The organism is Peribacillus sp. BM1 (assembly GCF_056679975.1).
Window position 1 is genome coordinate 3,229,607 of the sequence record NZ_CM155259.1, and the last position, 922,746, is coordinate 4,152,352.

Consider the following 922,746-nt stretch of genomic DNA (forward strand, 5'->3'; position numbering starts at 1 on the left):
TGGTTCTTCATCTTGATCCCCGACACCATATGAAACAGATAATGGTTTTTGTTTTGTAAAAACAGCTGTTCCGGAGTAGCCTTTTTTCCATGCATAATTCCAGTATTGATAGTAGCCATCAAGCTCCAAATCGATTTGCCCTTCTTGCAGCTTTGTTTCCTGCAAACAAAAGATATCTGCGTCTACTTCGTGAAAATAATCAAGAAAACCTTTTTTAACACAGGCCCGAATTCCATTTACATTCCAAGAAACTAATCTCATTTTTCTACTCTCCCTAATACATTTGCTAATTATCTTTTTTCTACTATACAATGTTCACGATCATATTCCTATTAAAGAACATCTGAAAACAAGCGACTAAATGCTTCCTTCGATTTCACAACAAAGCCTCGCTTACGATAAAAGTCCATCTCTACTTTTTCACTCTCTAGAATGTCTCCTTCATAATTCTCCACAAGTTCATTAATAGATTGTGTTCCAAGTAAAAAAACATTTACTTCGAAATTCAAATGAAAACTGCGTTTGTCCATATTGGCTGTTCCGATTGTCGCCATATCATGATCGACAATAATAACTTTCTGATGTAAAAACCCCTTTTTATACAAATAAATCTCTACATTGCACTCAAGTAGCTCATTGAAATAGGAGCGACTTGCATATTGAGTCAAAAACCCATCATTTACTTCTGGAATCATTAAACGTACTTGAACACCTTTTTGAGCAGCGGATTTCATAGCTGCACGGATTGCCTCATCCGGAACAAAGTAGGGGGTCGCAATCCAAATCGATTTCGTTGCACATGAAATAAGCGAATAATAAAAATCACTCATAATGCCTTGCTGGGTATCTGGACCGCTCGCTACAATTTGGACAGCACCGTCACCCGGTTTGTCAGTCCGTTTCATTTTCGGTCTTTCAGAAAGAACCTGCTCCCCGCTCACATACTCCCAATCCATTAAAAACACCGTATGTAACGTATAGACTGCCTCACCCTCTACTTCCAAATGAGTATCTCTCCAGAACCCGATTTTTTTATTTTTACCTAAGTATTCTTCCCCAACATTCAAACCCCCAACGAAACCTGTTTGTCCATCAATAACAATGATTTTCCTATGATTTCTGAAATTGAATTTTTGATTAAAAAAACCACTTTTCAATGGTGAAAATGGTTGGACCTTCACTCCAGCAGAAATCATATCCTTAATATCAGATTTGGCTAGACTAAAGCTACCTGCCGCATCAAAAATAAATAATACTTCCACCCCTTCTTTAGCCTTCTCCATCAAAATATGTATGATCTCTTTTCCAAGCCGGTCTGACCTAAAAATATAATATTCGATATGAATAAATTGCTTTGCTTCTTTTAGTTTCTTAATAATTTCACTAAATGTTTCTTTTCCATTTTTTAAAACATACGTATTAGAGTTCGTGCTGAATGTAGTTTGTGAAGCATTGCTAGCAAACGTTGAAAAGACTCGTTGATGATCGTTTAGAAAGGATAAATCAGGCGATGTCGCTTGATTTACTAGTTTTCTCCATTCTTCACGGTTACTCTGACGCTTCGTTCTAAATAAATATCCTTTTAAATAGAGCTGTCCTGAATATAGGTAAAACATATAGCCAAACACAGGGATAAACAACAAAACATACATCCAGAGCAACGTGTGATGGGAAGATCGGTATTCCAACATCAAGGAATACGTCGTAATGAGGATAATGAGAACGTATAATCCAATCGAAAAAAGCTTCAGGTTTAAACTAAAACTACTAAAAAGAACGATATAAACGGATAACATTAAGACAAATAAAAATATAAATTCCATTCTTCGTCTTTTCATAAGACTCATCCTCATCTAATTAAATTATTCTCTCTCTTCTTTATACCCGATTCGGAGTATAAAGAAAACCTTGCAATAATCATGACTATACATATAATGAAAGAAAGCATGATATCTTTTTTAAAGGGAGTGACAACACTTGGCTAAATCAAGAGCAATGAAGATTAGAGAAAAACATTTAAGAGAAGGTAACAGAGATGTTTCAATAAGCAGAGGAACATGGGGTGATCTGAAGCCAATTAGTCGAATGACAAAAACAAAGCAAGCAACTTTAGCAAAATTTGAAAAGAAGCATAAAAGGAATCAATCTCAGGACAGATATGAGATTGATTCCTTTTTACATTTTACTACCTAATGGATTTGCACTATTTACTAGCAGGAGTTTATCAAAAGGTAAAAAGCACTCCCACTGTTTCATGGAAGTGCTACTTTTTTTATACTAACATTTCATATAATTCTTTGTATTCCTTAGAAGACTTATCCCAGCTGTAATCAATACTCATCGCTCGTTCAACGAGATTTTTCCATTTCTTCGGTTGATAGCGATAAAACCAAACCGCCCGTTCAATTGTGTATAACATATCATGAGCATTGTAATTTGAGAAGCTAAATCCATTCCCTTGATCGTTCAGCTCATTATACGGAACGACGGTATCTTTAAGACCTCCAGTTTCTCTTACAAGTGGAAGTGTACCATAGCGCAGTGCAAGTAGCTGCCCGATACCACAAGGCTCAAAATGTGAAGGCATCAAGAATAGATCAGAACCTGCATAGATTCTCCGAGATAATCCTTCATCGAAATAGATTTGTGCTGAAACTTGTTCAGGGTAGCGATGTGCTAAATCTTTAAAGGCCCATTCATAATGTTCTTCGCCTGTTCCAAGTACGATCACCTGAACATTTTGTTTGATAATATCTTCCATTACACGAAGAACTAAATCGATCCCTTTTTGATCAACTAGCCTTGTTACCATTGAAATAACTGGAATTTCTTCATTCACAGGTAGTCCTAATTGTTCCTGGAGCATTCGTTTATTCTCCATTTTGCCTTCATAAGACTTATAGCCTGTAAAAAGGGCTTGATCTAATGCTGGATTATATGTGTCAAGATCAATTCCATTGACGATTCCACGAAGATTTCCACTCCGTTTTCGCAAGAATCCATCTAAATTTTCTCCATAATAAGACATTTGAATTTCATTTGCATAGGTCGGACTAACCGTCGTCAAATAATCAGCATATGCCAGTCCTGCTTTCATATAACTAACATTTCCGCGAAATTCCAGACCATCCATATGGAAATATAGCTCACTTAAATCAAGTAGCTCTGATAAAACACTCTTAGAAAACACGCCTTGATATCGCAAATTATGGATCGTGAATACAGTTTTTATCCCCTGATAAAATGGATGATTGCGATAATGGGCTTTTAATAGAACAGGGATAGGCCCTGTCTGCCAATCATGGCAATGGATAATGTCAGGCTTTTTATCAAGATGGGGAATTGCTTCAAGCACTGCCCGCGAAAAGAAGGCAAACCGTTCCCCATCATCATAATATCCATAACTCCCATACCGTTTGAAGTAGTACTCATTATCAAGAAAATAGATAGTTATTCCTTCATGTTCGAGTTTTTCAATTCCACAATATTGTTCTCTCCAACCGACAGGTACATCAATAATTTTAACGAGTTCTAATTGGTCCTTATATTCTACTGCAAGGTCACTGTATTTAGGTAAAATAACTGTTACCTCGACACCTTGTTGTTGCAGAGCTTTTGGTAATGCACCGATTACATCCCCGAGCCCTCCGGTTTTGATGAACGGGGCACACTCGGATGCAGCATATAAAATATTCATTACAAATCCTCCGTTACACGACTTCTGCTTTTTTTACGATCCGCGGGATAGAATCACCTATGACAACTTGTTCTGATGTGATTTTTACTTGTTTATCCGTTATCACATTTTCGATATACGTTCCTTCGTTGATTTCCCCTTTTTGCATGATAATGCTATTTTTTACAACGGCTCCCTTTCGAATTTTCACGCCGCGGAATATAATGCTATTTTCAACCGTTCCTTCAATTTCACAGCCATTCGCAACTAAAGAATTAGATACTTTAGAAGAAATAGAATATTTCACTGGTGCTTCGTGCTTGATCTTTGTATAGATGTCCCAAGTATCATAAAAGAAATCTTGTGCAAGCTCCGGATTTAGGAAATCCATATTGCTTTTATAGAAACTAGAAATAGAATGAATGAATGGAAAATACCCTTTGTAATGATAGCTATTAACTTTTAGATGATGTAAATTGGCCTTTACGCCATCTTTTAAGAAATCATATTCTCCATTTTCACAACAAGTTTTAATAATTTCAATAAGCAAGTCCTTTTTGATGACAAATGTCTCAAGCCCTACTGATTCACCCTGCTCAGGTGATGTATAGAGTTCAATATTCTTAACTCTTCCATCGTTCCGAATCGCATATTTATGATAAATCGGTTTGTCTACAGGTTCCCCATCAAAATCTTTATAGACAACGGTTATATCAGCATTGCTGTTTTGGTGATGTTCAACGATTTCTTGAAAATCCATTTTACAAACATGATGCCCTGGTGAGATAACAACTGTATCTTCAGGTGAACGGTGAAAAAACTCGATGTGATCGTGCAATTGCTGTAAATCACCTTTAATAAGTTCATCTGGATGAGTGGGAGGCAGTATGAACAGCCCACCATTGCGTCTATCTAAATCCCATTCCTTCCCTGAGCCAAGATGATCCATGATTGATCGGTATTTTTCTTTCGTAAACACGGCCACTTTCGTAATATCTGCATGAATAAAGTTCGACATGGTGAAATCAATTAGTCGATATCTTCCGCCAAAAGGAACAGCCGAAAGACAGCGATGTAATGTTAATTCTTTTAAATATTGTTTTTCATTCACAAGATTAATAACTCCAATTACGTTCTTCAAGTACACCGGCTCCCCTATATGCATATTCTTATTTAACACTACTTTTCCCGTTTGTTGCAACATATGAAATATTCTGGGCATCCCCTATTAATGTAATTTCTGCAGCCGGTGAAGATGAGCCAATTTCTGCACCATCTTCAACGCAAATGTCGCTCGCAATGATTGCATTATTAATCGTAACATTGTTGCCGATTTTTACATTCGGCATTATAACCGAATCTTTAATGGTCGTGTTTTTTCCTACTTGAACATTAAAGGAAAGGACGGAATGTTCAATATTACCGTGAACAACACAGCCTTCATTGACTAGCGACTGAGAGATATGCGCTTCTTTTGAAATATATTGTGGCGGATGATTTGCATTACCGGCATAAAACTTCCAATGTGGATCATTTAAATCGAATCCAGGAATATCATCCAAAAGATCCATATGAGCTTCCCATAAACTTTCGACTGTTCCTACATCCTTCCAATAGCCTTCAAAGCGATAGGCATATAAACTCTTTCCATCGCTAAGAATTTTCGGGATAATGTCCTTCCCAAAATCTTTCGTGGAAAATGGATCAAGCTCATCTTCGACTAAATACTTTTTTAATAATTTCCAATCAAATAAATAAACACCCATTGACGCTAAGTTGCTTTTCGGTTTTGCTGGTTTTTCTTCAAATTCGGAAATTTTATTTTCTTCGTCTGTATTCATCAGCCCGAACCGACTTGCTTCTGACCAGGGTACTTCAATGACTGCTATAGTCGCTTGTGCACCCTTTTCAACATGATACTTAAGCATTTTGCTATAGTCCATTTTGTAAATATGATCACCTGATAAAACAACTACATATTCTGGATCGTAATGGTCAATATATTGAATATTTTGATAGACGGCATTTGCTGTACCCGCGTACCACTCACCACCATCTTTTCCTTGATAAGGTGGAAGAACGGAAACACCTCCAAAATTTCTGTCCAAATCCCATGGTCTACCATTTCCAACATAATGATTTAAGACAAGCGGTTGATATTGTGTTAACACTCCAACTGTATCGATTCCAGAATGAGTACAGTTACTTAGGGGGAAATCGATGATACGGTATTTTCCGCCAAACGGAACAGCCGGTTTTGCAAGTCCAGTCGTTAATTCGCCAAGTCTTGATCCTTGCCCTCCTGCTAATAACATTGCGATCCATTTTTTAGATTTCATTATGAATTACTCTCCCCTGCCGCTTTTTTGTTTGTTTCATAAAGATTGTTATGCCAAGTGGCGGAACTTTAATGTTCATGCTGTATGGCTGGTTATGATGAGGCTGCTTGTCTACTGTAATTGCATTTTTATTAAGCTGCCCTGAACCTCCGAAAGCTTCCTCATCGCTGTTTAATACCTCGATGTATTTTCCAGTAGAAGGCACTCCAATTCGATAATCATGATAAACATCTGTTGAAAAATTACAAACAATAATGCAATAATCTCCTTTCCGTTTTCCATGCCTCATGAAGGTAATGACACTTTGGTCCCGATTATCGGCGTCAATCCATTCAAAACCTTCCTGCTCATGATCTAATCTCCATAAACTGGATGTGTTTTTATAGAAATGCTGAATCGTTGTAATATAGTGATTCAGTTTAGCATGAGACTCATAATCGAGAAGAAGCCAGTCTAGCTCCTCTAATTCTTTCCATTCGGCAAATTGGCCAAATTCTGCTCCCATGAATACGAGCTTTTTACCCGGATGTGTCATGAAGTAGCCATAAAGTAATCGATAATTGGCGAATTTTTGCCAATAATCACCTGGCATTTTATTCAATAACGATAGTTTCCCATGAACCACTTCGTCATGTGAAAAAGGAAGAATAAAATTTTCCGAAAATGCATAGAAAAATGAAAACGTTAAAAGATTATGATGATAGCGTCGTTCAGATGGATCAAGCTTCATATATTTAAGAAGATCATTAGCCCATCCCATATTCCATTTGTAATTAAAGCCCAAACCCCCAATGGAAGTTGGTGCACTTACCAATGGATGATCTGTTGCCTCTTCTGCCATCATCAGAACTCCAGGGTATTTCGCGAATACTGCTTCATTCATTTTTTTCAAGAATGAAATGGCTTCAATATTCTCCTCGCCACCGAATTGATTCGTTAACTTCTCTGATTGAGGATTATCGTGATTCAGATAAATCATTGAGGAGACCGCATCTGCACGGAACCCGTCAATATGGTAGACCTCCATCCAAAACATTATGTTAGAGATTAGAAAACTATGAATCTCGGGTTTGCCAAAATCAAAACTATAGGTACCCCAGAGAGGCCGATCAGCTTTACGTGCATCATGAGGTTCATAAAGTGGCGTACCATCGAATTTCCCTAAACCATGTTCATCTCTGCAAAAATGGGCCGGTACCCAATCAAGGAGGACCCCTACCCCTTTTTGATGGCACTGATCAACGAAATACATAAATTCTTCTGGTGTTCCATGTCTACTCGTTACCGAATAGAATCCGGTAAGCTGATAGCCCCAGGACAAATCTAATGGGTGTTCCATTACCGGCATTAATTCAATATGTGTAAATCCATGCTCGACCACATAATCGATAAGTTCATCAGCAAGCTCACGATAGGAATACAAATCTCCATTTTCTTTTTTTCTCCAAGATGCCATATGTAATTCATAAACAAGAAGCGGTTTATGATAAGATTCTTCTTTATTCCGCTGTTGTAGCCACTTTTTATCCTTCCATTCATATTGGTCCAAACGCTTTACAACAGAAGCTGTGTTAGGTCGTAATTCCGAGAAAAACGCGTAGGGATCTGCTTTTAATTTCTTCTCCCCATTCGCTGTTTCTATCTCGTACTTATAAATTTCCCCTTCCTCGAGATCCGGGATAAAGGAAACCCATATTCCAGATTGATTCACTTGTTGCATTGCGTGCTGAGCACCATTCCAGTTATTAAAATTGCCGACGACAGCCACTTGTTTAGCATGCGGAGCCCAAACGGAAAAGCGGACACCATCATTCCCTTTATATGTACTGACATGCGCACCTAACATCTTATAACTTTCAAAGAGTGTTCCTTCATGAAATAAATACATTTCTAATTCACTAGGAAAAATATCTAAATTTTGACTCGCTATGCTGTTCACACGGTACACCTCCAATTTTTTAAAGTAATAGATACTAACATAGTTCTATAATTTAGATTCGCTATTAAAAGCATTATTCCTTTAGCGAAAAATGTTTTTTAATGTCGAATTATAGGAAAATTCAAAAAAAGAATAATATTTTACAAACAAAAGAGATTTTTCCATAAAGGGAAACGCTTTCAATAAAAAGGTGTTCATTTCCTTTTGACTAATGATTTTTTTACATTTAATTGATAATTTTCTCATTTTGATTTTCAACTTATTTTTCATACCAATATATTATTATTGAATAATGGTGTTTCCTTGTATCCAGTTTCTTCAGCATAATCCATACACAAAAAAGAGGCTGTTTGAGCAGCCTCATTTCAATGATCTATGTTGCTTTTTCATCGCTTACTTTTTCGATCCGATTGATAAACAGATAAGATAACGCAACTGACCAGGCAAGCGGCGTATTGCCATTAGGAATGTTTGTGCCACCGATATATAATTCTGGTACTTCCCAATTTTCAGGAATAATTGCTTCTGTTTTTTCTAAATAACCAATCGCCTTATTAAAGAGACCTAATTCTAAATAACAAAGACCAAGCCACGGAAGTCCAAAGCACCATTCAGCCTCACTGCCTTGATTATAATACTGGTCATTTTCGTAACGAATCACGCCATATTTACGTTCTAATTTGTTCGATACATTTTCAACAACTTTCAGTGCGGTTTTACGATCCAGTATTCGATATGGATAGACAAGAGAGAGCAATGCTAAATCCGTGTCCTTTGATTCACTTTCTCTAGGAAGAAGAAATCTTAATGTTTCTTCGCCTTTTTTAATGGTTTCTTCTTTCACATTCACGAGCATTTTCACTGCATGCAATCCTGCTATACAGGCCCCAATACTTGAAGTGTGGAGCTCCATATTCTCTTCCCACATTCCATTGTCTTTTGCTTGCCAATATTGTAGACAGTCTAGATAATCAACAAGCTTTTGAACAATTTCTAAATCTTTTTCATCGCGAATCACTTTTTGCCCTAAACGGAAGCCTTCACCTACTCCCCATAAGAATGCACCAATCGCATCATTTTGGGCATGCCCCCATTCAACAGGTATTTCCTTTAGATCTGTTGAATAGCGTGAGTGAATATACTCAAACAAATATACCGGACGCTTTTGTCGATGGATATCAATTTTCCATTCGTATGTTTTAAATAGATCGAATAAGGCATGATATGCTTTTTCATAACGTTCTGATGGTTTTTGCATAAAAGGAAGAACCGTATAAACGATATCCCGAATCCATACAAAACTGTAATCTTGTGACAAACTTGCCGTATAAGCTCCATTCGATAAACGCATCCGATCTAGAACTTTAATGGCTTCATTCGTATTCATTTAATAACACCCCCATAGCTATTTGCTTTCCTCTCCATTGTTGACAGAGTTACAATTTCTAAACATATGAAGGCAAGGATTCTAAGACAAGCCCCCGAAAGATAACGCTTACAATTGTTGTTACTTATACTTTATGTTGAAATATGTGATTTGATTATCAACATCTAAAATTCAGCATCTGCCTAAGTAAATAATGTTATATATTGGCTATCCCAACTCTTATAAAAAAAGAGGATTTATCATTCTTTCTTACTAAATATATTGATTAAAGTATGGAAAATTCAAAAAAACCCAAAATTATTGGGTTTTCATCTAAACGATTATAGTACGTGTTCAAAAGGAGGATAAAAAAAGAGCCGAGAAGTTCTAGGAATCCATACCTCAAACCTTTCGCGTATACAATAGTACGTGAAGACCGGACTCGGGCAGGATGTGCTGACCTTTGTGTTACGTACAGGACATGCGCGATTTTAATAGAAGGTCATTAATGAGTGACAATGAAATTCGGCAGCACTTTTTATCGGACTTTTTGAACAACCTCTTAAAACGATTAAAGTAAAAATCTTAATATCATAAGCGTCATAACTCCTACAAGGACTGTGCCGAGTAAACTCCTTGTGTAAATAGCTACTAGTAACGTTGGAATTGCAGACAATAGGTTTAAAGTGTTTTCTTGAAAAGAAACTTTATTATCAAGTAAAAGTAATTCGGATGCCAATAAAGCAGCCATTACAGCCACGGGTACATGCTTGAGCCAATTTATTCCCCATTCTGGTATTTCAAGTTTACTTAGGACAATCAGAGGTAATACTCTAGGTATAAATGTAACAATGGCAGATCCAATAATGACGCTCATAATATACCAATTTATCTCCATTTTGAAATCACCAACCCGATTGTAGCTGAAAGTATTGTCGCCAAAATGACTCCAGCACTTCCTGATACGAAAAAGCTTGCCGCTACGACAATAATACCTGAGCTTACTGCAACGATTATATCTGTGAAGTACTTTTTCTGGCTAAGAATTTGTAGAACTAGTAGACCGATAAACATGGCTGGCAAAGCGAAATCTAATCCAAATCGTTCGGGGTCTGGTATCCATTGACCGAAAATACCTCCAGCAATTGTAGCCAGTACCCAATTTAAATAGGCAGCTATATTTAAACCGAGCATCCATTTATAATCTAATTGTTTTTTTGAGTGGGCATGGGTAATAGCTACTCCAAATGTTTCATCTGTTAGTAATGCACCTGTGATAAGATTTTTTGATGTCGTATTTCCCCTAAAATATGGAGCAATTGCTGCACTTAATAGTAGATGTCGACTATTGATGAAGAAAATGGTGACGATAATCGCAGATATAGGATGACTTGCTGCAATCATTCCTGCTGCAATAAACTGACCTGAGCCAGCATAAAGAAGCAGGCTCATTAGTGCAATTTCAATCATGCTCAAGCCTGCAGTCTTTTCAACAACTCCTGCTGCGAACCCAATACTGAGGTAGCCTAATAATGTAGGAATACAATCTTTGACTCCTTGCCAAAAGTTATCTCCCTCTTCCATTACGTTTTTGTTCAAATCTGGACTTAGTTCACTCATTTGTTCTGCTCCTGTTCTGCATGGACTTGTTCACTATTCAACGATGATCATTTTTTGTTTCTTCTATAATAGAAGGTAGCTTGCTGTATATTCTTATGACATCGTCTATTTTCATTCTGACCAGTCCACTTGAAGAAGGAGCAACAAATTCAATCGTTTCTGGAATGACTCTTTCGTCTTGTACACCCCAAAGTATATCTCTTTTTTTGCTGTATTTCTGATACACTCCCTTGCCTACAAAGCAAACTACCTTTGGCTTAAAAGTTATAATTTTTTGCTTCAATTCTTGCCTACCTTGTATGTATTCCTCTTTCGTAATTTCATTAGCCGCTTTAGTGGGCCGTGAAACAATGTTCGTAAATCCATAGCCTAATTCTAATAGTGAGTGATCTTCAATCGGCTGATATTTTCTTGGTGTTAATCCCGCTTCATGGATAATCCGCCAAAAGCGATTGTTCGGATTTGCATAATGATGACCGGTTTCACCAGAGCGGACGCTAGGGTTAAAGCCGACAAAAAGCAGATCCAAATCTACCTTAAGATGATCTAAGATGCTTTCCATTGTACTCCCTCTTTTCATTTCTTATATATCTATTTTACATCCACGTAAGGAATTTCCTACCCGTTTCACAGTATTTATCCTCCAATGGATGATAAATACTGTGAAACTTTTACTTCTATAAAATAAAGCCAAAGGTATTATATCCTCTAGCCTTGTTTTCTTAATCCATCCATCATAAACCGAATTAAGGTTTCAATTTCTACATCTTCATCTAAATCCAAATTATCTTGTTGTAAGACATACCGTGATACGAAATAACCGCCTATCATGGTAAAAATCATTCTTTGAATTGTGTTGCTTGGGATGTCGATAAGCTCACCACGTTCTTTATACATATTAATCACTTTGATAATTCTGTCTAAGATGTTTTCAGCAAAAAAAGGCAGTAACTCTTTCCTTAATTCATCACTATATAAAAGTTCTTTGACAACAATTTGAAATATTTCTTTATTTTCATTAATAAAGTCGATTCGATTTTTTAGTAAAGCTCTCAAAAAGTCCTCAAAACATCCAATGTTTTTTGACATAATTTCACTAAAAACCTCTTCAGCCATCGTAGGGATGGAATCCTTTATAAACGGAAGAATAACAGATAGTAATAAATTATCCTTCGTTCCATAATGGCGAAAAATGGTTCCTTCAGCAACCATCGCTGCTTTTGCTATTTCACTTGTTGAAGTGTTTGCATACCCTTTTTCGGCAAACAGTTTTATAGCAGTTTCAACTATTTTTTGTTGTTTATCTGTTTGTTTCTTTGTTAATTTAGTTTGGGCTATGATTGCATCCAATAGATTGTCTTTAGACAATGAAGACCACTTCCTTTAAACTCTGGACTACTTATAACTTACGGTACTTTTTCAATGCCAATATATTCAGTATAATAAAGATTGTCGCAAATACAACCAATGCGAATAGATCCCCACTTATGTCCTTCAAACCTAGTCCTTTATACATGACACCTTTCAAAGCGTCAGCTGCATAATAGATTGGCATGATTTTACCAATGGATTGTAACCAATTCGCCATTCCTTCAAGCGGGAAAATCCCGGCAAAGAATACTTGTGGAATAACAGCGATTGGAATAAATTGTACCATTTGGAATTCTGAAGCGGCAAAGGTGGATAACAGTGTTCCTAACGACAGAGCGACTAACGCTAGCAGTAAATTAATAAGGATAACATTCCAAACGGAACCTACCATAACCATATCTAATACATTTATTGAATATATTACGATAATAACTGTTTGAATTACAGCAAATATACCAAAACCAACCAAATATGCGGTTACGATTTCTCCTCTGCGAATTGGTGTCGACATTAACCGTTCCAACGTACCAGTCGTTCGCTCCTTTAATAATCCAATTCCTGAGATGAGAAATACAAAAAAGAATACAAAAAAACCAACTAAGACAGGACTTAATACATCAAAAAATGCTGCTTCACTGTTTCCGTATACATATTGTGTATCTATTTCTTTTTTCTGTATTACCACTGGTGCAGCATTTGAATTTAAAATTTTTGATTGAGCTTGCAAGGATACTGATTGGTTTACTTTCATCTGCAAGACTTTCGCTATTGATGGGTCGCTATTTTCTAATGTTAGTACCAGTTTTTCATCCTTTACTTCCAATAAACCATCAAGATCTTCTTCTACGATTGTTTCCTTATCTGCTTGTTCATAATGCTTCAAGTCAATATTTGCTTCGACTAATATTTTTTCGAGGTTATTTTCAACATTCACTACGCCCAATTTAGGGTCGACAGTATTTCCGTTAAATAAGAAATACATTAAGGTTAAAATGATTAATGGTGCAATAAACAGCAATGCTAATGTTCTTTTGTCCCGTAGCATCTCCTGACAAATTCTTTTGATTAATGCCACTGTTCTCATGAATCTTTCCTCCCCGCTTTTAAGAATACCTCCTCTAAATTATCAACCTGGTATTGCGCCTTTAATTCTTTTGGTGTACCCCTAGTTAAGATGACGCCATCTCTTACCATCGCTACAAAATCACATCTTTCCGCTTCATCCATAACATGTGTAGTCACAATGATTGTTTTTCCTTCCTCATTTTTCAAGCGTAACAATTCCTTCCAAATGCTTAATCGCAATTCAGGATCGATTCCTACAGTTGGTTCGTCTAATATTAAGATTTTTGGATTTTGGATTAAAGCGATCGCAAGAGATAATCTCCGTTTCATTCCACCGGAGTATGCCGATACTCTTTTATTTAACTCGTTTGTTAAATTGACTAAATTTTCTGTATAAGTGATACGTTCCTTCATCTCTGTTTTATTCAATTTGTAAAGTGAAGCAAAGAATTTAAGGTTTTCCTTACCTGTTAACTCGGTATACAGGGCATCAGATTGTGCCATGTAACCAATCTCTTGGAGTAATCCTAAATTGGGCATTTTTTCATTTAATACGTGAATCATTCCAGTATCTGGGGTATCCATACCAACAATCATTTTTACTAATGTTGTCTTTCCAGCGCCTGAAGGACCAATAAACCCGTAAATTTTACCTTCTTCAATTGTAAATTCAATTTGATTTAAAACTACTTTTTTGCCAAAGCTTTTGCTCACTTGGTTAATAGCAATACTGACATTCATTTACATTACCTCCTCTAAATAATAAGTGAGTAATTACTCACTTATTATTTCCCTTCTTCATTCTTATGTCAATAAAAAGTGAGTGATTACTTCTTATTTTTAAGGGGCTGGTCCCAAAAGAAAAAGGTCAGACCCGTAACAACTAAATACAGTTTAAGATAAGTGTATAGAACACTACCTACTGATTTAGAGTGCGAGGGCTGATCCTTATGAGTTATCCTATTTCGTTGAATTAGTTTAGCACTTCTTATGCTGTTCCTAATACTACCCCTAATTTCTTTAAATACTGACGATACGCAATACTTACCCGATCACTCTTAAGTGATAGTTCCACTTGCAAATCCAATGGTAAGTCTTCAGGTTTTTGGTTTTCTACGATTGGTTTGTCTTGAGCAAATATCATATCCTGAAACTCAATTATTTCCTGATCTGATTGTCCTGAATCATAATTGAATAACATGACACCAAATGCAACGGACTTCTTCTCTTCAACAGGTAATACCGTTAAAAGAATCACCATCTCTTGCTTTGTTTCATGATCTTTTTTCGTAAAACGAACTGTTAATGGACGAAGGATTTCGTACGTATAGTATACATGCTTCGGTTGCCCTGAACCATCTGGATCTGGTTGATAGATCGCAATCTCACCGGAACGAATACTTTCATCCTCCCAATGTATATCATAATCACCAATAACCGAATGCTCTGGGACACCGAGAAAGCCTCCATGTAAAATAGATAAATGACCAACGTCAAGAAAATTTTCCACAATTCTAGGCGGATTTGCTAATGCTTCAACAGGTCCCCATATCACGCTACGAAAGTTCTCATCATTATATTCAGGAAGATTAAATAACTCTGTACCAGAGTTTTCAAGGTTTACCCAAATTAGTCCATATTTTTCGATACAGCCATATTTAAAAGCCTTTGCTTTCTTTGGAATCGCTCGACCTTCAGGAAGCTGAGGGATGTGAGTACATTCCCCATTCGATTCGTATTCCCAGCCGTGATATGGACATACCAACTTTCCATCTTTCACGCATCCTAATGACAAAGCTGCTCCTCGATGTATACATAAATCTTTAAAAGCATGAACACCTTCTTCATTGCGGAAAAGGACCAGACGCTCACCCATTACTATAACTTGAACAGGTTCTTCTTTAATATCTATCGACCTACTAGCAACGATCCAATCATTTCGTAAAACATCATCTTGTATTAACAACATAGTTCCCCCTCTAGCCAGTTCACTTCAGTTATAATTTTAGAAATATATTAAGAAATTGTCAACAGAAGCCGAATGTTTTTTTAAATAATTAAAAAAATGTTCGTTTTTTTATTTACGAAACGGATTTTTTCTCCTATAATAACGTTTATAACTTTCACAAACATATTTCCGAGGGGGAAAGTATCAGGTGGAACACCAAAAGAGTAATTCAGAAGTATTAGTAGGAATTGATGAAAAAATCAGTGTTGGGAGATCGATTTTGCTTGGATTGCAACATGTACTAGCTATGGATCTCTATATTGCACCAATCATCATCGCCGGCTTATTGGCGCTTGATACGAGTAATACAACGTTCTTTGTACAAATGTGTTTTTTAACAGCTGGTGTTGCGACAATCATCCAAACCGGATTTGGAATTAAACTTCCAGTCGTACAAGGACCATCCTATGTTCCGATCGGTGCTCTTGCGGCAATTGGGGGGAAGCTAGGACTTGGAGCTATTTACGGAAGCTTGATTCCCGGAGCAATTTTAATCGCGTTGCTTGGATACCCATTGAAAGTTTTTGCGAAAACGGTTGTGAAAATAATCCCACCACTCGTTGGTGGAACTGTAATTGTAATTGTTGGAATTTCTTTAATGCCAAATGCATTTAATAGCATTTACACAAGCCCCGGCAACTTAGGTCACAATGTCATTGTTGCAGCTGTATCAGCTGGTGTATTAGTTGCCTGTATGATTCTTGGTAAGCAAGCAAAACACTTTGGGACCTTTTTCAGACTTGTCTCAGTTATTCTTGCAATCATAGCTGGTACAATCACAGCTCGCCTTTTTGGTAAAATTGACTTTTCAGCTGTTTCCGATGCAGCTTGGTTTTCCCTACCTAAGCTATTTCCTTTCGGAGCACCTATATTCGATATGAGTGCTATTTTAACAATCCTCTTTATTTATCTAATTATATTAATTGAAACAACTGGCACATGGTTTGTTGTCTCTAAAGTGACGGATAGTGATTTAACGGAAGAAAGGTTGAATAAAGCTTCATTTGGTGAAGGACTTGGTTGTTTCGTTAGCTCGGTATTCGGCGGAACTCCAATGACAGGATATTCGTCAAATGCCGGAATTATTGCCATCACTGGTGTTGCTAGTCGAATGGCGATTCTCGCAGCCGGTGCGATCTTGATTGCTTTAGGACTTATGCCGAAACTTTCCGCTTTAATTATTTCTATTCCTGAGCCTGTAATCAACGGAATTTTCGGAATCGTCTGTGTCGCTATTGTTATGAATGGATTTAAAGTTATTCAACATGTCGTGGTAGATGATCGTAACATGATGGTGATTGGTATACCTATTCTATTGGCAATCGGTGTAACCGTACTTCCAAAGGACATACTCTATTCTTTACCTGATTTTGCAAACTATCTACTTTCTTCTGGAACTGGTATAGGTGCCATTTCCGCTGTTGTGTTAAATCTGATTATTCCGCACGAAAAACCTAAACAAGGTTTGCAGGATGCTCAGTAAAACCTGGAAAAATCCTTACGTTATAAACGTAAGGATTTTTGTTTTAACAGTGAATTCTGTGATTAGTGGATGATACTTTGTAAAGGACAATAGTTAGATTAGCCTGTTTATCCCCTACCTATTCTTTTTCTTAATTCTCTAAACAAAGTATTGTAGCCTGTTAACCGGGATAAACAAGCTGGTTGGTTTGTTTGGCTTTAGTTATTTCAAAAAAAGGGACAAGACTTAATTGGTTACTTCTTGTACCTTTACAGGCCGATTTAATGGGTTTATGTTTCCCAGCTCATCAAATCTTTGTACTAAATAGTTTTCTATATCGTTATCTAATGATAATTGTTCAGATGAGAATGGGTTTAACTGTGCACTTTCACCAATCAGAACTGAATACTTTGCATGTTGAAACATTGTAATATCATTTGCATCATCGCCAAATGCAATATACTCCCCTTCTTTCACACCTAATTTCTGTAACCCACTCCATTTATCTACTCCTTGTGGGCTTATATCTAAGATTCCTTCATTTCCATGAATGTGAACTACTACTTCCATTTTGCTAAGCTGTTCTGATACTTCTCCCATGTTATTTGAAGTAAGTATCAAGATTTTTACAATTGACTGTAATTTATCCAGTTCAACATTTTTAGCACGTTTTTGTGGGTCAAGGTTATTTAAAATGGGATGAATAGCTGGCCCCGTATAAGCGTAATTCCAATCGCTATCTATTAAGTAAGAAACATTATACGTCTCTAGTAATTGAACAATATCGGTGAGTGTTTCTTCAGCAAAGAAATGGCAAATTTACTTGGCACGACATATCGCCATCTAAATCGAGTTATTCATTCTCTTACTCAAAAGAACATTATTGAAAGAGACAAAAATTCTATTCGTATATTAAATTGGGATGATTTAGATACAGCATCCAATGGAATTAGATATAAGTAAAGATGAATAACACTGATTTCTTCATGGGTTATCCATAAATGTTTACATCCAAATCATCTTTGCATAGTGTATTTAACCAGTTTCTTAAGTATTATTCCACAATCTTTAGTCGTGTAACTTTATTACCACTAAGCAGTTCCTTAATCTACCTTTCAGTTGAGATTTTCTTTTCTCTTTTCATTACAAAAACACCCCTTTTGATAAACAGATCCAAAGGGGTGAAACATCGCAACTTTATTTGAAACCCGTAACAAAATTTAAACTTTTATAAAATATCAAGAGACAAATATGATTTCGAATACCATAAAAAAAAAGTCTCCCCAACTTATTAGATTACATTTTGGGGAGACTTTTTTTCATTAAACACCAGCTTTTAGAGTTTCTTCGACCATGTCAATAAATTGTTCCAATATACGTATATCATTCGTCAACTCTGGATGAAAAGCGCTGACAAGAATATTTTTTTGTCTTGCAGCAACGATTTTCCCTTCATAGTATGCAAGTACTTCAACGTCTTTGCTAGCTCTCTCTCCATATGGTGCACGAATGAAAATCGCTTTAAAAGGCTGATCCAAATTTTTTATATCTATGTTCACTTCAAAGCTCTCACGCTGACGGCCAAACCCATTCCGCCAAACTTCGATATCAATTAATTGTAAATGAGCGGTGTCAGATCCACTTACTTTTTTCGCGAGTAAAACCATACCAGCACATGTTCCAAAGATTGGCTTGCCTTGTTTTGAAAATTGCAGAATCGGTTCCATAAAGCCATAACGATCCATTAGCTTCCGCATCGTTGTGCTTTCGCCACCGGGAAGAATTAAGCCATCGAGCTCTGCTAGTTGGTCAGCTCGCTTTACAATTACAGCTTTTTGTCCAGTTGCTTCTATTTGTTTCACATGTTCACTAATGGCACCTTGTAAACCTAAAACACCAATCGTTGCCATTACCAGCCACGCTCCTGCATTCTTTCTGCTTGCGGTAATCTCGAAATATCAATGCCTTTCATAGCAGTTCCTAATTCTTTGGATAGCTTCCCAATTAAATCATAATCAGTGAAATAAGTTGTTGCTTGAACGATAGCATTCGCGAATTTCTCTGGATCTTCTGATTTGAATATTCCAGAACCGACAAATACGCCATCTGCTCCAAGCTCCATCATTAATGCTGCATCAGCAGGTGTTGCAACACCACCAGCTGCAAAGTTCACGACCGGTAATTTGCCAGCTTCTTTAATTTGTTTCAAAATCTCATAAGGAGCGCCAAGAATTTTTGCTTCAGTCATGATTTCGTCATCGTTCATTAAAGTAAGTTTACGAACCTGTGCTTGCACTTTTCGCATATGACGAACTGCTTCTACAATATTCCCTGTACCAGGTTCCCCTTTTGTCCGTAACATCGATGCTCCTTCACCAATTCGGCGTGCTGCTTCCCCTAGATCACGACATCCACAAACAAATGGAATTGTAAAGCTACTTTTTAATAGATGAAACTCTTCATCAGCAGGTGTCAATACTTCACTTTCATCAATATAGTCCACACCCATGGCTTCTAGCACTCTCGCTTCAACAATATGGCCTATTCTAGCTTTCGCCATGACCGGAATCGTTACAGCATTCATAACTTCTTCTACAATTCGCGGATCTGCCATTCTAGCAACTCCACCTGCTGCGCGAATATCAGAAGGTACTCGCTCAAGTGCCATGACCGCAACAGCTCCTGCTGCTTCCGCAATTCTTGCTTGTTCCGCATTGACAACGTCCATGATGACGCCGCCCTTTTGCATTTGAGCCATTCCTCTTTTAACTGCATCTGTTGCTACTAATTTTTCCATTCTTAATCCCCCTAAAAAAATATTTGCAATTTTCATTTATATTCCTTAGTATAAAAAGAAAGTGGCATCATTAAAAGTGTCAGTTTTCCATTAAACAACGGTGTCAGAGGAGTGATTATTAATTATGAATATGCTTTCATGTGTATTAAATCGGGAAATTACTGTCCCATTATATGAGCAATTATATGAATATATTAAAACAGAAATCATTGAAGGTCGCCTAGAATTCCAGACAAAGCTGCCGTCAAAACGCAAATTGGCGCAGCATTTACATATAAGCGGGAACACAGTAGAGACGGCTTATGAACAGCTAGCAGCTGAAGGGTACTTAGAGGTCAAAGCTAGGAAAGGTTATTATGTCATGGACTTGGAGGATTTAGAATATGCAGGCGCAAAAAGTGATATTTTGCCATTGTATGAATCTAAAAAAACATATGACTATCACTTTCATCCGAGTCAAATTGATACCGAACATTTTCCTTTTGCACAATGGAGAAAGTATGCGAAAAACACGATGGATTTAGCCAATCAAGAGTTGCTATTACTAGGTGATGCCCAGGGAGAATATTCTCTTCGCCGTGAAATTGCTACATATCTATACCACGCACGCGGGGTAATTTGTGAACCAGAACAAATTATCGTTGGTGCAGGCATTGAGATACTACTTCAGCAGCTTGTGTTGTTATTTGAGAGGAATTCAGTTTACGGTGTGGAAGATCCCGGATATCATTTATTTCAAAAAATTATCCAAAGCTATGGTAATCCAACATTCCCACTTGAAGTGGATGAAGATGGCATAAAAGTGGAAAGCATTGAAAAGCACAAGATTAATGTTGTCTATGTGACACCATCACATCATTTTCCTTATGGATCTGTACTTTCCATTAATCGAAGAACTAAGTTACTCAACTGGGCATCGAGCTCTGAGCATCGTTATATTATTGAAGATGATTATGATAGTGAATTTCGTTATACAGGAAAATCGATTCCTTCTTTGCAAAGTATGGATCAATTTGAAAAAGTGATCTACTTAGGTTCGTTTTCAAAATCACTCATCCCATCGCTTAGAATCAGCTATATGGTGCTCCCTAAACCGCTCATGAATCGGTATACGGAGGAGCTTTCGTTTTATCATTCAACCGTATCTCGAATCGACCAGCAAATTTTGACTAAGTTTATAATTCAGGGAGACTTTGAAAAACATTTAAACAAAATGCGGAAGCTATATCGACGCAAATTGGACATTGTTTTGACACTATTTAAGCCCTATCAAAACAAAATCTCAATAATTGGCGAGAGATCCGGTTTGCATATTGTGTTAGTCGTCAATAACGGGATGGATGAAACGGCCCTTATCAATCAAGCTGCAAAAGCAAGTATAAAAATCTATCCGATGTCTGCGTATTCAATTGAGAAGAAAATTGATGCACTTCCGGAGCTTATTCTTGGTTTTGCTGGTATTCCTGAAGCGAAATTAGATGATGCGATTCAACTATTATTGCATGCCTGGGGATTTTCCAGTTAAATGATTAGGAGGAATGTTTTTCGAGGTGGGATACTTCTGTGAAAAAAATCAAAGTGATCCTTACACAACTGGTAAGAACGTTCATAAAATGAATGAACGTTCTTTACTTACTATCAATTCATATAGATAATTGTAGAAATCTTGATATCCTTCTTCTACAGTTGTTTATTCCACCACCATTTGTTATTAAGATACCATTGAATAGTTTGTGTTAATCCTATTTCAAATGAATAGTTCGGTATCCAACCTAATTTCTCTAATTTTGTTGGGTTGATTGCATACCGTTTATCATGTCCTTTACGATCTTCTACAAACTCTAACAAGCTTTCTGATTTTCCAAGTTTATGAATAATCGTTTTTACAACCTCTAATGTTGTTCGTTCGTTATGTCCGCCAACATTGTATATTTCCCCGTTTACACCTTCATGCATAACCAAATCGATGGCTGAACAGTGATCGAACACATGTAGCCAATCCCGAATATTCTTACCATCCCCATAAACTGGAACTTTCTGCTTATGCTCCACTCGTGAAATAGTGAGTGGGATGAGCTTTTCCGGAAACTGAAATGGTCCATAATTATTGGAACATCGTGTAATATTTATGGGCAATCCAAAGGTTTCATGGTACGCACGAACAAGTAAATCTGATGAAGCCTTACTTGCGCTATAAGGGCTATTTGGCAATAGTTTCGACTCTTCCGTGAAATAGGTTGTAGAATCAAAATCAAGTTCTCCATATACCTCGTCCGTTGAAACGTGCACAAACTTTGATAATTTATTTTGATGCGCAGCATGTAATAATATTTGTGTACCTAAAACGTTAGTTCGAACAAAAATTTCAGGATCTGTAATCGATCGATCAACATGGCTCTCTGCGGCAAAATGAACGGCAAAATCAAACTTCTCTTTTGCAAATAAAGCCATAATTGCCTTGCGATCTGTAATATCCATTTTAATAAAGTGGTAATTTTCTCTTTTCTCTACATTCTTATGTTTAGATAGATCCCCTGCATATGTTAACAAATCTAAATTATAAATATGATAATCTGGATATCTATTCATCATTCGTTGAACAAAATGACCACCGATAAATCCCGCCCCACCTGTCACAAGAACTTTCTTTTTCATTTACTTCTCCTTTTTTACTAACATACTTAAATAACGTTCTAAGGCATCTTGCCAAGTTGGTAATGATTTGAAACCGTTACTTTTAAGCTTTTCCTTTGACAGTCGAGCATTTTTGGGCCTTACAGCATTCACAGGATAATCTTCAGATGAAACTACACGTACTTGTACATTGCAATTTGCTTGTTTGAATATTTCCTCAGCAAACTCAGCCCAACTGCAAAAACCTTCATTCGTAGCATGATAGATGCCATATTTATCTGTTTGGACCATACTTATTAACAATCTCGCTAAGTCATGCGTATACGTAGGGGAGCCAATTTGATCACCTACTATCTCTACCTCCTCACGGGATTTCGCAAGATGAAGCATTTTTTTTGTAAAATTATTGCCATTCATCCCAAAAACCCATGAAGTACGTACAATAAAATATTCTTGTAATATATTTTGTACCGCTCTTTCACCTGCATATTTTGTTAAGCCATAGTAACTTCTTGGCCATGGTGAATCTGTCTCCACAAGCGATTTTTCGCCTATTCCATCAAACACATAATCAGTACTAACATACATAAATTTTATATTAAGTTCTTTAGCTACATTCACTAAATATTTTGTACCTTCCACATTAACATCCCAGCAAGTCTTTTTGTCACTTTCAGCTAGATCAACCGCTGTGTAGGCAGCACAATGAATAATTACATCTGGTTTCAAATATCTAATATAATGATACACTTCTTGCTCTTTCGTTATATCTAAATCCCTTCTCCTGGTTCCGTGTACATCTAATCCTTGCTGCATCCCTAGCTTAACAACATCGTAGCCAAGCTGCCCACCGAAACCAGTCACTAATAGTTTCAATTCCTCACTTCCCAAATACAAAATTATGTTCAGCATCTTTTAAAAGTGGTGCTTTCTGGTCTTTAGCTGATACTATAGGTTCATTATGAATCGGCCATTTTATATTGATCGTCGGGTCATCCCAGCGTATTCCTCGATCAAAGTCCCATGCATATTCAGTATCAACTTTATATTGGACTTCAACATTATCTGTTAGCGTCAAAAAACCATGAGCAAAGCCTTTGGGAATGTATAATTGCTTTTTATTTTTCGCATTTAATTCGATGCCCACCCATTTCCCGTAGCTTGGACTTCCTTTGCGTATATCCACCGCCACATCAAAAATTGCCCCATTTGTACAACGGACGAGTTTGACTTGCGCTTTAGGATGTAATTGGTAATGTAAACCTCGTAAAGTCCCCCTTTCTGTAGATAAGGAGTGATTATCTTGAACAAAAACCACCTCTACTCCTAATGTCTTTAATGTTGTTTGGCTATATGATTCAATAAACCAGCCACGTCGATCATGTAATACAGCTGGTTCAAAAGTTAGGACCCCTTTTAACTTGGTTTTAGTAATCTTCATTACGCCACCATACTTTCCTAGAGTAATAATTTTACAGGAATTCAAAACTTTGTAATTTTTATCGCTATTTATCTATCCACTATACGAGTAAGATATTTTCCATAGTCACTTTTTTCTAGTGGTTTAGCTAACGCTAGTAACTGTTCCCTAGAAATATAGCCTTTCCGAAAGGCAATTTCTTCTAAACAAGCTATTCTAAGACTCTGCCGATCCTCAATCATCTCCACGAATAATGAGGCCTGCAATAATGATTTAGGAGTACCAGTATCTAACCACGCAAACCCTCTACCCAAAAGCTCCACATTAAGCTCTCCTTTATTTAGATAGTATTCATTGATGGTCGTAATTTCAAATTCTCCTCGAGGTGATCGTTTAATACTTTTAGCAATGTTAATGACTTGATTGTCGTAAAAATACAAGCCGGTAACAGCATACGTAGACTTAGGTTGAATAGGCTTCTCTTCTAATGATAAGACCTTTCCATTTTGATCAAATTCAATGACTCCAAACCTCTCCGGATCTTTAACAGGATAACCAAATATAGTTGCTCCTGATTTAATAGCTGCCACTCGTTCCAGCATTTTTGTAAAATTATGACCATGGAAAATATTATCCCCAAGTATAAGCGCTACGGAATCTTCCCCTATAAATGGTTCTCCAATAATAAATGCCTGTGCAATTCCCTCAGGCTTTTCTTGAATCATATAAGTAAGTGTAATTCCTATTTGCGAACCATCGCCAAGTAAGGATTGATAACGTGGTTGATCTTCGTCGGTTGTTATAATTAGAATTTCTCTAATACCCGCAAGCATTAAAACCGATAGTGGATAATAAATTAAAGGCTTGTCGTAAACAGGCATTAACTGTTTGGAAACAGCTTTTGTTAAAGGATATAGCCTGGTACCAGTTCCGCCTGCTAGTACGATACCTTTCATATTCAGTCACATCCTTCATAAGACTTTTGTCGATTGTCTAGCAAGATTGAAACATGAAATTACGATTCATCTAATTTATTTTAGTTACTCCCCCCATTTACAATTGGTATGTGTCATTTCATCTACTATGTATGATTTCTACTTCAAATTATCACTTTTCACGACATTAACGTTATACTGCTTTTTTAGTTCAAACAAAATTTATTTCTTGTAAAATATTAGTTCACAAGTACATATATATTTTATTGAATGGAAATCTGGAAGGATGGAGATCGAATTGAAAAAAACAAGTGTAATTATTCTTACCTACAATCAGTTACCTCTAACCATAAGATGTGTGAATAGCATTCAAAAGCACACTGTAATGGAGGAAATTGAAATAATTGTCGTTGATAACGGCTCGACAGATGGTACTGTTGATTATCTTAAAGGTTTACCTTTTATCAAAACTTGTTTTAATCCCAGCAATGTAGGATTCGCGAAGGGTTGTAATCAAGGATTAAAGCTTGCAACTGGTGATTATATTTTATTCATAAATAATGATGTCATTGTGACGGAGAATTGGTTAGATCCAATGATTGAACTACTAGACAAGGAGAATGTAGGGATGGTCGGGCCTGTTAGTAATTATGTCAGCGGGTTACAGCAGATTTCTGTCGATTATCAAGATATTGAGCAGATAGACGACTTTGCTTCTAGATACTGTGAACAGCAACGTGGAAAATCCAGACGCGTACTACGTTTAGTAGGATTTTGTTTATTAACAAAACAAGAGATTTTGGAAAAAATCGGTGGCTTTGATGAAAGATTTGCATATGGCTCATTTGAGGATGATGATCTATGTCTTCGTGCTATACAAGAGGGATACCAGCTACATATCGCTTTAGATTCTTTTATCCACCATCATGGTCATGCAACTTTTAGCGGAAATCAAGATATCGACATTCATTACTTATATCATGAAAATCGTCGAAGATTTATAGATAAATGGCAAATTGATTTAACTTATTTCACTCATCCTCGGCCAGAAATTATTGATTTAGTACCTATTGAATCTGGAAATATATTGGATGTAGGCTGTGGAGCCGGGGCAACCGGGTTAGAACTTTTAAATCGACAGCCTTGTCAATTATATGGGATTGAATTAAATGCATTGGTAAGTTCCATTGCAAAAGCGCATTATGAAACTGTAGATCATACAGATGTTGAAGCACTAGAACTCTCTTACCCACTTAATTACTTCGATACTATTATATTTGCTGACATCCTAGAACACCTAAAAGATCCTTGGAAAGTTATTCAAAATCTGTCTAAATATCTAAAACCTAATGGCTCCATCATATGTAGTATTCCTAATATATCTCATGCTGAGGCACTTATCCCTTTATTACAAGGTAATTGGCATTATACCGATGCGGGAATTTTAGATCGAACCCATTTAAGATTTTTCACCCCTCAAACCGTTCACACATTATTCCCATCTTCCCAATTTGAAATCATCGAACAACGGTATCAGCAAATTGCCGTAGAAACCAATGTAGAGCTTTTCCTAAATGAAGTCATTCATTTAGCGGAGAATTTCGGGTTTAATATGGATCAAGTAGCAAACTACAGTAGGGTTTATCAAATTCTTATCCATGTAACAAAAAGCGGAACGGATGAATAGAAGATCCGATAACGCAGCCACCTTGAACACAGAGAGGAACGGCTAGACCTCAGTCCCGTTCCTCTTGATCTAGCTGCATCTCATTTTAAGGCATAAGCGTATTTATTGGATAAGGAAATATTTACAATAATCACCAGATAAAAAAGCCGACACAAAACGGAAATCATATTCCATTTTCGGTCAACCCATCAAAATATTCTTTGTTGGCTAACATTCTCGGATCGTTTGGCCTATATAGTAGTGCTGATTCATTATGTTTGGAGGCTAGTTGATACTGCCCTAATCGGTCATAGCAAACAGCTAGTTGAAGATGGGGTAGCCATGATGAGCATGCGTTGTTTTGAAAACTTAATTTGTCTGTTTCTTTATTTTCCAGGCTTTTTTCATACCAATAAATAGCTGATTGGATTTCATTCTTTTCTAAAAATAAAAAACCTAATCTACAACATGTTTCCGGCTGAGGGATTCCATAAGAGAGCGCTTTTAATGCCCAATGTGCTTCTTGTTCTTTAAGGTTGAATTGATGGTAGCAATCTGCTAATTTGTTACATGCACGAATATTATCTTCCACCCACCCTTTTTTGGTTCTTAGAAAACGAAGATAATATTCAATCGCTTTTTTATATTCTCCATGATCAAGTAGTTCATTTGCATAGTAAAATAAATCTCGCGGAGAGAATTCTTTTTCTTCAGATAGCATTTTTTCATATATACCTAAGTTACGATTGGCATCGTGAGTAAGCGGCAAATGTGTCACTACGATACTACTATCATGTATAATCCCATGAACAGCTAAATATTCATGTACCGACCCAATCCAAAGGAAGTGGTTTTCCCTTTTAACTAAGCGATTTCTTCTTATACTTGTCGTTACATTTTGTTCTTCATCAAAAGCGAGGTGATAGTTCATAGAAACTGAATCTATGTTTTGATTCAAAGTTTCTTTAAGGTGAAGTAGTTTCCTTTGATCAGGTTCTTGAATGACATCATCTGCATCCAACCATAATATATAGTCTTTTGTCGCTTGATTAAATGAATAGTTTCGGGCAGCTGCAAAATCATTAACCCAAGAAAAATCAAAAATCCGATTTGTATAAGAGCTCACAATATTTTTTGTGCGATCAGTAGAACCGGTATCAACAATATTTATTTCATCTACGATATCACAGACAGTTTCTAAACAGCGACCAATAACATCTTCTTCATTTTTCACAATCATACATAAACTAATAGTAATCAATAACTCCCCCCCTATTCCTTTCATAAATGTATGCAAAATTAATATTTTATTTCCAATATAATTAGGAATAGTGGGAGTATTCTTCGATGAGGGAACATCCACCTTAATCTAAGGATACTAGTTTATTAATTAAATTCTGATATTGTTTCTGATTTCAAAACTAATCACACAAAAACCAAACTGGAAATAAGGTTTTTGTGTAACAATATAATTAATTTAGGTCAAACTTCCCCCTAAGATATCATAGCTAATATAGACAATTAATTGATTGTAATCCCCGCACTTGCATAACCTGCAACAGTAGTAAGAAGAGTAATACCTGTTCCTGTTACAGAAAATACCATCAATAGTCGATCTCTTGCAGCTACTGGAATGGTCAATCCTGTAGTAAGCCCTTGACTAATAGCACCAATTGCAATTACTCCATTTAGAGATGGTGTTAACGTTACTGATGCTCCAGGAATTGCAGTAAATGTGTTGTTAGCCGTTGGTCCAGCTGATTTAAAGAGTTGGGCAGTAACAGTTACTGATGATGTTAAGAGACTTAATGCCACTGTAGTACTGAAGAATCCGGATATTGAAGTAATCGTACCACTTCGTGGAACTGTAAATGCCATATTAAGAAGTGTTCCTGCAGCGCCTGTTAGATCAATGGTTGTTCCTCCTACAAGAACAGCAGGAGCAGAATTCCCAAATCCGATTAGACCTGTCGTCCCAGCTAATCCACTTACAAGCACAGTCATTACAACTGGAATCCCTGATGCATATGGGATTATAGCACTAGAACCCGTGACTCCTGTTACTCCTGTCGCTCCCGTACTTCCGGTTACACCGGTTGCCCCCGTGCCTCCCGTACTTCCGGTTACACCGGTTGCCCCCGTGCCTCCCGTACTTCCGGTTACACCCGTCGCTCCCGTGACTCCTGTACTTCCGGTTACTCCGGTTGCTCCGGTACCTCCTGTACTTCCGGTTACTCCGGTTGCTCCCGTGCTTCCTGTACCTCCGGTTACACCCGTCGCTCCCGTGACTCCTGTACTTCCGGTTGAGCCTGTTGCTCCCGTGCTTCCTGTACCTCCGGTTACACCCGTCGCTCCTATGCCTCCCGTACTTCCAGTTGAGCCTGTCGCCCCCGTATCACCTGTACTTCCAGTTACTCCGGTCGCCCCCGTACCACCTATACTTCCGGTTACTCCGATCGCTCCCGTATCACCTGTACTTCCGGTTACTCCGGTCGCCCCCGTACCACCTATACTTCCGGTTACTCCGGTCGCTCCCGTATCACCTGTACTTCCGGTTACTCCTGTACTTCCAGTTACACCCGTACTTCCGGTGGCTCCTGTACTTCCGGTTACTCCGGTCGCCCCCGTACCACCTATACTTCCGGTTACTCCGGTCGCTCCCGTATCACCTGTACTTCCGGTTACTCCTGTACTTCCGGTTACTCCTGTACTTCCGGTTACTCCTGTACTTCCAGTTACACCCGTACTTCCGGTGGCTCCTGTATTTCCGGTTACACCGGTCTCTCCTGTACCACCTGTACTTCCGGTTACTCCTGTTGCCCCCGTGCCTCCCGTACCTCCGGTTACTCCGGTCGCCCCCATGCTTCCTGTACCTCCAGTTACACCCGTCGCTCCCGTGCTTCCTGTACCACCTGTACTTCCAGTTACTCCTGTTGCCCCCGTTGCCCCCGTGCCTCCCGTACTTCCAGTTACACCCGTCGCTCCCGTGCCTCCTGTACTTCCGGTTACTCCTGTCGCTCCCGTGCCTCCCGTACCTCCGGTTACTCCGGTCGCCCCCGTGCCTCCCGTACTTCCAGTTACACCCGTCGCTCCCGTGCCTCCTGTACTTCCGGTTACTCCTGTCGCTCCCGTGCCTCCTGTACCTCCGGTTACTCCTGTTGCTCCCGTGCCTCCTGTACTTCCGGTTACTCCTGTCGCTCCCGTGCCTCCTGTACCTCCGGTTACTCCTGTTGCTCCCGTGCCTCCTATTGAACTGGGTACATTTACATTAACCTCGACTTTTTGTTCTATATTCCCGTTACGATTCTTTTCTCCATAGTCTGGATATTTTTTATTTTTACAGTTACAGTCACTTGACCCACAATTTGAACAATACATATATGAACTCATATATATACCTCCTCGCGACACTGAGGTATCATATGAATCAAAAATTAAATCTGAATAGGACTAATGCCCATTTTTTCTGTTTTTAAGAACACAAAAGGCCTAAGGGCACCGAAGATGAAATTTGATTCAAAAAAATCATACCTTTTTTCCTATCAATAAGTTAAATCGTCTAATGACAATAAAGTTGTCCCTCTTGAGAAGGTTATATCATCATTAACTTTACTATTCTATTTACGTTTACAAAAATTTCTTTTGGTAAAATTTCAAAGTGGTAAAGCTTTTAGCTTCCTATTTAATAGCTACTCAGCCTCTATATAAAAATTCAAGATAAAGGAGGTAACGGGTGCGAAGAGTTACCTCTCTTTGGTTATATGACATACATCTATTGTTCCCGTTTCCATCAACTCTTGCAGGGTGTGGAAAATAGACTTTCCTTGTTTTTTTAAGGTACTGATGATACTTCTGACTCGTAGAAAATTGTCAGCTCCATAATCGCTGTGAAATGAACCATTCACTTTTTGATGGACTTTAATTGAACGGATATCCCATTCCGCCTGATTGTTGTCAAACGGAATAGTTGGATGGAACAGAAAAGCAAGTACGGCATCTTGATGATTCCGAAGACGATCAAGGAGATTACGTGCTGGGCTTTGTTTAGGTCGTCCACGCGATGATTTTTCCTTTTCGATGAAGGGATGAAGTTGTTCTAGGTTTTGCCGGTATTCCTGAAACAAAATTAGATAAAGCTATTCAGTTATTATTGCAAGCTTGGGGTTTCCAAGTTAAATGATTAGGAGGAATGTTTTAAAAAGGTTATCATCATGAAAAATATTAAGCTGAATTAAATAGGTTGAAATACAAAAAACTGAGTGTGGATTGCGCACTCAGTTTTTTGTACTCTATAAAATTCACGAATATCGATGGATCATTTCAAGCAGTTTATTTTTTAAATTAGGGATATCAACAGTTGTAACCGTTAAACGAAGATTTGTTTCATCCATGGACAGTCTCTCTGCTAAAAAGCTACCTAAGCCTCTTGCCTGTCTGTCGATTTGGATCATGATATCTACCGAATTTGTCTGTTGTTGTGAAAATACAATTTCAAGTTCGTCAAGTTTGCCTCGGAACAAGCCACTAATTGGTACGAATTCAAATTCTTGAACAAATGGCAATCTTCCTCTTAATCTACTTGGTGCAGCTTCACATTCAACTTCACGGAGACGGAAGCCGAGATCCTGAACAGCACTGATAACTTCATGCATAAGTTTTGAAGGCCGAATATCAATAAAATCCTTATCGGACGGATCCATGGAATTTTTAATATCAAGCCCAGTTTCTATCCATACCTTCGTTTTTCCACCAGTAATCGGCGAATCCATTGGTACTGTAATTGATAAAGGAAATTCTTTCACTTCATTTGGTGCAATTGTAAACTTCTCAGAAATACGATATTTGCCGATTACGCCTTGTTGGGTATATTTTTTATCATCTGATTCCTTTACATATGTAGTGATCAGTGATACATAAATATCAGCAATTTCCTGTCCGATGTTGCCGCCTCTTATTTCAACAATTCCAGTAATCTGTTCCCCCACTATGACCTGGCTATTATATAATTTTGTATCAACTTTAGCCGCACCGATTCCCACACTCGCTAAAATTTTATTAAACAACGACATAGTCATTCCCCCTTTGAAATGTACCTTCATATTTATGAAAGGTTAACTTTTAGTATGCAATTGAATTTTTATAAAAGATTCACTTTTACCCATCCTCTGACACTATTAATGAACCAAATCTCATTAGCTGACTTAAGTTCTGTAATATGAACAACTCTTTCATTCACTGTTCCATTTTGTATTAATTCTTCACGGAATGTACCAGCAAGAAGTCCAGAATATAGAACAGGTGTTACAAGCTCTTCGTCGATTTTCAAGACTACATTACCGTTTGTAAATTCAGTTATTTCTTCCCTTTCATTCCAAAGTAAAACATCAAAATAAGTAGGACATTGGTCTTTATGTATTTGATAAATTGTACGATTTGTTGTTTTGTGGTATAAAAACAAATCATTGCTTGAAACAGACTTCTTAGCCAATGCAACATTACATATTTTATCTGGATAGGGGAGCAAATCTTCAACTTCAATTGTAAATTTTCCTGTGTTCGAAACAAGTAAACGTACTTTTTTAGAGCTGGTTTCGTGTTGATTTGCAAATTGTTCAAGAGCAGCCTCAATAGTTGGAATAGAAAGGCTGATACCAAAATATTTTGCAGAATTTGAAAGTCGTTTCAAATGGTTTTCAAGCAAAACATATTGACCATTCTCAAGCTTTAGCGATTCAAGCAATTCAAAGTCAGGTGTTTCAGTCGTAAGCAATGCAGCTTTCAAGAAGGCCTCATCATACTCTTCTGTAAAACTCGAATCCCAGGTTATACCACCGCCAACCCCGTATTGGGCAGTCCCTTCCTGCGAATCAATTACAACGGTTCGAATCGGTACATTAAAAGCAGCTTCATGATTAGGAGAAATATAGCCAATGGCTCCACAATATACTTCACGTGGCGCTCCTTCCAACTCTGAAATTATTTTCATCGTACTTATCTTCGGAGCACCTGTAATTGAACCGCACGGAAACAATGCTTTGAAAAGATCAATTATTGTAGTTCCCGGTTTTGTTTTTCCCGAAATGGTCGAGGTCATCTGCCATACTGTTGGATATTGTTCGATTTCAAATAAGCGATCAACAAAAACACTTCCTGCTTCTGCAATTTGCCCCAAATCATTTCGCAAAAGATCAACAATCATTAAGTTTTCCGCACGATTTTTCTCAGAATCTTGTAGCCATTGTTGCCGTTCCAAATCCTGTTCAATGGAATTTCCTCTTTTCACTGTTCCTTTCATCGGTCGAGTTGTCAGGGTATCCTGTCTCCAATCAAAAAAAAGTTCAGGTGAAGCAGATAATATTTTATATCTACCAGTATGTAAATAAGCACTATAATTGGAACTTTGCGCTTTAGCTAACTGACGATAAAAGGAAAACTCATCACCGATAAATGAGGAATTCAATCTCAGCGTATAATTGACTTGATATGTATTGCCCTCTTCAATTTGCTGTTTAATCGTTTGAATTGATTCCTTATATGTTTTATAAGTTGTCTTGGATTGCCAATCGGTAAGAGTGAAATCAGTTAGTGTTTCAGTTAATTGCTGATTTTCGAATTTTTCAAAAATCCCAAACCAAAGCAATGGCATTTTATTTCCTTCTGCCACTTGATAGGCAGAGTCAAACGCAGGAGCTGCTTCGTATGACAGATACCCGGCTGCGTAAAAACCTGCATTCACTTCTTTTTGGATATTTTCTAAGGCTGTTAACACTTCTTCTATTGTATGTGCTTCAATAATTTTGATTGGATTTTGAAAGTACATGCTTTCTTTATTGAATTCTAATAGCAGACAGATGTCTTCATCTTTATTATTCATGATATTTACCTCGTTTACATAACGTATTTATCGTCCATTAATAAAGTTACCAATTAACGTATGACCATGTTCCGTTAATATTGATTCAGGATGGAACTGTAGTCCTTCGATTTGATATTTTGTGTGTCGAAGTCCCATAACGACATTGTCTTTCGTTCTTGCACTTACCTTGATACAATCAGGAAGTGATAACTCATTGACAATTAAAGAATGATAGCGGGTAACCAAAAATGAAACAGGAATTCCTTTAAAGACCCCTATTCCATCATGGGTGATCATCGATGTTTTCCCATGCATCGGCTGTTCGGCTTTTTCCACCTGACCTCCAAATGCTTGGGCAATTATTTGATGCCCGAGACAAATCCCCAGAATGGGTATGCTTTGATGAAATTCCCTTACAACCTTTAGACATATCCCAGCTCCATTAGGATTTCCGGGTCCTGGTGAGAGAATGATGGATTCAGGGTTCATTTCTCTAATCGCTTCCAACGAAATTTCGTTGTTACGAAGGACTGTGACCTCTTTACCTGCTTGGAGGATATATTGATATAAATTGTAAGTAAAAGAATCATAATTATCGATTAGTAAAATCATTGTTGTTCTCCATTTTTTTGATTTGATCATACATTAGTCGGAAATAAAAATAGCAACAGATAGAAGCCATATTCCGATCTTTTATATTCCGATGTACTTTATTTTAGCAAAAATAGCTTCAAAATGCTTGTTAGATATTATTTTCAACTATGATAGAGTTCGTCAATTTATAGGTATTCTTGTTGTGAAATGTACTTTATACATATTTGATCAGGTTCTTTTTAAGATTTTAAGATTTTCATAAGTCTTATCTAAAAAAAGCCCCTGAAATTTCATTCAGAGGCTGTATGTTATGCTCTTTTCATATGAAGGTCATGGGGACGGGGCTTCGCGACTTACTCATATAGCTAATCTACTTAGCGGGTATACTTATATAATCTTAGAAAGCATCCGAAAGTCCAGCTCCGCATCGCCACCTTCATCAGGTTATACAATTTGAGAACCTAAACTTTTTTCATCGCTTTAGTTTTAGAGCAGACGCTCATGAATGTTTTTTATCAGCGATTTCAGCAATGATTTCATAGGAGCGAAGTCGAGGCTCATGATGAAACATGCCTGAGTTAATAATCATTTCATCGGCTCCTGTTTTATCAAGGAATGCTTGTAGCTTTTCTTTAACTTGTTCAGGGTCACCAATTACACTGGCATCCAGCTTACTTTGGATCGATGCTTTTTCATAAGGTGTCCAAAGGCCATCCATTGAGTCTACTGGAGGCTGAAGCTGATTTGGTGTATTGCGAATCAGACTCAAGAATTGCTGTTGATAAGAAGTGGCTAAATAAGCAGCCTCAGTTTCTGTGTCTGCTGCATAGACGTTAATTCCAACCATTGCATATGGTTCAGATAATACATCTGATGGCTGGAAGTTGCTGCGGTATATCTCTAAGGCAGCTAATGTATTTTCTGGAGCAAAGTGACTCGCAAATGAAAATGGCAAGCCAAGTCTTCCAGCCAGCTTTGCACTGAAACCGCTTGAACCAAGTAACCATATCGGGACGTTTAAGCCTTCACCAGGGATTGCACGAACTCTGTTATGGCGAGATTCAGCATCAAAATATGTCCGAAGCTGCTCTAGTTGTTCAGGGAAGTCATCGCCGGTATTTCTGATATCACGACGAAGTGCCATAGCTGTAAATTGATCACTACCAGGTGCACGTCCAAGACCTAAATCAATACGGCCTGGGTACATAGATTCAAGTGTACCGAATTGCTCAGCAATTACAAGTGGAGAATGGTTCGGTAACATGATGCCGCCAGATCCTACCTTGAGTGTAGACGTTCCAGCTGCAACATAGCCAATGACAACAGATGTTGCGGAGCTAGCAATACCTGGCATACTATGATGTTCCGCTAACCAAAAACGATTAAAGCCCCATTTTTCTACATGCTGTGCTAGATCTAGTGTATGTTTAAATGATTCAGCCGGTGTACTTCCTTCAGTAATGTTTGCAAGATCAAGCACGGATAAAGGAATTTCACTCAGCTGTTTTTTTGATTGTGACATGTATTCAACTTCTTTCTATAATCATTTGTTATCTGGTTACTTACAGCCATCATATAAAAGAATCCATAAAATTGCACATAGTATGCTTAGAGATTTAATCCAAATATTTTAGTATGATTGTGTTCTCCACAAAAATAGACAATCAATAATTTGATTGCCTATCATTCGATCATTATATAGCTAAAATTAGATTTAGAGACTCGCACGAATCGGCGATAATACCACAACAATATATCTAGTTAACAAGTTACAGACTAGTTGCTGGAAAAAGTCTTTTACGATATTGTCTTCCATGATGGTGATCCGGCAAATAATCACTGCCAAATAGGTTGTTTCGGAAGGTTCCTTCTTCGTATTCTTTTCTGACTAAACCTCGCTCTTGTAAAATTGGAATCACATATTCGACAAATTCTTCAAAAGTACCAGGTGTAACCGCATAAGCAATATTAAAACCATCCACTCCTGTAACATCGATCCATTCCTCTAAAGAATTTGCCACTTGTTCAGGCGAACCAACAACAACAGGTCCCATGCCTCCTACTCCAATAAATTCGGCGACTTCTTCAACAGTAAAATCGGACATCGATTTTAATGTTGATTGGATGGCATCATTCTTTACATATTGAATTTTTTCCTTAGGGTCCACCCCTTCCATATCCACACCAGTCCAGCCACCGAATAATGCAAGTGATCCCTCATAACTGGCATGCTTTTTATAATCCAAATATTTAGCTTCAGCCTCTTCTTGAGTCGCACCTACAATTGGCGTAATCAATGTAAGAATCTTGATTTCATCTGCTTTCCGACCTGCCTTCACTGCCTCTTCTCTAAAAGAGGTAACAGTGTTTTTTGTACGTTCCATCGATGTTGAACCAATGAAAACAAGTTCTGCATGCTTTGCTGCAAATTTCGTTCCTTTTGGTGATGCCCCAGCTTGGAATATTACAGGAGTACGTTGTGGTGAAGGTTCACATAGGTGAGCTCCTGGAACTTTATAAAATTCACCATCATGATCGATATCATGAACTTTTTCTGGATCTGCATAAATCCCTTTTTCCTTATCCACTACGACTGCATCATCTTCCCAACTAGCTTCCCATAGTTTATAGACAACATCTAAGTATTCATCAGCTATATCGTAACGATTATCATGATTAATTTGTTGATCTAAGCCAAGATTGCGTGCAGCACTATTTAAATAAGATGTTACGATATTCCAACCGATTCTCCCTTTTGTTAAATGATCCAATGTCGAAATTCGTCGAGCAAATAGATAGGGATGTTCATAGCTTGTCGACGCAGTTAAGCCAAATCCTAAGTGCTTTGTAACTTGCGCCATGATCGGAACAACAAATGCGGGATCATTGACTGGAACTTGAGCACCCTGACGAACTGCTGCATCGCGAGAACCTTGGTATACATCATATGTTCCAAGGACATCGGCAAGGAATATGGCATCGAATCTCCCTTTTTCCAGTACTTTTGCAAGATGCGTCCAGTATTCTGCATCTTTGTACGTAGATGATTGATCGTCTGGATGTGTCCAAAGCCCAGGGGATTGATGCCCTGCGCAGTTCATATCAAATGCATTTAAATAAATTCTTTTTTTTGTCATAATCATTACCACCCATTCGTTTTTTAATGATGTAAATTGGTGCTAAATGTAGTCTTAAGCGATTATTGGTTTAGTTTGTTTAATGGTTTGGAGAAACTCCTCTAAATTGTTATTAAGTCGAGTTTGAATATCTTGATCAGTAATAGGCTGTAAACTATTTTCTTTATCAATTTGATTATCTATAATATAAGTCCCTTGAGTGGCTCTTCCTTTTAAAGTAGTTATAAGCGGTTTTAAGGCAAAATCGATTGCTAATAAATGCGCTTTACTCCCACCGACCATTAGCGGTAACACTGGAATTCCTTTAAACGCACTTTCTGGTAATAAATCGATTAGAGATTTTAAAATACCTGTATAAGAAGCTTTGTACACAGGTGAACCAATAATCACCCCATCCGCTTCCTCGATTGATTTTGCTATTTGTTTAATTCCAGTGCTATTATAGCGTGCATAAAGCAAATCCTCAGCAGAAATATCTAAAACGGAAATATACTTTACCGTTATATTCTCCTTTTCTAACAACGATTGAACAAATTTTAAAACTACATCAGTCCTAGATGTTGCTGAAGGGCTTCCAGATAAAATCACTACATTGGGCATTTGTTGACCTTCTCTCTTAGTAAATTAGTTATGATCCTTTGTACGGTCTACATTCAAAGGGTTTAATCTATATTAAACGCATAAAGTCCTCTTTCCTGATAGAAAGAGGACTTTATGCGTAGTCACCCTTATCTGACAAGCCAATGCTTGCAGGAATTAGCACCTTTCTACTAGTTGTAGAGGTTGCTGAAGCTTCATCGGGCCATTCCCTCGGCTTCTCTTGATAAGAAGTATTAAGTTAATTTTATCATAATATTCTAATAACTGATTGTCAAGATTAAATCATATATTTTTCATCGGAATTGTTTGAATAATATTTATTCACACATTGTAATACTGGGATAATTAAGAAGGGGGATGTCCTCAAAGAAAGGTCTGACCCCGCAACAACTAAATACAGTATAGGATAAGTGATAGATACACTACATACTGATTTAGAGTGCGAGGTCAGACCTTTTGAGATATGCCCCTTATAGTTTCTTCTATTCTACGCTAGGTAGTTGTGTAAGAAAATATTCAACAACCGCAACTGAATCAAGTCGTGCAGCCACATAAGGTGGGGAAAGTCTACTTGCTGCTTCAAGCGGCATTCCTAGCCAGAGATATTGCTTATCAATGATGACAAATGGAAAAGCAATATTTGTTTCAATCTGTTCTTGCACGGCCAAACCTGGAAGCGGACGAATGGAAATAAGCGTGATTTTAACATGTTTTTGTTTACAATTCAGCATATTCAACCAATCTTCTGTAACTATTCCTTTATCAGGTATAGACAAGATAATTGAGTGACATGCTTTTTTAATATCCTCACTTAGAGCATCCAACTTACGCGCATGCATCCACTGAAGCTTAGGATGATGATTTTGAATCCACTTGCCAATGTCCCTGGTTGCAACTGTATGTCCAAAGGTTGTTTGATGATCCACAAGCTTACGTAATGTTTTACCTTTATAAACGTTTTTTCGAATATAGTCCGTATCGCTTACTTGGATGAATTTTCCTTTCGTTCTCGTAATTGCGACATTAATGAGCCGCTCACTATTCTTTCCAGTCAAAAGCATCCCAGCACGTGTTTCAGGATAACTGTCGACTGTGTCAAATATCATTACATCACGTTCACTTCCCTGAAATCGATGAACAGTTGCTGCAATAATATCAGCTTGTTCAAGCTCTTTCGCATATACTTCTTGTAATAATAGATCCATAAGACGAGATTGAGTTCGATACGGTGTCACATATCCGATGGAACGTGCACCGTTTGAATACGCTTCATGAAGAAGTTGGAACGACAAGAACAGCTGCCAAAGATTCATCCTCGATTTCGATGTTCGCTCCGCTATACAATGTTCACCAGTTCCACTCGTTTCTAACAGCATTAAGGCACGATTAGGAAATGGTCTTCTCTTAGCAATTTTTGCACGGCTTGCTTGTACACTTTCATGATCACAAACTCGGGAATGATAAATATGTTTATTCGTGAAGGCCGAAATATCTGGATGCATTCTGCGTTGTTCTTTTAACAGAAACAAATGTGGATGGAGCTTCCCTTCATTCACTACATTCGCAACTCCTGAACAATGAAAAATATCTTCTTTTAACCATTTATTCACTGATTCATCACGAGCTGAAGCAATTGGCGGCAATTGTTTAAAATCACCACAGACAATGATATTCTTGCCTAACGATGCAGCAAATGCAACTTGTGGGACATAAGCCATACTCGCTTCATCAAGAATGACTAAATCATATTCCTGTTCATAAAGTGTGCTGTCGCTTGCTGTTTTTGCCAGTGTGCTACCAACGATTTTAGCTTCTTTGACAAGCTCCATTTCCTTACGACGAAATTTTTCTATAACTTTGCCAAGTGTTTTTTCCAATTCAATTAATCGATCTGTATCTCGCTTGCTAAATGAACCTGATAAATCTTGTTTTAAGAGCCGCTTCTCTTCAGTTAGTTTTTCCTTGTCTTCAACTAAATCAGGTTCATGCTTTTCTAACAACTGACTTGAGATGATATCAGGATGACTCGCTAAGCTTTCTCCTGTTTGCGAACTGTACCTTAAAATATCTCCTTCTTTAAAGCGGTTTTTCTTTTTTGTAAATGTAGCGATTTCTGCCATTAGTACATCCACGGCTTGGTTGCTATGAGACAGAACTAAAAGTTTTTTTCCTTTTAAATAATGATTCGCTGCAATCCGCGCCAATGTATATGTTTTTCCAGTTCCCGGGGGTCCCCAAACGTATGTAATTGGATTAAAATTAGAGCGTAAAAAAAGCTCCTTAACATTACTATGTTTCTGATCTATCGGATGCCTGCTCTCCATCGAAGGGTCCATCAACCGTTTGACTCGAAGCCGCTTTTTCTTACTTTTTTTCACTTCGTCTAAGCGCTCAATTAATTGCTCCAAAAGCTCCCATGGGTCATGGTAAAGAAAAGCCTCGGAAATCAAATCTCCAAGTGTTTTTTCAAAAGATAATATGATGCTTTTGCCTTCAGACGAGAGCACTAATCCTTCCTGCTTGATTCCTCCCCATTCCAGTCGAACGAATGATCCGACTGGAATCCTCAGCGATCCAATCGTTTCGAAATAATAAGTAAATCCATCTACCTGATCTATCAAATGACCATTCAAAACGTGATATTTTGTACTTCCGTATTTTTTTAAATGGCGGATTTCATTTTCTAATGCTACTTGCCATTCTTTTATATAGCTTACCGTTGAGTTCATTTTATCTTCCTTAAATTTTTTAATTAATGTTCTTCTACAATAGTACGCTTTTCACAAAGATTGTCAAAGTAGCATGATTTATTGATTTTAAAAAAGGCTATCTCAGTAAAGGATTAGACCTTTAGAGATTAGCCTCTTTTAAAATATTACTTCTCCAACAATTCGCCAAATTCCTTCACTAGTCCACTAAATATCTTCAACGCATTTTCAATCGGCTCTGGTTTAGTAAGATCGACTCCAGTTTTCTTTAGCAATTCAAGCGGATATTCCGAGCTGCCACTTTTTAAAAATGTTAAATACTGTTCAAGTGTACCTTCATCACCTGATAATATCCGGTCAGCGATATCAATAGCTGACGCATACCCCGTCGCATATTTATACACATAAAACGGTCGATAAAAGTGTGGGATTCTAGACCAGCCGAATTTCACTTCATCGTCAAAAACAATGTCTTCCCCATTATACGCACGGTATATCGTTTCATATACAGTATTAAAGACTTCTGCATTCAAAGGCTCATCATTTTCTGCTTTTTCGTGTGTAATTTTTTCGAATTCCCCAAACATGACTTGCGTAAAGAAAGTTCCTTTAAAGCTGTCAATAAAATGGTTAAGCAGATGCTTCTTTTTATTCAAGTCTGTTGTCGTGTTCAATAAGTAACGAATCAATAGGATTTCGTTCACGGTTGATGCGACTTCAGCAACAAAGATCGAATATCCAGCACTGATTTGTGGCTGATATTTTGAACTAAAATACGAATGCATCGCATGACCAGATTCATGTGCTAACGTAAATAAACTGTCCAAATCATCCTGATGGTTTAGTAAAACGAATGGATGAACTCCATATAAACCTAGGTTATAAGCGCCAGATCGTTTTCCTGGCGTTTCCCTTACATCATAATAACGATTTTCTTTGAAGTTCAAAAGAGTCGATACATACTCTTCGCCAAGTGGCCTCAATGCTTGCAACATGATGTCAAATGCTTCATCATACGGAATCTCTTCCTTTGCCTCTTGTACAAGCGGAATAGTTAAATCATACGCACGCAATTCATCAACACCCAAATGCTTTTTGCGCAATTTTATATAGTCATACATCGATTTAATATTCGCTTTCGTCGCCGAAATAAGATTTTCATACACTTCTGTCGGAACCCGATCTGAAAATAATGATTTTTCAAGAGCTGAAGGGTAGTTCCTTGTTTTCGCCATCGTCGTATTGTTTCGTATGGCTGATGAAAGTGTGCTCGCGATAGTATTTTGCAACTGAAGATACGGTTGATAGTAGGCCTTGTATGCCTCTTTTCGTTTTTTACGGTCCTGATTTTCAATCAATTTACTGTACATACCTCGTGTTAAAACGACCTTTTCTCCATCGTCTTTTGTCACTTCTCCAAATTTAATATCAGCATTGTTAATCATGCCAAATGTTTTTTGCGGAGAAGAAAGAGCATCACCAAGCTGCGAAAGAATTGCTTCTTGATCTTTGTTCAGTACATGTGCTTTATAGCGATAAGAATCAAGCAAATCATCTTCAAAATAACGTAGTCCTTCTACCTCTTTTATGTACGCTTTTAACGCACTTTCTTCAAGGCTTAATAAAAATGGCATAAAAAATGAAGTAGCGGCACTAATTTTTTGCCCTAATTGACTGGCACGATCAAGTAAACCCTGTGCAGCGGGCACTCTTGTGTCTAAGTCCACCTGAAGCATGGCATATACATAAAGCTTTTTATATGTATACCCTAATTCCTCACTCAGGGATAAGTATCGAAACAGTGCCTCTGCATCTCCAATTTTCCCGTCAAATGCCTTTAACTTCTCCACCCTATTCAAGATCGTTTGATAATCCTGTTCCCACTTTTCCTCGTTTTCATAAATATCTTCCAATCTCCACGTTTCTTCTACTTTAACATCAGCTCTAGTCGAATATGCAGTCATAGTTGATCCCCCTTTTTATATTATTTTTCCCATTATATCGAAAATGTATGATTCTGTATAACTAGCCGTTTTTTCGTAAATGTCGAGCATCTTTCATAATATGGTATAATATAGGACGGTATAGCCGCATTTTTCCAGAAGGAGGCGAGACTAATTTTCAAGAATCGATATTTCGCTATCTTAATCTATTCGATAATATTTGTATATTCTTTATTATACTTTCAATCTCAGCTTACAAATCCGATAGTAGAAGATAAAGGCCGCCTCTTACCTGTTAAGATGAAAGCGGTGAAATCAGGTGATGATGAAAACAAGCTGAAACAGATCGTATTAGACGCAAACATTGATCATGATCCTATATCCATTGCCGGTATGCAGCACAGTCAAGGAGGCCAGACGCTTTATCCAAATGGAATCCTACTTGATATGAAACAATATAATAAAATTCTAAAATTAGATGAAAATAAAAAACAAATTACCGTTCAAAGCGGTACGACCTGGGCAGATATTCAAAAGTTCATCAATCCTTATGGTCTTGCTTTAAAAGTAAGCCAGTCGCAAAATATTTTTACAGTAGGCGGTTCATTAAGTGTGAATGTGCATGGTCGTGACATACGCCATCACGCCTTGATTGAAACGGTTGAATCATTTCGTCTATTAAACGCACAGGGTAACATTATGACTGTAAGCCGTGATGCAAATTCAGAGTTATTCCATGCAGTAATTGGTGGATATGGATTATTCGGAGTGATTCTTGATGTTACTTTACATTTGACAGACGATGAACTCTATCAAATTCAAACAAAATCACTAGCTTATTATGATTATAGCTCGTATTTTACCCGTGAAATCCTTCAAAACGACGCCGTTAAAATGCATCTCGCTCGAATCTCGGTTGCACCTGACAGCTACTTGAAAGAAATGTATGTAACCGATTATTACGAAACAGATGACCGATCTCAGTTAGAGAGGTATAGCTCTTTAAAACGAGAAACAATCATTGCGATACCCAAATTCTTTCTTGGACTTGCTCGCTTGAATAATTGGGGGAAAAATATGTTTTGGACCACTCAAAATGCATACAATGAGAATATTAATGGTTCATACATTTCTAGAAATAATGCCATGCGTTCCGATTCCACATTTATGGAGTATGATAGTTTTAACAAAACAGAAGTATTACAGGAATATTTTGTTCCAGTTGAACACTTCACTGCCTATATTGATGACCTAAGGGAAACGCTTAAAAGTGAAAAAGATTTTAACCTATTGAATATCACCGTCCGTTATGTGGAGAAAAATGAAGAAACTGTTATGAGTTATGCAAAAGATGATATGTTTGCCCTCGTTATGCTTATTAACCAAGGGACAAGTAAAGATCGTATTGAAGAAACGGAGCGAGTGATCCGAAACATGATAGATATAACCTTAGATCACGAGGGTAGTTACTATCTTCCATATTATCATTATCCGACGAGAGAGCAGTTAGTAAAAGCGTATCCACGGACAGATGAATTCTTTGCTATGAAAAAAGCCTATGATCCTAAAGGACGATTCTTGAATCTTTTCTATGAGGAGTATCACAAATGAATTATAGACGATTTTTTATTTATCAAGGGACTGTCGGTATGGCAGTTAGCATGATTTTTCCGTTTTATGTTTTGCTTTTGAAAAATGCTGGTAGCAGCTATTCTCAGTTTGGCTGGGCTTATGGTTTATTCGCATTAACAGCAGCACTGAGTTATTCTGCAATTGGAAAATTCGCCGATCGTGTTGGGGATAAGGCATTGTTGGTCCTTTATTCTTGGGGTATGGCACTGGTTTTGCTCGCTTTTCCACTCGCTTATGAAATTTGGCATGTTTATCTATTACAGATTGTAATGGGATTACTAGGTGCCGTACAAAAAAACTCAGAAAAAACCGTTCTCGCTCGTACAGTAAAAAAAGAAACAGCAGGGAAGGAAATCGGCCGCTATCATATTTGGACATCGATTGGTGCTGCAATTGCTGTTATTGTTACAGGTTATTTAGTTGATTTTTTGACAATCGGTAGTATCTTTTATCTTGCATCGATTGTATTTGCATGGAGCGGATTTTATATAATGAAACGGAATACAGCTGAAGCCTTGTATGAATCAAATTTTTAGTATATAAAGTGAAACTTCAATCAGTGGGAGGGTGGCTACCTGTTAATGCGGGATAAACCCTTTATGCTTTGGTTGATCTTTCAATTGAGATTTTAGCTTATCTCTTTTCCGAAAAGTCTACTTGGAACACATCGAATATTTCAATTGATACGTCTTCTGGTATGTCTTTTCATGCCTGAATCAGAGGCTTTAACAAACAATGCTTTAATTGATTCGTTCCTATATATAGTATCTAAACTCGTACTCATTTTGAGATAGACAATGTAAGTAAGTGAAGCCCAGAAAGTGTTATAGACAATCATTAGAACTCAAAAAAATCATTTTTCTCACAATCGATCTTTATGATGAAACGGACATTTTCCTAGTATGGGTTCAATATCATCACCAATAAAAAATTGCTTCCATTCATTATGTTTTGGGTCTCCGTAATGACTAATATCAGGATGTTTAGGTAGGTTATCCCATTTTTCAACACGTTCTCTTACTTTTTCTCTAGACATAATCCCGCCTTTTTCTGTTCCTTCAAGTCCGTTGAAAATCATTCTCGGCTGAATGCCAAGCACAAGTCCCCTCCCTAAGTCACGAGTTTTTCGCTGTTTATAGGCAGGTGCGTTACCAAATATGAAAAAAGGTTCGCCAGCAAAATGAAAATCCCAAAGATGATGTTCAGGATCCTTCGGTTTTTCTTGGGGCCATTCTTTTGGATCATGGTCATGTAAATATTGCAGAACATTCCAAAAATAATTTCGATAATGCGCAATATCCCCCTCTTCTTTCTCTGGTTCGACAAAAACAAATAACCCATGCCTTATATATGGTGGCTCTTGAAATAATTCTAGGAATTCTTCAATCGCTTTCGGTAGATTGGACCAATCATCTTTAGTAATGTACGCATAGCGAAGTTCACCCTTGTTTTCAGCTTTCATTCCAAAATAGCAAGGAAACGTCTTATCAGTAACAAGTTTATGAAAGGTTTGGTACTCCTGAATTAACCACGGAGGTACTTTCTCAGGATTTTGCATATCTTCTTTCGTTAATAAACTCGGAGAAGTAGTTTGCATGATTTCAACCCCCATATCATTATTTGTCTTGTACTTCTTAGCTACCCAGCTAAAAAGAAATAAAACGTTAAGATGCTTTAGTAAGCTAAAAAAGAGCAAGCTTCTGGATTTTCCATTAGCTTGCTCTTTTTTTATTTTTGTGTGACCTTTTCTTCAACATGCATGATCCACCCTAACTGATCTTCTTCTTTACCAGTTTGGATTCTTGTAATTGTATTGTATAATTTCGTTGATAATTCACCCGTTTTTCCTTCATTGAGGACAAGCTTTTCGTCATTCCAGAAAAACTCACCAATTGGTGAAATGACAGCAGCCGTACCAGTACCAAATGCTTCTTCCAATTTCCCTTCTTGATGAGCTTGATATACCTCATCCATAGAAATCTTCCGTTGTGAAACAGGGATGTTCCAATGTTCAAGCATTTCGATAATCGATGATCTTGTTACACCGTCAAGAATACTTCCATTCAGTGCAGGAGTTACTACTTCTCCATCAATCTTGAAAAATACATTCATACTTCCAACTTCTTCAATATATTTCTTTTCAACTCCATCAAGCCAAAGTACTTGGGAATAACCATTTTCTTCAGATACTTTTTGCGCTTTTAAACTAGAAGCATAATTGCCACCTGTTTTCGCTGTACCAGTCCCGCCTACAACTGCACGGACAAACTCTTTTTCAACAGCAATCTTTACAGGATGTATTCCTTCTTTATAATATGAACCTACAGGCGACATTATGATGATAAATTTATATCGCGAGGAAGGAGATACGCCTAGGTAGGGCTCAGTTGAAATAATAAATGGCCGTATATAGAGTGATGTTCCCTCTGCGTCTGGAATCCATTCTTTATCAATAACAATTAATTTTTTCAAAGCTGCCAATGCAAAATCGATATCTACCTCAGGTATGCAAAGACGATCATTCGATTTATTTAACCGTTGGAAGTTCTTCTCCGGGCGAAATAAAACGATATCTTTGTTATCTGTATAGTATGCTTTCATCCCTTCAAATACGGATTGTCCATAATGAAAAATCATTGCAGAGGGTTCGAGTGTAATCGATTGATAAGGAACGATTCGTGGATCATGCCAACCACTTCCTTCAGTATAATCCATAATAAACATATGATCAGTAAACACTTTTCCAAATTCTAGTTGGTCAGATTTCGGTTTTTCTTTCTCCGTTGTTGTTAGTGTGATCTCCATGTCATGTTCCTTCATTACCAAGACTCCCTTGTGGATATAATTTATTATAAAAATTCTATATTTCATTGTACTACCTTATACTATCAAAGTTCAAGCTTTAATCACCTAATTTTCCGAATCTTTTAATAAACCTCCGGAATTTTTTGGTATACAAATAAGTGGATGTCCCAAAAGGTTTAGACCTTTTTGGGACATCCGTGTTCGTATGAATTACTTGTTCCCTTTCACCTCTTGGCGTTTTTCTCTTAACCAACTCGTCAATTTAGCTAAAGACCCTTTTTCTTTTAATTTGGTGATTTTTAAATTCGAAACTTTCTTTTCTAGAAAAATCTCTTCTTTATCAATCGCATACTCAAACGCCAATACAAGTCCAATGTCAGTATTATAATCTTTATTGATCACCATTTTATAAGGTATTTTGTTAACTTGAGCTGCTTCAATATATTTTTTTAGAGAAGAGTATTCCATATTTCCGTTCGCAAATAGCAGTGCCTGCGGATGCTTTTTCATCAAATTTATAAATTCTTGATAAACCTCTTTGTCCCTCACTTGCGGCTGTGTCAATACAGCAATAATTCGTTCTCGAATTGTACCGAGGTACCTTTTTCTTTCTTCGGGTTTTAATTCCTTCTGTCCGTGTATTCCTTGTTGAATGATTTCATCTACGTTTTTGCCAGACAAATAGGCTCCCTCCTTGTTTTGATCATCTTAAATAGTGTATTTAGTAGCACTTTATTTGTGCTGAAATTCTGATACAGATTTGATGAATGAAAGAAGTACCAATATTTTTTTCAATTTACATTGATAAAAAACTCTGCTTGGCAAGAAGGATGCTCATTGTACCTCATGATTGATTCCAGATCGCAATATTAATCTTCGCAAGCTTCCTCACTTTCAGCAACCAAATAGAATCTGGTTTAGTTGCTCTAATGATTTACCAATTCAGACTTTCGAAAAGATATACTTCATTCAATCATTCATTCTCCATTATCTAATTACTACAAAATAGTCTTCTCACTTCTATCCTTTTTATCATCCAATCACAATTCTAACCATATAATGTTCTGATTGTATTGAAAATAATATGAAAAGGATGGAAAAGGATGAAAAAATGTTTAACCGTATTCATCATAACATGCTGTTTGTTTTTGGGAGTTGAAACTGCATCAGCTGCGAAATCACAACTGATTATTATTAATAAAAACACGAATCAGCTTGCCTATTATGAAAATAATCAGTTAAAAAAGTCATTTATTGTCGCCACTGGTAGCAAGACATCATATACACCTGAAGGAACCTTCAAAATTGTAAATAAGATAGTAAATCGTCCCTATTATAAGGGAAATATCCCTGGAGGATCTCCAAAAAATCCTTTAGGTAATCGTTGGCTCGGTTTAAACGCTAGACAAACACAAGGAACGACCTATGCTATTCATGGCAATAATAATCCAGCTTCTATTGGTAATTACGTGAGCGCTGGTTGCATTCGCATGTATAATAATGAAGTACAGTGGCTGTTTGAAACAGTATCAATAAATACTCCTGTCGTTATAACAAGTTCTTCAAAAAACTTTGAATCCATTGCGGCCAGTAGTGGATTTAAGGTAAATGGGAATCCAACTGCCACTCCCGTAACAACGGCAATTACTTTAAAACGTGGAAGTAAGGGTGCAGAGGTTTCTAAATTACAGAAACAGCTCACATCATTAGGCTTTTCGACAAATGGGAACGATGGTGTATTTGGTCCAGCGACGGAAAAGGCCGTTAAAGAATTTCAAAAAGCGAGAAAGCTAAAAGCAGATGGAATAGTAGGTGCGATGACGAAAAAAGCGTTAGGTATGATTTAATAAGTAACATGTATGTATTAAAAGGATGACCTCTGACCCCAAATACTTTAAGTTCGTGTTCAAAAAGGAAGATAAAAAGAGCCGAGAAGTTCGAGGAACGGAGGGACAGAGCTTTGATGCAATTCGACAGCTACTTTTACCGGACTTTTTGAACAACCTCTTTAATTAGTGTTTAATCAAATGTAACTTATAATGGATTAGGGATTGGATGGTTTGAATTTTTTCTTTTAAGGCAGCCTCGTTTTCAATCCAATCCTAATTGTTCCATTTTTGGTTTTATTTTTGTTGAATATGGTATAATTCAATCATATGTTTCTTTTAAATAAAGAACAAGGGGGTTAGTGTAATGGATGAACTTTTATTATGGATCATCAAAATTGTATTTATAGTAGGAACGATTGGGATGTTCTTTCTTTTAGGCGTAATTCGTAATGAAGAGTAAGTTTATTTTACATACACACTTCGACTACCAACTACTCTACCTTTTTTAGTAGCCGGTCGACTTGTAGACGCTTTCACGTGTTTTCATTACATTAAGGTGCATCTCATGTTAGTATATAAACGACACGTCCTTATGCCCTTCTTCAATTTATTGAAGAAGGGCATATTGGTGTACGTCATCATATTGCGATGTATTTGATCGTTATTTTTTTAGTATTTTACGCCTTATGTTATCTAGGACACTCGATGTAAAATTGCTTAGTGATTGCAGTGACGATTTATCCCGCATTAACGGGCAGTCCCCCCCCACCCCAAGGCTTGAAGAATCGAAGAAGCGTAGGTGGGGGATGAAGCCTCCCCACTGATTGAAGTTTCACTTTATTTGCACTGACTATATAACTATGTATCTGGCTAAAGATGAAACATCTTTTAGCCAAAAACTTCAGCAATCTTTTATAAATAATGCATTAAGATGTCCTTTCCATAATATAGGACAACGAGAGTCAATCCTGTTAATACGATAGATTCTAAGGCCCCTCCCGTTTTCATCGTTAATGGTAATCGGAATGTTATATCCAAAGGATACAATAATTTGATTCCATTTTTTGTGGCTGCATCCAGTAGTAAATGACTTGCCATTCCAATCAAGATACCAATCCGAATTGATTCAAAAGGGATAAATAAAAGGAGTAGGCCATTAATAATGATTAAAAATAATATACTGTGAGTTAAGGTACGATGACCGAATACTCCATTAATTAATTTCGATAGCCACGGTAGTTTTCTGCCAATTTTACTTCCCCCATGACAAATATCTGGAATCATTCCACCAAGTGCTCCGGCTGCAATCATTATTGCAGGATCATAGTTCGTTGTTTGGGCAAAAGCAGCAGTAGCCGCAATACCGCCCATAATATGTGTTTTTCCAGTCAAACTCTTTCCACCTTCTCTTTTTCAACATTTGCATAGAACCCCATTATACTCCATTTTTGGATGATGTCATAGAGTACTATTGAAAGAGCATGATTTTAGGTTAAACGCCAAAAAGACTCAGCGAACAACTAAGCCTTTTATTACGGAACTATGAGAGAAATAGGTTCATTACCAATCTTCTGTAATCTCAAGTAATACATCAATATCAATTTTATTCATAGGGAAAGAAACTACTCCTTCTGCGTACTCTTCGGTTGCTGCTAACAAATAATCAATATCGATCGTAACCACAGTGGACGCCTCCCCTTTTTTCTACATTTACATAAATATATTAATCTGTACCCTCTATTTTACCAAGTTAAACCTTTTAACTAAATTTTCAAACGAGAAAATAGCCTTAATTGTAAAAACACGCCGCTATCATGCATGACTTAAATCAAATTCTACATATAGTCATCTTAAATCAAGAGCAAATTACCTTATCTACTTTGTTTATCATGATCATAAAAATTCTCGCTACAAAGTACCCACATAATCCGCCCATTGTGTTCAGTATGATATCATCTACATCAAAACTGCCAATCCGAAAACTTAGTTGCAAACTTTCAACGAGTAGTGATGCCATAGATGACGAGATTACTGTTTTTACTATGTAAAAGCGTTTAAATAGTAACGGAACAAAAAAACCAAAAGGCATAAAAGCTAGAATATTTCCGCAAAAATTTGTGAACCAAGCATGATAATAGCCTGTGGCTAATAATTTAAAATATAAATCAATGGTGTTGAACGGGACAAGGTTATAATCCAAGATGATGACAGATTGTCGATAATATGCAAAGAATAATAGGTAACTGAGAAATAACAGATATGAGATGAAAATTAAACTCCCTACTACAAAAAGAACTCTTTTTAACAAAAGGTTTTGAAGTTGCACAATCATGTATACCTCCATTGCCAGGTTCAGTATCATTCTGTTCTTTGGATAAACTATAGCATATCAACGATTGTGTTGTGGAGAAAATAAAAATGATTCGTGCCGGTCCATGTGAATACGCTCAAGAAAACGTAAATTAATGAGTTGGAGACATTTAGCTCTTAAATGTATGCTAGAAATACAGATTACAGTTTTTGTATCGTTTTTCCTTAAAGACCTTTTTATTATAGATATATCTATTATTATCGTGAGTTTGATTTTTATATTCTGACGAGGTTTTTATTGAAATATACAAATGGCGGTTGTTTTACAGTAGTAATAAGGAGATCTTACGTTCCTTTCATGACTTTTATTTGTACAAAATGGTACTACATCTGATTTCGACTGCTTGGTTTATAATTGAAGTAAAAATTAAAACGTAAGAATGTGATTAATCGAATCAAGAGTAAAGAAATACCAGAATATCTTTAGTAGTCAGCATCTGTGCATGACTAACTAAAATCTAGACAATACTAGCCGAAATTGAAAAAGGTGCTAAAATGAGTTTTTTAATTAAAAAAATATCGTTTTTGTTTATGAAGCAACAAGTGACTCCTATAATATATTCTACCGATATTATTATTGAAATAAATGTAATTAAATATACGATCCGCTATTCTCCACATAAAACAAACCGCCATTATTAAATATGGCGGTTTGTTTTACAAAAATACATAAATAATTGTTCAATATACTCTGAGGAACCATCCCTTACATAATCCTTCATAGAATCCACTGATTTTGGACGTTCTGTTTCAAAAAGAATGGTTTCTTCTTTTTGTTTCTCTAATGAATCCATGGTTTTCCACCTCAACCTATCTTATTCAAGATAGAGCTTGGCTTGTGACAATAAATGATTAATAATCTAATTTACTGGAATTTTTGAACAACCTTCTAAACATCTATTTCTTCGAAGTTAACATAATATTATTATGTAATCAATTAGGAACCATTTAATACTTTGGATAAACATTGAAATAGACTGTTCCGAAACATAAGGATCAGAACACCACATTCACTATAATGTCGTTTATATTATGTATAAATGTCATAATAAACGATGTATAGAGTGTGTCGTCAGACCCTTTTAGGACAACCGCTTTTATCCCGCGCTTTAACGAGCAGTAAAAAAAACCACTGATTGAAGTTTCACTTTATGTTCGTTTTACTTCTAAACGGCGCGACAGTATGGATAATGTATAGTTCACGACGAAATACATGAGAGCAACTACCAATAAGGTTGGCTCTAGGTATCCGCTTTTTTGTCCGTATACAATTTGGGCTTGATGTGTCAGTTCCGGAACGGAAATTACGACCGCAAGTGACGTATCTTTTAATAAAGAAATAAACTGGCTAACTGTCGGCGGTACCATTCTTCGTAATGCTTGTGGTAATATTATATGCCATAATGCTTGAAAGTAACTTAAGCCTGACGAACGTGCCGCTTCCATTTGACCTCTATCAATTGAATTTAATCCACTTCGAATAATTTCAGATAACATCGCTGCTTCAAAAATAGTTAAGGCAATAATAGCTGCTGGAACTTCCTTGAATTTAATCCCAATTTCCGGTAACGCAAAAAATGTAAAGAAAATAATTAATAATAAGGGTAAATTTCTAATAACCTCGACAATCCCTGCAAGTACTTGTGATAGGACAGGTATTTTGGCAAAACGAAGCGTTCCCACAACTCCACCAAGTATGAAGCTTAAAATAATAGCAATAAAAGCCATTTTAAGCGTCAGCCAAAAACCATTTACTAGAAATGTCAGATTATCAGCTGAATATGCACCAATAAAATCCATCGATATCCCTCCTTCAATTACTCTTAGCCAGGCGTTTCTCTAAATACCCTACGCCAAGACTTAAAGGAATGGTTAATATTAAATAAAACATAGCAACTAAGATATACGTATCCATCACTTTAAAGGTTCTTGCTGAAATAAGATCAGCTTGATACATCAAATCACCGCCGGCTATGACAGCTACTAAAGAAGAGTTCTTTACCAGATTAATAAATTGATTGCCGAGTGGAGGTATTACCACCTTAATTGCTTGAGGTAAAATAATAATTCTCATTGCCTGACTATATGTAAGACCTGAGGAACGTGCCGCTTCCATTTGACCTTTGGGAATCGAAAGTATACCAGCGCGAATTGCCTCTGCAATGAAAGCTGTTGTATAAATGGTTAAAGCAATTGTTCCAGCCGTAAGCCCTTTGAAATTAAATACTAAATAAACGAATAGCATAATGATTAACAGTGGAATGTTGCGGAAGAATTCAACATATGTAGTGCCAAGCCAATTCAATGGCTTGTATGGAGCAATTCTTAATACAGCAATAAATGCTCCAAGCAATAAACTTGCAATAAGTGCAGTGATACTTGCAATTATAGTAACCTTGAATCCTTCAAGAAACATGTCCATATTATCCGTTAATATCGAGAAATTCAATTTAACAACAACTCCTCTAACTAATCAGGATGAGCAAGCGCGCCCATCCCGAAAAATTATAACTAAAATCCATTAATCTTTCTTTATCCCGTATTAACGGAAAATCAAGACCCCACTACAAGGTTTAGAGGAATCAAAGAAGCGGTAGACGGGATAAACTTGCCCGTAAAAGCCCGATTGGTGAGATATAGTGGAACTTATCTTTGTGGTCTTCAAAGGTATAGTCGAGGCCCACAGGATGTGGGTCACACAGACGAAGACATGAGGACGCGGTGTACTTAGTCTGTGATTCATTAAACCTTAGTTCGTAGTGTCGCTTTACCTACGCTGCGTGAAGGTATTAGCGACACTTGAATGGGACTAACAATCAGTGGTGGATGAAGCCCCCCACTGATTGAAGTTTCACTTTATCCATTTATTATGGATTTCATCGTATTTACCGGAATCTTTAAGAGCCTTCAATGCTTCGTTTAATTTTTCAACAAAATCTTCATTACCCTTCTTCACGGCAATACCATAAGGTTCTTCTGTAAATGTCCCTCCGACTAATTCAAAGCTCGGATCTTCATCAGCCATGCCATAAAGGATGGAGTCATCCGTAGTTAAGGCGTCACCTTTGCCTTGTTTAAGAGCGGCAAATGCTTCTGAGTAGTTTTCAAATTCTAACACTTCTGCATCAGGTGCTTTTTCACGTATATTTATTGTAGAGGTCGATCCTTTTACAGCCAGTACTGTTTTGCCAGCAAGACTTTCAATACCTGTCACATCACTACCTTTTTTCACTAACAACGATTGCCCTGCATCAAAGTATACATCTGTAAAGTCTACTTCTTTTTTACGTTCTTCTGAAATGGTCATCGTTGCGATAATCGCATCGATATCCCCATTTTTCAAAAGTTGAATTCTAGTCTTTGAGGTAACCTCCTTAAACTCCACTTTAGATTCATCGCCAAGGATTTCACCAGCGAGCGCTTTTGCGATATCAATATCAAAGCCTTCCACTTCTCCTGTGCTTGGATTTTTAAGACCGAACAGCCGTGTATCATTTTTAACGCCGAACACAATTTTGTCGTTTTTTTCAACCTTTGCCAATACTCCAGCTTTCTCACTATTGTCTGATCCTGAGCTTGAATCACTGTTTCCACAACCTGCTAGCATCATCGCTACCATTAGTGGCAGAGCTGCCATTTTGAAAAACTTCTTTGGATTCACCATTTGTATTCCCCCTCTTATTTGTTAATGATTTAGTATACGGCTGAGAAATAGTTGAGCCCTTTCTTCTTTTGGATTCTCGTAAAACTCTGCCGGAGTTGCTTCTTCTAAAATTTGACCTTGGTCCATGAATACGATCCGGTCAGCCACTTCTCGGGCAAACCCCATCTCGTGAGTGACAACGACCATCGTCATTCCCTCATGTGCCAAAGTCTTCATAACATCAAGCACCTCCCCAATCATTTCAGGGTCTAGTGCTGAAGTCGGTTCGTCAAATAACATAATTTCTGGGCTCATCGCGAGTCCTCTTGCTATGGCAACACGTTGCTGCTGTCCACCAGAAAGTTGTGATGGGTATGATTGCGCTTTATCAGCAATTCCTACTTTTTCTAAATATTTAAGAGCGATTTCTTTTGCCTGTGATTCGGTTTGTCCTAATACTTTCATAGGTGCCAGGATAATATTTTGAAGAACGGTTTTATGAGGATATAGGTGAAAATGCTGAAAAACCATGCCGATTTCACGGCGAAGCTTATTAATGTTTGTTTTCTTATCACTTACCGAAATCCCATTCACTGTTAACATACCTTCAGTTATCGACTCCAAATGGTTGATACATCGTAGCAATGTACTTTTACCAGAACCAGAAGGCCCTATAACAACAACTACCTCCCCTTTATTGATGGTTAGATTAATAGTCTTCAGTACATGAAAATCCCCATAATACTTATTTACTTTGTCAAAAACAATCATTCTGTCTCCCCCCGTAACTAGTAACTATTATGTAAGATTTAGACAGGTAATACTAATTTTATCTGTTTTTTTAAAATATTCTAAATTTTATTTCTATACAGAAATTATATTCACAAACTACTAGTTTAGTCAAATCTAATTATAAACTCACCAAAAAATAGTATCCCGGTATAGTTGATCTTCCTTAGAATTTCAGCAATAGTTACATCCATCAATTCTGATCAGAACACTTTTGTAACCGCACACATTATTCAAGATATTTTTAGTGTATTTTCTGGAATATTCTTTTAATCAGACCGTTTCATTTGAATATTAGTCATTCTGTATATTTTATCCATTTACTTTGATATACTCCTATTAATTTAGTTGGGTTTATAGGAGGAGTGCCGTTTTGAGATTATTTATTGAAAGTTTATCCCTTTAATTAGCAATATGTTCTTTTAGACAAAAAAACTTCATTTAGAGGGCGCAATATCTTGTTTGTAACGATTGTTTTCCCTCTTTTTTAACCCTTTTATTTCCGGTTCAAATAGCGGATGGTTTGGAATTCGATATGAAATTCATTTCCATTTATATCGCTTACTTTTACCTGGGATCCTTATTTGGTATTCTGACAATTGCTGCTTTAATCATGGTCAAAGCCATAATGTACCCTGCTCAATTAGGCATACTAATCATTAATTATTCCCTAATGGCCTTTTTATTTTATTGGAGTGCTAAATATTACAAGCGTTTTTCTTACAAACAAAAGCTGTTGCAAGCAATAAGCTTTTATTCCATGATCACAATTACCCACTTTATCTTTATGACTTACACAAATAACCAAGAATATTATCTCCATTTATTAATTTTCACTGCTGTTTCTTCACTTGCACTCTATTGCATTATCTATCTATTAGAAACTAGTAGACTACAAGAGTCGATGTTGGATCAATTAAAAAATGCAGAGAAGTTAAATGCAATCAGCCAATTAGCTGCATCAGTAGCCCATGAAATACGGAACCCAATGACAACAATCAACGGTTTTTTGTAGATGTTGAAGGATGAAGAAAGCTTGACTAAAGATCAAAAAATGTATATTTCTATTTCACTTACCGAGCTCGATAGAACGCACCATATTATCAATAATTTTCTCTCACTTTCCAGACCTGGCAATATACATACCGAAATATTCTCTGTTAGCACTTCTTTAATCGAAAACGCCGATTTTATGAGGCCGTATTCTGCATATTCAAACGTAGAAATTATTGTACATACAGATGAAAATTTAACGATGATTGGAAATTAGAACGAGTTTAAGAAGCAACTGATCTTAAATTTCTTAAAAAATGGAATTGAATCAATCGATCAAAAAGGTGGAAAACTTCATTTCAACCAAAACAAAAGGTACGGGACTTGGTCTAATGATTTCCTTTGATATAATCAAAAGAACGCATGGGAAACATGAAGTTTATAGTAAATTAGATGAAGGTACTTGCTTTATCCTTCAATTTCCCTATGTGATGAAATCCTGAATTTGTCCCCAATAAAAAAACCGACAATTGTCGGTTTTTTACATCTATTTAATCAGTCCGTGCATCTTCAAACGGGGCATAAAACAATCCCTTAGGAGCCAGCATATCTGTTTCAGATCCCCGTTTCTCACCATTCACAATATATAATCCAGCTGGGTAGAAATCGAAAAACCCGCTTTCTTTATGAAGTTCAAGAAAATATTCAAATAAATCATCCATAAGTTGCTGATGTAGCTTACGGTCGATAACATCGCCACACTCATCTGTTTCAAAGTTCTTATTAATGGCCTCTTGAAGACCTTCATGATGTGAGGCTGCAATATATAAATCAACATCACCACATTCCATACACAGCAGCAATCCTTCTTCCCGCACTTCTTCATACTCAGCTTTAACTATTTCTTTTAATATACCTTCGATTTCTTCACGATTTATAAGTTCTATAGTCGTTTGCAACATATGATTTCCCCCATTATCATCTTTTTTCAGCAACTAGGATCATATAGTACTTTCTATATTAAGTCGTGGTGTTTAAAAAAGCTCGTCTCACGATTCAATTTGGAGATTTTTCGATATCGTTCGCTATTAATCGTATTATTCCGAAAAAATAATTGCTATTTTCAAAAAAATTGTAAAATCTTGCGCTTTCCCGAGAAATAATTTCATTTCTTAATGATTGGTTGAATGAATTAAGTTTATGCGTTACTTATTTTACTATTCCTCTTTTTTCAATTGATATCTGGCCTAACCCTACTGGATATCAGCTAATGCGAAGTTCAATTTTGGGTTAAATCACAATAAAGAATACGACTGGCAGCGTTATTAAACTTAACACTGTACTTATAAATGTCGCACTTGATACAAATTCGGGATCTGTATTATACTGCAATGCGTACATCGTTGTATTCGCCGCAGTCGGCATCGCAGCCATAATAATCATAATTTGTTTAACAAGATCATCTACTGGTAAGAATAATGAGATACAAAACGCGATAATTGGGGATATGGCCAGTTTAAGAATTAGTGATAATGACAATTTATTGATAGCTACATTTTTTATAGAAATATTAGCAAGTTGCATCCCAAGCGTTATCATTATAGTTGGGATCGCTGCATCCGCAACAAGACTGACTGCTGCTAGCATCGGATCAGTTAAAGAGATTCCCATATATTTAAATAAAATGCCGGCGATTGCCCCATAAACGATTGGCATTCTGCTTACGGCACGGAGCGCTGATTTGATCCCATTTCCTTCAGGACTTCCTTTAGCAGCATAATACACCCCCACTGTGCACATAACCATTTGCTGAATCACCATCAAAACAATCGCGTACTTAAGACCTGCTGCGCCGAACAATAGAAAAACAACTGGCGTTCCATAATTCCCACTATTCATGAACGAAGATGCTAAAATCATCGCGCATGTTTCTCTAATATCATATTTTCGAAAGAATGCCACAACGTATACAAGAAGAATTAGAGCTAAGCAAAGGCTAAATGCATAGAGAATCAGATATAAATAGTCTTTATCAAATTCTGTTGTATAGAATGTCCGAAAGACTAGAAACGGACTCATTAAATAAAGTGCCATTGTCGAAATGACTTTTGTATCAAAGTGAAACTTCTTTTGACCAATAAACCCTAAAATAAATATCGCAAAAATCGGCAGTAATACTCCTAAAAATCCCATTTGACTCACCTTCATCAATGTTATGTACTGATAAGAGTACCACTTTTCTAGCAAAATCAAAATACTTACCCTCTTAAAAAACATCCATAAGCATCTGATTTCAACTGAAACGATGAAAAATGTTCAGGTTCGCAAATTGTATCACCTTATGAAGTTGGCTTTGCTGGGCTGATTTTGCGAAGCCACACCCTTTTTCCGCGGAAAATGCCATTATACTTTTAAAGATTTATAATTTGGTATAATAAGGATAATCTATATTAGAGGTGTATGCGATTATATGGACTATTTTTATTTTATTATTCCGCTAATTACTGTGGCTGTATTTTTAAATGCAACGACCCTATTAAAAAGAATTGTTAAAAATGAAGACATCCGTAATGAAAGAATTGTTGGATCTATGCTTATTGTTCTTTTAGTTTTAACCGTGATGATCTGGATCACTTCATTCTCTTAAATGTGACATATCGTTTGATTGAGCATAGACTTGTCTGAATAAAGAGAGTTTATGGTAAGATATATTTGAAGAAATAAATGGAGGCTGAAAAAAATGACAGTTTTTAGAGGGTATATTGGTACATATACAAAAGGCGACAGTAAAGGAATCTATACATTTACACTTGATACTGAGAAAAAAGAATTAAGTACTCCAACTCTAGCTGCAGAGCTGGAAAATCCAACCTATATAACGGTCACAGCAGATAGTCAAACATTGTATGCAGTCGGGAAAGAAGGTGAGTTTGGCGGATTATCTTCTTACAAAATATCAGAAGAAAATGGTAAACTTACTCTATTGAATTCTGAAGTTTCTCCTGGTTCATCGCCTTGTCACGTTAGTGTGAACCATACGAATGAAAAGGTCCTAACTGGGTATTATCATCGCGGTACGGCCGAATTATATAATACGGATGGAGGGAAAGTGGCTCCAGTTTCAGCTTTCGTTCAACATACAGGGTCTGGGCCAAATGTAGAGCGTCAAGAGAAGTCACATGTTCATTTTTCAGGTTTTACTCCTGATGAGAAATATGCTGTCGTGGTCGATCTTGGCATTGATAAAATCGTAACGTATAGCATTGAAAATAACTCACTTGAAATCAAAAATAGCTTATCTGTCAAACCAGGCAGTGGGCCAAGACATATCGCCTTTCATCCTAATGGCAAATTTGCTTATGTAATGACAGAGCTCAGCAATGAAGTTATCGTCATGTCCTATAATAGTGAAGATGCGAAGTTTACTGAAGTTCAATATATTTCTGCTATTCCAGCAGATTTCACAGAAAATAGTCAAGGAGGTGCCATTCATTTATCGTCTGACGGTCGTTTTGTATATGTCGGGAATCGTGGACATAACAGCATTGCCCTGTTCAGCGTAAATAACGAAACAGGAGAATTGACCTTCATTGAGCATACTTTTACTGAGGGCAATTGGCCGCGTGATTTCGTATTAGATCCAACTGAAAAATTCTTGGTTGCTTCTAATGAACAGTCAGGCAACCTTGTTCTCTATTCTCGTAATACAGAAACTGGAAAACTAACATTAGAACAATCCAATGTTGCTGTTCCATATCCAGTATGTGTGAAATTTTTACCAAATTAATCAATTTGGGAGAAGCAGAGATTTTTTTATGATCTCTGCTTTTATTTATCCACAATCGTTTCAAATTCAACTACTTGGAATTATTTAGATCCTTGTGTTTTCTATATTAAACGGATCATTTGAAACAAGGTAATTCATCCCATTGTGATTCTCACATTTTTGTACTATATTATGAAATGTGTTTATCTCACTTTTACGGACAGCATGCCCACTACTGAATGCAGCTATGAAATTAGAAATTCTAAGTGGGACACCTGCCCTTATTAGCCCGATTGGTGAGATACAATGAAACGTACCGATGCGAAAGTAAAAGTATAGTTTAATCCCGCAAAATGTGGGTCACACAGACGAAGAACTGAAGGAAGCTGTGCAACTTAGTCTGTGTTCATTGAATCGGGCTCTTAGTGTCGCTTTAACAAAGCGTGAAGATTTAGCGACGAACGGCACTAACCATCAGTGGGGGAAGTAAGTCCCCTTACTAATGGACGTTTCACTTTAACGATATATCCCGAGGTGGTCATGATGAAAGAAATTCTACTCATTTTATTATTGCAATTAGCTTATGTTCCGCTGCTTACTCTAAGAACGATCTTCTTAGTCAAAGGAGTCACATCTCTCGCGTCTGTCATTGGGATTTTGGAAATGTTAATTTATGTGTTTGGACTTTCCCTCGTTTTCGGTGGCGATCAAAATTTAATCGCGATGATTGTTTATGCAGTCGGTTTTGGACTAGGTATTATTTTAGGTACAAAAATTGAACGAAAATTAGCAATTGGGTATATTAATGTTGTTGCAAATACACAACAAAAAAACAATGAATTAATTGAAACACTTCGTACGCTCGGTTTTGGTGTGACGCTTCATATCGGCGAAGGACGCGACGGAAATCGTTATCGCATAGATATTTTAACGAAACGAAATCGAGAAAATGAGCTGTATGCGACAATCGAAAAATTCGAACCTAAGGCATTCATAATTTCTTATGAACCTACTAGATTTAAAGGCGGCTTTATGCTGGCCAGAATGAAAATGAATAAGAGATTTTAGTCCAATAGATGTAGAGTAGTGATCAATCCAATTTGATTGCTGCTCTTTTTATTTAGATCGCATTAGCTAGTAGTTAAATCCTCACACAGTATCTAAGGGAGACACGCACCGTAAAGTCAAAAGAGCACAGGCTTGCCTCCCAAAGTCAGTCATTCTTGACATTCCCTCCTACTTTCTATGACTTTTTTAGGATTTTGTATAAAAATTCTTGTAAAAGTACGTCTGTATTCAGGTAGATTCTACTATAAAGTGAAACTTCAATCAGTGTAGGTTTTACTGCCCGTTAAAGCGGGATAAACCAATTGATACGTCTAAACATCTTGTTAGATTTTGGAATATCTCTTATCATAAATGGCTATATGAATAACAGGTACTAAATCCATTTTGTGTAGAGTAGTAGCTATGGAATTTTTAAAAATACGACTTTAAAATAATATTTTTCCACTCAACTAATGTAAATCATTCCTTTTTGTGATAAATTTAAGAATATTCAGTAAGAAATTAATGTAATTGAGGTAGGGGAAAATGGAATGAATCAGGTACATGTAAGTTTAGATACACCAAAAATCCCAAGTAAATCAAAACGTTTATGGCTTGCTTTAATACTGGGTACATTGTCCGCGTTTGGACCTTTGTCTCTTGATATGTACTTGCCGGCTTTACCAGTACTCGCGGATGATTTGAATACAACCACATCATACGCGCAGCTCAGCTTGACTGCATGTATGGTCGGACTTGCCATTGGGCAAATCTTCGCTGGGCCACTAAGTGATGTTAGGGGGCGCCAAAAACCGTTACTTGCTGGACTATTGCTCTACATTTTATCATCATTGCTATGTATCATCGCCCCCTCTATCGGAATATTTGTTATTTTGCGGTTCATTCAAGGTGTAGCAGGAGCTGTTGGTATAGTCATTTCGAGAGCGATTGTGAGAGATCTATACTCTGGGACTGAGCTCACTAAGTTTTTTGCACTGTTAATGCTCGTAAATGGAGCCGCACCGATTTTAGCTCCGATTGCTGGTGGTCAGTTGCTAGAGTTTACCTCTTGGAGAGGGATATTTTTTGTCCTTAGTTTAATTGGCATGATTACATTGTTTTTTGTTATTTCAGGTTTAGGTGAAACGCTCCCTTCAGAACGTCGCTCCAAAGGTGGACTGAAGCAAACCTTCCTAACATTTAGAAAGATTATTGGTAATCGTTTATTTATGGGCTACGCACTTTCTCAAGGATTAATTGGGGCAGGGCTGTTCGCATATATTGCTGGTTCCCCATTTGTTCTACAAAATATTTATCAGCTTTCACCACAAATGTTCAGTTTATGCTTTGCAGTTAATGGGGTCGGAATTATTATCGTTACTCAACTAACTGGAAAATTGGCTGCACGCTTTGGTGAAACAAGACTTCTAATTATTGGTCTTGGACTTAGTGCAGGAGCAGGGATCAGCTTGTTTATTATGATTTTATTAAACGCAGGATTATTCGGCATTCTTATTCCTTTGTTCATTCTGGTATCCTGTGTCGGTATGATCAATACATCTACCTTCTCACTTGCAATGAAAGATCAGGCAAATTCTGCAGGAAGCGCCTCCGCTTTAATTGGACTGATGACGTTTCTATTTGGGGGAATTGTTGCTCCTTTTGTTGGTATAGGTGGAGAAAATACCGCTTTACCTATGGGAATAATTATTGCTATTGCCGACGTGGGAGCGTTAGTGATTTATTTTGTACTGGTAGGGAGATTTAAGCAAACCAAGCAAGGAACCAATTAATATTCCATGTAAAAGCTGATCAACAATTGATCAGCTTTTACATGGTGTTATCCGAAGTTTGAAAAATTGTGCTTGATGAATACGTTCAAAATGGCAAATCGTCAATTACTTTACCAAAATAGATGACACGCTACAAAATGACCCGGTTTTTGTTCCTTCCATTCTGGAACAGCTGATGAACAAATTTCCATCGCATTTGGACAGCGAGTACGGAATACACAGCCACTAGGCGGATTAATTGGACTAGGCACATCCCCGCTCAACACGATACGTTCTCTTTTCATTGTAGGGTCTGGAATGGGTACAGCCGAAAGTAATGCTTTAGTGTACGGGTGAAGCGGTTCGTTGCATAATGTTTCACTGTCTGAAAACTCCATCATTTTACCAAGATACATGACAAGGATCCGATCGGAAATATATTTCACCATCGACAAATCATGTGCGATGAAAAGATACGTTAAACCCATTTCTTTCTGTAATTCTTTTAGTAGATTCACTACTTGAGCCTGAATCGATACATCCAAAGCAGAAATTGGTTCATCACAGACGATAAATTTAGGATTTAAAGCAAGTGCCCGTGCAATGCCAATTCTTTGACGCTGCCCTCCGCTGAATTCATGTGGGTATCGATTAATATGCTCAGGACTAAGCCCAACAAGTTTTAATAATTCTTCAACCCGCTTCTTTTTCTCTTTCCCTTTCACGACACCATGGATGGTTAGTGGCTCGCCGATAATCTCTTCAACTGTCATTCTAGGGTTTAAAGATGCATAAGGATCTTGAAAAATCAGCTGAATATCTCTACGTATTTTTGCCATTTTCTTTTCAGAATGGTCATAAATATTATTTCCCTGAAACAAAACTTCTCCATCTGTTGGTTCATATAAACGGATCATCGTTCTTCCTGCAGTGGATTTGCCACAGCCTGATTCTCCTACAAGACCAACTGTTTCCCCTTCATAAATATCAAAATTCAAGCCATCCACCGCTTTTAGCTTCTGTTTTCCTACTGGAAAGTATTTCCGTAAATTTTTCACCTGAACAAGGGGAACTTTCTTCTTTGAATCCTCATCTAGTTCTACGTTTTTTACGAACAGTGTCATGGATTCATCCCCCCTCCCACATTTGTTGCTGTATTTGTATTCATTGCTTTTGCCATTGGATGTTGTAGCCAACAAGCAGTGATTTGACCATTTCCTACATCTTCAAGCTCCGGGTCATGGTCTTTACATATTTTCATCGCGTAATCACATCTTGGATAGAAGGAGCAACCTTTAGGAGGTGAAAATAAATCTGGTGGTGAACCAATAATGGGCGATAACGGAACAGACTTATCCATATCGAAGCGAGGTACAGATTTCAACAACCCTTTAGTATACGGATGCTCTGGATTTTGAAAAATCTCTAAAACAGTTCCTGATTCGACTACTTTCCCCGCATACATGACAACGACCCGATCACATATTTCCGCAACTACTCCTAAATCATGGGTAATTAAAATAATGGCTGTTTCTGATTGCTTTTGAATATCTTTCATTAACTCAAGTATTTGGGCTTGAATCGTAACGTCCAATGCTGTTGTCGGTTCATCTGCTATTAATAGTTTAGGCTGACAAACCAATGCCATCGCAATCATCGCTCTTTGTCTCATTCCTCCAGAAAACTCATGTGGGTACTGCTCCATTCGCTTTTCAGGCTGAGGTATGCCAACAAGCTTTAACGTTTCTAACGCATGGTTATACGCTTTCTTCCCGGAAATTTGATTATGCTTTACAATAGACTCCATGATTTGTACGCCAACTTTGCTCGTTGGGTTTAAGGACGTCATTGGATCTTGAAAAATCATACTAATCTCATTACCTCGAATTCTCTCCATTTCTCGTTCCGATGCTTCAATTAAATTTTTTCCATTAAATGTGATAGACCCTTCTTTATATCGAGCAGGCGGCGCGGCTAAGAGTTTCATAATTGCTTTTGCTGTCACACTTTTACCGCATCCAGACTCACCCACTATACCGATTGTTTCCCCTTGCTTAACTTCAAAATTGACGCCTCTAACCGCATGAACTTCACCGCCATATGTTTTAAAGTCAATTCGTAAATTCTTCACTTCTAATAACTTCCCCATTCTCGGTCCTCCTTTTCTACTCACGAAGTTTTGGATCCAATGCATCCTGCAATCCATCCCCCAAAACATTAAACGCAAACATCGTTAATGAAATCAATAATGCAGGAATAGCTAGCTGATAGAAATTGCCGATTAATATACTTCCAAGTGCATCATTTGTTAAGCTTCCCCAACTAGCTTGCGGCGGTTGAATTCCAAGCCCAAGGAAACTCAAGGTTGCTTCAGCAAAAATGGCAGTCGGTATCGTTAAGGTGACGTTTACCAGAATGGGTCCCATCGAATTCGGTATTAAATGTTTTCTCAGTGTCCAGCTTAATTTTGCACCCGCAACTTTAGCCGCCTGAACATATTCATTCTCCTTTAATTGCAGCACTTGCCCACGGACAAGACGTGCCATCGGAATCCACCCGGTAATCGTCATAGCAATAATGATTGGAAAAATACCAGGCTTTAGTACGACCATGATTAGAATCACCATGAGTAAATATGGAATTGAGTAAATTACCTCGGCAATACGCATCATGATATTATCCGTTCTCCCGCCCCTGATTGCCGAAATCCCTCCATAGATAACTCCCAACATGAAGTCTATCAGGGCAGCCATTAAACCAATAAATAATGAAATTCGCGCTCCGTACCAAGCTCTCGTAAATAAATCTCTTCCCGAAGCGTCAGTTCCAAACCAGTGCTCCGCATTTGGCCCTAAGTTCTTCTTCGTAAAATCCTGTTCATAATAGGTAAAGCCGTTCATATATGGACCAAAAATCGCCATCAAGCATAACAGTATAATCAGTACCAGTCCTGTCATAGCTAGCTTATTTGCGCGCAGTCGCCGCCATACATCACTCCAATAGGAGATCGTTGGTCTGGATATCCGATCAGCCTCTTGAAAATTATTTTCTGCCGGTATAAACATTTCTTCGGTTACTTCTATTTTCCCTGCCATTATTTGCTCGCCCCCGTCACTTTAATTCTAGGATCAATCCATGTGTAAACCACATCGACGATAAAAATTAAAAAGATGAGAATCGCGCTGTAAAAAACAGTTGATCCAAGAATGACTGGATAATCACGGTTCATAATCCCTTTTACAAACATTTCCCCAATCCCTGGAATTCCAAATATATGTTCAATAACGAAACTTCCCGTTACAACATTCGCCGTTAATATACCTAAAATCGTAACGACTGGCATCAAAGCATTACGAATTGCATGTTTAATGATCACTGCATTCTTTCGTAACCCTTTTGCTTTAGCCGTTAAAATATAATCCTGATTTAAGACTTCAATCATGCTTGTTCTCATCAATCTCGCGATATAAGCAAGCGGCATCATCGCAAGTGCAATGGATGGTAATACTGTATGGCTCCAAGATTTCCATGTCGCTACTGGAAAAAAGGACCATTTAACTGCCAAGAAATTAATGAGTAACGTGGCCAACACAAAACTTGGAACAGATATTCCAATAATTGCAATAATCATCGATGTATAATCTGGCCAACGATTTCGATACAATGAAGCGATGACTCCTAATATTAAGCCAAAGAAAACAGCAATAATCATAGCTTGAGCACCTAGATGAAAGGAAACCGGGAAACCTTTTTCAATGTAATCATTTACTGTTAATGTCTTAGATTTCAATGATGGACCAAAATCTAATAGAGCCACTTGTTTGAGATAAAAGAAATACTGGATAATTTTTGGTTTGTCCAAATTATAATGACGCTGTAAATTTTCGTATACTGATTCAGGCATTGTACCTTCTTTTGCAAATGGGTCACCTGGAATACTATGCATAATAATAAAGGTAATCGTAATGGTTGCCCATAAAGTAATAATCGCCCACATAAAGCGATGTAAGACATATTTCAACATAATCAATCACCCCAATCCTCTTTATCCTACGCTTAACGGGCAGTAAGCCCCCCCACGGATGGAAATTCCCGCTTTATTGAAGACCTTTTTTGATTGTGAATATTGCAATGGAAAAAGAGGGCATGCCCAATAACAGGACACGCCTCCGATTTTCCATAGCAATTATTCTTTAGCATCCATATCAACATCTGCATAAATAAATTGAGGATATCTGTTGATTGGTGTATAAACGCCCGTCACATATTCTTTAACCGTATGTGGCTTCGTATAAAAATAGATTGGGATAATCGGCATTTCATCCATTAGCAGTTTTTCAGCTTTATGCATATTATCCATACGAACTTGTTGATCCATTGTCTGTTTTGCTTCAGCTATCCATTTATCGTATTCAGCATTTTTCCAATTCGCATCATTGTATGCACTTTCAGAAGTCCATAAATCCATAAATGTCATCGGATCTACATAGTCGCCAATCCATCCAGCACGAGAAACTTGATATTCACCGGCTTTTTCACGGTCAAGTTTCACTTGGAATTCGGTATTTTCAAGCGTTACAGTTACTCCAAGGTTCTTGCGCCACATCTCTTGCACAGCTTCAGCAATTTTTTGGTGACCTTCAGAAGTATTGAATAAAATAGAGAATTCAGGAAGTTTATCCATTCCTTCCTCTGCTAATCCTTCTGCCAGTAATTTCTTTGCTTCTTCAATACCTTCTGAGAAAAGGTCTCCTGTATTATCTTGGTAGTCACCATTCACATCAGGAATACCTGGAGGTACTACTGAATATGCTGGCTGTTGACCACCTTGGGCGACATTTTCCGTAATCGTTTTTCGGTCAATCGCCATACTTAATGCCCTTCTAACTTTTACGTTATTGAATGGTTTTACATCGTTATTTAAATTGTAATAATAAACAGATAAATCTGGTCCATTATGGAATTCTTTATCATCAGATTGTGCTAGTTGTCCTTGAACATCTTGTGGTAGGGGATACGCTAAATCCAATTCACCGGATTTATACATTTGCCATGCTGTGTTTTCATCTTCAAGAATGATAAAGTTGACAACATCTAAATTAATTTTATCTTTCTCATAATAATTTTCATTTTTCTCTAACTTAACACTTTCTTTATGTTTCCACTCTGTTAACTTAAATGGTCCATTTGAAACATAGCTCGTTGCTTCTGTGAACCATTTCGGATTTTCTTCTTGAACTTTTTTATTAATCGGATAATACGTATAGAAAGAAGTTAAATCAAGGAAGTATGGAGTAGCTTGAGCAAGCTTCACTTCAAGTGTTACATCGTCTTTCGCTTTTACGCCAACTTGATCGACTGTCCCTTCCCCCCCATTGTAAGCTTCTGCCCCTTCAAGATAAAACAGTTGATAGGCATAGTCAGAAGCTGTTTCAGGAGCAAGTGCATATTTCCAAGCAAATTCAAAATCATGTGCTGTTACGGGGTCTCCATTTGACCATTTCATGTCTTCTTTAATTTTAAAGGTCCAATTGATTCCATCATCGCTTGTCGGAACAGACGCCATTCCATCAATGATTTCACCTTCGGGCGTTTTCTTTGTCAATCCTTCAAAAGCATGTTCCAAAATCCATGAATCATGTGTACCTTGAGCTGTGCCTGGGTGCAACGATCCTGGTTCAGAGCTATTATTTAGATTCAAAACCTTTTCTACTACTTCTTTTTTTCCATCACTTTTCCCCGAGTCTTTAGTCGTTGTTTTTTCCGATTCTCCAAAACTATTACATCCTGAAATCACTACCATTAACGCCAAAGCAAGAGCAAACAATGAATATTTATTTCGTTTCAAACAAATCCCTCCTTTTTTCATCATATTTGAAATAGACGAGTTGCCTTTCAATGCAAACCTATTACGAAAACTACAATTGAATATCAATTATTTATTTTATTTCCAATATTGATATGTGAAGCGTGTCCCCCCATTCTCACAAAAGCCATTGTCAGCCATTTAAAAAGTAGGATCACCCTTTCCTTTTTAATTGTCACAATATTACAAATTCGACAACTGTTTTATTTCCCCTTTAATAAATACTAATATTTTACTTATATTTGACCACTCCCACCGCTAAAGGAGGCCACTGAAAAAGTCCTTTTAAAGAGAAAAAGAAGCTAACGACCTACTATATATAGATTGTTAGCTTCTTCTATTGTCTGTATATCGATGAAAATCTTTGCTACTTTCAAAATGAGTTACTTTTTTAGTGCCTTCCAGCTAAAGCAGCGGGATTCTTTTTCGCAAACATTTCACTTACACACTCCCAAAGGAAGTCGCAGAGGCAAAACTTAGACGAACAACTCTCAATAGAAAAACAGTCCATCGAAAGGGCAAGGTCTGTGCCTACTACGCCGTCCGTCCGGCGATACTTTTCTCTTTTTTCGGTTGATCGTTTGGATGTTTTACTTTTTGTCTTTCTTCTATGGACAAAAAACGCTTATGCCAAACCGGTTGCTTATATAAAACCGAAAGGAGTGGTTTCGTTTCCATGTGATATTTCTTGCGCACAATATTTTGCGTTCCATTCACATCACGATGGATTTCTGTTTTATGAACAGAACATATGAAGTTTCTTCCTTTTGCTTGGTGTCGCCCCCCACAAAACGGACAATCTTGGGAGGTATAGCTTTCTTTTGTTTCTTCCAGACTGATCCCTTTTAATTGGGCTTTGTATGTCAGCTTTTGTTTGACTTTCCCCTGATTTCATAACGATAATTGTTGTCGTCTTTTTTTATTGGTTTTCCGTTTCTTTTCCCTATTTTTATTTGTATTTTTTTCAATACCGGATACGTTTCCGATGACAAAGTTCGTTACTTTTTCTTCTTCTAAAAAAGAAAGAACTTCTTTTGTTGTCTTATGTTCCAACTCTTCCAGCTGATTTTTTGTCTTTTGTCGAATTCGTTCTCTTGCCTGTTTATATTTTTTCCATTGACGAGAGCCCTTTTTACACCGAGACATTTTCTTACTCAAATCGGCTACTACCTTTGCACGGAATTAAGAAATACTACGCATCGCTCGACCCGAAACGACGAATGCTCGATCCTCGGTCGCTACCGTTACGGAGTGAATTTCACCTAAATCTCCACCCGCCGCTTTAAAAGCATACGATGACGTGTCTTTTTCTGGTACCGATACAGAATAACAAAACCAGTAGGCTCCGTTTCTCCAAACGATCTCCGCGTAGTTACAGGTTTTTAAATCTTCTTTTGAACGATTAGGAAGGGGGACACATTTGTTTTTCTTAGGTACCTTTTCATTCCAATTTTTCGTTTTCTTTTTGGTTAAGAGGTCTGACAGTTTGAATCCATATTCCACTTTTTTAATCGTGATGATTTCTTTAGAAACATCCATGGACGCTTTTTTTAATGGAATACAATAATAGGATTTTCTTTGCCACGGATATTTTGCTTTTTTGTCCGTTACTCGTAGCTGACGAATGGTTTCACGATTGGCCGCATATTTATCTGCAATAGCTTGAACAGTTTGAGAATGAAGATGATACGTTTGTTTCCGAATCGCTTGGATTTCCGTTTTACTTAACCACTTTTTAAAAGAAAAATAATAAGAAGTGGCTTCTCTGACTATATCGTTCCAAACGGAAGCTGCTTCTCGCTGCATGATCCTTAACTCCGAATACAATTTTTTATCATACGATATTTTAAATGAATGAGTCACAAACACGGTGTTTCCTCCTTTCTAATTATTCGAATAATTAAATAATTAAACCATACAGAACGTATGCTCTAATTACAAATGATACGTTCACTTAAATCACAAAAAATCGAAACAGGCATGTCTAAGACATGCCTGTTTCGACCTCACTACCATCCCAACTCTGAAGAAGCGGGATTGATAATTCTGAAAATTCCGTAAATCACCCTTTGTTTTTCAGGTTTTAAGTCCTGATTTATAATTTTTTTCGCCATAAAAAAGAAAGTCTAACAAAATTCTGTCAGACCTTCTTTTTTTATGATTTTAATACCCATTTTTCAATTGCTTTGGCGACACCACTTTCTTCATTTGTTGCTGTAATCCAGTCCGCTGTCTCCTTCACGATATCCTGTGCATTTCCCATCGCAATGCCAAGACCCGCTTCCTTAATCATCATAATATCATTCAAACTATCGCCAACCGCCATTACCTCGTTCATGCTGATCCCAAGGCGGTTACAGACGACTTCAATCGCTTTAGCTTTATTAATGCCAAGAGCGTTCACTTCAATATTCGTTGGACTAGAATTACTGATTTCAAGCTGACCATTTTCTTTAAGCAGCTGGATAATTTCTTCACGTGCTTTATCATCATGCGTATTAAATCCAAATTTCAACCACTCTGATGCGAAAAGGTCTCCAGGTATATCTTCTCGATACACTCGATCACAGCTGACAGCCCAGAAGTCTGTTCCATATTGCTTACTTAAATCAAGCATCCATTTTACAAAATCTGTTTGGACAATATTTCTCTCTACAAGTTTTCCCTGCTCGTTATAAATTTCACTGCCATTCACTGTGACTAGATACGAAGATAGTTCTAATGATTTCGCATAATCACTGCAGGTTGCATAAGTACGACCGGTACTTAGTACAACACGAACTCCTTGTTCCTCAGCCGCTCTAATGGCATGACGATTCTCTTGTGTCACTTTATTGTCTGGATCTAAGAGTGTTCCGTCCATATCCAAAGCAATTAATTTTATTTCATTTCTCAATATATATTCTGACATTTTGATTTCATCCTTTCGAGCGTATCAGTTGAATTTCATTCGCTTTTTCATTTTTATACTTAATCTCCAGCTGAAGAGGAAATATAGCTTGTTATTTTTAATTTGCCCACACCTCTTGCAGCGTGTCTCTAAATAGCAGATTTAAGTCTGTTGTTGGATCAGTAACTTCCTTATGTAAAGATTTTGCATATTGTTCAAGACGAGGGATTTCACTTTCGATAAATTGATTGATTATCTGTATTCTTGGCTCATAATCTAATTCATCACCTGCTATTTTTCTCTCTAGCAAAGTTGTAATTTCGTCCTTCAATTTTCCATCAGGAACTAATACTGCTAATAGAACTTGAAATTCAATTGGCGGGACTTCATTGTATGTTTCAATCCACTTTGCAGCTAGTAACGGACGTAAAACGTAAAAATATTTCTTGATTTTCACAGAATTCTTCTGTAAGTAGTCCCGATAATTGCCTTTGGCCATATGTAAATAATGATACATGCAGGAGATAGGGGTAAACATACTATTCTCCAAGTTACGCATTTGCTGGATCGTAGAATAGGCCGTGTAATACTCAATGCTTGAATGCATCCATTCTAAAAGAGGTGGATTGGATTTGCGGAACAATCGTAACGCTTTTGTGATTTCCCATCCATTTATGTCAAGTAAATCATTAATTGGAATTTCAATCACGTCTCGCTTATTGTTATCAATCGATAAATACCATTCTGGTTTGTGGACGTAAATAAAACGAACATCATAGTCACTGTCTTTAGAAGGGAAACCCCATGCCCTACTTCCAGATTCACATGCATAAACAATCGTTACATCAAATTCTTGTTCAATTCGCTTCAATTCTTGACGTATAATGGATTTCATTTTCTCCCTCCTTACACTTGAATTCCCCAGCTACCTTTAAACCATAATAGAAATTGCGAATTTTCACAACAAAAAGGCCTGACATAATGAAGATAGGCAGGCTTTTTTTGTTAGATCCGTTTTCTATTATTTTTCATCAGAGACATTTGGTTCTGCAGAACTTTCCTTCCATGTCTGAACCCCATCATCTTCATCGAATTCGACCATGACGTCCGTGACACCTCTTTCCTTGCTGATCGCTTCAACTAACCGATCTTTTATATCATCAGCTTCAGCTATCGTAATCGATGCATCCAGTTCCACTTCTAGTTCGACATGTAGATGCTCCCCTTCTTTTAATACGGTGATTTCTTGAATATCTTTCACGTCTGGATCCTGAATGACCATATTGCCAATTTTATTTCGGATTTCTATATCAGATTCTCCGAGTACACCAGCTGCATTATCTAAGAAGACTCTACCTACTACAAAGAACATCATCCCCCCAATCATGACAGAAGCAATCCCTTCTGCTTGAGCAAACGCAGTGTAATGTGACAATAAAATAGCCACAATAGCGAGAACTCCTCCAGCTGTAGCAACGAAGTCTTCTAAAAACACCAGTTTTGTTGCTGGTTTCGCTTTTTTATAAGCACCAAAGCTTTTCGTAACAATCGCAAATCCTTTTGCTTCTATTCCTGTTTCATGAAGTACTTCTTTCATCGCTTTAAATAATACATACGTTTCAAGAAGTACTGCTACAATAAGAACAGCAAGATTGATGGCGATCCCAGTAGATTGAGCTGGATGAATGATATGGTGAATCCCTTCTTTAATTGTTTCATACGACATGATTCCTACGATAAGTACAGCTCCCAATAATACGAGGTTAACAAGTCGACCAAAGCCTTCTGGAAAACGGTCTGTAGGTGCTTTTTTACTTAGAGCTGAGCCAACAAATACGAAGAATTGATTGGCCGCATCTCCTATACTATGTAACATTTCGGCAAACATCGCGACATTTCCGGTCATGAAATAAGCGACTGCTTTTAAGATAGCAATAATTGCGTTAACACAAGCAGCGATAATCGCTGATTTATTACCTTGCTTCAGTAATTTAAGTAATTCACTCATAGGCAGGTTCCTCTTTCTTATGTAATAGTTAAAGACTAAAATTGGGCGATAGCAGTAGTCTTCCTTTTTTACCTTATATTAAGAAATGTACCCATTTCTGCTTCTCCACTAAACATGTCCTTCTGCTCATTTGGATCATTCCACTTTAGTAAATTACCTCTTATGTTTCGAAATTATTCCACCTTATTTATCATAATTCCTATTTCGTTTAAAGATTTAGTAAGGTTTTTGTTAAAAAAATCAATTTAGTGAATTTACATTGTTAGTCCACTTCTTTTTTTAATTTTGACGGGTTATTTATCTTATACAGGATTTCTTTATTAAATTTTTTATCAACGATTTTACCGTCAAATTCAAGCTGGTCTTGTTCTTCTAACTCAAGTTTTTTTAACGTCTTGCTATAGGCACACCACGCATCGCCAATAAATAACTCTGATTCTCCGGTAATCTGAACGTTTTCCAACAGAATCACTTCATCTTCCTCACCAGTGAAATGATTCATTTTTGCGGTAAATTCTTTGATTTTGGCGGTGAAGTGAACTTTATCTTCAGGTAGCGCTAATTTAGGCTTCTTTTCTTTTTTTGGTTTTTTTTCTTTAGGCTTCGATTCTTTTTCAGGTACAAGTTCTTCGACTAACGCTTCAATGGTGTCATTCGTAACCTCAATTGCTGTTTCTTCAGCCGGACCGCTCAATAATTCCTTGCCAAAGCTGTTACTTTGCATTTCCTTCAAATAAGCTGGATGAATACAGCTTAGTGAACCATCTTCAAATTCTACAACAATCGTGTTAAAGCCATTCGAGTAAACCTGGAAACCTGCAAGCTTTACTTTCCCTTGATAATGGGGCGTTTTAAACCATACTTCATCTTTAACCGATCTGGCGGTAAACAAACTCCATTCTAAACCTTTCTCAATGTATTCTTCCCTATTTTCGAAAGTTAAAAACTCGCCTACAGGCGGGATTTTATATACAGCATTCACCAAACAAAACACTCCTCTGAATCTTCTTTTTATCAGTTTATCAAAATCTCAGGATATTTAACAACAGTGAGTAACATGAGATAAGAAAATGTGCTGTGGATTTAAAGTTTCTTATACATAAAAAATAAGGACGACCCATAAGAAAAGGGTTAGACTCCGCAACTATTACATACAATTCACATGAAATGTACGTAAGTTTAGTACTGAGTCTGAGCCTTTTGGGGCGTCCTCACTCTATGTTCTATCTTTGAAACTGTACGCGATGCAAGTTCGCGAATATTCCACCCTGATCAATCAACTCATCATGCTTCCCTTGCTCTGCAATTCCTTCTTCAGTAACAACTACTATCCGGTCAGCGTTACGAATCGTTGCTAGCCTGTGGGCAATAACTAAAGTCGTTCTGTTCACAGCAAGCTCCGATAATGCTTCTTGAATAATCATCTCTGTCTCTGTATCCAATGCCGATGTGGCTTCATCGAGGATTAAGATTGGCGGATTTTTCAAGAACATCCGCGCAATGGCGATCCGCTGTTTCTGTCCGCCAGATAATTTTAGACCACGCTCACCAATTTGGGTTTCGTAACCATCTGGAAGTCCAGCAACAAAGCTTTCAAGATGTGCCTTTTTTGCGGCATCATGAATTTGTTCGTCTGTTGCACATAGCATTCCATAAGCTATGTTTTCTTTCAAAGTTCCAGTAAACAAAAACACATCTTGCTGCACAATACCAATTTGTGATCGTAGTGATTGCTTTGTCATCTCTCGAATATCAATCCCGTCGATTTTAATGCTACCTTTTGTAACATCGTAGAATCTTGGAATCAACGAGCAGATTGTAGTTTTTCCAGCACCAGATGGACCGACAAAGGCAACTGTTTCACCAGCTTGAATGGTCAAATCAATCTCGTTTAATACCGTTCTTTTATCATCATAACCAAAGCTGACATTTGAAAATGAGATGTCACCGTGTAACGACGCAACAACCTCAGCACCCGGCTTATCTTGTACATCTGGATTGACATCAAGAAGCTCGGTAAATCGCTTAAAGCCAGCCATCCCTTTTGGATACAACTCCATCAAGGCGCTGATTTTATCTACAGGTTTAAATAACACATTCACATATAAGACAAACCCTACCATTTGACCGTACGATAGACGGTTTTCGTATACTAACCAAGCACCAACTACCAATACGGCAAGAGTCATGAAGCGAGTCATCATGTATATTCCCGATGAGCTGAAGGACATCACTTTATAGCCGCGTAGCTTTGCTCTTCTGAATTTCTTGTTATTGACAGCGAATCGGTCCATTTCATACTTTTCATTTGTAAAAGATTGGACTACACGTACGCCTGATACACTGTCTTCCACACGTGCATTCACATCCGCCACTTCCGTGTACATCTGCTTCCAGGCTTTGTTCATTTTCATATTACTGAATACAATAAGCACAACAAGAAACGGTATAATACAAACTGTCACAAGAGCAAGTTGGATATTGATCGTCATCATGATCCAAAAAGCACCGAAGAATGTCATAACGGCAATGAATAAATCCTCTGGTCCATGATGGGCAAGCTCGCCAATATCAAATAAATCATTGGTAATTCTACTCATAATATGACCTGTTTTCGTATTATCAAAAAATTTAAAAGATTGCTTTTGTACATGTTGAAACAGCTGCTGACGCATGTCTGTTTCTATATTGATTCCGAGCATATGTCCCCAATAGTTCACGATATACTGCAATAACGTACTGATTATGTATAGCACTAACAAACCAACACTTACGGTTACGATTGTTGGCCAATCCTCACCTGGAAGCAAGCTATCAATGAACCATTGCACAGCTAGCGGAAAGGCCAATTCAAGTAAAGCCACGATAACTGCACAGCTAAAGTCAATCACAAACAAACGCCGGTGTGGCTTATAATAAGAATAAAATCGTCGAATCATTAATCGTATCCCCTTTCCTATAATACTAGAATTATAGGACCAGCAAAGAAAATAAACAAGTGCTCTAAAATAAGGAATACCCCCTTACTCCGAATGAAGTCTTGGAGTACTTGAAATTTGAGCATTTTTATTTCTGAATATTCTTTTTACGCACACAATTTCATGTAGAAGGTTTGCTGAAATTGTGGTAAAATACCCCTAACTTATATCCCATTATTCTGGAACATAAACGATATCTCAAAAGGAGCGAAAAACATGTAGGAATCCATTCGTAACCACTAAACAGCTTACCAATATCATCTAAAGGAATGAGACGATGAAAAATAAATCATTTCGATTTCTTTGGGTTGGGCAAGTGTTTGCGAATTTGGGGGATATTTTCTATGTGGTCGGGTTAATTTCTCTTATTTATGCTTTAACCGGATCTGCTTTTTATATGAGCTTGCTGCCATTTACGACAACGATGTTTCGCTTTATTAGCAACCTTTTTGCCCCCCTGGTTATTGATCGATTTCCACTTAAACAAATACTTGTACAATCTCAATGGTTAAAAACGTTATTGCTTATCTTACTCGTTTGTTATCTATTTATCTTTGAGCAGCCAATGATTCTCTTGATTTCTATATGTATAGCCTTAATCTCACTCTTGGATGGTGTTGCAGCTCCCGTCAGCAGCTCGCTTACTCCGCTTTTAGTACCTAAAGAAGACTGGATTAAGGCCAATGGTTTTCTGAATGTCTTGACACAGGGGGTATCTATAACCGGCTGGTCGCTTGGTGCTATTCTGTTAGCAATCACTGATAGCAGCTTTATCATTTTATTAACGGTCATTTTGTACGCTCTTTCTGCTGTATGTATGATGCATATCAATCTAGCTATTGAAAAAGACAGTGAAGAATCTGTTCAATCAACGAGGTGGAATTCGTTTAAATCAGGCTGGGTTGCCATTTATTATGCACCTCCGATTCGCCTCGTTATAGTCTCAGATTTTATAACGAGCATTGCTTCAGGTATTTGGATCGCAGCTGTTTTATATGTGTATGTGGAAGACCAGTTACATCGTGGTGAAGAATGGTGGGGCTATTTAAATACAGGTCATTTTTTAGGAATGATTGGTGGCGGTATCCTTACAATACGTTTCGCCACTCAACTGGAAAAGCATTCAAAGACCTATATCATATTTGGACTTTTCGTAGACGCGCTGCTTACCTTTTTATTTGGAGTAACGAGCCTCCCACTACTCTCTTTATTGATTACAGTAATACATGGCTTCCCTCAGCAAATCCGGGAAATAGCTTTTACTAAAGTCATTCAGGATCATGCTACTGAAAAAATGTTAGCTAAAGTCTATTCCTCTTGGAATGTTGTAATTAACTTTACATTTGCTCTTTCCGTTTTGCTTTTAGGCTACATTACTGAAGCTTATGGCGTGAAAACTACTTTCACCTTTGCTTCCCTGCTTATTTTTATCGCATTTAGTTTGTTCTTGGTCAGAAAAAATGATCTAGTTTCATTACCGTTTGTTAGAAATAATGATGTAGATTAATAAAGTGAATCTTCCATCAGTGGGGGGTCTTTATCCCCCACTTATTCTTTCTCGATTCCTCAAAGTCTTTTTCGTTAAGGGTCTTACTGACCGTTAATCTGCAGTAAAAATGTCCCTAAGAAGCTTATACCTCTTAGGGACATTTTTTCAGTTTCAGCCTGCTACTATTTAAAAACCGTTCACATAAAATTCTACAGTTTCTAATTCTTCATCACTCAATGCTCTGGCAAGTACTTGCGAAAGTTCTTGTTCAATGTTTTGTTTATTTCCTTTATGTTTTTTAGTAAGCTGTGCTGAAAGCTTCATGAAGGACAACTGTTTTTGGAATTCTTCCTTTGTTAATGGAGATTGATGATGGGAGAGAAAAATGGTCTCTGCATCAAAGGTTTCTAATTTCTGCACGAGTTGTAATGATTTTTCCACTGTATAATTCCATTTTTCCGCATATAGATTAGCATATAAACAATCACCTAGAAATAAAATCTTTTCTTCAGGCAGATAGATAATCGTCGAATCATCAGCATGATCTCCACCGACATGCTCGATCATACATGTAACACCACCAAGATTAATTTGCAACGTTTTTTCAAAAATAAGTTGAGGTATTGGAATGACGATATCTCGTTCACTGCCTAATTCTAGCTTTATTGCATCTGCACAAAATGGAATTTCAGTTCCAGCTTCCACTCGCTCGTCCAAGGATGAATCTTCCCAAGATAAAGTTTGCATCTGTTTAAGATTTTCTGCTGTTTTTTGTTGCGCGATGACCGGGCTCTTGATTTCATTTAAACCAAAAACATGATCCCAATCTGAATGGGTAAGAACAAGATAATCACCTTTTACGCCGTGGTTTGCTAATTGTTCTTGAAACAATTTTGTATGATTCACGGAATTTCCCGCATCAATCAGCAGCGTTTGATCATCTCCTACAACCGCAGCCAATACCGGGCGGTCTGTTTTTTGAACAGGTGTTAAATAAAGAAATCGTTCCGAAAGTTTAACTAATTTTTGCATGTTGTTCACTCCTTGTTGTAAAAAAGCCATAGTACTTAGTGATATATTGAGAGATATTCAATTTATCTTAAAAAGAATGGGTTCATTCACACCTATTCTTAATGACACTGCCCACGAAAGGGTCAGATACCCCAGGTGTATATAGTGTGACGTTATAGCCCCTTTAGGAACTATCTTATTACTCTCTCACTTATTAAAAATGCCCTATTTATTGTACAACAACTAAAGGCGGGATTAATATGAATTTCAAGAAAAATGATACATTCTTTTTAAACTTATTGATAAAATTGCTTCTAAATTTTATATTTCCCCACTTTCACCGATAAAAAAACAGAGATCTTTTAATAAGGCCGTTTTCGCATACTTTGTTGCTATTTACCAAGTAGTGCGGATTCGTTGATTTCCGCTCCAGTTGCTCGCTTTCCGCGGGGTGGGCGGTAAGCCTCCTCGACGCAAACGCCTGGGTGGGGTCTCACCTGTCCCGCTTCTCCCACAGGAGTCTCACACTTCCGCTCCAATCAACCTTCAACAGTTGTCGTTTTAAAAGTAACAATCTCTTAGAAAAGGGCCTTTAATAAAAAGGTGTTCTTATCGTTTAAATCATCACTCTTCCATTTTTACATATTATTGAAATTCATTTAGATTGATTCAAAACCCATATTTGGTATTAAGCAGCCGACAATACTAATAAAAATATGGAAGGACTTAAATTTTTCAAAAATAAAGCTGACCCATAACTAAAGATCCAGACCCTTTTGGACTATTTCTATTTTAAAACAAGTATATTATTATTCATGTACACCCAATTCTGCGGAAATGACAATCCGATATGCCAAAAAGTTGTTCCAGCTAAGCGATAGCCGTCAATCATCTCATATTTAGCTGTTATACTCCGAATATCTTCAAACCAGACAGTATGCTGATTGCCACCTTCCAAATAAGTGTACCACGGGGAAGCTGCCGCTTGATTGTACTTAATTTCGCTCCATTTAACAATGGCTTGATTTTGGGCATTTTTTACTGAAGTAGCCGTGGTGACATTACTTGGAACAATCCAGTCATACGCATACAACGGGATAGCAGCTTGGAGCTTCATTGATGGGATATTGGCAAGTCCATACCGCAATACTTGAGCCATCCACCATAGTGGAGAAACAGGGTTTGGCGGACCTGTTGGATAGCCATAATCAATTGTCATAATCGCAACAAGATCAGCTACTTCCCCAATTGCACGATAATCGTGTCCTCCAACAATTCGATTTGAAAAATTATCTTCCGTTTTTGAATGAACATTAACATGAAGGATACGTGCACCGAGTGCAGCTTTCAATTCTCTAAGTAATAATACATAATCTTCACGCCTTGCTGGCGGGATAAATTCAAGATCCATGCTTACACCGCTATACCCCTTTTCCTCTATGAAATTCATCATGCTTCTTACTAAATTGGTACGATAGATTGGATTTGCTAACACAGTCCCAACCAATTCAACATTAAAATCGCCATCTTGAAAATTCCGGATCATCAAAAGCGGTTTAACTCCGACTTGTTTACATTTCGCAACAAGTGCATCGTCATCTCCATCGACATAGGCATTGCCTTCATTGGTAAAGGAGTATGCAACAATCGCCAAATATGTAAGTTGATAGGCATGCTGTTCAAGATTGGTAAAAACCAATCCTCCGCTAACTGGAAATGAAAAACCAAGTGTGATCAGCCTGTTTTTATAAGGAGAAGGAATTCTAATCCTTCGATTAATTTGAAGGTTAGACGGTTCGATGCCCGGATTTGCTTGCGTGATAGCTTGCACACTCGTTCCGTAAACTTTCGCTATTTCATATAATGTATCTCTCGGTTTAATATAATACAGCCGATTCCTTAATGTAGTTTCTGGGATGTAAAGCGCAAGACCAGGTACGATTGCTGTGCTTAAGACCAAACCATTTATATTCATAAGAATGGTTATATCAATCTTATACATGAGGGAAATTGACCATAGTGTGTCACCTTTTTTCACCACATGGATTGCCATTACGCCACCTCATTTCTATTTTCCCCCGTTTAATTACTCTAACCATACAGACTAAATGCGTCACATCCTTTGTCCCATCAATAGCTTGACCACGTTTTGTATAGGTCACGCTTACAGATCATGTGAAACTTCCATCATTGGGCGTTCTTTTCATCCCTCACTGATGGTTAGTTAAACTGGGATAAAAATTTTACTTAATACTAGTTTATGGGTTTCCTTGGTCTTGTTATGTCTTTTTTAAAAAAATTATGTTTTTTTGAAACCTATTCCTGGAATAAAACGTCTATTATAAAGGGAGTAATTTTTTATTAGGAGGATAAGTATGCGTAATTTGAAGATTATAAGCTTAGCTTTTCTGCTTTCGGCTTGCTTTATAGCTTCTTTCCATGCAACGTCGCAGTTAAACAAAGGGGAATTATACACTAGCAATGAATCCGTAACAACACCGTCCATGGAATCTGTCTTGGGTAACAAAGATAGCTATGACAAATGCGTTGTTCCTCATAGCATTTCATGTATAAGTAAAGAGAATACAATCGAGCATTCGATTGATTTGTACGATGTAAATACATACAGAGAAATCCAAACTCTCCATTCACTCATCATGGAATATGAAAAATGAATGAATGGTTTGGACACTGTTTTTGATAGGGATGAATTATTCATATTTCTTGGTAGTTATTTTATTAACTCTTTTATATCGTAAAATTTCCCATTATCCAATTCTTCTTCATCTAGTAACTCAAGTAAGATATTTGCAACAAAATCAGGTGTCCGTAGTATTCCTTTCTCCTTATAATCATGAAATTTCGCAGAATCAGCAAAATCAGCCTCATTTGCAGAACGGATCACTTTTTGCATATTTGTATCCATCACACCAGGAGAAAATGATATCACGTATGCGGGATTTTCCTCTCTCAATTGTTCAGCTCCAGCAACTCTCGTATACATTTCAAGACCCGCTTTCGAACTGCAATACGCACCCCAGCCTTCATAAGAATTCTTTGCTGCCCCACTTGAGATATTGACAACCACTTTCTTATTCTTGTACCCTTTTGTTCTTCTTAAAAATGAATCCATTAGAATCGCCGGAGCCAAATAATTCAATTTTGCATGTAAAATAAATGCTTCTGGATCTAGTTCTCCAATCCGTTTTATTGGTTCAACCATACCGGCGTTATTAATGAAATACAACTCATCTTCATCATTGTTAAAATGAGAAATAATTTCATCCATGACCCTTTCTAATTGGTCTGTTTCAGTTAAATCTGCGCTAACAAATGCAAGATTCCCACTCTTTTGCAAGGTTTTATGATTCGTTCTTGCGACTAGTATACATCGGAATCCCTGATTAAGACATATTTCTGCCAATGCAGCACCGAGTCCCTTAGAAGCTCCTGTTATAATAATTGTTTTCATATTATCCCGCCTTTTACTTAAATTGTACGAAAATATGGATCATCTCTACATGTTTATGATCTATCTAAAAAAAACACCTGGAATTCAGCACGAAAACCAGGCGTTTTAAAAAGTCATTCAATGATAGGCGGTGCTGAATCTGGATTTTCAATTTCAGAACGTCTTTTTAAACGAATGAATTTAACAATATTTAGCACAATCGTCTTGATGACAGAATATGTAGGAATAGCAAGAATCATCCCTAAAATTCCAGCCAGATTACCAGCTACGAGCAATACGAAGATAATCGTCAATGGGTGTGTATTTAATTTCTTCCCTATAACAAGCGGAGAGATAAGATTACTATCAAGCTGCTGAACAATAACAACAACGATTATAACAATACCCGCTTGAATGGGTGAATCTATCAATCCAACAATGACGGCCGGTGCTGCTCCCAAAAACGGGCCAACATAAGGAATAATGTTAGTAAGTGCCCCGATTAAGGCCAAGACTATGGCATATGGAAGATCAATGATTAAATAGCCGATAAATGTTGCTACCCCGACAAACAGACAAACTAAGAACTGGCCTTGAATATAAGTGGACAATGTTGTTGCTGTTTCTCCTAATAAAGTAATCCCTTCACGTCGATAATGAGCAGGAATGAATTTGGCAATCGCATGGGGGAATTTGTGTCCATCCTTCAGCATATAAAATAGAACGAAAGGTACCGTAACGATTGTTAATGTAATGTTCGTTACTACGCTGAATACAGAAGATAAACTAGTGGTTAAGTAACTAGGTAATTCTTTTACAAAATTTATGAGCGATGATTCTATCTTATCCAATGATACATAATTTTGATTCAACAGCCATTGATATTGCTTAGAAGCTAGGAAATCATCGAAAAATTCTCTACCTTGAACAATATACTCTGGTAAATTATTCACCAAGTCCGTGATTTGTTTAGTTAACGCTGGTCCAATTAAACTGCCGAGGATGGCAATGACCCCCACAAATAAGACAAAAATCAATAGGATTGCTAAGCCTTTTGGAACTCTTTGATTCGTCAAAAAAATGACAACTGGATTGAAAATAAAGTAAAGAAAGCCTGCGATTAATATTGGGAAAAATAATGTAGTAGTAAAGATTACGATCGGCTCAAACAAAAAAGAGATTTTTGTAGAAACGAATATCAAAAGAGCCATTAATAATAACTGTAAAGTCCAAAACTGTAATTTTGACTTCGTTTTAAACAAGTGATTTCCTCCACTCCGAAATGATAATTTTTTTTAGTTAATCATTTTTTTAATGAGTTTTTGTTACTAAGTGTACATAAATGCCACACTTAGGGCTAAAAAGACGTAACTTAATTCAAGGGGGCATGAATGTATTTGTGTTGTAATACTCACTCTAATAGAAATTTCATTTTATAATATAGGTGCCAATAACCTTGATATCGATTCTTTAAAACGAAGCCATAATGAGCGCTTATGATAGTCTTCAAGAGTAAGTTGCTTTGAAACTTTGATGTCTTCAAAAAAAGCATTTGTAAGTGCATTGGCGAATTTACCATCGTAAATAAAGGCGTTTACTTCGAAATTTAATTTGAAGCTTCGCATATCAATATTCGACGTTCCTACTGAAGCTGTTTCATTGTCTACAATAATCGTCTTCGCATGTAAAAAGCCATTATCATAAATATAAATCGCTGCGCCTGCCTCAAGCAACTCACCAATATAAGAATAGGTAGCCCAATATACGAACATATGGTCAGGCTTATTTGGTATCATTAGGCTGACTTTAATACCAGATAATGCCGCAATACGGAGGGCATCCAGTAAGCTTGCATCAGGCACAAAATAAGGAGTTTGAATTAAAATGGAGTCTTTAGCCGACATGATTAACTTAATATACCCATTTTTTATTTGCTCCCATTTGGAATCTGGACCACTTGTTACAATCTGCATTCCGATGGAATCATGAGGAGCATGTATTTCAGGAAAATGTTTCGGAACAAAGCCAATATCATGGTGTTTAGACGCCTCATTCCAATCGAGAATAAACACCGTTTGAATCGTGTAAACAGCTGAACCTTGAATTCGCAGATGGGTATCACGCCAATAACCGAATTTTGGATTTAATCCTAAATATTCATCACCAACATTAAAGCCGCCGATATAACCGATCCTCCCATCAATAATAACTAGCTTGCGGTGATTACGAAAGTTAAGCCGCAAATTAATAAAGGGCAATCGACTTGGGAAGAATACTTCGACTAAACCTCCAGCTTTCCGAAACTCCTTAAAAAAACGCTTCGTTAGTCCACGGGAACCTAGTTCATCATAGAGTACACGTACTGTGATACCTTCTTCTGCTTTCGAGGTCAACAGGTCAATGAATTTTTTGCCTAGCTCGTCTTTTTTAAGAATATAATACTGAATATGTATATGATCTTTCGCCGCTCTAATATCTTCAAACAGCTGTGCAAACTTTTCATTGCCATCTGTGAAGATTTCAACAGAATTGTCTTCTGTTAATACTGCATCATTCGTTCGCAAATGCATATAAATCAAGTCTTTATTCTCTTCGGTTATCTGATTCCTGAAATCAAATTGATTTAAATTCAATTGCTCCTGTTGATTTTTCAGAATAGCATCAATCCCGATTTTCTCGCGACCTTCCCATTCAAAGTGATGAGCACGTCGCAATGTCCGTCCTAAAATTAAATATAAGATAAAACCAGCCACCGGAAAAAAGAATAGCACAAGTAGCCAAGCCCAAGAAGCGCCTGCATCCCTTCTTTCCCAAAAAACAACAAATAAAGCAAAAAGAATATTTAGTCCCAGCACAAAATTAAACAATATAGAAGTGATTTGCGCCTCTATCTCAATCAACACCTTCGAATATTTCTTAGTAATATTAACAATACCACGCAAATACGGATAAGAAAAGTGTATCTGCTCGTACCTTAAATGTAAGGGGATAGTAGTATATACGATGATCATCTATAATAAGTTTCATTATTTTATTCTGTTAAGACTGTTTTCTCATTTAGAAAGTGTTCATCATTATGTAAGAAATAAAGACGGAGCTCTGTACACTTTAACAGGAGGTACAGAGCTTCGCCATCAATACAGATTGCTTTCCCTTTTCTGATCATATTTCCTTCCGACCATTTTGAACACGCACTACTATTTTAGTATAAGTGAATGGTATCTTATCCTGCTACATGATAAATTTCTAGTAACTTGCCTGCAACCGCATCTGAAAGTGCTTTTGCAGTTTCAGGGACATTTGATTTTAACAACGAATTAGCCATAGGTGCTTTCATTCCTTTTGCTGTTATATCCAGTTGGCCAGTCATTTTCGTTTGGTCCTTATCAATCATTTCAGCTCTGAAATAACCACTACCTAAGAAATTTTCATTCATTCCTGTTAGGCGAAATGTGACGATCTCTGGTCCCGACCATTCTGTAATATCCACAAGCAGTTTTACCTTTTTCTTAAACAGCCCAAAATCACTTATGAATTCCCAGGTTGACTGGTTCTTTGTCATCACCGTATGTGAAATGTATCCTGGTACTAGCGGAGCCCAATTATCAATCACACTAACAAAATCCCATACCTTTTCAATAGATAATGGTATGATTACACTATGTTCACCACTCGCCATTTTGCTCATCTCCTCACAACTCTCTCTCATTACTGTATATACACAGACAGTCAAAATAGAACTAAAACCCTCAAATAGAAGCTATTTCTACTTATCATTTCTAACAAATAAAGTTCCATCATAGTGGTCTTACTTCCCGTTAAGAGGCGGATAAAAAAGGTCGGATTTGTTAAGAGGATGATTGATTTGTGAGCAAAATCAACAAAGAAACTTGATGGCAACGTTTGATAACATTAAAGAAAGGATGACTTGCATAAAGATCGAATGATATTGCCTAATAACCAGATCCATTTATGGAATCAACTAATATCAATCTTTCATTATAAGAAAAAGAAGATGTTCCGCAACGAAAGGAACACCCAATTTTTCACGACCTATATTTTTATCATGTCATAAAGCAGTTTTTGTTTATCTTATTTCGGACGTTCGATCGAAAATTGTTCACCTAGCTTCGAATAATTAGTACCAGCAAGTCTTGCCACTGGGCTTAATCCCAGGGCATCTATCCGGCCTTCTTGATAGAGTGATTCGTCGATATGATAGTGAACTACTCTTCCAATCAATAAGTCACAACCCACTTCTAAATTATTGCCACCTAATGGAATCGCCTGTTCAAGCCTACATTCAAAACGGATTTTTGCTTCTCTAATTCCAGGGACAGTAATCCGTTCACTTTCAACAAGGGTAAAATTCGTTCTTTCCAATTCACTTTTTTCCGGTGGTAGTTCAGCTGCTGTTTCATTTGCTTCTGCTACAATATTCTCATCGGTAATGTGAATAACAAATTCTCCTTTTTCGATAGCATTCCGTGCCGTATCTTTTTGAATACCTGCTTTACGCTGGATCGACACAGAAAGCAACGACGGATTTGAACTAACAATATTAAAATAGCTGAACGGGGCTGCATTGACGACACCCTCATTCGATAGTGTTGTCACTAAGGCAATCGGTCTCGGAATAATACTCCCAACCAAAATTTTATAATTATCCCGTTCACTTATCGTTTCTGGATTCAAAGAAATCATCTGATCACCCTTTTAGCCAAAATGTTTTTGAAACCAAACTCCTGCCTCTTCTACTTCAGATCGTGTCAGCTGGTGGCCAAAGTTTTCCCATTTCACTTCAACCGATGCACCAGCCGATTGAAGCAGTTGGCTTAAATCTTCCGTTTCCTTTGCCGGGCATAATGGATCATTCACCCCTGCTGCAATAAAGACTGGGTTGCCACTATTATTCGGTAAATCAATACCGCGTCTTGGTACCATCGGATGATGAAGAATGGCCCCTTTCAACGCACCCTCATAATGGAACAGCAAACTTGCAGCAATATTGGCACCATTTGAATAGCCAAGCGCTACGATGTTTTTACGATCGAACCCGTATTCTTTTGCTGCATGATCAAGAAATTCATTCAATTCCTGTGTGCGAAACACCAAATCTTCTTCATCAAATATTCCTTCTGCAAGTCGGCGGAAGAAACGAGGCATTCCTCTTTCTAACACATTTCCACGAACACTTAAAACGGAGGATTCAGGGGATACCATCTCAGCTATTCCCAGTAAATCGGTTTCCGTTCCTCCTGTACCATGTAAAAGCAATAAAACAGGTGCCTCTAAATTACTTCCCTTTTGAAAAATATGTTTCATCATTACTTATCTTCCTCCAATACTCTTGGGATTGCCGGTAATAAAGTTGTTTCAATAGATTCTCGTTTCTCTTCCAACCATGACGGGAGCATTAACTTACTTCCCATCGTCTCATATGATTCATCATAAGCAAATCCTGGTGGATCAGTGGCAATTTCAAACAATATGCCACCGTCTTCCCGAAAGTAAATCGCATCGAAATATTGTCGATCCTTAAACGGAGTTACACCATAGCCAAAGCGACTTACATGCTCACGCCATTCTTTATGGTCATTTGAGTCATTCGCACGCCAAGCAATATGATGAACCGTTCCTACACCTATTTGGCCCATTGGTAAAGCGATTTTCTTTACATCAATCATATTTCCAATATCTGAAGTTGATTGAAACCGTACAAAATCTCCTTCTTCAGCCATTTTTTTTAAACCCATAACTTCTTCTAACGTTTTCATTGTTTTTTCTGGAGAGGCCGATAGAAGAACAGCACCGCCAAATCCTTTAATAGCTTTATCAGTAGGTACGCCACCAAACGACCACCTACTGTTTTCCCCAGCTTTTCGGGCAACAAGTTCCACGTTTAAGCCATGTGGATCATGAAGTTCGAGATATTCCTCTCCAAATCGTCTATGTTTTTCAAAGGTAATCTTGAATTTCGTTAAACGTTCCTCCCAGAATCCCAATGTTTTTTCTGGTACTACATAGGATGTGATTCCAACTTGTCCGGAACCTAAACGACCTTGATAAGCATTTGGCCAAGGGAAAAAAGTAATAATTGACCCTGGCGAACCTGCGTCATCCCCAAAATATAAATGATAGGTGCCTGGATCATCGAAGTTTACAGTTTTCTTGACCATTCTTAAGCCGAGGACACCTGCATAAAAATCGACGTTTTCCTGTGGATTGCCGACAATAGCCGTAATATGGTGAATTCCAGTTGTTTGCTTTTGCATAGTGATTCTACCTTTACTCGTTAATTTATTTTCGTGTTCAATGGTTTTAATTTCGCCTCAATTTGTTCCCGTTTTGATTCCAAGAAGGGCGGTAATGCTAAAATTTCTCCTAAATGTGCTAGCTCTTCATCTGTTGCAAATCCTGGACCATCTGTCGCAAGCTCAAATAAAACTCCGTTTGGTTCTCTGAAATATAATGATCTAAAGTAATATCGATCTACAAATCCTGAATTTGGCATTCTATTTTCATTTATTTTTGCAATCCATTGCTTCATTTCCTCTTCATTATCCACGCGGAAAGCAACATGATGGACACCTCCATGCCCTAGACGTTCACGTGGTAGATCATTACGTGTTACAACATGCACTTCTGCACCTGTTCCACCTTCACCTGTTTCATAGACGATTGTCTCTAATTGCCCTTCGACTTCTGACGGATAGCTTCCTGCCTTCCTAAATCCCATAATGTCAACTAATACTTTTTTCGTTGGCTCACTATTTGGTACAGTCAATGAGACTGGTCCTAATCCAAGAATCGCGAATTCAACTGGAATCGGACTTCTTTTCCAAGGCTTCCCACCAGCTACACCTTGATTATACTCATCGGAAACTAGCACAAATCTCTGCCCTTCAAAATCTTTGAATGGAAGAACAAGACGTGTGTATCTTTTAGTGATTTCCCCGTGCCAAACTCCCTCTTCTTCAAAACGTTTCTTCCAGAAATTTAACGCATCGTCATTTGCAACACGCAGTGATAACTCAGAAATACTGTTATTACCTTCATGTACTTTTCCTGCGTTCGGAATTTCAAAAAACGTTAATTCCGTTCCAGGATTCCCCACTTCATCACCGTAAAATAAATGATACACACCAATATCATCTTGATTCACTGTTTTCTTGATTAAACGCAGACCTAATGTTTTAGTATAAAAATCAAAATTCTCTCCTGCTCTTGCAGTAATCGCTGATACATGGTGAATTCCTTTAAGTTCCATATTATCCAGCTCCTTTTTAAATATTTCTTTAATTAAAATTGGATTTTATATTCTATTTTTATCTTATTTTCGAGATATATGACGAAATCATTCATAATCACCTTTGTTCAGATATCTTGAATTAAAGATAACTTTTTTTTTAGCAATTGTCAATACAACCTCTACTTTTTGCAGATTGCAAGAGATTTCATCCCCTCTGTTCCAAAGCAAAACACAAGGAATTACCTGCAATTTGCTATACAATAGTAGTACATACTAAACAAGGAGGCTATTTATATGGCAGAACACCAGTTTCATTTACAGGCAATTTGGGAAGGTGGACGAAACGATACTGGGACAATAGAGTCTGGAAATCTGAAAACACAAATAAGCATTCCCCCTGAAATGAATGGACCAGGTATTGGGACAAATCCAGATGAAATGCTACTTGGAGCAGCAGCAACTTGCTATATTATTACTTTAGCGGCGATGATGGAAAGAAGTAAGCTGGAAAAAGAAAGAATTACTCTTCATTCAGAAGGCATTGTAGATGTAACGGATGGGGTATTTACTTATAAGAAAATCATCCATCGGCCTAAAGTCGTTCTCAAACAAGAGGCGAATGAAAGTGATCATCGTTTAGCAAGAAAACTTGCCGAAAAAGCCGAGACATCGTGTATGATTTCACGAGCCCTAAAAGGGAATGTAGAAATCTCTTTAGAAGTAGAGATCATATCTGCACACTAGAGAAAGAAAAGCAAATAGCCATTTTACATTCCTATTTAGAAACTTTGTCTCCACTCTGGAAACCATTCTTCGTCTTGTATAGTTTCTCACCTGTTAGCAAAAAGTAATGTTGGAGGTGAACATAATGAGTAAAATTAAAAAGGATCATTCCAAAGCAAGCCTACGTTCTTCACAAGTAGAAGGTCAAGGAACTACCACTCATGAAACAGGTTCCATTCAAGTACCTTCATCAAACAAGAAACAAAAGCGCAGTTAATTTCTCTCATTCTTCTTTAATGTGTCGAAAGAACAAATTTGAAAATAGCGGCTGATATATGACTAAAGAAACGTATTCAAAACATAATGTAAGACTTTATGTAGAACCTTCAGACTGTCCCAAACTTTTGATCCAAACGAATTTGGATCAAAATACCGCTGAATAAAATCCATATTTAGCACATAAAGAATAAATTAGAAAGCAAGAAATTGAAACGTTTTTTAATCAATAAACGTATCGGACGACTCAAATGAGTCGTCCTTTTATATGAATGACCAAGCTAAATCTCCACGTAAATTACTTCTTTATCCCTCATTAACGGGCAGTAAAACCCCCACTGATTGAAGTTTCACTTTATACCTCTAGCTGAAAAATTCTAAATAAAGACTCCATATTATTCATATCATCAAGAATCATTTTTTCATGATTACTTTATGACACTATATACTAAACTGTTATGTTGTTACATTATGCGTAAAGAGTTATACTACTATTATGGGGTGATATTAAATGAATAAAACTGAAGATTTGTTATGCCCTCGCTTTGAAAAGGGCACACAGATACTCGGAAAACGCTGGACGGTTCTAATCGTCAATCAATTATTGAATGGACCTCAACGATTTTGTCAAATAGAATCTGCCTTTCCAATTAGCGGTCGTATTTTATCGGAACGGCTTAAGGACCTTGAGCAAATAGGCATCATTAAACGTGAAGTCTTCGCCGAAACACCGGTACGGATTGAATATTCCTTAACTGAAAAAGGGAGTGCCCTTGCACCTGCTGTCAGAGAAATCCAGAAATGGTCACAAGAATGGATCGAAAATAGTAGTGAAGAAAAATGAGGATATATGACAATAAAAAGTAATCCAATACATATAAGTTGGGTTGCTTTTTTATTTATCACGGTTTCACAGGCTGTATTTTTGTTTAGAGTATCATGGAAAGATAGTAGAGAATGAAGAAAACCCCACTGATTGAAGTTTCACTTTCTGGGGATAGTTACAGATTAATATGGGTATATTTTTTAAAGCTAGGAACTATTATTTGATTTCTTTTTACGGGTGGTGAAGGATATGGAGACAGTTGACTGCATCATTATTGGGGGTGGAATTGCTGGGTTACAGGCTGCCATTCAACTAGGCCGATATAATCATTCTGTTCTTGTAATCGATTCGAATCAAGGCCGGTCCACAATTACAAGGGGATATCATAATATTCTCGGCTGGCCGGATGGAATTAGCGGACCAGAATTAAGAAACCTCGGCAAGCAACAGGCTGAGAAATACGGTGTTTCTTTTATTGATGATAAAGTGACTTCTCTTGAAAAATCTGACAATACATTTACCGTACGCACCTTACTAAAGCAAATATATGTAACAAATACCGTGTTCTTAGCAACAGGATTAACAGATTATTTACCAGACTTGCCTAATCTTCAACAGTGCCTTGGGGCTTCAATCTTTATTTGCCCTGACTGTGATGGCTATGAAATAACTGGTAAGAAGACCATAGTATTTGGGAGTGGAAATACTGTAGCAAATATGGCAATGACTCTTACATATTGGTCAAATGAACTAACCGTCATCAATCATGATAATAAAGTAATCAGTGAAGAGAACCTCTTGAAATTAAAATCGCTTGGGATTCAGATTATTGAAGAACCCATTAGCGAGATCGTAGTGGATGCAAAAAAACAGCTTATTGGCTTATTGCTTGAAAATGGTGAATTGATTAAAGCCGAGCGCGGATTTACCGGCTTTAGCGGCAATCAATTAAACAATCATTTAGCTAAACAAGTTGGTGTCCAATTAAATGAAAGTAAGCACGTTGTCGTTAATCCGCGCACAAAGGAAACGAATATAATTGGGATTTGGGCAGGCGGCGACCTGATTTCACATTCCGAACAAGTGACCATTTCAATGGGAGACGGCTCCCAAGCAGCGATATGGATGCATAAGCGTTTGCTTGGCGAACCTCGCCCAGAATAAGAAAAGAAGGGTTTCAAAAAAGAGGGGTTGTAAGTTTGACCCTTTGAGTATTGGATACTCTCAACAGTTACACATAATATCCATTCATTTTCCTTTATCTCAACAAGAATCTATCTCCCCATTTAATGTGTATATAGAACGGATATACTCTATTTCCTTTGCAATCCCCTCCCTCAAGGAAATTTCAGGATTGTAGTTCAGCAATTTTTTTGCTTTTGAGATATCTGCCCATGTATGAGTTGGCTCTCCAAGTAGTTTTGGTAAATAATCGATCGTTGCTTTTTTCCCTGTAAGCGCTTCTATAATTGCAAGGATTTCATTAATCGAGGCCCGTTCTTTTCCTCCAATATTAATGGTCTCACCAATCACATGGTTTTTGTAAATAATCGACGCAATAGCTTCAACACAATCCGTTACATAGGTAAAATCTCTTGTCTGTGTCCCATCACCAAATATGGAAAGCGTTTCTTCTTTCAAAACTTGTGTGATGAAACGATGAAATGCCATATCCGGTCTCTGCCTTGGCCCATAAACAGTGAAAAACCTTACAGTTACAATCGGGATGTTGAAGCTTTTATGATAAACATTACATAAATGTTCACCTGTTAATTTTGTAATTCCATATGGAGAAAGCGGAGATAGATATGCACCTTCTGTCACTTTCCCATCTACTTCTCCATAAACAGAGGATGTGGAGGCATATATAAACTTAACTATTTTTTTATTCTTAACGGCTTCTAAAAGACGCTGTGTGACAGATATATTGTTACTCACATATGGATCAAAGTCCACCCCCCAGCTCGAACGTACACCAGGTATACCAGCTAAATGATAAATAACATCTATATCCTCTAGTAATTTTTCTAAGTTAGCTGTCAATAAATCCGTTTCAATTAACCTAAATCGCGCATTTTTGAGCAAATTGCCTAGATTCACACTCTTCAGGTTTTTAGGTGTTGGACCAGTAAATTTGTCAACCCCAACTATTTCGTTTTTCTCGTCTGTTAAAAGCTTCTCACAAAGATGTGAACCAATAAATCCCGCTGCCCCTGTGACCAATATCTTCATGGACGGGCAACTCCGATATACGTTAAGCCAGTATCTCTAACTGCTTGTGGATCAATACAGTTACGTGCATCCAAAATGTGTTCACCTTTCATTAACTCTTTTATTTTCAGCCAATTCAACTGTTTAAATTCTTCCCAATCTGTTGCGATAATCACACAATCAGCATTCATAATTGCCTGCTCTAACTTGGAATGCTGACTGACCGTTTCCATCATTGCGAAAGGTAGTTGAGCTTTCGGATCATACGTTTGTACTAAGCATCCTAGCGAACTTAATTTTTCAATTAATGAAACGGCTGGAGAATACCTTGTATCATCCGTATTTGGCTTAAAGGCAACTCCTAATATTGCAATCGTTTTCTCTGAAAAATCATCGATGAAGGCACTTAGCTTATCAATATACAGATTAACTTGTGAATGATTGACCGCTTGAACAGCTTGTAACAACTGTGGCGTTATATTTTTGTCTAAGGCACTGTGTTCTAATGAACGAACATCCTTTGGAAAGCAGGAACCACCATATCCAATACCCGCTGAAAGAAAATGGGGACTGATTCTTGGATCGGTGCCTATTCCCTTTGAAACATCCTCAATATTCACATTATACTTATCACAGATTCTAGCTATTTCATTGATAAACGATATTTTTGTAGCTAAAAAAGCATTAGATGTATATTTAATCATTTCAGCACCGTTGAGACTTGTAATGATGAAGGGTGCTTTAATTTTTACATATATTTCTTTTAAGATGGAAAGGGATTTTTGATCTTCTTGTTGTTTACCCACGACAATTTTGTCTGGTTTTATCATATCTGAGATGGCAGAACCCTCTCTTAGAAATTCAGGATTGGAGACAACATTGAAAAGCTGTGGGTCTACTCCTTTTTCTTTTATCATTCTATATATATTTTCATTAGTTCCCGGCGGTACCGTACTTTTTGTAATAATCGTTTTATAAGATCTTATGGCTTTTGCAATTTCATCTACTACTGATTGAATATAAGTCAAATCCGTTCTTCCATCTGCTAAAGATGGAGTGCCAACAGCGATGAAAATAACCGCTGCTTTTTGAATATTTTCAACAATCATCGAACTAAAGGTTAATTGGTCTTTATTTTTACTTATTAATTCAGTTAAACCTGGTTCATAGATTGGAATTTCCCCGCGTTTTATTTGTTTTATTTTTTCAATATTTGTGTCTACACAGCAAATAGTGTGTCCGAGATCGGCCAGAACCGCTGCAGTCGTTAAGCCAACATATCCCGCACCTATCACACAGATTTCCATACGACATTGTCCCCTCTCTAATAATCTAAAGTTCTATATCATATTAGTGGACAATCTACAATGATTTAACATCTGCCTATATACAATGAAAGTTTCTTTTATTTCGACCTCATCCTCTCTTTAAATAAAGAATAATCACATGTTGTTCTCAGCTTCTTTTAACCGAAACACCATTATTCAATTATTTTAATAAAACACTTAGAAATTAGACTATTGCACTGCCAATAAGGACCACAAAATCATTTAATATTAAAGTTAACAAAATTTTAACATTGTCATAAAACCCCACTTTTTCATAGAATAATCAATAGCATTCGAGGTGAATTAAGAAATGATCAAAAAGGCAATTATCCCTGCAGCTGGATATGGAACGAGAGGTTTACCGATAACTAAAGTTGTTCCGAAAGAATTATTTCCGATTGGTGTAAAACCTGCTATTCATTATGTCGTAGAAGAAGCCCTGGCCTCAGGGATTGAGGAGATCTTATTTATAGTGTCACAATCAAAAAATCTGATTGCTGACTATTTTGATCGATCACTTGAACTTGAAGCATTTCTTGAAAAAAAACAATCCACTCATTTATTAGAAAAAAACAAAATTCCCGATATTCATATCCAATATATTCGACAACCATATGCTAAAGGGCTTGGTGATGCAATCCTCCTAGGGAAAAATTTTGTTGGTAATGAACCATTTGCTGTTTTGTTACCAGATGAAATTATTTTTGATAAAGAGACAACAGGATTAAATCAATTAATAAAAGTTTATGAAAAGCATAAAAAAAGTGTACTTGGTCTATATGAAGTGGAAAAACACTTATTGTCAAACTATGGCGTAGTTAAAAGTGAGAAAATTAAAAATGAGATAAGTAAAGTTATTAGCATCGTTGAGAAACCTGCAAAAAATCCACCTTCAAATTTAGCCGTCATCGGTAGATATGTCTTTAACCCTGAAATTTTTTCCTATCTAGAAAGAATAACACCTGGAGTAGGATACGAAATTCAATTAACAGATGCCATTAACGAAATGATGAAGACGGAAAATTTCTTTGGTACAACACTTCTTGGAAAGCGCTTTGATATTAGCAGATTTGAAGAATTTTTAGCTGCCAATCAATACATCCAACCATTTATGGAGTAACCCCCTATAATTGATGGCTGGAACATTGTATATTCGATTTTAACATTCTAACAGAAGCACTTAAGTGAGTGAAATTAGTACGATTGGTTTAAAACCAGCAAGACCCAATTTTCAATGAAAGGGCGTGTTCCCAATAGAAATCGCATTGATTTGTACAGAGATGCTTACCGTTCCTTCAATTAGAGGGGGTGCTATTCAAGTTTTAATCGATGGAATAACACCTCATCTTAGTAAAAACCATCATTTAACAATCTATTGTATTACAGACCCTGATCTTCCTGACATGGAAGTAGTGAACGAGGTTAAATACATTCGTTTTCCTCGTGAGAATTACGCCTTTCATGTCGGCAAAAAGCTAGCAGAAAAAACGGCAAGCATGGAATATTACGATGTAATTCATGTATTCAACCGACCTCGTGATCTCCTGATCTATAAAAATGCTATGCCAATGAGTCGTTTTGTGTTGAGTCTCCATAATGAAATGTTTCGGGACGGAAAAATCTCTACTGAAATGGGGAATCTGGTCATTAGAGCTGTGGATAGGATCATGACCATCAGCGAATATATCGGACAAACGATCATATCTCGTTTTCCTTTAGCCAAAAGTAAAGTTAAGGCTATTTATTCAGGAGTCGATTTGCAAAGATATAAACCGATTTGGGAACAAAATGCACAATCGCGAAGGAACGAACTTCGGAAAAAGTATGGCGTAGAAGATAAGAAAGTCGTCTTATTCGTAGGACGATTGAGTACCGTAAAAGGACCCGATATACTTCTAGAAGCCATGGAGCAAGTCATCAAAAATCATCCTGATGCAGTATTAGTTATTGTAGGTAGTAAATGGTTTAGTGACGATAGAATTGACGAGTTTGGACTAAGCTTGCGAAAGCTCGCTGAAGTGTTAGGTAAGAACAAAGTTGTATTTACCGGTTTTGTACCACCAAGCGAAATTCCTTCTCATTTCCTTATAGGGGATCTATTCGTATGCAGCTCCCAATGGCAAGAACCCCTTGCTCGAGTACATTATGAAGCGATGGGTGCTGGATTACCGATCATTACTACGAACCGAGGCGGAAATGCGGAAATTATTAAACATCTAGAAAACGGTATCGTCATTGATGATTATACAAATTCAGAAGCTTTTGCAGACGCGATTGCCTTTTTATTATCTAATAAGCAAGTAGCCAACTCGATTGCGAGAACAGGCCGGATTTTCGTTGAATCAAATTTTGGATTTGAGCATGTAACAAAACGGATGGAAGGACTTTATGTAGCTTCCATGCAAAGAAAGAAACCTTAGAGAGGAGTCTGAGTGGAAACGGTATTCGTAGTAGATGCAAAAAACAGAATCGCTCACTATCCACTAGCAGTGAAGACGATTTATTTAATATCGTTTTAAAGTAAAAAAGCAGTATGTCAATTGAAGCAGATTTTGGTGGAGTCATGATGAAAAGGATTCATTTAATAAGACCATATTATCTTTATAATTCACGCAATACATTATTTGAAAAATATCAAGATTCATACCTCGGTTGTATTCAAAACTGATTTAGGCGAGGTTCTGTAAATGTTGATAGCAAATACTTTTTAGTCTTTAAAGCGATCTATGGAAGATTTCCGGAAAATGAGTATCTAAATGAACTGCTGAAATTCATGAAGGAGTGAGTATCCTTTCATCAAACTTCAAAAGTAATTGGATTCCCAGCAGAAACACTGCCGTCTTTTCAATTAACAGAATGGAAATCAGATTTGAAAAAAGATAGGTGTGGATAGTCAACTTGAAATAACGAAGATCACTAGTAACTGTTCAAATTAAATTTGAACTGCTATTTTTTCACATGTAGATACTTTATTAAAGAGATACCAGACTTCTATCACCATGCTCATTAATCTGGTTTTTGATTCATGACCAGAAGAAATAAAGATGAACAAGTCATTATGCCACCAGGATTTTGCCTCAAGTATGATTGTGATTGACAGTGACGGAATTTTTATCTATAAAATGGATTCTCTCACTGTCGATCGCCCAATTTCCGATATGAGTGAAATATTAAACAAAGATGATGAAAACTTATCACGTTGTTCATCTTTGAACGAAGGCTCATTATCTTATTCTTTAGACATGCTATTCCCTCTTTATTTTATGGTCTAATATCCATAAACTACACAAAGCGCGAAGCAAAATGGATACTTCAAAACATATCTCCCGATTCAACATTTGATGACTACGTTTTATTCTCACTTTTAAATGTTTAACATGAAAGTCATGCAAAGAGGAGATTTTAAAACTATTTGGAAAATAGAACCTTCAAAAGGCACGGTTTGTTTAAAACTGATTAGGATATCAATACATATTGCGGAGTTCACAACTGTTACTCTAGACTTTCTTTTTTCAAAAGGATCTCTTATTGCTGGAACTATTCCGACAGAAAGATGAGCTTTTTTTCACGAATATGAATTCGCATTGTACCGTTTGATTGATGGATGTGATCTGGACAAGGATATTGGGTAGAGGTTGATCAGATGCCTCCCCTAAGGCAAATGCTGAGTATAAACGAATAGTCGAGGTGAAACAATATGCGACTTGAAGAAGAATTTATAGGTAGAAGAATGCAATATACCGAATTGTTAAATAAAGTAGTGGTTCAGGCCGATAATCTGTTAGTTAGAGGTTAAAAAATCTATTTTCCTGACGAGGATATAAAATTAATAATTGGTGCCACAAAAATGATTTCTCTTGAGTATATTGACTTGTACCCTTAATTATAATTAAGTGGATCAAGTTCAATCTATTAAAAGGCCATTTTACTCCACTCCCTCTTCTAAGTTCCAAGAGGTTGTCCAATATACAAATGCTCAGATCTATTCCTTAATATATAGCTTGTAGGTATATTGGGTGTATAGAGTCAAATCTATTTAAGACATCCGAAATAAATTTTTACGATGATAAGCCCCGTTTCTACTTTGAAACGGGGCTTATCATTATCATGATGCAGCCTTACTCACTTATTCAATGTTTCTTCTTCTTTTCAACTCCCTAATTAAGTTGCTAATCGAATCTTCAGTTGAAACTTCATTCGAATCGATAATCATCTGTTCTATGATCGTCTTTCTAACCGATTCCCTAAGCGACTCCTTAATCATATCTCTAACAGAATGAGTTTTCGATTTATCTTTTATTCCCTGATTTTCAATTTCTTTTTCTGGTTTATTATCTAATTCTATTATAGGTTCTTGTTTAACTTCAGCTTCAACTTTTTTCTCTAATGTAGACTTTTGCTTATAGTTGGATTTAGTATCAGTAGGCTTCGCTTCAACTTTTTTCTCTAATGTAGACTTTTGCTTATAGTTGGGTTTAGTATCAGTAGGCTTCGCTTCAACTTTTTTCTCTAATGTAGACTTTTGCTTATAGTTGGGTTTAGTATCAGTAGGCTTCGCTTCAATAGAATCTGCGCTTACCAAATCTTTTATGATTTCTTGTTCAACATAAATATCGGTTAAAGTTTCTGGTACTGATGAAGATGAAGATGACGTATGAATTGCATCGCCCCATACTCCAAGTATTTCGGAAGCAACTCTGTCCCACTTATAAAGAGATACAGCAAGTTCTCTCCCTTTAATCCCCATGTTTTTCATTTTAGATTTGTCTGATAGGATTTCTGTAATTTTTTCTACAAAACCAATCGGATTTTCTGGATTTTCTACAACAAGACCATTTTCATTGAGTTGAATGACTTCTGGATTTCCTCCTCTTGCTGTCGTTAATATAGGTAGTCCCGCTGCCATCGCTTCATAATGTACCCGTGCCAATGGCTCGTTCCATTGAGATGTGCATACAAATAAATCAGCCGCTGCAAACCAGTTTTGTATGACACTTGGTGAAACAAAACCTGTTGTTACTACTGGTATTGTCAATTTCTTTGTCATTGCTCTAACATAGGCAACATAATCAGTTACATTATCTTCGCTAAACCAACTACTTCCAACTACTACTACTGCTAAATCTTTAAATTTTTTTGATAGCTCCGGCAACGCCCTAATTAACCGATCTACTCCTTTATTATTAGAAAGTCTACCTGCAAACATGATAACTGTTTTGTTTTCTAAGCCATGTTCTTGACGAATTTCATTACGTATCTTTTGCATCTTTGGATGGTATCCAGGTAAGAACTGCTCAGTATCTACTCCAGAATAAATCGTAGTTATTTTCGCTGTTGCTTGTGGATAAAGATTTCGTATTACATTACCAACATAATCACTTACCGTTACAATATTAGATACTTCTTCTAATGCAGCAGTTGCTTCTTCTGGACTTATTTTTTCAGGATTGAACATATCATTATGCATGCTTAAAGTAATTTTTGCTTCAGGAGCAACTTTCCGAACTGGAAGGACCAAACGCGGTCGGTTGAAAATATGAATAAGGTCAAAGGAAGTCGATTCTAGATACTTGATGACTCCTTCTCGATAGATCTCTAATATTTGACCAGGTACCCGTACATAATGAACGCCATCTATTGTTTCCTGATTTGGAAGTGATGGTTCACTAATCCCTAAAACCGTGATTTCATGAAATTTGGATAAATAAGGGAGGTTCCCAGAAATATACGTTTGAATCGCTCCACCTAACACAGGAGGCACTGGTAGTTTTTCAGTACAGATCATTAATATTTTCATAGTTATTCCCTCCCCCTCCAATCATCTTCAATTTCTTTAAGAACTGGCCATTTAGTCTGATCTGTATCAACAATCGTTTGAATTAATTGGGTTGTTTGATCATTTAAAAATAATTCAGGTTCATATACAACTTCTTTAATATTTTTATAAAATTCATTTGGGAGTGACAAATCAATCATTAAAATCTCATATAGTTCAGCTGTAAGGGGATTAGATTCATGATAAGACTGAATCATCTCCCGAACCCAATTCACATCCCATCTATACAAATCTGCCATTGTACCACTAATTAGCTTTCTTAAATCACGAAGCGGAAGATCAAAGGCAACCCCATCAAGGTCAATAATCCACATTCCATTACTACCCATTTGACCATTTGACCAGCCATAATCCTGATGAACAAGTCCCCAAAAAGCATTTCCTTTTTTTATCAGTTCGGAATAACTTGATTGATTAAGCCTTGTCAAACTATTTCTAGCTTGCTCTTCAAACCTATCAACTACATTCAATAAATGTGTACTTGCTGGTAATTCAGGATATGCGTTAGCAATATTTCGGAACCAATCCATTTTGATGATCATCTTTTCATAACTAGATGGCCATTTATGCAGTCTTGAAGCTACTTCAGATTGTTGCGGTGGCTCATAGCCCTTACTTAAACGATGAAATTCACCGAGCGCATAACATAAATGTTTCGCACCTTCTAAATCTTTTGTAACAGGTTCTAATGGTTCTATCCACTCTGCAACGAACCATAACTTTCCTCCTGCTTCAACATAATCCTTTTCATCCTTTGTTTTTACAATCGCGGGCACTCTTGCATCTTGGACTTTAACTAAATATTCCTGAGCTCCCAAGCTAAACATACTTCTTGTTGGTCTTCTGTGTAACAATTTTAAACTTTTTGGACCAGAAGTTGTTTCAAGTTTCCAAATCGCACCGCCTTTATCTGGCTTAGTTGTTATGACCTGTATACTATTAACAGAAAGGTCGTAACTTTCAAGAACATCTTGTGCTATTCGTTCAATATAATCAGGTACATAAAATTCATGAGTTAAATCATCGCTTTCCCATGGCTCAATTATTGGGTGATCCATCATATCCCTCCTATGAGTTAAATCGTAATTTCCGCAAGAGTAAAGCGCTGTCAATTATTACTTTTATTTGAGTTCATCCTTGTTTTTGTCAGCGCTTTCCAAAACAGATTTCTTCATTTCCCCCTATAATTTACTCGAAGAATTATCTCCATAGATCCTCAAAGAAACAGGTAATAGATGATGATTTTCCAAGATATTAATTTAAGTAGTCTAAAAGGATGTACCTATTTTTCGGACCAATCTGCAGGATTAAATACTCTTAGCTATGTTATGCTCTGATAAAATATTTGTATAGGATAGTTGCTTAGAAACAGAAGGTAATTTTGAATAATTCATCGATCATTGAAACGATTGGCAATTCTTATTTGTTTAACAAGTTATGAAATGACTAACTAGCATGAACACTTGGCCATTTTGAAGCAAAAAATTTTTTTTTTGTTGAGCAATATACTAAGAACATTAAATATTCATCTTACTTAGGGTATTACAATCTGTTTAACCAGGATAAAAATTAAGTAATGGGATCACCTTAAGATGATCCCACCGAAATTAGAATTATTTTTTCTTCGTCTTAGTCGCCGCTCTCGTCTGGACTTTCATCCCCCAACTCGTCTGGACTTTCATCCCCCAACTCGTCTGGACTTTCATCCCCACTCTCGTCTGGACTTTCATCCCCCAACTCGTCTGGACTTTCATCCCCACTCTCGTCTGGACTTTCATCCCCCAACTCGTCTGGACTTTCATCCCCACTCTCGTCTGGACTTTCATCCCCCAACTCGTCTGGACTTTCATCCCCACTCTCGTCTGGGCTTTCATCCCCACTCTCGTCTGGGCTTTCATCCCCACTCTCGTCTGGACTTTCATCCCCCAACTCGTCTGGACTTTCATTCCCACTCTCGTCTGGACTTTCATCCCCCAGCTCGTCTGGGCTTTCATCCCCCAGCTCGTCTGGGCTTTCATCCCTCAGCTCGTCTGGACTTTCATCCCCGCTCTCGTCTGGGCTTTCATCCCCCAGCTCGTCTGGACTTTCATCCCCACTCTCGTCTGGACTTTCATCCCCCAGCTCGTCTGGACTTTCATCCCCACTCTCGTCTGGACTTTCATCCCCCAGCTCGTCTGGACTTTCATCCCCACTCTCGTCTGGGCTTTCATCCCCACTCTCGTCTGGGCTTTCATCCCCACTCTCGTCTGGGCTTTCATCCCCACTCTCGTCTGGGCTTTCATCCCCGAGCTCGCCTAAATTTTCATCCCCACTCTCGTCTGAGCCTTCATCCCCACTCTCGTCTGAGCCTTCATCCCCACTCTCGTCTGAGCCTTCATCCCCACTCTCGTCTGAGCCTTCATCCCCACTCTCGTCTGAGCCTTCATCCCCACTCTCGTCTGAGCCTTCATCCCCACTCTCGTCTGAGTCTTCATCCCCACTCTCGTTTGAGCTTAAATCTAGGACTTCGTCTTCACTTTGCTCTAGATCTACATCTTCAGATTCATAATTTTCTGTTTTATTTTTAAACATATTTATAAGTTGCGAAAGTGCTTCTTCATTAACAAAATTATTATCTAAAGTAAACCTTTGTTCGAGAAATCTTTTTATTACTTCTTTTCGTTCAGCATTCATGCTCATCCCTCCTTCTGTATTACAAGATATTCAAGTTGGAGCTACTTGGCATAATGAATTAGTGGATATTTAAAAAGTTATTAGCTAACTGATCTGTCATACATGTTCCTTTTTTCATAGTTTATTTTTTTATGTATTACCTTGTTACTAACAATTATGATCACTACAGTCGTAAATAAGAAATCAATCAATCTGGTCACTATCTCAATTACCACTCATACATTTATACCGCAAGTTGCTGATGATTCCTTGTCCACATTAAAGTCTTCCTCGTTAAGATTTACTTTAAGTGCAATCCCCTTTTACTTATTCTTACATCTATTCAGGAGACAAGCATTTCCTATAAATTCTTCAGTTATTTTATATACATGCATAATTTGGTTCCAATATTAAAAAACTAACAGCATCTTAAATTTTTTAGAAAGGGTATTAAAGCATTTTTCACAAAAAGATAATAACAAAAGGAGATTGTATCATGAATAAATTACTTATTGCCTTGCTGACAATTAGTTTCGTAACTAGTAACTTCGAGATCACGGCATTTGCTGAGAAAGATAACCAAGAAAGCGAAGTTAAACAAGAACAACAAATAGAGTTTACCCAAAAACAACAAGACGAACTTGCAGTATTGCATAAGGAAATGCTGGCTAAGAAAATAGAAATTGTGCATAAATATGTAGAATTCGGTGCAATTTCTAAAGAAAAAGCTGCAATGATTGTGAAACATATGGAAAAGCATTATCAAAAGGTAGTAGAAAACGGATTTCAACCACACCACACTCATCACCACAAAAGACCAGCAGAATAATACAATTGCTTCATAAAAAGTCTTGCCTCTTTTAGAGTATTATCTCTAATAAATTGGCAAGACTTTTTTCAAACTTTTCTGCTTAACATTTTTCCGTTGATGAAGGATTTATATTTCCATTCACTAAATGATTTAGGGGAAGTTTCCATGGTATTTGTCGAATCAACAATCACTTGATAGAATTAGTTTCATAGTGCATAAAGAAAGGATGAATATAATGAGTAATAAAGGAATTTTAGCAGAAGATTTATTTGACTTAAAATCTGTCACCGATCCACAGCTTTCGCCAGATGGCAGTAGGGTCGCCTATATCGAGACTTCTGTTGCTAAGGATGATGAGAAATATATTTCGAATATATATGTATATAGTTTTTTAACGAAACAAACCGTTCAATGGACATATGGACTTCATCGTCAGTCTTCACCAAGATGGTCTCCTGATGGACTCCATCTTGCTTTTTTATCAAATCGGTCTGGAAAAAACCAAGTATACATAATAAATACATTTGGTGGAGAAGCTAGTCAGCTGACAGAATTTCACCTGGGAGCTACTACGCCTATATGGTCTCCTGATTCAAGGAAAATCCTAACCTCAACACGAATAAAAGCTGGATACACTATACATGAGAAAGAAAAAGAACCAGAAAAGGAACGCAAAGAAGCGATCGTATACGATCGAATTAAATATAAAACAGATGGAAATGGCTATTTTGATTGTTCATTTTCTCAACTCATACTAGTCGATGTACCTACAGGTAAAGCAGAACAATTGACCTCAGGGGAACACTCCTTTACACCGTCCTCATGGGCGCCAAACGGAAAAGAGTTTGCATATGTAAGCAACGACACAGATGATGCTGATTATAACCTCGCTTCTAATGTGTTTATTTTCCATTTAGAAGATCGATCTTGTAGAAAAATAACGGCAACCAACGGGCGTTTTTATTTTCCTAGATGGTCACCTGATGGTAATTATTTAACATTAATTGGGCATGAACGAGAATATGAAGGAGCGACAATATCTAAAATCTGGTTATATACACTAGCTACTGAATCACTCTCATGCCTAACTACAGATTGGGATGTTGAAGTCGGTGATTTAGCAGCAGGAGATTTTCATATTGAAACGGTCAATCCAGGCCTTCTTTGGACGAATGACAGTCAAGGCTTTTATTTTTTAATTAGTGACCACGGAAACACAGGCGTATATTACGGAACCATTGAAGGTGCAATGTATCCTTCTCTTCTCGAAAAGCAGCATGTTTATGGATTAACCATTAATCCCGAAACACATAAAGCTGTTGTAGCAATCAGCACACCTACTCACCCTGGTGACTTATACTCCTTTGATTTAACAAATGGTGAAATTGAGCAAATTACATTTGTTAATGATGAATTGCTAAAAGATAAAAAACTTTCGGAAGCTGAATCCATTACTTTTTCTGCTAAAGACGGTCTCGAATTACACGGGTGGATTATGAAACCGACTAATTTCGAACAAGGGAAAAAATATCCATTGATTCTAGAAATTCATGGCGGACCGCATGTCATGTATGCGAATACGTATGTTCATGAGTTTCAAACCCTTGTTGCACAAGGATATACGGTCCTATTCACAAACCCACGAGGCAGTGCTGGCTACGGTCAAGAATTCGTTAATGCAAACAGAGGCGATTATGGAGGCATGGATTATGAAGATTTAATGGTCGCCGTAGATTACGTACTTGCAGAGTATAATTTCCTTGATGAACACCAGTTAGGTGTAACAGGTGGAAGCTACGGTGGATTTATGACGAATTGGATCATTGGGCATACAGATCGATTTAAAGTAGCCGTTACCCAGCGCTGTATTTCTAATTGGCTCAGTTTCTATGGAGTGAGCGATATTGGCTATTCTTTCACTGAATCGGAATTAGGCGGTGACGTGATTGAGTCTCCTGAACAACTATGGGAACACTCTCCTTTGAAATATGTAGGTAAGGTTACAACCCCTCTGTTATTGTTACATGGCGATAAAGATTATCGCTGTCCAATTGAACAAGCAGAGCAATTCTTCGTTGCGTTAAAACGTCAAAAAAAAGAAGCGGTACTTGTGGCCTTTCCAGAACAGACCCATGAAGTATCAAGAAGTGGAGCCCCAAGATTACGCTTGCAGCACACCGAGCATATTCGCGATTGGTTTAATAAACATATTAATTAAGAAAAGCGCAATAAGGGGATGTCCCAAAAAGGTTTGACTTTCACTCTATCCACCGTTTATTGTGTCATGTAAACGCTATATAAGAGATGTGGTGTCTTACCCTTTCGTTATGGGACGGCCCCTTTTTTCATTAAAAATATTTTTTTAATAAGTTTTGCTTTCTAATCTTACATTCGCATTTATTTCAATGTTGAATATGCTGATTTTCCGAAATTTCTGTGAGTACGTGTGCTGCTGCCATGTTGGTGCCTTTATGAATAGCAAAATCACCTAACGAAACAATACCTATGAGGGATTCCTGTTCGACAATGAATAAACGACGGATTTGTTTCTCTGCCATTAATTCTTCCGCTTCCATGATTGAAGTTTCTGGTGATATCGTAATTGGTTCCTTCGTCATGACATCGGTAATTTTTGTCGAACCTGGTTTCTTCCCAGCAACACAACGGATTGCAATATCGCGATCTGTCAGAACACCCACTAATTTTCCATCCTCACAAACTGGGATAGCTCCTACGTCCCCTTCCGCCATTTTTACAGCTGCTTCGTACACATTATCAAGGGTTGTGCAGTAATCTACATTAGATGTCATGATTTCTCTAATAGACTTCAAAACAATCCCCCTTATTCCGTTTTGTTTTCTTGATTATTTATCATTTGATCTACCGTACCTTCAAAAAAATGGTCACTGACTTGTTCATGAGTTTCAGCAAAGCCAGATGAAATTTGGTCTTTCTTCTCAAAATCTTCAGTCTGATAATGTCTACCTGCAATTTCTGCTTGATTTTTATTTTCTTTTGTCATAATGTGTATCCTCCCCATCTACAAATTTTCCAGAATTAAGATTTGTAACCGATTTGAAACATAAGACTTTATACGCTTTAAAAACACATTTTGAAAAGAACCATCATCCAAGCTAAACACTTCTATTTCCTAGTATTTACATCACACTATGAATTATGCCCACCAAATGTCGATCTTGTTTTTACTCCATTTATATCCCCAGCATCAAAAAAATCCAACAAGCAAGCTCGCTGGAAGTGAATCGGAATTCTATTAATAAACATCCTGTCGTGTAAAGACAAAGAACGATAAGGCTAACGCCGCCGCCCACCATACCAGGAGAACCGACATGGAAGAAAACAAAGTCATCCCTGTAATCGGCGGTGCCACCCCATTTAAGTAATTAGTCAATTTCAAGTTCACCATAAACAGATATTTGGCCGATTCCCAAGACGACACCATATTATTTAAAATAGCTCCTGATATAAGCCCAGCAAGCATAACACCCATACTTGCCGCCGTACTTCTTATTAAAACAGAGAGCATAAACGCTAATGTTCCAACTACAACAGCCACAAACCAAACAAGTCCAAAATCCATCAACAAAAATTTCCATTGACTAATAAGCCTGATGCTACTCGTATCTACATTGCCTCCATCTACAACAAAGCCCGTAATAATCGGTGCATTCCAGCCATGATATCCGAAGACAATCCCTGACAATCCATACGATAGCAGTCCGGTCATCGCAACAATTAACGAAGTTGCCATCAATAACGTTATATATTTGCTTAAAAGAATCCGCCATCGCTTTACAGGCCTTGTTAATAGTAATTTGATAGACCCAAGAGTATGCTCAGAAGAAACAAGGTCGCTCGCAACAATCATGATTAGTAATGGAATAAATAAATCACTGGAGTTTTCAATGAACATTCTAACAAATGTAACGGCCCCTGGTTCGCTTGGGTTAATATCTTGATCTAAATAGAATTGCAATTGCTGAACGCTAACTTGAATCTGCTCACGCCAATCATCTGAGATTCGGCTTGATCCAAGCCTGTTTTGCATATCAATAATTTGCTGTTGAAGAGACGCTCGCCAATCATCTGAACCTAGCTTTTCCCGCTGTGTTTGTACTTCCTTATACTGTGCAAAGGTAAACAGGATCACCAAGATTCCCACAATCGCCCCAATCACCAACAAACGCTTCCTTGCCACAAGCTTCATCATTTCGTTCGAGATTAGATTATTCAATATGGGCGCCTCCTGTATCCGTCAATTGTAGAAATAGATCCTCCAATACAGGGATCTTTCTATTCAGTTGTAGTACTTGTACTCCTGCATGAACCAAAGCAGCATTCCACTTAGGAATCTGGGTAGAATCATAAGGAGTGACCATATAACCATCATCAAGTGTAGTTACCTCAGTTAGACTTTCCAATATTTCTCTTCCTTTGACAGATGGATCGAGTTGCCAAATGGCTTGCTCCTGACTCGAGAGCAAAGACTCTACTGTATCAACAGTTATGATGTTTCCTTTTGTAATAATAGCCACTCGATCACATAATAACTGAATTTCACTTAATAAATGACTAGATACAAGCACACTTAAACCTTCCTTTTCAGCAAGCTCACGAATGAAAACCCTCATCTGACGAATTCCCGCAGGATCCAGCCCGTTTGTCGGTTCATCTAAAATCAGTACTTTTGGTCGATTTAGTAAGGCTTGAGCAATACCTAGCCTTTGTCTCATGCCGAGCGAATAGGTCTTCACTTTATCGTCTATTCTTTCTGTTAACTTAACCATATCAACAACTTCCGCAATTCGTTTAGCATCTACTGCTGGAAGCATTCTCGCAAAATGAAGTAAATTATCAGTGCCGCTTAAATAAGGATATAACTCAGGATTTTCAACAATACAGCCAAGATTCGCCATTGCTTTTGTAAAATTTTTCTTTACATCATAGCCACAAATTTCAATGGTTCCAGAAGTCGGTCTAATTAGGCCAACAAGCATTCGAATCGTCGTAGTTTTACCCGCACCATTTGGACCGAGAAAGCCAAAAACTTCTCCTTCCTTTAATTCAAAGCTGATTCCTTTAATGACTTTGTGCTTTTTTATCGTCTTCGTTAAATTTCTCACAGAAAGAGTCGTCGCACTCATTTTCTTTCCCCCTCCCATTTAATTAACGGAGCAATTCTGTCTGCTATTAATCGGTAGCCCTGTTGATTTGGATGAAATTTATCTGTAAATAAATAATCATTTACAGACAACTGGAATATATCATAGGTAGGAACGAAGACAATCCTCGGGATTGTTGAACTCACTTCCTCAGCTGTACGGTTCCAGTCACGGACGGTTGGACTAGTTACCCCTGTTTCATCAACTTCAATAAAAGGATTATAGAGCCCAACAAAAAAGATAGAAGCATCCGGATTCGCCTTACGAATATCGGTGAAAATCGTAGTTAGATTTTCAATAAAAGCATCTTCGATGGTTTTAATGGTAGCTAAATCAAAATTTTCCAATGTTCTTCCTTGCTGAAATAAATCATTCGCACCAATCGTAAGTAAAATAATATCAGCGTCAGCAAGTTGTCTTTGAATATTCGGTTGCTTCACCTGTTTTTTCAGCTGGCTAGAAACTTGACCATTAATGCCCAGATTTTGAACAACAACGTTTCCATTAAATCGCTCTTTCAACTCATCCGCCACATAGCCAACATAGCCTTTTCCAGAATCGTCACCCGTCCCTCTTGTCAATGAATCACCTAAGGCAACTACTGTAAACATATGATTTTTTTTCACTGTTTTTTGGGAACTGTCCTGTTTTTTAACCACATCGTCTGTTGCACCTGCATAATAATCCTGAATGGCCCAACTAAAACTTAGCAGCCAAAGAATTGATAAAGTCGCAGCAATAATCGTTATGTAACGTACACTTTTCTTCCCCAGCACACTCACCCTCTCCTTTGCTTCTTTCCCTCTATTAAATCACACTGTTTGTGCTTTATAAAATTCGAGGTTCCAATATAAAGCAATAACTTAATTTACATCAGAATACAAAAAAGCTCAGTTTCTCTAGAAGCGAGAAGCCGAGCATTCATTGTTAATATCTAAGAAGGCGTTATTTCTGCAACGATGAAGAGTTATACTGTCATTAGAACACTGATTAAAGATAAAATACCGAAAGTAAATACACGTTAAAAACCCTTCCTTTATCAACAAGTCTCCCCGTACTGAATGTACTTATCATTAATGCTCAATTAAATTTTTTAAACCGTGACAGTGGGTAGCTTAATGATGAAAGTTGAGCCTTCATTCACTTCACTAACCACCTCAATTCTCCCTTTATGACCTTCAATAATTTTATAGCTCACCATCAATCCCAACCCATTTCCCTGTTCTTTCGTAGTGAAAAATGGTTCGCCTAACTTATTCAACTTTTCAGAAGGAATCCCAACTCCCGTATCTCGAATATGGATCATCACTTTCCCTCCTTGCTGCAAAGCATTTACATACAAGTCTCCTCCAGAAGGCATCGCTTCTATTCCGTTTTTCGCGAAGTTTAATAACACTTGCTTCAAACGATTCTCATCACAATTCACAAGGATTTCTTGATTATGACTTTCAAAATGAACATGTACGTTTTTGTTTTTCGCTTCAAATGCAATCAAAGTAAGTACGTCTTGTACGATTAAGACGATGTTTTTCAACTCAAGATGAACGATCTGCGGTTTTGCTAGTACCATAAACTCTTCGACAATCGTATTCACTCGTTCTATTTCATCCAAAATAATATCGAAGTATTCCAATCTTTCTGGCTTCGACTCATCCATTTGCAGAAATTCAGCATATCCTCTCATGGATGTTAGCGGGTTACGAATTTCATGGGCGACTCCTGCAGCTAATTGACCAACAGCAGCCAGTTTATCCTGTCGATGAAGGAGCTCCTCAGATTGTTTTCGTTCAGTAATATCATTTCGAATCGAGACAAATTGGTACGGCATTCCCTTCTTATTTAGAAATGGGACAATCGTCGTTGAAACCCAATATAGACTACCATCCTTCGCTTGATTGCAAATTTCACCATTCCATGTCTTGCCTTTTAGGATGGTATCCCACAAATCCTGAAAAAACTCCTTAGAATGATAGCCAGAATTGATGATTGAATGAGTCTTCCCAAGTAATTCCTCTTCCCTATATTGCGAGATTTCCGTAAACTTCTCATTCACATAAATGATTTTTCCTTTGGAATCCGTGACTGCCACAATCGAAGCTTGATCAAGCGCATATCGATAGTCTTGCAAATATTTATCACTATTCTGCAGGCGTTTTGTGATGAAGGAGCTTGAAGTAATCAGCCCACCAACGATTAATAAAAAAACAAACAACACAAGAAACGGTACAAAAGAAGTATCATGGACAAGTTCATTCACATTATCAACCGATTGTTTAACAGGTAGCGCACGCACTAACATGAAATGGCCTTGGATAATCGCAGCAGAGACGATAAATGTACTCGTCGGCTTCAACCATATTTGGTTTTCTTTTTGGCGATAATTCGAATAAAAAAATAATAAAAATGCGACAACAAAAATAATTAACGTGATCATCACTGTTAGGATTAACAAAACTGTATGGATTTTAATAGAAAGATTCAAGGCATATAAGCCAATAATATAGTTAGATAACAAAGAAACGGTCAATAATGTACCACAATGAACAATGTTTATGAATGAGAGTTTCTTAATGGTTAATGCCAGAAACCCCATTGATGCAAGTGCCACGCCAAGAACGAGTGAAAGCACCATCACTGATAAATTGTAAGTAACTACGCTGTTCTTCTCAAAAGCCAAGATTCCAAAAAAATTAAACGTCCATATCGCAATTCCCATTGAAAAGCTTCCGCCGAATAACAAAAACTTCTTATGGTCAGCAGAGCTTCTCAGTAATGTAAGTAAATCCAAACTCGTATATGCCGCCATAAATGTCAATATTAATGCGACTAATAAGAGAATCGGATTGGATGATACAAAATATTGCTCCAATTCATGCACTTCCTTATCTAAGAAATAATCGTCTCCATGAGGGATGTTTTTATTATCAGTGTATAGTAATCAGCCCATTCAGAAAAGACAAATCTTAATTTCACATCGTTTTTAGGTACCGAAAAAAAGAATGAGAATCGGAGACAACGGCTAGAATAATTTGATACCACTATCTGCTTTAGCAGAAAACAGCTGGTTAAAATACATAATTTTGAAAGATTGAATGCAAATAAATATTTTTATGAATAGTAAAACTGTATAATAATTTAAGAAGTATTTATTTTCCAAGTTTCTTTTCCACGTATAAAGACAGAGAGAGAGGGTATCTATATGTCAAATGCATCAGATTTAACGACAGTAGAAGCAATGATTAAAAAAGCGAAACACAAGAAACTCACCGCAAGGCAAATTCTTCAAAGGGGGATATTAATTACAATCGGAGCGATTTTAATGAGTATCGGTCTTGAAGTATTCCTTGTCCCTAATAATGTCATCGATGGCGGAATAACAGGGATATCAATCATGCTTTCTTACATAACTGACTGGAAATTAGGAGTATTTCTCTTCGTTCTCAATCTTCCGTTTTTCTTCATAGGTTATAAACAGATTGGTAAAACATTTGCATTATCCACCCTTTATGGAATTGTTGTACTTTCCATAGCTTCCATTTTCCTTCACCATGTACCAGCGTTTACTCAAGATATCTTACTCGCTTCAATCTTTGGCGGAATGATTGTCGGCGTTGGAGTCGGAATCGTTATTCGTTATGGAGGTTCTCTTGATGGAACAGAAATCCTAGCGATACTTGCAAGCAAGAAGCTTCCATTCTCTGTAGGGGAAATTATCATGTTTTTTAACTTATTCATCTTTGCATGTGCCGGATTCGTCTATTCATGGGACCGTGCAATGTACTCCATCCTCGCGTATTATGTGGCATTTAAAACAATGGATATTGTCATCGCAGGATTGGATGAATCGAAATTTGTTTGGATCATCAGTGATGAATTTCGCGAAATTGGGGATGCTATTCTGCATCGATTGGGTCGCGGTGTTACTTACTTAAGTGGAGAAGGAGCTTTCTCCGGAGACGACAAGAAGGTCATTTTCTGTGTAATCAACCGACTTGAAGAAGCAAAGCTTAAGGAAATTGTGAAGGACTTTGATTCATCGGCTTTCTTAGCAATCGGAGATATTGCTGAAGTTCGCGGCGGCCAGTTTAAAAAGAGAGACATTCACTAACAAATCGAATATGGCGTTAAAACGCCATCACTTACCACATGTAGCACGCTCCACTTGCCTAATCACAATGGTGGCGGTAAAGAGTCCGAATTTGGATAACTTTAGTAAACCAGCTAAGTAGAGGGCTTATTAGTAAGTCACGAAGCCCGGTTCCCATGTCCTTCAAACAAAAAAAGAACTAGCCATCAGTGAGGTTATGAGTAACCTTCTAATGGGTAGTTCTTTTTCATAAAGTGAAACTTCAATCTGTGATTTTCTTCATCCCCACCTACACCTACGCTTCCTCTAAGCCTTGAGGGGGTACTGCCCGTTAATACGAGATAAAAAGAATGTTAATAATTGCAGTCTTTATATTTATTGCAAAAAATAATACACATTGGCAGTGTGCATTGTTTGTCGTTCTTATTTATGCCTTGGATTATCAATCGCTTGAAGCATTTTTGTCGTAGCAACCATTTCACTACCGCATAAAGGACAGCTAGGCTGTTCACTCATTGTAAAATTCGCTCGAACCCATCCCTTACAAGTCGGAGATGCACAATCCCAAATCTTTGTTTCTTCCGGTTCCACTTCTTCTGTATTATTACGTCTATACAAAATAGCTCACTCCTTTGATTAAAATGGTTCGGTGCGTATTTTTCAAAAAACTTGCCTGTAAATAATCGTTCTCTTTCATTATACCATAAGAACAGCCTAAGCGCTTTGCAAAAGGAAAACTATCGTCGGATCATAGTTAGATCTTTCCCGTTTTGACTCTTATCTTTTGGCTGTTTTCGCATACTTTGTTGCTTTTGAATGATATTTACACGACTATTCTGGGTTGATTTCCGTTTCAGGTACTTGCTTTCCGCGGGCGGTCTCAGGAGCCTCGCACCTTCCACTACAATCAACATCTGCTCGAATTTGTTACTTGCAAAAACAACAATCTTTACGAAAAGAGCCTATCTTTTTAAGAATTTAGAGCTAGCAAGGAGAATAGCCTGTAGATTAAGAAATAATTTCAAAAAATAAAAAGCTGCTCTTTCTCATAAGAGCAACTTTAGTTAGTCTATCAATGATGACCAGCTTTTCAAACTAACTTCGAAAAGCATGAGAGTAATTTCTGTTCCAAACCTAAAACAATGAAAGCCCTGCCTCTCTCCCATCTCTACGGTTCCTAGACCGCGCCAGTGAGAATCAGATTTGACTGTAAGCACATGTTTATTAAAGGTAACTGTCGGAAATCCCTAGACACAAGGGTTCATAATCCAATGGAAAGAAAGAATAGAAGTGTGTTTACTTGAAGAATAAAAAAACTTGTGAGGAAAAAACAAATGGGTTTCTTTACTTAATAGGCCATAAGGCTTCATAACATACACGTTGTCGTACTTCTATGCTGCTAAAACAAAACTGTTTTACCATGCTTTAATAAAAATGTTCTATATAAAATTACCCTCTGTGTTATTCATAAGAAAAACACCAAGATAACCATCATACCATTGTTTAATAAAGAGGTCAAGTTCTCTTTTCATGAACAAAGGGATTACCATTCAGGCAACCCCCTTCACTTCTTAACGATAAGCATTATACTCGTTCGAAATTTTCGGTAACTCCCTTACTTCTTCAACTAGATTGCTCCCACACATTGGACAAGTATTTTCTGCACTTGCAAAATCTTTTCTCATCCAGCCATTACAAGCCTCAGATTCACATGAATAGACGTCTGTATCGACCATTTCAACAACGGGTTCCTCTGCATTCTTTTTACCAAAGTACATAAGAGTAACCTCCTTTATGGATAGTATACTCATAATTACCAGGATTTATTTATCAAAAAAATAGTCGGATTTTATTTATCCCGCATTAACGAGCAGTGAAACCCCGCTGATTGAAATTTCACTTTATCTAATTAAGCGGACATTCAAAAAATAGTCAACACTCAAGTCTGCTGATACATAAAAAAATCCTCTTCCATCTTCTCTCTAATTCAATGGCTATGTTAAACAATTTTAGGCTCATTCATGTGAAACCACAGTTACAAATGAATGGTCCAGATAATCAAAACCGTGTCTAGCATAGATTATTCAATAAGTATTCGCTGTAATGCCAACCAATACTAAAAAAAACACGAGAACAATAAGGTACAGTCCGATAATAATGGCTATTAGAATCAATTGTGCCTTAGCAAAATTCCGCCTGTTCAAATTGGTGTCACCACCGAATGCCCAAACAAACAACAAGATAATATTAACAACTGGAATGATTAACAATGCTAAAGTACCCAACCAACTTTTGACTGAAACTACATCCGTATTACTTGGGGTATACGCCTGCTCTTGAATTGGTGTATCACGATTCTCTTCCATCTGTCCCCTCCAAAAATCAAATGTAAAACTAATAAAACTACAATCATTCACTTTACTTAGCCACGATAAAAAACAGTCATTTTAGATGTTCAATTCTTTTTTTGATACTCATCTAACATTAACAATGAAACAGAATACTAACCTCTGAAATTAGTATACTCATAAAAATTGAATTTATTTATCCAAATCATCCATTGGTTTGTCCCATTTTCAATAATGCTAATTTTATCATGAAGTAGGAAATATCCTCTGGTACATTTTCCTTAATCGGCTTGAGCTTCTCAGCACCTGTGCTTTCAATAGCTTGATAGATCAACTCCAGTTTCTCCTTCGGTAGCAACGTTTCCCACTCTAAATCAAAACCGCCTTCCGCACATGTTACAAGATGATTTTCAATGGTTATTCTACTTAAACCACGAGTGCTGGCTATTTCACTCATACTATTTCCCTCTTTGTACAAACGATAAGTTTCTAGATGCGTGGCTTCTTTTTTAGTTTGTTTTTTCACTTCAGCATGAGCCACAAGAGGTTTCTCCAATTCAGCATCGGGATTGTCAGCTAGATATTCAGCAATTGTTTGAAGAAATTGTTCCCCGTATCGTTCTTGTTTCTGTGCCCCAACACCTTTAACCATAAGTATCTCCGAAACTGTAACCGGCAATTTGGCTGCCATGTCTTTTAACGCAGCATCGGAAAAAATAATAAAAGGTGGAACTTTTTCATTCTGAGCAATTTCCTTTCGAGTTTGGCGAAGCATTTCGAACAAGCCGCTGTCGATATTTGTAATAGTCTGTACCTGTTTTAATTCTTTTTGCATTACCTTCCGTTTTCCTAGTAAAACTTCTTTACCCGTATCACTTACCTTTAGCACTGGAAACTGCCCGCCGGTAATTTCTATGAATTGTTGTGCAGTTAAATAGTCGATAAAATCCGCAACATGCTTGGCTGATTTCGCTGAAAGAATGCCATAAGTCGATAACTTTTGGAAGCCAAACTCTTCTATCTTTTTCACCTTTGAACCCGTTAACACCTGACTAATTAATGTTTTCCCAAAACGTTCATCCATTCGGATCATGCAAGACAAAACCATTTGTGATTCTGTCGTTACATCCATTTCAGCACGATTATCTTTACAATTTTCACAGCGCCCGCAATCATCAGGGTTTTCTTCTCCAAAATAGCGAAGGATGAAGGCTTGCAGGCACCCTTCTGTGAAACAATAATCCTTCATTTGATTCAGCTTCTGTAACTCCTGATGCTTCCATTCATCTGTTCCTTGCGATTGATCAATGAAAAACCGTTGAATATGTAAATCCTGGGGCGAATAAAGAAGGATGCATTCACTTTCAAGTCCATCTCGACCAGCACGTCCCGCTTCTTGATAATAACTTTCCATATTTTTCGGTGTTTGATAATGTACAACAAACCGCACATTCGATTTATCAATCCCCATTCCAAAGGCAGAAGTAGCCACCATTACCGTTATATCGTCCTTTAAAAAAGCGTCCTGTTGACGTGTACGCTCCTCCTCATTCATCCCAGCATGGTATCTGCCTGCTTTAATCCCAGTATTCGTAAGCTTTTGTGAGATCCGGTCCACATCTTTTCTTGTTGATGCGTAAATAATCCCTGACTCACTATGATTTTTTTCCAAATATCTCATTAAAAACTGCGCTCTATTTTCATCCTTCATAACGGAAAAGGTAAGATTACTTCGTGCAAATCCTGTGGAGAATTGATGGTCTAAATCGATATCTAGAGTCCGACAAATATCTTCCTTGACGATTGGCGTAGCAGTGGCTGTAAGGGCGAGGACAACCGGGTTCTGCGGAATTTCTTGTAGAAGTGTATTGATTTTCAAATAACTCGGACGGAAATCATGCCCCCATTGTGATATACAGTGTGCCTCGTCAATAGCAACAAACGAAATATCCAGTTCACTTAATTGATGCAAAAAATGAGGAAGTTCTAATCTTTCCGGAGCAATGTACACCAGTTTATGCATTCCTGCTTTAATCTCAGCAAGTCGTTCTGCCGCTTCACTAGCACTAAGGGAACTATTTAGAAACGTAGCTGAAATGCCATTTTGGTGTAAAGCATCCACCTGATCCTTCATTAATGAGATAAGGGGGGAAATGACAAGCGTAATTCCGGGAAAAATAAGTGCGGGGATTTGATAACAAATTGATTTCCCTCCACCAGTCGGCATAATTCCAGCCGTACGGTATCCTGCTAGAACAGATTCGATAATTTCTTCCTGTCCTGATCGAAAGGAATCATATCCGAAATAGGTTTGAAGCAGTTGTTGATGCTCACTTTTCAACACATTCACCCTTTCCATCCATTTTCATAGATTGTATAAGCTCTTTCATTATACGAAAAGATAGATATGATGACAAATTGAATGATAATGTGAAACTTCAATCAATGGAGGTCTTACTGTCAGCTAAGCGTGGGATAAAAAAGAAAAGAGTCTGACCTCACTACACTATATACCGTTTATTGTGTCATTTACACATAATATAAACAATATATAGTAGATGTGGGTTCAGACCCTTTTGTTATGGGATAACCATCTGTTTATTATCTGACCTTTAGTTTAAAACTTTAACTTTCACATTTTTTCTTCCCCATTTTTTTGCATCTTGCAAGTTAGGAACAAAGACATCGATTTTATTCCCTTTAATCGCTCCGCCGGTATCCCCTGCTACTGCGTATCCATATCCTTCAACATAGACTTTCGAACCTAATGGAATGACAGACGGATCGACTGATATTACCTTCGTATCAGGGTTGTTTTTTAAATTAATTCCAGTTGCCGTGATTCCGCTGCAGCCATTACAACTTGCCGTATAAGCTGTTGCAGTAACGCTTATTTCCTTTGCGACGTTTTCCGTGCTAGTTGCAGTTTTTGCAGTCTGTTTAACGACTGGTTCTGCTGGTGCTGTTGATACTGGCTGCTTTGTAGACTCTGTCTTTGGAGCTTCAACAGGTCTTGATTTTTGAACAGACGCAGACTGAACGGGTGCCTGACTTGTACGATCCAAAATAACAACCTGATTGCCAGGGTAGATTAAATCACTTTCGATTCCGTTCCATTCTTTAATTTCATCGACTGTTACGCCATTTGTTTTCGCAATACTCCATAATGTATCGCCAGATTTAATCGTATAATATTCTTCATTTGAAATCTTTAATATATCGTCCGTATGTATTCGAGCCGTTTCCAACCCGTTCCATGTCATAATGTCTTCTACAGATACCTGATGTGTTTGAGAAAGTCCCCATATTGTATCTCCATCTTTCACTTTCACATCCTGCGCATTTGCTTGTGACCCTAGACTAACGGACAATACCGCAACCGCAGCTAATGATAAGATTGATTTTTTCATATAATAGTTCCCTCCCCGTTATGCTTGTTCAAGCTAACAATATTCATGTTAACACAGAATCTCCCCCTGCAAAGAACAAGCAGATAAAGATCTAGTAACAAACATAACAGAAAGATGACAACGAGATAACAATGAAACAGAATAGTCAATTTATTATCAGTACAAAAAGGATGATGAAATTTCCCACTAAATCACAGTGGAAAATTTCATCATCCCTAAGCTTTATTTTCGATTTGATGAATAGGTCCAGCCATCTTCCTGATAGACCTTGTCTTCTTTCATTAGTTTACCTAGTGCACGTTTGAACGCACCTTTGCTTAAGCCAAAATGGAAATTCACATCTTCTGGCAATGTTTTATCGCCATATGGCATTGCACCGCCACGATTTAATAAATATTTATAAATAACCGCTGCGTCTTCTTCCATTTTATCTTGTTTGAAAGGTAAAAGGGAAACATTTAACGTACCATCCTCTTTCCGATCAATAACTCGTCCTTCCACAAGCTCACCAAGACGAGGTTCCTCAACCCGTTCCGTTTCATGGATAAAGCATCGATATCCTTCTTGGGAGATGAAAAAAGAGCCAACCATTAATAATCGGTAAACGTTTCCTTTAACAGAATCGTTACGAATTCCTTTTAATGGGGCTTCGACTGACATTTCCTGCATTACATCTTCTGACGCAAGTTTTCCTAATAACCTTTCATGACGATCTGATTTTAGTGAAATATATAAGGCATCTCCCACTTTCGGCCATAGATGACGCAGGTTCGGCAAATCATCAACTGAAACTAGGATATCTTTACTTAAGCCAATGTTTACGAATACACCCATTTCCTTTTTCACGCTGACAACCTCTGCCCAGCCATAGCTATCGAAGCGCACTTCAGGGATTTTCGTCGTTGCAGTCAAGCGACCCGTTTTATCTAGATAGACAAAAACCTTCACTTTATCACCAATTGAAATCTGTGAATCAGATTGGATTTCACTGTTCGGTAGAAGGATACTATCCATCCCGTCACCAATAAAATAACCAAACTCAGCTTCTCGTTCCACTTCTAATTTAATGGCCATTCCAGCCTGAATCTTACTCATCTTTATACCTCCTGAAGCATTTCGCTACATCTACTTCTAATATTGTACCCGTTTTTTATCGTTTAGCGTATTAAAAACGGATAATAGTTGTCTTTAACTATATTCGTCTGTCCGCATCCAGCGCTAGCAGCCACGTTTCTATTCTGATTACCATATTTGAATTTATCATTTTTCGAAAGAGTTGTATATGTTTAATTTAAAAAAGCGCGGAGTTACTGCAAGTAACTCACTGCACCTTTTCCATCAATCTTTACATTATAAGAAAGTTGATTGAGCTTTGATATAATCGCTTGGTTATAGTTTTCGTCCATGAATTGTGGTTGTCCTTTGACAATTTTCGCAGGTTTGAGCGAAGAAGAAATTTCTCCATTATCTAAAGTAACTTGGACAATCAGCGTTTCTGAACCTTTTGGCGAAGCCGATTCTGTGAAGATGAAATTACCAAGGCTATAATAAATGGGACAGCCTTTGTACTCCTCGATCCCCATTAATGAGTGACTGTGAGAGCCAATAACGGCTGAAGCACCTGCATCAATGAAAGCTTTCCCCATTTCTCTAGCATAGCTTTCGGGGTAATCTTGTCTTTCTCTATTCCAATGAATCATTATCATTAGATAATCAGACTGGTCAGCTGCTTTCTTTATATAGGTCATCATCGGTTCATTTTGATAGCCACTTGCAATACCAGGTTGATCCTCTTTTGCAACCCAAGATACCTCAGGTAAAACCCTACTTATTCCAATGATCGCAATTTTCTTACCGTTCACTTCCTTATAAAAGGCAGAAAAAGCCTCTTCCTCGTTATTCCCTGCACCTGTATAGGCAATATTATACGATTTCAAATGATCAAATGTATCACGTAGTGCGTCGAGTCCATAATCTAGTGTATGATTATTTGCCAAGGAAACGACATCAACACCTGAGTTGACTAGACCTTGCAATGTCTTTGGTTCCGATCGAAAGGTAAATTGCTTATCAGATGGAATGCCACGTGTTGAGACTGATGTTTCAAGATTAATTGCCGTAATATCAGAGTTCTGAAGCCTTTCACCAACTTGTATAAATGGATAATCTACTCCATTTGCATCTATTAATTGCCCGACACTTCGATCTAACAAAACATCTCCGGTAAACGTTACTGTGATTGGATTATGTGTTTGCGACTGCTCATGCTTATGTACGTCCGTTTTTTTCTCTAGAAAAGAAGATTCTGGAACTTTCTTAACAGCCACTTTTGGAACCTGATTTTCTTTTTCAGAAAAAGCTGGTACGGCCTGTTTTTCCATCGATTGCAGTTGAAAAAGATAAAATGCGACACTAATAATCAAACAGACAAATAATAGTAACGTCGTTTGAATAAGTAGTTTCCTTGTTCTTCGCGGTTTTCTCCCCATATACCTTCTCCGTTCCTATTTTATAGACTTTATCTGTCTATTATACCAACACTGGTAATTCTGTTAAACTCATCCAGCTATTCTTCCTAAAGATTTCAACATCCCTAACACCAATCCCAATAATTGTAAATTATTTATTCAGGCACTAAGATTTGACCTTGTTTCCCATTGCTTAACAGAGTGTGCATAATCACTTTTGAAAGTTGGCTTGGCTGATAAGGCTTTACTAGATATTCTTGAGCACCTAAAGAAAAACCTTGTTCTTTTTCATCTAGAGCTGTTGAAACAAAGATGGGTATATGTTTGAATCGTTCATTTCCCTTTAATTCTTTCATAACACTCCAGCCATCCATTTCATCTTCTTCAAGAAGAATATCTAGAACAATGGCGTCTGGGGCAGCTGTTTTCATTTGTTCCAACGCTTGGCTTCCACTGCTAAAGTAACTTACATGGAATCCGCTATCAAGTAATTCAAGTTTTAAAAGTTCAGCTAAACTTAAATCATCTTCAATGACTATGATATTGTAATTCAAATCTGATGAGATTCCTTCCGTTTGTTTCGTTAGCTCCCTTGTTATCACCCTTGGAAATTCAAGCTTGAAGACACTTCCCTTTCCATATTCAGATTCGACGGTTATTTTTCCACCGCTAGCTTTAACAATCTCTTCAACAATTGCTAGTCCAAGGCCAGTTCCGCCAATTCTTCTGTGATCCGAATTGTCAACTCGATAAAACTTTTGGAATAAATGTGGAATGGCGTCATTAGGAATACCTAATCCTTCGTCCTCAATTTCGATGAATACAGATTCAGGGTTCTCATTTATCCTAACTGTAACATTTCCTCCATTTGGCGAGTATTTTATTGAATTGCTAAGAAGATTCGTAAACACTTGTTCAAGCTTAGATTTATCTCCAAAAATAATGGACTGATGAACACCCGATTTAAACGCAAAATGATGAAGGGTCGTATTCACTTTTTGGTGTTCGATTGTAGTTTCAATAATTGGATATAGATCCACATATTTCTTCTCATACGTTTGCTTACCTGATTCCATTCTTTGAACATCAAGGAAATCATTAATTAATAGAGTTAACCGATTTGCTTCATTATAAATCGTCTGTAAATATTTCACTTTTCTTTCAGGCTTTAATTTTTTATTTAATAGAAGTTCCGTAAAACCCAGGACACTTGCTAGAGGAGTCCGTAATTCATGACTCACTGTGCTTACAAATTCAGATTTCATTTGATCAACTTCGTATTCCTTCGTTATATCACGATGAACAAGGATTGTTCTTAGAGAATCATCCCCATGATAAATCGTTTTCGCATACACCTTCATTATTTGTTTTGTATCCTTTTTACAATAAACAAATGATTGCTCTTCTTCTGCATTTACAGCAGATTCAATAGTTTTTTTCAAATTGACAAGGAATTTATCCCCTTCTATTTGCTCAGCCATAAGCGAGCTCCATTCAGTCCATGACAATCCTATCAATCCATTTATTAATTGTTTTTGATTAAAGATGGAATTTAGACGCTGATTTACTTGAATCATTTTACCATTTTGATCAATCAACTGAATCCCTTCTTGGACTGCATTTAAAATATCTTGATTTAAATTACGATTACTCTCCGTTTCTTCATACATCTTGATTTTTTCAAGAGAAATTGCAATTTGTCTCGCTAATGCTTCATATTCACTCAAATCCTTGTCTGAGAAATTGTTACCGTATCGGCTGAACACCATGATAGCTTCAACTTTATGCGAAGATGATAGAACGGGTAAATACAAATCATAACTATAGTTTATATTCTCATGATATCCTTTTTCTGCAATTTCTTGTTCCCGTTTCAAGGTAAATGCTTGCTTTGTCTCAAATAGACGCTGTACCAACCCTATATCCATAAAACGAATAAATCGATCGATACCTATTTGAGTTAGACCAAAAGCGGCATAAGCGTCTTCTTCTACTAGTTTAATGATTCCTCGATCTGCACCAATCAGTTTACACATGTTTTGAACAACACTTTGAAGAACTTCTTTTTTATTTAAGGTATTAGAAATACTATGAATTAATTCATTTCTTCTAGTGAGTTTTTGCTCATGTAATCTGAGATTTTCTAACGTGACTTCAAGTTCATGCTGCTGTGCATGTAATTCATCTTGTTGGGCTATTAACTCTTCATTTTGCGCAACTAATCCCTGTTCTTTTTCCTGAATGCTTTCAACCATCTTCTGGAAAGCAACAGATAGCATACCTAATTCGTCTTTTCTCTTAGGATCTACATGAATAACCGCTTCTCTACCAGCGGCAATTTCATTTGCGGCAAATGAGAAGTCAATCAGTGGTTTACCAATATTTCTAAAAATCATTCGAATAATATATTGGACGAGCAATAAGAATAGAACAATAAAACCGATAAAGATTAGCTGTAAATTTGATTGATTTTTACTAAGTTCGACTACATTCTTCGCTAACTGATTATCAAGCGCTGAGCTTTTGGCCTTCGTATCTTTTAGAAACCGTTCCACTTTCATGGTAGTCTCTGTATTTGCTATATCAAGAATTTCAGTATGATTACCATTTTCATAATTAGTGATAATATTTGGCAACACATCACCAAAGTAATAATCAGAAAACTCAACCATTTCTCGGTAATCGGATATTTCAGAAATAGTCACACTATCTCGTTCTAGTACTGAGATTAACGCTCTTATACCCTTTTCTTTCCCTCTTGCACGCTCCATCAATTGTGGGTTATTCGATGCAACATATCCTCTAATATCTAAAAAAACAGCGTTATATTCATCATAAATCGTATTAATCGTTTTCCGTTCTTCAACGAGCACTTTGCGATTCTCGATATATTGATGATTTAAGTTTTGTTGAAGAAAAAACAAAATGGCAGTACCAAAAAGACCAAATATTAAACAAGCACTGATGAGTAAAATAACCTGTCTGGACAGGCTGTTCCGAAAATAATTCCTAAGCCTCATTTACAATTTCCTCAATTTTTTCTAAAAGTTTAAGAGGACTGAATGGTTTTTCCATAAAGTAGTCAGCACCTGCTAACAGAATTCTTTCTTGTTCATAGGCTTGGCTTTTTGCTGAAAGCATCAAAATTTTCGAATGTCCCAGTGTTTCTCCTGCCTTAATTTTTTCAATAAGCTCAAGACCTGTATATACCGGCATCATATAATCAAGAATTACAAGATCATATTTTTCCAATTTCAAATAATCAAGTGCTTCTTGGCCATCAGCCGCTTCGTCAACGATAAAATCTTCATCCTCAAGCGTGTCAACAATTAACATCCGTAACACTGCTTCATCTTCTGCCAATAAAATCCGTTTCATGTTTTTCCTCCTTGAATAAAATGAGTAGAAATCGAAAATAGCTGAATCACCCACATTATTTTTCTATCATACTCATACTTGTAAGTGATCTTCTAATAACACCCATTCTATATAGATCGGATTTTTTGTCATTTTTTCTAGCTTATCTGCATTATTTTTCTCGTTTTAGTAAACGTTCAATTCGCGCCTGTAGTTCAGGCATTGAGAATGGCTTTGTAACATAATCATCTGCACCAAGCTTTAATGCTTGAGCAATATTTTCTTTGCTCTTTCGTCCAGTCAGCATTAATACCGAGAATTGGTTTGCATAAGGACCAGTTTTCACTTTTTGTAGGACCTCAAGTCCATCCATGATTGGCATGACCCCATCAACAATCAAAAAATGATCCCGACCGTCATCTGCCCTTCCTGATTCAAAAAATAAAGGCCCGTTTTCAAAGACGGCAATATTTAGTTCTATATGACCCATGTCAATCGATTCGATTATTTTATAAAGCATGGTCCGAATAATGATATCATCGTCAATGACTGACACATTAAGTACATTCTTTTTGTAACAAAGGGCTTTTCCAGCAGTTTCAACTCTCGCTCTACCTAATCGCTTTGCCGCATATAAGGCATGATCTGCACACTTAAACGCTTCGTCAGGAGTTACGAATTCATCATCAACCGTAAACAATCCAGCAGAGAATGTGACTGTAAAACTCTTCTCTTTATAAATAAACACTTTTTGGGAAAATGCATGAATAAGTTCCGTCAGCCTTTGTCGAGCATCTGTATTCTTGGTTCCTGGAAATATAATGACAAACTCTTCTCCCCCATACCTGAAAATTAGGTCGGAACTTCTAATGGATCTCTTAATAAATTGGGCAAATTCATTTAACACTATATCCCCATACAAATGTCCATATGTATCATTCACGTGCTTAAAGTAATCAATATCTACCACGCTGATTGAGAAAGCCTGTTTCGACCGTTTAAATTCTTGAAAATATCGTGGAAGCGTTTCTTCCAAAAATCTTCTATTATAGATTTGAGTTAATTCATCTATTAAGACCGATTGATCAAACATTTTCTTCCTTTGTAAATGTCGTTCTATCTTCACGATGAACTCTTCTATATCAATTGGCTTACCGATAAAATCATCTGCACCAGATTGATAAGCTTTTATTCTTGTTTGCTTGTCATTTTGTATACTTATTATCATTTTGGGAATGAAATACTTTTCATTATGAGTCTGTATATCCTCTAATACGTGAAAGCCGTCTTTCGTCGGTAAATGTATATCTAGAATTAAAAGATCAGGCTGCATTTCGAAATATTGATTAACCGCTTTTTCAGGATCTGTATTTGTTATGACCATCCAACCTTTTTCTTCAAGTACATCTTTAAGCAGAATTAACATGGACACATCATCATCAATTATCTGAATAAGCGGTGCATTCGAAGGTCGGATTGTACTAGTTTTTATTGTTACATGTTCAAAATTTTCATATTCATAGGTTAACTCCATTAAATCAAATAAAAAATTTCTTAGCTCATCAAGCTCCCAAACTTTTTTACTATTTTCATCCAGTTCCAAAAGCAAGCGATCAGATACTTGCATCAGGCCCCCAAGCTGAATGGTTCCAGCAGTTCCTTTAATCGAATGAAGAAAACGATAGACTTCTCTTTGAGGAATCCTTTCATTTTCTTTAGATTCAAACCAATCCATTAAAATTTTTTTTGTATTTTGTATTAAATGATTTTTATATTTTTCCAGATTCACAAATATCCCCCTATTACTAACATACCTTCATCATAATACAATAATAAACATGCCTTACAAATAGATTTTTTCATTTTGGATCACATTTTTCAAAGGTTCTTACAATTCATATTATAAACTTAAGAAGTTAGTCAACCTCAAAAATAAACTATTCGTTTATTCATAATTATCCATTCAATATTGCATGATATAATGACGATATTTGGTTCAGGAGGAGAAAGTAATGACAACAAAATTATATTATGAAGATACTTCAATAACAGCTTGGGATTCTGAAATTCTAACAGCTACTGAAAATGACGGCCATTTCTACGTAACATTGCTTGAAACGGCATTCTATCCAGAAGGTGGTGGTCAGCCAGCTGATCGTGGAAGGATTGGTGGAATTGAGGTATTAGATGTGCAAGTAAAAAATGAGGCAATTGTTCATGTTTTAGCCAGTAAGCCAGAATTAGGTAAGGTTCATTGTGAACTCGACTGGAAGCGTCGTTTTGACCATATGCAACATCACAGTGGCCAACATCTACTATCTGCTGTATGCCTTGAGTTATTTAATGCCAACACATTAAGCTTTCACTTAGGCATAGATTATGTGACGATAGATGTGGACATGAAAGATTTTTCTCAAGATCAAATTAAAACGATGGAACAACTTGCGAATCAATATATTTTCGAAAATAGAAAGCTGCACACCTATTTCATTACTTCTGAACAGCTTAAAGAATTGCCAGTCGTGAAGCTACCTAAGGTTACAGAAAATATTCGTATTGTTGAAATGGAAGGAATCGAATATAACCCATGCGGTGGAACACATGTCCGGCAAACAGGTGAAATCGGGATAATTAAACTGTTGAAAATAGAAAAACAAAAAAGCTTCTCTCGCATTTATTTCAAATGTGGATTTCGGGCGTTACGAGATTTCTCGGAAAGCTTAGCAATACTCACAAGATTATCCAGTAAATACAGCGCAGGACGAGATGACATTCTTGACCGTGTGAATAAGTCTGAGCAAAACCAAATGCATCTACTTGAGGAAAACGAAAAATTAAAAGAAGAATTGGCATTAATTGAAATGAAAGAAATCTTGTCTGAGAACAACGGGGTACTTATCACTCGCGAATTTTCCAATAAATCATTAAAAGAACTACAGCTACTTGCCGCGAAAATTACCTCTAAACGAGATGCTGTTGTCCTTTTCGGCTCTGTTCTAGAAAATAAAGCAGTGCTTTATCAAAATGGGGTAATAGAGGTGAATTGCGGACAATTTTTCAAACAGAACTTAGGAGTGTATGGTGGAAAAGGTGGTGGAAATGACAAATCAGCTCAAGCTGGATTTCCCAATTCTGAATCATTAGCCGGTTTTTTAACCTTTGCGGAATTGGAACTAAAGAAATTGACAGTGAACTAACAAGAGTTATTTTGTAATGATTAAAATACTGAAATAACAGTCTGAACCCTTCTTCATTAAGAGAGTTGGTTCAGACTTATTATTACATCGACGGTTCACTTTATTAAAAAATCCGCTTCTGAGTTTCCGATAAAATACAAGCGATGTAGCGGTCTTGTCATAACCACATAGAGCAATTTAATGTCTAGTTCACGTTCTCGCTCATATCGTTCGTTCAAGGAAATCGCAAACACGCAATCAAACTCAAGTCCTTTAGCAAGATATGAAGGCAAGATGACCAAACGCTCCTTAGGTATGGAAGCTTGTTCTTCTAGCAAGCAAACGGTTGAATCGATCTTACTCAAAATGTTATAAACTTCACGGCAATCAGCCATTGTTTTTGCAATCACAGCAAATGTCCGTAATCCTTGCTCTTTCATTTTAGTTGCCCGCTCAAGTAGTTCTTTGCCCCATCTATCATCCTCTATTTTTATAAATAACGGTTTCTCACCATGTCGAACAACAGGCTCTACTTGAGGAAAACGATAAGGCAATAGATCCAATAGTTTATTTGCTTCATTCATAATTTCTACTGTTGTTCGATAGCTTTTCTTAAGTTCAGTGTAGGTAGCCCTTGGAAATATGCTCCGATGGACTTCATCCCATTCCTCTAATCCACGATACGAATAAATACCTTGAGCAAGATCTCCAACAAGCGTAAACATGTCAGTGTCCGAAGCCGTTTTTAACGCCTGCAGCTGCATAAAGCTGTAATCTTGAGCTTCATCGATGACAATATTCTTCGCTCGCTTTTCTTTATCCACCCCAAAAAGGTGGGAATAGAGATAAAGAATTGCTCCTAAATCCTCAAGCTCATATTGCTTTCTTTTAAAAAACTGAGTTTGATGTACACAAAGACGCTCTGCTTCATGTATAGATAGAGACTCTTCGCTATATGTAACTAGTATTTCTGGATCAGAGAACAACTCCTGATAATACTCAAAAATCGTTTTTCGTTCAAATGGTTTAAAATAGTTTTTAACAGAATTGCGCACTTCTTTCTTAATCTCTTCCTGGCGTTCTGCTTTCTTATCAAGACATTTTGTCACATATTCTCGTCGGATAATAGGGTCAATATTTTTATATAAAGCTTTCTCAATTCGAGCGTCATAGAACTTCTCCACTCGCTCGAGCATCGCTTTTTTCTTAGATTTCACTAGACTTTGCAAAATTTGTTTTAATTTATCAACGCGAGTATATACCGGCATATACCAATATTCTTCCACTAATAGCTTTTTGAATTTTTTAGCAGAATACAAGCGATACTTATCACAATAAAAATCTTCCTTTGGAGCAAATCGATTCATAATGTCCATGATAAATTGATCAAGAATTCGTTTAAATTGCGAAGAACCTTTGATACTAGATACCCAGATGGACTCCAATGTCTCCTCATCATTTCTTTCAAGCAAATTGGTTAGTTTCTTATCAGGAACAAGCTTCAATTCGCGTTCAATTGCCACTTGTACATATTCAGAAAAGGTAAATTGCTTCGCTTTCTCGACTCCTAATTCAGGCAGCGCCTCCGAAATATAATCAATAAACAGACGACTAGGAGCAAGAATCATCAACTGCCTTGGATCAAACAAATCTTTGTAGTGATAGATGAAGTAAGAAATCCTATGCAGTGCGATCGTGGTCTTCCCACTTCCAGCTGCCCCTTGAACGATGATTGGTTTATTTAAGTCTGCTCGAATAATCTTGTTCTGCTCTTCTTGAATCGTTGAGACAATTTCTGTTAGACGATTACTCGAACTCTTGGAAAGCGATTCTTGAAGAAGTTCATCAGTTGTCGTTAAATCAATGTCTCGGATCTCTTCTAATTCTCCTCCATCAATCATTAATTGCCGTTTCAACGTAATATCTCCCGAAAAGTTCTCCCCTTCTGCTTCATATGTAACCGGTCCGATTCTTCCTTCGTAGTAAAGGTTCGCAATCGGCGAACGCCAATCCACGATAATTTGCTCCTGATTTTCCCGCTGATAAAGGGATGCCTTTCCAAAATAAAGAACTTCCTTTAGCTCGTTTTCATCACGTGAAAAATCGACCCGAGCAAAATATGGTTTACTTTTTGCTTTTCTTAAGTTTTCCAACTCAGCCTTCGACATATCAAAAAAGTTGGCCGTCGTTAGCAATTCTGAATACCTTCCCGACTCTTGCCAATCTTCATCTCCAAATGTCTCTTGCATAATTTTCTTAAATTGATCTTTACTCGTTGCAGCAGTCTTAACAACCACATCGATATAACGCTTCGTAAATTCCAATCTCTCTTGTTCATGTTTCAGATCCGGATGCTGCTTCGATGTCATTGTGTTCTCCTTTCATCCCTTGAAATAAACATCTTGCCCATCGTTTGCAACGGTGAAATGGATAATAACATTATCAAAAAACTCCGTCGAATGCAAGAAGAAAAACTATTTCAAAAGGAAAACAATGACGTTTATCCCGACCCGATGTCTTTGTCGTCCTGACTCCAGCTAGTTATCAACCACACATAGTCAAGTTGTTATGAAGCTAGTACTTACGGAGACTTTTCTTTTCTGTGGAAAAGGGGCGAGGCTTCGCAAAATCAGCACAGCAAAGCCACCTTCATAAGGTGTTGCAATTGGAGAACCTGAACCTTTTTCATCGTTGGATTGCGTGTAGACGCTCATAGATGTTTATTATGATAATTTCATCGAGTTATCATTTTCGAAATAGTGCATTTGATACATTATGCTTCCAAAGTTCAATCTTTATTCAATTCTTCTCTAAAACGGATTTAACCGCCTTTTCGATTTCAGCATAGCCTGTGCAGCGGCAAATATTTGATTCTAGCCACTCTTTTATAGTTGCATCATCAGCATCTGGATGCTTTAGGATGAGCGAATGACAGTTCATAATAAAACCAGGCGTACAGTAACCACACTGAAACGCAAAGTTCTCAATAAAAGCCTGCTGAATAGGTGTGTTTTTCAAACCTTCTATGGTCGTTACATTTCTCCCAACGGCTTCGATCGCGAGCATCAAACACGATTTCATTGGCCAACCGTCAACATTCACCGTACATGCCCCACAGTCGCCATTCAAGCATCCCGGTTTTGCCCCAGTCAAACCTAGCTTTCCTCTTATTGCATATAATAACGTATCTGCCGACCTGACCGTCACTGTGCGAAGATTCCCGTTTACATGTAAATCAATGATTTGCGTTTTCATACTTATTGCTCCTCTCATAAAGTGAAACTTCCCTCAGTGGGGGTTTTTTTCATCCCCCTCTGAGAGTTAGTTGAACCAATCGGGGATTTACAGGCTGTAATACCGAAATAAAACGAGTTAGCGATTAGAAACAGGCTAGCTGTGTTCTCCCCAACCAATTGATTACTTGGTCCTAAAGGGAGACCGCTTTTGCTAGACAGTAAACTTATCGATATAATAGATGAATTTCTGTCAAAATGGGTTGAGGATTCGTAAAAACAGGAAACTCAAAAACTAGCATCCAATCCCGTTAAAACATCATGCAATAAATTCCGCAACACAAAGAGTCTGTAATCTGAAGAACCTTCAACATCGTTTAAGATCGGTCTTGGTAATTCTGCTAAAGCAGCGTCAACTCGATCATTAATCGGCCATTCCCGGTTATTTAACGAGTCCTCCACCTTTTTGGACCGAAACGGAAATGGACAGAGTCCACTCAAGGCAACACGCACTTCTTCCCCCATTTTTAAAGCGGCGACTGTGATCAATGGATAGCCAGTATCCCATTGCTGACGCCGTTTTATGCTGACAAATGGTGCACGAATAAATTTCTTTTCTGTTGCAAGTTGAACTAGGAACTCACCACTTTTCAATTGAAGTTGTTCGTGAAAAAGATCATTGATCGGTATCACTTTTACCCCATCGGGACCGACAATCATCACTTGGCTGTCTGCTAATAAAAATGGCAGTACAGTCTCGCGATAAAAAATTTGCGCACAGATATTGCCACCAAGAGTAATTTTCCCACGGGAAGTATGATCGGCCACTTCACTCGCCGTTTTTGTTAATAGTGGAAAAAGATTGGTTTCTTCAACTTTTGTAAGGGTTAATGTGCTTCCGAAGACAAGATAATCCCCTTCAAACTGCATGACCTTGCATTCGACAATATCTTTCAAATCAATAACCGCTTCAGTATGAACAAGATTAATTCTTCCTAGAGTGATTAATTCCGTACCACCCGAAATAAACATCGGCTTTTTCCTATTTTTTTCTTTAGATTGGTAAAGGTCGATCGCTTCTTTCAATGATGCTGGCTTATAATAATCAAAATCAAACGGTAACATTAGCTTTTCGCCTCCTTTGTTTTCCAGATCAACTCTGGAATTAGAGGTAAATGATGAAGTGAAACACCAGCAGCGACAGACAAGGCATTCCCTAGGGCACCAGGCATCCCAAGAAGTCCATGCTCGCCAACCCCACGTGCCCCATATGGTGCTTCAAGATCAGGAGTATGAACAAAATCCACGAGATATTCAGGATTTTCTCCATAATGGAGCGGGCGGTAAGTACGTAGCTGTGGATTCAAAACCCGACCGTACTCATCAAAATAAAACGTTTCTCGTCCAGCAAACGCTAATCCCATACTCATTGCCCCCATCACCTGACCCAACGCTGCTTTTTTATTTAACACAGTACCAATATCAACAACCGTCACCGCCTTCATTAATCGGTATGTATAATCACGGCGATCAAACTCCAATTCAACCCCATACGCAGCAACTGTCCATTCTGGTCCAGGCTTTCCTGCCCCTGTTTCAGGATCCAAATGGGTAAGATGGCGCATAATAAAATTTCCTTTCCCGATAATTTGGCCACCAATTGAGTTTCCATTCGGATATTGATATCCATAGCAAATATCTTTATAATGGAGCCCCATTAAAGGATTGTCGCGTAAAAATACCCGGCTATCGGCCAATTCGAGATCTTCTTTTGGTGCCCTTAGTACAATTGAAGCTATCTCCCTCAACTGATTGATGACATCCTCTGCAGCTTCTAATAAGGCTCTTCCCGCCATGTAGATGCCCCTACTCGCGACAGTCTTCCAATGTTCTGGTGTTGTTTGTGTATCTACTTCCATCCTGACATGAATGTTGTCCACATTCATCTTCAGCCTTTCTGCAAGAATTTGAGCAAGAACGGTTTTTGTCCCCGTACCTATTTCAACGACTCCTGACATTATATTTATACTTCCATCCCTATTAAACGTTAAAATCACACCTGAGGGGGCGTTTGGATCAATTGTTGAAGTTTTCCAGCTACAACTAATTCCTTTCACTCTGACCAAGCGGTTATTAATCTCCTTGATCTGTCCCTCATCCCAACGGATTAATTCTTTCAATCTCACAATACATTTCTGCAAGTTTCCAACATTACTTTGATTCAAAAGCACTCTTGTTGGTGTTGTATGACCTTGCTTAATGGCATTTCGATAACGTAGCTCAAGTGGATCAATTTGGAGCTTTTGCGCTAATAAATCCATCGTTCTTTCAATGGCAAATGAGAGTTCCGAATGACTAAAACCGCGGAATGGTGAAGCATATGGATGATTCGTGTACATACAGTACGAATCACACCATAGGTTTTCAATATTATAGGGACCTGTGCAGTCAACAGCCCCAGCTCTCGTTAAATCAATCGCTTTATCCGAGTAAGCTCCACCATCCCATAAATAACGAATTTCAGCTACTTTGATGATCCCAAGGTGGTCAGCTCCGAATTTTATTTTTGCATCCAAGCCGATATGGCATGGGGACATTAAAATATCTTCTTCTCTAGTATTTAATATTTTCACCGGCAACCCGCCAACTGCTTTCGACCCTAAATAGGCAAGGATTTCAAGCTGCACGGATGCTTTGCCGCCAAATGCACCTCCAACGAGTGGCGTTTCCACAATTATTTTTCCAATATCTTCATTAAAGTATTCCGCGATTAATTGTTTAACCATAAATGGGGCTTGCGATGATGTCATGATTTTGATGGTTCCATCGGGCAATATCTCTGCAATGGAACATCTAGTCTCCATCGCAACATGATCGGATGGTGGAAATGAAAAGTCTGCTTCGACAGTCGTTACACTTTCATTCCAGCCTTTTTCCATATTGCCTTTTCGGATTTTGATATGTGTTGCTATGTTTGTTCCTGGAACAGGGGAGGTATGTTTTTCTTTTATATATTCTCCTAAGCGCTCATGCACTAATGGGGCGTCCTTTTGAAACGCTTGTATCGGTGAATGAACTACAGGCAGTAATTCATACTGGATCTTAATCCGGTCGGCTGCCTTTTTTGCCTGGCCTGGTGTATCAGCAATAACAAGCGCAATCGCTTCTCCATGGTAGCGTACCTTATCGACAGCGAGCGGCGGTCTATCACGAATATCTTCACCAGTAAGCGGAAAATGTTCGCCAGCGAGTATCGCTCTAACGCCCGGCATTTTCCTCGCTTCTATTGTGTCGATTTTAACAATCTTAGCATGGCCGTACGGACTAATAACGATTTTCCCCGAGAGCATAGTATTTGAGTGATGATCATGTGTGTATCTCGCTCTTCCGGTCACTTTATCCTGAGCCTCTTTACGAATGATACTTTTTCCGATAACATCCAATTTCACCACTCCGATTTCTTCAAAGTTTGTATTTTTCTAAGTTTCGACGTGTAAGTTTTAGCCGTCCGCATTGTCAGAGGTTATCTGTCAATTTTAAAGATTTTTCTATAAAGCTACTTATTTTACTTTTTTCGCATCTGTTGCATTAAAAGTCGATATTCCTCCTCTGTATCAATATCAAAAAAATGAAGATCACTATTTAATTCAATTTGTTTTCCTTGTTCTCTCATTTCCTCACGAATAACAGTTCGAGCTCCTTGATCACCTGTTAATTCAAATAACATTGGAAAGAAACTCTTTGCAAAAAGGACTGGTGGCTTTATCATTCCTTCATGCGAAAAAGAAATATAAGAACCCATTTGCGAGATTTTAAATTCATCAACTAAGCGATTTATCATCTCGCTCGTTATAAAGGGCTGATCTGCAAGTAAAACAACCACGCCAGTAGCACCCATATCGGCCGCCATCCTTACACCTGCTTTAAGTGAAGCACTTTGGCCGCGGTCAGCTTTTGGGCATTCCAAATAAATCCAACCCTTGTTTTTCGAAAAAGGAGCCAACCACTCAAGAGAATCTCCCTCCCGAGTAACAGCGATAGTGCAATCAAGTTTTGACTCAAGCGCCGCCCTGAAAGCCATACTTCCTAAGAATTGATTACCAACTGGTAAATTAAGCTTAGCTCTACCCATTCTGCTACTTTTACCTGCTGCTAGATAAATTCCCACTATACTAGAATGATTCATACAAATTCCACTCTTTTACGAACAGGTTTTCTCCATACTTCAATCATTTCAGCTAAAACACTGACCGCAATTTCAAAAGGGCCTTTAGCCCCAATCGGTAAGCCAATTGGCGAATGAATCCAATCTGGAACGTTTTCACACTTAAGAAGCCGTTTTGTCCTTTCTTTTGGACCTAAAATACCTAAGTACCTTATCTTTTTATCTATTAATGACAAAAGAATTTGTTGGTCCCGTTGAAAATGATGCGACATAATAACAACAAAGTCATCGGAAGAAATCGAGATTTTTTTCATAAGTTCAGTTGGAAAGCCCACAAAAAGCTGATCTGCATCCGGAAAATTCTCCTTCTGACAGAACTCTTCCCGCCAATCACACACAGTTATAGAAAAACCAGTTTCTGCTGCAAGAGAAACGAGCGGTTTAGCATCAGGACCTGCACCGAACACAATTAAATGTGGTTTCGGCTGATAAGTATGTTGAAAAATCGGCTGATTTGTCATTACTCCGCTTTTTACATCAAAATTTATTTCAGGCGTTTGACCTGACCACCTTCCAAATGCCTGATCTTCACTTGGGATAAAGATATACTCCCCTGCTTCTGAATAATTTTTCAACAATACTACTTTTTGATTGGAAGTTAGCAATTTCTTTACTAAAATGAAATCTTCCTGAACTTTTCTATTGACTGGCTCAAGCAATATATCAATTATTCCATTACAGCCAGCTCCTTGGCCCCACGCTAAATCAGTTTCTTCGCTCATATCGTACTGAAGCAAAATAGCTATTTGTTTTTTCAACACTTCTTGTGTTTGAATCACCAAATCCCTTTCTAAGCAACCAGCACTTAGCATGCCTATTTGCGTTCCGTCTTCAAAGATAAGCATCTGAGAACCTTCTTTTTTATAGGCTGATCCTACAACCCGAATAACGGTCGCTAATGCTTTTTTCCTTGTATCGTCAATCATTTCTAATATTCGGTAAATATCTTCCATGTAATTCCCCCCAACACAAAACTCCTATGGAGCTAAACGTCACCATTTACTTTGAAGGATCCATCCTTGCAGCACACTACACTCGCCTAATCACAATGGTTGCGGTGCGGAGCCGAATTTTGAAGTACTTTCTTAATAAAATACGTATACCTACATAGTAGATTGGCTAGATTAGTAAGTCGCGAAGCCTAAGTCCCTATGTCCTTCATACAAAACCGCTATGGCGGCGAAAATCGCGCCGCCACCATCTTGCCATGAAAAAATGGCAAGTTGGGGCATTTTGTATAGTGCTAATACAGATTGGGTACACTAAGTAATTTGCTTTATGCCCAAAACAGCTTTTTTCATACAAAAATGTTCTATCCTATTTATATTCACGGTCACCCTATTCCTAGAATGGATAGTTTTTTTCTTAACCAAGACATATACATAGTAAAAAGACTTTGTAAGGGGCGGTTAAATCATGAACTTGAGAAAATTTATGGATCCTCTGCCTATTCCGCCTGTATTAAAGCCGACTTTTCGCTCAGAGAATTATACGTATTATGAAGTGATCATGAAGGAAACAAAGCAAGCTTTGCATCACGACATGCCGGAAACAACCATTTGGGGCTATGACGGCATATATCCAGGACCAACGATTGAAGTCGTACAAGGTGAAAAGGTTTTTGTTAAGTGGATGAATGATTTGCCGGAACACCATTTGTTTCCAATTGATCACACCGTACATGGAGCAGAAAAGGAAATACCTGATGTAAGAACAGTTGTCCACCTTCATGGTGGTCGAACAGAGCCAGAAAGTGACGGTTATCCGGATGCTTGGTTCTCAAAAGGATTCGACAAATTCGGATCGTTTTTTCAAAAAAGTGTGTACGAATATGATAATCAGCAAAGTTCCCGTGCACTTTGGTATCATGATCATGCAATCGGGCTAACACGATTAAATATTTATGCTGGTTTGGCAGGATTTTATCTAATCCGCGATTGTCACGAGCAATCGTTAAATCTGCCAAGTGGCAAGTATGAAATTCCTTTATTACTTCAGGATCGTTCATTTAGGGAGGATGGCTCCTTAGCCTATCCAGAGCAGCCTAAGGAAAATGTTTCTGGGATAATCCCTTCGATAGTCCCTTCTTTTTTTGGTGATACAATTGTTGTAAATGGGAAGGTTTGGCCATATCTTAACGTTGCGCCACGCAAGTATCGCTTTCGTTTATTAAATGCAGCGAACGCGCGTTTCTTTCGCTTAACATTGGATTCCGATCAGTTATTTTACCAAATTGGCACGGATAGTGGCTTTCTTGAGAAACCGATTGGGGTGAAATCGCTGTTACTCGCACCTGCAGAGCGGTTAGATGTGATTATTGATTTTTCAAATTTGGGCGGTAAAATGATTACACTAAAAAATAATGCTCCCACTCATTTTCCTATTGGAGATCCTGTTGATCCAGATACAACGGGGATTATTATGCAATTTCGAGTTGCAAAACCGCTTTCCAATATCGATACAAGCGTTATACCGGCCTCTATGGGTTCTATTGAATGGCCAGCTGAATATACAGCAAGAAATCATAGATATCTACAATTAAGTGAGGAGAAGGACCAGTACGGGAGACCTTTATTTCTTCTTGATCAAAAAAAATGGGATGATCCGATTACTGAACATCCACATGTTGGTTCGACTGAGATTTGGAATTTCATTAATACGGACGGGGATGACCACCCCATCCACATCCACCTTGTTCAATTTCAACTTCTTGACCGATGCTCTTTCGATGTAGATTATTATAAGCAAACAAAGCAAATCAAATACACGAGTCGTCCTATTCCACCACATCTCGGGGAACGAGGCTGGAAAGATACAATTCGTTGTCCAACTGGTCAGATTCCCCGAGTTATCATTCCATTTTTCCCTTACACAGGCCAATATGTGTGGCATTGCCATATGCTCGAGCATGAAGATTATGAAATGATGCGGCCCTACCGCGTTCTGCCACCGAGTTAACCTTTGTCGCTAGGTAGCTGACCCAGCTTTTTCAATAAACTTCTCGTTTCGTAAAATAAAGAAATATGAAATTGCTGTTCTTCAAGATCAGTAGGAATGACAACCTTTAATGCATCACCCGATAGACGAAACACTATCGGGTTTTCTTTTGTCTGAAATAAGGGGGTTAATGCTTTGATCTGATTAGACCATAAAGTTTGTTGAATTGGAGTTATTGTTCCCGCTTCAGACCAAGCGGTTAGTATCCCGACAATATTTGAAAGATAAGAATAGCTTTGAGTAAGGTAATGTATCCTTTGTTGAAAACTTTGCAGATCCTTCTTACTTTTTTTCGCAAATGGATTATATGAAAGGCTATCTGCGGTATCTTTCATAAGATTCTTAGTTTGGTGAAGCTCTTGGAGTACTCGATTTGTCTCTGTTTGTAAGGTGTAGCCGATGTGTTTCTCAAGACCAGACTTGGTCCACTCTGATACTTTACTAAAGGTTGTTATTAAATGATCAGCGAAATGATCGATATTTTTTGAAACCTGTCTTGTGAAATTCGGTGGGTATATGAGCATATGTAATATAACAGCAACAAGCGCACCAATTAACGTATCACGGAAACGATCGATCGGATAATTACCGGATTTATGCCCTAAAACAAAAACGAGAAGCACCGTTAGTGCGACTTGATGGATAGCCGTTTCATCAGTTTTTAACCATTTAGCGACAAAACAAGCGATAAGAATGAGTGCTCCAATTGTCCAACCATTTACTTTTAAGTGGGGGGCAAAAAGCACGACAATTGAAATGCCAATAATCGTCCCGATCATTCGATGATAGGAAAAGCGAATGGACCGTTTAATCGTCGTTTGTAAACAAAGAATGACGGACATAGGTGCTAAATAAGGATGATGTGACCCAGCTAATTTAGCAATCTCCCAAGACAGAGCGGAAGCAAGAGCCATTTTCAAAATAAGAAGCGCCTTATTTTCCAATTATTTTTTTACTTGTCCATTATTTTTCATTAGAAATATGACCCCATTTTTCATAAAAATAGATGATTTGTTATAAAGGATACCCATTCAGCCAGTTCTTTATTTTTTTTATGAATTTGAATGAAAACCCATTTTGCGTGATTTTGAATTTTATGAACAAATACAGCTTTATTTAACATATAGGAAAATGCTACGTACACACAGGGGAAAATTATTAAAAGGAGATATACGGTATTATGACTTACACAATTACAAATGTGATAGGCATCATTTTTTTAACTTAGCATATATAAACATTGTAAGCGTATAAGGAGGCTGTCTCATGTCAAACGAATTTAAACAAGAAGCGCAAGACATTATCAACTGTAAAGTTATAACAGTTAGTGATTCCAGAACAATTGATACGGATTATAGCGGTCGGTTAATGAAAGAAATGCTTTTAAAATACGATCATAATTTGACAGCTTATGAACTTGTTGCAGATGAAAAAGCGGAAATCGTACAGGCGTTTCATTCCGGATGCATTGATCATAAAGTAGATGTAATTTTACTGAACGGTGGAACGGGACTTGCTAAAAGAGATGTAACGATTGAAAGTATTCAACCTTTATTAGATAAAGAAATGATCGGATTTGGTGAGATTTTCCGTATGATTAGCTATCTGGAAGATATCGGTTCTGCTGCTATCCTTTCACGGGCAATTGCTGGAGTCTCAAGCGATACAGCGATTTTTTGCACCCCTGGATCAATAGGTGCAGTTAAACTTGCAATGGAAAAGTTAATTCTTCCAGAACTCAGGCATGTGGTTCGTGAAATTAGAAAAGATTTATACACTTTCTAAAATGGGGCTGATCTATTGAACATTTACCTAAAGCTAGTTTACATACTTTCGTTCATAATGGTTCTACTCTTTACCAGTGGATGTACCGAGAAACAAAATCAAGTCGAACTGACCATTTCGGCGGCTGCCAGTTTAAAAGATAGTATGGAAGTTATTAAGAAAGATTTCGAAAAGGAAAATCGAGGCATATCTCTTACATTTAATTATGGTGGATCAGGAATGCTGCAAAAACAAATCGAGCAAGGCGCTCCAGTAGACCTATTTCTTTCTGCCTCAGAACAAAATTACCAAGCGCTTATCAAACAAAACAAGCTGATTCCGGATGTTGGTGGAGTTTTTCTAAGAAACTCTCTTGTCGTTGTTGTTCCAGAAAGTAAAAATTATTCAAATTTATCGGATTTATTAGTAAGAGGAAACAAAATAGCAATCGGCATCCCTGAAATTGTTCCCGCAGGCGCTTATGCAAAAGAAGTTTTACAAAAAACAGGTGCATGGGAAAATGCTCAAGAAAAATTATTGTTAGCAAAAGATGTCCGTCATGTATTAACGCTTGTGGAGCAACAAAATGTGGATGGTGGTATCGTTTACCTTTCGGATGCAATGAGTTCAAATCATTTAAAAACTATTGAAAAAATCGACCCTGCCCTTCATTCAGAAATTCAATATTACGGAGGGATAGTCGAAAACAGTACGAATAAGAAAGAGGCAGAACTATTTATCAAATTTCTGTATAATTCAGATGTACAAAATATTTTTTCACAGAACGGGTTTATGTCGATCACTTCAAAATAAAGTTTAAAAATTGAAGGTGGAAGTTTATGGACCAGCATTACTTTTTTCCCATTCAATTATCGTTAATCGTTTCATTTTCAGCAGCTCTTGCTGTTTTTATCAGTGGAGTATTAGTAGGTAAGTTGTTCACTGTAAAATCATTTAAAGGAAAAATCATACTTGAAACAATACTAATGCTACCACTCGTTTTACCACCTTCTGTAATTGGTTTTTCATTAATTTTAATCTTTGGAGCAAACTCAGCTATTGGCCAATTTTTTGAAACTTGGACAGGAAGTACCATCCTGTTCACCCCCTTTGCTGCAATAATAGCTGCAAGCGTCATCGCATTTCCGCTCATGTTTCAATCAGCCAAGGCAGGGTTCACAATAGTTAATAAAGATATCGAAAATGCCGCTAAAGTAGATGGGGCTTCTAATTGGATCGTTTTCACGAAAATTTCAATTCCTTTAGCTAGTAAATCTATTGTTGCCGGCGGCGTTTTGAGCTTTACCCGTGCACTCGGCGAATTTGGAGCAACACTTATGTTCGCCGGCAATCTTCCCGGTAAAACGCAAACAATTCCTACCGCGATTTATATTGCCGTAGAGTCCGGCGACACCAAGCTTGCCTCCAGCTATGTTTTGGTTAGCATCACATTAGCTTTTATTTTACTTGGACTACTTCAAGTACTGAACAAACGAAATGATTCATACTAGCGCCTATCCAATACAAAACGCTTAGCAATAATTAGCTAAGCGTTTTTTAACTAAAGGGGCGGACCTTCACAGGTTATTAATTTTGCCAATCTACTAAGCAGAAAATCTACTTTTATCGAGATAGTATCCAAAATCCAATTTTCGCAAAATGTTCATTATGAAAAGGCAAGTGTAGCGCGCTTCATGATAGATCCTTCATAGTAAGTAATATTTCCCGTTATACAGACTTTGTATATTCATTTCTACTATAATCACCACTCTCACCGCCTGTTTTACTAACTAAAAATGTCGGTCCGATGATGATTCCTTTGTGAATAGATTTACACATGTCATATACGGTTAAGGCACAAACGGAAGCTGCAGTGAGCGCCTCCATTTCAACACCCGTGCTCCCCTTCGTTTTTGCAGAACATTTAATATTTAATCGGTAAGCATCTTCCGTCCTTTCCCAGTGAAAAACTATATCGATGCTAGTTAAAGTAATCGGGTGGCACATCGGGATAATATGGCTCGTTTGTTTCGCTGCCATAATTCCTGCAACTTGGGCAACAGCAAGAACGTCTCCTTTTTCCATCGAACCATTCGCAATTTTTATATATATTTCATCTGTTAATAGAAGACTGGATTGGGCTATGGCTGTTCGACTCGTTTCATGTTTTTTAGTAATATCGACCATTCTAGCACGACCCTGTTCATTGAAATGCGTAAATTCTATCATTTCACACTCCCTTTTTTCAATAAGGTCCAACACCCATGTATTCAGCCACCAATATAAGACATACCGATTTTCTTACTACTTATTGCCTGAAGATCTGTCCGTTCGTCTGAATAGCGATCTGTCCGGTTAGTCCATACTTGCCAAATTGCATTAGACAGTTCGTCACTTGTCGCATTTTCCCGAAGAAGTTTCCGCAAATCATAACCGTTTGACGCAAATAAACACGTATACAATTTTCCGTCCGATGATAAACGTGCCCGTGTACAAGATGAGCAAAAGGATTTAGAGACAGACGGTATAAAGCCGATTTCTGCTTCACTATTTTCATAACGATAGCGCTCAGCCACCTCACCGAAATAATCAGCATCCACAGGAATCAATTGATATTGATTGAGCAATTCACTTAAAATATCTTTTTTCGAAACTACTTTCTGAAAACTCCAGTCGTTATCATTGCCAACATCCATGAATTCAATAAACCGAAGCGTAATATTTTTCTCTTTAAAATAAGCGCTCATCGGAATAATTTCTTGTTCATTGACACCTCTTTGGACGACCATATTAACTTTTACTGAAAAACCGAGATTTGTGGCATACTCGATATTCTCAAGGATTAGAGCTGGATTGATGCCACGACCGTTCATTTTGCTGAATATTTCTTTGGATAATGCATCAAGGCTAATATTCAAGCGCCGCAGTCCTGCCTCATAAAGAGCTTTTCCGTATTTATTCAAAAGCAATCCATTCGTTGTCAAACCAATATCCTTTAGCCCTTCTAAATCCTTGAGCATCTTGATGAATTCCGGCAAATCGTTACGTAGCAATGGTTCACCACCAGTCAGCCGAATTTTTTTTACACCCATTTGAACAAAGACCGAAGCAAGTCTTGTCATTTCTTCAAAGGATAATAATTCACCTTTTGGTAAAAACACATACTTATCACCAAACACTTCTTTCGGCATGCAGTACGTGCAACGAAAATTGCAGCGGTCAGTTACTGAAATGCGTAAATCGCGCAAAGGCCTGTTTAAGGTATCTGTAAGCGGTTGTTTCATCATATCAGTCCTTTACGATTCTGATTCATTTTACCCACCACTTACCGGAGGAATGAAAGCGACAATATCACCCGGATTTATTTGTTCTGTTTCTAATACATATTCTTCATTTACTGCGACTTGCCATGAATAGTCTGTAAATCCTGGATAAGTCTCATCCGCCCATTTGACAAGCTGTGCGACAGTCCCATCTGCCCATAAAATCGTTTCTTCTTTTTTTTGAGTCAATTCTTTGATTTGTGCAAAATAATAAAGATGAATCATCGTTCCCCACCTCACAACGGTTTATACGTTTGCCCACCCACCCACTTTTCACCATCTTCCCAAATTTCTTTTTTCCAAATTGGGACGAGTTTTTTAATTTGTTCAATTGCAAATTCATTAGCTTTATATGCTATTTGTCGGTGCGGCGAAGATACAGCTATGATTACCGCAGTTTCAGAAATTTGCAATTTTCCGATTCGATGGGCAATTGCGATACGAGTTCCCGGCCACTTCCTTTGAATGTCAGCTCCAATTTCGGTAAGTATTTTCTCAGCCATTGGTACATAAGCTTCATATTCTAAAAATAGCGTTCGTTTTCCATTCGTCCACTCTCTGACAATACCGGAAAACAGCGTCACTGCACCTACTTCTGCATGTGTCACGTATTGTAAATAACGATTGGGACATAGCACTTCTGGTGTAACTTCAAATGGGTTCATATTTTCCTCCGTCTAAAGACTTTTGGGATGGACAGTCCGGAAATTTAACTGCTTCTTACTCCTGTATGACCCAGTTTTCTCCGCCTTCATCCACGCCAAGTAACAAGACGTCTACTATTTCCCCTTTCTTATATCCGTGTGTTCCGCCTGGAAGAACTATGAACGAATTGCCTCGTGCGATCGAAGTAACAGAGTTCGATTTATTAAAACCGGCAGGATTAATGATTGCGCCTGTTGGACTTGATTCGTAGACAGCCCGGATAAATTGCGTAAACGGATTTTCTTGTAAATCTTCCTGTAAAACTGCTTTACTATAAGGTAAATATGGCTTATTTGAACCGCTCATAGCAAAAAGCGCTGGTCTGGCAAACAATTCAAATCCGACAAAACTGGAACTAGGATTTCCAGACAAGCCAAATAATAAAACATGATCAGTATGTGCAACAGTTGTCACACTACCTGGACGCATTTTTACTTTATTAAATAGGACTTCCGCCCCCATCCTTTCATAAACAGCTGGTAAGTAATCATAGTCACCTACCGACACGCCCCCTGTTGTAATTACCGCATCGCAATCTTTTGCCGCTTGCTTAACTGATAAATAACAGGCCTCTACATCATCATTCAATACACCTAGCCATCTGGGCTCCACACCCAGTCTCTTGAGCTGGGCTATTATCATCGGACCGTTAGAATTTCGAATTTTTCCTGGTTTAAGCTGAGTTGACACATCCAGTAATTCAGAGCCAGTAACAAGCAAACCAACAACGGGTCGTTTCGCCACTTTCACATGCGTATAGCCAAACGTCGCCAAAACAGCAATCACGCCTGGAGTAATATGGGACCCTTTTTCAATAATGACTTCACCTTTTTTTGCATCTTCTCCTTTTAAGGATACATTTTCAAGTTGAGTAAACGTCTTGCGAATTGTAAATGAATGTTCACCACTAACTGTTTGCTCAAGCATAACCACCGCATCCGATTCTTTCGGTAGTTCAGCACCCGTCATGATACGGGCTGCTTTATTTTTGCCAAGCAGTGCGGTCGACACATCGCCTGCAGCAATACGATCAATCACTGTAAAAGCAATTGGCGAATAACTGGATGCTCCTGTTGTATCTACAGAACGAACCGCAAAACCGTCATAGATAGAACGGTTAAATGGCGGGACATCATGGCTCGCCAATACAGGTTCTGCTAAAATACGCCCTGCCGCTTCAGATAGAGGAATCGTTTCACTTTGGATTTTATCTACTTTTTTCATAATTCTTGAGATCGCTTCTTTTACTGTGATCGGATTCCTGTTTTCAAAAATGGCCAATGACCTCCTCTCGAGAGAAAAGTGTATATGTTCGGTAAGTAATAACCACTCCCTGTTAGATATTAGATTCGGTGCGAAATAATCATAAAAACGCACCCTTTAGTCAGGTAGGGCATTTTAAAATTTCAACTATTTTACTTATATTCGGACATGTATTACAAAATGCCCCCATATTAAATGATGTAGTTTCAACCGAATAATTGATGATACAACGATTTTGCTTCGTTCACATCTTGAATTCCATGTAAGAGTAAACGACCATTGGCAAATATCATTACACGACAACCTTTATATTCTATTTGAACGAAGTAAGGAGTTCGTTTTGACGGGAGTCTTTGTTTTTTTGCTACATTTTCACCATCATCAAGTGTGAGTGTTCGCCCATTAGCAGGAATAATTTGCACTGAATCACGGCCACAAAATGAAGCGAACTTTGTTTGAGTTGATCGTTGAAGCGCAGGGTACATACGTTCCTCGCCACATGAAGGGCAATCAGAACGCTTCATTTTTTCTATTCCAAATTGATGCTGTTGATTAGTCCAGACATCAAGCCATACCAGCTTTTTTTTCATATTATCTTTATCACCGCAAAGATATTTGAACACCTCAGCACATTGGAAAGCAGCTGTCATAAAAACCGCTGGAGCAATCACTCCAACCGTAGCACATGTATCATTAGTAGCTGGTAAAACGGGCAATAAACAGCGAAAACAGGCAGATAAATCTGAATAAAAAGACTTTACAACGCTCGTACTTCCCACACACGCACCGTAAATCCACGGTATTTGATGCTTCAGACTGGCGTCATTAACGATCAGCCTTGTTTCAAAATTATCAGTGCCATCGACAATAATATCGCTTCGTTTAGTAAAATGTTCAATCAGTTCAGCATCTGCATGATCAAATACCGTTTTAACTGAAACATGTTGATTTACTTGATTGAGTCGTCTTTTTGCGGCTTCTACTTTGGGAAGCATCTCAATAGCATCTTGTTCAGTGTACAGCGTTTGACGGTGTAAATTAGAAATTTCAACATAATCTCGATCTACTAGAATTAATGTTCCAATACCAGCACGGGCGAGAATATCTGCTACCGCACATCCGAGCGCTCCGCAGCCAATAATAGTCACGCAAGCTTCTTGAAGCTTGCGCTGGCCTTCTGTACCAAGCATTTGAAATCGCTTCTGCTGTATAAATCGATCGTCCATTCCCCTACACTCCCTACTTTCGATTCCTTTTATCAAAATTATCATGAAGCTTCCAAGGTTATGAAATGTCAAAAACCACCCAGATATTATCCTTTCTTCATTATGACCTGATTCCAGTTTTCGCAATTAGAATCGAACCATATTGCACAATTACCATCAACATTTTTACGCTAAAAAAATGGCTCGTATCATGTTTATGAGCAAGTATTAAAGGAAGCAAAAAACTGACCACTTTATATTCTTATACTTTTCTAAGGAAACTTTAACCTTCTTTTTCTTTTTCTATAAATTCCATTGGTTATGATAAAAATAAAGATATAAAAAATTATGGAGGTCAAAAACCATGCATATCATAACAAAGCTAGTAACCGGTGCTATAGTCATAGGTGGGATCGGAGCGAGTGCTTATGCGATGACAAGTAATAAACTTACTACACTACAGACAAATGAAACTTCACCGAAAAGTGTAATATCACAAAAGATTACTGAACAAAAAGCAAATGAACTTGCACTGAATGAAACAAAAGGTGGTATTGTAACGAATACTCATTTAGACGAAGATAGAGAGGGTAAAAAATACGAAGTTATTATCGTAAAACAAGATATAAAATACGAAATAGATATTGATGCCTTAACAGGCAAAGTTTTAGAAGTCGATCAAAACATATTAGGAAAAAACGATCTCAAGATTGAGGTAAATGAACTTCAAAACGTTTCGACAAATATATCTTTAGTAGATGCAAAACAAATAGCTTTAGATAAAGTAAGAGGGACGATAACCGAAGCGGATTTGGATTACTTTAACAATCGTATAGTCTATAATTTCGAAATAAGCACAGCCGACCATCGTGAAACAGGAGTGATCATTGATGCAAACAATGGACAAGTATTAAAAGTTGAAGAATACAAATAAATAGTCTGCCCAGGACGTGAATTCAAATTGATAAGTGAACACAATTGATTATCGTTTTAACTTAGTAAGCTGTAATCTAGCTTTTACTTACCACACTAAAAATGGTCGAACTATTTAGTTCCTTTTGGAGGAATAGTTCGACCATTTTATTCTTTTTGGTTGCCCTCCAATTTTTTATGCATTCCTGCATTATGCTCTCTATAATTTTTGCATGCATCCCTGAAACATGTTATTTTTATCCCCTTAGGAAGCTCATCTTTATATTTTTCATAACAATAGCATTTACCCATGAATAACAACCTTTCTGCAAAACCTCTAAGTTGCTTACGGAAGGAGCCTTCGTATTAAAACATTAAAAAACGTCTGCTTTTGGGACATTTCTTTTAGTTACAACAGTAATATTTAATGTTATTAGAAAGGGATGGCCCATCGCCCTCCCTTAATTATAAAGGATATTATAAGATCTCCTCTGTTACATTATTAATTTTCCAGCCATTTTTCTGATGCACAACTTCAACTGATAGGTGCTTTGCTTTCACTTTATTGTCATCAGAAAAAACCTCATATACGAAAATCGCTTTTTCAGAATTAATCTCATGCTCTTTCAACTTCAGATAATCATTAGATTGACTGAAGCTATACCTCAAATATTTTCCATTATCGAATGTAATGCCTGTTGACTCGATACTAACATCTTCTGCCACTCTATTCTTCAACTCAACTAGATCCTTTGTTTCGACAGCTTCCATAAAACGGGAAATACCTTCGTTAATACTAAAAGCAATTTGGTGATTCTTTTCAAGCATTGATATATATTCCTCTAATTCCGCTACTTTATCTTTTAATTGTAAGTTTTCATCTATAATCTTCATTTCCCGAAGTTTTGCATCTTCCGTGCTGCTAACAGAAAAATAACTGCAGGAACTTAATAGAATGATCGTGCTACATATTCCACCCAATATTATATTTCTTACCACGAGCACTCACCCCCACAAGAATTTTGCCTCTCTCTATTATTAAACGTATTCAATATCAAAAAAGTTTCAAATTTTTGATATTATTTTGACAAATATCAACTTTTCTCCCAAATATCATTCATTTTTATGAATAACCGCTTGAATCGATGATTAATAGCAGTAATTTGTAGATAAATTCACAGTTTAACTGAAAACATTTCTCCACGACGGCAATACATGGTATACTTTTATAGATATTGTCATTGGAGGTATGTAAGTAAATGATTACTGTTAATAATGTCGGCCTGCGCTATGGTGACCGTAAGTTATTTGATGAAGTTAATATAAAATTCAATCCGGGCAACTGTTACGGTTTGATCGGAGCAAATGGAGCTGGAAAATCTACATTTCTAAAAATCCTTTCTGGTGAAATAGAAGCACAAACAGGCGACGTTCACATGGGACCTGGTGAACGTCTTGCTATTTTGAAACAAAACCATTTTGAATTCGAAGAACATGAAGTACTTAAAGTTGTTATTATGGGCCATGAAAAACTGTACCAAGTGATGCAGGAAAAAGATGCCATCTATATGAAAGAAGATTTCACGGACGAGGACGGCATGAAAGCAGCTGAACTTGAAGGTGAATTTGCAGATATGAATGGATGGGAAGCAGAATCTGAAGCGGCTATCCTTCTTAAAGGTCTAGGAATTGGTGAAGATCTTCATACAAAGAAAATGGCTGAATTATCAGGTGGAGAGAAAGTAAAAGTATTACTTGCTCAAGCCCTATTCGGTAAACCGGACGTTCTTCTTCTAGATGAGCCTACCAACCACCTTGACTTAAAAGCCATTAAATGGTTAGAAGAATTCTTAATCAACTTTGAAAACACGGTCATTGTTGTTTCACATGATCGTTACTTCCTAAATAAAGTTTGTACGCATATTGCTGATCTTGATTTCGGTAAAATCAAAGTATACGTCGGAAACTATGATTTCTGGTATGAATCAAGCCAACTTGCTCTTAAATTGGCTCAAGATGCTAACAAGAAAAAGGAAGAAAAAATTAAAGAATTACAAGCCTTCGTGGCAAGGTTTAGTGCCAACGCTTCTAAATCAAGTCAAGCAACTTCGCGTAAAAAGTCTCTTGAGAAAATCACTTTAGATGATATTCAACCATCATCTCGTCGTTATCCATATGTTGCGTTCACACCGGAACGTGAAATTGGCAATGATTTATTACGTGTTGAAGACATCTCAAAAACAATTGACGGTGTTAAAGTATTAGACAATGTAAGCTTCATTATGAATAAAGACGACAAAATTGCTTTTGTTGGGAAAGACGAAATTGCTAAAACAACATTGTTTAAAATTCTAGCAGGCGAAATGGAACCAGATAGTGGTTCATTCAAATGGGGTATAACAACCACTCAAGCCTATTTCCCGAAAGACAATGCTGAATACTTTGAAGGAATTGACACTACATTAGTCGATTGGTTACGTCAATACTCACCAAACGATCAAACAGAAAACTTCCTGCGTGGTTTCTTAGGAAGAATGCTCTTCTCTGGTGAAGAAGTACTGAAGAAACCTAGTGTTCTATCTGGTGGAGAAAAGGTTCGTTGCATGTTATCAAAAATGATGTTGAGTGGTTCAAATGTTCTAATGCTTGATGAACCAACATCTCACCTTGATTTAGAATCCATCACTGCTTTGAATAACGGCCTTATTAATTTTAAAGGCTCATTGATTTTTGCATCACACGATCATCAGTTTACTCAAACAATCGCTAACCGTATTATTGAAATAACTCCAAGTGGTACGGTAGATAAACAAGTAACATATGATGAATATCTTGAAAATGGCGAACTTCAAAAACAAATTGCTGCGATGTATTAATAGGTTGAATCCATGGGTGACTCAAAATGAGTCACCTTTTCTTTATATGGTTAAAACTTAGAACCCTGGATACTTTATTTAATTCATTTATGGCATTAGCATATTTTATTATATTCTGACGAGGAAATTGTTGAAATTCATATTTTTCTTAGATCTACTTCATTTTTAAATTTCTCCAGTTATTTTACCGAGGTTTATGTTGGAGTCATTTTGGCATAATGGAAATAAGGAGTGATGATTCATGAATGAAAGTGAGAGCAAGGAACTTTTTGAAGAAGCAGGCCTTTTGTTTTTGTTTGAAAAATTCCAATATCAGTTTTATGTGACAGACTTACTTGGAAAAATAAAACCAGAAATATTGGAGAGTTTTTTAAATTGCTACGAATTTCAACAAAATGAACCACTTTTTTTTGATGAATTCGCTTTTCATTTTAGAATTTTTCAAAATATCTCCCTTAAAAATAATTGGGTCAATTGATAAACGGTATACTTTTGATTTAAAATCCAACATACTAGAACCATTGAAATATTACTTTTTGAATGGTCTGTTTAAGTATGACAAAACAGATGAAAAAACAAAAAAAGAAGCGATTCGAAAAAATAAAGGAGTTCTTCGGAGAGTTAATTGGAGAAGGTATATTTCATCTGATTTTTCAAGTATTAAGTTTACCTTTCCGCGCTGTCTGGTGGTTAATTACGAAGATATTTGACCGATTTGATTGGAATTGATTCTATGACAAAGTAATGCAGATATCCCAATACATAGTTTTAGACCTCGTAAATACTAAACACTGGATACGTGCATAGATAACAAGGTCTAATTGGAATACATTCGTTATTACGCCATCAGTATACCGGATATCCCCCATTATAAGGATACTGATAGGGATAAGGGTACGATGGGTACGGGTATGGTCTCGGTCTGACACCATAGCCTCCAAAACTCCCGCCTAATAAAGCGCCCGCAGCAAGCCCACCGAGCAAACCGCCAGCCAATCCTCCACCAAATCCTCCAAAGCCAACGCCACCGAATCCTCCAAAGCCAACGCCACCGAATCCTGGCCGACCACCATATACAGGTCTTCTTAGATCATAACCATGATAGAAATAAGGATATTCTTGGTTCATTATAACCCTCCTCGATTTCTTCTAAATTCCTATTCCTAATAGGTGTATGTTCTATAATCTTGTTTGCATAGACATTCGTCTTAGTTTTGTTAAATTAGCTATACAAATCTATTTATTATGTAAACCCTCAAACAGTAAAAGGCAACTCCATATCACACGGTTTATTAAGATTGGGACAAGTTTAGTCATCCGCATTCTTTTCCTTTACTTCATCAAAAATAAAAGGTCCGACACCGAAACTAGTAAATCCAGTATGTAGTGTAATTACACTACATACTGGATTTAAAGTACGTGGTCAGACCCTTTGATATCCTTATTTCTCTTGCATTTCTTTACTTGCAGCCATTGTTAGGTTCGTTTCAACGAGTTCAGTTTCAGCACGATTTCGATCTAATTGTGGGTTTCTTTTTCCTGCGAAACTTTCTAATAAATCCTTTACATCAATTCCTGAAGAAGCCTTCAGTGATTCCTGTAAAGTTGACATGAGATTAGTCGCATAACTGGTTACTTTATTGGCACCGCTGTTTGGGCCATTGCTACCAGTATCTACTACTGTAATCTTATCGATATTACCTAATGGAGCTGCCACTTGCTTCGCATATTCAGGAAGCATTTTCAAAATCATGTCCATAACAGCCGCTTGACCGAACTGTTCAAATGCCTCGGCGATTTTTTGCTTCGCTTCTGCTTCGGCAACCCCTTTTAATCGAATGATTTCAGCTTCTGTTGTTCCTTGAGCTTTCTGTGCCTCTGCTTTTGCCAGACCATCCACTCTAATTTTTTCTGCCTCTGCTTTCGCCATTGCTTCTACGCGATATTTATTCGCATCTGTCTCAGCAATATCTTTCATTTTATTTGCTGAAGCAGCTTGCTCAACAGCATAGCGATCTGCATCTGCTTTTTTCTTCACTTCAGAATCATATTGTTTCTCACGGCGCAGAATCTCTTTTTCCTCAAGTTCAATTTGCTTTTGCCGTTCAATGATTTTAATTTGCATTTCCTGTTCTGTTACTTCCTGTTTCGAACGAGCAGTCTCTAGGTCGTATGCTTGGTCAGCTCGAGCTTTTGCGATATCTTGTTCTCTGCGGAATTCTGCAACTTTCAGTTTATTAATTTTTTCTGCTTCAGCAATTTCTGTTGCTCGCTCTAGTTCCGCTTGCTGTGCTTCTTTCGATGCTTCAGCCCGTTTGATTCTTGTTTCTTTATCAGCTTCAGCTGTAGCAATATCAGCATCCCGTTTCACTTGAGCGATTCGAGGTTTACCAAGTGAATCAAGATAGCCATTCTTATCACGAACATCTTTAATAGTGAATGATACGATCACCAAACCCATTTTCGCAAGATCCTGAGAAGCCACACGTTGAACTTCTTGTGAAAATTTCTCACGGTTTTTATAGATCTCTTCTACTGTCATGGAACCAAGGATGGAACGCAAATGTCCTTCAAGCACTTCACGCGCCTCTTGTTCGCGATCTTCCTTCGCTTTTCCTAAAAATTGTTCAGCAGCAGTCGCAATCTCGTTGATTGTACTACCAATTTTAATGATGGAAACACCGTCTGCCATTACTGGAACACCTTGCTCTGTATAAACTTCCGGAGTGGAAACTTCCAATTTACTAGATAACAAGCTTAGTGGTTCTGCTTGTTGAAAAACTGGCAGTACAAATGCTCCGCCTCCACGGACGATTTTAATTTTATTTCCCGATTCATCTGTGTGTACATTTTTGTTGCCTAAGTAACTTCCTGTAATAATTAAAGCCTCATCAGGTCCTGCAGTCCGATATTTCGTGATAAATACCCCAACAAGAACTAATAATAATACAACGACTACTCCAATAATCCATAAATATTCTAGCATCTAAAATATCCCCCTATCCAATTTCTATCTGTTGATGTGGTAAAACATGTAATACGCCATTTTTCACTTCAATTACTAATACGATCGATGCTGCTGGAATTGCTTCATTATTAAAGCTTACTGCAGGCTTCGCAATCGAGCCACTCGCACCTTCAATCAGCACTTCCCCAAAACCATCCACTGGAACGGATGTTAGCACTTTGCCGATTCTTCCTTTCAAGTCCGATTCGGAAATGGATAGTGATTCTTCCGCAGTTGATAATGGTATAAGAATGAAAATATTCAACAAGCTGACAATCAGGAGCGCAATGCATCCAGATATGACTGCGGATAAACCACTATGCAAGTTTGTTACCTTTTCAAAAAGATAACCAGAAGCACCGAAAACGGTGAGAAAAGCGAGGATTAATACCGGATTTAAGTAATCGGGAGCTTCCAAGCCGGAAAGGATATCATTGAATAAAATAAAAATAAGAGTCAATGCACCAGAAATAATTAAAGTATATAAGTAAATTGTTTCAAGTGGGAATCCAAATACCTCCATCGTCCTCATCCTTTATTCTCAATTTTTAAATCTGGTCATACATCTCATTTACATGACTGGTAAACACTCCTCTCTTTCTTTTTTGTTGCTTACCTACTATACGAATTTGTTTTGCGAAGGTTTCACCTTTTTTTAAAATCTCTAGAATCATTCTTATTTTCACATTATTTCAAAAAAGTTAAAAAATAATAGATTGACAGTCAACATCATCACGATTAAAATTGAATTGTAAACCAAATATATTTATAAGTTAACAAAAGGAGTGGAAATCTTGCAAACTAAAAGTCAAACTCGGCTAGTCAATCTTATTATTATTGCTTTATTTGCAGCAATCATTGGAATCCTCTCACAAGTCATGATTCCAATTCCACCTGTTCCATTTACAGGGCAAACATTAGCAGTTGGCTTAGCTGCAACAATATTAGGCGCAAAAAGAGGAACGTATTCTGTACTTCTTTACTTATTACTTGGTGCAGTCGGAATCCCTGTGTTTGCAGAAATGACAAGTGGAATTTCACGAATTGTTGGACCTACTGGTGGCTATTTAATCGGCTTTATTCCAGCTGCTTTTTTCATTGGCTTTTATCTTGAAAAAACGAAGTACACTGTGTTTCATGCAATCATTGCGAACATCATTTCCATGTTCTTTCCATTACTAATTGGTACAGCTTGGCTTAAGATTGTAGCATCAATGTCTTGGACAGCTGCATTTGTTGGGGGTTTTCTCCCTTTCATCCTTGTCGGTATTGCAAAAGCAATCCTTGCTGGCTGGTTAGGTATTCTTCTTCGCTCCAGGTTAGAGACAGCCAAAGTACTTCCAAAGAACACTACAGCTTGATTAGCAACCAACAAAAAAGGAACAGCGTCGCTGCTCCTTTTGTTTATTTGTTATTCTTATATTCTTTTTTTGTACCATCATTAAAATGAATGTCTAATTCAAACTCCTGATAATTTTCATCAAGGTTAAACACTTGCAGTACTTCTTTAATAACTTCATTATCTGAAGTATCTTTTGTAAAAGTTAGTTGATCGAATTTAGTGTTTAATTGACTCATCGCATCATCACCATACATATGCTCTCCATTCATTTCATCTTCAATAGACGCTTCCATATCACCTAATGTATCATAATCAACACTATACTCTTTATCGCCCGCATACTCCACGCCAAGTTCAAATTCCTTAAATTTACCTTTAGCAGCTAATTCTGTGTTCTGAATTTGATCCTGCTCTACATTAGCATTCCCGCTATTTGTTTGTCCGGCCTTTTCTTCCACTGGCGGATTATCAACCTCGTTTTTGTTTCCACAAGCAGCTAACAAAAGTATGGCTGCAAATGAGACAAATAATACTTGTAATGACTTTTTCACAAAATGAGACCTCCTTGTACTTATTAGTTTATCTATTTCCCGAATAAAGAAATTTAAACCTTGCAAAAGTAATCTTCAACTAAAACCACCAACTTATTCATATTTGGTTGACTTTTGTTTTTTAATTCAATATCGCATTAGTTAAAAATCAACAAGAATAGAGCCTTGAATGAACGTTCCTTTTTTAATCAATTTGTCCCGTTATAACAACTGAATCGGGATTATATACAGTAATACAGCAAAAAAGTGTGCAGCAGATCCGCCTAATACAAATAAATGCCATACTGCATGATGAAATGGAAACCCACGCCACACATAGAATATCGCTCCAACTGTGTAAAGTAAGCCGCCTATCATTAATAATTGGACACCCGTTGCCGGCAAGTTTGCGGATATTGGTCCCCATGCTATGACAATCATCCACCCCATTGCAATATACAAAAGGGTCGAGAGAAATAGGAACTTTTTCACAAAGAATGCTTTAAAAACAGTCCCTACTATTGCTACTGCCCAAACAATACTAAGAAGAGTCCAACCTAACGTACCATGAACCGCAATAAGCATAATCGGCGTATATGTACCGGCAATGAAAAAATAGATGGCTGAGTGATCAAAAATCTCAAAAACATCTTTCGCTTTTCCTTCTGGAAAGCTATGCACCAAAGTTGATGCTACGAACAAGGTGAGCATCGAAACTCCATAAATTGTAGCAGCTACCACATGCCAGGCATTTCCTTGCTGCACTGAAAAAATAATTAAAAATACTAAAGCTGCGATACTAAGCAATACACCGATACCATGCGTGATTGCATTAGCAACTTCTTCCTTCTTAGTATAAACATGAGTATTTGCCATTCACTCAGCTCCAAATTTCCGGCCAATCTTCTTCCCTATTTCAGGAATTCCAGCCTTTTATGATTCATTTCATTTAGTATACTCCACTTCTTTGCTGTATTAAAGAAAAAGGGATGAAGAAGCGTATACCTTCTTCATCCCTTAATATGTTTTAAATGGCAAAATGATGTGCACCGATTATTTTCGTCACGTTTAGCGTTCTCATCCATTTACTGCTTGATATGCTCGGATTATAAAAATATAATTGATCAAACGTATAACCTTGAATGGCGAGTGCTTCATTAACAGCTTTTTTCGAATCTTCATCAGCAGGTTCTTTGATACTACCGTCATCTACCGGTGAAAATTGGTTGTCCTGATAAATGACTTCAGAAATTGTATCCGGAAAAGCATGATCATGAACGCGATTCAAAACAACAGCTGCAACTGCAACCTTGCCATCATATGGTTCACCTTTCGCCTCAGCATGAACCAATCTGCTTAACAGCTCTTTATCACTGTCACTAATACTAGTAGGTATGATAAATGTTTCACCAGGAATCACGACATTATTATCATTATCATTAACTTCCTTTAACTGTTGAATTGGCACACCATATTGCTTTGCGATATCCCAAATCGTTTCCCCTTGTTTTGTAAGATGCTGTTTCTGTGCAGCATATACCTTTGATGTATTTACAGGTAAATTATACCCAATAGAAATTATACAAAAAGTGATCATACATATCACGATACTTAAAAGTTTCATCCTGTAACCTCCTTGTTAAGCACTTCACAAGGATAACAAGCATTCAAGTGTTTTTCAGTGTTCAATTTTTCCCAAGGAAATTGAGGAAAAGAATAGTAATTTTATTGATTGCTTCATAAAATTGCGTATACACGCATCATATCAGCGTTTATACGCAATTTCTTTTTACTTTACATAATTTAGCCATTGAATAACATGGAAGCTGTGCATGAACTTACATTAGAATTGATTTCACTTTATGGTATTTATTTGATAAACAATCATTACATTCATGACTTATACCTCCTCGTGAAAGAATTATTCAAGCTGCTTTTGCTCGTTCATTCATTCTTACCATGTCAATAATAGTGGCTCATCTCGTTCTTTTAAGAATTTTTTTGATTTCCATATAAAAAAGATGACCAATGAAGGGCTTAAATGAGCTCCATTGATCATTTTTTCAAAATTTGTTATACCGTTTTCTTTTTCCAAAGCCCAAGAATAATCCCAGTGATTAATGAGCCGATTAAGATCGCTAAAATATAGAGGAATGGGTGATTGACAAGGGGAATAACAAAAATCCCACCATGTGGCGCTGGCAAAGTTACGTTAAATAACATAGATAAACCACCAGCTGTTGCTGCACCTATTACACTGCTTATGATCACACGTATTGGATCAGCTGCTGCGAATGGAATAGCTCCTTCTGTTATGAAAGATGCTCCCATGAAAATATTCGTAACCCCTGATTTCTTTTCTGTATCAGAAAATTTGCGCTTAAACATAATTGTAGCAAGGGCAATTCCAAGCGGTGGAACCATACCACCTGCCATTACGGCTGCGTGTGGGCCAAAGCTCGAAGCTTCGATTGCCGCTATACCAAATGTAAAGGCTGCTTTATTAATAGGGCCTCCCATATCAACAGCCATCATCCCACCTAGCAATATACCAAGTAAGACTGCATTCGTACCTGACAAGCTTTGTAGCCAATTCGTAAGACCGCTATTAATCGATGAAACGGGTCCGTTTATAACAAACATCATAATAAGTCCGGTAATTAAAATACCAAATACAGGGTAAAGTAAAACGGGTTTAATCCCTTCCAATGTTGCAGGGAGCATATTAAATAGTTTTTTCAAGCCTAATACTACATAACCGGCAAGGAATCCGGCAATCAAACCGCCTAGAAATCCAGCACCTGCTTCTGCAGCTAAGTAACCACCGACAATACCTGGGGCAAATCCCGGTCGATCAGCAATACTGCTCGCGATGAAACCTGCAAGGATTGGCACCAGGAAGAAGAAGGCACCGCCTCCACCAATATCATTTAAAGCCTTTGCAATTGGATTATAGGTTGGATCAGCAGGATTATTTGCATGAATGCCAAACATAAAGGATAGTGCAATCAGAATACCGCCACCAACGACGAACGGAAGCATGTTACTTACACCACTCATTAAATGTTTATAAATACCATTCCCGCCTTTTTCCTTGCTTTCTGCTTTGCTGGCATCACCTTTATAAACAGGGGCATCACCCTTTATTGCTCGCGTAATCAACTCTTCCGGTTTTCGCACCCCTTGTGCAACAGGGACGATCACGACTTTTTTCCCAGCGAATCGATTCATTTCAACTTGTTTATCTGCCGCAACAATAATCCCATCCGCTTCTTCAATTTCCGAAGCTGTTAAGCCATTTTTAATCCCTGTCGAACCATTCGTTTCAACTTTAATATCAACACCCATTTCTTTCGCTTTTGCTTTAAGCGCATCAGCAGCCATATATGTGTGTGCAATACCTGTTGGGCAAGCGGTAACAGCCAAGATTTTTTTATTTCCCGTAGAAGATACAGGTTCATTTTTTTCTACTTCTTCTTCCTCTGCGTTTTCTTGTTCTTTTTTGTCAATCAATGAAATGATTTCTAATTCTGATTGCGCCGATAACAATTGATCCCGGAAACTAGCATCCATCAATAAAGAAGATAATCTTGATAAGGTTTCTAAATGAGCATTGTTCGCACCTTCACTTGCAGCGATCATAAAGAGTAAATGTGCCGGCTGACCATCAAGAGATTCATAATCTACACCTTGCGTGGATCGTGCAAACGCAATGCTGGGCGTTTTTACTGCAGCTGTTTTTGCATGCGGGATCGCGATTCCTTCGCCTATCCCTGTCGTGCTTTGTGCTTCACGTGCTAAAATGGCTTTTTTATATGCTTCTTTATCATTCAAACGATCTGCACCTGATAATTTCTCAACCAATTCATCAATGGCATCTTGCTTAGTCGTTGCTTTAAAATCTATAATCACTGTTTCTCTCTTTAATAAATCGGTGATTTTCATCCTTTTATCCCCCTGTAATCTCACTAACTTCAATCTGCGATACTAAATGTTCGATATCGACTTTTTGACAAAGGTCGGCTGAAAACGCAGTGGCACTTCCCGAAGCAATACTAAATTTAAATGCTTCAAGTAGATTTCCTGTTTTTTTATACGTCCCGATAAAACCCGCTACTAGTGAATCACCTGCTCCAACCGAATTCACGACGTTTCCTTTAGGTACGTTCGCTGTATATATTTTGTCAGATGTACATAAGACTGCACCATCACCAGCCATGGAAACAATAACATGTTTCGCGCCTAAAGCAACAAGTTTCTTCCCATATGTAGCAGCATCCTCGATCGTATGAATCTCCGTTTCAAAAATCTCTCCAAGTTCATGATGGTTCGGTTTAATTAAAAACGGTTTATATTTCAGTACATTCAACAAAGAAGGGCCGCTTGTATCAACAATTACGTCAATTCCTTTATGCTCGCATTCCATCGCAACCGTTTCATAAAAGTCTGCAGGCATATTTGGAGCTACGTTACCAGCTAATATAATCGTATCTCCATTTTTTAATAGTTTGATTTTCTCCAAAATTTGCTCATATTGAAATCTAGAAATACTCGGCCCCAAGCCATTGATTTCCGTCTCATAATCACTTTTTAATTTAACATTGATCCTCGTATCCTCAGACACCTCAATAAAGTCCGTTTGAATTTGTTCATCCTGTAAAAAATCGCGAATGAATGAACCAGTAAATCCTCCTAAAAACCCCAAAGCAATAGAATCCATATTAATTGTCTTTAGAACACGTGACACGTTTATTCCTTTGCCTCCAGGGAATTTCGTATCCCGCTTCGTTCGATTTAATTGATTCTCTTTGAACTGATCAACTTCCACTATATAATCGATGGAAGGGTTAAGCGTTACCGTATATATCATGGTGTCACAACCTTTACATTTGAATGTTTTCGTAATAAAAGTACTGCCTCTTCATCATTTTCATCTGTTATTATCGTAACCTCTTCAATTGAGCCAACTCTGGCAAATGTGGTTTCAAATAGTTTCGAATGATCTGCAAGAACATACGATTTATTCGATAATTGAATCGCTCTCATTTTTAACAGTGCTTCGTCGGGATCTGGTGTTGTCAGCCCATAATCCGGATGGATTCCGTTCATACCTAAAAAACATTTATCAAAACGATAATCGGAAAGGAACTGAACGGCTTGAGTACCTACAATCGCGTTCGTTGCAATTTTCAATTTTCCTCCAACAAGAAATGTTTTTATGTCGGCCTCCATAAGTAATGGAAGATGCATAAGTCCATTTGTAAGGACCGTAACGTTCTTTTCCTTCATATAAGGGATCATTTCAAGTATGGTTGTTCCTGCATCAAGATAAACACAATCCCCATTATCGATGTAGGAAGCAGCTAGTTTGCCAATTTGTTGTTTTTCTACATGATTTGCATGTTTTTTTTCATTTATTGAAGGTTCGAGTCCTTTTTGCTTGAATAATGCAGCACCGCCATGCACCCTTTTTAACGCTTTCATTTCTTCCAATTGAACTAAATCTCGTCTAATGGTTGACTCAGAAGCATTCATCTGCTCAACAAGGTCCTGAAGCTTGATTGTTCCTTGCTCTTTCAGCAAAGCTAAAATCAATTGATGCCTCTCAGTTGTTAACAAAACCATTACCTCCCTCGCTATATCTGTATAATAAATGATTATCCGCAAAATTTCAATCAAAACCATTCAAATTCATTCACTTTCTATTACTTTTGTCCAAAATCATTCACCCGAAATAAGATTGCACCATTAATTACCAAGTTAAAATACCCTTGAACGTCTGCTCCCAATCCAACAATGAAAAAGATTCAGGTTCGCAATTTGTATCACCTTATGAAGTGTGGTACGAGGCCGATTTTTTAGAAGCCCTATCCCTTTTCCACTGAAAAGAAAAAATCCCCAATCTGATCTGACCCAATAAAGTTAGACAAATATTTTAGGCAACTTTTAAGATCCGAGTTCGGTATTCTACCGGGCTCAGGTCTTTTAATTTTGCCTTCATTCTTTTGTGATTGTAGTACTCAATGTACTCTTTTAATTCTCTTTCAAAATGAGCCATACTTTCAAATTCTTGCAGGTACAGCAATTCAGACTTTAATAAGCCGAAGAAATTCTCGATAACGGCATTATCTAAGCAGTTACCCTTACGAGACATGCTTTGTGTAATTCGGTGCTCTTGTAATGTTTTCTGATACTTCTTCATTTGATAATGCCAGCCTTGATCGGAATGAAGAATGACTTTGTCTTCCGGTTTAAGACGTTTTATTGCTTCATCTAACATATTGCCCACGAGTTGATAGACAGGGCGGCTCATGACTTTGTACGCAATAATTTCGCCATTACATAAATCGAGGACAGGCGACAGATAACGTTTTTCCCCGAAAAGATGGAATTCGGTCACATCTGTTACCCATTTTTGATTCATTTTATCTGCGTTAAAATCACGTTGTAATACGTTCGGCGCGATTTTACCCACGTTCCCTTTGTAAGAACGATACTTCTTCATACGGACCATGCATTTTAAGCCAAGCTCATTCATTAAACGATTGATGGTCTTCGGATCATGAATAAAACCATATTTCTTTAGCTCTTTTGTGATGCGACGATACCCATAGCGACCTTTATGTTCATGATAAATCTTCTTAATTGCCTCTTTTATATCGGCGTATTTGTCCACTCGGTCTAATCGTTTCTCCCAATAATAATAAGTGCTGCGTGGAATGTCTGCGACTTCAACTAGATCCACAACGCCATACGGATCCTTTAGTTCAAAAATTACTTGCGCTTTGATTTGGTTTGTAATTTTTCCTGCATTTGAACTAAAGTATTCAACTTTTTTAAGTAAGCATTCTCCACTTCTAAACGCTCGATTTTCGCTTGTAACGCTTCTACTGAGCCCTCAGCTGGTGTCGTTTTAATTGTTTTCTTCTTCATAGATGAACGCCCCTTTTTCTTTGGTTCTAGCGCGTCCAATCCCTTTGTTTTCAGCAACTGATCCCATTGATAAATGGTACTGGGAGCAGAAATATTAAATGTGCTTGCCGTTTCTCGAAAAGACGCGCCCGTTTCGTTCATAAAATTGAGTACGTCTAGTTTAAACTGACTGGAGTAACTTGTATAGCCCTTCTGAAAACCTTCTGCCCCTTGCGCTTCAAATAATTTAACCCAAGTAATGACTAGTGATTTCACTGTACCAATGCTTTCTGCAATGGTTTTATAGCCTTCCTTTCCAGTTAAATAACGTTCTACCGCTTTTAACTTATCCTCTACTGTATATTTAGACATAAAAACACCCCGTAAATGTTAGTTTGGTGTCTAACATTTACGGGGCAGTTCAATCAGTTTGAATCTGATCGGGGACTTTTTTTTAGCCTTGTAGTAATAATTGTTCTGGATCTTCTAGCAATTCCTTAACTGTTACAAGGAAGCCAACTGCCTCTTTCCCATCGACGATACGATGATCATAAGAAAGAGCTAGATACATCATTGGTCTGTTTTCAAAATTATCGTTATCAATGGCTACAGGTCTTACTTGGATTTTGTGCATTCCAAGAATTCCGACTTGTGGTGCATTAAGAATTGGCGTAGATAGCAATGATCCAAATGTTCCACCGTTTGTAATAGTGAACGTTCCACCTGAAAGATCTGCAAGTGCTAATTTATTGTTTCTTGCTTTAACAGCGAGATCACTAATCGATTGTTCAATTTCAGCAAAGCTTTTACGGTCTGCATCACGAACGACTGGCACAACTAAACCGTCATCTGTCGATACAGCAACACCAATGTCATAGAATTTTTTCTTAAGAATTTCGTTCCCGTTAATTTCTGCATTAAGTAATGGATATTTCTTAAGTGCACCAATCACAGCTTTTGTGAAGAATGACATGAAACCAAGCTTCACATCGTTTTGTTTTACAAATGCATCTTTATGACGTTTCCGTAAATCCATAACAGCCGTCATGTCTACTTCGTTAAATGTTGTCAACATTGCTGCTTCGTGTTGAACTTCTACTAAACGTTTCGCTATTGTTTGACGACGACGAGACATTTTCACGACTTCTACTCGATCATCATGTTCTGATTGCGCTGCAGGTGCGGGTTTAGCTGGTGCCGGTTCTTGTGCACTTGTTTGTACCGGTGCTTTTGCTGCTACTACATCTTGGATTCTTACACGGCCAAGTGGATCTACAGCAGGTACTTGGGATAAATCAATCCCTTTTTCACGTGCAAGTTTACGAGCGGCAGGTGAAGCGATCGTTCTTTGAGCAGTTGGTACAGAATTAACTTCTTCTGCCTTTAATTCCTCTACAACAGGTACCTCTGCTTTAGATGAAGGTCCTTCATTTGTTCCGCCTTCACTAACTACAGCTATAGCTTGTCCAACTTGAACGGTATCTCCTTCTGCTGCTAGTAATTCAGAGACTGTACCACCATAATCAGAGATAATTTCAACATTTACTTTATCTGTTTCAAGTTCTAAAAGATATTCTCCCTTTTCAACCGTTTCCCCAGGTTGTTTTAACCATTGTGCAATCGTTCCTTCTGAGATTGATTCTGCTAGTTCAGGCACTTTTACTTCAGCCATTTTACTTCTCCCCCTCTTTAGTACGCGTAATTGATTCAGTCATAATACGGTGCTGTTCCTGCTTGTGAACAAGTGGATCCCCTTCTGATGGACTCGATCTCCGTTTTCTGCCAATGTAAGAGACAGAAACTCCATTTGGAGCTGTTTCATATAATCGTGGCTCAACGAATGTCCATGCTCCCATGTTCTTCGGCTCTTCTTGGAGCCATACTATTTCTTTCAAATTTGGATGTTTTGCGAAAGCTTCCTTTACTCCCTTTAGTGGGAATGGATAGATTTCTTCAAGGCTGATGATTTGAAGCCAGTCAGTATCTGTAACACTGGCAATCTTTTCACGTATCTCTACTGCTATTTTACCTGTGCAAAGTACAATCCTTTCAACCATATTAGGATTTTGACCCAAAGTTTGCGTTTCAATAAATGACTGGAATTCTCCTTCAGTAAATTCAGCAACGGTAGAGGCCATCACTTGATTACGCAGCATACTCTTCGGAGCCATAATCACTAACGGACGAACTTGTTCCATTTCAAGAATTTTTGCTTGTCTTCTTAACACATGGAAATATTGAGCTGCAGAGCTTAAATTGGCAACTGTCCAGTTGTTTTCCGCTGCAAGGGAAAGGAATCGTTCCAGACGTGCACTAGAATGTTCTGGTCCTTGTCCTTCATATCCATGTGGTAATAGCATAACGAGTCCAGATTTCTGACCCCATTTAGCGCGACCTGCAGAAATAAACTGGTCGAAGATTACTTGAGCTGTATTAGCAAAATCACCAAATTGTGCTTCCCAAAGCACAAGTGTTTCAGGTGCAAAAACATTATATCCGTATTCAAATGCAAGAACTGCGGTTTCCGTTAACGGGCTATTGTGCACAGCAAAAGATGCTTTAGCAGTCTTTAATGTATGTAGCGGTGAATATGTTTTGCCATTTTCACTATCATGTAATACGATATTTCTCTGTGCAAATGTTCCACGTTCAGAGTCCTGTCCAGTTAATCGAATCGGCGTACCATCTGAAAGTATTGAAGCAAATGCTAATGTTTCTGCATGAGCCCAATCAATTTTTCCTTCATCTCCAAATGAATCGAGACGACGGGATAGAATACGACCTAACTTCTTATTAATCTGGAATCCTTCTGGCCATTCCACAAGACTTTCATTCATGCGAATTAAATCTTCTGAAGTTACAGTAGTATCAAGTTTTGGAAATCCCTTTTCAACGGTTTGGGGTGGATCTAGTTCACATACAGCTTCTGGTTTGTTGCCAGAAATTCTGTCATAAGCGTTTTTCAATTTTTCCTCAACTTGTTCTGACAAAGCATCCAGTTCTTCAATACTGATTGAACTCGCTTCAAGCAATTTTTTTCCGTATAATTCTTTAACGGTTGGATGTTTTTGAATCAAGCCATACATTCCTGGTTGGGTAACTAACGGCTCATCCATTTCGTTATGACCAAATCTTCTATAGCCAATTAAATCTATCAAGAAATCTTTCTTGAACTTTTCACGATATTGAAAAGCAAGTGTAACAGCAGCAAGGCACGCTTCTGGATCATCTGCATTCACGTGTACAATCGGTACTTCAAAGCCTTTTGCAGGGTCACTTGCATATTTAGTAGAACGAGAGTCTTCGCTTTCAGTTGTAAATCCAATCATATTGTTCGCGATAATATGAATCGTGCCACCTGTTTGGTACCCTTTTAAACGACTTAAATTAAGCGTTTCGGGAACAATACCTTCCCCTGGAAATGCTGCATCACCATGAATAAGAATCGCCATTGAACGAGAAATATCTTGTATTGGGAAGCCCGCTTCTGTCCGATTTTCTTGTGCAGCACGGGAATATCCTTCAACGATTGGACCAACGACCTCTAAGTGGGATGGATTATTAGCTAGTGTAATTCTTGCTTTTTGTATATTTCCATTTGTGATAAGTGTATCCAATCCTAAATGATATTTAACGTCACCTGTCCAGCCGTAATTAATCCCTATTGACCCTTCTGATGGGACTAAATCCTTATTAGGACTATGCTGGAATTCAGAGAAAATGATTTCATATGGTTTACCAAGGACGTGCGCTAACACATTCAAACGGCCGCGGTGTGCCATGGCGATATTTACGTTGGATGTGCCATTTTGAACAGTTTGAGAAATTAAATGATCAAGAACGAGAACAAGCATATCAAGGCCTTCAATTGAAAAGCGTTTTTGTCCAACATACGTACGATGAAGGAATTTCTCAAATCCTTCAACTTCCGCTAATCGTTTATATAAAATGGCTTTTTTCTCATTTGTAACTTCAGGAAAAATACTACCTGATTCAACTGCATCAATTAGCCATTGTCTTTCATCCAAATCATTCACTTGCGAAAATTCAAAAGCAATTGTTTTTGTATAAAGCTCCTTTAAATAACGAAATGCTTCATAGCCATCTTTGACGGTTTCAGGTGATTCTGGGCAAATAAAGTCAGCCGGAATTTTTCGCAAATCGTCAGCTGTTAATTCATATTTCTCCAATTGAAGAAGTTCGTTATCTAACGCCACTTCGTTCAACGGATTAATATTCGCTGCTAAATGACCATATGAACGAATATTTTCTGTAAGTTTAACAGCAGATGTGATTTTCTTCATTGAAAGTACATCACCTGATGAAACCACTGCCGTTTGATTTTCGACGATTATTTTTTGACTTGGTAAAGTGTTTACTGTAGGTGGTCCGAAAATTTTAAAATAGTTTTTTAGCTCTGGATCGACTGAATCCGGATCTTGTTGAAATAGGTCGTATTGCTCCAAGACGTACCCAAGGTTTGGACCAGAAAAAGCTTTCCATGGGTCATATGCCTTAGCTTCCTTGATGGTCATTTTTTTAAACCCCCAAATTTAACGAATAATTTTTATTTCGTTTTACCCATCCCCCACGATATTAGCTAACTTTTTTATTAAAAAACTCCTAAAAAAGTTATATTTTTATACTATTATCAATATTTAAAGGATAAAACGTTTTCAATAATTATACTACCATGTTTTTAACAAATATCCAAAGGTTAAACCTAGAAAAATAGAGAAAAAAACATAATTATGCTAACGCATTGCAATACTTTATGTTTAAGATTCTCAATAGCCAGCTTTTATCTTCCTTTTCTTTTCTATAACTCTAGTATTTGATTAAATAAGATTGTATTTTGTATATTTGAATGAAGGTCATGTTTTGGTAATTTGTTGAATTATTTTGCACAATTTCAGCATATTCTCATTTGAATTTCGACTGTTCTTTTAAAATAGCCAGATAATGATCCATATTAATCGTGTTATCTTCATAAAAGGTAAAAATTTTACAACAATAATATTCTCAAACGTAATATGGAATAGAGTAAAGGTGTCTCATAAGGGTTAAATCGCCTTTATACACAGTTTATAGTCGTTCATATACGTCACATAAACTGCATGTATTTGTAAGTATTAACCCTTTCGTTCTCGGAAACACGCTCGTTTTTTAACACATAAAAATACACTTATTTACTCCTTAGTTCATACAATTCAAATTTTCTTTCAGGTGGCAAACTGTTGCACGTTCATTATTCATGGAAATTGCACTTTTCCATTGTCTTCCGTAATCATTTCAAATTCGAAACCCTGTTTTTTAAGTCCGATAATGATATCAGGTAATGCTCTAACTGTGTTTTTCATATCATCGATGTCATGCAGCAAAATTACTGCTTGCTTATGCTTCTTAGCTCCGGTTAAAACAGATTGTGTAATTGTTTGTTGACTAATCATCGGGCTAATGCCGTCCTTTGAATCTACATTCCAGTCGAAATACGTATAGCCCCTTCGTTTAAGTTCTGAAATAATATCTGTACGAATCGATTTCTTTTCACTCCTTTGAATAAGCATATTATTGGAACCACCTGGAAAGCGAATTAACTTTGTATTTATGGCATATTTATGATCCAGCAGCGATTCTAATTTTCCCATATCTTTAAAAAAATCATCTTTCGATCTGTAAATTATTCGATAATCATGAGTATTCGAATGTAAAGCAATTGTATGGCCGCGTCTAACCATTTCTTCATAAGCCTGTTTAGCATAGCTTTGTCGATTTGCCATAACAAAAAAAGTCGCCTTAATTTGGTATTTATCTAATATATCGAGAATTGGAATTGTATTATGAGACGGACCATCATCAAAGGTTAAATAAGCAACCTTACGTTCTGCGAATTCTGATGTGTTGGTTAATGGAACTAACTCATCAGGAATGGGTATTGCATAAATAGTTAAGCCAATAGTGAATGAATATAGTGTGACGATTAAAAAGCTAAGGAATACTCTCATCATATGTCCAACCTTTCCTTTTTATCCCGGTTTAATTAACCATCCATGTGGGATGAAGAAAACCTCCACTAATAGAAGTTTCACTTTGTTCTTAAGTTGCTCGTCCTAGGTTTTTTTATGTTATGAATCGCCTTAAGTTTGTAAACCTTTTTATAAAAAAGATGGGTTTTTGCTACATAAAAAAGCTGACAAGTAGGAAGTATTCATCCTGGTTGTCAGCTTTTTTGTTTCCATTACTCTTCGGGATGCTGTGCTGCATATAATTGCTCTTCTAAAGCAATTGTATATTTCTGCTTTTCCGTTTCTGTCCATTGGAAGGTATCACTCATACAGTCAATAACTCCATCTTTCCAGGATTTTGCCCCTTGGATATTAAACAGGATCGCTCCTGTCCGTCTCATAAGGAAGTCAACAGGCGTTACGGTGCTTTCAAATTGAATCGCATATACGAGCATGCCGTAAACATCTAAAGGCAGATTATATTTCATGGCATCACTACGTTTACCTTTAATAAGAGCAAAAACATCAGATGCATTGGAACCATACATTTGAGCAATAGCCAAAGCTTGTTTAGAGTCAAGTCCAACTGCTTCTCCTTTTACTTTTTGAGATTCAACATATGCATGAAAGTTTTTCGATCCACCTACTTCACCACCAGAGATGCGAATTTCCTTAGTTTGGCATCTATCAAATTTAATTCCATAATCTGTTTCGAAGCTTATCGCCACTTTATCAAGCACTTGTTGGGACATTTTGCGATAACCAGTTAATTTACCTCCTGCGATTGTAACTAATCCAGAATCAGATACCCAAATTTCATCTTTCCGAGAAATTTCCGATGGATCTTTTCCTTCTTCGTGAATAAGTGGGCGAACACCAGCCCAGCTAGATTCAACGTCATCGTTGGTAATGTCCACATCTGGAAACATGAATTTAATTGCTTTGAGAATATAGTCACGGTCTGCTAAAGTCATTTTAGGATTCATTGGATCCTTTTCATAAAATGTATCCGTTGTACCTACATATGCTTTGCCTGCGCGAGGAATCGCGAAAACCATCCGTCCGTCTGGCGTGTCGAAATAAACCGCCTGTTTCAGAGGAAAACGAGATTGGTCGATTACGATATGTACACCTTTTGTTAAATGAAGTGTTTTCCCTTTTTTTGAACCATCTTTTTGTAGAAGGGTTTCCACCCATGGCCCTGAAGCATTAATGACTTTTTTCGTTTTAATGGTAAATGACTGTTTTGTCAATACATTTTCTACGACCGCTCCTGTCACTTTTCCATTTTCATAAGTAAAGTCAACTACTTTTGTATAATTTAGTAATTCAGCACCTAGTTCTGATGCCCTCTTTGCCACTTCAATCGTTAATCGAGCATCATCTGTACGGTACTCTACATAATACCCTCCGCCCATTAAGTTTTTTCGTTTTACAAGAGGTTCTTTCTTGAGCGTTTCCTCTACTGTTTGCATGGTTCTTCGTTCTTTTCTTTTTACACCAGCTAAGTAGTCATAAACCCGTAAACCAATTGATGTTGTAAATTTACCAAATGTTCCGCCTGAGTAAAATGGAAGTAACATCCATTCCGGTGTTGTTACATGTGGACCATTTTCATAAACAATCGCGCGTTCTTTACCAACTTCAGCAACCATCCCAACTTCAAACTGTTTTAAATAACGAAGACCACCGTGAACAAGCTTTGTTGAGCGGCTTGAAGTACCTGCTGCAAAATCTTGCATTTCCACTAATACTGTTTTCATCCCACGGGTGGTCGCATCAAGGGCAATACCTGAACCTGTGATGCCACCACCGATTACTAATAAATCAAATGCTTGTTCTTGGACTTTATGTATCCTCTCATTTCTATCTAAGCTTGAAAAACTCATTGCTTTGTTCCTCCTTTATCTGAGTTTATTTGAAACAAAAAGAGACCACAACGTACACAGCAATTGCTATGCATTTGTGATCTCACGAATTTCCTAACTGATTATTAACTTGACTTTATTATACAATATCTTCCTCATTTTAGAAAGAAAAATGCATGAATAGCATAATCCCGTTTCCCTCAAATCAAATGCGTCTGATCCCCTTCATTTCCCATCGAAAAGAGGAGGATCTCACTTTTAGTTCGTGTTTAAAAAGGAGGATAAAAAGAGCCGAGAAGTTCTGCAAGCGACCATCTGTAGACTTACACATATACAGTAATACGTGAGAATTGGAGAAACAGAGATTTGGTGCCATTTCACAGCTATTTTTATCGAACTTTTTACAACAACATAAAAAAGGAGCCCTCATAAGTATAGATGGCAAGACCCTATACTCCACATACAGTTTAAATATCATGTAAGTAACACTATACGTTGTGTGGTGAGGGTAAGGTCAGACTCTTTTGGGACATCCTCTGCCATTTTTACATGAACGTTTTAAGATATTCCTGAATTTCACTTTGAAAAGCTGTATACAAAGCCGTTTCTTTGTCAAAACGCACTTCATGAAACAGCTTGAAATCTTCGCAATTTTCAAGTTCTAACGCAATGGATGCTTTATATTCATAGGTGCCATTTCCAATCAAATCAATCCAATTCTTCTCGAAACTTTCATAATAATGAACCACACATTTTACTTGCCCACCATTATTATAAACGGAAATTTCCCTTTCCGTCTCATTGAAGCCATTCAAACAGGTCACTAGGCTTGCGGCTGACATCGCTGTGCCGCAGGCATTCGTAAATCCTACCCCACGTTCATACGTCCGTACAAAGATCGCCCCAGGCTCTATTAGCTTTACAAAACTGACATTAACCCCATCTGGAAATAATTCATTCGGACTATTCACAGATAGCGATATTTTTTCCTGAACATCGGAATTGAGCTCATCTTGCTCAACAATCGTGACCAAATGAGGATTCGGGACCGCCAATGCTGTGAATTTTAGTGAATTGGATAGCTGCACTAGTGGTTCATTGATAAGCGTCTTTTTATTAATGGTAAGCGGCAATGATTCCACATTAAAAAGAACTGGTGAAATCTCAACTTTAAACGTAGGAATTCCCTGATATATATCGCCTGTTTTTTCAACTGATAAATCAGCTTTCATTGTTTCAATTACAAGTTGTTCCTTACCAAGTGTCTCACAAACAAATCGCGCTACACAACGTAATCCATTGCCACACATACTTGCTTCCGATCCATCTGCGTTAAATACACGCATTCTTGCGTCTACTTTCTCACTTTTAAGTACATAAAGAATCCCATCTGCTCCAAGCAAACTCTCTCGCTTGCATAATGCTTGTGCCAGCCTTTTTCTATCATCTTCCGTAAACCGATAATCTTTCGTTAATTCATCAATCAATAAAAAATCATTACCAGAACCATGGCATTTTAAAACATCAATGATCATCGGTACACTCCTTTCAAATTCATGAAAATTTCTATATACGATGCTTACTTTAATTCTGATTTAAAAATATTCAGTCAATTAGCAAAATGGAAGCTGACAAAACAACAAAGGCGGCTAGACTCCACATTATAATATCAACAGATATTTACGTGGAAGTCAGCCTCCTAAAGAGTTGCCTACTTTTTTAACTGATTACCCCAATAACAAAGTAAGTAAGAAATAACAATGCGATGAAATACATTGGCTTTGATACATGATTAGCTTTACCTGCAGCAATCTTTAGTATCGGATATAAAATAAATCCAGCAGCCATACCATCAGGAATACTAAGTGTGTATGGTATCATGACAATAATCATAATTGCTGGGATACTTTCTGAGAAATCATCGAAATCAAGATACTTAATATTCAAGAGCATTAAAATACCGATGATGATAAGTATCGGAGCGATTGCACTGTTTGGAATCACTTTAATGACAGGAACGAACAAAAACGAGAAAAGGAATAGAATTCCTGTTACCACCGATGTAAATCCAGTACGTCCTCCTGATGCAATGCCCGCAGCCGTTTCTGCAGTCGCAACTGGTGGACTTGACCCTAATATTCCGGATAGGAGCACAGATATTCCGGTTGCTTGAAACGCCTTCTGATAGCGCTCAGGCTTACCAATACTATTCACATATCCATGAACGAGCCCGATATTTTCGAATACAAGCACCATGGTCATTGAAAATACAGCAATCCAAAATTCAAGACGATTAATTTCGACAAAAGTAAGGGCATTGAACACTTCTTTGTACTCACTAACCTCTGGAACTGTGAAAGCAATGTCTGTAAGATTGATTGTCCCACAAATGCATGCAATTACGGTTCCGGCAATGATTGTTAAAAGAAAATTGCCCGGAACATTGCGAATAAAAAGTACAAAAGCAAGAATCATTGTCAAAATCGTCGCAATTACTTCGGCATTGCCAAAGTCGCCCACTTGAAGAAGTGTAGAGGATCCGGCTGTAATAAGCCCTCCTTTTTCCAATCCGAGAAAAAGAAGGAACAACCCAAGTCCAATTGAAATTGCTTCTTTCAAAGAATGTGGGATACTTGCATTGATGACATTTAAATAGCGTGAAAAGGCAATAGCAACAAAAATGAGGCCTGATACAAACACAGCTGCAAGCGCTGTTTGCCAAGATAGGCCCATTCCTTGCACCATTGTGTATGCGAACATTGCATTAATTCCCATACCAGGCACAAGGATGATCGGCACATTTGCATACAGGCCCATGAAAATACAACCTACTGCAGAAATCAAGATTGTTGCGAGAATTGCTCCATTGAGAGGAATTCCGGCTTCTGAAAGAATCATCGAATTGACAATGATGATATACACAATGGTGAAATAGCTAACAAAACCTGCTAGTACTTCCCGTTTTCCAGTTGTGCCACTCTCTGCAAACTTGTAGTAAGATTCTAAGTTCGTCTTTTTCATTTTACTTCCCTTTAGTTTTATCCCTCTCCCACCCGTTTGTAGATGTGACAAACCACGCACTGTGAGTTTATCAAACATTCACTAAGATGCAAGTCTTCTAATTTAGACTCTAATAATCAGAATCTTTTTCACAATGATACATGCACTCCCTAGAAAGCTGTAAACCATTTCTTCATTTATGTAAATCTATGTATCCATCCACAACTACATCCAACTTACCCGTATCAGGAGCGATTACAAGACCATGTACCGCAATACCTGTTGGCATTAACGGATGGTTTTTAATAACTTCGACGCTGTTTTTTACACTTTCACTTACATCATTAAATCCGCGTAACCATTTCTTAACATCAATTCCTGAGTTTTCAATTGTACTAAGTGTTTCAGAAGTAATGTCGCGTTCCTTCATTTCTTCAATCATGACATCTGCATTTATCGCAGCCATGCCGCAATCATGATGTCCAACAACAAAAATTTCATCTGTTTTCAGTTGATAAACAGCTACAAGCATACTACGCATTACACTTCCAAATGGATGGGAAACAGTTGCGCCTGCTGTTTTAACGAATTTCACATCGCCATTTTTTAAGTTCATCGATTTTGGCAATAACTCGACAAGTCGAGTGTCCATACAGCTAAGTACAAGCAATTTTTTGTTAGGAAATTTGTCTGTTGCATATTTTACATATTCTTCTTCTTCGACAAATTTTTCATTAAAGGTGATTATTTCTTCTAATAAACTCATCATTTCCACCACTTTTTCTTTAGAATTCTTAAATTATAACAAAACATTTGATAATTCGCTTAAATAAACGTCTCGTTTTTACATTTTTTTTAGTTTTCTCTTCAATTAGAGACATGATGGAAGATTGCAGATAAGAAACCGAGCGTCACGAGTTTTACTTCTAAATCTGTTTTTTCATGAAAAGTTAGGATGGGCATATTAGGGTTTTTAAACAGTTTCCCCCATTCCCGAGGCATCCATCCTGTTTGAAACGAAGCAAGTTTTTTGCCATTCAGCTCATCCAATTGAAATGAGTTTAATCCTCCAATTTTGATAGGAATCCAGTCTGTACCATCCGGTTTTGAAATCATCCCTGTTGTTTTGACAAATGCCTTCTTCCCATTTTCTTTATAACGTCCAAGTTCATTTCCTTCATGATCCTTTACAATCATATTACTCCACAGCCCTACCCCTGACTGAAACTGTGCAAGTCGATTTCCAGAACAATCAAATAATCCGTACCGCTTTGGCATAAGCATAGATACAGCATTTGGCAGCAACCATTTGTACCAAGACATATCTTGATCCCTAATTTCCCCTACGACAGCTCCATCTTTATTAAAAAACTGCATCCTCAAGCTTGGAGCTGGCAAAAAGGCAATTAACAAATGCTCTGCATCAAGAAGCTGCATGCTTTCGGACTGGACATTTATTGGTGTATCATTCATACGTTTCTCATACAAACGAAAACGTATATAATAATTCAGACTAAGGATTATAAATGGTAAGGTTAGCCAGAGAATATTCCCAGCCATTCTCCCTAATAAATGTAGCACAACAAAGAGAATCGCAATAATTAGTGAGATCATGGCTGCATAAAAGGAAATTTTCGCTGTTTTTTCGTAATACTTCTGAATATCCATCTTCTCTCTCCCCCAAGAGCCCAGTTCTTAATTGAAAAACGGCAACTTTTAAAAAAGTAACATTATCTGCTTGTCCAATTAGTTTATTCAAAAAACTGCCTATTAGAATGAAAACTTTGACTAAAGAAAGAAGTAAAATCATAAAAAATTGTCTTAGACTTGATTATCCTAGTCGCTAGCATAAGACGAGCAAGGAATATGGAGAGTGAGTTTAAATCGTCTGTTTGCTATGGGTACGGAAAGACAAAATAAATGAACTACATGAAAAGTTTGGCATAATCACTAAAATATCAATAAAGGGTCAAGCCTTGTAGCTACTAAATACAGAAAAGATAAGTGTATTCAACACTATACTGTAATAGAGTACGAGGTCTGACCCTTAACGACTTGGCTTATAACAAACGAAAAATAAATGGAATCTTATACTCGGTCCCTTCATACGCCTTCACAGCGCCGATAATCGTAAAGATAAATGCCGCAATAGCTACAACCGGTACCAGAACGAAGCCGATTACTATGAGAAATGTGAGCGATGCAACAAATGTATAGATGGTGTAAGAAATAAGGAAATTCAAATATTCCCTTCCATGGTAATCTATAAATTTGGAAGAATCCTTTTTTATTAACCATATGATTAAAGGGCCTAAAAAAACGGTAAAAAAGCTAAGTAAATAAATTAACATTGCTAAAAATTTTTCATCTTGATTCGGCATCAAAATCCCCTCCTCTTTTATTCCTTCTCTATTCTATACGAATTTTTCAGAAAAAGTTTCACTTTGAATAAAAAATTTTATGAACATGTTCAATTTAGACAAGCATACATATGAAAGTGATGATTGCCTTAAATGAACAAAACGAATATGGTGTTAAAACGCCACCATTTACCAATCCTGTAGCCCGCTACACTCACCTAATCACAATGGTGGATGCGGAGCAGGAATGTCGGATGCTTTTTCGGTAAGATCAGTTATACCCGCTAAGTAGATTGTCTTAATTAGTAAGTCGCAAAGCCCTGTCCCCATATTCTTCATACAAAAAAGAGAGGTGAAGCTCCTTGTTAAACGAACTTCAAGCCTTTATTCTCGGACTTATACAAGGTCTAACAGAATTTCTTCCAATCTCAAGTACTGGTCATTTGTACTTAGGAAGACATTTATTCCATTTAGACGAAGCTGGAATCTACCTTGATACGATGCTGCATATCGGCACTCTTCTAGCTCTCCTCGTTGTCTATAAAGGCGAGCTTGGTCACTTAATAAAAAAACCCTTTTCAAAATTAACTGCATTGCTTATCGTCGGTACGATTCCAGCAGTAGCTGCAGGGTTACTTCTTAGTGACTGGTTTGATGAATTGTCAAAAACGGGTGTGACGATCGGGTGGGAATTTCTTGCTACAGGATTCATTTTATGGATGGCTGACAATTCTCGACGGGGCACAAAAACCCTAGACGAAATTTCCCTTCAAGATGCCTTTATTATTGGAAGCTTCCAAGCTTGTGCCATCATGCCCGCCCTCTCTCGTTCCGGCTTAACGATAGCAGCAGGTCTATTATGTAAGCTTGACCGTGCAACAGCAGCTTATTTTTCTTTTTTATTATCAATACCAGCGATTAGCGGCGGAATTATCTTTCAATTAAAACCAGTCATAACAGGAGCGATTGAACCCCTGCCGTTTTCAACACTTTTTATCGGGACACTTTCCTCCGCGCTTTTCGGCTATTTAGCCGTTATGTGGATGATCAATTTTTTAAAGAAAAAATCACTGAAAATCTTTTCCGTTTATGTGTGGGCATTAGGTGGAATCATTTTATTTCTTCAATACACTGGAAATTTTTAACCATTTCCTCAAAACCTTTAAACAGACTGATTTTCCGATGATTCACATCTATATTTTTAAGGAAAGACCATTCTAGAAATAGTAAAATAATAGGTCCATTAAATTGTTGAAATTTGTTGAAAAAAAAACCGCAAATACCTATTTTCTTTTTAAACTTTTTTTAGTATTATCTTTTTAGGATCTTTTGTTTTTTTGATATTGCTGGAAAATAAAAATAGGGAAGGCAAATGGTGCGCCACCGGTTTCCGGTTCTAGTGGGTTCGATTCCCACCCCGAAATTTTTTGATGAATGACTAAAAAATTTCGAGGGTGAGAGCAGGTATACACTAGGACTGCCCTCAAACGGAGGGACGGAAATGTTAAAAAAGAGAGACTTTTCTGATTGCAATACTCTTTATGAAATTATGACGCATCCAGATGTCTTCCCTTTCGTGCGCCATAAAGTAGATTCCTATGAAGAGTATCTATTCGTCACGAAACAAACAATGGAAGCAGAAGAAAAAGGCGAATTGATTTCAAGAACAATTACCGATGAATGGGGTACACCTATTGGTACCATTTCATTATTTGATATTGAAAATCAAGCTGGCTTTCTTGGAACATGGTTAGGGAAACCTTATCACGGTAAAGGCTATAATTCCATGGCAAAAGAAGCTTTCTTTAATGAGGTTTTTTTCGAGCTAGGTATCGAAACGGTTTTCATGAGAATAAGAAAGCAAAATATCCGATCTATTAAAGCTGCAGAAAAACTACCTTATGTCTTGTTAGCCAATGAATCCCGCAAATATTTGTATGAACAATTAAATAAGCACAGTGAAATATATGATCTTTATGAAATACCGAAAGATCTTTATAATCTTCATGTTCTCCGTCAAGACGAAGATGAAACGCAACATTTATTAGAAGCTTAATTGAAAGATAAAAAAGGCAACGAAATGAGTTTATTCAATTAGCGGGTGGGGCGTCTTCATCCTCCACCTTCGATTCCTCTAAGCCTTTTAGTTTGCCCCGTTAATGCGGGATAAATTACTGCATAGACCTTTAAAATGAATTACGAAGAACATTCAATTTTTCAAACTATAAAAAAACAAGCATAGAATCAAATCCATGCTTGTTTTTTCTATTTTATTACTTCTTGATAGAGATTTTCAATGGTTTACGTTTTATACGTAGAAAAAGAATTATTTTTGAAGCTGTATAAGCAACTCATACATCTCTGTACCAGTTTTAAACGGACGTTTTTGTTGCATTTTCGCTTTATATTGTGGTGATTCATCCACCAAATGATCAAGCGTATCAGAAAAAGCCTGATATGTTAAATTTTCCTCTTGAATAACCTTGCTAAAACCTTGACTTTCAAAGCTCGCTGCATTTAAGATTTGATCTCCTCTTGAAGCGTTGGCACTCAGTGGAATAAGTAGCATCGGTATTTCAAGACCAAGAAATTCATAAATAGAATTCGATCCTGCACGAGACACAACTACATCGGCACAGGCTAACATATCGAATAGTTCCTCATGAACATATTCAAATGGCTGATATCCTTTCCTTCGTAATTTTTCTTGAATATTTCCTTTTCCGCATATGTGAATAATCTGGTAGAAAGCTAATAGGTCATCAAGATTTTCCGTTATTAGGTTATTTATTCTGACCGCACCTAGGCTCCCACCCATCACAAGCAAAACAGGTTTACTTTTATCAAAACCATATCTCTCTCTACCTTTGTCAGCATCCCCCTTAAATATTCCGTCTCTGAGAACTGCACCAATATAAATAGACTTTGATTTGGCGACATGTTTTTCCGTTTCTACAAATGTCGTAAATATTTTTGAAGCAAATGGCATTGCAAGTTTATTCGCAAGACCAGGGGTATAATCGGATTCATGAATAAACACAGGAATTCGTAACATTTTTGCTGCCAATACGACAGGTACTGAAACGAAACCACCTTTTGAAAAAACAAATTCAGGCTGGATTTGTTTGAGGATTTTCCGTGCATCGAAAATTCCTTTTATAACACGAAACGGATCCTTTAAATTCTCCAATGACATATATCTTCGCAATTTCCCAACTGAAACCGTTTGATAGCTGACGGTCGGAAATTCTTTTTCAATGATTTCTCTTTCGATTCCTTTTTCAGAGCCTATATATGTAACTTCCCAATTATTTTTCAAAAATTCAGGGATGATTGCTGTATTAACAGAAACATGACCAGCAGATCCTCCACCTGTAAACACAATCTTCTTTTTCAATTAATTCACCTTCCAAAGCCAAAAATTTCTACCCCTCATCATACCACATTTCCAGCTGATACATAGAGAAAACCTTATCAATCTGCATAAAACAGGACAACAGACCCAAAATTTAGTATGTAACATCAACATTTAATCACTTATTAACTGGCTGGCACTGCAACTTATGATATAATTCTACCATTGTGCAAAAATTAATAAATCGAGGTAATATTATGCAAAAGACCTATACAAAACGTGGAAAAATCCGCCAATTACTCATTATTTTATTCCCGCTTCTTATCACTCAACTTAGTTTATATGCGATGACCTTCTTTGATATTATGATGTCAGGAAGGTACAGCACCGCTGATGTTGCAGGGGTTTCAATCGGCAGCTCCTTGTGGATGCCCATTTATTCAGGTTTGGGTGGTATACTGCTCGCCATTCCTCCAATTATTTCTCAACTAATCGGAGCAAAAGATACAAAAAAGGTTCCTTTCAATATCATTCAGGCGATATATTTGGCTCTCGCTATGGGAGTTGGTATTACAATAATCGGCGCCATCTTTCTTAACCCTATTTTAAATATGATGAATCTAGAACCAGCTGTGGAACAAATTGCTCATTCCTTTTTAGTAGGACTTGGTTTCGGAATTCTGCCGCTTTTTGTATTTAATGTTCTCCGTTCGTTCATGGATGGTCTTGGCCAAACGAGAATTTCAATGCTCATCACACTATCCGCATTACCTATCAATATCATTTTTAATTATTTATTAATTTATGGTAAACTTGGTTTCCCTGAATTAGGAGGAGTTGGTTCTGGTTATGCTACAGCCATCACCTATTGGCTAATTTTTATCATTGCCACATTAGTAGTGATGAAGGCAGAACCCTTTGCCTCCTATCGAATTTTCAAAAGATTTTATCGAGTATCATTAAAAAATTGGAAAACCCTCCTTGTCATCGGACTACCAATTGGTTTTTCAATCTTTTTTGAAACAAGTATCTTTGCAGCTGTCACTTTGTTAATGAGTAGTTATGATACGATCACAATTGCTTCTCACCAAATTGCGATGAACTTTGCTTCATTTCTTTATATGGCACCGTTAAGTATCTCGATGGGATTAACCATTGTTATTGCTTTTGAAGTTGGCGCAAAACGGTACAGTGACGCACTTGAATACAGCAAAATTGGAATATCCATTGCAGTCTTGATGTCCTTAATTTTCTCTCTTGTTATCTTTTTTTTACGAGAGCAAGTTGCTGCAATTTACACAGATGATCAGGTTGTCCTAAAATTGACAACACACTTTTTAATCTATGCAATCTTCTTCCAAATTTCAGATGCTTTCCAAGCCCCGATCCAAGGAATTCTTCGCGGGTATAAAGATGTGAATTTTACGTTCTTCATGTCATTAGTTTCTTACTGGATTATCGGGCTTCCGTTTGGATATATACTTGCAAACTTAACGGATTTAGGTCCGTTCGGATATTGGATTGGTCTTATCTCAGGCCTTGCACTAGGCGCAATTGGCTTATTGGCTCGACTGCTATTCTTGCAGCGAGTGAAGTATTCATCGGTGAAAGAAAATTAAACACAATGATGATTTTAAAAGGTCTGTCTTCGTATTCTATATACAGTTTATCGTTATATTTGTATTTAATTTGAACTGTATCAGTAGTTATTCGAGGCGGACTTTTTTGTTGTGCATCCACAAATTTAGGATCTAATCGAGAATTCATCACGATTCCTGATCTATTAACAGGAATGTTTTATTCCTAACTTGGATGACACATCACAGATTTATTTCATGTTCCTTACATACCACATTGCCTATAACCCACTGCATAAGAATTGTTTCACTATTTTTGCATATCGGATGCTCTTCCCTATTCGTTACCCTATAGAGACCTTTCGCATATTATATTGTAAATAAATTGATTTAAAGCCTTGTACGGCCCTTACCGGATAAGAAATGAGGTGTACAGAATGTTTCCGTGGAGTTCTCTTTTCTCCTTTCAGAAAAATAGTTCTGATAAAATCAAGCATATGAATCCAAATGATATTCAATCGTTCATGAATCAAATTTTTTCACAAGCGATGCCTGATCAGATGCAACAGTTCATGAATCAACAAAACCCAAACTCAAGTTCACACACACAACAAAACACCTCTTCAGATGGAAAACTACAAGCTGCTGTATTTGAAACGCATTCAGATGTTTATGTTCGCATCCTAATTAAAGATTCAACATGTATTAGACATTTAAAAATCTACCATACTTCCAATCAACTTTTAATAGATGGCATTCCTGGATATGAAGAAAAATTTGTTACTACCCTACCATGCATCGTGAAGAAAAAAGGAACGACGGCGCAATATAAAAATGAAACACTGGAAATTCGTCTTTCAAAGCAGCAAGATATTCAGTTTTCTGAAATAGACGTCTCGGAAATTTAATAAGACGTCTATTTTTGTTTTCAAAAATAGCGGCGTCAAATTTCCTTTTCAATACAAAAAAAGACCTCCACCCCGTTATATGCTGGGTGGAAGCCTATTCTTAACAAATTAATCTAGATTATTTTCCGATGAACATTTGTGTCCAATAGTTTCCTGATTGTACATAGCCAACTCCGATATGAGTGTAGCTTGCTTTTAAAATATTAGCGCGGTGTCCTTCACTGTTCATCCAAGCTTGTACAACTTGTTGAGGAGTGGTTTGACCTTGTGCAATATTTTCACCAGCAGAAGAATAGTTGATACCAAATTGTTTCATCATATCAAATGGTGAACCATATGTTGGGCTAGTGTGATCAAAGTAGTTACGATCTTTCATATCTTGAGATTTTGCACGTGCAACTTTGCTTAACTCTGTATCAATTGTAAGAGCTGTTAAACCGGATTTTGCACGCTCAGCATTTGTCAGCTCAACCACTTCTTTTTCAAATTGACTGACTGAAGAACTTGTTGGAGTTCCAGAATTAGTCGGTTTTGAGGCAGGTGGTGTTTGAGTTTGTGTTGGAGCAGTCGGTGTTTTAACTGGTTCCTGAACTGGTTGCTTGCTTGGTTCTTTTACTGGTTTTTCAGTTGGCTGTGCAACTGGTGTTTGTACAGGCTGTTTCGCAGGTGCTTGTGTCGGTTGCTGAACTGGAGCGGTTGGTTTTGCCGTATATTGTTTAGTTATTGCACCATACTGCTTTTGAATGCTAACTTTATAGTTTACTGGGATATTATATTTTGCAAGATATTGATCTAGTACTGTTTGTAAGTCTTCTTGGCTATTAACCTTAAATGCTACTGTTTGAATGTTTGCATTTTTTATTGTAGAAGCATCAGCTTCTTTCGCTCCAACTCCTGTGAAAATTAGGGCCGCTGCAGCCGCTGCTGTAAATAGTGATTTTTTGTTCATTATTAATTCCTCCCTGAAATTCAATGGTGTTTTCTTTCTGCCAAAATCATAACACGGCTTTTTTTGTAACATTCGTACCATGAATTACCTTTGGGGGAAATTAAGAAATGAACAGCTAGTCAGAGTAGTAATATTCTATCACTTTTTCAAAGAAAACCTATAGATTAATAGTTTTCTAACGTATTTCTAACTAGATTCAATTTCTTTCTTTTTATCGCTGTCAATGGTAGGTACACGCTTAACTACCAAATAAAACTAGTAATTTAGGATTGACAACTTTTTTATAGTCTTTTCATGTAACATTCTTTACTTTTATATTACAAAAATAATTATTTGTCATATGTAAAAATTTGAATATTATGAATTTTACTAAAAATTAAAGAGTCAGACCACTTCTACTATATATCGTTAAAAAACGTGTGTTTGACACGATAAACGAAATATATAGTGTTGAGGTCTGACCCTTTCTAAGACAATATCTCTTTACTATTATTTATGGTGATCGTTATATTGACTATCCCCATTCATCGATTGACTTGCACTTTTTTCTTCCGGTTCACTAGCAGTCCCTATCACAAATTCCTCTTTGGGCATATTATGTAAGTCTCTTGCTTGTACATGAGCATAAATATAATAAGTACCTTCTTCAGAAAAAGATTGCTCCAGTTGATATACCCCATCTTTTGAATGTTTTACTTCAATCGTTTCATGGTTTTCGCTTTGTGAACGCCATATTTCGAATTTCACTTCATCAGCATCTTTTACTGCTTCATCACCATGTGTAACTTTTGCTTCAAAAGTAACGACATCATTCACTTGGGCATGCTCAGGATTAATTGTCAGCTCTACGTTTAGATTTTTTAGTTCAGTATCTTGCTCCTGATTGTTTGAACAAGCAGTAAGAACGATCATTGAAATCATTAATAACATGCTTCCTACTTTTTTTCTCATCATTTTTCCCCTTTAATTACTATATTTATAACAAGATATCATGAATTGAGAGTTAAATCAGTAAACAATGTGACAAACTCCTGATAATCACAATGGTGTCTGTGCTAATTTCTCCATTTCTTCCATATAAACTGAAATAATCATACTCTTCTCTTCGCGGCTTAATTGGGAATGATGAACTCTTTGAAGACATAAATAAAATTTCTCATACCTATTTTTCCTCACTCTTGGATGACTGTTTTCATCAAGCAGTTCTCCTTTTACTTTTTCGCGAAGAAATTCGGCGGCTTTATCGCCTTGCTCCTCTACTATTCGATTCTTCCATAATTTCGAATAGATTTGCAATAGATTTTTGGCGTTTTCTTCATTCATTTTACTCCCCCTTTGATTTACATAATTCCCTTTATAAAGGTAATCCTAATAATAGATCAATCTACTTTCCTATATGACGTTATTGTCCGATCAAAGCAAAACTAAAATCGTTTTAGCCAACTGTATAAAGGAGTGATTCTATTGGCACAAGTTTACCGCTGCCCAAATTGCCGAACAAATAAATCAAGATTCAACCTTATTCAACAAGTTGCAACTTCTGTAAAAAAAGATCCTCAATCTGGTGAAGTTGTTCAAGAATTCTCCAGCGATAATTTAGAACCATTTCACCTTCCTTACCGTGGACCAGAGGTGAGAGTACAATGTGCAGCATGCGGTTTAATCGAAGACGAAAAAACCTTTGCAGCATTTGGAGAACGAAGCATGTAGTTTTCGTACAAATTGTACTAGTTCAAAACTAATTACAAACAAAGAAGCTGACTTTTTACTCTTCATAGCCAGCTTCTTGCTATGTCTACTCTTTTTTGTCCAAGATGGCTTATACCTTAACTTCTATCTGCCCCAATAGATTTCAAGAAAAACTGATCGAAAACTATTTTTCTTCCAATGCTGTTAGTTGATACCGGATCTCTTCTTCATTAAGTTTTTCACCAATAATAACAAGATTGAGCGGCATTTTAATAAATTCATTCATATAGATTGGCATACCGTAAGAATACTGAAATAAGTATGGCTGCTCAGCGTTTGTAAAGGACAAATAGCCCTTCATTCGATAAACCGTATCCGGGAGACCGCGAAGCCACTCTTCGAAGGAGGTTTGATCTATAGACTTTTTGAAGGAATGGACGATAGCCTGCAAATGTAAATGACTATAGACATCCAATTGGCTATGCGCTTTTTTTTGCTTCATTTTCATATTTTGTAAAGAAGAAAGGGAGACTTTAGCTTGTGTAGTAAGTAAGCTTATTGCCTCAGGATTTATTGCCTGAATTGAGTATACAAGCTGTCCTGCCTCTAACTCACTCACCAAATCCTGTTTGTTTAAGAGGATAAAGTCTGCATGCTGCACCTGCTCAATTAAAAGCTGACGCAGCTGAGGTGACAGCTCGTTCCGATTTCTGAAACGAAGTAAATCCACTACAGTAATAATCCCGTGATAATTTAGCTTTTTAGCAAATAATGGACTCATGATGCTATCCAATACCTCAACCGGATGAGCAGCTCCAGTTGTTTCTATATAAATCGCATCAAGTTCATGCTCAGATAGCAAACTATGTAGCTGCACTTCCACCTTATCTTGAATGGTGCAGCAAATACAGCCACCTAGTAGCTCTTTGAAAGGAACCTCATCCCCTAGCCTTGCCGTATCAACGGAAACACTGCCAAGTTCATTCAATAAAATTGCTGCTTTACGCCCTGCTTCATTTTCCTGTTGAATAATTTCCTGCAATAATGTCGTCTTCCCACTGCCTAGAAAACCACTTAATATGTATACCTCTGTCATTTTTTCCATTCTAAATAAACTCCTGTTTCAAATCAATTTACTTTCACTAGCAGTGTACCACAAGTTAACGTGACTTAACATGTATCTTGCTGCGTTACAAAGCTCGTCGCATGAAAATTCAACAAAAAAACCAGCAAAGTGTCCTTTTAGAGAAACTTTGCTGGTTTGATTATTTGCTAGTATTTAACTGACTTTCAAGTACTTCCGATGCTTTTTTTAACTGTGTATCATTTGCAAGGATCTTTTCTCGCAGAACTTGCATAAGCTTTGTCGTAGATTCACCAGTAAGAATTCCCGTTACCTTGATACTTTGGTCTTTTTGGAATTGTGATACCGCTTTTTGAGTTTCATTGTCGAAGAAACCATCAATCTTGCCAGGTTTATACCCTGCGACTTCTAACATTTTCTCTGCCGTTTTCACTTCCACACCTGATTCAGATACTTTCAGTGCTTTTTCAGGTGAAATATAAGTAAGACTTGCATAATCTGGAAGTTTAACTAAAACATCCGGTTCGATTCCTTTAGAATGTATCCAGCTTCCATTAGGAGTCAGCCATTTTGCCGCTGTAAATTTAAAGTTAGAGCCATCTTTAAAATCAGTTGCTGTTTGTACGGTTCCTTTACCAAATGATTTTTCTCCGATAAGCTGAATACCGGCTGATTCTTTGACTGCAGCAGCTACGATTTCCGAAGCACTTGCACTACCGCCATCGATCAACACGACTACAGGTTTTTCAAACACACCATTATTTTTTGCGTTAGCCACCTGTTTCTCGCCTGTCCGATTTTCCACTTGTAAAATAGGTTTGCCATTTGGTACAAAGATGCTAGCAATTTCTTCGGCTTGATCAAGAAGTCCACCTGGATTACCACGTAAATCCAGAATCATCCCCTTCATCCCCTGCTTATCCATTTCTGCAATAGCCTGCTTTAATTCATTAGAAGTATCAATTGAAAAGCTAGTTACTTGAATTTTAGCAATATGATTGTCCAGCATTTCGGCATAAACTGTTTCAATTGGAATGGTATCACGTGTGATTGTAATATCAATTGGCTTTTCAGAGCCTTCTCGAGAAATTTCTAAGTCAACTTTAGTTCCTTTTTTTCCCCTTATCTTCATGACAGCTTCAGTTGAGTTTACGCCTTCCAAACTGTCACCGTTCACGCTTAGAATTAAGTCATTAGGCTTAATTCCAGCTTTCTCTGCTGGAGAACCCTTAATCGGAGAAACGACCTTAATAAATGAATTTTCCTGTTGAATTTCTGCACCGATTCCTTCAAAAGAAGCGGAAATACTTTCTTGAAAGCTCTTTGCTTCTTCTTGATTCATATAGGTAGAATATGGATCATCAAGTGCTTTAATCATACCATCAATGGCACCGTTCACAAGGTCCGTTTCATTTACATCTTGATAAAATTGATTCTTTAATGTGTCATAAGTAGAATAAAGTTTGGCGAATTCAGGATGTTCACCGGAAGACATTTGAGAAGGTAAAGATGATTCGACTTTATCTGTTCCAAAAGTCAGCGCAATCGTAGTAATTCCTGCCGTTAAAAAAACAAGTAAAAATATCCCCATAATAAACGGAAATCTTCTCATTTTAACATATCGGGTCTTTTCTGGAGAATCTGTTTGTTTATTTTCTTCTTCCAATGCGTGTTCACCACTTTCAATTTGTACCTTCAATTTTCACTCATATTCATTTAGGGAAACTACGGAATCTTACTGCCCGTTTATGCAAATAAATGTAACATTAGTTTGTATGTAAAATTATTTTACCAGATTTATGTCTTTACTAAAAATATAAATGTTTAGGTTAAGTAAAAAAAGGATCATGAAAGTGTTATGGGATAGTTAGCCAAATTTCTTCAATCAGCAAACTATCCCATAATTGAACGTTTCATTTTATTCTTGAATCGCTGCCTCTAAAGCAACTTCAACCATATCATTAAATGTAGTTTGACGTTCTTCTGAAGTTGTTTCTTCCCCTGTAAGAATATGATCGCTAATTGTCAGGATAGACAGAGCTTTCCGACCAAACTTGGCAGCAAGCGTGTAAAGTGCTGCAGACTCCATTTCTATGGCAAGGATTTGGTATCTCGCCAATTTTTCTAAATCACTGTTTTCATTGTAAAAATGATCTGCTGTAAAGACATTACCAGCTTTTAATTGCAAACCTTTTGAAAGACCTGCTTCATATGCTTTTCTTAATAAATCGAAATCTGCTGTTGGTGCGTAGTCAATACCGCCGAATGTTAAACGGTTTATTTGTGAGTCTGTTGAAGCACTCATTGCAAGAATAACGTCACGTACCTTTACGTCTTTTTGAATGGCTCCAGCTGTACCAACACGAATGAGGTTTTGAACATTATAGCTATTAATCAATTCATTAACATAAATAGATATCGAAGGTACACCCATTCCTGTACCCTGAACAGAAATTCTTTTTCCTTTATATGTGCCCGTGTAGCCAAACATGTTTCTGACTTCATTGTAAAGTGTAGCGTTTTCTAAAAATGTTTCTGCTATATATTTTGCCCGTAGTGGATCTCCAGGTAACAAGACCGTTTCAGCAATTTCATTTTCTTTTGCTCCAATATGTACACTCACTTTTGTGTCCTCCTCTAAAGCTTGAATAATAAATACCGCAAATAACTATACCATAGCACCTGCCTAAAATGGAAATGTGCACGGAATCTTCATTATAATTGATTTTTGTTAAAAATGCATGCTATTCAATACCGTTGTTATCTCATCTATATCAGTTCCTTTGGAAGATTTTAAAAACTTCGTGTAAAAACAAGGGGAACTCTATTTTTCAGTTTATACCGTTAGGCTAAGCAAAAAAAAGCATTGCTGAGGAGAAACAATGCTTTGGTGCGCCATGTATGTTTTTTGACATAGTCACTATGTTGATCACACAGTAAGCCTAACCTTTTTAAAGAAGTGAGGGGTTATCCGCTAAAGTGAGTTAAACCGATGTGGGAAAGTGTAAATTCCACCCAAGTTAGTCCTCAGTATCTTCATCGATAATACATTTATCAAGCAAATAATCGAATGTGATGTCTGCAAGATCTTCTAGCTCCTCTTCAGTCGGTATATAGCCCCGTTTCATTAACTCCTGAAAGAAGAATTCCGCAATTTCTTCTGTATCAATGAATACCTCAATTTCTCGCATGTCATCGCCCCCTTATTAAAGATGTATGAGCCTCCAAGACGAATTATGACTGCTTGATTTTATTCCTTCAATTCTTTAATTTTCCATCACCTGCCGTATCTTCCACTGTCTTTTTTATTTTTAATAGGGCTATTTTCATTACATGGAAATAATCTTCATCCCCAAACCATTTATAAAGCAATTGATAATCATTATAAAGATCGAGCAAACCATCTATAAACTCCTTTTTATCACCATCTTGAACGTTCGAGATTGGTTCTGTTTTTAGCCCATTTTTTTTCAAGGAATCAGCAACTTTGGATGTTTTTTGCTGGTCCTCAATAAGACCTAATTTAGACATAATACTTTCAGCTCGTTCTGCATCAGCAATTAACGTAATTTCCTCCTCATGGGCTTCGAGCCATTCTCCGTCGGAAATTCTAGAAAGTTCATAGACAATATCTTCCCAGGCATCTTCTTTATAACGCCATATCTCGGTTCTAAAGCCAAGTATTTTAAAATAATCACGCTCATATCCATCAACTTGAACGAGGTCACCGAAGGTAAATTTATATTCAATATCAATATGCTCTGAATCAGACACTAACTCGCCTTCATATTCTTCGACACTTTGAAGTGTGTTTTCTAAATAAAGACCTTGACTGTAATTCACTTCGTAAACAAAAGATTCATCCATAAATTTAACATCTGTGATTTTCCCTACTGTCCCATACATTGTAATAACCACTGTATCGCCTTTCTGGAATTTCGGCTGTTTCTTTTTCCCCATAAGAGACATCCCCTTATAAATCGGTCCTATATGTTTGATTAATATAAAGTATATGCAGAATATATTCACTGCGTTAATCTGAATTCTCTGATGCCATTGTATTATTTCCTTTATAACCGCATACAAAAAAGCCAGTCCTTTTTCAGTCGTAAAAAAAGGACTAGCTCTCAATTCTTGTTTACACTATTCAGTAAATCTGATTACTCATTAGTAGCTGTAATTTCACAATATCCAACCCTTTAGTGTAGCCATTACTAATAAGCCGATTAGCAATTGGCTTTGAACAAACATCCATATATACCTCATTTGATTTATGAATGTATCATTTCTTCTCGTTCAACATATACACATCCCAAGCTTCATCAAAAATAGACATACTGCGTAGATAATGCCCATTCATTTCTAAATACCGGCTGAGTTCATCATAATTATTAGCTTGCTTCGGAAATGTATGATCATTAAATGCTTCATTCGCAAATTTCGTCATTTCATCCACTTCTTTCGGCTGGCGATATTTCATTAAAAAAGTGTAAAAAGACTTCATTATAACCCTCCAAAATAAATTAAATCTGACATAAATATAATGGAGATTTGTCTTGCCGTCAAAAAAGAACATCCAGATAGAAGCCGGATGTTCTCTATCATTACTACCATTGTTTCAACAGAATGGTTACATTTTCGCTTATTCGTCCTACTGCTACAATTTTATTATCGAATAAATATAGAGGTGAATAAATTGTATTTACGAAAAATCAAAATAGTTTCGCTTAAGCAGTCGCTTCATCTTCATCAATTCTTGAAAATCAACCGTTTTATTTAAATTCGCCGTAGAGATTAAGAATAATTGGTCTTCAATTTGTTTCACCGTTTCGTCATTTTGATACACAGCCCCACAGCTTTCACAGGAATAGGTGGGAGTATTTAAGATTTCAATCGCTTTTGTACCATCTGGAAGCTCCCAATAGACCGATCCAGCACCAAGTACAACCCCAGTGGCTTCACACCAGCTGCATTTATCCATTTTGATCCCCCTTATCTTGATCACTCTTTGCAGATGACATTTTCTTTAGTTGTGCCTGATATTTTTTTTCTTTTAAGATGTCACGCTTTTCACGTTGATCTTTTAATGTACTATGTTCAGGATTATTTTCATATTTTTCACGACGATATAAACGTTCAAGTCCTTCAGGGACCAAATTGAACTTACTTTCATTCAGCAAACCAGCAATGCCAATATCTGAGCGTTTATTTCCAGCGTGCGGGTAAATGCTCTCAAAGTAATCATCTGCCCGCCCTGGTGTGTAATTTTCTGGTTCGGGATACGTTGAAATAACACCTTCAAAGTTGCGAAGAACTGTTTTCTCTGGTGATTGCGAAATAATGTAATTAGGCTGAAGAGTAATTTTTCCTCCGCCACCAGGAGCGTCGACGACAAAAGTTGGAATGGCATAACCTGAAGTGTGTCCCCGCAATCCTTCTATGATCTCAATTCCTTTTGAAATCGGTGCCCTAAAATGACCGATTCCTTCAGACAGATCACATTGGTAAATATAATAAGGTCTGACGCGGATTTTCACGAGATCATGCATTAATTTTTTCATAATCGGTACGCTGTCATTAATTCCTGCGAGAATAACAGCCTGATTGCCTACAGGAACACCAGCATCAGCAAGCATTTCGCACGCTTTCTTTGCTTCTTCTGTTATTTCAATGGATGTATTAAAATGTGTATTGAGCCATACTGGGTGATATTTTTTTAAAATTGCACATAAATTTTCGGTGATCCGATGCGGAAAAACAACAGGCGCACGTGTCCCAATCCTGATAATTTCCACATGTGGGATGTCACGCAAATTCTTCAATATATATTCCAGAATCGTATCGTTAATCAAAAGTCCGTCGCCACCAGATAAAAGAACATCACGAACAGCTGGCGTTTCCCTAATATATTGAATCGCTGCATCCAGTTGTTTCTTTGGAACCCCCATTCCAATCTGCCCGGAAAATCTTCTTCGTGTACAATACCTGCAATACATAGAGCATTGATTCGTCACTAAAAACAGGACCCGGTCCGGATAACGATGGGTTAAGCCTGGCACTGGAGAATCTTCGTCTTCATGAAGTGGATCTTCCATATCGTATTTCGTTTTATGCATTTCACTTGAAATCGGGACACTTTGCATTCGTATTGGACATCGTGGATCATCAGGATTCATTAATGAGGCATAATAGGGCGTAATATTAAGTGGAATCGTTTTTGTCGATATTCGAACACCTTCTTCTTCATCCGGTGTAAGATTAATCACTTTTTTTAAATCATCTAATGTTCGAATTGTATTCGTAAGCTGCCAAATCCAATCATTCCACTTCTCATCTGTAACATCTTTCCACAGCTCAATATTTTTCCAGTGTCGATCAGGTTTATATAAATCGAATAACATCATGGTTCCCCCTTGCATCTTGATAGTAATAGTTAATGCAAGAATCATGACAATATAGACAAAAATCATGTATTTTATAAAAAAATATTTATCATCATATCCGATGATTATATTTTACTAAGCTTATACTGAAGCGTTTGACGGGGTATTTGGAGCAATTTTGCTGCTTGTAAAACATTCCCTTTTGTTTTTGTTAAAGCATTAGATATCAGCTCTTCTTCTGCTTGCTTCAAAGCCTTTCTTAACGGCTGAATGTCTCGTACATTAGTACCCTTTAATGCTTTCAAGTTGGAGTAATCTTTGGCAATTTCGATGGCTCCAATCAGCTCTCCATTTACATGTAGCGGCAAGGTCGTATTGATGGTTTCAATCATTTTTCCGTATATATTCATATAAGACTGTTGCTTATCTTTAATTGGTACTCCTCGCTCAATAACCTTAAGCAGAGTTGAAGAATGGTGATTGAGAGACGGAAAGGATTGTATGAGTGGCACCCCTAACACTTCTTCCACCTTCATTCGATCCCTTTCCGCTGCTACTTTATTATAAAAAATTGTATAACCTTTCGTATCGATAACATGAATACCTTCATCAATACTCGTTAAAATCGCTTCTAACACTTCTCTAGTCGTGTAAAATTCCTGATTCACCTATATTCACTCCTTTAAGCCTTGTCTATTAAACTATATGAAGGAGTGCCGGAATCTTGTCAGTTTACTGCTGATTTTTCAGCATTTATGAAAAATTTTTCACCCAGATATTCATGTCTTCTAGTTTATCAAAAATAAAACAGTTATTCGCTAATCTTCCACGATACGTGTAATTAAGAGAATGAAAGGCCGCATTCATGCCAAATGACAGAGCTCTTGCAATGGAATACATACAAAAGATTTGTTGTTCGGCTAGGTATTTTTCTAGCTCCTTAATTAGAAGCTTCATTAAACCAAATTGTCGATGCTCCGGCAGTGTCGCACAATCGGTTATTTCAGCATTATGATAGTGACTGTTCATTTCTGCTGACGCGGCGCTTACAATTCTCTCGTTAAAGAGACAAACATAAAACACAGTATCGTTTTCGATACATTTTTTCACATATTCTGGGTCATTCATCGGAACCGGATAAATTTCAAAAACCTGTTTATATAAACGTGCCAATGCTTTTGCATCAGCACTATTCGCTTTTCTTATTGTATAACCTAAAGGAAGCTGTTTTCTTTGTTCAATAGCGCTAAGGGATAATACCCGAGTTAAAATTTCGTCTTCTTCTTGCCAATTTCTACTGTTTCGACGCTCATTCTGATAATATTTTGCAAAAAAACAACAATCACTGCCAAAAAAATACTTATCAATACTTGCTTCGAAGACAAAACCTGCTAAGATAAGCTCTTTGAAATTTTCCTCACGCGCTTTCACAATCAGTTTCTCCGCACCGATTTCTAAGACGGCTTCTTCCGCTGTTGTTAAACAATGTGTAATATTCCCTAAATAATCATCCATTCTAACCCGTTTATTAAAAGGATCGATTACAAGTTTCACATAAAAACTATTTCCATTTATCTCTTTTTCCAAAGGTATATGATTCATTAGCCTTCCCCTTTTACTTTATTTTGTATTTAGTGTACCCAAAAATATGGGAAGGGTCAGACCTCACACCTTCTCTCTCTTGTATATTTGGTTGAATTTATTTCTTATGCCTGGTCTAACCCCGATGAACTACTCTCGCTGTTTTCATTATTCGGTAACTTCACACCAATCAAGAATTGTTAACGCAATAATTTGAGCCACTTCAATCATTTTTTCTATTTCAATATATTCATTAGCATCATGGGCTAATTCCGTTTTGCCTGGTCCAAACACAATGGTCGGGATTCCGCCAACTCCAGATAAATAGCCACCATCCGTTGCCCATGGCGATGCTTCTAACTTTGCTTCTTGGTTCGTTTTTTCTTTATAAGCAGCTTGCACGGTTCGAAGAAATGGATGCTCTAAGTCGATATGACCAGGCAACCAACGTGCACCGAAAAATTCAAGTTCAACCGGTTTGTTCCTAAACCAGTCAGATGAGGAGTTTAGTTCTAAAATACATGCTACTAAGCTGTCTTTGGCTTCATCTACTGTTTCAAAAGGTGCGACTCCAAGACGTCCTTCCAAAACGACTGTATCAGGAACAGAAGATGGCCATTCACCGCCATGGATTTTTCCAAGATTGATCGGAATCGGGATGGGGATATTTTCGTACAGTGGATGAGTGAGTGCTGCGTTTCTTTTATTCTCTAAGCCTCGGATGGCTTCCATCACAATGACGGATTGCTCAATAGCACTCACACCCTCATATCGAGTGCCAGCGTGAGCTGATTTTCCTTTTACAGTAAGTCGAAACCACATCGAACCTTGTTGGAGCGGAAAGATTTTCATACTCGTAGGTTCAGGGATAATCGCCCCATCTGCACGGTAGCCTCGCAGTACCGCTGCAAGTGTTCCTGCCCCACCGCTTTCCTCTTCAATTACACTTTGAAAAATCATATCTCCTTTTAGCTTGATTCCACTTGCCATAATTGCCTCAATCGCCAACAGCAACGAAACATTGCCACCTTTCATATCAGTAGACCCTCTGCCATACACTTTACCATTCATACATTTCCCGCTAAAAGGATCCGTTTCCCAATCATTTTGATTCCCTTCTGGTACAACATCGATATGTCCATTCAAAAGAATAGATTTGCCAAATCCTTCCCCTCTTTTTATCGCCACAAGATTTGGATTTCCTGTAAAATCACTACGGTCACAGTGAAATTGTGGGTGACTTTTTAATACATCATCGCCAATCTCCCAAATATCCAATTCTAATCCGAGTTCGCGGCATTTTTCAATGATAATCGCTTGTGCACCACCCTCATTGCCCCGCTTACTTGGTTCTTGAATTAGCTTTTGCAATAATTTGACGCCTTTAGTATAGTTCTCATGAATCCAATCTATCACTCTTTGCTTTTTATCCATCACAATCTCTACCTTTCTTTTATAATGTGAATATGTTTGGCCTGCTTTACTTCCGCATCTGTTTTCGCTACAACATCGTCAAATGTATAAGGTTCGAACATGTCCGTTAACTCAAGCCCTTCAGAAGTAACGGAAAAAACACCGAGCTCTGTAATGATCATATGTACACAGTTAGGGGCTGTTAAGGGCAATGTACATGCTTTGACTAGCTTCGAAGCGCCACTTTTGTCAAAATGATTCATTACAACGATGACCTTCTTTGCTTTGGCTGCTAAATCCATAGCCCCACCCATCCCAGGAATTCGCTTCCCTGGCACTATCCAATTCGCAAGATCACCTTTTCCACTAACTTGTAAAGCTCCTAAAATGGTTAAATCGATACGTTCTGACCGTATGATCCCGAATGCCGTGGCACTATCGCAATACGAACCTCCTGTCTGCAATGTGACAGGATACCCCCCGGCGTTACAAAGATTTTCGTCTTCTTTTCCAGGTTTAGGGGAAGATCCCATTCCAACAATTCCATTTTCAGTATGAAACATGACTGGAAAATTTTCCGGCAAAAAATCAGGTACCAGAGAAGGAATCCCAATACCCAGATTAACTAGCATCCCTTCCTTAATTTCTTGTGCTGCTCGCTTTGCTAGTATCTTTCTTATTTCTGTTCCCATGCCCATTGCCAATTCACTCCTTTCGATTGCACGATATAATCGACAAATACCCCTGGAGTAATAATTTCTTCTGGGTTCAAGGAACCAATGGGGACAATTTCTAATGCCTCTACAATCGTTGTTTTTCCTGCCATAGCCACATAAGGGTTTGAGTTTCTGGCACTTTTATCAAAAACCAAATTTCCATAATAATCAGCTTTTTTTGCATAAACAATGGCAACATCGCTCGTTATAGCTGGTTCAATTAAATATTCTTTTTCTGCAACTGTCACTTTTTCTTTATTTTGGTTTACAATTTCCGCCTCAATACCAATGTCAGATAATATACCACCAAGGCCCATCCCGCCTGCTCGAATTCGTTCAATCAATGTTCCTTGTGGACTAAATTCAATTTCAAGCTCACCAGCGTTCATATAAATCCCTGCAGTAGGATTGGATCCAATATGGGAAACAATTAATCTTTTTGCTCGTTTTTTTGTAATGATTTTCCCGATTCCAATCGTAGGAAATCCAGCGTCTGTGCCGATTAATGTTAGATTCTTAATACCTGTTTCTATAATAAGGTCGACCAATCCCGGCGGTGTACCTACTCCTCCAAAACCACCGAATAAGATGCTCATTCCATCTTTAAAAAGTGGGGCCAAACTGTCACCGTTCGTTACTTTTTTATACGTATTTTCAGTCATATTCCTCACCTCCTGTTACATTTCTGCATGCACGTTCGGTAAATGTTTTTCAGTCCATTCTACAAAAACAGCTTCTAATCGATTCACTAATTCATCCAATTCTTTGTCCATGATCGTTAGCGGTGGGGCGACAATAATCGCTGCACCTGTGACTCCTTCTTCTCCTGCTGCTGCAGGATATAAAAGCAAACCATGCTTCATCCCAAGCCTAATAATTGTACTTGTTATAGATGCGGCTAGTGGAAAAGGTTCTTTCGTTTCTTTATTTTGGACAAATTCAATACCAAGAAGGAGACCTTTCCCTCGAATATCACCTATAAAGGAATACTTCTGTTCCAATGAGTTCAACTTGTTTTTCAAATAAACACCGGCAGCGACGGCATGATTAGCTACATCATGCTTGGTGAGATAATTGAGTACAGCAAGTGAAATAGCGCAAGATAATGGATTTGCACTAAAAGTATGACCACCCATAATTACTTTTGAACCGTGTAGGATCGGTTGAATGATCGAATCCGAAACGAGCGTCGCTGCGATCGGCGTGTAGCCCCCACTCATTCCTTTACCAAGTGTCACAATATCAGGCTTTACCCCCCAATGTTCCGAAGCAAGTAATTTCCCCGTACGCCCCATTCCTGTCATCACTTCATCGGCAATAAATAAGACATCGTACTTCTCGCAAATTTGCTTCAACCTTTGAAAATAGCCATCAGGTGGTGTTATCGCTGCTCCCGCTGCACCAATAACTGGTTCAGCAATGAAGGCGGCCACATGATCCGCTCCAATTCTTCTAATTGCTGCTTCAAGTTCATTCGCACAAGCAAGCCCGCATGATTTGCTTTCCAGATGTAATGGACAACGATAACAATAGGGAGCAGAGATTGCCGGATACGATTCAAGAATTTCCGTAAATCGTTCACGGCGTACTGGATGCCCAGACATAGACAAGGCTCCAAGCGTGATCCCGTGATAGCTCATCCATCTCGAGATGATTCGGTTCTTTTGTGGCTTTCCTTTTTCCTGCCAATACTGAATCGCTAGCTTCATGGCTGTCTCCGTTGCTTCAGAGCCACTGTTCACAAAAAAACTCCAAGGATAGTCGCCATTCGTTAAATCTGAAAGTTTTAAAGCAAGCTGTTCTGCCGCTTCACTCGTAAACTGGGAACGATATACAAACGAAACCTTCTCAGCTTGTTCCACCATAGCTTTTGTAACTTCTTCCACACCATGGCCGATATTCGCTGTCACTGCTCCAGAGCATCCGTCAAGATACTCTTTTCCAAAAGCATCGTAAAGAAATACCCCTTTCCCATGACTAATGATCGGGTATTCTATGTCGAGTACTGGTTTAATTAACGACGATTTCCCCATTTTTACAGCACTCCTTTTCGCTTATCTTACGAACCTTATAATCTAGTGTATGTCTTGAATGTCGCAATCTTTCTTCCCGTAAATAAAATGTTGTTACTAACAAATCTACTCGTTTTTAACACGTTCAGAAGATCACATTAGGAAAAGGTCTGACTTTATACTAATTCTTGCGACATGTTCTAAAAGATTGCTACACCCATCAAAAATGTTGAAGATAAATTGTATTACTATTTTTTGGTCAACAACATAAAAACCGACCTTATTATAAGGTCGGTTACTATTTTTCTCTTCGTTAACAGCAGAAAGATGCACCAATGATGATTAATAGGATAAACAGCACCACAATTAGGGCAAAACCGCCACCGGAGCCACCACATCCGCCACCATATCCGTAGCCACCACATCCGCCACCGTATCCTCCACCGTATCCTCCAAATCCGTACATTACATTCACTCCTTTTTTGATATCTCTTACATTTTTACAATATGCAGATGCGCCCGATTCGGTCTGTGCATTTGCCTATTTTTTTACGACTGCTCCATTTATCTAAGGACAATATCCTATAGATAAGGTGGTTTTCGACCATTAAATTGAGAGGTTATTTAAAGAATAGGATATAATATAAGCAGGTTTTAAAAAAGGCAGAGGCGTATTGAAGTAAGCCGCCAAATTCCGCTACAAACCAACTTATATAAAAAAGAAAAGGTCGGAAAAATATTGAAGAGAAGAATGATCAAGACGTTAATTGCTTTATTCCTATTCATGAGCATACTGTTTGTTTTTTTCCTAAATCAGAAAACCTATGGGAACGATACTCATCTAAATGTTTACGATAAGATAAAAACCAACAAACCCATTCGCTATTTAGTAATCGGTGATAGCATAGGCAGAGGTTCAGGAGCAGAAACGCCGGAAGAACGCTGGTTTGTCCGTTTAGAGAATATGATGAAACAAAAAGAGAATAGTAAGATATCTGGGGATTATATTGTTCAAAGTGGTGCCACAGCCTTTGAAGGGCTCTATAATTTTTCTCAAACTAATTTAAAAGAACCCCCTGATCTTGTCTTTATTGTTTTTGGAGAAAACGACCGAAAATACATGTCTTCAGATGATTTTGGAGAAATTTATGAAGCTCTAGTGAGAAAGGTAAAAATACGTTTTCCGAATGCTGAGATTTTTACCATAACAGAAAGTTCCCTCACTTATTACGACTTTGCTGACCAAATCAAGAAAATTTCTCGTCACTATGGGACCGCCCACCAAGACATGCGCCCAGTCTTTGCGAAATCCGGCTTAAGCACAGAGCAACTTACAAAAGATCTTATTCACCCGAACGGAACAGGTTATCAGCTTTATGCTAATGAGATATACTCGCAGTTACTTCGTCATACTATTGAAGATAAAGTCATCGCCTCTTTGTCTACACCTCTATATAGGCAAAAGGACTTGAACCTTATTAAAGTAAATCAGCCTAGCCATTTATATGGTTTTAGTCATTCCTCTTTAGGCTTTGTCAGTGAAATAAAAGGCAATTATATCGAGTATGATTTTACTGGAACTACTCTAGGGGGGATTTTCTTAAGAACACCTGAAGGCGGGAAACTAGATGTATTTATCGATGGAAAATATACGACTACACTCGACACTTGGTGGCCTTTTTCAAAAGTACGATATCTCTATATCGGAAATGGTTTAGCTGACGGATTACATAAGGTTCGTTTTGAGACAAGTGGAACAAAATCATTAATGAATCGTTCGGGTAAAGCCGATGTTCATATCTTCGGTATTATTACAAATAAATAAAAGGTCAGACCTCACATCGTATATGTCGTTTACACGATATATAGTAGATGCGGGGTCTGACCTTTGTTGATATGGGACAACCTCGTTATTTAACTGTTACTGTTAAAAAGTGAGTTTCTCCTCTAGTTAACGATGTCTCAGTCGTTTTCACAATAGACTCTATTTCATCGCTATTCGTAATAATAATTGGAATAAGTGTACTTTTTGCTTTTTCTTTAATAATCGTTTGATCAAAGGAAATGAGTTTATCCCCCATTTTCACTTTGTCACCAGCACTGACAAAGGCTTCAAAGCCTTCACCATTTAATGCTACTGTTTCGAGGCCAATATGAATCAGAATTTCTGCTCCGTTTGCAGCCTTAATCCCAACCGCATGCTTTGTCGGAAAAACTTGCACGATCTCACCATCTACAGGTGAATACACTGTATTATCTTCTGGTTCGATAGCAAGGCCATCTCCCATCATTTTCTCTGCAAATACCGGATCAGGAACATCCTCCAAAGCTACCACGCTTCCATTCATTGGCGCAAATAATACGATATCTTTTGCTACGGGCTCCTCCGTTTTTTTCCCAAATAATTTCTTAAACATAAAAATCCCCTTCCCTATCTTACATGATGTAACATTTTTCTATAATAGCACAAAAACTTTGTACCTTCTAAGTGATTAACGAAATAGGTCTTTATATTGTGCATAGCCTTCTTTATCTAGGTTAGCAACTGGAATGAATCTGAGGGAAGCAGAATTGATGCAATATCTTAATCCTTCAGGCCCCGGCCCGTCATCAAATACATGACCAAGATGAGAATCTCCAGTTTTACTTCTTACTTCCGTTCGTCGCATCCCATAGCTCGTATCAACCTTCTCAATAATTTCCTGACCTTCCAGCGGCTTTGTAAAGCTTGGCCAGCCACAGCCTGCATCATATTTTTCTTTTGAAGTAAATAAAGGTTTACCAGAGACGATATCTACATATAAACCCTCTTCTTTATTATCCCAATACTCATTTCTAAAAGCTGGCTCTGTTCCACTATTTTGTGTTACTTCATATTGTATAGGTGTTAATTTTTGTTTTAAATCATGATTTTGATTAGTCATTATGACTCCCCCAATTCTGTTCGATAAATGTTTGTCGCCCTGATCCGATTCGGTACCGATTATAATGAGCTGGGTTTTTCTTATAATAATCCTGATGATATTCTTCGGCAAGGTAAAACGGTTTAGCCGGTATAATAGGTGTGACAATTGGATGTTTGAATCTTCCGCTGTTTTGTAATGTTTCCTTTGAGGCTTCGGCCATTTGCTTCTGTTCAGCTGTGTGATAAAAAATTGCGGTTTGGTAGGATCCACCGCGGTCGTAGAATTGTCCGCCAGCGTCTGTCGGATCAATTTGCTGCCAAAATAATTCGACTAATCGTTCATATGGAAACACATTGGGATCATATGTAATCTGTACAGCCTCATAATGCCCGGTTGTTTCAGAACAAACTTCTTTATAAGTTGGATTTTCTTTGTTACCGCCCGTGTAACCGGATAGCACAGATTCAATCCCCGGCTGCTCATCAAATGGTTTTACCATACACCAAAAGCATCCTCCTGCAAATGTTGCTTTTTCTAAATTGCGAGTCACAACTATTCAACCTCCAATTTCCGAATATATGGCTAATGATCGAGTATTATCTGTTCGTTAGCATAAGGTGATCCTTCCATCAGTGGGGGTCTTACTCCCCGTTAATGAGGGATAAAAATCATATTGTATGAATTTTACCGCTTTTTACATGCAGTGTAAAATAATACGCTGTTCTACCCCTAATCCATTTCATATTCGTTTCTAGCCATTTTTAATGAACAATGAAAAAGGAATCTTCTCTTTACTGTGACACCAGCCTACTTCGGTTTGCATATGCTGTTTACGAAAGCTTTGAAGATAGGAGCGAAACGCATGTCGAATTCTATGAATAGTCGAAAAAATTATTTTAAAAAAGCACAAAAGTATGATTTATTAGCTAGCTATTATAAATACATGGACCCAAAACTGCATGTTCATTATTATCACAAACATTTAACGGCTTTGAATAAAGCTTTTGAAGTGATGCGTTCAGAAGAAGTATTTAGAAAGAGTCCTAGCAGGGTAAGAATCCTCCATGCAGCACCAAAAACAGGAAATGTCGATGTGTATGTGAATGAAACAAGAATTTTGCAAAACAGTCCATATAAAACAATTAGTGACTATTTACCATTAATTTCTGGAAAATATCAAATAGATGTCTATCCAACTGGGCAGCTCTCTTCAACCATTCTCAGTCAGAAGATTCAGGTTGAACCAGGAAAGCTTTATACATTAGCTGTAAGCGGCCTGGATAAACAGACACGACTCGTCGTCCATGAAGACCTACCTACTGTTCCTAACGGTGAATCCAAAGTTCGGTTGATCCATTTGGCTGCAGATAGCCCAGCGATTGATCTAGCTGTGAAAAATGGCGATGTAGTATTTCGAAATGTACCGTACAGAACAGCAACAAATTCTCTGGGGATTACGCCAATGAGCATTGACCTTGAAGCAAGAGTTACTGGTACGAAACAAGACGTGCTCTCAATGCCACACGCTGAATTCAGAGCAGATATGGCCTATACCATCTATATAATCGGTTTACAGGATGCAGAGCCTGAGTTGGAAGCATTATTCGTTTCTCCTTAACAAGGATATACAGAAATTTTCGTTGCCTGCTCGATAATAAAAGGGTCAGATCCCACATCTACTATATATCGTTAACTAGACGGGTAAATGTCACGACAATCGATGTGTAGAATGTGAGATATGACCTTTTTATGGCTGTAAAGAGGGCACTGTTAATACAAATGAAATTTTATCATTTTTTAAATCGAATTCTTTTGCTTTCACATGTACATCACTTTTCAATTCCATATTTTGCAATGATACGTATATTTGCTCTTTATCTGGCTGTATCGTGACCCATTCTGGTGTTTTATATTGACGATTAATGAAATTCAATACATAGGAGACAGGTAAATTGAGTTGGCCAACTGAAATCGACTCTTGTTTTAACACAACATCTCCATTGTTTTGAGCTTCAGGAACAAACGTGAGTTTTAATTCAATATCTCTTCCGAAAAAAGGCATTGTTCCGTAAAGTTCAACGACATCTGATAAATGAACATCATAATGGACAGGTCCAGCCAATCCCTCTTTCTCAATATATTGAGAAATTAACATATTTAAATCATCTCGATTCGTATTTATGACGAATGAAACACCTTGATCTTGACGATCTATTTTTGCAACTTCCTCATCTTTCGCAGGTAAATTAATCAATATAATAAGTGTAACTAGCACAATAATATTTATTGCCATTAATCCTAGAAATAAGTATTTCCAACTTGCTTTAGACATTAATTATTCTTCATCCCCTTTTGTACTCGCCTCTATTGGATCTCTTCCTAATGTTTCAATATTCATTTCTTGATAGATTCTGTCTGCAATCAACTCATACCCTCTATTATTTGGATGGAAATGGTCCTCGGTAAATAATAAATTCTCTGCTGTATTTTCAAATAAATCGCCAATTTCAATGAAATACGCATTATCATATCCCTCAACAATTGTTTGTCCGCTGCGATTCCATTGGTCCATAATAATATCCAATTCTTGAAAGGCACTTAAAACTTTGGTAAATGGATTGTATACACCGACTAAATAAATTTGTGCATGCTCATTGTTTGAGCGAACTCTTTTTAATATTTGTTCCAATCTTTTTTCGTACCCTATTCTTGCTTTCTCAAATTGTGCCATTTTCAAATCGACTATATTTTGGCGGAATACCCGCATGACATCATTGCCACCAATCGTAATCACAACTGCATCTGCCTTTGTAATATTAGCAATCACCTTATCTTCTTTCATACGCTTCAATAACTGGTCAGTTCGATTGCCTTTTACGCCATGATTGACAACATTCACAGACGTAATCGTTGGTTCTTTTTCTAGCAGTTGTCGCAAATAGGGTATATAACCACCTTTGTCAGTCGTATCCCCTACGCCTTGTGTCAAAGAATCACCTAACGAAACGATTTCGATCGGATCAGGAAAAAAAGTAGCAGGGATCGCATCCTTTTTTTTTAACTCAAGCTCGTTTTCTTGTTGTAAAGCATAATTTGAAACTGTTCGAATGTTTGAACATGAAGTGAGGATCAACAGTCCAATCAATAGACAGGATATTTTTTTCTTCATAGGTGTCACCGTCCTAAAAAAGGTCTTTCACTATTATATCACGTACGATTAATAAAATCGCAAACCATGAAGTTTGATGACATAATCAGCTTTCAAAACGCAAGGCAATAAAAAAGAATGTCCCATAGCAAAAGCCCCAAACCCTTCGAATACTATAAACTATGTATAGGGTTCGTGGTCAGTTCTTTTAGGGACATCCACATCATTTTTGTAAAATTTTAATATCATTCAGCATTTCTTCAAACGGTACATCCATATAGCCTGAATAATCTTTAACAATTTCTCCAGCTTTATTAACTAAATAAAACTTAGTACCATGGATAACTTGGTCAGTATTGGCTGGTTTTTGAACAATCGTTTTAAAATTCTTTTTAGCAAACTCTTCAATTTCCTTCTGAGTATAACCCGTTAGGAAATGCCAAGAGGATAAATCAGCATTGAATCGTTGTGAATATTCCTTCAACGCAGCTGGTGTATCCAATTCAGGATCTACAGAGAATGAAACAATTTCTACATTTGAAATGTCATTATCTTTAAGCATCGTTTGAAATTCAGCCAAATTACTCGTCATTGGTAAACAAACCGTTGTGCAGTTTGTAAACACAAAATCAGCAAGCCAAACCTTCCCCTTTAAGTCACTTTTCGAAAATTCTTTGTTGTTATGATCCGTGAAAGTAAACTCTTCAAGATCCGAATTATATCCGTTTTTAATCCCTTGTGAACCGCATGCCGATAATAACAAAACAACCATAATTCCAATGAACAATATTATACTTTGCCGCCTTTTCATTGTTTTACCGCCTTTATTTGCATATTATGATTATATTATTTTACCAGAGGGTGTAAGCTGTTTAAAGAAATTTGCATTCAAGCTAAAAATTTTATGACCATTTCACAAAAAGTGACATCTATTAGCTTTCATAGGTTTTTCATGCTTCTATTCCCAATGATACATAACTGCCATAGCACCTTCTCCCGTGTGAGTGCTTACTACAGGAGACGTACCTTCAATTTTTATATTGGATAAGCCGCTGATTTCAGCTAATGCTGTTCTAATCTTTGAAGCGATTTCATATCCATTCACATGAACAATACCAATTCCTGTGATTTGCTTATCCTTCAAATCTTCTTTATATTTATTCACGACAAATTTAACAATTTGCGATTGACTTCTTGCTTTTGAGACAGGATGAAGTACTCCATCTTCTAAGATCGCAATTGGTTTAATGTTTAGTAACGAACCAATCATGGCAGACACTTTACCAATTCGTCCGCCTTTCACTAAATTCTCTAACGTATCAATGGAAATAATCAATCTTGATTGGGATTGAATATCTTTGATCCTCTCCAGAATTTCAGCAACACTTTTGCCTTCCTTCGCCATTTTGGCAGCTTCAATTACTTGAAATGATAATGCCTTTGAAATGTATTTAGAATCAAACACCGTGACATTGGATTCAGTCATTTTCGCTGCACTCTCTGCAGATTGAACAGTACCACTCATTCCACCAGTCATATGAATAGAAATAATCTCGCTTCCATCTTCTCCAAGTCTGTCAAAAACGTCTAAGAAAGTGCCTGTCGATGGCTGAGAGCTTTTCGGAAGCTCCTTAGCATTCTTCATTTTCATCAAAAATTCTTCTTGTTCTATTTCGATCTTATCTAAATAAATCATGTCGTCTATTGAAACCGATAAGGGTACCATTTCAATACCATATCGCTTGATTTCCTCTTGCGTCATATCAACAGTCGAATCTGTTACAATTTTCACATTTCCCATCATTCCACTTCCCAACCTTAACAATTCCCTTAATTATACCTTGTTAATACGATCATTCAATCTTAATATCCAATATTTCGAGCTATTTTGACAAAGTTTGAAAGTTCGACACATTTCTTCCGCTTTTTATAATTTTCCAACAAAAAAACGGAATTTCCAAATGAAAAAACAATAAAAAATGCTGTCCTTGATCGAATTGAAGAAGTAGGCAAATTCCTCCTCTACTTCTTCATTCAATACTTCAGACAGCATCGTATAATTTTATGCGTTTCTTTGTGAATGGCCCGCCATATGAAAGCTATTTATTAATCTAGGCCTTCTTCTTCTTGCACCTCTTCTTGAATGTGTGCATCTCGTTTTTGCTTCCGTTTGTACACAAATTTTGACAACGAAATACTGATTTCATATAACAGCAGCAACGGTATAGTTACGAGAAAGTCTGATACAAAATCTGGTGGGGTAATACATATCGCTATGACGACCAAGACAAAGTACGCGTATTTTCTAAGCTTTTGCAACACATATGGATTAACGATCCCAATTGATGTTAAAAACATCGTCACAACAGGAAGCTCGAAAAGAATCCCAAACGGCAATGTCATATTAAGAAGAAACTGGAAATATTTATCTGCTGTAAAATTGGTCACAAACATTCCACTGCTTAATCCAAGTAGGAAATCCAGTACCATTGGGAAAATAATGAAGTATCCAAATGCTAAACCACCAACAAATAAAAGAAAAAGTGCTGGAATATAAGATAGGGTTGTTTTTATCTCCCTCGGTAGCAACGCTGGTTTCACAAATAACCATAATTGAAACGCAAACACCGGAATTGTAGCTGCTACCGAAACAACCGTTGCAAGCATGAAATAAATCCAGAGGATATCACTTGGTCCTAGCACCATTAGTTTTTCATCAAAATCTTTAACAAGCCACTGATATATCTCTTCAACATAGATAAAACCAACAATAAAAAAGAGGATAAATGCAATTACCGTAATAATTAAACGTTTACGCAGCTCCTCTAAATGGGCAATTACGTTTTGTTCTTGATCTGCCAAATCTATCACGCTCTCTATTAAAAATACGAATATTACCGAATTTTCTTCATTATTCCGGCATGTAGCGGGTAACTTATACCAATGGTAATAATGCCCACATATTCATCTTTACTTCCAAAAAACTACAGTCCTTTATGTATCAATTCATTATAAGGTAAAGTTAAATCTACTTGGATGAAGAAGAACGAATCTCGTATATCCACTTTGTGTAGCGACTCAAAGAAGTTTGGAAGTTATTTGACCTTTAAGACTGTACTTCATTTGCTTGTCACTAAACACATCGACATAACTAGGGGCCCTTATCTTACAAGTTAAAAGGAGGATGTCCCAATAGGGTCTTGACCTCACTTTCGATACACAGTTTATAATGTTATATACACATTATTTCAACTATATATTGTAATTGTGGGGCCTGACACTTTCGTTATGGGACAACCTCCTCTTTGACACAGTACTTATTTTACTGAATTATTCTTTTTTTCATCTTTTTCTTCAAAGACATCCTGTGTTAACTCACGAGTTGAACTTTTAAATTCACGTAAAGTTTGACCGAATGCCCGTCCAATTTCGGGTAATTTCTTTGGTCCGAAAATGATGAGTGCAAGCACTAAAATCAAAATTAATCCTGGTACCCCTATATTTGAAAACATGATAACACCCCTCCTGTTACTTTCTTACATAAAATAATACATTTGCTAAATAATATCTCACTTTTAAATTGACATAGCTTGATTAGAATACTTTTAAAATGTGCAATAAACGACGATTTATACCTTATTATTTTACCCTATACCAGTAATTAATTCCAGTTTTATTAAAATTAGCGGGTATCCCATAAAGTGAAACTTCCCTCAGTGGGGTTTTTTTCATCCCCCACTGAGGGCTAGTCCCGTTCTACTGTCGCTAAATCTTCGATCAAGCGACAGTACGAACCCGATTGGTTCAACTAAACCGCTGAAGAGCACAGCGGTAGCTTCACTGTATCTCACCAATCGGGGATTTACAGGCTGTTTATCCCCCACCTATTTATTTCTTGATTCTCTCGCCAAAATTGAGTGGGGGTATTACAGCCTGTTAAACCGAGATAAATAAAGGGTCAAAACCCAGTAACTACTACATACAGTTTAAATGAAGTGTAAGTAACACGATAAACTGTGTGGCGAGTACTAGGTCAGACCCTTTTGGAGCATCCCATTCTTTTAACCTTAAATCAATAAAGAAAATAAATTACTATCTTTATTTACTTCGACATATGGAAACCCTTTTTTGCTCATACGCTCAATCAAAGGTCCATAATCTTGTCTATTTTTCAGCTCAATGCCAACTAAAGCAGGCCCCTGTTCTTTGTTATTTTTTTTCGTATATTCAAATCTTGAAATATCATCATTAGGTCCGAGTACTTCATCAAGGAATTCACGTAAAGCCCCTGCCCGCTGAGGAAAATTGACAATGAAGTAATAAAGTAGTCCTTCATATAAAAGTGATTTTTCTTTTATCTCTTGCATACGGCCAATATCATTATTGCCCCCACTAATTACACAAACGACGGTTTTCCCTTTGATTTCATCCCGATAAAAATCAAGTGCCGCAACAGACAACGCTCCTGCAGGCTCTGCTATGATCGCATGTTCATTGTATAAGTCTAGTATGGTTGTGCAGACCTTTCCTTCAGGGACCTTAATGATATCATCCATATATTCCTGACAGAGATCAAACGTTTTTTGTCCTACACATTTAACTGCTGCACCATCTACAAACGTGTCAATGTCCTGTAAAGCCTCTACTTCACCTTTCATTAAAGATTGTTTCATTGAAGCAGCACCTTCTGGTTCGACTCCGATACAAGATGTTTCAGGTGAGACCGATTTAAAATATGTAGAGATACCTGACACTAGGCCCCCTCCGCCAATTCCCGCAAGGACATAATCGATTTTTTCATCACAATCATTTAATATTTCAATAGCTACTGTTCCTTGACCAGCGATGACAAGTTCGTCATCAAACGGATGAATAAACGTTCTTTTTTCTGTTTCCTGGCATTTCTCTGCTTCAAGAAAGGCATCATCAAACGAATCGCCTACTAAAACAATTTCAATTTTGTCTTTACCAAATAGCTGAACCTGGTCAACTTTTTGCCGAGGAGTTGTCGCAGGCATGTAGATTTTCCCTGAAATCCCCAACTGACTACACGCAAACGCAACCCCTTGTGCATGATTGCCCGCGCTCGCACAGACAACTCCATTTCTTGTTTCATCTGCAGTCAGCTTTTTCATTTTATAATATGCTCCCCTAAGCTTAAAAGAGCGCACATGCTGTAAATCTTCTCGTTTTAAGTAAACATTACACTCGTACTTCTCGGATAATCTTTCGTTTCTTTGCAGTGGCGTGTGCGCAACGATATCTTTAAGCTCCTGATAAGCAACTAAGATATCTTCAACTTGGACCCATTTTCTTGTTGATGTTATTTGGCTCATGTAATACCCTCTTTTCACATCTCTAGATAATTTGTAAATTATATCACAAATCGAAAATAAATCAACAGATTTTTCAGACATTTCACCATATTTGCACCTGCTAGAAAACTCTAACAAGTTCAGCTAACATGTCTCAATATTAAATAAGACAGCGAGTACTTCATTTGTGGAATTAAATGTAGTACTCCCATTCTCTCTAGTTCTCAATTCGTTCTAATACAATAAATTCATGAGGATACTTGTTCTTTTCATCCACGATACCAGTCGTTTTAGATACCGTCTGCCATTTTGACATATTTAATTCCGGGAAATACGTGTCACCCTCAAATGAATGATGGATTTGCGTTATGTATAGACGCTTGCAATCAGAAATTAATTGCTGAAAGATTTCTGCTCCACCAATCACAAATACCTCTTCATCCAAGGCGTCCGCATATGCCACGGCTTCTTTCATATCTGAGATCACTGTTATGCCCTCTTGTTGGTATTCTGTATTCCGAGTTAAGATGATATTCTCTCTACCCGGCAAAGGTTTACCAATGGACTCATACGTTTTTCTCCCCATCAGAATAGGGTGACCCATGGTCACTTTTTTAAAATACTGGAGATCCGCTGGTAAATACCAAGGCAAGGTATTATCCTTGCCGATTATTCGATTCTCATCCATTGCGAACATGAAAGAAATCATACACTCACTTCTCCTTTAATGTGCGGATGCGCTTCATAGTTTTCCAGTACAAAATCTTCATATTTAAAATTGAAAATACTTTTTACATCTGGATTAATTTTCATAACTGGTAATTGATACGGTTCCCGAGTTAATTGGAGTTTGATTTGCTCAATGTGATTGTTATAAATATGAACATCCCCAAATGTATGAATAAAGTCTCCATACTCCAAGTCACAGACTTGTGCAATCATCATTGTCAGCAAGGCATATGAAGCGATATTAAATGGCACACCTAAAAATACATCAGCGGATCGTTGATAGAGCTGACAAGACAGTTTTCCCTCCCGAACATAAAACTGGAACATCGCATGGCAGGGAGGTAAAGCCATTTCTTCTAACTCACCGACATTCCAAGCATTAATAATCAAACGGCGTGAATCAGGATTAGTTTTAATCTGCTCAATCAATTGAGTAATTTGATCAATTTGTCTGCCATCAGCTGTTCCCCACGAACGCCATTGATGGCCATAAATAGGACCAAGCTCACCATTTTCATTTGCCCATTCATTCCAAATGCGTACTCCATTATCCTGTAGGTACAAAACATTCGTGTCGCCTTGCAGAAACCACAATAATTCATGAATGATTGCCTTTAAGCTTAGTTTTTTTGTCGTAAGAACTGGAAAGCCTTCTTGCAGATTAAATCTCATCTGATAGCCAAAAGTACTGATTGTACCTGTTCCTGTTCTGTCACTTTTTTTTGTACCATTTTCAAGCACATGCTTACATAAATCCAAATATTGCTTCATTAAATAAACCACCTTTTTTTCAAATACACACTATTATTGTAGCCTAGTTCTGGTTTCAACACCAAAACCTTTTTGAATATTGGATTAGGAGGACCATTTAAAATGCAGTGATAATCAAAATATCTGTTCTCTTCGCAAAGTAATATTCCAGCGAAGACACTTACATTAATCCCTATTTTAATTTAACTGTTTAATATATAAATACGTGTGCGGTGCCTTCTCTTTCAGTACTTTATTAGAAGCGGCATTCGCAAAGAACATCGCATATGTTTCGGCAAAGTATTCTTCTGGATATGTAGAATAATAGGCTTTGTCAGGAAAAAGACGGCTTACTTCTTGTTCCCAAGCTCCCAAAAATACTCCATCATCACGAATTCCGTCATATGCATATGTATCAATCGTATGGGCTAATTCATGAAGCTCAAGATTAATCGAACTGTGCCCGTTTCCTGGTTCACTTGCACCAATTTTCACAAGGACAATTCGATCTCCTCCCATTCCTGGAACATCATCCCAAGTCGTCTGTTCATTTTTATATCCTCTTGGCTTACTTCCTTTTAAATGCTCAGCAAATGGATCATCAGTTAAACGACCTGTGAACAGTTTAATTTTCACATTTTTATCAACTAACTTCTGAATTGTAGCAGGAGGTAGCACACTAATTTGTTCAACAATCTGAACAGCTTCGTCCACATTAAAGGAATGTTCAGGAAATAAAAAAAGTCTGCCTAGTTTTGTATTTTCCTTCCATACTTTCGTTAATTTTAGACGATGATCTTCTGCAAAAGCACCAACACTTATACCATCCGTTTCAACAAATGAGAATGAAGATAGAATGAAGAAAAGAAGGAGGCATAAGACTAAAGATAATATTCTTCTCATATATAGAACCACCAATTCATTAAACTAGCAATATAAAGTGAAACTTCAATCAGTAAGGGGTTTTATCCCCCACTAATTGTTAGTCCGTTCTAGCGTCGCTAAAGCGCAAGCTATCGCTTCGATAAAGCGACACTACAAACCCGAATTCAACGAACTCAGGCTAAATACGCCGCATCCTGTGGGCCTCAACTAAACCTTCTACTCACGCATCAGTAAGTTTCACTGTATCTCACTAAACGGGCTTTTACGGGCAGTTCTTCCTTGGTTCCTCTAACTTGGGGTGGGGGCTTACTGTCTGTTAATACGAGATAAACTACTACTTTCATATTATTGAAGTATAACATATTATGAAACCATTAAACTTTCGAAAATATTGGGAAAATAAGATGAGATCACTAATGGCAACAGAAGAATTTCAATGAATTTATCCCCGTTTAACTAACCATCAGCGGGCGATAAAAAACCTCATCGATAGAAGTTCCACTTTATGAGTAACGCTTCGGTAGGTTTGAACATATACAAGAAGTAACTGGATGAATGCTAGGTGATTATATTGAGACGTGTTAATAAACAGGAGCTATTAAGACTTCACCCTGAACTTGCAGATGAAGTGCTTGATGTATTTAATTTAGAGGTTTTCATTTATCTTGACCTTTTCATATTTTCGCTCTTTTTAGGTCTTCTTTTACACCCTTTAATTAACTCAGTTCTATGGTCCATTTTTATTCCATTATGCTTCTTCATCTTCTTTTCCATAGTGTTTCAGTTCATCAAACGCAAATTTCCGGATAATTAAATGTATACCTACTCCATTTCCATCAGAACGCAGAAAAGAGTCTACCCCATAACGAAAGGGTCAGAGCACACATCTACTATATATCGGTTATGTGACGGATAAATGACACAATAAACGATGTATAGTGTGTGAGGTCTGACCCTTTTGGGTAACACTTTTTTCACTTATTCTTTTAGATGACGTAAATTGCGGAAATGGACAACAAAGGTAATTGCAAACGTGATGACAATCAATAGGAAAAACATTGTATGTGAAATCTCAATATGAACAACAGAAAGGTACATTTTAACTGAAATAATCGCAATCAATACGTATGCAGCCGTCTCAAGTTCAGACACTTTGTCGATTAGTTTAAGGAAGACACCTGCTATGCCACGCATCATTAGCACACCAAGCATACCACCAATCAACAATACCCATACTTTTTCACTAACACCAAATGCAGCAAGTACACTGTCGACCGAAAACGCAATATCCATTAATTCAACAGCAACCACTGTTCCCCATAGATTACCGAACATTCTAATCAGGAAACTTTCCTTTGACAATCCTTTTGTTTCCTCTTCACCTTCACCTTGTTTCGTTTTATCAATAAAATACTTAATGGCAAGCCACGCAAGATATGTTGCTCCAAATACTTTTACCCACCATAGCTTAATTAAATATACACCAATCCCAATTGCAATGAATCGGAATGCATAAGCACCAAGTAGCCCATAGAAGAGTGCTTTTTTTCGTTGTTTCATAGGTAAATGACGAACCATGACCGCAAGAACCAGTGCATTATCCGCTGAAAGTAAACCTTCAAGTAAAATCAGTGTTCCAATTAACCCCCAGCTTACTGGATCTGACAATACTTCAACCCACATCCCCCAATCAAAAAATTGAGCATATGTGTCCATAATGCTTGTTAACATATTATCCCGGCTTTCTTGTAAAATAAAATGATCCTTTTATTAGAAAATCGTAAGTGCCTATACAGGAACTTCGAAACCAAACTGAATAGCAAGCGGTTTTTTCAAATCAGAATGATCGGCTTAGGACTAGATAGACTACGTTCGCTAGATCAACACTTCCTAAAACCGTATACATTATTCTTTATAAAACGAAAAATGCGCTAATAGCAGCGCATTTAGTTTGGCTCTATTAATAGCATACGCCTATTGGATTTATGTTTCAAATGTTAACTTCAATTTCCGGCAAAAATAAAGCATTTTCAAGAAAAATAAGTTTGCTCCGACCATTTTGGAGGTGTATTCTTATTCCAATAAATTTTGCCTAAAGCATAATGTGTAGCGAATTCATCATGATACGTATGGTAGTGAAAATTGAACCAATATCCTTCTTGGGGCGGATTCTCTTGTCTAACATGAAAACGAATGATATCTTTTCCGGTATTTTCATTAAAAATATGAAAAATTTTCTCACTGCGACCTGAAGAAGGACCTTTAGATATGGTTAACTGGACAAGCTCTTCATCAGGAAATTTTACTGCCATTTGAGTAATAGCTTCTTCAATTTTTGGTAAAACAGAAAATTTAAATTCATCCTCAATCTTCGGACCAATCTTTGCACCGAATTTCGTAAAGGCATGTTCCTGGGCCTTTGCCATCATTGATTCAATAAACTCACTTCGGTCAAATATTGTTGTTGAAATCGGATCATCAGCTGATTCCAATAAAGAATAGCTTGTACTTTCTGCTTCTTCAAAGATGTCCTTCTTCGCGTGTTTATCGGAATGTGCTTGTGCAAGCCAAGATATATCGGAAGGAGAAACCATACCGAATGTTAAAACAGATACTAATACAACGAGGCTTTTCTTCAACCATCTCGATTTCTGCATGATGTTTTCTCTCCTCCTTAATCATTTTAGTTTCCAAATTTCGGTTCACATATTAATCTTTATTTGGAAAATTTCCGTTCCATTATACATAACTAGTCATTTCTATTAACTTCAGGCAAGAGTACCCCTTCCTCAAGGAATGTGAAGGGCGTAGCCCAATGAGTAGGGAGGGGGTACTCTTGCCTTTTCGCGTAGCAAAACACTTGTTCTTATGGTACAATATTCCTGAACATATGAGGTTCGTACGAGAAAAGCTTCGTACCGTAAAATGTTCAAGCTAAAGCTAACAGCCGAGGCACACAATTGTGTGAACCCACTAAGCTGAAAAAAGAAGTTCCAACGGCAAGACCAATGGGATAGAGGGGTTGGGTGTTTATAGCACACCACTGTGTCAACTCCACTAACGTTAAGCGTTCAGAAATGTTCGATACGTTAGAAACCCCCACTTCAAATTTTTGTTAGAAAATTAAGTGGCGGGAGTATTCATCTTCTAGTTTCTAGTATACTGAATTTCTCAGGAAATTACGAAAAAAATGTATATGCGGTTCATTATGAGAAAAGGCTTACTTGCATATAATAAAGAAATACCATTTTTCCCTCTCATTCTTATTTACATATGCAAATAAGAATGAAGGATTATCCTTATCTGATGTAGAATTATTAATAGTAACCCATTGTTTTGTAAAGGAGGAATTCATCTATGGGATCGTCAGCTATTTTGATTCTTGTCGTTATTTCACTTGTTTATTTCATTTATGAAGCGATTGCCGATTAATCACTTGTATTGCCATGGATGGACCTACTTCATTTCTTCGCTTGTTTCTAATCAGAAAAAGAAGTGGCTTTTCATTTTAATAGCCTTAACTAGTCTTGCCATTAACAGATGGCAAGGCTTCTTTTTTCCTTCTTTGATTTTTTCATTATAGATCGATTAAAATTCAAACGCGAATAAACCCGTCGAAAAAAAGAGACGAGTTTCGTTTATAATTGAATATAGCCATAATGAAATAAAGAAGTTTTCCTTTTGATTGTTGTGAATCCCAATTGCTCGAAACGTTTACTTTGAAAATGATCCTTTAGCACGACTCGATTTCTAGCAACCCGCTTTGCCTGCACTATCGTTTCTAGTTGTAAATCTTCATGTGATGCAAATTGTGCCAACCCTTTCATACCTTCTGATTCTTCAATACGTTCTTCAAACATCGGATCAAAGTACACCACATCGAAACTATTATCCGTAAGCGTCTTTAACACCTCAAGATGATTGCCTGTTTGAATATGGATTCTTTTCATCGCGGCATCCATAAGTTCAATGCCACTTTCCCACTGCAACAGTCCTTGTTCCACAATAAAAGAGACGATCGGATTTTCTTCAATTGCTCTAATTTCCCCACAAGGACCTGATACATAGCTCGCGATGATAGCATCTGCTCCTAGGCCTAGTGTACAGTCAAGTATAGAGGACCCTCTTTCAATTTTAGCAGCCGCTATATACGGATCTTCTTCCCCATTCATCAATCGTTTAGTACGAACCATTGCAATATTCGGATGAAAGAAGAAAGGCATAGTTCCAGAAATTTTATGAAGTTCCAGTTTGTTTTTTCCTACTACTAGGCAATCCATTCTATAGTCTTGATGCATTCTAGCTATAGAACGTTTATTCCTCTGGTAAAATGGAAGTGAAAATTGAGCGGCAATACTTTTAGCTTGTTCAATATGTATATCATCGGTGCGACCAGCTGTTGTGACAAACATGATAGCTCTGCTACTAAAAATGTGTATAAATATACGTATCCAGAGTTTTCTTGCTTCAACGAATCCTGTTTCGCTACTTTCTCGCTACCGCAGTGGGTTTGATTCTCCACAAGCGTCAATTCCCGACTAGCCATCGGTACATATATGTTGTTTAGTTAAGTTAAGACAACATATTTGGTTGCTTGTTTTAGATTTAAACTAGCGTTATGATCTCGATCTAATTCAACTTTACAGTTCTCACACTTGTAAATTCGATCCGATAAAGAAAGATTAACTTTCTTGTGTCCGCAACATGAACACAATTTAGAAGAAGGATAAAACGTATCGACTTCTCTAAGCTCAATTCCAAACTTTTTGCAAGAATGAAGTAAGCGCTGTTTAAAATCATAAAACCCTTGATTGGCAACACTTTTTGCTAGATGTCGATTCTTCATCATGCCTTTAACGTTGAGCTTTTCGATCGTAATAAATGATGGTTTGGTTTTCACCATCATAGATACTACATGTTGTCGATACGCTTCACGAATAGTTAAAAGCCGTTGATAAAGTTTCTGAACTCTGAGTATATTTTTATTGAGGTTCCGCCTCTCTTTAGCAGCAGATTTCCCACCTTTCTTTTTGTAAAATTCGTATTTTCGACTAAGAGATCCCTGTTCTCTTTTTAATTTCTTCTCAAACTTTCTTACTCTTGATGTTTTGTTGATATTTCTAAACGAATGACCATTGCTTGCAAACGCAAATTCTTTGATTCCTAGATCAATACCTATACCTTCAGATTTCTGTTGATTATTTGAATAAGGAAAATCACACTCAAGGAGTGCCGAAATATAGTATCTTCCTGCTTTTTGTGTAATCGTACTATTTTTTGCCTGTTGTTTGACAGGAAGATACCCTTTTTCCTTCAATCGAACCCAACCAAGAAAAGGAACTTTGATTCGATGGCGTTCGATAAGAAGATCGCCTTTGTTGTTTCTCGGTGCGTGGAAAGAGACATCTTGATTCCTTTTCTTTTTAAATCTAGGGAATTTAGATAATCCCTTAAAAAACCTCTTAAAGGCGTTTTCCGCATTCATAATGGATTTCTTGCGAGCTTTTCCATAGGCTTTTTTAATCCACTCAAATCCTTCTTGGACAGATAGTTCGTTATTAACATACTTATCAAAGTCCATACCACTTACAAATTTTCCTTCTTTCTCATATACTTCCTTATTATAAGAAATAAACTGATTATAAAGGAATCTACAGACACCAATCGTTTGGTTTAATTTAATAATTTGCTCTTGAGTTGGATAAATCTCTGTTTTATAAGTTTTCATCCAACTCACCATCCTTTTTAATTGTATTCTTATATCTTCTTAATCCGTAGATTCGACATGAGAAGACATGAATAATAGAAATCAAATCTTGAACCAATTCTTGTTGTGGAGACAATTTTTCGTTATTCACAACAATTAATTTTGTACCGTGACTCAAAAGGAATCGCTCAAACCAGTCATAACCAAAACGAATAAAGCGATCTTTATGTGAAATATAAATCTCTGATACGTTATTTTCTTGCACATCCTTCAAAAGCAAGTTCCACTTTTTTCGGTTATAATTTAACCCACTCCCGGTGTCTTTCACCACTTCATCAACATTAATACCTTTTGTATTTACAAATTGTTGAAGAAATTCAATTTGTAAATGCAAATCGTCTCTCTGACCTGAGTTAGATACTCTAGTGTAAATAACTACTTTTCTCTTATTTTCATTTTTCGATGCAGCGCCTATATACTCTAGGTATTGAGTGTGAGTATAATATCTTCTTCCTGTCGGTGTTCGAAAAGCGGTGGTCAATACACCTTCTCTATCCCATTTTTGAAGTGTTTTGACTGATCGATTAATAAGTGTTCCAAATTCATTAGGCTTGTAATGTTTTTCCATAAACATATTGTGTCACATATCTACACATATTTGCATATTTTTAGTAACTGTTTCTGTTCTCCTTTTTATTCAACTAAAAAGCTGTAGAGACTTATCTAAAAGGTCAGGCCCCAAGAGATAAGTCTCTACATACTCCAATACTAAATTATTTCTTTTGTGCAAACGCTGTAAGAAGGTTTTCCATTACCGCTTCCATCGGAAACCCTTCAATATCATGGCGTGGAATGAAGTGGATCACTTCTTTTCCCTTTAATAAAGCCATCGATGGTGAGGATGGTTCATAACCTGTGAAATATTCACGCATTTTTGCCGTAGCTTCTTTATCTTGGCCGGCGAACACGGTCACGATATGATCTGGTTTGTTTTCCGAATTTAACACCGCTTGAGTTGCTGCTGGTCTGGCAAGCCCTGCTGCACATCCGCATACTGAATTCACAACAACAAGAGTTGTTTCTTCATTTACTGTATTCATGAAATTTTCTACCTCTTCAGGAGTAGTAAACTCCGTAAAACCCGCTTGAACAAGTTCGGCACGCATTGGTTTTACCACTTGTTTCATATATTCTTCATATGCCATTGACATAAGTAAATGCCTCCTTTATTTTCCGATATACCATAAGAATACTATACATATTAACTATTATGCAAAAAAGTAAATCGTCTATAATACGTTTAAGTTAGATAATCCGCTCATTTTTTCAAAATAGTTAACCGACTACTCCACTACTTCTTGAATAGGTCTGAAGTTTACAATTCCAAATTAAAGAAAGCCAGGCCCAACTCTTATTAGAGAATTCGTGTATAAACACTTTCTTCTAATTTAGAGTGTGAACTCCAGCCCTTCTTTAACAAGCTTCTGTATAGATTAACTTCTCATTTGCTTAGATTTTCATTACGCCACCTGTGTTAGCACTTGTAACAAGCTTAGAATAACGTGCCAAATAGCCCGTTTTTACTTTTGGCTCAAAGCCTTTCCAGTTTGCTTTACGTTTTTCAAATTCTTCGTCAGAAACTTCTAATTGGATCGTACGATTATTCAAGTCAAGTTCGATGATATCACCATTTTCTACAAATGCAATTGGACCGCCCTCTGCTGCTTCTGGAGAAATATGTCCAATTGAAATACCTCTCGACGCACCTGAGAAACGTCCATCTGTAATCAAACCAACTTTGGCTCCAAGACCTCTACCAACGATTTGAGAAGTAGGCGCAAGCATTTCTGGCATACCAGGTCCCCCTTTAGGACCTTCATAGCGGATGACTACAACATCGCCTTCTTTTACTTTCCCAGTGATAATTCCAGAAAGTGCGTCTTCTTGAGAATCGAAGCAGATTGCAGGACCTCTATGGTAACCGCCAACTGCTGGATCAACAGCTCCAACTTTAATAACCGAACCATCTGGCGCTAGGTTACCGAATAATACAGCAAGGCCGCCTCGCTCAGAATGAGGATTGTCTAATGGACGAATAACATTTTTGTCCAAGATTTCCGCCCCAGCAACATTTTCACGTAATGTTTTACCAGTTACAGTTAGGCAATCACCATTGATTGCACCCGGCTTTTTAAGAATCTCATTGATGATGGCACTAACGCCTCCTGCGTTATGAACATCTTCAATGTGATAATCTGATGCCGGAGCGATTTTTGCAAGATGAGGTACACGACTTGCAATATCATTGATACGTTCTAATGAATACTCAATTCCAGCTTCATGTGCTAATGCAAGTGTATGAAGTACTGTGTTTGTTGAACCACCCATCGCCATGTCCAACGCAAACGCATTGTCAATTGCATCGATTGTTACGATATCACGTGGTTTAATATCCTTTTTGATAAGCTCCATTAATTGCGTAGCTGAGCGTTTAACAAACTCTTTACGTTCGGGAGCTACAGCTAAAATTGTACCATTACCAGGTAGGGCGAGACCAAGACCTTCTGCCAAGCAGTTCATTGAGTTTGCAGTAAACATACCAGAACAAGAACCACATGTAGGACAAGCAAATTGCTCAATCTCTTGTAATTTTGCTTCATCAATTTTACCAGCTTGGTAAGCTCCAACCCCTTCAAAAACAGAGTTTAAGTTAAGTGGGTTACCTTCTTTATCCACACCCGCTTTCATTGGTCCACCACTAACGAACATTGTTGGAATATTGACACGAAGAGCCGCCATCATCATCCCTGGCGTAATTTTGTCACAGTTTGGAATACAAATCATTCCATCGAACCAATGCGCTGAAACAACAGTTTCAATTGAATCGGCAATAATTTCACGGCTTGGCAAGGAGTAGCGCATACCGATGTGACCCATGGCGATTCCATCGTCAACTCCGATTGTATTAAATTCAAAAGGCACACCACCCGCTTCGCGAATCGCTTCCTTTACAATTTTTCCAAATTCCTGCAAATGTACATGTCCTGGAACGATATCAATATAAGAGTTACAAACGGCGATAAACGGTTTGCCGAAATCTTCTTCTTTAACGCCGGCTGCACGCAACAAACTACGGTGTGGAGCACGGTCGATTCCTTGTGTAATCATGTCACTTCTCATTTTTGGCGTAGACATTTGTTGAAAACCCCCAATATATTAAGTTAAATAATAAATAGCATTATTTAGTATTCTCTAAAAATTCTAACACAATTAAATCTAATTGAACACATGATATGTCAAAATAATAATAAAAGTCTCTCTCTTTTTTATACGTTAGTATAAAAAAAGAGAGAGACTTTTTCTATTTATCTATGCAACATATTATTCTTCTGCCTGTCTCGCTTCTGTCATTTGCTTCCAAACAGAACCTTTTGCTTCTTCTCCATTTTCAATCCGATCAATCGCCATTTTTATTTGCAAAGCCACTTCGAATTCAGAATCTTTTTCAGCCTCTTTTAAAGCAGATAACACGCTTTTATCGCCAGATTCATAGAGAAACATTGCAGCACGCCATCTAACAATCTTACTTTTATCTTTTAAGGCAGATGCCATTTCCGTCATCGCTTCTGCAAATCCGAGATCAGATAAGCAATCACCAGCCGTTCTTCTCACTGCTGGATTTTTATCATTTAAGCCAAGATAAAGAGCAGGTAATACTTTTCGATCTTCAATCATTCCTAGTAATACGACTGCTTCTCTACGTACGGATACTTTACTGTCTGACAGAGCTTTTTTTAGCAATGGAATATCATCTATAGTTGGATCCTCCATTTGCTCAAGTGCTTGATAGCGTTTTTCCCAGTTTTCATCCTCAAGCATCTCTGCAGTAAGCTTGATTTTAGTCCGTTTTACTAGTTCTTTTTTGTTGTCGTTCTCTTGCTTCGCTTGAGCTACAAGTTCATTTATCCGCTCTGGTGGATACGCAGCAATAAGCTCTTCAGATACTTCTGCACCAATTACATCCATATCTCCGTATCTGACGCCATAGTCTTTCCATTTTCTTTGCAAAACAACATTATCATCTTGTTTTTGCGCTGCTTGAACAGCCTGAGCAAAGTTTTCCGGAAGGGCATAACGCTTTTCACTATTTCCATCATTAAGCTTAATTTGATATGGCAATCCTTTAAACTGCAAAATCGAAACATTGACTTCTCCATAATGATCGAGAATTATCTGTCCCGCTTCTTCATCGCTAGTATCTTCACCGAATACTTGGCGAACTTTAATCAAAATTTCTTGCCAATCATATTTACCATTTCGCTCAACGGCTAAGAAATCAGCAACATGATAAACGCCCTTAACACCATCGATATTTAAGATTTCGCGGATCAATTGCGGCGCTTTTTCGGCTTCCTCTTTTTTATAATTATTGCTTCTACCAGTTGGAAGCTCTTCGGTTAAGTTAATTTTCATCGTATTTGGGCTTGGTGTAGGTTCAATCGATATAATATTCATACGTTCGCTCCTTTGCACATATTTTTAGAATATATGACCATAGTTTATCATAATCTAGGGTTTAGACGCTTTTAGTGTGAATGATTAGTCATACCTAACCTACTTATTCCTCTAATTTCTCCGCTAAATATTCCCATCGTTCAAGCATATAATCAAGCTCTTCTTTAACTTTCGTCTCCTCTTCCATTAAGAGGCGAAGTTTATCAAAGTCACTGCCTGCTGTTGCCATTTCCGCGGTAATACTCGTTAAACGTTCTTCGGCTTTCTCCATCTTCTCTTCAATTTCTTCCCATTCCTTCGTCTCGGCGTAGGTCAATTTCTTTTTCTTTTTCTCAGAACGCTGTTGCTGTAATTGAACAACTGGCTTCTCAACAGGCTCCACTGCTATTTTTTCTTCTAAAAACTCAGAATAGCTACCGTAATAATGACTGACAACAGCATTTCCTTTGAAAACAAACAGCTGGGAGCATGCTTTATCAAGAAAATAACGGTCATGTGAAACAGTGACGACTACGCCAGGGAATGTCTCCAAATAATCTTCAAGTACGGTTAATGTCTGAGTATCGAGATCATTGGTCGGCTCATCCAAAAGCAAGACATTCGGTGCCGACATTAGTATCTTCAATAAATAAAGTCTTCGTTTTTCTCCGCCTGAAAGCTTTCGGATTGGTGTACCGTGAGTGTGTAGTGGAAAAAGAAATCGCTCGAGCATTTGAGCAGCAGATATATAGGTTCCATCCTTCAAGGCAATCGATTCGGCTGTCTCGCGAATATATTCAATCATCCGCTTACTATCGTCCATATCTTCACTTTCCTGTGTATAGTAGCCGATTTTCACAGTTTGCCCTGTTTCAATCACACCAGAATCTATGTTTACTCTACCTGCCAAAATATTAAGCAACGTCGACTTTCCTGTTCCATTTTGACCGACGATGCCAATTCTATCTCCTCGTTTAAATAAATAGGAGAAGTTATGTAGGATCGTGTGATTGCCGTATGACTTCGAGATGGACTCAAGCTCCAACACTTTTTTCCCTAAGCGTGCCCCGCTTAATTCGATATCAAGAGACTCTTGCTGCGATTTATTTTGCACATCCGATTCGAGGGTTTCAAAGCGTTGAATTCTTGCTTTTTGCTTCGTTGTTCTCGCTTTTGCGCCTTTTCTTATCCAAGCCAGTTCCTTTTTGAATAAGCTTTCCTTTTTGCTTCGTTCAATGCCTTCATTTTCTTCTCGGATTGCTTTTGCTTCTAGAAAATCTCCATAATTTCCTGTGTATTCAAATAGGCTGCCACCGCTAAGCTCCCAGATTTTATCCGCTACCGTATCAAGGAAATAACGATCATGGGTTACAAAGAGAGCGGCACGCTTCGATTTCATTAAATATTCCTGTAACCATTTAATGCTATCGTAGTCAAGGTGGTTCGTTGGTTCATCAAGAATAAGCATATCGGTTGTTTCAATTAACGTTTTCGCTAAAGCTGCCCGTTTTTTTTGCCCACCTGACAGCTCATCTAATTTCCTTGAAAAATCAGGGAGTCCGAGCTTTGTTAAAATCGTTCTAGCGTCAGCACTTGTATCCCATGCGTTTAATGCATCCATTTCCTGTTGTTGCTTTAATAACCTGTTCTGTAGCTCGGTATTATCCGAATCATTTTGCAATTTTTGTAGCGTGTTTTCATAGTCTTTAATGACTTTAAAAACAGGGTAGTCACTTTCATAAAGGAAATCCATAATGGTAACACCGCTAGGAAAATCTGGATCCTGAGATAAGTATGAAATGGAGTAGTCGTTAGGGTGATCCTTTTTCCCAGTGTCAGGTTCCTCAAGTCCAGCGATGATATTTAAAAGTGTTGATTTTCCTGTTCCATTTACACCGATAATACCAATTTTATTGCCTTCAGAAATTGAAAAAGAAAGGTCTTCAAAGACTAATTTTTCACCTTGCATTTTTGTTACGTTTTCCATTGCAAAAACTTTCATATTTGTACATCCCATTCTATATAAAATTGCTGTAAAAATTCCTGCATATACTGATTTCGCTTTTTTGCCAATTCTTTTGCTGTGTTTGTATGTAATTGATCCGCTATCTTCAATAATTTATCATAAAAATGCTGGATCGTTGATTGCTTTGCCTCGATTGTATCTAAATCTGGATGATGGATTGGATTGCCTACACTTCCACCATACGCAAATGTTCTTGCTATTCCAATTGCACCAATTGCGTCCAACCGATCGGCATCTTGCACAATTTTTGCTTCAATGGAAGGTAGTCTGGATTGTCCTTTACTATACGAAATAGAATCAATGATGGCCGTTACCTCGTTGATGGTCTGCTTCTCAATTTTGGAATGAAGAAACCAATCATTTAATATGCGCCAGCCATCTCCTTCAGATTCATTTAATTTACGATCAGGTATATCATGTAATAATGCAGCTAATTCAATTGTAGGTACATGACCCCTTTGCTCTTCAAATGCAATATGCAAGGCCATTTTTCGTACCCTGTCTGTATGGAACCAATCATGTCCTGTTGTGTCATTTCCAAACCTATTCTTCACAAAGATTTCAGCCAATTCAATTAGATCTTTATTCATCGTGCACTCCCTGGTCTTTTTCTTTCATATTGTATCATGCTGGAACGCTTTGGTCATTCTTCATTAAACCAAGATAATCCAAGAGTCTTTGGACCTGCATGAACACCAACGGCGCTGCCTATTGGGGAGACATGGATGATAATGCTTGAATCGATATCATGAATGACGTCACGCCATTTGTCAGTCTGCGAAGGCGATGCACCAAATAATAAACAGCATTCCTTCAGTTTTTTGGAGTTATACGCTTTTTTAAATAGATCAAAAATCCGCGCTTCTGCTTTTTTCTCGCTTCTCACTTTTGCTATCGTCGCAAGCATGCCATTTTCAATCGAAATAATTGGTTTGAAGTTCAACATACTGCCGAGCAGATATTGAGTACCAGAAAGCCTACCACTTCTATGAAGCTGGTCGAGTGATCCTATTAATACATACGTCTCATTGCTCTCACTATATTTCTCAGCTTCCCGTAATGCATCACTGACCTCCATTCCGTTTTCGATATTACTCATGATTTTTCTCAACACCATTGTCAATGGATAAGAAATGACAAGTGAATCGAATACATAAACAGGAATTGAAACCATTTCAGCTGCTTGCCTACTTGCAGCAACCGTTCCACTTAAGCTTCCCGATAAATGAACGGAAATGACACAATCATACCTCTCTTCAAGTGACTGATACAATTCCATAAAGGTTCCAATAGAAGGCTGAGACGTTGTCACTACCACCTTTTCTTCTTCCATCACACGATAAAGTTCTTTTGGTACAATATCAATTCCATCTCGATACTCTTTTCCCTTCATTATGACAACCATCGGGACGATATAGATATCATCATTTTTCTGTAATTCGTCATCCAAGTAACCAGTACTGTCCATCACCCAGGCTATACGTTTAGTCATTCTGAATGCCCTCCACATGTATGTAATCGTTTTCTAATTATATGATGGAACAGGAATGAACATTTGCTTTTATCGAAAATAGGCCATTCCCCTAAAGTGAAACTTCAATCAGTAGGGGATTCTTCCCATCCCCCACTGGTTGTTAGTACCGTTCTAGTATCGCTAATACCTCCGCACATCATAGGTAAAGCGACGCTGCGGGATAAAAAGCCTAATTCTCAGAAATCTCAATCAACGTATTGATCAGATGGATTGGGAATCAGGCTATTTTAAATTTCCTATTTACTCGGTTTCAATAGAGAAGTGTCTTTATTTCGTCTTCTAGTACCTTAGGCTTTGTTTGTGGAGCGTATCTGCTGATAATATTTCCATTACGGTCTAGTAAAAATTTTGTGAAATTCCACTTGATACCCTTTGAACCGAGCATACCAGGAGCATGTTCGGTTAAATATTGAAACATAGGATGGGCATTTTTACCGTTCACATCAATTTTAGCAAACATCGGGAATGTGATGCCATGATTTAATTTACAGTACGAATCAATTTGAAGATTATCGCCAGGCTCTTGTGAGAGAAATTGATTACATGGGAAACCGAGTATGACCAAGCCGTCATCATGATATTGCTCGTATAACGCCTGTAGTTCATCGTATTGCGGCGCAAAACCGCATTTACTTGCCGTATTAACAATGATGACTACTTTCCCTTCGAATTCCCCCATTGATATATGTTCACCATTTATTTTTTTAACATCAAATTGATAAATAGACATACAAGGTCACTCCTTTGACTAGTAGATATATTGTATATCATTTCATGCTAACTTTCCCATTTTTACGTTTTACTTGAATATAGGTTCTAATTGCTCCAACGTTTCAATTACATAATCGACAATTTCCACAAGATCATCTATCTGTTCTTCTTTAATTAGCCTTCCAAAAGAAATGGTACATTTCGTTGTATAGAGAATTTGCTTTTCTAGATTATTTTTCGTTTCGGATTCCGTTTTTTCAATGAGACGAGTTTCACCCCAAATACGGGTAAGGACATTCATTAATTGTTGAGTTTGAATTTCATCCAGCTTATCTTGGATTGCGACCATAACTTTTAGGATTGACCCTGAAGCAGATTCATGATTGGATTGGGGCAGCAATTCAGCACTAAGGTTTTCTAATTTCGAAATCAACTTTATTCCAGCGAGGACCTTTTTTCTTGTATGTACATGTTTTAACTCCATCTCCATACTGAACTCTCGTGACAAATCTGCAAGGTTCACTAAATCTTTTCGATTCGTCACAAGGATATCACCGTCTAAATCTCGGTCATATACCGCTCCTTCAACTATAACTTTCATATTATCAAATGCAGTAGGATCAAATACCATAACACACCTCTTGATTAATTTTTTTCTTAGCTTCATATTTTACCATAGGACACGTTTGTCCCAAAAGCGAATGGCCTCACACTCTATCCCCCGTTTATCGTGTCATATACACGTCTTTAAAGTGAAACATCAATCAGTGAGGATTTTAAACAATATATAGCCGATCCTTTCGTAATGGGTGTTATTTTAACACTTCATACAGGCGATGTTCCCATCATTATGCAATCATTAGGTTCATTTTAGACAAAAAATGGTGCCTTATTACTGAAACTTCTATATAATAAGTTTTATTAGAATTTTCTAATTCTAATAAAACCGTGAAGGAGGATATGAATTGCCTATAAAAATTCCGGGTTTATTACCCGCCAAACAAATTCTCGAGCAGGAGAATATTTTTGTAATGGAAGATGAACTGGCAACCAAGCAGGACATTCGTCCATTAAATATACTTATCTTGAATTTAATGCCGGAGAAAGAAAAAACGGAAGCTCAAATTCTTCGTTTTTTGGGAAACACACCGATTCAAGTGAATGTTTCATTTTTACGATTAATCTCGCATGAAGCAAAAAACACAAGTAAGCTTCATTTAGATCAATTTTATAAGCCTTTTTCGGAGGTGAAAAACAATAAATTTGACGGGATGATTATTACGGGTGCACCCGTTGAAAAGTTGGAATTTGAGGAAGTAGATTATTGGGAAGAGCTTCAAGAAATTATGGATTGGACAACCAAACATGTTACGTCAACCTTACATATATGCTGGGGTGCACAATCAGCCCTATATCATCATTATGGAATTAACAAACACGAGTTACCAAAGAAATGTTTTGGTATTTTTCCACATCATGTTCTTCAGCCTAACGAGCGGCTTGTTCGCGGCTTTGATGATCAATTCTTGGCTCCACATTCCAGGTACACGGACATTAATCTTGATCAATTGTTGACTCAAGAAGAGCTGATCGTACTTGCCCAATCAGACCAAGCGGGGATCTTGCTGCTCGCATCAAAAGATGGTAGAAGAATTATGATTACAGGACATCTTGAATATGATGCCGACACATTAGGACAAGAATATACACGTGATAAGGCAAAAGGTCTTCTAACGGATCTCCCTGAGAATTATTATCCAGACGACAATCCCGAAAAGACCCCACTTCATCGCTGGAAAAGCCATAGCAGTCTTTTATTTTCAAATTGGCTCAATTATTATGTATACCAAGAAACACCTTATGAATGGGATTAAGGTAATAATACCTCATTAATCTCATGCTAAAAGAGACCAACTCGTTTAAAAGTTGGTCTCCTATCCATTACATCATATTTTTGTAAGTTCTTCCTCAAAGTAAAAAGTTGACGGCTTTTCTTTGATTACATACGTATACTTTTTCATATTTGGAACATATTGCCACTTCATAATTGTTACTTCTTCACCAGTTTCTCCAAGGTTGACAACTTCGCCTGGTTGGAATTTATTCTTATTGGACACCGTCCACACTCCCTCTCTAAACTCATTATACCATAGAAAGAGGAAAGATAGTCTTATACCTTCTATTAGCTTTGTTGCGAAAGATATACTTCCTCAAAAGGCTGTACGACAACGAAGCCATTTCCTTGAAATTTCATTTGAATCGATTCACCACTTGCTCGCCCAAAAAATGATTTAAGTGAAACATCTGTGACAAACTCTGGCTCGAGGTGCCCAGACCAAGCAACAGTTGCATTTGGATCTGTATACACTGGATTTCCTGGTTCAACTAGTAGAGTAAGAGGTTCATAATGAGACGTGAAGGCTACCATTCCGGTACCTTTCAACGTAACGTTAAAAAGACCGCCTGCCATCAAACCAGCAACCTTACGCATTAGCTTAATATCCCAGTCAATACTAGGTTCAAATGCAAGTAAGTCATTACCATTCACAGTAACTGATTCATTATATAAATTCAAAATAGAGATTTTCTTACCTTGATCGGCAACATATAGTTTACCCTGCCCTGTAGCTTTCATAAGCGGAGCCCCTTCGCCCGTAAATGCCTTCTTAAAGAGCTTGCCAATCCCATGTTCAAGAATGCCTTCACGTTCAAACTTTATGTTACCTCGATAGGAAATCATCGATCCCATCTTTGCCCAAATTTGGCTTTCAAGGTTAATTTCAAGAATTCTTGGTGTTTCCAATTCAAACAAACCCTGCCCTTTATCTTCTTGTTTCGTTTGATTAATGAATTGATCTATTCTGTATTTTTCCATACTAATCAGCTCCATTATTTTTTTCTAAACATAAATACCCATATGAATGAAAGCGATTGCTGTGAATCTTTTTCTAAGTAATCAAGTTTTGTAAAGTCCACTCCACGCTTCGGAATTCCTTTTTCCGCTATGATTTCCCAACCGTTTTCCGTAGCTAATTTTTCCAGATCCCATGATTGCAAAGTATTTATAATTACGTCTTCCCCAAGGATTTTAGGATAGCTATGCTTCTTTCTTGGCATAGCAGTTGGTCCCAATATACCTATACAGCCGTAACCGCCTTGCTTTACAACACGATGCATTTCTTTTAGGGCAAGTACTGGATTTTCGGTCCATTCTAGCGAGTTTATCGCCATAATGGCATCATATTCTTGATTCAAGAATGGAAGCTTTGCTAAGTCACCTTGAACAAATGATATATGTTCAATTCCAAGTATCTTTGATTGAGCGATTTCAATCATTTCAGAGGATAAATCAAGACCAGTAACATGAAAAGCCTGACTTGCAAGTTTAAACGATCCATACCCATCTCCACAACCTAAATCAGCTACTTTTGCCCCAAATGGAACATGTTCTTTAAAGAAAGGTATGATGGTCTGCCTACTTCCCGTTTCCCACATTTCTTGTGATTTTTTTGACCAATCAAGTGCAAATTGATTCCATTGTTTCTCGGCATCTAAAAGCCAATTATGTATAGTCATGTTTCACACCTCATCTCTTTAACTGTATCTAAGTATTTTGCTGAATTTATTGCACGTCTGCAAATGAAATTAGCTATTTATATTTACGATAATGGTTGAAAAAGGTTTCAGTATATTCTATTATTTATTTATAAAAACATCCATGAGCGTCTGCTCTAAAGCGGTTCAGGTTCTCAAATTGTATCACCTTATGAAGATGGCGGTGTGCAGCTGATTTTTTAGAAGCCCCGCCCCTTTTCCACGGAAAGACGGTTTAAGCACAAAAAACCTGACTTCGCAATTACGATTACAGCATAAGTTTTGTAGTAAACTTAAATATACTATGTGTAAAGTGCGAGGTCAGGCCCTCTAAACCATTCTTATTTTTCTACGTCTTCATTTTTCTTTTGTATGGCTCTTAGTTGCTCTATTCGTTCTGGAACTTCTTGAAAATATTCGACTAGATCACCAATTCGATCGATGGAATCCCAACTTAAATGATGTTCAATTCCTTCAACATCTTGATAAATATTTTCTTCTTTTACCCCAATAATCTGCAACAATTGTTCTAGCAGATCATGGCGAAACACAAGCCGTTTCCCTACTTTTTTTCCATTAGCGGTTAGCACAAGCCCGCGATATTTTTCATAAACTAGATATTTTTCTTGGTCAAGTTTTTGTACCATTTTCGTAACTGAGGAAGGATGAACAGACAGGTTTTCTGCAATATCAGAAACCCGAGCATATCCTTTTTCTTCTATTAATAAATAGATTTGCTCAATATAATCCTCCATACTCGGTGTAGGCATTTATTAATCCTCCCATTCATAAGAAAAGCGCCAAATAAAGAACTTCGACTAAGTTCCACCTCATGCTGTGGCGATCGCCGAAGTTCGTACGTCCTATGTAACCCTAATCGAGATAGTAGGATGCTTTCGCCAAAACTCATTGAAAAACCTTATACTTTCTTATCCATCAAGAAAAACGGTCACAGGTCCTCGGCACAAAAAGCTAGTTATTCTACCATAACTTATAAGCCAAGAAAACACGCACCCGACGATAGCGAGTGTGACATGTATAAGGTTAGACTCTAAAATGTATGAAAAATTTTATCCCGCATTAACGGACAGTTCCCCCACCTCAAGGCTTAAGAGGAATCGAAGAAGCCTAGGTGGGGGATAACTGCCCGTAAAAGCCCGATTGGTGAGATACAGTGAAAAAACTTACCGCTGTGGTGATCTTCAGTGTTTAGTTGAGGCCCACAGGATGTGGGTCACACAGACGAAGACATGAGGACGCGGCGTACTTAGTCTGTGATTCATTGAATCGGGTTCATACTGTCTGCGATCTTAGCGACAGTAGAATAGGACTAACAATCAGCGGGAGATAAAGACCCCCACTGATTGAAGTTTCGCTTTATACATATACAAAAAATTCTACTATATTAAACTTACTTAAACAAGTACAAAGCAAAAGACTTTACTCGTATACATTCGTTTCTTTCGGAAACTTCCAGTTGATTTTCTTTGACTGTTCATCCCAAACCAAGGCTGCATGAAATGTTTTGTCCCCTTTTTCAAATCCTTCAATCACATCCGTTTCCCCTGATTTTAATAATCTTTTCAAGGTTACCTGCGTAATGTTTTTATTAAGGATTTTTTTCGAAACGGTAAATGTGCACTTCGTTGTCGAATAATTTGTGCAACCGTAGAAATTACCTTTATCGACTACTTTTCCATCGCATAATTTACATGGGCCAAGTGATGCAGAACCCTTTCGTTTCGAAGACTTTCGTTGAATCGATTCTGTGTCAAATTGAGAGAAATCCCATTCATTTGAAGCTTCTATTGCGTCAGTAATGATTTTCGATGATAATTTCTTTACAGCTTCCATAAATGTTCCTGCAGATGCTTTGCCTTCGCCTATTTCTCTGAGACGTTGTTCCCATTTCGCTGTCATTTCTGGTGATGCAAGAATTTTTTCACCGATTGCTTCAATTAACACTTTCCCTTTATCTGTCGCAAAGACTTGGTTTTTTTGAACCGTAATATACTTTCGATCCTTTAGCATCGTAATAATCCCAGCTCTTGTTGCCTCTGTTCCAAGGCCTTCTGTTTTCATTAATACTTTTTCAAGCTGCTCATTGTCAAGATGCTTTCCTGCAGTTTTCATAAGCGTAATCAGCTGACCCTCGGTATAACGCTTAGGTGGCTGTGTTTTTCCTTCTTTCACCTTACATTTCACTACTTTGCCTGTATCTTCTTTTTCAACATTCGGAAGCAATACATCCTCGTCTTCTTTCTCATTATGAAAAATGACCTTCCGCCAACCTTCTTGAATTTTCTGCTTCCCCTTGGAGACAAATTCAGCCCGTTGATCAACCATTGTCGTTATCGTCGTATAATCAAAAATTGCTTTATCATAATGAGCAGCGATTAATCTTTTAACAACTAAATCGTACATTTTTCTTTCGTCATCAGACAAACGGGCAGGATCTGTCACTTGTTCTGTTGGAATAATAGCATAATGATCGGTCACTTTTTTTTCATTGACAAAGCGCTTGTTATGGAGAATTGATGACTGTGGCAGTGGAAAGTATGGCGAATAGTCGGCAAACGTACTCAATTTAGCCATGATATCTGGAAAGGTTTCCGCTTCTCCCTTTGTTACATAATTGGAGTCTGATCTAGGATAGGATACGATGCCTTTCTGATAAAGGCTTTGTAAAACATCAAGCGTTTTTTTTGGTGGGAATTTATACATTTTATTGGCAGTTGCCTGTAATGCAGACAAATTGAATAGTAGCGGTGGCAGAAATTCTTTGCGTTCTGTTACCATATCCGTGATTTTCGCATCTTTTCCCTTACAAAATGCTGCAATTTTCTCAGCCATTTCCTTATCGTCTATACGAGTCTCTTGATTCTTATGCCATTTCCCCTGATAGTTTCGGCCTTCCATATTAAAATCAGCAAGCACTTCCCAAAAAGGCTTTGAGACAAATTGTTCAATTTCGTTTTCCCTTTTCACAATTAAAGCAAGCGTTGGCGTTTGCACTTGTATAACCTTTTTCGGGTAAATTTCTATTCTATTTTAATAAATAGACGCTAAACATACTAGATATAAATATTTTGCTAGTTATAATATTATACCCAAAATTAACTTTATTGGGTTATAATGTAAAAGTAATAACATTTATTAAATACCTTTCAAGTTAAATTATAACTCATTTACTGGACAGTTTGGGAAATTAGACAGTATGAAAGAAAGAAGGAGTTTTTTATGGATATATATGTTGTTAGGGAATTCAAAATTTATAAAACCAGTGGAGGAATTGAAGAAGACATAACAACAATTGGAATCGGAATGAGAAGTCATAAAACTAAGAACATTATTCCATCTCCTATAACCAATTTCATTAAAACAATGTATCGAAATAAAGGCAAGTCTTTAAGTAGCCAACGAAATAGCGCCTATGCAGTTACAAGGTTTTTAAACTACATAATAAGTCAGATAAAAAATGAAAACAGTCATTTTATGCATTTAGAAAATAAGGGGATAAGTGGGTTAGGATTAATACATGGCTCGCAATACATATCTAGTTTATCTTTACGAGCAAGAACTGGAGAACTATCTCCAGAATATGTTAACGATCAAATGAGATATATAATTAAATTTTATTATTGGCTAAAGCTACAAAATATTATCATTGAGGATTTTGAAGTAGCGTACACATCTATTAAACGTGGCCGACATAAGCAATTAGTTGAGGTTAACCCTTTTGATGATATAGAGCTAGAGACTATTTTCGCAGGAAAGGATGAAAGAGTAAAAAGTATGTTATCTGATTTTGGGGTGAATAGGTATTACCTTACAGTAAAATTTATTAATATTGCAAGAAGTATTGCACCAGACATTGTATTGGGAATCTGTTTTCAGTTCTTTGGCGGACTTAGACGATCAGAAGTTGTTAATTTAACACGGCAAAGTGTCATAGATCAAGGTAATGGACTGACCTTAGAGATAAGGGATAATCAAAAAGAACTCTTCCCTAACATAAAAAACACATCCCACATTCAGGTGAAGACCCAAAGAAATCAATCTCTATTAATGAATAACCTAATGGTGAACATTTACAAAGAACACCTCAATAAACTAGAAAGCATAGAAGAAACAGGAGTCCTTCTAAATCCACATTCCTTATTCGTATCCGACCGTACTGGATTGCCTATAACAGGAAAGCAATATCACACGAAATTTATGAAAGTGAAAAAAGCCTTTTTAAAAACCTTAAGTACTGAGGAAAATATAAATGACTACCTACTTTTAGCCAAGAATAATTGGTCTACTCATATCGGTAGAGGGGTATTCACTAACTTTCTGTTGGATCTTGGACTTAATACCACCCAAATAGCGATTGCACGAGGGGATAAAGATATCAATTCTGCCCTAGCCTATGTTGACGAAAAAACAGCTATTGAAAATATGAAAGTTGCCATAAACAATATTCGTGATGCTTATGATAATAGAACCTCAATAATTGATACACCTTATTTAGATAAATGGAAAGAGGTGAACACCGAAGGTTATGAATAAGAAATTATATCCAAGATATGAAATATCCCGATTACTAGATATTTCTTACATGAAAAAAATAGTAAAAATATTGGACGAAAATAATATTCGTCCAGTTTTAAAAGATGCCCAAAACATTGAGTATTACAAGGCAACTGACGTTGAATTCCTGCTCGCAAAACAAATTGAGCTTTATCAACATTATGAAGCCAACTACCTTCTTTACGAAGAAGCTAAAGAGCTTGGAGCTAGCATCCATGACCTAAGTCTGTCTGATCCAACAGAATTGCCAGTCCTCATTAGGATAAAAAAATTTTATAAAAGAAAAATGGTTTATTTACAAAGTTCACTTAATAAAAGAATTGAAAAAAGAGAATTAATTAAGGTAGCACATTGCTATACCTCAAATGAAGTTATACAACTATTCCAAATCAGAACTAGTGATGTCAAAAGTTTCTTAAAGAAACATGATATTGAACCGATCGTAAATAATGTTGATGGAAAAGGCTCACGATGGAGTAAGGCTAAAATTGACTCTTTACTTAAAAAACGTGAAAATCTTTATAGCTATTATGATCAAAACTACATGACCTATAAAGAAGCTAGTAAATTATTGAATGTTAAAATGATTAGCAGTCATACGATAAAGAAGTACAATTTGGTTATTGAAGCACTCCCTTCTCTTATTAAGTTCAAACGTTTTAAAAAAACACACGTAGTTTTTTCAAAAAAAGTGGTTTATGACTACATCAGAATTAAACATGATAAAGAAAACATGATGAATGAGAAAACGGAAAAAGTGCTGAAAGAAAGAAAAAATGAAGTCAACATAAAAAAAGAAATTCCCTCAGAAGAGAACCTAATTAGAAATTATACTTCCCTACAAGATATAAGAATGCTTTTAAGATTATCCAATACACAAGTGCACACAGTCCTGCATGAAAACAATATAACACCAAAATATACTTTAAATAATGTTAAATGGTATGTAAAAAAAGAAATTAACCAACTTAAAGAATTCCAAGACCAGCTTTATTATACATTTGAGAAAGATTATATAACCTTCAAAGAGTTACGTGACTACGAAATAAGTGTAAATTCTATTACCAAATTAACCTCCACAGCTGTTCCTAGAATCATAAAAAAAGAAAAATTCAAATATTTAAATGTCGTATACCATAGGAAAGTGATTGAACCTTATCTAACTCAACGAAAAAGAGAGCAACTCAAAACCGATTTAACTACTGACGTTACTATCCCATTTCCTATTTTTGAACGCTTGGTCTCAGAATTAAACATCACCATTTCGGAAAAGGCTCCCTTAACACAAAAATATTGGGTCTCTTTTGTTCGGCAAACTTTAAATAAAACTAAGGGGAATAAACAAAGTGTTAAGAAACAAATTATTCGTTTTGTGGCAATAACTGAATTATTAGCTAATGTAACTAGAACAAAGGAAATATTCGCTTACACTGCAAAAGAATTAAGTTTATTGTTATTTAATCGAGAAATATATCAGGAGTATCAAATTACTTTTTATACATTTTTTAATACCATTAACAATGAAATGCCTTTTAATATAATTGACTTAAACAAAATTAAAAACCCAAATGAAGAAAAAAGAAAAAAGAAGGTTAGTAATAAGGAAGTGTACTCCCCTACTCAGTTTATCGATTTACTAGATTATGTAGGTAATGTTGACCTACATAAGCACAAAGCCATTAAAGATATACATGTTGGCCTTTGTGACCTAAAAAAATATAAAAAATACGATTCTGCTTGGTTATACGTTTTACTTCACATGAATAACGGATGGCGGTCAGCCGATTTCGCTTATAAAATTCCACGACTTGAATTACCAGATAATATTTTAACTACCTCAGATTTGGAGAAAAATGATTTAAGCATGGACGATGCAAAGTATATAGTTGTTCAACTTTCAAGTAAATTGCAGGCTTTAAAGCATTCCAAAAACCAGAAAACAAATTACTTTTTTTGTTCAGAAGAACTATTATATCCACTAGCTAACGCACTAATATTAAGTGAATTAAGAACAAGAATGTTTAAATCACATAAACAATACTTGATTGACTTTAAGAATGAAAGAAATGAAATGCTTAAGGGTACACATGATTCATTTTTTGAAAATTATAAAGAAAACTTCAAATTTAGTTCATTGAAGATGAATCGCACCTTAATTGGACTAATGAGCGATGTAATAAAGAAAAAAACAAATAGAAATCCATTAGAAATTTCAAAGTTTATTCGTAATCACTCAGATCTTGATACAACTAATTCCTACATCAATATACCACAAGAACATTTAGATTATATTGCAAGCCAGCTATTTAATAAAGGCTACTTCGGATATACTTATGACTTATTTACAAAAGCCTTACTTGAGACACCTAGTAAAAATACAGATAATATAATGAAAAAAACAGCCATAATAAAAAAGGTGTTTGGGGATATTTATAAAATAGAAAACTTAGCTAGGTATATTAATATTCTTGATCAAGAAGATGAAGATCTACTTCATTATCTAAATGAACATTCTGAGAAAGAACTTCAGGAAAAAATGCTTTTATTAAATCTTGGACAGCTTCCTGCCAAAGAAGCAAATTATCAATGCATATTTGGAAAATGTGTATTTTTAGAACGAGATTGCAACCGGTGTCCTTTTGCTGTTCCACATTTTTACGCGTTAACCCAAATTGGAGGAAACATGTTGAAGCGAATTAAGGAGTACCAGGAAATACACAATAATTCTATGTATCAGGGAGAAAAAGTAAGAATTTCAAATTTGTTGATCTCCGACCTACTAATTTTAAGCAATGCTAAGCAGAAGTTTGGTGAGGAAATATTAAGTGCTTTTATTAAGATAGACTATGAGGATTTAAAAGAACAAATCAGATCATTACCTAGTCCGTATGAATTCATGACAATAAAAGGAGGTTGAAAAATGCTAAACATAAAAAGTGAAGATTTTGAACAACTTGAAGTCTATGCAAACGAAGATTTTAACCTAACGCATTCAATTATCCATACAAAACAGATTTTATCAAGTTACTCTAATGAAAATCAATTTAATTATTGTAAATTTAACGAAGATACTTGGGTCTTATATGACGAATCACAAAAAAATAATCGCAAAATCCACTTTGATTGTTTGTCAAAAATCATGTTAACAAGAAACTTTGATGATTTGAAAACTATTGTAAAGTGTTGGGCAGCTACTTTAGTGGATAAAGGGTTAGTCCCACGAACAATTTCTGTAAACGTAAATAATCTTTTAAAGGTAGTGACAATATCAAATGGTTTCTCACAGGATTTTTTTGTAGAAACTATAAAATATATACAAAATAGATGTGCTAGAACTCGTATATCCGTTTGCAATGCTGTTTTAAACTTTTTTGATTATTACCCATTAGTAGATGAAGATGGGGTTTTCACAGAAAAAATTTGGGAAATTAAATCAAAAACTGAAACTAAAATTGGAATAAGAGAAATACCTAGTTCTCAAGATATTTTAAAATTTTCAATGGTTGTTGAGGATTTTTTTAAGTTAAATCTGTCGGATCAACATTATCGAAAATACTTTTGTATTTATCTTTGGTGGAATCTAACCACTATCATCCCTTTAAGAATTTCGGAATTCTGTGATATTAAAAGAGATAGTTTAACTAAAGGTGATGAAGGATTTTTTTTGAAACTACCCAGAAAAAAACAAAACAATCGTAGGATACAAGTAATCGATTCCATTTTAATCCCCAAAGGGTTAGCCTCGGCAATAAAAAATTATATAAATTCAACTGATAAATACGGTGAATCTACTACTCTCATTTCATATTTATCTTTACCTATTGATACGTACTATATAAATCAAAGAATTGATTCCAAGTCATTCCATTCTAGAGCAATGTTAAGCATATTAAACGACTTCTATAAAAATATTGTCTGTAAAAAATACGGCTTTCAGATTATGGAGCAGGAAAAAGTAAAGGCTGTTGAAAAGGGTATAACTCTAAACAAAATTATTAACAGAAAAATCAGACCAAATGATACAAGACATTTTGCATTTTTAAATCTTATGACACAAGGCTATCATCCAGTTGAAATTGCTAGGTTAGGAGGTCATGTCTCCATCTATTCCCAATATCACTATCATCAACACTTAGAATATTGGGTCGATTCGGAGGTGATGGAGTTAATGCTTAAGTTTAATCTAAATAGGAATATTGGACAGCAAACAAAGGATATTTTTGATGAAAAAGAATTTAAAGAAAGATTTATTCTTAGACCTTCTGAAAGCAAAGAAGTCAATATCCCTTTGAGTATTGGCTATTGTACCGATCCTAATCAAAACTGCAAGGTGGACGATCATTTTTTCTGCGATGCATGGCGCATCTCCTTTGAAGAATATAAGGAAAAAGCAGATACCATAAAGAAAAAGATTAATGAAAAAGAAAATAATACTAAACAATTAATCAATAACTTAAAAAATCTTTATTATATAGCTATTAAAGGATTTAAAAGTGACCTAAACTCTGAAAAAAATGTCTTGTTTAACCGAGAGTTAATAGAGACCTCCAAACAGTTAAAACATTCATTATATCAGCTAGCAATGTTAAGAGAGAAGGTAACTACTAATGAGTAAAAAAGGCCGGAAACCTCAAATATATCCTCAAGAAAATATTGATAACATCATATATCAATATCTTCAACTTAATAAAAATAGTGGCCTACTTAAATATATGAATCTATATCGTTTTTCAAAAGAATTATATGAAAAAGGAGAAACATCACATCACTTTAGCGAGGATTTTTGGAGGAAAGCAGGAAGACAAGGAAAAGAAGCTATCGATAGCGCCAATGAAGTATTGGAGCACACTGTTTCTCTTTCTAAACAAGCAGATGAAAAAGTTGTAGATTCTATTGACGCAATTAACAAGTTCTTTCAGGGTAAAGAAGCCAATAAAGAAAAACTTATTGGCGCTCTTCTGATTAATGAAAGTAAACTAAAAAAATATATACAAAGAAATAAAAAGCTTACTACTGATCTTGAAAGCCGAGACAATAAGAACAACTTATTAAATGAAGAAAATCAAATTCTTAAACAAAGATTAACTGAATACGAAGAACTCTTTTTTCAGTGGCTTGATGCTAGCAGCCATGAAGATACCCCACTTGTTAATATTATTACAACAGGTAAAACTAGGAATAAGGTTGTCCAACAATTATTTGAAACCATGTTTACTGAAAATCCTGTTAAAGGTTATGAAAAGTTTGAAGATTATAGAAAGAATTTAAGACAAGAGAAAGAGTACAATATTAATTCTAATACCAGAGTTGTAAAGTTTAAAGATAAAAAAGAAAACACATTGATAGAAGATTTAAACTTATAACTATTGTATTTGGCAAGCAAAAAATGTATTAAACGGCAATCAAAAATGTATCCACTTGCCAACGTTTTATTAGTTCGGAGTTACTGATTCTTTATAGCGATAGCTATCGCCATTAAATACGATTAAATGTGAATGGTGAATGAGCCGGTCAATGACTGCCTCCGTTAAAATTGGATCCCCAAAGACATGATTCCATTGGCCAAACTGTAGGTTCGTTGTAATAATTATACTTTTGGTCTCATAACACATAGAAATGACTTGAAATAATAATTCTGCCCCTTGTTTATGTAAGGGAATATATCCAAGTTCATCCAAAATCAATAAATCTAGCTTTTCAATTTGCTTGAACAACTTATTGAGTGTCCCTTTTTCATTTGCCTCTAATAATCGATTGACCAATGATGCTACTGTATAGAATTTAACGGACTTGCCAAATTTCTGTATGGCATTCAACCCAATAAGCGCGGCTAGATACGTTTTACCTGTTCCGACTCCTCCGTAAAAAATGAGGTTTTCCTGCTGTTCCATGAACGTACCGTTCATTAGGTCATCTTTGTTAAGCCCTTGAGTAAGGACTATATCTTTCCAGTCAAAAGGGTTTCCTTTTACTTTAGGAAACGTTGCTTGTGTAAGGAGTAGATTGACCTTACGTTCTTCCCGTTGCTCAATTTCCTTTTCAAAGAGCTTAAGTAGGTAAGCTTCATTCGTTGTTGCTTCTATTTCATGGTAATGCTCTCTTATCCAGCTTAATTTCAAGCGCTTGGCAAATTCCTGAATCTGTCCATTCAATTCAAGTCAGCTCCTTTTAAAAGCTGATCATAATGCTGGAGACCTCTTTCAGCCTTCGGCATAGTTGGTAATGGTATCTTTGGCTGTATGTCTGCTCGAATTCCCCTGCCGTTTATAAGCTGATAGAATACCTGTTGAATAGACTCAACCGAAGGGTGACCATGCTCAGAAGCAATGGTTAGTGCTTCTGTCACTCTTTTAAAATCGTGTTCTTTTAAAACAGTTGCCAATAACCTAAGTGCTTCTGGTTTTTCTGAAGCTGTACAAGAATTAAAATACGTTTGCCATTCAGTTGGAAGCTGTTCATAGAAGCTCGTATACTTGAGTGCCAAAGGACGTTTGGCCATTAAGTTTAAATATGGCTGCCACTTCATGGACTTTCTATACTGACCGTAGAGGCGTGAATGGCTAACTACTAGTTGATTGTCATCCGTTAGTACTTCAACTGTTTTGTATGAAATTTTTACTAAAACCTTACTTAGGGCATACCTCGGAGAAGTAGAGTACAGATTTTTCTCTACCTTTATATATCCATACTTATCAGCTTTTACTGTTTCGTATCTTACACAGTGGTATTCCTTGCTTGGCAGAACTAAACAGACTCTCTGATCCTCTTTAAATAACTGTGAAATAAGAATTTCTTTTTCATAGTGTTTTCGCGCTCGATCCTTCTCGGCCTTGTCCCATAATAGCTTGTTAAGTTCGTCTAAATCAAACACATGAAGGCTGGGAAGTAAGTAGTTATTCCTCACATATTTCACCATTTCCTCTACATGGCCTTTTTCATTCCCACTATTTGGATTACAAAATTCACTCTCAAATCCGTAGTGAAGAACGAAGTTTTGAAATGCTTCTGTTAACTGCCGTTCACCATTTGGCAATACCTTTTTAACGGCAGCCGAAAGGTTATCAAACCTTATCGTTTTTGGAACTCCACCCATATGATGAAAGATACGTTTTAACCCTTCCAGAAAGCACTCTCGATTTTGAGAAGGGAATACTTGAAAATAAAAGGCATTGCTGTAAGGGAAAGATAGAACCAAATACGGCAATGTGATTTCTTCGCCTTGATAGTTGAATGGAGCTTCCCCAAAGTCCACTTGTGCCGAACCAGCTTTTGATTCAAGTGGTAAAGCTGCTTGATTTGCTTCACTTAATAGTTCTTTCTTACGGTTTGATACATAGTTTCGGACAGTCCGATCAGAACCTTCAAAATCAAACTTTTCTCTTAATTGTTCCCATATTCTCTTGGCTGTCCTACGAAACTTTCTCTTTTGTTTAAAATCCTCCAGGATCCATTCATCAACGATATGCTTCACTGGATCCATTACAGGAGAGGGTCTATCTTGTTTAGACTTGACCTCTGGGCTGAAATCCTCCTGCTCGGCATATTTCTTTACTGTTCTAGAATCTCTCCCTAATCTTTGTGCGATCTCTGAATAGTTGCTATCTTTTTTATTTGCTTCATGTCTGATATAATTAATTTCGGCCACTGCCAACATCTCCTTAATACCTCCTGCGCTCTTTGTCCCAACAGGAAGTGTATGTGTATTTCGGAATGTTGACAAGTGGTTTTTTTAATTTGTGCAGCGCCTACGGCACTGCACAAATTAAATGCCATAACCTACATTTTTATGATGCCATAAACAACTATTCACCGGTATTAAGTTCGATTGTTCCCTAAAAACACTGCCATATTGTTGTGGTTTATAAAAAATTTAATCAAAGAATGTTTTATGAAGTTGATTTTTTTATATAAAAGAAGCAAAAGAACCTGTTTTGAAAAAAATAGGTTCTTTTGTGAATGCGAGTATGCCGATTTTGGTCTAACTTTTTTACAAAAAGCTATGCTACTTTTCAAACTCCATCTTCCAGCTAAAATAATTGTTTTCTACATTTTTCTCGTACCTTAATAACGCATCAAACTTATTCCCCTTTTTACTTGTTAAACCCTTAACCGTTGCAACACCATTTTTCAATAGAGATTTCACCATCGTCTTAGTTGGCTTTTTCTTCATCGTCGCTAAGAACTTGTCATTTTTCCAAATAACAAATTTACAACCATTTTTCCAATTGCTGCAGCCAAAACCTTTTTGTCCTTCAATTACAGCATGTCCACAAAGAGGACATTTACCCATTACTTCATTTGTCTTATGTTCAGTAGTTATCTCATTAATCGTTATTTCTTTTTCACCTTTGATTTTCTCTACTGATTTTGAAGTGAAATCAAAGATTAGCTCTAAAAACTCCTTTTTACTAAAGTTTCTTTTTTCAATATCAAACAATGACTTTTCGAGGCGACCTGTAAACTCTAGATTGAATAAATCTTTTATAGGAAATGTTTCCACAAGCTTTCTACCTAGTTCTGTACATAACAGGTTTTTATTTTGCATCGAAATATAGCCTACATCCTTCAACTTTTTGATTGTTTCTGCACGTGTAGCAGGAGTACCAATACTGAACCCACTTAAGATAGAATTCAGATCTTCTTCACTTTCACTATTATTGTCATAGTTTTTCCCACATGTCTCCATTACTCTAAGTAACGTTCTTTCAGTGTGATACTTTGGCGGTTTAGTTACATGGGATGTAATTTCATGCTTTATTAAGCCTACCTGATCGTTAACATGGACGAGTGGTAAAATGGTATCTTTAGATTGAACCTTCTCGACCTTTTTCCAACCCTCTATAAGTTGTACTTTTCCTTTAGAAATAAATAAGCCTTTTAAATTTATGTTTTTAATTTTTGTTTCAATTCTTGTTTCTTCGTACTCGGCAACAGGCATAAACTGCATAATAAATCTGTTTTTTATTGCCTGATACACTTGCTCTTCATCTATAGTTAACTTTTTAGGTTTCAAATAAGTAGGAACAATAGCACTATGGCTTTCTACTTTCGAGTTATCAAATATCCTTTTAGACTTAACAAACTTGATTTCATCTTTATAAGGTAGGTCTTCCGTTAATGTTTCCAATACCTTTGCAGTTTTACCCACAAGACTTTCTTCCAAGGCTATACTAGCTGTACGGGGATAGGTAATAAACTTTTTCTCATACAAAGATTGAGCTACTTTCAATACCTTATCCGATGTCCATCCTTTATATTTATTAGTAATATACCCCTGCAAATTAGACAGATTAAATAAAAATGGTGGATACTCGTTTTTCTTCTGTACTTGCTTATCACTAACAATTGCTGATTTATTTAACATTGCCTGCTGAATCGCTTCTAAGGTGTCTTTATTTTTAAACTTCTCTTCTTTTCCCTCGACGTATATTCCTTCATATTCCTCTTCATCTTTTGTTTTAAAAGTAGCTTGAAGTTTAAAATAATTTTCTGGAATAAAGTTCTCAATTTCTTTATCTCTATCATAGATAATCTTTAACGTTGGTAATAGAACTCGGCCAATATTCAAGGCTTTCCCCTTACCTTTTTGATATTTAAGGGTAGCAACTGATGTTAAGTTTATTCCAATTGCCCAATCTGCCCATTGGCGACTAACGCCTGCATCCTGTAAAGGCTTGAGTTCAGAATTCAGTTTAATATTTTCCAAACCTTTCATAACCTCAGTCGGTGTCCATTCGTTTAATAATAAACGGTAAACATCTTTATTTGTCCCAATGTTATATATGATACTATCCCCTATTACTTGACCTTCTCGATCATAGTCACATGCTGAAATAATAGCCTCTACATCAGGCCTTCTCATCAAACTTTTAATAATCTTTAATTGCTTTTGGGCTCCTCTGTCTGGCTTCTCTCTATTTCTTGGATCACCTTTTACTTTATATTTAAAGGTTGGAGGAATAAATGGAAAGTTCTCCATTTTCCATTTTGACATTTTATCATCATAATCTTTTGCGTCATAAAGTTGAAGCAAATGTCCAAACGCCCATGTAACTATATAGCCATTTCCCTCTAAGTAGCCATCTTGTCTACCCTTTATTTTCAAAGCATCTGCAATATTCTTAGATACCGAGGGTTTTTCTGCAATAATTAACTTCATTTTATTTATCACCTTACATCTGAATTTTCCAAATCAAAGTTGATCAGTTTAATTATTTTATCACATTAATCATTTATTGCTATTTACGGGTGACAAAATAAAAAATCTAGGTTAGAAATTTTAAAAGACAAAGTTCAAACCTAGATGTTTAATTATTTATAAGTATCAAATATGTTCCTTATTATTGAGTTTATCATTTTTATTTCTTTTTCAGATTTTTCTAGCAACAAAGAGTCTATTAATGTAATCATTTCTTTTTTGCTTTGATAATCTTCGGTGAGTTCAATATTTGAAAAAATAAAGAGATTTTTTGGTTCTTCATTTAATCCATCAATTATTTTTTCTAATGTTTGTATAGTAATATTTCTTTCCCCTCTTTCAACACCAGCTAAAAAGGATGTTTGCAAACCACACTTTTCTGATAATTCCTCTTGAGTCAAATTTTTTTGTTTTCGTATATTTTTTATTTTTTTCCCAACTAGGACCATTAATGTGGACACTATAAATCACCTCACCTATAAGCGTAGGTAATTAAAATATGTGTTCACAGATTCATATGATATAACTTCCATTGATTTTTGTACTTATAAGTACTATTATCTAAATATAAAAAGTTCAAGGAGTTTGATAAATAAATGATGGACAATACATTACATCAAATTATTGCAATTGAAAATGTTTTACAATTTAAGATGAGAGGGAGAGTTGCGTATCAAGGTGTTGTCTCTTCTAATCTAGCCCTTAACTTCTCATATTCAAAACCATTTAATGACCCAACCGGTAAAGGGTATCAACGCCCTATTAATAAACAAAGAACGAAAGACTTCGCTAAATTCCTTTCAAGTGGAGATGATTCACTTTTCACTCCAATATTACTTAATGCCGGAGGTGAGTGGGATTTTCAGGCTTATGATAAAATCCGTCCAAATATAGGCAGATTAATATGCAAAAATAAAGCTTCACTAATGGATGGTCAGCATAGATTAGGGGGAATCGGAGTATATACAAAAGAAACAAGTGCAATGTTAAATGTGCCCTTCCTAGCTTTTCACTGTTTAGATGAAGATGAAGAAATTAAATTTTTTGATATTATTAATACAAAAGCTAAAGGAATTGGATCTTCATTAAGCAGATATTTGAAGAGAAACAACGATAATCTTAGTTGGATTGCAACCCAACTTATTATAAATCCTGATAGCCCTTTTTACAGCATCGGGACTCTTATTGGTAAGAGAAATAAAGAAAAGCATATCACACTACAAAACATCCATAATTTTTTAATATTATTGACAAGAAAGTCAGATTTAGCTGAATTACCCAAAGAAAAAATTTTATATATTTCACTCTATTACTTTAATGAAATAAAAAATATATTGCCTAATCAATGGATCGATTACAAAAAATATAGATTAACTCATATAGTTTGTTTAAATGCTCTATCTATTGCTGGAAACACTATTATTTCAGAGAACTATAATTTTTCATCTAATCAATTAAACAATACTGTAATTTCTAAGAGTTTAACCAATATTCAAAATATTGATTGGTCAAGTGAGGGAAGTTTAAAATATTTAAAAGGAGTAAGTGGCTCTAATCTTCTGGCAGCAGATTTAATTACCTCATTTAAAAATTAAATGATAAAGGGTTTGTTTGATATCTAACAATGAAGATATAAAAAGAAATTTTATATGTTTATAAGGACTTGAGTCAATATTTTGAATACATAAAGGTTAAGTCTTAAGCTTATTCCTAATACGAATCATCCATAGTTTGTGTTATTTGATAGCCCAAGCTACTGTGATTTATAATGAATGAACTATGGCTCGCGTGAAGGCAGTCCGAGCACTGCCAGTCCGGGGGAAGTCGTAAAGATTAATCAGCAAAAGTTGACTCAGGCTATTGCCTTGTAACATTTTCAAAGTATGACAGTAAAAAAATTCAAGAAGCCATTGGAGTTTCTGCCCAGATTATATCGAGCACTAAAAGAAGAGCAAACCTGTAAAACAGTTTACTCCCGGTTTTTAAATCTATGGGGTTCTAAAAGTCGAAACTTTGTTTAGAAAATGAATTGTGCAACAAAGGTATAGTTCATATTAACCTCCTATTTACATTTATTATCCTATATCTACCATAAAATTAAATCTAATTTAAACTTAAATAATTAATATCTTAACATTACTCAAAACTATTAAACTTTTTTTCCAATTCTATCGAGGTTAAGGTTTTTATATCGAGCAAATACTCGCCAACTTTACTTTAAGTGTCTTTTTTCTACTATTGTATGGTTATCATTTACATAACCATGAATTTTATTTGTATCATCCCCTCAACTCCCGGGTGATCATATCCCTTTCTTTTTCAGTTACTTTGTACATGTCTAATACTTTACGTTCAATGCTCTTATTTAAATCAATAAGTTTTTTCTGAAGTGGTGCTACTTCTTCTTTCTGCGCCCGGACAAACTTTAAGATTTCAAATAACTCTTGTTGAGCTGCTTTTGGCTTTGCTAATTTTATCCCCTCAAATACTGCCTCTTCTGATGATTCTATCCAAAACTCAATTAACGAATTTCTTTTTATCTTGTAATTTAATGAAAGAAACGATAGGAGGTCTTCTCGTGTTCGCTCAACATCGGTAGATAAATTAGAACGGTGCTTAATTAATGTTTTCAACTCATTATCAGTTTTTACGTTCGGCATTGGTAAACGATTCATGAATACCGACTTAAAACGGAAGAAACCACCTCTCGCTACTGTTGAAATGAGTGTAAACATAAAATTAAATAATATAGAATTTAAAACTGCTAGATCCCGCGTGATATTCTTACTCTCTACCCAGAATAATGTGACGTCCAGAACCATTCCTCTAACAGGAGCAAAGTTACTTCTAGCTGAAATATCCGGGTAGGTAATATATGTTTTGTCGAAGGAGAAACTTTTATTTATTTGCTGATACTGATACCATACAGTTTTACCATTCTCTAAACCGTCTTTAATAATTGCCCGGTCTTTCAAGTTTGTTTCAAATTGTTTTAGGTGGGTTTCTATATCCGGATACTCCTCAATGTCTACTAAATTCAGAGTTGTTCCTTCATTATTAGGGATGTATGGGAAAATGATGTAGGCGCTCGCTACTGTTCGGTAGGCTTTTACATCTTCACCCTTCAAATATGGTCGGATAATCTCTTTATTCTTTTCATTCTGCATGAATGCTTCTGCTTCCTTTTGGGAGATAATGTACGCCCGATTAAAGCCTGTCTTAACACCCACATTGACACGGCCTAATACATCTGGCAAGAACTGATGCCGTTTTTTCATACGATCAAAAAAGGCCCTTACTTCCGGCTTTAAAAAATTCCAACCATCCTTCGACAACTCTTGTTGTGCATATACTTGTTGCTTCTCTTTGAATACCATTTCAATCGCTTCATCTAACTCATCAAAAAACGCATAGTGGAAGAAATGTTTCTTTGTTGGTAACTTTTTCTCGGTAATGATGATTGATGGATATGCTATAATACCTTTGAAAACATCTAAATCCGCAAAGTCGAGGAAATACCGTAGTGATGTATGCTTTAACATATACTCTCTCAATGGTGCGCCATAGGTCGTGGTCGTATACTTGCTCGAACAGATATAACCCATTCTTCCGCCTTCTTTTAAGAGCGTAAGCCCTTTTTCAAAGAAATAAATGTACAGATCTCCTCTACCATGATAGACTTCATAGTTTCCTTTTTTACTGAAATGTTCTTTATCCTTTACAATTGTTTCTTGTCTTACATACGGCGGGTTGCCAAGGACAATGTCGAAACCACCATCTTTTAAGATCTCTCCGAAATTATTAGTCCAATCAAAGGCATTACCTGTATGTGCCTTATCGTCAATTACCGAATTTCCGCATAGAATGTTCTTATCTAATGAAGTAAGAGGATCTTGCTTATTTGCCGTCTTCAACCATAATGACAGTTTTGTAATCTCTATACTTTCTTTGGAAATATCAACTCCATACAAATTATTCTTCAAAATATGTTTGTCCAAATTAAAAAACTGTATTTGTCCTTCAGAAGCTTCAAGTAAATTACGGTTTGCTTCCATACCCTTTATATAAAGATAGTCAAACGCTGCATTTAAAAACGCACCACTCCCGCATGCAGGGTCGATCACCTTTATATTGAATAACAACTGAGAATAACTCCGCCAAAACTCGATGTTTCGATTTACTGCTTTGGTTCGATTTGCTCTATCTGCTGGTGTTGCAGTTATTGATAAAGGCGGTGGAATTTCTGGTAAACTGTCTTCGCCAAGCTCTCTCCGTTTCTCGTCTAACCACTCTCCAATTGTTTTCTCTACAATGAATTTTGTTACGAAAGCAGGCGTATAATATACCCCACCCGTTTTTCGTTTACTTTTTGCCGCGTCTACTTCTTCACCCATTAGTGAAGCCTTAATTTCTTCTATGTCACCAATACTTTGTTCAAAGATGTGACCGAGTATATTTACATCTAAATCTGTACTGAAATCATATGACGTAATTTTCTCAAAGTATGGAAAAATATCATCCTGAATTACAAGATTATCTAGTATAGCATCATCTTTGAATAACCCACCATTATAACGATTAATGTTCATTGGGGGATTTCCTTTGTCAATACTATGGAAAAGACCTTTCAGCTCTTTCCAAATTTTTAAATCAGAAAAAGTAAAACTTGCTTTTGAAGCTTCTATTACCTTACGAAAAATATTCTCTGGTAATAATCCCGTGCCTTCACAAAAACGCACAAAAATGAATCTATCTAATATTTTTTGCGTTTTTTCAAAGATAACTAATTCGTCTACCTTAGGATTTTCCTCTATAAGATGCTCGAAAAGCTTTTCACGAACTGTTTTATAATCCTCATAAAAGAGTTCACTAATTCGATCCTGCTCTTTTTCATTTTGATCATACAATTGTTCAAGAGGGGAAGATCCAATCTTTCTAATCAACTGCTCTCTTGAAAGGAAAAAGTAAAAAAGTTTGAACTTTTCAATGTCTTCTGCCATTTCAGTAATATAAAATACTTCATACTCAGTTGCAGTTGTGGAACGATATAGACGGACCTCACTAAAGTTCGAAACAATAACCCACTTGCATTCACGCATCTTAAATTGATAACTAAATGCTTGTTCGACTGGTGTTTGGTTATTTTGTCTTCTTTGTTTTTTGTCCAAATCTGTTTTAGCATCTTTTAACTCGATTACTGCTCGAATATCTTCATAATCCTTCGAGAAGAATCCTAAAGATCCATCTGCTTTTGTACCATCCATCTCCGTTTTTTGCTCTTGGTTAATGTTCCACGAATCTACCCCAATTCGGTTTTTGTAACCTAGAATTTTGGTGAAAATCTCCTCAAGAAATAAACCTTGAACGGCTTCCTCTTTTGTCTTATTAAGATCTGATTTATGAAGCGAATGCGCCCAGTTGACGACACCCGCATGTAATGCTTCTATTTCTTTTGGAAATGTAAATGATTCCAAATATTTTTTTAAATGTTTACGATTAAAAATAGTATCTACCATCACTAACTCCTTATGTGCTTGATATTTCCAGTATACAACAAAATACCTACAAACCGAGTGACACTATACCCACACTAAAAAATATGTTCTCGTTTAAATTATCGAAATAATTGGTGTAGCTGCTGCTAAGTTAGAGAAACCCATTTAATACATGATCGAAACGCAATACCTATTGTGAAAATATTAGTGGATAAAGCATATGATTATACCTATTTAAATTTGTTTGATGTTGTTTAGTCATATTTATCAGTTAGCAGTTATAAGGCAAATTGGTATAATGCGGGGTAGTTCAAATTAGAAAAAATATATTAGTACAATCTTTTATATAATATCGAACGAATACTTCTAGCTTTATGTAATTTTCTGTTTCACCAAAAGCTAGTAATTACCATCAGTTTCAACAAACAGCAAGTTGATCATATGTAAATCCTTTTGCCAGAAAGGTTCCCGATGTAGCTTTGAAATAAATTTTGATTAAAAATATCGAGTAAACCTTCATTTTACAACAAATAAAAAGAATCCACATTGAGAAAAGTTTGATCAAAATGGATTCTTTTATTAGAAATCAGAATTTAGTTTTTATAAAAAGATTGTTCACTTTTCATTCCTTCTTCCACTAACTCACACTTAAGTGCAATAAGAGAAGTAATACCCTGAACTGATTTGGGTTTGAACAAACATTATTTAAAATCAAAAACTGATACGATATGACTGTAGCATATGCAACAAGGTAGCTACATATATAACAAGACTAATATGCACACTTTAGGATTTGTTTATAGTTATCCCAGTTAATATAAGATTTACCTTTTTAGATATAAAGATAAGTATTAATTATTATTTGCAACTTTACCTTGAGCATCAAGTTGTATAAATTTTGAGTTACAGTAATTAGGATCTATTTTCTGTTCAATTAACTTAAAAAGACTTTCATTATGGGTTGTAATAACAATCTGCCTGTCTAAATCGGAAGTCAATGTTCTTAACAAATCAATAAAAGAAAGTACGTTTATACTATCCATGTGGTGTACAGGATCATCCATAAAGATTGTATTTAAGACAGGTTCCTGTTCCATTAATGCCTTTGCTAGGAAGATACTTAGTGATAATATATCTAGTTGAGCAGAGCTGAAAAATAATACCGGATTATCTTTACGTCCATCATTCATAGGTGAATATATTTCTAATGAAGGTTTATCATCTATAAATGTTGGAACAATTTTTATATACCTTAATTCTGGATGCGGTTCAATCCTGCCGTAAATTCTATTTATTGCCTCAAGATTAAATGCTTTATTGATTTTTTTTATTATTAACTCCTGGCTATATTTTAATGTTTCACCTAACTTTAGTTTAACTTCATTTAAACGTTTTAGTTGGGATATAATATCGTTTTTTTCCTTAATTTTAATAGACTCTTCAAAAACCTCGTTAGTGTACTGTAGTTTTTCATTTATTAGGTCAAAGTGACCTATTAATTCCTTATTGGTATCTAAAACTTTTTTTAACTTATCTAGTGCCTTTATTATGGTCTGTTCATTAATTTCATCTGTTTTAAGATAGCTTTTATAATTAATAGAATAGCTTATTAAAGTTTCATTACACATTTCCCTTTTATTTCTAGTACTCTTTAATAATTCTTCTAGTTCATTTAAATCATTATTCTTTAAATCAATTTCAATTTTTTGATAACCTTGTGTTACTTTTTTCATTTCATCACGAAGGTTATTCAGTATTGTTGTTAAATTAGTTTCTTTCTCTAATATTAATTTCTTATCAAAAGAGATTTTTAATATGTCTAGATAGCTAGAAACTGTTTTATAATCCTCTTGTGATATTATGTTTTTCTTTTCTTCTTCATGCTCGAAATTTTTCCTTTCATAATTAAGAATTAAATTTTTATTCTCCTTTAATTCCTTTTCGAGTTCTTTTAGCTGTTTCTCATTCTCTACCATTAATTCTTTTTTCTCATTTATTAACTTCGAGAATTTACTCTTAATAATTTGCAAATCTTTATCAAAGCATTCTTTACCAAATTCAGAATAATAATTTAAAAAATAAGTATTTAATTCCTTTAATTTTTCCCAAATGCCAATTCTTTGGTTAGCTGTTTTTTCTTTAATAAGGTTTATTCTTTGGAATTTTTGATGTTCAAGTTTTTCAGTCTCTTGGACATTTTTTAAATTTGCTCTTAATTTTTCTTTTAAGAAGATAAGTAACTTTTCACAACTTGATTCTTGTTCTTGAATATCTTTTTCTAACGACTTAATCTCATCATCAATAATTTCTAACTCAAAGATATCTTCTATTTTTCTATCTACACGGCTTAGTAACTCTTCTAGATTGGAAAACGGAGTTGAGCATAATGGGCAATCAGGTGATTCAGTGGATTGAATAACCTGCCTACCAATTTTTATTATTTTATTCAAATCCTCATTCAACTTTCCGAACTTTACATATTCCAGCTGTTTCTTTTTCTGTTGTTCTTTTAAAAACTTAATGTTGGAGGTAAATCGATTGAGAGAACTAATAATTTCTTTATAGCTATTATTCTTAAATTCATAATCAATTAATGAATTAAATTCCATTTTTAATAGGTGTTTTAACTCAATTATCTTATTGTTAGATTTTTCCAGGTTTGCTGTCCTATTCTTAATAATCTTATTTAGTCTAATTAGTCGATTATCTAACTTTATTTGATTCGCTGTAAGTTCTTTATGTAAATGAGCCTTTTGAATAGTATTTTTATTATCTTCAAAATAAAAATTATATGCTTTTTTATTTTCATCATACTCGTATTCTAATTTGAGGGAATTAGGTAATATTTTGTGATTTACTTCTTTCAATTCTTTAATAATTCTATTATTCTCAATAACTTCTTGATTAGTAGCTTTTATATTATCTCTTGCTCTTTGGAATAATACCTCTTTTTCTTTTATTGTGCTTATCATTTCTAAGTATTTGCTGATAACTTTTAATTTTTCACTTATTTCCGTTTCCTTTTTACTCAAATTTTCCTTTAAGGCATATTGGTTAATCTTGCTTTGTATATTCTTCAGCTTATTGTCAAATTCTAAAATCAAATTAAGGTTATTTTTATAATCACCTAATAGGCTAAAAAGTTGATCAATATTTCTTATATTATTTTGTATTTCCCTTAACTCTGTTATTTTTCTAGATTTCTGGATAATTATTTCGCTCACTAAATTCTGTAGGTCTTGCTGCGTGAAGTTAGTGGAAACACTATTGATATTTATGCCTTCTATCGATTTGTTAATTTTATTTATGTGCTCGTTAAGGTCATCTATTGGTAAATAAAAGTCTTTTATATCCTTCGTTAATCTCTTTATAGATTTATTCTTATCAATTATTTCCTTTCTTATCTGATTATATATCTGATGAATAGCTTTATAGTTTTCCGTGTCATAAGAATAATCCCAAAATTTAGCTAAAGCTTCATACCTATCTTTTCCTGACGAAAATAACAAGAAAGAATCTATCTTATCATGCGAGAGAATGTTGTCCTTTGCTGAGCCTGAATTCCTTACAAATTTAAGAGCCGAAGAAGATTCAAATTCTTCACCTTCATTGTAATCAGTTAAATGAATTCTCCCTTTAATCTTGGTATTTACTACCAAAACTTCATCTTTATCATCTTTAAACATAACCATTCCATTAGGGTTATCGCTATCCCTATTTTTAAGAATAATACCTTTTTCTAATTTAGCTACTTTCTTTAATACTTCATTATTTGAAAATCGATTGATTTCTTTATTAAGTCCCCACTCAATAGCATCAAGCAGAGAAGTTTTACCAAATCCGTTTGGGGCAAAAATTACAACTAAGTTTGCAATATCCCCTCTTTTGTTTGTAAAATCAAATTGCTGTCTATCTTTATATGCTCGAAATGATTCTAATTCAATTCTTTTCAATTTAATATTCATTTATATCACTCCAAATATAAATCTAATAACTTTTCTGGCTTCACTTTGGAATTACTTTTTGCATACTTGATAATCTGAAATAGTTTTGCATCTGTTGCTCTAATCATATCTTCTATATTTGGTAAATCCATGGATTTACCATTTTCTACTTTTAATTGTGATAATTGAAAGCCAAACAACTTATTGTCTAGAAGACTTTGAATTTGTAAAGAAATGGAAGTATCGACTTCTATATTAAACTCATCACAGACTAGTTTTCTTGATGAGTATTTATCTTGTTCTATCTCATATTTTACTTCCTTATCAACTTGTCCCTGAATTAAAAAAACTACATATATATTCCATCTTTCTATATTTTTTTCTAATTCACTTTGATAATGCACAGCTATACTGTTAGTTATTGTCTCCCAACAATCTTTTAGTTGTTTCCTATTCTCTAACATAACGGTAAAGATACTAATTTCATATCCCTCTTGTGGATTTATCCAGGCTGTTACATTATATTGCTTAAATATATTACTCATCTCATTTAATTCATCTATGATTTCACTTCTTTGAAATAAGTTAAAACTATTCATTGTTTAGCACCTCAGAAATACTGATTCTTAGATTTTCCTCTAACTCCTCATAGTCATCAATTTCTACATGTTCTCTAAATTTATCAGTAAAACAATCAACATGTATTAATGAAATATTTTTTGTGACCATATGTTGATCTATTCTTGGAATATTATGATCAAACAGTAATTGACTTACTCCAATATCAGTAACGATTTTATCCATCTTTTTTCTACTCAGTTTCAGGATTTCTCCTGGTCCTCCTTCATGATTAACTATTAAACAGTCATCTGATTGGAGATCACGGTAAACTTTACTATCCTGTATAATTATCTTAAATATGTCTTCCAACCTCTTGTTATGAGTATAGAATAGTTTAACATTATGCTTTTGCCCTTGCTGATTATCCCTAATAAGTATTGATTTAAGATCATTTCTACCAGATTCAATATATAAATATGTTAGTAAGGTTATCCAACCTACCCATATGTTCTTCTCACTCAAGTTTAATTTCCCGTATGGTAAAATAAGTTTCTCCTTTAAAAGTTCCTTAACCATTAGAGGTGTAATTTTTTCTAAGCCTTCTGCTCTCCTACTTAAAAGTCGTGCAATATTCTCTGAACGGGCCTCGAATGCCATATATATATACTCTTTAAAGCTAGATAAATAACTAGGGATTAATTTAGAACGACCACTTTTTTCTAATATCTCATTGAATTCCTCTGTTTTTATAACTTCTAAAGAACTATATGTAGCTTCAGGTAATTTAGTAGCTGGAAAAATACCAACTAAGACCGGATTACCGTCATTTATGTTAAATACACCCGATCCTGATAAACCTTCTAACAGTGCATTTTCACTATTTCCGTAATTTATTAATTGGCTATCTGTTACTATTATTTCAAAGTTAGGCTTTCTTTGAGAGCATTCGTGGACCCTACAAGTTAAACTCTTACGCTCTCCATTTGCTATATCGGGGAAACCATTCAGAGTAACAAAACTAAACGGCTCGGGCTCCCCACTTAAATATTGTGGTAAGTCATGTATATATTGAATAATAATGATTGCTATATCTAAAGTCTTATGTAATAAATAGTCATGAACTTCAATTGGATGACCATTTAATCCCATGACTTTTATATTATCTACAACAAACCCAGCTTCGTCTCCAGGTTTTCCTGTTAAACAATGTTTAGCTGTCAATACATAGGTATACTCATTGGTACTAGGTTGGTATAAACAACCACTGCCTATATTTCCATTACAATGAACTCGAACAGCAGTTTTTTCATAAAATTCTGAGATATCCATATAATCATTCACCTAATTCGTAAATATATCCATTTTGTGATAAGTATGTACAATCAAAATTATATGTTCCATAATCACTTTCTAAAAAGATATTATTTAAGTTATAGTTAAAATAAAAGCTTGTCCATTCTTCACTTTTACGAGCGAACAAAATTCTTGCAAGGCATTCCTTATTAGGTAAACCATGTCTTCTTCCATCTGTACTGATTATAAAATTTTCACAATCAATTATCTCTAACAATGACTCACTCGTATTATACTTACTTCCATGGTGTGAAACTTTTGTTACATCTACTTTTACTTTATTCTTAGCCGAATATCCCAATTCTCTTAGTGATTCTTCAACTACACTGGGATGTGCGTCTCCCAGCATCAAAATCTGGTATTTCTTATAGCTTAAAAGAAGGGCAATACTGCTTCCATTAACTTTCCCTCCGTCCTCTTCAAATTGATTCCTTATCAATTCTTCTATAGGAAAAGAATAATCTGTTTGAGTTGAGGATTTTTCTTTTACTTTATTTGCTTCAACTTCCCAAGCCTTGTTCAACTTTTCTAATTTTTTAAGATTTGGTGATAGAACAGTAAGCTCAGCTTTTCCTATATTTGTATGTAAAAGGGACATAACCAAAGTTTTACTCCAACAGTTTAACTTTTCTAACTCTTTTTCAAGTGTAATACCTTGTTTTCTACTTTTTTCTCTTGAATTATTAATGATTAAAGGAATTTCTCTTTCCATTTCTTCAAGTTGGGTTTCTAGTCTATCGGCTATAAGTTTACCGGAGTTAAACCAAACTTCTTTGATAATATCTTTATCTATCTGGTCATCTTGAAAAATATCAATAATTCCTTTGATATGGTCATCATCACAGTGTGTAACTATTAATAAATCTATAAATTGATTATTATTCTTAATATTATGAAATTCTTCTTTTAGCTGGCGATAACTTTGCCTCCCTGTCCCACCATCAATTAGGATATTTCTAACAATCCCATCGTCTTCAAAGTTTATTATAAATGAATCACCATGATTAGCAGGGAATACCTTTAATTTAATTGTCACTATAAACACCCTTCAGACAGTTTTAGTTTCTTAATATTTGAATTGCGGAATATCAAAAGAAATTAAATTTATTTAATTAAACACAATTCTTTTTGTATAAAAATTTAATTTTTCTAACCCATAAACGAAATACACCCAGAAAAACCGGGTGTATTTCGTACAAGCTACATATACCAATGGTATTGGAATTACACCCAAATAATTTAGGGATACAACTGCACCCGGCCTGCTGAAAATACATCGCTGATTCCTTTTTTCTTCAGGAGTATACTATAAACTCTTGAAGCATTCATTCCAACAGTCCAATCTGCACATGCTCTTGTATATGCTTCATGGAACAATGGTCTCGTCTCTTGTTCCGCTAATAAATGCTGGAACCCTTCATAGATCGATTTTGGTGTAAGAGATGAAATCCAAAGCCGCTTCATTGGTTTTTTTGAACCGCTTAGCTGGATGATATTGCGAACGATTAGTTCCCCTTCCCGACCAGCATCTCCGGCGTGAATGATTTCCTTTACTTCTGCTTTTCTCAGTAATGATTTGACTACTTGAAATTGCTTATATTTCGATTTCGTCACTTCATATTGAAATTTTTCCGGAATCATTGGTAACGTATCAAGCGACCATTTTTTCCATTCGGGCTTATATTTTTCCGGTGAAATCAGCTCTGTTAGATGGCCAATTGCCCATGATACATAGGCCCCATCTGGGAAAAGCTCATTTGGTAAAATCTCTATGTACCCTTGATTTTTTTTCATTTTAAATTGCTTGGCCAATGTTGCCCCTTGATCAGGCTTCTCGGCGATAATTAACACGGATGGCAACGTTAGTGCACCCTCCTTTTTGAACAAGTTCCTTATACTAATAACCTTACAGCAAAATTCGCTTTTCGTATATGGATGAATCGTAGAATTATCCATCCGTTCAATGGAGATCAATCTGTATATTATATTTATTTTATTAAAGTAAATCCAATATAAATAGCTGTTCCCCTCATAATAGAAGGCGGTTTTTATATTTGGCTTTCTATTCAGAAACAAATTTCAATCCGAAAATTGTTTGAAAAAGCCTTGAATGAAGGGATTTTATTAAATCCTGGAAATGTATACGATCGAAACGATCAACAGCATCTTCGGTTGTCTTATTGTTATGCATCGCCCGGCCAACTAAAAAAAGGATTAATAAGACTTTCAGAACTAATTCAGGAGCTTTCTAAATAAGTGTAGTTATTCGATTCTTTTTATGTACTTAACTCAATATAAGTAATGGCAAATGAGGTTTCTAGCTGCCAGAAACCTCATTTACTTAGTTCTGGCAGCTTAATCTTCTCCATTATATATACTTTTTCAGCATTTCCTTTGTCTCTAAATCTGCAAAGCATGCTTCAACACTATTAAAATAAATGTGTTTATAATCTTCAAAACTCATATTAAATTCGTTAAATATTAAATTGCATTCATTCAGCATATTTGTAGCTGATACCGTTCTATTATCCGTATTAATCGTTACTTTTATTCCATCTTTGTGAAAATTATAGATTGGATGTTCACGAAAATTATTCACTGCTTTTGTTTGGACATTACTTGTCAGGCACATTTCCAGCACAACTTGTTGTTCCTTCACTATTCGATATGCTTCATCACAATCTTTAATAAATACTCCATGTCCAATCCTTTCAGCGCCCAAAAGTTTAACTGCCTCTAGTACATTTTTGCCTATACCAGTTTCACCAGCATGAATCGTTACTCGATAGCCATATTCTTTCGCTAATCGTATCGGTGCTTCGAAGATTCCACAAAACCCTCCCTCCTCAGATGCACATAAATCGATAGCAACAACTCCCTTTCCAAGGAAGCTTTTACCCTTTTCTACGACCTCAAAAGCACGATCTACCGACATCGTTCTCATACATGAAAGTATTAAGTTTCCTTTTATATCGTATTGATCTTCAGCGTCCTTCATTCCTGCTAAGACGCTTTGTATGATTTCTTCTACATCTAATCCTTTTTTAGTGTGAAGTAAAGGAGCAAATCGAACCTCCATATATTTTACATTTTCCTGTGCAGCATCTTCCAAAAGCTCAAAGGCAATTCTTCTTAGATTTTCTTTTGACTGCATAACTAAATTCGGGATTGCGAATTTTCTCAAATATTCATCAAGAGATTCACATTCTATTGGAGCCGTGAGTTCTATCTGAATTTCTTCAAGATCAAAAGAAGGGATACCGATGTCTTCTCTCTTTGCTATATCAATGATCGTTTTAGGTCTAAGACTACCATCTAAATGGCAATGAAGTTCAATTTTAGGTAACTCTGCGAAATTCATAATAACCTCCTAATTTTATGTTATTTGAAAAGTGGAAAGGGAAAAAATTCCTAATCACGAAGAAAATACACTTATTTGTACCTTCTTTGTAATCAGGAATTATCGGTTCCTGGTAGAGACCTCCAAACCATATCATTAGAGTTATACAAACTTTTTTCATCACTTTTGTAAAAGAATAATAAAGTGAAACTTCAATCAGGGGGGTCTTCATCCTCCACTGATTGTTAGTGCCTTTACGGGCAGTTATCCTCCACCTAGGTTTTACTGCCCGTTAATCTGCGATAAAAAAGAATTGAATAAGAAAATATCGTCCATCTAGCATTTCCATCCTTATCATAACAGGGAAATTTTAAGAAAAAAAGAGACATGATCTTTATTGAAAACATGTCCCTTTTCTAGCTACCTATCAAAGCGACGTTGATACCTCAATACTCGCCCTTGTTGAACGTTCTTTCTTACCATGCATGAAATAGTAAAGAACGGTAGTTGCCAAGATTACAACACCCATAATAACATACAGAGTACTATAACCGGTTAATGGAATGATAAATCCAAGTAGATAGGGACCGAAGCCGAGCCCACCATCAAGAAATATAAAGAAAGTAGACGTTGCTAGACCCATTCGATGTGGAGGAGTCAATTTGACTGCGATTGCCTGCGTGCTTGACTGCATATTACCAAAGCCGAAGCCAATCAGGATTCCTGATAATAATAAAATTATGCTATTGCTCGCTAAACTTAGAAGTAGCATCCCAGCAGCAAAAATAATAAAAGCTGGATACATTATAAAGTTCGCGCCTTTTGTGTCCATTAAGCGACCTGTGAATGGCCGCGATACCAATACTGCTACTGCATACACTATGAAGAAGAAGCTTGCTGTATCAACCAAGTCGATTTCAATTGCATAAAAGTTAATGTAAGAAAGGACACTAGAGTAACAGAAGGCTACGACTAGAGTAATAAATGCGATCGGCAGTGCCTTTGGCTCAACAAATTGGGAAAGCTTGAATCCTTTGATCTCAGGAGTTTTTGTTGATACTGGTAGTGTTGGCACATACACAAAGAATGCAGTTATCAAACCAATTACCCCTAAAGCAAGGCAGACACTAAAAATTACTTGGAAACTTGTATGTTGGCTCATATATAGTCCGATGAATGGCCCGATTGCTGTAGCCAGTGTCGCACTCATACTATAATAGCCGATCCCTTCCCCTTTTCGTGTTGAAGGGATCGTCTGAGCAACGATCGTTCCTGTCGCTGTGCTCGCTATACCAAGTGCAAGACCATGAATAAAGCGGGTAATAAGAAGAAAGGGGATGCCTAAATTTACAAAATATAAAAGTGTCGTCAAAATAAAAAAGATTAAACCAATGAATAACGTTCTCTTACGGCCAATCGAATCAATAAAACGACCGATAAACAGCCGACCAATTAACGTTCCGATAATAAAAATCCCCGTTACAAGTCCAGCCTGACTTGTTGAAGCATCAAATTTTTCTACTGCATAGACAGCGATTGTTACCATTAATAAATAAAAGACTAACGTTAAGAAAAAATTGACGGAGGAAACAATGATAAAATCCTTCGTCCACAATTTAGGTTTATTCATTTTTGTTACTCTCCTTATTCATAATATTATCCTGTATTTTAGGCAGTGTTTGGAACGTAGCGAATCGCTCTTCTTTAGGAATACCTTCCATAACGCTATATTCCAAGTTTGTTATCATTTTACGACATTCTTGGTAAATCTCTTCCCCTGATTCCGTTAACTGAATGATTTTTTCACGCCTATCCTTACCAGGAATTTGCCTGACGATTTGGAGTTCTTCCAAGCGGTGAACCCTCCTCGTAATGGTTGGCTTTTCCACATTATAGTGATTTGAAATATCTACAAGCGTCGAAGGTCCATTGTTTTTTACAAACATAATAACCTGCCATAAAGAGTAAGAAAGGTCATATGCGCTTAAGTGCTCATTCAATGTAGTGATAAGTGGTCTATATAGACTTAAAAAATGTCGAAAAAAACCTTCCAATTTATTCACCTCTCAAAAGTTACCATGAGTAACTATTACTAAAGGTAACTATACTCTTACTTTTTTAAATGTCAAGGAAAGATCACAAAATAAGAAAAGCGCTAGAGTCCTTAATTATCGCCGAATAGGACGAAACTAAACCGATACGATATACAAAATTCAAAAAAGCAATATGTTCTTGACTTACAACACGGGCCTATTTTCTAAAATGAAATGCCGCTTGATCTAACCGTTATGTATCAATCTTGAGGTATTGAAAATTAAAAATTGGCTACCAAGCTGATAGCTCGATAGCCAGAATTTTTATTGTAATCCGATTAATTGCGATTCACATTCTCTATCACTAAAGTTTTCCTTTTTCATATCATATTGATTAGTTACTGTGTAATTTTAATTAGGATCTAATTTGTCCTTGGCCATAAATGAAATACTTCGTGGACGTGAGTGCTGGTAGTCCCATTGGCCCTCTAGCATGAAGCTTTTGGGTGCTAATGCCAATTTCAGCACCATAGCCAAATTCGAATCCATCTGTAAAGCGAGTAGATGCATTATGATAAACAGCCGCCGCATCAACATTTGTTAAAAAGAACTTCGCTGCGACCTTATCATTTGTAAGAATTGCTTCTGAGTGCTTTGTTCCATAAGTATTGATATGATGGACAGCTTCTAATACATTGGCAACTGTTTTAACACTTAGTGATAAATCTAAGTATTCTGTAGACCAATCCTCTTCTGTCGCTTCGTTTACTTCAGGAAACTGTGCTAGAACTTTGTTATCGCCGAATAGGTTTATACCAGTTTCATGTAGCAATTCCAACAAATCTTTCCCATGAATCTCCAACCATTTTTCTTGAATAACAAGGCTTTCCACAGCATTACATACCGAAGGACGCTGAGTTTTTGCATTTACAATAATATCTGTTGCCATTGCAAAATCTGCACTTTCATCAAGATAAATATGACAGTTTCCTGCGCCTGTTTCGAGAACGGGAACCGTAGATTCTCTTACAACTGTGTCTATTAGATTTTTACTACCCCTTGGTATTAACACATCTAAATATTCACTTGCATGGAAAAGCTCTTTCGCTGTCTCTCTGCTAGTATCTTCAATTAATTGAACAGCATCAACCGGTAGTTTCGTATTTTTCAATGCCTGATGAACGACCTTTATTATTGCTTGGTTAGAATGCTGTGCTGAAGAACTTCCACGTAAAATGACCGCATTTCCCGTTTTTAAAGAAAGAGTTGCAGCATCAATCGTTACATTCGGTCTAGCTTCATAGATCATCCCGATAACGCCAAGAGGAACTCGCTCTTTTTTGATTAAAAGACCATTCTCTTTTTCTATCGTTTCTAATGTTTCGCCGATTGGGTCAGGAAGCTCGATCAATAATTGAATCGCCTCTGCCATTGCAGTAATGCGCTTTTCATCTAACATAATTCGGTCAAGCACCGCAGTAGTTAAGCCATTTTCACTACCTGCTACCAAATCTTTTTTGTTCTCCATCATTAAATAGGCTTGTTCAGCGATTAACTGTTCAGCAATCTTTTTTAATGCTTCGTTTTTCTCAATTGTTGAAACATTGACCATTTGATAACTTGCAGCTTTGGCTCGAATTCCTTTTTCAGCTATTTCACTCATTATTTTTCCTCCTTAATTTTTACCCACTTATCTCGATGAATCACTTCAATTGCTGGAAAAACAATCTCATCACTTCTTTTGCCCATGACCGATTTTAGTTCGTTTTCCGAATAGAGTACTTCTCCCTTTCCAAGTAGGCCTAATGATCCATATACCTCAACTACATCTCCTTTATCAAAGCTACCAATCATTTTATAAATACCAGCTGGAAGCAAACTGCTACCTTTTTTCACTAACGCTTCTTCGGCGCCTTCATCAACAAATAAGGCACCTGACACATGTGAATGAAGCGATATCCACTGTTTGTTTCTGGCAATGGTCGGGAGGGCATCTTTCCCAATATAGGTGCCGTCACCTTTTCCAGACATAATTTCTTTGAGTTTTTTACTTCCATCGCCAGTTCCGATAAAGACCTTTACCCCTAATGCTAAAGCAGTTTTAGCAGCATAAAGCTTGGACTTCATTCCACCAGTCCCAACCTTCGAGTCAGAATCTCCTCCAAGCTTCATGAGATCATCGGTCACCATTTCTATATAATCAATTCGTTTCGCATCATGCTGTTTATTCGGATTCGCGTCATATAACCCATTTATATCGGTCAAAATGATAAGCTGATCCGCATGTACAAGTCCGCTTACTAAAGCAGATAGCATATCATTATCTCCAAAGGTTAGTTCTTCGATAGAAACCGTGTCATTTTCATTAATAATTGGCAGGATCCCTCGACTAAGCAATTCCGTCAATGTTTCATGTGCATTTCGATACCTATTTTTATTGGAAAAATCCGTTCTTGTTAATAAAATTTGTGCAGGAATGATTCCATATTCACTAAACTGCTCATTATACGACTGAATAAGTACACTTTGACCGACAGCTGCAGCAGCTTGCTTTCCTTTTAAGGTGACGGGACGTGAAGAATAGCCTAATTTCCGAAAACCAGCCGCAACGGCCCCGGAAGATACTAATAGTACCTCATGCCCAGCATCCTTCAACTTGGCAATGGCTGCTACATGATCCGATATTTTTTCCTGATCAATTTGCCCCTTACTATTCGTTAAAGAGCTACTTCCTATTTTCACGACGATCCGTTTCTTTTGCATGAATATTTCCTCCATAAATCATCATTTATGTATAAAAAAACCCTTCTCATCCTCTAAAAAAAGGACGAAAAGGGTAAGTTTCCGTGGTACCACCTTTGTTGAATGCATTATTTTGCATCCCACTTTTCTTGTTAACGCCAAGGATACGCCCGGTTTTCTCCCAGGACTCCAGAAGCAGGTTCAATGGTTCATTGTGACGGGTTCTCAGCAATCCCCCGCTCTCTGACACAATGAATGACATTTACTATTCTTCTATCTTCGTTCAAGTTTTTATTAAGTATGCAAAAAAATTAGAAAATTGTCAATAGGTAATGAGGAAGTAGTATCACATCTTTTATTTAATAAGTTTTTTTCCTACTGTTCGTAGTTGCTCTCCGACAGTGCACTGCGAAATACAAAATTTATGGGCAAACCGTCTGCCTTTTTCTTTTTTAAATTGTTTATGAACAAAGCACCCTTTGCACTGAAGCTCTAAAATTTCTTGTACTTCATTATACCATTCATTCCTGCTCATCTTTTCTACTCCTTCTTTACTTTTTAAAACGATAAATCCTTTCATTTAACCTGAAGTTGACTAAAAATTTCTTCTCCTCGGAGAGCTTGTGAAGCAAGTTGATCTGCTTCAGCGTTCCTTTTCCGGGTTATAGGATCGTAAATCGGCGTGATGCCAAGTTTTTTCAGCTTTTCCTCGATTCGATCCCCCCATGCATTCAATACCTTTTCAAAACAAGGCCATTCTCCTGATAATTGGTTTAGGACAACTTGGGAATCTCCGTGGAATGTAACGATTTGGTGATGTACACCAAGTATCTCTAGCTGATTCATTGCTTCATAAAAAGCAGCATATTCAGCTTCATTATTCGATTCAAGCTCCTTTAATAAACCGTTTAGACGAATTCTAAAGCTTTCCCTGCCTTGTTTATAATAAATAACTACACCGATGCCGGTCATATTTGAATCCTTATGATAGCCACCATCAAAGTAGACCGTTACATCCTGAGGTTCATGCTCGATTTCAGTTAATAATTTTTTCATTTCCTTCTTTGTCCAAGAGGTTCCTCTTTCATCTTTGAACTCTATGTCCTTCAAACGTCCTGTTTTTTCAAGATCGTCTGCAATAATCAACGCTTCTTTTGCAGAAATCCAATCAGAGGTAAACATAGCGGAGGGTTTCTTAGCCTGATGATACTGCCAATGCATGGTGACCTTCAATTCATTACCCCCTAATAAACTTTTTCAAATATTTATACAAAATTCATTCATTAAAGACTATAATAACTGTTGTGTCTTCATACTAAACGATATTATTTTCTCATATTTTACGCAGAAATACATGGATTCATGCTTATTATTGAATGTAAGAAATATCAGATATATTACTTAAGGATTTTACTAAACATTATCAAATTATTCTTTAAGGAAGTGTTTATCATCATGATTGAGGTACATATCGATGGTGCTAGTGCAGGAAATCCTGGACCGAGCGGCGCTGGCATTTTTATAAATAATAATGGAACCGTCGAACGGCATTCCATTCCACTTGGAATTATGGAAAATCATGAAGCGGAGTACTGGGCATTGATTAAGGCTCTGGAAATTTGTCTGAGTCATCAATTTAAGATTGTTTCATTTCGTACAGATTCACAACTTATTAATCAAGCAGTTGAAAAAGGATTTGTGAAAAATAAAAAGTATTCTACATTATTAGATCAGGTCCTCGATTTGTCTAGTAAATTGGACTTGTTTTTTCTAAAATGGATTCCAAGTAGCGAGAATAAGTCCGCCGATGAGCTAGCAAGGAGAGCGGTTCGAATGAATAATAGAGGTACAGAGTCATGAAGAAAGCGACAGTAGCTGATTTAACCTTATTATTTGTCGTTTTCATTTGGGGTTCAACATTCGTTATGGTTCAAAATGCGATCGGTTTCTTAGAGCCACATCTATTTAATGCGATCCGTTTTTTTATCGCGGCTTTTTTACTAATTATTGGTTATCGAATTTTTTATTCCCAAAAAAACGATGTGATTTGGACAAGATCTTTACTTTTTTCTGGAATTAAAATCGGCATCTGGTTATTTTTGGGCTATGCCTTTCAAACAGTTGGTTTATTAACGACAACGCCTGCAAAAGCAGGTTTTATCACCGGCTTAAGTGTAGTACTCGTCCCGCTATTTTCTTTGCTGTTATTGAAGCAAAAATTACGACTGCCAACCATTCTAGGCGTGCTATTCGCGACTTTTGGATTATATTTTTTAACAGCTGCAAAAGGTTCTACGATCGTATTTGGCGATGTGCTCGTGTTTTTCTGTGCCATCAGTTTTGCGATGCAGATCATTATGACCGCAAAATATGCGAAAGCACATCCAGCCTTGCCTTTAACGATTATCCAAGTCTTGTCGGTTGCCATTCTTTCTTTCGTGTCGGCTCTTTTATTCGAAGATTTCTCTGTGCTAATGAACCCAGACGTTATGCTAAAGCCAGATGTTTGGAGCGCTTTACTTGTTACTGCTTTTTTTGCGACAGCTTTTGCGTTCTTTGCCCAAACCTATTTTCAAAGCTATACCTCCCCAACGAGAGTTGCGTTGATTTTTGCAATGGAACCTGTATTTGCGGCACTAACATCTTTTGTTTTAATCGGCGAAAGTCTTACAACCGTATCACTTATTGGCTGTTTATTTATTCTGACAGGCATGATTTGTGCCGAGTTACCTTTTCCGAAAAAATTAGCCGCCCAACTTGAATAGGGCGGCTTAGCTAACAATTCAAGCAGCTTTCATTTCACCATTCTATCTAATTTAACAATCCCTGTTCACGAGCAAATCGTTCAGCTTTAGAACGACTGGCTATCTTATTTCTCTTCATCGTTTCTAGTAAAGAAATATAAAAGCTACCATCGAAGTTTTTTTGTGCTTTTAACGTTAATTCTATGGCTGTATTAACAAGGAAATCGCTCGCTTTTGTATAACGCTGGCCGAAATAAATAAAGCCAATGGCATCTTCTCCAAAAGTGAAGCCTTTTTCTTCTAGAAAACAAACATATTCCTCCACTGTTTTCTCCACAAACATTCACTCCATCCTTTTCCATTCTACATATTACCTTAAATCACCCTATTTGACTATCCATTTTTCGACAAAAGTTTCCATATTATTTTTGAACTTTAAGGAAATAGTAGAGCTAGGAGGTGTTTTCATTGAGCAAAAATCGCAACCGTGGCAATGATGCATTTAGCGGGGTAAATCCTCAAGGATATTCAGGTGGAGGCAAAGGCAACACAAGTCCTAAATCGCAATTAGAACAAAAAGCCAAGAAAGAAAATCATAAATAAAGTGAAGCTTCCATCAGTGGGATTCCTCATTCCACTGATGGTTAGTTGAACCAATCGGACCTTTATGGGCAGTTTGATCCCCCACCTATCTTCATTTTTCATTCTCAAAATCTTGAGGTGGGTATTTGCCCGTTAAGAGTGGGATAATAGTTAAACGAACAATAACATAAAAGGCATAAGCAGTCTCAATCAGCGTGGATTCTCCCCATCAAAATTGGCATATATTAAAGGTTTTTCTGCTAGTAGACCGACTTCCCAAGTGATCCAATTATATCTTTCGTAAAATTTACTGTGGGAAAAACCGCATTCCGGATCATAGGACCTTAGGATGCGGTTTTTTATTAGATGATTCGTTGAATCGTTTTGAATTCATGGTCTTCTGCTAGCTTTCTAACCTTTTCCTGGTCATAGCGATAAACGCTCGTTTCAAGTGGACATGAAATAGGAACATCACATTTAATTTCTGCGAGCTGTCTTGATAAATGAAGCATGTCAACGGCATCTTGGATTTTTGTTTGCTGAGTTTTTGTAAGTGATGCAAGATTATTGAGAATACCTTCAATATTTTCATGTTGAATGAGCAACTTTAACGCGGTCTTCTCTCCTATCCCTTTTACTCCCGGATAATTATCCGCAGTATCACCCATCAGTGCTTTTAAATCAATCATTTGCTTTGGTGTAATACCCTTCCACTCAAAAAAGCTTTCGCCATTATGGACTTCATAGTTTCCATATCCTTTTTTAAGCAGTACAACAGAAATGCGATCATCAATCAATTGCAGCATGTCCTGATCACCTGTCAATATTGATACATGACTTTCATTCATAGCTGTTTTGGCAATGGTTCCCATGCAATCATCTGCTTCATATCCAATAACACCAATGTTAGGAATGTTAAATGCTTCAACAGCTTCCTTTGCCAATTCAAACTGAGGTCTCATCTCAACCGGTGCTTCCGATCGATTTGCCTTATATTCCGGGAATAAATCGTTACGAAAGGTTTTACTTCCCATATCCCAACAAACGGCAACATGACTTGGTGAAAAATGATCAATAGCCATGAGCATATGTTTAAGAAAACCTTGAACTGCATTCGTTGGAACACCTTTTGAATTAATCATAAATTGTCCGGTTACTGCTGTTGCATAAAATGCTCTAAATAAAAGTGCCATTCCATCAACAAGTAAAAAGGATGGCAGCTGTTCTTTTTCTTTTACATCCAAAACAATCACCTCATACACTACTCTACTATTATTTCAGGATAATTACTAGTTTCATACTAATAAAGTCCATTATGCTTAGCAACCTCATTCTCCTCATAAGAAATCCAATCACTAAAGCTTCCCACATATAGCTTAACTTGTTCAAATCCTGCTTCTTTTAGTGCAATATAATTCGGAGCGGCTGTGACACCTGAGCCACAATACACGATCACTGATTGAGTATTGCTTAATTCAGCAAATCTTTCTCGTTGTTTTTCAGTAGATAAAAATGAGCCGTCTTTTATTCCATCCATCCATCGTTTGTTAATCGCACCAGGAATATGTCCTGCCACCTTATCAATTGGCTCTTCCATTCCTAAATAACGTCTTTCTTCCCGAGAATCAAGCAGAGTAGCTTCATTCGGCTTGCGATTCACATATTCTTTCACTTCAGCATATGTAGCAAGAATGGTAGAATCGGTCACAACTTCGAAAGTTTGTTTATTGTGATGAGATACCTCTCCGTCCACTCTTCCCTCTGCTCGTTTCCATGCAGGGTAGCCGCCATTTAGAATTTGAACATGCTTATGCCCTAGGTAGGATAGCATCCAAACAAATCTTGAGGCAAAGGCTCCTTCTCCACCATCATAAGCGACTACTCTTGTGTTATTTCCAATTCCCGCTTCTTCAAGCTTTTGTTTAAATTCAGCAAGATTAGGCAGCGGGTGTCTGCCACCATGGGTACCCACCGATCCTGACATATCTTCTTCAAGATGGAAATACACAGCTCCAGAAATATGTTCTTTGTTATAAAGTTCTCTGCCGTATGAAGGTTCACTAAGCTTAAATCGGCAATCGACAATTCTAATTTCTTCAGCTTTCATTGCTTCCAATAATTCATATGTTCCAATCAGATATGACATTTTTTTGTTTGCTCCTTTAATTAGAGTTGTTTCAAGGGCCCCCGCATTTTTTTCTTTACTTTTGATTTAAACGTTTAACTTCTTCTACAATTTGTTCATAGCGGGGGATATCAATCGTTTCTTCAAGAGCAGCTTGTAAGCCTACAAAAATTTCAGTGAGTTCTGCTTCATTATTTTTTTGCAACAAAATAAATTGTTGCAAAAAATGCTCTTGATAGCTTTCATTTAATTGCTCCCTTTTTGCATTTACATAATCAAGTGCTGGTTTATCCAACTTTTCTTTTAGTGCATCATGCATTTTGACTTTTTCATTTTTCTCAAAGAATGCTTTCGGGCTCTTAAATAAGGCAAGTTCTTTTTTAAATTCATTCGCTGTTAGCCCAATAAACGCACGCTTGAATTCAATAATTGGGCCACTTTGTGATTCATACGGTTTTAGGGCAATGTTCTTCTTTACCTTTTGAATTTGCTCCATCATCGATTTTTGCTTTTCTAAAACGAGCTTATTTACATATAATTCAGCCCTTAAAGCGGTTGCTCGCATTTCTTGAGCAAAGTCAAACCCTAATGCTTCTAATAAACTGATTAACGATTGTTTCAAGACTACTTTCATATCCTGGCCATCATCTTTTAATACAGCTGGATTAAAGGATTCTTTGAAAAAATCAGCAAATCGAAAAAACACTCGCTGTTTGCTATAAAAGATCAGCTCATCGATTTCTTTTTTCAAGCGTTGCTTATCGGTTTCACCGCTCATTTCCTGCACAATTTGTGTCATTTTTTGAAAATCTACTTTTTGCTTGAGCAATGCTTTTCGCTTCGTTTCTTTATCTTGCTTAGATGTGATAATAACATCCATCAATAACTCCTCAGCCCGAATCATGGTAGCTTTTGCTGATTTTAAAGCAAGATCCATTAGGTCGTGCTCGATAAATGCATGAAACTGGGCTTCAAATTTGGCAATACCACTGTCTGGAAGAAAAGGATGGGAAAACGAGCCTTGTTTCTGCTTTTCTCCTAAAGCACCTTTACTGCTTAGCGCAAATAGCTTCGGAAAACGGATACCAAAACCAGCCAACTCCTCTTCTACATACTCTTTGACCTCAATGATCTCATCTTGTGATTCTGCTAAATCAGCGGCATTGACAATGAAGAACATTTTATCCATCGCAAAGGAGTCTTTCACTCGGCCAAGTTGGATGAGAAATTCACGGTCTGCTTTTGAAAATGGATGATTATAGTAGGTTACGAAAAGAACCGCATCAGAGTTCTTAATGTATTCAAATGCGGCACCGGTATGTCGAGCATTAATCGAATCTGCCCCAGGTGTATCGACTAATACCATGCCTTGCCTCGTCCATTCGCAGTCGTAATATAATTCAATTAAATCAACCAGACAGGACTTCATCTCTTCGGCAGCAAACTGACGGAATCCAGCCAAATTAACAGTCAAAGTCATACCAAGCTCGCTTTTGTATTGCGGCAACCCTGCGTGAAAAGCACGTAAAAATGACAATTGTGTTTTACCCGTTTCAGTTTGGCTGTTTTTTTCGATAATGACTTTAGAAAGATGATGCGCTTCATCTAGATTTGCTGCTTTTTCTGCAAAAACAGCGAGCGCTACATTCACATCTTCAAGGAGCATGGCTTCCGTTTTAAGCTTGACGGATGCAGTCCCATGCTTATGGGCTTGATCTACTGCCATAATTTTATTGATTGCCGCTGTTGTCGGGTTTGGTGAAACAGGGAGTACGCTTTCTCCCATCAATGCGTTGGCAAAGGAAGATTTCCCTGCACTGAAAGCACCAAATAAAGCAACAGTAAACGTTTGATTTTCAAGTCGCTTAGATTTTTCCTTTAATTCTTTATATAAAGATTGAAATCCTTTTAAAGGTGAAATCAAATTGGCGACTCCTGACAAACTAACAGCTGTTTGGTGTAGTTTATCTTTCGAACTGATTCGCTTGGTTGCTACTTGCGATTCTACTCGATCTAAAGGAACTTCTTCCTTTTTCTTCTTCTTTTCAACCTTATTCTGCTGTTGAATTTCCTCTTGAACAGTTATTTTTCTTTCTGCTTCATTTTCTTCTTTCAGCCAAGCTGCCAATATTTGTTCTACTTGAGGCTGTCGGTTTCCATTACCTGCAAGTATTTCAGCAATCTGGTCTTTTTCTCCTTGGAGTTCTTTTTCCATCGCATTGACCAAAATTAACGCATATTGGTACGATGAAAACCGCTTCAATTCAACATCTAATTCCTGAGTGCGCCGCTCATTCTTTTCCAGCATTTTTTGAGAAAGTTGATCCATGAATTGTTCACACGATTTTCTTGCTTCTCTTTTAATTGCTTCAGAAAGCTCATTTGTATAATTTAATACATATTCTCCCGTAATTTGCACTTGCCCCTTAAGTAAACTAGTTACTAAGGATTCCGTAATCTCTACGTGTAGGCTCTGTGCAGTTTGTTCCATACGTGCATCATGGACGCCAGACGCAGCCACCGTTTGGACAGCTTGCTCTTTAATATGCCATTCTAACTGTGTTTTAACTTTTTCCTGTATATCTGTTAGAAACACTTGTCTTCGTTCTTGACGTTCTTGTTCTGTTTTTTTCTTTGTGAAAAACAGACCCGTTTTGAAGTCTTTCTGCGTGGAATCTAGGAATTGATTGGCCAATTCGCGGGTTCCTGCAGGCATGAGTATGGCATTTTTTATGATAGATTGTGTCCCTTGAGCAAAATTTTCTTTCACCAGTTCTATATTACGAACTAATTCATGTTTTTCCTGAAGAAGTAGATTCACATTTTCTGTTATCACGGATCTTTCAGTATCAGGAAGGCTATATAATGACTCAAGTTCTTCTGAATGTGCCTCCTCATATTTATCCTTTAACCAACTAAGATGCTGATTGATTACCCTTTTCGTAGAAACAATTAGAGTATGCTCACGATTTGTTTCTTTATTTTGAACTAAAGTGTCAATAAATTGCCGGACGGTTTCAACATCATTATGAGAATTCGTCAAATCACGGATGGATGTGAAAAACATACCATCGGGAATGACACCCCAAGCCGCAAAAGCATCACGAGCGGATTGTTTAAATGTTTCAAAACTTAGTTCCTTTTCATCATGTTTATCAATCATATTGACAATTAGATAGAGAGACTTGCCCGCTTCTGTCAGTTCCCTCGTAAAAAGAAAGTTCACTTCTGATTGAACATGATTATAATCCATCACATAAAAAACGACATCGGCTAAATGAAGGGCGGACTCAGTTGAAATTCGGTGAGCGTCATCTGTTGAATCGATGCCAGGTGTATCCATAATCACACAAGTATCAGGTAGAGGAAAATCCTTCGAGCTAATTGTAATAGAGGATACGGTATCACCATCTTTCGCAAAATTCTTAACAGCAGCGTAATCATATGGAGCAGGAAATATTACAGGTTTCCGGTTACGATAATAGACCTTTGCAAAGCCTTCACCTTTTTGAACTTTCACCGTATTCGCACTTGTCGGGATTGGACTCGATGGAAGCAATTGTTTATTTAATAAGAAATTAATCATACTTGATTTTCCTGCTGAGAAGTGCCCGCAGAACGCTATCATATATTCTTCTTTCTGAGATTTTAGCAATAGCTCTTTTATTTTCTCTGCATTCGTTTGATCTCCCTCTGCAGAAAGTTTTTCGTATAAGGACATTAAATCAGTGAAGTTGTAAGTTAGTGTTGGATCAGTGTAAACCATTCATCTCTTCCCCTTAAATATCGTTGTATAATTACGATTTATCATATGTATTATCAAATGGAAAATTCAATACAAGCTTGTCTCTTAATTGTAAACGATTTCGTTAATTATTCATATGTTTGGAAATGAATTAAAGAAAAGAATAAAAAAACAACCAAGTATGTTACCTGGTTGTCGGTGTCGGGATGTATGTTTGGTTATTTTTCGTTATGTTTTGTTTCATTGCCGGACCTTTTTGTGCTTTCTTAGAGCTTGCAATATGGCTTAACACATATTTCATCACAAAGCTATATGTAACAACTGTTAGTAAAACAAAAAACCAGACCATTTTATACACCATCCTTATATAAGTTAATTTATAGTTGTCTCAATTGATAATCATTTTCATCTTATATAAAGATCTTATCACGAACGATAATCATTTTCAATACGATTTTTTTATTTTTTATTTTTGAGGAACACGGTGGAATAGCTTGTTAAATTCTTCAACGCTCTTTCTTCAATTGGAATTCGAACTGACATAACCCATGCATTTAGACATGTGAACAATGTTGCTGTGATAAAGGCATTATATAGGAATGATATGACTAGGATCTCTGTTGCAACAATGATATAGTTCGGATGCTTCACATATTTATAGGGCCCTTTGGCAATAACCTCTGCATCTGGCAGAACGATAATTTTCGTATTCCAATACGGTCCAAGTGATGCAATGACCCAGACTCTTCCAATCTGTACTAGTAAAAATATACTTAGCCAAAAAGGCCATATTGCCGAGACATTTTTATCAAGAAAGTTGACCTCTGCAATGAATGACGAAAAGAATCCAAGATGCATAAGGACAATCCATGGATAATGGGAGCTACCGAACTCAAGCCCCCCTTTCGCCTTTAAACGATCTTCGTTATATCTCGCCAATACAAGTTCGCTTAGTCGCTGTACCGCGAGCAGAGTAATAAATAGTAGCAATGTCATTCTTCCCACCTCATTAATAGTAATTCTGAACTGAAGCCAGGTCCAAGCGCAGCCGCAAGACCATATTCTCCTTCGTTTATATCTTGTTCCATAAATTTCTCTAGCACATAAAGAATGGTAGCAGAAGACATATTACCATACTCTCTTAACACTTCCATCGAGATCTTCACCATTTCCTCATGAAAACCTAATGATTCACAATACGCATCAATTACTTTCTTACCACCTGGATGGGCAATGAAATGGCGAATATCTTGTTGGTTCATATCGTTTTTCTCGAGAAAAACGTCTACATTCGGACTCAACCAATTGCTAATAATCGTCGGTATATCTTTTGAAAAAATAACATGAAGGCCTTCATTTTTTACGTCCCATCCCATGACATCTAATGAATCTGACATTAAAGTGGACTGTGTAGACAGTATTTTAGGGACTCGTTTTACTTGACTTATTTTTTCACGTGCAACATCATCACCACAAATAAGAGCGCATGCAGCTCCATCTGAAAACAAAGATGAGCCGATTAAGTTACTTTTCGACCGATCATTCCTTTGAAAAGACAGGCTACATAGCTCGACAGATAGAACAAGCACTTTTGCTTCTGGAAATGCCTTGCAATACTCGAAGGCTCGAGACAACCCTGACGCACCTCCTGCACAACCTAAACCCCATAGCGGTATTCTCTTTGTATGAGGGGAGAAAGGGAGAATATTCATAATTCGTGCATCAATGGTTGGCGTCGCTATGCCTGAACTTGTTACGAAAAAAATCGCTTCAATTTCTTGTAATGCTACTTCTTGTTTCAAAAAAGTGTCATTAGATAGACAGCTTTGAATGGCTTTAGTTCCATATGTCACGGCACCCTCAATAAAAGCATTGTTTCGTTCTTCGAATGTGTGATCTTGTTTAAACCAATCAAGATCTTTAATAAAATAACGCGTATCCACTTGTCCATTTTTAAAAGCTCTCAATAATCGATCAATGTCTTTAAAAGAAGAACCAAATATTTCACGTGAAAATTCCATTAATTTTTCTTGAGCAAATAAATAAGGAAGTTGGATATGTGATGTTGATAGAATATATGGCAATATTTCCACCTCCAGGGATAATGATGGTTATCATTCCCAAAAACACGTTCTTTATTCATAGCTATGATTACCATTGCTTGAGCAAAAATCAGTCTGCAAACCAATAAACGACATTATTCCTGTTTTTTTAACAAAATTTTCGTTTTTTTCTAAAATTACCAGTCCTAAATACCCAATAAAGTGGTATGATTAATTATATTGTTTTATGGAGGTAATAGAATGAGTGTTACCACACAGATTTCGGGCGTTTTAAACGGGACCATTCAAGCAATAAAGACGATTATTCCCCTCAATCTCGAAATGAGCAAACCATTATTAATTAATGAACCATTTCTACAAAACGGTATTGGGGTCTTAATAGGTATGACTGGCGATGTCCGTGGAAGGTTACTAATCGAAGGTAATCCAGACGCAATTGGCAGGATTGGTGAAACGATGTTCGGCATGACGTTAGAAGGAGAAATGCTAGAATCCTTTGCCGCAGAGCTTGGGAATATGATTGCTGGAAATTTAGCTACCCAACTTACGGTTGACAATATCGTAATGGATATCTCCCCGCCAACAGTGTTAGTCGGCGAAACTAAACTATATGGATTTGAAAAAGCCGTACATTTGTCCATAACGATTGAGGCTAATCAAGAAATCCACATTCTATTAATGATTGAATCATAATGTCATTTCGTAAATAGAATGAATGATTACAGACGAATATTGATTTCGTCTGTTTTTTTTTACAAAACAGATATGGCGTTAAAACGCCGTCATTTACTATGAAGGACGTATTATGAAGCACGCTACACTCACCTAATCTCAATGGTGGCGGTGCGAAGCCGGATTTTGGATGTTTTCTAAGGTAAAATCAGTAAACCTGATAAATAGATTGGTTATATCTGTAAGTAGCGAAGCCCCGTCCCCATGTCCCTCATACAAAAAAAGCAAGTAACGGTCGAAGTCACTCACTTGTGCAAACTATCATTCATGCATGTCTAAAGCTGATTTTCCGAGTTAAATCTACGAGATTGCTTTTGAACTTCAATAATGATATCTTGAAATTCATTTCTTCCACAATGATCGCAAATTGGTTCTACGGTTAACAATGTTCTGCAGTGTTTGCAATATTTCTTTTCCACATACTCCACTCTCTTTCGTATACTTATTCTTATAAGATATGAATGAGGTGGTTAACTGTTTCCATTTCACTTTATTTTATTGCCAATAAAATAGGCTGTTTCAATGGTAAACCCCATTGAAACAGCCTCTTCTTCATTATTTACCCTGTGGGTCAAGATGCCTTCTGCTCAAAAACCATAGGATTATTAATACTTCGTTTAGAAGGAATCATGTTAAATAAGATATTAAGGAAAATGGCCGATATACTTCCTGCTACGATTCCATTGCTTGTAAGGATCTGCAAGCTTTCCGGTAATTTCAAGAAAACGTCTGGGACGACAGTAACCCCAAGCCCCAAGCCCACGGAGCAAGCAATAACCAATAAATTCTCCTGCCTTGCAAAGTCAACTTGGCTCAGCATTTTTATGCCAGCAGCGATCACCATTCCAAACATAGCAATCATGGCACCGCCAAGTACTGATGTAGGAATTACTGTTGTTAGAGCTCCCATTTTCGGAACTAGCCCGATCACAACTAACATAGCCCCTACAGTATAGATTACATTCTTACTTTTCACACCTGATAATTGAACAAGCCCTACATTTTGGGAGAAAGCTGTATAAGGAAAAGCGTTGAAAAGTCCGCCTAACACAATCGCTAGCCCTTCAGCACGATATCCTTTCGCTAAATCATCTTGACTGATTTTACGATTAGTAATATCACCCAATGCATAATAAACACCGGTTGACTCAACTAAACTGACAATCGCGACTAGTATCATTGTTAAAATAGCTGGTATATTAAAAGTTGGCATCCCGAAATAAAATAAATGTGGCATATGAAAAATTGATGCATCTGCAACTGGTGAAAAATCAACTTTTCCGAAAAACGAAGCAGCTACTGTTCCAACCAGCAAACCGATTAATATAGAAATAGATCGTATGAATCCAGTAAAAAATTTATACAAAATGATAATCAATAGAAGTGTACCAAATCCAAGTAGCACATTTTCTAACGACCCGAAATCTTTAGCTCCTTGTCCCCCACCTAGGTTATTCATCGCTACAGGTATAAGTGTGATTCCAATAATCAAAACGACAGAGCCAGTCACAAGCGGCGGAAAGAAACGAGCAAGTTTTCCGAATGATTTCCCTATTAGCATCACGACAAGCCCCGAAACAAGAATCGATCCATAGATGGACGTGATACCATATTGTCCACCGATTTCGATCATCGGGCCAACTGCGGTAAAGGTACAGCCGAGTACTACAGGCAGGCCGATTCCAAAAAAGCGATTTGTCCAAACTTGTAAAATGGTCGCAATTCCACACATGAAGATATCAATCGATACAAGATAGGTTAATTGTTCTACGCTTAATCCTAATGCGCCACCAACGATCAGAGGTACGATAATCGCACCTGCATACATAGCTAATACATGCTGAATTCCTAGCGACGCCGTTTTAAGCGGATGATTACTCATGGATTGCACCCTCCCGCTCTTCTACAAATGTAATTTCTCCAAGACTAAGTGCTTCGATCTTTGCAAGGGACTCAACACGTACGCCTTGTTTTCGTAATTTTTCACCACCATCTTGAAAGGCTTTTTCAATCACAATTCCGATTCCTACTACAGTCGCATTCACTTTATGACAAATTTCCATTAATCCTAAAGCCGCCTGGCCATTCGCAAGGAAATCGTCAATGATTAACACTCTGTCCCCGTTACCAATAAACTTATTGGATACGGCGATTTCATTTGCCTCTTTTTTTGTAAAAGAATATACATTAGCTGTAATGAGATCATCAGTTAACGTCACCGATTTGCGTTTTCTAGCGAAAATCATTGGAACACCAAACTCAAGAGCAGCCATCACACCAGGACCAATCCCAGATGATTCGATGGTAAGGACAACATCTATCTTTTCATCTTGAAATCTACGTTTAAATTCTTTCCCCATTTCGTGCATTAGAACGGGATCCATTCTATGGTTTAAAAAAGAATCGACTTTCAGTATGCTCTCGGATAATGCTTGTCCTTCTTTTAGGATTTTCGTTTTCAATAGTTGCATGTGTATACTCCCTCAATTCATCATGATCTTTTCACTCATTACCCTTGTTATTTTAGAATATAAAAAAACCCAAGGATCATTATCTGACTCTGAATAGTAGAGTGAGACAATCATCCTTGGGCATTACATGGGCAGGTAAACATACAAATAGTACCGGCCTGCATGATTAGCATCAAGTATATATATGACTCACTCATAGTCAGATCATTTACGGTAATCCGGTAGAAACTTGCAGGCCATATCCCTGCTATTATATGAGTGTAACTGAATATTATTATTGTACTAAAATTATATCAGGTGTAATTCGATTTGAACAGAACTATTTTTCTTCTTTTTGTTAGTGATTGAATACTGCAAAACCTTCACATTTCATCTATAAAATCTCCGAAAGATATTTGCGCACAATCGTTTATCCCGCATTAACGGGCAGTAAAACCCCCACCTCAAGGCTTAAAGGAATCGAGGAAGCGTAGGTGGGGGATAACTGCCCGTAAAAGCCCGATTGGTGAGATACAGTGAAACTCACCGCTGTGTTCTTCTGCGGTTTAGTTGAACCAATCGGGTTCGTAGTGTCGCTTTATCGAAGATTTAGCGACACTAGAACGGGACTAACAATCAATGGGGGATGAAGAAAACCCCCACTGATTGAAGTTTCACTTTATCATTTGAACAATCATCTGTTACCATATTCGTTTTGTACGATTATTCACTTTAATGATGTTGGTAAAACAGCGATGACTTTATCAAGAGTTGATCTTGAAAGACTTTTCTCAGTAAGGATATGGACAGTACCTGAATCTTCGCTTGTACGAATTAATCGGCCCATGCCTTGTCTCAAGCGTAAAAGCATATACGGTAAGTCTACTTGTTCAAAAGGATTAGCACAAACATCGCGTTTCGCCTGAAATACAGGATCATGTGGCGGGAACGGTAGCGAAAAGATAATGACATTCTTTAATGAATCTCCTGGTACATCTAAGCCTTCCCACAAATGGTAAGAGAACAGAACAGAAGTTTCCTCCTCTTGAAATTTCTTTACCAGCTCGCTAATTTCTACATCCCCTTCAAAATAGAAAGAATAAGGAGAGGATACAGCCTGTCTTTTAAACCACTGAAGCTCTTCTTTTGATTGGAAAAGGACTAATGTCCTACCTTCTGTTTCTTTGATACTGTTAAGAGTATAAGTTAGCTTGGCATCAGCGTCATCTGTTGAAAAAACAGGCAACTTAATATCCATCACTTCATCATATTCAAATGGGGAAGAAACTGAAAAATGACTAGAATCTTTAATCCCTAAACTGTCTGCAATATAATCAAATGAACCGTCATTTGATAGGGTTGCTGAAGAGAAAATATAAGGAATTTTCTTCGTGAACACTTCTTCAGACAGAATTTCTTGAACAAGCCTTGGCATGATGACCAATGTTTTACTATTTTCAGTTTGCTCAAACCATGTGATCGCTTGTTCATTTTTGACAAATAATGAAAGGGAATAGTTCAATTGCTCTAAATACTCTTCCGTCACCTTCAAATCATATTCATTAATTGTATAAAGCTCTGCTTCAAATACGAGACTTTCTTCAAGTTCTTCTACTTTCTTATGAAGCTTAACGGCTAATGAATGAATTTCGTTCGATGCTGGTATTTCAGAGCGGTTTGAACCGGTAACAGGGACCGATTGTTCATGTAGGACCGCAAAGAAATTTTCACTCATATCGATTAAATCTTCTATCATATAAAGCGTTTCTTCGCGAACTTCATTCGCAACTAGGGACTCTAGAACGGTAGCTAAAGTCGCTTCACCTATTTTATATGTGAGTGCTTTTTGAGCAGAGTACTCCAATAAATGTCCTTCATCAAATACGACACAGCTGTATTCAGGTAATAACGGTAGCTGTCCTTCACGCTTTCGCTTTTCTTTTGTCCAAATATGCTCCATAAAGAAATCATGGGAACAAATAATTAAATCGCTTGATTTACGATAATGGTCACGTGAAAGCGTCTGACCACAGCGATGTCTCACATCACAGGTAAAACAATTTTGCAGCTGATCCCAGCCTACCTGTGACCATTCTTCATCATTTAGGTATGGGTATTGCTTTCGATCGCCATATGCCGTATATGCAGACATTGACTCATTACCATGTACGAATTTAGGCAGGGAGTCATAAACCTGATCAATTCCTTCTGAATCCACTGTATTAACAGCATGTTCCAACTTTTTAAGACATAGGTATTGATCATGATATTTCGCTAAGCGAACATCAACTGTTAATCCAAGGGATTCTTTAATTTTCTGTATATCCCCTTCTTCTTTCACCAATTGCTCGATGAGTGTTTCATCAGCACAAGAAATGATCGCCGGTTTATTCGTATAGCGCGCATAACAGATTGCATAAAGCAAGTAAGCTAGTGTCTTTCCAGTCCCTACTCCTGCTTCAGCGAACATCACTTGTTTTTCTTTAAAAGCTTTTTCTAATTGAAAAGCCATAAAAATTTGTTCATCTCTTAATTCAAAGCCTTTTTCTGGTAAGATGTCATAAAAAACATCCCCTATCCACTCGGAAAGCTTATCGTAAAATGAATCTTCTTTCGTTATCGGAAAAGGCAGCGACTGGATCATCAATTTCCTCCTAATAAGAAAAGCGCAAGCACCTTGGTCAAGGTGCCATAGCTAGACATTTTATGTTTATATTTAAGAATAATCTTCATCTATTCGTTCCATGTTCATGATGGTTGAAGTTTTCATTTGTGAAATTTCTGTTCATTTATCCCGCTTTAACGGGCAGTAAGACCCCTACTTCAAGGCTTAGAGGAATCGAAGAAGCGTCGGTGGGAGGATGAAGCCCCCACTAATTGAAGTTTCACTTTATATGATTCGTCACGAAAAGGGTGATAAACCTGTCATTACTTTTATCCTAATTTAACGAACCAACGGGGGATTCTACGTACATCATGGTGGTTAAAATTTACTTTATCAGCAAAATTATATTATCCTTTATTTCTCGTTGACCGTCAAGATATTACTAAGGCAGCAGGGTAGGATTTCAGCTAAAAAGATAGTTCGTTCCAGATGAAAACAGGCCCCCAGAAAGGGAGCCTGTTTATATATGTTTAATCTTATTATGCTTTGTTTACGTTAGTAGCTTGGGGTCCACGTTGACCTTGTTCTACTTCGAAAGTAACTTCTTGACCTTCATCAAGAGATTTGAATCCTTCTCCTTGAATAGCTGAGAAATGTACGAATACGTCGTCTCCGCCTTCACGTTCGATAAATCCAAAACCTTTTTCTGCGTTAAACCATTTTACTTTACCTTGTTCCATTGTTGTTGCCTCCTAGTGTGATAGCACACAGTGTATTACTATCCTTGCCCTGATGATAATGAAGATAATGTGTCATACAACAGCTATTTCTTTCATATCGAACAAAAATAATTCTTTATTAGAATAACAGATAGTCCTATTAAAAGCAAGCATAAGCAGAAAATAAGTACTCGTTCACCAGAATCAAATTCCTTTTGATAATCTTAAAAAGCCTTTGTACAATTCTAATCGTTCTTTCATATTCGTAATAGCTTTTGCTACACTTACAGGAAGATCAATATGGAAGCTATATTTATCACAGTTTAACTAACCATTAGCATTGAATAAAAAAAGCCCGCTGATGGAAGCTCCACTTTATTTGTTTTTAGCAACAAAGGTCACAGATTCAGGTTATACTTACTTAAAAAACTTCTAAGTGACCGTTTCTTTCGTTTGTTCAATCGCTGACATAACTGAGCCTACTGTTTGAATCCAACTTCCTGCAATGCCTAGAGTCTCACCTTTATCATCTTTATTTTGAAGTTCCTCTATTCCTCCCAATTCTTGAAGAGAATTCCCTATTCCCTGCAAAATATTCGCAACCACATTTATAGATTCATCTGGGTCATTTAGATTTTCAAACCCATCCCCAATTGCAGTAAATCCTCTAACGCCTGCAACCAGTTTCCCTTAATTATCAATTGTTTTTTTGTTGTATCTTCGAAATCCAAAGGCATTCCACTAACTACTGTTGGATTTCTTATTGCTTGCAATTCATTTCCGATTTTTTCTAGTGTCTGATCTCCCAGTGTGTCCGCCAACAAAGCATCTCCCACTGCCTGTAGTATATTCCCAATTAAACTCAAATCAGTTAGTTGTTCTTTTGATAAGATAGGAGATGGGGTGGGACCTACAGCAGCAATGAATGTTCCAATCACCTGAACCCAACTTCCAATAAGCGCCTTAATCTGGTCATCCACTTAGACCACATCTCTCGCCCATTTATAAATAGTATTCAATCAATATAGAGAACGTCATCACTATTAACAAAAGCTCTTTAGAAAGCTTTAAATTCATTTATGAAGCAAAAAAAAGCCCACAGGCATTAGCCTGCAGACTATTCATAATAAACCTATGCTACACATCCTCAGATCGAAAGTAATGTGGTCAAGACAAATAGCACTCCATTATTTGCTGTACTGCTTATTGTTATCTGATTAACATCAATCTTTACGAGGTGGGCGTTTCCCCCAGTATTGATAATAATCGGTTCGTATAAAGCCATTAAACAACTTGCGTTTTTTCGTTGCTTGTTTTCCGTAGTACGTTTCGAATTCCGGATGAGAAGTAATCATATAGATGGACCATGTATCAAGCTTTTTAAACGCTTGACCCATTCCTCTGTAAATTTCTTCAACCTGTTCTTTTTCACCCAGACGTTCTCCATATGGAGGGTTTCCGACAATCACTCCATATTCCTTGCGCGTTGTTAGATCACTTACTTGCATTTGTTTAAAAGAAATTATATCACCAAAGCCAGCTTCAAAGCTATTAGCCTGGGCTATTTCAATCATACGGTGATCAATATCATATCCTTCTATATCAAGCGGTTGATCGTATTTCGCAAGATCCTCCGCTTCCACTCTTGCTGCATCCCACACTTTTTGATCAAACCAATTCCAGCTTTCTGAAACAAAGTCCCGATTGAAGCCTGGAGCGATATTTTGACCGATTAAAGCCGCTTCGATCGGAATGGTTCCAGAACCACAAAACGGGTCAATAAACGGCTTGTCAGGATACCAATTAGTCAGCATCACGAGCGCCGCAGCAAGTGTTTCCTTCAATGGTGCTTCACCTTGGTCTGTCCGGTATCCTCGTCGATGCAGTCCAGGACCGCTCGTATCCATACTTAGCGTAACGATATCTTTCAGGATTGATACTTCAATTTTAAACAGTGCACCATTTTCCTCAAACCATGTTGTTTTTTTATAATGCTTTTTCATTCGATCAACAATTGCTTTTTTTACAATTGCTTGACAATCTGACACACTAAACAAAGTGGATTTAACAGATTTTCCGCTTACAGGAAATTCTGCATCTTCAGGGAGATAATCTTCCCAGTTCAACGCTTTTGTTTTTTCAAATAATTGATCAAAAGTGGTCGCCTTAAATTCGCCAATTTTAATTTTGATGCGATCTGCACTTCGGAGCCATAAGTTCGATCTTGCAATCGCAGACGCATCACCTTTGTACATAATTTTTCCATTCTCAACTTCACACTCATAACCGAGGGAGCGGACTTCCTTTGCTACAACAGCCTCAAGCCCCATTGCCGAAGTGGCAATAATATCAAATTGTTTCATCTTCACACCAGCTTTCCTATTAACAACTCAAGATCCAACTTTCTGATAAATCTTTCAATCCACCTAGAAGAATTGACCTTGAGATATAATATCTTTGAATTATCGTACATTTTTCTTATTTTACACATTCATCAATCATATTACATTAAGGCTATGTTTATCATAAGAATGTGTTTACAGCAGAGGTATCATCGCGATACATATGTAAATGACAGATGAATCTTTGGTCCCTTCTCAACATGTCAATCGGAAGCGACTTAAAGAGATTAACGACGAATACCCTTTTCCCAAAGTCATCAATAGTTAGTTTAATGCCTACTTGTTTCAATGTCACTAATTTACGAGTAGTTTCTTTCCATTTTGATATCCTTAAGCAATGTTCCCCTATTAGTTCCACCAAACGGAGATCATCCGATTCCTACACTTGTCGTTGTGAAAATATCTTGATTGTAAAAAAAAGAGCCCCTTACCACTTTTATCAATTCACTAGCAAAGTATACAGCATCTCATGGATGTTTGATATTAGAACATACAAAAACGAATTTCATTTCCATGAGTTACAAGTCATTCAGTTTAGATTGTAACAATTAAACATGAATTGAATAACTTTCAAAAAAGAGCAGCCTAGACAAAACAAAACTCTCCTCATTAAATAAGGAGAGTTTTGTTTTGTATGATAACGTCCTGTAAGCCATGTTTTGTACCGTAGTACTGCAAGCGATTATTCATCTCGTACTTAGGTGGTAATCATCTATCTACAGAGACAACAGCCTCTGTCCTTCTCCTCGTTCATTTCCAAGGAAGAAAGCGCCCCTACCATTAATTTGGGTTTCTCGCTCGTGGGGTTTACCGCGTTCCACCCTTTTCATTTCTGAAAAGGCTACGTCACTGTGGCACTTTTATAGGTATTCATGCCATATCCTAAAAAGGACTTAGGCATTTTCCCGGCCGTCAGCAGGATACACCTGCTGCCGTGGCTTATTTTTTCGCCAGGCACGAACACTACAAACATCTCAGTCTGTGCGAGCATGGACTTTCCTCTACAGTTTTAAAAACTGCAGCAATTACCCGAACGTCATTACACAAGAATTTATTATACATGAATCTTTTCTAGATAGCAAGTAGAATTATTACTCTTGTTGGGTAATGATACAAAATGGGGATGTTATATTGTTTTTCCGACCTTACTCAAGCTCCAAATCTTAAAAAACTGACTTTCACAAAATAGAGCCAACAAGCAAAATTAACAGCATTTTAATCAATCATATAGTTTGCTGCCGAATACATGCTTTTCCAAGTTCGATAATCTTTTAAGAATATCGAAGTTCGTTGTTCCCGGCATAGGCCCAGTGTTTGTTTGACTCTGGCGCTTAACTTGCTCTTCAGATTGTTTTCGCAGTTTTAGATTTTCTTGTTTTAAATCTTCAATTTCCTGATAGAATGCTTCATAATCCTTAATGACAACATCTAAGAACTGATCCACATCTTCAGGTTTATATCCGCGCATTGCCGTTTTGAAATCTTTTTCTAAAATCTCTTTTCCAGTCAATTTTATCTTATCAGATAGCATAAGACTCACCTCTACACTTTCTTCATACATCGACTTTTCATTTATTTTTTCAAAAAAAACTTAATTTGTCAATGAAACTTTATAAAGTGAAACTTCAATCAGTGGGGCACTTCCCGTTAATGTGGGATAAAAAAGCTACAGGCATTAATCAGACCACTGCTCTTCCGTAGCTACTTGTTCGAGATCATCAAATGTGATGGGGAAGATCGAATAATCATAGTCTAGCCTATACTTCTTCGCTTCAGCCATTGCAAACTTAGGGGATCCCTCTTTTTCTTCATCATAAATTATCATCATACCATCACTTTTGCGAACCATAAAGACATTTTTCATTTTTAATTGACTTGGACCTTCATATGGGCTTTTATAAATGGATTCGACCAGATCAGCTTTCGCTAAAATTGATTGATAAAATTCACGGTTTTCTTCGTTCCATGACTCTTCTTGGTTTAAGTATGGCGTAATCACCGCAAGCTTTACAGCATATTCCTGCTGACATTCAAAAACGACCTCTGCTGCCCAAAGCTCTGTTCCAAGCTGCCCAGAAATAATGACCCATTCCAATCCTTCTTCAATGAATGATGTTAATCGCTGCTTTAGTACTTTCTTTATATATTTTATACCTGGATGATCTTTTTTGAAAATACCATATTCATAGGCCTTATAGCCTGTTATGTATAGAACTTTCATTTTATTCTCCCCATTATTGATACTATTATTTAGTATACCATCTTTCTTGTTCTCAGCACTCATCTTCCTTATTATATTAAAAAGAAACAAGGGCAAGTATAGGCCCTTGTTCTTATTTGTTAAAAACCGAATGGTCTTGGTCTTGGTCCACAACATGGATTACATGGCGGCATCGGTGGCGGTCCACTACAAATTGATTGCTGATTATAGCATTCATTGACTACTGAATTGGTATGAGGAAAATAATGTTGATGCTGAAATACATGTTTGTTAACCGTTGTATTATGAGACGGGTGGATATGAGGTACAATCGTCTTCATTACATTGGTATTAACCGTGTTTGTTGTTGGTGATATTTGAGCTGGCGCAACATTTGTCGGCATTGTTGGACCTCCTCCATATCCAGGAGCTGGATAACCCGGTCCCATCTGTTGACCTCCAACATAAGGATAAGGTGCTGGTGCTGGGCCAACTCCAGCACCCATAACTGCGGGAGAGTATGCTGGACCTGTATGTGCGCCCATTACATTGTGACCACATCCGTGTTTTGCACCTACCACTGTTTTATGATAGTTGATTTGCTTATTAGAATATTCCATCGTTTTTTATGTCCCCTTTCATCAAAGTATCGCTTTCAATTACAGACTATGATAAAAAGGGGGTTCATGTACTAGTCAAAAACCTAATTTATAATAAAAAGGTATAGAACGTATCTCCAAAAGTAGAAAATAAAAATGCAGTTAAACATAAGACAACGAAAAACAAAAATAAAATTGCTTTGTACATTACCCGTACGACCTCATTTATTATATTTTAGGACTTATCATCCGCATTCAATATTACATGTTTTAACAGGTTGCCACAATTATTTCTTATCATATAAAAGCAGGAAATTTTTATCACTTTCCGCTTTAAAGAATATTCGAATCAACCTGTAATTTCCTCTGCAGTCGTAACAGACGCTTCGTCAACTCATTGACGATCAAAGAATCTTTATCTTTAGATAAATCTGTAAGTGTATCCATCGCATCTTCTGTATATTTTTTTGCTTGTTCATAATCCTTAAATTGGTGTTCTAGCAATTTCGCACATTCAATACCAGCTTCAACTTTCAACATGCCATTCCCTTTCTCAAAAACCTCTTTCCATATCAAATACGCTTCATTAAAATTTTTATTTTTCTTTTTTGCAAAGCCGAGTGCCTGTTTGGCAAATAGTATTTCATCCTCAGAACCTTCTTTGACTACCAGTTCAAATGCTGTATTTGCCGCCTCTTTTTTCCCAAGATACTGGAGCCAACGCGCGATCTCGAGTGACTCATCCCCATATCCATCAACTTGGAGAATTTGCCGTGAAAGATGAATATACAAAGTGATTAAAGAAAGGACATCCCATTCATTATGCTTTAGGACACCAAATAATATTTCTGGATCTTGGCGTTCGACATAATCAAAATAAATCATCGGTGCTAAATAGCCTGGGATATCATTTTCTCTCTTAAACTTTAGAATTTCAGTTTCGACAATCGATAGTTTCACTCTTTCTAATTTGCGTTTCCAAAGTCTTCTTGAGGCGTGATATAAGTCAAAATGTCCGAATTCTGGTAAGTTCGGTACATGTTGTTGGATTAGCCTATGTCTTGTTTTCAATTGAGGCCAATCAAATGATTTGCCATTATACGTAACAAGCGTTTCATAATTCACCTTTTCTAAGAAACTCTGATACAGCGGGATCTCAGCGCCAGGCTGGGGCAAAATATGTTGCCGAACTACAACTTCATCTTTTTCAAAGCTTGCATACCCCAGGATGAAAATGGTATTCCCAACTCCACCACCAAGGCCCGTTGTTTCTGTATCAAAGAAAAACAAATCCTCTATTCCGATTCCTGAAGCAGTTAACGGGTGACTCAATCCACTTTTCTTCCACAAATCCATGACTGTGTGCAAGTCTGCAAATGAATATTGACCATGTTTCATCTCAATGGGATATCGAACCTCTCTTATCCAACAATAAGAGCCATCAAACTTATATGGTACCGTATCGAATTGCCGCCATTTTTCAGCAAACGGTAGCTCTAGATGACCATTACTTTTTTCATGAAGCTGCTTTTTAGTGACTTCAACTGAACTTGCTTTTTTCTCGGAAACCTGTAAATCCATATGTGTCTTCATGCGATTTAATTTATTTTTTAATGACAATTAAAAGCACCTCTATTTACAACATTTAAATGCGTATTCAAAAATAAGGATAAAAAGAGCCGAGAAGTTCTGCGAGCGCATCTCGAGGACCTTTCGCGTATACACTAACGTTTGGGACCAGACTTGCACAGGACATGCGCGATCTTAACAGAAGGTCAAAAATGCGCGATGACACAATTCGCAAGCTTTTTTACCGGACTTTTTGAACAACCTCTTTAACGGAATATTTTCAACACATTCACAGCATCTCTTTTAGCAGAGGATGATGCCGTGTCTGTTCCGATGCATGATGGGCAGCCATTTTCACAAAGGCAACGTTCAATCATCTCTTGTGTTTCTTTAAGGATCGTCTCGGCATTTTGATAGACCTTGTCACTTAAACCGACACCACCAGGGTATTTATCATAGATAAAAATGGTCGGTTTTTCATTATGGGCTGCTTTTACTTGTGGATATACGTGAATATCATTGGGGTCGCACATGACAAATAGCGGGACCATAAAATTTAATGCGTGTGATGCGCCAATTAGGCCTTGTTCCATTCGATTTTCATCCCAGCCAAATGCATCATGATCGATCGATAACATGGCACCATTTGTATGCAGTTCAGATTCTGGTAGCGTAATTGGCCCTGAGCCAATGTTTTCATGCGTTTCAAATTTAATCTTTTTGAAAATGGTTGCCATCGCTCTGACTGATACATCACCATAAGTCGCTTCTGTTTGTGCAAACGACTTTTGCTTATCAATTTCCAATACTGAAAGCTGTACAGCGAGATTGGCATCTGTATAATAATCAACATTCACTTCACGTACATATGCCTTCTTTTCCTCCCAATCAAGTTTTTCCACCTGATATTGAGTACCCTGGTGTAAATAAATCGCTTCATCATGAAGCAATGTCATAGCACTAAACGTATCCATTTCACCAATGACTTGAGATTTTAGAGATTCTGTTTGATCAATGATGACTACATTTTCTTGTGAAGCAGATCGTAGACTAATATTGTGAGCTGGAAAAACATCATTCATCCAATACCATTTGTCGCCGTTTTGATGAAGCACTCTCTCTTCCGTTAAAAATTCCAACACATCCAAAACGTCATTCTTACCAAATAAGTCTCCTTTTTTAAATGGAAGTTCATACGCGGCACATTTCAAATGATCAACAAGAATGACGAGATTATCAGGATTAATACGTGCCGTTTCGGGGTTTCTCGTGAAAAAGTACTCGGGATGTTGAACGATATACTGGTCAAGGGCGTTTGAGCTTGCAACCATGATGATCAGTGCTTCACCGTGTCGTCTTCCTGCCCTCCCCGCTTGTTGCCAGGCACTTGCAATCGAACCAGGATAACCGTTCATAATACACACTTGTAATTGTCCAATATCCACTCCAAGTTCTAATGCATTTGTACTGACAACTCCGTAAATGGATCCGTCTCGCAGCCCTCTTTCTATCTCTCGTCGCTGCTTTGGTAGATAGCCGCCGCGATATCCACGAATCGATTTTGGTCCTAGCTGTTTCGCCACTAGCTCTTGCAAATAGGTTAATAAAATCTCTACTCGGACACGGCTTTTTGCAAACACGATTGTTTGTATTTTATTCGAAAGGAACTCAAGAGCAAGCGTTCTCGCTTCAAGTACCACACTTCTTCTAATATTTAATGGTTTATTGACAACTGGAGGATTATAAAAAACAAAATGCTTTCTTCCGCTCGGAGCCCCATTATTATCGACGAGCTTCATTTCTTTTCCCGTCAATTCCTCGGCAAGTTCAAGTGGGTTGGCAATGGTCGCCGACGTACAAATAAACAAAGGATCACTGCCATAAAATGCACAGATTCGCTTTAGTCTTCGAATCACATTCGCCATATGACTGCCAAAAACACCGCGATATATATGCAATTCATCGATGATGACATATTTCAAATTTTCAAACAGAGATACCCACTTTGTATGGTGCGGCAATATCCCAGAATGCAGCATATCAGGATTCGTAATAACAATATGCCCTGCTTGCCGGATTTTTTGACGGATGTTTGAAGGTGTATCCCCATCATACGTATAGCTATTAATTGCTACATCCATTTCGTTAATCATTTCATGGAGTTCACTCTTTTGATCATAACTAAGTGCCTTCGTTGGAAAAATATAAAGCGCACGAGTTTTTTCATTTTCAAGAATAGATTGCAAAACAGGCAGATTGTAACAAAGTGTTTTACCAGAAGCGGTAGGAGTGATAGCGACTAAGCTTCCCCCTTCAACCGCTACATCAAAAGCTGTTGCTTGGTGTGTATACAGACTTTGAATTCCTCGTTTTACTAATGCAGCTTGCAGCAATTCATGCATACGAGCTGGAAATGGTGCTGATTTTGCTAATTTCGCCTCAATCGTATGCCAGTGGGCAATATTATGCTTATATTCTTCACTGCTTTTTAATTCAGCCATGATTTCTTGTAAATTTTTTCTCAGTTTCATAAAAACCACCCCATCCTTCTATATTACTGAATAAGCGTTCTATACAAAAGGAAAATCTCATTCCCTTTAAATGGAATGAGATTTCAAACGGCGACTTAATTAGGTAAAATCAAGAATATTGGAGGATAATGTAACCAGATCTTCAAACATTCCCATATGACCGCTATTCTTAAGTAACATTTCCTTTGTTAGGCAGTTGAAAGCTTGCTTGCTTTCTTCATGTTCATCCCGAATTTCTTCCCTTTTCAGCTTTCACTAAACCATAATATACAAAGTTCTGTCACATAATTAGGCCGAGATACATAGGCTAATACACCACAGATTCTTTGCATAAAAAATAATTATTATGAACCTAATTGACCTTATTTTTTTTGCTCAGCAAGTGGACGATAGGCCACGATAATTCATTTTCAATTGTTACTTTTTCACCTTTTCAAGAAAAACGATTCCTTATTCCATGAATGAATTTGAAAGGAGTATGAACCATGACTGACTCTGAAAAAAGGAAAAAAACATTTCCTCATGAAGGTGTTCACGATTTCTTCAATAAAATGGATCGACTTTTTGGTGATAAACCAGCAAAGGGAATGCTCCAATCGATGAATGAATTTTTCGGCTCTGTTTCTTCTGGAAGCTTTCCGGTAGATGTGGAAGAAACAGAAAATGATTATTTCGTCAGCGCTTCCTTGCCAGGAATCCGTAGAAACGATATTGATATAGAAATCCTACCTCAGACTATCACGATTCGAATTCTCAAAAACAAACAGCAATCCGTTGAAAAAAAAGACTTTCTTTCAGCACAAAACAGACAATCAACCTCCCTTACAAGGACAATTAGCTTGTCCAAACCTATCGATGAACAAAGAGTGACCGCTCACCATCGAGATGGAATCCTGCGTCTAACCATACCGAAAATTAGAGGAAAATCAATTAAAGTTGATGACTAACTTATTTTGTTTTTTTCTGTGGAAAAGGGGCGGGGCTTCGCAAAATCAGCTCCGCACCACCGCCTTCATAAGGTGATACAAATTGAGAACCTGAACCTTTTCATTGTTGGTTTTATATCAGACGCTCATGGACGTTTTTTATAACATTAAAGGGCCGGATTTTACCAGCAAAGTCGATAATCGGTAGAATCTGACCCTTATTAATTATGCTTTGAAAATACCGCCGACCCCTTTAATCATCGACGAAACTTGATTTACCGTATTCATCATCTGTCCTGCTGTATTCACCATTTTATTTAAATCCATTGATCCATCTTGTGTTTTAAATTGGTTGAGCATCGATTGAACGCCTGTCGGTTGCTGCTTTTGCGTAAATTGCTGTTTAGGGTAAGGATTGGAACCTGCCTGAGCATTATTCATTTGCCCATTCTTTGTTTTTGTTTTAGATAATGGGTTTTCAAATGGATTAATCCCCTGTACCGGCTGTTGGTAGAACTGCATCGGATGCTGTCCATAAAACCCCGATACCGGTTCGCTTGGCTGGGGATGTTGCATAAAAGGATGATAGGCACCCACTTGATATGGGTGCTGACCGTGCTGAGACATATGTCCAGTCGCGTGCTGCCCTGGTACCTGCACGTATTGAGGATGAGGCTGGTAGGAAGGTTGCTGCATATGATACCCATTCACATACCCGCTCATCTCATTAAAGTAGGCTCCATTATTTCTGTGATCCCATTCATAGGACCCCCACGTATTCATGTATACTCCCCCCATTAAGTCATTAGCTGATCTATTATATGTGTCGGAAGTGTTTTTGGTGAGAAGCCGATCAATCCGTTACAATTTATGTTGAATCTCTGTTAAAACATTTTGCAGAATAAAACGTACCGATTGAATATGACTTTTAAATCGTTTATAGCTTGTTTTTGGAAAGAAGGCTTGTACAACTACATCAGCAAGATTGTTTGCTGTTTGCTCAATTTGTTGTGGGAACAAGTGGGTAAAGTCTTCCACTTTCATCCATTCTCTCATGCTAGGTGTCCATAATTTTAAGACAGCGTCCACTTCATCAACAAATGGTTTCACCTCTTGATAAAAATCCCTTTCCTTTCCTTCTTCCCTAACTGCTTCATATATTTCATCCGATTTTTCAGTGAACTGTAATAATTGAATGGTAAGTTTTTCTACATATTTCTTATCCAGCATATAATCCCCCATTTTTATGTATAAGTGTGTATTCAAAAAGGAACAAGTATTTCGTGGAATAATCGAATCTATGATCTGCACCCGTTCAGGTAATCCGTAATAAATTAAGAGATAGTTCTTTTTTTTAAACCAATCATTATTCCCCTTAATTTTTTGAACATCCTCTATAACCAAATTATAAAACATTTTTGCAAAAAAAGAACCCGTACAGCTTAGCTGCCGGATTTGTTACTTTCATTCGTAATTTAAAACCCTAGTCTCGGATTCATTGAAAGAATCTCCTTCCGATTCTTATCCGTATCACGTAGAACTGTATGTTCATTTTGCATCAACAACCATTTAGCTTCTGCTTCGTTTACTTTCATACTTGCGGAATCGATCATGTGATGCTCGTTAGTCCATAACTTGTTGCGTTCCGTGGCAAAGGAAACAGATAACGTTGTTTCTAAAGTTTCTAAATGCTCATTGATTTCTTCCATTAACCCAAGAATTTCTTCTACATCCACATGTTTGATTCCCATTAAAACCCCTCCCTAATCTCTTTATAAAGAATATTCTTTATTTTTATCAAAAGCCCTTCATGTCTGACAAAACTAGAAGTAAATCGTCAAAAAAAGTGAAATAAAGGGGGATTTTTTAAGCTTTCGACAAATCTTATGAATGAGTGGACAATTTGAGATAAAACTAGTAGGAGGAGGTGTTAAATCATGACGACAAATCAGAGTAAAGAACAACAAAAAAAGAAAAATGAAAAGAACTTGAACACGAAAGCAGCAATCGGAAACCCGAAATTAACCGGTCCTGATCGTCCCGCTACCTAAGCAAGCCCAATAAGTTTGTAAAAGCGGCTGTCCTAAACTGATCTGCCCCTAACACGACTTTCCAGTTTATACTGGTATATACACTCATTTTGAACTGTATATAGTGTTGCTAGGAGCTGAACCTTTAGTTTAGGACACCTGCTTATTTACATACTAGGCCAACATCACCGTTTAATCTTTCAACCACTTCTTGATTGCTCCTTGTCTACTCCTAAAAACGACTTCAAATTAATTACATTGATTCCAAACGAGAATTCTTATATCTATTCTTAATTCTGTTTTATTGTATATGAAAGCATAAATCAGTAAACCATCCCCTCGTTCATTACCCAATTACACCTAAATGTGATAAAATACATAGTTAGATTGAAAAGAAAAAGATCATTTTATTCACTACTTCACATTTTTTTTTGCTATTATATGATAAGTGAAAAACAAGGGGGAATTCACGTGGCTTTTCATTACCCCAATGGGCGTAAATACGTCTCTAAAAGCTCGGAAGCCGTTCAACGTTCCATCAAAAAAAGCAGCTTTGGCAATCGAGGAAAAACGTTGGAGGATGATTTAAACGATACGAACGAATATTATGTAGCAAATGGGATCGCTGTCGTCCATAAGAAGCCTACCCCTATTCAAATTGTCGATGTTCATTATCCGAAACGGAGTGCAGCCGTGATAAAAGAAGCCTATTTCAAACAAGCATCTACTACGGATTATAATGGAGTGTACAAGGGTAAGCATTTAGATTTTGAAGCGAAGGAAACACAAAATCCAACTTCGTTCCCACTTAAGAATTTTCACGAACACCAAATCCAGCATATGAAAAGCATCGATCAGCAAGGTGGAATCGCGTTCGTCATTATCCGATTTTCTACAACTGATGAAATTTACTTAATGGAATTAGGACATTTAACAAAATTCTGGAACCGTATGAATGAAGGCGGAAGAAAATCAATTACAAAAACAGAGGTGGAATCTTGTTCGAAACGAATTCCTCTTGGCTTTCATCCAAGGATTGACTATATTAAAGTAGTAGATTCCATCTTGGGGTGATTTCCCGATGGTTCATTATGAAAGGCAGGTAAGCTGCAATGGCTGAAAAATATAATACAAGAGAGGAACGCCGCAAGCAGGCAAACTCTAATAAAACAGGCAAGAGTAAGAAAAAGCCAAAAGGAATATTTAAAAAGATTTTTCTCGTTCTAGTAACGCTCGGAATTATTGGAGTCGTTGCGGGTGGGGCAACATTTGCCTATTTCATTAGCGATGCACCCAAAATCGACGAATCTCTTTTAAAAGACCCCCTTTCCTCAAAGTTTTTTGATAAAGAGGGTAAATTACTTACCGAAGAAGGTATAGAAAAGCGGGAGTATGTAGCCTACGCGGACATTCCTGAAGTTATTAAAAATGCCGTTTTGGCTACGGAAGATGTTCGATTCTTTAAGCATGGTGGAGTCGACATTCTGCGCCTAGGTAGTGCCGTAATCGGCAATGTAACGAATGGCTTTGGTTCACAAGGTGCCAGTACACTAACTCAACAAGTCGTCAAGCGGACATTTTTAACCGACGAAAAGACAATAAAACGAAAAGTTCAAGAAGCATGGCTGGCCATTAAACTGGAACAAAGATACACGAAAGAAGAAATTTTTGAAATGTATGTGAACAAAATTTGGTATGCCAACCATGCATTTGGCATCGCAACTGCTGCAGATACGTATTACGGAAAAGATCTTAAAGACCTTACACTCGAAGAAGTAGCCATGCTCGTCGGGTTACCGCAAAGTCCGAGCAGATATAATCCTTTTAAATATCCTGAACGCGCAGAAGAAAGACGAAATATTGTGCTTCACTTAATGAATCGTCACGGATTTATTACGGAAGCAGAAATGAAAAATGCACAAAGCATACCCGTAACCAAAACGTTACAAGCACAGGATACGAGTAAAGTTGATACAACACCATATGATGCTTTTATTGACCAAGTAATTGAAGAAGTCCAAAGTATGGGAGATTACAATCCATATACAGATGGACTGGAGATTTATACAACCATTGATAAAGATGCACAAAAACATGTCTATGACATGCTAAATACCGAGGATATTATTCAATATCCAAGTAAATCATTGCAAGCAGGGATTTCCTTAATTGATACGAAAACCGGTGAAATAAGGGCGATCGGTGGTGGTAGAAATATTCAAGGTAAACGTGTGTTTAACTACGCTACTGAAGCAAAACGTTCACCAGGATCTACGATTAAGCCGATCATGGATTATGCTCCCGCAATTGACAAGTTAAATTGGGATACTTATCATCAACTAACCGATGAACCATATCAATATTCGAATGGCACACCGATTAAAAATGCAGGTGGGCGTTATCGCGGTGATGTGAGTATGCGTGAAGCTCTAGAACGATCCCTTAATATCCCGGCACTTAAGGCTCTTCAAGAGGTTGGCGTTGAAGAAGGATATGCCTTTGCGCAAGAATTAGGTATTCCTATCCCTAAAAATAATTATGAGTCTGGCGCAATCGGAGGCACTCAATCCGTATCGTCTATGCAAATCGCTGGTGCATACAGTGCTTTCGGTAATGGTGGGATCTATAATCAGCCTCATACTGTCACAAAAATAGTTTTACGTGATAAGACAGAAATCGAAAACAAATTCACATCAAAAGCTGTCATGAAAGAATCGACTGCTTTTATGATCTCTGACATGTTAAAAGGTGTCATAGATGAAAGCTACGGAACTGGACGATTAGCGAGAGTCTCTGGTTTGCCAATGGCTGGTAAAACTGGGTCCTCCAATTTTGATGCAGCTGATAAAAGGAAATATAATATTCCATCAGAAGGAGTTCCAGACAGTTGGATGACAGCTTATACGACCGAATATTCGGTAGCTGCTTGGATTGGATATGATAAAAATAGCGAATACCTTGGAAAAGAATCGCAAAAAATTCCAAAAAAGATGGTTAAAAACCTGATGGAATATGTTCATAAAGGCGTTAAAACTGAAGACTTTAAACAGCCGAAAAACGTTGTAAAGCGTGGCATTCTTAAAGGATCGAACCCTGCAGTAAAAGCAAGTGATTATACACCTAAAGATCAGGTTACTTATGAATATTTCCTAAAAGGACATGAACCAACAAAAGTAACTAAGCAATATGATAAGACATCTGCACCTGTTGGAGTCAACGCAAACTATGATGAAGCAAGCAATTCCATTAATCTTCAATGGAACTACCCTCAAACAGATAGTAGTAAAACACCAGAATTTGAGGTTAAAGTGTCGATTGATGGAGGCGCCTCTCAAGTACTGGCACGTTCGGGTACGATGGGATTAACAATCCAACAGCCTAACCCTGGTTCAACTTATACATTCACTGTCACAGCGATCGTTAACGGTCAGAAAAGTGCATCAGCTTCAGCCAGTGTTAAAGTCACTGCAATTCAGGAAGAACCGATCGAGCCTGAACCTGACTTAAATAACCCTGACGAAACAGATGACACTGGACAGAATGATCAAGGGCAAGATAATTCGAATGACGACAATAGTGATGACGGTACTAACAACGGAAACACTAATAATCCAAGCAACGGAAACAATAATGGTAATACTACTAATCCAGGCAATGGAAACAATGATGGTAATACTAATAATCCAGGTAATGGAAACAATGATGGTAATACTACTAATCCAGGTAATGGTAATAGCAACGGAAATGGTAATGGTTCTGAAAATAGCACTGGCGGCAATGGCGGAACTACTGAACCACCACAACCACCTATTGATGCTGAAAACACGGTACCACCTGCTGAAGGAGACACCCCTTAATGTCTCCAATAAAGAAGAGGATGTCCCTTTGGGACATCCTCTTACTTTTGCTGATTTCGTTTTTTCATTGCTAAGGTTTTATAAAATTGTTTTTCAGCTTCAAGAAACAATTCTGTTAGCTGGATAAAAGAAGCATAATGGGCGGGAGACATGTCAACAAATGAAAGTCTTTCCGCAACATTTATCGGCTTTATCGAAAGCCTGTTAATTTGCTCATGCCAATTATGCAGAACTACTGGTTGTTCATTCATCCAAAACACCACTTGAAAAAAAAGGGCCATTCCTTTTTTCATGAACATCTCAGCTTCATTCTGCCTTCGTTCAGCAAATATGATTCTGCAAGAGTCAGCTAATTCCTTCCATTTTTCAAAAAGGACAGGTATTGTTATAAAGCCCTGCCGCCATGGTTGAAATCCTTGTCCCCCATTCCAATACAACATGTCATATATAAAAAGTGTTGGATTAAAATCCGGATTCCATTTCTCAGTGATAAAATTTTCAATTTCAATCCTATCACTGAAAAAGAACTTTTCATGTACAAGTTCTTGTGGTAATTGTACAATCATTTCACAGCTTCCTTTTTCATTCGTTTCTTCCCTTCGCGACATACATCAAGTAGAGGACAAACAGGGCATTGTGGATTTTGAGCTTTGCAATGGTATCTACCGAAGAAAATCAAGCGATGATGAGTAACGGACCATTCTTCTTTTGGTATTTTGTTCATTAAAGTTTTTTCCACCTCAAGAACACTGTCTTTATAGCGACATATTCCAAGGCGTTTACTTACTCGCTCAACATGAGTATCAACCGCAATGGCTGGAACACCATATGCAACTGAAACAACAACATTTGCCGTCTTCCTACCAACACCTGGTAAATTCGTTAATTCATCTCGGTCTCTAGGAACTTCTCTGCCATATTCTTCAATCAGCATTTTTGAAAGCTTTTGGATGTTCTTCGCTTTATTGCGATACAATCCAATCGAACGAATATCCTGTTCAAGCTCATCAATGGGAACATTTAGGTAATCCTCAGGAATTTTGTATTTTTGAAATAATGTTTTCGTAACTTTGTTTACGAGAACATCTGTGCATTGGGCGGAGAGTGCAACCGCAATGACGAGTTCAAACGGATTAGAATGATTCAATTCACAATGCGCATCTGGAAACATTTCACCCATCGTATCCAAACAATAGCGTATCTGGGTTTTATTCAGCATAATTGACTCCTTTTACCTAGAACTATTCAGAACTATTGCTCCAACCAATTATAAAACGGCACATCTTTAATTGGAGTTTGTGTTGCCTGCTTCTTCTCGTGCTTTTGATGCATTCTGAATTGCTGACCACGATTCTTTGCTTGATCAATTGTCTTAATGCCATTCTTCTTCCATTCAAATAAAATGCGATCAACATAACGAAAATTTAATTTACCGGAAATTACAGCTTCACGCAATGCGGCTTTTATGATTGAAGGTGAATGATCATCATCCATCCATAAGGCAAGCGTTTCACACTCATATGGCGATAGCGGCCGTCCAAATTCCTGTTCAAATATTGTATAGAGGCTTTCTCCTTCATTTAGGGCCTGCTCCGCTTTCTCTTGTTTCTGTGCCTGCAAGAAGCAATCAATCAATCTCTCATATAAAGGATCAAGTGAATATCTTTCATCACCTATTGCTTGCCCTTTATCTTCCTCTAACTTAATATACCCTCGTTGAATTAAACGCTGTATTAAAAACAAACACTCTGTTTCCTGAAGTGTCATTCGTTCTGCTAACTGTGATGGAGCGGGAAAATCATTTCCAGATTCAATAAATTGTTGGAGTTGAAGCAATAACATAACTTCCTGCTCATTTAAGCCAATCTTTTTATAATGAGTAAATAAAAATGAAGGAATCGTCATCGACCCTTCTTTAAACCATGCATATAAGTTGTTTTTCATATCTTTGACACCTCATTATTAGTATAACATGAAACAAGGTTCGACAATACCTACAATACATTTTGGAAATTAATTGCCGAAAATAGCGTAACATTTTTTAATAATTCTTTTTTACGGCTTATAAAAACATTCATGAGCATCTGCTCTAAAGCCCAAAGATGAAAAAAGGTCTGTCCCCATAACTACGGATAACACTTTGCTACCGTTGTAGAATACGTGGTCAGACCCTTTTTATGATACTCTCATTTAATTATGGATATAGTCTATTTAATAAACGTGGGAATGGTATCGTCTCACGAACATGCTCGACACCACTGATCCAAGCGACAGTACGCTCAAGCCCAAGTCCGAAACCAGAGTGAGGAACAGAACCATATTTACGTAATTCGAGATACCAGTTATAAGCATCTTTACTTAATTTATGTTCTTCAATTCGTTGTTCAAGCAAATCGTAATCATAGATACGTTCTGATCCACCAATAATTTCGCCATATCCTTCCGGAGCGATTAAATCGGCACATAATACCACTTCTTCTCGCTCTGGATCTGGTTGCATATAAAATGGTTTTAATGAAGTTGGGTAATGCGTGATGAAAACAGGCAATGCATAACTTTCGGCAATCGCCGTTTCATGCGGTGCACCAAAATCATCTCCCCACTGAACATCGTCAAATCCCTTTTCATGAAGGAATTCAAGTGCATCATCATAGGTAATTCGTGGGAACGGCGCTTTAATTTTTTCAAGTTTTTCTACATCACGGCCTAGCGTGTTCAATTCTAACTTACAATTTTGCAAAACAGATTGAACGATATAAGACACGTAATCTTCTTGTACTTTTAAACTGTCTTCATGTTGGTAAAAGGCCATTTCTGGTTCAATCATCCAGAACTCAATTAGATGGCGACGGGTTTTCGACTTCTCTGCACGGAATGTTGGACCGAAAGAAAATACTTTTCCAAGTGCCATTGCACAAGCTTCCATATACAGCTGTCCGCTTTGTGATAGAAATGCATCTTCATCAAAGTATTTTGTTGCAAATAATTCTGAAGTTCCTTCTGGTGCACTTCCGGTCAAAATCGGTGGATCCACCTTCACAAAGCCTTCATGATTGAAAAATTCATATGTAGCACGAATGATTTCATTACGGATTTTCATAACCGCATGTTGTCGTTTCGAACGTAACCATAGATGGCGGTTATCCATCAAAAATTCTGTTCCGTGTGATTTAGGTGTAATTGGATAGTCTACTGATTCATGGATGACCTCAACATTCTTCACTTGCAGCTCATAGCCAAATGGAGAACGCTCATCAGTTTGCACAATTCCTGTTACATATAGAGATGACTCTTGTGTAATTGATTTCGCACGTGCAAAAATCTCTTCCCCAACTTCTTCTTTGACAACAACACCTTGAATAAACCCTGAACCATCGCGCAATTGTAAAAATGCAATCTTACCGCTTGATCGTTTATTAGCTAACCAACCACCGATTGTCACTTCTTGATCAACATATTTACTTACCTGTGCTATCGTAATTTTCACGATACATTCCCTCCAAATCATAAGAAAAGCGCAAGCACCTTTTAGCAACCTCGTTAAGCATAAGACGAACAAGTTATATCGAAAGTAGTTTTCACTTGATATAACTTGATTGGCTAAACCCTAGAGAGGTTAGGCTGCTTACGCTAGACACTAAAACTCATTAATAAATCTTATACTTATATAACATTTTCATTATACATGTACTTGATTGTAGTGGCAAACCTGATAAAAATTACTCTGTTTTCTACTATAAAGATAGCGATTTAGGCCATCTTTGATTCTACAAATGAGCGAATGCGTTCAACAGCTTTTTCCAGCTGATCTAAGGATGTTGCATAGGATAAACGAATATAATCATCTGCTCCAAATCCAGAACCAGGAATAACAGCTACTAGTGCTTCTTCAAGTAGGGCTCCAGCAAATGCGTCTACATTACCATAGCCTGTAAGTTCAGCAGCTTTCCTTGCGTTCGGGAAAAGGTAGAATGCCCCTTGGGGTTTCAGGCAAGTGATTCCAGGAATAGTAGTCAATTTATCGTAAATGATATTCAAACGGTCCTCGAATGCAACTCGCATCTCTTCTACTTTATCTTGGGGCCCTGACAGTGCCGCAATAGCTCCGTATTGCGCTGTTGTTGTTGGATTTGATGTGCTATGGCTCGCTAAATTAGTCATAGCTTTAATAATCTGAGTGTTTCCAGCTGCATAGCCAATTCTCCAGCCTGTCATGGAATAGGATTTGGATACTCCATTCACGACAATGGTTTGTTCTTTCAATTCTGGAGAAATAGAAGCGATGGAAATGTGCTGTGCACCATCGTAAATAAGTTTTTCATAAATTTCATCAGAAACGATTAATACATCGTGATCCAAACATACTTGCCCAAGTTCGCGTAATTCTTCTTCAGAATATAACATGCCTGTAGGGTTACTAGGTGAATTGATTAGAAATGCTTTTGTTTTATCTGTAATTGCTTCTTTAAGCTGCTCTTTTGTAATTTTGAACGACTGTTCTTCTGTTCCATTCACATATACTGGAGTACCGCCAGCTAATTTAACTTGTTCAGGATAGCTAACCCAATACGGAATAGGAATAATTACTTCATCGCCTTCATCCAGAATCGCTTGAAATAATGTATAAAGCACATGTTTCGCACCTGAGCCAACGATAATTTCATTTGGTTGGTATAAGAGACCGTTCTCTTTTGAAAGCTTATTGATGATTTCTTCTTTCAGCTTTGGCAAACCGGCTGAAGGGGTATATTTTGTATGGCCTTCATTCATTGATTTAAAAGCTGCATCGATAATATGCTGTGGAGTATTAAAGTCTGGTTCGCCTGCTCCAAGTCCAATAACATCTTGTCCTTGAGCCTTAAGCTCTTTAGCCTTAGCTGTAATTGCTAATGTAGAAGACGGTGTTAATGCCTGTACGCGATTTGCTAACTTTTTCATAAAAAACCCTCCATTTTCTGTCTAAATACCTCGATAGTAATCAATCATTTCGCCTGTCTTAAAATCATAATATTCATAATTATAATGTTTTGTAGCGTCCAGAGAAGTTACTTCCCAAAGTGGAACATTGTTTTCCATCCCTAGTTTTACTGAAATAATCTTCTTTGATTTTGATCGTTCCTTGGCAATCTGCGTGATTTCTTTCTTTGTCTTACCATTTTTATATTGAGCTGTTACTATATCTAAATCTTTGTTCTCAGGAATCCAAACAACTAGTTTCTCGCCAGCCGCGGTCTTTCCGATAACAACAGAATAAGATTCGAGTCCATGATAAAGATAAAATTCATCAAGTGTAACTAGGTCACTCTCCTGCCGAGCCTTTGCATAAGCGATGTCAGATGCTTCTTGCCTCGGCCCCAACGCTTTAATGTATGTCCCCGACACAAAGCCGATTAAACAAAGTATAAAAACAGAAGATATAATCAGCCATTTTTTCAAATACAGTCACTCTTTCTATGTACGATAAATCGTGAATATCGCTTTTTCCTGATTCTCTGAATCCAGCGCAAGCCCAAACATTAAATTTCTTTCCTTTAAATTACGGTTTAGAGAATCGACAATTTTATATAAATCTGGGGAATGCTGCAATTTTACGGTTGAAATCACTTCTATTTTGCTTTCCATTTTCAAGCACCCCCTTAATAACAAATTTTCTCATAAATCCTTGGAATAACAAGGATTTATGTGTATGACTTCTTCTCACATTATACCAGTTTGTTTCGAATTTCCATATCAATTTTTTTGCTATTCTTAGAATTTATTCGTTTGTATGAAACAACAGCGGATTGAGCTTTGTGAACGTAAACAGCATGATCAAATAAATTGAAAGATAAACTAGGATTGGGTGAAATTCTAATAGTTTTTGGCTACGCTCCGCCACCTTAAGTAAGCCGGTTTTCCCCTTTTAAATAAGTCTCTCAATTCGTTAAAACATGACGTTTTAGTGCACTGTTGCATCATGAACATTCCATTTATAGCAAGTCGTTTAAATCCATTCCTCAATTGCATTAACTAGTTCATTTTTTGAAACTTGCAGCCAATTAACTGAAGGAATGGCTTGTCTAAAGGCCTCTCCGTATACAGTTGTCATGATTCTTCGATCAAGAACGATGAGCACACCTCTATCTGTGCTTGTACGAATTAATCGGCCAAATCCTTGTCGGAACCTCAATATTGCCTCCGGAAGTGAATAGAATGAGAATGGATTCTTGCCATGATTTCTAATTACGTTGCATCTCGCTTCCGTAATTGGATCATCAGGAGGTGAAAATGGCAACCTAACAATAACCAGACAAGAAAGGTCCTCCCCAGGTACGTCCACCCCTTCCCAGAAACTAGTCGTACCTAACAGGATTGCTTTGTCAAAGCTTTGAAAGTTTTTCAGAAGCCGGGTTTTACTGCCACTCGTTATCCCTTGTCCAAATAGTGTATACTCTTGCAACATTTGAGATTCTTTAAGTAAATAATAGGTAGCTCTTAACATCTCATGAGAGGTAAATAAAATCATCATCCTCCCTTTTGCAGCTTCAGCAGCGAGAATAATATGTTCAGCTGCGTGAAGGACGAATTCTTCTTGTGCGACGCTTTGAATATCTGGAATGTCCTTTGGTACAAGTATTCGAACTTGTTCATGATAGCAAAATGGCGAAGAATAGCTAAATGTTTTTACTGGAACATCCTGCATCCCGAGCTGATTCATAAAGAACTGAAACGAACTTTTAACAGTAAGAGTTGCCGATGTCATAACAATACTTTTTTGTCTCGAAAAAAATGTATTCCATAACAACTTGCTTCCTGTAATCGGCTGTGAAGCTAAAGATATCCCTTGTTGTGGATTGGCTTTTGTATAGTCCATCCAATAGATAAAATCGGTATTTTGTGTGACAAAAAAATCTGCAAGAGTTTTCTTAAGCTCATTGATTTGATAACGCATCAGTTCAAAATCATTCAAATAAAACTGGGCATTTTTACTTAAAGTTTCAACACTACTTAGTAAAGAAATTCTGTCGTCTAATCCAGACAGAATCACCTGAAGCTGATCGACCAATCTTTCGGCAAGCATTGTCGTCATTTTCCATTGTTCATCAATTAAGCGAATGGATATCTGCTTTGGACCACTAGACCTTCCTTGTTTATTCGCAAGTGCCCCTAATTGAAAAAATAATTGGTCAAATTCATAGAAAAAATCAAGTAATGTACGGTCAATATTTGCTGACTTTGTAACAGGAGTAAGCGAATATTGATGCAGTAGTTTCTCCAATCGAAATAACAATTGTTTTTGATCAGAATGGCCTAAACGATTTAAGAGGGTTTTTGCCGAAACATAATCGAGTCTTCGTCCAAGATGCTTGCTTGCAGCACGTTCAAGATGATGTGCTTCATCGAGAATTAAGAAACCGTCTCTCGGAATTAAACGATCAGGTGATACTAAATCAGCCATTAAAAACGCATGGTTTGTAATAATGATATCTGCTTTTAGCGCTACAGCTTTGGCTCTTTCATAAAAATCGACAGCTTGCCAAGGCTTTTGTAATCCCGTTTTAGTAAATGAATTGCTTTGAAGCCTCTCCCAGAATAACTCTCCTCCACTCGTTAAATTTAATTCATCCTTGTCTCCCGTTTCTGTTTCTGTTAACCAAACTAGTATTTGCATTTTCGTAAGTGCGGTTTCATAGTTGTCTTCTTTTTCCCTAATAGCTCTCTCAAACTTTGCAAGACTAAGATAATTACTTCGCCCTTTCAATAGCACGACAGAAAACGGAAAGTGGAGGATCCGCTTTAATTTTGGCACCTCAGACTGAAGCAGCTGTTCTTGAAGCTGAAGCGTATACGTCGAGATAACCACGGGTTTTCCTTGTTGCACGGAAAAATAGGCAGCTGGTAGTAAATAAGCTAAGCTCTTACCAATGCCTGTTCCAGCTTCAATAATCGTATGATGTTCATTTTCAAACGAATCATATACCCGATCCATCATCTCAAGCTGCCCTTCTCTGCTTTCAAATTGGGATAATGATTCACGAATCAGCTTTAATTTCGCTTGGCTATCACTCGGATAATCCGTTTTCCACGTATTCTGAGCATAATCTCTACTCATTTTCTTAAAAGCTAAGCCCTGAAATGCTTCAATCGTTGTATCGTAATCACTTGGCAGAGAAAGCTTTTCTGCTATACATTCTTGAATGAGCTCCGAAATTTCACTTTTCAAAGAGTATGAAAGTCGGTATAACTGTTTCATGGTTAGAAGTGGCAGCTGGTAAAGTTTCTTTTTCAGTTCAAGAAAAAGCTGGGCCGTGACATATGCATCACTATCAGCTCGATGTGGCCTAGAGTGATTAAGCTTCTCTTGCTTAGCAAGCTGATTTAATTTATATCCATCAGAAGTTGGTTTCATGATTTTAGCAAGTTCGACAGTATCAATTGTAGAGCCATAGAAAGCTTCCATTCCACAGCGTTCTAACTCTTCTTTTAAAAAATTCAAATCAAATAATACATTATGCGCTACAAAAACAGCGTCCTTTAACAAAGCCGAAATACGCTCGGCCACTTCTTCAAAAAGAGGTGCCTCTTTCACCATATCATTGTCAATACCTGTCAGTTCTTCTATAAACATCGAGATATCCTGCTCAGGATGGATAAAGGTAGAATATTCAGCGATGATTTGATCTTCTTCAATCACAACTGCTGCGAATTGAATAATACGCTCCCCTTTTTTCGGAGAATTTCCTGTTGTTTCTAAATCGACTACTACATAGCGTTGCGCCATTAATTAAAACACCTCTAAATCCCATTCACACAAGTATGTTCGTTTGTTGTTCTTCCTTGTTTATACCACATTTAATCCAATAAGGAAAATGAACGTGATTCTAAATTAACTAAAGAAAAAGCCACTCATATAGAGAAATTGTCATTCCTTATGAGGAATTACCTTTTCAATGATGAGCAGCTTTATAGAATTAAGTGAAACTTCAATTAGTGGGGGTTTTACTGCCCGTTAATCCAGGATAAATAGTTGCCTCTGGTTCATAAGATATCATTTCAATAATTTCATTGTTTTCATTCATAAGTGCCACCTTAGGCTTATGAATACGAACAGATTCTTCAGCAATCATGACATACGAAATAATAATGACAATATCCCCAGGCTGTACAAGTCTTGCTGCTGCTCCGTTTAAGCAAACAACACCGCTACCTCTTTTACCAGCAATGGTATACGTTTCAAGCCTTGCACCATTATTATTATTAACAATGGCTACTTTCTCATTTGGAAGGATTCCGACTGCATCAAGTATGTCTTCATCTATTGTTATACTACCAACATAGTTTAAATTAGCCTCTGTCACAGTAGCTCTGTGTATCTTCCCATTCATCATTGTGCGAAACATACAAGCTCCTCCTAGTTAGTTCGTTTCATTAATGAACCAAAAATGTTACATTATCAATTAATCTAGCAGTTGTAAACTGGACAGCCAAAGCAATAATGACGTTTCCTGTCACTTTTTCGATTGGCCTTAGTTCAGGATAGGAATATACTTCAATATAGTCGATGTTTCCATTTGTATAGTTCATAATATGATTTGAAAGGAGTGAAACTAATTTTTCTGGATTGTCTTCACCATGTTGTGCTGCTTCTCGCGCAAGATTCAAACCTTTATACAATTCATGAGCACAGGCACGCTCTTCTTCAAGTAAATAAACATTCCGAGAACTTTTTGCCAACCCGTCTTCTTCACGAATCGTTTCGACCGGAACCATTTCAATATCGAAATTAAAGTCTGTAATTAACCCATCCACAACAGCCACTTGCTGAGCATCTTTCATGCCAAAATATACCTTATCCGGGTTAATCATATTGAAAAACTTCGTTAGGACAGTTGCTACTCCGTCAAAATGACCTGGTCTTTTTCTCCCGCAAAGCACATTCGTTCGACTTTGAACGGTTACTTTTACGGACACTTCATCCGGGTACATTTCTTTAATGGATGGATAAAATAAATAGTCTACTAAAGCCGATTGTGCGACTTTTTCATCATGTTCAATGTCACGAGGATAGCTCTCAAAATCTTCGTTTGGTCCGAATTGAAGCGGGTTTACAAAGATTGTTAAAACAACGATGTCATTTTCTTGATGTGCTTTTTTCAGTAAACTTACATGACCTTCATGTAAAAACCCCATTGTCGGGACGTACCCTATCGATTTGCCATTCTTTTTTTCTTCAGCTATTTGTTGCTGTATCTCTTTTGCTATTGTAAGGATTTTCATGCTTTACCCCCGTATAACGCAGCTACTTCTTCTTCTTTCATCGTAAAGCTATGCTCTAATGTAGGGAATTGCTGTTCTCTTACTTCACTTACGTATTTTGATAATGCTCCGCTTATTAATTCATTAGCATTTGCGTATGTTTTGACAAACTTAGCCACGCGATCGACGCCATAATTCACGACGTCATGATAGACAAGTACTTGACCATCTACATCTTTCCCAGCACCAATACCGATTGTTGGAATGCTAAGGTGTTGGGTAATCATTTCTGCTACTTGATATGGCACACATTCAAGTACAACAGCTATCGCACCACAAGCTTCACATTGCTTTGCTTCATCTAATAGCTGCTCGGCGGCATTTGCACTTTTCCCTTGAACCTTATAGCCTCCAAGTACCCCTACCGACTGTGGTGTTAATCCTAAGTGAGCAATAACTGGAACTCCAGCCTTTGTTAAGGCAGCAATCTTTTCAGTTACTTGGCCTGCTCCTTCAAGTTTTAAAGCATCTGCACGCCCTTCTTGAATCATGCGTGCAGCGGTTTTAAGTGTTTCGTCCACTGAAAGATGATAGCTCATGAATGGCATGTCAGTAACAACAAACGTATTAGGTGCTCCGCGTTTCACTGCTTTTGTATGATGAATCATATCATCAACTGTTACTCGGAGTGTCGATTCATAACCTAGAACAACCATGCCGAGGGAGTCTCCTACAAGAATCATGTCAACATCAGCAAGTTCTGCAAGCTTTGCGCTTGGATAATCATACGCAGTAAGCATGACAATTTTCTTATCATTTTTTTTCATTTTCAGAAACTGTCCGGAAAGTTTCATTCAAATATCCTCCTTTTATTAGAGGAGATGAATAATCTTTCTTGATAGGCATATAACAAAAAAGAGACGAGCTTTAAAGGAAATAGGACCCATTGTCCAGCCAACTTTGCATATGGCAGTTTTCCCTATATAAAAGTTCGTCTCTTTAAATTTATCAGAAGATTCATCCCTCCGTCCCCGTCCACTACTGGATCAAGGCAGAAATTTTAGTTTTTTACTTCGGTCGTGCAGGTGCAGTTCGAAAGATACTGCCCAAAAGCATTATATCAACTTTATCAAATATATTCTATAGTAACGTGCGACCACTTATTGATGCGGAATTGTAACATCTGCTGAATAAATATGATGAACCTTCCCGAATTTGTCTTCTAAAAGCAAAACACCACTATCAGTAATCCCAAGCGCTTTACCAATAATCGTTTCATTCACAGTTGTCGCTTTTAGTTCTTTCCCAAGTGAAACTGCATAGCTTTCCCATAGAAGTTTCACTGGGTTAAATCCATGTTTCAAATATGTAGAATACAGTTTTTCCATATTACGAAGGATTTGCTGAATTAAAGTTGATCGCGAGATACTTTTTCCTGATTCAATAAACAAAGATGTCGCAGTATTCTGTAGTTCCTCAGGAAAATCACTGAGCTTCTGATTTACATTTACTCCGATGCCAACAATGACAGAATGAATACGATCAGATTCCGCCTGAAGCTCTGTTAATATTCCCGTCACCTTTTTCCCTCTAATCAATAAATCATTCGGCCATTTGATCTCTGGCGAGAGATCGGTGACATCCTCGATCGCTTGAGCCACTGCAACTGCCGCAAGCAAGGTCAATTGTGGAGCTTCATGAAAAGGGATTTTTGGCCTTAGAATCAAGCTCATCCAGATTCCAGTAAATTTTGGCGAATGCCAATTGCGAGATAATCGACCTTTCCCTAAGGTTTGTTCTTCAGCAATCACAATTGTTCCTTCTACCGCCCCCTCGTTAGCAAGACGATTGGCGATTTTTTGAGTAGAATCGACGCTCTCTTCATAATGAATGTTTTGGCCAAATGTAGTTGTTTGCAGGCCAATTTGAATTTCGTTGCTCGTTACATTTCCAGGTGCAGAAATGATTCGGTAACCTTTATTCCGAATTGCTTCAAGTACGTAGCCTTCATTTCTCAATTCCTCGATATGCTTCCACACTGCTGTCCGAGAACAACCGACATAATCAGCAATTTCTTGGCCAGAAACAAAGCTACCAAATGCATTTGAGAAAGCATCAATTATTTTTTTCCTCACATCAGATTGCACGTGTTAAGCCACTCCTTTATTGCTACTTTGTCGTTAGCCACTTTCCCCGTCAGTACCATTTGCAAAGCACCATCCATAGCTTCCTTCACCCATGGTCCGGGTTTTCTGTCAGATGACCAAGCGAGTAGATCATGTCCTGTCAAAGCAAGCTCAGACATCGATTTAATTATTAGGTCCTTATACGTTTCTTTCACAGTATTTATCGCATTTTGTACATTTGTATTTTCCAGAACAGCTCTTACTGAAGCTGCCGATACGGCCGCTTTTTCACCCTCTTTAAAAAGAAGGAACTTATCTTGCAGAAAAGAGGGATCTTGTTTTACCAGTCTGACGACAGATTGAATAAAACGAATATTTTTCATTGGCATTTTCCAGTTTCTTAAAAATGACTCTATGTTTTCTATGTCTAATAGAACGAGTAGGATTCCCCATAATTCTTCTATATTTTTAAGCTCCTCGATAGAGTACGTCCCAACTCGCTCTAATTGACTTTTATAAGATTTAAATCCTGGCAGATAGTCATACAAGCAAGAATCCACGACCAACTCTATGCTTTTCTTTCGCTCCACACCTAATAATAGCTTTTCAAATTCAACAAGAATCCGTTCCACTGAAATATGTTCCATTAGATGAACATGTTTCTTTAATGATACATATGTATCAAGATTTAATTTGAAGCTAAGCTGACTTACAAATCGGATTGCTCTCATCATCCTAAGCCCATCTTCAGTAAACCGTTCATCAGGATTCCCGACCGTTACAACTTCCTGTTTTTGAATCGCTTCTTTACCACCAAACGGGTCAATTAATTTTCCTTTACGGTCCATCGCGATCGCATTCATCGTAAAATCTCGCCGTTGCAAATCCTCTCTTAATGAACGGACAAAGTTCACCTCGTCAGGTCGGCGAAAATCAGAATATCCGCTTTCTGTTCTAAAGGTCGTCACTTCGTAATTTCCTGATTCATGTAAGACAAGAATCGTACCATGCGCAATTCCTACATCTACTGTTTTTGGGAAAATAGCTTTTACTTCGTTGGGAGTGGCAGAGGTTGCTATATCCACATCATTACTCAATCTTCCTGTTAGCGAATCGCGCACAGATCCTCCAACAAAATAGGCTTCATATCCAGCTTCTTCTATAGCAGCGATAACTGGAATCGCCTCTGTAAATAATTGATCCAAAGTTCATTGTCACCCCTACCGATTTAACAGTTTTCTGTAAATCGCTTCATATTGTTTAGTGATCGTATTGGAATGGAATTTCGTTTCGACTGCCATGATTCCGGCTCTGCTAAATTGATTGTGAAGCTGGCCATCTTGTAAAAGTAAAACCGCCTTCTCCGCAATCGCTTCAATATCACCTACACGACATATAAAGCCAGTTTCTCCATCAACAATTACTTCAGGAATGCCACCTACATTCGTTCCGATGGCGGGAACACCACAAGCCATACCTTCAAGTAGAACAAGTCCAAAGCTCTCTTTTTCTGAAAGCAAAAGGTTGAGATCGCTGATCGAATATAACTCGTTAAGATTATCTTGTTTCCCAAGCAAGAGAACATCAGCATCTAGTCCCAAACGTTTAATCAATTTGGTGATTTCTGATATTTCAGGACCATCCCCTACAAGCATTAGCTTGGCGGAAATTTGTTTTCTAATTAGAGCAAATGCTTGAACAACATCCTTTACCCGTTTTACTGCCCTGAAATTGGACACATGGATGATTACTTTTTCGTAATCTCTTATTTTATATTCATGACGGAGATTAGAAGAATCCGTTTTACGGTACACTCGTTCATCAATAAAATTATAAACCGTGCTTATTTCTTTATCTGGAGCTAGTAATTCGTTTGTTTGTAACGCTAATGAGTTTGATACAGCCGTTACTACATCCGATTTTTCAATTCCGAATTTAATTAGCTCCGTTAATGAAGGGTCATTCCCTAAAACGGTTATGTCTGTTCCATGCAATGTTGTGACAATCTTCACATCATGACACGCCATTTGTTTGGCAAGTATCGCACATACAGCATGAGGTATCGCATAATGGACGTGTAAAACATCTAATTTTTCTCGCGTAATGACTTCTGCCATCTTGCTTGCCAAAGCTAAATCATAAGGCGGATATTGAAAAACGGAATATGAATTCACTTCAACTTGATGATAATAAATATTGTGATACATTCTATTTAACCGGAAAGGAAGACTCGATGAAATGAAATGAATTTCATGCCCTTTCTCAGCAAGGAGTTTGCCAAGCTCAGTAGCTACAACTCCAGACCCACCGACTGTTGGGTAACATGTAATACCAATTTTCAACTTCATGTTATCCTCCTATTAGGTCTTGTGAAAGTAATAATGGTTTTTTCGAGAGAAATCCTTCCGCATACGTAACGCCTACTTCTTTTCCAAAGAGACGCTCTCTTGCCTCCACCGTTTCGATATACCCATTTACAAGTGGCGTATCAATAGCTGTATCCGTCTGTTGGAATTGACTTGCATATGTCCGTAAACTCTCAAGCTTTGTATCCATCGTTTCCGTTACATCAACGACAAAATCGGGCTTATGAAAGCCATTAATCATATAAAAATAAAGAGAAGCAATCTTATGGGCAGTCTGACCTGATTCTTCCATATATTTTCTGATACCTGCTGAAAAAGCAGCTTCCTCTACTAGTTGTGCACAATTGCCGTGGTCAGGGTGACGGTCTTCTCGATAAGGTGCAAATACCAAACTTGGTCGATATTTGCGGATAATACTTGTAATTTCTTGTATGTATTCTTCTTTCAACTGTAAACCTCGATCTGGGAGGTCTAGCGAAATTCGCTTAACACCAAGGATTTTTGCTGCATTTTGCGCTTCTTGCTGACGTAACTCTACTGTCCCATTTGAAGACAATTCCGCTTTTGTTAAGTCGCAAATGACAATCTTCTTCCCTAGCTTTGCGAATTTAGCAAGCGTGGCTCCCATGCCAATTTCAACATCATCTGCATGGGCACCAAAAGCTAATATATCTATTTTCTTTTCCATTTTACTCACCTTTTGTTTCGTCTAGTTTTCTCCAGTCTAAATAGCCGTGTTTTAGACCTCTAATAATTACTTCTGCAGTCCCCATATTCGTTGCGAGTGGTACCTGATATACATCACAAAGTCTGATTAAGGCATTCACATCAGGTTCGTGTGGCTGAGATGTTAGTGGATCACGAAAGAATAGAATCATATCCATTTCATTACGTGATACAAGTGCACCAATTTCTTGATCACCCCCAAGCGGTCCCGAGTTAAAGCAATGAACCGGAAGAGATACCTCCTGGGTAATTCTTCTACCAGTTGTACCAGTTGCAAACAATTCATGTTGCTCAAAAATGTCTCTATACGCCGTTACAAATCGAATCATATCTTCTTTCTTATTATCATGGGCAATTAATGAAATTTTCATCGGTATTCTCCCCCTCTTTTATTCAATAATATTCTCTAAACCATAAACAAGCACATCCAGTTTCATAACAGAATCCACTGCAAGCTTAACACCAGACATGAAAGATACGCGATCGAATGAGTCATGACGAATGGTCAGCATTTGACCTTTTTCACCGAACATCACTTGTTGATGAGCAATCAACCCGGGTAAGCGTACGCTATGTACACGCATGCCATCTATATTCGCACCACGAGCCCCTTGCATCGTTTCCTTTTCTTCAGGGTGACCTTGTACTTTTGGTTCACGAACTGCTTTGATCATCTCCGCTGTTTTTACGCCTGTACCTGACGGGGCATCAAGCTTTTTGTCATGATGCATTTCAATAATTTCCACGTCTGAGAAGTATTTAGCAGCCATTTGTGAAAATTTCATCATCAATACTGCACCTACCGCAAAGTTCGGAGCAATAATACAACCTAAGCCTTTTTCAGTTGTTAGGTCTTCCAATTCAGCTAAATCTTCTGTACTAAAACCAGTCGTCCCAACTACCGGACGAATCCCATGGTTTAAAGCAGCAACCGTATGCAACATCCCAACTTCAGGTGTAGTTAAATCGATTAATACATCCGCTTTGACTGAGGAAAAACATTTCTCAATATCTGAATATATCGGTGCATCGATTCCCTGGAACCCGTCAAGATTTCCTAAATTATCCCCATCATGTTTACGGTCAATGACTGCCACTAATTCAAAGCCCGCCGTTTCTAAAACAAGCTTGACTGCTTCACTTCCCATTCTTCCACGTGGTCCTGCCACAATGATTCGAGTTGTTTCCATAGCCTTTATTCTCCTTTTTTCTCTTCATCAATTTTTGTCCATCTGTCTTTGTCACGTGTTTTAAATTTATGCATGACAAGATCATGAGCTTTTGCTAAATCAATATTCAAAGAATTAGCAAAGCAAATGATAACAAATAGGAGATCTCCCAATTCTTCTTCAACTGTATTTTCCTTTTCAGTCGTTTTCTTAGGCTTTTCACCATAATAATGATTGACTTCTCGAGAAAGCTCGCCTAGTTCCTCGGTCATTCTCGCAAGCATGGCTAAAGGACTAAAATAGCCTTCCTTAAATTGACTTATGTATTGATCTACTTCGTTTTGAAGATCTTGCATGGTTTTTTTCTGTTCCATGCCCTCACCCTTTCTAACTAGTTTAGATTAATCTGCGCTATAAGAGGAGGCTAAAAAAGGACAAGAAACTGTAGTCAAAGAGGACGGTAGTGGGGCATATAACACGTTTTGTCCTAAACATCAACTTTAGTTATGACCGCACAAGGAAAAAATTTTCTTTCTGCGGTGAATTTCCCTGGACTTTTTGTACAACCTCTATAGTGAATCTCTTCCCCATGTTAGCCAAAAATCACTTATATGACAAGATTTTCGTTTATCCCGCATTAACAGGCAGTAAGCCCCTACTGGTTGGATTTCCACTTGATTTTCCATTGTTTGTAACTAGTATTAGAATTCGATATAATAAAGAACATTCTCGTTTACCCTGATTTCATAGAATTTAAGATGTCACCTAAGTGGGGTTCACTCTATCCCGGTTTAACAGACTGTATTAATTATCATCAAATATACTCTTGCGAAAGATTAAAATTGCTAGCTTTTGAAAAACAGCCTGTAAAACCCCGATTGGTTCAACTAATCATTAGCGAAAGGTCACTGCTAACGGAAGTTTCACTTTATTATAATTGATATTGGAGGTCAAACGCTTGATATACGGTTTGAGATTTAAAAATATTTTGTTCATTTTATTTGGCGCAGCTATTTTTGGTTTTGGTCTTGTACACTTTAATATGCAAAACCACTTAGCAGAAGGCGGTTTCACTGGCCTTACCTTGATTATATATCAATTAGCTGGAATTAACCCAGCTTATACGAACCTTATTCTAAATATTCCTTTATTTTTCATCGGCTGGAAGTTCCTTGGTCGAACCACGTTTCTATATACCATTATCGGGACAGTTGGCGTTTCCTTTTGGCTTTGGATTTTTGAACGAAATGAAATTAAATTAACTCTCGGAAATGACTTAATGCTTGTTGCTTTATTTGCAGGGGTTTTTATCGGTGTAGGACTCGGTATCATCTTTCGTTATGGAGGTACAACTGGAGGCGTTGATATTATCGCAAGGCTTGCCAATCGATATTGGGGACATAATATGGGTAGAACAATGTTTTTATTTGATGCGGTCGTTATCTTAATTTCCATTATTACCTATCTTGAATATCGTGAAGCAATGTACACGCTCGTTGCAGTCTTTATCGCTGCTCGCGTTATTGACTTCATGCAGGAAGGCGCATATTCTGCTCGTGGCGCGATGATCATTAGTCGCAATAACGAAGCAATTGCAAAAAAAATTATGAAGGAAATGGAACGGGGGATTACCGTTCTAAAGGGGTATGGTTCATTTACAAAGGAAGATCGGGAAGTGCTATACTGTGTCGTTGGAAAAACGGAAATTGTCCGTTTAAAGAACATTATCACTTCTGTAGATCCACATGCTTTCGTATCTGTCAGTGAAGTTCACGATGTACTTGGAGAAGGGTTTACATTAGATGAGAATAAAAATCCAATCGAACGGTAAATATACCCATTGATCCACTCAGAATTCCCAATCCAAATTTAACAGCAGTCATTCTATGGATGAAGGTGGAGCATCTATAAAACTCTCTAAAAATATGCCCTCACTTCAAAATCAGTATTTTCATCCAAACATTCATTAACTTAATCATCAAGTGGAACCATACTGCAAAGGGTAAGAAACTTTCGGCGGATTCAGACAGACTAATTAAGTGATCCACAAAAGTAATTGCGTATAATTACGCTTAGCAATGAAAAAAAGCAGGTCCTAAGGAGCTGCTTTTTTTCTAATCGTCACTTCTAGTCATACCCGTGTATATTAAAACTAAACGGAGTAATTCAAGTACAGCTACAAGGGCTGCCGCAACATATGTTAATGCTGCTGCATTCAATACTTTTTTCGTTTCACGCTCTTCATCATTACGAATAACACCTAGAGTAACAACCTGATTCATCGCACGGGATGAAGCATTAAATTCTACCGGGAGCGTCACAAGTTGGAATACAACAGCAGCTGCCATAAAAACAATTCCAAGTAAGACAAAATTACTCATCTGGGCTATCATACCGATAATGATCAAGATCCATGAAAAATTCGAACCAATATTGGCCACTGGTACTAATGTGTGACGTAAACGAAGCGGTGAGTAATTCTGTTGATCCTGAATGGCATGACCTACCTCATGGGCCGCAATGGCAACGCCTGCCACAGAATGACCGTGATAATTATCTGAGGATAAGCGAACTATTTTAGATCGCGGATCATAGTGATCACTCAGAACCCCTCGAGTTTCTTCTACCGTAACATGATACAAACCATTTGAATCTAGAATTCTTCTTGCCACCTCTGCTCCCGACATTCTGGATGAAGCAGGTACTTTAGAATATTTTTTGTAGGCGCTTTTCACTTTCATTTGAGCGAATAGCGGGACTAAGATGATAATCGCAAAGTAAAGTAAAAACATTGTTTCCTCCTAAAAGAATGATTAGTTCAATTGTAAAAGTAGCGATCATCTCTGTCAAACATTGTGATCTTTCCGTGACTTTTCTGCCTTCTCATTGCCTTTGTATTTTCTCCAGCCTACATAAGATAATGTCAGGATAATAATGCTTCCTGTTGAAATAATTACCCACCATAACGATGGATCTGCTTCATCCTCATTGGGCTCATCAAATATAGACTTTAAATCCTGTTCCAATGCATCCCATTCCTGTTCGTTTGACTCCATCATTAACATAACCGGACGATATTGATCCATATAAGTTACACGAGCATCAAGCTGTTGAAGCCTCTCAGATGACACTGAAACTTTTAAACTTGGATATATGAGATTGTACTGTGATAACAAATCATTCAACCCATCATTGAACCCTTCTGAATCTCCTGCTTTAACTGCTTCTTTTGCTTCATTAAAGGCCTCCATGATTGGATCTTCTAAAGCCATCCACAATGGCTGGTTATTCGAATTGACGGCATCCAGTACTAATCGAAACTTCGTCACAGCATTTATTTTTTCAGAATCTGTTTTTTCTAAGGTTTGAACGACTTCCAGTGCATCATCATAAGCAGCAGTAACAACTCTTAATTCAGCCATGCTAAAAAGCTCTTTTTCTTTTGTTGAAAGCAGATAACGTGCTGAAAACTTTTGAAGAATCTTCTCTGTTTCTTTATATCGTTTCATTTCTACAAGTCTTAGTGCTTCGTCGGAGATGGAATCCAACTGCCCCATACTTTTAGAAGGCTCAGCACGAACTTGATAAAAAGAAACGGTGATTACTAGCAGCAGTGCAAGCACCAGGATTTTTTTCACCATACTCCTTGTCCCTCCTTATTTCTCTATTAATCAATATGAGAATGGAAGATGGAGTAGACCACCGTTTCACAAAAATTTCAAAGGGATAATGTAAATCTTTTTTCTCTATACCCAAAATAGTAGGCAATAAATATCGAAAGCAAGCTGAGCCAAAATGTAAAATAGCCTATTTCATTCATATGTACAAGTAAATCTCGATAAACCGGCATCATATCAAAAACATAATCAATCACGTCATTATGTAAAGTCCAAATTCCTGCGACAATAAAATGCCATGGCTTAATTCGATAAAATGGTGAATATAAGATTCCTTGAATCGCCATTCCTAAGTGAGAAGCTATCAGCATATATCCTTGCCAAGCAAGTTCTCCTGTCGTATATAATGTCAATACATTCATCACCACTGCCCACATTCCATATTTAAAAAGGGTCATGATCGCAAGTGCTTCCATTAGTCCCCAGCTTTTTTTCAATAGAAATGCAAGTAAAACAAATACAAAAAACAAAGATGCAGTTGGGCTATCTGGAACGAATGGGAGAAAAATGGTAGGAGTAGCAGTAAGTTGGCTTCCATACCAAATGTAACCATACAATGTTCCGAATATATTAATCAATAGCAACATCATGATAAACCTCTTATTTGCCAGAATCGGATAGATCAGATTCATATATATACCTCTTTCTTTCAAGATATTCATGTAAATGAAATGACAAAAAAGAGGATGTCCCAAAGGATCTGACCAGGCTACCACCACACAGTTGATAGTGTTACTTACACTTCCTAAAAAACTGTTTGTAGTGGTTGCAGGGTCTGACCCTTACTTATGGGATGTCCTCTTTCTTCACACATTATTTAGCCGATAAATTCACAAGAAAATCAGCAAGAGCTTCTAGTTCTTCATCAGAACCTTTAAATATACCAGCAGGCATTCCACCAGTACCGTTTTTGGCAATGTCTTTAATTTCATCAGCAGTATGTCCAGTATCGATAAGTGCTGGACCAGCTCCACCCGTCAATTCAGCGCCATGGCATGAAAGACAAGTATTTGCTTCAAGGGCTTTGTATCCATCAGCCTCTTTATCAATTGCCACACCTTCAACAATCTTCCCTTGTGAAGCTGCTTTATCCCAATCATGGTAATAAACTGATTGCCAAGTCAAGAACACAACCCCAGCAATAGCTAAAAGCATGAAGCCAGTTGCGAATGGACGTTTCGTTGGACGACGCTCTGGACCACGGTCAAGAAACGGCGCAAGCAACAATCCTCCAAATGCAAGTGTAGGAATAATGATAGCACCTACAATATTAAATGGACCTGAAGCATACGCATACTTCAGCAACTGGTAAAGAAATAAGAAATACCAGTCAGGAAGTGGAATATATGCAGTATCTGTCGGGTCGGCAATTCTTTCAAGCGGCGACGGGTGCGCTGCCGTTAAGCAAAGAAAACCAACAAGGAATACGGCTCCAACTAGCCATTCTTTCAATAGGAAATTCGGCCAAAACGCTTCAGTTTTACCTGGATATTCCGAATAGTCTTTCGGAACAAACGGTTTACTATCCGCTGAGATTCGAGAATCTCCTACAAATTTCATACCTTTTCCACGATGCATGAACAATCCCCCTCCTTTATGAAAAGGTTATTATTTAGGTTACTAGATAAATTTCTTTTATATCCCAAGCAAACAGTCTACCTACTTGAGTCAGACGCTTGTCCAATTGCAGTAACTTAATTTCTAATCAAAGCGCTTTTGCATTTCTTACAATGGTCCTGATATACCTTGTCTTCTGATCATTATGAAGTGAGCAGCGATTAACCCTAAAAGTGCAGCCGGTAAGAAGAAGACATGTATCGCAAAGAAACGAGTTAACGTCTGTGCTCCAACAATCGTCGGATCTCCAGCAATTAATGTTTTAATAGCTGGACCAATCAATGGAACAGAGTCAGCGATTGTTAATGTAACTTTTGTAGCAAAAACCGCTTTCATATCCCATGGTAATAAATAACCTGTCAAACCTAAAGCTAACATGACAAAGAAAATGAGTACTCCAACAACCCAGTTAAGCTCACGTGGTTTTTTATAAGCTCCCTGAAAGAAAACCCGAAGAGTATGTAAGAACATCATCACAATAACTAGACTTGCTCCCCAGTGATGCATACCTCGTACAATTTGTCCAAATGCCACTTCGTTTTGTAAGTAGTAAACAGACTCCCATGCATTTACGATATCAGGTACATAATACATGGTTAAGAACATACCTGAAAGAATTTGGATGACTGTAATGAAGAAGGTCAAGCCCCCAAAACAATAAACAAATGCTGAAAAATGGTGTGCAGGGTTTACGTGTTCAGGAACCTCATGGTCAGCAATATCCCGCCATATGGGCGCAATGTCTAAACGTTCGTCAACCCAATCATAAATCTTGTTTAACAATGATTACGCCCCCTCATGCGGTTTTAGTAACCCTAAATAAAGAATTCCGTCTTTTTCCTGCGTTTCATAAACATCTAGCGGTTTGATCGGTGGAGTTCCTGGTACGTTTACCCCACTTTTTTCGTATCTCCCCATGTGACAAGGGCAGAAAAATTGTTCTGGATGTTCTTTGTCTGTATTCCAAGCAACAGTACATCCTAAGTGCTTACATACAGGTGATAGAGCAACGATTTTACCATCATCTGCTTTATATACCCATGCCGTATTCGTCACTTGGGACTCGTACCAACCATCGATTTGATCAAATGTGTAATCAACTCGGATTGGTTCCGCTGTCAATTCCGAAACTTTCTGACTCGTTGGGATAAATCCTCCTGATGCACTTGCTTTCAACACTGGATCAATCGCGAATCGAACCATTGGCATTAATATTCCTGCAGCCATGAAACCGCCTACACCTGTAAGAGTGTAATTAAGGAACTGACGTCGTGAAACATTACGCTTACTCATGCTTTTCCCCCCCTCTATTACTATTCTGAACCAATTAACCAATAAATAGCAACACTATAAAACTAGGACATTACAATGATATCTCAATATTCCGTCAAGGTCAATATATGTCGGCCCTAAATGATGGCAATATTGTGGTATATTACCTTTGTATCCAATGCTATTTATTCCAGCTTTGCGTAAGCATATCGAGCATTTGGTGCACTTGATCGTTCATCATCTGCCTTGCTTGTCCTTCTTCTAATTGTTCAAGCCTAATGGAAGGAATCCATAGGAGTGAACCTGGAAGCTCATCTTCATATCTTTTCCACTCACTGTCAGATGTAATCCAAAAAACGTGCTTGAAATCAGTTTCCGCCAATTTCACTTTCCATATTTCTATGAGATCTGCTTTGTCCTGACCTTCTGACCAGTACGTTAACTCCGGCATTAACAGAAGTCTTCCTTTTAATTGCTTCTCGACTTCCATCGTTAATATTCCCATAAATTCATGCATGGACGAAAAATGTTTCATCTGTACTCCGAATGAAATCGGATTCATTGGAATGATTAGACTGTCCACATATTCCTTCGACTCTTGATACAACCCAACTTCCTTATAATTCCACTTCAATTTACTCACTCCTTGCAGTTATCAATCATCTCCTAACATTTTATCATGATTAAGTCTTGTTTCATATATCATTACCAGTAATCCTTCATTTTAACAAAATACTCATTAATTAGTATCAGATACAAATTTGGCTTAATAACGCCTAATTCTATTTTTACAAATTAAACTATTATCATGTTTAGTAGATGGCGCGCTCGAGATCTCATTTGAACTAAATTTAAAGTCTGAAAAGTTATTTGTAGCGTTTTCGCAGAAATTAAAAAATAAGGTTGTCCCATAAAAAAAGGACCAGACGCCACAGCTACTATATCTCGTCTATATGCGTGTATATGACGCAATAAACGGTGTATAGAGTGTCAGGATCTGATCCTTCTTTTAGACAACCTTTTTCGTTTTAATTGAAGGCTATGTTATCCATAATTGATAATGATTTTAAACTAATTGGTGTAATACCGTGATTTCACACGTCTCCCCGTTAGGTAGCAAATCAACATCACGATAAACATAACTTAATTGAAACATCCCTTTACAGCTTATTCAGTTCTTTTGTTAATGAATAAAAAGTTTCTTTATCATTCAGGTCAAGTGCATTATCGATCGCTTTTAATATCCGCTCTTTCTGGAATGTCGCCAACGAATTTTCTAGAAACTTCTCTGCCATAAGCTTATCTCTCTCATTACTCCCTGTGCTTTTTGGCATAAATGGATTTTCTTCTAAAACCGCGGCATAGTGATAGGATGAGTAGGCCGATTTAAAATTTAATTGGATGTAGATGTCTTCATCCCGATTAAGGCGGATATCATGAAACGACTTCTCTGCGTCAGTTGTCATGATATTGGATTTATAAAATCGGAAAGGCGCCTCATCCACACAATGCGTTGACATAATCAAGCCTCGTGGGCAGTATTGAGCACTTTCCACAAAATGAACCTTTTTCATTAACTGATCATGGCTCATTAAATAATTCAAAATCCATACACATTCCCTGCGCTTCAACTGATAATGATTTAAAAACCAGCGAATAAAGTCTTTCTTTTCGTTAACAGATACAGGGGCTGCCACCATGAGTTCCCTCCTCTGTACAGATATTGTATCAATCAGCATCCTTACCCTTTTTTATTCTTCAGCTAATCGATCCAAAATCAGCACATATTCATCATTTGCCGGATCCAGTTCGAGAAGCTTATTAAATATTTCTCTAGAGGTAGCTAGTACTCCTTCTTCAATTAAAAAGAATCCGTAATCTTCTAAAAAATCTTGGTTATTCGCAAAAAATTCATAAGCCTTTTGGAAGCTTATTAATGCTTCTTTGTAACGCTCGGTTTTTTGTAGGCTCACAGCAAGCATCCATTCAAATTGCGGATCATCTTCCCCGTATTTCCTAACACTTTCAATCGTTTCAATGATATCCTCATACTTTTCTTCATGCATGAACAGCTTAAGTAATGTAAGTGTAGCCTCCAAATAGCCCGGATCAATGGCAAGTGCTTCTCTGAAAAACAATTCTGCCTCATTAGTCAGACCCTTTTTCAAAGCAATTTTACCCCCAAAAAGATTCAGCTCTTTGTTGAATTCATCCTTGTGAATCCCCTCTCTTACCGTTTCTAGAGCTTCATCCAGACGCTCTAGACTTTCATAAGACTTCGCAAGATACAAATAAAGGGAATGATACTCTGGATCTAACTCCTTGAGCTCGGTAAACCTTTGAATCGCCGTTTCAAACATGGCTGCTTGGTATGCCGTTAATGCATATTCAAATAATGTGTTGATTTCGAGTTTGTCTTCTAACGCCTTTTCAAAAAAAGGAATGGCTTCTTCAAACTCACCCAAATTACTTAAGGTCTGCGCTAATCGCTGGTTAATACTTACACCGCCAATTTCTTTTTGCTGCTTAAGTACCTCTTTATAATTCGCAACAGCAGCATGATCCTTCCCTTGCTGGTAATACAGTTCCGCTAACGCAAAGTCAATCAATGGTTCGTTTGGTAGCAATTCCTTTGCTTGTTTAAGCTTTCGCTCACTGACCTCATCCATTCCCTGCATTTGATATAAATCCGCTAAAAGGAGCAGAGCGCTTGGATACATGTCATCCGACATGCTAATTTTTTCAAGCAACAAGAATGCCTCATCTTCTTGGTCCAGATCAACGAGAATTTCAGCAAGTGTGACGATTAGCTCTCCTTCATTAGGGAAGAGCTTAAGTAAATGTTCGTATAAATCCTTTGCTTGCTCCATAAATCCCAGCTGTAATAATTCTTCAGCTAAAAGGAGCATTTCTTCAATTGCTTCAGATGATTTTATTCGATTTATATGTAGAAATGCTTCTTCTAATTCGCCTTTTTTTAGATTGCTGAGCACTTTTTCAATTGTGTTCATTATAAAAACCTTCCCCCTGCATACAATTTCTTCATATTAAAAATCCAGGAATTCTGATTTTTATTTCAGATCCTTTTTTATCGGAAAAGGATAGTGTCGACCCTGCCCTCACAACCTCCCCATTTAACACGGTGACAACCAGTTTATCATATTCCGCTTCTGAAATTCCATTGAAGTCACTTGTATCGTGCGAAGAATAAAATAAGTTATAGCTTAATTCTCCATTATTACGCAAATATCCTTTTATCGGATACAAACCAATTTTTTTTAATGTTGGAATAGAGATAGGAGCACCTTCAATAAGGGACTCTTTACTATGTGAAAGTTTGGCATCAGTCATAATTTTATTCCAAATTGTCTTCCCTTTGTCATTTGCAGTTTCTTGTCTGAATATAGGGATAAAAGTCGGATTATATGGAAAGGAAAATTGGCGAATCCAGCTCCATGGAAGCCGTTTTAATTCATCTAAATCCGTAATTTCCACAAATACAGCGGGGATACGTTCTTTAATACAGCGTTGCATGAGCTTTGGGGAGATCGTATTTTGGGCAACTTTAATGGCAAGTAGATAATCAAGTGGTGATTCTTTCATACGTTTTCGTATTTCTTCTAGACAGGGTGTGAGGAGATATACGTAAGCAACTTTTACAGGAATTAAAATCATCCCAACACCTTTTAACACACGCTGTTTATACAGTGACTGGGAGGCAGGTAGTTTCGATTCATTTAAGACTGTCGTTATAACAGGACTCATAATAAAGTTTTCCAGATTTTGTTTCATCATTTTCAGTTGATTGACAGGGTTGTGAATAGAATCCACTTGATCATCTTTCACTACAATGAACTTCTTTGACGTCTTGCCATCTTGCCGTACCATTACTTTATCAATGATATAATTCGACATATAACTCCTCCCTAGCCTTGTCTTATGACCAGCTTATGAAAAAGAACCAAGAGATATGTTCATTTATAAAAAAACATCCTTTGGCATCTGATCCCAAGCCAGCGATAAAAAAGGTTCAGGTTCTTAAATTGTATCGCCTTATAAAGGTGGCGGTGCCGAGCTGATTTTGCGAAGCCCCGCCCCTTTTCCACAGAAAATGATGATTCAACCTAATTTAAGACCTTCCCCATTCGAAAGGTTAATTTGGTTGAATCATCACAATTATCTTATTTTATTAATGTTGTCAAATGGTCAAAAAACTGAGGATATGAAACTTCTATCGCCTTTGAATCAGTGAGGATTATTTCATCACTCGCAACTAATCCTGCAATTGCTAGCATCATACCAATGCGGTGATCTCCATGACTTGAAACTTCACCACCATGTATTGGTGAACCTCCTGTAATGACTAAACCATCTTCAGTTGGCTTGATTTTAGCTCCTAGACGTGTTAGTTCATCTGCAACTGTATCAATCCGGTTCGTTTCTTTCACTTTCAATTCTGCTGCATCCTTAATGACGGTCGTTCCTTCTGCTCTAACAGCTAACAGAGCGATAACAGGAATTTCATCGATTAAACGTGGGATTAAATCTCCTTCAATCGTAATGGCATGAAGTTTGGAGGAACGTACTGTGATATGACCGTACGGCTCGCCTTTTTCATGGACTGGTTCAATCTCGATATCTGCACCCATTCGTTCTAGCACGTCAATAATTCCGGTACGGGTAGGATTTAAGCCTACGTTTAATAGCTTAACTTCACTATTAGGTGTAATCGCAGCGGCCACCATGAAAAAGGCTGCTGAAGATATATCTCCAGGAACATAAACGGAAGTGCCTTGAAAACTTTGGCCACCTTCAACACTAATTTCATTTCCCTTTCTTTCCACTTTCCCACCAAATTGGACAATCATTCGCTCAGTGTGGTCACGTGTTTTTTCAGGTTCAACAATAGTTGTCGTACCTTTAGCTTGAAGACCAGCTAAGATGATCGCAGACTTCACCTGTGCGCTTGCTACGGGAAGCTCATACCGAATTCCTTTAAGTTCAGTTCCATTAACCAAAAGTGGTGTAAATTCACCGTTATTCCTACCTTCAATATCCGCTCCCATTTGCTTCAAAGGATTCACCACTCGTGTCATTGGACGTTTCCCAATTGAATCATCGCCAATCAACTCCGCCTGAAAAGCCTGTCCTGCCAAGATTCCGAGCATAAGCCGAATCGTTGTACCAGAATTACCTACATCAAGAACTTCACTTGGTGCTTTTAACCCTGAAAAACCCTTGCCGATTACTTCGACACGGTCGCCATTCTGCTGAATGCTGACACCTAATTTAGAAAAGCAATCGATCGTACTTATACAATCCGCTCCTGGAAGAAAGTTTTCAATTTTGGTAACCCCTTCCGCCAAAGCACCAAACATGATCGAACGATGTGAAATGGATTTATCCCCTGGTATAGATAAAGTTCCTTTTAGTGATGCAATGTTTGTTTGTAATGTTTGTGTAGCCATCTACTGATCTCCTTTATAATTATTCCGACATTATACGAGAATGGTATCGAAACTTGTATATTTTTTTATACATGCAGCGGCTTTTGTCCGATCTACATCTGTTTGAAAGCTAACAACTAAGACTCCAAATATATCTTCTCTTGTCTCGACAATTCGAATATTGGTAATGCTTATCTCTTCTTTTGCAAAGTATCCCGTAATTTCCGAAATCACACCAGGATAATCCGGAACATCAATATATAAATCGTAATAAGCAGGTATCGCTCCTTTTCCATGGACAGGAAGATCATCACGAAACTCTTTGGCTTCCTGAAAAAAACGATAAATACCGTCACGATCCTCAGACGTGATCAAATCTTTCACTTGAACCATTTCTTCGATCCAGTTATCCATTAATTCAACTAATACTGATTTATTATGAATAAGAATATCCCGCCACATTTCTGGACTGCTTGACGCGATTCTTGTGATATCCCGGAATCCTCCTGCTGCCAAACGCGAGACGAGCGGATTTCTAATACTGTAATGTTCTGCTTGTTTGACGAGCCCTGAAGCAATAATATGTGGAAAATGGCTGATGACACCCGTTAATAAATCATGATTATCCGGTGTTACGAGTAAGAAGTTAGCTTTTGTTCCTTTTAACCATGCTTTGAGTCTATCGATGTCTGAATCAAGAGTTCCCTCTGCTGGGGTTAATAAATAAAAAGCATTCTCGAATAATTGAAGCTTAGCAGCACCAGCACCACTTTTATGGGAGCCTGCCATTGGATGTCCTCCAATGAACGTAATTCCTTTATCTAGTAATCTTGATGCCGCTCTTGCAACTGAACCTTTTGTGCTACTGGCATCAGTCACGATGCAGTCCTTTTTTAAGTTCATGTTTGCCAACTCGGCGATAATTCGCTCTGTTTCATTGACTGGTACGGCTAGAATAATAAGGTCAGCTTCTTGTACACCCCATTCAATTGATGGAGTCATTTCATCAATAATTCCAAGAATTTTTGCCAAATGAGCGTTGTTATCATCCCGGTCAAACCCTACAATGTTTACCTCCGGATGTTCATGTTTAATCGCCATCGAAAGCGATCCACCTATTAAACCAAGACCGATTACACATACATTTCCGTTCATTCATGCCACCTGCTTCATTCTTTAAAATCCTAACGATCCATTCTAAAAGCATCTTTTAAAAAGGGTGAGCAACTTACCATCATTTTCGTTATGGCACAGCGCCCACCTTTATAATCATTCATTTCAATGGTTCTCTTAATTATTCTTGCTGAGAACGGCTGCTTGTTGTGCCGTGAATTCTTTTAGAACAGCAATCATTCCTTCATTCTGTTCCTTAGTGCCGACTGTAATTCTTAGGCTAGTAGGGAAGCCAAGGAATTTACCAGAACGCACGATATAACCACGCTCTAATAAATGTTGAAATAGTTGGTCAGCGTCTACTTTAAAATCAATCAAAATAAAGTTCGTTTGTGACGGATAATAAAATAAGTTTTCAGATTCACAAAAACTAACATATTGGGCAAGTCCCTGTCGATTTTCAATACTACAATGCGCAATAAAATCTTGATCAGAAATAGCGGCAATAGCAGCTGCTTGACCTAGTGTGTTTGCGTTAAATGGCTGTCTTGCAGGATCCAGCTTTTGAATCACTTCTTCATCCGCTATTCCGTAGCCAATCCTCATACTCGCTAAACCATACGCCTTTGAAAAAGTACGTAAAATGATTAAGTTTTTGTATGTAGTAGGCCATGAATTCGTCTGCGGATAATCTTCTGCCACAACATACTCTGCATATGCTTCATCGAGGACAACGAGAACATCTTCTGGAACTTTCTCAAGAAATTCACGAAGCTGCTTTTCACCGATATATGTACCAGTCGGGTTATTAGGTGTACACACCCATACGACTGCTGTATTTTCGTCAATAGCATTTAGCATTCCTTCTAAATCATGATCCCCATCAATTAATGGAATTTCGCGAATTTCAGCATGTTCCAAAATGGCGTTATGCTTGTATTGGGAAAAAGTTGGTGTCGCCATAACCGTATTCTTTCCTTCACTTAACAAACTCCGAGAAATGATTTGAATATTTTCATCTGAACCATTCCCAAAAATAAGCTGTGTTTCCTTCACACCTGTGTGTTTAGCCACCGCTTCTCGAAGTGTAGTCGCATAACCATCCGGATATATCGCTAATGAAGAAGCGAATTCTGATAGGACTTGTTTTACTTGTTCTGAACAGCCAAATGGATTTTCGTTGGAAGCAAGCTTCACAATTTCATCCAGACCATACTCTCTTCTTACTGCATCCGTTGATTTTCCTGGTTGATACGGTTTTAATGATAATACTGATTGATTCCACTTCATTTTCTTACACCTCATTTTTTTATATAGAAATTCTTAGCCTTCTATTATTTTAATTCTTTAGATCAGGTCGTAATGCAACTGCTTCACCATGGTATACATGTTGAATTTCTTGCTGCGTTTTATCAGTATTAAGATGCAACATGATTCTAATACAGAAAGGAAGCGATCCTTTAACTGGTATTTCCTGCATGCAAACAACCGGAACATATTTCCATCCCTCGATATTTCTAAGTGCTTTTGACGGAAAAGTTGATTGTAATTCTTCAGTAACTGAAACGAAAACCGATGCTACCTTTTCAGGATGAATCTCATTTTCCTGAATCATTTCAACTAGAAGTGTTTCTACCGCTTGTATAACTTCTTGTTCTTCATCATGCAGAACTGTCGTAGCTCCCCTAACTCCTCTTATCATTGTCATTCACTCTCCAGCCTTTTATATTTCTTTTATTAATTTTAGAATATCAATTCTAACTGCTTCTGAATGATCTCATCATTGATTTCTGCTAATATTGGAGATCCTATCTCGTTCAGCAAAACAAATGTAATCGTATCGGAAATTGTTTTTTTATCTTTTTTCATTTTCTGGATTAATGATGTGTGATCAAGTTGCTTCGGAATATTGGTAGAGTATCCTAATGATTGCACCCACTCCATAAATTCCACTAAATCAAAATTTAGTCCTTCTTTGTATTGACTTAGTTTCAATGCGTACACACAGCCAATTAAAACAGCTTCGCCATGTGTGAAATTGCCGTAGCCCATTAATCCTTCCACTGCATGACCTAATGTATGCCCGAAATTCAAATAAGCACGCACTCCATTTTCCTTCTCATCTTCTTTGACAATCGAAGCTTTAATTTCAATACCTCTTTTGATCATGTAAAGATATTGTTCATCTGTGATAGCTTGTAAATCTTGAATTTCTGTAAGAAGCCATTTGTAAAAATCCGGATCTTGAATAAGCGCATGTTTAATGACCTCAGCGAAACCTGATCGTAGTTCCTTTATCGGTAACGTATGTAAAAAAGATAACTCATAGAAAACCGCTTCCGGCTGATGAAAAGCGCCAATCATATTTTTTCCTTCTGGATGATTGATCGCAACTTTCCCACCCACTGCACTATCATGAGCAAGCAATGTCGTAGGCAGCTGAATAAATGGGATCCCTCTCATAAATGTCGCTGCAACGAATCCAGCAACATCGCCGACAGCTCCACCACCCAAAGCCAGAATCATCGATTTTCTGTTTAACCCATTCGCAAGGGCAAAGCTTTGACATTGATAAAACACATCAAATGTCTTTGCATGTTCCCCTTCTGGAACTATATATTCCAATACTTGTTTTCCTGTTTTTTCTGCCAATTCTTTCACTGTACGTAAATGAATGCTCGCTACCTTTTCATCACTAATAATCAATATTTTCGTAATATCCGAATGATTTTTTTCTAAAAATAACGGAAGTTGCTCCATTACATGATTTCCTAAAAAAACAGGGTACTCTTTGGAAGGAGTTTTAATATCGATTGATTCCATCGCTTAAAACTCCTTTACTTCTTGACGGTATTGCTCGATATATTCGGATAATTGACTATATCGGTCAGATGGGAACTGTTCAACGATTGCACATGCTAATTCCCATGCTATTGCTGCTTCTGCGACTACTGCTGCTGCTGGAACTGCACAGCTGTCAGAACGCTCCACGCTTGCTGCAAACTCTTCCTTCGTATCAATGTCAACACTTTTTAACGGTTTATATAAAGTTGGAATTGGTTTCATGACACCACGTACAACAATCGGCATGCCCGTTGTCATTCCACCTTCAAAACCGCCTAAACGATTTGTTTTTCTATAATAACCTTGTTCCGCATCCCATGCGATCTCGTCATGAACCTGACTGCCAAATAAATGAGCTGCTTCAAAGCCAATTCCAATCTCTGCACCTTTAAACGCATTAATACTTACGATTGCTCCAGCTAGTTTAGCATCCAATTTACGATCGTAATGTACGTAGCTGCCAACGCCCACCGGCATTCCTTCGACAATTACTTCGACAACTCCACCGATAGAATCGCCATTTTTCTTCGCTTGATCAATGGCATCCATCATGCTCTGTTCCACTTCTTTATCCAAACAGCGAACAGGGGAATCTTCCGAGATTTGCTGTAATTCTTTAATCGAAGAATACGGAGTCGGATTTGCTTTGATTCCGCCAATTTCAATCACATGTGATGCAACTTCAATCCCTAGCAAAGAAAGGAGTTTTTTTGCAACTGCTCCCGCTGCCACTCTGACTGTCGTTTCCCTTGCTGACGATCGCTCAAGTACATTTCGTAAATCTCTGTGACCATATTTAATCCCACCATTTAAATCTGCATGTCCTGGTCGTGGTCTTGTGATTTTTCGTTTGACCTCTTCCGCTTCTTCAGCAGAGATGGGTTCGCTACCCATAATTTTTGTCCAATGCTTCCAATCATTATTTTCAACAACAAGAGCCACTGGAGAGCCAAGCGTATAGCCATGTCTGATTCCAGATGCGATAAAGGCTTCATCTTTCTCAATTTGCATCCTTCTTCCGCGACCATGCCCTTTTTGTCGACGCGCTAGCTCATTATTAATATCTTCGGCTGTAATCGGCATTCCTGCTGGAAGTCCTTCAATAATTGTCGTTAACTGTGGACCATGCGATTCGCCTGCTGTTAAATATCTCATTTTCTCTGCCCCCATTTAAACCGTTAAAGGATTTTGATTTAAGTAACAATATACCACAATTTTATGAAAAATGGGAATTTGATTTCAAGAAAAACACTACTGTTCTATCCAAGTTAACGATTCATCCATCTTTTTTCAGGAAAAATCAAATAATTATATGAAATGTATCGTCTAAACAAAAAAAGATTATCTAACAAAACGGAAGATTCCGCTACTGCTAAATAACTCTTTTAGCTGTCACTTTTGTAGACTTAGATTTTTGTGTGAAGGACATGGGGACGGGGCTTCGCGACTTACTCATATAGCTAATCTACTTAGCTAGTATACTTATATGACCTTAGTAAGTATCCGGAAATCTGGCTCCACACCGCCACCATTATGGTTAGGCGAGTGTAACGTGCTTAATGATCGATCCTTCATATTAACTGGTGGAGTTTTAACGCCATTCAGGTTTTCTGTGGAAAAGGGGCGGGGCTTCGCACCGCCACCTTCATAAAGTGATACTATTTTTAGATCCTGAACCTTTTCAATGTTTTAGTTTTAGAGTAGACGCTCATGGTAGTTTTTTATAAAAAAAAGTTTCTTCCGTCTCAAAGCCATATTGGTTGGGGTTGAAAATCTGTTCGGTACTTCCAACGAAAAACACGCCGTCGGTTTTTAAAGCTTGACTGAATTTTGTATAGAGGAGGTGCTTAGCCTCTTCAGTAAAATAAATTAACACGTTTCGACAAACAATTAAATCATAGTTTGAGTCAAATTTTTCAGATAATAAATTTTGTTTTTTAAATGTAACAGTTCTCTTAATTTCATCCGCCATATGATAAAAGTTTCCTTCTTTTATGAAAAATTTCTTTTTCACCTCAAGCGGCACTTCATTTAATGACCTTTCCGGGTACACACCAAGCTTTGCTCTTGCAATAACGTTTTCATCAATATCTGTCGCATGTACTTCTATCTGCTGCAGCGGAAGAAAGGATGCAAGCACCATAGCAATCGTATACGGTTCTTCCCCTGTCGAACAAGCAGCACTCCAAATTTTCAACTTTCGTTTAGATAAAAGCAGCCGAGGTAAAATTTTCTCCGCTAACACTTCCCAGCGCTTTGCATTTCGAAAAAATTCTGACACGTTAATCGTCATTCGATCAAGAAATTCTTCTCGTTGCTTTGTGTCTTGTTGTATTGCTTGAAAATAAGCATCGAATGATCGATACCCTTTTTTTTCATAGAGGGAAGTCAAACGCCGTTTCATTTGCGCTTCTTTATATAATGATAAATCTATGCCAGTTAGTTTTTTTATCTTCAAAATAAATTGTTCATACTCTTGTACCATGTTAACGACTCCCCGCACTATTTGCATATTTTGTTTGTACAATCTATTATTCTTATCGGAAGAGAATGGTACTTTTCAACCTGATTCCGAAAAATTAAAGCGTTACTTTCATCCTTTTTTCCTTCCCTCCACTTATTTATTCTTAACTTATTACTCAACGTTCAAGCGAGGTTATATAGTTTATTAAACCATTAGCAAAAAGCCTGGATGAAGAGCAAATTCACTCATCATCCAGGCTTTTTGAATCAGTATATTGCAAAGAATTAATAAACCCACTCATTGATTAGTTTTTTGCTAGCAACCAATTCTTCTTCTTTGAAGAAGTATGCCACTTCACGCTCTGCGCTGGCAAGTGAGTCGGAACCATGAATAATGTTTTTTTCGACCGTCATAGCGAAATCGCCGCGAATTGTGGCAACTGCTGCGTCTTTAGGGTTTGTCGTGCCCATCATTTGACGTGCTGCTGCAATTACGTTTTCACCTTCCCAAACCATTGCAAATACAGGACCTGAAGTGATGAAATCTACTAACTCGCCAAAAAAAGGACGTTCTTTATGTTCAGCATAATGCTGTTCGGCAAGTTCTTGTGAGATTACCATTAATTTAGCACCGACAAGTTGAAAGCCTTTTCTTTCGAAACGACCGACAATTTCGCCGATTAAACTACGTTGAACACCATCTGGCTTGACCATTAAAAATGTTTGTTCCATTTCTCCCACTCCCGTAAGTATCATCTGTTTGTCTATTCGAACTATTCACCGAAATATTACCACTTTTCTAAAAATATAGCAATCCTTTTTTGCAAACGCATACATTTTTGAAAAATATAGGGAGCATTATGAACAGAGTTTCCTACAACTCACTCTTGTTTAGAGCTGAGCCAGATCATCCACGATGTGAATCATCCCGACTCAGCTTTATGTAATCATTAGAATTTACGTTTACCGATATTTTTCGCAATTTGAGATAAAGTTTTTCTCGCTTGGTTGGAGGGAAGTCCTTCAAGCTCCGCAAACGCTTTTTTTAGATAAAGATTGCTAATCTCTGCAGCTTTTTCAATCGCCCCTGAAGCTTTTATCGCCTTGATAATGATATCCATTTCTTCATTTGAAATCGTTTCATGGACTGTTTCAATTAATGTTCTAAGTTTTGGATCTTCCCTTGCAATTAGTACAGGTAAAGTAATATTCCCTTGCCGAAGATCTCCACCTGCTGGCTTGCCTAATTCTTCTTCAGAGCTCGTAAAATCTAGAATATCATCCGTGATTTGATAAGACATCCCAACATAATACCCGAACTTATAAAGCTTCTGACACACTTCTTTGTCACTACCCGAAACAATCGCACCTAATTGACAACTTGAAGCGATTAACAAAGCTGTCTTTCGTTTAATTCGTCTGAAATAAGTTCGCCAATTTTGTTCAAAATTGAACTTATCTTTAATTTGTTCAATTTCCCCTAAACACAATTCAACCATTGTCTTAGCAAGGATTTGATGGGCAGATGGATTATTTATGTGAGACATGACTTCAAGTGCACGCGCAAAAATGTAGTCGCCTGTATACATGGCGACACGATTATCCCATTTTGATTTTATTGTGGCTGCACCTCTTCGTAGATCAGCATCATCTACAACATCATCATGGACAAGAGATGCTGTATGAATAAGCTCAAGAGCTACGGCTACATGTTTAATAACATGAATATCATAATTGCCAAATTTAGAAGCCAATAATACAAAGACTGGGCGAATGCGTTTCCCTCCGGATTGAAGTAAGTGCAGCGATGCTTGTCTAAGTACAGGAGATTCTGCCTGGATAGCAGCTTCCAATTCTTTCTCAATTAATTGAAGATCCGTATTCAAAAAAGAATACAACATTTTAAATTTCATACATTCCACCCAGTTTTGTAGTCACTAACCCTTTCTATTGTTCAAGCTTGTAGCCGAAATGAGTGGCAGCTACTCCACCAGTATGTGCTTTATAGCTTACATTAGCGAAACCAGCCTGACTAAACATTCTTTCAAGCTCCTTCATTCCTGGAAAATCACGGGCCGAGTCTTGTAGCCAAGAATATTCTTTAAAGCTTTTTGCAAACACTTTTCCAAACATCGGCATAATAAAACGAAAATATAAATTAAAACCTTGTTTGAATCCAAACATTGTCGGATGTGATGTTTCTAGACAAACTGCCATTCCACCTGGTTTCAACACACGATACATTTCTCTAAGTACTTGCATATAGTCAGGAACATTACGAAGGCCAAAGCCGATTGTGACATAGTCAAAGGTATTGTCTTCAAAAGGTAATTCCATGGCATTCCCATGAAGAAGAGTGATTTGCTTTACATTCTTTACTTTTTCTTCACCGATTTTTAACATGTTTTTGCTAAAATCGAGGCCTGTTACTTCCCCTTCGCTACCCGTCTTTTCTGCCAAGGCTATGGTCCAGTCTGCGGTGCCGCAACAGACATCCAGTGCCTTAGAGCCTGGTTTTACATTCATATGATCCATCGTCACTTTACGCCATTTAATATGTTGTTTAAAACTAATGACAGAGTTCATCTTGTCATAGTTCCCATAAATTTTTTCAAAAACATGGTGAACTTTTTGTTCTTTAGATTGTTCCATGTTCACCCTTCTTCCACAAATGTATTAGTATGGGCAGCTGTTACTTCCAAAATGTGATGAATTCTCTCGTTGACCCATTTATTTCGGGGAGCAAACTTCAGGATTATATGTTCTACAGACCTATGAGCTTGTAAAATATGCTGATCAATGACTACTTGTATCCGATTTGATTCCCCTTCATGAAAGGTATGCCGATCGATGTTTCGAGCGTCTATTGAATCAATGGCTGCAATTACGATGGATTCGCCATTCTTTAGATAGCTCAACTTTTCTGAATGAAGCCTTTTTAACAAAAGTAACGCACCTGACATTTCTTTCCAAAATGGCATATTTAAATAATCGGCCACTTTACCAATTAAAGAAGATTCAATTACTTGCGTACTCCTAATTACTTCAACTTCATTGTTGATAGTTTTTTGATAAAGCATGATTTTATGTTCATTTATATCTTTAATTGCATTCGATAAAACGCTAATCAATTCGATATTATTTGAATTAGCTAATAACTGGTAATAGAGACCGCTATAATAGTCACCTGCAAGCACAGTTAATTGTCGATCCTTAAGCAAACGGCCACTTTTGCTCTTCTCATTGTCATGGGTATTTGTTACTAATTCATGTGTATCTAAAGCACTCTGAACAAGTAAGGTAGCCAAAATATACGTATTTCGTTCTTGTATTGGGATATCCAGTTCATTAAACATTCCCCAAAGCAAGAGTACTTTATCAAAATCTATATTGGGCTTATCAAGATACTTAAGTAAGTATGGATGATAAGCTTTTGATTCGGTTGATTCTTTCAGTTCAATCAAAAGATCGTCTATGTTTAACAATTGAGATCACCCTTGTATCCCGTAAGATAATATTGACACTCTATACCTTCTTTAAATCGGTTTAGAAGCACATATTATTATAACATAAAAATAATAGGAAATATCCTTGTATGCTTTATTTTTGTAACAATACTTGTAGAGGTTGTTCATAACATAATAGCAACATTTGATTTAAAACTTCTTTTCAAATATGGATACAGGCTGGTTTCGTTTATCCTTTTTTCGATTCGCTCTCAATTTCGCCGTATGGGGTATAAATCTTAGCATTGCCTCTGATCTTTATCGCAGAAGTATGCTCAGTAAACTGCGCAATCATAACCTCTCCTGCATCGAGCTTTTCAGAATGGTGAAATTTCGTATCTGACCCTCTCGTTAACCCAATGACATTAACGCTATCTCCCATTGCTTTTATCACAAGATAATCTTTAAAAGTTTTCTCATCCATCCCATTCCCTCCCCAATCCTATCAATTTTTAATAAACGATAAAACTTCTGCTCTTGTACTGTGATTTTCAGCAAAAACACCTCTTACTGCAGATGTGACTGTTTTGGCCCCGGGTTTCTTCACACCACGCATCGTCATACACATATGCTCCGCCTCCAAAACAACCATTACACCGTGAGGGTCCAGTTTCTCCATGATTGATGTCGCAATCGTAGACGTAATTCGTTCTTGAAGCTGAGGACGTTTTGAAATGGCTTCAACCGCTCGGGCAAGTTTACTTAAACCCGTAACTTTTCCGTTCCTCGGAATATATGCAACATGTGCCATACCGTAAAAGGGGACAAGATGATGCTCACATACTGAATAAAATGGGATATCTTTCACTAATACAAGCTCTTCATGATCTTCTCCAAATACTGTTTCGAAATACTCTTTTGGATCCTGATTTAACCCTGAAAATATTTCTTCGTACATTCTTGCCACTCGTTTCGGTGTATCCAACAATCCTTCACGCTCTGGATCTTCACCAACGGCTTCTAAAATCATCCGTACAGCTTCTTCAATTTTTGCATGGTTCACATTTGTCATTTCTTTACCTCCTCAGATGTAGTAAAAATCAATCTATGTAAGTCATTATTTCTAATAATAACATTTGTAAAAAGATTGGCTTAAGATAAGCATAACGTCCTCAATTGTATCATATTCGTAAAAAGATAGGCAAAAGAGGATGTCCCGAAAGGTCCTGATCCAGAACTCACCATACAGTTAATAGTGTTAGTTACACTTCATTTAAACTGTATAGTAGTTGCAGGGTCTGACCCTTTACTTATGGGACATCCTCTTTTCTTATGCTCAAATACCGTTATGTAATTACTTAACAGCGTCTTTAAGAGCTTTACCAGGTTTGAAAGCTGGTACTTTGCTTGCTGCGATTTCGATTTCTTCGCCGGTTTGCGGGTTGCGCCCTTTACGAGCAGCTCGCTCACGAACTTCAAAGTTACCGAATCCGATTAGTTGTACTTTATCTCCACTTTTCAAAGCGTCTAAGATTGTATCAAAAACAGCATCAACAGCTTTCGTAGCGTCTTTCTTAGAAAGCTCACCTGTTTCAGCAACTGCGTTAATTAATTCCGTTTTGTTCATGCCATTCACCTCCTCCCAAAAGGATCTTTATAAAAAATCATTATTACAAACTATAATAGTGATTTGTTACCTAGTTGAAAAATTCACAGCTTCGATCTTCTTCTTAAAGAGGTTGTTCAAAAAGTCCGGTAAAAAAGCTTACGAATTGCTTCAAAGCTCATGAATGACCTTCTGTTAAAATCGCGCACGTCCTGTGCACAACACAGAAGTCAACACATCCTGTGCAAGTCCAGTCCTCACGTATTACTTTATACGCTCTGGTCCTCTCGAGATGCGCTCCTCGAACTTCTCGGCTCTTTTTATCCTCTTTTTTGAACACGTACATAAAAATACCTCAAGGAATTCCGGATGGATTTGCAAGCTCACCGGAACGTTTTAGAAAAGGTCCCTAAACCTGCAAGAATGGCTTTACAATGCGTTTTCTTAATGTAGATTATCACAATTCCTATTCAGATAGCAAGGAATTTCATAAAATAATGGGAATCTTTTCATGAGAAAATGCATATAATATAAATTTGACCTCATACCATTCATCATTACCCTTATTTACACATTATAAACACTGGATGTGTTGCAAGAGTAAGGCCTGCTTTAGAACTAACTTTTCATACTCTACTCCATCCTCAATAAATATGCAAATATTAGGTATAAAAACGAATATGTCATTTATCAAGGGGTAAAAAGTACAATCTTCCTGCATACGAAGATGTGAACGAACGTATTCAGGCGTTTTCAAATTCCAAAAAGGCCATTCTCTAGGAATGACCTTTTCCATTTTATAAAATAATCGCAATGAGACCTCCAGAGCCTTCATTGATGATTCGCTCTAATGTTTCCTTCAGTTTATACCTTGCATTTTCAGGCATTAGCGAGAGTTTGGCTTGTATTCCTTCTCGGACAATTGAACTTAGGTTCCTACCGAATATTTCCGATTTCCAGATTGACATCGGGTTGTCCTCGAAATCCTGCATTAAATAGCGGACCAGTTCTTCACTTTGCTTTTCTGTGCCGATGATTGGCGCAAATTCGGATTCCACATCCACTTTTATCATATGGATTGATGGGGCTACTGCCTTTAGACGTACGCCGAATCGGGACCCTTGACGGATAATTTCCGGCTCATCTATGCTCATATCGTGTAATGATGGTGCAGCCACCCCGTACCCCGTTTGCTTCACCATTTTTAATGCATCAGACACTTGATCATATTCAGCTTTGGCATGAGCAAAATCTTGCATCAGCGCGAGTAGATGATCTTTCCCACGGATTTCAACACCTACAATTTCTTTCAGAATATCATCATATAATGCATCAGGCGCGTATAAATCAATTTCTGCTACCCCCTGACCCATTTCGATTCCAGCAAGACTTGCGCGATCAATAAATTCGAAATCATTAAAGTGACCGACGACACGATCCACATCTCTGAGCCTTTTAATATCTTTGACCGTCTCTCTTACGGCATCTTGATAACTCTCTCTTAGCCAATGGTTTTCTTTTAAAACCATTACCCAGCTAGGTAGATTCACATTTACCTCAAGCACTGGAAATTCATATAACGCTTCACGTAGAACGCTTAGTACATCAGATTCTCTCATTCCTTCTACACTCATCGTCAATACAGGAATATCATATTTCTCTTGTAGATTTTCCCTTAAAACCGCAGTATCAGGATGATGTGGCTGTACAGAATTTATGATCATGATAAAAGGTTTGCCTACTTCTTTCAACTCTTCAATCACTCGTTCTTCTGCTTCAACATAATCACTGCGTGGAATTTCTCCAATGGAACCATCGGTTGTAACGACCACACCTAGAGTGGAATGGTCTTGAATGACTTTTCTCGTACCAATTTCTGCCGCTTCATGGAACGGTATCGGTTCTTCGTACCAAGGTGTGTGAATCATTCGGGGACCATTTTCATCTTCATACCCTTTTGCCCCTGGTACGGTATAGCCGACACAATCGACTAGCCGGATATTCACATCAAGACCTTCTGCAACATGAATGGAAGCAGCTTGATTCGGAACAAATTTCGGCTCTGTCGTCATAATCGTTTTTCCCGCTGCGCTTTGAGGAAGTTCATCCTGCGCCCGTGCCCGATCTGATTCAGTTCCGATATTCGGGATAACCACAAGCTCCATGAACTTCTTAATAAATGTAGACTTTCCTGTCCTTACTGCACCGACGACACCTAAATAAATGTCTCCGCCAGTACGTTCAGCAATATCTTTAAAAATGTTTACCTTTTCCAAGGTATCCCCTCCTGAATTGAAGTCATTGGGATAAACTTCATCCGTTTTTATTTCTAGGACAATATAAATGTATGATGTTGTCCTAAAAGAATATACCTGTTTTTTTTACTCTATAAGGGCAGGCATTTATGTTTGTGGATAATAGAGGAAAATAAAATAACCCTTCCCCTACAATATATTTTGTAGGGGAAGGGTTATGACTATTTTGTTAAGAAAATTGGAACCTTTGATTTAGCGTCATACGTGTATGGTAATGAAAATGCTGGGACAAACTCGCTATTTTTCACTAGGAGATTACGAATATCTTCTCCAGGCTTGTAATTTTCTGCATCAGTTTGTAAGACGTCGTATAAATCAGGCGTATAATCGACAAACAGCTCACCATTTGTATCAATAACAATTTGAAGCGGTTTCTGACTATATGGGCTTGTCACTGTAGGCGCTTCCTTCATGCCTAACTTCTCATAATTCAATGCATACACATAGTCCGAAATCCTCTCTCCAAATGGCGGGTATCCATTACTTTGACGATAAAGGGTTATCCTTATCATCAAATCTTGAATTTGTTGAGCCATACGAACGTCGATCAATTTCACAGTTGGATCATCTTCAACATCGACTAGTACGTATTGAAACACGCCTCCTGCCTCGTAGGAGTTTCCTGGCGCTTCAGCCATATATCTTGGCGCTATTTTCCTAAAGTCAATCACGTATTTCTGATAAATAGGCGTATCATTCTCTTTCGTTAAAATCGGCAAAACAGCTTGGTCACTTTGAAATTGATCTACTGCGCTTTGCACAGACTGAATTTGCTCTTTATAAGGTGTCTGATTCTCCACTTTTTTTTCAACTGGATATAAACAACCTGATAATAGGAGGGGAATTGTGCAAATACTTAAGAACCTTTTTATCGATTTCATGTCGGTACCCTCTTTAATTCGTCGGCCCGCTGACAACTACTACAAAAATAATCAGACCGGCCAAAATCATTAGTATGTATGCAATTATTGCGGTTAATGTACGCCAAATTCCTTTTAATTTATAACGACTAAAATAAATCGAAAAAATGGAGATTGCCATAAATCCCATGGCAACAAACGAAATCCACATTTTCTGTAGTGCTGGTGTCATTAAAATCCTCTCCTTTTTCCGAATCATTATATCATATGAATTTCCAGTAATGGGAGAGAATTATCGATTCCTGTAGAAATATTTGAAAAAGGATCAGGTCCTCAGGCAAAGCTGACCTTCAAATTGTTATAAATAATTTGGTTATGTTATTTAGCGATGGTGACTTTTGACTCATTTTAGCTCTAGGTCTATTTGTTTTATTAACATATTAGTTAACATAGTCCATTATAAAAAAGACAGAAGATAAAGAAGTCCTTTATCTTCTGCCATTTGACTAAATCCACCTAAAACCAAGGCATGTTGCTAGTTTACTGTCGTAGCATTGTATGCAGATGTGCATAGACTCGAACCATCTATCGCCTATTTTAAGATAAATATTTATCCCTCATTAACGAGTAGTAACCTATAAAGGCTTAAAAGAATCACAAAAGCTCAGGCGGAGGGGTCCCCACTGATTGAAGTTTCACATTATGTTACAGCTTTTGTTTTTCTCCCCAAGCATTAAACAAATCTTCAATTTCGTTTCTTTTCACTCGCGTCATCAATGAATCGACCGAATCCTTCACGTTCTGTTCATTGAACAAAACACCATATAAGGCATTCGTAATCGGCATATCAACTCCGACCTTTTGAGCAAGTTGATAGGCGGCTTTCGTTGTTCGTACACCCTCTACAACCATGCCCATATTCGCAAGTACTTCTTCAAGGTTAATTCCTTTGCCAAGCATATTACCTGCACGCCAATTTCTGGAATGAATACTAGTACAAGTAACAATTAAATCACCAATTCCAGTGATTCCGGAAAATGTCAGTGGATTTGCTCCCATCGCGGTCCCTAATCTAGATATTTCAGCAAGCCCTCGTGTGATCAACGCTGCTTTTGCATTGTCGCCATATCCTAACCCATTCGTGATACCAGCGGCCAAAGCGATGATATTTTTCAGCGCACCACCAATTTCAACCCCCACGATGTCTGGATTTGTATAGACACGAAAGTTTTGATTCATAAATAAATCCTGGATGTTCTCAGCAGCTTTCATGTTTTTTGATGAAACCGTTACGATCGTTGGCTGACGCAAACTGACTTCCTCAGCATGACTTGGCCCTGATAAAACAACGACTGATTGAAGCTTCGATGCCGGAACCTCTTCTTCAATCATTTCCGATATGCGCAAAAGTGAATCAGGCTCGATACCCTTGGATACATGAACAATAGTCATAGGTCGGCTTACTAATGGAACAATATCCTTCAGCACGTCTCTGATAGCCTTTGTTGGTATCGCCATGATCATCATCTCAATACCTTCCACGGCATGTTCAAGTGAATGGTATCCAACAATATTTGTAGGTAATTCGATATTAGGCAAATACTTTGAGTTTGTGTGCTGTGTATTAATTTCCGTGATTTGCGCTTCATTATGGCCCCATAGACGGACTTGGTGCTGATTGTCGGCTAAAACCATGGCAAGAGCTGTTCCCCAGCTTCCAGCGCCAATCACTGCAATTTTCTGTTTAATTTCTGACATACTTACACCGCCTCCGTTATTTTCTTTGGCGACCGAACATCCTGATCGGACTTCCTTCGAAGCCAAAGGCGTCTCGAATTCGATTTTCTAAAAATCTTTGATATGAAAAATGAAGAAGTTCTGGATCATTCACAAAAACAATGAACGTTGGCGGTTTAATGGCAACTTGAGTTGTATAATACACTTTCAAACGAGTACCATTATGTGTTGGTGTTGGATTCATAGCAATCGCATCCATTAGCACCTCATTCAAGGTATTTGTTTGAACTCTTAATGCGTGACTTTCACTGACTTGATCAATGATTGGCATGACCGTATGAATCCGTTTTTTCGTCAATGCAGATAAATAAACGATTGGTGCATAGTCCATGAATAAAAAGTGCGCCCGGATACTTTCTTCGAATTCCTTCATGGTCTTTTCATTTTTTTCAATCGCATCCCATTTATTGACAACGATGATTATACCACGGCCCGCTTCATGAGCATATCCAGCGATTTTCTTATCCTGCTCACGAATTCCTTCTTCCGCGTTTAAGACGACAAGAACAACATCAGAACGTTCAATCGCTCGTAAAGCTCTTAGTACACTATATTTCTCGGTACTTTCATATACTTTCCCTTTTTTCCGCATGCCTGCCGTATCAATGATGACATATTCTTTGCCATCAAATTTATAAGGGGAGTCAATTGCATCTCTTGTTGTTCCTTCAATATCGCTGACAATCACTCGGTCCTCACCTAATAGGGCGTTTACAAGTGATGATTTTCCGACATTTGGACGTCCAATCAAACTGAACTTAATGACACCTTCATCATAATCACTGCCATCGAATTGCGGGAAATGCTTAGCAACTTCATCAAGCAAATCACCAAGTCCTAGACCGTGTGATCCAGAGATCGGATAGGGTTCCCCAAAACCAAGTGAGTAAAAATCATAAATTTGACTTCTCATTTCAGGATTGTCCACTTTGTTCACAGCTAAAACGACTGGTTTTTTTGATTTATAAAGGATTTTCGCTACTTCCTCATCTGCAGAAGTAACTCCTTCACGTCCATTTGTCATAAAAATAATGACATCTGCTTCATCAATAGCAATTTCAGCTTGTTGACGAATTTGTTCGAGGAATGGCTCATCTCCGATATCAATTCCACCTGTATCAATAATATTAAAATCATATGTCAGCCATTCTCCTGAACTATATATTCTATCTCTCGTAACACCAGGAACATCTTCTACAATCGAAACTCTCTCTCCGACAATTCGATTGAAGATGGTTGATTTCCCAACGTTCGGGCGGCCAACTATGGCAACTACCGGTTTTGGCATGTTGTTTGTCATCCTCTCTTTTAACATGTATCGCTTCCATCATTACATTCATGAATGCATTCCATTTATCCCGCATTAACGGGCAGTGAGACCCACTGATCGAAGTTTCACTTTACCGTATTAAACCCTGACTTTTTTAGATAATCAAATATATTTTAATGAAAAGAGTCCACAAACTTTCATAAAATATTGACAGGTTCCTTAAAGAAGACAACCTTCTTAGCATACGCTCTAATTGTTCTTCATTCGTTATCTGCAAAGCTTTCAGCAGCCTTCACTAACTATCATATAGTATCAAATTTTTCAACAATCAACAATATAGAAAAACTATAACCATAGCTCAACTATAATAATCTATACAATTGAATCCGTTTTAGCAAGCCAAATAGATGCTCAGAAATGGCGAAGTTTCTTTTTCAGAGGAAACTAAGCACCGGAGCTAATCAGTGAATTGTGTAGGACAAACACTAATTGAAATCCTAGTTTTATAAGAAGTCCGACGCTTAAGTATGTCAGTTAAATACGCTTCTTTGCAATTTATCCGTCATTTCCCTGAGCATCTCGAACAACCGCTATAATTGTTTTTGTCCTGTATGAAATTTACTTTGCATATAGTTCATTGCAAAAACACTTAACCATTCAAGACCTGACCAAAAAAGACTTGCACTGACTGAAATGGTCATCATATCAAGCAATATGTAAGATACAGCGGTATAAGAAAGTGAATTGTGTACCATCGTAACCATATAAATCCCATCACCTAAAATCATGCCGACAAGAATGCTACTTATTCGCTGTTTCCAGCTTTTATATAAAAATAATGTTAAAAAATGAAGCAAAAGCGCAGCTAACCATGTAGGATTGACAAAGACCCAAAGCGGATCGAGCAGTGCAAATAACTGAAAAGAAGCATAGCCTAATGCAATTATCAGACAAGAAAGCATGAAATAGGCCAACTGATACACTGAAAGTCTACGATGATAGATGAGAACGACAAATAATAAATAAATTCCAGCGAACCCAATTGAGTACCTTCCGATATGAAGAATATATCCGGCAATTCCCATTACGGCTAATAGGTGAACTAATAATGGAAAACGAAAGACCTGTGTCTTTGAAAAAAAGAACATGACAACGACCCACGCAATCCAAGTAATCCAATAAAAAAGTAACCCTTCCATCTTCAACACTCCCCTTAATAACGCATGTTCAAAAGGAGGATAAAAAGAGCCGAGAAGTTCGAGGAGTGCATCTCGAGAGGACCCAAACGTATACAGTAATACGTGAGGACCGGACTTGCACAGGATGTGCTGGCTTCTGTGTTGCGCACAGGACGTGCGTGGTTTTAACAGAAGGTCAACAATGAGCGACGAAGCAATTCGACAGCTATTTTTACCGGACTTTTTGAACAACCTCTTATAAAACAGTATGTCTGCTTTAATCAGAGGTTAAACCTTGGCATCACTTGTTTTTCATAATTCATACGGATTCTGTGAATAAATAAAGGGACCTTTAGTTAGGTTAAAAGAAGGAGGTGTTAATAATGGGAAAAGATCGACAAGAGAAAAAATTAAAGATGAGCCACAGCGTGGAGTCAGACCGTGATCAGTCTCTTAAATATTCTGGTGCAACGAAGATGGAAGGACCTGAAGAGGCGAGAAGAAGAAATAAACAGTAAAATATAATTAGAAGTTACTTTTTTGTAAAATAACGAATCTTTTCTAAAAAAATGAGTCAGACCTCACACTCTATACACCGTTTATTATATCGTATAAACGAATATAGTAGGTCTGGGGTCTGACTCATTCATAATATGACAGGCTTATCATTATTTTAATTTTTTAAATGCATCGCCAAGAATTTCACCTAATTGAAACCCTTTTGACTCTTCAGGCAATTCATATTCCCCATAAGGTGAAGAGTCTTGCTCCTGCAAATCTTTAACGCTTAAGGACAAACGTTGATCCTCTTCATTCACCTCAAGCACCTTCACCGTAACAGGTTGACCTTCCTGCAAAACTTCGTGAGGCGTGCCAATGTGCTTATGCGAGATTTGCGAAATATGCACGAGACCCTCTACTCCAGGGAAAATTTCAACAAACGCTCCAAATGAAACGAGACGCTTAACTGTCCCTTCCAGCACCGATCCTTTTGCAGCTTTTTTTGCAATACCTTCCCAAGGTCCAGGTAGTGTTTCTTTAATGGATAAAGAGATTCTTTCATTATCACGATCAACGGAAAGAACTTTCACTTTTACTTGATCACCTTCTGAGACGATATCAGCTGCTTTTTCAACATGATCATGAGAAAGCTGTGAGATATGAACAAGACCGTCTACACCGCCGATATCTACGAATGCTCCGAAATCTGTCAGTCTTTGAACGATTCCTTCAATCACTTGTCCGCTTTCGATTTTATCAAGAATATTTGATTTGTGTTTTTTCTTTTCATCTTGAACGACCGCTCGATGTGATAGAATTAAACGATTTTTCTCTTTGTCAAGCTCAACGATTTTAAATGTTAATGATTTGTTTTTATAATCTGAGAAATCTTCTACAAAATAGTCTTCAACTAGAGAAGCAGGAACAAATCCTCTTACTCCCAAATCAACGACAAGACCGCCTTTCACGACGTCCCGAACTTCCGCTTCAAATACTTCCTGAGTCTCGAACATTCGTTCAAGTTGATCCCAAGCCTTTAAAGCATCTATTTTTCTTTTTGATAGAATAAGAGCTTCTTCCTCTACCTTGATTACTTCAAGTTCAAGTATATCGCCTTGTGCTACTGCGTCAGATGCTTTTTCGATGTGTAAGCTTGATAATTCACTTATGGGGATAATGCCATCGGCTTTCACGTTTTCCACAGCTACAATGACTTGTTTTTCCTCTACCTTGGAAACCGTTGCATTCACCTTGTCTCCCACTACATAATTGTTTACTTCAATTTGGTTCATGTCTTCTGTCATTACGAACTCCTCCTTAACCCATGACTGCACTGCAGAATTTCTATTCCAGGCTTTTTCCTGATCTAAGAATATGTTAGCTTGCCTGTCTAAGAGTGAATAAAGATTTTATATTAATTCATAATTCGGAATTAATCCCCTATTTATATAAACTCTAATAAAAACGATAAATTGTCAAGCAAGATGAATTATTTATGCTCATTAATCAAAGTTTGAATTTCATTCATGATAGCCTTCGTTGCGACATCTGCTGAAACTTTCTCTTCGCGCAATCTTTCAAAATCCATCGGTTTTCCAAAGACAATTTTTACAGGTCTAAACATTTTATATGGACCAATAATTGCACATGGGAGGACTGTTGCTTTTGATCGGAGAGCGAAAAATCCTGCTCCCGCTAATCCCTCACCTAATTGACCATCCTTACTTCGTGTTCCTTCTGGGAAAAGCCCTAATACTTGCCCATCTTTAAGTATCGCTAGTCCTTTTCGCAGCGCTTCCCTGTCACTCAATCCACGTTTTACTGGAAATGCATGAACTTTAGGTAATACGCCCTTCAAAATAGGAATCTGAAACAATTCTTCTTTAGCCATAAAGTGAATGTCTCTTTTCGTTGCAATTCCAACCATTGGCGGATCTAGGTTGTTAATATGGTTGGTACAGATTAGGACGCCACCCCCTCCCGGGATATTTTCCTTTCCTATCACTTTAGCCCTATAGAATGGCAATAGAACAATTTTTACAACGTTTTTTGCAAATGTGTAAAAATTCAAATTCATCTTATCCTTTCTTCTATGAGCGAAATAATTTTCTTTGCTACCTGTTCGATCGACATCGAGGTAGTATCTAGTTCTAAGGCATCTTTCGCCTTTCTTAATGGTGATACTTCCCGTTCCGAGTCCAGCTTATCACGTAAAGCAATCTCTTCTTTTAATTTCTCTATATCTGCTGAAAATCCTTTTTGTGAATTTTCCTGATATCTACGGTGTGCGCGTTCTTCTACTGAAGCAATTAAGAACACTTTTACTTCCGCATCTGGAAGGACATGTGTGCCGATATCCCGTCCATCCATGACAACACCGCCGCCTTTTGCTAGCTGTTGCTGTCTTGTGACCATTTCTTCTCGAATCGAACGATGCTTAGATACTTCAGATACAGCAGCTGTCACTTCGTTATTCCTTATTTGTGCTGTGACATTTTCACCATCAAGAAACACAAGTTGTCCATGTTCACTTGGCATTAATTCGATTTCCGTTTGTGTCAGCAAAGAAAAAAGTTCTTGCTCTTCTGTCGGATTGATTCGTTCACTAAAAGCTTTATATGTTAATGCACGGTACATTGCACCTGTATCCACATAAATGTACTTAAAATTTTCTGCCACTATTTTTGCCACGGTACTCTTCCCCGCTGCTGCAGGTCCATCGATGGCAACAGATATTTTTTTTATCATAAATCCTCCTAAAATCCTATCTAACGCTGTAATATCTTTTCCTCTTTATTTTATCACATTCACTTAAGGAAACAGAAATACTTTTGCCTAACAAATAAGATTTCACCTCCTTAGGTAACATACTATTAAGAGGTTGTTCTAACGTTTTTAGCTCATTCATGTATAATAGCGGTGCCATACGAAAAAAATTAAATGAGCTTTTTAAACCTCTAAGAGGATGTTCAAAAAGTCCGGTAAAAAAGCTCGCGAATTGCATCAAATCTCTGTCTCTCTGGTCCTCGCGTATTGTTGTATACGTGCAGGTCTCTCGAGATACGCTTCTCGAACTTCTCGGCTCTTTTTAAACACGCACTCTAAGGTTACTTCAACAAAAAAAAGCGAAAAAATCCGCTTTCTTTTAGTCTTGCAAATCATCAAACGTTTCAATGACTTTCGTATAATTATTGCTATTGACCCCTTCATACCGAGCAAGTTTTTTAAATTGAACAAACGTTTCTTCACGATTCAAAAAAAGCTGAAAGGCAAGCAAGAAAATCAATTGAATCCAAATCAATTTAATAATAAATCGTTCTACTGTTTTCAAAATTGTTCAAATCCTCCATCCGCGATCAAGCCTTTCTAACAGTATGGAGTAATGATATGTTATTCATTCAATTTCTTTACGAAATAATGATATATAATACTTGTTAACTAAACTATATGTTTAGCATAAGTAGTCTAACATTTTTTAGATAATTCCCCGCTTCTTTAACTCCAGCTGTTTTTCAAAAATAAAACGCATGAATAATTTAATATCGGTATCCGTTGCATCAATAAATTGAATCGAAAGGATATTTTTTCCTTTTTGTTCATCGTTTAAGCGAGTGATTCTTCCCTTCATGCTTAGATAATGAATTTCTCCTGACTTCAAGGGCAAAACGAGCCATAATTTTACGTTGGTAGCTTCTTTTATATCCACATTTTTCGGTAGCCTTATCGCTACTCCACCGGCGCTTATATCTTCCGTAATGGTTTTAAAAGGTGAAAATTCATTTTTTTGTGGATGGATAGCTGCATCCACTGAGACCTCCAGTCTTACATATTGTCGTCTCTGAATTCGAATGAAAGTATTCTCCGGAGGTAATAATAATTGAATCATTGGAATTCTTACTCTAATCCTACCTAGCACCTCAGATTCAAAAATATGAACAGCTTGATCTGAATCAGTAATTGTAATCTCCAATTGCATACCATCTGGCAAAAAAGCAATCTTCCCAGTCTCAACATTCACCGGATAATCAATAAATAAACCACCATTCTCTAGCTCTACTACCATTGCTTTATACACTTCTTCAGTCGTAGAAAACCTTGGCTTTATTAATATAGCGTCCCCGATATTAATCATCATTTCACACTTCCCTATAATAACTTGTTCAACACGAGGCTTTCTTTCTCCAAATTTGACAGTAGAAATGAATGCTTCATGTTTTTTTGAACATCGGCTTTTCTATCTCTATTTCCATTATTATTACATGAAAACAAAAAAAGGAAAAGCACATACGTACTCTTCCTTTTTTTATATGAATAATATGCTACAAAAACAATCTATGTGTTTGTATGAACCAAAATGTGAGGGAGACCCCTCTATCGTATACGAGTTATTTAGATCATTCTCCATACAAAATATCACGTCTTAATGCTACATTCGTTTCTTACAATAGATTTTCATAAACCGGCTCAGAATTTTTCAATTTTTCCACTTTTTCTTCTCTGCCCGAATTAGCATTGATAAAAATCCGATACGTATCTTGATTAATGGTTCCTAAAAATTCATAACAAAGGACTTCTTGATCAAGATCATTGACTATTAACGCTTTTCTTTCCTCCATAATAGTTACTTTCTGATTGATTTTTGTTTTTGCTTCTTCAACAGATAGTGTGGCTTTGGGAATATCACGTTTTTTATGTGATTGAAAGAAGTCATCAGCTGAAAAGCCGAGCACCGATCCATCATCAAGTGCAATCTTAATTTTCACTGAATCAGGATAGATTCTTATACCATCTTGTAAAGTAACGAAATTAAATAATCCGATATGATCATATTGAGCACTTTCAAACAAATCCAGTGATTCAAAATCATTTTCTTTTAGGAATTGAACCGCTTTTTGACTCGCTTTATTTAAATCCAATTTACTGCTCTGAATATCACGATTGTTAATATACCAGACTGGATATCCGCCTTTTTTAGTTATATCCATATCTACTTCGGTATTGGTACCTGTTTCCAGGAGACTTATACTATAGAATCCATATTTCGCACCTTTTCCATTTTCTTCAACCTTCACCTCGATCGGCTCTTTCATTTTTGCATATTTTTCCGCTTTTTGAACCGCCTCTTTTTTGGAAATAATCTCACCGTTTAAGTTTTGATAGTTTTTATTTTCTTGCTTACTACTCGTATAAGTGGGATCTCCTGTTTGGGATTCAGAGTAACCCGACACTGTTTTTTCAACCGTTTCGAAACCATCAATAATCGTGTTGTCCGTATTCTCTTTCCCTGACGCTAAAGCCATTTCAACGTCCATCCAACGAAGATTATTCTTAATAACAAGATGTTGGACCTTTCTTAGTTCCTTTTGAATTTCTCCAGCTTGGCCGTAAAGTGTTTCAAGTCTAGTGTACTCCTTATCATTAAGCGGTTCTTTTTCCAAATCTCTAACAGCAGTTCGATAGCTAAAATCACCGATATCTGACAAGAACTCTTCTGTTTTATTAAACGGAAGTAATGTCAATGGAAGTTGACCTACATCATTTTGTGCTTCAGATGTGATTCTCCAAACATCTGTAAGGGCAGGACTAAGAGATGTCCGTGAATTCATTGCTAATGTATTACCAATCTTATCTTGCAAAATATCTACCTGATACGATAAATCATGAAATGCACGTTGATACGTATTTTCAGCATTAATCAAGATTGCGTTTTTTTCCTTATGTTCTTGATAGCCCCAAAATCCAGTACCTGCTACAGCTAATACTAATACACCAATCACTACGTTTCTAATCAATTCGTTTCACCTCTCAATGACAGAAAATATGTTTGCCGATTTGTTTAATTTGGGGTCTTGTCCAAATCCATTTACTTGTTGCTGTTTGTGGGTTAAAGTAATACTCAGCATTTCCACTTGGGTCCCAACCATTGATTGCGTCAATAACTGCTTCTTTTGCTCTTTCATTGGGAGTCAGCCAGATTTGGCCATCCGCTACAGCCGTAAACGCTCCAGGCTCAAAAATAACCCCAGATATCGTATTTGGAAACGAAGGACTATCCAGACGATTTAAGATTACAGCAGCAACTGCAACCTGCCCTATATAAGGTTCACCTCTAGATTCACCGTACACTGCATTCGCTAATAATTGAATATCATTCTGTGAATACCCGGCTGGAAGATTCGAAGCAGTATTCGTTTTTTGATTGCTTTTGGTAGCTTGTTTCGTACTAGTATTCGTTTTCCCCGCCGCGTTCGTATTCTTCTTATTTGTATTCGGCTTAATTTGCTTTTCAATATCTACGCCACCATAATACGTAAACTCGTTGCCTTTTTGAATTTGTTCATGGACAAATTTCGCATTAAAATTCGATGCATCTGCAAGCTTTTTTTTCGTTGTAAAGCCAGCTAAACCATCAATAGGTAGCCCAAAGCTTTGTTGAAAATTTCGCAAAGCCCAATACGTTCCCCACCCATATACCCCGTCGATTTTCCCATGATAATAGCCGATATTTTGCAAACGAGCTTGAAGCTCAATGACATCGTCTCCGACCGCACCTTTTTGGATAACTTGGCTCGTAAAGGCCGAAGCATCATAGTCAGAAAATGCTAAGCAACAAACAGCTAAAACTGTCGCTATTGCACCTTTCCATTTTGACGAAATTCCTTTCATCAACTACACACCCTCTTTTTCTTATGATGTAATGTATACCTATTTTCTTCTTAAGGGCCGTTTTTATTCCAAGATAAGTAGAAAAAACCTTAATAGCAAAAAGAGGAAAACCAATTGGTCTCCCTCTTTACTCTCTTTTAAATGATTTGAGCTGAAAAATCGATATTAGGATTGCCTATTAAAGGTTGTTCAAAAAGTTCGGTAAAAATAGCTTTCGAATTTCTCGGCTCTTTTTATCCTCCTTTTGAACACGCACTATTATTTAAAAACTTGTTGAATCATGAAATTCAGATAGACGTCGTGCAGTTTTTACTTTTTTCAAAGCTAACCACCAAAGAAAAATCATAAATGGCAAAATCAAATAAACCCAAAACCGATCTATTAAGAGAATGAAGTCATACAATCCATGAAGAAACACCGATATTCCTAGAGATAAGAACAAGAATAGTTTTTTATGTGTCTTGGAGAATTTGGCTTTACCTAAATAGTACCCCATGATTACACCGAATAATGCATGACTAGACACAGGAAGTATCGCTCTTCCTAATGCATGTTCAACTCCATTCGCAATTAAATATAAAATATTCTCCATCGTCGCAAACCCTAGTGAAACAGAAACACCATAAACAATTCCATCGTACGGTTCATCAAATACAGCGAACGGATAAATAATGTACAGAAGAAAAAACCACTTCATGAATTCCTCCAGCAGTGAAGCTTTTAGAAATGCTTCGCCAAATTGGGATGTGAAGACATTTTCCGTTTGCATCACATATTGGAGAAACATAATTGGAAGCACTAGAGAAACGCCATATAAAAACGTCTTAAACACAGCAGAAACCGGTTCAGAGTCATATTGATCTTTCAAATAAAAGTAACTCAGCAATGCTAAACCAGGTGCAATGCCTGCAGTTAAAATGACCAGCATGGCTGACCCCTTTTCTTATCTTTTATTTAATCGTATCATGGAATGAGGAAAAAGAAAATGACAGCTTAATTTCTGTAATTGGCTTTTTTAATGAACCTGGAGGTGACGAATTATGAAAAAAAATGTGTTAATTATTCATACAGGTGGGACGATCTCTATGATGGAGGATTCGGCTGGCGCTGTAAAATTAGCCAATGAAAACCCAATTAAAATAACGTCTGAGACGATTCACGATATGGCAAATTTAATCATCAAAGAGCCTTTTAACTTGCCTTCGCCACATATCACTGCTACAGAAATGCTTTCGATTAAGAAGCTAATAGAGGAATCAATCCAAGATGCGCCAATCGACGGAGTTGTGATCACCCACGGTACAGACACTCTTGAAGAAACAGCCTATTTTCTTGACTTGACGATACAGACGAGTATCCCTATCGTTGTCACAGGTGCTATGCGCTCAAGCAATGAAATCGGCTCTGATGGATTATACAATTTCATTTCATCCATTAAGGTTGCAATCTGTGATCAAGCGGTTGGAAAAGGCGTCCTCATCGTCTTAAATGATGAAATTCATACAGCCGCCAACGCTACTAAAACGCATACTAGCAATGTTTCCACTTTTCAAAGTCCACAATACGGTCCAATAGGGATTGTGACAAAGCGTACTGTTTTTTTTCATCATCATCCTGAGCATCAAGAAAATTATCCGATGGAAACCGTTTCAAAACGAGTAACCTTGCTTAAAGCACACGCTGGAATGGACTCTGCCTTATTTTATGCATTAAAGGAGATGAATATTGATGGTTTAGTCATTGAAGCTCTAGGCCAAGGCAATATGCCTCCCGAAACGCTGAAAGGGATCGAGGCCCTATTAGCGGCAAATATTCCTGTTGTGATCGTCTCTCGCTGCTTTAATGGAATCGTACAAGATGTGTATGGATATAACGGAGGTGGGAAGCAGTTGAAAGATATGGGGATCATTTTCTCAAACGGTCTCAACGGTCAGAAAGCACGGATCAAATTATTGATTGCCCTACATAACACAGAATCTCAAATAGAAATCCAGCGAATGTTTTCTCTGTAAATTTAAATGGATGACTCGTCTCAAAGTAAAATAACCATAGATTAAAACAATAATTTGGCAAACCAAAGGGATAAAAGTGCAAAAGGAATTTGTAAAATAAAACCTAAACATAGAAACCACATAAATTTTTTCATCGTTATTAATTTCTCTTTGAACAAGTATTTAAGAGTAAAAAAAGAATATGGATAGATGACAAGTATCGATGTAATGATACCTGGAACATAGTCTTTTATACTAATGAATTGAATGACGTGACTTACACCGTTGGCTAAAAAGAGACCTGGTACTAAAAATGAAAAGAAAGTAAGTGGCTCCATTCCTAAGAATACTTCCTTCTTTAAAGCTTGATAGCATCCAATTACTGATATGATCCATAATAGTAAAAGGGCAAATGTAAACTGCCTTGTTGTTAGACTGAAAGAAATCGTATCGGAATGATTAATAAGGAATGTCTCTACAGTCAAATTTCTTCCAAATCGTGAATGAAATAAAAGAGCGGAAATAGCCAAATTAATCGATTGAATTTCGCGAAATTTACTACTTGAGACTTTATATAAATCACCCCTAATGAATCTAGAATATATTTACGTATGTATGGTATATCTAAATAAAGTGCTCAATCGAATTTTGGTTTAGCACTCTATTTAGATTGGCATATGCGAATTAGAGAATTTTAGAAGCAATATGTGCAGCAATCATTCCACCATGGAAACGACCATTTTCAATAAAGATTTCATTTGCATTATTTCCAGCAGCAATAACCCCAGCAATGTATATTCCAGATACATTCGTTTCCATTGTTTCATGGTTAAATATTGGTCTGCCATTTTCTTCTTGAATGTGAATCCCCATTCTTTCTAAAAAGGAATAATCCGGATGATAGCCTGTCATAGCAAACACATAATCGCTTTTAATTGCTTCGACACGCTCAGCCGTATGATAGATTACTTGGTTTTCGGTGATTTCATCAATATGGGCACCAAATTCCATTGTGATTGTCCCATTTTTAACTAGTGATTCGAACTCTGGTAATATCCACGGTTTAATGCTTGGAGAATATTCCATACCTCGATAAAGAACGGTAACCCTTGAACCGGCCTTTACGAGCTCCAATGCAGCATCAATACTTGAATTTTTTCCACCAATCACGGTTACATCTTTATCAAAGAATGGGTGACCTTCCTTAAAATAATGCGATACATGCCGAAAATTTTCACCTGGAATATTTAGATAATTCGGGTGGTCATAATACCCAGTTGCGACAATAATGGCTTTCGCAAAATAGGTTGCTTTAGAAGTACTAACGACAAAGGTACCATTCTCTTCTTTTTCAACACTAGTTACATTTTCAAATGATGAAATTCGTAATTGTTTTCTCTTCACTACTTCTCGATAGTAGGCTAGCGCCTGATTCCGGACTGGTTTTCTATTTTCTGTAATAAAAGCAACATCGCCAATCTCAAGTTTTTCACTCGTGCTAAAAAACGTCTGATGAGTGGGGTAGTTATAGATAGAATTCACAATATTACCTTTTTCGATAACAAGTGCCTGAATTCCTTCATTCTCTAAAGCAATGGCTGCAGCGAGGCCACATGGTCCCCCGCCAATAATAATCACTTCTTCTTGAATCATGTTTTACCCTCTTTCTTGTATCAAAGCACAAGTCGTCCTCTTATCGGCTTTTGATCTTGAGCCGATGGCGCATGGTGCCTGTTTGTAGATGCGATTCCTTATATTTCAAGAAACTTTTCAAAAAAAAAATCTCCTTTTCATTAAGAATAGGAGATTTTGTCACTTTCATCAATTAATTAAGCTTAAGACTTAAATCCAACCGCGGAAACGTGAAGCCTCTGCCATTTTTCTTACCCCTACCATATAGGCAGCCAAGCGCATATCAACACGTCTTGTTTGTGCAGTGTCATAAATATTATTGAACGCTTTAATCAAGATTTTTTCTAGTTTCTCTTCTACTTCTTCTTCGCCCCAGTAGTACCCTTGGTTATTCTGAACCCATTCAAAATAAGAAACGGTAACTCCACCGGAAGAAGCAAGTACGTCTGGTACAAGTAGGATGCCGCGGTCAGTTAAGATTTGTGTAGCTTCCATCGTTGTCGGACCATTAGCTGCCTCGACAACAATCTTCGCCTGTATATTGTGAGCATTATCTTCTGTTATTTGGTTTTCAATAGCTGCTGGCACAAGAATATCACATTCAAGTTCTAACAACTCTTTATTTGTAATCGTATTCTTAAATAACTTGGTAACCGTTCCAAAACTATCACGGCGATCAAGTAAATAATCAATATCCAGTCCATCCGGATCATAAAGGGCACCATAAGCATCAGAAATCCCTACGACCTTCGCACCTGCATCATGCATAAATTTCGCAAGATAGCTTCCAGCATTACCGAATCCTTGAACAACGACGCGCGCACCTTTTACATCGATGCCTTTTTTCTTAGCTGCTTCATGAATAACAATTGTAACCCCTTTCGCCGTAGCTGAATCACGACCATGTGAACCACCTAAAACAAGCGGTTTACCCGTAATGAAACCAGGGGAGTTGAATTCATCCATTCGGCTATATTCATCCATCATCCAAGCCATGATTTGTGAGTTGGTAAATACATCCGGAGCAGGGATATCCTTCGTTGGTCCAACGATTTGACTAATCGCACGCACATAACCGCGGCTTAATCTTTCTAGCTCACGGAACGACATATTACGAGGGTCACAAACGATTCCGCCTTTTCCTCCTCCATATGGTAAATCAACAATTCCACATTTTAAGCTCATCCAAATAGATAATGCCTTCACTTCTTTTTCAGTCACATCTGGATGAAAACGAATTCCACCCTTAGTAGGACCTACCGCATCATTATGTTGAGCACGATATCCAGTGAATATTTTTACTGATCCATCATCCATTCTTACTGGAATCTTCACTGTTAACAAACGCAATGGTTCTTTAAGCAGCTCATAAACTTCCTCAGGATAACCAAGCTTGTCCAATGCTTTATGTATTACAGTCTGAGTAGACTTCAGCACATCATATTCTTGTTCTTGGTTAGTATGGTCAGTACCTTTCTCGGCTACCATCTGTATACCTCCTAGAATCTTCAGTAATTACTTTGAGTCATCTTTCATACAAAACCTAAAATGGCTTTAAAACGCCTCTAGTTACAATGAAGGATAGATCATTAAGCACGCTACACTCGCTAAAATCACAATGGTGGCGGTGCAAAGCCGGAATATCGAATGCTTTCTCGTTAATAAATATAAGTATACCGTTAAATGGATTAGCTATATGAGTAAGTCGCGAAGCCCTGTCCTCGTGTCCTTCATTCAAAAGTATACACCTTTGTATCACTTCTGCAAAGCATTAAAATTGGAAAAAGTAGAATAATCACAAACTTCTTGAAAGCGGCATCATTCATCTTACTCTATCCTACGTAACAAAACAGTTAGACCTTGGATTTACAAAGTAGGAAAGAGCAATTGAACGTTGTTTTTCTTGCCATTGCTCTTCACCTTTCCATATCATAATTATTTAGAAAAATACTTCGTAAGTATGAAATGAGCGTTTTCAGGTATAATACAATTTCCATATTCCTTTAATCTAGATATAGTCAACGTAGACGCATACCCATATTCAGCAGAAAGCGAAATAATCGTATCATACGACTCTTCCGGCACCTTTTCAATCAGAAAATAATATTGACTCTCAAATTCATAAAGGGTTATGCAAACATTCATTTGTTTTACACAATGCGCGAGTTGAATAACTGCTTCAATATCTGCAAACGTATAAAGTATATAAGGATGTTCACCAATCCGAACATCTAAATCCAGGTATTCATCTTCATCAGTCAACATGTCTTCCTCGCTCTTAGAAACAACAATAATTACCCCTTGTGCCTGTAAGGAAAAAATCTCAACCGCAATTGATCCGCTCATTTTAAAGTTCATTTCCTCACATGCTTCTTCCACCATTTCCTGAAAAAGTTTGTGAATCTTGAGTGAATTAGCTTTAATATCTTCTATGGTTATTCCTCGATCAAACAAGTCATCGAATGTTAAAAATATTTTAATCTTGTTATTCGTCAGTCGCTCAAGCTTCATAAAAAAATGCCCCCTGAATAACCATTTTCATACATCATATGAAAACGATTTTTCACGGTGCATATCCATTTTCGCTTCTAATTAACTCTTCATTCTCACCATCGATTCCGACAATTATATCAGGGTCTGTATGTTTCACTTTTTCCCTCAACTTAAAGATGTCTGTTATATGTTCAGACAATACAAAAGATCATTATACTAAATCTGGTTTAACATTTTCTAATAGTAGCATTAAATCCTCTCAATCAACATTTAAAATAAGGTAATTCAAAGAATAAAAACTCGTAAATTGACATTTGTCCAAGCTACAGTTCAATGATTTTTGATTTATATTCCGTGTCCTTTCCATTTTGAAGCGTCAGTAAATGGGTCTCTGGTTTTGCCCCCAGCCGTAATGGTATCGTACTTGTTCCATACCCATTACTCGTTAAAAAAAGCGATTTTTCAGTTTTAGTTATTCCTCCATGCTCATATGGTCCGATTCCAAAAATCCTAATTTGTCCGCCATGAGTATGACCGGATAAAACAAGATGAATATTATGGCTTCTTTTTACCTTATTGACAATAAGTGGGTTGTGGCTAATTAAAATTCTAAAATCAGTCTCTGCAGCATCTTTACGAGCTAAATCATACCTCGCCTTTTTTTCACTTATATCCTCGATACCAATTAACGTAATCTTTTGATTTTCTGATACTGTAAGCCTCGTCGATTTATTATTAAGGACTGTCACATTTTGCCTCTCGAGTATATTCAATAATTCTTGCTCATTTTGTTCATAATCATTATTTCCCCATACGAAATAGACGGGGCCTATTTCTTTTAGTTTTTTAATATTCGCAGTCACCCGATTCCACGGAACTCCGCCTTCTCTTAAATCACCACCAATGATGACGATATCCGCTTTATTATGGACATAATCGATTAGCTTAGATGATACCTTTCGCCTATGTATGTCAGATATAAAAAATAAAGAAATAGGATGTGCTGATTCCGAAAAATCTTCAAAGTTCAAGGATTGCACTAAAACTCTATTTAAAAATGCCATTCGCCACATATAACCGATCAGGACTATAATTATGACGAGACCTATAATTATTCCGTTTTGAATCATCTATTGACAGCCTTCCTTCTCATCACTTACCATTTGATTTTAAATAAAAATTGTATGGGATAAAACGCCACCATTTTCCATGAAGGATCAATCATGTAACACGTTGCACTCGCCTAATCTCAATGACGGCTGTGCGGAACCGGAATTTCGGACGCTTTCTTGATTACCTAAGTATACTTGCTAAGTAGATTGACTATATGAATAAGTCGCGAAGACTAAGTCCCCATGTCCTTCATACAAAAATAGGCTGACCCAAAGTCAAAGAGTCATGCCCCTGATGAAACAATTTACATGTCATGTTGGAAAAGCACGTTTATTATAGCTCTATTTACTTTCATGATACAGATTTATATCATAATTTTTCTTCATCATTTCAAACACCTTGTGCCGATTTTCCCATTTCATCTCAGGTTTCCACAGCTCTTTGCTTTTATGAATGATTTCTTTTCTCATTGTATGGTATTCCAGCTCTGCTTTATCAGCCTTTTTCTTCATGATACCCATGTAGCCATACAAGCCCACTGTCATTAGTAAAAATAGCATATGCGTAAACTGATCAACAAACGCAGAAAACATCGTGAAAAAAGAATAAGAATAGGGAATAATTATAGCAGTATATAGGTAGGCAAACAATGAGCCTGCGGAAATAATTGTTGCCCACACCGTCATGATATGCTTTTTTTTCAATGCCTCAAATTTTCTTTTTCGCTCTACTACATGCTGCAACATTTGTTTCGTCGCCTGATCAGTATTATCGTCCAATAATAGGATGGCTGACTCCATTTACTTCCCCCCCAATGCGTCTACACCATCACTATATGTGCATGTCCCAAAACTATGACTGAAAACTCTTATTCATTTTCCTTTAAAGGGATTTTTAAAACTTGACCTACCTGTATTTCATCTCCATTTAAATGATTCCATTCTTTAATCTGTTCGATACCAGCAGCAGATTTATAATAGTTCGTTGCAATAATAAACAAACTTTCATTTGGCGAAACGGTATGGTAAACAATTTGATACCCATCTTTCGTGTCCTTTTTTTTGTCTTTCTTCTCTTTCGTTTCTGAAACAGATACTAAAGATTTCTCCACAGGTTGTTCAATTTCTTCAGGTAGGTTAGAAACAACAGGGGTTGCTTCCTTATCATTCGTTTTTTCTTGCTCTGAACCTATCGTTTCGTTTGATTCTACATCGTTTATGCGCTTTGTAACTTCTACTGTTTCAAATCCACTTGTTTTCCTTTGCTGAGTTAATGAAATTGGCTTTTGTTTTTCTAAGTATGGTAATAAAAAATATATCGCAATGGGCATAGCAATAAAGAAAGCAGCTAATATCTTAATTAATGGAAACTTATTCTTCCGCTTTTTTTTCTTTTTCGCTCGAAGTTCGCTCCTGGTTGGTAAAGGTTTCGCGTTTTTTCTTACATTATTTTTTTGAAACTCATTTGGTGTATTATCGGGATGCATCATTCTTCCCTCTTTCTATCAAGGTTCTTTCCTTTTGTCATTTTAATTATTAGCCCTAAAATGAAATCAATCGTGAAATGCATACTAATCGTCACATATAAATTACCTGTCATTTCAAAAATGAAACCAATAAAAAAGCTTAATAAAATAATATTGACGAATAAAAATGGATGAAACAAATAGCGATAATGAACAAAGGCAAAGAGAACACTTGTCCATATTAATCCAATATGGGTTTGTAAAACGCCTCTGAACAGAACTTCCTCACTTATTGCAACCGATAATGCGACCACGGCAATCATCGGATATGACAAACTCGTGAAGATTCTTTCATTGATTCCTCCATCATTGTGATACGCTTCTGGCAAGAGTTTCATCATCACTAAATCGAGCAACACAACAGTGATTCCTGCACTAACTCCAATATAAATTATTTTCCATTCCATTCGAAAAATTTTCGTGAATGATGAAAAGTAATCAAATAGAATGAACCCAAGTATAGCAGAAATAACCAAAAGCAGAATCTGTGTTAAAAATAATTGCTTATGTAGCTCTTGATTGGAAAGCCGTCCAATGAGCTCAGCTTGTTTGTTCTTCATTGGTTTTTGCTTCTCCTATCAAAATGGCAGCCAATTCCTGCTTCCATGTTTTTTTCAACTCTTTAACTATTAGGTCATTATATGGTAAGGATGCTAAAAGCTCATCTGTCACCACTTTGCAACGGTCACAGCAAGTTTGGTTTTTTTCTGTCAGCGCCACATCAAAGTAAGACAGAATATTTACCCGTCTGCAGCCAGAAACGGAAACCCAACGAAAGAAACGCTCAAGTTTGTTTTGATTTTCAATCCTTCTCTCATTAGCAATTTTCTTTAACTTCTTAGTTATCATAAACGGATCTTCATGTTCAAATTCTTTTACAAAATGCGTAATCCATCTCCACTGCACATCTGTCAATGCATGCATTTCTTTTAATTCTATTTCTTTCCTTGGTTCAATATTCCAAATATCTACTTTAAGTTTATGAAGAGAGGCACAAGTCTCTTCAATTTGATAAAGTGTAGGCAACTGCTGCTCTGCTAGATGGAGTGGTAAACCTTCATCACCGTCACAATACAATAGAATGGCTGCACTTTGCTTCCCGTCACGGCCTGCTCTGCCTATTTCCTGTAAATAAGCTTCCATCCCTCCTGGCAAATGAAAATGAATAACGACTCTTACATTATTTTTATTCACACCCATACCAAATGCAGAAGTCGCACAAATGATACGTAATTGTCCATGAAGAAACTGCTGTTGAATCAACATCCTTTGCTCTTGTTCCATCCCTCCGTGGTAATAATCAATATCCTTAACACCATTTTCTTGTAAAAAGTTCGTAACAGATTCTGCCGCTTTCTTACTTGAAAAATAAATAATTCCCGATCCATCAAAGCTGTTTACTAATTCCTTGAGCCTTGCAAGCTTTTGGGCATACGAAGAGAGCTCCTCAACAATATAAGCAATATTACTGCGATCCACAGAAGTAATGACTTCCTTTGGTTTTTTGAGTTTCAGCTTCTCTTTAATATCTGCTTGAACCATTTTTGTAGCAGTTGCCGTCAATGCCAACGTAAGAGGATTGTTCAATTTACTCCTTACATCTCCTAAGTTCAAGTAATCCGTTCTGAAATCATACCCCCATTGTGAAATACAATGCGCTTCATCAATAACGAACAATCCAATTTCAAGTTTCTGCAATCGTTCGATAATACGAGGAACGGCAAGCATTTCTGGCGATAAGTAAATAAAGCGATACGAGTCTAAACGCTCAATCGCTTCCCTTTTTTGAACCGATGTCAAAAATGAATTCAGTGTAATTACACTTTTTTCGCCTCGCATTTTTAGCTGCTCCGCTTGGTCCTGCATAAGAGACAGTAAAGGTGATACAATTATAACTGCTTTATTTAATACATAGGCTGGAAGCTGATAGCATAATGATTTCCCAGAACCAGTCGGTAACATTGCCAAAGTATGATTGCCCTCAAGTAGAGATTCGATGACTTCTTTTTGACCTGGACGAAACGTATTATAACCGAATTGTTTGACTAAAATTTCTTCTATATTCACTTATCATCACCTGCTTTTGCCAGGACAAGGCGGATTTGAAAATAGCTGATTTCATCATTGTCCACGATTTCTTTAACAGCACGTAATTGTTTCGTTCGGCTCGTTTTAGCAGCTATTCTTATTGCTTCTTCAATTTTTGGAGACATAAAGCGCGAAATATTAAACCGTGGATCAGAGTAGGCGAGCTCCACAATATGATCTTCAATTGTACTTCGCTTTAATCTTCGAATAAAGGCAATCTCTTCTAACGATTTCCCAGCATATAAATACTTTAAAGTCCTTTGCGTCGAGTTAGTTAACTGAGTGTGCGAATTGCCTTGAACATCTTTAATAATGCTGTATAAATAAGGATACTGCACTGATGAGTCATCTATTTGCTGTAACATAAAATGAATCGTTCCGAGAAATAAGTACCGCATATACCACTCGTCATCATGTAATTCTTTGGCAATTTGCGAATAAGTTCTTCCTATACGATGAATACCTGTTAATCTTTTTACAAAAACGTCTCGTTCCTTTTCCGGTCTTTTTTCCAGAAGAGTAGATAATTCGTCAAATAAATGACGCCCAATTTCCACTCTACTTTGCCGATTTTGGGCTAAATACCGTTTGACCCATGTTTGTGTTTGGAAATTCCTTTGAATCGGATAGAAACGATTTTGCTTGTGAATAATATGTGATATAGTTTGAATCAAGAGGCTTAATCTGCTCCAATACGATTGGGTACGATTTTGAAATCTGAATCCATTCAACGTTTCTGGGAATGGATACTTTTTCAGATGCTGTTGCAGTAGTTCTTGACTGTTCGAGGTTAACAGATAATAGCCATTTTGAGGTAAAGCAATAAGTAGCCCTGATTGAAGCAGATTATCCACAGTTATTTCAAGCTGTCTTCTCGAAATATCAGGTAATGTACCTAACAGATTCGTCAGTCCAAACAGATGAATATCTTGAATCGTTTGAGACGATTTTTTCCCCTTTAGCATATGTAAAATAGCATAAACGGAGCGTTCTCCATTAAATATACGAATACAATATAGGACGATCATTTCAAAGTAATTTTGCATTTTTTACATTCACAACCTTGTTATAATCTCTACCTTCTATCATTGTACCAAAACATTGAAGTCTATTGGTTATGAAACCTGATTGATTTAAAAAAACTGGCCGTTTTTTTAATATCAACATTAAATTTGTCACAAAATCATATCGTTTCGTGTGACAAATCCTGATACAAAAAGTGTTTTCATTACATTTATATTGAAAATTTCTACATTCAGTTTTACAATAAGGAAGTATGCAAAGGCATGAACCAATTTAAAAGCAGAAAAGTGCGGATTTACCGGGAGGAGTTTTGTAATGGCTAAATATACAATCGTTGACAAGGATACATGCATCGCTTGTGGTGCTTGTGGAGCTGCAGCGCCTGACATTTATGATTATGATGATGAAGGCATCGCCTTCGTAATACTAGATGATAATGAAGGAACTGTTGAAGTTCCTGATGTTCTTTTAGATGATATGATGGATGCTTTCGAAGGCTGTCCAACAGATTCCATCAAAATTGCGGATGAATCATTTGATGGAGACGCTACTAAATTTGAGTAAGTACAAATAAAAGCGAACAACTTTGAAAAACTCCACCTTACATATGTAAGGTGGAGTTTTTCAAAGTAAATATTAATCAATTTTGTTAATAAAAAAGAGGTTGCCGCAATAGGTCAGACCCTGTTGTGACATCCTCTTATCATCTATTCGCTTCAAGCATTATGAGATAATGCTTGTTTATCAATCCAAGTTTTCATTCTAATATAAATCAGCGTAAATACGATTGTAATCAATCCACCCTTCAAAATGTTGAATGGAAGGATTGCAGTCGTAACAAATTGTCTTGTTTCCTGAGATGACATGGTATCCCAGTTCATAAATAGCGTATACGCTGGAAGAATCACATAATAATTTAGCACACTCATTAATAAAGACATGATAATCGTACCCGCAACTAAAGCAATTGTCATTCCATGTTTTGAATTTAATACTTTAAAAATGTAATAGGTTGGCAAAACAAATAGAACTCCAGCTATAAAATTAGCAATATGCCCTACAGGCACACCCGTCGGACTTCCAATCATGACAAAATCCAATACATTTTTCAGCAATTCAACGATAATCCCTGCAACAGGACCGAAAATCAGCGCAGCTATTATGGCCGGAATATCACTGAAATCAATCTTTAAAAACGGTGGTAAACCAGGGAATGGAAAATTTAATACCATTAACACATAAGAAATACTCCCCAACATTGCCAAAATAACCAGTTTCTTTACATTGTACACCTTCATAGATCTCTCTCCTTCTTTTTTGTGATCTACCCCACGAAAAAGAGGATTGGTTCCATCAAAATTATTTGCGCCCATTCAAATACCCTTTAATTCATAGAACTAAAGGGAGCTTTAAAGGTATCGTCAAATAAACGTTCAATTCAAGTAAAATTGAACATTTCGAAAGAAACCTCCATCTTCTCCCATCCAGACTATACTGTCGGCTTTGGATTCTCACCAAATCAACCCGAAGGCTCGCGGGCTTTGAAGGTGTCCCTTCATCACCGCCGGTGGGGAATTACGCCCCGCCCCGAAGATAGACCTATTCGATTTTTTCCATTTCTGAAAACGTGTTCCAAGTAGTAGAATACAAGAAATATTATATGCGACCAGATTAGCCTCTGTTACCTATCTCTTAAGATGGAGAACGAACTGCTACTAATCTATTACACATACATTTTCAAATATCCATACCATCTTGATTGGTTTTAATTTATCATCGAATGAAAAAAAAAGCAAGGATTTAAATTTGCACTATGATCGAATGAGTGTTAAATGATGAAATCTTCCTCGTTTTTAACATGTGAAACTTTCTAAAATTGACACTTGTATATCCATCCTGTAAAATTAACTGAAATTTAAGTGAATTATTTTAGAGGGGGTGTTTTGTTTTGTATCAGATTTTAGTGGCAGACGCAATTAAACCAGAGGGACTAGGGCCATTATTAGTAGCACCTATGGTAAAGCTAATTGAAAAAACAGTAGAAGAAGCAAAAAATGAACTTCATGAAATAGATGCGATCCTCGTTAGAAGCGCAACGACTGTAACTGAAGAACTAATTTCGTCTATGCCAAATCTTAAAATCATTGCTCGTGCTGGAGTCGGAATCGATAATATCGATGTCCCTGCTGCTACTAAACGCGGAATCGTCGTTGTCAATGCACCAGACGGGAATACAATATCTACAGCTGAGCACACTTTTGCTATGATGGCTTCTCTAATGCGTCATATTCCTCAAGCTCATGCCTCACTTAAGAATGGGGAATGGAAACGATCTTCTTTTACAGGTACAGAGCTGTATGGGAAAAGTCTAGGGATTGTCGGAATGGGCAGAATCGGCAGTGAAATCGCGAAACGTGCAAAAGTTTTCGGTATGGATGTGCTCGTCTATGATCCATTCTTAACGACGGACCGGGCGAAGAAAATGGGGGTTACTCCGCTTGAGCTGGCAAAACTATTAACCTTGGCTGATATTATCACAGTGCATACCCCTCTTACACCAGAAACAAGAGGCCTAATAAATAAAGAAAATTTATTAACATGCAAAAAAGGTGTTTATCTATTAAATTGTGCTAGAGGCGGTATTATTAATGAAGATGATTTGTACGAATTGATTGTCATGGGACATATTGCTGGTGCTGCCATTGATGTTTTTGCAGAAGAACCACCATTGGGACATAAGTTACTCGAACTTGATTCAGTTATTGCAACGCCTCATCTTGGGGCATCGACCAAAGAAGCCCAATTAAATGTAGCGACTCAAGTTGCCCAGGAAGTCCTATCTTTCCTTACTGGCAAACCTGTCACGAATTCGATCAATCTTCCGGCGATATCCAAAGAAGTGTTTGCTAAGGTTCAACCTTTTTATGAACTAGTAAAACAGATGGGATCGATTATCAGTCAAAGTATGCCTGAAGGAATTCATGAAATCTCGGTGAATTATGCAGGTGAAGCTTTGGATTTTGATACAAGTATTTTAACAAAAAGCTTGCTATCTGGGTTCTTCAAGTCCAGATTAGATGTGCCCGTCAATGAAGTCAATGCTCTTTTGATTGCTAAAGAACGCGGTCTGACAATTGGCGAAAAGATTTCCCATGATACGTTTGGGTATAGTAACTTAATTACCGTTACAGCCAAGGGAGATAACAAACAACTCGGCATTAGTGGAACATATGTGGAAAACTATGGTTCACGCATTGTTCGTTTGAATGATTTCACAATAGATTTCCATCCCGAAGGAAATCTATTATATGTACAGCATATGGATCGCCCCGGGGTCATTGGCCGTGTTGGTAAAATAATCGGTGACCATGGTGAGAACATTGCGACCATGCAAGTCGGTCGTAAACAAGCTGGTGGGGAAGCCATCATGGTTCTCTCTTTTGATAATCCATTAAGTGATGACATGCAAGAGAAACTAAAACAACTTGAAGATATTACATTCTTATATCGAATCACGTTATAATAAAGTAACTAAATATCGCCTAATGAACAAAGAGGCTGTCCCATAACAAAATGGTCAGAACCCACATTTACTATATATCGTTTACATGACAGATTAAACAGTGTATAGAGTATGAGGTCTGACCATTTTGAGATTTCCTCTTTTGCCAATTCATGAATCATATCGTGTCGTTACTTATCGTCAGAAACACAAAATTCACATGAAGTATCCGTATTTATCTTTCACATTTTCGTTAAGATTTCTTGTAATGAATCCTTCGTCTACTTCATGCTTACCTTTCCCACCAATAAACATCAAACTGATACAAATTCCAAAAATCAATACAATCAATAAACGTTTTCCATAATCTAGCATATCTATCCCCTCACATAAATTTCATCAACTCTCTATTTGTATGAGAAATGATTGATATGTAGACCACTTCGTTCATTTTTTATTCCGGATAACAGGCTGTAATCCCCCACCTTCGCTTCTTCAATTCCTCTAAGCCTTAAATTAAAGGGTTCCTGCCCGTTAATGCGGGTTAAAATTATGATGAGGATTCATGCTGTTTTCATAGACAAATAGAGGATAGCATGAACCGCCTCCTCTAATGCCTTACTCGTTTGTATAGCAGTGGACCGTATAACTTAAAAACTGTTACCCATTACATCGAATAGTAAACTAGATTTCTTATGAACATCTACTATTATGTTGCTCCGATCCGCCACCTAATTGAAGTCAGTTTCTCTGTTTGCAATCAATCTACCTTAATCCTAGGCAAAGGTGTTTTAACGCCATGAAAGTTTCTTATGAAACAAGATTTTCCGGCAAGCTTTTCGTGTTTTATTCATTTTCTTTCATTTTTCGAGGCAAACTAAAAGTAAAAGTGGTTCCAACTCCAATCAAGCTATTCACCGATATTTTCCCATCATGTGCATTGATAATATTTTTAGCGATAGAAAGCCCCAGACCTGTACCTGAACTCCCTCTAGTTCTTGCTTTGTCTGCTTTATAAAAGCGTTCGAACACAAAGGCTAAATCCTCTTTTGGAATTCCAGAACCTGAATCTTTCACTTCTATCATCAATCCATGGCGTTCATCTAGTCGTTGAATGATTTCAACTCTTCCACCAATCGGCGTATGACGAATCGCATTATCAATTAAATTCGTCAATACCTGTTCAATCCGGTCAGGATCGAACGTCCATTCAAGATTTAGATTTCTCAATGAAGTTATCAAAATAATTTCTTTTTCCTTAGCAAGTCCCGTAAATTTATAGGCGATTCTTTCTAAGTAATCTTCCATTTGGATCCAATCACAACAAAGTTGCATATTTTCCGATTCTAATCTGGCTAAATCAAGCAAGTCGTTAACGAGCCGTCCCATTCTGAGCGATTCATCATAAATAACCTTTGCCATTTCCTTTTTGTCTTCTTCATTTTCAGCAATATCATCAATGATTGCTTCACTATACCCTTGAAGCATACTAATCGGTGTTCGCAATTCGTGGGAGACATTCGCAATGAAGTCAGTACGGAGTTTATCCATTTTTCTTTCATCCGTCATATCACGGATAATCGCAACTGCACCTCGGATGCTCTCACTTCCATATAAAGGACTGACGATCAACACCCAATCATGACCTTGCAAAGAAATTTCACCAACTTGTTCTTTGTCAAGTAGCTCCGAGCGATCAAATAAATTCATGAGTACAGACGGAACCATTCCATTATTCTCAAGTTTTTCGAAAATCCAGCTATGCAAAAAACGCTCTGCAGGCGGGTTTGTTTGCAAAATGGTTCCATCTCTATTAAACGTAATGACTCCATCTGCCATACTTCTTAAAATGCTAGCTAGATGCTCTTTTTCTTGGTTTAAGGCACTCATGTTATTCTTCAACTGTTTGCCCATTTGGTTAAAAGCAATCGCCAATTCACCAATCTCATCATCTGTTACAATTGGTACTTTTGTATCAAATTTCCCCTTAGCCACTTCAAATGCTACTTCCCGCATTTTCGTTAATGGAGCATTGATCCTCGTTGATAAAAAGAACGCAAAGATTGTTGTGAGGATAATTGCGACTCCAGCTGCAAGCAAAATGAACTTTGTAGTAGATGTAATGGCTTCTTCCATTGTTTCTAACGATTGAAAGAGAAAGACTTCATCTTGTTGACCATTTAAATCAAGCGGAACCCCAACAACAATGGCTGAAATCTTTTGATTACCAACTTTCAGTGGGAGCAGCAGTTCTTTCTTCACCATTTCCCTTTTTGTGAAAACCTTGATTAGATTAGGGTCATTTTTTAGAAATTCTGGATTAACACCGTATTTCTCCATTGCTTCTGAGCTAAAAATAATGTTCTCATCATTCAAAACGAGCATTTTGGTTTCTATACCGATCATTTCCGATGCAATCTGTAAAACTTCATCTGTATCAGCATGGGTATTGGTTATCTCGACAATACGTTTTGCAGTCTTCATTAAATTATTTTCAACTTCATCAATTTGAAAATTCCCAAAAAACTCGACGAGTAAAATCGTTAAAATGATTAAAACGAGGGATACCAATAATAAAATGGTCGCCCATAACTTGCCAACTACACTTCTCCATAGCTTCATTCTTGTATAACTTCGAACTTATACCCAACACCCCATACGGTTGTTATCATCTTAGCTGCATTTTCCGATATGCGATTCAACTTTTCACGCAGTCGTTTTACATGGGTATCTACAGTTCGAAGGTCTCCAAAAAATTCATAATGCCACACTTCTTTTAGTAATTGCTCACGATCAAACACTTTGTCGGGAGACTTGGCCAAGAAATATAATAATTCATATTCTTTTGGAGTCAATGATACTTCTACCCCATCAGCGGTTACACGATGTGCATCATGATCAATTGTTAAATGAGGAAAAACAATAACATCCTTCGTAGCAGTATCAGGTTGTACATATGTCGTACTTGAAGCGGTACGGCGCAACAATGCTTTTATCCGTAGAACAACTTCTCTAGGGCTAAATGGCTTCACAATATAGTCGTCTGTCCCTACTTCAAAGCCCTGCACTCGATTAACCTCTTCTCCTTTTGCCGTAAGCATGATAATAGGTGTCGCTTTTTTTTCTCTTAATTCTCGGCACACTTCGATTCCATCTTTACCAGGCATCATAATATCTAGAAGAATTAAATCATAATCAATTGCGATTGCCTTCGTGAGCGCAATATCCCCATTTTCCGCCTCATCAATTTCATAGTTTTCCCTTTCAAGATACATTCGTAATAAGCGACGAATTCTATCTTCATCATCTACAACTAAAATTTTAATCGGATTTCCCATGTATGTTTGCACCCTTTCTTACCTCTATTCTACAAAATGAAAGCGGGCATTTCTATTCTCTTTCTGCTTTTGTACGAATGAATATTGTGTTTGTCACAAATCTTTCACTTATTCAGGCTTTCATGTCCTATTCTACTACGAGTACAACAATCTTTTTTTAATACTATTAAAAAGAGATTATTGGCCTATTTGTATCAAATCAAAGTTTCGCAGGTCTTTTAGTAAAGCCTATAATAAAGTAAACCTTTCATAGTTAGATTAGGTTGCTTATCCCTTACCTATTTTTTCTTGATTCCCGTAAAAAAATTGAAGTAGGATATTAGCGGGTTAACAGGTTTTCCGCACCAACCTAGCCTATCATATAAAAAAGAGGCGATCCTTTCTGATGAATGGAAGCGCCTCTTGATTTAGTTATGCATATGAATGAAGTCCAGCTAAAATCAAGTTCACGACGATTAGATTAAACATAATGATGGCAAAACCTACTACCGCAAGCCATGCTGATTTTTCTCCATGCCAGCCCTTTGAAAGGCGTAAGTGAAGAAACGCTGCATAAAACAGCCAGGTAATTAAAGCCCATACTTCTTTAGGATCCCATCCCCAGAAACGTGTCCAGGCAATTTGTGCCCAAATCATCGCAAAAATTAAAGCGCCAAGAGTGAAAATGGGAAAGCCGATTAATATCGATCGATAGCTGATTTCATCGACTAAATCTAAGTTTACGTTCTTAACCAACGGCTTGAAAATGGCCGCCACCCTTTTACGAAAAATCAAGCGAATTAAACCGTATAAAATTATTCCAGAAAAAAGCGACCACACAACAGTATTTGCTTTATTTGCGTCGATAATCGCCGGCATTTTTACGAATGGTTCCAGTTTCCCTTCTGTCATTAATACCCCTTCATGAGGGCCAATCAACGCAGGCAAATGATATTCAAACACATCTTCTTTATCATATTTATTCGTCCATGTGAAGTTTGCTTTATAATCCATTGCAGAAAAAGTCGATGTGATGATGATAAAACCTAGTGTTGCTACCATTGTGAACATGATTACTTCAAGCCAAGCGGTCTTCTTGCTCCTTTGCGTTTGATCAACAGATTTTACAAGATACAATATAGCAGCAACAAAGCTAATAGCTAGTACTGCCTGTCCAGTCGCCGCCGTCGTTACATGAATATGCAACCAATCACTCTGAAGTGCCGGAATGAGTGGTGCTATTTCCCGAGGGAACATACTTGCATAAGCAATGATAAGAAGGGCGATCGGTAAAGCGAATAGTCCTAACGCAGGTGTTCTGTAGATAAAATAAATCAAAATAAATGCAGCAATAAGCATCATGCCAAAAAAGGTTGTAAATTCAAATAAATTACTTACCGGAGCATGTCCACTTGCTATCCATCTTGTAATAAAATAGCCAAGTTGTGACACAAACCCCAATACCGTTAAACAAATGGCAATCATCGCCCATTTATTTTGTTGTTTTTCTAATGCTCCTTTTTTTTCCTTTATAGCGCCACCAAAGAAAAATGTACCGACTAAATAAAGGACAAAAGAAGCATATAACAAGTTAGCGCTTAATTCTGCCACGTATACCCCACCTTATTTCTCTTTTTCTCCAACATGTTTGGCTTCCAACTGATCTTCTGGCTCGTTTAGATTCGTGCCTTCAAGAATCATAGATATATCGCGTTTTAATCCATGCCAGTTTTTGTTTGTATGTCCTGCCAGCCAAATTTCCCCGTCTTTTCTTTGAATCCAAATACGTCGATGATTCCAATAAGCACCTTGAATAACACCGATCATGAATATGCCACCGCCAACGAAGAAGATCCATAGAGTTAGATCCTTTCTGACAGTAAGCGCTGTAACATTTCGTGTATCAACTCCCGCAAAAGCCATCTTATATGTATTTTCTCCTAGTGGCTCAAGCGTTTGTTGAATAGCAACAAAACTGACTTCACCTTTTGGTTTATCTGGTGTCTTCATGTTAAATATGAAAGCTGGATTGTTTGGAATTCTTGATTTAGTAACAGGTTCCTGATTTTCATCAAATTCAAAATCAGGAAAATAGCTCATTAACTCAACTGAATAGCCATCCTTCAACTCATACATAGTTTTGGGGTCGTCCAACGAAATAGTCATCGTTCCAAACATTTCTTTCGTGCTTTTATTCATTAGATTAAATGACATTTCACTTAATTCATCAAGTTTATAATCGACTTGATAGAGTGCATAATGATCGTGTTTTAATGGAAAATTAACTTTGATCGCATGGTCTTTGATCTTTTTTAATGTTGCATCTTCCCCAGGAAGAGGATTGCCTTCTTTTTCATAAAGTGTTACATCAGCTTGATAATTTTTTACGATTGTTCCCACTTTATCAATGGCAGCATTGAATGTTTGGTCTTCCTCGTTTTCTTTATCGTACACTTCTACTTTGAATTGATTGTTTTTCAGGGCGTATTGCCCCTCCGTTCCGGGGATTTCTTTCGTTTCGCCTTCACGCAGCCAAAGTACCTCATCGACATACATTCCTGGTAAAAATCGAAGCATTCCACCAATCAAAAAGATGATGAGACCAGCATGGTTGACATATGGACCCCATCTAGAGAATCGTCCTTTTTCCGCGAGTAAGTTGCCGTTTTCTTCTTTGACTTTATATCTTCTAGATTCTAAACTTCTCTTGATTTCTTCAAAATCGCTGGCCTGTTTGTCTGTATTCGTTATCCCAAAGATTCGCTGCTTCTTTAAAAAACCTTCATGCCTCGCGGTTTTCTGTTTTTTCAGTGATCGATAAAGAGGAACAACGCGGTCAATACTTGCAATCAGAAGAGAAGTCCCAAGCATCGCGATACAAATTAAATACCACCACGAACTGTATAAGTTATGAAATCCTAATAAATAGTACAACTTGCCTAAATAGCCGTACTCTGCTTCGTAAAAAACTTCAGGTAATTCTGTGGGAGGTATGTATTGTTCTTGAGGAAAAATCGTTCCCACAGATGATGCGATGAGTAAGATCACGATCAAACTGACGCCTACCTTTACAGAAGAAAAGAAATTCCAAATCTTATCAATCATCGATTTATTATAGGTTTGTGATCGACGTGCGCTCCCCTCATAACGCATATCAATCATCTTTGAGTTTTTTTGTGTTTCGTCTAGTACCCGACCGCAAGATTCACACAAAATAGTGCCATGCGGATTCACATGGCCACACTCACATTTCACCACTTCTTTCATGTCAAAAACTCCCCAATGTTATGGTTTAATTCTCTCCATATGTTTTTGAATGCTCTCTTCACTTAAACTGCCAGTTAATGTGTCCACAATTCTTCCATCTCTATCTATTAAAAAGGTAACAGGCAGCGGATCTACTTTATAAGCCGTTTGCACTTGATTGTTGTTATCAATCATAATAGGAAATGTTAATTGATGCTTCTCAGCAAATTTTTTGACAGAATAATCGGATTCTCCAACGTTAACTGCAAGAATTTGCACACCTTGATCTTTATATTTCTGATATTGGTTATCCATAAACGGCATTTCATATTCACACGGCTTACACCATGTACCCCAAAAATTCAAGAACACTCCCTGCCCCTTATAATCAGAAAGCTTATGCCGATTCCCATCCATATCGGTTAACACAAAATCCCGAGCCATGTCACCCTTTTGAACGGCTGCTACTTTGTCTTTTGTAAAATTCGCATACAATGAAAAGACTAAAGCTGCACCTAAAAGAACAAGAATTGATGTTCTCATAATCAGCCGGCGCTGTTTTTTATCCATATCCATCCCCCTACACGCTTCTTACATCATTTCAATATTGTAAGTTAAATCCGTTGAAATTTAGACAAATTTAAAAGACTGTAATACCCCTATTTTAAGTTTTCTTTATTTTAGTCTGTTGCTTTTCCCATCAGTGGTTGCTAATGCTCTTAGTTGTTTCACTTCATGAGGCGTCAATTCACGGGCATCCCCTGTAGTAAGGCCCTGTAATGTTAAAAATCCATAACGCTCTCTTTTCAATTTCTGAACCGGATGACCGATTGCATCAAACATCCTTCTTACTTGACGGTTTCTTCCTTCATGGATCGTTATTTCAATGATTGAATTCTGTTTTTTCTTGTCACTGGAGAGAAACTTCACTTTCGCAGGTGCTGTTTTTCCATCTTCTAATACGATGCCTTTTTCGAGCTTCTTCAGACTTTCACGCAGTGGAATTCCTTTTACCTTTGCAACATATACTTTATCTACCTCATGCTTCGGATGCATTAAGACGTTAGCAAAGTCTCCATCATTCGTCATCAACAGCAAGCCGGATGTATCATAATCAAGGCGTCCCACAGGATAAATCCGCTCCTCAATTTCGTAAAAGTAATCTGTTACGACCTTTCTGTTCTTATCATCCGACACAGCAGAGATGACACCACGTGGTTTATAAAACAGGAAATAAACAGGTTTTTCTTTTTCAAGCGGGACACCATTTACCTCTACTTTATCATTCGGTCCTACTTTGATTCCTAATTCTTTCACGACTGTACCGTTTACTTTTACTCTTCCTTCTTGAATCCACTCTTCCGCTTTTCTTCTTGAGCTCATACCAGCATGTGCAATAACTTTTTGTAATCTCTCCATCTATCTTCCACCTCATCAAATGTTGTTTTAACATGTTTGTAGTAGTAACGTAATCATACAATTATTACACATTGTACCGAAAAAAAGAAGGTGAATGAAATTTTTTAAAGAAAAGAAATGATTTATCTTTAAAAATGAGCAGTTACCAACCAGCGTTATGTTTCAAACAAAGACGATTTTTTGACAGTTTTTTCATTAAAAACATCCATGAGCGTCTGCTCTAAAATCCAACGTTGAAAAAGGTTCAGGTGCTAAAAATTGTATCAACTTATGAAGGTGGCTTTGCTGTGCTGATTTTGCGAAGCCTCGCCCTTTTTCCACAGTAATATGGAGAAATATTCAATATGAGTTTACCACAGACATCTGGTGCTTAGCCAAAAAAAGGTGACGATATTCCGACAAATTGCCAAGATTTCGAAAACACTTTTATTTATTATGGTTTTACTAGTTTTTCAGAAAAAAAAGAGACGGAATCATCCATCCCCACCCAATCATTATTTACCTCCAAAAACAAGAGTCACTACTACGATTGCGGCAATAAGGCCGACTAAATCTGCCAGCAATCCAACTTTCAACGCATCACCCATTTTCTTAATCCCAACAGCACCAAAGTAAACCGTTAACACATACAACGTCGTATCCGTACTTCCTTGTATCGTTGCTGCAAGTCTGCCGATAAAAGAATCTGGTCCATAAACGGATATTAAATCGCTTGTCATCCCAAGGGCAGCCGTACCTGAAATTGGGCGGATGATGGCAAGTGGAACGATTTCAGCTGGAACATGGAGAAATTCAAGCAAAGGTCTCAGAAATTGAACAAAAAATTCAAGGGCCCCAGAAGCACGAAACACAGAAATAGCAACAAGCATACCAACTAAAAAAGGAATGATTGAAAAGGACATCTGGATTCCTTCTTTTCCTCCTTCTACAAACGTCTCATAGGTGGGAACTTTTTTAAACGTTCCATACAACAAGATGCCGCAAATTAAAAATGGAATCATCCAGATGGATATAACGGTCATCCAATGCATACAAGCTACCTCCTCCCATTCCGGACTCGTTTTCTATGAAAATAACGATCAATAAGGATTGCCCCTACAGCAGAAATCGCCGTTGCAATGATGGTAGGAAATACAATATCAGTTGGTGAGGCTGAATCATACGTCATACGAATCGCGATGACTGTTGTCGGAACGAGGGTAATGCTTGACGTATTAATAGCCAGAAAGGTAATCATGGATCTACTCGCTGAGTCCTTGCCGCCGTTTAATATTTTCAATTGCTCCATCGCTTTTATTCCGAGCGGAGTCGCGGCATTGCCCAACCCAAAGAAATTAGCCATCATATTAGATAAGATATAGCCCAACGCAGGATGATTTGCTGGTACTTCCGGAAATAACAATCTAATAAAAGGACGGAATAATGCAGATAACTTGTCCAGCAAGCCTGAATCCTGTGCAATCTTCATCAAGCCAAGCCAAAACACGAGAATACTCATCAACCCTAAACAAAGGGTAACAGCTTCCTTCGCCCCTTTAAACAATGCTTCATTAACAGCATCCATTGTCCCATTTACCATGGCAAATATGACACCAATCAAAGTCATGCCTACCCATATATAATTAATCATGGTGACCAATCCCTACAAAAAATTGTATGAAATCCGTCCAAATCTTGCTCAAGTTTTGTTCACTAAACGTTTCTTGAGGTTCCCCATAAAAGATTGACCGAGATCCAACTCGCTCATCGTCATAAAATATTTCTGCTTTTCCGACAATCTCTGGTGTATTCCGTTCGTCTTTCCATTCTTTCTTTGGCTTAATTAGTTTGAATTTTACTTCCACATTTTTTTCTTCTTCATCCAAAAGCGGATAGGTAAAGGCGTGCTTCACATAGATTTTCCCTTTATATTGCTTAATCCCTACATCCTTAACAGGTCCTGCTTGTAACAATTCAATTGGTTTAAAATCTGAAAAGGCATGTTCATACATGTAAATATGATCGTTCCAGTCATCTGGACCATTTAATGTGACAGCGATCAAGTTTAGATCATCTTTAGTGGCTGTTGAAACTAAGGTCCGCTTTGCAAGCTTTGTAAAGCCTGTCTTGCCTCCTGTTGTGTATTCATACAGCCCAGTAAGCAAGCGATTTTTATTTTTCCAAACATAGTCCCAGTCTTCTTCGGAATTCGAAGCTCGATGCTTTTTCGTGCCTGAAATCACCCTGTATGTCTCATTTTTCATGGCATAACGTGTTAATAGTGCCATATCATAAGCAGTCGAGTAATGGTTCTCCGTGCTATCGAGTCCATGCGGATTTGAAAAATGACTATCTGTCATGCCGATTTCCTCTGCCTTTTGGTTCATCATCCAGACAAACCCGTCCAAACTGCCGCCTACCTCTTCTGAGATAGCTACAGCTGCATCATTTCCGGAACGTAGCATTAACCCATAGACTAAGTTTTCCAGCGTGATTTTTTCGCCTTTTTTCAAATAAAGAGAAGATCCTTCCGTCCCAACAGCATTCGAGCTTATTGTTACCGTACTTTCTAATTTACCGGATTCTATTGCTAAGATTGCTGTCATGATTTTTGTTATGCTAGCAATGCGGCTTTTTTCATGGGCATTCTCCTCATACATAACTCGTCCGCTGTCCTGATCCATTAGAATTGCACTATGGGCACTTACAGGAAGGCTGGCTTTGGCTTTGGCTGGAAAGAATGTAAAAACGATCATCACCATGCATATGCATGGCAAAACTCGATATCGAAAACGCATGCAGTCCCCTCGTCCCTTTATGGTTTTGTACAAGTTTATGCATAAAATCAAAGGATATGATAAGAAAAGCACAAGGTGCTCGTCTTATGTTCTCTGGGGTCTGAACTAACCAAGATTCATTAAAATCGCAAAAAAACCAAGCATAATATGAACCAACTTGGTTTTTACAATTGTTCTTTTCAATGTTTTATTATTGAGTTTTCCATGTAAGTTGACTTGCTTTGTCAAATCTATATTGCACCTCAGGCCAGTTCACAATTCTCCACCAGTTATCCACATAGCCTACTCGATTTGTTTTATACTGCAAATAGTAGGCATGTTCCCAAACATCCAAAACAAGTAAGGGAATCGTATCCCATTGCGTCAAAATCATATGTCGTTCCGACTGAAGAATTTCTAACTTCTTCGCCCTAGGTGCCCATACTAATAGCGCCCACCCAATCCCTTCAACTGCTTTTGCCGCTTCACTAAAATGTTTTTTAAAGGCTTCAAAGCTGCCAAAGTCATGCTCGATTTGCTTTAGCAAACTCCCTTTGGGTTTCCCGCCGCCTTTGGGACTCATAATTTCCCAAAACAAGGTGTGTAAGTAATGTCCTGATCCATGAAAAGCAGCTTCTCTTTCCCAGTGTTTAATTAAGGAAAAATCATTGGTTTCACGTGCTTTTTGCATCATAAGTTCGGCTTTGTTAAGTCCATCTACATAGGCTTGATGGTGCTTATCATGATGAAGTTTCATAATTTCTTCTGATATGACCGGTTCTAATGCATTGTAGGCGTATGGGAGCGGTGGAAGTGTGTGTTTTCCTATCGGCACTGATTTATTTAAGTTTGGCTCCTGATCCTTTTGTGAAAGTTTGGTTACGTTATGATGGAGAATATGGATACGTTGCTGAAGTTGCTCGATATCAGTTGCAGACAGTTCCTCTTCGTTTATTCCAGATGTCCATTCTAAAAGTTGATCCAGTTCATCACTTAAATCACCAGTACCATCCTGTCTTTTGTCAAGATAGTCCGCAACACCCCGAAGCCATTCTTCAACATCTTCCAAATACTGCTTATTCATCGTTTGAGTTCTCCTCCAATATCACGGGAATCTTCCTTTTTTGACGGATTAAAATTTGAGTCAACCATGATCAACATCGCCCATTCTGAACTATCCTATGAAACGATTACAGTTGTGTGAAGAATATTCCGAGTAAACAAAAAGCCGACTTGCAAGTGGATCCTACACAAATCGGCTTTTCTTTTATAATCAGTTCGACTTCATCATTTTAGTTCGATAATCGCTTTCGTAAAATTCCAGCTCTTCACGTATTCTTTGAAAGCTGCCTTCAAGATTTTTTAACAACCTGTCTACACTACCAGGAGCTTCCTTTTGGAATCTAATTGCATGTGCACCTGTATAGGCAGAACGACTGTCTTCATACCAAACATCTGATCTGGGGGTAAAGAATTCTTCCACACATCCATGAAAAATTTGATATAACGTTTTCTCAGCTGCCGCTTTATGAAATGGGGTGTTCTTTAGGATAATCTGACATTCCTCCAAACAATGTTCACTGTTCACCAACAAGCGGCGAATGGTCGATAAAATCCCTTTGTAATACGTTTCATCCCCTGGTTTTTCTTGTTTCAACTCATGCATGGTCGTTTCATTAAGATATGTCTCAAGCTCACTTATCGTTATCTCTAAAAAGTTTTGTACATTTATTAGCTGAGACTGAATCATTGTATTATCCAACAGCGAAACCTCCTTAAGGAAATTTCATCCGCCAATCCACTTTAGTCTTCAACGATCTATTATGGTCTGGCTAAGATGATATTGTTAGTATATTACCACAATTATGATAATAATGTCATTCAAGTGTTTCTTGGAATTTTTCAAAAAATAAATCAGCTTCACCTTGTTCAAAGTTTTCCTCGGTAGAGGCACCAAGCGCGGGTAATTCCTCAAGTGTTTTCAGTCCAAAATAATCGAGAAACTCTTTCGTTGTGCCGTATAAATAGGCCCTACCAGCTCCCTCGGCTCTACCTACTTCTTTGACTAACGCTTTAGACATAAGCGTCTGCAAAGGCCGCTCAGTTTTCACACCACGAACTTCCTCAATCTCAGCCCTCGTTATTGGCTGTTTGTATGCAATGATGGCCAGTGTTTCTAGAGAAGCTTGAGACAATCCGCCTGAACCGGACGATTCTACAAGCTTCTTAATATAATCTGAATGTTCCTTTTTAGTAGCCAATTGATAAACGCCTGCTATTTCAACTAGCTGAAGGCCTCGTTTGGAATCTTCATAGTATTCCTTAAGATCTTTTAGAACTTCTTTTGTCTGAAGTTCAGCCAGTTCGAGCACTGAAGTTAATTGCTTCAGAGATAATCCTTCATCCCCAGCTGCAAACAACAGAGCTTCAACGATACCTTTCCAATTAATCACTTCCAATTGTTCTTACACCATCCTTAGTTGCAACGAATATTTCTGCAAAGTTATGCTCTTGTTCGAGAAAGATTTCATTTCGTTTCACTAACTCTAATATTGCTAAAAAAGTAATCACAATCTGCTCTTTTTCTGGCTCTGGGAATAATTCAAAAAAGCTTGTTCTACCCTGAATAGCTTGTAGATCTGTCATGATTTGATTCATCCGTTTTTCTATCGATACTTCCTGTCTCGTCACTTTTGTATACATCGGTTTCTGAAGCTTTTTCCTGCGAAGCAATTTTTGCAAAGCGCCAAGCATATCATACAAGCTTATATTCAAATTTGGATGATTCATTTCGGCTTCTTTTGCAAACTCTCCTAAATCACTTGGAGGCTTCATGAACATTAAACTTCTGTCCTCTTCAAGCATTTTTAATTCATTCGCTGCAAGTTTATATTTCTTGTATTCAATCAATTTCTCTACAAGCTCATCACGAGGATCTTCTTCATATTCTATGCCTTCTTCATCGTATATGCGTTCCTCTTCATGTTTTGGTACTAGCATTTTGCTTTTGATGGCAAGCAGCGAGGCAGCCATTACTAAATATTCACTCGCCACATCCAATTCTAGATGTTTCATTGTATGAATATAACTAAGATACTGTTCTGTTATGTCAGCCATTGGAATATCATAAATATCTATTTCGAGCCGATTGATTAAATGAAGCAGTAAATCCATCGGCCCTTCAAAAGCGTCAATTTTAATATTATAAGCCATTTCAAAACCCCATTACATCATTTTCGGTAGCAAATCCTAAGGCAAACCGAATTAAGATTCGTTCTTTTTCTACCTTGTTCACAATATGCCACACTATAGTATAGTGGATTATCGGCCGTTATCCAACAGTGTATCAAACAAATATCGCGTTAAAACGTCACCATTTACCATAAATAAAGGATAAATCATTTAGCACAGGACACTTGTTAGCGGTGCAAAGCCGCATTTCGAGGTACTTTCTTAATAAAATAAGGACATCTGTAAAGTAGATTGGCTGGTAGTAAGTCGCAAAGCCCCAGCCCCATGCCCTGAAACAAAGAGGACATCTTTTTCTAGGAACATTTTTCTAAATTGGGTTTCTGCCCAAACACTTTTCTTAAAAAGTGCATACTCTGACACTGTAAAGAAATTAGAATTAAAGGAGGTACTAACATGGGCGATGGAGGATTTGGTCACGGCGGAGGATTCGCTTTGATTGTCGTATTATTCATTTTGTTAATTATCGTAGGTGCATCTTGGTTTTAATTTCTAGTTCATAAACCTTGTTAAAAAGGCGACTAGGAGTTCCAAAATAACGGTACTAAACACTAATTAATAAAACAACTTGAAATGCTTGGCCTAGTCAACAGGACTCAGAACATTTTACAAAAGGGGTTTGACGAAAAGTCAAATCCTCTTTTTTCATTGCTTGGCGTACTCTATAAAATGATTTATCCTGGTTTAACAGGTGTAATACCCAAGACTCTCCACATTGCTTGCCCGCCCCATACAAGCCTCTAGGTTGAACAAGGCTCTTTGCTTTTCTTATTTCTTGACGACTGTGCGATTCACTTCTAAACAGAGCTTATGCTACAATCACAGTAACGATTGAATAAAGGAGTGAACAAAATGGGCTACCCCAAAGAGTATGTGTCTTATTTAGTTCATTTCCATGCTAGCAGGGATTACTTCGAATGCCACGAAATTCTAGAAGAATATTGGAAAGAGGTATCACCTCGGGAAAGAGACTCCTATTGGGTAGGATTCATCCAAATAGCCGTAGCACTCTATCATTACCGTAGGGGAAATCTTATTGGCGCAAGAAAGACCATTCGAAAAGCAGGTAATATTCTTCAATTGAAACCTGCACAAATCAGCAAGCTTGGTATAGATTACGATGAATTAATGAAAGTCATCCATGAGCTAACTGAAAGAATTACCTTAGAAAAGCCTTATCAAAGTGTAAATTTGCCAATTTCTGACGAAAAATTAACCGAAGCCTGTCTTACTGATTGCCGTGAAGCTGGCTATCACTGGATGAAAGAAAGCGACATTAATGATTCTCTACTTATTAACAGACATGTATTACGCGATCGTTCAGAGGTCATTCTGGAACGTAACAAACAGCTGCAAATTCGAAAAACGAAAAGTGACTGATTCTTCCAAGGAAAAGAAATAGTTTATCGTGAAAGTGATTCAAGCTTTTTGTCCAAAAGAAAAAGACTGATTTCTCGTCAGCCTTTACTCATAGATTTTTGATTATCCCAATAAGGTATAAAAACGAGGGTTACCCAGAACAAGGTCAGACCCTGCAACCACAATATACAGTTCAATATAAGCCTCATTACCATTATGAACTGTGTATAGCGTGCTTGGTCAGACCTTTTTGGGATACCCTCGTTTTTAACCATTATTTATTTACATGAGTACTGATCTCTTGCATTGTTCTTATTATTCAACTTCTTTGATCATATCGCATTTTTCAAAGAAGGATACGGTATTTTCGTTCGGCTTAGTTTCTTTATTAGGAAAAAGCTCTTGAATTTCTTTTATCATGGTCTTTCCAATCCCTTGTTGGCGAAAAGAAGGGTTAACAGAAATATGCTTAATGATAATCACGTCAGAAAGTGAAAGGTCGATTCCAATCGCACCGACGATTTCCTCATTCTTCCAAAGATACAATTGCAGATTATCATTGATTTCGTATTCTTTAATCGTGTTTTGTAATTTTTTAATATCCTTTTCCTCAGGCATAAACGACAATAGACCCATAGCAAATTTTTCGTATGCTTTTTTATATTTGATTAACATAATATCCCTCGTTACTAAAAGAACGTTGTATTTTAATAATTGAACTGATATTCATCATACATAAAAACTTCTTTTGTTTCAACATTCGCTAAAATTCCTTTTTATCCTAGTTTAACAAAAAATTTGACCCATACTGATGAAAGTTTCACTTTATACGATCCATATCCAATATACGATTCCCCAAGTAAGCCCAAGTGCAATCAATATGAAGATTAGAGCTAGATTAGTTTTTCTCATTCATGAACTCCCTTATCAACCATCAATCGTTTGTACAGAAATATAATTAAATTTTCGGCATAGGTAGCCGCTCTCTATTTGTCTATGCCCTCATTTTACTACAACCTTTACTTTCTGACAACATTCTTTCAATTTTTTACCATAAAAACAGATATTTTACCACTTTTATTTTGAAACTTCGCTACAATCTGCTTATACTATAAAAGTGAAACTTCTATCGGTGGGGTCCCGCCCCCACTACTGATGGTAAGTCCCGTTCTACTGTTGCCTAGATCTTCGCTTTCACTTCGATCAAACGGCAGTATGAACCCGCCAATGAATCATAGACTAAGTACGCCGCGTCCTCATGTCTTAGTCTGTAACCCACATCCTGTGGGCGCAAGCTTTACCGCTGAAGAGCACAGCGGTAAGTTTCACTGTATCTCACCTATCGGGTGTAGTTCTCTATAGCCAATGACCGGTAATGGGTTCTCTCATACTATGAAACTTTTTCTAAAAACGTTCGTCTACTAATTGAAGGGGGAAATACAATGAAAAGAATGATGAAATGGGGAATATTTGCCCTGATACTCTGTATGTTCGTACCAATTCGCGCATTTGCGGATGCCGTGGTAGGCGACATGATTATTACACTTGGTGAAAATCTCACAGCAGAACAAAAACAGATGCTACTTGCAGAAATGGGTGCACCTGCTGACGCTGAGATTCTAACAGTTACCAATAAAGAAGAACACGATTATTTAGGAAATTATATTGCAAGCCGATTAATCGGAACGAAAGCAATCTCTTCTTCTTCCATCACATTGGAAAAAGCGGGTACAGGATTGAAAGTAGAATCAAAGAATATTAACTGGGTTACAGAAGAGATGTATGTCAATGCACTTGCTACTGCTGGTGTCAAAGATGCAACCATTCATGTAACGGCCCCAATTCCTGTTTCAGGGACGGCAGCTTTGACTGGTGTGATTAAAGCCTATGAACTTTCATCAGATAAAGCAATACCTGAAGAAGTAAAACAAGCGGCAAATGAAGAGATGGTGAAAACAGCTCAACTCGGTGATCAGGTTGGCACAGACGAAGCCGCCGCACTTATGACAAAGATAAAAGAAAAAATGGCAATAGATCCTCCGAAAACGGAAGCGGACGTTCGAACTATCATTGAGTCTGCTGCAAAAGAACTAGGAATTACCTTAAACGAGCAACAAATCCAAAGCCTTATTGACTTGTTTAATAAGTTGAAGGAGTTAAATATTGACTGGAATGCTGTAGGCAATCAATTGACAGAAGCTAAAGAAAAATTATCTACCTACCTCCAATCAGAAGAAGGCCAATCTTTCCTCGATAAGCTTAAAAGCTTTTTTGCTAGCCTGATTGATGCGATAAAATCCTTCTTCTCTTAAGCTTTAATAAAATTGCTTGTCTAATAGAGGATGTTCAAAAAGTAAAGGGTCTGACCACACTCTTGAGTGCAAGGTCTGACCCTTTACTTTTTTTAGTTCGTTTTTACAATTTCCTTTAATTCTAAATCCAAACGGACTAAATCTTCATACGTTTCTCGTTTAATCACTTGCTTTGCCTCTCCATTTTCCACAAAGACTACTGCTGGACGTGGAATCCGATTATAATTATTCGCCATCGAATATCCGTATGCTCCTGTACAAAATACCGCTAGAAGATCTCCGCGGCCAGACTTTGGCAAAGGTAAATCCCAAATAAGCATATCGCCGCTTTCACAGCACTTGCCAGCAATAGAAACCGTCTCTTCTACTTCATCCAATGGTCGATTCGCAAGAACGGCCTCATATTTTGCTTCATACAGTGCAGGACGAATATTGTCACTCATTCCTCCGTCAACCGCTACGTATTTACGAACTTGTGGAACTTCTTTTTCAGAACCGACTTTATATAAAGTAATCCCTGCATCCCCTACAAGGGAACGCCCTGGTTCAATCCAAATTTCAGGCATTGGAATGTCCGTTCCTTGAAGCTCATTTTGAACTTCACGAACGATTTCCTCTACATATTGAGAAGCAGGAATAGGTGTATCTTCTTTTGTATACCGAATCCCAAAGCCACCGCCTAAATTTAGCACAGGGGGTTGATACCCGAATTCTTCATTCCATTTCTTTAATTGTCCAATTATCTTTTTTGCCGCTAGTACAAAACCGGTCGTTTGAAAAATCTGTGAACCGATATGGCAATGAAGTCCTTGTACGTTCATCCACTTACTTTTTAAAGCTTGCTTTAACGCTTGCTCTGCTTGGCCATTTAGCAAATCGAAGCCAAATTTCGAATCTTCTTGCCCTGTCAGAATATAGTCATGCGTATGGGCTTCAATCCCAGGTGTTACCCTAAGTAAAATATTTACCTTCTGCTCTTTAAACACACACAGCTCTTCTAATAATTCCAATTCGGAAAAATTATCTACGACAATACAGCCGATATGATGCTCTAATGCCATCATTAGTTCTTCTTCGCTCTTGTTATTGCCATGGAAATGAATTCGTTCTACTGGAAATTCAGCCTTTAATGCTGTATAAAGCTCTCCTCCAGAAACAACATCAAGTGAAAGTCCTTCTTCTTTCACTAGTTGAATCATGGCGATTGATGAAAATGCTTTGCTTGCATATGCGACTTGAGCAGAGATTCCCAGATTTTCAAATGTTTGCTTGAATCCTCTCGCTCTTTCTCTAATTAATTCGATATCATACACGTATAGAGGTGTTCCGTATTCAGCAGCAAGCTGTACAGTATCTACTCCGCCTATTTCAAGATGTCTTGCATCATTTACTTTTCCTGTTCCATAAAAGTGCATATATGCCTCTCCCTTTCCCGTCTTTGGAGCTAATTCCCGGAGTTCTTTTGAGGGATGTCCCCAAAAGGGTCTGACCATACACACTATCACCGTTTATTGTGTCATGTCTATGTCATATAAACAATATATAGGAGATTGAGATCTGAACCCTTTCATTATGAGACAGCCTCTTCCATGTGGAATTTTTTTCTTTCCACTAGCTATTCAAAGATTTACTATTGATTTTAGAATAAAGTTAAATTACCACAACTTTTCGACAACAGCAATACTTATGTGAAACTTCTTTTTATAAGGCTACATATACAACGCTGTTGATTTTTGGATCATTTTAGCTATTGCTGCCCTTTTAGCATAGCTAACAGTATGTGAAACCGCAGTTTCACATGAATGAACTAACAATTTGGTTTAACTTTCTCCATTTATTAAAGGTATCTTCGTTTTTTCACTTATCTCACATTAACGGGTAGTAAAACCCGACTGATTGAAGTTTCACTTTATTTCGGTTGTCGATATCGATCCTGTGGATGTACAATACTTGGTCGGATTCTCGAACCTGGATAAGGTCTTCTTAACAAAATATGCGACAGTGCTTTTGGACGAAACGGGATAAGAGGCCATAAGTATGGCGTATTCAATGTTTTCACACTAGCTAGCAAAATGATGTACAACGTTATGCCAATGATTAAGCCAGGCAACTTAAATACCGCAACGCCTATTAAAAGAATTAGCCGTGAGACTTTATTCGCCACTCCAAGTTCCAAACTTGGTGTAACGAATGTTCCAACTGTAGCAACAGAAGCGTAGAGTATGACTTCTGGTACGAAAAATCCAACATCGATAGCTATCTGACCAATTAAGACGGCAGCAATTAGTCCCATTGCTGTTGAGAGTGGGGTTGGCGTATGGATGGCTGCCATCCTCAAAAATTCAATTCCAATGTCCGCTATAATGATTTGCAAGATAATCGGAATATTCGTTGATTCATTTGGTCCTACGAATGCTAGTTTTTCTGGCAATAAGGATGGATCCAAACAAAATAAGAACCAAACTGGCAATAGTAAAACAGAAGCAAAAATTCCTAAAAATCGAACCCATCTTTCAAGTGTACCAATGGCTGGGGCCTGACGATATTCCTCTGCATGCTGCATATGATGAAAAATCGTTGCAGGAGTAATGATGACACTTGGAGAAGTATCCACGAAAATGACGACATGCCCTTCCATTAAATGGGTCGCCGCAACATCCGCCCGTTCCGTATATCGAATCAGTGGATATGGATTGTACCCTTGTTTTACGAGAAATTCTTCTACTGTTTTATCAGCCATCGTCAATCCGTCCACTTTAATATTGCTTAATTCTTTCCGTACAATATCTATCAAGTCTGGATCAGCCAACCCTTTTATGTAGCCGATAGCAATATCCGTTTTTGACCGTTCTCCAACCTGCATGATTTCAAATCTAAGCCGTTCATCTCGGATTCTCCTACGAGTCAGTGCTGTATTGATGATAATATTTTCTACATAGCCATCTCTCGAACCGCGTACCACCTTTTCTGTATCTGGTTCCACTGGTGTTCTTCCTGGATAGCTTCTTACATCGACAACGAGTCCGATTGGCGTCCCATCTACAAGTACTACAATTAAACCAGAGAGTACTTGATCGACTAATTCATCAAGTGTCTTAATTTCGTCGACTGATTGATGTACTAAATTATTATGGACTTTTTCAAACACCTTTTGAGTATGTCTCTCTGTATCATTCTGGTCTACGAGCTGATCCAAGATATCGATAATAAATGCTGTATCTGTCAGACCGTTGACATAATACACATGAACCTGTTTTTTAAGAATAATTAGCTTTCTAACACCTAAATCAAAACTTTCTCCCAGGCCGACCTTCTCTTTCATAAAAGCTTCTGTTTCTTCTACGCTTTCAGGAATCGGTCGCATTTTGTGCTCTTTTTTGTTCGTCACTATACCCGCTCCTTTCTAAAATAAGTTCGACTGCAAGCTTGGTGATGGGAGCACCTTTTTCATAATCATCTTTTTTTGACATCTTTCCGATATCACCAATTCCTACGACAATCGGTGCATGTAACTGATCGATACAGTAAACGGTATCTCCGGTAATCTTTCCTGGTTCAAATTCTTCTGCCCCAAACTTATCTACGCCATTTCCTGTTAAATTACCATCTCGATCAATACTAACATCTACTGTCGTCCATTCTTCATGCCGTGTTCTTGAAGCAACAGCAATGATGCCAAGTACTTCAATGTCCTCATGAGTAGCCACATAGCGCATAGCAGTCTCTCCTGCACCTTCTCCTACAATCCCGCTATCATCAAACATCACTAATACAGGGTCTTTGGGTGCTTTTTTTATTAATTCAACAATGGCCTTGCCTGAAAGAGTCGTAGGGTTCCCCCAAGACATGGAGATGCAGCGACCGTCAATTTCCTTGGCTACAATCTCAACAACCCTTCTTGCATATTCGTCACCATCGGTTATGAGGATTACTTTTCGTTTGTTAACCATTAAAAGTATCCTTTCTATATTAAAATGAAATTTCCATCAGTGGTTTTTGCCTCACCTATTTTTCTCGATTCTCTCGCCAAAATTGAATCGGGGTATTGCAGCCTGTTAAACCGAGATGAACAGAATAAAGGTTTAGGGTTAAATTCTTGCATAAACCATTTTCCACATGTTCATCTCCCTTCACAAGTTTACGAAATAAATCCATTGAAACAATGATCCAATCACCTTTCCAAATACTACGGCCATGATTAGATAAACCATTTTATCTTGTATTCCAATCCGTTTGGATAAAATGGGAAACACATTTAGCACTTCCGTTAATGCAGCTGCTAGCATTCCATTGAATACGCCATTTGCCACACCAATGATCGGCAATACGTATTGATTCCAATGCAAGATATTTCCTTGCAGGCTAAGCCATCCTCCAGCAAGCACGCCAAATACTACGGCCCATTCATAATAATGAATCATTTTCATCGTTTTTGTCAGTTGAGTTAGCCTTGGTAGTAGTCCGAGAACAGTTAAGAAGGCGACAAATCCAGCGCCAACAGAAAGTCCGCCTGCAAAACCGAGAACGGCAACTAAAATCAAATTACCTGTCATCAATTTGACGGATACTTTCCTTATTTTCATTCATAATCACATATTGGTCTAAATCTTGTTGGTAATTGAACATCTCTACTTCAAGCGGACTTGGCTCTTCATTAAATCGTTTTTTAAAAAAGTGATTAAAAAACAGGACCATCCCTAGTCCCAAGCCAAAACTATAAGGAATTTGAATCAATAACGGGCTCTTGTCTTCCCTACCTGTAATAAGCTTAAATAATTTTTGATGGACTTCTTGCATACTCACATCGACATGATAGTTCATAATCGTGATTCCTGTACCAATAAACAAAAGCATCCACACTCCGATGAAAAATAAAAATGAGAATTTTCTTTTTTCATAGACTACTTCTACGATGGTTTGAGCAGGACCAAACGTTTGTACTTCAAGTTCACCGTCCATTCTTCCTATTTCTTGGATAACTTGAACTAGATCAATAATGATGATATTTTTGTCCTCTTTTTTTACTTCCAACAAGGTAATGTCCTCAAGCTTTCTCACTATATCCTCAGGACCAATTACTTTTACTACATCTTTAACCTTCACTTCCTGATTTAATTTGACGTGTACGCGGTTTCGCATTCGTACATATATTAGTTCCATATCACTCACCCCGCACTGTTTTTCCCTTATATTTGTAGTATGGATTGGAAATCAAAGGAACATACGGGAGAATCACAATGACTAAAAATTACCATTCAACTCAACTGTTATCTTTTCTTTCTACGGAAAAGGTGCGAAGCTTTTAAAAAGTCAGCTCCGCACCACTACCTTCATAAGGTAGTGCAGTTTTTAGATCCTGAACCTTTTTCATCGCCTAAGTTGGGAGTAGACTCTCATAGATGTTTTTTACACACAAAAAGACCATATGAATCACTGATTCATATGGTCTTTCATTTGTTGAAGGATTTTCTTTTCCAAACGAGATACTTGCACTTGCGATATGCCTAAACGCACGGCCACCTCTGATTGAGTTTGATCTTTATAATAACGCAAATAGACAATTAATCGCTCTCGTTCGTCCAATCCATGAATTGCTTCTTTTAAGGCAATCTTATCAAACCATTTTGTTTCATTCGTATCTGCAATTTGGTCAAGTAGGGTGATAGGGTCCCCATCATTTTCATATACGGTTTCATGAATGGATGATGGACTGCGGCTTGCTTCCTGTGCAAGGACAATTTCTTCTGGAGTCAGCTCCAAGTGCTCGGCAAGTTCCGTCAATGTTGGGACTCGCCCATATGTCTTCGAAAGTTCTTCCTTAGCACGCCGGACCTTATGCGCCATTTCCTTTAACGATCGACTTACTTTTACGGTTCCATCATCACGTATGAAACGTTGAATTTCACCGATAATCATCGGAACCGCGTACGTGGAAAATTTCACTTCAAACGATAGATCGAACTTGTCAACAGATTTCAGAAGACCGATACAGCCAATTTGATATAAATCATCAGGCTCATAGCCTCGATTCAAAAATCTCTGCACGACCGACCAGACTAATCTTAGATTACTATTTACAATCTTGTCCCTAGCTTCTTGGTCCCCACTCTGGCTGCGTCGGATTAGCATCCGTAATTCGTCATCTTTTAAATGGACCTGGTTCTTCTTGTTTTTAACCTCCACATCCATAGGCGTGTCTCCCTTAATTGCACAAAGCTTTGGTTTTAGTTAAGTGCTTTTTTAGTCGAATGATGGTTCCTTCGCCTTTATGGGAAATGACATGCATTTCGTCCATGAAATTTTCCATAATCGTAAAGCCCATTCCCGATCTTTCGAGTTCTGGCTTTGTCGTATAAAGCGGTTGCAGTGCTTCGTCTAAGTCTTCGATTCCAAGGCCCTCATCACGAATTTCCAATTCAACCATATCTTCTTCAAGGACAACAGAAATATAAACAACACCAGTTGGGTCATTTTCATAGCCATGAATGATGGAGTTCGTCACCCCTTCAGATATGACAGTCTTAATCTCTGTTAATTCATCCAGTGTCGGATCTAATTGTGCGATAAATGATGCGACAGACACCCTCGCAAACGATTCGTTTTGGCTGAGTGCCGAGAATGTCAATTCCATTTTATTTTTCATATTAGGCAACCCCCAATCTTTGTAAAGCATTTTCTTCAGAAATATCAAGCTTGATAATTTTAAACAATCCTGACATATCAAACAAGCGCTTTACAGATGGCGAGATTGCACAGACAACCATTTCACCTTCGTTTTTCTTAATTTGGTTATAGCGTCCAAGAATGACGCCCAGCCCTGAGCTATCCATAAATGTTAACTCTTCAAGGTTAAGCACGATATGTTTAATCTCCTGTTTCTCCAGTACGGATTCAGCCTGTTGTTTTAGCTTTGCAGCTGTATGGTGATCCAATTCTCCTTTTAGACGGATACATAAGACTCGATTTTTAGTTTCCATTTCAATTATCAGACTCAAACTTCATGCCTCCCTATCTGTCGTATAAGGAGTGAATTTCTACTTTTAGAGGGTCAATTCCTTCTTATTGGCAAAACTAGTGGGTTTTCGGCTAAAAAAGAAAAATTTGGCTTGATTTTGACACAAAACGCTACTCTGTTTTTATAAACATGCCGAAAGATCGTTTATATAGATCCCACCAGCTTGCTTTCTTCACTGTATTTTTCGCTACGACGGGTGAGCTCGTCACTTTTTTTCCATCTTTTAAGATTTCAATTGTGCCAATTTTTTCACCCTTCTCGATCGGTGCTTTTATATGTTTGTCGAGTTTGATATTTTTTGTAAAATCTTTCGCTGAACCGCCTTTTGCGGTTAATACAGAAATCGGCTCACTCGTTACACCCGTAACAGTTTTCTTATTCCCTTTACTTACAGAAACCGTATCAAGATCGACACCTCGCTTATATAGCGGGTGGGTCATAAATTGTGAAAATGCATAATCCAGCATTTTCGTCACCTGTGCATTCCGTTCTTTCGGTGTCGGGGCCCCCATTACGACCGCAATGACCCGCATATCGCCTTTTTTCGCAGTCGCTGTTAAGCAATATTTCGCTTCATTTGTAAATCCAGTTTTCAATCCATCAACACCTGGATAAAATCTAACAAGTTTATTTGTATTAACAAGCCAGAATTTCTTGTCGGTATCTTCACGAAGGTATGCTTCGTATGTCCCTGTAAATTTGGTAATTAAGTCATATTTCAATAATTCCTTGGCCATAATCGCCATATCATGCGCTGTACTGTAATGATCAGGCTCTGGGAGTCCTGTGGCATTTTGGAACTTCGTTTGATTTGCACCTAGTTCCTTCGCTCTCTTATTCATTTTGTTGACAAATGCTTCTTCAGAACCTTCCAGTCTTTCAGCCATTGCAACCGATGCATCGTTTCCTGAACCAATCGCAATTCCTTTCAACATTTGTTCAACCGTCATAACTTCTCCAGGTTCTAGAAAGATTTGCGATCCTCCCATTGAGGCGGCATATTCGCTTGTGCTAATCTTTTCATTTAACTTTAATTCACCTTTATCAAGCGCCTCCATGATGAGTAGCATAGTCATAATTTTTGTCATACTAGCAGGTGGCAGCTGCTCTTCTGCGTTTTTGTCATATAAAACTGTTCCGGTATCTCTTTCAATTAAAATGGCCGATTTCGCCTGTTCTGCCAATTCAACGCCATTTTTCTCAGCAGCAAAACTATGTGGAATGCTCATGCTTGTTAGTAGTAGAATGGCTGCGCATATACTTACTATCCGCTTCATCTGCAAACCCCTCCTATTCTTGATAGCTTTATTTTTTCCAAAATAATCATTAATATACAGACCTTGTTAATTAAAAAGGAAAATGAAGGAAGAGACCTATCAGTATTTGCTTTTATTTCGATTCGACTCATATTTTTTGATTTCGACGCATTAATAAATTATTTCATCTAATTTCTACTAAATTAAGCGGTCTTCGTTGCAAATGGAGTGGTTTCATTCAAATATTGGCCTAATTTACAGATATCAGCTATTCCCCACAATATACCGGCCAATTTGCAACTTATATCAGCTGTGAGCTAAACTCCTATTCCTTAAATACGAAAAAAAGCCGTCCCATGAGAAAGAGGCCGCTGAAAAAGTAATTCTTTATACAAGTTTTGAAAATTTCCATCAATATACAGATAATAAAATAGACTTTTTCAGTGACCCACCATGAAAAAGGGTCAGAACCCACATCTACTATATATCGTTTAAGGCATGAACAGAACACAATAAACGGTGTATAGAGTGTGAGACCTGACCCTTTAGGACAACTTTATTTTCATCAAAATTATTCCGTAATTTGTTTGTATATAAGCTTTGGTTTTTCGACTTTTTCAGAAGAAATTGTAATATTAGCATACAGTTTTTCTTCGACAGCAGAAACGTCTTCAAAGTTACTGTAAATTGTCACAAGGGACTCCCCTTTGGCGACGCGATCGCCAATCTTCTTATTTAGCATAAGGCCCACAGCTAAATCAATCTCAGATTCTTTTGTAGCCCGTCCTGCTCCTAGAAGCATTGCAGCAGTTCCTATTTCGTCTGCTACGATTGTAGAAACATATCCATCTTCTTTCGCCATAAGCTCAAATATGTATTGGGCTTGTGGAAGCTTCTCTGGATGATCAACAATCGTTCCGTCTCCTCCTTGTGCTTCAAGGAAAGTTTTGAAAGAAGCAAGTGCTGAGCCGTCCTTGATTGCTTCTGTAAGCATCGTTCTTGCACTTTCAATAGATTCCGCCTTCTTCGCTAAATACACCATATAACTACCAAGCGTTAAGGAAAGTTCCGTTAGATCTTCCGGTCCCTCTCCTTTTAATGTATCAATCGCTTCTTTTACTTCTAATGCATTTCCGATGGCAAAGCCAAGTGGTTGGCTCATGTCTGAAATTATCGCCATTGTATTACGGCCTACGTTATTCCCGATACTTACCATTGCCTTAGCCAACTGTTCAGAATCCTCCACCGTTTTCATAAATGCACCCGCGCCTGTTTTCACATCCAAAACGATAGCGTCCGCACCAGCGGCAATTTTCTTACTCATAATCGAGCTTGCGATCAATGCGATATTGTCAACTGTTGCTGTAACATCACGTAAGGCATAAAGCTTTTTATCGGCTGGAGTCAGGTTCCCGCTTTGGCCAATTACAGCGAGTTTATTTTTATTGACCAGATGGATAAACTCTTCATTTTCGATTTCTACATGGAAGCCTTCAACTGCTTCTAGTTTGTCAATTGTTCCACCAGTATGACCAAGACCGCGGCCTGACATTTTCGCAACAGGTACACCGACAGCAGCAACAAGCGGCCCTAGCACAAGTGTTGTCGTATCACCCACACCACCGGTGCTATGCTTATCCACTTTAATTCCTTCTATCGCTGATAGATCAATCGTATCTCCCGAGTTGACCATCGCCATCGTTAAGTCAGCACGTTCTTTTTCACCCATGCCTTTAAAGTAAATAGCCATGGCGAACGCACTCATCTGGTAATCAGGAATCGATCCCTTTGTGTAACCGTCAATAATAAAGTTAATTTCCTCTGTTGATAGTTCAAAGCCATCCCGTTTTTTTGCAATTAAATCAACCATTCTCACCTGAAATCACCTTTTCTTAAAAAATTTTTAATTTACATTTGATTAACAATTTCTTTTACAAAGCTTAAGAAGCTGCTTTTTACTTTCTCCGTCGTTTCAATTACTTCTTCATGCGATAGTGGCTGACCCAAGATGCCAGCTGCCATATTCGTGATACAAGAGATACCTAGCACTTCAATCCCTGAATGACGAGCTATGATAACCTCTGGCACAGTTGACATCCCTACTGCGTCTCCGCCCATAACCCTTGCAAGACGGATTTCTGCTGGTGTTTCATAAGTTGGACCGCTAAATCCTAAGTAGACGCCCTCTTTTGTATCAAGTTGAAGTGAAGTAGCAATCTCCTTCGCTTTTGCACGAAGCTGCTTACTGTATGCTTCAGACATATCCGGGAAGCGTGGACCAAAGCGCTCATCGTTCGGTCCAATCAAAGGATTTGTCCCTGTGTAATTTATATGATCTGTAATGAGCATTAAATCACCTGGAACAAAACTTTCATTCACGCTGCCGGCAGCGTTCGTCACAATCATTTTCTCCACACCAAGAAGTTTCATAACACGAACTGGGAACGTGACCAATTCCATAGGATAGCCCTCATAATAGTGGAAACGGCCTTGCATAGCGACAACCTTTTTCCCGCTTAGTTCGCCAAGTACCAGCTGCCCTGCATGCCCTTCAACGGTTGACACTGGGAACTCTGGAATCTCACTGTACGGAATTTTCACTGCATTTTCAATTTCGTCCGCTAATACACCTAGACCTGATCCTAAAATTAAGCCAATTTCTGGTGTTGCATTAAATTTTTCTTTAATAAACGATGCTGCTTTTTCAATTTTTTCGTACATTCCGCAATTCTCCCTTTATTCTTTTTATTGTTCGTGAGCAATATCAACATCAACAATCTTTTAACGAAGATATCCTAACAAACTTTTTCCAAACTCCGGCATTTTCACCTTAAAATTATCTGCTACTGTTGCGCCGAGATCAGCAAATGTTTGACTAATTGGCAATTGTTTCCCATTTGTAAAGCGTTTTGAGTAGATAAGTAATGGTACGTATTCACGTGTATGGTCTGTTCCTGCGTGAACGGGATCATTCCCATGGTCTGCAGTAATGATTAATAAATCATCTTCTCCCAGTTTACTAAACACTTCTGGCATACGTGCGTCGAATTCCTCTAACGCTTTTCCGTATCCGATTGGATCGCGGCGATGTCCGAATAATGCATCAAAGTCAACTAAATTTAAGAAACTTAAGCCTGTAAAGTCCATATCTAGCGTCTGCAATAACTTATCCATTCCATCCATATTGGAAACCGTTCGCAATGACTTAGTTACACCTTCCCCATCAAAAATATCAGAAATTTTCCCGATGGCCAGAACGTCCAAACCTTCATCTTTTAATTCATTCATAACGGTTCGATCGAACGGTTTTAATGCATAGTCATGGCGATTCGACGTTCTTTGGAAATGGCCTGATTCCCCGATAAACGGTCTAGCAATGACACGGCCGATTTTATATTCATCAGCCCATGTCAATTCACGAGCAATTTCACAAATTTTATATAATTCATCTAGCGGAACCACTTCTTCATGCGCGGCAATCTGAAGAACAGAATCAGCGGATGTATAAACAATCAGCGCCCCTGTTTTCATATGCTCTTCACCAAGTTGGTCGAGAATTTCTGTTCCACTTGCTGGAATATTTCCGATGATTGAGCGACCTGTTCTTGCTTCTAATTCGTGAATGAGCAACTCTGGGAACCCATCAGGAAAGACGCGGAAAGGCTTTGTGATATTCAAACCCATAATTTCCCAATGACCAGTCATTGTATCTTTTCCCGTTGATGCTTCTTGCATTTTAGAGAAAAATCCTAGTGGTTGTTCCGCTTTATCCACACCTTGAATTTCTCGAATATTACTTAGCCCCAATTTTCCTAAATTCGGCATTTTTAATCCGTTCATCTTCTCTGCGATATGACCAAGTGTATCCGCACCCTTATCACCAAATAATTCAGCATCCGGCGCCTCGCCGATCCCAACTGAATCCATCACAACTAAGAAAATTCGTTTATATTTAGATGCTTCTTTCATGTTCATTCCTCCTTGCTTTTTACCTCTATCTTTTATACTACCCGTAACAATATTGATTAAATCCCGTTTTAAAATGTAAGCGTTCTTCGAGGTCAGAAGTCTGACAACCTTATTGTAAACGAATGACTATCCTTTTTTCAATGATTATATATTTTAAAAACCTCACAACCACTACTGACAGTCTAATTAAAGTCCTTTAAATCGATAAAGTGAAACCTCAATCAGTGGGGTTTTCTTCATCCCCCACTGATTGTTAGTTGAACTAATCGGGCCTTTACGGGCAGTTATCCCCCACCTAGGTTTTCTCGTTTTGACTCATAACCTTGAGGTGGGGGTTTTACTGCCCGTTAATCTGCGATAAACAATGTGTAGTGTGCGAGGTCTAAACCTTTTGGTACGTTCCTATCCATCTATTAAGCTCTTGGATGGAACTTCGAATACACATCTTTCAAACGAACGTTTGTCACATGTGTGTATATTTGCGTGGTTGAAATATCGGCGTGCCCGAGCATTTCCTGCACCGCTCTTAAATCGGCTCCATTCATTAATAAGTGCGTGGCGAACGAATGGCGTAATGTATGTGGTGTTAGGTCTTTTTCAATGTTTGCTTCTTTCGCAAGCTTCTTTAAAATTTTCCAAAAGCCTTGCCGAGTCAAGCGATTCCCATGATGATTCAGAAATAGTGAATCGGTTTTATAATTTTTACTAACAAATTTGCCGCGAGCTTGAACTAGATACTGGTCAATGGCGAAAAGTGCTGTTTTTCCAATCGGAATAATTCTTTCTTTATTCCCTTTGCCGACACAACGCACAAAGCCCATTGTCGAGTGAACATCAGATACATTGAGATTAATCAATTCACTCACCCGCATACCTGTTGCATATAAGAGCTCAAGCATCGCCTTATCCCTAAATCCATATGGCTCGATAAGCTTTGGTGATTCAAGTAATGATTCAACTTCTTCCATACTTAACACTTTCGGAAGACTTCTTTCTGGCTGTGGTGATTCAATATGTACAGATGGATCTTGGTCTGTCACTTTTTCACGGATGAGAAATTGGTGAAAGGACCGGATCGAAGCAATATGTCTAGCAATTGTTTTCGAGGATTTCCCTTGATCTTTCAAGTGTGCAAGAAAATGGATAATGTTCGTCCTGCGTGAATCGTTCCAACTAGCCAGTTGACTGACATTTTTCAAGTAGGTCTGATACGATTTCAAGTCTCGCTCATAAGAAACAAGAGTGTTCTTAGCAAGCCCCTTCTCCACGGTCAAAAAGTGAATATAATCTCTTATTTGATCTTCCATGTGCATTACTCCCCATTTAAATAAAACAGCATAAGCCTGCTAAACCAAGTCTCTTCTTCTGGATGTTCCGCTGTTGTTACTTTAATTGCAGTTCCTTTCGGTTCATCATAGCGATGATACCCTTCAAACTCTTGATTTAACCATACCATGCCGCTATAAAAAAGAACAGTAAAGCTCACGAAGAGCAGCAATACCTTTGCAGTATGAAGTAACATGGATAATGATGTCTTCATTTCTTCCCTCCGTCCCCTGACTAACCATCTGTGAGATGAAAAACTCTCACTGATGGAAGTTTCACTTTATTCGAGTCTGCACTCTTTGGTTCACAGTTCGAATAACTTGTCTTACTTCAATCTATGCCAAGTCAGACAGGTTTTATACGGATTTTTGCTTTAAATAAGGGAAATATGCAAAAAACCTTCTCCTTGTGTAGGAAAAGGCTGCGTAACTCATTCAGTTGCTTCATCATCTTCTGTTTTATCATGGCATCTGTGGCAAATTCCGTGGAAGGTCAATCTATGATCCTTTATTTTAAAATTCCAATCACGTTCAACGATTACTTCTACATCTTCAAGCAAATCTTCCTGAATTTCGTCCACTGCACCACATTCCACACATACAAGATGATGATGAAAATGCGCTGCGCCTTCCTGTCTTAAATCGTATCGGGACACTCCGTCACCAAAGTTAATCTTATCAACTATTTTTAATTCAGTAAGCAATTCAAGCGTACGATATACTGTTGCCAAACCTATCTCCGGCGACTTCTCTTTGACAAGGAGGTAAACGTCTTCAGCGCTTAAATGATCCTCTTCATGTTCAAGTAAAACGCGGACGGTCGCTTCTCGTTGAGGCGTCAATTTATAGCTGGACGAGTGCAACTGCTTTTTTATTCGATCGATTCTAGTCTCCATACCTTTTCCCTCCCGCGCCGTATCGTTTCTATTATATCAAAAGAGGGAAAACTGTCAAAAAAGAAAATCTCCATCTGCTTATTTTTCTGCGAAAAAGGTACGGAGCTTCATATAGGTGATACAATTTATCGCGCATTAACGGGCAGCAGCCCCACCTCAAAGCTTAGAAGAATCGAGGAAGCATAGGTGGTGGGATAACTACCCGTAAAAGCCCGATTGGTGAGATACAGTGAACTTACCGCAATGCTCTTCAGTGGTAAAGTTTGCGCCCTCAGGATGTGGGTCACACAGACGCAAGACTAAAAGAAGCGGCGTACTTAGTCTGTAATTCATTGAAGCTTAGTTCGCACTGCCGATTGATCGAAGCGAAAGCGAAGAACTTAGCGACAGGAGAACGGGACTAAATAATCAGTGGGGATGAAGCCCCCACTGATTGAAATTTCACTTTATAGAACCTGGACCTTTTTCATCGCTTTAGTTTTAGAGCAGGCGCTCATGGATGTTTTATCTATTTAATAAACTAACAACATTTTTCATTAGAGAAGGAGATACATAGGCTTCAATTGCACCAGCGCAGGCTAAAAATACAACCGATACGGTCAATGCAAATATATAACGCATGATAATCGGCTTTAACGGCTCGCGAATTTGTTTCATGAGAATTCTTTGTATCATTTTCGTCGATAACGAAACGGATATGACGGCGATGATGATAAATACAGGAACGATAATAATATTTTGCGGTAGAATCGAAACAAAAGAAAGCAAGAAGCCCCCCCACCCCATTTGGCTAACCAAGAAACCAACTGTAAATCCAACTACTATTCCTTTTAAAAACAGTAAAACCAAAATTACAGGCAGACCGATTACTGACACTCCTAATATCCACATAACCGCTATATATTTTACATTATGAGAAAAGCTTTGGGTAAACATGTCCCAATCAGCCGTAACTTTCGCCTCGGATACTTGTCCAAAAAATTGCGATAGATAATAAAATAAGTCATCACTCTGAGTAAAGCTCAAACTATTGACAAGAATGGCCCCAAAGATGACCCCCATTAAAAATAGTACGGTAATAAACACATACAATGAGGAATGTTCGTTGATATGATTAATTGCTGCGTTTGGTACGACGGATTTTTTCTTCATCTTTTTTCCTCCCGACTATTACTTACTAAATTGTATGATGAATCGTGTCCATTATGACTCAGAATTTTTTTCAACATAAGAAGTTGTTTGTTTTTTTCAGACAACAGATATGTTTCGTGATATACTTTTCCAAACTTATTTTCAAATGTAGGAGGTATTTTAAAGAAATTTTGGTGTCTAGCTCCAGAGGCATCTTACCTTTTCATATAGGAGGCGATGAAATGAAGGCGATACTAAAAAAATCGAAACAGAGTTTATATGAGGCCGGCGCGTATTCACGCGATCAGTTAAAAGAATGGCTTCCTTTTGCGATCCATGAGCCTGTTTTGGAAAATACGGAAGAAAATATCCGCCGTTCTTGTGCTGAATTTCTTTTAAAGGAAGATATTCGGCTACATATTTACCGAAAAGAGGACGATGTTTTCGTCGGGTCAACTGGTCTTCACAGAATTAACTGGAATGTTCCTAAATTTGAAATCGGCTATTATTGGATTGATACTCACCCAATCAAGCAAGGATATATAACAGAGGCGATTGAAGCTTTAACCCATTTCACATTCGACTATTATGGAGCAAAGCGAGTAGAAATTCGATGCGATCCGAATAATGTTAGCAGTAGACGGATTCCCGGAAAATTGGGCTTGGTTCTTGAGGCAATTCTTCGAAATGATAGTGTGAGTGTGGATGGCAAATCGGTGCAGGATACTTGCGTGTTTTCGAAAATTATAAAATAAGAAAAGCCTGCTGTGATTTCAGCGGGCTTTTCTTTGCAGCTATATCTCCTTATTCTCTGTTCACTGTTTTAACATTTCGACTCTTCTAACACTCATTGTGGCGAGTGAGTAAATTCTTCAATGAGATTCCTTTTCATTTGCCTTCACCTTGCCATACCTTCCGCCGCCACCTGTCTCAATCACCAATTGCCCTTTACGTGCCAAATCAATATAGTGTGCAATTTTTTCAGGGACGACCTGCTTTAATTGTTCAAAGGTTGCTTCATGCAAAATATTCATTTCCGTACCGAAATAGTCCAGAAGTTTGTCCATTGTTTTCGGTCCAAGTCCTGGAATGAAATCGAGTGGAATTTGGTGAATATACGGTGGCCGTTCGCGATAGTTATGGGTGTGATTGATTTCCGCAAGCTCTGCAATCCGTAATGCAACACCTTTGACGATTGCTTTTGCTCCACAATTCAAGCACACTTTCGTATTTGGTTCAGCCGGTGCAAAGCATTTTGCACAGACAGTAGTATGATATTTGCCTAGCTTCGGATTCAGTCCATAATTCGTGGCAACCCTTCTGCCACCAGTTTCTTGAAATGCCATGTGAAGCTCTGAAAAGCTCGGTTCTTTGAGCTCCAGTTTTTGATATTCCCTAGCAATTTTTCCGAGTGAATGAGCATCAGAGTTCGTAATAAATACATAATCGTTCAGCTCATTCATCTCTTTGGCCATACTTGTGTCAGAGCTTAATCCAAGTTCTATCGCATCAATTAGTTTCGGGTCAAATACTTCCGTTAAACTTTTACTGACCCCTTTTCCGTACAAGCTTTTGAAAGGAGTAAACACATGGGCTGGAATAAACAGACCTCCTAGCTCCTTCACTTTTAGTTGCAACGTTTTTCCTTCGCAATAAATCCGTTGCGAGCTTAGTTGAATATTTGTCACATGCTGCGCCATCCAGTTTGAGAAAAGCCTCATCTTATCTAATGTCGGAAAATACGCTAGTACATGGACTGGACCCTTACACTGGCTATCATAGACTTCGATTTCTGAACCAGGAATAAGGGTCGTTTTGCCAAATCGTAAACCGCCTCCCTCTATTTCAGTTACGCTCCCCCGCTTCATCAACTCGTCTATTTCTTCGATGACCTCTGGTGAATGGCAATCAATGACACCAATCATATCCAGCCCTTTACGTTCACTTGATATCTTTAACACTTCAGATAACGTTAAGGATTTGGCACCAGTGATTTTAACTGCTTTACCCGTCCATGTCCGTCCGATGTGAATATGCAGATCTGCATAATATTCATTCATTTATTTACCAATCGCCTGTTGTAATTGTAAATACTGAACTGCATACGCCGTTTTCGCATCCTTGATCTTTCCTTCTAATTCATACTGGACAGCTTCTTCTAAAGTTAATTCCATCAGTTCCACAAATTCATCATCATCTGTCCCGGCTGGCTGCTCTATCTTGCGTAAACCATGAGCCACATACATATGCACGATTTCATCAGCGAACCCAGGTGATGTGTAGAAAGACGTAAGATGCTCCATTTTCGCACATCCATACCCTGTTTCTTCTTCTAATTCACGTGCAGCCGAATGAGCAGGATCTTCCCCTGGTTCAAGCTTACCAGCAGGAATTTCAATGAGACTTCTTTCCATAGCTTTCCGATACTGTTCGACCATAATGATCTTCCCTTCATCGGTTACCGCAATGACAGCCACTGCCCCTGGATGTTTAATAATTTCTCTTTTGCTCGTATTTCCGTCTGGCAATTCGACCTCATCCACCTGTAGGCTAATGATTTTTCCTTTAAATATAGATTGAGACGTAATCGTTTTTTCTTCAAACTTTTTCATTTTATCCACTCCTTGTTCTACTTCTCGCATGATCGTTCATATATTTTACCATAATAATGCTGGAGAGTGATTTTTATGAAACTGTATGTATTGGAAAAAGGGATTGTTCTTACGGGAAAGAGCTGGGAAATTAAACAAAAGCTTAAAGAATTCCAAGAAAAATATGAGTTTGTTAACGATTGGATTAACGACATTCACTCATCGAAAAAAGAACGATTTTTAACACGTATCAAGTGAAAGACAGACTGCTTCTTGATTATTTTAAAGAGAACCACCACTTTCTATTCAGATAATGTTAATTCATTGAGTAAGTCGCCTTCCTCCTTTACAATTGATTTATATTAAATTTTATAATGAAACAGTCATGATGAGGAGTGAAAGCGTTGGAAAAGCGAAAGTTAGGGAATTCTGATTTACAAATTTCTAAGATTGGTCTCGGCTGTATGTCGCTTGGGACGGATGAAAACCAAGCAAAGGAAATCATTAAAGCGGCACTTGACGAAGGTATCAATTACTTTGATACAGCAGATTTATATCATTTTGGTCAAAATGAAAAGATTGTTGGGGAATCGCTTCAATCGGTCCGCGATGATGTAGTGATTGCCACAAAGGTTGGAAATCGCTGGAATGAGAGTCTCGACAGCTGGAGCTGGGATCCTTCCGCAGACTATATAAAAAAAGCGGTAAAAGATAGCCTGCACCGTCTTGGGACGGACTATATCGATCTCTACCAGCTCCACGGAGGCACGATTGCAGATCATATTGAGGAAACAATTGATGCTTTCGAGGAATTAAAAAAAGAAGGATACATCCGCTATTATGGGATTTCCTCGATTCGCCCAAATGTCATTAAAGAATTTGCTGCAAAATCCAACATCGAATCCGTGATGATGCAGTATAGCCTGCTTGATCGTCGACCTGAAGAATGGTTACCGCTGCTTTCCGAAAATAAAATCAGCGTAATTGCCCGAGGACCTGTTGCGAAAGGGCTTTTAAGCGAAAAAATGCTTGAGAAAGCTTCTGAAAAAATAAAGCAGAATGGATACTTAGATTATAGCTTTACAGAATTAGAAGCCATTCTGCCACAGATAAAAGAAAAACTAACTCCACGCAATCTGAACGAAACGGCACTACAATATGTTCTGTCACATCCAGAGGTCGGTGCAGTTATTCCAGGAGCAAGCTCCGTCCAGCAGCTTCGTGAAAACTGCCGTGCTGCTTTATGCACTCCACTTTCCGAAGAAGAAATTCTTTTCCTAAAACAACTGACGAAAGCAGGGATTTACGACAGCCACCGTGATTAAAACTAAGAAGGGTCAGACCTCGCAAGTTTTATATACAGCTCAAATTAAGCGTAAGTAACGCTTTAAACTGTTGTTCATAAAGTGCGAGTCAGACCTTTTTCGTGTTTATTTATAATTTTTCCAATTTAGATCACTTTCACCAAGCAGCTCTTCAAACGACTTGTTTTTCTCGCGTAATCTTCGTTCTTCTTTCTTTTTCGCTTCTTCCGCTGCTGTGTTCGCCGCTTGGGCTTCAGTCAGCTCTTTTTGTTTGCTTTTAAGCTGCGCCATAATATCCCCGCCGATTAAATCTCCAAGCTTTAACGAATCGTCTTTCTCTCTTTTCGGATGTTGTTGCTTCGTTTGCTTTTTCTTCATAGTAAAAAACCTCCACTAAATTCGTACCTATTAGTATATCACGATTGCTTCATAATTTGGATTCATTTGTCATCTGATTCTGCCAGCTATATAATGATAGTATTTCATGGAAATCGAGGGATGTAAGATGAAAAAGTGGTTTTTTGCGTTAGCCGGGGTGCTGATTTACATAATCGGAATCGGCATCTATTTTTCCAATCGAGTAATGTTTATGAAGAAAAAAGAAGATGAATTTATTAAAAAACGTGAAATTACAGCAAAGCGATTGAATCCACAGGATTTTGCGGCGCTGCCGAAAATGGAAAGCTGGGTTGTTTCGCCTTCAGGCTATCGATTGAAATGTTTATTTATTGAACCGCATGATACGAATAAATGGGTAATTATTTGTCATGGAGTGACGGAAAATAAGGTAAATTCGATTAAATATAGTTCGATTTTTCTTGAACGTGGCTTCAATACTGTGATTTATGACCACCGCCGCCACGGGGAATCTGGTGGTAAAACGAGCAGCTATGGTCATTATGAGAAATTCGATTTACAGGCGGTAATCGCTGGGTTAAAGAAACAAAAAGGTGACGACCTTCTGATTGGCATTCATGGCGAATCCATGGGTGCGGCAACTTTACTTTTATATGCTGGTATGATTGAAGATGGAGCTGATTTTTATATCGCCGATTGCTCGTTTTCTAATTTTGAAGAGCAATTACAGCATCAGATTACGAAGGAGATTCCTTTACCTACCTGGACTGTCCTTCCAATTGGACGCGCCTTCATCAGGCTTCGCGACCATTATTGGACGAGTGCAATCTCCCCGATTGACTTTGTGCAAAATATTAAGAAACCGGTTCTGTTCATTCATAGTCAAAATGACTCGTTCATTCCAGCTTCGATGACCGTTGATTTATTCGAAAAAAAACAAGGGCCCAAGCAGCTATATTTAGCGGTTAATGGCGCACATGCTCAAAGCTACAATGAAAATCGCGAAGAGTATGAGCAGGCAATTGATGAATTTCTCCATAAATATGTATTAGCCAATAACGCAAAAGCCGCTTTGTAGGAGTTCTCCTGCAAAACGGCTTTTTTTTATACTACTTTATTATGATAGCTTAATCGCGGATTCAGCATGCCATTTGGACTTTTTAGCTGAAAACTGTTCACTTCGGGAACAAAATCAATTTTCATTACTTCGTCGAGAAAAATGGCCTTTGTACGTTCTATATATATAGGCATTAGATTCGTGTCAATCTGCACGTCATCTGCCTCAGGTTTAGCCACTAGCCATAATGCCGTTACACCGCTCATCACACAGCCGCAGCCCTCTGTATCATACTTTAACTTCATATAGCCATCCCGGCCATTAAGTATTTCCTTCATTTTCTGTTGAGCCATCTCTGTCCATTCAATTTTCATGCTTTCCACTCCTTATCGAGACCTATTATACCGAATCTCTCCTATTGCGTTAATTATTTTGCTTATAAGCCGATCTACAAGCCAATTGACCTGTAATGGATCGAAAGCACATATTTACTTATAGCTCGGTAGGGTTCTTTCCCTTTACAATTAAAAATACTACAATAGTGGGAAGGAATAACTGGGGATTTTTGCTCTGAAATCGATAATTCCCCCTATTTATTTCAAGTTACTAAGCCCTAAGGAAAAAGAGAAAGGTGATTAAGATGAATGTATTAGCAGTTATGATTGGTGGCTTTTTCGGTGCTGTATGTAGGTATGCTTTGGGAGTATGGATACCTACAAATCATGGATTTCCTTTGGGTACCTTACTAATAAATCTGATTGGCTGCCTCTTCCTCGGTTGGTTTCTAACATTTATGGGCCAAAAGAAAAGAATAAGACCCGAATTTACGTTAATTATTGGAACAGGTTTTATCGGTTCATTTACAACCTTTTCAACCTTTTCAGTGGAGACTATTCATTTATTCCAAGAAGGTCTTATTTTTCTAGCACTACTCTATGTTTTAACAACCACAATACTAGGCTTACTATTAGCTTATTTAGGTCGTAAATTGGCATTAACATATAAAGAAAAAGGAGATGTAGTATGATTTGGTTAATCGGACTAGGCGGTTCATTAGGTGCTACTGCTAGATTTTTATTAGGCAGTTTTATTACGAACAAAGCTCAAAGAGTGCATCCATTCCCAATCGGTACTTGGATTATTAATATTACAGGCTCATTTTTTCTTGGAGTTCTTGCCGGTCTTCATCAGACAAATCAAATCAGTGATTGGGTATGGGCTTTTTTGGGGGTTGGTTTCTGTGGTGCATATACAACCTTTTCTACCTTTGGACATGAAACCATAACTTTAATACAATCTGATAAAATAAAATTAGCCATTCTTTATGTAATAACTTCAGTCATAATAGGTGGTATTTCAGCATTGGCTGGTCTAATTATTTAAAGAAAGCAACGTATCTATTAGGATTCACTAAACCAGCTGTATAGTGACAGTAAAGTTATTTAATTTTAAAACCCCAAACACGAATAACTCCGTTCTGATTTTAGGTCGGGGTTAAAATAAAGTTGGTTAATTTTTAAATGTAAAATCTTCACTGCGCTTAATCATCTAACAATAAAATCATATAAATCTAAGTGTTCTTCAAACTTATTCAAGAAAAGCACCATGTTCGCTCAACAAGTAGTCTCCGCACATGACCAGTCTCTTGCATGTTTCAAAGTAATGTCGATAAACATGGATAAAGCTGGGGAAACCCACTTGTTTTTGTGATAAGCGACTTGGGAAAATATCTGTTTAAAGCCACCAACGCAGGGAATTACTTTTAACCTTCCTTCCTTGATTTCATCATTTACTGTCATTAAAGGTAAACAAGCAATACCAAGCCCACTCATGACACAACGTTTCATCGCTTCTATACTCCAAAGCTCCATCGTGTGGGAAGGTACAGTCCCCCGTTCTTCAAGGTATTCTTCAAACATCGTTCGATAACTGCATTCTTTCTCGTTCGCAATCAAACACTCGCTTATCTTTTGATTTTCGTAGCTTTTATCTAGATTATTCAGCGAACAGTCAGGACTTCCAACAAGGACAATCGGTTCGTCTAATAACGAATGGACGATTAAATCTGAATCCTGCAACTGTGGTAACATGACAAATGCAATATCTGCACTACCATTAAGTATTGCTCTCTTGTTATCTCCACAGGTGGCGTTACTTAAACTGATGCTTACATGAGGAAACTTCTTTCTATATTCTCTTAATATTGGTTCTAGGCGATATACCGTTAGTGATTCCGGAGCCGCAATCTTTAACTCCCCTCTCATATCCTCTCCATCACTGGTAACGCTTTCGATCTTTCCATAGGTATCTAAAATCTCTTGAGTATAGGGCAACAACTTCTTGCCAATATCAGTCAATCTTATCTTTCGGCCCATCCGATCAAACAGAGGTGCGCCTAAATGTTCTTCAAGCGCCTGAATATGAGAAGTCACCGTGGATTGAGTGTAACCTAAATGTTCTGCTGCTTGTGTGAAGCTACCCGTTTCAATGACCTTGTTAAACGTAATAAAATGGCGTATTTCCATCGTTTCACCAACCTTTATTTTACTCTTACTTCTATAGTATCAAAAAAATCAATGGATAACTTCATAAACTTCATTTTTACTAATAATCAGTTACAAGTTAATGTTAAGAAAAATAGAAATCAGGAAGATAAATATTGGATACCCTTAGAATCGAAATTGTTAAAGTGTCAAATGAGAAGGTAGTCGCCCGATGCCCGTTCATGATGCAACCAGACGACACTTTGGACAGCTTCATGGAGGAGCTTCAGTAGTGAAACTGTAGGAAGTTGGAATCTCTTGGATATGGGGAATGAATATGCAATTGAATTGGAGATTAGCGCCAATCACATTCGTGGAGAGAGTGAAGGAACTGTAAAAGCTACTGGTTTTCCCATCCACAAAACAACCATGGTTTGGGAAATTCAAATTACAGATGAGAAGAATAAGCCTATCTGTTTTTCTAGATGTACAACGGCTGCAAAAAAAAAGATAGAGAAAAATAATTCATACATAGTTCAACTAGTAATACAACAACTTTAAACCAATATTTTAAGTTGATCCGCACTCTGTTAAACATTGTTGTTGATTTCAGTAGGTAAAGTAGATAAATTCAATATTTCCATTACAAAAATATAAATAGTATATCTTTTTATAAACACAATTGGGGGAGTTAATAAATGATTACGGTTTGCGATGATAAGTATAAAGAAGATGTCATTAAATTAATATTGCATGTACAGAATGTGGAGTATGAATTGGGTATTAGTGTCGAAGAACAACCAGATATTCTAGACATTCAATCGAATTATATAAATGACGGTGGTAACTTTTGGATAGCGTTAAATAATAACGGAAAGGTTGTAGGTTCTATTGGTTTGCAGAAGATAACCAATGAGGTTGCAGTATTAAAGAAATTTTTCGTTTATAAAGATTATCGTGGTAAAGAGGTTGGGATAGGAACAGGTCTTTACGAAACATTACTTGTTTTTGCGAAGAAACAAGGGTTTACTAAGGTGATTTTAGATACTCCATCTAAAGCTACTAGGTCACATGGTTTCTATAAAAAAGTTGGATTTAAGGAGATTGCCAAAGAGGATTTGCCCATTAAATATGACTACCCTGATAGAGATTCACTTATTTTTAAATTAGACCTATCTAAGAAAAAATATTGAACTTTTGAGAATATGTAGTTAGAAACGATTAAATAGCCACCGTGCATCTAAAAAGTCAGGATAATATTTTAAGTAACTCCTTGGGAATTAGAATGCATCTTACACCAAGAATGTAGAATATGATGAAAAATATCCATAGAATGAGGGTGGAGTTTTGAAACGTATACACTATAGCTGGTTTATTCTTACCGTAACATTTTTCTCCATTATTGTAGCTGGAATTGTCATGTCATCATCAGGGGTTTTCATAAATCCTTTCGAAAATGAATTTGGCTGGGATCGATCTGTTATTGCACTAGCTTTTGCCATTAGTATGTTTTTATATGGTATATCAGGTCCGTTTATGGCAGCATTACTTGATGTGATTGGCTTAAAGAAAATGATGATAATTTCTATGGCAACTTTGCTGACGGGTATCATACTAACCGTCATAATGAATCAATCATGGCAGCTGATTATCATTTGGGGCTTTATTATTGGGCTAGGATCAAGTCTTTTTTTAACGGTATTAAGTCCATATGTAGCGAATCATTGGTTTGAGAAACGAAGAGGTCTTGCAGTAGGAATATTAACGGCAAGTACAGCGACAGGCCAGTTAATTCTACTTCCTGTCTTAGCGGCTATTATAGAGAATTTTTCGTGGCGCCCAGCGATCGGTTTAATGATGATCCTTAGTTTCATTATGCTTATCATAATCTTTTTATTTATGAAAAACACACCAAAAGATGTTGGTATTCTTCCATATGGACTTGAAGAGGAAATACAAAAGAACAATGAAGGACAAAAGGAAAATCCTATTGTTATCGCCTTCAATGGTCTATTCGAAGCTGTGAAAGTGAAGGAATTTTGGTTATTAGCTGGTAGTTTCTTTATTTGCGGGCTTTCAACGAGTGGTTTAATTGGTACACATTTTGTTTCTTACTGTATTAGTTTTGGAGTACCTTTAGTTACAGCAGCTTCGATTCTTTCGTTTATGGGAATTTTTAATCTAGTAGGAACAACTCTATCCGGTTGGCTGTCGGATCGATTCGATAATCGATGGCTATTATTTTGGTACTACGGTTTAAGAGGGGTTTCTCTTGTATTCCTTCCCTATGCATTAAATGAAGGTTCCATTAATATGCTAGTTATCTTTACTGTGTTTTATGGATTAGATTGGATTGCAACTGTTCCACCAACGATTAGTATCTCAAGACAAATCTTCGGCATCAATAAAAGTGGAATAGTTTATGGTTGGATTTATGCATTCCATCAGGCAGGTGCAGCAGCTGCCGCTTATGGAGGGGGGCTGATCTATAAATTTTTCAACACTTACACTTGGGCATTCTTCTTGGCAGGAGTTTTCTGTTTATTAGCAAGCTTATTTGTCATTATTATTAAAAAACAGCATTCAAGTCAATTAACAAAAGAAGGATTAATGAATATATAGCAATGCATAGAAAGCTAAAATTGATGTATTTACTTTACTCTCACCGCACAGGATTGACAAAGTTTTTATAGATTCTGGCAAGCAGTCTGTATTCAAGAGAATCTATATTTTAATTACTAAAAGGTGCTGCTCTGGAGTAACTAAAGCCTAATTCCCAGATGCTAGAAGCCAGAAATCAGGCATTTATATTTGGATTTCCTTAATGTTGTATATCTGCATTTTCCTAACGCTATCTTAATTATCTTTTTCCTTCTTTTACTAACCTGCGTCATTAATTTAAGTTCATTTCTTCACATTCTATTATAATTGACTTGGAAAGAGCACTTATAACATATACAAATAGTTCCATATTGTAAATATAACGATTTTATTTGTAATTAAATAACTTTATTGTCGCCTAACATTTCTGTTATAAATCATTTTTCATATTTGACAGTGTTCAGGGGAAATTAAGTAAAGATGGTGTTAGCAAGGAGGGAAAGGTTAGTGAAAAAACTATGTTATACAATCCTATCTGTATGGATTGGACTAATAGCCGCAAACTCATACGTCAGTGCTGAGGAGCTAACGGGATCCAGACAGACTCAGCCTGTTGTAAAAATAGGGAAACCTGCACCGAATTTTGAATTAACGACGTTATCAGGAGAGCAAATAAAGCTTTCGGATTATCGAGGCAAAGTAGTAATTCTAAACTTGTGGGCGACATGGTGTCCGCCTTGCAAAGCAGAGATGCCGGAAATGCAAAGTTTTTATGAAAAAAGTCGTAATTCGGATATTACTCTGTTGTCAGTAAATTTAACAGCTCAAGAAAAAAATGAAAAAGCGGTCGCTGATTTCGTTGCAAACTATCAATTAACATTCCCGATTTTGTTAGACAAAACAGACACTGTTGGAAAGCTGTACAAAACCATTTCCATCCCAACAAGCTACATTATCGATCGCGAGGGCATCATTAGAGAAAAGGTCATTGGGCCGATGGATGAAGAGAAAATGGCTATTTTAGCACACGAGGCGAGCTGAAAAATCTGAAAGCAGTACAAAGAATTTTTTCATTGTTTCGCTGTGGATAAAGACTACTCGCTGATTTTTCCATATCTTTTGTTCCGACTTCGAAGCAGAATGCCTTCGTATCCTATGTGGAAGAAAAAAACACCTACCTTCACAGGTCATTCATTAGACCACTGAAGGCGGGTGTTGCATACGAACGATAAAACGATTTTGCCATGTAATTTTCGATTCTGGATCGAAAATTGCTCATTCCCGCGCGTAAATCTTGATTCCAACTCGTAATCTTAATCAACTGGACTGGGCTTCCCTACTTTTCCTGGTGAGAAGGCCGGATTTGAATGCGTTTTTTCCTATTACCCTGATTTTTACTTTGACTTTACATAGCTTTCGAAATAAAAGAGGGAATTCAATCGTTCAATTTATAGCTAACAGTTATTCACTCGCCATCTTAATAGTCGTCCGGTACAACAGTTCCGTTCCTAGCGATATGTCCTCAATGGTAGAAAACTCTTTCGGATTATGGCTAATACCATCCTTGCAGCGCACGAAGATCATTCCATATTCACAAACGTACGACATCGCAAGAGAATCATGAAATGGTCCGCTCATTAAATCAATTGGATTTAAACCGATTTGCTCACTTTCTTCTCTCATGACATTCATAATTCTTTCGGAACAATAGCGTGGCTCACTATTGGTATCTTCTGTGATTTTACAAATTAATTGATGCTCCTCTGTGATTTCCGTAATTCTTGTTCTTAATTGCTTTTCAATTCTATGTCGTCGGTCGATATCAATATCTCTTAAATCGACTGTAAAACTCACCTTCTCTGGGATGATGTTCCGTGAGTCTGGAAAAATATTCATACTTCCTACAGTACCAACTGTAGGAGCCGAACAATCTGCGCTGGTTAGTTCATTTAGTGCTACAATGATCTTCGCTGCTCCAACAAGGGCATCCTTTCGCATTGGCATTGGCACTGAGCCAGCATGACCAGCAAAGCCCTCTAATTCTACCGTTAACCATAATGGTCCCGAAATACCCGTAACAATTCCAACAGGTGTATCCTTCGCTTCTAGAACAGGTCCTTGTTCAATATGCATCTCAAGAAACGCCGCTATCTTTCCTTCTGGATATTCCGACTCCTTTAATTTAGTAGGGTCACATCCGAAATGAATTAATGCCTCTTTTCTTGTGATTCCATTTTTGTCAGTCCGTTCTAATTCACCATCTTCTAGTTTCCCAAGTATCCCTCTGACCCCAAATAACCCCTTATTAAAACGACAACCTTCTTCATCCGAAAACGCTACGACTTCAATGGGCATACTTGGTACGATGTTTTGCTCTTGCATAGTTTGAACGACTTCAAGTGCACCGAGTACCCCGATGACACCATCAAATCTTCCGCCATATGGCTGTGAATCGATGTGTGAACCTAGCATCAAAAAAGGGGCTTGTGGATTTTCTCCTTCTAGTCGGGCAATTAGATTTCCGAAATGATCGATTCTTGCCGTTAGTCCAGCATCTTCCATCCATTGTTTCACTGTTAGAACCGCCTGTTTATCCTCGTCTGACAGTGTAAGCCGACACACTCCTGTCTCAGCAATTTTTCCAATTTCCGAGAGGTCTTTGATGTTTTGCTCTAAGCGGTTTTTGTTTATTGTTAAAGTTTGCATAACGTTGTACGTCCCACCTCCACCACAGATCAACATTTTAAATAGCTTTTAACTCTTCTATTAAAATTTTAATCATAAATTCTAAATCTTCTTCTGCAATATTTAATGGTGGAGCTAGCGTAATCACATTGTTATATCCTGCAACTGTGGCTCCATTTTTTCCGATAATGAGACCTTTTTGTTTACAGCCTGCAATGACTTTATTGACTAACCCGGCTTCCAACGGTTCTTTCGTTACCCTATCTTTGACAAGTTCAATCCCTACTAACAAACCTTTGCCTCTTACATCGCCGACAAATGGATGCTCTTCTGTAAGTGTTGATAAGCAACGTAGTAAATATCCTCCTAATTTTTTGGATCGATCAAATAATTTTTCATCATCCATAATTTCAAGGTTCTTTATAGCAAGAGCACATGCAGCCGGATTCCCACCAAATGTATTAATATGGCGGAAATAATCATATTCTTCTGAGCCTTTAAACGCCTCATAAATTTCTTTTTTCACAGCGGTTGCCGATAAAGGGAGGTAGGCACTTGTAATCCCTTTGGCCATTGTAATAATATCCGGTTTAACTCCGTAATTCATGAAGCCAAAAGGTTTCCCTGTACGGCCAAAGCCGCAGATTACTTCATCTACAATTAGTAGAGCTCCGTGCTTTTCACAGACTTCTTTGACTCCTGCCATATAGCCGTCAGGTGGAACTAAAATGCCGCCTCCTGTAATAATCGGTTCCATGATGACACCAGCGATCGTTTCGCTTAACTCCCATGTCATCACTCGATCAATATCTTTCACGGACTCCAATTCTGTAGGCGGACAGTCAGCATGATCATTAGAGCGATATAAATCTGGTGGTGCCACATGAATGAATCCAGGAGCCAATGGTTCATATTTATATTTACGCTGTGCTTGACCCGTTGCCGCTAAAGAGCCCATTGAATTCCCATGATAGGCTCGATACCTGGAAATAAATTTGTAACGGGCATAATCGCCTTTTTGTTGGTGGTACTGTCTCGCTAGCTTAAATGCTGTTTCATTTGCTTCTGAGCCACTATTGGAAAAGAATATGACATATTCGCCGCCTAGCATTTCGTTTAACTTTTCTGCTAGTTTAATGGCGGGAGTATGACTTTGGGTAAGTGGAAAATAAGCCATTTCTTTTAACTGTTCATAAGCGGCGTCAGCCAATTCTGTTCTTCCATAGCCAACATTTACACACCATAAACCAGACATGGCATCTAAATAGCGCTTGCCCGTATGATCGGTTACCCAAGATCCTTCCGCCTTTTCAATAACCATTGTAGAGCCAGGGCTATATGGCTTCATCGAATGCCAAACATACTCTTGATCTAACGCATGGATATCGCCGCTTTGCTTAATCTTCGCCATTTCATTCCACCTCTCACATTTAATCGGCATATCTCGACGTAATCATCTTTTTCATTCATACCCAGGTGTCCATAAAAGGAATCCTTCCACCCAGATAATGAGGAATGATCCTATTGGTCTATAAATGTTGACTATATGTTTTCTGTTTGTTGTTTGATCAAAATAACGGAAAAATACTTACGTGCTTCAGGTGTTATAATGTGTAACGTTTCATTATTACTTTCGCCTTCATGATTTTTCCTTTTTTCAAATTCTACAAAAGCACCACTCAAGTTTTCCGTAATATGTTTGATTTTAAACCCCTTTTGTAGGAGGTTATCGATTCGATCTCGCTCTTGTAAGAACTGTTGGTACTCGGACATTTTCTTTCTCTCCTTTTTCAAAAATATATTCAAAAAAAGGCGGACAAAGACCAAAAATGATTATAATTGTGAATCAACACTTTCAGGAACAACGGCCGTTTCTTCCCCTATATCAATGACCCAATCACGGCCAACTGTAATACCCAAATATTTTTCATCACTTGGATCCGTAATTTCTGCTTGTCGATATTTCTTAAACCACCAATATTTTGCCAAAAAGTAATAAATCACTGCACCAACCACAAAACCGACTAGAAAGGAATAAGCGGGTAGCCAATAGGCAGCAAAACCACCAATCACCCAAGCAATCATTCCCGCCATATTAAATCCATTCATATATTTAAATTGGCCATGGTCTTCATAGAGTTCATGCACATTCACTCGTCTCTTACGAAGTGCATAATAGTCCGTAAATAAAATTCCTACAATCGCAGACAAGATTCCCCCAATAATAAGGAGAGCTGGGATGATAACATCAAATAAATTCCATGGTTGTACGATGATCCCAATGATACCCGCTATAATAACTCCTGCCCAAAACGGTACTTTTGGTCCTCCTACATTGGAGAAAATCGTAGCGGCTGGGACTACATTGGCAGACGTATTTGTAGACCATTGCGCAAACACAATCATCAATAAAAGAATTCCTAAAATAAAGCCACTTGCAGCTTCTTGGAGTGCAGCAACAGGATCAAAATTAGATACTGCGATATATGAAACGGCACCGATAATGATCATAAATGTGTTGACAATCGGCATGACAATAATACTTCCTACAATTTGCGATTTATTTCGTTTAAACCAATTCCGTTCGTTTTTTGGAGCTTTAAAAAATCTGGATAAAGAAGGCATATCAGCTGCCATCGTTGCCCAAAAGCCCATATTACTCATAACAACAACCATAAAAGCTGTTAGAGCAGCTCCCCCTGCAACAGGACTTTCCACCCATGACCAAATCCCTCTTCCTTGTTCCATTGCTTGGTCAGAAAGGGATGTGTACATCCATGCAGAAATAAGAATAATGATTGGTGCCGCTAAATCGGCAAAGCGCTCAATTGCCTTAATTCCGAGGGCCGTATTGACTAATTGAACAGCTGCAAATAATAAGAAGCACACAAACCAATTATCAAATTCAAAGAGAATGTTTAAGATTCCATTCATGGCCGTTGCTCCGAAAAACGTATTGAGACCGAACCAACAAGCAGCCGTTACGCCACGTACTAAGGAAGGGATATGCGTACCGATGGTTCCAAATGGCGCCCTCATATAAACAGGAAAGGAAAGGCCATGTTCAATGCCAATATCACCAATAATGGTCATGAACATCCCAATTGCAACAGACCCAATAAGTGTTGCAACAATCACCCATCCTAACGGTAAACTTTGAACGCCTGCACCACCTATTGCAAATGCGGCTAAAACCACCGCCATCCCTACCCAAATCACTGCAAAACCTTTCGTTCCTATCTTTCTATCATCATGTGAAATCGGCAGTAAATCTGGAGACTTGAGATAATTCCCACTCTTTTTCATTGAAGCACCACTTCTCTCTGTTGTTTTTTGTAATATTCCGGGCAATTGTCACATAAGACACGTTAGCCATGCTGTGAGAAAAGAAAGGAGAGGTTACTAAACATTTGCTCCTCCAACTATAAAAATTGATCTTTATATAATGGAAAAGGGAACGGGCTTCACTAATATAAACATTATTACCGATGGAAAGTTAAACTAGATTTGTTGTTTCTGATTGATCGTTTGTACCATACTGCTTTCGTTTCAAATACTGGCCAGCGCCTAATTTTCCGACAAATTTCTTATCTCGGATGACAAATTCTCCTCGAGATAATACCGAAATAGGCTCTCCTGTCACTTTCATGCCTTCAAACGGATTGTAATCAACCGCCATATGGTGTGTTTCTGCAGAAATCGTTCTCTCAACGGTTGGATCAAAAATGACAATGTCCGCATCCCCCCCAACAGCAATCGTGCCTTTTCTTGGATATAGGCCGAACAATTTAGCCGATCTTGTTGATATAAGGTCAACGAACTGATTGAGTGATATTCTGCCTTTTTTTACCCCCTCTGAGAAAAGGATGCTCACCCGCTCCTCAATAATTGGCCCCCCGTTCGGAATTTTTGAAAAATCACCTTTGCCAAGATCTTTTTGTCCATTGAAGTCAAAAGAGCATTGATCAGAACCTACTGTTTGCAGTTGCCCCGTTTTTAAAGCATTCCACAACACGTCTTGATTCCATTTTTCGCGTAAAGGCGGGGACCAAACGAATTTTGCCCCTTCGAAATTCGGTTTTTCTAAGTAGGACTGATCCAACACTAAATACTGCGGGCAAGTTTCACCCCAAATGTCAATTCCATTATTTCTTGCTTCGGCAATTTTTCTAGCCGCATCCGCACAAGACACATGAACAACATAAAGTTGCGAGTTGGCTAACCCAGTTAAGATTGCTGCTCTTCCGGTCGCTTCCCCCTCCACTTCAGAAGGTCTTGTTAAAGCATGATAAATTGGATCGGTATGGCCTTGTTCCAATGCTTTTTTCACTAAATAATCAATGACATCGCCATTTTCTGCATGTACCATGACGAGCGCTCCAAGTTCTTTTGCCGAAATGAGTGTACGGAAGAGTGTTTCATCATCGGCTTGCATCACATTTTTATAAGCCATAAATACTTTAAAAGATGTAATCCCCTCCTGTTCGATCACTTTAGGAAGTTCATGTAACACATCTTCATTCATTTCGACAATCTGCAGGTGAAAACCGTAATCAATCACCGCTTTCTGATTTGACTTTGCATGCCAAGTTTCGATCGCACTTTGTAATGTTTCACCTTTATTCGTTAAACAAAAATCAATGACCGTTGTCGTACCACCAAAGGCTGCAGCAATTGTACCGGTTTCAAAATCATCTTTTGTTACCGTCCCGCCAAACGGCATTTCTAAGTGAGTATGCGGATCAATGCCACCTGGGAACACATAACATCCTTTTGCATCAATGATCTCTGCATCATCAGATGAAAAATGCTTGCCAATTTGACTGATTACCCCATTCTCAATGAATAAATCTGCATGATACGTATCCGTCGCCGTGACAATCGTGCCGTTTTTTATTACTTTTTTCATAAGTATCCTCCAATTTATAATAATTTGAATATCCAGTTTTATTTAGTCGATTCACATGAAACTACACCCAGCGCTGCTTGGCGTTCATTCCAGGTCATTGGTGGAAGTCCACTTGGTATTTCAATCATGTCAATTGCACCATCCACTGGACATACGATTGAACATAAATTACAGCCAACACAGTCCTCTTCTCTAACTTTTAATAGGCTGTTTCCCGAGGGATCTTTCAACATGTCGATACATTGATGTGACGTATCTTCACAAGCAATATGACATTTATTACAATTAATACATATATCATTGTTAATTTTTGCAACGACTTTATAGTTCAGATCGAGATCGCCCCAATTTGAATATTTCTCTACAGACTTTCCTACCAAATCCATTACTGAGGCAATTCCTCTTTCATCTAAGTAGTGATCCAATCCTTCAATCATATCTTCTACGATTCTAAAACCATGGTGCATAGCCGCTGTACAAACTTGCACACTAGTTGCACCCATTAACAGAAATTCAACAGCATTTTGCCAGTTAGAAATTCCTCCTATTCCAGATATCGGGATATTAATTCGAGGATTTCTCGCACATTCGCCAACCATATGAAGGGCAATCGGTTTGACAGCAGGTCCACAATAACCACCATGCGCTCCTATTCCGCCAACATGTGGGATGGTATTCCAAGAATCAATATCAACCCCTGCTAAACTGTTAATCGTATTGATCATGCTAATCGCATCAGCGCCACCTTTTACAGCGGCTTCGGCCGTAACCGTAATATCTGTTATATTCGGTGTCAGCTTAACGATTACAGGGGTTTTTGCGGCCTCCTTCGCCCAATACGTTTGTTTTTCCACTAATTCTGGTACCTGACCTGAAGCAGAACCCATCCCTCTTTCAGCCATGCCATGAGGACAGCCAAAGTTCAGCTCTAACCCATCTACTCCCACGTCTTCTACCCTTTTTACAATTTCATGCCATTTTTCTTGGCTAGGTTCTACCATCAGCGATGCAATGATCGTATGATTAGGAAACCGCTTTTTTGTTTCATATATTTCCTTTAGGTTTACTTCCAGCGGTCGATCGGTGATTAATTCGATATTATTAAAACCCGCTACTTTTTGGCCATTGAAGCTAACCGCTGCAAAACGCGATGTAACATTTAATATCGGATCACCCAATGTCTTCCATACGGCTCCTCCCCAACCAGCTTCAAATGCACGTTGGACTTGATACCCTGAATTGGTTGGAGGAGCAGAGGCTAACCAAAATGGATTGGGGGATTCAATGCCTGCTAGATTAATACGTAAATCAGCCATGATTTTACCTCCTTATTAGTAAGATGTGTTTTGGATTATGATGTTTCTGTAACAGAATGAAACAATAATTTATGAATGGCATGGGCTGTTTCTTTTCCTTGCTGCGCAGCTGATACAACCATTGCTTCGCCCTGCCCTTTTCCAAAAATCACATCGCCACATGCAAACACCTTCTCATTAGATGTCTGAAAGGTGTTTTGATCAATTTTGATAACTCCACCATTATGCTCTAACGCAAATTCTTCAATTAGGTCTACATATCTTGATTGTCCAATTGCTTTGATAACCGCATCGACTTCAAGTGTGAATTCAGAACCTTCAATTGGAACTGGACGGCGGCGACCATCTTCTCCAGGCTCACCTAATTCCATCTTGATACATTCGATTCCCTTTACATGCCCTTGCCCGTCGCCAATGATCCGTTTTGGAGCAGTAAGCCATCTAAATTCAACACCATCTTGTTTCGCAAATTCATATTCAAACTTGTAAGCTGTCATTTCTTCGATTGTCCGTCTGTATAAAACTTTTACATTTGCAGCACCAAGACGAACGGAACAAGTTGCTCCATCAATCGCTGTATTGCCTGCTCCGATCACAACGACTCGTTTTTTGAGAAACTGGTTGGAAATAGGTTTTGTTTTCGTTTCTTTTACAAATTCAATCGCATCATACACACCAGCTAATTCTTCCCCGCTAACCCCTATATCTGAAACACTAGACATGCCAATTGCTAGAATAACAATGTCATAGTTTTCAAGGATTTCTTCTACTGATATATCTTTACCTACTCGCGTATTTGTACGAATAGTCACTTGTAAGCTTTCTACTTGCTTTACTTCCCAATAAGAGATTTCTTTAGGGAGTCTGAATGAAACAATGCCATACGTGTTTAATCCACCCGCTTTTTCTTCTGCTTCAAAAATAGTAACTTCATAGCCTAATCGTCCAAGCTCCCGGGCACTAGCCAAGCCAGCTGGACCTCCGCCAATAATGGCGACTGTTTTACCGTTCTTCTTACCTGGTTGGAACAAAATCTGCTCATTTTGTATCGCCCAGTCTGTTGCATAGCGCTGTAAGTTGCCAATCATGATTGGTTTTGTGGTATGGTTTAGTACACAAGCACCTTCACATAATTCTTCAGTCGGACATACACGAGCACAGCTTGCCCCAATCGGGTTCGCCGTCATAATCGTTTTGGCCGACCCTAACACATTCCCTGACGCAATTTTTTTAATGAATGTCGGAATATCAATTCCTGTTGGGCAAGCAGTAATACACGGAGCATCGTAACAATAGAGACAACGATTCGATTCTTCCATTGCTTCCTGTTTTGTTAACCCAGGATGAGCTTCTTGAAAATTCCTACTTAAATCTTCAACTGAAATTCTTACTTGATTTACGTTACTCACAATAACAACCTCCCTTTAGAGAAGATCCTTACCCCCTACTTTTCCCCCTCATAATAGAAAGGGTTTTACTACCTATATGATGTAAAGCTCCCATTTGAAAATTCATTTATTAAGGTAATAACTCGGACATTTCTTGATACGTTTCCGGTCTTCGATCTCGGTAAAATTGCCATGTATCACGAACTTCTCGTATCATTTTTTTATTCATTTCACCAATGATTACTTCATCACAGTCGCGACTTCCCATTGCGACAAAGTTCCCTCTTGGATCAACAAGATAAGATTGTCCGTAAAATTCCCCCATATTCCATGGCCCTTCTGTTCCTACTCTATTAATGGCACCAAGATAATAGCCATTCGCTACAGCATGTGCAGGTTGTTCAAGCTTCCATAAATATTCAGAAAGTCCAGCTACTGTCGCAGATGGATTTAACACAATCTCCGCACCTTTTAGTCCTAGTATTCTCGCACCTTCTGGAAAATGACGATCATAGCAAATATAAACTCCTACTTTTGCAAACGCAGTGTCAAACACCGGATAGCCCAAGTTTCCTGGTTTAAAATAGAACTTTTCCCAGAACCCATAGCCTCCGTTTCCAACTCCTACATGTGGGATATGTTGTTTTCGATATTTCCCTAAATAAGCTCCATCTGCATCTATGACGGCTGCGGTATTATAGTATGTTGCAATTCCTTCTCTCTCATAGATTGGTAAAACAATAACTACACTTAATTCTTCTGCTAAAACCTGAAAAAGTTTTGTCGTTGGGCCGTTCGGAATTTCTTCCGCTGCATCATACCATTTCGTATTTTGCTCAGAACAAAAATAGGGACCATAAAAAATCTCTTGTAAACAGATGATTTGTGCACCCTTTTCTTTTGCTTCCCTGACAAGCTTTATATGCTTTTCAATCGCTTGCTGCTTGTGAACCTCCACAGGTTGGTTTCCATCCATATCATTCGAAGCTTGAATAAGACCAATTTTCACGTTATCTGCCATAAGTAATCCCTCCTCAAATATGTTATGCATGTACACTATAAATATATGAATAATTTTTCTACGCTTGATGAAAACGCTCTCAAAAAAAGATAGCTAAATTAGCAGATCACGATCTATCTAAATGTGATGGCATTATGCATTTTGTTAAATCAGGTAATCTGTTAGTCATTCATGATGTAACATACAAGAGCATGAAAAAAAACATCTCCATATATACCACTGAAAGAAACTTTACCACGGTTCAACAGGCTGTAATCCCCCACTGATGGAAGTATGACTTTTTTCATAAAATACTTAATCATGCATCTCAATTCCTACATGAGCGATATTAGGATACTAGTTGCGATCTTTCGTCATATGTCCCAAGCTACATTCACTTAACACACCTTGATTTCATCGACATTTTTAAAGGTCTGACCCTGTGGGGGAAATTTTCTTTCGTTTTATACATATAAGACTAGATCATGGTTGTACAAAAATACATAAATTGTAATAAATTGAAACTTCAATCAGTGTTGAAGGGAAGATCTAACGCATGAAGAAAATGAAAAGAAGAAGCATACGAAAGGGAAGAGTGCTAGATGGATTTTTTAACGATCTATATTCGGAATGACGCATTGATTTTGATTCCCGTCTTGTATTTTATTGGACTATTTTTGCGTCAAACACCATTTATTCCAGCATGGAGTTATGCTTGGATTCAGGTTAGTTTTGCCATAATGTCTTGTCTGCTTTATTATGGATTTGCGATCACGTCTGTTGTACAAGGAATCCTTGTAACAGGTGCAGCGGTGGTATTTCGGGATTTAATCCATAACACACTCTACGGAATTAACGAAAAGAAATCCGGGAAGCAATGGGACCCATATAAAGGAGGATTTGTACCTAAAAATGAAGTGAATAAAGAAGATAAGACCAGTGAATAGTCAAACTGGTCTTATCTTCTTTCAACCATTACTTTTTAAAAAACGCATTTTTCCCAAGCGTTTCTACCGTATTAGGAAAAAGTGTATGAATCTTACTAATCGCATTCATGAAGCGTGGTAAATTGATCTCGCGTTTTTTCGTAAGCATCGCTGACACGATTTTATCCGCCACATATTCTGGCTGTAGGATAAATTTTTCGATATTCTTCACATATGTTCCGCTTTCATCGGCAATGTCGAAGAAGTTTGTTGCAATCGGTCCTGGATTAACGGTTGTCACATGAATTCCATCACGCATTCCTTCCAGACGCAACGCATTGGAATAGCCAATCACTGCAAATTTAGTTGAAGAATATAGAGTAGACTTTGGCGTTGCAATCTTTCCTGCCATGGAAGCAACATTGATGATATGACCGGATTTCCGCCTTTTCATCGCAGGAACGACCATTTTCGTACAAGCCATCAAGCCGATTACATTTACTCGGAACATGGCTTGAATTTCGTCAGTATCTGTTTCGTCGACTTCTTTAAAAGTGCCATACCCAGCATTATTCACGAGAACATCGATTTCTCCAACGTTTGCATAAATCTCTGTAAACACTTCAACAATCTTTTTCATATCTGAAACGTCTAAGGTATACGAATATGCCACATCTCCATACTGGCTGTTTAGCTCATTCCTTAGCTCCTCTAATTTATCCGTATTTCGTGCAAGCAGAACGACACGTGCTCCCTGATCTGCCGCCTTCTTCGCTATTTCTTTGCCAATTCCACCTGAAGCGCCAGTAATGACGACGCATTTATTAAGTAATCTACTCATTGTCTACCTCTCGATTCACTTATTTATTGAATATATAGATGTCCCGAATTGATTTTCCTTTTTAATTTCTCCTAATGCCTCTAAATAGTCAAGTTGACCGACTGTTTCAGAAATCGTTAAGCCAAGCTCTCTGCGATATACTCTCGGAAAAAGCTGTTTACAAATCTCAAACCCCGTTTGCGGCTTAGCTTCGATCATTCGTTTGACTTGCATAGCACGCCCATGCTGTCGAGCTAAATTATGGTTGATTAATGCATGCGTATCGGAAATATCCCTACCATGTCCTGAATGGGTGAGTGAAATGGGAAGCTCGAGCCACTTCCTAAGAGAGTTATTGTATTGATTTAATGGCTCGGGACGACTTTCATTAGATGAAATCGGTGGTTCTAATATAGGATTTGGTGAGATTTTATCCAGCAGATGATCCCCACCAATCATAATCCCATCACTTTCCCGATAAAGCGAAATGTGACTTTGGGCATGCCCAGGCGTTTCAATAACGCGAAAGCCAGAAAGACCAGGGATTTCATCTCCTTCTTGCAAAAATGATTGCACCGTACGCTTACTAATATACCTTCCCGAACCGCGATAATTGTTCATCGAAGTGATCATCTCTTCGGATACACCTAGTTCCTTTCCAATATTCAAGTAAAACAAGTCAAGTGTCTCTTTGAATTCTTCTGTCAGTTCAAGCCATCTTTGATTGTAAGCATGTCCAAATACCGTTGCCTGTTCAGGAAAAAAATCAATGCCACCAGCATGATCAGGGTGATGATGAGTGAGCACGATTTGATCAAAATCACTTATCAAGTGCCCTAAATCACGAAGACTTTTTTCTAAAACTTCTTTTCCTTCACGAGTTCCCGGTCCTGCATCTACAAGTGTAAGTGTATCCCCTTTGATTACATAAACATTTACATCGCCAACAGAATAAGGAGTCGGGATCGATAGTTTTTCAATTTCCGCATCTAATCTTGTCATATGAATTCCACCTTTACTATTAAAAATAAAAAATTATATGTAAAATTTCAATGCGAATCGTTTTTTAATTAGGATATCGTTTATATTTTACATCTCGTTTATATAATTGTCATTATTTTCACATAATAATTCATAAAATTATCGTCATGTCTATTGACAATAGATTGAGACTTCCATCATAATTTATAAAGTGAAACTTCAAGCAGTGGGGCTTTCTTCATCCTCCACTGCTTGTTAGTTAAACCAATCGGGCTTTTACGGGCTGTTTCCTCCATCTACACTCTTCGATTCTTCTAAGCATCGAGGTGGAGGTATTGACTTTCCGTTAATGCGGGATAAATAGTACCGGGACTGTTTCCTAGTAAAGGAATACAGAACAGCTAAATTCTATGCACATCCCAATATGTAAATAGTAGGCGATGAATAAGACCAGTACATAAATTATGGTGCAAGAGAGTGAGGCTCATCAGGCTGCAAGGCTTCACCACCCGCTGTTTATCGAACCTCCCTTATGAGCCATCAGGTAAACCTGACGTCGGTCCGGCGATAACGGACTGTGAGCTGCATCTTTCAAAAAGAAAGATGAACGAAGGTGGTACCACGGAAGTTATGTCTTTCGTCCTTTATTGGATGAAAGGCTTTTTTATTTATTCAAAAAAAGGAGCGAATGAAATGAACAAAATCACATGTATCGGCATCGGTTCAATGGCAGAAGCGATTATATCAGGCATGATCGCAAGAGGTGGAGTCAATCCTACACAAATTAAAGTAGCAAATAAATCAAATCAAGAACGGTTAGCTTATGTAAAACAACAATATGGGGTACATGGTCACACATCTCTTGAAGCTGCTCTAACTGATGCAGATGTAGTACTTCTTGCGGTGAAGCCTAAAGACGTACTTGCTGCGTTAACAGCCGCCCGCCCCTATTTAACTGAAAATATGTTGCTCATTTCCGTAGCGGCAGGTGTTAATCTAGCAAGCCTTGAAGAAATTATTGAAACGAAAATGGCGATTGTCCGGGCCATGCCAAACACCTCGGCTGCTGTCGGCTTATCGGCTACTGCTCTTTCCGCTAATTCACTAGCAGGAAACGCACAGCTTCAAATAGCCATTGAACTATTCAAATCCATCGGCACTGTGTCCGTTGTCGAGGAAAACAAATTAGATGCCGTAACTGGTCTTTCAGGCAGTGGCCCTGCCTATATTTACTACGTAGTGGAGGCAATGGAAAAATCTGCCCAAGAAATCGGCCTTGATCCTGTGACCGCCAAACAGTTGATTATCCAAACCATTCAAGGAGCAGCAGAAATGCTGAATCAATCACCAAAAACACCAGCAACGCTCCGTAAAGAAGTAACCTCACCTGGAGGTACGACAGAAGCCGGACTTAAAGTATTAGAAAACTTTCATGTCCAGAATGCTTTTATCGCTTGTATTGAAGAAGCAACCGAACAAGCAAAACGGATGGGTGATGAAATCTCTAAAGAAATAAAAAAGGAGATTTCCAGTCTTAATTTCTAACGGATAATCAAATTTTTGGCAGAATCAAAATGAAATTGATATACTAGCGATAACTTAATCCAAGGAGTTGAACAAAATGAGCGCTAAACTATTTTCACCTTATACAATTAAGAATATTACCTTAAAAAACAGAATTGTGATGTCGCCAATGTGCATGTATTCCTGTCCTGCTGAAGATGGAATTGTGCAAAACTGGCATAAAACCCACTATACAAGCCGTGCAGTCGGAGGTGTAGGCTTAATTATCGTTGAAGCCACAGCCGTGACAGAACAAGGAAGAATCTCTCCGAATGATCTTGGTATTTGGAGTGATGAGCATGTATCAGGACTATCGGAACTTGTTTCACTCATAAAAGAACAAGGAGCGAAAACCGGGATACAAATCGCTCATGCCGGTCGTAAAGCTGAACTGAAAGAAGAAATTATCGCGCCTTCAGCCATTGCGTTTAATGATCGTTATCAAACTCCAAAAGAAATGACCAAAGAAAATATTCAAGAAACGGTTGTTGCTTTTCAAAAAGGAGCAGAACGCGCCAAAAAAGCAGGCTTTGAAGTGATTGAACTTCACGGCGCCCACGGCTATTTACTCAATCAATTTCTATCACCGATCAGCAACAAACGAACGGACGAATACGGCGGCTCTGCCGAAAATCGTTATCGGATTGTAAAAGAAACCATTACTGCTGTAAAAGAAGTTTGGGATGGGCCATTATTCATCCGAATCTCAGCCAATGACTATTTAGAAGGCGGCATGACTCCCGAGCAGTATATCGAAATTGTAAAATGGATGAAGGAAGATGGCGTCGATTTAATCGACGTAAGCTCTGGCGCAGTAGCACCTGCCCGCATTCATACATTTCCAGGCTACCAGGTTTCTTTCAGTGAAACCATTAAACATGGTGCAGAGATTGCGACAGGCGCAGTCGGCTTAATCACTTCTAGCATTCATGCAGAGGAAATCCTGCAAAATGACCGCGCAGACTTAATTTTTCTTGCACGTGAGCTGCTCAGGAACCCATACTGGCCACGAACAGCCGCACAAGAATTGAATGCTGAAATCACACCACCCGCACAGTATGAGAGAGGCTGGTAAAACAGCAACACAAGCGTCTTGTTCTTAACAACAGGCTACAATAAGCCAAGCAAGAAATATGAGAGGTCGTTTCCTCTACATATTTCTTGCTTGTTTATGATTTCCTAGATTTAATCTACTTTATCTAGAAACAAGAATTCATTATTAAGGAATGCTCCCTGGTTCTTGCCACCAAGTAAATTTTACAACCATTGCAAAAATAAGAGCCTAAAAAAACTTGGTATGATCAACCAAGTTTTTGTCGATATTTATAAACATAAATCTTTTCCGCAAAAAAACTTACAACCAAACCTATTATTAAAGGAACGAATGAGCCAGTTGAAATGATGAAGCCATTTGCGTTATCTATATACTCGTGGTGAAACATTAACCACGGGATAGAAAACAAATGACCAATTAAGAAAAGTACAACTGTCGTTAATACAAGCGATAAGAAGGTAACAATAAAACTCTTTAATTTCATCATAACACCTCCTAAAACTATTTAAACAGCATTCTGTTTTGTTGTTAATATTATACATTCAATTATTTGTTTAGCCACAATCTTTTAGAAAAGAGCCTTTAAAATAGACTTACTCTTAAAGGCAGCCCCGTTTCCAATCTCACTTTCGTTTCTTTCAAATGGGAAAGATCCCCTTTTTAGTTTCTAGATACTTGAGCTTTCGTGATACAACCTTTAGACGTTTTCTAAAACAACAGCGATTCCTTGTCCACCACCAATACAAAGGCTTGCGATTCCAAAATGTCCACCCCGCCGTTTGAGCTCGTACGCTAGTGATAATAGAATTCGCGCTCCACTCGCACCGACTGGATGACCTAGTGCAATCGCACCACCATGGACATTCGTTTTATCACGGTCAAGCCCTAGCTCCTTCTCAACTGATAAATATTGCGCAGCAAATGCTTCATTTATTTCGACTACATCCATGTCAGCAATCGTCAATCCAACCTTATCCAATGCTTGACGGATTGCTGGGGCGGGGCCTATTCCCATAATTGAAGGGTCTACACCAGCCACTCCCCATGACACAATTCGCGCGAGTGGTTGTACACCTCTTTCGCCCACAGCTCTTTTACTTGCAACAATAACAGAAGCTGCACCGTCATTAATCCCACTCGCATTTCCTGGTGTCACGGTTCCATCTGTTTTAAATGAAGGTTTTAATGACGCCAATTTCTCTGCTGTTACATCCCCTTTTATATGTTCATCCACGGAAATAGACTTGGTGCCTTTCCGATGTGGAACTCCAACAGGAACAATTTCTTTCGCAAAAACACCGGTGTCTCTCGCTTTGGCTGCACGTTGTTGACTTAACAAAGCGAACGAATCCTGTTCTTCTCGGGAAATCGAGTAGATGGATGCCAATTTTTCCGCTGTCATGCCCATTCCACTGCCTGCATACTCATCCGTTAATGTACTTTGCAACATATCGTCAAAAACAAGCGTCCCGTATTTCGAGCCACCAAAACGCGCGTTGAAATTCGCAAAAGGTGACATTGACATATTCTCCGCACCACCAGCAAGCACGATTTGAGCCTCGCCTAATAAAATATGCTGTGCAGCAGATACAATCGACTGTGCACCTGAACCACATAAACGATTCACAGCGTATGCGGGAACCTCAAAAGGCACATCCGCCTTTAAGCCGATATGTCTCGCCAAATAGGATGCATTCGTATAGGAATGAATAACATTCCCATAAATGACATGATCTACATCTGTTGGCTGTATGTTTGCTCTTCTTAAAGCTTCCCGTGCTGTCGCTGCCCCTAAATCAGCTGCCGAAACTTGAGCAAAGGATCCTCCAAAACTCGTAAATGCCGTTCGAGCCCCTTCTATTACATACACATCACTCATGCATCTACCTCCTCCTCAACCAAGTATCAGAATATTCAATATATAGTAGAATTATAACCGTTTAGTTTTTTAAGTCTAGATTTTTCTGAACAACCTCTATAATTCAAAGTGTTTTTATTCCTCAAAATTTCCTCTTCTCACACTTTATTCTGCATTAACGGGCAGTAAGACCCCCACCTCAAGGCTTAGAGAATCGAAGAAGCGTAGGTGGGGGACCACTGCCCAATCTAGTTGCGGCTCCTAGCCCCTCCGAGGTCATAAGATGAAATACTCTGTGGCAAACTACGCCACGCCGTATTTCATCTTATGCTTGTCAGGGCTGGGCAGTCGCCTCACTTTTTATGTAAAATCCCGATTGGTGAGATACAGTGAAACTTAATTTTGTGGTTTTCAAAGGCATAGTTGAGGCCCACAGGATGTGGGTCACACAGACGTTGCCGCAGGATGCGGCGTACTTAGTCTGTGATTCATTGATTCGGGTTCGTACTGTCGATTGGTCGAAGCGAAAGCGAAGATCTTAGCGACAATAGAACGGGACTAACAATCAGTGGGGGATGAAGAAAACCCCACTGATTGAAGTTTCACTTTATATAGATTTCCTCATTCATAGGAGAGTTGAATTCTTCAAAGCGAAATCGACATCTGTTAAAAAATAAGGGGCAAATCCACTTTCTTTGCCGAATCTAAACTTGTTTTGTCAGAGGGAAAGGAAATCAGCGAAAGAGGAAGAATTGTATAGTCATTAGGAGGGATTTTTAATGAAAAATTCAGGGTCAGTAGCAAATGAATTAGGAATTTCTCAAAGTACGGTACAGCGTTGGGTCACAGCATGCAATATGGAGATTGAGCGTAATTCACATGGTCACTACTTATTTACGGACGAAAACATACAGCAATTGAAACAAATCCAGCAGCAATTAAACGCTGGATTAGTTCTCCAGCAAGTTGAACTGGGAGAGAAAAAGAGTAGAAAAGGAGCAGTCAAGCCAACTGTTCAACCTCCTGAAAATCAGATTGTCATAGAAAAACTTCTGACAACCGTTCAGGAGTTAGAAAGACGACTCGATGATAAAGCCGATAGCGTAGCATCTTACCAACTCCTTCAACATCGTCGAGAAATTGAAGATCTAAACAAACAGATTGAAAGCATGGCTAAACGGATTGAAGCGCTTGAGACTGGAAAAAACAATGAAAAAGGGATGTCATTATCTAGTAATCCACTTGTCTTTGACGGAAAAAAAGCACCAAAAAAGCAAAAACGACGGCATATTTTCCAACTTTTATTCGGCTAATCAAGCTCCGGGCAGAATCTTCTGCTCTTTTTTTATACCTTCACTGTGAAGGTAAGTCGTGCTCTCGAGACAAAGTCATAGAAATAAAACAAACAGTGCAATTTTCAGTATTGATCGCCTACTATCCCCATTCAGTCAAAGCTTATTTGCATATCAATCTGCAACGTTTAGATAATCATCAAACATTCCTATTTTTCATAAAAGATTGACAATCAAAAAATTCATGATACTATTTAGACAAATGACAATTAAATAAACAATTTTTACCACTAGGGGTGCCTCTTGAATGGGAAATGGAAAGCTGACAAAGATATTTGAAGCTTCTTATGACCGAAAAGGCTGAGATTAAAGTGAGACTTTAAGACCCTTAGAACCTGATCTGGATTATACCAGCGTAGGGAAGTGGGGGCGTCTATACTGAGGACACCTATTTTGTAACCAATCAAAACCACTTTCTTATGCTAAAAAGGAAGTGGTTTTTTATTTTTTAAAAGAAGATACTGGGCAATTTCATATATCTATCTGTGTCTCACTTACTACTAATAGAAAAAATGGAGGGCAAATCACATGACATTTTCAAAGGAAATTCGTAAAGAAGTTGATCATATCTGGGAAGCAAGCTTTCACCACCCGTTTGTTAAAGGAGTTGGAGATGGGACACTCCCACTCGCCTGTTTTCGCTACTATGTGATGCAAGATGCTTATTATTTATCTCATTTTGCTAGAGTACAAGCTTTAGGGGCAGTAAAAGCAACAGATTTATACACAACGAGTCGACTTGCCAGCCATGCACAAGGAACGTATGAAGCTGAGCTATCGCTCCATGACAATTTCTCTAAACGATTAGGCATTACTGAAGAGGAAAAGAAGAACTTTAAACCTGCACCTACTGCTTATGCATATACGTCACATATGTATCGTGCTTCCTATTCAGGACATTTAGGTGACGTAATTGCGGCAATCCTGCCATGTTACTGGTTATATTATGAAATCGGTGAAAGACTAAAAGGTTGTACACCAGAAGAACCGATTTATCAAGAATGGATTGCTGCATATGGCGGCGATTGGTTCCGGACATTGGTAGACGAACAGATTAAGAGAATCGATGAGATTGCTAACAAAGTGACTGAGGAAGATAAACTACGAATGAAAGAGCATTTCATCCTTAGTAGTCAATATGAATACTCTTTTTGGGAAATGGCGTATCAGTTAGAAACGTGGCCGGTTCAAAAAAAAGTACTAGAAGTATAATAATCCAATTCTAAAAAAGGAGATTCATAACATGACAAAAGGGTTAAAATTGACAGACATATTAGTGACGATTGTAATTGCCATTGCATTTGGCATTGTCTATATTCTTTGGGGTTCCGTATATTATGCTCTAAAACCAATCGGCTTACATGCCGACCAATTTATGTATGGCATGTGGTTTATTGCGGCTAATGTTGCCTTTTTTATCATCCGTAAACCAGGTGTTGCATTGCTTGCCGAAATTGCAGCGGCGTCCGGTGAATTTCTTTTAGGTTCCCCATGGGGGCTAACCGTGCTTCTGTATGGCGTTGTCCAAGGTTTGTTTGCAGAGCTTGTCTTTATGGCTTTCAAATATAAACGATTTCATATTTCCGTAGCGATATTGTCGGCTATCGCTGCATGCTTAGGATCGGTCCTAATGGATTTCGCCTATGGAGAAATCGGTGATCTTGCTGCTTGGAATTTAACATTATTTATGTTTGCTAGATTTCTCGGGTCTATTCTCTTTGCAGGTGTGTTTGCTTACTATTTAGTGAGAGTTTTAGAAGCGACAGGCGTAACAAATCTTGTTCGTCCAGCATCAAGTAAAGATTATGCTGAACTGGATCAAAAGTAAGGGTGGATAACTATGGAACGAATTGCACATGTTGAAAAGTTACGATTGAAATTCCCTGGAGATGCGTCCTTATTATTTAAGGACTTCTCTTCTACCTTTTACAAAGGGGAAAAAGTTCTCCTTCTCGGGCCATCAGGTTGTGGAAAATCGACGCTTTTACAAGTTTTAAGCGGCTTAATTCCTCATTCGATTGACGTTCCCATGAAAGCTGAGGCACTTTTATGTCCCTCTTCATGGGGGTATGTTTTTCAAGATCCTGATAGTCAGTTTTGCATGCCTTTTGTTGATGAAGAAATTGCATTCGTTCTTGAAAATATGAACGTTCCAAAACAACAAATGATTGAGCGAATCCATCATCACTTACAGCAGGTCGGTTTATCTCTACCAGATATTCATACTAACATTCAAACACTATCTGGAGGCATGAAACAACGCTTAGCGATAGCATCGATCTTGGCCCTAAAACCAGACGTATTATTTTTAGATGAACCAACAGCGATGCTTGACCCTAAAGGAACGAAAGAGATTTGGAATGTATTAAAAGAAGTCGGCCAAGAAAAAACATTGATTATTGTAGAACATAAAATTGATCATGTCCTAGAATTCATTGAACGAATCATTCTTTTTAATGAAGAAGGACAGATTATAGCCGATGGACCAAAAGAAGAAATCTTATCAACGTATCAAAATGAAATGAGGGAACAAGGAATCTGGTTTCCAGGTATTTGGGAAGAGTATCTAGAAACTACCTCCCTCTTACGTTCGAGGACGCCCTTTGAAAAAAAGGAGAAAGTATTAGATGTGCAAAGCTTTAAAGGATTTAGGCAAAAGGAAGAAAAAATCCGGGTAGATCATTTGCAAGCTTATTCAGGTGAATGGATTGTTATAAAAGGCGAAAATGGAGCCGGCAAGAGCACTCTTTTACATGCTTTCATGCAATTTATCAAAACAACAGGACATTGTGAATTAGTAGGAAGCCCGATAAAAAAAGGAAAAAAACATGCGGATCTCGTGACATTTGTGTTTCAAAATCCCGAATTTCAATTTGTCGCAAATGCAGTCTATGAAGAAATCGCCTACTCATTAAAGATAGACAAAAAGGATACCCGAGAAATAGAAGGTAAAGTCGAAGAACTTCTAGAACGGTTCTGGCTAGTAGACCATCGTAATAAACACCCATATCAATTATCGATGGGACAAAAACGTCGTTTAAGTGTAGCTGCATCGATTGTAAAGGAACAAAAGCTAATTCTTTTAGACGAACCTACTTTTGGCCAAGATTCCAAAAACACCTTTGCGTTACTTGAATGGATGGAAGAACTCAGACAAAAAGGTACGACGATTATCATGATTACCCATGATGAACAGATTACAAACAACTTCGCAACAAGAATCTGGACAATTGATGCTGGGAAAGTGATCAGCGATGAAATGCAAAGTATGAACATGAAGACTGAATTAGTATCCGTGTAATGGAGGAGCGTCATGCAATTAGATTTTTCAAGTAAAGAAACATGGCTACATCGGATTAATCCTAGCCTTAAGTTATTCGTATTAATGATGTTGTGTATCGTTGTGTTATCGGTTCATGATTTACTATTTATGATGAACTTTACAGTTATCGTCTTGATTTTATTTTTGTGTTTTACAGGACAGCCGCTCAAACGAATTTTATTACTTTTCATTCCTTTTTTTGTTGTATTTTTATCGACTTCTTCTTCGATGATTTTATTTGGACAAGGAAACACCACTTGGTTTAAGTGGGGGCTTATTCATATTACCGAAGAAAGCTTTTTTAGAGGACTTCTTGTTGGTTTTCGTGCATTACTATTTGCAGTACTAGGACTAACCTTTGCCTTAACTACGAGACCCGTCTATCTGTTCTATTCTTTAATGCAACAAGTCAAACTCAAACCTAAATATGCTTATAGCTTTATGGCAGCCTTGAGATTAATTCCGATCATGCTGGAAGAATTTCAAACGATTCAAAATGCTATGAGAGTGCGAGGAGTGGTCAGACAAACAGGGATACAATCCGTTTTTTTTAAAATGAAAGCTTATGCCATCCCGATGTTATCAGGGAGTATCCGACGTGCACACCGGATCGCTGTGGCCATGGAAGCAAAGCGTTTTTCCGATACGAAGAACCGAACGTATTATTACGAAATCGGTTTTTCTAAGCATGATCTTGTATTCATTTTATATTTTGTCATCTTACTTTTGGCAGGGTATTATGGAGCGGTTAAGGGGATTTGATGTTTTTGATATACCAACGATCTTTTTTAAAGGATGTTGAATGGTTGAACTTATAGATCGCATACATACATCGACTTAAGATATTCGACCCACATCTCCATAAAAAAAGCAGTGAGATTTCAAAAATATCTCACTGCTTCTATATTCATCATAATAACATTTTCCTTTTTTAAATCAATACCGCTCGATCATTCAGCATTTTTTCACCTTTGATTCGTTGGAATTCATGAAGAAGCTTCTCTACGGTTAACTTTTGCTTTTCTTCGCCTCTTGCTTCAAAGATAATTTGACCTTTATCCATCATAATTAAAGAAGTACCAAGATCAAGGGCTTGTTGCATATTATGCGTAACCATTAATGTCGTTAGATTGTTTTGACTAACAATCTCCTTTGTTAGGTTAGTAACAAGGTCGGCACGTGATGGATCGAGTGCTGCTGTATGTTCATCAAGAAGCAATATTTTCGGATTCGTGAAGGTCGCCATCAATAGTGACAATGCCTGCCGTTCACCGCCTGAAAGCATACCCACTTTCGCATTCATTCGGTTTTCCAATCCGAGGTGTAGCGTCTCGAGCTTTTCTTTATAAAAGCTGCGACGACTTTTCGTGACGCCAAATTGCAAGCCTCTTTTATTCGTTCTGCCATAAGCGATTGCCAAGTTTTCTTCAATCGTCATATGTGGCGCAGTTCCAGCCATCGGGTCTTGGAAAACACGACCAATCATTTTGCTTCGCACATACTCATCAACCGGCGAAACATCTTTACCATCTATGATCACTGAACCTGCATCAGGGATCAGCTTTCCGGAAATCATATTCATTAGTGTCGACTTACCGGCACCATTGCTACCGATGACGGTCACAAATTCACCTTTTGCAAGGGTAAGCTCGAGAGATTTTAGCGCTAGCTTTTCATCTGGAGTTCCTTGGTTAAACACTTTATATATCTGATTTAGCTGTAGCAACCTCTTTTGCCCCCTTCACCAATGTTTGCTGCAATTGCAGTTCTTTCAAGCGTTTCTTCTTCATGCTTTTTTCTTTCTGCTTATCCTTTAACTGCGGAATGATTAGGGCACCGATGACAATCGCTGCGGTGATTAATTTTACATCCCCTGTTTGTAAGAATTGAACTTGAAGCGCGAGTGCAACGACAAGTCGGTATACAATCGCACCGCCAATCACAGCAAGCGTAGCTCGTGCAATCGTTTTTGCTCCAAAGATCGCTTCACCGATAATAACAGAAGCAAGGCCAATGACAATCATGCCAATCCCCATGCCAATATCGCTAAAGCCATTGTATTGGGCGATGAGAGAACCAGAGAAAGCGACTAGTGCATTACTAATTGCAAGTCCAAGCACTTTCATGTTATCAGTATTGGTGGAAAAGCTTTTCACCATCGATTGGTTATCACCAGTAGCGCGGATAGCAAGCCCAATTTCTGTTTTTAAGAATAGCGATAAGGCAAATTTTATGACTAGTGAAATGACGAGCATAATAAATATAATCGCCCATGTGCTCGGAACAGAATTTCCAAGTCCTAGCAGTTCCATTCCTTTATTAAAGAAGGCATCCAATCCTGTTTTTGCCCAAATTTCCTTAACACTCGTAATGATCGTTGATTCCGAAAATAACGGAATATTAGATTTGCCCATAATTCGTAAATTAATCGAGTATAAGGCAATCATCATCAAGATCCCAGAAAGTAGCGGATTGATTTTCCCCTTTGTATGCAAGAGACCTGTAATCGAACCAGCTGCAAAACCCGCTAGTATGGCTGCTACCGTTGAGATAATTGGTGAGTAGCCATTTACAAGCATAATTGCCGTGACAGCTGCTCCCGTCACAAAGCTACCATCAACTGTTAAATCTGGAAAATCAAGAATCCGAAATGTCAAATATACGCCGAGAGCCATGATTGCATAAATCAGTCCCGATTCAAATGAACTAAAGATTGCTGTAGGCATCCTTTCATCCCTTTCTTAGAAGCTTATACTTAGATGTTTTTAATTTTTATTTAATAAATTCAGCTTCTGATTTCCATTCTTTCTTCAATTCGACTCCCATTTCCTTCGCTGCCTTTTCATTTATGACAAGTTTAAGATTTTGCGGATATTGAACCGGAAGCTCGGAAGGTTTTTTTCCGTTTAATAGAATGTCTGCAGCCATTTCCCCTGCTTCATACCCGATATCGTGGTAACTGAAACCATATGCCGCAAATCCACCGCGTCCAACAGAATCCAATTCTCCAACAAACAGCGGAATATCTTTTTCATTAGCAACCATAATAACCGATTCAAGCGCTGCTACAACCGTGTTATCGGTTATGATAAAGAAGGCATCTGCTTTGCCAACGAGTGATTCAGTGGCTTGCTTCACATCAGCAGACGTCGCAGCTGATGCTTCAACTACTTTAACTCCATGTTTGTCTGCTTCCGCCTTTAACATATTAATCTGAACGATTGAATTTTGTTCTCCGGAATTATAGACTGTTCCAATCGTTTTCGCACCAAGCTCTTCTGCCATAAACTTCACAGAATTAGCAATCGCATCAGGATGCGCATCTGTTGTTCCAGTAATGTTTCCTCCAGGTGCTTCAAGAGATTCAACTAGTTCAGCTGCTACTGGGTCAGTTACAGAAGTAAAGACAATTGGGATGTCCTTGTTACTGTCCTTTGTTGCAGTTAATGCTCCCATAGCACTTGGCGTAGAATTAGCAAATATCAAATCTACATTTTTGCCTACGAAATTTTGCGAAATCGTTAACGTGTTATTTTGATCTCCCTGTGCATTTTGTGGGTCATATTTTGCATTGATTCCTTTATCTTTCAATGCTTCCTGAAACCCTTTATAGGCTTCATCAAGTGAAGCATGCTGCACAAATTGAGACACACCAATTTGATAGGTTTTTTCCTTAGACGTTTCTCCAGAATCGCCAGAACTGCTAGTATCACTTCCACACCCTACTAACAATACACTTGCCGCTAAACCGACCGCCGTTGTTTTAAGCCATGTGTTTCTCATAAATATATCCCCCTATTTCCTTTATTGCTTTTATGCTTTGTTGAAATAAATTATACCCAAATACCTAGACTAATTACAATACAATTCTAATTTTTCCGATAATATTTTAAAATAACAAATAAAAAAACCGTTCAAGATAGTGAAAAACACTATCTTGAACGGTTCGATAATCATTAGCTACCAATAATTTTCGTTACAATGTCGGTAACAGTTTCGCGATTGATTTTTTCTTTGCCATCCTTTAACGCTGTGACAGTAGCGTGGGCAAATGCTAATGGGATTTCACAAAAATGGCGGATGGATGTTGTTTGAATATCTGCCAAATATAAATTAGCGCGCTTTAAATTCTGTTCAGTGAACTGAAGCATATCTTCGAACTCCCAACCATCTGGGAAAAAGTTCACGCCTCTTTCTGCGTCTTCAGCTTTATTTCTAAGAATATTCACGGTTTGAAGTCCACGACCAAAGGCTATGGCAAGTTCTTTGTCTGTTTCTGTACCATCATGCCATTTCCAAAGATCCGATAACATCGTTCCAACAAGACCAGCCACATAATAGGTATATTCATTCAAATCCGCTTCATTTTGAATCTGCCAGTCCAACTCGACCCATTTAGCCATTCCTTCTGCCATTTCTGCCGTCGCATCAAGTACTTTGTCTACGACCGTTTCAGGACAAAGCGTAATCCAATCATTTAGAAATAACGTAACGTCCGGTAGGGAAGCTTCATAAGGAAGGAGAATTTTCAGCAGGTTCTCACGATTGTATCCATTTCTCAACAACTTGCTGATTTCTATTAATAATTTACTTTTTATCTCAGCAGGGAGCTGAGGGTGGTCCTCAATTTCATCGATTGCACGCATGCATAAATACGCTGCGCCCACCGTTTCCTGTAGTCCAGAAGGAAGCTGGCTAATTGGAATGACAAAGGTTCGGCTCGTTTGCACTAAAAAATCATGGGCCTTCTTTTGTAAATCTTTTTCTTCGCTCATATTAAAGCTCCTTTTTATGTACAACTTTCGTTTTCTAAATTTATTATCCCAGTTTAACGGCTGTAATACTTAGCATATCGTGTAGAATCAAGTGGATGTTAACAGCCTGTATATCCTCGATTGGTGAGATACAGTGAAACTTACCTAGAGTTGCGCAGAGGTTTAGTTGAACCAATCGGGTTCGTAGTGTCGCTTTATCGAAGATTTAGCGACACTAGAACGGGACTAACCATCGGTGGTGAAAAAAAGACCCTACTGATGGAAGTTTCACTTTATCCCGGTTTAACAGTCTGTAATACTCACCTTATCGTATGGAATCGTGTTAGTGTTAAACAGCTTGTAAAACCCCGATTGGTTCAACTAACCATAAGTGGGGAACTACACCCCACTTATGGAAGTTTCACTTTATCATACCACACAAAGAGGGCTATTCAAGAATAGACTCCCCTTGTTTTTCTACATACAAAGGTATCTTTATCTGGAGTAAATCTTCTGCAATTACCGTGTTTTGAAAAATTTCACACGCTTCGTTTTGCAGTACTGCGATGTCTTCCCCCATATATCTGGCACTAATATGTGTCAAAATTAAATGACGGGCACCCGCTAGTTTTGCTGTTTTTGCAGCTTGGGCAGTCGTGCTGTGAAAATAATCAAATGCCATCTCCCCTTCATCCGCCGAAAAAGTTGCTTCATGAACAAGATAGTCCGCATTTTCCGCAAGCAAAATAGACTGTTCACATGTCCTCGTATCGCCAAGGATCGTAAGGATTCTTCCTTTATTCGGTTCACTAAGATAATCAGTTCCATATAAAACGCGTCCATCTTCTAGTGTAACATTTTCCCCGTTTTTAATAGCTTTAAAGATGGGGCCAGGTGCTACACCTTCATCTCTCAGCTTATCGGCAAGCAAGGTCCCAGGTCTGTCCTTTTCTACAATCCGATACCCGTAAGAAAGAATTCCATGATCAAGCGCTAAGGCCGAAACCGTAAATTGATCATCCTCAAAGACGATGCCTTCTTCTATCTCTACAACAGAAAGAGCATATTTAAGATGGGTGCCGCTTACGGAAAGACTTGTTTGAATATAATCTGCAATCCCTTTCGGACCATATACAGTTAAGTCATCAGTCCCTCCTTGGAAAGAACGGCTGCTAAGCAGTCCAGGCAAACCGAATATGTGGTCACCATGTAAATGCGTAATAAAAATTTTCTCAATTCGGCGTGGTTTAACAGATGTTTTTAATATTTGGTGCTGGGTAGCTTCCCCACAATCGAACAACCAAACCACCCCTCGCTCTTCCAGTAATTCAAGCGCGATTGCCGACACATTTCTAGCCTTGGCAGGAACACCTGCACCTGTCCCTAAAAAAACAAAATCCAAAATATTACCTCCGATGCATCTTTTTCCTTCATATATTATAACATAAACTGACTACTCCCACCTCTAAAGAAGTGGGGTCCTCATGTACTTAATAGAAGCCTTACAAAGGTCTCCACAGTCACCTTCATACATCTAGGAAAGGCATTGCCTTTCTTTTTTACGAAAATGGATCTCTGTGTACAACATCTTTGATTACTCTTCTGTTCCATGGGACTTTATGTTCCACACAACCATTATTGTGTTAGCGAACACTTTTAACGAAGGCGGGTAGCTCCACCTACGAAGAATCGATTCCTTACCTACCTTTTTTGATTCCGATACTACTTGGCAATTTTTCTTTATTTTGTTTTAATCGTTCCATTTCTTGATTGTGTAACGCTACAAATCTTCCAAAGGTTTGAAAGCATAATTCTCGGTTGATTTGTTGTCCGTTCATTTCGCTATTCATCAATAAAAAGGCACTATACAAATCTCGCTGAACGAGATGATTTCCGATCCATGTCCATCGTTGATGAAGTTTTTTCTTTTGATAGCTGTCTGTTACATGATTATATTGACTTGCTTTAAAGGTTCTGGTGTTGATTTTATGAATTGGATTATGGGTGTATGTTAATTTTTGATGGACGATGTCAACAAGCATCGCAGGAGCATAGGAGCCAACGCTTTTGCCAAATCTCTTTTTTCGTTGGAATTTACCATCCTTGTTTTTCTTTGTCTCTTTAGCTCGTTTAGCTAACGCTTTAAAGTTCATGGTTTCTATATAAACTTCATCTCCACATGCCAAAATACGATTGGCTATAGAAGAATGCTGTTCTTTTACATAATCCGTTCTCTTTCGGTACAGTTCTTTTAATTGGTAAAGGGTTTTTAGGTAGTGATGACTGCGGGTCCATGTTAATTGTATCCCTCTTTTTACTGTTCCATCAGGATGGAAGTTGGTTGGGTTGTTGCTTTGGCGACTGCGATCCAATTTTCGTAGTAATCGTCTCTTTTCTTTATCCATTTGCGGAATCTTTGGGGCGAGTGGTTGAATCCATACTTCTGTTTCAGAAGACACCGCAACAGTCGATGTACCAATATCCATTCCTACACGATTTGGAGGTGTTTCTTTATGGCGATAGGCTCCTTGCCTGAGTTGATCCTTTTTACAGGAGGAATTCCATCCATGACCAATTGTACATAGTAGGTATCTTTGCCACGAATCATCTTTTTAACAAGACGGCAATACTTAATTTTGTGGCAAGCAAGGGATTCTTCTACAAACAGATCCTTCTTTCGAATGAGTCCAGGAAGAACGAGTTCATTCCAATGTATTTCGTTATTTTTAAAGCGAATGCCGGATTTATTGGTTTTCCCTTCAAGAGAAGTCACGGATCCATACTTTTTAAAATGAGCTGTTTTTCCTTGAAAGAGTACGGTTTTCATCGCTTTCCAGACGGTAGAGGCAATTTTTTGAGAGGTATTGCTGTCTATGTGTTTGTTGACATTTTGTTGATGTTTTTTTATAGACGCATGAAGCCCTTATTCCGTTAAACCGTATGATTGACGGATATCATTCAATATTTTTGCGTAAGAATCTACTTCTTTTTTTAAAAGACAACTCTTTTCTTTATGAGTGATACACTCTACTTTTAATTTTGTTTCTCGATACAAACGTAGCTGTTTGCGATATTTCTTTGATTCTTTCATCAATTGGTACTGCTTAAGGCATAAGAAAGAGTGGTGTTGTAGAGTTTTCGAGCCAACTCAAATCGTGTTTGCCAAATAGGATGTTGCCAGTCTAATACGGCACATTTCAATTCTAAAACAAAAGAATCTTTTGTTGACTTTGCGATGACACAACGCTCCCTTCTCGTTATGTCTTTATACTACATCACAGAACGTATATTCGACAATAAAAAAGCACTCCATTCCTCCCGACGCCTAAAGGAGTGGGCTTCTTGGAGCTAACTTCTGTGAAACTTCCATCAGTGGTTTTTTTCACTGATGGTTAGCCCCGTTCTAGTGTCGCTATATTTCACCAATCGGAGTTTTACAGGCTGTTTAACACTCATTTGATTTATTACAATAAGATAAGTATTACAGCCTGTTTAACTGGGATAAATACTACAGTTAAGTTATGGGTATCCTTTAGGTGAAAGAATAAATTCAGTTGGTGCAATTCTGAATTTTCCCTATTAAAAAAATTGAATATTTGTGCAATTAAATTGCGTTCACTTACATGTATCTTTATAGTTGAATATATAAATTATCAAAACAACATTTTTACTGTTGTTACTAGAAAAGTGAGGTTATGCAAGTGATTCCAACTAATAAACCGACCGCATTAATCATCCTTTTTGGAGCCACCGGAGATTTGGCCAAACGAAAACTATTTCCATCTATTTATCGATTGTTTCAAAAAGAAAATATGGAGAAATTTGCTGTTGTTGGTGTAGCCCGAAGACCATTAACAAATGCTCAATTTCAAGAAAATGTTAAAGATTCTGTTATGACCTTTGCTGACAGCCATGAAAACGTCGATGAATTTGTCTCACACTTTTACTATCATTCCCATGATGTGAGTAGTTCAGAATCCTACATCGAATTAAAAAGCATAGCGGATAAGCTGAATGAACAATATGATTTGGAAGGAAATCGAATTTTCTATTTAGCAATGGCTCCAGAATTCTTTGGTACAATTGCTGAGCAAGTGAAAGGACAGGGCTTGACAGATACGCCAGGCTACAAACGACTCGTGATTGAAAAACCATTCGGGACTAGCTTTGAATCTGCTCAAGCACTTAATGAACAAATTCGCACAGCCTTCTCTGAAGATGAGATATACCGAATTGATCATTATCTCGGCAAAGAAATGGTCCAAAATATTGAAGTGATTCGCTTTGCGAACGCAATGTTTGAACCGCTTTGGAACAACCGGTACATATCCAATATCCAAGTGACTTCTAGCGAGACGCTTGGGGTTGAGGAACGAGGTCGTTACTATGAAACCAGTGGAGCGCTTCGTGATATGGTCCAAAATCATCTTATGCAGATGGTTGCCCTACTTGCTATGGAACCGCCAATCAAATTGACGGACGAAGAAATTCGTAGCGAGAAGGCACGTGCATTGCGTTCACTACGTCCAATGAAGAAAGAAGAAGTTGAAACTTTCTTTGTCCGTGGTCAATATGGTGAGGGTGCTGTTTTAGATTCCTTACTTCCTGGCTACCGAAATGAGTCGTCGGTCGACTCTGAATCCAATACCGAAACGTATGTGGCGGGTAAATTACTCATTGATAATTTCCGATGGGCAGGAGTACCATTCTATATTCGAACTGGAAAACGCATGGATGTGAAATCAACGAAAATTGTTGTTCAATTCAAAGATATTCCAATGAATTTATACTATAGCAAGGAACCAGAAGAAAATGTCCATCCTAACTTACTTGTCATCCATATCCAGCCAGAGGAAGGAATTACATTACTCTTAAACGCTAAGAAAAACGGTAACCAAATGAAAACGAAACCTGTAAGACTATCCTTCTCCAATACGAGCATTGACCGAATGAATACTCCTGAAGCCTATGAGAAGTTATTATTCGACAGTATGCGTGGTGATGCCACCAATTTCACCCACTGGGATGAAGTGGCTCTATCTTGGAAATTCGTTGACATCATTTCAGAAGTATGGGAAAACACGAAAGATGAAACCTTCCCGAATTATGTTGCCGGAAGCGTAGGACCCAAATGTGCCGATGAACTGCTGGAAAAAGACGGGCATTTCTGGTGGCCGGTTGAAAATCTAGAAATCGATAATTAAAATGAAGAAAAAACAAGAGCCTGTCCCATAACGAAAAGGTCAGACCCATAATCTTTGCATATGCAGGGTTAGACCTTTTCGGGACACCCTCTTGTTATTCATGTTGTTCCCCATCTACATACCTAGCTTTTTCTAAGTTAATCCAATAAGATATTCCTGATTCCAAGGCAATAAAAAATAAAAACACCGCTCCAGTAATCCAGATAGCGTTCATCCTATTAGGCTCCCTCCTTGTTGTGTCTATATTGCACCTTCTGCTTCGCTACTAAATCCCCTATATTGATTACATTATCTGATATACACCAAAATTTTCAAATCCCAAAATCCCTATTTCACACTAGGTACTTAATCCTATTTTCACATGATTAGTCACTATCAAAAAGGTAACGCTATTGATGATAGAAGTAATATGAAATTTTCCTTGTGATCTATATAATTATGAGGCCTGACCCTTTCGCTCTGGGTCAGCCTCTTTTACCGTTGACACGAAACCAATGGGTGTTATATAATTTTAAAAACAAAACCATTTGGTTTCATATTTATGCAAAAAGGAGAATTATATTGATAGAAAATAATCAGGTTACACTACAAGATATTAAGCAAACAGTCGTTTTTGATGCGCCTATTCAAAAAGTATGGGATACGGTTTCAACTTCAGAAGGGATTGCCTCATGGTTCATGCCCAATGATTTTCAGCCGATCATCGGACATGAATTCCATTTACAATCACCATTCGGCCCATCCCCCTGCAAAGTCATTGAATTAGATTCGCCAAATCGACTTTCTTTTACATGGGATGAAGATGGATGGGTCGTTTCATTTATTTTAAAAGAAGTCGAAGATAAGACAGAGTTTACACTTATTCACGGGGGATGGAAAAACCCTGATTATATCCTTCCGAAAGCGAACGAGAAAAGTTCCGTTATACATGACAGGATGAGTCAAGGTTGGACAGGCATTCTTAATAAGTTAAGAAAAATTGTTCAGAACTAGTGTCTGCATCCGTACAAAAGCATGATGTATTTCAAGCTATTGCTGACCCAACACGGCGAGATATTCTTAGATTACTCGCAGAAAAAGAATTATCTATTTTAGAAATCACCGGGCATTTCCCTATGAGTCGGACAGCTATCGCTAAACATCTTCATATTCTTTCAGAAGCAGAACTAGTCAGTGGACGAAAAATAGGTAGAGAAAAACGTTTTCGCTTACAACCAGAATCATTTGATGAATTGAAACAATGGCTTTCATATTTTGAACAATTTTGGAATAATAAATTATCCATGCTTAAACATATTGTTGAAAACCAGAATGGGACGGATTTAAAAGTCATTAAAACAGATCCAGATAAACAGTAGGAAAGCTAGTTAATATCTGTTTCACAATAAAGTTAACGGGGTGTCAAAAGCAAAGGGTCAGACCCCGCACCAACTAAATACAGGATAAGATAAGTGTATATAACACTACTTACTGATTTAGAGTGCGAAGTCAGACCCTTATGACTCCCTTGTATTGATCGTTAGGCATCCTTTATCCGCTCCTCTATTCCTTTAAGCGCAAGTTATCGAGAAAATCCTTGCTAAAACTTGTCTCAGCTTGCCCTTTCTTTTCAGCTGCTTCGACCCCTTTTTTAATGATTCCCTTGCCGTATTTACTTTTCAGCTTTTCGATAGCTTGGAAAAGTGGCTCTTCTTCTGCATCTTTTTCATAGGAAAATAAATCTAGTTGTTTATAGGCAGCTTCTTTGTCCATTACATCGAAAGCCGTCACCCCAAGTAGACGAACTTTCTCTCCATTCCAATGCTTTTTAAACAGCTCGACTGCAAGCCGATGGATATCAGCTTTCTCGAAAAAAGGGTTCTCGACAATCCTGCTTCTCGTTACCGTCCGGCGATCTTTATAGCGAATGGTCACGCCAATCTTTTGCCCAACTAATTTTTTATTTTTCAACCGAAGTGCTACCTTTGTTGAAAGTTGCTCTAATATATCGATTAATTCTTTCTGATTCGTTAGATCCTTTGGTAAAGTCATCGAATTGCCAATGCTTTTATTGTCAAATATGGATTCAGGGTCAACTGCACGCCCGTCTATTCCAGTAGCCCGTTCCTTTAATTTTAGTCCATTAATACCAAGAGCATGCCTGAGTGTTACATCATGCGCTTTAGCAAGATCACCGATTGTTTTGATCCCGACATCATTAAGCTTCTCTGCCGTTTTCTTGCCGATTCCGTGCATTTCACCAACATTGAGAGGCCAAAGTTTCAACGGAACATCTCGTTTTCTCAGAATTGTAATGCCCATCGGCTTCTTCATATCTGAAGCCGTTTTAGCTAGAAATTTATTCGGGGCGATGCCGATACTACAAGGCAAATCCATCGTCTCAAAAATCCGCTTTTGAATACTTTCAGCGATTTCAACAGGCGAGCCAAGGTCCGAGCAACCTGTAATATCCAGATACCCTTCATCAATTGAAACCGGTTCTACCAGTTCTGTATATTGTCTCATCAGTTCAAAGATTGCGATGGAAGTTTTCCGATATCGATCAAAGTTTGGCTCCAATACAAGAAGCTCAGGGCATAGCTTTTTCCCTTGCCAAATCGGCATCGTCGTTTTCACACCAAATTTCCTTGCTTCATAGCTACACGTGATTATAATCCCACGGCGCTCCTCAACATTCCCAGCGATTGCAAGGGGCTTACCCTTAAGCCCTGCATCATACGCCATCTCTACTGATGCAAAAAAACTATTCATATCAACATGAAGGATTACTTTTCCTTTTTTCGGATACATCCCTTCCATTCAACTGTCACTTCCTTACACACAGCAAGTATACCTATTGTAGCATAATAAGGGGTCAGACCCCATTTCCCAGATTATTTCCCATCAAAAAAACTGGAATTTGAGGGTTGCCTCAGATTCCAGTCATATTTTCGTTCGATTATTCTCCTGCTACTTCTTCGATAATAGCTAGGACCATTTCCGTTAATTTTGTTAATTCTTCAACCGGAATTCTTTCATTGGTTGTGTGGATATCTTCATAGCCGACAGCAAGGTTTACTGTTGGAATGCCGAAGCCAGCAATGACGTTTGCATCGCTACCACCACCGCTTTGAAGAAGCTTTGATGGGCGGTTGATTTTAGCTGCGGCTTTCTTGGCTACTTCAACAACATGATCGCCATCGCCATATTTAAAGCCAGGGTACATAACCGTTACTTCAACTTCAGCTTTTCCACCCATTTCAGATGCAACAGATTCAAACGCTTGTTTCATTTTCTCAACTTGAGCTTCCATTTTTTCTGGGATTAAAGAGCGAGCCTCGGCTAAAATTTCCACAAAGTCACAAACGATATTTGTTTGCTGTCCACCTCTGAAATAGCCGATATTCGCAGTTGTTTCTTCATCGATTCTTCCAAGCGGCATTTTCGCAATCGCTTTTGCTGCCATCGTAATGGCGGAAATTCCTTTTTCAGGGGCAACGCCAGCGTGAGCTGTTTTCCCGTACATTTTGGCAAAGATCTTTGCTTGAGTGGGAGCAGCTACAATAATATTCCCAACTTTTTCATCGCTATCTAGTGCATACCCGTATTTAGCTGTAACAAGTGAACGGTCTAAAGCTTTCGCACCGACTAGTCCAGATTCCTCGCCTACCGTGATGATAAATTCAATCGTACCATGCGGAATGTTTTCCTCTTTTAATACACGAAGAGTTTCAAGCATCGCCGCAAGACCTGCTTTATCATCTGCTCCAAGAATCGTTGTACCATCAGAGACGATATAGCCATCTTTAATGGACGGTTTAATTCCATTCCCAGGAACGACCGTATCCATATGTGAAGTGAAATAAATTGTATCCACTCCTTCTTTCGTTCCTTTCAACGTGCATATCAAGTTGCCAGCTCCATGACCGGTAACAGCGGTAGTATCATCCTCAAAAACATCCACACCTAGAGCCGTGAATTTTTCTTTTAAAACTTTGGCAATTTCCGTTTCAAACTTCGTTTCTGAATCGATTTGGACCAATTCAAAAAATTCCTTTACAATGCGTTCTTCATTCACCATTTCAACAAAACCTCCTATATGTATATACCTGATCAAACCCATTTCTCAATCGGAAAAATTCTAATGAGGGACCTTCACTTTATTACAGGTAACGGAAAAGTCCCTATTGATGAAGTGTAACTACTTCAACATTCCTAGTATATCGCTAATGGTTCGGTACCCGCAAGATATCGTGTTTCATTTAGCGATATTCACCTTTATAAAGGGATATTCCCATGTTTTTTAAAGGGTCTAGATTCTTTTTTGTTACGCAGCATTTCTAGGGATTGAAGTAACTTAATCCGTGTTTCTCGTGGATCAATGACATCATCGACCATTCCTTGACTCGCTGCCACATATGGATTCGCGAATTTATCGCGATATTCTGCAATTTTCTGTGCGCGTGTCTGCTCTGGGGTATCACTGTTTTGAATTTCTTTTGCAAAAATAATATTCGCGGCTCCTTGAGGTCCCATGACAGCGATTTCAGCATTTGGCCAGGCGAATACAAGATCTGCACCAATTGATTTACTATTTAACGCTACATACGCCCCACCATATGCTTTACGAAGAATAACCGTCAGCTTTGGAACAGTCGCTTCTGAATAGGCATAAAGGATTTTTGCACCATGGCGAATAATTCCTCCATGTTCCTGCTTAACTCCTGGAAAAAATCCAGACACATCTTCGAAGGTAATCAGTGGAATATTGAACGAATCGCAAAAACGAATAAACCGGGCTGCTTTGTCTGAAGAATCGATATCAAGTCCGCCGGCCAAAACTTTAGGTTGATTGCAGACAAGTCCGACGACTTCGCCCTTCATTCTCGCTAATCCGATGACAATATTTTTCGCAAAATCTTTTTGAACTTCCATGAATGAATCTGTATCAACGATTTCTTCAATTACTTTACGGACATCATAGGGACGTAAACCATTAAATGGAATAATATCCGTAAGCTTTTCCCGGTAATCCTCTTTGTCGCAGGCTTTCATGCTTGGTGGTTTTTCTTCATTATTTTGCGGCAAATACAACAGTAACTGACGCACCATTTCCAGCACTTCTTTTTCTGTTTTCCCTTGAAAATGGGCATTCCCGCTAATGCTGTTATGTACAGTTGCACCGCCAAGATCTTCAGAACTAATCTTTTCTCCGGTCACAGTTTCAATCACTTTTGGTCCGGTGATGAACATTTGGCTTGTTTCCTCTACCATAAAAACAAAATCAGTAATAGCTGGTGAATAAACCGCTCCCCCGGCACACGGTCCCATCATAACCGAGATTTGCGGAATAACCCCCGAATAAATCGCATTTCGGTAAAAGATCTGTCCGTAGCCATCTAGTGAGACAACTCCTTCTTGAATTCGAGCTCCGCCAGAGTCATTCAGTCCAACAAACGGTGCGCCATTTTTCGCAGCTAGATCCATTACATTCGCTATTTTTTTTGCATGCATTTCACCGAGTGCACCGCCGAACACTGTGAAATCTTGAGAAAACAAATATATCGGACGTCCATTCACTTTCCCATAACCCGTTACAACGCCATCTCCAGGTCCTTTGATTTTATCTAGGCCAAAATCGACACTGCGGTGCTCGATAAATGGATTAAGTTCAACGAAACTCCCTTTGTCGACCAGAAGATGAATTCGTTCTCTTGCGGTTAACTTGCCTTTCTCATGCTGTTTGATAATGCGCTCATCTCCACCGCCAAGCTCTACTTCCCGCCTCCGATCATACAATTCATTGATTTTTTCATAGATGTCTGTCATTTTTTCTCCCCCTCGTAATTCTCACACAACTCGTAAAGAACCCCGCCGCCTGATTTTGGGTGAAGGAAAGCAACCTGAGCATTATGAGCACCAATCCTTACCGTTTCATCAATCATGCGCAGGCCGCCATTTTTGATCTCCTCAATTCGTGTTACAATATTCTCCACATCAAAAGCTATATGATGAATGCCTTCGCCTCGTTTTTCAATAAACCGGGCTATAGGACTATCTTCAGATAACGCTTCCAATAATTCCAACTTTGTATTGCCTGCGTTTACAAATGCTACTTTGACTCCTTGATTCTCTATGATTTCAATCCCTTCCAGCTTCAAGTTAAATACCTCCGTATAAAGCGGTAATGCCTCAGCTAATGATGTTACAGCTATACCTATATGGTCAATCTTATTGATCATAAGCAGCCCCCTGTTTACTATTATTGAATAATGATACTATTCAACAAATTCCTGAAAATCCCTGCTTATATTTGTTAAGTTGGTTACCAACCAAATATCCTTGAGATTCTACTATGGACAAGGTAAACTATACATATATACGGATGCTGTAAAGAATTCTATGCTCTTTACAATGAGGAGAGATTAATATGAAAAACAAGAAAACGAGAAAAATTGTTGTTTATTTAATGATTATTTCCATGTTATTGACAAGTCTACTTTCTGGCGTTGCATTCTTCCTACAATAAAGTGAAACTTCAATCAGTGGGGTTTTCTTCATCCCCCACTGATTGTTTGTTGAACCAATCGGGCTTTTACGGACAGTAAGACCCGCATCTACGCTTCTTCTATTCCTCTAAGCCTCAAGTTTGGGGTCATACTGCCCGTTAATGCGGGATAAAAATGAGATCGTCCAAAAAGGGTCAACCCCACACTCTATATTCCGTTTATTAGTCGTTATACGTCTATAAACGGAATATAATTGATGTGGGGTTAACCCTTTAGTTAAAGGACAGCCTCTTTATTGACGGATCTTTACGCTTTTCTTATTTAATGGCTCCTTGCTCTTTAGCCAATGTTGTAAAGTCTTTTGATGAATGGGTGACTAAAACTTTAGTACCGATTGGCACATGCTCGTATAAATGTTCGATATCAGCTTTTCTCAAACGGACACATCCATTTGAGATATATTTCCCAACAGAAGTTTGATTATTTGTACCGTGAAGTCCATAAATTCTCCCATCTGTTCCCAATGCATCAAAGCCAATCCACCTTGATCCTAGTGGATTTCTAGGATCACCACCAGGAATATTCTTTTTTCGGAAATACGGGTTAACAGCCTTCACTTTAACGGTAAATAATCCTTCTGGTGTGAGCTCCTTGCTTCTCCCTGTACCAGCTGGGTAAACATTCTGAACTTTATTATCATCAATGAATGCCACCTTGTTCGTTGCTTTATTCACGATGACAAAGGGTTCTCCAACAACAGCTGAAGCGGGCATTGGCACAACTGCCAACAAGATGCTTGTAAAGATTAAGGAAAGTAACATCTTCATTTGATCAAACCTTCCATTCATTTTCCGTTAGTTTTCACCCATCTTCAGCTTTTCATGCTGTTTTTTTGGTTCTGGTAGACCTTTAAATGAATGTTTAAGCTGCAAATACTGCTCGATTTCCTTCATTAACTGTAATAACGCTGCTCTCGATTCAAACTCTTCTCGGGTCACAGGAAGCTCCATTTTTTTAAAAACCTGTTCCATCTCATCAAGCTTTTGCAAATAAATAATTGCGGTATTTTGCGGATGAACGTTGTTGCTTAGTTCAATGAGAAATTCCCCCAACATCTTGCTTTGCTTAACTTTTGACGGAATATTCGTAGCTAGTGGCAAGATGCGCTCTATAATTTCAAATTGCTTTTCCCTCATTTTAAAATAATGATAATAAACGTCATCTTCACGCAAAAAATGATTCTCTACATCGCGAAATGCCAATGTCTTTGCTTCAGCTAATAATTTTGTTGTCTCAGTAATTTCTTTCCCATCCCAGTCACTTTTGTTGGTATGCAAATAATTTACTAGCTCCATAAGAATTTTGCTGAAATTCTCTTCAACTTTTTTCTGGTAATCGATTAATTTATTTTCGAGACTTGGCATATACCAGTTCATTAATAAAGCTGAACCAATTCCAATTATAATGAGTCCTAATTCATTCAGCCAGAGATCAAGCGTGATATGTTCAGCCGTATATAGATGTAGGATAATAACACCGCTTGTTACGATGCCTTCATTTACTTTCAAAGCAACCGTTGTCGGTATTAAAAGTAATAAAATAATGCCAATGATAACTGGATTATAGCCAAATAGTTCAAACAGTATGGTGGAATAGATCATCGCAATTAAACAGGCTATGAACCGTGAATAGGCGGCCCCAAGAGATTTCTTTTTCGTTACCTTCGTACATAGGATTGTAATAATTCCTGCAGATGGAAAACTATCTAATCCCGCTAATTGTGCTAGAAAAATGGCTAGCGTCGTACCAACTGCCGTTTTCAATGTCCGATATCCAATTTTAAACATAACGATATCACCTAGTTTTCTTATGATAGTACCCATCTTACCAACAAATGTAGCCAATTTATAGTGAAAGTGCTGTTGACTACCATAATTCTAGTATTCACATTTTTCCGCCAAAAAAAAAGACAACTATTCGTTGTCTTTTTTAGTCTTATAAAACCTTTTCCAAAAATTCTTGCGCACGCTGACTTTTCGGGCTCGAGAAGAACTCACTTGGCGGTGCATCTTCAACAAGGTTCCCACCATCAAGGAAGAGAATTCGATCAGCTACTTCACGTGCAAAGCCCATTTCATGAGTGACAATGACCATTGTCATTCCCGTATGAACAAGATCTTTCATAACAGCTAACACTTCTTTGACCATTTCTGGATCAAGTGCAGAAGTAGGCTCATCAAATAGCATAACATCAGGGTTCATTGCAAGTGCTCTAGCGATGGCAACACGCTGTTTTTGCCCCCCGGATAATTTATTCGGATACTGCTTTTCTTTATCTGCTAGACCCACTTTTTTTAGTAGTTCCCGTCCTTGTTTTTGTGCCTCTTGTTTGGAAAGACCTTTCACCTTCATCGGTGCATAGGTTAAATTATCCAGAACTGTTTTATGTGGGAACAAATGAAAATGTTGAAACACCATTCCAACATTTTCTCGGACCTTCATGATGTTTGCTTTCTTATCGGTAATATCCGTTTCTTTTATCCAAATTTGCCCATAAGTTGGCTGTTCGAGTAAATTCAAACAGCGAAGAAATGTGGATTTCCCTGACCCTGAAGGACCAATAACTGCGACTACTTCGCCTTCTTTAATACTTGTGTTGATTCCTTTAAGGACGTCCAGCTTTCCATAACTTTTGTGGAGGTTGTCTACTTTAATCACTGCGTTTCATTCTCCCTTCAACCAATTTGCCAATCACAGTTAAAATCATGACCATCACATAATATATCAACCCAGCAAATAAAATCGGCTCGAAGAATTTATATGTTTCGCCACCGACAATATAGGAACGGCGCATAATATCTGCTAGTCCAATTGTTGTGACAATTGCTGATTCTTTTGTTAACGTAATAAATTCATTCATTAAGGCTGGTAAAATATTTTTGAATGCCTGAGGCAGAATAATGCTTAACATCATACTCGAATAGGGAACACCTAGGGCAAGTGCCGCCTCTCTTTGTCCCTTATCAACAGCATTAATTCCACCGCGAATCACTTCTGAAATATAAGCAGCTGAATTTAAACCGAATGACAAGAAGGCTGCTTCAAAAGCATCAATTTGCACGCCGAACAATTGTGGAGATCCAAAATAAATTAACATGAGTTGGAGCACAAGCGGTGTGCCACGGAAAATAGAAGTATAAAAGTCCGCAATCCATTTCAATGGCTTCATGCGGCTGATTTTCATTAACGACAACACAATTCCCAAAACAATCCCGATTACCGCTGCTACAGCAACGACTTTTAACGTCATTGGAATTCCCTCTAAAATATAAGGAAGGGAAGGCATAATTCTTTCAAAATCCAAGTTCAAACCATTCATCCTCTCATTGGTCAGTAAACAGGAAAGCGCGGAAAAACGTTCAAAAGAGAACACGCACCCTTTTGAACGTTTTCTTCAATTATTTATTTAGCTGTTTCGCCACTAAACCATTTTACTATAAGTTTTTCCATTTCACCGTTTTCCATCATTTTTTTCAGCTCAGTATTAAATTTTTCAGTTAGTTCACTATCTTTTTGGAATGCAATCGCTGAACCTGCTTCTTCTGTTTTTGTTTTTCCGTCAATTACATATCCCGCAAGATCTGAATTGTCAGCTAAATAGCCTTTTGCGACTGTATCTTCAATAATAGCTGCATCAAAACGGCCAGCTTTGATTTCTTGAACGATATCTGGAATTCGATTACGGTTTTCAACCGTAAGATCTATGCCGTCTTTTTTAAGATCCTTGGCAATTCCTTCTTGGATGGACGCTAATTGAACACCTACTGTAGCACCATTAAGATCTTCAACACTTTTGATTTTCCCGTCTGCTTTCGTTACAATCATATGGTTCGATTTGTAATAAATATCACTGAAATCCACTGTCTTTTTACGTTCTGCAGTAGGAGACATTCCCGAAAGAACAAAATCCACTGTCCCGTTTTCTAAAGAAGGCACAAGTCCATTAAAGTCGATATCCTTCACTTCGAATTCATAGCCTAGTTTTTCAGTAATTGCTCTAGCCACATCTATGTCAAAGCCGATGATTTCCTCACTCTTTGCCGTCTCAACATATTCAAATGGCGGATAATCCGCAGAAGTTCCCATCATCATTAATACTTTTTTTCCATCACCATTTGCTGATTCTTTATTGTTTGCTGAATCATCATTATTGGATGTCCCACATGCAGCTAAAATGCCGATCATCATAATCATGGCAAACATAAGCATAAGTTGTTTACTACTCTTCATTCTATACTCCTCCATACCTAATGAATTAATTTTTCCCTATCAACATTTGATACATTCATTATAGGAAAATATAATTATAGTTTTTAATATTCATGCACTTTAATGTATTTTAACACATTTTTATAATTATGCAATAATATTTATAATAATAAATTCATGTTTACATTCGGATAAATGATTTTACCATTCTCCCCTTCATCATGGAAAAGAGTCGGGGCTTCGCAAAATCAGCTCCGCACCATCACCTTCATAAGGTGAAACAATTTGAGAACCTGAACCTTATTCATTGTTTTAGTTGGGAATCAGATGCTTATGGTTGTTTTTATTATTTCAATATATATTATCTCTCCTACATTCATATTCAATACAAAAAACTGAACAAATATCGCCCTGTACACTGAAATACTATTGCATGATTGGATGCTTTGTATTGCGAAAATTTTTGAATGTAAAAAACTTCGCTATACGAAACTTTTTACGTGAAAGTGTTCGAGACCTGTGGTAGAATTTATTAAAGAGATGACCAGTTGGTCAATTCAAAAACCAGTTGGTTAATGGAGGTGCGGAATGAACGAAAAGAAACGAAAAATATTAATCGCTGCTATGAAACTTTTTTCGAAAACAAGCTTCCATCAAACGTCCATGCAGCAAATTGCTGATGTATGTGGAGTCTCAAAAGGAAGCTTATATACCCATTTCAAATCGAAAGAAGAACTCTTATCCGATATTTTTTCGTATTATTATCAAATGCTGAACCAACAAATGGCTGCAGCAGAAACGAACGATGATTCAGTCGAGGAGGCCTTTATCCGTGGAATTGCTATTCGCCTCCGTCATTATTGTGAATTTCACGAGTTTTTTCAAATGCAAATGAATGAGGTCAGAGGACTTGAGGACCCATCTCTCAATCAATTCGTGCATCAACAACATACCAAACTGCTTCAGAAAACAGAAAAAGGAATCGTGTCAGTTTTTGGGCAAGAAGTAGCAGCATATGCGACAGATTTAACGGCTACGTTAAAAGGCATGTTAATTACCTACGTACGCGGCATTATTGAAGAGGGAAAAGCGTGTGACCCTAATGAACTTGCTCGTTTTCTATTTCTACAGCTTAAAACAATCGCACACACATTCATTGAGGAAAAACCTAATCCGTTTTTTATGACTTCTCCTTTGCAAGCACACCCACATGAAACCACTCATCCTCTTTACATCGTGCGGAAAATGAAAGAAACGCTTGTCTCATTAAGTATGCATGCAGAAGATATTATTATCGAATCTGTGGAAATTCTGGAAAAGGAACTATTAGAAATAAAACCTCGTGTAGCCGTTTTATCAGGCATGATCCACAATTTAAAAGAAAGCAATGCTTTTGTGGAACTAGCGTCGGAATTGGAAGAAACGATAAAACAAATGCCTGTCACCACACTTATTAAATAAAGTGAACCTTTCATCAATGGGGGTCTTGCTGCCCATTAAGAGTGGGATAAAATTAGAGCGTATAAAGAAAGCAGGTTAATAAATGTCAAGAAAAAATATTCAACAGTTTCCCCTTCTCATATTAATGGCCAATATGTTTATCGTCATGACCGGGATTGGGCTCGTCATTCCAATCATGCCGACGATTATTCATGATTTTGGAGCTGGAGGGAAAACCTTTGGCTTACTCATTGCTACATTCGCTTTGGCACAATTTATTTTTTCACCAATTGCCGGGGATTTGTCTGACCGGTTTGGTCGAAAGAAAATCATTGTGTTCGGTTTAATTCTTTTTTCATTATCACAGTTTATCTTTGCTTTTTCTCAACAGCTCGTACTGCTCTTTATTTCACGGGCGATTGGCGGGATGGGTGCGGCCTTTTTAATTCCATCCATGATGGCCTTCGTAGCAGATATTACAACGGTAGAGAACCGAGCAAAAGGAATGGGGCGTCTCGGAGCTTCAATGTCATTAGGGTTTGTGGTCGGACCTGGTATCGGCGGCTTTTTAGCGGCTTTTGGCGTGAAAGCACCGTTTTATATAGCAGGGTCTGTTGCTGCTATAGCCGTTATTTTATCGATCTTTTTCTTGAAAGAGCCAGCCCGTTCTGCCGTATCCGTAGAACCAACAAAACGATCTTCTCTAATCAACCAATTGGCCGTTTCTGTAAAAAAACCGTATTTCATCCTTCTACTCATGATGTTTACTCTTTCATTCGGTTTGTCGAATTATCAGTCAACCATCAGCTTATTTACAGATGTAAAGTTTGGGTTCAGTCCATTTGATATCTCTATGTTAATGGTCGTTGGCGGCTTAATCGGGGTCATCGTACAGGCGTTTGTACTCGATCGTGTGCTTAATCGATTTGGTGAAGTGCGCGTTATGAATTCGATGCTTGTCGTGACGGCGATTTCCTTAATCAGTCTTTTGTTTGCAACTGGTTTTGTCTCTGTATTAATTGTATCCACCTTTTTCTTTATCGCGACTTCCTTGGTTCGGCCTGCCATCAATACGACCATATCAAAAATGGCTGGAAGCGAACAAGGTTTTGCGGCTGGCATGAACAATGCATATATGAGTATCGGCAACATGGTCGGCCCTGCACTTGCTGGCGCATTGTTTGATGTAAACATGGGACTACCGTATATATTTGGTGCAGCCATCATCTTCGTAACCTTGCTTATTTGCATCAAATGGGCAAAAGGTGAAAAAGCGAAACAACGGCTAAGAACAGTCGAAAATGCTAGCTCAACTAGATAAGAGTATCTCTTTTCATAAAAAAATCACCGAAGTCACTGCCAATGGCTAGAGATTTGGGTGATTTTTTTAATAGCTAAAAAGATTTTGCTCTATAATTTACAAATCGACCTTTATTTTATAAAAATGAAATTTTGTCAATATCTGTAGGTATATGAACATAAAAATATGATAGTATGATATATTTTTCTTAACGACATTCAGAGGAGATCATACGGTATGAATCAACAATTTCTGTACATAATAGTCATCATATGCATTGGATATCTATTAAAACGTATTAATTTATTACAAGAAAAAGACGGAGAAACTATTTCTAGAATTATTTTTAATATTACCCTACCAGCTCTAGTTATCGTTTCTCTTGATTCTGTTAAAATTGAGCCTTCATTAATCATGTTACCTGTACTAGCCTTTATGATTGGGTTTATTTCTATTTTCCTCGCTTTTTTTGTATTTAAAAATGAAGAGAGGGTGCTTAAAGGGACCCTTATGATGATGGCTACTGGATATAATGTAGGGTTATTTGCCTTTCCACTCGTTGAAGCGATTTGGGGTCCGATCGGTCTAATTTATTTCGGAATGTTTGATATAGGAAATTCCTTAATTGTCTTTGGACTTTCTTATATAGCGGGAAGCTATTATTCAGAGAAGGGACTAGTCCTTAAACCGCTTGGAATAGTAAAAAAGCTCAGCAAATCGGTTCCTTTAATGACATACATCATTGCGGGCATTTTAAGTTTCAGCAATATCCATTTGCCGGGTGGAATCATTGATATAGCCACGATTATATCTAAAGCTAACTTACCCTTATCTTTACTATTATTGGGGTTATATTTAAACTTTAATTTTGAAAAACAATATTTGAGACCGACCATTAAGTACGTCCTTTTCCGGTATGGTTTCGGGCTTATATTTGGCTTAGCTTTTTACTTTTTACTTCCTTTCGATCAAATGTTTAGATATACCATCCTAATTGGATTATTACTACCGGTTGGTCTCTCTGTTTTGCCATTTGCTCATGAATTTAAATATCCTACTCATCGCTTAATTGGCACATTATCAAATATTTGTATTGTAATTAGTATTATCATATTATATGTCTTCGCTAACTTTATTCTTTAAGTTGAAAACGATGAGGATATTTTTATCATTCTAATATTATTCGGGGTTAACAAGCTAGAATCCCAATAAAATTTAATAGATACAGTCTAAATTTAAGGCGACAAATCTTAGAAAGCATTCCAAGGTTTGTTGCCTTACTATACGAAATAGATCCCCGATCGTGATCTACTATCAAATCATAGACTACATCTTAATTTAATAACTAATCCCTTTAAATAATAAGTTCACGTTTGATTTTTTATCGATTTTCTTCTTTCTTTGCAACTCCTTAGCCTTCATAAATGCATCCATCATTCCACTAGCTTCTATAATTATTTCTTCTGCTTCTATTTGATTATCCAAGATAAAAATATAATCTTTCATGATGTAGCCTCCTTAGATGTCTAGTTTATTAATAAAGTTTTAATTACGCTCTAAAAGTTTATGTTATTTTCATAAAGAAAATGTATGCGTTTACAACAATTAACAAAGATACTTTGTCTCCCCTTCTAAAAGGGGAACTTTTTCTTTTTTCTAATAGATCAAAGTAAAAAGTTATATCGATATCTTAATTATGATATAAGCGCTTACAAAAGGCTATGAACAATTTGTGAAATTTATTGCCAAATAGATTGCTCTCAACTAAAAAAGCTGTTGATGTATAGATCAACAGCTTTTCAAATGACTAATTAGTTTTATTCAAATGCAGGTAAAGCCGTTTCTGCGTAATCTTCCTCTAAAAATTTCTTGATTTCAGGTCCAGTCAATTTTTCAGCTAATGTCTGGATGGCTTCTGATTCCGCATTGTCAGAACGGGCGATTAATGAGATCGCAAACTCTGAGTCCACAGTTTCTGTCAATAACGCATCTTTACTTGGCGTTAAGCCAAGCGGGGCGGCATAGGACGGGTATAAGGTAACGAGATCAGCATCATCCATCATCCTAGCAAGCATGAGCAAGTCCACTTCTTCAAATTTGTAGTTTTTCTCATTTTCCACTATATCGGCTTGGGTCGCTTTAAGCCCTACGCCTTCTTTCAACTTAATAATTCCTTGATGGGCAAACATAATGAGTGAACGAGCAGTATTTATCGGATCATTCGGAATAGCGATTGTTGCACCTTCTGGCAGCTCTTCCATGTTTTTATAACGTTTTGAATAAGCCCCAAAAATGGCATGATAAATGGGCTTTACAAGAACTAAATCCGTGTCATTGCTTTCATTGTACTGTTCCATAAAGGGAACATGCTGGAAAAAGTTTACGTCGACTTCCTTGTTAGCAAGAGCATTATTCGGTTGCACATTATCACCAAGAACCACGATGTCTAGATTAATTCCTTCTTCTTTCATCAAAGGTTTTACAATTTCCAACATATCCGTCATAGGCGGAATCAATGTAGCTACTTTTAAATTCACTACTTTCTGTTCTCCTGGAGCAGGCTCAGCTTTGTCACTACAGCCGGCCAATACAAACATGGTTAGTACTAAAAGCGTGATGATTTTTTTCATAATTGATTACCTCTCAATCTGTTATTTTATCCCGGTTCAAATAACCATCAGTCGGGATGAAAAGAATCCCCGCTGATGGAAGTTTCACTTATCGTTTGTCCAATTTTTTGGCGATGGTCGTTCCTGTAAACTGAATCGTTTGTACTAAGAAAATCATAATGATAATCATATAAATCATTAACTCGGTTTCAAAGCGCTGATAGCCATATCGAATCGCAAAATCACCAACTCCGCCCCCGCCAACAATGCCCATTACGGTTGAATAGGATATAAAACTAATCGTTGACGTTGTTAATCCGAGTATAAGACCTGAACGTGCTTCCAAGAACAAAAACTTAAAGATAATTTCTGGGACTGAAGCTCCCATTGAAACAGCTGATTCAATGATACCACGCGGAACTTCGAGGATAGCCTGTTCCACTAATCTTGAGTAATAGGCGATAGCCATTATAGAGAGTGGGATGGTCGCGGCCATTGTACCGATTGCCGTTCCAACAATAAACCTTGTAAAAGGAATTAAAAAGACGACGAGTAATAAAAACGGGAACGAACGAACAATATTGACAAATACGTTCAAACTGGAATATAAGGCTCGATTTTCAAGCAATTGTCCTTTTCGACAAATATAGAGCAATGTTCCAATCGGTAATCCAATCAAAAGAGCAGCAATGATGGATATCCCAACCATGACAAACGTTTCTCCAATCGACTGCCAGATTTCAGCTTGGTACTTTAAAATGATTTCAGGCATTCGAATTCCTCTCTTTTTCTGTTAGTTGCTGCAGAAACCATTTTGGATCATTTTTAGGAATGATATACGCTTGGGGTTCAATTGAAACAGTTTCAAGTATTTCTCCACTTTCCATAACCGTGACTTTATCGCAAATACTTTTCACGACATCCATTTCATGGCTGACAATGACAATCGTTACACCCAATTCTTTGTTTACTGTCTGCAATACGTCCAGAATCCCCGCTGTTGTCTGTGGATCCAAGGCAGAAGTAGGTTCATCGCATAACAAAACAGCTGGTCGGTTCGCAAGAGCTCTTGCGATCGCCACCCGCTGCTTTTGTCCACCGCTTAACTGTGCTGGATATTGATGGGCTTTATCCCGAAGCCCGACAAATTCCAAACATTCTTTTACTCGTTCTACCTTGGACTTTTTTGAATAGCTAGCTAATTCAAGTGGGACTGCAACATTATCAAATACTGTCTTATTTGCAACAAGATTAAAATGCTGAAAAATCATGCCAATCGATCGCCTTGCTTCACGAAGTTTACGGTTTGATAGTGTCGTTAACGTTTGATTATTGACCACAACCGTTCCTTGGTCAGGTGCCTCAAGGACATTCATTAAACGAAGCAGTGTTGATTTACCAGCACCACTCGCACCAATCACACCATGAATTTCGCCTTTATCAATATTTAGCGAAACCGAGTTCACTGCTTGCAAAATTGATTGGTGCTGCTGATAGCTTTTACTTACATTATGTAAAGATATCACCGTGCACGTTCCTTTCTATCCATCTACCTTGTTTTCTCTATATATGGTTTCTATCCAAATTATTATTATAGCCTTTGTTAGGTAAGATGTCACTCCCAACATATCTCCTCTGGCATCCCTCTACAAAATGGGAATTTTATATATAAAAAAACCATTCCTTTTTCCTCTCCAAAAAGAGGTTATCCAAAAGGCTTAATCCACTTTGGACTCTTGGAACAGTACAAACCACAGATTTTAGGAAGCAAATAATCCAAGCCTCTCTACGAACATAGAAGACTTGGATTATTTTAATGTGGCCGAGAATACGTTTACTTGTTTTAGATTTGATAAGATCGTTTGGTGTTTTTCCGAGACATTTTCATAGCAAATGAATACATATCTGATCGAAATAACCCTTTATAATATTCCACCATGTTTCCATAAGCCATTTTCATCTTAGGTTAAATGGTTGGAACTTTGGAATGCAGCTTTGAATATAAAGACAGCAGTTCTCAATTATTCCTGACAAAAAAAGACCCGATAAACGAGTCCTTTTTTGAATGAAATTATACTTCTTCACAATATTGATCAAAGTAGCTTTGCAGCTTATTCACGACTGACATTGGATCATGTCCTTCAATTTCATGACGTTCTACCATTGTAAGGAGTTCGCCGTCTTTCAAAATTGCAAAAGAAGGAGATGATGGTGGATAGCCTTCAAAATAATCACGTGCTTTTTCCGTTGCATCTTTATCTTGTCCGGCAAAAACGGTAACAAGATGGTCTGGACGTTTGTCATAGTGAACCGAATGAGCAGCTGCCGGTCTTGCAATTCCTCCTGCACATCCGCAAACTGAGTTAATCATGACTAACGTCGTCCCCTTTTTAGCAAACGCATCTTCCACCTCTTCAGGTGATTTTAGTTCTGTATATCCAGCAGCCTTGATTTCAGTACGCGCCTGGCTGACAACATCATTCATAAAAAAGTTAAAATCCATGCTCATGTTTCATTCCCCTTCCATTATTCATCTTCTCTTCCATCATAACAAGTGCAAGGTAGTGTTTCAATCTTTTTACCTAGCGCAAATGAAAAGCGCAAGCGCCTCGGATCAACCCTAAAGGTTAGCAAAAGACAAGCAAAACTGTATGGGGTGTGCCCTTTCCCCCTTGTCATGGGATTAGGCTGCATATCCTAGACATCTAAACTCGTAGATACATCATAAACTTTCTTTATGATAAAAAAAATAGTTTCAAACTCTTGCGGACCGGGAATATTAAACGCGATCTAGATTCATCACCCAACTCCCTATTTGGATAGCAGTCCTCCTGCTATCCATTTTTTATTGTGAAGAAGACCTACTGCCTTCCATAAAAGCATAAAACGCTTCTTGAACCGCTTTTGTTACCGTTTTGTCTCCAGCGATTACTTGATTTTCTAACATTGGCAATAGGCTTTTTATTTTAGGATTCCCATAAAATAGCAGTCGGAGTTGATCATTCATTAACGAATGTAGCCATTCCCTCGCTTGGAGCCTCCGCCTTTCCTGAAATACGCCTGATTTTTTCGTGAGTTCTTCAAATTGTTGCATCACGTTCCACAATTCTTGAATCCCTTCTCCAGTTATTGACGAACAGGTATAGGCCTTTGCTTCCCAGCCCTTTGTGGCTGGTAGCATAAAGTGAAGAATTCTGCCGTATTCCAATTTGGTCTTTTGTGCAAGAGATTTATTAGATCCATCCGCTTTATTAACTATAATCCCATCAACAAGCTCTAAGATTCCTTTCTTCATTCCCTGCAATTCATCGCCAGCTCCCGTTAAAACAAGGAGCATGAAATAATCGACCATTCCTCGAACTATTGCTTCACTTTGGCCAACACCTACTGTCTCGATGAGAATAATGTCAAAACCAGCAGCCTCACAGAGCAACATTGTCTCACGTGTTTTACGATGGACGCCTCCAAGCGCCCCTTGAGACGGAGAGGGACGGATGAATGCTCGTGGATTCCTGGCTAACTCTTCCATCCTTGTCTTGTCGCCCAGAATGCTGCCACCATTGACCGAAGAACTCGGATCAACTGCAAGTACAGCAATTTTATATCCGAGATTGCAAAGATACGTTCCAAAAGCTTCGATAAACGTACTTTTCCCTGCACCAGGAACTCCCGAGATTCCCAGACGGATAGCATTTCCGGTATGGGGTAAAACATTCTTTAGCAGCTCCTGTGCAGGTTCGAAATGCTTAGGTGCATTGCTCTCAACTAGTGTGATTGCTTTGGCAAGATTTGCTCTGTCACCTTGCACTAACAAATTTTGAATCTTTGTAATGTCTATCGTCCCGGCTGCTTTTTTGATGAATTTATTTTTTCGTGCTGTTTGATGATGAGCAATCATTTCAATGCCTTCTTTTAATGATGTAGCAAAATCGTCGCTTGTATTTTCGTCAAACCATTCAGGTTTTTTTTCTTCAGCCATTATTCAGCCACTTCCTCATAACCAAGGCGACGGTAAATTTCTTGAAGCACGATTTTTGCTGACTGAGGAATGACTGTACCCGGTCCGAAAATAGCAGAAGCGCCATTAGTAAGCAAAAATTCATAGTCCTGCGCTGGGATGACTCCGCCAACAATGATAACTATATCATCTCTACCAAGCTTCTTTAATTCTGCCACAAGCTGAGGAAGCAATGTTTTATGTCCCGCTGCAAGGGAACTCATCCCGATTGCATGCACATCATTCTCGACTGCCTGTAAGGCCGTTTCTTCAGGTGTTTGAAATAACGGACCAATATCGACATCGTAGCCTAAATCGGCAAATGCGGTAGAGACCACTTTAGCGCCGCGATCATGACCGTCCTGACCCATTTTCGCCATAAGTAAGCGCGGTCTTCTTCCTTCATTTTCAAGAAATTCGTCCGTCATAGCCTTTACCTCGGTAATTTCAGCTGCTCCAGAATAAAAAGAACTGTACACACCGCTTATCGAACGTATCATCGCTTTATGGCGACCACTCGCTTCTTCGATTGCATCCGAGATCTCACCAAGTGTTGCTCTGACTCTCGCCGCACAAACCGCAAGCTCAAGTAAATTTCCCTCGCCGTCTTTAGCCGCTTCCGTAAGAGTACGAAGCGCTTCCTCAACTTTTACTTGGTCACGTGCTTCTCTTACGTCTTTTAACTTTTTTAACTGGCTTTCTCTTACCAGAGTATTATCAATCTCAAGAATTTCAATTGGATCTTCTTTTTCTAGCCTGTATTTATTCACACCGACAATTGTCTCTGCCTTAGAATCGATTTTAGCTTGGCGTTTTGCAGCCGCTTCTTCAATTCTCATTTTAGGAAGTCCTGTTTCAATTGCCTTTGCCATCCCACCGAGATTTTCAATCTCATCAATATGCTCCCAGGCGCGGTTAATTAATTCATTTGTCAGTGCTTCCACATAAAAAGAACCTGCCCACGGATCAATTACATTAGTTATGCCAGTCTCTTCTTGCAAATATAATTGTGTATTTCTAGCAATTCGTGCGGAAAAATCGGTAGGTAGTGCAATCGCTTCATCCAATGCGTTTGTATGCAAGGATTGAGTGTGTCCCAGTGCAGCTGCATGTGCTTCGAGCAATGTACGAACAACATTATTAAAGGGGTCTTGTTCAGATAAACTCCAGCCTGAAGTTTGGGAATGTGTACGCAGAGCCATTGCTTTAGCATTCTTCGGTTCAAACTGCTTCATTAATTTTGCCCAAATAAAACGTGCCGCTCTCATTTTGGCAATTTCCATAAAATAATTCATACCAATTGCCCAGAAAAAAGACAATCTTGGCGCAAACTTATCAACATCAATGCCCGCTTCTAACCCTGTACGAACATATTCAAGACCATCAGCAAGCGTATAGGCAAGCTCAATATCAGCTGGTGCACCTGCCTCTTGCATATGATAGCCTGAAATACTAATACTGTTGAACTTCGGCATATATTTGGACGTGTACTCAAAGATGTCTGCGATAATTTTCATCGACATGTCAGGCGGATAAATATATGTGTTTCGGACCATGTATTCTTTTAAAATATCATTTTGGATCGTGCCAGAAAGTTTATCCTGTGTTACACCTTGTTCTTCTGCGGTGACAATATAAAACGCCATAATTGGTAAGACTGCACCATTCATCGTCATTGATACCGACATTTGATCAAGGGGGATTCCTTCGAAGAGTTGTTTCATATCAAGAATCGAGTCGATGGCAACGCCAGCTTTCCCTACATCACCGACAACTCTAGGATGGTCAGAGTCGTATCCTCGATGGGTCGCCAGATCAAATGCTACCGACAGTCCTTTTTGTCCCATTGCCAAGTTGCGCCGATAGAAGGCATTGGATTCCTCAGCTGTTGAAAACCCTGCATATTGCCGTACTGTCCAAGGACGATTCACATACATTGATGGATAAGGTCCTCTCGTGTATGGAGCCAACCCAGGTAGACTTTTCATATGTTCAAGATTTTCGCAATCATTTTGTGTATAAAGCAGCCGAGTCATAATCCCTTCATTTGTTTCAAAAAGCAAATCATCGATGGATTGCTGAACAGCAGCAGATGCTTTTACTTTCCAGGCATCTTCTGTTCCTACCTTTTTAGCTTTTGCAGGATTGATTTGATGAAAGTTAGGCTTAATCATGTTTTATTACCCCCAACTCCAATTGAAGCTGCGCTAATATTTCCAGAACATTCGTTTCCACTGTAATAAAATCCTGCACACCTTCACTTTTTAATCGTTCGCTTATTTCAGAAGATTGCTGGCCAGCTATATAAAGAATCGTGTCAGGATGTTTTCGTTTGATTTCTGTAACTATTTTTCCAGCATACCGCTCATAATCATCATTGCTACCACACAAACAAAATACACGGAGCCCACTTTGTTCAACAAATTGAATCGCATCTTGTTCTACTACGAGTCCTTGACTATCCCGTGTTTCTATCCCACCTGTTGCAAGCACGCCTTTGATGAAATCAGTCCGCAATTTATAAGATTTCATTTCTCTAAGATTAAGTAAGCCAATTTTTAGACTAGTACCTATACTATTTTTATAAGCTTCACTGCGGGTTCTTATCCGTTCAAATGGCTCTGCCAGACGACACAATGATACGGGAGGAATAGGAATCGGATCATGTATTGTTAGATGTGAATTCGTTACCGTACTTTCTGATTGCTTCAACACATCAGCTGGATTTGGATAAACATTGGTCCCGATCATGCTATCTTTTCTTAGGGCTACATTTCGCTCTTTTTTCTTATAAACGGCTTCGATTTGTTCTTGAATCCTTCCTTCTTTCAATGAAGCAAGAATCCCCCCTGCTTCATCCAGTTCCAGAAAAGCGGTCCATGCCTTTTTAGCTAATTCATTCGTCAACTGCTCGACATAAAACGATCCGCCTGCTGGATCTACTACACTCGCTAATTGAGATTCTTCACTCAAAATGACATGCATATTACGAGCTATTCGATCCGCTAATGGATCTTCTCTTCCTGATGCGTGTGAAAACGGGTGAATCTCTAAATATTGAATGCCTCCAATCGTGGCAGCAAAAGCTTGATTAGCTGTGCGTAACAAATTCACATGCTCGTCATACTTCGTTTCTGTAACTCGTGAAGTCACAGCATGGATGTTCATCTTAAAACTTTCAGAATTGGCCCCATATGCCTCTGCCATCCCAGCCCAAAGTCTACGAGCAGCCCGAATCTTGGCAATCCCCATAAAATAGGTTGAGTCCAACGCAAAAGAAAAGACAATTTTTTCCGCAAAATCCTGAACTTCCAATCCCTGCTTTTGGGCTTCTTCAATATAATAAACTGCAATCGATAAGCCAATCGCAATCTCTTGAACCGCATTAGCGCCAGCGTTATGAAAAACCGGGGTCTTAATCAAAACCGTTTTCATTTGAGTGGACTTTTCTTGATATTTTTTGATTTCTTTAAACCATTGAGAAAAAAAAGCATTCGTTTGGGAAGGAATCTTCCCTGCTTGTGCCCATTCTGAAATCGGGTCTTCTGCACAAACTCCCCTCGAGGTCACGCCTTGTTTTTTGCAGGCATTGATTAATCCTTTAAGAACTTTACTTTGCAAACCTTTCGTATCGATAAATAATGGAAACGCATCCAGGTCCAGCCCTTCAAACAAAGAACTGATATTACTTTCTTCATTAAATAAATCTGGTGTGTACGTTACAACATTTTGGCCGCGTTTTAATGCAGCCTTCATTTTTTTATTCGCATCAACGGCATTCTTGCCTGTGATTGGTTGTACAATAAGCCATGGCTGCTCTAAATAACCTGCTGAGCAGATCCCCCTAGTATATGGAAATAAACCAGGATACTCACTTGACAGCACATCATCTGTGTAAAGTGGGTTTAATTGGATTCCTTCATATGTATTCGTTTTTAGACTTTCAACACTTTTCCCTTTTAAACTGGATTCAACGACTGCCTTCCACTCCTCATACAAAGGCCGAGGAAAGGTTAACTCTTTTACGTCCAGTAATTTCATGTAATCGCTTTCTTAACGATCCCAAGTGTCACCATTTCCCCTGTATACGATTAAGAAAGCTGCCTCCCTTCAAAGATAACTGAATAATAATAACATTCTAACATATCTATCTTAGGAAAAGAATATGTTGATTAAGAATCATAACTGAATTACACAGTTCTAAACTTTTACACAAAAACCCCTATATTTATTCAAAATTGATCTATTTCAATTAATTTAGTCTTTACTCTTTTCATATTATATTGGGATTTTGAGTGTTATCTCTACTCTCTAAATAAAAAACGGTTTATTCTAAAACTCCAGCCACGCTATAATAAATAACACCTTGAAAGGTATTAAGCCAATCAAGGTGTTAAAATATGTTTATAACTGAACAATATAGCTCGGTAGTTTTGCTCCATTATGTAAGGCGAAATATCCAAAATCAGCTCTAGTATTAACATTAGCTCCGTTGTCTAATAAAATTGATATGATTTCGTACAATCCGGAAAGCCGAGTGAGTTAATGGTGTTCTTCCACCTTCATCAACGGGGTCAATGTTTTCCCTAAAGAAATTACCTCTCGGAACTAGCATTGAAGATATTAGTCGATATTTAGATTGCCTACTTTTTGATTTAGATAGTTCATGCTCGCAAAGAAATCGAAAAAGTGATATAAGCACTTTACGGATGAGAAACAATCATTTCCGCTGATCCTTTTATGTGGAATTTCCCTAAGCCATTTGGTAAAATAAAATGACTTCCCTTCTCGAATGAGTAGCTACCCTCTTCTGTCATGATTTCACCCGTTCCAGATATAACGCTTGCTATTAAAAAGGGTTTATCTTGTGTAAAAGTAGCTACTGTCTCAATATCCCATTTGTAGACAGAGAAATACTCACTCTGAACGAATGTTGTAATTGTGCCACCAGTGATTTCTTCTGTAATAGGTTTGACAGAAATATCACGATGCGGGATAGTTGTGACATCAATTGACTTATTAATATGTAAGTCTCTCTTGTTACCTTGTTTGTCAACACGCTCATAGTCATATACACGGTATGTTGTGTCTGAGCTCTGCTGTGTCTCTAAAATAAGTACGCCTGAGCATAATGCATGGATTGTTCCACTTGGTACATAGAAGAAATCACCTGGTTTTACTTTTGTACGACGCAGTAGGTTATCCCATTCTCCGTTATTAATCAACCCAACAAACTGCTCTGTTGAAGTCGCTCTATGCCCAAAGATTATTTCAGCATTTTCTTCACAGTTAATTACATACCAACATTCCGTTTTACCTAGTTCTCCACTTTCATTTTTATTGGCATATTCATCATTAGGATGCACTTGAACAGAAAGGTCATTATTTGCATCTAAAATCTTAGTTAGTAATGGAAATACTTCACCTTTGAGACTCCCGAATAATTCTCGATTTTCTGACCAAAGTTTACTAAGAGACTTCCCTTTATAAGATCCATCACTTACTATGCTTTGACCATTAGGATGTGCGGAGACTGCCCAGCACTCTCCAGTCAGTTCAGATTCGATATCATATTGAAATTCTGTTTTAAGCTTTTTTCCACCCCAAATTCTTTCTTGAAATACTGGAAGTAAAAAAATAGGTTGCTTCAATTAAGCCACTTCCTTCATTATCTAATTGTTCTTAAATACAAATCCATACATTTTTACCTAAAAATGGAAGTTCATGTGTACACGAATGGTCTTTCTTATATAAAATTCTACCGATCTATAAACCTATCACTATATAAAGTAATAGATTATTCCTATAGAAACTTTCATTGCTTCATATTAATTTTACTGAATATTCAGAAAATTATATAAGGCACCAACTTGCCCTGCAAGATTTCTAAATTTACATACATCAATCTTAGTAATTTCAACGATTTCCGGACGAATTTTCTTTAGACGTTTGTTGATATGATTTGTGAATCCTGATTGTTCACTGATTCCGCCCCCATACAAAACCTTTTCAGGTGCCAATGTATGGATTAAATTAGCAGTTCCTATTGCTATTGCATCAAAAAATGCTTCTACTTCTTCTTGTACACTATGGTCTTTTTTATTATAGCGATCGATTAATTCTTCACCGGTCAGCTTTTCACCTGTTTTAAGACATACTCGATTTAGTAAATTCCAAGTGGATCCTAATCTACTAAACGTACTCGTTTCAACAATAGTATCTAATGATTGGGTTGGACTCATGATCATGAGTCCAACTTCTCCAGCCATCCCCATTCTTCCACGTCTCAATTTTCCATCTAGGAATATTCCTCCACCTATGCCAGTTCCTATTGTCATACATATGAAACTATTACAATCTTGGGCATTTCCTTTCCACTTTTCGGCTAAAGTTGCACAATTTGCATCATTTTCTAGCTCAATGGGTAAGTCTATATCAACTAGTTCTTCCTTAAGACTTCTTCCGATAAAATCCGTTACTTGACCAGCATAATGAACATAACCGGTCTTTACATCAACTGCAGCTGGTACACTTAATGCAACTCCGCTAAGATCCCATTTATTTTTATACTTTTTCGTCGTATCAATGATAAATTTATATATTTGTCCGTCTCCTTGGGGAGGCGTTGGGCTTGAAGAGCTCTCTAAAACATTAGCATGTTCATCCATAACTGAATATTTTACTAATGTTCCACCAACGTCATAAACTAGATACTTTTTCATAACATACTCCTCATTTCAAAACCCATTGTTATCCACTAACTTCTTGAACCATTTACCACTTTTCTTAATTGTTCGCTTATAGTCATTCTGTAAGTCGACTGATATTAAACCATACCGATTTTTATAGCTGTTTAGCCAAGACCAATTATCCGTAAAGGTCCATACATGAAATCCTTTTACATTGGCACCTTCGTTTAATGCTTTATGTACCCACTTTAAATGATCCTCGTAAAAGGTAATTCGGTAATCATCCTGAATCAGTCCATTCGCATCCTTAAAGCGTTCTTCTGATTCTACTCCCATACCATTTTCCGAAATGAAGCATTCAATATTTCCATAGTTTTCTTGAATATTTTTTAAAATATCGTAAATACCCTTTTCATAAATCTCCCAGCCTCTGTATGGGTTCAACTTTTTCCCTGGCATATCATAATGATCAAAGTACCGCTCTGGCATAAATGGAGCATTTGGATTTGGCATATTTTCTTTCGCCTTAACTCTTCGCGGTTGATAGTAATTAATCCCTAATAGGTCAACGGTATTTTCACGGATTATGTCCAAATCTTCTGCTTTATACTTAGGTAAAAAGTTTTCTACCCGTAACATGTCAATTAACTTTTCCGGAAACGTGCCTTTGACTGATGGATCTAAAAAAGAACGGTTAAATAGCAAATCAGCTTTTTCTGCAGCATCTAAGTCAGCAGGGTGATTGCTCCTTGGATAGGAGGGAGTAACATTCAATATAATTCCAATTTTTCCTCCAAGCTCTTTATCATGGTATACCTTAATTGCTTTTGCGGAGGCTAATACAGAATGGAATCCAACTTGAACAGCCTTTTCAAAATCACAAAGTGCTGGATAATGATGCCCATATAAATAACCGCATTCTACAGGTACGATTGGCTCATTATGTGTGAACCATTTCATTACACGATCTCCAAAATGCTCAAAACAAGTAGATGCATATTCCACATACGCCTCAACTACAGTGCGACTTTCCCAACCACCTTCATCTTGCATAGCCATTGGCATGTCAAAATGATAGAGATTCACAAAAGGCTCAATCTCATTTTCTAGTAAAGTGTCAATAACAGTTTTATAAAAGTCAATCGCCTTCTGATTTATGTCTCCACGCCCCATTGGAAACATACGGGACCATGAAATAGAAAAGCGAAAGCTTTTATGTCCCGTTTCTTTCATGAGCTGAATATCGTCAATAAATTTCGTATAAAATAGTGAAGTGTTATTAGGTCCGATTCCCTGATAAAAACGATTCGGCTCTGTTTCATACCAGTAATCCCATATATTCTTTCCTTTTCCCTCTGCTCCTGAAAATCCTTCCATCTGTGTTGCAGATGATGCAGATCCCCACCAAAAGTCTTTCGGAAACATGTATTTATTCTTTTCTACATCTGTACTCATTTTAATAACCTGCCTTCCATTAAAAGAAAGCAAGTCGGAAAATAAAGCTTCCGACTTTGTCCCCTTTGTTAGTTGTACGGAATCTTTTAATTATTTTTCTTCCACTGATCATATTGTTTTTGAATTTCTTTAAGTACTTTATCTAATCCTGCATCTTTAAACTTCTTATTAGCCTTTGGTAGATATACCTCAGGGTCAACACTACCTGTTAATAGAGCAGGTGCAAATTCACTTGCAACGTTTGAAATTGCAGCGATTTCTGTACGAACAGGATTCGTATCAAAATAGAAACCTAAGGTTGGTGCTTCTACAGAAGCATCATTGAATTTTTTGAACGCATCCCATTTATCTTCAGGATCATTTTCATATAACTTAAGAATGAAATGGTTTCCTAGAGAGTACGTTGGCATGTTATAGTTTTCAACACGAGCTGGAAGGTCTTTAATTTTACCATTATCATCCTCTTCATAATGCACGCCTTCAATACCACGATCAACTAAGTTACGAAGATATGAATCTGTATTTAATAGATTTAAGAACTCCATAGCTTTCTCTGGATTTTTTGAAGTTGCTGAGATAGCTTGGATAGCTCCTGTTACAGAGTTGTTAAATGTAATCGGATCATGCATTGGTTGAACTGCTACATCATAACCTGCTGAACGAGACCATATTAGTTCCGCATATGGCTGGTACATTTCTTTACGTAAGAACCAGTTTTGTACTTCTAACGGCCATGGATCTGTACTTGTTGCAGCATCGGCTTTTATATAACCAGCTTTATAGAATTTGTGCATTGTTTTTAACGTTTCCATCATAATATCTGATTCAAAGATATTAACTACCTTATTTTTATTTCCTTCTAAAGGCATCGCAAACGGCAGTTCATCTTCTAATATATAATCAAATGGTAAATATGGTTTAAAAGTGGCAAGCGGTGTAAAATCTGGCTCATTCTTTTTAACTGTTTTCAATAACGGTTCTAAATCTTCTAACGAGTTAACGCTTGAAATATCCATTTTGTATTTATCGACTAAATTCTTATTAAAAACGTACACACTTTGCTGTCCAACTTCTTTGTTAGATGGAATACCATAAAGCTTTCCATCAATTTTAGCTCCTTCTATGAACGCTGGATCAAGTGTGGCTTTTAATTCTTTTCCATGTGTATCAAGAAGTTCATTTAGGTCTTTAAATGCTCCTTTTTGTGCATTTAACACATAGTTTCCACCACCGGTATAGGCAATATCAAATGATTCACCTGAAGAAATCATCAATTGCATTTTTTGATCATAATCACCCCAGTCGATTTGTTTCAATTTAACGGTTGCGTTAATTTTCTCTTTTGTGTATTTATTTACTTCTTCCATTACTTTATCAACATCTTTTTGGGGTGTACCAATCGTGTACCACATAATTTCATACGGTTTATTTTTATCGGATTTACCGCTTCCACTCGTATTAGCTGATTTATCTCCACCACATGCAGCTAACAATGCTGATAAACTGAATAATAGTACAATCATAAAAGCAAACTTCTTATTAATGGTAATTCCTCCCTTTTGGTAATTTATTTCAAATAGGATTTATTCCTTAACGCCACCAATTGTCAATCCACTAACAAAATATTTTTGGAAAAATGGATAGGCAATCGCTATTGGTAAAGTGGAAATAACAACCATTGCCATTTTTGCAGCATCTTGAGGGATTGCGCTTAATAAATCATTTTGCGCTCCACCTGCTAATGAATTTTGTCTTAAAAATTCTATGTTGTTTTCAATTTTCATCAACATAGACTGCAGTGGAACCAAGTTCGGTTCATCAATAAACAACAGGGCATTAAACCAATCATTCCAGTAACCCAATGTACTAAAAAGGGCAATAGTTGCAAGACCTGGTAACGAAAGTGGAACAACAATTTTGACAAAAATTCGTAATTCACTTGCTCCATCAATCCTAGCAGATTCCAAAATCGATTCAGGTACAGACCTTTGGAAAAAGGTTCTCATGATTAAAATGTAGAATGCGTTCATTGCAAGTGGTAAGATCAAAGCCCAGATAGAGTTTCGTAAATGTAAAAACTGTGTTGCTACGATATAGAAAGGAATTAGTCCTCCACTAAAGAGCATTGTAAAGAATGCAATAAAAGTGAAGAAACCGCGGTATTTGAATTGCTTTCTAGAAATAGCATAGGCAAATAATGCAATCATAACTACACTGAAGACCGTACCAAGCACTGTTACGACTATCGTAATCGTGTAAGATTGAAGCAATTGATCCTTCATTTGCCACAAGTATCGGTATGCTTCAAAACTCCAAATTTCAGGTAAAATCTGATAACCATTTCGCGCTAAGGTTTTCTCATCCGTTAAAGAGATGATGATTACATATAGAAATGGAAAGATACACATTAAAGCAAATGATCCTAACAATATATTCATCAAAAGATTAGGAAACCCACTTAGTCCATGTACTGTGTACTTTTTCTTACGCTTACTTTTTTTGTTCGGTTGATTCAGTTGGTTTTGTACATTCCCTTTATGTAACGGAGTAGGCGGGGAGCTATTTTGATTGATTTTCATTGTATTTTGCCACAAAACTGTGGCCGCCCTCCTTTCTCTCTCGATTTTTTAAAATAGAGCATATTCTTTATCAACCTTCTGAGCTAGATAATTTGTCAGCATGACTAATGCAAAACCTACAAGTGATTGGTAAAGACCAGCAGCAGTACTCATACTAATGTCACCCATTGTCGTTAACCCTCGGTATACATACGTATCAATTACATTCGTTACTGAATATAACGTACCGGAATCACGAGGCACTTGGTAAAACAGACCAAAGTCTGCGCTGAAAATTCTACCAACGTTTAAAATGGTTAAAATAACAATAAGCGGTGTTATCATCGGAATTGTAATATTGCGGATTTGCTGCCACTTATTTGCACCATCAATCATAGCAGCTTCATAATAGTTTTTATCAATCCCAACTATGGCAGCTAGATAAACAATGCTGCCGTATCCAATACCTTTCCACATGCTTGTTAGAACGATAATGAATGGCCAATATTTTGCTTCGTTATACCACGAAATAGGGTCGTCTACTCCAAACCAGCCAAGTATATTATTCAGAAGACCTCTATCCACGCTTAGAAACGTGAATACGAAATAACTAACAACAATCCATGATAAAAAGTGTGGAAACAGCATTCCTGTTTGGTATATTTTAGACAGCTTCTTATTTGCGAGTTCACTTAAAACAATTGCTACAAACACTGCTAAAATAAGCCCTAATACGATAAATACTAAATTGTATAGTATCGTATTTCTTGTAATGATCCAGGCGTCATTTGTATTAAATAAAAACGCGAAGTTTTCAAAACCAACCCACTCACTATTTTGGATACTTGCAAAAAAACCATTCGGATCATAATGAAAATTTTTAAAAGCAATGACCGTTCCAAACATCGGAAGATATGCAAATAACAATAGCCAAATCGTTCCTGGTAAAACCATGAGAAGCCACACACGATTTTTATAAACATCTTGGAAAAAACTCTTGATACGATTCACGAAGCCCCTCCTCTCTTATAATGAAAACCTTTACATCTTTATAATAAAGAAAAGTCAAAAATGTATATAGTTAACAATATTAAGATTTACTGTACTTATTAAACATTCGGTAGTTCATCCACCACTTTTACTATTTGTTGATTCTTTTGGGCCGAGATATGGCCCTCTACAACAGAAAAAATCCCGAATAACGGGATATCATGACTGGATATTCATCGTTCTCCAAGCTGATGGAGTAATCCCCACCACCTTCTTAAACTGTTTATAAAAATAAGCAGAATCCGAATAACCCACTTGTTTTCCAATTATTCCAGCTTTTAAATGTGTGCCTCTTAACAATTGCTTAGCTTTTTCCAGTCTTAAATGGTTCATATACTCAGAAAATACTAAGCCAGTTTCTTTCTGGAAAAGTTGGCCTAAATAAATGGAGTTTATATGAAATTTATAGCTTAAAGTTTTCAAAGAAAGTTCTTCATGAAAATGTTCTTGAATATATTGCACTACGCTTTGAATAATAGGACTTCCATGCTGTGTTTTTTGCTCTAATGTTCTAAAAACCCCTTCAATAAAATCAATAAGAATGTCAACTAAAAGTTCCATTGAATAGGCCTCTAAGATACGCTTTACAATACCTACTGTTTGATCATTTGCATGTGACGATACATCTTTTTGGATGGACGTAACTATATCGATAGCGAATCCTCTAATAATAGTAGGAGCAACCTTTTTAGTAGATTTATTAATTACAGCAAAGGCACCTTTGATCCACAAAAACGCTTTTTCTTGTTCTAATCCGACAATAGATCTCTTTAGATCATCCAGTTCATACGAAGTAGAAAAGCTTGCGTGGGTATACTGCATGATTAATTCATCTGTTATCAGTCCACTTTCTTTGAGTACTAATCGAAAGCTAGATAACTCTTTTGCACGTTGGTAGCTCTTATATAATTCACTTGTGGAGCAAACAAATGATCCAACACTAATATGATACTTACAAGAAACATATCCAACAAATAGCTCGTTCAATTCATCTAGTTTTTTCTTAAGTTCCTTTTCACATGTAGACGAAACTAAAAGGATAAGTTCGCCATCTGGATTAATAATACAGACAGACTGAAATAATACCTCTACCCTTTTTCTAAAAAAGGATATGTTATCATGCTCAATCTCATCTGATACTTGCATTAAAACAACAGCTAGCTTATGACCACCAAACTTCAAATTATATAAGTCTACTCTTTCCCGCCATTCTTTAGCATCGATGTCTTGATTAAGACATCGCCAAATCGTATTATCTCTTAAAATCGTGTATGCCTCTTCATTATTTGTAGACTTTTCAAGTTTCTCTATACTATTTTCCAATGTTGAAATGAGTTCTTGCTCATTGACTGGCTTCAAAAGGTAATTTTCAATTCCTAGCTTCATTCCCTTTTTCACATATTCAAATTCTTCGTATCCAGATAAAACGATAAATTTGGTATGGGGTTGACGTTCTTTCAATATACTAATTAATTCTAATCCGTCTATTAAGGGCATCATGATATCAGTTAATAATAGATCAACATGACATGTTTCTAACTTTTTTAAAGCTTCACTTCCATTAGAAGCATCACCAACGACTTTAAGTCCATAATCTTCCCAAGGTACCAAGGCTTTCATACCTTCAATAATAAATGGTTCGTCATCTACTAAAAAGACATTATACATATTGCAATTATTCACTCCTAGCTGCTGGAATTCTAACCTCTACAATCGTTCCTTCTCCTTCAATACTACTAATTTGAATGCCATAGTCTTGTCCATATTTTAATCGTATTCTTTGATGAACATTACTTAACCCTATTGAACCCTCAGAGGTGGTAGTTCCTGCTAATAATTTAGTATGTATAGCCAATAATTTATCTTGAGAAATACCTTTCCCGTTGTCTTCTATTATAATTTCAATATCCCAATGAATTCTTTGAACTTTTATTCGTAATTCATTATGTATTGTTTCTTTTCGAAAGCCATGAATCAAATAATTTTCAATAAGTGGCTGAAGGGTAAATTTGAGCATTTTTTCGTCTAAACAAGTTTCTGGAATCTCGTAGGTTACGTTTATACGATTAGGATATCTAATCTGATTTAGACCTATATACTCCTTAACATGTTGGATTTCATCAGAAATTTGAACGATTTCCCTACTACTTAAAGAATAACGAAATAATTGCCCTAAGCTATAAATCATATTACTAGCTGGTTTAGATCCGTCAGCTATAGCTTTCATGCGAATAGCTTCTAATGTATTATATAGAAAATGTGGTTGTATCTTTGACTGAAGCGCTTCCATTTCAGCCTCTCTTTGGCGAATATTTAAAACGTATACGTCCTTAATATACATGTTTAAATCATCTAACATATCATTGAAACTTTCTGATATGGTTGTTAACTCATCTTTTTCTCTACTATCTGGGATTCTAATTTGTAAGTTTCCATTTCGAACTTCGTGAATGGCCTTTTCTATTTTATGAATTCTTCTAGAATAAGATCTCATGGCAAAATAGGTTACAGCAATTGCTATACCGGAAAGTATAAATGTAGATAATAACATATACCTATGTACAATTGTTACTTTCTTAATATCATTCTCAGGGATGAATCCTACATACAAGTAACCCATCTGTTCATCAGCTAAAGTATTAATATAATAATTTTTTCCATCCCACTTTATTTTCTTAAAGCTCGTTCTAAATGATAGATCTTTCAATGGTTCTGGAATATTACTATTGTCTGACGAGTATAGATAATCCCCATCACGTTGAAATATATAGACTTTTCCTTTAAATTGGGATTTACGTAATCGAATCAAATCTTGAATTCCTGATGTATCATAAAAAACTGTAAGATCTCCTAATTTCTTAAGGGTAGCGGGATCATTAATAGAACGAGATATTTGAATATTGTTGAAGATACTTCGTTCTTGCTTCCACTCAACATTCTGAAGTTGTAAGTCTTCGGGATGAAGAATTTTGCCTTCCAAATTTCCTTGCTTAGTCATATATTTATTCCACCGATAGTGGTTATAAATATATACATACTCTGTACCAGGGCTTGCACTTTTTAAACTCACTGCATTGATATCAGGGTCTTGGCTAAAATATGCCTGGAAAAATGTATTAAGATTATTCGGAACAAATGAAGAGTTCTCACTGTACTTATCTAGTCGATACGATAGATATGTATCATAATCATGTTGCAACGCAAAGGCAATATCATTAAAAATCAGATCTGTTTTTAAATATAAGTCTTGCATAACATTTTGAGTATACTCATCTTTTCGCTGGAGATACGATTCAACCCGTTCTAGTGTTCGTGTACTTGCATCCATTTCTTTCTGGATAATAACTTCTGTATAATAACGTGATAATACAAGTAGTAATAGAAACATCGTAAGAAGGATTATTGCGGAATAAGTGATTAATATCTTGCTAAACACCTTATTCGTTAGCCGCTTCTTCATTTTACTCAAGAACATTCCTTAGATCCTCCCATGCAAACGTACTTACCCAACTACTATTCTACTATATTTTCTGTTGGAAAAGTGAATTACTTCCACTTTTCCAACAGCTGGATAAATTATTTATCATGTATGATCTTATTTCATCAAGAAAAATAGACTAGTATAGTTTTAATTTCATATGGTTTTATTTCAAAATCAATACTTTGAGTTTGTTCCTTGCTATCAGCCTGTTCCATCAAATTTGTTTCATACCATTTTTTTACGTTTCTCGGGAATTCAATCAAGACATTTCCCCGTTGCCCTTCATACTCATGTAAGCGAATAATGACTGCATCTTCATCTTCTTTTTTCTTAATCGCATCGACCTTAACATGATCGTTAGTTAGATTCATAAATGAGCTTTCTTCTGGTAAAAATCCACCCTTTACTACTTTCAATGGATTATTTAAAAACCAAGCTTGCTTGACTGTTTGTCCAACTCGCCAATCTCCCTGATGAGGTAGCAATGAATACGTAAACTCGTGTTCTCCTTGATCTGCAGTTGGATCAGGGTAGATTGCAGCTTTTAACAAGGATAAACGAATCGTTTGGTCTTTAATGTCATACCCATATTTGCAATCATTTAACAAACTCACTCCGTATCCAGTTTCAGACAGGTCTGCCCATTGGTGTCCAACTGTTTCGAAGCGCGCCATATCCCAGCTCGTATTCCAATGTGTCGGTCTCTTCACATTACCAAATTGTATATCATACGTTGCTTCGATTGAACGAATATCAACTGGGAATGCTACTTTCATTAACTTACGTTGCTCATGCCAATCCACTTTTGTTTTATAATCAATACGTCTATTTTGAGCATAGAAAATCATATCTTGTTCAACCAAAGAACTTTGATACTTCCATTTCGTCCGAATGACTATACGAAGCGGACCGTTTTCAACAACTTCACTAGATACTACTTCACGGATTTCCTCCATTTTTTCTTGGTAATACAAATCAATATCCCAGGCATCGTGTGCCAAAGGTTTATCTTCAAAAATCTGAAGAATATTCCCCTTTTCCTGTTGTGCTAGTACTTCACGATTAACTTCCTTATCAAATAAACGCGTCAATTGAAGGGAGTCATTCCATTCGACTAGATAAAAAGGTGTTTCTAGCAACTTTTCATTAATAACAAACGGTGTATTATTTTCTACGATAGGATCTTGTTTAAATTGGATTTCTACTGCACCAAATTGTTTAGTCTTATCTAATTCTACTAACCAACCATTTTCAGTTCGTTGATAATTTAGATTTTCACCTGAATCTGAAATCCATCCTCCAGCTACATCATTCGTTTGATCATATGGGATGAATACATTTTGTGCATCTTGCCAATTAGTTGCATTGAAGACTGTATACGTTCCATACTTAGGTTCAATAAACTCATTGAAATTATTTTGATCAATTTCAAGTTGGATATCTTCTGCTTGTTTATACTCCACTGCTGCATCTTCATATACTTCCTTAATCGATGAACCAGGAATAATATCATGGAATTGATTTCGTAAAATAATCTTCCATCCTTCATCAAGCTGTTGCTTCGGATATTTCACCCATGAAGATAATAGAGAGTTCCATACAGACAACCATTCTGATTCTCTATAACTCAACTCGAGTTTTCGATTCATTCGTTTTGTATATGCTTGACTTGTATAGGTTCCTCTATGATATTCAAGGTACAATTCTCCATCCCAAGTGTGGACATATTCATTTGTATTTTCAATATTTTCGTGTAATTTCCGGAAGTAATCTCCAGCTTTTGTCGTTTGTACTTTTGGTAATCCTGGCATATTTTCGAACCTGCGACGAAGCTCAATCATCTCTCGATTGACTCCTCCACCACCATCACCATAGCCATAAGAAAGCAGTAAATCTTGGTTAACATCTTTATTTCGGTATGAATTCCATGCACCGTTTACAGTCTTTGCTGTAATCAGCCCATTATATGTATAAAACCATGAATCATCCGAATTCCAAGGTTCTGGAGTGGTTACAAAATGAGTTAGGATTTCAGTCCCATCAATTCCACGCCATTGGAACGTATCATTTGGCATACGATTATACTGATTCCAGCTAATTTTTGTAGTCATAAATGTATCGATTCCTGATTTTTTCAAGATTTGTGGAAGTGCCCAGCTATAGCCAAATACATCTGGTAGCCATAAATATTGGCAATCTACATCAAATTCCCTCTTGAAAAATTCTTTTCCGTACAAAATTTGCCTTACTAGTGATTCCCCACTAGGAATATTACAATCTGCTTCTAACCACATTCCACCTTCAGTTTCCCAACGACCCTCTTTTACACGTTTCTTAATCGATTCATAGATTTCTGGATAGTCTTCTTTAATATATTCATATAACTGTGGCTGTGTTTGTAGGAATAAATATTCAGGATATTGTTCCATTAATCTTAAAACAGTAGAAAAAGATCGAGCAGCCTTTTCACGTGTATGTTTTAAGCGCCATAGCCAAGCAACATCAATATGTGTATGTCCAACACAATGAATGGTTACAGGATGATGTTTTTCGATTTCGTTAAGACTTTTATTCAATTCCTCACTAGCAATCTCACAACTACTATAAAATACGTCATCACCCGGTTTACTCCAATTGATTTGCATAAAAGCTTGATTCAATGCTTTTACAATTGCATGCTTTTCTGGTCGGTCATCACTAAGTTCTTTAATTGTTTGCCACGCTGCTAAAGATGTATAATATAAATCATCGCAAGCCTCGTCTAACCAAGCCACTTTGGCCACCTCAAGTGTATATGTTTGCTCCTTTGGCTCTCCACCGCCTTCAAGTCCAGACCAAAGTCTGAAATCTAATTGAACAGTGCTTCCTATTTCGGTTGGTGGGAAAAATACTTCCTGATGGTTAGAATCAACACCTTGGTATGGATTTCCATTTAAGAATAATAATGATTCGAAGCCAGAATTGTTTCCTCCGCCAGTTCGTCCAAAGTCGAATAAACCAACTACTTTTCTACCAGTCCATTCTGCCGGAAGATGAACATCTGCACTTAGCCAAAGGTACCGGTCTCGCCCCGTCCATTGGTCTCTTAGTTGCAAAGTTGATTCACCCTTTTCAATAGGTGGATATGTACCTACTTTACCTTCATCCTCAATTGTAAGAAACTGACCAATCTCCATGCCATCTCGATAACGGAACTGCGCCAATTCTTGTATTCTTGCTTCTAGCTTTCTTTCTACTAAAAACATATAAATCCCCCGTTCGTATATTAATTTACGCTTTCCTTGAACTTCATTTGTTTATTTACTTGTGATTGCTGCCGTTCTAGAGTATTAAATCTATTTATACAAACATTCATAACCCAATATGCAGGTAGTACACCTGAAATAAATGGTAGAAGTCCCAGCATATTCGTGATTAAATAGCCAATAAAAAACAAACCAATACCTATCAATATTGTGGAAAAAGGACTAATAAGTGAAATAATAAAGGATTGTTTGATGTACTCCCTTATTGAGTAATGATAATGTACATAGACAGGGAAAAAGTGAATAATAGTATTCAAATATAAAAGAATGATAAAGCTAATAAAAACATAAAGAATAACGGAAAACGTTCCTTCCATGTTTTCAGCAATTCTTAAATCGACATATAAGAAAAAGCCAATCGCCGCATAAATCAACCCAATACAATTTGAACGGACAAACTCTTTTTTAAAGGTTTCTTTATATATCTTCAATATGGAAACGTCTAGCTCTTTCATCTTCCACTTTCGTGTCACAGCAAATAAAGCAACAGTAGCTGGCATAATACCAAAAACACCTAGTCCAGCCACAATAAATACAAACCAAAGAATATTCGTCCAAACTAACCTAACAATCCATTCACTTACTTCTTGTAACATTCTCCCCATGTTTTTCATCCCCTACTATTATGGTAAGAAACATCCTTGAGCGTCTGATCCCAACCCAACGATGAAAAAGGTTCTCAGGTTCTAAAAACTGTATTACCTAATGAAAGTGGCGGTGCGGAGCTGATTTTGCGAAGCCCCGCCACTTTTTCACAAAAAGGGGAAATAATCCCCTTTCCGATTATCATACTTAATATCCATATGCCTCGACTTCAAATATTCTTGTCGCTTGGTCCCCACCTTGTGTTGGTTGTTGGACAGATAAGCGAATATATTGAGCTTTTGTCGTTGTAATGGGATGTTCTGAAATAGCAGCTGTATTATTTGTGATATTTACGGCTTTCGTCCAATTTTCCCCATCAAGACTTATCTCAACTGTGAATGCCCTTGTATTAAAGGCTGCTGGCTCTCCGCCTGCTTCTGCATGTTTGACAACAAATTTTGATAAATTAAACGCCTCACCGAAATCAACTTTTAACCAATGATTTGTACCAATGGCACACCATTTACTATTATTGGTTACATTCCCATCAATCGCGTACTTTGGTCCTTCAGAAGGAGAGCATTGTCCACTAGCAGTTGCAGTTTTATTCAGTGCAACGTTCGTAATGTTTTTTGCATCTTTTGAAACTGTAATAAAGCCTTCTTTTGTAAGAACGTCCTCTCCCTCGCTATTTTTAGCGATCAGGGTAACGGAGTACACTCCTTCTTCTTCATACGTTACAACTGGATTATGCTCAGTACTTACTGTAGGTGTGCCACCTTCAATCTGCCATTGAACTTCCTCTGTCGCTTCCGATGAATTGTTAAAGAATTGGATTTTTTCACCTGGTGCTACAACTGTTTGATTTACTTTAAAGTCTGCCTTTGGTTGTGGGTATTCAGGCCATTTAAACTTGACCTTCGCAGCTTCACCTCGAACAAAATCAGTCGTTACAGCTACAATTTCTAGGGAAGTCGCTGTTTCCTTACCACTTCTTCGTAAGTTCGAAATATAGTAAGCATTATTTGGAACTGCCCCGATAAATTCCTTTTCTTTATTAGGAAGAGTGCGATAAATTTCATAATGCTGAATATCACCCTCCACAGACTCCCATGATAATTCTAAATCCGTATATAGTCCTTCATTGAAAGTTGGATTTTTCATCTGGGCTTTCTTTGGTACATCTGGGATTTCTTTATCGCTATGTTTATTTGTAACTTTAATTTCTCCGATGTTCATTTGATAATCTTCAATTGCTTTATCACTCTCGAAGAATAGAGAAATCGTCGCAATTCGTTTTCCCTTATACTTGTTTAATTTAACTGTTTCTTTCATCCATTGATTTCGACTCTTTTTCTTAACATCAAAAAACACAAAATCATCAGGCTGATTTACAAAGCTTACACCAAGTTTCATATTAGGCTTTTTCATATCAGTTTTGTAAGTTACCGAGATCTCAGTATCTTTTTCAACTAGGAGATTCGTTTTATAAAGCTTCACATGTGTGGCATTTTCTTTCGTTAAGTTTCCAGAAACATTCAAAGAACTTCCACCGTAAAGCGCTGTATCCCAATCGAAGTCAACATCTAGAGGTTCTCCTTCGCTATCCTTTAACCAGCGCCATGTAGGTAAAATATCTTGTAAACTACGATTATTCCATTCTTCTTTACTTTGTATAGCACCATCTACTGCAAAGAATTTCCCACTACCTGTATTAAAGTGGGTCACAAACGGAAGCTCTTGAATGGCCGTTTTTGCATCAAAATAGTGAGCCATCCCTTTCCAGTCTCCATTTTCACCAGTCTTGCGAGGATCCCCAGCTTTTCCAGTCCAGAATTCCTGTTCTTTTTGATAGAACGCTTCCATTGTTTCAGTTGTTTTAAAAGCCCAGTCTGGACGGTAAATCCCTAATGAAGTCAATGGTTTTTGTTCTTCTGGGAAAATGCCTTTCCATGGAATGTTTGTGTTCGTTCCATTTGCCTCGACATCAATGCCAGTATATAGTTCATATGGACTTCTACCAATTTCTAGTGCCTTATCATGAGATGATTGTTGATTCGTCCACCAGAAATTTAAAAACATACTGTCAGAAATTTTGTCATTACCATCTTGTAAAAACATTTTATTACGATCTGTTAAATGATTTTGCCAACTAATTGCTCCGCTTTCAACCATTGAGTCATACCACATAATTTGCATATTTTTTGGCTTATTATCTTGAAGATATTTTAAAAACTGTTTTGTTTTTTGAGCAGTTTCTCTATTTCCACCTGCTGTTTCTTGGTTGACAAACCAGCCATCAAATCCGTAATATTCAGCAACCTCTAACAGTTTGTCAGCAGCAGGAAATGATTCATCCTCACGCTGTACAAGCATTTGGTCTACCCATTGTGCTTGTCCCCCGTAAGCTGTTGGGGGAAAGAAAACATTCCCTAAGATTGGAACGCCATTTTTATGAGAAGCATCAATTACATCAGCACTTGGAGGAGTAATAATTCCTTCTCCAGCAGAACCCGCCCAATACACCATTAAATCAACATACTGCCAGTAGCTAAAAGTATTGGCAAAAAATTCATTTCCACCTTGAGATGGAACCCCACTCGTGTTGGGATTTAATGCCGATAATGCAACCAATTTTGCTTCTGACTGTGACGTTTCATTTACACTGAAAACAACTTCTCTATCAGCTAATGGAATAGTACTTTTGTTATATACAGCGTCAGGATCACTTTTTGGACTCCATTTTAATAATGTTCCAGGATACCAATAAGATGATTCCGGCTGTTTTGCAAAACCGGTAATCGGAAGTACACAAACTATAAGCAAACTTAAGAACGCAGTGATAAGACCATATCTAATTTTCAACAAATTCCCACTCCTGTTATTAAGATTATTTTTTCCAACCTCTGTAACAACCAAGATGCGGTAATGTTTCTTAACTTATATGCTGTTTTCTTGTAGCTTTTTATAAAGCGGACTTCCTTTAACTGCAAAACCACATAAACTTAATACAAATTCACTAAACATCGAATTTGCCCATGAGAACCACTCTCTCGTAAATTCTTCTGGTTGATCCGCATTAAAGCCCTCATGCATAAATCCAGTTCCGCCATCTGACTGCTTCATCATCTCCAAAATTCTCTTTTTATCAGAAACATCTGTAGATGTCATCCCCTCAATTGCTAATGAAATATGCCAAATATAATGATCCGGTGTATGGGGACTTCCAATTCCATTGGCCACTTTTCCTTCATAAAAGTATGGATTATCCCTACTTAATAAAAAGTTACGAGTATTCTGATAGGTTTTATCATCAAATTGGCACCAGCCAAGATATGGAGCTGCTAGTAAACTAGGAACGTTCGCATCATCCATAAGATGATACCTACCCATTCCATCTGTTTCATAGACATATAAATCTCCATAAATCGGATGTTCTAACACGGCAAATTTTTCTATTCCTTCTTTGATCTCAGAAGCTAGTTGCTCACATTGCTTTGCAAGACTTTCATCTTTTAAAACTTCTTTACAAATCTCTGACGCATAACCTAGTACTACTACCGCAAACATATTTGCAGGTACTAAATAACCATATAAACAAGCATCATCACTTGGTCTAAATCCACTCCAAGTCATTCCTGTTCTCACAGTTTTAGATCCTTTTCCATCTCTGTTCAGAGTATCTGATTGTCTTACATCCATTCTTTCAAAGCTATATGTTGATTCATCCTCATGATTTTGTTCAACTTTCCAAACATGCAAAATCTGGTTTAATGCTTTTATAAATGTGCCATCAAAGTAGGATGTTCTTCCAGTTGACTTCCATAAAAGATAAGCAAGTTGAATCGGATAGCAAAGTGAGTCAATTTCATATTTACGTTCCCATGTCATTGAGGACATATCCGTTTTATCCTCTTGATGGCCTTTTCCATTAGCAATTACATTGAATGCATTTGCATATGGGTCATGAACGATATAGTTCATTTGACGGCGGACAACACCTTCAATTAGTTTCGCCATTTCTTCGTCCTCTTCAGCAGCAAGTAGATATGGGCGTACTTGGGCAGCAGAATCTCTTAACCACATTGCTGGTATATCACCTGTAATAACAAATGTTGTTCCATCTTCTTGTGGCTTTAATGTTGTTTCATACGTATTCACAAAGCATTGTTCAAACATTTCCTGAAGCTTTTTATCTTCAGGAAAATGCTCCTTCACCTTATCAATTAATTGTGTTAGTGATTGTGGGATTGTAGTCTCAGTAATCATTTCCTTCACTCCTTCACTTGCCAACCAAGGCTAATAATTTCAAACGGTTTTACTTTTTCTTGAATTTGCGTATTTTCATACTGCTCTTTCACACTTTCAATGATCGTACTCTTATAACTAGTTGTACCTTGCATTGGTTGAGCAATGACCATTGTGTCTTTTTCAGATGTGTTAAACCATCGAGCAATTACGTCATCTCTTTCCTCCGCTAACTTGATAGATGAGATTGCTAACGATTTACCTTCCCAAGTGAAAAATGTCTTTTCGATTGGAAGTATCCCCTCATGCACATCTGTTTGCACAACAATCACAGGCACTTGGAAGTCATAGGCCTCTTTGAATGCCTCTGATTCAACCACTGTCCCTTTATGAGGGATAACCATCCACTCCGCTTGGTACGTTCCGATACATTGAGCCTCTGGTGTCGGAAACAGACCCCAATCGCCTAATTCAGAAGTTGAACGCAGAATCGTAACGGCTATAGTTTGTTGTTCCTCAAGGATTTCATACTCATGTAATCCTTTGTTCGCAATTGTCATCCCATGCTCTCCGTCTGTTACACTTACAAAAGCCTGTTGATGATGATCAAAGCTAGGGTTCTCCCACTCTCTTTCAGGTGTATTAGGACGTTTTACTACTTCAAAAATACTATCCGCATAATGTTCATTCGTAGCCAGATCAGTAGGGAATAGCACACGTAAACGATGATCCTTTGCTTGGTTTTCAATTGTAACCTTAACAGAAGGTCCCTTTGCTTTTTGATCTAACTGAATATGTGTAATTAAACGAATGGTTACATTTTCAGAAGATCGACCTGATTGTCTGTCCTTATGCCAAACTAATCGTTCTTTTTCTTGTTGAAATTGTTCATCGGCTTCTTTTGGAATCTCCCACTCATGAACAAGTTCTATAACGGAGCGTAATGAATGGTCTTCAACTACTCTTATCTGTGCTTTCAAATCTTTCGTAGTAAGAGGAACTTCACCATTCGGTTTCCTAAACATATATTCGTTACCGATGTCCCCGCTATTTTCATAGATTCCTAGATTTTCGAATACTTTCCCAGTCTCTTTGTCAGTCAACGTATACGAACCATTTTCATGAATCAATAAATGGACATATTCATTCTCCATTTCATGAGCACTTCGCTTAATCGATGGCTGTTCATTCAAGTTCGTTTCCGTGGCAAGTTTAATATAATATGTTTTATACCCATAGCCCGGAAGAGATTCAGCTAGGAATGTTAATTTGATCGTTCTTGCATAATATGGACGTCGGAAACCATCCTCAGGTAGGTCATATCCAAACCGAATACCAAGATCCTCTGTTTTACAGACATGTTCTGTGCCATTCTTATCAACCAAATGAATACTAGGTAAATCCTTCGAACGAAGAAAATCTGGAATCTCTGAAAAAGGCATCTCTGAAAAATAGACTTTTTCTAGTTGAACTTCCTTTTCGATAACCACATCTCGTGTATTTCCTGATGTGTTAAAAACGACAACTGGAATCATATCCTCATCAACACCACTTTGTTTCGTTGAAATATGAGATACAACTTCATTGGCTTTTTCCTCGATAATAGCTTCTGCAGTCTGCTGAACCCTCTCAAAACGAGTTACCATTTCTCGATGTACTTCATCTACACTACAACCGCAAATACTGTCATGTGGATGATTTTCCATCAAAGTTTTCCATGCATAACGCAAATAATCACGTGGATATTCATGACCAAGTAAATATGAAAACACAGATAGTGGCTCAGCCACTTTTTCTAATAGTGTTTGACTCTCTTGATTCATCTGCTTTAAATAAATTCGAGCAGAAGCTGTATTTACAAGCGTTGACCATCCATCTGTCAGTTGATTTCGCAATTCACCTAAAATCGTCTGGAGTTGTTCTGGTAAGGAGCGCTGAAGTACTTCTAAATATTCATCAAAACTAGAATGTATAAACGTAGTATCTGGGAAAAGTTCTTTAGCCACTTTGATTGCTTCACCTATATCCGCTTGAACTGGTTGATGATCACACCCATTCATGAAAAGAAGATGTGGTGTTGAAGAATATTTCTTAGCATCAGCTAGCTTTGTTTCCCAATACGTTTTCGCACTCTCTTTATCTACAGGTACTTCATTGCCGTTTGAATACCAATTGGCAAACAATACTCCAAGCACAGCCGAACCATCTGGCGACTCCCACTTAAGTTCTGAATATGGCGATTCAAATGTTTTCGTATCGCTCACCATATTATTAAAGCCTGTTGGTTTTACACCTCTCCCAAACGCAGCAGTTTTAATATCAGCTTGCAGAAGCAATTGAGGTGCTTGTCCGTAAATACCAAATGTATCCGGGAAGTACCCTAACTTTGACACAGCACCGTATTCCTTCGCATCTTGTAAACCGTACAACATATTTCTGACATTCGCTTCTGAGCTTGTTAAAAATGCGTCTTGTAACACATACCAAGGACCAATATGAAGCTTTTTTTCTTGTATTAACTTCTTAACTATTTCCTTTTTATCAGGACGAATTTGGAAATAATCTTCCAAGATAATCGTTTGTCCATCTAAATGAAAACTCTGAAAATCTTCTCCTTTTTCAAACAAATCGATTAGTGTATCCATTAACTTTACTAAGTAGTAACGATGCTTTTCAAAAGACATATACCATTCCCGATCCCAGTGAGAGTGAGAAATAATATGCGCAGTATTCTTAGATTCCATTTTGTTTCCCTCCTATATCTCAATCCTTCGACAGGATCGTAGCCGCAGCTCCTTTTACTCCTGCTAGTGCACCATGACTGGCTTTTTCTATCTTTAGTAATTGACTATGTTGGTCTAAAAGGTAATTTGGTAGTTTTTCACTAACCATTTTATAAAATACGGGCTGTCCGATGATAACTCCACCACCTAATATGAGTAGCTCAGGATTCAGTGCTTGCATTGCTTGGCTGAGCCCCAATGCTAAATGAGTGGAAGCTTCCTCAATAACCAATTGGGCAATATGGTCATTTTCATGGAATTGAGCAAAAAGATCTTTGCTGTTCCAATTAGGATCTACTGGCTTTCCTTCTGCTGCCATTCTATCTTTCCAAATACGGGTCAGAGCAGTCCCAGATGCAAGTGTCTCCAAACATCCTTGTTTGCCACAGCCACAAACGAGACCTTCAGGCTGGATTACGCTATGCCCAATTTCACCAGCACCAGATAGGGCACCTTCATATAACGACTCATTTATTATGATTCCCCCACCAATTCCAGTGCTAACTGTTACATAGAGTACATGTTTATATGTATCTCTATAAGTAAAAAAGTACTCTCCAAACGCGGCTGCATCGGCATCATTCAAAATTCTTACCGGCAATCCGAAAACGCTATCAATTTTATGTACTATTGGATAACCATGCCACGATTTTAGATTGGGTGGATTTAGTACGATTCCTTGTTTCGAGTCTAGCGGACCCGGAGCACCTATACCTATTCCTCTAATGGCTGGGAATTGTTGCATGAATTCTTTCACACACGAAATAATCAAGTCTGTAGCGTAATCTGGACCATATTCAACCTTGGTCGGAAATTCATGTGTTGTTAGGACGTTTCCATCCTCTTGTACAACGCCAATCGCTATTTTCGTTCCTCCAATATCAATGCCAATAGCAGTTTTCATGTACAATCTCCTTCTTCTAATTTTTCTTCCCATTAACGATATGTTTCAGCAAGTTAATAGTCAACAATCCTGGAGATAGTGATAAGCTTTTTCCATATAATCTAAAATTTATCCATAATTTCTAGGTTGGTGGATTTTTAGATTATGACTTGTTCAATGTGGAAAGTAAAAATGAGCCGAGCAGATCCATGCGATGAAATTTCGAATAATCGAACGTATGCTATAAAATACGGTGAGTAACGGAGAATCGAGTCAACTTAGTGATGTGAAAGACATCTTTACTGGCTTTTTAGACACTTATTATAGAATTAATTTCTAACTTTTGTGAGAGGTATAATACTCGCTAATGTTGATGAGCATAGGTTATGTATGTGGGAAATTTCGAAAACGATAGCTTTTTTAGAAAAGTCGTTAGCCTAGTTGTCAAATAGAAAAGATATGTTACTGATAGAGGAACTATTCTACATGTTTCTGTAGATAGCTAAAGTTACTGCCTTCGGATTTTTAGAACGTATCTTCAAAGTTCGTAATTTAACGTTTTTTCGACAAAAAACGCAAATCAACAAATACTTTGGACGTAATTTTATAAGCATTTTCTAATAAAGATCGTTAAAACCAAGAAACGATTCATGGTATTACCCTTGCTTTTTGGCTAATGGTTCGTATATCCGACAGCTTATAGCCAACACTCACATCGAGTTGATAACTATATCCTGCGCACAAAAAAAGTCGGTTCAAGTATTTCTTGAACCGACTTTAATCATTAATAAATAGTTGTATTTTCCGGAGTCGTTGTTTCGATAATTTCCTTCACCCGTGCAAGGAACCTTCCGCTAACGAGGCCATCGAGAATGCGATGATCTAACGATAAACAAAGGTTAACCATATCGCGAACGGCAATCATTCCATCAATAATAACAGGTCGTTTTACGATTGATTCGACTTGAAGGATGGCTGCTTGTGGATGGTTAATAATCCCCATTGACTGTATTGAGCCGAATGAACCAGTATTATTGACCGTGAACGTACCACCTTGCATTTCATCGGATGTAATCTTGCCAGATCTAACTTTTTGAGCAAGCTCTGTGATTTCCCGGGCAATCCCTTTGATTGTTTTTTCATCAGCATGTTTAATAACGGGTACGAATAAAGCCGTATCTGTCGCAACAGCTATGGAGATATTAATATCCTTTTTCTGGATAATTTTATCTCCTGCCCACATCGAGTTGATTTCAGGGAATTCCTTCAAGCTTTGCGCTACAGCTTTTACGAAGAATGCGAAATAGGTTAAATTATAGCCTTCTCTTTGCTTAAACTCCTGCTTTATTGATTCACGATAGCGAACTAGATTTGTTGCATCCACTTCTACCATCATCCAGGCATGTGGTATCTCGTGTTTACTTTTTTGCATATTTGCTGCAATTGCTTTCCGAACACCATTGACAGGAATTTCAATGTCTCCCACTGCAGTGTGAATAGCAGGAGCTTGTGTAGTAGTTTGAAGCGGCCCTTGCTTTAGTTCAGGTACAGAGACTGACGGTTGATTTAAAGTCGGTTTAGGTATATTGCCTGATTCAATCAGCTTTAACAGGTCCTTCCTCGTAATACGACCTTCTTTTCCAGTTCCTTTAACCTGATGCAAATCAATGCCATTTTCCTGTGATATTTTTAATACTGCTGGAGAATATCTGGCTTTTAAAATACTTACATCACCAGCAACTACTTGTGTTGTGCCCTCATTTTTATCTTCACTATGGATGGTTTCGTTTGCTTGTGTTTCGCTACCTTCAACTTCAATTGAACAAATCACTTCGCCAACCGCTAATATTTCATCTTCTGCAGCCTTTAATTCTTTAATCACACCTGTAAAAGAAGATGGGATTTCCGCGTTCACTTTATCAGTCATCACTTCAGCAATTGCCTCATATTTGTTTACAGAATCACCCGGTTTAACTAGCCATTTACTGATTGTGCCTTCTGTCACACTTTCACCAAGCTGAGGCATTTTCATTTGTTCGATTGTCATAATCCTTACCCTCCTTACTGATGTCCCTTAATATTCAGCAAGCTCTCTCATCGCTTTTTCTACTTTATCCGGATTGACCATAAAATATTTTTCCATTGTTGGAGCATATGGCATTGCTGGAACATCTGGACCTGCGAGTCGCATAATTGGTGCATCAAGGTCAAATAAACAGTTTTCTGCAATAATCGCACTCACTTCACTCATGATGCTTCCTTCTTTCGTGTCCTCTGTAATCAGCAATACCTTCCCTGTTTTCGCTGCTGCTTCTATAATTGCTTCTTGATCTAATGGATAAACCGTTCGTAAGTCTAGTACATGTACGGAGATTCCATCACTTGCTAATTTTTCAGCAGCTTGCAGGGCAAAATGAACGCAAAGTCCGTATGTAATCACTGTAATATCTTCACCTTGCCGTTTCACATCTGCTTTTCCAATTGGCAATACATAATCATCATCAGGGACTTCACCTTTGATCAGACGGTACGCACGTTTATGTTCAAAGAAAAGCACTGGGTCATTATCCCTGATTGCTGCTTTTAATAATCCTTTCACATCATAAGGCGTTGATGGCATAACAATTTTCAATCCAGGCTGATTGGCAAAAATGGCCTCAACCGATTGCGAATGATAAAGTGCCCCGTGAACACCACCGCCATAAGGGGCACGGATTACGATTGGGCAATCCCAATCATTATTCGAACGATAGCGAATTTTTGCCGCCTCGGAAATGATTTGATTGACTGCAGGCAAAATGAAATCAGCAAACTGCATTTCGGCAATCGGTCGCATCCCGTACATAGCCGCACCAATTCCGACACCTGCTATAGCCGATTCAGCAAGTGGAGTATCAATTACTCGTTCTTCACCAAATTGATCATATAAACCATGTGTTGCTTTAAACACGCCGCCTTTTTTCCCAACATCTTCTCCCAAGACGAATACGCGTGAATCACGCTCCATCTCTTCACGTATTGCTGTTGTTACAGCATCAATATATGAAATTACCGGCATCCCATTTCCCCCTTACTTTTCGTATACGTAGTCTAGTGTACTTTCTGCTTTTGCATATGGTGCATTTTCCGCATAGTCCGTTGCTTCGTTGATCGTTTTCATAATGTCATCATTCATTTGCTTTTCAAGTTCGTCATTTAATAGGCCAATTTCCTTTAAATAAGCACCAAATGTGATGATTGCATCTTTCGTTTTGGCTTGGGCCACTTCATCTGAAGTACGGTAACTGCTATCATCATCGTCACTTGAATGCGGAGTTAACCGATACGAAACCGTCTCAACAAGGGTCGGTCCTTCTCCTCTATGGCAACGATCTGCTGCTTCTTTAACGGCACGATATACCGCTAATGGGTCATTTCCGTCGACGGTAACCCCTGGCATTCCATAGCCAATCGCACGGTCTGAGACATTTTCACATGCGAGCTGCTTTTCAATCGGCACGGAAATGGCATACTTATTGTTTTCACACATGAAAATAACTGGAAGTTTATGTACACCTGCAAAGTTCGCTCCTTCATGGAAATCACCTTGATTGGAAGAGCCTTCGCCAAAAGTTGTAAACGTAACGAAATCTTTACCTTCCATCTTGCCAGCTAAAGCAATTCCAACGGCATGTGGAACCTGGGTTGTAACAGGTGATGAACCCGTTACAATTCGATTTTTCTTCTGTCCAAAATGCCCTGGCATTTGTCGTCCGGCCGAGTTTGGATCTTCTGCCTTAGCAAAGGCTGATAACATCAACTCTCTTGCTGTCATTCCGAATGTTAAGACCACACCTACATCTCGATAATAGGGTAAGATATAGTCTTTTTCACGATCGAGAGCAAAGGCTGCACCCACTTGGGCCGCTTCTTGTCCTTGACATGACACAACAAATGGAATTTTACCAGAACGATTTAAAAGCCACATCCGCTCATCAATACGCCGTGATAACAACATTACCTTATACATTTCAAGTACCTTCTCATCACTAATCCCTAACTCTTTATGACGATTTTTAACCATTTTTTTACCTCCTCTTTAGAAAAGCTAAAAGCGCCTTGAATAACCTAAATATTAGCATATGACAAACAGGCCGAATGGGTGGTAGTCACCCTTCTCATCCAATTGTTTGGCTTGTAATCTCGTAGGTTTTGGCTACTTTAGCTAGACATTAAAACTCATATTTAAAGATTTATTTTATTTCACCAAACTACTTATAAGTGAAGTGCTAAGCCATCTACCGCTAAAGCTGCTTCGCCAATTGCCTCTGACAACGTCGGATGTGGATGAATCGTTTTCGCGACTTCCCAAGGTGTCGCATCAAGTACTCGGGCTAATCCAGCTTCAGTGATCATATCTGTTACATGTGGCCCAATCATATGCACACCAAGAATATCATTCGTTGCTTTGTCTGCAATGATTTTGACAAATCCATCCGATTGTCCGTATACAAGCGCCTTGCCAATTGCTTTAAAAGGAAATTTACCAACCTTTACTTCGTATCCGTTTTCCTTTGCAAAAGCTTCCGTATAGCCGACACTAGCAGCCTCTGGACTTGAATAGATACACTTGGGTACAAGGGAATAGTCAATCGGCGCTGGATGATCTCCCTTGATATGTTCTACCGCTGTTATTCCCTCATGACTAGCTACATGGGCAAGTTGTAAGCCGCCGATACAATCACCAATCGCATAAATATGTGATTCCTTTGTTTGATAATATGAGTTCGTTTTAATGAAGCCTTTTTCCACGATAATTTCTGTATTCTCTATTCCAATCCCGGAAACATTTGCTGATCTACCTACGGACACTAGGATTTTTTCAGCTGAAAATTCCTTCGTTTCACCATTAATTTCTGCAGAAATGGATGCTGTCTCTGATTTATTTAACGTTTCTGGTAACACTTTTGCTCCTGTAATGATCTTTACACCTTTCTTCTTTAACAGACGCTGCATTTCTTTAGAAACATCATCATCTTCAGTTGGGATAATTCGATTAGCATATTCAATCACTGTAACATCAGCACCGAAATCGCAAAGCATTGAAGCCCATTCGATTCCAATCACTCCACCGCCTACAATAATAATAGATTGAGGGATTTGTTCGAGTTGAAGTGCTTCATCAGAAGTAAGGACAAATTGCCCGTCGATCTCAAGACTTGGGAGTGTTCTAGGTCTTGAACCGGTCGCGATTATCACATTTTTGGGAAGTAGCATCTCGTTCTCCGAGCCATCATTCATTTCTACAGAAATCGTTCCTGGTATCGGTGAAAAAATAGAGGGGCCTAGAATACGGCCGATTCCTTCATATATATCAATTTTCCCTTGTTTCATTAAATGTTGCACGCCACTGTATAACTGATCGACAATTTTTGTTTTTCGTTCTTGAACTTTCAAGAAATCTAGTTTCACTTCACCAGTCATTATTCCGTATTCTTCACTTTTTTTCGCGACTGTAAATACTTCCGCACTTCGTAATAATGCCTTAGAAGGTATACATCCCTTGTGAAGGCAGGTACCGCCAAGCTTTCCTTTTTCAACAACAGCTGTTTTTAAGCCTAGCTGTGTTGCACGAATTGCTGCGACGTAACCTCCAGTACCGCCTCCTAGGATGACGAGATCATACTCTTTGGCCATAATAGCCCTCCTTCATTTCATCTGTACACATTAACAGCGTTTAGCTGCTTTCCTAAATACTCCTTCGCTGTCTCTCGACCATCAAGTACTCTTAATGCACCTTCTGCTAACGCTTGTAATTCATTTTCTCCCGGATGAACAGTCACATCTGCAATCCAGCTGATTTTTTGGGAAATGCCGTTAACAAAACGTCTACTATAGGCAAGACCCCCAGTTAAAACAATACAATCCACTTTTCCGGAAAGCACGGTCGCAGCTGAACCAATTTCCTTTGCTATCTGATAAGCCATGGCTTCATAGACTAGCTCTGCATGCTTATCACCTTGTTCTATCTTTTTTTCTACGATCATGGCATTATTGGTGCCAAGATACCCAACAAGTCCGCTTTGTCCTACTAATTTCCCCATTACTTCTTCACGGAAATAATCGCCTGAGAAACAAAGTCGCACAAGATCGCCCATTGGTACGGTCCCAGCACGCGCTGGGCTAAAAGGTCCATCACCATCAAGCCCGTTGTTAACATCTATCACTTTGCCACCTTTATGAACACCTATTGTGATTCCACCGCCCATATGGACAACAATGGCATTTAATTCTTCATAGCCTTTTCCTAATTCAGCAGCCGCTTTTCTTGCTGCCGCTTTCTGATTTAGTGCGTGGAATATACTTTTACGTTCAATCAAAGGTGATCCTGATATTCTCGCAATCGGTTCGAGCTCATCCACTACGACCGGATCGACAATAAAGCTAGGGATATTTAAACCACTGGCTATTGCATAGGCAAGGATACCACCCAAATTAGAGACGTGCTGACCATTATAGCCGTTTCTTAAATCTTCAAGCATCTCTTTATTGACCGTATAGGTGCCACCTTCGATTGGCCGTAATAATCCACCTCTTCCACACACTGCATCTATTTTTGAAAGATTAATTTCTTCTTTATCTAAGGCAGCAAGTATCATCTGTTTTCTAAAATGATCTTGCTCATTAATTGATTTAAATTCAGCGATTATTTCTTTATCATGCGCAATCGTTCGTTCCATTACAGGCAGATTATTTTCATATACGCCAAATTTCGTCGATGTAACAGCAGGATTAATAACAAGAATTCGATATCTAGATACTTGCAAAATCATGAACCTCCTAAGAAAAGCGCAAATACCTTATTAACCTAAAGGCTAACATGCGGCAAACAAACTGTATGGAGAGTGCTTTTTTTCTCCCCATCAAATTGCTTAGCTCATGAATAGAGTGGTAGGCTGCTTTCACTAGTCACAAAAACTGATTGAAAAAACTTGTACGTTCTTACATGTTAAAAAAATCATCTCCGGTCTTTGGTTACAAGCAAACACTTTATATTAATCCAAGAACTGTGGAGAGATGAAGCAGTCATACATCACCTATTTTTTTTTGATTCAAATTGAGATGTATGAACTTCAAGAAACATATCGCAGTTTATTTTCTACGATTTAATATATGCTTCTCATTTTGAAGAAATTGACTTCTAGAATTACTCATTCTCTTAATTCGTTCTTCAGCCATGCGGTCTGCAGCAAGGTAAGTCGGAATATTATCACGTTTTGCGATTTCAATGACCTTCTCGATGGTGTTATAGACGCCTTCTACCTTTTTCATGGCACGCTCGCGGTTGTAGCCGTATAATTCATCAGCAACGTTTATGACTCCACCTGCATTGATCACGTAGTCCGGTGCATAAACGATTCCCAATTCGTGAATTTGATCACCATGACGTGGATCTTTCAATTGGTTATTTGCAGATCCAGCAATTACTTTTGCTTTCATTTGTGAAATCGTTTGATCATTGATAACAGCACCAAGCGCACATGGTGCATAAATATCACATTCTACTCCATAAATTTCATCTGGATTGACAGCACGAGCACCAAATTTCTCAACTGCACGCTGTACTGCATCTTTATTAATATCCGTTACGATCAGTTTCGCGCCTTCTTCATGTAAATATTGCAGTAAAGTATAGGCTACATTTCCAACACCCTGCACAGCAACTGTTTTTCCTTCCAATGAATCTGTGCCAAAGGCTTCCTTCGCCGCTGCTTTCATGCCTTGATAAACACCGAAAGCCGTTACTGGCGAAGGATTTCCTGAGGATCCGAACGCTGGTGAAATACCCGTTACAAAATCGGTTTCTTCATGAATCAAGTCCATGTCAGCCACTGTCGTTCCTACATCTTCAGCTGTAATGTAACGACCATTTAATCCTTGAATATAACGACCAAACGCTCTGAACATTTCATCGTTTTTATCTTTCTTTGGATCGCCGATAATAACGGTCTTACCACCGCCGAGGTTTAATCCTGCCGCAGCATTTTTGTAAGTCATTCCTTTAGCAAGTCTCAGTGCATCCTCAATGGCTGCTTCCTCTGACTCATACGTCCACATTCTTGTACCGCCAAGAGCAGGTCCAAGCGTTGTATCGTGAATCGCAATGATTGCTTTCAATCCCGATTGTTTATCCTGACAGAATAAAAGTTGTTCGTAGTCATATTTCTCTAGGTAAGTAAAAATCTCCATGAAAATTCCTCCTAAATAAAGTGAAACTTCAATCAATGGGCGTATTACAGCCTGTTAAACCGGGATAAAGGAAGCAAGTTTAACATTTCCCACTTCACCAAATCCCGGCCCCAACCACCTTCTTGATTTTCAACACATTAAGTAGATATGCAAGATGCATGCCAATTTTGTATGGCCGCTACAATCTAATTTGGATAACGATCTTTTAAAAATAATATGCAAATATTTGCACATCATGAAATTTATTGCGTGTCAACATTTTCAAGTCCATGCTTTTCCATCTTATAATAGAGGTTACGAACTGAAACGCCTAACATTTTTGCCGTATTTGTTTTATTTCCTGAGTTTTTCATTAGAGCTTGTTTAATAATCTGATATTCATAACGATCCATCTGTTCACTAAGGGGCTCATTCTCTGACTGTAAGTGATTTTTTTTAAATGGTGAGTCTTTACAGCCTTGATTATAGGATTCGATAAAATCAGGAATATGATGCTCTTCGATAATTGTTTCATTTAATTTCATAAAGATAATCGTCCGTCCAAGAATGTTTTCTAGCTCTCTTACATTCCCGGGCCAATCGTGTTGTTTTAATCGTTCAATTGCGAGATCACTAATCCCTTCAATCATTCGACCATATTCTTGATTGATTTTTTGAATTAAATGGAGAGCTAGCTCTTTCATATCTTTCTTCCGGTTCCTTAAAGGCGAAATACGAATCGGCATCTGGTTCATTCTAAAGTACAAATCCTCGCGAAAGCTACCATCAGAAATTGCTTTTTCCAAATTAATATTTGTCGCTGCAATCACACGGATATTTATTGGGATCGGAGTTGTTCCTCCCACCCTAACAATTTCATTCTCCTGCAGCACTCGTAATAATTTTGCTTGCATATTTCCTTTCAATTCACCAATTTCATCGAGAAAAATACTGCCATTATTCGCTTCTTCAAAATAGCCTTTTTTCCCACCGCGTTTAGCTCCAGTAAACGCCCCTTCATCATAGCCAAATAACTCACTTTCAAGAAGCGTTTCTGAAATCGTTGCACAGTTTACTCGAACGAACTTGTTATACTTTCTGTCGCTTGCATTATGTATCGCATGCGCAAACAATTCTTTTCCTGTTCCGGATTCACCACGAAGGAGTACTGTCGCCGGCGTTTTCGCACAAAGCTTTGCCTGTTCAATTGGTAAACTCATTTCCTCTGATTTTCCAATAATATCAGCAAAGTTATATTTCGCTTCCAAGGTTCTGATTATTTGCCTAGCTCGAGTTAATTCAGCCGTTAACTGCTGAATTTCTGTGACATCATGAACGACACCGACACTTCCTTTCAGACGTCCATCAACAATGACTGGCGCAACATTGACAATCACATCTTTCCGATTAGGGCCCAATCTCATATTAATGCCTCTGACAGGTCTTCTCGTTTGTAAGACTCGCATATGCATGCTGTCTCCTTCATAAATATCCGCAGTTGCAGGTTTACCAATAATTTCTTTACGGCTTAAGCCAGTAATTCTCGTATATGCGGGATTGATAATCAGCCCCCGCCCTTTCTCATCCACGACGGATATGGCATCATTACTTGACTGGATAATTGCCTCAAGCAATGTCTGCACTTCCTTAAGGTCCGTTATTTGCTCCGCTAAATCAACAGCTTCGGTAATATCCTTGAAAACTGCAAACGCCCCGATTATTTCGTTTTGTTCATCAAGCAACGGTATTCGTGTCGTAATGATTTTCAGGCCATTTTCAAGCACTTGTTCTTTATTTACTTCGGTTCGATTCGTCTGAAGAATTTTTGGGAGCCTGCTATTATGGATTACCTCATGAATATGCATACCCATTACGTCTTCCCGTACCTTTTCTGTCATTCGTTCTGCACTACGGTTAAACAACATGATATAGCCACGCTTATCAATAACAATCATCCCATCATTTGTCGTATTGAAAATGAGGTCATGCTTATACAATTGTTTTTTAAGCGTTTCGATTAGTAATTTTTTTTCTTGAAAAAGCTCAGATATGAGATATGCGACATTACCAGGAATCAACAAAAAGTTCCCCTGCCCTGCTTTCCTGATCTCTTGAAATACCTGTTCATATCCTGTTGCTTCGATAATCACATCAATCGATTCCATATTTACAGATGTCCAATCAGTAGTGGTTGGAATAGACAGTTTTTTTGCATACACCATCCCTTCTGCATTTTCATTGATATCAACAACAAAAGATACTAAAAACAGCGGACTTTCATGTAGCATTCGCAAAATTGCTGTTCCACATGGTCCTGCCCCAACGATCATTACTTGCTGCATGAATACCACCTCGGCTATATCTGCAATTTTCTTCACAATATGTCCATTAATAAACGCAATTTTTTTCAACAATACCCCTATTTTAATGAATTAGTTGTCACTTGACAAATCTAAAGCTTCCCTTATCATATAAAATAAGACATCCTATCATAATAAGGCACAATACTTAGTTCCAAATTTCTCAATTTGAGGGGTTTTTATTTATGAAACGAGCTATCGCTTTTCTTATCCTTTTCATACCCGGTGCACTTGCCGCCTACGGAATTAAAATAATGCGAGACATGGTGTTTGGGATCTCGCAATTTCCCTTCCCAGCCCTTTGGGTTCAATTTTTAGTTGGTTTGCTTCTAACCATTGGCGGGATTGGGTTTATCGCAGGATTTGTGCTTCATCGCGACCGAAAGAAAGAAAAGGTACAAACAAGATTTAAAGTATAAAAAAGAGGCTGTCCTAAAAAAAGGAGCTGACCCAACTATAAGCTTACAGTTTATCATGATATTCACACTTCATTTAAACTGTGTACACTAGTTGCTGGTCTGATCCTTTATTTTTTAAGACATCCTCTTTTTTGTATGAAGGACATAGGGGCGAGGCTTCGCGATTTATTAATATAGCCAATCTATCTGGCAGGTATACTTCTTTTATCGAGAAAGCATCCAAAATCCAGTTTCACACCGCCACCGTTGTGATTAGGCGAGTGCAGCATGTACAGGGTGAATTCTTCAGAGTAAATGGTCGCATTTTAACGCCATTTTTGTTTTGTTCTTTTTCAATTATTGTGCTTCTATCGTATTTCGTAATTTTACTGCTCGCTCTGGAAAATCAGTTATAAATGCGCTGATGCCCATTTCGAAAAGATGTCTCATTTTATCTTCTTTATTAATCGTATAAGGACGGACTGCTACACCTTCTTTCATTGACGCTGCAACGACTGCATCAGGTGCCGCGTGAATAGAAGGGTGAATCGCTTTCGCCCCAATTGATGTAGCATATATCCATGGCATATATAAGCCATCCCGATAAAGTGGCGCTGTTTCAATCTCTGGGGCAAGTCGGTATGCGTGCACAAGACTATAATGATTAAAAGAAGACAAAATGACCCGCTTTTCCATGGAGTACGTCCGCACTAAAGCGATAACTTTCTCTTCAAGACCTAAGTATGGATAAACGCTATTTTTCAGTTCAATATTTAAAATCATATTCGTCCCTTGAATCCAAGCAAGCACTTCCTCTAGGTTAGGAATCGTAGCGTCCGCGAACTGCTTCCGAAACTTATATCCCGCCCCTAATACTTGCAGATCATTCCACATATAATCTTTCACATTTCCTTTACCTGTCGTTGTGCGGTCCAATAATTCATCGTGAATCACAACCACTTCACCATCTTTGGAAAGTTGTACATCTAACTCAATTCCATCAGCTCCTACTCTGTAAGCCTCGTAAAAGGAAACCATTGTATTCTCTGGGTGCGTTCCGGCGGCTCCCCTATGAGCAAATATTTGAGTCATGCCTAATTCCTCCCAAGTTAAATTCATTTAAAATGCAAGTATTTGTTCCACTTAAGCAAGCCTCTTTTACCATCTTGTTCAACTGGTTTTATATGTTTCTAACCATATTTTCTCAGCCAGCCAAATTTTCAGACTACATACCGGTTACCACTACAGCTTCATAAAGCGAAACCTCAATCAGTGAGGCTTTTCTTCATTCCCCACCTTACGCTTCTTTGCTTCCTTTAAGCCCTGAGGTGGGGTCTTACTGCCCGTTAAAGCGGGATAAAAATATTGATATGCTCTTTTAGCCAGAATCTCGGCGACAAAACGGAGGGTATTCACAAAAGGAGACAATCTTCCGTATATCAGCTACGGATGAGGCTAATATGTTATGAGAGACCATTCTTTAATTTTTCCCAACCCATTCCGCAATCGCTTTCTTTTATAAAAGTCATTTTTCATTGCTTAATCCTTTCACAACCAATTGAATACATGATCTATTCGATTGTATGAAGTTTTTAGAACGAGTCGTAACGGTTCACCTAGTACCCATAAAAAAAGCAGCTTCGCCCATATCGGATAAACCCGATAACTCGAAAGTGCCTATAATTATCAGGATTACTTCTTAATGGCAAGAATATCTAAATTCTAACCCTCTCAAGAAGCCTTATGTTCTAACCGCAATTTATCCGCTACCATGGCGATGAATTCCGAATTTGTTGGTTTTGCTTTGGACATGGAAACTGTATAGCCAAATAAGGAAGAAATGGATTCAATATTGCCCCGACTCCAAGCAACTTCAATGGCGTGACGAATTGCGCGTTCCACTCTACTTGCCGTTGTATTATATTTCTTAGCAATATCAGGATATAGAACTTTTGTGATAGACCCTAGTAACTCAATATCATTATAGACCATTGAAATCGCTTCCCTTAAATACATATAGCCTTTAATATGAGCAGGAACACCAATTTCGTGGATAATACTGGTGATGTTAGCATCAAGATTTCTTGGTTTGGATTCAACTGGGCGATATCCTAGTTGTGAAGATTTATTCGTCATTTGATTACTTTTTCCACTTACCTGGCGAATATGCCCCCCTAAGTTTTCCATATCAAATGGTTTAAGGATGAAATACGCAGCTCCAAGATCAACCGCTTTCTTTGTTACGTCTTCTTGACCAAAAGCAGTTAACATAATGACATTCGGCATAGAACCACGTTTCATTTCCCTTAATTTTTCCAAAACCGCAAGGCCATCTAAATGCGGCATGATAATATCTAATATAAGTATATCAGGTTCGATATTTTCTAGAAGATTTAAACAGTCCTGTCCGTTATAAGATACACCAATTACTTCCATATCTTCCTGAGATGAAATATATTCATCCAATAAGGAAACCAGTTCTTTATTATCATCCACAATACATACCTTAATTTTCTTCACTATTGAATTCCTCCTCAACTACAATTGGTCATTTTTTCTATTATTTCTAAAAACATTGTAATTGAAATTTTCGACATAGGAAACTAAATTCCTTTTAATTTTATAAAATTTATAAAAAATCAATATTTTTCTCATAAATTCACTTGTTTTCGACCCTGTTCGCTAAACAATATAGGCTTTGTCGAATATTCTTTATTTCTTATTTTATTCTACCATAATAAAGGAATAAAACGGATTGATATGCATAAAATATTTGACAATCCTTTTTGTGAACAGGAAAAGGAGCCCAGACTGGAGGCTCCTTTGTTCAACTTGCTTTCTCTTTAGGACTAGATTTTTCATATATATCAATGCCGGCCTCGTTTAGCATCCATTCAATATGGACACCATACCCACTCGTTGGATCATTGACGAAAACATGGGTCACAGCACCGACTAATTTTCCATTTTGAATAATAGGACTACCACTCATTCCTTGAACAATCCCACCAGTTTTCTCTAGTAACTTTTTATCAGTTACCTTTAAAACAATCCCTTTAATAGCTGGGAATTTCTGTGGTATCGTACTGACAATTTCAATATCGAATTCCTCTACTTTTGAACCGTCTAGTACGGTTAGTATCTTTGCTGGTCCTTCTTTTACTTCATGGGATAAAGTAATTGGCAGAGGTTTATCTGCAATCCCATTTCCGACTTCCTTTTTCATTTGCCCAAAAATTCCAAATGGGCTATTTCTGTTAATATTACCGATTACTTCTTTATTTGACGAGAATCGAGCTAATTTTTCACCCGGATCTCCGTTGCTTCCTTTTTCAATGGATGTTACAGTTGATTGAACAATTTGTCCGTCTTTTACAACAATTGGTTTTTTCGTATCCATATCTGAAATAACATGGCCGAGTGCCCCATATTTTTTTGTTTCAGGATGGTAAAATGTCATCGTGCCAATTCCAGCGGCTGAGTCGCGAATATAAAGTCCAAGCTTGTACGTGCCTTCATTTTCATCTTTTAATGGTAAAAGAGTTGTCTTAAAGCTTTCTTTCTCACGTGATATCACAAGTTGAAGGGGTTCACCTTTTTCACCTGCTTGTTGTACATAAGGGGTTACATCAGACATTTTTTTGATTGTCTGGCCATTTATTTTGGTAATAATATCACCTATCATGACATGTGCTGCTTCACCAGGTGATTTCTTGCCTTCACCTGTTGCCACTAGATGGTGTCCAACTACTAATACTCCGAGCGTATTTAATTTCACACCAATCGACTGTCCTCCAGGAGTCACCTTGAAATCCTTTAATACATGAACATCCACTTTCTTGACTGGGAATCCAGCAACATTCAGAAGCAGTTCGCTCGTTCCAGGTTTATCTGCGTCAAGTGTCAGCAAACCTGTTTCATCTTGAACAGTTACCCCTTCTTCATTTGAATGAGTTGTCGCATGAACAGCCAAATTATTACGGATGCTATATTGTTCACCTTCGAAAAGGACAATTTTTTTAGGAATTGAAAAATACTCGCGAAATGGTTGATACAATCCTAATGTCAATAGCGAAACAAGGAGAATTCCACCGATAATTCTTTTGATCCATTGTTTGTACAATCTTTTTCACTCCCCTCGCTTTTGCTTCAAATCCTAAATGGCTACACCTTTAATGTAGCCCTCACAGCAAGCATTTATAACTCTGGGCAAAAATAAAAGCTATCCGTTTTTGGATAGCTTTTCAATGAAAAATATTGTGAAATTACGAATAAAGTGAAACTTCCATAAGCGATGACCTTCCGCTAATGGTTAGTTGAACCAATCGGGGTTTTACAGGCTGTTAAATCGGGATAAGAGACTATACCCCAGCAGTCTGTTTAATTTTCTCCGTCTGTTGTAAAAGTTCTTCAGCATGTTGTTTGGTTAAATCGGTAATCTCAACACCAGAAATCATTCGACCAATTTCCTTTACCTTGTCGGAATACTTTAATGGATGAACAGATGTATTCGTCCTGCCTGCCTTAATATTTTTTGCTATATAAAGGTGCGTATCTGCCATTGCAGCGACTTGTGGTAAGTGAGAAATACAAAGTACTTGTGAATCAATGGCCACTTTATAGATTTTTTCAGCAATGGATTGGGCTACTCTACCACTGACCCCTGTGTCCACTTCATCAAAAATAATCGATGTAATCCCTTGATGTTTGGAAAAAATACTTTTTAATGCAAGCATAATACGCGATAATTCTCCGCCTGAAGCAATTTTAGACAATGGCTTTAGTGGTTCTCCAGGATTCGTGCTAATATAAAACTCCATCTCATCCAATCCGTTGCGTCCAATTGTAGAGGAGTCCCCTTCACTAAACGAAAAGGCTGTGTGATGGAAATGAGCTTCAAATACCGTTTTTTGCATATGAAGTTCTTTTAATTCCTGTTGTATTTTCTTTGTCAGTTGTCTGGCATATTTTTCACGTAGTTCACTTACGTTTTTGGCTTCTAATAACAAATCAGCCTTTACCGATTTTATTTGTGACTCAAGCTTAAAAATATGAGTTTCACGATTCAAAAGTGTTTCAATTTCTTCTTCAATTGCGGCACCGTATACAACAATCTCTTCAATCGTGCCCCCATATTTCCGTTTCAGCTGATTAATTTCATTCAAGCGACTTTCAATAAGATCTAGACGTTCTGAGTCATATTCAAGAGCATCAAGCTGTTCACGAATAGAAGAAATTGCATCTTCAAGAACGTAATAACTATTCGAGACTGGCTCTGTAATGGTTTTAACCGTCTCATCAAGATCTGCAGCCTCTTCAAGATTATTCATCGCAACAGATAGCCAATCAAGCCCTCTTTGCTCCCCCGATAATGCTAAATAGCTTGTTTGTAGGGCTTCATGAATTTTTTCAAAGTTATTGATTTTCTTTCTTTCTTCAGACAGCTCTTCATCCTCATTTAACTTTAAATTCGCCCGCTGAATTTCATCAAATTGAAATTGAATTAAATCCAAACGATGAACCATTTGTTGTTCGTTTTGGCTTAATTTCTGTAGTTGTTTCATCGCATGATCATATTCTTTATAGAGCTTTTGGTATTCCCCTAGTGCCTTGGCAATTCTTTCTCCGCCAAATTGATCGAGCAGTTGCAGATGAAGACGTTCATCCATCAGTTCTTGATGTTCATGCTGGCCATGAATATCGATCAGCGTTCTACCAATTTCACGTAGCAGTGCTATCGTCACAAGCTTGCCATTTACCCTGCAGACACTTTTACCATTTGTCGACATATCTCGGCGCAACACGAGCATTCCATCGCTAATCTCGATCCCTAATTCCGAAGCTTTTTGATAAACCGGATGGAGTTCGTCGTCAATTTGAAATAGCCCTTCAATTTCCGCTTTTTTTTCCCCATGTCTAATAAACTCTGCAGATCCTCTACCGCCAACTAACAGGTGAATCGCATCGATAATGATCGATTTACCAGCACCCGTTTCTCCTGTTAAAACAGTCAAGCCCTTCTCTAACGAAACTGAAAGGGCTTCAATAATTGCAAAGTTTCTTATTGAAAGTTCTGTTAACAAACTCTCATCACCTCTTTTGTCTTCATTAGAGCATGTCTAAAAATCGATTAGAAATTTCCTCAGTATCTTCTGGAGTACGACAAATGATTAAGCATGTATCATCGCCACAAATCGTCCCTAATATTTCTTCCCAATCTAAATGATCAATTAAGGCACCTATTGCCTGAGCATTACCTGGCAAGGTTTTTAATACGAGAAAATGGCTCGCCGAATCAATCTTGACAAATGCATCTATCAGCATTCGTTTTAATTTCTGAAGCGGATTAAAGCGCTGGTCTGCAGGTAGACTGTATTTGTATCTACCATCCATTAGCGGTACTTTCACGAGATGCAGTTCCTTAATATCTCTTGAAATCGTCGCTTGCGTGATAGAAAAGCCAGCATTTTTCAACGCATCCACTAAATCATCTTGCGTTTCTATATCATTATTCGTGATGATATCTCGAATCCTTATATGTCGTTGACCTTTGTTCATCTATTTAAAGCACCTCTAAGTTAGCAGTTCAATTCACTTGGACTGCGAATATTTATTATATAAATAATGTTAGCGGATTTAGTTGGATTTGTACAATTTTTTCTTGTATTCGAAAGCATTTATTTGAATAAGTATCTGTAAAAAAAGCTCCGTCAACAGTTTTACTGCATCGGGAGCTCTCCTACTCATTCATCATTTTTCGTTTGCTTTAATTCTTGATGAGCATTTTGAACAATTTCTTCAACCGACTGCTTCAAGTAATTCTCACCTTGATCTTTTTCGCCTTGCCACTTAAGATGCAAAAGGAATTCGATATTCCCTTCGCCACCTTTAATCGGAGAAAAAGAAGCGTCATGAATATCATATCCCTCACCTTGAGCGAAATGAATAATTTTATCCATAACCTCACGATGAATTTTTACATCACGAACAATTCCTTTTTTACCTACTTGATCCTTGCCTGCCTCAAATTGAGGTTTAACAAGGGCGACAACATCACTATTAGCCACCAATAATGTTTTCAAGACAGGTAAGATCAATGTAAGCGAGATAAATGAAACATCAATGCTCGCAAAATTAGGCATTTCCCCATCAAGGTCAGCAGGTGTGACGTAGCGGAAATTTGTTCTTTCCATTACCTTCACTCGCTCATCTTGCCTTAGCTTCCAGGCGAGCTGATTGTAACCCACATCAAGCGCGTAAGACATTTGCGCTCCATTTTGTAGGGCACAGTCAGTGAATCCTCCTGTTGAAGCTCCAATATCAAGCAGTACTTTTCCTTCAACAGATAAATCAAACTGTTTCAATGCTTTCTCTAGCTTTAGCCCACCTCTAGATACATAAGGCATGACCTTCCCTTTGATAGTAAGTACTAAATCAGTTGAAACCTTTTCACCCGGTTTCTCTAATCTTTCCTCATTTCCATAAACAAGGCCCGCCATAATCATTCGTTTTGCTTTTTCCCGAGTCTCTGCCAACCCAGATTCAACAAGTAAAATATCAAGTCTTTCTTTTTTCAGTTTCATTCATTCAAGCCCTTTTTTGCTTTTTCGGTGTAATTCGTTTGATGTTCCGCACCGTTTCTTCTACTGTCATGCCGATTTCTGCAAGTAATTGATCCACACTGCCATGTTCAATGAAACGGTCAGGAATACCCATTCGGTCAATAATTGCTCCATGATATCCATGCTCATGAGCAAATTCAATCACCGCACTACCAAATCCGCCTTGAAGAACGGCTTCTTCAATGGTTAAAATCGGCATCTTCTGCTCAAGTAATTGATGCATCATGTCATTGTCCAGTGGCTTAATAAATCGTGCGTTCACGACCTTAACGGAATACCCTTGTTTCTCTAACAACTCCGCTGCTTCCATTGCCATTGGAATCGTTGTACCAAATGTTAACACGCAAGCATCTCTACCCTCTTTTAACACATCCCAAGTTCCAATCGGGATTTCTTGTAAAGAATCGTCCATCGGAATACCATACCCATTTCCGCGTGGAAATCTCATTGCAATCGGACCATCATCATATTTCATTGCTGTATTAACCATATGCTGGCCTTCATTTTCATCCTTGGGCATCATCAAGACCATATTCGGAATATGACGCATAAAGGCGATATCAAACACACCTTGATGTGTTTCCCCGTCTGCTCCAACTAAACCTGCTCGATCGATTCCAAAAAAGACGTTCAGGTTTTGCCGGCAAATATCGTGAACCACTTGATCGTAGGCACGCTGTAGGAAAGTAGAATAAATCGCAAGAAACGGTTTCATTTTTTGAGTTGCAAGTCCTGCTGCAAAGGTTGCCGCATGTTGTTCAGCAATGCCCACATCATACATTCGTTCCGGAAATTCACTTGCGAAGCCTTCTAATTTAGAACCGACCGGCATAGCCGGTGTAATCGCAACAATTCGTTCGTCTGTACGAGCGAGTTTCCTTACCGTTTCACTAACAAGTGAACTCCATGCAGGAGCTGTTGTCGCTGTTTTAACAAAATCGCCCGTTTCAATTTTATAAGGTCCTGTTCCATGCCAGTTTCCGATTGTATCAGATTCAGCAGGAGAATATCCTTTCCCTTTTTTCGTAATCACGTGTAAAAGGACAGGGCCTTTTGTTTTTTTAGCATAACGAAAATTCTCGAATAATTCATCAAAGTTATGACCATCCACAGGCCCCAAGTAAGTAAATCCTAACTCTTCAAAAAATACTCCTGAAACTAATAGATACTTTAGGCTATCTTTAATACGCTCAGCTGTAGCAGCGACTTTCCCACCGACTGCTGGTATTTTCTTAAGTAATAATTCCAGCTCATCCTTCGCCCAATTATATTTTCCAGCCGTACGCAGCCTTCCCAGTACGGAATGCAAGGCGCCAACGTTTGGGGCAATCGACATTTCATTATCGTTTAAGATGACAATCATATCTTTCTTTTCATGGCCGATATGATTAAGTGCTTCAAGTGCCATCCCACCTGTTAATGCACCGTCACCGATGATAGGCAACACAAAATTTTTTTCTTTTTTTAAATCGCGCGCTGCGGCCATTCCCATTGCTCCAGAAAGAGATGTTGAGCTATGACCTGTTTCCCAAACATCATGCTCACTTTCGTTCATTTTCGGGAAGCCGCAAAGTCCTTTGTATTTTTTTAATGTATCAAACTGACAAGCTCGTCCTGTTAGGATTTTATGAACATAAGACTGGTGGCCAACATCAAACAAAAATTTATCTTGTGGACTGTTGAACTCCTTATGTAACGCAATGGTCAGTTCAACCACGCCAAGATTCGGACCTAGGTGTCCACCGGTAATCGATAATTTCTCTATTAAAAACTTTCTAATATCGGCACTTAATTCTTTTAACTCTTCATTATTCATCGCTTTTAAAAAAGATGGGTCTTTTATAGATAGAAGATCCAAATTGGATCACTCACTTTCTGTTATTTCCAGGTCTTATCAAAGACCTATCGCTGGAAAATTCTAATTTAATTACTAAAGGAGGATGTTCAAAAGGTCCGGTAAAAAAGCTTGAAAATTGCTTCAAAGCTCATGAATGACCTTCTGTTAAAACCGCGCATGTCCTGTGCACAACACAGAAGTCAGCACGTCCTGTGCAAGTCCGGTCTCACGTATTACTCCATACGCGAAAGGTTCTCGAAATGCGCTCATCGAACTTCTCGGCTCTTTTTATCCTCCTTTTTAAACACGCACTATAACAGCTGTCATTATTCAGCAAATTTCCGCAAATTTCTTCAAAAATAGCCGCCGATACCCTCTGATTTCGGCGGCTGTTAATTCCATCTATTATACCGATTTTCAATAAGATACGCCAGTTAAACAACAAAAGTATAACACAAATAGAATTTCCTAACAATTGTTGTCGTCTTAAGATTTACGCTTTGCAATCATATCCGTTATTTCATTAAGAAGAGATGTATCCAATTGCGTTTTTCCCAACTCTTCATGCGCCATTTTGATATGTTCTGCGAGCCTTACCTTTGCTCCTTCTAAAGTAAGCAATGAAGGGTACGTGCTCTTGTTGTTCGCTGAATCACTGCCAACAGGTTTACCAATTTCTCCTTCAGAGCCCTCAATATCTAAAATATCATCTCGGATTTGAAAAGCCAGCCCTAAATGATAGGAAAACCGTTTAAGTGCAAGAAGCTGTTCGATACTTGCACTAGATAAAATCGCTCCTGAAAGGACAGATGCCATTAACAACTTGCCTGTTTTATGTTCATGAATATACTGGAGTTCTTCTAGTGATAGCTGTTTGTTTTCGCCTTCCATATCAGCTACTTGACCGCCAACCATCCCCTCAGCTCCCGCCGCTTTAGCGATTTCAAGGATTAAATTGAGCTTCATGTCTGATGTCACGCAAGGATGCTCCGTGTTCGCAATAAGTTGAAAGCTATATGTAAGTAATGCATCACCTGCAAGAATTGCCGTCGCTTCACCAAAAACTTTATGATTGGTCGGTTTACCGCGACGTAAATCATCATCGTCCATCGCTGGCAGATCATCATGGATTAAAGAATAGGTATGAATCATTTCAATCGCAGCTGCAGCCGGGACTCCAGCTTTCACATCCTTCGCAAATGCATCTAATACGGCCAAAACAAGTAAAGGACGTATTCTTTTCCCGCCTGCTTTCAAAGAATAAGCCATTGCTGCTTTTAAGTTATCAGGCGCTTTTAACTCTTCAACATATTTAATCACCTTCGTTTCAATGAATTGTTTGTATGTTTCTGAAAACGTATGAAATGACGTTGCATTCATGCCTATTCCTCCTCTACTGCGAATTCTTCAAGTTCGCCATCTTCCCTAAGTATTTGCGTCAATTGTTCTTCAACAGATTTCAATTTTGTATGACAAAGTCTAGATAGGTCCATTCCTTTTTTATAGATGGAGATTGCTTCTTCAAGAGGTACGTCCCCTTCTTCTAATTTTTCAACAACTTGTTCAAGTTCTTCCATTGCCTGCTCAAAAGTCAACTCTTTTTCTTTACTCATTATCTTTTCGCTCCTCTATTTTTTCTACTTTACAATGCAAAGTTCCGTCGGTTATCTTCACATCGATATGATCTCCGACCACTACTTGTGATCTGCTTTTAACAAGTGTTTCTTCTTCTGTAAAAATCAAACCATAGCCCCGTTCCATAATTTTAAGCGGACTTAAGACAGATAATGTTGCAGCAACTGAGACAAATCTTTGGGTGTGCCCTTTTAAAACTGTTTGCATAAGCCGATTCAACATTTTTTCGCTATTGGTTAACCGATCCGCTGCAACCGCTAACTGTTGGTTTGGATGCTGTTTTATTAATTGGGCTAATGTATTTTCGAGCATCTCGTTTTTCTTTTGAAAATATTTGGTGCTCTCGCGTTTTAATCGTTCCGACGCCCGGTCCAATTGTTCGACTTTTTGCTCGTACATTTTTTTAGGATAACGAAAAGCATAAGATTTTGCCAGTCGCGACAGCTTTGTTTGTTCAACATTCACTTGTTCATGAATCGTCCTTGTCAGCCTATTCTTTTGGTTCCAGAGCCGTTCGTAAATTTCTTGAAGATGTGGAACAGCCATTTCAGCAGCTCCAGTTGGTGTTGGTGCACGCAAGTCTGCTACAAAATCCGCAATCGTAAAATCCGTTTCGTGTCCAACAGCCGAAATAATCGGAATATCAGAGTCATAAATCGATTCTGCGACAATTTCTTCATTAAATGCCCAGAGCTCTTCAATGGAGCCTCCTCCCCTCCCCACAATAAGAACTTCAACCTCTTTACGTGAATTCGCTTCGGAAATCGCTTTAGCGACGGATTTAGGTGCATTCGTTCCTTGAACAAGCGCCGGGTATATGATGATTTTAGCAATTGGATATCTTCTTTTAATCGTAGTCAAAATATCCCGTAAAGCGGCCCCAGTTGGTGAAGTAATAACACCGACTGCATGAGGGTATTTCGGAAGTGGTTGCTTATGCTGAGAAGAAAATAATCCTGCCGTTTCGAGTTTCTTCTTCAGCTGCTCATAGGCTAAATATAAATCACCTACTCCATCAGGTGACATGCTCTTGACATACAACTGGTATTGCCCGCTTTGTTCGAATACAGAAATATCGCCTCTCACCAAGATTTTCATCCCATTTTCCGGAATAAACTTCATATTCTTATTATGGGCAGAAAACATCACTGCAAGTACTCTTGCTTTCTCATCCTTAATCGTAAAATACATATGTCCGCTTGAATGCTGCTTAAAATTCGATATTTCTCCTTTTATGTATACATTTTGTAAATGAGGATCCGCATCAAATTTACGCTTAATATATTTCGTCACAGCCGAAACACTTAAATATCTTTGCTCTTCCATCATTTTCTCCTTATCTAAAAAAGTGCACGCGCTCTGTTATGTTTTTTTGTCGTTCATGCCCTCTACTTACTATTTTTAGCGCTTACCCTCAGAATTAATTATCCTATACTTTTATTATAAAACAAAAAAGCTATCATTTGCCATTATAGAGCAAGTGACAGCTTCTTCATAAAGTGAAACTTCCATTAGCAAAGGTTTTGCGCTAATGGTTAGTCCCGTTCTAGTGTCGCTAATATCTCCTCTTACGCATCGGTAAGTTTCACTGTATCTCACCAATCGGGGTTTTACAGGCTGTTTATCACTAGCTAGCTATTTTACTCTCGTGTAAGAATTAGTGTAGGGATATTACAGCCTGTTAAACCGGGATATCAGTGAAAATTCCATCAGTGGGATAGTTTTCACCACTGATGGAATTTTTTATTTATGCATCTTATAGGGTAATCGATTTCTTAGCAGATTTAACGGTATTTTCCAAAAGCATAGCAATCGTCATTGGACCAACGCCTTTTGGAACCGGGGTAATATATGAGGCAACTTCTCTTACTTCGTTAAAAGAAACGTCGCCGCATAGCTTGCCTTCTTCATTCCGATTCATACCAACATCAATAACAACTGCACCATCCTTAACATGAGCAGCCGTGATGGTATCTCTCTTACCGACAGCAACGACCAGTATATCAGCTTGCCTTGTATGATAGGCAAGATCTTTCGTTTTTGAATGGCAATACGTAACCGTCGCACTTTTATTCAGAAACAATTGACCTGCCGGCTTTCCGACGATATTACTTCTTCCTACAACAACGACATGCTTACCTGCAATTTCACAGCCGATATGCTCAAGCATCACCATAACTCCATATGGTGTGCAAGGTAAAAACGCATCCTGACCAGTCATCATTCGTCCGATGTTAATAGGATGGAACCCATCAACATCCTTTTCAGGTGAAATGGCTTCAATGATATCTTTTTCTTGGATATGGGCTGGAAGAGGTAGTTGTACTAAAATTCCATGAACGGTATCATCATGATTCAACTCATCAATTTTAGTAAGTAATTCTTGTTGAGTCAATGTCGCTGGACATTCAACTAAAACAGAATGTATGCCAATTTCAGCACAAGCTTTTTGCTTATTCGCTACATACGTTTTCGAAGCTTGATTATCACCAACAAGTATAACTGCAAGACCTGGAATTGTTCCTTTACTACGAAGCTGGTCCACTTCCTCACGAAGCGTATTTCTTACAGATTGAGCAATTTCTTTTCCATCAATAATTCTCCCTGACACATTCATCACCCTCCAAAGTTAGCTTAAGAAATCGACTGTCTTAAGGTGAGAATGATTTTAGCCGCTTGACCCGAAAATAAATAGTCTTCCCTAGCATGTATGCGATGCACTGGTTATTTATTAAGCTGAGTTTTAACTTTTGACAGAACTGCATTTACAAAGCGGCTTGATTGATCATCACCGAAGACTTTTGCGATTTCAATTGCTTCATCCATAGCAACATTGACTGGAACCTGATCACTGTAAATCATTTCGTACACAGCGATGCGGAGCAAGTTCCGATCAATATTCGCCAATCGTTCAATCTTCCAATTGTCGAGATTAGCACAAATTGTTTCATCAATCTCTTCTTTGTTTTCTTGTGTTCCTTTTACTAACATTTCAAGATAGTCATCACTCGGACTTCCGTCCAAAACACTATTTAGAGCATCTTGAATTTCTCCCTTACCAATTTCAAGTTGGTATATGGCCTGTAAGGCTTTTTCACGGGCAGTTCTTCTTTTCATAAAATTGACTCCTTCTATATCGACTATTATATATGAAAATTACAGCACATACGAACATTAATTAACTAAATCACCATAAACATTAAGTTTTTTCTTCAAAAAGAAATGTATCTGACCTTTATGGCGGAACTTGTGCTAATTTTTATCATAAAAAATCACATATGTAACACTCTAACAGAAAATAAGATTGAGTTAAAGTGAAACTTCCCTCAATGGTGGGTTTCCACTGAGCGTTAGTCCCGTTCTACTGTCGCAAATATCTCCGCTAACGCTTGATAAAAGCAACACTATGAACCGGAATCAATGAACGCAGACTAAGTACGCCCCGTCCCGCGGCAACGTCTGTGTGACCCACATCCTGTGGGCGCAAACTTTACCTCCGCTTACACATCGGTAAGTTTCACTGCATCTCACCAATCAGGGTTTTACAGGCTGTTTATTCTCAAGGTTGCTATTTTAATCTTTCACAAGAATAAGTGTGGGGATTTACAGGCTGTTTTAACCGAGGTAAAGTGAACCTTCTATTCTTTGTATGTCTCAACTTTTAAAGATTTAAACTCATTCGTGTAAAAAGAGTTCTTTTCACACAAAAACCCGGCTAAATGCCGGGCTCTCTTTATCCTTACATTTCTTGCTCAATTTCACTTTCTTGTTTTGATGCAGTTTCAAATTGAATACCGACAACATGAATATTCACTTCGGAAGTTTCGAGGGCTGTCATGTTCAGTAGAGCTTGACGAATATTATCTTGAACTTCCTGCGCGATCTTTGGAATGGATACGCCAAACTTCATGACACAATATAAGTCTACCTTAATGCCATCGTCTGCAAGATCTACCTTAACACCTTTTCCGTGGCTTTTCTTCCCGAGCATTTCGACAACACCAGTGGTGAAGTTCCCGCGCATATGCGCAACACCTTCAACCTCACTAGCAGCAATACCGGCAATGACTTCAATAACATCAGGAGAAATTTCCACTTTACCTAATCCATTGTAGGTATCGTTCACTTCAAGCATTTGTTCCATTTCACTCATTTTCAAAGCACCTCCTGTATTTTTCCATTATGAATCCATTACCTCATATAATTCAAGGAATTTTGTGTTAAACTCTCCAGAAACAAATTGTTCATGTTGCATAAGCTTGCTGTGGAAAGGGATAGTTGTGTGAATTCCTTCTATCACAAATTCCTCTAACGCACGTCTCATCTTGTCAACGGCCTCAGCGCGTGTAGGAGCATGAACAATTAACTTCGCGATCATTGAATCATAATATGGTGGAATCACATATCCTGGGTACGCAGCTGAATCAATTCGTACGCCATTTCCGCCTGGCGGAAGATACATTTGAATTTTCCCAGCAGAAGGCATAAAATTCTTTTCAGGATTTTCAGCATTAATCCGGCATTCGATTGCCCAGCCGTTAAATTGCACATCTTCTTGAGATAATGACAATTTCTCCCCCGATGCTACTAGAATTTGTTCTTTGATTAAATCAACACCAGTTACCATTTCTGTCACCGGATGTTCCACCTGAATTCTAGTATTCATTTCCATAAAGTAGAAGTTACGGTTATTGTAATCATAAATGAACTCAACCGTACCTGCTCCGGAGTAATTAACAGCAAGAGCAGCTTTTACTGCCGCTGTTCCCATTTCTTCGCGCATCTCTGAGTCAACTGCAGGAGATGGAGTTTCTTCTACTAGCTTTTGGAGACGTCTTTGGATCGAACAGTCTCGTTCACCAAAGTGAATAGCATTGCCATGTGTATCTCCCATCACCTGAATTTCAACATGCCGGAAATCTTCAATAAATTTTTCAATATATACGCCAGAATTTCCGAATGCTGTCAATGCTTCTTGCTGGGTGATTCTGATCCCATTCAATAAATCTTCTTCTGTTCTAGCGACCCGAATCCCTTTTCCGCCACCACCTGCTGTCGCTTTAATGATGACTGGATACCCAATTTTTTCAGCAAGGGCAATCGCTTCATCCGAGTCTTTAATAATTCCTGTAGATCCCGGCACGATTGGTACGCCCGCTATTCGCATCGTTTCCCTCGCTACATCCTTCGTCCCCATTTTCGAAATGGCTTCAGGGGATGGTCCGATGAAGATGACATTGCATTCACGGCAAAGCTCTGCAAAATTAGCATTTTCCGCTAAAAATCCATAACCAGGGTGAATAGCGTCACAACCCGTTTTCTTTGCAACGCTAATAATATTCGTAACGTTTAAATAGCTATCCTTTGAAGCCGTCGGGCCAATGCAGTATGATTCGTCTGCAAGCTGGACATGAAGAGCTTCACGGTCTGCTTCTGAGAAAACTGAAACGGTTTCGATACCCATTTCCTTGCATGCCCGAATAATCCGAACAGCAATTTCTCCTCGATTTGCAATTAATACTTTTTCAATCATTGAAAACAGCTCCTTATTCCGGCTTTACTAAAAATAACGGTTGACCGTATTCCACTAATTGGCCGTCTTGGACAAGAATTTCGACGATCTCACCGCTCACTTCCGCTTCGATTTCATTAAAGAGCTTCATTGCTTCAACGATACATACAATGGAGTCATTGCCTACTTTTGATCCAATTTTCACATATGGCCCTTCTTCTGGTGATGGCGAAGCATAAAATGAGCCAACCATCGGTGATGTAATTTTATGTAAGTTTTCTTGATTGCTTGCTTGTGTGTCAGTTACACGTTCAGCTTGTTTTGGTGCTTCTTGTGCAACCTCTGCCGCTTGCATAGCTGCAACAGGTGCAGCTTGATAAACAACTGGTGTAGATTGTTCCTGTGTAGTCTTTTTCAATTTAATTTTCGTTCCTTCTTGTTCAAAAACAAATTCATTAATGCTAGATTGATCGACCAATTTAATAATCTCTCGAATTTCTTGTACCTTCAACATCTTGGCACCCCTTGTCTTATTTTATTGTAATAGTTAAGTTTTTTGAATGATTATAAAGTGAAACTTCAATCAGTGGGGGCTTACTGCCCGGTAATGCGGGATAAAAAGCAAAGCCTTCTGAAATAAATACCCAAATACCTACCGGCTTATCCCACGCTTTCCATTGCTGTACCAAAAAAATCATTATGACCAACTACTAATATCATACGATAATTCGTAGTGTGAATTCAATAAATGTTTTAGTGATGCTTACGACTTTTCTTTTGGCGTTCTTCTATCTTACATCTTATCACAATAAATGTGAAATTTTTTTCATTCTAAAGAAAGCGTTTTATCATTGATTACCCTTGATTTTATTGGTTAACATATAAGAAAAAGAGGAAGTCCGATTAAAGACTCCCTCTTTCCACTATTTTCCTTCATTTAATTTAAATTCAACCGCCACATCTTCTACATCATCGATTTCTGTGTTTACGATATCCATGATGTCTGCCACTTCTAATGCTGTCAATTTTTCGTCTGTTTTAACTGTGACGTCCACTTTGCTTCCATCAATGCGTACTAAAGCTGCCGGGTAATTCAGCTGCATAATTTCATATTCTAACACTTGTTCTGTAGTTGCTGTTTCACTAATTTTATTATTAGCTTCGACAGCCTGATTTTTTTCTTCCGCTGAAAGACTTGTGTCACCCATTTTATTTGTGAGATCTTCTCTTATTTTACTTCGCTCATCTTGAATATTAAGACGTAATGCCTCGAACTCATCATCTGATGAAGAGATGGCGACCTTTGGCACTTCCTTGTCAGAAACTTTAGCTGTTTCCGCTTTTGGTTTTGTTGTTTCAGTACTCTGTTTGTCCTTTTCTTCCTGTGAAATTGCTACATTAGATCCATTCTGATCTGGACCAGTCAAATAATACACCGAAAGTACAACGACCAAACTTAACATAGTTAACAGCCAAACAGTTTGTTTTTTTAATAACATGGTAAGAATCCCCCTTATTTTTTAGGCATAACCGAAACTCGGTGGCTCGGTACATCCAATGCTCTTGTAACAGCTTCAATGATCCATTTCTTAATTTGGATATTTTCAGCACCTTTGGCAACGACGAGCACTCCGCTTACGTTCGGTTTCTTCGTCTCGACAACGATTGGCCCCTCTTTATCGCCGCTTTTGAGAATAACGAGCTGATTGTCAGTGGATGTGTCTTCGACCTCTCGCTTACCACCTTCCTGGTCCGTCTCCACAGTCACTTGTTTTTGCGTTACTTTATTTTCTTGAAACACTTTTTTCTCAGAAGCATCGACATAGATCACAACCTTAACATCTGAAACACCCGCTATTGATTCAAGTGCTCCTTTCATTTCGTTCTGCAAGTATTTTTCGTAGTCGTTTACAGAAGTAAACTGATTTTCAGCCTTTCCAAACGTCTCTACCTCTTTGCCTTGGGAGTTTGTTTGATTAAATGTTGTGACAGCATCATTTTTCGACTCTTTATTTGTAAGCAAGCTACTCACCATCATGATGCCGACTCCTAATAAAAGAACAGTCAATACATAGGCATACTTGGAAGGTTTCTTCTCTTTATTTTCCTCTTCACCATTCGTTTGCTTAAAAAGGTTTTTCAGCCATGATAACGGGCCTTTATCACTTTTCAATTTGTTAGCCACCCCTTTCTCCGGCAAATTCGATGATTTCTTCGTCTACCGCCCACTTTGCAGCAAGGAACCCTCTAATATGATCCAAGTCGCTGGACGATTTCTGCGATGATTGTTTCGTGTCTATGTCTACTTTAGCAACCACTTCAACCGATGCTGTCTGATCTTTTGTCTGCTGCAAGACGATTGAAATTTTTTGTAAATCATCCGGAAGGCTAGGCTGATCTTTGTTTTTTACTTCGAGATTCATTGACTGAATTTCCATTTTATATTGATCCATCAACTCCTCTTCCACCCCTGTCCTCATATCGACAGCCATTTGTTTTAAAATATATGCATCCTGTACGGCTTGTATTTCTTTTTTCTTCAATTCTGTTAAATTTTCTACCTGATGATTTGTTTTTTCATCAATTGAACTCGTCGCAATCTTCAATAGATCATCAAAGTCTGATTGAAATAGCTTTAGAATCGGCGAGATAATCACAGCAATCAGCAGTAAACCGATAACCATCTTTGCATACTTTTGCATGGCCGAATTCGGAAGTAGCATATCAATGACAGTCGCAAGGAGGACAAACACGATAATATTGGTAACCCAGCTCGTAATAAATTCCATAGATTCCCCTCCCTACCGAACCATCAAAGTAATATTACCAGCAGCAATGATTACGGTAACGCTGAGGAAAAACATCATCGATACAATAGCAAGTGCTGCAAAAATATAAATCATGCTCTTACTAATAATATCCAAACATTTAATAACAGGACCTCCGCCAAGCGGCTGTAATAATGCTGCTGCTAATTTATAAATAAAAGAAAGCATTAATATCTTTAATGCTGGAAATGTGATGATGAAGAGCAATATAATAACGCCTGCCATGCCAACTGTATTTTTCAAGAGCACTGACGCATTAATAACCGTGTCAGCCGCATCTGTGAACATCCTACCGATAACCGGAATAAAGTTGCCTGTCACGAATTTCGCTGTCCGAATGCTCACGCCATCTGCAACGGCCGTCGTAACGCCTTGTACGGAAATAACGCCAAGAAAGATAGTCATAAAAGCGCCTAATAGACCAATTGCCCAATTTCGCAATAACTGTGCAAGTTGTGTTACTTTGTATTGTTCGGTCATCGTACTGACTACACTTAAAACAGCAGATAGGTAAAGCAGCGGTAATACAACATATTGAATTAATACGCCGCTTGAATTCATTAAAAATAGAAGAATGGGATGGAAAAATCCTGCTGATAGTACCCCGCCAGAACTAGCAATCAAAGCAAGGAGTAGCGGCAGCAGTGCCATTAGAAAAGCAATCATCGTATCAATCGTTTCTTGGGTATATTGAATGGCTACATGAAAGCTATTCAGCGCAAGGATAATTAACACTAAATAGACAATGGAATAGGCTACCTTGCTAATCGTGCTTTGTTCAAACGCATTTTGGAGTGTTTGTAAAAACATGCTGAATACGGTTAACAAGATGAGCGATCCGAGCAGCTTACCATTCACTAGAAGCTCATGAAAAACAAATTTCCCAATCCCTTTCATCCATTCTGCAAAGGAAAATTTCTTCTCACCGCTGACAAAATCCATAAAACTCCCTTTTTGACTTTCCGGCAAAAAACCGCCATATTCCGTAACAATACTATCCCAAAACCCCTGCAGCTCTTCGACACCGAGCCGATCCATCTGAGCTTGTACCAAATCGGATTGAAGAACATCCATTTCCTGACTAGTTTCTGAGGCAAGTACCGCATCACTATGCATAAAAAAGAGAGCGATTAACAAGAAGGAAAAGTAGAAAGTTCGCTGCTTCATAGATTCACCTCATAATTGCCGCAGGTGTCTACCTGTCAGCTCGGTATCAATTGAATGATTGTTTCGATGATGACTGTCAAAATCGGGATAGCCATAGCTAGAATTAGAATTTTTCCGCTTAGCTCAATCTTTGAGGCGATTGAACCAAGGCCGGCATCTTTTGTAATCTGGGCAGCAAATTCAGCGATATAGGCGATCCCGATAATTTTTAAAATAGTTTCTAAATACACCATATTGACATTTGCATTTACGGCGAGCTTCTCGAGCATCGTAATTATTTCGTATATTTTGTCAACGAGAACGAGAAAAATGGCACAGCCAGTAAAAACAACTAGTAAAAAGGCAAAATTCGGTTTTTGTTCTTTTACAATAAGTGCTAAAAAAGTGGCGATAAGTGAGATCCCGACAATTTTTAAGATTTCAATGGCCGATCCCTCCTACTGGAAAAGAAACACAGATTTAATTTTTTGAAATAAATTTTCAACGATGCTGGCCACCATAAACAAAATATAGATAAAACCAAAAAGAGTAACCCACTGCGCATATTCCTTTTTCCCGACTTGATCCAAAATGGTATGGAGAAATGCAACGACTATGCCAACACCTGCAATTTTAAATATGATATCTACATCTAAGCCCATTTAAGGCCCTCCATTCCTGCTACAACAGCAATATGATTATCAACACACCCGATAAAAAGCCGAAGCTCTTCATCATCTTTTCATACTTATTTTGACGGTCTGTGGCATCACTTTCTTCTCTTTCCAAATGAATCATGGCCAATTGAATCTGTTTCTGCTGAGAAAGACGATCATGCTGACCAAGCGTCTCACCGAATTGGACAAGTATTTCGTATTCACCTTGCTTAAGGGCAAGTTGTTTCCATACTCGTTTTAAACTCGTTTCCCAAGCAGTCTTTACTGTCGTTTCACCACCTGACAGCTTGTCAGCAAAGCTTTCAAAAAAATGGGATAGAGGCTTTGGCAATTGCTTAGAAAGTTTAAAAGCAGCTTCCGTTAAAGGTGTTTGTCCATACATGATTTCCGCTTCCAGCGACTGAAGCGCTGACTTAAGCTGTCGTAATTCTCTTGGTCTTTGTCTTAACACACGGGCTAATTCAAACCCAACCCAGGTTGTAGCAAGTACGATGAGCGCTGCACCAATGAACTTAATCATTCTTTGACACTTCCAATGTCGGGACAGCATTTCCTGTCTCATCAAGGACCTTACAGCCCCAGCCAGATTTATCTCTTCTATTTAATTCGATATAGCGTTCAAATATGTGTTGATTAAGGATTTGTGCCATATACGGACGTTTTTTTAAATCAGCCAATGTTCGTCCATGTGCAGTGATCACGAGCTTAATTCCTGCATTGACCGCCTCCAACACCGCAGCCGTGTCCTCAGGGCGACCGATTTCGTCAACGATTAACACATCTGGCGACATGGAACGAATGAGCATCATCATTCCTTCAACCTTTGGACATCCGTCAAGCACGTCCACCCGCGGTCCAAAATCAAGCTGGGGCACCCCCCGAACTGACCCGGCGATTTCAGAACGCTCGTCAACGATACCGACTTTCTTAGGTGGGATATTTCTGCTTTCACATCCAGTTGAAATAATTCTTGCTATATCACGTAAAAGCGTCGTCTTTCCTGTTTGAGGAGCACCGATGATGATCGTATGATGCCATTCGTCAGTGTATAGACTTGGAATCAATTTCTCTGCCGTCCCAATTTTCTGTCTCGCAATTCGAATATTAAAGGACGACACATCTCTTATCGCTTTTACCGCTCCATTTTCAAGAATAACCTTACCCGCAAGTCCAATTCGATGACCACCACTTACTGTGATATACCCTCGCTTTAATTCCTCCTCTAAAGCATATAAAGAAAATTTGCTAATATGATGAAGCAGCTGCTTAGCATCTTCATCATGAACCAAATATGGTAAAAAGGTTGGTCTACCTTCGATAATCACTTCAAGAGGTCGTCCAATTCGAATCCGTAGTTCTTCAACTTTATTTGCCATTGACAGTGGAATTTGCCTAAATTGCTCCTCCAATTTCTTCGGCAATAGGGTATACACCGTATCCATGCCTGAAACCTCCTATTTACAGCTAATCATTTGTTAAAATGTATGTTTGATTCATAAATTTATGACAATAATAGGAGATGACTCTTATTAACTTACGCCACACTTTTAAAAAAATTAAAAAGATATTCCATAAAGTGAAACTTCAATCAGTGGGGGTTTTACTGCCCGTTAATGCGGGATAACAAAAAGGGTCAGACCCCGCGACACAATATACAGTTCAATGAACTGTATATTGTGTCGCGGGGTCTGACCCTTTTAAGACACCCATATTAAGCCTTATGCACGAGATACATAAGATCCTTCAGTTGTATTAATAATTAACTTGTCGCCTTGGTTAATGAAAAATGGCACTTGTACAGTTAGACCCGTTTCAAGTGTAGCTGATTTCGTTCCACCAGAAGATGTATCACCTTTAATTCCTGGTTCTGTTTCCGCTACTTCAAGCGTTACGTTTTTTGGAAGCTCAACACCAAGCGTTTCTGTTCCAAAAGTCATAACATGTACTTCCATGTTTTCTGTTAAGTATTTAAGCTCATATTCGATATTTGTTTCTGGAAGCTCAATTTGTTCATACGATTCGTTGTCCATGAAAACATGAACATCTCCACTTGCATAAAGATATTGCATTTTACGGTTTTCAATATGTGCTTTTGCTACTTTTTCGCCAGCACGGAATGTTTTTTCTTGAACAGCTCCAGAACGAAGATTACGAAGCTTAGAGCGAACAAATGCAGCACCTTTACCTGGTTTAACGTGTTGAAATTCCATAACTTGCCAAATACCATTATCTACTTCAATGGTTAAACCTGTTTTAAAATCATTAACTGAGATCATTTTTTTCCTCCTGCTTGCTTATAAAATAATTAATTCTTTTGTTGAATGTGTTAATGCTTCATTACCTTCCACTGTAATGATCGTATCATCTTCAATACGAACACCGCCTAAACCAGGCACATATATTCCCGGCTCACAAGTTACAACCATTCCTGGTTCAAGAATTGTTTCGGATTTGAGAGAAAGCGAAGGACCTTCATGCACTTCAAGCCCAATGCCGTGCCCCGTTGAATGGCCAAAATACTCACCAAAGCCTTTCTCAACTATGAGGTTTCGAGTAAGGGCATCCGCTTCTTTTCCAGACATGCCTGATTTAATTCCAGCCATACCCCGTAACTGTGCTTCTAAAACAATATCATAGATTTTTTTTAGCTCTGCAGCTGGTTCTCCAACTGCAAGTGTGCGCGTAATATCTGATACATACCCGTTATAATAAGCACCGTAATCAAGCGTGACAAAATCACCGTTTTCAATGATTTTATCTGTTGCAACACCATGTGGCAGAGCCGATCTTTTCCCAGAAGCCACGATGATATCAAAGGATGAAGAAGTGGCACCTTGTTTTCTCATAAAGAATTCAAGTTCATTTGAAACGTCCAGCTCGGAAATCCCAGGACGAATAAATTCAACAATATGTGTAAATGCAGCATCTGCAATCGCAGCAGCATCCTTTAATATATTAATCTCTGAAGAAGTCTTTATCAAGCGTAAATTCTCGATCATCCCTGATACAGGTACAAGTTGGGCATTTACTAAAGCTTCATATGCTTTAAATGTCGCAAATGTCATATGGTCTTGCTCGAAACCAAGTTGTTTAATCCCCATCTTCTTCGCTTGATTAGCCACTTCCTCGATGATCGTCCCTTTGTGCTGAACAACCTCGTACCCAGTCGCTTGATTACCTGCTTGCTCCACATAGCGGAAGTCTGTAATAAATTTCGCTTCATTTGCTGATATCAAAGCAAGACCTGCCGTTCCAGTAAAGTTCGTCATATGGCGCAAATTGTATGTACTCGTAATTAAAAAGCCATCCACGCCTTTTTTAGCCATTTGTGAGCGGAATCTCTCTAGTTTTTCCATAACTATCTCTCCTTTATCCCGCTTTAACGGGCGGTAAGCCCCCACCTCAAGCTTATGAGAAACAAATGAAGGCAGGTGGGGAACAACTCTGCCCGTAAAAGCCCGATTGGTTCAACTAACCCCTCAGTAGGGACCCCCACTGAGGGTAGTTTCACTTTATTATCGTTTCGATGGCTCTTAAGGCAAGTAGATAGCCTTCGACACCTAAACCGACAATTTGTCCAGCTGTGACTGGGGCTGTTACAGAAACATGACGGAAACTTTCCCGTGCATGGATATTAGATATATGTATTTCGATAACGGGAACATCAATTCCTGCTATTGCATCACGAATTGCATAGCTATAATGTGTAAATGCTCCAGGATTGATAATAATCCCTGCAAAACCAGCATCCTCTGCCCAGTGTAGTTTATCGATAATATCCCCTTCATGATTAGACTGATAACAGCTTAGTTCAAGCTTCAACTCATCAGCCAAGTCCGCAACACTCTTCTCTACATCACGTAATGTCACTTTTCCATAATGCTTAGGTTCCCGTTTCCCCAGCCTATTTAGATTAGGTCCATTTATTAACAAAATTTTCCCCATGTTCCACTCCCCCCTTAACTCCAACTACCTTTTAGTGCTCCCCGAAAAAATGTTCACCATCAATATTCTATCATAATTGCGAATTATCTTACTACCTTTTACAAATTTCAGCTCGTCCCCTCCTCAGATTTATCCCTATTTAATGCCCTTTGTAATTCCCCATATTCATAAGATATTGAATACCCTACAAATACCCCATATAAGATAAATAAACATATACTTGTAATCCCTGTATCTGCTGTCATTTTTGAAAAAGAAGGCAGGTCAGGAAAGATCGGTTGAAGGATCAGGATAAAAATAAGCCATAAAAGAGCTCCGTACACGATCCCAGCAGAAATATGATTCACTTTACGAAAAAGGGCATAGTACAGGTACGCAAAAACAATGGATACAATACTATAAATAATGAGAGTCACCACTGCCCCAAGCCAAGTATGAATCCAAGCAGCATTTGACCAAGATGTAAAAATAAACTTTGGACTAACATCCATAAAATGAAAAAAAGCAGCAACAAGTCCTACCGCACACCAAAGGAAACCTCCATATACGCCAATAACAAAAACATCCCTTAAGATTGATTCATGGTATACGACGCCGTTCACTTGTTTCGGTCTATTCGACATACACATAACACCTCCGCTACTAGTATGTCCCATAAGCGATGGAATCATTTCCGCATTTTTAATTCGCAGGCTCAAAATGGATTTTTTCCATCTGGTGCATATCAGCCTATGCGTGAAGGTATCATATTGGACTTGGATTGGAAATGACCGATTTTAGCAGGGGTTTGTTGTTAAGCGCCCATTTAATGCCACCGTTATTTTTCAGGGTATTGACCAAGCATTTTTTTCTTTCATTATAAGTACGTCGTGATTGCAAAAAACTGGTTAGTTTTGTATGATTAAGAGAACATCAAAATGCGAGGAGTTTCTTCTTAGAAGGATGTTTGATCTTATCAATCAATAACAGGTTTATTTACCATATTACTTCATAAATAGAGCGACCTGTTCATACATGAATAAGAGAGTAACACTAGATGAAAAACCAGTAAATATAAGGATAAGTTGGTGTCTACAATGTCTGATACAAAAAAACCTGCATATGGCGGGCAGGCCGTTGTTGAAGGGGTTATGTTTGGCGGCAAACATCATACCGTAACAGCCGTACGTCGGAAAGATTCAACCATTGACTACTATCACCTGCCGCGACAAAGCAAGCCCCTCCTGCAACGTTTAAAAAAAATTCCGTTTCTGCGCGGTATTGTGGCGATTATTGACTCGAGCGCTACCGGATCTAAACACTTAAATTTTTCAACCGAGCAATTTGAAGAAGACGCACCAAAAGAACCCGGAAAAGTAAATGAGTCAAAAAAAGAATCTAAGCTTGCAATGTGGCTAGGTGTCGCTGCCATCGGAATCATCTCCTTTCTGTTTGGTAAGTTTGTTTTCACGCTAGTTCCCATGTTTTTAGCTGAGCTAACTCGACCGATTTTCCAAAGTCATACTTCCCAAATTTTAGTGGAAGGAGCTTTCAAACTACTTCTATTACTTGTCTATATTTATTTTGTATCCTTAACGCCGCTGATCAAGAGAGTATTTCAGTATCACGGTGCAGAGCATAAAGTGATCAACTGCTTCGAAAGTGGTAAGCCTCTAACTGTTGAAAACGTTCAAGCTTCTTCTCGGCTTCATTACCGTTGTGGCAGTAGCTTCATTCTTTTCACAGTCGTTGTTGGCATCTTTGTTTATATGTTTGTACCAACTGAACCACTTTGGTCAAGAGTCGTCAGTCGAATTGCTTTAATTCCAGTCGTCCTCGGAATATCTTTCGAAGTTCTTCAGATTACGAATAAATTAAGAGATGTACCTGTGCTTCGTTATTTAGGGTACCCTGGATTATGGTTGCAATTGCTGACAACGAAAGAGCCTGATGACACACAAGTTGAAGTAGCACTTGCTTCCTTTAACGAGTTGATGAAATTGGAAAGTCGTACTGAACAAGATTTAAAAAACGAAGATATCGTGTAAAGTTTAAGAGAATATCCCATTTCAGGAAAATTAATTTTCCTTCGGGCGTTTAAAATGACTTAGATTTGCTCATGATGCTCTTAAGGAGGTGTCTTTGTTGAATCGTTCATTGTCTTATATAATTTACGGAATCATCGCCTTGGGAATTTTCGGGTTATTTGCCAAAGTCGTAAATGATCCAGTTGGTTTTTTTCGAAATATCATCGTCATGATCGTTATTGCTTGCGCTATCTTTTTCATATATCGCATGATTACACAAGACAAACATGGGAATGCCGGGCAAAGAGCTTTTAAGAAAGCTGCCAGAAAGACAAAGAAAAGAACAAAGAGTAAAAGCAATATCACTAGTTTTTCAAAAGCTGCAAACTCAACAAAGAAAAATCGAATCAGAAAGAAATCTGATATCCATTTGACCGTGATTGAAGGTAAAAAAAATAAAAAGAAAAATCGGGCGCATTTTTAAGCAGTCCGATTTTTCTTTTTCTATGGAAAAGGTGCGGGGCCTCGCAAAATCAGCTCCGCACCGTCCTTCATAGTGATTCAACTTGAAAATCTGAACCTTTTTTATCGCTTTAGTTGGGAACAGATTCTCTTTGAGTTTTATAGGATGTTCAAATAGTTCGGTAAAAAAGCTTGCGCATTGCTGCAAAGCTCATGAATGACCTTCTGTTAAAACCGTGCATGTCCTGTGCACAACACAGAAGTCAGCACATCCTGTGCAAGTCCCTCCTTTTTGAACACACATTATAGAGAATTAATACGTCCAGTTTTTTAAAAAAGTCTCTGCACACTTTCTCCCTCGCTCAACTAACATCTCTTTATTGTCTTCCGTTAAATGAAAATCAGTAGCCGATATCCCCGTCATCGGAATAAACAAGATATTTTGGGCTACTTTTTTCGATATATATCGAGAATCATGTGCATCTCTCATTGTTTTAAAAAGTGCTGCAAACATTTCCACAGCATTATTGATTTCATCTGCTTTTTTGCCAAGCCCATCCCCTCTTAGATTCATTCCGATAACTGGACGCGTTTTCTTACCTTCTTTAGTTTCAAATAGCCACATTGGAAAATTACTTAAAATCCCGCCATCTACAAATAAACTGCTCGACTGACGCCATTTTAATTTAACTGGCTCAAAAAAATAAGGAATGCTACAACTCATCCTCACAGCTTTTGCAACTGGAAACTCAAGCGGATTTACGCCATACTTATCAAGATCATCTGGCAATACCGCTAACTGTCCATTCGTAATATCACTTACGATAATCCGCAATGATTGGTATGGAAGATCTCCAAACGTAACAATGCCGCGCTTAGCAAGCTTAGCTGCAATCCATTTTTCAAGTGCATCGCCTTTAAATAATCCCATTTTCCGATACAACATCAGCCATTTTACAAATGGTATAGGTAAGATTCTCCGTGGATCCAATAGCTCTTTAATATTCGTTTCATTCAGAATTTCTTTCATTTCCTCACCCGTATACCCAGCTATCAGTAAAGCCGCAATGATTGACCCTGCACTCGTTCCTGCAGATTGTTTAAAGACAAAACCTTGTTCCTCCATCACCTGAACGGCTCCAACTAAAGCAAACCCCTTAATTCCACCACCGGAAAATACCCCATCAATAATCATTGAAGTCCTCCTCCATCATCCGGTCTTGTTACATTTTTAATCCGGAGCTGAGGATTTTATTACTGTTTCTTTTGATTAATGATGGATTCGTACATCCGACTCACAATAATACGAACATACATTCCGATGATTATAAAATAAAGGCTGTCTCACAACGAGAGGATTAGCTTCTTTTTCAGGAAACCTCGCTTTTATACTGGCGAAGATCCTATTTCTTTCTCTGGTTTACTCTTGATAAACTTAAGTACTAAAAAAAGAATGCAAATACTTAAGACTCCTGTAACAATATACGTCATATTCAAATAATCCTTCATAAGCAATGACATCACCGGGGGGCCAGCCGCAACTCCGATAAAGCGAGCGGAGCTATAGAACGACGAGATCGTTCCTCGCTCATCTTTCGCAATATTTTCGGTAATCATCGCATCCAGTGCTGGAAGAATCGCTCCGATTGCTCCCCCTAAGACACTTGTAATAACGAGAAGCAAGAATAGTTTTTCATGTGTATAGCCTACAAAAACGACGCTAATAGCTAAGAGAAATAGACTAACCATTACGATTTTCCGCATCATAGCAATATTCCCTTTGATTGCTCTTCCTGTCACAAATGAGGAAATGCAAAGTAGAGAAAGTGGAATCGCTAACACGAAGCCTTTTCGCACACCTTTTATGTGGTGAATTTTTTCTAGATTTTCTGAAAGAAAGAATAAGACACCAAATAACACGAGCATAACAAACGCACCAATGATAAAAATGGTACATAGCCATTTTCCTTCAATTTTAAAGGTTTGCTTTGTCTTTCGCATAAACTCTTTAAATTTTCTTGGCTCTTTTTTCTCCTTTGGACTTTTAATAAAGAAAAAAACGAGCACAATCGAAATGAAGCTAAAAAAGGAAATCGAGAAAAAAGGCAGAAACCACAGAAAAACTGCAAATAGTGAGCCTAATATCGGACTTAGTACTTTTCCGAATGTGTTTGAGGTTTCAATGATTCCTAAACAGGAGCTAGTCTTTTCATCATCTGCTTGATATAAATCCCCTACTAAAGGCAGAACAATCGGCATGGCTCCTGATGCACCGATTCCTTGAAGGATCCGGCCGATAATAATCACCATATATGGATTCTCCAATTTCCATGAAGCAAAACCAGCAATCAGCCCACCAATCAACGCTAAAATCAAACTTGGCACTATCACTTTTTTTCGGCCGATTCTATCAGACAAATAACCGGCAACTGGAATAAGAAAAATCGACGCAACTGAATAACTTGTAATAATCATGCTCGATTGAAACGAAGTAATTCCTACCTTTTCCTCAAAAATGGGCAACACCGGAATGAGCATTGAGTTTCCTAATGTCATCACAAGCGGAATCGATGCCATACTAACAATACACCAAGTGCTAACTTTATAATCACTGAACTCCTGGTTTTCCATCAATTAAAGACACCTCTTCTTAAGCAAACAATATTTCTATTCTGTCCGAAATCCCAGAAGAGTCTCATGGGAAAAAGAAACAAAATAAAAATCTGCTTAAGAAGTTCCATTGTTAGATCATAAAAAGACAAATTATCTGACAGATTATATCGAAAACTGATTCCTAAATGAATTCACAGTGAACCTTATTTAAACTAGTAACATGTCGCCTAGCCTAGCTATGCACAGCTGGTTCTCCTTTAGTAAATCGTCTAACATAATTAAAATATTTTGTACAAAGACTTGATTACTTTTGTCAAAGTTTGTAAAACTGATGAATTAGTCCAATATCAAAATAAGAAATGATTCATACTCTATATTATTATTCAGTTGATGTGGGAGGAAAAAGCAAAAATGGGGAATGCTAACAAAAAAACAAATAAGAATATATTTATACACAATGAGGTAGTAAAAAAGCCAGCGATTGGAAACACGAAGCTAATAAAAGAACAACAAATTGCATATAAGCCGTTAGGAAATAGACAAATAGTTGATAACAAGCAATTAGTAAAAAGACGACAAGTTGAAATCGGAACGCTAGAAAATAGGCAGCAAGTTGAAATCGAGACGCTAGAAAATAATCAGCAGCTTGAAATCGAGACACTAGAAAATAATCAGCAGTTTGAAATCGAGACGCTAGAAAATAATCAGCAGTTTGAAATCGAGACGCTAGAAAATAATCAGCAGCTTGAAATCGAGACGCTAGAAAATAATCAGCAGCTTGAAATCGAGACGCTAGAAAATAATCAGCATTTTGAAATCGAGACGCTAGAAAATAATCAGCAGCTTGAGAACGAGCCACTAGATATTAGCCAGCAAGTTGAGATCAAGTCACTAAATAATAGCCAGCAAGTTGAGAACTACGAATTAATTGTCAAAAATAAAGAACTGAATAACATAAAAGTAAGTATTATTATGCCTTCATTTAATAAATATGAATATGTTTCATTGTCGCTTTATTGCTTGTTAAAACAAACCTTTGATTTCTCTGGATTCGAGGTAATCTTAATAGACGATTGTTCCAATGACCAAACGGCTAGAATTCCTAATGAATTTGATCCTCCTTTTAAATTTAAATATGTTCGACCTTTCATAAATCAAGGTCGATCGCGTGCCCGTAACTTAGGGATCAAACTTTCAGAGGGAGAAGTCATTATCTTCCTCGATGGAGAAATGCTAACAGAACCTGATTTCGTTGAAAATCATTATAAACACCACGTACATGATAAAAATGTAGTAGTAACTGGTGCCATGCACTATCGAGGGATCTATACTTTTTTAACTTCTAACTTCAATAGGCAGCAATGGGAACATATTGATGACTTTGTTCCACGCGATCCTTATTTTATTTTTCCCTATAAGGAATATAAAAAAAATCATCACACTTCCAACATGTCATTCCCTCTTATCACCAAAAAAGACATTGATGAAAATCGCTTTAAAAATTTATCCTTTTCAAACTGGTATTTTACTCAGGTGCTAACGAATGGATTAGATCAATTTGGAATGGATTTAAGTGATTATACACTACCTTATATTGCCTTTTTAACAGGAGATGTATCAGTCAGCAAAGAACAGCTTGATAAAGTTGGGTATTTTGATGAATCATTTCTTGGTTATGGGGCAGAGGATTGGGAACTTGGCTATCGTTTTTATAAAGATGGTGCTCGCTTCATAATTGATCCTTCAACATTTTGCTATCATCAGGAGCACCCAACATCTTCAAATAATTTTCCTGAGGCAATGGGTAATTTATATAAATTCATGGAAAAATCCCCTAACTTTGATGTGCTGGCATTAGCATTAGAACATAAGCCCCTTAATTTCGTCCAAATTCATTATGTGGTCTCACAATATAATGAATTATGTGAAAAACATCCACAAAAATATAGAGAATTTAAAGAAACCTACCAGAAGATGCTATTTAAGATAGTCGAAAACCTAAAAAATAGTAAACCACTAACAAAATTCCATGTGAGCGACAGTATGTTGTCAAAAAGAATTACGGAACAATTAAATGAAATAAAAGCACAGCATTGGTACGCTCTTGCCGATTCTTTCGAAGAACTTTATAGTCATTAATGAGAATCTAAAAAAGCTCAAAACCTGAGAGATAGAACAGATTTGGATCAAATAAGTAAGCCCTTGTTCACGTACAACTGGTAATAAATAATGAGAGACCAAAAGGGTCAGACTACGCACTCTATACACAGTTCATAGTGGTACTTACGTTTAATGTGAACTGTATATTGTGGTTGCGGGGCTGACCTTTCGTTATAGAAAACCCACATTATCAATGTGAATCCTATGGAGAAGTCATTGATTGAAAATATTGCGAGTAAACTGGTGACAAACCATAGGCCATTTTTTTAATCCGATGTTTCGTCTTATCTCATAAAGTTCCATTCATCTGCTTCATATTTATCTTGCGCTAAGTTAGTTACTTCTTTTTCTTGGTCTTTTGTTAGGATGAGAGGCTCAAGATTAATATTCAAACCAGTAGCAAACCCTTTGTGAAAAGCATCCTTTGCCTCATCTAAGCTTATTTTTCTTGTGTGTAAGTCATTGATGGCAACAGCTTTATTTTTAAAGCTTTTCATCATCCGTTCCTTCACTCGTTCATTTGGAAAATTAAAAAGACTAAACAGTTTCTCATCATCCATATCGAGCAAGATCGATCCGTGCTGCAAGATGACTCCCTTTTGTCTCGTCTGGGCACTTCCCGCTACTTTCCTGCCTTCAACGACAAGCTCATACCAGCTTGGTGCATCAAAGCAAACCGAAGTTCTAGGTTCCTTCAATGCTGCTTTTTCCTTTTCAGTAGACGGTACGGCAAAATAGGCATCTAGTCCAAGATTTCTGAAACCCATTAGAATCCCTTCTGAGATTACTCGATATGCTTCTGTCACATTTTTGGGCATGTCTGGATATTCTTCGCTCACAATTACACTATATGTAAGTTCATGTTCGTGTAAAACAGCCCTGCCCCCTGTAGGTCTGCGTATAAAGCCTAGTCCTTGTCTCTTTACCTCTGCTATGTTTATTTCTTTTTCCGCTCTTTGGAAATAGCCGATCGATAAAGTTGCCGGATTCCAACCGTAAAACCTTACGACTGGTGGAATCTCCCCATTACTATGCCAATTCAACAGCGCTTCATCCAATGCCATATTAAACGCTGGTGTGCTGTTTCCTGAATCAATAAATGCCCACGTTTGCTTTCCCATAAAATCCTCCCATAGTACATCTGTCATTCTCTATTGAATAATAGGAAAGACATATAATAGAATGCTCATCCATACCGTATGATTGTATCAAAATTTACCAAATATCAAAAGAAATTCAACTTTAACAAACATTCCTGCCATTTCAGGAAAAATCTTTTGATTAAGTCTCGTTTCAATTATATAATAAGTAATGTCTATATGTGCGTGTTCAAAAAGGAGGATAAAAAGAGCCGAGAAGTTCAAGGAGCACATCTCGAGAGGACCTGCGCGTATACAGTACTGCGTGAGGACTGGAGAGACAGAGCTTTGAAGCACTTCGCAAGCTTTTTTACCGGACTTTTTGAATAACCTCTATATGTTGCTTAGTCTAGAAAGGAGTTTTACCGTGAGTTGGATTATATCACTCGTTATACTTATTGCACTTCTTGCTTACGCACTCTTCAATTTTTTCAGTCAGCGTCGTGCGGTTAAACCGCTTAGCCAGGAAGAATTTATTGAAGGATATCGTAAAGCACAACTTTTTGACGTTCGCGAACCGAATGAATACGAGGGCGGTCATATACTAGGTGCAAGAAACATCCCTTTAACACAAGTTAAGACGCGCCTTACAGAATTACGTAAAGACAAGCCTATTTATTTATACTGCCAAAACAGTATGCGTAGCGGAAAAGCTGCTCAAATATTACGCAAAAAAGGGTACACGGACATCTACCAATTAAAAGGCGGATTTAAACAGTGGACTGGAAAAATTAGAACAGGCAAATAAGAATCCATCTTGTATGGGTTCTTTTTTTAATTAGGAAAAACTGATGTATTCCTGATGATATGACATTTCGAGTAGATATGAGGGGAATTTAACAAATAACTATCGGCAACTTACCTTTCAATTTGAACTTTAGCTGGTTTATTAAAGTGGTCTTGTAAAGAGCGAGGCAAGAAAAAAGGGGGATGATTTTTATTAAATCATCCCCCTTTTTCCTGACGGTAGTTCAGTTTTCACTTATAGTTTCGTTAAGACATTCCTTTCAATCCAGCTTTATAATATGCTTTATTGAGGTAAAGGCAATAAGGTAGATTAGACAACGAAAGTAAAGAAAAATATTGAAACAACATCACAATCATTTTTCACTTTACATAACTCAACTTATCCCGCATTAACGGACAGTAAAACCTTCATTTTAAGATTTTATATAGAAAAAATTGAAGAATTTGAATAATAACACTGTCCGTAAATGCCCGATTGGTTCAACTAACCGTTAGCAAAAGCCCATCGCTAACGGAAGTTTCACTTTATCTTCCCATCCAACCGCCGTCAACTACTAATAAATGACCGTGAATGTAATTCGATGCATCAGATGCCAAGAAGACTACAGATCCCATAAAATCCTCTGCCTGTCCCCATCGACCTGCTGGAATTCGCTCTAGAATTTGGCGATTTCTTGTTTCATCTTGTAATAATGCTTCATTCATATCTGTCGCAATATAGCCAGGAACAATGGCATTGACATTGACATTTTCTTTCGCCCATTCATTGGCTAATGCTTTCGTTAATTGTGCCACTCCGCCTTTCGCTGCAGCATAGGCAGGAACGGTTAAACCTCCTTGAAAGGATAATAAAGAAGCCATATTAATAATCTTCCCTTTACCTTGAGGTACCATGAATTTACCGGCTTCCTGACATAACAGCCATACACATTTTAAATTCACGTTGATTACGTCATCCCAATCTGTTTCAGAGAATGAAACAGAAGGAGATCTTCGTTGAATACCTGCATTATTGACTAGAATATCAATTTGACCAAGTTCCTTGACAACAGTCGGAATCGCCGCTTTCACTTGTGCCTGATTTCCCAAATCACACGGGATGATGACACTTTTTTGTCCCAATGCTTCAATCTCTTTTTGTACAGTATCATCACTCGTATTCCTTTGAAGTAAGGCTACTGTAGCTCCTGCTTCTGCTAAAGCTAAAGCCATTTTTCTACCTATCCCTCTTGTGGCACCTGTAATCGCGGCAACTTTACCATCTAATCGAAACATGTTCTTTTCCCTCCATTATTATGCATGTGGTCGAAATAATACTTTTAATGAATCTTCTGGGTTAGTCATTAATTCAAATCCTTTTTCAATTTCCTCTAATGGCAGTTCGTGTGAAATCAGCGGCGTCACATCAATTTGTCCGCTTGCCATCATACTTACAGCCATGGCAAAATCTGCTGAACTGTAACATCTAGTCGTTGTCAAAGATAATTCGCGGAAATGCATCGCTGCTAGATCAACTGTTGGCGGCTGTTTAAAGACACTTACGACGACAATTTGTCCTTGTGTACGACAAACATGAAGCATTTGTTCAACCGTTACGCTTGTGCCGGCTACTTCAAAAACGACATCTGCACCTACACCATTCGTAGCCTCTTTCACGTGCTCGACTACATCTACTTTTTTACCGTCAAGAGCGATAAATCCCATTTCTTCGGCCTTACCTAATCGGTATGGACTAATATCAGAAATAAATATTTTACCTGCTCCAGCCAATTTCGCCGTTAGAGCAATTAATAAACCAATTGGACCTGCCCCTAATACAACTACAGTATCCCCCACTTTAACGTTAGAACGTCGGACAGTATGGATGCCTACCGCAACTGGTTCTGCTAATGCCGCATGTATATCGGATAACGAATTCGGTACTTTATGTAAACGGTGTAGCGGTACAGCCACGTATTCGGCAAACCCTCCATGTGAATCAATCCCGATTAATTGTAACGTTCTACAAACATGTGAATTCCCTGATAAACAAGCGTCACATTTCCCACAGCTGATCGTCGGTTCGATGACAACGCGATCACCGATATTAAACGGAGTTTCGCCATTGATCTCTTCGATCATTCCACTAAATTCATGCCCCATTGCGAGTGGAGCTTTTGCCCGTGGGTGTTTACCTGAATAAATCATCATATCTGTTCCACAAATACCAGCATAAGCTACTTTAATAAGAGCTTCATTTTCCTTAATAACAGGTTTTGCTAATTCTCCAATGCTTACTTTTTTTTCAGATAGATACAAACCAGCTTTCATACTTAATCGACTCTCCCCTATTAAGCGTTCTTATTTTCTGTGGAAAGGGGCGGGGCTTCGCAAAATCAGCTCCGCACCACCACCTTCATAAAGGTGATGCAATTTTTAGAACCTGTACTTTTTTCACCGTTGGGCTTTAAATCAGATGCTCAAGGAGTTTTTTATTATTGTAAATCATCTTTCATTCATTAAAGAATCATAGACCGTTGTTCTCGTATCTTGGAAATGTTCGAGTAATGTCTGTTCGATTAAATGATCATCCTGTGAAAGGAGCGCATCAATCATTAATCTATGCTTGTCTATTAATAATTGGATCTCATCAAAATCCTTTTCAAATCGCTTTGTTGTCGCAACGAGTAGCGCTGTCAAAACTACCGGCTTTAAACTATACCAGACTCTCAATAATCGTTTATGCTTTGATTCAATGACGATTAATTCATGAAAATATAAGTCCTGATAAGAAAAGTCAATCGAATTTCGATGTTCCATCGCCAAAGTCATCTTGTCTATCACTTTTGTTAGTTCCAGACTTAAATTCGTTGGATCTGTTTTACTTAAAGCTTTAAGTAAATATGTCTCAATTAAAATCCGAACATCATACAACTCTTCCATATCCTTTTTACTTAAGCCTAATACAACCGCCCCCATTCTTTCCAAGCGGATCAGACCTTCATTCGCAAGTACGCGTAATGCGTCTCTCACTGGTGAGCGACTAGCACTAAATTCTTGTGCCAAGTGATTTTCAGACAAAACTGATCCTACAACAATATCTCCCCTAATAATTTTTAGTCGCACTTCACAGGCTATCTTCTCGCCAATCGACACGCCCGTTAACCAAGATGTAGGATAATTCATTATATATAGATCACTCTCCTATGAAAATAAGTTGTGTACTTGTATACAAGTACATTTTATTATAAATATTGCCAATTGTAAACAGTTTCATTTTGACATTTAACTATTTTCTGAATTATATAATCGATTCGCAAAAAACGATTTGGCACTAGAAGTCAGCCAAACTTGTCCAATTCTATCAAGAGAATGAAATATTTTATAGAAAACAACCATGAGCGTCTGACCCAAACCCTACGATGAAAAAGGTTCAGGATCTCAAACTGTATCACCTGATGAAGGTGGCGGTGCGGAGCTGATTTTGCGAAGCTCCGCCCCTTTTCCACAGAAAAAAGGTCAGACCTCACACTCTATATACCGTTTATCGTGTTAACGACACTTCATTAAACGATAGTATAGTAGATATGTGGTCTGACCCTAAAACCCTTTTTCAACTGATGAAGTTTATGAAAAAATTAGATTCTCACTTTTAAACAACTAGTACTATATATTTAATTCCTTTATTCATCATCGAACAAAATCCCCATCCACTTTTGTTTCCGCTGTTTGAAACGCCCTTCTCCATTTACTTGTTCATATGTAGGTACTCCCCACTGTACCTTCATGAAACTGTGCGTAAACAGTCATCGTCATCCATAATACTATTTTACATACCATTTATGATTACATGATAAGAGTCGTCACTATTCCTACTATTCGCTAATTTAAGCGCTATCCTTTTTGCTCAATAAACCGATTACACTTTGTAAAAAAGGACGTCTTACCTTAAACAAATAAACTAAGAAGTAAAACAAATACAAGACCACATACAGAAATTAGTGTTTCAAGTACTGTCCAAGTAGCGAATGTCTCTTTCATTGTTAAGCCAAAGGACTCCTTAACAATCCAGAAACCAGTATCATTTACGTGTGAAGCAATGATACTACCTGCACCTGTTGCTAGCACCATTAATTCCAAGTTAACATCTGTACCTGCCATCATCGGAATAACCAGTCCAGCTGTCGTTAACGCTGCTACTGTCGCAGATCCTTGGGCAAGTCTAATTACAGCAGCAATCAGCCAAGCCAATATGATTGGTGATATTGTACTACCATCAAACAGGACAGCAACATAATCACCAACGCCACCATCGATTAAAACTTGCTTAAGGGAACCACCAGCACCTAGAATAAGTAACATCATACCGATGGATGCAATCGAAGCTTCTGCAGATTGCATCAGTTGTTTCATTGAAATTTTTCGTGCTACACCCATCGTATAGATTGCAAGTAATACAGAAAGTAACATAACTGTAGTTGGTGCACCAATCATTTTGACGATATCAATAAATAATGTTGGTAAATTCAACGCATCTTGAAATAACGTAACGATCGTTGAAAATGCCATCAAAATAACTGGGAATAACGCTGTGAAAGCACTGATACCAAACCCTGGTGTATCTTCTATTTTAAATTGCTTTGCGTTACCAATGGAAGCCATACTTCCTGTAGGTTCTTTTTCAAAAGCCGATGGTACAAATTTTCTTGCGAATTTTGTAAATAAAGGACCAGCTATAATTACTGTTGGAATCGCAATAATGAAACCGTAAACTAATACTAGTCCTACGTTCGCTCCAAATTCTTGAGCAATAACAGTCGGACCTGGGTGTGGTGGTAAGAATGCATGGGTTACTGATAATGCAGTCGCCATTGGCATCCCTAACCATAAAAACGATATTTTTAAATGTTTCGAAATTTGATAAACAATTGGAATTAATAAGACGAGACCTACTTCAAAGAATAAAGCAATACCTAGAATGAATCCAGCTGCTACAACAGCCCATTGAATTTTCTTCTCGCCAAACTTATCAATTAATGTCATGGCAATACGTTGGGCTCCCCCAGCATCTGCAATGAATTTACCAAGGATCGCTCCTAGCCCAAAGACTAAGGCGATACCACCTAAAGTGTTCCCCAACCCGTGTTGAACGGATGCAACAATCTCACTGATTGGCATACCTAGAGCTAAAGCAATTAAGAATGAAACAACAACTAATGAAATAAAAGTATTCATATTGAATTTCATAATTAATACTAGTAAAACAATAATCCCCAATGCGACAATGACTAATGGCATATCTCTTTCTCCCTACTAACTATGTTATTTTTACTAATACAAGACTTATTAAAACTCTCCATCTATGCTTCTTTGATACATGGCAATTTGCTCATATTCTTTTTCTAATGTACGAGCAACATTAATAAAAATAGGCATTAATTTACGATATTCCTTCACATGATCAGGATTAGGTTTATGTTCATGTGTTTGTCCAATTAATTGTTCGACCACATCAAAATCTTCAATTTTACCAAGTCCATATAAACCTAAGATACAAGCACCTAAACAAGAAGACTCATAACTTTCTGGTATGATAACTTTTTGATCAAAAATATCAGCCATCATTTGACGCCAAACATCCGATCTGGCAAATCCACCTGTTGCTTTAATACTTGTAACAGGCTCATCCATTGCCTCTACTAAAGCTAAATATACAGAATAGAGATTAAAAATAACGCCTTCTAGAGCTGCTCTAACCATATGTTCCTTTTTATGACTTAAAGTTAACCCGAAGAAGGAACCACGAACATCTGAATTCCATAATGGTGCACGTTCCCCCGATAAAAACGGATGAAATAAAAGACCATTGGCTCCAGGTCTAACTCGACTTGCAATACGTGTTAGTACTTCATATGGGTCAATCCCTAATCGTTTCGCCGTTTCAACTTCACTTGCAGCAAATTCATCTCTTATCCAACGTAAGATCATCCCACCGTTATTGACTGGACCACCAATTACCCAGTGGTTTTCAGTTAAAGCATAGCAAAAAATCCGGCCTTTTGGATCGGTCTGTGGTTTCGGAATCACCGTACGAATTGCCCCACTCGTTCCAATAGTTATTGCTACTTCACCCCCTTTTATTGCATTGACGCCAATATTAGATAAAACACCATCACTTGCTCCGAGAACAAAAGGTGTCGTTTCTAAAATGCCCAGCTCTTGAGCTAGATTTTGATGACAACCAGTCATAACTTTAGTAGTAGAAACGAGAGTTGATAATTTATCGGCTGTAATCCCCGCTACTTCTAACGCTTCTTCATCCCAGTCTAGTTTTTTAAGATTTAATAATCCCATTGATGAGGCAAGCGAATGATCGACTACATATTCGCCGAAAAACTTGTGAAATAAGTATTCTTTAATCCCTATGTATTTTTTTGTTTTGCTTGCAATTTCCGGGCGATCATGTGTTAACCAGGCAATTTTACTTAAAGGAGACATTGGATGAATCGGTGTCCCAGTTCGTAAATAAATTTCATGACCGTTAAGTTCACGTTTTATTTTCTTTGCCCACTCTTCACTTTGATTATCTGCCCATGTTATGCAACGTGTTAAAGGTTTATCAAATTCGTCCATCGCGATAACCCCATGCATAGCAGTACTAAAAGAAAGAAATGATAAATCTTTAGGATCAATTTTTGATTTCTGCATGACATTCCGAATAGACCGTACGACCGCATCAAAAATCTCTTCTGGATCTTGCTCTGCTGTTGAAACATTTGGCGTGTATAATTGATAGCCATTGTTTTCTTGAGCGATAATTTCACCTGTTTCACGAAACAAAACTGCTTTCGTACTCGTTGTTCCTACATCTACACCAAGCATATACTTGTTATTGTCCATTTTTATTCTCGCCTTTCCTAACAATCCTTGTGATTTATTATTTTTAATAAAGTGAAAATTTTCGAATAACTAATTCACTATTTTTCTGATAATTGCTTCTTGATAAAATTCTTCTTAGTTCATCAATAAACCGTCGTCTCATTAATAGATTTATGCATGCCAGCATCAGCTGTCATTTTGACCACATGTTTAGTAATCTATTATGTTTGATTACATAGACGATTAATACTTGATCTGTAATCTTTGCTCTACATCATTTTCATTATTCTAAAATATGGTGACGCTACCAAAGTAAACAGAAATAATATTCAGCTTTACCACTTTTGGCAATTAACTCTTTTAAAACGATTTCATTTCCAAACTCACTTGTATACAAGTATACTATAATACATTTTTGTTAATGTAAACCCTTTATTTCATATTTTTTCACATGTGATCAGCTGTAAAAATCAGCCAATATTTTAAAAGACCTTGAACGAAGTATGGATCGATTTTTGATAAACTACTTCCACTTGTGCACATTTTCACATGTACACAGTGATAAACGATAGGTAAAAAAATAGAAGCCGCCGAGGGGTTCTCGACAGCTAGAGAAGGTTACCCTTCCTCATTTCTTAGTCAAAAATAATGACAGCTTTTCTAACTTTCTCAGGGTTTTTTTCTACAAATTCAAATGCTTCTTTTGCTTCACTGATATGAAATTTATGCGTAATTAAACCATCATGCGTTAATTTCTTTTCATTGATCAATTTTACAACTTTTCCAAATTGATTGGTTTGAAGTCTAGAACCCGTAATCGTTAATTCTTTTTTCGTAATCGGCAATAGAGCGATAGAAGACGGTTTCTCATTGAAACCTAATGTAACCACATTACCAGCAGCAGAAGCTACATTAACACTTAATTCAAATGTTTGTGGTGTACCCACTGCATCAATAACAATATTTGCCCCTTCGTTGTTGGTAATTTCATAGATTTTACTTTCTAAGTCAACTTCAGTAGGATTGATCGTGTAGTCTGCACCATTTTCTTTAGCAAATTCCAATCGTTTATTCGTAATATCTGAAATAATGACGGTTGCTCCATTTAGCTTAGCCATTTTTAAAACACAAATACCGATTGGCCCTGCACCTTGAATAAATACAGTATTTCCTTCTTTCACATTCCCTCTCCATGTAGCTTGGGCGCCAATTGTATATGGTTCAGCCATTACTGCTTCATCCCAAGCGATTTCTGGATCAACTTTGTGTAATTGTTTTTCTGGCAGGACTACAATTTCTCTCATACCACCATCTTCATGAACACCGAAAACCGATACCTCTTTACAAACATTCGGTCTTCCACTTCTACATGCATAACATGTACCACAATAGCTAATTGGTTCAATAACAACATGGTCACCGACTGCTAATCCATTAACAGTAGAACCAATTTCGATAACTTCACCAGTCACTTCATGTCCGACAATCCGTGGGTATGTAGCAAGAGGATTCGTACCGTGGTAAATATGCATATCTGAACCACAGATACCTACTCGTTTAATTTTCACTAGGACCTCATTGCCTTGTTTAATTTCTGGTTGAGGTACATCCAACACTTCAATTTTATGTGCTTCTGGAATCATTACAGCTTTCATTATCTTCTCTCCTACTAAAAAAAATTTTATAAATGCTAGAAACATTAATCGTGCATGAACAAAAATATGAATGATCTCTTAAAATTTCCTTCTCAAGTTGATAGCCCTTTCAAAAGTCATTTCATTTAATTTGTTTAATAAACAAATTATTCTTTTACACAATATCATTTAAGTTTTTCCTCGTCAATTGATAATTATTACTTCATGGAAACCTTATTTAATAAAAGAATGTTGGAGAAATTATGAAGAAGAACTATACGGTAAAGTTTTTATTCCTAATAGTGAGTGTTCAAAAAAGAGGATCAAAAGAGCCGAGAAGTTCGAGGAGCGCATCTCGCGAGACCTTTCGCGTATGGAGTAATACGTGAGGACCGGACTTGCACAGGACGTGCGCAGTTTTAACAGAAGGTCATTAATGAGCTTTGAAGTTTTTTACCGGATTTTTTGAACAACCTCTTAAGAGACTATTCAATGATTATTTGAATTAGGGTAAGAACCATCTTTTCTATTCTGCTCGCTATTTACCGTATTGTCTAGGTTTATTTCCTTCCATTTTCCTGTTTCAAGTAAAGTAATGAGCAGAGATACCTATACCTCTAGAAAACAGAAAAAGATGGTATTCAAAACGGAAAGGGTCAGATCCCACATCTACTATATATCGTTTAAACTGTGAATATGACACGATAAACGGTGTATAGAGTGTGAGGTCAGACCCTCCTAATTAACTGCTACGATTGATAACGCAATATTGGTTTGCGGGCTGCTAGTGTTTCATCCAGACGTTTGATTACTGTCGTATGTGGTGCTTCTTGAACGATTTCTGGATTTTCTTCTGTTTCCTTGGCAATTTGGATCATCGCCTCAATGAATGAATCTAAGGTTTCTTTTGATTCTGTTTCAGTTGGTTCGATCATCATACATTCCTCAACATTCAATGGGAAATAGATGGTCGGCGGATGATAGCCGAAATCCAACAATCTTTTGGCAATATCGAGCGTACGCACGCCTAGTTTCTTTTGGCGTCTGCCGCTTAATACGAATTCATGTTTGCAATGCTTATCGTATGGCAGGTCATAGTACTCAGCGAGCCTTCTCATCATATAGTTTGCATTTAGAACCGCATTCTCTGTCACGGCCTTCAAGCCATCCGGCCCCATTGAGCGGATATATGTGTACGCTCTAACATTAATGCCGAAGTTACCGTAAAATGGCTTAACACGGCCGATCGATTGAGGTACGTCATATTCAAACGTATATTGACCATCTTTTTTAATAAGCACAGGTTTAGGCAAATACGGGATTAAGTCTTGCTTGACGCCAACTGGTCCAGAACCTGGGCCGCCGCCGCCATGTGGACCGGTAAACGTTTTGTGCAGATTTAAATGCACAACATCGAAGCCCATATCACCAGGACGCGCTTTGGAAAGTACAGCATTTAAGTTCGCACCATCATAATACAGTTTCCCACCTGCTTCATGGACAACTTTAGCCATTTCTAAAATATTCTCTTCAAACAATCCTAATGTATTTGGATTCGTTAGCATGAGTGCTGCTGTATCATCACCTACTACGCGTTTTAAATCCTCAAGATCAACCAAACCGAATTCATCCGATTTGACTGTGATCGTTTCAAACCCAGCAACAGTTGCAGAAGCTGGATTTGTTCCATGGGCAGAATCTGGGACAATGACTTTCGTACGTTTCGTATCTCCGTTTGCTTCATGGTACGCGCGAATCATCATTAATCCAGTCCACTCACCGTGCGCCCCTGCAGCTGGTTGTAGTGTGACTTGATCCATTCCCGTAATTTCCACAAGATGTTCTTGAAGATCATACATGAGCTCAAGCGCACCTTGCACAGTGCTGGCATCTTGAAGCGGGTGAATATGGGCGAAACCGGCAATTCGAGCTACATTTTCGTTAATTTTCGGATTATATTTCATCGTACAAGAACCGAGTGGATAAAAACCTGAATCCACACCATGATTGCGATGTGAAAGTGCCGTGTAATGGCGCATAATATCAAGCTCAGATACTTCTGGCAATTCCGCTTCCTCAACGCGAATATAGTCAGTTGGAAGCAGTTCTTCAAGTGAGATAGCTTCTATGTCCATTTCTGGTAGACTATAACCGATACGTCCTTCGGTACTCATTTCAAAAACTAATGGTTGATCCTGATTATTCATGGCTATCCCCCAATTCTTGTACAAATGCATCAATTTCTTCTTTTGTTCTCAACTCTGTCACGGCTACAAGCATGTGATCTTGAAGTTCTGGGTACGTTAAACCTAGATGATAGCCGCCAATTATGTCTTTGGCAAACAATTGATCATTGATTTCACGATACGATGCTGGAAGCTTAATCACGAATTCGTTAAACGAAGGACCTTCGAACACGACTTCGATTCCTTTAGCTTGCAAAGCTTTTTTCGCATAATGAGCTTTTTGGATGTTTTGTACAGCCATTTCCTTTACACCCTTTTTCCCGAGTGCTGTCATAGCTACGGAAGCAGCGAGAGCATTCAGTGCCTGGTTCGAACAAATATTAGAAGTTGCTTTATCACGACGAATATGCTGTTCCCGAGCTTGAAGCGTTAATACAAAGCCACGCTTGCCATCTTCATCAACGGTCTGCCCGACAAGTCTACCTGGTACTTTACGCAATAATTTATTCGTTACTGCAAAATACCCGCAATGTGGTCCACCAAATGCTGCAGGAATTCCAAATGGTTGAGCATCTCCAGCAACAATATCTGCGCCTAGTTTTCCAGGTGGGGTTAGGGCGCCTAACGCTAAGGGATTACTTGAGACAATAAACATCGCTTTTTGTTCATGAACGATTTTTTCAATCTCCTTTAAAGGCTCAATACGCCCAAAGAAATTTGGATATTGAACGATGACTCCTGCAATATCGTCGCTGATTAATTCTTGCAGTGCAGCCAAATCGGTTACACCATCACGATATGGAATTTCCACTACTTCAACACGCTGTCCCAACGCATACGACTTTACAACATCACGAGACTCAGGATGAACCGTACTAGAAATCAAGATTTTCTTACGTTTTGTATGCCCGCTACTTAGCATCGCTGCCTCAGCAAGAGCAGTTCCACCATCATACATAGAAGAATTAGCAACATCCATACCAGTCAATTCACAAATCATCGTTTGAAATTCAAAGATTGCTTGAAGCTCTCCTTGAGATATTTCCGGCTGATAAGGGGTATACGCTGTATAAAACTCAGAACGAGAAATCACATGGTCAACGATAATTGGTTGATAATGATCGTATACACCAGCACCTAGAAAAGAAGCATAGCGCTTTGCATCGGCGTTTTTCCCAGCCAATTTAGTAAGCTCTTTTAAAAGAGCTGGTTCTGATTTAGCAGGTTTAATCTTGTATTCACCTTGGAAACGTACGCTCTGTGGAATATCACTGAATAGCTCATCTATAGTAGAAACTCCAATTGCGGCTAACATTTCCTTTTGATCTTGGTCAGTCATCGGTAAATAGCGATGTTTAGTCATGAATTTCTCCCCCTCATCCTCTTGGTCGTTTATAAAATGGTGTCTTAGCCACTATGGCTTTCACGCGTTTGGAACGGATTTCAACTTCAACTTCTGTTCCAATCCCTGTAAACTCTTTTTTCAATAAGGCAAGACCGACGTTTTTCTTCAATGTCGGCGATTGTGTCCCAGTTGTCACTTCGCCAATCAATTCAGAACCATAGTAAACAGAATAACCATGACGTGGTATGCCGCGTTCGATCATTTCGATACCGACAAGCTTGCGCGGTGCACCATGTTCTTTTTGCTCGGCAAGAACAGACTTGCCGATGAAATCAGCCTCTTTGTCAACTTTAACCGCAAAACCAATTCCTGCTTCAATTGGCGAAATATCAGGTGTTAACTCTTGACCGTATAACGGAAGCTTCGCCTCGAACCGGAGGGTATCACGAGCACCTAGACCAATTGGTTGAACGCCTTCATCCTTACCTGCTTTGAGAATTTCTTTCCAGAGAGTTTTTGCGTCTTCGTTATTACAATACATTTCAAAGCCATCTTCCCCTGTATAACCTGTGCGTGATACGACGAGAGCCGTGACTCCATTAAGTTCCACATTTTCTTTGAAAGCAAAAAAGTCAATCTCACTCAAACTCGTGTTTACAGCTAATTTCTGAAGGACTTTTTCAGCAGCCGGACCTTGAAGAGCAAGCAAAGCAACTTCATTTGAGATATTTGTCAGTTCAACATTTTCAATCAAGTGATCATGCAACCAATTGAAATCCTTCTCAATATTGCCAGCATTCACGACTAATAAATAGTCATTTTTCGCTTTCTTGTAAATAATTAAATCATCGACAACTCCACCATTTTCATAGCACAATGCGGCATATTGCGCATGCCCTACTTCAAGCTTGAGAATATCGTTCGTAATCATTCTTTGTAAAAAGTCCGTGCTTCCTTCACCTTTTACAACAAACTCCCCCATATGAGAGACATCGAACAAGCCTGCTTTTGTACGTACTGCTTCATGTTCTTCTTTAATACTAGAAAACTGGACTGGTAGCTCCCAGCCACCAAAGTCAATCGTTTTACCACCATAATCGGCGTAAATCGTAAATAATGGTGTTCTTTTTAATTCAGTCATACTACGCCTCCTCATATTCTTAGAGCATAAAAACATCCATGAGCGCCTGCTCTAAAACTAAATCGATGGAAAAGGTTCAGGTTCTCAAATTGTATCACCTTATGAAGGTGACGGTGCGCAGCTGATTTTTTAGAAGCCCCGCCCCTTTTCCATAGAAAAAAGGACAGAGAAGCTCCTCCTGAGCTATTTCTCTGTCCTGAAACCTGAAAGTTTACCTTTAAAAGGCTTTCCCCTTTGGTGGTCTTAAAAGCTTCTGCTTTTAGACACTCTCCAGAGTTGCGTCCAACAAGGGTTCTTTTGCCTGAGAGATTCGCTGCTAAGCTTGCTCCTTCGGCGCTACAAAAGTAGTCTCTCCCCCAGCCTTCATCCGCATATAATATTGTCTTTTTTGAACATACTATGTAAATAAGGGTTGAACAACTAAGACGGACTTTGCCAACTTTACACAATCTTTATTTCACAGAAAAAGAGGCTACTTTCGCCAAACACCTAGAATTCTGTTACTACTATAGTAATTCAAACAGTGGAAGTCTTTCAAATAAAAATCATATTTATTAATAGAAAATTTCAAAATTTATTTATTACGTTCATACTACCATTAATAATGCTTGAATCGCAATAATTTTCTCGTAAAAACCAAACTTTTTTTTACATTTACCATATTAATGTTCGTATATTAGGTTTGTATATTTAGAAAGGAGCAATATTTATGCAAATTCGAATCAAATTTGACGATGAATGGTCAGAAGAATTTTTAGATAAAGTGGAGAATGACGGCCCTTGGGCGAATTGGGAGCTGTATAAACTTGCAGTTCAAGCGGAAAAGCATCTGGCCATTCCAGAATTTGAAGGGTTACAAGCACCTCATCATCTTAATCAGCTAACACCACTTCCTCATCAGCTCGAAGCTGCCCGACAAGTTGTTGAAAATATGAATGGCAAAGCGATTTTGGCTGATGAAGTAGGTCTTGGGAAAACAATCGAAGCTGGTTTAATCATTAAAGAATATATGATTCGGGGTCTCGTGAAAAAAGTACTGATTCTCGTTCCTGCTTCACTTGTTTCCCAATGGGCGTTTGAGTTAAATACAAAGTTTCATATCCCCGCTGTTGTTCAGAGAAAAAGCTATGTATGGGATTCATGTGATTGTATCGTATCATCCATAGATACAGCGAAGCGCAATCCACATAGAGACATCATTTTTAAGCAAGAATACGATTTAATCATTATTGACGAGGCTCATAAATTAAAAAATAATAAAACAAAAAACTACGAATTTGTTCAAAGTTTGAAAAAGAAATTCTGCCTTCTCTTAACTGCCACACCTATTCAAAATAAGGTAGAAGAAATCTTTCATCTTGTTTCCCTTCTTAAACCTGGACATTTAGGAAATGCAGCTCTTTTTTCTGAAAAGTATAAAGGAAAAGGCCGTACCATCTATGAAGATGAGCATCTTAAGGAGCTTGTTAATACGGTTATGATTCGAAACCGCCGTGCCGATACTGGAATCGAGTGGACGAAACGTCATGTTGAAACAATTATAATTAAATTCTCACCTACTGAGCAGGCATTATATGACGCTGTAGCTGCGTTCCGATCGCAATCTGAAGGAGCGGGAAGTGCATTTTCAAGCCTAACCCTCCAAAGAGAAGCATGTAGCAGCAAAGAAGCAGTCTTTACCACTTTAAAAAACATGTCTCAAAAACATGAAAATCCTGCACCTGAATTCATAGAAAAGTTGAATAATCTCTTTGAAACAGCAAAGCAAGTTGAGCGCAATTCAAAGGCAGAGAAGGCGTTGGAATTAATCCAGAAAATCAACGATAAAGTCATTATTTTCACGGAGTACCGAGCTACACAACTTTATTTGCAATGGTTTTTACAGCAAAACGGCATAAGCTCAGTACCTTTTCGTGGCGGGTTTAAGCGCGGTAAAAAAGATTGGATGAAAGAGCTATTTCAAAATAAGATTCAAGTGCTAATTGCTACAGAAGCTGGCGGTGAAGGTATCAACTTACAATTTTGTCATCATTTAATTAACTTTGATTTGCCATGGAATCCGATGCGGCTGGAGCAGCGAATTGGCAGGATTCATCGGCTCGGTCAAACCAAAGATGTCATGATTTATAATTTCGCGACGGAAAATACAGTAGAAGAACATATCTTGAAACTTCTCTATGAAAAGATTCAGTTATTTGAAAAGGTGATTGGCGAGTTAGATGATATTTTAACAAAATTAGATATCGGCAATATTGAAGATTATTTAGTGGATGTAGTAGATGGGTCAAAATCAGAAGGTGAAATGAAAATTAAAATGGATAATCTTTCTTCCATGATTCAATTCGCCCAAGAAATGAAGGAGGGAAATCTTCATGAAGCAACAGGAAATTCATGATTTCTTGCTCACCTATTTCAAAGCGAATCATTGTGAAATTATAGAAAATCACCCTGCTTATTTAACGATTCAATTAACGATTGAACTCGATAAGGAATTGATGAACCGTCCCTTTTACTGGCACTACCTTGAAAAAACCGGTGGCGTTCCCAAGCCATCTCAGCTTACCCTTATAACAGATCCACAACAGGCACCAGCTGACATCAAAGGGGAACTGATCCATTTCGGATCACAACGACTACATCAAATTTTTGCCTCTACGAAAAAGCTTGCCGGATTTATCCGCTTATACGAGGAGATTATCCAGCAGGACCATACGCAGAATCCCTTATATCCATGGCTTTCTATCAATGCAAAAATTTCCTATCAAAGTGATCGCAAGAAAGATATTCTGTTGTCTGCAGGCTTAAATTTAATAACCGGAGAAATCGTCGAACAGTTTCATGAAAGGCTTTTACAAATACAAGTAACTCCAAAAATTCCAGACTACTCATTTACCTTATCGCCGCTCATCAAACCAAAAAGCGGTCTGCTCAGGCTTGACTCATATATTAGGCGAACTTTCGAAGGTGACGATCATACTTGGGCTGAAAGAGCGATCGAGCGATGGGAAGATGATTTACGGTTACTTGAAAACTTTTATCAAGATATGGAAGACAAAGCTGAGAGCTACTATACAGAAAAAGAAGCATTACAAAATCGCTATGAACCGAATATTACTATTTCTATTGTTAATGGCGGATTATTTTATTTGTCCAATCAAGCGATTTAGTTTTCTAGAAACAAAAAGGGTCAAGACCCCAACACTCTCTAAACACTATTTATATGATGTGTACATGACACAATAAACAGTGTAAAGAGTGTGAGGTCTGACCCTATTTGGACAATCTCTCTCGTTTATCCGGGTTTAACTAACCATCAGTGGAAAAAAACACTGATGGAAGTTTCACTTTATTTTCTTTTTAAAAGCATGCTAATTGCGAAAGGTACAATTCCAAACCATTGACTTAGAAATGTTGGTCTATTTTCTTTTTTATGTTTGCGTTGTTCTTTTCGAACGTTTTTTGGAACTTCAAAGTATTTTACTAGTTGCTGCGTTAAATATTTAATATAATCATTCGTAGACATAGACATCACCTACTATTTAGTATGGACAAAATCAGCTTACTTATTCATATGATCGTTTAGAGTATATACTTTCCCCCACTTTACCAACTCCCCCTCCTCTATATCGTAAAGGACATTCACTTTCCTACTCAGACCTTGCGTTGTTAATGCAGATAATTCCATCGAAAAATAGCGCTCTTCGCTGCTTATCATTGCATACTCAACAGTCCCGTTGGGAAAGTAAAGAACTCCTTCATCACCATACGTATCATGAGCGACTATATTCTGTAATTCATGCGAGGCCAACAACAAAAGATGATCAAGTACTAAAACATTTTCAACATTTTTGTAAAACATTTTTTCAAGATTGAATTTCTCTATGCTGTAAAAAGTGAACACAATCAAAATCGAGGCTACAACCATTGTGACAGGCAATACAGCCCCTTTTTCATTCTTGTACATTTTCAAACCCACTTGTCACGAAGGGTCTCAGCACCCTTGTAAACGTATTTCCTGCCAAATCTTTTACGGATATAACTATCTTATTTTCTTCCATTCTACAATGAAAGCTAGAAACGTTTTGAAGCATAATTTGGTGTCCCGTACCATTCACCCGCCTTCGTAAAATATGATCATATTTTTCAATGCTTATAATATTTTCCCCTACAACCATATACATGCTGTCATTTAATATAGTCTGGCTGCTAGATAGCCAAAGTTCTCCTTTAATTTGTTGTAGAAAAATTTCCCACTCCATTTGATTGAGCCGTTTTTCCTGATAAAGTTCTTTCCCTACTACTACATAAAGCTGAACAATCATTCCAGCAATCAAAATAAAGATCGACAAGGACAGCAACATCTCAACGAGTGTGAACCCTCGATTATTCAACTGCGTCACAAATCGTTTCATATGAACCTTCTGAATTTTCATATTCAATACATCCCATTACCTTTGCCGATTCGTCTTCAATCGTCCAAGTGAAACGGTACTCGTCCGATAATTCTGTTGACAATCTTCCATCACCGTCAAGATAAGCGGCCAATGTTTCATAAAGTAGGTGCAGGGCAACGGATCTAATTTTTATATTTGCACGATCAATTTTGACTTCATGGACGATAGTCAAAATCGTACTCACAATAAATAAGCAGATGACAAAAGCAATCATAGTCTCTAGAAATATATATCCGTTAGAGTTTCTCAATTTTCATCCTTCCTGCCCCTAAATAAATGGTGAGTTTATTTACTGAATTTTTCGTCCGAATCAACCAAGTGCCTGACATTTTAGGTACTCCTTCTTGGTAAAAGGTAAGTTCCAAATTCAGGCTCCCTTTATCAATTTTTATGTCATTTGGAATCGATCGTTGAACAAGTATTTTCTCTTTAAAATCGGTGAATCCATAGTATTTTTTGTTTTTCGTATCAATCGAAACAATCGTCTTCATATTATGAGTCATTGCATAATGCTGTATATAATGCAAATCATCAATCATTTGATCCATGAAGAGCTGTTTCTCCATGCTTTTTGAAAAGCCTGGTAGAAAGCCGACACTTAGAGAAACAATTAACATAAAAATAGACAGCACAAGCAACATCTCAGAAAGTGTATAGCCTTGTTCGTCACTAGTAATTGTTATCTCATTATTCATCCTTACTCTCCTTCACTAAGCTGACTTCTCCATCTGCGCTCAGAATAATATCTCCTTCCTTCTGGCAGTAGGTTTCTTTAAGATATTCCTTATCTTTCAATTCAGCTAGGCTCTCTGGTAATGCATGATGATCGATTTGATAAGCCTGTACTTGACTTTGAGCCATTTTCACATAGGCATCACAACCCTTTGACTGAATTGAATTTTGGTTTTTCAAAATGTTAGGGATCGTAATAATTAACAGGATAGAAATGACAAACAAAACAATGAGCATTTCAATGAGTGTAAACCCTTTTTCATTCATTTTTTTCCTCCTTAAAGTCCTTTCATAAGCGAAAACATTGGTAACAGAACAGCCAAATAAATGGAAACAATCACAAGACCAATTAGCGAAAATAAGGCTGGCTGAATAATCTGCATCATAAACTTCATCTTCTCTTCGGCTTGATCCAAAATAAAACGGCTATACATATATAATTCTTGCTCAAGCCTTCCTGATTTCTGACCGTTTGCTGTAATGACACTTAACCTTTTCTCGAAATAGGGCAGATCTCGAAATATGGCGTCAAGCGGCTTCCCTTCCGTTAATTCATTTCTTATTAATTGACAAACATCATGATAAAACGGCTGAACCCCACTCTTTTCAAATAGGGTGATACTTTCGTTAATAGATAATCCTCCTACTAAAAGGCCGCTTAATTGGCTTGCAAAAAAATGGGTTTCGTACAATTTTATAAAGGTGCCAAGGAGGGGGATTCTTAAAAGCAAGCTTTGGCGTTTAAAAGGAGAGAGTTTCTTCAAATAAAATGAGTGGAGTAGCAGATATACGATAATCGCAAAAATGAGGAGGTAAGGAAGCAAATCCAATAAAGTTACGAATGAAACAATGATTTGTAATAACAACGTTTCTTCAGCATTCATCGTTTGAAAAAGAGATTGAATTTTAGGTAGAAGCACAGTTTTCATCATATAAAATACAATTGTTACAAAGAAAATGAGGAAAAGAGGGTACAGAAAGATCTTTTTTAATTTCTCGATATCATCATTTCTTTGCCCCCAATACAGTCCTGCTTCCTGAAGTGCTTTAGGTAGGTTGCCGTATGCTTCTGAAAAGTAAATAAAGTGGACCAATTGAGGATGAAAATTCAGCATAGTTAAGACGCTATGAAAGGGATTTCCGCTTCGCAGCTCTGAAATCGAACGTTGTAAATCCACTTCTTTCTTTTTAGTATGCTGAAGCATAAGAAATCGGATGGCCTCGGCAAGCGGGTAGCCAAATTCTAAAAGCTCTCCTAATTTGAGAAGAAATTGTGATTGCTCCTTCATATTCCAATTACTTCGTTTCATGTTCATACACCAATCTTGTAAATTCCTCTTGATTTACATACCCAAATGCAACTGCTTTGCCGATTTCATTCCTTAATTTTCGATAATATACGTCATTCCCTTCACCTTTGGCCGATTGCAATACTGCTGACAACTCTTTACCTGTAATAAGTTCGTATGCACTTGCTCGTTTTCTTCTCTTTTTAATACCACACTCGCCATCACATTCATTTCTCTTGCAGATTGGACACTGAAGTTCTAGTAATCTTTGAGCCGTCACAGCTAGTAAGGTTTGTTGAATTTCAATCCAATTGATTCCGAATTCGAGCAACCGGTATACGGCGCCTTTGGCATCCCTTGTATGCATCGTTGTGAGTATGAGATGCCCCGTCATGGCCGCTCTCACAGCGATTTCCGCCGTTTCTGCATCACGAATTTCTCCTACCATAATCACATCGGGATCGTGTCGCAAAATGGCTTTTAAGCCTACTGAATACGTAATACCTGCCTTTTCATTAATTTGGACTTGAAGAACTTGTTCTGATTCGTTTTCAATGGGGTCTTCTAAGGTAATAACATTGCGGTTAGTCATGTCTTTTGCGTGGTGAAGCAACGAGTATAAGGTAGTGGTTTTTCCGCTTCCGGTCGGTCCGGTTAGGATCAGTAATCCATGAGAATGTTTTAACAGAGCTGATAGTTTATCCGCTGTATTCTTAAAAATGGAAAGCTGCTCGACGGGAAGAATGTTTTGCTTGGGAATGAGACGAATCACAAGGCTTTCGGAAAAAGCGGTGGGTAGCGTAGATAATCTTAGACCAATAATTTTGTTGTCCAACTCAAGGGTAATGGCTCCGCTTTGCGGCCGTCTTTTTTCACCAATGTCCATCGAAGCAAGAAATTTCAAATGAGAAATGAGGCGATCACTTTGGTCTTTCGTTAACACTTCCTGGGGATGTAGCTTACTTTCAATGCGGAACTGGATGAGAGGACCATCTTTTCTAGGAACGATATGAATATCAGATGCTCCTAGACGGACAGCGCGCGAAAGGATATCGTCAGCTGTCTTTTCAATCGATTTCACTTACAATTCACCTCCTATTTTGGTTAATTATACATTTCGACGCTTTTTGGCAAAATCCTTTTAAAAAAATAAAATTATTTAAAATATTTTTTTGAGTGAAAAATAGTATGACCGTCCATAATAATGCTACAAATATTTTTCTAACCGGCTTTAGATTATTGGGCTTGTTTGGATTACATGACTTACTGATTCTTTCACTGCCATAAGAATTTCCATATATAATAATGGGCATAGTAAATAAGACTTAAAGTGCGTGTTCAAAAAGGAGGATAAAAAGAGCCAAAAAGTTCTACGAGCGCATCTTTGGAACCTTTCGCGTATGCAGTAACGTTGAGTACCAGACTTGCATAGGACGTGCGCGATTTTAACAGAAGGTCAAAAATGTGCTTTGATGCAATTCGCAAGCTTTTTTACCGGGCTTTTTGAACAATCTCTATCTGTTTTAAAACTTGTCACCCTGCACATATTTGGTATTGCTTACAAACTAGACTTTACAGTTCGTGAGCAACTATTCTATAATTACGTTAGATGTAACCATCAATGGGAATTAAAGGGGGTATTAGAGTGGATCGTATGTATCGCGTTCTAGGTTTTTGGACAGCCATTATGGCAATCTTTTTCTACCTTGGAGACATGTATGCATTATCTTTACTTTTCTTCGGGCAAACTGGTTTTTTTGTACTTTTAAGTTATCTTCGTCTTTCAGAGCGTATGTATATCTATGTGTTTGGCGCTTATTTAACCGTTTTCTTTGTCGGATACAGCTACTACACAGTATTTTTACTGCCTGCGGGCGGGGCAGCGCATTAATTGCTACATAGTAAAAAGGGGCTAAGGAGGGGCTGACCTCACACTCTATAGATCGTTTATAATGTCCTTCACACGACAAATAAACGATCTATAGTAGATGTGGGATCTGACCCTTTCTTTTTTTTGGAAACCCTCTTTTTTCATATTTTTTATCTTAAAATCCATTCAGAAACGGGTTTTGATCCATTTCATCAGCAATGTTCGTAATCGGACCATGTCCAGGTAAGACAATCGTATCTTCTGGCAAGGTTAATAGCTTATCGTGAATGCTTTTCAGCAATTGCTGTTCATTGCCACCTCTTAAATCTGTGCGGCCTACGCTTTGTTGGAAAAGTACATCACCTGCGAAAATCATGCCTTCATCTCGTAAATAATAGGAAACACTTCCTGGTGAATGTCCTGGAGTTTCCAATACAGTAAAATGGAATTCGCCAAGCACCAAGTCAAATTCTGTTGTAATGGTTTGATCTGCAGGCTTTATTTCGATTGGGTTCCCCGGGGTAAATGATTGTGAGCCATTTAGATTTGCGTCTGCAAGCCACTTTGCTTCCTTTTCATGTAAGTATACGGGAATCTGGTAATAATCTCGAATAACATCCACAGCTCCGATATGGTCAAAATGAGCGTGTGTTAATAAAATCGCCATGGGCTGCCATTTTTTAGTCTGAATATACTGAATTAATTTATTACCTTCTCCGCCTGGATCGACAATTACACACTTTTCTGCTTTCTCTATGACGTAGCAATTTGTTTGTAACGGTCCTAAAGGAATCTGGTTCCACTTCAACATCTTCCACTCCTATTCTTAATTGCAAAACGGTTTATGATCATTTCACACAACTTCTAAGACATGATGTTTCATATTAGATTCGCGAGAAACATATAACGGTTTAAACCTATCATTTTTGAAAAAATAAAACCATTCATTTAACTTACAAAAAGAATATAGCGTAATAACGCCATCATTTACCATGAAGCATCAATCTAATTACAAAACCTGAATGGTGTTAAAACGCCACCAGTTATTATGAAGGATAGTTCATTAAACACGCTACACTCGCCTAATCATAATGGTGGCGGTGTGGAACCGGAATTTCAGCTGCTTTCTCAATAATATAAATGTACCCGCTAAGTAAGCTGGCTACATTAGTAAGCCGCGGAGACCCGTCCCCATGCCCTTCATACAAAAAGGTTCATTTTTAAACCTCGACAAACATCCAAAAAAACATTAAAATGTTAATATATGCAATCAAAATTACATATTCTAAAGTTCGTTATCAAATCTTTGGGTACATTATAAGTAAGCAAAGATTGAGAACAAAGGGGGCAAAAACATGGGATTAGTAATTATTTTCGCTCTAGTCGCAATATTGGGACTAGCTGCTACACTACGTGCATTTAAAGATAAAAACATTCTAGCGATTTTGTTTGCTGGAGGAAGTACAGTCGTATTTGGCTGGTTTGCCATTATGACTGTCATTAACAACGGCTTTCCAACACTGGTACACTAATTACTTAAAGCGCTAAGAATAAAGAGGCTGCCAATCGGCGGCCTCTTTATTCTTAGCTAATTTCAAATAAATGATTTACTGTTTTATTCTTCAAGTTAATAATTTTTTCAAATTGATTCCCATAAAGGCACCAAATACCATTCGGTGAACAGCTTAATGGTTCGTTTTCCGCTTTGGTAAGAATCACTTCTTCTTTTCCTGTCTTCCAGTTGAATACCTGTAAGGAAAATCCCCCAGCATATTGACTAACATTCGCCGCTTTTTCTGGTATGAAAGAGATAAATTGAGAAGTTTCTTCTCTCATGTCGAAGTAAGGAATTAGCCAATTTGAATAGTTTTTTAAATGTGGTGCTGAAAAACTTGTAATACGCTTGTTTTTATCAGTAAAAAAGCTATACGTAGCTTTATCATAGTTCTCACTTTGATCTTGAATCGTCATTAATATATGCTCTGTTCGAGTAAAGTAAATAACGTCAAGCATCATACTTTCCCGCTGATTCGAATGAAGATTCTTCTTCATAAGTGGCGCTTTTAAATTAGGCTCATCTTCATTCCAGTCTAGATACAGCAGGTCTTCCTTACTTCCCCACTTCACAAAGGGTTGTGGAAATTCTATCGTTTCAATCTTTTGTTCTTTCGTATTTATGATGTATGTTCGATATGACCAATCTTCAAAAAAACTAGAAAGAAACAACACACCTTGATCATGTATATTCCATTCATAAGCTAACTCAATTGATGGAACAGAAGCAGAAAAAGCCATTGTGCCATCATGGTTCAAAACTTCAATCACTGCTTCATTAGCCACTGGAGCTAAATGAACGAGCACGTACGATCGATCTGGACTAATACTGACATCCACAATATCTTCGGTTGGTTGATAAAAAACGCTTTTTTTCTGCGTCTGAAAATTCCAGCTCATCACCTGTAATTGATTATTTTCGCCGAGTTTTGCCGAATAAATAATGGTGGAGGAATCCAACCAGCCATACACTTGTACAATCTGTTCGTGTTTGTCGATTAGAAATTCAGGTATCTCATACTTGTCGTCAACGACAACGGGGTTTTCTAATTCTTTTTCTGGTTTCAGTGTTTCTTCATTCTTCGTGGCCTCACAAGCCGTTAGGAGAAGGAATATGGAGATGGTACATAATACAAAACAATTGTTTAAACGAATTGCCGGCAGTCCCGGTCGCAGTAATAGATGAACTACTGCCCTAAAAAATTTTTCAACCCCCACACCTCCTTTTTTACTAATGCTTTAGATATTCATTATAAAACAAAAAATCAACGAAAGCCCCCAAAAACTGTCACAAAATATTTTTTATTAATAAATGCAAAAAAAGAATGTCCCATAACGAAAGGGTCACACCCTTTCTTGGAACATTCTCTCATTGTGATGATTTATCAAAATCCATTAATTAGCGAAATGTTTTTTCACAAGCCATGCAGCTCCGATGACTCCTGCATCATTTCCAAGTGTAGCCATGCTAATTGTTGTTGATTTGCGAACCCGCTTAAATGCGTAGAGTTCAAAATAATCCCGAACTGGTTTAAGCAGTAAATCACCCGCTTTAGAGACCCCTCCGCCAATGACGATTTTTTCCGGATTCAAGATATTACCTGCCTGTGCTAAAGCAAGGCCTAAGTACTTGCTAACTTGCTGAATAACCTTTAGAGATATAACATCTCCTTCTTGTGCACATGTGAATAGGAGTTTCGATGATAAGCTTTCCCCATCATCTATTTTTTCTTGGAGCAAGGAAGGTTCGTTTGTTTTTTCCAAAGCTTCTTTTGCCAAACGAACGATTCCTGTCGCGGAAGCTACCGTTTCAAGACAGCCGGTTTTGCCGCAGTTACAAGGAGCACCTGCCTCTGGTACGACTGTGATATGACCTAATTCTCCACCTGCACCGCTTACCCCATGAACCATTAATCCGTTAGCAATGACCCCGCCACCGACTCCAGTTCCAAGTGTCACGCAAACGATATCCTTTGCCCCATTCCCTGCACCCTTCCACATTTCTCCAAGTGCTGCTATATTCGCATCATTATCAATGACAGCTGGTAGTAAAGTTTCCGTTTCCAGTAAATCCTTTAACGGGTAGTTGTTCCAGCCAAGATTAATAGCTTCATAGATTGAACCATTTACAGCATTTACAGGGCCTGGTGCCCCCATTCCGACCCCAAGTAACTTACTTTTAGACTCTCCTAATTCCGCCAATTTATCATCAATCGCTTTGGCAATATTGGTCGTGATGCGCTGACCATTATCTGAAATATCAGTTGAAATTTCCCATTTATGGAGAATTTCACCGTACATATTAATAATTGCGAGTTTCGTTGTGGTTCCACCCAAATCTACGCCCATTAGCCATTTATCCATTTATGTCACCTTCTACTTTTTTATTGAATGTTTATATACATCAACCCGATTACTTCTCATTCCGAAGCCTGAATCTCTTGTCTTAACAACAAAATAGCCATCTGGAATTCTTTAGTGTCCATTATACCTAACTTGTAGATTTCTCGAATCTCTACTTCCATCAGTTCAAGATCTGCGATTCTGTCACCTGTATAAATGAACGTTCCAAATCTTCTTAAGTATGTTTTAATATCATAAATTGTTTTCATGAATGTCCCTTTCCTAAAGTTGCTTTACTTAATTTATATTCTATATATTCTAGTAAAAGTATAGCGAATACATGATTAATCGACAAGTGAAAGCGCTTTTCTATAAAAAATGGCGGGGCTTCGCAAAATCAGCTCTGTACCGCCACCTTCATAAGGTGATACAGTTTATAAAACCTGCGAACCTTTTTATCCCAGTTTAACAGGCTACATTCCCCCACTAATGGAATTTTTACTTTATCGATGGGCTTTAGAACAGGCGCTCATAAATGTTTTATCTATTTGCAAAACAAAATATATTTTCATAGTTGTCCATCTTCATTCATAAGATAGAGTACCGTGATTTTTTTGGAGGTGCATAATGAAAATCGAATGGAAGCATACAGCCATTATATTAGTAACTGCTCTATTAGCTGCATTTTTTACCTTCGGATCAAAATCTGTCGAAGAAACCATTATTTTTTTCCCGATAGACCCTGACCTCCGCTTTACTACAGCTGATACGAATTTACGTGCAAAGCAAAAAGGTGCGTCACACTATCAAGTAAACTGGAAAGTCGAATCCACCTTAGCTCAGCCGGTTTATTTACGCCAAGATATTTCTTTATTATTTAGAAACGGCCGATTACTAGGACTTATAAAGGATTGGAAACAAAATCAAGCAAATTTATTACAAATAAAATCTTTTTCTGAAAAAGAAAGTGGTCTCTTCGAAAGCGTCAGTTTCCATTATGGAGAAGTTCATCCGAAAGAAAACACCTATACAAGTGTGCAAAAAATGAGTAAAGATCATCTTTATGCAATCCTCTCTCTCCAAAAGGACTTTCAAGTATTTCACGATCCGATCAATAATGAGCAAAAAAAATGGCAGCATACACTTGACAAGTACACAAGGTCTATTGTCGATACAGCTTATACAGACGTCCTGAAGCAATTCGGCATCCTAGAAAATCATTACACCGCATTACCATTAACGGATTTGCCAAACAGGACCCATGAACTACTTAAAAGTTTTCCAGCGGCACAGAGAGAAGAAATAATTGGAAAACTTTGGGAAGGACTATATAAAAATTATCTTTTGGGAATACAAAAAGAAGACGGAAGCATCCTAAATCCACTCGGCAGTACTATCCCAATTGTACTTGTTGCAAAAAATCACACAGAGCTTCTCATTCTATTGCAAACTAGCGACGGAACACCTATAGTGCTTCGGCAAAGTATATAAAGTGAAACTTCAATCAGTGGGGGGGTTCTTCATCTCCCACTGATTGTTAGTCCCGTTCTACTGTCGCTAAGATCTTCGCTATCGCTTCGATCAATCGACAGTATGAACCCGATTGGTTCAACTAAGCCTTTGAAGATCACAAAGGTAAGTTTCACTGTATCTCACCAATCGGGCTTTAACGGGTAGTTATCCCCCAACTATGCTTCTACGGTTCCTCTAGACCTTGAGGTGGGAGGTTTACTGCCCGTTAAAGCGGGATAAAAGTTATTTCTAAAGCACTCGCACGAAGAAAAATATTTATTCTTCATGCGAGGCTTTTTTCAAAGGTTAGCTTTAGTCAACTGTCTAAATCATTTATGTAAATCATGGGGAGGGACCCCCACGTATTAATTGGTACGCAAAGGCTATAGAGCATTTATTCCTAAAACCCTTATTATTTGCAAGATAGTGATACTTTATGGTGTTTCATTCAACTGATTCAATTTTTTTTGATATTCTTCTTGATCTGGAGAAAGATCAACCGCTTTTTGAAACTGGCTCTTCGCTTCTTCCACCCGATGTAGCTTATAATAGCATAAGCCTAAAATGTAATGAGCTTGATGAAATTCCGGATTTTGCATTACGGACTCTTCGTAATTCATTGAGGCATCTTGATAATTACCACGCTCAAATTCAATATTTCCTAATACAAATGAAGAAAACGGATGAGTTTCCATTTTATCAATACTAGTCGTTAACAGTTCGTATGCTTTATCACTATCTCCAGCAGTCATATATTCTCGGGCCAAACTCCCTGTCGTTTCATCATCAAAGTATACAGATTGATTCCTATCACTATAGGCGTATTGAAGCAATCCAAAGGTAAGGATAATCGTAGCACCCGCAAATAATAGTTGTTTAATGTTTGGTTTATGTTTAGGGAGATGGACGATACCAGCAGCCAAGAAGCCGCCGACCAACCCACCAATATGCCCGGCATTATCAATTCCTGCCACTGAAAAGCCATAGCCTAAATTGATTGCAATCAAAATAATAATATTCATGCCCATCGTTCTAAAAAATAATTTCGGGTATATGATGCCAAAATAGAGTAAAGCACCAAAACAGCCAAAAATAGCGCCACTCGCTCCCGCAGAAACGGACGGCGTAATAATCAAACTGGCTAATGATCCACCAAAGCCTGCTACCAGATAAATGATTAAAAATCGGATATTTCCATAAAGCCGTTCAACTTCCGTTCCAATAAAATAGAGAGATAGGGAATTCATCAATAAATGCATAAGGCCAATATGTACAACAATTGGTGTAAAAAAGCGCCACCATTCTCCGGACAGAATATAAGGCGAATATTTAGCTCCATAATCCACTAGTGTTTTTGTATTCGTGCTTCCACCATTCATTTCCATTAATAAAAAGATGATAATCTGCATCGCCATAAAAATATATGTAAATAAAGGTTTCCCTCTTTGGAATAGCTGTTGTTCTTCCTTTGCTTGTTGAACAGAACCCGCTAGAGCAACTTGTTTTACCTTGCTAATCCTTTGTTCGTCAATTTCCTCATCAGGTGGAAATTCAATGGAAAGAGACTTAGTAAACATCGTTTCAAGCTCATTTATTCTGTCAGTATAGGCAGCTGTACTTACGATTTGTGAAGTGACTGTCGTTTTGTTTGCCATCCTTTTCTTGTCAATAAATTCATATTCATCTACAGGTTCAAACTCTGTAATATACACATTCAAAACATCCAAAGGCTTTTTAATAAGTTTTCTCCTTATTTGTTCACCAATTAGAGTGGCTCTGTCAATATCACGCTTTAACCAATTCGCCCAATCAAGATCATGACGAATGATTCTAACAACAGGAAACGCCTTGTCTTTCTCTGTTTCAAGCCATATTTCTTGATGATCGTCAGATATCGTAACCATTCGATAATGATATTGAACTGTAAGCTGTTTAATAATCGACCAATATAGATAATCCTCCTTAACTGCCAATACTTTCCCCACTTTCTTATTGCTAATTTATGTATTCTTGCTTACCCTTTCTCTTCACTATAGTAGATTTAATTGTAATTGTACAAACAAACGTACATCAATTGTTTCGTTTTTTTGTTATTCAAAAGCAAGAGCCTTGCTCAATCTATAGACATTGAAAAATATAGATTCGCATTAAATTGATTGGCTCTACTCTCGAAAAAATTGCTATTCATAATGTTCTTCTTAGCTCCTAAAAAAGGGCTGATCCCCACTCCTATAAGCTTAGGAGATACAGAATCAGACCCAAAACCTGCCTTACGAATAATTAGTACCATTTCCCCCACTAAAGAGGCCTTGCAACATCTTCTCACGTACAGCACGTGATCCAAATGTTCCCGAAACTAGCAATTTACGCAAAAATGAATTGGCTAAGATCAGATTCATCAAGCGATAACGACAATGATATCCAAAATACACTACCATGCCAATCATCATTATTTTCATTATTGTTCGAAGCATATCCATCCCTCCTATCCCTAGTGTGGCGAAATCAAGACTTTTTATCCGGGTTTAACAAGCTGTAATACCCCCACCTCAATTTTCCCGAGAAAAACAAGCAATAAATAGGTGGGGATAAACAGCCTGTAAATCCCCGATTGGTGAGATACAGTGAAACTACCGCTGTGCTCTTCAGTAGTTTAGTTCATTAAATCGGGTTCGTACTGTCGATTAATCTAAGTTTCATTTTAAGTGCGCGTTCAAAAAGGAGGATAAAAAGAGCAGAGAAGTTCTGCGAGCACATCTCAACAACCTTTCAAATATGTAGGAATACGCGAGAACCAGACTTTCACAGGATGTGCTGACTTCTGTGTGGCTCGTCATGACGTGCGCGACTTTCAAAGAAGGTCAAAAATACGCTTTGATGCAATTCACAAGCTTTTTTACCGGATTTTTGAACATTCTCTTTATATGCATAAGAAAAAGTATTAATTCTCGGCGCTATATACATGAATTGGTGTAATAATTTTTGAAACGGGGATATCATGACATTCGATAGGCAAGTATTCCATTAACTGAAGTTCGAATGCAAGTGACAGTAGCTTGCCTTTATAATCGGAAAGAAAACGGTCATAGTATCCGCCACCAAAGCCCAATCGGTACCCTTTTCTTGTAAACGCTAAACCCGGTACGATTAGTAATGAGAGGTCTTCCTTAGTTGCCTGCTCCGTCGCCAATACGGGCTCCTGTAAGCCAAAATAAACCGTCTCTAATTCCGAGAAGCTGGTTATGTACCTGAAATCCAATTCTTTACTACTTGGCTTACATTTCGGAACCGCTACGCGTTTTCCTTCGAGCCAAGCTTGTTCAATAATAAATTTTGTTTCAGGCTCCGGATGAACCGCTACAGTAATACCAATCGTTTCTGCCTGCTTCCATTCTTTTAGCGCGAATACTTTCTGTGCAATTTCACGCGAAAGCTGGGTATGCTCAATCGTAGACAAACTTGATAATCTTCGTTTCATTTCTTCACGAATTTCCCGCTTATTATCTGTCATGTAGAATACCGCCTTTCTTATGTTTTAACATGTAATCACTTAACTTAAATGAAAAGATCGTTAATTAAATTCTAATTTTTCAGTTAATTAAATTCTTATTGTACTACATTTTGTATAGCTCCAACCATTTTTCTACAAAAAAAAAACAACAGGAGAAAACCCTGTTGCTTACTTTGTTTCACGGTGTGTAGTTGAACGTTTTTCTCTTGAGCAGTATTTTTTAAGCTCAAGACGATCTGGATTATTACGTTTATTTTTTTTAGAAATATAGTTACGATCTCCACATTCAGTGCAAGCTAATGTAATATTCACGCGCATGTGTATTTCCCTCCAAACATATTGTCGTTTTCACATAGGACTTTTCTATAATAGCATTTTTTCTATACAAATGCTAGTCTGTTTTTTGAGAAATATTATCATAAAATACTTCTATTAACGGGGCAGAGCAGAAAGTAATTGATCATGCATAAACAAGGCTTCCTCTTTGGTGTTTGTGTGGATGACCCAAGCGACTGCTTCAATACACTCATCAGGTTGAATTTCCGGTTCTAAGGAAAAGATGCTACTCACTTCTCCTTTTGCAAGCGGTGAATAGGACAGTATTCCTTCTTTAAGCGATTTAAAGCAGCCATACTGATACAAGCTCCCTTTTCCTTGAATACAATATTGCGAGATCCCCTTTCCTTTTACTACCCCACCAAGCAAGGAGATTGATTTTTTGCCAATGTGTAAAATTGCCTTCTCTCCTGGGCAATAAAAGGCAACATTTTGAGGATCACGCATGTTTTCATAATGAAAAACCATTTTAGGTGATTTTAAAAAAGCAGATGTATTTTTAATCGTGCATCTCACAAATGATATATGCTGTTTTGAAAAAGATTGAATAAGAGAACGCATTTGCCCCCCTGTATTGACAGCCATTTCTTCTTCAGAATACCAGTCAAATTCTCCATCAATCCATATTCCAGCCTTTAATTGTTTCCGGAAGCCATGTGACTCAGATCCCTTGGGTAATGTTTCGTAAGTTGATAAAGTATTCATCATGATTCTCCCCTTTTCATTTAATGTAAGCGCTTCAATATATTAACATTTAAGTAAGACCTACAACTTTCGAGCTGTGTGTCTGTTCAATAGTTAGAATAGTCAGTTTTTTATTACTCTAATCGTAGCACTGAATAGCATTCCATACAATGAACGCATTTTGTCGAATTGCATAACTCCCTTTCCTTCTAGGTAAATTAATCAAAAAATATTTTCTAATACGTATTTATTAGGTTTTTCCATTTAAATTCGACAACGTTTCAGTAACTGATTAGACAAATACCGGTTTATTTTTTATAATTATGCTCATTGTTCCAGAAACTTGCCCAATTTCGCAAAAAAGTGTGGTAAATTAAGAATTGTGACCGAACGACTAAATAGCTAAATGCCTTTGTCTTAGCCACCTTTGATTCGCATCCTTAGTTCAACGTAGTATTTGTCTACTTTCACTCGAAGCGACGGTATCAAGGGGTTTAAACGATCAGAAAGACCCAATTAAAAAAATGCAGAGGTGAACGTATGGAATATCTACTAATTGGTCTTTTGGTATTTTCCAGTATTCTTTTACTAATTTCCTTCTTCACAAAAGATCATGCAAAACTTGAAGAAGAAATAGAGCAAATGACCATTACGCATATGCAAGACATGTATCAAATTAAAAAGAAAATCAAAATATTAGAAGAAGAACTACTTATTCAAGAAAATCCTCCATCGTATACAGTACATAAACCAAACAACACTGCTTCACAGATCAATGAAATTCTTAAAAGCCAAGTGCTCTCACTGTATCAACAAGGGATATCACTTGAGCAAATTGCCAAACAATCTACCTTATCGATGGATACGGTCATCACAGTTATTGAAGATGCAACAAAAGCGAGGATCAAAACATGAATAAATCGACAATTCGAGCATTTGCAGCAGGAATCATATTCACGTCTGCTCTTGTTGGTGGCTATTCATATGTATTTCCTATTGAAAAGAAAGCCTCTTTAACCCTTGAAGAAGCGAAAGTGATGCTGCAACATAACGGATACAAAATCCAATCTGCTGAAACTAGCAAAAAAGAGTCTACAAGCAAGCAGCAGGTCAGTGAAACCATTTCTGATGCTACTAAGAAACGAGCGGTACCTATACAAGCTGAGAAGCCATTTGCTGTTTCTTATACGTTAACTGTGGAATCTGGGATGACACCTGAGAAAATAGCAGAGGTTCTTGAAAACGAGGGCATTTTCGAAAATGGTGTAGTGTTTCTCCAATACTTGAAAGAAAATCAATTAATCAAGCGCATTCAGATTGGACAATATACATTTACACCTAATATGGAACTTACCGAAATTGTTAAAATGCTGACTGAATAGTGAAGAGAATATCTCAAAAAAGGGTCAGACCCCGCAACAACTCAATACAGAGTGCGAGGTCAGACCCTTTTCATTAACCAAATCTTCCACTAATATAATCTTCTGTCCGTTTATCAGTTGGGTTTGAAAAAATTGTTGTTGTATCACGATATTCGATAACCTCACCGCTCAAGAAAAATGCCGTACGGTCAGAAATACGTGCAGCTTGCTGCATGTTATGCGTAACGATGATAATACTAAAGTCATTTTTTAGTTCCTGAATTAATTCTTCCACTTTTAAAGTCGAAATAGGATCCAGTGCAGAAGTTGGTTCATCCATCAAGATGACATCCGGCTCAATGGCAAGGCAACGAGCGATACAAAGACGTTGTTGCTGTCCACCTGAAAGGCCATACGCATTTTCTTTTAGACGGTCTTTCACCTCATCCCAAATCGCTGCACCACGTAAACTTTTCTCAACAATTTCATCAAGAACCTTCTTATTTTTGATTCCATGGATTTTGGGACCGTACGCTATATTTTCATAAATAGACTTTGGAAATGGATTTGGCTTTTGAAACACCATTCCTACTTGAGTACGTAAATCTTCCACACCGTATGATTTATCTAAAATATTACGACCTCTGTATTGGATTTCACCAGATGTTTTTACACCAGGAACCATTTCAATCATGCGGTTTAGCGTTTTAATATACGTCGACTTTCCACACCCTGATGGTCCAATGATAGCGGTAACCTCATTTTCATACAAATTCAAGTTGACGTTTTTTAAGGCATGTGTACTTCCATACCATAGGTTCAAATCTGTTGTTTTATAGACAAATTCTTTTTCCTCATGGGTCTTTGTAGTTATTCCGTCTTGTTCATTTTGGGATCTTAATACTGTTACATTCATTTGCTGTTTCCTCCCTTAATATCTTTTCTGGAAATGATTTCGAATGAATACCGCAATCGAATTCATTAGGATTAATAAAACAAGCATAACTAGAATACCAGCCGCTGCTACATCTTGAAATTCTGCTTGAGGACGGGATGTCCAGTTGTAGATCTGCATAGGCAATACAGTAAATGTGTCCATGATTGTTTTAGGCAAAAAGGCGACGAACATCGGAATTCCAATAACGATAAGTGGTGCTGTTTCACCGATCGCTCTTGATAATGCCAAAATCCCACCGGTTAAGATGCCAGGAATCGAAGCAGGTAATACAACTTTTAAAACAGTTTGCCATTTCGTTGCTCCCATTGCGAAAGATGCTTCACGGAGTTCTTTCGAAACAGAACGGATTGCTTCCTGTGAGGCTACAATAATGACAGGTAGAACAAGAAGACTCATCGTTAATCCTGCAGCTAGTACAGAACGTTCTAATGCCAATGCTCTAACGAAAATGGTAAGCCCCAGTAGTCCAAATACAATCGAAGGGACGCCGGCAAGATTGGAGATATTAAGTTTAATGAACGATGTAAATTTATTTTTTTTCGCATATTCTTCTAAATAAATCGCAGTGCCGACACCTAGAATTAACGAAACGGGAGCCACGACTACCATAAGCCAGATTGTACCGATGATGGCAGCCTTAATTCCAGCATTTTCCGGTCTTCTTGATGCAAAGTTCTGGAAGAAATCCAAATCTAAATAACCAATCCCTTGAGTAATTATTCTATAAAACAATACCCCGAGTACTAATAAACCAAACAACGTGGAAAGGAAAAACAATCCTTTAAATACTTGATTTCTAATAATCCTACTCGGCATTTTTTTTGCAACTATTTCTTTATCCACTAACTTATTCATTAATATTCCTCCTTAAACTTTCGTGTGATGAACTGTGCAAACAAGTTCATAAACAGTGTAAAGAGGAACAATGTCATTCCTACTGCATATATACTATAATAAATGGTCGTTTGATACCCAGCATCACCTGTGCTCACTTGAACAATATATGCCGTCATTGTTTGAATAGAGGATGTGACATCAAAACTTGCATTCGGTGTTGACCCACCTGCCACTGAAACAATCATCGTTTCACCAATTGCTCGGGATAAAGCAAGAACAACCGATGCGGTAATTCCAGATATTGCTGCGGGTAAAATGACCTTAATTGTCGTTTCTAATTTAGTGGCTCCAAGTGCGAAGGCTCCTTCGCGAATTGAACGTGGTACAGACGACATGGCATCCTCTGATAAAGAAGCAACCATTGGCGTAATCATAATTCCCACGACAATCCCCGGGCTTAATGCATTAAATGTTTCAAGACTCGGAATCAACTGTTTCAATATTGGCGTAACAAATGTCAGTGCAAAAAATCCATACACGATGGTAGGGATACCAGCCAATACTTCTAAAATTGGTTTAATGATTCTACGTGCTTTTTCAGAAGCATACTCACTCAAATAGATGGCAGTTGCCAAACCAATAGGGACTGCAACGATTGCTGCAATTCCTGTTACTTTTAAAGTACCCACAACGAGCGGCATAATTCCAAATGATGCATCTGTCGCAGAAAATGGATACCATTTTTTATTTGTGAAAAATTCAATGATTGATACTCGGTCAAAGAAGATAAATGTTTCAAATATTAATGTGAACACAATTCCAATCGTTGTTAAAACAGATAGAACCGCTGTCAGTAAAAGTAGTCCGGGAATTATTTTTTCAAAATTAAATTGGTTCTTTTTCTTTAATCTTTTCTCTGTAATCATTTGCTGCACTGAGTACTCTTTATCGTTACCGCGTGGCAATCTGAAAACCCCTTTCATCATAGCCAAAAGGATGGCGGGTCCATCCAGGTTGTACCCGCCATCTTTTCATTTTTGTTATTCATTTAAACGTACGTTTATTTAGTAAGTTCAGCGAGTTTTTCTAAATCTTTCTTATAATCTTCTTCAGGTAAGCTGATATATCCAACTTCTTCTGCCAATTCACCAGCATTTTCAATTGTAAATTTCGTGTAGTCTGCAACTTGTTCTTTTTCAGCTACAGCTTTATTCGATACATATGTGAAAACTGTTCTTGAAAGTGGTGCGTAGTCCCCATTTCCAATTGTTTCATGAGTTGGTTCAATTGGACCATTTCCATTATCAATGCTTACATCTTTAAGCTTGTCTTGGTTTTCAGCGTAATAAGCATAACCGAAGAAACCAATTGCGTTTTTATCACCTGATACACCTTGAACAAGGATATTGTCATCTTCTGAAAGTGTTGCGTTTGAAACAATCGGTGCATCCTCTAAAATAACTTCGTTAAAATAATCATATGTTCCTGAATCTGTACCTGGAGAATAGAATTTAATTTCTTCTTTCGGCCACTCCGGACGGATATCAGACCACATTTTTGCTTTTCCGTTATCTACCCATAGTGCTTTTAATTCTTCAACTGTCAAATGGTCTACAAAATCATTATCCGGGTTAACCACAACTGTTATACCGTCAAATGCTAATGGTAATTCAGTATATTCGATTCCATTTTTATCAAGCTCTGCTTTTTCTTCATCTTTCACTGGACGTGAAGCGTTGCTTAAGTCTGTTTCTCCTGCAATGAACTTCTTAAATCCGCCACCAGTACCTGAAAAACCAACAGATACTCTTACATCTGGCTGAACTGCTCCGTATTCTTCAGAAACAGCTTCCATGATTGGGTATACAGTAGATGAACCATCAATAATAACTTCTCCAGAAAGTTTTGCAGCTGTGTCCCCAGCAGTACCAGAAGTGCTTTCATCTTTAGTAGTGTCTGAGCCGCATGCTGTTGCTACAGCTAAAACTCCCGTTAACATTGCTGTTAAAGCGAAACCTTTAAATTTCTTCATTTACTTATTCCCCCTGAAATATTCATTGTTTGTTTCTACAAACTAAGATTACTATCCTACTGTTAAAGAACATTAAACCATTTGTAAATTTTGCGTAAACTTCTGTGCGAATTTTGTAAACAACAAACAGGAATCGCGTCGAATAATCGAGAAAAAACAATTCTTTTCTTTAGAAATTCCCCTATTTTCACCTTCTATACATGTAGACAAAAGTAAACACTAGAATTGAAATGCAAAAAAAGGCTCTCCTAAAACAAAAGGGCCTGACCCACAGACCCTATCAACAGCACAAATTGAGTGTATGTACTATTGATAGAGTGTGAGATCAGACCCTTTTTGGGACATCCTCATTTAAAAGCGTTTATTCATTATTCTGCCTGTTCTTGTTCGATTTCCTTACTATTAACAACCTTATTCTCTACAGTTGCTTCCGTTTGGTCTGCCTGTTGACGAGTCTTTTTCAAGTCGAAATAAGTATCTAGAGCAAATTCAGCCAGTTTTCCATTCAACCCATTGCTTGAATGGCCTTGATATGCCCAAGGAACGACAACGGCAAAAGCAACTTCAGGATTCTCTGCCGGAGCATATCCAACCATACTCAGGTTCATAGTTGCTTGGAGACCTTTATATTTATCTTTGTTTGGTCCATCATAGAAGGCTTCCGCTGTACCTGTTTTTGCAGCGACTGTATAGGCTTTGTTCTTTCCGCCGAAGTATTTATAAGCCGTTCCCCCTTTTTCCATAGCAACCATTTTAAAGCCAGTCTGAACACGATCAATCCAGCTATCTTTCATGTCCAGTTTATTCAGGACTTTTGGGGTTATTTCATTAAATACAGCACCAAGTTGTGTATTATCATCAACAGGATCATGAATTTCTTTGACTATATGAGGCTCCATTCGATAGCCGCCATTCGCGATTGTTGAGACATACTGTGCCAACTGCATCGGTGTATACGTATCATACTGTCCAATAGCAAAATCGAGTAATTTACCAGGATTATTCGTATCTTGCCCAACGAAACCAGTCATTTCATTCGGCAAATCAATCCCTGTTCTTGCCCCTAAACCAAATTGGACAAAAGAATGGCGCATCGTATCAAAGTCCTTAGGTCCAATATTCAGCCCCCTATTTGGTGAATATTCTGCACCAGCTATCGCAATTGCCGTTAAAAACATGTATACGTTGGAGGATTTTTTTAACGCTGTTAAATCATTAATATTCCCCATATTTGAATACGACTTCTTTGGTGGCGTATTTTTAATAAGTAAGGGTCTATCATAGAAATACCTATTCGGCTGAATGGCGCCTGTTTGATACCCAGTTAAAATTGTTGCACCTTTTACACTGGACCCTACTGTATAGGAAGACGAAATATTACCTAGAGCATAATCATTGATCGTTGGTTTGCCTGTTTCCTTATCAATGGCATATTGCTTTCCGGCCATCGTCAGAATTTCCCCTGTTTTTGGATCCATTAATACAACAAAAGCCCGATCAAGGAATTTTGTATTGCCTGCTTTTTTTGCCTGTAGTAATTGCTTCTCAATTTCATTTTCGATTGCTTGCTGAAGATCCATATCAACGGTTAAGACTAAATCCTTCCCACGCTGTCCCTCAGAAATAATTTGGGATTCAACAACATTTCCGCCCTTATCTGTTATATTCTTCACTTTCGCTTTATTTCCTTGAAGCACATCTTCATACTGCAATTCGATATAGCTTTTCCCTACCCGATCATTCCGGCTGTACCCGCGTGAAAGGTAATAATCAAGTTTTTCACTCGGTAAACCTTCGTCTGATGATGATACCTTACCGAGGACGGATTTCAACGTTTGACCAAAAGCATATGTTCGATCCCAGTCAGTAGTGATGTTTACTCCTGGCAAAGAATCAAGGTTTTCACTTACCCTCGCGAACTCTACTTCTGTTACGTCTTTGTTTTTAACAATTTGTGGTGTTAGCGCATAGCCACTCGAAAATTCACGATAAATAGCGAGCACTTCAAGTTCAGCATCTGTGAAGGAATCGATTTCCTTCTCAGTAATTCTTTCAATTTGAAGCTTATATAAATCTTTTTGTTCAAGTTCGCCTTCCATAACCTTTTTTCGGTCGGCATCGGTGATTTTTGCTTCAGCCTCATCCAGATGTTTAAGAATCCAGAAATCTTTTCTATCTCGTACCGTTATTTTATCCGTTTCTTTATCAATTAATTTGGCTAGTTTTTCTGCAGTATCCAGCATTTCCGTTGCCTTTGTTCCCTGGCTCCTAGTATAAGTAATAGCATTCAATGGCTCATTGTCGACCATCACCTTTAAATTTCGATCATACATTTTCCCACGAGGAACAGGATTATTCACAGTCACTTCTTCCGTTCTTTCAATTTCTCTTTTATAATCATCTCCATAGACGATTTGAACAAGTCCAAGACGGAGAATTAGTACTGAAAATAATAGAAAAACCGCAAAGAAAAGTAGATTTAATCGCAAAGGAACATGAGTCTTTTTCTTTTTTTCTTTCGTCACGCTAAGCCACACATCCTCTTATAAAAATAGTAATCTATCTTATTCTATATAACTTGAAAGAGAATATCTAGTTTTGTTAATGCAAAATTACTTATTTATTTTGCCTATCTAACAGGTGCTTTTAATCCTTTCTTCAATTCTGAGCTTTTCTCTGCAAAAAACATTTTTTTGGTGTTGAAATTATGATTTACACGCAGGATTCATCTTTTTTGAGCCAGTTTTGAAATTTAGGCGACGGATTGTCCTCTTTTGAGCCGAAACGAAAGAGGTAGGCACCTATAGGAGTTTTTTTCTTTTTAGAATAAAAAAGATGTAGACCTCGCGTTTTTTATTTTCACACTTTATTCAGTCGCGAGGCCTAACCTTTTCTAAATATCCGTATATCATACGGGGTGGTCTATATTAATTTTTCTAACAAATAAATAAATAATTGTATGTCCTGATCCAACGATCAATAAAAAAATAGGTAAGCTTTTTACCGGGTCAAAAAACATGACGGTAAGAATAAAGCCCGCAATTGAAACAATTCGACCGAGCAGAATGTAGAGTTCTCTAACTACAATATATTCAATTCTTAACTCTGCAGCCTGCCACGCACGGCCAATAATATCGTAAGTCAAAGACATATACGGTACAAGTAGGATTGGATAAGCAATTGCGATCGTCGCTGCGTAGAAAAGCAGTTTGGCATAGGTGACATTGAAAGCAAGTAAGAATACGCCTGCATATAAGAGTATTCCGCCAAGCAGGATTGATTTCTTCCTCATTTTTTGCTTAATATATCTTGCTGCGAAATAATAAGCGATAAACGAAAGGATTGAATTCACCATACTGAAATTTCCTAGCGCAAGTTCACTTCCCGTTTGAATGAAAACAAAAATCGAAACGACAAACATAAATGTTCCTTCGCGTAATCCTTGGAAAAAATGTGCATACAATATTTGACGCCAATTATGATCATTTTTCCTTTCTTTAAGTGTACGGAAAAATAAATATTTACCATGAGCTGGCCGTCTTTCTAAAGAAAAACTAAAATATACCGCTATCGCAAATAATAACAACGATACCCCAAATATGATCGAGTACCCTGTAAACTTCTCCATTCTGGATATAATGAAGCCCGCGAAAATAGGTCCGATTATCCCTCCTGCAGAAGTAAGCAACCCTAAAAATCCATTGAAAAAATCACGTGTTTCTGGTTCTGTAATTTCAAAAGTCAACACGTTAAAGGCAAGCCAGTAAAACCCATACCCTATCCCAAGTAATCCACCTAGTAAGATAAGAAAATGTGTGGCCTGTGTGCCAATTAAGAGAACAGCTAAATAAAAAGCGGCTAAAAATATAACACCGAGCCTCAAAACAATAATCCGATCCACCTTTTTGGCAATTCTACCTGCAAACACAAATGTAAATGGCTGAAAAATTGCCACGGCCAAATTATAAATTCCGATATCTACGTAATCTCCAGACTGCTTCCACAGAAATACATTTACAAACGTATTTGAGAGCGCAATACTCATGCTGTACAGTCCGCCGATAATTAGCAGAATCCGTAAATCCCGATTAATCTCCATGTCTCCAGTCCATTTTTTTATAATGCCCATATTTTAACTCTCCTTTAATTACTTTTATAGTGTTTGAAGAACAATGGACATTTATTTAAAGGAGTCGATATTTCAAAATTTTTCCTCTAACAACAAAAAAACAGGGATTCCTTTGTGGAATCCCTGTTTTTTTTGTTGCTATCTTATTTTGCTGCGCCGAAACGGCTAGCTACTTCATCCCAGTTTACAACGTTCCAGAATGCGTTGATGTATTCTGGACGACGGTTTTGGTAGTTCAAGTAGTAAGCATGTTCCCAAACGTCTAAACCAAGTAAAGGTGTTTTGCCTTCCATAATTGGAGAGTCTTGGTTAGGTGTGCTTGAAACCTCAAGTTCACCATTGTTTACTGAAAGCCAAGCCCAGCCAGATCCGAAACGAGTTGTAGCTGCTTTAGCGAATTCTTCTTTAAAGCTGTCAAAGCTACCAAATTTAGAAATGATTGCATCCGCTAATTCACCAGTCGGCTGTCCGCCACCGTTTGGTGAGATGATTTGCCAGAATAATGAGTGGTTCGCGTGTCCGCCACCATTGTTGCGTACAGCAGTGCGTTTCGCTTCAGGAACTGCATCAAGGTTTGCAATTACTTCTTCAACACTTTTGCTCAAAAGTTCTTCATTGCCTTCAAGAGCAGCGTTTAAGTTTGTTACATACGTGTTATGGTGTTTCGTGTGGTGAATGTTCATTGTTTCTTTGTCGATGTTTGGTTCTAACGCATCATATGCGTACGGTAATTGTGGAAGTTCGAATGCCATAATAAAATTCCTCCCTATGTAACTAAAGTTTTTTTTGACGAAGTAGCATTGCACATGCAAACACTATGCTCGTTTCAATTAGAATATCAAAGTTTTGGTAACGTTTCAAACGTTATGCTTCATCATTTTCAAATTCTTCATCCACCTAAAAGCGAAAAGGCGCCCATTTATCGGCGACAAGCACGAGACAAGACGGCATAGAAGTTGTTTCTTTGGTCTTCTTGTCGGCTTGTAGCCCCGAGCCGATGACGTCTATAGCTCGCCAAACTAATCCTCATTATTACAAAACAACGAACAAGAAGTAAATAACCATAAACAGCTGGATGATGCTTTTGGTTACAACACTCCCAACAAAGCCCATCACTGAACCGAAGCCAATTTTTGCAGCTACGACCGGACTTTTCTTGTGAATAACCATCTCCGCTATGATGGCCCCTAAGAATGGTCCGATGATAATCCCTAAGAACGGAATGACAAACGGACCGACTAAGATACCAATCGTACTTCCCCATACGCCCGCCCTAGACCCCCCGAACTTTTTCACGCCTGCTAAATTAGCTACATAATCTGCACAAAATAATAAAAGGACTAATAAAATTTGGATGGTCCAGAATATCCAATTAAAAGACTCAAAGGAGTAAAATACTCCATATAACAAAATACCAGCCAAAACAAACAACACACTTGGGATAATGGGATAAACGAGACCAATAAACCCAATAATAAACATGACAACAATTACGAGCCAATACACTACATCCATTTTCATCCTACTTTCTAAGAAAAACCACCACAGCGCCTTGGCTATATTCTACTATAAAGTGAAACTTCAATCAGTGGGGGTTTTCTTCATCCCACTGATTGTTAGTCCCGTTCTAGAGTCGCTAATATCTCCGCTACGCTTCGATAAAGCGGTTCTACGAACCCGATTGGTTCAACTAAACCTTTGAAGATCACAAAGTAAGTTTCACTGTATCTCACGAATCGGGCTTTAACGGGTTGTTATCCCCCACCTATGCTCTACGGTTCCTCTAAGCCTTGAGCTGGGGGTTTTACTGCCCGTTAAAGCGGGATAAACGTATTGGCCTAGGTAGCACTCTAATACCCATTGTAATAAACTTATACACTTATCATTGAAAGAAAAATTCTTTCAAATACATTCTAACGAATCTTCAATGACTTTCTGTTGTGTTCTTCTGGACACCTAGCTAAAATGAAAAAGACATATAGAAACCATTTCATAAAAAGGGCTGTGAAGAATGAATATTTTCAAACAATTTATTTTAAGTTTGTACTCACCGAAAGACATCGCAAGTTTTCGAAACCAAGGAATCGGAAAAACGATCTTGTTCGTCTTCTTCCTTTCTCTCGTTTCCATTATTCCCTCTGCCTATTATTTCAGTACGGCAATCCAAGCAAGCATTCCTGCAATTAAGACAACATTTACGGAAGATTTGCCTGATTTCACAATAAAGAATGGAACACTAACGGATACTAGCGAAGAACCTGTTATTATCGAGAAGAATAATATGACAATTTATATGGATGACAGCGGTGAAATAACTGCCCAGCAAATTGCTCGAGAATCCATCACCGCTATCGGATTATTACAAAATGAATTTGTCTTCACGACAGGCGGAGAAATTCAAACAGGTCCCTACTCCTTACTTGAAGGACAATCGATCTCAAACAAAGATATTGAAAAAATGCTAGACACTGCTGCATCCCTTTTGCCTGTAGCGATTGTTGTGTTAGTTCTAGCAATGTTCCTGTTTACGTCAGCGTTATTATTTATTAAAGTGTCTATCTTTGCTATGTTTGGTTTACTTTTTAATAATTTACTTGGCCGTGGTCTTTCCTATCGTCACCTTTGGAGAATTACAGCTTACAGCATCACATTGCCGACCATCTTTTTCACGATTATGGCTGCTTTTCAAACGATTGTCCCATACGGTTCAACCATAAACTGGTTCGTTACCATTTTCATGTTGTATTTATCTCTAAAAGAAGTACCTAATAACAAAAATAGAATCGAACGTACTAATTCTAAATAATTTCTTAAGGGACATCGGTATATTGGTGTCCCTTTTTGATTGCTTCATCCCACATACTCTATAACCAGCAATCATTAAATTCTCCTTCATGATATTCCCTTAATGAGGGTAACTTTCTCTTCTTTAGCTCTCATTTTCTAACGTAGCGGATTGTCTGTACATTTGAAACATAGAAATCACAGGTAAAAAAACTGCCCAATTTTAGGCATAGTCCAAATGGTTTCACATATACATGAAATAAAGACGAGACGAGCTGGGGGATGTTCATGAAAAAAATGCTACTTTTCTTATCAATTTGTTTTACCGTTTTTATCATTTATTACGATATAACAAAAGGAACGCTCCCTGCTAAATCAACTGTGAAAACCATTGAGGCTAGTTCGACTCCTGTTTCAGAAATTATCCCAATTCCATATAAAGAAATCAAGATACGTGCAGGGGATTCGTTATTATCCATCATTAAAAAACAGGAAGGTACACTTCCTCTTTCCATTGAAACCATCATTTCGGATTTTGAGAACTTAAATGGAATTAAACCTGAAGCCATGCAAATCGGCAATACGTATAAAATTCCCTTCTATAACGAGTAAAGTGAAACTTCAATTAGCCTGGGTCTTGATTTTCCGTTAATGCGGGATAAAAGATTCAATCCTTGTCAACATACTCATAAGATTGTTACAATAGGTAAAGCGGTCATTAAGACGTACCGAAATATGATTTTTTCCTAAAGGAGAGAATTCCACGTGAGTGAAATAATACATCGAACGAAAACTCGTCCAATTAAAGTTGGAAACTTAACAATTGGCGGAAATAATGAAGTAATTGTACAAAGTATGACAACAACGAAAACGCATGATGTTGAAGCTACGGTTGCGGAAATCCTGCGTCTTGAGGAAGCTGGATGCCAAGTTGTGCGTGTAGCCTGCCCTGATGAACGTGCAGCAAAAGCTATACCAGAAATTAAGAAAAAAATTAACATTCCGCTTGTCGTCGACATTCATTTTGATTATAAGCTTGCTTTATTAGCTATAGAAGGCGGCGCAGATAAAATCCGCATCAACCCGGGTAACATCGGTCGTCGTGAAAAAGTAGAAGCTGTTGTAAAAGCGGCAAAAGCAAAAGGGATTCCCATTCGAATTGGCGTAAACGCCGGATCGCTTGAAAGACGGATTATTGAGAAGTACGGCTACCCTACAGCTGATGGAATGGTAGAAAGTGCTCTTCATCATATTAAAATTCTTGAAGACCTTGATTTCCATGATATCATCGTTTCCATGAAAGCATCTGATGTAAACCTAGCCATTGAAGCATATGACAAAGCTTCTCAAGCTTTTGATTATCCGCTTCACCTTGGAATCACTGAGTCAGGGACGTTATTCTCTGGAACTGTGAAAAGTTCAGCAGGACTTGGTGCCATTTTAAGCAAAGGCATCGGCAATACGATGCGTGTGTCTTTAAGTGCTGATCCAGTTGAAGAAGTAAAGGTTGCTCGTGAGCTATTAAAGGTATTTGGCCTTGCCTCTGACATGGCAACACTCATTTCCTGCCCAACATGTGGCCGAATTGAAATTGATCTCATCAGTATTGCTAATGAAGTTGAAGAATACATTCAAACCATTAAAGCACCAATTAAAGTTTCTGTTCTTGGCTGTGCAGTAAACGGTCCTGGAGAAGCGAAAGAAGCGGATATCGGAATTGCTGGTGCACGTGGGGAAGGACTATTGTTCCGCCACGGAAAAACCGTCCGTAAAGTACCAGAGGAAACAATGGTAGAAGAACTGAAAAAAGAAATCGACATACTTGCAGAAGAATATTATGCTAAACAACGCGCTGAAGCTGAAGTTGCGAAATAATAAAAAGACAAGGCCTGGAATAATCCAGGCCTTTTTTTGCCCCTAATTTCACCTTTTTAAAAGAACGGCATGATAAAGATTCCGACGATAATGGAAACCACCCCAACACCTATTGCCCATGCACCAAGGGTTGATGCCCCTCTTCTGCGAGCAATGAATCCAAGAATAATCCCGGCAATTCCTAAGAATACTGGCATGAAGAACAAGGAAAGAATGGACACAATCAAAGCAAATGCGCCAAATCCTGTACCTGTTTTTCCATCAACATCATCACGGTTTTTTACTGAGTAAGCACGGTTACCCATTGGCTCAGCAAATTCTGCAGATGTTTCTTCATCATACCGGTGGGAAGAAATGTCTTTCTTCTCAGTTACTACAGGCACCACCTCAGTCGCTACTGGTACAGTCTCATAACTACGATTGATATCTGATATGACTACCTGATCTTCCTCGCCCAGTGCCGTTGTATCTAAGTGATTCTCCACTGTCTCAAGCTTCTTGGATTTTCTCTTTTCATCATCCATGCTGGAATAACGATCTTCTTCCATACGTGCATCCCTCACTTTCGTTTTTAGGAGCATTTATAGTGTATGTGATTTCCGTCAAAAACCTCATGAAAATTATTTCTTTGCATGGTTACATTTACTAGTGTTACACTTGAATTTAGACTTAATAAGGGGGGATATAGCTTGCGTAAACGATTTGGTATTGATATTGATGGAACGATTACTAGACCTGATACATTTGTTCCATATTTAAATAAAGCTTTTCAATTATCACTTACATATGAAGAAATGAATCAATATGACTTCAATCCTTTTGTAAAAGTTCCCGAAGAAGAATTCTCTAAATGGTTTATCGAGAATGAACCCATTATTTATGCTGACTCCATTCTTGTAGACGGTGCAAAAGAAGTTTTGCGTAAATGGGCTAGTACGCATGAGCTTTACTTTATTAGCGCTAGAAATAATGCGATGTTGGATGTAACAGAAACTTGGTTTTCAAAGCAAGAATTACAATACAAACATATTGAATTGATTGGATCACACGATAAAGTAGCCACAGCGAAGAAATTCGAGGTCGATCTTTTTATCGAAGACAAGCATGACAATGCTGTAGCTATTGCGAAAGAATGCAATATCCCCGTATTATTGTTCGATACACCTTACAATCAAGATCCCATTCCTGACGGCGTTATTCGAGTTTACCATTGGCATGAAGTGGAAAAATGGGTGGAGAATTGGTTGAAATAAGAAAGGACCAAATACCTAAAAACAGCTTCTGAAATACGTAGGGATTGAACCAAGAAGATATTCTTTATCTTCTTGATTCAATCCTCTTTTTCACAACAATGACCTAGACGGTTGTGTTAGACACAAAAACGGATTAATGCCTTTCTTTTGAAAAAAAAACCATCACTAGATGGTCTTTTTAAGATTAACACAGCTCGGACATTTTCCATAAATCTCAAATTTATGACCGGAGATATCATAATCATGCAGACTTTCATTTAAGCCATTCATGGGACAAGTTTCAATCTCCTTCGTTTTACCACACTCTAAACAAATAAAATGGTGATGGTGGGAATGATGACCACAAGTAAAACGGAAATGCTTCTCACCAGCTAATTCTGTTGTTTCAAATACCCCTAAATCCACAAAGAGAGAAAGATTACGGTAAATGGTATCAAAGCTAAGTCCTGGGTAATCCGATTTCATATTCTCCAGAACATCCTTCGCAGTTAAATATTTATCACTTGAAGAAAATAATTGAAGCATTTCTTCTCGTTTCCCAGTATGCTTATAGCCTTTATCTTTTAATAATTGCATCGCTGTTGTTACGTTCATAATAATCACCCTACCTTATGCAAAACGTGTTTTGATTTTTCCAATAAGAATCGAGAGAACTAATATTAATACAGTAAGCATGACAATAGTACCACCAGGTGCAAGGTCGAGATAATACGATAAAAACAGACCAGAAATGACTGAAATCTCCCCAAATATCACAGAATAAAATATCATCTGTTTAAAGCCTTTGGCAAAGCGAAGACTAGCCGCAACCGGTATCGTCATTAGTGATGACACCAGCAAAATACCAACAATCCGCATCGACGCAGCAATGACAAGCGCAACCATAACAATGAAAATAAAATGAATGGCTTTTGAAGGAATTCCTGATGCCTTTGCATGCTCTTCGTCAAAAGACACTAAGAATAGTTCTTTATATAATAAGACTAAAGTTATGATTACAAAGATAGATACAACAATAATAAGTTGCAAGTCTGTTCGACTGACGGCACTAACACTGCCAAATAAATATCCATACAAATCTGTATTAAAGCCGTTTGCAAGTGAAATGAAAATCGCACTTAAACCGATTCCACTCGATAAAATAATCGGAATCGCAAGTTCTTTAAAGTGTTTGTAGACATTTCTCAGCTTTTCAATAAACAAAGAACCTACAACCGAAAACGTCATTCCCATATACAATGGATTCAGACCTGCCATTGCAATAAAGTTCTTTTCTAATAATAAGCTAAATGCAATTCCTGCTAGGGCGACATGGCTGAGAGCGTCCGCGATCATCGACATTCTTCGTACCACTACGAATACCCCGATTAGTGGAGCCAATGCACCAATAATCAAGCCTGTTAGAAATGCATTTTGTAAAAATTCATACTGCAAAATACCCGAAATCATGGGTGACCTCCAACCTCTTAATGATTATGACTGAGTAGCTGAACCCCATGACCGTATATAGAGGACAGTTCTTCTTCATTTAATTCGTTATATTCACATGCATCTCCATGGAAGTGCAACGTTTTATTGATACACGCGACATGCGTCACCTTATCCGTTACAGTCGCAACATCATGAGTAACTAAAATAAGGGTAATCCCTAATTGTTTATTCATCATTTCAAGAATTTCATAAAATTGTTGGACATTATTTTGATCAACACCTACTGTTGGTTCATCCAAAATCATTAATTCCGGTTCACTAACAAGAGACCGAGCAATGAAGACTCTTTGCTGCTGCCCACCGGATAGCTCGCCAATATTCCGATCCTTAAAGCTTAGCATGCCGACAGACTCTAGCGCTTTAACAACCTTTTTTTTATGTTCTTTGCGTGGGATTTTAAATAAGCCTATTTTTTTGGTTAAGCCGCTTTGTACTACTTCAAAAACGGTTGCCGGAAAACCAGAATTAAAAGAATTAGCTTTCTGTGAAACAAAGCCAATCTTCTGCCAATCTTTAAATTTACGAATGGGCTGGCCAAATAATTCAACATTCCCTTTTTGTAGCTTCAATACGCCGAGAACTAATTTCAGCAATGTCGACTTTCCCGAACCATTCGGACCAACAATCGCTAAAAAGGCCCCCTGTGGTACATGAAGTGAGACATCTTCTAAAACCAGATCTTTTAAATATTTGTAGGAAACATCCTCAATCTTAATAATCGGCATCACTTTCTCATTATTCAATTCGATCACCTATTTTATTTTTATCAGAATCGTTACGATTTACTTAAAGTAGTATATAAGAAATACGGCAAATTGTAAAGAAACTAAGCCTACACGCTTAGAAATAGCCTGTATTACTTATAAAGTATGGTTCACTTAAGCCCACTTCCATCATATGTTATCCATATGGTAGCAAAAAGGAGGTTCAATAGATGAAATTATTTGAAACGATGATCAATCACAAAATTAATAAAATTAAGGATTATGAATTACAATCCATCGCAAGTCAGTATGGAGTTAGCCTAACCCAAAATGAAGCGCACAACATAAGCCGCATACTGGCAGGAAGAAATATCAATGTTTTTGATACAGTCCAGCGGCAAAATGTACTTAGCGAAATTGCAGAAGTAGCAGGTTCCAAAACAGCGAATCAAATTGCGAAGCTATTCACCCAACTCACAGCAAATTTCTAAAAATATAATTGGGTCTAGAAGTTAAGTTCCAACAGATGAACCCACACCCTACCCATCGTTTATTATGTCTATTCCATCATATAGTGAAACTTCCATCAGTGCGGGTTTTCTCCCTCCCCCATCCCCATTGATGGTTAGTCCCGATCTACTGTCGCTATGATCTTCGCTTTCGTCTCGACCAATCGATAGTACGAACCCGATTGGTTCACCTATACCTTTGGAAACCACAAAGCTAAGTTTCCCTATAGCTCAACAATCGGGCTGTTACGGGCATTGGTCCCCTACCTCATAAGCTTTTAGGTGGGGGGCTTACTGCCCCATTAATGCGAAAAAAACGATAGATAGTAGATGTAGAGTCACTCTTTTAGACAGTCTCTTAATCCTCCATTCAAGATAGGACTGTATCGATTATAGGTACTTCACAAATTCAGCTACTGGTTTACGGTACCCTCGTGGCTTTCTACTCTGGATTTTTTCTTTGCCAATCGCAATCATTAGAACTGGTTCGTATTGATCTGATATAGATAATAATTGCTTTAACTGATCTGGATCAAATCCGATCATTGGGCAAGTATCCCATCCCTTACTTTTGGCTGCCAACATAAACAACATCGCTGATAAAGAAGCATTTCGAATCGCTTCCTCTCGTTGAAATACTTCCCCTCTGCTTTCATAGAGAGACATGACATCTTGAACTTCATGATCATATTCTTGTTTACTCAACATACCTAACATAAGAAGGCCTTCATAAATACGTGCAGCATCTTTAAATGCTTCTTTATCGCCCAATACGATAATAACAGCTGAAGCTGTCCCTACTTTGTATTGGCCATTGGTTGCCTTTTTGACACCTTCCTTCACTTCTGGATCCATCACGACTAGATAATTCGTATGTTGTAAATTGAATGCAGATGGTCCCATTTTTACTAGCTCAAAAATTTCATTGAGTTCTTTTGCCGTAATCGGATAATTGTCTAAAAAATTATGTACCGAACGCCTCTCTCTTACTAACTGATCAAATGCTTCCATATAAAACCCCTCCGATTTTTACAATACTTCCTAAGGCTTACTATATTAGATCGTACATTTTTAATCATTTGAATTCATTTATTTTTAATTGATTCATTATTAATTAAAGATAATAATATCGTGTCTTTTACTACCTGTCAACAAACACAGATTAAAAAGGAAATGAAGATTTGTCAGCAAAACAGTTTTCATTGAGAGGGCTTTCAATATTGTAATCGGCATCTACATAATAGTAAAAGGGTCAGTATCCACATTAATATACAGTTTATCGTGTTATAAACACTAATTAATACTGTATATAATGGTAGATTCTGACCCTTTTTTTAATGGCTTATCGATTAATAGTCTTTTTAGGTGTTTTCAAAAGATGCCTAATACTGCATCTCTTTTAATTCTTCGCTAATTTCGTTGCTACCTTTTTATCGGACGGTTTTCTTGCTATTGTATCTTCCGCTTGTTTGGCCCTTTTTATAAAGAAAGCCAGAATTAGAGCAACACCAGCAATACCAACAGTCACTAAGAAAGCATCATTAATTCCTTCTAACATTGCTTGCATCATAATTTGTTGTTTCATCTCTGCAGCTTGTGCAACTGATGGTTGCCCAACCACATTTTTCATTGCATTTGCAGCTAACTCAGTCGCATGCGTTTGGGCACGATTCGACATAATCGTTACCAATAATGCCGTACCAATGGCGCCAGATACTTGTTGCATTGTATTGTTCATTGCTGTCCCGTGTGGGTAATAGCGCGCTGGTAATTGATTTAAACCATTCGTCGAAACTGGCATCATCACCATAGACATCCCAAACATCCGGGCTGAGTATAAAACCATTAAGTACGTATAAGACGTATCAAGAGTTAACTTACTGAAATAATAACTCGTGATTGTAGTAATCGCTAAACCAATGACGGCTAATATACGTCCACCGAACTTGTCAAATAACTTCCCATTAATTGGTGACATGATGGCCATCAAGATCGCCCCCGGCAACAACATTAACCCTGCATCCATAGGAGATATTCCACGAATCGTTTGGACATAAATAGGGAGTAGTATCATAGCCGAAAACATAGCCATCGTAATCGTCATCGAAATAGCCGATGATAAAGCAAACATTGGATATTTATAGATTCTAAATTCAAGCATAGGTCTTTCTAATTTAAACTGACGTAAAATAAACGAAACCAATGCAACGACTCCAATGATTAGTGTTCCGTATACATACGGACTATCCCAGCCTTTTGAACCAGCAGAACTAAAACCATATAGTAACCCGCCAAATCCTAGACTGGATAGAAGAACCGAAAATAGATCTAGACGGATATCCACTTTTTCCTTTTTATCTTTAAGCAAGAAACCACCAATCAAAAGAACAATAACAGCAATCGGTGTCACAAAATGAAATAGCATTCTCCAGTCATAGTGTTCAATGATCCAACCTGATAAAGTCGGACCAATGGCTGGAGCCCCCATTAAAACTAATCCGAATACTCCCATGGCAGCTCCCCTTTTTTCCACAGGAAAGCTCGTTAACATGACATTCATTAACAACGGCATCATGATTGCAGAACCAGAAGCTTGAACCATTCTACCGATTAATAAAAGTGGAAATGCATGGGCAAATCCAGCGAGAATCGTACCGAGCGTGAATAAAGCCATCGCTATTAAGAAAAGACGGCGTACAGAATATTTTTGAATTAAAAAAGCCGTAGTTGGAATCAAAATCCCGTTTACTAACATAAAACCGGTACTCAACCACTGCACAGTCGATGTGTCCACATTTAAGTCTTTCATAATTGAAGGCAATGCGATATTTAGTAAAGTATTATTTAAAAAAGCTATAAAAGCACCAATCATCAGTACGGCAAGCATTCCGTACGGTGGACGATCAGTCCTTTTCATTGTATGATCCATTCTTTTTCCCCCTGTGAACTAGCTGTTCATTTTTTTGTACTTATGTTCCGATTACACATTATATAACAACCGTTCAAGTTTTGCAATTCTAAAATAACCTAGTCATTACTAGATTAAACTGTAGAAGTGGTTTTTATACAGTTCGTTCATATGTACAAACTGGTGATATCTTATGAAGTATGTAGCTAAGGATCGTAAAGGTTTTGTAGTAAATGCTGGAGATCATTTCTTGAATAAATGATACGTCCATCAGTGGGGAGTTACTGCCCTTTAATGCGGAATAAATATCAAAGTAGAATTTTTTTAAGAACTCTTTAAAACATTGGTTTCCGTTGGTGCCATTCTGATACGTTGCACTAAAATGCTCCTATTATGGCATCCATTTTATCAACATAAAAGGCGCTAGCTTCTTTACATGTACCTGGAATAATTTATTCCAAGTACATCGATAAGAAACTAACACCTTATAGAAAACCATACAAATGCCTTTATTTACAATTAGTTTTTAGGAGCTTTTTCCCAATCAGCAGCAAATTTCTCAATGCCTTGATCTGTAAGTGGGTGTTTAGTAAGTTGCTCAATAACACTGTATGGAATTGTCGCGATATGAGCACCAGCCATTGCTACACGAGTTACGTGATCTGGATGACGAACAGAAGCAGCAATGATTTGTGAATCTAATTGATGAACGCGGAATAGTTCAGCGATTTTCGCTACCAATTGAACACCATCTTCAGAAATATCATCTAAACGTCCTAAGAATGGTGATACATAAGCAGCACCAGCACGAGCTGCTAAAAGTGCTTGGTTTACAGTGAAAATAAGAGTTACGTTAACTTTAACACCTTTTTCTGCAAGATAACGAGTCGTTTCTAGGCCAGCTAAAGTCATCGGAACTTTGATTGTTACCTTCTTATCCCCACCATTGATTTTGATCAATTCCTCTGCTTCTGCGATCATTTCTTCAGCAGAAACGGCAGCAGGAGTTACTTCTGCAGATACAGATTCAACAACTGGTACAGCTTTTAGGATTTCTTCAATACGATCTTCGAATTTAACGCCTTCTTTAGCAACTAAAGATGGATTTGTTGTTACGCCAGAAAGAACGCCAACTTTATACGCTTTTTTAATATCCTCAAGATTCGCAGTATCGATAAAAAATTTCATTATAAATTACCCCCGTATTTTCATATAAATTATTTTCTGTGGAAAAGGGCGGGGTTTCTAAAAAACCAGCTCCACACCGCCACTTTCATAAGGTGATACAGTTTTTAGAACCTAACCTCGTTTACCGTTAGACTTTAAGGCAGACCCTCATGGATGTTTTGTTGTTGCTTTCTTACTTCTTCTCTACAGCATGTCCACCAAACTCATTGCGGAGTGCTGAGACAACTTTCCCTGTAAACGTATCCTCATCTAATGAGCGATAACGCATTAACAAGGACATCGCAATGACTGGTGTCGCCATTTGAAGGTCTAAAGCTGTTTCGAGCGTCCATTTACCTTCGCCTGAAGAATGCATGACCCCTTTGATATCATCAAGTTTTGCATCTTTAGAGAAAGCATTTTCTGTCAATTCCATTAACCATGATCGAATAACAGATCCGTTGTTCCAAACCCTTGCAACTTTTTCATAATCATAGTCAAATTCACTTTTTTCTAGAATCTCAAATCCTTCACCAATGGCAGCCATCATTCCGTATTCAATCCCGTTATGAACCATTTTCAGGAAATGCCCTCCGCCTGCTTTACCTGTGAAAATATAGCCATTTTCTACAGAGGTATCACGGAAAATTGGTTCAACGATCGACCATGCTTCCGCATCGCCACCTACCATATAATTGGCACCATTACGCGCACCCTCCATACCGCCAGAAGTACCTGCGTCTAAGAAGTTTACCCCAATTTCTTTAAAGTAATTATAGCGGCGAATAGATTCCTTATAATGAGAGTTACCAGCTTCAATCACAATATCTCCAGGTTCAAGGAAAGGTTTCACTTCATCGATTACTGAATCAACAACAGAATGAGGGACCATAATCCAAAGAACCCTAGGTTTGTCTAAATTTTCAACAAGTTCTTGATAGCTAGATGTTCCCGTTGCACCAAAGTTTTTCATTTCTTGAACTGCTGTGGGATTTACATCAAATGCTACTACTTCATGGTTGTGATCCAATAAATTTTGACCGATATTTAACCCCATTTTCCCTAAACCGATTAATCCGACTTTCATGATGACGCCTCCTAAGATAGTACAAGCATATATATATAAATCTCACGCTTTCTAATTTCCTTCTTTGACCATTTAATCAATTCGCTCAATTAGAAAACGCAGATTTATTATCATTCATGTGCAAATTCTTGATTAAGAATTTAGCAATTCTTTTGAGATCTTCACAACGTTCTCAGTAGTAAAGCCGAAGTATTCCAATACAGATGCTCCGCTACCAGATGCTCCGAATGTGTCAATCGATAAGATTCTTCCTTCATGGCCTACAAAACGTTCCCAGCCAAGAGAAATACCCATTTCTAATGCAACACGTTTCGTAACGGAAGCCGGTAATACTTGTTGTTGGTATTCTTTTGATTGGCTATTGAAAAGCTCCCAACTTGGGATTGCCACAACACGAACCGATACATTTTCTTTTTCAAGTTCTTGCTTAGCACTAGCAGCAAGCGATACTTCAGATCCTGTAGCCAGTAAAATAAGATCTGGATTTTCATTTGTTTCCGTTAGTACGTATGCACCTTTAGACAGATTCTCAATATTGCCTTTTGTTTCTTCAAACACAGGCAAGTTTTGTCGGCTTAGAACTAACGCAACTGGACCATCCACGTTTTGTAATGCATATGCCCATGCACTTGCTGTTTCATTGGCGTCACTTGGACGGATCACTGTAAGGCCAGGGATCGCACGAAGAGCCGTCAATTGTTCGATTGGTTCATGTGTTGGACCATCTTCTCCTACCGCAACGGAATCATGTGTAAACACATATGTTACTGGAAGTTTTGATATTGCAGCTAAACGGATAGATGGACGTAAGTAATCATTGAAGACAAAGAATGTACTTACAAATGGTTTTACGCCACCGTGAAGAGCCATCCCGTTACCTGCTGCGCCCATCGCGTGTTCACGAACACCGAAGTACACATTTCGGCCAGCAAATGATTCAACAGCAAATTTCGCTTCGCCTTTAATATCTGTCATCGTAGAGCCAGACAGATCAGCACTACCGCCAAAGATTGAAGGAACAGTCTTAACGAAGTAGTTAATTGCTTGTCCGCTTGCCACTCGAGTTGAAACTTCTTTATCCGTGTCAAAAGTTAAAATGTCTTGTGCTTCAATTAGCACTTTTCCATCAATCGCATCGGAAAGTTCATTTGCCAATTCTGGACAAGCTTCTTTGTAAGCTGCAAATAATGTATTCCATTGTTCTTCTTTTTTGCCACCAGCTTGTTTTAACTCTGCAAAATGAGCTTTTACTTCTTCAGGTACGTAGAAATCTTCTTCATAATTCCAGTCATACGCTAATTTTGTTGCTTTCGCTTCTTCTGCACCAAGTGGGTTACCATGTGCTTTATTCGTTCCAGCAACTTTCGGGCTACCGAAGCCAATAATCGTTCTAATTTCAATTAAAGTTGGTTGATCTGGATTTTGTTTTGCTTCTTCAATCGCCTTTGTGATTGCTTCAACATCGTTTCCATCTTCTACTCGCAAATACTGCCAATTAACAGATTCCGCACGTTTTTTTGTATCTTCACTATATGAAAGGTTTAATTCTCCGTCTAGAGAAATTTCGTTTGAATCATATAATGCGATTAATTTCCCTAGTTTCATATGACCTGCCATAGACATCGCTTCATACGCTACACCTTCCATTAAGTCACCATCACCTACTAATGCATACGTAAAGTGATCCACTACTGGGAAGTCTTTTTGATTAAACTTTGCTGCTAAATGTGCTTCTGCCATCGCCATCCCAACTGAAGTCGCAATTCCTTGACCTAATGGACCTGTTGTTGCTTCAACACCGTCTGTATGGCCCACTTCTGGGTGACCTGGTGTTTTACTGTTAAGCTTACGGAAGTTTTTTAAATCCTCGATAGAAACGTCATAGCCTGTTAAATGAAGTAAGCTATATAATAAACTTGAACCATGTCCTGCTGATAGGACGAAACGATCACGATTAAACCATTTTGAATGTGCAGGATTATGAGCTAAATGATTGGCCCATAAAGCATAAGCCATTGGCGCTGCACCCATAGGTAGTCCAGGATGTCCTGAATTTGCACTGTTTATTGCATCGATTGATAGAGTACGAATCGTATTAACGGCTAAAGTTTCAATATTATGTGTCATTTTATTATCCCCCTGAATGATCTTTTATTTGTTAAACAAGTACAGCTTCCTTTTTTGAGTCAACAGTTTCTTCATCTAACCACCATTTAAAACCGGTGTTTTGTAATAATTGATCTGCTTCTTTTGGCCCGTAAGATCCGGACTCATAATGTGTGAGTGGCACAGAGCCTTCAGAAAAGGCGTCGATAATAGGTTGTACCCATTCCCAAGCCAATTCTACTTCATTCCAATGGGCAAAGAAGGTGGAATCACCACGAAAAGCATCATAGATGAGTCTTTCATAGGCTTCAGGTACATCTTTTTGATCGGAAGTAAAATCCACTTTTATAGGTTCGATTTCCCCATTTAATGGGTTTTTACTATTTAATTGTAAGGTTACATTTTCATTTGGATTGACTTCAATGATTAAGAGGTTCGGAGCCACTTTCTCATTTTGGTCCTTATAAAGTTCTTTTGAAGTGTCTTTAAATTCAATGACAATCCGGGTAGACTTTTCTTTCATTCGTTTGCCTGTTCTAATATAGAACGGCACGCCACTCCAAAATGAACTATCAATCCAAAGCTCAGCAGCAATGAAGGTGTCATTCATAGAAGTAGAATTAATTCCTGGCTCCTCTAAATAACTTTTCACCGATTTCCCGCCAATTTCCCCTGACGTATATTGACCACGTATGACGTGTAATCCAACCTCTTCTTTTTTTAATGGGCGAAGAGATTCCATTACTTTTCTTTTTTCATTACGTATGTCACTTGCGCTGATTCGGTTTGGTTGGTGCATCGCTGTCATCATTAACATTTGTAACATATGATTTTGAAACATATCTCTAAGTGCACCTGATTTATCATAATAGCCTGCTCGTTCCTCAACCCCAACCGTTTCACTCGCTGTTATTTGTACATTTGCGATGTGTTGATTGTTCCAAAGCGTTTGCAAAACTGGGTTTGCAAATTCTAAGGCTTCTAGGTTTTGAACCATTGGCTTACCAAGATAATGGTCAATTCGATATATTTCTTCTTCCTCAAACGCTTTCGTTAAGTTTGCATTTAAGAGGCGTGCAGATTCTAAATCATGACCAAAAGGTTTTTCAATAATCAGACGTTTCCAACCCTTTGTAGAACCTAATCCGCTTTCTTTTATATTCAAAGCAATAAGATCGAAAAACTCTGGACCAACAGAAAGATAAAACATTCTATTTTCAGGAATATGTAATTCCTTTTCTCTCTGTTCAACTAGGTCACGTAATGATTGATAGTCTTCAATCTTCGTTGCATCAAATTGGCTATAGCGAAAAGCACTAAGAAAATCTGCTAAACTAGTTTCATCATCTATTATACTTCTAGAAAAGGTTTGCAAAGATTGTTTCACATAGGTTTGTAAATCACTATCTGACATCTCTTTCCTTCCTACAGCGATGATGGAGATTTTTTGAGGCATTTTTTGATTTGCATATAAATTATACAAAGCAGGGAAAATTTTCCTCTTCGCCAAATCCCCCGTTGATCCGAATAAAACAAAGGTCATGGACTCCATCCCTTTATTCCCCCTTAATTAACAAAAACATGATTGATATCTTTGTACCAGGTTATAGTTCATCAAGAATAATTTACCAGGTACTCTTTATTATGTGAGTTACTTTATATAACCATGTTATACCTTGGATCATTTATAGTCAAGTAATTTGTGTCTACTTTGTGAACTAAGTTCAAGCAGTTCCATGATGTATTTTTCAAAACAACACCTAAAATAATACACAAAAGGCATCACATAATCAATTTGTTATTTTTTTGTAAACTATTAACAATAAATTTCGTTTTAGTAACCACTGAGAAACGCCGACTTCCTATTTCTCATGAGCATTTTTTATCACGATACTTTTTTCAGCGTTTAAAGTAATCACAGCATCTGCCATCTGATTAAACAAGCCATTTTCAACAACACCTGGAATCAAATTAAGTTTGTGTTCTAATGAGATGGGATCAAGTATATCGGGAAACTTTGCGTCAATGACATAATTCCCATTATCAGACCTGTAGGGAGTTCCATTGCTATAGCGGATTGTCGTTTCCGCTCCTAATAAACGAATCTGTTTATTTGTCATTTCCACTCCAAACGGGACTACTTCAATCGGGAGAGGAAACGCTCCTAAATGGTTTACAACTTTAGCTGGATCAGCAACGACAATAAATTTCTTTGCAGCTCTAGCGATAATCTTCTCTCTCAAGAGCGCTCCGCCGCCTCCTTTTATAAGATTTAATTGCGGATCCACTTCATCTGCCCCATCAATCGCTACATCAATATAATCAATCTCGTTTATGTTAGCGAGAGGAATTCCACATTCGTTTGCTAGTTTTTCCGTTTGAATCGAGGTTGGGACTCCTTTTATCGAAAGACCTTCTTTCATTAATTGCCCAAGTTTAATAATCGTATAATAAACGGTCGAACCAGTGCCCAGCCCCACAGTCATGCCATCTTTTACAAATTCAACTGCTTTTTCACCAACGATTTTTTTTTCAATCACCGTTCTCGCTCCTTACATCATGTTTTCAGCAATGCCTTGTACCACTTTAAGAAATTAACTTTCGCTGGATAATTCCTTTGACCACTGTCGTATCGTTTTTTTAAGTACATTCTCCACTATACATTTTTCAAATATATTTTCCAGTATAATTGTGTGTTTGAAACGATAAAAAAGAGAACAGCACCTTTTAGTTGTCATATTAATTAGAATATACCAATTACATTAATAATAACATAGTAATTTTATATAACCTATTTTTCTGTTACACTTGTTTACTAAAATCGATAATAATGGCATTAAACATACATTTAAAAAGTATTATGTGTTATCATATGGTTACATAGAATATAATTTATTATTGTTCAAAAATATTATTAGTTACTATTTGTTCCCTTTGTAATTTAGAATACACTAAAGATATGAGGTGAGAAAATATGATTGAGGCAAAACAAGAAGATAAGCTATGTGAAAAAGTAGAACAGTCCTATCACTTATTAGGGAAAAAATGGATAGGTCTTATTCTCTACACTTTGAAGGATGAGCCAAAAAGATTTAGTGAAATTGCTACTTATATCCCTAACTTGAGTAAGCGAGTCCTAAATGAACGAATTAAAGAGCTTGAGGACAGCGGCATTGTTATTCGTAATGTGATTGCAGATCGCCCGATTCGGACTGAATACTCTTTAACTAAAAAAGGGACCGAATTATCGAAAGCGCTTACTTCATTTGAAAATTGGGCTGAAAAATGGCTATAACGAACGGGTAGCATCTTCTTATTGGATAAGGAGATGTTTTTTCAGCTGTAAAAATCCACTCATAACTTATTCCTTGATTCCACTCACACTTTTTTCGTTTAATCCACTTCTGCCTTCCGTCTCATCCCCATGCTGCTATCACGATAAAAACAGCGAACGGCTAACATCCCATTCGCTGTTTTTTTACTTAACTTAATACAACTTTTTCAAGAAGACTGCTATCAAAGGAATCTCCCTTTAACATGTCAATTTCGAATTTGTATGGAGCTTTCTTATTTTTCTTATCTTCACCAACAAATGGTGTTTCAAGAATCTTTGGAATCTCCGTTAATTGTGGGTGATGAACGATATAGCGCAACGCTTCAAAACCGATATGGCCAAAGCCAATGTTTTCATGGCGGTCTTTACGCGCGCCGCGTTCGTTTTTACTGTCATTGATGTGTAACACCTTTAAGCGATCAAGGCCAACGATTTTATCGAATTCATTTAAAACGCCGTCAAAATCTTCGATAATATTATACCCAGCATCGTGGATATGACATGTATCAAGGGTAACAGATAATTTATCATGAAGGGCAACACCGTCGAATATCATCGCTAGCTCTTCAAAGCTTCTACCACATTCAGTACCTTTTCCTGCCATTGTTTCTAGTGCAACTTGCACCTCTTGATCGGAAATGAGCACTTCATTTAAGCCTTCAATAATTTGTTTGATGCCAACTTCCGGTCCAGCGCCAACATGTGCACCAGGGTGAAGCACAATTTGTTTCGCTCCAAGTGCTGCCGTTCGTTCAATTTCACTTCGTAAGAAATTCACACCTAGCTCAAAGGTTGCCGGATTTTGCGAGTTTCCGATGTTAATGATATATGGGGCATGAACGACAATATCAGTAATCCCATGCTCTGCCATATGGTGCTTGCCTGCTTCAATATTCAACTCTTCAATCTTCTTACGCCTCGTATTTTGCGGGGCGCCCGTATAGATCATAAACGTATTCGAACCATAAGAAACGGCTTCCTCGCTCGCTCCAAGCAACATGCTTTTCCCGCTCATCGAGACATGTGATCCTATTTTCATCATCGTATCCTCCTAACCTTTATTCCGGTTTAACAGGCTATAATACCCCACTGAAGGAAGTTTCACTTTATTTTATTTCTTTCTTTGTAAGCGACGCTCACGTTTTTTGAAATTTTCAACTTCGCGTTGAACTTTCTTTTTATAGCCCGGCTTGACTTTATTCGGTTTTTTTACCATCGTTTTCGCTTTTTCGTCGATTTCGTTTCCTTGTTTTTTCCGTTGTTTTCGTTTATTACGAGCATCGATTTCCACCCAATCACCATTTACGATATCCGTATCATGGAAAGTGATTCCTAATTTCTCCAATCGGTTTAATGCATCCTCGTCAGAAACATCATAGATCGTAGCAGCGATTCCGGAATAGCCAGCACGTGCTGTTCTCCCTGTTCGATGGATATAGAAGTCAAGATCTGATGGTAGTTCAAAGTTAATAATGTGAGAAACACCTTCAATATCAATCCCACGAGCCGCTAAATCAGTCGCAACAATGTATTGGTAGTCCAAGTCATTAATTTGCTTCATCATTTTCTTACGATCACGTGGTGAAAGATCACCGTGAATTCTGCCGACTTTTAATCCCTTTTCAATAAGAGCATCCGCAACGGTGTCTGCCATTTTTTTCGTGTTGGTAAATATAATCGCTAAGTACGGATTATATTTCACAACTAAGTCGTGTAACAACTGTGTTTTATTACGATGACGCAATGGCACGAGGACATGTTCAATTTTCACTGCAGCTGCCTGCTTTGGATCAACTTGGACATGCTTCGGATTATTCATATATTTTTTCATAAATGGCTTTAATTTCTCAGGAATGGTTGCTGAAAAGAGCAGCATTTGAATATGCTGTGCCATTTTCGATGCAAATTTGTCAACATCTTCTATAAAGCCCATATCGAGCATTAGGTCTGCTTCATCGACAACAAGCGTATCAGCAGTGAAAACGCGGAGTGCTTGGTCCGCTACTAAATCCTTAATTCTTCCTGGTGTACCAATCACAAGCTGTGGTTGTGTTTTTAACTTGTCAATTGTGCGTTGCTTATCCGTCCCACCAATAAAACAGCGAACTAAAAGAGGTGATTCCTCTGGAAAATGCTCAGCAATCTTAAGAGCTTCTTTATAAATTTGGTTGGCAAGCTCACGTGTTGGTGCTGCAATAATCGCTTGCACTTCTTCTTTTGTGCTATCAAGTTTGTTCATAATTGGTAGTAAATACGCATGAGTTTTCCCCGTACCTGTTTGCGATTGACCAATTAAACTTGTCCCTTTTAGAACAGCCGGAATTACACGCTCTTGTATTTCCGTCGGTTTATCAAAACCTAATGCCTCCACGGCCTCTATCATATAGCTTTGCAACTTAAATCGTTCAAAATTGTTTTGCTTCATCTAAAAACTCCTTTAAATCGTCAGGCTTTCTAATCTTCATCAGAACCTTGACATATCTATTTATTATAGTTTAAGAGTGGTGTAATACGCAAGTATGCGTATATTATTTCATAATAATGATGAGTCAAATGGAAACGAACTATTCAGTTTATACATACACTTTTCATATACAATCCAAAACAGATAACCTTTTTCCTTCTTATGCATAATTTATATGGAACACACATCGGGGGAAGTTTTTTAGAAAGGAGTGACAATATGCCTCCAAATAGAATGTTCGGGCAAGGTCCAGGATTCGGGCATGGACATGGGAACGGTAATCCGCAATCCTTCAGAGGCCAGAATGGATTTTCTGGGCCAGCTAGATTTGCCCCTCCACAGGCTAGAAATGGTATGAATCCCGGATTCGGATTTGGGCAAGGTCAGAGAAATCAGCAGCAACAGCCGACTTCATCGGGCGGACTATTATCCAAGTTATTAGGTAAAAATAAAAATAAAGCTCCTAGTAACCCATTCGCCCCTCCATCTGCTGCCGGTCAAGCAACAAGAGGAGGGGCAGCAGCGGCTGGCGCAGGTGCCGGTGGAATTCTGGAAACGCTAAAAAACCCAGGTGCCCTTTCAGGCATGTTAGCAAACACACAAAAAGTCTTACAAGCAGCCGAACAAGTGACACCGATGATTCAACAATATGGTCCAATCGTTAAGAGTATCCCGTCCATGTGGAAGATTTATCAAGGTTTGAAAAGCTCAGGATCGACTGATTCAACTGAAGAAACACCAAAGGAAACAGTGGAAAATACAACACCCGTAGAAGAGAACACAGCTATCACAGAGGAAACAGTTCCCGAAAAGAAACCGCGCAAAAAAAGAACAACACAAGGTGATTCGAGTCCTAAATTATATATCTAATCTGAATGCAGATCCTCTCTGCATTCTTTTTCATTACTTTAGCTTTTAATGCATTTCAAAAAGCAGGATAAAGTGAAACTTCTATCAGTGGGGGTTTTCTTCATCCCCCACCGATTGTTAGTCTCGTTCTACTGTCGATTGGTTCAACTAAATCTCTGCGCAACTCTCGGCAAGTTTCACTGTATCTCACCAATCGGGCTTTTACTTCAAAAAGCGAGAAGACTGCCCAGCCCCGACAAGCATAGGATGGAATACGGCGTGGCGTAGTTTGCCACAGAGTATTACAGCTTATGACCTCAGACGGGCTAGGAGCAGCCGCAACTAGATTGGGCAGTTATCCACCTACGCTTCCTCGGTTCCTCTAAAGCCTTGAGGCGGGGGTCTTGACTTTCCGTTAATGCGGGAGAAATAAAACTGAGAAGTTGGATGAGCAATCTCTCCCCTTCCCTTATGCTATTAATATGAGAGGCCAAAGCTTGTACAAATCATTCATGATTTTGGATGCCATCCATAAGCTTTTTACCGCTTTTTTTGAACACCCTCTTTTCATATACCAACATTCTTTGTAATATCTCGTAACCTCTTATATACTATATAGTGTATCCATGGATTTCTTTTTCCATATAAGGAGGAACCACATTGAAAGTAATTAAAATATCACCGCGCGGCTATTGCTATGGCGTTGTCGATGCTATGGTTATCGCTCGGAATGCGGCTTTAGATAAAACATTACCACGTCCAATTTATATACTAGGCATGATTGTTCATAATAAACATGTGACAGATGCTTTTGAAGCAGATGGAATCATTACGCTTGACGGAAATAATCGGAAGGAAATTCTTGAAAAAGTGGATGGTGGTACTGTTATTTTCACTGCCCATGGCGTCTCACCTGAAATTAGAAAATTAGCTTCAGAAAAAGGACTTGTAAGCATTGATGCGACTTGTCCAGATGTTACCGTTACTCACGATTTAATCCGGGAGAAAACGTCTGTTGGCTATCAAATTATTTATATCGGGAAAAAGAATCATCCAGAACCCGAGGGAGCGCTTGGCGTTGCACCAGATATGGTTCATTTGGTTGAATCGGCTGCAGATGTAGAGAAATTAACACTAAAAGACGATAAAATCATTGTTACGAACCAAACAACAATGAGCCAATGGGATGTTGTCGAAATTATGGACAAAGTGAAAGAGAAATATCCACATTGCGAAGTGCACAAAGAAATCTGCATGGCGACCCAAGTGCGTCAAGAAGCCGTTGCTAAGCAAGCTGGTGAAGCCGACGTGCTGATTGTTGTCGGAGACCCTAAAAGTAATAACTCCAATCGCCTTGCACAAGTATCCATTGAGATTGCTGACACACAAGCGTATCGAATCGCTGATCTTTCTGAGCTTCAGTTAGACTGGCTAAAGGATGCCAAAACAGTTGGAGTAACTTCAGGTGCATCCACTCCAACACCGATTACGAAAGAAGTCATTACATTTTTAGAAAATTACGATCCAGAAGATGAGTCCACTTGGGATACGACAAAGAAAGTACCATTAACGAAAATCTTGCCGAAAATCAAACAAAAGTCTTAAGGTAATTGTCAAAGCAAAAGGGTCAGACCCCACACCTACTAATATCGTTTATTTGGAGAATAAGTGAGTCAATAAACGGTGTATAGTTTGTGAGGTCAGACCCTTTTTTAGATAAATGTAAATGGATCCGTATGAATGGCAGAGGCGATGAATTCAACAGCAAGTCCTTTTGCATCACAGCGAGCAGCCATGACGTTTGCTACTCCCTTTTTCATGACCTTTTCCACGTTATGTCCTGGATCAACAATGTTTAATCCCATCGCTTTTGCATCGTGCGCGATATGATAATACATATCACCCGTTACATATACATCGGCACCTTTGAATAACGCTTGGGTGAAATACTTATTTCCATCTCCACCTAGAACTGCGACTTTTTTTACCAATGCCTGACGGTCTCCTACCATGCGGACCATATCAACTTCGAGTGTTTTCTTCACATGACCCGCAAATTGCTCGAGTGTCATTTCTTCCTTCAATGTACCAACCCTACCGAGACCCAATACTTCCCCAGTGTTTTCTAGCTCATATAGATCATAAGCAGGCTCTTCATAAGGATGAGCTTTAAACAAAGCCGAGAGAAGTTTTCGCTCAATGGTTTCAGGATAGATCGTTTCAATACGTACCTCAGCAACACTTTCGTTGATTCCTTTTGAACCGATCGTCGGATTACTTCCCTCTTGCGGTAAAAATCTGCCTGTTCCTTCCATCGAAAACGAACAAGCACTATAGTTGCCAATCGCACCTGCTCCAGCTGTTCCGATTGCTTCTCTCACTATATCCGCAGCATCAACTGGAACATACACAGCAAGTTTCTTCAACTTCACTTCATGTGTAGGAACAAGCACTTCAGTCTGTTGCAACTCTAATGCGTTGGCCAATAAATCATTCACTCCGCCTTTTGCGACATCCAAATTGGTATGTGCGGCATAGACTGCGATGTCATGCTTAATTAATTTTTCAATTACTTGACCACTTGTTTCCGTCAGATCAATTTTTTTCAATGGACGGAAAATGAATGGATGATGCGCAATAATAAGCTCGGCCCCAGCCTCGATTGCTTCATCAACCACTTCCGGTACTACATCAAGTGCCACCAATACTTTTGTTACAGGCCTTTTCAAACTGCCGATTTGGAGGCCAATCGGATCGTTTTCCATAGCTGCGTATCGCTTTGGTGAAAACTGTTCAAATAATTCAATGATTTGGTGACCATTTGCCGTTTTCATATCCCTAATTCCTCCTCCACCTTTTGAATTTGATCCATTAATTCCTGACGCTTACTACTTGTTTTCGCATGCTGACTTTTTTCATCCATCTCTCTGATAATTCTTTGCCAATGTTCCTTTTCTAGCTGCCATTTTTTCAAAAATACTTCATGACGCTGTGCCATTAAAAATGGTCCAAAAAGCAGAGCGGATTCAGCATGATTTGCATAAGGCTTGGCAGGTATTCCTCGCTCGGCAATTAATATTTCATAAATTTTCCCATCTTCTTCGAGAATTTCTTCATTCACCAATTCCCAATCATTTTCAAGCAGCCAGTTACGGACAATATTTGAACCGACATTCGGCTGAAGAACAAGCCTTTTTACGGTACCAAGCTTATCTTTCCCATTTTCAAGAATAGACGAAATTAATATTCCACCCATCCCGGCAATCGTGATGCATGTCGCCTCATTAGGGACCAACACATCAAGACCATTTCCTAATCGTACATCTATTTGACCTTCTAATTCCGTCTGTTTCACTTGTTTTTTTGCCGATTGAAAGGGTCCTTCGACAACTTCTCCCGCAATTGCTTTTACGGTGATCCCTTTCTGCACTGCGTAACAAGGCAAATACGCATGATCTGATCCAATATCAGCCAACACGCTTCCTTTTGGTATATATGTAGCAACTCGCTCTAATCTCATCGATAGTTTTTCATGATTCATGTTATCATCTCTCTTTTCAATTTACGTCCAAGCTAGATTGGCATCGTACATAAATTATAACAAAAATTGATAAGAACTGCGATTATAAGAAAAGCTATCATCGATCCTTAATTACTTAAAATACGGATATCTGACGAGATCATCATTCTTTTAATATTGATGAAGAACGTTGTATTTTAAAAGATTGTTCAAAAAGTCCGGTAAAAAAGCTTGCGAATTTCTTCGTCGTGAATTTTTGACCTTCTGTTAAAATCGCGCACATCCATTGCCAGTGCGGTCCTCGCTACATAAGTGCAAGGTTTGAGACAATGCGCTCGCAGAACTTCCCGGCTCTTTTATCCCCCTTTTTGAACACGCACTTTAAGCATTAGGATTTTACTTTGTTTATCATGTAAGTATACCAATAAATTGAAACTTCCATTAGTGAGTTTTTATTCCCTACCTATTTTTTCTCGGTTCTCTAAACAAAGATTGAGGCGGGGTATTATAGCCGGTTAAACCGGTATAAATGCTTCATTCATTTATCTTTGACACTTTTAATACTCAACGAATATAATTGTTACCATCAAATAAAGTTTCCTTAACGAAACTTTATGAGTTAGACGAAAAGGAGGTTGCAAACATCATGGCTAATTCGAAGGGACTGTCAAAATCCGCTTCTCATTCATTACGAGGAGATGCTAAAGGAATAAAACGATTGCTGCCTTTTTTAGGTCCTGCTTTCATTGCAGCTGTCGCATATATTGATCCTGGAAATTATGCTACAAATATAGCAGCCGGTTCGAAATATGGATACACCTTACTATGGGTCATTTTCGCTTCTAATTTAATGGCTGCATTAATTCAAACAATGTCAGCTAAATTAGGAATCGCCACTGGGAAAAATCTCGCGGAGGTATCCCGGGAGCGATTTTCAAAAAAAACTTCCATTATGTTATGGATACAAGCTGAAATTGTTATTATGGCTACTGACTTAGCTGAATTTATCGGTGCCGCTCTTGGCCTCTATTTACTTTTTGACCTTCCACTTATAACGTCTGCGATCATTGCCGCTATAGGATCATTTGCTATTTTAGAAATTCAAAGAAGAGGTGTCCGTACATTAGAAGCAGTTATTACAGGAATGATTTTTGTGGTTGTGATTGCATTTGGTATTCAAGTCTTTTTTGCACAACCTGATTCTTCTGCTGTTCTTTCCGGACTCTTTACACCTAAATTTGAAAATGTAGATAGCATTTTATTATCTGCTGGAATGCTTGGAGCTACTGTCATGCCACATGCTATTTATTTACATTCTGCCTTAACACAAAATAGAATTGTCGGCAAAAATGATATTGAGCGGAAAAAGATCTTTCGTTTCGAGTTTGTTGATGTCATGATTGCCATGCTTATTGCTGGCGCAATCAATGCTAGTATGTTAATTGTATCTGCGGCTCTTTTTCATAAAAATGGTTTATTCGTCGAGGATTTAGATGTGGCGTTTAATCAATTTAGCCTATTACTAGGTCCTTCTGTAGCGATATTTTTTGGAATTGGATTATTATCGGCAGGACTTTCAAGTTCTTCTATTGGTACAATGACGGGCGATGTCGTCATGCAGGGTTTTATCAAAAGGAGAATACCGATCTATTTAAGGAGAATTATTACGATGATTCCACCGTTAGCGATCATTATGATGGGGGTTAACCCGTCTAAAGCTCTCGTTATGAGCCAAGTGGTCCTTTCCTTTGGAATTGCGTTTGCTTTAGTGCCATTAATTATGTTTACAAGTAACCAAAAAATTATGGGTAATCTTACAAACCACCGAATAACGACGATTAGTGCTTGGTGTGTCGCTGTATTAATTATTTGTCTTAATTTATTCTTGTTGTATTCTACCTTATTTGGCTAAGTTGAATTGTTACATGATTACACGAAACCATCAATGCCCAAAACTACTCCTAGTCAAAAGAGCAAATCCCAAAAGTTTTATTGGGATCTGCTCTTTTTCAATTTGATGCATCATTAATTTTTTCGTCTATGTTCTATTTACACAGAATTCGCTGCATATGAGTTGGTTCATCTAAGTGAATTCGTCAAAATTCTTGTCTTATGAGCAAATTCCTAAAAACAGCAGCACCCCTAATAGAAATGCTGCTACTCGCTTACATTATTTCAAACCGTGAATAAATTCTGCCATCGCATCTATATTGTCTGCTGGAATCAATCCGCCTGGCATTGCGCCTTTACCGTTCGTGATGATGTCTTTGACTTCATCCACTGATAAATGATCGGCTACGCCGGCTAATTTAGGACCCATTCCACCTTCATAGTTTCCTCCATGACAACCGATACAACTATTGGTTTTATACAGTTCCTCTGGTGAAGCAGCAACTTGCTCCCCTGCTTTTTCGCTACCGCCTTCTTTTTCCTCAGCGATGTTTTTCGCATCACCAAGCCCCTTGAAAGAAAGCATGAACATCAAGCCAATTCCAAATACCATAATAAGAATAAACGGAATAACTGGATTGCGTTTCATAGAATTACCTCCCTATGTATTACTATTCTATTCATAATAAATAAATATACAAGCATCTTTAGTTTACTAGAAAAAAGAAATAAGGAAAAGACCTAAACCCGAATAACTTATATAATTTCTTATTTAAGGCAAATTTATCCTGATTCTAATAAAACACTTGTGAATTTTTAGAAAAATTCTGATAGAATATTTCCCATTTTCAAAAAATACTGTATAATTTAGCTACAAAGTAGAGAATTACTGTTAATCCCAAAATTCCCGAAACTAGGAAATAAGGCAATTTCATCTTTTTACCTAAAACAAACCAAATCGCACAATTGACGAGTAAAAGTATATATAGGACGATTGCTTGTCCAGAAGCCATGTACTTAGCTGTTTGGAGCGTCGCTAACAGTAAAACAATCATAGAACCAATGAGTGGAAACTGATAGTGGATATTTTTCTTATAAAATAATATGGTACAGCTAATTAGGGATAAAAGTAAAAAATAGGTCAGACCCATTTGCAAACCAACAGCAAATTGAGTAAAATAATTCAAAAATAGAGTAAAAAATAAAAGGAGTACTACGATGCCATACAGATAATTTGCTGTTTTTCTTGAAGTTGTCCTAGTTGAGTTGGTAGATTTCACTTCTTCACCGCCGCTGTAAAGCACGAGTAAATAATCACAATAGTGTTCTGGCAGTAATCTGTTCCTTTTCCAGTAAATAATTTCTTGGATAATGATTTTCTTTCGCGTTTCGTTCATATACGCACATCCTAAAGCAAACGTTTATTAACTATATCGGCAGATTAAATACACTTTTTAGCCCGAGCGCCAATATGTGCTAGAAAACACAATAAAGGTCAGACCTTCCATCTACTATATATCGTTTAGATGACACAATAAACGGTATAAATAGTGTTAGGTCAGACCCTAGGTTTTAAAAAGTTTACTTGATGGGATATCCTATTCTAAGAAGTCTTTCAAACGTTTGCTTCGGCTTGGGTGTCTTAGTTTTCGCAGTGCCTTAGCTTCGATTTGGCGAATACGTTCTCTCGTAACACCAAATACTTTGCCGACTTCTTCAAGTGTGCGTGTACGCCCATCATCAAGACCAAAACGAAGACGAAGTACGTTTTCTTCACGGTCTGTGAGTGTATCAAGAACATCCTCAAGCTGTTCTTTCAATAGCTCGTAGGCCGCATGCTCAGAAGGAGATGTCGCATCTTGATCTTCAATGAAGTCACCTAAATGGGAATCATCTTCTTCGCCGATTGGCGTTTCTAATGATACTGGCTCTTGTGCAATTTTCAAGATTTCACGAACTTTTTCAGGAGTCAGATCCATGTCTTCAGCAATTTCTTCAGGAGAAGGTTCACGGCCAAGATCCTGAAGCAATTGTCTTTGAACACGAATTAACTTATTGATCGTCTCAACCATGTGCACAGGAATCCGAATTGTACGTGCTTGGTCTGCAATCGCACGAGTAATGGCTTGGCGGATCCACCATGTGGCATACGTACTGAATTTGAATCCTTTACGATAATCAAACTTTTCAACGGCTTTAATTAGACCCATGTTTCCTTCTTGAATAAGATCTAAGAAGAGCATTCCTCGTCCTACATAACGTTTAGCAATACTTACTACTAGTCGAAGGTTCGCTTCAGCTAAACGGCGTTTTGCTTCTTCATCGCCTTCTTCGATACGTTCTGCAAGGGCAACTTCTTCTACGGCAGATAATAAATCCACTCGGCCGATTTCTTTCAAATACATGCGGACAGGGTCGTTAATCTTCACACCAGGTGGTACACTTAAATCATTTAAATCAAATTCTTCTTCTTTTTGTAGTTCTTTTTCATTTGGGTCATCGTCATCTTCTTCCTCACCATCAGTAAGAATTTCGACACCATGCTCACCTAAAAATTCGTAGAACTCATCCATATGATCTGAATCCAGTTCAAAGCTTCCAAGTCGCGCTGCAATCTTCTCAAGGGATAATGACCCTTTCTTCTTCCCTAACTCAAGCAGTTGTTCTTTCACCTGATCTAAATTCAAATCATTATTGTCAACCTCTTTGGAACGTGCTGATTTTTCAGCCATCTGTTCCCCTCCTTCCAAGACTTACACAAGTCAACCAACTATAATAATTTTCGTAATTGAATAATTTCCATACCAATCTGTGCCGCTTTAAGATGGTCACTGCGGCGTTCTGCTTCTTTTCGTTCTGCTTCTTTTTCTTTTATCATTAACATCTTTTCATATTTCAACACTTGATTTAGGTAATCTGTCAGTTCTTTGTCGGTAACTTCCTCATTCACTGACATCATTTCTATTTCAGAAACAATTCTTCTCAAGTTTTGATCAGGCAGGTATGTTAAGAAAAAACTCGCATCTGGCTCGTGCCCGTCTTCATAAAATGCATATAAATACGTAATGATCGCTTGATGTTCATCTACATGAAAAACGGTTGTTCCGAGCATTGCTTGAATTTTTGCGGTAATTTCCCTACTTTTTAACATATGAGCAATCATCATTCGTTCAGCGTTATAATGAGCGGGCCTAAGCTTTCGCTCATATTGTAAAGAATTCATTTTGACAGGAGCAGGAGAGGCGACATTCCCTTTCTTTTTTTCAGAGAAAAAAACTTGCCTTTGCTGCTGCTCTAATGCATCCAATGATAGGGAGAATTCAGAAGAGAGTTGACGCAAATAATGATCTCTTTCAACCGGATTTGCAAGCTTGGAAATCTCCTGTAATATATCTTCAATATATTGAATGCGATCTCCTTCATTGTTTAAGTTTTTTCCTTTGCGAAGGAAAAGCATTTTAAAAGCCATATGTGTTAAACTGGCCCCTATTACTTCAGAATTAAAGCTTTTTTCGCCATATTTCTTTATGTAGTCATCGGGGTCAAGTTGATCAGGCATGACGGCTACCTTAACTTGAAATCCGCTTTGAAGAAGCATATTTAGTGACCTATTTGCCGCATTCATGCCAGCAGAGTCTGAATCATAACAAATCAAAACTTGGTCGGTATTCCGCTTTAGCATTTGAATATGCTGTTCAGTCAAAGAAGTACCCATTGTTGCGACCGATTGTTCAACGCCTGCACGGACAGCAGAAATGCAATCCGCAAACCCTTCAAATATGACAACTTGTTCTTTCTTCCGAATATGTGGCCTTGCAGTATGAAAATTATACAAAATCTGACTTTTATTAAATACCGGTGTTTCGGGACTATTTAAATATTTCGGCTCATCCTGACCTAGAGCCCTCCCTGAAAATGCAACCGTATTGCTTTGATGATCCGTGATAGGAAACATGATTCGATTCCGAAAACGATCAAAGTAGGTACCATCTCTTTCTCGCAAAATGGTTAACCCTGCTTTTTCTAAAAGCTCTGGCTCATATCCCCTTTTCGTGAGAAATTTATAAACAAAGTCCCATGAATCCAAAGAATAGCCTATTTGGAATTTTTCAATAGCTTCTTCCGTAAATCCCCGTTGAAGTAAATATTCTAATGCGTCTTGTCCTTCTTTTGTATTAACAAGGAGATGATGATAGAATTTTTTCAAAAGATCATGTGCTTCAATAATCTGTTTAGATTCAACAGGCATTTGAGGACGGGATGTTTCTTGGTTTATTTCGACATCTAATGGGATATTTCCTTTTTCGGCAATCTTTTTGGCGGCTTCGATAAAGTTATAGCCTTCGATATCCATTAAAAAGGTAAACACATTGCCGCCTGCCCCACAGCCAAAGCAATGAAAGATTTGCTTGTCTTGTGATACTGAAAAGGAAGGGGTGCTTTCACCGTGAAACGGACAAAGGCCGAAATAATTTCGCCCTTGTTTTTTTAGCTGGACGTATTCGCCAATTAAATCGACGATATCCACAGCTTCTCGGATTTGATTTAATTTTTCATCTTCTATTCGGGCATTCGCCATATTTTCACCTTACAATTCGGTGATTATTTTTAATTCGACATGGATTCGTTATTTCCTGCAAGTTTCGACAAAATCCCCATAAGTTTTTCAACATAGGCTTTTCTGTCTTCCTTCGTAAACGATTTAGGTCCTTTTGTATGCTTACCTTGCCTGCGAAGTTTTGCAGATTGATAACGCATATCAAGAAGAGACATAATTTTATCTTCTGTATATTCCTTTCCACGAGGAGAAAGTACATAAACTTGTTTAGCGAGCAGGGTTCCGGCTAATCCAATATCAGCAGTAATCACAATATCACCTTTTTTTACGGAATTTGCAATTTGAAGATCAGCTGCTTCTTTGTCTGCATCCACATAGATCCATTCACCTTCTGGATCATTCATCATATTTTTATATGAAGCAACAAAAACAACCGAAACATCAAACATTTTTGCACAATGCAATGTTTCACTTTTTACAGGACACGCATCAGCATCTACATAAATCATCGGTTTTTCATTCACCATAAGTATTAATTCTACATCTTTCTGCATAATCCTTTTTTCTCCTTCGATTCTTTGCCGAAAAGCATATCTGTCGAATTTTATCATGATGAAGTCCTTGACATTCTAATATTTATAGTCTATTCCGTATTAATTAATACTAAACCTAAAAATTTGTTTTTCTCACAATTTTTTATTATAGTACAATTGTTTAAAAGTTGCTACCATTTCAACTTAATTAGCTCGGAATCGCATGATTGAATTTTTTTTCGAATGGTTAAGATCTGATGTAGGAATAGTCTGTGCAAAATCTACTATGTATTTATTACTTTTTTTGCAAAAAAAATTCTCAAACCATAAAAAGGAGCCGCCATTTGATATAGCGGCAAACGTTTATTTGCGATTATTTATTATATTAATGATGGTGTTAGCTGTCTCTTCCACCGCTTTATTCGTCACATCAATGATTGGGCAATTCAATTTTGCAACGATGCTATCAAAATTCTTAAGCTCTTCTTTAATCCGCTCTACATTGGCATAAATTGCGTGATCACCTAATCCAAGCGATTTTAAGCGTTCTTTACGAATCGTGTTCAGCTTTTCAGGACTGATTTTCAAACCAAAACATCGCTCTGGAGGAACGAGATACAACTCTTCCGGTGGATCAACTTCAGGAACAAGTGGCACATTCGCAACTTTAAACCGCTTAAGTGCTAGGTATTGTGATAATGGTGTTTTGGATGTTCTTGAGACACCGACAAGGACAATATCTGCTCGAAGAATGCCACGCGGATCACGTCCATCATCATACTTTACCGCAAATTCAATCGCTTCAACTCGTTTAAAGTAGTTATCATCAAGTTTGCGAACCAGCCCTGGTTCATTCCTAGGCGATGTTTCTGCTCTCTGCTGAAGCATGTCCATAAGCGGCCCAATGATATCATATGCTAATATGTTTTCCATTTCAGCCTGTTCTTTCATATGTGCTCGAATTTCCGGTTTAATGAGTGTATACGCAATGATTGCCTGATTTAATTTTGCAAGGGCAATGACTTCATCCACGCCTTGTTCATCTTCAATATATGGAATTCGTTTTATTGAAAAATGATTAGCTGTAAATTGGCTGGCAGCTGCCTTTGTGACAAGTTCTGCTGTTTCACCGATTGAATCAGAAACTACAAAAATAATCGAACCTTTCATTTCAATCCATCCCCTCAGAAAGTCTCTAATAGCTTTCATCAGCTAAAGCAACAAATGCTTTGGCTATATTCGTTTTAGTGATTCGGCCTACCACTTCAAAACCACTTTCAACTTCTTTCACGATTGGTAAAGCATCAATCTGCTTTTCAATCAATTTCTTAGCGACGTCGATCATTAAATCTTCCTTTGTACACATCGTAATGTTGGGCATTCTTGTCATAATAATATTGACAGGAATCGTAGCCAATTCTTGTTTACCGATGCTCGCCCTTAATAAGTCTTTACGCGAAAGAACGCCAACAAGCAACGCTTGCTTATCGACAACAAACATCGTTCCCACATCCTCAAGGAACATCGTTACGATGGCATCATATACCGAAATACTTTCATTTATAACGACTGGAATCGATTGATAATCTCTCACATAAATATTATTCAAACTATCGGTTAGGAGTTGTGTACTCGATTTACCTGTATAAAAATAACCGACTCTTGGCCTTGCATCGAGAAATCCAGCCATTGTTAAAATGGCTAAATCTGGCCTTAGTGTAGCTCGAGTCAAATTGAGCCTATCCGCTATATGTTCCCCGGTAATCGGCCCATTTTCTTTTACAATTTCTACAATCAATTCTTGGCGTTTATTTAATTCGATTTTATTCACCACCCAACTGCTTAAGCAGAGCAACTTATTAGGCTATACTATTTATCATTATTATAACCTATTTAAATGAAAAGAGCACTGAAATCACTATGTAATAAGGTTTAAACACCACAATCTAGATTACTTTACCAGATCGGTTCCATTCCCTTTTCCTTCATACAAAACTCCTATGGCGTTAAAACGCCACCATTTCCCATGAAGGATTAATCAAGTATCACGCTGCACTCACTTCATATAAAGAGCCAAAATGCCCTAGTACCATAAAGTGAAACTTCAATCAGTGAAGGGTTTACTGCCCGTTAAAGCGGGATAAACAAAGCAAAGGGGTCAAACCCCGCAACAACTGCATACAGTATAAGATAAGTGTGCGAGACACTACATACTGATTTAGAGTGCGAGGTCAGACCCTTATAAGGCATCCCCATCTTTTCGTTTTTATAAGGATAAAATTTTATTCACGCTGGCAAAGCTTTCTGCTAGTTCACTAATTTCTTTCATGAGTGACAAGCGATTTTCACGAATAGAGTCTTGCTCTGCCATGACCATTGTATGTTCAAAGTATTGCTCAATTTCCGGCTGAAGAGACACGAGTAAGTGGAAGCGAGTGTCCTCATCATCTGTTTCACTGTATTTCGTAGCAACTATTTGATATTTTTCAAATAATGCTGCCTCTTCTTTGTTTTCAAATAACGTTGGATCGATCGTTTGTTTCTGCTCACATTTACTTGCGATATTCATTACCCGGCTTAACGCTTCGATATTCTTTTTAAATTCCGAGCTGTCTTTTTCTTTTTCAAGCACTAATGCCCGTTCTACTAGGGCTGATACGTTGCCAATTTCGTTGATTAGCAGTGCATCAATCAAGTCATAGCGAATGCCTTTTTCGGTTAATAAATGCTTCACACGTGCTTTAAAGAATTGTAACAGGTCCGCTGAAATTTCAGCGCTATCTCGTTTAGCAATTCCACGCGCTTCCATTTCATCTAGAGCGTATGTGAGTAATTTCTCTAGAGATATCGACCACTTTTTCTCTAATAAGATTTGAACAACGCCGCTAGCCTGCCTGCGTAATGCATATGGATCTTGGGAGCCTGTTGGAATGACGCCAATCGCAAAGAACGAAACGATTGTATCCATTTTTTCAGCGACACTTAAAACGGCTCCGATTGACGATGGCGGAACACTATCTTCTGCATGTCTAGGCATATAATGTTCATTAATTGCAGCTGCTACTTCTTTTGGCTCGCCTTTTAATAACGCATATTTCTCACCCATATAGCCTTGCAATTCGGGGAATTCGTAAACCATGTGACTCACTAGATCAAATTTGGCAATTTCCGCTGCACGTAAGGCAAGTTCTTTCTGATCGGAAAGTTCTACCTGATCGGCAAGTATGCCTGTGAGCTTCTGAACACGGGCCGTTTTTTCAGCCAATGTACCAATTTCTTCATGGTACACAATGGATTTTAACTTTTCTAACGCACTTGCAATCTCTTTTTTCTTATCTTCGCGATAGAAGAAATCCGCATCTGATAACCGAGCTCGCAAGACTTTTTCATTCCCTTTTGCCACATTGTCAAGATAGTCTGCATTTCCGTTACGCACGGTCACGAAATGGGGCAGCAACTTGCCGCCTTTACTTTTAACAGGGAAATAGCGTTGATGTTCTTTCATCGAAGTAATCAACACTTCTTGTGGAAGCTCCAAAAATTCTTCTTCAAAATTCCCGAATAAAGCAGTTGGATATTCCACTAAATTATTAACCTCTTCAAGTAAGTCTTGGTCAACAGGAATTTGCCAGCCGTTCTCTTCTTCAAGTTTATGAATTTGATCGAGAATCAACTGCTTCCGTTTTTTCGGATCAGCCATGACAAATTGTTGTTCAAGCGCTTTTTCATATTGATCAGGGGTGATGACTTCTACTGCTTCTCCTAGAAAACGATGCCCTTTGGTCATGCGACCTGTTTCTACTCCCGCAATCTCAAATGGGATTACTTCGCCACCGAACAAAGCAACCATCCATTTAATCGGGCGAACAAAGCGAAGATCCTGATCTGCCCAGCGCATATTTTTAGGAAATGAAAGGCTTGTGATTAACTCTTTCAATTCTGTTAATAATTGGAGAGTTGGCTGTCCTTTAATAAACTTATTTACATGAACATACTCCACGCCATTCATTTCTTTAAAATAAATGTCATCAACCGTCATTCCTTGACCTTTTGTAAAGCCAATCGCTGCCTTAGACCAGTTCCCTTCTGCATCTTGGGCAATTTTCTTGGCAGGGCCTTTTGCTTCTTCCTCAATATCGGCTTGAGCCGTTGCCACGTCTTGAATGTAAAACGCTAAACGACGGGGTGTTGAGAACACAGAGACCTCCCCAAAAGGAATTGCTTTTTTCGTTAACCATTTTTGCACTTTATCGGACAATTGTTCCATTGCCGCTGTGACAAATCGTGCTGGCACTTCTTCTAATCCAATTTCCACTAACAAATTTTGCTTGTTCATGTTTTAGTTCTCTCCTTTCTGTTTTAAAATGGGGAAGCCTAATTTTTCACGCTCATCATAGAAAGTTTTTGCGATTTTACGAGCTAAATTTCGGCAGCGTGCAATATAACCTGTTCTTTCCGTTACAGAAATGGCCCCTTTTGCATCCAGCAAGTTAAACACATGCGAACATTTCAACACATAATCATAAGCTGGGTGTACAAGTCCTGCTTCCATTTGGGCGTGCGCTTCTTTTTCATACATCGTAAATAATTGGAATAGCATTTCTAAGTTTGATGTTTCAAATGTATATTTGGAATGCTCATATTCTGGTTGACCATATATATCACGAACCGTAAAGCCATTTGTCCATTCAAGATCAAAGACATTTTCTTTTTCTTGAATATACGACGCCAACCGTTCAATTCCGTATGTGATTTCGACAGAAACCGGTTTACATTCTAATCCACCAACTTGTTGGAAGTAGGTAAATTGAGTAATTTCCATCCCGTTCAACCAAACTTCCCAGCCCAATCCGGCACAGCCAAGTGATGGATTTTCCCAGTTATCTTCTACAAATCGAATATCATGCTGAAGTGGATCAATTCCGAGTGCTTTTAAGGAATCTAAATACAACTCCTGAATATTATCTGGTGATGGTTTCATGATCACTTGAAATTGGTGATGCTGATAAAGACGGTTTGGATTCTCACCATAACGTCCATCTGCAGGACGTCTTGATGGCTCAACATAAGCAACATTCCATGGCTCAGGTCCGATTGCCCGCAGGAATGTGTATGGACTCATCGTTCCAGCACCCTTCTCGACATCATATGCCTGCATTAAAATACATCCTTGCTCTGACCAATGCTTTTGCAACGTTAAAATCATATTTTGGATATTCATACTGCGCCTCCATTACATATTATTTTTTCTAACCAAACTCCTATAGTGTTAAAACTAAAAACCATTTACTTTTGATGGATCCACCCTGTAGCACGCTACACTCACCTAATCATAATGGTGTCAGTGTTTCTTAGTAAAGAAAGTATATCTACATAGTGCGGGCTTATTAGTAAGTCGCAAAGCCTAAGTCCCCATGTCCTTCATTCAGAAACACAAAAAACTCCCGTCTCTATGCCAATAGCATAGGGACGAGAGTTTACCCGCGGTTCCACCCTAATTGCCGCGTAGATACACGGCCTCTTTTATCTGCAAATGCAGCTGATATGCTCCGAAACGCCTTCCTTGAAAGTCCATAGCCCGGCTCACACTATCCCAGGTTCGCTTTTTTAGGTTGTTCAAAAAGTCCGGTAAAAATAGCTTAAGAATTGCATCAAAGCTCTGTCTCTCCGGTCCTCACGTATTACTGCATACGCGAAAGGTTGAGACGATCGCTCCTCGAACTCCTCGGCTCTTTTTATCCTCCTTTTTGAACTCACACTTATATGGAGTAAAATCAAGTACTCTTTTTCTTCAACGCATTAAATTTGATTATGTTTTGAATTTTAACGAAGTGTTGCTCGGTTGTCAATCTTTCTAAAATAGATCTTTCATCGAATCCATCTGTTTTAAAAATTTCTTGGACTTTAAATGCAATCCAGAATATTCATCATAATAGGCATCTATGATCGTCTGCAATTCTTTCTTCGTCTCTTGCTTAACAGAAATATTACCGAGACGAGATAAATCAAAATAATAAAATAAGCGCAACAATTTAACGGTCACAGGCGAAATTTTCATATGGTACCGATCTTTTCCGACACAGCGATGACAAAGAAATCCCCCTTCACGAATTGAAAAAGAGAATTCGCCTTCACTGTTGCCGCAGCTGGCACATTGACTAAGTGTAGGGCTTAGCCCATTCACTTGCAACATCTTCATTTCAAAAATAAACTTGAGAATTTCAGCATCATAGCCTTCATTTATGTAGTGGAGCGATTGATAGAGCAATTCAAATAGAAACGGATTGGCCTTGCGATCATCAACGCTCTTATCTAACAATTCTATCATATAAGATGCATACGCTGTTGCAAAAATATCTTCCCTTATCGAGCGCATCGAATCAATTGTTTCACCTTGCTGAAGGCTCCCAAGACCGCTCGAAGGAGTGAAGACAAAATACCCGTAATAAAAAAGCTGTGTGACGACAGCAAGTCTGTTATTAGGCTTTTTGGCTCCTCTTGCCATAACACCTATCTTACCGAATTCCCGCGTGTACAGGGTAATAATTTTATTATTCTCGCCATAATCTGTCCGCCGTATAACAATACCTTCACATTTTTGTATCAAGCAAAGATCACCACCTTTCATCCAAAAGCTGTATGTCGCTAAACGCCACTATTTACCACATATAGCACGCTACACCCACCTAATCACAATGGTGGCGGTGCGGAGCCTGAATTTTGGATGTTTTCTTGATAAAATAAGTATACCTGCTAGGTCGCTTGGCTATATTAATAAGTCGCGAAGCCCCGCTTCACGCCCTATATATATAAACACCACGAGCTACTTTAAAAGAAAGCTTTATAATACAAATAAGGTAACAGAGCGTAGTCAGAATTTATCGATTTCCACTCAATATCTAGTTTACCTTGCAATTTGCTTGGTCACAATTTTTAAGTTAACGAATCTCCGGCACCTTCCAAAAAAGCACAAAGAACGCCTGACTCCCTCGAGCCATGGCGCCTTTAACTATTAATCGTACGTATTGAAAAATCAAGACAAACCTCAGGTAACAGGAAAATCAATTTCAGCTATCTCTTCGTCATTCTCGGCTCGACCGCGTTTTTCCACCTCTAATTCTTTAAAAAGAAGATAGGTATCAATATTACCGGTTTGACTAAACATTCCCCAGGTAAATTCTAACATCGTAAAGCCCACCTTTCGTGAGTAGCATGATACTTTTTTCTGACCTATTTATATCTTGACCCCTCAATTCGTTTTCATAAGACGTAAATTTTGTTAATTAATATTCATCCTCGTTAAATCCATAATCACGCAGTTGAGACATTTTATTGCGCCAGTCTTTTTGAACTTTCACCCATAATTCTAGGAACACTTTGGAACCTAATAGGTTTTCAATGTCGACGCGCGCACGACTGCCGACTTCTTTCAGCATTTTCCCTTGCTTGCCAATGACAATCCCTTTTTGTGAGTCTCGTTCAACTACAATCGTCGCCATAACATTAATCGTTTCACTATTATCCATTTTCTTGATTGAATCAATGACAACAGCAACTGAATGCGGGATTTCCTCGCGTGTTAAGTGAAGAACCTTTTCTCGAATTAATTCAGAAATGATGAAACGCTCAGGATGATCCGTCACTTGATCTGCTGGATAAAATTGCGGACCTTCTGGCAGATGTTTCTTAATCTGTCCGAGTAATGTTTCGACATTATTTCCTTCAAGTGCAGAAATTGGTACAACGGCTGTGAATGGGTATAGCGCTTGATATTTTTCAATCAGCGGGAACAGCTCATCCGGATGCAATTGATCGATTTTGTTTACAACTAGGAAAACCGGCGTTTTAACATTTTGCAATTTCTCAATAATAAATTCATCGCCGCGTCCGTATCCTTCAACAGCATTAATCATAAAAAGAATTAAGTCAACTTCCTTCAGCGTATTCGTTGCAACTTTCATCATAAAATCGCCTAACTTATGCTTCGGCTTATGAATCCCAGGTGTATCGATAAAAATCATTTGTGAATCATTTTGCGTCAGGACGCCTTGAACTTTGTTTCTTGTTGTTTGCGGTTTATCACTCATAATGGCAATCTTTTGCCCGATGACTCGATTCAAGAAGGTGCTTTTCCCGACATTTGGTCGACCAATAATCGAAATAAATCCTGATTTGTATCCTTTTTCTTGTGTATCTTCAAATAATTTATCCATTTAAATCCTCCGGTAAAAATGCTCCTGGCAGCAATTCTTCTACTGTTAATTCTTGTATATCTCCATTTAGATTCGTTAAAATCACTTTCATATCTCTCGGACATAATTCAGCAATTACTTGTCTGCATGCCCCGCATGGTGGTACAGGTCTTTTCGTATCAGCCACAACAGCAATCGCAGCAAATTTCGTATCGCCTTCAGAAACGGCTTTAAAAATAGCTGTACGTTCGGCACAGTTAGTCATGGAGTAAGCAGCATTTTCAATATTACAACCATGGTACACTTTACCATCCGCTGTCAGCAATGCCGCACCTACATTAAATTTGGAATACGGTGTATACGCTTTGTCTCTCGCAATTTTTGCTTCAGAGATCAGTTGAGATGTTTTCATTTATTGTCTTCCTTTCAAAAATGAGGTCATTTAGTTCGTTAACAGCTACATAAAGTGAAACTACGAACCCGATTAGTTCACCAATCGGGCTTTTACGGGCAAGTTACCCCACCCAACGCTTCTTCGATTCCTCTAAGCCTTGTGGAGGGGTTCTTACTGCCCTAAATCAGCTCGGTTTTCAAGCTACTATTTTCGGCAAAAAAATGATGATTCCTATAATGACAGAGAATATAGCATATATCAAAACGGCGCCTGCTGCAAAATCTTTTGCTTCTTTTGCCAAGGGATGGATTTGATCTGTAGCCAAATCCACGGCCCTTTCAATGCTTGAGTTCACCATTTCTAGCGTAATCGTACCAGAGATCGCAAGCATAATGAAGAGCCATTCGATTCCTGACAGAGAAAAGTAAAAACCAAAGCCGATCACAAGTAGTGCAATAACCACATGAATCTTCATATTACGTTCTGATTTAACTGCTGAAATGATGCCGAAGAGGGCATAACCAAAGCTCTTAACTAATGACGACTTTGGCTTAGTCTCTTTTAAGCCCATATGCTTCTAGAATGTCCGTTTGACGCGAGAACATTTCCTTTTCATCCGCTTCGTTCATATGATCATAGCCTAACAAATGCAAAAAGCCATGCAACGCAAGAAATCCAAGCTCCCTGTCGAAAGAATGACCATACTCCAAAGCTTGCTCCTTTGTTTTTTCAATCGAGATGATAATATCCCCTAGCACTCTCGGTAGATGATCACCGACGATTGCTACTTCATCTTCACCCATTTCTTCAAGTGCAAAGGAAATCACGTCTGTAGCGTAATCTTTATTGCGATATTCTAAGTTGATTTCACGGATCCGTTCATTACTTACAAATGTAACAGATAATTCGCTGCCTACTTTAATTCCTTCTTTACTTGCAGCAAATTGAATCACTTTCCCAACAAGTTCAACAGCCGCTTCACTCACTTCATTTGTCTCATCCAAAAAATCGATGTCTATCGTCATATATTCACCTTCTGTTCCGTTTTATTCATTTCGGGATATTCTATTCTTGAGTGAAAGATGCCGTGTAAGGACTCACAAAGCGCCTCTCTTACTACATGCAATTCACGCATCGTTATATCGCATTCATCAAATTGATTGTCATTCAAACGATCGGAAATGATCGCACGAACGAGCGCTTCTATTTTCTCTTGTGTTGGGTGATTCATCGATCTAACGGCAGCCTCGACACTATCCGCAATGCCGATGATGGCAACCTCTTTAGTTTGCGGCTTTGGCCCTGGATAACGATAGCTTTCCTCAAGTGTTGTTTCATCTTCCTTTAAAACCTTATGGTAAAAAAATTTCAGCAGTGTCGTCCCATGATGCTGTTCGGCGATATCAACAATTCCCTGTGGAAACTTATGCTTCCTAAGCATGGCTGCTCCATCTACAGCATGGGCAATAATGATATCCTTACTCGCTTCAGGTGGTAGCCTGTCATGTGGGTTCTCACTATTCATTTGATTTTCTATGAAAAAATGTGGCCGTTTCGTTTTCCCAATATCATGATAATAACAGCCTACTCTCGCAAGCAACCCATTCGCCCCAATCGCTTCACAAGCTGACTCTGCCAGATTTGCAACCATCACACTATGATGATAGGTACCTGGTGCTTCCGTCAATATTTTCCGTATCAGAGGATGATTTGGATTAGCAAGTTCAAGTAATTTGATGGACGATAAAATGCCAAATCCTGCTTCAAAGAATGGTAGTAAACCAATTGTTAACACAGCTGATCCTAATGCAGATACGATGGCCGCAAACGAATAAACCATAAACTCCATCTTCGTATAGTTCCCATTCGTAATAGACGTAATGGCAAACACGAGCAAAATATTAATCACTGACGATACAAGCCCTGCCTGTAAAATTTTCATTTGAAAGTTTTTTCGAGACATGATTATGATTGCGGCAATGCCACTAAATAATATGTATAACCCAATTGTATAGTTAAGATTACCAGGTGTCTCCGCATTAAAAATAATCGAGCCAAATGCACCTAGAATAATCATAATCGCCGCGGCAAATCGCTCATTCAGCAAGATTTTTAATAACATGGCCGCTAGTGCAGCCGGAAAAAAATACCCAATTTCCCCGTATTTAAGATCGCCCAGCAAACTGAATATTTTCATCATCCCGATACTTAAAATAAACACGAGGGCAAAAATCAACATTTGATTGGTTTTGCTTATCTCAAGATCATTGGAATGATAAAAGTAATAATAAAATCCTGCTAGAGAAATGAACACAAAGAGAACCAATCCAGCAAACGGGTAAATCGTATTTTCATTATTAAGAAAACCGGCTAGTTCAAGTTGTCGATATACTTCACGATCTACAAGTTGCCCTTCTTCAACAATGATTTGTCCTTGCAGAATTTTTACAGGTTCAACCGTTTCTACTGCTTTTCTCCTTTGATCATCAGTCTTCTCTCGATCAAAGAAATAATTCTGGATGATTGCATTTCGTGCCAAAGAAACGGAAGCAGACTTTAATTCTGAACTAATACTAGCATACCTCAGCTCTTCTTCTGCCCTTTTCTTCGCGTTTTCAACATCATTAGCGGCAATTTTTGCGCTCATGACATTATTGACAGCAGTGATTGTCAAGTCCTTCGTAATGTTCAGTTCATCTTCGTCAGCATTGACAAGAGATGTCAGCACAGTATTACCAATTTCCCGACTTACATCTTCTGTTAATTTTTCCTTAAGTAAGGATAGTTGATCTTCTGCTGAAACGGGAATAGTTTTTCCATTTTCATCTTTTCTGATCGTTTCTTCTGCTTCTTTCTTCACTTCCAAAGCAGAATCGAAAATCGATGAAATTAAATCTACTTTATTTTGGGCATATTCTTTTTTTAGCGTGTACACATCTGATACTTGCTTTGTTGCTTCTTCTTTATCCTGTTCGGTTTTATACGTATCCTCAACGGTTTTCGTGGCTCGGATCGTTTGCTCAGAAGGCTGAAACAATTGGATATTAATTTTCTCTGGTTTTACATTTGAAAACATAATAAAGCAACTATACACACCTAGTAGCACAAACAGTATAACCCGGATAAATCTATTTCCCAATAGTTCTCTTAATTTACGCACATATTCTTGAACTAGTCTCAAAAATCGCCCCTCCTATTTTGTTTCGCATCATATTATGTATACATAAGAATTGGCATTCGTCTATTATGTAAAATCATAACAGTTTTCAATCAGCATTTCACCCTCTTCTCACAGTTTACAGAAGAAAATTCATCTTTTTTCCTTTTTACCAGTATCGGTTATTGAACAAGCCTTAAACTCCTTTTTATAAAACTTTGCACAAAAAAAGGGGCAGACCTCATATCTCCTATACACTGTAAATCGTGTATAAAGTATAAGCTCTAACCCCTTATGTAACATCTTTATTTATCTTCTATCGTATCATAGGCAGAGATAATTTTCGCAACTAGCGGATGACGGACTACGTCACTCTGCTCAAGATATATGAAAGAAAGACCTTTCACTTCCTTTAATATCCCCTCTACTGCAATTAAACCAGACTTCATTCCTTTTGGAAGATCAATCTGTGTTCTGTCCCCCGTTATGACCATTTTCGAGCCAAAGCCAAGTCTGGTTAAGAACATTTTCATTTGTGCTTGAGTCGTGTTTTGGGCTTCATCAAGGATGACAAATGCATCATCTAAGGTTCTACCCCTCATATAGGCAAGCGGGGCAATCTCGATTGTGCCACGTTCCATCATTCTTTGCGTCTGTTCCATGCCAAGCATATCGTGGAGAGCATCATACAACGGTCTTAAGTAAGGGTCGACCTTTTCCTTCAAGTCACCAGGAAGGAAACCTAAGCTCTCCCCAGCTTCAACAGCAGGACGAGTTAAAACAATTCGCTTGACCTGACCGTTTTTCAATGCATTGATGGCCATCACAACCGCTAAGTATGTTTTACCAGTACCTGCTGGACCAATACCAAAAACAAGATCATGCTTCTTAATTGAATGGATGTAATGGCGCTGTCCAAGCGTTTTGACACGGATCGATTTACCTTTCGCATTTTTGCCAATTTCTTCTTCGTATAAATCGGCAAAGTACTCCAGTGTTCCTTTTTTTGCAAGCTCAAGGGCATAAATCACATCTCGTCCACTTATATTGATGCCTTTACGAATTATGGTAAGAAGAGATCGTAGAATGTCCTCACAAAGAGCTGCACGATCTAGTTCTCCTGCAATCGTAATGCCTTCTCCACGTGTAATTACAGAAACCTGCAATTCTTCTTCAAGTATCTTAATATGTACATCCCCATTACCAAGCAGCGCTTGCGCTTCATGGGGAGATTCAAGTCTTACGTTAATTGCTTTGATATCTTCTGACATTCGCTAGTCTCCTTGAATAATTGGTTGCCCAATCGCAATGTTTTCGATAACCTGATAATGTATTGATAGTATAACTTTACCATTTTCTATGCTTTCGCGCAAAATTTTTTCATCTATAATCTCCGCATCTTCTGGAAGTTCTTTTTCTAAGTTCACCTTTGCCATTTTTTTCGCTTCTTTCACCGCTTCATTCTTCGTATATTCCCGAACTAAATCTTCTTTGCTTCTTAATGTTTGCGTTTTATAGGAAATCGGCAATTTCCATTGTAAAAAAAAGAAAGGCTTGGACGATGTTTCTGTTACGTATTCTGGATAATCCGGGTTCTTAAATCCCCAAAATGGAATAGACAGACTACCGACGGCTATAGAGTGTCTAGTTGATTCATCACCATTAAAAACGGAAAAATTCGTTTTGAGAGGTACTTCAACCGTTGCCTTATACCATGTTTCGCCCATAACCTTGCCAATCGCCGGTACTATTTGCTGCTTATCCTCTTTACCAATTAAACCTGATACAAGCAGCTGCCCTTTTGTAACATAATCATTGATACTAACGATAGGCTTGCCTTTTTCAACGAGCATTTTCTTGATAACGGCTTTTTTCTTAGCGACAAGATGTTGTGGAGAATATGTTTTTACTTCTTCCGGTGTCTCTTTTTCAACAACTTGAAAGTGATAGGTTGTACCTTTTAAATCTACACCTACCCACGTTAATACGTCAATTTTATCTCCTAACTGCTTTTGGATCTCATCCACATCAAGTAACAAGAATTGAAGCTTGCCTTTTTTTATCCCCATCTTATCTAATTCTTTTCGAATCGCATACTCGGTATCTGGGCTTGCTTCGTGGACTTCGATTCCCCAGACCATATTAGACAGTACGAAAATCGTAATCAGAAAAGCCAAAAAGCCAAAGACAAAGCCACTGTTTTTGATTAGTCTTTTAATAAAAAATGGACCACCGCTTCCTTTTACAAAGGTCACTTTACACTCATTTTTTCGAACGGCTTTCCGCAGGTTCGAAATTTCCTGCACATCCATACAAAAGACAAGAATACCAGGAGCCGTTCTCCTGATATCCCATACGGAAACCCCTTGTCTAATCAGTTCATTTATTAACCGCTCCGTTCCTTTGCCACTCGCCTTGACCTCTACAAACCCTGTGTACAAGTTTGTCCATTGATTCTTCATGGTTCTCCTCCCAAGCTTACTCGTTTATATAAGAAACCTGATCGATTTTACCTTCTAGCATGATTTCTTCGGGCAAAATCGTTTTGATTACAAATGAACGTCCTTTAACGAGTAGCTGCCCATTTTTTAAAAGAAGACGGACTTCTGTATCTGTAAAGTTCAGTAAGCCTCTATGATTTTCAATATAAATATGTAATTGACCAATCATTGTGATTCTTGGCAGGTCCATCATGACATCTTGCGGCAGATCCATAGTTTTAACAAGAAGTCTTCTAAATCGCTGCCCCCATTTTTGTGCCATAAAAAAGAACCCCCTTTCATCTCAATGTATGAAATGAATGGGGGTTCTAGCACCATTATTTTACGCTCATGTATTCTTACATTCGACGACCCGAGCGTCGTCTATTCTTGGCTCTTGGAAGGCCAAGAACTTCAGCCATGATAATGCCATCTAGTACTTTTTGCTGATTGATTTCAAAGTTCGTTTGATAAACTGGACTGTTATCGTCTGAAATCTCTTTCCTCACGGCTCGATTCTCTTTAAGCTGGATTTGCCGCTGTCGTTTTGCTTCCTGCTGTTCGAGCTCTTGCTCTTGCTCCTTCGCCCATGCTTCTGCTGCTGGCTTTACATCATTTTCTATTTCAAGAGTAGCAGGATGCGGTGGCTCCATCGCCTTCTTCGCTTCCTCATAAAATTGGCGAATCGTTTTCGCCTGATCATGCCTTGGCCGTTTTTGTTCACGCACCGGCTTCTGGTTAACAGGCGTAGTAGGTGTTCCGGTACGCTTAGGTTCACCCTGTTCTTGCTTTTTTTTAAACATACTAGACACAATCCCAATAATAATGACGATGACCCAGATGTTCCCAAAGATTAAATCAAAGAGGGATTCCATAGTAATCCTCCCTTCCTAAAGTCTTACTTGTCATGATCCTTAGGCCCTTTAGACATTTTTCCAATGGAGCCGCGCATGCCTGTGTCCGCTTCAATATTTTGGATGTTCATATAATCCATGACACCAAGATTGCCTGATTTCAAGGCGTCAGCCATCGCCAATGGAACCTCAGCCTCAGCTTCAACAACCTTCGCTCTCATTTCCTGTACGCGAGCGACCATTTCTTGCTCTTGAGCGACAGCCATCGCGCGACGTTCTTCCGCTTTTGCTTGCGCGATTTTCTTATCCGCTTCCGCTTGATCCGTTTGCAAAATCGCTCCAATGTTTTTCCCGATATCCACATCCATAATATCAATCGAGAGAATTTCAAACGCAGTACCAGCATCTAAACCTTTGGATAAAACGGTACGGGATATCATATCAGGATTTTCAAGTACATCTGTATGGCTTTTGGAGCTACCAATTGTGGCGATAATCCCTTCACCAACACGAGCGATGATTGTTTCTTCACCAGCTCCCCCGACTAAGCGTTCTATATTGGCACGCACGGTAATTCTTGCTTTTGCTTTTACTTCAATCCCGTTGATTGCCACACCTGAAATATAAGGAGTTTCAATAACCTTAGGATTAACGCTCATTTGTACTGCTTCTAATACGTCACGGCCGGCTAGATCAATCGCCGCACCTCTTTCAAATGGAAGAGTGATATTCGCTCGCTCCGCTGCAATTAACGCGTTCACAACACGGTCGACGTTTCCTCCTGCCAAGTAATGACTTTCCAATTGATTGGTCCCCACACTTAATCCTGCTTTATGTGCTTTAATAAGCGGATTGACAACTCGACTTGGAATAACTCGACGTAACCTCATCCCAATTAGTGTAAATATGCTGACCCTTACCCCAGCAGCTAACGCTGAAATCCAAAGTGTAACAGGTACAAATGTAAAAAATACCGACAGTACGATAATAATCGCTATCGCAGCCAAAATAATAAAGATAATATTTGCGTCCAAATCATTCATCCTTTCAAAATTAAAATAAGCTCATCTAGATTTCACGAACGACAATTCGCGAACCTTCTGCCTTTACAACTTTAACCTTAGCGTTTTTCGAAATAAAGCTTCCTTCAGATACAACGTCCAAACGTTCCCCGTCAATCTCAGCCGTCCCTGAAGGTCTCAAATCAACTAGCGTGATTCCTTCCATACCAACCAATTCAAGCCTGCTCACATTTGATACATATCCTTGCTCCGAGCTCGTTGAGTCTTTCAATACAATTTTTCTAAAAAATTTCATCTCTTTTCCAAACACCTTTACAAGTAGGATAAACACAAGTACAGATACTACTATTGCAACCAGTAGAGAAATCCCTAATTGGATCGGATTGTTAGAAGCCAAGAACAAGCTGACGATAATCGCCGCCATACCAAGAGCACCGACAATCCCACCCGGTATAAACAATTCGAGGATACATAACAAAACACCCAATATAAATAAGACTAAAACTTCATAACCCGCCAAGCCTGCTACGAAATGGCCGTAAAAGTAGAGCAATAAGGCAATGAGTCCAGCAGTACCCGGGAAGCCAAAGCCTGGAGTAAATAACTCCATCACAATCCCAACTCCAGCGATGATTAACAGCACCGGAATAATAAATGGATTTGTCAGAAAGCGAGCGATTTTTTCGGCGATGCTTTCATCAATTGACCGTATGTCAGCATCTTCTACACCAAGAATGCTGTATAATTCACTTTTTGCACTCACAGTTCCTTCACTATAGCCTGCTTTCCTTGCTTGCTCAGCTGTGAACGTTAATAATTTGCCTTTTCCCGCATCATATTCAGGCAGATTGATATCCGCATCAGCCATTGCTTGTGCATAGATGGGATCTCGGCCATTTTGCTCAGCCGCTGTTTTCATTGCGGCACTCCAAGCTGATTGAGCCTTAAGCCCCGCTGCATTCCCTGCTGTATCGATAACAGCCGCTGATCCCATCGTTGCATTAGGAGCCATATATATCTTATCTGTATTGAGCGATATATAAGCGCCTGCTGATAGTGCTCGGTTATTCACATAGGCCACTGTCGCAACGGGCGTATTTTGCATACGTTTCGCAATCTTTGTCGCTGAATTAACTGCTCCCCCAGGTGTATCCACTTCGAAAATGACGACTTCTGCACCATTCTCCTCAGCCGTTGTCAATGCACGGTCAATAAATGCATACAATCCATCTTCCACCGTATTTTCAATCGGTACGAGATAAACAATTTCACCTTCAGCTTTTGCTTGATTAGGCTGAATGATCAACAAACTTGTCACCAATAAGAGTAAGAAACCAATGATTACGGAACGCCAAATTCTCAAAGGAGGTTCCTCCTTTCCCTATTTTTTGCTTCCCCTCTTTATTACGTATGTATTGCCTAAAGGTTTCAGAATCTTTACAGCTATTTTGAGTATCGCCTATGAAGCTACAATCAGCAAGGAAAATCCCTTACAAACTGATGTGAATATCCATAAACATAAAGTGAAACTTCAATCAGTGGGGGTTTTACTGCCCGTTAATGCGGACTAAAGAATGTGCGAGGTTTTTTGGCATAGGTTAGGAAGCAGAAAGCCCTTCTGCACACAAACAAAAAGCCATAGACATAACGCCTATGGCTTTGGGTGTTTGAGTTTAAGATAGATGTTGTTGCACTAACTTATTTACAAGAGAACCATCTGCTTTGCCTTTTACTTTAGGCATTAGCGCTCCCATTACTCGGCCCATATCTGTTTTAGATGATGCTTTGACTTCTTCGATTGTATTTTTTACAATCTCGGAAATCTCTTCTTCTGAAAGTTGCTCCGGCATATATGCCTCAACGTAATCTATTTCGGTACGGACTTTATCCACGAGATCGATACGACCTGCATTTTCAAACTCTTGGAGGGAGTCTTTGCGTTGTTTTAATTCGCGAGAGAGCACTGTCAATTCTTCATCATCTGTTAATTCTTCGCGCTTTTTCAACTCTTCGTTTTGAAGAGAAGATTTAAGCATACGAATAACAGATAGTTTGTCCTTTTCTTTGTTCTTCATCGCTTGTTTCATATCATTATTTAAACGCTCGAGAAGACTCATCTTTCCACCCTCTCTTAGAATTTACGTTTTCTTGCAGCTTCAGACTTTTTCTTACGTTTTACACTTGGCTTTTCATAAAATTCACGCTTCCTAGCTTCCTGAAGCGATCCTGCTTTAGATACAGTACGTTTGAAACGACGAAGAGCATCTTCAAGCGATTCGTTTTTACGAACGACGGTTTTAGACATCTCTTTCCCTCCCTCCGAAAACAACACACAAACTCAAGTTGTCAACATGTTATACATGTACTAAACCATTATAATATATGCATCTAATCAGGTCAACTGCTTAATTAAAACTATTTGTCGTTTACTGCGATATATCTAAACTTTTTTTGTGAAAAATTATTTTTTATTCATATCGTTCTAAACAAGCATGTCCCATGCCACTAGTCCATACACTTTAGCAGAGGTGAGTTACTTGAGGGATTTGGCCTTGTTCGTATTGTTTATTGTCATTTTTCTTACTGGAATGTTTGTCTTACGGGCCGGCTTATTTAATTTGTCTGGGATAAAATTAAAATCGATACTTGAAAAAATAACAAATCGTTCATGGAAGGGATTTTTAGCGGGCGTGCTCTTTACAGGAGTCCTCCAGAGTAGTTCAGCCGTCATGGTCATGACAGTCGGACTCGTTTCGTCAGGAAGCATTGCCTTCCCTCAAACGATTGGCATTATTCTTGGCACAAATATTGGATCCACCTTCACCGCAGAGTTCATGACCTTTTCACTTAACTCATATATTATTCCCGGCGTTATCAGTGGCGCGGTATTGTGGCTGCTTCCATCAACGCTCGCGAGGAGCCTTGGGACTGCTTTGATTGGGATTAGCTCCATTTTTGCAGCGATGAGCGGATTTAAATTTCTATCCTCCTCATTAGCCAACTATCCATTTACGAAGCATTTGCTTGCAGAAATGGACAGTCACCTATTCATTGCAATCTTAACAGGCGTTATCATTACAGCTATCATTCACTCAAGCTCAGCGACCATTGGAATTACGATGAGCTTTTTGGCAGGGGGAGATATGGCTTTAGCAACCGCGATCGCGATTATGCTCGGTTCAAATGTTGGGACATGTATTACCGGTTGGATGGCAAGTATCGGATCTGGAAAGGAAGCATCACTTACTGCGTACGCGCATATTTGGTTGAATTTGCTAGGGGTACTGATATTTATTCCATTGATTCATTATTTAGAAACATTTGCACAAGCATTAACTTCTTCAAAGGATATGCAACTTGCTCATGCAAGCGTTTTGTTTAATGTCATCACATCACTCGCTGTATTGCCTTTCTCTAAGCAATTTGCAAACATTGTTTTAAGAATTCATACTAGAAAAAAAACATAAGGCCTTGCTTCAAAAACCGAGGAGGGTTTTGAAACAAAGCCTTTTTTAAAAATTAATAATCAGAATCCGCCGTTAAACCATTCACAATCGCAATCCCTGCACTTGCACCAATTCTAGTTGCTCCGGCTTCGATTACTTTCGTTGCATCCTCTGTATTACGGACACCACCTGAAGCTTTAACACCGATAGAAGGACCTACTGTTTTTCTCATAAGGGCGATGTCTTCAGGAGTTGCCCCACCTGTTGAGAAGCCCGTTGACGTTTTCACGTAATCAGCACCTGCTTTTACAGCAAGCTCACATGCACGGATTTTTTCTTCCTCTGTCAATAATGACGTTTCGATAATGACTTTGGATAATGCTTTCCCTTTTGAACTTTCGATAACCGCACGGATATCTCGTTCTACTAATTCATCATCTTGATCTTTTAAGGCGCCGATATTGATCACCATATCGACTTCGTTTGCACCATTTTCAATGGCATTCTTCGTTTCAAATGCTTTCGTTTCAGGAGTGTTTGCTCCTAATGGGAAGCCAATCACTGTACAAACGACTACATCAGAGCCTGCAAGCAATTTGCTCGCATAAGCAACCCATGTAGGGTTTACGCATACTGATGCGAAGTGGTGCTCTCTTGCTTCCTCACATAATTGTTTAATTTGTGCCTTTGTTGCATCCGCTTTTAATAACGTATGATCAATAAGATTAGCTACATTTTTTGACATAATGATATCTCCTTCTAAACTAAGTGTATTAGTTGTACGTACCTCTTCATCATATCATGTTTAGTCGAATATGACGAATATTAAACTTACATGTTTGGACTCATAGTTATTATTGTGTGCAAGCACCTGGAAATTTATAAAGTGAAACTTCAATCAGTGGGGGTTTTCTTCATCCCCCACTGATTGTTAGTCCCGTTCTACTGTCGCTAAGATCCTCGCTTTCGCTTCGATCAATCGACAGTACGAACCCGATTGGTTCAACTAAACCTCTGCTCACGCATCGGTAAGTTTCACTGTATCTCACCAATCGGGCTTTTACATAAAAAGTGAGGCGACTGCCCAGCCCCGACAAGCATAAGATGGAATACGGCGTGGCGTAGTTTGCCACAGAGTATTACAGCTTATGACCTCGAGGGGCTAGGAGCCGTAACTAGATTGGGCAGTTGTCCCCCACCTACTCTTCTTCGATTCCTCTAAGACTTGAGGTGGGGATCTTACTGCCCGTTAATGCGGGATAAAAAACAAAGAAGGGTCAGACCCCGCAACAACTAAATTCAGTATATGATAAGTGCACGAAACACTAGATACTGATTTAGAGTACGAGGTCAGACCCTTACGAGACGCCCTCTGCCTATTGGTTAACCTACAATTCCGGCTGTTGCTTCGGAATCTTTCAAAACTGTCACAAACTGCCCTTCATTATAAGGGTAACCCGATTTTGTAATTTTCACTTTCACAATTTCGCCAACCATTTCTTCGGTAGCTTGGAAGACGACTTTTAAATAGTTATCTGTATAACCTACATATAAGCCGCTTTTTGGGTTCTCTTTGTAAAGCTCTTCTGGAATAACTTCTAGCACTTCCCCTTCAAAAAGAGAGGCATATTCTTTTGAAAGTTGCTCAGAAAGCGAAATTAAGCGATGTACACGCTCATTCTTTACTTCTTCATCCACTTGATCTGTCATTCTCGCAGCCGGAGTACCTGTACGTTTAGAATATGGGAAAACGTGCAATTCAGAGAATTTATGGTCTTTAATAAAATTATATGTTTCCATGAACTCTTCTTCCGTTTCACCAGGGAAGCCAACAATTACATCGGAAGTAACGGCAAGACCTGGTAACGCTTGACGAAGTTTCACTAAACGGTCTGCATAAAATTCCATCGAATATTTTCTTCTCATCCGTTTAAGGACTGTATCAGATCCAGACTGAATTGGGATGTGTAGATGACGTACTACTTTATTGGAATTCGCCAACACTTCAATCACTTCATCTGTAATTTGACTTGCCTCAATCGAAGATATTCTAATTCGTTTTAATCCAACGATTTGCGTTTCTAAATCTCTGAGCAATCTCGCTAAATTATAATCTTTCATATCTTCACCATAGCCACCTGTATGAATACCAGTCAAAACGATTTCTTTGTAGCCAGCGTCTACGAGTTTCTGCGCTTGATTGAGCACTTCTTTCGGGTCACGGGAACGCATTAAACCACGAGCCCAAGGAATAATACAAAATGTACAGAAATTGTTACAGCCTTCTTGAATTTTTAAAGAAGCTCGCGTGCGATCGGTAAATGCAGGTACATCCAGTTCTTCGTACACGCGTGATTTCATAATGTTTCCAACGCCATTAATCGGCTGACGTTCTTGCTTGTATTGCTCGATAAACCCGAGCATCTTCGTCCGGTCTTGCGTACCTACTACAATATCAACACCAGGAATAGCCATAATTTCAGCTGGCGACGTTTGTGCATAACAGCCTGTTACTGCTATAACAGCATCCGGGTTTTTACGAATCGCCCGACGAATAACTTGGCGACTTTTTTTATCTCCCGTATTTGTCACTGTACATGTATTGATCACATATACATCCGCATTTGTTTCATATTCAACACGTTCATAGCCATCGTTTTTAAATAATTGCCAAATGGCTTCCGTTTCATAATGGTTTACTTTACATCCTAATGTATGAAAAGCGACAGTTGCCATCTTCTTCACCTCAATAATTCTAATTGATAAGAAACAGCGGCCAATGCATAGAGTGGTGCTGTTTCAGTTCGTAATATTCTTGGCCCAAGTCCACATAGGGTAAATCCCGCTTCGGTTAGTTTGGCGATTTCTCCCTCTGATAAACCACCTTCTGGACCAAATACAAAAAGTAGGGATTGACCAGGTTTCATTTCTTGTAAAGCAGAAACAAGAGCACCCTTCTCTCCTTGTTTTGCCGATTCTTCAAATGCGACCATTTTTACATCATACTCACTAGCATGATTGATAAGACCCGCTAAATTCAGTGGTTCTGTCACATGAGGAAGTACGGTGCGATGTGACTGTTCAGCCGCTTCTTTGGCTATTTTCTGCAGGCGTTCGATCTTTTTCCCCGCCTTTTTTTCGTCCCATTTTACCACCGAACGAGCCGCAATGAAAGGGATAAACTCATGCGCTCCCATTTCCGTTCCTTTTTGCACGATTACTTCCAGTTTATCCCCTTTAGGCAGACCGCTCGCAATTGCAAGTTTAATCGGTAGTTCTTTATCTTCCTTCAACCATTCAACAACAGTAGCTTGTACAGCTTCACTCGTCACATCTGCGATCTCAGCCAATGCCGCTTGTCCATCCGGTTTAACAGCAATCAACTGATCTGTAGTCCCCATCCTCATTACCCTTGTAATATGATGAAAATCCGCTCCAGTGATTTGAATTTTTTCATCTACAAACGCATCTAATTCTAAGAAATATCGTTGCAAACAAACACCTACTTTCATACAAAACAAATATGGCATTAATACGCCACCATTTACCATAAGGATAAATCATGTAGCACGCTATACTCGCCTAATCACAATAGTGGCGGTTCGGTGCCAAATTTCGGAGTACTTTCTTAATAATGGAAGGATATCAGCAAGTAGATTGTCTAAATTAATAAGTCCGGATCTCCATGTCCTTCATACAAAACAGGTGGCAACTGCTTTGCCACCTTAATGATTTCTTTAGTATGCAACACTTTATTGGTTTCTTTTGGCGATAAACGCAACCCAATCTTCCATTAAAAGCGTCTCTTCAATTGTGAATCCAGCCGCAATTATCGCATCTTTTACTTCTTGTTTTTTCGGTTGAATAATTCCTGATGAAATAAAATAGCCACCTGGTTTCACCACTTTTGCCACATCATCGGTAAAGCGAAGAATCACTTCAGCTAAAATATTTGCCACGACCACATCCGTTTGTTCTTTGATACCATCCAGTAAATTCCCTTGCGAAACATTGACTCGTTCTTGAACTTTATTAATTTTCACATTGATAATCGCTGAACGGACTGCGACCTCATCTAAATCAAGACCATGAACGTTTTTCGCGTCAAGTAAAGCTGCAGCAATACTTAGAACGCCTGAACCCGTACCAACATCCACCACGACATCGCCAGGCTTTACTGTACGCTCTAATGCTTGAATACACATAACTGTCGTTGGATGGGTTCCCGTTCCAAAGGCCATTCCTGGATCTAATTCAATAATCAGCTCATCACTGTTCACTGGTGTATAGTCTTCCCAAGTTGGCACAATGGTAAAACGTTCAGAAATTTTAACAGGATGATAATATTTCTTCCAAGCTGTCGCCCATTCTTCTTCATTCACTTCACTAATCGATATCGCATTTAAGCCTAGATCAATATCAAACACTAACAAATTATTAATGGATTCCTTAATCGCGTCTACTGTCTCACCTAAGAAACTATTCACAGGTATATATGCTTTAACGATAACGCCTTCTTCGGGATAATCGGCTGGGTTAAGCTGGTAGATTTCTCCAAAGACATTCTCTCGTTCTTTTAACAGTTCCAAAGGATCTTCAATAACAACTCCACTCGCACCCGCCTCATGCAGAATATTGGAAACAGGTTCGACCGCTTCATTCGTTGTATGGATTGCAATTTCAGACCATTTCATTTCTACCAACTCCCCTAATCAATTAGTCACCTTTAAATGCGCGTTTTACTTTAGCAAAAAAACCATCTTCCTGTTCATCCGGGGCATTCTGTCCACTAATATCAGAGAATTCACGAAGTAATTGCTTTTGTTTTTCAGTAAGCTTTCTTGGTGTAATGAGTAAAATGACAACATGCTGATCACCTTGACCATAGCCACGGACATTTTGAACACCTTTTCCTTTTAGACGGAAACGGGTACCTGTTTGTGTGCCTGCAGGAACTTTCAGCTTCACTTTTCCATGAACAGTAGGTACTTCAATTTCATCTCCTAGTGCTGCTTGAGCAAATGTAATCGGCATTTCACAATAAATATCATCGCCTTCACGCTCAAAAAATTCATGTTCACGTACTCGGAACACTACATACAAGTCCCCAGCAGGACCGCCATTGAATCCTGGTTCACCTTGCCCTGTAACACGTAGCTGCTGACCATCATCAATTCCAGCTGGAACCTTGACTTCAATCTTTTTACGTTTTTGAACCTTTCCAGCACCACTACATGTTGAACATTTTTCAGGAATAATTTTCCCTGTTCCTTGACAATGATGACAAGTACGACGATTGACCATACGACCAAATGCTGTATTTTGCTCGACATTTAATTGACCTGTACCATGACAATGTGAACATGTATTTACCTTTGTTCCTGGTTTAGCGCCTGAACCAGAACATGTATCACAGGTTTCTTCGCGAGGAATCTCGATTATCGTCTCTTTACCAAATACCGCTTCTTCAAAAGAGAGTGTCATCGTATATTGTAAATCAGATCCCTGTCTTGGTGCGTTCGGATCTCTTCTTCTTCCGCCGCCTCCACCAAAGAATGTACTGAAGATGTCTTCAAAACCACCAAAGCCGCCAAAGTCCTGGCCACCAAAGCCTTGATTCGGATCCGTATGCCCAAATTGGTCATAATGTGCTTTCTTCTGTTCATCACTTAACACTTCATACGCTTCTGTAATCTCTTTAAATTTATCATTTGCATCTTCCGCTTTATTAATATCTGGATGATATTGTTTAGAAAGCTTACGATACGCCTTTTTCACTTCATCTTTAGATGCTCCTTTGGAAACCCCAAGCACCTCATAATAATCTCTTTTACTCATACTCTTTCTCACTCCCGATCCTTTTCACATAAAGATTATTCTAACATCCATCGAAGATATAGTGCAATAAGAAAAACGTAAGCGCCTTGGGCAGCTCGCGAAGAAAATGAGGATTGACGCATGATGGCATGCTCTTCGCCATCTTGTGGCAATCAACTTTTTCTAAAGCGAGCTAGGCGCTGTAGTTAGACAATAAGAACAACGTAGGCGCCTATTTATGGAACTTTGACTAAAGTCCACCAACCATTTCTTATCTCAAAAAAGCCAAAGCCAAGATAACCTGACTTTGACTTTTTTTCAGAGAGTTGGCTCTTCGCTAATCAATTGCCATATCTCATTGTATTATTTTTTATCGTCGTCTACTTCTGTGAATTCAGCGTCTACTACATCATCATGTGATGGTTGTGCTTCGCCTTCTGCACCTTGAGCAGCTTGTTGTGCTTTTGCCGCCTCTTCGTAAAGCTTCATTGATAAAGCTTGAACGATTTCATTAAGCGCGTCTTTTTTCGTACGAATTTCTTCTAATTCGTTTTTCTCAATCGCAGCTTTAAGTTCATCTTTCGCTTCGTTCGCTTTCGCAACTTCCGCTTCATCTACTTTACCTTCAAGGTCTTTCAACGTTTTTTCCGTTTGGAAAACGAGTTGATCGGCTTCGTTGCGAAGTTCAACTTCTTCTTTACGTTGTTTATCTGCATCAGCGTTTTCTTCCGCTTCACGTACCATGCGGTCGATTTCTTCATCAGATAGACCTGAAGATGATTTGATTGTGATTGCTTGTTCTTTGTTTGTGCCAAGGTCTTTCGCACGTACGTTTACAATCCCGTTTTTGTCGATATCGAATGTTACTTCAACTTGTGGAATTCCACGTGGTGCTGGTGGAATATCGCTTAATTGGAAACGACCAAGCGTTTTATTATCAGCAGACATCGGACGCTCACCTTGAAGAACATGGATATCTACAGCTGTTTGATTATCAGCAGCCGTTGAGAATACTTGAGATTTACTTGTAGGAATCGTTGTATTACGATCAATCAATTTCGTAAATACTCCGCCCATTGTTTCGATACCAAGAGAAAGTGGAGTTACGTCAAGTAGAACAACGTCTTTCACATCTCCAGTCAGAACGCCACCTTGAATCGCTGCACCCATTGCTACTACTTCATCTGGATTTACGCCTTTTGAAGGTTCTTGACCTAATTCTTTTTTGATCGCTTCAACAACAGCAGGAATACGTGTTGAACCACCAACAAGAATCACTTTATCGATTTCAGATGCAGAAAGTCCTGAATCTTTCAACGCTTGACGAGTTGGTCCCATTGTACGCTCTACAAGTCCAGCTGTGATTTCATCAAATTTCGCTCTTGTTAATGTAACATCTAAATGAAGTGGACCTGCTTCTCCAGCCGTAATAAATGGTAATGATACTTGAGTAGATGTAACACCAGAAAGATCTTTTTTCGCTTTTTCAGCAGCATCTTTCAAGCGTTGTACCGCCATTTTATCTTTAGCTAGGTCAATGCCGTTTTCTTTTTTAAATTCAGCTACTAAATAGTCAATAACCATTTGGTCGAAATCATCTCCACCAAGTTTATTGTCGCCAGCAGTTGATTTCACTTCGAAAACACCGTCTCCTAATTCCATAATAGATACGTCAAATGTACCGCCGCCAAGGTCAAAAACGAGAATGGTTTGATCTTGATCTGTTTTATCCAAACCATAAGCTAATGCTGCAGCAGTTGGTTCGTTGATAATACGCTCTACTTCAAGACCAGCGATTTGACCAGCGTCTTTTGTCGCTTGACGCTCTGCATCATTAAAGTATGCAGGAACTGTAATAACTGCTTTCGTTACTTCTTCGCCAAGATATTCTTCCGCATATGATTTCAAGTATTGAAGAATAATCGCTGAAACTTCTTGAGGTGAGTAATCTTTCCCTTCAATCGTTTCTTTATGATTTGTTCCCATATGACGTTTAACAGAGATAATTGTGTTAGGGTTTGTGATTGCTTGACGTTTTGCTACTTCCCCTACTTGTCTTTCACCATTTTTGAAAGCAACAACGGATGGTGTTGTACGATTGCCTTCTGGGTTCGGAATTACCTTTGGTTCCCCACCTTCAAGTACAGATACACATGAGTTCGTTGTACCTAAGTCAATACCAATAATCTTGCTCATAGTCACTTACCTCCTGCTATTTATGTAGTTTATTCACTTACTTTAACCATCGACGGACGAATCACTCTGTCCTTCAATTTATAACCTTTTTGGAATTCCTCCACAATGATATTAGAATCAACGTTATCGTCTTGTACTTGCATAACAGCTTGATGCATATGTGGATCAAATTCTTTTCCTACAGATTCAATCGCTTCAATACCTTCTTTTTTCAACGCTTCTACAATTCCTTTGTAGATCATATCCATTCCGGCAAGCATCGATTTCGTTTCTTCATGATCGCTTTCGATTTTCATTGCTCTTTCAAAATTATCTAAAGACTGAATTAAATCGCTAGCAAGGCTTTGCGCTCTATATTTCAATGCCGCTTCCATATCAAGCTTGGCACGTCGTCTTGAGTTATCAAAATCAGCTTGTAAACGTAAATATTTATTATCCATTTCTTCTATCTTTGCTTCTAATTCTTCAATCTTGGCAGTAGCCGTTTGAAGTTCATCCATAGGAGCAACAGCTTCTTCTTCATTTGCCTGCTCAACTTGAACATCTTCCTCAGCAAAAATAGCTTCAACAGTTTCTTCGTTTACTGGTTGTTCATTCTTTCTCTCTTCTGTCACAATCTCACCTCCTAAAAATGGGTGCTTTATATATGTAAGACATGCTAGAGAACGGCAGAACAGAATATCCTGCACATCCCCCAATATTGCCTTTACTAATAATTTTGATACAGCTTTGTTAAAAGGGCTGTCATATCTTTTGAGAAGAATTCCAGCAAACTAATAACACGGGAGTATTCCATTCTTGTCGGTCCAAGAATCGCAATCGTTCCTACTTGTTGTTGCCCCACCGAATATGTAGCGGTAATCAAACTGCAATCTTCAAGCAAAACATTGTTATTTTCTCTACCGATTTTCACGTGAATACCAGCTGGATTTTGTTTCATTATCTCATAAAGGCCTTGTTCCTGTTCAATCAATGAAAGCAGTGAAGATACTTTATCAATATCATGAAACTCAGGCTGTTTCAACATATTCGTTTTGCCACCAAAAAATAATTTTGGAGGCTTCGCGATATCCAGTGTTTCTGCAAGAGAAGTCACTAACGTACCATAATTATGGATATGCTGACTAAGCAATACAGCTACTTCTTTATAAATCTTATCACGTAGCTCAGCAAGAGGGACCCCGACCAGACGATCATTTAAAATATTTGCCATCTTCTCAATTTCATTCATATCAAAAGATGGCGGAAGTGAAATGACCTTATTCTCAACATGTCCAGTGTCGGTAATAATAATTGCAATCGCCGTTTCCTTACTTAAAGAAATAATTTGAATCTTCTTCAGTTTGTTATCTTTGACTTTTGGACCTAAAACGATCGATGTGTAGTTCGTTAGCTCTGAGAGTATTTTGGCGGATTTTTGAACGATTTTCTCAAGTTCATAAATCCGATCTGCAAAAATCGAGCGAATAATACGGCGATCATCTGTTTTTAAGCTTTGTGGCGCCAACAAATGGTCGACATAATATCTATACCCTTTTTCAGAAGGAATTCTCCCTGATGAGGTATGTGTCTTTTCCAAAAAACCAAATTCTTCTAAATCCGACATCTCATTCCGGATTGTCGCAGAACTAAAGGCGATTCCTTCTTTTTTCGACAAACTCCGCGATCCAATTGGTTGGGCATTTCGAATAAAATCATCAATAAGGGCTTGAAGGATTAATAATTGACGATCCGTTATCATCTATGATCCCCCCTGTTAGCACTCTGTCCTCATGAGTGCTAATATACTAATAAATTATCAAATGCCGGTAGTGATGTCAACGGTTTAGACCTAGAACTTTCTTCATTTTTTTTAGAGATTGCCCATCTTTATTCCAAACCAAGGAATTCCTGGAATACTTCATTGCCTAGTAGTTTGCCTTGCTTAGTTAATCGCACAAACCCAGCCTTCTCTTCTAGCAAGCCTTTTCCAACATGTTTTTCGAGTGGTTTTGCAAAAACATCTGTCATTTCCACCCGAAATTTATCGGTAAATTTCGCGTAAGAAACACCTGCTGTTTTTCTTAACCCCAAAAACATTTCCTCTTCCATTTGTTCATGAATGGGGACAAGATGATTTTCTAGGACAGGGAGCTCGTTATCTACAAGTGGTGTCATATATTTCTTCACTGGCCCATGATTAGCGATTCGGCTCCCCGCCGTATAGCCATGAGCCCCAGCGCCGATGCCATAATACTCATCATTATTCCAATAGGTTAGGTTATGACGACTTTCATAGCCTGTTTTTGCAAAATTGCTGATTTCATATTGATTGAGACCATGCTTATCCATCGTTTCCATTAGCTGCTCATACATGCGCGCTTCTAGATCCTGAGGTGGCAAGTTTAGTTTTCCCTTTTGCATTAAATTATAAAAAACTGTTTTTGGCTCGACAATCAGCGAATAACTAGAGTAATGCGGCAAATCAAGTGCAAGCGCTGCATTAAGCGTTTCTAGAAAATCTTCCATCGTCTGACCAGGAAGTCCATAAATCAAGTCAATACTTATATTCGTAAAGCCGACCGACTGCGCTTTTTCAATCGTTTCATACACTTCTTTTGCTCGGTGTGTTCGACCAATTCTTTTTAATAAATCATCATTAAAACTTTGTACCCCAAAACTAAGCCGATTTACCCCGGACTGAAACATGATGTCTAATTTTTCACGGGAAAGATCACCAGGGTTTGCTTCAAAGGAATACTCTGCCCCTTTATTCATCGGCATCCATTCAGAAATTGAATCACAAAGAAACGCGAGCTGTTTTTCGTCTAAAGATGTCGGGGTTCCGCCACCAACAAAAACGGTATCAAGCCCAGTAGTTGGATATTTATTCAACTGTAATTGCATTTCTTTTTTCATCATGGCTAAATATTCATCCACCGGCTGTCCTTTTAAAAATACTTTATTGAAATCACAATAGTGGCAAATATGCTCACAAAACGGGATATGGATATAAGCGCTTTTTATCATATAGTTCACAACCTTTTGTTAGTAATCCTTGTTTGTATGAAGGACATGGGACGGGGCTTCGCGACTTACTACTAAAACCAATCTACTTTGCAGGTATACTGATTTTATCGAGAAAGCATCCAAAATTCCGGCTCCGCACCGCCACCTTGTGATAAGGTGAGTGTAGCTTGCTACAGGATGGGTCCTTCATGATAAATGGTGACGTTTTTACGCCATATTTATTTTGTATAAAAAATCAAAAAGAGGCTAGACACCGAAATTTCCATGGCCTACCCTCTTTTTGAAACTCACTTTATTTTTTTGGCGTTGTGTCATCCATTTTTAGTACAGCCATAAATGCTTCTTGAGGTACTTCAACAGATCCGACTTGCTTCATCCGTTTTTTACCTTCTTTTTGCTTATCAAGAAGTTTACGTTTACGGGAAATGTCACCGCCATAACATTTTGCCAGAACGTTTTTCCGCATCGCACTAATCGTAGAACGAGCGACAATTTTCTGACCGATCGCCGCTTGTATCGGCACTTCAAATTGCTGTCTAGGGATTAGCTTCTTTAATTTTTCAACAATGACTTTCCCACGTTCATAAGCAAAATCATTGTGGACGATGAAGCTTAATGCATCCACTGTCTCTGTATTTAGTAGAATGTCCATCTTCACTAGCTTAGATGGCTTATATCCGATTAATTCATAATCAAAAGATGCATAGCCTCTTGTATTTGATTTCAATTGATCAAAGAAATCATAAACAATCTCAGAAAGTGGAATTTCATACTTGATACTGACGCGTGTTTCGTCTAAATACTGCATATCAATAAAATTCCCGCGCTTGTTTTGGCAAAGCTCCATAATTGCGCCGACAAATTCATTTGGTGCCATCATTGTCGCTTTTACATAAGGTTCTTCAACATGTTCAATTTTTTGCCCATCCGGCATATTAGCAGGGTTATCGATTTTCAGTTGCGTACCATCTGTCATAACGACATCGTAGATAACACTTGGCGCAGTCGTAATTAAGTCGATTTTAAATTCACGTTCAATACGCTCTTGAATAATTTCCATGTGAAGCAGTCCTAAAAATCCACAACGGAAACCAAATCCGAGGGCTTGAGACGACTCAGGTTCGAACTGCAAAGCTGAGTCATTCAATTCAAGCTTTTCAAGAGCATCACGCAAGTCGTTAAATTTCGCCGAATCAATTGGATACAGGCCGCAATACACCATTGGATTAAGCTTACGGTAACCAGGAAGCGATTCAGTCGCACCATTCTTGGCATTCGTAATCGTATCCCCAACACGTGTATCACCAACATGTTTAATGGCAGCTGATAAAAAGCCTACATCCCCGATATTAAGTTCATCAACAAGTTGAGATTTCGGCGAAAAGACACCAACTTCTGTTACATCGAACTCTTTGCCTGTAGCCATCATTTTCACTCGATCGCCAACTTTTACTGAACCGTCAATAACACGGATATAAGCAACAACACCGCGGTAGGCATCGTATACGGAGTCAAAGATAAGTGCTTTAAGCGGTGCATCTGGATCTCCTTGTGGTGCTGGAACTAATTCAACAACCTGCTCTAGAATATCCTCAATGCCGATACCAGCTTTAGCAGAAGCAAGAACCGCATCTGATGCATCAAGCCCGATTACTTCTTCAATTTCATTTCTGACCCGTTCAGGATCAGCACTTGGTAGGTCAATTTTATTAATAACAGGAATAATTTCGAGATCATTATCTAATGCCAAATACACGTTAGCAAGGGTCTGTGCTTCTATTCCTTGCGCGGCATCGACTACAAGCACAGCACCTTCACAGGCTGCTAAGCTTCGGGAAACTTCGTATGTAAAATCGACGTGCCCCGGTGTATCAATTAAATGGAAAATATACTCTTCTCCATCCCTCGCGTTATACTTTAATTGTACGGCGTTCAATTTAATCGTAATTCCACGCTCACGCTCTAAATCCATCGAATCGAGCAGCTGACTCTTCATTTCACGTTGCTGCAAGGCATTCGTCTTTTCCAAAATACGATCTGCCAACGTCGATTTCCCATGGTCTATATGAGCAATGATGGAAAAATTTCTAATTTTGGATTGTCTTTTTAATTTTTCTTCTCTATTCATCACGTTCACTCCTACTTCTCGACACAAATACACTGTTTTACATTATAACAAGAGAAAAAGCAATGTTCAAGGAAAAGCGGAAGGCGCCTGCTTATCGGCAATAAACATAAGACGAGCAAGCTGTATGGGGAGTGCTCTTCTCCCCATCAGATTGATTGGCTTATGTTCGAGCCGATGGCGCCTGGAGCTAGACTGTTGGAAAAGCGGAAGGCGCCTAAATATAAGACGAGCGAGCTGTATGGGGCGCGGTCTCGAGGCAATTTGCATTGATGGTTGAATGAATTTTAACGTAGATCCAATTTGCATCTTTCTTTTCCTGTTTTATATCACTAAATTTAGCTCTCGCTCACAAATCTCCATTCTCGCTCGCAAAGGGATCATTCCGGCGCGAAAACCCACCATTCTGGCATGCAAATTGCAAATCCCGCTCGCAAAATTGCTTTCCGGCGCGTAAAGCTTAAAAAAGGGAGGTTGGGCACGCAGCAAGACTAGAGTTTCCACTTATAATAGCCGGTCGCATCATTTCGCTACGGGGCTTTATAAAATTTGTAATAAAAGGGGTTAGATCGAGGGAATTTGAATTGGTGGTTGAATGATTATAGCGAAATATCCCATCTAGCTCCGTCTTTTTCCCTTCTTGAATCAAAAGAACCAAGTTCAGGTAAAACCTTTACTTAATTCCAGTACAATTTATCTAGAGATCCGAGATGAATTGAAACGCTTTTTTAAAAACACTAGAAACAGCCTCACTCATTCCCTTCCCTACTGATGAGAAAAAATTATAAGCTTTCATTTCTTCAAGCTTTTCTTTTTTCTTGGCTAAATCATGACTTGTGACTGTTTCTCCGAGAATGGATGCATGAATGTCTCCTTCATCTGATTCTGTAACCGTGAAAGCATTATAGAAAGAAGGGTCATCATAGCCTTTCATTTTTTTCATGCCCGTATTCGCTTGTTGCATCCCGATCAACACTCCGAAGAACAAAACTAGGACAATTAAGAAACATTTAAAAGAAAATCGAAGCACAAATGACACTCCTTCCTATTACTTTTTCTCCGTAACCGGTACATTAACTTCCTTCGCATCCCAGTAAAATTCACTAAAAACATTGGCAAATGCATCAATGGTTAAATACATTTCTTCAAATGTATTATCAACACCACCCACTTCAAGTAACATCGCATTCCCAGAGAGATCTTGATTGTAGACGCCATTGTTCCCTTTGCCACCTTGTTTCAAAACTCCCCTTGATAAACCAGGATACTTTTTCTCAATGGCATGATGAAGCTTTGTAGCTAACGCAATATTTTTCTCAGGGTTCGGATTATTCGAACCGATGACAAAGGCAATTTTGGCGTATTGTTTCCCATTAATCATAATGGTTGTATTCTTTTTTCTTTTAGAATCACGATGAATATCAATTAAATAATCTAAATCACGATTATTATCCATCGCACTTACAGCAATCGAGCGTGATTCCTGGTAGGACTTTGTATATTTGAGCCCTTTTTTATTAAGGTTAGCCTGTACATCTGTTTTTTCAAGAGAAGAACCGATTCCTTTACTTTCTAAATCCTGAAGCAGTTTCAAACCAAGCTTCGTTATGTTGATTTGTGAATGATAGGCTAAATTCGGAGCAGTAACATCTTTTAAGTATGGTAAAAACGATTCTCGATTATGAGAATGGTAAATATAGACGACCTTTTTTCCATCTGTCGTCATTGCAGGTGTTTTTACAGGCTCTTTTGCCGGTTCAACGATTCCATCTAAATTCTGTATCGCTGCTTCTCGTTCATCATTTAGAACGTCATTCGGTGGCGAGGATTCATACGGCATATTCGTATAATTCGTCCCTTCACCTGCTACCAAAATCTCGCTATCAAAAATCGAAAACCCTGGAAGCTCTCGACCTAGAAGGCTACGCGGATCATCTAAAGATATATTCGCTGATAGTTTTAATATTTGCTGCGTGATATTTGAACTTGACTTCCCCTCAGGTAATGCTGAAAAAAAATAATGATTTTCATTTGCTAGTAATGAATACAACATTTTCCCTGAAATTTGATCGGTCATTGCATTCACAGACTCGGAGGATAGCCGATATTCAGGACGCAAAGAAGTCATGACTCCAATTATTGAAAATAGCAAAACCATCATGACGAGAACGGACAAAAACCCTTTTATAATGGTGGCTCCGTGGACAACTGTGATTATTCCGCCTGATCGGTTTCTTTTCATTTTTTCACCCTCTCTATTGCTTGTCTCCTATAAATATGACTTTAATAGAGAGAGTAGAACTATCAGTTTAAAAGCATGCTTTTACCTAGTATAGTACCCTGTATTGTCTTGATTAATTGATCCATGCAACGCTGCATTCAAGCCATTTGCAATCAAGTTCGCCATATCTTCTATAAACACATCTACTTCTTTTGGCGTCACCATAAGATTATGACCAATTGGCGACAATACCTCATAAATTAGCTTGCGCTTTTCGTCATCTGGTAGTGTCCCGACGATGCCGAGAAAAGTTTGACGGTGCGATTCGTCAGGCAAATCCGCTTCTGTCAGCTTCTTCTTTTTTCCAAAACTGAAGCCTGCTGGTGCCAGAGCCCTTGATGGTTGATCTCCCTCTCTCAACTCTTTCCCAAAATGCTTTAAAATATAATCAATCGTGTCACTTGTAATCGATACCGCATCCACAACAGTCGGAACGCCAATCGCAATAACAGGAATGCCTAGTGTATCCTCGCTCAATTCCTTTCGCTTGTTTCCCACACCAGAACCTGGATGGATGCCTGTATCGGTAATTTGAATAGTAGAGTTCACTCTCTCAATTGAACTCGCGGCCAGAGCATCTATGACAATTAGAAAGTCTGGCTTACTTTTATCAATCACACCTTGAATAATATCGCTTGTTTCAATCCCAGTAATCCCCATAACACCAGGAGAAACTCCGCTCACTGGACGAAATCCTTCCTCAACAGATTCTGGCTGCAATTCGAATAAATGCCTTGTAATAACTAGATTCTCAACCACTGCAGGTCCTAATGCATCAGGCGTTACATTCCAATTTCCAAGTCCGACAACGAGACAACTGCTTTCTTTAGAAATATTTCTTGCCTGTAAAAATTGAGCCAGTTCTTTTGCAAACACTTTTTCTACCATTTGTTGAGTCTCTGTATCTTGCTGGCGAATTCCTTGCACTTCAATGGTTAAATAACTTCCCTTTTTCTTACCGATTTGCTCGGCACCTTTCTCTGTCACCTCGACAAGGGAAATTTTTAAATCATTCTTATTTTTTTCTTTAATGATCACTCCTTCAATTTTTGAAATATTCTTCTCACCTGAAACCCCTTTGTGAGCTGCGGCTAATGCAGTAGCTTCCACTGCAAGATCCGTTCTTATCGAATACTGGCTTAAATCCAAATTCTTTTCCATTTTGACCTCCGTTATTTGTAATGGTAGTTGTCTTAAGAAGAATCGTATTAGTTTTAAAGAGGTGGTTCCACTTTTCTTACTGTCTAGCTCCACCACCTAGCTTCCTGCGAAATAGGGGATTTTGCTTTTCTTATTGTCTAGCTCCATCGCCTAGCTTCCTGTGAAATTGTTGATTACCCAAGAAGGCAAAAAGCGCCTTCGTGGGGAAGTCCCCTATTTCTTCGGAAGCTGAACAAGGCGATTTCGCTTTTCTTATTACCATTCTGCTAATATTTCTTTTTTCTTATTCATTTTTTTGGTACAATACTCTATAACGAGATAAAGTTTGCTTTTAGCGTCAATTATTCCTTTTGAAGGGTATTGCATTATAGAATGCATTCTGATAAAATATCACTTGTGCTATTTAAGTATAGAACTGATAAGTCGAGTTCATATAATCTCGATTTTTTAATGTAGGAGGTGAACGGAATGCCAAATATTAAATCTGCTATTAAACGCGTGAAAACAAACGATTCTAAACGCGTACAAAACGCTACTGTAAAATCTGCAATGCGTACAACTATTAAAAACGCTGAAGCTGCTCTAGCTGGCGACAACGCTGCAACTGCAAAAGACGCTCTTTTAATAGCTGCTAAAAAATTAGACAAAGCTGCATCTAAAGGATTAATCCATAAAAATGCGGCAGCCCGTAAAAAATCTCGTTTAACGAAAAGGCTTAATGCTTTAAACGCTTAATCAACAAACGAATGAACGATCCCCTGGATCGTTTTTTTACAGGCAAAAAGGTGTCCGTTCATTCGGACACCTTTTTTTAATTCTTCAGCAAAACCCAGATCAACGCTTCGTATCTTTAAGAGTCAGCCCATTTTCAGCATTAACAGTTCAAGCGTAATGGCTTTATCGCTTTGTCCTGTCTTCATTTTATAATCCGCTTCAGCTAGTTCATGCATAATTGTCATCAATTCACTTTCACCGAATTTCCCGGTTTTTTCAAGAGCGAGCTTTACTCTATAGGGATGAATTTTCATGGAACCTGCGATTTTTTGCTGGCTGTAGCCTTGTCTTGCCAGTTCCTTAACTTGATAAAGAAGGCGTACTTGCCCAGCCATCACGCTCAATATTTTAATCGGTTCTTCATTTTGGCGCAGCAAGTCATGAAAAATAGTAATGGCACTTTCAATTTTCCGCTGTAGTAAATGATCGACTAGTGTGAAAATGTTTTGTTCCAATGATTTAGCCACTAATTTTTCTACAATCACAGCATCAATTCTTTTTTCTTCCCCTACATACATGGCCATTTTATCTAGTTCATTCGTTAACATCATTAAATTTGTCCCAGCCAATTCAAGCAATAAATCGATTGCTTGCTCGTCTATTTGAATCTGTGACATCTTTGCTCTATCCCGGATCCACACTTTTAGCTCATGTTCGTTCAACTTCTTCGCTTCAACAACAACAGCCTTGCGCTTCAGTTCTTTTGTGATTTTCTTCCGTTCATCCAGTTTTTCATACGGTGCCGCAATGACTAAAATGGAATAAGGAACAGGATCAGCTAAGTAGGCTTCCAATCGTTTCACATCATGCTCAACCTTTTGTTTTTTATCACCTGCTGTCAAAAAGAAAGGATTTTGAACAAATACAAGACGACGCTCACCGATAAACGGCAGCGTTTCTGCATCCTCTAACGCTGTTTCTATCGGTGTTTCTTCAAGATCATATTGCGAGAAATTGAAATCAATTTCATCCCCAAGGAGAGCATGCTGCATCAAAAGCTGCTTCGTTTCGTTAATCAAATAGGATTCTGTTCCAACCAATAAGTAAATTGGCGCAAATTGCTTTTTTTTAATATTTTTCCAAACGTCTACTACCAAGGAATACCGCCTCTTTTTATGTAATCTCCCTCTTATCGTATAGATAACAAGAGACTTTGACAAGCTATTTAAAGGTAAACATTGATGCAACTAGGATAGGACAAGAGGCCGCTTCCGAGAATTAGCCCCACAAAAGAACGCGTATGTTTCTTTTTAGAAAATCTTCCCCGAACTTTAGGGAATTGGCCTCGTGTTGACCAATTCCCCACTTTATATAAACGCTGTCAAGTAAGTTCCCGGGTTTAACTTTCTCTCAAGCGGTATTTGATACATGATAATAAGTCATGCGTCTTTCTTTGCTTTGTACATTTATTTTAGCCTCTTAAGCCAAAACTATTTGTGACAACTCTTGTCAGTATAGGAAGTTGATTTTCTACAAAAGGACGTATTACTTCTCACGAGCTGCTAATCCCGAATTACTACTGAAAGACATCAGAAATCATTTTATTAAATACCATATTTTGAAAATGGTGTCCTAGATTTTTTCTTTGTAATCGCTTATACTATTAAAGAAATAGGAGGGGTATAAATGAACGAATTTGAAAAAAATTTGCAACCGAGATCAAACGATGTAAATGACTCTGCAATAGGTTTCATCGTTTCATTTGTGTTTTTTGCCGTTATTTTCGGAATTGCTGTAACCGTTCAGGTTATTGGTTCTTAATCTGGTCTACATAACAGCTCTCCAAACAGGCACAAAGATTGGGACTGCGTTTAGCAGTTCCTTTTTTGTAAAATGGACTCGTTTTTCTTATATACTCCATCCTATGGCAACGCTGTGGAAAAGGTTCCATTTCGTTTCTGATAATACTGATAAGAAATGGCTCCATGTAGGTCCGTTCTGTAGACAGATATTCTTGCATTGCTTAATATGTCTAGCACTTGTTGATGCGGATGACCGTAACGATTATTCACACCAGCTGATATGACAGCTGTTTTCGGCTTCAGACTTTCGATGAATGCGACGGACGAAGATGTTTTACTTCCATGATGACCAGCTTTTAATATGTCAACGACTAACCTGGGATATTCCTGAATTAACACTTGTTCCCCTTGCTCACCAAAGTCACCAGTAAACAACCAGCTTACCCCGCCCATTTCCGCATACAATACAATCGATGATTCATTCACGTCCTCCTCATCCCTGTATGGATTCAAAACGTAAAATGTAGCTTCACCCACTGACCAATGATCCCCGCGTTTTACAGACGTAACCTCACTCCCTGACATTAGGGCTGTTTGTATGAACTTCTTATTTTTATAAATTTCTTCACTTCCACCGCCGATGACAATTTTCTTCACGTGAATATTCTCAACAATATCATCCGCACTACCGATATGATCTGCATCTGGATGGGTCAAAATAAGCAAATCAAGTGTATGGATTCCTTTGCTTTTTAAAAAAGGGATTACGGTATCCTCACCGGTTGAATAGGTTTTTCGCCTATCTTTCCATGCCTCCTGTTCAAAACTAATACTACCGCCCGTGTCAATTAAATAATTTCCCTTATTGAAAGGAAGCTTAATGAAAATCGAATCTCCCTGACCAATATCAATGAAGGTCACTTCCCCATATGGAGACAACTTCTGGATATTATATTGCAATAAAAGCAAGAGAGTCAGTACAAGAAATAAAATCTTTGTTTTTCGGTGATTATCCAAATCCCACACGACAAACAAGGCAAGTATCAAGATAATTATCAACAAAAGAATGAGGAATACAGGTTTGCCAAAGCTAATATAAGCAAATGGCAGGTCCGCTGTAAACCCCGCTATCGCATTACATAACACAAAGCTTTCATTTAGAAAAAAAAGCAGAAATTCACCGAACGAATTGATAAGAAGATGTACAAGTAGAACAAGTATCGAAAACGGCAAGAGAACGACAGAATAGATCGGAATAAACATCACATTCAAAAGCACACCAATTAATGAAAACTCAAAAAAGTGAAACAGTAAAATCGGAATGGCCGCAAGCTGACATAGAAGACTGGAAACAAGGAGTAAAGCGAGTTGATTTTGAATTCGTTCAAAGATTCTAAGCGACATGATAATGGAAAAAGCAACAGAAAAGGAAAGCTGAAAACCAATATTGTAGAGATGGTTCGGGTCGTATAAAAGAAGGAGCAAATAAATACTGGAAATCGTTTCAGAGGCAGAAATATGCTTTTTGATAAAAGAAAGGAGAAAGAATAACATCGCCATGAAGCATGCACGAAGAACGGAAGGACTTGCACCAGAGAGGATGATATATATCGGCAAAAACAGAAGCATGACGAGAGACATCTTTTCTCGTGTTATACCGACCCGGATACCAAGATAAAAAATCATACTTGTTAAAAAACTAACATGCAATCCTGAAATCGCTAACAAGTGAACAATGCCCAAACGCTGATAGTTTTGAAGTTCTTCTTCATCAATCAGCTTCTGCTCTCCAAATAGGAGGGCATTCACATACCCACTTGACTCTTTGGGAAAATGCTCATTTACATAGGATATCCCCTTATTCCTAAAATCCTGAATGGCTTGCTTGGCGGTGTGTTTTTTTAATATGCATTTCGCAAATTCAATCGAATCCGCTTTAAGAACCCAATGAATGCCTTGTCTTTTTAAATACAGCTGATAATCAAAGCTATTAAAATTGCGCATCCCACTCGGTACTTCCAGAACGCCCGCGACAGGACAAGACAAAGCAACTTTCATATGTTTTTGCAACTCTATTTTTTCAGATTCAGAAGAAATCTTATACCGTAGCTGGAGCTTTTCGTTATGCTCAGCTGTCACAAAGCCTTTCATCATATCTCCGTCAATGTCGATTGAATCCGTAAAAGTAATCGTGAAGTTTGTTTCCATACCTGAAAGTTCCGTACGGTTGTTTTTTTCAGAAATAGTCGCACTGAGGAAAAATAGCAGAAGGACAAAGAGGTGAAGAGCTAAAATTTTGCTAGGGATTTGAAAATAAAGGAAACCATAATAAAGGAACGCGCAAACAAGCCATTCCCACCCGAAATAAGTGAAAGCTGTTACGCCAAATGTGGCAGATACCGCAGCGTATATGAGTTGTTTCGTCATAAGGCCTCCTTCAACTATATGGAAAAGGACTAAAAAGGGGTATCTCGTCCAAAGTGATCCGAATCATGTAATCAAAGTTGTCGTTTTCCTCTTTTTAATTTTTAGTCACTCTCCATCTTTTTTAATAAAGTGAAACTTCAATCAGTGGGGGTCTTCATCCCCTGCTGATTGTTAGTCCCGTTCTAGTGTCGCTAATATTTCCGTTCCACTTCGATAAAGCGACACTACGACCGATTCAATGAATCACAGACTAAGTACGCCGCGTCCTGCGGCAATGTCTGTGTGACCCACATCCTGTTCCTGTGGGCCTCAACTATACCTTTGAGAACCACAAAGGTAAGTTTCACTGTATCTCACCAATCGGGCTTTTACGGGCAGTTATTCTCCACCTCAAGGCTTTGATTCCTCAAAGCCTTGAGGTGGGGGTATTACTGCCCGTTAATGCGGAATAAAAATAGTCGTTCTGCCTGTTTCTGAAGTTCATTCACCTGTTCAATCGAACCGCCAGCTTCTAACAGTGCGGTTAATAAATCAGCAACAAGATTTTGTTTTTCCTTACCTTTTAGGTCAATGATTTCCTCTGTTAAAACCTGCTCAACTGTAACACCTGCTTGCTCGAAAAGCTCTATAGCGTAAGGATGGTTTTTATAATTTTTTGCATAATAAACCGCTTTGATTCCCGCTTGTATTAATGATTTACAGCATTGCAAGCAAGGAAAGTGTGTGACATAAATTTCAGAGCCTTCAGTCGGTACGCCGAACTTGGCACATTGTAAAACTGCATTCATCTCAGCATGAATCGTCCTGACACAATGATTATCAATCACATAGCAACCATCATCGATGCAATGCGTGCCACCAGCGATTGAACCATTATATCCACCGGCAATGATTCGTTTATCACGGACAATCGTTGCACCAACCGCTAATCTTGTACATGTACTTCTTAATGCTAATAAATGACTTTGCGCCATGAAATATTGATTCCAACTAATTCGATTCAACATACATTCCCCTTTTTCACTTTTAGTAGCCGAGAAGAAGATGTCCCAAAAGGGTCTGACCTTGTACTCTATACACAGTATAGAGTAGTAAAATACTAGCCTAGCTATAATCTGTATAGAGTCGTTGCGGGGTCTGACCCATACGTTTGGGACAGACCCCTTTCCGTAACCAGCAACACGTGTAGATCAGAAAACCAGAACTTTTTTTGAACAACCTATTCCGACATTGTCTACATTTTACCTTCTCTTCCCCCATTTGAATAGCCGATTATTTTACCTTTATCGAATCCTTTAATTTTTCAAACGTTTTATCGCCGATTCCCGATATCTTTTTCAAATCTTCTACACTTTGAAACTTCCCGGTTTTTTCCCGATAGTCGATGATGCTCAGTGCCTTTGATGGGCCAACGCCCGTTAATGTCTCCAACTCTGCTTGTGTCGCCGTATTCAGATTTATTTTTCCGTCAGACGAACCTCCTGAGGATGTCTCCGGACCTGTTGCTACCCCACCTACACCCTCATCACCAATTTCCGGTACAAGGATGACCATTTGATCTTCTACAACTTGCGCTAAATTCACTTGATCTTTATTCGCTTCACTTGTGAAGTCTCCAGCATCTGCAATAAGGTCAATCACTCGATCACCGCTATCTGCGATATAGACGCCAGGACGGTTAACCGCTCCTTTCACATCTACTTTAATGATAACCTCTTCTTGTTCCTCTTCCTCCTGCTTTAACGGCTCATCAAATACACCGCCCCCATCAGAAAAAATAGCTGCCGTTTCCTTAGGTTCCGGCTTTGAAGTTTGAAAATAAGCAAAACCGAGTAATAAAGTAATTCCTACTGCTGTACCGATGATTATTTTCTTTTTTCCTTGAACGTCCATTGAAATCACCCTTCATTTTAATTTTCGTCATAACCAAGCAATTGGCATCATAGAGTTTAGGAGTAGTTCCGTTTAGTAGGAGGTGGTAAATTTTGAAAATTGGTGTAATCGGAACGGGAAATATGGGGACTGTTTTACTTGAATCATGGCTGGAAGCAAAAGCAATCACAGAAGAAGATCTCATCATCACGAACCGCACTCTAAAAAAAGCACTCGCTATCCAGTATCATTATAAAGGCGTAACCGTGGTAAATACCGCGGCTGATGTTGCAAAGCATGCTGATGCCCTCTTTGTCTGTGTGAAGCCTTTGGAGGTTTTGCCGGTACTTCAAACCATCAAGCCTTATATAAACCAAGACAAATGTGTGATCTCGATTACAAGTCCAATCTCAGTCGACCAACTTGAATCTCAATTGGATTGTTCTTGCGCTCGCTTCATCCCAAGCATTACCAATCGCGCTCTTTCTGGTGTATCTTTACTCAGCTTCGGAAGCCAATGTCAAAGCGTTTGGAAAGAAACGATTACCGCATTAGCGAATAGTATGTCAGAGGCGGTGATAATTGAAAATGAAATAACACGGGCTGCTTCTGATATTGTGAGCTGTGGACCGGCATTTTTCACGTATTTAGCAAGAAAGTTTATCGACGGGGCTGTTCAAACAACAAAAATAGACGAAGAAACGGCAAGTATCTTAACAGAAAATATGGTAATCGGCTTAGGGGACTTACTTAAGAAAGGCATCTACACTTTACCAACACTACAAGAGAAAGTAATGGTAAAAGGCGGAATTACTGGTGAAGGAATGAAAATCCTTGAAGCAGAAACAGGGGAAATGTTCGAGCATCTTTTCCTAGCGACAAAGGAGAAATTTACAGAAGACATTGAAGAAGTGGAAAAACAATTTAGAACTCCTTATTAATATTCGTCATTGAATGCAGAAATCCTTTTCTTTTTTTAATTTTTATAAAAAGCATCCATAAGCGTCTACGCGCAACCCAACGATGAAAAAGGTTCAAGTTCTCCAATTCCATCATCTTATGAAGGTGGGTAGCTGCGCTAATTTTGCGAAGCCCCGCCCCTTTTCCACAGAAAAGAAAGGCTGTCCAATATCAATTGGGTCTGTCCCCACATCTACTATAATCGTTTATACGACGGAAACGATTATTGAGTGTGAGGTCAGACCCTTTTCATTACTTATTTCTTCTTTGCTACAAATAAAATCCGCTCGGTTTGATCGTGAATCGGTTCATCCTCTAAGTCTGATAACAACTCAAGCACTTCAAAACCGCATTCTACAAGCTTTTCCTGATAAAAAGAAACCGGGTATGTGCGTTGATAATGGTATTCATCAAAGCGATTATACAGGCGATTTTTGGGATCACGGACGAAGAAACTTAAATCGTGCTCCACACTATAGGGCTCTTCTCCTGCATAACATTCCCAAATATATGAAACCTCTTCATCGCTTATCGCAAACGTTTGGTTTTGAAAAACATGCTCCATTTTATAGATGGAGTGGATATCAAATAAAAACAAGCCACCCTGTTTCAGATGAGCATGAACAGAGCGAAATGTTTCCGCAACATCTGCTTCCTCGCGAAGATAATTTAAAGAGTCACAAAACAGGGTTACACAATCATAAACGCCAAGCCCGAAAAGCTGTGCCATATTTTGTTGATAAAACGGAATGGAGAGTCCTAATAAAGTTGCTTTCTCATTTGCTATTGCCAGCATTTCCTCTGATAAATCCACGCCGGAAACATGAAAGCCTAGCTTTGCCAGTTCTACTGTAAACTCACCCGTACCACATGCAAGATCAAGCACGTTTTGGCCACTTGCCTCGTACTGGTTCATTTTTGATAGAAGGAGCTCAAGCCATTTCTCATAAGGAGCATCCTTCATCAATTCATCATACACATAGGCGAAGCGTTCATAACTCATTGGCTTAATTCGCTTTGCAAGTTCTCGATTGGAGCATCTCCCCATAGACGTTCAAGATTGTAGTATCCTCTTTCATCACGATGGAATACATGGGCAACCACATCCCCCAAATCAACAAGGATCCATTTTGCTTCGTCAAAGCCTTCCATGCGTCTTACTTCAATGCCATTTTCTTCTGCTTTTTGTTTCATTTCACGAGCAATCGCTTGGACCTGCTTATCAGAATTACCATGGCAAATTAGAAAATAATCTGCAATCAAAGAAATTCCTTTCATATTTAATGCAAGAATGTCCTCTGCGCGTTTATCATCAGCAGCCGTTGCTGCCGTTATTAATAGCTCTCTTTCAGTCATCAAATCTTCTCCTTATTGAGTTGTTCAAAGGTCCGAAAAAGCTTGCGAATTGCGGCATTGCTCCTCAATGTCCTTTTGAACCCTCACTTATGTTGTAAAATTAAAGCATTATAAAAATGAAACGTATCCGGGTACACCGCTTGGTTATTTTTTATCAAAAATGTAAGCGTATTGGAAACAGATTGTAATAACGCCGTATCCAAACTTTCTTTCGCCAACTGCCGTACTTCTTCCACACCAGGGAAAGAACGTCCCGGTTCAATATAATCCGCTAAATAGACAATCTTGTCAAGTAGCGTCATGTTCACTCTACCAGATGTATGGTGGGAAATAGCAGCTAACACTTCCGGATCGGTAATGCCCACCTCTTTTTGTACTAGGTACGCACCAACCGGGGCATGAAGCAGCTCGTCGCCATATTCAAGTAACTCAGAAGCCATATTCTCAGAGATTACAATCTCCTTCATTTCTTCGATCGGACGGAATTTCGCATAATCATGGAAGATCGCAGCAAGCTCAGCCTTTTCCTCATCTGCTCCATACTGTCTAGCAAGTTTAATCGCCGTTTCCATCACACCGATTGTATGCACGTATCTTCGTTCTGTCAGCTGTTTTTTTACGATTTCCAGCGCTTCCTCACGTTTCATACGATCCATTCCCTTTCATATATTCCCAAACTTGATCAGGAACTAAATAACGAATAGTTTTCCTTTGCTTGACCCGTTCCCTGATTAAAGAGGATGAAATCAGCATTTCAGGAATATCTACCATCTCCACAGGATAATTTGTAGAAACCTCATACCCCGGCCGCTTGACGCCAACAAAAGTAACAAGCTCAACCAACTCATCAATTCGATGCCAGTTTGGTAAATATTCAATCATATCTGCACCAATGATAAAATAGAATTCTGTATTCGGCTCACGGTCAAGGAGGACTTTTATCGTATCAAACGTATAAGACGTACCTTTTCGTTCTAACTCAATCGTTTCTAGTAAAAATGACGAGTGAGAGTCAATCGCAAGCTTAAGCATCGCAACACGATCATCATCTGGGACATCGTCTGTTTTTATTTTATGCGGCGGCGTGTAATTGGGCATAAATCTGATTTCATCCAATTTTAATGCATCCAGCACTTCATTCGCAATAATCAGGTGGGCAATATGTGGCGGGTTAAATGTGCCACCAAGGATTCCGACCTTTTTCATACTCAAGGCAGCTTGATTTGTTTATTTTCTCTAGATTCTTTATACAACACAATCGTATTGCCAATGATTTGTACAAGCTCAGCACGTGCTCCCTTTGATAGCGCCATACCTACGTCATCTCGGTCTTCATCACAGTTTTGCAGCACACTCACTTTGATTAATTCTCGTACTTCTAATGCTTCACCGATCTGTTTAATCAGATTGTCATTGACGCCACCTTTCCCAACTTGAAAAATTGGATTAAGATGATGTGCCTTTGCACGTAAAAATCGTTTTTGTTTACCTGTAAGCATTTATTTTCCTCCTAATGTCGTTCGCATGATGTTTTTCATTCTAGTTGTATCCGGAGTAATCCCTGTCCAGATTTGGAAAGCTAAGGCAGCCTGGTAGACCAACATGTCCAATCCGTTTTGAACGTCGGCACCTTTTTGCTTTGCTTCTTTTAATAGCTTTGTTTCCAGTGGGTTATAGATAATATCACTCACAAATGAACCCTCTGATAAATTTCGAATGCTAAATGGCATTTCATCCAGATGGGGACTCATTCCAGCAGAGGTCGTTTGAATAATCACATCATAATCTGCTAGCTGCTCTTCTGCCTGTAAGAGCGTTAGAGCGACTGATTGTTTTTCAAATGGACAATCCGCTATTAGCGCTTCCGCCTTTTCTAACGTCCGATTCGTTATATCAACGGAGATAGCACCGTGCGAAAGCAGCGTAAAATAGATGGCTCGCGCTGCGCCACCAGCTCCAATTACTAAGATTTTCTTCTCTGTTAGATTTGAGATTTGATCAGATAACGCCTTATAAAAACCCATGGCATCTGTATTATACCCGATATACTTGCCATCCTGATAAGAAACAGTGTTAACTGCACCAATTGTAGCAGCAAGCTCATCTATCTCGTCAAGATAGGGAATGATGGTCGTTTTATGTGGAATGGTGATATTAAAGCCAGCAATACCAATCGCTTTCATTCCTTTTACCGCATCACTCAAGTTTTCTGGTGTTATATGGAATGGATGATAGATACAATCTAGTTCTTGATGAGTAAAAGCATCGTTTTGAATCGCTGGTGATATCGAATGCGCAATCGGGTCCCCTATAACTCCGTAGATTTTTTTCATCCTTTTCCCCCTAAAACCTCTCTATTCTATCTAACTAAAATGATTCTTTACTTCGTTCTTGTTAAATTAAAGATTTTCGTAAAATCACATTAACACCCTTTGGAACATGAGCAACAACTCTTGCACCTGGCTCATTCAACGTTACCCAGCCTAAACCTGAGAAGACAATGTCCATTTTCGCTTCTTTGATGGAAAATTCATGAGCGACCAGTTCAGGAAAATCAGCCATACCTTCTCTGCGCGGAGGAGTTAAAAGCTCGCCTGCATGATTTTTATATAATTCATCCGCTTTTTCAAGCTTTGTACGGTGAATATTCAATTCATTGGACAAATAGCATGTGAAAGAACGGCGACCGCCTGACACATAATCCAATCGAGCCAAACCGCCAAAGAATAATGTTTGTTCTTCATTAAGCTGATAAATCTTCGGCTTAATTTCTTTTTTCGGTGTGATGAATTTTAAATCACGTTTATCGACATAATGAGCCATTTGATGATGGTTAATGATACCTGGTGTATCAATCAATGCTTTTTCATCATCCAGCGGAATTTCAATAATATCAAGCGTCGTTCCTGGGAAATGAGATGTTGTAATCACATCTTCCTCTCCGCTCACTTGCTTGATCAGCCGATTGATGAATGTTGATTTACCAACGTTTGTACAACCAACAACATAGACATCTTTTCCGTTCCGATACTGTTCGATCGCGGATGCTGCTTCTTGGATTTGGTTACCTTTCTCAGCACTCACCAATAACACATCAACTGGATTTAAGCCAAGCTCTCTAGCAGACTCCTTCATCCAGTGAATCAATCGATTATGCTTTACCGATTTTGGTAACAAGTCTACTTTATTGCCAATCAATAGGACATCATTAGAGCCAACAAAACGATGTAACCCAGGCAACCAACTGCCATTAAAATCAAATATATCCACGATCTTCACAATTAATGAATCGGTTTGACCTACTTGATTCAAGATCTTTAAGAAGTCATCATCTGTCAGAGAAACATCCTGTACTTCATTATAATGTTTCAATTTAAAGCAGCGTTGGCAAATAATCATTTCTTTTTCCAACGCTGACTTAGGCGTGTACCCCAAAGCTTTCGGGTCTTCGGTTTGGACTTTCACTCCACAACCGATGCAAGCTAGCTCTTCCTCGTGCATTACTTCTGATTGTCCCATTCTATCATTCCTTTTCTTCTGAAAAATGCCAAAATCCGTCTTTCTATTTTCCGATTAAACTTCGTCCAGAATCCATCTGTCTGTACAACCGGCACGACAAGGATCGTATGAAAGCCGCCTCGATTTCCACCCAACACATCTGTCATCAACTGATCGCCAATCACCACGGCCTCTTCTCGCTTAATGCCCATTTGTTCAGCCGCTCTGCGAAAAGATCTGCTCATCGGCTTACGTGCAAGTGAAATAAACGGGATCTGAAGCGGATCAGAAAAAGACTTTACTCTCGTTTCATTATTATTTGAAACAATAGTGATTAAAATCCCGTGATTGCGCATGGATTCGAACCACTCCATTAATTTAGGCGTTGCTAAAGGCCTGTCCCATTCTACAAGGGTATTATCTAAATCTGTAATAATCCCCTTTACGCCTTTTTTTTTCAAGTCTTCAGGCTTTATCTCAAAAATGCTTTTCACATGTTCATTTGGTAAAAATAATTTAAGCATGATTCACCTCAATAACCTCTCTTGAATTACTGTTCAACCCTTTTCTTGTTTGTTACAACAAATTTCTAAAAGAAAACACGCTCTCTTCTTTAGTCTTGCCGTAAAGTTCCATCATAATATAAAAAAGCAGCGCTGGAAAGCGGCAAACCTAATGAATTTCGCTATTGCATGACCATTTACAATCCGTCCATCCTATTCATATGTTACGTATATTCCTAAAAACATTTCGACAAATTCTTCAATTATTTTCATTGTGGATAAAGTTATACACATTATCCCCTTAGATTAGCAGACCAAACAATCATTTATAAACAAAATACCCACAACTTATCCACGTCCATTGTGGATAACTAGAACGATTGTTCTCGATTACTTTTTCTGGTAAGGTATGACTATAACATAGATCACTTACCACTATATGCATGTGAAATAATTTTTATTCCTAGGAAAAAAATTGGAGGTGACCTGCCTTAGGGCATGCCAATGAATAAACTATCAGATGATTTATTAATCGAAGCTTATTTCAAAGCCATAAAACTGAAGTTAAGTTCAGACTTCATCATTTTAATCGAAACAGAAATTCAACGAAGATCTTTAACTCACAAAATTAGAGGTTCTTTAGCATAATGGATTTTAGAGGATGTCTCAAAAAAGGAGCCGACCTCACACTTTATACACCGTTACTTGTATGATTTACACTTCATATGAACGAGATATATTAGTTGTGAGGGTCTTGCCTTTTCGATATAGACTCCCTCTGCTCACCCCTTTACCTTCCCAATTCGTTCTCCTACTTTCACTTCTTTTGGAACAATTAAATCTTCTCTTTTCTCAAAACTGCCCTTTTCAAAAAGCAACACAACCGTTGAACCAAAGCTGAAATAAGCAAACTCCTGACCTTTTTTTAATTGATTAGCTTCATCTGATATAACGATGGAGTTCACAAACATCGCACCAACCTTTACAATAGCAACATGCGCCAAATGATGCTGAACCTCCGTGATATTTCGATAATTCTTAGATAAAGGAGAACGACCATATTTCATGCCCAGTCGATTCACTGGATAGGATTTCTCCCCTTTTATCCACCGTTTCGTAACGTTCCCTGAAATTGGTGCATGAATTCGATGATAATGGCTCGGACTTAAATAGAGCACCGCAAAGCTGCCACCAACATACTTCTCAAAAACAGTTGTATCATCCAGCATTTCCTCGATTGAATACGTTTTTCCTTTGACCACAATCTCTTTATTCATAGTAATTAAACCATAATCCTCAAAAACACCATCTACAGGACTAACGACAGAATTAGGCTCTGAATCAATCACTCTTACGCCATCTTTCAGCCTACGCGTAAATAAATCATGTAGAGTAGGATAAGTTGTAACGTTCTGCTCACTTTCCTCGTGATTAATTTGAAAGATTTTCACAAAGGAAGGGACCACTGCGCGGCTCTTTGTAGACTGACTAAACTTCCGCAAAGTGCCTGAAGTAACTCTTCCATTTGTTAACTCAATAAATAGACGATATAAAGATTGGTACAAATACCATACACCACCGTTTGTTAAATAATAGAAATAATTCTTGCATAAATTGTATCAGAAATAATATGATTATATAATCAATACTTTTAACAATACAGGAAGGGAGTGGATGATTTGTTTTTCCTGCATGCTTTGGATCTTACGTTAAAAAAATTGAAAGCACAAACGGCAAATATTATTACCCTTCTAAATTTATCACTTGGCGGATTTGCAATTATAGCTGTTTTAACGAATCAATTGAATCTTAGTCTTCTATTAATCTTTCTAGCCGCACTTTGCGACCGCTTCGATGGAATGATCGCACGAAAATTTAATATTGAATCGGCGTTAGGTAAGCAACTCGACTCTATGTGTGATATTATCTCATTTGGCGTCGCTCCAGCCTTACTTCTCTATCAAGGAATCATCTTTGATTTTGGAGCACCAGGCAGTTTCTTCACTGTTTTTTATATTGGCTGTGGAGCTTTTAGGCTAGCCCGTTTTAACATCAGTGAAAACAATGGCTATTTTATCGGATTGCCGATTACGGTAGCTGGCTGCCTATTGACATTAAGCTTCCTTGTAATTCAGTACGCTCCGTCCGTATTTTTCTTATTCTTCATGATTATATTATCTTTACTCATGATCAGTCCATTTAAACTTAAAAAAGTCTAGAATAATATCAGAGGTAGTTCCAAAAGTCCGGTAAAAAAGCTTGCGAACTGTGTCATCGCGTACATCATGACGCGCAACACAGAAGTCAGCGCATTGTGATCGTCCGAACTTGGCAGGTGTGAGGTTACACACTAACCCCCATAAAAATATTATTCTTTGAATAAAAGGGCCTGCTCCCGAATTTCGATATACCGTTTAGCGATATACCACTAAACAGTATATAAAGTGCGAAGTCAGACCCTTTTTGCTTAAAATTCTTTGATTATGCTTGTTTCACCAGTGGATCCGTCAACTCAAAAAATTCCTCAATATCTTTCAGACAAGTGCCAACTGCTTCTTCCCAGAATTCACGTCCTAACAAGTTTACCCCTAAATGTTTGCTTGCCAAATCTTCAACCCGCATTGAACCCGTATCTTTTAGAAGGGCGATATACTTCTCTTCAAATTCTTTACCTTCTTTTTGCGCTTTCGCATAAATACCGAGCGAGAATAAATATCCGAATGTATAGGGGAAATTATAAAACGGTACACCAGTAATATAGAAATGAAGCTTGGATGCCCAGAATGTCGGGTGATATTCATCTAATGCCTCTCCATACGCTTCTTTTTGGGCATCAATCATCAATTCATTCAATTTAGCACTACTTACTATTCCTTGTTTTCGTTCCTCGTAAAAACGTGTTTCAAATAGAAAACGCGCATGAATATTCATTAATAAAGCAACAGTACGTTGAATTTTGTCTTCCAAAAGTAAAATACGATCGCTCTCTGACTTCGCTTCTTTTACAGAGGCATCCGCGACAATCAGTTCAGCAAACGTAGAAGCCGTTTCCGCAACATTCATCGCATACGCACGGTTTAATGTATGTGTATCTTTAAGCGCATATGAATGAAAGGCATGTCCCAATTCATGCGCTAAAGTTGATACATTAGATGGCGTTCCGGAATACGTCATGAAAATCCGGGATTGACCAGACACAGGAAACCCTGTACAAAATCCACCTGGGCGTTTATTCGGACGATCTTGTGCTTCTATCCACCCTTCTTCAAACGCTTTTTTCGTAAAGCTCTCTAACTCACTGCCAAACTTTCCAAAATGCTTTAGGATAAATTCAGCACCTTCCTGATAACTCATGACACTCGTTTTTGCAGACGTTGTAATCGGTGCATCCAAGTCAGCCCAGCTTAGTTTTTCTAATCCAAGCAGTTCTGCTTTTCGTTTCAGAAATCGGACAAGTGGCTCTTTATGTTCTGCTATCACAGACCACATGCTGTCCAATGTTTGTTTGGACATCCGATTGATTTCAAGTGGTTCTTTATGTACGTCCTTCCAGCCGCGTTTTTCGTACACACTTAAGCGAAACCCAGCTAGATGATTTAACGCTTTAGCCAATACATCGCTATGCTCTTTCCAAGCATGTTCCCAAGCAGTAAAAATCCGCTTGCGTACATCTTGATCAGGATCTGAAAATTTATTAGCCGCTTGCCCTACAGATAATTGCTTCACTTCCCCATTTTCCTCAAATGGGATGTGAATCGTACTGACAACCGTATCATACAGTTGGCTCCAGCCATGATATCCATCCACTGCCAATGCATGAATTAATGATTCCTCTTCTACAGAAAGCTTCTCCATCGCACGCTCACGACGTTCATTCAATATGTATTTTAATTCTTTTAACGGTTCTTTTTTTAGTAGGTTTTGGAAAAACTCCTCATCCAGAGTGACAAGTTTCTGATCAAACTTCGTTAATGCATTTTGGAAGATGGCGCTTTGCTTCGTTATTTGACCGCGTAATTCACTCGCTTTCTGGTCTTTAACATCTTGTGCCTCTAAGCAGCTTACAAACGCTCCTGCTTGGCGCATTTTTTTACCCGATTGTCCAAATAACTCCATAGCAGTTTCAAGCAAATGCTGATCCTGCTCTACAGATTTCACCTTCCAGCTACTTACTAACCTATCAAATTCGCCTACATCCACTCGTAATTGATCTAAAAAAGCGGTGAATTCCTGTGAAGCGCTTCCACCTTTAAAAAACACATCTAAATCCCAAGTTAACGGATATGCCATAGATCCTGCCTCCTTCTTTTTGATACTTCTATTATAAAGAACTTTTCAGAATTATTCTAACTTAAAGGTGGTATTCCGCTACTACATGACATACTTTAGTAAAAAACGCCAATATTCACTGAAAGCTATTTAAGGAAAATGTCTATTTTTCTTTCTGACATTCATGAAAAATCATGGTAAGATAGAAATAATTCAAAAGAAAAGGGGGCGAGTTACAGTGAAAAGGTTATCCGTTCTCATACTCGCCTTATTTTTACTCGGAAGCATTCAACATTCTGCGGTTAGCAAAATCCACGGCGGACTCACAGGACCTAACCTACATAAGCATTTCAAAATGGTTGAAGAAGATCCCACAGTAGCTGCCGAACTTCAGATTGAAGCCATGCAGTTTATACCTGATTTCAGCTTAATGGGTTTTGCTGTAGTTGTTCTAGTCGTACTCACGCTATTTCTCTATAGCTTATCCTTTATTAAGCTCATCAGACGTTATGTCCTACAAGGTCCCGTCTTTTACAGATCGAATTACCTCATCTTAACTCCTATATTTTTTATTAGATAAAATAAAAAATAGGGGAGTGGACGAAATGGTATTTCGTTTCATTATGATCGCTTTATTTTCATTGACAGCATCTAGGTTATTTCTTTATCAAGGTACTGAAATTTACCATGCCATCGTTGAAATGTTTAAAACCAAATGAACGAGCTACAGAGCGTGAAGCATTTGCTTTACGCTCTGTTTATTTTTTATGCAATCCATCAAATGTTCTAAATACCAACAAGCATCTGATTAGGTAGCTACAGCTTATTTTCACTTATCCACCGCGTCGTTTCTCTTTTTCAGCTCGGTAAAACTCATGAAACATTTTCATTAATGCACGCTTTTCGATTCGTGACACATAGCTTCTTGATATATTCAGTTCTTTGGCAATTTCCCGCTGAGTTTTTTCCTTTTTTAAGTCCAACCCAAATCGACCGACAATCACTTCTTTTTCACGTTCATCTAAAATATCAATATATTTTTTCACCTTTTCAATTTCCATATTCAACTGAATCGTGTCGATGACATCTTCAGACTCAGATTTTAATACATCAATTAAACTAATTTCGTTTCCTTCTTTATCTTGGCCGATTGGATCATGAAGCGATACATCTTTTTTTGTTTTCTTAGTAGCTCGTAAATGCATGAGTATTTCATTCTCAATACAACGTGCTGCATAGGTCGCAAGCTTCGTTCCTTTTCCATCCGAATAACTCTCGATTGCTTTGATTAATCCAATCGTGCCGATGGAAATAAGATCTTCCGTATCTTCGCCCGTATTTTCAAATTTCTTGACAATATGGGCGACGAGCCGTAAGTTATGCTCAATCAACATATTGCGTGCCTCAGCATCTCCCTCGGCCATTAGCTGTAAGTATTTGCGCTCATCCCCCGCTGATAACGGCTGAGGAAAAGCATTGTTCTTTACGTATGATACGAGCAAATAAAACTCTTTAACCATATAACCTAATGCAGTTAAAATATCCGGCATTCTCACACCCCCAGAGTTTCTCGTCATTCGCCTATATCTAATGCTTATGCGAGAAGGGACGTCTTTGTGTCTGTACAACTTAATTTCACTTTCATTACGCATTTTGTGATGCGTCTCACAGGTTTCTAAATTCGGTGATAATGGGCAATATCCCATACACCTCGTCTTCACGAAGCATACAGTATAGGGGGAATTTCTATCCTAATTGGAGGTGATTTCATGGGTTATGGATATCCAGGTGGCGGTTATGGACCATACCAACCTTATCCAGCATTTGGACCTGATATGGTGCGCGGAAGTTGTGGCCCAGCGTATGCGTTTTTCATCGTACTTTTGATTCTTCTCTTAATTTTTGGATTCTGGTGGTTTGTTAGTTGTGGTCCTATTGTCTGTTAATGAAAAAGGAGCAAATGCATTTGCTCCTTTTCTTTAACGAAAGGGTCAGATCTTACTCTACTATCTATCGTTTGTGTGATATGTAAATAACACAATAAAAGGGGATTAGTGTGAGACCAGACCCTGCAAGAATTTTAATCTGAGTCCACTGTTACTTCTGTTGCAATCACAATGCCAATAACAGTGATGACAACGAGCACCATTACAATCGAAAACATGGCATACACTCCTTTTATTTGCCTACTTTAAAAGGTACCACGTTTCCCTTAACCAGAACGGTGTAGATTATGAACAAATTTCATCTAAATGGTGGCAAAATTGTGAATGAATTTTACAATCATTTAAATCTTTGCTTGCCCGAGATCTTTCTTGCCCTGATTTGGGTCCCAAAGATACAGGTAAATCCTGATTTTACATAGTAGTATGCTCCTAGCAATACGTACTAGGTTCTGTTTAGTCTTGCAGGGCTTGTTTTAAATCATCAATTAAATCGCAAGCATCTTCAATTCCGACAGAGATGCGAATCAGTCCATCTGTAATCCTTAATTCAGCACGTCGATCAGCAGGGATGGAGGCATGTGTCATAAGGGCAGGTATGGAAATCAAGCTTTCCACAGCACCAAGACTTTCAGCAAGGGTAAAATATTTCACTTTACTTAGTACATCTGCCGCTTTTTCGGCACTACCGACATCAAAGGACACCATACCGCCAAAGCCACGTGCTTGCTTCTTGGCAATTTCATGATTTGGATGGCTTTCAATACCTGGGTAATACACTTTCGATACCGCTTCATGTTCAAGCAGGAAGTTTGTGATTTGTTTCGTGTTCCTTTCCGTTTCTTCCATGCGAAGTCCAAGTGTTTTGATGCCGCGAATTAATAACCATGAATCCTGTGGCCCTAGGACGCCTCCTGTTGAGTTTTGCACAAAGTGAAGTTCCTCACCAAGCTTCTCATCATTCACAACGGCAAGACCGGCTACAACGTCACTATGACCACCAATATACTTCGTCGCACTATGAAGCACAATATCTGCTCCAAGTGTAATCGGATTTTGCCAATACGGCGTGCTAAAGGTATTGTCTACAATCGTAAGCAAGCCATGTTTCTTCGCGATGTTTGCAGCCCCTGCAATATCGGTAATTTTCAAAGTAGGGTTTGTTGGCGTTTCTATGAATAAAGCTTTTGTGTTCTCTTTGATATTTTCTTCAATGGAATCTAGATCACTTGTATTGATGAAAGTTGCCTCTAAACCAAAACGATTTAATACCTTCGTGATGACACGGTAGCTGCCACCATACACATCATCCGTAATTAACACGTGATCACCTTGCTTAAACAACATCATAACCGCGGTCATTGCCGCCATCCCTGAACCGAATGCAAATCCTCGTTTTCCTTCCTCTAGGTCACTAATTAATTCTTCTAGAGCATGGCGCGTCGGATTCCCTGTGCGTGAGTATTCATACCCGCGATGATTTCCCGGACCATCTTGTTTATATGTGCTCACTTGATAGATGGGAACAGAAACAGCACCTGTCTGTTCATCTCCAAAAATGCCGCCGTGAATTAACTGTGTCTTTTTTTTCATCTTACTCTCCCCCTTGGTAAATGTGTTTACTTAAGTACCGCTCACTTGAATCCGGAAAAACAACGACAATATTTGTTCCTGGGACTGCCTTTTTCGCTTCCTGCAATGCTGCAAAAAAAGCGGAGCCAGATGAACTGCCGACAAGCAGACCTTCTTTATAGGCTAGTTCTTTCACCAAACCGAAAGCGTCTTCATCACGTACTGTGTAAATTTCATGAAAATAGCTTTCATCCATATAAGGCGGCAAAAACTCCATGCCAATTCCTTCCGTTTTATGCGGACCAGATTCACCGCCATTCAAGATCGAGCCTTCCGGTTCAACAATTACTGTCTTAACATGCGGATTTTGTTCCTTTAAATAACGAGCCGTTCCCATGAAGGTTCCGCCTGTTCCTGCCCCTGCAACGAAGATGTCCGCATTTCCATCCAGCTGTTCCCATATTTCTGGGCCTAGTGTTTTATAGTAAGCAGCTGGATTGGACGAATTGGCAAATTGCTGTGGACAATAGGAATTCGGAATCTCTTTTAGCAGCTCTTGCGCTTTCTTGATCGCTCCAAGCATCCCTTCTTTAGTAGGCGTATTCACAACCTTAGCTCCTAGGGCACGCATCAATTCCTGTTTCTCTGCACTGAACTTTTCCGGCACACAAAAGATGACGTCAATGCCTTTGTTGATTGCGGCTAATGCCAGTCCAATCCCCGTATTTCCCGCCGTTGGTTCAATCAATGTACCACCTGCAACTAATTCGCCGCTCTTTGTGGCGGCATCAAGTAATTCGCGACCAAGACGATCCTTTACACTTCCACCTGGATTAAAAAACTCAAGTTTCGCAAAAATTCGGACACCTTCTGGTAAAGAAAATTGGGTAATTTCCATCATCGGTGTATGACCGATTAATTCATGAATCCCATGGTAGACATTCATTATTTTCTCCCCCTCCTATTTTCTCTTATGTTTTTAGGAGTATTTCAGAATGTGAAGAGTGCGTTGAACGAAAGAGTTGTTCATGACCATTCTTTCGTCCAACAAATCTCCACGAATCTAACTTAGTTTTTTTACTTAACTCACTTTCAAACGATCAATCATTTTCATAATCAACTGGCTTGAGTTTAGTGCCGCCGTTTCTAGGAATTGATCGAATGAAAGGTTCGATTCTTTTCCAGCAATATCAGAAAGGGAACGGATGATTACAAATGGAGTACCAAATTGGTGAGCGACCTGAGCGATTGCTGCTGCTTCCATTTCTACTGCATAGAGGTTCGTGAACTTTGTGCGAACAAAGTCAACACGAACTGGATCGTTCATGAATGAGTCACCCGTTACGATTAATCCGCTTTTGACTTGGATATCGGTGATTTCTTTGGCAGCCATTTCGGCAATAGCAAACAGCTTTTCATTTGGGATGAACGCTGCTGGCAATTGCGGAACCTGACCATATTCATAGCCAAAAATCGTTACATCCACGTCATGATGGCGTACTTCAGTTGAAATCACCACGTCCCCGACATTTAATGATGGTTCATATCCGCCTGCAGAACCTGTATTAATAACCGCATCCGGCTTGAATTTTTCTAATAATATAGTTGTTGACATGGCTGCATTTACTTTGCCAATTCCTGATTTTAGTAAAATGACTTCAACGCCGTTTAATGTGCCCGTATTAAATTCACAACCGGCAATCGTCATTTGTTCAAGGTTCTCTATTTTCTCTCTTAGAATCGTTACTTCTTCTTCCATTGCTCCGATAATTGCTACTTTCATTCCTGTACCTCTTTCTATAATTTTTCAGCCTCCATAATCCAGACAAACGAGTTGCACTTATCGAATGATACAGTAAAGCCATTTTCTTTTAATATCTCTTCTAAAAACGGGATCGTTGTATAGTATTCAGTGGATAGATCGTTTGCTAAATTATGATACCCAGACGATTTTGCATCAAGTATGGCCTGTTTGTGATGAACATTTGTCAGATACATCGTATCCGCAAACACTATTTTACCACCAGTTTTTAATAATTGGCTATAGATTGCAATAGCTTTCGCCTTCTCGTCATCATTTAAATGGTGGAACGCATAGGTACTAACGATTGAATCCACTTGTTCGGGCTTAGGAAATTCAAAAAAATCCCCATCTACTATTTCCGTGCGAGCTTGTAATTTCTCCTTGGCCTTCTCTCTCATCGCAGGTGAGGGCTCCACAGCTGTCACTGTTAAGCCTGCATTCAACAATCTTTCTGTCAAATTACCCGTTCCGATCCCGAATTCGATTGTGTGACCATGGGCTCTGCTTACTACACTATCTAAAATCCGCTCATAGTTCAGAAACACTTCGCGGTATTCTACATCATGACCATCTACAGTATCATCATAGGATTTCGACCATTCTTCAAAAAGCTCGATAAATTCTCTTCCCATTTTTATCACCTTTTTATATTTAATTATTCCTATGAACATACTATGTTTTTATTTTGAAACTGTTCTCAATCTACCACATCTTCTCCTTTCCTTCAAGTATTAGATTTCCCTGCGAATTAGTCTTTAAACGTGATAAAATAGCCCTATACCCTAAGTAAATGGAGGCATGACCATGAATTTTCAGCTAGATTTAATCCAAGACAAAGTGGAGTTCTTTGAAGCGGACACCATTAAAAACCTCGAAAAGCAAATCCAAACACAAATCGAGATAAACAAAGCCATTCTCCTTGAAGTACAGTCCGTTTCCCACCAAATGCATGTGGAAGAAGGACATCGATTTTACAGTGCTGTCGTGCATTTTAAGATGAAAAAATAATAAAGTGAAACTTCAATCAGTGGGGGTTTTCTTCATCCCACACTGATTGTTAGTCCCGTTCTACTGTCGCTAAGATCCTCGCTTTCGCTTCGATCAATCGACAGTACGAACCCGATTGGTTCAACTAAACCTCTGCTCACGCATCGGTAAGTTTCACTGTATCTCACCAATCGGGCTTTTACGGGCAGTTTATCCCCCACCTACGCTTCTTCGATTTCTCTAAGCCTTGAGGTGGGGGTTTTACTGCCCGTTAATGCGGGATAAACTTTAATAAGTTCTATTTTTTTAAAAAAGGGTCTGCCCTCGCAACTACAAGTAAAGTAAGTGTTTATAACACATTACTACTGTAGTGTACGAGGTCAGACCCAATTGTAGACATTCCCTTTGTTTTTTGTTAAATCACTTTTTTTCCACTTTCACTGGTTTCCAGCCCGAGCCTTCCACCCACTCGATGTTGACGCTGTAAACTTGCTTTGTATCCTTCGCCGAAACGGTTCCAACGGCTTTACCAGGCGCTCCGCCATTTCCCAGCCACAAGACTGTCATATTATCTGTAGAGATACCAGCTCCTTGTGCAACAGCACTTTCCATTTTTGCCCAGTTAGTAGATCCTTTATCGAAATTTGTTACTTCAGCATTGGAAGGTTGCGTAGTTTCCACTGAATCCGGTGAGTCACTCGTTTCGGTATTCTCGTCATTTTCATCTTCAGATTCCAAAATGACTGTTGAATCATCTTGACCATTCTCATCAATTCCCTGTTCTCCATCTGTCTCGTCTTGACTTTCGGCATTCGAATCATCAGTTTCAGACGTAATATCCTGATCCTCATCCTCCGCTTTGCTAGTCTTAGCATCACTTTTCTCCGTTTGCTTCGGTGTATCTTCTTTAACCGTCGTTGATGCTTGTTTCGTTTCGTCTTTACTAAATAGGATCGATGCTCCGACAATTAGGATTAACGCGATTACAACAGTTATGGAAATATTATATATACGATTTGTTTTTCTCTGTTTGTCTTTGGTTGATGAACGTGCACCCGTATGAAAAGGTCCAGAATTTTTTTTCAATGTACTTCCCCCTCATTATTCAATACAAGGTCTATTTTAACACGTTCCCATATCAGTTTGAAGGGAATACTTTCCCAATCCTTAATTTAGCGGTTACCCTTCTTTCGAACCATCTTCATGATTGACCGCATAGATCCCTTTTACCATTTCCGCAAAAACAGCTGCCATTCCACTCGTATTTTCCGTTGTATCCAAATTAACCGCTACTAACGCATATTTCGGATTTTCATAGGGAAAGTAGCCTGCAAACCATTTATTCAGCTTGCCTTCCTTTATTTTTGTCTGCGCTGTTCCTGATTTTCCAGCAACGGTATAAGGCAAATCTTTCAATAAAGTACCGGTACCCTTTGGCTCATTCACGACGCCTCTTAATAATTCTTGAAGCTTCATTGCTGTATATGGAGAGATTTTATTTTGATCCATTTCTTTTTTGGGGAAATCAATCGCAGATGTCCCGTTATTGAATTCGACCTTTTGTACCGCCTTCACCATTTGTTTTTCGCCGCCACGGGCAATCGTCGCCATCATGTTGGCGACAGCAAGTGGAGTCACTTGAACATTTAATTGGCCGATCGCTGTTTTGGCGACCATCTTCGGATCGTTCTTCAGTTCATTCTGATCCTTCCAGATGGTTCCTGCTTGCTCGCCATACAGTTGTTTAAAAGCTGAATGATATAAATCACCTTGCCAGCCCGAATACTTTGTGATCGCAAGTTTGTCGGCATATGTTTCAAAGAAGTTCGCATCTTTTTGGGCTATTTCTTGAGACACTTGTGCAAATGCCCGGTTACAGCTCTGCGCAAAGCTGTTCTGAAAGTTCAACATTCCGAGCGGTCTTTGTTTTTCTTCCTTGCCATCAATCGTTTGATTACAGTCAAACATTCGAGTTGGTGGTGCTGTTTCATAATCAATCGCCGCAGCCGCTACGACCGTCTTAAAGACAGAACCAGGTACATGTTGGGTGAACATATTGTTGATGGCTCCTTCTCCATTCGGTTGTTGCATATCTAAAACAGGACGAGAAACACTTGCTAAAATTTCACTTTTCTCAATATCGAGTAAAATAAGCCCGCCTTTTTTAATTTGAAATTCATCCACGATTTTCTCTGCGGTTGCTTGAATTTCTTTATCTAGTGTTGTGATGACTTTTACAGGGTAAAGCGGATTGGCAGGTTCCACATATTTCACGTCAACTCCAAACATTGGCCCCCCATTCGCATCTACATGAAACACAAGCTTTGACTCGCCGCTCGATAAGAGAAACTCATCAAACGTTCGCTGTAACCCTTTGTCGCCCACTCTTGTGTCAGGCAAAAGCTCAAGGTCCGGGTATCTTTCTTTTGGCAATGAAGAGTACACCACCGTCGAACCAAGCAATTGACTAGCTTGCATGCTTGCAGAATTGAATTTCTGTTTCACAGCGAATACACCTGGTATTTTTAAGTTATTAATCGCTTTCGACTGATACTCGCTTAATTCAAGTGGCTGCTTACCGCCAAAAGCAAATGGTTTCTTTCCGTTCATAATTTCCGCTCGTAACTGACCTTCTCGAATCCCGATAATGGATGCAACTTGATCTGCAGGCCACTCCATCTTTTTTAAAAATGGAAATAAGACAAGCACTTGTTTCTCTTCATGGGTTAAAGGCTCTCCATCACGGTCATAAAACTTGCCACGTCCATCGTCAACAGTTAATACTTGTGATCTCTGCTTCACACTTGCTTCGATTAAGTTCACCTGATGTTTCGAAAACGACTCAGTGTTCCACAACTGAATGTCGACTAATCTTCCTATCAAAACGAGTAACAACACGATAATGAATGCGCCAAGCCATTTTATTCGTCGTATTTTCATCATCTAACACCTCATCCCTATTTTGGACGAGGTCTCCATTTTTCAAACAATTATACATGCATTTATTCACGAATTCATGATACAGTAGTCATAGAAGATTTCACAGGAGGCAAATGAATGAGAAAATTGATATTGGCCGATGCGGTTAAGCTGAAAAGTGTCCTATCAAAGCGCATTCAGGAATTAGAAACAGAAATGGACCTACTTGCATTTGTCGAAATTGAAAAAGGGTCAGAGATACCCAATCAGGTACGTAATCTCGCTGCGGTGGAACAAGAGCTTAAAGAGGTTCGCAGTGATTTTCGCTTACTTGATAAGCTCATGTACAAAGCGAACTATGAAAATGAAGTTTCCTTCGGAGAACAATCTTTAACGATTGTAGAAGCGATAGAGCTCGCCACCCAGCTACGGGCACAGGCGCGTAAATACAAACAATACGGCACCTCTGTTAAAGAAGAGATGATTCATTCCTATAGTGAAGCCATCACTTTAGTCAGAGTTGCAACATTCGATCCGGAAGTTTACCGCCTAAAGGGCATTGAAACTGAGAGACAAGCAAACCGACTTTCGAATCTAATCAATGCGAAAAACTATCAAATAGAACTTGATTTTGATAGCGATAAATATTTTTAAGCCTTGAAGTCGTGAGACTCCACTTCAAGGTACAGAAGGAGCCTCTTAATTTGTGGTGGCATATGTCACGTGGAAAATGGCTAAACCAATGACCTATTCCCCGTTCCATCTTTACCGTTAACCAATCACCACCTATTGCAATGGATCTTAGTTTTATATCCTTCTCCTTCTGTATTCCCCCAGGCCATATATTGGACTGGGGGATTTTAAATTGGTGGATTTATCCGGGAAGTGACGCATATATCCACCTGTAGTTAACGGATCCGATTTCGCAAATTCCAAGCAAAAAGGGTCAAACCCCGCTACTGTATAGTGTACGAGGTCTGACCCTTTTTAAAGCAGTTATGCAATTATTTAACGCTAATGATTTTCACAGATATGTCGCCACCTGGTGTGTTAACGGTTACGGTTTCACCAAGTTTTTTACCAATTAAGCTTTTGGCGATCGGCGAATCATTTGAGATTTTCCCTTCAAACGGATCTGCTTCGGCACTTCCTACGATCGAATACGTTTCTTCATCACCATCTGGAAGTTCAACGAATGTTACCGTTTTACCTAAACCAACGGTATCTGAATTTGTGCCATCTTCAACGATGATTTTCGCATTGCGAATCATATTTTCAAGCGTGGTAATTTTCCCTTCAACAAATGCTTGTTCTTCTTTTGCAGAATCGTACTCAGAGTTCTCAGAAAGGTCACCGAAACTACGGGCGATTTTAATTCTTTCGACCACTTCTTTACGCTTTACCGCTTTTAAATATTCAAGTTCTTGCTCTAATTTCTCTTTACCTTCTTTTGTCATTGGAAATACTTTTTCAACTGCCAAAACCTTCACTCCTTCAAAATTCTTCACGATGCAAAAAGCACGGTGACCGTTTATGTAGTATCTAGTGATCTACACTTTTCTAGCTGTAACGCTTGGCTGGCGAAAATAAAATATAAAAACAAGCAACAAATACATAAGCGCGCGTCCTTTTATAAAAAGGGCGCGCTTTGTACGTATTTTATTTTCCATCTAATTTTGCCAGTGTATAAATGTTTAGACTTTGGTTCCTATCTAATTTAGAAAAAGTCTAAACCGTGTAAGAAATAATTGTTTCTTATCTTTATCTATGTCATGTTATTACAAAAATGACTTTTGTTCAAGGATTGTTTGTATTTTTGTTACCATTAAATCGATTGCGACATAATTATGGCCACCTTCAGGAATGATAATATCCGCATATCGCTTTGTTGGCTCAATAAATTGATTATGCATCGGACGGACCACATTAATATATTGATCCATCACTGAATCCAATGAACGGCCTCGCTCTTTGATGTCACGGGACATTCTGCGAAGAATTCGTAAATCAGCATCCGTATCCACAAATAGCTTCATATCCATTAAATTTCGTAAGCGCTCATCTTCAAGAATCAGAATGCCTTCCAAAATAATCACATCTTTTGGCTCAACATGGATGATTTCTTCAGAGCGAGTATGAATACTGTAATCATATACTGGCTTCTCGATCGATTCATACCCCAAAAGCTTGTGTATATGCTCAATTAGCAAATCATTATCAAATGCAAGCGGATGGTCATAATTCGTTTTTAACCGTTCTTCAAGAGGGAGATTCGTTTGATCCTTATAATAATAATCTTGTTCTAGCATTAAGATGGAATGTCCTTTGAAGCTTTCATAAATCGCGCGTGTTACGCTCGTTTTTCCTGATCCTGAGCCGCCGGCTACTCCGATTACAACTGGTTTCTTTTCCATGTCCGTTAGTTCCCCTCTCGCATCATGTTGTTGGCAAATCAGGCTCATCCTCATTTCTTCGGACAACTTTTTAGAAGATGATTGCTAGCACCTACGTTCATTTCTTTACCGCCTCACACGGTTGTGGGAAATTCTAAGGTGCGCCCCCCTTAGCCCTCCTGTTCAAAAGAATAAGGCTATTCATCATTTCCGTTCCTGTATATGCTTTATCATCTGAGAACTAACCCGGCGAACTGAAGAAAGCTCGTCTTTTCGCTATGTTTCCCGAACAATCGCTGCTTATACGTTTTGAATACTTCCTATTTTCCTATTAAGGTCCGTATATTATCCCGAGTTCACCGAGCCATTCTTATTTATTGTCAAAGAGTCAGTTATCCAAACTAAACTTGAATATGTCGTCTTATACTTGTCGGTATGACAAGAAGTTCTGATTTCTTTATTTTCGTTGACCCCTATGCTTACTAATAGCGACACCATCACCAATTGGCAAAATGACTGTATCGTAATCAGGGTGATTGTGGAGCCAAACGTTATACTCTTTGATTTTCCGTACTAAGCTGCGAATGCGCCTTGGCTCAATTTCTTCTTCCGGCACTGCCACTAAACCTTTAAACAACACATTGTCTGTCACAATAATGCCTGAATCATTCAAGAAAGGCTCATATAGCTCGAAGAATTTTCTGTACTGCCCTTTTGCCGCATCAATAAAAACCGCATCGAAAGTACCATATTCTTTAATCGATTCTGTCACTTCAAGTGCATCGCCTTCGATTAGAATCACCCGATCTTGTGCACAAGCTTTACTAATGTTCTCTTTAGCCACACCAATTCGTTCTTCATCACGTTCAATTGTGACAATTTTCACATTTGGGAACACTTCAGCCATTCGCAGCGCCGAATATCCAATTGCTGCACCCACTTCCAAAATGGCTTGCGGGTTTTTTAGCCTTAAGATTTGCAGCAATGTTTCCATACCTTCCGGCTCCATAATCGGCACATTATGTAACCTTGCATACTCTTCCATCTCCGCTATCAAACCATTCCGCTCTGGGATTAGCGATTGAAGATATTCATCTATGCTCATGTTTTTTCCTCCTACGAAAAGCGCAAACACCTTGTTACGAAAGAAGATGTCATGCGCTACCACTTACATTCATTAAAGAGTTTAGCACTATAGAAAAACACAAGCACCATGCTCAATTAGCTAAAATAGAGGGAGTTTACTATTTGCCTGAAACAGCAAAACACCTCTAGAAACTTATACTTCTTATTTCTCAAGAAAAACCCGGCACTTAGCCGAGTCCGTACGTTTATGAACAAAATTTCTCTTGCCTAAAATTGCACTTTGACTATTTTACCACAAAAAGAGGGAGAATGTGAATATATCTCTCCCAATTGATGTGTCATTATTTTTTATTTGTAATATATTTGGCTTTATTTTGATTATGTTGATCCAAAGTCTTTGCAAAAACTACTTCTCCTGTGCTCGTTGCCAAGAAATACAAATAATCGGATGTTGCCGGATTTAAAGCAGCTTCAATCGACACTGTCCCCGCATTGGCGATTGGTCCAGGTGTTAAGCCCTTATTTTTATACGTATTATAAGGGGAGTTTACTTCTAAATCTTTGTAAAGGACCTTGTCTTGATGCTGACCTTTTGCATATAAGACAGTTGGGTCTGTCTGTAGAGGCATATCAATTTTCATTCTGTTAAAGAAAACAGAAGAAATCATATCACGATCAACCTTTGCTGTCGCTTCTTCCTCGATTAAGGACGCAAGAGTTAACATCGTATGATTTGTAAAATGCTTCTCATCCAACTCATCTTTGTATTGGGCAAGAACTTCTTCCGTCTTTTTCAACATTTCTGTGACAATACTCTCAAGACTCGGCTTTTCTTCATAGAAATCGTAAGTAGCTGGGAATAAGTACCCTTCGAGCGGGTATCGTACATTTTTGCCGTAAATTTCATCCGTTAGCAAATCTGGATATTTTGCTCGCATTTTATTAATAAAAGCTTTATTATTCATCTGTTTGAATACGTCGTCAGGATTCTCGTCAATTTTTTCAGCAATGATATTGGCAATTTGTACAAGCTGCTTGCCTTCTGGAATCGTTATTTTCAATTGCGCATCCATCACCACTTTACCCGTTTTCAAACTTTTTATGATTTCTGGTAAAGTCATGGAAGGCGCGAGCTTATAGTTTCCAGCCTGAAAACCAGATTCGTTTTTAAATTTAATATAATATTTAAATATTTTTGCGTTCTTGATAATTCCTTGTTCTGCAAGAATTGTCGATATGTTACCAACAGAAGAACCAATCGGAACTTCTACCTCTTGTATCTTTTGATTATCTGGGTCAGCAGGTTTTAGGGCAGATTGCACATACAAATAGCCACCGATGCCAATACAAGCTGCTACTACCACAATAACCAACATAACAATTATAATAATTTTTCTCACGATTCTCGCCTCACCTTGCTGCTCGAGCATTCTCTCTCGAATATACTGTATCTTTGTTTTATTCTTCTGATCCATTTATGTTCCCCCTCTAAGCAAACTGCTTATAACGGTATTTGCAGTCTTTCTCTGTCTGTAACGCTACACTCCGACTTATTATACTAAAATTCGCTAATAAATACAGAATTATATTGTAAAATATTATATATGGCGTTAAAGCGCCACCATTTACCATGAAGGATTCATCCTGTAGCACCGCTATACTCGCCTAATCACAATGGTGGCGATGCGGAGCTGAATTTTGGAGTATTTTCTTAAATATTGGAAGTAAATCTACATTGTAGATTGGCTATATTAGTGAGTCGCGAAGCCCCGCCCCATGTCCATAAAAAGAAAAGAGGCTATCCCATAACGGGACAACCTCTTTTAGATAGATAAGCGATCAATTAGATCAGTCTTCGTCGCCTTCTTCATCAAGGAATGTAGAAAGCATTTCTTCGATTACATCCCACTCTTCTTCTGTTTCAACTGGGGATAGTTCACCGTCTTTATTGTCTTCACTTGGTACGAAAGAAGAAGCATGAATTTCTATTTCTTCATCTTCGTCGTCTTCAGCTGAGATTGGGTAGTAAAGGACATATGATTTGTTAAATTGCTCAGAATCAAATGTGAATAATACCTCGCAAAGCTGTTCATTTCCGTTTTCATCTACAATTGTAATGTTATTCTCACCATGTTCCATTTGTATGCACCTCTTTATAAATTTGTTTGTCTGTCTAAAAAGCCTTGAAGAATCATAACGGCAGCCATTTTGTCGATGACTAGCTTCCGTTTACTTCTGCTCACATCTGCTTCAAGCAAAACACGTTCTGCAGCCATTGTGGATAGCCGTTCATCCCAAAGGTGAGTTGGCAGCTTGAATTTATCTTCGAGGCGCTTTTCGAATGCTTGACTCGCTTCGCCTCTCGGTCCGATCGTTCCGTTCATGTTTTTTGGAAATCCAATAACAATTGCAGAAACCTCGTACTCTTCAATAAGTTGTCCAAGTCGTTTTAAGCCAAAGTCCTTTTGGGCCTCATTAATCTTAATCGTTTCTATTCCTTGTGCGGTCCAACCCATTGCGTCGCTGATCGCAACACCAAGGGTTTTCGAACCTAAATCAAGCCCCATTGTACGCATTAACGACCCTCACGATGTTGTTTTAAATATGATTTCACCAATTCCTCAATAATCTCGTCACGCTCAAGCTTCCGAATGATATTCCTCGCATCCTGATGGCGCGGGATATAGGCTGGGTCACCGGAAAGCAGGTAACCGACGATTTGGTTAATTGGATTATAGCCTTTTTCCTGAAGTGCACCGTAGACTTGGAATAATACCTCTTGCACATCTCTCTCAAAGGGCTCTTCCGGAAAGTTGAATTTCATGGTTTTATCAAACGAACTCATGTCCTGCACCTCTTTTCAACATTCCATATTTCCGAACGGGTTTCCATGGATACATACATTGTACACTAGTCAGATTTATAATGAAACGGATTTTACCCATTCTTCCACAAAACTTAGCGCTTCATTCAATTTTGCCGGATTTTTTCCACCAGCTTGTGCCATATCTGGACGACCGCCGCCGCCGCCGCCGCAAATGCCAGCTACTTCTTTCAGCAATTTACCAGCATGATAGCCTTGATCAATATAGTCCTTCGTGACCGCAGCAATCAAGTTGACCTTATCTCCTTGTGCTGAACCTAATACGATAATAACGGATTCTAGCTTCTGTTTCAATTCATCTGCCATTGTCCGAAGATTATTCATATCTGTCGCTTGCACATTTGCCGTAAGAATTTTAACGCCATTTACTTCTTTCACTTGTGAAACAAGATTTCCTGCTTCAATATTGCCAAGTTTAGTCGCTAAGCTCTCGTTTTCACGTTGTAGCTCTTTCACTTCCGATAAAACGGATTCGATTCGAGCTGGAACTTCTTTTAGATTCGTTTTTAATTTGGCAGCCGCTTCTTTTAAGACACCAATTTGATCAGCCATTAGTGTATAGGCACCCGCTCCAGTAACTGCTTCAATACGACGAGTTCCTGCACCAATTCCACTTTCAGAGACAATTTTGAACAAACCAATTACCGCTGTGTTCGGAACATGGCACCCTCCGCAAAGCTCTAGGCTATAATCGCCAACTTGAACGACACGAACGATTTTACCGTATTTCTCGCCGAACAAAGCCATTGCGCCCATCTCTTTTGCTTCTTCAATGTTTTTGTAGTCAATATTTACAGCAATACTTTTCCAAATCTTCTCATTTACGATTGCCTCAATTTGCTCAAGCTCTTCTGCTGTGATTTGTCCGAAATGAGAGAAGTCAAAACGCAGACGGTCTGGTTCCACAAGGGATCCCGCTTGGTTTACATGAGTTCCTAGCACATCTTTTAACGCTTGATGCAATAGGTGGGTCGCTGTATGATTTTTAATAATTTGGCTACGATTATCAGCATCCACAACTGTAATTACATTTGCATCTTGTGTTAATGTTCCAGCTTCAACCGTCACTCTGTGTAGATTTTGACCATTTGGTGCTTTTTGAACGTCTAACACATTCAATTTTACGTCTTCGTTAACGACAATCCCTTTATCTGCAATTTGTCCGCCGCTTTCAGCATAGAAGCTCGTTTGGCTCAAAATGACTTGAACTTCTTCCCCTTCATGCGCTTCGGTTATAAGGTCGCCATCTTTAACGATTGCAAGCACTTGTCCTTCTGTTTCTTGCTCATCATAGCCGACAAATTTACTCTCTACTTTAATGTCGCCAAGCGCTCCACCTTGGATCTGCATCGAATCGACATCTTGACGTGCAGAGCGTGCACGTTTTCGCTGAGCTTCCATTTCTGTATCAAAACCAGCTTGGTCAACCGTCATCCCCTGTTCTTCTGCATATTCTTCCGTTAATTCAACCGGGAAGCCATATGTATCATAAAGACGGAATACGTCAGCCCCTGGGATGATTGTGCTGCCAGAATTCTTCGCTTTTTCAATCACATCAGCAAGAATTGATAAGCCATCATGCAATGTCTCGTGGAAACGTTCTTCCTCGTTTTTCACAACTTTCGCAATGAATTCCGCTTTATCTGTCACTTCTGGGTAAAAATCATACATCACTTCACCGACAACAGGAACAAGCTCGAACATGAATGGTCGATTAATATCAATTTGTTTCGCATAACGTACAGCACGGCGTAGTAAGCGACGCAATACATATCCACGTCCCTCATTTGAAGGAAGTGCTCCATCACCGACAGCAAATGCTACAGTACGAATATGGTCGGCAATGACTTTAAATGCAACATCTTTTTCTACATCAGTACGATATTTCACGCCAGAAATTTCTTCAACCGCACGGATAATTGGCATGAATAAATCTGTATCATAGTTCGTTGGCACGTCTTGGACAACGGAAGCCATCCGTTCAAGGCCCATTCCGGTATCAATGTTTTTCTTTGGAAGTGGTGTGTAGCTACCATCAGGATTGTGGTTGAATTGAGAGAATACTAAGTTCCACACTTCAAGATGGCGTTCATTTTCGCCGCCTGGATAAAGTTCAGGATCATTCGGATCATCACCATATTCAGGTCCGCGGTCATAGAAAATCTCTGTATTCGGGCCACTTGGACCTTCGCCGATATCCCAGAAATTTTCTTTAAGACGGATAATGCGCTCAGCTGGAATACCAATTTTTTTATTCCAAAGCTCAAACGCCTCTTCATCTTCAGGATGGATCGTCACAGCTAATTTTTCCGGATCAAAACCAATCCATTTCTCATCCGTCAAAAATTCCCATGCCCATGTGATCGCTTCTTCCTTGAAATATTCGCCAATCGAGAAGTTTCCAAGCATTTCAAAAAACGTATGGTGACGTGCCGTTTTTCCGACGTTTTCAATATCATTCGTCCGAATCGCTTTTTGTGCATTCGTAATCCGTGGATTTTCTGGAATCACACGACCATCAAAATATTTTTTCAAAGTAGCTACACCTGAATTAATCCAAAGCAATGTTGGATCTTCATGTGGCACAAGTGATGCACTAGGTTCAACGGAATGACCTTTTTCTTTAAAGAAATCTAAATACATTTGACGAATTTGCGCGCCTGTTAAGTTCTTCATAGCTATTTCCTCCTTATTTTTAAAAAGCGTCTTATCAGGGGCTGACCTAAGCACTCTAAATCAGTATTCCGTGTATACGTATTTAATTGTTGCGAGGTCTGCCCCTTAGCTTAGATACCCTAAATATTAGTTATTTCGTACTACGTAAACACCTTGTTTTACCTTTTTTGAACACAAAAAAAACCCTAATCCCTGACAGGGACGAGAGTTTGCTCGCGGTACCACCCTGATTATGAGTGCAAATGCGCCACTCATCACCTCAATCAACGCCTTAACGCGGCATACGGCAGGAATTAACTGCACTCCGGACTAGCTTTCCACTGTTCTTCATTCTGGCATCCCTTTCAGCCATGGGGACTGCCTCTCTTTAAGAAGGGCTACAGAGTACTTGATCCTTCAACGAGTTCTCGTGTAAAAATAAAGCATATGTATTGGATTATATTCACAAGATTTTCATTTGTCAATGGATACTTGCCGATACCGCCATTTTTAATCGGTGGATGGGTTATTTTTAAAATGTATCCGTGCATGAATGACAGATACTTTTACGACAGCAAGAATAGGAACCGCAATGATTAACCCAATCACACCTCCTACTTCTCCACCAACCAACAGCGCAAACATAATAAAGATCGGGTGCATATGCAAGCTTTTTCCAATAATAAGTGGTGAAAGGATATTCCCTTCTAAAAATTGCAACACCAAGACAATGACAACGACAATCATAATCATTTTTACAGAAATCGAAGCCGCAATTAACGCCGCCGGAATCGCACCGAAAATCGGACCGAAGTATGGAATGATATTGGTAATCCCAATAAGCGCGCCTAGCAGTAAGGGATATTTCATCCCGACAATCCAGAATAGTAGCGAAGAAATACCACCGATTGCCGCACACACGATGATTTGCCCACGAATATAGCCACCAAGCGAAACGTCGATATCTTTTAAAAAAGCAATCCCTTGGTTGCGCCATTTTCGTGGTGTTAAATATCGTGTCATTTTTTTCAATGCATCATAATCTTTTACAATATAAAAAGCAATAAATGGGATTAGAGCAATTAATAACACAAAATCAAATAGCTTCATCGAATAGCTCATGATTGTATCCATCAACGATTCCAATTTACCTTCAATCTTGAGGATAGTAGCATCTAATCGTTCATGAATGCCCAATGGCCAATCCTCCGTCTTACGACCAATCCAGTCTGTCCAATCCCGATATTGCTCCGCTGCTTGAGGCGCATTCTCAGACAACTCTCTGATTTGTTCGGTCATGATGGGAATTCCTTTGTACACAGCAAAACCAAACCCGCCAAAGAACAATAAATAGATAATGACAATGGAAAGCCCTCGCTTCAAACCCTTTTTATGCAAAAGCTCCACTACTGGGTGCAAGAGATAACTAATAAACGCCGCAATTAAAAAGGGAATAAGCACCTTCATCCCTACGCCTACAATCGGTGCCCACATCGGCTTGAGCTTCATAAAAATATATAAAACAATAAATAATAGCAACAGAAATCCCAGTCGATAAAACCACTTCATTCGAATGTTCATACACCTCACCTCACAAATAGTAGTGTTCGTGAGGCGTGGGGAAAATATGTATGGAGGATTAATTCTGCGTTTGACGCGTATTTTTCGATTCGACGCACAAATTCTGAATTTGACGCGTATTTTTCGAATTTAAAGCATAACTCCCGATCTTGACTCATATTTTCAGGATTTGACGCATAACTCCCGGATTTGACACGTACTTGCAATTTTAAACTAACTTCCTGTCAATTTTTTATTAAAAGAAGGAAATAATCTTATAAATAGCGAATGAATTACTTTGGAAATTATAAAGGAGTGATAATTTGTTTATTAAACCTCTCACCACACCGCTTTCTTTAAGAAAGTTGCAAGCTCTTTTTGAAAGAACCCCGATTGACCATCCGGCCCGCTCTCAGATTCAGAATGATCTTGGCCGAACCACCGTAGGATTTAAAGGAGAAGAATCTCTTCTTTACTATTTAGAGTTTTTAAACGAGCAGCAATATTTTATTTTTCACAATCTTAGACTTCCGATTAGAAAAGATAAGTTCTTTCAGCTTGACTATTTAATTCTTTCCGCAACATTTTTCTTAATTTTAGAAGTGAAGAATTATTCAGGCATCGTCCATTTCGATCCTCATTTTAATCAAATCATTCGAACCAATACGTCCCAGGAAGAAGAAACATTTCCTGATCCCCTTTTACAAGCTGAACGACAAGTTTTTAATCTTCATCATTTTTTTCAATCAAAAAAGGTCTCAAAGGTCCCTCTTGAAACACTCATAATCTTCCCGAATTCTTATACTCAACTAAAGACAACGACATCAAACAACCATATTTCAAAAAAGGTGATTCATAAAGAAAAACTATTACAAAGCATTCAATTCCTCGAATACAAACATCCAAATGAAATCTTTACGAAAAAGGAGATACAGCGAATTTCAAATGTATTGCTACAGGCCCATACCCCACTCAACCAAGAAATCTCAGCAAAATATTCTATCCAAAAGAGTGATTTGATCAAAGGGATTCAATGCCCTTTATGTACTTCTTTTTCTTTAGTGCGATCTCATGGGATATGGACGTGCCCTGGCTGTGGCTCAACTTCTAAAAGTGCGCATCAGACCTCTATTCGAGACTATGCATTATTAATCAAACCCTCGATCACGAATCGAGAGCTACGAGAATTTATTTTACTCGAATCCAGAACAACCGCTACGAAACTTCTGAAAGAATTCCAATTCCCAACTACTGGTCTTAAAAAAGGACAAGCTTACATCATTCAATTGAATGATGATGGTGAATTATTAAGTTGACGCGTATTTTCGGGATTCGGCGCACAAACCTTGAGTTTGACGCATAATTACATGTATACAGCGAAAAACCCCGCACAAATGTCGGGGTTTCTGTATTAAAGCATCGATTTTAATTTTTTTCGCATCTTTTTCGTGTATTTTTTCATCATACCGGTACTGTTACCAAGGAAGTTTTTTGAACGTCTCCTCATTGTTGCACCTCTTTTCTCGCGTTTACATACTCAAACGGCGATCATCTTCTTCAAACAAGTCGTCCAACGAGCTTAAACTTCCGTCCTCCTCGACTTGATGGGTATTAATGATCCCTTTTATTACACTCATTTCAATGAAACAATTCCAACAATAGAACTGATTGACACCGATTTTACCTACATCTTTACTGTTACAATTCGGGCATTTAATTTCCAAAATGGACACCTACCTCTTCATAGACCGAAATGATATTTCAACATTTCATTCGCTACGATTATGCCCATTTTTTCCATGAAACATACCCTTATGCAAAGAAAACCTTTCCGAACATCTTTAGTATTTGTCTTTAGACAAACAAAGATGAACTGAAAGGTTTTCCATGTTTGGTTACATAAAATCATATGGTGTGACGTGTTCCATGCCAATCATTGGGTCAACCTTCATGAGCATTTCGAAAGGATCGACTGCTGCTTCAGTCTCTATAATCTCTGTAGCATTAGTTTCTTCCATGTCAGTTGCTTGTAGTTTTTGCATCAATGTCGTTTTGCGCTTCATTTCATTATTGCGTTCAATTCCTTGACGGAAGGCATCTTCTTCTCCGCATAAAATCAAGAAATTTTTACTTCTTGTAATCGCCGTGTACAATAGATTTCGCCGCAACATTCGATAATAGCTTTTGACGACAGGTAAAATCACGATCGGAAATTCACTTCCTTGTGATTTATGGATCGAGCAGCAATAAGCATGGGTAATTTGATTTAAATCTTGCCGTGTATAGACTACTTCGATTCCCTCAAACGAAATGACTAGCTTATCGACGTTATCCGTATTTTCCTTGGCAAAAAGGACGGAGACTATTTCGCCCATATCGCCGTTATAGACGCCTTCTTCAGGTTGATTGACGAGTTGCAATATTTTGTCGCCACTCCGGTAAGCGACATCGCCAAATTTCAGCTCCCGTTTTTTCGCATCAGCATTGCCGTTGAACACTTCTTGAAGCATTTTGTTTAGATTATCAATCCCGGCCGGCCCCCGGTACATCGGGGCAAGCACTTGAATATCTCTTGATGTAAAGCCTTTATTACGGGCATTCGCGACGACTTTTTCAACGACTTGGGCGATTTGTCCTGTGCCACAGCGGATGAAGGAACGGTCGCTTTGCTGCTGACTGAAACTTGCAGGCAATCTTCCTCGCTTAATTTCATGGGCAAGTTCAATAATCGAAGAACCATCTGCCTGGCGGTAAATTTGCTCAAGGCCAACCATCGGAACCGATTGTGATGCCAGTAAATCCTTTAACACCTGACCGGGACCAACCGATGGGAGCTGGTCTTCATCTCCAACCATAATAAGCTGTACATGTTCAGGTAAGGCTTTTAACAGCTGATGAGCAAGCCATGTGTCAACCATCGACATTTCATCAATAATCACAATTCGCCCTTCGATCGGGTTCTCTTCATCATGGGAAAATCCTTCACTCCCATTCCAACCGAGAAGCCGATGAATAGTTACAGCCGGCAAACCTGTGGATTCTGCCATTCGCTTTGCCGCACGTCCAGTCGGTGCTGCCAAGACAAACGGAAATGGTTCAGTCTCTTTTTTATAGTCGTGAATGTCCATCGACACACCATGGAGCTCTGCATACAGCTCAACGATTCCTTTAATAACTGTCGTTTTCCCCGTTCCCGGTCCTCCTGTCAAAATCAACATCGGCGACTGAAGCGCCGTCTGAATCGCTTCTTTCTGGGCCGGGGCATAATCGACGCCAAGCCGCTCCTCTAATTCACCAAGCGCCAGCAAAAATTCAGATTCAGGAAATTGATCTTCATACTCGGTTTGCGCTAAAATTCTCTTTATATTCGTGACAATCCCTTTTTCTGAGAAATATAAAGAGGGCGGATAAATCCGACGCTCCTCGACTTTGATTTTCCCTTCATCCTCAAGCTTCACAATTTCCGAAGAAATCGCTGCAAACTCAATTTCATCTCGTTTATTTTCTTCGAGCATGCTCTTAACTGCCTCTAGTAAATCCTCAGCCTCCATATACACATGGCCGTCTTGAAGACATTGGGCATCAAGCGTATACAAACAGGCTGCTTTAATTCGATCAGGATGCCCCCCTGAAATACCAAGCTGAAACCCAAGTTCATCCGCTCGGCCAAAGCCGATTCCTTCAATATCCTCGACAAGCTGATAAGGATTCTTTTGTAAAATCGACAATGTATCATGTTGGTACATTTGATAAATTTTCATCGAAAGCTGTGGTCCAAATCCATATTGATTCAAACCAATCATCACTTGTTCCAACCCTTGATGTTCAATCAATGTATCGTAGAAGCCTTTCGCTTTTTCAGATGATAATTTCGGAACCGTATCCAAGAGTGACGGATTGGCAAGTATTTTCGAAATGGCATTCTCACCAAGTGTATCGACAATGCTTTCTGCCGTTCTTTTCCCAATCCCTTTAAACAAATCACTCGATAAATAAGCGACGATTCCTTCTTTCGACTGCGGCATATCTTTCCTGAAATGTTCGACATGAAACTGCATGCCAAACCGCGGATGATCCTTCATCGTGCCATAAAAAATATACGTTTCCTGCTCATGAATCTTTGGAAAATACCCTGTTACAACAGCTTCTTGCTCGTCGTATTCCAAATTCGTTTCATCGAGGCGAATCCGCACGACAGAATACAAATTTGACTCATTATGAAAAATTGTTACTAAGTGCCGACCCTTCATAAATTTCTTCTCTTCTGAAAAAAGATCCAACGCATCCTGCTGGCTCATACGGTTCCCCCTTTCCAAAACGATCTTATTCTTCGTTCAGCGTTTCCATCAATTTTTTCCCATGAGCTGCTAGCATATGATCAGGCTGCACTTCCAAAGTTTTCTCGAAATATTCAATAGCCTTCACAGCATCTTCTTTATAGCCACCAAATGCCACGCCAAGATTGTAGTAAGCGTCTGCATGCTCTGGATTCTGTTCAATCACGATTTCCAATTCTTTAATTAGCTCATCGTACAACTCCGCATTAGCTAAGCAAAGCGCATATTGAAAACGAGCATCGACATCATCCTGATTCAATTCAACCGCACGTTGCAAGTACGGCATTGCGAGTTTCCCTTGATCAAGCTGCATCAAAGTTATGCCAAGCATAAAATACACATCACTCGTATCTAGCCCGGTACGAAGCGCCTTTTCAAACATATCCTTCGCTTCGATGAGCTTGTCCATTTCAAAATACAGATTTCCTAGCGAGTAATAAGCGGCCCCAGCTTCTTTATCGAGTTCAAGTGCTTTTTTATAGAAACTCTCTGCCTTCGCTGTTTCGCCAACTGCAGTTAAAACATTGCCGAAATTTATGTATGCTACAGGCTCTTTCGGGTTTTCCTCAATCGCCTCGGAAAAAATCTTCACCGCTTCTTCATACTTACCTTCTTGCATATATTGAATTCCTTGTTGGTTTTTATCCATCATATTCACTCTCCATTTAATCTATAAAAAAGGGTCTGACCCTTTATTTATGGGACATCTCCATTAGATTTCATTCTTTAGCAGTATACCATAAAGAAGTCGGCTCATCATTAATCGTACGGTAGGAATGCACAGCAAATGAATGGATAATCTATGATTCGTGAGTTCTGTACGATTCATTTCATCCTACTTCGTGCGTAAACCTTCCTTTACAAGGTTTGCGAGCGGGAATTGCCTATTTACGTGCCAGACTGGGGTGTTTGCGCGTCGGAATCTGTACGTTTCAAGCGGAATTTGAGATTTACGTGCCAGATCTCCATTTGATCCACTCACCTAAACAGTAAAATCACAAAATCCCCAGCCAAACCACGGCTGGGGATGATCATTATCCGACATATGTCAGTTTTTCATTATTTTTAAACACTTCATCAATCGTACCGCCGCCAAGACACACATCGCCATCATAGAAAACAACGGCTTGTCCAGGTGTGATCGCGCGAACTGGCTCAGCAAAGATGACTTCAACATCGCCATTTTCAAGCACTTTCACATCCACTTTACTGTCCGTTTGACGGTAACGGAATTTGGCTGTACAGCTAAATTCCGCGGCAGGTGCATGCTCTGCAACCCAGCTCATATTGACCGCTTTAAGTGAATCAGAGTATAGCACATCATTTTCGAAACCTTGTCCGACATACAATATATTCCGTTTCAAGTCTTTGCCCACCGCAAACCAAGGCTCTCCACTGCCGCCAATACCAAGTCCGTGTCGTTGACCGATTGTATGATACATGAGACCTTCATGCTTGCCCATCACTTTTCCATCCAACGTTTCCATATTACCAGGCTGTGCGGGTAAATAGTTACTTAAGAAGTCTTTAAAATTGCGTTCACCGATAAAGCAAATGCCAGTTGAGTCCTTCTTCGTTGCTGTTGCGAGTCCAGCTTCTTTGGCAATTTCCCGCACTTCTTTTTTATCAATGTGACCAAGTGGGAACATGACCTTTTCCAACTGGCTTTGCGTCAACTGATTCAAGAAATACGTTTGATCTTTATTCTCATCGATACCGCGAAGCATTTTATATTCGCCGTCACGGTAAGCAACCTGTGCATAATGACCCGTTGCTAAATAATCGGCACCAAGGCTGACTGCATGTTCAAGAAATGCTTTGAACTTAATTTCCTTGTTACACATAACGTCCGGATTCGGTGTTCGGCCTGCTTTATATTCCTCTAAAAAGTACGTAAACACTTTGTCCCAATATTGCTTCTCAAAGTTCACAGCATAATATGGAATACCAATTTGATTACATACAGCAATTACATCATTATAATCATCTGTTGCGGTACAAACGCCGTTTTCGTCTGTATCATCCCAATTCTTCATGAAAATCCCGACTACATCATAGCCTTGTTTTTTCAAAAGCAGAGCAGCAACAGATGAATCAACGCCACCTGACATACCGACTACGACACGCGTGTCTTTAGGTGCTTTATTCATTATGTTTCACCTCTTACCTAATTCTTTATTTCAACAATCTGTTGATTATCTTAACCGTTTCATGTGCCGCTTGTCTCACATCTTGCTCAGAGTTGTTTAAGCCAAAACTAAAGCGAATCGAGTTTTTCGTCCGTTCAGAATCTTTGCCAAACATCGAAACAAGGACATGAGAAGGATCGATGGACCCCGCTGTACAGGCAGATCCACTCGAAACAGCAATGCCTGCCAAATCCAAATTCACAAGCATCGATTCCACATTTGTTCCAGGAAAACTAATATTTAACACATGCGGCAATGATGATTCGCTAGACCCATTCACGATATAGTCCACAAAAGCCTCGTTAAAAATATCTAAAATAACTTTTTTATAGCTTACATACAGCTCACTTTTCTCCAAAATTGTGCTTTGTGCAATCGTAACGGCCTCTGCAAAGCCAGCAATCGCTGGGACACTTTCCGTTCCAGCACGACGCTTTCGTTCTTGCTCGCCACCGTACAAATGCGGCTGATGCTTAATGCCGTCTCGAATGTAGAGAAAACCGATACCTTTAGGTCCATTGATTTTATGAGCACTAACCGAAAGTAAATCAACATGAAGTTCATTCACATCGATTTTCACCAAACCGTACGCTTGTACCGCATCCGTATGGAAAAATGCTGGATGATTCTGTAATAGCTCACCGATTTGCTGAATCGGTTGTATCGTTCCGACCTCATTATTACCAAACATGATGGAAACGAGGATGGTATCATCCCGAAGTGCCAATCGTACCTCTTCAACCGAAACAAGCCCTTCTTCATTAACTGGTAAATAGGTTACTTCAAAACCAGATTTCTCCAAAAACTGGCATGTATGAAGGACGGCATGATGTTCTATTTCTGTCGTAATAATATGCTTGCCTTGATGCTGATAAGCACGCGCAATACCAATTAGCGCCGTGTTATCACTTTCCGTACCACCACTTGTAAAAATGATTTCATTCGACAACGCACCAATGCTCCGAGCCATCATCGCACGGGACTCATCCAGTACATGACGCGACGCGCGGCCGTACGAGTGAATACTAGACGGATTGCCATACTCATCCTTCATGACAGCCATCATCCGATCAATCACACGCGGATGCATCGGTGATGTTGCCGCATGATCTAAATACACATTCTTCACGTTAGTTCCTCCGATATATAAAAGAAAATAAATTTTCCATGTCAATTTATCCTGAAATTTTCATGATGGTCATATTCTATAATTTTATTTGACATGATGCAAAACAATGATTTCACTAAACGACTTATTTTAAGGCTATGTTAAACAATATTATTGTTAAAAAGATTTTTGGCTCATTCGTGTGAAACCCTGATTTCACACGTCTTTCAGCTATGCTGGAAGGTAGAGCTAAAATAAGCCAAAAATCAACAACGTTATATAACACAGCATATTTTAAAAAGAAAAAAGGAGCTTAACTCCACAACTACCATTTCAGAAGATTGCGGATAAACAGCTTCTACATGGTGTAGTCTTGGAGTTAAGCCCTTTTTATTCCTTCACCGTTTTAAAGGTATTAAATATAAAACATATACGAATCATGTTCGCTATCATCTTTATAATTCGTTAGATCCTCAAGTGTCGTACTGTCTAGGACATCCTTTACTGCATCCCGAATCCGAACCCATAGTTGGCGTTTAATTGGTTCTTCATCCTCAATTCCTTCAACCGGGGTAATCGGGCCTTCCAGTACACGGATGATATCACCAGACGTAATTTCTTTCGGTTCTTTCGTTAAAATATAGCCGCCATATGCTCCACGAATACTGCGAACTAAGCCAGCATTTCGAAGCGGTGCGATCAGCTGTTCTAAATAATGTTCTGATAAATTATGTGTCTGTGCAATCGACTTAAGCGATGTCGGACTCTTCCCCTCGCCATACTGCTTTGCCAATTCAATCATAATGGTTAAGCCATAGCGGCCTTTTGTCGAGATTCTCATCGTTTACCCACCTTTATGTTTTCCTTCAATTTATAACCTATTTCATTATTTCATGATCGGATTAATATGCTTTAAAAATTATAGCATAATCCTAGGTGAAATGCATATTAGTGCATGTTCAAAAAGGAGGATAAAAAGAGCCGAGAAATTCTGCGAGCGCATCTCAAGAACCTTTCGCGTATGCAGGAATGCATGAGGAACGGATCTTTGCACAGAACGTACGCGTTTTTAACAGAAGGTCAAAAATGCGCGACAAAGAAATTCGCAAGCTTTTCTTTACCAGACTTTTTGAACACGCTCCGTTAGCCTATTTACGTTCTTTTTCGTGAAAAATATGATACCTTTATCTTACACAAAAGCTATAGGAGCGATGACAATGTCCATAAAACCACTTGCATTTAGGATGCGCCCCCGTTCTATCGAGGAAGTGATGGGGCAAGAGCATCTCGTTGATGAGGGAAAAATTATCTATCGAATGGTCAAAGCAAAACAGCTTTCTTCAATGATCTTATACGGCCCGCCTGGGGTTGGCAAAACGTCTATTGCTAGCGCCATTGCTGGCAGTACCCAATTTGCCTTTCGTACTTTGAACGCGGTGACTAATAATAAAAAAGATATGGAAATTGTCGCTGCCGAGGCAAAAATGTCAGGGAAAGTCATTCTCTTATTAGACGAAGTTCATCGACTCGACAAAGCGAAACAAGATTTCCTGTTACCATATCTTGAAAATGGCATGATTACATTAATAGGAGCGACAACAAGTAATCCTTATCATGCAATCAACCCAGCTATTCGGAGTCGTTGTCAAATTTTCGAATTAAAAGCACTTGAACCCGATGACATTGTTACGGCTTTGAAACGTGCGATCGATGATGATGAACGAGGACTTGGGAAATATTCTACAGATGTAAGTGATGAAGCACTCCTTCATTTGGCAACCGCCTCCAATGGTGACGTTAGAAGCGCTTTGAACGCCCTAGAGCTCGCGGTCATCTCAACAGAGCCTGACATTGATGGGACGATTACGATTACAGTAGAAATTGCAGAGGAATGCATTCAGAAAAAAAGCTTTTCTCACGACAAAGACGGCGATGCCCATTATGACGTGATTTCTGCCTTTCAAAAATCCATTCGTGGCAGTGATGTGAATGCCGCCCTTCATTATTTAGGGCGTCTAATTGAAGCAGGCGATTTAGTCAGCATCGCCCGTAGACTCGTCGTCATTGCCTACGAAGATGTTGGTCTCGCTAATCCACAAGCTGGACCTCGTGCATTAGCAGCAGTCGAAGCAGCTGAACGCCTCGGTTTTCCGGAAGCACGTATCCCACTCACTAATTCAGTCATCGAGCTGTGCTTATCCCCTAAATCAAACACAGCAATTATGGCGATTGACGCAGCACTTGCTGATATTCGGGCTGGAAACACTGGTGACATACCTGACCATCTGAAAGATGCCCACTACAAGGGGGCCAAAGAACTCGGACGCGGCGTTGAATATTTGTACCCGCATAACTATGAAAGCGGCTGGGTGAAACAGCAATATTTGCCAAATAAACTGGTTACTAAAAAATATTACCAGCCAAAAACGAGCGGAAAATTTGAACAAGCCCTTGCAGCTGTTTATGATAAAATTGAAAAAAACGCCAAGCCTAATCCTACACGGAAATAAAGGCTTGGCTTTTTTTGACATAATGCCACCTAGATTAAGTAGCAATAGAGTGACAGAGCCCCATTCACACGATCTAACCTATTTATTACACTTTCCTCCGAAACTTCATCTTGCTTAATGGAATAAATAAGCGAAGTCTCAGACTTTTCGAGCCGGAAAGCAAATTTGCGTGCCGGATTCGTTTCATTACGTGCCAGATTGAAGCTGTTTCGTGCCGGTTTGGAGGTTTGCGTGCCGGAGCACAGTTAAACAGGACAACAGATGGAGCTTGAAACTAAGACGCCGATTCCATGCACCAATCTTTTACCGCCAGAAAGCTTTTCGTAGCAAAAACCCCCGAATTATACTCATTCGGGGGTACACAAATTAAGCTGCTACATCTCGTTTTACAAAAGCCCAGAATGCTACGACAAGGAAGATGATGAAATACACAAGAAGCACAATGAGCGAGAACGCTAAGGTCATACCTTCAACCATCGGTGTACCTGTTCCAAAGTACGGAAGCAAATTCGTATTTGCGAATAGTAAATATTTTGCCCAATCAAAGAATCCCGCAATGATGGATGTTACAATACTACCGACTAATAGTAGGAAGATGGATAGTCCGATAGCAAGGGAACTGTTCCGGAAAGCAGCCGAAATCATGAACGCCATCGTCGTAAAAATCAGCAAGCCAACCGAACTCAATGCGTATTGGGAAAGTAAAAATGGAATTTGTGTACGTTCAACAATCTGACCATCTAAATAGGCCAAATGTGGCTGGCTCTGCTCAAACCCAAAGAAAGCAGCACCTAAAATAAAGCTTAAAACAAATAAAATAGCTAGCATAAATAGAGCATATAAGAGGACCGTTATGTATTTACTCAACAAAATTTTCGCTCTATTAATCGGGCGAATCAGCAACAGCTTAATCGTACCCCAGCTGAATTCACTTGCCACGATTCCCGCCGCGATAATGATCGTAAACAATGCTACGATATCGACTAACCCCATCATCCCATTCATAAACGTCCATACGTTATAAGACGTCACTCTTGGCATTTCATGTGTGATGCGGTACTCATTCTCAGCAATGACTCTTTCAACCTCTTTTTTATAAGGACCTGGAGTTGACTTGAGCTCTTCCTTTAAGTCTTTATTTTCTGCCTCCAGTGCCGTCTTCCAGTTTCCATTATCGCCAGTTTCAGTGCCCTGGTTATTTATAAACGTCATCCCAATTGCCGCAACCAACACAATGATCGCAAGGATTCCAATCATAATATAACTTGATTTCCGCTTAAAAATCTTGATCCATTCATTTGCAAGTAATCCCATTAAGCGATCCCTCCTTTTTCACTTGTAATTTCAAGGAATTTCTCTTCAAGAGATTGATTGACTTGTTTCACTTCATAAATATCACATTGGTTTTCAACGAGTCGTTTTACTAGTTTAGGAATATCAACAGATTCGCCTTCCACATGAAGGAGTTGCTTCGTCATTTTCACATTTATACCTTCAAATGCATGTTGCAACACATTGAAAGCTTGATCAATCGGTTTTGCTGAAATCACATAGGAAACATTGCCGCCATTCACCATGTCATTCACAAGTTGCACATCAACCATACGCCCATTTTGAATGATGCCAATCCGATCACACATCATTTCCATTTCAGACAATAAGTGACTCGATACGATCACGGCCATGTCTTCCTCGCGAGCTAGTCGTTTCAAGTAATCACGGATTTCCCGGATACCGGCTGGATCAAGTCCATTCGTCGGCTCATCCAAAATCAATACTTTGGGTCGATGAAGCAAAGCCTGTGCAATACCAAGTCGCTGACGCATCCCTAATGAATAGGTCTTCACTTTCTCTTTCATTCGATTCTGCAATCCAACAAGCTCTGCAACTTCATCAATCCGCTCTAGCGTTACGCCTTTTACCATCCTTGCATAATGCTTCAAATTATCATAACCAGACATAAATTTATACATTTCAGGATTCTCAACAATGGCGCCCACTTTACTGATCGCTTCTTCAAAATTAGCTTTCACACTATGTCCATCTATGAAAATATCTCCTGACGTTATCTTCATCAACCCAACAAGCATCCGAATCGTCGTTGTTTTTCCAGCCCCATTCGGCCCAAGAAAACCAAACACCTCCCCCGCGTGCACATCAAAACTAAGATTATCAATAATCGTCTTACTACCAATTTTCTTCGTGACGTTATTTAACGAGACAACTACCAAATCAAATCCACTCCTTTTCAGCAAACATCGTATAACCACTTTACAAAAGGAAATACCTATAAATTTTAACATTATCTGTCTAATGTGTCACATTAAGATTCTCTAAATTTTCATTAAGATTCGCCAGTCTAAGTCATTATTCCACCACAAAACACTATCCAACTCTAGTAAATTTCTATATAATGAATTTTAAGTCCCATTTTTGTAAATAGGAAGGAAGTACTAGATGAAACGTTCAAATAAAACGAAGAAGAAAAAGAGATGGCTGAAGATTATCAGTATTACCCTTCTCATTTTGGTAGTAGCAGGTGGCGCTTATGCATACTCCGTCTATCATTCTCTTACAAAAGCGGTTAATACGATGCATACACCAATTGAAGATCGTCCCATTTCTGATAAACGACAAAGCGAAATCGCCTATACAAACCAGGAACCATTTTCCGTCCTCTTGCTAGGGGTTGATGAACGTAAAGGAGACAGTGGACGCTCTGATACGGTGATCGTTTTAACCGTTAACCCGGAAACAAATTCCGTGAAAATGTTAAGTATCCCACGCGATACTCGAACTGATATTATCGGCAAAAATAGAGTGGACAAGATTAACCATGCCTATGCATTTGGTGGCGTGAAAATGTCGATGGATACAGTCGAGAACTTCCTTGATATCCCATTAGATTATTACGTAAAAATCAACATGGAAGGGTTTAAAGATATTGTAGATTCAGTTGGCGGTGTTGAAGTAAACAATGATTTAGACTTTAGCTATGAGGGAGATCACTTCCCAATTGGAAAAATCAAATTAGATGGAGCGAAAGCGTTAAGCTTCTCTCGAATGAGATATGAAGATCCACGCGGTGACTTCGGACGTCAATACAGACAGCGTGAGATCATTCAAGGAGTCATTAATAAAGGGGCAAGCTTTGCTACATTAACAAACTACTCGACTATTTTTGAAGCTTTAAGCAAAAATATTGAAACAAATCTTACATTCTCGCAAATGAACGACATCCAAAAACACTATCGCACTGCAGCAAAAAGTGTTGAACAAATGGAGATTAAGAGTGAAGGTAAAAAAATCGATGGAATCTACTACGGAATTGTAAGTAACGAAGAAAAACAAAGAATTCATGACGAACTAAAAGTACATTTAGAATTAAAATAATAAAGAATGTCAAAAGGGTCTGATCTTGCACTCACCATACAGTTTATCGTGTTATTTACACTCCATTTAAACTGTATGAAGTAGTTGCTGGGTCTGACCCTTTACTTTTGGTCCCCCCTTTTCATTTTTAGTTTATGAAAATAATGATTGAGCAAAAGCAGACGATTGTTTGACAAAATACGAGTCTATGCAAAAAATTTGTAGGAATTTATCTTGTTTATGATAGCGTAATTCGCGGTATACTTTTGATAAGGAGAAAGTACTTTTTCCCTATAAATTAAAAAATAGGAGTCGATCGCCATGAAAATTAAAGCTGGCAGTTGGACAATGCTTACCTCACAAGAGAAAATGTTCATCCTAAAGGCCATTAGTAATCGTGCAAAAAGATCTATGTAAAACCTATTATCATATTTTGAATGAAAAAGGAGAAGAACAATATTTCAGCCTTATTCTACACCTAAAATCGATAATCCCATAGGATGAGCCACTCTCCTTTTTCCTTCACAACATAACAGTTTTGCTGCATCGTAAAAATACCAAATTGAGAATGAAAAGTAACGTCAACCGGTACTTCATAGACCTCAGCAAACACTTCACCTGCTTTATTCATTCTCCATCCTTTCTTTTTCTTCGCCTTACCAATTTCATAGAAAAATGTATCAACGTCCATATGCTGCATAAAAACATGTGAACGAGTTTGGATATAATTTGCTTTTGGAAACCGAATCTTCATATCAGGGTGAAACAATGACCATGATTGATCAAAACTCCCCTCAGCTTCATACATATAAAAATCATGAACCACTTTCTCAGGGCTGCTTGGGAGCCTAAGCATAACAAAAAGGATCATTCCGATTATGCTGGCCGAGATAATCAACAATACAATTCGCCTTTTATATCTTCTTTTTCTCACAACCTCCACCTGCCATTTCCTAAAACAAGCTCTTCTTCATATGTATGTCCGATCATGAAACAGATATGTCATAATTTGTGGGGATAAAGTGAAACTTCCATCAGTGGGGTTTTTTCATCCCTACGGATGGTTAGTTGAACCAATCGGGGATATACAGGCTGTTTATCCTCCACCTATTTATTTCTTGATTCTCCCTCAAAAATTAAGGTGGGGGTATTACAGCCTGTTAAACCGGGATAAAAATATATTTAGCAACACGAAAAATCCCCTATCCTAAACAATAGCTTTATCATCCAAATTTTAGTAAAATATATACATATGAAGGGAATGAAGGAGGACTTATAATTGGACAAAGCTTTCGTAACACAACGTTCTCAAGGTAAGGATAGAATATGGACGCGTGATTTTGTGATGATTTGTATCGCTAACTTCTTTATTTTTCTCGGCTTTCAAATGACATTACCGACCATTCCGCTCTTTGTTGAATACTTAGGGGGAAATGATCAATTAATTGGCATGGTCGTTGGAATTTTCACATTTTCCGCCTTGATTGTACGTCCATTTGCGGGACAAATTCTTGAAACAAGAGGAAGAAAGTTTGTATTTTTATTTGGTCTTTCTATATTTGTTCTTACAGTTGGAGCATTTGGTTTCATGGCCAGTATGTTTATGCTATTCGCTCTAAGGGTTGCCCAGGGCATCGGTTGGGGCTTTTCTTCCACTGCTTCCGGCACAATTGCAAGCGATATCATTCCTGCGAGCAGACGTGGTGAAGGGATGGGCTTTTACGGCTTGTCTGGAAATCTAGCACTGGCAATCGGTCCTTCACTTGGTCTAGTACTGGCTGGAAAACTATCATTTCAAGCACTATTTCTCCTATGTGGAGCATTAGGACTAGGGGCCGTTGCACTCGCTTCAACCATTCACTACAAAAAAGGTGAAAAACCCGCTGTAAAAACGACAACCCGCAAATTGGATCTTTATGAAAAAACAGCATTGCAACCATCGATTTTATTATTTTTCATTACCGTAACATTCGGCGGGATTGCCACGTTTCTCCCACTCTATTCAATGAAACAAGGAGTCACAGGCATTCAATGGTATTTCCTCATCTATGCGATCGCTCTTTTATTTACACGTCTTTATGCAGGAAAACTATACGATACAAAAGGTCACATATTCATTTACATTCCATCGGCTGTCTGTATTCTCATCGCTATGCTGCTTCTCGCATGGCTTCCAAATAACATCGTGCTCTACACAGCCGCCATATTCTACGGTCTTGGCTTTGGAACGGTCCAGCCAGCACTCCAAGCGTGGTCCATTGAAAAGGCGGAACGAAATCGAAAAGGAATGGCCAACGCGACCTTCTTCTCCTTCTTCGATCTTGGCGTAGGGATTGGTGCCATCACTTTCGGACAAATCGGCTACCTATTCGGCTATCGAAGCATTTATTTAGCATCAGCTCTTTCAATTTTTATTTCGATGATTATTTATTTATACTTTTTGAAGAAAAATAAACGATCGCTCGTGTAACGCAGAATCTTGGAGTCTATGAAATGGCATTGCTAGAATATCAAGATCGTTTTAAAACGCTCATATCTTAATGGAGATCGAGACGGTACGACCAAAGAACAACGCTTTTTATCTAGTTCGCAATCAACACATAGCAAATATAAAGAGCCTGTTATGAAAAAATTGCAATCATAACAGGCTCAAATTTCATGAATCAATGTATTAAATGCCTCAGCATCGCCTTGTTTAGGGCGCTTACCACCTTCAATTTTGCAACCTTCATTTCCCTTCACCCTATTAAAGAAAATGGTACAACAAAACGATTCAAGTTTGATAAAGTGAAACTTCAATCAGTGGGGGGGTTCTTCAGCCCCCACTGATTGTTAGTCCCGTTCTACTGTCGCTAAGATCCTCGCTTTCGCTTCGATCAATCGACAGTACGACAAACCCGATTGGTTCAACTAAACCTCTGCTCACGCATCGGTAAGTTTCACTGTATCTCACCAATCGGGCTTTTATGGGCAAGTTTTCCCCCACCTACGCTTCTTCGATTCCTCTAAGCCTTGAGGTGGGGTCTTACTACCCGTTAATGCGGGATAAATTTTAAAAAAGCCAGCTCCCAGACTGCAGTGGATGCCAATTGAATTGAGACACTGTATGTAAGATTTCTGAAAAATAATATTTTCTTTATCAGCTGAATAAGAAACCGTTATAAACGTGCGGTTCATGATATAATAATCATAAATAATAACTTACAAAAAAAGTTAAAATTAATAATTCTGAAAATTAAATCTCCTAAGGAGTCGATGAAAGTTGACAGTGGATAGTAAAGAACAAACGATTTTTAATCATATTGGCAATACAATCAAAACAGAAGATAGAGAAATTAATATCATTGCTAGATTAGAAGAACCACTAGTCGTAATTTTAGGAAATGTTTTGAGTGACGAAGAATGTAACGAGCTAATTAGATTATCAATTGACAAAATGCATCGTTCTAAAATTGGTGCTACCCACGATGTCAATGAGATAAGAACAAGTAGTAGTATGTTTTTTCAAGAAAATGAAAATGACACCATTACCAACATTGAAAAAAGAATAGCATCGATTATGAATATCCCCATTGAACACGGCGAAGGGATTCAAATTCTTAAATATACTCCTGGTCAAGAATATAAAGCTCATTTTGACTTTTTTACATCTACAAGTAAAGCAACAAATAATAATAGAATTAGCACAATGGTCATGTACTTAAACGACGTGGAGTATGGCGGAGAAACTTTTTTTCCGAAACTAAATTTTTCAGTCTCCCCACAAAAAGGAATGGCGGTTTATTTCGAATACTTCTATAATGACAAAAACGTAAACGAACGAACTTTACATGGTGGAGCACCCGTTATTACTGGTGAAAAATGGGTTGCAACACAATGGATGAGAAGACAAAAATAGGGGATTTTTTACTTGTATTCTTACGTTCTAAGACGGACAGATCCTCTCAAAAACCATTGTAAGGGCTTAACTTAGTCGTTTCCTAAAAGACTATCTAGCACCACGTAACCCTACCAAATCGTTTGGTCTATACTTTTTCTCATTCTATCTGTGCAATCCATTCATTTCATTCGATTGCACCTACATTTCATATCGTGGCAGAGATTCAAGGAAGATTGAATTCATCATGCCCACAGCTTAAATTCGGGGCTGTCCTATAACGAAAGGGGCAGCCCCTGTTTCATTACCAGCTCGCTTTCTTCACGCCAGGAATTTGTCCTTTATGTGCATAATCCCTAAAGGCAATCCTGGACATTTTGAACTTTCTTAAGAATCCTCTTGGTCTTCCTGTCACTTCACATCTATTTTTCAGACGTGTCGGTGAAGAATCTCTTGGCAGTTTACTGAGAGCCACATAATCTCCTTTTTCTTTGAGCTCCTGACGGATAGCTGCATATTTCATCACCATTTCTTGCCTTTTCTTCTCTTTTACGACTTTAGATTTCTTCGCCATTTTCCGATTCTCCTTTACTTACTTTTATTAAAACAAAACCATTACGTTTTATAATTTAAAGCCTGACTCTTAATAATTGGTGTTCTACTTATTTTGTTTCTCTGTGCAAGGTACGTTTTTTCAATTTCGGACAATATTTCATAAGCTCAATACGTTCGGGATTATTCCGTTTATTCTTCGTTGTCATATAATTCCGATCTCCTGTTTCTGTACATGCCAATGTAATATTTACTCTCATTATGTTTCCTCCTCATAGATTTATCTAGATTTTATATATGAAATGAAGGCAGGGGATCTATAAACGTAGACCAATCCTGTACCATTTCTTCTTCTGTAAGTAAGCATGCATCCAATGTCTGCTCGATTTGCTTTTGATCCATACTGATGCCGATCATGACTAATTCTGTTATACGGTCACCATATGTATCGTCCCAGCGATTGAGAAGCTCAGGCTCTTCTGCCAATAGTTGTTTTCGTTCCGCTTCCGGATAAGCGGCGATCCAATTTCCTGCTCCTTGAATCGTCAAAGATGGTCCTGCTTGCGATAATAGTCCAGAGATATCATTTCTAGTCGCTAACCAAATAAATCCCTTTGCTCGAACGACCTCAACTGGCCAATCTTTTAGCCAAGTCATCAGCCTCTCAGGATGGAACGGCTTATGACGACGATACACGAACGAAGATATGCCATACTCCTCTGTTTCTGGAATATGCTCTTCGTTTAATTCTTTTAGCCAACCTGCTCCTTGACTCGATGTCTCAAAATCAAACAGACCCGTGTTTAATACTTGATCAAGTGGGACCTTAGAATACTCACTCTCGATAATCCGCGCTTGTGGATTAAATTTTTGCAAAACGGCTTTTAATTCCTGAATATTGGAATGGGCTACTACATCTACTTTATTCAGCACAATCACGTTTGCAAATTCGATTTGATCCATTAATAAATCGGCTACTTCCCTTGCATCCGTTTCATCAACAGCCTGTTTACGATCAAGCAGACTTTCTCCAGAAGCATAATCGTGCCAAAAGCGGTTCGCATCGAGAACCGTCACCATCGTATCCAGCTTGCAGTATTTAGACAAGTCGATTCCTAAACTTTCATCCACATATGTAAAGGTTTGAGCTACTGGAATGGGTTCACTAATCCCGCTTGATTCGATGACGATATAATCGATATCACCTAGCTTGGCCAACTTCTCTACTTCAATTAGTAGATCTTCTCTGAGCGTGCAGCAAATACAACCATTTTGCATTTCCACCAATTTCTCGTCCGTTTTCTGGAAGCCACCTTGTTTAACTAATGCAGCATCTATGTTCACTTCACTCATATCATTGACGATAACAGCTACTTTCAATTGCTCACGGTTTGCTAAAATATGATTGAGCAAAGTCGTTTTTCCTGAACCAAGATACCCGCTCAGTACGGTAACTGGAACCTTTTGATTACTCAACATGTTCACTCCCTCATGCGAAATCCCCTCCGGATATTCCAACTCACAAATCAAAATCATTACGTTTTATATTCTAAAAAAATGAGTAACGTTTCGATAGACCTAAGGAAAACCTCATTTGCGTTTACATTTGCTTAATCATTATAAAACGTAACAATTCCTATTTGCAAGCGATTTTTTAAAATAATGGTGTTAAACAATCTCGTTGTAAAAGAATTTGGGCTCATTCGTGTGAATCCGTGGGCTCACACGCCTTTTTAGAGGTATGGTAACTAGAAAACAAAAAGAAGTTGGATATCTAAAAGACACCCACCTCCCTTTATTACTCAAAGTTATGATTATGTTTACTATCATAATTTTTAAACCATTCCTCAGCAAAATCAACTGCTTCTTTAAGTGAAAATAGGCGACTTTTAGCAGAACCAACTAAACCAGATGTAAGATCATATTCAGCCTCAAATGCTTGACCGACTTCTTCAAAAAGTTCCTCTCTAAATTCAAGATCTGAATATTCTTTCCATATTCTTTTGTCTTCTACTATCATAGGAGCACCTTTGCTAATAACTTTCTGATTAGGAATCCTGTATTCAGCAAGATGAAAACAAGTACTACTATCAAAACCAGCACCTAATAATAAAACAAATGAATGACGCATATACAGTTTCCCTAAAGGGGATTGTTCACCAAATCCAAAATTAAGAGATTGTTGATGAAGAATTTCATGTTTGTCCTTTCCCCAAGCTATAAAGGAGTAATTTGGATGAGAACTTCTTAAAACTTCTGGATAAGACCTCAATACCTCAACTATTTTCCCCATCCCAGCAGTAGGGGTATAATCAGCATTGTAGGCCGGCATGCTTTCTTTAATTCCATGCCACCACTCCTCTGGTACAGGAGGGTATTGCCATTCTGAAGGATCGGATAATTCCACAGATTGAGAAGGCATCACGATGGTACCTTGTTCCGTAACCACATCCATTAATGCTTGAATAACAGCAACAGCTCCACCGTTTACCCATCCTAGAGACGATAAAGATGAATGTACGAGTACGGTCATTCCTTTATTTAATCCTAAAGCTCTCAAATCTTCAGCAATTGATTGTCTAGTTCTTGGAAAAGTGGTAGCTTCAATAATTGATTTCATTTCATTCGCATCTCCAATTCATAACCTGATGTTATACTTCATTTCCAACTGTCCTTCCCTCGTAAGGAAAAGAAAAGCCACAGCAGCAGCCTTCCATGATTGTACTCTTGCACCCTTTACTAGAATGACAGTGATCATTTATTTTTAATTTCTTCTAATAGAGAAATAACCTTTTCATTCTGTTCAATTATCGTTTGATTTTGCTGCCTAAATTTTGCAAAATCAAACAAAAATATAATTAAAATCGCTAGAAAAACGAGAACTAAAATAAGTTCAAACATATCCCCACCTCCGAATCTCCCATTCATTCTAAATTATACCATTTTCAATTTCAATTAAACCACTTACGTTAGTCGAGGTAGCAACATTCACAATCTATCAACTTATTACACTCAAAAAGCTTCTCGACTTTGAAAGTTCCTTTTGTTCCTTCAACAAATGCCTTCTTCTAAACAGTTCTAAAAGTGCAGCTCATGTGCATATCTCAACAATTGCACTAGTACGATAACAATTATTCGGAACATAAACAAAATGGAACAAACCGGCCTGAATAGACCGGTTTGTTCCATTTAACTTTCACCATCTGTTTTATCGTTCTGATCTTTATTTCTTTTATTTCCTTTACTGTTGTCCCCACTAACCGGAACTTGTCCGTGTAATTGTGGTGCATTTTGATTACGGCTACCTTTATTGAACTTTTTGGTCACGACTTGCATCTCCTTTCTTTTCAAATACAGTTTGTCCCTTTTTGGTGATCCTATGATTTTTACTAAAAAAAAAGCGCCATAATAGGTGATCGTTTATCGCTTCAAGATACACATATTCCCCCGTTCAGGTACCCGTTAGCAAATATATAAAGAAACTGTTCAATTTCATGTTTCGATTAATGGGCTACTTTCCTTTTGGATAATCCTGTAATAACCAAACACGTAATAAACGCAACTGTCGTAACGATTATAGCGAAAAATAATCCAATAGCCCTCATGAACGTATCTTCACCTGGATAAGACGGTTTTATTGTCACGAACCAATAAACAAAAATAATGGTCAAGAACATATAAAAACTGCTCCCGATCGTCCCCATCTTCAAACGGTTTCTTTTCGTACCTTGCCAAGCTTTATTTATTATGATCCATAAAATAATACTTCCGATTACAGCAAAAAACATCACAAGTATATGAACAAATGGAATAATGAAATACATCAACACATAAAGCACAAGACAAGTTGAAAAAAATAGAACGGCATTCATGACGAATAAGAATATTCCAGCTACCCAATGACTTTGAAACCACATCGTATTTTTTAGTTTATGTATCAATTTATTATTTTTCCCTAGCATGTCTATTATTGGATTTTTAAACAAGAGAACAAGTACCACTCCAAAAAGACTGATTAATAATATCAATGTCATACTATCCCACCTAAAAGTTCTTGTTTTTCGGAGTTTTAGATTAGAAGAACCACTAGTCGTAATTTTAGGAAATGTGTTTAGTGACGAAGAATGTAACGAGCTAATTAGATTATCAATTGACAAAATGCATCGTTCTAAAATTGGTGCTACCCACGATGTCAATGAGATAAGAACAAGTAGTAGTATGTTTTTTCAAGAAAATGAAAATGACACCATTACCAACATTGAACAAAGAATAGCATCAATTATGAATATCCCCATTGAACACGGCGAAGGGATTCAAATTCTTAAATATACTCCTGGTCAAGAATATAAAGCTCATTTCGACTTTTTTACATCTACAAGTAAAGCAACAAATAATAATAGAATTAGCACAATGGTCATGTACTTAAACGACGTGGAGCATGGCTGAGAAACTTTTTTTCCGAAACTAAATTTTTCAGTCTCCCCACAAAAAGGAATGGCGGTGTATTTCGAATACTTCTATAATGACAAAAGCGTAAACGAACGAACTTTACATGGTGGGGCGCCCGTTATAACTGGTGAAAAATGGGTTGCAACACAATGGATGAGAAGACAAAAATAGGGGATTTTTTACTTGTATTCTTACGTTCTGAGACGGACAGCACCTCTCAAAAATCATGGTAAGGACTTAACTGAGTCGAGTTCACAAGATTATGCTAGCACCTAGTAACCGATACCCCAACCCTACTATTTGACCAGTGGGCAATATAGTAGGGTTGATTGAACAAGTACAGACATTTCCCAATAAAGTGAAACTTCAATCAGTGGGGGTTTCTTCATCCCCCACTGTTACGCTTTATAACTGTTTTAAAATCTTCATTGACATGAATGAATGCAACATCCGTTACTATCTTTCTCTCATCTTCTAAGTAAAAATCAAAGGGACCTATGAACAAAGGATTAATACCGAATCTCTTCCCAATGCCTTGTTTTCTACCCGATCATGACTATATCACTTCACTTAAAATTGGACCCCATCTGGTAAGCTCTATTTAATAGAGCAGCAAAATGATCCACTTTCTTCTCTTGCTCGTTTTCTTCAAATTCCCCTAGCGTATTATACATAAAATGGACGCTGGAATCTTGAACTCCACAATATTCCGCCAAGCCCACATTCAGGTGGTGTTGCATCATCAAATGATAACTCCGTTTTTCAAATTGTGCCTGAGGTACGCCTACCAAGGCAATCCATGTTATTTTTTGAACGGGCAATTTGGCTGTACCATATGCAAATCCACTATTCCACACCCGATCAAAGTATCCTTTCAATATGGCAGGCACGCTGTACCACCATACCGGAAAAATAAAGACCAATGCATCACTTGCCTGGATTCGATTCATTTCTCGCAGCACTTCGTCGGAGTATATTTTGTTCGGATTATCCCAGTCAGGCTCATCTTTCGGAAACAATAATGGATTGAATCCTTCGGCATACAAATCGGCGATTTCGTATTCATGTCCTGCTTCTATTAATCCTGCAGTAAAACGCTCCGTCATATTCGACGTGAGTGAATCTGTTCTCGGATGTGTAACGACAACAAGTATTTTCATAAAGTTTCCTCCAATAACATTTCAAATGACTCCCATTCTAAATCTAACACCGATGGCAGGCTCAAGAGACTTACTTGTTGCCGAAATACCCACACATGGATGTCGTTATGATCATTGGGCAGGACAGTGAAACCTCAATCAGTGGGGGTTTTCTTCATCCCCCACTGATTGTTAGTCCCGTTCTACTGTCACTAAGATCTTCGCTACTGCTTCGATCAATCGACAGTACGAACCCTATTGGTTCAACTAAATCGCTGAAGATCACAGCGGTAAATTTCACTGTATCTCACCAATCGGGCTTTTACGGGCATTTGTCCCCCACTTACGCTTCTTCGATTCCTCTAAGCCTTGAGGTGGAGGTCTTACTGCCCGTTAATGCGGGATAAACTTGACGAACTTAAAACTACTAAATAAAGAGGGTAACAATTTCATAAATCGTTTCCTTCTTTACTTAATTGAATTGGACTTGATAGGTAATACTAGATATCTTTTTTCGTAAGCCAAGAATCAACCCTTATGAAATCTCCTCTTTCTAAAAAGGACATCGATGTTAACATTCTTGACTGATTTGCGTATGAAATGAATAGTATTGTTTAAAGAAAGTAATTGCTTCCTGGGCATCTTGTATGTTCAATTTTCTGCATAGATTAGCTAACGCTAGTAGTTTATCAGTCACGAATTTTTGTTTGTTCGTAGCTAGTACGTAGTAAATAAGAGTTTTTATGACAGAGGGTGGTAGCTTCATTTCGTTCAGCTTACGGAGAATATCTGATCGAGAACGAAGAGATGGCATGTATTCCTGGACTTCCTTAAACACTTCCTCTGTTGAATGTGCTTCCAAAAATCGGGCTAGTTTCTTTTCCTTTGCTTCTAGCAACTTACTATCATCACGCATTTCCTGTTCTCCTTCCAATCAACCGTTTCGAACTAATCTAGTTGGTTCTTAATAAAGAATACAAAAATAGATGTCCCTCTTATTCTTAGCCTATTATTTCAGAAACAAGTCAAATGCGATGGTGATTAGCCATAGAACAGAAAGAGCACCCGATATATATATGCTTAAACTGAGTAAAATTTCCATCATGGCTCCTTATCCGAAGTTATCATCACAATTATTTAATTACGGTGGACTTTTAACTCCCTTCTTTTAAAGCTAAAGCCAGTATAAACAAGCTATTTTTAAAAATTTGTCGATTCATCCAACATTTCCTATTTGTAATATAACTGTTACTTCCTTTTAATAAAAGAAAACAACTTGTAATTTTCGTAACTGATTTATGTCTAAGAAAACGTTCCCCTTCAAGTAGTAATACACATAGAACCGTTGATTACTATAAAATTTAAAAGACTTTGTGAAAAGATTGATTTACCTAGAGAACCTCTATTTAAGATATTATTATTTGGAGGGCATTTGGAGAAAATTTTGATAACCGAATAAACACGCTCAAATTATCAAACTTATTATAAAAAAAAATCAAGCGAAAGGGTCAGACTCCGCAACTAGTATATATAGTGCGTGGTCTGACCCTTTTTAAGATAACCTCTAAACTACTCGCAAATTCTTATTTCACATAAACCTTAGATTCGTTTTTCGTAAATTGCGGCAACCAATCTCCATGTGCTTCAATTAACTCATCACACATCGAGATAATGTCATCCATGGATAGTTCCGCGCTTGTGTGTGGATCAAGCATTGCCGCTTGGTACACATGCTCACGTTTTCCAGTGACCGCGGCTTCGATTGTGAGGAGTTGTGTATTAATATTTGTCCTGTTCAGTGCAGCTAGTTGCTCTGGTAGATCACCAATGTAGGTAGGCATAATACCATTGCGATCAACAACACAAGGGACCTCAACCACTGCATTTTCTGGGAGATTACTAATTAACCGACCTGTATTTAACACATTTCCGCCAAATTTGAACGGCACATTTGTTTCCATTGCTTCAATTATTCTTGAACCATACTCATTTGAACGGGTATGTGTAAGTTGACTGTTGTTTACCATATCTCCTCGCATCGATTCCCAGCTCTCAAGTTGCGAAACACAACGGCGTGGGTATTCATCAAGCGGAATATTGAATCTTTCAATCAACTCTGGATAGTTGCTCTTGATAAAATATGGGTGGTACTCAGCATTATGCTCGGAAGACTCTGTGACATAATAGCCGAATTTATCCATTAGCTCGTAACGCACCATATCATCATGTTTTGTTTTTTGTTTTTCTTTTGCCCGACGTTTAATTTCAGGATATAAATCTTTACCATCACGTTTGACCTCTAACAACCATGCCATATGGTTAATACCAGCGATCCGTTCTTCAATTCCTTCATGGTCCATTTCTAGATCCCCAAACAGATGCTCTGTACAAACTTGAACACTATGACATAACCCAATCGTTTTCACATTAGTATAGCGCAGCATCGCACCAGTTAAACTCGCCATCGGATTTGTGTAATTTAAGAACATGGCATCTGGACAAACCTCTTCGATATCCTTTGCAAAATCCAACATCACCGGAATCGTACGCAGGGCTCGGAAAATCCCACCAATACCTGTCGTATCGGCAATCGTTTGCTGTAAACCGTATTTTTTAGGAATCTCAAAGTCGATTACTGTACTAGGTTTATAGCCACCAACTTGGATCGCATTGATCACATATTTTGCTCCACGGAGCGCTTCTTTTCGATCAGAATATGATTGGATTGTTACATTACTATTATAGTTTTTCTTTAAGTTATTCAACATATTTTCAGAGTCTTGTAGACGTTGCGCATCAATATCGAAAAGGGCAAATTCAAATCCTGCTAATGCTGGTACAAACAAACAATCTCCTAGAACGTTTTTAGCAAAAATCGTACTTCCTGCTCCAATAAATGTAATTTTAGACATGTTTCATCTTCCTTCCTTATTCCTGTTTTTTTTATTACCCTTTTACTGAACCTGCAGATAACCCTTTAATGAAATATTTTTGTAAGAATAAAAATAGAATGGTCATTGGTAACATCGACATTAAGGCGGCGGCTGCTACTAAGTTCAGTTTATTTTGATTTGCCCCAAAGAAATTGGCTAATGAAACGGTTAATGTATGCATCGCACTATCTTGTAAGAAGAAGATCGCAAACTGGTAATCATTCCAAATGTATACACAAGAGATAATTAGAATCGATGCAGTTATTGGTTTTAACAACGGAAACACGATTCTAAAGAAAATCCCGAGCGTACTCGCCCCATCAATCTTGGCAGCCTCTTCCAACTCCTTTGGTATCGTCGACCGGATAAAGCCTGCATATAAAAAGATCGTCAATGGCATAAACGCGGCAACATTATTAAAAATCGCCACCTCATACGTATTCATCATGCCAAAATCGACAACCAAATTGTACAATGGCACAAGTGCCGTCAATGGTGGAATAATCATAATGGCAATAAATAAGAAGTAGAAAAACTTATTTAGTTTTGTTTGCCGACGTGCCAGTGGATAGGCGGCCATTGATCCTAACATGATCAATAATACGGCTGAAAACAGTGTGATAATCGCCGAATTGATAAACGAATTCCCTAAGTTGGTAAGTTTCCATGCCTCAGAAAAGTTTTCGAAACTTATTTGCTTGGGGAAAACCCATTTTGAACTAAAATCACCTTTAGCTTTTAAAGCAGTCGTAATTAAAATATAGAAAGGAATGATATGAACAAGCGTAATGAAAATGGCTAACCCTGCAAACAATCGTTTCTTTTTCTTATCTGTGTATGTCATTATGCTTCGACCTCTTTCCGTCTAAAGTAAACGAGAGCAGCTAAGCTTAAAATAAGGATGATTACAGCCATGAAAACACCTTGCGTGGCCGCATAACCAGCATCCTGTCTTTTAAAATAAAGATCATACATAAACGTTGACATTGATTGCGAGGCATTTCCAGGTCCTCCACCTGTTAAGGCAATAATCACATCAAATAATTTCAAACCGCCGATAATATTGAGCACCATATTAATCGTGATCGATGGCATTAACAAAGGGAGTGTAATATTTTTAAACTGCTGAAGGGCCGAGGCACCATCAATTTGCGCTGCTTCATAATAATCTTTTGAAATGCTTTGTAATCCTGCTAAATAAATGATCATGGCAACGCCCACATATTGATATGTATTGACAAATACGATGATCCACGTATTCCATTCAGGATTTGCTAATGCATTGATTTTATCTAAGCCTAAGAAAAGCAAGACGTCATTCAGTGCACCACCTTGATAGGCAAAGAAAAAGTACCAAATATACCCCATAATTAACGGACTAATAATAACCGGAAGATAAATTACCGTTCGGGTAATGGCTTTCATTCGAATGCTTTGGTTTAACAATAACGCATATAATAAACCAACAATATTCTGCAAAATGGTACTACCCATTCCGTACAATAAGGTATTTTTGACAACGAGCCATGTTGTAGGATCTGCAAACATTCGTTTGTATTGGTCTATGCCTACCCAATCATAACTTTGCGAAAAACCGTTCCAATTCGTAAACGATAACTGAATTCCATTTAAAAAGGGATATAAAATAAATAGAAAAACGATGACCAAGCTTGGCATGTACATCCACCAAAGAGAAGATGGCTTTTTCTCTTTCCGCTTCGGTACTTTCTTGGCAACGGCTACCTTTCTTCTCGCTACTAGTTCGCTCATCATATCAACCCCTCATTTAGACGTGCTAAAGCGTTTAGTGGATAAGGGAGTCGCCATCCTTCGATAACTCCCTTATTCAAACACGAAGCTACTGTTTTCTTAACCGTTTATACTCTTCGTCCATTTTTTTCGATAATTTTTCTGGTGTTAAGCTACCTGAAAACAATTCTTGACCGGTCGTCCCCATAACATCCCACATGCCACTTGGTAGATACACACGATCAAAGTAAGGTTGTACAGCAATATTCTCGAATTCTTTATAGTAAGAAGAGAAATAGTTTTCCGCATCAACATTCATTAAAGCATCTGGTGCTGATGTGCCTTCTGCAATCGTTTTAATATTTTCTGGTTGAGCGATAAAGTCAAGAAAGCGTCTTGCCTCATCCGCGTGCTTTGTGTCTTTTGATATCGCTAGTGTATGACGCTCGCCGCCAATCCAACTCGGTTGATCCCCTTCATGAATCGCCGGGATTGGCATGGTCCCTATTTTTACATCTGGGTTTAATTCTGTTGCATCAGGGCCAAGTGAGCCTGCAACAAATGTGAAAGCAATCTTATTTTGGGCAATTAACTCTGTTGCTTGTTGTAATTGCGCGGTTAAAACATCTTCATTTAACAATCCTTTTTCTTGCATTTCTTTCATTTTTTCCGCTAGTAGCGTGTAATTTTTCCAGTCAAATGTTCCATCTACTAATTGATCGCCATAGCTATTCTTCTGATCGGTAATCAGTAACGGTGTCGCAAACTCGTCAAAAATTTGAGCAATGGCAGATTTATCACTACCAGGAATCCATAATGGTGTAACCTCACCTTTGCTTTTTTCTTTAACCGTTTCTAAAGCTTTCATAAACTCCTCTAGCGTTGCCGGTGGTTCAATCCCATACTCTTTTAACACATCAGCATTATAGCTAATCCCATCTTTTGCTTGATTTAATGGAAACGCATACACTTTTCCATCTTGATCCTTAATAATTTGATCTAACGCCGGATCAAGATTGCTAACCCAATCCATATCCTTTAAATCAGCGACATATTCACCATATCGAAGCTGTGACCAGCCATGTGTATCAAATAAATCTGGCATATCATTTGCAGCCATCTTGACACGTAGCATATCTTCATAATCTCCAGGCGAATTCACTTCGATCTTAATTTTAGGATTTTTATCTTCGAACTTGGCAACAACACTTGCGAATGCCTTCTTTTCCCCTTCATTAGTCATCGATGAGAACAGAGATAATGTGATGGTACCGTCCTCTCCACCAGTCTTATTTGATGCACTTCTTGAACATCCCGAAACAATTAAACTGAAAGCTACTATAAGCAAGAACATATTCAGATACTTTTTCATATTTTCTTCTCCTCTATTTTCTTAGTCAAATAAATGGTTCTTTCGGTAACTAGTAACACATTATTTTTTGCAAGAACGGATGAAGATAACATATAATAGAGATCTAGTTCTTTTCTCTTATTGAGAATAGTAGGGATGAAAAAGCCTAATGAAAGATCGTTGATAAACATCTATTCTGCCAAATGGATGTTTATCTCTTTCTATGGCTTTTCATCTCTTTTTCTATGCGCACAATCTGCCAGTTCCTCACCTCCTTAAAGTGAAGCATTTGATAAAAGCACATTAGGTCTAAAATGATGCAGCCCTTTGGATTCTAGTTTATTTTTCCACCAGAGCTTTCACGAATCACTAATTTAGTAGGGATAGTCACTTTGAGAGGAATTTCTCTCCCTTTCATTCTGTCTAATAACAACTTCACACCAACTCTTCCCAATTGCTCTGTATAAACCTTGACTGACGTTAATGGTACACTTGCAAATTTCGCCATTTGGACATCATTAAAGCTTACAATAGCAAGATCTTCTGGAACCTTTAAATTCGCCTCTTGGATTGCACGCAATGCCCCTATCGCCATCGAATCACTCGCGATAAAAAAGGCTTCCGGTAAATTGCCTTTACTAATCGCTTCTTTCATCAACATATATCCTTGCGTCATTGAATATTCGCCAATAAACACTTGATCTCCCCGATACATTCCTTTCGCTTTCATGATTTCTTCAAATACGGTTAAGCGCATACCCCCAATTACTAAATGGTTATCTAAAAATTCATCTCTCTCTCTTCCGCCGATATAACCAATCTCCTTAAATCCTTGATTCAATAAGTGTTCCATGGCACTCGTTGTTGCTTTTCTAAAATCTACCACGACTGAATCATACTGATCCTCATCAGGTGAGTAATTAATAAACACGATATGATCTATAGTATCTTTTACTCGATTTAATAGACTAAGGCTCATCCCGCCGATCACAATCAAACCATCAATATCTTCCATGATTTGCTCTTGACTTGAATCGGAAGACCGAATAATCTTATTCGTATAAATCCCCTGATTTAAACACTCACTCTCCACACCTTGTCTAATAGAAGTAAAATAGGGGTCATCCACACCATCTTCTTCTTCTTCCAACGAGCATGTTAAGATGATACCAACCCTAGGACTCCTTACGTTCTCTAATTTTTTTACATTTCTCCGCTTTCTCACAGTCGTATAGTCCAGTTCCTTAGAAACTTCGACGATCCGATTTCTCGTTTCATCAGTGACTAAAAGTGTAGGGTCATTATTTAAAACTCTAGATACAGTTGCACTTGACACATTTGCACGAACTGCAATATCTTTGATTGTTGCCATCTCAGACTCCTTCACTACATTCATTAAACATCAAACTAGTATTTTCACCAATTTTTACTGAATATTTACTTGTTACGTAAATAATACCAATATTTTTAAGCGCTTTCAATACTTTTTTTCAAAAAATTCACTCTATTTATTTCTACAAAATACACATTATTCTACATTTATCAGAATTTTAATTGAAAAACTCTCGTTTAACCTTAGTGAATTTCACTAAAATACTCTTCTATTATTATATGAATGATTAGTAAAACTTTCACTAAAGTTTTACTAATCATTCCCCTTCTACCAACTAAACAATTTCTCTGATATATTTTGGTCAATTTCAGATAATTAGATCTGTCCCAAGATTGTGTTTGAAAACGACTCTTAAACAGTTCATGTTTGACTTTACCACAATAAATAAAAAGCGACCTTCAATAGTGAAGATCGCCCCGAGTTAACTGAATATAGATACTAAAATGCCTTTTTTTCATATCGCAATGCCAATAAGATTTACGTGGGAATATTTGGATTCTCAGCTGATTTATAAAGTGAACCTTCCATAATGATCATTTAATTTGATGCATTTTCCGATATTTGATCCTACGAAGCTCAACTATTAAATCCTTTCAATAAATCGACGAAATGCTTGTTGGCCTTGTTCATCTCGTTTAAAAACGCCAGCATCTTCTAAACACTTCAGAAATTTATTCCCTACTTCAGTAAATAGAATCGGCCGTACGGTTGTTGGAGTGATTTGATTAGGAAAGCTTGCTTTTATTTCATTCGCCCACGGCAGATGATACTCTTGAATTTCATTTTGTTCGTGTAGTACATATTTTTCTACTTCTATGAGCTCTTGTTTCAAACGTGGCGGGAGTATGGCTAGACCTGATGTTTCGATTAAGCCGATATTTTCTTTTTTTATGTGATGAAGCTCTTCGTGAGGGTGAAAAATCCCAAACGGAAAGTCTGCTGTCGTTCGATTATTACGAAGAACGAGGTCAATCTCGTAAACATCGTTTCGTTTTCTAGCAATCGGCGTGATACTATTGTGGCTGATTTGTCTTGTATAAGCCTCGATGTGAACTGTAGGATCACTATAGCCTTGCCAGATTTCGAAAATATGACTACTAGCGTCCACAAGATCAACCACATTCCTGCTACTCAATCTGATGACAGACATCGGCCATTTAACCGTTCTTGCTTTTACAGAGGAAAGACTAGCAATCTCAAAGACTAACTCATCCTCTGCTGTCTCCAACGCAAATTCAAATTGTCCACCTTGATAATGGTCATGACTAAAAATAGAACCACCGACGATTGGAAGATCAGCATTCGAACCGATAAAATAATGGGGGAATTGATCGACAAACTCCAATAAACGCTGAAATGTTTCACGCCCCATTCTCATTTCACGATGTTCACCAGAATAGACAATGCAATGTTCCTGATAATAAGAATAAGGCGAATAGTGTAGATACCATGGCTCATCTGTCAACTCGAGCCGAATTAATCTATGATTAGCGCGAGCAGGATGCCCCACTTTGCCAGTGTAGCCTTCGTTTTCAATACAAAGCAGACATTTTGGGTAAGTAGAAGGAAGGGATTTTTGTTCTCTTGCCCTAGCGATCTCCATCGGGTCTAGCTCAGGCTTGGACAGATTAATCGTAAGAGCTAGCTTGCCATATGCTGTTTCCACTGAAAAATTAATATTTTTTTCAATCCGCTTTGATTGAATATAATGGCTATTCTTATTTAGCTGATAGAAATAATCCGTTGCTCGTTTCGGATTTTGCTCATATTTTTCAATAAAAAGGCGATTTATCTCAGATGGTTTGGGTAGAAAAGTATCCATAATCTTCGCCGAGAGTCTGTCTCTTTCTTCAATAAAATCACTAATGACTTTCGTCTTTGCTGCATAATCGGTTAATTCATCCAGAAGATCAGACATGTCTTTTTCAGTTGGCTCCGCCTCGGTTTCAAAAAAATCCTGTAACGCCAATAAGTCCAGTATTTTATTACGTGCGTAAATTTCATCTTCTTTATAAAGCATTCCCAAAAACATCATTTTGTCGAGAAGTTGCTGTATATTTGAATACACATCCATGTTCCCAGCCTCCAGCACGTCATCTTCATAGGTGAATGACCCCTAACCCCCTTTCGGGTTGTTTGAAGAAGGGGCTTCCTGATTCATCAACCGTAGCATAGTGGAGGTTTCCAATATGTCTTACACAATCTCCACAGGCGTAGATTATACTGTTCGGACACAACCTTGCCCTACAGTTCTTGGTATTTTAGTTTGTCACAAGCATTTCTTTTATAGCTTTTTGTAGAATATTTATGGCAGCATTATAGTCTCTATCAAGCACCGTTCCACATTTCATGCAAATGTGAGTACGAATCGAAAGAGACTTTTTTACTCGATTGTTACAACAAGAGCAATCTTGTGAAGTGAATTTTGGTTCTACCTTGATCAGTACGCCACCATGTTTTTCACATTTATAAGCAAGCATGTTCCGGAACATCCCCCAACCAGCGTCAGTAATAGACTTAGATAACTTTCTATTTCTAACCATGTTTCGGATATTCAGATTTTCCACAGCGATAACCGAAAAGTCTTTCGCTAAGTTGTAGCTTAGTTTGTGAAGAAAATCTTTTCGTTGATTCGCTACTTTTTCATGACATTGTCGAACTTGTTGCACTTGTTTCATGTAGTTAGCAGAACCTTTTTTCTTCTTAGAAAGTTTTCGTTGTGCCTTTTTTAATTGTTTTTCTTTTTTACGAAGAAATCTAGGATTATCATACTCTGTACCATTGGAAAGAACCGCATATTTAGTGAGTCCCACATCAATGCCTACTGCATGATTTGCATCAATATTCGCTGATATGACTTGTCCTTCGACACAAAAAATAGCATACCATCTTTTACCTTGACGCTTGATAATAAGTTGTTTGATGCTTCCTTCTAATGGTCTATGAAGCAGAATGTCTATTTCACCTAGCTTTGTATTGAATAACTTCCCATTATCAGAAAAAGACATCGCCATTCTGTTACCTTTTGCATTCATCCCAAATTGAGGAAACGTCATACTCGTATAATCTTTGTACTTTTTCTGTTTTGGGTATTTAGTATCCTTGCGAAAGAAACTATCAAATGCCTTTTTTAATCGCACAAAAACTTCCTGCAAAGGCTGAGAAGGAACCTCTTTTAGAAACGGATACTTCTTTTTATCCAAGGTTTGTTGTCTTTGCATATCGTAGCGGTTGTAGTTTTCTTTGTTTTGCTTGTATTTAAGCTCTTTGTCTAACAGGGCAGAATTATAGGTTTGACGGCAGTATTGTAACCAACTGTCTAACCTTTCCTTTTGTTCTTCTGTTGGGAAAATCTCATATTTTTGATTGATCAACACGGTCATCACCTCCCTTGCTGGATCTGATTCCATTACAGAACATTAGTTCTGGAAATAAAAGTCTTTGCCTAACGCCAACCGAAATTCATCCCCTCCCTATCCTTGGGTTTCACCCTTCACAGGCTTGAGGAAGGGGAATTCTTTCGGAAGGTCATTAAAAGCAGAAATCAGCCCTTTTGAAAAAATAAAAGGCTGACTCCAACCTTAGGCAAACTTTTGTTGCTTCGGTTCTTCGATTACATGCGCATAATGCCAAAGTAACTGATCAAAGATTGCATCCCATTTTTGTGTTACCGCATAATTTCTTCCTTCGATCCCCATTCGATCCCGTACTTGATCATGATAGATCAATCGCAGTAAGGAATCGGTAAATTGCTGCACATCCCCAGGTTGACATAAATGACCGGTTACGCCTTCTTGAATAATCGTTTTTACTCCACCTGCATTCGCGGCAATGACCGGTGTACCGCTTGCAAGAGCTTCGAGAACCACGTTGCCAAATGTTTCGGTTGGTGAAGGAAAAACAAATACATCTGATGCAGAATACGCTTCCGCTAATTTTTCACCTTTTAAATAGCCAGTAAACATCATGTTTTCAGGAGCTTCAGTTTCAAGCTCTTCACGCATTGGACCGTCTCCTATGATTAACCACTGAATTTGCTCGTTTATGTAAGCTGGAATTGATTTTGCGATGGCTAGGAGCGTCTTTACATCTTTCTCTGGAGCTAATCTGCCTACATACGTAAGCAAGTATTTCTTTTGAATGCCATATTGCTTGCGTACCGCTTTTTTATCATAATGGGGGTGATAAAGATTGCAATCGACCCCTCTCCCCCAAAGCTCTAAATTCGTAAACTGATGACGTTTTAGCCGTTCTAATGTATCCATTGATGGCACAAAGATTTTTTTAAAAGGGCGATGAAACCAATTCATATATCGCCAAAGCAGTTTAGAGAGAAATTCCATGTTATAAAATTGTAAGTAATGATCAAAATCAGTATGATACGAGCCAACTAATGGAATGTTTAATTTTTTTGCATAATAAGCGCCGCAAAACCCAATGTTAAATGGCGTAGCGACATGGATCAAATCTGGAGCGAAATCCTGTAATTCTGATTTGACTTGAATGAGATTAGGGAAAGCTAAACGACACTCAGGATATAAGAAAAAAGACAGACTTTTAAAACGATGAATATGACTAGAAACATAGTCATTAGTTTGTGACTTTGGCGCAAAGATTTTAAAAGAAATATTCTGTTCACCTAAATAATCGGTAAATCGTTTCAATGTTCGTGCCACACCGTTTATATCTGGATCAAAGGTATCTGTGAAAATGGCAATCTTCATGAGAATCCTCCTCATTAAAAAAGCGTAAGAACCGATTCATGGCAAAGGTCATTACATATGCTTCTTCCCTCTCGGCACCGCATTACACACTGAGCAAGTAATAGCAAAGACTCCCGACAAATGACCCAAGTATCGCCCCTGCCAAAACATCTGAAGGATAATGAAGGCCTAAATAGATTCGCGATAAGCCTACAAGAATGCCTAAAGGAAGTAAAATTAGTGCAATAACCGGGATAAACAGGATATTCGGTATGATAACTGAGAAAATCGACGTTGTATGACCAGATGGAAAGGAGTGGTCTTGTAACGGATTCGTATGAAAATTTGTTTTTTCTACGATTAAATACGGTCTTTTTCTCGGGAAAAGCCTCTTAACAATATGAACCGGTATATGACTGACAGCTAAAGCAAGTGCGCTCGAAATAGCCGTCACTCTTGTTGAACCTGACGAAAAGATGATCAACATCAAAACGGTCGCGATGGTACATGTAGCCCCACCAATATGGGTAATATGTCTGAAAAAGAAATTTAAATGTTTGTTTGCAAAATGGCGATTAATTTTCTGAAACAATCGACATTCGTAGGTATAAAAGGAATGTAATAATCTCGCCATCATCTGCCCCCACTAATAGGTCTCACTTTTCTTATATTCATGTATAACAGTCGGTCTGCCGATCGAAATATACGTCATCGGATGTTTTCGAATTTCTTTAAGAGAGTAACAATTCCGCCCATCTATGACGATCGGTTTCTTCATATATAATTCATAAGAATCTAATGAAAGTTGCTTAATTTCTTCCCACTCTGTTGCAATGATCGCTACGTCCGCATGTAAGAGGGCAAGTCGAATATCCTGTGTATATTCGATGGTGTTTCCTAAAACATGTTGGGCATTTGGAATCGCAATTGGATCAAAGGCCGTTATAATTGCCCCTTCTTTCAGTAATTCTTTGACAATAACTAAAGAGGCCGCTTCTCTGACATCATCCGTATTCGGTTTAAACGACAGACCGAGTAATGCCACTTTCTTGCCTTTTAATGAACCGATTACTTCCTTTGCCTTTACAACTGGGAGTGATGCTTGATGAGTATTCACTTCAATAACAGCCTGTAAAAGATCAAAGGGGTGTTGCATATTGCCAGCGAGCTGAACAAGTGCTTTCGTATCTTTTGGAAAACAAGATCCGCCATAACCAATACCTGCTTTTAGAAAATAAGGACCAATCCGCTCGTCTTTGCCAACCCCCTTTGCTACTTCATCTATATTTGCACCAACCTTCTCACAAATCGTCGCAATTTCATTGATAAAACTAATTTTTGTTGCCAGAAAGGCGTTAGCTGCGTATTTAATCATTTCTGCACTTTTTATATCTGTTTTTATAATCGGAATGTCTAGCGGAAGATAAATTTGTTCCATTAAGGCTTGTGCCTTTGGACAATCCGTACCAATCACGATGCGATCCCCGTAAAAGAAATCGACAATCGCAGATCCTTCTCTGAGAAATTCAGGATTGGCAACCACTTCCGCATAGAGATTTTCTGGTTTATTGCGATGGATTATCTCAGCTATTTGATTATTTGTTCCCACAGGTACAGTGCTCTTTGTACAAACAATGACATCATTCTTCATGAACTGGGCGATCGAATGGGCGACCTCTCTTACGTATTCTAAATTCGCCGTACCATCTTGTTGCTCTGGTGTACCTACCGCAATAAAAATAATTTCAGCATTTCCGTAGGCATATTGTGGGTTGGTTGTGAAATGCAATCGGCCACACTGTAAGTTTTTTCTAAGAAGATCTTCTAACCCAGGTTCATATATCGGCGAACGGCCAGATTGCAACATGGCCATTTTCTCTTCTTGAATGTCTGAGCATATTACCTGATGACCTAATTCAGCTAAACAAACCCCTGTAACCAACCCAACATAACCAGTTCCAGCAACGGTAATATTCATCCAATCCCCCCTTGGAAATAACGTTTACTCTTCTTTATTTTATTAAAGAAAGTCCAATCTTTTCTTATGCTAGCGTTAAGAGATTGTAAATATTTTGTAATTTTTCAAAACATGCGGAACTATCGCTAACTAATTTGGGCAATTCACGAGTTCTGTTTCCTGAATTTTGAATTTGGCGCGCAAAACTTGATTCACGCGCGATTTATGCTTATTCTCGCTCGTAAATCTTAAACACCGAGTTGTAGTGCAAAAGGGCCAAGAGTTGTTGAAAATAATGTCGATGAACAGGAAATGAATGAATCAAATAAGACCGAGGCTGTCCCGTAATTTGGACAGCCTCGGCCTCTTACATAACATTCAATGATTAATTACTTTCATTTTTCGTATACCAACAAGATAGATGATCAAAATGAGAACCATGAAAACAGCAGAGTAACTGAAAGTCATTCCATAACCGACATAGCCAACGACACTTCCAAGTCCAATCGAACCAATCGCCATTCCAAGATCCATAAAAATTAACAACATCGAATTAGCTGTCGCATTTTTTTCCGATGGGACGAGGCTTAACGCCCAAGCTTGAATGGTTGGCTGAATCACTGCATAAGCGACTCCAAAAAAGAAACCACTGACCAGCACCAAACCAATATGATGTGAGACCCCTAACAAAATTAAGCCAATCACACCAGATATAGTCGCTGGTATCATTAAAATTTTATGACCAAACCGATCAAAGATTCTTCCCGAAAAGATTCTGACGATAATCATCGTAATTGCCTGAACAGTGAAAAATTGCGAAATACTACCGCCAATATTTGTCTCTTTCCCTAGTGCCGCCATGAAATTAACGGTTCCTGCGATCGCCATATAGTCTAATGCGACAATGATACTTGGCAGTAGTACGCGACGATCAAACATATATTTGTAAAATGGCTCACCGGACGTTTTCTTTTTGACCGGCTTTTCTTTTTTGATATTTTTAATGAATAAGCTACCAATAAATGAAAGGAGCACAAGCGAAAAGATAACAATTAGCAACGATTGAAAGGAAAAACGACCGAGAAAGGATATCGCAAGCATATTTCCCACTGTTAAGCCAATGCTTGTGGCCATTGCAAAAAATACGAGTCCTTCACCTAATCGCGCACTTGGAACAAGACTGCTCGATAATGTGAAAAGTAAAACGGTTATTATCGAAAAACCGACACCTTGTAGAACTCGAATGAAAAGCAAATACCCGATAGAATCATTAAGAAAGCTTAAACCGATCGTCCCCATAAAATACATAAGTGAAATAAGCAGCAAGACTTTCATATTCAGTTTTTGAATAAGAATCCCTGACACAAAACGGGTGACAAGAGACGCTATCATAAACGCGGTCGTCATCGATCCAGCTAAGGTCGGTTTATTACTAATGTCTGTAATATGAATCGAAAACCCTGCAGTAAGCATATAAAAGCCAATAAAAAGAATCAGCGTCGATAGTACAATTGTTGTGTATTGCCCTGTCCATAATTTTTCTTTTACATCCTTCATTAATCACCATATCCCTTATTTAACCAGTCATTATGTTTTTTGTTATCACTCCGTTCTTTTATTCTTTCTAAAACAACTTCCTCTATTCCACTTATGGCAATTTTGTTTATAATCAAGGAAAAACAAAAAAAGAAAGCCAATAAACTAGCTTTCTTCCCTTGATATCACTCAATACGCCAATAAAGCCTTCCTCTTTTCAGCCAATTCGCGAACGATTTTCTCATATTCGGCCAATTGCTGATTCAGTTTTTGTTTTCGTTTCACAATCATCCGCCTCACTTCTTTCGGACTTGGTCCACCTTGAATCTTTCTAATTGCCACAAAATATTCAGGCGAGATGATTTTCTGCCATTCCTCTTCGGTAATATGTACAGCAACAAATTCAGCCATCATCTCGTTGATATCTTGTGTATCCCAGTCATATAACTCCTTCCCTTCACGTATCGATTGTTTGGCGATATGACTCGCAACAGAATGGGCTTTTCGAAACGAGATTCCATAATCACGGGAAAGCGTATCGGCTAATTCGGTGACGGTAATACTAGATTTTGCGGCCATTTTTTTTGCATGCTCTTCATTTACTTTTAACGTAGAAATGACCGCATACATCAATTTCATCACACGACCGGCATTGGTGAAGGCGCGATATAAATGCGGCTGTAGATCATCTTCCGTATCCACGATGTCGCCAAATGGGGTATTATGAATCATCTGAATCGCGCTAAGCGCGTCCCCATAGCTACTACTCGCAATTGAGCGGGAATGTTCGATTGAAACAGGGTTTCTTTTTTGCGGCATAATGCTACTCACTTGTACGTACGGATCGGCTACATAAAAAGTACCAAATTCTCTTGTCACATGTTGCAGGAAATCTTGAATCCATCTACCAGTATTCACCATGCACGTCATAATCGCTGTCGCTGTTTCTAGTAAATAATCGGCCCCTGCTATCGAGTCATACGAGTTTTCAACGATCTCATCAAAACCGAGCAATTCTGCAGTGCGATTCCGGCTAATCGGAAAACCAGTTGTCGTTAAAGCAGCCGCGCCTAGTGGAGAGTGGTTCACTGTTTTATAGGCCGACCACAACCTGCTAATATCTCTTTGTAGCACATCGTAAATCGCCAGAAAATAATGGCCCAATGTCGTCGGCTGAGCTGGCTGCGTATGCGTATACCCGGTGATATATGTTTCTGTATGCTTTTCTGCCTGCATGATTAATGATTCACTCAACTGATTGGCATCACCGATTAACCGCAGTAGATGCCCTCGCAAAACGAGCCGATACATCGCAACACCCATATCATTCCGGCTACGGCCAATATGAATCTTTCCTGCCAGCTCATGACCGATTTCCTCACCAATTTTTGCTTCCATCATGAAAAATAAATCTTCAAATTGTGGCTCGTAGGATACTAATGTCAGATCGATCTCTGACACCTTCCGAATGCCAGCCAACATACGATTTGCTTCCTCTTCTTTGATAATCTTCTGTTCGGATAACATAATCACATGGGCCCGATGAATATCGAACATAACATGAAATAAGTAATCTCGTTGATCATTAAAAACCGGCTTTAACAACTCTTCGACATAGGTTTTCCCCGGAAATACTCGACCTTCATTTTTGATAAATTCATCCAACTTACTCATCTTTGCACCACCATTTACAAGGCTTTTTCGGCTTTAATTCCAAAAAATTTGTTCGAAATAAAGAGGACAATCACAATCAGCGTAATCTGAATCATCCCGTAAGCAGCGGCCTGACCCATATTGAACATACGAAGCTGATTCATAATTTCAATCGATATCGGTCTGTTTGAAATCGTATACAAAAGGACAGATGTTGGAAATTCGCCAACAGACTCAATAAATGCTAATAATGTCCCTGATAATACACCAGGCATAATAATCGGCAAAATTACCTTTCTAAAGGTATAAAACCACTTAGCTCCTAAATTTCTCGCTGCCTCCTCAATAGAATCATCCAATTGTTCTAACACTGCGTTCGTCGAGCGGACAACGAGTGGAATATGTCGGATGAAATAGGCGAGCGGCAAAATCCAATATGTGCCGACTAATATTTGCCCGAATGAAAAAACGCTCGGCTCATTAAAAGCGAAAACTAAATTCATCCCAATAACGGTCGCCGGCAATGCCCACGGAATCATGACAAGAATATCAACGAAGCTTTTGCCAACGAATTTTCTTTTTACCAACACATAGGAAGCGATTACCCCAAAAACCAAGTTTCCAACCGTCGCAATCACAGCCATGATTAAACTGTTTTGTAATGGTTTGAATATATTTGGATCTGCAAACAAAAGCCGATAATTTTCAACATTAAAGACCGACGGGTACGTTTGCCATGTCCATGTCCCATCTGGTACAAGTGAAAGCAAAAGAATCGTAAAGTGAGGCAAAAGCAGAACCAATACGCCGATAATGCCAAAGCCAACCATCACCCACTTCATCAGCGGATTTTTCACTTCACTCCTGTGCGCGCCAATTCCTTTTGTCGCCATCCGGTAATCTTTACGGTTTTGATACCAACGCATGAATAATAAAAACGATATTGAAACAATCGATAAAATAACCGATTGTGTTGCGGCAATTTCCATGTCGCCATTAATTTTTGAAAAATAAATTTGTAAGCTTAATACCCGATATCCGCCCGCTAATAAGAATGGGGCACTGAAGGAAGCCATCGAGATCATAAATACAAGTAAAGACGCGGCAACGATCGCCGGTGTTAATAATGGAAATGTCACCTTCCAAAACACTTTGAACCGATTGGCTCCTAAGTTATACGCTGCCTCTTCTAAGGATGGATCAATTTTATTAATCGCCGCTGAAACCGTCATATAAAAATACACATACATCGTATACGCATGTACAATCAAAATTCCGGAAACGCCGCCAATTTTAAACGGGACTTTTTCCAGACCAAACAAATCTTTAATCGCGTTTGGGATCAATCCAGATTCACCATACAAAAACATAAACGCCATAACACCTACTAGAGATGGCAGAACGATTGGCAAAATCGCGGCAGTTGAAAAGAAACTTCTCCCTGGAAAATCATAGCGGTTAAAAATAATCGCCAGCGGAATCCCGATTAAGGCACTAACTACTACACTCAAAATCGAAATATACACCGAGTTCCACAGAGCCTCCAAGTTTGTTTTTGATTCCTGCACGAAGAAATCCTGATAATTTCCGCAGGAAATCGATCCGTCTTTTTGTAAACTTTCGAAAAAAGTTCGCAAAGAAGGATAAAGAACATACGCCACGAGTACTAATATGACTGGAATCAGAAGCCAAATCGTTAATCTCGTATCACGGTTTTTAATCATTGGCATCACCACTTATGACAGGGATCAGACGAAGTTGTTTTTCAGGAAGTTCTACATACACGTCCTTCCCTTGATAAAAATGGCCGAATTCATGCGTATTTAACACATCTACTCTTAAGGATACATGGTGAATCTGTACCATCACATTGACAATCGATCCAAAAAATTGGACAGATTCAATTTTTCCCTTTAGGACATTTGTTCCATCTTCAACGGCATCGAGAATCCGGATGGCTTCAGGGCGAATCGAAACAGCCAAATTCCCTTTATTTAACTCCCCTTCATTCGCGTGATTATGGACAATAAGCTTTACTGGTTCACCATCATTTTTTAGCGTAACCGCTATATTCTCTTGTTCGACATAATCAACTTGAACAGGCAATAGATTAATTTCGCCGATAAAACTTGCTACGAAATCATTGGCAGGCTGATTATAAATTTCCGCAGGAGTCCCAACCTGATGACAGACCCCATAATTGAAAACAGCGATCCGATCACTCATCGATAATGCCTCTGCCTGATCATGTGTGACATAAATGGTGGTAATCTTATAATCTTGTTGCAAACGTAAAATCTCTGCTCTCATTTCATCGCGAAGCTTGGCATCTAAATTACTTAACGGCTCATCCAATAAGAGGATTTCTGGTTCGATCACGAGTGCTCTGGCCAAAGCTACCCGTTGCTGCTGTCCGCCACTCAACTGGCTCACTTGACGATCCGAATAACTCTCAAGTCTGACTTTACGAAGCACATCTTGTACCTTCGCCTTTACGTCAGCAGAAGAAACCTTTCTTACTCGCAAGCCAAATGCGACATTCTCAAATACCGTCATGTGAGGAAAAAGAGCATAGTTTTGAAAAACCATGCCCGTATTTCTTTTCTCCGGAGGTACACGCGTCATATCTTTTTCGCCGAATCGGACGACACCTTTTGTTGGATAATAAAATCCAGCTATCATCCTTAGTGTTGTTGTTTTCCCACAACCACTTGGACCTAGAAAGGTAAAGAACTCACCGTCTTTAATTTCCAAATTTAAATGGTCAATAGCTATCGTTTTTCCGAAGGCTTTTTGGACATTCTCTATTTGTATGGACGCCATCCAAACGACACTTCCTTATTCTTTAATTTCTTTGTCTCCACTCTTGATGTTTTCATCCCAATACTTCATCCATTCGTCGCCTTTTTCTTGGAAAACGTTCCAGTCTATATCCATCGCTTTAATTTCTGTATTCGTGATCCAGTCAGGTAAGTCCGTCACATCACTTCTTGTCGGAATTCGATAAAATTCCTCTGCTAAGATTTTCGCGGCTTCTGGTGTATTGACAAACTCATAAAAAGCTTCTGCCGCTTTTGGATGCTTAGCGCCTTCAACAATGGCAATTCCTTCTGTCAATACCGGTGTCCCACTTTCAGGAATGACAAACTCAAACGGATAGTTTTTATTTTCCTTCAACATGACAACATCCGGCATCGCCCAAACAGACAGTGAACCTTCTCCTTTGGCAACCTTGTTATACATCATTTCCGGGTTAGCTGAATACTCTTTCGTGTTTTGATCAAGCTTCGTCAACCATTCATAGCCCGCTTGTGGATCATTCGTATCTTTGTACGTACGATAAATCATCGCAGAAAAAATCGTTCTCATCGTTCCGGATGCGAGTGGATAGCGGATGATAATTTCATCTTTCCACTTCGGATCAAGCAACTCATCCCAATCTTTCGGCACTTCTTCTTTTGATAGTTCTTTACTGTTATACATGATAACTTCAGGAGTCTGGCTCGTACCTGTCCAATACCAATCTGAATCACGGAATCCCGCGTCAAGACTAGCAGAATAAGTTGGTTGATAAGCAGCTAGTAAGCCATCATCCTTTGCTTGATTGAAGTTCGTGGAAGGTGCTCCCCACCAAACATCGGCCTGCGGATTATTCTTCTCTGATCGCACACGGTCGAGAATTTCCTGTGACCCCATATCCAGCCACTCTACATCGACCTCATATTTTTCTTCAAATTGCTTTTCAAACTTGGATAAGATATCTTTTCCATGTGGTGAATACACGACAATCTTATCTTCTAATGCATTTTTTTCTTCCTTTGCACCATCTGTATTCGAGTTTGTCTTCGTATTGGTCTCTGTACTATTACATCCAGAAATCAATAGCGCTGCAGATAATGTCAACACGGAAACAATCGACTTTTTCTTATTTTTCATAAAAAATCCCCCTCATCATGAACATTCAAAATGCTCTCATGTTCTCTCAAAAATAGTGATACTGCTCCTAAGACACCTGCGTTTTCTCCAAGCCTTGAAATTGTTATTTCTACTAAATTTGGCAGATAAGGATCTACTATCTCGGAAATTCTAGGTAAAATGTATGCAGCTGAATGTAGTACACCACCTCCTAAAATAACAATCTCTGGATTTAGTAAACTCGCAGCATTGACAATCGCGTACGCCAAATGTTCGATTGCCTCGTTAATAACCGCAATTGCTACATGGTCTCCATTTTTGGCAGACAAAAAAGCTTCTTCTCCTACTAATTCAGAGGTCCTCGCCTGTTCATATAAAGCATGTCCTGGGTCTTTTTGGACAGCTTTGGTAAAATCTGCGCCAATCGACTTCCCTCCTGCGACACTTTCCAAATAGCCATATCTGTGAAAAATCGGCTTAAATTCACGTTTCATATCATCTTTATTTGTCACCATATAACCCATTTCTCCAGCTGCACTTGATGCCCCTCTGTATAATTGGTTATTCAGGATGATACCGCTACCAATCCCTGTGCCGACCGCAATAAACAGCACATTTCGTTTATTCTTTGCGTTCCCCAACCACTGTTCACCTATCGCCGCCACATTCACATCATTGTCGACATAAATCGGAAAATCAAAGTAGCGTTTCGCTTCTGCGATAAACGGGTATTGGATCCACCCTAAGCTCGGAGCTTCAATCACTAAGCCGCTTTTCGTTTGCGTGATCCCGGGAATACCTACGCCCATTCCTAAAATTTGCTCTTTAGAAATCTGTTTCTTGTTAATCAATCGATCCGTTTCAAGCGCCATTTGCTTAAGAAGACCTGATTGCAAATACGTAGTTGTTGAAAAACTTGTTTCACAAAGAATGTTACCAATTAGGTCACATACCACGATTTTCACATTCGTCCCGCCAATATCTGCCCCGATGATAAACGCTTTTCGTTCATTAAAAAAGAGCTGAATCGGTCGCCTCCCACCTTGTGCAGAAGATTCACCAATGCCTTTCTCAACGACCCATTTTTCATTGATGAGTTCGTCTATAAGTTGAGAAACAGTCGGTTTACTTAGACCAAGCATACTCGCAATCTCAGCCCTTGAAATCGGCGAACATTCTTTTATACATTGAATAATTCTTTTTTTATTAACGAATTTCAGATGACTGGGTGTTCGTTTAAAACTCATCACATCACGGCCTTACCTGTTTAGTTAGTCAATCTACCTAATTAACTAAAATATACCTTATTAGGATAATATGAACAAGTTATTTTTTAATCATTTTAAATATTCTGTTTTTAATAGTTATTAAGTATCATTTACAATTATAACCAAGCGTGCTATTTATTTAGATAAGCTTTTTTATTCAGTTCGTTAGGTAATATTACTAACCTACTAGGCATAGTCTTCAAAGAAGCTTAACTAAAATCGAAAGGGGTTACAAGTATGAAAAAGGTTTTAATCACTTTGCTTTCTCTCGTGATCGTATTTTCACTCGTACCGATCATGGGTAGTGCAAACGAATCGAACAAACCAGATGTGGCGTTGTGGAATGCAGTCAAACCGCTTGAAACGACCGTTACATTCTTAAACAGTGGCGCTCATCCTGATGATGAACGCAGCGATTTTCTCGCCTTTTTATCGAGGGGATTAGGTGTGAAAACATCAAGTCTGATCGCAAACCGCGGGGAAGGCGGACAAAATGAGATCGGCGCTGAACTAGACAATGCTCTAGGAATTATCCGCTCCAGAGAAATGATTGAAGCAGCGAAAATTACTGGTGTAAAAGCCTATCATCTCAGTGAAACAACCTCTGATCCAATTTATGATTTCGGCTTTTCGAAAACACCTGCAGAAACATTAACAAAATGGGGCGAAGATGTAACGTATGAACGGCTGATCCGCTTTATCCGTACATATCAGCCCGATATTCTCATGCCTTCCTTCCAAGACGATGATACTCAGCATGGCCATCATCGCACCATGACGATTTTAAGTGAACGTGCTTTTAAAGATGCAGCTGATCCAACTGTTTTCCCGCAACAATTGAAACAAGATCTATCGGTCTGGCAAGTGAAAAAGTTATATTTACCTGTTTCCACTAAAGAGAAAGCGACTACATCTATCGAAATTGGTGCCTATGATCCGATATATGGCATGACCTACCCACAACTAGGCGAGCAATCACGTTATCTGCACAAAAGCCAAGGAATGGGCTCCGATATCCCAGCAGCCCCCCGCCAAATCCATCTAGAATTAAAACAAACTGCTGTTGATCTGAATGACAAGTCAGATCTATTTGCCGGAGTTCCTTATAATTTTACCGAGTGGTCGGCCAAACTCCCAAGCTCTGCTTCAAAATTAAAGACTGAATTCATCAATGTGCAACGAAATTTGAACACGGTTGTTGCCGCCTATCCAAATGAACAACATGTTTTCACAACATCACAAACTGCACTGTCTAATGTCCGTTCACTTTCATCCCAAATTAAAAAAGCTAAGTTAACCAAGGAATTGAAAAATGATTTGCTTCACAAACTTTCCTTAAAAGAAGAGCAATTACAAACTGTAAGCTATGTCTCTTCAGGCCTAGATGTAAAAGCAAAAGCAGCCTCTACCATCCTGACAAAAGGTCAAGAAACAAACATAACCGTAACCGTGAAGAATACAGGAAAACAAACGTTGAAAAAAGTCACAGCTCCATTGGAGGTGCCAAAAGGGTGGAAAGCTAAAACAAAGGCAAAAGCAATCAATCTAGCACCAAATCAATCAACGACGATTACTTATGAGATTGATGTGCCAAAAGATGCAGACTATTATCACGCCTATCATGAACCAGCGCTTACAACAAATATTTCGTATGTATTCGGAAATACCAAAACGACGGTAACCGAGGAGTTGGAAGGGACCGTCGCTGTTCTGCCAGACGTCAGCCTTACCCTTTCTCCTGAAGACATCGTCGTCAACACTGCAGACGTGCAAAAAGAAATACCCGTAACCGTAACCGTGAAAAATTATCGTAATGGAAAAGCATCAGCCAACATCGGTTTAAACATTCCTAAAGATTGGAAAGTTTCTCCTACAAAAACAACCGTTTCATTTACGAAAATGTCAGAAGAGAAACAAGCGAAATTTACCCTTACACCACCGAAAACGATTCAAAATGGTGAGTATAAACTAACGGCACAAGCTACGGTCAATGGAAAAACATTTAATTCTACCATTCAAGAAATTTCCTATGACCATATCGGCACCTTCTATTATCAATATCCAGCAGCAATCAACACCGTTGCTTTCGAGCTATTAAAACCAGCTTCATTAAAAGTCGGTTATATTGAAAGTGGCTTTGACAAAGTAGCCGATTACTTAAGTAACGCAGGTCTTAATATTACGAAACTAACAGCAGCAGATTTAGCATCCGGCGATTTAAGTCAATACGATACGATTGTGACAGGTATTCGAGCATACTTATCTCGCGAAGATTTAAAAGCTAATAATACTCGCTTACTGCAATATGTAGAAAATGGCGGCCATCTTGTTGTGCAATATCACAAACCTGGTGATGGCTGGGATGCACAGACAACTGCACCTTATCCACTTACAATTGGTAATCCCTCCATTCGCTGGAGAGTAACCGATGAAAAAGCTGTAGTCAACGTCTTGAAACCAGACTCAGCGCTTTTCAACTATCCGAACAAAATAACAACGAGCGATTGGGACAATTGGGTTCAAGAAAGAGGATTATACTTCCCTATGAAGTGGGATCCACGCTTTGTGACATTCATTTCTATGGCAGATCCAAATGAAGAACCTTTTGATGGTGGTATTTTAATGGCTAATTACGGAAAAGGAACCTATCTCTACACGAACCTTGTCCTCTACCGCCAAATCCAAGGCCAAGTTCCAGGCGGTTATCGAATTTTGACAAACATGATTAGTTACGGAGCCGAATAAATACATGAATAAGCCTATGCATGCGTGATGTGTGCATAGGCTTTTTGTTAGGTCGGGACTGACATGAAGCTGAGGCTATGTTTTCATGACTGGCGTTTAATATTGACTTAAGGCGTGGTAATTCATTAAACCATTCATTTAAATTTAGGAAGTCAAGACTAAAAATGACACTAGTTAGTTATGAAGTGATTTCAAAAACCGATAGATAAGGTGAGCGTATCAATAACTTTTCAATATTAATCATGTTTCCAGCATTCTAATCGCTTTTTAACTTCATGTAAAGGTGGCATTCCTTGCTGGGCCCCTAGTCTCTCCACAGAAAGTGATGCTGAAGCATTTGCAAATTGGATGGCCTCTTTAAATGTAAAGCCCTTACTTATTGCAAAGCCAAATGAGCCATTAAAAGTATCACCAGCACCCGTTGTATCAGTAACTGTTGTCTTATATCCATGAACTTGAACAATCTCTGAACCATTGTAGTAGGTTCTCCCGCTTCCCCTTGCGTAACGATTAATATATTTGTAAATTTCTTTAAAAGGTCATCCGAATATTCTCCAAATAATTCAACACATTCCGTCTCATTAGGTGTTATATAGGTTGCCATATCAATCATTTCCTTTGTGCATGAAGACGCTGGTGCTGGATTTAATTGAACTGGAACATTTTATTCATGACAAATGTTAAGTACTTCTTCTACCGTCTCTGATAAAATTTCCAATTGAACAATGACAATATCACCGCTCGCTAAAAGTGTTTTGACATGTTGGTCATCTGAAGGAGTTAAATTGTAATTGGCACCTGGGACGACAATAATACTATTATCCCCTTCAGATACAATGAAAGTAGCTACACCCGTTCGTTTATTTTTGTCTATACTGATAAAATCAATGTTAATTCCTTCATTCGATAGATTCTCTTGAAGTTCTTTCCCTAAGATATCTCTACCCACATTTCCTACAAAATTCACTTTACCACCTAATCTTGCAGCAGCAACCGCTTGATTATTTTAAAACAGCATCCATTACAATTCCCAGGAATTTCTCATAATTAGCTTCATATGCGATATCAACTTCGGGTAGATCGTTCCATGTATGGTGATGTCTCGTGTCTAAAACTGTCATCCCCAGTGTAATTTCACCTTTAGTCTCAATGCCTACCTTCCCTTTCAATGTTTTAATAATAGATTCATCGATAATTGCTCCGATTGCCATAGAATCAATGAGCACACAATACGATTCAAACCCTCTATTGTTAACAAAATTAATCATGTTTAATAAGAAATCTGCCTCTTTTGTTTTTGCTGACTCTAATGTAAGTAGATGCTGCTCTGAAAAATTAACATCAAAATGTGTTGCTACATCTAATCCAATCGCAGTCAAAGGAACCCCTGATTTAAATACGATGTCAGCCGCTTCCGGGTCAACATACACATTCCATTCACTTTGAGGATTGTCACCAGTTGCATTTGCTGAAGAATATTTATTCAATCCAAATGCTCCTGCAATAGCATATATACCTTTAATCATTGGAATGATTTCCGGACTCTTTAAGAAGGCCATCGCTATATTTGTTAATGGCGCTAGTGCTGCTATATATAACTCATTTGGATATTTTTTTACTGTATCTATAATTAAGTCTACAGCATGTTGGTCCGCAAGTTCCATTGTAGGATCTGGAAGGTTTGCATCGGCTTGACCGTCTTCACCATGTGTAAAAGGATCACTTGCTAAATCTCGTACAATTGGTTTAGCCATCCCCCTAGCTACTGGTATGTCTGTCCTATTCAATAATTCAAGTGTTTTTCTCGCATTTACCTGTGTTACATCAACATGATAATTTCCTGAAACAGTCGTAATGGCTTTTACATCAAGAGCCCCAGATTTACATGCTACGATTATGGCTAAAGAATCATCCATTCCTGGATCACAATCAATTAATACTTTCTTCAATTCTGTCATGTTCATTCACCTTTCTTGGCCATCATTTTTTGTAAGATTTCTTTTGCTGTTTCTTTTGTTTTCTCATCAATCTTGCTCGGCACACCTTCTTGTGCAATGCAGATAGCTGCACTTATACTCCCCATTAATCCCATCTCTTCTAAAGAACGATTTTCGCAAAGTCCAATTAATACCCCTGCAGACGAACTATTTCCACCACCAGTTACATCAACAACATGTATGTTCTTTACGCTGTTTATTTTGACCAAATCATTCTTCGTTAGCATATAAGCTCCCTTTGATCCGACTCTTAAAAATATGGTGTTAATGTTCCATTCTCTCAATCTTTCAATAACAACATCTAAATCACTTTCAGCAAATAAGGATTTTGCTTCCTTTTCATTTAACGAAAATACATCAATTTTCTCAACAATCCTTTTAACTTGTTCATTAAAATCAAAGTGTGCAGAATCTGCATTAAGCTCCCACAAAATTTTGAATTTTTTTTGCTCATTTAGGATGAAAAATTCTTTCCAAAATTGTTCATCGTGACCTTTAAATATATAAATACCTTCCGTATCACATGAAACAGCTTCCTCAATTTCTCTCACTGAAGCATTCATTTTTTGATAATGCTTGGCTCCGTAAAAAGGTGTTTCTGTTCGATTCTCTTCATCTTCATATTGAATGATGGTTCTTGGTGTATTCGCATCCTTAATTATCAAATTCTGTGTAGGTAGTTCGTTATTTTGGAACCACTCAAAATGAAGATTTGGAAAGTCTTCTCCTACACCTGTCAGAATCGATATGTCGTCAGACCAAATTTTCGCACCAGCCAACGCATAAATGCCTGCTCCACCGAGAGCATATTTAACCTCTGAACTATTTTTTTTATGAGTTTCATCTGTCACAGCTGTGGATACGATTAAATATTTAGACACCCATCATCACCTCATATACTTACACTACATTATATTTTTAACAGAGAATCCATCTGCAACCATCGATCCATTATCGATGATAAAGCCGGCTGCACCACGATCATACGTATTGATTCTATCAATTAATTGGATTAACTTTTGGCCATTAACTGATACAGATAACATGTTCTCATTTGCTGAAAATTCCATCTTGTACAATTTGTCATGTTCATATTCAAAATCTACTGAACCAAGGATTCGTTCTTCATTATCTTTCCTACAAACAATAACGATTTGTTTGCCATTTACAAACTTAGCTGCATAATATCTACGATGACCATTACTTCTTACTATTAATCCAGCTGACTCATGTAAACTGAATTCTAGTGCAGACTCTACTGAATAGTTTTTCCAGTCCTGTGTCCCTATCGTTACGACGCCATTCTTCTCATGATGTGAAATACAATATGTGTATTTAAAATCAGCAGCAAAATGTTTGGCTGAACTTGACCAAGAATACAACCAAAATGGAGTAGTACTCCAAATGGATGTCATCATCATCCCTTTTTGATAAAAGTGACTTGGTGCTTCATTCCAATCGATGTCCTTTATTACTAAACTGCCGTCAAATCTGTCTTCGGAAAGAATTTCATATCCCATTCTAAAAATAGCCATACCTTCTGTATCAGGGACAACCCATTCAACTTTATTTTCACCTTGTTGTAATGAAGTAGGCTCACTTTCAAACCGCCGAACTTCATTATTGATGTCATAATATAGTACATAATGCTTAATCTGCACTTCTTTAGAATCATGATAATGAATGGTTGACGTTACTTTTTGAGACGCGTATAACGTCGGGGACGCTGTAGTCGAAAAGTTTACTGCTAATTTATCAAAATCAATAAATACTGGTGTTGATACATGAACACTCAGTCCTTTTGCGACCCCACTACACTCAATAAGCAAACCATTTTCATCTGATACCTCATTGGAATTGTAGATTTTTGAATAGTTTGTGTGATTTGTTGAATATGGACACAAATCAAATCCTTGTGTAGACCCTCTAAAATCAAATGTATATGCTTTTTCTTCTCGCTCATAATTTCCGCCAATTAATCTCTTACTTGCTTCGACAATTTTATGTGTTTCTTTTACAGCGTCCGTGACCACTGATCCACCATCGGCAGAGACGACAAACATCATATCTCTCACTGGATTTCTATAATCGGGTCCTTTACCTATTCCGTCTAACCCTAAACGTATACCATTTAAACAACCTACATTCCCTGCATTACAATCAGTGTCCCATCCTGCAGATGCTGCGATCATGATTGATTTTTGGAAATCGTCTTCTCCTAAAATAAATGATACTAATACCATTAAATGATTAGGTATAATATGACAACATCCCGGGAACTGTTTATAGCCATATTTACTGTCTAAAAACTCACGTACTTTTCTCCAGTCCTTTTCTTTATTACAGACTTCTCTCGTTTCTTGAATGGCATGTTTTAAGAATGGATTTCTTATATACTCAAGACCCCTATCTAAAAGGGTGCTTATCTCTTTTTCTTCAAATGCCATCGCTTGCATGGCACCTAGAAAACATGCTGCCTCAACAGCCATACCATCATGACTCACACTTGCTGAAGCCTTTATCAACTCAACTGCTCGATCAGGATCGTTCGGACAGCTCATAGCAATAGCATCAATAAATATTTGTGCGCCAATTTGTTCGGCTAGTGTTTGACCGTTCATTTCAATAGATCCACTCATTGGGGCTTTTACTCCATTTTTTAATCGTAAAAATGCCGTATGCTCGGTTGAACGTCCCAAGCCCCCCCACCAAAGTACGGTTTTATCTTCAATAATGTAATTTAACCAAGTATCTCCGAATTTTTCGGCCGTTAAATCTTTATAATTATAATCTTTTAGTGCTTTAAAAAATCCAAATGTTCCTGATATATCATCATCGGCAACAATTAATGGGACTTTACACTCTTCATGAACATAGTAATTTATTTCATTAAATTCGCTTTGGATTTTTTCATATGCCCACCCTTCTACTGGCCTTCCAAGATAGACACCGATTAGCTTCCCTAATACTCCTGCGTATGTTAATTCAGCATAATTATGATTTGCCATAAAGAACACCTCCAAATTTAGCTAGACACCACTTTAAATCCATTAGCTAAGATTGCACCTGAGTTCACTACGAAACCTGAGCTACCGTTACAGTACTCATCATCTATTGCATGAAGCTTTTTTTCACCGTCTACCATTACTTCTAACACATTGCCTCTTACAGAAAACGATACCTTGTAACGCGCATCCAGCTTCATATCGAATTCTTTTTGAGCTAAATTTACATACTCGTGATCCTTTTGTTTTCCGATCATCATTTTATCTTTGTAAAAAAGCACAGAATAGTACCTTCTATGACCGCTCGATCTTGCTACAAGTCCAGCTGATTCTTGATTTGTAAAAATAATTTCTGATGACACGCAATAATCTTTCCATTCCTTTGACCCTATTGTTACAACTCCGTTATTAGTTGAATGAGAAATAGAAAAAGTTTCAGCATAATCAGGATTAAAATGATCCGCAGAGCTCATAAATGATTTAATCCATGTTGTATTTGTCGTCCAAGGTGTTAGACTTGGCGTTAACTCTATCGCTTTTTTTAATTCAAAAGACTTGGGTGCCCCGTTCCAATCTATCGATTTTATGACTACACGGCCATCGATTCTTTCATTACTTGTTAATCGGATGCCTAATCTATAAATAGCATGTCCTTGTGTATGGGGAAGAGACCATTGCAATCGATTGTTTCCCTTCTCCAGAATATAGGAATCACTGTATAAAGTTTGAATTTCATCTTCTTGATCATATATATCAATAAAAAATGTTAAAATTGGTTGTAGTTCATTCATTGATAGAACTTCCACTTCTATTTCCTGTGTAGAATATAAGCTAGGGGAAGCTAAAACTTCAAAGTAGCTAGTTCCTTCTTTTCCTCTTGATTCCAATTCAACAAAAGTATCCAATGAAACAGTAGAATGGTTTCCTTTTGCTAAATGATCGTACTCAATAACCAATCCATTTTCTTTTGAGGTTGTATTGTAATTATATATTTTCGTAGTTGCCAATTCTTCAAGGAAGTCTTCATATTGTGTAAATCCTTGTGTTGAACCAGGGTATTCAAAAGAGTAACGTTTCATTTTGGGAGGTATCTCTTCCCCATTAAGTGCATAAGCTGCTTTCACTATTTTTCTTGTTTCAATGACAGCATCCGTCACACAGCTACCACCATCTGCTGAGACAACATACATTCGATCAGAAACAGATTTTCGATAGTCTGGTCCTTTACTTAGTCCCTCAAGCCCTAAACGTATGCCATTAAGACACCCTACATTACCTGCATTACAATCAGTATCCCATCCTGCTGATGCTGCAATCATAATTGATTTTTGAAAGTCGTCTCCAGCCATGAATAAAGCCATAATAACCACCAAATGATTGGTCACCATCGGACAACTTCCAGGATATTTATCATAGCCATGGTTCATTGAAATCCATTCCCTAACTTCTCGCCAATCCGTAGCATTTCGACATTCTTGAACTAAATCTGTAACGACTGTAGTAAGTTCAACATTATTCACAACAGACAGGGCATTCGTTAGTAATCTATCAACATTTTTTTCTTCAAACGCACTAGCTTCCATATGCGCCAATAGACACGCTGCATCAACAGCTATCCCATCATGACTCACACTTGCAGCTTTTCTAGCAAAATCGACTGCTAATTCAGGGTTATTCGGACATGCCATTGCCCAACTATCGATAAATATTTGAGCACCAATTTGTTCCGACATACTTTTTCCATTCAACTCACTTGAACCACTTATGGGGGCGTTTATTCCATTTTTCAGTCTTAGAAAAGCCGTATGTTCTGTTGATCTAGATAATCCACCCCACCACAATACCGTTTGATTTTCAATTATATAATTGAGCCATGTATCACCAATTTGTGCCGCAGACAAATTTTTATTAAATTGATAATCTTCCAATGCTCTAAAGAAAACGAATGTTCCTGAGATATCATCATCTGGTACAATCAATGGGACTCCTACTTGTCGATGCACGAAATGATTAACGTCTTTAAACGATTCATAGATAGAATCATATGTCCAGCCTTCAATAGGTCGTCCTAAATATACGCCTATGATCTTCCCTAAAACTCCCGAATAAATCTGATATTCATATTTTGATATACTCATTTTCATTAACACCCTTTTCTTTTTTATCCTTTAACGGACCCACTTACTAATCCTTCAATAAAGTACTTTTGAACGACTAAGAAGAAAACAATTAAGGGGGCAATCATTAAGACAGAAGCAGCCATCATTAATCCTTGATTTGTATTGTACGTATTATTCAATGATAAAAATCCTAAAGTTGCTGTGAAGTTTTCTTGCCCCTGTAGAAATGTAGATGTAATCAAAAATTCATTCCATACAGAAATTCCAACAATAATACTAACTGTAATCAATCCTGGTCTCACCAAAGGAAACATTATTTTTGTAATCAAATTAAATGTTGAAGCGCCATCTATTCTTGCTGATTCCTCTAATTCTGTTGGTATATTCATAAAAAATGTCCGCATTAAGAAAGTGGCAAGCGGCATATTTACAGCAGCTAAAATAAAACTAACAGCATAGATATTTCCTATTAAATTAAATTTTGCTAATACAAAATATAAAGGAAAGAGAAATAACTGAATCGGAATCGTCATTGCGACCATGAAATAGATCGTGACTGCTTGAGTTCCTCTTATCTTTTTTCCTGCTAATACATACCCAGCAAGACCTGACGCTATTAATACAATCACGATTGTCGTTCCAGTAAGCAAAATACTGTTGATAAATCCTGTACTAAAATTCGCTGCATGCCAAGCATCAACATAATTTGAAATATTTAATGCTTTTGGCCAAGACAGAGGATTTCTGATAATTTCAGTTTGATTTTTAAAACTATTTAATAACACAAGTGACAATGGAGCTAAAGCAGAAATGGAAAATAACAGTAAAATCACATGTGATAAGACAGACGTCTGTTTCTTCTTTGCCAACGAACTACTTTTCATGATATTTCCTCCATCTCTTAATTTTTCAAATCATTTCTACTCATCCAAATATATAGACATGAAGCTAACAATCCGAAGAAACTCATAAATAAAGCAATGGCAGCTGCTTTTCCTACTTGAAATGCCGAAAAAGCAAATGTATAGGCATAGGTACTTAACATTTCAGTAGAATGTGATGGACCTCCACCAGTTAATAAGTAAACATAATCAAAGGTGAGGAAAGAGAAGATAATAATCATCACAAACATTATATTGAACGTAGGCCTAATACTAGGAAAATACACATATCTAAAGATTTGCCAACCATTGCAACCTTCTAAGTAAGCGGCTTCAATTTGTTCAGTAGGAGTTTGCCGAAGTGCAGCTAAATAAACGACCGTTAGGAAACCCCAATAATGCCAAATATCTACAGATGCTACTGCATATAACGCTGTATCGACCGATGATAATGGAGAATCAATCGGAATTCCAATCTCTTGTAAGTAACCAATTACTCCTGAAACTGGATTGAAGATAATATTCAACCATAAAATTGCATTTGTGGTTGGTGCTAAAATATAAGGAAAGAGGAAGATTAATTGATAGGCACTCTTACTTTTTTTTCTTTTTAGTAACATCATAGCCGTAAGTAGTCCTATTACAATCGGAACTGTTACGAACATTAATGTCCACTTTGCATTATTTAACAACGCCTTCCAAAATATGCTATCTACAAATAATTCATTAAAATTTTGAACACCAACAAAATTTGGTGTTGTTGAAACTCCATTCCAGTCGGTAAAGGCAACGATTACTGTTAATAATCCAGGGATAAATACTATTAATATACTAATTAGTAATGCTGGGGATATTAGAAAATAATTGACTGTATTTCTCATCAGCAATGACCCCTCTCTACTTCCATTAGGATAAAAATGGGACGATTTCAAATAAATTTGAGTGTCCCATTTTCTATTGTTACTCAGAAGGTTTTGGTATCGGTGGTACTAAGCCTTTTTCTTTTTCTTTATCAAACTCTACTTGCACTTTCTTCATTAACTCTGTACTAGTCATTTGTTCATTCCAAATCGATTCAATATCTAGGAAAATTTGTTGTGTTGCTGGTGGTAAGAATACACCTGAATAATAACCAAAGTGACCTTTATTTACACCATCCACCATATTTTTTATTGTTTCAGCGTATGCTTTTGACAATTCTGGCATGTCGCTAGTATCAATTTGTAGGTCTTTTAAAGGGACCCCCCAATAACCAGGCCATGTTTTCGTCATTTCATTCATAAACTCATTAGTCATCATAGTATCTAGAATTTTTGCAGCTTCATCCTTGTGTTTTGATTGAGCATTAATGGACAACGTTGCTGTGACACCTAAAGTATAATAAGGTTCATTTGTTTGATGATCTTTAGTTGGAAAAGCCATAAATCCTAAATCTTTCGCCTTGTCTCCTGAAAAGGATTGAGCTGCAAATTGGTATACTAAAGAAGGACCAAAGAAAAACGGAGCCTTTTCATCAGCTAATAACTGTGTTGCTTCATTAAACGTAAGGTTTGTATAATCTTTTCCTGCTAAATAGCCTTTTTTATACCAATCAGCAGAAGTATCTAACGCGTCAATAATTGTAGGATCCGTCCATTTAGTCGTTCCAGTCAAGGCTTCGTAAACTTTTTCACCACCAGCAAAATGGGTTAAAAACAGTGATGAATAATTTTCGTTAACTGGTTTCCATCCCTTATTTCCTGTTACCGAAGCATACATTCCTTTTTCAATTGCCTCATCCATAATTTTCTCTAATTCTTCGATAGTTTTTGGTTCCGGCCAATTATTATCTTTTAAAACCTTTTTATTATAAAAAATACCAACTGTGTTCAATGAATTACCTAAGCTATAAAGACTTCCATTCACAGTACCAGATTCATAGATAGGATCTAAGATTCTATCTTTCCAACCATATTTTTCAGCATACTTGTCTAAATTTTCAATTCTCCCAGCCTCTGCTAGCGGAATGACAAATGATGGACCTGAACCGTATACAATATCTGGACCCTTACCTGAAGAAAGGGCTACTGAAATATCTTTATCAACTGAATTTCTATATTCAATCTTTAATTCATATTCATTTTGCGATTTATTGTATTTATCAATTAATACTTTCTTTAGGGTTTCTTGATGTTCAGGAGGCGCTCCCCAGAACCACATAGTTATGATTTCTTTTCCATCTGCTGTTGTTTTACTATCGTTTGAACACCCAGCGAATATTACCATCACCAAGAATATTGTAACTAAGCCAACTAATTTCTTTTTCATTGGTCTACCTCCATTTTATCTGTCTGATTGAACCTTCACGAAATATTCTCTATTTCTAGGTCCATCGAATTCTAGAAAATAGATTCCTTGAGAGTGTCCAAGTAATAAGTCACTATTCTCTATGATTAAGCTCATTGAAACACCTATTAATGAAGATTTAACATGACCCGCTGCATCTTGTGGAGTATCATGTTGATGCTTAAAGTCAATTCTCGTTGGAACGATTCTTCGTATTTCATCTTGTAAATCTTCTAATCCCCTTGGGTCCCAATATGAAGTAATGGTTAATCCCGCCGTTGTATGTGGCGTATAAATGACGCATGTCCCACTTTCTACACCACTATTTTTAACAAATTCAACAATATCATCGTTTAGTTTGATTACATCATGTTCTTTAGTTCGCAACGTGAAATTTTTCAGCATTAGTAAATCCTCTTTTCATTTCTTATTTTACAATGATTTCACTATTTTTAACGGCATTTCCATGTTGAGCAAATGACCAATTATCTTTACATCCCCTACCATCTTCTTCACCGATCATGTTCGCAATATAGCCACTCAGCAAGGCTAATGGAACAAATTGTGTTAAAGGAATCGAAATAGGGTATTTTGATATCGGTGTTCCTATTACCGTGCAACCTTCTGCAAATGCTTTTTCCTTTAGATCTGAAATAACTAATGTTGGACGGCCGAGTTCAAGCGAATAGTTGATGGTTTCTATTGCTCGAGACAAACTGGGATTTGTAGAATTGGCTATCATTACTGTTCCAATTTTCGAAAAGTTTCTCATAAAGAAGTTCAGATGTAACCACTCTTCCGTGTTAATGTGCATCGCATACTTCCCAACAGCTTCAAATATCTTTGCGTGCCCATACCATGCTGTGGCATAATCAAAACCTGAACCTATAAAATCAAACGCTTCCATTTCGGACCATTCCAAAGCGAGTGCTAATGCTTTACTATCCATGGAAGTAAGTGATTCTTCTAGTAGATCCGCTTGTGTTAAAATGTCTTTTCTATAATCCATAGCAACATCCATCGTGTATTTCCCTCTAACCTCACCAATTCTAATGGCTATTAAAAGCAGTGATAGGACTGACACTAAATAACTGCGGACCCCCGGGCTTGACTCGAATTTTGGAATATCTAAATCTAATGTCTTTTTCGCAGTTTTTCCAAGATAAGAGTCTTTATTAGATGTTATTCCAATTGTATAAGCACCATATTTATTCGCACGTTCTACTGATTCACCTACTCTTGCTACTGTACCAGAGTGGCTGACTGCAAAAATAAATGGGTTATTTGGGGAATTTCCTAATTGATTTTCCGCATACAATCTACTTAAATCAATGGATGTTACGACTTCAGTTGGGATACCTGTTAATAGTTCAAAGATGTGTTTTGTCGCTAATCCTGCCGCGAAAGAATCTCCACATCCTGTAATCACAATCTTTTGAATGGAAAAGATTTCAGGAGTGGTTAATAGCTTTCTTGTTTTAGGCTCTAAATCCTCATACTGTTCTTTTAATAATTTAGGTAAACTAAACACTTGGTTTCTCATTGCATTATCATAATCTCGCATAAGTTACCCTCCATTCACATATTTTTAACTTGTATTAACATTAACACAACCATACAATGATTATCAATCCAAATATTTTATTTTTTCAAATTGATCAGTAAACTTTGAATTTATTTCATAATCATTTACAATCAATTGTATATATAACCATACAACTATATGAAAAAGGGGATTATGTGGTGTACACTAATCGAATATCTATCGACAAAGATTCGCCTGTACCAATTTATCATCAGGTTGCAACTAATATAAGAGAACGTATTATGAAGAATGAATGGAAAGAAAATGAAAAGATACCTTCAGAAGCAAAACTAACAGAGGAATATGACATTAGTCGTGTTACATTAAGACAGGCTTTAGAGGAATTGAAAAGAGAAGGAATTATTAATAAAATTCAAGGTAAAGGCGTTTTTGTTAAATATAACCCGAAACCTTTCGTTCATGATTTCAGTTTACCAACTGCATTAAATGCTAAGCTAGAACAGAGTGGGAATAATATTATTCCAGTACTATTAACATCTTCTATGTGTGGACCTATTTCTCATGTGAATGAATGTTTAAAAATATCTGAAGAGGAAAATTTAGTTTATATTAAACGCCTATTTGTATTCAATAACAAACCTATTGGACTTAATAGATCGTGGTTAGCTGACTCAATGGTTCCTAAAATACTAGATAAACCGTTAATAGGTAACCACCTAAGTACAACTCTTTCAAAAAACTATAATCTAACACCTGTAAATATTGAAAATTCTATACAATCCATCATTCCAAATGCAGCAGATATGAAGCTATTAAATGTTCAATACACTGTCCCTGCAACTTTTCTAAAGAGTATTTCCTACTTAAATGATCAAACTCCATTAGAATATTCAGAAACAATATGGTTAGGTGATAGTGTAAAATTCACTTTTAATACAAATGCAATGCAATAACGCAAATTCAAGACAGCTAAAATGGGGATTTCCGTCTCATTATCAGGACTAACTTATCACAATTAATAAGATGGTGTCAGGGGGATAACTGAGGAAAGAAAGATGTTTCATCATCCAAGAAAATTTTAAGTTGGTTATTAGTACTTGGCTTTACACATTGGGTTGCCATTATTCACGGAATATCTATCCTCCCCAAGACCGTCTGATAGAATGTAACGAAGTATAAGACGATTTACTCTAACTTTTTTATCTACAGCCTATTGAATTCTATATTTCCTTCGTTTAGCATTCTTAGCGCTTTTATGAAGAGCAAAATAGTGATAGGAGATGAAGCATTGAGCTGATAGTGAGGAAATCAAATTTGCGCGCCAGATCCAAATTTAGGGAGTCAAAACTTCCCAGAAATTTAAGTTATGGATTACAAAATTTGATTTTCAATACAAAACGTGGTTATGCCCACAACTATCCGATTTATAAAATACAAAAGCGGAAGCCCTATTATCAGGACTCCCGCTTTTACTATAAAACGTTCTATTATTTCGCTTCTAATACGTTAATAAACTCTCTTAAATAATCCGGTAGATCTGGTGGACGGCGACTTGAGATAAGATGTCCGTCTGTAATAACCGGCTCGTCATACCAATTGGCACCCGCATTTTCCATATCATCTTTAATGCCCGGTGTACTTGTTACGTTTTTGCCTTGCAAAATTTTAGCAGAGATCAATACCCAGCCTGCATGACAGATTTGGCCAATCGGTTTTTCATTGGCATCCATTTCTTGGATTAATGAAATCACTTCAGGGAACCTTCTGATTTTATCAGGCGCCCAACCTCCAGGTACTAGAATGGCATCATAATCTTCTGGATTGACGTCACCATATGCCAAATCAGATTCTGCTGGCACACCGTATTTGCCGATATATGTCTCATTTGCCACTTCACCAGCAAGATGGACAATCGCTCCCTCTTCTCGAAGTCTGAGAATCGGATACCAAAGCTCTAAATCTTCACATTCATGATGAACCAAACTAATAACTTTCTTTCCTTCTAATCGCATATGACAACCTCCCTTTCTAGTTCTTATTACTATTTTACACCATCTTGAACTTTTTTGCTTCTACAAGTTAACTTTCTAGGTTAATTTGAGAAACACAGGTTACAATGGAAAATATATACCATGCATAGAGTTATTTTGTGGATTTAATGGATGAGTAAGATATGACAACAGTCAGCTTACTCGACTGTTTATCTAAAAAGGAAGTGGAACAACTAGCATGGATTGTTGATTCCACGCTTCCCTGATAGCGTTCCTCATTCCGTTTATTGGCTATAGTGGGGGCTCTTCCTCCCCCACCTACGTTTCTTCGATTCTTCTAAGCCTTGAGATGGGGGTCTTGACTTTCTGTTAATTCGGGATGATATTTTAAAATTCTGATATATAATGATACAAATTCACTACATCTTCCTTATGCCTCTAGTAATATTGCCTGGAGTTTTAAAGTCAATTCTTCTACTAACTCATTGACTGTTACATCCCTCTCCGATTCTCCTTTGTCAAAAGCTTCTTTGAGAATGTGATAAAAATCTTCCTTTGTTATACTTGCATCCATGATAAATTCTCCCTCGTATATGTACGAAAAAGTTGTCCCAGAAGGATCTGACTCTCTATACACCGTTTACTTTCACGTAATATAAACAGGTATATAGTCGTTTGGGACGCCCTCTTCTCATTTCATAAGAAACTAGAAAATGGTCTTTCACGTTCGCATCATAACGCGAGCTTTCCCCATTCCCTACATATTCTTATTCCTTCCATAAAACTAGCAGAAAACAATTAACCTTCAAATCCTATTAATCAATTATTTTACCATTTTATCATATTAACCTAAGCACTCCTTTAAAACTTTTCGACAAAATTCTGATAATAGGACAAAAAGCGGAACCTTTAACAATCATGTACCCTTATAGCATCAATCATAATCATGAATAATATGGAAAAAATTCAGGGGAAAATCACATGATATTCAAGCCATCGATACCGCTGAACAAGATTACGAGCCAGAATCTAGGTATACGAGCGACAACTAGAACATTATAATCAAAACAATTTTTATCATTTCCCGAAAGATGACTCCTTCCTCAACGAATGTGAAGGGCATACCCCAATGAGTAGGTGGGAGATGAATTTCGGTCGGCGTTAGCCTAAACCGTTGAACAACACGAGTGTTTGTTCTGTTCTATATTTGTACAAATGCTCTTTGAAAACTGAAGATAGGAGGTTGCAACAGGAAAATCGTCTGTTGCGTAAAATCTTCAACGTTCTAGCTCCGCACGTATCGAAGTAGTGAAAACCAAGCAGAGCAGAGCAGAGCGTGCGGTGAGTCCAACGTACAAGATTCTAAAAGTTTTCACCGTAGGGACTACGAGTAGAGCCTGCTCAATAACTGGTGGATACACGGGTGTTCACAGGAATCCCCACTTCAAATTTCGTTGGAAATTAAGTGGTGGGTAGTTCAACAATCCGAATATTACGTATGTAAAAGAGCCTTATGATTTCTTCCATACAACTCAACCCGTTATTAAAATTCCATATTTGAAAAAAACTGACCAGTAATTACACGTCTGGTCAGTCCTTTTATTTTTATTCCTTATTCGTTACCACATCCTCAGAAATATAAGCCGGTTCACCTTCTATCTGTTCCTCTGTCAATAAGTCCTCAGACGCCGGCAGCGTTGTTCCACCTGTATGAACTTTTTCCAGTACTTCAACTTGAGTAACAGGCTTTTCTTCCACTTTTTCTTTTGGCGAAGTTAGGTAAACACAAAGAATAGCTATTGTTAAGATAATGCCAAATAAACCTGCAATAACAATCGCCTTTTTTTGTCTACTATCCAACAACTACACCTACTTTCTTAAATATTCCCTTCCTTCCTTTAATTAAGTATATTGTGATTATTTAGCTAAATGCCTTTTAAACTTTCCTATCTAAATAATATTTTAGGTAATAGAAGTTAAGAACAAAGTAATAACGCTCTCTTCTGTGGAAAAGGGCGAGACTTTGCAAAATCAGCTCCGCATCGCCGCCTTCATAAAGTGATACAAATTGAGAACCTGAACCTTTTTCATCATTGGGTTGGGATCAGACGCTCATGGACGTTTTTATTCCATTTCATCGGCAAAAACAAATGCTCGAAACACCCAAAACCTGGCACTCCGAGCATTTGTTACGATACCATTTTATTGTTGATTCCAAGGGCTTGTATTCTCAGCAATGACTTTCTTATACGAGACAGCAACTGTTTGTGGGATTAAATCCTCTGCAAGTAATTGATCGACAGAAGCGTTCATCTTAGCTACCCAGTTTTCTCTTGTGCCATATAGATTCTTTAACTTTTCGTTAGTAAACATTGTCATAAAATCACTTTCTACCATATAAGTAGCCATTGGGTGATCAGCGAGAGGGTGACGAATTCCTCCTACTACATTGCCATCCACATCTCTTGTGAATGTTCCTGTTGCAGGATCTATATTTACCCATCGATCGTCGGCAGACGGGAAATACTTCTTAGGATCTGCATGTGGATTAGCCTTTTTAGCAACAGCGTAATCATACAAGTTTTGCAATGCTCCACTTACAAACATATCAATGTGCAAATCACTCTTAATCGTATTAGGTAATGGACTAGTTGGGTATAGTCTAGCCTTTGCCCCAGCCTTAACAATCGCATCATTATTTGGAATAATCGGCGATATCGCATCTGAGTGAGGCGTCGACGCTACTTCATATAGTCTAAAAATATCATACTCACTGTTTTGATCCTTTTTTGACTTATAAGTAGAAGGATTCGCTTCTTTAGCCTTAAATTCCGCTTGAGACATAATGGCAATGTTTGGAACACCCATTGCCTTAAAAATGGTTTGTGGACTGTTTTCATTTGTACTTGGCACTGGTTGTAAAGGTGGTGTCAAAGAAGTCGGTCTCGGACCCACCCAATTATAGTAGCCATCAAACAAGTATTCTTTCTTTTTTGCATCATATAAGTATGGCTGGAAGGTATTTGTATAAGTATTCAGATACATTCCAGATTGGCTTTGCCCGCCAAGGAAAACAAAGTTTGGTTTTTTTCCAAGGATTTGTGCGCTTTGTTCGTTATCATGTAAAGCGACGCCAAGCTGCGATAACATATCCCAGAATAATCCGTTTTCATATTTACCAGCCTGATCAGCACCCCAATCAATGTCTGCATATCTTACAGGATCAAATTTTTTCAGCGCTGAAACATTGACATTTTTAGATGTAATGCCTATATAACCATGACCATTTTGCATGTAATATTCCCAGCTTCTTCTCCATGTATCTTCCATATCCGAATTATTGGATGCATTTAGAATATCGATATAAACAGCACCCGAAAAATTCTTCATATTCTTAGGCATACGAACGATGATCCGATTTGTATAATCATGAGGTCCACTCTTAATCGTCGGAACATCATTGCCTTCGATTTTGCCAACCTCATACACATTGGCATTACCAGAAAGAAAAAATTCCTTTTCTGTATAATCATAATCTCCCCATATATCTACAGAACCGACAGATGACAACATCGAATTATATGGATGACTTAGATTTGGATTCGCCTCTACATCGGGTTGTTTTTCTGGATGAAAACCAATCGCTTCATGATCAAACGTTTTTTCTACAATCTTTGTTGGCTTAGCATTCGCTATAGCGGAAATTTTCTCAGCATCTGGTCCGCCGAAGCCTTTCTTTTCATTAACATAATTTACCAGTTTATCATAACCTTCTTGTAAAATATAACCTGTATCCAATAGTTTTTTTGCTTGTTTTATGAATGGCTTTTTATAATCTTTTTCAAAATCAGGATATAATTTTGCTATTTTATCTGCTGTAAAAAATACCATGCTTCCATTTGTCTCAAAAGGCAATCCATTTCTGCTCGCATAATACGTTGCAATTGGATACTCCATCATCGGTGCACGGATTCCACCTAATGCATTTCCGTGTTCATCCGTTTTAGGAGTATATAATGTTTTCCCTTTCGTTTTAGTCTTTTTGTAATCGATCCATTTGCCTTGAGCAGATGGAGCAGGTATCCCTTTCGTTACCCATTTATGCATGTTTTCTTGGGCAGCATTCACAAATATCTGAAGATTTAAATCGCTTTCATAATGTCCCGCATCATACTCCTTGGGTGGTCTGCCCTTCCCGTTACCAAGAGCAATTTCAGCGCTATTGGGAATAACTGCGAGTGTAGGATCAGTATGAGGAGTACCTGCAACCTCATAGAATCTAAACTTATTTTTCTTAGAATTTGAGTCTTTTTTTCTTTCATACTCAGGATATTCTGTTAAGCTTCCAAACCGGTGTTCAAATTCAGACATAATCACGATATATGGAACACTCGTTTCTGAATACGTAACAGATGGCTTCGGTCCATTCGAACGTACATTGGTTGTTCCAGGTCCTACTAAATTCAAATAGCCGTCAAACAACGGCTTTCTTTTATTGGATTTTTTCAGGAAATCATCAAATAATGTGATGTACGTATTCAAATAAAAACCTGATTGACTTTGACCGGATAAATACACATATTTCGGGTCTAGGCCACCCAATATATCACCTGCACTTTTGTCTCGAAGCTTAGTACCTAGTTGAGAAATCATATCCCAAACCAGCCCGTTTTCATCTACTCCATTTACTTTCCAGTTTAAATCTGCATATCTGTTACTATCGAATTTCTTTAGTGCATTAATCGTATCAGTTTTCGAAGTAATCCCAATATAGGCATGCCCCTCGTTCATGTACCAATCATAGCTTCTGCCAAAAGTATCTTCCAAATCTACACCGCTAGAAGCATTTAAAATATCTACATAAACTCGACCAGAGAATTTAGACGCATCCTTGGGGAATCTTACTAGTAGCCTTGTTGTATAATCATTGCCTAATGATTTTATGGATGGGTCATCTTTTTTATTGATGTCATATACATTTGCTTTACCTGACATGAAAAACTCTTTTTCCTCATAGCCATAGTCATTCCAAATGTCTACACGACCGCTAGAACTATACATCGAGCTAAATGGATGACTAATGGAAGTAGGTTCGCTATGGAAAGTCATTCCCTCTCCATATGGAATCTCTCTAACCGAAGGAAGCGCTTTCATATTTTTCTTTATTTTTGCACCATCACTATGTCGATTTGCTTGTGCAGAATATACTAGATCATCACTATTACTAGAGGCCATTACAAAAGAGCTTCCGCAAAGAAGTCCTAGTAACAAGATTATTGAAAGAACCGCAGCGGCACTCCTTCTACCAAATTTCATATGATCCCTCCATTTTCTCTACTTTTTTAAAACGATGTTGTTAGTGCTGTCATTGAGGATTCAGGTTACCCCACACCTTTTTAGAATAAACTTTGTCGTAGTGTTCCTCAAACTTAGATCGTTGTCTGCAGATCTATATTTTTCATAACCCCTCCTATTCTACTAATAATAGCGGATGAAAAAATCCGATAAATCTAGTATATAACCCCCTTTGGTATATTGCGAATATTTCGATTTTTAAAAATATATAATTATAAAATTAATTTCACATTGGTCAGTGGATTACGAGTTTGGTCTCTATCATCGGAAAGAAAGCGCATGTTTTTTTACAGTGATCCATTCATACTCATGGAAACTTAGAATTGCCTTTTGGTCCGGAAGACTGCTATATCTTGACACCGATTGTGTTTATCAGATTCATCGTAGTATAAGCTTGTCTTAAGACAAACTTCACCAAAGTAATATGTTTAATCACAGTTTTATACACTACCTCATAATTTCCCCTGCTAGATAATAAGTTAAATAAAAAAGCCCTTTTTTTATAAGGACTTTTCATTAAATCGGACCCGTTTCAATTTCTTTTCAAGAACATGTAAACTTTTTATTTAGATTCTTGTAAATCTGATTTCAAAAAAAATTCGGTTACATAGGCCGAAACGCCTAGTGCCGCAGAATAGTTGGTTAATTCTGCAAAGCTAATCTTTAAGTTTGTTTGATTATATCTTAATGAATGACGTTCGACAACATCGGCGATTGGTTGTACGATTAAGTCTTTTGCCAGTGCTAATCGATTGCCAATAATGATTTGCTGTGGATTAAACGTATTAATAATATTCGTCAGTCCAAAGCCTAAGTATCTACCAATTTGAGCAAATAAAGAGTTTATTTCCTCATTTTCTGTTGCTAGTTGAACTAATGATTCCAAGTTTAACTCTGCTTGATTGATCGATTTTACGTCCTTGGCTTGGTTTAATAATGCTTGTTCGGATGCATACAGCTCCCAGCATCCTGCACTTCCACAGCTGCATTCTTTACCATGTATATCAATAATCATATGGCCCATTTCTCCCGAAAACCCTTCCGCTCCTCGATACAATTCATTATTCAAAATAAACCCTACACCAAGACCGATTCCAGCACTTAAATAGATGAGATTCTCAAATTCTCTACCTGCTCCGAACCGCTTTTCGCCATATGCACCAGCGTTTGCTTCATTTTCGATGACAACAGGCAGGTTATATTCCTTTTCAATCTCTTGTTTTAAATGGATATTTTTCCAACCTAAATTAGGTGCGAGTAATATATGGTCGCCCCCATTACCGACAATCCCGGGTATGGCAATTCCAATTCCTACAACACCATAATGACTCGTAGGTGCAGAATCTAGTAAAAATTGAATCATCTTTTTCATCGCAATCATGGCCATTTCATAGTCCATATTATTGATTGTCTTCATCTTCTCCTGAACGATGTTGCCTGAAAGATCAGTTAGCACCCCTAATATATAATTCACACCCAAATCGATGCCGATCGAGTATCCAGCACATTCATTAAAGAGCAGCATGACTGGACGTCTGCCCCCACTAGATACACCAGGACCAGTCTCATAACAAATGTTTTCTGCTAATAACTCATTAACTAATGAGGAAATCGTGCCTTTCGTTAGTCCTAATTGTTGTGAGATATCCGCACGGGATAATGGAGCTTGTTCCTTAATCGTTTCTAATACTTTTGATTTATTATTTACTTTTACTAATTGTTGATTCCAAGTCATATCATTTCTCCTCAAATTAACGATCTAAAACGGTTTCTTTACTCTATTTATACCATATTAAAAAGAAAAAGAAAAACTTAGTTCATTCGATAGACAAACTAAGTTTTTGCTGATACAATGCAAATATCAAGTTGAAAACGATACCATTAACCGTTTTCAATGATACTAATAAATATATGAAAACTATTTTGGAGGAATGAAAATGAGCTATTTTAATACGGTTAATCATGTAAAATATGAAGGTCCAGACTCTACGAATTCTTTTGCGTATAAATATTACAACCCGGAAGAAACAATCAATGGTAAGAAAATGGAAGATGTTCTTCGCTTTGCTGTCTCCTATTGGCATACATTTACAGGAGAAGGAACGGATCCATTTGGACAAAGTACAATGGTACGTCCATATAATCAATTTTCCGGAATGGACTTAGCAAAAGCACGTGTGGAAGCTTCGTTTGAATTTTATGAAAAACTAGACGTTCCCTACTTCTGTTTCCATGATTTTGACGTGGCACCTGAATCAGATTCACTAAGTGAAACATTTAAGAATCTAGATGAAATTGTGGCAATGGTTAAAGAATATATGAAAACGAGTAAAACAAAGTTATTATGGAATACAGCGAATATGTTCTCCCACCCACGTTGGTTACATGGCGCAGCAACATCGCCAAATGCTGATGTATTTGCTTATGCAGCTGCTAAAGTGAAGAAAGGTTTAGAAGTTGGTAAAGAACTAGGTTCAGAGAACTACGTGTTTTGGGGTGGGCGTGAAGGATACGATACATTGCTCAACACAAACATGAAGCTTGAGCTTGATAACCTTGCTCGTTTCTTCCATATGGCTTTAGATTATTCGAAAGAAATTGGGTTTAACGCGCAATTTTTAATTGAACCAAAACCGAAGGAACCAACAAAACATCAATATGATTTTGATGTGGCAACAAGCCTCTCGTTTTTACAATCATACGGCTTACAAGACCATTTCAAATTTAATATTGAAGCGAACCATGCCACACTTGCCGGTCATACATTTGAGCATGAATTACATGTAGCACGTATTAATGGGATGTTAGGTTCAGTCGATGCAAACCAAGGTGATACATTACTTGGTTGGGATACGGACGAATTTCCAACAGATTTATACTCTACAACACTATCCATGTATGAGATTCTCAAAAACGGCGGTCTTGGATCAGGTGGGTTAAACTTTGACGCGAAAGTAAGAAGAGGTTCATTTGACCCTGAAGACTTGTTCTATTCTCATATTGCCGGCATGGACAGCTTTGCTATCGGGGCAAAAGTCGCTCAGCGTTTAATTGAAGATAAAGTGCTAGACAATTTTGTTGCAGATCGTTACAGCAGCTATACAGAAGGCATTGGACTTGATATTGTTGAAGGAAAAACAAACTTCCATACACTAGAACAATATGCCCTGCAACTTGACAAGATTGAAAATAAATCTGGTAGACAAGAATACTTAAAAGCTATTTTAAATAAGTACATTTTAGATGCACTAGCAACTGTAAGTGTGAAATAAAGTGAAACTTCAATCAGTGGGGGTTTTCTTCATCCCCCACTGATTGTTAGTTGAACCAATCGGGCTTTTACGGGCAAGTTATCCCTCACCTACGCTTCTTCGATTCCCCTAAACCTTGAGGTGAGCGTTTTACTGCCCGTTAATGCGGGATAACTAAACTAGATTAGGAGGGTGACTCGTAATGAATGGGTCAGGCCCTCCTTCTATCTTAAAAAAAGGGTGATTTTTCATGAACTATGTAATTGGGATTGATTTAGGTACGAGTGCTGTCAAAGTTTTATTAATGAATGAAAACGGTGAAGTTTGTCATGAAACAACAAGGTCTTATCCTTTAATCCAAGAGCAGTCTGGGTATAGTGAACAAGACCCGAATGAATGGGTAGAAAAAACAATTGCCGCATTACAGGAACTTGTCGAGCAATTTGATGGCGAAATCGAACAAATTCAAGGGATTAGTTATTCCGGACAAATGCACGGACTTGTTTTACTAGATGAAGAGTATAACGTTTTACGTAATGCCATTCTTTGGAATGATACGAGAACAACGGAGCAATGTAAGGAAATCTACAATATGATTGGCGAAAAACGTCTGTTAGACATCACGAAAAACCAAGCATTAGAAGGCTTTACATTACCAAAATTACTTTGGGTTAAACAATATGAACCAGAACGATTCGAAAAAACAGCTGTTTTTATGTTACCAAAAGATTATTTGCGTTATAAAATGACCGGTCTCATACATAGTGAATATTCAGATGCGGCTGGCACTCTTTTATTGAACGTTGGGGAGAAAAAGTGGAGTGAAGAACTATGTCAGTTAGTCGGGATTGATCGTACTATCTGCCCACCATTAGTAGAATCACACGAGTTTGTTGGTACTATTACTGAAGACATTGCGGTACAAACCGGTTTAGCTCGGTCTACGAAAGTATTTGCGGGTGGGGCAGACAATGCCTGTGGTGCAATTGGTTCAGGCATCCTTTCAGTAGGAAAAACATTATGCAGTATTGGCACATCAGGTGTTGTCCTTTCTTATGAGGAACGCAAGACCCGAGACTTTCAAGGGAAAGTCCATTATTTCAATCATGGCAAAGAAAATGCTTTTTACACAATGGGCGTAACATTAGCAGCTGGACATAGTTTAAGTTGGTTTAAAGATACATTTGCCAAAGATGAATCGTTTGAATCACTACTAGCCTGTTTACACGAAGTTCCGATTGGAGCAAACGGCCTGTTATTTACCCCATATCTCGTCGGAGAACGAACACCGCACGCAGATGCCAACATACGTGGCAGTTTTATCGGTATTGATTCTTCCCATAAACAAAGGGATTTCGCACGATCGGTCATTGAAGGCATTACCTTTTCTTTGCATGAATCGATCGAAATATTCCGCGAAAATGGCAAGACGATTGATACGATCATCTCCATCGGTGGAGGGGCAAAAAATGACACATGGCTGCAAATTCAAGCTGACATCTTCAATGCAAAAATAATCAAGCTATCCAGTGAACAAGGGCCAGCTGTTGGAGCAGCAATACTAGCCGCATACGGGTGTAATTGGTTCGAATCATTAGAAGCATGTGCCGATGTATTCATCTCCTCTGCTAAAACATACACACCTGTACCGGAAAATGTTGAAGTCTATCAACAACTTTACCATTTATACAAAAATGTGTATGTACAAACTAAACAATTAAATGAAGGATTAAAAAAGTTCCGGAAAATGGAATAATTCTAGTAAAGCCGCCCTCCTACGCTTTTTATATAGAAGGAATTGTTTCAATCCGTTTTCCTTGCAAACTTGTAGAATGAATCGAATGCTAAAAAGGGAGAGTAATATGAACGTAACAAAGGCGATATTTGGTGAATTACACGGACAAAATGTGCATTCATTTACATTGAGAAATGATCACGACATGGAAGTTACTTGTATCGATTTCGGCTGTATGATTACAAAGATTCTTGTACCTGATAATGTTGGTACGTTCGAAAATGTTGTCTTAGGTTTTGATACGTTAGACGAGTATGTAAACGATTCAGCTTTCTTTGGTTCAATGATTGGTCGAGTAGCAGGAAGAATACATCCGCCAACATTTAATCTAGACGGTGTCACTTACAATTTACCTACTAACGAAGGGGAAAATCATTTACATGGTGGGCCTACTGGTTTTCATCATGTGATCTGGGATTCTGCCATTGAAGAGAATTCGGATGAGATTAACATAAAATTTTCCCATCTAAGTCCTGATGGCGATGAAGGGTATCCTGGAAAGCTTGAAGTAACAGTCATCTACAGTCTGAATAACAAGAATGAACTCGTTATTACGTATCAAGGTCTATCAGATAAAAAAACACTACTGAACGTAACGAACCATTCTTATTTTAATTTAAGTGGTGATGTAAAGAGGAATATACTCGATCATGAATTAACAATGAAAAGTGATCATTTTTTAGAGCTCAATGAAGCACTCCTACCAACAGGTATGTATATCGATGTTGAAAACACAGCTTTTGATTTTAGAGAAGGTAAAAAAGTGCGCGAAGGTGCACAATCGAAGCATATTCAGAACCAGCTCGTTGGCGGTGGATATGATCATCCATTTCTATTAAACGTAAATAATCAAGAAGAAATTTGTTTAGTAGATCCGATCAGTGGCCGAAAACTGATCGTTGAAACAGATCAGCCAAATGTTGTTCTATATACCGCCAATATGTTAGAAAGTAATTTCGAAATTAGAGGGGTTCTTTCGCAAAAGCACTTAGGGGTATGCCTTGAAACACAATGTCCACCAAATGCCATTCATCATCAAGACTTCCCTTCTATCGTGTTAAATACGAATGAAAGATATCAATCGAGAACTAGTTTCAAATTTACATTAGTTTAACAGAATTGATTTGAACGGTTGACACATCTCAAACAAAGGGGGGAGAAGACAGGTTTTATTTGATTAAACCAATAGAGCACATGAGTTGATAGCATCTGTTTCAAAAATCTATTTACCTATAATTGAAAGCGCTGTTAATCTGAATTAAAACGAGGCTACTTAGTTAGTAAATGGGCGATCTTACAGATTATTGATTCACTCACTTTCCTATTTGGTTTTTAAAATCTGTCTTTCATACATTATGAAACAAAAACGAAACGTACTATATCTTTTTTCAATTACGCTAGTAGCTGCGATTGGGGGTTTACTATTTGGATATGACACGGCTGTTATATCTGGGGCTGAAAAGTCAATCGAAGCCTATTATATTAATCCTTTAGGCTTAGGTTCGTTTGCGCATGGGGCAACCATTTCGAGCGCATTAATCGGTTGTATCATTGGCGGCTTAATTTCTGGTTATTTCGCGTCAAAATTCGGCCGTAAACATTCATTGATCGCAGCTGCTGGCCTTTTCTTCCTAACAGCTTTAGGCTCTGCTTATCCCGAGTTTTTATTTTTCACAAAAGGTGAGCCATCCATCGCTTTACTACTTACTTTTAACTTGTATCGAATCATGGGGGGAATTGGTGTCGGCTTAGCTTCAGCGATTGTTCCGATGTATATCGGAGAAATTGCACCTGCAAATGTTCGAGGTCGATTAGTATCGTTCAATCAATTTATGATCATTTTTGGGATGTTGGTCGTTTATTTTGTTAACTGGGGCATCGCTAATGGACAAACAGTAGAATGGATAAACGACATCGGCTGGAGATATATGTTAGCTTCGGGAGCGATTCCAGCGCTATTGTTTGGTATTCTTTTACTTTTCGTACCAGAAACACCTCGATATTTAGCATTGAAAAATCAAGATGATAAAGCTCTAGCTATCCTTACTAAAATTAATGGTTCGAAAGAAGCGAAATCCATTTTGGGTGAAATTAAACAAACAGTAACGGTAAAAATTTCATCCGAAAAATTATTTTCTTACGGGAAATTAGTGATTGTTGTTGGAATCCTTCTCTCTGTCTTCCAACAGTTTGTCGGGATCAACGTCGCTTTATATTATGCCCCTCGTATTTTTGAAAGCATGGGAGCTGCCAAAGATGCTTCGATGTTACAGACCATTGTTATGGGCCTGATCAATGTGGTCTTTACGGTTATCGCCATTTTGACAGTGGACAAATGGGGGCGTAAACCTTTATTAATCATTGGTTCCATCGGTATGGCGATTGGCATGTTTGGTGTAGCAGGATTGGCCTTTTCAAATATTATCGGGATGAGTACTTTACTATTTATTATTGTCTACACCGCTTCATTCATGATGTCATGGGGTCCAATCTGTTGGGTACTGATTTCGGAAATCTTTCCTAACAAAATTCGTGGACAAGCCGTGGCTATTGCTGTAGCTACACAATGGGCTGCTAACTATCTGATTTCATCTACTTATCCAATGATGATAGAATTTAGTGGTGGGTTAACGTACGGTTTCTACGGGCTAATGAGTGTACTTTCAGCAATCTTCGTTTGGAAGTTTGTTCCTGAAACGAAAGGGAAGACGCTCGAACAAATGGAAAGCATTTGGAAAAAACCTACTGGTAATCAACATAAAGCAGGATAAAAGAAAAAAAGGGTCAGACCCGCACTATAATATACAGACCAAAGTAAGCATCATTACGACTATGGACTGTATATAGAGTGCGTGGTCAGACCTTTCTCACGTATCCAAAAACGTCTTCCCTTTTAATTCATTCATTGTAATAACAAATTCATAGAGCAGTTTATACGAGTTTTCCATATCTTCTAAGTCTACGACCTCAATCGGTGTGTGGGTATAGCGCGATGGGATGGAAATAACACCTGTTGATACGCCTTTATGTGTCATATGGATTGCTCCTGCATCAGTACCAATGCCCATGAATACTTCAAGCTGATGAGGGATATGGCCGTCTTCTGCCACCTTCTTCAAATGTTGCGTGACAAGTGGATGAGCGATGAACGATTTATCGACTATTTTAATACACGGACCAGCACCTAATACGCGTGTACCTGTCATCAACGCATCATTTGTATCACTCGTCGGTGTGGTATCTAGTACTAAAGCGAAGTCAGGCTCGACAGCCGCTGATACGACGGATGCCCCTCTTAATCCTACTTCCTCTTGAACGGTAAATGCTCCGTAAATATCGCCATGTTTGGCACCTGTTTCACGTAAATTTTGCAGCAAGCGAATCAGTAGAGCACAGCCTGCTCGGTCATCCAATGCTTTTCCGACAACACGATGGTTGCCAATTTTCTTAAATTCTGTCCCATAAGACATAGGTTGACCTACGCGAATTCCCATTTCTGAGACCTCTTCTTTTGAACGAGCACCAACATCTATGTAAAGTTCGCGATGATTAGCCACTCGGTTTGGATCATCCCATTTCACATAATGAACGGATAAAGTCCCAATGACACCATGTACAATGCCACGATCTGCTTTTATGAGTACCGGCAAGGAAAGTAAGATTCGATCATCAAAGCCACCTAATTTTTCAAAGCGAATCAAGCCGTTTTCTTCAATTTTTTTGACAATAAAGCCAATTTCATCTGTGTGCGCCGCAATGACTAAAGATGGGAAACTTGCATCATTCCCCTTTATTTTCACTAGTAAATTACCAACTGCGTCAACATGATATTCATCTACATAGTCTTTCACTTCACGTAAAATAAACCGTTGAACATCTTGCTCGAAACCGCTTGGTCCCACGAGATTACTTAGATTTTTTAACAGTTCGTACATGGTTGTTCCTCCTTGTATACAAGAAGGGTCAGACCCCACATCTACTATATTTCGTTTATAGAGGTCGTAAATGACTTATTAAACGGGATATGGTGTGTGGGGTCAGACCCTTTCTGTCTTTACATGACGCAAAGATCATGTATAAAAATTGTAATGTTGCTTAATTCGTCAAGTACACTTCAGCAAAATTATCATTTTCCATTGGGTGAGCGTTAAATCCTTGTACATAGCCCCCAAGACCCATAGGTGGTGTTGTGTGACCAATTGTTACCCATGGTGCATCTTGATGGAAAATTTCCTGTGCTTGTTTGTACAACTTAATGCGTTCGTCTTGATCAAAGGTTACGCGTGCTTGTTGTAATAAATTTGTAAACTCTTCATTATCATAGAATGCACGATTGCTAGCTGGTTTTTCGATATTCGTATTACTTAAGTTCGGGAATAAGAAATTATCTGGATCAGCCATAACGCCTGTCCAACCGTATAAAGCCATTGGATGCTCACCTTCACCTGTCTTTTGTAAGTACGTTGCCCACTCATACGTTTTGATTTCTGCGTCAATTCCGATCGCTTTTAAGTTCGCTTGCATCGCTTCTGCAATTTTTAATGGTTGTGGTAAATACGGTCTTGGATTGCTCATCGTCCATAATTCTGTTTTGAAGCCGTCAGGGAAGCCTGCTTCTGCAAGTAACTTTTTCGCTGCTTCTACATCGTATTTGTAATCTTCAATCGCATCATTATAGCCCCAAAGTGAAGATGGGAATGGGTTTTTCGCTACTTCTGCATAGCCATTATAGAATGCATCAATTAACTCTTTTTTGTTAATCGCCATATTAATCGCTTGGCGCACTTTTACATTATCAAATGGTGCCATTTGTGTATTGAACACCATGAAGCCTGTGTTAAAACTTGGACGCTTAATCAGGCTTAATTGTGAATTTGCTTTAATTGTATCGGCATCATCTGGATTTAAGCCATCAATGATATCAACTTCGCCACTTTGAAGAGCGGTTAGACGAGATGAATTATCCGGAATCACACGGAAAATCATTTCATCCAAATATGGTTGTCCATCGACATAATAATTTTCATTTTTCTTTAAGACAACTTTATCATTACGACTCCAGCTCTCGAACTTGAATGGTCCCGTGCCAACTGGGTTTTCATAAAACTTGTCGCCATATTTTTTAATCGCATCAGGACTGGCAATTCCGAACATTGGAATCGCTAAATAGCTAATAAAAGGTGCTGTTTTTTCAGTTAGTGTAAATTCAACTGTTGATTCATCCACTGCTTTTACAGAGGCAATTTTGTGATTTGGATCACCTTTAAATCCACCATATAGGAATGGATAGTATGGGAAATCTCCTTTATGGTATGGGTTTGCTGGATCCATCCAACGTTCAAAGTTGAATACAACAGCATCTGCGTTAAAATCGGTGCCGTCTTGGAACTTCACGCCTTGTTTAAGCGTTAGCGTCCATGTTAAGCCATCTTCAGAAACTTTATAAGATTCCGCTAGTTTTGGTTGTAATTCAAGCTTATCATCATAAACAAACAATGTTTCAAAAATATTATGCGTAACACGAATCGACTCACCATCGGTTATATTGATTGGATCTAAACCAATTGAATCTGCGCCACGGCCATAAATTAATGTACCGCCAGCTTTTGGTTCTGTTGTTTCGCTCTTGTCTCCGGCTTTTTCTTTGTTCCCACCAGAACAAGCAGTAAGTAATAATGTAAGTACGACTAAAATACTTACAAATAATGAAGAATTTCTTTTCATCATCTTTCCCCCTATTTTCTATATGGAAAGCGGTACGACGAATCGTCCCGCTAACTACCTACTTTTAGTTTTTCATTTTTGGATCTAGGGCATCTCTAAGTCCATCACCCATTAGGTTAAAACCAAGCACAGTCAGCATAATCGCGATCCCTGGGAATAAAACGGTCCATGGTGCCTGAATAATGTATTGCCTTGAATCGGCAAGCATTTTCCCCCATTCCGCTTGCGGTGGTTGAGCACCCATCCCTAAGAATCCGAGTGCTGCTGCCTCAATAATGGCCGTTGCGATGGCTAATGTTGCTTGAACAATAATCGGCGCCAAACTATTCGGCAGCACATGATGGAACAAAATACGACCATCACTCATCCCTACTGCTCGAGCTGCCATAATATATTCTTCCTGTTTCACACTGAGTACTTTCGAACGAATGAGTCTGCCGAAATTCGGAATATTAATAATTGCAATCGCAATTAAGGCATTTTGTAAAGATGGCCCTAACACGGCTACGACCGCAATCGCTAATAGAATACTAGGAAATGCGAGCATTATATCAAAAATCCTCGAAATCACTGTATCAATCCATCGTCCGTAATATCCGGCGATAATGCCAAGGAAGCACCCGACGATAACAGATCCCGATACGGAGACAAGGCCGACCCATAATGAGATTCGAGCCCCATATAATACACGGGAAAAAATATCCCTGCCAAAGTCATCTGTTCCAAACCAATGCTCAGGCGAAGGTGGGTTATTTCGGATGGATAGTTCTTGTTCATTGATTCCGTATGGGGCTAATAGCGGTGCAAAGACCGCAATGATCATAAAAAATAGCACAATCCCTAAGCCAACCAATGCTACTTTGTTTTTCTTAAAGCTTTTCCATCCTTCCCGCCATGGGGAAACCGCTTCTTCCTGTTGAAGCTGGTTTGTCTCATTTTCACGTTTTGCTAAAACCGGCACAAAAATCCCCCTTCTCTTTAGTTGTATTTAATGCGTGGATCGATAGCAACATACAGAAGGTCCACAACTAGATTAATCAGTATGAAGATGGTCGCAATGATTAGTATGCCAGACTGAATCACTGGGTAATCACGAAACCCAATCGCTTCATAAATATAACGGCCAATTCCAGGCCAGCCGAAAATCGTTTCCGTTAAGATTGCTCCACCAAGTAATAGTCCTACTTGCAAGCCGATTACAGTTAACACTGGGATAACCGCGTTTTTCAACGAATGCTTGTACACGACAAAAAACATTCTCATCCCTTTTGCACGTGCCGTTCTAATATAATCTGAACGCATCACCTCTAACATACTAGAACGAGTAATACGGGCAATAATCGCCATTGGAATCGTTGCAAGAGCTAAACTTGGCAAGATTAGATGTCGGATGACTTCACCGAATTGGTCAAACCTACCAGCGATCAATGTATCGATTAAATAGAGATTCGTCACCACTTCAACTGGATCACGAACATTCTCACGTCCTGTTGAAGGAAGCCAACCTAATTCTAAAGAAAAAGCCCATTGCTCCATTAAACCGAGCCAGAAAACCGGAATCGAAATCCCAATTAAAGCCAGGATCATCGCCGTATAATCAAACCATGAATTTTGAAACCAGGCACTAATAATCCCTGCATTTACGCCAATAAAAATGGCAATAAACATCGCAACCAATGATAATTCCAATGTCGCTGCAAGGTATGGCCAAATTTCATCCTTAATTGGCGCTGAGCTTCGTAATGATTCCCCTAAATCTCCTGACAGGAGCCCTTTTACATAGTGAAAAAATTGCACATACCATGGATCGTTTAAGCCAAGCTTTTCTGTTAATTGCGCCATCGCTTCTTTTGTTGCTTGCTGCCCTAAGATCACTTGGGCTGGATCACCTGGGATTGCTCGAATGATGAAAAACACAACAAATGTCATACCAAATAGGACGGGTATAAGCATCAATAGACGGCGAATTGTGTACGTTAACACAAGAACCCCTCCCCTTTCATTTCTACATATCAATGTTTAGTCAAAAATCACTTCAAACGACAAGCCACAAAATGGCCTGGCGCAACTTCCACTAAATCATCACGTTCTGATTCAATATTCATCCAAGAATCATCGATGACATACGGACTTGGCAATGTGCCAAATTCAATCGCAGCTTGTGCATCCGCTTGATAATATTCCGGATCTGGTATCGGAACCGCTGCTAACAATTGTTGGGTATATGGATGAAGCGGATTTTGATAAATTTTCTCAGCATCAGCTAACTCCACCATCCGTCCTTTATACATAACCCCGACTCGATCACTAATATGGCGGACAACGCCAAGATCGTGAGCGATAAAGATATACGTTAATTGAAATTCCTTTTGCAAGTCTTTCAATAGATTGAGAACTTGAGATTGGATCGATACATCCAGTGCTGAGACCGGTTCATCTGCAATGATCAGTTTTGGATTGGTCATTAACGCCCGGGCAATGCCAATACGTTGACGCTGTCCACCACTAAATTGATGGGGATAACGTCTCGCGTGATAACTAGTTAGCCCTACTACTTCTAACATTTCACTAACTTTTTTCTTTCGTTCCGTCGCATTCCCAATTCCGTGGACGAGTAGCGGTTCCTCTAATATCTTTTCCACTGTATGTCTCGGATTAAGAGATGCATAAGGGTCTTGAAAGATCATCTGAATATTACGCCTTACTTTTCTCATCTCTTTTTTGGGTAGCGCCCGAAGATCTTGATTATCAAAGAGGATCGACCCGTCTGTCGGTTCAATTAACCGAAGCAGCATTCTGCCTGTTGTCGATTTTCCACAGCCACTTTCTCCAACAATTCCTAATGTCTCGCCTTCATTGACATGAAAAGAAACACCATCAACAGCCTTCATATCGCCGATTTTCTTCCCTAAAATCCCGCCCGTAATCGGGAAATATTTTTTTACATTTTTCACCTGTAATATCGGTTTGGTCATCCGGAAACACCTCCTTGATGTTCATGAAGGAAGCATCTTACTTTTTGTCCCTCTCCTGTTTGATACAGTTCAGGAGTTTCCGTAAAGCATCGATCAAAGGCATGCTCACAGCGCGCAGCAAAACGGCAGCCTTCCTTAATACTTCCTGGTTTCGGAACATTGCCTGGAATCGAATAAAGCCGATCAACCTTTTTTCGCATATCAGGGACAGATTTAATTAAGCCAACGGTATAAGGATGCTTTGGATTTTTGTAAATCGTCGCAATATCCCCTTCTTCGACGACCTTTCCGGCATACATCACGACAATTCGCTGACAAACTTCGGCTACAACGCCAAGGTCATGGGTAATCATCATAATCGCCGTTTGATAGTCTTGATTCAACTTTTTCATTAATTTTAGAATCTGTGCTTGAATGGTGACATCTAGAGCAGTTGTCGGCTCATCAGCGATTAACAATTGCGGATTACAGACCATAGCCATCGCAATCATTACTCGTTGACGCATGCCGCCAGATAACTGGTGAGGGTATTCATTTAGCAATTCTTGTGCGCGAGGTAATCCAACCATTTGCAAAATTTCAATCGCTCGTTCCTTCACTTGCTGCTTATTCCACTTATTGTGTAAGCGAATCGTTTCCATAATCTGATTCCCAATCGTAAACAGGGGGTTTAAAGACGTCATCGGTTCCTGGAAGATCATCGTAATATCATTCCCCCGAATTTGTCGCATCCGTTTTTCTGATGCCTTCGTCAAATCTTCGCCTTTATACAAAATTTCTCCGCCGACAATCTTTCCTGGAGGACTTGGGACTAAGCCCATAATCGATAACGAAGTCACCGATTTCCCGCAGCCCGATTCCCCCACAACCCCAAGGATTTCTCCTTTATTAATATAAAAGTCGATATCATCTACCGCTGCTACTTCTCCACCATCTGTAAAAAAAGAAGTACGCAGATTTTTCACTTCTAAAACAGATTCACCGCTCATATGAAAGCTCCTTCCAATAACATCTCTCGACATTCTATTCGAATTTTAATGCCAAATTGTGCATTTTAATACATTCAATCCTTATAATTGTATACATAAAAAAATTCCCAATTTGGCCAAAAGTCAATAAACTAAAACGAGAAGAACTTCTAAATTATTTATTTATCACTTTTTTAATATAATAATATTTTTAGAATTTTTGTTGTTTTCATGTAGTATACCGCATAACTCTACATTATTCTACAGTATTTTCACGCACTTTAAGAAGAGATCAGGCACTCAAAACTTTTTTAAGAAATGGATTTAGTGACTGAAAACGCTATGATTTTAGGCATAGAAAGACAAAGAGCCAATTTGAATGGGCTCTCTGTTTTTGCTTATTTTTCTGTAAAACTGGAGAAGAAATTTTATAAAAATTCAGCTCTAAGATAACAAGTCTGATTTTCTCTCGTTAAATATTGTGTGAGAAGCTTAATTTCAGCCAGATCATACTAGCATACATAGCAGTGCTACTATTTGAAAAAAGTTTTGAAAAATATCGAGTGGTTACAAGCCAAAAAACTAGTAGATCGATAGCTTTGTTTCGTGCATCCCCCTAGCTTTTCTAACATTACGAGCCGGAAATCAAATTTGCGAGCCGCATTTCGAATTTGCGCGCCAGATCAGACGGTTTGCGCGCCGGAATCGGTACTTTTCGAGCGAGATTTGAGATCTGCGCGCCGGAGCCAATTTTTTCCGTCGAGGAGTCGATGTTAAATCTCAAGGTGCCAGGCAAATTACCCTAATGGAAGAACTATACTTTTTCACCCGAAGCTCTACATAATTTTCAAACACTTAAAACGAGGCTAGGCATTCGTAACAATTTCGAGGAATTCTATTGAGTGGATGGTTTTAGCCATAAAAAATACCCCGTAAATGTTAGTCAAATGTCTAACATTTACGGGGCAGTTCATTAGGGTCAGGCTTTATTAAGGACTATTCTTATTTTTTACCGTTAATTCCCCTTTTTTCTACCTCGTGTTTAGGGTTACCTTTTCTAAATGACCAAATGTCAGAAACGGTTCTACCTGTGAAAATATCTTCAGCAACAGCATACCAGGAATACGTATGATTTGCCGGTAGACCTTTCCAATCTACTTGAGCAGTTTTACCGCTTTTCACATTTTCTACTTTGCCAATTTTAGAATTGGTATAAACGTTTACTTCAAATTTGTCAGTAGCGACTCTTTTTTCTTGTGGTTGAAGATCTAGGTTGATGACAAACTCATCTTTTTCTGCGTATTTGTCTGTGTCATAGTAATTGTAATCATTCATATAAGGGGAATATGTGTTTACAAGAATTCTGTTTTGGTCGGTATCGAAGTGCAGTAGGCGCATGTAGCCTTGTCCACCTTCTGGACCAGCTTGATAATCGGCAAGCATTTGGTAGACTTGACGATCTGGTGTTCCGTCTCCATCGTCATCGATTGAATCTACCAGCGTTTGAGCTTCATGGTAATGTCCACTTAATACAGCGATGACGTTTTTGTTTGGCACTACCACTTGGTTATAAATTTTTTCTCCAAGCGGGTGTCTTGTGCCAGTTGACAATAAATACTCGTGGAAGCTTAGAATGGCTTTTCGGTCCGGGTAAGCCGCTAAAACTTCGTTTAACCAAGCGATTGATTCGTCATCGACTCCCCAGCCCATATACGTGATGATATAATCATTACCATTAGCTGAAATTAAATCATAGTGGCCACGATTATTTTTGTAAGATTCGCCGTAGTATAGTTTGTCTTTAAAACGATCTTCACCAAAGTATTGCGAGTAATTTGTATAATCACCTGTTTTGTGATCTACGTCATGGTTGCCTGCTAAAACGCCATATGGTACTTTTGCATCGTCTAGAACTTTCATAAACTGATCGGCATTGTTCCATTGGTATTGCTTATCTGGTTCATCTACTAAATCTCCGGTGTGGATGACATATTTAATTTTTAATGCTTCTTGCATTTCCGCAATCCACTGTGTTTGTCTTTCATAAATATGCGGATAGCTCTCGGAATAATATTGTGTATCGGACATCCAAACGAATGTATAGTCATAATCGTTTGGAGAAGCCGGGATTTCATCTTGTATCATTACGTTGATTTTACCGCTCTTTACATACTCGTTTACAGGAACGTTTTGCTTTAACGAAAAGTCACCATTTCCTGCAATTTTATAATCGATTGCAACCCAATCATTTTTCGTATAATTCCATGCATACATCGTTACTTTTCGACCTTTTAGTGAATGACCTTCCCACGATAATTCGACAACATCATCCTTATCAACAGAGCTATCCAGTATTACATCAAAACGATGGTACGGGAATTGCGTAGTTGAATCTGTCATCAAATATTCATCGTCTGAAGCTGTTACTTTTGAGATGTCTTCATCGGTAAAGGATGTTTCCCCTTCTGGAACTGCCGTTTGCGGTGGCTCTACATCGGTTGCATGTTTAAAAGCTTTTACATGATCTTTGTTTGCCGCATTATATGTGAAGCCTTTGTAAAAACTCACGTTCATATCATCGTTCGTAGGATCTGTCACCTTTACTTTCAAAGTTGGAGATCCTTTTACACCTGGATCCCCATCGTTCGGTGATAGGAGCTTTGGCTTAGATGGTAATTCATCCACTACAGAGAATGGGATTGAAAGTTCTGTTTTGTTTCCTACTTTGTCAATTGCCGTAATCAGTAGCTCATGGTTGCCTGGTGCTAATTGTGATGAGGAAGTTTTATACGGAACGGTTATCGGTTCGTTATCCAACTTAACTTCCGCTTTTTCAATACCAGCTATTACATCGGTAATAGACGGATTGATAATAAATTCACCTTTATATTCCTTATTCTTTTCTATTGAAGGATCAATAACAGGAGCAGTGTTGTCTACTTTTACGGTAGCCGTCCGCTCGCCAATGACTGGATCGCTTACTTTAATCGTATGAGCACCATCCGATACTGCCGTTGTATTCCACTTATATGCCTTTGATGGAGCTTTTTCTACTGGTAGAGAAAAAGTGAAATCAACTGCTGGATTGGCATCTTTCATTGCAATCACCTTATCAGGATCTGTATAAACAGGATCATTTATTACTGTCCCGTCAGAAAGAACTAATCTCACGTTTCGTAAACTATAATCATCCCTGTTCTCTCCTGCATTCGAAGGGAATGGTGAAGCTTTATCACCAGAACGGATCGTAAAGGTGTTTTCGCCAATTTTTATTTTCTCCGGTTGTATCGGAACGGTGATTGTTTGCCAATCAAGAATTCCGTCATCAAAAATGCGTAACACTTCATCCCCCATCGTCACTCCATTTTGGAAAAAGGTATTCACGTTACTTACTTCAAAGGCAAGATAACTTTCATCTTCAAGAGCATGATAAGTCTGTTCCTTTATCTCAGACTCATCAATAAATAGCTTCATATTTTCCTGTGTTGCATCACTCGAAGAACCTTTAATAATTTCTTCTCCTGAAAGAAAATCTCCATTTTTCACATTGAGTCTTAACTTGTCAGGGTTTTTATCGCTTGTAATCTTCACTTTGTATGTATCACTTTTCACTTCATTCGTTCCGTCAGAAATAATGAAATAATACTCTATGTTTTCTTTCCCAATTAAATCAGGCGAGTAAATTGTATAGTAATACAGTAAATCATTATAATCCTGCTGTAACAATGCCCTTTTATATTCTGTTTGTTTATTGTTTTTGTAATACAGGGCAACCGTTTTTACTTTGACATTGTCCGTGGCATCAGCCTTAATCTTTAAATCTTCTAATTGTTTAATTTCAGGTTTACCCGTCAAATCTTCCACTGCAGGAGATACACTGTCATCCTGTACTTCAACTGTGTTTGCAGGGACTTGACTTGATTGGACTTTCCCAGGTGTAGCCGCATTTATTCCTGCACTTACCTTGATCATCTTATTTGACCCATCTACTGGATATCTGTATGTAATCCCTTTATCAGGATTTGTATCATCACTACCAGTTACTTCATTGTAATAAGCAACCGAGCTTTCAAATCCTGTATTGGTCGCTACGACAAGGCCTCGGACAGAACCATTTGCCATTCCAGCGCTGAAAATTCTAATAATATCTTTATTCTCTATTAGATTAGAATTGTAATTTGCGTTAAAATCCGCTACCGTTTTCTTCTCATTTTGTTCATTAATTATCCAAAAAACTAATGTATCTTTTGATTTTATGACAATATCATCAGGTACAGATTCCCAAATAACATCACTATTCGGGTCTTCACCATAACGGTATTGCATCTTATAATCTTTGAAATTTATATCTTTGTTCGTATTATTGTAGATTTCAATAAACTCATAGCCGTCAGCCCCTCCGACATTTGTTGAATCAGGAACAACTTCTGTGACAAGGAAGTCAGGCAGTTTGTTATAATCTATTTCCGGTTGTGCTATTGCAATTTTGTATTCTGACGTTTTAGTGATATTTTTTCCATCTGCTGCTTCAATATAATAAACCAAATCAGATTCAACTGCCTCAGCAGGAATTTCTACTGAAAACTTAGAAGAATCTTCAGGGGTAGCACTCATCGAAATCGATGTAAATGCTTCATCCCCTTCTTTTTTGAAATGTAGGGTTGCGTAAGGTACTGCTTGATCATCTGTAACAGTTGCTTCGATCCTGATTGGTGTGTATGCTTCGCTGCTATGTAATGCAGAATGCCCAATGTCAGGTGCCAATGTGTCTTCTATTATTTCAGGTAAAATAACGGCTGTTGCAGGAACTTGTACAGGTTCAAATGCTCCTGGCGTCGGATTTGCAAGCGTTTGGAATTTTTCCATTTCCGTTCCTGTTTTTGGATAGTTGAATTGAACAACTTTCCCAGTATTATCGGTCTCCCCTGGAAGATAACCTGCAGAGATGATTTCTTTCCCAGTTTGATCCTTAATAACAAGTGCACGATTCCCCCCATTCGCAAAACCAGGGAATACATCCTTGAATTGAATGACTTTGTCTTCAGTCAGGTTCAAATTAAATAGTGCATTAAAATCAGCTAAAGCCTTTCCGGCATTATTGAACCAAAATACGAATGTCTCTTGTGGTTCAATGGTGATATTACTCAGAATTTGAAATGGTTTTTCCACACCTGTATCCAAATAACGGTAAATAAAAGAATAGGTATTTAATAGTAATGGTTGATTCGTATTATTATAGAGCTCGAAAAACTCATAATTGTCCGCTCCTGCAGAATCTGGTGAAACCTCTGTTATCAGCAAGTGTGGAAGACTATTGAAATCTTCTACTGTAATTGTTTCTGTTGACGGAGTAGTTTCCGTTGCGGAATCACTCAAATCTGTTGATTCCTCCGTTCCTTCCAGTGTTGGTTTTGTAGATTCAGTGCTTGAATCAGTATGTACGAAATTTTCCTCAGTTGATACTTGTGGAATAGAAACTTTTTCTAGTTCTTCCGCTTTGGTAATGATTGGAGTAATTAAAATAAAGTTCGGTAAGACTAGGCTAAAAATTAATAGATACGATATAAGCACCCTAAATCTCTTGGTTTTCATAATTCCTCCTAAAAAAATGATCGATTTTTGTGACATAGGAAAATTATACAAATATTTTATTAAGGAGTATTTTGGAAATTGTAAAGTTTCGGTTCATCTAAAGAAAATAGGAAAATGTTATAGGCATCAATTCTGTATCGCTTTAATATATTGTTGGTTATTTCTTACATAGGTACCTTTCACTTTTACCGGTAAGTTGCCAAAGTTTAATCGGTAGTATACCCTTGATAAATTTAAGGAATTTAACAAAATATTAGGGATCATAAGGATAACGAGCTATTTTTACTCAAACTATCAATCTACTTTACTCTTATTATCCTCCCCCTACTCGAATGTTTAGTAGGGGTTTTTATCGATAATTTTTTGATTTGGACAAATAAAAAACCAGACTCTCATAAAAGAGTCTGGTTTTTATATGGTGTCAATATTATGCTTTTTGAACATTTGTAGCTTGAGGTCCACGTTGACCAGCTTCTACATCAAAAGTAACTTTTTGACCTTCATCTAATGATTTGAATCCTTCACTTTGAATAGCAGAGAAGTGTACGAATACGTCGTCTCCATTTTCACGCTCGATAAATCCAAAACCTTTGTCTGCATTAAACCATTTAACTGTACCTTGTTCCATTTTTGTTGCCTCCTAGTGTGAAAAACACACAATGTATTACTATCCCTGCCAAAGTGATCATTAGAACGTAAAGTTGAAACTTATACAATCCTTTACACCGAACAAAAATAATTCTTCTTTATGATACCAGAAAATGAAGAGAATAGCAAACTGCTTTAACACTATACTTTTAATTGATTAATTCGTGCGACGGCCACATCGACACTCGCTGTTGCTTCATTATCCCCTTTGTCATTGTTTTCATTTTGTTACAACGTGGTAAATCTTACTTCATGCATTACCTCGATCAATTACTTTTTAACTTTTCGAAAAATTTGATCTTTTATCCCATTACCACTTTAATTAATTAGAATAGTAAAGTAATATAGGTATATAAAATAGAATTAGGTTTGGAGGCATACATAATGAAAAAGAAAGTTGCCATTCTTGGTAGCAGCGGAGGGAACCTCTATTCTTTGGGCGGCAAAGAACCTGAGAAGCTTCTTGATGAGCTTCTCTTACAAATAGAAGCCGCTGACATTGTTTGCGGATCTCTCCAGTTTATTGCTGCCAAAGCATCCATGGATTCAGCGAAGGAAACAACAGAGGCCGTTCTTTATGGCTGGGATGAACACAATTACAAGCCGTATGTAATGATCGAAGGAACCTTGAAAGAAATTAATAAAGAAGCGGCAAGACTTGATGAAGAAATTGCTGCAAAAATTGAAAATGGGGCAATTGATGGGCTTATCTTCATGAGTGCAGATCCAAATAGTGCCAACCAAAAAGCAGTTGAAGCAGCCGCGAAGAAAAAGTTGCCTGCGACAGGAACTGGTGGCACCTCAATGGCAACGATTAGTTCAAAAGGAGGGAACGTAATTTCCACCTCAGGAACGACTGGGACAACGAATCGGACACGCGCCGTGACATTCATTACCTCATTAAGCAAACACTGGGGAATTTCGTATCGTCCAATTATCGGTAAAGCAAGCACTTATGGAAATTCTCAAAATCCATCTACTTCACCTTTTAAACGAATTAATATTCGCGGAATGATGCTAGCTTCCTTACCAGGTTTCATCGCCATGGCTTTAGTATTGGCGATGAGTAAGATTCCTGAATTAACCGGGCTTAGTGATGTTTTTGATTTAATGATTCAGGCCCTCCCAATCATCCTTGCTGTGATCGCTGCCAAGCAAGTTGCGGACCTTGATGATGTTTCCATCGTTGCAGGCATTGTTGCAGGGGTCTTATCAGTGGATGGCGGAATTATTGGTGGAATTATCGGCGGGATCGGTGCGGGGCTTTTAGTTCAATATATTTTTAGAAAATGTGTGGAATGGAAATTTCCTGCTACAACCGTTAATATTGCCGCAGGGGGTATTGCCGGATTAATTTCAGGATTATTTGTGTATTTTCTCATCGCACCTTTTGCCCTACAACTTGGAGAAGGAATTCGAACTTTGTTGAATACTCTTGTATCAATGAATCCAGTTCTTGCAGGATTAATCGCAGGTTTATTAATTTGGCCAGCAATTATAGGAGGAATCTACCATGCTGCCATTCTCCCCATTGTCCTTTTAGAAATGGAACGTACAGGGAACAGTTTCTTAGGTGCAGTGGATATGGTTGGCTTAGTCATGGTATCAGCTGGAATCACACTAGCAAATATTATTTCACCCCGGGATAAGAGAGAAGCAGCTGTGGCAGTACCTGGTTTTATGATAAACATGGGATTTGGCACATTTGTTGAAGCGGCATACCCCTTTATGTTTTCCAACAAATATGTATTTGCAGGAGCCATTGCCTCCTCCGGTTTAGGTGGGTTGCTTGTTGGCCTCTTAAATGTCCGAGGAACGGCTTATGTTCCATCCGTTATGGCCCCTTTCCTATCCAATAATATGAGTGGCTTTATCATAGCAATGGCAGGAAGTTTATTATGTTCGTTAATAATTACACTCATTATTAATAGATTGGCTAAAAAAAGGTCAAAGAGTGGCTCCGTGAATCAAGATAACGAGCTAACTGGATAAAGAATATTTATTTTTTCGTTATGTCCAGGTGATTAAACGCCCGCACACTTACACCACTCTATTGTCTAGTTAGTAAACAATGAATAGACCAAAAATATTTAAGAATATTACTTTACCCTCGTATGCTCCTTGTGGAGTTACTGAGGGTATTGGTTTAGGTTGGAATGAGTTATTGGACGGTTGTTCTAGCTTCTGAATTCTCTGGACGAGTTCTTTGTCTACCTTTACCAGGCCCTTTAGTTTTTCCTCAAGACCCTTAATCCCCCCAGCCTTAAAATGTTTAACCCAGCCAAAAACCATTAAGTGATGAATACCTAAACTTTCGCTACGGTCTCACAACCTATACCATTTTTCAGGTATAAATCTACTGCTTTTTTCTTGAATGTTACGCCATAGGTTTTATTCTTTTTTTCCATTAGAAAATCCCCTTCATAGTAGACAGATTTAATGTGCTTACTTTTTTCTGTCTACTATAAGGGGATCATATCAATCAAAGACACTCTGTCTTTATGAATTTAGGGTAATGGGACTATGACACTCAATGGTAGATTGTTGGTTATATGGATTTCTTTTTCAACTTATACTCCCTGATTAACTTCAAGTGATTTCCTGTTTTCACCGTATTAATTATTTCTTGATTTTTATATTTTAGAGCAGTTTTGATTTCCTTTTGGTTTGGTAAAACTCCATACTTAATTAAATAAGCGACCATATACTTGTTATCTTTATGTATGGCCAATTCTAGTGCTGACTCCCCAGATTTCACCTTGGAGTACACACCTAATTGTCTTGTTTCTAGACACCTAATTACACCATTTGTATCATTTTCTAAGATGCAATTAATTAGTTCATCATTGCTTTGTTTAGTAGGTTGACTTACCACTTTTTCTTTTTTTATTACAATTGATTTCTTCAAGGCCTTCTTATTTTCTTTTTCACTTCGATAGGTTAAAACCTTTTCCCTTACAAGAGCAGGGTCTTTTTTTCTAGTCATCATTTTAATGAAGGAATCCTCTACACTATAGCAAATCGTTTTATAGAAACCCATCTACTCTCCTCCTTACCTTACCATTTTTCTCGCTACATAAAAGCGACGGGCAAACCAGCCAAAAATACCCAGTCCAGCTACAGAAGCTGTTGCCGTTTTCTGCTTTTCTTTTAGAGAATCATGCTCTTTCTTACCGACCATATAATACTCACTAACGATTATTTTAGCTCTTTCGTAATGAGCAGGAATTTGAAGTTCTTCACCTTGTAAACCCATATTATATGCTTCATCTTGAATCTTTTTTATTTCTTTATTCGATTCAAAACCCTTTTTATACCACTTTATATAAAGGTCCTTTGATAGTTCTGGTTGTTTATAATCCAACATTGTAAAGGCTGCTTCATACCCGTCTTTCACATACTTTTCTTTCAATTCATTTTGACCCTTCACAAACCCTTCATTGTATGCAGCAATATAGATATCCTTTGTTTCTTTAGGAGGAGTTCCTTCATTGTCCTCTTTTCCGTCCTTGTATCCTAAAGCAGCAAATTCCTCTTTTTTCTTTGCATCTCTTTCACGAACAGCTACATTAAACCCTTCAGTAAATGATTCTTTTAAACTACTATTGCTATTATATGTATTAGGAATCTCAAGAATGTCTTGTTTAGATCCAAATTGATATCCGGCTGTTTTTGCGGACTCTTTGTCCGTAATGAGTTTAGTATTCCCCTCAGAATAACCTTTTTCATATCCCGCCAGATACCCTTGATTGTATGCATCCGACCCATTTCCATTTGTATTTTTTGGTATAGCACCATAGCCAGCTGTATTACCTGCTGAATATCCTTCTTTTTCCCCCTTTGCCTTATCATTTTCCGCAGTCTTCATGGCAATTTGGGCTGGACTATCATTTATTTTGCTGGTGTCATAGCCACTTGGTGCTTCACACGGTATACCATCGTCGACAATGTTTCCCCAACCATCCAGTCTTTCTGGATCATTATCTTTGGTATACCCTTTAGAGTTCCAATATTCTACTACTTCCTCATAACTAGAGAAATCGGAACAATCCTTATCCCATGATTGAGTGGAAGTAGTAGAAGTGGAGGTACTCTCATTCGATGATGACTCTGTTCCCCCGTTATGATAATGGTAGCCTGAACATAAACCCTTGGCTTGAGATTTCGCACTACAATTGTGTCCTCCGCTACTATCCGTTCTCCCTGAATGGGCATAGATCGTAGAACTTAAAACAAATGAAAAAAGCAGCGTAATAATTAATATTCTCTTTATCAAGTAATAACCCCATTCCTACATAATATTCTGACAATATAAAGAAACTCTTTATTTGTAATATTTACATATTTACCAACCTTTTACAATAAGGGTTTTTTGTTTGTCAGTAGAAAATTTATTTTGAGGAGGGATTTGAAAGGATAATATATATTGATTTTTTATGTCCCTATGATAAAAGGGAACGATCATGATCGATTACTTTGAAGTGTATTCAAAACTAATTGTAAATAGTTCTAGCGAATGGATTGAAACTTCTTAGTCCCTGTTGTTCAATACCGTATCTTTTTTGGCAACATTTGGGCTACACAAAAAAGACGGAATGCCAAAACAATGACTCTTCGTCTCTAGAAATTCAATGGTGTGCACATTGAGCAAGGACTCAAAATGAAAATAAACAACCCTTATTCCTTATAAATGGAGGACTAAAGGTTGCTTAACTCTCTCTTTCACTAGTTTAAGATTATATTGTTTTTTTCTATTCTTGCAAGTTTCTTAGTCCTTAATGATTGATAACAAGCTTCAATGACACTTAAATTTTGGTTGCTTAGTTTACCTTTGTTAATCGGTTGTTGTTCTAGGATACATCTTGAGAAATGTTCGACTTGTAAGAGGTATTGATCTCCAGAGACATGTTCTTCTCTCTCTTTTCCGTTTTCGTCTGTTACGGAAATGATTCCTTCGCCATCTCTTAAATCTGGACGAAAGGCGAAAGGCACACGAATGGAGCCCCTTGTTCCAAAAATTTCATACTGATGGGTCATTGGCTCGTCAAAGCTGCAATGAAAGCCTGCTGTAATACCATTTTCAAAGGTTAGTAGTCCAGTAGCCGTTACGTCAACGCCTACACTTGCAGGAATATCACCAGATACATAGACTTCTTTTGGTTCTTGATCTAATAAAAAAAGGCTCGCATGAATACAATAGCAGCCAATATCAAAAAGGCTACCGCCGCCTAATTCAGGATTGATCCGGATGTCACGCGTATGTAAATCGAGCTGGAATGTAAAGGCTGCTGTCATATGCTTTACATCACCAATCTCTTCACTTGCTATGATTTCTTTCACTCGTTGATGCTGTGGGTGGAATTGATACATAAATGCTTCCATAAATAAAACATTGTTCTCGGCACATGCATTTGTCATTTCTCTTAAATCCGCAGTATGGAGTGCTGCTGGTTTTTCACATAATATATGTTTTCCCATTTTTGCTGCCTTAATGACCCATTTTTTATGTAAAGAGTTTGGCAGTGGAATATAGACAGCATCAATATCTGGATCCTCTAATAAGTCCAGATAGCTGTCATATGCTTTTGGGATCTTAAATATTTCGGCTACTTGTTTTGACTTGTTACTTTCGCTGGCAATTGCATAGACTTCACTGTTTTTTGCTGCTTGTAAAGCGGGTATGATTGCTTTTTGTGCAATATTGGCAGTACTTAAAATTCCCCATTTAATTACTCGTTTCAATGAGTAATCCCTCCTTCAAATGTTTTAGAGTAGTAGTCTCTGCTGTCTAGTAAAACAAATGGCCCATTGGTCATAAAGTGTGAACACAACAGGCCTTTCATTTATATTTGTATTTCTAGTTTCCTTTCATTCTCATGTTTTTTAAGCCGTGCATGATTTCATACTTCTCCCGACCAAAATAATCATGTAGATCTAGATAATATTTATAAAGCTCATCATACATTTTCACATTTTCTGCGATTGGAACGAAGGCTTCGTCTTTAACTTTGGCCATCTTCTCAGCTGCTTCAAAGATCGTGTCGTAGCCACCATGATTTTCCCCTGCAGCAACAGAAGCATACATGGCAGCACCTAAAGCCGTGGTTTGATTGGAAGCAGGTATTTTTATTTCACGATTGGTTATATCAGCATATATTTGCATAAGCAAATGATTTCGCTGTGGCAGACCACCACATGCGAAAAGTTCCTTAACCCCTACCCCTGCATCAGTGAAATTTTCAATAATTTTTCTAGTCCCAAATGCTGTCGATTCTAATAAAGAGCGATAAATTTCTTCCGGTTTCGTAGCTAATGTCAATCCGATAATCATCCCAGATAAATTGGCATCCACTAAGACAGAACGATTGCCATTCCACCAATCTAAGGCGATAAGACCAGATTGTCCAGGTTTATAGGCTGATGCCTTTTCCTCTAATACTTGATGGACACTCTTTCCTGCTTCAATTGCCTGTTTTTCGACATAACCCGGTACGGCTTGGTCAACATACCAAGCAAAGGAATCGCCGACAGCAACTTGACCAGTCTCATAACTGTAATATCCAGGAATAATCCCATCTTCGACAATTCCACAAACCCCTTCAATCGCCTTCTCTTTATCAGAAATAAGCATATGGCAAGTCGAAGTCCCCATCGCCAATACAAACTGTCCAGGATGTACCGCACCTACAGCCGGTACGCCAGCATGTGCATCAATGATTCCAACGGCAACAGCAATCCCTGGTAAGAGCCCTAACTTATGGCCCATCTCTTCTGTTAGTTCTCCTGCCTTCTCACCAATCGACCGAACCTCGCCACGCATTTTTGTTTCTAAAATATGTTCAAAACGTGGATGTAATGCTTTAAAAAATGAAGCCTCTGGATACCCAGCTTCTTTATTCCAAAATGCTTTGTAACCACATGTATTACTACTTCGAATCAGATTGTTGGTTAATCGATACGTGACCCAGTCACAAGCTTCGATAAATAAGTCTGCTGCGTAAAAAACCTCAGGTGCCTCTTTGATAATTTGTAGGATTTTGGGAAACATCCATTCCGAAGAAATTTTGCCACCATAACGATGTAAAAATTCTTCTTTTCTTTCTTTGGCTAATCTTGTTATTTCATCTGCTTCTTTATGTGCTGCATGATGTTTCCATAACTTCACCCAACTATGTGGATGGCTTTCCCATTTTGGATCGAAGCATAATGGATTTCCATTTCGGTCTAAAGGTAAAATAGTGGAGGATGTAAAGTCAATCCCTATTCCGATGACATCTTGGCTATCAATTTGAGCCAAACGGATCACTTCAGGAACGGATTGAAAAAGGACATCTAAATAATCTCTAGGATCTTGTAGGGCCCAATCTGGTTGAAGCGACTTTCCATTCGGTAGTGCCTCATCTAAAACGCCATTTTTATATGGAGTTACATGAGTAGCGATCTCCTCACCAGTGGAAACGTCTACCAATAACACTCTCCCTGATTCCGTTCCGAAATCTATTCCGATCGTATATTTTCTAGTCAAATCGTTTTCCCCCTTTCATAGTTGCAAGCATAGTGGTCAAATAATTAAGTAGAAACCTTTATTTGGTAAAAAGGCTATCTAAAAGGGTCCGACCCTTTTAGAACAGCCCTGTTTCTTATTCGTTATTTATATAAAGGTCCGTACGCTTCAGAATCCTCCTTTCATTACTAAACCATTTACAGGTTGAAAATGTAGACACTCCTGCTTATTCTGTTTATTGCTGGCGAGGAAGAATACTTAAAAGAAGCCAAACAGTTGGAACTGGTTTCATCTCTCTTTGGTTAGATTCAAACTACTTGAAAATTTAAGTCATTCGCTATCTTTAAACACTTACTCATTTGGATAGGTTTCTTTCAAAAACTTTACTGATTGATGAATTAACGCTTGTAAAACATCAACATCAATATCCGCTATTTTATTTATGTACACACACGCTTTTCCTGTAGTATGTTTGCCAAACTCCTTTAACAATTCCTCGCGTTTCGCGTCGCCTGGTGCAAAATACAAACTAATTTTAGCTTTTCTGGGTGAAAAGCCAACTAGTGGTGCATCGCCTTCATGACCGGATACATATTTATAATGATAGGAACCAAATCCAATTATACTCGGTCCCCACATTTTCGCTTGATAACCTGTCGTTTCTGTAAAAATATCTAATAATTTAAATGCGTCTTCACGTTTTTTAGGACTTTCGACATTTTCAATAAACTCAATGACACTACTATCGGTTTCTTTTGTTTTTAGTTCATACATAATTAGAATCTCTCCTTTTCTTTAGTATACGTTTTAATAGTAAAAGATAGGGTTTAATCAACTACACTTGCCAACAATTTCATCAAATCAACCTCCGCATTTTATTTTCTTCCGAAAAAAACTAAAGGTAAGTGAACGTTTTCAAATGTTTTTTTTATTTTTACGTACGTATAGTTTAACTGATTTAAAGAAAAATGCCGATTCGCAAAAGTACAACTTTTACGAATCGGCATTTAAATGTAAACTTAAGCATTTCTATTATATTACACTATAAGAAAACACAGCACCCCTTTTTAGGTTGGGCAATGGTAATCGGATGATATTCACATCATCTAAAAACAGCATACCTGTCTTACCAGCCCCATTCACCTTATTATTGAATTATAGACTTTTACAATCGCCTCTAATCAATGTTTAACAAAAATTCCAAATGGTTTTCCTAAAGGAAGCACAGTTTTTCCGAAGCATGTGTTGAGCAAGACTGCCCCACAACCATAGAAAGATAACAAGGCACAGAAAAATTCTGCTACTGCCGCTATTACAAAAGTTTCATCATGCATAATATTAAATGAGCTTAATACTAATCCAAGAAATTCGATATCAAGTAAGAGCAAAACAAAGAACAAAAGTTTATTTGTTTCCATAGCCGCAATCGTCACAAAAATACTGAAAATTAAATACCCCAAAAATGCAACTCCTAATTGCTTGGGGTCTATATCTGAAGCTAAACTTTTGCCCAATGCTCCTAGCTGAATCAACCATGTGACGCCAAGACTGATCCAAAAAAGGCCAAATGCTCCCCATACAGTTGTCCCAAATATACTATCGTTCTTTGAATCTAGATAAGCGGCAAATAGCTGTGCTAATCCACCTAAGAGAAATACCCATGGCACCATAAAAGAATAGCCATGTGTAAAGCCTAATTCTTCTGTTGATTCCACTAACGCTATTATCGCAAGACCGAACAATCCTAAAGCAGTTGGATCTACTGTTGTTAATTTTATTTGTTTGAAACTCTGAGTATCCATGATGTCCTCCTAAAAAATACATAATAAAAAAGTTGTCAACACTTATCATTCCATACTTTTAATAAAAGTACGGTTCGTCGACAGTTATGGTTTGTTATAAGAAATGAGTAGCTTGATTCAATATAATATGATCAATAACAACTACCTCATCCGTATAGATTTCATTTATTAATTGAAGCCGATCATAACTAAATTGTTCCCCCTCAGGTTTTATCAATTCGATATTCGTAACAACTTGTTCTATAATCAATGCTTTCACCTCAGAATAGGAAATATCGTTGCCCCATTGGTACAGTGTCAACGGGTTCACAAGTAATAAGTTCACCGTTTACGGTTACCTCATATGTTTGTGGGTCAACAGTGATCGTAGGCGTTTCAGAATTATGTTTCATATCTTTTTTCGTAAGATTTCGAATGCCATGAACAGGTAGAACCATTTTTTCCAATCCAAGTTTCTCATGCACTTTATCATCAAATGCAGCTTGAGAAATGAATGTGATACAGCTTTTCGCTAATGCTTTTCCAACTTGTGCATACATCGGACGATAAATCACAGGCTCTGGAGTTGGAATGGATGCATTCGCATCTCCCATTAAGCTCTCTACAGCAAAGCCATTTTTCAGGACCATTTCAGGCTTCACACCGAAAAATGCTGGTGACCAAAGAACTAGATCGGCAATTTTTCCGACTTCAATTGAACCAACATATTCAGAGATTCCGTGTGTAATGGCAGGATTGATCGTATATTTAGCCACATAACGTTTTGCACGGTTGTTATCAGAAAACTCACTATCGCCTTCTAGTATACCGCGTTGTTTTTTCATTTTGTCTGCTACTTGCCAAGTACGTAAAATAACCTCGCCAATTCGTCCCATCGCTTGTGCATCTGAGCTGACCATACTTATGATCCCCATGTCATGAAGAATATCTTCTGCTGCAATCGTTTCTTTTCTAATCCGTGAATCAGCAAACGCAATATCTTCAGGAATCGACGGATTTAAATGATGGCAAACCATTAACATATCTAAATGCTCGTCGACCGTATTAATCGTATAAGGTAAAGTCGGATTCGTAGAAGATGGCAGAACATTCGCATAGCCTGCAGATTTGAGTAAATCTGGCGCATGTCCACCACCTGCACCTTCCGTATGGTACATGTGAATCACTCGATCTTTAATCGCAGCCATTGTTGTTTCCATGAATCCACCTTCATTTAGTGTATCTGCATGGACGGCTACTTGAATGTCATATTTATCAGCTACGCTTAATGCATGGTCAAGGGCTGATGCTGTTGCACCCCAGTCTTCGTGCACTTTTAAGCCGATTGCTCCAGCTTTTACTTGCTCAATAAGAGGCTCTTCAGATGCAGCCTGTCCTTTACCGCTAAATCCAACATTGATTGGCATACCTTCTGCTGCAAGGAGCATGCGGTGTATATTCCATTCTCCTGGTGTAACGGTTGTCGCTTTTGAACCAGCAGCAGGGCCTGTTCCCCCACCAATTAACGTTGTAAGTCCAGAAGCTAAGGCTGTCTCGATTTGAGTAGGATTAATAAAGTGAACATGAGTATCAATTCCACCAGCAGTGACAATTAAGCCTTCTCCAGCAATGATTTCTGTGGAAGCACCAATAACGATATCCACATTATCCTGCACTAAAGGATTTCCCGCTTTCCCGATTCCGGCAATTTTCCCGTCACGAATCGCAATATCTGCTTTAACAATCCCTGTATAGTCCAAGATTACCGCATTGGTAATCACTACATCTGGAACGTTATCATCTTTGCGAGTTGCTAGAGGATGTTGTCCCATTCCATCACGAATCACTTTTCCCCCGCCAAACACGACTTCTTCGCCATACGTTGTATAATCTTTCTCAATTTGGATCATTATATCTGTATCTGCTAAACGAATAGAGTCCCCTGTAGTTGGACCGTACATTTGTGAATATTGTTTTCTTGACATTTTGTAACTCATTACTTGTGCCCTCCTTGAACAGATCCATCCACTTTATTGTTAAATCCATAAACGCGTTGTTCTCCAGCGAAACTAAGCAATTCTACTTCTTTTTCATCGCCTGGTTCAAAACGAACCGCTGCACCTGCTGGAATGTTCAAACGTTTGCCAAATGCTTCTTCTCGATTGAATTTGAGAGCTTCATTCACTTCATAGAAATGAAAGTGAGAGCCAATTTGGACTGGACGATCACCTGTGTTGATGACCGAAAGTGTATTTAACGTTTTACCCTCATTGATCATAATGTCTTCTTCTTTTAAAATGTATTGTCCTGGTACCATTTAATGATGCCTCCTTTTTTAGCGAATTGGATTATGAACGGTCACCAGTTTGGTTCCATCAGGAAAAGTCGCTTCTACTTGAATATCAGGAATCATCTCTGGAATGCCTTCCATCACGTCTTCACGTGATAAAATCGTTGCCCCATATTCCATCAATTCAGCCACCGTTTTTCCATCTCTTGCTCCTTCTAGCACTTCGTACGTAATAAGTGCTACAGATTCCGGATGATTTAATTTCAATCCTCTATCCTTTCGCTTCTTGGCAAGATCTCCTACCACCACAATCATGAGCTTGTCTATCTCACGTGGTAATAATTTCATAATAAAGCCTCCTTGATAATCTATTGATGTTCTTAAATATGAAGCTTAAGTAATACCTCCTTATAAACTATTCAGGAGGAACAAAAGGCAATTAACGAATTAAAAGGTGTTAATTGCCAATAAGTATTCGGTTTTCTTCTGTTTTTTTATTATTATTTTGTCGTAATTTGTCGTTTGTTCCTCAATTACAATTGTATATCATAATTTATATATATCAAGTTTTATATATAACATAAATCTTTTTTGAGAAAATTGGTGTTGAAAATAGGATCAAAACACGTCTTATAAAATAGATGGCTTTGAACAAAGATTAATTGAAGTTACTTCGTGTCGTAATGTAGTACACACATAGCTTCTGATCAAAAAAGACGGCACGAATTCAAAATGAATTTGTGCCGTCTTTTTTTACTTTATCTACTTAAATCAATTAAAAAAAATAGTTTTCTTTTCCATATTAACATTAGATAAATCCGCTATATTTTCTTCATTTTGTTCTTCGTTTGTAGAGTCGCCCAACAACAATCACATCTTTTTATAAGTACTTATTCGGCACTGAGTAGCCCCCCTCATAATAGGGTGGTGGTTGCCATACATTATTTAGTTCTACAAGAACCATTCCTATGCTTGAGAGGCCACTGAAAAAGTCCTTTTAAAAAGAAAAAGAAGCTAACGACCTACTATATATAGGTTGTTAACTTCTTCTATTGTCTGTATATCGATAAAAATCTTCGCTACTTTCAAAATGCGTTACTTTTTCAGTGGCCTCATGCTTGAGGGGTGGTTTTTCTCTTCATCTAACGTTTTTCCGAAAGATATATGCAACACTCTCACTCACGATATTCCTCAATATTTCAAGAGTTTATTCTAAATTAAATGTTTTATCAAGGAACTAAAATCGTCAGTAATCCAAAATGTATTCTCTTCATCTGTTGATGCTTCAAATTGATAAGAATCATCCCAATAATAAATTCCTGAGAACTCTCCTTCACAAATCATTACAATAAATCCTTGCATAATATCATCACCAATAATAATTGACTTTTCAATTAAATCTTCTTCAAATTTATTCATCCATGTTCGAATTTCCGATGTTCTACTCCCAGTCTGTATGCCATAAAACACATCAATACTTATATAGGAAGATAGGTCTTCTACAAATATTTTATTTTTGTCATTCTTTTCAACTACCCCGCCATTATAATTTTGTAAAAACTCAACATAATCTTTAGGAAGGTTAACCGAATATTCTTCTTGTAATTCAATTAAATCTTCAGATTTTGCCATTCCAAACTTTTGGATTGTCATCAAACCGCCTCCTATTTTCTCTTTTTAAGCGACATCCCACCTCTATGGGTGTAGTCCTTATGAATTTCTTTATTTACTTCTTGCATGGTTTTACCATCCTGATGATGATGCCATGTGTTATTTTGTGCATCCCTCGGTCCATTAGGTGCCATTTCATCAGCTTTCTTGAAATCCAAATTATAGTCTTCAAATTTACCTATATTAACTTCTTGTTTCACAAAACCTGCTTCTTTAAAATCTGGAAACCCATCAATATACTTTACAAAGTGACCATCTGGGTGACGATATATCCATGTACCATTATTATCAATAGAAACACTACCACCTTTACCTATCCATTTCTTTGGATTCGGGGAGTTTTTTGGTTTTGTTAGTAATATTTCTTTCGTTATGCTATCAATATTATTGTACTTTTGTACAACTTTGTTGGCTTGGTTAGCATTATCTATACCCTTACCACCAGCAACCTTCTTCCCATCCACTTTCCCGACTACAGCACTCTCTACCTTTTTCGCAAATCGCAAAATGTTTTCCTTCGTGCGATCCACCACTTCGCCCACCGTTTTGTTATCCGAGAGCTTAACGCCGTTGTTCGTGACAAATTCAAAACCAGGTAGTTCATAATCTCGAATTTTCTTGCCGATTCCTTTTGTGAAATCTTTGACCTGTGAAATGGTCTGGCCGATCGAATCAGTAGCGTTTTTGGCAACGGCTTTTACACGATCGGGATGAAGGGCGTTTTTAACTTTCATCAAGCCTTTCACGACATCATCACCATAGTGGGCATTAATCCACTTTATTCCTTTCATGCCCCATTTCCCAGCTTTCACACCGGCTTTTACGAGCGGACCTCCCACGATAGCGGCTACAAGAATCCCTCTTTCAACGTCGCCAATTTCTCGGCCGGTGATAAAGTCTTTGCCAAAGAGAGCTTCCACCCCGCCCTTGATGTTCGAAGCAATTGGCACAAAATCAAGGACATTCGATAGTCCTTCTTGCCACCCTCCTGAGCCTTCCACTTCTCTCCCGTATTCCTGCTGTTCCAGTTGAGGCAGTTCCATTTCTTCCCCATTGATCATCATTTTATCTGAAGAGATTTGCACCGGTTGTCCGTAGGAAAGAAGCTTGTTTAGTCCAGTTGTGTTAAAGCAGCTCAAGTTTTCTGCAAGCTGTCCAGTCTTGTAATCTCCCACTTGCAAGTCTCCGCTTTTGAATAGACTTGCGATATGCGTGATATACTGGTTCATCGATTCGATGTCCTGCTCAACTGTATCGAGATTTTTCGTTTGCTGAAGGTCAAATTCTAGGAGCCGTTCAATCGTCCGGTCTTTTTCCTTTTTGGCCTCTTCTGCTGATTCCAGAAATGATTGGTCTTGTAGGTGCAGAAGAGCGACGATATCAGACACACTGTCCATCACGCGATTTGCTTCATCGGTCAGTTCCATCGTAACGCTTTTCGTCTGATTCAAACCATTGTTAAGCTCATGTTCCAAAAAGCTCTGGCGAATGAACCCATTGTTCGATGGTTCGAGTCCCGTTAATGAACTTTTGATTGTATTCAAGATTTGTTCGTAATGGACAAGAAAGTTTTCATAAAACAATAAAAACGGCTTATGACATTCCTCGTAAAATCCACGGATGGCATTCCCGCCTGCTCCTTTAAGTGAATCCTCAAGTGCAATGAGAGTTGTAACGGCCTCCTTGATTTGATTCATCTGCTCTTTTTGGGTACTTATTTTATCAAGGATCTCATCAATTCCAGAATGCAGCGAACCGACTTCTAATACTTTCATTATAAGGGACATCCTCCACCTGTCGTATATTTAATACTATTATTATATCGATAGGCAAAATTTGGACATATATGACATAAGTAGGAATTGCTTATATGCATTTAGACTATTCGTCGGATTTATTGTAAGATCCCGTTAGAATTCTCGTTTTCTCATCAGATTACAGAAGCTACTCATGTAAAAATGAAATTCTTTTTATGAAAAACATAGATAAACAACTACTCATTCCACCTAAACACACATATATTAGTAAAAAAGGGGGTGATATGATGGATAGAATGATCCTAGTGTTTTTAGCCAGTCTTTTAGCTGGATTCTCACTGATAAAAGTGTCCTTAGCAGGAACATTTTTATCAAGTTTAGAACCATTCACTACAATCCTCGGAGTTTTAGCAGTTATTGTCTTTTCATTGGCCTTAATCTATCAAGGAGTAAAGGCCTTATTTAACAAATAATTATGTAAGCGCATTCATTAAAGGCAGCTCATAAAATCAGGCCTCGCACTCTAAATCAGTATGTTATCTCATTCTGTATTTAGTTTTGCGGGGTCTGATTCTTTGAGTGGCGACATTTCACGCCAAATCTATGTGACAACCAATATCGGTTGCACTAAAATACACGGTAAACAATTCTAGGTACATCTTTACCATGATCAATAACATCTCTAACTGCTCGTTTAATCCATTGTTTAGCCAGATCGTCTGTACCCCCAGCTTTTTCATGAAAATCTCTAATAAGACCTTGCGAGAACACACAAAGAACTTTTGTTTTACTATTAACTTGAAGTCCAACCCTTGGTTTTCTAGAGGAGACGATATATGTAAGAACTCCAGCATCATTCAAAAGGTAATGATTATTAGACACATCACATTCCATTACAGCTCTAGTTACCCCATTAACAAACTCTTTTTCTCCCTCTTGGATATATCTTTGACTTCCCATAGTAAACAAACCACCTTATTAAAATATTCATACTATATATATTTCGTAAAGGTGGCTCAACTTCCTCTATTTCAACAGAAAAATCACACAGATTTTACAAGCCACATAAAACCTTTACAACAAAATCCGAGTGGTGAATGGTACGTAAAATAAATGCGACGGTCTCTCATCACATTAAAACAATGAGAAACTGGCAGTAACGTGTCTGATATTTCACAAAAAAAAGAAGCCTTTCTAAAATTTCATACCGTTAGACTACCGTATCGATACGGTATCCATAGACTATGGGGAAAAAGAAGAACAATAAGAAGAAAGAGAAGAGAATGCTAGCTAGCTTAAATCGCTTGGAATTCTGTACAAAAATAAGAGGTGTCCCATAACGAGAAAGGGTCCGACCCTTCGTTCACTTACATACACGCAGCAACAAAAAGGTACCTGAAAAAAATTTTTTTATTGGCATGCTACTTTTTGTGTGAAACGACTTATAAAAGAGTTGAAGAGCTTTTTTCTGCAGAAAAGGGGCGGGGCTTCGCAAGATCAGCTCCGCACCACCACCTTCATAAGATCCTATCATGTTTGAACCTGAATCTTTTTCATCGTTTTAGCTATTGAGCAGACACTCATGGATGATCGCGTGATGCCATCTATGAACAAAAATTGCGCAAAGGAGAGAGTACGCATGGCGAAATATAGACAAGTACATATTGCATTTTGGCAAGACGGGTTTGTGCTGGATCTCACTCCAGAGGAAAAGTATTTCTATCTGTATCTCATGACCAACAGTAAAACCTCACAATGCGGAATCTATGAACTCCCAAAACGCATCATCGAAACAGAAACGGGCTATAACCGCGAGACCGTTGACAAACTGCTGCAGCGCTTCGTAGATTACGGAAAAATCTTATATGACGATGTCACGAAGGAAATTATCGTTTTGAACTGGGCGAAATACAATTTGATTAGAAGTCCAAAAGTGATTGCTTGTATTAAAAGAGAACTAGCAAGTATTAAGAATAAAGGCTTTGTTCATGAATTTGTCAACCAATGTAAACAGCTCGGAAATGACCTTGGATTTCTGCCATCAGATGCTGTAACAGAACAAAAAAAGCAAGCGGCAGCTGGAAAAGCTAGCCCTACAGATGCCGTCCGATTTTATCAGGAGAATTTCGGATCACTCAACCCTTTTATGGCAGAACGTATCATGATGTGGGAAAACGATCTTGGACCAGAATTAGTGATCGAAGCGATGAAACGGGCGCTAAAAAAACAAAAGATGTGGGGATATGCTGAGGGCATCTTGAAAGATTGGGCGAATCAGAATGTACGCTCCTTGATCGATGTAACAGGGCTGGATCAAGAATTTGCCTCAAGGGGGGAGAAAAATGGCAACAAAATCGGTAGAAGACGTCCTAACCAAGCTGCTAAAAAGAACGAAAAATCCATCACCGGCAACCAAGTTGGTTGGCTCAGTAGAAGCCCAACCTAATTGCCCAATGTGTCAGGACCACGGGATTATCATTTATCGCGTCCATGAGGAAACGAAATGGGTGACAAATCACCAAATCATGAACGGAGTGGAAGTCACGACCCTAACCCCAGAAACTATGGTCTTAGAAGAAGAGTTTCTTTCTGGACAAGTATGTAGCCCAGACCAAGCGTGGGCGTGGCGTACAACTTTTTCGAAACGCTGTACATGTATAAAACAGAAAAAAATGGAGCGGTTGTTAAAAGCAAGCGACATTACTGATGAATTTAAGAAGTTGGGCTTTAAGAACTTCAGCCTGGAAGGAAAGCTGCAAATCATTGTCGATATGTACGAATGTTCAAGTTCCTATTTGAAGCGTTTTCTAGCGATACGAACAGACAGAGCCAATAGCATTGCCTTACTCGGACAACCCGGCTCAGGAAAAACTCATTTACTAACGGCGATCGCCAATAACTTGATGCAACGAAAAAACATATCGGTCCTCTATTTTCCATATGTAGAAGGATTTAATGACTTGAAAGATGATTTCGAAAAACTAGCAGGGAAATTAGCACGCATGCGGCAAGTAGACGTCCTTTTCATCGACGATTTGTTCAAACCGCTGAAAGGAGAACCAAGAGCGACGATCTGGCAGATTGAACAAATGTACGCAGTCATCAACTATCGCTACCTAAACCATAAGCCCATCCTCGTTTCATCCGAGTTAACCGTAGATGAAATCGTGAACGTGGACGAGGCCCTTGGTACACGAATCTATCAAATGTGTCAAAACTATACGGTAGTCATTAAAGGCGATCGTAATATATTAAATTATAGATTGGCGGGTGCAAAATATGTGTCAAATTTGTAACGGTACACACGTTGTCAGTGCGATAAGCGTTTCATCGATCATCATTTCCTGTTGCCCAATCTGCGGGCCGGAATCGGAAGAAGTACAAAATGCTCGGTTTGCGGATATGTTATCTGAGATTGCTCAGATTAAACGGTTGAGGAAGAAGGATGATGACAGGAAATATGTTCGCAGCGTTTGATCTTCCCTGCTTTCATGAATAAGTAAGTCCGTAATCGTTTTGAAAACTAAAGCTGGCAGTCTCGAGTAGCATGAAAGCGTCGGGAGCTTGGTAGCTTTAGTTTTATTCTCGAATTTTATGTTGAATAGAAAAAGAAGAGTCTCTTAAGATTTATATCCCAAAAACTTTCCAAAAGCCACGAATATTCGTTCGTCTAATACTGGTTGGTGGCAGTTTTACAATGATCTCTATATAAAAAGTTACAGGCAAACTATTTATGAAGGACGGGGAAAGTGTAGATGTAAACAAACACAAGAATGTATAACACTCCAAATAACAATAGTAGAGCTAAAGGCAGCGCGTAATCTACTACAACTCCAAGATTTATGGACGCAATACCAAATGCTACTAATAGATCTGTTGCTGCGCTATCAATCCGGTCTATCACTTTTTTATCAACATATTCTACTGCTTTCATCGCGCGTAATAATTTGTTGAGTAATAAACCTACAATAAAAGCTGTACTAAATACCGGAATTGAGATAGCTGGAAAGAGAACCGAGCCCAATTGACTTAAATAATAGCCTCCAACTGCTACCAACCCTATGAGTGATAGATGGAATGTAAGTGGATCAATAGACATAGATGAAACAGTACCAATTCCTATAGATTTACGCTTTTCAAAAGGGATCAATCCTGTACGAAGCTCATTCGGTAAGTCCTTAAAGTTTGTAATATAAGAAGCTACTTTTGCCATTTTTATAACCTCCAAGGGATATAATTTTAAGAAAGAAAGCCTCTACCCTAAATTAGTAGAAGCTTTCCTTTAGACTGAACTCTTTTTTTAAAAAAAGCTGTGATAAAGGTCAATGTTAATTGGAGCGTAAGGCGTGAGACTCCTGCGTGAAAAAGGGAAAAGGGAAAAGGGAGACCCCTCAGGCGCACAGCGCAGAGGGGGCTCCCGAACCGCCCGCAGAACGGGAGCTTCTATCGCTCCAAATCAACAGACAAGTTTAACACAGCCTTAAAAAATTAATCTTCCTCGCTCACATTCGTTAGATGTAGGAAAAATTCATAAGCCTCTATATCTGAGTATCCTTCATGCACGACTTTAGCAACAGCTTGAATCATTTCTTCTGGATATGCAGATTGGAAAATATTTCTTCCCATGTCAACTCCTGCAGCTCCACCTTGAATGGAGTTATATGCTAAAGTTAGTGCATCTTTCTCATGAATTTTTTTACCACCAGCAACTACTAGTGGTACTGGACAAGCTGCGGCTACTTTTTCAAAATCATCACAATAATATGTTTTAACAATTTGAACTCCAAATTCAGCTAGCATTCTTGTTGCCAACAAGAAAAATTGAGTCGTCCGTTCCATTTCCTTTCCAACAGCTACAACACCCATTGTAGGAATAGAATATTTTGAACCTAGGTTAACCGCTTTATTTAATTCTTCAATTGTTTCTTTTTGTCCATCCGCACCAATAAAAGTTTGAATAGCTATTGCGCTTGCATTCATCTTAATTGCATCATCTATATCTACAACCATCGATTCGTGACTTAAATCATCTTGCAAAATGCTCGAACCTGATGATGCTCTTAATGCAATGGATTTATTAAATGACGGTGGTACACTACTTCTAATAGCACCTCTAGTTCCCATTAGACAATCCGCATAATTGGCTAACTTAGGAATTAGAATATCTAATCTTTCTAGCCCAGATGTTGGTCCCATAAAGTAACCATGATCAAATGCCAGCATGACTGTTTTACCAGTTTTCGGGTTGAAAATTCTTGATAATCGATCCTTCATTCCCCAGTCATAATTAGCAGCACCCTTTACATGGAAATTACCATTATTAGCAAATGCTATATCCTCTGAAAAGTCTTTCGCCGCTTTGTTTCCTCTATTATCCGCCATACTGATCTTCCTTTCTTTACTATATTCTATTAATAATTTTTAGCTCTTTTCGTAAAGATTTTTGTTTTTGCAAGTAACAAATTCAAACAGTTGTTGATTGTAGCGGATATATGAAAATCCTGCGGGAGAAGCGTGTTGAGGGAGACCCCGCAAGTGCAAAGCACTGAGGAGGCTCCTTTAGACCGTCCGCTACAACGGAAATCAATCTAGGATAGTCGTGTAAATATCATTTAAGAGAAACAATGTATACGAAAACATCCTAATTATTAAAAATCGTAGTCGTTTGTATTTTCTTTTGTGAATACGATTCTTTCAGGCAATACGATGATGCCGGAGTCTTCTGCTTCGTAATCATAGCCTTGAACTGTGTTAGGCTCTACTTTTACTTCTCCAAGCTCTGGGACATCAACAGTACCTCCAACTTTTAATTCATTTCCTTGTGCTAAATGATACGCAATGTAAACGGCAAGTGCACCTTGATCTTTAACATCCCATAAACCATGATTTTCAATTGTTCCATTTTCAATATATTGTCTCATCGAATTAGGAGATGCAAATCCCGTAATAATCACATCTTCCTTGTTCAACCCTTTATTTTGTGCTGCTTGTGCCATAGCAGGAAGTGCAGTTGAATCAGGACAGATGATTACATCAATATCAGGATAGGTATGTAAGATACTTTCTCCCTTTTGTAGAGATACCTGTTCATTTCCTTCCCCGAATTGTTTTGTTACAATTTCCCAGTTTGGATATTTTTCTGCAATATACTTTTCAGCATATTCAACCCATGAATTTTGGTCTGGAACAGTTGGACTTGAGTAGAACCAAGCAACTTGTTGGGGCTCATCAGGATTTTCAAGTTGTTCTGCAGCCATCTCAACAAGCATAGCACCTAAAATGTCAGGTGTTCCTTGATTTATATAGGCTGATCTATATTTTGGATCAACATCTGAATCCCAAGTAACAACTTTAATTCCAGCATCTAATGCTTTTTGTAATGCTTGATTTAGACCATCTGAAGAAACAGATGAAATAGCTATTGCATCAGCACCACTATTAACGGCACTATTAATAATTTGCACTTGATTGGCAACTGTTCCTTGAGGGGCACCGTCATACTTAACATTAAAACCAATTTTTTCAGCCATTTCCTGTGCACCGTCATTCCCAGATTCAAAGAAAGCATTTCCTGTCATTTTTGGGATAAAGACTACTTCAATATCACTCGCATCTTTCTCTCCCTTTTCTCCATCCGTACTGCTTCCAGCATCCTCGCTATTACAAGCTGCTAATAACATGGTTGAAATTGCCAGACCAGTGAATACTTTAAAAAATATTGATTTACGCATTCAGATTACCTCCTCTATCTTTCTTGAAATTTAGTAACCTTCTAACATACAACTTAAATTTTTGGCCTCCCATAAATGCTACTGAAATAATCAAGAGCATCCCTGTTGCTAGTCCTATATATTGTGTTTGAACCCCGCCCATTTGCAATCCTAGTTTTAAGAAACCAATGATTATGCTTGCAAGAGCAGTCCCAACAACACCCCCTTTACCACCTGTTATTAATGTTCCTCCTAATACAACAGCAGTTAAGATTGGCATTAAATATTCAGCACCAAAATCTGCTCTAGAACTACCTAAATATGAAGTTAAAATAATCCCTGCTATTCCTGCACTTAGCCCTGATAATACATATGTACTAGTCATTATTTTCCTAGTATTGATTCCAGAGTACTCTGCAGAATTTTGGTTAATTCCAGTTAAATAAATGTATCTTCCATATCGCGTCCAATGAAGTAGCACGTAAGCAAATAGCAGCATGACAATAAAAATGATAACTGAATGTGGGATGCCCAATAATTTCCCATTTGCTAGGTTGATAAACCCTTGTGAAAATCCGGAAATCCCTTCATAAGTACTTGCTCCAGACAACCCAACCAAAACTAATGCAATACCGCTATATAAAAGCATTCCGCCAAGCGTTATGACCATCGCTTGAACCCTTGCATAAGCAATTAGAATGCCATTCAGTAAACCGCATAATCCACCAACTAATACTGCAAGAAGAGCTGCAACCCAAATATTCATTCCGTAAACTTGAGCCAGTAGACCCGTTATCACAGATGTTAATCCGATAATGGATCCTCCAGATATATCGATACCTCCAGTAATGATGACAAAAGTAACGAAGAAGGCAATGATTGCAATCCCAACAAAATCGTTAAAGCTATTTAATAGAATGTTTATATTCCAAAATCTCGGGTTAATCAGACCAAAGATGATGATTTCTGCAAGTAAAGTAGTTAATAAGACTACGTTCCATTTGGGTATTTTTTTTAACATCCTAATCTCACACCTCCTCCTTGTAGATTAGAATCCTTGCATTTAATCTTTCTTTTCTTATTTTATCGCTAGCTCGGCGTGCAATTAGAACATCAGCAACAACAATGATAATTAATAGAGAACCTGAAATAGCGGAATTCCAGAATGCAGGGACCTTCAAGAATACTAAAGCAGAGTTGATGGAACTCATGATAATCGCTCCAATGGATGCCCCTATAACGGTCCCAATACCTCCGCCTAAAGATACTCCCCCAAGAACTGCTGCAGCGATTACAGTCATTTCGATCCCCAATCCAGCAGTCGTTGAAATAAATCCAATTTGGCTGGCAAATATTAGCCCAGCAATGGAAGCTGAAACGCTGGAAATGACAAAAGCAATAACTTTATATCGATTAACAGGTATTCCAATTAATACGGCACCATCCTCATTATCACCAATCGCAGCGAAGTACCTTCCTTTTGTACCATTGGATAAGTAAACATGAATGAGAATAACGGCTAAAATGACCATGATCGTTACTACATTTATTCCGAACAAATTCATCTTTGAAATGTGTTTGAAGTTTTCTGGAAGATTCTCAACCCACTTTCCATTTGTAAAAATCACTTGGGTTACCCTTACAATTTCAAGCATACCCAGGGTCATAATAAATGAAGAGATTTTTAATTTAATCACTCCTAATCCATTGATTAAACCAATAACAGCACCGATTGTGATCGCAATTATGACAGCAAGGAAAATACTCCCGCCATCTCTAAGAATCACTCCACTAACTGAAGCACTTAGACCTAATACTGCACCGATAGAGATATCGATTTCGCCAGTCAATAAAACAAATGTCATCCCTACTGCAAGCACGATATAAAGCAAACTATTTTTTGCCGCATTGTGTATGTTTCCTGAAGAAATAAAATCAGCGTTAACTAAACCTACAATTGCAAACAGCAAAACTAAGAATACGAGCGTTCTAAATTCTCGATGCTTTGTCATACTTTTGACTTTAGACATGTCTTCCACTTCCTTTATATGTGCCAAAAGCCGCGCTCATTACATTTGTTGCATTTATCTCATCAAATCCTAAACAAACATGACAGGTTCCCCGATAAATGGCATATATTCGGTCACTAATTCTTTCGATTTCTTCCAAATCGGATGAAATGAGTAATATGGAGTATCCTTGTTCTTTTAATTCAGTAATGATGGAATAAATATCACTTCTGGCAGCTGCGTCAATACCTCTTGTTGGTTCATCCATGATGATGATTTGTGGATTTGTTGATAAAATTCTTGCAATAACAACCTTTTGCTGATTTCCTCCAGATAAGGATTTAACCTCATCATCCTGGGTGCTAATTTTAATACCCAATTTGCGAACATACTCATCCGTAATATCTTGTTCAAATTTTTTGTCAATGATGAATCGGTGTTTTTTTATTACTTGTGCTGTAACATTACTACTTATAGAACTTATAGAAAAAATTCCGTTCAAAAATCTGTCTTCAGGTATATAGGATAAACCGCTTTCAATTGTTTCACGAGCAGATAAATCTGTGATATCTTTTCCATTCAAGTGGATTTTTCCACTTTGGACTTTATTCATTCCATAAATGGCTTCTGCAATCTCTGTTCTTCCAGCTCCAACAAGACCCGCTAGACCAACTACTTCTCCCTTATATACATCGAAGCTAATATCTTTGAAGCCGTCTCCACTTAGTTTTTGTATCTTAAGAATGGGTTCTTCCTTACTTCGATCCAAAAATTCCTTCTTAAATGTTTCATTTCCACTCCGTTCACTATCCAAAGGTAATAATCCCTTGATTAACATTTCCTTTGTAAAATCATTGATCTTTCCTTTTAGAGTCACTTTACCGTCTCGCAATATAACAGCATGTGTTGAAATTTGAAAAACTTCATCTAATCGATGAGTTATATAAAATATTCCTACACCAGAGGCTTTTAATTGTTCGATTAACTTAAACAAAGACTCCGTTTCAGCAAACGTTAATGAAGAAGTTGGTTCATCCAATATGAGAACATTTGCATCTCTTAGGAGTCCCTTAATAATCTCCACTTGTTGCTGCTCTGCGATTGATAAGGAAATGGCAAATCTATTTAAATCTAGATTCCAACCTAATTGTTCAATGAACCCTCTCGCTTGCTCGCTTACTTCAACTTTATTCTTACTAAATCCAATCGTTAGATTTTGCTCGACAGTCATATTTGGAAAAAGCAACGGTTCTTGTGGAACCAAATAAATCCCTTTACTATGGGCGATCGAAGGATTAAAATGAACGACCTTTTCCCCATTAATTTCTATACTTCCTTCATCTGCTTTATAAACTCCCGTAAGGATCTTCATCAACGTACTCTTTCCAGCTCCATTACCACCAATAATCGAAATCACTTCTGACTCGCTAATTTCTAGAGAAACACCCTTTAACACTATATTTTGATTAAATGACTTCTGGATATTTTCAAATTTCACTAGCTGTCTTAATACGTCCATAAAAGACCCTCCATACTTTCTCAAAATATGCCTATGTATGTAGTTTAAACACCCCTTGTTTGTAACTGCTTTCTTAATGGTGCTAAAGTTTTAATTTAATACATTTTATTAAGTAAGCATCATTTTATTCACTCTTTAACTATTTCAATTACTCAAAAAGCACTATTAACTTTTAAGTGCTAATAAATTTTAACAATGAATATACATAAAAACGGCTTAAAATCTACGTTTATTCTTATTCTCCCGCTATTACAAAATCGTTAACAATATCTATCTATCTTGTTAATTTTGTATTTATTCAAAACAAATATTTATAGATGAATATTTTGTTTAAATCCAAATAATGATAAAAGAGTGATGAAAAATGACATATGAAAATGACTTAATCGTAAAAATAGCTTGGCAGTATTATATTGAAGGTTTAACTCAAAATGAAATCTCTAAATCCCTAAATCTATCTAGAATGAAGGTGATTAAATACCTTGAAAAAGCCAAAACAAACAATGTTATCCAATTCAAAATTAACTTAGAAGAATTGGATCATCTGACGATCCAAAATAAGATTAAAGAAAAATACAATTTGAAGGATATTTTTATTGTCCCAACCTCCAATGACAATAAAGTAGAAAGTCTTACAATTGCTGCTGCTCAATACATTGAAGATCGAATTACGAGCGACACAATGATAAGTATCGGTTACGGAGAAGCTGTATCGAAAACCCTAGGACACTTACGAATATCTACTAAATATAAAATTACTTTTGTTTCTTTGTCTGGCGGCGTTAAGTTCTACATGCCCACAGCAATAGATACGAGGTCTGATTACTATACGAATCCAAATTACACTCACTACATTGTACCTACTCCCCTACTCGTATCCTCAAAAGATATTGCAGATCATTTGCTAGAAGAAAAACCGGTTAAAAAAATATTAGAAATGATTCCTTATTCCACTATTACTGTAATAGGAATTGGTGCTCTTAATGACCGCGCGACTTTAGTTAAAGAAGGATACTTAAATGCGAATGATTTTGAAATTTTAAAAACAAAGGGAGCTGTTGGCGATTTACTAAGCCAGTTTTACGACATAAATGGTCATGTTCTAGATTTAGATTTTCATAAAAAGCTGATTAGTACCGAAATAGATGTATTAAAATCACTTAATCATGTTGTAGCAGTTGCAGGAGGACTTGATAAAAAAGATGCAATCATAGGTGCACTTAAGGGGGGATACATCGATGTACTAATTACTGATGAATTGGTCGCTCAAAGTTTGGTTTAGGGAGAACGTTAATGATTGAGTAAATCATTGAAAGGATGGTAATTATGGGAAAATACCTAATGGCTATTGATGCTGGAACCGGCAGTGTTAGAGTCATCTTATTTAATACATTAGGCCAGGAATTATGTGTCGCTCAATCTGAGTGGACGCATAAAGAGGATAAGAGATATCCAGGTTCAATGGATTTTGATATTAATCAAAATATCAACATAATTACTGATCTAATCAAGGAAACCATAACAAAAAGCAAAGTAGCTTCAAAAGATATTATCTCTATATCAACCACAAGTATGAGAGAAGCGATTGTCTTATATGACGAAGAAGGAAAAGAATTATGGGCTTGTGCAAACGTAGATTCGCGGTCAAATGATGAAGTTTATAATCTTTATAGCATAAGCGATACAATCGAGTCTGATATTTATAAGGTTTCAGGTCAAACATTTTCCTTAGGAGCTATCCCAAGGATCCTTTGGATAAAAAAGAATCTCCCTGAGACTTATAAAAAAATGAAGTATGTCACCATGCTGAATGACTGGATTACCTATCGTTTATCAGATGTCATTTCAGTAGAACCTTCAAACGGCTGTACGACTGGGCTTTTTGATATTAAAGAAAGAGTTTGGGACTCTCAATTGGCTAAGAAAGTAAATCTTAGGGAGGACATTTTTCCAATTGTTCATGAGAGTGGAACAGTTATTGGAAATGTCACCGAAGAAATAGCAACGCTTACAGGTCTAAGTCCAGAAACTTTAGTTGTTGCTGGTGGTGGGGATGCCCAGTTAGGGTGCATTGGTGCTGGAGTTGTCAAAGAAGGAGATGCAGCTGTTTTTGGGGGGAGTTTTTGGCAATACGAATATACGACGAATCATGTTGAAATCGATGACGAATGTAGAGTAAGAATTAACTGTCATGCTATACCCAACACTTGGCAGTATGAAGCCATTGCATTCTTCCCCGGCTTAGTAATGAGATGGTTTAGAGATAGTTTCTGTGAGCTTGAAGGGTATCTTCAAAATGAAACAGGAGAAAGTATTTATTCACAAATGGAAAAACGAGCACGTAACGTACCAGCTGGCAGCTACGGTATGCTAGGTACATTTTCTAATATAATGAACTATAAGTCTTGGAAACATGCAGCCCCAAGCTTTATCAATTACAAACTGGACTCAGAGAAATATAATAAGGCAAGCTTTTACAGATCTATTATGGAAAATGCCGCCTTTGTAACAAAAGGAAATATTGAATTGGTTAATGACATAACAAATACATCTCCCGCGTCCATTATTTTTGCTGGTGGTGCATCAAAAAGTGATTTATGGTGTCAAATTGTTTCCGATGTACTTAACAAACCATTAAGAGTCCCTGTCGTTAGAGAATCAACTGCGCTTGGTGCTGCTATTTGTGCCGGAGTAGGTGCAAAAGTTTATAACGATTTCGATGATGCGATTTCAAAAGTAATTAAATTCGAAAAAACGTATTATCCGAATCATGAAAATAACGTCGTATATGAAGTTTTATATAAAAAGTGGAAAGATATTTACAAAAAACAACTAGAATTAGCAGACAACAATTTAACAGACCATATGTGGATCGCACCTGGATTAAAATAAATGAGATGGAGTGATTACTATGACAATTGTTAACGAGAACGAAAGAGAATATAGATTTAGAGATAGTGGTCCAAAATATCTTTTAAAAGGACCAAGAATGAACTTTGGAATTGTTGTTTTAAAGCCCGGACAAGATTTCGCTGCTCATTATCATAATATAATGGAAGAAAACTTCTTTATCCTCGAAGGAGAATTAGAGATACATATTGATAATGAAGTTTTCACATGTAAAAAGGGAGATTTTATCCATGTTGAACCAAAAAAAGTTCATTATTTAATAAATAAAGGGAATACAGATTTTAAGGCTGCTTTCATGCTTTCACCTTTCCAAGAAAAAGATAAGGTTGAAGTAGATTATTCACCAACTGTTTAACTTTTTTAAAGTGATCAAATGAGCGAGGAAAGTCGTCTTTCGAAGTGCATCATCACTACTTATGTATAAATGAACAAGGTTAAGAGGATAACTGGCGTGAAAATTTCTGTCTCGTTATAATCTCAATAATCCTCAGCAAGAGTCATTGGAAAACATAAGAAAACAACCCGCGAAACAAGAATATTCGGTTGGTGACGGGCATCTTGAACTTAAACGACCACCTGCTTTAGCAGGTGATCGTTTAAGACTCTTTTTATAATAGGAAACCCCTATTGCAGAGTCCGTAATATCCACCTCCAAAAGTTTAGGCGCTACTTCTGGATTTACATGTTGAATATCATCTGACATAGGCTCAATCACGCTTTCTTGTTTTTTTCAAAAAAAAGAGCAACCTCAACTTGGCTACTCCGTATCCTATTGCACAATTCTATTGACCAACCTATCGATATTCGAGGAATTTACTTACAAGTATTCACTCAATCCCCAAATCCACTAAATACGCAATTGGTTTCTGCTTATTGATCGGCAGTGTATGGATATTGAGATTTGTTGACAAGTGGTTTTTAATTTTCCACTCCGTTGCTTTGTAACCTACCAATAACCATAGGCAAACAAATATCGGATTGTGATTCTTGATAAGTTTCTTTATAAAGCGCTAAATAGGAAAGGGTCTTACGAAGTGATAAATGAGGGTTTCGTTATGTGGGGGTATCTGCCCAATGATAGCTAGACAACTTCTTCCCATTTTAGCTTCTAATGGATCTCGATGCCTCTTTCGGTTCGCTTTTCATTCGTTTATTTTGCTTTTAATCCCTTTTCTTTAAACAGGAGGCCCACATCCGCTTTAGTACCTTGGATTTTAACTCGCAAATCTTTGCAAATATCCATAAAGTTTTCTGTTAACAATGCAGCATTGTGTTTTAAAACTTCTTTAATTTCTTCCTGTCCTTTTTCCAAACGATCAAATCGACCGCCCGCTTGATCAAATCGTTTATTCACCTGAGCAAATTGTCCACTTACTTGATTAAATCGGACATCCACTTGCACAAACTTTTCGTCGATTTCGTAATCTAGAGGAGATATTTATAGTAGAAAGAGAGAAAAAAGAATACTTCAATCAATATTAAAGCAGGTCTACTATAACCGATCATTCTTATAAGATAAATCCTCACTATTTTTGAGTTATAATATACGTATACAAAGTAAACGTCATACTTTTTTAGTAAATCGTTAAGGAGCGAAATCATGGAAAAGGAAGAGCTGCTGTCGTTACAAAAGAGAGTAACATCGCTAAGAGCTGAAGGGAAATACAAGGAAACCATTGAAGCTTGCTATCATCTACTTGAACAGGGTTTGGAATATAACGATCATAAATCTATGTTGATTGCACACCTTTGTAATGTTGCTTCATATTACTGTATTGGCGATATAGAAGAAGCATTTAACAGTATAGATACTTACAAAGAAATTTGTAATCAATATGGGGATCAGACAGATTACTTACAATTGTACAATGTTTCATTACTGTTATATGAATATACTAAAGATTATCAAAAGGCGAAAGCTACTCTTGAAAAAAGTATTGCTTTAGGAAAGACGTTAAATAAATATAATATTGTAAGCAATGGTTACAGCAATTACAGTCATATCTTTATACTCGAGGAGCAGTATCAAGATGCCTTGAAAATGGCGAATATCGGACTGGAAATGGCAGATTTACATAAACCTGAATATCCTATCTTACAACTACGAGTGAAATTAAATATTGCTAAAGCTCATATTGGGCTTGGAAATTTTGACGCTTCCAAAACTTTGATTGATGAAATGATTCATGATCCAATTTTAGACTCCTTTATCAGAGAAAAATCTCAATGCTATGATTTACAAGGATTCTGGTATTCAAAGCAGCATTGGTATAAGGAAGCGCTAGACTCTTTTACGTATGCCAAGGAACTAGTCGAAAGCTATAAGGATGTATATCTATTAAAAACCATACAAGAAGAACGTATGAAATTATGCGACCTGCTGAATGATATTCAAACAGGATATATCATTCAAAAAGAATATATATCGCTACTCAATGAAATCAACAATCGCGAATTGGCTTTAGTAGCACTAAAGCTGGAGGTTAAGCATAGTATTGCCGAAATAGAAAAGAAAGCAAATACGGATTATTTAACGGGGATATCTAACCGGAATTATTTAGAAACAACGGCAAATCATTGGTTAAAACAAGCCGCTGAAAAAAATGAAAATGTCGTTTGTATTGCTTTTGACATCGACAATTTCAAATCGATTAATGATCTGTATGGACATCTCTTCGGTGATGAAGTCATCAAACAAACGAGTAAGATTATCTTGAAAATTTTTAGAAAAACGGATTTAATTGGCCGCTATGGCGGAGATGAATTTGTAGTGATTTTACGAGATATTTCACTGGCAGCTGGAAAAAAGAAGGCGGAACAAATAATAGAGAACTTACAAAACGATAAGATTACTAATGATGAAAATTCTGTTTCAATATCAGTTAGTATAGGAATTGCAGATAACTCACAAGGCAGTGTACGAACGTTTAGTGAATTATTTCATCTTGCTGATTTAGGACTCTATGAAGCGAAAAGAAACGGAAAAAATCAAATTTATATGCATGATTAAAGGGAGCATTAGATAAGATTTTGTTACTGTATTTTCAAAGCATTTTCTCGAGAAACAGAGGTTGTATTGTTTTCTATTAAAAATTGCTCGTGCCGCAGTCATCTAGCATGAAAGTGCAAGAGCCGTATAATCGCGTTTAAGAATTTACGATTATTTTTCAACAACAAGAGGTGCCACCATTTGGTGCACCTCTTGTTGTACATATTTTTTAAAACGTTTGTTGTTAAAGATATTTTTTAATACTTGCGATCATTTCCTGATATTCTTCTTCTTTTAAGTACGTTTTACCTGGATTCATTTCAAAGGTAGAACCCCATTCTTCTTTATCTTCATACTTAGGGACGATATGCATATGTAGATGATGCATTTTATCACCATATGCCCCATAATTAAGCTTGTTTGGTTGGAAAGCCTTGTCTAAAGCCTCTCCTACTTTTTTCACATCATTCATATATGCCGCCAATTCATCTTTATCAAGCTGAAAAAGTTCTTTTACATGATCCTTATACACGACATTACATCTGCCCGTATACGTCTGCTCTTTAAAAAGAAAAACAGTAGAAACATCCAACTGACAAATTTCAATCATTAAATTGTCGCGACTTTCATTCTCCATGCAATACATACAATCTTTATTACGTTCCATACCCCTCAAGTCCTCTCTTGTTAGAAAATTCTAGACTATTTGATTGTAACACAAGAATCGTCCCCTCGCTTCACGCTAACATGGAAGAAAACTCGTAATTTTTCTTTGTATAAACGTATCCTTCCAAAATTATACGTGCTGTGCGCACTACCTTGATTGCACTAATATTTCCCGCAATTAAATCAACCTTGGTTTCCATGATTCCAGCAGGATGTGCTAATCGAACAACTTGTTGATTTATTTTTACAATATCGGATAGTATTGTATCTTTTAAAAATGCTCCTGCCGTTGTACATATGGCGCCTGTTATAGCAAGGGCTTGATGTGGTTTTTGCATAGACATCATTCTTATTCTACAGTCCATATCTGAAGCCTTTCTTTCCACCCCTGTTACATCTATGTAATCCATAGGGGGAGCAATAATCGTCATTTTAGGAACTGCAGGTGATTTTAAAGTTGCATCTTCTTTGATGGCGAATTGACACATTTCGGCTGCAATTGATCTAATTTCTTCTAATTCTGTTAGTTTTTCTTGCGTAAATTCATGAGGTAATTCAGAACCCGTTAGACCAACATCTTTGGCATTAACAAATACTAATGGATTAGCAACATCAATAATAGATACATTTATCGGCCCTTTAGATGTTTGAATCACATCAATAGAGTTTCCGGTGGGAAATAGCTTTCCTGTTACTGCGCCTTCAGCACTAGTGAATGAAAGATAGATAGGGGAACCTGTTCCTGGAACTCCAGGGATTGAACACATTCCCTCAACTTTTACTTGACCATCTTCAACCTCTACCTCAGCAATAATCACCTTTTGAGTATTTGTATTAAATATTCTAACTGTTGTAATCGGTTCAATTGCTGGTACTAGGCCTTGTTCAATGGCATAGGGACCAACTGCTGCAGATATATTTCCGCAATTCCCTTTGAAATCCACTAATTGATTTTCAATACTTATTTGAGCAAATGTGTATTCCACATCAATCTCTTCTAGATCTGACTTTTTGATAATTGCTGCTTTACTTGTTAACGAATTTGCCCCACCTAGCCCGTCAATTTGTCTACGGTCTGGACTCCCCATAATATCCAATAAAAATTCATCCCAAAGCAAACGATCGGCTGGCATTTCTTCAAAATTAAGAAACACGCCCTTGCTTGTTCCTCCACGCATAACAACAACAGGCACTCTCATCTAAATAACCACCTTTTCTTATTCACTTTTAAAAAAGTACCGGTGCTTTTAAAAATATAGTATGATAAGTATTATCATAAGTAAAATAGATATTTTATTAAAAAAATACAAAAAAAAACTTATAATCAATAGATTGGAGATAAACAATATGGATGAAAAAGACTGGAATGCGATCCGCATTTTGTATCAAGAGAAAAATATTAGCCGTGCATCAGAACGTTTATATATTTCTCAACCAGCATTAACTTACAGACTTAAAAATTTAGAAAATGAGTTCGGAACTAAATTATTCTTTAAAATAAAAGGGGGCATCGAGTTTACTTCTGAAGGCACACATTTAGTAGAATATTCAGAGGAAATGATAAAAAATTTGCAAAAAACGAAAGACTTTATGATAAATATGCAAAATGAGGTGAGAGGAACATTAAGGTTAGGTGTCTCAAGTAACTTTGCTCAGTATAAGCTTCCTAAAATATTAAAGAAATTCTCAATTGAATTTCCGAATGTACAATTTAATGTAAATACAGGTTGGAGTACAGATATTATGAAGCTTCTTAATTCCTCTACTGTACAACTAGGAATACTACGTGGAAATTACGAATGGTATGGAAAAAAGGTATTATTACATAAAGAAAAACTTTGTTTGATTTCTAAAAAAGAGATAGATATGGTGAATTTAACTAAACTCCCCTTTATTAATTACAAAACAGATAATTCTTTAAAAACCCTTATTAATGGATGGTGGCATGATAGATTTTCTGAACCACCATTCGTTATAATGGAAACAGATCGACTAGACACATGTAAAGAAATGGTCAAAAATGATTTGGGGATTGCCATTGTACCTCAAATTTGTCTACAACCTTCAGATAACTTACAAATTCACGAATTATTCTATAACGATGGAGAACCAGTATTTAGATATACATGGTTAATGTATGATCAAGATTCATTAAAATTAGCCACAGTAAAAAGCTTCATAGATTTTTTAAATGAAAATCCAAATATTTAATAGCTATACTCCCTAAACAGGAATGATTATAAGTTTTTTTTTGGTAATATGTTAAAAAATATATATTTTACTTATTTCCTCCTATGATTTATCCTAAAAATACGAAATATTCGCAAATATATGGTTTGGTATTTTATTTGAGCTCTAAAATACCATTTCAACTATTTGAAAGCGATTACTTTTTTTAAAAGAGGAGGGATTAATATGCTTACTTTTTTAGGGATTTCAATGGTTGTAGTCTTTACTTATTTAATAATGGCAAAAAAATTATCTCCTGTTACAGCTCTTGTCATTGTGCCAATTGGATTTGCAGTTATTGCTGGATTTGGTTTAGAGCTAGGCGATATGATGCTAGATGGTTTAAAAGTAGTTGCTCCTTCAGCAGCCTTACTATTGTTCGCGATATTATTTTTCGGGATTTTAATCGATGCAGGTTTATTTGATCCACTAATCAATACAATGGTGAAGTTCGTTAAAGGAGATCCAGTTAAAATAGCTATTGGAACTGCGATAATTGCCATGACCGTAGCGTTAGATGGCGATGGAACAACAACTCATATGATTACTATTTCTGCCATGCTGGCCCTTTATCTTCGAATTGGGATGAACCCACTTGTTCTTGCAACAATTTCTTTACTTTCTGTCAGCATAATGAGTGGTATGACTCCTTGGGGTGGGCCAGCCACAAGAGCTATTGCCTCTTTAGGTCTTGATGCTAATGAGTTTTTCCTTCCACTGTTACCTACAATGTTATCGGGTATAGCATGTATTCTATTTATTGCATTTGTTCTTGGCAAAAAGGAAAGAGCAAGAATTGGTATTATCAATGTGGAAGAAATTCCTCAGCAATCATTAGAACTGAGCGAAGTAGCTGCAGCTCATTCACTACAATATGATTTTAAACGTCCTAAATTAAGATGGGTAAACCTAATTTTAACAATCGCTATTATGGTCGTTTTAGTAATGGGGGTAATTTCACCTCCAATATTATTTCTGATCGGTTTTGTAATCGCTTCCATGATTAACTATCCTAAATTAGAAGAGCAAAAAGAACGTATATTATCACACGCAGGAAATGCATTAACTGTTGTTATATTAGTGTTTGCTGCTGGTATCTTTTCAGGGATTTTTTCCGGAACAAAAATGGTAGACGCCATTTCAAACGCATTAGTATCGATCATTCCAGAATCTGTAGGTTCCTTCTTCCCTCTAGTCGTTGCACTAACTAGCATGCCATTTACTTTCGTTTTATCCAATGATGCTTATTACTTTGGCGTATTGCCAATTCTAGCTGAAGCAGGTACGGCTTATGGGGTAAGTCCTTTAGAAATTGCAAGAGCATCGGTATTAGGGCAACCTGTACATTTTCTAAGTCCACTTGTTGCATCTACGCTTTTATTAGTAGGAATGGTCAAAACAGATATTGGGGAATTTCAACGTTATGCATTTAAATGGACTCTTCTTTGTTCGTTAGTCATTATTGCTGTTGCTTTTATAACAAGTGCTATCAATTAATTTTTTACATCATAAAACTGAGCCATCCAAAAATCAGGTAATAATCTGATTTTTGGATGGCTCTATCTTTAATGATTATTAGTAATTGTACAATTCTCTAATGCTTCTAGTTTGCTTTAAAAATCACCTTTACAATCGTTTTTGCAAGATTCATAACTGTATACAATCGGGTATCATTTAAAAATTGAGAAGTTGGCAAAGGGTCTATGTAATTTACAATCCCCACGAAATGATAATCGCCTACTTCTGGGAGCATTTTTTCAAGTGCTTTTCCAGGACTTAAAGGCCCCTCTTTAAATATCACATACCCCACTTGATCTTTATTACCAACAGAGGCATCAATACTAAAAATAAGCGGCTTTTTAAACTGTTTATGGATTTCCTTTAGTACGCCTTTTAAGTTAAATGCATGTACGGGTTCTTCTAATGTTCCATATACACGAAAAGGAAATTGATTTTCTTGAAGCATTGTCCCTACTAAAGGACCTAATGAATCGCCGACATATCGATCAGAACCGATACATAAAAAGACAATTTCTCTATCCTCCCGTAATGATTCTTCAATAATTCCTTTAATTTTAAGCGCTAAAATCTCACTATCGTTTTCTTCTGTCCTTTCATCGGATTTCAAATAATATGAATAGGTTTCTGGATTCTTTTTTTCTTTTTCATAATAAAAAGGACACATGATCATCACCACACTCATCATTTATTTTCCAGATAATACAGCCAACCATTAATAAAGGGATTTAAGTCATTATAGCTTTTAATAAATATGTAAAACAACAAAAACTAAGCTAATAGATGAGAATGAGACTTTTTTCAATTTCAGCTATTTTGAAAATGAGGGAACGGCGCAAACTTCAGCAGTAGAATAGAAAGAAAGGTTGCCATAAGAAGTGTTCCAATCGTCCATCCTATGGAAAGGCCTGTCTCCACTTATTGTTACAAACTAGACATATTGGATCTTACGTTGTTACTTTGCTTATTAAATTTAATATAGTATACTTTTAGAAATAATTAAAATATTCATTTATTATTAATATCCATAAATAATCTTGATGATAAAAAAGGAGGTTATTGGCTTGGATGAACGGGATTGGATGGTTTTACAAATCCTTTATAAGGAAAAAAACATTACAAAGACTGCTCAGCATTTGTATATTTCTCAACCAGCTTTGACAAATCGCTTACAACTGTTAGAAAAAGAATTTGGTGTAAAAATTGTTAATAGAGGAAGACGTGGAGTTCAATTTACTCCACAAGGAGAGTATTTAGCAAAAAGTGCAGATGAAATGTTATTAATCTTACAAAAAATTAAGGAAAATGTCCTTAATATGGAAAATAATACAGAAGGAACATTAAGATTAGGCGTTTCTACTTTTTTTACTGATTATATGCTTCCCAACCTCTTAAAACAATTCAAAGAACAGTATCCTAACATTGAATTTAAGGTAACGACAGGTTTAAGCAGTCACATTGCCCATTTAATTTATAATCAAGATGTCCATATTGGGTTTGTTAAAGGAGACTACAGTTGGAAAGACCAAAAACGTTTACTATTTGAAGAGACCATTTGCATCGCTTCCAAAGAAAAAATAGACATACATAACCTTCCACGCCTGCCAAGGATTGATTATCATACGGACTCTCTGTTGCAGAATTCCATAGATAACTGGTGGTCTGAACATTTCACCCAACCACCACTTGTCAGCATAGAAGTAGATAAAGCGGACACCTGCAAAAAAATGGTTGTCAATGGATTAGGCTATGCTATTTTGCCAAGTATGATTTTAAATGATGTCAGTGATGTATATAAAACTGTTATTAAAACTCTGGATGGGAAACCCATCGTTCGTAAGACATGGATGTTTTACCACGAGGATTCATTGCAATTAAACATTGTTAAGGCATTTGTTAATTTTATTGAAAATGAATTTTAAAGGATAACAAAGCTTAGAGTAGTCTGATGCTGTAATGTCAATTAAACACGAGCATCTGCCTAAAATGAATGCAGATACTCGTGTTGGTTATCATTTATGAAATTTCCATCTTTTCAAGAGAATGGTGTGCAGCAGCTGTACCCGCTAATTTTCCAAAAACGGCTCCTGACATTAATCCTGAGCCACCCGGGTAATTCTTGTAGAAAATTCCACCCACCATTTCACCAGCAGCGAAAAGCCCTGATATAGGTTTTCCTTCTTGGTCTAACACCTCACCTTCTGAATTAACATGTAACCCACCAAAAGCAAAGGTAACACCACAAGTAACAGGGAATGCATAATAAGGAGCTTGGTCTATTCGTAAAGCCCAGTTTGTTTTTGGCGGAGTAATTCCGACTGTTCCTTTACCGTCTTTTACTGTTGGATTAAAATCACCATATTGAACAGCAACATTATATTCTGAAATCGTTTTCAAAAACTGAGCTTTATCAATCAACATCAATTTTGCTAATTCTTCAAGACTATCAGCTTTGTAATAAGTGGCTTCCTCCAGATTGTATTCTTTTCGCAGCATCGGCCGTACCTGAGCATCAAAAAGTTGAAAAGCAGTATGACCGGGCTGTTTTAATACTTCGCGACCATATTTGGCATATGTATAGTTCCGAAAGTCAGCACCCTCATCAACAAATCGATTTCCATCATTATTAATCATAAGACCAAGAGGAAATGACGACTTTTTAAATATATCACCTGGCTTGTTAAAGTCACCTACTTTGGGAGCATTATAATCTGTTCCGATCGAATGACAGCCAGACCACTCCCCATATTTTTGAGCGCCAACTGCTAAAGCCATAGTTATTCCGTCTCCAGTATTAAACTCTGTACCTCTTACAATCGCCGCTTCCCATTCTTCCCCAAGTTGTTCACTTCTCATTTTTTTGTTAGCTTCGAAACTACCGCAGGCTAAAATTACACTGAATGCATGAATTGTAATCAATTTCTCTTTCTGTTCTATTTTTATACCTGTAATTTTATCATTAGCAGTTACTAACTCAATGGCACGTGAATCATACCAAATATCAATACCGATTTCTTCCGCCCTTTCAAAGAGCCTTTTGATTAAACCAACTCCCTTATCTGCTGTTTTTATTGGAAGGCCTCCCCAAAAATGACGTTTATCATCTTGTTCGAAGGATTGATTTTCATTTAATTCAAATCTAATTCCCTGATCATGCATCCATGAAATAGTTTCATAAGATTTAGAAATAAGCTGGTTTGCTAGTTCCGGATCACTTTTTCCTTCTGTTACTCGCATTAGATCATCATAAAAATCAGATTGAGTGTATTCCGGCATCACAATATTTTCCGCTTCTTCCTCTGTTATGTCAGGGATTATTTTTCTAATTTCATCTAAGTTATTGTAGGCAACACGAATGGCTCCATCTGTAAAGTACGAATTCCCTCCACGCTTTTCTACTGGACCACGTTCTAGAACAAGAACTTGAGCCCCTTTTTCCTTCGCCTCAATCGCTGCACACAAAGCTGCATTTCCTGCTCCAACTACAACTACATCATAATTTTGTACATTATACATGTTACCCCTCCTACAAATAATTGTGTTTCTTTAATCTAATCATATGGCAAAATTAGAAATTATTAAAATACCGTTATTTTATAATATTCCATAAAAAAAAGTTATGGCTAATATTAAGGGAAAGACCAACCTATTGTTCCATGGCTTTAACAGCGTCGTGCCTATTATGTGGTCTAAAAAAGAAACAGCAGAACCGTCCGATCGCGTCAAAATAGCCTGAACCCTATTTTGAAATGGCTCAGGCTGTTTCCTTTTTTACGTGTTTCTTCTATTAAAATGGATACTCTGTAAATCTCTTTCTTATTCTACAAACAATTTAGACAAAGCAGCTATAGCTCAAGAGACAGGGTTTGATCGTAAAACAGTAAGTAAATACATAAATAAACAATGATAGCCCATTCCTCACTCAATCTTCTTGCATAAAATAATTATACGCCAATAAATTGTAAAGCAGGTGATTACTTGGGAGAAAAAAAAGGGGTAAACGCCTCTTCTAATAACCATTCTCACTGTTTTGAACCATTCATAAGTCCCAACCCTATTACTTCATTTAATCGTATTCAACGTTTCCCTAAAATTGATAAAACAGCATTTGTAAGTCAGTTTTCCAGTGTCATAGGTGATGTTACCATTAAAAACAATGTTTATGTAGCTCCTAATGTAAGTATACGTGCCGATGAGGGAACCCCTTTTTATATAGGTTCTAATACAAATATCCAAGACGGAGTAATTTTACATGGTTTATTAAATAAAAAGATTTCAGTTGGGGCAAAAAGGTATTCTATATTCATTGGAAATGAAGTGACCATTGCTCATGGTGCCCTTGTCCATGGTCCTTGTTCTATCGCAGACAAAGTATTTGTTGGTTTTAATTCCATTGTTTATACCGCCATTGTAGGGAAAGGCGCATTTATTTCTTATAATGCAGTAGTAACAAATGGCGTTCGAATTCCACCTGGTAGGTTCGTACCACCTGGAGCTAATATTGACACTCAAGAAAAAGCGAATGCACTTTCGCCAGTACCAAAGGATAGTAAGGAATTTGCACATGAAGTTCAACGAGTCAATCAGGAGTTCCCCGCATCTTATCACCTGTTATTTGGAAAAAATCGTTGCTCCTGCGGACTTGCCTATGACCAACACTAAAATGTGAAATGTATAGACTTTATGTACAACGTTATATAAAATAGCCTGAACCTATTTTAAAATGGCTCAGGCTGTTTCCTTTTTTTACGTGTTTCTTCTATATATATGGATACTTTGTAAATCTCTTTCTTATTCTACAAACAATTTATAAAGGTTCTTCTCTTTAACACCTAATTCTTTCATACCTTTATCAGCGGCGTGCCTATCACGTGGGCTGAAAAGAAGCAGGAGAACCGTCCCCTTGCTTACCCTTGTTTCAGTAATCTCTCAAAATCCTCCACACATACAGGGCGGCTGAACAAGTATCCTTGAAACTCATCGCATTGTATTTCTTCTAGAAATAATTTTTGATTGTTATTCTCTACACCTTCAGCAATCACTTGGAAGTTCAAACTTTTCGCCATCAGGACAATCAATTTCACAATGGCTGCATCTTTTTCGCTATTCTCTAAAGCAGAAATGAAGGAACGGTCTATTTTTAGGCGGTCAATTTGAAATTGGCTTAAATAATGGAGCGATGAATAGCCTGTTCCGAAATCATCAATGGCTATTTTAAAGCCCATTTGTTTTAACAAGTGTAATTTAGCTATTGTTTGTTCAATTGGACCCATCGCGATACTTTCGGTAATTTCCAACTCGATTTGATTTGGATTGGCTCCGGTTTCTTTGATAATCTTTGATACCATTTCGATAAAGCTATTTTGCTGAAATTGTAAGGAAGAGATATTCACGGCAATTCTTAATTCAGTAAACCCTGTTTTACTCCAATAAGCGGACTGCTCACAAGCCTTCCATAAAACTCTTTCTCCGATTGGCAAGATTAGCCCGATTTCTTCGGCAATTGGAATAAAATCTGATGGAGGTACCAGTCCATAGCCAGGTCTTTCCCAACGTATCAAAGCTTCTGCACCAACAATTTCTTGATTGAACAGGGAGATTTGCGGCTGGTAGTATAAGATAAATTCGTCCCGCTCTAGACCCTTCCTTAATGAAGTTTCTAACTTTATCGTCGATTCCATGCTCATTGAACCATTGTAAACTTGACAATCATTTTTTCCTTTTGCCTTTACTTTGTACATGGCCGTATCTGCTGCCATCATTAGAGCATCTAAGTCATTCCCATGATCAGGAAAAATAGATACCCCAATACTTGGAGTAACATTAAGTTCAACATCTTTAATATAATAGGTTTCTCTTAAGGTAGCTAATAGAGATCCTGTGATGGCTTCTATCTCATCCATATTTGTATTTTCGATTAATAATGCAAATTCATCCCCGCCTAGTCGACAAACAAATTGATCTTGATTTAGACAATTGATTAATCTACTCCCTACTTCTTTTAATAAAAGATCACCATAGGAATGGCCAAGACTATCATTAATTTGTTTAAAGCGGTCCAAGTCAAGCATCATAAATGCCATTTTCTGTTGTAACTTATCCGAATTGCTGATCGCTTGTGAAAGTCTTTTCTCCATAAATCTACGATTAGGTAACCCAGTAACGACGTCATGTAAAGCGATATATTCCATTGAATTTAGCGTTTCTACTAGTTTATCCGTTCTTTCCTTTACCTTTCCTTCAAGGTCTTCATTTAATTGATTTAAATCGTTCACTAATTTATCATTTTCTAACAAAGTTAGGATTTGTCTTAAAATAGCTAATAAGATCGTTAAAAACAGACCCAGTACAACGGGATACGTTTTGTACAATAAGGAAATAAAATAAATAGAAAGTATAAGAACACCCAAGTAAGGCGTAATAATTTTTAAAAAATGACTTTTATTTTTTCTTTTTTGATTGATTATCGTCTCTTTCTTTGAAGTGGGAACATAATAGATTCCAGCTAAACCTATTAAGAGGATGGATAGAATCCATAACGGTTCATTGATGCTTCCTACAGAGTATGTATTCATCACTTTCAAATAGATAAAAATACTATCGGCAATAATCTGAGTTAAAAAACCAGAAACGAGAAGGAATCTTGTCATTTTTGAGAAAATGCTACCTGATGCGAAAAAAACGCTTAAAACCCCTACGAATACACCTAAATCTAAAATGGGATAAAGTAACTCCGAGATATTTAACATCATATTGGTATGTTGATGGATCAATGGATTGATTAAAAAGATCCAACTAAAAGTAGTGGCTGCCGTCATAACGATTAACAAATCGAGAAAGAGTCGTATGGTTAGCAAATGGCTTTTTATTTTATTCAAAATAATCAGGAGTGCGATAAAATAGAAGCCATTTTGCAAAATCCAAAAATTCTCAGAAATCGTATTGGAAGCTCCATCAAGGTTCAGAATAAATGCATTATAACTCCAAATCAACGTTCCAATTAGATAACTCAGAATCCCCAATCCAAGAAATAACCAAAAACTTTTTGAAGTCTTAAAAAAAGTATAAATAAGCCATCCAATGGATGTAAGACAAGCAATGATTTGAAACGTCACTGCACCCCAATCTAATACGGGCGGATTGTTTTGAAAAATGATATTCCAAAGAAAGTTAGAAAGAATAAAAAGCGCGATGAAAGTATAAGCCAATTTCCGGGTTTTAAGACTGTCCATTTGTTTCTCCATTCTGGCTTTGCATTACCTTAATATATAGTTCTTTTTTTGATCACCTTGATTACTAGTTCGTAACCAAGGATACTTTTCCTTATGTTGATACATTTCTTCGGGGTAAATAATAGTAGGGATCACATAATCCCCTTTATAATAGATTTGTTCACCAACAGACTCCACTGGAACCTTATAGATCGTTCTTAGTGCCTTGTAAAAAACCCTCTCAAGTAAGGCAACACAATAACTAATTTCATGTTGTTCCGAATAGTGAACAAACACCGATAATAGCCTTTCTAGGTTCTTTCCTCTAAATTGTTTTAAGATGGCAACCTTATCAATTTCTATCACCGATTCAGGATTATTTTTTATCGATTCAATCTGATGAAAGGGATATACCGTGTTAATATTATGATTCGACTCTAACAGATATGGCTTAAATGCTATCGTTCCTACTTTTTGATCTTTTGAATCTGTGATTAAGTATCGATCGGCTGGACCATCTTCCATTTCCAACCCATATCCTTTTTCGAGCCAACACTCTATCCAAATTTTATTAAATTGATTAAACAAGGCTAATGAATCTACTTTTATATACACTTTATCTTCCTCCAATTGACTAATATAGTAAATTATATGACAAAAATAATTATACATATAATCAGAAACTTATTCTCATATTAATCAGTCAGAAAACTAAAAATAATACAATAGTATTTAAGGGTTATAAGGAACATGCTGATGAATATCTATCTCTGCCATATCGAACAAACCAAAAAGACAGAAAGCATCGATAGGGCATCTGTCTACTCTAAGCTATTCTAGATGATGGAGTGTAACTTGTATAAGAAAACCCTCAAAATGTGGTAATAGTTCTTCATAGCTCTATTATACCAAATTTCGAGGATTATTCTTTTATTTTTTCATATTTTGTCTTTTCACTATTGTTTGTAGCAAATTATGAAAAATAAAGGGATTGATATCACAAAACTTAAGAAGCAGGAGAACCATCCCCTGCTTCTCATATCTATTTTCTCTCAATCACTCTCCCAACTTCCCTTACAATCGTTTGTGCATCCAATCCATACACCGTTTTCAAATATTCCGTTTTTCCTACTTGACCAAAGCGTTCACGAACACCAACACGGTAAAGAGGAACTGGGTAATGTTCAGAAAGCGCCTCAGCCACAGCGCTGCCGAGTCCACCGTTTACATTGTGATTCTCTGCCGTGACGACAGCCCCTGTTTTTTTGGCAGCCTCGATGAGTGTCTCGATGTCTAAAGGTTTTATGGAAAACATGTCAATCACCGTTGCATCAATACCGATTTGAGCAAGCTTGGCAGCTGCTTTTAAACTTTCACCTACCATAATTCCCGATGCAACAATGGTTACGTCTTTACCGGTACGCAGCACTTTGGCTTTTTCAAAGGTTTCGTTTTCATCATACAGGTTGACCGATTGCTTCCGAATCGTGCGGATGTAATGAAGACCGCCTTCTTTATAAGCCTTTTTCAGTAAATACTTGAGTTGATGTGAATCGCTAGCTTCATAGACATGAGCGTTTGGAATTTCTCGAACTAGGCCAATATCTTCAAACGTCATATGTGTGCCGCCATTATGTTCTGCAGTCACACCTGCATCAGATCCAACGATCACGGCGTTAAGCTTGGCATATCCGAGAGAAACAAATAGTTGATCAAAAGCACGTCTAGTAACAAACTGGCCAAAAGAGTGAATAAAAGGTTTGCGACCTACAACAGAAAGTCCGGCAGCTAATCCCATCATGTTGGCTTCCATAATGCCAACATTCACGTATTGACCTGGAAGCTCAGACTCTAGTCTGCTTGTAGACATGGCTGAACTTAAGTCCGCTTCAAGCGCGATGACACGATCATCTTCCTTGGCTAATTCACGAATCGTATCAGCATATGTTTGACGCATTTCTTTTTGGTCGAGGACAGATGAAAATGTCATGAGCTTAGGCCTCCTTCAAGTGCTTTTTCTAGTTCTTCTAGAGCCTTATTTATAGCGTTATTGTCTTCTGCACTAGGTCGGATATGGTGATTGTCCGCCTTTTGTTCTAAGTACGGAACACCTTGTCCTTTCGTCGTATCTAGAATAATAGCAGTTGGCTTGCCTGTACGTTGCTTCGCTCTCTCAACCGCAGCATCGATTTCTTCTACATTCGATCCGTCCACTCGCTCTGCAGCAAATCCAAAAGCTTTCATTTTCTCAACAAAATCAAATGGATTCATAATATCAATCGTTAGACCATCAAGCTGTTTTTTATTGTCATCAATAAAGACGACAAGATTTTCTAGTTGATGGTGAGCAGCGAATTGGAAAGCTTCCCAACATTGACCTTCATTCAATTCTCCGTCCCCTACAATGGCATAAGTGTAATTCGCGCGGCCATCAAGCTTGTTGCCAAAAGCAATACCTGTTGCTGCTGAAATCCCTTGACCAAGTGAACCCGTCGTCATTTCAACACCAGGAGTTAAGTTACGATCTGGATGAGAAGGTAAAGTCGTACCGTTTTGATTAAGCGAATAAAGCGTTTCTTCTGAGATGAATTTTTTCAGAAACAGAGTCGCATAGAGTGCCGGACCCCCGTGCCCTTTTGAAAGCACGAAGTAATCACGATCTGGATTTTTGGCATCATTTGGCTCAATATTTATATGTTTACCGTATAGAACAGCAAGTACTTCCACAATAGAAAGACTGCCTCCATAATGACCGAAGCCCAACTCTTGTAGTTCTTTCAGCGTATAATATCGGATTTGATTGGCGTAAACTTGTAAATCTGTTTGTATTGCTTGCATATTATTTCGCCTCCTGTATAGATTCCTGATTAGCTGCATCTGTTTTTGTACGTTTAAAGTTGAAAGCAAACATAATAGCTAGGATCGCAAGTAGACCGACAACAATGCCAGTTTTACCAACATAATTTGCAAGTGTACCAAAGAAAATTCCTGAGACTGCGAAATCCGCATCAGAGAAGGTTGAGTTGGCAAATCCAAGGTCCCCTAATACTGGCAATAGGAAAAGTGGCAGGAAACTGATGATCAGTCCATTAACGAAAGAGCCGACGATTGATCCACGCAAGCCTCCAGTAGCATTTCCAATAACGCCTGCCGCTGCCCCCGTAAAGAAATGTGGCACAACACCTGGAAGAATCATAACGGTTCCGGAAAGTGACATAATGAGCAAACTAACAATTCCACCAAAGAAGCTTGAGAAAAATCCGATCAGTACAGCATTCGGTGCATACGTGTAAATGATTGGAACATCAAGGGCTGGTTTGGCATTCGGAACAAGTTTCTGTGAGATTCCTTTAAATGCAGGGACAATTTCTGCTAAGACAAGACGTACACCAGCTAAGATGACGAATACACCAGCTGCGAATGTACCAGCTTGAATCAAGGAAAAAACAAGGTAATTCGTTCCATTACTCAAATTTGCTTCGATATAAGTAGGTCCTGCAACAAGGGCGACAATTAAATAAATCACCGTCATGGTAAGTGCAATACTTACTGTTGAATCACGCAGAAAGCCAAGCCCTTTTGGAAAATTAATATTCTCAGTAGAACGAGAGTTTTTTCCTTTTACAAGCTTGCCAACAATCCCACTAGCTGCATAGCCAACCGCACTGAAATGGCCAAGTGCCACATTGTTATTCCCCGTTACTTTACGGATAAACGGTTGAACGATAGCTGGAGAAAGGGTCATGATAATGCCAAGCGCGAGACCGGCAACTAAAATGAGCCCAAATGAGGTGAAGCCAGCTACTGAGAAAATAACCGCAAGCATACAAGCAAAATAAAGTGTATGATGACCCGTTAAAAAGATATATTTAAAAGGCGTAATACGAGCGATTACCACATTAAACACCATTCCGAAGAACATGATGAGAGCTGTACTGGAGCCATATTCATTCAGTGCTAACGCAACAATGGCCTCATTATTCGGTACGACACCGCTTACATGAAAGGCTTGTTGAAACATTTCGCCAAAGGGAGCAAGAGATCCTGACAAGATCCCTGCTCCGGCGGAAATGACGAGAAAGCCGACAAATGTTTTCGTTGTTCCTTTCAATGTATCTGGAATGTTTTTACGTTGTGCAAGTAATCCAATAAGTGCGATCAGCGCGACTAAAATAGCCGGCTGACTTAAAATATCAACGATTACGTTAAGGAACCCATTCATGAAACTTCCTCCTCATATCTACTTAAATTTTTTGTCTTTCTTTCATGACAGCTGTCACTTTTTCTCTTAATTCATCCATATCAATAATGCTTTCTAAGACAATCACATTACCAAGGTGACTGCCACCCTCTGCGATATCTTTAGCCAAAAAAAACACGTCTGCATCGCCTGGTGTTGCTGAGCTTAAATCAGAGTGACTCACTTCAACATCCTTCACACCCAGTTCACCTAGAATTTGCTGAATATTCATTTCCACCATAAAACTTGTCCCTAAACCTGATCCACAAACCGCTAAAATTTTCATATTGCTACCTCCTCATTTTTTATAAATGCATATAATTCTTCCGGATTTTGCATCGCTTTTAACTTTTCAATCGCTTCATTATTCGAAAGCAAGGTTGTAAGCTGCGATAGTGCCTTTAAATGTGTTTGGCTGTCAATCGCAGCTAAACAGATAAAGAGTTCAACAGGGTAATTCTCATTATCTAGTAAATAGACTGGATGATTGACTCTTAAAAGAGACATGCCTACTTGATTCACACCATCTTCAGGTCTGGCATGTGGAATCGCAATCCCCTTTCCAATATAAATATATGTCCCATTTTCTTTTACTTTTTGAACCATCGCTTCTACATAGCTATCTTCTATGTGCCCATTGTTTGCAAGTGGGCTTGCGCTGAGCCGAATCGCTTCTTCCCAGTTTAGGGAATCATTCGTAAACTGCATCATGTTTTCTGTTAATAGTTCCGAGAGCATTGGCTGATAGCTCCTTTCAGATGATGTATTGGACCATAATTTTGAAAAAAGTACTTCGTATAGAGCTTTTTCATCTTTTACATCGGCATAACGATGGATCGTTGTCATAATGTCTTCCATTGAAACATTCCATACAACAAGATCTGGTATGTGACGACCCACCGCTTGAATGAGTTGATTTTTCTCAACGGCTGTAAGCAAAGGTGGAATAACGTGTACAGGCTTTGAACAAGCAAGCGGAACCGTCGAGAAAACGACATCGTAGCTTGCCGGATCCACACGCATGAATTCATCAATCGAATAGTTCTGCGTGAAGCTCAATTTCGGAAAAAGCTGAGACAGCTGTGTTCGCATCATGAGCGATGAACTGACTCCATTCAAGCACACAAGAATCGCTTTATATTCTTTTGGTTTTGCGAGCTTTACCTGGCTACCAAAATGGATGGTGAAAAAGCCGATCTCTTCCGCAGAAATCTTCTGTTTGGTTTTGGCTTCCAGTGGTTGCAGTGCTTCTTTTACAATGGCATATAACTCTGCATGCTGTGATTGGATTTTCTCAATCAAAGGGTTTGAAATCGGTACACGAAACTGAATCCGAAAGTAGGCTGGAACAAGATGCTGATAGAGCGTACGTTGTAATTCCACTTTATTTGGAATTTCAACAAAAGTTTGTCTCTCTACGTTTTCGATTAATTCAAACGCCATTTTTTCAAGAAAAGGATTAAACATCCCCTTCATCGAACCTTGAAAAGCGGCAAGAAGCTGAATCGTGACAAACGTAGCCTCCTCTTGAATCGGCTGATGAAACAGTTCATTTGCTAGTGATTCCCCCACCCTATAAAGTGGATGTGCGACAATGATTGCTGACTGTTCCTCTGTATAGAGGATGGTTTGCCGTCGCTGCCTCACTTGGATAAAAGCTAGAAAATAAGCGAGTTCGTCTAACCGATCGGTGACGTAATGAACTTGATTTTCCTCCGCTGTTTGTTCCAACAACTCGCGAATAGTTTCATAGTTGAAGCTTACCTTCCATTCAGCAAATAAGTTTTGTAAGGCTTTCTCAGCAAAAGGAAAGGGTAATATTCGATTAATGGCAATCGCTGCGAGTCTTCGCTTGTTTTCTTCTAATCCCCATAAATGATACCCATCTGCTCTCGAGTAAAGCAGATCAATTTCTTCCTCTTCACAAAGCTTACGCACCTTCTTAATATCATTTAATGCTGTATTACGGCTTACATTAAGAACGAGCTGATAATGTAAATTGGACACAGGCTCTTGCCGAATAAACGTATAAAGGTAGATAAGATACATCCGCTGTTCCTCTGAATACACAACCTGCTTATCAGAAATGACATCGAACGGGATCGCCTTAAGCAATGTATCTGGTACGTTAAGATTCATTCCATCAAGTTCGACGCTCGATAAACCTAATTCCAGTAAACCATCATTCATTTTCTTTAAATCATAATGAAACTGTCTGTTTGATAATTGCAGTTTACGTCTTAGCTCTGGCACATTTTTCTCTGGATAAGAGAGGAGCTCCTCAAGAAGCTGTGTAGATCGATAGTCAAACATTGTTGATTGCCTCCTCCTTGTTATTTATTATAAAACGCTTTCATTGCGGATGAAAGGGTTGTTGAGTCTAATTGATGTTCGTTCTTTAGAGATCATATTGGATTCAATGTCTGATTTTTATAAATTCTCATACATAATTCATTATACAAAATTTCCCCTCTTTTACTTTCAACCATCCTTTAAAGTACTCTAAAATCATTTCCTTCTTTACTTAATCATTAGGACGCATTTGGTTTCTGATGTAATAAAAGCCGTTGCTTTAATAGGTAGTCAAGATAAGTTGTAAATCGTTCTCCCCTTAGGACTAAGCCTTCCAACGCAAAAAGACAGAGAGCCAATCGGATCGGACTCTTTGTCTTTTAATCTCTCGACAAATTTCAAGTGATGACAGAAACGGAAAACGAATACAATTCTATGCATTTATGTTAATAGATCCACAACGTTGAATAGTCAGTACGGAAGACTGCCCTATTCTTATTTCTAAGGATTATTAATTCGTATTCTTCGTAAAAACAAATGCGACATGATTCCTTTAGGCTAAACGCATGGCATCTCTAACTTTCTTTATCCCCTTAAATGACTCACACGGTCCTAAAGCCCAATTATGGAAATTTTGCTTATCTTCTTGACTGAATGTAATGATAGTTGGTTTTCTCTTTAGGTTCAGCCTACAACTCCAAACTTATGCTTATATTAAAATCCATTTTACCATTTTATTTCTTTTTATTCCAAAGTACACGTACAAAAAAGAGCAATCCCAAGACCGCAATACTACAGGCTCAGCCCAAAAATATTCACGTGGACAAAATAATGAAGGATAAATCAAACAAATTTACAATTATTATATACAATAAGACAATAGTACCATGTGGTGATTGCGTGGGAATGGATAATGATAAGTGAGTATAGAATAATCGAAGAAACGGTTTGTTTAATGAGTGAATTTGATACATATGGAAATGAAAATACGAGAGTAATAGAGGGTGTTAAAACATTTCTAGTTCGTAAGCGGACGACGGAAATTATCGATGAAACGCTCAAGTATTTTGGTTCAAGTCTTGACGGGGCTATCGAAGGAGCTAAATCTATTCTTGGTGACAAATATCGAATCCCTATTGCCATAGTAGCAAAAACTAAGATGATCTGGTTTCCTTGTAAATCCCACCGAAAAAAAGAGGATATGTGGCTGGCCCACTCCCATATTCATCACATGGAAAAAAACGGCCTACAGAAACGTTGATCTATATCCTGTCCTTTCAATGAATGATTTTTCGCTAGACCATTTTAGTTTATGTACGATCCGAAAATGATGAATGTGTGAAAGTTGTAAAATCAAGATCATTCGGGCGGGGACTAGCACGCAAAACACAATCCCCGACTTTATAAAACTTTAACTATGCTTACAAGTCCACGTCACATAAAATAAGAGATAGAACAACTCGGACAAAGGAGGAAAAAAACGAATGGAAAACTACATCTCTCGCGAAGTTAAACGGTTGATAAATAGATATGGTGACGAAATAGAACTTGAGATTTTCGAATACTCACTTACTCTTCACACTAGACAACGTATTTTCCCGATAAACGATCGTTACTTTAAAGTCGTAGCAACCATATGCCAAGATGAACCACCTTTTAAAGACTTTTTCGCAACAGGTATGGCCTCCCAAAAAAGGATCGCCATAAAAAAAGCGATTCAAAATTTATACAAAGAAGCGTCATACTAATATTCACGTAATCGCTTTACATTTTAATTACTTGTGGACGGTGGTCAGGCGCCATAGCCTCATAGCATATTGCTACTGATTTATTCCAAAGTAATTTAAAATTAAGGTAGTAATTGGTGATAAAAATAAAGGTTACAGGATTTTGAAGAACATTAAGGGTGCTTGTTCTACATTAATTTTGTCTTTCTCAAGATATAAATAGCTTTCAAAGTTCTTCATATTGTGGACAATACCATAATGATTTCTATGCTTTTACGAAATGATGCTTCACTTCCCCTATTTCAAAAGAAAGTTTACACAAGTTTTACAGGACAATAAAAACAATAAAAACTTTACAACTAAGAAACTGCTAGCAAATTGCGACATAATTAAAAATAGATTCATTTTAACTGGTTCAGCTGCTTAAGTCCTATCAATATTTCAATCCAGATGTTCGTCACCACGTTTGGCCACGAACATCAAACTCACAATTACTATTGTAATAAATGAACCTACGAATAACCCAGCTATGAAAGTAAGCATATGCTTCCTCTTTTGAGCAAAGTCTATTCCTAACATAACTTGCAAATTTCTAGTGTGTTAAGGGGCCTCATATATCTACAAATTGTCTGCTTTTAGGTTGGGTATTCGCTTTGCCAGTTCTTCCACTTCACTTAGTTTAGTTAGGGACAATATTAATTTTCTATCCAAACCTGATTGTAACATTTCACGCGCTATTTCGCGTTTACTCCATTTAATATTTAAAGGAAAATTTCAATCATAAATTCCCAGGGGGATAGTGAAGAGCCACTAAATTTAACTCCGGCTCGCAAATCTTATTTCCCGCTCGAAAAGAACTATTTCCGGCACGAAAACCCTCCATTGCGGCACGTAATGATGCCAATCTCGCTCGCTAATTTGATCTTAGGCTCGTAATCATTGAAACTAAGAGGGAATTTCACGCCCCAATGTCTATGTTCCCCCTCTATACTATGCCCACCGCATCATTCAGCCACGGCGAGAAAATTTGTAATAATCGTCACCACTTTTTTACATTTCTTTATACAAGCATTATATCAAATTAACAATATATCCCTATACTAAAACTCAGGTGGATAGCATGCGTGGCTATCGTGGTATTGGCGTAGGTGGGGCCGATGCTTTTTCGTTTCGTTATTGTAAAAAAAGCAAAAAGGGGATGTCCCAAAGGGTCAGACCTCCCCATTAGTTCCCTCCAAGATAGGCCATTTTCACTTTCTCGCTTGAGGTGAGTTCTTCGGCATTGCCTGAGAGAACAATGCGGCCTGTTTCCATGACATAGGCACGGTCGGCGATGGATAGGGCTAGGTTCGCATTTTGTTCGACTAACAGAACTGTTGTACCAGATACGTTAATTTCTTCAATGATGCGAAAGATCGTTTTCACAAGCAATGGTGCTAAGCCCATCGATGGTTCGTCAAGCAAGAGCAAGCGCGGCTTCGCCATTAAAGCTCTGCCCATGGCAAGCATTTGTTGTTCACCACCCGATAAAGTACCGGCTTGTTGTTTCAATCGTTCTAATAGCCTCGGAAATAAATCGTACACCATTTCCATGTCTTGTTTGATTCCTTTTTTGTCTTTTCGTAAAAAGGCCCCGAGTTCTAGGTTTTCGCCTACCGTCATATTAGCAAAAACACGGCGTCCTTCCGGAACATGAGAAATTCCTTGCTTCACGATCGTTTGGGCCGCTTTGCCGGCGATTTGTTTCCCTTCAAAGACGATTTTTCCTTGCTTCGGTTTCAATAAGCCGGAAATCGTTTTAAGCAAAGTGCTTTTTCCTGCTCCATTCGCTCCAATTAGTGTGACGATTTCACCTTCATTGATCTCGAGCGAAACACCCTTCAAAGCATGGATATTACCATAATACACATTGATATCTTCAACCTTTAGCATTAGGACACCTCCTCGCCGAGATACGCCTCGATGACTTTTGGATGATTGCGGATTTCTTCAGGCGTTCCCTGGGCAATGAGCTGTCCGTGATCGAGCACATAGATCCGTTCACAAACCCCCATGACGAGCGACATATCATGCTCAATCAACAAGACCGTTAAATTGAATTTTTCTCGAATGAAGGCAATCAACTCCATCAGCTGTGCTGTTTCCTTTGGGTTCATTCCAGCAGCCGGTTCATCGAGCAACAACAATTCTGGGTTAGTTGCAAGCGCCCGGGCAATTTCAAGTCGGCGCTGTTGTCCGTATGGCAGGTTTTTCGCTTTAACGTCCCGATATTGATCTAAGTTAAATAGTTTTAGAAATTCCAACGCCTTTTCATCCATTTCTTTTTCCCCGGAAAAATGATTCGGTAAGCGTAAAATACTGCTTAGAATCGAATGCTTGGCTAGCGAATGATAGGCGACTTTAACATTATCAATCACGGATAGTTCTTCGAATAAACGGATATTTTGAAATGTACGGCTGATGCCTTTTTTCGTGATTTTATATGGAGGTTGCTTACGTAAGTTTTCCCCTTTAAAAAAGATGCGCCCATCGGTTGGCACGTATACACCTGTCAACAAGTTGAAAAACGTCGTCTTGCCGGCCCCATTTGGACCAATTAAGCCGACAAGTTCCCCCGAATATAATTTCATATTCACATCTGCCACCGCCTTTAAGCCCCCAAAGCGGATTCCTACTTGTTCGACTTTAAGCAACGGTGTGTCTGTTTCCATCTTTAGGCCCCCCTTTTTTATTTCTTCGGTTCGTAAATAAGGATGTGACTTCTTTCGTGCCAAGCAATCCCCGCGGGCGATACAGCATTGTGAAAATCAAGATCAAGCTATAGATGATCATTCTTGTTTCTGGGTATTCCGTTAACAACATGGAAACGAGTGTGAGTAAAATGGCGGCAATCACGGCACCACTCATACTACCTAATCCGCCAAGAACGACGAATATTAAAATATCAAATGACTTTAAAAATCCGAATTGGCTCGGTTGAATAATGTAAAAATTATGGGCCCAAAGTGCGCCACCCACTCCAGCAAAGAAAGAACCGATTAAAAAAGCGACGACTTTATAATAGGTCGTGTTAATGCCCATCGCGTCTGCGGCGATTTCATCTTCCCGAACTGAGATACAAGCCCGACCATGTGTGGAATTTGTGAAGTTTCGAATGACTAAAATAGTGAGTAACATACAGCCAAATACCCATGGCCATGTGGTTAATTGTGACACCATCATGCCGCTTGGTCCGCCGATATAGTCAATATTAAAAAAAGTAATCCGAACGATTTCACCAAAACCAAGTGTGGCAATCGCCAAATAGTCTCCTTTTAACCGTAGGCTCGGAATGCCGATCAGCATCCCAGCCACTGCCGCAGCAAGCCCACCAGCTATCAGACCGATCCATAGTGGCTGACCGAGTTTCATCGTAAAAACCGCGGACGTATAAGCACCGACCGCAAGAAAGCCGGCATGCCCAATGGAAAATTGACCGGTAATGCCAATGATCAAATGCAGACTTACTGCAAGAATAATATAGATGCCCATCGTTAAGATCATGTTAACGAAATAAAAATTAATCATAGCACTTGAGATGACGACTTGGACGATGGTAAACAAGACGAACGCGAATAGAATGGAGAGCCAAAAACCTTTTGTCTGTTTCAGTTTGATCATCGCTTTGTCTCCCTTACACTTTTTCTCGTTTGTTTTTTCCAAAAATTCCTTGTGGCATGAAAATGAGAATAAGAATTAAGACAATGAAGGCGACGCCATCCCGCCAAAGCGATCCTCCGGCTGCACTCACTAATGATTCGATCACACCTAATAGCAATCCACCGACCATCGCACCCGGAATAATGCCGATTCCGCCAAGCACAGCCGCAACGAATGCCTTTAAGCCAGGGATCACACCCATCAGCGGTTCGATTTTATAATAATACGTTCCAAATATAACGCCCGCCGCTCCAGCTAGCGAAGAGCCGATGGCAAATGTGGCTGAGATCGTGTTATCGACGTTAATGCCCATTAATTTAGCAGCTTCCGCATCATGGGATACAGCGCGCATCGCTTTGCCGATTTTAGTTTTATGAACAACAAATTGTAAAATGATCATGAGGGCAACAGAAACACCGAGGATGAGCAGTGATTTACTTTCCACCGTAACACCAAGTACATCGATTTTATTCGTAGGTAAAATATCATTGGGATATGCTTCAAGTTGGGCGCCTCTAAAAAAGATCATGCCATTTTCTATGAGCAAGGACACACCAATCGCGGTAATCAACGCCGCAATTCTCGTCGCATTGCGCAATGGCTTGTAGGCAATCCGCTCAATCAGAACACCGAACACTGCACAGGCGACCATTGACAAGATTAAAGCAGGAAAGAAAGATAAGTGTAGGAAGGTGATCGAATAAAAGCCAACAAACGAACCGACCATGAATACATCGCCATGAGCGAAGTTGATCAATTTGACAATGCCATAAACCATCGTATAGCCGAGAGCAATCAGTGCATAAATACTGCCAAGAGAAATTCCATTTACTAGTTGCTGGATAATTTCCATCGTTTACTCCCCTTTTAAGAAAGCGTACAAACCTTTCAATACTGGAAGAAAATAAGGGTCTGACCTCACACTCTAGACACCGTTTATTGTGTGATTGACACGTCTATACAGTGAAACTTCCATCAGTGGGGATTTTTCCACTGATGGTTAGTTGAACCAATCGGGCATTTACGAGCAGTCCCCCCTCAAGGCTTCTTTGATTCCTCTAAGCCTTGAGGGGGGTACTGCCCGTTGATGCGGGATAAACAATAGATAGAAGATGTGGGGTCTGACCCTTTCATGATCGGACAGCCTCATGTTTTTTAAGGATTCACTTTTGTTTCGAAAACTTGCTCACCTTTTTCGTATCGTAAAATGGTCGCTGATTTGATCGGGTTATGGTTTTCATCGATTGTAAAAGATCCTGATACTAATTGTAGATTTTTCGTTTCAGCAAGAGCTTTTTGAATGTTCTCGCTCGTTACTTCTTCGCCAGCATTTTTAATCGCTTCTGCCAGGAAGTAGGCCGTATCATATCCTAATGCTGCGAAAGCATCCGGCTTTTTGCCTTTGTATTCTTTTTGGAAAGCTTCGACAAAGCTTTGGATTTTCACGTCAGGATCGCCAGAAGAATAATGGTTCGTGATGAATGTCTTTGCCAGAGCATCCTCCCCTGCGATTTCTAATAGTTTCGGAGAATCCCAGCCATCAGCGCCCATAATTGGCACGTCAATTCCTGATTCACGTGCTTGTTTCACAATCAAGCCTACTTCTTCGTAATAGCCAGGAATATAAATGAAATCAGGTTTTTTCGATTTAATCCTTGTTAAAGTGGCACGGAAATCGGTATCTTTTTGTAAATAGGCTTCTTCAGTTACAACGGATCCGCCGTTTGCTTCGAATGATTCTTTAAATGAAGCCGCAAGCCCTTTTGAATAATCACTTGAGTTGTCGATATAAATCGCTGCCGTTTTGGCACCTAGGTTTTTCGTCGAAAAGTTTGCAGCAACGGTTCCTTGGAATGGGTCGATAAAACATGTTCTAAATACATAATCATTCAATTTCCCATTCGTCACCGTCACTTCTGGACTTGTTCCGGTTGCTGTTATAATCGGAACTTTGTTTTTATTCGCCAGCGCTACTTGAGCAAGTGTGTTCGTGCTTGTTGCTGAGCCAATGATGGCAAGAACCTTATCTTGGTTAATCAGTTTCAATGCCCCGTTCATCGCTTCTTGTGCTTCCGATTTGTTATCATATTTGACTAACTTCAGTTGTTTCCCGTTAATTCCTTTTTTATTGATTTCTTTAAGCGCCAGGTTGGCACCTTCATAAATCGATTGGCCGTATGAAGCAACTCCGCCGGTCAATTCTAAGTTCGCTCCAATCAATAATTCCTCGCTTGTATCGCTCCCGGCACTGTCTGAATTACAGCCGGCTAATACACCCGCTACTAGTGACAGTGACAGGAAAAGTCCCGCTAGCTTTTTCGTTTTCATGCGTGTACCCCCTGATTTTCATAATGTTAAAACATTTGGAAATCATATTTTTACACAAAAATCAAATATTTTAAATTAAATAAATATTTTGACAACAGTGTAACTGATTCTGATTCGTTCGTCTAGATGGTTTTATACGGGAGAATGATGTGTATGTAGGTCTATATATGGCGAGCCCTTGCAGAATTTTATTGTAATATAGGTGTTTTTTTATAACAACAGCTTGTTCTAGGGCAAGGCTCTTATATCACAATATTTTCGTTTGCAAAAAAAATTAGCGAAAAATATTTTGGTGGGCATAAAGTGAAACTTCCATCAGTGGAGTTTTTACTGATGGTTAGTCCCGTTCTATTGTCGCTAATACCTCCGCGCAGCGTAGGTAAAGCGACACTACGAACCCGATTGGTTCAACTATACCTTCGAAAACCACAAAGGTAAGTTTCACTGTATCTCACCAATCGGGGATTTACAAGCTGTTATCCCCACTTATTTTCTCGATTTTCACATAAAAATCGGTGTGGGGGTATTACAGCTTGTTAAACCGGGATAGAAAAATGCCGATCGAAATCAGCATTTTTCCCCAATTTTATTCAATTACGTCGCCCACACGATATACTTTCACGTCTTTCGTAATTTCACCTACAACCCAACTTGCACTAATCAATCCTGCAACAGATGGGCAGAACGCATTGGAAGATGGCGGCATTTTCGCTTTGCGAATTTTCGCATCTGGTTTACCGACCACTTTATTGACTTCTTCTCTTGTGACAATCGGCGTTTCATCAGAAAATACAACCGGAATTCCTTTGTAAATGCCTTCTTTACGTAAACGCGTACGTACCACTTTGGCAAGTGGATCTGTGTGTGTTTTGGATATATCGACAATTTTGAATCTCGTTGGATCCATTTTATTGGCTGCACCCATGCACGAAATGATCTTAATATCTCGTTTCAAACACTCTTTCATAAGATGGATTTTATAGATGATTGTATCAGAAGCATCAATGACATAATCAATGCCGTGATTGAAAAAATCTTCGTACGTTTCTTCGGTATAGAACATTTTCATCGCGATCACTTCGCAATCCGGATTAATATCTTGAATCCGGTCACGCATTAGCTCGACTTTCTGCTGACCAACCGTTGAAAGAAGTGCATGTAACTGTCTATTCACATTCGTAATATCGACATCGTCCTTATCTACAAGAATCAAACGGCCTACACCTGAACGTGCCAATGCTTCAGAAGCGAAAGAACCCACTCCGCCAACCCCAAGCACGGCAACCGTTGAATTTTTCAACAGGTCTAAACCCTCTTGGCCAAACGCCAACTCATTACGTGAAAACTGATGTAACATATGTTTCAACTCCATCTTTACAATCTTAATAAATACAATTCCCAAAACAGACTATACCATAAACTTTAATAAAAGATAAGTAGGGTGGTCGGGATAATTATCGGTATGGAGTTGGTTAGTGTAATGGGGCATATAGGAATATTTGAGGTTTTAGCGCATGCATGAATCCCACTTTTTTAATTTTGCGCGCCAAATTTCGAATTTGCGTGCCGAAACGGGGTCGTTACGTGCCGGAATCCATACTTTGCGTGCCAGATTTAAGATTTGCGCGCCAAAGCCTCTTTTTTCGACTAGAGGAAAAACATAACCTATTATTTAATCTTTCAAAAAAGTGAAAACCCCCGAACATCTCGGGGGTCTCACATTTATTCAGAAAGTTTTTGAATGGTTTTTGCCAATAATAAAGTCCGTTCGGTTAAGGTTGGGATTTCCAGATATTCTTCGTCACTATGTGCATTGCCGCCGACAGGACCGAGTCCATCTACGGTTGCAACACCGGTTGCTGCTGTGAATGATGCGTCTGATCCTCCGCCCGTTGATGTGTCAGACACCTTAATGCCGATTTCTTCTCCCACTTTGCGGATGATTTTCAGAAGGCTTTTCGTCTGTTCCGTTTTTTCCATCGGCGGCCGGCCAATTTCACCGGTCAACTTGATCTTTGTGCCTGGAACAGATGTGAATGAACAAATTTCTTTCATTTTCTCAAGCAATGTTTGAGCTTGATCCATTTGCGCAATCCGGATATCAATATGAGCCACAGCTTTTGAAGAAACGGTGTTATAGGCAGACCCGCCTTCAATCATGCCGACGTTGACGCTAATGCCTTTTGGGTGATCGGTTAAGTGATGGAGCTGAATCACTTTATGCGCCAGTTCCTCAATCGCACTTCTCCCTTTTTCTGGCTCGATGCCTGCATGTGCCGCTTTTCCTTTTACAATCAAGGTGTAGTGGCCACCGCCTCTTCTTGCCGAAACGAGAGATCCGTCCTTCCTTGCCGGCTCCATAATCAAGGCGAATTCTTTCCCTTGTGCTTTTTCCATGATGAGCGAGCGAGACGTCGGTGAGCCGATTTCTTCATCACTATTTAAGATGATTTGCACATTTTTGTAACCTTCATACCCGACTTCTTTCATATACTTAATCGCATACAATAGTTCGACTAAGCTTGATTTCATATCTACGACACCCGGTCCATAGGCACGATCCCCTTCAATTCGAAACGGACGTTTTGCTACTGTGCCTTTCGGAAAAACGGTATCCATATGAGCAACGATAATAATTTTCGGATCAACCGCTTCTCGATGCTGCATGACCAAATGATTTCCGTGAACTTCCTGCAAAATCGTGTCCACCGCAAATCCGGCTTCCTCAAAATGGCCTTTCATAATTAAACCGATTGTATCGATTCCAGCCTTTACATGTGAACCACTATCTATATTCACCAATTGTTCAATAAAATGAAGCATTTCTTCTTGTTTGTCAGCTAATACGCAATCTATCAATTTCATCTCAAAGTCATCCCTTTGTTTATACCTCTTGTCCTGCTTTACTACTTCGCAAGAAAAAAGTTTATACTTAAATTGGAACATCCGCGTAATAAAGTTCTGCCTTCATACCCGACAGAATACCTTGCGCAAATCCCTATCCATTACCTGGCACGCTTTGTTTACCAAATTGACATAATTTTAATCGACTATTTACACTTCGTCAATCTAATATTTCATATTTCATTCAATATTCGGAATGTTCCTTTCTATATATATATGAATGTGCAAAGAAAATGTCTAGATATGTCGTCCTATTTTTCGCGGATTTTTTTGTTTTTTATCTAAAATCCAATCAAAAGAGATTTATTCTTTTGGTATAAGTTTAAACTCTTTTAACATGTTATCAAATCGAACAGCGTGCCCTTCTGACGCTTCTAAAAAGTAGGTTTGTTTAATGACGAAGCTTCCTGCTTGGCCGTTGCTGACGATAAACGTTTTCGTTACAGGTGAATTCCATTCAACGCCGGCAATTCCTTTCAACATCCACCCTTGAATTGGCGTCGTTACTTTTTCTGGATTCTTTAATTCTGGGAAAGATTTTTTTAATTCGACTTGCACGTCTTTGAGCACTTCATCTGGTTTTTTATCTATAATTTGTCTGATTTCCATTGAAACTTCAGGATATCGCTCCGGTAAGTCCACTTTAGGGACGATAAGATCGTAACCTGCTTTTTCTTCATAGCGATAATGTTCTTCATCCACATAAATAACATAGTCAGTAGATTCCTTCAGTGTCACATCTGTTTCTTCCTCCGTTCCTTCGATGGACAGCGGCACTTTCTTTTCTGGCACAAATAGCTGCTTCACCTTATCGATCAGGGCATAACCGGTCCCTGTTTCCGTTCCAAATAATAAAAATATCGCAGCAGCAGCGGTAATAAGAACGGCGTACCGTTTTTTCAAAGCTTGTTTTTTGTTTTTCCGATCCGATTGCTTAATTTCAGATTCGATTTTATCCCACATTTCCTCTTTGTCCTGACTGTCATACTCGGTATTTTCCAGCATCGTTTGTTTGATTTGATCTTCGTTCAGCTTCTTAGACATGTTGACCGCCTCTTTTTGCCCATAGTCGGAATGAATCACTTCTGTCTTTTGCGCTTGCACCAATTGTTTTATTTTCGCTTCCTTCTTTAACAATCGGTTGCATTCATTGATTAAAATTCGATAAAATCAAGGCCCAAATGGTTGATTTTCATCATAGGAAGATAGATTGCGATACACACGAATGAATGTTTCTTGCAAGGCATCTTTCGCCACTTCACGATCTCGCGTAATCGCAATCGCCGTTCGCATTCCTTGATTGAAATGGATGTCATACAATTTCTTGAAGGCAGCCTTGTCACCTCCCACTATATCTTGAATCAGCTTTTTTTCAGTAAGTTCCATAGATCGGATTGCTCCCCTTCTGTTAATTCCTTCAAACTACATACCTTAGTTCGTCACGAAAAGTTTGCTTTTTTGAAAAAAAAATTAAATTTTTTCGTTGAATCGAAGTGGATATTTTCTAAATAGGTGAGGTACCCTAGAAAATGCTAAACGCTATTCTATAAACCTACCCATAATGAGTCATTTTATCTAACCCCGGTGAAGCTCGAGCATTCGATTTGCAATTTACGTGCCAGTTTTCAAATTTGCGTGCCGAGTTGGCTTCTTTTCGTGCCGGAACGTGGTACTTTCGTGCCGAAATCATCACTTTGCGAGCGTGATTCGCGATTTGCGCGCCAGAGCTAATTTCCCTACGATATTTCGCCACATTTCTATATTCATAATAAAGTCCCATCAAAAAATCCATACAAAAAACCCCACTCATAAGAGCAGGGTTAATCATCAAATATGAAGTAAGAGACCCGATTGTGTCGTTTACGCCTTTGTTTTGAACCCGCTCTCAAGCAGGTGGGTGCGCTGTTCTGACGTTTACAAGTCCTCATCCATGGAGGCATTTGCGTAGGGCAGAAACCTGTGCTCCCGAAACTATAAGTGTTCGGTCAAAACTTATAGGTTAAAGAACGTACACTTCAGGACTCTTACTTATTGGAATTATCATAACATACTGAATATTCACTTACAAGATTTTTTTATAGGAAATTATTCTTGTTTTTTCCCTACAATTGACAGATGCAATTCATCAAGTTGCGCCTTGCTTACTACGCCTGGAGCTTGTGTAAGCATGTCTGACGCGCTTGCTGTTTTCGGGAAGGCAATCGTGTCACGTAAGTTTGTACGGCCTGCAAGCAGCATCACAAGACGGTCTAGTCCTAGCGCGATTCCGCCATGTGGAGGTGTACCGTATTCGAATGCTTCCATTAAGAAGCCGAATTGTTCATTTGCTTCTTCTTCACTGAAGCCGAGAACTTTGAACATTTTTTCTTGGACATTGCGTTCGAATATACGTAATGAACCACCGCCTAATTCATAGCCGTTTAACACAAGGTCATAAGCTTGAGCACGTACACTTGCTGGATCTGTTTCAAGCAATTCTAGATCTTCACGGAAAGGCATTGTGAATGGATGGTGCGCTGCGAAATAACGGCCCGCTTCTTCATCATACTCAAGTAATGGCCAGTCTGTCACCCAAAGGAAATTGAATTGGCTATTGTCGATTAAGCCTCTTTCTTTTCCAAGCTTAATTCGTAGTGCTCCAAGTGCATCCGCAACAACGCTTTTCTTATCGGCAACGAAAAGAAGAAGATCGCCTGTTTCCGCTTCAACAACTGAACATAATTGCTTTTGGTCTTCTTCTGTGAAGAATTTGGCGATTGGTCCTTTTAAGCCTTCTTCTTCCACTTTCAGCCAAGCAAGTCCTTTTGCTCCGTATACAGCAGCAAACTCGCCAAGCGCGTCAATGTCTTTACGTGAATAATCAGCTGCTCCAGCTTTGACATTCAAAGCCTTTACTTGTCCACCATTGGCAATCGCTCCTGTGAATACTTTAAATCCACTCTCTTTTACAAGCTCCGATACATCAATTAGCTCCATGGCAAAACGAGTATCTGGTTTGTCTGATCCGTAGCGGCTCATCGCTTCTTCATATTTCATACGTGGCAGTGGTAATGTGATGTCGATTCCTTTCACATCTTTCATGACTTTCAACATCATTGCTTCTGCCATGTTCATGATGTCTTCTTGGCTCATAAAGCTCGTTTCAATATCAATTTGCGTAAATTCAGGCTGTCTGTCGGCACGAAGGTCTTCATCACGGAAGCAGCGAGCGATTTGATAATAACGCTCAACTCCTGATACCATCAGCATTTGTTTGAAAAGCTGTGGAGATTGTGGCAATGCATAGAATTCTCCATCATGGACACGGCTAGGAACTAAATAGTCACGAGCTCCTTCTGGCGTACTTTTTGTTAAAATCGGTGTTTCAATATCAAGGAAACCTTCGCCATCTAAATATTCACGAACGGCTTTTGTCGTTTGGTGACGCATTTTCAATGTTTCAAACATAACCGGACGACGTAGATCCAAGTAGCGGTACTTTAAACGAAGGTCTTCAGACACTTCCGTTTTATCAGCAATCGCAAATGGTGTTGTTTTTGCTTCATTAATAATTGTGATCGCTTCTGCCAAAATTTCAATCTTACCTGTTGCGATATTATTGTTGACGTTGCTTTCGTCGCGAATCACAACTTTCCCTTGAATGTCGACCACATATTCGGTACGAATTTTATCAGCAATCGCTAATGCTTCTTTTGATACATCAGGATTAAAGACAACTTGGACAACCCCAGAGCGATCTCTAAGGTCAATAAAAATCAACCCACCTAGGTCACGTCGTTTTTGGACCCATCCTTTTAATGTAACTTGTTCGCCAACGGCTGTTTCTGTTACTTCACCGCAAAAATAACTTCTCCCAAACATTCTATTTCCTCCTTAAGCGTAAAGCTTCTTAAATTCAGCAACAAATGAAGTTAGTTCATATTCAACCTGTTCACCTGTCGCCATATTTTTCACATTAATTTTTCCTTTTTCAAGCTCATCGTCACCAAGTACGGCCACGAATTTCGCTTCTAGTCGATCGGCTGATTTAAATTGCGCCTTCACTTTCCGATCGTTATAATCTTTTTCCACTGTAAAACCGGCATTGCGTAATTGATACGCAAGTTTTACCGTGTAATCTTTCGCCGCATCACCCATGGAAACGAGGTAGCAATCGATTCCTTGCTCAATCGGCAGTTCAACGTTTTCCGCTTGAAGTGCCGCGATTAATCGCTCAATGCTTAGTGCAAAGCCGATTCCAGGCGTTTCAGGACCACCAATTTCTTCCGCTAAGCCATTGTAACGTCCACCGCCGCAAAGCGTTGTAATCGCACCGAATCCTTCTGCTTCACTCATAATTTCAAACGCCGTATGATTGTAATAATCCAAACCACGTACGAGTGTCGGATCAACGACAAATTCAATCTCAAGATCCGTTAAATGCTTTTGTACTTTTTCAAAATACGAGCGTGATTCTTCATTTAAATATTCGAGAATCGACGGTGCTGTTTTCATCAATTCATGATCACGGTCTTTTTTACAATCCAAAATACGCAATGGATTCTTCTCTAAACGACTTTGGCAATCACTACAAAACTCGCCAATCCGCGGTTTAAAGTGGTCGACCAACGCATTTCGGTGAGCTGTACGACTTTCTTTGTCACCTAGACTATTAATCACAAGCTTCAATTTTTTCAAACCGAGCTCTTGATAAAGCCCCATGGAAAGAGCCAATACTTCAGCATCAATCGCCGGATCCTTACTCCCTAACGCTTCAATGCCAAATTGTACGAATTGACGGAAACGCCCTGCCTGTGGTCGCTCATAACGGAACATCGGCCCGATATAATACAATTTCACCGGCTGGTTCGGTAATCCGAACATTTTATTTTCGATATACGAACGAACAACAGCAGCCGTTCCCTCCGGACGTAACGTCAAGTCCCGCTCACCGCGGTCTTTGAATGTATACATTTCCTTTTGAACGATATCTGTCGTATCACCGACACCACGTAAAAACAATTCCGTGTGCTCAAAAATCGGTGTTCTAATTTCTTTATATTGATAACGACTGCATAAATCACGCGCCGTCTTCTCGATATATTGCCAAACCTCCGTTGTACCCGGAAGCAAATCTTGCGTACCTCTTGGAATTTGAATGCTCATATGAGATCCTCCTTAAAAACATTATGTAAATTCATCTTTAAAAAACAAAAAACTCTCATCCCTTGTAACGATACAGTTACAAGGGACGAGAGTTGAAATTCCCGTGGTGCCACCCTAATTGAAGCATGTATGTATGCTTCCACTTTAAAAGCAGTTAACGCCTGCCTACGTTCATCTCTTACTAAAAAAATTTTTCAGAGCGAAGCCTCAGAAGTGTTCTTTCATTAAGGCATCATGTAGAAATGCTTTCAGCCAAGGGCATTTCTTCTCTTTACATGTGGTTCTTAATTACTTTTCTTCATCATTGGTTGTTTTATTTGTAAATTTATCTTTAAACCTTTCATTAATAATAAATACTCCGTCGAATCTTGTCAATACCACCATGGCTTTTTCCAGTAGGATGTAGTTACTATTAACAAAATTATGTACAATACGCTCGTATAAACCAAGGAGGAGAGCTAAGATCCTGTAAATTCATCTACTTACATAAACTCCTGTGATTTATCCCCTTTTTACCAGTATTAGCTATTAATTTCATGTAAATTTACGTTTATTAAAAGTATTTTCAATCGTAGCAAGCAGGCAAGCTAATTCCATACCATCCTCTAGCAGGAAATAGCAAAATATTAACGTCCACCAAGCTTTTTTTTCAATTTTTGCACATCGCGCTCGTTTAGGCCAAATTCTGATGCAAGTTCAAACATTGTTGAGCCTTGTTCTTTTTGTAAATGATCTCGGAAATCGACTCCGGAAAGTTGATTGGTTGGGTCTAGGCTTAATTGCCCTTTTTCACTGAATTTCATCATTCATCCCTCCTGCTTTTTTCTTAGTTTTGCCCAAAACCCGAAGTTTTCTTCCTAAATAAACAGGAAATTTTATGATAAGGTAGAATTACTTGTTGTTAGACTATTTTCAATAAGAACGAGGAGGCAGACATGAGAACTAAAACATATATCGCCGGGATTCTGACAGCAGCTCTTCTTACATCAACTGGATTTTCAGTACAACATGTACACAGCCAAACTAAACCAGAAATTACTGTTAATACAGAAATGATCAATGTTCGGGAAGGTCCAGCCTTAAGCTTCCCGATTTCAGAAAAAGTATACCGAGGAAATACCTATCAGGTCGTTTCCGAGGAAAATGATTGGCTGGAAATTAAACTTGCTGAAAACAAATCAGGCTGGATCGCGGGCTATCTTGTAGCTGATGATACAAAACGTGCAAAAAGTATTGAATTAGCTACCGTAACGTCCGATCATGTACGGATTCGCCAAGGTCCTGGCACGTCTTTTGAAGAAACAGGTTATATAAATAACGGCACTGAAATCAACATCCTAGATCGAGAAAATAATTGGATCCAGTTTAAAAATGATACGATTTCTGGATGGATATCCGCCGATTTTATCCAAACTGGCGTAGCCGAAAATAAAGAAACCAACGTACAGACCGTCAAAGCGACGGGAATTGCATTAACGAACAATCTCAATGTTCGCGCATCTGCTTCTAAAGATGGAAGAGTAATTGGCAAGCTAAAAAAGGATGCGACTCTTTCATTCGAAGACATTCAAGGTGAGTGGGGGAAAATTACCTTTCATGGCGAAAGTGGCTGGGTTAACACATCATTCATCGCGATCGACGGTGAAGAAAAAGCGACTGTCACTGCGTCTGAACTAGTCGTCCGCAAATCGGCTACAACCGATGGAGAAATTCTTACGACCGTTCATAATGGGGATTCCTTCACCATTTTGCAAGAGCGAAACGACATGGCAAAAATCCAATATGAAACTGGAAAAACGGGCTGGGTTGCGACTCGGTATTTGCAACAGCCGTCCAAATCGGTTCAAACTGAGCCCTCAGTAGCAGAAAATCCTACTAGTTCCACGATCGTCATCCTTCGTGATGGGACTAGTTTACGAAGTGGTCCAGATACAAATACGACCTTACTTGCTCGTGCAAATAAAGGTGAAACGTTCGCCGTTCTCGGCATGGAAAATGACTGGTACAAAATCCAGCTCGAAAAAAAGACAGCTTATGTGGCAGGGTGGCTCGTTTCAACAGATGGACAAGCCCAGCCAAGTAAACGATCTGGCATTGAAAATAATCTCGACGGTAAAGTAATCGTCCTTGACCCAGGTCATGGCGGCCGCGATCCAGGAACACTTGGCGTAGGCGGTACGATGGAAAAAGATGTAACGTTACGTACAGCTCGTATGCTTCAGGCTAAGCTCGAACAAGCAGGAGCAAACGTCCTATTAACACGCAGCCTTGACGCATACATCACTCTGCCAGCTCGGGTCGGGATTTCACAACTGAACGCCGCGGACGCCTATATTAGCATTCATTATGATGCAACAGAAGATACGAGAATTAATGGCATCACTACATATTACTATCATCCCTATCAAAAGCAGCTTGCCATAGTTCTTGACGATGCCCTAAGCTCAGCACTAAAAATTAATAACCGCGGCTATCGGTTCGGTGACTATCACGTTTTACGAGAAAATCACCAAAACGCAACCCTGCTCGAACTTGGTTATTTAAGCAATCCAGCTGAAGAACTGAAAATTACCTCAAATGAGTATCAAGAAATGGTTACGACCGCCATCTATAATGGGTTGATGACGTTTTTTAAATAAAAGGGAAGCGTGCCTGCTCTAGGCACGTTTTTTTGTTATACTCAGAACTGTTCTTCGTCTTCATAAATGGGGTGTTGGCACGTAAATCTCGGTTTGCGCTCGATAAGTACAGACTCCGGCGCGAAAAAACCCCATACTCGCACGTAAAAAGACGAAACCGGCACGCAAATTTGATTTTCGGCACGTAACGGATGAAAAAGAGGGATAATCCACGCAACAAAGGTGGTGTTTCCCACTATAAATGGCCGCCTCGCCTCATGAAGCTTGGTGTTTTTTATATAAGTTGTAATAATTAGGGTGTATCGAAAGTATTTTACCTTCTGGAGGCGTCTTTTTTTCATTTTGAACACCAAATATAGCTCCGGATCGCAATCTTCAGAAGGACAAACTCTAGGGTGGAAGTTCTCCCCTATTTGATCGGAAAATGCCACAAAAAAAAAGAAAGCAAACCAGCTAGCTGTGGTCTACTTTCCTATTTACTCTCAACAATAAGCGTGACAGGGCCATCATTGGTGAGTTCAACTTGCATATTGGCTCCGAACTGGCCTGTTTCGAGATGGATGTCTTTTTTGCGGAATTCTTCGTTGAAAAGTTCGTAAATGGCGTTCGCTTCTTCTGGACGAGCGGCGTCCATGAAGTTTGGGCGGCGGCCTTTCTTGCAATCGCCGTACAGGGTGAATTGTGAAATCGAGAGAACTGAACCGCCTACGTCGAGTAGGGAATGATTCATTTTCTCGTTTTCATCTTCAAAAATACGCAAGTTTGCAATTTTTTCAGCGAGGTAAGCGGCGTCTTCCGCTGTGTCGCCATGTGTAACACCGACCAATAAAACGAGACCGTGGTCGATTGAGCCAATTGTTTCATTATTCACAAGTACTCTCGCTGCTTTAGAACGCTGCACAACAACACGCATGGTGAAAACTCCTTAGTTCATGATTCTTCTGACTGAATAAATGTCCGGAATTTGTTTAACTCGATCGACTACCTTTTGCAGATGACTAATATTTTGAATAGCAATGGACATGTTAATCGTCGCTACTTTGTTGCGGTCCGATTTGCCGGATACAGCTGAGATGTCCGTTTTCGTTTCATTGACTACTTGTAACACCTCGTTCAATAAACCGCGACGGTCAAAACCGCTAACTTCGATATCCACATTGTATTCTTTGCGATCACTCAGATTCCCTTCCCATTCAACCGGAATTAAACGGGTTTCAGCTTCGCTCGTGTTTAGATTAGAACAGTCGGTTCTGTGGACAGAAACGCCGCGGCCTTTTGTAATGAAACCAACAATTTCATCTCCCGGAACCGGATTACAGCATTTTGATAAACGTATTAATAGATTATCAATGCCAGAAACTCGGACACCAGATTCCCGCTTTTTCGATTTATGAATCGATTTAAGCTCACTAACCGCTTCTGTAATCGTAGGGCCTTGTTCTATTTCTTTTTGCTTCCGTAATTTCTCAGTAAGGCGGGTCGTAATCTGCGCGGCCGTAATACCGTTATAGCCAACAGCAGCATACATATCTTCTTCATTAGAGAAATTAAACTTTTCAGCAACACGTTTGATATTTTCTTGAGTCAGAATTTCTTTTAACTCAAAATCCAATGCTTTGATTTCTCTTTCGACCAACTCTCGACCTTTTTCAACATTTTCCTCACGGCGTTGCTTTTTGAAAAATTGACGAATTTTATTTTTCGCTTGAGAGGTTTGCGTCAGCTTCAGCCAATCTGGACTTGGTCCATACGAATGTTTAGACGTTAGAATTTCAATAATGTCGCCTGTTTTTAGCTTGTAATCAAGTGGCACCATCTTGCCGTTCACCTTAGACCCAATCGTCTTGTTGCCGATTTCGGAGTGAATACGATAAGCAAAATCAATTGGATTCGATCCAGACGGCAGCTCAATTACATCGCCTTTTGGTGTAAAAATAAACACCATATCTGAGAACAAATCAATCTTCAATGACTCGATAAACTCTTCAGCATTCGTTGCATCATCCTGGAATTCAAGAATTTCTCTAAAAAAGGTGAGTTTCTCTTCTAATGAAGATTGCTCATCAATTTCTTTGCCTTCTTTATAAGCCCAGTGTGCGGCAATTCCGTATTCTGCAATTCGATGCATTTCAGTCGTACGAATTTGCACTTCAAGCGGGTCGCCTTTTGGACCGATCACCGTCGTATGCAACGATTGATACATATTCTGCTTCGGCATGGCAATATAATCCTTGAAACGGCCTGGCATAGGTTTCCAGCATGTATGAATAATACCAAGTACTGCATAACAATCCTTGATGCTATTTACGACAATTCGTACCGCAAGCAGATCATAGATTTCGCTGAATTGCTTGCTTTGCATGGCCATCTTACGGTAAATGCTGTAAATATGTTTCGGTCGTCCAGAAATATCGGCCTTAATGTTCACATCATCTACTTCTTTGCGTACTTCCTCGACGACTTCGTCCAAGTATTCCTCACGTTCGGCACGCTTTTTCTTCATTAAATTCACGATTCGGTAATATTGCTGAGGATTCAGATAACGAAGAGCGGTATCCTCAAGTTCCCATTTAATCGTACTGATGCCAAGACGATGCGCGAGTGGTGCAAATATTTCCAATGTTTCATTGGAAATCCGACGTTGTTTTTCTTGTGGAAGATGCTTTAATGTTCTCATGTTATGAAGACGGTCGGCCAATTTAATCAGGATTACACGAATATCCTGGGCCATTGCCACAAACATCTTTCTGTGATTCTCAGCTTGCTGCTCTTCTTGTGATTTATATTTAATTTTACCGAGCTTGGTTACACCGTCAACAAGCATCGCCACTTCTTCACCAAATTGCGTTTCGATATCTTGTAACGTCACTTCGGTATCCTCAACGACATCGTGCAAAAATCCGCCTGCAATTGTCGATGGATCCATCTCAAGGTCTGTTAAAATGCCTGCAACTTGAATGGGATGAATAATATACGGCTCGCCCGATTTACGAAACTGCTCTCTGTGAGCGTGCTCCGCAAATTTATAGGCACGATAAATAAAGTCTGTCTCATCCTGTTGAAGATAGTTCTTTGTCCGTTCAACAACCTGCTCAGCTGTTAAAATTTGATCATTTGCCATCGTATCACCTTTACCCCACTTTACCCAGCAGATTCGCCTATCAAAAGGTTTTCCGAATAAGGTTAATAAAAAATAGCCACATTTAGTGCTGACGCTGATGCTTCATCTTGCTACAAGACAAAATGGATATACAGGTATTCAGCAAAAAGTGACAATTATTACAGTTGAAAGAATCGTTGTTCCGCTATTCGAGGATGCCCAAAGGTCTGACCCTTTGCCTCTTGTCCAAAAACCAGAAAAATAGTATTGTATCTATTATCAAGAAAAAGAAGCCATATGTAAAGAGCTAAGACCGCATTTTCTGCATAATTCGAGTTATTTTTAATCAATAACGACAAAATCCACCGTTTCTTTACAAATAATTAATAATAAAAAGGGCCTACCTTCACATCTACACAATAAACGGTGTATAGAAAGTGAGGTATGACCCTATGGAATATTCTCAAATTTTTAGTAGGTCATTAAAGTTAGAACGTCGTAATCTTCTAATTTACTTCTACCTTCTAAGTATGTTAAATCAATTAAGAACGCAATCCCTGCAACAATACCACCAAGCTCTTCAACAAGCTTAATCGTTGCTTCAATGGTTCCACCCGTTGCAAGCAAATCGTCTGTAATCAGTACACGTTGCCCTGGTTTGATGACATCTTTATGCATCGTTAATACGTCTTTACCATACTCTAAGCCGTATTCGACTTTAATCGTTTCGCGCGGAAGTTTCCCTTCTTTACGAACAGGTGCAAAACCGACGCCAAGTGAGTAGGCAACCGGGCAACCAATAATGAAACCTCTTGCTTCCGGTCCTACAACGATGTCGATTTGTTTATCTTGTGCATATTCAACGATTTGATCTGTTGCGTATCGATACGCTTCGCCGTTTTCCATCAGACTTGAGATATCTTTAAATGAGATCCCCGGTTTCGGCCAGTCAGGTACAATCGTGATAAATTGCTTTAAATCCATTGCTTTGTTTCCTCCTCAAGGCTTGTTGCCTTATGAACTACATGATTGAACCAATCGAATAACTGCTGATAGGAAGAATAAACAAGCTCTCGTTCAAGCTCAAATTGCTCTTTCTTACGTGCATATGATTCTGATTCGCTCAAGTCGCGTTTATTCGCATTGTTAGTGAGCATAATTAACCCGTTCTCTATTGTAACAAAATCTAATTCAAAAAACACCTGTGAGATAAAATCAATCGTATCTCGCGACCAGCCACGATGTTTCGCTAAATCATCGCCATAACGTTTCAAATCCAGCGGACCTTTTTTTGCTAAAAAGCCGTAAAACCATTTAAAATGATCGCGCGTCGGCATTGTGCTGAGAAAATTCTCTTGCTGATGATACAAATGAACATAGATACGGGCTGGTTCTTGATTTGCTAGTAATTTTTCCAAAATGCCCTTAGATGGCGGCATATCCATTAAGATTAATGAACAATCATTCACATCAACTTGTGCTGCCTCTTCTTCATTATGAATATGCAAAAAACCTTGTTCCTGTCGTAAAGATGGGTAACGACTAAGCGTCGTTTCGGAGAAAATAATGACTCTACGATTTTGCTTCGGCACATTTTCGAACCATTTTTCCACCTGATTCAGTCCGCGATAATCGAAAAGCTGCCAATTTTCAACGGAAATATCTTGAAGAAAGATTTGCGGTTTCTTCATATTATTCCATTCATTAATCCCTAGTTCCCCAATTACCGAAACTTCCGCATTTGGTGAAATATGATCGGCATAATTACCGATTCCAAACCCGATCCCATCTAGTTTGACCGTTCCATTATCAAGTTGCAGTTTAAGGTGATTTTGGTTTGATCCTATTTTGCGAATGCCCGCCACACTGACGCCTTCTATTAAAACACGAGGTTTCGGATTGCTCATCCCGAACGGAGCAAGCAAGCTCATTTCTTCAATCGTTTGAATACTAACCTCAGTAAGATCTGTTTTAGCATCAAGCTTGGTGATCGGTGTGAAATCTGCTTCTGTCAGTTGTTCAGTCGCAAGCTTGTTCAACCGGTTTCTTAAATCGGTTACATCATCGAGCTTCAACGTCATCCCTGCAGCCATTGGATGGCCACCAAAATGAGGCAGAATATCACTGCATTGTGTTAGATTTTTAAACAAATCAAAACCTTCAATACTTCTGGCCGAACCTTTCGCAAGTCCTGTTTCCGTGTTATAGCTTAACACGATGGTTGGTCGGTAAAACTTCTCAACTAGCTTAGAAGCAACAATCCCGACAATGCCAGAATTCCAGCCTTCTTTGCCGATAATCAGGACGCTATTATCCGCTGGTGGATAGTTTTCCTCCACTTCACGAATCGCTTCTTCGGCGATTTCAGCAACAATCGCCTGACGTTCTTTATTCATCGCATCAATTTCTGAAGCAAGGTCAGCGGCTGTTTCCATATCTTCAGCCATGAGTAAATCCACGGCAGGGTCAGCAGCTCCAAGTCGACCAGCAGCATTAATCCGTGGTGCCATGCCGAACCCGATCGATTCTTCATTCAATGCGTCCTGCTGAATGCTTGCCTTTTTCATAAGTGCAAGGAGGCCTGGTCGTCTTGTCTGGCGAAGCTGTTCAATTCCCTTCGCTGCAAGCAAGCGATTTTCCCCATGAAGTGGGACAAGATCAGCAATCGTGCCAATCGCTGCAATCTCAAGCAAGTCCTCTGGCAATTCTCCTAGTAGCGCATGCGCAAGCTTGAACGCAACGCCAACACCAGCCAAGTCTTTGAATGGATATGGGTTCCCGGCAATTTTAGGATGGAGAATTGCTAGCGCTTCCGGCAATTCCGCCCCTGGTTCATGGTGATCAGTGACAATATAATCAATGCCTAGTTCTTTCGCAATTTTCGCTTCGTTAATCGCTGAAATCCCCGTATCTACGGTAATCAATAGCTTTACACCTTCTTGTGCCGCTAATCGGAAGGCCATTTCATTCGGGCCATATCCTTCCGTAAAACGATTCGGAATGTAAAAATCAGCATTCGCACCAAGCTTATTCAACGTATCCATCATCACGGTCGTTGAACTAACGCCATCCGCATCATAATCTCCAAAGATGCGAATTTTTTCACCATTATTTATAGAGGCTTTTATTCGTTCAACGGCAAGATCCATATCTTTTAGTAAAAACGGATCGTGGAAAGCTTGTTTTTTTATAAAAAGAAAAGACTGGGCTTCTTCAACTGTTTGGAAGCCTCGATTAACCAATAGCGATGCAACTAGAGGTGTTATATGAAGTTCCTTTGCTAGCATATCCGTAATCTGCTCATCGGCAGATTGTAAGTTCCAACGAGTTCTTGGCTTTAACAATACATTCACCCCTCAATCCTATAAGTATACAAAAGAGGACGAGGGGTTTCAAACTTATTTCGCTTCCATCCGGCGTCGTTGCGTAGATTTTTCTTCCTTTTCATCTATTACGTGCCGCAAAGTAAATTTGCGTGCGAAATTCGTCCTTTTACGTGCCAGATCGGAAGGCTTTCGTGCCAAATTTGCGATTTGCGTGCCGATGATATATTTAGACCTGAAATAATGAAAAATACCTGTCTAGTGTTCCGTAATGATACTTATTCATTAAGTTTGAGTTGATATGTAACAGCTCTTGATTTGCCCTCTTTAGGGAGGTTCATCGAGTTAAGGAGTTTTGCAGAAATCGATGCTGATGGTATTTCGAGAAAGTTGCGGAACTCCTTATTCGTAACTTTAGTATCAACAAGTAGTGCATAATCTTGGATTGATTGGATGTAGGCGTCATTTGATTGATAAGTACAATTATTACATCTCCACTTACCCATTAACTTTTCCATTGGCAGCGTAAAACAGATCGGACAATGAACACCGCTCATAAGTATTTCTCTATGGATTTGATATTTCAATAATAAATCTTGATTCAGTGGTGTATGTGATTTCATAATTATTTTTGACACTTTCTTCATTGATTTATGTGTCAGAACTTCTTTTGAATATTTATTCTCAACTACTTGAAAACTTTGATGAAACTTTTCTTTATGAATCACCTTTTTTGTGATTTTGTGATTGCCCTGGGTAGTTTTGAGTTGAGTATAAGGATTGGAAAAAATAACAAGTGTTTCAATTGGAATTGGACCGAGTTTTTGGTCATGAAGATATTTCAGAAGATTAGAGCGGTGTTGTTCCACCTGCGAAACAGGATCCGGGAAGGTTTCCTCGACGTCCTGTTGGGTCGTTCGGATTAATTGATCAAACTGGGGATCAAAATAAACAGTGCCTGAATAGTTCTTCACTTCAAGAATTAATGCAAAATTGGCGGTAAGAATTAAATAATCGAGCTGAAAAAAATGATGAAAAATCGGCAGTCTTAAATCGTGAAAAATTAGATAATCTTTATCATTCAAAAAGGTTAAATAATAAACGAGCGACTGCTCTCCTCGAAACCCCGCCGAATACTTGCCATAATCATTCTCAATAATTGGCCTATTCGGATCTTCAAAAGGTAATCTTCGCAATAAAGCTTGCATTTTTCTTAAGGTCAGCGAAGGTCCACATTCTTTAATAAACAAAAAATCACTCCTTATATGTTAGTATCTAAATCATTCTACAAAACCAAAGGAAATCCTATTCATTTTAGCAAAAACCTACCTAATCTTTACAAAAGAAGGTGGAAAATAGCCTAGTTAAGTATCGTATCGAACCTTTACGGGCCGCTATTTGAATTTGCGTGCCGGATTCGCTTCTTTACATGCCAGTTCGGAAGGCTTTCGTGCCGGAATGGACATGTTTCGAGCGCGATTTACGATTTGCGTGCCGCAGCCAGTTTAGGACGGATACTTCATTCAAACCACCCCCTTTTATTACAACTTTTATAAAAACCCCCAAGCTTCATGATGTGCGGCGGGCAATTATTGTGGAAGACACCACACACTCTTTGCCTTTTCATCCATTACGTGCCGCAAATCGAATTTGCGTGCCGGATTCGCTTCTTTACATGCCAGTTCGGAAGGCTTTCGTGCCGGAATGGACATGTTTCGAGCGCGATTTACGATTTGCGTGCCGCAGCCAGTTTAGGACGGATACTTCATTCAAACCACCCCCTTTTATTACAACTTTTATAAAAACCCCCACGCTTCATGATGTGCCGCGGGCAATTATTGTGGAAGACACCACACACTCTTTGCCTTTTCATCCATTACGTGCCGCAAACCGAATTTGCGTGCCGGATTCGCTTCTTTACATGCCAGTTCGAAAGGCTTTCGTGCCGGAATGGACATGTTTCGAGCGCGATTTACGATTTGCGTGCCGCAGCCAGTTTAGGACGGATACTTCATTCAAACCACCCCCTTTATTACAACTTTTATAAAAACCCCCAAGCTTCATGATGTGCCGCGGGCAATTATTGTGGAAGACACCACACACTCTTTGTCTTTTCATCCATTACGTGCCGGATTCGCTTCTTTACGTGCCAGTTCGGAAGGCTTCCGTGCCGGAATGGACATGTTTCGAGCGCGATTTACGATTTGCGTGCCGCAGCCCTATTCGATCGATTCACGACGAAAACAAAATGAAGGACCAGCACAATCGCTGGTCCTTCATTTTATACTTGTCCTTCTAAATTTTCTTTTTTCGCTTTTTCCGTGTTGAGTGTTCCTTTTTTCTTCAATTCTTTTGCTTTCAGGTCAAGCCAGAACTGAGAAGCAATAAAGAGCGAAGAATATACGCCGCAAAGCATTCCGATAAGGAGTGCAAGTGCGAAGTTTTGGATAGCATCGCTGCCGAAGATTAACAATGCGACAACAGCAACAAGTACGGTTAATACGGTGTTGATGGAGCGTGTTAATGTTTGGCGGATACTGATGTTCGTAATTTCTTCAAGTTCTTCCACTGTCTTAATTTTCTTCTTATGACGCAGATTTTCCCGGATCCGGTCAAAGGTCACGATCGTATCATTGATCGAGTAGCCGATGATCGTCAGTACGGCTGCGATAAAGGTTAGATCGACTTCTATTTGCAATAAGCTGAATATGGTTATGATGAAAAAGGCATCATGCAGGAGCGCGATGACCGTTGGTACACCCATTCTCCATTCAAACCGAACAGAAACATACAGAATGATACCAAGCGACGCAATCAGAACCGCATACATGGCGTTTTTCGCAAGTTCTTTACCGACTGTCGGGGAAACAGTGCTAACATTCGGCTCAGCTTTATATTTCTTCACGAAGTGGCTCTTTAAGTCAGCAATTTCTTGTTTATCGAGAACCCCTTTTAGTCGGACAACACCTGTTTGATTATTTACACCAGCAAGGACAATGTCTTCAGTCTTCAGTTTGAGAGAATCAAATTCGCCTTTGATTTCTTCTTTTGTTAACGATTGAGGTGAAGTCACTTCAATACGCGTACCACTGCTGAAATCAATGCCAAGATTCAAGCCGAAAACAAACAGGAAGATGATACCGATGATGGTCACACCAATTGAAAGCCCGTAAAATATTTTTCTTGTTTTAACAAAATCAAGTTTATCAAAACGAGTTGGCAAGTGATATAGATCCATTTTTTCAGCAAGATCATGAATATGTTTCTTGTTCACACCAAACCAGCCTGGGCGCTTGTTAAAGATATTGCTGTTCACCCACATGTTCATGAAGAAACGTGTTCCATAAACCGCTGTGATAAAGCTCATTAATATACTGATGATCAGCGTTGTTGCGAATCCTTTAACTGAGCTTGTCCCATAAAAGAACAATACGCCTGCAGCAATTAGCGTCGTTAAGTTCGCATCAAAAATCGTGCTAAGTGAATTTTTCGTCCCTTCAGCTACTGCTGCTTTCACCGAGCGGCCAAGTTTGATTTCATCCTTAATTCGTTCATATGTGATAATATTCGCATCCACTGCCATTCCGACCCCGAGAATCAAGGCAGCAATACCTGGCAATGTCAATACTGCGTTCATCCAATCGAACACGAGTAATGTTAAGAAAATATAAACAGCTAAGGTCACAACCGCAATGAAACCTGGGAAGCGGTAGTAGCCTAACATGAATACGAAAATAAGCAGAATGCCGATGATTCCAGCAAAAATGGTTTCAGTTAATGCCTGCTCACCGAACTGTGCGCCAACTGAAGTTGAATACACTTCTTTCAATTCAACTGGCAGGGAACCTGCATTTAATAGATCAGCTAGTTCTTTTGATTCTTTCACTGTGAAGTTCCCGGTAATCTGAACAGTATCTGTACTAAATACTTGGGAAACAGCAGGTGCGGAAATCATATTCTCCTGATTTCCTTTGATGGAATCTTTTCCTTCTTCAAAATCAAGCCAGATTGCTAAAAGATTCGTACCTTGAGGCATGGCTGAAATTTTTTGCGTCACTTCTTTGAATTTATTTTTATCCTTTAACGTGACAGATACAGCTGGTGTATTATTTTCATCAAAAGTTGGCTTTGCACCGCCTTCTTTTAAATCGGAACCAGTTAGCATCAATGTATCATTGTAATCGCGGAAAGAGAGCTTCGCTTGAGTCGATAGAATTTCTCGAGCTTTACTCTGGTCTTCAACACCAGGTATTTGCACGCGAATCCTATTATTCCCTTCAATCGAAATAACTGGCTCACTAACGCCGAGAACATTTACTCGTCGGTTTAAAGACTCTACAGTACTACTTAGTACATCTGGAGTAACTTTTTGATTTTCACCTGGTATTACTTCATACAGAACCTCGAAACCGCCTTGCAGGTCAAGACCGAGCTTAATATTACTTAAGATTCCTTTTGAAGTTGTGCCCATCGTCGCGATAATGAATAGTAAGATGAGAAAAAACGCAACGATTCTACTTCTTTTTACCATTGATTTGTGGACCCCTTTCTTTTACACGCCTTACCCAAAAGTTTCAGTGTTCGGTATGATCGGCATCCTTACAAAAGAAACGGGTTCTATCGAACAAGTTTCATCCTGTTCTGAGTTTGATGAAAAGCGTATAACATACCTAATAAGAAAATAGGCTTATAGCCATATTTTCCTATTAAAATTTCTAAATAATTGCAACACCATTATTATGAGACAATTACAAACTACTGTCAATTTAAGTTTATCCCTTTTACAAAACATTAACCTTTGAGCAACTCTTTCAACTCTTCACTTGATAAATCCTCAAACAAATTGGGCGCTGTATAAGCTTCTATCGTTTTATACGTCATGAATTGACTATTGGAGAGAGTCAAAATGTCTTGGACAATTTCATAAATACGTATGTCTGCATCCGGTTTCTTCCACTTTTTCAATACAAGACATTCCCATACTTCATCTTCGTTCACGTCATCTAAACCGAGCAGCCGTAATTCTTCCACTTTGTTACGTAAAACAGGCTTCACTTTTATAAAATAGCGCTGATAAGGATGTTGTTTTTCCATTAAAGACGCCTCCACTGGGTTCATTTTTCCTTCGCTTTTTCTAATTTCCTAGGCTTTTTTTTAGAAGACTAAGTCATGCTTTGTCCACATTTTCATATAGATAATTGTATATGATATTAGCTTTTTTGAGAAGGCAGGGATGAATCGCATGTCGAAATTTTTAAAAGGAACCCTCATTTTGCTTGGTGCGAGCTTGATTACGAGGATTCTGGGATTTATTAATCGAATCGTCATTGCCCGTTTCATCGGTGAAGAGGGCGTTGGTCTATATATGATGGCACTTCCGACCCTGTTCCTTGTCGTCAATATTACGCAACTTGGCTTACCTGTTGCGATTTCGAAATATGTCGCAGAAGCGAATGCCAAGGGTGATGAACGAAAAGTAAAGAAAATCCTTGTTGTTTCAATTGCTTGCACGCTCACTTTATCACTGATTTTCACACCAGCCATGATTTTGCTTGCTCCTTGGCTAAGTCAGCAGCTTTTCACAGATGAGCGCACGGTATGGCCGCTAATGGCGATTGCACCCATTGTGCCGATTATCGCCATTTCATCGGTGATTCGTGGCTATTTCCAAGGCAAACAAAATATGAAGCCGTTCGCATTTTCGCAAGTGATTGAACAAATTGCCCGAATTACCTTCATTGCCGTTTTGACGAAAGCGTTTCTGCCATATGGGATTGAATATGCAGCAGCTGGCGCGATGTTTGCTTCGATTATCGGTGAACTCGTTTCGCTCGTTTATTTACTTACGATGTTTAAAATAAAGAAACATTTTAAAATGCGCAAAAATTTCTTTTCCGTTTTTTCATCTGGAAAAAGTACGTTTAAAGAATTAATGGGCATTGCCCTACCGAATACTGGAGGCCGCTTTATCGGCAATGTTGCTTGGTTTCTTGAGCCAATTGTCGTTGCCCAAAGCCTTGCCATTGCCGGATTAACCGCATCAGTGGCTACAAAGCAATATGGCGAACTAACAGGATATGCCCTGCCATTATTAATGCTGCCATCTTTCGTGACCGCGTCGCTCGCAACATCACTTATTCCATCGATTAGTGAAGCCCAATCGGTTGGTGATACCAAATTAATTGAGCGAAGACTTCAACAATCGATCCGAATTACTTTGATAACAGGTGCCCTAGCTGTAGTCGTTTTATTTGTCCTCGCAGAACCAATTTTACAAATTATGTACGGATCTGATAATGCGGCTGTTTTTATTAAATTTTTAGCTCCGTTTTTCATTTTATTTTATTTTCAAACGCCACTGCAGTCGATGCTTCAGGCACTGAATTTAGCAAAAGCAGCGATGGTAAATAGTTTAATTGGTTCAGTCATCAAAATTGCTGCCATTTGGTTTCTTGCTTCTAAGGAGAGCTTTGGCATCATGGGTGCCGCTATTGGAATTGCCGTGGGCACTGTATTAGTCACGTTCCTACATTTCACGACTCTTTTAAAAATCATCCCGGTTACGATCCATCTTCGTTTATATGCATCGACCGTATTGATTACACTGCTCTCAGGATTTTGTGGACATTATTCTTATTTTACCCTATTCGCCTCCCAGCCTTTGTTACCAAGACTGTTGATTTCATGCATCAATATGGTTGTCACATTCGGTATCCTCCTCTTGCTCCTTGGTGAAATAAAGAAAACCGAACTCCAGCGGATTCCGGTTATTGGTCATATGCTTGCCAAACTTGCCTGGCGCTAACTAAAGCTCCGGGCTATTATTTTCATCAATAAACAATTGACCATCCGTATAGCTACAAAATGAGATGAGCTTAAGATCCGTGTATCCTTTTTTATTAAGCTCATTTCTGAGCCACTCGGGCGTCTGATTAATATAAGTCAAATTGTCTTCTTGTAATTCGCCATCTAAAACGAGTGGAAAAGGACCCGTTTTCTGTGATTTCTTGACTTTAGACTTTTCAATGACAGAAAGCTCTCCAGTTGTTTCTAATATGGCATACTCAATATCGCCGATATTAATAATATTTTGTGATCTTAGCTGTGCCAGTAAATCATCGAAATTATAGCGCTGACTCCGCATGGCATTTTCGTTAATTTTTCCCTTGCTAATAATGACTGTCGGGGATCCATCTACTATATTTCGGAATTTTAGACTTTTTAATGAAAAATAAGCAAACGTGATTTGTGTGATCAATAAAATCATCATTGGTAATAACGTGGACATGATCGGTTGATCCAATCGATCAATAGAAACGACTGCCATTTCCCCAATCATGATAAATACGACTAAATCTAGTACACTAAGCTCCCCCACTTCTCTTTTACCCATCATACGAAAAATAATCAGGATGACGATGTAAAGAAACAGGGTCCTTACACTTAATTCGATATAATCATGCATTTGTTTCTCCCCCAATCCGTTTTAGGATAAACCGAATATAAGGAAATTATTTACCTTGTTTAATATTCTTCATTTTACCCCGGTTTAGCAAGGCTACTCCCCCACTTATGGAAGTTTCACCTTATCTGGCGGACCCGCTTTTCACTTGGTCTAAAACCCCGAACACGCGAATATGCTTGTACAAAGACATCCAAGCCTATTAGACTTTGAGCGATTATGAAAGGGGAGGAATACAATCGAAACGAGAAAAATGGGGACTGCAATTTTGTATGGAGTGGGCGTTATATTTACATTAATCATTCTTTTCAGCTTCATTTTTGCAATGATTCTGCGGTTTACGAGTGTTACGGAAAGTTCACTCACTTATATTATTATGGCGCTTTCTTTTATCACATTGTTTATTGGTGGTTTTGTTACTGGTGGCAAGGGGAAAAAACAAGGACTGCTGTTAGGAAGTGGCACAGGCGTGCTTTATGTACTGATTATTCTAATGTTCCAATATCTTGGTCATGACTCACTATTCTCCCTGAAGCAATGGATTCATCAAGGCTGCTTCGTTGTGACTGCGATGATGGGCGGCGTTCTTGGGGTGAATATGAGCTCATCACAAACGTAAAACATGATACGCAAACCAAAAAGGGTCAGACCCCGCAATAAGTAAATACAGTATACAATCTATGTACATACTGATTTTAGCGTGCGGGGTCTGACCCTTTGTCTTCATTATTTTGATTATACGAGTTCTTTTTCCGGAGCGCTTTCCTTTACTTCGCGGATTGCAGAACGTTCGAATTTCAGTTTACTTCCATCTGTCGCTTTAATGACAGCTGTTGCATCTTCAATACTATCAATTGTCCCATGGAGGCCGCCGATTGTTACGACTTTGTCCCCTCTTTTTAAGCTTGTTTGCATCAAATTAACCGCTTTTTGTTTCTTTTGGTTTGGACGAATCAATAAGAAGTAAAACAGAACAAACATTAATACTAATGGTAATATTCCACCTAGACCTTGCATACTATCTCTCCTTTCTGAATAATATCTATTTTGTTGAGTTAGAAATTCCTAGCATTTGGTTTATTAAAACCGTATTGCTCAAAAAATTCTTCTCTAAAGTCTAACAATCGATCTTCGCGGATCGCTTGTCTGACTTGCTCCATTAAGTTTAACAGAAAATGAAGGTTATGGTAAGTAGTTAATCGAATTCCGAACGTTTCTTCACATTTAATTAAATGACGAATATAGGCACGGCTGTAATTTTTACAAACATGGCAATCACAGTTTTCATCGATTGGTCCGAAATCACGCGCATACTTCGCATTTTTCACAACTAACCGACCAGTACTTGTCATTAAAGTTCCATTACGAGCAATCCTCGTTGGCAGGACACAGTCAAACATATCAACCCCGCGAATCGCACCGTCAATTAATGAATCCGGTGAACCAACACCCATTAAGTAACGAGGCTTGTCACTCGGCAATAGCGGTGTCGTAAATTCGAGCACACGGTTCATAATATCTTTCGGTTCACCAACAGATAAACCACCGATTGCATAGCCAGGGAAGTCTAGTGAAACAAGATCCTTTGCACTTTGTTTACGCAAGTGTTCGTATTCGCCACCTTGGACGATTCCGAATAACCCTTGATCTTGTGGACGCTCGTGAGCGTTTAAGCAACGTTCAGCCCAACGCGACGTACGTTCAACCGATTTTCTCATATACTCTTCAGTTGCCGGGAATGGTGGGCATTCATCAAACGCCATCATAATATCAGAGCCGAGCGCATTTTGAATTTCCATCGCTTTTTCTGGACTTAAGAAAAGCTTGTCCCCATTCAAATGATTTCGGAAATGAACGCCTTCTTCTTCAATTTTCCGGAAGTCACTTAAACTGAATACTTGGAATCCGCCAGAGTCGGTTAAAATAGCACGGTCCCAGTTCATGAATTTATGCAGGCCGCCCGCTTCCTTAATAATTTCATGACCCGGACGTAGCCATAGATGGTACGTATTACTTAAAATAATATTGGCACCCATTTGTTTTAAATCTTCTGGTGACATCGTTTTTACAGTTGCCATCGTTCCTACTGGCATAAATGCTGGCGTTTCATAAGAACCGTGTGGTGTATGAACAATTCCTAGTCTCGCACCACTTTGTTTACAAGTTTTAATATGTTCGTAACGTATTGCAGTCAAAAGCAAGAACTCCTTTATTTTTTAAAATTTTTATCCCGGTTTAACAGGCTGTAATCCCTCGACTGATGGTCGTTTCACTTTAGATAATCAACATCGCATCGCCGAAACTGAAAAAGCGGTACTTTTCTAAAACGGCTGTTTCGTAGGCGTGTAACACATGTTCTCTACTAGACAGCGCACTGACTAACATGATCAGTGTTGATTTTGGCAAATGAAAATTGGTAATCATGCCATCAATCCCCTTAAACTCATAACCCGGGTGAATGAAGATACTCGTCCAACCACTTTCTTCTTGAAAAACACCATCATGACGCGATGCGATCGTTTCCAGTGTTCTGGTTGACGTAGTACCGACTGTAATAATCCTTCCACCATCTGAACGAACTTGATTCAAAATCTGTGCTGTATCTGCCGTCATTTGATAAAATTCCGAATGCATATCATGGTTGTCGATATCGTCAACACTCACTGGACGGAATGTACCTAACCCGACATGCAATGTGATAAACGCAACATGAACGCCCATCTCTTTGATTTTTTCCAAAAGTTGCTCGGTAAAATGCAGTCCAGCTGTAGGAGCTGCTGCTGATCCCCGCTCCCTGGCAAAGACGGTTTGATAGCGGTCCTGATCATCCAGTTGTTCTTTAATATAAGGCGGCAACGGCATCGTACCAAGCTCATCCAACACTTCGTAAAAAATCCCTTCATAGCTAAAATCAAGGATTCTTCCGCCATGCTCAAGCACACCTGTGCAAACGGCTTTAAGCTTGCCATCTCCGAATACAATGACAGACCCTTCTTTAATCCGTTTTGCTGGCTTAACAAGTGTTTCCCATGAATCATTATCTTGCTGCTTTAACAGAAGTACTTCTATCTTCGCACCTGTACCATCTTTACTACCAAATAATCTTGCTGGAAGAACTTTCGTATCGTTCAATACGAGGCAGTCTCCTGGGTTCAAATAGTTTGTGATTTGCTTAAATGTTTCATGCTCGATCTCACCAGTCTCTTTATTCAGCACCATTAATCGGCTTGATTCACGGTCTAAAAGTGGAACTTGTGCAATCAATTCTTCTGGTAAATGAAAATCAAATAAATCTACTTTCAACTTTTTCACTTCCTAAATCATTAAATCATTCTCTAGATACCTAAATATAAATCGGCTGGATCTACTCAACTAATGGCTCAATCTGAAAATGCCTGTAGACATGCTCTGTCACAATCCGACCTCTTGGCGTTCGTTGGATAAACCCGATTTGCAGGAGATACGGCTCGTACACATCCTCAATCGTATGGGATTCTTCGCCGATTGTCGCTGCAATCGTTTCTAAACCAACGGGGCCACCGCGAAATTTTTCAATAATGGCTTTAAGTAATTTATGGTCAATATGATCCAAGCCTAAACGGTCGACTTGCATTAATTCAAGTGCATAATCGGCCATTTCACGTGTAATTGTACCATCTCCACGGACTTGGGCAAAATCCCGGACCCGTCTAAGCAATCGGTTAGCAATCCGAGGCGTACCGCGAGAGCGCCGTGCTAACTCCCCTGCCGCTTGTTGATCCATTTCTGTTTCCATAATCACAGCAGTCCGCACGATAATATCCGCAAGCTGTGGTTCCGTGTAATATTCAAGCCTACTTAATACACCAAAACGATCTCGCAATGGTGCAGACAAGGAGCCTGCCCGAGTCGTTGCTCCGACAAGCGTAAAGGGCGGCAAGTCAATTCTTACAGAACGAGCAGTCGGCCCTTTTCCAATGACGATATCTAAACAGAAATCTTCCATTGCTGGATACAACACTTCTTCAACAGTACGGGGCAAACGGTGGATTTCATCGATAAACAAGACATCACCTGGCTCAAGCGCACTCAGTATCGCCGCCAAATCACCAGGCCTTTCAATCGCCGGACCTGATGTTGTCCGGACATTCACACCCATTTCATTGGCAATGATCACAGCAAGGGTTGTTTTCCCAAGTCCAGGTGGTCCATATAAAAGAACATGATCCAAAGTTTCTTCGCGCATTTTCGCCGCTTCTATATAAACACTTAAATTCGCCTTTACTTTTTCTTGGCCAATATATTGTTTTAAATATTGAGGTCTGAGGCTTTGTTCAAAGGATTGTTCGTTCAATTCAGCTTCCTGGTTGAGCAGTCTCTCCTCCATGTTCGCCACCCCTTATCTTAACATCATTTGCAATGCTTTTTTAATATATTGTTCTGTCGTCATTTCCTCGTCCAGAAGCTTCTTCGCTACCCGCTGCACTTCTTTCTCGGAATACCCGAGTGCTTTCAATGCAAGTGTCGCCTCTTCTAACGCTTCACTGAAACCAGCTGCTCTTACAGCTTTAGCATGGCCATCATTGAAAAGATTTGGAAAAGCATCAGGTATGATATTCTCAAGCTTCCCTTTCAAATCAAGAACGATCTGGCGTGCTGTTTTCTTGCCGACACCCGGAAATTTCACAAGGAAGGCTTCATCTTCATTCTCGATTGCCTGTACCACTTGTTCGACTTGGCCAGAAGCCAAAATCGCAAGCGCCCCCTTTGGTCCAATTCCCGTTACATTTAACAATTTTGTGAACAATGCTTTTTGCTCACGCGTTTCAAAGCCGTAAAACGCGGCGATATCTTCACGGACGTGGTGGTAGAGGAAAATCTGCACCTTTTCTTTTTCCCTTGATGAAAAGACAAAAGGATTGGGCGTCATAATTTGATAGCCAATCTCCCCATTTTCCACTACTATGTATTCCGGTCCAATATAATCAATCGTACCTTTTATATAATCATACAAATCTCTTCGCTCCCTGAATTTGCTTTATCTCCTATTTTACCATAAAAACACGGACAAGACAGAGAAATGATCGCTATCAAGATCGCAATATGTATTTTTAAAAAAAACAACACAAACAGACATGTTCGTTCCCTTTCCTTAAACGAAACATGCCTACTTTATTGAATAAATAGAAACTTTCACTTTTCACCACTTGGAAGAGAATATGACTTGTACACTTCAAGCACCTTTTCGTACTGATTCTTATTCAAAATGGGAATGCCTTGGACGAGTTCTTCTTGTATTTTCACTTCTAACTGCTCTATATCAATATGAAAAAAGGATTGAATGATTTTTTGTTCCTCAGGCTTGCCGTTGAAAATAGAAAATGTTCCATCTTCACTTATTCCAAAAAAACCATTTGACTTGAGTAACGGCGATATATCAGACTCGTTTTTCTTCAAAATGATTTCTTCATCATTTTGGTCAACGAGCTGCCAGCCTGCATATTCCGCCCAGAAGTCCTCCATTGCTAAAATAGACTCTGTACGCGTCTCTTCACTCATCTCACCGTCTAAATACACTCGCTGCAATACGACCTTTCTTTCCAAAGCTTGCGTAATCACGGATGTTTGCTCAGTTGCCGATGAAACAGATCCGATCCAAGCGATTCCTGTTAAAAGAATAGAAAGAAAGACAAATTTCAATTTCACTACTATCACCTCTTTTAGCCGAAGTGGAATCTTTTATTCCATAGTTTGGCCAGTAAAAGGGATTTTACTCATAAAAAAACTGTTCAAAAAAAAGGTTTGGCCCCACAGCTACTATATATCGTTTATATGACGTGTATAAGACATAATAAACGGTATATAGAGTGTGAGATCAGACCCTTCTGAAATTATTTCAAATGATTCTCATGTACCCCTAAAGTTTCCATCATATTTTCCACGTTCAAGATGACCTGTTCTTTTGGTCCACCACCACGAAGTTTATTATCAAGCACTGTTGTGCGATAATAAACTCCTTGATCAGTTAGAACATACAAGGTACGATTGCCAGCCATCGGTTGGACCCTACTTTCTACTTCTTCTTTAGCAGCAATTGCCGCATCCCTCGAATAATCGTCAAGCAATAATGTCACAATGAGCTCTTGATCTCTGACAATCGCGCATGATTCTTTCACATGATCGACTTTGTTTGCTTTTTTCATGATGGCGTCGACAAGCCTTCCTTCATACGCATTGTAATACGACGACTTCGTCCTTAGTGGGGTGATGTGGCCATGGTAATTACGATCTTTCTGACTGAAATTGCGCTCTTGAAATAGGTATCCATTTCCATATTCTGATCTTGGTATGGTGGGATTTTCGCCATTTCTCGTTAGATTGTCTTGAATTTGATTGGCTTCGTTATAATCGTGTACCACCTGTCCAATTGGTGCTTGATACGTAATTTGCCGGACTAAATTATCCTTTTCGTTCGAATCATAGCCGCCCGTATTTAGAACATCCTCTTGATTCTGATCCCCAGCCTGATTATTAGCCGTGCAACCAACGAGTCCGGCAAGCAAAACGACACATGGGAGAACGAGTACTTTTTTTTGCACCAACTTGTTAACCTCCTAAAATGGAATGAGCGTATGCTCTACATTAGTTTCCATTTCAGTTGAGGTTTTTACACTGTCAGTTGCGCCCAGACGAGAGGAAACTTGTCAAAGCGATTCGATTAGACTAGCAATCTCTTCATTGAATTTCATCCGTTTCGCAAATTGTTCGATCGTCATCTTCCATATCCTATGCAGCTGTGCTGAATGATGGGAAACTTGATTTTTGCACAGACGATTCCATTCACGAAATATATCAGTCGGATACGTAAGTGCATATAAAAACGCTTTATTCTCTTTGTATGTTTCTATTTCTGGATAGGACCATAGCTCTTTTGCCGGGTCCACTAAAAAAGGCAAGATTCGACTGCAATACTGCAAATAATCGATTGACGGCGGCGCGTAAGCAATTAGGTCAAAATCAAGAAGGGCAAGTTCTCCATCCTGCTTTCTTAAAAAATTATGGTGGGCACAATCGCCATGAATGATGACTGTCTTCTCAGCCATCAGCTCTGTTTTATGTTGTTTCATGCCTGCCAATGCCCATTTGGCCCAATTGATCCAACTAGATAATATTGGTTCAGCAACAAACTCGCGGATAATCGGCTGATATTTACAAAATATCCCCAATCGCTCTTCCCATTTAGCAATTTGATTAAAAGAACTGAGTTTATTCGTTAAGTTTGGGTCGGTACTGGTATGAAACGTATGAAGTACACTTAATCCTTCGAGGCGATTTTTTTCACTACTAAAATGAAAACGGTCCGATGACGGCTGAATGTACTCGATTGCTCCGAATACTTGACCGCCATATTCCAATGCGGTTAGATCTTCCAAAAATGAATACGTATGGATAAACCCGTTCTTTTTTAATTGTCGAGTCAACTCTTTTTGATTGTTCAACGTTTGAATCGAATCAAACCCTTTTATGATAAATAATCGGTTGTTGCAATGAATGAGGTAAACAGAGCTTCGCAAATGTTCAATTTTCAATGGATGAATCATATGGTTCTGCAAATGAGAGAGGAGACAAGTGTAAAATACACTGTCTCCCTTTGCTTTAATATCCATCACTTTCATCAGCGAATGTCGGTCGTCCAAACGTTTGTGGTGCATTTACCCTTCCTGGCATAATATCTGGTTGACCTCCATATCCTGGATAACCACCAAATCCTAATTGGCCACTTGGTCCGGGTTGGCCACTGAAACTTGGTTGGCCTCCGTGTCCTGGCATTCCTCCTACTGGTTGACCTCCGTACCCTGGCATTCCTCCTACTGGTTGACCTCCATATCCTGGATTGCCGCCAACCGGTTGGCCTCCGTACCCTGGCATTCCTCCTACTGGTTGGCCTCCGTACCCTGGATTGCCGCCGAATCCCGGCTGACCTCCGTATCCTGGCATTCCTCCTACTGGTTGACCTCCGTATCCTGGATTGCCGCCGAATCCCGGCTGACCTCCGTATCCTGGCATTCCTCCTACTGGTTGACCTCCGTATCCTGGATTGCCGCCGAACCCCGGTTGACCTCCGTATCCTGGCATTCCTCCTACTGGTTGACCTCCGTATCCTGGATTGCCGCCGAATCCCGGCTGACCTCCATATCCTGGTTGCGCTACCGGAATGTTGGTATCATTATAATCAGATTCTATACCCGATTCTGTATGGTGATACCCTTCCATATTAGGATTTACTTGTGGATATGAAGCCTGTTGTTGATGTCCGGGGTTCATTGCATAGCCCGGCTGGCCACCGTATCCTGACTGACCTCCGTATCCTGGATGTGCTACCGGAATGTCGTGATCTGGATCATCGGATGATTCTGTATGGTCGTACCCTCCCATATTGGGATGTACTTGTGGATTCATAGCTTGATGATGCCCAGAGCCCATTGCATAGCCCGGCTGATTCAGATTATATGGTTGCGCCACAAGCTTCGGACCGCACCCACAATCTGATTCTTTATTTGCTAACGGTTGACTAGCTGGTGCGTATTGTGGCTGTGTATATGGATTGTATGAAGATCCCATCACTCCACCATGTGACTCATCGGGGGAATCATGTTTTGCATACGGAACCTGATAGCCACCCTGATTTTGCTGATAAGGCTGTTGGTGCATGACTCCATGTATATTTTCGTTTCCATAGTAATGATGGTGATGATGATACACGTCATCAGATGATGATTCGTCCATATGGTGATGATGAGATCCAACCTGTGGCATTTGATGGCCCATACCATAAACCGGCTGCTGTGGATAGCCATACCCGGTTGGACTCGGCATGCTATGCGCGCCCGCTACCATACCAGGCATTTGTGCATAGACCCAAGGATTAGGTGGTGGTGGATAACAAAAACCAGTACCTGGCATTATAGGTGTAATAGGCTTACACTCCTCTTCGGGAATTTCCTCCTGCACACATTCAACTTCCATGGATTCAACAATTTCTTCTACTTCATAGCTAGGAAGCACCTGTTTTGGCTGTTCAGGTATTACCGGCATTTGTGGCTGAACAACAGGCTTTTGCACATTCATATTCGCCATATTCACCATATAATAGTTATTAATATCAATTTCTGGAATAACCGGTTGAGGAATTGGCACTTCTTTGATAATCGGTTGTTCCTTCACGATTACTTTCTCTTTTACAATCGGCTTCTCTTTCACGATTGGCTTTTCTTTTACAATTGGCTTTTCTTTCACGATTGGTTGTTGCATGATTGGTTGTTCTTTCATGATTGGTTGTTGCATGATCGGTTGTTCTTTCATGATTGGTTGTTGCATGATCGGTTGTTCTTTCATGATTGGTTGTTGCATGATTGGATATTCCTTCACAACATGCTGTTCTTTCATAATAGGATGTTGCTCCACAGCCCCGGCCTTTGTACCGTAATTGATTTTCGCATGATGGTGCCCATCTTTCGCGGCATGCCCACTTGCTCCGGGAATTTTTATTTTCATACCAGGCATCATCATATCCGGATTGCTGAGCTGTGTATTGACCTTTTTAAGCTCTTCAAAACTTACCCCATATTTCTTTGATAGTTTCCAAAGAGTATCACCTTTTTGGACTATATGAATTTTCACGCTGCAAACCCCTCCTATGCATAAGTCCATATATACTATGACGCATTAGGCAAATTGCTATCATTATCATCAAAACTTATGCGGGAGGTGACGTTTTTATGAGCGGAACCCCGTTCGTGGCTTAGGAAATAGCAAAAAAAGAATCCCACTGCTTTAGCTGTGGGATTGGTCAAGAAGCAGTATAAGTTATTCGTCTAAGCTTACGCACGTTCAAGCATGCGATTTAAGGCAAGAATGGCATCCTTGGCGATTTTTTGTGGCACTTCAATTGGATTAAACCGAACGCCATTTACAATCGATTCCAAAGACCATAGTAAATGAGGTAAATCAATACGGTTCATCGTCAAGCAGGGGCACATATTGGGATTTAAAGAAATGATTTCTTTATCTGGATACTTGTTGATCAACCGTTTGACAAGATTCATTTCTGTACCAATCGCCCACTCACTACCGGGAGGAGCGTTTTCAATTTTATCGATAATATAAGATGTCGAACCGGCATAGTCGGACTTCTCGACAACTTCTCTGCGACATTCTGGGTGAACAATGATATTCATCCCAGGACGCTCTGTTCGTAATGCTTCAATATTCTTTGTTGTGAAATTTTCATGAACGGAACAATGTCCCTTCCACAATAGCACGAGTACATCCTCAACGTTTCCATCATAAATCAGTTCGTCCTTATATGGATCCCAGACTGCCATTTTATCGAGAGGGATACCAAGATCATAAGCGGTATTTCTCCCTAAATGCTGATCAGGTAAAAATAAAATTCGTTGCTTTTCGGAAAACGCCCACGACACCATTTCTTTGGCGTTTGATGAGGTGACGGTCGCGCCGCCATTTTTGCCGACAAAAGCTTTAATGGCTGCTGTTGAATTTACATAGGTAAGTGGCAAAATTGTGTCACCGTACATCGCCGAAAGCTTTGACCAGGCTCGTTCCGTTTGCTCAATATCGGCCATATCCGCCATCGAACACCCTGCTCGCATGTCCGGTAAAATGACTGTTTGCTCAGGAGATGTCAATATATCAGCCGTCTCCGCCATAAAGTGAACACCGCAAAACACGATCGATTCCGCCTCACGGTTTTGGGCAGCAAGCTGTGCCAGTTGCAGAGAATCCCCTGTTACATCAGCGAACTGAATGACTTCCTCACGTTGATAATGATGACCTGGAATAAACAATCGTCCACCAAGTTCTTTCTTAATTTCCCAAACACGGGCTTCCATTTGTTCGTTTGACATCGTTTTATACGTTTCAGGTAAAACACTGGTTGACGCTTTTACCATATCCAAAATACTCATTACAGAACCTCCTCGCATTCCATTACTTTTGCGCTAATATCCAATGCCCGAACACTATGTGTCAGACAGCCCAGCGAAATAAAATCAACATTTGTCTCGCGGTACAAGGCTAAAGTGTGCAATGTGATGCCCCCAGATGCTTCCGTGATAATATGGGGTGGCACGAGTTTGACAAGGTCTGCAATTTCTTCTGGTGTTCTATTATCAAACATAATAATATCAGCACCCGCTGCCACTGCTTCTCTTACTTGTTCTGCTGATTCTGTTTCTACTTCAATTTTCACGGTATGACCAAGCTTCGATTTCACGATTTCAACCGCTTTTGTAATTGATCCGGCGAAAGAAATATGATTATCCTTAATCATGACAGCATCATATAATCCGTAGCGATGATTATATGCCCCACCAGAACGGACCGCATATTTTTCAAGCATCCGCAGGCCTGGCGTTGTTTTTCGTGTATCACAAGCTTTCGTCTTCGTTCCTTCTAATAAGGTACAAGCTTGCCTAGAAGCCGTAGCAATACTAGACATTCTTTGCACTAAATTAAGAACGACCCGCTCTCCCTTCAGCAGCGCTGCCATGTTGCCCGTGATGGAAACGAGTGTACAGCCTGCTTCAAATGCTTCGCCATCTTGTACTAAAGATTCGATCAACACATCCTCATCCAGTAAGGAAAATCCGGTCTTAATCACATCACTTCCTGAAAAAACACCTTTTTCCTTCGCTAAAAACGTTAATGTGCCACGCTCATCTTTAGCAAACAATGTATCACTCGTTACATCACGTTCACCGATGTCTTCTATGAAAAATGCTTCCAATACTTGCTTAAGCTTTAATTTGTTCATAAAGTTCCCGACCTTTCAATGGATGGATGGCTCGCTTTCGGTCAAGTACAACAGATTCCTCACGCCACTCCTCATTATTTTCAAGCGGATAGTCTGTTCGAAAATGACCACCTCTACTTTCGGTTCTCTCTAATGCAGAATAGGCAATCAACCACGACACGATTATCGCGTTGATTTTATCTAGTTCACCTAAAGAAAGCCTTGTCACATCAACATTCAATAATGCTTTCAGATCAAATGATTCCAGCCACGATAGTAGCCTGGAAAGATTCGCTTGATTACGAACGATTCCTGCATCATTCATTATATTTGCTTGTATCTCTGTTAGATTAGGTAAAACGAGTTGCACTTCCGCTCGTTTTGTTTCCTTTTTTTCAACAGGCCAAACTCGTTCAGGTGCTTCTGCAAGATGCTTGCCTAACAACTTGCCATAAACGAGTCCTTCAAGCAGGGAATTGCTCGCAAGGCGGTTCGCACCATGAACACCCGTACAAGCCACTTCTCCTACTGCATATAGCCCTTGAACAGACGTTTTTCCCCATTCATCTACTTCAATGCCACCCATTAAAAAATGATTTCCTGGAGCAACCGGAATTCTCGGCCTTCTTAGATCCAGCCCATTATTTTCACAAAGCGCAGCAATGGTCGGAAACCGTTTATTGAAATCAGCAATCATCGAGATATCTAGATATACTTGTTCACCATTTTTCAAATAAGCATAAATCGTTTGCGCAACGATATGGCGGGGAGCAAGCTCTTTTTGCGGATGCACATCGTTCATAATTCGCTGCCCTCTTTCTGTAATCAGCGCTGCCCCTTCTCCCCGAACAGCTTCTGACACTAGCCCTTTCGTGTTGCCATTTATGTAAAGCAAGGTCGGATGAAATTGAATAAATTCCATATCTCGAATTCTCGCTCCTGCTTTAAAAGCTAACGCAATGCCATCACCGCTCACAGTAGGTGAATTGGAAGTGAAACGAAATAGTGATCCACAGCCCCCGGTTGCCAACACCACTGCTTTCGCATAAAGGGATTCAACTTTTCCCTCTTTGCTCATCGTTTTGACGCCGATACATGAGTCGTCTTGTCCGAGAATTAATTCAATCGCCGCTGTATACTCCCTCACTTGTATGGAAGATTTGGCTATTTGCTGCAAAAAATGTTCCATCAGATGCTTGCCTGTTGCATCACCATGACGATGGAGAATCCTTCTTTGACTATGCGCCCCTTCCAATCCAAGCAATGGCACGCCTTGTTTGTTACAATCAAACTCCATCCCTGAATGCATAAGTTCTTGAATCACACCAGGACCTTCTGTCACAAGCTTTTCAACGGCAAGCCGATTATTGTAATGGCGACCAGCACAAACTGTATCTATTTTATGTAGCTCAGGTTTATCCTCATTTGCGATTGCACAAGCAATGCCACCTTGAGCTAAATAGGAATTACTTTGTCTAAGCTCTGATTTTGTGATGAGTATCACATGTTTAGTCTTGCTAGCTCTAAGCGCCGTCTGCATAGCCGCAACACCACTACCGACTATCAGTACATCCACCGGGTCCATATTTCCGCCTCCTGTACAAACAGATGTCTTGACACATATCTTTACATACTATTAAATGATTTACAAGAGTTTTTTTCTAGTAGTCTATTTAACTAAGAATGTGGATGTGGACATATTGAAATATTTTGACTATGCAGCAACAACACCCATGGATCCTGATGCAATGAAGATCTGGATCGAAGCTTCACAACGTTACTTCGGCAATAGTGCAAGCCTTCATGATATCGGGACTGATGCTTCTGGACTGCTTGATGTATCACGGCAACAACTTGCCCAAATTCTCGGGGTAAAAAAAGAGAGTGTTGTCTTTACAAGTGGCGGAACCGAAAGCAACATCCTTGCCTTAGAGACTTTTTTAGCTTCACGAAACCGGACGCAAAACCAGATCATAATCAGTCAAACGGAACACGCTTCTTTAGCAAATTACGTGAAAAAACTTGCAGAAACAGGCTATGAAGTCACGTATTTACGGCATTTGGAAGATGGAAGAGTTGATGTAGATCATCTATGTGAATGTGTGAATGAACGGACATGCATGGTCATTGTTCAGCATATCAACTCTGAAACTGGCGTCATTCAACCAATTATAGAGATTGGTCAGATTACACAAGAACGAGGAATTTTCCTACATGTCGATTGTGTACAATCGTTTGGGAAGTTTCCGCTTCAATCCATATGTGCGCTTTGCGATAGCCTTAGTATGTCTAGTCATAAAGTGTATGGACCAAAGGGCGTTGGTGCCGTAATTTTCCCAAAAATTAGCGAGCTTACCCCACCGATTCCCAATATGACACATGAAGCGGGCTTTCGTGCTGGGACAGTCAATGTTCCTGGCATTGCCGCCTTTATTACGGCAGCGAATGCTCTTGTAGACCAGCAAAATCAAGAGTTCATTCGAATTCAAGCATTACGCGATCTTTGCTTGAATCAGCTTTCTGACTATGCTATGGACGTTCAAGTTATTGAATCTTCTTCCCAATCCCCATACATTCTTGCGCTTACTTGTAGAGGTTTACAAGGACAATATATGTTGCTGGAATTAAATCGAATGGGGTTTAGTGTATCCACAGGAAGTGCTTGTCAAATCGGAAAACAAGATCCTTCAAGAACGATGATGGCACTCGGAAAATCAGAAGAAGAAGCGCATCAGCTCATTCGGATTTCATTTGGCAAAAGTACAACGGAAGATGATGTTCGAAATCTAAGTCAAGGTATCATTGACATTATTACGGTTTAGGAGTCTCTTATGATAAACTGGGGATATCGATAATTACGTTAAGGAGCGGTACAATGACAGAAAGAAAGAAATTGCTAGGGGAAGAAAGACGGGGAAAACTACTAAGTTTACTACAAACATCCGAGCAGCCGATTACAGGAAGCACACTCTCGAAAATGACGAATGTAAGCCGGCAAGTGATTGTGAGCGATATTACCTTGCTCAAAGCTAGAAATGAGCCAATTGTCGCCACAAGTCAAGGCTATATATATTTGCAATCAAAAAAGCCAACCATGCATGAACGCACTGTCGCATGCAATCATGATCCGTCACTCACTGAAACCGAATTAAATCTACTTGTTGACCTCGGTATTATGGTAAAGGATGTAAAAGTTGAACATCCTGTGTACGGTGATTTGACAGCTTCGATTATGGTGGCCAATCGCAAGGAAGTTCAGCAATTCTTGGAGAAAGTTTCGCAAACGAAAGCCGCCTATTTGTCTGAATTGACGAACGGCATTCATTTACATACGATTGCCGCATCGTCTGAGGAACTCCTCAACGAAGCAGAGGCAGCACTAAAGAAAGCAGACATCCTTATTGATTAAAGATGTCTCTTAGATAGCAAAGGGTCAGACCCCGCAACAATGAAATACAGTATAAGATACGTGCATGAGGCACTACATACTGATATAAAGTGCGAGGTCAGACCCTTTTAGTTTTCTCGTTCATTTTTCTTTTAAAATTCACTTCTGCATGACGCCACTTTTAACGGAGAAGCTAGGATAGGAACCAAGAATTGAAACTTTGCAGCCCAAAGCCTCTAGCTCAGCAATCGTTCCTGGAATCAACACTTCGTCCATCGCCATTTCCACGTCAATAATAAAGAGGTAATCACCAAGACCCGTTTTCATTGGCCGAGACTCGATTTTAGAAAGATTCAGCTTCCTCCAAGCAAATGCAGATAACACCTGATGCAGCGCTCCGGTATAATCCGCTGGTAGCATGACCATAAGCGTCGTTTTCCTTCCACCTTCCGCCGCCAAATGACCATGATACGCTACCTCTTCATGAGAAACGACAACGAACTTCGTGTGATTATGGGAATAATCATGAACATTACGATTCGTGATGACTAGTCCATATTCCTCCGCTGCCATCTCATTGGCAATCGCCGCAATTTTCCGCTCTGGATTCTCTTTGACCATTTTTGCCGCTGCTGCCGTTGACGTTGTATATTCATAAGGAATCCCTTTCAACTCGCGATGCAAAAATTTATGGCATTGCGCGATCGCATGGGAATGGGAATAGACGATATCCGGTTTAAATGCCGGATCATTATGAGTAGGATGAACCATATAATGTTGCTGAATCGGGATAATAATTTCTCCCCGTATCGGCAACTGTGCTTCATGGGTTAAATAATCAATCGTGATGTTGACCGAACCTTCCAACGCATTCTCAATCGGAACAAGAGCGAGTTTCACCTCTCCTTTTTCCACTGCATCTAGACAGTCAAGAATCGTCGGCATCGGGATCTTCTTTGCATCAGGGAAAAGCTGAGAAACCGCTAAATCCGTGAATGTTGCCTTTGGGCCCAAGAAAGCAATTTCATATGTCATGTAAACAAACTCCTTTTTCACGAAAATAATGTCTATATTATGCTATATTCTGATATTTTACAATAATTTTGCAACAAAAGGTGAAAAAACGAAAGAATGATTGCATGAAAATGAGAATATAAGTCGGATTTAGTAGTTAATCTAGGCATAAAACCTTCCTTTTCCAACTTTGCGAGCCAGAAATCAATTTAGCACGCCCGTTCAGAGGGTTTGCGTGCCGGAATCAGTACTTCTCGAGCCGGATTTGAGATTTGCGCGCCGGAGATGAATTTATGCGTCAAATCTGAGATTTATGCATCGTATGAATAAAACATGCGGGAATCTATAGAAAAAGCCCCACGCACACAACATGCATGGGGGCTACCAATCACGTACCAGACCCTAGTACTTCCACCTTTTCGACAAACTCCATTTTCCTGAAATTCGTCATCATTTCATCCACTCCAACCTTCATCGCACTTGCGTCGAGTGATAACGTCACATTGGCTCGACCTTGAAGCGGGATTGTTTGGTGAATGGTTAACACATTACAACCGGATGATGCGACGACACGCAGCAACTCTGATAAAGTTCCGGAACGATCTTCCAAATAAAAGAATAACGTAATCAACTTTTCCTTGACAATCGTATGAAACGGAAAAACGGTATCGCGGTATTTATAATAAGCACTTCTACTCAAATCTACCCGTTGGACGGCTTCCCAGACTGATCCAGCTTTTCCTCTTTCAATCATTTCCTTCGCATCCAGCGTTTTCTTCATCGCTTCCGGCAACACATCTTCTCTGACCAAGAAGAATCGTTTATCAATTTTGTTCGCCATGCTCGCACCCCCAACTCTATGACTCCAAATTTTATCCCGCATTAACGGGCAGTAAGACCCCCACCTCAAGGCTTAGAGGAATCGAAGAAGCATAGGTGGGGGACAACTGCCCGTAAAAGCCCGATTGGTTCAACTAACAATCAGTGGGGGATGAAGAAAACCCCCACTGATTGAAGTTTCACTTTATAAAAGTCATTTTCTTATAGCTTTCTGTTATCACTAACTGTCTAAACTATTTCTTATTCCACAAATTCAAATTCATATTCCAGAATTCTTACTGTCACGCCATTTGTCGCTCCACGTGAGCGCAATGCTTCATCTACACCGAAAGTACGTAGCTGTCTTGCAAAACGACGAATCGATTCATCGCGAGTGAAATCAGTCATTTTGAATAACCGTTCAATTTTGAAACCAGTAACGTTGAAGCTTCCATCTGAATCACGTGTAATTTCAAATCCACCTTTTTCTGATTCATGCTTGTACATGACACGGTGAACGCCTGTCTCTTCTTCTTCATGTTCAAGTAAGAACTCTGGTGTTTCTTCGATTTTATCTACAACAGCATATAAAAGTTCACGAATTCCTTCACGTGTAACAGCTGAAATTGGGAAAATTGGATAGCCATCTGTCAATTGTTCTTTGAACTTCTGCAGATTTTCTTCTGAATCAGGCATATCCATCTTGCTTGCCACAATGACTTGTGGACGCTCAGTAAGTCTGAGATTGTATTCCTGAAGTTCTTTATTGATTGTCAGATAATCTTCGTATGGATCTCTTCCTTCAAGTCCTGACATATCAATAACATGAACGATTACGCGCGTTCTTTCGATATGACGTAAAAATTGATGTCCGAGTCCAACACCCTCTGAAGCTCCTTCAATTAGACCAGGCAAATCAGCCATAACAAAGCTACGGCCATCTTCCGTTTCAACCATGCCAAGATTCGGAACAATCGTAGTAAAATGATATTCAGCAATCTTCGGACGTGCAGCAGAAACAACCGAAAGCAAGGTTGATTTACCGACACTTGGAAATCCGACTAACCCTGCATCAGCAAGTAATTTAAGCTCAAGTACAATATTCCGTTCTTGCCCTGGCTCACCGTTTTCAGCAATTTCCGGCGCTGGATTGGATGGAGTCGCAAAGCGAGAGTTACCACGCCCGCCACGTCCGCCTTTTGCGATGATCGCACGCTGACCATGTTCGACTAAATCGGCAATGACCTCTTTCGTATCTTCGTCCATAACTACTGTACCAGGTGGAACTTTAACAATCATGTCGCTAGCGTTTTTGCCGTGCATATTTTTTGACATGCCGTGCTCGCCGCGTGGTGCTTTGAAATGGCGCTGATAACGGAAATCCATCAGTGTCCGTAATCCTTCTTCTACCTCAAATACAACATTCGCGCCGTGCCCGCCATCTCCTCCAGCTGGTCCGCCCATTGGTACATATTTTTCTCTTCGGTAAGCAACGATTCCGTTCCCACCGTCGCCACCTTTTACAAATACTTTGGTTTGATCGATAAACATGCTATCACTTCCTTATCTCTGTATGTAATCCTAAGATGTCTTCTGTTTCATTTTAATATCCATCGTAAAATAGACAAGTTGCTCTGTCGCTTCCTCGAGATCTATCTTCTGATTATCCACTGATGAATTCTGCAAAAATTCAACAATTGATGATACATCTTTTATCTTTCCCTGTACATCAAAGGAAAATCGGATTAAATCGGTACTTACATTTTTATCAATATTGATTGATAATCTATTTTCACAATAAGTATCCAGCTGTTCTTCAAGAATCTGAAAAAAATTCTTTGTCCAATCATACATCATTTGATCCAACACGCTCGTACCTTGCACTAGATCAATTACTTCGAATTCACTTTGAAACACACTATATGTCCAATTAGCTGTCAGCAAAAGTTCGCTAAATTTAGGCATATCTATACTGGATATCTTTGCCTCATGCTGAGCCACTATAATGATATCATCAATAATTGCCTTCACACGGTCGGGTTTGTTTAGTTCCAAGTTGCCTTTTATTAATTGAATTTTATTCAGCCAGTCATGTCGTGAATGGCGTAGAATTTCAACGGTTGTCCATTCTTTTTCCATAAATGATTTACTCCTACTATTTCGTATTAGGCTCTGTCATGTATTTCTAAATGGATAATAACTTCACTTCTTACGTATTTTGATAAGTAGCTAGCGCAAAGCATTTCACCTGATTTATGTGCTTCCGCTTGTCGCCAATAAACGGCGCCTTCCACTTTTCCTTGTCCAGCTACAGCACCTAGCTTCCCAAGGTGCCTCCGCTTTTCTTATAATTATATCAAATATTCGTGAAGTGCGGATAGTAGGAGATTGATTATTATCCTTACATGAACCAGCTTCCAAAAAACTCTTTTTGTATGAAGGACATAGGGACTTAGGCTTCGCTACTTACTAATATAGCTCATCTACTTAGCAGGTATACTATTTTATTAAAGGAAGTATCCCAAATTCCAGCTCCGCACCGCCACCATTATAATAAGGTGAGTGTAGCGTGCTACATGATTGATCCTTCATGGAAAGTCGCGGTTCTTATTGAACACATACATATAAGTTCTTTGGACGATGGCAGAGCTTGTTCAACCATTTTTCAATCATAAAAAAGGGTCAGACCCCTTCTTCACGATATACAGCAAACCATTCATGCAAATGTCGCGATATATTGTGTTTATAGAAGGAATCAGACCCTTTAAAGCAAAGCCTTCTTATTCAAGATGTAAGGATTATGCTTCTTGTGCTGCTGGATACACGCTTACTTTTTTACGGTCACGTCCGAAACGTTCGAATTTAACAACTCCGTCCACTTTCGCGAATAGAGTATCATCTCCGCCACGTCCAACGTTTTCACCCGGGTAGATTTTCGTTCCGCGTTGACGGTATAAAATAGAACCACCAGACACGAATTGACCATCTGCACGTTTAGCGCCTAAACGCTTTGATTGTGAGTCACGACCGTTTCTTGTAGAACCTACTCCCTTTTTGGAAGCAAAGAACTGTAAGTCTAATCTTAACATATGTTCCACCTCCTAATGTTTTAGGATAATTTTCATGTATTTTCCGTAATCACGTTCGATCGTCTGAAGTGATATAAGCATACTGTTCAAGAGTAGCTGTACCTTCTCCTGTGCATCATCCGAAATCGAATCCGGAATGACACAGCGAAGATATCCGCCGTCTTGCCCTTGCTCAATCTCAGGCTCTACATCCGTTAAAGACATAATTGCATTGACAGCTCCAAAGGAAACCGCTGATGCACCTGCACAAACAAGATCTGAACCTTTTTTAGCGAAATTAGCATGTCCACTCATCGTAAACGATTTGATTACATTTTGTGGAGCATCAAATGTTACTGTGATCATAATAATCAGCCTTACGCGTTGATCGCTTCGATAACAACTTTAGTGTATGGTTGACGATGACCTTGTTTTTTGTGGTAGTTCTTCTTCGATTTGTATTTGAAAACCGTGATTTTCTTTTGTTTCCCTTGTTTTTCGACTTTACCTGTTACAGTAGCGCCGTCAACTAGTGGAGCACCAACTTTCACGTTTTCGCCACCTACGAATAAAACTTTGTCAAATGTAACAGTTTCGCCTGCTTCTACATTTAATTTTTCAATGTAAACTGCTTCGCCTGCTGCTACTTTAATTTGTTTACCGCCAGTTTCAATAATTGCGTACATACCTGCACCTCCTTGAATGTCTCAGACTCGCCAATCATAGGCGTTTTGCAAAAAGCAAAAGCTTGTGAACCTACTATGAGCGGTTGTAGCACGGGTGCTACAAACATAACAGTACGATATTATCATATATTCATGAATTATGTCAATAGATTTTCCCGTACTTTCATCAGTTCGTTCTTTGTTCCAAATCGTTTGATTTCATATCGATGATCATTCCCTTTGAGAATCGTGACAAGAATTTCTTTGCGAAGCATCTCTTCAAGAACCGGCTTGTAAGAGTCATTTTCTCCAAACAAGATGACTACGACTGCCTCGTTCGCTTCAATCAAAACGGCTTCCTCTTCAAGCTTGCGATGTTCCATCAGTTCACGCTCGAGCCTGAAGGCAACCGTTTCTGCGCTATCCACCTTGCCAGTACCGAGACATGTAGGACAAGCTGTCATTAATTTTTCGCTTAGTGAAGCAGATGTCCGTTTTCTCGTCAATTGGAAAATCCCAAGCTCTGTAAAACCAATCAATTGAACACGCATTTGATCCTGTTTCGTTGCTGTTTTCAGCATATCGAAAATCGCGCGGCGGTGCTCCGCTTGTTCCATATTGATGAAATCAATCAAGATAATCCCACCAATATTCCGAAGTCGTAGTTGATAAGCAATCTCTTTTGCCGCTTGCATATTCGTTTCAAATAGCGTCTGTTCCTTCTGGGCTTTTCCGGTAAATTTCCCCGTATTCACATCAACAACTGTGAAGGCTTCCGTTTCTTCAAAAATAAGATAGCTGCCATTCTTTAACCGCACAACCTGCTTCAACGCTTGCTCTGCATCACTTTCAATGCCTGCTTGAGAAAAAACATTTACCGGTCCTGTTTCATAAAAAATCGCCCAGTCACTTTCATGATCTTCCTGCCACTTCTTCAATTCCTGAAAACAAGTGAAATCATCAACATGAAGCTCCCCACCTGGAACGTCGGTCATTTCTGTCAAAATACTTTCAAGAAATGAATCTCTGCGCCACACAAGAGTAGGCTTTTTTAATGAGGTCGCTTTTTTGAGCAATTGGGCATATTTCTTTCGCTGTGTATGTAGCTGCTTTAGAAATACAGCCTCGCCTTTTTCTTCCATCGCCGTTCGAATAATGAGCCCTTCATCTGCTTTCTTATGTGTAAAGGCCATACTTCGCCATTGATTCTGACTTTCCGGGCTTTTGAATTTTTTCGACACGCCGACATAATCAATTCCGTGAATATAAACAACATGATTGCTCGAAAATTCAATCAATCCTGTCAACTTGGCTCCTTTTGTCCCCGTTTCATCACGGGTCACCTGAACAAGCAGTTTTTCCCCTTCACGTATGTACTGGTTGACCGAGCTTTTCTGTGTGCCGTTTCGTTTCGCCTCTTGATAGGATGGAAGCTCATCACGATACAAAAATCCACTCTTTTTTTCTCCATAATCAATAAACGCCGCCTCCATGCCTGGCAGAACTTTCGTCACTTTACCAAGGTAAATGTTACCGACGCTACTAGCATGATCGGGCGGCACAACTTCTAATTTAGTGATACGTCCATTTTCTATACAGGCGTATCTTTTTTCTCGTGTAGATAGATTGGCAATTAGCTTTTTCATTATAAAATCCCTTCAAACAATGTGTGTTGCTAGAGTATCACATTTAATACGCATATAACAATTCACCGATTTTCCCGTTGGTCATTTTATTTGTAAAATAGGCGTGAAGAAGCTCATTTTCATCTAACGAACCGCTTTCCTGACCATTTTTCATCACAATGACTGGGTGTTTACACCCGCGCTGAAATTTTTCCAGTACTTTGTAAATCATCTCATTCTCATCGACTTGAATCGGTTCAAGCCTTGTTAAATCCACACTTCTGCCGTAATGGCGATCAAGTAGAAAACGAATGAACGCATAATAACGCTGACGCCATTCCATCGCAAGCGTGATTCCGATAAAGCAGGCAATAATCCATACGTTCAAATTGAAAGAAATCAATAGAACCGATAGAATCAGACCGGCGGTTGCCAAAATGGCTGAGAAAAGAAGAGTAAACGAATGTGCATCAAGAAAGGATTTTCGCTTTGATAAACCTAGAAACAATAGTTTGCCACCATCCAAAGGCCAAACAGGAAGCAAGTTGAATATCATCACGGCTGCATTGCTGTAAAAGAATTGCTGATACATCTCATACGGTATAATGGAAAACGAGTAGAACAAATAGGCAAGTCCGACAAGCCATACATGCTGTACAGGTCCTGCCAAAATGACAATCAAGTCTTCCTTTAGTGATTTGTTTCCATACTCATCTGTTTCCAGTGCGCCGCCAAATGGAAGCAACTGAATCGATTTAATCCGCCATTTAAAGAAGTGGGCAGCGGCAGCATGGCCCATTTCATGAACGAAAATAATGACAAAAAACATGAGCATTTGCGTGAAATGTGAAGTCAGTACGGAAATCGCAATCACGAGCCATAATGTAGGATGAATTTTGACTTTCCATAACAGCTTTACTAATTCATTCAAAGGAAATCACCTGTTTAGGATCAATAAATTGATCATTTTTTTTAATTGCCAAATAGAATGTCCCTTTTGAACCGTCTTCACTTGCTGTCACCTTCCCGATTTCAGTGCCTTTTACAACAGGATCATAAAGCTTTACTTCCACTGACTCGAGTTGACCGTACCATGATTCACTTTTATCGGCGTGCTTAACCATCACTGTTTTCCCTAAACCTTCCTTCACACCAGCAAACATGACAATCCCTTCATTCAATGCTTCTACGTTCTTAATTTGGGATGTCTCGACCAACACACCTTCCCCGTTCACTTCAAAGCTTTCTGTGATTTTACCAATAACCGGAAGAGCAGATTGCTGATCTGAATTGTCTGCAACCGTCCCCGTTTCAGTTTTCTTTTTATCAGGATAAAAAGCAATTGGCTTCCCGAATGTATCTTCATACCATGATGCTACTGTCGCAAACTGGAATTCTTGATTCATCGTGTCTTTCACAACAACTCGCACTTTATCAAACTGTGTGGACGGATGTTTATAAGCAATGGCCACTAGTAAAAACAAACAAGCCGCTGCAAGAATTTTAAATAAAAACCATTCTTTTTTAAAAAGGGGATAATCATTTCCAGGCGATGGGCTTTCATACGACAAATCGGGACGATATCCATCCGATTCGTCTTGAATCAAATTCGCCCATGCTCCTTGCTGGTTTTGTTCAGCCTGCTTTCTCCGCTTCGCAATCCGATCCTGAATTCTCTTTCTTCGATCATCCATACTTTGGTCCTCCCCCGTCTAATTACTTTGTACAAGTGTATGATGTACTTGTCCGAACTATGACAGATACAAGGAGGGGTCGAAGGTAAAATCAAGCTTGACACGAGCAGCAACTTTCCTTTTCAAGCATTACGAGCTAGAAACCAAATTTGCGTGCTAGATTGGAAGGTTTGCGTGCCGGAATTTGTACTTTGCGAGCGGGATTTTCGATCTGCGAGCGAAATTCGAGATTTGCGAGCGAAATTCGAGATTTGCGAGCCGGAGCCCAATTTTACGCATACTTTCTGATTTCAACGTATAAGTTCTCTTGCTTCAAAACAAAAACTCCAGCAGATGCTGGAGTTTTTGTTTAAGAACCTGCGAATATTTTTTTTATTTTTGCTATTAAGCCTTTTGGTTCATCTTCTATGGATGAAAGCGGAACCGATTCACCTAGAATTCTTCTCGCAATATTGCGGTAAGCAATGGATGCACGGTTATTAGGATCCATGGCAATTGGTTCACCTAGGTTGGATGCTTTAATCACTTGTTCATCATCAAGAACAATACCAATCAAATCAATGGAGAGATGAGTCGTGACTTCATCAATATCCATCATTTCCCCATTCTTCAGCATATGACTGCGAATTCGATTAATGATGAGTTTTGGCGATTCAATATTATCTTCTTTTTCAAGCAACCCAATGATCCGATCCGCATCACGGACAGCTGATTTTTCTGGAGTGGTTACGACAATCGCTTTATCTGCACCAGCTATCGCATTTTTAAATCCTTGCTCAATTCCAGCCGGACAGTCAATAATGACATAATCATACTCTTGTTTTAATTCGTGAACAAGTTTATGCATTTGTTCAGGAACAATGGATGTTTTGTCCGTCGTTTGAGCAGCTGGAAGAAGATAAAGTCTGTCTTCAAAGCGCTTATCTTTCACTAATGCTTGGTGTATCTTACAGCGACCTTCTACAACATCAACTAAATCATAAATAATCCGATTTTCTAGTCCCATGACTACATCTAAATTCCTAAGACCAATGTCTGTATCAATCAAACATACTTTTTTGCCAAGAAGAGCTAACGATGTACCTAAATTTGCGGATGTTGTGGTCTTTCCCACCCCACCCTTTCCAGATGTAATAACTATTGCCTCTCCCACGATTAGAGTCCCCCTTCTAATCTAATAAAATTCGGTCTATGGTTCTTAATAGCTTGAATCTTTTCCACAATAATATGGCCCGTTTCATCGACGAAAGCACACTCCATCACATGGCCATCTGCTATATATTTGTCAGGTGCTTTCATGATCTTATCTGCGATTCTTATATGTGATGGTTTCATGACGGAAGCACTAATAAAGCTTTGGCGGTTACCGTTATGCCCTGCTTGCGCTATCCCTCTAAGGGCACCCATCACGAAAATATTTCCACCGGCTATAATTGTCCCGCCAGGATTCACATCTCCAATCAACAGTAAATCTCCAACAACTTCTAAAATTTGACCCGATCTAATGACTTTAGCAATGGTCGTCATTTGATGTTCATCCTTCCATCGCTTTGCTTCTTCCTTCGTCATCACATTGGAGATGATTTCATCAACAACCAGTTTTTTTTTCTGACTGATCAATTCTCGGATACTGTTTTTCTGATCTTCAAGCAGATAACGATTTCCTGTATGTACCTTAACGGCAATGCCCGAATCATTTTCTTGAAATTGATAATTTGCAGAAAGCTTTGATTCTAATTCTTTCAATAGCTCAGAAAAAGCACATGAATCATCGAGATGAAGAGTAAGTCCATCTTTCGTGCCTTTTATCATAACATTTTGCTGAATTCTTTTATTCATGACGCATGTTTCACCTCAATGAAAGTATAATTCGACATGACTAGAGATATTTCCTTTTTCTACGCGCATGAAAGTAGAAAAACCGTCACCACTCCTTGGCTTTTCACTTAAAGCCAAGGTAAGTCACCGCATGGCTAGTGTAAGGTTAGACAAAGTCAAGCCTACATTGAAGCCGAACAAGCTCTATGAAGAGTGGATGGCCCTACCTATCTTCTATAGGAAGAGACTATGTACTTTAGGAATGAGTAAGCCAACTTTTACTCCCCAGCTGATTCAAGTTCCTGTTTCTCAATCATACGCTTTAACGGATAAGAAAAAACAATGAGAAAAGCAAGATTTATCAGGAGAGTTGGCACAAGCCTAATCTTCAGAAAAGTATTAAACTCCATATGTGCAAACCCAATCAGGAGATTAATTTGATAGACAATCATTTCTAACAGCGTAATAAATACGAGCGAAGTAAGAATGGTCACTAGCAGATTGGACTGAAAAATCCTCATGATTTTCGCAATAAGGTATGCAAAAAATGGAAGCATGAACATGTAAATACCCAAGATTTCTGTATATACGACATCATACAGTATACCTAGTATGAAGCCGTATACCATACCCGTTTTTCGCGAACCATAAATAGTAATGAATGCGACAAGAATCATAATGAACCTCGGAACAATAATTTTGTCACCGCCAAATATATCGCCAGCAAGTAGGTTTGCGAATGAACCTTCCATGATAAAGAAAAGAAAGGCAGTGAGAGGAAGGATTAGTCTCTTCATTCTTTACCCTCACCCTTCTCTTCTTCTTCACCTACAACTTCACGTTTGACGACTATGACATTTTTTATATCATAAAAATCTGTGGCAGGTTCGAGATATGCCGTCTGATTCAAGCCGTTTTGATCCACTTTCACTTCGACAACTTTCCCCACAATTAATCGTGATGGAAAAACGCCGCCAAGTCCTGATGTCTCTACAATCGAGCCAATTTTTATTTCTTTATCAAATGGAATTCGCTTCATTAACAAATAGCCTTGCTTGTCATCATACCCTTCAATGATTCCGTTCGCTGCATCTTGTTGTACAATAGAGGCTGATATTTTATTATTCGGATCTGTCGAGCTGACCAGCTGTACAGTTGCGGTAGTAGGAGTCGTACTCTTTATCTTACCGATTAATCCATCCGCTGTAATGACTGCCATATTCGTTTCTATCCCATTCATCTCGCCTTTATTAATCGTAATTAACTCATTCCAACGATCTGGATTTCGGCCAATGACTGTCGCTTGAATGGGCGAATACTTGCTCAAATCATCTTCCTTATCAAGAATTTTCCGTAACTCTGCATTTTCCTTTTTCAATGCTTGGACTTCTGTTTTTATCTGCACATATTCACCTAAACGAGCTTTAAGCTTTGCATTTTCATCATATGTATTTTGCAGATCGCTCAAATTTTCAAAAAGTCCGGTAACAGCTGAAACTGGTTTATCAAAAGCATTCGCAAACCATCCTGTTGTATCTTTAAAAAATTGTTCCGGCCATGACAATGTTTCGCGTTCTCTCATTGAAAACCCGATTAATGCCACAAGAACAATAATTCCTGCTAATAACAAGATTAATTTTTTGTTAAAAAACTGTGGCATGACAATCTACACCTCTGTCTGGAAAAGCGCCAGGCACCCGCTTATCAACTACAAGCATGAGTGGCGCGGCCTAGGAAACACTACTTTCGCTTATCATTCCAACGGCACCTGGCGCTGAACACTAAAATTCATTAAAAATGTACGACTACATAAAGTGAAACTTCCATCCGCAGGAGTTTTTCATCCCTTCTTCGATTCCTCTAAGCCTTTATACGGGGACTTGACTGCCCGTTATGCGCGAGAAAACTACAAGTTAGATATTTTTCAAACAAACAGGGATTGTCCACTTGGGCTGAATTTCGCACGTGGCCCAATGTGTTCAATCCCATTATAGGCAGTTTTTAACCGAGATGAAAGAAGTTTATCCCGCAAATTGAATTCGCTCTATATTTATTTCACCCGATGTGGGTCAAGGAGCTTTGGAATATGCTTACTTCAAGCTTTTATCGTAAATCTTTTGTTTTATTTTTAAAATTATCGATATGATCCAACGCTTTACCTGTTCCGATTGCTACACAATCAAGCGGATTTTCGGCAATAAGAACGGGCATTTTCGTTTCTTCACTAATTACTTTGTCAAGATTACGCAGCAAAGCTCCGCCCCCTGTTAGAACAATTCCGCGATCCATAATATCAGCAGCAAGCTCTGGAGGAGTTTTCTCTAGCGTATTTTTCACAGAATCGACAATCGCGTCGACTGTATCTTTAAGTGCAACTGAGATTTCTTTAGCAGATATTTCAATCGTTTTCGGCAAGCCTGTCAATAAATCACGACCACGAATATCCATATTTTCAATGCCTTCTGTATCCCCCGCTGAACCGATTTCCATCTTAATGCTCTCAGAAGTACGTTCCCCAATCATTAAGTTGTAATTTTTACGGATATAGCTAACAATTGCATCGTCCATTTCGTCGCCAGCAATTCGAATCGACTTACTTGTTACAATTCCGCCAAGTGAAATGATGGCAACTTCTGTCGTACCACCACCGATATCCACAATCATGCTTCCTGTTGGTTCCCAAACTGGAAGATTCGCACCGATTGCCGCCGCAAAAGGTTCTTCAATTGGATACGCATCACGTGCACCTGCTTGTCTAGTTGCGTCAATAACTGCACGTTGCTCAACCGCTGTAATCCCGGAAGGTACACAAATCATGACATATGGCTTACTTCCGAACACACCTTTTTTCTGTGCTTCCTTCATGTAATATTTCATCATCGTTGCTGTCGTTTCATAATCAGCAATTACGCCATCTTTCATAGGTCTTAATGCCACTACATTACCTGGCGTACGCCCAATCATATTTTTCGCATCATTTCCGACTGCGACAATTTGCCTCGTATCCGTTTGCAACGCAACGACAGACGGCTCTCGGACGACAATACCTTTTCCTTTAACATAAACAAGCGTGTTCGCCGTTCCTAAATCGATTCCCAAATCTTTTGTGCCTATTCCAAACATACTGGTTTCTCCCTTTCATACACAAAATACTTTTATAGTAAGATTTTAAATGGTCAATATTCAAAAATGCGAAAGATTTATAATGTTCCCCTTAAAAAATCATAAACATTATTATACCGCATCATCAGGAATTTTGATAGTGTTACAAATAGCCTTTTTCCTTCAAACTCACAAATTTATGCTCGCCAATAATAATATGATCCAAAAGTTCTATTCCTATTATTTTACCACATTCGACTAATCTCTTGGTAACTTCTATATCTTCTCTACTTGGCGAGGGGTCACCTGAGGGATGATTATGTAGACAAATAATAGAGGCTGCAGATCTTCTAAACGCTTCCTTAAAGACCTCGCGCGGATGCACGATCGAGGCATTTAAACTGCCAATAAAAATCGTTTGCTTGTGGAGCACTTGATTTTTCGTATTGAGGTAAAGGGTGATGAAATGTTCTTGTGAGAGAAAGCGCATTTCTTCCATGCAGTAGTTCGCGCCATCTTCAGGGGAACGGATTACGTAGCGATCTTGATAGTTCAATTGAGTAATTCTTTTGCCTAGTTCAACTGCAGTTAGAATTTGAATGGCCTTTGCTTCACCAATTCCTTTAATGGCGGTGATTTCATCGATGGACGCATCTTTTAACATACGCAGGCCTTCAAACGTATTGATTAAACGATTGGCCAGCTGAAGAACGGATTCGTCTTTCGTTCCTGTTCTGAGTAAGATTGCGAGCAATTCCTGGTTGGAGAGACTTTGAGGGCCGTTTTGGATAAATCGTTCGCGCGGCCTCTCATCTTTCGGAACATCTCGAATTAACATTTTTTCTGACAAAATAACCATCCTTTCATTATTACATTTAGATGGAGTCCTGTCAGAGAACTTGAACGGATTACTCGTTTTCCGCTTGAAACGCCAGAAGTTCACGAGACAATCTTGAAACGGGAAGTCCCACAACAGAAAAATAATCGCCATGAATTTTTTTGACAAATAGTGAACCATAACCTTGGATTCCATAGCTTCCTGCTTTATCAAACGGTTCTCCACTATCAAGATACCCTTCAATCTCTGCATCTGACAGATCCCAAAACGTCACTTCTGTTTCTTCTGAAAATACTTGGCTCTTCTTTCCTTGAACGAGCGCAACACCTGTATAAACGAAGTGGGTGTTTCCAGCTAGCAGTTGTAGCATTCTTCTAGCGTCTGCACGGTCAGTCGGTTTGCCTAATATCAAGCCGTCTAAAGCTACAACCGTATCAGAGCCAATCACACAAGAGTCGGGATGATTCGCAGCAACTGCTCTTGCTTTTCTATGAGCCAGCTCTTTTACGGCATCCGATGGCGCCGTATTCGGTTCGATGCTTTCGTCAACATTCGCGTCTACAGATTGAAAAGGGATTTGAAGTACTTGCAGCAATTCCTTACGACGAGGTGAAGATGAGGCTAAAATCAATGGGTGCATACTATATCACATTCCTTACTATAAAAATATCATTGCAGGCCGGGAGTCCATTCTAATCGTACCAAATAATCACTCAACTAACAATCCACTTTCATGGAAAAGTCTACACTTTATTATAGAGACCAGACCCCATTTCATGCAGTAAAGCACGAAAGTAGGTCTGATTCTTCATTATTTCCCGAGAAATAGTCGTTTTATGTCAGATTTGATAGGAATTCAAGAACTGCAGCAGTTTTTGTTGGGCTTTTAGTAACTGAGAGGGTTCTTTAGTACTTTGGTATTGCTTGATTAAATCGGTGGCAGAGCTCAAGTCAGAATAGGCGGCTTTTAGCCCTGCTGGTGCATCGTCTTTCACCTTGGCTTTAAGTTCTTCAAGTTCTGTTTGTAATGGTTTCATATCGGTGGTTGCTGTCGGATTTAATAGTTGTGCACTAGATGCCTTTGTTAAGTTCTGATAGACTGTAATCATTTTATTCATAATTGCTGCGTTACTGCTTGCCGCACTTCCAGGCTTAAGGGTAAGCTCTTTCCAAAACACCTCCACATCATAGCTTTTAAAGAAAACAGCAAGTTGCTTACTCTCATCAAGATTTGTAGCCGAACCTAAAAACAAATAATACTTCTCATCTTGTTTCAATACCTCGGCAGGTACACCTTTATCCATAACTCGTTCCTGAATTTGCTTGGCTGCCTCTTCATTACTGAACAAACCACCTTGAACAAGGAAAGCCGTTAGCGGTTGGATGGTGGGGACAGCCGCTCCTTTCTTTTCATCTTTCACAGGCTCATTAGGGATCTTAGATTCAACAGGGACAGCTGCAACCTCTTTATCAGCCGTAATTGCTTTCAACACGATTAAACCTAGACTTGAACCTATAATCACCGCAAATAAAATAGCTAAAAATGGAAGTTTAAGAGCGTATCCCGATTTATTACCTGTTTTTTTCCGTTTACCGCCAAATGCGAGGATCGTTGGATTTTTCTTTTTCGTAGAAGTGGCGGGTTGATAGAATACACCCTCGTCCTTAGGAAATACCCAATCAAAGCTTTCATCCTCTGGCTCGATTGCTGCAGAAGTTTGATTTTCAGCTACTTTAACGCTATCGCTACGATCATCTTCAACCAAGGGCTTTTCCTCGCCATTAATTTTTATGGTGATTCCTTTTTTATTTTCTGGGTTGTCCATTTTTTTCGCCCCCTACGCACATTTTTTTCCATCCTATCATAGGAATAAAAAAAAATAACAAGACTTTTGTCGTCTCGTTATCAATAGCTTTCGTCAATTTTTGCCATCAGTAGGAACAGGAATTTCAATTGTCGTATTCGCTTCAAGTTGTTTCAGATGATTCCAATCTTTAATCACCTTTTCACCGTTTCGGCTATTATAATATAAAATGGCAAGTTGAAAAAGGGTATCCCCTGGTTGCACTTTATGGGTGTACACTTTGTATGTTATTTGATTCCGTTTAACAATTTTCCCGTCAGTATCCTTATCTTGCTCAGCTGGTTTGTTCGATTTTTCCTCTGCTTTTTTCTCCGATAGCTGAGGAAGATTCGCTTCAAATAATGGGTTTATCTTATTGGCTGGTTTCGGTTCCTGATATTTTGGAAGCTGATTTTTAAGTTCTTCTAATTTAGGATAATAATAAGTAGCTACTGTTAAACTAAATGTAAGTCTATCTTCTGCGTTCATTAAACGACTACTTTCTTTGAGTCCGGTATATTGAAGGCTTTCTACTTTTGTAAGGCGCTCCAATTTCTCGAGTCCTTTCACAAATGATTCCAGTTCAAGATAAGTTGGTGATTCAACCGTAATGACCGCTGTTAATTTCTTTACTCCTTCAGGTAGTGGATTTGTATTTGATGTTTCTACTGCTGTCTCAAGTTTCCCAGCTTCTAATTCATCAACCGAATCACCTGCTTGTTCGGCATCTATAAATGCTAGATTCGTAATAAGACTACCAGATGCTACTTCCACTTCTTCAAGCAATAATACAAATTGATCAACAAGTTCACTCACTGGAAGCTTCCGTTGTAGAGCCATCGTATTAATGGCAACACTCTTCTGCTCTTTTTGATCTAGCTTTTCTAGCTCATCTTTTTCCTTCGTAATCGAACGGTTAAGACTAGCCATTTTGTCCTGTAATGGTTTATATTCAAAATAATACACGCCACTCACACCTATGATAAAAAAAAGCAACAAAAATGTGAGAATCAACGACACTACTTTTTGGGAAAGCATTATGACCCTACCTCCCCATGTATTGATGCTTGAATGGCTGCTTTGTCCACCGTTAATTCATATTGTGCATTGTAACGTGGAAGGATAGGCTCCGCTGTCACACCATCCCCAAGCTTCTCGGTTGAAAGGGTTTGTAACTTAGCTCCTGAAATAATGGCTGAATTTGAAATACTTTTCAAGTAATAAGCTGCCTCCCGGGAAGAATCGAACTGAACAGTAAGCTGCACAGTCCCATCTTCTTGATAGGAAAAATCTACGATAAACCCTCGTTCAGGTAATAATGAAGATACAGTTCTCATGATGAAAAAGGTTGAACTTTGATGTTCTTCAACCCATTGAATCGCCGCTGTCAATTCACGCACAGATTTGGACTCAACACTCTGAGTTCGCTCTTTTTCCTTCGCGACTTTTAATTCTTTAGTCAACATTAACTCTTGCTCCAGTTCTACCAATCGGGCCTTCTGTGCTTGATAGGTAGTCATGAAGAAGAATCCACTGACCAATAGCACGATCCCCGTCAACAAAATCATGAGGACAACGGTACGTCGTTTTTTTTCTTTTTTAGGTAATAAGTTAATATCTACAAGCATGTTGACACCTACTTTAACGCTAGTCCAATACATTCAGCATATACAGGAGGGATGTTCATTCCTTTTTTCGTTTGAAATAGTGGTTCAAGTAATGGCTGAACGGATACTTCAATCGCAGTATGTATAGCCGAATAAAAAGTTTCCATACAAGGATGGTCTCCTGACAAAACGAGCTTTGAGATACGATGATTTCCTTTTGTAAGATTGAAATGATAATAGGATAGAAAACGTTCGATTTCCATGGTAATATCCTGAGATTGGCTGTTTAATTCGTTCAGTGCACCCACCCAAGAATAAAATTCCGAGCCACTGCGACTTTTAGAAAGTTCAAAGTGCTCATCATGAAATTCCAAAGGATAATGACGCGAAAAAACGGGTTTATGTTCGTTAAAAACAGATAAAACAAATGCATCTAACCCAATTTGCACCATTAATACATGCTCATCCTGCTTAGCAAGACCTAGATGATAATACATTCTATATAGCGATAGCACTGATAGATCTGCAATGTCAGGTTTAAGAGATGCCCGCTTTAATAATGCTGTAAATTCATGTAACACGGTTTCTCTTGAAGCAAATAACAACACGTCTCGGTTTTCAGCCGTTTTTTCTAAAGGCACAGCTTCGATTAAAGGGTCTGCAAAAGGCAGATGGATGCTCTGGCCCAATTCCATATATAAATAGCCATTCAGTTCATGATCTGGAATTTCATTCGAAACATGAATTTTCCTAACGATTACCGTTGAATCAGGTACACAGAAAGAAACTTTTTTCCCTTTAAGCTTCCATTGATCGACCATTTCATCGACAATCAGTTCGAGCGTTTCACGATCTTTAATTTGCCCCTCAACGATCACACCATCTGGAAGGCTCTTTTGCCCATAGGCTAGCAGTTTTCGCTTTTTTCCAGATTCCACAAACCGCATATACCGATCTTTAATGGCTAGATGAACCCGATGTTGTCTATTAAATGCACTCACTCTCTTCATCACCCGCTTCAATAAAACATAGTAAAGTAATAGTTTAAGATTTCATTCCCATAAAAATAGGAAAGCAACGCACCCATTGCAATAAATGGACCAAAAGGAATCGGCTGCCGTTTCTTATAATTCCCCCATATCATGCCAGCTACTCCATACAAGGCTCCAAAGAAGCTTGCCAAGGCAAAGGTAAGGAGAGTCAGCTTGAGACCGAGAACCAAGCCCAACACGAAAAACAGTTTAATATCTCCCCCACCCATGCCGCCTTTACTAATGACAGCAATGAAAAAAAGCAGACCAAAGCCAACGACCGCGCCGACAAACATATCCCACCACGGATCTAATGGCACGACTAAACGGCCAACTAAAACAAGAGGAACAAAAAACAACAGCACTTTATTAGGAATAATCATATAGACAATATCAGATACAAAAATAATGACTAACAACGAGATGAAGGTAAGTGCAATTACTAGTTCACCTGTCCATCCAAATTCATAGAATGCAAGCATAAACAATAAACCCGTTAAAAGCTCATTAAGTGGATAGAGCGGCGATATTTTCGAATGACAGTTCCGGCATTTTCCTCTTAAAAAGACATATGACAACACAGGCACCAAATCCGTAGCTGTCAACGTTCTTTTGCAAGTTGGACACTGTGACCGCGGCCGTACGATTGACTGTTTCTCCGGTACCCGAAGACCGACGACATTGTAAAAGGATCCGAGAACTAAGCCTAAAATACCTATGTAGCTGTAAATAAATAGTGTCATGGATTTCTCCCTTTTTGTTGGAGTTGGTTTCCTTATTTTCAATAAATCATCCTTCATACCGGATGTGGTGCTTTAACGTCATGTTGGTACTTTTATTATACAGGAAGTTGGATTGAATTGGAGATGATTATTTGATGAAGATTTAGTAGATTGATAAAGCAGGACCATTATTATTGGATAAAAAAAGCACTCCTTGTGGAAAGGAGTGGAAAATTACCTTATGTTATACTCTTTAGCAATATTTATAGCATTTATTTAACATCCGTCCTAGTTAATTTCGATACATCATTATTACTTGTAATCCCTCTCTCTGCACCTTTTAGCGTAACTGTATATGTTACTTTACCAGTTGTTGCATCTTTAGCTATTCCAACCTGCTCTGTGGTGTATTTGTCTCCATCAGGATCTTTAAGTTCTGACTCAAGGTACCCAGCCGTCATTAAATCAGTTGACGTGATACCATCTTTATCATTCAATATGGTCTGATCATTCGCCGCAACAGCCAATCTCGCTGCCCCCACCAATTGCTGCGCATTCGCAATATGTGCATCCTTCTTACTATTATCAATAATGTTCCCAATACTCGGCACCGCAATTGCTGCGATAATCCCTAAGATCACGATTACAGCCAAAAGTTCCACTAGTGTTAACCCTTTTTGGTTGTTAATAAGGCCTTTTATTCGTTTAATCATGTACGTTCACTCCTCAGTTCATTTTTTTATGTAATCTAACACGGTGTAATAAAACAGCTTGAAACTTCATACAAAACCTAAAAGGGCGTTAAAACGCCACCAGTTACTATGAAAGATCGATCATGAAGCACGCTACACTCACCTAATCACAATGATGGCGGTGCGGAGCCGGGTTTTCGGATGCTTTCTCGATCATATAAGTAAACCCGCTAAGTAGATTAGCTATATGAATAAGTCGCGAGGCCCCGTTCCCATGTCCTTCATACCAAAAAACCGCCACGTTTATATTTAAATTCAAAAATAATTTTGAATTAAATATACATTGGCGGGTTGCACTACTCACTCCTGATCATTTAAGTGCCCAGATAAAAATGATCAATCACAGTTTCCAATCTATTTATATATTGCTAGTATATAAGACTCATTCACTAGTTGACAACTACTTTTTCTACTATATTGAACATTTTTATTGGATTTCGTTAAATATAGTGAACATCGGAACGGCAATGGCTGCCACAATGCCTCCAACAACTACTGCTAGAAAGATAATGAGAAAAGGTTCAATGAGAGATTTCATTTGGTTTGTTGCATTGTCTACTTCCATTTCGTAAAAATCAGCGACGCGATCTAGCATGACATCCAAAGTACCAGATTTTTCACCGACGATGATCATTTGCGTGACCATAGGCGGAAATGCCCAGTGTCTTTCCATCGGAATGGCCATGGACTCGCCTTTTTCAATCGAAAGTCGCGACTGTTTCATCACCTTGGTTAACACTTCATTTCCTAAAATCTTTTCCACCATTGTTAAAGATTGCAAAATTGGCACAGAACTCTTGAAAAGCGAGCTTAATGTTCTCGTCATTCTTGCAATCTCCGCCTTTTGAATCAGTTGCCCGAAGATAGGCATTCTTAAAAGCCAATAATCAAGATAGTATTTCATCTCGTTATTGGATCGTATATAGCGAATGAAGATATATAATCCAACTGCTAATAAGAGAAATACCCACCAAAACCTTTCAAAAAATCCGCCAAGATTGAGTACTAGCTTTGTAAAAAAAGGAAGCTCACTACCAAATGATGCAAACATATTTGCAAAAGTAGGGACAACGGTAGATAGCATAAAAATGATAATCCCTACACTCAAGCATCCAACCGTTGCCGGATACATCATCGCCGATTGTATTTTTTGCTTTGTCTGATACTGTTTCTCAAAATAAACTGCCATCCGTTCCAGAACCTCTTCTAGATTCCCGCCAGCTTCACCCGCTCGCATCATATTTATGAAGAGAGGCGGGAACACATTTCGTTGCTTTTCTGCTCCTTCAGAATAAGGGTTTCCTTCTTCTAAACTTTGCACAATATGTTCTAATGTTTTTCGCAGCAGTTTACTCGATGTTTGTTCCGCCAAAATCTTTGTCGCTTCTACAACACTGATCCCTGCTTGAATTAATGTTGAAAACTGGCGCAGATAGATAATAAAATCACGATTTTTTATGTTTTTTCTACCCAAGGAGATTTCTTTATATAAAATGCCCCTTAGTTCATCAATACTCGTCACAGCTATCCCTGTTTCTCTTAGCCTTGTGACCGCCTCTTTTCGTGTGTCCGCCGTCATTTTCCCTTGTTTTTTTCTTCCCGTCCGATCTCTACCCTGATAGTGAAAAACTGGCATTAGATGATTCCTTCTTCTAAATAAGGGAGGGCAGAATAAGAATCAATCTTCCCTTCTTCCACTAGTTGTTTAATCGACATTTCCATCGTTTGCATGCCAGCCGATTTACTTGTCTGCATCACACTTGCAATTTGATGGATTTTTTCATTACGAATTAAATTTTTGACAGCAGCATTATTCACTAGAATCTCGATTGCCGCCACCCTTCCTGCCCGGTCTTTTGACGGCAATAAACGCTGTGAGATAATCGCAGATAAGACGGAGGCAAGCTGAACACGGACTTGCGGCTGCTGATTGGGTGGGAACACATCAATGATCCGGTCAATTGTTGCCGGTGCATCTGTTGTATGCAAGGTGCCAAGTACTAAATGACCCGTTTCCGCTGCGGTAATCGCTGTTGCAATCGTTTCTAAATCGCGCATTTCTCCGACTAAAATAATATCAGGATCTTGTCGCAAACAAGCGCGCAGGCCATTTGAGAAATTTTGTGTATCAAAACCAACTTCCCGTTGATCAATAATACTCAATTGATGTTTATGTAAATACTCGATTGGATCTTCAAGCGTAATAATATGTTTCTTCATGTTTTTATTAATATAATCAATCATCGCAGCAAGCGTCGTTGATTTCCCGCTTCCAGTCGGTCCTGTCACTAAAACGAGCCCTTGCCTTTTTTCAGATATCGCTTGTAAAACAGATGGTAGCTTCAATTGTTCTAAAGTCGGAACTTCGGTTGGTACGACTCGAATCGCAAGGCTGATACAAGAACGTTGATGATAAGCATTGACCCGGAAGCGCGAAACGCCAGGGATTCCATATGAAAGATCCAACTCTCCTTTGTCCTTAAACGCCTGCCACATCGATTCAGGAATCATTACTTTCGCCATTAATTCTGTGTCTGCTGGCGTAAGGATGTCTTTTCCATACTGTTTAAGATCACCGTGAAGTCTCATAATCGGCGGTACACCTACCGTTAAATGAATATCAGATGTCCCTAAATCAAAAGCAGCTTTTAAAATATAATCCAATTTCTCTTTCACAGATCTAGCCCCCTAATCATGTCCCGCTACCCGTAGTACTTCCTCTACCGTTGTCAATCCTTGCTTGGCTTTTAGCAAGCCATCGTCAATGAGAAAAATCATCCCATTGCGAACCGTATATTGCTTGATTTCACTAAGCGGCTTGTTATTCATCATCATCGATTGAATCGTATCATCGATATTCAATACTTCATGAATCGCAAGCCTGCCATGATAGCCACTATTTTGACAGCTTGAACATCCTTTGCCACGATATAAAGATTGCACAGGTATGCCACGTTTTTGAAACAAATTTCTTTCCATGGCAGATGGTGTGTATGCTAGTTTACAATCCGGGCAGACTTTGCGAATCAGTCTCTGAGCGATGACGCCAGTTAAGGAGGAAACGACCAAATATGGTTCGACATCCATATCTAATAGTCTCGGAATCGTCGAAAGCGCACTATTGGTATGTAAAGTACTTAATACAAGATGGCCCGTTAAGGATGCCCGAACAGCTATTTCCGCTGTCTCGCGATCACGAATTTCGCCAATCATGACAATGTTTGGATCTTGTCTTAAAATCGAGCGCAAGCCACTAGCAAACGTTAGACCGACGCTTGGATTGACCTGCACTTGATTGATGCCCTTCATTTGATATTCCACAGGATCTTCCACAGTAATAATATTGACTTGTTCAGTATTCAAATGATTCAATGCCGCATATAGAGTCGATGTTTTTCCAGAACCGGTTGGCCCCGTAATCAGAATCATCCCAGACGGCCGTTCAATCATCGCAACAAAGGTTTTGACATTCACTTGATTAAAACCAAGCTGCGAAAGATGAATCATCACATTGGATAAATCTAAAATACGAATGACGATTTTTTCACCAAATACGGTTGGCAATAATGAAATTCGTAAATCAATAGGCGTAGCATTCACATTCAATTTAATTCTGCCATCCTGTGGCAGTCTCGTTTCGGTAATGTTCAAATTAGCCAAAATTTTAATTCTAGCAATTAACAAACTATAAATATTCTTCGAAAGGACACGTTCTGTACGTAAAATCCCATCGACCCGATAGCGAATAAGGATGTTTGATTCCTGTGGATCGATATGAATATCGCTCGCTTTCATCTGTACGCCCGCTTCAAGAAGTTGATTGACAAGCTTAACAGCTGGTGCATCTTCACCATCTAGATTCTCAGTCGCGATCCTGTTCATATCTAATTCTTCAAATGTCTCTGTCTTGCTATAGTATTTATAGAGTGACGCAATGATTTCTTCCTTTTTCGCTATGACAGGTGAGATCACCAAACCAGTCGATAGCCCCATATCATCTAATGCGATATAATCCATCGGATCATGCATCGCTACAATGAGTTGATTCCCTTCTTTTTTTATTGGCATGACTAAGTTTCTGAAGGCAAAATCTTTTGCAATCAAGCTTAAGACGGCTGTATCTACGGGATAATGAAATAAGCTGATCTGAGGTACACCTAGTTGGAACTCAAGCACCTCAATGAGTTGCTGCTCATTGATTAATCCGCGTTCCAATAAGGCATCACCCATTTTTTGCCCTTCTTTTTTGTATGTTAATGTATCCTGCAATTTTTCTTCCGTAATGATCCCTGCTTCAACAAGTAAATCGCCTAAACGTTTTCTTTCACTTTTCATTCTATCACCCCTATCTGGCATTCTTTGATCATTGTCTGCTATCATTCAAAATAACATGAAATCTACTTAAATTATAGAGCGAATTACTCAATCTTTGTAGTACTATACGAATAAGGATATTGGGATGTTTTTCCATTCTATTTAGATAAAAAGAAGAACTTGTCCCTTTTGTTTGCATGGATTGTAGGAAAATAGACGAGGTACCTAACTTTGTTGTATACGAATTTAGTTATAATTTGAAAAAGGGAGATGAAGTTGAAGCAGTCTGCCCTTTTTGCCATGGAACGATGCGACAAGCGTGAAAGGATCCCAAGTGAGTACATCTACACTTGAGATGGGAGAGAGGTTGCTTAGCGATTTTGTTCTTGGATCTTTATATTAATGGTTTTTTCTCGTTCCGAATCTGCTTGAGCATACACATTATTCAATGAGGGAGTAATAGTATATGTGACCGTAAGAGTGTTATCTACTCTTGTTATACTAATATAATCTATTTTAAATTGATACATTTTATCAGATGATATGATTTCTTTATCTACTAATTTAGTTCTAAATTCTTTTTCGTATTTAACAGCAATTTCAGCGTCTGTAGGAATAGCGTTAGTGGTAGGGAACTCATTTAGCCATTTTATGACCGCTTTTTTTGCTTCGTTATTTGCTGTGTTTATCTCCTTCTCAACATACTTTAAACCCATTCGTGATGATTGATGTAACTGTATATTTCCCTCTGATTTTTGATTCTGCAAAGAACTGTTTAAAACATTGCTAATTAAAGTTACTGAAAAAATAAGGATTAATGTAATCGTTAATAATACAAGCACTAATGTATAACCTGCTTCATTTTTTTGTTTCATCAATTATTCTCCTAATTGTTGAGGCCTACATCTACATATCCATATGCAATCGTTAGTTCTTTATGGTCTTCTGATTCTATTCTTATAGAGATAGGAAGTAAGCCTAGTGAGCTTTCTTGTCTACTTTGTGTTAAAGGTGTCACGGTTGAAAGATAGTTTTTTTGATTTAATGGAATGGATGGACGAATATACTTATCTACTGGGATAGTTTGGCAATCGTTTGTTTTACAATATGTTTCCAAGCTATTTGTTACCTCATAAAGTTCTTGTTCAGCTAGATTAATTGCTGTTAATTTATCTTCTGTTTTTGTAGAAAATGTCATTGCATTTGAGAAGAAGGATAAAAATATCGTTAACACAATACCAAGGATTGTGATGGAAGCTAGAACTTCAATAAGAGTGAAGGCTTGATTATTTTTTAGATTATTCACGACTTGCTACCACCTAATGTCTTTTTATTCATTATATAACAAACTATAATAGGGAATGGATCAATTTTATCAAAAAGTGGGGAATTTCATGAAACAGGTAAACAAGGAATCTGGCATTACTTTAATAGAAGTGCTAGCCGCTTTAGCCATTACAGGATTTATTGGGAGTGTTGTGTACGGTGTGTTTTTTCAAACGCTACACGTTAAGGAGAAGACACAATCGCATAACGAATTGAGACAAGAAGCAAATATTGTCATGACCCAGTTGCGATCGATGCATGAGAATGGAGATAGTATTTGGTATAGTTCTGGCATGTTATACACAGAGAAAGAAAAGAAAAATCCGTTAGCAACAGAAACAAATTATCTTTTTACAGAAGTACTAATCAATGGGACTAAAGTCGTTTCAGAGCAAAGTATACAGCTGTTGTCTACCTCAACTTTCAAAGTAGCTTTTACTATGAAAGATCACTATCAAAACGAATACAACTTGGAAACGGTGTTACCGGGGACAACGAATCAGCCTATTGCGGGTGAGATCGTGAAGCCTCCTACTCCTAGTATAGGGCAAGACTTTTATACGTATCTAGTAAAGAATGGTATTTTTGTGTATGGTTCACAGTTTGAATTTCAAGGTAATCAAGTGAACGGACCTAATGCCACGATTATTGTTGGAGGAAATTTGCTTAGCAGTCAATTAAACGGTGGTTCATTTAGTAATGTTTCTAATATTAATATAAATGGGTCCGTAAATATAGATGGAGGTAGTGCAGGTTTGGGTTCACCTACATCTCCAGGAACGATATATGTGAATGGAGATGTAACCTTGTGGGGTGGAACACGGCATATATATGGAGATGTATATGTTAATGGAAACCTTAAGCTCAAAGATGCTATCATTCATGGAAATGTTTACGTTCAAGGGAATGTTGAATTGGATTGGACACCTACGATAGAAGGAAATGCAAGAATTTATTATAAAGGGACTTTAAAATATCCTAATAATTATCATCAATCTATTCTGGACAAAGTGATTCTTAAAGCTGATGTTCCAAAGTTAACTAAGAGTTATATGGATATTCCACCATTAAAAGATTCTCAGTGGTACAAGGATCGCGGATATACCCAAACGATAAAACCTGATAATATGAGATTATATGGGAATAGCATAAATGTTCAAAGCTATTATGATAGTGGTTTAGGAAAATATGTAAATACTTTTACTAACGCAATCATTGTTAGTCAGGGAGATATTACTATCAATAGCGGGGGCTTAAAAATGACAGGGGTCTTATTTGCCCCAAATGGCAAGGTAACTTTTAGTGGTGAATCATTTGAAGGTGTAGTAATTGCTAGAAATGGTTTTAATGTGACAAGTGGGGGAACTACTATTACATTCAAGGGTATAGAACAGTATATAAGGGATCCTAAAGATTTTCCACTTCAGACACTAAGTAAGATTAATTAACAAATACAAATGATTTAACAAAAAAGGTCGGGTTTATAACTCACTAAAAATGAAGTAACAGATGATTAGAAAAATAACCAGAACGGCTGCCAAAAATATTTGGCAGCCATTTCTCAAGTCTAGTCTATAGATTTATCTTTTTCTTTTGTATCCAATGGTAGTTTCTCTTCTATTGAGTCTTCACCAAGTTCTTCATCAACTCCCAGTTGCGTATCTAGTTCTTCGTCCAAATGATCATCTTCACCTTCTTCAATCCGTTCTAATTCCATATCATCTCCCCCTATTACCCCAGACCCCACAGGTATTTCCTTCAAAACAACCTCATTCACAGGTAAATAAAAGTCATTCGAAATTTGCACGGAATCCAGTTTTTCATTCAATGAATTATACGTTTCGCGGTAAACAGCTACAGAATATCCCAACTTCCCTTTCTCTTTAATCGTTTCTGATCCGTTAGGCAATAATGCTGTATATTGAATGATTTTCCGGTAAGGGATGGTTTTCTGATCTTTTAATACGACTTTATATCGTTGTTCTGTCTCGTAGCCGCTAATTTCAACAGTAAGCACGCCTGGTTGAGTAGCTTTGAATGTAACTGTCATTTCGAAGTCATTAGGATTGGCTAATTTTAAATCCATTCCGTTTCGATTGACTTTTGCTTCATAGCCTACTTTAACCCCTTCAGGTCGCTCTTTACTTATATTTCGTTCAAGAATTTGTAGGTTTGTTGCAAGGCTTGCTTCATATAATACAGAGGCTGCTTCTGTTAAGAACTCATCCGTCCAATTGCCAGCATTCACACTTACATCGTTGACGAAAGAAAATTCACCGAAAGCTGGAATCGTAATAGGAGATGTACTTTGGACCCATGAAGATAATGATTTGACGTCTATATCTTGCTTTTTTGCATGAGAAATCACATTTGTAGACTGGGAATCGTCAAAAAAATTCGTTAAACTGATCGCTTGCTCATTCACATCAAGCAAGCTAGCTTTATTTTGAATTTCTGCTTGCAATTCAGCAATCTTTACAACTGCAATCACTTTTTCATCGGCAATTTCTTTTAACAATTGTTTTAGATTTGATTCCGTTATAGTTGCCAAAAACGGATTACTCATACCATTTTTGGCATCTCGAACAGATTCATTTGGCGAGAAATGAATAAAATCCGCAGGGATCGTCGTTTTACGATCTGCAAAGGTTAACGAAAGGCGACTTTTGCTTTGCCATTCAGCAATCGTGTGGATGAGATTTTCGTTTGCTTGTTTAGTAGACTCGCCACTAACCTGAACAGTTCCAATGAATGTATTCGTAGCAAACTTTTGATCTTGTTGCAGGAATTTCTCGTAGGCTTTGACTCCTAATTGTGAAAACGACATAATAAAAGTCGTTGAAAGGATGACAATGGTAAAAACTCGTATGTAGGTAGGGAAACGCTTCTCCATTTACTGGCCCCCTGCTTGCTTTTTTTTCAAATACATTTCTTCCAAATCATCAAACTCCAGACTGAGACGTTCAGCCGGTGCAAGGTTTACTTCTTTCTTGCTCAGCTGCTCGTCCTCTATAGAAGTTGCTACCTGCGCTTCAAGATTTTCAAAGATTTTCTTTCTTGCTGCAAAAACCTGTTCTTCCTCACTTGAACTGAAAGGTTCTAGGTCATCTGTATCCTCAGTCCCCAAAATTTCTCGATTCGTAAAATCAATAAATTCAGAAGCATCCTCTTTTAATTCCAGCGGCTTATTCATGATCGTTTCAATTTTAACAAATGATGTGTCTGATTCCCCTTCAACTTCTTGAATCATAAATGGTTCTGGCTGCTCTTTTGAAGAAGCATAGTATTCATCTACCGTTTCACTCATTTTTGCTCGTTCCTGTAACTCAGCAAAAGAAAACAACGGATCCATTTCCGATAAATTGGCTTCTTCTGTTTCCTTTCCATGAGAAAACTCGAGTCTATTCACCATGATATAAGTCATAAGAATAGCCAATAGAAACTGCGCGCTATATAGAAACCAACGCGGAAAAAAATCATTCGCAACAAGCGGAATTGCTGCGAGACAAACACTACATATCAAAATAGCCGTTCTCCCAGACCGCGATATTCGCAAAGGAAGTGTATACAGGAGTATAGCTAGCAGAACGACAGCAATCATTGTTGTATATATAATCATCAAAGTGCTTCACCCCGCATTTAACTTATCATTCCTATCATAAACCAATGAATTAGAAAAAGTAATCCAAAACTAAAAAAAGATCCAACCTAATGCCTACTGTACACAGTTCAAATGAAATGTCTATAGTTTGCGAAAGGTCCGATCGTTAAATATGTTTTTCACCCGTCATATTGAGATACCTGGTTGCTTGGCACCCATATCGATTCATATTACTAATTCTGGCACGTAATGCTTGAAACGGGAAGTTAATATCTGTGCTAAGTCTGGTGTTTCTACTGAACATTGCCCCATCGCATCATTAAGCTACAAGTTTTTTATAAAAACTGTCATAAAGGGTTGATCTCGTATGATTATGGCAGTTGGCTTCATAAATTTTTGTGTCAAATTGGGCTCTGGCACGCAAATTTCCTTTCCCGCTCGATACATGAATCGTCTGTTCAGCTATTTTTCATGATATACGGTCGGGCAAGTGCGAGAAAATAGAGGGAACCTGTGACGATGACTAAATCATTTATAGTTCGATGATTCAGTGCATAATCGATTGCTTCCTGCCAGTTTATGATGGCCTTTTTCTTATCTATCTTACTTTTTTCAAAAAGTTCCTGTGCTGATGCTGCTCGCTTAAAATCAATTTCGGTAAAGATAATCGATGCTGCTTGTTCATCTACCATGCTTAACACTTGATTGTAGTCTTTATCTTGTAAAGCAGTAAAAACAAAATGATAATTCAAATCAGGATATCTAGTTTGTAATGTTTCCAACAAAACTTTCATTCCAGCAGGGTTATGAGCGCCATCTAAAATGATATGACCTGGTAACACTTCAAATCGCCCAGCCCAATGTGCTTTTGCCAACCCTTGCCGAATGCTATTTTCAGAGATTTCTAGATGGGATTCTTCAACTAATAGCCTTACTGCTGCAATAGCTAGCGCCGCATTATTCACTTGATGACGACCGAGCATTTTAAGGTCGATTTGTTCAAGCGTTGTATTCCCCATTTTAAACGAAAAATATTGGCCATCCTGAACTTGGCTAGGCTCATTCACGAAGATTTCTTTATTTATACAATAAAGGTTTGCATCCTGTACTTTGGCATACTCCATTATAGCCGTAGCTGGTTCCTCTTCCGTTACACCGCTAATAACCGGAACACCATGTTTAATAATACCCGCCTTTTCAGATGCGATTTCAGCCAAAGTATTCCCAAGAATATTCGTATGCTCTAAAGAAATCGACGTGATAATAGATAGTAAAGGAGTGATGACATTCGTACAATCAAGCCTGCCACCTAATCCAGTTTCAATGAGCGCAATGTCCATCTCTTTGTTTTGAAAATAAAGAAAGGATAGGATCGTAATAATCTCAAAAAAAGTAGCACGATATCCTACTTGCCCTTCTTCCAATAAAGGATAAAGGGTATTCATATGTTCAATGATTTCTTCATCTGAGATCATCGTTTCATTTATCATCATTCTTTCGTTCACTTTTTCTAGATGTGGTGAAGTAAAACTGCCAACTTTAAGACCTTGGGCCATTAAGATTTCTTTTAAGGCATTCAATGTCGAGCCTTTGCCATTTGATCCAGCAATATGTATGGATTGAAAGCTCTTTTCTGGATTCCTGAGCTCTTTTAAAAGGTTCTCCATCCGTGCGAGCCCGAAGTCCATCCCAAGCTTCGATTCTCTACTATATAAATAGTCCATTACTTCTTCCATGGATTGAAACAAACATACCACTCCCTAAAAATCGATCTTTTTCTCAAACTTTTAATACAGGATCACATTTAAACATAACAAATTCCTAAAAAATAGGCAAAATGATTTTTTTCATGGACGGCTGGAATTTTCTTGACCTTCAAAGTGGCTTTTTTCAATTCAATTATCCATCTATGCAACTAATAAAAAAGGATGACCCATAGAGTCATCTGTTACCTTTTTGAGTCATCCTTTTTTCTTGGGCCCGCAGGATGCGGATCATGCCGACGTTGCCACAGGACGTGGCGAACTTAGTTGACCTTCCTTTTCAAGGCGGCTACGCTTTTCTTGTTTACAGCTGTTTCAATTCATTCATACGATGAATAACAGCGTCACGTTTTTCGACGTAGTCTTTTTCTTTCGCTTTTTCTTCCTCAATTACTTGTGCAGGGGCTTTTTTCACGAAGCCTTCATTGCCTAGTTTCTTTTGCACACGTTCTACTTCTTTATTCAGTTTCTCCAGCTCTTTATCCAAACGTTTAATTTCGTCTTCGATATTGATTAAGCCTTGAAGTGGTAGAATAAGTTCCACACCTGTAACGACAGCTGTCATTGCTTGACCTGGCTCATCTACTACTGTACCGATTGTCAATTCCTCTGGATTACAGAATCGTTCAATGTAGGCACGGTTATTTTGAAGTGTTGCTACAATGCTTTCATCTTTCGCTTTCAGAATGAGCTTGATTTTCTTGCTAAGTGGTGTATTTACTTCACTGCGAATATTACGTACAGAACGGATGATTTCAACAAGCAACTTCATTTCCTCAGCTGCTGCACTGTCCGTAAGTTCAGAACGCACCTCCGGCCATGCTACAACAGTGATGGATTCGCCATTATGCGGCAAGTTCTGCCATATTTCCTCGGTAATAAACGGCATGAATGGATGCAATAAACGCATGGTGTTATCAAGTACATAAGCGAGAATTGAACGAGTCGTTTTCTTCGCTGCTTCATTTTCACCGTATAATGGTAGCTTCGCCATTTCAATATACCAGTCACAGAAGTCATCCCAGATAAAGTTATAAAGAGCGCGGCCTACTTCACCGAATTCATATTTATCAGCTAGACGCGTAACTGTTTCAATCGTTTCGTTCAGACGAGTTAAGATCCATTTGTCCGCAACGGATTTTTCACCAGTTAAGTCAATTTCTTCATATTTCATTCCATCCATATTCATCAATGCGAAACGGGATGCATTCCAAATTTTATTAGCAAAATTCCATACTGCTTCCACTTTTTCTGTGCTGTAGCGAAGATCTTGGCCAGGTGAACTTCCTGTTGATAAGAAGTAACGTAATGAATCGGCACCATATTGATCGATGACATCCATTGGATCGACACCATTACCAAGGGATTTGCTCATTTTGCGACCTTGTTCATCACGTACGAGTCCATGAATGAGTACATCTTTAAATGGACGCTCGCCAGTGAATTCAATCGCTTGGAAAATCATTCGAGACACCCAGAAGAAGATAATGTCATAGCCCGTAACGAGTGAACCAGTTGGATAGTAGCGTTTGAAATCGGCACTTTCACGATCCGGCCAGCCCATTGTTGAAAATGGCCATAGTGCCGAGCTGAACCATGTATCAAGTACATCTGTATCTTGTTCCCAGTTTTCTGAGTCACTAGGTTCTTCTTGACCTACATATACTTCGCCTGTTTCTTTATGATACCAAGCCGGAATGCGATGACCCCACCAAAGTTGACGAGAAATACACCAATCACGGATATTCTCCATCCAGCGTAAATAGGTTTTCTCAAAACGATCCGGTACGAAGTGAACTTTTTCTTCGTCTGATCCTTGTTGAAGTTTAATCGCTTCATCTGCTAATGGCTGCATTTTGACGAACCATTGCGTAGAAAGATATGGTTCAACGACAGCGCCACTTCGCTCAGAGTGACCAACAGAATGCATATGTTCTTCAATTTTGAACAGAACGCCTTGTTCTTGTAAGTCTTTGACAATTTGTTTTCGGCATTCAAAACGGTCGAGTCCTTTGTATGATCCTGCATTGTCATTCATCGAGCCATCTTCGTTCATGACAAGAATGCGCTCAAGATTGTGGCGGTTGCCAAGTTCAAAATCGTTTGGATCATGTGCTGGCGTAATCTTCACTGCACCTGAACCGAAATCCTTATCGACATAATCATCTGCAACAATTGGAATTTCTCGGCCGACAATTGGCAAAATAACATGCTTGCCAATTAGGTGCTTGTAACGTTCATCTTCTGGATGAACAGCAACTGCTGTATCCCCTAGCATCGTTTCAGGACGAGTTGTCGCCACTTCGATGGAACCCGATCCATCAGCTAATGGATAATTCATATGATAAAACGCACCTTGAACATCCTGATGAATTACTTCGATATCAGATAACGCTGTTTTTGTTGAAGGGTCCCAGTTAATAATATATTCGCCGCGATAAATCAACCCTTTATTATATAGCTTTACAAATACTTCTCGCACTGCTTTAGAAAGTCCTTCGTCTAATGTAAATCGTTCTCGGCTATAATCAAGACCTAAACCAAGCTTTGCCCATTGATCACGGATATGGCCTGCATATTCTTCTTTCCAACTCCATGTCTCTTCAACAAATTTCTCACGGCCAAGATCATAACGGCTAATTCCGTCAGCACGAAGCTTTTGCTCAACCTTAGCTTGAGTTGCGATTCCAGCGTGGTCCATTCCAGGAAGCCATAACACATCATAGCCCTGCATCCGTTTCATTCGCGTAATAATATCTTGAAGCGTCGTATCCCATGCATGACCTAAATGCAATTTACCCGTAACATTCGGTGGTGGAATTACAATCGTGTATGGCTCTTTCTTTTCATCACTTTCCGCTTTGAAATACTGCCCATCTAACCACCATTTATAGCGGCCCTTTTCAATGGACTGCGGATCATACTTTGTCGGCATCGTTAATTCTTCCATCTGAATTTCCTCCTTAAAAATGTGTTAAAGACACAAAAAAACTTCCTTCATCACAAAAGGACGAAGAAAGTTGTTCGCGGTGCCACCTTTTTTCCGAAAAAAGAGTTCAATCCTTTTCTCGGCTCTTAAAGATTAGATAACGGCTTTTCGCCGGCTTCCGCTACTACTTTTGTTCACGGAAACTGCTCATGGACGACTTCTGATGGGACACACTTAGAAACCTTTCAGCAAATGGCTTCCTCTCTTTTAGCGGTTTTTCATCATACTACTTCCAATCATAGCGGTTGATATGTAATTATTCATTAAGATTCATTTTACAAAAGAAATACACCTAACGTCAATCATCTTCTTTAGTTTTTTAATTAAATATGAATTTATAAGTTTTTAAATACGTTTTGGTATCTACCCTTACATCTGTGACAGTTTTTCTTATCATATTCAGTATTTCCGGAAATGTGATCATCTATTCCGGTTTAACTAACCATCAGCAGGGATAGAAAACCCACTGATGGAAGTTTCACTTTATTCACGTAACTCCACTTTTAACCATATGATATCGTACCACTTAAAAGTGAGGAGTTGGGCAATTTTGAGACAACGTTATACTCCCTATACGCTGCCGCCCTGGCTGAAAGGTATCCGTAATGTTTGTAGTCAGTTTATGTTACCGATCTGTATTTTTCAGGGATTTCGCACTCTTTTGTTTCCGACATTTTTAGATATTTTGCTGCTTTCGATCGTTGTCGTACTGTTGATTTCTTTTCGGCAAAATTGGATATGAGGAATCAAAAAATAATCCGAAGCGATATGCTACCGTTCCTTTTAGCATACGCATCGGATTATTCTGCATTCTGTTCTTGTTCTTGCTGTTGTTGCGCCTCTGCAGCTGCTTTCTTTGCCCTTTCGTTTTCCTCGATTTTCATCACCATATATTCAATATTTTTCAATAACCAATATTGCCGTTGAAAATGACTGACATATTGTAACTCACTTCGATGTCCCTTTTTTTCAAAATAGCCTTTAACCACCGCAATGGATGATCCTGGATAAGCGAGATAGCTTTGAAATAACAATACTTCCTCTGACTTCAGGGGGAAATAGCGCATATAGTTGTAGAGAAGATCGACACAGTCATCACATGGAAATGGATAGGTTCTCGCAGCCTCCACTAAGTATGGAAGCAAATCAAAATGTGGTGGTGCTGTTTTTGAATTTTCGAAGTTAATAAAGTAGCCGTAGCCGCGATCATCGTATACATAGTGTTTCAATGAAACCTTTCCATGTGTCACAACTGTCCGGATCTTTTCATGATCCTTTGTTTTCTCATACCATTCTTCTAGTTTTTTCGTTGAATATTCTAGTGCCTGTGAAAGGTCAGTATAGTACGTACAGTACATCAGCTCGAATGGCGACATATACCATTTCTTTTCACAGCTTTCAACAAATTCACGGAGAAATTCCAACTGTTTCTTCCATTCTTCAAGGGTCGTTTGATAATGTTCTTCACGCTCTTCCTTATCAACGGAAATCTCTCTGACTGACAATGCGTGTATCCGAGCAAGCTCGCGAAACATTTGCTTATTCCGTTCGGAGCGTTCTCCATCTTCCTGGTCAGAAAGCCAAGGCATCAAATAATACAATCGACTGTTGTGAAGCACCGCATAACGGCCGTCCATCGTTTGATAGATGGGGACAATTCGATTATATCCACGCTGATATAAGCGTTGAATATTTCGGATAAAATCAATCCCAATATGAGGATCAATCGATTTAAGAGCAAAGACTCCTTTATCACTGTATAGCTTTGTAATATTGCCCATATATTCAATATGGTACGTTTCTATCGCATAGTTACGGAGAACCGCTTCAGTATCCTTGTTTCTTCTTTCATGATCCGCCATGGAATTCACTTCCATCAATTAATTTCTTGATAAGGAGGCAGAGCGAGGGGATGACCCGCTCTGCCCTTGATTAATTTTTAGTAACTCTCACCTTAGGAACGTATAATACTTGACCTTCATAGATATCTTGGCTTGGTTCTAGTTCATTGCTATTTAGAAGTGACTGTACACTGACTTCATAGCGTTCAGCCAAGCTATCTAGGGTTTCTCCTTGCTGAACAATACATACTTTTATGCCAATTAACTCTTCCTCTTGCTTTCGACCTAAAAAGGAGGTTAACGAGAGATGATCGTCGCTAGTTGTCTCTTTTTTTGCCGAATCAACACTTTTGGCTTTTTCACGTTCAGATGGTTCTTCCTTCATTGTTTTTTCTTCTTTTCGGCGGCCAAAATCAAGTAATGGAGCATATTTCTTTTCCAACAGAGAATTCTCAGAAACATTCTCTGTGACGATTTCTGAATTAGGTACATGATTCTCAACTTTGCGGTTCAGTGGCACTTCTGATTTCTGCTCCAATATAGGAAGGTCAACAGCTTGTATCTCTTCTGTTTTATTTGCATAAATCGGCCGTGATGCTTCAGCTTCTTCAATGTCTGGTAATTTCCTAGCCTCTACAACAAACGGAGTAAATAACTCGTCCTCATCTTCTTTTTCCACTTTTATTTCTCGAGATAAAGGGACTAACTCTGCTTCGATTCCCTCTACTGAAGACTCCATTTCTTCAGCCGCATTTGCCGCCTCTTCTAATTCCCGGTAAAATGAGACCGGCTCTAGTTCATTTTCCTCTAACGAATCATCGATTGCTTCTGCCTCATTTGCTACTTCTTCTAGTTCCCGGTAAAAAAAGGCTGGTTCTGGTTCATTTTCCTCTGACGAATATTCGATTTCTTCTGGCTTATTCGCCATTTCTTCTGGTTCCCGGTAAAATGAGACTGGCTCTGGTTTGATCTCCACATTCTCAGAAGAAGAATAACTCTCATCCTCAAATTCCACTTCAACCGTTTCTTCCCATGTTGAATTTGATTCATCTCGCTCATTTTCTTCCTCTTCATATTCATCTGAATGTAAAGAATCTCTTGGTTCTTCAGATTTACTTTCTCGTCGCGAATCTTCAATCCCACTAATTAAAAGCTCTGCCTCAAGCTTCAAGCAATTTTTTTCAGGCATAAAATAATCAAAAGCATGGATATTTACATCAATATGATCTAGAGACTGTATGCGATTGTTTGGAATCGTAATATCAACAGGGATACGATGAATAAATTCACTCAATCCGTCTTCTCTTTGATCCACACTATGAATCGTCTCCGGATAATAAGGCTGTGAATATCCAAGATCTGACGCCCCAGCTTCTTCTTCAGTTTCCTTATACTCCCCACTCAAATCCAACGAACCCCTAATAACCACATACTGGTCACTCTCTTGAATGGTCACATTCGGTTCAAGCGATAGTGAATAAAGCTCTTCTATCTCCTGCCCTTTTTGAAACCAGACTGATTCCTCTAAGGAAAATCGTAAAAACGATTGATTTTCGGTTGACAAACAAACTCCTCCTTCCAAACTAAGAAAACAAATAACGATGCCATTAACAATCTATGAAAATTCCTACGATAATATGACGTGAAAAATGACTGGGAAGAATTGAAGTATGCAGTTTTTCATGTTGACGCATAAATTCTAGATTTGACGAATATTTTTCATTTTCGACGCATAAACCCTAGACTTGACGCATATTTTTCATTTCTGACGCATAAAACCTAGACTTGACGCATATTTTTCATTTCTGACGCATAAAACCTAGACTTGACGCATATCTTGATAAATCCCTCTCTATTTCCATGAAAAAAGCAGATTCACCTCAAAAGGTAAATCTGCTTTTTACTTTTATTTTCTCAATTTAGCAAATGCTTGTTCAGCAGCTGCGATTGTTTTTTCAATGTCTTCGTCACTATGGGCGGTTGACAGGAATAGCCCTTCGAATTGAGATGGCGGCAAGTATACGCCTTGCTGGGCCATTTCACGGTAATAGGTGCCAAAGAAATTCAAGTCGGATTGTTTCGCTGTTTCGTAATTGATGACATCTTCGTTTGTAAAGAATAAGCCAATCATAGAACCGGCACGATTGAACGTATGTGGGATGTCATATTTCTTGGCAGCTTGACCAATACCAGCTTCCAACATATCGCCAATACGTATAAATTCTTGATACACTTCAGGCGTTAATTGACTCAATGTTTCAAGTCCAGCTGTCATTGCAAGCGGATTACCTGAGAGCGTGCCTGCTTGATAAATCGTTCCGCTTGGTGCAACGCGTTCTAGAATCTCCCGTTTCCCACCGAATGCACCGACTGGCAAACCGCCTCCAATTACTTTTCCGAGACAAGTAATATCAGGTGTTACGCCATAATATCCTTGGGCACAATTATAGCCGACACGGAATCCTGTCATCACTTCATCAAAAATTAATAGAGAACCATATTCTTCTGTTACAGCTCGCAAGCCTTCTAGGAATCCTGGCTCGGGTGGGACAACTCCCATATTGCCGGCAACTGGTTCAACGATGATGGCCGCAATGTCTTCACCAAATTGTTCAAATGCGTATTTAACGCTTGCTAAATCATTGTATGGAACTGTAATTGTATTTTTGGCGATGCCTTCAGGAACACCTGGACTATCCGGCAAGCCAAGTGTCGCCACACCAGAACCTGCTTTAATTAATAATGAATCGCTATGGCCGTGGTAGCATCCTTCAAATTTCAAAATTTTATCGCGACTTGTATATCCGCGCGCAAGTCTCAATGCACTCAATGTCGCTTCTGTACCAGATGAAACCATACGGACCATTTCAATCGAAGGAACTCTTTCAATGACCAACTTCGCTAATTCATTTTCAATGAGAGTAGATGCTCCAAAGCTTGTGCCAGTTTCTGCGACTTTTTTTATAGCCTCCACGACACGTTCATTCGAATGGCCTAAAATAAGCGGACCCCATGACAATACATAATCGATGTATTCATTGCCATCAATATCATAAATCTTTGAGCCTTTTCCCCGTTCCATAAAAATCGGATCCATGTCAACTGACTTGAATGCACGAACCGGGCTATTTACACCGCCTGGCATTAGGTTCTGTGCCTGTGCAAAAGCTTGTTTTGACTTTTCATATGAACGCATGGTATTCCCCATTTCATCGTTTATTTTAAAAATTGTTCAAAAAGTCCAGTCTTCACGTATTTGTGCATACGTAATTCACTAGCCTTTTTGGACACACTCTTTTTTAGAAAAAGGTTCTCACTTCATTTCATCTAGATAGCGTGCAGCGTCTTTCGCAAAGTATGTAATGATTAAATCCGCTCCTGCACGTTTCATGCCTGTTAACATTTCTAAGACCATCGACTTTTCATCTACCCAACCGTTTATTGCAGCTGCTTTGACCATCGAATATTCTCCACTCACATTATAAGCAACAACTGGTAATGTTGTATAATTTTTCACATCACGGATAATATCTTGATAAGAAAGCGCCGGCTTGACGATGAGGAAATCTGCTCCTTCATCTATATCCGATTCCGCTTCACGGAACGCTTCCATCCGGTTAGCAGGGTCCATTTGATACGTTTTTCTGTCGCCAAACTGTGGTGCGCCATTGGCTGCTTCGCGGAAAGGACCATAATAGGCTGATGCATATTTAACCGCATATGACATGATTGGCACATCTAAAAAGCCTGCTTCATCAAGTCCAGCACGGATTGCACGAACGAAACCGTCCATCATATTGGAAGGGGCAATGATATCCGCTCCTGCTTCTGCTTGACTAATTGCGGTTTTGGCAAGTAAGTCAAGGGACGCGTCATTTAGGATTTTCTCGCCTTCTACAACGCCACAATGACCATGGCTTGTATACTCACAAAGACAAGTATCAGCGACAACAATCAGTTCTGGATATGATTCCTTAATCAAACGTGTAGCGACTTGTACAAGCCCATTATGGCTAAATGCACCCGTACCTACTTCATCTTTATCATGTTCATATGGCACACCGAATAAGATGACTGATTTAATTCCTAGGCTTACGACTTCCTCCACTTCAGCCAATAAACGATCCATAGAAAGCTGATAAATTCCTGGCATAGAAGCGATTTCACTTTTGATATTCTCACCATCAATGACGAAGATCGGGTAAATGAAGTCCTCTTTATGTAAATGTGTTTCGCGAACGAGGGAACGAATGCCAGCACTTGAACGCAGACGACGGTGTCTGGTAAATTGAATATCTTTCATATAAATTCCTCCCTAAAAATGATTTACACGAAGGCCAAAAGGATTCAGTCTCCGCGCTTTAAAAATATAGCCCATACTAAACGTACGTACACTAGGTGGGTCCTTCATCGTAAATCGTGGCATTAGAAACGTCAGTCTCATTTTGTATATTGTCTTGACATATATTCCGCCAAACAATCAATCATAGCTTCTGCGGTGTATACTTCTGGACAAACAGCTATAGACAAACCATATGATTCGGCTGTCTCAAAAGCGATTGGACCGATACAGGCAAAAACAAGTTGATCTAAACTCGCTTGCAAATCTTGCTTGTTTACGATTTTCATAAAGTGATGGACCGTTGATGAACTGGTGAACGTAATAATATTCAATCGCCCTTTAGTGAGCAAGTCTGAGAGCTTCGACTCACTTTCTTTAGGCAATACCGTTTGATACGTAATCATTTCCTGGCATTGTGCCCCTGCCTCACGAATTTTTTCGGCAATAACCGTACGAGCCAAATTTCCTTTTGCAATAAGGACACGCGAGCCTCGCTTTATCATTGGAATAAATTCCTCTGCAAAAGATTCGGCGACAAAATTTGAGGGCACGAAATCCGACTTAAACCCGTGACTCTTAAGGATTTCCTCTGTTTTACTACCGATTACTGCAATCCGCGGCAATTTTACCGGTGCCTGCTCTTCTAGGAGACGGAAAAAGTAGTCAACTCCGTTTTGGCTCGTAAGAATTAACCAGTCATATTCATGAATATGACGAACGTAATTTTTAAGCTGATTGACGTTTTCAGGCAGGACAAAATCAAGGAGTGGAACGACCACAGCGTTGCCACCATAGCTCTCCACTTTTTCTACTAAGATTGCTGCCTGACTTTTCCCTCTAGTAATGAGAACATGATAACCTTTTAGAGGGCCAGATTCATTCATTACTGATTGAGCTCCTCTTTCACAGAATCAATTAATGTTTTCGCACCTTTTTCCGTTAAGATCCGAGCTGCTTCAATACCGACTTCTTTGGGATTTTCTCCTGCAACTACTTCTTTGAAAATTGTTTTTCCATCAGGTGATGCTACGAGCGCTGTTAATTCAATACTTCCCGCATCATTTGCAGTAGCGAATCCCGCAATTGGAACTTGGCAACCACCCTCCATTTTATCAAGGAAAGCCCGCTCTGCTTCTACTGTTGCCTTCGCTTCGTTAGACGTCAGTTTTTCCAATTGTTCTAACAGGTCAGCATCTGATTCCCTGCATTCGATAGCAAGTGCACCTTGTCCAACAGCAGGTAGGCAGAGCTCTGGTTTAAGGAATTCTGTTACAACATCTGATTTCCAGCCCATTCTCGCAAGGCCCGCTGCTGCAAGGATGATGGCATCATAATCTTCATTTTTTAGTTTTTCAAGACGAGTATCGATATTGCCCCGAATCCATTTAATTTCAAGATCAGGACGTTCAGCCAACAATTGTGCACTGCGACGCAAACTGCTTGTTCCAACGATTGCACCAGGCTTTAAATCAGCAAGTTTTACATGGTCTTTAGAAATCAAGGCATCGCGGTGATCTTCTCTCGGCGGAATGCAGCCAATCGTCAAACCGCCCGGCAACACAGCAGGCATATCTTTCATACTATGAACAGCCATATCAATGTCCTTATTTAAAAGCGCTTGCTCAATTTCTTTCACAAACAAGCCTTTACCGCCCACTTTAGATAATGTCACATCAAGGATTTGATCTCCTTTTGTCACAATCTCTTTTACTTCAAACTCATAAGGTACACCAAGCTCTTTTAATTGATTAATTACCCAGTTAGTCTGTGTAATAGCAAGCTTGCTTCGTCTTGAACCGACAATTATTTTTCTCATGTTATCCTCCTATGTAGTCCATAAATGAAATGTGGAAAGACTTCCGAACAGGAAAAAGTTAATAAGAACTATTAAAAATGAAATAAGGTTCAGATAGGCTAACGTTTTTCCATACATTTGCTTTCGGACTTTAAAATATAAATAGATACTGTACACAATGAGCACTAAAAATGAACCAAGAATTTTTGGATCAAACCAAATGACATTTGGCACTTTGATATAGGCCCACTGCAACCCTAGAATAAGCGATAGAATCAACATCGGTACACCAATGACCGCGAGCACATAAGACATATGCTCAAGCTTGGCTAAATCGCCAAGCCGTAATAGACGCTTACCCCATTTCTTTCTTTTTAATAAATCGTATTGAATTAAATACAATAACGAGAATACAAAGGAAAGTGAGAACGCTCCATAGGATAGGATTGCAAGGGTGATATGTATCAGCAAAAGTTCTGAAACGAGCTGCTCTGCCAGTACCTTCGACTGAATTTGAACCGGTGCAAATGTATGAATCGCCATCACGATGAACCCTAATACATTTGTAAAAAATACAGTAAAATCAACAGGAAGAAATTTATTGATCACCAACGATAACGTAATGAGCACCCACGCATAAAAATATAATCCTTCAAAGATCGTCAACACGGGGAATCGGCCCGTTTGCAACATATATAAAAATAGAAATACGGTTTGTAAGACCCAAACAATAGCAAGTAACCAGAAAGCTCCTTTGTTTGCCTTCTGGTTATTATGAAGAAAATCAATAAAATATAAGAGCACACTTGCTGCATAAATTAGTACAGTCACTTCATGTAATCTTGTCATAATTAATTCCATATTATACTCCAACTACACTTGAACAGGGACTGGTTTGACCTGCGCCACTTTTCTTTTTTCCTGTTGTACGGGCATGGTAGATTCTTCAACTAAATCTGCCAAATGAAAAATCTTCACAAAACGATCCAAAGCTTCTTTCGCATTTGGCTCGACCGCTATTTCTTTCGCATATAGAATGGGATCTTTCAGCATTTGGTTAATGATGCTCTTCGTATGCTTGCTGATTAGCTTCTGATCGCGTTCACTTAAGTGAGGAAGCTTCCGTTCAAGACTTACCATTGTCTCAGATTGAATCGATAGCGCCTTCTCCCTAAGTGCTGAAATAACCGGCACAACACCTAAGACATTTACCCATTGATTAAACTCAACAATCTCAGATTCAATCATCATGTAAATGCTCTCAGCTGCTTTTTTACGTTCCTGCATATTCGCTTCTACAATTCCTTCAAGATCATCAATATCATATAAGAAAACATTATCATATTCAGCGATTGCAGGATCTAGGTCACGCGGAACCGCAATATCAACCATCAAGATCGGACGGCCTTTACGCATTTTGTTCACAAAGGTCATCATTTCTTTATTAATGACAAAATCCTTCGCACCAGTTGAACTAATAAGAATATCTGCTTCCACTAGCGCGCATTGCAATTCTTGTAATTGCTTTGCTTTCCCAGAAAAACGCTCAGCTAAAGTAACGGCTTTCTCATGTGTGCGATTGATAACCGTGATGTCGTCAGCTCCATTACTGTGGAGATTTTGAATGGCGAGTTCACCCATTTTACCTGCACCTAGAATCAATGTATTCTTTCCCGTTAATCCGCCAAATATTTTCTTCGCTAATTCAACGGCTGCATAGCTAACAGATACTGCATTTGTATTAATTTCTGTTTCGGAATGAGCTTTTTTTGCTAACGTTAATGATTGCTTAAAAAGATGATTGAAAACGGTTCCGATTGTTGATTCTTTTTGAGCCTCCATATAACTTGACCGTACTTGTCCAAGTATTTGGGTTTCACCAAGAACCATCGAATCTAAACCACATGCTACTTTAAATAAATGTTCAATAGCTCCCTCGCCTTCATAGATTGTAAGATACGAAGAAAACTCTTCTCTCTCGATATTGAACCACTCGGAAAGAAATTCTTTTATATAATATCTGCTTGTGTGCAATTGATCTGCCACCGCATAGATTTCGGTACGGTTACATGTCGAAATAATGACGTTTTCGAGAATACTTTTTTTGTTTTTTAATGCTTTCATTGCTAAAGCAAGTTCAGCTTCATTGAATGATAATTTCTCTCGGATTTCGACAGGGGCAGATTTATAATTCAAGCCTACCGCTACTATATGCATCTTTCGTTTGCACCCCCAGTAAATTCAATACTCAACAACCTACATTATATCATTTATATTTTACTTAAAACGGCAAAATTATGAACAGTTCATGAAAACGATATGCTAACATGGAGTTGTTACCTAATCTTCATTTTACATAGGTGGATTCGACAATTATTCTATATGAAAGTACCATAACAAAAATTGAAACGAACTTCAAGTAATCAAACTAGGAGGTCATGATGAAAACTCAGAGAATCTTTCCCGGAATTATCTTACTCGGCTTCGGCCTCTATTTCTTGCTTCAACAGTATAATCTCGTCTTATTTGAAGGCTTTTTCAATTGGCCAACCGTTCTTTGTATTATCGGAGCTGCTTTTTTAGGAGAAGCATACGGTGGGAAACAGTTTCAAGCCATCCTTCCAGGGGTGATCCTTTTTGGAACCGGGCTGCACTATCATTTAGTTGACCATCTTGCTTTTTGGCCTAATCACATCGGTGTTCTTCAACTCATTGTTGCCATCGGCTTTCTGATGCAGGCAAGTAAGACGAAATCAAGCTTAACCAAAGGAATCTTGTTACTTATTATTGCTATTATAACGGTCTATTATGACCAGCTCATCAGCAAATTCGGACTGAGCGAAACTGCACTCGCAAACTCAGCGTCCTATTGGCCATTTCTTGTAATGGGTATTGGCATCTATATTCTTTTCATCAAAAAGAAATAAAGAAAAGGGTCAGACCCCACATCTTCTATATCATTTATATGACGTGTACATGTCAATAAACAATGTGTAGAGTGTGAGGTCTGACCCTGTTTTCACATAAACTTCTTCAACAATCCCCATGCTTCGTCTTTCCCTTGGCCCGTTTCACCAGAGAAAACGATGGTTTCGTCTTCTTTTTCCATATCTAATGTCTCACGTGTCACTTTCAAATGCTTTTGCCATTTCCCTTTTGGGATTTTGTCCGCTTTCGTTGCAACGACAATGACGGGCAAATCATAATGCTTAAAGAAGCCATACATCATGATATCATCTTTCGTCGGTGGATGGCGCAGGTCAACGATTAATAAAGCTGCCTTAAGTTGGTCACGATTTGTAAAATACGTTTCAATCATTTTCCCCCACGCTGCTCGCTCCGTTTTAGACACTTTTGCGTAGCCGTATCCAGGTACGTCAACGAAGTGCAGCATGTCGTTTATGATATAAAAATTTAACGTTTGCGTCTTTCCTGGCTTTGAAGATGTTCGTGCAAGATTCTTACGATTGATCATCTTATTAATAAAGCTGGATTTGCCGACGTTTGATCTACCTGCAAGGGCGAATTCCGGAATCTGTTCATTTGGGTACTGTTCCGGCTTCACCGCACTAATGACGATATCGGCACTTGTTACTTTCATTCTGTTTCACCTACCAATGCATGTTCCAACACTTCATCTACATGAGAAACGAGAACAAATTCTAATTCTTTTCGGACACTTTCCGGTATATCGTCAATGTCTTTTTCATTATTTTTCGGGATAATAATTTTCGTCAAACCTGCCCGGTGTGCTGCTAGTGATTTCTCTTTTAAACCGCCTATCGGAAGCACGCGTCCACGCAAAGTAATTTCGCCTGTCATCCCTACTTCTCGATGAATCGGTCGACCTGTTAAAGCGGATATTAGCGCTGTTGCAAGAGTAATCCCTGCTGAAGGTCCATCTTTTGGAACGGCTCCTTCTGGTACATGAATATGAATATCTTGCTTTTCATGGAAATTCGCATCAATTCCGAGTTGTTCCGTTTTCGTACGAACAAAACTAAATGCTGCCTGGGCAGATTCCTTCATGACATCGCCTAGTTGCCCTGTCAGAATGAGCTTCCCTTTTCCTGGTGAAAGAGACACTTCGATTTGGAGTGTATCTCCGCCTACTGTTGTATAAGCAAGACCGGTTGCAACACCGACTTGATCCACAGTTTCTGCTTGACCGTAATGGAACATCGTTTTTCCTAGGAAATCTTTTACGTTTTTCTCACTAATCACCACGCGCTTTTTCTCACCAGATACGATGATTTTCGCGGTTTTACGGCAAATGCTAGCTAATTGACGTTCCAGACTCCTGACACCCGCTTCTCTCGTGTAATAGCGTATGATATTGATTAGTGCGTCTTCACGAACTTGAAGCTGTGTCTTTTGCAAACCATGATTCTCCATTTGCCGAAGTAGCAAATGATCTTTTGCGATATGAAGTTTCTCGATCTCCGTATACCCGGCAATCGAGATGATCTCCATACGATCCCGTAACGGTCCTGGTATCGTCGCCAAGTTATTAGCTGTAGCAATGAACATCACTTTTGAAAGATCGTACGTTTCTTCAATATAATGATCACTGAAATGATTATTTTGTTCCGGGTCCAACACTTCAAGCATCGCAGCGGAAGGATCGCCTCTAAAATCATTGGACATTTTATCGATTTCATCTAGTAAAAACACTGGATTAATCGTTCCTGCTTTTTTCATACCTTGAATGATGCGTCCTGGCATCGCACCAACATACGTTCTTCTGTGTCCGCGTATTTCTGATTCGTCACGAACTCCACCAAGCGAAATCCGAACGAAATTGCGATTCATCGACGTTGCAATCGAACGTGCAAGAGAAGTTTTCCCTACTCCCGGCGGTCCGACAAGACAAAGAATTGGTCCTTTAAGCGACTGTGTTAATTGTTGGACAGCCAAATACTCAAGTACACGTTCTTTCACTTTTTCAAGTCCATGATGATCACGATTCAGCACTTTTTCAGCCTTTTGAATATTTAGGTCATCCTTTGTTGCCTTGGACCACGGAAGCGTGATAAGCCATTCGATATAATTACGGATGACGGAGCTTTCCGCAGAGGAAGAAGGGACTTTCTCATATCGATCCAATTCCTTCATGGCCGTTTCCTTGATGTGCTCTGGCATGCCAACTTCATTTATTTTCTCAGTTAGGACGGCTATTTCCCCAGTTTTTCCTTCTTTATCGCCAAGTTCTTTTTGGATCGCCTTCATTTGTTCGCGCAAATAATACTCTTTTTGCGTTCTTTCCATTGAACGTTTCACGCGCTGGCCAATTTTCTTCTCGAGGTTTAATACTTCTTTTTCATTATTGATGATTTCGATTATCTTGCTTAATCGTTCTTTCACATCAATAGTTTCTAAAATTTCCTGTTTTTCTTTCGGCTTTAATGGCAAATGGGATGCTATCACATCCGCAAGCCTGCCAGGTTCTTCAATATCTGCCGTTGCGGCAAATGTTTCAGGAGTAATTTTCTTCGACATCTTTATGTACTGTTCAAAGTATTCCAACAGCGTACGCATCAATGCCTGATGCTCAATTCCTTTTTCATCACTGTCTTCATACACTTCGACTTTGGCAGAGAATTGTGTCTCATCATCATAGAACTCAATAATCTGAGCCCTGTTCAGTCCCTCTACCAATACGCGGATTGTACCGTTCGGGAGTTTAAGCATTTGCTTCACCTTTGTTAAAGTTCCCATCTGGTAAATATCTTCTTCACCTGGTTCTTCTAAAGAAACATCCTTTTGTGTCGTTAAAAAGATAAGATGATCTTCCACCATTGCTTTTTCCAAAGCTTGTACCGATTTGTCTCGTCCAACATCTAAATGTAGCACCATTGTAGGATATACAAGTAAGCCTCTTAGCGGCAGGAGGGGGACGATGATTTCTCTATCAGCCATGCCTGACACCTCCAATAATTTATCGTATTGTCTAGTTTTTTAGATTGACCAGTGTAACAATTCTAACGTATTTACAAGAACGTGTCTATCTGACAAGCTTATTCCTCTTTTATTATCTCCAAAAACAAAACAATACGCACGAAAAACCAAAAATTTGACGTATAGTAGACGAAATATCGTTCCCGCTCACCATCGGCAAAAGTTAGTTATTTTCACACCTTTAAAATGGCTTAATAAGCAGGAGTAAACTCGCCCTCAGATTGATAGGCTTATCTATAAAAGGCAAAGAGCCAGATCTCGCAATTCCTTTATTCAGTAAGAATCAAGTGCGTTTAACACCGGATCCTCCTGAGTAAAGTACGAGAACTGACCCTATTAATACTTTTATCTCGGTTTAACCGACCACCAGTGAGGAATGGCACCCATAGATGGAAGTTTCACTTATACACTTTCCCGCTTCGTTAAATCAAGCTGAGGCAAAATTTGTTCCGGAATAATATCTTTTCTTAACGCAATTTCAAAGACTTCTTTCACGGTTTTCACTGGGATGATTTCAATTCCGTCTATTTCATTCAGCAATGGCTGCATGTTTTCATGTGGTATAATCACTTTTTTTGCTCCTGCAAGCTTGGCTGCTTTAATTTTCGGAATGACCCCACCAATCGGTTTAACATGGCCATGAATACTGATTTCTCCTGTCATCGCCACTGTATTTTCAGCAGGAATTTTGTAAATAGCTGAATAGATTCCGCTTGCCATCGCAATTCCGGCAGATGGTCCATCCACAGGGTTGCCTCCCGGGAAGTTGACATGAATATCAAATTGATCAGCAGGAACCCCCATCGAACGAAGAACAGTAATCACATTTTCGATTGAGCCTTTTGCCATACTTTTTCTACGGACGGATTTCCCGTTTCCACCAATGCTCTCTTCTTCTACAATCCCAGTAATATTAATACTTCCCTTGTCAAGCGCAGGCATGACGGTTACTTCAATTTCAAGTAGCGCCCCGCTATTTGGACCGTAAACAGCAAGTCCATTAATCCGACCTATTTTCGGCTTGTCATCTATTTTCCTATCCATTCTTGGCGTGAGCTGGCTTGTGTGAGCCATCCAAGCTATGTCCTCATCTTTAATGTAATCACGATCTTCTGTAATAGAAATACCGGCTAGCGTTTGAACCATATTTACAGCTTCCCTGCCATTTCGGGCATATTCAGCGATCGTTTCCAGACCTTTATCACTGATTGTCATCTTCACCTTTTCAGATGCTTTTTTAGCAATCGAAATAATCTCGCAAGGATCGAGCTCTCTAAAGAAAACTTCAATACAGCGCGAACGGATGGCAGGAGGAATTTCATTCGGGGTTCTCGTTGTTGCACCAATCAAGCGAAAATCTGCAGGCAATCCGTTTTTAAAAATATCATGGATATGAGTTGGAATATTCGTATTTTCTTCTGAATAATACGCACTTTCTAAGAATACTTTACGATCTTCGAGCACTTTAAGTAGTTTGTTCATTTGAATTGGGTGAAGCTCACCAATTTCATCGATGAACAAGACACCACCATGTGCATTACTTACTGCCCCTTGTTTTGGCTGCGGAATTCCTGCTTGTCCCATGGCACCGGCTCCTTGATAGATTGGATCATGAACAGAGCCAATCAGTGGATCTGCAATACCTCGTTCATCAAACCGGGCCGTTGTTGCATCCAATTCTACAAATACGGCTGCTTTTTGAAATGGTGATTTCTTATTGCGCTTCGCTTCTTCTAAAACAAGCCTTGCAGCTGCTGTTTTACCGACACCCGGTGGGCCATATACAATAACATGCTGTGGATTCGGACCGCAAAGTGCAGCCTTTAACGTCTTAATTCCATCTTCCTGGCCAACAATATCAGCAAATGTAATCGGCCGTACACGTTCTGATAATGGTTCCGTTAAAGAAATAGACCGCATTTTCCGCAAGTGATCCATTTCTTTTCTAGAGTCACGATCAATCGATACCTTTTGTGTCCTTTGTCCCTTAAGTAAATTAAAAAAATACATACCAATCACAATACCAAAAAACAGCTGAATTAATAGCGCGATTCCTGTCCAATTCATTGCCTTTCCCTCCTGCATTCACCAAGTATGTAAATGATAGTATCTCCTTTGCCTAAATGAATCATCCATCTTTTTTTACGTATAAAGATGGGGAACTGTAATAAAAACAAACCCCTTTATTACACTTTTTATAAAAACCCCGTCGCTAAAGGATGCGGGGCGAGTGGATTTAGGCGAAAACACCGCAATTGGTGCAGCCATCCCTCTCCTATTCAACCTTTTCGAGCCGGAAATCAAATTTGCGAACCACATTTCGAATTTGCGAGCCAGATTGGAAGGTTTGCGTGCCAGAATCGGTACTTTTCGAGCGAGATTTGAGATTTGCGCGCCGGAACTAAAAATAACAGTTCAAAGCAAAAAAAAGCCTGACCTCGCCGCTACAACATCCAGTAATACGTGATGATAACACGCAATACTGTGTGTAGAGTACGAAATCAGACCCTGTTTTTAGATTATGCAGATGTTCTGTCAGCCGCGTTAATCGTTGTTCCATCTTTAAGAACGAGTTTAGGTGACTCATTTTCTGTTATGGCTGCACCTGTAATAATACATTTATCAATGTCATCACGTGAAGGCAGTTCAAACATTACTTCAAGCATAATGCCCTCAATAATAGAACGCAGTCCACGAGCTCCGGTTTTTCTTTCAATTGCTTTCTTCGCAATTTCAAGTAGAGCATCTTCCTCGAATTCAAGAATGACATTGTCAAGCTCCAGCATTTTTTCAAATTGCTTCACTAGAGCGTTTTTCGGTTTAGTTAGAATATCAATCAATGCCGCTTCATCTAATTGCTCCAATGTAGCAATTACTGGAATACGACCAATGAATTCTGGAATTAAACCAAAGCGCAATAAATCTTCTGGAAGCACTTTAGAAAGTAATTCTTTTTCTGCAACATCATCTTTCTTCACATCTGATCCAAAACCAATTACTTTTTGGCCTAGACGGCGTTTAATAATCGGTTCGATTCCATCAAATGCACCACCACAAATAAAGAGAATATTTGTTGTATCAATTTGAATAAACTCTTGGTGTGGATGCTTACGACCACCTTGTGGCGGAACGCTTGCAACGGTACCTTCAAGAATTTTTAATAAGGCTTGCTGAACACCTTCACCAGACACATCACGCGTAATGGAAGGATTTTCAGATTTACGTGCTACTTTATCGATTTCATCAATATAAATGATTCCTTTTTCTGCCTTTTCAACATCATAATCTGCAGCTTGGATTAATTTAAGCAAAATGTTTTCAACATCTTCCCCAACATACCCTGCTTCTGTTAATGAAGTAGCATCTGCAATGGCAAACGGAACATTCAATAATCGTGCCAATGTCTGTGCAAGTAACGTTTTCCCACTACCAGTAGGTCCGATTAGGGCAATATTACTCTTTGCAAGTTCTACGTCATCCACTTTACTGTTTGAATTAATTCGCTTGTAATGATTGTATACCGCAACAGCAAGAGATTTCTTAGCCTGCTCTTGTCCAATCACATATTCATCAAGAATCTCACGAATTTCCATCGGTTTTGGAACATCTTTAAATTCGATTTCTTCTTCCGTACCTAGTTCTTCTTCTACGATTTCTGTACAAAGTTCAATACATTCATCACAAATATATACACCCGGCCCTGCTACCAGTTTACGAACTTGCTCTTGAGTTTTTCCGCAAAAAGAACATTTTAATTGCCCTTTTTCATCATTAAATTTAAACATGGACTCACTCCTTTATAGAATTTTCCTATATACATAGCCAAACGTCTTATTTTTGGACTGAAATAGACGCATAAGCTCGGTAATAAAATTTTGATGTAGACCGCATTGTACCATGTTCCAAGTATTTTTGTAATAAAAACGCTTAGGACATGATAGTTGTCCAATAAGTACTAACTATTCTTAACAATAATATGTATGTTGCCCGTAACAGGCTTTCCCAAACCCGAAAAACGTTAAGTGTCAATGGAGTCACATTGCCAAAGAACACGCCCACCTAATTAGTCAACAACAAAGTTAGTATATCATGCAATTCACTTTTTGAAAACGCTTACTAACCATTTGATTGAAACATTTCATACCTCCATGGGCTAGCAAGTTTAAATCATTCGCCCAAAGCTATTTCATGGAACTAGTGCAATAATAATTACCGGGTGTGTTTAGATAGAAGCTTTTCTTCCTCCTGTTTGACACTTACTAATAAGGCAGGGATATTGTGTATGTATAACTATGTATATGCGGTATTAAAATTAATCTACACTGAATTTATAAAAAAATCAATGCTGAAATTCCCATCAAAATAATTTTTTTAAAAAATGGCGATTTGAGGCTTCTAAAGTCATAGTGGCTAATGCATGCATGTTGTCGTAAAAACAAGCGTTTTTCACTATACTAGCCTTTACTCACAAGATTAAACACAAATGTCAAACTTTCGATTTTTATGTATGCTATGTGATACCGATATCGATTTTTGGCTCATTGCCTTATGTATAGAACAAGGC

Annotated in this window: 832 protein-coding genes, 2 other RNA genes, 8 pseudogenes, 8 riboswitches and 4 other annotated features (1 of these 854 running past the window's edge); of the genes and pseudogenes, 157 read left to right on the top strand and 685 right to left on the bottom strand. The window is 38.3% G+C overall.

Annotated elements, in window-relative coordinates:
- Window positions 1–261, bottom strand: the 5' end (the start) of a protein-coding gene (locus tag AC1MGI_RS15615; RefSeq protein WP_480346058.1) for an exodeoxyribonuclease III. 498 nt of this gene lie to the left of the window's left edge; the window shows 261 of its 759 coding nt (coding positions 1–261); the start codon lies at window positions 259–261; its stop codon lies beyond the left edge, outside the window.
- Window positions 262–332: 71 nt separating this feature from the next.
- On the bottom strand, window positions 333–1,838 hold the full coding sequence (cls, locus tag AC1MGI_RS15620; protein WP_480346060.1) for a cardiolipin synthase: 1,506 nt from the start codon (window positions 1,836–1,838) through the stop codon (window positions 333–335).
- Window positions 1,839–1,977: 139 nt separating this feature from the next.
- Here cls (AC1MGI_RS15620) and AC1MGI_RS15625 point away from each other — a divergent pair, with 139 nt between their 5' ends.
- On the top strand, window positions 1,978–2,193 hold the full coding sequence (locus AC1MGI_RS15625; protein WP_062179360.1) for a hypothetical protein: 216 nt from the start codon (window positions 1,978–1,980) through the stop codon (window positions 2,191–2,193).
- A 79-nt stretch (window positions 2,194–2,272) separates the two neighbouring features.
- On the opposite strand, the gene glgA is transcribed toward AC1MGI_RS15625, so the two are convergent.
- From glgA to AC1MGI_RS15685, 12 genes are all read right to left on the bottom strand, one after another.
- Complete coding sequence (gene glgA / locus AC1MGI_RS15630; protein ID WP_480346061.1) at window positions 2,273–3,697, bottom strand: glycogen synthase GlgA; 1,425 nt, start codon at window positions 3,695–3,697, stop codon at window positions 2,273–2,275.
- 13 nt (window positions 3,698–3,710) lie between these two features.
- Window positions 3,711–4,817, bottom strand: coding sequence for a glucose-1-phosphate adenylyltransferase subunit GlgD (gene glgD, locus AC1MGI_RS15635; protein WP_480346063.1), 1,107 nt, complete (start codon window positions 4,815–4,817; stop codon window positions 3,711–3,713).
- A 28-nt stretch (window positions 4,818–4,845) separates the two neighbouring features.
- The gene (locus tag AC1MGI_RS15640) at window positions 4,846–6,015 is read right to left on the bottom strand and encodes a glucose-1-phosphate adenylyltransferase (RefSeq protein WP_480346064.1); all 1,170 of its coding nucleotides are present in this window, start codon (window positions 6,013–6,015) and stop codon (window positions 4,846–4,848) included.
- On the bottom strand, window positions 6,005–7,903 hold the full coding sequence (gene glgB / locus AC1MGI_RS15645; protein WP_480349807.1) for a 1,4-alpha-glucan branching protein GlgB: 1,899 nt from the start codon (window positions 7,901–7,903) through the stop codon (window positions 6,005–6,007). The genes AC1MGI_RS15640 and glgB overlap by 11 nt, the downstream gene beginning before the upstream one ends.
- A gap of 424 nt (window positions 7,904–8,327) precedes the next feature.
- The gene (locus AC1MGI_RS15650; RefSeq protein ID WP_062179351.1) at window positions 8,328–9,341 is read right to left on the bottom strand and encodes a glycoside hydrolase family 15 protein; all 1,014 of its coding nucleotides are present in this window, start codon (window positions 9,339–9,341) and stop codon (window positions 8,328–8,330) included.
- A gap of 550 nt (window positions 9,342–9,891) precedes the next feature.
- Entirely contained in the window at window positions 9,892–10,218 is a 327-nt protein-coding gene (locus AC1MGI_RS15655) for an AzlD domain-containing protein (RefSeq protein ID WP_062179347.1), read from the bottom strand.
- Window positions 10,209–10,940 carry an AzlC family ABC transporter permease gene (locus AC1MGI_RS15660; protein WP_480346066.1) on the bottom strand — a complete coding sequence of 244 codons (732 nt, stop codon included), beginning with the start codon at window positions 10,938–10,940 and terminating at the stop codon, window positions 10,209–10,211. The genes AC1MGI_RS15655 and AC1MGI_RS15660 overlap by 10 nt, the downstream gene beginning before the upstream one ends.
- 37 nt (window positions 10,941–10,977) lie before the next feature.
- Window positions 10,978–11,502, bottom strand: a complete 525-nt coding sequence (locus AC1MGI_RS15665) for a mismatch-specific DNA-glycosylase (protein WP_480346067.1) — start codon at window positions 11,500–11,502, stop codon at window positions 10,978–10,980.
- Window positions 11,503–11,648: 146 nt separating this feature from the next.
- Window positions 11,649–12,308, bottom strand: coding sequence for a TetR/AcrR family transcriptional regulator (locus AC1MGI_RS15670; RefSeq protein WP_480346069.1), 660 nt, complete (start codon window positions 12,306–12,308; stop codon window positions 11,649–11,651).
- 31 nt (window positions 12,309–12,339) lie between these two features.
- Complete coding sequence (locus AC1MGI_RS15675) at window positions 12,340–13,395, bottom strand: ABC transporter permease (RefSeq protein ID WP_480346070.1); 1,056 nt, start codon at window positions 13,393–13,395, stop codon at window positions 12,340–12,342.
- The gene (locus tag AC1MGI_RS15680) at window positions 13,392–14,117 is read right to left on the bottom strand and encodes an ABC transporter ATP-binding protein (RefSeq protein WP_480346072.1); all 726 of its coding nucleotides are present in this window, start codon (window positions 14,115–14,117) and stop codon (window positions 13,392–13,394) included. The genes AC1MGI_RS15675 and AC1MGI_RS15680 overlap by 4 nt, the downstream gene beginning before the upstream one ends.
- Before the next feature lie 247 nt (window positions 14,118–14,364).
- Window positions 14,365–15,342 (bottom strand): Rieske 2Fe-2S domain-containing protein, encoded by a 978-nt coding sequence (locus AC1MGI_RS15685; RefSeq protein WP_480349808.1) that lies wholly within the window; start codon window positions 15,340–15,342, stop codon window positions 14,365–14,367.
- 190 nt (window positions 15,343–15,532) lie between these two features.
- Between AC1MGI_RS15685 and AC1MGI_RS15690 the strand changes: the two genes are divergently transcribed.
- Window positions 15,533–16,867 carry a uracil-xanthine permease family protein gene (locus AC1MGI_RS15690; protein ID WP_480346074.1) on the top strand — a complete coding sequence of 445 codons (1,335 nt, stop codon included), beginning with the start codon at window positions 15,533–15,535 and terminating at the stop codon, window positions 16,865–16,867.
- A 225-nt stretch (window positions 16,868–17,092) separates the two neighbouring features.
- Here AC1MGI_RS15690 and AC1MGI_RS15695 read toward each other — a convergent pair.
- A pseudogene (locus AC1MGI_RS15695) lies at window positions 17,093–17,599 on the bottom strand (HAD hydrolase family protein); the annotation flags it as partial.
- 57 nt (window positions 17,600–17,656) lie between these two features.
- Between AC1MGI_RS15695 and AC1MGI_RS15700 the strand changes: the two are divergent.
- Entirely contained in the window at window positions 17,657–17,809 is a 153-nt protein-coding gene (locus tag AC1MGI_RS15700; RefSeq protein WP_480346076.1) for a helix-turn-helix domain-containing protein, read from the top strand.
- Window positions 17,810–18,168: 359 nt separating this feature from the next.
- Here the strand turns inward: AC1MGI_RS15700 and pdxT are convergent, their stop codons facing one another.
- Window positions 18,169–18,756: a pyridoxal 5'-phosphate synthase glutaminase subunit PdxT gene (gene pdxT, locus AC1MGI_RS15705; RefSeq protein WP_480346078.1), complete on the bottom strand. Its 588-nt coding sequence runs from the start codon at window positions 18,754–18,756 to the stop codon at window positions 18,169–18,171.
- Window positions 18,756–19,643 carry a pyridoxal 5'-phosphate synthase lyase subunit PdxS gene (gene pdxS, locus AC1MGI_RS15710; RefSeq protein ID WP_062179315.1) on the bottom strand — a complete coding sequence of 296 codons (888 nt, stop codon included), beginning with the start codon at window positions 19,641–19,643 and terminating at the stop codon, window positions 18,756–18,758. Before pdxS ends, pdxT begins: the two co-directional genes overlap by 1 nt.
- A gap of 124 nt (window positions 19,644–19,767) precedes the next feature.
- On the opposite strand from pdxS, the gene pdxR reads away from it, so the two are divergent.
- Window positions 19,768–21,168, top strand: a complete 1,401-nt coding sequence (gene pdxR, locus AC1MGI_RS15715; RefSeq protein ID WP_480346079.1) for a MocR-like pyridoxine biosynthesis transcription factor PdxR — start codon at window positions 19,768–19,770, stop codon at window positions 21,166–21,168.
- A gap of 155 nt (window positions 21,169–21,323) precedes the next feature.
- On the opposite strand, the gene rfbB is transcribed toward pdxR, so the two are convergent.
- From rfbB to rfbA, 4 genes are all read right to left on the bottom strand, one after another.
- Entirely contained in the window at window positions 21,324–22,298 is a 975-nt protein-coding gene (gene rfbB / locus AC1MGI_RS15720) for a dTDP-glucose 4,6-dehydratase (RefSeq protein WP_480346080.1), read from the bottom strand.
- A complete protein-coding gene (rfbD, locus tag AC1MGI_RS15725) occupies window positions 22,299–23,153 on the bottom strand; it encodes a dTDP-4-dehydrorhamnose reductase (RefSeq protein ID WP_480346082.1) in 855 nt (284 codons plus the stop codon).
- A gap of 4 nt (window positions 23,154–23,157) precedes the next feature.
- Entirely contained in the window at window positions 23,158–23,718 is a 561-nt protein-coding gene (gene rfbC, locus AC1MGI_RS15730) for a dTDP-4-dehydrorhamnose 3,5-epimerase (RefSeq protein ID WP_480346083.1), read from the bottom strand.
- 68 nt (window positions 23,719–23,786) lie between these two features.
- Entirely contained in the window at window positions 23,787–24,653 is an 867-nt protein-coding gene (rfbA, locus tag AC1MGI_RS15735; RefSeq protein ID WP_480346085.1) for a glucose-1-phosphate thymidylyltransferase RfbA, read from the bottom strand.
- A gap of 265 nt (window positions 24,654–24,918) precedes the next feature.
- On the opposite strand from rfbA, the gene AC1MGI_RS15740 reads away from it, so the two are divergent.
- Window positions 24,919–26,319 (top strand): glycosyltransferase, encoded by a 1,401-nt coding sequence (locus AC1MGI_RS15740; protein WP_480346087.1) that lies wholly within the window; start codon window positions 24,919–24,921, stop codon window positions 26,317–26,319.
- A 163-nt stretch (window positions 26,320–26,482) separates the two neighbouring features.
- Here the strand turns inward: AC1MGI_RS15740 and AC1MGI_RS15745 are convergent, their stop codons facing one another.
- The 11 genes from AC1MGI_RS15745 to pepF form a co-directional block, all read right to left on the bottom strand.
- Window positions 26,483–27,559, bottom strand: a complete 1,077-nt coding sequence (locus AC1MGI_RS15745) for a tetratricopeptide repeat-containing glycosyltransferase family 2 protein (protein WP_480346089.1) — start codon at window positions 27,557–27,559, stop codon at window positions 26,483–26,485.
- A 260-nt stretch (window positions 27,560–27,819) separates the two neighbouring features.
- Window positions 27,820–29,688, bottom strand: coding sequence for an exosporium glycoprotein BclB-related protein (locus AC1MGI_RS15750; protein WP_480346091.1), 1,869 nt, complete (start codon window positions 29,686–29,688; stop codon window positions 27,820–27,822).
- Between the two features lie 353 nt (window positions 29,689–30,041).
- On the bottom strand, window positions 30,042–30,422 hold the full coding sequence (locus tag AC1MGI_RS15755; protein WP_480346093.1) for an IS66 family transposase: 381 nt from the start codon (window positions 30,420–30,422) through the stop codon (window positions 30,042–30,044).
- A 174-nt stretch (window positions 30,423–30,596) separates the two neighbouring features.
- A complete protein-coding gene (locus AC1MGI_RS15760) occupies window positions 30,597–31,367 on the bottom strand; it encodes a sporulation protein (RefSeq protein ID WP_480346095.1) in 771 nt (256 codons plus the stop codon).
- Between the two features lie 68 nt (window positions 31,368–31,435).
- Window positions 31,436–33,172 (bottom strand): aminodeoxychorismate synthase component I, encoded by a 1,737-nt coding sequence (pabB, locus tag AC1MGI_RS15765; RefSeq protein ID WP_480346097.1) that lies wholly within the window; start codon window positions 33,170–33,172, stop codon window positions 31,436–31,438.
- Window positions 33,173–33,199: 27 nt separating this feature from the next.
- On the bottom strand, window positions 33,200–33,766 hold the full coding sequence (locus AC1MGI_RS15770; protein WP_480346099.1) for an anthranilate synthase component II: 567 nt from the start codon (window positions 33,764–33,766) through the stop codon (window positions 33,200–33,202).
- A gap of 481 nt (window positions 33,767–34,247) precedes the next feature.
- The gene (locus tag AC1MGI_RS15775) at window positions 34,248–35,270 is read right to left on the bottom strand and encodes an LLM class flavin-dependent oxidoreductase (protein ID WP_480346100.1); all 1,023 of its coding nucleotides are present in this window, start codon (window positions 35,268–35,270) and stop codon (window positions 34,248–34,250) included.
- 247 nt (window positions 35,271–35,517) lie between these two features.
- Window positions 35,518–36,885 (bottom strand): LLM class flavin-dependent oxidoreductase, encoded by a 1,368-nt coding sequence (locus AC1MGI_RS15780; protein WP_480346102.1) that lies wholly within the window; start codon window positions 36,883–36,885, stop codon window positions 35,518–35,520.
- Window positions 36,886–36,939: 54 nt separating this feature from the next.
- Window positions 36,940–37,485, bottom strand: a complete 546-nt coding sequence (gene ssuE / locus AC1MGI_RS15785; protein ID WP_480346104.1) for an NADPH-dependent FMN reductase — start codon at window positions 37,483–37,485, stop codon at window positions 36,940–36,942.
- Window positions 37,486–37,610: 125 nt separating this feature from the next.
- Window positions 37,611–37,715: riboswitch (SAM riboswitch) on the bottom strand.
- Window positions 37,716–37,967: 252 nt separating this feature from the next.
- Window positions 37,968–40,214: an AAA domain-containing protein gene (locus AC1MGI_RS15790; protein ID WP_480346106.1), complete on the bottom strand. Its 2,247-nt coding sequence runs from the start codon at window positions 40,212–40,214 to the stop codon at window positions 37,968–37,970.
- A gap of 146 nt (window positions 40,215–40,360) precedes the next feature.
- The gene (gene pepF, locus AC1MGI_RS15795) at window positions 40,361–42,157 is read right to left on the bottom strand and encodes an oligoendopeptidase F (RefSeq protein ID WP_480346108.1); all 1,797 of its coding nucleotides are present in this window, start codon (window positions 42,155–42,157) and stop codon (window positions 40,361–40,363) included.
- Between the two features lie 288 nt (window positions 42,158–42,445).
- Here pepF and AC1MGI_RS15800 point away from each other — a divergent pair, with 288 nt between their 5' ends.
- Together AC1MGI_RS15800 and AC1MGI_RS15805 are read left to right on the top strand one after the other, a co-directional pair.
- Complete coding sequence (locus AC1MGI_RS15800) at window positions 42,446–43,747, top strand: FAD-binding protein (RefSeq protein ID WP_480346110.1); 1,302 nt, start codon at window positions 42,446–42,448, stop codon at window positions 43,745–43,747.
- The gene (locus AC1MGI_RS15805; RefSeq protein ID WP_480346112.1) at window positions 43,744–44,304 is read left to right on the top strand and encodes an MFS transporter; all 561 of its coding nucleotides are present in this window, start codon (window positions 43,744–43,746) and stop codon (window positions 44,302–44,304) included. Before AC1MGI_RS15800 ends, AC1MGI_RS15805 begins: the two co-directional genes overlap by 4 nt.
- A gap of 326 nt (window positions 44,305–44,630) precedes the next feature.
- Here AC1MGI_RS15805 and AC1MGI_RS15810 read toward each other — a convergent pair whose 3' ends face one another.
- The 3 genes from AC1MGI_RS15810 to AC1MGI_RS15820 form a co-directional block, all read right to left on the bottom strand.
- A complete protein-coding gene (locus AC1MGI_RS15810) occupies window positions 44,631–45,365 on the bottom strand; it encodes a YqcI/YcgG family protein (RefSeq protein ID WP_480346113.1) in 735 nt (244 codons plus the stop codon).
- Between the two features lie 131 nt (window positions 45,366–45,496).
- Window positions 45,497–46,588, bottom strand: coding sequence for a branched-chain amino acid aminotransferase (locus tag AC1MGI_RS15815; RefSeq protein WP_480346115.1), 1,092 nt, complete (start codon window positions 46,586–46,588; stop codon window positions 45,497–45,499).
- 195 nt (window positions 46,589–46,783) lie between these two features.
- Window positions 46,784–47,254, bottom strand: coding sequence for a YueI family protein (locus tag AC1MGI_RS15820; protein ID WP_480346116.1), 471 nt, complete (start codon window positions 47,252–47,254; stop codon window positions 46,784–46,786).
- A 422-nt stretch (window positions 47,255–47,676) separates the two neighbouring features.
- Here AC1MGI_RS15820 and AC1MGI_RS15825 point away from each other — a divergent pair, with 422 nt between their 5' ends.
- Window positions 47,677–48,420, top strand: a complete 744-nt coding sequence (locus AC1MGI_RS15825; RefSeq protein ID WP_480346118.1) for a L,D-transpeptidase family protein — start codon at window positions 47,677–47,679, stop codon at window positions 48,418–48,420.
- 894 nt (window positions 48,421–49,314) lie between these two features.
- Here the strand turns inward: AC1MGI_RS15825 and AC1MGI_RS15830 are convergent.
- The 8 genes from AC1MGI_RS15830 to AC1MGI_RS15865 all read right to left on the bottom strand — a co-directional run bounded on the left by AC1MGI_RS15830 (window position 49,315) and on the right by AC1MGI_RS15865 (window position 55,186).
- Window positions 49,315–49,794 (bottom strand): metal-dependent hydrolase, encoded by a 480-nt coding sequence (locus AC1MGI_RS15830; RefSeq protein ID WP_480346119.1) that lies wholly within the window; start codon window positions 49,792–49,794, stop codon window positions 49,315–49,317.
- A gap of 168 nt (window positions 49,795–49,962) precedes the next feature.
- Complete coding sequence (locus tag AC1MGI_RS15835; protein WP_480346121.1) at window positions 49,963–50,085, bottom strand: hypothetical protein; 123 nt, start codon at window positions 50,083–50,085, stop codon at window positions 49,963–49,965.
- A 172-nt stretch (window positions 50,086–50,257) separates the two neighbouring features.
- Window positions 50,258–50,734 carry a VanZ family protein gene (locus tag AC1MGI_RS15840; RefSeq protein WP_480346123.1) on the bottom strand — a complete coding sequence of 159 codons (477 nt, stop codon included), beginning with the start codon at window positions 50,732–50,734 and terminating at the stop codon, window positions 50,258–50,260.
- Between the two features lie 676 nt (window positions 50,735–51,410).
- A complete protein-coding gene (locus AC1MGI_RS15845) occupies window positions 51,411–51,566 on the bottom strand; it encodes a hypothetical protein (RefSeq protein WP_480346125.1) in 156 nt (51 codons plus the stop codon).
- A 355-nt stretch (window positions 51,567–51,921) separates the two neighbouring features.
- The gene (locus AC1MGI_RS15850; RefSeq protein WP_480346126.1) at window positions 51,922–52,572 is read right to left on the bottom strand and encodes an amino acid ABC transporter permease; all 651 of its coding nucleotides are present in this window, start codon (window positions 52,570–52,572) and stop codon (window positions 51,922–51,924) included.
- Window positions 52,573–52,585: 13 nt separating this feature from the next.
- Complete coding sequence (locus AC1MGI_RS15855; RefSeq protein ID WP_082675109.1) at window positions 52,586–53,194, bottom strand: amino acid ABC transporter permease; 609 nt, start codon at window positions 53,192–53,194, stop codon at window positions 52,586–52,588.
- Window positions 53,195–53,623: 429 nt separating this feature from the next.
- The gene (locus tag AC1MGI_RS15860) at window positions 53,624–54,436 is read right to left on the bottom strand and encodes a transporter substrate-binding domain-containing protein (RefSeq protein ID WP_480346128.1); all 813 of its coding nucleotides are present in this window, start codon (window positions 54,434–54,436) and stop codon (window positions 53,624–53,626) included.
- Between the two features lie 21 nt (window positions 54,437–54,457).
- A complete protein-coding gene (locus AC1MGI_RS15865; protein ID WP_480346129.1) occupies window positions 54,458–55,186 on the bottom strand; it encodes an amino acid ABC transporter ATP-binding protein in 729 nt (242 codons plus the stop codon).
- Between the two features lie 553 nt (window positions 55,187–55,739).
- Between AC1MGI_RS15865 and AC1MGI_RS15870 the strand changes: the two genes are divergently transcribed.
- The 3 genes from AC1MGI_RS15870 to AC1MGI_RS15880 all read left to right on the top strand — a co-directional run bounded on the left by AC1MGI_RS15870 (window position 55,740) and on the right by AC1MGI_RS15880 (window position 56,700).
- Complete coding sequence (locus AC1MGI_RS15870; RefSeq protein WP_480346131.1) at window positions 55,740–56,219, top strand: hypothetical protein; 480 nt, start codon at window positions 55,740–55,742, stop codon at window positions 56,217–56,219.
- 21 nt (window positions 56,220–56,240) lie between these two features.
- A complete protein-coding gene (locus tag AC1MGI_RS15875; RefSeq protein WP_480346133.1) occupies window positions 56,241–56,474 on the top strand; it encodes a hypothetical protein in 234 nt (77 codons plus the stop codon).
- A 115-nt stretch (window positions 56,475–56,589) separates the two neighbouring features.
- Entirely contained in the window at window positions 56,590–56,700 is a 111-nt protein-coding gene (locus tag AC1MGI_RS15880; RefSeq protein WP_480349809.1) for a hypothetical protein, read from the top strand.
- A 48-nt stretch (window positions 56,701–56,748) separates the two neighbouring features.
- Here AC1MGI_RS15880 and AC1MGI_RS15885 read toward each other — a convergent pair whose 3' ends face one another.
- Window positions 56,749–57,159 (bottom strand): hypothetical protein, encoded by a 411-nt coding sequence (locus AC1MGI_RS15885; RefSeq protein WP_480346135.1) that lies wholly within the window; start codon window positions 57,157–57,159, stop codon window positions 56,749–56,751.
- 328 nt (window positions 57,160–57,487) lie between these two features.
- The gene (locus AC1MGI_RS15890; RefSeq protein WP_480346136.1) at window positions 57,488–58,390 is read right to left on the bottom strand and encodes an AEC family transporter; all 903 of its coding nucleotides are present in this window, start codon (window positions 58,388–58,390) and stop codon (window positions 57,488–57,490) included.
- A gap of 277 nt (window positions 58,391–58,667) precedes the next feature.
- On the opposite strand from AC1MGI_RS15890, the gene AC1MGI_RS15895 reads away from it, so the two are divergent.
- The 4 genes from AC1MGI_RS15895 to AC1MGI_RS15910 all read left to right on the top strand — a co-directional run bounded on the left by AC1MGI_RS15895 (window position 58,668) and on the right by AC1MGI_RS15910 (window position 62,803).
- A complete protein-coding gene (locus tag AC1MGI_RS15895; RefSeq protein WP_480346138.1) occupies window positions 58,668–58,844 on the top strand; it encodes a hypothetical protein in 177 nt (58 codons plus the stop codon).
- A gap of 84 nt (window positions 58,845–58,928) precedes the next feature.
- The gene (locus AC1MGI_RS15900) at window positions 58,929–59,984 is read left to right on the top strand and encodes a lactonase family protein (protein WP_480349810.1); all 1,056 of its coding nucleotides are present in this window, start codon (window positions 58,929–58,931) and stop codon (window positions 59,982–59,984) included.
- Window positions 59,985–60,506: 522 nt separating this feature from the next.
- Window positions 60,507–61,031, top strand: coding sequence for a DUF2179 domain-containing protein (locus AC1MGI_RS15905; RefSeq protein ID WP_480349812.1), 525 nt, complete (start codon window positions 60,507–60,509; stop codon window positions 61,029–61,031).
- 530 nt (window positions 61,032–61,561) lie between these two features.
- Window positions 61,562–62,803 carry a multidrug effflux MFS transporter gene (locus AC1MGI_RS15910; protein ID WP_480346140.1) on the top strand — a complete coding sequence of 414 codons (1,242 nt, stop codon included), beginning with the start codon at window positions 61,562–61,564 and terminating at the stop codon, window positions 62,801–62,803.
- 110 nt (window positions 62,804–62,913) lie between these two features.
- Here the strand turns inward: AC1MGI_RS15910 and AC1MGI_RS15915 are convergent, their stop codons facing one another.
- From AC1MGI_RS15915 to AC1MGI_RS15975, 13 genes are all read right to left on the bottom strand, one after another.
- On the bottom strand, window positions 62,914–63,906 hold the full coding sequence (locus AC1MGI_RS15915; RefSeq protein ID WP_480346141.1) for an ABC transporter ATP-binding protein: 993 nt from the start codon (window positions 63,904–63,906) through the stop codon (window positions 62,914–62,916).
- The gene (locus AC1MGI_RS15920; protein WP_480346143.1) at window positions 63,903–64,931 is read right to left on the bottom strand and encodes an ABC transporter ATP-binding protein; all 1,029 of its coding nucleotides are present in this window, start codon (window positions 64,929–64,931) and stop codon (window positions 63,903–63,905) included. Before AC1MGI_RS15920 ends, AC1MGI_RS15915 begins: the two co-directional genes overlap by 4 nt.
- Before the next feature lie 16 nt (window positions 64,932–64,947).
- Window positions 64,948–65,877, bottom strand: coding sequence for an ABC transporter permease (locus AC1MGI_RS15925; protein ID WP_480346145.1), 930 nt, complete (start codon window positions 65,875–65,877; stop codon window positions 64,948–64,950).
- Entirely contained in the window at window positions 65,877–66,806 is a 930-nt protein-coding gene (locus AC1MGI_RS15930; RefSeq protein ID WP_480346146.1) for an ABC transporter permease, read from the bottom strand. Before AC1MGI_RS15930 ends, AC1MGI_RS15925 begins: the two co-directional genes overlap by 1 nt.
- A gap of 162 nt (window positions 66,807–66,968) precedes the next feature.
- Window positions 66,969–68,630, bottom strand: a complete 1,662-nt coding sequence (locus AC1MGI_RS15935; protein ID WP_480346148.1) for a peptide ABC transporter substrate-binding protein — start codon at window positions 68,628–68,630, stop codon at window positions 66,969–66,971.
- 552 nt (window positions 68,631–69,182) lie between these two features.
- Complete coding sequence (locus AC1MGI_RS15940; RefSeq protein ID WP_480349815.1) at window positions 69,183–69,515, bottom strand: zinc ribbon domain-containing protein; 333 nt, start codon at window positions 69,513–69,515, stop codon at window positions 69,183–69,185.
- A gap of 24 nt (window positions 69,516–69,539) precedes the next feature.
- Window positions 69,540–69,806 (bottom strand): transposase, encoded by a 267-nt coding sequence (locus AC1MGI_RS15945; protein ID WP_480346150.1) that lies wholly within the window; start codon window positions 69,804–69,806, stop codon window positions 69,540–69,542.
- A 24-nt stretch (window positions 69,807–69,830) separates the two neighbouring features.
- Window positions 69,831–70,517, bottom strand: a complete 687-nt coding sequence (locus tag AC1MGI_RS15950) for a nuclease/transposase family protein (RefSeq protein WP_480346153.1) — start codon at window positions 70,515–70,517, stop codon at window positions 69,831–69,833.
- 286 nt (window positions 70,518–70,803) lie between these two features.
- On the bottom strand, window positions 70,804–71,559 hold the full coding sequence (locus tag AC1MGI_RS15955) for a Cof-type HAD-IIB family hydrolase (RefSeq protein ID WP_480346155.1): 756 nt from the start codon (window positions 71,557–71,559) through the stop codon (window positions 70,804–70,806).
- 97 nt (window positions 71,560–71,656) lie between these two features.
- The gene (locus AC1MGI_RS15960) at window positions 71,657–72,433 is read right to left on the bottom strand and encodes a nucleotidyltransferase domain-containing protein (RefSeq protein WP_480346157.1); all 777 of its coding nucleotides are present in this window, start codon (window positions 72,431–72,433) and stop codon (window positions 71,657–71,659) included.
- A 126-nt stretch (window positions 72,434–72,559) separates the two neighbouring features.
- On the bottom strand, window positions 72,560–73,546 hold the full coding sequence (locus tag AC1MGI_RS15965; RefSeq protein WP_480346159.1) for a cation diffusion facilitator family transporter: 987 nt from the start codon (window positions 73,544–73,546) through the stop codon (window positions 72,560–72,562).
- A gap of 262 nt (window positions 73,547–73,808) precedes the next feature.
- Window positions 73,809–74,528, bottom strand: coding sequence for a hypothetical protein (locus AC1MGI_RS15970; protein WP_480349817.1), 720 nt, complete (start codon window positions 74,526–74,528; stop codon window positions 73,809–73,811).
- 241 nt (window positions 74,529–74,769) lie between these two features.
- The gene (locus AC1MGI_RS15975) at window positions 74,770–76,485 is read right to left on the bottom strand and encodes an ABC transporter ATP-binding protein (protein WP_480346161.1); all 1,716 of its coding nucleotides are present in this window, start codon (window positions 76,483–76,485) and stop codon (window positions 74,770–74,772) included.
- Window positions 76,486–76,801: 316 nt separating this feature from the next.
- Here AC1MGI_RS15975 and AC1MGI_RS15980 point away from each other — a divergent pair, with 316 nt between their 5' ends.
- Window positions 76,802–78,031, top strand: a complete 1,230-nt coding sequence (locus AC1MGI_RS15980; RefSeq protein ID WP_480346162.1) for an MFS transporter — start codon at window positions 76,802–76,804, stop codon at window positions 78,029–78,031.
- A 168-nt stretch (window positions 78,032–78,199) separates the two neighbouring features.
- Here the strand turns inward: AC1MGI_RS15980 and AC1MGI_RS15985 are convergent, their stop codons facing one another.
- Window positions 78,200–79,045 (bottom strand): MBL fold metallo-hydrolase, encoded by an 846-nt coding sequence (locus AC1MGI_RS15985; protein ID WP_480346163.1) that lies wholly within the window; start codon window positions 79,043–79,045, stop codon window positions 78,200–78,202.
- 766 nt (window positions 79,046–79,811) lie between these two features.
- Window positions 79,812–81,077: a LysM peptidoglycan-binding domain-containing protein gene (locus AC1MGI_RS15990; protein ID WP_480346165.1), complete on the bottom strand. Its 1,266-nt coding sequence runs from the start codon at window positions 81,075–81,077 to the stop codon at window positions 79,812–79,814.
- 322 nt (window positions 81,078–81,399) lie between these two features.
- Here AC1MGI_RS15990 and AC1MGI_RS15995 point away from each other — a divergent pair, with 322 nt between their 5' ends.
- Entirely contained in the window at window positions 81,400–81,699 is a 300-nt protein-coding gene (locus tag AC1MGI_RS15995) for a hypothetical protein (protein WP_480346166.1), read from the top strand.
- Between the two features lie 56 nt (window positions 81,700–81,755).
- On the opposite strand, the gene AC1MGI_RS16000 is transcribed toward AC1MGI_RS15995, so the two are convergent.
- From AC1MGI_RS16000 to AC1MGI_RS16035, 8 genes are all read right to left on the bottom strand, one after another.
- Window positions 81,756–82,496: a (S)-benzoin forming benzil reductase gene (locus tag AC1MGI_RS16000; protein ID WP_480346167.1), complete on the bottom strand. Its 741-nt coding sequence runs from the start codon at window positions 82,494–82,496 to the stop codon at window positions 81,756–81,758.
- 113 nt (window positions 82,497–82,609) lie between these two features.
- Window positions 82,610–83,686 (bottom strand): AI-2E family transporter, encoded by a 1,077-nt coding sequence (locus AC1MGI_RS16005; RefSeq protein ID WP_480349818.1) that lies wholly within the window; start codon window positions 83,684–83,686, stop codon window positions 82,610–82,612.
- Window positions 83,687–83,908: 222 nt separating this feature from the next.
- Window positions 83,909–85,372, bottom strand: coding sequence for a cardiolipin synthase (gene cls, locus AC1MGI_RS16010; protein WP_480349820.1), 1,464 nt, complete (start codon window positions 85,370–85,372; stop codon window positions 83,909–83,911).
- A gap of 326 nt (window positions 85,373–85,698) precedes the next feature.
- The gene (locus AC1MGI_RS16015) at window positions 85,699–86,154 is read right to left on the bottom strand and encodes an SRPBCC family protein (RefSeq protein WP_480346168.1); all 456 of its coding nucleotides are present in this window, start codon (window positions 86,152–86,154) and stop codon (window positions 85,699–85,701) included.
- A gap of 413 nt (window positions 86,155–86,567) precedes the next feature.
- Window positions 86,568–87,179, bottom strand: coding sequence for a flavin reductase family protein (locus AC1MGI_RS16020; RefSeq protein ID WP_480346169.1), 612 nt, complete (start codon window positions 87,177–87,179; stop codon window positions 86,568–86,570).
- Window positions 87,180–87,191: 12 nt separating this feature from the next.
- Window positions 87,192–87,803, bottom strand: coding sequence for an alpha/beta hydrolase (locus AC1MGI_RS16025; RefSeq protein WP_480346171.1), 612 nt, complete (start codon window positions 87,801–87,803; stop codon window positions 87,192–87,194).
- Complete coding sequence (locus AC1MGI_RS16030) at window positions 87,803–88,750, bottom strand: ring-cleaving dioxygenase (RefSeq protein ID WP_480346173.1); 948 nt, start codon at window positions 88,748–88,750, stop codon at window positions 87,803–87,805. Before AC1MGI_RS16030 ends, AC1MGI_RS16025 begins: the two co-directional genes overlap by 1 nt.
- 20 nt (window positions 88,751–88,770) lie before the next feature.
- Complete coding sequence (locus AC1MGI_RS16035; RefSeq protein WP_480346175.1) at window positions 88,771–89,745, bottom strand: ring-cleaving dioxygenase; 975 nt, start codon at window positions 89,743–89,745, stop codon at window positions 88,771–88,773.
- Window positions 89,746–90,021: 276 nt separating this feature from the next.
- On the opposite strand from AC1MGI_RS16035, the gene AC1MGI_RS16040 reads away from it, so the two are divergent.
- From AC1MGI_RS16040 to AC1MGI_RS16055, 4 genes are all read left to right on the top strand, one after another.
- Window positions 90,022–90,471, top strand: a complete 450-nt coding sequence (locus tag AC1MGI_RS16040) for an OsmC family protein (protein ID WP_403071060.1) — start codon at window positions 90,022–90,024, stop codon at window positions 90,469–90,471.
- Between the two features lie 121 nt (window positions 90,472–90,592).
- Window positions 90,593–90,727: a YuzL family protein gene (locus AC1MGI_RS16045; protein ID WP_152534766.1), complete on the top strand. Its 135-nt coding sequence runs from the start codon at window positions 90,593–90,595 to the stop codon at window positions 90,725–90,727.
- 510 nt (window positions 90,728–91,237) lie between these two features.
- Window positions 91,238–91,570, top strand: coding sequence for a winged helix-turn-helix transcriptional regulator (locus AC1MGI_RS16050; RefSeq protein WP_062179144.1), 333 nt, complete (start codon window positions 91,238–91,240; stop codon window positions 91,568–91,570).
- A 231-nt stretch (window positions 91,571–91,801) separates the two neighbouring features.
- Entirely contained in the window at window positions 91,802–92,716 is a 915-nt protein-coding gene (locus AC1MGI_RS16055) for an NAD(P)/FAD-dependent oxidoreductase (RefSeq protein WP_480346178.1), read from the top strand.
- A 99-nt stretch (window positions 92,717–92,815) separates the two neighbouring features.
- Here the strand turns inward: AC1MGI_RS16055 and AC1MGI_RS16060 are convergent, their stop codons facing one another.
- Window positions 92,816–93,784 (bottom strand): NAD-dependent epimerase/dehydratase family protein, encoded by a 969-nt coding sequence (locus AC1MGI_RS16060; protein ID WP_480346180.1) that lies wholly within the window; start codon window positions 93,782–93,784, stop codon window positions 92,816–92,818.
- On the bottom strand, window positions 93,781–95,070 hold the full coding sequence (locus AC1MGI_RS16065) for a UDP-glucose dehydrogenase family protein (protein WP_480346182.1): 1,290 nt from the start codon (window positions 95,068–95,070) through the stop codon (window positions 93,781–93,783). The genes AC1MGI_RS16060 and AC1MGI_RS16065 overlap by 4 nt, the downstream gene beginning before the upstream one ends.
- A gap of 331 nt (window positions 95,071–95,401) precedes the next feature.
- Between AC1MGI_RS16065 and AC1MGI_RS16070 the strand changes: the two genes are divergently transcribed.
- The 3 genes from AC1MGI_RS16070 to AC1MGI_RS16080 all read left to right on the top strand — a co-directional run bounded on the left by AC1MGI_RS16070 (window position 95,402) and on the right by AC1MGI_RS16080 (window position 98,363).
- Entirely contained in the window at window positions 95,402–96,211 is an 810-nt protein-coding gene (locus AC1MGI_RS16070; protein WP_403071039.1) for a UTP--glucose-1-phosphate uridylyltransferase, read from the top strand.
- Window positions 96,212–96,335: 124 nt separating this feature from the next.
- Window positions 96,336–97,511, top strand: a complete 1,176-nt coding sequence (locus AC1MGI_RS16075) for a glycosyltransferase family 4 protein (RefSeq protein ID WP_480346185.1) — start codon at window positions 96,336–96,338, stop codon at window positions 97,509–97,511.
- Between the two features lie 624 nt (window positions 97,512–98,135).
- Complete coding sequence (locus AC1MGI_RS16080; RefSeq protein ID WP_480346187.1) at window positions 98,136–98,363, top strand: hypothetical protein; 228 nt, start codon at window positions 98,136–98,138, stop codon at window positions 98,361–98,363.
- An 854-nt stretch (window positions 98,364–99,217) separates the two neighbouring features.
- Here AC1MGI_RS16080 and AC1MGI_RS16085 read toward each other — a convergent pair.
- The 3 genes from AC1MGI_RS16085 to AC1MGI_RS16095 all read right to left on the bottom strand — a co-directional run bounded on the left by AC1MGI_RS16085 (window position 99,218) and on the right by AC1MGI_RS16095 (window position 103,600).
- A complete protein-coding gene (locus tag AC1MGI_RS16085; RefSeq protein ID WP_480346189.1) occupies window positions 99,218–100,888 on the bottom strand; it encodes a glycosyltransferase family 4 protein in 1,671 nt (556 codons plus the stop codon).
- A 2-nt stretch (window positions 100,889–100,890) separates the two neighbouring features.
- Entirely contained in the window at window positions 100,891–101,985 is a 1,095-nt protein-coding gene (locus tag AC1MGI_RS16090) for a CotS family spore coat protein (RefSeq protein ID WP_480349822.1), read from the bottom strand.
- Between the two features lie 571 nt (window positions 101,986–102,556).
- Window positions 102,557–103,600: a hypothetical protein gene (locus AC1MGI_RS16095; RefSeq protein ID WP_480346191.1), complete on the bottom strand. Its 1,044-nt coding sequence runs from the start codon at window positions 103,598–103,600 to the stop codon at window positions 102,557–102,559.
- A 475-nt stretch (window positions 103,601–104,075) separates the two neighbouring features.
- Between AC1MGI_RS16095 and AC1MGI_RS16100 the strand changes: the two genes are divergently transcribed.
- Both AC1MGI_RS16100 and AC1MGI_RS16105 read left to right on the top strand, forming a co-directional pair.
- On the top strand, window positions 104,076–104,408 hold the full coding sequence (locus AC1MGI_RS16100; RefSeq protein WP_480346193.1) for a DUF2680 domain-containing protein: 333 nt from the start codon (window positions 104,076–104,078) through the stop codon (window positions 104,406–104,408).
- 217 nt (window positions 104,409–104,625) lie between these two features.
- Complete coding sequence (locus AC1MGI_RS16105; RefSeq protein ID WP_480346195.1) at window positions 104,626–106,608, top strand: S9 family peptidase; 1,983 nt, start codon at window positions 104,626–104,628, stop codon at window positions 106,606–106,608.
- Between the two features lie 184 nt (window positions 106,609–106,792).
- Here AC1MGI_RS16105 and AC1MGI_RS16110 read toward each other — a convergent pair whose 3' ends face one another.
- The 6 genes from AC1MGI_RS16110 to AC1MGI_RS16135 all read right to left on the bottom strand — a co-directional run bounded on the left by AC1MGI_RS16110 (window position 106,793) and on the right by AC1MGI_RS16135 (window position 112,442).
- Window positions 106,793–107,221: a CBS domain-containing protein gene (locus AC1MGI_RS16110; RefSeq protein WP_480346196.1), complete on the bottom strand. Its 429-nt coding sequence runs from the start codon at window positions 107,219–107,221 to the stop codon at window positions 106,793–106,795.
- Window positions 107,222–107,232: 11 nt separating this feature from the next.
- On the bottom strand, window positions 107,233–107,412 hold the full coding sequence (locus tag AC1MGI_RS16115) for a DUF4025 domain-containing protein (protein ID WP_480346197.1): 180 nt from the start codon (window positions 107,410–107,412) through the stop codon (window positions 107,233–107,235).
- A gap of 252 nt (window positions 107,413–107,664) precedes the next feature.
- Window positions 107,665–108,645, bottom strand: a complete 981-nt coding sequence (locus AC1MGI_RS16120; RefSeq protein WP_480346200.1) for an ABC transporter permease — start codon at window positions 108,643–108,645, stop codon at window positions 107,665–107,667.
- On the bottom strand, window positions 108,638–109,555 hold the full coding sequence (locus AC1MGI_RS16125) for an ABC transporter ATP-binding protein (protein ID WP_480346201.1): 918 nt from the start codon (window positions 109,553–109,555) through the stop codon (window positions 108,638–108,640). Before AC1MGI_RS16125 ends, AC1MGI_RS16120 begins: the two co-directional genes overlap by 8 nt.
- On the bottom strand, window positions 109,552–110,349 hold the full coding sequence (locus AC1MGI_RS16130; RefSeq protein WP_480346203.1) for a GDSL-type esterase/lipase family protein: 798 nt from the start codon (window positions 110,347–110,349) through the stop codon (window positions 109,552–109,554). The genes AC1MGI_RS16125 and AC1MGI_RS16130 overlap by 4 nt, the downstream gene beginning before the upstream one ends.
- A 317-nt stretch (window positions 110,350–110,666) precedes the next feature.
- The gene (locus AC1MGI_RS16135) at window positions 110,667–112,442 is read right to left on the bottom strand and encodes an ATP-binding protein (RefSeq protein ID WP_480346205.1); all 1,776 of its coding nucleotides are present in this window, start codon (window positions 112,440–112,442) and stop codon (window positions 110,667–110,669) included.
- A 366-nt stretch (window positions 112,443–112,808) separates the two neighbouring features.
- On the opposite strand from AC1MGI_RS16135, the gene AC1MGI_RS16140 reads away from it, so the two are divergent.
- A complete protein-coding gene (locus tag AC1MGI_RS16140) occupies window positions 112,809–113,681 on the top strand; it encodes a YitT family protein (RefSeq protein WP_480349824.1) in 873 nt (290 codons plus the stop codon).
- 402 nt (window positions 113,682–114,083) lie between these two features.
- Here the strand turns inward: AC1MGI_RS16140 and AC1MGI_RS16145 are convergent, their stop codons facing one another.
- The 10 genes from AC1MGI_RS16145 to AC1MGI_RS16190 form a co-directional block, all read right to left on the bottom strand.
- The gene (locus AC1MGI_RS16145) at window positions 114,084–114,278 is read right to left on the bottom strand and encodes a cold-shock protein (RefSeq protein WP_062179105.1); all 195 of its coding nucleotides are present in this window, start codon (window positions 114,276–114,278) and stop codon (window positions 114,084–114,086) included.
- Between the two features lie 953 nt (window positions 114,279–115,231).
- Window positions 115,232–115,438: a cold-inducible protein YdjO-related protein gene (locus AC1MGI_RS16150; RefSeq protein WP_062179103.1), complete on the bottom strand. Its 207-nt coding sequence runs from the start codon at window positions 115,436–115,438 to the stop codon at window positions 115,232–115,234.
- 306 nt (window positions 115,439–115,744) lie between these two features.
- Window positions 115,745–116,026: a hypothetical protein gene (locus AC1MGI_RS16155; protein WP_480346207.1), complete on the bottom strand. Its 282-nt coding sequence runs from the start codon at window positions 116,024–116,026 to the stop codon at window positions 115,745–115,747.
- A gap of 187 nt (window positions 116,027–116,213) precedes the next feature.
- Complete coding sequence (recQ, locus tag AC1MGI_RS16160; RefSeq protein WP_480346209.1) at window positions 116,214–118,349, bottom strand: DNA helicase RecQ; 2,136 nt, start codon at window positions 118,347–118,349, stop codon at window positions 116,214–116,216.
- Between the two features lie 271 nt (window positions 118,350–118,620).
- On the bottom strand, window positions 118,621–119,418 hold the full coding sequence (locus AC1MGI_RS16165; RefSeq protein WP_480346210.1) for a 3D domain-containing protein: 798 nt from the start codon (window positions 119,416–119,418) through the stop codon (window positions 118,621–118,623).
- Between the two features lie 222 nt (window positions 119,419–119,640).
- Window positions 119,641–120,513, bottom strand: coding sequence for a S1-like domain-containing RNA-binding protein (locus tag AC1MGI_RS16170; protein ID WP_062179090.1), 873 nt, complete (start codon window positions 120,511–120,513; stop codon window positions 119,641–119,643).
- 212 nt (window positions 120,514–120,725) lie between these two features.
- Window positions 120,726–121,907, bottom strand: a complete 1,182-nt coding sequence (locus tag AC1MGI_RS16175) for a CapA family protein (protein ID WP_480346212.1) — start codon at window positions 121,905–121,907, stop codon at window positions 120,726–120,728.
- A gap of 134 nt (window positions 121,908–122,041) precedes the next feature.
- Window positions 122,042–124,906 (bottom strand): ATP-binding protein, encoded by a 2,865-nt coding sequence (locus AC1MGI_RS16180; RefSeq protein ID WP_480346213.1) that lies wholly within the window; start codon window positions 124,904–124,906, stop codon window positions 122,042–122,044.
- The gene (locus tag AC1MGI_RS16185) at window positions 124,896–125,264 is read right to left on the bottom strand and encodes a response regulator (RefSeq protein ID WP_062179083.1); all 369 of its coding nucleotides are present in this window, start codon (window positions 125,262–125,264) and stop codon (window positions 124,896–124,898) included. Before AC1MGI_RS16185 ends, AC1MGI_RS16180 begins: the two co-directional genes overlap by 11 nt.
- Before the next feature lie 151 nt (window positions 125,265–125,415).
- Window positions 125,416–127,032 carry a GGDEF domain-containing response regulator gene (locus AC1MGI_RS16190; RefSeq protein ID WP_480346215.1) on the bottom strand — a complete coding sequence of 539 codons (1,617 nt, stop codon included), beginning with the start codon at window positions 127,030–127,032 and terminating at the stop codon, window positions 125,416–125,418.
- 223 nt (window positions 127,033–127,255) lie between these two features.
- Here AC1MGI_RS16190 and AC1MGI_RS16195 point away from each other — a divergent pair, with 223 nt between their 5' ends.
- The gene (locus tag AC1MGI_RS16195) at window positions 127,256–128,440 is read left to right on the top strand and encodes an alanyl-tRNA editing protein (RefSeq protein ID WP_480346216.1); all 1,185 of its coding nucleotides are present in this window, start codon (window positions 127,256–127,258) and stop codon (window positions 128,438–128,440) included.
- A gap of 95 nt (window positions 128,441–128,535) precedes the next feature.
- Here the strand turns inward: AC1MGI_RS16195 and helD are convergent, their stop codons facing one another.
- The 6 genes from helD to AC1MGI_RS16225 form a co-directional block, all read right to left on the bottom strand.
- The gene (helD, locus tag AC1MGI_RS16200) at window positions 128,536–130,788 is read right to left on the bottom strand and encodes an RNA polymerase recycling motor HelD (RefSeq protein ID WP_480346218.1); all 2,253 of its coding nucleotides are present in this window, start codon (window positions 130,786–130,788) and stop codon (window positions 128,536–128,538) included.
- Window positions 130,789–131,218: 430 nt separating this feature from the next.
- Window positions 131,219–131,674 carry a (2Fe-2S)-binding protein gene (locus tag AC1MGI_RS16205; protein ID WP_480346220.1) on the bottom strand — a complete coding sequence of 152 codons (456 nt, stop codon included), beginning with the start codon at window positions 131,672–131,674 and terminating at the stop codon, window positions 131,219–131,221.
- A 266-nt stretch (window positions 131,675–131,940) separates the two neighbouring features.
- Entirely contained in the window at window positions 131,941–132,777 is an 837-nt protein-coding gene (locus tag AC1MGI_RS16210; protein WP_480346222.1) for an FAD binding domain-containing protein, read from the bottom strand.
- On the bottom strand, window positions 132,777–135,095 hold the full coding sequence (locus AC1MGI_RS16215; RefSeq protein WP_480346223.1) for a xanthine dehydrogenase family protein molybdopterin-binding subunit: 2,319 nt from the start codon (window positions 135,093–135,095) through the stop codon (window positions 132,777–132,779). Before AC1MGI_RS16215 ends, AC1MGI_RS16210 begins: the two co-directional genes overlap by 1 nt.
- Window positions 135,096–135,217: 122 nt before the next feature.
- Window positions 135,218–135,838, bottom strand: a complete 621-nt coding sequence (locus AC1MGI_RS16220; RefSeq protein WP_480346224.1) for a nucleotidyltransferase family protein — start codon at window positions 135,836–135,838, stop codon at window positions 135,218–135,220.
- The gene (locus AC1MGI_RS16225; protein ID WP_480346226.1) at window positions 135,835–136,830 is read right to left on the bottom strand and encodes an XdhC family protein; all 996 of its coding nucleotides are present in this window, start codon (window positions 136,828–136,830) and stop codon (window positions 135,835–135,837) included. Before AC1MGI_RS16225 ends, AC1MGI_RS16220 begins: the two co-directional genes overlap by 4 nt.
- A gap of 463 nt (window positions 136,831–137,293) precedes the next feature.
- On the opposite strand from AC1MGI_RS16225, the gene AC1MGI_RS16230 reads away from it, so the two are divergent.
- Window positions 137,294–138,835: a multicopper oxidase family protein gene (locus tag AC1MGI_RS16230; protein ID WP_480346228.1), complete on the top strand. Its 1,542-nt coding sequence runs from the start codon at window positions 137,294–137,296 to the stop codon at window positions 138,833–138,835.
- Here the strand turns inward: AC1MGI_RS16230 and AC1MGI_RS16235 are convergent.
- The gene (locus AC1MGI_RS16235) at window positions 138,832–139,788 is read right to left on the bottom strand and encodes an FUSC family protein (RefSeq protein ID WP_480349825.1); all 957 of its coding nucleotides are present in this window, start codon (window positions 139,786–139,788) and stop codon (window positions 138,832–138,834) included. The genes AC1MGI_RS16230 and AC1MGI_RS16235 overlap by 4 nt on opposite strands.
- A gap of 352 nt (window positions 139,789–140,140) precedes the next feature.
- Between AC1MGI_RS16235 and AC1MGI_RS16240 the strand changes: the two genes are divergently transcribed.
- The 3 genes from AC1MGI_RS16240 to modB are packed head-to-tail and all read left to right on the top strand — an operon-like array spanning window position 140,141 to window position 142,149.
- Entirely contained in the window at window positions 140,141–140,659 is a 519-nt protein-coding gene (locus AC1MGI_RS16240) for a MogA/MoaB family molybdenum cofactor biosynthesis protein (RefSeq protein WP_480346230.1), read from the top strand.
- 15 nt (window positions 140,660–140,674) lie between these two features.
- A complete protein-coding gene (gene modA, locus AC1MGI_RS16245; RefSeq protein WP_480346232.1) occupies window positions 140,675–141,451 on the top strand; it encodes a molybdate ABC transporter substrate-binding protein in 777 nt (258 codons plus the stop codon).
- Window positions 141,452–141,477: 26 nt separating this feature from the next.
- Window positions 141,478–142,149 (top strand): molybdate ABC transporter permease subunit, encoded by a 672-nt coding sequence (gene modB / locus AC1MGI_RS16250; protein ID WP_480346234.1) that lies wholly within the window; start codon window positions 141,478–141,480, stop codon window positions 142,147–142,149.
- A 217-nt stretch (window positions 142,150–142,366) separates the two neighbouring features.
- Here modB and moaC read toward each other — a convergent pair whose 3' ends face one another.
- The 6 genes from moaC to AC1MGI_RS16280 form a co-directional block, all read right to left on the bottom strand.
- The gene (moaC, locus tag AC1MGI_RS16255) at window positions 142,367–142,867 is read right to left on the bottom strand and encodes a cyclic pyranopterin monophosphate synthase MoaC (RefSeq protein WP_480346236.1); all 501 of its coding nucleotides are present in this window, start codon (window positions 142,865–142,867) and stop codon (window positions 142,367–142,369) included.
- Window positions 142,868–142,908: 41 nt separating this feature from the next.
- Window positions 142,909–143,925 carry a GTP 3',8-cyclase MoaA gene (moaA, locus tag AC1MGI_RS16260; protein WP_480346238.1) on the bottom strand — a complete coding sequence of 339 codons (1,017 nt, stop codon included), beginning with the start codon at window positions 143,923–143,925 and terminating at the stop codon, window positions 142,909–142,911.
- Window positions 143,926–143,952: 27 nt separating this feature from the next.
- Complete coding sequence (moaD, locus tag AC1MGI_RS16265) at window positions 143,953–144,186, bottom strand: molybdopterin converting factor subunit 1 (protein ID WP_480346240.1); 234 nt, start codon at window positions 144,184–144,186, stop codon at window positions 143,953–143,955.
- Window positions 144,187–144,197: 11 nt separating this feature from the next.
- Complete coding sequence (locus AC1MGI_RS16270) at window positions 144,198–144,626, bottom strand: molybdenum cofactor biosynthesis protein MoaE (protein ID WP_480346242.1); 429 nt, start codon at window positions 144,624–144,626, stop codon at window positions 144,198–144,200.
- Window positions 144,627–144,681: 55 nt separating this feature from the next.
- Window positions 144,682–145,941 carry a molybdopterin molybdotransferase MoeA gene (locus AC1MGI_RS16275; RefSeq protein ID WP_480349827.1) on the bottom strand — a complete coding sequence of 420 codons (1,260 nt, stop codon included), beginning with the start codon at window positions 145,939–145,941 and terminating at the stop codon, window positions 144,682–144,684.
- 194 nt (window positions 145,942–146,135) lie between these two features.
- The gene (locus AC1MGI_RS16280) at window positions 146,136–147,155 is read right to left on the bottom strand and encodes a ThiF family adenylyltransferase (protein WP_480346243.1); all 1,020 of its coding nucleotides are present in this window, start codon (window positions 147,153–147,155) and stop codon (window positions 146,136–146,138) included.
- Window positions 147,156–147,498: 343 nt separating this feature from the next.
- On the opposite strand from AC1MGI_RS16280, the gene AC1MGI_RS16285 reads away from it, so the two are divergent.
- Entirely contained in the window at window positions 147,499–148,068 is a 570-nt protein-coding gene (locus AC1MGI_RS16285) for a PepSY domain-containing protein (RefSeq protein ID WP_480346245.1), read from the top strand.
- A gap of 455 nt (window positions 148,069–148,523) precedes the next feature.
- Here the strand turns inward: AC1MGI_RS16285 and AC1MGI_RS16290 are convergent, their stop codons facing one another.
- A complete protein-coding gene (locus AC1MGI_RS16290; protein ID WP_480346247.1) occupies window positions 148,524–149,045 on the bottom strand; it encodes a hypothetical protein in 522 nt (173 codons plus the stop codon).
- A 260-nt stretch (window positions 149,046–149,305) separates the two neighbouring features.
- Between AC1MGI_RS16290 and AC1MGI_RS16295 the strand changes: the two genes are divergently transcribed.
- Window positions 149,306–150,922 (top strand): ABC-F family ATP-binding cassette domain-containing protein, encoded by a 1,617-nt coding sequence (locus AC1MGI_RS16295; RefSeq protein WP_480346249.1) that lies wholly within the window; start codon window positions 149,306–149,308, stop codon window positions 150,920–150,922.
- A 241-nt stretch (window positions 150,923–151,163) separates the two neighbouring features.
- Window positions 151,164–151,400 carry a hypothetical protein gene (locus AC1MGI_RS16300; RefSeq protein WP_480346251.1) on the top strand — a complete coding sequence of 79 codons (237 nt, stop codon included), beginning with the start codon at window positions 151,164–151,166 and terminating at the stop codon, window positions 151,398–151,400.
- Window positions 151,401–151,768: 368 nt separating this feature from the next.
- On the opposite strand, the gene AC1MGI_RS16305 is transcribed toward AC1MGI_RS16300, so the two are convergent.
- The 3 genes from AC1MGI_RS16305 to AC1MGI_RS16315 form a co-directional block, all read right to left on the bottom strand.
- A complete protein-coding gene (locus AC1MGI_RS16305) occupies window positions 151,769–152,050 on the bottom strand; it encodes a hypothetical protein (protein WP_480346253.1) in 282 nt (93 codons plus the stop codon).
- Between the two features lie 313 nt (window positions 152,051–152,363).
- On the bottom strand, window positions 152,364–153,908 hold the full coding sequence (locus AC1MGI_RS16310; protein WP_480346254.1) for a flotillin family protein: 1,545 nt from the start codon (window positions 153,906–153,908) through the stop codon (window positions 152,364–152,366).
- A gap of 13 nt (window positions 153,909–153,921) precedes the next feature.
- Entirely contained in the window at window positions 153,922–154,452 is a 531-nt protein-coding gene (locus tag AC1MGI_RS16315) for an NfeD family protein (protein ID WP_480346256.1), read from the bottom strand.
- Window positions 154,453–154,723: 271 nt separating this feature from the next.
- Here AC1MGI_RS16315 and AC1MGI_RS16320 point away from each other — a divergent pair, with 271 nt between their 5' ends.
- A complete protein-coding gene (locus tag AC1MGI_RS16320; RefSeq protein ID WP_480346257.1) occupies window positions 154,724–155,290 on the top strand; it encodes a biotin transporter BioY in 567 nt (188 codons plus the stop codon).
- Between the two features lie 43 nt (window positions 155,291–155,333).
- On the opposite strand, the gene AC1MGI_RS16325 is transcribed toward AC1MGI_RS16320, so the two are convergent.
- The 16 genes from AC1MGI_RS16325 to AC1MGI_RS16400 form a co-directional block, all read right to left on the bottom strand.
- On the bottom strand, window positions 155,334–155,822 hold the full coding sequence (locus AC1MGI_RS16325) for a YusW family protein (protein ID WP_480346259.1): 489 nt from the start codon (window positions 155,820–155,822) through the stop codon (window positions 155,334–155,336).
- 201 nt (window positions 155,823–156,023) lie between these two features.
- The gene (gene trhA, locus AC1MGI_RS16330) at window positions 156,024–156,677 is read right to left on the bottom strand and encodes a PAQR family membrane homeostasis protein TrhA (RefSeq protein ID WP_480346260.1); all 654 of its coding nucleotides are present in this window, start codon (window positions 156,675–156,677) and stop codon (window positions 156,024–156,026) included.
- A gap of 151 nt (window positions 156,678–156,828) precedes the next feature.
- On the bottom strand, window positions 156,829–157,425 hold the full coding sequence (locus AC1MGI_RS16335) for a cell wall hydrolase (protein WP_480346262.1): 597 nt from the start codon (window positions 157,423–157,425) through the stop codon (window positions 156,829–156,831).
- Window positions 157,426–157,874: 449 nt separating this feature from the next.
- Window positions 157,875–159,746, bottom strand: a complete 1,872-nt coding sequence (locus AC1MGI_RS16340) for a PTS fructose transporter subunit IIABC (protein WP_480346264.1) — start codon at window positions 159,744–159,746, stop codon at window positions 157,875–157,877.
- A gap of 4 nt (window positions 159,747–159,750) precedes the next feature.
- Window positions 159,751–160,671 carry a 1-phosphofructokinase gene (pfkB, locus tag AC1MGI_RS16345; RefSeq protein ID WP_480346266.1) on the bottom strand — a complete coding sequence of 307 codons (921 nt, stop codon included), beginning with the start codon at window positions 160,669–160,671 and terminating at the stop codon, window positions 159,751–159,753.
- Window positions 160,668–161,420, bottom strand: coding sequence for a DeoR/GlpR family DNA-binding transcription regulator (locus AC1MGI_RS16350; protein WP_480346268.1), 753 nt, complete (start codon window positions 161,418–161,420; stop codon window positions 160,668–160,670). Before AC1MGI_RS16350 ends, pfkB begins: the two co-directional genes overlap by 4 nt.
- A 316-nt stretch (window positions 161,421–161,736) precedes the next feature.
- Window positions 161,737–163,085 (bottom strand): IS3 family transposase gene (locus AC1MGI_RS16355; protein ID WP_480346269.1). Its coding sequence is split into 2 segments (ribosomal slippage): window positions 161,737–162,641 and window positions 162,641–163,085, totalling 1,350 coding nucleotides; the frame shifts between segments, so codons are not numbered across the junction.
- An 82-nt stretch (window positions 163,086–163,167) separates the two neighbouring features.
- Window positions 163,168–164,385, bottom strand: coding sequence for a 2-oxoglutarate dehydrogenase complex dihydrolipoyllysine-residue succinyltransferase (odhB, locus tag AC1MGI_RS16360; RefSeq protein ID WP_480346271.1), 1,218 nt, complete (start codon window positions 164,383–164,385; stop codon window positions 163,168–163,170).
- Between the two features lies 1 nt (window position 164,386).
- Window positions 164,387–167,248 (bottom strand): 2-oxoglutarate dehydrogenase E1 component, encoded by a 2,862-nt coding sequence (gene sucA / locus AC1MGI_RS16365; protein ID WP_480346273.1) that lies wholly within the window; start codon window positions 167,246–167,248, stop codon window positions 164,387–164,389.
- Between the two features lie 717 nt (window positions 167,249–167,965).
- On the bottom strand, window positions 167,966–168,721 hold the full coding sequence (locus tag AC1MGI_RS16370) for a polysaccharide deacetylase family protein (protein WP_480346275.1): 756 nt from the start codon (window positions 168,719–168,721) through the stop codon (window positions 167,966–167,968).
- Between the two features lie 230 nt (window positions 168,722–168,951).
- Window positions 168,952–170,607: a glycerol-3-phosphate dehydrogenase/oxidase gene (locus tag AC1MGI_RS16375; RefSeq protein ID WP_480346277.1), complete on the bottom strand. Its 1,656-nt coding sequence runs from the start codon at window positions 170,605–170,607 to the stop codon at window positions 168,952–168,954.
- Window positions 170,608–171,131: 524 nt separating this feature from the next.
- A complete protein-coding gene (gene dapF, locus AC1MGI_RS16380) occupies window positions 171,132–172,121 on the bottom strand; it encodes a diaminopimelate epimerase (protein ID WP_480346278.1) in 990 nt (329 codons plus the stop codon).
- Between the two features lie 184 nt (window positions 172,122–172,305).
- Window positions 172,306–173,607, bottom strand: a complete 1,302-nt coding sequence (locus tag AC1MGI_RS16385; protein WP_480346280.1) for an NCS2 family permease — start codon at window positions 173,605–173,607, stop codon at window positions 172,306–172,308.
- A 172-nt stretch (window positions 173,608–173,779) separates the two neighbouring features.
- Window positions 173,780–174,352, bottom strand: a complete 573-nt coding sequence (locus tag AC1MGI_RS16390; protein ID WP_480349828.1) for a beta-class carbonic anhydrase — start codon at window positions 174,350–174,352, stop codon at window positions 173,780–173,782.
- 101 nt (window positions 174,353–174,453) lie between these two features.
- Window positions 174,454–175,254, bottom strand: a complete 801-nt coding sequence (locus AC1MGI_RS16395) for a hypothetical protein (protein ID WP_480346281.1) — start codon at window positions 175,252–175,254, stop codon at window positions 174,454–174,456.
- A 392-nt stretch (window positions 175,255–175,646) separates the two neighbouring features.
- Window positions 175,647–175,967: a DUF4870 domain-containing protein gene (locus AC1MGI_RS16400; RefSeq protein ID WP_062178942.1), complete on the bottom strand. Its 321-nt coding sequence runs from the start codon at window positions 175,965–175,967 to the stop codon at window positions 175,647–175,649.
- A 341-nt stretch (window positions 175,968–176,308) separates the two neighbouring features.
- Between AC1MGI_RS16400 and AC1MGI_RS16405 the strand changes: the two genes are divergently transcribed.
- Both AC1MGI_RS16405 and AC1MGI_RS16410 read left to right on the top strand, forming a co-directional pair.
- The gene (locus tag AC1MGI_RS16405; RefSeq protein WP_480346283.1) at window positions 176,309–177,091 is read left to right on the top strand and encodes an undecaprenyl-diphosphate phosphatase; all 783 of its coding nucleotides are present in this window, start codon (window positions 176,309–176,311) and stop codon (window positions 177,089–177,091) included.
- 356 nt (window positions 177,092–177,447) lie between these two features.
- Window positions 177,448–178,002 carry a GNAT family N-acetyltransferase gene (locus AC1MGI_RS16410; protein ID WP_062178938.1) on the top strand — a complete coding sequence of 185 codons (555 nt, stop codon included), beginning with the start codon at window positions 177,448–177,450 and terminating at the stop codon, window positions 178,000–178,002.
- Between the two features lie 270 nt (window positions 178,003–178,272).
- Here AC1MGI_RS16410 and AC1MGI_RS16415 read toward each other — a convergent pair whose 3' ends face one another.
- Window positions 178,273–179,343 carry an undecaprenyldiphospho-muramoylpentapeptide beta-N-acetylglucosaminyltransferase gene (locus AC1MGI_RS16415; protein WP_480346284.1) on the bottom strand — a complete coding sequence of 357 codons (1,071 nt, stop codon included), beginning with the start codon at window positions 179,341–179,343 and terminating at the stop codon, window positions 178,273–178,275.
- A gap of 215 nt (window positions 179,344–179,558) precedes the next feature.
- Between AC1MGI_RS16415 and AC1MGI_RS16420 the strand changes: the two genes are divergently transcribed.
- Both AC1MGI_RS16420 and AC1MGI_RS16425 read left to right on the top strand, forming a co-directional pair.
- Complete coding sequence (locus AC1MGI_RS16420; protein ID WP_480346286.1) at window positions 179,559–180,920, top strand: MATE family efflux transporter; 1,362 nt, start codon at window positions 179,559–179,561, stop codon at window positions 180,918–180,920.
- Between the two features lie 395 nt (window positions 180,921–181,315).
- Window positions 181,316–181,786, top strand: a complete 471-nt coding sequence (locus AC1MGI_RS16425) for a hypothetical protein (RefSeq protein ID WP_062178934.1) — start codon at window positions 181,316–181,318, stop codon at window positions 181,784–181,786.
- Window positions 181,787–181,904: 118 nt separating this feature from the next.
- On the opposite strand, the gene AC1MGI_RS16430 is transcribed toward AC1MGI_RS16425, so the two are convergent.
- The 3 genes from AC1MGI_RS16430 to AC1MGI_RS16440 all read right to left on the bottom strand — a co-directional run bounded on the left by AC1MGI_RS16430 (window position 181,905) and on the right by AC1MGI_RS16440 (window position 184,058).
- Window positions 181,905–182,735: a CAP domain-containing protein gene (locus AC1MGI_RS16430; RefSeq protein WP_480346288.1), complete on the bottom strand. Its 831-nt coding sequence runs from the start codon at window positions 182,733–182,735 to the stop codon at window positions 181,905–181,907.
- A gap of 489 nt (window positions 182,736–183,224) precedes the next feature.
- Window positions 183,225–183,689: a FixH family protein gene (locus AC1MGI_RS16435; RefSeq protein ID WP_480346289.1), complete on the bottom strand. Its 465-nt coding sequence runs from the start codon at window positions 183,687–183,689 to the stop codon at window positions 183,225–183,227.
- A gap of 84 nt (window positions 183,690–183,773) precedes the next feature.
- A complete protein-coding gene (locus tag AC1MGI_RS16440) occupies window positions 183,774–184,058 on the bottom strand; it encodes a hypothetical protein (RefSeq protein WP_480346292.1) in 285 nt (94 codons plus the stop codon).
- Window positions 184,059–184,199: 141 nt separating this feature from the next.
- On the opposite strand from AC1MGI_RS16440, the gene AC1MGI_RS16445 reads away from it, so the two are divergent.
- Complete coding sequence (locus AC1MGI_RS16445) at window positions 184,200–184,445, top strand: hypothetical protein (protein WP_062178923.1); 246 nt, start codon at window positions 184,200–184,202, stop codon at window positions 184,443–184,445.
- A gap of 163 nt (window positions 184,446–184,608) precedes the next feature.
- On the opposite strand, the gene AC1MGI_RS16450 is transcribed toward AC1MGI_RS16445, so the two are convergent.
- The 15 genes from AC1MGI_RS16450 to AC1MGI_RS16520 form a co-directional block, all read right to left on the bottom strand.
- Complete coding sequence (locus tag AC1MGI_RS16450) at window positions 184,609–185,529, bottom strand: CobW family GTP-binding protein (protein WP_480346293.1); 921 nt, start codon at window positions 185,527–185,529, stop codon at window positions 184,609–184,611.
- A gap of 160 nt (window positions 185,530–185,689) precedes the next feature.
- Window positions 185,690–187,207: a lmo1851 family serine protease gene (locus AC1MGI_RS16455; protein WP_480346295.1), complete on the bottom strand. Its 1,518-nt coding sequence runs from the start codon at window positions 187,205–187,207 to the stop codon at window positions 185,690–185,692.
- 219 nt (window positions 187,208–187,426) lie between these two features.
- Window positions 187,427–188,131 (bottom strand): purine-nucleoside phosphorylase, encoded by a 705-nt coding sequence (gene deoD, locus AC1MGI_RS16460; RefSeq protein ID WP_480346297.1) that lies wholly within the window; start codon window positions 188,129–188,131, stop codon window positions 187,427–187,429.
- A 397-nt stretch (window positions 188,132–188,528) separates the two neighbouring features.
- Entirely contained in the window at window positions 188,529–188,699 is a 171-nt protein-coding gene (locus tag AC1MGI_RS16465) for a YozD family protein (RefSeq protein WP_082674991.1), read from the bottom strand.
- 67 nt (window positions 188,700–188,766) lie between these two features.
- Entirely contained in the window at window positions 188,767–189,468 is a 702-nt protein-coding gene (locus AC1MGI_RS16470) for a hypothetical protein (protein WP_480346300.1), read from the bottom strand.
- 322 nt (window positions 189,469–189,790) lie between these two features.
- Window positions 189,791–190,012 carry a YozE family protein gene (locus AC1MGI_RS16475; protein WP_480346301.1) on the bottom strand — a complete coding sequence of 74 codons (222 nt, stop codon included), beginning with the start codon at window positions 190,010–190,012 and terminating at the stop codon, window positions 189,791–189,793.
- A gap of 198 nt (window positions 190,013–190,210) precedes the next feature.
- Window positions 190,211–190,489, bottom strand: a complete 279-nt coding sequence (locus AC1MGI_RS16480; protein ID WP_480346303.1) for a YokU family protein — start codon at window positions 190,487–190,489, stop codon at window positions 190,211–190,213.
- Window positions 190,482–191,909 (bottom strand): lysine 2,3-aminomutase, encoded by a 1,428-nt coding sequence (gene kamA, locus AC1MGI_RS16485; protein ID WP_480349830.1) that lies wholly within the window; start codon window positions 191,907–191,909, stop codon window positions 190,482–190,484. Before kamA ends, AC1MGI_RS16480 begins: the two co-directional genes overlap by 8 nt.
- 107 nt (window positions 191,910–192,016) lie before the next feature.
- Window positions 192,017–192,559 carry a helix-turn-helix domain-containing protein gene (locus tag AC1MGI_RS16490; RefSeq protein ID WP_480346305.1) on the bottom strand — a complete coding sequence of 181 codons (543 nt, stop codon included), beginning with the start codon at window positions 192,557–192,559 and terminating at the stop codon, window positions 192,017–192,019.
- A gap of 85 nt (window positions 192,560–192,644) precedes the next feature.
- A complete protein-coding gene (gene ablB / locus AC1MGI_RS16495) occupies window positions 192,645–193,493 on the bottom strand; it encodes a putative beta-lysine N-acetyltransferase (RefSeq protein ID WP_480346307.1) in 849 nt (282 codons plus the stop codon).
- Window positions 193,494–193,640: 147 nt separating this feature from the next.
- Window positions 193,641–194,909 carry a peptidase gene (locus tag AC1MGI_RS16500; protein WP_480346309.1) on the bottom strand — a complete coding sequence of 423 codons (1,269 nt, stop codon included), beginning with the start codon at window positions 194,907–194,909 and terminating at the stop codon, window positions 193,641–193,643.
- 5 nt (window positions 194,910–194,914) lie between these two features.
- A complete protein-coding gene (locus AC1MGI_RS16505) occupies window positions 194,915–195,583 on the bottom strand; it encodes a 3-oxoacid CoA-transferase subunit B (RefSeq protein ID WP_480346311.1) in 669 nt (222 codons plus the stop codon).
- Window positions 195,562–196,263, bottom strand: coding sequence for a CoA transferase subunit A (locus AC1MGI_RS16510; RefSeq protein WP_480346313.1), 702 nt, complete (start codon window positions 196,261–196,263; stop codon window positions 195,562–195,564). The genes AC1MGI_RS16505 and AC1MGI_RS16510 overlap by 22 nt, the downstream gene beginning before the upstream one ends.
- Window positions 196,264–196,278: 15 nt before the next feature.
- Window positions 196,279–197,634 carry an aspartate aminotransferase family protein gene (locus tag AC1MGI_RS16515; RefSeq protein ID WP_480346315.1) on the bottom strand — a complete coding sequence of 452 codons (1,356 nt, stop codon included), beginning with the start codon at window positions 197,632–197,634 and terminating at the stop codon, window positions 196,279–196,281.
- A gap of 292 nt (window positions 197,635–197,926) precedes the next feature.
- Window positions 197,927–198,079 (bottom strand): YjcZ family sporulation protein, encoded by a 153-nt coding sequence (locus AC1MGI_RS16520; RefSeq protein ID WP_480346317.1) that lies wholly within the window; start codon window positions 198,077–198,079, stop codon window positions 197,927–197,929.
- A gap of 273 nt (window positions 198,080–198,352) precedes the next feature.
- Between AC1MGI_RS16520 and AC1MGI_RS16525 the strand changes: the two genes are divergently transcribed.
- Window positions 198,353–199,438: an SGNH/GDSL hydrolase family protein gene (locus tag AC1MGI_RS16525; RefSeq protein ID WP_480346319.1), complete on the top strand. Its 1,086-nt coding sequence runs from the start codon at window positions 198,353–198,355 to the stop codon at window positions 199,436–199,438.
- 85 nt (window positions 199,439–199,523) lie between these two features.
- Here the strand turns inward: AC1MGI_RS16525 and AC1MGI_RS16530 are convergent, their stop codons facing one another.
- From AC1MGI_RS16530 to msrA, 3 genes are all read right to left on the bottom strand, one after another.
- A complete protein-coding gene (locus tag AC1MGI_RS16530; protein WP_480346320.1) occupies window positions 199,524–200,030 on the bottom strand; it encodes a PTS sugar transporter subunit IIA in 507 nt (168 codons plus the stop codon).
- 75 nt (window positions 200,031–200,105) lie between these two features.
- Complete coding sequence (msrB, locus tag AC1MGI_RS16535; RefSeq protein ID WP_480346322.1) at window positions 200,106–200,537, bottom strand: peptide-methionine (R)-S-oxide reductase MsrB; 432 nt, start codon at window positions 200,535–200,537, stop codon at window positions 200,106–200,108.
- Window positions 200,530–201,069, bottom strand: a complete 540-nt coding sequence (gene msrA, locus AC1MGI_RS16540) for a peptide-methionine (S)-S-oxide reductase MsrA (RefSeq protein ID WP_480346324.1) — start codon at window positions 201,067–201,069, stop codon at window positions 200,530–200,532. Before msrA ends, msrB begins: the two co-directional genes overlap by 8 nt.
- Before the next feature lie 312 nt (window positions 201,070–201,381).
- On the opposite strand from msrA, the gene AC1MGI_RS16545 reads away from it, so the two are divergent.
- Window positions 201,382–202,137 carry a DUF4397 domain-containing protein gene (locus AC1MGI_RS16545; RefSeq protein ID WP_480346326.1) on the top strand — a complete coding sequence of 252 codons (756 nt, stop codon included), beginning with the start codon at window positions 201,382–201,384 and terminating at the stop codon, window positions 202,135–202,137.
- A gap of 129 nt (window positions 202,138–202,266) precedes the next feature.
- Here the strand turns inward: AC1MGI_RS16545 and AC1MGI_RS16550 are convergent, their stop codons facing one another.
- The 23 genes from AC1MGI_RS16550 to AC1MGI_RS16660 form a co-directional block, all read right to left on the bottom strand.
- Entirely contained in the window at window positions 202,267–202,851 is a 585-nt protein-coding gene (locus AC1MGI_RS16550) for a YpmS family protein (protein ID WP_480346328.1), read from the bottom strand.
- 3 nt (window positions 202,852–202,854) lie between these two features.
- Entirely contained in the window at window positions 202,855–203,688 is an 834-nt protein-coding gene (locus tag AC1MGI_RS16555; RefSeq protein WP_480346329.1) for an SGNH/GDSL hydrolase family protein, read from the bottom strand.
- 202 nt (window positions 203,689–203,890) lie between these two features.
- On the bottom strand, window positions 203,891–204,478 hold the full coding sequence (locus AC1MGI_RS16560) for an SCO family protein (RefSeq protein ID WP_480346331.1): 588 nt from the start codon (window positions 204,476–204,478) through the stop codon (window positions 203,891–203,893).
- Between the two features lie 147 nt (window positions 204,479–204,625).
- A complete protein-coding gene (locus AC1MGI_RS16565) occupies window positions 204,626–205,468 on the bottom strand; it encodes a DegV family protein (protein ID WP_480349832.1) in 843 nt (280 codons plus the stop codon).
- Window positions 205,469–205,773: 305 nt separating this feature from the next.
- Window positions 205,774–206,529 carry a twin-arginine translocase subunit TatC gene (gene tatC / locus AC1MGI_RS16570; RefSeq protein WP_480346333.1) on the bottom strand — a complete coding sequence of 252 codons (756 nt, stop codon included), beginning with the start codon at window positions 206,527–206,529 and terminating at the stop codon, window positions 205,774–205,776.
- Window positions 206,530–206,984: 455 nt separating this feature from the next.
- A complete protein-coding gene (locus AC1MGI_RS16575) occupies window positions 206,985–207,179 on the bottom strand; it encodes a twin-arginine translocase TatA/TatE family subunit (RefSeq protein ID WP_062178859.1) in 195 nt (64 codons plus the stop codon).
- A 555-nt stretch (window positions 207,180–207,734) separates the two neighbouring features.
- On the bottom strand, window positions 207,735–209,003 hold the full coding sequence (ilvA, locus tag AC1MGI_RS16580) for a threonine ammonia-lyase IlvA (RefSeq protein WP_403070780.1): 1,269 nt from the start codon (window positions 209,001–209,003) through the stop codon (window positions 207,735–207,737).
- Window positions 209,004–209,199: 196 nt separating this feature from the next.
- A complete protein-coding gene (locus tag AC1MGI_RS16585; RefSeq protein ID WP_480346336.1) occupies window positions 209,200–209,691 on the bottom strand; it encodes a dihydrofolate reductase in 492 nt (163 codons plus the stop codon).
- Window positions 209,688–210,482 carry a thymidylate synthase gene (locus AC1MGI_RS16590; protein WP_480346338.1) on the bottom strand — a complete coding sequence of 265 codons (795 nt, stop codon included), beginning with the start codon at window positions 210,480–210,482 and terminating at the stop codon, window positions 209,688–209,690. The genes AC1MGI_RS16585 and AC1MGI_RS16590 overlap by 4 nt, the downstream gene beginning before the upstream one ends.
- A gap of 177 nt (window positions 210,483–210,659) precedes the next feature.
- The gene (locus tag AC1MGI_RS16595) at window positions 210,660–211,364 is read right to left on the bottom strand and encodes an anthrax toxin lethal factor-related metalloendopeptidase (RefSeq protein WP_480346340.1); all 705 of its coding nucleotides are present in this window, start codon (window positions 211,362–211,364) and stop codon (window positions 210,660–210,662) included.
- Between the two features lie 960 nt (window positions 211,365–212,324).
- The gene (locus AC1MGI_RS16600) at window positions 212,325–213,077 is read right to left on the bottom strand and encodes a TerC family protein (protein WP_480346342.1); all 753 of its coding nucleotides are present in this window, start codon (window positions 213,075–213,077) and stop codon (window positions 212,325–212,327) included.
- 299 nt (window positions 213,078–213,376) lie between these two features.
- Complete coding sequence (locus tag AC1MGI_RS16605) at window positions 213,377–214,003, bottom strand: YpjP family protein (protein WP_480346344.1); 627 nt, start codon at window positions 214,001–214,003, stop codon at window positions 213,377–213,379.
- Window positions 214,004–214,984: 981 nt separating this feature from the next.
- Window positions 214,985–215,758 carry a class I SAM-dependent methyltransferase gene (locus AC1MGI_RS16610; RefSeq protein ID WP_480346346.1) on the bottom strand — a complete coding sequence of 258 codons (774 nt, stop codon included), beginning with the start codon at window positions 215,756–215,758 and terminating at the stop codon, window positions 214,985–214,987.
- Between the two features lie 155 nt (window positions 215,759–215,913).
- Window positions 215,914–217,074, bottom strand: a complete 1,161-nt coding sequence (locus AC1MGI_RS16615; protein WP_480346348.1) for an RNA-guided endonuclease InsQ/TnpB family protein — start codon at window positions 217,072–217,074, stop codon at window positions 215,914–215,916.
- Window positions 217,061–217,681, bottom strand: a complete 621-nt coding sequence (locus AC1MGI_RS16620) for an IS607 family transposase (RefSeq protein WP_480349834.1) — start codon at window positions 217,679–217,681, stop codon at window positions 217,061–217,063. Before AC1MGI_RS16620 ends, AC1MGI_RS16615 begins: the two co-directional genes overlap by 14 nt.
- 145 nt (window positions 217,682–217,826) lie before the next feature.
- Entirely contained in the window at window positions 217,827–218,264 is a 438-nt protein-coding gene (locus AC1MGI_RS16625; RefSeq protein WP_403070763.1) for a BrxA/BrxB family bacilliredoxin, read from the bottom strand.
- A gap of 298 nt (window positions 218,265–218,562) precedes the next feature.
- Window positions 218,563–220,233, bottom strand: coding sequence for a dihydroxy-acid dehydratase (ilvD, locus tag AC1MGI_RS16630; protein WP_480349836.1), 1,671 nt, complete (start codon window positions 220,231–220,233; stop codon window positions 218,563–218,565).
- 201 nt (window positions 220,234–220,434) lie between these two features.
- Window positions 220,435–221,568, bottom strand: a complete 1,134-nt coding sequence (locus AC1MGI_RS16635; RefSeq protein WP_480346350.1) for a conserved virulence factor C family protein — start codon at window positions 221,566–221,568, stop codon at window positions 220,435–220,437.
- A gap of 103 nt (window positions 221,569–221,671) precedes the next feature.
- Window positions 221,672–223,549: an ABC-F family ATP-binding cassette domain-containing protein gene (locus AC1MGI_RS16640; RefSeq protein ID WP_480346352.1), complete on the bottom strand. Its 1,878-nt coding sequence runs from the start codon at window positions 223,547–223,549 to the stop codon at window positions 221,672–221,674.
- Window positions 223,546–224,163 carry an HD domain-containing protein gene (locus tag AC1MGI_RS16645; RefSeq protein ID WP_480346354.1) on the bottom strand — a complete coding sequence of 206 codons (618 nt, stop codon included), beginning with the start codon at window positions 224,161–224,163 and terminating at the stop codon, window positions 223,546–223,548. Before AC1MGI_RS16645 ends, AC1MGI_RS16640 begins: the two co-directional genes overlap by 4 nt.
- 53 nt (window positions 224,164–224,216) lie before the next feature.
- On the bottom strand, window positions 224,217–225,065 hold the full coding sequence (locus tag AC1MGI_RS16650; RefSeq protein WP_480346356.1) for a DegV family protein: 849 nt from the start codon (window positions 225,063–225,065) through the stop codon (window positions 224,217–224,219).
- 292 nt (window positions 225,066–225,357) lie between these two features.
- Window positions 225,358–225,837, bottom strand: a complete 480-nt coding sequence (locus tag AC1MGI_RS16655; RefSeq protein ID WP_480346357.1) for a glutathione peroxidase — start codon at window positions 225,835–225,837, stop codon at window positions 225,358–225,360.
- Between the two features lie 69 nt (window positions 225,838–225,906).
- Complete coding sequence (locus AC1MGI_RS16660) at window positions 225,907–226,449, bottom strand: hypothetical protein (protein WP_480346359.1); 543 nt, start codon at window positions 226,447–226,449, stop codon at window positions 225,907–225,909.
- 334 nt (window positions 226,450–226,783) lie between these two features.
- Between AC1MGI_RS16660 and metA the strand changes: the two genes are divergently transcribed.
- The gene (gene metA / locus AC1MGI_RS16665) at window positions 226,784–227,692 is read left to right on the top strand and encodes a homoserine O-acetyltransferase MetA (RefSeq protein ID WP_480346362.1); all 909 of its coding nucleotides are present in this window, start codon (window positions 226,784–226,786) and stop codon (window positions 227,690–227,692) included.
- 72 nt (window positions 227,693–227,764) lie between these two features.
- Here metA and AC1MGI_RS16670 read toward each other — a convergent pair whose 3' ends face one another.
- From AC1MGI_RS16670 to AC1MGI_RS16690, 5 genes and pseudogenes are all read right to left on the bottom strand, one after another.
- Window positions 227,765–227,935, bottom strand: a complete 171-nt coding sequence (locus tag AC1MGI_RS16670; RefSeq protein ID WP_172796823.1) for a hypothetical protein — start codon at window positions 227,933–227,935, stop codon at window positions 227,765–227,767.
- A gap of 65 nt (window positions 227,936–228,000) precedes the next feature.
- Window positions 228,001–228,693 (bottom strand): AIM24 family protein, encoded by a 693-nt coding sequence (locus AC1MGI_RS16675; RefSeq protein ID WP_062178807.1) that lies wholly within the window; start codon window positions 228,691–228,693, stop codon window positions 228,001–228,003.
- A gap of 14 nt (window positions 228,694–228,707) precedes the next feature.
- Window positions 228,708–229,394: a class I SAM-dependent methyltransferase gene (locus AC1MGI_RS16680; RefSeq protein WP_480346364.1), complete on the bottom strand. Its 687-nt coding sequence runs from the start codon at window positions 229,392–229,394 to the stop codon at window positions 228,708–228,710.
- Between the two features lie 359 nt (window positions 229,395–229,753).
- A complete protein-coding gene (gene mntR, locus AC1MGI_RS16685; RefSeq protein ID WP_403070744.1) occupies window positions 229,754–230,182 on the bottom strand; it encodes a transcriptional regulator MntR in 429 nt (142 codons plus the stop codon).
- A 670-nt stretch (window positions 230,183–230,852) separates the two neighbouring features.
- Window positions 230,853–232,430 (bottom strand): annotated as a pseudogene (locus tag AC1MGI_RS16690) (type IA DNA topoisomerase); the annotation flags it as partial.
- 222 nt (window positions 232,431–232,652) lie between these two features.
- Between AC1MGI_RS16690 and AC1MGI_RS16695 the strand changes: the two are divergent.
- The 4 genes from AC1MGI_RS16695 to AC1MGI_RS16710 are packed head-to-tail and all read left to right on the top strand — an operon-like array spanning window position 232,653 to window position 239,350.
- The gene (locus tag AC1MGI_RS16695) at window positions 232,653–233,966 is read left to right on the top strand and encodes a hypothetical protein (RefSeq protein ID WP_480346366.1); all 1,314 of its coding nucleotides are present in this window, start codon (window positions 232,653–232,655) and stop codon (window positions 233,964–233,966) included.
- Entirely contained in the window at window positions 233,959–236,904 is a 2,946-nt protein-coding gene (locus tag AC1MGI_RS16700; protein ID WP_480346368.1) for a hypothetical protein, read from the top strand. The genes AC1MGI_RS16695 and AC1MGI_RS16700 overlap by 8 nt, the downstream gene beginning before the upstream one ends.
- A gap of 3 nt (window positions 236,905–236,907) precedes the next feature.
- The gene (locus tag AC1MGI_RS16705; protein WP_480346370.1) at window positions 236,908–238,602 is read left to right on the top strand and encodes a tyrosine-type recombinase/integrase; all 1,695 of its coding nucleotides are present in this window, start codon (window positions 236,908–236,910) and stop codon (window positions 238,600–238,602) included.
- Entirely contained in the window at window positions 238,595–239,350 is a 756-nt protein-coding gene (locus AC1MGI_RS16710) for a hypothetical protein (protein WP_480346371.1), read from the top strand. Before AC1MGI_RS16705 ends, AC1MGI_RS16710 begins: the two co-directional genes overlap by 8 nt.
- Window positions 239,351–239,419: 69 nt before the next feature.
- Here the strand turns inward: AC1MGI_RS16710 and istB are convergent, their stop codons facing one another.
- The 4 genes from istB to AC1MGI_RS16730 form a co-directional block, all read right to left on the bottom strand.
- On the bottom strand, window positions 239,420–240,139 hold the full coding sequence (gene istB / locus AC1MGI_RS16715) for an IS21-like element helper ATPase IstB (protein ID WP_480346372.1): 720 nt from the start codon (window positions 240,137–240,139) through the stop codon (window positions 239,420–239,422).
- On the bottom strand, window positions 240,136–241,641 hold the full coding sequence (istA, locus tag AC1MGI_RS16720; RefSeq protein WP_480346373.1) for an IS21 family transposase: 1,506 nt from the start codon (window positions 241,639–241,641) through the stop codon (window positions 240,136–240,138). Before istA ends, istB begins: the two co-directional genes overlap by 4 nt.
- Window positions 241,642–241,989: 348 nt before the next feature.
- Window positions 241,990–244,146 (bottom strand): type IA DNA topoisomerase, encoded by a 2,157-nt coding sequence (locus tag AC1MGI_RS16725; protein ID WP_480346376.1) that lies wholly within the window; start codon window positions 244,144–244,146, stop codon window positions 241,990–241,992.
- A gap of 152 nt (window positions 244,147–244,298) precedes the next feature.
- Window positions 244,299–244,646: a helix-turn-helix domain-containing protein gene (locus tag AC1MGI_RS16730; protein ID WP_480346377.1), complete on the bottom strand. Its 348-nt coding sequence runs from the start codon at window positions 244,644–244,646 to the stop codon at window positions 244,299–244,301.
- Window positions 244,647–244,781: 135 nt separating this feature from the next.
- On the opposite strand from AC1MGI_RS16730, the gene AC1MGI_RS16735 reads away from it, so the two are divergent.
- Window positions 244,782–245,780 carry a DGQHR domain-containing protein gene (locus AC1MGI_RS16735; protein ID WP_480346379.1) on the top strand — a complete coding sequence of 333 codons (999 nt, stop codon included), beginning with the start codon at window positions 244,782–244,784 and terminating at the stop codon, window positions 245,778–245,780.
- A gap of 684 nt (window positions 245,781–246,464) precedes the next feature.
- Here AC1MGI_RS16735 and AC1MGI_RS16740 read toward each other — a convergent pair.
- The 6 genes and pseudogenes from AC1MGI_RS16740 to AC1MGI_RS16765 form a co-directional block, all read right to left on the bottom strand.
- Window positions 246,465–249,701, bottom strand: a complete 3,237-nt coding sequence (locus AC1MGI_RS16740) for an Eco57I restriction-modification methylase domain-containing protein (protein ID WP_480346381.1) — start codon at window positions 249,699–249,701, stop codon at window positions 246,465–246,467.
- Window positions 249,702–250,531: 830 nt separating this feature from the next.
- On the bottom strand, window positions 250,532–253,645 hold the full coding sequence (locus AC1MGI_RS16745) for an AAA family ATPase (RefSeq protein ID WP_480346383.1): 3,114 nt from the start codon (window positions 253,643–253,645) through the stop codon (window positions 250,532–250,534).
- A gap of 5 nt (window positions 253,646–253,650) precedes the next feature.
- Window positions 253,651–254,223 (bottom strand): ABC-three component system middle component 1, encoded by a 573-nt coding sequence (locus AC1MGI_RS16750; protein ID WP_480346384.1) that lies wholly within the window; start codon window positions 254,221–254,223, stop codon window positions 253,651–253,653.
- Window positions 254,216–255,514, bottom strand: coding sequence for an ABC-three component system protein (locus AC1MGI_RS16755; RefSeq protein ID WP_480346386.1), 1,299 nt, complete (start codon window positions 255,512–255,514; stop codon window positions 254,216–254,218). Before AC1MGI_RS16755 ends, AC1MGI_RS16750 begins: the two co-directional genes overlap by 8 nt.
- 4 nt (window positions 255,515–255,518) lie before the next feature.
- Entirely contained in the window at window positions 255,519–256,574 is a 1,056-nt protein-coding gene (locus tag AC1MGI_RS16760; RefSeq protein ID WP_480346388.1) for a ComEC/Rec2 family competence protein, read from the bottom strand.
- 215 nt (window positions 256,575–256,789) lie between these two features.
- Window positions 256,790–257,332, bottom strand: a pseudogene (locus AC1MGI_RS16765) (toprim domain-containing protein); the annotation flags it as partial.
- A gap of 237 nt (window positions 257,333–257,569) precedes the next feature.
- Here AC1MGI_RS16765 and AC1MGI_RS16770 point away from each other — a divergent pair.
- Window positions 257,570–257,794, top strand: a pseudogene (locus AC1MGI_RS16770) (PLP-dependent aminotransferase family protein); the annotation flags it as partial.
- 112 nt (window positions 257,795–257,906) lie between these two features.
- Here the strand turns inward: AC1MGI_RS16770 and add are convergent.
- The 7 genes from add to AC1MGI_RS16805 form a co-directional block, all read right to left on the bottom strand.
- The gene (gene add / locus AC1MGI_RS16775) at window positions 257,907–258,899 is read right to left on the bottom strand and encodes an adenosine deaminase (RefSeq protein ID WP_480346389.1); all 993 of its coding nucleotides are present in this window, start codon (window positions 258,897–258,899) and stop codon (window positions 257,907–257,909) included.
- A 69-nt stretch (window positions 258,900–258,968) separates the two neighbouring features.
- Window positions 258,969–259,068: riboswitch (purine riboswitch) on the bottom strand.
- A gap of 237 nt (window positions 259,069–259,305) precedes the next feature.
- Window positions 259,306–260,508, bottom strand: a complete 1,203-nt coding sequence (locus AC1MGI_RS16780) for an MFS transporter (RefSeq protein WP_480346391.1) — start codon at window positions 260,506–260,508, stop codon at window positions 259,306–259,308.
- Window positions 260,501–260,824 (bottom strand): MarR family winged helix-turn-helix transcriptional regulator, encoded by a 324-nt coding sequence (locus AC1MGI_RS16785; RefSeq protein WP_480346393.1) that lies wholly within the window; start codon window positions 260,822–260,824, stop codon window positions 260,501–260,503. Before AC1MGI_RS16785 ends, AC1MGI_RS16780 begins: the two co-directional genes overlap by 8 nt.
- Window positions 260,825–261,326: 502 nt before the next feature.
- Entirely contained in the window at window positions 261,327–262,574 is a 1,248-nt protein-coding gene (locus AC1MGI_RS16790; protein WP_480346395.1) for a glutamate-5-semialdehyde dehydrogenase, read from the bottom strand.
- Window positions 262,574–263,674 carry a glutamate 5-kinase gene (proB, locus tag AC1MGI_RS16795; protein WP_480346397.1) on the bottom strand — a complete coding sequence of 367 codons (1,101 nt, stop codon included), beginning with the start codon at window positions 263,672–263,674 and terminating at the stop codon, window positions 262,574–262,576. Before proB ends, AC1MGI_RS16790 begins: the two co-directional genes overlap by 1 nt.
- Window positions 263,675–263,731: 57 nt before the next feature.
- Window positions 263,732–263,942, bottom strand: a binding site (T-box leader).
- Between the two features lie 66 nt (window positions 263,943–264,008).
- Complete coding sequence (locus AC1MGI_RS16800) at window positions 264,009–264,188, bottom strand: zinc-finger domain-containing protein (RefSeq protein WP_480346399.1); 180 nt, start codon at window positions 264,186–264,188, stop codon at window positions 264,009–264,011.
- A 41-nt stretch (window positions 264,189–264,229) separates the two neighbouring features.
- Window positions 264,230–264,886 carry a ribonuclease H family protein gene (locus AC1MGI_RS16805; protein WP_480346401.1) on the bottom strand — a complete coding sequence of 219 codons (657 nt, stop codon included), beginning with the start codon at window positions 264,884–264,886 and terminating at the stop codon, window positions 264,230–264,232.
- Window positions 264,887–265,108: 222 nt separating this feature from the next.
- Here AC1MGI_RS16805 and AC1MGI_RS16810 point away from each other — a divergent pair, with 222 nt between their 5' ends.
- Window positions 265,109–265,513 (top strand): reverse transcriptase-like protein, encoded by a 405-nt coding sequence (locus tag AC1MGI_RS16810; RefSeq protein ID WP_480346402.1) that lies wholly within the window; start codon window positions 265,109–265,111, stop codon window positions 265,511–265,513.
- Window positions 265,510–266,418, top strand: a complete 909-nt coding sequence (locus AC1MGI_RS16815; protein WP_480346404.1) for a DMT family transporter — start codon at window positions 265,510–265,512, stop codon at window positions 266,416–266,418. Before AC1MGI_RS16810 ends, AC1MGI_RS16815 begins: the two co-directional genes overlap by 4 nt.
- Window positions 266,419–266,464: 46 nt before the next feature.
- Here the strand turns inward: AC1MGI_RS16815 and AC1MGI_RS16820 are convergent, their stop codons facing one another.
- Window positions 266,465–266,740: a DUF6123 family protein gene (locus AC1MGI_RS16820; RefSeq protein WP_480346406.1), complete on the bottom strand. Its 276-nt coding sequence runs from the start codon at window positions 266,738–266,740 to the stop codon at window positions 266,465–266,467.
- A gap of 125 nt (window positions 266,741–266,865) precedes the next feature.
- On the opposite strand from AC1MGI_RS16820, the gene AC1MGI_RS16825 reads away from it, so the two are divergent.
- Window positions 266,866–267,000: a small, acid-soluble spore protein L gene (locus AC1MGI_RS16825; RefSeq protein WP_400627949.1), complete on the top strand. Its 135-nt coding sequence runs from the start codon at window positions 266,866–266,868 to the stop codon at window positions 266,998–267,000.
- 341 nt (window positions 267,001–267,341) lie between these two features.
- Here AC1MGI_RS16825 and AC1MGI_RS16830 read toward each other — a convergent pair whose 3' ends face one another.
- The 6 genes from AC1MGI_RS16830 to AC1MGI_RS16855 form a co-directional block, all read right to left on the bottom strand.
- Window positions 267,342–268,172, bottom strand: a complete 831-nt coding sequence (locus AC1MGI_RS16830) for a 5'-3' exonuclease (RefSeq protein ID WP_480349838.1) — start codon at window positions 268,170–268,172, stop codon at window positions 267,342–267,344.
- A gap of 107 nt (window positions 268,173–268,279) precedes the next feature.
- Window positions 268,280–269,125: a sulfurtransferase gene (locus tag AC1MGI_RS16835; protein WP_480346407.1), complete on the bottom strand. Its 846-nt coding sequence runs from the start codon at window positions 269,123–269,125 to the stop codon at window positions 268,280–268,282.
- Window positions 269,126–269,180: 55 nt separating this feature from the next.
- Complete coding sequence (locus AC1MGI_RS16840) at window positions 269,181–272,870, bottom strand: dynamin family protein (RefSeq protein WP_480346409.1); 3,690 nt, start codon at window positions 272,868–272,870, stop codon at window positions 269,181–269,183.
- A 163-nt stretch (window positions 272,871–273,033) separates the two neighbouring features.
- A complete protein-coding gene (locus AC1MGI_RS16845) occupies window positions 273,034–273,198 on the bottom strand; it encodes a hypothetical protein (protein WP_480346410.1) in 165 nt (54 codons plus the stop codon).
- 110 nt (window positions 273,199–273,308) lie between these two features.
- Window positions 273,309–273,845, bottom strand: a complete 537-nt coding sequence (locus AC1MGI_RS16850; RefSeq protein ID WP_480346411.1) for an isoprenylcysteine carboxyl methyltransferase family protein — start codon at window positions 273,843–273,845, stop codon at window positions 273,309–273,311.
- The gene (locus AC1MGI_RS16855; RefSeq protein WP_480346413.1) at window positions 273,842–274,933 is read right to left on the bottom strand and encodes a type III polyketide synthase; all 1,092 of its coding nucleotides are present in this window, start codon (window positions 274,931–274,933) and stop codon (window positions 273,842–273,844) included. Before AC1MGI_RS16855 ends, AC1MGI_RS16850 begins: the two co-directional genes overlap by 4 nt.
- A gap of 219 nt (window positions 274,934–275,152) precedes the next feature.
- Between AC1MGI_RS16855 and AC1MGI_RS16860 the strand changes: the two genes are divergently transcribed.
- Window positions 275,153–275,605, top strand: a complete 453-nt coding sequence (locus AC1MGI_RS16860; protein WP_480346415.1) for a chemotaxis protein CheX — start codon at window positions 275,153–275,155, stop codon at window positions 275,603–275,605.
- Window positions 275,606–276,215: 610 nt separating this feature from the next.
- Here the strand turns inward: AC1MGI_RS16860 and AC1MGI_RS16865 are convergent.
- The 12 genes and pseudogenes from AC1MGI_RS16865 to AC1MGI_RS16920 all read right to left on the bottom strand — a co-directional run bounded on the left by AC1MGI_RS16865 (window position 276,216) and on the right by AC1MGI_RS16920 (window position 290,719).
- Entirely contained in the window at window positions 276,216–277,526 is a 1,311-nt protein-coding gene (locus tag AC1MGI_RS16865) for a nucleobase:cation symporter-2 family protein (RefSeq protein WP_480346417.1), read from the bottom strand.
- Window positions 277,519–278,115: a xanthine phosphoribosyltransferase gene (locus AC1MGI_RS16870; RefSeq protein ID WP_480346419.1), complete on the bottom strand. Its 597-nt coding sequence runs from the start codon at window positions 278,113–278,115 to the stop codon at window positions 277,519–277,521. The genes AC1MGI_RS16865 and AC1MGI_RS16870 overlap by 8 nt, the downstream gene beginning before the upstream one ends.
- Window positions 278,116–278,291: 176 nt before the next feature.
- Window positions 278,292–278,393: riboswitch (purine riboswitch) on the bottom strand.
- Between the two features lie 428 nt (window positions 278,394–278,821).
- Entirely contained in the window at window positions 278,822–280,738 is a 1,917-nt protein-coding gene (locus tag AC1MGI_RS16875) for an ATP-dependent DNA helicase (protein WP_480346420.1), read from the bottom strand.
- Window positions 280,739–281,238: 500 nt separating this feature from the next.
- On the bottom strand, window positions 281,239–281,439 hold the full coding sequence (locus tag AC1MGI_RS16880; protein ID WP_028391509.1) for a cold-shock protein: 201 nt from the start codon (window positions 281,437–281,439) through the stop codon (window positions 281,239–281,241).
- A 411-nt stretch (window positions 281,440–281,850) separates the two neighbouring features.
- A pseudogene (locus AC1MGI_RS16885) lies at window positions 281,851–282,398 on the bottom strand (DUF6944 family repetitive protein).
- A 243-nt stretch (window positions 282,399–282,641) separates the two neighbouring features.
- Window positions 282,642–283,781, bottom strand: a complete 1,140-nt coding sequence (locus tag AC1MGI_RS16890; protein ID WP_062178735.1) for a THUMP domain-containing class I SAM-dependent RNA methyltransferase — start codon at window positions 283,779–283,781, stop codon at window positions 282,642–282,644.
- Between the two features lie 682 nt (window positions 283,782–284,463).
- An RNA gene (rnpB, locus tag AC1MGI_RS16895) (RNase P RNA component class B) lies at window positions 284,464–284,857 on the bottom strand.
- A gap of 182 nt (window positions 284,858–285,039) precedes the next feature.
- Window positions 285,040–285,351: a cell division regulator GpsB gene (gpsB, locus tag AC1MGI_RS16900; protein ID WP_062178733.1), complete on the bottom strand. Its 312-nt coding sequence runs from the start codon at window positions 285,349–285,351 to the stop codon at window positions 285,040–285,042.
- A 144-nt stretch (window positions 285,352–285,495) separates the two neighbouring features.
- Complete coding sequence (locus AC1MGI_RS16905) at window positions 285,496–286,041, bottom strand: SLOG family protein (RefSeq protein ID WP_480346422.1); 546 nt, start codon at window positions 286,039–286,041, stop codon at window positions 285,496–285,498.
- A gap of 119 nt (window positions 286,042–286,160) precedes the next feature.
- Window positions 286,161–286,640 (bottom strand): CotD family spore coat protein, encoded by a 480-nt coding sequence (locus AC1MGI_RS16910; protein WP_480346424.1) that lies wholly within the window; start codon window positions 286,638–286,640, stop codon window positions 286,161–286,163.
- Window positions 286,641–286,952: 312 nt separating this feature from the next.
- Window positions 286,953–288,239: a ribonuclease H-like domain-containing protein gene (locus AC1MGI_RS16915; protein ID WP_480346425.1), complete on the bottom strand. Its 1,287-nt coding sequence runs from the start codon at window positions 288,237–288,239 to the stop codon at window positions 286,953–286,955.
- A 215-nt stretch (window positions 288,240–288,454) separates the two neighbouring features.
- The gene (locus tag AC1MGI_RS16920; protein ID WP_480346427.1) at window positions 288,455–290,719 is read right to left on the bottom strand and encodes a DEAD/DEAH box helicase; all 2,265 of its coding nucleotides are present in this window, start codon (window positions 290,717–290,719) and stop codon (window positions 288,455–288,457) included.
- Window positions 290,720–291,204: 485 nt separating this feature from the next.
- Here AC1MGI_RS16920 and AC1MGI_RS16925 point away from each other — a divergent pair, with 485 nt between their 5' ends.
- Entirely contained in the window at window positions 291,205–291,666 is a 462-nt protein-coding gene (locus AC1MGI_RS16925; protein WP_480346429.1) for an Hsp20/alpha crystallin family protein, read from the top strand.
- Between the two features lie 204 nt (window positions 291,667–291,870).
- On the opposite strand, the gene AC1MGI_RS16930 is transcribed toward AC1MGI_RS16925, so the two are convergent.
- The 3 genes from AC1MGI_RS16930 to AC1MGI_RS16940 all read right to left on the bottom strand — a co-directional run bounded on the left by AC1MGI_RS16930 (window position 291,871) and on the right by AC1MGI_RS16940 (window position 293,396).
- The gene (locus tag AC1MGI_RS16930; RefSeq protein WP_480346431.1) at window positions 291,871–292,428 is read right to left on the bottom strand and encodes a YppG family protein; all 558 of its coding nucleotides are present in this window, start codon (window positions 292,426–292,428) and stop codon (window positions 291,871–291,873) included.
- Window positions 292,429–292,506: 78 nt separating this feature from the next.
- Window positions 292,507–292,875: a YppE family protein gene (locus AC1MGI_RS16935; RefSeq protein WP_480346433.1), complete on the bottom strand. Its 369-nt coding sequence runs from the start codon at window positions 292,873–292,875 to the stop codon at window positions 292,507–292,509.
- A 245-nt stretch (window positions 292,876–293,120) separates the two neighbouring features.
- Entirely contained in the window at window positions 293,121–293,396 is a 276-nt protein-coding gene (locus AC1MGI_RS16940) for a hypothetical protein (protein ID WP_480346435.1), read from the bottom strand.
- 750 nt (window positions 293,397–294,146) lie between these two features.
- Between AC1MGI_RS16940 and recU the strand changes: the two genes are divergently transcribed.
- Entirely contained in the window at window positions 294,147–294,749 is a 603-nt protein-coding gene (gene recU, locus AC1MGI_RS16945) for a Holliday junction resolvase RecU (protein ID WP_480346437.1), read from the top strand.
- 38 nt (window positions 294,750–294,787) lie between these two features.
- Complete coding sequence (locus tag AC1MGI_RS16950) at window positions 294,788–297,532, top strand: PBP1A family penicillin-binding protein (protein ID WP_480346438.1); 2,745 nt, start codon at window positions 294,788–294,790, stop codon at window positions 297,530–297,532.
- A 41-nt stretch (window positions 297,533–297,573) separates the two neighbouring features.
- Here AC1MGI_RS16950 and AC1MGI_RS16955 read toward each other — a convergent pair whose 3' ends face one another.
- The 18 genes from AC1MGI_RS16955 to AC1MGI_RS17040 all read right to left on the bottom strand — a co-directional run bounded on the left by AC1MGI_RS16955 (window position 297,574) and on the right by AC1MGI_RS17040 (window position 314,529).
- A complete protein-coding gene (locus AC1MGI_RS16955) occupies window positions 297,574–298,098 on the bottom strand; it encodes a YpoC family protein (protein ID WP_480346440.1) in 525 nt (174 codons plus the stop codon).
- On the bottom strand, window positions 298,095–298,751 hold the full coding sequence (nth, locus tag AC1MGI_RS16960; protein WP_480346442.1) for an endonuclease III: 657 nt from the start codon (window positions 298,749–298,751) through the stop codon (window positions 298,095–298,097). Before nth ends, AC1MGI_RS16955 begins: the two co-directional genes overlap by 4 nt.
- Before the next feature lie 32 nt (window positions 298,752–298,783).
- A complete protein-coding gene (locus tag AC1MGI_RS16965; protein ID WP_480346444.1) occupies window positions 298,784–299,476 on the bottom strand; it encodes a DnaD domain-containing protein in 693 nt (230 codons plus the stop codon).
- A 250-nt stretch (window positions 299,477–299,726) separates the two neighbouring features.
- Window positions 299,727–301,019, bottom strand: coding sequence for an asparagine--tRNA ligase (gene asnS / locus AC1MGI_RS16970; protein ID WP_480346446.1), 1,293 nt, complete (start codon window positions 301,017–301,019; stop codon window positions 299,727–299,729).
- Between the two features lie 263 nt (window positions 301,020–301,282).
- Window positions 301,283–302,470 carry a pyridoxal phosphate-dependent aminotransferase gene (locus tag AC1MGI_RS16975; RefSeq protein WP_480346448.1) on the bottom strand — a complete coding sequence of 396 codons (1,188 nt, stop codon included), beginning with the start codon at window positions 302,468–302,470 and terminating at the stop codon, window positions 301,283–301,285.
- Between the two features lie 21 nt (window positions 302,471–302,491).
- A complete protein-coding gene (locus tag AC1MGI_RS16980) occupies window positions 302,492–302,968 on the bottom strand; it encodes a cell wall elongation regulator TseB-like domain-containing protein (RefSeq protein ID WP_480346450.1) in 477 nt (158 codons plus the stop codon).
- A gap of 15 nt (window positions 302,969–302,983) precedes the next feature.
- A complete protein-coding gene (locus AC1MGI_RS16985) occupies window positions 302,984–303,154 on the bottom strand; it encodes a YpmA family protein (protein WP_082191123.1) in 171 nt (56 codons plus the stop codon).
- Between the two features lie 361 nt (window positions 303,155–303,515).
- Complete coding sequence (dinG, locus tag AC1MGI_RS16990) at window positions 303,516–306,293, bottom strand: ATP-dependent DNA helicase DinG (RefSeq protein ID WP_480346452.1); 2,778 nt, start codon at window positions 306,291–306,293, stop codon at window positions 303,516–303,518.
- A 202-nt stretch (window positions 306,294–306,495) separates the two neighbouring features.
- Window positions 306,496–306,912 (bottom strand): aspartate 1-decarboxylase, encoded by a 417-nt coding sequence (panD, locus tag AC1MGI_RS16995; protein ID WP_480346454.1) that lies wholly within the window; start codon window positions 306,910–306,912, stop codon window positions 306,496–306,498.
- Between the two features lie 28 nt (window positions 306,913–306,940).
- Window positions 306,941–307,789, bottom strand: coding sequence for a pantoate--beta-alanine ligase (panC, locus tag AC1MGI_RS17000; protein ID WP_480346456.1), 849 nt, complete (start codon window positions 307,787–307,789; stop codon window positions 306,941–306,943).
- Complete coding sequence (gene panB, locus AC1MGI_RS17005) at window positions 307,786–308,622, bottom strand: 3-methyl-2-oxobutanoate hydroxymethyltransferase (RefSeq protein WP_480346458.1); 837 nt, start codon at window positions 308,620–308,622, stop codon at window positions 307,786–307,788. The genes panC and panB overlap by 4 nt, the downstream gene beginning before the upstream one ends.
- Window positions 308,623–308,928: 306 nt before the next feature.
- Window positions 308,929–309,915 carry a biotin--[acetyl-CoA-carboxylase] ligase gene (locus tag AC1MGI_RS17010; RefSeq protein ID WP_480346460.1) on the bottom strand — a complete coding sequence of 329 codons (987 nt, stop codon included), beginning with the start codon at window positions 309,913–309,915 and terminating at the stop codon, window positions 308,929–308,931.
- Window positions 309,900–311,099, bottom strand: a complete 1,200-nt coding sequence (locus AC1MGI_RS17015) for a CCA tRNA nucleotidyltransferase (protein WP_480346462.1) — start codon at window positions 311,097–311,099, stop codon at window positions 309,900–309,902. The genes AC1MGI_RS17010 and AC1MGI_RS17015 overlap by 16 nt, the downstream gene beginning before the upstream one ends.
- Window positions 311,100–311,114: 15 nt before the next feature.
- Entirely contained in the window at window positions 311,115–312,242 is a 1,128-nt protein-coding gene (gene bshA / locus AC1MGI_RS17020) for an N-acetyl-alpha-D-glucosaminyl L-malate synthase BshA (RefSeq protein WP_480346463.1), read from the bottom strand.
- 1 nt (window position 312,243) lies between these two features.
- Entirely contained in the window at window positions 312,244–312,948 is a 705-nt protein-coding gene (gene bshB1 / locus AC1MGI_RS17025; protein WP_480346464.1) for a bacillithiol biosynthesis deacetylase BshB1, read from the bottom strand.
- Window position 312,949: 1 nt separating this feature from the next.
- On the bottom strand, window positions 312,950–313,357 hold the full coding sequence (locus AC1MGI_RS17030; RefSeq protein WP_480346466.1) for a methylglyoxal synthase: 408 nt from the start codon (window positions 313,355–313,357) through the stop codon (window positions 312,950–312,952).
- Between the two features lie 18 nt (window positions 313,358–313,375).
- A complete protein-coding gene (gene dapB, locus AC1MGI_RS17035) occupies window positions 313,376–314,176 on the bottom strand; it encodes a 4-hydroxy-tetrahydrodipicolinate reductase (protein WP_062183107.1) in 801 nt (266 codons plus the stop codon).
- 5 nt (window positions 314,177–314,181) lie between these two features.
- The gene (locus AC1MGI_RS17040; RefSeq protein WP_480346468.1) at window positions 314,182–314,529 is read right to left on the bottom strand and encodes a nucleotide pyrophosphohydrolase; all 348 of its coding nucleotides are present in this window, start codon (window positions 314,527–314,529) and stop codon (window positions 314,182–314,184) included.
- A gap of 584 nt (window positions 314,530–315,113) precedes the next feature.
- Here AC1MGI_RS17040 and AC1MGI_RS17045 point away from each other — a divergent pair.
- Complete coding sequence (locus tag AC1MGI_RS17045; RefSeq protein WP_403070618.1) at window positions 315,114–315,986, top strand: YitT family protein; 873 nt, start codon at window positions 315,114–315,116, stop codon at window positions 315,984–315,986.
- Window positions 315,987–316,269: 283 nt separating this feature from the next.
- On the opposite strand, the gene AC1MGI_RS17050 is transcribed toward AC1MGI_RS17045, so the two are convergent.
- The 30 genes from AC1MGI_RS17050 to AC1MGI_RS17195 all read right to left on the bottom strand — a co-directional run bounded on the left by AC1MGI_RS17050 (window position 316,270) and on the right by AC1MGI_RS17195 (window position 345,081).
- Window positions 316,270–316,947, bottom strand: coding sequence for a zinc metallopeptidase (locus AC1MGI_RS17050; protein WP_480346470.1), 678 nt, complete (start codon window positions 316,945–316,947; stop codon window positions 316,270–316,272).
- 54 nt (window positions 316,948–317,001) lie between these two features.
- Window positions 317,002–317,796: a sporulation protein YpjB gene (ypjB, locus tag AC1MGI_RS17055; protein WP_480346472.1), complete on the bottom strand. Its 795-nt coding sequence runs from the start codon at window positions 317,794–317,796 to the stop codon at window positions 317,002–317,004.
- A gap of 77 nt (window positions 317,797–317,873) precedes the next feature.
- Window positions 317,874–318,464: a lipoprotein heptaprenylglyceryl N-acetyltransferase LhaT gene (lhaT, locus tag AC1MGI_RS17060; protein ID WP_480346474.1), complete on the bottom strand. Its 591-nt coding sequence runs from the start codon at window positions 318,462–318,464 to the stop codon at window positions 317,874–317,876.
- A gap of 181 nt (window positions 318,465–318,645) precedes the next feature.
- On the bottom strand, window positions 318,646–319,410 hold the full coding sequence (locus AC1MGI_RS17065; RefSeq protein WP_480346476.1) for a c-type cytochrome: 765 nt from the start codon (window positions 319,408–319,410) through the stop codon (window positions 318,646–318,648).
- Between the two features lie 147 nt (window positions 319,411–319,557).
- Window positions 319,558–320,232: a menaquinol-cytochrome c reductase cytochrome b subunit gene (qcrB, locus tag AC1MGI_RS17070; RefSeq protein ID WP_400623147.1), complete on the bottom strand. Its 675-nt coding sequence runs from the start codon at window positions 320,230–320,232 to the stop codon at window positions 319,558–319,560.
- A 3-nt stretch (window positions 320,233–320,235) separates the two neighbouring features.
- Window positions 320,236–320,742, bottom strand: coding sequence for a QcrA and Rieske domain-containing protein (locus AC1MGI_RS17075; RefSeq protein ID WP_480346478.1), 507 nt, complete (start codon window positions 320,740–320,742; stop codon window positions 320,236–320,238).
- A gap of 160 nt (window positions 320,743–320,902) precedes the next feature.
- A complete protein-coding gene (locus AC1MGI_RS17080) occupies window positions 320,903–321,355 on the bottom strand; it encodes a YpiF family protein (protein WP_480346480.1) in 453 nt (150 codons plus the stop codon).
- A 526-nt stretch (window positions 321,356–321,881) separates the two neighbouring features.
- Window positions 321,882–322,418 carry a ReoY family proteolytic degradation factor gene (locus AC1MGI_RS17085; protein WP_480349840.1) on the bottom strand — a complete coding sequence of 179 codons (537 nt, stop codon included), beginning with the start codon at window positions 322,416–322,418 and terminating at the stop codon, window positions 321,882–321,884.
- Between the two features lie 54 nt (window positions 322,419–322,472).
- Window positions 322,473–323,732, bottom strand: a complete 1,260-nt coding sequence (locus AC1MGI_RS17090) for a tetratricopeptide repeat protein (protein WP_480346482.1) — start codon at window positions 323,730–323,732, stop codon at window positions 322,473–322,475.
- A 31-nt stretch (window positions 323,733–323,763) separates the two neighbouring features.
- Window positions 323,764–324,636, bottom strand: coding sequence for a hypothetical protein (locus AC1MGI_RS17095; RefSeq protein WP_480346483.1), 873 nt, complete (start codon window positions 324,634–324,636; stop codon window positions 323,764–323,766).
- 266 nt (window positions 324,637–324,902) lie between these two features.
- On the bottom strand, window positions 324,903–326,189 hold the full coding sequence (aroA, locus tag AC1MGI_RS17100; RefSeq protein WP_480346485.1) for a 3-phosphoshikimate 1-carboxyvinyltransferase: 1,287 nt from the start codon (window positions 326,187–326,189) through the stop codon (window positions 324,903–324,905).
- A 30-nt stretch (window positions 326,190–326,219) separates the two neighbouring features.
- The gene (locus tag AC1MGI_RS17105) at window positions 326,220–327,323 is read right to left on the bottom strand and encodes a prephenate dehydrogenase (RefSeq protein WP_480346486.1); all 1,104 of its coding nucleotides are present in this window, start codon (window positions 327,321–327,323) and stop codon (window positions 326,220–326,222) included.
- A 135-nt stretch (window positions 327,324–327,458) separates the two neighbouring features.
- Window positions 327,459–328,571 carry a histidinol-phosphate transaminase gene (gene hisC, locus AC1MGI_RS17110; protein ID WP_480346488.1) on the bottom strand — a complete coding sequence of 371 codons (1,113 nt, stop codon included), beginning with the start codon at window positions 328,569–328,571 and terminating at the stop codon, window positions 327,459–327,461.
- 49 nt (window positions 328,572–328,620) lie between these two features.
- The gene (aroH, locus tag AC1MGI_RS17115) at window positions 328,621–328,983 is read right to left on the bottom strand and encodes a chorismate mutase (protein WP_480349842.1); all 363 of its coding nucleotides are present in this window, start codon (window positions 328,981–328,983) and stop codon (window positions 328,621–328,623) included.
- Window positions 328,984–329,024: 41 nt separating this feature from the next.
- Window positions 329,025–330,104: a 3-dehydroquinate synthase gene (gene aroB / locus AC1MGI_RS17120; protein ID WP_480346490.1), complete on the bottom strand. Its 1,080-nt coding sequence runs from the start codon at window positions 330,102–330,104 to the stop codon at window positions 329,025–329,027.
- A gap of 3 nt (window positions 330,105–330,107) precedes the next feature.
- Window positions 330,108–331,280, bottom strand: a complete 1,173-nt coding sequence (gene aroC, locus AC1MGI_RS17125) for a chorismate synthase (RefSeq protein WP_400623164.1) — start codon at window positions 331,278–331,280, stop codon at window positions 330,108–330,110.
- Window positions 331,281–331,833: 553 nt separating this feature from the next.
- On the bottom strand, window positions 331,834–332,610 hold the full coding sequence (locus AC1MGI_RS17130) for a CheR family methyltransferase (RefSeq protein ID WP_480346492.1): 777 nt from the start codon (window positions 332,608–332,610) through the stop codon (window positions 331,834–331,836).
- Between the two features lie 263 nt (window positions 332,611–332,873).
- Window positions 332,874–333,320: a nucleoside-diphosphate kinase gene (gene ndk, locus AC1MGI_RS17135; RefSeq protein WP_480346493.1), complete on the bottom strand. Its 447-nt coding sequence runs from the start codon at window positions 333,318–333,320 to the stop codon at window positions 332,874–332,876.
- Between the two features lie 218 nt (window positions 333,321–333,538).
- Window positions 333,539–334,501, bottom strand: a complete 963-nt coding sequence (gene hepT, locus AC1MGI_RS17140) for a heptaprenyl diphosphate synthase component II (RefSeq protein ID WP_480346495.1) — start codon at window positions 334,499–334,501, stop codon at window positions 333,539–333,541.
- A 34-nt stretch (window positions 334,502–334,535) separates the two neighbouring features.
- Window positions 334,536–335,240, bottom strand: a complete 705-nt coding sequence (locus AC1MGI_RS17145) for a demethylmenaquinone methyltransferase (protein WP_480346497.1) — start codon at window positions 335,238–335,240, stop codon at window positions 334,536–334,538.
- A gap of 2 nt (window positions 335,241–335,242) precedes the next feature.
- Window positions 335,243–336,073 carry a heptaprenyl diphosphate synthase component 1 gene (locus AC1MGI_RS17150; protein ID WP_480346498.1) on the bottom strand — a complete coding sequence of 277 codons (831 nt, stop codon included), beginning with the start codon at window positions 336,071–336,073 and terminating at the stop codon, window positions 335,243–335,245.
- A 211-nt stretch (window positions 336,074–336,284) separates the two neighbouring features.
- The gene (gene mtrB, locus AC1MGI_RS17155) at window positions 336,285–336,518 is read right to left on the bottom strand and encodes a trp RNA-binding attenuation protein MtrB (protein ID WP_480346500.1); all 234 of its coding nucleotides are present in this window, start codon (window positions 336,516–336,518) and stop codon (window positions 336,285–336,287) included.
- 21 nt (window positions 336,519–336,539) lie between these two features.
- Window positions 336,540–337,106, bottom strand: coding sequence for a GTP cyclohydrolase I FolE (gene folE, locus AC1MGI_RS17160; protein ID WP_480346502.1), 567 nt, complete (start codon window positions 337,104–337,106; stop codon window positions 336,540–336,542).
- A gap of 282 nt (window positions 337,107–337,388) precedes the next feature.
- Window positions 337,389–337,661, bottom strand: coding sequence for an HU family DNA-binding protein (locus AC1MGI_RS17165; protein ID WP_028391560.1), 273 nt, complete (start codon window positions 337,659–337,661; stop codon window positions 337,389–337,391).
- Between the two features lie 776 nt (window positions 337,662–338,437).
- A complete protein-coding gene (spoIVA, locus tag AC1MGI_RS17170; RefSeq protein ID WP_480346504.1) occupies window positions 338,438–339,916 on the bottom strand; it encodes a stage IV sporulation protein A in 1,479 nt (492 codons plus the stop codon).
- A 200-nt stretch (window positions 339,917–340,116) separates the two neighbouring features.
- Window positions 340,117–340,836 carry a hypothetical protein gene (locus AC1MGI_RS17175; protein WP_480346506.1) on the bottom strand — a complete coding sequence of 240 codons (720 nt, stop codon included), beginning with the start codon at window positions 340,834–340,836 and terminating at the stop codon, window positions 340,117–340,119.
- 13 nt (window positions 340,837–340,849) lie between these two features.
- Window positions 340,850–341,047, bottom strand: coding sequence for a DUF2768 domain-containing protein (locus tag AC1MGI_RS17180; RefSeq protein WP_062178588.1), 198 nt, complete (start codon window positions 341,045–341,047; stop codon window positions 340,850–340,852).
- 473 nt (window positions 341,048–341,520) lie between these two features.
- Window positions 341,521–342,573: an NAD(P)H-dependent glycerol-3-phosphate dehydrogenase gene (locus tag AC1MGI_RS17185; RefSeq protein WP_480346507.1), complete on the bottom strand. Its 1,053-nt coding sequence runs from the start codon at window positions 342,571–342,573 to the stop codon at window positions 341,521–341,523.
- Between the two features lie 16 nt (window positions 342,574–342,589).
- On the bottom strand, window positions 342,590–343,900 hold the full coding sequence (der, locus tag AC1MGI_RS17190) for a ribosome biogenesis GTPase Der (protein WP_480346509.1): 1,311 nt from the start codon (window positions 343,898–343,900) through the stop codon (window positions 342,590–342,592).
- 572 nt (window positions 343,901–344,472) lie between these two features.
- The gene (locus AC1MGI_RS17195; RefSeq protein WP_480346511.1) at window positions 344,473–345,081 is read right to left on the bottom strand and encodes a YphA family membrane protein; all 609 of its coding nucleotides are present in this window, start codon (window positions 345,079–345,081) and stop codon (window positions 344,473–344,475) included.
- A 362-nt stretch (window positions 345,082–345,443) separates the two neighbouring features.
- On the opposite strand from AC1MGI_RS17195, the gene AC1MGI_RS17200 reads away from it, so the two are divergent.
- The gene (locus tag AC1MGI_RS17200; protein ID WP_480346513.1) at window positions 345,444–345,578 is read left to right on the top strand and encodes a YpzI family protein; all 135 of its coding nucleotides are present in this window, start codon (window positions 345,444–345,446) and stop codon (window positions 345,576–345,578) included.
- 150 nt (window positions 345,579–345,728) lie between these two features.
- Here AC1MGI_RS17200 and rpsA read toward each other — a convergent pair whose 3' ends face one another.
- The 8 genes from rpsA to prsW form a co-directional block, all read right to left on the bottom strand.
- Window positions 345,729–346,865: a 30S ribosomal protein S1 gene (gene rpsA, locus AC1MGI_RS17205; RefSeq protein ID WP_480346514.1), complete on the bottom strand. Its 1,137-nt coding sequence runs from the start codon at window positions 346,863–346,865 to the stop codon at window positions 345,729–345,731.
- A 185-nt stretch (window positions 346,866–347,050) separates the two neighbouring features.
- Entirely contained in the window at window positions 347,051–347,632 is a 582-nt protein-coding gene (locus AC1MGI_RS17210) for a lysophospholipid acyltransferase family protein (RefSeq protein WP_480349844.1), read from the bottom strand.
- Between the two features lie 2 nt (window positions 347,633–347,634).
- Complete coding sequence (cmk, locus tag AC1MGI_RS17215; protein ID WP_480346516.1) at window positions 347,635–348,309, bottom strand: (d)CMP kinase; 675 nt, start codon at window positions 348,307–348,309, stop codon at window positions 347,635–347,637.
- Between the two features lie 397 nt (window positions 348,310–348,706).
- Window positions 348,707–348,892, bottom strand: coding sequence for a YpfB family protein (locus AC1MGI_RS17220; protein WP_480346518.1), 186 nt, complete (start codon window positions 348,890–348,892; stop codon window positions 348,707–348,709).
- Between the two features lie 144 nt (window positions 348,893–349,036).
- Window positions 349,037–349,696 (bottom strand): flagellar brake protein, encoded by a 660-nt coding sequence (locus AC1MGI_RS17225; protein WP_480346520.1) that lies wholly within the window; start codon window positions 349,694–349,696, stop codon window positions 349,037–349,039.
- A 304-nt stretch (window positions 349,697–350,000) separates the two neighbouring features.
- On the bottom strand, window positions 350,001–351,353 hold the full coding sequence (ypeB, locus tag AC1MGI_RS17230) for a germination protein YpeB (RefSeq protein WP_480346521.1): 1,353 nt from the start codon (window positions 351,351–351,353) through the stop codon (window positions 350,001–350,003).
- A gap of 13 nt (window positions 351,354–351,366) precedes the next feature.
- Window positions 351,367–352,227 (bottom strand): spore cortex-lytic enzyme, encoded by an 861-nt coding sequence (gene sleB / locus AC1MGI_RS17235; protein WP_480349845.1) that lies wholly within the window; start codon window positions 352,225–352,227, stop codon window positions 351,367–351,369.
- 262 nt (window positions 352,228–352,489) lie between these two features.
- Window positions 352,490–353,155, bottom strand: a complete 666-nt coding sequence (prsW, locus tag AC1MGI_RS17240) for a glutamic-type intramembrane protease PrsW (RefSeq protein WP_480346523.1) — start codon at window positions 353,153–353,155, stop codon at window positions 352,490–352,492.
- 112 nt (window positions 353,156–353,267) lie between these two features.
- On the opposite strand from prsW, the gene AC1MGI_RS17245 reads away from it, so the two are divergent.
- Window positions 353,268–354,239, top strand: a complete 972-nt coding sequence (locus AC1MGI_RS17245) for an asparaginase (RefSeq protein WP_480346525.1) — start codon at window positions 353,268–353,270, stop codon at window positions 354,237–354,239.
- Between the two features lie 41 nt (window positions 354,240–354,280).
- Here AC1MGI_RS17245 and AC1MGI_RS17250 read toward each other — a convergent pair whose 3' ends face one another.
- The 10 genes from AC1MGI_RS17250 to AC1MGI_RS17295 all read right to left on the bottom strand — a co-directional run bounded on the left by AC1MGI_RS17250 (window position 354,281) and on the right by AC1MGI_RS17295 (window position 364,115).
- Complete coding sequence (locus AC1MGI_RS17250) at window positions 354,281–354,703, bottom strand: HXXEE domain-containing protein (RefSeq protein ID WP_480346527.1); 423 nt, start codon at window positions 354,701–354,703, stop codon at window positions 354,281–354,283.
- Between the two features lie 199 nt (window positions 354,704–354,902).
- Window positions 354,903–355,871: a YpdA family putative bacillithiol disulfide reductase gene (locus AC1MGI_RS17255; protein ID WP_480346529.1), complete on the bottom strand. Its 969-nt coding sequence runs from the start codon at window positions 355,869–355,871 to the stop codon at window positions 354,903–354,905.
- Window positions 355,872–356,060: 189 nt separating this feature from the next.
- Window positions 356,061–357,338, bottom strand: a complete 1,278-nt coding sequence (locus AC1MGI_RS17260; protein WP_480346530.1) for a Glu/Leu/Phe/Val family dehydrogenase — start codon at window positions 357,336–357,338, stop codon at window positions 356,061–356,063.
- A gap of 447 nt (window positions 357,339–357,785) precedes the next feature.
- On the bottom strand, window positions 357,786–358,361 hold the full coding sequence (locus tag AC1MGI_RS17265) for an adaptor protein MecA (RefSeq protein WP_480346532.1): 576 nt from the start codon (window positions 358,359–358,361) through the stop codon (window positions 357,786–357,788).
- A 305-nt stretch (window positions 358,362–358,666) separates the two neighbouring features.
- Complete coding sequence (locus tag AC1MGI_RS17270) at window positions 358,667–359,473, bottom strand: metallophosphoesterase (protein ID WP_480346533.1); 807 nt, start codon at window positions 359,471–359,473, stop codon at window positions 358,667–358,669.
- Between the two features lie 324 nt (window positions 359,474–359,797).
- On the bottom strand, window positions 359,798–360,256 hold the full coding sequence (locus AC1MGI_RS17275; RefSeq protein WP_480346534.1) for a YpbF family protein: 459 nt from the start codon (window positions 360,254–360,256) through the stop codon (window positions 359,798–359,800).
- A gap of 68 nt (window positions 360,257–360,324) precedes the next feature.
- Window positions 360,325–360,945 (bottom strand): LysM peptidoglycan-binding domain-containing protein, encoded by a 621-nt coding sequence (locus AC1MGI_RS17280; protein WP_480346536.1) that lies wholly within the window; start codon window positions 360,943–360,945, stop codon window positions 360,325–360,327.
- Window positions 360,942–361,541, bottom strand: coding sequence for a CPBP family intramembrane glutamic endopeptidase (locus AC1MGI_RS17285; protein WP_480346537.1), 600 nt, complete (start codon window positions 361,539–361,541; stop codon window positions 360,942–360,944). The genes AC1MGI_RS17280 and AC1MGI_RS17285 overlap by 4 nt, the downstream gene beginning before the upstream one ends.
- A complete protein-coding gene (locus AC1MGI_RS17290) occupies window positions 361,522–363,048 on the bottom strand; it encodes a RecQ family ATP-dependent DNA helicase (RefSeq protein WP_480346539.1) in 1,527 nt (508 codons plus the stop codon). The genes AC1MGI_RS17285 and AC1MGI_RS17290 overlap by 20 nt, the downstream gene beginning before the upstream one ends.
- On the bottom strand, window positions 363,045–364,115 hold the full coding sequence (locus tag AC1MGI_RS17295; protein WP_480346541.1) for a YpbB family protein: 1,071 nt from the start codon (window positions 364,113–364,115) through the stop codon (window positions 363,045–363,047). The genes AC1MGI_RS17290 and AC1MGI_RS17295 overlap by 4 nt, the downstream gene beginning before the upstream one ends.
- Window positions 364,116–364,407: 292 nt before the next feature.
- Between AC1MGI_RS17295 and AC1MGI_RS17300 the strand changes: the two genes are divergently transcribed.
- On the top strand, window positions 364,408–364,656 hold the full coding sequence (locus AC1MGI_RS17300) for a ferredoxin (RefSeq protein WP_062178524.1): 249 nt from the start codon (window positions 364,408–364,410) through the stop codon (window positions 364,654–364,656).
- 152 nt (window positions 364,657–364,808) lie between these two features.
- Here AC1MGI_RS17300 and AC1MGI_RS17305 read toward each other — a convergent pair whose 3' ends face one another.
- Window positions 364,809–365,390 carry an ECF transporter S component gene (locus AC1MGI_RS17305; RefSeq protein ID WP_480346543.1) on the bottom strand — a complete coding sequence of 194 codons (582 nt, stop codon included), beginning with the start codon at window positions 365,388–365,390 and terminating at the stop codon, window positions 364,809–364,811.
- A 170-nt stretch (window positions 365,391–365,560) separates the two neighbouring features.
- Window positions 365,561–365,691, bottom strand: a riboswitch (FMN riboswitch).
- Window positions 365,692–366,040: 349 nt separating this feature from the next.
- Between AC1MGI_RS17305 and serA the strand changes: the two genes are divergently transcribed.
- Complete coding sequence (gene serA, locus AC1MGI_RS17310; RefSeq protein WP_480346545.1) at window positions 366,041–367,615, top strand: phosphoglycerate dehydrogenase; 1,575 nt, start codon at window positions 366,041–366,043, stop codon at window positions 367,613–367,615.
- Between the two features lie 195 nt (window positions 367,616–367,810).
- Here serA and AC1MGI_RS17315 read toward each other — a convergent pair whose 3' ends face one another.
- The 14 genes from AC1MGI_RS17315 to AC1MGI_RS17380 form a co-directional block, all read right to left on the bottom strand.
- Window positions 367,811–367,969, bottom strand: a complete 159-nt coding sequence (locus tag AC1MGI_RS17315) for a hypothetical protein (RefSeq protein WP_157279413.1) — start codon at window positions 367,967–367,969, stop codon at window positions 367,811–367,813.
- Window positions 367,970–368,440: 471 nt separating this feature from the next.
- Window positions 368,441–370,216 (bottom strand): ATP-binding protein, encoded by a 1,776-nt coding sequence (locus AC1MGI_RS17320; protein ID WP_480346547.1) that lies wholly within the window; start codon window positions 370,214–370,216, stop codon window positions 368,441–368,443.
- Window positions 370,213–370,932 (bottom strand): response regulator, encoded by a 720-nt coding sequence (locus AC1MGI_RS17325; protein ID WP_062178515.1) that lies wholly within the window; start codon window positions 370,930–370,932, stop codon window positions 370,213–370,215. Before AC1MGI_RS17325 ends, AC1MGI_RS17320 begins: the two co-directional genes overlap by 4 nt.
- 411 nt (window positions 370,933–371,343) lie before the next feature.
- Complete coding sequence (gene ccsB / locus AC1MGI_RS17330) at window positions 371,344–372,522, bottom strand: c-type cytochrome biogenesis protein CcsB (RefSeq protein WP_480346549.1); 1,179 nt, start codon at window positions 372,520–372,522, stop codon at window positions 371,344–371,346.
- Window positions 372,523–372,534: 12 nt separating this feature from the next.
- Entirely contained in the window at window positions 372,535–374,178 is a 1,644-nt protein-coding gene (gene resB / locus AC1MGI_RS17335) for a cytochrome c biogenesis protein ResB (RefSeq protein ID WP_480346551.1), read from the bottom strand.
- Between the two features lie 18 nt (window positions 374,179–374,196).
- Window positions 374,197–374,727 (bottom strand): thiol-disulfide oxidoreductase ResA, encoded by a 531-nt coding sequence (gene resA, locus AC1MGI_RS17340; RefSeq protein WP_480346553.1) that lies wholly within the window; start codon window positions 374,725–374,727, stop codon window positions 374,197–374,199.
- A 105-nt stretch (window positions 374,728–374,832) separates the two neighbouring features.
- Entirely contained in the window at window positions 374,833–375,576 is a 744-nt protein-coding gene (gene rluB / locus AC1MGI_RS17345; protein WP_062178505.1) for a 23S rRNA pseudouridine(2605) synthase RluB, read from the bottom strand.
- A 494-nt stretch (window positions 375,577–376,070) separates the two neighbouring features.
- Complete coding sequence (locus AC1MGI_RS17350; RefSeq protein ID WP_062178502.1) at window positions 376,071–376,607, bottom strand: spore maturation protein; 537 nt, start codon at window positions 376,605–376,607, stop codon at window positions 376,071–376,073.
- A gap of 5 nt (window positions 376,608–376,612) precedes the next feature.
- Window positions 376,613–377,206, bottom strand: a complete 594-nt coding sequence (locus AC1MGI_RS17355) for a nucleoside recognition domain-containing protein (RefSeq protein WP_403070500.1) — start codon at window positions 377,204–377,206, stop codon at window positions 376,613–376,615.
- Complete coding sequence (locus tag AC1MGI_RS17360) at window positions 377,199–378,353, bottom strand: serine hydrolase (protein ID WP_480346556.1); 1,155 nt, start codon at window positions 378,351–378,353, stop codon at window positions 377,199–377,201. The genes AC1MGI_RS17355 and AC1MGI_RS17360 overlap by 8 nt, the downstream gene beginning before the upstream one ends.
- A gap of 190 nt (window positions 378,354–378,543) precedes the next feature.
- Entirely contained in the window at window positions 378,544–379,416 is an 873-nt protein-coding gene (locus AC1MGI_RS17365) for a superoxide dismutase (RefSeq protein ID WP_480346558.1), read from the bottom strand.
- 189 nt (window positions 379,417–379,605) lie between these two features.
- Entirely contained in the window at window positions 379,606–380,094 is a 489-nt protein-coding gene (locus AC1MGI_RS17370) for a DUF3907 family protein (RefSeq protein WP_480346560.1), read from the bottom strand.
- Between the two features lie 115 nt (window positions 380,095–380,209).
- Window positions 380,210–380,791 (bottom strand): SMC-Scp complex subunit ScpB, encoded by a 582-nt coding sequence (gene scpB, locus AC1MGI_RS17375; protein ID WP_480346562.1) that lies wholly within the window; start codon window positions 380,789–380,791, stop codon window positions 380,210–380,212.
- Complete coding sequence (locus AC1MGI_RS17380) at window positions 380,778–381,545, bottom strand: segregation/condensation protein A (protein ID WP_062178483.1); 768 nt, start codon at window positions 381,543–381,545, stop codon at window positions 380,778–380,780. The genes scpB and AC1MGI_RS17380 overlap by 14 nt, the downstream gene beginning before the upstream one ends.
- 432 nt (window positions 381,546–381,977) lie before the next feature.
- Here AC1MGI_RS17380 and AC1MGI_RS17385 point away from each other — a divergent pair, with 432 nt between their 5' ends.
- The gene (locus AC1MGI_RS17385) at window positions 381,978–382,070 is read left to right on the top strand and encodes a YjcZ family sporulation protein (protein ID WP_082674982.1); all 93 of its coding nucleotides are present in this window, start codon (window positions 381,978–381,980) and stop codon (window positions 382,068–382,070) included.
- Between the two features lie 363 nt (window positions 382,071–382,433).
- A complete protein-coding gene (locus AC1MGI_RS17390) occupies window positions 382,434–382,961 on the top strand; it encodes a DUF309 domain-containing protein (RefSeq protein ID WP_480346564.1) in 528 nt (175 codons plus the stop codon).
- A gap of 294 nt (window positions 382,962–383,255) precedes the next feature.
- Here AC1MGI_RS17390 and AC1MGI_RS17395 read toward each other — a convergent pair whose 3' ends face one another.
- Window positions 383,256–383,615 carry a GNAT family N-acetyltransferase gene (locus AC1MGI_RS17395; protein ID WP_062178477.1) on the bottom strand — a complete coding sequence of 120 codons (360 nt, stop codon included), beginning with the start codon at window positions 383,613–383,615 and terminating at the stop codon, window positions 383,256–383,258.
- A 776-nt stretch (window positions 383,616–384,391) separates the two neighbouring features.
- Here AC1MGI_RS17395 and AC1MGI_RS17400 point away from each other — a divergent pair.
- On the top strand, window positions 384,392–385,252 hold the full coding sequence (locus tag AC1MGI_RS17400; RefSeq protein WP_480349847.1) for a DUF1002 domain-containing protein: 861 nt from the start codon (window positions 384,392–384,394) through the stop codon (window positions 385,250–385,252).
- Window positions 385,253–385,344: 92 nt separating this feature from the next.
- On the opposite strand, the gene lysA is transcribed toward AC1MGI_RS17400, so the two are convergent.
- The 16 genes from lysA to spoIIM form a co-directional block, all read right to left on the bottom strand.
- Window positions 385,345–386,667, bottom strand: coding sequence for a diaminopimelate decarboxylase (gene lysA, locus AC1MGI_RS17405; RefSeq protein WP_480346566.1), 1,323 nt, complete (start codon window positions 386,665–386,667; stop codon window positions 385,345–385,347).
- A gap of 494 nt (window positions 386,668–387,161) precedes the next feature.
- Window positions 387,162–388,640, bottom strand: coding sequence for a spore germination protein (locus AC1MGI_RS17410; protein ID WP_480346568.1), 1,479 nt, complete (start codon window positions 388,638–388,640; stop codon window positions 387,162–387,164).
- A complete protein-coding gene (spoVAEA, locus tag AC1MGI_RS17415; protein WP_480346570.1) occupies window positions 388,600–389,202 on the bottom strand; it encodes a stage V sporulation protein SpoVABEA in 603 nt (200 codons plus the stop codon). The genes AC1MGI_RS17410 and spoVAEA overlap by 41 nt, the downstream gene beginning before the upstream one ends.
- 180 nt (window positions 389,203–389,382) lie before the next feature.
- Window positions 389,383–389,805 carry a stage V sporulation protein AB gene (locus tag AC1MGI_RS17420; protein ID WP_480349849.1) on the bottom strand — a complete coding sequence of 141 codons (423 nt, stop codon included), beginning with the start codon at window positions 389,803–389,805 and terminating at the stop codon, window positions 389,383–389,385.
- Window positions 389,795–390,412, bottom strand: a complete 618-nt coding sequence (locus AC1MGI_RS17425; protein ID WP_480346572.1) for a stage V sporulation protein AA — start codon at window positions 390,410–390,412, stop codon at window positions 389,795–389,797. The genes AC1MGI_RS17420 and AC1MGI_RS17425 overlap by 11 nt, the downstream gene beginning before the upstream one ends.
- A gap of 270 nt (window positions 390,413–390,682) precedes the next feature.
- On the bottom strand, window positions 390,683–391,441 hold the full coding sequence (gene sigF, locus AC1MGI_RS17430) for an RNA polymerase sporulation sigma factor SigF (protein WP_062178463.1): 759 nt from the start codon (window positions 391,439–391,441) through the stop codon (window positions 390,683–390,685).
- Window positions 391,442–391,454: 13 nt separating this feature from the next.
- Window positions 391,455–391,895, bottom strand: a complete 441-nt coding sequence (gene spoIIAB / locus AC1MGI_RS17435) for an anti-sigma F factor (protein ID WP_480346575.1) — start codon at window positions 391,893–391,895, stop codon at window positions 391,455–391,457.
- Window position 391,896: 1 nt separating this feature from the next.
- Entirely contained in the window at window positions 391,897–392,247 is a 351-nt protein-coding gene (spoIIAA, locus tag AC1MGI_RS17440) for an anti-sigma F factor antagonist (RefSeq protein ID WP_480346577.1), read from the bottom strand.
- 130 nt (window positions 392,248–392,377) lie between these two features.
- Entirely contained in the window at window positions 392,378–393,544 is a 1,167-nt protein-coding gene (locus AC1MGI_RS17445) for a D-alanyl-D-alanine carboxypeptidase family protein (RefSeq protein ID WP_480346579.1), read from the bottom strand.
- Window positions 393,545–394,094: 550 nt separating this feature from the next.
- Complete coding sequence (locus AC1MGI_RS17450) at window positions 394,095–395,399, bottom strand: pyrimidine-nucleoside phosphorylase (protein ID WP_480346581.1); 1,305 nt, start codon at window positions 395,397–395,399, stop codon at window positions 394,095–394,097.
- Window positions 395,400–395,431: 32 nt separating this feature from the next.
- Window positions 395,432–396,244: a purine-nucleoside phosphorylase gene (locus AC1MGI_RS17455; protein WP_480346583.1), complete on the bottom strand. Its 813-nt coding sequence runs from the start codon at window positions 396,242–396,244 to the stop codon at window positions 395,432–395,434.
- Window positions 396,245–396,304: 60 nt separating this feature from the next.
- Window positions 396,305–397,492: a phosphopentomutase gene (gene deoB, locus AC1MGI_RS17460; protein WP_480346585.1), complete on the bottom strand. Its 1,188-nt coding sequence runs from the start codon at window positions 397,490–397,492 to the stop codon at window positions 396,305–396,307.
- 413 nt (window positions 397,493–397,905) lie between these two features.
- Window positions 397,906–398,799, bottom strand: a complete 894-nt coding sequence (gene xerD / locus AC1MGI_RS17465) for a site-specific tyrosine recombinase XerD (protein ID WP_480346587.1) — start codon at window positions 398,797–398,799, stop codon at window positions 397,906–397,908.
- A 5-nt stretch (window positions 398,800–398,804) separates the two neighbouring features.
- On the bottom strand, window positions 398,805–399,032 hold the full coding sequence (locus tag AC1MGI_RS17470; RefSeq protein ID WP_049682018.1) for a YqzK family protein: 228 nt from the start codon (window positions 399,030–399,032) through the stop codon (window positions 398,805–398,807).
- Window positions 399,033–399,248: 216 nt separating this feature from the next.
- Window positions 399,249–399,713 carry a ferric iron uptake transcriptional regulator gene (fur, locus tag AC1MGI_RS17475; RefSeq protein WP_480346589.1) on the bottom strand — a complete coding sequence of 155 codons (465 nt, stop codon included), beginning with the start codon at window positions 399,711–399,713 and terminating at the stop codon, window positions 399,249–399,251.
- A gap of 504 nt (window positions 399,714–400,217) precedes the next feature.
- Window positions 400,218–400,865 carry a stage II sporulation protein M gene (spoIIM, locus tag AC1MGI_RS17480; protein WP_480346591.1) on the bottom strand — a complete coding sequence of 216 codons (648 nt, stop codon included), beginning with the start codon at window positions 400,863–400,865 and terminating at the stop codon, window positions 400,218–400,220.
- Window positions 400,866–401,086: 221 nt separating this feature from the next.
- Between spoIIM and AC1MGI_RS17485 the strand changes: the two genes are divergently transcribed.
- On the top strand, window positions 401,087–401,599 hold the full coding sequence (locus AC1MGI_RS17485) for a GNAT family N-acetyltransferase (RefSeq protein WP_480346593.1): 513 nt from the start codon (window positions 401,087–401,089) through the stop codon (window positions 401,597–401,599).
- 117 nt (window positions 401,600–401,716) lie between these two features.
- Here the strand turns inward: AC1MGI_RS17485 and AC1MGI_RS17490 are convergent, their stop codons facing one another.
- Together AC1MGI_RS17490 and AC1MGI_RS17495 are read right to left on the bottom strand one after the other, a co-directional pair.
- Window positions 401,717–402,904, bottom strand: coding sequence for an endonuclease Q family protein (locus AC1MGI_RS17490; protein WP_480346595.1), 1,188 nt, complete (start codon window positions 402,902–402,904; stop codon window positions 401,717–401,719).
- The gene (locus AC1MGI_RS17495; RefSeq protein WP_480346597.1) at window positions 402,905–403,456 is read right to left on the bottom strand and encodes an NUDIX hydrolase; all 552 of its coding nucleotides are present in this window, start codon (window positions 403,454–403,456) and stop codon (window positions 402,905–402,907) included. It abuts the gene before it with no gap.
- A 75-nt stretch (window positions 403,457–403,531) separates the two neighbouring features.
- Between AC1MGI_RS17495 and mciZ the strand changes: the two genes are divergently transcribed.
- Window positions 403,532–403,693 carry a Z-ring formation inhibitor MciZ gene (gene mciZ, locus AC1MGI_RS17500; RefSeq protein ID WP_480346599.1) on the top strand — a complete coding sequence of 54 codons (162 nt, stop codon included), beginning with the start codon at window positions 403,532–403,534 and terminating at the stop codon, window positions 403,691–403,693.
- A 146-nt stretch (window positions 403,694–403,839) separates the two neighbouring features.
- Window positions 403,840–404,760, top strand: a complete 921-nt coding sequence (locus AC1MGI_RS17505; RefSeq protein WP_480346601.1) for an aldo/keto reductase — start codon at window positions 403,840–403,842, stop codon at window positions 404,758–404,760.
- Between the two features lie 105 nt (window positions 404,761–404,865).
- Here the strand turns inward: AC1MGI_RS17505 and AC1MGI_RS17510 are convergent, their stop codons facing one another.
- A complete protein-coding gene (locus AC1MGI_RS17510) occupies window positions 404,866–405,117 on the bottom strand; it encodes a YqkE family protein (protein ID WP_480346602.1) in 252 nt (83 codons plus the stop codon).
- 127 nt (window positions 405,118–405,244) lie between these two features.
- Between AC1MGI_RS17510 and AC1MGI_RS17515 the strand changes: the two genes are divergently transcribed.
- Entirely contained in the window at window positions 405,245–406,174 is a 930-nt protein-coding gene (locus AC1MGI_RS17515; protein WP_480346604.1) for an alpha/beta hydrolase, read from the top strand.
- Between the two features lie 26 nt (window positions 406,175–406,200).
- Here AC1MGI_RS17515 and AC1MGI_RS17520 read toward each other — a convergent pair whose 3' ends face one another.
- Complete coding sequence (locus tag AC1MGI_RS17520) at window positions 406,201–406,527, bottom strand: iron-sulfur cluster biosynthesis family protein (RefSeq protein WP_480346606.1); 327 nt, start codon at window positions 406,525–406,527, stop codon at window positions 406,201–406,203.
- 266 nt (window positions 406,528–406,793) lie between these two features.
- Here AC1MGI_RS17520 and crcB (AC1MGI_RS17525) point away from each other — a divergent pair, with 266 nt between their 5' ends.
- Complete coding sequence (crcB, locus tag AC1MGI_RS17525) at window positions 406,794–407,180, top strand: fluoride efflux transporter CrcB (protein ID WP_480346608.1); 387 nt, start codon at window positions 406,794–406,796, stop codon at window positions 407,178–407,180.
- Entirely contained in the window at window positions 407,177–407,536 is a 360-nt protein-coding gene (crcB, locus tag AC1MGI_RS17530) for a fluoride efflux transporter CrcB (RefSeq protein ID WP_480346609.1), read from the top strand. Before crcB (AC1MGI_RS17525) ends, crcB (AC1MGI_RS17530) begins: the two co-directional genes overlap by 4 nt.
- Before the next feature lie 230 nt (window positions 407,537–407,766).
- Here the strand turns inward: crcB (AC1MGI_RS17530) and AC1MGI_RS17535 are convergent, their stop codons facing one another.
- Window positions 407,767–408,678 carry a LysR family transcriptional regulator gene (locus AC1MGI_RS17535; RefSeq protein ID WP_480346611.1) on the bottom strand — a complete coding sequence of 304 codons (912 nt, stop codon included), beginning with the start codon at window positions 408,676–408,678 and terminating at the stop codon, window positions 407,767–407,769.
- 282 nt (window positions 408,679–408,960) lie between these two features.
- On the opposite strand from AC1MGI_RS17535, the gene AC1MGI_RS17540 reads away from it, so the two are divergent.
- The 4 genes from AC1MGI_RS17540 (at window position 408,961) to AC1MGI_RS17555 (ending at window position 412,278) form a co-directional block, all read left to right on the top strand.
- Window positions 408,961–409,197, top strand: coding sequence for a hotdog fold thioesterase (locus AC1MGI_RS17540; RefSeq protein ID WP_480349851.1), 237 nt, complete (start codon window positions 408,961–408,963; stop codon window positions 409,195–409,197).
- 137 nt (window positions 409,198–409,334) lie between these two features.
- Window positions 409,335–409,829, top strand: coding sequence for a GNAT family N-acetyltransferase (locus AC1MGI_RS17545; protein WP_480346613.1), 495 nt, complete (start codon window positions 409,335–409,337; stop codon window positions 409,827–409,829).
- 154 nt (window positions 409,830–409,983) lie between these two features.
- Window positions 409,984–411,258, top strand: a complete 1,275-nt coding sequence (locus AC1MGI_RS17550; RefSeq protein ID WP_480346615.1) for an MFS transporter — start codon at window positions 409,984–409,986, stop codon at window positions 411,256–411,258.
- Between the two features lie 486 nt (window positions 411,259–411,744).
- A complete protein-coding gene (locus AC1MGI_RS17555; RefSeq protein WP_480346617.1) occupies window positions 411,745–412,278 on the top strand; it encodes a TlpA disulfide reductase family protein in 534 nt (177 codons plus the stop codon).
- 420 nt (window positions 412,279–412,698) lie between these two features.
- Here the strand turns inward: AC1MGI_RS17555 and AC1MGI_RS17560 are convergent, their stop codons facing one another.
- The 8 genes from AC1MGI_RS17560 to AC1MGI_RS17595 all read right to left on the bottom strand — a co-directional run bounded on the left by AC1MGI_RS17560 (window position 412,699) and on the right by AC1MGI_RS17595 (window position 422,556).
- A complete protein-coding gene (locus tag AC1MGI_RS17560) occupies window positions 412,699–413,943 on the bottom strand; it encodes a M20 family metallo-hydrolase (protein WP_480346618.1) in 1,245 nt (414 codons plus the stop codon).
- A gap of 37 nt (window positions 413,944–413,980) precedes the next feature.
- Entirely contained in the window at window positions 413,981–415,333 is a 1,353-nt protein-coding gene (locus tag AC1MGI_RS17565) for an aminotransferase (RefSeq protein WP_480346620.1), read from the bottom strand.
- A gap of 131 nt (window positions 415,334–415,464) precedes the next feature.
- Complete coding sequence (locus AC1MGI_RS17570) at window positions 415,465–415,695, bottom strand: hypothetical protein (RefSeq protein WP_480346621.1); 231 nt, start codon at window positions 415,693–415,695, stop codon at window positions 415,465–415,467.
- Between the two features lie 60 nt (window positions 415,696–415,755).
- Window positions 415,756–417,228, bottom strand: a complete 1,473-nt coding sequence (locus tag AC1MGI_RS17575; RefSeq protein WP_480346623.1) for an NCS1 family transporter — start codon at window positions 417,226–417,228, stop codon at window positions 415,756–415,758.
- Window positions 417,229–417,418: 190 nt separating this feature from the next.
- Window positions 417,419–418,831 (bottom strand): dihydropyrimidinase, encoded by a 1,413-nt coding sequence (hydA, locus tag AC1MGI_RS17580; RefSeq protein WP_480346625.1) that lies wholly within the window; start codon window positions 418,829–418,831, stop codon window positions 417,419–417,421.
- A gap of 38 nt (window positions 418,832–418,869) precedes the next feature.
- On the bottom strand, window positions 418,870–420,147 hold the full coding sequence (gene preA / locus AC1MGI_RS17585; protein WP_480346626.1) for an NAD-dependent dihydropyrimidine dehydrogenase subunit PreA: 1,278 nt from the start codon (window positions 420,145–420,147) through the stop codon (window positions 418,870–418,872).
- A gap of 35 nt (window positions 420,148–420,182) precedes the next feature.
- On the bottom strand, window positions 420,183–421,556 hold the full coding sequence (locus AC1MGI_RS17590; RefSeq protein WP_480346628.1) for an NAD(P)-dependent oxidoreductase: 1,374 nt from the start codon (window positions 421,554–421,556) through the stop codon (window positions 420,183–420,185).
- 109 nt (window positions 421,557–421,665) lie between these two features.
- Window positions 421,666–422,556 (bottom strand): nitrilase-related carbon-nitrogen hydrolase, encoded by an 891-nt coding sequence (locus AC1MGI_RS17595; RefSeq protein WP_480346630.1) that lies wholly within the window; start codon window positions 422,554–422,556, stop codon window positions 421,666–421,668.
- 581 nt (window positions 422,557–423,137) lie between these two features.
- Between AC1MGI_RS17595 and AC1MGI_RS17600 the strand changes: the two genes are divergently transcribed.
- Window positions 423,138–423,482, top strand: coding sequence for a phage holin family protein (locus tag AC1MGI_RS17600; RefSeq protein WP_480346631.1), 345 nt, complete (start codon window positions 423,138–423,140; stop codon window positions 423,480–423,482).
- Window positions 423,483–423,510: 28 nt separating this feature from the next.
- On the opposite strand, the gene AC1MGI_RS17605 is transcribed toward AC1MGI_RS17600, so the two are convergent.
- Window positions 423,511–424,302 carry an SDR family NAD(P)-dependent oxidoreductase gene (locus AC1MGI_RS17605; RefSeq protein ID WP_480346633.1) on the bottom strand — a complete coding sequence of 264 codons (792 nt, stop codon included), beginning with the start codon at window positions 424,300–424,302 and terminating at the stop codon, window positions 423,511–423,513.
- Between the two features lie 15 nt (window positions 424,303–424,317).
- Entirely contained in the window at window positions 424,318–425,283 is a 966-nt protein-coding gene (locus AC1MGI_RS17610; protein WP_480346635.1) for an MBL fold metallo-hydrolase, read from the bottom strand.
- A 672-nt stretch (window positions 425,284–425,955) separates the two neighbouring features.
- On the opposite strand from AC1MGI_RS17610, the gene proC reads away from it, so the two are divergent.
- A complete protein-coding gene (gene proC, locus AC1MGI_RS17615) occupies window positions 425,956–426,807 on the top strand; it encodes a pyrroline-5-carboxylate reductase (RefSeq protein ID WP_480346637.1) in 852 nt (283 codons plus the stop codon).
- Between the two features lie 76 nt (window positions 426,808–426,883).
- A complete protein-coding gene (gene namA / locus AC1MGI_RS17620; protein WP_480346639.1) occupies window positions 426,884–427,900 on the top strand; it encodes an NADPH dehydrogenase NamA in 1,017 nt (338 codons plus the stop codon).
- Between the two features lie 226 nt (window positions 427,901–428,126).
- Here namA and AC1MGI_RS17625 read toward each other — a convergent pair whose 3' ends face one another.
- Both AC1MGI_RS17625 and AC1MGI_RS17630 read right to left on the bottom strand, forming a co-directional pair.
- Window positions 428,127–428,366: a hypothetical protein gene (locus AC1MGI_RS17625; protein ID WP_480346641.1), complete on the bottom strand. Its 240-nt coding sequence runs from the start codon at window positions 428,364–428,366 to the stop codon at window positions 428,127–428,129.
- A gap of 210 nt (window positions 428,367–428,576) precedes the next feature.
- Window positions 428,577–429,758 (bottom strand): acetyl-CoA C-acetyltransferase, encoded by a 1,182-nt coding sequence (locus AC1MGI_RS17630; protein WP_480346643.1) that lies wholly within the window; start codon window positions 429,756–429,758, stop codon window positions 428,577–428,579.
- Window positions 429,759–430,516: 758 nt separating this feature from the next.
- Between AC1MGI_RS17630 and AC1MGI_RS17635 the strand changes: the two genes are divergently transcribed.
- The 5 genes from AC1MGI_RS17635 to AC1MGI_RS17655 all read left to right on the top strand — a co-directional run bounded on the left by AC1MGI_RS17635 (window position 430,517) and on the right by AC1MGI_RS17655 (window position 435,173).
- Entirely contained in the window at window positions 430,517–431,050 is a 534-nt protein-coding gene (locus AC1MGI_RS17635) for a MerR family transcriptional regulator (RefSeq protein WP_480346645.1), read from the top strand.
- Window positions 431,051–431,311: 261 nt separating this feature from the next.
- Window positions 431,312–431,468: riboswitch (TPP riboswitch) on the top strand.
- A gap of 149 nt (window positions 431,469–431,617) precedes the next feature.
- Complete coding sequence (gene tenA / locus AC1MGI_RS17640; RefSeq protein ID WP_480346646.1) at window positions 431,618–432,301, top strand: thiaminase II; 684 nt, start codon at window positions 431,618–431,620, stop codon at window positions 432,299–432,301.
- Between the two features lie 22 nt (window positions 432,302–432,323).
- Window positions 432,324–432,917 (top strand): ECF transporter S component, encoded by a 594-nt coding sequence (locus AC1MGI_RS17645; protein ID WP_157279409.1) that lies wholly within the window; start codon window positions 432,324–432,326, stop codon window positions 432,915–432,917.
- Window positions 432,918–432,929: 12 nt separating this feature from the next.
- Window positions 432,930–434,390, top strand: a complete 1,461-nt coding sequence (locus AC1MGI_RS17650; protein WP_480346648.1) for an ABC transporter ATP-binding protein — start codon at window positions 432,930–432,932, stop codon at window positions 434,388–434,390.
- A 12-nt stretch (window positions 434,391–434,402) separates the two neighbouring features.
- On the top strand, window positions 434,403–435,173 hold the full coding sequence (locus AC1MGI_RS17655) for an energy-coupling factor transporter transmembrane component T family protein (protein ID WP_480346649.1): 771 nt from the start codon (window positions 434,403–434,405) through the stop codon (window positions 435,171–435,173).
- 169 nt (window positions 435,174–435,342) lie between these two features.
- Here AC1MGI_RS17655 and AC1MGI_RS17660 read toward each other — a convergent pair whose 3' ends face one another.
- From AC1MGI_RS17660 to AC1MGI_RS17695, 8 genes are all read right to left on the bottom strand, one after another.
- Window positions 435,343–436,137, bottom strand: a complete 795-nt coding sequence (locus AC1MGI_RS17660; RefSeq protein ID WP_480346651.1) for an ABC transporter ATP-binding protein — start codon at window positions 436,135–436,137, stop codon at window positions 435,343–435,345.
- Window positions 436,112–437,137, bottom strand: a complete 1,026-nt coding sequence (locus AC1MGI_RS17665; RefSeq protein ID WP_062178327.1) for an ABC transporter permease — start codon at window positions 437,135–437,137, stop codon at window positions 436,112–436,114. The genes AC1MGI_RS17660 and AC1MGI_RS17665 overlap by 26 nt, the downstream gene beginning before the upstream one ends.
- 46 nt (window positions 437,138–437,183) lie before the next feature.
- The gene (locus tag AC1MGI_RS17670) at window positions 437,184–438,194 is read right to left on the bottom strand and encodes an ABC transporter substrate-binding protein (protein WP_480346654.1); all 1,011 of its coding nucleotides are present in this window, start codon (window positions 438,192–438,194) and stop codon (window positions 437,184–437,186) included.
- Window positions 438,195–438,367: 173 nt separating this feature from the next.
- Window positions 438,368–439,186, bottom strand: coding sequence for a squalene/phytoene synthase family protein (locus AC1MGI_RS17675; RefSeq protein ID WP_480346656.1), 819 nt, complete (start codon window positions 439,184–439,186; stop codon window positions 438,368–438,370).
- 427 nt (window positions 439,187–439,613) lie between these two features.
- The gene (gene rnz / locus AC1MGI_RS17680; protein WP_480346658.1) at window positions 439,614–440,567 is read right to left on the bottom strand and encodes a ribonuclease Z; all 954 of its coding nucleotides are present in this window, start codon (window positions 440,565–440,567) and stop codon (window positions 439,614–439,616) included.
- A gap of 295 nt (window positions 440,568–440,862) precedes the next feature.
- The gene (locus AC1MGI_RS17685) at window positions 440,863–441,651 is read right to left on the bottom strand and encodes a hypothetical protein (protein ID WP_480346660.1); all 789 of its coding nucleotides are present in this window, start codon (window positions 441,649–441,651) and stop codon (window positions 440,863–440,865) included.
- A gap of 2 nt (window positions 441,652–441,653) precedes the next feature.
- A complete protein-coding gene (locus AC1MGI_RS17690; RefSeq protein ID WP_480346661.1) occupies window positions 441,654–441,992 on the bottom strand; it encodes a hypothetical protein in 339 nt (112 codons plus the stop codon).
- Window positions 441,993–442,088: 96 nt separating this feature from the next.
- Window positions 442,089–442,256 (bottom strand): hypothetical protein, encoded by a 168-nt coding sequence (locus AC1MGI_RS17695; protein ID WP_480346662.1) that lies wholly within the window; start codon window positions 442,254–442,256, stop codon window positions 442,089–442,091.
- 610 nt (window positions 442,257–442,866) lie between these two features.
- Between AC1MGI_RS17695 and zwf (AC1MGI_RS17700) the strand changes: the two genes are divergently transcribed.
- The 3 genes from zwf (AC1MGI_RS17700) to AC1MGI_RS17710 all read left to right on the top strand — a co-directional run bounded on the left by zwf (AC1MGI_RS17700) (window position 442,867) and on the right by AC1MGI_RS17710 (window position 445,727).
- Window positions 442,867–444,369, top strand: coding sequence for a glucose-6-phosphate dehydrogenase (gene zwf / locus AC1MGI_RS17700; RefSeq protein ID WP_480346664.1), 1,503 nt, complete (start codon window positions 442,867–442,869; stop codon window positions 444,367–444,369).
- A 561-nt stretch (window positions 444,370–444,930) separates the two neighbouring features.
- Window positions 444,931–445,362 carry an SRPBCC family protein gene (locus AC1MGI_RS17705; RefSeq protein WP_480346666.1) on the top strand — a complete coding sequence of 144 codons (432 nt, stop codon included), beginning with the start codon at window positions 444,931–444,933 and terminating at the stop codon, window positions 445,360–445,362.
- Window positions 445,362–445,727, top strand: a complete 366-nt coding sequence (locus AC1MGI_RS17710; protein ID WP_480346668.1) for an ArsR/SmtB family transcription factor — start codon at window positions 445,362–445,364, stop codon at window positions 445,725–445,727. The genes AC1MGI_RS17705 and AC1MGI_RS17710 overlap by 1 nt, the downstream gene beginning before the upstream one ends.
- 184 nt (window positions 445,728–445,911) lie before the next feature.
- Here AC1MGI_RS17710 and AC1MGI_RS17715 read toward each other — a convergent pair whose 3' ends face one another.
- From AC1MGI_RS17715 to mce, 4 genes are all read right to left on the bottom strand, one after another.
- Window positions 445,912–447,168 (bottom strand): DNA polymerase IV, encoded by a 1,257-nt coding sequence (locus tag AC1MGI_RS17715; RefSeq protein WP_480346669.1) that lies wholly within the window; start codon window positions 447,166–447,168, stop codon window positions 445,912–445,914.
- 139 nt (window positions 447,169–447,307) lie between these two features.
- The gene (locus AC1MGI_RS17720; RefSeq protein ID WP_480346671.1) at window positions 447,308–448,429 is read right to left on the bottom strand and encodes a tripeptidase T; all 1,122 of its coding nucleotides are present in this window, start codon (window positions 448,427–448,429) and stop codon (window positions 447,308–447,310) included.
- Between the two features lie 197 nt (window positions 448,430–448,626).
- Window positions 448,627–450,177 (bottom strand): acyl-CoA carboxylase subunit beta, encoded by a 1,551-nt coding sequence (locus AC1MGI_RS17725; RefSeq protein WP_480346673.1) that lies wholly within the window; start codon window positions 450,175–450,177, stop codon window positions 448,627–448,629.
- Window positions 450,174–450,590, bottom strand: coding sequence for a methylmalonyl-CoA epimerase (gene mce / locus AC1MGI_RS17730; protein WP_480346675.1), 417 nt, complete (start codon window positions 450,588–450,590; stop codon window positions 450,174–450,176). Before mce ends, AC1MGI_RS17725 begins: the two co-directional genes overlap by 4 nt.
- Before the next feature lie 188 nt (window positions 450,591–450,778).
- Here mce and prli42 point away from each other — a divergent pair, with 188 nt between their 5' ends.
- Window positions 450,779–450,877: a stressosome-associated protein Prli42 gene (gene prli42, locus AC1MGI_RS17735; RefSeq protein ID WP_157279407.1), complete on the top strand. Its 99-nt coding sequence runs from the start codon at window positions 450,779–450,781 to the stop codon at window positions 450,875–450,877.
- A gap of 297 nt (window positions 450,878–451,174) precedes the next feature.
- Here prli42 and AC1MGI_RS17740 read toward each other — a convergent pair whose 3' ends face one another.
- The 5 genes from AC1MGI_RS17740 to AC1MGI_RS17760 all read right to left on the bottom strand — a co-directional run bounded on the left by AC1MGI_RS17740 (window position 451,175) and on the right by AC1MGI_RS17760 (window position 455,147).
- The gene (locus AC1MGI_RS17740; protein ID WP_480346677.1) at window positions 451,175–451,684 is read right to left on the bottom strand and encodes a L,D-transpeptidase; all 510 of its coding nucleotides are present in this window, start codon (window positions 451,682–451,684) and stop codon (window positions 451,175–451,177) included.
- Between the two features lie 27 nt (window positions 451,685–451,711).
- On the bottom strand, window positions 451,712–452,704 hold the full coding sequence (locus AC1MGI_RS17745) for an aromatic acid exporter family protein (protein WP_480346679.1): 993 nt from the start codon (window positions 452,702–452,704) through the stop codon (window positions 451,712–451,714).
- 148 nt (window positions 452,705–452,852) lie between these two features.
- Window positions 452,853–453,575 carry an amino acid ABC transporter ATP-binding protein gene (locus AC1MGI_RS17750; protein ID WP_480346681.1) on the bottom strand — a complete coding sequence of 241 codons (723 nt, stop codon included), beginning with the start codon at window positions 453,573–453,575 and terminating at the stop codon, window positions 452,853–452,855.
- Window positions 453,568–454,227, bottom strand: coding sequence for an amino acid ABC transporter permease (locus AC1MGI_RS17755; RefSeq protein WP_049682068.1), 660 nt, complete (start codon window positions 454,225–454,227; stop codon window positions 453,568–453,570). Before AC1MGI_RS17755 ends, AC1MGI_RS17750 begins: the two co-directional genes overlap by 8 nt.
- Window positions 454,228–454,319: 92 nt before the next feature.
- Window positions 454,320–455,147, bottom strand: a complete 828-nt coding sequence (locus tag AC1MGI_RS17760; RefSeq protein WP_480346682.1) for a transporter substrate-binding domain-containing protein — start codon at window positions 455,145–455,147, stop codon at window positions 454,320–454,322.
- A gap of 567 nt (window positions 455,148–455,714) precedes the next feature.
- Here AC1MGI_RS17760 and AC1MGI_RS17765 point away from each other — a divergent pair.
- From AC1MGI_RS17765 to AC1MGI_RS17775, 3 genes are all read left to right on the top strand, one after another.
- Entirely contained in the window at window positions 455,715–456,587 is an 873-nt protein-coding gene (locus AC1MGI_RS17765) for a TetR/AcrR family transcriptional regulator (protein WP_480346684.1), read from the top strand.
- Window positions 456,588–456,669: 82 nt separating this feature from the next.
- Window positions 456,670–457,887, top strand: a complete 1,218-nt coding sequence (locus AC1MGI_RS17770; protein WP_403070318.1) for an MFS transporter — start codon at window positions 456,670–456,672, stop codon at window positions 457,885–457,887.
- Window positions 457,888–458,103: 216 nt separating this feature from the next.
- Window positions 458,104–459,009: an AEC family transporter gene (locus AC1MGI_RS17775; protein WP_480346686.1), complete on the top strand. Its 906-nt coding sequence runs from the start codon at window positions 458,104–458,106 to the stop codon at window positions 459,007–459,009.
- 195 nt (window positions 459,010–459,204) lie between these two features.
- Here AC1MGI_RS17775 and AC1MGI_RS17780 read toward each other — a convergent pair whose 3' ends face one another.
- The 29 genes from AC1MGI_RS17780 to AC1MGI_RS17920 form a co-directional block, all read right to left on the bottom strand.
- Entirely contained in the window at window positions 459,205–459,372 is a 168-nt protein-coding gene (locus AC1MGI_RS17780) for a hypothetical protein (protein WP_156187555.1), read from the bottom strand.
- A gap of 311 nt (window positions 459,373–459,683) precedes the next feature.
- Entirely contained in the window at window positions 459,684–460,496 is an 813-nt protein-coding gene (locus AC1MGI_RS17785) for a MetQ/NlpA family ABC transporter substrate-binding protein (RefSeq protein ID WP_480346688.1), read from the bottom strand.
- 88 nt (window positions 460,497–460,584) lie between these two features.
- Entirely contained in the window at window positions 460,585–461,247 is a 663-nt protein-coding gene (locus tag AC1MGI_RS17790) for a methionine ABC transporter permease (RefSeq protein WP_480346690.1), read from the bottom strand.
- A complete protein-coding gene (locus tag AC1MGI_RS17795) occupies window positions 461,240–462,001 on the bottom strand; it encodes a methionine ABC transporter ATP-binding protein (protein WP_480346692.1) in 762 nt (253 codons plus the stop codon). Before AC1MGI_RS17795 ends, AC1MGI_RS17790 begins: the two co-directional genes overlap by 8 nt.
- Before the next feature lie 545 nt (window positions 462,002–462,546).
- Window positions 462,547–462,984: a BrxA/BrxB family bacilliredoxin gene (locus AC1MGI_RS17800; protein ID WP_062178253.1), complete on the bottom strand. Its 438-nt coding sequence runs from the start codon at window positions 462,982–462,984 to the stop codon at window positions 462,547–462,549.
- A gap of 336 nt (window positions 462,985–463,320) precedes the next feature.
- On the bottom strand, window positions 463,321–464,454 hold the full coding sequence (meaB, locus tag AC1MGI_RS17805) for a methylmalonyl Co-A mutase-associated GTPase MeaB (protein WP_480346694.1): 1,134 nt from the start codon (window positions 464,452–464,454) through the stop codon (window positions 463,321–463,323).
- Window positions 464,454–466,646 (bottom strand): methylmalonyl-CoA mutase, encoded by a 2,193-nt coding sequence (gene scpA, locus AC1MGI_RS17810; RefSeq protein WP_480346696.1) that lies wholly within the window; start codon window positions 466,644–466,646, stop codon window positions 464,454–464,456. The genes meaB and scpA overlap by 1 nt, the downstream gene beginning before the upstream one ends.
- A complete protein-coding gene (locus AC1MGI_RS17815; RefSeq protein WP_480346698.1) occupies window positions 466,639–468,513 on the bottom strand; it encodes a methylmalonyl-CoA mutase family protein in 1,875 nt (624 codons plus the stop codon). Before AC1MGI_RS17815 ends, scpA begins: the two co-directional genes overlap by 8 nt.
- 662 nt (window positions 468,514–469,175) lie before the next feature.
- Window positions 469,176–470,123, bottom strand: a complete 948-nt coding sequence (gene manA / locus AC1MGI_RS17820; protein WP_480346700.1) for a mannose-6-phosphate isomerase, class I — start codon at window positions 470,121–470,123, stop codon at window positions 469,176–469,178.
- Between the two features lie 183 nt (window positions 470,124–470,306).
- Complete coding sequence (locus AC1MGI_RS17825; protein WP_480346702.1) at window positions 470,307–471,194, bottom strand: ROK family protein; 888 nt, start codon at window positions 471,192–471,194, stop codon at window positions 470,307–470,309.
- Window positions 471,195–471,209: 15 nt separating this feature from the next.
- Complete coding sequence (locus tag AC1MGI_RS17830; RefSeq protein WP_480346704.1) at window positions 471,210–472,616, bottom strand: glycoside hydrolase family 1 protein; 1,407 nt, start codon at window positions 472,614–472,616, stop codon at window positions 471,210–471,212.
- An 86-nt stretch (window positions 472,617–472,702) separates the two neighbouring features.
- The gene (locus tag AC1MGI_RS17835; RefSeq protein WP_480349853.1) at window positions 472,703–474,160 is read right to left on the bottom strand and encodes an ABC transporter substrate-binding protein; all 1,458 of its coding nucleotides are present in this window, start codon (window positions 474,158–474,160) and stop codon (window positions 472,703–472,705) included.
- A 39-nt stretch (window positions 474,161–474,199) separates the two neighbouring features.
- Window positions 474,200–475,054: a carbohydrate ABC transporter permease gene (locus AC1MGI_RS17840; RefSeq protein ID WP_480349855.1), complete on the bottom strand. Its 855-nt coding sequence runs from the start codon at window positions 475,052–475,054 to the stop codon at window positions 474,200–474,202.
- A gap of 189 nt (window positions 475,055–475,243) precedes the next feature.
- Window positions 475,244–476,128 carry an ABC transporter permease gene (locus AC1MGI_RS17845; protein WP_062183078.1) on the bottom strand — a complete coding sequence of 295 codons (885 nt, stop codon included), beginning with the start codon at window positions 476,126–476,128 and terminating at the stop codon, window positions 475,244–475,246.
- Window positions 476,129–476,383: 255 nt separating this feature from the next.
- Window positions 476,384–477,892 carry a response regulator gene (locus AC1MGI_RS17850; protein ID WP_480346706.1) on the bottom strand — a complete coding sequence of 503 codons (1,509 nt, stop codon included), beginning with the start codon at window positions 477,890–477,892 and terminating at the stop codon, window positions 476,384–476,386.
- A gap of 7 nt (window positions 477,893–477,899) precedes the next feature.
- Window positions 477,900–479,699, bottom strand: a complete 1,800-nt coding sequence (locus AC1MGI_RS17855) for a sensor histidine kinase (RefSeq protein WP_480346707.1) — start codon at window positions 479,697–479,699, stop codon at window positions 477,900–477,902.
- A 128-nt stretch (window positions 479,700–479,827) separates the two neighbouring features.
- Window positions 479,828–482,950, bottom strand: a complete 3,123-nt coding sequence (locus AC1MGI_RS17860) for an alpha-mannosidase (protein WP_480346709.1) — start codon at window positions 482,948–482,950, stop codon at window positions 479,828–479,830.
- 20 nt (window positions 482,951–482,970) lie between these two features.
- On the bottom strand, window positions 482,971–483,615 hold the full coding sequence (locus AC1MGI_RS17865) for a YesL family protein (protein ID WP_480346710.1): 645 nt from the start codon (window positions 483,613–483,615) through the stop codon (window positions 482,971–482,973).
- A 187-nt stretch (window positions 483,616–483,802) separates the two neighbouring features.
- Window positions 483,803–486,463, bottom strand: a complete 2,661-nt coding sequence (locus AC1MGI_RS17870; protein WP_480346712.1) for an endo-beta-N-acetylglucosaminidase — start codon at window positions 486,461–486,463, stop codon at window positions 483,803–483,805.
- A gap of 72 nt (window positions 486,464–486,535) precedes the next feature.
- On the bottom strand, window positions 486,536–487,864 hold the full coding sequence (locus AC1MGI_RS17875; RefSeq protein ID WP_480346714.1) for a glycoside hydrolase family 125 protein: 1,329 nt from the start codon (window positions 487,862–487,864) through the stop codon (window positions 486,536–486,538).
- A 5-nt stretch (window positions 487,865–487,869) separates the two neighbouring features.
- Window positions 487,870–490,587 carry an alpha-mannosidase gene (locus AC1MGI_RS17880; RefSeq protein ID WP_480346716.1) on the bottom strand — a complete coding sequence of 906 codons (2,718 nt, stop codon included), beginning with the start codon at window positions 490,585–490,587 and terminating at the stop codon, window positions 487,870–487,872.
- A 19-nt stretch (window positions 490,588–490,606) separates the two neighbouring features.
- Window positions 490,607–491,530, bottom strand: coding sequence for an ROK family protein (locus AC1MGI_RS17885; RefSeq protein ID WP_480346718.1), 924 nt, complete (start codon window positions 491,528–491,530; stop codon window positions 490,607–490,609).
- A 763-nt stretch (window positions 491,531–492,293) separates the two neighbouring features.
- A complete protein-coding gene (locus AC1MGI_RS17890; RefSeq protein ID WP_480346719.1) occupies window positions 492,294–493,556 on the bottom strand; it encodes a dihydrolipoamide acetyltransferase family protein in 1,263 nt (420 codons plus the stop codon).
- A gap of 27 nt (window positions 493,557–493,583) precedes the next feature.
- Entirely contained in the window at window positions 493,584–494,567 is a 984-nt protein-coding gene (locus tag AC1MGI_RS17895) for an alpha-ketoacid dehydrogenase subunit beta (RefSeq protein ID WP_062178203.1), read from the bottom strand.
- A gap of 12 nt (window positions 494,568–494,579) precedes the next feature.
- The gene (locus tag AC1MGI_RS17900; protein WP_480346721.1) at window positions 494,580–495,572 is read right to left on the bottom strand and encodes a thiamine pyrophosphate-dependent dehydrogenase E1 component subunit alpha; all 993 of its coding nucleotides are present in this window, start codon (window positions 495,570–495,572) and stop codon (window positions 494,580–494,582) included.
- A gap of 191 nt (window positions 495,573–495,763) precedes the next feature.
- Entirely contained in the window at window positions 495,764–497,185 is a 1,422-nt protein-coding gene (lpdA, locus tag AC1MGI_RS17905) for a dihydrolipoyl dehydrogenase (protein ID WP_480346723.1), read from the bottom strand.
- A 17-nt stretch (window positions 497,186–497,202) separates the two neighbouring features.
- A complete protein-coding gene (gene buk / locus AC1MGI_RS17910; RefSeq protein WP_480349856.1) occupies window positions 497,203–498,315 on the bottom strand; it encodes a butyrate kinase in 1,113 nt (370 codons plus the stop codon).
- A gap of 325 nt (window positions 498,316–498,640) precedes the next feature.
- The gene (gene bcd, locus AC1MGI_RS17915; protein WP_480346725.1) at window positions 498,641–499,738 is read right to left on the bottom strand and encodes a branched-chain amino acid dehydrogenase; all 1,098 of its coding nucleotides are present in this window, start codon (window positions 499,736–499,738) and stop codon (window positions 498,641–498,643) included.
- Between the two features lie 242 nt (window positions 499,739–499,980).
- On the bottom strand, window positions 499,981–502,059 hold the full coding sequence (locus AC1MGI_RS17920; RefSeq protein WP_480349857.1) for a sigma-54 interaction domain-containing protein: 2,079 nt from the start codon (window positions 502,057–502,059) through the stop codon (window positions 499,981–499,983).
- 203 nt (window positions 502,060–502,262) lie between these two features.
- Here AC1MGI_RS17920 and AC1MGI_RS17925 point away from each other — a divergent pair, with 203 nt between their 5' ends.
- Entirely contained in the window at window positions 502,263–502,496 is a 234-nt protein-coding gene (locus AC1MGI_RS17925; RefSeq protein WP_028391721.1) for a DUF2627 domain-containing protein, read from the top strand.
- A 336-nt stretch (window positions 502,497–502,832) separates the two neighbouring features.
- Here the strand turns inward: AC1MGI_RS17925 and AC1MGI_RS17930 are convergent, their stop codons facing one another.
- The 27 genes from AC1MGI_RS17930 to AC1MGI_RS18060 form a co-directional block, all read right to left on the bottom strand.
- Entirely contained in the window at window positions 502,833–503,567 is a 735-nt protein-coding gene (locus AC1MGI_RS17930) for a glycerophosphodiester phosphodiesterase (protein WP_480346727.1), read from the bottom strand.
- A 639-nt stretch (window positions 503,568–504,206) separates the two neighbouring features.
- On the bottom strand, window positions 504,207–504,995 hold the full coding sequence (gene spo0A, locus AC1MGI_RS17935) for a sporulation transcription factor Spo0A (protein ID WP_480346729.1): 789 nt from the start codon (window positions 504,993–504,995) through the stop codon (window positions 504,207–504,209).
- Window positions 504,996–505,302: 307 nt separating this feature from the next.
- Entirely contained in the window at window positions 505,303–506,598 is a 1,296-nt protein-coding gene (spoIVB, locus tag AC1MGI_RS17940) for a SpoIVB peptidase (RefSeq protein WP_480346731.1), read from the bottom strand.
- A 238-nt stretch (window positions 506,599–506,836) separates the two neighbouring features.
- A complete protein-coding gene (recN, locus tag AC1MGI_RS17945; RefSeq protein WP_480346733.1) occupies window positions 506,837–508,558 on the bottom strand; it encodes a DNA repair protein RecN in 1,722 nt (573 codons plus the stop codon).
- 25 nt (window positions 508,559–508,583) lie between these two features.
- Window positions 508,584–509,033, bottom strand: a complete 450-nt coding sequence (gene ahrC, locus AC1MGI_RS17950) for a transcriptional regulator AhrC/ArgR (RefSeq protein WP_062178174.1) — start codon at window positions 509,031–509,033, stop codon at window positions 508,584–508,586.
- Window positions 509,034–509,218: 185 nt separating this feature from the next.
- Window positions 509,219–510,058, bottom strand: coding sequence for a TlyA family RNA methyltransferase (locus AC1MGI_RS17955; protein ID WP_480346735.1), 840 nt, complete (start codon window positions 510,056–510,058; stop codon window positions 509,219–509,221).
- A gap of 4 nt (window positions 510,059–510,062) precedes the next feature.
- On the bottom strand, window positions 510,063–511,955 hold the full coding sequence (gene dxs, locus AC1MGI_RS17960) for a 1-deoxy-D-xylulose-5-phosphate synthase (protein WP_062178168.1): 1,893 nt from the start codon (window positions 511,953–511,955) through the stop codon (window positions 510,063–510,065).
- Between the two features lie 465 nt (window positions 511,956–512,420).
- Window positions 512,421–513,314: a polyprenyl synthetase family protein gene (locus AC1MGI_RS17965; RefSeq protein ID WP_480346738.1), complete on the bottom strand. Its 894-nt coding sequence runs from the start codon at window positions 513,312–513,314 to the stop codon at window positions 512,421–512,423.
- A 2-nt stretch (window positions 513,315–513,316) separates the two neighbouring features.
- Entirely contained in the window at window positions 513,317–513,547 is a 231-nt protein-coding gene (locus AC1MGI_RS17970) for an exodeoxyribonuclease VII small subunit (RefSeq protein WP_028391730.1), read from the bottom strand.
- Window positions 513,540–514,895, bottom strand: coding sequence for an exodeoxyribonuclease VII large subunit (gene xseA / locus AC1MGI_RS17975; protein WP_480349859.1), 1,356 nt, complete (start codon window positions 514,893–514,895; stop codon window positions 513,540–513,542). The genes AC1MGI_RS17970 and xseA overlap by 8 nt, the downstream gene beginning before the upstream one ends.
- A 430-nt stretch (window positions 514,896–515,325) precedes the next feature.
- Window positions 515,326–516,180 carry a bifunctional methylenetetrahydrofolate dehydrogenase/methenyltetrahydrofolate cyclohydrolase FolD gene (folD, locus tag AC1MGI_RS17980; protein ID WP_480346740.1) on the bottom strand — a complete coding sequence of 285 codons (855 nt, stop codon included), beginning with the start codon at window positions 516,178–516,180 and terminating at the stop codon, window positions 515,326–515,328.
- Between the two features lie 113 nt (window positions 516,181–516,293).
- Window positions 516,294–516,686 carry a transcription antitermination factor NusB gene (nusB, locus tag AC1MGI_RS17985; protein ID WP_480346742.1) on the bottom strand — a complete coding sequence of 131 codons (393 nt, stop codon included), beginning with the start codon at window positions 516,684–516,686 and terminating at the stop codon, window positions 516,294–516,296.
- A gap of 622 nt (window positions 516,687–517,308) precedes the next feature.
- A complete protein-coding gene (locus tag AC1MGI_RS17990) occupies window positions 517,309–517,722 on the bottom strand; it encodes an Asp23/Gls24 family envelope stress response protein (RefSeq protein ID WP_062178152.1) in 414 nt (137 codons plus the stop codon).
- 27 nt (window positions 517,723–517,749) lie between these two features.
- Window positions 517,750–519,102 (bottom strand): acetyl-CoA carboxylase biotin carboxylase subunit, encoded by a 1,353-nt coding sequence (gene accC, locus AC1MGI_RS17995; protein WP_480346743.1) that lies wholly within the window; start codon window positions 519,100–519,102, stop codon window positions 517,750–517,752.
- Between the two features lie 13 nt (window positions 519,103–519,115).
- Window positions 519,116–519,595, bottom strand: coding sequence for an acetyl-CoA carboxylase biotin carboxyl carrier protein (gene accB, locus AC1MGI_RS18000; RefSeq protein WP_480346745.1), 480 nt, complete (start codon window positions 519,593–519,595; stop codon window positions 519,116–519,118).
- Between the two features lie 409 nt (window positions 519,596–520,004).
- On the bottom strand, window positions 520,005–520,580 hold the full coding sequence (locus AC1MGI_RS18005) for a SpoIIIAH-like family protein (protein ID WP_062178142.1): 576 nt from the start codon (window positions 520,578–520,580) through the stop codon (window positions 520,005–520,007).
- Window positions 520,581–520,594: 14 nt separating this feature from the next.
- Window positions 520,595–521,254 carry a stage III sporulation protein AG gene (spoIIIAG, locus tag AC1MGI_RS18010; protein WP_480346747.1) on the bottom strand — a complete coding sequence of 220 codons (660 nt, stop codon included), beginning with the start codon at window positions 521,252–521,254 and terminating at the stop codon, window positions 520,595–520,597.
- Window positions 521,255–521,258: 4 nt separating this feature from the next.
- Complete coding sequence (gene spoIIIAF / locus AC1MGI_RS18015) at window positions 521,259–521,870, bottom strand: stage III sporulation protein AF (RefSeq protein WP_480346749.1); 612 nt, start codon at window positions 521,868–521,870, stop codon at window positions 521,259–521,261.
- A 12-nt stretch (window positions 521,871–521,882) separates the two neighbouring features.
- Window positions 521,883–523,076, bottom strand: a complete 1,194-nt coding sequence (spoIIIAE, locus tag AC1MGI_RS18020) for a stage III sporulation protein AE (RefSeq protein ID WP_062178132.1) — start codon at window positions 523,074–523,076, stop codon at window positions 521,883–521,885.
- Window positions 523,077–523,111: 35 nt separating this feature from the next.
- Window positions 523,112–523,501 carry a stage III sporulation protein AD gene (gene spoIIIAD, locus AC1MGI_RS18025; protein ID WP_157279403.1) on the bottom strand — a complete coding sequence of 130 codons (390 nt, stop codon included), beginning with the start codon at window positions 523,499–523,501 and terminating at the stop codon, window positions 523,112–523,114.
- A 12-nt stretch (window positions 523,502–523,513) separates the two neighbouring features.
- Complete coding sequence (gene spoIIIAC / locus AC1MGI_RS18030; RefSeq protein ID WP_028391742.1) at window positions 523,514–523,717, bottom strand: stage III sporulation protein AC; 204 nt, start codon at window positions 523,715–523,717, stop codon at window positions 523,514–523,516.
- A 19-nt stretch (window positions 523,718–523,736) separates the two neighbouring features.
- Window positions 523,737–524,252, bottom strand: a complete 516-nt coding sequence (gene spoIIIAB, locus AC1MGI_RS18035; protein WP_454212032.1) for a stage III sporulation protein SpoIIIAB — start codon at window positions 524,250–524,252, stop codon at window positions 523,737–523,739.
- Window positions 524,245–525,174 carry a stage III sporulation protein AA gene (gene spoIIIAA / locus AC1MGI_RS18040; RefSeq protein ID WP_480346752.1) on the bottom strand — a complete coding sequence of 310 codons (930 nt, stop codon included), beginning with the start codon at window positions 525,172–525,174 and terminating at the stop codon, window positions 524,245–524,247. The genes spoIIIAB and spoIIIAA overlap by 8 nt, the downstream gene beginning before the upstream one ends.
- Before the next feature lie 276 nt (window positions 525,175–525,450).
- Entirely contained in the window at window positions 525,451–526,008 is a 558-nt protein-coding gene (efp, locus tag AC1MGI_RS18045; protein ID WP_062178119.1) for an elongation factor P, read from the bottom strand.
- 18 nt (window positions 526,009–526,026) lie between these two features.
- Complete coding sequence (locus AC1MGI_RS18050; RefSeq protein WP_480346753.1) at window positions 526,027–527,088, bottom strand: M24 family metallopeptidase; 1,062 nt, start codon at window positions 527,086–527,088, stop codon at window positions 526,027–526,029.
- Window positions 527,089–527,239: 151 nt separating this feature from the next.
- On the bottom strand, window positions 527,240–527,677 hold the full coding sequence (aroQ, locus tag AC1MGI_RS18055; protein WP_480346755.1) for a type II 3-dehydroquinate dehydratase: 438 nt from the start codon (window positions 527,675–527,677) through the stop codon (window positions 527,240–527,242).
- A 107-nt stretch (window positions 527,678–527,784) separates the two neighbouring features.
- Window positions 527,785–528,300 (bottom strand): YqhR family membrane protein, encoded by a 516-nt coding sequence (locus tag AC1MGI_RS18060; protein WP_480346757.1) that lies wholly within the window; start codon window positions 528,298–528,300, stop codon window positions 527,785–527,787.
- 453 nt (window positions 528,301–528,753) lie between these two features.
- Here AC1MGI_RS18060 and AC1MGI_RS18065 point away from each other — a divergent pair, with 453 nt between their 5' ends.
- Together AC1MGI_RS18065 and AC1MGI_RS18070 are read left to right on the top strand one after the other, a co-directional pair.
- Complete coding sequence (locus tag AC1MGI_RS18065; RefSeq protein ID WP_480346758.1) at window positions 528,754–529,704, top strand: DUF1385 domain-containing protein; 951 nt, start codon at window positions 528,754–528,756, stop codon at window positions 529,702–529,704.
- A gap of 97 nt (window positions 529,705–529,801) precedes the next feature.
- Window positions 529,802–530,167, top strand: coding sequence for an SA1362 family protein (locus tag AC1MGI_RS18070; RefSeq protein WP_480346760.1), 366 nt, complete (start codon window positions 529,802–529,804; stop codon window positions 530,165–530,167).
- Between the two features lie 291 nt (window positions 530,168–530,458).
- Here the strand turns inward: AC1MGI_RS18070 and AC1MGI_RS18075 are convergent, their stop codons facing one another.
- Both AC1MGI_RS18075 and AC1MGI_RS18080 read right to left on the bottom strand, forming a co-directional pair.
- Entirely contained in the window at window positions 530,459–531,340 is an 882-nt protein-coding gene (locus AC1MGI_RS18075) for a patatin-like phospholipase family protein (protein WP_480346762.1), read from the bottom strand.
- Window positions 531,341–531,531: 191 nt separating this feature from the next.
- Window positions 531,532–532,776 carry an MFS transporter gene (locus tag AC1MGI_RS18080; protein ID WP_480346763.1) on the bottom strand — a complete coding sequence of 415 codons (1,245 nt, stop codon included), beginning with the start codon at window positions 532,774–532,776 and terminating at the stop codon, window positions 531,532–531,534.
- A 393-nt stretch (window positions 532,777–533,169) separates the two neighbouring features.
- On the opposite strand from AC1MGI_RS18080, the gene AC1MGI_RS18085 reads away from it, so the two are divergent.
- Window positions 533,170–534,897 carry a glycosyltransferase gene (locus AC1MGI_RS18085; RefSeq protein WP_480346765.1) on the top strand — a complete coding sequence of 576 codons (1,728 nt, stop codon included), beginning with the start codon at window positions 533,170–533,172 and terminating at the stop codon, window positions 534,895–534,897.
- 305 nt (window positions 534,898–535,202) lie between these two features.
- Here the strand turns inward: AC1MGI_RS18085 and AC1MGI_RS18090 are convergent, their stop codons facing one another.
- A complete protein-coding gene (locus tag AC1MGI_RS18090; protein ID WP_480346767.1) occupies window positions 535,203–536,039 on the bottom strand; it encodes a lipoate--protein ligase family protein in 837 nt (278 codons plus the stop codon).
- A gap of 355 nt (window positions 536,040–536,394) precedes the next feature.
- Here AC1MGI_RS18090 and AC1MGI_RS18095 point away from each other — a divergent pair, with 355 nt between their 5' ends.
- Window positions 536,395–536,805, top strand: a complete 411-nt coding sequence (locus tag AC1MGI_RS18095; protein WP_062178093.1) for a rhodanese-like domain-containing protein — start codon at window positions 536,395–536,397, stop codon at window positions 536,803–536,805.
- Between the two features lie 524 nt (window positions 536,806–537,329).
- On the opposite strand, the gene AC1MGI_RS18100 is transcribed toward AC1MGI_RS18095, so the two are convergent.
- The 9 genes from AC1MGI_RS18100 to gcvT form a co-directional block, all read right to left on the bottom strand.
- Complete coding sequence (locus AC1MGI_RS18100; RefSeq protein WP_403070162.1) at window positions 537,330–538,079, bottom strand: SDR family oxidoreductase; 750 nt, start codon at window positions 538,077–538,079, stop codon at window positions 537,330–537,332.
- An 18-nt stretch (window positions 538,080–538,097) separates the two neighbouring features.
- Window positions 538,098–539,114: a zinc-dependent alcohol dehydrogenase gene (locus tag AC1MGI_RS18105; protein ID WP_480346769.1), complete on the bottom strand. Its 1,017-nt coding sequence runs from the start codon at window positions 539,112–539,114 to the stop codon at window positions 538,098–538,100.
- A 174-nt stretch (window positions 539,115–539,288) separates the two neighbouring features.
- Window positions 539,289–539,969, bottom strand: coding sequence for a GntR family transcriptional regulator (locus AC1MGI_RS18110; RefSeq protein WP_480346771.1), 681 nt, complete (start codon window positions 539,967–539,969; stop codon window positions 539,289–539,291).
- A gap of 762 nt (window positions 539,970–540,731) precedes the next feature.
- Window positions 540,732–542,081: a gluconate:H+ symporter gene (locus tag AC1MGI_RS18115; RefSeq protein ID WP_480346773.1), complete on the bottom strand. Its 1,350-nt coding sequence runs from the start codon at window positions 542,079–542,081 to the stop codon at window positions 540,732–540,734.
- Between the two features lie 48 nt (window positions 542,082–542,129).
- Window positions 542,130–543,683 carry a gluconokinase gene (gntK, locus tag AC1MGI_RS18120; protein WP_062178078.1) on the bottom strand — a complete coding sequence of 518 codons (1,554 nt, stop codon included), beginning with the start codon at window positions 543,681–543,683 and terminating at the stop codon, window positions 542,130–542,132.
- A gap of 614 nt (window positions 543,684–544,297) precedes the next feature.
- Window positions 544,298–545,317: a zinc-binding alcohol dehydrogenase family protein gene (locus AC1MGI_RS18125; protein WP_480346776.1), complete on the bottom strand. Its 1,020-nt coding sequence runs from the start codon at window positions 545,315–545,317 to the stop codon at window positions 544,298–544,300.
- A gap of 728 nt (window positions 545,318–546,045) precedes the next feature.
- Entirely contained in the window at window positions 546,046–547,503 is a 1,458-nt protein-coding gene (gene gcvPB, locus AC1MGI_RS18130; protein ID WP_480346778.1) for an aminomethyl-transferring glycine dehydrogenase subunit GcvPB, read from the bottom strand.
- Window positions 547,496–548,845 carry an aminomethyl-transferring glycine dehydrogenase subunit GcvPA gene (gcvPA, locus tag AC1MGI_RS18135; protein WP_480346780.1) on the bottom strand — a complete coding sequence of 450 codons (1,350 nt, stop codon included), beginning with the start codon at window positions 548,843–548,845 and terminating at the stop codon, window positions 547,496–547,498. Before gcvPA ends, gcvPB begins: the two co-directional genes overlap by 8 nt.
- A gap of 13 nt (window positions 548,846–548,858) precedes the next feature.
- On the bottom strand, window positions 548,859–549,968 hold the full coding sequence (gene gcvT, locus AC1MGI_RS18140) for a glycine cleavage system aminomethyltransferase GcvT (protein WP_480346781.1): 1,110 nt from the start codon (window positions 549,966–549,968) through the stop codon (window positions 548,859–548,861).
- Window positions 549,969–550,157: 189 nt separating this feature from the next.
- Window positions 550,158–550,244: riboswitch (glycine riboswitch) on the bottom strand.
- 3 nt (window positions 550,245–550,247) lie between these two features.
- Window positions 550,248–550,335: riboswitch (glycine riboswitch) on the bottom strand.
- Between the two features lie 342 nt (window positions 550,336–550,677).
- Between gcvT and AC1MGI_RS18145 the strand changes: the two genes are divergently transcribed.
- A complete protein-coding gene (locus AC1MGI_RS18145) occupies window positions 550,678–552,363 on the top strand; it encodes a DEAD/DEAH box helicase (RefSeq protein WP_480346782.1) in 1,686 nt (561 codons plus the stop codon).
- Complete coding sequence (locus AC1MGI_RS18150) at window positions 552,341–553,135, top strand: YqhG family protein (RefSeq protein WP_480346783.1); 795 nt, start codon at window positions 552,341–552,343, stop codon at window positions 553,133–553,135. The genes AC1MGI_RS18145 and AC1MGI_RS18150 overlap by 23 nt, the downstream gene beginning before the upstream one ends.
- A gap of 179 nt (window positions 553,136–553,314) precedes the next feature.
- On the opposite strand, the gene AC1MGI_RS18155 is transcribed toward AC1MGI_RS18150, so the two are convergent.
- From AC1MGI_RS18155 to comGA, 8 genes are read right to left on the bottom strand one after another with little or no spacing between them, the layout of a single operon-like run.
- Window positions 553,315–553,491 carry a YqzE family protein gene (locus AC1MGI_RS18155; protein ID WP_480346784.1) on the bottom strand — a complete coding sequence of 59 codons (177 nt, stop codon included), beginning with the start codon at window positions 553,489–553,491 and terminating at the stop codon, window positions 553,315–553,317.
- A gap of 36 nt (window positions 553,492–553,527) precedes the next feature.
- Window positions 553,528–553,932 (bottom strand): competence type IV pilus minor pilin ComGG, encoded by a 405-nt coding sequence (gene comGG / locus AC1MGI_RS18160; RefSeq protein ID WP_480346786.1) that lies wholly within the window; start codon window positions 553,930–553,932, stop codon window positions 553,528–553,530.
- Entirely contained in the window at window positions 553,919–554,401 is a 483-nt protein-coding gene (gene comGF, locus AC1MGI_RS18165; protein ID WP_480346787.1) for a competence type IV pilus minor pilin ComGF, read from the bottom strand. The genes comGG and comGF overlap by 14 nt, the downstream gene beginning before the upstream one ends.
- Window positions 554,352–554,672, bottom strand: coding sequence for a hypothetical protein (locus AC1MGI_RS18170; RefSeq protein ID WP_480346788.1), 321 nt, complete (start codon window positions 554,670–554,672; stop codon window positions 554,352–554,354). The genes comGF and AC1MGI_RS18170 overlap by 50 nt, the downstream gene beginning before the upstream one ends.
- Complete coding sequence (gene comGD / locus AC1MGI_RS18175; RefSeq protein WP_480346790.1) at window positions 554,659–555,117, bottom strand: competence type IV pilus minor pilin ComGD; 459 nt, start codon at window positions 555,115–555,117, stop codon at window positions 554,659–554,661. The genes AC1MGI_RS18170 and comGD overlap by 14 nt, the downstream gene beginning before the upstream one ends.
- Window positions 555,110–555,421 carry a competence type IV pilus major pilin ComGC gene (comGC, locus tag AC1MGI_RS18180; RefSeq protein WP_480346792.1) on the bottom strand — a complete coding sequence of 104 codons (312 nt, stop codon included), beginning with the start codon at window positions 555,419–555,421 and terminating at the stop codon, window positions 555,110–555,112. The genes comGD and comGC overlap by 8 nt, the downstream gene beginning before the upstream one ends.
- An 11-nt stretch (window positions 555,422–555,432) precedes the next feature.
- On the bottom strand, window positions 555,433–556,464 hold the full coding sequence (gene comGB / locus AC1MGI_RS18185) for a competence type IV pilus assembly protein ComGB (protein ID WP_480346794.1): 1,032 nt from the start codon (window positions 556,462–556,464) through the stop codon (window positions 555,433–555,435).
- Complete coding sequence (gene comGA / locus AC1MGI_RS18190; protein WP_480346796.1) at window positions 556,451–557,524, bottom strand: competence type IV pilus ATPase ComGA; 1,074 nt, start codon at window positions 557,522–557,524, stop codon at window positions 556,451–556,453. Before comGA ends, comGB begins: the two co-directional genes overlap by 14 nt.
- A 564-nt stretch (window positions 557,525–558,088) precedes the next feature.
- On the opposite strand from comGA, the gene AC1MGI_RS18195 reads away from it, so the two are divergent.
- Window positions 558,089–558,334: a DUF2626 domain-containing protein gene (locus AC1MGI_RS18195; protein WP_062178037.1), complete on the top strand. Its 246-nt coding sequence runs from the start codon at window positions 558,089–558,091 to the stop codon at window positions 558,332–558,334.
- Between the two features lie 154 nt (window positions 558,335–558,488).
- On the opposite strand, the gene AC1MGI_RS18200 is transcribed toward AC1MGI_RS18195, so the two are convergent.
- Entirely contained in the window at window positions 558,489–559,121 is a 633-nt protein-coding gene (locus AC1MGI_RS18200; RefSeq protein ID WP_480349860.1) for an MBL fold metallo-hydrolase, read from the bottom strand.
- A gap of 547 nt (window positions 559,122–559,668) precedes the next feature.
- Here AC1MGI_RS18200 and AC1MGI_RS18205 point away from each other — a divergent pair.
- On the top strand, window positions 559,669–559,845 hold the full coding sequence (locus AC1MGI_RS18205) for a DUF2759 domain-containing protein (protein WP_082674971.1): 177 nt from the start codon (window positions 559,669–559,671) through the stop codon (window positions 559,843–559,845).
- A 52-nt stretch (window positions 559,846–559,897) separates the two neighbouring features.
- On the opposite strand, the gene AC1MGI_RS18210 is transcribed toward AC1MGI_RS18205, so the two are convergent.
- The 3 genes from AC1MGI_RS18210 to AC1MGI_RS18220 all read right to left on the bottom strand — a co-directional run bounded on the left by AC1MGI_RS18210 (window position 559,898) and on the right by AC1MGI_RS18220 (window position 562,479).
- Window positions 559,898–561,085, bottom strand: coding sequence for a YqgU-like beta propeller domain-containing protein (locus tag AC1MGI_RS18210; RefSeq protein WP_480346799.1), 1,188 nt, complete (start codon window positions 561,083–561,085; stop codon window positions 559,898–559,900).
- Window positions 561,086–561,262: 177 nt separating this feature from the next.
- Entirely contained in the window at window positions 561,263–562,231 is a 969-nt protein-coding gene (locus AC1MGI_RS18215) for an ROK family glucokinase (RefSeq protein ID WP_480346801.1), read from the bottom strand.
- A gap of 56 nt (window positions 562,232–562,287) precedes the next feature.
- A complete protein-coding gene (locus tag AC1MGI_RS18220) occupies window positions 562,288–562,479 on the bottom strand; it encodes a YqgQ family protein (RefSeq protein WP_062178030.1) in 192 nt (63 codons plus the stop codon).
- 358 nt (window positions 562,480–562,837) lie between these two features.
- Here AC1MGI_RS18220 and AC1MGI_RS18225 point away from each other — a divergent pair, with 358 nt between their 5' ends.
- Window positions 562,838–563,701, top strand: coding sequence for a hypothetical protein (locus AC1MGI_RS18225; protein WP_480346803.1), 864 nt, complete (start codon window positions 562,838–562,840; stop codon window positions 563,699–563,701).
- 455 nt (window positions 563,702–564,156) lie between these two features.
- On the opposite strand, the gene AC1MGI_RS18230 is transcribed toward AC1MGI_RS18225, so the two are convergent.
- The 5 genes from AC1MGI_RS18230 to AC1MGI_RS18250 all read right to left on the bottom strand — a co-directional run bounded on the left by AC1MGI_RS18230 (window position 564,157) and on the right by AC1MGI_RS18250 (window position 568,277).
- A complete protein-coding gene (locus tag AC1MGI_RS18230; RefSeq protein ID WP_480346805.1) occupies window positions 564,157–565,695 on the bottom strand; it encodes a rhomboid family intramembrane serine protease in 1,539 nt (512 codons plus the stop codon).
- Between the two features lie 297 nt (window positions 565,696–565,992).
- A complete protein-coding gene (locus AC1MGI_RS18235) occupies window positions 565,993–566,196 on the bottom strand; it encodes a hypothetical protein (protein WP_062178023.1) in 204 nt (67 codons plus the stop codon).
- Between the two features lie 467 nt (window positions 566,197–566,663).
- Entirely contained in the window at window positions 566,664–567,233 is a 570-nt protein-coding gene (locus AC1MGI_RS18240) for a 5-formyltetrahydrofolate cyclo-ligase (protein ID WP_480346808.1), read from the bottom strand.
- 168 nt (window positions 567,234–567,401) lie between these two features.
- Window positions 567,402–567,551 carry a 50S ribosomal protein L33 gene (gene rpmG / locus AC1MGI_RS18245; protein ID WP_028391797.1) on the bottom strand — a complete coding sequence of 50 codons (150 nt, stop codon included), beginning with the start codon at window positions 567,549–567,551 and terminating at the stop codon, window positions 567,402–567,404.
- A 114-nt stretch (window positions 567,552–567,665) separates the two neighbouring features.
- Window positions 567,666–568,277: a hypothetical protein gene (locus AC1MGI_RS18250; RefSeq protein ID WP_480346809.1), complete on the bottom strand. Its 612-nt coding sequence runs from the start codon at window positions 568,275–568,277 to the stop codon at window positions 567,666–567,668.
- Between the two features lie 516 nt (window positions 568,278–568,793).
- On the opposite strand from AC1MGI_RS18250, the gene AC1MGI_RS18255 reads away from it, so the two are divergent.
- Window positions 568,794–569,168 carry a hypothetical protein gene (locus AC1MGI_RS18255; protein WP_480346811.1) on the top strand — a complete coding sequence of 125 codons (375 nt, stop codon included), beginning with the start codon at window positions 568,794–568,796 and terminating at the stop codon, window positions 569,166–569,168.
- Window positions 569,165–569,635, top strand: coding sequence for a hypothetical protein (locus AC1MGI_RS18260; protein WP_480346812.1), 471 nt, complete (start codon window positions 569,165–569,167; stop codon window positions 569,633–569,635). Before AC1MGI_RS18255 ends, AC1MGI_RS18260 begins: the two co-directional genes overlap by 4 nt.
- Window positions 569,636–569,708: 73 nt before the next feature.
- On the opposite strand, the gene pstB is transcribed toward AC1MGI_RS18260, so the two are convergent.
- The 8 genes from pstB to AC1MGI_RS18300 all read right to left on the bottom strand — a co-directional run bounded on the left by pstB (window position 569,709) and on the right by AC1MGI_RS18300 (window position 579,085).
- Window positions 569,709–570,530: a phosphate ABC transporter ATP-binding protein PstB gene (pstB, locus tag AC1MGI_RS18265; RefSeq protein WP_480346814.1), complete on the bottom strand. Its 822-nt coding sequence runs from the start codon at window positions 570,528–570,530 to the stop codon at window positions 569,709–569,711.
- Window positions 570,531–570,545: 15 nt separating this feature from the next.
- Window positions 570,546–571,427 carry a phosphate ABC transporter permease PstA gene (gene pstA, locus AC1MGI_RS18270; protein WP_062178009.1) on the bottom strand — a complete coding sequence of 294 codons (882 nt, stop codon included), beginning with the start codon at window positions 571,425–571,427 and terminating at the stop codon, window positions 570,546–570,548.
- Entirely contained in the window at window positions 571,427–572,392 is a 966-nt protein-coding gene (pstC, locus tag AC1MGI_RS18275) for a phosphate ABC transporter permease subunit PstC (protein WP_480349862.1), read from the bottom strand. The genes pstA and pstC overlap by 1 nt, the downstream gene beginning before the upstream one ends.
- A 77-nt stretch (window positions 572,393–572,469) precedes the next feature.
- Window positions 572,470–573,441: a PstS family phosphate ABC transporter substrate-binding protein gene (locus AC1MGI_RS18280; protein ID WP_480346816.1), complete on the bottom strand. Its 972-nt coding sequence runs from the start codon at window positions 573,439–573,441 to the stop codon at window positions 572,470–572,472.
- Between the two features lie 368 nt (window positions 573,442–573,809).
- A complete protein-coding gene (locus AC1MGI_RS18285) occupies window positions 573,810–575,966 on the bottom strand; it encodes a peptidoglycan D,D-transpeptidase FtsI family protein (RefSeq protein ID WP_480346818.1) in 2,157 nt (718 codons plus the stop codon).
- Window positions 575,967–576,349: 383 nt separating this feature from the next.
- A complete protein-coding gene (locus tag AC1MGI_RS18290) occupies window positions 576,350–577,570 on the bottom strand; it encodes an MFS transporter (RefSeq protein ID WP_480346820.1) in 1,221 nt (406 codons plus the stop codon).
- Between the two features lie 143 nt (window positions 577,571–577,713).
- On the bottom strand, window positions 577,714–578,322 hold the full coding sequence (locus AC1MGI_RS18295) for a superoxide dismutase (RefSeq protein WP_480346822.1): 609 nt from the start codon (window positions 578,320–578,322) through the stop codon (window positions 577,714–577,716).
- A gap of 280 nt (window positions 578,323–578,602) precedes the next feature.
- Window positions 578,603–579,085 (bottom strand): DUF456 domain-containing protein, encoded by a 483-nt coding sequence (locus AC1MGI_RS18300; protein WP_480346824.1) that lies wholly within the window; start codon window positions 579,083–579,085, stop codon window positions 578,603–578,605.
- 496 nt (window positions 579,086–579,581) lie between these two features.
- Between AC1MGI_RS18300 and AC1MGI_RS18305 the strand changes: the two genes are divergently transcribed.
- From AC1MGI_RS18305 to ispG, 3 genes are all read left to right on the top strand, one after another.
- Entirely contained in the window at window positions 579,582–580,376 is a 795-nt protein-coding gene (locus tag AC1MGI_RS18305) for a DUF1189 domain-containing protein (RefSeq protein WP_480346825.1), read from the top strand.
- A gap of 266 nt (window positions 580,377–580,642) precedes the next feature.
- On the top strand, window positions 580,643–580,966 hold the full coding sequence (locus AC1MGI_RS18310) for a hypothetical protein (protein WP_062177991.1): 324 nt from the start codon (window positions 580,643–580,645) through the stop codon (window positions 580,964–580,966).
- A 162-nt stretch (window positions 580,967–581,128) separates the two neighbouring features.
- On the top strand, window positions 581,129–582,229 hold the full coding sequence (gene ispG / locus AC1MGI_RS18315; protein WP_480349864.1) for a flavodoxin-dependent (E)-4-hydroxy-3-methylbut-2-enyl-diphosphate synthase: 1,101 nt from the start codon (window positions 581,129–581,131) through the stop codon (window positions 582,227–582,229).
- 56 nt (window positions 582,230–582,285) lie between these two features.
- On the opposite strand, the gene AC1MGI_RS18320 is transcribed toward ispG, so the two are convergent.
- Entirely contained in the window at window positions 582,286–582,615 is a 330-nt protein-coding gene (locus AC1MGI_RS18320; RefSeq protein ID WP_480349866.1) for a DUF4190 domain-containing protein, read from the bottom strand.
- A gap of 303 nt (window positions 582,616–582,918) precedes the next feature.
- On the opposite strand from AC1MGI_RS18320, the gene AC1MGI_RS18325 reads away from it, so the two are divergent.
- Window positions 582,919–583,482 (top strand): 5' nucleotidase, NT5C type, encoded by a 564-nt coding sequence (locus AC1MGI_RS18325; RefSeq protein ID WP_480346827.1) that lies wholly within the window; start codon window positions 582,919–582,921, stop codon window positions 583,480–583,482.
- Between the two features lie 165 nt (window positions 583,483–583,647).
- On the opposite strand, the gene AC1MGI_RS18330 is transcribed toward AC1MGI_RS18325, so the two are convergent.
- The 3 genes from AC1MGI_RS18330 to AC1MGI_RS18340 are packed head-to-tail and all read right to left on the bottom strand — an operon-like array spanning window position 583,648 to window position 585,698.
- The gene (locus AC1MGI_RS18330; protein ID WP_480346829.1) at window positions 583,648–584,076 is read right to left on the bottom strand and encodes a Fur family transcriptional regulator; all 429 of its coding nucleotides are present in this window, start codon (window positions 584,074–584,076) and stop codon (window positions 583,648–583,650) included.
- Window positions 584,077–584,091: 15 nt separating this feature from the next.
- Window positions 584,092–584,931, bottom strand: a complete 840-nt coding sequence (locus AC1MGI_RS18335) for a metal ABC transporter permease (RefSeq protein WP_480346831.1) — start codon at window positions 584,929–584,931, stop codon at window positions 584,092–584,094.
- A 17-nt stretch (window positions 584,932–584,948) separates the two neighbouring features.
- Window positions 584,949–585,698: a metal ABC transporter ATP-binding protein gene (locus AC1MGI_RS18340; protein ID WP_480349867.1), complete on the bottom strand. Its 750-nt coding sequence runs from the start codon at window positions 585,696–585,698 to the stop codon at window positions 584,949–584,951.
- Between the two features lie 209 nt (window positions 585,699–585,907).
- Between AC1MGI_RS18340 and AC1MGI_RS18345 the strand changes: the two genes are divergently transcribed.
- Window positions 585,908–586,168 (top strand): DUF2624 family protein, encoded by a 261-nt coding sequence (locus AC1MGI_RS18345; protein WP_480346833.1) that lies wholly within the window; start codon window positions 585,908–585,910, stop codon window positions 586,166–586,168.
- A gap of 408 nt (window positions 586,169–586,576) precedes the next feature.
- On the opposite strand, the gene AC1MGI_RS18350 is transcribed toward AC1MGI_RS18345, so the two are convergent.
- The 6 genes from AC1MGI_RS18350 to zwf (AC1MGI_RS18375) form a co-directional block, all read right to left on the bottom strand.
- Window positions 586,577–587,197, bottom strand: a complete 621-nt coding sequence (locus tag AC1MGI_RS18350) for a nitroreductase family protein (RefSeq protein ID WP_480346835.1) — start codon at window positions 587,195–587,197, stop codon at window positions 586,577–586,579.
- Window positions 587,198–587,585: 388 nt separating this feature from the next.
- The gene (locus AC1MGI_RS18355; protein ID WP_480346837.1) at window positions 587,586–589,115 is read right to left on the bottom strand and encodes a DHA2 family efflux MFS transporter permease subunit; all 1,530 of its coding nucleotides are present in this window, start codon (window positions 589,113–589,115) and stop codon (window positions 587,586–587,588) included.
- Between the two features lie 498 nt (window positions 589,116–589,613).
- Entirely contained in the window at window positions 589,614–590,282 is a 669-nt protein-coding gene (fsa, locus tag AC1MGI_RS18360) for a fructose-6-phosphate aldolase (protein ID WP_062177972.1), read from the bottom strand.
- A 172-nt stretch (window positions 590,283–590,454) separates the two neighbouring features.
- A complete protein-coding gene (gene gnd / locus AC1MGI_RS18365) occupies window positions 590,455–591,348 on the bottom strand; it encodes a phosphogluconate dehydrogenase (NAD(+)-dependent, decarboxylating) (protein WP_062177967.1) in 894 nt (297 codons plus the stop codon).
- Between the two features lie 132 nt (window positions 591,349–591,480).
- Complete coding sequence (tkt, locus tag AC1MGI_RS18370) at window positions 591,481–593,475, bottom strand: transketolase (RefSeq protein WP_480346839.1); 1,995 nt, start codon at window positions 593,473–593,475, stop codon at window positions 591,481–591,483.
- A 31-nt stretch (window positions 593,476–593,506) separates the two neighbouring features.
- Window positions 593,507–594,964 (bottom strand): glucose-6-phosphate dehydrogenase, encoded by a 1,458-nt coding sequence (zwf, locus tag AC1MGI_RS18375; RefSeq protein WP_480349869.1) that lies wholly within the window; start codon window positions 594,962–594,964, stop codon window positions 593,507–593,509.
- Between zwf (AC1MGI_RS18375) and AC1MGI_RS18380 the strand changes: the two are divergent.
- A pseudogene (locus AC1MGI_RS18380) lies at window positions 594,939–595,028 on the top strand (hypothetical protein); the annotation flags it as partial. The gene zwf (AC1MGI_RS18375) and the pseudogene AC1MGI_RS18380 overlap by 26 nt on opposite strands.
- Before the next feature lie 288 nt (window positions 595,029–595,316).
- On the opposite strand, the gene rpiA reads toward AC1MGI_RS18380, so the two are convergent.
- Window positions 595,317–595,994: a ribose-5-phosphate isomerase RpiA gene (gene rpiA / locus AC1MGI_RS18385; protein WP_480346840.1), complete on the bottom strand. Its 678-nt coding sequence runs from the start codon at window positions 595,992–595,994 to the stop codon at window positions 595,317–595,319.
- Window positions 595,995–596,428: 434 nt separating this feature from the next.
- On the opposite strand from rpiA, the gene AC1MGI_RS18390 reads away from it, so the two are divergent.
- Entirely contained in the window at window positions 596,429–596,749 is a 321-nt protein-coding gene (locus AC1MGI_RS18390) for a winged helix-turn-helix transcriptional regulator (RefSeq protein ID WP_480346842.1), read from the top strand.
- Between the two features lie 187 nt (window positions 596,750–596,936).
- Here AC1MGI_RS18390 and AC1MGI_RS18395 read toward each other — a convergent pair whose 3' ends face one another.
- On the bottom strand, window positions 596,937–597,830 hold the full coding sequence (locus tag AC1MGI_RS18395; RefSeq protein WP_480346844.1) for a deoxyribonuclease IV: 894 nt from the start codon (window positions 597,828–597,830) through the stop codon (window positions 596,937–596,939).
- Window positions 597,831–597,899: 69 nt separating this feature from the next.
- The gene (locus AC1MGI_RS18400; protein ID WP_480346846.1) at window positions 597,900–599,213 is read right to left on the bottom strand and encodes a DEAD/DEAH box helicase; all 1,314 of its coding nucleotides are present in this window, start codon (window positions 599,211–599,213) and stop codon (window positions 597,900–597,902) included.
- A gap of 258 nt (window positions 599,214–599,471) precedes the next feature.
- Between AC1MGI_RS18400 and vrrA the strand changes: the two genes are divergently transcribed.
- Window positions 599,472–600,122 carry a VrrA/YqfQ family protein gene (gene vrrA / locus AC1MGI_RS18405; protein ID WP_480346847.1) on the top strand — a complete coding sequence of 217 codons (651 nt, stop codon included), beginning with the start codon at window positions 599,472–599,474 and terminating at the stop codon, window positions 600,120–600,122.
- 639 nt (window positions 600,123–600,761) lie between these two features.
- Complete coding sequence (locus AC1MGI_RS18410) at window positions 600,762–601,706, top strand: 4-hydroxy-3-methylbut-2-enyl diphosphate reductase (protein WP_480346849.1); 945 nt, start codon at window positions 600,762–600,764, stop codon at window positions 601,704–601,706.
- A gap of 107 nt (window positions 601,707–601,813) precedes the next feature.
- Here the strand turns inward: AC1MGI_RS18410 and AC1MGI_RS18415 are convergent, their stop codons facing one another.
- Window positions 601,814–602,935: a Nif3-like dinuclear metal center hexameric protein gene (locus AC1MGI_RS18415; protein ID WP_480346850.1), complete on the bottom strand. Its 1,122-nt coding sequence runs from the start codon at window positions 602,933–602,935 to the stop codon at window positions 601,814–601,816.
- Complete coding sequence (locus tag AC1MGI_RS18420; RefSeq protein ID WP_480346852.1) at window positions 602,932–603,642, bottom strand: tRNA (adenine(22)-N(1))-methyltransferase; 711 nt, start codon at window positions 603,640–603,642, stop codon at window positions 602,932–602,934. Before AC1MGI_RS18420 ends, AC1MGI_RS18415 begins: the two co-directional genes overlap by 4 nt.
- Window positions 603,643–604,267: 625 nt before the next feature.
- Between AC1MGI_RS18420 and AC1MGI_RS18425 the strand changes: the two genes are divergently transcribed.
- Window positions 604,268–605,533, top strand: a complete 1,266-nt coding sequence (locus AC1MGI_RS18425) for an Nramp family divalent metal transporter (protein WP_480346854.1) — start codon at window positions 604,268–604,270, stop codon at window positions 605,531–605,533.
- Between the two features lie 258 nt (window positions 605,534–605,791).
- Here the strand turns inward: AC1MGI_RS18425 and cccA are convergent, their stop codons facing one another.
- The 24 genes from cccA to rpsU form a co-directional block, all read right to left on the bottom strand.
- On the bottom strand, window positions 605,792–606,160 hold the full coding sequence (gene cccA / locus AC1MGI_RS18430; RefSeq protein WP_062177929.1) for a cytochrome c550: 369 nt from the start codon (window positions 606,158–606,160) through the stop codon (window positions 605,792–605,794).
- Between the two features lie 199 nt (window positions 606,161–606,359).
- Window positions 606,360–606,908 (bottom strand): hypothetical protein, encoded by a 549-nt coding sequence (locus tag AC1MGI_RS18435; RefSeq protein WP_480346856.1) that lies wholly within the window; start codon window positions 606,906–606,908, stop codon window positions 606,360–606,362.
- A 201-nt stretch (window positions 606,909–607,109) separates the two neighbouring features.
- Window positions 607,110–608,243, bottom strand: a complete 1,134-nt coding sequence (gene rpoD, locus AC1MGI_RS18440; protein ID WP_062177924.1) for an RNA polymerase sigma factor RpoD — start codon at window positions 608,241–608,243, stop codon at window positions 607,110–607,112.
- A gap of 38 nt (window positions 608,244–608,281) precedes the next feature.
- Window positions 608,282–610,090 (bottom strand): DNA primase, encoded by a 1,809-nt coding sequence (gene dnaG / locus AC1MGI_RS18445; RefSeq protein ID WP_480346858.1) that lies wholly within the window; start codon window positions 610,088–610,090, stop codon window positions 608,282–608,284.
- Window positions 610,091–610,119: 29 nt separating this feature from the next.
- Window positions 610,120–610,623 carry a YaiI/YqxD family protein gene (locus tag AC1MGI_RS18450; RefSeq protein ID WP_480346860.1) on the bottom strand — a complete coding sequence of 168 codons (504 nt, stop codon included), beginning with the start codon at window positions 610,621–610,623 and terminating at the stop codon, window positions 610,120–610,122.
- Window positions 610,624–610,965: 342 nt separating this feature from the next.
- On the bottom strand, window positions 610,966–611,772 hold the full coding sequence (locus AC1MGI_RS18455; protein WP_480346862.1) for a pyruvate, water dikinase regulatory protein: 807 nt from the start codon (window positions 611,770–611,772) through the stop codon (window positions 610,966–610,968).
- A 25-nt stretch (window positions 611,773–611,797) separates the two neighbouring features.
- Window positions 611,798–612,436, bottom strand: a complete 639-nt coding sequence (gene ccpN, locus AC1MGI_RS18460; RefSeq protein ID WP_480346863.1) for a transcriptional regulator CcpN — start codon at window positions 612,434–612,436, stop codon at window positions 611,798–611,800.
- A gap of 432 nt (window positions 612,437–612,868) precedes the next feature.
- On the bottom strand, window positions 612,869–614,938 hold the full coding sequence (gene glyS, locus AC1MGI_RS18465) for a glycine--tRNA ligase subunit beta (protein WP_480346865.1): 2,070 nt from the start codon (window positions 614,936–614,938) through the stop codon (window positions 612,869–612,871).
- Between the two features lie 3 nt (window positions 614,939–614,941).
- The gene (gene glyQ / locus AC1MGI_RS18470) at window positions 614,942–615,823 is read right to left on the bottom strand and encodes a glycine--tRNA ligase subunit alpha (RefSeq protein ID WP_062177904.1); all 882 of its coding nucleotides are present in this window, start codon (window positions 615,821–615,823) and stop codon (window positions 614,942–614,944) included.
- A 633-nt stretch (window positions 615,824–616,456) separates the two neighbouring features.
- Window positions 616,457–617,209, bottom strand: coding sequence for a DNA repair protein RecO (gene recO / locus AC1MGI_RS18475; RefSeq protein ID WP_480346867.1), 753 nt, complete (start codon window positions 617,207–617,209; stop codon window positions 616,457–616,459).
- Between the two features lie 438 nt (window positions 617,210–617,647).
- Window positions 617,648–617,788 (bottom strand): YqzL family protein, encoded by a 141-nt coding sequence (locus AC1MGI_RS18480; protein WP_082674970.1) that lies wholly within the window; start codon window positions 617,786–617,788, stop codon window positions 617,648–617,650.
- Between the two features lie 97 nt (window positions 617,789–617,885).
- The gene (era, locus tag AC1MGI_RS18485; RefSeq protein WP_480346869.1) at window positions 617,886–618,815 is read right to left on the bottom strand and encodes a GTPase Era; all 930 of its coding nucleotides are present in this window, start codon (window positions 618,813–618,815) and stop codon (window positions 617,886–617,888) included.
- On the bottom strand, window positions 618,808–619,206 hold the full coding sequence (locus AC1MGI_RS18490; RefSeq protein WP_480346871.1) for a cytidine deaminase: 399 nt from the start codon (window positions 619,204–619,206) through the stop codon (window positions 618,808–618,810). Before AC1MGI_RS18490 ends, era begins: the two co-directional genes overlap by 8 nt.
- A 178-nt stretch (window positions 619,207–619,384) precedes the next feature.
- Window positions 619,385–619,759, bottom strand: a complete 375-nt coding sequence (locus AC1MGI_RS18495) for a diacylglycerol kinase family protein (RefSeq protein ID WP_480346873.1) — start codon at window positions 619,757–619,759, stop codon at window positions 619,385–619,387.
- Window positions 619,740–620,213, bottom strand: coding sequence for an rRNA maturation RNase YbeY (gene ybeY / locus AC1MGI_RS18500; protein ID WP_480346875.1), 474 nt, complete (start codon window positions 620,211–620,213; stop codon window positions 619,740–619,742). Before ybeY ends, AC1MGI_RS18495 begins: the two co-directional genes overlap by 20 nt.
- A complete protein-coding gene (locus AC1MGI_RS18505) occupies window positions 620,210–622,369 on the bottom strand; it encodes an HD family phosphohydrolase (RefSeq protein WP_480346877.1) in 2,160 nt (719 codons plus the stop codon). The genes ybeY and AC1MGI_RS18505 overlap by 4 nt, the downstream gene beginning before the upstream one ends.
- Before the next feature lie 281 nt (window positions 622,370–622,650).
- Complete coding sequence (locus AC1MGI_RS18510; protein ID WP_480346879.1) at window positions 622,651–623,616, bottom strand: PhoH family protein; 966 nt, start codon at window positions 623,614–623,616, stop codon at window positions 622,651–622,653.
- A gap of 3 nt (window positions 623,617–623,619) precedes the next feature.
- Window positions 623,620–624,807: a sporulation protein YqfD gene (gene yqfD / locus AC1MGI_RS18515; protein WP_480346881.1), complete on the bottom strand. Its 1,188-nt coding sequence runs from the start codon at window positions 624,805–624,807 to the stop codon at window positions 623,620–623,622.
- Between the two features lie 16 nt (window positions 624,808–624,823).
- A complete protein-coding gene (yqfC, locus tag AC1MGI_RS18520; RefSeq protein WP_028391848.1) occupies window positions 624,824–625,108 on the bottom strand; it encodes a sporulation protein YqfC in 285 nt (94 codons plus the stop codon).
- A gap of 76 nt (window positions 625,109–625,184) precedes the next feature.
- Complete coding sequence (locus tag AC1MGI_RS18525) at window positions 625,185–625,700, bottom strand: hypothetical protein (RefSeq protein ID WP_480346883.1); 516 nt, start codon at window positions 625,698–625,700, stop codon at window positions 625,185–625,187.
- A gap of 23 nt (window positions 625,701–625,723) precedes the next feature.
- Window positions 625,724–626,722 (bottom strand): flotillin-like protein FloA, encoded by a 999-nt coding sequence (floA, locus tag AC1MGI_RS18530; protein WP_480346885.1) that lies wholly within the window; start codon window positions 626,720–626,722, stop codon window positions 625,724–625,726.
- 25 nt (window positions 626,723–626,747) lie between these two features.
- Window positions 626,748–628,064 carry an NfeD family protein gene (locus tag AC1MGI_RS18535; protein ID WP_480346886.1) on the bottom strand — a complete coding sequence of 439 codons (1,317 nt, stop codon included), beginning with the start codon at window positions 628,062–628,064 and terminating at the stop codon, window positions 626,748–626,750.
- A gap of 310 nt (window positions 628,065–628,374) precedes the next feature.
- Entirely contained in the window at window positions 628,375–628,818 is a 444-nt protein-coding gene (locus AC1MGI_RS18540) for a GatB/YqeY domain-containing protein (RefSeq protein ID WP_062177866.1), read from the bottom strand.
- 14 nt (window positions 628,819–628,832) lie between these two features.
- Window positions 628,833–629,006, bottom strand: a complete 174-nt coding sequence (rpsU, locus tag AC1MGI_RS18545; protein WP_028391853.1) for a 30S ribosomal protein S21 — start codon at window positions 629,004–629,006, stop codon at window positions 628,833–628,835.
- Window positions 629,007–629,253: 247 nt separating this feature from the next.
- On the opposite strand from rpsU, the gene AC1MGI_RS18550 reads away from it, so the two are divergent.
- Complete coding sequence (locus tag AC1MGI_RS18550) at window positions 629,254–630,168, top strand: Na/Pi symporter (protein WP_480346888.1); 915 nt, start codon at window positions 629,254–629,256, stop codon at window positions 630,166–630,168.
- A 52-nt stretch (window positions 630,169–630,220) separates the two neighbouring features.
- Here the strand turns inward: AC1MGI_RS18550 and deoC are convergent, their stop codons facing one another.
- The 13 genes from deoC to gpr all read right to left on the bottom strand — a co-directional run bounded on the left by deoC (window position 630,221) and on the right by gpr (window position 646,736).
- Complete coding sequence (gene deoC, locus AC1MGI_RS18555) at window positions 630,221–630,892, bottom strand: deoxyribose-phosphate aldolase (protein WP_480346890.1); 672 nt, start codon at window positions 630,890–630,892, stop codon at window positions 630,221–630,223.
- Between the two features lie 638 nt (window positions 630,893–631,530).
- Window positions 631,531–632,883 carry a tRNA (N(6)-L-threonylcarbamoyladenosine(37)-C(2))-methylthiotransferase MtaB gene (mtaB, locus tag AC1MGI_RS18560; protein WP_480346892.1) on the bottom strand — a complete coding sequence of 451 codons (1,353 nt, stop codon included), beginning with the start codon at window positions 632,881–632,883 and terminating at the stop codon, window positions 631,531–631,533.
- Between the two features lie 5 nt (window positions 632,884–632,888).
- Window positions 632,889–633,641, bottom strand: coding sequence for a 16S rRNA (uracil(1498)-N(3))-methyltransferase (locus tag AC1MGI_RS18565; protein WP_480349870.1), 753 nt, complete (start codon window positions 633,639–633,641; stop codon window positions 632,889–632,891).
- A gap of 258 nt (window positions 633,642–633,899) precedes the next feature.
- Window positions 633,900–634,841 (bottom strand): 50S ribosomal protein L11 methyltransferase, encoded by a 942-nt coding sequence (gene prmA, locus AC1MGI_RS18570; RefSeq protein ID WP_480346893.1) that lies wholly within the window; start codon window positions 634,839–634,841, stop codon window positions 633,900–633,902.
- 22 nt (window positions 634,842–634,863) lie between these two features.
- Window positions 634,864–635,985: a molecular chaperone DnaJ gene (gene dnaJ, locus AC1MGI_RS18575; RefSeq protein WP_062177851.1), complete on the bottom strand. Its 1,122-nt coding sequence runs from the start codon at window positions 635,983–635,985 to the stop codon at window positions 634,864–634,866.
- Between the two features lie 342 nt (window positions 635,986–636,327).
- Entirely contained in the window at window positions 636,328–638,160 is a 1,833-nt protein-coding gene (dnaK, locus tag AC1MGI_RS18580; protein WP_480346895.1) for a molecular chaperone DnaK, read from the bottom strand.
- Window positions 638,161–638,189: 29 nt separating this feature from the next.
- A complete protein-coding gene (gene grpE, locus AC1MGI_RS18585; RefSeq protein ID WP_480349871.1) occupies window positions 638,190–638,777 on the bottom strand; it encodes a nucleotide exchange factor GrpE in 588 nt (195 codons plus the stop codon).
- A gap of 92 nt (window positions 638,778–638,869) precedes the next feature.
- Window positions 638,870–639,901, bottom strand: a complete 1,032-nt coding sequence (gene hrcA, locus AC1MGI_RS18590; protein ID WP_062177844.1) for a heat-inducible transcriptional repressor HrcA — start codon at window positions 639,899–639,901, stop codon at window positions 638,870–638,872.
- Window positions 639,902–640,029: 128 nt separating this feature from the next.
- Complete coding sequence (hemW, locus tag AC1MGI_RS18595; protein WP_480346897.1) at window positions 640,030–641,169, bottom strand: radical SAM family heme chaperone HemW; 1,140 nt, start codon at window positions 641,167–641,169, stop codon at window positions 640,030–640,032.
- Window positions 641,170–641,461: 292 nt separating this feature from the next.
- The gene (gene lepA, locus AC1MGI_RS18600; protein WP_480346899.1) at window positions 641,462–643,297 is read right to left on the bottom strand and encodes a translation elongation factor 4; all 1,836 of its coding nucleotides are present in this window, start codon (window positions 643,295–643,297) and stop codon (window positions 641,462–641,464) included.
- A gap of 694 nt (window positions 643,298–643,991) precedes the next feature.
- Window positions 643,992–644,324, bottom strand: a complete 333-nt coding sequence (locus AC1MGI_RS18605) for a YqxA family protein (RefSeq protein WP_480346901.1) — start codon at window positions 644,322–644,324, stop codon at window positions 643,992–643,994.
- An 18-nt stretch (window positions 644,325–644,342) separates the two neighbouring features.
- Entirely contained in the window at window positions 644,343–645,536 is a 1,194-nt protein-coding gene (gene spoIIP / locus AC1MGI_RS18610) for a stage II sporulation protein P (RefSeq protein WP_480346904.1), read from the bottom strand.
- An 81-nt stretch (window positions 645,537–645,617) separates the two neighbouring features.
- Complete coding sequence (gene gpr / locus AC1MGI_RS18615; protein ID WP_480346906.1) at window positions 645,618–646,736, bottom strand: GPR endopeptidase; 1,119 nt, start codon at window positions 646,734–646,736, stop codon at window positions 645,618–645,620.
- Window positions 646,737–647,204: 468 nt separating this feature from the next.
- Here gpr and rpsT point away from each other — a divergent pair, with 468 nt between their 5' ends.
- Window positions 647,205–647,471, top strand: a complete 267-nt coding sequence (gene rpsT / locus AC1MGI_RS18620) for a 30S ribosomal protein S20 (RefSeq protein WP_480346907.1) — start codon at window positions 647,205–647,207, stop codon at window positions 647,469–647,471.
- A gap of 122 nt (window positions 647,472–647,593) precedes the next feature.
- On the opposite strand, the gene holA is transcribed toward rpsT, so the two are convergent.
- Entirely contained in the window at window positions 647,594–648,607 is a 1,014-nt protein-coding gene (gene holA, locus AC1MGI_RS18625; RefSeq protein WP_480346909.1) for a DNA polymerase III subunit delta, read from the bottom strand.
- 529 nt (window positions 648,608–649,136) lie between these two features.
- On the opposite strand from holA, the gene AC1MGI_RS18630 reads away from it, so the two are divergent.
- Entirely contained in the window at window positions 649,137–649,271 is a 135-nt protein-coding gene (locus tag AC1MGI_RS18630) for a YqzM family protein (RefSeq protein WP_082674969.1), read from the top strand.
- A 101-nt stretch (window positions 649,272–649,372) separates the two neighbouring features.
- Here AC1MGI_RS18630 and AC1MGI_RS18635 read toward each other — a convergent pair whose 3' ends face one another.
- The 3 genes from AC1MGI_RS18635 to AC1MGI_RS18645 all read right to left on the bottom strand — a co-directional run bounded on the left by AC1MGI_RS18635 (window position 649,373) and on the right by AC1MGI_RS18645 (window position 653,572).
- Window positions 649,373–651,679, bottom strand: a complete 2,307-nt coding sequence (locus AC1MGI_RS18635) for a DNA internalization-related competence protein ComEC/Rec2 (protein WP_480346911.1) — start codon at window positions 651,677–651,679, stop codon at window positions 649,373–649,375.
- Window positions 651,680–652,107: 428 nt separating this feature from the next.
- Entirely contained in the window at window positions 652,108–652,683 is a 576-nt protein-coding gene (locus tag AC1MGI_RS18640; RefSeq protein WP_480349873.1) for a ComE operon protein 2, read from the bottom strand.
- Window positions 652,684–652,951: 268 nt separating this feature from the next.
- On the bottom strand, window positions 652,952–653,572 hold the full coding sequence (locus AC1MGI_RS18645) for a helix-hairpin-helix domain-containing protein (protein ID WP_480346913.1): 621 nt from the start codon (window positions 653,570–653,572) through the stop codon (window positions 652,952–652,954).
- A 92-nt stretch (window positions 653,573–653,664) separates the two neighbouring features.
- Here AC1MGI_RS18645 and comER point away from each other — a divergent pair, with 92 nt between their 5' ends.
- Window positions 653,665–654,492: a late competence protein ComER gene (comER, locus tag AC1MGI_RS18650; protein WP_480346914.1), complete on the top strand. Its 828-nt coding sequence runs from the start codon at window positions 653,665–653,667 to the stop codon at window positions 654,490–654,492.
- Between the two features lie 275 nt (window positions 654,493–654,767).
- Here comER and AC1MGI_RS18655 read toward each other — a convergent pair whose 3' ends face one another.
- The 8 genes from AC1MGI_RS18655 to AC1MGI_RS18690 form a co-directional block, all read right to left on the bottom strand.
- The gene (locus AC1MGI_RS18655) at window positions 654,768–655,514 is read right to left on the bottom strand and encodes a class I SAM-dependent DNA methyltransferase (protein ID WP_480346915.1); all 747 of its coding nucleotides are present in this window, start codon (window positions 655,512–655,514) and stop codon (window positions 654,768–654,770) included.
- Window positions 655,511–655,867 (bottom strand): ribosome silencing factor, encoded by a 357-nt coding sequence (gene rsfS, locus AC1MGI_RS18660; RefSeq protein WP_480346918.1) that lies wholly within the window; start codon window positions 655,865–655,867, stop codon window positions 655,511–655,513. The genes AC1MGI_RS18655 and rsfS overlap by 4 nt, the downstream gene beginning before the upstream one ends.
- An 83-nt stretch (window positions 655,868–655,950) precedes the next feature.
- A complete protein-coding gene (yqeK, locus tag AC1MGI_RS18665; protein ID WP_480346919.1) occupies window positions 655,951–656,514 on the bottom strand; it encodes a bis(5'-nucleosyl)-tetraphosphatase (symmetrical) YqeK in 564 nt (187 codons plus the stop codon).
- Window positions 656,504–657,073 carry a nicotinate-nucleotide adenylyltransferase gene (locus tag AC1MGI_RS18670; protein WP_480346921.1) on the bottom strand — a complete coding sequence of 190 codons (570 nt, stop codon included), beginning with the start codon at window positions 657,071–657,073 and terminating at the stop codon, window positions 656,504–656,506. The genes yqeK and AC1MGI_RS18670 overlap by 11 nt, the downstream gene beginning before the upstream one ends.
- 2 nt (window positions 657,074–657,075) lie before the next feature.
- Window positions 657,076–657,366, bottom strand: coding sequence for a ribosome assembly RNA-binding protein YhbY (gene yhbY / locus AC1MGI_RS18675; RefSeq protein ID WP_062177804.1), 291 nt, complete (start codon window positions 657,364–657,366; stop codon window positions 657,076–657,078).
- Window positions 657,367–658,200 carry a shikimate dehydrogenase gene (gene aroE / locus AC1MGI_RS18680; RefSeq protein WP_480346923.1) on the bottom strand — a complete coding sequence of 278 codons (834 nt, stop codon included), beginning with the start codon at window positions 658,198–658,200 and terminating at the stop codon, window positions 657,367–657,369.
- A 61-nt stretch (window positions 658,201–658,261) separates the two neighbouring features.
- Window positions 658,262–659,368, bottom strand: coding sequence for a ribosome biogenesis GTPase YqeH (yqeH, locus tag AC1MGI_RS18685; RefSeq protein WP_480349875.1), 1,107 nt, complete (start codon window positions 659,366–659,368; stop codon window positions 658,262–658,264).
- Complete coding sequence (locus AC1MGI_RS18690) at window positions 659,368–659,889, bottom strand: YqeG family HAD IIIA-type phosphatase (RefSeq protein WP_062177797.1); 522 nt, start codon at window positions 659,887–659,889, stop codon at window positions 659,368–659,370. Before AC1MGI_RS18690 ends, yqeH begins: the two co-directional genes overlap by 1 nt.
- 483 nt (window positions 659,890–660,372) lie before the next feature.
- On the opposite strand from AC1MGI_RS18690, the gene AC1MGI_RS18695 reads away from it, so the two are divergent.
- Window positions 660,373–660,516 (top strand): sporulation histidine kinase inhibitor Sda, encoded by a 144-nt coding sequence (locus tag AC1MGI_RS18695; RefSeq protein ID WP_062183039.1) that lies wholly within the window; start codon window positions 660,373–660,375, stop codon window positions 660,514–660,516.
- Between the two features lie 134 nt (window positions 660,517–660,650).
- Here AC1MGI_RS18695 and AC1MGI_RS18700 read toward each other — a convergent pair whose 3' ends face one another.
- Entirely contained in the window at window positions 660,651–661,433 is a 783-nt protein-coding gene (locus AC1MGI_RS18700; RefSeq protein WP_480346926.1) for a phosphatidylserine decarboxylase, read from the bottom strand.
- Between the two features lie 114 nt (window positions 661,434–661,547).
- Here AC1MGI_RS18700 and pssA point away from each other — a divergent pair, with 114 nt between their 5' ends.
- Window positions 661,548–662,087 (top strand): CDP-diacylglycerol--serine O-phosphatidyltransferase, encoded by a 540-nt coding sequence (pssA, locus tag AC1MGI_RS18705; protein WP_480346928.1) that lies wholly within the window; start codon window positions 661,548–661,550, stop codon window positions 662,085–662,087.
- 262 nt (window positions 662,088–662,349) lie between these two features.
- On the opposite strand, the gene AC1MGI_RS18710 is transcribed toward pssA, so the two are convergent.
- On the bottom strand, window positions 662,350–664,158 hold the full coding sequence (locus tag AC1MGI_RS18710) for a M3 family oligoendopeptidase (RefSeq protein WP_480346929.1): 1,809 nt from the start codon (window positions 664,156–664,158) through the stop codon (window positions 662,350–662,352).
- A 217-nt stretch (window positions 664,159–664,375) separates the two neighbouring features.
- Between AC1MGI_RS18710 and AC1MGI_RS18715 the strand changes: the two genes are divergently transcribed.
- Entirely contained in the window at window positions 664,376–664,717 is a 342-nt protein-coding gene (locus tag AC1MGI_RS18715) for a hypothetical protein (RefSeq protein WP_480346931.1), read from the top strand.
- Window positions 664,718–664,970: 253 nt separating this feature from the next.
- Here the strand turns inward: AC1MGI_RS18715 and sigK are convergent, their stop codons facing one another.
- Window positions 664,971–665,687 (bottom strand): RNA polymerase sporulation sigma factor SigK, encoded by a 717-nt coding sequence (gene sigK / locus AC1MGI_RS18720; RefSeq protein WP_062177784.1) that lies wholly within the window; start codon window positions 665,685–665,687, stop codon window positions 664,971–664,973.
- 219 nt (window positions 665,688–665,906) lie between these two features.
- Between sigK and AC1MGI_RS18725 the strand changes: the two genes are divergently transcribed.
- The gene (locus AC1MGI_RS18725; protein WP_480346933.1) at window positions 665,907–666,083 is read left to right on the top strand and encodes a hypothetical protein; all 177 of its coding nucleotides are present in this window, start codon (window positions 665,907–665,909) and stop codon (window positions 666,081–666,083) included.
- Between the two features lie 453 nt (window positions 666,084–666,536).
- On the opposite strand, the gene AC1MGI_RS18730 is transcribed toward AC1MGI_RS18725, so the two are convergent.
- From AC1MGI_RS18730 to AC1MGI_RS18745, 4 genes are all read right to left on the bottom strand, one after another.
- Window positions 666,537–667,673, bottom strand: a complete 1,137-nt coding sequence (locus AC1MGI_RS18730; RefSeq protein ID WP_480346935.1) for a bifunctional cystathionine gamma-lyase/homocysteine desulfhydrase — start codon at window positions 667,671–667,673, stop codon at window positions 666,537–666,539.
- Window position 667,674: 1 nt separating this feature from the next.
- A complete protein-coding gene (locus tag AC1MGI_RS18735) occupies window positions 667,675–668,598 on the bottom strand; it encodes a PLP-dependent cysteine synthase family protein (RefSeq protein ID WP_480346936.1) in 924 nt (307 codons plus the stop codon).
- A 135-nt stretch (window positions 668,599–668,733) separates the two neighbouring features.
- Complete coding sequence (gene mtnN, locus AC1MGI_RS18740; protein ID WP_480346938.1) at window positions 668,734–669,435, bottom strand: 5'-methylthioadenosine/S-adenosylhomocysteine nucleosidase; 702 nt, start codon at window positions 669,433–669,435, stop codon at window positions 668,734–668,736.
- 14 nt (window positions 669,436–669,449) lie between these two features.
- Window positions 669,450–670,088 (bottom strand): class I SAM-dependent DNA methyltransferase, encoded by a 639-nt coding sequence (locus AC1MGI_RS18745; protein ID WP_480346940.1) that lies wholly within the window; start codon window positions 670,086–670,088, stop codon window positions 669,450–669,452.
- A 172-nt stretch (window positions 670,089–670,260) separates the two neighbouring features.
- On the opposite strand from AC1MGI_RS18745, the gene AC1MGI_RS18750 reads away from it, so the two are divergent.
- A complete protein-coding gene (locus AC1MGI_RS18750; RefSeq protein WP_480346942.1) occupies window positions 670,261–670,464 on the top strand; it encodes a DUF2536 family protein in 204 nt (67 codons plus the stop codon).
- 399 nt (window positions 670,465–670,863) lie between these two features.
- On the opposite strand, the gene AC1MGI_RS18755 is transcribed toward AC1MGI_RS18750, so the two are convergent.
- A complete protein-coding gene (locus AC1MGI_RS18755) occupies window positions 670,864–671,529 on the bottom strand; it encodes a YrrS family protein (RefSeq protein WP_480346944.1) in 666 nt (221 codons plus the stop codon).
- A gap of 93 nt (window positions 671,530–671,622) precedes the next feature.
- Entirely contained in the window at window positions 671,623–673,386 is a 1,764-nt protein-coding gene (locus AC1MGI_RS18760; protein ID WP_480346946.1) for a peptidoglycan D,D-transpeptidase FtsI family protein, read from the bottom strand.
- A gap of 114 nt (window positions 673,387–673,500) precedes the next feature.
- Here AC1MGI_RS18760 and AC1MGI_RS18765 point away from each other — a divergent pair, with 114 nt between their 5' ends.
- Window positions 673,501–674,016 carry a hypothetical protein gene (locus AC1MGI_RS18765; RefSeq protein WP_480346948.1) on the top strand — a complete coding sequence of 172 codons (516 nt, stop codon included), beginning with the start codon at window positions 673,501–673,503 and terminating at the stop codon, window positions 674,014–674,016.
- A gap of 350 nt (window positions 674,017–674,366) precedes the next feature.
- Here AC1MGI_RS18765 and greA read toward each other — a convergent pair whose 3' ends face one another.
- The 9 genes from greA to AC1MGI_RS18810 form a co-directional block, all read right to left on the bottom strand.
- Window positions 674,367–674,843, bottom strand: coding sequence for a transcription elongation factor GreA (gene greA / locus AC1MGI_RS18770; RefSeq protein WP_480346950.1), 477 nt, complete (start codon window positions 674,841–674,843; stop codon window positions 674,367–674,369).
- Window positions 674,844–675,140: 297 nt separating this feature from the next.
- Entirely contained in the window at window positions 675,141–675,776 is a 636-nt protein-coding gene (gene udk / locus AC1MGI_RS18775) for a uridine kinase (RefSeq protein ID WP_480346952.1), read from the bottom strand.
- Window positions 675,777–676,212: 436 nt separating this feature from the next.
- A complete protein-coding gene (locus AC1MGI_RS18780; RefSeq protein WP_480346954.1) occupies window positions 676,213–676,860 on the bottom strand; it encodes an O-methyltransferase in 648 nt (215 codons plus the stop codon).
- Between the two features lie 322 nt (window positions 676,861–677,182).
- Window positions 677,183–678,316 (bottom strand): endolytic transglycosylase MltG, encoded by a 1,134-nt coding sequence (mltG, locus tag AC1MGI_RS18785; protein WP_480346956.1) that lies wholly within the window; start codon window positions 678,314–678,316, stop codon window positions 677,183–677,185.
- Window positions 678,317–678,689: 373 nt separating this feature from the next.
- Window positions 678,690–678,980, bottom strand: coding sequence for a DUF1292 domain-containing protein (locus AC1MGI_RS18790; RefSeq protein WP_400623736.1), 291 nt, complete (start codon window positions 678,978–678,980; stop codon window positions 678,690–678,692).
- 14 nt (window positions 678,981–678,994) lie between these two features.
- Window positions 678,995–679,417, bottom strand: a complete 423-nt coding sequence (gene ruvX / locus AC1MGI_RS18795; protein WP_480346958.1) for a Holliday junction resolvase RuvX — start codon at window positions 679,415–679,417, stop codon at window positions 678,995–678,997.
- A complete protein-coding gene (locus AC1MGI_RS18800) occupies window positions 679,417–679,686 on the bottom strand; it encodes an IreB family regulatory phosphoprotein (RefSeq protein ID WP_028391906.1) in 270 nt (89 codons plus the stop codon). The genes ruvX and AC1MGI_RS18800 overlap by 1 nt, the downstream gene beginning before the upstream one ends.
- Window positions 679,687–679,761: 75 nt before the next feature.
- Entirely contained in the window at window positions 679,762–682,401 is a 2,640-nt protein-coding gene (gene alaS / locus AC1MGI_RS18805) for an alanine--tRNA ligase (protein WP_480346960.1), read from the bottom strand.
- A gap of 489 nt (window positions 682,402–682,890) precedes the next feature.
- Window positions 682,891–683,961 (bottom strand): AI-2E family transporter, encoded by a 1,071-nt coding sequence (locus AC1MGI_RS18810; RefSeq protein WP_480346962.1) that lies wholly within the window; start codon window positions 683,959–683,961, stop codon window positions 682,891–682,893.
- Between the two features lie 302 nt (window positions 683,962–684,263).
- Here AC1MGI_RS18810 and AC1MGI_RS18815 point away from each other — a divergent pair, with 302 nt between their 5' ends.
- Window positions 684,264–685,256, top strand: a complete 993-nt coding sequence (locus tag AC1MGI_RS18815; RefSeq protein ID WP_480346963.1) for a nuclease-related domain-containing protein — start codon at window positions 684,264–684,266, stop codon at window positions 685,254–685,256.
- Window positions 685,257–685,469: 213 nt separating this feature from the next.
- On the opposite strand, the gene AC1MGI_RS18820 is transcribed toward AC1MGI_RS18815, so the two are convergent.
- From AC1MGI_RS18820 to cymR, 6 genes are all read right to left on the bottom strand, one after another.
- Complete coding sequence (locus tag AC1MGI_RS18820; protein ID WP_480349877.1) at window positions 685,470–685,658, bottom strand: hypothetical protein; 189 nt, start codon at window positions 685,656–685,658, stop codon at window positions 685,470–685,472.
- 177 nt (window positions 685,659–685,835) lie between these two features.
- A complete protein-coding gene (recD2, locus tag AC1MGI_RS18825; protein WP_480346965.1) occupies window positions 685,836–688,238 on the bottom strand; it encodes an SF1B family DNA helicase RecD2 in 2,403 nt (800 codons plus the stop codon).
- A 25-nt stretch (window positions 688,239–688,263) separates the two neighbouring features.
- Complete coding sequence (locus tag AC1MGI_RS18830) at window positions 688,264–688,926, bottom strand: tetratricopeptide repeat protein (RefSeq protein ID WP_480349879.1); 663 nt, start codon at window positions 688,924–688,926, stop codon at window positions 688,264–688,266.
- A 385-nt stretch (window positions 688,927–689,311) separates the two neighbouring features.
- Window positions 689,312–690,427 (bottom strand): tRNA 2-thiouridine(34) synthase MnmA, encoded by a 1,116-nt coding sequence (mnmA, locus tag AC1MGI_RS18835; protein ID WP_062177732.1) that lies wholly within the window; start codon window positions 690,425–690,427, stop codon window positions 689,312–689,314.
- Window positions 690,428–690,452: 25 nt separating this feature from the next.
- Window positions 690,453–691,595, bottom strand: coding sequence for a cysteine desulfurase family protein (locus tag AC1MGI_RS18840; RefSeq protein WP_480346967.1), 1,143 nt, complete (start codon window positions 691,593–691,595; stop codon window positions 690,453–690,455).
- Between the two features lie 394 nt (window positions 691,596–691,989).
- Window positions 691,990–692,415, bottom strand: a complete 426-nt coding sequence (cymR, locus tag AC1MGI_RS18845) for a cysteine metabolism transcriptional regulator CymR (RefSeq protein WP_480346968.1) — start codon at window positions 692,413–692,415, stop codon at window positions 691,990–691,992.
- A gap of 376 nt (window positions 692,416–692,791) precedes the next feature.
- Between cymR and AC1MGI_RS18850 the strand changes: the two genes are divergently transcribed.
- Complete coding sequence (locus AC1MGI_RS18850; protein ID WP_480346970.1) at window positions 692,792–694,084, top strand: replication-associated recombination protein A; 1,293 nt, start codon at window positions 692,792–692,794, stop codon at window positions 694,082–694,084.
- A 366-nt stretch (window positions 694,085–694,450) separates the two neighbouring features.
- Here AC1MGI_RS18850 and AC1MGI_RS18855 read toward each other — a convergent pair whose 3' ends face one another.
- Both AC1MGI_RS18855 and AC1MGI_RS18860 read right to left on the bottom strand, forming a co-directional pair.
- Window positions 694,451–695,398, bottom strand: a complete 948-nt coding sequence (locus tag AC1MGI_RS18855; RefSeq protein WP_480346972.1) for an ABC transporter permease — start codon at window positions 695,396–695,398, stop codon at window positions 694,451–694,453.
- Window positions 695,398–696,315: an ABC transporter ATP-binding protein gene (locus AC1MGI_RS18860; RefSeq protein ID WP_480346974.1), complete on the bottom strand. Its 918-nt coding sequence runs from the start codon at window positions 696,313–696,315 to the stop codon at window positions 695,398–695,400. Before AC1MGI_RS18860 ends, AC1MGI_RS18855 begins: the two co-directional genes overlap by 1 nt.
- Window positions 696,316–696,541: 226 nt before the next feature.
- Here AC1MGI_RS18860 and tagU point away from each other — a divergent pair, with 226 nt between their 5' ends.
- On the top strand, window positions 696,542–697,477 hold the full coding sequence (gene tagU / locus AC1MGI_RS18865; protein WP_480346976.1) for a polyisoprenyl-teichoic acid--peptidoglycan teichoic acid transferase TagU: 936 nt from the start codon (window positions 696,542–696,544) through the stop codon (window positions 697,475–697,477).
- A 457-nt stretch (window positions 697,478–697,934) separates the two neighbouring features.
- Here the strand turns inward: tagU and AC1MGI_RS18870 are convergent, their stop codons facing one another.
- Window positions 697,935–698,390, bottom strand: a complete 456-nt coding sequence (locus AC1MGI_RS18870; RefSeq protein WP_480346978.1) for a hypothetical protein — start codon at window positions 698,388–698,390, stop codon at window positions 697,935–697,937.
- A 411-nt stretch (window positions 698,391–698,801) separates the two neighbouring features.
- Here AC1MGI_RS18870 and AC1MGI_RS18875 point away from each other — a divergent pair, with 411 nt between their 5' ends.
- Together AC1MGI_RS18875 and AC1MGI_RS18880 are read left to right on the top strand one after the other, a co-directional pair.
- The gene (locus AC1MGI_RS18875) at window positions 698,802–699,926 is read left to right on the top strand and encodes an MFS transporter (RefSeq protein ID WP_480349880.1); all 1,125 of its coding nucleotides are present in this window, start codon (window positions 698,802–698,804) and stop codon (window positions 699,924–699,926) included.
- Window positions 699,927–700,718: 792 nt separating this feature from the next.
- On the top strand, window positions 700,719–701,354 hold the full coding sequence (locus AC1MGI_RS18880; protein WP_480346979.1) for a 2OG-Fe(II) oxygenase: 636 nt from the start codon (window positions 700,719–700,721) through the stop codon (window positions 701,352–701,354).
- Window positions 701,355–701,637: 283 nt separating this feature from the next.
- On the opposite strand, the gene rpsN is transcribed toward AC1MGI_RS18880, so the two are convergent.
- The 7 genes from rpsN to AC1MGI_RS18915 form a co-directional block, all read right to left on the bottom strand.
- On the bottom strand, window positions 701,638–701,907 hold the full coding sequence (gene rpsN, locus AC1MGI_RS18885) for a 30S ribosomal protein S14 (protein WP_062177707.1): 270 nt from the start codon (window positions 701,905–701,907) through the stop codon (window positions 701,638–701,640).
- A gap of 88 nt (window positions 701,908–701,995) precedes the next feature.
- Window positions 701,996–702,145, bottom strand: coding sequence for a 50S ribosomal protein L33 (gene rpmG, locus AC1MGI_RS18890; protein WP_480346981.1), 150 nt, complete (start codon window positions 702,143–702,145; stop codon window positions 701,996–701,998).
- Window positions 702,146–702,176: 31 nt separating this feature from the next.
- Window positions 702,177–703,364, bottom strand: a complete 1,188-nt coding sequence (locus AC1MGI_RS18895) for a GTP-binding protein (protein WP_480346983.1) — start codon at window positions 703,362–703,364, stop codon at window positions 702,177–702,179.
- A 319-nt stretch (window positions 703,365–703,683) separates the two neighbouring features.
- The gene (locus tag AC1MGI_RS18900; RefSeq protein ID WP_480346985.1) at window positions 703,684–704,505 is read right to left on the bottom strand and encodes an AAC(3) family N-acetyltransferase; all 822 of its coding nucleotides are present in this window, start codon (window positions 704,503–704,505) and stop codon (window positions 703,684–703,686) included.
- 134 nt (window positions 704,506–704,639) lie between these two features.
- The gene (locus tag AC1MGI_RS18905) at window positions 704,640–704,786 is read right to left on the bottom strand and encodes a hypothetical protein (protein ID WP_427690362.1); all 147 of its coding nucleotides are present in this window, start codon (window positions 704,784–704,786) and stop codon (window positions 704,640–704,642) included.
- 288 nt (window positions 704,787–705,074) lie between these two features.
- On the bottom strand, window positions 705,075–705,212 hold the full coding sequence (locus tag AC1MGI_RS18910; RefSeq protein WP_172796814.1) for a hypothetical protein: 138 nt from the start codon (window positions 705,210–705,212) through the stop codon (window positions 705,075–705,077).
- 176 nt (window positions 705,213–705,388) lie between these two features.
- A complete protein-coding gene (locus AC1MGI_RS18915; RefSeq protein WP_480346987.1) occupies window positions 705,389–705,919 on the bottom strand; it encodes a hypothetical protein in 531 nt (176 codons plus the stop codon).
- A gap of 37 nt (window positions 705,920–705,956) precedes the next feature.
- Here AC1MGI_RS18915 and AC1MGI_RS18920 point away from each other — a divergent pair.
- Window positions 705,957–706,505, top strand: a pseudogene (locus AC1MGI_RS18920) (2OG-Fe(II) oxygenase); the annotation flags it as partial.
- 395 nt (window positions 706,506–706,900) lie between these two features.
- On the opposite strand, the gene AC1MGI_RS18925 reads toward AC1MGI_RS18920, so the two are convergent.
- The 18 genes from AC1MGI_RS18925 to AC1MGI_RS19010 all read right to left on the bottom strand — a co-directional run bounded on the left by AC1MGI_RS18925 (window position 706,901) and on the right by AC1MGI_RS19010 (window position 729,910).
- Window positions 706,901–707,494: an NAD(P)H oxidoreductase gene (locus tag AC1MGI_RS18925; protein WP_480346989.1), complete on the bottom strand. Its 594-nt coding sequence runs from the start codon at window positions 707,492–707,494 to the stop codon at window positions 706,901–706,903.
- A 550-nt stretch (window positions 707,495–708,044) separates the two neighbouring features.
- Entirely contained in the window at window positions 708,045–708,389 is a 345-nt protein-coding gene (locus AC1MGI_RS18930) for a hypothetical protein (RefSeq protein WP_480346991.1), read from the bottom strand.
- Between the two features lie 667 nt (window positions 708,390–709,056).
- Complete coding sequence (melA, locus tag AC1MGI_RS18935) at window positions 709,057–710,385, bottom strand: alpha-galactosidase (protein ID WP_480346993.1); 1,329 nt, start codon at window positions 710,383–710,385, stop codon at window positions 709,057–709,059.
- 34 nt (window positions 710,386–710,419) lie between these two features.
- Window positions 710,420–711,250 carry a carbohydrate ABC transporter permease gene (locus tag AC1MGI_RS18940; protein ID WP_480346994.1) on the bottom strand — a complete coding sequence of 277 codons (831 nt, stop codon included), beginning with the start codon at window positions 711,248–711,250 and terminating at the stop codon, window positions 710,420–710,422.
- Window positions 711,250–712,176 carry a carbohydrate ABC transporter permease gene (locus AC1MGI_RS18945; protein ID WP_480349881.1) on the bottom strand — a complete coding sequence of 309 codons (927 nt, stop codon included), beginning with the start codon at window positions 712,174–712,176 and terminating at the stop codon, window positions 711,250–711,252. The genes AC1MGI_RS18940 and AC1MGI_RS18945 overlap by 1 nt, the downstream gene beginning before the upstream one ends.
- A gap of 88 nt (window positions 712,177–712,264) precedes the next feature.
- Window positions 712,265–713,527 carry an ABC transporter substrate-binding protein gene (locus tag AC1MGI_RS18950; protein WP_480346996.1) on the bottom strand — a complete coding sequence of 421 codons (1,263 nt, stop codon included), beginning with the start codon at window positions 713,525–713,527 and terminating at the stop codon, window positions 712,265–712,267.
- Window positions 713,528–713,840: 313 nt separating this feature from the next.
- The gene (locus AC1MGI_RS18955; RefSeq protein WP_480346997.1) at window positions 713,841–714,878 is read right to left on the bottom strand and encodes a LacI family DNA-binding transcriptional regulator; all 1,038 of its coding nucleotides are present in this window, start codon (window positions 714,876–714,878) and stop codon (window positions 713,841–713,843) included.
- Between the two features lie 604 nt (window positions 714,879–715,482).
- The gene (locus tag AC1MGI_RS18960) at window positions 715,483–716,973 is read right to left on the bottom strand and encodes a UDP-glucose--hexose-1-phosphate uridylyltransferase (RefSeq protein ID WP_480346999.1); all 1,491 of its coding nucleotides are present in this window, start codon (window positions 716,971–716,973) and stop codon (window positions 715,483–715,485) included.
- A gap of 187 nt (window positions 716,974–717,160) precedes the next feature.
- Entirely contained in the window at window positions 717,161–718,282 is a 1,122-nt protein-coding gene (locus AC1MGI_RS18965; RefSeq protein WP_480347001.1) for an RNA-guided endonuclease InsQ/TnpB family protein, read from the bottom strand.
- Between the two features lie 198 nt (window positions 718,283–718,480).
- Window positions 718,481–719,623: a glycosyltransferase family 4 protein gene (locus tag AC1MGI_RS18970; protein WP_480347002.1), complete on the bottom strand. Its 1,143-nt coding sequence runs from the start codon at window positions 719,621–719,623 to the stop codon at window positions 718,481–718,483.
- An 82-nt stretch (window positions 719,624–719,705) separates the two neighbouring features.
- Window positions 719,706–720,236, bottom strand: coding sequence for a phosphatase PAP2 family protein (locus AC1MGI_RS18975; protein WP_480349882.1), 531 nt, complete (start codon window positions 720,234–720,236; stop codon window positions 719,706–719,708).
- A gap of 12 nt (window positions 720,237–720,248) precedes the next feature.
- Window positions 720,249–721,580 carry a UDP-glucose dehydrogenase family protein gene (locus tag AC1MGI_RS18980; protein WP_480347003.1) on the bottom strand — a complete coding sequence of 444 codons (1,332 nt, stop codon included), beginning with the start codon at window positions 721,578–721,580 and terminating at the stop codon, window positions 720,249–720,251.
- Window positions 721,581–721,937: 357 nt separating this feature from the next.
- Window positions 721,938–723,116: an MFS transporter gene (locus AC1MGI_RS18985; RefSeq protein WP_480347004.1), complete on the bottom strand. Its 1,179-nt coding sequence runs from the start codon at window positions 723,114–723,116 to the stop codon at window positions 721,938–721,940.
- A gap of 168 nt (window positions 723,117–723,284) precedes the next feature.
- Window positions 723,285–724,769: an argininosuccinate lyase gene (gene argH, locus AC1MGI_RS18990; RefSeq protein ID WP_480347005.1), complete on the bottom strand. Its 1,485-nt coding sequence runs from the start codon at window positions 724,767–724,769 to the stop codon at window positions 723,285–723,287.
- Between the two features lie 14 nt (window positions 724,770–724,783).
- Window positions 724,784–726,472 carry an ABC transporter permease gene (locus AC1MGI_RS18995; RefSeq protein WP_480347007.1) on the bottom strand — a complete coding sequence of 563 codons (1,689 nt, stop codon included), beginning with the start codon at window positions 726,470–726,472 and terminating at the stop codon, window positions 724,784–724,786.
- Window positions 726,465–727,571 (bottom strand): ABC transporter ATP-binding protein, encoded by a 1,107-nt coding sequence (locus AC1MGI_RS19000; RefSeq protein ID WP_480347010.1) that lies wholly within the window; start codon window positions 727,569–727,571, stop codon window positions 726,465–726,467. Before AC1MGI_RS19000 ends, AC1MGI_RS18995 begins: the two co-directional genes overlap by 8 nt.
- 15 nt (window positions 727,572–727,586) lie before the next feature.
- Complete coding sequence (locus AC1MGI_RS19005; RefSeq protein WP_480347012.1) at window positions 727,587–728,684, bottom strand: extracellular solute-binding protein; 1,098 nt, start codon at window positions 728,682–728,684, stop codon at window positions 727,587–727,589.
- Window positions 728,681–729,910: an ROK family transcriptional regulator gene (locus AC1MGI_RS19010; RefSeq protein WP_480347013.1), complete on the bottom strand. Its 1,230-nt coding sequence runs from the start codon at window positions 729,908–729,910 to the stop codon at window positions 728,681–728,683. The genes AC1MGI_RS19005 and AC1MGI_RS19010 overlap by 4 nt, the downstream gene beginning before the upstream one ends.
- 258 nt (window positions 729,911–730,168) lie before the next feature.
- Between AC1MGI_RS19010 and AC1MGI_RS19015 the strand changes: the two genes are divergently transcribed.
- Entirely contained in the window at window positions 730,169–732,676 is a 2,508-nt protein-coding gene (locus AC1MGI_RS19015) for an NEW3 domain-containing protein (protein ID WP_480347015.1), read from the top strand.
- A gap of 236 nt (window positions 732,677–732,912) precedes the next feature.
- Here the strand turns inward: AC1MGI_RS19015 and AC1MGI_RS19020 are convergent, their stop codons facing one another.
- The 12 genes from AC1MGI_RS19020 to AC1MGI_RS19075 all read right to left on the bottom strand — a co-directional run bounded on the left by AC1MGI_RS19020 (window position 732,913) and on the right by AC1MGI_RS19075 (window position 744,568).
- Complete coding sequence (locus AC1MGI_RS19020; protein WP_480349883.1) at window positions 732,913–733,140, bottom strand: PfkB family carbohydrate kinase; 228 nt, start codon at window positions 733,138–733,140, stop codon at window positions 732,913–732,915.
- Complete coding sequence (locus tag AC1MGI_RS19025; RefSeq protein ID WP_480347017.1) at window positions 733,053–733,280, bottom strand: hypothetical protein; 228 nt, start codon at window positions 733,278–733,280, stop codon at window positions 733,053–733,055. The genes AC1MGI_RS19020 and AC1MGI_RS19025 overlap by 88 nt, the downstream gene beginning before the upstream one ends.
- 60 nt (window positions 733,281–733,340) lie before the next feature.
- A complete protein-coding gene (locus AC1MGI_RS19030) occupies window positions 733,341–733,643 on the bottom strand; it encodes a PfkB family carbohydrate kinase (RefSeq protein ID WP_480347019.1) in 303 nt (100 codons plus the stop codon).
- A 34-nt stretch (window positions 733,644–733,677) separates the two neighbouring features.
- Window positions 733,678–734,634 (bottom strand): nucleoside hydrolase, encoded by a 957-nt coding sequence (locus AC1MGI_RS19035; RefSeq protein ID WP_062177630.1) that lies wholly within the window; start codon window positions 734,632–734,634, stop codon window positions 733,678–733,680.
- Between the two features lie 2 nt (window positions 734,635–734,636).
- On the bottom strand, window positions 734,637–735,554 hold the full coding sequence (locus tag AC1MGI_RS19040) for a carbohydrate kinase family protein (RefSeq protein WP_480347021.1): 918 nt from the start codon (window positions 735,552–735,554) through the stop codon (window positions 734,637–734,639).
- 24 nt (window positions 735,555–735,578) lie between these two features.
- A complete protein-coding gene (locus AC1MGI_RS19045; protein WP_480347023.1) occupies window positions 735,579–737,681 on the bottom strand; it encodes an ADP-ribosylglycohydrolase family protein in 2,103 nt (700 codons plus the stop codon).
- A gap of 17 nt (window positions 737,682–737,698) precedes the next feature.
- A complete protein-coding gene (locus AC1MGI_RS19050; protein ID WP_480347024.1) occupies window positions 737,699–739,816 on the bottom strand; it encodes an ADP-ribosylglycohydrolase family protein in 2,118 nt (705 codons plus the stop codon).
- A gap of 23 nt (window positions 739,817–739,839) precedes the next feature.
- On the bottom strand, window positions 739,840–740,682 hold the full coding sequence (locus AC1MGI_RS19055) for a carbohydrate ABC transporter permease (RefSeq protein WP_480347026.1): 843 nt from the start codon (window positions 740,680–740,682) through the stop codon (window positions 739,840–739,842).
- Window positions 740,683–740,699: 17 nt separating this feature from the next.
- Window positions 740,700–741,560 (bottom strand): carbohydrate ABC transporter permease, encoded by an 861-nt coding sequence (locus AC1MGI_RS19060; protein ID WP_480347028.1) that lies wholly within the window; start codon window positions 741,558–741,560, stop codon window positions 740,700–740,702.
- A gap of 79 nt (window positions 741,561–741,639) precedes the next feature.
- Entirely contained in the window at window positions 741,640–742,986 is a 1,347-nt protein-coding gene (locus tag AC1MGI_RS19065; protein WP_480347030.1) for an ABC transporter substrate-binding protein, read from the bottom strand.
- Window positions 742,987–743,001: 15 nt separating this feature from the next.
- Window positions 743,002–743,409 carry a secondary thiamine-phosphate synthase enzyme YjbQ gene (locus tag AC1MGI_RS19070; RefSeq protein ID WP_062177608.1) on the bottom strand — a complete coding sequence of 136 codons (408 nt, stop codon included), beginning with the start codon at window positions 743,407–743,409 and terminating at the stop codon, window positions 743,002–743,004.
- Between the two features lie 22 nt (window positions 743,410–743,431).
- Complete coding sequence (locus tag AC1MGI_RS19075; RefSeq protein ID WP_480347032.1) at window positions 743,432–744,568, bottom strand: SIS domain-containing protein; 1,137 nt, start codon at window positions 744,566–744,568, stop codon at window positions 743,432–743,434.
- Between the two features lie 263 nt (window positions 744,569–744,831).
- Between AC1MGI_RS19075 and AC1MGI_RS19080 the strand changes: the two genes are divergently transcribed.
- Entirely contained in the window at window positions 744,832–745,503 is a 672-nt protein-coding gene (locus AC1MGI_RS19080) for a GntR family transcriptional regulator (RefSeq protein ID WP_480347034.1), read from the top strand.
- A 534-nt stretch (window positions 745,504–746,037) separates the two neighbouring features.
- On the opposite strand, the gene AC1MGI_RS19085 is transcribed toward AC1MGI_RS19080, so the two are convergent.
- The 5 genes from AC1MGI_RS19085 to AC1MGI_RS19105 form a co-directional block, all read right to left on the bottom strand.
- A complete protein-coding gene (locus AC1MGI_RS19085) occupies window positions 746,038–746,562 on the bottom strand; it encodes a type 1 glutamine amidotransferase domain-containing protein (RefSeq protein WP_062177599.1) in 525 nt (174 codons plus the stop codon).
- 409 nt (window positions 746,563–746,971) lie between these two features.
- Window positions 746,972–747,115 (bottom strand): YwzD family small protein, encoded by a 144-nt coding sequence (locus AC1MGI_RS19090; RefSeq protein ID WP_480347036.1) that lies wholly within the window; start codon window positions 747,113–747,115, stop codon window positions 746,972–746,974.
- A 1,031-nt stretch (window positions 747,116–748,146) separates the two neighbouring features.
- Entirely contained in the window at window positions 748,147–748,401 is a 255-nt protein-coding gene (locus AC1MGI_RS19095; protein ID WP_480347038.1) for a hypothetical protein, read from the bottom strand.
- A gap of 342 nt (window positions 748,402–748,743) precedes the next feature.
- Window positions 748,744–751,857 (bottom strand): alpha/beta hydrolase domain-containing protein, encoded by a 3,114-nt coding sequence (locus AC1MGI_RS19100; RefSeq protein WP_480347039.1) that lies wholly within the window; start codon window positions 751,855–751,857, stop codon window positions 748,744–748,746.
- 601 nt (window positions 751,858–752,458) lie between these two features.
- Window positions 752,459–753,631 carry an ROK family protein gene (locus AC1MGI_RS19105; protein WP_480347041.1) on the bottom strand — a complete coding sequence of 391 codons (1,173 nt, stop codon included), beginning with the start codon at window positions 753,629–753,631 and terminating at the stop codon, window positions 752,459–752,461.
- 202 nt (window positions 753,632–753,833) lie between these two features.
- Here AC1MGI_RS19105 and xylA point away from each other — a divergent pair, with 202 nt between their 5' ends.
- The 4 genes from xylA (at window position 753,834) to xylE (ending at window position 759,713) form a co-directional block, all read left to right on the top strand.
- Window positions 753,834–755,168, top strand: coding sequence for a xylose isomerase (xylA, locus tag AC1MGI_RS19110; protein ID WP_480347042.1), 1,335 nt, complete (start codon window positions 753,834–753,836; stop codon window positions 755,166–755,168).
- Window positions 755,169–755,397: 229 nt separating this feature from the next.
- Window positions 755,398–756,903: a xylulokinase gene (xylB, locus tag AC1MGI_RS19115; RefSeq protein ID WP_480347044.1), complete on the top strand. Its 1,506-nt coding sequence runs from the start codon at window positions 755,398–755,400 to the stop codon at window positions 756,901–756,903.
- A gap of 106 nt (window positions 756,904–757,009) precedes the next feature.
- Complete coding sequence (locus AC1MGI_RS19120) at window positions 757,010–758,056, top strand: aldose epimerase family protein (RefSeq protein WP_480347046.1); 1,047 nt, start codon at window positions 757,010–757,012, stop codon at window positions 758,054–758,056.
- Between the two features lie 241 nt (window positions 758,057–758,297).
- A complete protein-coding gene (gene xylE / locus AC1MGI_RS19125; protein ID WP_480347048.1) occupies window positions 758,298–759,713 on the top strand; it encodes a D-xylose transporter XylE in 1,416 nt (471 codons plus the stop codon).
- 96 nt (window positions 759,714–759,809) lie between these two features.
- Here the strand turns inward: xylE and AC1MGI_RS19130 are convergent, their stop codons facing one another.
- The 8 genes from AC1MGI_RS19130 to AC1MGI_RS19165 form a co-directional block, all read right to left on the bottom strand.
- Window positions 759,810–760,877: a M42 family metallopeptidase gene (locus tag AC1MGI_RS19130; RefSeq protein ID WP_480347050.1), complete on the bottom strand. Its 1,068-nt coding sequence runs from the start codon at window positions 760,875–760,877 to the stop codon at window positions 759,810–759,812.
- Window positions 760,878–761,037: 160 nt separating this feature from the next.
- Window positions 761,038–762,666: an ABC transporter substrate-binding protein gene (locus AC1MGI_RS19135; protein WP_480349884.1), complete on the bottom strand. Its 1,629-nt coding sequence runs from the start codon at window positions 762,664–762,666 to the stop codon at window positions 761,038–761,040.
- 64 nt (window positions 762,667–762,730) lie between these two features.
- Window positions 762,731–763,627: an ABC transporter permease gene (locus AC1MGI_RS19140; RefSeq protein WP_062177565.1), complete on the bottom strand. Its 897-nt coding sequence runs from the start codon at window positions 763,625–763,627 to the stop codon at window positions 762,731–762,733.
- 17 nt (window positions 763,628–763,644) lie between these two features.
- A complete protein-coding gene (locus tag AC1MGI_RS19145; protein WP_062177562.1) occupies window positions 763,645–764,649 on the bottom strand; it encodes an ABC transporter permease in 1,005 nt (334 codons plus the stop codon).
- Window positions 764,650–764,696: 47 nt separating this feature from the next.
- On the bottom strand, window positions 764,697–765,641 hold the full coding sequence (locus tag AC1MGI_RS19150) for an ABC transporter ATP-binding protein (RefSeq protein WP_480347052.1): 945 nt from the start codon (window positions 765,639–765,641) through the stop codon (window positions 764,697–764,699).
- A complete protein-coding gene (locus AC1MGI_RS19155; RefSeq protein WP_480347054.1) occupies window positions 765,638–766,630 on the bottom strand; it encodes an ABC transporter ATP-binding protein in 993 nt (330 codons plus the stop codon). The genes AC1MGI_RS19150 and AC1MGI_RS19155 overlap by 4 nt, the downstream gene beginning before the upstream one ends.
- A 981-nt stretch (window positions 766,631–767,611) precedes the next feature.
- On the bottom strand, window positions 767,612–772,201 hold the full coding sequence (locus AC1MGI_RS19160) for a lamin tail domain-containing metallophosphoesterase family protein (protein ID WP_480347056.1): 4,590 nt from the start codon (window positions 772,199–772,201) through the stop codon (window positions 767,612–767,614).
- 427 nt (window positions 772,202–772,628) lie between these two features.
- Complete coding sequence (locus AC1MGI_RS19165) at window positions 772,629–772,829, bottom strand: cold-shock protein (protein ID WP_062177553.1); 201 nt, start codon at window positions 772,827–772,829, stop codon at window positions 772,629–772,631.
- A gap of 404 nt (window positions 772,830–773,233) precedes the next feature.
- Here AC1MGI_RS19165 and AC1MGI_RS19170 point away from each other — a divergent pair, with 404 nt between their 5' ends.
- Entirely contained in the window at window positions 773,234–774,841 is a 1,608-nt protein-coding gene (locus AC1MGI_RS19170) for a PTS sugar transporter (protein ID WP_480347058.1), read from the top strand.
- Between the two features lie 556 nt (window positions 774,842–775,397).
- Here the strand turns inward: AC1MGI_RS19170 and AC1MGI_RS19175 are convergent.
- The 12 genes from AC1MGI_RS19175 to AC1MGI_RS19230 all read right to left on the bottom strand — a co-directional run bounded on the left by AC1MGI_RS19175 (window position 775,398) and on the right by AC1MGI_RS19230 (window position 787,870).
- A complete protein-coding gene (locus AC1MGI_RS19175; protein ID WP_480347060.1) occupies window positions 775,398–775,889 on the bottom strand; it encodes a hypothetical protein in 492 nt (163 codons plus the stop codon).
- A gap of 12 nt (window positions 775,890–775,901) precedes the next feature.
- The gene (locus AC1MGI_RS19180) at window positions 775,902–777,125 is read right to left on the bottom strand and encodes a YHYH domain-containing protein (RefSeq protein ID WP_480347062.1); all 1,224 of its coding nucleotides are present in this window, start codon (window positions 777,123–777,125) and stop codon (window positions 775,902–775,904) included.
- Window positions 777,126–777,574: 449 nt separating this feature from the next.
- On the bottom strand, window positions 777,575–778,591 hold the full coding sequence (locus AC1MGI_RS19185) for a Gfo/Idh/MocA family protein (RefSeq protein WP_480347063.1): 1,017 nt from the start codon (window positions 778,589–778,591) through the stop codon (window positions 777,575–777,577).
- A 115-nt stretch (window positions 778,592–778,706) separates the two neighbouring features.
- Complete coding sequence (locus AC1MGI_RS19190; RefSeq protein WP_480347065.1) at window positions 778,707–780,374, bottom strand: ribulokinase; 1,668 nt, start codon at window positions 780,372–780,374, stop codon at window positions 778,707–778,709.
- 330 nt (window positions 780,375–780,704) lie between these two features.
- A complete protein-coding gene (locus AC1MGI_RS19195) occupies window positions 780,705–781,127 on the bottom strand; it encodes a DUF1801 domain-containing protein (RefSeq protein WP_480347066.1) in 423 nt (140 codons plus the stop codon).
- Between the two features lie 407 nt (window positions 781,128–781,534).
- Window positions 781,535–782,155 (bottom strand): acetate uptake transporter, encoded by a 621-nt coding sequence (locus AC1MGI_RS19200; RefSeq protein WP_480347068.1) that lies wholly within the window; start codon window positions 782,153–782,155, stop codon window positions 781,535–781,537.
- Between the two features lie 94 nt (window positions 782,156–782,249).
- Window positions 782,250–782,405, bottom strand: a complete 156-nt coding sequence (locus tag AC1MGI_RS19205; RefSeq protein ID WP_480347070.1) for a hypothetical protein — start codon at window positions 782,403–782,405, stop codon at window positions 782,250–782,252.
- 10 nt (window positions 782,406–782,415) lie between these two features.
- Entirely contained in the window at window positions 782,416–784,131 is a 1,716-nt protein-coding gene (ureC, locus tag AC1MGI_RS19210) for an urease subunit alpha (RefSeq protein ID WP_480347071.1), read from the bottom strand.
- Window positions 784,131–784,451 carry an urease subunit beta gene (gene ureB / locus AC1MGI_RS19215; protein WP_480347073.1) on the bottom strand — a complete coding sequence of 107 codons (321 nt, stop codon included), beginning with the start codon at window positions 784,449–784,451 and terminating at the stop codon, window positions 784,131–784,133. The genes ureC and ureB overlap by 1 nt, the downstream gene beginning before the upstream one ends.
- 18 nt (window positions 784,452–784,469) lie before the next feature.
- A complete protein-coding gene (locus AC1MGI_RS19220; RefSeq protein WP_480347074.1) occupies window positions 784,470–784,772 on the bottom strand; it encodes an urease subunit gamma in 303 nt (100 codons plus the stop codon).
- Between the two features lie 864 nt (window positions 784,773–785,636).
- Window positions 785,637–786,077: an SMI1/KNR4 family protein gene (locus AC1MGI_RS19225; RefSeq protein WP_480347076.1), complete on the bottom strand. Its 441-nt coding sequence runs from the start codon at window positions 786,075–786,077 to the stop codon at window positions 785,637–785,639.
- Between the two features lie 11 nt (window positions 786,078–786,088).
- On the bottom strand, window positions 786,089–787,870 hold the full coding sequence (locus AC1MGI_RS19230) for a T7SS effector LXG polymorphic toxin (RefSeq protein WP_480347078.1): 1,782 nt from the start codon (window positions 787,868–787,870) through the stop codon (window positions 786,089–786,091).
- A gap of 266 nt (window positions 787,871–788,136) precedes the next feature.
- On the opposite strand from AC1MGI_RS19230, the gene AC1MGI_RS19235 reads away from it, so the two are divergent.
- Complete coding sequence (locus tag AC1MGI_RS19235) at window positions 788,137–788,325, top strand: hypothetical protein (RefSeq protein ID WP_480347080.1); 189 nt, start codon at window positions 788,137–788,139, stop codon at window positions 788,323–788,325.
- 154 nt (window positions 788,326–788,479) lie between these two features.
- Here the strand turns inward: AC1MGI_RS19235 and AC1MGI_RS19240 are convergent, their stop codons facing one another.
- Window positions 788,480–788,812, bottom strand: a complete 333-nt coding sequence (locus AC1MGI_RS19240) for a hypothetical protein (RefSeq protein ID WP_480347081.1) — start codon at window positions 788,810–788,812, stop codon at window positions 788,480–788,482.
- Between the two features lie 679 nt (window positions 788,813–789,491).
- On the opposite strand from AC1MGI_RS19240, the gene AC1MGI_RS19245 reads away from it, so the two are divergent.
- Together AC1MGI_RS19245 and AC1MGI_RS19250 are read left to right on the top strand one after the other, a co-directional pair.
- On the top strand, window positions 789,492–790,298 hold the full coding sequence (locus AC1MGI_RS19245; RefSeq protein WP_480347082.1) for a DnaD domain-containing protein: 807 nt from the start codon (window positions 789,492–789,494) through the stop codon (window positions 790,296–790,298).
- Entirely contained in the window at window positions 790,195–791,148 is a 954-nt protein-coding gene (locus tag AC1MGI_RS19250; protein WP_480347083.1) for an ATP-binding protein, read from the top strand. The genes AC1MGI_RS19245 and AC1MGI_RS19250 overlap by 104 nt, the downstream gene beginning before the upstream one ends.
- A gap of 431 nt (window positions 791,149–791,579) precedes the next feature.
- Here AC1MGI_RS19250 and AC1MGI_RS19255 read toward each other — a convergent pair whose 3' ends face one another.
- From AC1MGI_RS19255 to AC1MGI_RS19280, 6 genes are all read right to left on the bottom strand, one after another.
- A complete protein-coding gene (locus tag AC1MGI_RS19255) occupies window positions 791,580–792,065 on the bottom strand; it encodes a sodium/glutamate symporter (protein WP_480347084.1) in 486 nt (161 codons plus the stop codon).
- Between the two features lie 275 nt (window positions 792,066–792,340).
- Window positions 792,341–793,234: a 3-hydroxy-5-phosphonooxypentane-2,4-dione thiolase gene (gene lsrF / locus AC1MGI_RS19260; RefSeq protein ID WP_480347086.1), complete on the bottom strand. Its 894-nt coding sequence runs from the start codon at window positions 793,232–793,234 to the stop codon at window positions 792,341–792,343.
- A gap of 266 nt (window positions 793,235–793,500) precedes the next feature.
- Entirely contained in the window at window positions 793,501–794,583 is a 1,083-nt protein-coding gene (gene lsrB, locus AC1MGI_RS19265; RefSeq protein ID WP_480347088.1) for an autoinducer 2 ABC transporter substrate-binding protein LsrB, read from the bottom strand.
- Window positions 794,576–795,583 (bottom strand): ABC transporter permease, encoded by a 1,008-nt coding sequence (locus AC1MGI_RS19270; protein ID WP_480347089.1) that lies wholly within the window; start codon window positions 795,581–795,583, stop codon window positions 794,576–794,578. The genes lsrB and AC1MGI_RS19270 overlap by 8 nt, the downstream gene beginning before the upstream one ends.
- 7 nt (window positions 795,584–795,590) lie before the next feature.
- Window positions 795,591–796,592: an ABC transporter permease gene (locus AC1MGI_RS19275; protein ID WP_480347091.1), complete on the bottom strand. Its 1,002-nt coding sequence runs from the start codon at window positions 796,590–796,592 to the stop codon at window positions 795,591–795,593.
- Window positions 796,585–798,090, bottom strand: coding sequence for a sugar ABC transporter ATP-binding protein (locus AC1MGI_RS19280; protein ID WP_480347093.1), 1,506 nt, complete (start codon window positions 798,088–798,090; stop codon window positions 796,585–796,587). Before AC1MGI_RS19280 ends, AC1MGI_RS19275 begins: the two co-directional genes overlap by 8 nt.
- Before the next feature lie 364 nt (window positions 798,091–798,454).
- Here AC1MGI_RS19280 and AC1MGI_RS19285 point away from each other — a divergent pair, with 364 nt between their 5' ends.
- From AC1MGI_RS19285 to AC1MGI_RS19295, 3 genes are read left to right on the top strand one after another with little or no spacing between them, the layout of a single operon-like run.
- On the top strand, window positions 798,455–799,372 hold the full coding sequence (locus AC1MGI_RS19285; protein ID WP_480347095.1) for a sugar-binding transcriptional regulator: 918 nt from the start codon (window positions 798,455–798,457) through the stop codon (window positions 799,370–799,372).
- 44 nt (window positions 799,373–799,416) lie between these two features.
- The gene (lsrK, locus tag AC1MGI_RS19290; protein ID WP_480347097.1) at window positions 799,417–800,982 is read left to right on the top strand and encodes an autoinducer-2 kinase; all 1,566 of its coding nucleotides are present in this window, start codon (window positions 799,417–799,419) and stop codon (window positions 800,980–800,982) included.
- Between the two features lie 19 nt (window positions 800,983–801,001).
- Window positions 801,002–801,355, top strand: a complete 354-nt coding sequence (locus AC1MGI_RS19295; protein ID WP_480347099.1) for a cupin domain-containing protein — start codon at window positions 801,002–801,004, stop codon at window positions 801,353–801,355.
- A gap of 795 nt (window positions 801,356–802,150) precedes the next feature.
- Here the strand turns inward: AC1MGI_RS19295 and AC1MGI_RS19300 are convergent.
- On the bottom strand, window positions 802,151–802,396 hold the full coding sequence (locus tag AC1MGI_RS19300) for a hypothetical protein (RefSeq protein WP_480347101.1): 246 nt from the start codon (window positions 802,394–802,396) through the stop codon (window positions 802,151–802,153).
- Between the two features lie 204 nt (window positions 802,397–802,600).
- On the opposite strand from AC1MGI_RS19300, the gene AC1MGI_RS19305 reads away from it, so the two are divergent.
- Complete coding sequence (locus tag AC1MGI_RS19305) at window positions 802,601–804,010, top strand: tetratricopeptide repeat-containing diguanylate cyclase (protein WP_480347103.1); 1,410 nt, start codon at window positions 802,601–802,603, stop codon at window positions 804,008–804,010.
- Window positions 804,011–804,233: 223 nt separating this feature from the next.
- On the opposite strand, the gene AC1MGI_RS19310 is transcribed toward AC1MGI_RS19305, so the two are convergent.
- Both AC1MGI_RS19310 and AC1MGI_RS19315 read right to left on the bottom strand, forming a co-directional pair.
- Window positions 804,234–804,656 (bottom strand): HIT family protein, encoded by a 423-nt coding sequence (locus tag AC1MGI_RS19310; RefSeq protein WP_480347105.1) that lies wholly within the window; start codon window positions 804,654–804,656, stop codon window positions 804,234–804,236.
- 70 nt (window positions 804,657–804,726) lie between these two features.
- Complete coding sequence (locus AC1MGI_RS19315) at window positions 804,727–805,854, bottom strand: PrpF domain-containing protein (protein WP_480347107.1); 1,128 nt, start codon at window positions 805,852–805,854, stop codon at window positions 804,727–804,729.
- A 148-nt stretch (window positions 805,855–806,002) separates the two neighbouring features.
- Between AC1MGI_RS19315 and AC1MGI_RS19320 the strand changes: the two genes are divergently transcribed.
- Entirely contained in the window at window positions 806,003–806,866 is an 864-nt protein-coding gene (locus AC1MGI_RS19320; protein WP_480347109.1) for a LysR family transcriptional regulator, read from the top strand.
- Window positions 806,867–807,070: 204 nt separating this feature from the next.
- Complete coding sequence (locus AC1MGI_RS19325) at window positions 807,071–808,381, top strand: CitMHS family transporter (RefSeq protein WP_480347110.1); 1,311 nt, start codon at window positions 807,071–807,073, stop codon at window positions 808,379–808,381.
- A gap of 106 nt (window positions 808,382–808,487) precedes the next feature.
- Here the strand turns inward: AC1MGI_RS19325 and yyaC are convergent, their stop codons facing one another.
- The gene (gene yyaC, locus AC1MGI_RS19330; protein WP_480347112.1) at window positions 808,488–809,090 is read right to left on the bottom strand and encodes a spore protease YyaC; all 603 of its coding nucleotides are present in this window, start codon (window positions 809,088–809,090) and stop codon (window positions 808,488–808,490) included.
- A gap of 376 nt (window positions 809,091–809,466) precedes the next feature.
- Here yyaC and AC1MGI_RS19335 point away from each other — a divergent pair, with 376 nt between their 5' ends.
- Complete coding sequence (locus AC1MGI_RS19335; RefSeq protein WP_480347114.1) at window positions 809,467–810,324, top strand: LysR family transcriptional regulator; 858 nt, start codon at window positions 809,467–809,469, stop codon at window positions 810,322–810,324.
- A gap of 94 nt (window positions 810,325–810,418) precedes the next feature.
- On the opposite strand, the gene tcuA is transcribed toward AC1MGI_RS19335, so the two are convergent.
- Entirely contained in the window at window positions 810,419–811,918 is a 1,500-nt protein-coding gene (gene tcuA / locus AC1MGI_RS19340; protein WP_480347117.1) for an FAD-dependent tricarballylate dehydrogenase TcuA, read from the bottom strand.
- Between the two features lie 462 nt (window positions 811,919–812,380).
- Between tcuA and AC1MGI_RS19345 the strand changes: the two genes are divergently transcribed.
- The gene (locus tag AC1MGI_RS19345; RefSeq protein WP_480347119.1) at window positions 812,381–813,064 is read left to right on the top strand and encodes an LbetaH domain-containing protein; all 684 of its coding nucleotides are present in this window, start codon (window positions 812,381–812,383) and stop codon (window positions 813,062–813,064) included.
- Between the two features lie 245 nt (window positions 813,065–813,309).
- On the opposite strand, the gene AC1MGI_RS19350 is transcribed toward AC1MGI_RS19345, so the two are convergent.
- The 7 genes from AC1MGI_RS19350 to AC1MGI_RS19380 all read right to left on the bottom strand — a co-directional run bounded on the left by AC1MGI_RS19350 (window position 813,310) and on the right by AC1MGI_RS19380 (window position 822,166).
- Window positions 813,310–815,634, bottom strand: a complete 2,325-nt coding sequence (locus tag AC1MGI_RS19350; RefSeq protein ID WP_480347121.1) for a putative bifunctional diguanylate cyclase/phosphodiesterase — start codon at window positions 815,632–815,634, stop codon at window positions 813,310–813,312.
- Window positions 815,635–815,658: 24 nt separating this feature from the next.
- Window positions 815,659–816,228 (bottom strand): hypothetical protein, encoded by a 570-nt coding sequence (locus AC1MGI_RS19355; RefSeq protein WP_480347122.1) that lies wholly within the window; start codon window positions 816,226–816,228, stop codon window positions 815,659–815,661.
- Between the two features lie 427 nt (window positions 816,229–816,655).
- A complete protein-coding gene (locus AC1MGI_RS19360; protein WP_480347123.1) occupies window positions 816,656–817,603 on the bottom strand; it encodes a transketolase family protein in 948 nt (315 codons plus the stop codon).
- Window positions 817,600–818,451, bottom strand: a complete 852-nt coding sequence (locus AC1MGI_RS19365) for a transketolase (RefSeq protein WP_480347124.1) — start codon at window positions 818,449–818,451, stop codon at window positions 817,600–817,602. Before AC1MGI_RS19365 ends, AC1MGI_RS19360 begins: the two co-directional genes overlap by 4 nt.
- A gap of 1 nt (window position 818,452) precedes the next feature.
- A complete protein-coding gene (locus AC1MGI_RS19370) occupies window positions 818,453–819,835 on the bottom strand; it encodes a PTS ascorbate transporter subunit IIC (protein WP_480347125.1) in 1,383 nt (460 codons plus the stop codon).
- Between the two features lie 22 nt (window positions 819,836–819,857).
- A complete protein-coding gene (locus AC1MGI_RS19375) occupies window positions 819,858–820,139 on the bottom strand; it encodes a PTS sugar transporter subunit IIB (protein ID WP_454212293.1) in 282 nt (93 codons plus the stop codon).
- A complete protein-coding gene (locus tag AC1MGI_RS19380) occupies window positions 820,136–822,166 on the bottom strand; it encodes a BglG family transcription antiterminator (RefSeq protein WP_480347126.1) in 2,031 nt (676 codons plus the stop codon). The genes AC1MGI_RS19375 and AC1MGI_RS19380 overlap by 4 nt, the downstream gene beginning before the upstream one ends.
- 892 nt (window positions 822,167–823,058) lie before the next feature.
- Here AC1MGI_RS19380 and AC1MGI_RS19385 point away from each other — a divergent pair.
- Window positions 823,059–823,406: a competence protein ComK gene (locus tag AC1MGI_RS19385; RefSeq protein WP_480347127.1), complete on the top strand. Its 348-nt coding sequence runs from the start codon at window positions 823,059–823,061 to the stop codon at window positions 823,404–823,406.
- Between the two features lie 223 nt (window positions 823,407–823,629).
- The gene (locus tag AC1MGI_RS19390) at window positions 823,630–823,893 is read left to right on the top strand and encodes a hypothetical protein (protein WP_480347128.1); all 264 of its coding nucleotides are present in this window, start codon (window positions 823,630–823,632) and stop codon (window positions 823,891–823,893) included.
- Between the two features lie 1,203 nt (window positions 823,894–825,096).
- Here AC1MGI_RS19390 and AC1MGI_RS19395 read toward each other — a convergent pair.
- From AC1MGI_RS19395 to AC1MGI_RS19455, 13 genes are all read right to left on the bottom strand, one after another.
- Entirely contained in the window at window positions 825,097–825,804 is a 708-nt protein-coding gene (locus AC1MGI_RS19395) for an ABC transporter ATP-binding protein (RefSeq protein ID WP_480347130.1), read from the bottom strand.
- A complete protein-coding gene (locus AC1MGI_RS19400) occupies window positions 825,804–826,583 on the bottom strand; it encodes an ABC transporter ATP-binding protein (RefSeq protein ID WP_480347132.1) in 780 nt (259 codons plus the stop codon). The genes AC1MGI_RS19395 and AC1MGI_RS19400 overlap by 1 nt, the downstream gene beginning before the upstream one ends.
- The gene (locus tag AC1MGI_RS19405; protein WP_480347133.1) at window positions 826,558–827,532 is read right to left on the bottom strand and encodes a branched-chain amino acid ABC transporter permease; all 975 of its coding nucleotides are present in this window, start codon (window positions 827,530–827,532) and stop codon (window positions 826,558–826,560) included. The genes AC1MGI_RS19400 and AC1MGI_RS19405 overlap by 26 nt, the downstream gene beginning before the upstream one ends.
- A gap of 13 nt (window positions 827,533–827,545) precedes the next feature.
- Window positions 827,546–828,424, bottom strand: coding sequence for a branched-chain amino acid ABC transporter permease (locus tag AC1MGI_RS19410; protein ID WP_480347135.1), 879 nt, complete (start codon window positions 828,422–828,424; stop codon window positions 827,546–827,548).
- A gap of 302 nt (window positions 828,425–828,726) precedes the next feature.
- The gene (locus tag AC1MGI_RS19415) at window positions 828,727–829,899 is read right to left on the bottom strand and encodes an ABC transporter substrate-binding protein (protein ID WP_480347136.1); all 1,173 of its coding nucleotides are present in this window, start codon (window positions 829,897–829,899) and stop codon (window positions 828,727–828,729) included.
- Window positions 829,900–830,485: 586 nt separating this feature from the next.
- Window positions 830,486–831,256 (bottom strand): tRNA threonylcarbamoyladenosine dehydratase, encoded by a 771-nt coding sequence (locus tag AC1MGI_RS19420; RefSeq protein ID WP_480347138.1) that lies wholly within the window; start codon window positions 831,254–831,256, stop codon window positions 830,486–830,488.
- Window positions 831,257–831,621: 365 nt separating this feature from the next.
- Window positions 831,622–832,764, bottom strand: a complete 1,143-nt coding sequence (locus AC1MGI_RS19425) for a M20 family metallopeptidase (protein ID WP_480347140.1) — start codon at window positions 832,762–832,764, stop codon at window positions 831,622–831,624.
- A 342-nt stretch (window positions 832,765–833,106) separates the two neighbouring features.
- Entirely contained in the window at window positions 833,107–833,847 is a 741-nt protein-coding gene (locus tag AC1MGI_RS19430) for a hypothetical protein (RefSeq protein WP_480347142.1), read from the bottom strand.
- Between the two features lie 126 nt (window positions 833,848–833,973).
- The gene (locus AC1MGI_RS19435; RefSeq protein ID WP_480347144.1) at window positions 833,974–834,189 is read right to left on the bottom strand and encodes an RNA polymerase sigma factor; all 216 of its coding nucleotides are present in this window, start codon (window positions 834,187–834,189) and stop codon (window positions 833,974–833,976) included.
- A 454-nt stretch (window positions 834,190–834,643) separates the two neighbouring features.
- Window positions 834,644–834,828, bottom strand: a non-coding RNA gene (gene ssrS / locus AC1MGI_RS19440) — 6S RNA.
- Between the two features lie 60 nt (window positions 834,829–834,888).
- A complete protein-coding gene (gene aspS, locus AC1MGI_RS19445; protein WP_480347145.1) occupies window positions 834,889–836,664 on the bottom strand; it encodes an aspartate--tRNA ligase in 1,776 nt (591 codons plus the stop codon).
- Between the two features lie 12 nt (window positions 836,665–836,676).
- Window positions 836,677–837,948 (bottom strand): histidine--tRNA ligase, encoded by a 1,272-nt coding sequence (gene hisS / locus AC1MGI_RS19450; protein ID WP_480347147.1) that lies wholly within the window; start codon window positions 837,946–837,948, stop codon window positions 836,677–836,679.
- A gap of 78 nt (window positions 837,949–838,026) precedes the next feature.
- Window positions 838,027–838,262, bottom strand: a binding site (T-box leader).
- Between the two features lie 312 nt (window positions 838,263–838,574).
- On the bottom strand, window positions 838,575–838,754 hold the full coding sequence (locus AC1MGI_RS19455; protein WP_403069469.1) for a hypothetical protein: 180 nt from the start codon (window positions 838,752–838,754) through the stop codon (window positions 838,575–838,577).
- A 129-nt stretch (window positions 838,755–838,883) separates the two neighbouring features.
- On the opposite strand from AC1MGI_RS19455, the gene AC1MGI_RS19460 reads away from it, so the two are divergent.
- Window positions 838,884–840,587 (top strand): N-acetylmuramoyl-L-alanine amidase family protein, encoded by a 1,704-nt coding sequence (locus AC1MGI_RS19460; RefSeq protein WP_480347148.1) that lies wholly within the window; start codon window positions 838,884–838,886, stop codon window positions 840,585–840,587.
- A 472-nt stretch (window positions 840,588–841,059) separates the two neighbouring features.
- Here AC1MGI_RS19460 and dtd read toward each other — a convergent pair whose 3' ends face one another.
- Complete coding sequence (gene dtd / locus AC1MGI_RS19465; RefSeq protein WP_062177284.1) at window positions 841,060–841,500, bottom strand: D-aminoacyl-tRNA deacylase; 441 nt, start codon at window positions 841,498–841,500, stop codon at window positions 841,060–841,062.
- 12 nt (window positions 841,501–841,512) lie between these two features.
- Window positions 841,513–843,708, bottom strand: coding sequence for a RelA/SpoT family protein (locus AC1MGI_RS19470; protein ID WP_480347150.1), 2,196 nt, complete (start codon window positions 843,706–843,708; stop codon window positions 841,513–841,515).
- Window positions 843,709–843,805: 97 nt separating this feature from the next.
- Here AC1MGI_RS19470 and AC1MGI_RS19475 point away from each other — a divergent pair, with 97 nt between their 5' ends.
- Entirely contained in the window at window positions 843,806–843,952 is a 147-nt protein-coding gene (locus AC1MGI_RS19475) for a hypothetical protein (RefSeq protein ID WP_480347151.1), read from the top strand.
- 206 nt (window positions 843,953–844,158) lie between these two features.
- On the opposite strand, the gene AC1MGI_RS19480 is transcribed toward AC1MGI_RS19475, so the two are convergent.
- From AC1MGI_RS19480 to AC1MGI_RS19490, 3 genes are all read right to left on the bottom strand, one after another.
- A complete protein-coding gene (locus AC1MGI_RS19480) occupies window positions 844,159–844,671 on the bottom strand; it encodes an adenine phosphoribosyltransferase (protein ID WP_480347153.1) in 513 nt (170 codons plus the stop codon).
- A complete protein-coding gene (gene recJ, locus AC1MGI_RS19485) occupies window positions 844,662–847,031 on the bottom strand; it encodes a single-stranded-DNA-specific exonuclease RecJ (protein WP_480347155.1) in 2,370 nt (789 codons plus the stop codon). Before recJ ends, AC1MGI_RS19480 begins: the two co-directional genes overlap by 10 nt.
- Before the next feature lie 257 nt (window positions 847,032–847,288).
- Entirely contained in the window at window positions 847,289–848,260 is a 972-nt protein-coding gene (locus tag AC1MGI_RS19490) for a nuclease-related domain-containing protein (RefSeq protein ID WP_480347157.1), read from the bottom strand.
- Window positions 848,261–848,460: 200 nt separating this feature from the next.
- Between AC1MGI_RS19490 and AC1MGI_RS19495 the strand changes: the two genes are divergently transcribed.
- A complete protein-coding gene (locus tag AC1MGI_RS19495; protein ID WP_480347159.1) occupies window positions 848,461–849,057 on the top strand; it encodes a hypothetical protein in 597 nt (198 codons plus the stop codon).
- Window positions 849,058–849,291: 234 nt separating this feature from the next.
- Here AC1MGI_RS19495 and secDF read toward each other — a convergent pair whose 3' ends face one another.
- Together secDF and AC1MGI_RS19505 are read right to left on the bottom strand one after the other, a co-directional pair.
- Complete coding sequence (secDF, locus tag AC1MGI_RS19500; protein WP_480347161.1) at window positions 849,292–851,541, bottom strand: protein translocase subunit SecDF; 2,250 nt, start codon at window positions 851,539–851,541, stop codon at window positions 849,292–849,294.
- Between the two features lie 260 nt (window positions 851,542–851,801).
- Window positions 851,802–852,104, bottom strand: a complete 303-nt coding sequence (locus AC1MGI_RS19505) for a post-transcriptional regulator (RefSeq protein WP_480347163.1) — start codon at window positions 852,102–852,104, stop codon at window positions 851,802–851,804.
- Between the two features lie 148 nt (window positions 852,105–852,252).
- Between AC1MGI_RS19505 and spoVB the strand changes: the two genes are divergently transcribed.
- Window positions 852,253–853,815, top strand: a complete 1,563-nt coding sequence (gene spoVB, locus AC1MGI_RS19510) for a stage V sporulation protein B (RefSeq protein WP_480347164.1) — start codon at window positions 852,253–852,255, stop codon at window positions 853,813–853,815.
- Here spoVB and AC1MGI_RS19515 read toward each other — a convergent pair whose 3' ends face one another.
- Window positions 853,816–854,475, bottom strand: a complete 660-nt coding sequence (locus tag AC1MGI_RS19515) for a DUF421 domain-containing protein (RefSeq protein WP_480347165.1) — start codon at window positions 854,473–854,475, stop codon at window positions 853,816–853,818.
- A gap of 250 nt (window positions 854,476–854,725) precedes the next feature.
- Between AC1MGI_RS19515 and AC1MGI_RS19520 the strand changes: the two genes are divergently transcribed.
- Window positions 854,726–855,091, top strand: coding sequence for a TIGR04086 family membrane protein (locus AC1MGI_RS19520; RefSeq protein WP_480347167.1), 366 nt, complete (start codon window positions 854,726–854,728; stop codon window positions 855,089–855,091).
- Window positions 855,092–855,207: 116 nt separating this feature from the next.
- On the opposite strand, the gene yajC is transcribed toward AC1MGI_RS19520, so the two are convergent.
- The 12 genes and pseudogenes from yajC to nadB all read right to left on the bottom strand — a co-directional run bounded on the left by yajC (window position 855,208) and on the right by nadB (window position 867,851).
- Window positions 855,208–855,489: a preprotein translocase subunit YajC gene (gene yajC, locus AC1MGI_RS19525; RefSeq protein ID WP_480347168.1), complete on the bottom strand. Its 282-nt coding sequence runs from the start codon at window positions 855,487–855,489 to the stop codon at window positions 855,208–855,210.
- Between the two features lie 38 nt (window positions 855,490–855,527).
- Entirely contained in the window at window positions 855,528–856,667 is a 1,140-nt protein-coding gene (gene tgt / locus AC1MGI_RS19530; protein WP_480347170.1) for a tRNA guanosine(34) transglycosylase Tgt, read from the bottom strand.
- A gap of 79 nt (window positions 856,668–856,746) precedes the next feature.
- The gene (gene queA, locus AC1MGI_RS19535) at window positions 856,747–857,775 is read right to left on the bottom strand and encodes a tRNA preQ1(34) S-adenosylmethionine ribosyltransferase-isomerase QueA (RefSeq protein WP_062177252.1); all 1,029 of its coding nucleotides are present in this window, start codon (window positions 857,773–857,775) and stop codon (window positions 856,747–856,749) included.
- A gap of 61 nt (window positions 857,776–857,836) precedes the next feature.
- Complete coding sequence (ruvB, locus tag AC1MGI_RS19540; RefSeq protein WP_480347172.1) at window positions 857,837–858,838, bottom strand: Holliday junction branch migration DNA helicase RuvB; 1,002 nt, start codon at window positions 858,836–858,838, stop codon at window positions 857,837–857,839.
- 12 nt (window positions 858,839–858,850) lie between these two features.
- Window positions 858,851–859,465 (bottom strand): Holliday junction branch migration protein RuvA, encoded by a 615-nt coding sequence (gene ruvA / locus AC1MGI_RS19545; RefSeq protein WP_062177247.1) that lies wholly within the window; start codon window positions 859,463–859,465, stop codon window positions 858,851–858,853.
- Window positions 859,466–859,644: 179 nt separating this feature from the next.
- Window positions 859,645–860,157 carry a BofC C-terminal domain-containing protein gene (locus AC1MGI_RS19550; RefSeq protein ID WP_480347175.1) on the bottom strand — a complete coding sequence of 171 codons (513 nt, stop codon included), beginning with the start codon at window positions 860,155–860,157 and terminating at the stop codon, window positions 859,645–859,647.
- Between the two features lie 185 nt (window positions 860,158–860,342).
- Window positions 860,343–861,050: a YhcN/YlaJ family sporulation lipoprotein gene (locus tag AC1MGI_RS19555; protein WP_480349885.1), complete on the bottom strand. Its 708-nt coding sequence runs from the start codon at window positions 861,048–861,050 to the stop codon at window positions 860,343–860,345.
- A 105-nt stretch (window positions 861,051–861,155) separates the two neighbouring features.
- Window positions 861,156–862,163: a phosphotransferase gene (locus AC1MGI_RS19560; protein WP_480347177.1), complete on the bottom strand. Its 1,008-nt coding sequence runs from the start codon at window positions 862,161–862,163 to the stop codon at window positions 861,156–861,158.
- Between the two features lie 1,824 nt (window positions 862,164–863,987).
- Window positions 863,988–864,132, bottom strand: a pseudogene (safA, locus tag AC1MGI_RS19565) (SafA/ExsA family spore coat assembly protein); the annotation flags it as partial.
- Between the two features lie 200 nt (window positions 864,133–864,332).
- Window positions 864,333–865,439, bottom strand: a complete 1,107-nt coding sequence (gene nadA, locus AC1MGI_RS19570; RefSeq protein ID WP_480347179.1) for a quinolinate synthase NadA — start codon at window positions 865,437–865,439, stop codon at window positions 864,333–864,335.
- Window positions 865,439–866,287, bottom strand: coding sequence for a carboxylating nicotinate-nucleotide diphosphorylase (nadC, locus tag AC1MGI_RS19575; RefSeq protein ID WP_480347180.1), 849 nt, complete (start codon window positions 866,285–866,287; stop codon window positions 865,439–865,441). The genes nadA and nadC overlap by 1 nt, the downstream gene beginning before the upstream one ends.
- Entirely contained in the window at window positions 866,268–867,851 is a 1,584-nt protein-coding gene (gene nadB / locus AC1MGI_RS19580) for an L-aspartate oxidase (RefSeq protein WP_480347182.1), read from the bottom strand. Before nadB ends, nadC begins: the two co-directional genes overlap by 20 nt.
- 115 nt (window positions 867,852–867,966) lie before the next feature.
- Between nadB and AC1MGI_RS19585 the strand changes: the two genes are divergently transcribed.
- Together AC1MGI_RS19585 and AC1MGI_RS19590 are read left to right on the top strand one after the other, a co-directional pair.
- Entirely contained in the window at window positions 867,967–869,088 is a 1,122-nt protein-coding gene (locus AC1MGI_RS19585) for an IscS subfamily cysteine desulfurase (RefSeq protein WP_480347183.1), read from the top strand.
- 53 nt (window positions 869,089–869,141) lie between these two features.
- On the top strand, window positions 869,142–869,675 hold the full coding sequence (locus AC1MGI_RS19590; RefSeq protein ID WP_403069407.1) for a transcription repressor NadR: 534 nt from the start codon (window positions 869,142–869,144) through the stop codon (window positions 869,673–869,675).
- A gap of 138 nt (window positions 869,676–869,813) precedes the next feature.
- Here AC1MGI_RS19590 and pheA read toward each other — a convergent pair whose 3' ends face one another.
- From pheA to AC1MGI_RS19730, 28 genes are all read right to left on the bottom strand, one after another.
- Complete coding sequence (pheA, locus tag AC1MGI_RS19595; RefSeq protein ID WP_480347185.1) at window positions 869,814–870,689, bottom strand: prephenate dehydratase; 876 nt, start codon at window positions 870,687–870,689, stop codon at window positions 869,814–869,816.
- A 367-nt stretch (window positions 870,690–871,056) separates the two neighbouring features.
- A complete protein-coding gene (locus AC1MGI_RS19600; protein WP_480347187.1) occupies window positions 871,057–871,509 on the bottom strand; it encodes an ACT domain-containing protein in 453 nt (150 codons plus the stop codon).
- Window positions 871,510–871,748: 239 nt separating this feature from the next.
- The gene (gene obgE / locus AC1MGI_RS19605; protein ID WP_480347189.1) at window positions 871,749–873,038 is read right to left on the bottom strand and encodes a GTPase ObgE; all 1,290 of its coding nucleotides are present in this window, start codon (window positions 873,036–873,038) and stop codon (window positions 871,749–871,751) included.
- 30 nt (window positions 873,039–873,068) lie between these two features.
- The gene (locus tag AC1MGI_RS19610) at window positions 873,069–873,626 is read right to left on the bottom strand and encodes a Spo0B C-terminal domain-containing protein (RefSeq protein ID WP_480347191.1); all 558 of its coding nucleotides are present in this window, start codon (window positions 873,624–873,626) and stop codon (window positions 873,069–873,071) included.
- A gap of 659 nt (window positions 873,627–874,285) precedes the next feature.
- Window positions 874,286–874,576: a 50S ribosomal protein L27 gene (rpmA, locus tag AC1MGI_RS19615; protein ID WP_049682444.1), complete on the bottom strand. Its 291-nt coding sequence runs from the start codon at window positions 874,574–874,576 to the stop codon at window positions 874,286–874,288.
- Window positions 874,577–874,588: 12 nt separating this feature from the next.
- Entirely contained in the window at window positions 874,589–874,921 is a 333-nt protein-coding gene (locus AC1MGI_RS19620; protein WP_480347193.1) for a ribosomal-processing cysteine protease Prp, read from the bottom strand.
- Window positions 874,922–874,932: 11 nt separating this feature from the next.
- A complete protein-coding gene (gene rplU / locus AC1MGI_RS19625) occupies window positions 874,933–875,241 on the bottom strand; it encodes a 50S ribosomal protein L21 (RefSeq protein WP_028392079.1) in 309 nt (102 codons plus the stop codon).
- A 13-nt stretch (window positions 875,242–875,254) separates the two neighbouring features.
- Window positions 875,255–875,336 (bottom strand) — a sequence feature (ribosomal protein L21 leader region).
- A 42-nt stretch (window positions 875,337–875,378) separates the two neighbouring features.
- Entirely contained in the window at window positions 875,379–876,866 is a 1,488-nt protein-coding gene (locus tag AC1MGI_RS19630) for an Rne/Rng family ribonuclease (protein WP_480347195.1), read from the bottom strand.
- A 43-nt stretch (window positions 876,867–876,909) separates the two neighbouring features.
- Entirely contained in the window at window positions 876,910–877,776 is an 867-nt protein-coding gene (locus tag AC1MGI_RS19635) for a M50 family metallopeptidase (protein WP_480347196.1), read from the bottom strand.
- Entirely contained in the window at window positions 877,769–878,539 is a 771-nt protein-coding gene (locus AC1MGI_RS19640; RefSeq protein ID WP_480347197.1) for a peptidoglycan DD-metalloendopeptidase family protein, read from the bottom strand. The genes AC1MGI_RS19635 and AC1MGI_RS19640 overlap by 8 nt, the downstream gene beginning before the upstream one ends.
- A 349-nt stretch (window positions 878,540–878,888) precedes the next feature.
- The gene (gene minD / locus AC1MGI_RS19645; protein WP_480347199.1) at window positions 878,889–879,692 is read right to left on the bottom strand and encodes a septum site-determining protein MinD; all 804 of its coding nucleotides are present in this window, start codon (window positions 879,690–879,692) and stop codon (window positions 878,889–878,891) included.
- A gap of 2 nt (window positions 879,693–879,694) precedes the next feature.
- A complete protein-coding gene (minC, locus tag AC1MGI_RS19650; RefSeq protein ID WP_403069384.1) occupies window positions 879,695–880,378 on the bottom strand; it encodes a septum site-determining protein MinC in 684 nt (227 codons plus the stop codon).
- A 257-nt stretch (window positions 880,379–880,635) separates the two neighbouring features.
- Window positions 880,636–881,154 (bottom strand): rod shape-determining protein MreD, encoded by a 519-nt coding sequence (mreD, locus tag AC1MGI_RS19655; RefSeq protein ID WP_480347201.1) that lies wholly within the window; start codon window positions 881,152–881,154, stop codon window positions 880,636–880,638.
- Complete coding sequence (gene mreC / locus AC1MGI_RS19660) at window positions 881,151–882,017, bottom strand: rod shape-determining protein MreC (protein WP_480347202.1); 867 nt, start codon at window positions 882,015–882,017, stop codon at window positions 881,151–881,153. The genes mreD and mreC overlap by 4 nt, the downstream gene beginning before the upstream one ends.
- A gap of 443 nt (window positions 882,018–882,460) precedes the next feature.
- Window positions 882,461–883,480, bottom strand: a complete 1,020-nt coding sequence (locus tag AC1MGI_RS19665) for a rod shape-determining protein (RefSeq protein WP_480347203.1) — start codon at window positions 883,478–883,480, stop codon at window positions 882,461–882,463.
- A 142-nt stretch (window positions 883,481–883,622) separates the two neighbouring features.
- Window positions 883,623–884,297, bottom strand: a complete 675-nt coding sequence (gene radC, locus AC1MGI_RS19670; protein WP_172796858.1) for a RadC family protein — start codon at window positions 884,295–884,297, stop codon at window positions 883,623–883,625.
- Window positions 884,298–884,367: 70 nt separating this feature from the next.
- The gene (locus AC1MGI_RS19675; RefSeq protein ID WP_480347205.1) at window positions 884,368–884,937 is read right to left on the bottom strand and encodes a Maf family protein; all 570 of its coding nucleotides are present in this window, start codon (window positions 884,935–884,937) and stop codon (window positions 884,368–884,370) included.
- 199 nt (window positions 884,938–885,136) lie between these two features.
- Window positions 885,137–886,123 carry an SPOR domain-containing protein gene (locus AC1MGI_RS19680; protein WP_480347207.1) on the bottom strand — a complete coding sequence of 329 codons (987 nt, stop codon included), beginning with the start codon at window positions 886,121–886,123 and terminating at the stop codon, window positions 885,137–885,139.
- A 93-nt stretch (window positions 886,124–886,216) separates the two neighbouring features.
- Window positions 886,217–887,179: a LysM peptidoglycan-binding domain-containing protein gene (locus AC1MGI_RS19685; RefSeq protein ID WP_480347209.1), complete on the bottom strand. Its 963-nt coding sequence runs from the start codon at window positions 887,177–887,179 to the stop codon at window positions 886,217–886,219.
- Window positions 887,179–887,769, bottom strand: a complete 591-nt coding sequence (locus AC1MGI_RS19690; protein WP_480347211.1) for a PilN domain-containing protein — start codon at window positions 887,767–887,769, stop codon at window positions 887,179–887,181. The genes AC1MGI_RS19685 and AC1MGI_RS19690 overlap by 1 nt, the downstream gene beginning before the upstream one ends.
- An 8-nt stretch (window positions 887,770–887,777) precedes the next feature.
- Entirely contained in the window at window positions 887,778–888,749 is a 972-nt protein-coding gene (gene pilM / locus AC1MGI_RS19695; protein ID WP_480347212.1) for a type IV pilus biogenesis protein PilM, read from the bottom strand.
- A gap of 17 nt (window positions 888,750–888,766) precedes the next feature.
- Window positions 888,767–889,522, bottom strand: a complete 756-nt coding sequence (locus AC1MGI_RS19700) for a prepilin peptidase (RefSeq protein ID WP_480347214.1) — start codon at window positions 889,520–889,522, stop codon at window positions 888,767–888,769.
- A gap of 251 nt (window positions 889,523–889,773) precedes the next feature.
- Window positions 889,774–890,214: a type II secretion system protein gene (locus AC1MGI_RS19705; protein WP_480347215.1), complete on the bottom strand. Its 441-nt coding sequence runs from the start codon at window positions 890,212–890,214 to the stop codon at window positions 889,774–889,776.
- Window positions 890,215–890,529: 315 nt separating this feature from the next.
- A riboswitch (cyclic di-GMP riboswitch) is annotated at window positions 890,530–890,613 on the bottom strand.
- A 67-nt stretch (window positions 890,614–890,680) separates the two neighbouring features.
- Window positions 890,681–891,889 (bottom strand): type II secretion system F family protein, encoded by a 1,209-nt coding sequence (locus AC1MGI_RS19710; RefSeq protein ID WP_480347216.1) that lies wholly within the window; start codon window positions 891,887–891,889, stop codon window positions 890,681–890,683.
- Window positions 891,889–892,929 carry a type IV pilus twitching motility protein PilT gene (locus AC1MGI_RS19715; protein WP_480347217.1) on the bottom strand — a complete coding sequence of 347 codons (1,041 nt, stop codon included), beginning with the start codon at window positions 892,927–892,929 and terminating at the stop codon, window positions 891,889–891,891. Before AC1MGI_RS19715 ends, AC1MGI_RS19710 begins: the two co-directional genes overlap by 1 nt.
- A 12-nt stretch (window positions 892,930–892,941) precedes the next feature.
- On the bottom strand, window positions 892,942–894,588 hold the full coding sequence (locus AC1MGI_RS19720; RefSeq protein ID WP_480347219.1) for a GspE/PulE family protein: 1,647 nt from the start codon (window positions 894,586–894,588) through the stop codon (window positions 892,942–892,944).
- 350 nt (window positions 894,589–894,938) lie between these two features.
- On the bottom strand, window positions 894,939–895,442 hold the full coding sequence (locus tag AC1MGI_RS19725) for a hypothetical protein (protein ID WP_062177154.1): 504 nt from the start codon (window positions 895,440–895,442) through the stop codon (window positions 894,939–894,941).
- A gap of 11 nt (window positions 895,443–895,453) precedes the next feature.
- Complete coding sequence (locus tag AC1MGI_RS19730; protein ID WP_480347222.1) at window positions 895,454–895,873, bottom strand: type IV pilus modification PilV family protein; 420 nt, start codon at window positions 895,871–895,873, stop codon at window positions 895,454–895,456.
- An 88-nt stretch (window positions 895,874–895,961) separates the two neighbouring features.
- Here AC1MGI_RS19730 and AC1MGI_RS19735 point away from each other — a divergent pair, with 88 nt between their 5' ends.
- Window positions 895,962–897,341: a prepilin-type N-terminal cleavage/methylation domain-containing protein gene (locus AC1MGI_RS19735; RefSeq protein WP_480347223.1), complete on the top strand. Its 1,380-nt coding sequence runs from the start codon at window positions 895,962–895,964 to the stop codon at window positions 897,339–897,341.
- A 119-nt stretch (window positions 897,342–897,460) separates the two neighbouring features.
- Here the strand turns inward: AC1MGI_RS19735 and AC1MGI_RS19740 are convergent, their stop codons facing one another.
- The 12 genes from AC1MGI_RS19740 to hemA form a co-directional block, all read right to left on the bottom strand.
- On the bottom strand, window positions 897,461–898,786 hold the full coding sequence (locus tag AC1MGI_RS19740; RefSeq protein WP_480347224.1) for a VanW family protein: 1,326 nt from the start codon (window positions 898,784–898,786) through the stop codon (window positions 897,461–897,463).
- On the bottom strand, window positions 898,787–899,512 hold the full coding sequence (locus AC1MGI_RS19745; RefSeq protein ID WP_480347225.1) for a hypothetical protein: 726 nt from the start codon (window positions 899,510–899,512) through the stop codon (window positions 898,787–898,789).
- 440 nt (window positions 899,513–899,952) lie between these two features.
- Window positions 899,953–901,251 (bottom strand): bifunctional folylpolyglutamate synthase/dihydrofolate synthase, encoded by a 1,299-nt coding sequence (locus AC1MGI_RS19750; RefSeq protein WP_480347227.1) that lies wholly within the window; start codon window positions 901,249–901,251, stop codon window positions 899,953–899,955.
- Window positions 901,252–901,561: 310 nt separating this feature from the next.
- On the bottom strand, window positions 901,562–904,207 hold the full coding sequence (locus tag AC1MGI_RS19755; protein ID WP_480347229.1) for a valine--tRNA ligase: 2,646 nt from the start codon (window positions 904,205–904,207) through the stop codon (window positions 901,562–901,564).
- Between the two features lie 53 nt (window positions 904,208–904,260).
- Window positions 904,261–904,495 (bottom strand) — a binding site (T-box leader).
- Between the two features lie 551 nt (window positions 904,496–905,046).
- On the bottom strand, window positions 905,047–906,108 hold the full coding sequence (gene ysxE / locus AC1MGI_RS19760; RefSeq protein WP_480347231.1) for a spore coat protein YsxE: 1,062 nt from the start codon (window positions 906,106–906,108) through the stop codon (window positions 905,047–905,049).
- Between the two features lie 70 nt (window positions 906,109–906,178).
- On the bottom strand, window positions 906,179–907,651 hold the full coding sequence (locus AC1MGI_RS19765) for a LysM peptidoglycan-binding domain-containing protein (protein WP_480347232.1): 1,473 nt from the start codon (window positions 907,649–907,651) through the stop codon (window positions 906,179–906,181).
- 342 nt (window positions 907,652–907,993) lie between these two features.
- Complete coding sequence (gene hemL, locus AC1MGI_RS19770) at window positions 907,994–909,283, bottom strand: glutamate-1-semialdehyde 2,1-aminomutase (protein WP_480347234.1); 1,290 nt, start codon at window positions 909,281–909,283, stop codon at window positions 907,994–907,996.
- Window positions 909,284–909,400: 117 nt separating this feature from the next.
- The gene (gene hemB, locus AC1MGI_RS19775; protein WP_480347236.1) at window positions 909,401–910,390 is read right to left on the bottom strand and encodes a porphobilinogen synthase; all 990 of its coding nucleotides are present in this window, start codon (window positions 910,388–910,390) and stop codon (window positions 909,401–909,403) included.
- Between the two features lie 137 nt (window positions 910,391–910,527).
- Complete coding sequence (locus AC1MGI_RS19780) at window positions 910,528–911,313, bottom strand: uroporphyrinogen-III synthase (RefSeq protein ID WP_480347238.1); 786 nt, start codon at window positions 911,311–911,313, stop codon at window positions 910,528–910,530.
- The gene (gene hemC / locus AC1MGI_RS19785) at window positions 911,313–912,245 is read right to left on the bottom strand and encodes a hydroxymethylbilane synthase (protein WP_480347240.1); all 933 of its coding nucleotides are present in this window, start codon (window positions 912,243–912,245) and stop codon (window positions 911,313–911,315) included. The genes AC1MGI_RS19780 and hemC overlap by 1 nt, the downstream gene beginning before the upstream one ends.
- Before the next feature lie 9 nt (window positions 912,246–912,254).
- Window positions 912,255–913,085, bottom strand: a complete 831-nt coding sequence (locus AC1MGI_RS19790; protein ID WP_480347242.1) for a cytochrome C assembly family protein — start codon at window positions 913,083–913,085, stop codon at window positions 912,255–912,257.
- 12 nt (window positions 913,086–913,097) lie between these two features.
- Window positions 913,098–914,441 (bottom strand): glutamyl-tRNA reductase, encoded by a 1,344-nt coding sequence (gene hemA, locus AC1MGI_RS19795; protein WP_480347244.1) that lies wholly within the window; start codon window positions 914,439–914,441, stop codon window positions 913,098–913,100.
- 221 nt (window positions 914,442–914,662) lie between these two features.
- Between hemA and AC1MGI_RS19800 the strand changes: the two genes are divergently transcribed.
- Window positions 914,663–915,151 (top strand): LiaI-LiaF-like domain-containing protein, encoded by a 489-nt coding sequence (locus AC1MGI_RS19800; protein ID WP_403069314.1) that lies wholly within the window; start codon window positions 914,663–914,665, stop codon window positions 915,149–915,151.
- A gap of 92 nt (window positions 915,152–915,243) precedes the next feature.
- Here the strand turns inward: AC1MGI_RS19800 and yihA are convergent, their stop codons facing one another.
- From yihA to clpX, 4 genes are all read right to left on the bottom strand, one after another.
- Complete coding sequence (gene yihA, locus AC1MGI_RS19805; protein ID WP_480347247.1) at window positions 915,244–915,825, bottom strand: ribosome biogenesis GTP-binding protein YihA/YsxC; 582 nt, start codon at window positions 915,823–915,825, stop codon at window positions 915,244–915,246.
- Window positions 915,822–918,143, bottom strand: coding sequence for an endopeptidase La (gene lon / locus AC1MGI_RS19810; RefSeq protein WP_480347249.1), 2,322 nt, complete (start codon window positions 918,141–918,143; stop codon window positions 915,822–915,824). The genes yihA and lon overlap by 4 nt, the downstream gene beginning before the upstream one ends.
- A 441-nt stretch (window positions 918,144–918,584) precedes the next feature.
- Window positions 918,585–920,249 carry an ATP-dependent protease LonB gene (gene lonB / locus AC1MGI_RS19815; protein WP_480347251.1) on the bottom strand — a complete coding sequence of 555 codons (1,665 nt, stop codon included), beginning with the start codon at window positions 920,247–920,249 and terminating at the stop codon, window positions 918,585–918,587.
- A gap of 452 nt (window positions 920,250–920,701) precedes the next feature.
- Complete coding sequence (clpX, locus tag AC1MGI_RS19820; RefSeq protein WP_062177095.1) at window positions 920,702–921,967, bottom strand: ATP-dependent protease ATP-binding subunit ClpX; 1,266 nt, start codon at window positions 921,965–921,967, stop codon at window positions 920,702–920,704.
- Window positions 921,968–922,746: the final 779 nt, after the last annotated feature.

Excerpts from the sequence above, each read along its gene's own strand:
- yyaC (WP_480347112.1), bottom strand. The coding sequence starts at position 809,090 with ATGATGAGTGTGGTGATGATCATGTGTCCTTTTTATTATGAAAAAGAA.
- gpsB (WP_062178733.1), bottom strand. The coding sequence starts at position 285,351 with ATGCTATCTGATAAGATAAAATTGACTGGAAAAGAGATTTTAGAAAAA.
- yqeK (WP_480346919.1), bottom strand. The coding sequence starts at position 656,514 with ATGAAACGTGAGGAAGCGCTGGAAATCGTAAAAAAACAGCTGACAGAA.
- AC1MGI_RS17420 (WP_480349849.1), bottom strand. The coding sequence starts at position 389,805 with ATGACAGGTAATTTGATTTTAGTTGCCGTTCTCGGTTTTGCAGGCGGA.
- AC1MGI_RS15655 (WP_062179347.1), bottom strand. The coding sequence starts at position 10,218 with ATGGAGATAAATTGGTATATTATGAGCGTCATTATTGGATCTGCCATT.
- AC1MGI_RS19135 (WP_480349884.1), bottom strand. The coding sequence starts at position 762,666 with ATGAAAAGAAATTCTTCATTATTTGTAAGTATTTTAGTCGTACTTACA.
- AC1MGI_RS18905 (WP_427690362.1), bottom strand. The coding sequence starts at position 704,786 with ATGTTTGAACTTATTTTAGTTCTCGTTTTTCTAGCGATTTTAATTATA.
- AC1MGI_RS18150 (WP_480346783.1), top strand. The coding sequence starts at position 552,341 with ATGAAGCAACAGGAAATTCATGATTTCTTGCTCACCTATTTCAAAGCG.
- ureB (WP_480347073.1), bottom strand. The coding sequence starts at position 784,451 with ATGGTACCAGGACAATACATTTTAAAAGAAGAAGACATTATGATCAAT.
- argH (WP_480347005.1), bottom strand. The coding sequence starts at position 724,769 with ATGAGTAAGTTGGATGAATTTATCAAAAATGAAGGTCGAGTATTTCCG.
- AC1MGI_RS16095 (WP_480346191.1), bottom strand. The coding sequence starts at position 103,600 with ATGAATGCTGAACGAAAAGAAGTAATAAAAAGATTTCTCGAACAAAGG.
- AC1MGI_RS16385 (WP_480346280.1), bottom strand. The coding sequence starts at position 173,607 with ATGAAAAAGACGAACTTAGAATCTTACTACAAGTTTGCAGAGAGTGGC.
- AC1MGI_RS16860 (WP_480346415.1), top strand. The coding sequence starts at position 275,153 with ATGAGTGTTACCACACAGATTTCGGGCGTTTTAAACGGGACCATTCAA.
- AC1MGI_RS19075 (WP_480347032.1), bottom strand. The coding sequence starts at position 744,568 with ATGCGAGATTATGATAATGCAATGAGAAACCAAGTGTTTAGTTTACCT.
- proC (WP_480346637.1), top strand. The coding sequence starts at position 425,956 with ATGAACAAAATCACATGTATCGGCATCGGTTCAATGGCAGAAGCGATT.
- AC1MGI_RS17425 (WP_480346572.1), bottom strand. The coding sequence starts at position 390,412 with ATGGAACTAATATATGTACGAATGCGAAACCGCGTACACGTCAAATTA.
- AC1MGI_RS19360 (WP_480347123.1), bottom strand. The coding sequence starts at position 817,603 with ATGACATTTTCATCTGTCCTCGACCAAAAAGAAATGCGTCAAACATAT.
- AC1MGI_RS19640 (WP_480347197.1), bottom strand. The coding sequence starts at position 878,539 with ATGGATGATCGAAGAAAGAGAATTCAGGATCGGATTGCGAAGCGGAGA.
- AC1MGI_RS16000 (WP_480346167.1), bottom strand. The coding sequence starts at position 82,496 with ATGAAAACAATTATTATAACAGGAGCTTCTAAGGGACTCGGTGCTGCA.
- AC1MGI_RS16430 (WP_480346288.1), bottom strand. The coding sequence starts at position 182,735 with ATGAACAAAAAATCACTATTTACAGCAGCGGCTGCAGCGGCCCTAATT.
- AC1MGI_RS16845 (WP_480346410.1), bottom strand. The coding sequence starts at position 273,198 with ATGGTCTGGTTTTTTGTTTTACTAACAGTTGTTACATATAGCTTTGTG.
- AC1MGI_RS17885 (WP_480346718.1), bottom strand. The coding sequence starts at position 491,530 with ATGAAAACTGCTATTGGCATTGATATTGGAGGAACGAAAATAGCGATT.
- ilvD (WP_480349836.1), bottom strand. The coding sequence starts at position 220,233 with ATGAGAAGTGACATGATTACACAAGGAATCGACCGTGCTCCACACCGT.
- gntK (WP_062178078.1), bottom strand. The coding sequence starts at position 543,683 with ATGGACAATAACAAGTATATGCTTGGTGTAGATGTAGGAACAACGAGT.
- AC1MGI_RS15925 (WP_480346145.1), bottom strand. The coding sequence starts at position 65,877 with ATGGCAGGGAAAATAGAAGTAACCGAAGAAATGTTTATACCGGCAGAA.
- AC1MGI_RS19080 (WP_480347034.1), top strand. The coding sequence starts at position 744,832 with ATGAAGAATGAATGGAAAGAAAATGAAAAGATACCTTCAGAAGCAAAA.
- AC1MGI_RS18830 (WP_480349879.1), bottom strand. The coding sequence starts at position 688,926 with ATGGATAAAAACCAACAAGGAATTCAATATATGCAAGAAGGTAAGTAT.
- AC1MGI_RS18115 (WP_480346773.1), bottom strand. The coding sequence starts at position 542,081 with ATGCCATTAGTCATTGTCGCATTGGGGATTATTGTTTTACTAGTATTA.
- mnmA (WP_062177732.1), bottom strand. The coding sequence starts at position 690,427 with ATGAATAAAGCACCTAAAGACACGCGTGTCGTAGTCGGTATGTCAGGT.
- AC1MGI_RS16175 (WP_480346212.1), bottom strand. The coding sequence starts at position 121,907 with ATGGGGAGAAAACCGCGAAGAACAAGGAAACTACTTATTCAAACGACG.
- AC1MGI_RS18235 (WP_062178023.1), bottom strand. The coding sequence starts at position 566,196 with ATGCTTCGAACAATAATGAAAATAATGATGATTGGCATGGTAGTGTAT.
- ablB (WP_480346307.1), bottom strand. The coding sequence starts at position 193,493 with ATGAATCATATACCTTTGGAAAAAGAGATAAATGGAAATAGTTTTTAT.
- AC1MGI_RS17720 (WP_480346671.1), bottom strand. The coding sequence starts at position 448,429 with ATGGTGAATGAAGAACGCATTGTAAAGGAATTTTTTGAATTGGTCCAA.
- xylB (WP_480347044.1), top strand. The coding sequence starts at position 755,398 with ATGAACTATGTAATTGGGATTGATTTAGGTACGAGTGCTGTCAAAGTT.
- AC1MGI_RS16465 (WP_082674991.1), bottom strand. The coding sequence starts at position 188,699 with ATGCGAGAAATTGAGGTATTCATTGATACAGAAGAAATTGCGGAATTC.
- AC1MGI_RS18220 (WP_062178030.1), bottom strand. The coding sequence starts at position 562,479 with ATGAAAACAATTTATGATATTAAAACATACTTAAGAAGATTTGGAACG.
- AC1MGI_RS18955 (WP_480346997.1), bottom strand. The coding sequence starts at position 714,878 with ATGGCAACAATCAAAGATATTGCAGTTCGTGCAAATGTGTCAAGTGCA.
- AC1MGI_RS16060 (WP_480346180.1), bottom strand. The coding sequence starts at position 93,784 with ATGAAGATATTGGTCACAGGGGCAGCGGGATTTATTGGTTCACATCTT.
- namA (WP_480346639.1), top strand. The coding sequence starts at position 426,884 with ATGAGCGCTAAACTATTTTCACCTTATACAATTAAGAATATTACCTTA.
- AC1MGI_RS17715 (WP_480346669.1), bottom strand. The coding sequence starts at position 447,168 with ATGGAAGGGATGTATCCGAAAAAAGGAAAAGTAATCCTTCATGTTGAT.
- vrrA (WP_480346847.1), top strand. The coding sequence starts at position 599,472 with ATGCCTCCAAATAGAATGTTCGGGCAAGGTCCAGGATTCGGGCATGGA.
- gpr (WP_480346906.1), bottom strand. The coding sequence starts at position 646,736 with ATGGAAAAGAATTTGGATTTAAGCCAGTATTCGATAAGAACGGATCTT.
- AC1MGI_RS16295 (WP_480346249.1), top strand. The coding sequence starts at position 149,306 with ATGATTACTGTTAATAATGTCGGCCTGCGCTATGGTGACCGTAAGTTA.
- AC1MGI_RS17925 (WP_028391721.1), top strand. The coding sequence starts at position 502,263 with ATGAAACGAGCTATCGCTTTTCTTATCCTTTTCATACCCGGTGCACTT.
- AC1MGI_RS16240 (WP_480346230.1), top strand. The coding sequence starts at position 140,141 with ATGTCAAACGAATTTAAACAAGAAGCGCAAGACATTATCAACTGTAAA.
- xseA (WP_480349859.1), bottom strand. The coding sequence starts at position 514,895 with ATGGAAGAGCAAAGATATTTAAGTGTTTCGGCTGTGACGAAATATATT.
- AC1MGI_RS18855 (WP_480346972.1), bottom strand. The coding sequence starts at position 695,398 with ATGGGATTACTTGCAAATGAATGGATCAAGATTTTTAAGCGGAAATCA.
- AC1MGI_RS18215 (WP_480346801.1), bottom strand. The coding sequence starts at position 562,231 with ATGGATAAATGGCTAATGGGCGTAGATTTGGGTGGAACCACAACGAAA.
- AC1MGI_RS19350 (WP_480347121.1), bottom strand. The coding sequence starts at position 815,634 with ATGGACAGTCTTAAAACCCGGAAATTGGCTTATACTTTCATCGCGCTT.
- AC1MGI_RS18295 (WP_480346822.1), bottom strand. The coding sequence starts at position 578,322 with ATGGCATTCGAACTTCCACAATTACCGTACGCATATGATGCGTTAGAA.
- ssuE (WP_480346104.1), bottom strand. The coding sequence starts at position 37,485 with ATGCCCAATGTAGTGATTTTATCTGGAAGCCCTTCAGCAACATCTAGG.
- AC1MGI_RS17355 (WP_403070500.1), bottom strand. The coding sequence starts at position 377,206 with ATGATTAATTATATATGGGTAGGCATGACTTTGATTGGTGTCATATTT.
- AC1MGI_RS16470 (WP_480346300.1), bottom strand. The coding sequence starts at position 189,468 with ATGGGGAAAAAGAAACAGCCGAAATTCCAGAAAGGCGATACAGTGGTT.
- AC1MGI_RS18635 (WP_480346911.1), bottom strand. The coding sequence starts at position 651,679 with ATGACGAAACAACTCATATACGCTGCGGTATCTGCCACATTTGGCGTA.
- AC1MGI_RS18455 (WP_480346862.1), bottom strand. The coding sequence starts at position 611,772 with ATGAAAGGTTCGATTATTTTTGTAGTTTCTGATTCAATCGGTGAAACA.
- AC1MGI_RS18300 (WP_480346824.1), bottom strand. The coding sequence starts at position 579,085 with ATGGATGTAGTGTATTGGCTCGTAATTGTTGTCATGTTTATTATTGGG.
- AC1MGI_RS16055 (WP_480346178.1), top strand. The coding sequence starts at position 91,802 with ATGGAGACAGTTGACTGCATCATTATTGGGGGTGGAATTGCTGGGTTA.
- bcd (WP_480346725.1), bottom strand. The coding sequence starts at position 499,738 with ATGGAGATTTTTACTTACCTAGAGAAATATGACTACGAACAACTTTTA.
- AC1MGI_RS16155 (WP_480346207.1), bottom strand. The coding sequence starts at position 116,026 with ATGGAAGAGAATCGTGATACACCAATTCAAGAGCAGGCGTATACCCCA.
- spoIIIAA (WP_480346752.1), bottom strand. The coding sequence starts at position 525,174 with ATGGATACGGTGTATACCCTATTGCCGAAGAAATTGGAGGAGCAATTT.
- AC1MGI_RS17540 (WP_480349851.1), top strand. The coding sequence starts at position 408,961 with ATGGGGAATGAATATGCAATTGAATTGGAGATTAGCGCCAATCACATT.
- AC1MGI_RS18980 (WP_480347003.1), bottom strand. The coding sequence starts at position 721,580 with ATGAATATTACCGTTGCTGGAACTGGTTATGTTGGGTTGGTTACAGGG.
- AC1MGI_RS16085 (WP_480346189.1), bottom strand. The coding sequence starts at position 100,888 with ATGAAAATATTAATGATCTGTACTGAAAAACTACCAGTGCCTCCTGTG.
- AC1MGI_RS18760 (WP_480346946.1), bottom strand. The coding sequence starts at position 673,386 with ATGATGAAAATACGACGAATAAAATGGCTTGGCGCATTCATTATCGTG.
- AC1MGI_RS16220 (WP_480346224.1), bottom strand. The coding sequence starts at position 135,838 with ATGAATCATTCTAGTATAGTGGGAATTTATCTAGCAGCAGGTAAAAGT.
- nadC (WP_480347180.1), bottom strand. The coding sequence starts at position 866,287 with ATGAACAAATTAAAGCTTAAGCAAGTATTGGAAGCATTTTTCATAGAA.
- moaC (WP_480346236.1), bottom strand. The coding sequence starts at position 142,867 with ATGATAGAATTTACGCATTTCAATGAACAGGGTCGTGCTAGAATGGTC.
- rpsT (WP_480346907.1), top strand. The coding sequence starts at position 647,205 with ATGCCAAATATTAAATCTGCTATTAAACGCGTGAAAACAAACGATTCT.
- spoIIIAC (WP_028391742.1), bottom strand. The coding sequence starts at position 523,717 with ATGGGCTTAGATGTAGATATCATATTTAAAATTGCAGGTGTTGGCATA.
- AC1MGI_RS18340 (WP_480349867.1), bottom strand. The coding sequence starts at position 585,698 with ATGCCGATTATTAAGATTGAGGATGTTTCCTACAAATATTTAAAAGAT.
- AC1MGI_RS16620 (WP_480349834.1), bottom strand. The coding sequence starts at position 217,681 with ATGGAAAAACATTACAAGCCTAATGAATTTGGAACACTTATTAATCGA.
- AC1MGI_RS19005 (WP_480347012.1), bottom strand. The coding sequence starts at position 728,684 with ATGAAAAATAAGAAAAAGTCGATTGTTTCCGTGTTGACATTATCTGCA.
- AC1MGI_RS15995 (WP_480346166.1), top strand. The coding sequence starts at position 81,400 with ATGCGTAATTTGAAGATTATAAGCTTAGCTTTTCTGCTTTCGGCTTGC.
- AC1MGI_RS17920 (WP_480349857.1), bottom strand. The coding sequence starts at position 502,059 with ATGCAGCAAGTAATGATCGTTGGGGCAGGACCATGTGGAACAGCAATT.
- crcB (WP_480346608.1), top strand. The coding sequence starts at position 406,794 with ATGAATGTATTAGCAGTTATGATTGGTGGCTTTTTCGGTGCTGTATGT.
- AC1MGI_RS19060 (WP_480347028.1), bottom strand. The coding sequence starts at position 741,560 with ATGAGAAATACAGTCAATTATTTTCTAATATCCCCAGCATTACTAATT.
- gcvT (WP_480346781.1), bottom strand. The coding sequence starts at position 549,968 with ATGACTGAATTAAAAAGAACACCATTATTTACGATTTACGCCGATTAT.
- rpmA (WP_049682444.1), bottom strand. The coding sequence starts at position 874,576 with ATGTTAAGATTAGACTTACAGTTCTTTGCTTCCAAAAAGGGAGTAGGT.
- AC1MGI_RS18415 (WP_480346850.1), bottom strand. The coding sequence starts at position 602,935 with ATGAAAACGGCAAATGGTCACCAAATCATTGAATTATTTGAACAGTTT.
- aroE (WP_480346923.1), bottom strand. The coding sequence starts at position 658,200 with ATGAAAAAAATCTACGGAGTTATAGGGGACCCGATTGCGCATTCGATA.
- AC1MGI_RS16655 (WP_480346357.1), bottom strand. The coding sequence starts at position 225,837 with ATGTCTATTTATCAATTTGATGTTAAAAAAATAAATGGTGAACATATA.
- AC1MGI_RS18915 (WP_480346987.1), bottom strand. The coding sequence starts at position 705,919 with ATGACATTGATATTATTAATCAGTCTTTTTGGAGTGGTACTTGTTCTC.
- AC1MGI_RS19390 (WP_480347128.1), top strand. The coding sequence starts at position 823,630 with ATGGAAAACTACATCTCTCGCGAAGTTAAACGGTTGATAAATAGATAT.
- AC1MGI_RS18355 (WP_480346837.1), bottom strand. The coding sequence starts at position 589,115 with ATGGATCATACAATGAAAAGGACTGATCGTCCACCGTACGGAATGCTT.
- pdxR (WP_480346079.1), top strand. The coding sequence starts at position 19,768 with ATGAATATGCTTTCATGTGTATTAAATCGGGAAATTACTGTCCCATTA.
- mce (WP_480346675.1), bottom strand. The coding sequence starts at position 450,590 with ATGATCAATAAGATTGACCATATAGGTATAGCTGTAACATCATTAGCT.
- spoIIAB (WP_480346575.1), bottom strand. The coding sequence starts at position 391,895 with ATGAAAAATAAAATGGAATTGACATTCTCGGCACTCAGCCAAAACGAA.
- AC1MGI_RS16705 (WP_480346370.1), top strand. The coding sequence starts at position 236,908 with ATGCTAAACATAAAAAGTGAAGATTTTGAACAACTTGAAGTCTATGCA.
- pepF (WP_480346108.1), bottom strand. The coding sequence starts at position 42,157 with ATGACTGCATATTCGACTAGAGCTGATGTTAAAGTAGAAGAAACGTGG.
- AC1MGI_RS18390 (WP_480346842.1), top strand. The coding sequence starts at position 596,429 with ATGATTGAGGCAAAACAAGAAGATAAGCTATGTGAAAAAGTAGAACAG.
- resA (WP_480346553.1), bottom strand. The coding sequence starts at position 374,727 with ATGGATAAAAAACAGCGCCGGCTGATTATGAGAACATCAATTCTTGTT.
- AC1MGI_RS17830 (WP_480346704.1), bottom strand. The coding sequence starts at position 472,616 with ATGAGTACAGATGTAGAAAAGAATAAATACATGTTTCCGAAAGACTTT.
- AC1MGI_RS16870 (WP_480346419.1), bottom strand. The coding sequence starts at position 278,115 with ATGCAACTATTGAAAACGAAAATCCTAAAAGAAGGACAAGCATTATCC.
- mtaB (WP_480346892.1), bottom strand. The coding sequence starts at position 632,883 with ATGGCAACTGTCGCTTTTCATACATTAGGATGTAAAGTAAACCATTAT.
- hrcA (WP_062177844.1), bottom strand. The coding sequence starts at position 639,901 with ATGATAACGGATCGTCAATTATTAATCCTTCAAGCCCTTATTGATGAT.
- AC1MGI_RS16875 (WP_480346420.1), bottom strand. The coding sequence starts at position 280,738 with ATGATCCAGTCGCTGCCTTTTCCGATAACGAAAGAAGATTCATTTTAC.
- AC1MGI_RS16940 (WP_480346435.1), bottom strand. The coding sequence starts at position 293,396 with ATGGGAATCAAACATGTGGATGTAGAAGAAATTCTTGGGTTAATGGAA.
- AC1MGI_RS19200 (WP_480347068.1), bottom strand. The coding sequence starts at position 782,155 with ATGGATACTCAGAGTTTCAAACAAATAAAATTAACAACAGTAGATCCA.
- AC1MGI_RS16985 (WP_082191123.1), bottom strand. The coding sequence starts at position 303,154 with ATGGAAAGCAAAATAGAAGTGATTTCAACCGTAAAATTGCAGCATTCC.
- AC1MGI_RS16925 (WP_480346429.1), top strand. The coding sequence starts at position 291,205 with ATGACTGACTCTGAAAAAAGGAAAAAAACATTTCCTCATGAAGGTGTT.
- AC1MGI_RS16065 (WP_480346182.1), bottom strand. The coding sequence starts at position 95,070 with ATGGAAATCTGTGTGATAGGTGCGGGATATGTTGGCTTAACGACTGCA.
- dnaJ (WP_062177851.1), bottom strand. The coding sequence starts at position 635,985 with ATGAGTAAAAGAGATTATTATGAGGTGCTTGGGGTTTCCAAAGGAGCA.
- modB (WP_480346234.1), top strand. The coding sequence starts at position 141,478 with ATGGACCAGCATTACTTTTTTCCCATTCAATTATCGTTAATCGTTTCA.
- AC1MGI_RS16965 (WP_480346444.1), bottom strand. The coding sequence starts at position 299,476 with ATGAAAAACAACTTATATGCATGGTTTAAAGAAGGGTCGATGACGATT.
- AC1MGI_RS19800 (WP_403069314.1), top strand. The coding sequence starts at position 914,663 with ATGATGAAAACTCAGAGAATCTTTCCCGGAATTATCTTACTCGGCTTC.
- AC1MGI_RS19010 (WP_480347013.1), bottom strand. The coding sequence starts at position 729,910 with ATGAGTTTTAAACGAACACCCAGTCATCTGAAATTCGTTAATAAAAAA.
- AC1MGI_RS18695 (WP_062183039.1), top strand. The coding sequence starts at position 660,373 with ATGAATAAACTATCAGATGATTTATTAATCGAAGCTTATTTCAAAGCC.
- AC1MGI_RS15850 (WP_480346126.1), bottom strand. The coding sequence starts at position 52,572 with ATGGATTTTATTGGTGCATATTCAGCTGATAATCTGACATTTCTAGTA.
- AC1MGI_RS19000 (WP_480347010.1), bottom strand. The coding sequence starts at position 727,571 with ATGGCGTCCATACAAATAGAGAATGTCCAAAAAGCCTTCGGAAAAACG.
- AC1MGI_RS16340 (WP_480346264.1), bottom strand. The coding sequence starts at position 159,746 with ATGAAAATCACCGATTTATTAAAGAGAGAAACAGTGATTATAGATTTT.
- AC1MGI_RS15955 (WP_480346155.1), bottom strand. The coding sequence starts at position 71,559 with ATGTCAGAATATATATTGAGAAATGAAATAAAATTAATTGCTTTGGAT.
- AC1MGI_RS15825 (WP_480346118.1), top strand. The coding sequence starts at position 47,677 with ATGAAAAAATGTTTAACCGTATTCATCATAACATGCTGTTTGTTTTTG.
- AC1MGI_RS16040 (WP_403071060.1), top strand. The coding sequence starts at position 90,022 with ATGGCAGAACACCAGTTTCATTTACAGGCAATTTGGGAAGGTGGACGA.
- AC1MGI_RS16830 (WP_480349838.1), bottom strand. The coding sequence starts at position 268,172 with ATGGCACTTTTATTTAGAGCATTTTATGCAACAGCAGTAACCGGACAA.
- rsfS (WP_480346918.1), bottom strand. The coding sequence starts at position 655,867 with ATGACTGAAAGAGAGCTATTAATAACGGCAGCAACGGCTGCTGATGAT.
- tcuA (WP_480347117.1), bottom strand. The coding sequence starts at position 811,918 with ATGTATAATGTACAAAATTATGATGTAGTTGTAGTTGGAGCAGGAAAT.
- AC1MGI_RS16170 (WP_062179090.1), bottom strand. The coding sequence starts at position 120,513 with ATGAGTAAGATTCAGGCTGGAATGGCCATTAAATTAGAAGTGGAACGA.
- AC1MGI_RS17685 (WP_480346660.1), bottom strand. The coding sequence starts at position 441,651 with ATGGATATTGGTACATCGACTGTTGCGGTGTCTTCTGAAACAGAAGTA.
- kamA (WP_480349830.1), bottom strand. The coding sequence starts at position 191,909 with ATGTTATTCGATTTATATAAACCTGATCGACACTGGAAAAATATTGAG.
- AC1MGI_RS16070 (WP_403071039.1), top strand. The coding sequence starts at position 95,402 with ATGATCAAAAAGGCAATTATCCCTGCAGCTGGATATGGAACGAGAGGT.
- sigK (WP_062177784.1), bottom strand. The coding sequence starts at position 665,687 with ATGCCGGATATTTTAACTGCATTAGGTTATATGGTTAAAGAGTTTTAT.
- tkt (WP_480346839.1), bottom strand. The coding sequence starts at position 593,475 with ATGACACATAATATTGAAACTTTAGCCGTTAATACGATTCGTACTCTA.
- AC1MGI_RS16505 (WP_480346311.1), bottom strand. The coding sequence starts at position 195,583 with ATGGGCATGGGAACAGAAATAAGAAAGATACTAGCAAAGCGAGCAGCA.
- AC1MGI_RS15780 (WP_480346102.1), bottom strand. The coding sequence starts at position 36,885 with ATGACAAAAAAAAGAATTTATTTAAATGCATTTGATATGAACTGCGCA.
- dapB (WP_062183107.1), bottom strand. The coding sequence starts at position 314,176 with ATGGAAACAACTCGAATCATTGTGGCAGGACCACGTGGAAGAATGGGA.
- AC1MGI_RS18060 (WP_480346757.1), bottom strand. The coding sequence starts at position 528,300 with ATGTCGAATAGACCGAAACAAGTGAACGGCGTCGTATACCATGAATCA.
- AC1MGI_RS15805 (WP_480346112.1), top strand. The coding sequence starts at position 43,744 with ATGAATTATAGACGATTTTTTATTTATCAAGGGACTGTCGGTATGGCA.
- AC1MGI_RS16610 (WP_480346346.1), bottom strand. The coding sequence starts at position 215,758 with ATGTTTGTCACAACAGCTGGTCGCACCGATGATATACATATTGAACAA.
- AC1MGI_RS16585 (WP_480346336.1), bottom strand. The coding sequence starts at position 209,691 with ATGATTTCTTTCATGTTCGCAATGGATGAGAATCGAATAATCGGCAAG.
- AC1MGI_RS16745 (WP_480346383.1), bottom strand. The coding sequence starts at position 253,645 with ATGAATATTAAATTGAAAAGAATTGAATTAGAATCATTTCGAGCATAT.
- AC1MGI_RS18125 (WP_480346776.1), bottom strand. The coding sequence starts at position 545,317 with ATGAAAGCTGTAATGATTCCAGAAGCACATAAAATTGAAGTGTTGGAT.
- AC1MGI_RS16310 (WP_480346254.1), bottom strand. The coding sequence starts at position 153,908 with ATGCTAGAATATTTATGGATTATTGGAGTAGTCGTTGTATTATTATTA.
- AC1MGI_RS17075 (WP_480346478.1), bottom strand. The coding sequence starts at position 320,742 with ATGAGTAAGCGTAATGTTTCACGACGTCAGTTCCTTAATTACACTCTT.
- AC1MGI_RS16975 (WP_480346448.1), bottom strand. The coding sequence starts at position 302,470 with ATGAAAAAGTTAGCAAATCGCGTACAGGCATTAACACCGTCTTCTACA.
- AC1MGI_RS16660 (WP_480346359.1), bottom strand. The coding sequence starts at position 226,449 with ATGGTATTTGATCCTACTGCATTTGATAATATGAAAGTTATAGTTGAA.
- AC1MGI_RS16785 (WP_480346393.1), bottom strand. The coding sequence starts at position 260,824 with ATGTTTGTAAAAAACAATGGACCTTCGACGCTTGTAGATATTTCAAAT.
- AC1MGI_RS17490 (WP_480346595.1), bottom strand. The coding sequence starts at position 402,904 with ATGAATGAATATTATGCAGATCTGCATATTCACATCGGACGGACATGG.
- AC1MGI_RS15975 (WP_480346161.1), bottom strand. The coding sequence starts at position 76,485 with ATGATTCGACGATTTTATTCTTATTATAAGCCACACCGGCGTTTGTTT.
- AC1MGI_RS16410 (WP_062178938.1), top strand. The coding sequence starts at position 177,448 with ATGTTAAAAAAGAGAGACTTTTCTGATTGCAATACTCTTTATGAAATT.
- AC1MGI_RS16820 (WP_480346406.1), bottom strand. The coding sequence starts at position 266,740 with ATGTTTGTGGAGAAAACAGTGGAGGAATATGTTTGTTTTCTAGAAGAA.
- moaD (WP_480346240.1), bottom strand. The coding sequence starts at position 144,186 with ATGATTCATCTTTATTATTTTGCACAAATCAAAGAATTGACTCAAAAA.
- sucA (WP_480346273.1), bottom strand. The coding sequence starts at position 167,248 with ATGACCATCAAGGAAGCTAAGGCATATGACCCATGGAAAGCTTTTTCT.
- AC1MGI_RS17275 (WP_480346534.1), bottom strand. The coding sequence starts at position 360,256 with ATGGAGTCAGCCATCCTATTATTGGACGATAATACTGATCAGGCGACG.
- AC1MGI_RS17130 (WP_480346492.1), bottom strand. The coding sequence starts at position 332,610 with ATGGTACAAGAGTATGAACAATTTATTTTGAAGATAAAAAAACTAACT.
- AC1MGI_RS17955 (WP_480346735.1), bottom strand. The coding sequence starts at position 510,058 with ATGAAACTGAAAAAAGAAAGACTTGATATTTTACTTGTTGAATCTGGG.
- AC1MGI_RS19195 (WP_480347066.1), bottom strand. The coding sequence starts at position 781,127 with ATGTATGAACTAAAAACAAAAGAAACCGATAGTAGTGTCATTGAGTTT.
- AC1MGI_RS17510 (WP_480346602.1), bottom strand. The coding sequence starts at position 405,117 with ATGAAGAAAAAGCAAACGAAGCAACAACATCCGAAAAGAGAGAAAGAC.
- AC1MGI_RS16680 (WP_480346364.1), bottom strand. The coding sequence starts at position 229,394 with ATGACTATACATAATTGGCTTTTAGATGCCGAGAAACAATGGAATCAA.
- AC1MGI_RS17380 (WP_062178483.1), bottom strand. The coding sequence starts at position 381,545 with ATGGCTTATAATATTAAAATTGACGCTTTTGAAGGGCCGATGGATTTA.
- AC1MGI_RS16285 (WP_480346245.1), top strand. The coding sequence starts at position 147,499 with ATGCATATCATAACAAAGCTAGTAACCGGTGCTATAGTCATAGGTGGG.
- dnaG (WP_480346858.1), bottom strand. The coding sequence starts at position 610,090 with ATGGCGAATGCCCGAATAGAAGATGAAAAATTAAATCAAATCCGAGAA.
- AC1MGI_RS18850 (WP_480346970.1), top strand. The coding sequence starts at position 692,792 with ATGTCCATAAAACCACTTGCATTTAGGATGCGCCCCCGTTCTATCGAG.
- AC1MGI_RS16590 (WP_480346338.1), bottom strand. The coding sequence starts at position 210,482 with ATGAAGCAATATTTGGATTTATGTAAGCATGTGCTTGAAAATGGTACA.
- AC1MGI_RS17670 (WP_480346654.1), bottom strand. The coding sequence starts at position 438,194 with ATGAGAAACACATGGCTTAAAACAACGGCGGTCGGTTTAGCGGCAAGT.
- AC1MGI_RS19755 (WP_480347229.1), bottom strand. The coding sequence starts at position 904,207 with ATGGAAGAATTAACGATGCCGACAAAGTATGATCCGCAGTCCATTGAA.
- AC1MGI_RS19015 (WP_480347015.1), top strand. The coding sequence starts at position 730,169 with ATGAAAAAGGTTTTAATCACTTTGCTTTCTCTCGTGATCGTATTTTCA.
- AC1MGI_RS16735 (WP_480346379.1), top strand. The coding sequence starts at position 244,782 with ATGATGGACAATACATTACATCAAATTATTGCAATTGAAAATGTTTTA.
- AC1MGI_RS19055 (WP_480347026.1), bottom strand. The coding sequence starts at position 740,682 with ATGAAAAGTAGTTCGTTGGCAAAGAAGAAACAGACGTCTGTCTTATCA.
- AC1MGI_RS16790 (WP_480346395.1), bottom strand. The coding sequence starts at position 262,574 with ATGAGTGAAATAGCTGAAAAAGGAATTCGAGCCAAAGCTGCAAGTTAT.
- AC1MGI_RS17600 (WP_480346631.1), top strand. The coding sequence starts at position 423,138 with ATGGATTTTTTAACGATCTATATTCGGAATGACGCATTGATTTTGATT.
- AC1MGI_RS19275 (WP_480347091.1), bottom strand. The coding sequence starts at position 796,592 with ATGTCTAAAGTCAAAAGTATGACAAAGCATCGAGAATTTAGAACGCTC.
- lonB (WP_480347251.1), bottom strand. The coding sequence starts at position 920,249 with ATGAATTGGACAGGAATCGCGCTATTAATTCAGCTGTTTTTTGGTATT.
- hisS (WP_480347147.1), bottom strand. The coding sequence starts at position 837,948 with ATGAGCATTCAAATTCCAAGAGGTACGCAAGATTTGCTTCCGGGTACA.
- AC1MGI_RS16510 (WP_480346313.1), bottom strand. The coding sequence starts at position 196,263 with ATGACTGAAAATACGTATAAAAAAGTAACGAACGGTGACAGTTTGGCC.
- ysxE (WP_480347231.1), bottom strand. The coding sequence starts at position 906,108 with ATGGCGGATCATGAAAGAAGAAACAAGGATACTGAAGCGGTTCTCCGT.
- AC1MGI_RS16710 (WP_480346371.1), top strand. The coding sequence starts at position 238,595 with ATGAGTAAAAAAGGCCGGAAACCTCAAATATATCCTCAAGAAAATATT.
- AC1MGI_RS18750 (WP_480346942.1), top strand. The coding sequence starts at position 670,261 with ATGAATTTTCAGCTAGATTTAATCCAAGACAAAGTGGAGTTCTTTGAA.
- AC1MGI_RS19620 (WP_480347193.1), bottom strand. The coding sequence starts at position 874,921 with ATGATCACAGTAACATTTGATGCTCCACAAAATGTAATCAAATCGTTT.
- xylE (WP_480347048.1), top strand. The coding sequence starts at position 758,298 with ATGAAACAAAAACGAAACGTACTATATCTTTTTTCAATTACGCTAGTA.
- AC1MGI_RS17990 (WP_062178152.1), bottom strand. The coding sequence starts at position 517,722 with ATGAGTGAAATGGAACAAATGCTTGAAGTGAACGATACCTACAATGGA.
- AC1MGI_RS19505 (WP_480347163.1), bottom strand. The coding sequence starts at position 852,104 with ATGGAAAAACAACATCCTTATCAGCGCTATTTTATAAAAGTGAAGCCT.
- AC1MGI_RS16400 (WP_062178942.1), bottom strand. The coding sequence starts at position 175,967 with ATGCCGAATCAAGATGAAAAATTTTTAGCAATGTTAATTTATTTACTT.
- AC1MGI_RS15965 (WP_480346159.1), bottom strand. The coding sequence starts at position 73,546 with ATGAGTGAATTACTTAAATTACTGAAGCAAGGTAATAAATCAGCGATT.
- lsrK (WP_480347097.1), top strand. The coding sequence starts at position 799,417 with ATGGGAAAATACCTAATGGCTATTGATGCTGGAACCGGCAGTGTTAGA.
- AC1MGI_RS16605 (WP_480346344.1), bottom strand. The coding sequence starts at position 214,003 with ATGCAGAAATCGAGATGGTTGAAGAAAAGCCTCGTTGTATTAGTATCT.
- AC1MGI_RS17295 (WP_480346541.1), bottom strand. The coding sequence starts at position 364,115 with ATGCAAAATTACTTTGAAATGATCGTCCTATATTGTATTCGTATATTT.
- AC1MGI_RS19560 (WP_480347177.1), bottom strand. The coding sequence starts at position 862,163 with ATGCACCACAAACGTTTGGACGACCGACATTCGCTGATGAAAGTGATG.
- AC1MGI_RS16905 (WP_480346422.1), bottom strand. The coding sequence starts at position 286,041 with ATGAAAGTTCTATACATAACAGGCTATAAGGCCTATGAATATGGTATT.
- AC1MGI_RS19250 (WP_480347083.1), top strand. The coding sequence starts at position 790,195 with ATGGCAACAAAATCGGTAGAAGACGTCCTAACCAAGCTGCTAAAAAGA.
- AC1MGI_RS18525 (WP_480346883.1), bottom strand. The coding sequence starts at position 625,700 with ATGGAATCCCTCTTTGATTTAATCTTTGGGAACATCTGGGTCATCGTC.
- AC1MGI_RS18395 (WP_480346844.1), bottom strand. The coding sequence starts at position 597,830 with ATGATGAAAATAGGATCACATGTCTCGATGAGCGGGAAAAGCATGTTG.
- yqeH (WP_480349875.1), bottom strand. The coding sequence starts at position 659,368 with ATGCACGAGGAAGAGCTAGCTTGCATCGGTTGTGGAGTGAAAGTCCAA.
- AC1MGI_RS17400 (WP_480349847.1), top strand. The coding sequence starts at position 384,392 with ATGATGAAATGGGGAATATTTGCCCTGATACTCTGTATGTTCGTACCA.
- AC1MGI_RS16090 (WP_480349822.1), bottom strand. The coding sequence starts at position 101,985 with ATGGATCACCCAATAATTGAGCCATGGGAAAGCGATGATTTAACTCAT.
- AC1MGI_RS16450 (WP_480346293.1), bottom strand. The coding sequence starts at position 185,529 with ATGGAAAAAATGACAGAGGTATACATATTAAGTGGTTTTCTAGGCAGT.
- rfbB (WP_480346080.1), bottom strand. The coding sequence starts at position 22,298 with ATGAAAAAGAAAGTTCTTGTGACAGGTGGGGCGGGATTTATCGGTGGT.
- AC1MGI_RS16520 (WP_480346317.1), bottom strand. The coding sequence starts at position 198,079 with ATGTACGGATTTGGAGGATACGGTGGAGGATACGGTGGCGGATGTGGT.
- deoB (WP_480346585.1), bottom strand. The coding sequence starts at position 397,492 with ATGAAAGAAGCATCTAAATATAAACGAATTTTCTTAGTTGTGATGGAT.
- AC1MGI_RS19400 (WP_480347132.1), bottom strand. The coding sequence starts at position 826,583 with ATGGAAACAGACACACCGTTGCTTAAAGTCGAACAAGTAGGAATCCGC.
- AC1MGI_RS16700 (WP_480346368.1), top strand. The coding sequence starts at position 233,959 with ATGAATAAGAAATTATATCCAAGATATGAAATATCCCGATTACTAGAT.
- AC1MGI_RS18005 (WP_062178142.1), bottom strand. The coding sequence starts at position 520,580 with ATGTTATTAAAAAAACAAACTGTTTGGCTGTTAACTATGTTAAGTTTG.
- AC1MGI_RS18435 (WP_480346856.1), bottom strand. The coding sequence starts at position 606,908 with ATGAACGAAACGCGAAAGAAAATCATTATCCAAGAAATTATTTACTGG.
- AC1MGI_RS16125 (WP_480346201.1), bottom strand. The coding sequence starts at position 109,555 with ATGAGTGCGACGACTCTTTCTGTGAGAAATTTAACGAAGACGATAAAA.
- AC1MGI_RS15890 (WP_480346136.1), bottom strand. The coding sequence starts at position 58,390 with ATGGGATTTTTAGGAGTATTACTGCCGATTTTTGCGATATTTATTTTA.
- AC1MGI_RS17365 (WP_480346558.1), bottom strand. The coding sequence starts at position 379,416 with ATGAATAAGCAGTATTTGGAAGATGTTGAAGAATGGCTTCGGGGTGTT.
- AC1MGI_RS15640 (WP_480346064.1), bottom strand. The coding sequence starts at position 6,015 with ATGAAATCTAAAAAATGGATCGCAATGTTATTAGCAGGAGGGCAAGGA.
- AC1MGI_RS15680 (WP_480346072.1), bottom strand. The coding sequence starts at position 14,117 with ATGAATGTCAGTATTGCTATTAACCAAGTGAGCAAAAGCTTTGGCAAA.
- AC1MGI_RS16115 (WP_480346197.1), bottom strand. The coding sequence starts at position 107,412 with ATGACAAAAGAAAATAAAAATCAAGCAGAAATTGCAGGTAGACATTAT.
- AC1MGI_RS18335 (WP_480346831.1), bottom strand. The coding sequence starts at position 584,931 with ATGATTTCGGGTATTTTGCAGTATGAATTTTTACAAAATGCATTTCTA.
- AC1MGI_RS15985 (WP_480346163.1), bottom strand. The coding sequence starts at position 79,045 with ATGCAAAAATTAGTTAAACTTTCGGAACGATTTCTTTATTTAACACCT.
- AC1MGI_RS19085 (WP_062177599.1), bottom strand. The coding sequence starts at position 746,562 with ATGCGATTAGAAGGAAAGAAAGTTATTAGTTTGGTTCATCATGAATGT.
- rpmG (WP_480346981.1), bottom strand. The coding sequence starts at position 702,145 with ATGAGAGTAAATATTACATTGGCATGTACAGAAACAGGAGATCGGAAT.
- AC1MGI_RS16640 (WP_480346352.1), bottom strand. The coding sequence starts at position 223,549 with ATGAAAGTTTTTGCAATGGAAAACGTAACAAAAATGCAAGGTGAAAAA.
- AC1MGI_RS16920 (WP_480346427.1), bottom strand. The coding sequence starts at position 290,719 with ATGAAACTGAGAAAAAATTTACAAGAAATCATGGCTGAATTAAAAAGC.
- AC1MGI_RS18105 (WP_480346769.1), bottom strand. The coding sequence starts at position 539,114 with ATGAAAGCTGGTTTGTATCTATCTGAAAAAAAAGTAAGCATTGGAGAA.
- efp (WP_062178119.1), bottom strand. The coding sequence starts at position 526,008 with ATGATCTCAGTTAATGATTTTAAAACAGGTTTAACCATTGAAGTAGAT.
- mtnN (WP_480346938.1), bottom strand. The coding sequence starts at position 669,435 with ATGAAAGTAGCAATTATCGGAGCAATGGAAGAAGAAGTAACGATTCTA.
- AC1MGI_RS19220 (WP_480347074.1), bottom strand. The coding sequence starts at position 784,772 with ATGAAATTATTACCACGTGAGATAGACAAGCTCATGATTGTGGTGGTA.
- prli42 (WP_157279407.1), top strand. The coding sequence starts at position 450,779 with ATGAAAAACAAGAAAACGAGAAAAATTGTTGTTTATTTAATGATTATT.
- AC1MGI_RS19170 (WP_480347058.1), top strand. The coding sequence starts at position 773,234 with ATGAAAAAGAAAGTTGCCATTCTTGGTAGCAGCGGAGGGAACCTCTAT.
- AC1MGI_RS19370 (WP_480347125.1), bottom strand. The coding sequence starts at position 819,835 with ATGAATGGGTTCCTTAACGTAATCGTTGATATTTTAAGTCAGCCGGCT.
- AC1MGI_RS16835 (WP_480346407.1), bottom strand. The coding sequence starts at position 269,125 with ATGTCATATCTGATTGGAACATATGAATTATTGGAAGCAATGAAAGCT.
- AC1MGI_RS16955 (WP_480346440.1), bottom strand. The coding sequence starts at position 298,098 with ATGATTGTACAATTACCACAAGAACTTGTACATGAAAAGTTCTTTTTC.
- AC1MGI_RS19165 (WP_062177553.1), bottom strand. The coding sequence starts at position 772,829 with ATGGAACAAGGTACAGTTAAATGGTTTAATGCAGACAAAGGTTTTGGA.
- AC1MGI_RS17970 (WP_028391730.1), bottom strand. The coding sequence starts at position 513,547 with ATGAGTAAAGAAAAAGAGTTGACTTTTGAGCAGGCAATGGAAGAACTT.
- AC1MGI_RS16650 (WP_480346356.1), bottom strand. The coding sequence starts at position 225,065 with ATGACTAAACGTATAGCCTGGGTGATGGACAGTACTGGTTACTTGGAT.
- AC1MGI_RS16420 (WP_480346286.1), top strand. The coding sequence starts at position 179,559 with ATGCAAAAGACCTATACAAAACGTGGAAAAATCCGCCAATTACTCATT.
- AC1MGI_RS19410 (WP_480347135.1), bottom strand. The coding sequence starts at position 828,424 with ATGGAAATTATCCAGCAACTAGTAAATGGAATTTCTCTTGGCAGTATT.
- AC1MGI_RS15750 (WP_480346091.1), bottom strand. The coding sequence starts at position 29,688 with ATGAGTTCATATATGTATTGTTCAAATTGTGGGTCAAGTGACTGTAAC.
- AC1MGI_RS16335 (WP_480346262.1), bottom strand. The coding sequence starts at position 157,425 with ATGAAACTTTTAAGTATCGTGATATGTATGATCACTTTTTGTATAATT.
- AC1MGI_RS18710 (WP_480346929.1), bottom strand. The coding sequence starts at position 664,158 with ATGGCATATCCGTTAACTTGGGATTTAGATGTGTTTTTTAAAGGTGGA.
- AC1MGI_RS15920 (WP_480346143.1), bottom strand. The coding sequence starts at position 64,931 with ATGGGGAAGTTATTAGAAGTGAAGAATTTACGAATTGACTTTAAAACA.
- AC1MGI_RS19150 (WP_480347052.1), bottom strand. The coding sequence starts at position 765,641 with ATGACCAAACCGATATTACAGGTGAAAAATGTAAAAAAATATTTCCCG.
- AC1MGI_RS16300 (WP_480346251.1), top strand. The coding sequence starts at position 151,164 with ATGAATGAAAGTGAGAGCAAGGAACTTTTTGAAGAAGCAGGCCTTTTG.
- comGB (WP_480346794.1), bottom strand. The coding sequence starts at position 556,464 with ATGAAACGAAGTAATTGGAATATGAAGGAGCAATCACAATTTCTTCTC.
- yhbY (WP_062177804.1), bottom strand. The coding sequence starts at position 657,366 with ATGCTTACAGGTAAACAAAAACGATTTTTACGTGCAAAGGCACATCAT.
- AC1MGI_RS18260 (WP_480346812.1), top strand. The coding sequence starts at position 569,165 with ATGAATAAATCGACAATTCGAGCATTTGCAGCAGGAATCATATTCACG.
- AC1MGI_RS19280 (WP_480347093.1), bottom strand. The coding sequence starts at position 798,090 with ATGGACGTATTAAGACAGCTAGTGAAATTTGAAAATATCCAGAAGTCA.
- AC1MGI_RS19405 (WP_480347133.1), bottom strand. The coding sequence starts at position 827,532 with ATGATCAAACTGAAACAGACAAAAGGTTTTTGGCTCTCCATTCTATTC.
- AC1MGI_RS17285 (WP_480346537.1), bottom strand. The coding sequence starts at position 361,541 with ATGAAGAACAAACAAGCTGAGCTCATTGGACGGCTTTCCAATCAAGAG.
- AC1MGI_RS19675 (WP_480347205.1), bottom strand. The coding sequence starts at position 884,937 with ATGCACCCATTGATTTTAGCCTCATCTTCACCTCGTCGTAAGGAATTG.
- alaS (WP_480346960.1), bottom strand. The coding sequence starts at position 682,401 with ATGAAGAACTTAACAGGCGCGCAAATTCGTCAAATGTATTTAGATTTC.
- AC1MGI_RS17930 (WP_480346727.1), bottom strand. The coding sequence starts at position 503,567 with ATGACTCAAATATTTGCTCATAGGGGAGCCGCCGGAACGCACCCAGAG.
- yqfC (WP_028391848.1), bottom strand. The coding sequence starts at position 625,108 with ATGGCACAAAAATGGGGGCAGCGATTTAGAAGACTTCTTGTTAAAACT.
- AC1MGI_RS19425 (WP_480347140.1), bottom strand. The coding sequence starts at position 832,764 with ATGAAATTGATAGATTGCGTATTAGCTGACAAACAAGAAGAAATGCTT.
- hemL (WP_480347234.1), bottom strand. The coding sequence starts at position 909,283 with ATGCGTTCATATGAAAAGTCAAAACAAGCTTTTGCACAGGCACAGAAC.
- AC1MGI_RS15675 (WP_480346070.1), bottom strand. The coding sequence starts at position 13,395 with ATGAGAACAGTGGCATTAATCAAAAGAATTTGTCAGGAGATGCTACGG.
- AC1MGI_RS17245 (WP_480346525.1), top strand. The coding sequence starts at position 353,268 with ATGAAAAAAAATGTGTTAATTATTCATACAGGTGGGACGATCTCTATG.
- AC1MGI_RS17260 (WP_480346530.1), bottom strand. The coding sequence starts at position 357,338 with ATGGTAGCCGAGAAAGGTACTGACCATACTAACCAAGAACAAGAATAT.
- AC1MGI_RS16750 (WP_480346384.1), bottom strand. The coding sequence starts at position 254,223 with ATGAATAGTTTTAACTTATTTCAAAGAAGTGAAATCATAGATGAATTA.
- AC1MGI_RS19175 (WP_480347060.1), bottom strand. The coding sequence starts at position 775,889 with ATGGGTTTCTATAAAACGATTTGCTATAGTGTAGAGGATTCCTTCATT.
- AC1MGI_RS16550 (WP_480346328.1), bottom strand. The coding sequence starts at position 202,851 with ATGTCTAAAGCAAGTTGGAAATACTTATTTCTAGGATTAATGGCAATA.
- dinG (WP_480346452.1), bottom strand. The coding sequence starts at position 306,293 with ATGGCGCAACGCTATGTAGTAGTCGATTTAGAAACAACAGGAAATTCT.
- AC1MGI_RS18280 (WP_480346816.1), bottom strand. The coding sequence starts at position 573,441 with ATGAAGAAATTTAAAGGTTTCGCTTTAACAGCAATGTTAACGGGAGTT.
- AC1MGI_RS18875 (WP_480349880.1), top strand. The coding sequence starts at position 698,802 with ATGATTTGTATCGCTAACTTCTTTATTTTTCTCGGCTTTCAAATGACA.
- sigF (WP_062178463.1), bottom strand. The coding sequence starts at position 391,441 with ATGGATGTGGAGGTTAAAAACAAGAAGAACCAGGTCCATTTAAAAGAT.
- AC1MGI_RS19475 (WP_480347151.1), top strand. The coding sequence starts at position 843,806 with ATGCTTCATCTTGCTACAAGACAAAATGGATATACAGGTATTCAGCAA.
- aspS (WP_480347145.1), bottom strand. The coding sequence starts at position 836,664 with ATGTTTGGGAGAAGTTATTTTTGCGGTGAAGTAACAGAAACAGCCGTT.
- prmA (WP_480346893.1), bottom strand. The coding sequence starts at position 634,841 with ATGAAATGGTCTGAAATTGCAATCCATACAACGAATGAAGCGGTCGAA.
- AC1MGI_RS19780 (WP_480347238.1), bottom strand. The coding sequence starts at position 911,313 with ATGAATGAATCTGGCCCTCTAAAAGGTTATCATGTTCTCATTACTAGA.
- AC1MGI_RS17040 (WP_480346468.1), bottom strand. The coding sequence starts at position 314,529 with ATGGAACAGAAAAAAACCATGCAAGATCTTCAAAACGAAGTAGATCAA.
- melA (WP_480346993.1), bottom strand. The coding sequence starts at position 710,385 with ATGTCTAAAATTACATTTATTGGAGCAGGAAGTACGATTTTTGCTAAA.
- AC1MGI_RS16480 (WP_480346303.1), bottom strand. The coding sequence starts at position 190,489 with ATGGATAAATGCAGCTGGTGTGAAGCCACTGGGGTTGTACTTGGTGCT.
- AC1MGI_RS16890 (WP_062178735.1), bottom strand. The coding sequence starts at position 283,781 with ATGAAACAATTTGATATTATTGCCACTTCGGCAATGGGGCTTGAGGCT.
- tenA (WP_480346646.1), top strand. The coding sequence starts at position 431,618 with ATGACATTTTCAAAGGAAATTCGTAAAGAAGTTGATCATATCTGGGAA.
- AC1MGI_RS16575 (WP_062178859.1), bottom strand. The coding sequence starts at position 207,179 with ATGTTTTCAAATATAGGGGTACCAGGATTAATTTTGATTTTAGTGCTT.
- radC (WP_172796858.1), bottom strand. The coding sequence starts at position 884,297 with ATGTTAATTCGAGATGTTCCGAAAGATGAGAGGCCGCGCGAACGATTT.
- AC1MGI_RS17225 (WP_480346520.1), bottom strand. The coding sequence starts at position 349,696 with ATGATGATTAATATCGGGGACGCTATATTAATAAAGCCAAGGTTTTCT.
- AC1MGI_RS15650 (WP_062179351.1), bottom strand. The coding sequence starts at position 9,341 with ATGAATACGAATGAAGCCATTAAAGTTCTAGATCGGATGCGTTTATCG.
- AC1MGI_RS16930 (WP_480346431.1), bottom strand. The coding sequence starts at position 292,428 with ATGAATACGTGGGGGTCCTATGAATGGGATCACAGAAATAATGGAGCC.
- AC1MGI_RS16440 (WP_480346292.1), bottom strand. The coding sequence starts at position 184,058 with ATGAATGAAGAAAACGCCAAAAATCTATTGCAAATCTATTCGAAATTA.
- aroH (WP_480349842.1), bottom strand. The coding sequence starts at position 328,983 with ATGATAAGAGGAGTTAGGGGAGCTACGACAGTTCTGCATGATGAAGAA.
- minC (WP_403069384.1), bottom strand. The coding sequence starts at position 880,378 with ATGAATAAAAGAATTCAGCAAAATGTTATGATAAAAGGCACGAAAGAT.
- AC1MGI_RS17165 (WP_028391560.1), bottom strand. The coding sequence starts at position 337,661 with ATGAACAAAACGGAATTAATTAACGCAGTTGCTGAAACAGGTGAGCTT.
- AC1MGI_RS19705 (WP_480347215.1), bottom strand. The coding sequence starts at position 890,214 with ATGATTAAACGAATAAAAGGCCTTATTAACAACCAAAAAGGGTTAACA.
- AC1MGI_RS18085 (WP_480346765.1), top strand. The coding sequence starts at position 533,170 with ATGGGGAATGCTAACAAAAAAACAAATAAGAATATATTTATACACAAT.
- AC1MGI_RS16910 (WP_480346424.1), bottom strand. The coding sequence starts at position 286,640 with ATGGAATATTCTAATAAGCAAATCAACTATCATAAAACAGTGGTAGGT.
- AC1MGI_RS19105 (WP_480347041.1), bottom strand. The coding sequence starts at position 753,631 with ATGACTTGGAATCAACAATTAGTAAAAGTAAATAATAAATCAAAAGTA.
- glgA (WP_480346061.1), bottom strand. The coding sequence starts at position 3,697 with ATGAATATTTTATATGCTGCATCCGAGTGTGCCCCGTTCATCAAAACC.
- pabB (WP_480346097.1), bottom strand. The coding sequence starts at position 33,172 with ATGAATAATAAAGATGAAGACATCTGTCTGCTATTAGAATTCAATAAA.
- AC1MGI_RS17195 (WP_480346511.1), bottom strand. The coding sequence starts at position 345,081 with ATGGAAGGGTTACTTTTTTATTGGATTACTTGGATTGCGTGGGTCGTT.
- xerD (WP_480346587.1), bottom strand. The coding sequence starts at position 398,799 with ATGGAAGATCAAATAAGAGATTATATTCACTTTTTGACCGTGGAGAAG.
- AC1MGI_RS17515 (WP_480346604.1), top strand. The coding sequence starts at position 405,245 with ATGAAAAAGTGGTTTTTTGCGTTAGCCGGGGTGCTGATTTACATAATC.
- rpsN (WP_062177707.1), bottom strand. The coding sequence starts at position 701,907 with ATGGCGAAGAAATCTAAAGTCGTAAAAGAGAAGAAAAGGCAAGAAATG.
- AC1MGI_RS15840 (WP_480346123.1), bottom strand. The coding sequence starts at position 50,734 with ATGATTGTGCAACTTCAAAACCTTTTGTTAAAAAGAGTTCTTTTTGTA.
- AC1MGI_RS17270 (WP_480346533.1), bottom strand. The coding sequence starts at position 359,473 with ATGATTCAAAACGGAATAATTATAGGTCTCGTCATAATTATAGTCCTG.
- AC1MGI_RS18895 (WP_480346983.1), bottom strand. The coding sequence starts at position 703,364 with ATGTTGAGTAATCAAAAGGTTCCAGTTACCGTACTGAGCGGGTATCTT.
- AC1MGI_RS16780 (WP_480346391.1), bottom strand. The coding sequence starts at position 260,508 with ATGAATAAACCTAAATTGTGGACGAAGGATTTTATCATTGTTTCCTCC.
- cccA (WP_062177929.1), bottom strand. The coding sequence starts at position 606,160 with ATGAAACGCAATCCAGTTATTCCGTTTATTCTTATTATGGTATTTGGA.
- AC1MGI_RS17665 (WP_062178327.1), bottom strand. The coding sequence starts at position 437,137 with ATGCCTACAGCAATCTTTAGTTCATTTGAATCGGGACTGATTTATGCA.
- rpmG (WP_028391797.1), bottom strand. The coding sequence starts at position 567,551 with ATGCGCGTGAATATTACATTAGCTTGCACTGAATGTGGAGATCGTAAC.
- AC1MGI_RS18480 (WP_082674970.1), bottom strand. The coding sequence starts at position 617,788 with ATGTTAGAATTTACCTGGGGAATGTTTAGTCAAACCGGTAATATTGAT.
- AC1MGI_RS17635 (WP_480346645.1), top strand. The coding sequence starts at position 430,517 with ATGAAAAATTCAGGGTCAGTAGCAAATGAATTAGGAATTTCTCAAAGT.
- AC1MGI_RS18290 (WP_480346820.1), bottom strand. The coding sequence starts at position 577,570 with ATGGGCATTATAAAAAAATGGACTGGAGACATGGAGATTAATCGGGAT.
- cls (WP_480346060.1), bottom strand. The coding sequence starts at position 1,838 with ATGAAAAGACGAAGAATGGAATTTATATTTTTATTTGTCTTAATGTTA.
- AC1MGI_RS16615 (WP_480346348.1), bottom strand. The coding sequence starts at position 217,074 with ATGAAAACTTATAAAACAGAGATTTATCCAACTCAAGAGCAAATTATT.
- pstA (WP_062178009.1), bottom strand. The coding sequence starts at position 571,427 with ATGAATAAGTTAGTGGATAAAGAAATAGTTGCAAAAAAAATGCCGAGT.
- AC1MGI_RS19680 (WP_480347207.1), bottom strand. The coding sequence starts at position 886,123 with ATGGACAACCCAGAAAATAAAAAAGGAATCACCATAAAAATTAATGGC.
- fur (WP_480346589.1), bottom strand. The coding sequence starts at position 399,713 with ATGGAGACTAGAATCGATCGAATAAAAAAGCAGTTGCACTCGTCCAGC.
- AC1MGI_RS16205 (WP_480346220.1), bottom strand. The coding sequence starts at position 131,674 with ATGAAAACGCAAATCATTGATTTACATGTAAACGGGAATCTTCGCACA.
- glyS (WP_480346865.1), bottom strand. The coding sequence starts at position 614,938 with ATGAACAAGCAAAATTTGTTAGTGGAAATTGGATTAGAAGAAGTGCCA.
- AC1MGI_RS17360 (WP_480346556.1), bottom strand. The coding sequence starts at position 378,353 with ATGCGTTTTCGATATCGAGTTTTGCCATGCATATGCATGGTGATGATC.
- accC (WP_480346743.1), bottom strand. The coding sequence starts at position 519,102 with ATGATTGAAAAAGTATTAATTGCAAATCGAGGAGAAATTGCTGTTCGG.
- spoIIIAE (WP_062178132.1), bottom strand. The coding sequence starts at position 523,076 with ATGAAGCAGCGAACTTTCTACTTTTCCTTCTTGTTAATCGCTCTCTTT.
- AC1MGI_RS16815 (WP_480346404.1), top strand. The coding sequence starts at position 265,510 with ATGAAGAAAGCGACAGTAGCTGATTTAACCTTATTATTTGTCGTTTTC.
- AC1MGI_RS18900 (WP_480346985.1), bottom strand. The coding sequence starts at position 704,505 with ATGAAATCAATTATTGAAGCTACCACTTTTCCAAGAACTAGACAATCA.
- AC1MGI_RS16020 (WP_480346169.1), bottom strand. The coding sequence starts at position 87,179 with ATGATTTCTTTGAATCCAGAAACGATAAGTGAACGGGATAATTATAAA.
- AC1MGI_RS16225 (WP_480346226.1), bottom strand. The coding sequence starts at position 136,830 with ATGGAAGATATTTACCGAATATTAGAAATGATTGACGATACAAGGAAA.
- AC1MGI_RS17845 (WP_062183078.1), bottom strand. The coding sequence starts at position 476,128 with ATGGTTTTACCAGGAACGATTTGGCTATTGTTATTTGCATATCTTCCG.
- AC1MGI_RS18745 (WP_480346940.1), bottom strand. The coding sequence starts at position 670,088 with ATGGGAAGAGAATTTATCGAGCTTTTTGAAGAATGGTCGAAATCCTAT.
- AC1MGI_RS19255 (WP_480347084.1), bottom strand. The coding sequence starts at position 792,065 with ATGGCAAAAGTAGCTTCTTATATTACAAACTTTAAGGACTTACCGAAT.
- AC1MGI_RS17900 (WP_480346721.1), bottom strand. The coding sequence starts at position 495,572 with ATGGTTAAAAATCGTCATAAAGAGTTAGGGATTAGTGATGAGAAGGTA.
- AC1MGI_RS16545 (WP_480346326.1), top strand. The coding sequence starts at position 201,382 with ATGTCGAATTCTATGAATAGTCGAAAAAATTATTTTAAAAAAGCACAA.
- AC1MGI_RS15880 (WP_480349809.1), top strand. The coding sequence starts at position 56,590 with ATGATTTCCTTTGATATAATCAAAAGAACGCATGGGAAACATGAAGTT.
- mtrB (WP_480346500.1), bottom strand. The coding sequence starts at position 336,518 with ATGGATGAGAAAACTTTTAAAGATTATCTTGTGATAAAAGCAATGGGA.
- AC1MGI_RS18925 (WP_480346989.1), bottom strand. The coding sequence starts at position 707,494 with ATGAAAATACTTGTTGTCGTTACACATCCGAGAACAGATTCACTCACG.
- AC1MGI_RS18100 (WP_403070162.1), bottom strand. The coding sequence starts at position 538,079 with ATGTTTCGATTAGATGGTAAAGTTGCCGCGATTACAGGTGCCACAAGA.
- AC1MGI_RS16150 (WP_062179103.1), bottom strand. The coding sequence starts at position 115,438 with ATGTACTTTGGTAAAAAGAATGCAGAGGAACCCGTTGTTGAAATGGTC.
- lsrB (WP_480347088.1), bottom strand. The coding sequence starts at position 794,583 with ATGCGTAAATCAATATTTTTTAAAGTATTCACTGGTCTGGCAATTTCA.
- AC1MGI_RS18510 (WP_480346879.1), bottom strand. The coding sequence starts at position 623,616 with ATGTCAGAAGATATCAAAGCAATTAACGTAAGACTTGAATCTCCCCAT.
- pstB (WP_480346814.1), bottom strand. The coding sequence starts at position 570,530 with ATGAATGTAACAGTATTAAGATCCCAAAATGAACAAGACGGAATAACT.
- tagU (WP_480346976.1), top strand. The coding sequence starts at position 696,542 with ATGAAACGTTCAAATAAAACGAAGAAGAAAAAGAGATGGCTGAAGATT.
- AC1MGI_RS15990 (WP_480346165.1), bottom strand. The coding sequence starts at position 81,077 with ATGGCAATCCATGTGGTGAAAAAAGGTGACACACTATGGTCAATTTCC.
- rluB (WP_062178505.1), bottom strand. The coding sequence starts at position 375,576 with ATGGAGAGATTACAAAAAGTTATTGCACATGCTGGTATGAGCTCAAGA.
- AC1MGI_RS18225 (WP_480346803.1), top strand. The coding sequence starts at position 562,838 with ATGAAAATCGAATGGAAGCATACAGCCATTATATTAGTAACTGCTCTA.
- yqfD (WP_480346881.1), bottom strand. The coding sequence starts at position 624,807 with ATGAAGAATCAATGGACAAACTTGTACACAGGGTTTGTAGAGGTCAAG.
- AC1MGI_RS17625 (WP_480346641.1), bottom strand. The coding sequence starts at position 428,366 with ATGATGAAATTAAAGAGTTTTATTGTTACCTTCTTATCGCTTGTATTA.
- lysA (WP_480346566.1), bottom strand. The coding sequence starts at position 386,667 with ATGCACTTTTATGGAACAGGAAAAGTAAATGATGCAAGACATCTTGAA.
- AC1MGI_RS18420 (WP_480346852.1), bottom strand. The coding sequence starts at position 603,642 with ATGAATCATGAAAAACTATCGATGAGATTAGAGCGAGTTGCTACATAT.
- AC1MGI_RS19285 (WP_480347095.1), top strand. The coding sequence starts at position 798,455 with ATGACATATGAAAATGACTTAATCGTAAAAATAGCTTGGCAGTATTAT.
- AC1MGI_RS19025 (WP_480347017.1), bottom strand. The coding sequence starts at position 733,280 with ATGGCAACCTATATAACACCTAATGAGACGGAATGTGTTGAATTATTT.
- AC1MGI_RS17315 (WP_157279413.1), bottom strand. The coding sequence starts at position 367,969 with ATGCTAGATTATGGAAAACGTTTATTGATTGTATTGATTTTTGGAATT.
- comGC (WP_480346792.1), bottom strand. The coding sequence starts at position 555,421 with ATGAATGAAAAAGGGTTTACACTCATTGAAATGCTCATTGTTTTGTTT.
- AC1MGI_RS17965 (WP_480346738.1), bottom strand. The coding sequence starts at position 513,314 with ATGAATGCAACGTCATTTCATACGTTTTCAGAAACATACAAACAATTC.
- AC1MGI_RS18655 (WP_480346915.1), bottom strand. The coding sequence starts at position 655,514 with ATGAGTTATGAACGCTTCGCCTATGTGTATGATGAATTGATGAAGGAT.
- AC1MGI_RS16840 (WP_480346409.1), bottom strand. The coding sequence starts at position 272,870 with ATGGTTTACACTGATCCAACACTAACTTACAACTTCACTGATTTAATG.
- AC1MGI_RS15660 (WP_480346066.1), bottom strand. The coding sequence starts at position 10,940 with ATGAGTGAACTAAGTCCAGATTTGAACAAAAACGTAATGGAAGAGGGA.
- resB (WP_480346551.1), bottom strand. The coding sequence starts at position 374,178 with ATGAAAGAAGTGGTGAAATGTGAGTGTGGCCATGTGAATCCGCATGGC.
- spoIIIAB (WP_454212032.1), bottom strand. The coding sequence starts at position 524,252 with ATGATTAAGTTCATTGGTGCAGCGCTCATCGTACTTGCTACAACCTGG.
- ahrC (WP_062178174.1), bottom strand. The coding sequence starts at position 509,033 with ATGAACAAAGGTCAACGACATATAAGGATTCGAGATATCATCACGAAT.
- AC1MGI_RS15775 (WP_480346100.1), bottom strand. The coding sequence starts at position 35,270 with ATGTCACAATCAAAAAAACAGCTGAGTGAAATTCCTTTATCCGTGCTT.
- lepA (WP_480346899.1), bottom strand. The coding sequence starts at position 643,297 with ATGAATAGAGAAGAAAAATTAAAAAGACAATCCAAAATTAGAAATTTT.
- AC1MGI_RS15930 (WP_480346146.1), bottom strand. The coding sequence starts at position 66,806 with ATGTTGAAATATGTCTTACATCGCTTTATGTGGGCGATTATTACTTTA.
- pdxS (WP_062179315.1), bottom strand. The coding sequence starts at position 19,643 with ATGGAAAAATTAGTAGCAACAGATGCAGTTAAAAGAGGAATGGCTCAA.
- AC1MGI_RS19045 (WP_480347023.1), bottom strand. The coding sequence starts at position 737,681 with ATGGCAAATCATAATTATGCTGAATTAACATACGCAGGAGTATTAGGG.
- AC1MGI_RS17300 (WP_062178524.1), top strand. The coding sequence starts at position 364,408 with ATGGCTAAATATACAATCGTTGACAAGGATACATGCATCGCTTGTGGT.
- AC1MGI_RS19700 (WP_480347214.1), bottom strand. The coding sequence starts at position 889,522 with ATGACACTATTTATTTACAGCTACATAGGTATTTTAGGCTTAGTTCTC.
- add (WP_480346389.1), bottom strand. The coding sequence starts at position 258,899 with ATGAATTTCGCAGAGTTACCTAAAATTGAACTTCATTGCCATTTAGAT.
- AC1MGI_RS17180 (WP_062178588.1), bottom strand. The coding sequence starts at position 341,047 with ATGACACCAGCACTACAGAAAATGTGGATTTCGTTTGTTGCCATGGGA.
- AC1MGI_RS17305 (WP_480346543.1), bottom strand. The coding sequence starts at position 365,390 with ATGAAGGTGTACAATGTAAAGAAACTGGTTATTTTGGCAATGTTGGGG.
- ypjB (WP_480346472.1), bottom strand. The coding sequence starts at position 317,796 with ATGGTGAAAAAAATCCTGGTGCTTGCACTGCTGCTAGTAATCACCGTT.
- lpdA (WP_480346723.1), bottom strand. The coding sequence starts at position 497,185 with ATGGCCAAAGAGTATGATCTCGTCATCCTAGGAGGCGGTACTGGAGGT.
- AC1MGI_RS16195 (WP_480346216.1), top strand. The coding sequence starts at position 127,256 with ATGACAACAAAATTATATTATGAAGATACTTCAATAACAGCTTGGGAT.
- AC1MGI_RS17200 (WP_480346513.1), top strand. The coding sequence starts at position 345,444 with ATGGGAAAAGATCGACAAGAGAAAAAATTAAAGATGAGCCACAGCGTG.
- AC1MGI_RS17840 (WP_480349855.1), bottom strand. The coding sequence starts at position 475,054 with ATGAATATATTGTTAGGATCATTTGCTTTAATGTGTATCTTTCCATTT.
- AC1MGI_RS16425 (WP_062178934.1), top strand. The coding sequence starts at position 181,316 with ATGTTTCCGTGGAGTTCTCTTTTCTCCTTTCAGAAAAATAGTTCTGAT.
- AC1MGI_RS17575 (WP_480346623.1), bottom strand. The coding sequence starts at position 417,228 with ATGAAAAAGAGTGGGAATTATCTCAAGTCTCCAGATTTACTGCCGATT.
- AC1MGI_RS19455 (WP_403069469.1), bottom strand. The coding sequence starts at position 838,754 with ATGATGAAATTCAGTGAAAAAGGGCAATTAAGCCTAGACCCAACCAAT.
- mltG (WP_480346956.1), bottom strand. The coding sequence starts at position 678,316 with ATGGATCAGAAGAATAAAACAAAGATACAGTATATTCGAGAGAGAATG.
- clpX (WP_062177095.1), bottom strand. The coding sequence starts at position 921,967 with ATGTTTAAATTTAATGATGAAAAAGGGCAATTAAAATGTTCTTTTTGC.
- AC1MGI_RS18495 (WP_480346873.1), bottom strand. The coding sequence starts at position 619,759 with ATGGGCTTAAAAGAGACTAAGCCAAAGTCGTCATTAGTTAAGAGCTTT.
- comGG (WP_480346786.1), bottom strand. The coding sequence starts at position 553,932 with ATGTACAAGAATGAAAAAGGGGCTGTATTGCCTGTCACAATGGTTGTA.
- AC1MGI_RS16050 (WP_062179144.1), top strand. The coding sequence starts at position 91,238 with ATGAATAAAACTGAAGATTTGTTATGCCCTCGCTTTGAAAAGGGCACA.
- AC1MGI_RS19520 (WP_480347167.1), top strand. The coding sequence starts at position 854,726 with ATGGGGACTGCAATTTTGTATGGAGTGGGCGTTATATTTACATTAATC.
- AC1MGI_RS18690 (WP_062177797.1), bottom strand. The coding sequence starts at position 659,889 with ATGCTTAAATTATTTTTACCAAATGAACATGTGAAAAGCATTTTTGAG.
- xylA (WP_480347042.1), top strand. The coding sequence starts at position 753,834 with ATGAGCTATTTTAATACGGTTAATCATGTAAAATATGAAGGTCCAGAC.
- AC1MGI_RS19460 (WP_480347148.1), top strand. The coding sequence starts at position 838,884 with ATGAGAACTAAAACATATATCGCCGGGATTCTGACAGCAGCTCTTCTT.
- AC1MGI_RS15870 (WP_480346131.1), top strand. The coding sequence starts at position 55,740 with ATGAAATTCATTTCCATTTATATCGCTTACTTTTACCTGGGATCCTTA.
- AC1MGI_RS17850 (WP_480346706.1), bottom strand. The coding sequence starts at position 477,892 with ATGTATAATGTCTTTTTAGTAGATGACGAACCATTTATTATTGAAGGT.
- AC1MGI_RS19665 (WP_480347203.1), bottom strand. The coding sequence starts at position 883,480 with ATGTTTGGAATAGGCACAAAAGATTTGGGAATCGATTTAGGAACGGCG.
- AC1MGI_RS17105 (WP_480346486.1), bottom strand. The coding sequence starts at position 327,323 with ATGAACGGAAATGTATGTGTAATCGGTCTTGGTTTAATAGGTGGATCG.
- AC1MGI_RS16645 (WP_480346354.1), bottom strand. The coding sequence starts at position 224,163 with ATGAATAAAGATCTAATTGAATTGGCTGAAATCTTTGTGAAGAATAGG.
- mreD (WP_480347201.1), bottom strand. The coding sequence starts at position 881,154 with ATGAAGAGACTAATCCTTCCTCTCACTGCCTTTCTTTTCTTTATCATG.
- AC1MGI_RS18090 (WP_480346767.1), bottom strand. The coding sequence starts at position 536,039 with ATGGGAAAGCAAACGTGGGCATTTATTGATTCAGGAAACAGCACACCA.
- rfbC (WP_480346083.1), bottom strand. The coding sequence starts at position 23,718 with ATGAAGATTACTAAAACCAAGTTAAAAGGGGTCCTAACTTTTGAACCA.
- AC1MGI_RS17545 (WP_480346613.1), top strand. The coding sequence starts at position 409,335 with ATGATTACGGTTTGCGATGATAAGTATAAAGAAGATGTCATTAAATTA.
- spoIIP (WP_480346904.1), bottom strand. The coding sequence starts at position 645,536 with ATGAAAAGAAACCGATCAGGCGGAATAATCACAGTTGTCCACGGAGCC.
- aroQ (WP_480346755.1), bottom strand. The coding sequence starts at position 527,677 with ATGGGGAAAATTTTGTTAATAAATGGACCTAATCTAAATAGGCTGGGG.
- AC1MGI_RS16740 (WP_480346381.1), bottom strand. The coding sequence starts at position 249,701 with ATGGTAGATACTATTTTTAATCGTAAACATTTAAAAAAATATTTGGAA.
- AC1MGI_RS17725 (WP_480346673.1), bottom strand. The coding sequence starts at position 450,177 with ATGACAGACATCTATGAAAAAATCAATGAATTGTATGATCGGAGGCGG.
- AC1MGI_RS18330 (WP_480346829.1), bottom strand. The coding sequence starts at position 584,076 with ATGAACGTAACAACAGCGATGCAATTATTAAAAGATAAAGGCTATAAG.
- AC1MGI_RS18950 (WP_480346996.1), bottom strand. The coding sequence starts at position 713,527 with ATGAAAAAGTATCTGAATATGTTCTTGCTTATAGTAGCTTTCAGTTTA.
- AC1MGI_RS17175 (WP_480346506.1), bottom strand. The coding sequence starts at position 340,836 with ATGAAATCGATAAAAAGGTTCTTAAGTATTTGCACAATTCCCCTCCTA.
- prsW (WP_480346523.1), bottom strand. The coding sequence starts at position 353,155 with ATGCTGGTCATTTTAACTGCAGGCATTGCACCTGGTTTAGCATTGCTG.
- AC1MGI_RS16375 (WP_480346277.1), bottom strand. The coding sequence starts at position 170,607 with ATGAGTTTTTCAAGCTTAGATAGAAATGAGAGGATACATAAAGTCCAA.
- AC1MGI_RS18930 (WP_480346991.1), bottom strand. The coding sequence starts at position 708,389 with ATGCGTGATGATAGTAAGTTGCTAGAAGCAAAGGAAAAGAAACTAGCC.
- AC1MGI_RS15915 (WP_480346141.1), bottom strand. The coding sequence starts at position 63,906 with ATGACACTGTTCGTAAAAAACGTAGAACTAGATGAGGATTCAAAGAAG.
- AC1MGI_RS15980 (WP_480346162.1), top strand. The coding sequence starts at position 76,802 with ATGAAAAATAAATCATTTCGATTTCTTTGGGTTGGGCAAGTGTTTGCG.
- AC1MGI_RS17745 (WP_480346679.1), bottom strand. The coding sequence starts at position 452,704 with ATGTTTAAAATTGGATATCGGACATTGAAAACGGCAGTTGGTACGACG.
- AC1MGI_RS18780 (WP_480346954.1), bottom strand. The coding sequence starts at position 676,860 with ATGAGCATAGATGAATATCTTCAATCGCTAATCCCAGAGCGGAATGGT.
- AC1MGI_RS16015 (WP_480346168.1), bottom strand. The coding sequence starts at position 86,154 with ATGGCGAGTGGTGAACATAGTGTAATCATACCATTATCTATTGAAAAG.
- aroB (WP_480346490.1), bottom strand. The coding sequence starts at position 330,104 with ATGGAATCAATCGATATTAAAACTCCTTCCAAAGAGTACCCTGTTTTT.
- accB (WP_480346745.1), bottom strand. The coding sequence starts at position 519,595 with ATGTTGAAGGTACAAGAAATTCGAGAGATTATTAAATTGGTCGATCAA.
- AC1MGI_RS17690 (WP_480346661.1), bottom strand. The coding sequence starts at position 441,992 with ATGAAAACCGTACTCTTTCAAGGAAAAACAGCTCATTTTAAAAAGTAT.
- AC1MGI_RS16725 (WP_480346376.1), bottom strand. The coding sequence starts at position 244,146 with ATGAAGTTAATTATTGCAGAAAAACCCTCGGTATCTAAGAATATTGCA.
- AC1MGI_RS19230 (WP_480347078.1), bottom strand. The coding sequence starts at position 787,870 with ATGAAAGTATTAGAAGTCGGTTCGCTGCATTCTGGAATTGATGAGATC.
- AC1MGI_RS16140 (WP_480349824.1), top strand. The coding sequence starts at position 112,809 with ATGATTAAAAAAGCGAAACACAAGAAACTCACCGCAAGGCAAATTCTT.
- AC1MGI_RS18945 (WP_480349881.1), bottom strand. The coding sequence starts at position 712,176 with ATGAGCGAACTAGTAGCGAGAAGAAAGGTAGCCGTTGCCAAGAAAGTA.
- AC1MGI_RS16695 (WP_480346366.1), top strand. The coding sequence starts at position 232,653 with ATGGATATATATGTTGTTAGGGAATTCAAAATTTATAAAACCAGTGGA.
- obgE (WP_480347189.1), bottom strand. The coding sequence starts at position 873,038 with ATGTTTATCGATCAAACCAAAGTATTTGTAAAAGGTGGCGACGGTGGG.
- AC1MGI_RS17090 (WP_480346482.1), bottom strand. The coding sequence starts at position 323,732 with ATGAACACAATTGAAAAAGTGCTCAGCAATCTAAAAAAAGGCGAATTA.
- AC1MGI_RS16395 (WP_480346281.1), bottom strand. The coding sequence starts at position 175,254 with ATGGATATTCAGAAGTATTACGAAAAAACAGCGAAAATTTCCTTTTAT.
- spoIIIAF (WP_480346749.1), bottom strand. The coding sequence starts at position 521,870 with ATGGAATTTATTACGAGCTGGGTTACCAATATTATCGTGTTTGTCCTC.
- AC1MGI_RS19725 (WP_062177154.1), bottom strand. The coding sequence starts at position 895,442 with ATGAAACAAAAAAATGAAGCAGGTTATACATTAGTGCTTGTATTATTA.
- AC1MGI_RS17865 (WP_480346710.1), bottom strand. The coding sequence starts at position 483,615 with ATGGGGAGAATGTTACAAGAAGTAAGTGAATGGATTGTTAGGTTAGTT.
- AC1MGI_RS16035 (WP_480346175.1), bottom strand. The coding sequence starts at position 89,745 with ATGGAACTTAAAGGAATTCACCATGTATCAGCGATTACTGCAAGAGCA.
- AC1MGI_RS19430 (WP_480347142.1), bottom strand. The coding sequence starts at position 833,847 with ATGTCTAAGAAGCTGAACGAAGATCAAATCAAACAAACGATGCTGGAA.
- AC1MGI_RS19720 (WP_480347219.1), bottom strand. The coding sequence starts at position 894,588 with ATGAAAAGTGAAAGAAAACGTTTAGGCGATTTACTTGTTGAAGCAGGG.
- AC1MGI_RS18965 (WP_480347001.1), bottom strand. The coding sequence starts at position 718,282 with ATGACCGTGTTGATCAATCAAAAATATGAGATTTTCCCAACAGAAGAA.
- AC1MGI_RS16210 (WP_480346222.1), bottom strand. The coding sequence starts at position 132,777 with ATGTTACCGTTTGATTTTGATTATTATAAGCCAGCATCATTGAAAGAA.
- panC (WP_480346456.1), bottom strand. The coding sequence starts at position 307,789 with ATGAAAATCCTTACAATAGCAAAAGAGATACAGCAACAAATAGCTGAA.
- nadA (WP_480347179.1), bottom strand. The coding sequence starts at position 865,439 with ATGAGTATTTTGGATATGGTAAAAGCGTCAACCAGTGTTTTACCTGAA.
- glyQ (WP_062177904.1), bottom strand. The coding sequence starts at position 615,823 with ATGAATATCCAAAATATGATTTTAACGTTGCAAAAGCATTGGTCAGAG.
- AC1MGI_RS18345 (WP_480346833.1), top strand. The coding sequence starts at position 585,908 with ATGAAATTATTTGAAACGATGATCAATCACAAAATTAATAAAATTAAG.
- AC1MGI_RS17350 (WP_062178502.1), bottom strand. The coding sequence starts at position 376,607 with ATGCATTGGATGACCGTTATATCCATCTGGATGATTCCATTTTTAATT.
- AC1MGI_RS17570 (WP_480346621.1), bottom strand. The coding sequence starts at position 415,695 with ATGTCCGAGTACCAACAGTTCTTACAAGAGCGAGATCGAATCGATAAC.
- AC1MGI_RS18250 (WP_480346809.1), bottom strand. The coding sequence starts at position 568,277 with ATGATGAATACTTTATCAACTTACGAAACATTACCCAAGGGATCTGAG.
- pfkB (WP_480346266.1), bottom strand. The coding sequence starts at position 160,671 with ATGATATATACGGTAACGCTTAACCCTTCCATCGATTATATAGTGGAA.
- AC1MGI_RS17495 (WP_480346597.1), bottom strand. The coding sequence starts at position 403,456 with ATGAAAAAGTTTGAAGAAAAAACGATTACGTCTCAATCTATATTTAAA.
- AC1MGI_RS17280 (WP_480346536.1), bottom strand. The coding sequence starts at position 360,945 with ATGATGCATCCCGATAATACACCAAATGAGTTTCAAAAAAATAATGTA.
- AC1MGI_RS17455 (WP_480346583.1), bottom strand. The coding sequence starts at position 396,244 with ATGTACGAAAAAATTGAAAAAGCAGCATCGTTTATTAAAGAAAAATTT.
- AC1MGI_RS19385 (WP_480347127.1), top strand. The coding sequence starts at position 823,059 with ATGATAAGTGAGTATAGAATAATCGAAGAAACGGTTTGTTTAATGAGT.
- AC1MGI_RS17445 (WP_480346579.1), bottom strand. The coding sequence starts at position 393,544 with ATGAAGCGGATAGTAAGTATATGCGCAGCCATTCTACTACTAACAAGC.
- AC1MGI_RS17265 (WP_480346532.1), bottom strand. The coding sequence starts at position 358,361 with ATGAAGCTTGAGCGACTGACGAATAACAAGATTAAAATATTTTTAACA.
- AC1MGI_RS18310 (WP_062177991.1), top strand. The coding sequence starts at position 580,643 with ATGAAAAAAATGCTACTTTTCTTATCAATTTGTTTTACCGTTTTTATC.
- hemC (WP_480347240.1), bottom strand. The coding sequence starts at position 912,245 with ATGAGAAAAATAATTGTCGGTTCAAGACGAAGCAAGCTTGCTATTACA.
- hemB (WP_480347236.1), bottom strand. The coding sequence starts at position 910,390 with ATGAAAGATATTCAATTTACCAGACACCGTCGTCTGCGTTCAAGTGCT.
- AC1MGI_RS18305 (WP_480346825.1), top strand. The coding sequence starts at position 579,582 with ATGAATATTTTCAAACAATTTATTTTAAGTTTGTACTCACCGAAAGAC.
- AC1MGI_RS19480 (WP_480347153.1), bottom strand. The coding sequence starts at position 844,671 with ATGGATTTAAAGCAATTTATCACGATTGTACCTGACTGGCCGAAACCG.
- AC1MGI_RS17765 (WP_480346684.1), top strand. The coding sequence starts at position 455,715 with ATGAACGAAAAGAAACGAAAAATATTAATCGCTGCTATGAAACTTTTT.
- AC1MGI_RS18645 (WP_480346913.1), bottom strand. The coding sequence starts at position 653,572 with ATGGACGTTCAAGGAAAAAAGAAAATAATCATCGGTACAGCAGTAGGA.
- trhA (WP_480346260.1), bottom strand. The coding sequence starts at position 156,677 with ATGGCAAATACTCATGTTTATACTAAGAAGGAAGAAGTTGCTAATGCA.
- AC1MGI_RS18630 (WP_082674969.1), top strand. The coding sequence starts at position 649,137 with ATGAACGAATTTGAAAAAAATTTGCAACCGAGATCAAACGATGTAAAT.
- nth (WP_480346442.1), bottom strand. The coding sequence starts at position 298,751 with ATGCTGAATAAAACCCAGATACGCTATTGTTTGGATACGATGGGTGAA.
- AC1MGI_RS15905 (WP_480349812.1), top strand. The coding sequence starts at position 60,507 with ATGAAAGAAATTCTACTCATTTTATTATTGCAATTAGCTTATGTTCCG.
- AC1MGI_RS17790 (WP_480346690.1), bottom strand. The coding sequence starts at position 461,247 with ATGCCTGAAATCATTTTAAAGTACCAAGCTGAAATCTGGCAGTCGATT.
- AC1MGI_RS15700 (WP_480346076.1), top strand. The coding sequence starts at position 17,657 with ATGGCAAATTTACTTGGCACGACATATCGCCATCTAAATCGAGTTATT.
- era (WP_480346869.1), bottom strand. The coding sequence starts at position 618,815 with ATGGATAAATTATTTGAAGATACACAAGAAAAAGGATACAAATCAGGA.
- AC1MGI_RS18050 (WP_480346753.1), bottom strand. The coding sequence starts at position 527,088 with ATGGAAAAACTAGAGAGATTCCGCTCACAAATGGCTAAAAAAGGCGTG.
- AC1MGI_RS16675 (WP_062178807.1), bottom strand. The coding sequence starts at position 228,693 with ATGGAAAAATACAGAATAGATCAATTCATTAATCAAACGAAACAAGAA.
- cmk (WP_480346516.1), bottom strand. The coding sequence starts at position 348,309 with ATGATAAAAAAAATATCTGTTGCCATCGATGGACCTGCAGCAGCGGGG.
- AC1MGI_RS16555 (WP_480346329.1), bottom strand. The coding sequence starts at position 203,688 with ATGAAGAAAAAAATATCCTGTCTATTGATTGGACTGTTGATCCTCACT.
- AC1MGI_RS17535 (WP_480346611.1), bottom strand. The coding sequence starts at position 408,678 with ATGGAAATACGCCATTTTATTACGTTTAACAAGGTCATTGAAACGGGT.
- AC1MGI_RS18490 (WP_480346871.1), bottom strand. The coding sequence starts at position 619,206 with ATGAAAACATCTCAACTGATCTCTGAAGCAAAAATTGCGAGAGACAAA.
- AC1MGI_RS16270 (WP_480346242.1), bottom strand. The coding sequence starts at position 144,626 with ATGAACCCATTTGAAGTTACACCAGAAGTGCTATGTCCCAATCGTTAT.
- secDF (WP_480347161.1), bottom strand. The coding sequence starts at position 851,541 with ATGGTAAAAAGAAGTAGAATCGTTGCGTTTTTTCTCATCTTACTATTC.
- ruvX (WP_480346958.1), bottom strand. The coding sequence starts at position 679,417 with ATGCGTACAATGGGGCTTGATTTAGGTTCGAAAACCCTTGGTGTTGCG.
- AC1MGI_RS18400 (WP_480346846.1), bottom strand. The coding sequence starts at position 599,213 with ATGAAGCAAAACAATTTTGAACGATTTAAGTTGCAAAGCTATATGATA.
- AC1MGI_RS19155 (WP_480347054.1), bottom strand. The coding sequence starts at position 766,630 with ATGAGCGGTGAATCTGTTTTAGAAGTGAAAAATCTGCGTACTTCTTTT.
- AC1MGI_RS15760 (WP_480346095.1), bottom strand. The coding sequence starts at position 31,367 with ATGTCGTTGTTTAATAAAATTTTAGCGAGTGTGGGAATCGGTGCGGCT.
- AC1MGI_RS19365 (WP_480347124.1), bottom strand. The coding sequence starts at position 818,451 with ATGCAAGCAATACAAACAGATTTACAAGTTTACGCCAATCAAATCCGA.
- dtd (WP_062177284.1), bottom strand. The coding sequence starts at position 841,500 with ATGCGTGTTGTTGTGCAGCGTTCTAAAGCAGCGAGAGTACTTGTGAAT.
- AC1MGI_RS17800 (WP_062178253.1), bottom strand. The coding sequence starts at position 462,984 with ATGAGCATGGATTTTAACTTTTTTATGAATGATGTTGTCAGCCAGGCG.
- AC1MGI_RS18540 (WP_062177866.1), bottom strand. The coding sequence starts at position 628,818 with ATGAGTCTTCTCGAGCGTTTAAATAATGATATGAAACAAGCGATGAAG.
- odhB (WP_480346271.1), bottom strand. The coding sequence starts at position 164,385 with ATGGCTGAAGTAAAAGTGCCTGAACTAGCAGAATCAATCTCAGAAGGA.
- cymR (WP_480346968.1), bottom strand. The coding sequence starts at position 692,415 with ATGAGAATCTCGACAAAAGGCCGCTATGGCTTAACCATTATGATTGAA.
- AC1MGI_RS19395 (WP_480347130.1), bottom strand. The coding sequence starts at position 825,804 with ATGCTAAAGGTTGAAGATATCAATGTGTATTATGGTAATATCCATGCT.
- AC1MGI_RS15790 (WP_480346106.1), bottom strand. The coding sequence starts at position 40,214 with ATGAACTCAACGGTAAGCTATATAAAAGAATGGCAAGTAGCATTAGAA.
- AC1MGI_RS19740 (WP_480347224.1), bottom strand. The coding sequence starts at position 898,786 with ATGGAGAAGCGTTTCCCTACCTACATACGAGTTTTTACCATTGTCATC.
- AC1MGI_RS17780 (WP_156187555.1), bottom strand. The coding sequence starts at position 459,372 with ATGAAAGATTATATTTTTATCTTGGATAATCAAATAGAAGCAGAAGAA.
- AC1MGI_RS19235 (WP_480347080.1), top strand. The coding sequence starts at position 788,137 with ATGATGGATAGAATGATCCTAGTGTTTTTAGCCAGTCTTTTAGCTGGA.
- AC1MGI_RS16100 (WP_480346193.1), top strand. The coding sequence starts at position 104,076 with ATGAATAAATTACTTATTGCCTTGCTGACAATTAGTTTCGTAACTAGT.
- AC1MGI_RS17605 (WP_480346633.1), bottom strand. The coding sequence starts at position 424,302 with ATGAGTAGATTACTTAATAAATGCGTCGTCATTACTGGCGCTTCAGGT.
- AC1MGI_RS19380 (WP_480347126.1), bottom strand. The coding sequence starts at position 822,166 with ATGTTTGACTATCGATCTACACAGCTTCTTGAGGAGCTCCTCTCTTAT.
- dapF (WP_480346278.1), bottom strand. The coding sequence starts at position 172,121 with ATGATCATTGATGTTTTAAAATGCCATGGTTCTGGTAATGATTTTTTA.
- AC1MGI_RS19245 (WP_480347082.1), top strand. The coding sequence starts at position 789,492 with ATGGCGAAATATAGACAAGTACATATTGCATTTTGGCAAGACGGGTTT.
- AC1MGI_RS16560 (WP_480346331.1), bottom strand. The coding sequence starts at position 204,478 with ATGAAAAGGCGGCAAAGTATAATATTGTTCATTGGAATTATGGTTGTT.
- AC1MGI_RS17630 (WP_480346643.1), bottom strand. The coding sequence starts at position 429,758 with ATGAGTGATGTGTATGTAATAGAAGGGGCTCGAACGGCATTTACGAGT.
- AC1MGI_RS17740 (WP_480346677.1), bottom strand. The coding sequence starts at position 451,684 with ATGAAGATGTTACTTTCCTTAATCTTTACAAGCATCTTGTTGGCAGTT.
- AC1MGI_RS19160 (WP_480347056.1), bottom strand. The coding sequence starts at position 772,201 with ATGAAAACCAAGAGATTTAGGGTGCTTATATCGTATCTATTAATTTTT.
- AC1MGI_RS19310 (WP_480347105.1), bottom strand. The coding sequence starts at position 804,656 with ATGGAACGTAATAAAGATTGTATGTATTGCATGGAGAATGAAAGTCGC.
- AC1MGI_RS16880 (WP_028391509.1), bottom strand. The coding sequence starts at position 281,439 with ATGGAACAAGGTAAAGTAAAATGGTTTAACGCAGAAAAAGGTTTTGGA.
- AC1MGI_RS16800 (WP_480346399.1), bottom strand. The coding sequence starts at position 264,188 with ATGAGCAGGAATGAATGGTATAATGAAGTACAAGAAATTTTAGAGCTT.
- rfbA (WP_480346085.1), bottom strand. The coding sequence starts at position 24,653 with ATGAAAGGTATCGTACTAGCAGGCGGAACTGGTACCAGGCTATATCCT.
- AC1MGI_RS18075 (WP_480346762.1), bottom strand. The coding sequence starts at position 531,340 with ATGATTATTGATGGGGTATTTTCCGGTGGTGGAATTAAGGGGTTTGCT.
- AC1MGI_RS18110 (WP_480346771.1), bottom strand. The coding sequence starts at position 539,969 with ATGAATTATCCTACATCTTGGTTAACGGGCGTGTCGATTGGCGAGAAG.
- ndk (WP_480346493.1), bottom strand. The coding sequence starts at position 333,320 with ATGGAACAAACATTTTTAATGGTCAAGCCAGATGGTGTTCAACGTAGT.
- AC1MGI_RS18725 (WP_480346933.1), top strand. The coding sequence starts at position 665,907 with ATGGGTTATGGATATCCAGGTGGCGGTTATGGACCATACCAACCTTAT.
- aroC (WP_400623164.1), bottom strand. The coding sequence starts at position 331,280 with ATGAGATATTTAACAGCAGGCGAATCGCATGGTCCACAGTTAACGACA.
- AC1MGI_RS18350 (WP_480346835.1), bottom strand. The coding sequence starts at position 587,197 with ATGGAAGCATTTGATCAGTTAGTAAGAGAGAGGCGTTCGGTACATAAT.
- AC1MGI_RS17895 (WP_062178203.1), bottom strand. The coding sequence starts at position 494,567 with ATGCCGGTAATTTCATATATTGATGCTGTAACAACAGCAATACGTGAA.
- AC1MGI_RS17655 (WP_480346649.1), top strand. The coding sequence starts at position 434,403 with ATGCAATTAGATTTTTCAAGTAAAGAAACATGGCTACATCGGATTAAT.
- AC1MGI_RS15960 (WP_480346157.1), bottom strand. The coding sequence starts at position 72,433 with ATGAAATCCATTATACGTCAAGAATTGAAGCGAATTGAACAAGAATTT.
- AC1MGI_RS16810 (WP_480346402.1), top strand. The coding sequence starts at position 265,109 with ATGATTGAGGTACATATCGATGGTGCTAGTGCAGGAAATCCTGGACCG.
- bshA (WP_480346463.1), bottom strand. The coding sequence starts at position 312,242 with ATGAAGTTGAAAATTGGTATTACATGTTACCCAACAGTCGGTGGGTCT.
- AC1MGI_RS15810 (WP_480346113.1), bottom strand. The coding sequence starts at position 45,365 with ATGCAAACTACTTCTCCGAGTTTATTAACGAAAGAAGATATGCAAAAT.
- AC1MGI_RS18975 (WP_480349882.1), bottom strand. The coding sequence starts at position 720,236 with ATGGCGAGATTATTACATTCCTTTTATACCTACGAATGTCGATTGTTT.
- AC1MGI_RS16025 (WP_480346171.1), bottom strand. The coding sequence starts at position 87,803 with ATGATGAAACATATTTTTCAAAAGGGAAGTAATTTAGAGGCACCTGTT.
- AC1MGI_RS15860 (WP_480346128.1), bottom strand. The coding sequence starts at position 54,436 with ATGGTGAATCCAAAGAAGTTTTTCAAAATGGCAGCTCTGCCACTAATG.
- yajC (WP_480347168.1), bottom strand. The coding sequence starts at position 855,489 with ATGCAAGGTCTAGGTGGAATATTACCATTAGTATTAATGTTTGTTCTG.
- AC1MGI_RS15855 (WP_082675109.1), bottom strand. The coding sequence starts at position 53,194 with ATGGACATGTTTCTTGAAGGATTCAAGGTTACTATAATTGCAAGTATC.
- gcvPB (WP_480346778.1), bottom strand. The coding sequence starts at position 547,503 with ATGAATAATCAGGATCAACCATTAGTTTTTGAAATGAGTACCGAAGGA.
- deoC (WP_480346890.1), bottom strand. The coding sequence starts at position 630,892 with ATGTCAAAAAATGTAGCTAATCTTATTGATCATACGTTATTAAAAGCG.
- AC1MGI_RS18960 (WP_480346999.1), bottom strand. The coding sequence starts at position 716,973 with ATGGATGTGTATTCAAATATACAGCAACTTCTCGACAAAATGATGTTT.
- AC1MGI_RS19240 (WP_480347081.1), bottom strand. The coding sequence starts at position 788,812 with ATGGGAAGTCAAAGATATATCCAAGAGGGAGAAAAAGAGTTTGTTAAT.
- AC1MGI_RS16850 (WP_480346411.1), bottom strand. The coding sequence starts at position 273,845 with ATGACATTGCTACTATTTATTACTCTGCTCGCGGTACAGCGACTAAGC.
- scpA (WP_480346696.1), bottom strand. The coding sequence starts at position 466,646 with ATGATTAAGCCTAACTTTCATCAAATCAATCCTGCAAAAGCTAAAAAG.
- AC1MGI_RS19745 (WP_480347225.1), bottom strand. The coding sequence starts at position 899,512 with ATGATTATATATACAACAATGATTGCTGTCGTTCTGCTAGCTATACTC.
- AC1MGI_RS18080 (WP_480346763.1), bottom strand. The coding sequence starts at position 532,776 with ATGGAAAACCAGGAGTTCAGTGATTATAAAGTTAGCACTTGGTGTATT.
- AC1MGI_RS16165 (WP_480346210.1), bottom strand. The coding sequence starts at position 119,418 with ATGAAAAAATCAATCTTATCATTAGCTGCGGTTGCGGTATTGTCCGTT.
- AC1MGI_RS17320 (WP_480346547.1), bottom strand. The coding sequence starts at position 370,216 with ATGAAGCTATGGAGAAGTGTAGTTGGCAAGTTATGGGCGACCATTTTA.
- AC1MGI_RS17815 (WP_480346698.1), bottom strand. The coding sequence starts at position 468,513 with ATGAAATTACTGGACGTAAAAGAGTTAACCTTTCCTCGGCCTTTGTAT.
- AC1MGI_RS18255 (WP_480346811.1), top strand. The coding sequence starts at position 568,794 with ATGGAATATCTACTAATTGGTCTTTTGGTATTTTCCAGTATTCTTTTA.
- mntR (WP_403070744.1), bottom strand. The coding sequence starts at position 230,182 with ATGCCTACACCGAGTATGGAGGATTATATTGAGCAAATCTATTTATTA.
- AC1MGI_RS19090 (WP_480347036.1), bottom strand. The coding sequence starts at position 747,115 with ATGGATGCAAGTATAACAAAGGAAGATTTTTATCACATTCTCAAAGAA.
- preA (WP_480346626.1), bottom strand. The coding sequence starts at position 420,147 with ATGGCTGATTTACGTATTAATCTAGCAGGCATTGAATCCCCCAATCCA.
- AC1MGI_RS16950 (WP_480346438.1), top strand. The coding sequence starts at position 294,788 with ATGGCTGAAAAATATAATACAAGAGAGGAACGCCGCAAGCAGGCAAAC.
- lhaT (WP_480346474.1), bottom strand. The coding sequence starts at position 318,464 with ATGAATCTGATCTATCCGATTCTGGCAAATAAGAGGTTTATCATGATG.
- AC1MGI_RS18790 (WP_400623736.1), bottom strand. The coding sequence starts at position 678,980 with ATGGAACATGGTGAGAATAACATTACAATTGTAGATGAAAACGGAAAT.
- AC1MGI_RS17095 (WP_480346483.1), bottom strand. The coding sequence starts at position 324,636 with ATGTCGAATTATATCATTGATAAAGTAATGGTACGGCAAGATGGCAAG.
- msrB (WP_480346322.1), bottom strand. The coding sequence starts at position 200,537 with ATGACTAATCAAAATCATGATTTAAAACAAAAATTAACACCTATACAA.
- helD (WP_480346218.1), bottom strand. The coding sequence starts at position 130,788 with ATGACATCGAAGCAGCATCCGGATCTGAAACATGAACAAGAGAGATTG.
- AC1MGI_RS17785 (WP_480346688.1), bottom strand. The coding sequence starts at position 460,496 with ATGAAAAAAATCATCACGCTTTTAGTACTAACCATGTTTGTATTGGCC.
- AC1MGI_RS19710 (WP_480347216.1), bottom strand. The coding sequence starts at position 891,889 with ATGCCAGTTTTTCACTATCAGGGTAGAGATCGGACGGGAAGAAAAAAA.
- rpsA (WP_480346514.1), bottom strand. The coding sequence starts at position 346,865 with ATGACAGAAGACATGAACCAAATTGAAGTAAACAATTATGTAGTGGGA.
- AC1MGI_RS16185 (WP_062179083.1), bottom strand. The coding sequence starts at position 125,264 with ATGAAACGGATTTTATTGGCAGAAGATGAAGCAGTGTTACGGATGTTA.
- der (WP_480346509.1), bottom strand. The coding sequence starts at position 343,900 with ATGCCAAAACCGGTAGTTGCCATAGTTGGCCGCCCGAACGTTGGGAAA.
- ilvA (WP_403070780.1), bottom strand. The coding sequence starts at position 209,003 with ATGAGCCAAATAACATCAACAAGAAAATGGGTCCAAGTTGAAGATATC.
- hepT (WP_480346495.1), bottom strand. The coding sequence starts at position 334,501 with ATGAAATTTAAAATGTTGTATTCTTTTTTGAATACGGATCTTCAATTA.
- AC1MGI_RS16600 (WP_480346342.1), bottom strand. The coding sequence starts at position 213,077 with ATGTTAACAAGCATTATGGACACATATGCTCAATTTTTTGATTGGGGG.
- AC1MGI_RS16595 (WP_480346340.1), bottom strand. The coding sequence starts at position 211,364 with ATGAGAAGAATATTATCTTTAGTCTTATGCCTCCTTCTTTTCTTCATT.
- rplU (WP_028392079.1), bottom strand. The coding sequence starts at position 875,241 with ATGTACGCAATTATTGAAACTGGCGGTAAACAAATTAAAGTAGCAGCA.
- AC1MGI_RS17050 (WP_480346470.1), bottom strand. The coding sequence starts at position 316,947 with ATGTTTTTACTTTACTTTGCGATTATCATCTTAGTCCCGCTATTCGCT.
- AC1MGI_RS19735 (WP_480347223.1), top strand. The coding sequence starts at position 895,962 with ATGAAACAGGTAAACAAGGAATCTGGCATTACTTTAATAGAAGTGCTA.
- AC1MGI_RS15845 (WP_480346125.1), bottom strand. The coding sequence starts at position 51,566 with ATGGATTCATTAGAGAAACAAAAAGAAGAAACCATTCTTTTTGAAACA.
- AC1MGI_RS16390 (WP_480349828.1), bottom strand. The coding sequence starts at position 174,352 with ATGAGTTTATTAGAAGAAATAATCACCTTTAATGAAAAATTTGTCGAA.
- AC1MGI_RS16865 (WP_480346417.1), bottom strand. The coding sequence starts at position 277,526 with ATGAGTAATCATCCGCTTAAAACGGCGTCGCTAGGAATTCAGCATGTA.
- AC1MGI_RS19610 (WP_480347191.1), bottom strand. The coding sequence starts at position 873,626 with ATGGAAAAAGAATGGACAACCGTTGAAATTCTACGCCATTCACGACAT.
- AC1MGI_RS18800 (WP_028391906.1), bottom strand. The coding sequence starts at position 679,686 with ATGAGTTCGTTTGATAAAACCATGAAATTCAACTTTCCGGAAGAGCCC.
- AC1MGI_RS17185 (WP_480346507.1), bottom strand. The coding sequence starts at position 342,573 with ATGTCAGAAATTAAACAGAAAATTGCAGTGATTGGCGCTGGAAGCTGG.
- AC1MGI_RS16370 (WP_480346275.1), bottom strand. The coding sequence starts at position 168,721 with ATGATGAGAGTATTCCTTAGCTTTTTAATCGTCACACTATATTCATTC.
- AC1MGI_RS16230 (WP_480346228.1), top strand. The coding sequence starts at position 137,294 with ATGAACTTGAGAAAATTTATGGATCCTCTGCCTATTCCGCCTGTATTA.
- AC1MGI_RS19070 (WP_062177608.1), bottom strand. The coding sequence starts at position 743,409 with ATGCTGAAAAATTTCACGTTGCGAACTAAAGAACATGATGTAATCAAA.
- nusB (WP_480346742.1), bottom strand. The coding sequence starts at position 516,686 with ATGAAAAGAAGAACTGCCCGTGAAAAAGCCTTACAGGCCATATACCAA.
- spoVB (WP_480347164.1), top strand. The coding sequence starts at position 852,253 with ATGTCGAAATTTTTAAAAGGAACCCTCATTTTGCTTGGTGCGAGCTTG.
- yihA (WP_480347247.1), bottom strand. The coding sequence starts at position 915,825 with ATGAAAGTAACAAGTGCCGATATCGTCATTAGTGCGGTGAAGCCGGAA.
- rpsU (WP_028391853.1), bottom strand. The coding sequence starts at position 629,006 with ATGTCTAAAACCGTCGTTCGTAAAAACGAATCGCTTGAAGATGCTCTT.
- pdxT (WP_480346078.1), bottom strand. The coding sequence starts at position 18,756 with ATGGCAACGATTGGTGTTTTAGGTTTACAAGGTGCCATTAGTGAACAT.
- AC1MGI_RS16515 (WP_480346315.1), bottom strand. The coding sequence starts at position 197,634 with ATGGGGAAATCGTCGTTAATTAAACCAGTACTCGACATAGAATACCCG.
- comGF (WP_480346787.1), bottom strand. The coding sequence starts at position 554,401 with ATGAAAATTCAGAAGGTTCATATGAAACGATTTGTGACGCAGTTGAAT.
- AC1MGI_RS17675 (WP_480346656.1), bottom strand. The coding sequence starts at position 439,186 with ATGAGCGAAGAAAAAGATTTACAAAAGAAGGCCCATGATTTTTTAGTG.
- AC1MGI_RS18065 (WP_480346758.1), top strand. The coding sequence starts at position 528,754 with ATGTCTGATACAAAAAAACCTGCATATGGCGGGCAGGCCGTTGTTGAA.
- AC1MGI_RS17610 (WP_480346635.1), bottom strand. The coding sequence starts at position 425,283 with ATGACAAGATTAGATGCGGAAATTGAAAAACTATCGATCCCGACTCCT.
- AC1MGI_RS18205 (WP_082674971.1), top strand. The coding sequence starts at position 559,669 with ATGGGATTAGTAATTATTTTCGCTCTAGTCGCAATATTGGGACTAGCT.
- AC1MGI_RS19375 (WP_454212293.1), bottom strand. The coding sequence starts at position 820,139 with ATGAAAATTTTAGCGGTTTGTGGATCAGGTTTAGGGACAAGTTTTATG.
- AC1MGI_RS15740 (WP_480346087.1), top strand. The coding sequence starts at position 24,919 with ATGGAGATCGAATTGAAAAAAACAAGTGTAATTATTCTTACCTACAAT.
- AC1MGI_RS19470 (WP_480347150.1), bottom strand. The coding sequence starts at position 843,708 with ATGGCAAATGATCAAATTTTAACAGCTGAGCAGGTTGTTGAACGGACA.
- AC1MGI_RS15910 (WP_480346140.1), top strand. The coding sequence starts at position 61,562 with ATGAATCAGGTACATGTAAGTTTAGATACACCAAAAATCCCAAGTAAA.
- udk (WP_480346952.1), bottom strand. The coding sequence starts at position 675,776 with ATGGAAAAGAAACCAGTTGTAATCGGAGTAGCCGGCGGCTCAGGATCA.
- AC1MGI_RS19320 (WP_480347109.1), top strand. The coding sequence starts at position 806,003 with ATGGATGAAAAAGACTGGAATGCGATCCGCATTTTGTATCAAGAGAAA.
- AC1MGI_RS17880 (WP_480346716.1), bottom strand. The coding sequence starts at position 490,587 with ATGGAATCTAAGAATACTGCGCATATTATTTCTCACTCTCACTGGGAT.
- AC1MGI_RS19100 (WP_480347039.1), bottom strand. The coding sequence starts at position 751,857 with ATGAAATTTGGTAGAAGGAGTGCCGCTGCGGTTCTTTCAATAATCTTG.
- AC1MGI_RS18810 (WP_480346962.1), bottom strand. The coding sequence starts at position 683,961 with ATGAACATTCGAATGAAGTGGTTTTATCGACTGGGATTTCTGTTGCTA.
- AC1MGI_RS19130 (WP_480347050.1), bottom strand. The coding sequence starts at position 760,877 with ATGTACGAACTGTTAAAAAATCTAAGTAATCTCGTGGGACCAAGCGGT.
- AC1MGI_RS16935 (WP_480346433.1), bottom strand. The coding sequence starts at position 292,875 with ATGCTGGATAAGAAATATGTAGAAAAACTTACCATTCAATTATTACAG.
- AC1MGI_RS17650 (WP_480346648.1), top strand. The coding sequence starts at position 432,930 with ATGGAACGAATTGCACATGTTGAAAAGTTACGATTGAAATTCCCTGGA.
- AC1MGI_RS19415 (WP_480347136.1), bottom strand. The coding sequence starts at position 829,899 with ATGAAAACGAAAAAGCTAGCGGGACTTTTCCTGTCACTGTCACTAGTA.
- AC1MGI_RS18985 (WP_480347004.1), bottom strand. The coding sequence starts at position 723,116 with ATGAAGGATGTAAAAGAAAAATTATGGACAGGGCAATACACAACAATT.
- AC1MGI_RS19790 (WP_480347242.1), bottom strand. The coding sequence starts at position 913,085 with ATGGAATTAATTATGACAAGATTACATGAAGTGACTGTACTAATTTAT.
- AC1MGI_RS17860 (WP_480346709.1), bottom strand. The coding sequence starts at position 482,950 with ATGTTTTTAGTAGAAAGAAAGCTAGAAGCAAGAATACAAGAATTGGCG.
- AC1MGI_RS17565 (WP_480346620.1), bottom strand. The coding sequence starts at position 415,333 with ATGGCGAAGATTAAGCAAAGCGGCGATATCCATGCGTTAGATCAAGAG.
- AC1MGI_RS15895 (WP_480346138.1), top strand. The coding sequence starts at position 58,668 with ATGGACTATTTTTATTTTATTATTCCGCTAATTACTGTGGCTGTATTT.
- AC1MGI_RS16435 (WP_480346289.1), bottom strand. The coding sequence starts at position 183,689 with ATGATGAGAAAAAAAGTAGGAAGCATGTTATTAATGATTTCAATGATC.
- hemW (WP_480346897.1), bottom strand. The coding sequence starts at position 641,169 with ATGATAAAAAGCGCTTATATCCATATCCCGTTTTGTGAGCATATTTGC.
- AC1MGI_RS19515 (WP_480347165.1), bottom strand. The coding sequence starts at position 854,475 with ATGCATGATTATATCGAATTAAGTGTAAGGACCCTGTTTCTTTACATC.
- AC1MGI_RS17595 (WP_480346630.1), bottom strand. The coding sequence starts at position 422,556 with ATGGCAGATAACGTGAAAATTGGTCTTATTCAAGCTTCGAATGATATG.
- spoVAEA (WP_480346570.1), bottom strand. The coding sequence starts at position 389,202 with ATGGTTAACAAACGAAAAGTAATCCTCATAACCGATGGTGACGAATAT.
- aroA (WP_480346485.1), bottom strand. The coding sequence starts at position 326,189 with ATGGCTACACAAACATTACAAACAAACATTGCATCACTAAAAGGAACT.
- AC1MGI_RS19225 (WP_480347076.1), bottom strand. The coding sequence starts at position 786,077 with ATGACAATCCAAAAGTTTGGAATGGCAAAATCTGAAGATTTAATTGAA.
- AC1MGI_RS15885 (WP_480346135.1), bottom strand. The coding sequence starts at position 57,159 with ATGTTGCAAACGACTATAGAACTTATAAATCGTGAAGAAATCGAAGGT.
- AC1MGI_RS17770 (WP_403070318.1), top strand. The coding sequence starts at position 456,670 with ATGTCAAGAAAAAATATTCAACAGTTTCCCCTTCTCATATTAATGGCC.
- ureC (WP_480347071.1), bottom strand. The coding sequence starts at position 784,131 with ATGAGTTACAAAATGTCAAGAAAACAATATTCACAAATGTACGGTCCA.
- AC1MGI_RS19315 (WP_480347107.1), bottom strand. The coding sequence starts at position 805,854 with ATGAGAGTGCCTGTTGTTGTTATGCGTGGAGGAACAAGCAAGGGCGTG.
- AC1MGI_RS19420 (WP_480347138.1), bottom strand. The coding sequence starts at position 831,256 with ATGTTACATCAGTTTTCACGTAATGAGTTGGCGTTTGGCCAAGAGGGT.
- AC1MGI_RS16755 (WP_480346386.1), bottom strand. The coding sequence starts at position 255,514 with ATGGATATCTCAGAATTTTATGAAAAAACTGCTGTTCGAGTTCATTGT.
- AC1MGI_RS16305 (WP_480346253.1), bottom strand. The coding sequence starts at position 152,050 with ATGAACCAAGAATATCCTTATTTCTATCATGGTTATGATCTAAGAAGA.
- AC1MGI_RS19630 (WP_480347195.1), bottom strand. The coding sequence starts at position 876,866 with ATGAAAAAGCTAATTGCCAATCTATCTACACGAGAAAAAAGATACGCC.
- AC1MGI_RS17485 (WP_480346593.1), top strand. The coding sequence starts at position 401,087 with ATGAAGGCGATACTAAAAAAATCGAAACAGAGTTTATATGAGGCCGGC.
- pheA (WP_480347185.1), bottom strand. The coding sequence starts at position 870,689 with ATGACATATGAAATTGCTTTCTTGGGCCCAAAGGCAACATTCACGGAT.
- AC1MGI_RS16625 (WP_403070763.1), bottom strand. The coding sequence starts at position 218,264 with ATGTCAATGGCATATGAAGAATATATGAAACAAGTGGTAAAACCAATG.
- AC1MGI_RS18765 (WP_480346948.1), top strand. The coding sequence starts at position 673,501 with ATGAGAAAATTGATATTGGCCGATGCGGTTAAGCTGAAAAGTGTCCTA.
- dnaK (WP_480346895.1), bottom strand. The coding sequence starts at position 638,160 with ATGAGCAAGATTATTGGTATTGACTTAGGTACAACGAACTCATGTGTA.
- AC1MGI_RS18940 (WP_480346994.1), bottom strand. The coding sequence starts at position 711,250 with ATGACATACACAGATAAGAAAAAGAAACGATTGTTTGCAGGGTTAGCC.
- AC1MGI_RS19120 (WP_480347046.1), top strand. The coding sequence starts at position 757,010 with ATGAACGTAACAAAGGCGATATTTGGTGAATTACACGGACAAAATGTG.
- AC1MGI_RS19590 (WP_403069407.1), top strand. The coding sequence starts at position 869,142 with ATGACAGAAAGAAAGAAATTGCTAGGGGAAGAAAGACGGGGAAAACTA.
- pstC (WP_480349862.1), bottom strand. The coding sequence starts at position 572,392 with ATGAAAGGGGTTTTCAGATTGCCACGCGGTAACGATAAAGAGTACTCA.
- lsrF (WP_480347086.1), bottom strand. The coding sequence starts at position 793,234 with ATGGCGGATAATAGAGGAAACAAAGCGGCGAAAGACTTTTCAGAGGAT.
- AC1MGI_RS17385 (WP_082674982.1), top strand. The coding sequence starts at position 381,978 with ATGGGCGATGGAGGATTTGGTCACGGCGGAGGATTCGCTTTGATTGTC.
- panD (WP_480346454.1), bottom strand. The coding sequence starts at position 306,912 with ATGTTTCGCACAATGATGAATGGGAAGATACACAGAGCTACTGTGACA.
- AC1MGI_RS16315 (WP_480346256.1), bottom strand. The coding sequence starts at position 154,452 with ATGGAGGTATTTGGATTCCCACTTGAAACAATTTACTTATATACTTTA.
- crcB (WP_480346609.1), top strand. The coding sequence starts at position 407,177 with ATGATTTGGTTAATCGGACTAGGCGGTTCATTAGGTGCTACTGCTAGA.
- AC1MGI_RS19065 (WP_480347030.1), bottom strand. The coding sequence starts at position 742,986 with ATGAAAAAGAAATTAGTTGGCTTAGTTACAATATTCTTGGTGATGGTA.
- AC1MGI_RS16565 (WP_480349832.1), bottom strand. The coding sequence starts at position 205,468 with ATGGGAAATGTGAAAATTGTAACAGATTCGACTGTTGATATGACGCAA.
- AC1MGI_RS18240 (WP_480346808.1), bottom strand. The coding sequence starts at position 567,233 with ATGACAGATAATAAGCGGGAAATTCGTGAAGAAATGAAACGAAGATTA.
- AC1MGI_RS19295 (WP_480347099.1), top strand. The coding sequence starts at position 801,002 with ATGACAATTGTTAACGAGAACGAAAGAGAATATAGATTTAGAGATAGT.
- AC1MGI_RS15770 (WP_480346099.1), bottom strand. The coding sequence starts at position 33,766 with ATGATTTTACTAATCGATAATTATGATTCTTTTACTTACAATTTATAT.
- AC1MGI_RS17560 (WP_480346618.1), bottom strand. The coding sequence starts at position 413,943 with ATGCAAACTTTAACAATAAACAAAAACCGCTTAGAGCAAAACATCAAA.
- AC1MGI_RS18155 (WP_480346784.1), bottom strand. The coding sequence starts at position 553,491 with ATGTCTACGAATGATTATATTAAATATTTAACGCAGCAACTAGTAAAA.
- AC1MGI_RS19600 (WP_480347187.1), bottom strand. The coding sequence starts at position 871,509 with ATGGCGAACAAAATTGATAAACGATTCTTCTTGGTCAGAGAAGATGTG.
- AC1MGI_RS18730 (WP_480346935.1), bottom strand. The coding sequence starts at position 667,673 with ATGAAAAAAAAGACACAGTTAATTCACGGCGGCATTTTTGGAGATGAA.
- AC1MGI_RS16235 (WP_480349825.1), bottom strand. The coding sequence starts at position 139,788 with ATGGCTCTTGCTTCCGCTCTGTCTTGGGAGATTGCTAAATTAGCTGGG.
- AC1MGI_RS17065 (WP_480346476.1), bottom strand. The coding sequence starts at position 319,410 with ATGCATCGTGGAAAAGGTATGAAATTTGTAGGAGATTCTCGAATCTCA.
- hydA (WP_480346625.1), bottom strand. The coding sequence starts at position 418,831 with ATGAAAAAAGTAATAAAAAACGGCACGATTGTCACGGCGACGGATACG.
- AC1MGI_RS17825 (WP_480346702.1), bottom strand. The coding sequence starts at position 471,194 with ATGAAAAAGTATCTAGTTTATGACGTTGGTGGAACATTAGTAAAATAT.
- gcvPA (WP_480346780.1), bottom strand. The coding sequence starts at position 548,845 with ATGACTAAACATCGCTATTTACCGATGACTGACCAAGATCAAAAGGAA.
- comGD (WP_480346790.1), bottom strand. The coding sequence starts at position 555,117 with ATGAATAATGAGATAACAATTACTAGTGACGAACAAGGCTATACACTT.
- AC1MGI_RS17255 (WP_480346529.1), bottom strand. The coding sequence starts at position 355,871 with ATGATTCAAGAAGAAGTGATTATTATTGGCGGGGGACCATGTGGCCTC.
- AC1MGI_RS18145 (WP_480346782.1), top strand. The coding sequence starts at position 550,678 with ATGCAAATTCGAATCAAATTTGACGATGAATGGTCAGAAGAATTTTTA.
- AC1MGI_RS19270 (WP_480347089.1), bottom strand. The coding sequence starts at position 795,583 with ATGTTAAAAAAAATACCCAAATGGAACGTAGTCTTATTAACTACTTTA.
- AC1MGI_RS17760 (WP_480346682.1), bottom strand. The coding sequence starts at position 455,147 with ATGAAGAGTAGTAAACAACTTATGCTTATGTTTGCCATGATTATGATG.
- AC1MGI_RS17695 (WP_480346662.1), bottom strand. The coding sequence starts at position 442,256 with ATGAAAGAATCAAAGAAATATCGCAAACAGCTACGTTTGTATCGAGAA.
- AC1MGI_RS19050 (WP_480347024.1), bottom strand. The coding sequence starts at position 739,816 with ATGAGTATATCAAAATATGAATATCAGATTTATTCGGGAGTTTTAGGG.
- AC1MGI_RS16280 (WP_480346243.1), bottom strand. The coding sequence starts at position 147,155 with ATGGACGATCGATTTATACAGCAGAAGCGATTTCAAATGCTTGGTACA.
- AC1MGI_RS16635 (WP_480346350.1), bottom strand. The coding sequence starts at position 221,568 with ATGAATATTATATCGATTGAACCTACACCAAGCCCAAATACGATGAAA.
- AC1MGI_RS17890 (WP_480346719.1), bottom strand. The coding sequence starts at position 493,556 with ATGACAATCGAACAAATGAAAATGCCTCAGCTTGGTGAAAGTGTGACA.
- AC1MGI_RS19325 (WP_480347110.1), top strand. The coding sequence starts at position 807,071 with ATGCTTACTTTTTTAGGGATTTCAATGGTTGTAGTCTTTACTTATTTA.
- AC1MGI_RS17470 (WP_049682018.1), bottom strand. The coding sequence starts at position 399,032 with ATGAAGACATCATTATCCATGTTACTTCATACTGCAAAGGTATTGCTG.
- AC1MGI_RS16475 (WP_480346301.1), bottom strand. The coding sequence starts at position 190,012 with ATGAAGTCTTTTTACACTTTTTTAATGAAATATCGCCAGCCGAAAGAA.
- hemA (WP_480347244.1), bottom strand. The coding sequence starts at position 914,441 with ATGCATATAGTAGCGGTAGGCTTGAATTATAAATCTGCCCCTGTCGAA.
- floA (WP_480346885.1), bottom strand. The coding sequence starts at position 626,722 with ATGAATGATTTGGACGCAAATATTATCTTTATTATTTTGGCTGCGATA.
- AC1MGI_RS15865 (WP_480346129.1), bottom strand. The coding sequence starts at position 55,186 with ATGATTGTTTTTGACAAAGTAAATAAGTATTATGGGGATTTTCATGTA.
- AC1MGI_RS18995 (WP_480347007.1), bottom strand. The coding sequence starts at position 726,472 with ATGATTAAAAACCGTGATACGAGATTAACGATTTGGCTTCTGATTCCA.
- AC1MGI_RS16105 (WP_480346195.1), top strand. The coding sequence starts at position 104,626 with ATGAGTAATAAAGGAATTTTAGCAGAAGATTTATTTGACTTAAAATCT.
- AC1MGI_RS19305 (WP_480347103.1), top strand. The coding sequence starts at position 802,601 with ATGGAAAAGGAAGAGCTGCTGTCGTTACAAAAGAGAGTAACATCGCTA.
- AC1MGI_RS16530 (WP_480346320.1), bottom strand. The coding sequence starts at position 200,030 with ATGTTTAAGAAATTATTTGGGAAAAAAACGGAGGAGCCCGTAGCAAAA.
- ybeY (WP_480346875.1), bottom strand. The coding sequence starts at position 620,213 with ATGACGATAGACATCGATTTTTTGGATGAGACAAATGAAGTGAGTGAA.
- AC1MGI_RS17520 (WP_480346606.1), bottom strand. The coding sequence starts at position 406,527 with ATGAAAATTGAATGGACAGAGATGGCTCAACAGAAAATGAAGGAAATA.
- AC1MGI_RS15815 (WP_480346115.1), bottom strand. The coding sequence starts at position 46,588 with ATGAAGGAACATGACATGGAGATCACACTAACAACAACGGAGAAAGAA.
- gnd (WP_062177967.1), bottom strand. The coding sequence starts at position 591,348 with ATGAAAGTCGGATTAATCGGTTTAGGGAAAATGGGGTTAAATATCGGT.
- AC1MGI_RS17325 (WP_062178515.1), bottom strand. The coding sequence starts at position 370,932 with ATGGGAAATCCGATTAAAATTTTAGTTGTAGATGATGAAGATAGAATT.
- AC1MGI_RS15665 (WP_480346067.1), bottom strand. The coding sequence starts at position 11,502 with ATGGAAAGCATCTTAGATCATCTTAAGGTAGATTTGGATCTGCTTTTT.
- AC1MGI_RS17855 (WP_480346707.1), bottom strand. The coding sequence starts at position 479,699 with ATGTTCTTGAGTAAAATGAAGAAGCGGCTAACGAATAAGGTGTTTAGC.
- AC1MGI_RS17030 (WP_480346466.1), bottom strand. The coding sequence starts at position 313,357 with ATGAAAATTTCATTAATTGCCCATGATAATAAGAAAGAAGATATGATT.
- AC1MGI_RS18095 (WP_062178093.1), top strand. The coding sequence starts at position 536,395 with ATGTTGCTTAGTCTAGAAAGGAGTTTTACCGTGAGTTGGATTATATCA.
- moaA (WP_480346238.1), bottom strand. The coding sequence starts at position 143,925 with ATGATGAAACAACCGCTTACAGATACCTTAAACAGGCCTTTGCGCGAT.
- lon (WP_480347249.1), bottom strand. The coding sequence starts at position 918,143 with ATGGCTGATAGAGAAATCATCGTCCCCCTCCTGCCGCTAAGAGGCTTA.
- glgB (WP_480349807.1), bottom strand. The coding sequence starts at position 7,903 with ATGTATTTATTTCATGAAGGAACACTCTTTGAAAGTTATAAGATGTTA.
- AC1MGI_RS17390 (WP_480346564.1), top strand. The coding sequence starts at position 382,434 with ATGGGCTACCCCAAAGAGTATGTGTCTTATTTAGTTCATTTCCATGCT.
- AC1MGI_RS16030 (WP_480346173.1), bottom strand. The coding sequence starts at position 88,750 with ATGCAAAAGCAAACAACTGGAATTCACCATATTACGGCTATTGTCGGC.
- meaB (WP_480346694.1), bottom strand. The coding sequence starts at position 464,454 with ATGGCTGAAGAAAAAAAACCTGAATGGTTTGACGAAAATACAAGCGAC.
- AC1MGI_RS17145 (WP_480346497.1), bottom strand. The coding sequence starts at position 335,240 with ATGGAACAATCTAAAGAACAAAAAGTTCACCATGTTTTTGAAAAAATT.
- proB (WP_480346397.1), bottom strand. The coding sequence starts at position 263,674 with ATGCAAAAGAAACGGATCGTCGTGAAAATAGGAAGTAGCTCTTTAACG.
- AC1MGI_RS16180 (WP_480346213.1), bottom strand. The coding sequence starts at position 124,906 with ATGAGGCTTAGGAATTATTTTCGGAACAGCCTGTCCAGACAGGTTATT.
- spoIIM (WP_480346591.1), bottom strand. The coding sequence starts at position 400,865 with ATGAAGAAAAAATCCGTCGTACCAAACGCAGCAATTAATCATATCAAC.
- AC1MGI_RS18450 (WP_480346860.1), bottom strand. The coding sequence starts at position 610,623 with ATGCAGAAAGATGTAGAATTAATACTTATGGTGAATGAAAAACCGATG.
- bshB1 (WP_480346464.1), bottom strand. The coding sequence starts at position 312,948 with ATGGAAAAGAAAATAGATATATTAGCTTTTGGTGCCCATGCAGATGAT.
- fsa (WP_062177972.1), bottom strand. The coding sequence starts at position 590,282 with ATGAAATTTTTTATCGATACTGCGAATCTTGAGGATATTAAAAAAGCG.
- AC1MGI_RS18425 (WP_480346854.1), top strand. The coding sequence starts at position 604,268 with ATGGCTAATTCGAAGGGACTGTCAAAATCCGCTTCTCATTCATTACGA.
- AC1MGI_RS18670 (WP_480346921.1), bottom strand. The coding sequence starts at position 657,073 with ATGAAAAAGGTCGGAATCCTTGGTGGCACATTTAACCCGCCACATATT.
- istA (WP_480346373.1), bottom strand. The coding sequence starts at position 241,641 with ATGTTGGCAGTGGCCGAAATTAATTATATCAGACATGAAGCAAATAAA.
- AC1MGI_RS19435 (WP_480347144.1), bottom strand. The coding sequence starts at position 834,189 with ATGGAACTTACTGAAAAAAAGCTGATTCAAGATATAGTGGGAGGTGAC.
- AC1MGI_RS17875 (WP_480346714.1), bottom strand. The coding sequence starts at position 487,864 with ATGATTACTGAGACTACAATCCCACAATCACTAACACAATTAATTGAT.
- panB (WP_480346458.1), bottom strand. The coding sequence starts at position 308,622 with ATGAAACTTTCCGGACAGTTTCTGAAAATGAAAAAAAATGATAAGAAA.
- AC1MGI_RS17775 (WP_480346686.1), top strand. The coding sequence starts at position 458,104 with ATGAATCAACAATTTCTGTACATAATAGTCATCATATGCATTGGATAT.
- rpoD (WP_062177924.1), bottom strand. The coding sequence starts at position 608,243 with ATGGCTGAAAAATCAGCACGTTCCAAAGAGGTTGACAATAATGATTTG.
- AC1MGI_RS19685 (WP_480347209.1), bottom strand. The coding sequence starts at position 887,179 with ATGCTTTCCCAAAAAGTAGTGTCGTTGATTCTCACATTTTTGTTGCTT.
- folE (WP_480346502.1), bottom strand. The coding sequence starts at position 337,106 with ATGACAAATGTGAACCATGCAAAAATTGAAGAAGCTGTACGGATGATT.
- nadB (WP_480347182.1), bottom strand. The coding sequence starts at position 867,851 with ATGGACCCGGTGGATGTACTGATAGTCGGTAGTGGTGTTGCGGCTATG.
- AC1MGI_RS16080 (WP_480346187.1), top strand. The coding sequence starts at position 98,136 with ATGAACAAGTCATTATGCCACCAGGATTTTGCCTCAAGTATGATTGTG.
- AC1MGI_RS18970 (WP_480347002.1), bottom strand. The coding sequence starts at position 719,623 with ATGAAGATTGCCATTTTCACAGATACCTTTGATCCAGATATAAACGGT.
- AC1MGI_RS19690 (WP_480347211.1), bottom strand. The coding sequence starts at position 887,769 with ATGCTTGTAGATATTAACTTATTACCTAAAAAAGAAAAAAAACGACGT.
- hisC (WP_480346488.1), bottom strand. The coding sequence starts at position 328,571 with ATGAAGTGGAATCAATCAGTATTATCATTAAAACCGTATCAACCAGGA.
- recD2 (WP_480346965.1), bottom strand. The coding sequence starts at position 688,238 with ATGAGCCAGCAGGATGCGTTGGATCTTTTTTCAGAAGAGAAGAAATTT.
- mciZ (WP_480346599.1), top strand. The coding sequence starts at position 403,532 with ATGAAACTGTATGTATTGGAAAAAGGGATTGTTCTTACGGGAAAGAGC.
- AC1MGI_RS19035 (WP_062177630.1), bottom strand. The coding sequence starts at position 734,634 with ATGACAGAATTGAAGAAAGTATTAATTGATTGTGATCCAGGAATGGAT.
- sleB (WP_480349845.1), bottom strand. The coding sequence starts at position 352,227 with ATGAAAGGAATTTCGTCAAAATGGAAAGGTGCAATAGCGACAGTTTTA.
- ruvB (WP_480347172.1), bottom strand. The coding sequence starts at position 858,838 with ATGGAGGAGAGACTGCTCAACCAGGAAGCTGAATTGAACGAACAATCC.
- mreC (WP_480347202.1), bottom strand. The coding sequence starts at position 882,017 with ATGCCACAGTTTTTTAACAAAAAATTAATCTTGTTATTAGCAGGAATT.
- AC1MGI_RS17395 (WP_062178477.1), bottom strand. The coding sequence starts at position 383,615 with ATGTTAATCAAATATAAAAAAGCATACGAAAAATTTGCTATGGGTCTA.
- AC1MGI_RS16005 (WP_480349818.1), bottom strand. The coding sequence starts at position 83,686 with ATGGCTCTTTTGATATTCGTTTCTACAAAAATCTCTTTTTTGTTTGAG.
- AC1MGI_RS18735 (WP_480346936.1), bottom strand. The coding sequence starts at position 668,598 with ATGAATGTCTACCATGGGATTCATGAATTAATCGGTCATACACCGATG.